Source organism: Pseudarthrobacter sp. 1G09 (assembly GCF_050038305.1).
GTDB lineage: Bacteria > Actinomycetota > Actinomycetes > Actinomycetales > Micrococcaceae > Arthrobacter > Arthrobacter equi.
The window spans coordinates 2505478-3428223 of sequence record NZ_CP188306.1 but is presented as its reverse complement, the minus strand read 5'-3'; the positions used below and the strand labels follow the sequence as shown (position 1 = coordinate 3428223).

Annotated in this window: 822 protein-coding genes, 19 tRNA genes, 2 other RNA genes, 3 pseudogenes and 4 riboswitches; of the genes and pseudogenes, 551 read left to right on the top strand and 295 right to left on the bottom strand. The window is 65.8% G+C overall.

Annotated features, from left to right (window positions below):
- Positions 1–3 precede the first annotated feature (3 nt).
- Together ACP3TD_RS15755 and ACP3TD_RS15750 are read right to left on the bottom strand one after the other, a co-directional pair.
- Positions 4–819 (bottom strand): glycosyltransferase, encoded by an 816-nt coding sequence (locus ACP3TD_RS15755; RefSeq protein ID WP_426763927.1) that lies wholly within the window; start codon positions 817–819, stop codon positions 4–6.
- A 57-nt stretch (positions 820–876) separates the two neighbouring features.
- Positions 877–2376 carry a polysaccharide biosynthesis tyrosine autokinase gene (locus ACP3TD_RS15750; protein ID WP_426763926.1) on the bottom strand — a complete coding sequence of 500 codons (1500 nt, stop codon included), beginning with the start codon at positions 2374–2376 and terminating at the stop codon, positions 877–879.
- Positions 2377–3209: 833 nt separating this feature from the next.
- On the opposite strand from ACP3TD_RS15750, the gene ACP3TD_RS15745 reads away from it, so the two are divergent.
- From ACP3TD_RS15745 to ACP3TD_RS15720, 6 genes are all read left to right on the top strand, one after another.
- The gene (locus ACP3TD_RS15745) at positions 3210–4199 is read left to right on the top strand and encodes an IS481 family transposase (RefSeq protein ID WP_426763925.1); all 990 of its coding nucleotides are present in this window, start codon (positions 3210–3212) and stop codon (positions 4197–4199) included.
- Positions 4200–5418: 1219 nt separating this feature from the next.
- Positions 5419–6666 carry a MinD/ParA family ATP-binding protein gene (locus ACP3TD_RS15740; protein WP_426763924.1) on the top strand — a complete coding sequence of 416 codons (1248 nt, stop codon included), beginning with the start codon at positions 5419–5421 and terminating at the stop codon, positions 6664–6666.
- 147 nt (positions 6667–6813) lie between these two features.
- The gene (locus ACP3TD_RS15735; protein ID WP_426763923.1) at positions 6814–8841 is read left to right on the top strand and encodes a cellulose biosynthesis cyclic di-GMP-binding regulatory protein BcsB; all 2028 of its coding nucleotides are present in this window, start codon (positions 6814–6816) and stop codon (positions 8839–8841) included.
- Entirely contained in the window at positions 8831–10528 is a 1698-nt protein-coding gene (locus ACP3TD_RS15730) for a glycosyltransferase family 39 protein (RefSeq protein ID WP_426763922.1), read from the top strand. The genes ACP3TD_RS15735 and ACP3TD_RS15730 overlap by 11 nt, the downstream gene beginning before the upstream one ends.
- Positions 10528–12534, top strand: a complete 2007-nt coding sequence (locus ACP3TD_RS15725) for a glycosyltransferase (protein WP_426763921.1) — start codon at positions 10528–10530, stop codon at positions 12532–12534. Before ACP3TD_RS15730 ends, ACP3TD_RS15725 begins: the two co-directional genes overlap by 1 nt.
- Entirely contained in the window at positions 12531–12920 is a 390-nt protein-coding gene (locus tag ACP3TD_RS15720) for an Hpt domain-containing protein (protein ID WP_426763920.1), read from the top strand. Before ACP3TD_RS15725 ends, ACP3TD_RS15720 begins: the two co-directional genes overlap by 4 nt.
- A gap of 266 nt (positions 12921–13186) precedes the next feature.
- Here the strand turns inward: ACP3TD_RS15720 and ACP3TD_RS15715 are convergent, their stop codons facing one another.
- Positions 13187–13621: a hypothetical protein gene (locus tag ACP3TD_RS15715; RefSeq protein WP_426763919.1), complete on the bottom strand. Its 435-nt coding sequence runs from the start codon at positions 13619–13621 to the stop codon at positions 13187–13189.
- Positions 13622–13778: 157 nt separating this feature from the next.
- Between ACP3TD_RS15715 and ACP3TD_RS15710 the strand changes: the two genes are divergently transcribed.
- The gene (locus ACP3TD_RS15710) at positions 13779–14561 is read left to right on the top strand and encodes a response regulator transcription factor (RefSeq protein WP_426763918.1); all 783 of its coding nucleotides are present in this window, start codon (positions 13779–13781) and stop codon (positions 14559–14561) included.
- 72 nt (positions 14562–14633) lie between these two features.
- Here the strand turns inward: ACP3TD_RS15710 and ACP3TD_RS15705 are convergent, their stop codons facing one another.
- The 3 genes from ACP3TD_RS15705 to ACP3TD_RS15695 all read right to left on the bottom strand — a co-directional run bounded on the left by ACP3TD_RS15705 (position 14634) and on the right by ACP3TD_RS15695 (position 16467).
- Positions 14634–15047, bottom strand: coding sequence for an Hpt domain-containing protein (locus tag ACP3TD_RS15705; protein ID WP_426763917.1), 414 nt, complete (start codon positions 15045–15047; stop codon positions 14634–14636).
- On the bottom strand, positions 15044–15694 hold the full coding sequence (locus tag ACP3TD_RS15700) for a signal peptidase I (RefSeq protein ID WP_426763916.1): 651 nt from the start codon (positions 15692–15694) through the stop codon (positions 15044–15046). The genes ACP3TD_RS15705 and ACP3TD_RS15700 overlap by 4 nt, the downstream gene beginning before the upstream one ends.
- A 95-nt stretch (positions 15695–15789) precedes the next feature.
- Positions 15790–16467: a TasA family protein gene (locus tag ACP3TD_RS15695; RefSeq protein ID WP_426763915.1), complete on the bottom strand. Its 678-nt coding sequence runs from the start codon at positions 16465–16467 to the stop codon at positions 15790–15792.
- Positions 16468–16766: 299 nt separating this feature from the next.
- Here ACP3TD_RS15695 and ACP3TD_RS15690 point away from each other — a divergent pair, with 299 nt between their 5' ends.
- On the top strand, positions 16767–17462 hold the full coding sequence (locus ACP3TD_RS15690; RefSeq protein ID WP_426763914.1) for a peptidoglycan-binding protein: 696 nt from the start codon (positions 16767–16769) through the stop codon (positions 17460–17462).
- A gap of 6 nt (positions 17463–17468) precedes the next feature.
- The gene (locus ACP3TD_RS15685) at positions 17469–19934 is read left to right on the top strand and encodes a hypothetical protein (protein WP_426763913.1); all 2466 of its coding nucleotides are present in this window, start codon (positions 17469–17471) and stop codon (positions 19932–19934) included.
- 18 nt (positions 19935–19952) lie between these two features.
- Here ACP3TD_RS15685 and ACP3TD_RS15680 read toward each other — a convergent pair whose 3' ends face one another.
- The gene (locus ACP3TD_RS15680) at positions 19953–20417 is read right to left on the bottom strand and encodes an Lrp/AsnC family transcriptional regulator (RefSeq protein ID WP_426767266.1); all 465 of its coding nucleotides are present in this window, start codon (positions 20415–20417) and stop codon (positions 19953–19955) included.
- A gap of 159 nt (positions 20418–20576) precedes the next feature.
- Here ACP3TD_RS15680 and pdhA point away from each other — a divergent pair, with 159 nt between their 5' ends.
- The 3 genes from pdhA to ACP3TD_RS15665 are packed head-to-tail and all read left to right on the top strand — an operon-like array spanning position 20577 to position 24447.
- A complete protein-coding gene (pdhA, locus tag ACP3TD_RS15675) occupies positions 20577–21818 on the top strand; it encodes a pyruvate dehydrogenase (acetyl-transferring) E1 component subunit alpha (protein ID WP_426763912.1) in 1242 nt (413 codons plus the stop codon).
- Positions 21815–22927 (top strand): alpha-ketoacid dehydrogenase subunit beta, encoded by a 1113-nt coding sequence (locus ACP3TD_RS15670; protein WP_426763911.1) that lies wholly within the window; start codon positions 21815–21817, stop codon positions 22925–22927. Before pdhA ends, ACP3TD_RS15670 begins: the two co-directional genes overlap by 4 nt.
- 5 nt (positions 22928–22932) lie before the next feature.
- Positions 22933–24447, top strand: coding sequence for a dihydrolipoamide acetyltransferase family protein (locus tag ACP3TD_RS15665; RefSeq protein ID WP_426763910.1), 1515 nt, complete (start codon positions 22933–22935; stop codon positions 24445–24447).
- Between the two features lie 414 nt (positions 24448–24861).
- Here the strand turns inward: ACP3TD_RS15665 and ACP3TD_RS15660 are convergent, their stop codons facing one another.
- Positions 24862–26196 carry a NosD domain-containing protein gene (locus ACP3TD_RS15660; protein WP_426763909.1) on the bottom strand — a complete coding sequence of 445 codons (1335 nt, stop codon included), beginning with the start codon at positions 26194–26196 and terminating at the stop codon, positions 24862–24864.
- A gap of 272 nt (positions 26197–26468) precedes the next feature.
- Between ACP3TD_RS15660 and ACP3TD_RS15655 the strand changes: the two genes are divergently transcribed.
- The 10 genes and pseudogenes from ACP3TD_RS15655 to ACP3TD_RS15610 all read left to right on the top strand — a co-directional run bounded on the left by ACP3TD_RS15655 (position 26469) and on the right by ACP3TD_RS15610 (position 37947).
- A complete protein-coding gene (locus tag ACP3TD_RS15655; RefSeq protein ID WP_426763908.1) occupies positions 26469–27746 on the top strand; it encodes an ABC transporter substrate-binding protein in 1278 nt (425 codons plus the stop codon).
- 69 nt (positions 27747–27815) lie between these two features.
- Positions 27816–28703 (top strand): carbohydrate ABC transporter permease, encoded by an 888-nt coding sequence (locus ACP3TD_RS15650; RefSeq protein WP_045729421.1) that lies wholly within the window; start codon positions 27816–27818, stop codon positions 28701–28703.
- Positions 28703–29658: pseudogene (locus ACP3TD_RS15645) on the top strand (carbohydrate ABC transporter permease). The gene ACP3TD_RS15650 and the pseudogene ACP3TD_RS15645 overlap by 1 nt, the downstream one beginning before the upstream one ends.
- A 31-nt stretch (positions 29659–29689) precedes the next feature.
- Positions 29690–30742: a LacI family DNA-binding transcriptional regulator gene (locus tag ACP3TD_RS15640; RefSeq protein WP_426763907.1), complete on the top strand. Its 1053-nt coding sequence runs from the start codon at positions 29690–29692 to the stop codon at positions 30740–30742.
- 36 nt (positions 30743–30778) lie between these two features.
- Positions 30779–32344, top strand: a complete 1566-nt coding sequence (locus ACP3TD_RS15635) for a glycoside hydrolase family 32 protein (protein ID WP_426763906.1) — start codon at positions 30779–30781, stop codon at positions 32342–32344.
- A 36-nt stretch (positions 32345–32380) separates the two neighbouring features.
- The gene (locus ACP3TD_RS15630; protein ID WP_426763905.1) at positions 32381–33331 is read left to right on the top strand and encodes a carbohydrate kinase family protein; all 951 of its coding nucleotides are present in this window, start codon (positions 32381–32383) and stop codon (positions 33329–33331) included.
- Between the two features lie 70 nt (positions 33332–33401).
- The gene (locus ACP3TD_RS15625) at positions 33402–34739 is read left to right on the top strand and encodes a NosD domain-containing protein (protein ID WP_426763904.1); all 1338 of its coding nucleotides are present in this window, start codon (positions 33402–33404) and stop codon (positions 34737–34739) included.
- 55 nt (positions 34740–34794) lie between these two features.
- Positions 34795–35859, top strand: a complete 1065-nt coding sequence (locus ACP3TD_RS15620; RefSeq protein WP_426763903.1) for a LacI family DNA-binding transcriptional regulator — start codon at positions 34795–34797, stop codon at positions 35857–35859.
- A 134-nt stretch (positions 35860–35993) separates the two neighbouring features.
- Complete coding sequence (locus tag ACP3TD_RS15615; protein WP_426763902.1) at positions 35994–36809, top strand: MBL fold metallo-hydrolase; 816 nt, start codon at positions 35994–35996, stop codon at positions 36807–36809.
- 205 nt (positions 36810–37014) lie between these two features.
- Complete coding sequence (locus ACP3TD_RS15610; RefSeq protein ID WP_426763901.1) at positions 37015–37947, top strand: lipid kinase; 933 nt, start codon at positions 37015–37017, stop codon at positions 37945–37947.
- 83 nt (positions 37948–38030) lie between these two features.
- On the opposite strand, the gene ACP3TD_RS15605 is transcribed toward ACP3TD_RS15610, so the two are convergent.
- Complete coding sequence (locus tag ACP3TD_RS15605) at positions 38031–38315, bottom strand: hypothetical protein (protein ID WP_426763900.1); 285 nt, start codon at positions 38313–38315, stop codon at positions 38031–38033.
- Between the two features lie 193 nt (positions 38316–38508).
- On the opposite strand from ACP3TD_RS15605, the gene ACP3TD_RS15600 reads away from it, so the two are divergent.
- From ACP3TD_RS15600 to ACP3TD_RS15585, 4 genes are all read left to right on the top strand, one after another.
- Positions 38509–38883 carry a GntR family transcriptional regulator gene (locus tag ACP3TD_RS15600; RefSeq protein WP_377203974.1) on the top strand — a complete coding sequence of 125 codons (375 nt, stop codon included), beginning with the start codon at positions 38509–38511 and terminating at the stop codon, positions 38881–38883.
- Between the two features lie 22 nt (positions 38884–38905).
- On the top strand, positions 38906–39895 hold the full coding sequence (locus tag ACP3TD_RS15595) for an ABC transporter ATP-binding protein (protein ID WP_426763899.1): 990 nt from the start codon (positions 38906–38908) through the stop codon (positions 39893–39895).
- Positions 39892–40632, top strand: a complete 741-nt coding sequence (locus ACP3TD_RS15590; protein WP_426763898.1) for a hypothetical protein — start codon at positions 39892–39894, stop codon at positions 40630–40632. Before ACP3TD_RS15595 ends, ACP3TD_RS15590 begins: the two co-directional genes overlap by 4 nt.
- A gap of 133 nt (positions 40633–40765) precedes the next feature.
- Complete coding sequence (locus tag ACP3TD_RS15585) at positions 40766–41620, top strand: SGNH/GDSL hydrolase family protein (RefSeq protein ID WP_426763897.1); 855 nt, start codon at positions 40766–40768, stop codon at positions 41618–41620.
- Positions 41621–41977: 357 nt separating this feature from the next.
- On the opposite strand, the gene ACP3TD_RS15580 is transcribed toward ACP3TD_RS15585, so the two are convergent.
- Positions 41978–43219, bottom strand: a complete 1242-nt coding sequence (locus ACP3TD_RS15580) for an amidohydrolase (protein ID WP_426763896.1) — start codon at positions 43217–43219, stop codon at positions 41978–41980.
- 735 nt (positions 43220–43954) lie between these two features.
- Between ACP3TD_RS15580 and ACP3TD_RS15575 the strand changes: the two genes are divergently transcribed.
- From ACP3TD_RS15575 to ACP3TD_RS15515, 13 genes are all read left to right on the top strand, one after another.
- Entirely contained in the window at positions 43955–44866 is a 912-nt protein-coding gene (locus ACP3TD_RS15575; RefSeq protein ID WP_056075883.1) for an ABC transporter ATP-binding protein, read from the top strand.
- A 2-nt stretch (positions 44867–44868) separates the two neighbouring features.
- Positions 44869–45747 (top strand): ABC transporter permease, encoded by an 879-nt coding sequence (locus tag ACP3TD_RS15570; protein ID WP_056075880.1) that lies wholly within the window; start codon positions 44869–44871, stop codon positions 45745–45747.
- 103 nt (positions 45748–45850) lie between these two features.
- Positions 45851–46768, top strand: coding sequence for an ACP S-malonyltransferase (locus ACP3TD_RS15565; protein ID WP_426763895.1), 918 nt, complete (start codon positions 45851–45853; stop codon positions 46766–46768).
- The gene (locus tag ACP3TD_RS15560; protein ID WP_426763894.1) at positions 46761–47531 is read left to right on the top strand and encodes an SDR family NAD(P)-dependent oxidoreductase; all 771 of its coding nucleotides are present in this window, start codon (positions 46761–46763) and stop codon (positions 47529–47531) included. The genes ACP3TD_RS15565 and ACP3TD_RS15560 overlap by 8 nt, the downstream gene beginning before the upstream one ends.
- A gap of 31 nt (positions 47532–47562) precedes the next feature.
- Positions 47563–47862 (top strand): acyl carrier protein, encoded by a 300-nt coding sequence (locus tag ACP3TD_RS15555; protein ID WP_056075871.1) that lies wholly within the window; start codon positions 47563–47565, stop codon positions 47860–47862.
- A gap of 1 nt (position 47863) precedes the next feature.
- Complete coding sequence (gene fabZ, locus ACP3TD_RS15550; RefSeq protein WP_426763893.1) at positions 47864–48319, top strand: 3-hydroxyacyl-ACP dehydratase FabZ; 456 nt, start codon at positions 47864–47866, stop codon at positions 48317–48319.
- Positions 48316–50493, top strand: a complete 2178-nt coding sequence (locus ACP3TD_RS15545) for a GNAT family N-acetyltransferase (protein WP_426763892.1) — start codon at positions 48316–48318, stop codon at positions 50491–50493. Before fabZ ends, ACP3TD_RS15545 begins: the two co-directional genes overlap by 4 nt.
- A complete protein-coding gene (locus ACP3TD_RS15540) occupies positions 50493–51734 on the top strand; it encodes a DUF6365 family protein (protein ID WP_426763891.1) in 1242 nt (413 codons plus the stop codon). Before ACP3TD_RS15545 ends, ACP3TD_RS15540 begins: the two co-directional genes overlap by 1 nt.
- 99 nt (positions 51735–51833) lie before the next feature.
- Positions 51834–52835, top strand: a complete 1002-nt coding sequence (locus tag ACP3TD_RS15535; protein WP_426763890.1) for an aminomethyl transferase family protein — start codon at positions 51834–51836, stop codon at positions 52833–52835.
- A 3-nt stretch (positions 52836–52838) separates the two neighbouring features.
- Complete coding sequence (locus ACP3TD_RS15530) at positions 52839–55202, top strand: beta-ketoacyl synthase N-terminal-like domain-containing protein (RefSeq protein ID WP_426763889.1); 2364 nt, start codon at positions 52839–52841, stop codon at positions 55200–55202.
- Positions 55203–55909: 707 nt separating this feature from the next.
- Positions 55910–58738, top strand: a complete 2829-nt coding sequence (locus tag ACP3TD_RS15525) for a S8 family peptidase (RefSeq protein ID WP_426763888.1) — start codon at positions 55910–55912, stop codon at positions 58736–58738.
- A gap of 91 nt (positions 58739–58829) precedes the next feature.
- Entirely contained in the window at positions 58830–60026 is a 1197-nt protein-coding gene (locus ACP3TD_RS15520) for an acyltransferase family protein (RefSeq protein WP_426763887.1), read from the top strand.
- A 127-nt stretch (positions 60027–60153) separates the two neighbouring features.
- Positions 60154–60699, top strand: a complete 546-nt coding sequence (locus ACP3TD_RS15515; protein ID WP_426763886.1) for a YceI family protein — start codon at positions 60154–60156, stop codon at positions 60697–60699.
- Positions 60700–60776: 77 nt separating this feature from the next.
- Here ACP3TD_RS15515 and ACP3TD_RS15510 read toward each other — a convergent pair whose 3' ends face one another.
- Positions 60777–62438 (bottom strand): sensor histidine kinase, encoded by a 1662-nt coding sequence (locus ACP3TD_RS15510; protein WP_426763885.1) that lies wholly within the window; start codon positions 62436–62438, stop codon positions 60777–60779.
- A 194-nt stretch (positions 62439–62632) separates the two neighbouring features.
- On the opposite strand from ACP3TD_RS15510, the gene ACP3TD_RS15505 reads away from it, so the two are divergent.
- Complete coding sequence (locus tag ACP3TD_RS15505) at positions 62633–62770, top strand: hypothetical protein (protein ID WP_157672498.1); 138 nt, start codon at positions 62633–62635, stop codon at positions 62768–62770.
- 343 nt (positions 62771–63113) lie between these two features.
- On the opposite strand, the gene ACP3TD_RS15500 is transcribed toward ACP3TD_RS15505, so the two are convergent.
- The gene (locus ACP3TD_RS15500; protein WP_426763884.1) at positions 63114–63842 is read right to left on the bottom strand and encodes an ANTAR domain-containing protein; all 729 of its coding nucleotides are present in this window, start codon (positions 63840–63842) and stop codon (positions 63114–63116) included.
- 236 nt (positions 63843–64078) lie between these two features.
- On the opposite strand from ACP3TD_RS15500, the gene ACP3TD_RS15495 reads away from it, so the two are divergent.
- Entirely contained in the window at positions 64079–65347 is a 1269-nt protein-coding gene (locus ACP3TD_RS15495; protein ID WP_426763883.1) for a glycoside hydrolase family 26 protein, read from the top strand.
- A gap of 21 nt (positions 65348–65368) precedes the next feature.
- On the opposite strand, the gene ACP3TD_RS15490 is transcribed toward ACP3TD_RS15495, so the two are convergent.
- On the bottom strand, positions 65369–66115 hold the full coding sequence (locus ACP3TD_RS15490) for an SDR family oxidoreductase (protein ID WP_426763882.1): 747 nt from the start codon (positions 66113–66115) through the stop codon (positions 65369–65371).
- A 183-nt stretch (positions 66116–66298) separates the two neighbouring features.
- On the opposite strand from ACP3TD_RS15490, the gene ACP3TD_RS15485 reads away from it, so the two are divergent.
- From ACP3TD_RS15485 to ACP3TD_RS15475, 3 genes are all read left to right on the top strand, one after another.
- Entirely contained in the window at positions 66299–66502 is a 204-nt protein-coding gene (locus tag ACP3TD_RS15485) for a helix-turn-helix transcriptional regulator (RefSeq protein WP_426763881.1), read from the top strand.
- Positions 66495–67685: a type II toxin-antitoxin system HipA family toxin gene (locus ACP3TD_RS15480; RefSeq protein WP_426763880.1), complete on the top strand. Its 1191-nt coding sequence runs from the start codon at positions 66495–66497 to the stop codon at positions 67683–67685. Before ACP3TD_RS15485 ends, ACP3TD_RS15480 begins: the two co-directional genes overlap by 8 nt.
- Before the next feature lie 78 nt (positions 67686–67763).
- Complete coding sequence (locus ACP3TD_RS15475; RefSeq protein ID WP_426763879.1) at positions 67764–69134, top strand: MFS transporter; 1371 nt, start codon at positions 67764–67766, stop codon at positions 69132–69134.
- Between the two features lie 8 nt (positions 69135–69142).
- Here the strand turns inward: ACP3TD_RS15475 and ACP3TD_RS15470 are convergent, their stop codons facing one another.
- From ACP3TD_RS15470 to ACP3TD_RS15455, 4 genes are all read right to left on the bottom strand, one after another.
- The gene (locus ACP3TD_RS15470; protein WP_426763878.1) at positions 69143–74362 is read right to left on the bottom strand and encodes a peroxidase family protein; all 5220 of its coding nucleotides are present in this window, start codon (positions 74360–74362) and stop codon (positions 69143–69145) included.
- Positions 74363–74464: 102 nt separating this feature from the next.
- On the bottom strand, positions 74465–74989 hold the full coding sequence (locus ACP3TD_RS15465) for a hypothetical protein (RefSeq protein WP_426763877.1): 525 nt from the start codon (positions 74987–74989) through the stop codon (positions 74465–74467).
- A gap of 112 nt (positions 74990–75101) precedes the next feature.
- A complete protein-coding gene (locus ACP3TD_RS15460) occupies positions 75102–75800 on the bottom strand; it encodes a response regulator transcription factor (RefSeq protein ID WP_426763876.1) in 699 nt (232 codons plus the stop codon).
- Positions 75785–77338 carry a sensor histidine kinase gene (locus ACP3TD_RS15455; protein WP_426763875.1) on the bottom strand — a complete coding sequence of 518 codons (1554 nt, stop codon included), beginning with the start codon at positions 77336–77338 and terminating at the stop codon, positions 75785–75787. Before ACP3TD_RS15455 ends, ACP3TD_RS15460 begins: the two co-directional genes overlap by 16 nt.
- A 392-nt stretch (positions 77339–77730) precedes the next feature.
- Here ACP3TD_RS15455 and ACP3TD_RS15450 point away from each other — a divergent pair, with 392 nt between their 5' ends.
- From ACP3TD_RS15450 to lepB (ACP3TD_RS15430), 5 genes are all read left to right on the top strand, one after another.
- Entirely contained in the window at positions 77731–79080 is a 1350-nt protein-coding gene (locus tag ACP3TD_RS15450) for a BTAD domain-containing putative transcriptional regulator (RefSeq protein WP_426767264.1), read from the top strand.
- 16 nt (positions 79081–79096) lie between these two features.
- Entirely contained in the window at positions 79097–80509 is a 1413-nt protein-coding gene (locus ACP3TD_RS15445) for a sensor histidine kinase (protein ID WP_426763874.1), read from the top strand.
- A gap of 69 nt (positions 80510–80578) precedes the next feature.
- A complete protein-coding gene (locus ACP3TD_RS15440; RefSeq protein ID WP_426763873.1) occupies positions 80579–81091 on the top strand; it encodes a hypothetical protein in 513 nt (170 codons plus the stop codon).
- A 114-nt stretch (positions 81092–81205) separates the two neighbouring features.
- Complete coding sequence (locus tag ACP3TD_RS15435) at positions 81206–82816, top strand: multicopper oxidase family protein (protein ID WP_426763872.1); 1611 nt, start codon at positions 81206–81208, stop codon at positions 82814–82816.
- Positions 82813–83373 carry a signal peptidase I gene (gene lepB / locus ACP3TD_RS15430; protein ID WP_426763871.1) on the top strand — a complete coding sequence of 187 codons (561 nt, stop codon included), beginning with the start codon at positions 82813–82815 and terminating at the stop codon, positions 83371–83373. Before ACP3TD_RS15435 ends, lepB (ACP3TD_RS15430) begins: the two co-directional genes overlap by 4 nt.
- A 106-nt stretch (positions 83374–83479) precedes the next feature.
- On the opposite strand, the gene ACP3TD_RS15425 is transcribed toward lepB (ACP3TD_RS15430), so the two are convergent.
- On the bottom strand, positions 83480–85465 hold the full coding sequence (locus tag ACP3TD_RS15425) for a hypothetical protein (protein ID WP_426763870.1): 1986 nt from the start codon (positions 85463–85465) through the stop codon (positions 83480–83482).
- A 234-nt stretch (positions 85466–85699) separates the two neighbouring features.
- Between ACP3TD_RS15425 and ACP3TD_RS15420 the strand changes: the two genes are divergently transcribed.
- Complete coding sequence (locus tag ACP3TD_RS15420; protein WP_426763869.1) at positions 85700–86104, top strand: Hpt domain-containing protein; 405 nt, start codon at positions 85700–85702, stop codon at positions 86102–86104.
- On the opposite strand, the gene aztA is transcribed toward ACP3TD_RS15420, so the two are convergent.
- Positions 86101–86754 (bottom strand): zinc ABC transporter ATP-binding protein AztA, encoded by a 654-nt coding sequence (gene aztA / locus ACP3TD_RS15415; RefSeq protein ID WP_426763868.1) that lies wholly within the window; start codon positions 86752–86754, stop codon positions 86101–86103. The two genes, ACP3TD_RS15420 and aztA, sit on opposite strands and share 4 nt — an antisense overlap.
- A 47-nt stretch (positions 86755–86801) precedes the next feature.
- Here aztA and aztB point away from each other — a divergent pair, with 47 nt between their 5' ends.
- The 6 genes from aztB (at position 86802) to ACP3TD_RS15385 (ending at position 93474) form a co-directional block, all read left to right on the top strand.
- Positions 86802–87707 (top strand): zinc ABC transporter permease AztB, encoded by a 906-nt coding sequence (gene aztB, locus ACP3TD_RS15410; RefSeq protein ID WP_426763867.1) that lies wholly within the window; start codon positions 86802–86804, stop codon positions 87705–87707.
- Positions 87685–88902 (top strand): hypothetical protein, encoded by a 1218-nt coding sequence (locus ACP3TD_RS15405; protein WP_426763866.1) that lies wholly within the window; start codon positions 87685–87687, stop codon positions 88900–88902. The genes aztB and ACP3TD_RS15405 overlap by 23 nt, the downstream gene beginning before the upstream one ends.
- A gap of 8 nt (positions 88903–88910) precedes the next feature.
- The gene (gene aztC, locus ACP3TD_RS15400; protein WP_426763865.1) at positions 88911–89876 is read left to right on the top strand and encodes a zinc ABC transporter substrate-binding protein AztC; all 966 of its coding nucleotides are present in this window, start codon (positions 88911–88913) and stop codon (positions 89874–89876) included.
- 67 nt (positions 89877–89943) lie between these two features.
- Positions 89944–91155 (top strand): zinc metallochaperone AztD, encoded by a 1212-nt coding sequence (gene aztD, locus ACP3TD_RS15395; RefSeq protein WP_426763864.1) that lies wholly within the window; start codon positions 89944–89946, stop codon positions 91153–91155.
- Between the two features lie 148 nt (positions 91156–91303).
- Positions 91304–91708 (top strand): alpha/beta fold hydrolase, encoded by a 405-nt coding sequence (locus tag ACP3TD_RS15390; protein WP_426763863.1) that lies wholly within the window; start codon positions 91304–91306, stop codon positions 91706–91708.
- The gene (locus ACP3TD_RS15385; protein WP_426763862.1) at positions 91705–93474 is read left to right on the top strand and encodes an EAL domain-containing protein; all 1770 of its coding nucleotides are present in this window, start codon (positions 91705–91707) and stop codon (positions 93472–93474) included. The genes ACP3TD_RS15390 and ACP3TD_RS15385 overlap by 4 nt, the downstream gene beginning before the upstream one ends.
- A 148-nt stretch (positions 93475–93622) precedes the next feature.
- Here ACP3TD_RS15385 and ACP3TD_RS15380 read toward each other — a convergent pair whose 3' ends face one another.
- Positions 93623–93946, bottom strand: a complete 324-nt coding sequence (locus ACP3TD_RS15380) for a hypothetical protein (RefSeq protein WP_426763861.1) — start codon at positions 93944–93946, stop codon at positions 93623–93625.
- Positions 93947–94100: 154 nt separating this feature from the next.
- On the bottom strand, positions 94101–94466 hold the full coding sequence (locus ACP3TD_RS15375; RefSeq protein ID WP_426763860.1) for a hypothetical protein: 366 nt from the start codon (positions 94464–94466) through the stop codon (positions 94101–94103).
- Between the two features lie 185 nt (positions 94467–94651).
- On the opposite strand from ACP3TD_RS15375, the gene ACP3TD_RS15370 reads away from it, so the two are divergent.
- From ACP3TD_RS15370 to ACP3TD_RS15335, 8 genes are all read left to right on the top strand, one after another.
- Positions 94652–95077, top strand: a complete 426-nt coding sequence (locus ACP3TD_RS15370) for a hypothetical protein (RefSeq protein ID WP_426763859.1) — start codon at positions 94652–94654, stop codon at positions 95075–95077.
- 64 nt (positions 95078–95141) lie between these two features.
- A complete protein-coding gene (locus tag ACP3TD_RS15365) occupies positions 95142–96359 on the top strand; it encodes an MFS transporter (protein WP_426763858.1) in 1218 nt (405 codons plus the stop codon).
- 89 nt (positions 96360–96448) lie between these two features.
- Complete coding sequence (locus ACP3TD_RS15360) at positions 96449–97663, top strand: FAD-dependent oxidoreductase (RefSeq protein ID WP_426763857.1); 1215 nt, start codon at positions 96449–96451, stop codon at positions 97661–97663.
- A 65-nt stretch (positions 97664–97728) separates the two neighbouring features.
- A complete protein-coding gene (locus ACP3TD_RS15355; RefSeq protein ID WP_426763856.1) occupies positions 97729–98445 on the top strand; it encodes an esterase/lipase family protein in 717 nt (238 codons plus the stop codon).
- Positions 98446–98615: 170 nt separating this feature from the next.
- On the top strand, positions 98616–99155 hold the full coding sequence (locus ACP3TD_RS15350) for an alternate-type signal peptide domain-containing protein (RefSeq protein ID WP_426763855.1): 540 nt from the start codon (positions 98616–98618) through the stop codon (positions 99153–99155).
- 71 nt (positions 99156–99226) lie between these two features.
- A complete protein-coding gene (locus ACP3TD_RS15345) occupies positions 99227–99832 on the top strand; it encodes a hypothetical protein (protein ID WP_426763854.1) in 606 nt (201 codons plus the stop codon).
- Positions 99822–100475 (top strand): signal peptidase I, encoded by a 654-nt coding sequence (locus tag ACP3TD_RS15340; RefSeq protein WP_426763853.1) that lies wholly within the window; start codon positions 99822–99824, stop codon positions 100473–100475. The genes ACP3TD_RS15345 and ACP3TD_RS15340 overlap by 11 nt, the downstream gene beginning before the upstream one ends.
- Positions 100476–100961: a hypothetical protein gene (locus ACP3TD_RS15335; protein WP_426763852.1), complete on the top strand. Its 486-nt coding sequence runs from the start codon at positions 100476–100478 to the stop codon at positions 100959–100961. It begins immediately after the preceding gene.
- Positions 100962–101592: 631 nt separating this feature from the next.
- Here the strand turns inward: ACP3TD_RS15335 and ACP3TD_RS15330 are convergent.
- The 4 genes from ACP3TD_RS15330 to ACP3TD_RS15315 form a co-directional block, all read right to left on the bottom strand.
- Positions 101593–102483, bottom strand: coding sequence for a phosphatase PAP2 family protein (locus tag ACP3TD_RS15330; protein WP_056075739.1), 891 nt, complete (start codon positions 102481–102483; stop codon positions 101593–101595).
- A gap of 68 nt (positions 102484–102551) precedes the next feature.
- Positions 102552–103736, bottom strand: a complete 1185-nt coding sequence (locus ACP3TD_RS15325; protein ID WP_426763851.1) for an MFS transporter — start codon at positions 103734–103736, stop codon at positions 102552–102554.
- Positions 103737–103782: 46 nt separating this feature from the next.
- Entirely contained in the window at positions 103783–104292 is a 510-nt protein-coding gene (locus tag ACP3TD_RS15320; protein WP_426763850.1) for an SRPBCC family protein, read from the bottom strand.
- Positions 104293–104303: 11 nt separating this feature from the next.
- Positions 104304–104645 (bottom strand): ArsR/SmtB family transcription factor, encoded by a 342-nt coding sequence (locus tag ACP3TD_RS15315; protein WP_426763849.1) that lies wholly within the window; start codon positions 104643–104645, stop codon positions 104304–104306.
- 124 nt (positions 104646–104769) lie between these two features.
- On the opposite strand from ACP3TD_RS15315, the gene ACP3TD_RS15310 reads away from it, so the two are divergent.
- From ACP3TD_RS15310 to menD, 4 genes are all read left to right on the top strand, one after another.
- A complete protein-coding gene (locus ACP3TD_RS15310) occupies positions 104770–105786 on the top strand; it encodes a magnesium and cobalt transport protein CorA (RefSeq protein WP_426763848.1) in 1017 nt (338 codons plus the stop codon).
- A 62-nt stretch (positions 105787–105848) separates the two neighbouring features.
- Positions 105849–106850, top strand: a complete 1002-nt coding sequence (locus ACP3TD_RS15305) for an o-succinylbenzoate synthase (protein WP_426763847.1) — start codon at positions 105849–105851, stop codon at positions 106848–106850.
- A gap of 183 nt (positions 106851–107033) precedes the next feature.
- Complete coding sequence (locus tag ACP3TD_RS15300; RefSeq protein ID WP_426763846.1) at positions 107034–109115, top strand: PhoX family protein; 2082 nt, start codon at positions 107034–107036, stop codon at positions 109113–109115.
- Between the two features lie 224 nt (positions 109116–109339).
- A complete protein-coding gene (menD, locus tag ACP3TD_RS15295; RefSeq protein ID WP_426767262.1) occupies positions 109340–111046 on the top strand; it encodes a 2-succinyl-5-enolpyruvyl-6-hydroxy-3-cyclohexene-1-carboxylic-acid synthase in 1707 nt (568 codons plus the stop codon).
- A 17-nt stretch (positions 111047–111063) separates the two neighbouring features.
- Here menD and ACP3TD_RS15290 read toward each other — a convergent pair whose 3' ends face one another.
- The 6 genes from ACP3TD_RS15290 to ACP3TD_RS15265 all read right to left on the bottom strand — a co-directional run bounded on the left by ACP3TD_RS15290 (position 111064) and on the right by ACP3TD_RS15265 (position 117526).
- Positions 111064–111891, bottom strand: a complete 828-nt coding sequence (locus tag ACP3TD_RS15290; RefSeq protein ID WP_426763845.1) for a VOC family protein — start codon at positions 111889–111891, stop codon at positions 111064–111066.
- 31 nt (positions 111892–111922) lie between these two features.
- A complete protein-coding gene (locus ACP3TD_RS15285) occupies positions 111923–113134 on the bottom strand; it encodes an aminotransferase class I/II-fold pyridoxal phosphate-dependent enzyme (RefSeq protein WP_426763844.1) in 1212 nt (403 codons plus the stop codon).
- Positions 113135–113401: 267 nt separating this feature from the next.
- Positions 113402–114190: an amino acid ABC transporter ATP-binding protein gene (locus ACP3TD_RS15280; RefSeq protein ID WP_426763843.1), complete on the bottom strand. Its 789-nt coding sequence runs from the start codon at positions 114188–114190 to the stop codon at positions 113402–113404.
- Positions 114191–114201: 11 nt separating this feature from the next.
- Positions 114202–114993 carry an amino acid ABC transporter permease gene (locus ACP3TD_RS15275; protein ID WP_426763842.1) on the bottom strand — a complete coding sequence of 264 codons (792 nt, stop codon included), beginning with the start codon at positions 114991–114993 and terminating at the stop codon, positions 114202–114204.
- Positions 114994–115108: 115 nt separating this feature from the next.
- Positions 115109–115909: an ABC transporter substrate-binding protein gene (locus ACP3TD_RS15270; protein ID WP_091722289.1), complete on the bottom strand. Its 801-nt coding sequence runs from the start codon at positions 115907–115909 to the stop codon at positions 115109–115111.
- Positions 115910–116077: 168 nt separating this feature from the next.
- The gene (locus ACP3TD_RS15265) at positions 116078–117526 is read right to left on the bottom strand and encodes an isochorismate synthase (protein ID WP_426763841.1); all 1449 of its coding nucleotides are present in this window, start codon (positions 117524–117526) and stop codon (positions 116078–116080) included.
- A 117-nt stretch (positions 117527–117643) separates the two neighbouring features.
- On the opposite strand from ACP3TD_RS15265, the gene ACP3TD_RS15260 reads away from it, so the two are divergent.
- The 4 genes from ACP3TD_RS15260 to ACP3TD_RS15245 all read left to right on the top strand — a co-directional run bounded on the left by ACP3TD_RS15260 (position 117644) and on the right by ACP3TD_RS15245 (position 122102).
- On the top strand, positions 117644–118417 hold the full coding sequence (locus ACP3TD_RS15260; protein WP_231994318.1) for a demethylmenaquinone methyltransferase: 774 nt from the start codon (positions 117644–117646) through the stop codon (positions 118415–118417).
- A gap of 3 nt (positions 118418–118420) precedes the next feature.
- Positions 118421–119752, top strand: coding sequence for a geranylgeranyl reductase family protein (locus tag ACP3TD_RS15255; RefSeq protein ID WP_426763840.1), 1332 nt, complete (start codon positions 118421–118423; stop codon positions 119750–119752).
- A complete protein-coding gene (locus ACP3TD_RS15250) occupies positions 119749–120849 on the top strand; it encodes a polyprenyl synthetase family protein (RefSeq protein WP_426763839.1) in 1101 nt (366 codons plus the stop codon). Before ACP3TD_RS15255 ends, ACP3TD_RS15250 begins: the two co-directional genes overlap by 4 nt.
- A 431-nt stretch (positions 120850–121280) precedes the next feature.
- The gene (locus ACP3TD_RS15245; protein WP_426763838.1) at positions 121281–122102 is read left to right on the top strand and encodes a DUF559 domain-containing protein; all 822 of its coding nucleotides are present in this window, start codon (positions 121281–121283) and stop codon (positions 122100–122102) included.
- Between the two features lie 137 nt (positions 122103–122239).
- Here ACP3TD_RS15245 and ACP3TD_RS15240 read toward each other — a convergent pair whose 3' ends face one another.
- Positions 122240–122665 carry a hypothetical protein gene (locus ACP3TD_RS15240; RefSeq protein WP_091722276.1) on the bottom strand — a complete coding sequence of 142 codons (426 nt, stop codon included), beginning with the start codon at positions 122663–122665 and terminating at the stop codon, positions 122240–122242.
- 60 nt (positions 122666–122725) lie between these two features.
- Positions 122726–123382, bottom strand: coding sequence for a trimeric intracellular cation channel family protein (locus ACP3TD_RS15235; RefSeq protein ID WP_426763837.1), 657 nt, complete (start codon positions 123380–123382; stop codon positions 122726–122728).
- Positions 123383–123442: 60 nt separating this feature from the next.
- Here ACP3TD_RS15235 and ACP3TD_RS15230 point away from each other — a divergent pair, with 60 nt between their 5' ends.
- The 5 genes from ACP3TD_RS15230 to ACP3TD_RS15210 are packed head-to-tail and all read left to right on the top strand — an operon-like array spanning position 123443 to position 129250.
- Positions 123443–124300 (top strand): sirohydrochlorin chelatase, encoded by an 858-nt coding sequence (locus ACP3TD_RS15230; RefSeq protein ID WP_426763836.1) that lies wholly within the window; start codon positions 123443–123445, stop codon positions 124298–124300.
- A 54-nt stretch (positions 124301–124354) separates the two neighbouring features.
- Entirely contained in the window at positions 124355–126100 is a 1746-nt protein-coding gene (locus tag ACP3TD_RS15225; RefSeq protein ID WP_426763835.1) for a nitrite/sulfite reductase, read from the top strand.
- A complete protein-coding gene (locus tag ACP3TD_RS15220; RefSeq protein ID WP_426763834.1) occupies positions 126100–126891 on the top strand; it encodes a phosphoadenylyl-sulfate reductase in 792 nt (263 codons plus the stop codon). The genes ACP3TD_RS15225 and ACP3TD_RS15220 overlap by 1 nt, the downstream gene beginning before the upstream one ends.
- Positions 126888–127835 carry a sulfate adenylyltransferase subunit CysD gene (gene cysD / locus ACP3TD_RS15215; RefSeq protein ID WP_426763833.1) on the top strand — a complete coding sequence of 316 codons (948 nt, stop codon included), beginning with the start codon at positions 126888–126890 and terminating at the stop codon, positions 127833–127835. Before ACP3TD_RS15220 ends, cysD begins: the two co-directional genes overlap by 4 nt.
- Positions 127835–129250 carry a sulfate adenylyltransferase subunit 1 gene (locus ACP3TD_RS15210; RefSeq protein WP_426763832.1) on the top strand — a complete coding sequence of 472 codons (1416 nt, stop codon included), beginning with the start codon at positions 127835–127837 and terminating at the stop codon, positions 129248–129250. The genes cysD and ACP3TD_RS15210 overlap by 1 nt, the downstream gene beginning before the upstream one ends.
- 95 nt (positions 129251–129345) lie before the next feature.
- Here ACP3TD_RS15210 and ACP3TD_RS15205 read toward each other — a convergent pair whose 3' ends face one another.
- Positions 129346–129783 (bottom strand): SRPBCC family protein, encoded by a 438-nt coding sequence (locus tag ACP3TD_RS15205; protein ID WP_426763831.1) that lies wholly within the window; start codon positions 129781–129783, stop codon positions 129346–129348.
- Between the two features lie 305 nt (positions 129784–130088).
- Between ACP3TD_RS15205 and ACP3TD_RS15200 the strand changes: the two genes are divergently transcribed.
- The 6 genes from ACP3TD_RS15200 to ACP3TD_RS15175 all read left to right on the top strand — a co-directional run bounded on the left by ACP3TD_RS15200 (position 130089) and on the right by ACP3TD_RS15175 (position 136433).
- Positions 130089–131225 (top strand): ABC transporter substrate-binding protein, encoded by a 1137-nt coding sequence (locus ACP3TD_RS15200; RefSeq protein ID WP_426767260.1) that lies wholly within the window; start codon positions 130089–130091, stop codon positions 131223–131225.
- A gap of 28 nt (positions 131226–131253) precedes the next feature.
- Positions 131254–131979, top strand: a complete 726-nt coding sequence (locus tag ACP3TD_RS15195) for an ABC transporter ATP-binding protein (protein WP_056075674.1) — start codon at positions 131254–131256, stop codon at positions 131977–131979.
- A complete protein-coding gene (locus ACP3TD_RS15190; RefSeq protein ID WP_426763830.1) occupies positions 131969–132922 on the top strand; it encodes an ABC transporter permease in 954 nt (317 codons plus the stop codon). Before ACP3TD_RS15195 ends, ACP3TD_RS15190 begins: the two co-directional genes overlap by 11 nt.
- A 105-nt stretch (positions 132923–133027) precedes the next feature.
- Positions 133028–133513 (top strand): SRPBCC family protein, encoded by a 486-nt coding sequence (locus ACP3TD_RS15185; RefSeq protein ID WP_426763829.1) that lies wholly within the window; start codon positions 133028–133030, stop codon positions 133511–133513.
- Positions 133514–133587: 74 nt separating this feature from the next.
- Positions 133588–134865 carry a uroporphyrinogen-III C-methyltransferase gene (gene cobA, locus ACP3TD_RS15180; protein ID WP_426763828.1) on the top strand — a complete coding sequence of 426 codons (1278 nt, stop codon included), beginning with the start codon at positions 133588–133590 and terminating at the stop codon, positions 134863–134865.
- Positions 134866–134966: 101 nt separating this feature from the next.
- Positions 134967–136433, top strand: coding sequence for an FAD-dependent oxidoreductase (locus ACP3TD_RS15175; RefSeq protein WP_426763827.1), 1467 nt, complete (start codon positions 134967–134969; stop codon positions 136431–136433).
- Positions 136434–136516: 83 nt separating this feature from the next.
- Here the strand turns inward: ACP3TD_RS15175 and ACP3TD_RS15170 are convergent, their stop codons facing one another.
- From ACP3TD_RS15170 to ACP3TD_RS15160, 3 genes are read right to left on the bottom strand one after another with little or no spacing between them, the layout of a single operon-like run.
- A complete protein-coding gene (locus tag ACP3TD_RS15170) occupies positions 136517–137737 on the bottom strand; it encodes an SRPBCC family protein (protein WP_426763826.1) in 1221 nt (406 codons plus the stop codon).
- Positions 137738–137765: 28 nt separating this feature from the next.
- Positions 137766–138596 (bottom strand): DUF1206 domain-containing protein, encoded by an 831-nt coding sequence (locus tag ACP3TD_RS15165; RefSeq protein WP_426763825.1) that lies wholly within the window; start codon positions 138594–138596, stop codon positions 137766–137768.
- A gap of 3 nt (positions 138597–138599) precedes the next feature.
- Complete coding sequence (locus tag ACP3TD_RS15160; protein WP_426763824.1) at positions 138600–138890, bottom strand: hypothetical protein; 291 nt, start codon at positions 138888–138890, stop codon at positions 138600–138602.
- A gap of 156 nt (positions 138891–139046) precedes the next feature.
- On the opposite strand from ACP3TD_RS15160, the gene ACP3TD_RS15155 reads away from it, so the two are divergent.
- Positions 139047–139583 carry a hypothetical protein gene (locus ACP3TD_RS15155; RefSeq protein ID WP_426763823.1) on the top strand — a complete coding sequence of 179 codons (537 nt, stop codon included), beginning with the start codon at positions 139047–139049 and terminating at the stop codon, positions 139581–139583.
- Between the two features lie 97 nt (positions 139584–139680).
- Here the strand turns inward: ACP3TD_RS15155 and ACP3TD_RS15150 are convergent, their stop codons facing one another.
- From ACP3TD_RS15150 to ACP3TD_RS15140, 3 genes are all read right to left on the bottom strand, one after another.
- Entirely contained in the window at positions 139681–140844 is a 1164-nt protein-coding gene (locus ACP3TD_RS15150) for an AI-2E family transporter (RefSeq protein WP_426763822.1), read from the bottom strand.
- A gap of 109 nt (positions 140845–140953) precedes the next feature.
- Positions 140954–141634, bottom strand: a complete 681-nt coding sequence (locus ACP3TD_RS15145; RefSeq protein WP_426763821.1) for a FadR/GntR family transcriptional regulator — start codon at positions 141632–141634, stop codon at positions 140954–140956.
- Between the two features lie 6 nt (positions 141635–141640).
- Positions 141641–142990: a CynX/NimT family MFS transporter gene (locus ACP3TD_RS15140; protein ID WP_426763820.1), complete on the bottom strand. Its 1350-nt coding sequence runs from the start codon at positions 142988–142990 to the stop codon at positions 141641–141643.
- A 151-nt stretch (positions 142991–143141) separates the two neighbouring features.
- Between ACP3TD_RS15140 and ACP3TD_RS15135 the strand changes: the two genes are divergently transcribed.
- A complete protein-coding gene (locus tag ACP3TD_RS15135; protein WP_426763819.1) occupies positions 143142–144764 on the top strand; it encodes a CHAD domain-containing protein in 1623 nt (540 codons plus the stop codon).
- 72 nt (positions 144765–144836) lie between these two features.
- On the opposite strand, the gene map (ACP3TD_RS15130) is transcribed toward ACP3TD_RS15135, so the two are convergent.
- Positions 144837–145619 (bottom strand): type I methionyl aminopeptidase, encoded by a 783-nt coding sequence (map, locus tag ACP3TD_RS15130; RefSeq protein ID WP_426763818.1) that lies wholly within the window; start codon positions 145617–145619, stop codon positions 144837–144839.
- Positions 145620–145733: 114 nt separating this feature from the next.
- Between map (ACP3TD_RS15130) and ACP3TD_RS15125 the strand changes: the two genes are divergently transcribed.
- Complete coding sequence (locus tag ACP3TD_RS15125) at positions 145734–146033, top strand: helix-turn-helix domain-containing protein (protein ID WP_426763817.1); 300 nt, start codon at positions 145734–145736, stop codon at positions 146031–146033.
- 36 nt (positions 146034–146069) lie between these two features.
- Here ACP3TD_RS15125 and ACP3TD_RS15120 read toward each other — a convergent pair whose 3' ends face one another.
- Positions 146070–147506 (bottom strand): PucR family transcriptional regulator, encoded by a 1437-nt coding sequence (locus ACP3TD_RS15120; RefSeq protein ID WP_426763816.1) that lies wholly within the window; start codon positions 147504–147506, stop codon positions 146070–146072.
- Positions 147507–147672: 166 nt separating this feature from the next.
- Here ACP3TD_RS15120 and ACP3TD_RS15115 point away from each other — a divergent pair, with 166 nt between their 5' ends.
- The 7 genes from ACP3TD_RS15115 to ACP3TD_RS15085 all read left to right on the top strand — a co-directional run bounded on the left by ACP3TD_RS15115 (position 147673) and on the right by ACP3TD_RS15085 (position 158141).
- A complete protein-coding gene (locus ACP3TD_RS15115) occupies positions 147673–149103 on the top strand; it encodes an aminobutyraldehyde dehydrogenase (RefSeq protein ID WP_426763815.1) in 1431 nt (476 codons plus the stop codon).
- A 14-nt stretch (positions 149104–149117) separates the two neighbouring features.
- Positions 149118–150488 carry a 4-aminobutyrate--2-oxoglutarate transaminase gene (gene gabT, locus ACP3TD_RS15110; protein WP_426763814.1) on the top strand — a complete coding sequence of 457 codons (1371 nt, stop codon included), beginning with the start codon at positions 149118–149120 and terminating at the stop codon, positions 150486–150488.
- A 515-nt stretch (positions 150489–151003) separates the two neighbouring features.
- Positions 151004–151432: a hypothetical protein gene (locus ACP3TD_RS15105; protein WP_426763813.1), complete on the top strand. Its 429-nt coding sequence runs from the start codon at positions 151004–151006 to the stop codon at positions 151430–151432.
- A 2-nt stretch (positions 151433–151434) separates the two neighbouring features.
- On the top strand, positions 151435–152772 hold the full coding sequence (locus tag ACP3TD_RS15100; protein WP_426763812.1) for a glycosyltransferase family 2 protein: 1338 nt from the start codon (positions 151435–151437) through the stop codon (positions 152770–152772).
- Positions 152762–154564, top strand: a complete 1803-nt coding sequence (locus ACP3TD_RS15095; RefSeq protein WP_426763811.1) for a polysaccharide deacetylase family protein — start codon at positions 152762–152764, stop codon at positions 154562–154564. Before ACP3TD_RS15100 ends, ACP3TD_RS15095 begins: the two co-directional genes overlap by 11 nt.
- A 55-nt stretch (positions 154565–154619) precedes the next feature.
- A complete protein-coding gene (locus ACP3TD_RS15090; protein ID WP_426763810.1) occupies positions 154620–156413 on the top strand; it encodes a polysaccharide deacetylase family protein in 1794 nt (597 codons plus the stop codon).
- A 27-nt stretch (positions 156414–156440) separates the two neighbouring features.
- Positions 156441–158141: an endo-1,4-beta-xylanase gene (locus ACP3TD_RS15085; protein ID WP_426763809.1), complete on the top strand. Its 1701-nt coding sequence runs from the start codon at positions 156441–156443 to the stop codon at positions 158139–158141.
- 10 nt (positions 158142–158151) lie between these two features.
- On the opposite strand, the gene rarD is transcribed toward ACP3TD_RS15085, so the two are convergent.
- On the bottom strand, positions 158152–159195 hold the full coding sequence (gene rarD, locus ACP3TD_RS15080) for an EamA family transporter RarD (protein ID WP_426767258.1): 1044 nt from the start codon (positions 159193–159195) through the stop codon (positions 158152–158154).
- 104 nt (positions 159196–159299) lie between these two features.
- Between rarD and ACP3TD_RS15075 the strand changes: the two genes are divergently transcribed.
- The 8 genes from ACP3TD_RS15075 to ACP3TD_RS15040 all read left to right on the top strand — a co-directional run bounded on the left by ACP3TD_RS15075 (position 159300) and on the right by ACP3TD_RS15040 (position 168841).
- Positions 159300–160298, top strand: coding sequence for a DNA topoisomerase IB (locus ACP3TD_RS15075; RefSeq protein ID WP_426763808.1), 999 nt, complete (start codon positions 159300–159302; stop codon positions 160296–160298).
- A gap of 52 nt (positions 160299–160350) precedes the next feature.
- Complete coding sequence (locus ACP3TD_RS15070) at positions 160351–161823, top strand: FAD-dependent oxidoreductase (protein ID WP_426767256.1); 1473 nt, start codon at positions 160351–160353, stop codon at positions 161821–161823.
- 103 nt (positions 161824–161926) lie between these two features.
- Positions 161927–163273: a GAF domain-containing protein gene (locus tag ACP3TD_RS15065; RefSeq protein WP_426763807.1), complete on the top strand. Its 1347-nt coding sequence runs from the start codon at positions 161927–161929 to the stop codon at positions 163271–163273.
- A gap of 148 nt (positions 163274–163421) precedes the next feature.
- The gene (gene exaC / locus ACP3TD_RS15060) at positions 163422–164945 is read left to right on the top strand and encodes an acetaldehyde dehydrogenase ExaC (RefSeq protein ID WP_426763806.1); all 1524 of its coding nucleotides are present in this window, start codon (positions 163422–163424) and stop codon (positions 164943–164945) included.
- Positions 164946–164982: 37 nt separating this feature from the next.
- A complete protein-coding gene (gene adhP, locus ACP3TD_RS15055; protein ID WP_015937948.1) occupies positions 164983–166005 on the top strand; it encodes an alcohol dehydrogenase AdhP in 1023 nt (340 codons plus the stop codon).
- Positions 166005–166412, top strand: a complete 408-nt coding sequence (locus ACP3TD_RS15050) for a DUF779 domain-containing protein (protein ID WP_426763805.1) — start codon at positions 166005–166007, stop codon at positions 166410–166412. Before adhP ends, ACP3TD_RS15050 begins: the two co-directional genes overlap by 1 nt.
- Positions 166413–166604: 192 nt before the next feature.
- Positions 166605–168152, top strand: coding sequence for an amino acid permease (locus tag ACP3TD_RS15045; protein ID WP_426763804.1), 1548 nt, complete (start codon positions 166605–166607; stop codon positions 168150–168152).
- An 89-nt stretch (positions 168153–168241) separates the two neighbouring features.
- Positions 168242–168841: a TetR/AcrR family transcriptional regulator gene (locus ACP3TD_RS15040; RefSeq protein ID WP_426763803.1), complete on the top strand. Its 600-nt coding sequence runs from the start codon at positions 168242–168244 to the stop codon at positions 168839–168841.
- Positions 168842–168844: 3 nt separating this feature from the next.
- Here ACP3TD_RS15040 and ACP3TD_RS15035 read toward each other — a convergent pair whose 3' ends face one another.
- The 3 genes from ACP3TD_RS15035 to ACP3TD_RS15025 all read right to left on the bottom strand — a co-directional run bounded on the left by ACP3TD_RS15035 (position 168845) and on the right by ACP3TD_RS15025 (position 171627).
- The gene (locus tag ACP3TD_RS15035; RefSeq protein WP_426763802.1) at positions 168845–169480 is read right to left on the bottom strand and encodes a DUF2461 domain-containing protein; all 636 of its coding nucleotides are present in this window, start codon (positions 169478–169480) and stop codon (positions 168845–168847) included.
- 172 nt (positions 169481–169652) lie between these two features.
- Positions 169653–171134 carry a catalase gene (locus ACP3TD_RS15030; RefSeq protein ID WP_426763801.1) on the bottom strand — a complete coding sequence of 494 codons (1482 nt, stop codon included), beginning with the start codon at positions 171132–171134 and terminating at the stop codon, positions 169653–169655.
- Positions 171135–171141: 7 nt separating this feature from the next.
- Positions 171142–171627 carry a Fur family transcriptional regulator gene (locus tag ACP3TD_RS15025; protein WP_314214103.1) on the bottom strand — a complete coding sequence of 162 codons (486 nt, stop codon included), beginning with the start codon at positions 171625–171627 and terminating at the stop codon, positions 171142–171144.
- A 117-nt stretch (positions 171628–171744) separates the two neighbouring features.
- Between ACP3TD_RS15025 and ACP3TD_RS15020 the strand changes: the two genes are divergently transcribed.
- On the top strand, positions 171745–173016 hold the full coding sequence (locus ACP3TD_RS15020; protein WP_426763800.1) for an MFS transporter: 1272 nt from the start codon (positions 171745–171747) through the stop codon (positions 173014–173016).
- Between the two features lie 28 nt (positions 173017–173044).
- On the top strand, positions 173045–173914 hold the full coding sequence (htpX, locus tag ACP3TD_RS15015; protein WP_426763799.1) for a zinc metalloprotease HtpX: 870 nt from the start codon (positions 173045–173047) through the stop codon (positions 173912–173914).
- Positions 173915–174100: 186 nt separating this feature from the next.
- On the opposite strand, the gene ACP3TD_RS15010 is transcribed toward htpX, so the two are convergent.
- A complete protein-coding gene (locus tag ACP3TD_RS15010) occupies positions 174101–174592 on the bottom strand; it encodes a YajQ family cyclic di-GMP-binding protein (protein WP_056075583.1) in 492 nt (163 codons plus the stop codon).
- Between the two features lie 183 nt (positions 174593–174775).
- Between ACP3TD_RS15010 and ACP3TD_RS15005 the strand changes: the two genes are divergently transcribed.
- The 3 genes from ACP3TD_RS15005 (at position 174776) to ACP3TD_RS14995 (ending at position 175914) form a co-directional block, all read left to right on the top strand.
- Positions 174776–175030 (top strand): hypothetical protein, encoded by a 255-nt coding sequence (locus ACP3TD_RS15005; RefSeq protein WP_056075580.1) that lies wholly within the window; start codon positions 174776–174778, stop codon positions 175028–175030.
- Positions 175031–175208: 178 nt separating this feature from the next.
- Positions 175209–175290 (top strand) — tRNA-Tyr (locus ACP3TD_RS15000).
- A gap of 198 nt (positions 175291–175488) precedes the next feature.
- On the top strand, positions 175489–175914 hold the full coding sequence (locus tag ACP3TD_RS14995) for a CBS domain-containing protein (RefSeq protein ID WP_045729515.1): 426 nt from the start codon (positions 175489–175491) through the stop codon (positions 175912–175914).
- Between the two features lie 102 nt (positions 175915–176016).
- Here the strand turns inward: ACP3TD_RS14995 and ACP3TD_RS14990 are convergent, their stop codons facing one another.
- Both ACP3TD_RS14990 and ACP3TD_RS14985 read right to left on the bottom strand, forming a co-directional pair.
- Positions 176017–177015, bottom strand: coding sequence for a LysM peptidoglycan-binding domain-containing protein (locus ACP3TD_RS14990; RefSeq protein ID WP_426763798.1), 999 nt, complete (start codon positions 177013–177015; stop codon positions 176017–176019).
- A gap of 345 nt (positions 177016–177360) precedes the next feature.
- On the bottom strand, positions 177361–178095 hold the full coding sequence (locus ACP3TD_RS14985; RefSeq protein ID WP_426763797.1) for a potassium channel family protein: 735 nt from the start codon (positions 178093–178095) through the stop codon (positions 177361–177363).
- A gap of 85 nt (positions 178096–178180) precedes the next feature.
- Between ACP3TD_RS14985 and ACP3TD_RS14980 the strand changes: the two genes are divergently transcribed.
- Positions 178181–178726, top strand: a complete 546-nt coding sequence (locus ACP3TD_RS14980; protein WP_426763796.1) for an acyl-CoA thioesterase — start codon at positions 178181–178183, stop codon at positions 178724–178726.
- A gap of 64 nt (positions 178727–178790) precedes the next feature.
- Here the strand turns inward: ACP3TD_RS14980 and ACP3TD_RS14975 are convergent, their stop codons facing one another.
- Both ACP3TD_RS14975 and ACP3TD_RS14970 read right to left on the bottom strand, forming a co-directional pair.
- On the bottom strand, positions 178791–179603 hold the full coding sequence (locus ACP3TD_RS14975; protein WP_426763795.1) for an ABC transporter permease subunit: 813 nt from the start codon (positions 179601–179603) through the stop codon (positions 178791–178793).
- Entirely contained in the window at positions 179600–180523 is a 924-nt protein-coding gene (locus ACP3TD_RS14970; RefSeq protein WP_426763794.1) for an ABC transporter ATP-binding protein, read from the bottom strand. Before ACP3TD_RS14970 ends, ACP3TD_RS14975 begins: the two co-directional genes overlap by 4 nt.
- 146 nt (positions 180524–180669) lie before the next feature.
- Between ACP3TD_RS14970 and ACP3TD_RS14965 the strand changes: the two genes are divergently transcribed.
- Positions 180670–181092: a thioredoxin family protein gene (locus ACP3TD_RS14965; RefSeq protein ID WP_015937931.1), complete on the top strand. Its 423-nt coding sequence runs from the start codon at positions 180670–180672 to the stop codon at positions 181090–181092.
- Positions 181093–181159: 67 nt separating this feature from the next.
- Here ACP3TD_RS14965 and ACP3TD_RS14960 read toward each other — a convergent pair whose 3' ends face one another.
- Positions 181160–181438, bottom strand: a complete 279-nt coding sequence (locus ACP3TD_RS14960; RefSeq protein WP_091722150.1) for a putative quinol monooxygenase — start codon at positions 181436–181438, stop codon at positions 181160–181162.
- 102 nt (positions 181439–181540) lie between these two features.
- Here ACP3TD_RS14960 and ACP3TD_RS14955 point away from each other — a divergent pair, with 102 nt between their 5' ends.
- Positions 181541–183217 (top strand): AMP-binding protein, encoded by a 1677-nt coding sequence (locus tag ACP3TD_RS14955; RefSeq protein WP_426763793.1) that lies wholly within the window; start codon positions 181541–181543, stop codon positions 183215–183217.
- A gap of 47 nt (positions 183218–183264) precedes the next feature.
- Here the strand turns inward: ACP3TD_RS14955 and ACP3TD_RS14950 are convergent, their stop codons facing one another.
- The 3 genes from ACP3TD_RS14950 to ACP3TD_RS14940 form a co-directional block, all read right to left on the bottom strand.
- Positions 183265–183819: a hypothetical protein gene (locus tag ACP3TD_RS14950; protein ID WP_426763792.1), complete on the bottom strand. Its 555-nt coding sequence runs from the start codon at positions 183817–183819 to the stop codon at positions 183265–183267.
- A 49-nt stretch (positions 183820–183868) separates the two neighbouring features.
- Complete coding sequence (locus tag ACP3TD_RS14945) at positions 183869–184879, bottom strand: DNA-3-methyladenine glycosylase family protein (protein WP_426763791.1); 1011 nt, start codon at positions 184877–184879, stop codon at positions 183869–183871.
- A gap of 202 nt (positions 184880–185081) precedes the next feature.
- Complete coding sequence (locus tag ACP3TD_RS14940; protein ID WP_426763790.1) at positions 185082–186269, bottom strand: SLC13 family permease; 1188 nt, start codon at positions 186267–186269, stop codon at positions 185082–185084.
- Positions 186270–186328: 59 nt separating this feature from the next.
- Here ACP3TD_RS14940 and ACP3TD_RS14935 point away from each other — a divergent pair, with 59 nt between their 5' ends.
- The 5 genes from ACP3TD_RS14935 (at position 186329) to ACP3TD_RS14915 (ending at position 191720) form a co-directional block, all read left to right on the top strand.
- Complete coding sequence (locus ACP3TD_RS14935) at positions 186329–187714, top strand: cystathionine beta-synthase (protein ID WP_426763789.1); 1386 nt, start codon at positions 186329–186331, stop codon at positions 187712–187714.
- A gap of 67 nt (positions 187715–187781) precedes the next feature.
- Positions 187782–188945 carry a cystathionine gamma-synthase gene (locus ACP3TD_RS14930; RefSeq protein WP_426763788.1) on the top strand — a complete coding sequence of 388 codons (1164 nt, stop codon included), beginning with the start codon at positions 187782–187784 and terminating at the stop codon, positions 188943–188945.
- A 52-nt stretch (positions 188946–188997) separates the two neighbouring features.
- Positions 188998–189504 carry a winged helix-turn-helix transcriptional regulator gene (locus ACP3TD_RS14925; protein WP_426763787.1) on the top strand — a complete coding sequence of 169 codons (507 nt, stop codon included), beginning with the start codon at positions 188998–189000 and terminating at the stop codon, positions 189502–189504.
- Complete coding sequence (locus ACP3TD_RS14920) at positions 189501–190913, top strand: MFS transporter (RefSeq protein ID WP_426763786.1); 1413 nt, start codon at positions 189501–189503, stop codon at positions 190911–190913. The genes ACP3TD_RS14925 and ACP3TD_RS14920 overlap by 4 nt, the downstream gene beginning before the upstream one ends.
- A gap of 36 nt (positions 190914–190949) precedes the next feature.
- Positions 190950–191720, top strand: coding sequence for an SDR family oxidoreductase (locus ACP3TD_RS14915; RefSeq protein WP_426763785.1), 771 nt, complete (start codon positions 190950–190952; stop codon positions 191718–191720).
- A gap of 29 nt (positions 191721–191749) precedes the next feature.
- Here ACP3TD_RS14915 and ACP3TD_RS14910 read toward each other — a convergent pair whose 3' ends face one another.
- From ACP3TD_RS14910 to ACP3TD_RS14895, 4 genes are read right to left on the bottom strand one after another with little or no spacing between them, the layout of a single operon-like run.
- Positions 191750–192940: an acyl-CoA dehydrogenase family protein gene (locus tag ACP3TD_RS14910; RefSeq protein WP_426763784.1), complete on the bottom strand. Its 1191-nt coding sequence runs from the start codon at positions 192938–192940 to the stop codon at positions 191750–191752.
- Positions 192937–194430 (bottom strand): APC family permease, encoded by a 1494-nt coding sequence (locus tag ACP3TD_RS14905; protein ID WP_426763783.1) that lies wholly within the window; start codon positions 194428–194430, stop codon positions 192937–192939. Before ACP3TD_RS14905 ends, ACP3TD_RS14910 begins: the two co-directional genes overlap by 4 nt.
- Complete coding sequence (locus ACP3TD_RS14900) at positions 194427–195638, bottom strand: glutathionylspermidine synthase family protein (protein WP_426763782.1); 1212 nt, start codon at positions 195636–195638, stop codon at positions 194427–194429. The genes ACP3TD_RS14905 and ACP3TD_RS14900 overlap by 4 nt, the downstream gene beginning before the upstream one ends.
- A 2-nt stretch (positions 195639–195640) precedes the next feature.
- Positions 195641–196291, bottom strand: a complete 651-nt coding sequence (locus tag ACP3TD_RS14895) for a Tat pathway signal protein (RefSeq protein ID WP_426763781.1) — start codon at positions 196289–196291, stop codon at positions 195641–195643.
- 140 nt (positions 196292–196431) lie between these two features.
- Here ACP3TD_RS14895 and ACP3TD_RS14890 point away from each other — a divergent pair, with 140 nt between their 5' ends.
- The 11 genes from ACP3TD_RS14890 to ACP3TD_RS14840 all read left to right on the top strand — a co-directional run bounded on the left by ACP3TD_RS14890 (position 196432) and on the right by ACP3TD_RS14840 (position 207211).
- The gene (locus tag ACP3TD_RS14890; protein WP_426763780.1) at positions 196432–197088 is read left to right on the top strand and encodes an MOSC domain-containing protein; all 657 of its coding nucleotides are present in this window, start codon (positions 196432–196434) and stop codon (positions 197086–197088) included.
- 402 nt (positions 197089–197490) lie between these two features.
- Positions 197491–199581 (top strand): DEAD/DEAH box helicase, encoded by a 2091-nt coding sequence (locus ACP3TD_RS14885; RefSeq protein WP_426763779.1) that lies wholly within the window; start codon positions 197491–197493, stop codon positions 199579–199581.
- Positions 199582–199947: 366 nt separating this feature from the next.
- Positions 199948–200019 (top strand) — tRNA-Thr (locus ACP3TD_RS14880).
- 61 nt (positions 200020–200080) lie between these two features.
- A tRNA-Met gene (locus tag ACP3TD_RS14875) sits at positions 200081–200154 on the top strand.
- Positions 200155–200248: 94 nt separating this feature from the next.
- Positions 200249–201037 (top strand): membrane protein insertase YidC, encoded by a 789-nt coding sequence (yidC, locus tag ACP3TD_RS14870; RefSeq protein WP_426763778.1) that lies wholly within the window; start codon positions 200249–200251, stop codon positions 201035–201037.
- A 73-nt stretch (positions 201038–201110) separates the two neighbouring features.
- Positions 201111–201296 (top strand): hypothetical protein, encoded by a 186-nt coding sequence (locus ACP3TD_RS14865; protein WP_426763777.1) that lies wholly within the window; start codon positions 201111–201113, stop codon positions 201294–201296.
- A 251-nt stretch (positions 201297–201547) separates the two neighbouring features.
- Entirely contained in the window at positions 201548–202123 is a 576-nt protein-coding gene (locus tag ACP3TD_RS14860; RefSeq protein ID WP_426767255.1) for a dihydrofolate reductase family protein, read from the top strand.
- Positions 202124–202139: 16 nt separating this feature from the next.
- Positions 202140–202796, top strand: coding sequence for an SDR family oxidoreductase (locus ACP3TD_RS14855; RefSeq protein WP_426763776.1), 657 nt, complete (start codon positions 202140–202142; stop codon positions 202794–202796).
- A 15-nt stretch (positions 202797–202811) separates the two neighbouring features.
- Positions 202812–204383: a Na+/H+ antiporter gene (locus tag ACP3TD_RS14850; RefSeq protein ID WP_426763775.1), complete on the top strand. Its 1572-nt coding sequence runs from the start codon at positions 202812–202814 to the stop codon at positions 204381–204383.
- 139 nt (positions 204384–204522) lie between these two features.
- Positions 204523–206235 carry a glycoside hydrolase family 13 protein gene (locus ACP3TD_RS14845; RefSeq protein WP_426763774.1) on the top strand — a complete coding sequence of 571 codons (1713 nt, stop codon included), beginning with the start codon at positions 204523–204525 and terminating at the stop codon, positions 206233–206235.
- Positions 206236–206269: 34 nt separating this feature from the next.
- Positions 206270–207211 carry an aldo/keto reductase gene (locus tag ACP3TD_RS14840; protein ID WP_426763773.1) on the top strand — a complete coding sequence of 314 codons (942 nt, stop codon included), beginning with the start codon at positions 206270–206272 and terminating at the stop codon, positions 207209–207211.
- Positions 207212–207250: 39 nt separating this feature from the next.
- Here the strand turns inward: ACP3TD_RS14840 and ACP3TD_RS14835 are convergent, their stop codons facing one another.
- Together ACP3TD_RS14835 and ACP3TD_RS14830 are read right to left on the bottom strand one after the other, a co-directional pair.
- On the bottom strand, positions 207251–207892 hold the full coding sequence (locus ACP3TD_RS14835) for a winged helix-turn-helix transcriptional regulator (protein WP_426763772.1): 642 nt from the start codon (positions 207890–207892) through the stop codon (positions 207251–207253).
- Between the two features lie 5 nt (positions 207893–207897).
- Positions 207898–208332: a VOC family protein gene (locus ACP3TD_RS14830; RefSeq protein ID WP_426763771.1), complete on the bottom strand. Its 435-nt coding sequence runs from the start codon at positions 208330–208332 to the stop codon at positions 207898–207900.
- A 136-nt stretch (positions 208333–208468) separates the two neighbouring features.
- Between ACP3TD_RS14830 and ACP3TD_RS14825 the strand changes: the two genes are divergently transcribed.
- The 8 genes from ACP3TD_RS14825 (at position 208469) to ACP3TD_RS14790 (ending at position 215217) form a co-directional block, all read left to right on the top strand.
- Positions 208469–209599 carry a DUF1648 domain-containing protein gene (locus ACP3TD_RS14825; RefSeq protein WP_426763770.1) on the top strand — a complete coding sequence of 377 codons (1131 nt, stop codon included), beginning with the start codon at positions 208469–208471 and terminating at the stop codon, positions 209597–209599.
- 167 nt (positions 209600–209766) lie between these two features.
- On the top strand, positions 209767–210630 hold the full coding sequence (locus ACP3TD_RS14820) for an HpcH/HpaI aldolase/citrate lyase family protein (RefSeq protein ID WP_056075502.1): 864 nt from the start codon (positions 209767–209769) through the stop codon (positions 210628–210630).
- 29 nt (positions 210631–210659) lie between these two features.
- Complete coding sequence (locus ACP3TD_RS14815) at positions 210660–211613, top strand: DUF2797 domain-containing protein (RefSeq protein ID WP_426763769.1); 954 nt, start codon at positions 210660–210662, stop codon at positions 211611–211613.
- Between the two features lie 44 nt (positions 211614–211657).
- Positions 211658–211882: a DUF3188 domain-containing protein gene (locus ACP3TD_RS14810; protein ID WP_426763768.1), complete on the top strand. Its 225-nt coding sequence runs from the start codon at positions 211658–211660 to the stop codon at positions 211880–211882.
- 62 nt (positions 211883–211944) lie between these two features.
- Entirely contained in the window at positions 211945–212406 is a 462-nt protein-coding gene (locus ACP3TD_RS14805; RefSeq protein ID WP_426763767.1) for an FAS1-like dehydratase domain-containing protein, read from the top strand.
- 2 nt (positions 212407–212408) lie between these two features.
- The gene (locus ACP3TD_RS14800; protein WP_426763766.1) at positions 212409–212846 is read left to right on the top strand and encodes a MaoC family dehydratase; all 438 of its coding nucleotides are present in this window, start codon (positions 212409–212411) and stop codon (positions 212844–212846) included.
- A gap of 10 nt (positions 212847–212856) precedes the next feature.
- The gene (locus tag ACP3TD_RS14795) at positions 212857–214137 is read left to right on the top strand and encodes an MFS transporter (protein ID WP_426763765.1); all 1281 of its coding nucleotides are present in this window, start codon (positions 212857–212859) and stop codon (positions 214135–214137) included.
- A 12-nt stretch (positions 214138–214149) separates the two neighbouring features.
- Positions 214150–215217, top strand: coding sequence for a UDP-N-acetylmuramate dehydrogenase (locus tag ACP3TD_RS14790; RefSeq protein ID WP_426763764.1), 1068 nt, complete (start codon positions 214150–214152; stop codon positions 215215–215217).
- On the opposite strand, the gene ACP3TD_RS14785 is transcribed toward ACP3TD_RS14790, so the two are convergent.
- Positions 215198–215698: a hypothetical protein gene (locus ACP3TD_RS14785; protein WP_426763763.1), complete on the bottom strand. Its 501-nt coding sequence runs from the start codon at positions 215696–215698 to the stop codon at positions 215198–215200. The genes ACP3TD_RS14790 and ACP3TD_RS14785 overlap by 20 nt on opposite strands.
- Positions 215699–215752: 54 nt before the next feature.
- Here ACP3TD_RS14785 and ACP3TD_RS14780 point away from each other — a divergent pair, with 54 nt between their 5' ends.
- Positions 215753–216889: a winged helix DNA-binding domain-containing protein gene (locus ACP3TD_RS14780; RefSeq protein WP_426763762.1), complete on the top strand. Its 1137-nt coding sequence runs from the start codon at positions 215753–215755 to the stop codon at positions 216887–216889.
- Between the two features lie 97 nt (positions 216890–216986).
- Here the strand turns inward: ACP3TD_RS14780 and asd are convergent, their stop codons facing one another.
- From asd to ACP3TD_RS14725, 11 genes are all read right to left on the bottom strand, one after another.
- Complete coding sequence (asd, locus tag ACP3TD_RS14775; RefSeq protein ID WP_426763761.1) at positions 216987–218129, bottom strand: aspartate-semialdehyde dehydrogenase; 1143 nt, start codon at positions 218127–218129, stop codon at positions 216987–216989.
- Positions 218130–218253: 124 nt separating this feature from the next.
- Positions 218254–218472, bottom strand: a complete 219-nt coding sequence (locus ACP3TD_RS14770; RefSeq protein WP_091722056.1) for an NF038396 family protein — start codon at positions 218470–218472, stop codon at positions 218254–218256.
- 4 nt (positions 218473–218476) lie between these two features.
- Positions 218477–219061 (bottom strand): dihydrofolate reductase, encoded by a 585-nt coding sequence (locus ACP3TD_RS14765; protein ID WP_426763760.1) that lies wholly within the window; start codon positions 219059–219061, stop codon positions 218477–218479.
- Positions 219058–219861 carry a thymidylate synthase gene (locus tag ACP3TD_RS14760; RefSeq protein ID WP_426763759.1) on the bottom strand — a complete coding sequence of 268 codons (804 nt, stop codon included), beginning with the start codon at positions 219859–219861 and terminating at the stop codon, positions 219058–219060. The genes ACP3TD_RS14765 and ACP3TD_RS14760 overlap by 4 nt, the downstream gene beginning before the upstream one ends.
- A gap of 9 nt (positions 219862–219870) precedes the next feature.
- The gene (locus ACP3TD_RS14755) at positions 219871–220149 is read right to left on the bottom strand and encodes a DUF1648 domain-containing protein (RefSeq protein WP_426763758.1); all 279 of its coding nucleotides are present in this window, start codon (positions 220147–220149) and stop codon (positions 219871–219873) included.
- Positions 220139–220543, bottom strand: a complete 405-nt coding sequence (locus ACP3TD_RS14750) for a GntR family transcriptional regulator (RefSeq protein ID WP_426763757.1) — start codon at positions 220541–220543, stop codon at positions 220139–220141. Before ACP3TD_RS14750 ends, ACP3TD_RS14755 begins: the two co-directional genes overlap by 11 nt.
- On the bottom strand, positions 220540–222114 hold the full coding sequence (locus ACP3TD_RS14745) for a hypothetical protein (RefSeq protein WP_426763756.1): 1575 nt from the start codon (positions 222112–222114) through the stop codon (positions 220540–220542). The genes ACP3TD_RS14750 and ACP3TD_RS14745 overlap by 4 nt, the downstream gene beginning before the upstream one ends.
- A 129-nt stretch (positions 222115–222243) precedes the next feature.
- Positions 222244–223212 carry an NUDIX hydrolase gene (locus ACP3TD_RS14740; RefSeq protein ID WP_426763755.1) on the bottom strand — a complete coding sequence of 323 codons (969 nt, stop codon included), beginning with the start codon at positions 223210–223212 and terminating at the stop codon, positions 222244–222246.
- A gap of 10 nt (positions 223213–223222) precedes the next feature.
- Entirely contained in the window at positions 223223–225472 is a 2250-nt protein-coding gene (locus ACP3TD_RS14735; protein WP_426763754.1) for an RNA degradosome polyphosphate kinase, read from the bottom strand.
- Between the two features lie 129 nt (positions 225473–225601).
- The gene (gene mshD / locus ACP3TD_RS14730; RefSeq protein ID WP_426763753.1) at positions 225602–226573 is read right to left on the bottom strand and encodes a mycothiol synthase; all 972 of its coding nucleotides are present in this window, start codon (positions 226571–226573) and stop codon (positions 225602–225604) included.
- A gap of 31 nt (positions 226574–226604) precedes the next feature.
- Positions 226605–227303, bottom strand: a complete 699-nt coding sequence (locus ACP3TD_RS14725) for a winged helix-turn-helix transcriptional regulator (RefSeq protein ID WP_426763752.1) — start codon at positions 227301–227303, stop codon at positions 226605–226607.
- A gap of 248 nt (positions 227304–227551) precedes the next feature.
- Here ACP3TD_RS14725 and ACP3TD_RS14720 point away from each other — a divergent pair, with 248 nt between their 5' ends.
- From ACP3TD_RS14720 to ACP3TD_RS14695, 6 genes are all read left to right on the top strand, one after another.
- On the top strand, positions 227552–228319 hold the full coding sequence (locus ACP3TD_RS14720) for a permease (protein WP_426763751.1): 768 nt from the start codon (positions 227552–227554) through the stop codon (positions 228317–228319).
- A gap of 170 nt (positions 228320–228489) precedes the next feature.
- On the top strand, positions 228490–229098 hold the full coding sequence (locus ACP3TD_RS14715; RefSeq protein ID WP_377203060.1) for an FABP family protein: 609 nt from the start codon (positions 228490–228492) through the stop codon (positions 229096–229098).
- 30 nt (positions 229099–229128) lie between these two features.
- A complete protein-coding gene (locus ACP3TD_RS14710; RefSeq protein WP_426763750.1) occupies positions 229129–229851 on the top strand; it encodes a flavodoxin family protein in 723 nt (240 codons plus the stop codon).
- A gap of 118 nt (positions 229852–229969) precedes the next feature.
- Positions 229970–231055 (top strand): YgfZ/GcvT domain-containing protein, encoded by a 1086-nt coding sequence (locus tag ACP3TD_RS14705; protein WP_426763749.1) that lies wholly within the window; start codon positions 229970–229972, stop codon positions 231053–231055.
- Positions 231052–231498, top strand: coding sequence for an ankyrin repeat domain-containing protein (locus tag ACP3TD_RS14700; protein WP_426763748.1), 447 nt, complete (start codon positions 231052–231054; stop codon positions 231496–231498). Before ACP3TD_RS14705 ends, ACP3TD_RS14700 begins: the two co-directional genes overlap by 4 nt.
- A 49-nt stretch (positions 231499–231547) precedes the next feature.
- The gene (locus ACP3TD_RS14695; protein ID WP_426763747.1) at positions 231548–233077 is read left to right on the top strand and encodes a DHA2 family efflux MFS transporter permease subunit; all 1530 of its coding nucleotides are present in this window, start codon (positions 231548–231550) and stop codon (positions 233075–233077) included.
- Here ACP3TD_RS14695 and ACP3TD_RS14690 read toward each other — a convergent pair.
- The 5 genes from ACP3TD_RS14690 to ACP3TD_RS14670 all read right to left on the bottom strand — a co-directional run bounded on the left by ACP3TD_RS14690 (position 233039) and on the right by ACP3TD_RS14670 (position 237189).
- A complete protein-coding gene (locus ACP3TD_RS14690) occupies positions 233039–233755 on the bottom strand; it encodes a GNAT family N-acetyltransferase (RefSeq protein ID WP_426763746.1) in 717 nt (238 codons plus the stop codon). The genes ACP3TD_RS14695 and ACP3TD_RS14690 overlap by 39 nt on opposite strands.
- A 68-nt stretch (positions 233756–233823) precedes the next feature.
- Positions 233824–234849, bottom strand: a complete 1026-nt coding sequence (locus ACP3TD_RS14685; protein ID WP_015937876.1) for an ATP-dependent 6-phosphofructokinase — start codon at positions 234847–234849, stop codon at positions 233824–233826.
- A 194-nt stretch (positions 234850–235043) separates the two neighbouring features.
- Positions 235044–235295 (bottom strand): PspC domain-containing protein, encoded by a 252-nt coding sequence (locus ACP3TD_RS14680; protein WP_426763745.1) that lies wholly within the window; start codon positions 235293–235295, stop codon positions 235044–235046.
- A 3-nt stretch (positions 235296–235298) separates the two neighbouring features.
- Positions 235299–235598, bottom strand: coding sequence for a hypothetical protein (locus ACP3TD_RS14675; RefSeq protein ID WP_426763744.1), 300 nt, complete (start codon positions 235596–235598; stop codon positions 235299–235301).
- 1 nt (position 235599) lies between these two features.
- Complete coding sequence (locus ACP3TD_RS14670) at positions 235600–237189, bottom strand: PspC domain-containing protein (protein WP_426763743.1); 1590 nt, start codon at positions 237187–237189, stop codon at positions 235600–235602.
- A gap of 125 nt (positions 237190–237314) precedes the next feature.
- On the opposite strand from ACP3TD_RS14670, the gene ACP3TD_RS14665 reads away from it, so the two are divergent.
- Both ACP3TD_RS14665 and ACP3TD_RS14660 read left to right on the top strand, forming a co-directional pair.
- Positions 237315–238790 carry a PspC domain-containing protein gene (locus ACP3TD_RS14665; RefSeq protein ID WP_426763742.1) on the top strand — a complete coding sequence of 492 codons (1476 nt, stop codon included), beginning with the start codon at positions 237315–237317 and terminating at the stop codon, positions 238788–238790.
- Positions 238787–239467, top strand: a complete 681-nt coding sequence (locus ACP3TD_RS14660) for a LuxR C-terminal-related transcriptional regulator (protein WP_426763741.1) — start codon at positions 238787–238789, stop codon at positions 239465–239467. The genes ACP3TD_RS14665 and ACP3TD_RS14660 overlap by 4 nt, the downstream gene beginning before the upstream one ends.
- Before the next feature lie 123 nt (positions 239468–239590).
- Here the strand turns inward: ACP3TD_RS14660 and ACP3TD_RS14655 are convergent, their stop codons facing one another.
- Positions 239591–240808 (bottom strand): pyridoxal phosphate-dependent aminotransferase, encoded by a 1218-nt coding sequence (locus ACP3TD_RS14655; RefSeq protein WP_426763740.1) that lies wholly within the window; start codon positions 240806–240808, stop codon positions 239591–239593.
- Positions 240809–241084: 276 nt separating this feature from the next.
- Here ACP3TD_RS14655 and ACP3TD_RS14650 point away from each other — a divergent pair.
- From ACP3TD_RS14650 to rplL, 9 genes are all read left to right on the top strand, one after another.
- Positions 241085–241157: transfer RNA gene (locus ACP3TD_RS14650), tRNA-Trp, on the top strand.
- Between the two features lie 83 nt (positions 241158–241240).
- Positions 241241–241525, top strand: coding sequence for a preprotein translocase subunit SecE (gene secE, locus ACP3TD_RS14645; protein WP_043794078.1), 285 nt, complete (start codon positions 241241–241243; stop codon positions 241523–241525).
- Between the two features lie 114 nt (positions 241526–241639).
- Positions 241640–242443, top strand: a complete 804-nt coding sequence (gene nusG, locus ACP3TD_RS14640; RefSeq protein WP_426763739.1) for a transcription termination/antitermination protein NusG — start codon at positions 241640–241642, stop codon at positions 242441–242443.
- A 128-nt stretch (positions 242444–242571) separates the two neighbouring features.
- The gene (gene rplK, locus ACP3TD_RS14635; RefSeq protein WP_003803853.1) at positions 242572–243003 is read left to right on the top strand and encodes a 50S ribosomal protein L11; all 432 of its coding nucleotides are present in this window, start codon (positions 242572–242574) and stop codon (positions 243001–243003) included.
- Positions 243004–243182: 179 nt separating this feature from the next.
- A complete protein-coding gene (gene rplA, locus ACP3TD_RS14630; protein ID WP_015937867.1) occupies positions 243183–243890 on the top strand; it encodes a 50S ribosomal protein L1 in 708 nt (235 codons plus the stop codon).
- A 111-nt stretch (positions 243891–244001) separates the two neighbouring features.
- Positions 244002–245144, top strand: a complete 1143-nt coding sequence (locus tag ACP3TD_RS14625; RefSeq protein ID WP_426763738.1) for an N-acetyltransferase family protein — start codon at positions 244002–244004, stop codon at positions 245142–245144.
- Positions 245145–245152: 8 nt separating this feature from the next.
- Positions 245153–246271, top strand: coding sequence for a GNAT family N-acetyltransferase (locus ACP3TD_RS14620; RefSeq protein WP_426763737.1), 1119 nt, complete (start codon positions 245153–245155; stop codon positions 246269–246271).
- A 291-nt stretch (positions 246272–246562) separates the two neighbouring features.
- Positions 246563–247156 carry a 50S ribosomal protein L10 gene (rplJ, locus tag ACP3TD_RS14615; RefSeq protein WP_056075405.1) on the top strand — a complete coding sequence of 198 codons (594 nt, stop codon included), beginning with the start codon at positions 246563–246565 and terminating at the stop codon, positions 247154–247156.
- A 77-nt stretch (positions 247157–247233) separates the two neighbouring features.
- Positions 247234–247611 carry a 50S ribosomal protein L7/L12 gene (rplL, locus tag ACP3TD_RS14610; RefSeq protein WP_056075402.1) on the top strand — a complete coding sequence of 126 codons (378 nt, stop codon included), beginning with the start codon at positions 247234–247236 and terminating at the stop codon, positions 247609–247611.
- Positions 247612–247736: 125 nt separating this feature from the next.
- On the opposite strand, the gene ACP3TD_RS14605 is transcribed toward rplL, so the two are convergent.
- Together ACP3TD_RS14605 and ACP3TD_RS14600 are read right to left on the bottom strand one after the other, a co-directional pair.
- Positions 247737–248234, bottom strand: a complete 498-nt coding sequence (locus ACP3TD_RS14605; RefSeq protein ID WP_426763736.1) for an aminoacyl-tRNA deacylase — start codon at positions 248232–248234, stop codon at positions 247737–247739.
- A complete protein-coding gene (locus tag ACP3TD_RS14600; protein WP_426763735.1) occupies positions 248234–249433 on the bottom strand; it encodes an acetyl-CoA C-acetyltransferase in 1200 nt (399 codons plus the stop codon). Before ACP3TD_RS14600 ends, ACP3TD_RS14605 begins: the two co-directional genes overlap by 1 nt.
- A 251-nt stretch (positions 249434–249684) precedes the next feature.
- On the opposite strand from ACP3TD_RS14600, the gene ACP3TD_RS14595 reads away from it, so the two are divergent.
- The 9 genes from ACP3TD_RS14595 (at position 249685) to ACP3TD_RS14555 (ending at position 267429) form a co-directional block, all read left to right on the top strand.
- A complete protein-coding gene (locus ACP3TD_RS14595) occupies positions 249685–250170 on the top strand; it encodes a hypothetical protein (protein WP_426763734.1) in 486 nt (161 codons plus the stop codon).
- 306 nt (positions 250171–250476) lie between these two features.
- The gene (gene rpoB, locus ACP3TD_RS14590) at positions 250477–253986 is read left to right on the top strand and encodes a DNA-directed RNA polymerase subunit beta (protein WP_056075394.1); all 3510 of its coding nucleotides are present in this window, start codon (positions 250477–250479) and stop codon (positions 253984–253986) included.
- A 100-nt stretch (positions 253987–254086) separates the two neighbouring features.
- Entirely contained in the window at positions 254087–257986 is a 3900-nt protein-coding gene (locus ACP3TD_RS14585) for a DNA-directed RNA polymerase subunit beta' (RefSeq protein WP_056075391.1), read from the top strand.
- A gap of 427 nt (positions 257987–258413) precedes the next feature.
- Positions 258414–258788 carry a 30S ribosomal protein S12 gene (gene rpsL / locus ACP3TD_RS14580; protein ID WP_011692814.1) on the top strand — a complete coding sequence of 125 codons (375 nt, stop codon included), beginning with the start codon at positions 258414–258416 and terminating at the stop codon, positions 258786–258788.
- Position 258789: 1 nt separating this feature from the next.
- Positions 258790–259260 (top strand): 30S ribosomal protein S7, encoded by a 471-nt coding sequence (gene rpsG, locus ACP3TD_RS14575; protein WP_013601837.1) that lies wholly within the window; start codon positions 258790–258792, stop codon positions 259258–259260.
- Positions 259261–259329: 69 nt separating this feature from the next.
- The gene (gene fusA, locus ACP3TD_RS14570) at positions 259330–261444 is read left to right on the top strand and encodes an elongation factor G (RefSeq protein ID WP_426763733.1); all 2115 of its coding nucleotides are present in this window, start codon (positions 259330–259332) and stop codon (positions 261442–261444) included.
- A 263-nt stretch (positions 261445–261707) separates the two neighbouring features.
- Positions 261708–262898: an elongation factor Tu gene (gene tuf, locus ACP3TD_RS14565; protein ID WP_056075385.1), complete on the top strand. Its 1191-nt coding sequence runs from the start codon at positions 261708–261710 to the stop codon at positions 262896–262898.
- Between the two features lie 152 nt (positions 262899–263050).
- Positions 263051–267274 carry a hypothetical protein gene (locus ACP3TD_RS14560; protein ID WP_426763732.1) on the top strand — a complete coding sequence of 1408 codons (4224 nt, stop codon included), beginning with the start codon at positions 263051–263053 and terminating at the stop codon, positions 267272–267274.
- Positions 267275–267303: 29 nt separating this feature from the next.
- On the top strand, positions 267304–267429 hold the full coding sequence (locus ACP3TD_RS14555; RefSeq protein WP_261618682.1) for a hypothetical protein: 126 nt from the start codon (positions 267304–267306) through the stop codon (positions 267427–267429).
- Between the two features lie 55 nt (positions 267430–267484).
- On the opposite strand, the gene ACP3TD_RS14550 is transcribed toward ACP3TD_RS14555, so the two are convergent.
- The gene (locus tag ACP3TD_RS14550; RefSeq protein WP_426763731.1) at positions 267485–268924 is read right to left on the bottom strand and encodes a GH1 family beta-glucosidase; all 1440 of its coding nucleotides are present in this window, start codon (positions 268922–268924) and stop codon (positions 267485–267487) included.
- Positions 268925–269356: 432 nt separating this feature from the next.
- On the opposite strand from ACP3TD_RS14550, the gene rpsJ reads away from it, so the two are divergent.
- From rpsJ to map (ACP3TD_RS14435), 23 genes are all read left to right on the top strand, one after another.
- Entirely contained in the window at positions 269357–269665 is a 309-nt protein-coding gene (gene rpsJ / locus ACP3TD_RS14545; RefSeq protein ID WP_003803825.1) for a 30S ribosomal protein S10, read from the top strand.
- A 17-nt stretch (positions 269666–269682) separates the two neighbouring features.
- Entirely contained in the window at positions 269683–270333 is a 651-nt protein-coding gene (gene rplC / locus ACP3TD_RS14540; protein ID WP_015937852.1) for a 50S ribosomal protein L3, read from the top strand.
- Between the two features lie 4 nt (positions 270334–270337).
- Entirely contained in the window at positions 270338–270958 is a 621-nt protein-coding gene (gene rplD / locus ACP3TD_RS14535; protein WP_056075375.1) for a 50S ribosomal protein L4, read from the top strand.
- Complete coding sequence (gene rplW, locus ACP3TD_RS14530) at positions 270955–271260, top strand: 50S ribosomal protein L23 (protein ID WP_056075372.1); 306 nt, start codon at positions 270955–270957, stop codon at positions 271258–271260. The genes rplD and rplW overlap by 4 nt, the downstream gene beginning before the upstream one ends.
- Before the next feature lie 29 nt (positions 271261–271289).
- On the top strand, positions 271290–272129 hold the full coding sequence (gene rplB / locus ACP3TD_RS14525; RefSeq protein ID WP_015937850.1) for a 50S ribosomal protein L2: 840 nt from the start codon (positions 271290–271292) through the stop codon (positions 272127–272129).
- 12 nt (positions 272130–272141) lie between these two features.
- Positions 272142–272423, top strand: a complete 282-nt coding sequence (rpsS, locus tag ACP3TD_RS14520) for a 30S ribosomal protein S19 (protein WP_018773666.1) — start codon at positions 272142–272144, stop codon at positions 272421–272423.
- A gap of 38 nt (positions 272424–272461) precedes the next feature.
- On the top strand, positions 272462–272827 hold the full coding sequence (rplV, locus tag ACP3TD_RS14515) for a 50S ribosomal protein L22 (protein ID WP_009358304.1): 366 nt from the start codon (positions 272462–272464) through the stop codon (positions 272825–272827).
- The gene (gene rpsC, locus ACP3TD_RS14510) at positions 272828–273658 is read left to right on the top strand and encodes a 30S ribosomal protein S3 (protein WP_056075369.1); all 831 of its coding nucleotides are present in this window, start codon (positions 272828–272830) and stop codon (positions 273656–273658) included.
- Complete coding sequence (gene rplP / locus ACP3TD_RS14505) at positions 273659–274075, top strand: 50S ribosomal protein L16 (RefSeq protein ID WP_015937848.1); 417 nt, start codon at positions 273659–273661, stop codon at positions 274073–274075.
- 2 nt (positions 274076–274077) lie between these two features.
- Complete coding sequence (rpmC, locus tag ACP3TD_RS14500) at positions 274078–274407, top strand: 50S ribosomal protein L29 (protein ID WP_015937847.1); 330 nt, start codon at positions 274078–274080, stop codon at positions 274405–274407.
- Positions 274404–274709 (top strand): 30S ribosomal protein S17, encoded by a 306-nt coding sequence (rpsQ, locus tag ACP3TD_RS14495; RefSeq protein WP_015937846.1) that lies wholly within the window; start codon positions 274404–274406, stop codon positions 274707–274709. Before rpmC ends, rpsQ begins: the two co-directional genes overlap by 4 nt.
- 504 nt (positions 274710–275213) lie before the next feature.
- Complete coding sequence (gene rplN, locus ACP3TD_RS14490; protein ID WP_003803789.1) at positions 275214–275582, top strand: 50S ribosomal protein L14; 369 nt, start codon at positions 275214–275216, stop codon at positions 275580–275582.
- A gap of 3 nt (positions 275583–275585) precedes the next feature.
- Positions 275586–275948 carry a 50S ribosomal protein L24 gene (gene rplX / locus ACP3TD_RS14485; protein WP_015937845.1) on the top strand — a complete coding sequence of 121 codons (363 nt, stop codon included), beginning with the start codon at positions 275586–275588 and terminating at the stop codon, positions 275946–275948.
- Positions 275948–276529: a 50S ribosomal protein L5 gene (gene rplE / locus ACP3TD_RS14480; RefSeq protein WP_015937844.1), complete on the top strand. Its 582-nt coding sequence runs from the start codon at positions 275948–275950 to the stop codon at positions 276527–276529. Before rplX ends, rplE begins: the two co-directional genes overlap by 1 nt.
- Before the next feature lie 79 nt (positions 276530–276608).
- Positions 276609–277007 (top strand): 30S ribosomal protein S8, encoded by a 399-nt coding sequence (gene rpsH / locus ACP3TD_RS14475; protein WP_015937843.1) that lies wholly within the window; start codon positions 276609–276611, stop codon positions 277005–277007.
- Positions 277008–277025: 18 nt separating this feature from the next.
- A complete protein-coding gene (gene rplF / locus ACP3TD_RS14470; RefSeq protein WP_056075367.1) occupies positions 277026–277562 on the top strand; it encodes a 50S ribosomal protein L6 in 537 nt (178 codons plus the stop codon).
- Positions 277563–277564: 2 nt separating this feature from the next.
- Positions 277565–277948 carry a 50S ribosomal protein L18 gene (gene rplR / locus ACP3TD_RS14465; RefSeq protein ID WP_015937841.1) on the top strand — a complete coding sequence of 128 codons (384 nt, stop codon included), beginning with the start codon at positions 277565–277567 and terminating at the stop codon, positions 277946–277948.
- Positions 277945–278661: a 30S ribosomal protein S5 gene (gene rpsE, locus ACP3TD_RS14460; protein ID WP_015937840.1), complete on the top strand. Its 717-nt coding sequence runs from the start codon at positions 277945–277947 to the stop codon at positions 278659–278661. The genes rplR and rpsE overlap by 4 nt, the downstream gene beginning before the upstream one ends.
- A gap of 2 nt (positions 278662–278663) precedes the next feature.
- Positions 278664–278870 (top strand): 50S ribosomal protein L30, encoded by a 207-nt coding sequence (rpmD, locus tag ACP3TD_RS14455; protein WP_091721973.1) that lies wholly within the window; start codon positions 278664–278666, stop codon positions 278868–278870.
- Positions 278871–279356 carry a 50S ribosomal protein L15 gene (gene rplO, locus ACP3TD_RS14450; RefSeq protein ID WP_015937838.1) on the top strand — a complete coding sequence of 162 codons (486 nt, stop codon included), beginning with the start codon at positions 278871–278873 and terminating at the stop codon, positions 279354–279356. It abuts the gene before it with no gap.
- A 230-nt stretch (positions 279357–279586) separates the two neighbouring features.
- A complete protein-coding gene (gene secY / locus ACP3TD_RS14445) occupies positions 279587–280897 on the top strand; it encodes a preprotein translocase subunit SecY (protein WP_377203038.1) in 1311 nt (436 codons plus the stop codon).
- 5 nt (positions 280898–280902) lie between these two features.
- Positions 280903–281472, top strand: coding sequence for an adenylate kinase (locus tag ACP3TD_RS14440; protein ID WP_426763730.1), 570 nt, complete (start codon positions 280903–280905; stop codon positions 281470–281472).
- Positions 281473–281545: 73 nt separating this feature from the next.
- On the top strand, positions 281546–282373 hold the full coding sequence (map, locus tag ACP3TD_RS14435; protein ID WP_426763729.1) for a type I methionyl aminopeptidase: 828 nt from the start codon (positions 281546–281548) through the stop codon (positions 282371–282373).
- A 58-nt stretch (positions 282374–282431) separates the two neighbouring features.
- Here the strand turns inward: map (ACP3TD_RS14435) and ACP3TD_RS14430 are convergent, their stop codons facing one another.
- The 5 genes from ACP3TD_RS14430 to ACP3TD_RS14410 form a co-directional block, all read right to left on the bottom strand.
- Positions 282432–282710 carry a helix-turn-helix domain-containing protein gene (locus ACP3TD_RS14430; protein WP_426763728.1) on the bottom strand — a complete coding sequence of 93 codons (279 nt, stop codon included), beginning with the start codon at positions 282708–282710 and terminating at the stop codon, positions 282432–282434.
- Complete coding sequence (locus ACP3TD_RS14425) at positions 282710–282814, bottom strand: hypothetical protein (RefSeq protein ID WP_426767254.1); 105 nt, start codon at positions 282812–282814, stop codon at positions 282710–282712. The genes ACP3TD_RS14430 and ACP3TD_RS14425 overlap by 1 nt, the downstream gene beginning before the upstream one ends.
- A gap of 45 nt (positions 282815–282859) precedes the next feature.
- The gene (locus ACP3TD_RS14420) at positions 282860–284209 is read right to left on the bottom strand and encodes an ABC transporter substrate-binding protein (protein WP_426763727.1); all 1350 of its coding nucleotides are present in this window, start codon (positions 284207–284209) and stop codon (positions 282860–282862) included.
- Between the two features lie 75 nt (positions 284210–284284).
- Entirely contained in the window at positions 284285–285205 is a 921-nt protein-coding gene (locus ACP3TD_RS14415) for a carbohydrate ABC transporter permease (RefSeq protein WP_426763726.1), read from the bottom strand.
- Positions 285202–286158: a carbohydrate ABC transporter permease gene (locus ACP3TD_RS14410; RefSeq protein WP_426763725.1), complete on the bottom strand. Its 957-nt coding sequence runs from the start codon at positions 286156–286158 to the stop codon at positions 285202–285204. Before ACP3TD_RS14410 ends, ACP3TD_RS14415 begins: the two co-directional genes overlap by 4 nt.
- A 215-nt stretch (positions 286159–286373) precedes the next feature.
- Between ACP3TD_RS14410 and ACP3TD_RS14405 the strand changes: the two genes are divergently transcribed.
- The 8 genes from ACP3TD_RS14405 to truA all read left to right on the top strand — a co-directional run bounded on the left by ACP3TD_RS14405 (position 286374) and on the right by truA (position 291628).
- Positions 286374–287330 (top strand): P1 family peptidase, encoded by a 957-nt coding sequence (locus ACP3TD_RS14405; RefSeq protein ID WP_426763724.1) that lies wholly within the window; start codon positions 286374–286376, stop codon positions 287328–287330.
- A 167-nt stretch (positions 287331–287497) separates the two neighbouring features.
- Complete coding sequence (infA, locus tag ACP3TD_RS14400) at positions 287498–287719, top strand: translation initiation factor IF-1 (protein ID WP_009358723.1); 222 nt, start codon at positions 287498–287500, stop codon at positions 287717–287719.
- Between the two features lie 69 nt (positions 287720–287788).
- A complete protein-coding gene (gene rpmJ / locus ACP3TD_RS14395) occupies positions 287789–287902 on the top strand; it encodes a 50S ribosomal protein L36 (RefSeq protein ID WP_009358722.1) in 114 nt (37 codons plus the stop codon).
- A gap of 176 nt (positions 287903–288078) precedes the next feature.
- A complete protein-coding gene (gene rpsM / locus ACP3TD_RS14390) occupies positions 288079–288453 on the top strand; it encodes a 30S ribosomal protein S13 (protein WP_028275004.1) in 375 nt (124 codons plus the stop codon).
- A 55-nt stretch (positions 288454–288508) separates the two neighbouring features.
- Positions 288509–288910 carry a 30S ribosomal protein S11 gene (rpsK, locus tag ACP3TD_RS14385; RefSeq protein WP_018769149.1) on the top strand — a complete coding sequence of 134 codons (402 nt, stop codon included), beginning with the start codon at positions 288509–288511 and terminating at the stop codon, positions 288908–288910.
- A 127-nt stretch (positions 288911–289037) separates the two neighbouring features.
- Positions 289038–290048: a DNA-directed RNA polymerase subunit alpha gene (locus ACP3TD_RS14380; protein WP_013601812.1), complete on the top strand. Its 1011-nt coding sequence runs from the start codon at positions 289038–289040 to the stop codon at positions 290046–290048.
- 69 nt (positions 290049–290117) lie between these two features.
- Complete coding sequence (gene rplQ / locus ACP3TD_RS14375; protein WP_426763723.1) at positions 290118–290702, top strand: 50S ribosomal protein L17; 585 nt, start codon at positions 290118–290120, stop codon at positions 290700–290702.
- 32 nt (positions 290703–290734) lie between these two features.
- Complete coding sequence (truA, locus tag ACP3TD_RS14370; RefSeq protein ID WP_426763722.1) at positions 290735–291628, top strand: tRNA pseudouridine(38-40) synthase TruA; 894 nt, start codon at positions 290735–290737, stop codon at positions 291626–291628.
- On the opposite strand, the gene ACP3TD_RS14365 is transcribed toward truA, so the two are convergent.
- Positions 291625–293307, bottom strand: a complete 1683-nt coding sequence (locus ACP3TD_RS14365; RefSeq protein ID WP_426763721.1) for a sensor histidine kinase — start codon at positions 293305–293307, stop codon at positions 291625–291627. The genes truA and ACP3TD_RS14365 overlap by 4 nt on opposite strands.
- Positions 293308–293563: 256 nt before the next feature.
- Here ACP3TD_RS14365 and ACP3TD_RS14360 point away from each other — a divergent pair, with 256 nt between their 5' ends.
- The gene (locus ACP3TD_RS14360) at positions 293564–294358 is read left to right on the top strand and encodes a response regulator transcription factor (RefSeq protein ID WP_426763720.1); all 795 of its coding nucleotides are present in this window, start codon (positions 293564–293566) and stop codon (positions 294356–294358) included.
- On the opposite strand, the gene ACP3TD_RS14355 is transcribed toward ACP3TD_RS14360, so the two are convergent.
- From ACP3TD_RS14355 to ACP3TD_RS14270, 18 genes are all read right to left on the bottom strand, one after another.
- Positions 294355–294861 carry an Hpt domain-containing protein gene (locus tag ACP3TD_RS14355; RefSeq protein WP_426763719.1) on the bottom strand — a complete coding sequence of 169 codons (507 nt, stop codon included), beginning with the start codon at positions 294859–294861 and terminating at the stop codon, positions 294355–294357. The two genes, ACP3TD_RS14360 and ACP3TD_RS14355, sit on opposite strands and share 4 nt — an antisense overlap.
- Positions 294862–294953: 92 nt before the next feature.
- Positions 294954–295838 (bottom strand): type II secretion system F family protein, encoded by an 885-nt coding sequence (locus ACP3TD_RS14350; protein ID WP_426763718.1) that lies wholly within the window; start codon positions 295836–295838, stop codon positions 294954–294956.
- An 8-nt stretch (positions 295839–295846) separates the two neighbouring features.
- Entirely contained in the window at positions 295847–296779 is a 933-nt protein-coding gene (locus ACP3TD_RS14345) for a type II secretion system F family protein (RefSeq protein ID WP_426763717.1), read from the bottom strand.
- Positions 296779–298275: a CpaF family protein gene (locus ACP3TD_RS14340; protein ID WP_426763716.1), complete on the bottom strand. Its 1497-nt coding sequence runs from the start codon at positions 298273–298275 to the stop codon at positions 296779–296781. The genes ACP3TD_RS14345 and ACP3TD_RS14340 overlap by 1 nt, the downstream gene beginning before the upstream one ends.
- Positions 298275–299468 (bottom strand): AAA family ATPase, encoded by a 1194-nt coding sequence (locus tag ACP3TD_RS14335; RefSeq protein ID WP_426763715.1) that lies wholly within the window; start codon positions 299466–299468, stop codon positions 298275–298277. Before ACP3TD_RS14335 ends, ACP3TD_RS14340 begins: the two co-directional genes overlap by 1 nt.
- Positions 299465–300217, bottom strand: coding sequence for a Flp pilus assembly protein CpaB (gene cpaB / locus ACP3TD_RS14330; protein WP_426763714.1), 753 nt, complete (start codon positions 300215–300217; stop codon positions 299465–299467). Before cpaB (ACP3TD_RS14330) ends, ACP3TD_RS14335 begins: the two co-directional genes overlap by 4 nt.
- Before the next feature lie 24 nt (positions 300218–300241).
- Complete coding sequence (locus ACP3TD_RS14325) at positions 300242–301198, bottom strand: pilus assembly protein TadG-related protein (RefSeq protein WP_426763713.1); 957 nt, start codon at positions 301196–301198, stop codon at positions 300242–300244.
- A complete protein-coding gene (locus tag ACP3TD_RS14320; RefSeq protein WP_426763712.1) occupies positions 301186–301560 on the bottom strand; it encodes a TadE/TadG family type IV pilus assembly protein in 375 nt (124 codons plus the stop codon). The genes ACP3TD_RS14325 and ACP3TD_RS14320 overlap by 13 nt, the downstream gene beginning before the upstream one ends.
- Positions 301561–301645: 85 nt before the next feature.
- Complete coding sequence (locus ACP3TD_RS14315) at positions 301646–301849, bottom strand: Flp family type IVb pilin (protein WP_426763711.1); 204 nt, start codon at positions 301847–301849, stop codon at positions 301646–301648.
- 283 nt (positions 301850–302132) lie between these two features.
- A complete protein-coding gene (locus tag ACP3TD_RS14310) occupies positions 302133–303005 on the bottom strand; it encodes a type II secretion system F family protein (protein WP_426763710.1) in 873 nt (290 codons plus the stop codon).
- 10 nt (positions 303006–303015) lie between these two features.
- Positions 303016–303954: a type II secretion system F family protein gene (locus tag ACP3TD_RS14305; RefSeq protein ID WP_426763709.1), complete on the bottom strand. Its 939-nt coding sequence runs from the start codon at positions 303952–303954 to the stop codon at positions 303016–303018.
- 11 nt (positions 303955–303965) lie between these two features.
- Positions 303966–305420: a CpaF family protein gene (locus tag ACP3TD_RS14300; protein WP_426763708.1), complete on the bottom strand. Its 1455-nt coding sequence runs from the start codon at positions 305418–305420 to the stop codon at positions 303966–303968.
- Positions 305417–306616: an AAA family ATPase gene (locus tag ACP3TD_RS14295; RefSeq protein ID WP_426763706.1), complete on the bottom strand. Its 1200-nt coding sequence runs from the start codon at positions 306614–306616 to the stop codon at positions 305417–305419. Before ACP3TD_RS14295 ends, ACP3TD_RS14300 begins: the two co-directional genes overlap by 4 nt.
- Positions 306613–307380 carry a Flp pilus assembly protein CpaB gene (cpaB, locus tag ACP3TD_RS14290; protein WP_426763705.1) on the bottom strand — a complete coding sequence of 256 codons (768 nt, stop codon included), beginning with the start codon at positions 307378–307380 and terminating at the stop codon, positions 306613–306615. Before cpaB (ACP3TD_RS14290) ends, ACP3TD_RS14295 begins: the two co-directional genes overlap by 4 nt.
- Positions 307381–307399: 19 nt before the next feature.
- Positions 307400–308428: a TadE/TadG family type IV pilus assembly protein gene (locus ACP3TD_RS14285; protein WP_426763704.1), complete on the bottom strand. Its 1029-nt coding sequence runs from the start codon at positions 308426–308428 to the stop codon at positions 307400–307402.
- Positions 308416–308790 carry a TadE/TadG family type IV pilus assembly protein gene (locus ACP3TD_RS14280; RefSeq protein WP_426763703.1) on the bottom strand — a complete coding sequence of 125 codons (375 nt, stop codon included), beginning with the start codon at positions 308788–308790 and terminating at the stop codon, positions 308416–308418. The genes ACP3TD_RS14285 and ACP3TD_RS14280 overlap by 13 nt, the downstream gene beginning before the upstream one ends.
- Positions 308791–308888: 98 nt before the next feature.
- Entirely contained in the window at positions 308889–309110 is a 222-nt protein-coding gene (locus ACP3TD_RS14275) for a Flp family type IVb pilin (protein ID WP_426763701.1), read from the bottom strand.
- A 279-nt stretch (positions 309111–309389) separates the two neighbouring features.
- Positions 309390–309815 (bottom strand): prepilin peptidase, encoded by a 426-nt coding sequence (locus ACP3TD_RS14270; RefSeq protein ID WP_426767252.1) that lies wholly within the window; start codon positions 309813–309815, stop codon positions 309390–309392.
- A 537-nt stretch (positions 309816–310352) separates the two neighbouring features.
- On the opposite strand from ACP3TD_RS14270, the gene rplM reads away from it, so the two are divergent.
- The 3 genes from rplM (at position 310353) to glmM (ending at position 312840) form a co-directional block, all read left to right on the top strand.
- The gene (rplM, locus tag ACP3TD_RS14265) at positions 310353–310796 is read left to right on the top strand and encodes a 50S ribosomal protein L13 (RefSeq protein ID WP_015937805.1); all 444 of its coding nucleotides are present in this window, start codon (positions 310353–310355) and stop codon (positions 310794–310796) included.
- Between the two features lie 39 nt (positions 310797–310835).
- Complete coding sequence (gene rpsI / locus ACP3TD_RS14260) at positions 310836–311342, top strand: 30S ribosomal protein S9 (RefSeq protein WP_056075274.1); 507 nt, start codon at positions 310836–310838, stop codon at positions 311340–311342.
- 136 nt (positions 311343–311478) lie between these two features.
- Complete coding sequence (gene glmM / locus ACP3TD_RS14255) at positions 311479–312840, top strand: phosphoglucosamine mutase (RefSeq protein WP_426763700.1); 1362 nt, start codon at positions 311479–311481, stop codon at positions 312838–312840.
- A 58-nt stretch (positions 312841–312898) separates the two neighbouring features.
- Here the strand turns inward: glmM and mscL are convergent, their stop codons facing one another.
- From mscL to coaA, 3 genes are all read right to left on the bottom strand, one after another.
- Positions 312899–313288, bottom strand: a complete 390-nt coding sequence (mscL, locus tag ACP3TD_RS14250) for a large conductance mechanosensitive channel protein MscL (RefSeq protein WP_426763699.1) — start codon at positions 313286–313288, stop codon at positions 312899–312901.
- Positions 313289–313378: 90 nt separating this feature from the next.
- The gene (locus ACP3TD_RS14245; RefSeq protein ID WP_426763697.1) at positions 313379–314251 is read right to left on the bottom strand and encodes a M15 family metallopeptidase; all 873 of its coding nucleotides are present in this window, start codon (positions 314249–314251) and stop codon (positions 313379–313381) included.
- Between the two features lie 5 nt (positions 314252–314256).
- Positions 314257–315252: a type I pantothenate kinase gene (gene coaA, locus ACP3TD_RS14240; RefSeq protein WP_172829987.1), complete on the bottom strand. Its 996-nt coding sequence runs from the start codon at positions 315250–315252 to the stop codon at positions 314257–314259.
- A 104-nt stretch (positions 315253–315356) separates the two neighbouring features.
- On the opposite strand from coaA, the gene glmS reads away from it, so the two are divergent.
- The 8 genes from glmS (at position 315357) to ACP3TD_RS14200 (ending at position 328064) form a co-directional block, all read left to right on the top strand.
- Entirely contained in the window at positions 315357–317249 is a 1893-nt protein-coding gene (glmS, locus tag ACP3TD_RS14235; RefSeq protein WP_426763696.1) for a glutamine--fructose-6-phosphate transaminase (isomerizing), read from the top strand.
- Positions 317250–317253: 4 nt separating this feature from the next.
- Positions 317254–317601: a holo-ACP synthase gene (locus ACP3TD_RS14230; RefSeq protein ID WP_013601780.1), complete on the top strand. Its 348-nt coding sequence runs from the start codon at positions 317254–317256 to the stop codon at positions 317599–317601.
- Between the two features lie 30 nt (positions 317602–317631).
- Complete coding sequence (locus tag ACP3TD_RS14225) at positions 317632–319242, top strand: NAD(P)H-hydrate epimerase (protein WP_426763695.1); 1611 nt, start codon at positions 317632–317634, stop codon at positions 319240–319242.
- A gap of 69 nt (positions 319243–319311) precedes the next feature.
- The gene (gene glgX, locus ACP3TD_RS14220; protein ID WP_349035043.1) at positions 319312–321570 is read left to right on the top strand and encodes a glycogen debranching protein GlgX; all 2259 of its coding nucleotides are present in this window, start codon (positions 319312–319314) and stop codon (positions 321568–321570) included.
- Positions 321567–323897 (top strand): malto-oligosyltrehalose synthase, encoded by a 2331-nt coding sequence (gene treY, locus ACP3TD_RS14215; protein WP_426763694.1) that lies wholly within the window; start codon positions 321567–321569, stop codon positions 323895–323897. The genes glgX and treY overlap by 4 nt, the downstream gene beginning before the upstream one ends.
- The gene (gene treZ / locus ACP3TD_RS14210; RefSeq protein ID WP_426763693.1) at positions 323894–325663 is read left to right on the top strand and encodes a malto-oligosyltrehalose trehalohydrolase; all 1770 of its coding nucleotides are present in this window, start codon (positions 323894–323896) and stop codon (positions 325661–325663) included. The genes treY and treZ overlap by 4 nt, the downstream gene beginning before the upstream one ends.
- 115 nt (positions 325664–325778) lie before the next feature.
- Positions 325779–326819: an L-glyceraldehyde 3-phosphate reductase gene (gene mgrA / locus ACP3TD_RS14205; RefSeq protein ID WP_426763692.1), complete on the top strand. Its 1041-nt coding sequence runs from the start codon at positions 325779–325781 to the stop codon at positions 326817–326819.
- Between the two features lie 159 nt (positions 326820–326978).
- Positions 326979–328064, top strand: a complete 1086-nt coding sequence (locus tag ACP3TD_RS14200; protein ID WP_426763691.1) for an inositol-3-phosphate synthase — start codon at positions 326979–326981, stop codon at positions 328062–328064.
- A 192-nt stretch (positions 328065–328256) separates the two neighbouring features.
- Here the strand turns inward: ACP3TD_RS14200 and ACP3TD_RS14195 are convergent, their stop codons facing one another.
- The 4 genes from ACP3TD_RS14195 to ACP3TD_RS14180 form a co-directional block, all read right to left on the bottom strand.
- Positions 328257–329216, bottom strand: coding sequence for a DUF559 domain-containing protein (locus tag ACP3TD_RS14195; protein ID WP_426763690.1), 960 nt, complete (start codon positions 329214–329216; stop codon positions 328257–328259).
- A 264-nt stretch (positions 329217–329480) separates the two neighbouring features.
- Complete coding sequence (locus ACP3TD_RS14190; protein WP_426763689.1) at positions 329481–331157, bottom strand: formate--tetrahydrofolate ligase; 1677 nt, start codon at positions 331155–331157, stop codon at positions 329481–329483.
- Between the two features lie 4 nt (positions 331158–331161).
- Positions 331162–332424, bottom strand: coding sequence for a D-inositol-3-phosphate glycosyltransferase (gene mshA / locus ACP3TD_RS14185; RefSeq protein ID WP_426763688.1), 1263 nt, complete (start codon positions 332422–332424; stop codon positions 331162–331164).
- Between the two features lie 87 nt (positions 332425–332511).
- Positions 332512–333909, bottom strand: a complete 1398-nt coding sequence (locus ACP3TD_RS14180) for a 6-phospho-beta-glucosidase (protein WP_426763687.1) — start codon at positions 333907–333909, stop codon at positions 332512–332514.
- A 70-nt stretch (positions 333910–333979) separates the two neighbouring features.
- Here ACP3TD_RS14180 and ACP3TD_RS14175 point away from each other — a divergent pair, with 70 nt between their 5' ends.
- From ACP3TD_RS14175 to tsaD, 6 genes are all read left to right on the top strand, one after another.
- Positions 333980–335071 (top strand): carbohydrate kinase family protein, encoded by a 1092-nt coding sequence (locus ACP3TD_RS14175; RefSeq protein ID WP_314213913.1) that lies wholly within the window; start codon positions 333980–333982, stop codon positions 335069–335071.
- A 137-nt stretch (positions 335072–335208) separates the two neighbouring features.
- Entirely contained in the window at positions 335209–336441 is a 1233-nt protein-coding gene (alr, locus tag ACP3TD_RS14170; RefSeq protein WP_426763686.1) for an alanine racemase, read from the top strand.
- A gap of 14 nt (positions 336442–336455) precedes the next feature.
- On the top strand, positions 336456–337085 hold the full coding sequence (gene tsaE / locus ACP3TD_RS14165; RefSeq protein ID WP_426767250.1) for a tRNA (adenosine(37)-N6)-threonylcarbamoyltransferase complex ATPase subunit type 1 TsaE: 630 nt from the start codon (positions 336456–336458) through the stop codon (positions 337083–337085).
- Complete coding sequence (gene tsaB / locus ACP3TD_RS14160; RefSeq protein ID WP_426763685.1) at positions 337085–337756, top strand: tRNA (adenosine(37)-N6)-threonylcarbamoyltransferase complex dimerization subunit type 1 TsaB; 672 nt, start codon at positions 337085–337087, stop codon at positions 337754–337756. The genes tsaE and tsaB overlap by 1 nt, the downstream gene beginning before the upstream one ends.
- 68 nt (positions 337757–337824) lie before the next feature.
- Positions 337825–338292: a ribosomal protein S18-alanine N-acetyltransferase gene (gene rimI / locus ACP3TD_RS14155; protein WP_426767248.1), complete on the top strand. Its 468-nt coding sequence runs from the start codon at positions 337825–337827 to the stop codon at positions 338290–338292.
- Complete coding sequence (gene tsaD / locus ACP3TD_RS14150; RefSeq protein ID WP_426763684.1) at positions 338289–339380, top strand: tRNA (adenosine(37)-N6)-threonylcarbamoyltransferase complex transferase subunit TsaD; 1092 nt, start codon at positions 338289–338291, stop codon at positions 339378–339380. Before rimI ends, tsaD begins: the two co-directional genes overlap by 4 nt.
- Positions 339381–339494: 114 nt before the next feature.
- Here the strand turns inward: tsaD and ACP3TD_RS14145 are convergent, their stop codons facing one another.
- Complete coding sequence (locus ACP3TD_RS14145; protein WP_426763683.1) at positions 339495–340646, bottom strand: glutamate--cysteine ligase; 1152 nt, start codon at positions 340644–340646, stop codon at positions 339495–339497.
- A gap of 188 nt (positions 340647–340834) precedes the next feature.
- Between ACP3TD_RS14145 and ACP3TD_RS14140 the strand changes: the two genes are divergently transcribed.
- The 3 genes from ACP3TD_RS14140 (at position 340835) to ACP3TD_RS14130 (ending at position 343316) form a co-directional block, all read left to right on the top strand.
- A complete protein-coding gene (locus tag ACP3TD_RS14140) occupies positions 340835–340966 on the top strand; it encodes a hypothetical protein (protein WP_426763682.1) in 132 nt (43 codons plus the stop codon).
- 73 nt (positions 340967–341039) lie between these two features.
- Entirely contained in the window at positions 341040–342470 is a 1431-nt protein-coding gene (locus ACP3TD_RS14135) for a glycoside hydrolase family 3 N-terminal domain-containing protein (RefSeq protein ID WP_426767246.1), read from the top strand.
- Between the two features lie 27 nt (positions 342471–342497).
- Entirely contained in the window at positions 342498–343316 is an 819-nt protein-coding gene (locus ACP3TD_RS14130; RefSeq protein ID WP_426763681.1) for a shikimate 5-dehydrogenase, read from the top strand.
- Positions 343317–343319: 3 nt separating this feature from the next.
- On the opposite strand, the gene ACP3TD_RS14125 is transcribed toward ACP3TD_RS14130, so the two are convergent.
- On the bottom strand, positions 343320–344555 hold the full coding sequence (locus ACP3TD_RS14125; protein ID WP_426763680.1) for a THUMP-like domain-containing protein: 1236 nt from the start codon (positions 344553–344555) through the stop codon (positions 343320–343322).
- A 53-nt stretch (positions 344556–344608) separates the two neighbouring features.
- Between ACP3TD_RS14125 and ACP3TD_RS14120 the strand changes: the two genes are divergently transcribed.
- Entirely contained in the window at positions 344609–344986 is a 378-nt protein-coding gene (locus ACP3TD_RS14120; RefSeq protein ID WP_426763679.1) for a hypothetical protein, read from the top strand.
- On the opposite strand, the gene ACP3TD_RS14115 is transcribed toward ACP3TD_RS14120, so the two are convergent.
- The gene (locus ACP3TD_RS14115) at positions 344914–345843 is read right to left on the bottom strand and encodes a DMT family transporter (RefSeq protein ID WP_426763678.1); all 930 of its coding nucleotides are present in this window, start codon (positions 345841–345843) and stop codon (positions 344914–344916) included. The genes ACP3TD_RS14120 and ACP3TD_RS14115 overlap by 73 nt on opposite strands.
- Positions 345844–346067: 224 nt before the next feature.
- On the opposite strand from ACP3TD_RS14115, the gene groES reads away from it, so the two are divergent.
- Both groES and groL read left to right on the top strand, forming a co-directional pair.
- Positions 346068–346361 carry a co-chaperone GroES gene (gene groES / locus ACP3TD_RS14110; protein WP_003805290.1) on the top strand — a complete coding sequence of 98 codons (294 nt, stop codon included), beginning with the start codon at positions 346068–346070 and terminating at the stop codon, positions 346359–346361.
- A gap of 80 nt (positions 346362–346441) precedes the next feature.
- Positions 346442–348052 carry a chaperonin GroEL gene (groL, locus tag ACP3TD_RS14105; protein WP_426763676.1) on the top strand — a complete coding sequence of 537 codons (1611 nt, stop codon included), beginning with the start codon at positions 346442–346444 and terminating at the stop codon, positions 348050–348052.
- 71 nt (positions 348053–348123) lie between these two features.
- Here the strand turns inward: groL and ACP3TD_RS14100 are convergent, their stop codons facing one another.
- Positions 348124–348723: a dihydrofolate reductase family protein gene (locus tag ACP3TD_RS14100; protein WP_426763674.1), complete on the bottom strand. Its 600-nt coding sequence runs from the start codon at positions 348721–348723 to the stop codon at positions 348124–348126.
- Positions 348724–348786: 63 nt separating this feature from the next.
- On the opposite strand from ACP3TD_RS14100, the gene ACP3TD_RS14095 reads away from it, so the two are divergent.
- The 7 genes from ACP3TD_RS14095 (at position 348787) to ACP3TD_RS14065 (ending at position 361195) form a co-directional block, all read left to right on the top strand.
- Positions 348787–350310: an ATP-dependent DNA ligase gene (locus tag ACP3TD_RS14095; protein ID WP_426763672.1), complete on the top strand. Its 1524-nt coding sequence runs from the start codon at positions 348787–348789 to the stop codon at positions 350308–350310.
- Positions 350311–350432: 122 nt separating this feature from the next.
- Positions 350433–352091, top strand: a complete 1659-nt coding sequence (locus tag ACP3TD_RS14090; RefSeq protein ID WP_426763670.1) for a LuxR C-terminal-related transcriptional regulator — start codon at positions 350433–350435, stop codon at positions 352089–352091.
- A gap of 92 nt (positions 352092–352183) precedes the next feature.
- On the top strand, positions 352184–353320 hold the full coding sequence (locus ACP3TD_RS14085; RefSeq protein WP_426763668.1) for a flavin-containing monooxygenase: 1137 nt from the start codon (positions 352184–352186) through the stop codon (positions 353318–353320).
- A 37-nt stretch (positions 353321–353357) separates the two neighbouring features.
- Positions 353358–355421, top strand: coding sequence for an acyltransferase family protein (locus ACP3TD_RS14080; protein WP_426763666.1), 2064 nt, complete (start codon positions 353358–353360; stop codon positions 355419–355421).
- Positions 355418–357481 carry an acyltransferase family protein gene (locus tag ACP3TD_RS14075; RefSeq protein WP_426763664.1) on the top strand — a complete coding sequence of 688 codons (2064 nt, stop codon included), beginning with the start codon at positions 355418–355420 and terminating at the stop codon, positions 357479–357481. The genes ACP3TD_RS14080 and ACP3TD_RS14075 overlap by 4 nt, the downstream gene beginning before the upstream one ends.
- Before the next feature lie 248 nt (positions 357482–357729).
- Positions 357730–359241, top strand: coding sequence for an IMP dehydrogenase (guaB, locus tag ACP3TD_RS14070; RefSeq protein ID WP_091721801.1), 1512 nt, complete (start codon positions 357730–357732; stop codon positions 359239–359241).
- Positions 359242–359335: 94 nt separating this feature from the next.
- The gene (locus tag ACP3TD_RS14065) at positions 359336–361195 is read left to right on the top strand and encodes an ABC transporter ATP-binding protein (protein ID WP_426763662.1); all 1860 of its coding nucleotides are present in this window, start codon (positions 359336–359338) and stop codon (positions 361193–361195) included.
- Position 361196: 1 nt separating this feature from the next.
- On the opposite strand, the gene ACP3TD_RS14060 is transcribed toward ACP3TD_RS14065, so the two are convergent.
- The 4 genes from ACP3TD_RS14060 to ACP3TD_RS14045 are packed head-to-tail and all read right to left on the bottom strand — an operon-like array spanning position 361197 to position 364063.
- A complete protein-coding gene (locus ACP3TD_RS14060; protein ID WP_426763660.1) occupies positions 361197–361820 on the bottom strand; it encodes a hypothetical protein in 624 nt (207 codons plus the stop codon).
- Between the two features lie 21 nt (positions 361821–361841).
- Entirely contained in the window at positions 361842–362489 is a 648-nt protein-coding gene (locus tag ACP3TD_RS14055) for a hypothetical protein (protein ID WP_426763659.1), read from the bottom strand.
- Positions 362486–363118 carry a hypothetical protein gene (locus ACP3TD_RS14050; RefSeq protein ID WP_426763657.1) on the bottom strand — a complete coding sequence of 211 codons (633 nt, stop codon included), beginning with the start codon at positions 363116–363118 and terminating at the stop codon, positions 362486–362488. Before ACP3TD_RS14050 ends, ACP3TD_RS14055 begins: the two co-directional genes overlap by 4 nt.
- 51 nt (positions 363119–363169) lie before the next feature.
- Positions 363170–364063, bottom strand: a complete 894-nt coding sequence (locus tag ACP3TD_RS14045; protein WP_426763656.1) for a WXG100 family type VII secretion target — start codon at positions 364061–364063, stop codon at positions 363170–363172.
- Positions 364064–364235: 172 nt separating this feature from the next.
- On the opposite strand from ACP3TD_RS14045, the gene ACP3TD_RS14040 reads away from it, so the two are divergent.
- From ACP3TD_RS14040 to ACP3TD_RS14010, 7 genes are all read left to right on the top strand, one after another.
- Positions 364236–365372 (top strand): GuaB3 family IMP dehydrogenase-related protein, encoded by a 1137-nt coding sequence (locus ACP3TD_RS14040; protein ID WP_091721788.1) that lies wholly within the window; start codon positions 364236–364238, stop codon positions 365370–365372.
- A 105-nt stretch (positions 365373–365477) separates the two neighbouring features.
- Positions 365478–367217 (top strand): glycerol-3-phosphate dehydrogenase/oxidase, encoded by a 1740-nt coding sequence (locus ACP3TD_RS14035; RefSeq protein WP_091721784.1) that lies wholly within the window; start codon positions 365478–365480, stop codon positions 367215–367217.
- Positions 367218–367256: 39 nt separating this feature from the next.
- Entirely contained in the window at positions 367257–367745 is a 489-nt protein-coding gene (locus tag ACP3TD_RS14030) for a PTS sugar transporter subunit IIA (RefSeq protein WP_426763654.1), read from the top strand.
- Positions 367746–367816: 71 nt separating this feature from the next.
- Positions 367817–368680 (top strand): SURF1 family protein, encoded by an 864-nt coding sequence (locus tag ACP3TD_RS14025; RefSeq protein ID WP_426763653.1) that lies wholly within the window; start codon positions 367817–367819, stop codon positions 368678–368680.
- The gene (locus tag ACP3TD_RS14020; protein ID WP_091721776.1) at positions 368677–369180 is read left to right on the top strand and encodes a DUF3817 domain-containing protein; all 504 of its coding nucleotides are present in this window, start codon (positions 368677–368679) and stop codon (positions 369178–369180) included. The genes ACP3TD_RS14025 and ACP3TD_RS14020 overlap by 4 nt, the downstream gene beginning before the upstream one ends.
- A gap of 131 nt (positions 369181–369311) precedes the next feature.
- Positions 369312–370901 (top strand): glutamine-hydrolyzing GMP synthase, encoded by a 1590-nt coding sequence (gene guaA, locus ACP3TD_RS14015; protein ID WP_056075153.1) that lies wholly within the window; start codon positions 369312–369314, stop codon positions 370899–370901.
- A gap of 170 nt (positions 370902–371071) precedes the next feature.
- Positions 371072–375307, top strand: coding sequence for an AAA family ATPase (locus ACP3TD_RS14010; protein ID WP_426763651.1), 4236 nt, complete (start codon positions 371072–371074; stop codon positions 375305–375307).
- A gap of 55 nt (positions 375308–375362) precedes the next feature.
- Here the strand turns inward: ACP3TD_RS14010 and cpaB (ACP3TD_RS14005) are convergent, their stop codons facing one another.
- The 3 genes from cpaB (ACP3TD_RS14005) to ACP3TD_RS13995 form a co-directional block, all read right to left on the bottom strand.
- Positions 375363–376091, bottom strand: a complete 729-nt coding sequence (gene cpaB / locus ACP3TD_RS14005; RefSeq protein WP_426763650.1) for a Flp pilus assembly protein CpaB — start codon at positions 376089–376091, stop codon at positions 375363–375365.
- A 117-nt stretch (positions 376092–376208) separates the two neighbouring features.
- Positions 376209–376469, bottom strand: a complete 261-nt coding sequence (locus ACP3TD_RS14000; protein WP_426763649.1) for an FmdB family zinc ribbon protein — start codon at positions 376467–376469, stop codon at positions 376209–376211.
- 121 nt (positions 376470–376590) lie between these two features.
- Entirely contained in the window at positions 376591–377211 is a 621-nt protein-coding gene (locus ACP3TD_RS13995) for a 5-formyltetrahydrofolate cyclo-ligase (RefSeq protein ID WP_426763647.1), read from the bottom strand.
- Positions 377212–377314: 103 nt separating this feature from the next.
- Here ACP3TD_RS13995 and galU point away from each other — a divergent pair, with 103 nt between their 5' ends.
- The 7 genes from galU to ACP3TD_RS13960 all read left to right on the top strand — a co-directional run bounded on the left by galU (position 377315) and on the right by ACP3TD_RS13960 (position 382785).
- A complete protein-coding gene (galU, locus tag ACP3TD_RS13990) occupies positions 377315–378220 on the top strand; it encodes a UTP--glucose-1-phosphate uridylyltransferase GalU (protein ID WP_426763645.1) in 906 nt (301 codons plus the stop codon).
- Between the two features lie 4 nt (positions 378221–378224).
- Positions 378225–378845 (top strand): GNAT family N-acetyltransferase, encoded by a 621-nt coding sequence (locus ACP3TD_RS13985; protein WP_426763644.1) that lies wholly within the window; start codon positions 378225–378227, stop codon positions 378843–378845.
- Between the two features lie 105 nt (positions 378846–378950).
- The gene (locus ACP3TD_RS13980; RefSeq protein WP_426767244.1) at positions 378951–379892 is read left to right on the top strand and encodes a hypothetical protein; all 942 of its coding nucleotides are present in this window, start codon (positions 378951–378953) and stop codon (positions 379890–379892) included.
- 134 nt (positions 379893–380026) lie between these two features.
- Positions 380027–380099, top strand: a tRNA-Ala gene (locus ACP3TD_RS13975).
- 162 nt (positions 380100–380261) lie between these two features.
- Positions 380262–380924: a nicotinamide riboside transporter PnuC gene (pnuC, locus tag ACP3TD_RS13970; RefSeq protein WP_426763643.1), complete on the top strand. Its 663-nt coding sequence runs from the start codon at positions 380262–380264 to the stop codon at positions 380922–380924.
- A gap of 2 nt (positions 380925–380926) precedes the next feature.
- On the top strand, positions 380927–382033 hold the full coding sequence (locus tag ACP3TD_RS13965) for an AAA family ATPase (RefSeq protein ID WP_426763642.1): 1107 nt from the start codon (positions 380927–380929) through the stop codon (positions 382031–382033).
- Positions 382030–382785, top strand: a complete 756-nt coding sequence (locus ACP3TD_RS13960) for an NUDIX hydrolase (protein ID WP_426763640.1) — start codon at positions 382030–382032, stop codon at positions 382783–382785. Before ACP3TD_RS13965 ends, ACP3TD_RS13960 begins: the two co-directional genes overlap by 4 nt.
- A 39-nt stretch (positions 382786–382824) precedes the next feature.
- Here the strand turns inward: ACP3TD_RS13960 and corA are convergent, their stop codons facing one another.
- Positions 382825–383820, bottom strand: a complete 996-nt coding sequence (gene corA / locus ACP3TD_RS13955) for a magnesium/cobalt transporter CorA (RefSeq protein WP_045729655.1) — start codon at positions 383818–383820, stop codon at positions 382825–382827.
- Between the two features lie 10 nt (positions 383821–383830).
- Complete coding sequence (locus ACP3TD_RS13950; protein WP_091721748.1) at positions 383831–384316, bottom strand: Lrp/AsnC family transcriptional regulator; 486 nt, start codon at positions 384314–384316, stop codon at positions 383831–383833.
- 169 nt (positions 384317–384485) lie between these two features.
- Here ACP3TD_RS13950 and ACP3TD_RS13945 point away from each other — a divergent pair, with 169 nt between their 5' ends.
- On the top strand, positions 384486–385718 hold the full coding sequence (locus ACP3TD_RS13945; RefSeq protein WP_426763637.1) for an MFS transporter: 1233 nt from the start codon (positions 384486–384488) through the stop codon (positions 385716–385718).
- A gap of 13 nt (positions 385719–385731) precedes the next feature.
- Here the strand turns inward: ACP3TD_RS13945 and ACP3TD_RS13940 are convergent, their stop codons facing one another.
- Both ACP3TD_RS13940 and ACP3TD_RS13935 read right to left on the bottom strand, forming a co-directional pair.
- Positions 385732–386229: an Lrp/AsnC family transcriptional regulator gene (locus ACP3TD_RS13940; RefSeq protein WP_091724060.1), complete on the bottom strand. Its 498-nt coding sequence runs from the start codon at positions 386227–386229 to the stop codon at positions 385732–385734.
- Positions 386230–386384: 155 nt separating this feature from the next.
- Positions 386385–387629 (bottom strand): MFS transporter, encoded by a 1245-nt coding sequence (locus tag ACP3TD_RS13935; RefSeq protein ID WP_426763636.1) that lies wholly within the window; start codon positions 387627–387629, stop codon positions 386385–386387.
- A 93-nt stretch (positions 387630–387722) separates the two neighbouring features.
- On the opposite strand from ACP3TD_RS13935, the gene ACP3TD_RS13930 reads away from it, so the two are divergent.
- A complete protein-coding gene (locus ACP3TD_RS13930; protein ID WP_426763635.1) occupies positions 387723–388700 on the top strand; it encodes a LysR family transcriptional regulator in 978 nt (325 codons plus the stop codon).
- A 67-nt stretch (positions 388701–388767) separates the two neighbouring features.
- The gene (locus ACP3TD_RS13925) at positions 388768–389718 is read left to right on the top strand and encodes an N-acetylglucosamine kinase (RefSeq protein WP_426763634.1); all 951 of its coding nucleotides are present in this window, start codon (positions 388768–388770) and stop codon (positions 389716–389718) included.
- A gap of 19 nt (positions 389719–389737) precedes the next feature.
- Here the strand turns inward: ACP3TD_RS13925 and ACP3TD_RS13920 are convergent, their stop codons facing one another.
- Positions 389738–390757: a pirin family protein gene (locus ACP3TD_RS13920; RefSeq protein WP_426763633.1), complete on the bottom strand. Its 1020-nt coding sequence runs from the start codon at positions 390755–390757 to the stop codon at positions 389738–389740.
- Positions 390758–390974: 217 nt separating this feature from the next.
- On the opposite strand from ACP3TD_RS13920, the gene ACP3TD_RS13915 reads away from it, so the two are divergent.
- The 4 genes from ACP3TD_RS13915 to ACP3TD_RS13900 are packed head-to-tail and all read left to right on the top strand — an operon-like array spanning position 390975 to position 394511.
- Complete coding sequence (locus ACP3TD_RS13915; protein ID WP_426763631.1) at positions 390975–392075, top strand: ABC transporter ATP-binding protein; 1101 nt, start codon at positions 390975–390977, stop codon at positions 392073–392075.
- Complete coding sequence (locus ACP3TD_RS13910) at positions 392075–392809, top strand: ABC transporter permease (RefSeq protein ID WP_426763629.1); 735 nt, start codon at positions 392075–392077, stop codon at positions 392807–392809. Before ACP3TD_RS13915 ends, ACP3TD_RS13910 begins: the two co-directional genes overlap by 1 nt.
- Positions 392806–393552 carry an ABC transporter permease gene (locus ACP3TD_RS13905; RefSeq protein ID WP_091721729.1) on the top strand — a complete coding sequence of 249 codons (747 nt, stop codon included), beginning with the start codon at positions 392806–392808 and terminating at the stop codon, positions 393550–393552. Before ACP3TD_RS13910 ends, ACP3TD_RS13905 begins: the two co-directional genes overlap by 4 nt.
- Positions 393549–394511: an ABC transporter substrate-binding protein gene (locus ACP3TD_RS13900; RefSeq protein ID WP_426763627.1), complete on the top strand. Its 963-nt coding sequence runs from the start codon at positions 393549–393551 to the stop codon at positions 394509–394511. The genes ACP3TD_RS13905 and ACP3TD_RS13900 overlap by 4 nt, the downstream gene beginning before the upstream one ends.
- 229 nt (positions 394512–394740) lie before the next feature.
- On the opposite strand, the gene ACP3TD_RS13895 is transcribed toward ACP3TD_RS13900, so the two are convergent.
- Both ACP3TD_RS13895 and ACP3TD_RS13890 read right to left on the bottom strand, forming a co-directional pair.
- Positions 394741–395391, bottom strand: a complete 651-nt coding sequence (locus ACP3TD_RS13895; RefSeq protein WP_426763625.1) for a GNAT family N-acetyltransferase — start codon at positions 395389–395391, stop codon at positions 394741–394743.
- Positions 395392–395728: 337 nt separating this feature from the next.
- Positions 395729–397084: an IS110 family transposase gene (locus tag ACP3TD_RS13890; protein WP_426763624.1), complete on the bottom strand. Its 1356-nt coding sequence runs from the start codon at positions 397082–397084 to the stop codon at positions 395729–395731.
- 238 nt (positions 397085–397322) lie between these two features.
- Between ACP3TD_RS13890 and ACP3TD_RS13885 the strand changes: the two genes are divergently transcribed.
- Together ACP3TD_RS13885 and ACP3TD_RS13880 are read left to right on the top strand one after the other, a co-directional pair.
- Positions 397323–398543: a pyridoxal phosphate-dependent aminotransferase gene (locus ACP3TD_RS13885; RefSeq protein ID WP_015937728.1), complete on the top strand. Its 1221-nt coding sequence runs from the start codon at positions 397323–397325 to the stop codon at positions 398541–398543.
- A gap of 49 nt (positions 398544–398592) precedes the next feature.
- Positions 398593–399447, top strand: a complete 855-nt coding sequence (locus tag ACP3TD_RS13880; protein ID WP_426763623.1) for a polyphosphate kinase 2 family protein — start codon at positions 398593–398595, stop codon at positions 399445–399447.
- A 28-nt stretch (positions 399448–399475) separates the two neighbouring features.
- On the opposite strand, the gene ACP3TD_RS13875 is transcribed toward ACP3TD_RS13880, so the two are convergent.
- Together ACP3TD_RS13875 and xseA are read right to left on the bottom strand one after the other, a co-directional pair.
- A complete protein-coding gene (locus tag ACP3TD_RS13875; protein ID WP_426763621.1) occupies positions 399476–399694 on the bottom strand; it encodes an exodeoxyribonuclease VII small subunit in 219 nt (72 codons plus the stop codon).
- Positions 399691–401037 (bottom strand): exodeoxyribonuclease VII large subunit, encoded by a 1347-nt coding sequence (gene xseA / locus ACP3TD_RS13870; protein WP_426763620.1) that lies wholly within the window; start codon positions 401035–401037, stop codon positions 399691–399693. The genes ACP3TD_RS13875 and xseA overlap by 4 nt, the downstream gene beginning before the upstream one ends.
- 235 nt (positions 401038–401272) lie before the next feature.
- On the opposite strand from xseA, the gene ACP3TD_RS13865 reads away from it, so the two are divergent.
- Positions 401273–402124: a hypothetical protein gene (locus tag ACP3TD_RS13865; protein WP_426763619.1), complete on the top strand. Its 852-nt coding sequence runs from the start codon at positions 401273–401275 to the stop codon at positions 402122–402124.
- A 9-nt stretch (positions 402125–402133) separates the two neighbouring features.
- Entirely contained in the window at positions 402134–403213 is a 1080-nt protein-coding gene (locus tag ACP3TD_RS13860; protein ID WP_377202829.1) for a 4-hydroxy-3-methylbut-2-enyl diphosphate reductase, read from the top strand.
- Between the two features lie 11 nt (positions 403214–403224).
- On the opposite strand, the gene ACP3TD_RS13855 is transcribed toward ACP3TD_RS13860, so the two are convergent.
- Positions 403225–404466: a DNA recombination protein RmuC gene (locus ACP3TD_RS13855; RefSeq protein WP_426763618.1), complete on the bottom strand. Its 1242-nt coding sequence runs from the start codon at positions 404464–404466 to the stop codon at positions 403225–403227.
- Positions 404467–404556: 90 nt separating this feature from the next.
- Here ACP3TD_RS13855 and ychF point away from each other — a divergent pair, with 90 nt between their 5' ends.
- Positions 404557–405642 (top strand): redox-regulated ATPase YchF, encoded by a 1086-nt coding sequence (gene ychF, locus ACP3TD_RS13850; protein WP_426763616.1) that lies wholly within the window; start codon positions 404557–404559, stop codon positions 405640–405642.
- A gap of 180 nt (positions 405643–405822) precedes the next feature.
- The gene (locus ACP3TD_RS13845; RefSeq protein ID WP_426763615.1) at positions 405823–406476 is read left to right on the top strand and encodes an SDR family NAD(P)-dependent oxidoreductase; all 654 of its coding nucleotides are present in this window, start codon (positions 405823–405825) and stop codon (positions 406474–406476) included.
- On the opposite strand, the gene ACP3TD_RS13840 is transcribed toward ACP3TD_RS13845, so the two are convergent.
- The gene (locus tag ACP3TD_RS13840) at positions 406473–407525 is read right to left on the bottom strand and encodes an LLM class flavin-dependent oxidoreductase (protein WP_426763614.1); all 1053 of its coding nucleotides are present in this window, start codon (positions 407523–407525) and stop codon (positions 406473–406475) included. The genes ACP3TD_RS13845 and ACP3TD_RS13840 overlap by 4 nt on opposite strands.
- Positions 407526–407677: 152 nt before the next feature.
- On the opposite strand from ACP3TD_RS13840, the gene ACP3TD_RS13835 reads away from it, so the two are divergent.
- The 6 genes from ACP3TD_RS13835 (at position 407678) to ACP3TD_RS13810 (ending at position 416845) form a co-directional block, all read left to right on the top strand.
- The gene (locus ACP3TD_RS13835) at positions 407678–409291 is read left to right on the top strand and encodes a cryptochrome/photolyase family protein (protein ID WP_426763613.1); all 1614 of its coding nucleotides are present in this window, start codon (positions 407678–407680) and stop codon (positions 409289–409291) included.
- Between the two features lie 114 nt (positions 409292–409405).
- Complete coding sequence (locus ACP3TD_RS13830) at positions 409406–411184, top strand: ABC transporter family substrate-binding protein (protein ID WP_426763611.1); 1779 nt, start codon at positions 409406–409408, stop codon at positions 411182–411184.
- A 270-nt stretch (positions 411185–411454) separates the two neighbouring features.
- Positions 411455–413140 carry a peptide ABC transporter substrate-binding protein gene (locus tag ACP3TD_RS13825; protein ID WP_426763610.1) on the top strand — a complete coding sequence of 562 codons (1686 nt, stop codon included), beginning with the start codon at positions 411455–411457 and terminating at the stop codon, positions 413138–413140.
- A 123-nt stretch (positions 413141–413263) separates the two neighbouring features.
- Positions 413264–414193, top strand: a complete 930-nt coding sequence (locus ACP3TD_RS13820; RefSeq protein WP_045729678.1) for an ABC transporter permease — start codon at positions 413264–413266, stop codon at positions 414191–414193.
- Positions 414183–415127 (top strand): ABC transporter permease, encoded by a 945-nt coding sequence (locus ACP3TD_RS13815; protein WP_056075044.1) that lies wholly within the window; start codon positions 414183–414185, stop codon positions 415125–415127. Before ACP3TD_RS13820 ends, ACP3TD_RS13815 begins: the two co-directional genes overlap by 11 nt.
- Positions 415128–415138: 11 nt before the next feature.
- Positions 415139–416845: a dipeptide ABC transporter ATP-binding protein gene (locus tag ACP3TD_RS13810; protein ID WP_426763609.1), complete on the top strand. Its 1707-nt coding sequence runs from the start codon at positions 415139–415141 to the stop codon at positions 416843–416845.
- A 61-nt stretch (positions 416846–416906) separates the two neighbouring features.
- Here ACP3TD_RS13810 and ACP3TD_RS13805 read toward each other — a convergent pair whose 3' ends face one another.
- Entirely contained in the window at positions 416907–417821 is a 915-nt protein-coding gene (locus tag ACP3TD_RS13805; RefSeq protein WP_426763607.1) for an SGNH/GDSL hydrolase family protein, read from the bottom strand.
- A gap of 271 nt (positions 417822–418092) precedes the next feature.
- Between ACP3TD_RS13805 and typA the strand changes: the two genes are divergently transcribed.
- On the top strand, positions 418093–420021 hold the full coding sequence (gene typA, locus ACP3TD_RS13800; RefSeq protein ID WP_426763605.1) for a translational GTPase TypA: 1929 nt from the start codon (positions 418093–418095) through the stop codon (positions 420019–420021).
- A 70-nt stretch (positions 420022–420091) separates the two neighbouring features.
- On the opposite strand, the gene ACP3TD_RS13795 is transcribed toward typA, so the two are convergent.
- Positions 420092–420331, bottom strand: coding sequence for a hypothetical protein (locus ACP3TD_RS13795; RefSeq protein WP_426763604.1), 240 nt, complete (start codon positions 420329–420331; stop codon positions 420092–420094).
- A gap of 133 nt (positions 420332–420464) precedes the next feature.
- Here ACP3TD_RS13795 and fdxA point away from each other — a divergent pair, with 133 nt between their 5' ends.
- From fdxA to ACP3TD_RS13780, 3 genes are all read left to right on the top strand, one after another.
- Complete coding sequence (gene fdxA / locus ACP3TD_RS13790; RefSeq protein ID WP_009356972.1) at positions 420465–420791, top strand: ferredoxin; 327 nt, start codon at positions 420465–420467, stop codon at positions 420789–420791.
- 13 nt (positions 420792–420804) lie between these two features.
- Complete coding sequence (dapC, locus tag ACP3TD_RS13785; RefSeq protein WP_426763602.1) at positions 420805–421944, top strand: succinyldiaminopimelate transaminase; 1140 nt, start codon at positions 420805–420807, stop codon at positions 421942–421944.
- 249 nt (positions 421945–422193) lie between these two features.
- Positions 422194–423480, top strand: coding sequence for a citrate synthase (locus tag ACP3TD_RS13780; protein ID WP_091721691.1), 1287 nt, complete (start codon positions 422194–422196; stop codon positions 423478–423480).
- Between the two features lie 89 nt (positions 423481–423569).
- Here the strand turns inward: ACP3TD_RS13780 and galE are convergent, their stop codons facing one another.
- A complete protein-coding gene (gene galE / locus ACP3TD_RS13775; RefSeq protein WP_015937706.1) occupies positions 423570–424583 on the bottom strand; it encodes a UDP-glucose 4-epimerase GalE in 1014 nt (337 codons plus the stop codon).
- A gap of 105 nt (positions 424584–424688) precedes the next feature.
- Here galE and ACP3TD_RS13770 point away from each other — a divergent pair, with 105 nt between their 5' ends.
- The gene (locus ACP3TD_RS13770; protein WP_426763600.1) at positions 424689–425297 is read left to right on the top strand and encodes a TetR/AcrR family transcriptional regulator; all 609 of its coding nucleotides are present in this window, start codon (positions 424689–424691) and stop codon (positions 425295–425297) included.
- Positions 425298–425400: 103 nt separating this feature from the next.
- Complete coding sequence (locus ACP3TD_RS13765) at positions 425401–426012, top strand: hypothetical protein (RefSeq protein ID WP_056075023.1); 612 nt, start codon at positions 425401–425403, stop codon at positions 426010–426012.
- A 14-nt stretch (positions 426013–426026) separates the two neighbouring features.
- On the opposite strand, the gene ACP3TD_RS13760 is transcribed toward ACP3TD_RS13765, so the two are convergent.
- Positions 426027–426884 (bottom strand): hypothetical protein, encoded by an 858-nt coding sequence (locus ACP3TD_RS13760; protein ID WP_426763598.1) that lies wholly within the window; start codon positions 426882–426884, stop codon positions 426027–426029.
- 7 nt (positions 426885–426891) lie between these two features.
- Complete coding sequence (gene dapD / locus ACP3TD_RS13755) at positions 426892–427932, bottom strand: 2,3,4,5-tetrahydropyridine-2,6-dicarboxylate N-succinyltransferase (protein ID WP_426763596.1); 1041 nt, start codon at positions 427930–427932, stop codon at positions 426892–426894.
- Between the two features lie 51 nt (positions 427933–427983).
- On the opposite strand from dapD, the gene dapE reads away from it, so the two are divergent.
- Complete coding sequence (dapE, locus tag ACP3TD_RS13750; protein WP_426763595.1) at positions 427984–429120, top strand: succinyl-diaminopimelate desuccinylase; 1137 nt, start codon at positions 427984–427986, stop codon at positions 429118–429120.
- Between the two features lie 93 nt (positions 429121–429213).
- Here dapE and ACP3TD_RS13745 read toward each other — a convergent pair whose 3' ends face one another.
- The 4 genes from ACP3TD_RS13745 to ACP3TD_RS13730 form a co-directional block, all read right to left on the bottom strand.
- Positions 429214–430053: an amino acid ABC transporter permease gene (locus ACP3TD_RS13745; RefSeq protein WP_426763594.1), complete on the bottom strand. Its 840-nt coding sequence runs from the start codon at positions 430051–430053 to the stop codon at positions 429214–429216.
- The gene (locus tag ACP3TD_RS13740) at positions 430050–430700 is read right to left on the bottom strand and encodes an amino acid ABC transporter permease (RefSeq protein WP_426763593.1); all 651 of its coding nucleotides are present in this window, start codon (positions 430698–430700) and stop codon (positions 430050–430052) included. Before ACP3TD_RS13740 ends, ACP3TD_RS13745 begins: the two co-directional genes overlap by 4 nt.
- 88 nt (positions 430701–430788) lie before the next feature.
- Positions 430789–431676, bottom strand: coding sequence for a glutamate ABC transporter substrate-binding protein (locus ACP3TD_RS13735; RefSeq protein WP_426763592.1), 888 nt, complete (start codon positions 431674–431676; stop codon positions 430789–430791).
- A 70-nt stretch (positions 431677–431746) separates the two neighbouring features.
- Complete coding sequence (locus tag ACP3TD_RS13730; protein WP_056074999.1) at positions 431747–432502, bottom strand: amino acid ABC transporter ATP-binding protein; 756 nt, start codon at positions 432500–432502, stop codon at positions 431747–431749.
- A 116-nt stretch (positions 432503–432618) separates the two neighbouring features.
- Here ACP3TD_RS13730 and ACP3TD_RS13725 point away from each other — a divergent pair, with 116 nt between their 5' ends.
- From ACP3TD_RS13725 to ACP3TD_RS13710, 4 genes are all read left to right on the top strand, one after another.
- Positions 432619–433401 carry a TIGR00730 family Rossman fold protein gene (locus ACP3TD_RS13725; protein WP_377202807.1) on the top strand — a complete coding sequence of 261 codons (783 nt, stop codon included), beginning with the start codon at positions 432619–432621 and terminating at the stop codon, positions 433399–433401.
- Between the two features lie 39 nt (positions 433402–433440).
- Positions 433441–433866 (top strand): DivIVA domain-containing protein, encoded by a 426-nt coding sequence (locus ACP3TD_RS13720; protein ID WP_426763591.1) that lies wholly within the window; start codon positions 433441–433443, stop codon positions 433864–433866.
- A complete protein-coding gene (locus tag ACP3TD_RS13715; protein WP_426763590.1) occupies positions 433863–435122 on the top strand; it encodes a hypothetical protein in 1260 nt (419 codons plus the stop codon). Before ACP3TD_RS13720 ends, ACP3TD_RS13715 begins: the two co-directional genes overlap by 4 nt.
- 233 nt (positions 435123–435355) lie before the next feature.
- Entirely contained in the window at positions 435356–435523 is a 168-nt protein-coding gene (locus ACP3TD_RS13710; protein ID WP_009357720.1) for a DUF3117 domain-containing protein, read from the top strand.
- A gap of 111 nt (positions 435524–435634) precedes the next feature.
- Here ACP3TD_RS13710 and ACP3TD_RS13705 read toward each other — a convergent pair whose 3' ends face one another.
- The gene (locus tag ACP3TD_RS13705) at positions 435635–436267 is read right to left on the bottom strand and encodes an O-methyltransferase (protein ID WP_091721644.1); all 633 of its coding nucleotides are present in this window, start codon (positions 436265–436267) and stop codon (positions 435635–435637) included.
- Between the two features lie 228 nt (positions 436268–436495).
- Between ACP3TD_RS13705 and sigE the strand changes: the two genes are divergently transcribed.
- The 3 genes from sigE (at position 436496) to ACP3TD_RS13690 (ending at position 438461) form a co-directional block, all read left to right on the top strand.
- Entirely contained in the window at positions 436496–437110 is a 615-nt protein-coding gene (sigE, locus tag ACP3TD_RS13700) for an RNA polymerase sigma factor SigE (protein ID WP_045729696.1), read from the top strand.
- Positions 437111–437117: 7 nt separating this feature from the next.
- The gene (locus tag ACP3TD_RS13695) at positions 437118–437978 is read left to right on the top strand and encodes an anti-sigma factor (protein WP_426763588.1); all 861 of its coding nucleotides are present in this window, start codon (positions 437118–437120) and stop codon (positions 437976–437978) included.
- Positions 437979–438047: 69 nt separating this feature from the next.
- A complete protein-coding gene (locus tag ACP3TD_RS13690) occupies positions 438048–438461 on the top strand; it encodes a Sec-independent protein translocase TatB (protein WP_426763586.1) in 414 nt (137 codons plus the stop codon).
- 41 nt (positions 438462–438502) lie between these two features.
- Here the strand turns inward: ACP3TD_RS13690 and ACP3TD_RS13685 are convergent, their stop codons facing one another.
- The 3 genes from ACP3TD_RS13685 to ACP3TD_RS13675 are packed head-to-tail and all read right to left on the bottom strand — an operon-like array spanning position 438503 to position 441635.
- Positions 438503–439648 carry an Mrp/NBP35 family ATP-binding protein gene (locus tag ACP3TD_RS13685; RefSeq protein WP_426763585.1) on the bottom strand — a complete coding sequence of 382 codons (1146 nt, stop codon included), beginning with the start codon at positions 439646–439648 and terminating at the stop codon, positions 438503–438505.
- A gap of 9 nt (positions 439649–439657) precedes the next feature.
- Positions 439658–440368, bottom strand: coding sequence for a DUF1003 domain-containing protein (locus ACP3TD_RS13680; RefSeq protein ID WP_426763584.1), 711 nt, complete (start codon positions 440366–440368; stop codon positions 439658–439660).
- On the bottom strand, positions 440352–441635 hold the full coding sequence (locus ACP3TD_RS13675) for a magnesium transporter MgtE N-terminal domain-containing protein (protein ID WP_426763582.1): 1284 nt from the start codon (positions 441633–441635) through the stop codon (positions 440352–440354). Before ACP3TD_RS13675 ends, ACP3TD_RS13680 begins: the two co-directional genes overlap by 17 nt.
- Positions 441636–441712: 77 nt before the next feature.
- Here ACP3TD_RS13675 and ACP3TD_RS13670 point away from each other — a divergent pair, with 77 nt between their 5' ends.
- Entirely contained in the window at positions 441713–442720 is a 1008-nt protein-coding gene (locus ACP3TD_RS13670) for a general stress protein (protein WP_426763581.1), read from the top strand.
- 83 nt (positions 442721–442803) lie between these two features.
- Here the strand turns inward: ACP3TD_RS13670 and ACP3TD_RS13665 are convergent, their stop codons facing one another.
- Entirely contained in the window at positions 442804–444399 is a 1596-nt protein-coding gene (locus ACP3TD_RS13665; RefSeq protein WP_426763580.1) for an aminopeptidase P family protein, read from the bottom strand.
- Positions 444400–444478: 79 nt separating this feature from the next.
- Here ACP3TD_RS13665 and ACP3TD_RS13660 point away from each other — a divergent pair, with 79 nt between their 5' ends.
- The gene (locus tag ACP3TD_RS13660) at positions 444479–445327 is read left to right on the top strand and encodes a PHP domain-containing protein (RefSeq protein WP_426763578.1); all 849 of its coding nucleotides are present in this window, start codon (positions 444479–444481) and stop codon (positions 445325–445327) included.
- Positions 445328–445398: 71 nt separating this feature from the next.
- On the opposite strand, the gene ACP3TD_RS13655 is transcribed toward ACP3TD_RS13660, so the two are convergent.
- The 4 genes from ACP3TD_RS13655 to thiE form a co-directional block, all read right to left on the bottom strand.
- Positions 445399–446271, bottom strand: coding sequence for a DNA-methyltransferase (locus tag ACP3TD_RS13655; protein ID WP_426763577.1), 873 nt, complete (start codon positions 446269–446271; stop codon positions 445399–445401).
- A 9-nt stretch (positions 446272–446280) separates the two neighbouring features.
- A complete protein-coding gene (locus tag ACP3TD_RS13650; RefSeq protein ID WP_426763575.1) occupies positions 446281–447966 on the bottom strand; it encodes a DEAD/DEAH box helicase in 1686 nt (561 codons plus the stop codon).
- Between the two features lie 300 nt (positions 447967–448266).
- Positions 448267–449811 carry an RNB domain-containing ribonuclease gene (locus ACP3TD_RS13645; RefSeq protein ID WP_426763573.1) on the bottom strand — a complete coding sequence of 515 codons (1545 nt, stop codon included), beginning with the start codon at positions 449809–449811 and terminating at the stop codon, positions 448267–448269.
- Between the two features lie 120 nt (positions 449812–449931).
- Positions 449932–450654 carry a thiamine phosphate synthase gene (gene thiE, locus ACP3TD_RS13640; RefSeq protein ID WP_426763571.1) on the bottom strand — a complete coding sequence of 241 codons (723 nt, stop codon included), beginning with the start codon at positions 450652–450654 and terminating at the stop codon, positions 449932–449934.
- A gap of 27 nt (positions 450655–450681) precedes the next feature.
- Positions 450682–450800: riboswitch (TPP riboswitch) on the top strand.
- On the opposite strand from thiE, the gene ACP3TD_RS13635 reads away from it, so the two are divergent.
- The 3 genes from ACP3TD_RS13635 (at position 450794) to ACP3TD_RS13625 (ending at position 453253) form a co-directional block, all read left to right on the top strand.
- A complete protein-coding gene (locus ACP3TD_RS13635; RefSeq protein ID WP_426763569.1) occupies positions 450794–452185 on the top strand; it encodes an FAD-dependent oxidoreductase in 1392 nt (463 codons plus the stop codon). Its footprint overlaps the riboswitch before it by 7 nt.
- A complete protein-coding gene (thiS, locus tag ACP3TD_RS13630) occupies positions 452182–452418 on the top strand; it encodes a sulfur carrier protein ThiS (protein ID WP_426763568.1) in 237 nt (78 codons plus the stop codon). The genes ACP3TD_RS13635 and thiS overlap by 4 nt, the downstream gene beginning before the upstream one ends.
- 4 nt (positions 452419–452422) lie before the next feature.
- Entirely contained in the window at positions 452423–453253 is an 831-nt protein-coding gene (locus ACP3TD_RS13625; RefSeq protein WP_426763566.1) for a thiazole synthase, read from the top strand.
- A 116-nt stretch (positions 453254–453369) separates the two neighbouring features.
- Here ACP3TD_RS13625 and ACP3TD_RS13620 read toward each other — a convergent pair whose 3' ends face one another.
- The 3 genes from ACP3TD_RS13620 to ACP3TD_RS13610 are packed head-to-tail and all read right to left on the bottom strand — an operon-like array spanning position 453370 to position 454648.
- Positions 453370–453672: a hypothetical protein gene (locus ACP3TD_RS13620; RefSeq protein WP_426763565.1), complete on the bottom strand. Its 303-nt coding sequence runs from the start codon at positions 453670–453672 to the stop codon at positions 453370–453372.
- Positions 453673–453709: 37 nt separating this feature from the next.
- Positions 453710–453934, bottom strand: a complete 225-nt coding sequence (locus ACP3TD_RS13615; protein WP_426763563.1) for a DUF3107 domain-containing protein — start codon at positions 453932–453934, stop codon at positions 453710–453712.
- A gap of 48 nt (positions 453935–453982) precedes the next feature.
- Positions 453983–454648, bottom strand: coding sequence for a TetR/AcrR family transcriptional regulator (locus ACP3TD_RS13610; RefSeq protein WP_426763561.1), 666 nt, complete (start codon positions 454646–454648; stop codon positions 453983–453985).
- An 84-nt stretch (positions 454649–454732) separates the two neighbouring features.
- On the opposite strand from ACP3TD_RS13610, the gene moeB reads away from it, so the two are divergent.
- Positions 454733–455932, top strand: coding sequence for a molybdopterin-synthase adenylyltransferase MoeB (gene moeB / locus ACP3TD_RS13605; protein ID WP_426763560.1), 1200 nt, complete (start codon positions 454733–454735; stop codon positions 455930–455932).
- Positions 455933–456062: 130 nt separating this feature from the next.
- Here the strand turns inward: moeB and ACP3TD_RS13600 are convergent, their stop codons facing one another.
- Positions 456063–457388 (bottom strand): glutamyl-tRNA reductase, encoded by a 1326-nt coding sequence (locus ACP3TD_RS13600; protein ID WP_426763558.1) that lies wholly within the window; start codon positions 457386–457388, stop codon positions 456063–456065.
- A 158-nt stretch (positions 457389–457546) separates the two neighbouring features.
- Between ACP3TD_RS13600 and hemE the strand changes: the two genes are divergently transcribed.
- From hemE to hemL, 10 genes are all read left to right on the top strand, one after another.
- Positions 457547–458641 carry a uroporphyrinogen decarboxylase gene (gene hemE / locus ACP3TD_RS13595; RefSeq protein ID WP_426763557.1) on the top strand — a complete coding sequence of 365 codons (1095 nt, stop codon included), beginning with the start codon at positions 457547–457549 and terminating at the stop codon, positions 458639–458641.
- A gap of 4 nt (positions 458642–458645) precedes the next feature.
- The gene (hemG, locus tag ACP3TD_RS13590) at positions 458646–460076 is read left to right on the top strand and encodes a protoporphyrinogen oxidase (protein ID WP_426763556.1); all 1431 of its coding nucleotides are present in this window, start codon (positions 458646–458648) and stop codon (positions 460074–460076) included.
- Between the two features lie 312 nt (positions 460077–460388).
- Entirely contained in the window at positions 460389–461183 is a 795-nt protein-coding gene (locus ACP3TD_RS13585) for a hypothetical protein (protein WP_426763554.1), read from the top strand.
- Positions 461184–461295: 112 nt separating this feature from the next.
- A complete protein-coding gene (gene hemQ / locus ACP3TD_RS13580; protein ID WP_426763553.1) occupies positions 461296–461997 on the top strand; it encodes a hydrogen peroxide-dependent heme synthase in 702 nt (233 codons plus the stop codon).
- The gene (locus tag ACP3TD_RS13575) at positions 461994–463259 is read left to right on the top strand and encodes a ferrochelatase (RefSeq protein WP_426763551.1); all 1266 of its coding nucleotides are present in this window, start codon (positions 461994–461996) and stop codon (positions 463257–463259) included. Before hemQ ends, ACP3TD_RS13575 begins: the two co-directional genes overlap by 4 nt.
- Entirely contained in the window at positions 463256–464254 is a 999-nt protein-coding gene (hemC, locus tag ACP3TD_RS13570) for a hydroxymethylbilane synthase (RefSeq protein WP_426763549.1), read from the top strand. The genes ACP3TD_RS13575 and hemC overlap by 4 nt, the downstream gene beginning before the upstream one ends.
- 13 nt (positions 464255–464267) lie before the next feature.
- Positions 464268–465128, top strand: coding sequence for a uroporphyrinogen-III synthase (locus ACP3TD_RS13565; RefSeq protein WP_426763546.1), 861 nt, complete (start codon positions 464268–464270; stop codon positions 465126–465128).
- A gap of 57 nt (positions 465129–465185) precedes the next feature.
- Entirely contained in the window at positions 465186–466169 is a 984-nt protein-coding gene (gene hemB, locus ACP3TD_RS13560; RefSeq protein WP_426763543.1) for a porphobilinogen synthase, read from the top strand.
- On the top strand, positions 466166–467269 hold the full coding sequence (locus ACP3TD_RS13555) for an LLM class flavin-dependent oxidoreductase (RefSeq protein ID WP_426763541.1): 1104 nt from the start codon (positions 466166–466168) through the stop codon (positions 467267–467269). The genes hemB and ACP3TD_RS13555 overlap by 4 nt, the downstream gene beginning before the upstream one ends.
- 103 nt (positions 467270–467372) lie before the next feature.
- Positions 467373–468704 (top strand): glutamate-1-semialdehyde 2,1-aminomutase, encoded by a 1332-nt coding sequence (hemL, locus tag ACP3TD_RS13550; protein WP_426763539.1) that lies wholly within the window; start codon positions 467373–467375, stop codon positions 468702–468704.
- Between the two features lie 85 nt (positions 468705–468789).
- Here the strand turns inward: hemL and ACP3TD_RS13545 are convergent, their stop codons facing one another.
- The 4 genes from ACP3TD_RS13545 to ACP3TD_RS13530 all read right to left on the bottom strand — a co-directional run bounded on the left by ACP3TD_RS13545 (position 468790) and on the right by ACP3TD_RS13530 (position 472273).
- Entirely contained in the window at positions 468790–469527 is a 738-nt protein-coding gene (locus ACP3TD_RS13545) for an amino acid ABC transporter ATP-binding protein (RefSeq protein WP_426763536.1), read from the bottom strand.
- Positions 469524–470288: an amino acid ABC transporter permease gene (locus tag ACP3TD_RS13540; protein WP_426763533.1), complete on the bottom strand. Its 765-nt coding sequence runs from the start codon at positions 470286–470288 to the stop codon at positions 469524–469526. Before ACP3TD_RS13540 ends, ACP3TD_RS13545 begins: the two co-directional genes overlap by 4 nt.
- Positions 470289–470304: 16 nt before the next feature.
- Positions 470305–471240: a substrate-binding periplasmic protein gene (locus ACP3TD_RS13535; RefSeq protein ID WP_426763530.1), complete on the bottom strand. Its 936-nt coding sequence runs from the start codon at positions 471238–471240 to the stop codon at positions 470305–470307.
- Between the two features lie 322 nt (positions 471241–471562).
- Entirely contained in the window at positions 471563–472273 is a 711-nt protein-coding gene (locus ACP3TD_RS13530) for a 3'-5' exonuclease (RefSeq protein WP_015937658.1), read from the bottom strand.
- Positions 472274–472336: 63 nt separating this feature from the next.
- Here ACP3TD_RS13530 and ACP3TD_RS13525 point away from each other — a divergent pair, with 63 nt between their 5' ends.
- From ACP3TD_RS13525 to ACP3TD_RS13515, 3 genes are all read left to right on the top strand, one after another.
- Positions 472337–472753, top strand: a complete 417-nt coding sequence (locus ACP3TD_RS13525) for an MGMT family protein (RefSeq protein WP_426763527.1) — start codon at positions 472337–472339, stop codon at positions 472751–472753.
- 128 nt (positions 472754–472881) lie between these two features.
- The gene (locus ACP3TD_RS13520; RefSeq protein ID WP_426767242.1) at positions 472882–476100 is read left to right on the top strand and encodes an ATP-dependent helicase; all 3219 of its coding nucleotides are present in this window, start codon (positions 472882–472884) and stop codon (positions 476098–476100) included.
- On the top strand, positions 476097–479600 hold the full coding sequence (locus tag ACP3TD_RS13515; protein WP_426763524.1) for an ATP-dependent helicase: 3504 nt from the start codon (positions 476097–476099) through the stop codon (positions 479598–479600). The genes ACP3TD_RS13520 and ACP3TD_RS13515 overlap by 4 nt, the downstream gene beginning before the upstream one ends.
- Positions 479601–479630: 30 nt before the next feature.
- Here the strand turns inward: ACP3TD_RS13515 and ACP3TD_RS13510 are convergent, their stop codons facing one another.
- The gene (locus tag ACP3TD_RS13510; RefSeq protein ID WP_426763521.1) at positions 479631–480977 is read right to left on the bottom strand and encodes a phosphotransferase; all 1347 of its coding nucleotides are present in this window, start codon (positions 480975–480977) and stop codon (positions 479631–479633) included.
- Positions 480978–481110: 133 nt separating this feature from the next.
- On the opposite strand from ACP3TD_RS13510, the gene nudC reads away from it, so the two are divergent.
- The 3 genes from nudC to ACP3TD_RS13495 all read left to right on the top strand — a co-directional run bounded on the left by nudC (position 481111) and on the right by ACP3TD_RS13495 (position 485021).
- Positions 481111–482169: an NAD(+) diphosphatase gene (gene nudC / locus ACP3TD_RS13505; protein WP_426763519.1), complete on the top strand. Its 1059-nt coding sequence runs from the start codon at positions 481111–481113 to the stop codon at positions 482167–482169.
- 66 nt (positions 482170–482235) lie between these two features.
- Positions 482236–484389 (top strand): ATP-dependent DNA helicase UvrD2, encoded by a 2154-nt coding sequence (locus ACP3TD_RS13500; RefSeq protein ID WP_426763517.1) that lies wholly within the window; start codon positions 482236–482238, stop codon positions 484387–484389.
- Complete coding sequence (locus tag ACP3TD_RS13495; RefSeq protein ID WP_426763515.1) at positions 484386–485021, top strand: M48 family metallopeptidase; 636 nt, start codon at positions 484386–484388, stop codon at positions 485019–485021. The genes ACP3TD_RS13500 and ACP3TD_RS13495 overlap by 4 nt, the downstream gene beginning before the upstream one ends.
- Positions 485022–485051: 30 nt before the next feature.
- Here the strand turns inward: ACP3TD_RS13495 and ACP3TD_RS13490 are convergent, their stop codons facing one another.
- Positions 485052–486563, bottom strand: coding sequence for a zinc-dependent metalloprotease (locus tag ACP3TD_RS13490; protein WP_426763513.1), 1512 nt, complete (start codon positions 486561–486563; stop codon positions 485052–485054).
- Positions 486564–486698: 135 nt separating this feature from the next.
- On the opposite strand from ACP3TD_RS13490, the gene ACP3TD_RS13485 reads away from it, so the two are divergent.
- From ACP3TD_RS13485 to ACP3TD_RS13465, 5 genes are all read left to right on the top strand, one after another.
- A complete protein-coding gene (locus tag ACP3TD_RS13485; RefSeq protein ID WP_426763511.1) occupies positions 486699–487889 on the top strand; it encodes a YlbL family protein in 1191 nt (396 codons plus the stop codon).
- A gap of 165 nt (positions 487890–488054) precedes the next feature.
- Positions 488055–491012, top strand: a complete 2958-nt coding sequence (locus ACP3TD_RS13480; RefSeq protein ID WP_426767240.1) for a UPF0182 family protein — start codon at positions 488055–488057, stop codon at positions 491010–491012.
- Positions 491013–491182: 170 nt separating this feature from the next.
- A tRNA-Met gene (locus ACP3TD_RS13475) sits at positions 491183–491256 on the top strand.
- Positions 491257–491407: 151 nt separating this feature from the next.
- Positions 491408–491481 (top strand) — tRNA-Met (locus ACP3TD_RS13470).
- A 141-nt stretch (positions 491482–491622) separates the two neighbouring features.
- Complete coding sequence (locus ACP3TD_RS13465; protein WP_426763509.1) at positions 491623–492555, top strand: cytochrome b/b6 domain-containing protein; 933 nt, start codon at positions 491623–491625, stop codon at positions 492553–492555.
- A gap of 22 nt (positions 492556–492577) precedes the next feature.
- Here the strand turns inward: ACP3TD_RS13465 and ACP3TD_RS13460 are convergent, their stop codons facing one another.
- From ACP3TD_RS13460 to ACP3TD_RS13450, 3 genes are all read right to left on the bottom strand, one after another.
- Positions 492578–494005, bottom strand: a complete 1428-nt coding sequence (locus ACP3TD_RS13460) for a cryptochrome/photolyase family protein (RefSeq protein ID WP_426763507.1) — start codon at positions 494003–494005, stop codon at positions 492578–492580.
- 88 nt (positions 494006–494093) lie between these two features.
- Complete coding sequence (locus tag ACP3TD_RS13455) at positions 494094–494885, bottom strand: PspA/IM30 family protein (protein WP_426763505.1); 792 nt, start codon at positions 494883–494885, stop codon at positions 494094–494096.
- Between the two features lie 107 nt (positions 494886–494992).
- Positions 494993–497053: a TPM domain-containing protein gene (locus ACP3TD_RS13450; RefSeq protein WP_426763503.1), complete on the bottom strand. Its 2061-nt coding sequence runs from the start codon at positions 497051–497053 to the stop codon at positions 494993–494995.
- Positions 497054–497362: 309 nt separating this feature from the next.
- On the opposite strand from ACP3TD_RS13450, the gene ACP3TD_RS13445 reads away from it, so the two are divergent.
- The 4 genes from ACP3TD_RS13445 to ACP3TD_RS13430 all read left to right on the top strand — a co-directional run bounded on the left by ACP3TD_RS13445 (position 497363) and on the right by ACP3TD_RS13430 (position 501840).
- The gene (locus tag ACP3TD_RS13445; protein WP_426763501.1) at positions 497363–499033 is read left to right on the top strand and encodes a trypsin-like peptidase domain-containing protein; all 1671 of its coding nucleotides are present in this window, start codon (positions 497363–497365) and stop codon (positions 499031–499033) included.
- 269 nt (positions 499034–499302) lie between these two features.
- Positions 499303–500094: an electron transfer flavoprotein subunit beta/FixA family protein gene (locus ACP3TD_RS13440; RefSeq protein WP_045729740.1), complete on the top strand. Its 792-nt coding sequence runs from the start codon at positions 499303–499305 to the stop codon at positions 500092–500094.
- 13 nt (positions 500095–500107) lie between these two features.
- Entirely contained in the window at positions 500108–501058 is a 951-nt protein-coding gene (locus tag ACP3TD_RS13435; RefSeq protein ID WP_426763499.1) for an electron transfer flavoprotein subunit alpha/FixB family protein, read from the top strand.
- Between the two features lie 2 nt (positions 501059–501060).
- Entirely contained in the window at positions 501061–501840 is a 780-nt protein-coding gene (locus ACP3TD_RS13430) for a PIG-L deacetylase family protein (protein WP_426763496.1), read from the top strand.
- A 62-nt stretch (positions 501841–501902) separates the two neighbouring features.
- Here the strand turns inward: ACP3TD_RS13430 and ACP3TD_RS13425 are convergent, their stop codons facing one another.
- The 4 genes from ACP3TD_RS13425 to ACP3TD_RS13410 all read right to left on the bottom strand — a co-directional run bounded on the left by ACP3TD_RS13425 (position 501903) and on the right by ACP3TD_RS13410 (position 504994).
- The gene (locus ACP3TD_RS13425) at positions 501903–502733 is read right to left on the bottom strand and encodes an anti-sigma factor (RefSeq protein ID WP_426763493.1); all 831 of its coding nucleotides are present in this window, start codon (positions 502731–502733) and stop codon (positions 501903–501905) included.
- A gap of 1 nt (position 502734) precedes the next feature.
- Entirely contained in the window at positions 502735–503340 is a 606-nt protein-coding gene (locus tag ACP3TD_RS13420) for a sigma-70 family RNA polymerase sigma factor (protein WP_426763491.1), read from the bottom strand.
- 219 nt (positions 503341–503559) lie between these two features.
- Positions 503560–504027: a tRNA (cytidine(34)-2'-O)-methyltransferase gene (locus ACP3TD_RS13415; RefSeq protein WP_426767237.1), complete on the bottom strand. Its 468-nt coding sequence runs from the start codon at positions 504025–504027 to the stop codon at positions 503560–503562.
- Between the two features lie 22 nt (positions 504028–504049).
- A complete protein-coding gene (locus ACP3TD_RS13410; RefSeq protein WP_426763489.1) occupies positions 504050–504994 on the bottom strand; it encodes a J domain-containing protein in 945 nt (314 codons plus the stop codon).
- Positions 504995–505195: 201 nt separating this feature from the next.
- On the opposite strand from ACP3TD_RS13410, the gene ACP3TD_RS13405 reads away from it, so the two are divergent.
- Entirely contained in the window at positions 505196–505897 is a 702-nt protein-coding gene (locus tag ACP3TD_RS13405) for a hypothetical protein (RefSeq protein ID WP_426763487.1), read from the top strand.
- Here ACP3TD_RS13405 and ACP3TD_RS13400 read toward each other — a convergent pair.
- Positions 505894–506355 (bottom strand): hypothetical protein, encoded by a 462-nt coding sequence (locus ACP3TD_RS13400; protein WP_426763485.1) that lies wholly within the window; start codon positions 506353–506355, stop codon positions 505894–505896. The genes ACP3TD_RS13405 and ACP3TD_RS13400 overlap by 4 nt on opposite strands.
- An 87-nt stretch (positions 506356–506442) precedes the next feature.
- Here ACP3TD_RS13400 and ACP3TD_RS13395 point away from each other — a divergent pair, with 87 nt between their 5' ends.
- The 9 genes from ACP3TD_RS13395 (at position 506443) to ACP3TD_RS13355 (ending at position 517082) form a co-directional block, all read left to right on the top strand.
- Positions 506443–507150, top strand: coding sequence for a helix-turn-helix transcriptional regulator (locus ACP3TD_RS13395; protein ID WP_426763482.1), 708 nt, complete (start codon positions 506443–506445; stop codon positions 507148–507150).
- 9 nt (positions 507151–507159) lie between these two features.
- On the top strand, positions 507160–508383 hold the full coding sequence (locus ACP3TD_RS13390; RefSeq protein WP_426763479.1) for a cysteine desulfurase family protein: 1224 nt from the start codon (positions 507160–507162) through the stop codon (positions 508381–508383).
- Between the two features lie 140 nt (positions 508384–508523).
- A complete protein-coding gene (gene mnmA / locus ACP3TD_RS13385; RefSeq protein WP_426763477.1) occupies positions 508524–509660 on the top strand; it encodes a tRNA 2-thiouridine(34) synthase MnmA in 1137 nt (378 codons plus the stop codon).
- 269 nt (positions 509661–509929) lie between these two features.
- Positions 509930–511561, top strand: coding sequence for an ABC transporter substrate-binding protein (locus ACP3TD_RS13380; RefSeq protein WP_426763475.1), 1632 nt, complete (start codon positions 509930–509932; stop codon positions 511559–511561).
- Between the two features lie 122 nt (positions 511562–511683).
- Entirely contained in the window at positions 511684–512775 is a 1092-nt protein-coding gene (locus ACP3TD_RS13375) for an ABC transporter permease (RefSeq protein WP_426763473.1), read from the top strand.
- A gap of 2 nt (positions 512776–512777) precedes the next feature.
- Positions 512778–513803: an ABC transporter permease gene (locus ACP3TD_RS13370; RefSeq protein ID WP_426763472.1), complete on the top strand. Its 1026-nt coding sequence runs from the start codon at positions 512778–512780 to the stop codon at positions 513801–513803.
- Positions 513800–515515: an ABC transporter ATP-binding protein gene (locus tag ACP3TD_RS13365; RefSeq protein ID WP_426763471.1), complete on the top strand. Its 1716-nt coding sequence runs from the start codon at positions 513800–513802 to the stop codon at positions 515513–515515. Before ACP3TD_RS13370 ends, ACP3TD_RS13365 begins: the two co-directional genes overlap by 4 nt.
- A 98-nt stretch (positions 515516–515613) precedes the next feature.
- The gene (locus ACP3TD_RS13360; protein ID WP_015937628.1) at positions 515614–516021 is read left to right on the top strand and encodes a chorismate mutase; all 408 of its coding nucleotides are present in this window, start codon (positions 515614–515616) and stop codon (positions 516019–516021) included.
- The gene (locus tag ACP3TD_RS13355) at positions 516018–517082 is read left to right on the top strand and encodes a hypothetical protein (protein ID WP_426763468.1); all 1065 of its coding nucleotides are present in this window, start codon (positions 516018–516020) and stop codon (positions 517080–517082) included. Before ACP3TD_RS13360 ends, ACP3TD_RS13355 begins: the two co-directional genes overlap by 4 nt.
- A gap of 14 nt (positions 517083–517096) precedes the next feature.
- Here ACP3TD_RS13355 and ACP3TD_RS13350 read toward each other — a convergent pair whose 3' ends face one another.
- Genes ACP3TD_RS13350 through ACP3TD_RS13325 form a run of 6 tightly spaced genes read right to left on the bottom strand, consistent with a single transcriptional unit; the run spans position 517097 to position 523455 of the window.
- Positions 517097–517846: a DUF4166 domain-containing protein gene (locus ACP3TD_RS13350; protein ID WP_426763465.1), complete on the bottom strand. Its 750-nt coding sequence runs from the start codon at positions 517844–517846 to the stop codon at positions 517097–517099.
- Positions 517847–517877: 31 nt separating this feature from the next.
- A complete protein-coding gene (locus ACP3TD_RS13345; RefSeq protein ID WP_426763463.1) occupies positions 517878–519170 on the bottom strand; it encodes a DUF58 domain-containing protein in 1293 nt (430 codons plus the stop codon).
- Positions 519170–520165, bottom strand: coding sequence for an AAA family ATPase (locus ACP3TD_RS13340; RefSeq protein ID WP_426763461.1), 996 nt, complete (start codon positions 520163–520165; stop codon positions 519170–519172). Before ACP3TD_RS13340 ends, ACP3TD_RS13345 begins: the two co-directional genes overlap by 1 nt.
- On the bottom strand, positions 520162–521352 hold the full coding sequence (locus ACP3TD_RS13335) for a DUF4350 domain-containing protein (protein WP_426763459.1): 1191 nt from the start codon (positions 521350–521352) through the stop codon (positions 520162–520164). Before ACP3TD_RS13335 ends, ACP3TD_RS13340 begins: the two co-directional genes overlap by 4 nt.
- Positions 521349–521996 (bottom strand): DUF4129 domain-containing protein, encoded by a 648-nt coding sequence (locus ACP3TD_RS13330; protein ID WP_426763457.1) that lies wholly within the window; start codon positions 521994–521996, stop codon positions 521349–521351. Before ACP3TD_RS13330 ends, ACP3TD_RS13335 begins: the two co-directional genes overlap by 4 nt.
- Positions 521986–523455: a hypothetical protein gene (locus tag ACP3TD_RS13325; RefSeq protein WP_426763454.1), complete on the bottom strand. Its 1470-nt coding sequence runs from the start codon at positions 523453–523455 to the stop codon at positions 521986–521988. The genes ACP3TD_RS13330 and ACP3TD_RS13325 overlap by 11 nt, the downstream gene beginning before the upstream one ends.
- Before the next feature lie 180 nt (positions 523456–523635).
- Here ACP3TD_RS13325 and mtrA point away from each other — a divergent pair, with 180 nt between their 5' ends.
- The 7 genes from mtrA to secA all read left to right on the top strand — a co-directional run bounded on the left by mtrA (position 523636) and on the right by secA (position 533944).
- Entirely contained in the window at positions 523636–524310 is a 675-nt protein-coding gene (gene mtrA / locus ACP3TD_RS13320) for an MtrAB system response regulator MtrA (protein ID WP_015937620.1), read from the top strand.
- A gap of 175 nt (positions 524311–524485) precedes the next feature.
- Positions 524486–526246 carry an MtrAB system histidine kinase MtrB gene (gene mtrB, locus ACP3TD_RS13315; protein WP_426767235.1) on the top strand — a complete coding sequence of 587 codons (1761 nt, stop codon included), beginning with the start codon at positions 524486–524488 and terminating at the stop codon, positions 526244–526246.
- Complete coding sequence (locus ACP3TD_RS13310) at positions 526243–527958, top strand: LpqB family beta-propeller domain-containing protein (protein ID WP_045729759.1); 1716 nt, start codon at positions 526243–526245, stop codon at positions 527956–527958. Before mtrB ends, ACP3TD_RS13310 begins: the two co-directional genes overlap by 4 nt.
- Before the next feature lie 102 nt (positions 527959–528060).
- The gene (locus tag ACP3TD_RS13305) at positions 528061–528909 is read left to right on the top strand and encodes a ComF family protein (protein WP_426763452.1); all 849 of its coding nucleotides are present in this window, start codon (positions 528061–528063) and stop codon (positions 528907–528909) included.
- A 199-nt stretch (positions 528910–529108) separates the two neighbouring features.
- Entirely contained in the window at positions 529109–529834 is a 726-nt protein-coding gene (gene hpf / locus ACP3TD_RS13300; RefSeq protein WP_015937616.1) for a ribosome hibernation-promoting factor, HPF/YfiA family, read from the top strand.
- A gap of 35 nt (positions 529835–529869) precedes the next feature.
- Positions 529870–531111 carry a winged helix-turn-helix domain-containing protein gene (locus ACP3TD_RS13295; RefSeq protein WP_426763450.1) on the top strand — a complete coding sequence of 414 codons (1242 nt, stop codon included), beginning with the start codon at positions 529870–529872 and terminating at the stop codon, positions 531109–531111.
- 82 nt (positions 531112–531193) lie between these two features.
- The gene (gene secA, locus ACP3TD_RS13290; RefSeq protein ID WP_426763449.1) at positions 531194–533944 is read left to right on the top strand and encodes a preprotein translocase subunit SecA; all 2751 of its coding nucleotides are present in this window, start codon (positions 531194–531196) and stop codon (positions 533942–533944) included.
- A gap of 102 nt (positions 533945–534046) precedes the next feature.
- On the opposite strand, the gene ACP3TD_RS13285 is transcribed toward secA, so the two are convergent.
- On the bottom strand, positions 534047–534589 hold the full coding sequence (locus ACP3TD_RS13285; protein WP_426763447.1) for an Rv3235 family protein: 543 nt from the start codon (positions 534587–534589) through the stop codon (positions 534047–534049).
- Between the two features lie 1166 nt (positions 534590–535755).
- Here ACP3TD_RS13285 and ACP3TD_RS13280 point away from each other — a divergent pair.
- A complete protein-coding gene (locus ACP3TD_RS13280) occupies positions 535756–536325 on the top strand; it encodes a hypothetical protein (protein ID WP_426763445.1) in 570 nt (189 codons plus the stop codon).
- Between the two features lie 48 nt (positions 536326–536373).
- Here the strand turns inward: ACP3TD_RS13280 and ACP3TD_RS13275 are convergent, their stop codons facing one another.
- Positions 536374–536589: a helix-turn-helix domain-containing protein gene (locus ACP3TD_RS13275; protein WP_045729765.1), complete on the bottom strand. Its 216-nt coding sequence runs from the start codon at positions 536587–536589 to the stop codon at positions 536374–536376.
- Between the two features lie 153 nt (positions 536590–536742).
- Between ACP3TD_RS13275 and ACP3TD_RS13270 the strand changes: the two genes are divergently transcribed.
- The 4 genes from ACP3TD_RS13270 to ACP3TD_RS13255 are packed head-to-tail and all read left to right on the top strand — an operon-like array spanning position 536743 to position 545097.
- Entirely contained in the window at positions 536743–537384 is a 642-nt protein-coding gene (locus ACP3TD_RS13270) for a hypothetical protein (protein WP_426763444.1), read from the top strand.
- Positions 537381–538688: an AAA family ATPase gene (locus tag ACP3TD_RS13265; protein WP_426763443.1), complete on the top strand. Its 1308-nt coding sequence runs from the start codon at positions 537381–537383 to the stop codon at positions 538686–538688. The genes ACP3TD_RS13270 and ACP3TD_RS13265 overlap by 4 nt, the downstream gene beginning before the upstream one ends.
- Positions 538689–538745: 57 nt before the next feature.
- Positions 538746–543599 (top strand): NAD-glutamate dehydrogenase, encoded by a 4854-nt coding sequence (locus ACP3TD_RS13260; protein WP_426763442.1) that lies wholly within the window; start codon positions 538746–538748, stop codon positions 543597–543599.
- Between the two features lie 28 nt (positions 543600–543627).
- Positions 543628–545097, top strand: a complete 1470-nt coding sequence (locus tag ACP3TD_RS13255) for a sensor histidine kinase (protein ID WP_426763441.1) — start codon at positions 543628–543630, stop codon at positions 545095–545097.
- A gap of 132 nt (positions 545098–545229) precedes the next feature.
- Here ACP3TD_RS13255 and ACP3TD_RS13250 read toward each other — a convergent pair whose 3' ends face one another.
- A complete protein-coding gene (locus ACP3TD_RS13250; protein ID WP_015937605.1) occupies positions 545230–545478 on the bottom strand; it encodes a WhiB family transcriptional regulator in 249 nt (82 codons plus the stop codon).
- A gap of 321 nt (positions 545479–545799) precedes the next feature.
- Here ACP3TD_RS13250 and ACP3TD_RS13245 point away from each other — a divergent pair, with 321 nt between their 5' ends.
- Positions 545800–546198: a hypothetical protein gene (locus ACP3TD_RS13245; RefSeq protein WP_426763440.1), complete on the top strand. Its 399-nt coding sequence runs from the start codon at positions 545800–545802 to the stop codon at positions 546196–546198.
- Between the two features lie 41 nt (positions 546199–546239).
- Here the strand turns inward: ACP3TD_RS13245 and ACP3TD_RS13240 are convergent, their stop codons facing one another.
- Positions 546240–550268, bottom strand: a complete 4029-nt coding sequence (locus ACP3TD_RS13240; RefSeq protein ID WP_426763439.1) for an FtsK/SpoIIIE domain-containing protein — start codon at positions 550266–550268, stop codon at positions 546240–546242.
- Between the two features lie 624 nt (positions 550269–550892).
- Here ACP3TD_RS13240 and glf point away from each other — a divergent pair.
- From glf to ACP3TD_RS13215, 5 genes are all read left to right on the top strand, one after another.
- A complete protein-coding gene (gene glf, locus ACP3TD_RS13235) occupies positions 550893–552080 on the top strand; it encodes a UDP-galactopyranose mutase (protein WP_426763438.1) in 1188 nt (395 codons plus the stop codon).
- Positions 552077–554101, top strand: coding sequence for a glycosyltransferase (locus ACP3TD_RS13230; protein WP_426763437.1), 2025 nt, complete (start codon positions 552077–552079; stop codon positions 554099–554101). The genes glf and ACP3TD_RS13230 overlap by 4 nt, the downstream gene beginning before the upstream one ends.
- Positions 554098–554979: an ABC transporter permease gene (locus tag ACP3TD_RS13225; protein ID WP_056085018.1), complete on the top strand. Its 882-nt coding sequence runs from the start codon at positions 554098–554100 to the stop codon at positions 554977–554979. The genes ACP3TD_RS13230 and ACP3TD_RS13225 overlap by 4 nt, the downstream gene beginning before the upstream one ends.
- On the top strand, positions 554980–555705 hold the full coding sequence (locus tag ACP3TD_RS13220; protein ID WP_045729775.1) for an ABC transporter ATP-binding protein: 726 nt from the start codon (positions 554980–554982) through the stop codon (positions 555703–555705). It abuts the gene before it with no gap.
- A gap of 114 nt (positions 555706–555819) precedes the next feature.
- The gene (locus ACP3TD_RS13215; RefSeq protein WP_426763436.1) at positions 555820–557835 is read left to right on the top strand and encodes a DUF6541 family protein; all 2016 of its coding nucleotides are present in this window, start codon (positions 555820–555822) and stop codon (positions 557833–557835) included.
- A gap of 54 nt (positions 557836–557889) precedes the next feature.
- Here ACP3TD_RS13215 and ACP3TD_RS13210 read toward each other — a convergent pair whose 3' ends face one another.
- The 4 genes from ACP3TD_RS13210 to ACP3TD_RS13195 all read right to left on the bottom strand — a co-directional run bounded on the left by ACP3TD_RS13210 (position 557890) and on the right by ACP3TD_RS13195 (position 562009).
- Positions 557890–559101 (bottom strand): lipopolysaccharide biosynthesis protein, encoded by a 1212-nt coding sequence (locus ACP3TD_RS13210; protein ID WP_426763435.1) that lies wholly within the window; start codon positions 559099–559101, stop codon positions 557890–557892.
- 183 nt (positions 559102–559284) lie between these two features.
- On the bottom strand, positions 559285–560343 hold the full coding sequence (locus ACP3TD_RS13205) for a glycosyltransferase (RefSeq protein ID WP_426763434.1): 1059 nt from the start codon (positions 560341–560343) through the stop codon (positions 559285–559287).
- On the bottom strand, positions 560340–561047 hold the full coding sequence (locus ACP3TD_RS13200) for a glycosyltransferase (protein ID WP_426763433.1): 708 nt from the start codon (positions 561045–561047) through the stop codon (positions 560340–560342). The genes ACP3TD_RS13205 and ACP3TD_RS13200 overlap by 4 nt, the downstream gene beginning before the upstream one ends.
- Before the next feature lie 32 nt (positions 561048–561079).
- Positions 561080–562009: a glycosyltransferase gene (locus ACP3TD_RS13195; protein ID WP_426763432.1), complete on the bottom strand. Its 930-nt coding sequence runs from the start codon at positions 562007–562009 to the stop codon at positions 561080–561082.
- Positions 562010–562249: 240 nt separating this feature from the next.
- Here ACP3TD_RS13195 and ACP3TD_RS13190 point away from each other — a divergent pair, with 240 nt between their 5' ends.
- On the top strand, positions 562250–563131 hold the full coding sequence (locus ACP3TD_RS13190; protein WP_056085029.1) for a glycosyltransferase family 2 protein: 882 nt from the start codon (positions 562250–562252) through the stop codon (positions 563129–563131).
- 55 nt (positions 563132–563186) lie between these two features.
- Here the strand turns inward: ACP3TD_RS13190 and ACP3TD_RS13185 are convergent, their stop codons facing one another.
- The 4 genes from ACP3TD_RS13185 to rfbB are packed head-to-tail and all read right to left on the bottom strand — an operon-like array spanning position 563187 to position 566760.
- Positions 563187–563597 carry a DUF2304 domain-containing protein gene (locus tag ACP3TD_RS13185; protein WP_426763431.1) on the bottom strand — a complete coding sequence of 137 codons (411 nt, stop codon included), beginning with the start codon at positions 563595–563597 and terminating at the stop codon, positions 563187–563189.
- A gap of 8 nt (positions 563598–563605) precedes the next feature.
- Complete coding sequence (locus tag ACP3TD_RS13180; protein WP_056085032.1) at positions 563606–564337, bottom strand: glycosyltransferase family 2 protein; 732 nt, start codon at positions 564335–564337, stop codon at positions 563606–563608.
- Positions 564334–565758: a sugar nucleotide-binding protein gene (locus ACP3TD_RS13175; protein WP_426763429.1), complete on the bottom strand. Its 1425-nt coding sequence runs from the start codon at positions 565756–565758 to the stop codon at positions 564334–564336. The genes ACP3TD_RS13180 and ACP3TD_RS13175 overlap by 4 nt, the downstream gene beginning before the upstream one ends.
- Positions 565759–565761: 3 nt before the next feature.
- Complete coding sequence (gene rfbB, locus ACP3TD_RS13170; RefSeq protein WP_091721403.1) at positions 565762–566760, bottom strand: dTDP-glucose 4,6-dehydratase; 999 nt, start codon at positions 566758–566760, stop codon at positions 565762–565764.
- Positions 566761–566815: 55 nt separating this feature from the next.
- Here rfbB and rfbA point away from each other — a divergent pair, with 55 nt between their 5' ends.
- Positions 566816–567688: a glucose-1-phosphate thymidylyltransferase RfbA gene (gene rfbA, locus ACP3TD_RS13165; protein WP_426763428.1), complete on the top strand. Its 873-nt coding sequence runs from the start codon at positions 566816–566818 to the stop codon at positions 567686–567688.
- Positions 567689–567751: 63 nt separating this feature from the next.
- On the opposite strand, the gene ACP3TD_RS13160 is transcribed toward rfbA, so the two are convergent.
- Positions 567752–570559, bottom strand: coding sequence for a lysozyme (locus ACP3TD_RS13160; RefSeq protein WP_426763426.1), 2808 nt, complete (start codon positions 570557–570559; stop codon positions 567752–567754).
- Positions 570560–570854: 295 nt separating this feature from the next.
- Between ACP3TD_RS13160 and ACP3TD_RS13155 the strand changes: the two genes are divergently transcribed.
- From ACP3TD_RS13155 to ssrA, 13 genes are all read left to right on the top strand, one after another.
- Complete coding sequence (locus ACP3TD_RS13155; protein WP_377202715.1) at positions 570855–572078, top strand: CpaF family protein; 1224 nt, start codon at positions 570855–570857, stop codon at positions 572076–572078.
- Positions 572075–572932 carry a type II secretion system F family protein gene (locus ACP3TD_RS13150; protein ID WP_426763424.1) on the top strand — a complete coding sequence of 286 codons (858 nt, stop codon included), beginning with the start codon at positions 572075–572077 and terminating at the stop codon, positions 572930–572932. Before ACP3TD_RS13155 ends, ACP3TD_RS13150 begins: the two co-directional genes overlap by 4 nt.
- Positions 572929–573867: a type II secretion system F family protein gene (locus ACP3TD_RS13145; protein WP_426763422.1), complete on the top strand. Its 939-nt coding sequence runs from the start codon at positions 572929–572931 to the stop codon at positions 573865–573867. Before ACP3TD_RS13150 ends, ACP3TD_RS13145 begins: the two co-directional genes overlap by 4 nt.
- A gap of 89 nt (positions 573868–573956) precedes the next feature.
- A complete protein-coding gene (locus tag ACP3TD_RS13140; RefSeq protein ID WP_426767318.1) occupies positions 573957–574250 on the top strand; it encodes a hypothetical protein in 294 nt (97 codons plus the stop codon).
- Between the two features lie 4 nt (positions 574251–574254).
- Positions 574255–574671 carry a TadE family protein gene (locus ACP3TD_RS13135; RefSeq protein WP_426763421.1) on the top strand — a complete coding sequence of 139 codons (417 nt, stop codon included), beginning with the start codon at positions 574255–574257 and terminating at the stop codon, positions 574669–574671.
- A 112-nt stretch (positions 574672–574783) separates the two neighbouring features.
- On the top strand, positions 574784–575173 hold the full coding sequence (locus ACP3TD_RS13130) for a hypothetical protein (RefSeq protein ID WP_426763419.1): 390 nt from the start codon (positions 574784–574786) through the stop codon (positions 575171–575173).
- A complete protein-coding gene (locus tag ACP3TD_RS13125; RefSeq protein WP_426763418.1) occupies positions 575170–575613 on the top strand; it encodes a pilus assembly protein TadG-related protein in 444 nt (147 codons plus the stop codon). Before ACP3TD_RS13130 ends, ACP3TD_RS13125 begins: the two co-directional genes overlap by 4 nt.
- 67 nt (positions 575614–575680) lie before the next feature.
- The gene (gene prfB / locus ACP3TD_RS13120; protein ID WP_091721272.1) at positions 575681–576796 is read left to right on the top strand and encodes a peptide chain release factor 2; all 1116 of its coding nucleotides are present in this window, start codon (positions 575681–575683) and stop codon (positions 576794–576796) included.
- A gap of 183 nt (positions 576797–576979) precedes the next feature.
- Positions 576980–577768, top strand: coding sequence for a cell division ATP-binding protein FtsE (ftsE, locus tag ACP3TD_RS13115; RefSeq protein ID WP_426763416.1), 789 nt, complete (start codon positions 576980–576982; stop codon positions 577766–577768).
- The gene (ftsX, locus tag ACP3TD_RS13110) at positions 577765–578679 is read left to right on the top strand and encodes a permease-like cell division protein FtsX (RefSeq protein WP_015937576.1); all 915 of its coding nucleotides are present in this window, start codon (positions 577765–577767) and stop codon (positions 578677–578679) included. The genes ftsE and ftsX overlap by 4 nt, the downstream gene beginning before the upstream one ends.
- A 27-nt stretch (positions 578680–578706) precedes the next feature.
- Positions 578707–580131, top strand: coding sequence for a peptidoglycan DD-metalloendopeptidase family protein (locus tag ACP3TD_RS13105; RefSeq protein ID WP_426763414.1), 1425 nt, complete (start codon positions 578707–578709; stop codon positions 580129–580131).
- An 83-nt stretch (positions 580132–580214) separates the two neighbouring features.
- Positions 580215–580691, top strand: coding sequence for an SsrA-binding protein SmpB (gene smpB, locus ACP3TD_RS13100; RefSeq protein WP_015937574.1), 477 nt, complete (start codon positions 580215–580217; stop codon positions 580689–580691).
- Positions 580692–580791: 100 nt separating this feature from the next.
- Positions 580792–581160, top strand: a transfer-messenger RNA (tmRNA) gene (ssrA, locus tag ACP3TD_RS13095).
- Between the two features lie 193 nt (positions 581161–581353).
- On the opposite strand, the gene ACP3TD_RS13090 is transcribed toward ssrA, so the two are convergent.
- On the bottom strand, positions 581354–583489 hold the full coding sequence (locus ACP3TD_RS13090; RefSeq protein WP_426763412.1) for an acyltransferase family protein: 2136 nt from the start codon (positions 583487–583489) through the stop codon (positions 581354–581356).
- A gap of 303 nt (positions 583490–583792) precedes the next feature.
- Here ACP3TD_RS13090 and ACP3TD_RS13085 point away from each other — a divergent pair.
- Positions 583793–584713 (top strand): annotated as a pseudogene (locus tag ACP3TD_RS13085) (S1C family serine protease); the annotation flags it as partial.
- A gap of 24 nt (positions 584714–584737) precedes the next feature.
- Here the strand turns inward: ACP3TD_RS13085 and ACP3TD_RS13080 are convergent.
- The 10 genes from ACP3TD_RS13080 to ACP3TD_RS13035 all read right to left on the bottom strand — a co-directional run bounded on the left by ACP3TD_RS13080 (position 584738) and on the right by ACP3TD_RS13035 (position 593288).
- Entirely contained in the window at positions 584738–585115 is a 378-nt protein-coding gene (locus tag ACP3TD_RS13080) for a hypothetical protein (RefSeq protein WP_377202704.1), read from the bottom strand.
- 51 nt (positions 585116–585166) lie between these two features.
- Complete coding sequence (locus ACP3TD_RS13075; protein WP_426763411.1) at positions 585167–585568, bottom strand: fluoride efflux transporter FluC; 402 nt, start codon at positions 585566–585568, stop codon at positions 585167–585169.
- Positions 585565–585999 carry a fluoride efflux transporter FluC gene (locus tag ACP3TD_RS13070; protein ID WP_426763410.1) on the bottom strand — a complete coding sequence of 145 codons (435 nt, stop codon included), beginning with the start codon at positions 585997–585999 and terminating at the stop codon, positions 585565–585567. Before ACP3TD_RS13070 ends, ACP3TD_RS13075 begins: the two co-directional genes overlap by 4 nt.
- Positions 586000–586014: 15 nt before the next feature.
- Complete coding sequence (locus ACP3TD_RS13065) at positions 586015–586728, bottom strand: metal-dependent transcriptional regulator (RefSeq protein WP_426763408.1); 714 nt, start codon at positions 586726–586728, stop codon at positions 586015–586017.
- A gap of 45 nt (positions 586729–586773) precedes the next feature.
- Positions 586774–587532 carry a class I SAM-dependent methyltransferase gene (locus ACP3TD_RS13060; protein ID WP_426763407.1) on the bottom strand — a complete coding sequence of 253 codons (759 nt, stop codon included), beginning with the start codon at positions 587530–587532 and terminating at the stop codon, positions 586774–586776.
- A 78-nt stretch (positions 587533–587610) separates the two neighbouring features.
- A complete protein-coding gene (locus tag ACP3TD_RS13055; RefSeq protein ID WP_426763406.1) occupies positions 587611–589020 on the bottom strand; it encodes an aminotransferase class V-fold PLP-dependent enzyme in 1410 nt (469 codons plus the stop codon).
- A gap of 38 nt (positions 589021–589058) precedes the next feature.
- Positions 589059–589172: riboswitch (SAM riboswitch) on the bottom strand.
- A gap of 161 nt (positions 589173–589333) precedes the next feature.
- Positions 589334–590146 carry a histidinol-phosphatase gene (gene hisN, locus ACP3TD_RS13050; RefSeq protein WP_015937565.1) on the bottom strand — a complete coding sequence of 271 codons (813 nt, stop codon included), beginning with the start codon at positions 590144–590146 and terminating at the stop codon, positions 589334–589336.
- 61 nt (positions 590147–590207) lie between these two features.
- A complete protein-coding gene (rsgA, locus tag ACP3TD_RS13045) occupies positions 590208–591323 on the bottom strand; it encodes a ribosome small subunit-dependent GTPase A (protein ID WP_091721245.1) in 1116 nt (371 codons plus the stop codon).
- Complete coding sequence (aroA, locus tag ACP3TD_RS13040) at positions 591307–592734, bottom strand: 3-phosphoshikimate 1-carboxyvinyltransferase (protein ID WP_426763404.1); 1428 nt, start codon at positions 592732–592734, stop codon at positions 591307–591309. Before aroA ends, rsgA begins: the two co-directional genes overlap by 17 nt.
- A gap of 5 nt (positions 592735–592739) precedes the next feature.
- The gene (locus ACP3TD_RS13035; protein ID WP_426763401.1) at positions 592740–593288 is read right to left on the bottom strand and encodes a DoxX family protein; all 549 of its coding nucleotides are present in this window, start codon (positions 593286–593288) and stop codon (positions 592740–592742) included.
- 294 nt (positions 593289–593582) lie between these two features.
- On the opposite strand from ACP3TD_RS13035, the gene ACP3TD_RS13030 reads away from it, so the two are divergent.
- Both ACP3TD_RS13030 and rsrA read left to right on the top strand, forming a co-directional pair.
- The gene (locus tag ACP3TD_RS13030; protein ID WP_426763399.1) at positions 593583–594347 is read left to right on the top strand and encodes a sigma-70 family RNA polymerase sigma factor; all 765 of its coding nucleotides are present in this window, start codon (positions 593583–593585) and stop codon (positions 594345–594347) included.
- Positions 594344–594604 (top strand): mycothiol system anti-sigma-R factor, encoded by a 261-nt coding sequence (rsrA, locus tag ACP3TD_RS13025; protein ID WP_056085089.1) that lies wholly within the window; start codon positions 594344–594346, stop codon positions 594602–594604. Before ACP3TD_RS13030 ends, rsrA begins: the two co-directional genes overlap by 4 nt.
- A gap of 177 nt (positions 594605–594781) precedes the next feature.
- Here rsrA and ACP3TD_RS13020 read toward each other — a convergent pair whose 3' ends face one another.
- The 5 genes from ACP3TD_RS13020 to ACP3TD_RS13000 form a co-directional block, all read right to left on the bottom strand.
- Entirely contained in the window at positions 594782–594856 is a 75-nt protein-coding gene (locus ACP3TD_RS13020; protein WP_369299106.1) for a 50S ribosomal protein bL37, read from the bottom strand.
- Between the two features lie 121 nt (positions 594857–594977).
- Positions 594978–595592: a PadR family transcriptional regulator gene (locus tag ACP3TD_RS13015; RefSeq protein WP_091721237.1), complete on the bottom strand. Its 615-nt coding sequence runs from the start codon at positions 595590–595592 to the stop codon at positions 594978–594980.
- On the bottom strand, positions 595592–596419 hold the full coding sequence (locus ACP3TD_RS13010) for a DUF4097 family beta strand repeat-containing protein (RefSeq protein WP_426763397.1): 828 nt from the start codon (positions 596417–596419) through the stop codon (positions 595592–595594). Before ACP3TD_RS13010 ends, ACP3TD_RS13015 begins: the two co-directional genes overlap by 1 nt.
- 82 nt (positions 596420–596501) lie before the next feature.
- Positions 596502–597101, bottom strand: a complete 600-nt coding sequence (locus ACP3TD_RS13005; protein ID WP_377202693.1) for a GDSL-type esterase/lipase family protein — start codon at positions 597099–597101, stop codon at positions 596502–596504.
- Positions 597102–597250: 149 nt separating this feature from the next.
- Positions 597251–601051: a multifunctional oxoglutarate decarboxylase/oxoglutarate dehydrogenase thiamine pyrophosphate-binding subunit/dihydrolipoyllysine-residue succinyltransferase subunit gene (locus tag ACP3TD_RS13000; protein ID WP_426763396.1), complete on the bottom strand. Its 3801-nt coding sequence runs from the start codon at positions 601049–601051 to the stop codon at positions 597251–597253.
- A 518-nt stretch (positions 601052–601569) separates the two neighbouring features.
- Between ACP3TD_RS13000 and ACP3TD_RS12995 the strand changes: the two genes are divergently transcribed.
- From ACP3TD_RS12995 to ACP3TD_RS12975, 5 genes are all read left to right on the top strand, one after another.
- Positions 601570–602901: a hemolysin family protein gene (locus ACP3TD_RS12995; RefSeq protein ID WP_426763395.1), complete on the top strand. Its 1332-nt coding sequence runs from the start codon at positions 601570–601572 to the stop codon at positions 602899–602901.
- Positions 602898–603968, top strand: coding sequence for a hemolysin family protein (locus tag ACP3TD_RS12990; protein WP_426763394.1), 1071 nt, complete (start codon positions 602898–602900; stop codon positions 603966–603968). Before ACP3TD_RS12995 ends, ACP3TD_RS12990 begins: the two co-directional genes overlap by 4 nt.
- Before the next feature lie 134 nt (positions 603969–604102).
- Positions 604103–605089, top strand: coding sequence for a metal ABC transporter solute-binding protein, Zn/Mn family (locus tag ACP3TD_RS12985; RefSeq protein WP_426763392.1), 987 nt, complete (start codon positions 604103–604105; stop codon positions 605087–605089).
- Positions 605090–605905: a metal ABC transporter ATP-binding protein gene (locus ACP3TD_RS12980; RefSeq protein WP_426763390.1), complete on the top strand. Its 816-nt coding sequence runs from the start codon at positions 605090–605092 to the stop codon at positions 605903–605905.
- A complete protein-coding gene (locus ACP3TD_RS12975) occupies positions 605905–606780 on the top strand; it encodes a metal ABC transporter permease (protein WP_056085109.1) in 876 nt (291 codons plus the stop codon). Before ACP3TD_RS12980 ends, ACP3TD_RS12975 begins: the two co-directional genes overlap by 1 nt.
- 27 nt (positions 606781–606807) lie before the next feature.
- On the opposite strand, the gene ACP3TD_RS12970 is transcribed toward ACP3TD_RS12975, so the two are convergent.
- Entirely contained in the window at positions 606808–607272 is a 465-nt protein-coding gene (locus ACP3TD_RS12970) for a Fur family transcriptional regulator (protein ID WP_426767232.1), read from the bottom strand.
- A gap of 95 nt (positions 607273–607367) precedes the next feature.
- Here ACP3TD_RS12970 and ACP3TD_RS12965 point away from each other — a divergent pair, with 95 nt between their 5' ends.
- On the top strand, positions 607368–608024 hold the full coding sequence (locus ACP3TD_RS12965; RefSeq protein ID WP_426763389.1) for an MBL fold metallo-hydrolase: 657 nt from the start codon (positions 607368–607370) through the stop codon (positions 608022–608024).
- On the opposite strand, the gene ACP3TD_RS12960 is transcribed toward ACP3TD_RS12965, so the two are convergent.
- Positions 608021–609058, bottom strand: a complete 1038-nt coding sequence (locus tag ACP3TD_RS12960; RefSeq protein ID WP_426767230.1) for a PLP-dependent cysteine synthase family protein — start codon at positions 609056–609058, stop codon at positions 608021–608023. The genes ACP3TD_RS12965 and ACP3TD_RS12960 overlap by 4 nt on opposite strands.
- A 184-nt stretch (positions 609059–609242) precedes the next feature.
- Here ACP3TD_RS12960 and ACP3TD_RS12955 point away from each other — a divergent pair, with 184 nt between their 5' ends.
- From ACP3TD_RS12955 to ACP3TD_RS12945, 3 genes are read left to right on the top strand one after another with little or no spacing between them, the layout of a single operon-like run.
- On the top strand, positions 609243–610139 hold the full coding sequence (locus ACP3TD_RS12955; protein ID WP_426763387.1) for a sulfurtransferase: 897 nt from the start codon (positions 609243–609245) through the stop codon (positions 610137–610139).
- Positions 610136–611293: an NAD(P)-dependent alcohol dehydrogenase gene (locus tag ACP3TD_RS12950; RefSeq protein WP_426763386.1), complete on the top strand. Its 1158-nt coding sequence runs from the start codon at positions 610136–610138 to the stop codon at positions 611291–611293. The genes ACP3TD_RS12955 and ACP3TD_RS12950 overlap by 4 nt, the downstream gene beginning before the upstream one ends.
- Entirely contained in the window at positions 611290–611718 is a 429-nt protein-coding gene (locus ACP3TD_RS12945) for an HIT family protein (RefSeq protein WP_377202685.1), read from the top strand. The genes ACP3TD_RS12950 and ACP3TD_RS12945 overlap by 4 nt, the downstream gene beginning before the upstream one ends.
- A gap of 54 nt (positions 611719–611772) precedes the next feature.
- Here ACP3TD_RS12945 and ACP3TD_RS12940 read toward each other — a convergent pair whose 3' ends face one another.
- From ACP3TD_RS12940 to ACP3TD_RS12930, 3 genes are all read right to left on the bottom strand, one after another.
- Entirely contained in the window at positions 611773–612756 is a 984-nt protein-coding gene (locus ACP3TD_RS12940) for a beta-ketoacyl-ACP synthase III (protein ID WP_426763384.1), read from the bottom strand.
- 30 nt (positions 612757–612786) lie between these two features.
- Entirely contained in the window at positions 612787–616797 is a 4011-nt protein-coding gene (gene hrpA, locus ACP3TD_RS12935) for an ATP-dependent RNA helicase HrpA (protein WP_426763383.1), read from the bottom strand.
- A gap of 69 nt (positions 616798–616866) precedes the next feature.
- The gene (locus ACP3TD_RS12930; protein ID WP_200937942.1) at positions 616867–617034 is read right to left on the bottom strand and encodes a hypothetical protein; all 168 of its coding nucleotides are present in this window, start codon (positions 617032–617034) and stop codon (positions 616867–616869) included.
- A gap of 81 nt (positions 617035–617115) precedes the next feature.
- Between ACP3TD_RS12930 and ACP3TD_RS12925 the strand changes: the two genes are divergently transcribed.
- Positions 617116–618084, top strand: coding sequence for a GlxA family transcriptional regulator (locus ACP3TD_RS12925; protein WP_426763380.1), 969 nt, complete (start codon positions 617116–617118; stop codon positions 618082–618084).
- 1 nt (position 618085) lies between these two features.
- Here the strand turns inward: ACP3TD_RS12925 and ACP3TD_RS12920 are convergent, their stop codons facing one another.
- The 6 genes from ACP3TD_RS12920 to ACP3TD_RS12895 form a co-directional block, all read right to left on the bottom strand.
- Positions 618086–618418: a protealysin inhibitor emfourin gene (locus tag ACP3TD_RS12920; protein ID WP_426763378.1), complete on the bottom strand. Its 333-nt coding sequence runs from the start codon at positions 618416–618418 to the stop codon at positions 618086–618088.
- 61 nt (positions 618419–618479) lie between these two features.
- On the bottom strand, positions 618480–619532 hold the full coding sequence (locus ACP3TD_RS12915; RefSeq protein WP_426763377.1) for a M4 family metallopeptidase: 1053 nt from the start codon (positions 619530–619532) through the stop codon (positions 618480–618482).
- A 200-nt stretch (positions 619533–619732) separates the two neighbouring features.
- Positions 619733–619805, bottom strand: a tRNA-Arg gene (locus ACP3TD_RS12910).
- Positions 619806–619951: 146 nt separating this feature from the next.
- Positions 619952–621496, bottom strand: a complete 1545-nt coding sequence (locus ACP3TD_RS12905) for a ferredoxin--NADP reductase (protein ID WP_426763376.1) — start codon at positions 621494–621496, stop codon at positions 619952–619954.
- Entirely contained in the window at positions 621493–622365 is an 873-nt protein-coding gene (locus tag ACP3TD_RS12900) for an FAD:protein FMN transferase (RefSeq protein ID WP_426763375.1), read from the bottom strand. The genes ACP3TD_RS12905 and ACP3TD_RS12900 overlap by 4 nt, the downstream gene beginning before the upstream one ends.
- Positions 622366–622368: 3 nt before the next feature.
- Complete coding sequence (locus ACP3TD_RS12895) at positions 622369–622857, bottom strand: FMN-binding protein (protein WP_426763374.1); 489 nt, start codon at positions 622855–622857, stop codon at positions 622369–622371.
- 188 nt (positions 622858–623045) lie between these two features.
- Between ACP3TD_RS12895 and argS the strand changes: the two genes are divergently transcribed.
- The 10 genes from argS to ACP3TD_RS12845 all read left to right on the top strand — a co-directional run bounded on the left by argS (position 623046) and on the right by ACP3TD_RS12845 (position 635922).
- Complete coding sequence (gene argS, locus ACP3TD_RS12890) at positions 623046–624710, top strand: arginine--tRNA ligase (RefSeq protein WP_426763372.1); 1665 nt, start codon at positions 623046–623048, stop codon at positions 624708–624710.
- Positions 624711–624715: 5 nt separating this feature from the next.
- Positions 624716–626206 carry a diaminopimelate decarboxylase gene (gene lysA / locus ACP3TD_RS12885; protein ID WP_426763370.1) on the top strand — a complete coding sequence of 497 codons (1491 nt, stop codon included), beginning with the start codon at positions 624716–624718 and terminating at the stop codon, positions 626204–626206.
- Positions 626207–627523, top strand: coding sequence for a homoserine dehydrogenase (locus ACP3TD_RS12880; RefSeq protein ID WP_426763369.1), 1317 nt, complete (start codon positions 626207–626209; stop codon positions 627521–627523).
- On the top strand, positions 627524–628630 hold the full coding sequence (gene thrC, locus ACP3TD_RS12875) for a threonine synthase (RefSeq protein ID WP_091721182.1): 1107 nt from the start codon (positions 627524–627526) through the stop codon (positions 628628–628630). It begins immediately after the preceding gene.
- A 2-nt stretch (positions 628631–628632) separates the two neighbouring features.
- Positions 628633–629607, top strand: a complete 975-nt coding sequence (thrB, locus tag ACP3TD_RS12870; RefSeq protein WP_426763368.1) for a homoserine kinase — start codon at positions 628633–628635, stop codon at positions 629605–629607.
- A gap of 292 nt (positions 629608–629899) precedes the next feature.
- On the top strand, positions 629900–632029 hold the full coding sequence (rho, locus tag ACP3TD_RS12865) for a transcription termination factor Rho (protein WP_426763367.1): 2130 nt from the start codon (positions 629900–629902) through the stop codon (positions 632027–632029).
- A gap of 279 nt (positions 632030–632308) precedes the next feature.
- Positions 632309–633382 carry a peptide chain release factor 1 gene (gene prfA / locus ACP3TD_RS12860; RefSeq protein ID WP_426763365.1) on the top strand — a complete coding sequence of 358 codons (1074 nt, stop codon included), beginning with the start codon at positions 632309–632311 and terminating at the stop codon, positions 633380–633382.
- A gap of 9 nt (positions 633383–633391) precedes the next feature.
- Positions 633392–634258, top strand: coding sequence for a peptide chain release factor N(5)-glutamine methyltransferase (gene prmC / locus ACP3TD_RS12855; protein WP_426763363.1), 867 nt, complete (start codon positions 633392–633394; stop codon positions 634256–634258).
- Between the two features lie 12 nt (positions 634259–634270).
- On the top strand, positions 634271–635164 hold the full coding sequence (locus ACP3TD_RS12850; protein ID WP_426763362.1) for an L-threonylcarbamoyladenylate synthase: 894 nt from the start codon (positions 634271–634273) through the stop codon (positions 635162–635164).
- Positions 635164–635922 (top strand): WecB/TagA/CpsF family glycosyltransferase, encoded by a 759-nt coding sequence (locus ACP3TD_RS12845; RefSeq protein ID WP_426763361.1) that lies wholly within the window; start codon positions 635164–635166, stop codon positions 635920–635922. Before ACP3TD_RS12850 ends, ACP3TD_RS12845 begins: the two co-directional genes overlap by 1 nt.
- A gap of 36 nt (positions 635923–635958) precedes the next feature.
- On the opposite strand, the gene ACP3TD_RS12840 is transcribed toward ACP3TD_RS12845, so the two are convergent.
- Entirely contained in the window at positions 635959–636855 is an 897-nt protein-coding gene (locus ACP3TD_RS12840) for a glycosyltransferase (RefSeq protein WP_426763360.1), read from the bottom strand.
- Positions 636856–637144: 289 nt separating this feature from the next.
- Here ACP3TD_RS12840 and ACP3TD_RS12835 point away from each other — a divergent pair, with 289 nt between their 5' ends.
- The 14 genes from ACP3TD_RS12835 to ACP3TD_RS12770 all read left to right on the top strand — a co-directional run bounded on the left by ACP3TD_RS12835 (position 637145) and on the right by ACP3TD_RS12770 (position 650596).
- Positions 637145–638257, top strand: a complete 1113-nt coding sequence (locus tag ACP3TD_RS12835; RefSeq protein WP_426763358.1) for an MraY family glycosyltransferase — start codon at positions 637145–637147, stop codon at positions 638255–638257.
- Between the two features lie 105 nt (positions 638258–638362).
- Entirely contained in the window at positions 638363–638845 is a 483-nt protein-coding gene (locus tag ACP3TD_RS12830) for a hypothetical protein (protein WP_426763357.1), read from the top strand.
- Entirely contained in the window at positions 638838–639176 is a 339-nt protein-coding gene (locus ACP3TD_RS12825) for an AtpZ/AtpI family protein (RefSeq protein ID WP_426763356.1), read from the top strand. The genes ACP3TD_RS12830 and ACP3TD_RS12825 overlap by 8 nt, the downstream gene beginning before the upstream one ends.
- An 81-nt stretch (positions 639177–639257) precedes the next feature.
- A complete protein-coding gene (gene atpB / locus ACP3TD_RS12820) occupies positions 639258–640058 on the top strand; it encodes a F0F1 ATP synthase subunit A (RefSeq protein ID WP_056085165.1) in 801 nt (266 codons plus the stop codon).
- 95 nt (positions 640059–640153) lie between these two features.
- Positions 640154–640372 (top strand): ATP synthase F0 subunit C, encoded by a 219-nt coding sequence (atpE, locus tag ACP3TD_RS12815; RefSeq protein WP_011775261.1) that lies wholly within the window; start codon positions 640154–640156, stop codon positions 640370–640372.
- A gap of 51 nt (positions 640373–640423) precedes the next feature.
- Entirely contained in the window at positions 640424–640978 is a 555-nt protein-coding gene (locus ACP3TD_RS12810) for a F0F1 ATP synthase subunit B (RefSeq protein ID WP_056085167.1), read from the top strand.
- A complete protein-coding gene (locus ACP3TD_RS12805) occupies positions 640978–641805 on the top strand; it encodes a F0F1 ATP synthase subunit delta (RefSeq protein WP_426763355.1) in 828 nt (275 codons plus the stop codon). The genes ACP3TD_RS12810 and ACP3TD_RS12805 overlap by 1 nt, the downstream gene beginning before the upstream one ends.
- A gap of 77 nt (positions 641806–641882) precedes the next feature.
- Positions 641883–643520, top strand: coding sequence for a F0F1 ATP synthase subunit alpha (gene atpA, locus ACP3TD_RS12800; RefSeq protein WP_091721148.1), 1638 nt, complete (start codon positions 641883–641885; stop codon positions 643518–643520).
- Positions 643521–643593: 73 nt separating this feature from the next.
- Positions 643594–644484: a F0F1 ATP synthase subunit gamma gene (locus ACP3TD_RS12795; RefSeq protein ID WP_426763354.1), complete on the top strand. Its 891-nt coding sequence runs from the start codon at positions 643594–643596 to the stop codon at positions 644482–644484.
- Positions 644485–644567: 83 nt separating this feature from the next.
- Positions 644568–646022, top strand: a complete 1455-nt coding sequence (atpD, locus tag ACP3TD_RS12790) for a F0F1 ATP synthase subunit beta (protein ID WP_426763353.1) — start codon at positions 644568–644570, stop codon at positions 646020–646022.
- Between the two features lies 1 nt (position 646023).
- On the top strand, positions 646024–646308 hold the full coding sequence (locus tag ACP3TD_RS12785) for a F0F1 ATP synthase subunit epsilon (protein WP_091721140.1): 285 nt from the start codon (positions 646024–646026) through the stop codon (positions 646306–646308).
- A 10-nt stretch (positions 646309–646318) separates the two neighbouring features.
- Positions 646319–646750: a DUF2550 domain-containing protein gene (locus ACP3TD_RS12780; RefSeq protein ID WP_091721137.1), complete on the top strand. Its 432-nt coding sequence runs from the start codon at positions 646319–646321 to the stop codon at positions 646748–646750.
- A gap of 4 nt (positions 646751–646754) precedes the next feature.
- The gene (locus ACP3TD_RS12775) at positions 646755–648065 is read left to right on the top strand and encodes an alpha/beta hydrolase (RefSeq protein ID WP_426763351.1); all 1311 of its coding nucleotides are present in this window, start codon (positions 646755–646757) and stop codon (positions 648063–648065) included.
- Positions 648062–650596: a bifunctional lysylphosphatidylglycerol flippase/synthetase MprF gene (locus ACP3TD_RS12770; RefSeq protein WP_426763349.1), complete on the top strand. Its 2535-nt coding sequence runs from the start codon at positions 648062–648064 to the stop codon at positions 650594–650596. Before ACP3TD_RS12775 ends, ACP3TD_RS12770 begins: the two co-directional genes overlap by 4 nt.
- 157 nt (positions 650597–650753) lie before the next feature.
- On the opposite strand, the gene ACP3TD_RS12765 is transcribed toward ACP3TD_RS12770, so the two are convergent.
- The gene (locus ACP3TD_RS12765; protein WP_011692441.1) at positions 650754–650957 is read right to left on the bottom strand and encodes a cold-shock protein; all 204 of its coding nucleotides are present in this window, start codon (positions 650955–650957) and stop codon (positions 650754–650756) included.
- Between the two features lie 297 nt (positions 650958–651254).
- Positions 651255–651950: an endonuclease NucS gene (gene nucS / locus ACP3TD_RS12760; protein WP_426763347.1), complete on the bottom strand. Its 696-nt coding sequence runs from the start codon at positions 651948–651950 to the stop codon at positions 651255–651257.
- Between the two features lie 117 nt (positions 651951–652067).
- Between nucS and ACP3TD_RS12755 the strand changes: the two genes are divergently transcribed.
- Complete coding sequence (locus ACP3TD_RS12755) at positions 652068–652421, top strand: ATP/GTP-binding protein (RefSeq protein ID WP_426763346.1); 354 nt, start codon at positions 652068–652070, stop codon at positions 652419–652421.
- 71 nt (positions 652422–652492) lie between these two features.
- Positions 652493–653293 (top strand): alpha/beta hydrolase, encoded by an 801-nt coding sequence (locus ACP3TD_RS12750; protein ID WP_426763345.1) that lies wholly within the window; start codon positions 652493–652495, stop codon positions 653291–653293.
- A gap of 36 nt (positions 653294–653329) precedes the next feature.
- Here the strand turns inward: ACP3TD_RS12750 and ACP3TD_RS12745 are convergent, their stop codons facing one another.
- Positions 653330–654640, bottom strand: coding sequence for an AI-2E family transporter (locus tag ACP3TD_RS12745; RefSeq protein ID WP_426763343.1), 1311 nt, complete (start codon positions 654638–654640; stop codon positions 653330–653332).
- 201 nt (positions 654641–654841) lie between these two features.
- Here ACP3TD_RS12745 and ACP3TD_RS12740 point away from each other — a divergent pair, with 201 nt between their 5' ends.
- The 9 genes from ACP3TD_RS12740 to ACP3TD_RS12700 all read left to right on the top strand — a co-directional run bounded on the left by ACP3TD_RS12740 (position 654842) and on the right by ACP3TD_RS12700 (position 664573).
- Positions 654842–656539, top strand: a complete 1698-nt coding sequence (locus ACP3TD_RS12740) for a hypothetical protein (protein ID WP_426763341.1) — start codon at positions 654842–654844, stop codon at positions 656537–656539.
- 69 nt (positions 656540–656608) lie between these two features.
- On the top strand, positions 656609–657613 hold the full coding sequence (locus tag ACP3TD_RS12735) for a tetratricopeptide repeat protein (protein ID WP_426763339.1): 1005 nt from the start codon (positions 656609–656611) through the stop codon (positions 657611–657613).
- Positions 657613–658710, top strand: coding sequence for an NADH:flavin oxidoreductase/NADH oxidase (locus ACP3TD_RS12730; protein WP_426763338.1), 1098 nt, complete (start codon positions 657613–657615; stop codon positions 658708–658710). The genes ACP3TD_RS12735 and ACP3TD_RS12730 overlap by 1 nt, the downstream gene beginning before the upstream one ends.
- 111 nt (positions 658711–658821) lie before the next feature.
- Complete coding sequence (locus ACP3TD_RS12725) at positions 658822–659052, top strand: DUF3253 domain-containing protein (protein ID WP_426767228.1); 231 nt, start codon at positions 658822–658824, stop codon at positions 659050–659052.
- An 88-nt stretch (positions 659053–659140) separates the two neighbouring features.
- Positions 659141–659959, top strand: a complete 819-nt coding sequence (locus ACP3TD_RS12720) for an ABC transporter ATP-binding protein (RefSeq protein ID WP_426763336.1) — start codon at positions 659141–659143, stop codon at positions 659957–659959.
- Positions 659941–661512, top strand: a complete 1572-nt coding sequence (locus ACP3TD_RS12715) for a transporter (protein WP_426763334.1) — start codon at positions 659941–659943, stop codon at positions 661510–661512. The genes ACP3TD_RS12720 and ACP3TD_RS12715 overlap by 19 nt, the downstream gene beginning before the upstream one ends.
- A gap of 27 nt (positions 661513–661539) precedes the next feature.
- Positions 661540–662319 carry a glucosamine-6-phosphate deaminase gene (nagB, locus tag ACP3TD_RS12710; RefSeq protein ID WP_426763332.1) on the top strand — a complete coding sequence of 260 codons (780 nt, stop codon included), beginning with the start codon at positions 661540–661542 and terminating at the stop codon, positions 662317–662319.
- A gap of 131 nt (positions 662320–662450) precedes the next feature.
- Entirely contained in the window at positions 662451–662792 is a 342-nt protein-coding gene (locus ACP3TD_RS12705; RefSeq protein WP_426763330.1) for a DUF3039 domain-containing protein, read from the top strand.
- On the top strand, positions 662792–664573 hold the full coding sequence (locus tag ACP3TD_RS12700; protein ID WP_426763329.1) for a DEAD/DEAH box helicase: 1782 nt from the start codon (positions 662792–662794) through the stop codon (positions 664571–664573). The genes ACP3TD_RS12705 and ACP3TD_RS12700 overlap by 1 nt, the downstream gene beginning before the upstream one ends.
- 60 nt (positions 664574–664633) lie before the next feature.
- On the opposite strand, the gene ACP3TD_RS12695 is transcribed toward ACP3TD_RS12700, so the two are convergent.
- Entirely contained in the window at positions 664634–665257 is a 624-nt protein-coding gene (locus ACP3TD_RS12695) for an isochorismatase family protein (protein WP_426763328.1), read from the bottom strand.
- 9 nt (positions 665258–665266) lie between these two features.
- A complete protein-coding gene (locus tag ACP3TD_RS12690) occupies positions 665267–666595 on the bottom strand; it encodes a nicotinate phosphoribosyltransferase (RefSeq protein ID WP_426763327.1) in 1329 nt (442 codons plus the stop codon).
- A 38-nt stretch (positions 666596–666633) separates the two neighbouring features.
- Here ACP3TD_RS12690 and clpS point away from each other — a divergent pair, with 38 nt between their 5' ends.
- The 6 genes from clpS (at position 666634) to rdgB (ending at position 670969) form a co-directional block, all read left to right on the top strand.
- Positions 666634–666996, top strand: coding sequence for an ATP-dependent Clp protease adapter ClpS (clpS, locus tag ACP3TD_RS12685; protein ID WP_426763326.1), 363 nt, complete (start codon positions 666634–666636; stop codon positions 666994–666996).
- Positions 666989–667555: a DUF2017 domain-containing protein gene (locus ACP3TD_RS12680; RefSeq protein ID WP_377202251.1), complete on the top strand. Its 567-nt coding sequence runs from the start codon at positions 666989–666991 to the stop codon at positions 667553–667555. Before clpS ends, ACP3TD_RS12680 begins: the two co-directional genes overlap by 8 nt.
- A 105-nt stretch (positions 667556–667660) precedes the next feature.
- Complete coding sequence (gene murI / locus ACP3TD_RS12675) at positions 667661–668701, top strand: glutamate racemase (RefSeq protein ID WP_426763325.1); 1041 nt, start codon at positions 667661–667663, stop codon at positions 668699–668701.
- Positions 668698–669495, top strand: a complete 798-nt coding sequence (locus ACP3TD_RS12670) for an MBL fold metallo-hydrolase (RefSeq protein ID WP_426763323.1) — start codon at positions 668698–668700, stop codon at positions 669493–669495. The genes murI and ACP3TD_RS12670 overlap by 4 nt, the downstream gene beginning before the upstream one ends.
- Before the next feature lie 65 nt (positions 669496–669560).
- Positions 669561–670319: a ribonuclease PH gene (rph, locus tag ACP3TD_RS12665; RefSeq protein WP_015937492.1), complete on the top strand. Its 759-nt coding sequence runs from the start codon at positions 669561–669563 to the stop codon at positions 670317–670319.
- Positions 670316–670969 (top strand): RdgB/HAM1 family non-canonical purine NTP pyrophosphatase, encoded by a 654-nt coding sequence (rdgB, locus tag ACP3TD_RS12660; RefSeq protein WP_426763321.1) that lies wholly within the window; start codon positions 670316–670318, stop codon positions 670967–670969. Before rph ends, rdgB begins: the two co-directional genes overlap by 4 nt.
- 84 nt (positions 670970–671053) lie before the next feature.
- On the opposite strand, the gene ACP3TD_RS12655 is transcribed toward rdgB, so the two are convergent.
- Positions 671054–671833 (bottom strand): VTT domain-containing protein, encoded by a 780-nt coding sequence (locus tag ACP3TD_RS12655; protein ID WP_426763320.1) that lies wholly within the window; start codon positions 671831–671833, stop codon positions 671054–671056.
- A 108-nt stretch (positions 671834–671941) separates the two neighbouring features.
- Between ACP3TD_RS12655 and ACP3TD_RS12650 the strand changes: the two genes are divergently transcribed.
- Together ACP3TD_RS12650 and ACP3TD_RS12645 are read left to right on the top strand one after the other, a co-directional pair.
- On the top strand, positions 671942–672952 hold the full coding sequence (locus ACP3TD_RS12650; RefSeq protein ID WP_377202247.1) for an exonuclease domain-containing protein: 1011 nt from the start codon (positions 671942–671944) through the stop codon (positions 672950–672952).
- A gap of 115 nt (positions 672953–673067) precedes the next feature.
- Positions 673068–673544: a DUF4395 domain-containing protein gene (locus tag ACP3TD_RS12645; RefSeq protein WP_426763319.1), complete on the top strand. Its 477-nt coding sequence runs from the start codon at positions 673068–673070 to the stop codon at positions 673542–673544.
- Here the strand turns inward: ACP3TD_RS12645 and ACP3TD_RS12640 are convergent.
- Entirely contained in the window at positions 673525–674607 is a 1083-nt protein-coding gene (locus ACP3TD_RS12640; RefSeq protein ID WP_426763318.1) for an ADP-ribosylglycohydrolase family protein, read from the bottom strand. The genes ACP3TD_RS12645 and ACP3TD_RS12640 overlap by 20 nt on opposite strands.
- Before the next feature lie 177 nt (positions 674608–674784).
- Here ACP3TD_RS12640 and ACP3TD_RS12635 point away from each other — a divergent pair, with 177 nt between their 5' ends.
- From ACP3TD_RS12635 to ACP3TD_RS12620, 4 genes are all read left to right on the top strand, one after another.
- On the top strand, positions 674785–675741 hold the full coding sequence (locus ACP3TD_RS12635; protein WP_426763317.1) for an aquaporin: 957 nt from the start codon (positions 674785–674787) through the stop codon (positions 675739–675741).
- Positions 675742–675820: 79 nt separating this feature from the next.
- Complete coding sequence (locus ACP3TD_RS12630; RefSeq protein ID WP_426763316.1) at positions 675821–676999, top strand: exonuclease SbcCD subunit D; 1179 nt, start codon at positions 675821–675823, stop codon at positions 676997–676999.
- Positions 676996–680073, top strand: coding sequence for an AAA family ATPase (locus ACP3TD_RS12625; RefSeq protein ID WP_426763315.1), 3078 nt, complete (start codon positions 676996–676998; stop codon positions 680071–680073). Before ACP3TD_RS12630 ends, ACP3TD_RS12625 begins: the two co-directional genes overlap by 4 nt.
- A 107-nt stretch (positions 680074–680180) precedes the next feature.
- A complete protein-coding gene (locus tag ACP3TD_RS12620) occupies positions 680181–681539 on the top strand; it encodes an MFS transporter (protein ID WP_426763314.1) in 1359 nt (452 codons plus the stop codon).
- Positions 681540–681576: 37 nt separating this feature from the next.
- On the opposite strand, the gene ACP3TD_RS12615 is transcribed toward ACP3TD_RS12620, so the two are convergent.
- Positions 681577–682311 carry an IclR family transcriptional regulator gene (locus tag ACP3TD_RS12615; protein ID WP_426763313.1) on the bottom strand — a complete coding sequence of 245 codons (735 nt, stop codon included), beginning with the start codon at positions 682309–682311 and terminating at the stop codon, positions 681577–681579.
- A gap of 275 nt (positions 682312–682586) precedes the next feature.
- Here ACP3TD_RS12615 and ACP3TD_RS12610 point away from each other — a divergent pair, with 275 nt between their 5' ends.
- Entirely contained in the window at positions 682587–683921 is a 1335-nt protein-coding gene (locus tag ACP3TD_RS12610; protein WP_426763312.1) for an MFS transporter, read from the top strand.
- 106 nt (positions 683922–684027) lie between these two features.
- Here ACP3TD_RS12610 and ACP3TD_RS12605 read toward each other — a convergent pair whose 3' ends face one another.
- From ACP3TD_RS12605 to ACP3TD_RS12595, 3 genes are all read right to left on the bottom strand, one after another.
- Entirely contained in the window at positions 684028–684675 is a 648-nt protein-coding gene (locus tag ACP3TD_RS12605) for a phosphoribosyltransferase (protein ID WP_426763311.1), read from the bottom strand.
- 87 nt (positions 684676–684762) lie between these two features.
- Positions 684763–685590 (bottom strand): alpha/beta fold hydrolase, encoded by an 828-nt coding sequence (locus ACP3TD_RS12600; protein ID WP_426763310.1) that lies wholly within the window; start codon positions 685588–685590, stop codon positions 684763–684765.
- Between the two features lie 108 nt (positions 685591–685698).
- Positions 685699–687078, bottom strand: coding sequence for an amino acid permease (locus ACP3TD_RS12595; protein ID WP_426763308.1), 1380 nt, complete (start codon positions 687076–687078; stop codon positions 685699–685701).
- Positions 687079–687314: 236 nt separating this feature from the next.
- Between ACP3TD_RS12595 and ACP3TD_RS12590 the strand changes: the two genes are divergently transcribed.
- The 5 genes from ACP3TD_RS12590 to ACP3TD_RS12570 are packed head-to-tail and all read left to right on the top strand — an operon-like array spanning position 687315 to position 693038.
- Positions 687315–688025: an NUDIX hydrolase gene (locus tag ACP3TD_RS12590; RefSeq protein WP_426763307.1), complete on the top strand. Its 711-nt coding sequence runs from the start codon at positions 687315–687317 to the stop codon at positions 688023–688025.
- A complete protein-coding gene (nadA, locus tag ACP3TD_RS12585; RefSeq protein WP_426763306.1) occupies positions 688022–689323 on the top strand; it encodes a quinolinate synthase NadA in 1302 nt (433 codons plus the stop codon). The genes ACP3TD_RS12590 and nadA overlap by 4 nt, the downstream gene beginning before the upstream one ends.
- Positions 689323–690969 carry an L-aspartate oxidase gene (nadB, locus tag ACP3TD_RS12580; RefSeq protein ID WP_426763304.1) on the top strand — a complete coding sequence of 549 codons (1647 nt, stop codon included), beginning with the start codon at positions 689323–689325 and terminating at the stop codon, positions 690967–690969. Before nadA ends, nadB begins: the two co-directional genes overlap by 1 nt.
- A complete protein-coding gene (gene nadC, locus ACP3TD_RS12575) occupies positions 690962–691876 on the top strand; it encodes a carboxylating nicotinate-nucleotide diphosphorylase (protein WP_426763303.1) in 915 nt (304 codons plus the stop codon). Before nadB ends, nadC begins: the two co-directional genes overlap by 8 nt.
- A gap of 4 nt (positions 691877–691880) precedes the next feature.
- A complete protein-coding gene (locus tag ACP3TD_RS12570; RefSeq protein WP_426763302.1) occupies positions 691881–693038 on the top strand; it encodes a cysteine desulfurase family protein in 1158 nt (385 codons plus the stop codon).
- Between the two features lie 13 nt (positions 693039–693051).
- Here the strand turns inward: ACP3TD_RS12570 and ACP3TD_RS12565 are convergent, their stop codons facing one another.
- A complete protein-coding gene (locus ACP3TD_RS12565; protein WP_426763300.1) occupies positions 693052–693543 on the bottom strand; it encodes a GtrA family protein in 492 nt (163 codons plus the stop codon).
- Positions 693544–693644: 101 nt separating this feature from the next.
- A complete protein-coding gene (locus ACP3TD_RS12560; protein WP_426763298.1) occupies positions 693645–694307 on the bottom strand; it encodes a DUF1684 domain-containing protein in 663 nt (220 codons plus the stop codon).
- Between the two features lie 180 nt (positions 694308–694487).
- On the opposite strand from ACP3TD_RS12560, the gene ACP3TD_RS12555 reads away from it, so the two are divergent.
- On the top strand, positions 694488–695351 hold the full coding sequence (locus ACP3TD_RS12555) for a hypothetical protein (RefSeq protein ID WP_426763296.1): 864 nt from the start codon (positions 694488–694490) through the stop codon (positions 695349–695351).
- A 70-nt stretch (positions 695352–695421) separates the two neighbouring features.
- The gene (locus ACP3TD_RS12550) at positions 695422–696228 is read left to right on the top strand and encodes a transglutaminase-like domain-containing protein (RefSeq protein WP_426763294.1); all 807 of its coding nucleotides are present in this window, start codon (positions 695422–695424) and stop codon (positions 696226–696228) included.
- Positions 696229–696288: 60 nt separating this feature from the next.
- On the opposite strand, the gene ACP3TD_RS12545 is transcribed toward ACP3TD_RS12550, so the two are convergent.
- The 8 genes from ACP3TD_RS12545 to bcp form a co-directional block, all read right to left on the bottom strand.
- A complete protein-coding gene (locus ACP3TD_RS12545) occupies positions 696289–696756 on the bottom strand; it encodes a MarR family winged helix-turn-helix transcriptional regulator (protein ID WP_091721026.1) in 468 nt (155 codons plus the stop codon).
- The gene (locus ACP3TD_RS12540; protein WP_426763291.1) at positions 696756–697865 is read right to left on the bottom strand and encodes an LLM class flavin-dependent oxidoreductase; all 1110 of its coding nucleotides are present in this window, start codon (positions 697863–697865) and stop codon (positions 696756–696758) included. The genes ACP3TD_RS12545 and ACP3TD_RS12540 overlap by 1 nt, the downstream gene beginning before the upstream one ends.
- 114 nt (positions 697866–697979) lie before the next feature.
- Positions 697980–701207, bottom strand: a complete 3228-nt coding sequence (locus ACP3TD_RS12535) for an efflux RND transporter permease subunit (protein ID WP_426763290.1) — start codon at positions 701205–701207, stop codon at positions 697980–697982.
- A gap of 63 nt (positions 701208–701270) precedes the next feature.
- The gene (locus ACP3TD_RS12530) at positions 701271–702773 is read right to left on the bottom strand and encodes a malate:quinone oxidoreductase (protein ID WP_426763288.1); all 1503 of its coding nucleotides are present in this window, start codon (positions 702771–702773) and stop codon (positions 701271–701273) included.
- 79 nt (positions 702774–702852) lie between these two features.
- Positions 702853–704523: an ABC transporter substrate-binding protein gene (locus ACP3TD_RS12525; protein ID WP_426763286.1), complete on the bottom strand. Its 1671-nt coding sequence runs from the start codon at positions 704521–704523 to the stop codon at positions 702853–702855.
- Positions 704524–704704: 181 nt separating this feature from the next.
- Positions 704705–705394, bottom strand: a complete 690-nt coding sequence (locus ACP3TD_RS12520; protein WP_426763284.1) for a fasciclin domain-containing protein — start codon at positions 705392–705394, stop codon at positions 704705–704707.
- Between the two features lie 218 nt (positions 705395–705612).
- Positions 705613–705694: transfer RNA gene (locus ACP3TD_RS12515), tRNA-Leu, on the bottom strand.
- 96 nt (positions 705695–705790) lie between these two features.
- Positions 705791–706264: a thioredoxin-dependent thiol peroxidase gene (gene bcp, locus ACP3TD_RS12510; protein WP_426763282.1), complete on the bottom strand. Its 474-nt coding sequence runs from the start codon at positions 706262–706264 to the stop codon at positions 705791–705793.
- A 96-nt stretch (positions 706265–706360) separates the two neighbouring features.
- Between bcp and ACP3TD_RS12505 the strand changes: the two genes are divergently transcribed.
- Entirely contained in the window at positions 706361–706819 is a 459-nt protein-coding gene (locus ACP3TD_RS12505) for a MarR family winged helix-turn-helix transcriptional regulator (RefSeq protein WP_426767226.1), read from the top strand.
- A 204-nt stretch (positions 706820–707023) separates the two neighbouring features.
- Here the strand turns inward: ACP3TD_RS12505 and ACP3TD_RS12500 are convergent.
- Together ACP3TD_RS12500 and ACP3TD_RS12495 are read right to left on the bottom strand one after the other, a co-directional pair.
- A tRNA-Lys gene (locus ACP3TD_RS12500) sits at positions 707024–707099 on the bottom strand.
- Positions 707100–707402: 303 nt separating this feature from the next.
- The gene (locus ACP3TD_RS12495; RefSeq protein WP_426763280.1) at positions 707403–708623 is read right to left on the bottom strand and encodes a hypothetical protein; all 1221 of its coding nucleotides are present in this window, start codon (positions 708621–708623) and stop codon (positions 707403–707405) included.
- A 172-nt stretch (positions 708624–708795) separates the two neighbouring features.
- Between ACP3TD_RS12495 and ilvD the strand changes: the two genes are divergently transcribed.
- From ilvD to metG, 8 genes are all read left to right on the top strand, one after another.
- Positions 708796–710514, top strand: coding sequence for a dihydroxy-acid dehydratase (gene ilvD / locus ACP3TD_RS12490; RefSeq protein WP_426763278.1), 1719 nt, complete (start codon positions 708796–708798; stop codon positions 710512–710514).
- Positions 710515–710914: 400 nt separating this feature from the next.
- A complete protein-coding gene (locus ACP3TD_RS12485; RefSeq protein WP_426763276.1) occupies positions 710915–712822 on the top strand; it encodes an acetolactate synthase large subunit in 1908 nt (635 codons plus the stop codon).
- Between the two features lie 2 nt (positions 712823–712824).
- On the top strand, positions 712825–713337 hold the full coding sequence (gene ilvN / locus ACP3TD_RS12480; RefSeq protein WP_045730609.1) for an acetolactate synthase small subunit: 513 nt from the start codon (positions 712825–712827) through the stop codon (positions 713335–713337).
- A gap of 85 nt (positions 713338–713422) precedes the next feature.
- On the top strand, positions 713423–714448 hold the full coding sequence (ilvC, locus tag ACP3TD_RS12475; protein ID WP_056085271.1) for a ketol-acid reductoisomerase: 1026 nt from the start codon (positions 713423–713425) through the stop codon (positions 714446–714448).
- A 145-nt stretch (positions 714449–714593) separates the two neighbouring features.
- Complete coding sequence (gene serA, locus ACP3TD_RS12470; RefSeq protein WP_426763273.1) at positions 714594–716183, top strand: phosphoglycerate dehydrogenase; 1590 nt, start codon at positions 714594–714596, stop codon at positions 716181–716183.
- Positions 716184–716408: 225 nt separating this feature from the next.
- A complete protein-coding gene (locus ACP3TD_RS12465) occupies positions 716409–719204 on the top strand; it encodes an ABC transporter permease (protein WP_426763271.1) in 2796 nt (931 codons plus the stop codon).
- The gene (locus ACP3TD_RS12460) at positions 719201–719956 is read left to right on the top strand and encodes an ABC transporter ATP-binding protein (protein ID WP_091721010.1); all 756 of its coding nucleotides are present in this window, start codon (positions 719201–719203) and stop codon (positions 719954–719956) included. The genes ACP3TD_RS12465 and ACP3TD_RS12460 overlap by 4 nt, the downstream gene beginning before the upstream one ends.
- A gap of 34 nt (positions 719957–719990) precedes the next feature.
- The gene (metG, locus tag ACP3TD_RS12455) at positions 719991–721550 is read left to right on the top strand and encodes a methionine--tRNA ligase (protein WP_426763270.1); all 1560 of its coding nucleotides are present in this window, start codon (positions 719991–719993) and stop codon (positions 721548–721550) included.
- Positions 721551–721631: 81 nt separating this feature from the next.
- Here the strand turns inward: metG and ACP3TD_RS12450 are convergent, their stop codons facing one another.
- The 4 genes from ACP3TD_RS12450 to ACP3TD_RS12435 all read right to left on the bottom strand — a co-directional run bounded on the left by ACP3TD_RS12450 (position 721632) and on the right by ACP3TD_RS12435 (position 726955).
- The gene (locus ACP3TD_RS12450) at positions 721632–724148 is read right to left on the bottom strand and encodes an FtsX-like permease family protein (RefSeq protein WP_426763268.1); all 2517 of its coding nucleotides are present in this window, start codon (positions 724146–724148) and stop codon (positions 721632–721634) included.
- Positions 724149–724150: 2 nt separating this feature from the next.
- Entirely contained in the window at positions 724151–724927 is a 777-nt protein-coding gene (locus tag ACP3TD_RS12445; protein ID WP_426763266.1) for an ABC transporter ATP-binding protein, read from the bottom strand.
- A 102-nt stretch (positions 724928–725029) separates the two neighbouring features.
- Entirely contained in the window at positions 725030–725758 is a 729-nt protein-coding gene (locus tag ACP3TD_RS12440; protein WP_426763264.1) for a response regulator, read from the bottom strand.
- 3 nt (positions 725759–725761) lie between these two features.
- On the bottom strand, positions 725762–726955 hold the full coding sequence (locus tag ACP3TD_RS12435) for a sensor histidine kinase (RefSeq protein ID WP_426763262.1): 1194 nt from the start codon (positions 726953–726955) through the stop codon (positions 725762–725764).
- A gap of 154 nt (positions 726956–727109) precedes the next feature.
- On the opposite strand from ACP3TD_RS12435, the gene ACP3TD_RS12430 reads away from it, so the two are divergent.
- Both ACP3TD_RS12430 and ACP3TD_RS12425 read left to right on the top strand, forming a co-directional pair.
- On the top strand, positions 727110–728162 hold the full coding sequence (locus ACP3TD_RS12430; RefSeq protein WP_015937447.1) for a 3-isopropylmalate dehydrogenase: 1053 nt from the start codon (positions 727110–727112) through the stop codon (positions 728160–728162).
- Between the two features lie 103 nt (positions 728163–728265).
- Positions 728266–729378 carry a branched-chain amino acid aminotransferase gene (locus ACP3TD_RS12425; RefSeq protein ID WP_426763260.1) on the top strand — a complete coding sequence of 371 codons (1113 nt, stop codon included), beginning with the start codon at positions 728266–728268 and terminating at the stop codon, positions 729376–729378.
- An 89-nt stretch (positions 729379–729467) separates the two neighbouring features.
- Here ACP3TD_RS12425 and ACP3TD_RS12420 read toward each other — a convergent pair whose 3' ends face one another.
- Positions 729468–730061, bottom strand: a complete 594-nt coding sequence (locus ACP3TD_RS12420) for a hypothetical protein (RefSeq protein ID WP_426763258.1) — start codon at positions 730059–730061, stop codon at positions 729468–729470.
- 133 nt (positions 730062–730194) lie between these two features.
- On the opposite strand from ACP3TD_RS12420, the gene ACP3TD_RS12415 reads away from it, so the two are divergent.
- From ACP3TD_RS12415 to ACP3TD_RS12400, 4 genes are read left to right on the top strand one after another with little or no spacing between them, the layout of a single operon-like run.
- Entirely contained in the window at positions 730195–731022 is an 828-nt protein-coding gene (locus tag ACP3TD_RS12415) for an MBL fold metallo-hydrolase (RefSeq protein WP_426763256.1), read from the top strand.
- A 3-nt stretch (positions 731023–731025) separates the two neighbouring features.
- The gene (locus tag ACP3TD_RS12410) at positions 731026–731802 is read left to right on the top strand and encodes a fumarylacetoacetate hydrolase family protein (protein ID WP_426763254.1); all 777 of its coding nucleotides are present in this window, start codon (positions 731026–731028) and stop codon (positions 731800–731802) included.
- A gap of 50 nt (positions 731803–731852) precedes the next feature.
- Positions 731853–733367, top strand: coding sequence for a glutamate--tRNA ligase (gene gltX / locus ACP3TD_RS12405; protein WP_426763252.1), 1515 nt, complete (start codon positions 731853–731855; stop codon positions 733365–733367).
- Positions 733367–734113 (top strand): HAD family hydrolase, encoded by a 747-nt coding sequence (locus ACP3TD_RS12400; RefSeq protein ID WP_426763250.1) that lies wholly within the window; start codon positions 733367–733369, stop codon positions 734111–734113. Before gltX ends, ACP3TD_RS12400 begins: the two co-directional genes overlap by 1 nt.
- Positions 734114–734181: 68 nt before the next feature.
- Here ACP3TD_RS12400 and ACP3TD_RS12395 read toward each other — a convergent pair whose 3' ends face one another.
- On the bottom strand, positions 734182–735486 hold the full coding sequence (locus ACP3TD_RS12395; RefSeq protein WP_426763249.1) for a hypothetical protein: 1305 nt from the start codon (positions 735484–735486) through the stop codon (positions 734182–734184).
- A 392-nt stretch (positions 735487–735878) separates the two neighbouring features.
- Here ACP3TD_RS12395 and ACP3TD_RS12390 point away from each other — a divergent pair.
- The 4 genes from ACP3TD_RS12390 to ACP3TD_RS12375 all read left to right on the top strand — a co-directional run bounded on the left by ACP3TD_RS12390 (position 735879) and on the right by ACP3TD_RS12375 (position 739859).
- Positions 735879–735950 (top strand) — tRNA-Gln (locus tag ACP3TD_RS12390).
- Positions 735951–736077: 127 nt separating this feature from the next.
- Positions 736078–736153, top strand: a tRNA-Glu gene (locus ACP3TD_RS12385).
- Positions 736154–736473: 320 nt separating this feature from the next.
- Positions 736474–738249, top strand: coding sequence for a dynamin family protein (locus ACP3TD_RS12380; protein ID WP_426763248.1), 1776 nt, complete (start codon positions 736474–736476; stop codon positions 738247–738249).
- The gene (locus ACP3TD_RS12375) at positions 738246–739859 is read left to right on the top strand and encodes a GTPase (RefSeq protein ID WP_426763246.1); all 1614 of its coding nucleotides are present in this window, start codon (positions 738246–738248) and stop codon (positions 739857–739859) included. Before ACP3TD_RS12380 ends, ACP3TD_RS12375 begins: the two co-directional genes overlap by 4 nt.
- Before the next feature lie 9 nt (positions 739860–739868).
- Here the strand turns inward: ACP3TD_RS12375 and ACP3TD_RS12370 are convergent, their stop codons facing one another.
- Both ACP3TD_RS12370 and ACP3TD_RS12365 read right to left on the bottom strand, forming a co-directional pair.
- Entirely contained in the window at positions 739869–740429 is a 561-nt protein-coding gene (locus ACP3TD_RS12370; protein WP_426763244.1) for a DUF1697 domain-containing protein, read from the bottom strand.
- Positions 740430–740484: 55 nt separating this feature from the next.
- On the bottom strand, positions 740485–741204 hold the full coding sequence (locus ACP3TD_RS12365; RefSeq protein WP_009356552.1) for an IclR family transcriptional regulator: 720 nt from the start codon (positions 741202–741204) through the stop codon (positions 740485–740487).
- Between the two features lie 113 nt (positions 741205–741317).
- Between ACP3TD_RS12365 and leuC the strand changes: the two genes are divergently transcribed.
- From leuC to ACP3TD_RS12335, 6 genes are all read left to right on the top strand, one after another.
- Positions 741318–742772, top strand: a complete 1455-nt coding sequence (gene leuC, locus ACP3TD_RS12360) for a 3-isopropylmalate dehydratase large subunit (protein ID WP_426763243.1) — start codon at positions 741318–741320, stop codon at positions 742770–742772.
- Between the two features lie 9 nt (positions 742773–742781).
- A complete protein-coding gene (leuD, locus tag ACP3TD_RS12355) occupies positions 742782–743384 on the top strand; it encodes a 3-isopropylmalate dehydratase small subunit (RefSeq protein WP_426763242.1) in 603 nt (200 codons plus the stop codon).
- A gap of 159 nt (positions 743385–743543) precedes the next feature.
- The gene (gene murA, locus ACP3TD_RS12350) at positions 743544–744869 is read left to right on the top strand and encodes a UDP-N-acetylglucosamine 1-carboxyvinyltransferase (protein ID WP_426763241.1); all 1326 of its coding nucleotides are present in this window, start codon (positions 743544–743546) and stop codon (positions 744867–744869) included.
- 9 nt (positions 744870–744878) lie between these two features.
- Positions 744879–745652, top strand: coding sequence for a lysophospholipid acyltransferase family protein (locus ACP3TD_RS12345; RefSeq protein WP_426763239.1), 774 nt, complete (start codon positions 744879–744881; stop codon positions 745650–745652).
- Positions 745649–746695, top strand: coding sequence for an NAD(P)H-dependent glycerol-3-phosphate dehydrogenase (locus ACP3TD_RS12340; protein WP_426763238.1), 1047 nt, complete (start codon positions 745649–745651; stop codon positions 746693–746695). Before ACP3TD_RS12345 ends, ACP3TD_RS12340 begins: the two co-directional genes overlap by 4 nt.
- 2 nt (positions 746696–746697) lie before the next feature.
- On the top strand, positions 746698–747846 hold the full coding sequence (locus tag ACP3TD_RS12335; RefSeq protein ID WP_426763237.1) for a D-alanine--D-alanine ligase family protein: 1149 nt from the start codon (positions 746698–746700) through the stop codon (positions 747844–747846).
- A gap of 39 nt (positions 747847–747885) precedes the next feature.
- Here ACP3TD_RS12335 and ACP3TD_RS12330 read toward each other — a convergent pair whose 3' ends face one another.
- A complete protein-coding gene (locus tag ACP3TD_RS12330) occupies positions 747886–748389 on the bottom strand; it encodes a DUF3515 domain-containing protein (RefSeq protein WP_426763235.1) in 504 nt (167 codons plus the stop codon).
- 147 nt (positions 748390–748536) lie between these two features.
- Here ACP3TD_RS12330 and thiL point away from each other — a divergent pair, with 147 nt between their 5' ends.
- Genes thiL through rsmD form a run of 4 tightly spaced genes read left to right on the top strand, consistent with a single transcriptional unit; the run spans position 748537 to position 753509 of the window.
- Entirely contained in the window at positions 748537–749565 is a 1029-nt protein-coding gene (thiL, locus tag ACP3TD_RS12325; protein ID WP_426763234.1) for a thiamine-phosphate kinase, read from the top strand.
- A 22-nt stretch (positions 749566–749587) separates the two neighbouring features.
- Positions 749588–750580, top strand: coding sequence for a DAK2 domain-containing protein (locus tag ACP3TD_RS12320; RefSeq protein WP_426767224.1), 993 nt, complete (start codon positions 749588–749590; stop codon positions 750578–750580).
- Positions 750570–752843: an ATP-dependent DNA helicase RecG gene (locus ACP3TD_RS12315; protein ID WP_426763232.1), complete on the top strand. Its 2274-nt coding sequence runs from the start codon at positions 750570–750572 to the stop codon at positions 752841–752843. Before ACP3TD_RS12320 ends, ACP3TD_RS12315 begins: the two co-directional genes overlap by 11 nt.
- A 51-nt stretch (positions 752844–752894) precedes the next feature.
- Positions 752895–753509, top strand: coding sequence for a 16S rRNA (guanine(966)-N(2))-methyltransferase RsmD (rsmD, locus tag ACP3TD_RS12310; protein ID WP_426763231.1), 615 nt, complete (start codon positions 752895–752897; stop codon positions 753507–753509).
- 39 nt (positions 753510–753548) lie between these two features.
- On the opposite strand, the gene ACP3TD_RS12305 is transcribed toward rsmD, so the two are convergent.
- Positions 753549–754337, bottom strand: a complete 789-nt coding sequence (locus ACP3TD_RS12305) for a spermidine synthase (protein WP_426763229.1) — start codon at positions 754335–754337, stop codon at positions 753549–753551.
- Positions 754337–755566: an aminotransferase class I/II-fold pyridoxal phosphate-dependent enzyme gene (locus tag ACP3TD_RS12300; protein WP_426763227.1), complete on the bottom strand. Its 1230-nt coding sequence runs from the start codon at positions 755564–755566 to the stop codon at positions 754337–754339. The genes ACP3TD_RS12305 and ACP3TD_RS12300 overlap by 1 nt, the downstream gene beginning before the upstream one ends.
- Positions 755567–755609: 43 nt before the next feature.
- Between ACP3TD_RS12300 and coaD the strand changes: the two genes are divergently transcribed.
- The 7 genes from coaD (at position 755610) to ftsY (ending at position 763786) form a co-directional block, all read left to right on the top strand.
- Entirely contained in the window at positions 755610–756110 is a 501-nt protein-coding gene (gene coaD / locus ACP3TD_RS12295; RefSeq protein ID WP_015937423.1) for a pantetheine-phosphate adenylyltransferase, read from the top strand.
- 122 nt (positions 756111–756232) lie between these two features.
- Positions 756233–756757 carry a YceD family protein gene (locus ACP3TD_RS12290; protein ID WP_426767222.1) on the top strand — a complete coding sequence of 175 codons (525 nt, stop codon included), beginning with the start codon at positions 756233–756235 and terminating at the stop codon, positions 756755–756757.
- Positions 756758–756793: 36 nt separating this feature from the next.
- Positions 756794–756997, top strand: a complete 204-nt coding sequence (gene rpmF, locus ACP3TD_RS12285; RefSeq protein WP_009356569.1) for a 50S ribosomal protein L32 — start codon at positions 756794–756796, stop codon at positions 756995–756997.
- A gap of 20 nt (positions 756998–757017) precedes the next feature.
- Positions 757018–757746 (top strand): ribonuclease III, encoded by a 729-nt coding sequence (gene rnc, locus ACP3TD_RS12280; RefSeq protein ID WP_426763225.1) that lies wholly within the window; start codon positions 757018–757020, stop codon positions 757744–757746.
- Between the two features lie 6 nt (positions 757747–757752).
- A complete protein-coding gene (mutM, locus tag ACP3TD_RS12275) occupies positions 757753–758724 on the top strand; it encodes a bifunctional DNA-formamidopyrimidine glycosylase/DNA-(apurinic or apyrimidinic site) lyase (protein ID WP_426763223.1) in 972 nt (323 codons plus the stop codon).
- A gap of 157 nt (positions 758725–758881) precedes the next feature.
- Positions 758882–762469, top strand: coding sequence for a chromosome segregation protein SMC (gene smc, locus ACP3TD_RS12270; protein WP_426763221.1), 3588 nt, complete (start codon positions 758882–758884; stop codon positions 762467–762469).
- A 114-nt stretch (positions 762470–762583) separates the two neighbouring features.
- Positions 762584–763786: a signal recognition particle-docking protein FtsY gene (ftsY, locus tag ACP3TD_RS12265; RefSeq protein WP_426763220.1), complete on the top strand. Its 1203-nt coding sequence runs from the start codon at positions 762584–762586 to the stop codon at positions 763784–763786.
- 3 nt (positions 763787–763789) lie between these two features.
- Here ftsY and ACP3TD_RS12260 read toward each other — a convergent pair whose 3' ends face one another.
- On the bottom strand, positions 763790–765058 hold the full coding sequence (locus tag ACP3TD_RS12260) for an MFS transporter (RefSeq protein ID WP_426763219.1): 1269 nt from the start codon (positions 765056–765058) through the stop codon (positions 763790–763792).
- Between the two features lie 224 nt (positions 765059–765282).
- On the opposite strand from ACP3TD_RS12260, the gene ACP3TD_RS12255 reads away from it, so the two are divergent.
- Together ACP3TD_RS12255 and ACP3TD_RS12250 are read left to right on the top strand one after the other, a co-directional pair.
- Positions 765283–766641 (top strand): ammonium transporter, encoded by a 1359-nt coding sequence (locus tag ACP3TD_RS12255; RefSeq protein WP_426763218.1) that lies wholly within the window; start codon positions 765283–765285, stop codon positions 766639–766641.
- On the top strand, positions 766638–766976 hold the full coding sequence (locus ACP3TD_RS12250; protein ID WP_015937412.1) for a P-II family nitrogen regulator: 339 nt from the start codon (positions 766638–766640) through the stop codon (positions 766974–766976). Before ACP3TD_RS12255 ends, ACP3TD_RS12250 begins: the two co-directional genes overlap by 4 nt.
- Before the next feature lie 128 nt (positions 766977–767104).
- On the opposite strand, the gene ACP3TD_RS12245 is transcribed toward ACP3TD_RS12250, so the two are convergent.
- Entirely contained in the window at positions 767105–768508 is a 1404-nt protein-coding gene (locus ACP3TD_RS12245) for a glucose-6-phosphate dehydrogenase (RefSeq protein WP_426763217.1), read from the bottom strand.
- An 84-nt stretch (positions 768509–768592) separates the two neighbouring features.
- Between ACP3TD_RS12245 and ffh the strand changes: the two genes are divergently transcribed.
- Together ffh and ACP3TD_RS12235 are read left to right on the top strand one after the other, a co-directional pair.
- Positions 768593–770176 (top strand): signal recognition particle protein, encoded by a 1584-nt coding sequence (gene ffh / locus ACP3TD_RS12240; protein WP_426763215.1) that lies wholly within the window; start codon positions 768593–768595, stop codon positions 770174–770176.
- A 100-nt stretch (positions 770177–770276) separates the two neighbouring features.
- Positions 770277–771011: an alpha/beta fold hydrolase gene (locus tag ACP3TD_RS12235; RefSeq protein WP_426763214.1), complete on the top strand. Its 735-nt coding sequence runs from the start codon at positions 770277–770279 to the stop codon at positions 771009–771011.
- A gap of 46 nt (positions 771012–771057) precedes the next feature.
- On the opposite strand, the gene thiC is transcribed toward ACP3TD_RS12235, so the two are convergent.
- Complete coding sequence (gene thiC / locus ACP3TD_RS12230; RefSeq protein ID WP_426763213.1) at positions 771058–772875, bottom strand: phosphomethylpyrimidine synthase ThiC; 1818 nt, start codon at positions 772873–772875, stop codon at positions 771058–771060.
- Positions 772870–772977: riboswitch (TPP riboswitch) on the bottom strand. (Overlaps the previous gene by 6 nt.)
- Positions 772978–773069: 92 nt before the next feature.
- On the opposite strand from thiC, the gene ACP3TD_RS12225 reads away from it, so the two are divergent.
- The 17 genes from ACP3TD_RS12225 to ACP3TD_RS12145 all read left to right on the top strand — a co-directional run bounded on the left by ACP3TD_RS12225 (position 773070) and on the right by ACP3TD_RS12145 (position 786493).
- Positions 773070–774152 carry an amidohydrolase family protein gene (locus ACP3TD_RS12225; RefSeq protein ID WP_426763212.1) on the top strand — a complete coding sequence of 361 codons (1083 nt, stop codon included), beginning with the start codon at positions 773070–773072 and terminating at the stop codon, positions 774150–774152.
- A gap of 102 nt (positions 774153–774254) precedes the next feature.
- Complete coding sequence (locus tag ACP3TD_RS12220; protein WP_426763210.1) at positions 774255–775130, top strand: VOC family protein; 876 nt, start codon at positions 774255–774257, stop codon at positions 775128–775130.
- Between the two features lie 95 nt (positions 775131–775225).
- Positions 775226–775666, top strand: coding sequence for a hypothetical protein (locus tag ACP3TD_RS12215; RefSeq protein ID WP_426763209.1), 441 nt, complete (start codon positions 775226–775228; stop codon positions 775664–775666).
- A 225-nt stretch (positions 775667–775891) separates the two neighbouring features.
- Entirely contained in the window at positions 775892–776302 is a 411-nt protein-coding gene (rpsP, locus tag ACP3TD_RS12210; RefSeq protein ID WP_091720908.1) for a 30S ribosomal protein S16, read from the top strand.
- 1 nt (position 776303) lies between these two features.
- Entirely contained in the window at positions 776304–776546 is a 243-nt protein-coding gene (locus ACP3TD_RS12205) for an RNA-binding protein (RefSeq protein WP_015937404.1), read from the top strand.
- A gap of 108 nt (positions 776547–776654) precedes the next feature.
- Entirely contained in the window at positions 776655–777200 is a 546-nt protein-coding gene (gene rimM / locus ACP3TD_RS12200) for a ribosome maturation factor RimM (protein ID WP_426763207.1), read from the top strand.
- A complete protein-coding gene (trmD, locus tag ACP3TD_RS12195) occupies positions 777201–778010 on the top strand; it encodes a tRNA (guanosine(37)-N1)-methyltransferase TrmD (RefSeq protein ID WP_426763206.1) in 810 nt (269 codons plus the stop codon). It abuts the gene before it with no gap.
- Between the two features lie 237 nt (positions 778011–778247).
- Positions 778248–778607, top strand: coding sequence for a 50S ribosomal protein L19 (gene rplS / locus ACP3TD_RS12190; protein ID WP_015937401.1), 360 nt, complete (start codon positions 778248–778250; stop codon positions 778605–778607).
- Positions 778608–778692: 85 nt separating this feature from the next.
- Positions 778693–779370, top strand: coding sequence for a signal peptidase I (gene lepB / locus ACP3TD_RS12185; RefSeq protein WP_426763204.1), 678 nt, complete (start codon positions 778693–778695; stop codon positions 779368–779370).
- Entirely contained in the window at positions 779371–780243 is an 873-nt protein-coding gene (gene lepB, locus ACP3TD_RS12180; protein ID WP_426763203.1) for a signal peptidase I, read from the top strand.
- 2 nt (positions 780244–780245) lie between these two features.
- Positions 780246–781028, top strand: a complete 783-nt coding sequence (locus ACP3TD_RS12175) for a ribonuclease HII (protein ID WP_426763201.1) — start codon at positions 780246–780248, stop codon at positions 781026–781028.
- A 79-nt stretch (positions 781029–781107) separates the two neighbouring features.
- On the top strand, positions 781108–781434 hold the full coding sequence (locus tag ACP3TD_RS12170; protein WP_015937397.1) for a DUF2469 domain-containing protein: 327 nt from the start codon (positions 781108–781110) through the stop codon (positions 781432–781434).
- Between the two features lie 148 nt (positions 781435–781582).
- Positions 781583–781939 (top strand): YraN family protein, encoded by a 357-nt coding sequence (locus tag ACP3TD_RS12165; protein WP_426763199.1) that lies wholly within the window; start codon positions 781583–781585, stop codon positions 781937–781939.
- Complete coding sequence (locus tag ACP3TD_RS12160) at positions 781940–783484, top strand: YifB family Mg chelatase-like AAA ATPase (protein ID WP_426763198.1); 1545 nt, start codon at positions 781940–781942, stop codon at positions 783482–783484.
- Positions 783481–784689 (top strand): DNA-processing protein DprA, encoded by a 1209-nt coding sequence (dprA, locus tag ACP3TD_RS12155; protein WP_426763196.1) that lies wholly within the window; start codon positions 783481–783483, stop codon positions 784687–784689. The genes ACP3TD_RS12160 and dprA overlap by 4 nt, the downstream gene beginning before the upstream one ends.
- A gap of 118 nt (positions 784690–784807) precedes the next feature.
- Positions 784808–785746, top strand: coding sequence for a tyrosine recombinase XerC (locus tag ACP3TD_RS12150; protein ID WP_426763195.1), 939 nt, complete (start codon positions 784808–784810; stop codon positions 785744–785746).
- Positions 785747–785989: 243 nt separating this feature from the next.
- Complete coding sequence (locus ACP3TD_RS12145) at positions 785990–786493, top strand: DUF3145 domain-containing protein (RefSeq protein ID WP_426763194.1); 504 nt, start codon at positions 785990–785992, stop codon at positions 786491–786493.
- Positions 786494–786616: 123 nt separating this feature from the next.
- Here ACP3TD_RS12145 and ACP3TD_RS12140 read toward each other — a convergent pair whose 3' ends face one another.
- The 6 genes from ACP3TD_RS12140 to aceE all read right to left on the bottom strand — a co-directional run bounded on the left by ACP3TD_RS12140 (position 786617) and on the right by aceE (position 794658).
- Positions 786617–787852, bottom strand: a complete 1236-nt coding sequence (locus ACP3TD_RS12140; RefSeq protein WP_426763193.1) for a beta-ketoacyl-[acyl-carrier-protein] synthase family protein — start codon at positions 787850–787852, stop codon at positions 786617–786619.
- A 189-nt stretch (positions 787853–788041) separates the two neighbouring features.
- Positions 788042–788287: an acyl carrier protein gene (locus ACP3TD_RS12135; protein ID WP_009359314.1), complete on the bottom strand. Its 246-nt coding sequence runs from the start codon at positions 788285–788287 to the stop codon at positions 788042–788044.
- An 83-nt stretch (positions 788288–788370) separates the two neighbouring features.
- A complete protein-coding gene (locus ACP3TD_RS12130; RefSeq protein WP_426763191.1) occupies positions 788371–789432 on the bottom strand; it encodes a beta-ketoacyl-ACP synthase III in 1062 nt (353 codons plus the stop codon).
- Positions 789429–790358 carry an ACP S-malonyltransferase gene (locus ACP3TD_RS12125; protein ID WP_426763190.1) on the bottom strand — a complete coding sequence of 310 codons (930 nt, stop codon included), beginning with the start codon at positions 790356–790358 and terminating at the stop codon, positions 789429–789431. The genes ACP3TD_RS12130 and ACP3TD_RS12125 overlap by 4 nt, the downstream gene beginning before the upstream one ends.
- 88 nt (positions 790359–790446) lie before the next feature.
- A complete protein-coding gene (locus ACP3TD_RS12120) occupies positions 790447–791691 on the bottom strand; it encodes a PucR family transcriptional regulator (RefSeq protein WP_045732889.1) in 1245 nt (414 codons plus the stop codon).
- Positions 791692–791916: 225 nt separating this feature from the next.
- Complete coding sequence (gene aceE, locus ACP3TD_RS12115) at positions 791917–794658, bottom strand: pyruvate dehydrogenase (acetyl-transferring), homodimeric type (RefSeq protein ID WP_426763188.1); 2742 nt, start codon at positions 794656–794658, stop codon at positions 791917–791919.
- Positions 794659–795085: 427 nt separating this feature from the next.
- Between aceE and ACP3TD_RS12110 the strand changes: the two genes are divergently transcribed.
- The 5 genes from ACP3TD_RS12110 to ACP3TD_RS12090 all read left to right on the top strand — a co-directional run bounded on the left by ACP3TD_RS12110 (position 795086) and on the right by ACP3TD_RS12090 (position 797524).
- Complete coding sequence (locus tag ACP3TD_RS12110) at positions 795086–795505, top strand: DUF3052 domain-containing protein (RefSeq protein WP_426763187.1); 420 nt, start codon at positions 795086–795088, stop codon at positions 795503–795505.
- Complete coding sequence (locus ACP3TD_RS12105; RefSeq protein ID WP_426763186.1) at positions 795502–795993, top strand: peroxiredoxin; 492 nt, start codon at positions 795502–795504, stop codon at positions 795991–795993. The genes ACP3TD_RS12110 and ACP3TD_RS12105 overlap by 4 nt, the downstream gene beginning before the upstream one ends.
- A gap of 5 nt (positions 795994–795998) precedes the next feature.
- The gene (locus ACP3TD_RS12100; RefSeq protein WP_426763184.1) at positions 795999–796919 is read left to right on the top strand and encodes a Sir2 family NAD-dependent protein deacetylase; all 921 of its coding nucleotides are present in this window, start codon (positions 795999–796001) and stop codon (positions 796917–796919) included.
- A gap of 115 nt (positions 796920–797034) precedes the next feature.
- A tRNA-Val gene (locus tag ACP3TD_RS12095) sits at positions 797035–797107 on the top strand.
- Between the two features lie 126 nt (positions 797108–797233).
- The gene (locus tag ACP3TD_RS12090) at positions 797234–797524 is read left to right on the top strand and encodes a hypothetical protein (RefSeq protein ID WP_426763183.1); all 291 of its coding nucleotides are present in this window, start codon (positions 797234–797236) and stop codon (positions 797522–797524) included.
- A gap of 182 nt (positions 797525–797706) precedes the next feature.
- Here ACP3TD_RS12090 and ACP3TD_RS12085 read toward each other — a convergent pair whose 3' ends face one another.
- A complete protein-coding gene (locus ACP3TD_RS12085; RefSeq protein ID WP_426763181.1) occupies positions 797707–798432 on the bottom strand; it encodes a FadR/GntR family transcriptional regulator in 726 nt (241 codons plus the stop codon).
- Between the two features lie 204 nt (positions 798433–798636).
- On the opposite strand from ACP3TD_RS12085, the gene gndA reads away from it, so the two are divergent.
- Positions 798637–800073 carry an NADP-dependent phosphogluconate dehydrogenase gene (gndA, locus tag ACP3TD_RS12080; RefSeq protein ID WP_377202158.1) on the top strand — a complete coding sequence of 479 codons (1437 nt, stop codon included), beginning with the start codon at positions 798637–798639 and terminating at the stop codon, positions 800071–800073.
- A 116-nt stretch (positions 800074–800189) separates the two neighbouring features.
- On the opposite strand, the gene epsC is transcribed toward gndA, so the two are convergent.
- The 3 genes from epsC to msrA all read right to left on the bottom strand — a co-directional run bounded on the left by epsC (position 800190) and on the right by msrA (position 802338).
- A complete protein-coding gene (gene epsC, locus ACP3TD_RS12075; RefSeq protein WP_091720860.1) occupies positions 800190–800774 on the bottom strand; it encodes a serine O-acetyltransferase EpsC in 585 nt (194 codons plus the stop codon).
- A 39-nt stretch (positions 800775–800813) separates the two neighbouring features.
- Positions 800814–801749 carry a cysteine synthase A gene (cysK, locus tag ACP3TD_RS12070; RefSeq protein WP_091720858.1) on the bottom strand — a complete coding sequence of 312 codons (936 nt, stop codon included), beginning with the start codon at positions 801747–801749 and terminating at the stop codon, positions 800814–800816.
- A gap of 64 nt (positions 801750–801813) precedes the next feature.
- The gene (gene msrA, locus ACP3TD_RS12065; RefSeq protein ID WP_091720857.1) at positions 801814–802338 is read right to left on the bottom strand and encodes a peptide-methionine (S)-S-oxide reductase MsrA; all 525 of its coding nucleotides are present in this window, start codon (positions 802336–802338) and stop codon (positions 801814–801816) included.
- 101 nt (positions 802339–802439) lie between these two features.
- On the opposite strand from msrA, the gene ACP3TD_RS12060 reads away from it, so the two are divergent.
- Positions 802440–803363 carry a Nif3-like dinuclear metal center hexameric protein gene (locus ACP3TD_RS12060; protein WP_426763179.1) on the top strand — a complete coding sequence of 308 codons (924 nt, stop codon included), beginning with the start codon at positions 802440–802442 and terminating at the stop codon, positions 803361–803363.
- Between the two features lie 114 nt (positions 803364–803477).
- Positions 803478–804215: a zinc ribbon domain-containing protein gene (locus ACP3TD_RS12055; protein WP_426763178.1), complete on the top strand. Its 738-nt coding sequence runs from the start codon at positions 803478–803480 to the stop codon at positions 804213–804215.
- A 74-nt stretch (positions 804216–804289) separates the two neighbouring features.
- On the opposite strand, the gene ACP3TD_RS12050 is transcribed toward ACP3TD_RS12055, so the two are convergent.
- On the bottom strand, positions 804290–805054 hold the full coding sequence (locus ACP3TD_RS12050) for a YaaA family protein (protein ID WP_426763176.1): 765 nt from the start codon (positions 805052–805054) through the stop codon (positions 804290–804292).
- 56 nt (positions 805055–805110) lie between these two features.
- On the opposite strand from ACP3TD_RS12050, the gene rnpB reads away from it, so the two are divergent.
- The 5 genes from rnpB (at position 805111) to ACP3TD_RS12025 (ending at position 808997) form a co-directional block, all read left to right on the top strand.
- Positions 805111–805496, top strand: an RNA gene (rnpB, locus tag ACP3TD_RS12045) — RNase P RNA component class A.
- A 44-nt stretch (positions 805497–805540) separates the two neighbouring features.
- Positions 805541–806083, top strand: coding sequence for a TspO/MBR family protein (locus tag ACP3TD_RS12040; RefSeq protein WP_426763174.1), 543 nt, complete (start codon positions 805541–805543; stop codon positions 806081–806083).
- 239 nt (positions 806084–806322) lie between these two features.
- Entirely contained in the window at positions 806323–807801 is a 1479-nt protein-coding gene (locus tag ACP3TD_RS12035) for a glyceraldehyde-3-phosphate dehydrogenase (RefSeq protein WP_426763172.1), read from the top strand.
- Between the two features lie 75 nt (positions 807802–807876).
- On the top strand, positions 807877–808086 hold the full coding sequence (locus tag ACP3TD_RS12030) for a hypothetical protein (protein WP_426763170.1): 210 nt from the start codon (positions 807877–807879) through the stop codon (positions 808084–808086).
- Between the two features lie 113 nt (positions 808087–808199).
- The gene (locus ACP3TD_RS12025; RefSeq protein WP_426763168.1) at positions 808200–808997 is read left to right on the top strand and encodes an HNH endonuclease family protein; all 798 of its coding nucleotides are present in this window, start codon (positions 808200–808202) and stop codon (positions 808995–808997) included.
- 16 nt (positions 808998–809013) lie between these two features.
- On the opposite strand, the gene def is transcribed toward ACP3TD_RS12025, so the two are convergent.
- From def to orn, 3 genes are all read right to left on the bottom strand, one after another.
- Positions 809014–809586, bottom strand: a complete 573-nt coding sequence (gene def / locus ACP3TD_RS12020; protein WP_426763166.1) for a peptide deformylase — start codon at positions 809584–809586, stop codon at positions 809014–809016.
- 136 nt (positions 809587–809722) lie between these two features.
- Positions 809723–809795, bottom strand: a tRNA-His gene (locus ACP3TD_RS12015).
- Between the two features lie 129 nt (positions 809796–809924).
- Positions 809925–810551 carry an oligoribonuclease gene (orn, locus tag ACP3TD_RS12010; protein WP_426763164.1) on the bottom strand — a complete coding sequence of 209 codons (627 nt, stop codon included), beginning with the start codon at positions 810549–810551 and terminating at the stop codon, positions 809925–809927.
- A gap of 155 nt (positions 810552–810706) precedes the next feature.
- Between orn and mptB the strand changes: the two genes are divergently transcribed.
- Entirely contained in the window at positions 810707–812263 is a 1557-nt protein-coding gene (gene mptB, locus ACP3TD_RS12005) for a polyprenol phosphomannose-dependent alpha 1,6 mannosyltransferase MptB (RefSeq protein ID WP_426763162.1), read from the top strand.
- Here mptB and ACP3TD_RS12000 read toward each other — a convergent pair.
- The 3 genes from ACP3TD_RS12000 to ACP3TD_RS11990 all read right to left on the bottom strand — a co-directional run bounded on the left by ACP3TD_RS12000 (position 812260) and on the right by ACP3TD_RS11990 (position 814901).
- Positions 812260–812973 carry a DNA alkylation repair protein gene (locus ACP3TD_RS12000; RefSeq protein WP_426763160.1) on the bottom strand — a complete coding sequence of 238 codons (714 nt, stop codon included), beginning with the start codon at positions 812971–812973 and terminating at the stop codon, positions 812260–812262. The genes mptB and ACP3TD_RS12000 overlap by 4 nt on opposite strands.
- Before the next feature lie 63 nt (positions 812974–813036).
- Complete coding sequence (locus ACP3TD_RS11995; protein ID WP_426763158.1) at positions 813037–813813, bottom strand: alpha/beta hydrolase; 777 nt, start codon at positions 813811–813813, stop codon at positions 813037–813039.
- Positions 813813–814901: a LacI family DNA-binding transcriptional regulator gene (locus ACP3TD_RS11990; protein WP_426763156.1), complete on the bottom strand. Its 1089-nt coding sequence runs from the start codon at positions 814899–814901 to the stop codon at positions 813813–813815. The genes ACP3TD_RS11995 and ACP3TD_RS11990 overlap by 1 nt, the downstream gene beginning before the upstream one ends.
- Positions 814902–815070: 169 nt before the next feature.
- Here ACP3TD_RS11990 and ACP3TD_RS11985 point away from each other — a divergent pair, with 169 nt between their 5' ends.
- The 3 genes from ACP3TD_RS11985 to ACP3TD_RS11975 are packed head-to-tail and all read left to right on the top strand — an operon-like array spanning position 815071 to position 818290.
- Entirely contained in the window at positions 815071–816240 is a 1170-nt protein-coding gene (locus ACP3TD_RS11985) for a Gfo/Idh/MocA family protein (protein WP_091720822.1), read from the top strand.
- A complete protein-coding gene (locus ACP3TD_RS11980; protein WP_426763154.1) occupies positions 816240–817454 on the top strand; it encodes a dihydrodipicolinate synthase family protein in 1215 nt (404 codons plus the stop codon). Before ACP3TD_RS11985 ends, ACP3TD_RS11980 begins: the two co-directional genes overlap by 1 nt.
- Positions 817451–818290 carry a sugar phosphate isomerase/epimerase family protein gene (locus ACP3TD_RS11975; protein WP_426763152.1) on the top strand — a complete coding sequence of 280 codons (840 nt, stop codon included), beginning with the start codon at positions 817451–817453 and terminating at the stop codon, positions 818288–818290. Before ACP3TD_RS11980 ends, ACP3TD_RS11975 begins: the two co-directional genes overlap by 4 nt.
- Positions 818291–818405: 115 nt before the next feature.
- Here ACP3TD_RS11975 and xylB read toward each other — a convergent pair whose 3' ends face one another.
- Positions 818406–819824: a xylulokinase gene (gene xylB, locus ACP3TD_RS11970; RefSeq protein ID WP_426763150.1), complete on the bottom strand. Its 1419-nt coding sequence runs from the start codon at positions 819822–819824 to the stop codon at positions 818406–818408.
- A 2-nt stretch (positions 819825–819826) separates the two neighbouring features.
- Positions 819827–821014, bottom strand: coding sequence for a xylose isomerase (gene xylA, locus ACP3TD_RS11965; protein ID WP_426763149.1), 1188 nt, complete (start codon positions 821012–821014; stop codon positions 819827–819829).
- A 198-nt stretch (positions 821015–821212) separates the two neighbouring features.
- Here xylA and ACP3TD_RS11960 point away from each other — a divergent pair, with 198 nt between their 5' ends.
- Positions 821213–822388 carry an ROK family transcriptional regulator gene (locus ACP3TD_RS11960; RefSeq protein WP_426767220.1) on the top strand — a complete coding sequence of 392 codons (1176 nt, stop codon included), beginning with the start codon at positions 821213–821215 and terminating at the stop codon, positions 822386–822388.
- 146 nt (positions 822389–822534) lie between these two features.
- On the opposite strand, the gene ACP3TD_RS11955 is transcribed toward ACP3TD_RS11960, so the two are convergent.
- A tRNA-Arg gene (locus ACP3TD_RS11955) sits at positions 822535–822607 on the bottom strand.
- A gap of 207 nt (positions 822608–822814) precedes the next feature.
- Here ACP3TD_RS11955 and ACP3TD_RS11950 point away from each other — a divergent pair.
- From ACP3TD_RS11950 to ettA, 3 genes are all read left to right on the top strand, one after another.
- Positions 822815–823369, top strand: coding sequence for a single-stranded DNA-binding protein (locus tag ACP3TD_RS11950; protein ID WP_349035192.1), 555 nt, complete (start codon positions 822815–822817; stop codon positions 823367–823369).
- Positions 823370–823681: 312 nt separating this feature from the next.
- Entirely contained in the window at positions 823682–824101 is a 420-nt protein-coding gene (locus ACP3TD_RS11945) for a DUF6993 domain-containing protein (protein WP_426763146.1), read from the top strand.
- A 61-nt stretch (positions 824102–824162) separates the two neighbouring features.
- Entirely contained in the window at positions 824163–825845 is a 1683-nt protein-coding gene (ettA, locus tag ACP3TD_RS11940; RefSeq protein ID WP_056079796.1) for an energy-dependent translational throttle protein EttA, read from the top strand.
- A gap of 128 nt (positions 825846–825973) precedes the next feature.
- Here the strand turns inward: ettA and ACP3TD_RS11935 are convergent, their stop codons facing one another.
- The gene (locus ACP3TD_RS11935; protein WP_426763143.1) at positions 825974–826954 is read right to left on the bottom strand and encodes an acyl-CoA thioesterase; all 981 of its coding nucleotides are present in this window, start codon (positions 826952–826954) and stop codon (positions 825974–825976) included.
- Between the two features lie 63 nt (positions 826955–827017).
- Here ACP3TD_RS11935 and ACP3TD_RS11930 point away from each other — a divergent pair, with 63 nt between their 5' ends.
- Positions 827018–827677 (top strand): hypothetical protein, encoded by a 660-nt coding sequence (locus ACP3TD_RS11930; protein ID WP_426763141.1) that lies wholly within the window; start codon positions 827018–827020, stop codon positions 827675–827677.
- 4 nt (positions 827678–827681) lie between these two features.
- Here the strand turns inward: ACP3TD_RS11930 and ACP3TD_RS11925 are convergent, their stop codons facing one another.
- Both ACP3TD_RS11925 and ACP3TD_RS11920 read right to left on the bottom strand, forming a co-directional pair.
- Positions 827682–828131 (bottom strand): globin, encoded by a 450-nt coding sequence (locus tag ACP3TD_RS11925; protein WP_426763139.1) that lies wholly within the window; start codon positions 828129–828131, stop codon positions 827682–827684.
- A 2-nt stretch (positions 828132–828133) separates the two neighbouring features.
- The gene (locus tag ACP3TD_RS11920; RefSeq protein ID WP_426763137.1) at positions 828134–828820 is read right to left on the bottom strand and encodes a mechanosensitive ion channel family protein; all 687 of its coding nucleotides are present in this window, start codon (positions 828818–828820) and stop codon (positions 828134–828136) included.
- Between the two features lie 66 nt (positions 828821–828886).
- On the opposite strand from ACP3TD_RS11920, the gene ACP3TD_RS11915 reads away from it, so the two are divergent.
- Positions 828887–829903, top strand: a complete 1017-nt coding sequence (locus tag ACP3TD_RS11915) for an NAD-dependent epimerase/dehydratase family protein (protein WP_426763135.1) — start codon at positions 828887–828889, stop codon at positions 829901–829903.
- Here ACP3TD_RS11915 and ACP3TD_RS11910 read toward each other — a convergent pair.
- Together ACP3TD_RS11910 and pepN are read right to left on the bottom strand one after the other, a co-directional pair.
- A complete protein-coding gene (locus ACP3TD_RS11910) occupies positions 829900–830373 on the bottom strand; it encodes an OsmC family protein (protein ID WP_426763133.1) in 474 nt (157 codons plus the stop codon). The two genes, ACP3TD_RS11915 and ACP3TD_RS11910, sit on opposite strands and share 4 nt — an antisense overlap.
- Before the next feature lie 18 nt (positions 830374–830391).
- Positions 830392–832944: an aminopeptidase N gene (pepN, locus tag ACP3TD_RS11905; protein ID WP_426767218.1), complete on the bottom strand. Its 2553-nt coding sequence runs from the start codon at positions 832942–832944 to the stop codon at positions 830392–830394.
- A 176-nt stretch (positions 832945–833120) separates the two neighbouring features.
- Between pepN and ACP3TD_RS11900 the strand changes: the two genes are divergently transcribed.
- The 3 genes from ACP3TD_RS11900 (at position 833121) to ACP3TD_RS11890 (ending at position 835673) form a co-directional block, all read left to right on the top strand.
- On the top strand, positions 833121–834140 hold the full coding sequence (locus tag ACP3TD_RS11900) for a hypothetical protein (RefSeq protein WP_426763131.1): 1020 nt from the start codon (positions 833121–833123) through the stop codon (positions 834138–834140).
- Between the two features lie 79 nt (positions 834141–834219).
- Entirely contained in the window at positions 834220–834714 is a 495-nt protein-coding gene (locus ACP3TD_RS11895; RefSeq protein ID WP_091720779.1) for a ribose-5-phosphate isomerase, read from the top strand.
- The gene (locus tag ACP3TD_RS11890; protein WP_426763130.1) at positions 834714–835673 is read left to right on the top strand and encodes an Fpg/Nei family DNA glycosylase; all 960 of its coding nucleotides are present in this window, start codon (positions 834714–834716) and stop codon (positions 835671–835673) included. The genes ACP3TD_RS11895 and ACP3TD_RS11890 overlap by 1 nt, the downstream gene beginning before the upstream one ends.
- Before the next feature lie 151 nt (positions 835674–835824).
- Here the strand turns inward: ACP3TD_RS11890 and ACP3TD_RS11885 are convergent.
- Positions 835825–835898 (bottom strand) — tRNA-Gly (locus ACP3TD_RS11885).
- Positions 835899–836028: 130 nt separating this feature from the next.
- Here ACP3TD_RS11885 and ACP3TD_RS11880 point away from each other — a divergent pair.
- The 6 genes from ACP3TD_RS11880 to ACP3TD_RS11855 all read left to right on the top strand — a co-directional run bounded on the left by ACP3TD_RS11880 (position 836029) and on the right by ACP3TD_RS11855 (position 841281).
- Positions 836029–836103: transfer RNA gene (locus tag ACP3TD_RS11880), tRNA-Pro, on the top strand.
- 82 nt (positions 836104–836185) lie between these two features.
- A complete protein-coding gene (gene tig / locus ACP3TD_RS11875; RefSeq protein ID WP_426763128.1) occupies positions 836186–837580 on the top strand; it encodes a trigger factor in 1395 nt (464 codons plus the stop codon).
- 234 nt (positions 837581–837814) lie between these two features.
- Positions 837815–838435 carry an ATP-dependent Clp protease proteolytic subunit gene (locus ACP3TD_RS11870; RefSeq protein WP_015937344.1) on the top strand — a complete coding sequence of 207 codons (621 nt, stop codon included), beginning with the start codon at positions 837815–837817 and terminating at the stop codon, positions 838433–838435.
- A 40-nt stretch (positions 838436–838475) separates the two neighbouring features.
- Positions 838476–839135, top strand: a complete 660-nt coding sequence (locus ACP3TD_RS11865; RefSeq protein WP_015937343.1) for an ATP-dependent Clp protease proteolytic subunit — start codon at positions 838476–838478, stop codon at positions 839133–839135.
- A gap of 177 nt (positions 839136–839312) precedes the next feature.
- Positions 839313–840593 (top strand): ATP-dependent Clp protease ATP-binding subunit ClpX, encoded by a 1281-nt coding sequence (gene clpX / locus ACP3TD_RS11860; protein ID WP_056079756.1) that lies wholly within the window; start codon positions 839313–839315, stop codon positions 840591–840593.
- 73 nt (positions 840594–840666) lie between these two features.
- A complete protein-coding gene (locus tag ACP3TD_RS11855; RefSeq protein WP_426763126.1) occupies positions 840667–841281 on the top strand; it encodes a DsbA family protein in 615 nt (204 codons plus the stop codon).
- Between the two features lie 346 nt (positions 841282–841627).
- On the opposite strand, the gene valS is transcribed toward ACP3TD_RS11855, so the two are convergent.
- Complete coding sequence (gene valS / locus ACP3TD_RS11850) at positions 841628–844246, bottom strand: valine--tRNA ligase (RefSeq protein ID WP_426763125.1); 2619 nt, start codon at positions 844244–844246, stop codon at positions 841628–841630.
- A 150-nt stretch (positions 844247–844396) separates the two neighbouring features.
- On the opposite strand from valS, the gene ACP3TD_RS11845 reads away from it, so the two are divergent.
- Positions 844397–845158 carry an SDR family oxidoreductase gene (locus ACP3TD_RS11845; RefSeq protein WP_426763124.1) on the top strand — a complete coding sequence of 254 codons (762 nt, stop codon included), beginning with the start codon at positions 844397–844399 and terminating at the stop codon, positions 845156–845158.
- A gap of 46 nt (positions 845159–845204) precedes the next feature.
- Here the strand turns inward: ACP3TD_RS11845 and ACP3TD_RS11840 are convergent, their stop codons facing one another.
- Positions 845205–846248 (bottom strand): endonuclease/exonuclease/phosphatase family protein, encoded by a 1044-nt coding sequence (locus tag ACP3TD_RS11840; RefSeq protein WP_426763123.1) that lies wholly within the window; start codon positions 846246–846248, stop codon positions 845205–845207.
- Between the two features lie 379 nt (positions 846249–846627).
- Here ACP3TD_RS11840 and ileS point away from each other — a divergent pair, with 379 nt between their 5' ends.
- From ileS to ndk, 4 genes are read left to right on the top strand one after another with little or no spacing between them, the layout of a single operon-like run.
- Positions 846628–849969, top strand: a complete 3342-nt coding sequence (ileS, locus tag ACP3TD_RS11835; protein WP_426763122.1) for an isoleucine--tRNA ligase — start codon at positions 846628–846630, stop codon at positions 849967–849969.
- Between the two features lie 3 nt (positions 849970–849972).
- On the top strand, positions 849973–851331 hold the full coding sequence (locus ACP3TD_RS11830; RefSeq protein WP_426763120.1) for a bifunctional folylpolyglutamate synthase/dihydrofolate synthase: 1359 nt from the start codon (positions 849973–849975) through the stop codon (positions 851329–851331).
- Positions 851332–851334: 3 nt separating this feature from the next.
- Positions 851335–851793, top strand: coding sequence for a DUF4233 domain-containing protein (locus ACP3TD_RS11825; RefSeq protein WP_091720754.1), 459 nt, complete (start codon positions 851335–851337; stop codon positions 851791–851793).
- A 51-nt stretch (positions 851794–851844) separates the two neighbouring features.
- Positions 851845–852258: a nucleoside-diphosphate kinase gene (gene ndk, locus ACP3TD_RS11820; RefSeq protein ID WP_056079733.1), complete on the top strand. Its 414-nt coding sequence runs from the start codon at positions 851845–851847 to the stop codon at positions 852256–852258.
- Between the two features lie 100 nt (positions 852259–852358).
- On the opposite strand, the gene ACP3TD_RS11815 is transcribed toward ndk, so the two are convergent.
- Entirely contained in the window at positions 852359–853030 is a 672-nt protein-coding gene (locus ACP3TD_RS11815; protein WP_426763118.1) for a vitamin K epoxide reductase family protein, read from the bottom strand.
- A gap of 439 nt (positions 853031–853469) precedes the next feature.
- Between ACP3TD_RS11815 and ACP3TD_RS11810 the strand changes: the two genes are divergently transcribed.
- The 13 genes from ACP3TD_RS11810 (at position 853470) to ACP3TD_RS11750 (ending at position 867222) form a co-directional block, all read left to right on the top strand.
- A complete protein-coding gene (locus ACP3TD_RS11810; RefSeq protein WP_426763117.1) occupies positions 853470–856895 on the top strand; it encodes an Rne/Rng family ribonuclease in 3426 nt (1141 codons plus the stop codon).
- A gap of 143 nt (positions 856896–857038) precedes the next feature.
- A riboswitch (TPP riboswitch) is annotated at positions 857039–857137 on the top strand.
- Between the two features lie 9 nt (positions 857138–857146).
- Positions 857147–858676 (top strand): bifunctional hydroxymethylpyrimidine kinase/phosphomethylpyrimidine kinase, encoded by a 1530-nt coding sequence (gene thiD, locus ACP3TD_RS11805; RefSeq protein WP_426767216.1) that lies wholly within the window; start codon positions 857147–857149, stop codon positions 858674–858676.
- Between the two features lie 334 nt (positions 858677–859010).
- Positions 859011–859319: a 50S ribosomal protein L21 gene (gene rplU / locus ACP3TD_RS11800; RefSeq protein WP_015937330.1), complete on the top strand. Its 309-nt coding sequence runs from the start codon at positions 859011–859013 to the stop codon at positions 859317–859319.
- A 60-nt stretch (positions 859320–859379) separates the two neighbouring features.
- On the top strand, positions 859380–859643 hold the full coding sequence (gene rpmA / locus ACP3TD_RS11795; RefSeq protein ID WP_009372867.1) for a 50S ribosomal protein L27: 264 nt from the start codon (positions 859380–859382) through the stop codon (positions 859641–859643).
- Positions 859644–859756: 113 nt separating this feature from the next.
- Positions 859757–861346, top strand: a complete 1590-nt coding sequence (gene obgE / locus ACP3TD_RS11790) for a GTPase ObgE (protein WP_426763115.1) — start codon at positions 859757–859759, stop codon at positions 861344–861346.
- Positions 861336–862487 carry a glutamate 5-kinase gene (gene proB, locus ACP3TD_RS11785; protein ID WP_426763113.1) on the top strand — a complete coding sequence of 384 codons (1152 nt, stop codon included), beginning with the start codon at positions 861336–861338 and terminating at the stop codon, positions 862485–862487. Before obgE ends, proB begins: the two co-directional genes overlap by 11 nt.
- A gap of 26 nt (positions 862488–862513) precedes the next feature.
- Complete coding sequence (locus ACP3TD_RS11780) at positions 862514–863893, top strand: glutamate-5-semialdehyde dehydrogenase (protein WP_426763111.1); 1380 nt, start codon at positions 862514–862516, stop codon at positions 863891–863893.
- Between the two features lie 79 nt (positions 863894–863972).
- On the top strand, positions 863973–864212 hold the full coding sequence (locus tag ACP3TD_RS11775; protein ID WP_377202118.1) for a hypothetical protein: 240 nt from the start codon (positions 863973–863975) through the stop codon (positions 864210–864212).
- Positions 864213–864225: 13 nt separating this feature from the next.
- On the top strand, positions 864226–864876 hold the full coding sequence (gene nadD, locus ACP3TD_RS11770; RefSeq protein WP_268157358.1) for a nicotinate-nucleotide adenylyltransferase: 651 nt from the start codon (positions 864226–864228) through the stop codon (positions 864874–864876).
- A gap of 7 nt (positions 864877–864883) precedes the next feature.
- Positions 864884–866323, top strand: coding sequence for a hypothetical protein (locus ACP3TD_RS11765; RefSeq protein WP_426763108.1), 1440 nt, complete (start codon positions 864884–864886; stop codon positions 866321–866323).
- A 38-nt stretch (positions 866324–866361) separates the two neighbouring features.
- Entirely contained in the window at positions 866362–866751 is a 390-nt protein-coding gene (gene rsfS, locus ACP3TD_RS11760) for a ribosome silencing factor (RefSeq protein WP_426763106.1), read from the top strand.
- A 114-nt stretch (positions 866752–866865) separates the two neighbouring features.
- Positions 866866–866938, top strand: a tRNA-Ala gene (locus ACP3TD_RS11755).
- Positions 866939–867149: 211 nt separating this feature from the next.
- Positions 867150–867222: transfer RNA gene (locus tag ACP3TD_RS11750), tRNA-Ala, on the top strand.
- Between the two features lie 58 nt (positions 867223–867280).
- On the opposite strand, the gene ACP3TD_RS11745 is transcribed toward ACP3TD_RS11750, so the two are convergent.
- On the bottom strand, positions 867281–868633 hold the full coding sequence (locus ACP3TD_RS11745) for a class I SAM-dependent methyltransferase (protein ID WP_426763104.1): 1353 nt from the start codon (positions 868631–868633) through the stop codon (positions 867281–867283).
- A gap of 80 nt (positions 868634–868713) precedes the next feature.
- Here ACP3TD_RS11745 and ACP3TD_RS11740 point away from each other — a divergent pair, with 80 nt between their 5' ends.
- The 3 genes from ACP3TD_RS11740 to ACP3TD_RS11730 all read left to right on the top strand — a co-directional run bounded on the left by ACP3TD_RS11740 (position 868714) and on the right by ACP3TD_RS11730 (position 872410).
- Positions 868714–869796, top strand: coding sequence for an FAD-dependent oxidoreductase (locus ACP3TD_RS11740; protein ID WP_426763102.1), 1083 nt, complete (start codon positions 868714–868716; stop codon positions 869794–869796).
- Between the two features lie 74 nt (positions 869797–869870).
- The gene (locus tag ACP3TD_RS11735) at positions 869871–871043 is read left to right on the top strand and encodes a class I SAM-dependent methyltransferase (protein WP_426763100.1); all 1173 of its coding nucleotides are present in this window, start codon (positions 869871–869873) and stop codon (positions 871041–871043) included.
- A 164-nt stretch (positions 871044–871207) separates the two neighbouring features.
- Positions 871208–872410: an ROK family transcriptional regulator gene (locus tag ACP3TD_RS11730; RefSeq protein WP_426767214.1), complete on the top strand. Its 1203-nt coding sequence runs from the start codon at positions 871208–871210 to the stop codon at positions 872408–872410.
- A gap of 30 nt (positions 872411–872440) precedes the next feature.
- On the opposite strand, the gene ACP3TD_RS11725 is transcribed toward ACP3TD_RS11730, so the two are convergent.
- A complete protein-coding gene (locus ACP3TD_RS11725; RefSeq protein ID WP_015937318.1) occupies positions 872441–872644 on the bottom strand; it encodes a hypothetical protein in 204 nt (67 codons plus the stop codon).
- 151 nt (positions 872645–872795) lie between these two features.
- Here ACP3TD_RS11725 and ACP3TD_RS11720 point away from each other — a divergent pair, with 151 nt between their 5' ends.
- From ACP3TD_RS11720 to ACP3TD_RS11690, 7 genes are all read left to right on the top strand, one after another.
- Entirely contained in the window at positions 872796–873803 is a 1008-nt protein-coding gene (locus tag ACP3TD_RS11720; RefSeq protein ID WP_426763098.1) for an AAA family ATPase, read from the top strand.
- Positions 873804–873813: 10 nt separating this feature from the next.
- Positions 873814–874707, top strand: a complete 894-nt coding sequence (locus ACP3TD_RS11715) for a DUF58 domain-containing protein (protein WP_426763096.1) — start codon at positions 873814–873816, stop codon at positions 874705–874707.
- Positions 874697–875167, top strand: a complete 471-nt coding sequence (locus ACP3TD_RS11710; RefSeq protein WP_426763094.1) for a hypothetical protein — start codon at positions 874697–874699, stop codon at positions 875165–875167. Before ACP3TD_RS11715 ends, ACP3TD_RS11710 begins: the two co-directional genes overlap by 11 nt.
- The gene (locus tag ACP3TD_RS11705) at positions 875158–876168 is read left to right on the top strand and encodes a vWA domain-containing protein (RefSeq protein ID WP_426763092.1); all 1011 of its coding nucleotides are present in this window, start codon (positions 875158–875160) and stop codon (positions 876166–876168) included. The genes ACP3TD_RS11710 and ACP3TD_RS11705 overlap by 10 nt, the downstream gene beginning before the upstream one ends.
- Positions 876165–877115: a vWA domain-containing protein gene (locus ACP3TD_RS11700; protein WP_426763090.1), complete on the top strand. Its 951-nt coding sequence runs from the start codon at positions 876165–876167 to the stop codon at positions 877113–877115. Before ACP3TD_RS11705 ends, ACP3TD_RS11700 begins: the two co-directional genes overlap by 4 nt.
- A complete protein-coding gene (locus ACP3TD_RS11695) occupies positions 877112–877966 on the top strand; it encodes a hypothetical protein (protein ID WP_426763088.1) in 855 nt (284 codons plus the stop codon). Before ACP3TD_RS11700 ends, ACP3TD_RS11695 begins: the two co-directional genes overlap by 4 nt.
- Positions 877967–878309: 343 nt before the next feature.
- The gene (locus ACP3TD_RS11690) at positions 878310–879272 is read left to right on the top strand and encodes a methylenetetrahydrofolate reductase (protein ID WP_426763086.1); all 963 of its coding nucleotides are present in this window, start codon (positions 878310–878312) and stop codon (positions 879270–879272) included.
- Positions 879273–879339: 67 nt separating this feature from the next.
- Here ACP3TD_RS11690 and ACP3TD_RS11685 read toward each other — a convergent pair whose 3' ends face one another.
- Positions 879340–879846: a DUF2004 domain-containing protein gene (locus ACP3TD_RS11685; RefSeq protein WP_426763084.1), complete on the bottom strand. Its 507-nt coding sequence runs from the start codon at positions 879844–879846 to the stop codon at positions 879340–879342.
- 45 nt (positions 879847–879891) lie between these two features.
- Complete coding sequence (locus ACP3TD_RS11680; RefSeq protein WP_426763082.1) at positions 879892–880809, bottom strand: LysR family transcriptional regulator; 918 nt, start codon at positions 880807–880809, stop codon at positions 879892–879894.
- 158 nt (positions 880810–880967) lie between these two features.
- On the opposite strand from ACP3TD_RS11680, the gene ACP3TD_RS11675 reads away from it, so the two are divergent.
- From ACP3TD_RS11675 to ACP3TD_RS11610, 14 genes are all read left to right on the top strand, one after another.
- Positions 880968–882365, top strand: coding sequence for an NAD(P)/FAD-dependent oxidoreductase (locus ACP3TD_RS11675; protein ID WP_426763080.1), 1398 nt, complete (start codon positions 880968–880970; stop codon positions 882363–882365).
- Positions 882366–882379: 14 nt separating this feature from the next.
- A complete protein-coding gene (locus ACP3TD_RS11670; protein WP_426763078.1) occupies positions 882380–883144 on the top strand; it encodes a DUF1365 domain-containing protein in 765 nt (254 codons plus the stop codon).
- Complete coding sequence (locus ACP3TD_RS11665; protein ID WP_426763076.1) at positions 883141–884511, top strand: class I SAM-dependent methyltransferase; 1371 nt, start codon at positions 883141–883143, stop codon at positions 884509–884511. The genes ACP3TD_RS11670 and ACP3TD_RS11665 overlap by 4 nt, the downstream gene beginning before the upstream one ends.
- A gap of 397 nt (positions 884512–884908) precedes the next feature.
- Positions 884909–885154 carry a glutaredoxin-like protein NrdH gene (gene nrdH, locus ACP3TD_RS11660; RefSeq protein WP_015937305.1) on the top strand — a complete coding sequence of 82 codons (246 nt, stop codon included), beginning with the start codon at positions 884909–884911 and terminating at the stop codon, positions 885152–885154.
- A 103-nt stretch (positions 885155–885257) separates the two neighbouring features.
- Entirely contained in the window at positions 885258–885728 is a 471-nt protein-coding gene (gene nrdI / locus ACP3TD_RS11655; protein ID WP_426767213.1) for a class Ib ribonucleoside-diphosphate reductase assembly flavoprotein NrdI, read from the top strand.
- Positions 885729–885748: 20 nt separating this feature from the next.
- Positions 885749–887869, top strand: a complete 2121-nt coding sequence (gene nrdE / locus ACP3TD_RS11650) for a class 1b ribonucleoside-diphosphate reductase subunit alpha (protein WP_426767211.1) — start codon at positions 885749–885751, stop codon at positions 887867–887869.
- Between the two features lie 108 nt (positions 887870–887977).
- Positions 887978–888952, top strand: a complete 975-nt coding sequence (gene nrdF / locus ACP3TD_RS11645; RefSeq protein WP_015937302.1) for a class 1b ribonucleoside-diphosphate reductase subunit beta — start codon at positions 887978–887980, stop codon at positions 888950–888952.
- Between the two features lie 562 nt (positions 888953–889514).
- The gene (locus tag ACP3TD_RS11640) at positions 889515–891008 is read left to right on the top strand and encodes a hypothetical protein (protein ID WP_426763073.1); all 1494 of its coding nucleotides are present in this window, start codon (positions 889515–889517) and stop codon (positions 891006–891008) included.
- Between the two features lie 368 nt (positions 891009–891376).
- Complete coding sequence (locus ACP3TD_RS11635; RefSeq protein WP_426763071.1) at positions 891377–892168, top strand: hypothetical protein; 792 nt, start codon at positions 891377–891379, stop codon at positions 892166–892168.
- On the top strand, positions 892168–893349 hold the full coding sequence (locus tag ACP3TD_RS11630) for a helix-turn-helix domain-containing protein (RefSeq protein WP_426763069.1): 1182 nt from the start codon (positions 892168–892170) through the stop codon (positions 893347–893349). The genes ACP3TD_RS11635 and ACP3TD_RS11630 overlap by 1 nt, the downstream gene beginning before the upstream one ends.
- 100 nt (positions 893350–893449) lie before the next feature.
- Positions 893450–894868: a 3'-5' exonuclease gene (locus tag ACP3TD_RS11625; protein WP_426763067.1), complete on the top strand. Its 1419-nt coding sequence runs from the start codon at positions 893450–893452 to the stop codon at positions 894866–894868.
- On the top strand, positions 894865–895572 hold the full coding sequence (locus ACP3TD_RS11620; protein WP_426763065.1) for a DarT ssDNA thymidine ADP-ribosyltransferase family protein: 708 nt from the start codon (positions 894865–894867) through the stop codon (positions 895570–895572). The genes ACP3TD_RS11625 and ACP3TD_RS11620 overlap by 4 nt, the downstream gene beginning before the upstream one ends.
- Positions 895569–897500 carry an ADP-ribosylglycohydrolase family protein gene (locus ACP3TD_RS11615; protein WP_426763064.1) on the top strand — a complete coding sequence of 644 codons (1932 nt, stop codon included), beginning with the start codon at positions 895569–895571 and terminating at the stop codon, positions 897498–897500. The genes ACP3TD_RS11620 and ACP3TD_RS11615 overlap by 4 nt, the downstream gene beginning before the upstream one ends.
- Positions 897501–897732: 232 nt before the next feature.
- Positions 897733–899463 carry a hypothetical protein gene (locus ACP3TD_RS11610; RefSeq protein WP_426763063.1) on the top strand — a complete coding sequence of 577 codons (1731 nt, stop codon included), beginning with the start codon at positions 897733–897735 and terminating at the stop codon, positions 899461–899463.
- Positions 899464–900391: 928 nt separating this feature from the next.
- On the opposite strand, the gene ACP3TD_RS11605 is transcribed toward ACP3TD_RS11610, so the two are convergent.
- Complete coding sequence (locus ACP3TD_RS11605) at positions 900392–901171, bottom strand: metallophosphoesterase family protein (protein ID WP_426763062.1); 780 nt, start codon at positions 901169–901171, stop codon at positions 900392–900394.
- A 1023-nt stretch (positions 901172–902194) separates the two neighbouring features.
- Between ACP3TD_RS11605 and ACP3TD_RS11600 the strand changes: the two genes are divergently transcribed.
- The 4 genes from ACP3TD_RS11600 to ACP3TD_RS11585 all read left to right on the top strand — a co-directional run bounded on the left by ACP3TD_RS11600 (position 902195) and on the right by ACP3TD_RS11585 (position 908191).
- Positions 902195–902965 carry a TnsA-like heteromeric transposase endonuclease subunit gene (locus ACP3TD_RS11600; RefSeq protein ID WP_426763061.1) on the top strand — a complete coding sequence of 257 codons (771 nt, stop codon included), beginning with the start codon at positions 902195–902197 and terminating at the stop codon, positions 902963–902965.
- Position 902966: 1 nt separating this feature from the next.
- Positions 902967–904976, top strand: a complete 2010-nt coding sequence (locus ACP3TD_RS11595) for a Mu transposase C-terminal domain-containing protein (RefSeq protein WP_426763060.1) — start codon at positions 902967–902969, stop codon at positions 904974–904976.
- Positions 904976–906028: a TniB family NTP-binding protein gene (locus tag ACP3TD_RS11590; RefSeq protein WP_426763059.1), complete on the top strand. Its 1053-nt coding sequence runs from the start codon at positions 904976–904978 to the stop codon at positions 906026–906028. The genes ACP3TD_RS11595 and ACP3TD_RS11590 overlap by 1 nt, the downstream gene beginning before the upstream one ends.
- 333 nt (positions 906029–906361) lie before the next feature.
- Positions 906362–908191, top strand: a complete 1830-nt coding sequence (locus ACP3TD_RS11585) for a zinc-ribbon domain-containing protein (protein WP_426763058.1) — start codon at positions 906362–906364, stop codon at positions 908189–908191.
- Between the two features lie 658 nt (positions 908192–908849).
- Here the strand turns inward: ACP3TD_RS11585 and ACP3TD_RS11580 are convergent.
- The 4 genes from ACP3TD_RS11580 to ACP3TD_RS11565 all read right to left on the bottom strand — a co-directional run bounded on the left by ACP3TD_RS11580 (position 908850) and on the right by ACP3TD_RS11565 (position 913185).
- Complete coding sequence (locus tag ACP3TD_RS11580) at positions 908850–909482, bottom strand: hypothetical protein (RefSeq protein WP_426763057.1); 633 nt, start codon at positions 909480–909482, stop codon at positions 908850–908852.
- 842 nt (positions 909483–910324) lie between these two features.
- A complete protein-coding gene (locus tag ACP3TD_RS11575; protein WP_426763056.1) occupies positions 910325–911365 on the bottom strand; it encodes an RES family NAD+ phosphorylase in 1041 nt (346 codons plus the stop codon).
- Positions 911358–912338, bottom strand: coding sequence for a sce7725 family protein (locus ACP3TD_RS11570; RefSeq protein WP_426763054.1), 981 nt, complete (start codon positions 912336–912338; stop codon positions 911358–911360). The genes ACP3TD_RS11575 and ACP3TD_RS11570 overlap by 8 nt, the downstream gene beginning before the upstream one ends.
- On the bottom strand, positions 912220–913185 hold the full coding sequence (locus ACP3TD_RS11565) for a sce7726 family protein (protein WP_426763053.1): 966 nt from the start codon (positions 913183–913185) through the stop codon (positions 912220–912222). Before ACP3TD_RS11565 ends, ACP3TD_RS11570 begins: the two co-directional genes overlap by 119 nt.
- A 216-nt stretch (positions 913186–913401) precedes the next feature.
- On the opposite strand from ACP3TD_RS11565, the gene ACP3TD_RS11560 reads away from it, so the two are divergent.
- Positions 913402–914508 (top strand): hypothetical protein, encoded by a 1107-nt coding sequence (locus tag ACP3TD_RS11560; RefSeq protein ID WP_426763052.1) that lies wholly within the window; start codon positions 913402–913404, stop codon positions 914506–914508.
- A 112-nt stretch (positions 914509–914620) separates the two neighbouring features.
- On the opposite strand, the gene ACP3TD_RS11555 is transcribed toward ACP3TD_RS11560, so the two are convergent.
- Entirely contained in the window at positions 914621–915955 is a 1335-nt protein-coding gene (locus ACP3TD_RS11555; RefSeq protein WP_426763051.1) for a hypothetical protein, read from the bottom strand.
- 330 nt (positions 915956–916285) lie between these two features.
- On the opposite strand from ACP3TD_RS11555, the gene ACP3TD_RS11550 reads away from it, so the two are divergent.
- The 4 genes from ACP3TD_RS11550 (at position 916286) to ACP3TD_RS11535 (ending at position 921127) form a co-directional block, all read left to right on the top strand.
- Positions 916286–917995 carry a hypothetical protein gene (locus tag ACP3TD_RS11550; RefSeq protein ID WP_426763049.1) on the top strand — a complete coding sequence of 570 codons (1710 nt, stop codon included), beginning with the start codon at positions 916286–916288 and terminating at the stop codon, positions 917993–917995.
- A complete protein-coding gene (locus ACP3TD_RS11545; RefSeq protein ID WP_426763048.1) occupies positions 917995–919494 on the top strand; it encodes a hypothetical protein in 1500 nt (499 codons plus the stop codon). The genes ACP3TD_RS11550 and ACP3TD_RS11545 overlap by 1 nt, the downstream gene beginning before the upstream one ends.
- Positions 919491–920084: a hypothetical protein gene (locus ACP3TD_RS11540; protein WP_426763046.1), complete on the top strand. Its 594-nt coding sequence runs from the start codon at positions 919491–919493 to the stop codon at positions 920082–920084. The genes ACP3TD_RS11545 and ACP3TD_RS11540 overlap by 4 nt, the downstream gene beginning before the upstream one ends.
- Positions 920085–920227: 143 nt before the next feature.
- A complete protein-coding gene (locus ACP3TD_RS11535; protein WP_426763045.1) occupies positions 920228–921127 on the top strand; it encodes a restriction endonuclease in 900 nt (299 codons plus the stop codon).
- 205 nt (positions 921128–921332) lie between these two features.
- On the opposite strand, the pseudogene ACP3TD_RS11530 reads toward ACP3TD_RS11535, so the two are convergent.
- Positions 921333–922621 (bottom strand): annotated as a pseudogene (locus tag ACP3TD_RS11530) (ISL3 family transposase).
- Positions 922622–922746: the final 125 nt, after the last annotated feature.

Sequence of the window (922746 nt, the reverse complement as noted above, 5' to 3'; positions counted from 1 at the left end):
GTATTACAGCCAGTCGTCTCGCGCGGGATCATATCGCAAGATAGATGGATTAAGCATCGATTTTAATCTTAGTGGTCCATGCCAGGCAACAGACTCTGCAGCGGTCTTAAACTTGTCAAAAAATGAGAGAGGGCGGGCAACGCGCTCCATCTCTTTCCTGTAACCCAACATGTCGGCACTCAGGTGAACTCCGTGGTAGCGGAAGCCACCGAGGGCGGCCTGAACAATTGTCGGTTCGGTGTACTTTGAGAATGAGTGCCAGATGAAGTAATCGCCGGCGAGCCGGTATGATGCGAGCTCGTCAAGGTCGAGTTTAGACATTAGTGCTTTTGACCAAAAGGTGGATTCCTGCTGAACCGGTGGAAGCACTCGTCCGTAGATGCCCTGCCTTATCCATGACTTGCGATATCTCAACGGCAAATTGGCGCGAACTACGGTTCCGTTCACGGCATAGTGAACGTTCATCCCAGATATCCAGTCGAGTCCCTTGTCCTCAAATAATTGGGCGACGAGCGACAGCGCCCCGGGCAGGAGGAGATCGCCGGCGTTGAGGTAGAAATAGATGTCGCCGTCAACCAAGCGGAATGCCTGTGCCAGTCCGTCGTACATGCTCTTATCGGAACCTGTGATCACTCGAGCCGATCCGCGAGTTGCCGATCGGGCGTGATCTGCCGTGTTGTCATCGGATTCGCCGTCCCAAACAAGATAATCCAATTCGAACTTCCCAGTGGACAGGCCGTCTTGGGACAGAATGCTATTTATGGTTTCTGAGACCAGGCTACCGGCATTACGGACAGGCGTAACGACTGCGAATTTCATCTTGAGATAATCAATTCTAGATTGAGGAAACAAATTTCACATAAACACTATGAAAACTCAGTCGTGATGTGCAGTTCGCTCATCTTGACGGGGAAACAAATTGGGGGGTCTTAGATCTTCAGCGTAACGAGGATCGAAATGCTCATTCGGAAAATCTATAGGCTTGGGAGCTGCGCGACGCTTTGTCGAAGATACCCGGGACGCGTCGTCAACATTGCCGTAGTAGGAGTACGCATAAGCATCCGGACCCTTGGTGGGTAGCTTATTCATTACGAGGCCAAAAATATTAGCGCCCACCATCTCAAGCGCGCTCAAAGACTTCTGGAGTTCCTGTTCCTTGAGTTTTTGTGAACCCACAACCAAGACGACGCCCCCTACGTGCTGGGAAAGGACGGCGGCGTCAGTAACCGGCAAGAGCGGGGGAGCGTCTATCACGACTGTGTCAAACATCTGCTCGAGGTGCCTGATCATTTGGTTCATCTGGCTGGAGCCGAGAAGTTCGCTTGGATTCGGAGGTATTTGACCCGAAGTCAGAACGAACAAGTTATCTTCACCCCACTGTTGGAGTAGATCAGTCACTTCCGCCTCGGTCACCAAAGCAGTAGTGAGTCCCGCGTTCCGTTCAAGCCCCAAGTACTCGCTGATCATGGGACGCCTAAGGTCCGCATCAATGAGACATACGGTTTGTCCTGCTTGCGCGAGGGCTATGGCGAGGTTCGTTGCTGTGGTGCTCTTTCCCTCGCCTGGGAGGGATGAGGTTACTAGGACAGTTCGTGCATCCCCTGAGATATTGGCGAACTGTAGGTTTGTACGCAGTTGGCGGAAAGATTCAGCCCGGGGACTCTGCGGCAACGCCTGAGTTAGGAGGGGCTTGCGGCTAGCGTCGCTGTCGAAGGCAATACCGCCCAGCAGCGGCGCAGCTGTGACTCTTCTGACGTCGTTTTCACCTCGAATGACAGTGTCCAGTTGGGATCGAAGGACTGCTCCTGCGGTACCAAGTATTAAACCAGCAAATAGTCCAAACAATAGATTCATCCGAGTGTTAGGCGCGGATGGGGACACGGGTGCCGTTGCAGGAGTAATTACGGAGAGGCTTACGGGGGTGCTCCCTCCTGCTTTTGGTTTTTCAAGGCCGTCAACAGCCTTGATAAGGCTCTCGGCAACGGCCCTTGCTATCGCGGCCGACTGGACTGGCGAACCGTCCGAAACACTGATGCTTATCAGAACGGTATTAAGATCGGTGCTGGCTTTCACATGCTTGGATAGTTCTTCCGCTGTAACTTCAAGCCCCAGTGAGTCGATCGCTGGCTGTAGAACGATGGGAGAGTTGACCGTCTTGACGTAAGACTGAACACGAGCTTGACCGAAGGTGTTGCCCTGCTGGAGCTCTTGAACGGAGCCTGATCCCTGAATGGCCACAAAAAGCTGGGTTTCGGCTGTGTAGGTTGGCTTCATGATGATCGATGCCGCGCCGGCCGCCAAAAGTCCCGCAAGGACGGCTCCCACGATCAATATCCAGCTCCGGCGTATAATGCGCACGTAGTCGCGTAGATCCAAGACTGGGTCCCCCTGTATCGATGGCTAGGCAGACGCGTGCGCTTGCCGAAGTATAAGTTTCACGCGGTTGCTTCAAGTCTACCTGCCGCTGGACGGGTGATCCTTTCATTCCAGCCAGGCCGGATGGGTTAACACATGCGAGTGAATCGGCAGGTCATCTTCGCCACTACGGAAGCCGACACCTCAGGTTTGTATTTCCTAATCTCGTGCCGTTACCTGCACTTTCGGGAAGTAAGCGGCTATGGTGCAATCTTGCGAGAGTCGTCCCTTGAAGGTAGTTGGAATTTGTTCCGCAGGGGTGTGATGTTGGAGCACGTCGACATTGGTTGTCAATGCTTAAGTCTGTTATTGCGGACTGTCATCCCAGAACACGAGGACGCCTTTGTGTCTAGGGCGCTGTGCGTGGATTGCAGCTTCTCGAAAATGATTGTCCAGCGCGCGGCCCAAGAGATGATGCCGCGGCCGACGCCCACAGAGCATGTGTTAGACCTCGAGATTATCGCCGAGTCCGTCGGGTGTCCTGCTTGCGCTGCAGCCTCATGTGTGCCGAGGACTTCAGCCCGACCTTGATGGGATCTGGCACGGCCGTGAACCGGGCAGCACCCCGTCCGAGGAGAGCCGAGCCTCCCGTCAGTTCCCCCCACCAGAGGCTTGGGGAAGTAAGTCATCTGCCCAAGGCGGAACCCCGCACCCCGGGCAACCACAGTTGTACTGCCCAGGGACGTTGGTTGGGTGAAGGTGGTGGCTCGCTGGAGTCGTTGACCCAAAGGTGAGGACCTCCGGTTGCGCAGTGGAGTTGCTTAGACAACCGCTGAAGCGACCAGGAGGTCCTCATGTCCCACGCTAATGCCGCTTTGACTCCACGCCAACGTTTACGTGTTGCGCGTCTGGTGGTTGATCACGGTTGGCCGGTGTCACGGGCCGCCGAACAGTTCAACTGGTCCTGGCCGACAGCCAAACGGTGGGCGACCCCCTACGCCGCGATGGGGCCGGCGGGCATGACCGACAGGTCTTCGCGCCCGCACCGGGTGGCGAACCGGACCTCACAGCAGCTTGTCCGCAAGGTCGTGCATCTGCGGTGGAAGCAACGGCTGGGGCCGGTCGCTATCGGCGCGAAGCTGGCCATGCCGGCCTCGACGGTGCACGCGGTCTTGGTCCGATGCCGCCTGAATCGGCTGCGCCACGTGGACAAACGCACCGGGGAAGTCATCCGCCGCTACGAGCACGACAAGCCCGGGGCGATGATCCACGTGGACGTGAAGAAGCTCGGCAACATCCCCGATGGTGGCGGCTGGCGCTACGTCGGCCGAAATCAGGGCGACAGGAACCGTGCAGCGACACCGGTCAGGACCGGCAGCCGCAGTCACCCCGTCATCGGCACGGCCTACGTACACACGGTCATTGACGACCATTCCCGCGTCGCCTATGCGGAGACCCACGGCGATGAAACAGCAGCCACCGCAGTTGGAGTGCTCCGGCGTGCAGTGTCCTGGTTCGCTGCCCGTGGCGTCACCGTGGAGCGGGTCCTCTCCGACAACGGCTCGGCCTACAAATCACACCTCTGGCGTGACACCTGTCGTGAAATGAGCATCAAAGCAAAGAAAACCCGTCCGTACCGCCCGCAGACCAATGGAAAGATCGAACGCTTCCACCGCACGCTGGCGGACGGGTGGGCGTTCAAACGCTTCTACGCCATAGAATCAGCCCGCAGAAACGCCCTCCCGGCATGGCTGCACCACTACAATCACCACAGGCCCCACACCGCAATCGGAGGCCAACCGCCCATCAGCCGCTTAACCAACCTGGCTGGGCAGTACAACTAGTGCTCTCACTGAGTCCTTCCGCGGGAGGATGGGGCAGTCGCGAACAACTAGCGGAAACGTTCGGCTTCGAAACCTACCTCCTGCCGGGCGGAGTTGCCGGACCGGCCCGCTGGAGCGGCCCGTCGTCATGTCTGTGCCTCCCGCGATGGCTCAAACTATTTTCCTGGATTGTCGTAACCACAGGGATTTAGCCAGATGAATTGCTGGCAATTAAGTGGGCCACAGCTAGAGATGCCAGTGTGGCTGTTGCACTAAGTAATTGCAGAACGAGAGCGGACCCTTACTTGGCGGGACTCTGGAAAGCCACGCGGTAAGGCTGATGGGCGGCGGTGCGGCCCGCGCGGGATCAAGCGAGCGACAGCCAGGAAGCCGACCGTGCTTCTCTGCAACAGGCGCAGCCTATTGGGGGAGTGTTTTTCCGGTGGATATGACGCTTGCGCCGTTAGAATGTGACTTGACTTGTCAATTTTATCATCACGTGGTTAGGTCGGACTCGAGAGGAACCGCCGCCCGATCAACGGAGAATTCTGTGGCTCTAACCGATTTCGTGCTGGCACTATGTGCCCTGCTGACCAGTTTGATGGTTCCTTTTTTTATCATGTACCAGGTCCTCCGACTCAAGGGTCGTGCCGTCAGGGTGACCGCAACCAGGAGTGACCGCGCTTAGTTATGCCCTACGTCGACATCAACCCGTATAAGCGCCGTCCTAAGTGGAGAGGCTACGCCGTTCTGGCTGTCCTTCTTATTTTCACCGCTGCCGTAGTGGGCGCCGCGCTTGTCCGCATCTAGTCGACCAGTACCTCTTCGACATTCCGGTCGTCCCTGGCTTTCAGCGCGCGAGCCTGAACTCTCCCGCGCTCGGCCGTGCCATAGCCCAAATCGTAGAGCACTTCAGGTAGGCCTGTGTGGCGTTGGGGATTTTGGTGCGAATTCGGCAAGGTGAGAAATCGGGCGTTGTCGTCGCAGACGTTCTCAGCCCGACGGGTAATCCGTCTGGCCGCCGCCCATCCTGACGATCGGCATCTCCCGAAGCATTTAGACTTACTCCTTGAACTAGTGCTGCATAACAGTTTGCCGAACGTCCGGGGGGACAGACATGCCACAACCGGCGGATCAGAATGCAGGCGCCCCAGCAGAAGATGCAGGGCAGCCGCAGCTGCGCCGACGCCGCGACATTCGTCGCGCCGATGGCTCGCTTGAGGCTGCCTGGACAGGAACCATGCCAGCCGTAACCCCCAACACGCCTCGCAAGAACGACGCCGGAGGGCCGGCCACGCGCCGCTCGTCCTGGGCGGAAGCAGCGGCAGCTGCCGACGCGGCCAAGCCCGTCGTGCCCGGTCCTGCGGCACCGACGCGGCCACCGGTTTCCGCGCAGTCTGCAGTCCAAGCGGACGCGCCCATTTCCGCTGTTCCCAGTGACTCCACTGCTGCCGAAGCTGCCCAGGAAGTCTCCTTGCCGTCGTCTGAGGTTGCTCCCGAGACGCCGTCCTTCCGCCGAAGTCGTCCAACAGTGGCTGACGCCATCGCAGACAGTCCTGCGCCGGACTTCATCAGCTCACCGGGACTATTCGTCAAGGAGCAGAAACCGCGGCCCGTCGGCGGCTTCCGCGGCGCCATGTACAAGCTGACCGGCGGTTCCTGGAACATGGGACCGGGGCCCAAACAGCGCCAGGAGGATGAACTGGCCCGCCGTATCTCACGGCAACTCCAGGGCAGTTACAACACCGCCATCCTGAGCCTCAAGGGCGGGATCGGAAAGACCTCCACCACCGTCGGCGTGGGCCTCACCCTTGCTGAGTTCCGTGGCGACGCGCCGTGTGCCATTGATGCCAATCCGGACTCGGGCGACCTGGTGGAGCGTGCCCTGGGCGAGGGAATCTACCAGCAGGCCAGTCCCCGCACCATCACGGACCTTCTGGAGAACATCGAGTCTGTCGACTCCCTGACCGCGCTGGCCAGGTATATGCACCATGCCGGCCGGCTGCATCTCATCGCGGGGGAGCAGGACCCGGAAGTCTCGGACTCACTTACCGCCGAGGAGTACCTGCGGATCCGCAAGCTCATCTCCGGCTACTACTCCGTGGCGCTGACCGACTGCGGCACCGGTGTGACGCACAACGCCATGAGTGGGATCCTGCAGTCTGCGGACAATCTGGTTATCGCCGCAGGCTATGCCGTATCAGGCGCAAAGCGAGCCCGCAGCACGCTCCAATGGCTGGCTGGCCACGGATATGAGGACCTGGCCCGGAACGCCATCGTCGTGATCACCGACAAGGACGAAGTGTCCTCCCGCGTGGACAAGGACGCCATCGAGGAACACCTGTCCGGGATCTGCCGCCAGCTCATCGCGGTTCCCCACGACCGGGGCGTTGCCGACGGGGACCTGGTGACCCTCGAGGTCCTGAAGCCGGAAACCCGGCGGGCGTACAAAGAAATCGCCGCAGCTATCGTCGACGGGTACCTCTAGTCACCGTCGGGGGGGGGGGGGTGTTCCGGCCATGAAGCGGCATTAATCGCCCTCAGTAGCTCACTGATCAGCCCCACCACAGCTTCTTGACCGAATCTTGAGCGTAGCCACCGCCTTGCCTTGAACTGGCCCGCAGAAGCTGGGGGAATGCTTTCACGTCTCAGGGCAGGGAGCGCCGTGCTCACCTGCGCCTCCTTGCTTGCCACCGGCCTCCTCCTCGCAGCACCCGCCGCGAACGCAGCAACCTCGGCAGCGGCAAAAGCCGGCGTCCCCGCCTCGCACACCGACGGCACAGCAGCGCCGGCGTCCACCGCCTCCGTGTCCGCCCTGCCCGGCCAGACCGGGCAGCAGCTCGCCCTCCATGTGGCCGATGGCCTCAACCCCACCCGCGTCACCGGCACCATCGCCGTGGCCGGGCAGGCCGTCCAGGGCACCATCCGCGTCACCGCCAAGGGCCGCACCCTCCTCGAAGCCCCCGCCGGCGCGGCCCTCACCCTGGACGCCCCCGTCACCGCCGCGGACCTCACGGCCCACCAACTGGTCCTCACCCTGGACTACCTCCCCGCAGTGCAGAACGTCTGCACCGCAGCCCAGTCCGCCGCCACCCTCAGCAAGGTGGCCCTCGCCACCAGCGGCACGGAAGCCGCACCCGCCACCGTGGCCGAATTCCTGGCTCCCTCCGTGCCCGCCGTCCTCATCCCGGTGCCGGCCAATCCGCCGTCGGACGTCTCCGCCGCCATCCTGGCCGCCTCAGCCGCCATGGCCCACCGCTACCCGGACGCCGCTCTCAACCTGGTCCCCGAACCGGACGCAGCGGCCCGGGCAGCCGCCCTGCCCGCCGGCTCCCGGATCATCACCATCGCCGCCGCGACGCCGGAAGAACAGGACGCCGTCAGCACCACCCTCACCACCGAATCCGGCCGCCCCGCCCTGGCCCTCACCGGGCACGGCGAGGAACTCCGCAGCGCCGCCCAGGCGCTGGCCAACACCAAATCCGCCCTGGCCGATTCCACCACCGTCACGGGCATGACCTCCACCGTCCCCGCCGCCGCCGGGCCCGAACAGACCCTCCAAGACCTCGGCGCCAACACCATCAAAGTGGCCGGCTACGGCACCCAGGAAACCTACCTGGGCGTCAGCCAGTCCCAGTTCGGCGGGCCCGTCTCCGCCGTCACCCTCCACCTCAGCGGCACCCACACCGCCGTCCCCGCCGGGGGACAGGCAGCCCTCTCCGTCTACTGGAACGACTACCTGATCAGCTCCCACACCCTGGACGGCGACTCCTTCGACCTCACCGCAAACGTCCCCGCCGGGCAGATCCAGTCCCGCAACGGCCTCCGCCTCCGCCTCACCGCCCTCCCCGCCGGCGGCGACTGCTCCGGCCCCGCCGGCGTGCTCCCCATGGAACTCACCGTGGACACCACCGGCAGCAAACTCACCGCCGAACGCGGCCACTCCCTCAAGCCCGGCTTCGCCCGCTTCCCGCAGGTCCTGGGCAGCACCCTGCCCATAGCGTTCGACGCCGGCGCCACCGCCCAGGAGAACACCATCAGCGCCGCCGCGCTCGCCTTCGCCCTGCAACGCGACTCAGCAGGGCTCCTGGACGTCCGCCTCACCGACGCCGCCGGCCTGCTGGACTCCAGCGACTCCGGCCTCCTGGTGGGCGCCACCGCCGAAACCGCAGAGAAAGTTGCGGCCCCGCTCCGCCTGGCCGGCTTCCGCACCGTGGCCGCCCGCGACATCGAATTCGGCGTGGGCACCACCGCCCCCTACGGCGTCCTGGAAGGGTTCGAACAGAACGGCCGAAACCTCCTGCTCCTGGGCGGCTGGGCACCCGAGAACGCCACCGGCGCCACCACCGCCGGCACGCTGCAGGGCAGCCTGGCCGCCCACGTCCAGCAGCAGCCCGGCGGTTGGAGCGCCCTGTCCCGGAACCTGCTGGTCACCCAGACCACCGGCGACCCTGTGCTCCTCGAAAGCAACGCCATCACACCCCAGGCCGAGGTGACGGACGGGTTCCGGCCCCTGGCCCTCTGGATCGCCGCGGCCGCCGCCGTGCTCCTGCTCGCCTTCACGGCCCGCGTCCTGCTGCGCCGCCGGCACAAGCGGCACGCCGGCGCCTACGCCGAAGCCCGGGAACAGGCCGCCCTCGCGGACAGCACCAGTGGCCAGTAGCCCCCAGGCCCCGCCGGCCACCCAACCCGGGACGGCCACGGACGGCGCGGGGGAGCGGACCCCGTGGCCGGCCCGCACCTGGGCGTCCCTCGGCGCCCCGGTGGCCGGCCGCCATGTCCCCGGCACCGCCGTGATCGCCGGGGCCGCGGCCGTGGTGGGATTCCTTGCCTGCCTCTACACCACCAGCTCCGGCAGCAACCTGGACTACTCGGACGCCCAAAGCCACCTCACCATCGCCCGGCGAGTGTTCGACAGCAAAGCCCCCGGCTTCGAACAGCTGGGCACCGTGTGGCTGCCCATGCCGCACCTACTCCTGATGCCGTTCATCATCAACCTCTGGATGTTCAGCACCGGCTGGGGCGCCTGCATCCTGGGGATCCTGGCCCTGGCCGCCACCGCCTCCGGGCTCTACCGGATCGCCGCACGGCTGGGCTACGGCCGGGCCGGGCGCCTGGCCGCCGTGCTGGTGGTCCTGGCCAACCCGGCCATCCTGTACACCTACACCACCGCCCTCACCGAGCCTGTGCTGCTCATGTGCCTGGTGGCCGGCATGGCCGGGCTGGCGCACTGGGCCACCAGCCGCCGCCGGATGAGCGCCGGCGAGCTCGCCGTGTTCGCCGGGATCCCGTCCGGCGCCGCGGTGCTCTCCCGCTACGAGGGCTGGGCGCTGGTACTCACCGGCACCCTGTTCGTCCTCATCACCGAGCTGCGCCGCTCCGGGCAGGTCCGCGAAGCCCTCAAAATGGCGTCCGGCTACGCCATGGTCCCCGCCGCCGCCGTGCTCTGGTGGCTCTCCTACAACTGGGCCATCTACGGCAACCCGCTGGAATTCATGTTCGGCCAGTACTCGGCCTACGCGCAGCAGAAGAACATCACCGACGGCGGCCTGCTCCCCACCAAGGGCAACCTGGGCCTGACCCTCTGGACCTTCCACTGGTCCCTGTTCGAAACGCTGGGCGTGGTGGTCCTGGCCGCCGCCGCGTGCGGTGCCGTAGTGGTGGTGTTCCGCCGCGGGCTGGCCACCAGCACCCTCCTGATCGCGGTCACCGGCAGCGCCTACGCCTTCGCCCTGGTGAGCCTGTACCTGGGGCAGACCGCCATCAACAATGACCACTCCCTCCCCAGCACCTGGTGGAACAACCGCTTCGCCCTCACCGCACTGCCCCTGGCCGCCGTGCTGGTGGCGGCGTTCGTACACGAGGCGACGCGCCGCCGTCGTACGCGCTCCCTGGTGGCCGCCGCGCTCCTGCTGGCCCTCGCTGCGCAGAACGCGTGGTGGCTGCAGGACCCCGCCGGCCGCCTGGCCATCCTGGCCGAGGGGCGCATGTCCCACCAGTCCAACACCGATTCGTTCGCCGCCGCCCGCTGGCTGAAGGACCATTACCGCGGCGGCGGGATCCTGATGGACGAGAGCGCCCGCGGGAACGCGGTGCTGCCCACCATGGGCATCCCGCTGGGCAACATCTACAACCGCGCCTCCGGCGACCACTTCGCCCCGGCGCTCGAGGACCCCGCGCGGTACGCCGAATGGGTGTTCGTGAACGTGGAGGCCGGCGCCGGGCCGCAGGACTCGGGCTTCACGGACCTGGTGTACCAGGCCATCAGCGCCGAGCCCACCTTCAACTCCCGCTACGGGGTGGCGTTCACCAGCCCCACCCACCGGATTTACGAAAGGACCGTGGACTGATGTCCGAGGCAATACCGGTTCTTGACCCGGCCGGCCCCGACGCCGGCCCCGGGCACGTGGCTGCTGCTGCTGGCCTTGGGCGGCAGTCGCTCGCGCTGGGCCAGACCCTGCTCCAGGCCGGCCTGATCACCACCGGCCAGCTGGACCGTGCCCTGCTGCGCGCCGCCACCGAGGGCGGGCAGCTGGGCCGGCACATCATCCTCGAAACCGGGTTGAACCGCCGGCACGTCTACGAGGTCCTCGCCGAGCAGTGGGACGCACCGCTGTTGGACCTGGTGTCCCACCCGTCGGACGATGCGCTGCTGGAACGGCTGCGGTTCAGCGAAGTATCCGAGCCCGGCTGGCTGCCGTGGCACCTGGAGGACGGCGTGCTGACCGTGGCCACCGCGGTGAAACCCAGCGAGGCGATCCGCCGGGCCGCGATGCGGGCCACAGGCGCCACGGACGTGGTGTTCCGGACCACCACCGACTGGGACATCAACCACTCCATCCAGCGGGCCTTCCGCAACCACCTGCTCTACGAATCCGCCGAACGGCTGGCCGAGGAGCTGCCGCACGGCTCGGCCCGGACCGCCCTGAACCGGTGGCAGACCCTGCTCCCCGCCGTGCTGCTGGGCTGCCTGCTGGCCGGGCTGGCGCTGAATGCGCTGCTGACCACCATCGTGCTGCTCACCGCCGTGAACGTGGTGTTCCTGGTGAGCATCGGGTTCAAGACCGTGGCCAGCCTGCGGCAGCCGTTCGACGTGCTGCATGACCGGTCCGCGGCGAAGGCCCGTGCCCGTGAACTGGAGCGCCGCGGCCTCCCCGCGGAGGAGGCCGAGCGGATCCCTGACGCGGACCTGCCCGTGTACACCATCCTCATCCCGGTGTTCCGCGAGGCCAACATCATCGACAAGCTGCTGGGCAACCTGGGCCAGCTGGACTACCCCCGGTCCAAACTGGACGTGCTGGTGCTGCTGGAGGAGGACGACACCGAAACCATCGAGGCCGCCAAACGCTCCCGCCCGCCGGAGTACGTGCGGATCCTGGTGGTGCCGCGCGGCGAACCGCAGACCAAACCGCGGGCCTGCAACTACGGGCTCACCTTCGCCCGGGGCGAGTACGTGGTGATTTACGACGCCGAGGACCGGCCCGATCCAGGCCAGCTCCGCGCAGCCATCGACGCCTTCCGGCAGGACGCGTTCGAGCGGCAGTACCTGGACCCGGACCGCCGGCCGCTGATCTGCGTGCAGGCGGCACTGAACTACTTCAACGCGGACCAGAACGTCCTCACCCGGCTCTTCACCATCGAATACACCCACTGGTTCGACTCCATGCTCCCGGGCCTGGACCGCTCCGGCATCCCGCTGCCGCTGGGCGGCACCTCCAACCACTTCGATACCCGGCTGCTGCGGCTGGTGGGCGCCTGGGACCCGTGGAACGTAACGGAAGATGCGGACCTGGGGCTGCGCGCCGCCGTCGAGGGCTACCGCGTGGGCGTCATCAACTCCACCACCTGGGAGGAAGCCTGCTCGCAGGTGCCCGCGTGGATCAAGCAGCGCACCCGCTGGATCAAGGGCTACATGGTCACCGCGGCCGTGAACACCCGCAACACCCTCCGGTACATCCAGCGCACCGGGGTGGCCGGCGCCGTCGGGTTCCTGGGCCTGATTCTGGGCACCCCGCTGGCGTTCCTGGCCTACCCGCTGGTGCTGGGCTTCACCATCGTCACCTACGTGGGCTACAACTTCGTGGGCCTGGTCCTGCCGCAGTGGCTGCTGGTGGGCGGTGTGGTGTCCATGCTGTTCGGCAACGCCATGATGATCGTGGTGTCCGGCGTGGCCACCTGGCGCCGGCACGGCTGGCGGATTGCCATCTTCGCGCTGCTGAACCCGGCGTACTGGGTGCTGCACTCGGTGGCCGCGTGGCGCGCCGCCTGGCAGATGCTCACCAGCCCGCACAAGTGGGAGAAGACCCCGCACGGGCTGGACGAGGAGTATCACGACGACGGACGGTGGTCTGCGTGAGCGCGCACCACCCCGTCCTGGACCCGGTGTGCATCAGGGAGTTGGGGGAGGAACTGGACCACGCTTTGGCGCTGAGGTTCCTCTCCGCCTACCTGGACCTCCTGCCCGAGCGGCTTGCCACCTTCTGCGCGGCCGTGCTCCTGGAGGACACCGCTGCCGCCATGGACCGGGTCCTGAGCCTGAAGGTCTCATCCACCATGGTGGGCGCCGCCCGGCTGGCGGCGCTCGCCGAGGTGCTGCAGGGGCTGGTATGCACCGGTAACTGGGCTGCCGCGGAACCGCTGCTGGAGGTGCTGGCCGCTGATGTGGCGGCGGTGCTGGCGGCCGGCCGGGCCGCCGTCGGACGTCCCGCCGATGGGAACCGTGCCCGGGATGGGTTCGAGTAGGTATTACTCGCCTGAAAAGTGGAGTATCGCTCCACTGGTCACAGGTGCGGATGGAACGCTTAGCCTGCATCCATGCTGAGAATCGTGAAGCAGATTCTGCGACCCAAGCCGACATGCCGGTACTGCGGGCTGACCTTGCTCCCCACGCCGGCCGCGGTGTTCTGCTCCCGCGACTGCTACGACAGCTACCAGTACTGGGGCGACGCGTCAGCCCACAGGCAGTAGCGCGGTAAGTCGGATACGCGGGACCTTGGACGGCCACCCGGTCAGCAGGTGTAGGTACCCCTGTAGGGAGTGCCGGTCCAGGTCCCCACGAGGGCGCTGAGCTCGTACGTGTAGGTGCCGCTCCGGAGCGAGGAAGCTTTGGTCATGCTCACGGTGTTCCCGGTGAATGACTGGGTCTGTGAGGTGCCGTCCGGTGCGATGACGGTGAGCTGGTAGGCCGTGGCCCGCGCAACCTTGACGTAGCTGGTGACGTTGATGGTGGAGCCGAAGGGCCGGGTGGTATCGCAGGAGTAGGTGCCGGCAATGCTGCCCGGGGCCGGTATGACGTAGGTGGAGGCGGTGAACGAAGCGGAGGCTGTGGCTTTGAAAGCGGCCTGGGCCATGGCAGGGGTGGCTGCGAGGAAGAGGGCCACGACGAAACCGGCAACAAGACGGCGTAGATGCCGTGCTGCGCCTGAATGCCTTGACCTGCCCATGTTCCGCTGCTGCCTTCCGTTGTGATTGCCTTGTTTCTATTCTGGGCCCCTGGCTTCAACATCCGCAGGTGGCCAGTTCAAGGTTTCTTCAAGAATGTCCGCGGTTCCCCGGACATCGTGGCTGGTGAGGGCCTCTTTATCTGGAATGCTAGGCATCATGGGACATGAATCCGCCAACCGCAGGGCCGTTGTAGTTGAAGACGACAAAGACATCCAGATGCTGCTGAACAGGACGCTCAGCATGCAGGGCTTTGACGTGGTGGTGGCCGGAAACGGCATGGACGGGCTGGCCATGATCCGGGAACACCAGCCGGAACTGATCACCCTGGACCTGAACCTGCCGGACCTGGACGGGACTGAAGTGTGCCGGCGGCTGCGCGAGTTTTCCAACGCCTACGTGGTGATGATTACCGCCCGCGTGGAGGAAATCGATGAGCTCCTGGGCCTGCAGATCGGCGCCGACGACTTTGTGACCAAGCCGTTCAGCCCCCGGGCCCTGGCTGCGCGCATCACCGCCATGTTCCGGCGTCCCCGCCGGGGGTTTCCCGACGGCGGTGCCGCAGCGGTTGCCGAGCCGGCGGCCGTGGTGCCGGAACAGCCGGCCGTTGCGATCGAGGCGGATTCCGAGGCGGCCGTCCACGGGCCCGTTCGTGTGGATACGGAGTCCCGCACTGTCCACGTGCGCGGCAATGAGATTGTGCTGACCCGCACCGAGTTCGACCTGCTGGCGGCGTTCGTTGGGGCGCCCCGCCGGGTGTGGACCAAGGAATCCCTGTTGCGGCGTGTATGGGGTGATGAGTGGGCCACGGACGAGCACCTGGTGGAGGTCCATGTCGGCAACCTGCGGCGGAAGATCCGCGCCGGCGGCTCCGACACCCAGATCATCCGGACCGTCCGCGGGGTGGGCTACGGCCTGGTGCCCGCGTCTGCCCTGTCCTGACGCTTCCGTTCTGACGCTCCCGTCCTGGCCCGCCGCCGTGCGGCCGTGTCCTGGCTTTGCCTGTGCGGGCGGCTACTGCCCGGCGAGCAAGTCTTCGATGGCGGCGGCCACGGCTGCGGCATCCGCGCTGAGCCGTGCGGCCACTTCGCGGGCTGCGTCGAGTGAGCCGGTTTTGAGGTGCTGGTTGATGAGCCCCGCATCACGGACCAGCTGCTGGGCGCCGATCATCGCGGCCGACGAACCAAGGGACAGCGCCGCGGTGCGGGCTGCCTGTACCCGGATGTCCGCCAGGGGTTGCTCGATGGCCTGCACCCGCTCCGGCAGCATCTCCACAAACACCGCGGCGAACTGGGCCGCCGCCTCGGGTGAGGCGAGCTGATCGGCGAGCTCGGTGAGGCAGGACCTGTCCAGCACTGCGCTGTTGTCCTGTGCTGCGCCGTGGTTCGGCCTGGGCCGCCCCGGGCCGCCAGCAGGACTTTTGGTCATGAGGGGAGGGTAGCGGGAACTGCCGTGCTGTTGGCGGAACCGGTGGTGGATTCTTTGGGCTTTGACCAGATGCTGGTCAGCAGCAGCAGGACCAGGATGGCCGGGGCGCCGTAGAGGAGTACTTTCCCCACCACGGGGGAGCGGAGGGCGCGGATGGCATCGCCCAGATGCGGGATGACGGCCACGGTGGTGAAGGCGTGGTCGTCGGCCATGGTGGCGGTCCAGGGGTCGGCGCCGTTGTTGGCGTCGCCCTTGGTCTGGATGGTGGTGGAGCTGCCGGCGCGGGCCACGTCGGTGATGCGGTGGGTCTCGATCCGCTGGTCCTCCACGGGGATGTGGTAGGTGACGATGTCGCCCACCTTGAGGTCAGTTACGGGGGTGGGGACGCTGACCACTACGTCACCCGGGTTGATCAGCGGCGACATGGAGCCGGTGAGCATGGTTGAGGTCTGGTAACCGAACACCCGGGGGCCCACCGCAAGGAACAGGAAGGCTGCCGTTGCCACCACCATGATGCCGACCATCAGGACCTTGCCGGCGAGTTTGGCGGTGCGCTTCGCGATGCGGGTAACTGCAGCGGCGGTGGGGTATGAGGGCGTGGCGGCGGCGCGTCGCCGTCCGGGGTAGGACTGTGTCTGCGTGGTCATGATGCCCTCGGTTCAGGTGTGGTGGGGTGCTTGATTCCGCGGCGCGGATGCCTGGGCATCCGCGCCGCCGTGTGGAACGGCTGGTGGCGGAACGGTTACTTGCTGGTGGCGGTGCGCTGGGTTCCGGTGAAGCTGAAGCCGACGGTGCTGGACAGGCCCTGGAAGGTGTTGTCCGCGGAGGCCGGCAGCGTGACGGTGACGCGGAGGTTGTCAGCGGCGGCCGAGGTCACGGAGTTCAGGCCGGCCAGCGCCATGTTGGCACCCACGGCGGCGCGGGGTGCGAGGACCTGGGTGACCGTGCCGGAGCAGGTGTAGGTGAAGGCCGGGGAGGTGCCGGCTTCGGTCCACGGTACGGAGCAGGCATCGACGGTCAGCTGGAGGCCGTTCACGGTGTCCGTGTCCAGCTTCGACGACGGCGACGCTGCCGTGGTCAGGGTGATGGCCGAGAGGTTCTGGTTGCCCGTGTTGGAAAGGGTCACGGCGCGCTGGACGGTGTCGCCGGCCACCAGGCCGCTGGCCGCGACGCTCAGGCGGTTCGCTGCGCCGGTGGCGCCGAGGGCCACGTTCACGGTGCCGGAGGCCACCGTCTCGCTGGCGCTGGTGGTGGAGGTGAAGGCACCGTAGGTACCCAGGCCTGCAACGGATGCTGCGGCGGCAACCAGTGCGGTGGAAGCGAGGACCTTGCCGGTGGTGGACTTGAGGTTGAGACCCATGATGGTGATCCGTTCGTGATGGCCGGCCGGTGCGGCCTGCGGACTGTTTGCCAGCCCCATCGGCTGACAACAACAACTTTGCCGCCGCAGTTTCAAGGCCAACCGGGCACCACCGACAAGAAAAGTTCAAGACTTCTTCAACTTCCCGATAGTCCCTCAGGTTGTCCTCAACTGGGGCTGCCACGCGCCGTTCTCGCTGCTCAGGTCCGTTGACGCCCCCTCTATCCGGGCCGCAAAGGCGAATTTGCGCGTCAATAACCAGCTTTCCTTCGCAAAACTGCTAATCATGCTTAGTATTGTGGAGCGCGGGCTGCCCGCTGGGGGCAGAGCACCCGCGCTGCACCGGAGGTTTTTCAAGCATGGACAACCAGATGCGTCCCCTCACTGACGACGAACTGCTGCAGGAGCAGGCCACCGCACTGCCGGACAAGGAAGTGGCATCGGTCCTGGATCTGAATGCCGACCTGGATCTGGGCATCAACGCCGCCGCACCCATCGACCTGGCCGTCGCCGCCAACGCCAACGTGGCCGCACCCATCGACGCCGCAGCCTCCGCCAACATCCTCTCCTACGGTTCGGACGCGCAGGCACTGTCCACCCAGGACGCCGCCATTGACCAGGGCATCACCGCTGACGCCAACGCCGAATCCCAGCAGGACAGCGTGATCGGGCAGGGCGACGGCGCAACGGACACCGCCGCCGGCACGGGCACCACCGACGCCGGCACCACGGACGGAGCCGCAGATGCCGTCTCCGCACTGCCCGGCACCGATGCCGTCACCGACCCCGTGACCGATGCAGCCGGTGCCCTCAACGGCAACCTGCTGAACGTGGACGTGAACCTGGACGCCGACGCCGCCATCGCCGCCCCCATCAACGGTGCCGTGGCAGCGAACGCCAACGTGGCTGCACCCATCGACGCCGCTGTGGCCGCGAACATCGGCTCCATCGACAGCCAGGCGTACGCCATCTCGGACCAGAGCGCCACCATCTCGCAGCACATCGACGGCGCCGCCGACGCGACCGCCGGCCAGACGTCCGACTTGCAGCAGTAAGCAAACATGACCCAGACCCACGGCGGCCCGCCTCCCGAGGCGGGCCGGCCGTCGTCGCGCGTTACCGTTGCCCAGGAACCGCCGGGCCAGACAACGACGGCGGGGGCCCACCTTCCCGCCCGTGCTGACGGCGTCCAGCTTCTGGGCACCGCGGAGGGGTCCGGCTACCGCGAACCGCCCGCCCTGGTGCGCCGCGCCGACGGCCAGACCCTGCAGCTGACCAGGCTCCTGTACCTGGTGCTGGAGGCCGCCGACGGGACGCAGGACCTCGAGGGTATTGCCCGGCACGTCAGCGAAGGCTCCGGGCGGCTGGTCAGCGCGGACAACGTGCGGACCCTGATGGACTCGCAGCTGCTGCCCATGGGCGTGCTCCGGCTCGCGGACGGCAGCCAGCCGGAGGTCCGGAAGTCCAACCCGCTGCTGGGCCTGCGGTTCCGCTACATCGTGTCCGATCCCGAGCGCACGCGCAGGATCACCGCCCCGTTCGCCGTGCTGTTCAACCCGCTGCTGGTGGTGGCCGTGACGGCTGCGTTCCTGGCCGCGTGCTGGTGGGTGCTCATGGTCAAGGGGCTCGGCTCGGCCACGCATGAGGCGTTCGAACAGCCCGCCCTCCTGCTGCTGATCCTCGCCGTCACCATTCTGTCCGCGGGATTCCACGAGTTCGGCCATGCCGCCGCCACCCGCAAGGGCGGTGCAACGCCGGGGGCGATGGGCGCCGGGCTGTACCTGCTGTGGCCGGCGTTCTTCACCGACGTCACCGATTCCTACCGGCTGGGCCGCGGCGGCAGGATCCGCACGGACCTGGGCGGGCTGTACTTTAACGCCATCGTTGCCGTGGCCATCATGGGCCTCTGGTGGGCCACCGGCTTCGACGCGCTGCTGCTGGTGGTGGTCACGCAGATCCTGCAGATGGTCCGCCAGCTGATCCCGCTGGTGAAGTACGACGGCTACCACATCCTGGCCGACGCCACCGGCGTCCCGGACCTCTTCCAGCGCATCAAACCCACCCTCCTGGGGATCCTGCCCTGGCGGTGGGGGAACCCCGAAAGCAAGGTGCTCAAGCCGTGGGCTCGGGCTGTGGTCACCATATGGGTGCTGGTGACCGTCCCCGTGCTGCTGTTCAGCATGGTGATGATGGTGCTGTCCCTGCCCAGGCTGCTGGCCACGGGCTGGGCGAGTGTGGGCAAGCAGCAGGAGATGCTGCTGGCCTCGCTTGCCGGCGGGGACGTTCTGGGCGCAGCCGTGCGGGGAGTGGCCATTGTCATTGTGGCCATCCCGGTACTGGGACTGCTGTACATCGTGGTGCGGCTGCTGCGTCAGCTGGTCACCGGTTTGTGGAAGAAGACCCGCGGCAAGGCGCTGCAGCGCACCGCGGCCATGACCGCCGTCGCGGTTTTGCTGGGCGGCCTCGCCTGGGCATGGTGGCCCGACGGCGGGACGTACCGTCCGGTGCAGGCGTACGAACGCGGGACGCTGGGTGACGCCACGCGCGCCATCCTGCCCGTCCGTGAGCGCGGGGAACTGCGGCAGGGCGGCACCGGGCAGACGGTGGCGCTGTGGCCGGCCGGTGCCACGAAGCCCATGCGGGACAACCCGCAGCTGAGCATGGTGCTGGTGCCGGTGGGTGCTGGTGCTGGTGCTGGCGGTGTTGCTGGCGTAACCCCTGCTTCCGGACCGGCCGCTGCGCCGTCCTGGGTGTTCCCGTTCGACCGGCCCGCGGCCCCGGAAGCCGACGGGAACCAGGCGCTCGCCGTCAACACCACGGACGGTTCCGTTGCCTACAGCGTGGCGTTCGCGCTGGTGTGGGCGGAGGACGGAGCCCCCGTCACCACTGCCAACGAGGCCTACGCGTTCGCCAACTGCTCGGGCTGTGCGGCGGTGGCCGTGGGGTTCCAGGTGGTCCTGGTGGTGGGGCAGACGGATGTGATCGTGCCGGAGAACCTGTCGGCGGCGGCCAACTACAACTGCCTGGACTGCCTCACGTACGCCCTGGCCAGCCAGCTGGTCCTGACACTCGACGGGCCGCTGGACGGGGACAGCAAGCAGCAGCTTGAGGCGCTCTGGGCGCAGATTGCCGAGTACGGCCGGAACATCCGCGACGTCCCGCTCTCCGAAATCCAGGCCACCCTCAACGGGTTCAAGGAGCAGATCACGGCCATTGTGAAGGGCTCTCCGGCCGCGGACGGCACGTCTGTGGCCACCACTCCACCGACGGCCGGGCCCAGTGGGGGACCCCCTTCTGTCCCGACGTCTTCTTCTGCCCCGGACGAGCGGCCCACAGCTCCGGCTGGTGCACCTGCCGAAACGGTCGCCCCCGGCCCGGCCACGACTCCCGTACCCACCGCCCCGGCCAGCCAGCCTGCGGGTGGTGGCCAGCCGACGTCGTCCGTGGACCCCGCGACACCGGCACCCACTGAAGGTTCGGGCACGGGGGAGACGGTAGCCCCGGCGCCGACGACAGGCGCCGGCTGACCCTGCGCAGGAGCTTGTCTACCGGGTGTCCACGTCCTCGAACACCAGGAACGTCTGGGTGTCCAGCACCCCGGGCATGGACTGCAGCTGGTCGAAGATGACCCGGCGAAGGTCGATGTTGTCCACCGCGCGGACCAGCAGGATGACATCGAAGTCGCCGCCCACCAGGGCAATGTGGTGCACCTCGGGGATGGCGCCGAGCTGGTCGCGCAGTTCCCGCCAGGAGTCCTGCTTGAGCTTGAGCGTCACGTACGCGGAGGACTTCAGCCCGGCCTTGATGGGATCCACCACGGCCGTGAACCGGGACAGCACGCCGTCCGAGGTGAGCCGGTTGATGCGGGTGTACGCATGCGCCCGGGAGATGTGGACGTTCTCCGCCACCTGCGTCACGGACATCCGGCCGTCCCGGGTGAGCTCCGCGATGATGCTCCTGTCGATGTCGTCCAGCTCCACCGGTTCCGCCCGGCCATCCCTCGCCGCCATTTCGTCCACAACCCCCGCCGTAAGCCAGCTCACATTTACAAATCGTCTTCCAGTCTAGGCATCTGAAAACAACTTCTCCACGATTCCTGCAGCTGCTGGATACGAAACCGGCCACAGGTCAATACTTGGAAGGAATAGTGGCAATAGAAGGACGGACCAATGACGATCTCCGCGAACCACACGGCCCCGGATACCGCCGGCGCCGCCCCGGCACGGACGCAGCCGGACAACGCCCTCACCGAGGCGGTCAAGAAGTTCGGCATCACTGCCGAGGACTACATGCTGCCCGCCCGGCACCAGATCCAGATGGTGGACCCGGAAGGCCGGCTCAAGGGCAAGGGTGAGCAGGGCGCCGAACCCGGCCACGAATACCCCGTGCCCGGCGATAAGGAACTGCTGGCAGCGTACGAAAAGCTCGTCGTCGGCCGCCGCGTCAACGACCAGAACTCCGCCCTGGTCCGGCAGGGCCGCATGGCCGTCTACCCGTCCAGCCACGGCCAGGAGGCGTGCCAGGTGGCCGCCGCACTGTGCCTCTCGGACAGCGACTGGATGTTCCCCACTTACCGCGACGCCGTGGCCGTGATGACCCGCGGCGTGGACCCCGTCCAGGTGATGACCATTTTCCGCGGCGACTGGCACGGGGGCTACGATCCGCTCCAGTACAAGGTGGGCATCCAGTCCACCCCGCTGACCACCCAGCTGCTGCACGCCGTCGGCGTCGCTCACGCCGCCAAGCTCCGCGGCGAGGACACCGTGGTGCTGGCCATGTGCGGCGACGGCGCCACCAGCGAAGGCGACTTCCACGAGGCCCTCAACTTCGCCGCCGTCTTCCACCTGCCCGTCATCTTCTTCGTCCAGAACAACAAGTACGCCATCTCGGTGCCACTGGCGCACCAGTCCGTGGCGCCGTCCCTCGCGCACAAGGCCGTGGGCTACGGCATGGCCGGCGAACGCGTGGACGGCAATGACGTGGTGGCGCTCCTCGCCGTCCTGGACCGCGCCGTCGCCCTGTGCCGCGACGGCTCCGGCCCGCTGCTGGTGGAAGCCAACACCTACCGCATGCAGGCCCACACCAACGCCGACGACGACACCCGCTACCGGGAAAGCGCCGAGGTTGCCGAGTGGCGGGCCAAGGATCCCGTGAACCGGATGCGGACCTATCTCACGGATCAGGGGATTTTGGACGACGACGGCGAGGCCCGGATCCGCGCGAAGGCTGAGGCGGTTGCCGCGCAGCTGCGCGAAGGCCTCAGCGAGGACGTGCCCGTGGACCCCCAGGAACTCTTCCGCCACGTCTTCGCCCAGCAGACCCCGCAGCTGAAGGAACAGTCCGCTTTTTTGGCTGATGAACTGGCGCGCGACGCAGCATCAACAACTGATTCGAAGGAGGCCGGCAAGTGAGCCCCACCGTCACCACCTCGTCCGAGGCCAACGGCAACGTTTCCGCCGCCACCGCCCGGGCTGCCGCCTCCGCCGCGGCAACCGCCGAGGCGTCCGGCCCGCAGCCGGTCACTATGGCCAAGGCCCTGAACACCGCCCTGGCCGATGCCATGCACGCCGACTCCTCCGTGCTCATGTTCGGCGAGGACGTAGGGCTCCTGGGCGGCGTCTTCCGCATCACCGACGGCCTCACCGCCACGTTCGGGGAGCAGCGCTGCTTCGATACCCCGCTGGCGGAATCCGGCATTGTGGGCATGGCCGTGGGCATGGCGATCAACGGGATGCGGCCGGTGATCGAGATGCAGTTCGACGCCTTCGCTTACCCGGCGTTCGAGCAGATTGTCAGCCACGTGGCGAAGATGCATAACCGCACCCGCGGCACCGTGAAGCTGCCCCTGGTGATTCGCATCCCGTACGGCGGCGGCATCGGGGGAGTGGAGCACCACTGCGATTCCTCCGAGGCCTACTACGCCCACACCGCCGGCCTGAAGGTGTACACCCCGGCCACCGTGGCCGACGGCTACCGGATGCTCCGCGAAGCCATCGACTCGGACGATCCCGTCGTCTTCATGGAACCCAAGAAGATGTACTGGACCAAGGATTCGGTGGACCTTTCGGAACTCCGGCGCCTTCATGAGGAAGGCACGACGGCGGGACAAGGCTCCGAGGGGAGGGCCGCCGTCGCGCGTCCCGGCACCGACGCGACGCTGATCGCGTACGGCCCGTCCGTGCCCACCGCTCTTGCAGCGGCCGAAGCCGCTGCGCTGGAGGGGCGCTCGCTGGAGGTGATCGACGTGCGGACCATCGTGCCGTTCGACGATGCGACTGTTTGCGAGTCGGTGCGGAAGACCGGCCGGGCCGTGGTCATCGCAGAGGCCCATGGGTTCGCGTCCGTGTCCTCCGAGATCGTGGCCCGCGTGCAGGAGCGCTGCTTCCACCACCTGGCAGCCCCCATCCGCCGCGTGACCGGGTTCGACGTGCCGTACCCGGCGCCGAAACTTGAGAAGTATTACCTGCCCGGCGTGGACCGTATCCTCGACGCCGTTGACGACCTGCAGTGGGAGGACTGATTTATATGAGCGAGACGCGTGTGTTCCTGCTGCCGGACCTGGGCGAAGGGCTGACCGAGGCCGAACTGGTGTCCTGGCATGTTGCCGTGGGCGATTCGATTGAGGTGGACCAGCCCATCGCAGAGGTGGAGACGGCCAAGTCCGCCGTTGAGGTGCCGTCCCCCTATGCCGGGATCGTGGCCGAGCTGCACGGGAAGCCGGGGGAGACCCTGGACGTGGGGAAGCCGCTGATCTCGGTGACGCCGGTGGGTTCTGGTGCTGGTGCTGCTCCGGTGGCCGCCGCGGATGGTGCCGCCCCCGCCGAGCCTGTGCAGCCCGTCGTCGTACCCGCTGAAACTGAGCTCGACGGGCCAAAGCCAGCCAACGCTGAGGCCGAGGCGTACCGCGAGGAGGAAAAGGCCGGGTCCGGCAACGTCCTGATCGGGTACGGAACCCCCGGCGGGCACGCTGCTGCCAAGCGGACGCGGCTGCCGAAAGCTTCCCTTTCCGTTCTTGAGCCGGCCGAAACCCGGGCTGCGGACAAGGCCGCTGACGATCTCACCCTCCTGCGCACCCGCGTACCGGGCAAGCTGGGGGCTGTCATTTCCCCACTGGTCCGGCGGATGGCACGCGAGCACGGCGTGGACCTGGGGGAGCTGCACGGATCGGGGGAGAGTGGCCTGATTATGCGCCGTGACGTGGAAAAGGCCATCAGTGCTCCGGTGGTTGAACCTAGCGAAACCAAGCCTGCCGAACCCAAGCCTGCGGCAACTTCGCCGCGCCCAACGGTTGAGCGGGCAGGGAGCGCAACCCAGGGCCGTGACGCCCGCACGGGTCTCACCATCTCCACCCGTACGCCGGTGCGGGGAGTCCGCAAGGTTGTGGCCGCCACCATGTCCCGCAGCCGCGCCGAAATCCCGGAAGCCACGGTGTGGGTGGACGTTGATGCCACCGGGCTGATGGAGCTCCGGAAAGGCATGAAGGCCGGCGGGGCCGCGGTTCCGGGTCTGCTGGCGTTCATCGCGCGTTTTGTCACAGCCGGGCTAAAAAAGTACCCGGAACTGAACACGCGGATTGAGTCTGCTGACGACGGGTCGCAGGAGATCGTCGGGTTCGACGGCGTCAATCTGGGCATCGCCGCGCAGACCGATCGGGGGCTGGTCGTACCGTCGGTGCGCTCGGCGGAGAAGCTGAGTGCCCGGGAACTGGACGCGGAGATCCGCCGGCTGACCGACGTCGCACGCGAAGGCAAGGCGACCCCCACGGAGCTGGGCAGCGGCACCTTCACGCTGAACAACTACGGTGTGTTCGGCGTGGACGGTTCGGCGGCGATCATCAACCACCCCGAGGTGGCGATCCTGGGCGTGGGCCGGATCATTGACAAGCCGTGGGTGGTCAACGGCGAGCTTACGGTCCGTAAGGTCACCGAGCTGACGCTGACCTTCGACCACCGCGTCTGTGATGGCGGCACGGCAGCAGGCTTCCTCCGCTTCGTCGCGGACGCCATCGAAAACCCCACCACCCTCCTCGCCGACATCTAACAACCCCACCCCCAACCCGACGCGCGCTCACTCGTGGCGGTGTTTTTCCAAACGCGCGCTCAGTTGTGGTGGTCTTCCCGTACACGCATACCCGCCGGCGACCCGCACCTGCGATGGCGCTACCCCTATCGGGTAGCGCCATCGCTTTTGCGCATCGAAATCCAGATGAACTTTTTTGTGCCGACCCCTTTACGCCTCCGTGCCCTTCGTTTTAGAGTCATTTTTGTCATAGTCCGGATGGGCGCCGGGGGCGTCCGGGAAGGGGGAGTGCATCACCGCTGACCACAACCGAAAGACATTTGACCACTACGTTGAAGGCCCCTCCTAGGAGGGGCCTTCCCCTTTGCCCAAGGACCACAGTTAGCCCCTAAGAACCTCATGTGGCGCCCGAATCCCGGGAACTTAGTCCAGCAGCTACGGGGTTGGGCGGACGGCGGTATCGGCACTGTAGGACGTGATCCTTGAAGCGGTGCCGCTGTCGAGTACCTTTGAGCGGACGGTGGAAGCGTCCAGGACGACGTTCTGCGCCTCGACGTTGCTCACCACATGATTCGTGGCCACCACGTTGCTGTCGCCCCCGGCGATGAGGACCATGGTGGGCCGGGCGCCTGCCGGCACAATCCTGTCCGGGGCAACGTCGTAAGCGATGAGGTTGTTGGAGAACAGGTTGTTGTCTCCCGCAATGTGGACCACGCCGTACAGATCGTCCAGGCCGTTGGATTTTCCAAGGAACGGCGGGAAGCCTTCCATGCCCCGGCGGAAGTGGTTGCCGGTGATCAGGTTTTCCTTGCAGTTGTTGACGAGTCGCAATATCCCCGGGAAGAAGCCCTGGAACCTGTTCGAAGTCACCGAGCATCTGTTGCAGCCGCTCATCTCCACCAGGCTCCTGCCCCGGGGGAACATGTTGTTGCCGGTGACCAAGAGGCCCTCGTGGTTCTCCGCCAGGAGGGTGACCCCGTCCGGTCCGGCCCCCATGAGGTTGCTGCTGACGATGGTGGCCTGTCCCGCGCCGGTGAGTTCAACACAGTTGCCGCACTCGGCGATCATGTTGTCGTGAACACGCAGGGCGTCGGCGCCGCGGACTATCAGTGCGTGTTCGAGATAGACAAAACCCATCCCAGTGATGTGGAAGGAATCGTTGTCCGATGCAACTTCGATGCCGGTCCTCCCGTTGCGGTAGCTGTTGCCGTCCGGCGGGAACTCCACGCCGTCAAGGCAGAAGTCGCGGAAGACAACCCCCGACAGTCGGGGGCTTCCGTCCCGCCGCACCAGGAAGGCCTGCGGAGCTGTTGACGCCGTGAGGACACGGATGTGGCTGCCGCCGGGCTGCAGGTCCAACCAGCCGGACGTGTCCACATTGTCCTTGATGCTGCGGGAGAAGAAGCCGTGGCCGAAGCCGGCAATGGTCAGGTAGCTGATGTCCACCACCACCTGGGTCCGCAGGTCGTAGTCGCCCGGAGGGATGGTGATGACGGCCCCTGGCCTGGTGTCCGCGGTGGCCTGTCGCTTTTTGATGTCCGCGATGATGTCGTTAATCACCGCACCGATATCCACCTGCGCAGTTACTGCGGGCCGGCCTTTGATTTTCCAGGAACTGACATCGTAGATGTTCGCTTCCTGTGCTTTGTCCGCGGCCTGCGCCGGTCCTGAGGTGCCCAGAGTCAACGCCCCGGCAAGGGTGGCAACAGCGCCGGCCCCTAACAGCCTGCGCCTGCCCGGGTCAGTGGTTTCCGCACTCTTGTTGGTCACTCGTGTCTCCTCAATGCGCCGTTGGATGGGTGGGTGTCCGGCCGCTGGCACGGAATATGCCAAAACGATTTGTGGCTACGGACGTACCGAGGCTAAGAGGGCGGAGTTGCCGCTGTCAACGCCAAAATTCCGCCCGGTTTTTGGCACTGAGGTGACTCTTGACACTCCAGCGCAGCCAGGCCTACAGTGAATGCCAAGTCGTTTTGGCAAAACGATTTTGCACCCCAGATCATTCTCACCACTTCCGTTCGAGAGAAAGTGAGTCGACAGAGATGTCCACTCGTACATTCATCAGCAGGATCGCCGTTGGCGGCATCTGCACCGCCGTCGCACTGGCAGCCTCCGCGTGCGGCGCAGGGGGCCCGGCGAACACATCGGGAAGCGCCGGCACCAACACCGTCAACGTCCTGGTGGAAGCCGGCGGCCACGCCGAACTGACAGGCGTCGCCGAGCAGTGCAAGGCCGAAACCGGCGTCACCGCCAACTTCGTCGAGCTGCCCTACGACGGCATGTTCAACAGGCTCTCCAGCGAATTCTCCTCCGGCAACGTCTCCTTCGACGTCGCAGCCCTGGACTCGGTCTGGCTGCCCAGCTTCAAGGACGCCGTCCAGCCCATCGACGAGCTCTTCACCGATGAGGCCAAGAAGGACATCTTCCCGGCCCTGGTCAAGGAAGCCAACGTGGACGGCCACTTCATCGGCATGCCGGCCTGGACCAACGCCGAGATCATCCTGTACCGCAAGGACCTGTTCGAGGACGCCAAGAACAAGGCGGACTTCCAGGCCAAGTACGGCTACGAACTCGCCGCCCCCACCACGTGGAAGCAGTACCAGGACATCTCCGAGTTCTTCACCAAGGACGGCATGTACGGCACGGACGTCAAGGGCGCCGTGGAAACCGAATGGCTGGCCCACGTCCTGCAGGCCGGCTCACCCATGGTCCTGGACGGGGACAAGGTTGTCATCGACAACGCCGCCCACAAGGAAGCACTGGACTTCTACGTGAGCCTGGCCAAGGACGCCCCGTCCGGCGCAGCCCAGGTGGACTGGGCCGCGGCGCAGAACCTGTTCAACCAAGGCAAGACGGCCATGACCCGCTTCTGGGCCCACGCCTACCGCCAGATCCCCAAGGACGCCGCAGTGGCCGGCAAGGTGGGCGCCGCCCCCATGATCGCCGGGTCCGCCGGCGTCGGCGGGGTTCCCGGCCCATGGTACCTCACCGTGCCGAAGGCCACCAAGAACGCCGAGGCCGCCAAGAAGTTCGTCAAGTGCGCCTATGACTACAACAGCAAGGGGATCGAATCCAGCCTGGGCCTGGCCGCCCGCATCTCCGCTTTCGAGAAGTACCAGGACCAGCCCGGCTACGAAAGCTTCAAGCCGCTGATCGAAACCCTCAACGGCAAGGCCACCGCCACCCGCCCCGCCACCGAAAAATGGCAGCAGATTGTGGACACCGTCCTGATCCCCATGCTGCAGAAAGCCGTGGCCGGCGGTGACTCCGCCACCCTCCTCGCCGATGCCAAGAAGCAGATCGAGGACCTCCTCAAGTAAGACCACCGCGGCCGGCACCTGAACAAGAACCGGTGCCGGCCGCGGCCCCAACCAGCGGAAGAGAAACCCGTGCGCATCTCCGATCGCCGCTTCGCCCTGTTTTTGATGGCGCCCGCGGCGCTGTTCCTGGCAATATTCGTAGCCTTTCCCCTGTTCCGCCTGGTGGCGGACAGCTTCTACAAAATCTCCCCGATCGCCGGCGGCCCCCGCGACTTCGTGGGCCTGGACAACTACGTCCGCGCCTTCGCCTCCGAGGCCTTCACCGGCGCCGGCTGGCGGACCCTGGCCTACACCCTGGTGGTGGTCACCCTCGAGTTCGCCCTCGGCCTGGGCATGGCACTGCTGTTCACCATGCTGGGCAAGAGCTCCCAGATCTGGCGGACCGTGTTCATGTACCCGCTGATGATCGCCCCCATCGTGGCCGGCCTGCTGTGGAAGTTCCTGATGATCGACAACTTCGGCCTCATCGGAACCCTCCTGCACCAGGCAGGCATCCTGTCCGACCCCAACCAGATTGGCTGGCTTTCGGACCCCAACATAGTGCTCTTCTCGGTGGCGATCCCGGACATCTGGCTCACCACCTCGTTCATGTGCCTGGTGCTGTTCGCCGGGTTGCAGAACATCCCCGGTGACCTCATCGAAGCCGCCCGGCTGGACGGTGCACGCGCCCCGGACCTGCTGTTCCGGATCATCCTGCCGCTGCTGCGCCCCGTCATCGCCGTGGCCCTTGTGGTCCGCGGCATCGACGCGGCCCGCGCCTTCGACACCATCCTCATCCAAACCAACGGCGGCCCGCAGTCCGCCTCGGAAACCATGAGCCTGCTGATTTACCGCACCATGATCCGCTTCGGCGATCCGGGACTGGCCAGCGCCATGGGCACCATCTACCTGCTGGCGATGCTCGCCGTCGCGTTCTTCGCGGTGGCCACCATCTGGCGGCCAGGAAAGGACAACTGATGCGCGTCGCCGAACGAATGAAGCACGACGCCGGCACCCCGGCCAAGGCGGCTGGGGCACCTTCCGCAGCTCCCGCCGTCGTCCGTCCCCGCAAGCGCCGCGGCGTCAACCGCGAAGGCCTGGAAGCGGGCCGGCGCAGCACCCGGACCCTGCTGTGGGTCCTGCTCGCCGCAGCCATGGTCCTCTACGGGTTCCCGTTCCTGTACCTGACCTGCTGTTCACGTCCTTCAAGACGCCCATCGACACCATCGCGGTGCCGCCCACCATCCTCCCCCGGGAATGGACGCTGGAGAACTACACCAACGCGCTGGGCCGCAGCGGAGTCCTGGCCTCCTTCATCAACAGCGTCCAGACTGCCACCATCAGCACCGTCCTGTCGCTGGTCCTGGCCGTCCCGGCGGCCTATGGCATCACCCGGTACAAGACCCTCAGCGGCAGGATCTTCATCATGGCCGCCCTGGTGACCCGCATGGTTCCACCGGTGGCCATCGGCATTCCGCTGGCCTCCATGATGGGGACCCTTGGCCTGTCCGATACCCCCATCGCACTGTCCATCGCCCACACCACCATCTCGTTGCCACTGTCCATCTGGCTGATGTCCAGCTTCTTCGAAGCGGTGCCGCAGGACCTTGAGGAAGCGGCCACCGTGGACGGCTGCAGCAGGCTCGGCGCCCTGTGGCGGGTGGTGATCCCGGTGGTGTCCGGCGGCATCGCGGTCACGGCGATCTTCGCTTTCCTGGCCTCCTGGAATGAGTTCCTCTTCGCACTCCTGATGACGGCCATCCGGTCCCAGACAACGCCAGTGGTCATCGCCAACTTCCAGACCCAGTTCGGCCTCGACTGGGGCTCCATGACCGCACTGGCGGCCGTCTACTCCATCCCGGTCATCCTCCTCACGCTGCTCCTGCAGCGCAAGATCGTGGCCGGCATGACGCTCGGCGCCGTCAAGGGCTAACCACCAACCAACCAGAAGGACGCGGGAACACATGAGTAACAGGAACATCGGGATCAAGGACGTGGCGGTGGCCGCCGGCGTCTCCGTGACCACTGTCTCCCACGTCCTTAACGACGTCTCCTATGCCCGGGTCAGCCCCGGAACCAAGGACAGGGTCAGGTCCGCTGCCGAGCAACTGGGCTACGGTCCCAACCGCCTGGCCCGGGCACTGCGTACCCAGCGAACGGGCATGCTGGGGTTGGTGAGCGAGGACATCGCCACCACGCCCCACGCCGGCCGCATCATCCTGGGCGCTGACGAGGCCGCCAAGGCCCGCGGCTACAACCTCATGATCATCAACACCTCAGCGGCGGCCAGCCTGGAGTCCCGGGAGGCCGACGTCGAAGCCCTCCTGGAGCGCCGGGTGGACGGCATCCTCTACGCCACCATGTACCACCGCAACGTGGAGCTGCCGGCCAACCTTGGCAGCGTGCCCTCCGTGCTGGTGGACTCGGTGGCGGCCGGCGGCGACATCACCGCCGTCATCCCGGACGAAGAGGGTGGCGCACGCGCTGCCGTGGCCGCGCTCCTCGAAGCTGGGCACACCCGGGTTGGCTTCATCAACAACACGGACGATGTCCCCGCAACCCACCAGCGGCTCCGCGCCTTCCGGGCCACCCTGGCAGATGCAGGGCTCGACGGCGGTGCGGCGCCCGTCGAGTCGGCGGTCTCCGAGGTGCAGGGCGGCTACGAGGCTGCCCTCCGGATCCTGGCGCGGGAGGACCGCGCCGACGTGCCCACGGCGCTGTTCTGCTACAACGACCGCATGGCGATCGGTGCCTACCGCGCCGCCGCCGAACTGGGTCTCAGGATCCCGGAGGACCTGTCCGTGGCCGGCTTCGACAACCAGGAACTCATTGCCGCGAACATCCACCCGGGACTGACCACCGTGGCCCTGCCGCACTACGAGATGGGCGCCTGGGCCACCGAGCACCTGATTGACGCCGTTGAGGGCAAGACCGACCTGTCCCTCATGGCACTCCACCCGACCATCCTGGGCTGCCCCCTGGTCCGCCGCGACTCCATCGCTGCGCCGCGGTCCTAGCAGCCAACCTTCCACGTCCCCAGAGGAACGCCCTACATGTCCAGCAGCGTTGATGCCGCACTTCCGGAAACAGCCCCCGCCACCACCGGCTGGAGGCCTGCCCTTCATTACACGGCACGGGACACCTGGCTGAACGATCCCAACGGCCTGGTGTACTTCGGCGGCCAGTACCACCTCTTCTACCAGAACAACCCGTTCGGCAACGTCTGGGGCAACATGTCCTGGGGCCACGCCACCTCCCGCGACCTGCTGCACTGGACCGAACACCCCGTGGCCATCGCCTGCGACCAGCGCGAAGACATCTTCTCGGGGAGCGTTGTGGTGGACCACGGCAACACTTCCGGTTTCGGCACGGCCGGCTCACCCGCTTTGGTGGCCGTCTATACCAGCGCCTTTAAGGCAGGATCCGAACACGCCGGCACGCAGGCCCAGTCCCTGGCCTTCAGCACGGACGGCGGCATGACCTGGAACAAATACGCGGGGAACCCTGTCCTCACCCGGAACTCCGCGCACTTCCGCGACCCTAAAGTCTTCCGCTACGAGGGGGACACCGGCACCTATTGGGTAATGGCAGCCGTCGAAGCGCAGCACCAGACAGTGGTCCTCTACCGCTCGGAGGACCTCAAAGCCTGGGATTACCTGAGCGATTTCGGCCCCGCGAATGCCGACGCCGGCGAATGGGAATGCCCCGACCTCTTTCCCTTGGCCGTGGACGACGACCCGGAGAACACCAAATGGGTGCTGATCGTCAACGTCAACCCTGGAGCCGTTGCGGGTGGCTCCGGCGGCCAGTACTTCGTAGGACATTTCGACGGCGTCCGTTTCGTTCCGGACGCCGCCTCGCTTGCTGCGCCGGCCGGAGTCAGCGCCCTGGACGATGCGGCCCCGGCGGCACTCCGGCGCTGCCTCTGGCTGGACTGGGGGAGGGACTGCTACGCCTCAGTGTCCTTCAGTAACGCCCCGGACGGCCGGCGCATCATCATCGGATGGATGAACAACTGGGACTACGCCAACCAGCTGCCCACCGCCCCCTGGCGCTCCTCGATGACCCTGGCCCGCGAACTGCGGCTCACCGCGGAGGGCGACTCCGCCCGGCTGGTCCAGCAACCGGTGCTGGACGGCAGCAGCGGCCATCCTGGAGCCAACAACATCCTGCGCTCCGGCCCCTTTGAACTGGAGGGCACTGCCTTCCGGTTGCCGGACGCGGTATCAGACAGTGCCCAGGTCATCGAGGCGGACATACTCCCCGGAAACGCCGAACAGGTGTCCTTCCACCTGCTCGAAAGCGAGGACGGATGCGCAGGGACCGTCCTCACCTACACCCCACGCAGCGCGGAGCTCACCCTGGACCGCCGGCAGTCAGGCAACACCGGCTTCCACGCAAAGTTCCCGTCCGCCGAAGCAGCCCCGCTCATCCTGGCCGATGGCGTGCTCAAGCTGCGCATCGTCGTCGACCATTGTTCGGTGGAGGTGTTCGCCCAGGACGGCACCGTGGTCCTCACCGACCTCGTTTTTCCCCTTCCCGGTCAGCCGGGAAACCGGCTGACGGCCACGGGCGGCCCGGCCAGTGTCCGCTCGCTGACCGTCACGGCGCTCCGCTAAACGCACCCACCCACCGGCACACAGGAAAGGCCCACCATGCCAACAGACCAGCACCCCGGCGATCACCCCACGGAGCCCTTCGACGTGGTTGTTGTCGGCGAAGCCCTCGTGGACATCGTCGTCTCGCCCCGGGGCACCGCAGAGCACCCCGGCGGATCGCCCGCGAACGTTGCCTACGGGCTCGGAAGGCTCGGCGTCAGTACCGGCCTGATGACCTCGATCGGCGACGACCACTATGCCGCTGCCATCGAAAAGCACCTCCACAGCGCAGGTGTCCGGCTCCTGCCAGGGTCCCGGGGGACAGGCGTAACGGCCACGGCAACCGCGGTCCTGGCCTCCGACGGTTCAGCGCAGTATGACTTCGACATCCGCTGGGAGCTGCCCCGGATTGCCCCGTCAGCCCTCCCGAAGATCCTGCACACCGGCTCCATAGCAACCTTCCTGGCCCCCGGCGCATCCGTGGTGCGGGAGCTCCTGGAACAATCGCACCGGCGCTGTATGGTCACCTACGATCCCAATATCCGCCCTGCGCTGCTCGGCAGCCAGGCCGCGGCGACAACGTTGTTTGAGGATCTCCTGCCGTTCACGGACGTGGTCAAGCTCAGCGACGAGGACGCGCACTGGCTCTACCCGAGGCTCACGGTGGACCAGATCTCCCAACGCATCCTTGGATCTGGGCCGGCCCTGGTTGCCGTCACCCGGGGTGGAGACGGCTCCCTGCTTACTACCCGGGATGCGCAGGTTGCTGTCCCCTCCGTCAGATCCGCGGTGGCAGACACCATTGGCGCCGGCGACTCGTACATGTCCGCCCTGATCTACGGTCTCCTCATGCGCGGGGCGGACGGGCTGGCGCCGTCCGTGCTGGAAGCGCTGGGCCGGTTGGCAGCCAAAGCAGCCGCCATCACCGTCCGCCGCCCCGGCGCCCACCCGCCCACGCTGGACGAGCTGGGGGCCGATCTCCTGGAGCATGAACCGGCGGCGACGTAGGCTGCGGCAACCGCTTCTAACCGCAGGCGCTCCGGTGCAGGCTGAACACCACAACATCAAGGAAGAACCAATGCCAAGCAACAACCGCTACGACGTGACGGAATGGCCGGTGGGCAATCCGGCCAAGGACATCGGCGAAGTCATTAACAGCATCATTGCCGACGTCAGAAGCCGGCAAACCGCCACCGACGTGGACCACGGGGGGAAGCCCGGCGCGGTGATCTACATTCCGCCGGGGGACTACCACCTCCGCACCCAGGTGCTGATCGACATCAGCTTCCTGCGGATCGAAGGTTCTGGCCACGGCTTCACGTCATCGAGCATCCGCTTCAACGTTCCGGAAGAGGAATGGCCGGACCTGCACGAGCTGTGGCCCGGCGGGAGCCGCGTGATCGTGGACCTTCCCGCCGGCGACGGCGCGGAGGAGAGCGCGGGCGCGGCCTTCCTTGTCGAGCGGAGCGGCAGCCCGCGGATCAGTTCGGTGGAGTTCTCCAACTTCTGCATCGACGGCCTGCACTTCACCGCGGACGGCTCCGGCCGGTACCCGGAGAACACCTACGTCAACGGCAAGACCGGAATCCATGTGGCCAGCGCCAACGATTCCTTCCGCATCACCGACATGGGGTTCGTCTACCTCGAGAACGCACTCACTATCCGCAACGCCGATGCGCTGTCCATCCATCACAACTTCATTGCCGAGTGCGGCAGCTGCATCGAGCTGCGCGGCTGGGGGCAGGCCTCAAAGATCACTGACAACCTGGTGGGGGCCGGCCCCCGCGGGCACTCCATCTACGCCGAAAACCACGGCGGACTCCTGGTCGCCGCGAACAACGTCTTCCCACGTGGTGCCAGCAGCGTCCACTTCAAGGGGGTCACACGGTCCAGCGTCACCAACAACCGCCTCCACGCGTTTTATCCCGGGATGGTGCTGCTGGAGGAGAACAGCTCAGAAAACCTCGTGGCCACCAACCACTTCCTCCGCGACCACGAGCCCTGGACGCCGTTCTTCGGAGTGGACAACGGGCTCGATGACCTCACCGGGCTTCTGAGCATCAGCGGCAACAACAACTCGGTGATCGGCAACCACTTCTCCGAGGTTATTGACTCGCACGAAATCCGCCCGGCGGGTGCCACACCGGTGATCATCCGGCTCAGGCAAGGCGCCGGCAATTTCGTCTCCACCAACCATGTGGTGGCGATGGATGTGGATTCCGCGTCGAGTGATTCCTGCTTTGAGGCGCAGGTGGACGCACTGCTGGCAACCGGGGCCTCGGATCTCGCCGTGACGGCCGTCCTGGTGGACCCGGGCTCAACCCGGAACACCATCCTGGATTCCGGAAGCGACATCCAGGTGGTGGCGGACAGGGCAGCCAACGCGATCAGGGCCACACCCACGGTAGGTTTCTAGGAGACACATGCCCGGAGGCGCGGGCGGCACCAGACCATGAGGGCGTGGGAGACGGATGGGCAACAAGAACGTTGGGATCAAGGACGTGGCGCAGGCCGCCGGGGTGTCCGTGACCACTGTCTCCCATGTCCTCAACGACGTCGCCTACGCCCGGGTCAAGCCCGAAACCAAGGCAAAGGTCAGGGCTGCAGCCGAGCAGCTCGGCTACGAACCCAACCGGTTGGCCCAGGCGCTGCGGACCCAGCGGACCGGCATGCTGGGGCTGCTGAGCGAGGACATCGCCACCACCCCGCACGCGGGGCGGATCATTTTGGGCGCTGACGAGGCTGCCAAGGCCCGCGGCTACAACCTGATGATCCTCAATACGTCAGCCGCAGCCAGCCTGGAATCGCGGCAGGCCGACGTCGAGGCCCTGCTTGAACGGCGGGTGGACGGCATCCTGTATGCCACGATGTACCACCGCACGGTCCACCTGCCGCCGAACCTCGGTAGTGTTCCGTCGGTCCTGGTGGACTCCGTTTCCATGGACGGAAACATCACTGCGGTCATTCCGGACGAGGAAAGCGGCGCCAGGGCTGCGGTGTCCGCGTTATTGGACGCCGGGCATACCCACATCGGTTTCCTGAACAACACGGACGACGTCCCCGCCACCCGCCTCCGCTTGAAGGGCTTCCGGGACACCCTGAATGAGGCAGGGCTCGACGGCGGTGCGGCGCCGGTGGAGTCAGCTCCGTCCGAGGTGCAGGGCGGTTACGAGGCGGCACGCCGGATACTGGGGCGCGGCGGCAGCGGTGAAGTGCCTACGGCATTGTTCTGCTACAACGACCGGATGGCCATGGGCGCCTATCGTGCCGCGGCCGAGCTGGGCTTCGCCATTCCGGCGGACCTGTCCATCGTGGGATTCGATGACCAGCAGCTCATCGCCGCCAATCTCCACCCGGCCCTCACCACCGTGGCGCTGCCGCACTATGAAATGGGGGCCTGGGCCGTGGAGCAGCTCATTGATGCCATCGAGGGCAAAACTGAGCTGGCCCTGATGGCGGCTGCCCCCACCGTAATGGACTGCCCGCTCGTGCGGCGCGATTCCGTTGCACCTCCCCGGAGCACGGCCCGTGGGTGAAACCTGTCGGCGGGTGCGATGGTTCCGATTCGCTCAACCGCCGGGGCGTGGTTCAACAGGCTCGGCCAAGGAGCCATGGGTACAATCGACCACTACACGAACGAACACTGCTTTGCCGGAGGTACGGAGAAACAATGTCGGAATGGCTTGAGGTCGGCGCGGACAACTACGTGCTGGTCACCGAGGGATCGCTGCTGAACACCGGACTGATCGTCGGGACCGAGCGGGCCATGGTGATCGACACCGGCTGCGGCCCCCGCCAGGGCAAGGAAATCCTGGACGCGGTGCGGGAGAAGACCCAGCTGCCCCTCGTCGTCGTCAACACCCACGCGCACTACGACCACTTCTTCGGCAACGCGGTGTTCGCCGAAGCGGGCGTCACCGAATTCTGGGGCCACGAGAACTGTGCCTCCGAGATCGACCAGCGCGGTGACCTGCAGCGGCGCTTCGTCGGCACGCTTGAACCGGAGATGTCCACCGGCGAGGGCGAGAACGTGGAGCTCGTGGTACCCAACGCCATCGTCCGCGACCAGCCCGTCCTGGTGGACCTGGGCGGCGTGACCGCAACACTGTTCTACCTGGGCCGCGGCCACACGGACGGCGACCTGCTGGTGGGCACCCCCACCACCCTGTACGTGGGCGACCTCGTGGAGCAGGGCGCCCACCCCTCCTTCGAGGACTCCTTCCCCGAGGAGTGGGCGGACGCACTCCGGCACATCTCCGCCCTGCGTCACCGCTACGAGTACCTGATCCCCGGGCACGGGAAGCCGTGCAGCGACGGGTTCGTCAAGACCATGGCCAACACACTGACCACCGCCGTCCGCCAGGCCCGCCAGTCCATCCGCGACACCCCGGACGACGCCACCAAGGCCATCCCCGTGCTGCCCTACGGCCCGGAACAGTCGCGCTGGTTCATCAAGCGCCTGCAGGAAACCCACCGGGAAGGCTAGCGAGCCGGCCCCTGCGGACGCGAGAAGCCCCGCGGGGTATATCACTTTCCGCGGGGCTGCTCTGCCGCATCCGTACCCAGCGGAAGGTTCCCCTAACGGGCCGTCACGTGGGGGTTTCGGCAGGCCCAACAACCGGCATGCCGGGGTGGGGGCGTACCGGAAACATGCAGGGTCCTCCCAGCTCCATCACCCTAGGATGGAGCCCATGAAAGCCGCCCGAGACGCCCAGTCCGTTGCCGTGGTGGTCAACGCCGGTGCACGCCTCGGGGCTGCGGCTGCCGACCAGGCGGTGGACATGCTGCGGAACGCGGGCCTGCCCGTCACCGCCGTGCACCGCATCCTGTCCGGCACGGACCTGGCCGGAACCCTTGACCGCGTGATGGCCGAAAACCACGACCTGGTGGTGGTGGGCGGCGGCGACGGCACCGTCTCCTTCGCTGCCGGCCGGCTCGCCGGGACCGGCACAGTGCTGGGCGTACTTCCGCTGGGAACAGCCAACGACCTCGCCCGCACCCTAGAGATTCCCAACGCTTTGCCCGCCGCCTGCGCCGCACTCGCCGACGGAAAAGTGGTGGACATCGACCTGGGCCGGGTCAACGGCCAGCCCTTCCTCAACGTCGCCTCCGTGGGCCTCTCGGTGGGCGTCACCGAAACCCTCAGCCCCCGCCTGAAACGCCGCCTCGGCCCGCTCGCCTACGCCGTCGCCGCCGTCCGCGCCTACGCCCGGCACCAGCCGTTCCGGGCCCGCCTCGAATTCCCCGAGGGAGACCACCAGGCCATCGAGCTCGAAAACCTGCTGCAGGTGGCCGTGGGCAACGGCAAGCACTACGGGGGCGGGAACGCCGTCTCACCCACCGCCGGCATCGACGACCACACCCTCGATATCTACGCCATTCCCGGCGCACGGCTGCGCGAACACGTGCGGATCGCCCGGCTGCTCAAGGACGGCAGCTTCGTGGAGCGCAGCGACGTGCACCACGCGACCACCCAGCGCGTCCGGCTGGTCACCAATCCGCCCATGCCGGTCAACCTCGACGGCGAGATCGCCACCGTCACGCCCGCCGACTTCACCATCGAGCGCAACGCCGTCCACGTCATCGTTCCGCAGGGCAGCACGGCGGCGGTCCTGGACGGATAGCCCGCCCGGCGCGGACTTCTTGAGGCGGCCGGCGTCAAAAGGAAACGTACGACGGCGGCCGCGCGCCGCCGTCGTACGTCTGCTCACGTGAGTGTGGATCCGCCGCCCGCGGCCAGGAAGGCGTCCAGCTCCGCCGACTGGTGCGCGGCGAAAGCCTTGTCCGCGTTGGCCTTCGTACTGGCAAGTACCGGGATCTCGAGGCGGGCGTGGCAGCCGCGGCAGCGGATCTCGTGCGTCCACACCCAGCTGTACGCGGAGTGGATTTCCCGGACCTGCTGCAGGGCGGACGTGATTGCTTCCGTTGTGGCCACAAAGTGTGCCGCGTCCTCGCTGCTGAGGCTGCTACCAATTCCGATGTCGATGCTCATCGTCGCCTCTTTTCCGTAAAAGCCGGATGGTGCTGTTGACAGTAGTGGCTGGAACCCCGCGGCGGAACTGCCACGAGGTCACGGTTGCCTAACGCCGTAGCCGGCTGTGCCGGATCCAGAGCTTTCCGCCTTGACGGGCCGCCGCTTCCATGGTTAGTTAGTCAAGTAAGTAACCAACTGGCCGGGAGGTCGCCTGATGGATGAAGGCAAACCACTCTTCGTGCAGATCGCCGAACAGGTCGAGGCATCGATCCTGGACGGAAGCATCGCCGAGGAGTCACAGGCGCCGTCAACAAACGAGCTGGCCGTGTTCCACCGCATCAATCCGGCTACTGCAGCAAAGGGCGTGAACATGCTCGTGGACAAAGGCGTGCTGTACAAGCGCCGGGGCATCGGAATGTTCGTTGCCCCGGGTGCCCGCGAACTCCTGCTCAAGGAGCGCCGCAGCGATTTTGCCGAGCGGTATGTGCAACCCCTGCTGGCCGAGGCCCGCAGGATCGGGCTCGGGCCTGAAGACGTCGCGGACCTGGTCCGCACCGGTGCCGGCGCTTCACCGGCGAAACCATAAACCTGCCAGATCGAAGGACGCGATGAACTCCGTAATACAGGTCAGGAACCTCACCAAGCGATACAAAGATGCCCTCGCCCTTGACGGTGTCAGCTTCGACATCGAGCAGGACGCCATCTACGGCCTGCTGGGACGCAACGGCGCCGGCAAGACCACCGCCATGTCCATCCTCACGGCCCAGAACCTGCCCACCAGCGGCGAGGTGCGCGTCTTCGGCGAGAACCCGTACGAGAACGCCCGGGTCCTCAGCCGCATGTGCTTCGTCCGGGAAAGCCAGAAATACCCGGACGACGCCACCCCGCGCCACGCCTTCGCAGCTGCCCGGCTGTTCTTTCCCCGCTGGGACCAGGGCCTGGCCGACGAACTCATTGACGATTTCCAGCTCCCCCTGAAACGGACCATCAAGAAGCTCTCCCGCGGGCAGCTCTCTGCCGTGGGGGTCATCATCGGCCTGGCATCCCGGGCTGAGGTCACGTTCTTCGACGAACCGTACCTGGGCCTCGACGCCGTGGCCCGGCAGATCTTCTACGACCGGCTGCTGGCCGACTACGCCGAAGTCCCGCGGACCATCCTGCTCTCCAGCCACCTCATCGACGAAGTCTCCAACCTGATCGAACGCGTGCTCCTGATCGACGACGGCCGCATCATCATGGACGAATCGGCGGAGGACGCACGCGCCCTCGCCACCAACGTGGTGGGCGACGCCGCCGCCGTGGACCGGGCTGTTAACGGGCGGGAGGTCATCCACCGCGAAGGCCTGGGCCGCGTGGCATCCGTGACCTTCCTGGGCCGCCTGGACGGCGCCGAACGCGCCGCGGTTGTTGCCGACGGCCTCGAACTGGCGCCGGTCTCCCTGCAGCAGCTCATTGTGCGCCTTACCCAGCAGCGCTCAGCCGGCAGGCCGGGCACGGACGGCTTCAGCTCCAGCAACTCCCGGCCGGACAGCTCCGGTTCCAACATTTCCGGCACCAACACCTTAGACGCGGATACCCAGGAAGGAAGCCTGCGATGACAACCCTCGAGCCCGGCGCAGCCCTGCAACACCAGGTGCCGCGCAACCGCATGCTCAACGTGGTCCGGCTGCAGTTCGTCAACACCCAAACGTTCATCTGGGTGCCGGCGCTGGTGCTGGGCGGCTCATGGGTTCTGTCCATGATGATCTTCTGGATCATCGGCGGCGCCGGCGTCACCGAGGTCAAGGCCGGCGGCGGGTCCCAGGCACCCCTGTGGTACTTCCTCGCCATCGGCATCCAGGCCATGACCATGACCTTCCCGTTCTCGCAGGCCATGAGCCTCACACGGCGCGAGTTCTTCCTGGGCTCCCTCGCGGCGGCGGCGGTCAGCGGGCTGGGCATGTCCCTGGTGTTCGTGCTGCTGGGCCTATTCGAGCAGGCCACCGGCGGTTACGGGATCAACGGATACTTCGCATACCTGGACTGGGTGTGGGCGTCAGGGCCGTTCGGCGCCGCACTGACCTACTTCACGGCCACCATGTTCTTCTTCACCATCGGTTTCTGGTTCGCCACCATCTTCAAACGGTTCGGCGCCCTGGGACTCACCATCGTCCTGCTGGGGCTCGGCCTCACACTGGTCGGCTTCATTGCCCTGGTGACGTTCCAGCAGGCATGGCCGGCCGTGGGCCAGTGGTTCACGGACACCGGAGCGCTGGGCCTGACGCTGTGGGCCATCCCGGTCACCGCGCTGCTGGCCGTCGGTTCCTACCTCACCCTGCGCCGGATGCCCGCCTGAGTCCGGAGCGGCCTGAACCACAGCAAGAGAAGGACGTACGACGGCGGCCCCGCGCCGCCGTCGTACGTCTTTCCTGTGCTGGGCGTCGTCTTAAGCGCTATTGCGGCGGGTGCCGGCAAGTAAGATTTTGCGGGTGAGGGGAAACGGTCGGCGCCCGGGCGCGCCTGCGGGGGAGTGGATCAAGTACGCGGCACTTTTGGTGCTGGCGGTTGCGGCCTTCGGGGTGGCAGCGCTCGCCCTCATGGGCCCGCGGGACCCGGGCGGGACCGCTCCCGTCGCGGCGGCGAGCACCCCCGCGGCATCGGCCACCGGTACGCCGGCCGCCTCCCCGGCTCCTGCTTCAGCTGCTCCCACCCCCACGGCCACCTCAACGGGCCGGCCGGCGAAGATTGAGCTGCCCGGGAAGCCCGTTCTCCTGATCATGGGGGACTCCTACACGGCCGGCGACGGGGCCGACCAGCCGGACGAGAGCTGGGCGAACCTCGTTGCGGGGTCGCTGGGGTACCCCACCAATATCGATGGCCGCGGCGGGACCGGGTTCGCCTGGGGCGGCGGAGCCCGGGATGACCAGGGCGGCGAATACGAAGTCCGGCTGCGGCAAACCGCGGCCAATAACCCGGCCTTCGTCCCCAACCTGCTGATCCTCCAAGGCGGGCAGAACGATGCCCAGATCACTGACGCCGGTGAAATCACGGCGGCAACCCGCCAGACCATCGAGGCGGCCCGCCGGTTTTGGCCCGGGGTACAGGTGGTGGTGCTCGGACCGTCGGCACCGCAGCCGCTGGGGGAGGACCTGCGGGATGTGAACAGCGCCGTCCGTGCCGGTGCCGAGGCAGCGAATGCCCCGTTCATCGATCCCGTGGAGGGCCGCTGGTTCACCGCTGCGAACAGCCCGGGATTCGATGCCGACGGAGCGCACCCGAACACCGCCGGGCACGCCTACATTGCGGATAAGTTCCTGGAGTCCTGGGCAGCGCTGGTGGAATAGGGCGCTTTTGATGCCGTGGCCGCGCCGGCGATTGGGCCGCGCCGGCTGATGAGAAGTGTGGGGCCGACAGCTATTTGCGGATCGACGCTGATCCGCCGCCTCCGCCGTCGGCCCCGGTCTTTGTGAAATTGTGGACCGCCTGGCGGCGCTGTGACGACGCCGCCAAGCGATCGAGACCATCGGGTTTCTACACCCGACTGAGGTATGGGCTGACTGGGCCTCAGTTCCCAGGTGCACCCCCATGCATTCCCATCCTTCACTCAAAACTGTGCGGGAACCGGCTCAACATCTGCGCCAATTAGGGTCAAGAATTACTCAAGACTGGTTCGGCCGGGAACTTCCCCGGGGGACGGGCTGTCAAGCGCGCTTGGTGTCGGGGGCAAGCCACGAGAGGGCCGCCACCACCTGCGCCTGGACTCCCATGGACAGGGTGGGGTCCAGCACCGGAGCGAAGAAGGGCGAGTGGTTGCCCGGGATGTCGCGGCTGACAGTTCCCTGGCTCTCTGCGGCCCTGTACGTTGCCGGGTCCACGCCGCCCAACAGCCAGAACGTGTAGGGCACCCCGAATGCATCCGGGATGTGGCTGAAGTCCTCTGACGCGGTCTGGGGCTGCGCCTTGCCCACCGCAGCGGCGCCAAAATGGGATGTGAAGGCGGCGGTCACCTGTTCCGTCACGGCGGCATCATTATCCGTCAGCGGGAACTGGTCGTAGAACTCGAAGTCCGGCTCTCGTGGTGACTCCGCGGCCAGGCATTCCCCTCTGACAATCCGCTTGATGGCCGCCAGCACCGTGGACCGCACCTGGGGATCGTAGGTGCGGATGTTGAGGAGCAGTTCGGCCCGGTCCGGGATGATGTTGGACTTGGTTCCGGCGTTCAGCGCTCCGATGGTCAGGACGGAAAACTCGCCGGGCCGGATCTCCCGCGACACCACAGTCTGCAGCCGCAGCACGATGGATGCCGCGAGCACCACGGGGTCAACGGCCATGTGCGGCATGGACCCGTGCGCGCCCTTGCCGTACACGGTGATCCTGAGGGAGTCGCCGGCGGAGAGCACCGGCCCGGCCGTGGTGTACACCGTTCCGGCCGGGGCGGGCATCACATGTTGGGCAAGAGCGACGCCGGGCCGCGGCACCTTGGCGGCCAGGCCGTCGTCGACCATTGCCTTGGACCCGGCGCCAACCTCCTCGGCGGGCTGGAAGAGGGCGATGTAGGTACCGGACCAGGCGCCGCGGCCGTCCGCCATCAGTTTGGCGGCGCCCAGAAGGGTACTGACATGCACGTCGTGTCCGCAGGCATGCATGACTCCGGTGACCTCGGACGCGTAGGAAAGTCCGGTGGCCTCGGTGACGGGAAGCGCATCCATGTCCGCCCGTGCCAGCACGGTGGGCCCGTCGCCGTTCGCCAGGACACCCACGACGCCGGTGCCTCCCAGGCGGACCACACGGTAACCGAACGCGGCGAGTTTGTCCTCCACCAGCCGGGCAGTCCGGTGCTCTTCGAGGCTCAACTCGGGCTGGCGGTGCAGGTCCCGGTAGGTATCCCGGACCCAGCCGAGCTCTGCCTCAAGGCCTGCCAGTACTTTCGCCGCGTTGGTCATCTGGCCAGTATGCCGTCCCGTTGGCCAGTCAGATATGGGCTGCCGTGGAACCCTTTTTGGCTGGAGGTGCCGGAATATGGAGCACGCGGCGCGCGACCGCCTGCACACCCTGTGCCTCTAGTCGTGTAACAAAGGGTCTATTTTCAGGGCCTCTCCGAACCCGCCCGGTGCTGAGCCGCACCCGGCAACCACAGTTGAGGGTCCCGGGGAACCGGCCAGCTCCTATCCGCGCACGGCGATGTGTTGACAGGTGGCGCCCGCCCCCGATGGTCTGGCTGGCCCGATCGGCTGGCCTGTGTGACAGCTAATGGCTATTTGCGCAGGTCAGCGCCCCATGAAGTTTAGCTAAACGATTTACTAACTCGGGGATGCGATGGCCCGCGGAACCGCGGAATGAGGCAGTCTCCCCGGCCGGCCAAGCCGCTGAGCTCTGCTGCCCTCCCGCGCACGGCCTACCTCGCTTGTCGCGGGACGTGACACTTTTTGTAAATTTGCGTGTCGAAAGGCCGTCCGCACCTTCGAATGCCACCCGTACGATTCCCGGCGGATAAGTGGGAGTTGACTATCCGAAAGAAGCGGTGCCGGAATTGACTTGCTATTCCGGCCGGATGCATCTGCATTTTGCGGCTGGCTTCGTCCTATGTAGTCTTTCAAGCGACATGCCGATTTGGGGGCGGGTCAAAACAAGCTTGTAGCCGGCGCCTTACTGGGTGCCGGCAAGTTGATCTGTAGAGCATGCGTAGGGGTGCATTCTTGATTCGCGTTGAAGGTCTCAGAAAGAAATTCCAGAACGTCACGGCAGTGGACGGGTTATCCATGGAGATACCCACAGGATCCGTGTTCGCGTTCCTTGGAACCAATGGAGCAGGAAAAAGCACCACCATCTCCTGCATGACAACCAGCCTTCCGTTTGATGAAGGCACGATTGTCATCAATGGCAACACCGTCGGAAAAGACGATGAGCGGATCCGGCGTGACATTGGCGTCGTCTTCCAGCAGTCGCTTCTTGACCCGCTGGCCACCCCGGTGGAGAACCTCAGGCTCCGCGCTGGGTTCTACGGGCTAGGGCGCAAAACCGATGCCCGGATCAAGGAACTCACCGAACTGGTGGACCTGGGAAGCTTTGCCAACCGCAGCTACGGCCCCCTTTCGGGCGGGCAAAAGCGTCGGGTCGACATTGCCCGCGCCCTGATCCACAGCCCGTCCGTCCTGTTCTTGGATGAACCCACGGCCGGCCTGGATCCGCAGAGCCGGGAACAGGTATGGGAAGCGATCAACACCCTGCGCGAAGAACAGGGCCTCACGGTGTTCCTGACCACCCACTACATGCAGGAGACCGAGAACGCCGACGAGGTGGTGATCATTGACAAGGGCAGGAAGATCGCAGCCGGTACGCCGGCGGAGCTCCGCTCCCAGCACAGCCGCAGCGTGCTGACCATCCAGTCGCTGGCCCATGCGAGCCTTGAACGCACCGTCACGGAACTCGGCCTGCCCTACGAGGCCCGGACCGACGTATTCGAGATCGGCGTCGAAACGACGCGGGACGCACTGGCCGTCATCGATGCCCATCGTGAACATATTGGAAACTTCGAATTACGGCACGGAACGATGGACGACGTCTTCCTTTCGCTGACTGGAAAGGCATAAAGATGCGAATTACCGCTCTTCTTATGGGCCGCAATTTGTCCTTGTTCTTCCGCGACAGGATGGGTGTGTTTCTTTCCCTCCTTTCAGCCATCATCCTTTTCGCCCTTTACGCCTTGTTCCTGGGAAATCTCCAGGTGGAGAATGTCCAGGAAAAATTCCCTAATGCCAGTGCCGGGGATGTTCAGGGCTTTGTCAATTCCTGGGTGTTCGCTGGCATCGTCATGATCACTACGCTGACCACCAGCCTTTCGGCCCTCAACATCTTCGTTGAGGACAGGGCATCCGGACGCTTCAAGGATTTCATGGTCTCCCCGGTGCGGCGAGGTCACTTGGTGGGCGGCTACCTGCTGTCGAGTTTCGTGATTGCCGTGATGATGAGCACCGTGATCCTGGTGGTGGGGCAGGTCTACATGCTTGCCACCGGCCAGCCCATCACTTCCTGGACCGGCCTGGCGCAGACCTTCGCCTACATCTGCCTGCTGTCCGCAGCATTCTCGGCGCTGTCTTCCTTCATCGTGACGTTTATACGCAGCTCCAGCGCCTTCTCGTCACTTGGCACTATCGTCGGAACAATCATTGGTTTCCTCGCCGGTGCCTACATCCCCTTGGGAACCCTGCCGGACGGGGTTACCAACGTCATCAATGCCCTGCCGTTCTCGCAGGCGGCGATGCTGGTGCGCGGCCCACTCACCGAGGCAACCATCGACCAGCTGGCCGGAGGCCAGGATCAGGCCATCACCGCCCTGGACGAGTTCTACGGCGTTGACATCTTCGTGTCAGACCTTGCCGTCACAGTGCCCATGGCCATTGGCGTCATGGTCGCCGTCCTCGCGCTGTTCGCCGCGCTGGGCATGGTGCGGATCCGCACCCACATCCGCTAGGCCTCAACACCATTTCCCCCACGCCACCGTCCCCGACGGTGGTGTGGCTTGGTGCACCCTTTTTCGCTGGCAGGTGCACCCTTTTGCATTAGGAGCCATTGATATGAGTCAAACCATCGGGCTGTTTCCAGGGCAGGGCAGCCAGTACGTAGGTATGGGGAACCGCCTCGCCAAGGGGAACGCCGCCGCCGCTGCGGTGTTCGACCGGGCCGGGACTGCTACAGGTGTGGACGTGCGGCAGCTTTGTTGGGAAACCGACAGCGCCGAACTGGAACGCACCGAAAATGCGCAGCTGGCGCTGACAGTCTTCAGCCTCGCCGCACACAGCGCCTACGAGGCAGGGGGTGGCGCCCCTATCGATGGCTGTGCCGGGCACAGCGTTGGCGCCATCGCGGCGGCCGCGGCCGCCGGCTACCTCTCCATTGAATCGGCGGCGGTCCTTGCCCAGACCAGGGGCCGCCTGATGGCCCGTGCACCCGGCAGCGGAGGGATGCTTGCGGTCGCAGTCCCTGCCCGGGACCTTGCCGAAGAAGGCCGCAAGGCCGGGCAGGACATGGCGCTCGCCTTCGGGCTGGATGTTGCCGCCCACAACGGGCCGCGGCAGATTGTGCTTTCCGGGGCAGCTCCCTCACTGGACATGGCGGAAGCAGCCCTCGGAGCCAAAGCTAAACGGCTCAGTGTCAGCCACGCTTTCCACTCCCGTCTTATGGGACCCGTGGAGGCGGAATGGCATGAGGTGCTGGACAGCGTAGGGATGGCCAAGGCCGCCGGGACCTATATCGGCTGCACGGATGCCAGGCCAACCCGCCGGGGTACCGACGTCCTGGCGGACCTTAAGCGAGGCCTGTGCCACCCCGTGATGTGGAGCTCTGTAATGGAGGAGAGCCGCGCATATGACCGGCTCTGCATCTTCGGCTCAGGCCGGGCTATTGCCCGTTTGGCCCGGCCGTACCTGCAGTCTCGGGAAGTGCTCATTGTTGAGGACAACGTCAAGCTCGCGGAAGGTGCTGGCCGTGCATAGCGTCGATGCCACCGGGCCCGGTGTTCCCGCCCGGCCCGTAGCCCTGATAACGGGTGCGTCCAGGGGCATTGGTCAGGCCTCTGCTGTCGCACTGGCCCAGGCCGGATACGACGTCGTGGGCTTCTCGCGTTCCGGTGAATCGGACAGCTCCGAGACGGCAGAACTCGTCCGGCAGGCTGGTGGGACTTACAGTTCGCACAAGGTTGACGTCTCGGTGGAAGCAGACGTAAGGACGGCTTTCAGGTCCTTCCTGGCGGCTACCGGAAGGCGCCTGGATGCCGTGGTGGTTTCCGCTGGCATCACCTCTGATGGACTCGCCGCAACGATGTCTGCGGACCGCTTCGACTCCGTGATCGCCGTCAACCTGCGCGGCACCTTCCTGGTGTGCCGGGAAGCGGTCAAGGCCATGCGCAAGTCCGGGGGCTCGATTGTCCTCCTCAGTTCAACCTCCGGCGTGTCCGGCCAAGCAGGCCAGATCAACTACAGCGCCAGCAAGGGCGGCGTGAACGCCATGACGCAGTCTTTGGCCAAGGAAGTTGCGGGCATGGGGATTCGCGTCAACGCCGTGGCGCCTGGGTTCACGGACACTGACATGTTCCGACGCATGGACGCTAAGGCCCGGCACGATCTCACCCGGCACATCCCGCTACAGCGCGTAGCGCACGCCGACGAGGTAGCACGCGCTATCCGGTTCCTGGCCACCCCGGAGTCCAGTTACATCACCGGCCAAATACTTCCCGTCGACGGCGGACTCACCGCCTGATTGCACCACCAAGCCGAAAGAAGGACACACCATGCCTGAAAACACTGAGCAGTACCAACGCGCCCAGCGCCGCTTTGAACTCAACGCCGCAGTCCGGCGGAGCATTATCGGAGGCCTCGACCTCCCTGTGGACCCCGACCTGGTAGATGACGACCAGCCCCTGTTCGGGCGGGGACTGGAACTCGACTCGCTGGACACCCTCGAAATCGTCAGCCTGATGGAAGAGGATTTCGGGGTTTACATCACGGACGAACAGCGGTTTGTCTTCGGATCCGTCAACAAGCTGGTGGACTTCGCCGAAGCCGCCCAACTCGCTGACAACGGCGCCTGAGTTGGAACGGGCCCTTTCCGCTACGGAGCTGCTTCAGCGCCTGCCGCACCGGCACCCGTTCGTCCTGCTGGACGGCCTGCACTCAATTGATCCCGGCGTCAGCGGCGTGGGGATCAAGAACATCAGCATCAGTGACCCCGTTTTTGCCGGGCACTTTCCGGGCAAGCCGATCTATCCCGGCGTCATGATGATTGAGGCCGCTGCCCAGGCGTGCGGCGTCATCGGCACGTTCACGGACGACATTGACGGTGACCAGGCGTCCATCGGCTACCTGGCCACGGTGAAGCGCTTCGCGTTCAAGGAATTGGTGGTTCCCGGCGACCAGTTGCAGATCCACTGCCGGCGGCACGTTTCCGTGGGATCGCTCATCGAGTTCAAATGCACGCTGACAGTGGGCAGGAAAACCGTGGCGGAGGGAAGCCTGGCAATCAGTGTGGGGCACGGAGACAAGCAATGACCCTGATCCGGGAATACCAACCCGCCGATGCTGCCGCGCTCGCCGCGCACTTTGTGCGGAGCGGGTACGGCCCGCACCACGGGGCTTCGTTGCTTGGGGCCAAAACGATGGCCGCCGTGCTGTCCGAACGAACACCTGAGCTGTTCATGGTGGCCATGGATGGTGACGATATTGTTGGCTGCATCGGGTTCATGCGCGGCTCCGGCAGGCGCGTCACCCGGGACGGTGAACTTTTCGCGGGCCTGTTCGTCCTCGACCCCCGGCACCGCAACTCCATGCTCGCCGGCAACATGTTCGTGAAGTCCTTCGAAAAATTGGTTGCCGGCGGAACCCGCGCAATGCGGATCGAAGCGAACCCCACGAACAAAAAAGCCTTTCCCCTGTATCTGCGGGTGGGCTTTCGCGCCCTTCCGGGTGCCAAGGCTGACGAAGACGGCTACATCGAGTTGGTCAGCCACCTGCCGGGCGTCATTGGCGACCTTCTCCGCAGCAACATCGGCGACGAACTGAGCGACGTCCTGCCGCGTTTCAGCTGGCGCAATGCCGCCGGCGGCCGGGACACGGCCCCCACGTCAGGCGTCACCGTCACACCTGACGGATCTGCCGTGGTGGGCTACGACCTTAGTGCCGCGGACTTCAGCCTGCGCGCCAACATTGCCATGGACTCCGGAGCCACCCTGGGGTACGACGTTGTCTCTGGGTCCATCACGGAACTGCCGCTCCATGGCGGCATGGACCGGCACGGGGAGGCAGAGTGCATGGCAGCCTGGCAGTTGGCCCCAGGCATCGTCGCCCAGGCGGACACATTCGGCACCGTATCGATCGTTGGCCCGGGCTTTCCGGGGCCTGCCCTGATTGACCACTGGCCGGTGGTCCGGGGGAGTATCGCCTATGGCTGGCGGCGACCCCGGCCGTCCCCCGTGGCGTTCGAGGCCCGGGAGGACGGGTGGCGGATGAGCGCCGCCAGCATCGACGGAACCGTGACGCGGGACGTCCGGTTCGGCGACGGCCAGATGAGCATTTCGTCGGTTCTTTCCACTGACGACGGCGCCAAAGAGTTGGTTGCCAGCCCATGGGTTTCGATGCGGACTGCCGAAAAGTACCTGGTGGCGGCCGATGGAACGACTATGGGAGGACCCGTGGTCCGGGGCATCTGGCCGCCAGATTTCACCGACTTTGAAGCCTGCGCCGACGAGGTCCAGCCGGAGCTGCCCGCCCGGACTACGCTGTGGCGCAACCAGTTCCTGGTTCTTGAAGCGTCCTGGCCCGGGGACGTGACGGCACGGCATGAAGGAAACCACCTTCCACAGCTCCGCGGGCCGGCAAATAGCCCTGTGGCATACACGGTCGCGGTGGGCACCGCCGGCAGTACTCCTGCCCCTCAGATATTTTCGACGCCGGCCGGCATCACGGTGGAGAAGGTCCGCCGGGCCCAGCGGACGGCAAAGCGGGCAGCCACGCAAACCCACACCGTCACCTGGCAAGCGTCAAAGCGTGCCGGCCGGGACGTCGTCGAACACGTGGGCGCCCTGATGGAGTTGCGCTACTCGGAAGGGGCCGGCGGGGTGGTGGGCTGGTCCCACGACGGCAACCAGATTCTTTCCAGCCCCTACCCCGGCGTCCGAATCTGGGGCTCACTCACGGACTGGGCGGCGGGTCTGTGGGCCTCCCGCTGTGCGCCCCGGGACAACCCCGAACAGGGCGTCGAATGGGTTGGAAGCGCTTTCGCCCTCCCGCTGGCCGGTCCTGTTCCGCGCTCCGGGCAGGACTCGTGGACACTTGAGGCCGTGGATGGTCCGGTGCCTGCCATCGAAGTCGCCGCCGCACTGGCGCCGCGGCAGGACGACGGCGATATGGCTTTCTACCTCACGCCGGCCAGTCTCCCGGGAGCGTCCCTCCTGTTCGGCAACCCCCACGGTGAAAAGTGGGTAGTGGAGGCCACCGGCCAGGCCTGGACCCTGGGTACCTCCAGGATCGCCGTCGAGCTGCAAAGTGGAGGTTACCTGGTGGTCCGGCCCGTGCACGGACTGCACCAGGAAGTATTCGTCCGCTCCGACCGCAAGGGCCTGCACCTCTCGTTGCTCTCCAGGCCCGGCGAAGACGGCGCCGAATGCCGGTGGAGGATCAGCGTCCTGCCGCACAGGTCCGCCGCTCTCGCGGAAATGGACCGCTGATGGCGCGGCGTCCCCTGGTCTTCTTTTGCCCTGGAAAGTTCAGTTTCGGGGAACTGCAGAATGCCATCACCGTTGCCCGGCAGTTCCCCCCGGGAGATCCCGTCGAATTCCTTGTCGCAGAGCAGTACCTCGATATTGTCCGCCGGTCCGGCGTCGAGGCCAGCGCCGTTCCCCAAGGCCCGGGAAACCGGGACGCCACAATGTCCCTTCTGCGGCACCTACGGCCCCTTGCCGTCGTGGTGGCCGACCACCACCTCCTCGCCCTGGAGCGGGGGAACGTGTCAGCGCAGCAGCTCATGGACCTCGGCTGCCCTGTTATTGCCATGGATTCGCTGTGTCTGGGCCCTGGCGCCTCCACGCTGACAATGGCCCTCGCCCGGCAGGCGGGCACCGCACCCATCCACCGCTGGTTTCCGCCCGAGACGGCAATCCCGGCGCTTCCCGCCGAAGTCGCCCTCATGCGGGCGGTACCTGTGGCCGGGCTGGGCCGCCCCGCAGACTCCTTCAACCTGTACGGGGAAGGGCTCAGGCCCGCACGGACCAAAGCGGAGGTCTTCAGCTCCCTGGGGATAAGCAGCATGCGGTCCCTGGTGGTTGCAGCCCAGTCCGGCTGGGCCACCTCGGCGTACGGTCTGCTGGGACGTGTGTCCCGGAACGCAGACACGGATACCTACCGCAGCCTCAAGGACCGGTGGGCGGCCGAGATGTTCAGCCGCACGGGGCGGCCCGTCACTGTCTTGGAACTTTCATCGAGTACCAGGAAGGCCACCGTCCACGGCAACGTTGAGTTCCTTCCCTGTCCGTACCTTCCCATGGACGACTTCGCCGACATTCTGGGCGCCGCTGACCTCTATGTCACGGACAACGTGACATCCGGTGCCATGGCCAAGGCCGCAACCCTTGGCACTCCGGTCCTGGCACTGGTAAACCAGCACAACGAACGGTCCGGAGACCCGTTCTCCGCCGGCTGGCTGGCCGAGATGGAGGCAAAGTTCCCGGGGTTTGGAGTCAGATTCCTGGTCAACCCCTTCGGCTGGGCGGAAGAGCTCGCTCCGCTCCTCTACAGGAACGACTACATGGCCGCGCTGCCAAAAGCCGAGATCTACAACCTGGATGCTTGCGTGGCAGCTGTCCAGGAGCTTCTTGGACAGCGCGACGGGCCCGCTACCCTGGCGCTCAGCCGCCAGGTCGCAGGCCTGCCGACGGCCGCCGCCCTCATCCGCGAACGCGTCAGCGACTGATCTTCCACCGCCGTCCTCCCGCTCGCTGTCCTTCCGTACATCCGTCGCAATAGCGGACCCGCAAGCCTTGCGGACCTCGCACACCACAAAGGAGAAACCATGCTCACCACTAAGGAAAGCTACGCAGCAATCCGCCACACCGCCGCCGTCTACAACCGGGGCGGCGAAGTCCTCCGGCTGACCGGAACCCATCGTGTTGAACTCCTGTCCTGGCTGCTCGCCAAACAGACGGAGTTCGCTGAGCCCGGCACCGTCGTCGAATCCCTGATCCTTGACGAGACCGGGAACGTGGAAGGGTCGGCACTGGTGGTGCTGGACGACGAAGCCGCCGTAGTCATCGCGGACTCGCAGACTCCTTTGCTGCCGATCGCCTTGGCTGCCATCGAAAGCCTTGGCCTGGAGGGCACCTTCGCCGAGGACGCAGAAGACCTGGCCGCCGTCCTCGCCATTGAAGGCCCTCTGTCCTGGCAGGTTGCGGAGGACATCACCGAGGATCCCATTTCCGAAATCCTCCTCAACGAATGGCGCCGGGGCACGCTCAACGGAACCGGCTGCCTGCTCGTCCGCATCGGAACCACCGCAGAATACGGCTACCTGGTGGTGACGTCCGCCGCCGGCGGCACATCCGCGTTCGACCGACTGGTGGATCGCGCCCAGGGCGTGGGTGGCGGCCGCATCGACAAGAATGTCCTCCACCGCGCCCAAGCCGAAGTGAACCACCCGGTACTGCCCTCTCAAGCCCAAGGCCTGAACATTTTCGAAGCAGGCATCCAGTGGATGGCCACCCCCAACCGCGACGACGAATACCGGGGCAAAGCCGGCGTCCAGCTCCAAGCGCCGGGCCGGAAAATTGTGGCAGCGGTGAGCGACAACGCAGACTTCCCGGAAGCCGGGACCACCGTCACTGACGAAGGGATTACCGTAGGCCGGGTCCAGACGTCCACCGCGAGGGCGGGCCTCAACTCCGGGTTCGGACTCCTGCTCCTCGACGTCCCGTACTGCGTCCCCGGGCTGACGCTTGCTGCCGGGGGCCGGAGTCTGTCGACGGTTGCCCGTCCCGCCGTCGACCCGCAGTCCTGGACCCAGCAGATCGGCGGGTAAGACATGACAATCGTAGTTACCGGCATCGGGATGATGACCGCGGTGGGCGACACAGCGGACGAATGCTGGAAAAATATCGCTGACGGAAAGTCCGGACTTTCCACGGTCAGCGTGGTGCCCCACGCCGGGCTGATCAGTACCCGGGCCGGTGAGGTGCGCTCCAAGCATGTGGATGCGGACGACGATGATGACCGCAGCATCATCCTCAGTCGCATCGCGCTCGAAGAAGCACTGACAACAGCGGGTTTGGCCGCCGATAGTCCCTACCAGAACCACCGTGTAGGGCTGGCCATCGGCACCTCGCTCGGCGGTGCGCGGAGGGGAGAGGAATTCCACCGCCAGTGGCTTTCCCGCGGCCTGCGGCAAGCAGATGCCGGGCTCCTGCGCCAGTATCCGCTGCACGCCACGGCCGACTACCTGGCCGCGCGTTTCAAGCTCTTCGGGCCACGGACGGTGCACTCAAACGCGTGTGCAGCAGGGTCGGTTGCGATCGCCAACGGCATGGAGTACCTCCGGACCGGGGCAGCAGACATGGTGGTGGCCGGCGGCGTGGACCCATTGGCCTATTTGTCGTTCGGAGGGTTCTCCTGCCTGGGCGCCCTGTCACCGAGGGACTGTGCCCCATACAGCAAAAGCGAAGGCCTCACACTGGGGGAAGGTGCCGGATTCCTGATCCTGGAACGGGCTGAATCCGCCCATGCCCGCAAGGCTCCCGTCCTCGCCGTCCTGTCCGGATACGGCCTGTCGGCGGACGCCCACCACCCCACCGCGCCCGATCCGCGCGGCCGCGGTGCCCTCTCCGCAATGATGTCGGCCCTGGAGATGGCTGACGCCACGGCACAGCAGATCGATTACATCAACGGCCACGGCACGGGAACTCCTGCGAACGACGGTGGTGAAAAAAAGATCCTGCTCCACCTTGGCGAGAACAGCATCCCCATGAGTTCCACCAAGTCGATGATCGGTCACACGCTGGGCGCTGCCGGAGCAGTGGAAGCCGTGACCACCGTCATGGCGTTGCGTGAACAGGTCCTTCCGCCCACCGTGGTCCCGGACGACTTCGAAGGAACGCTCGATTTCGATGCCGTGCCAGGCTCCGGGCGCCCGGCAGCCATCTCCCTGGCCCTGTCCAACTCGTTTGCGTTTGGCGGCAACAACTCGACATTGGTGTTCCGCAGCAAGGCCAACACTTATGAACACGCAGTGCCCGCGGCACGGCATGTGGGTATCACCGCTGTGGCATCCATGGTGGGTCCTGCAGGGAACTCCGAAGCTGTAGCCGAAGCCCTGTTTTCCGGCACAGCGCTTTACGGCAACAGCTCGGTAGCCATCGACGAGTACGGCCCCTTCCCCATTGGAGAAGTTCCGGAATCGGTGCAGAAATCAGGCATCAACCCCACGGCGCTCCGGCGCCTCGATGCCCTCAGTAAACGCTCTGCATCGGTGGTTGGGCAATTACTCAAGGAAAGGCCGCTCAGCCGGACCGAGCTCCAAACAACCGGGCTCATCTTTGCCACGGCTTCGGGACCGATGTCAACGGTGGAGGCCTTCCAACGCGGCCTCATTACGGAGGGGGCAGGCAACACCAGGCTGTTCCCCAACACCGTGATGAACGCCTCCGCCGGCCACGTGGCCCTGCTTCACGGGCTGAGGGGACCTACGGCGACGTTTTGCGCCGGAAGCACCAGCGCCGTCAGCGCCTTGCACTTCGGCCACCAGCTGATTGCCTCCGGGTCCTGCGACCGAGTGATCGTCCTGTCTGCGGATGAAGCGTCCACCGCACTCTTGGCAGGCTACGCCAGGATTGACGGCTACCTCAGCAAGGATGTGCTTCGTCCCTTTGGCAACAGCGGGCGCCTCTACAGCGGTGCTGCCGCTGCGATCATGCTGGAATCCGCGGACGTGGTCCAGGCTCTGCCTTCCGTTCGCATACTGGGGTTTGGTTTCGCTGGGGACGACAGCGGCTGCGGCAACATCAAACAGGACCCCACAGCGTGGCGGCTGGCAATGTCTGAAGCCATCCGGTCAGCCGGGCTGGAACCCTGCGACATAGACGTGGTCATTGCTGCTGCGCCGGGCAGGGACCAGATCGACCAGCTGGAGCGCCGTGCCATCAACAGCCTCCACCTGACGCAGGCCGTGGTCAGCGCTCCAAAGGCGGTCCTGGGTGACACCCAGTCCTCCTCGGCGCTCCTTGGTGTGCAACAGGCACGATGGATGAAGGCGCGTGCACAGGTTCCCGGGACACGCTACTTCGCATCCGGCGCATCCGGAGCAGACGCCCTTGACGGCGCGAAACCACTCCGGGTGTTGGTTAACTCGATGGAAATCGGCGGCAATTATCAGTCCGTGGTGGTAGAAGCCTAGGAAACATTAGTGGAGATGGTGAAGCTTCCCTGGCTTGGCCGTCCGCTTGCGATGGACAGGCGGGGCGGATTGGAGGTGTGGCGGACCCGCGCCGGAGAAGAAGCGGGTCCGCCACGAATGGGCGAGGGGCGGAGGATGATCCGCCTGCTGCAGAAGAGCGGACGGTGCTGCTTGTCGCCCGCTCTGGATACCGAAGGGGAAACTGGACGGAACTTCTGTAGCTCGTGCCTGGCGTGGTGGAGCGCCAGCCACACCCAGGGCTGCCTGGCGGTGGCGCGGTGCTCGCGGCCTGTGGGCATAGACGTCCAACGGCATGTGCACCGTCCCGCAGCCCTGCGCTGGCTTTCAAGGACCGCCGAAGCGACCTTCCAGCCTTCCATCGGACACTGGGCCGTGGCCGAAGCCTATTGGAAGGCCAGCGGAAATGCCCGGCGGAGGCCGGCACCAGGTGAATTCAGGCTGCCCCGCATACCGGGAACCGGATGGGGCAAGCACGCGTTCGACGGCACCACGGAATGTGACTACTGGCTTCAGGAAGTTGACGGAATATCCCTTGCGCTGGTCCTGGGCCCTGCGCCTGCTTCCGTAATGTCCTCCGAATAGTCAACTCGATGGCTATAATCAGGGCGGGGGTCAGCTGGTGATTCCCGGCTGTCCGCGCCAGGCCCCTTGTTCGTGGCCCGCGCCCGTCTCAAGGATGCCCGCCCATGTTCAACCCCCGGCCCTTCGCTGCCGCTGCCCTCACGCTGGTCACCGTACTTTCCGGTGCTGCTTTGACGGCCCTTCCCGCCCAGGCCACCGAGCCACCTCAGCCCTCCAGGCCAGCCGCAGTTGCCGAGCTGCCCCTCCGGGACCCGAGTCCCCAGTCCGCTTCAACCCAGGTCCCCACGGACCAGTTCATCGTGGGCCTCAAAAGCCGCGGAAACATTGCTTCCGAAGCAGCTGTGACGGCCCAGGCCGCACGGTCAGCCGCAGGCCGTGTGGGCACTGCCGCCCAGTACGTACGGGCCACCGCAACCGGTGCGCAGGTAGTGAAAACCGGCAAGTCACTTCAGGGCGCCGACGCTGACACGTTCCTGGCGGCACTCCGCTCCAGCCCCGACGTGGCCTACGCCGAGCCGGACACCATCGTCCAGGCCACCGCGGACGCCCCCAATGATCCTGGGTTTGACCTGCAGTGGGGCCTGTGGGACGAGCGTGCCGGTATCGGGGCGCTGGGTGCCTGGGACAACAACCGCGGCGAGGGTGCCGTAGTTGCTGTCGTGGACAGCGGCATCACGTATCACGCAGACTTGGCCCCTAACGTCCTTGCCGGCTACGACATGCTGTCCAACCCGGAGTGGGCGCGCGACGGCGACGGACGCGATGCCAACCCGCAGGACCAGGGCGACTGGGCAGGCGACGGCCAGTGCGAAGCCGGCTCCCCGGCGTCGCGCTCATCCTGGCATGGAACCCACGTGGCCGGAATCATTGCAGCCGTCGGCAACAACAACAACGGCATCACCGGCGCCGCACCCGCAGCCAAGATCCTGCCCATCCGCGCCATCGGCGCCTGCGGCGGCTACATCTCGGACGTGGCCGACTCCATCATCTGGGCCGCAGGCGGCACCGTGACCGGGGTGCCGGCTAACCCGAAGCGCGCCAACGTGGTGAACCTCAGCCTGGGCGGAATCTCCGACTGCTCCGTCACCGAACAGAACGCCATCAACTTTGCCCATAACGCCGGCACCGCAGTAGTGGTGGCGGCCGGGAACTCCGGCCACCCGGCATCGGAAATCAGCCCGGCCAATTGCCAGAATGTCATTACGGTTGCTGCCTCCGGAGCAGATGGAAGCCGCGCCCCGTACTCCAATTACGGAGCCGCCGTCGACGTCACTGCGCCCGGGGGCGACATGGACGCCGACTATCGGTACGGGATACTTTCCACCTCTAACTACGGCTCGACCGTGCCCGAGGACGAAGCCTACGAGTTCCTGCAGGGCACCTCTATGGCGGCCCCGCACGTCTCCGCCATAGCGGCCATGCTCATGTCAGAAGTGGGCAGCACCTACACCCCCGATATGGTGAAAGCTCGGATCAAGGCCACGGCCCGGCCGCTACCGGTCGCCTGCCCCGAAGGCTGCGGTGCCGGCCTGGTTGACGCAGCCAAGGCCCTTGCCCTCAGTGCGGCGGACCTTCCGGCAAAAACGGTCATCCCCGCCGCGGTGACGTTCTCTGACATGGACGGCACTGCCGATGACACGTTGACGGTGCCGGAAGTGCAGGGCGTGGAGTACGTGCGTGACGGCAGTGTTCTGGCCGCCGGGGTCCATGCCGGTTCGGGAACCATTACCGTTTCAGCAAGGGCGGTCGCTGGCTACACCCTGATGGCCGGTGCCACAGCCGAGTGGACACACAAGTTCGCCACCAGCATGGCGCCTGTTGCCGGATCTCTGATCACCGTCACGCCGTTCCGCGCCCTTGATACCCGTACAAGCTCCATCGTGGCGAAGGACTCCACGGTCTCCTTCCAGGTGGCAGGGCGTAACGGTATACCGGCCAAGGTGTCCGCAGTGGTCTTCAACCTCACGGTGGCCGAAGCCCGGTCCTTCGGCTTCGTGACCGCCTATGCCTCCGGGACCGCGCGTCCGGACGCATCCAACCTGAACTTCGACAAGGGCCAGATCGTGGCCAACTCCGTCACAGTGCCCGTGGGCGCCGACGGCAAGGTGACACTCTTCAACAGGTCCGCCGCAGCCACCCACCTCATCGCCGACATCGCCGGCTACTACAAGGCAGGGATAGGGGCGGAGAAGCCGACGGCGGCGGGCGCCTTCCAGCCCATCGCGCCCAAGCGGTTCCTGGACACCCGCAGCACCACCGCCGTCGCACCCGATACCGCCCGGGCGTTCCAGGTGGCAGGTGCCAACGGATTGCCGGCCACCGTTTCAGCCGTCGTACTGAACCTGACGGTGGCGGAAGCAAGGTCTAACGGCTTCGTCACCGCGTATCCCACGGGGGTCAACAGGCCGGACGCCTCCAACATCAACTTTGCCGCCGGGCAGATCATCCCTAACTCCGTCACCGTCCCGGTGGGGCCTGACGGGAAAGTAATGCTTTACAACCGCTCTAACGGCACCACCCACCTGATCGCCGACGTCTCCGGTTACTACCTGTCCGGAACCCCGACGGCGGGCGGCACCTTCCAGCCGCTGGCCGCCCCGACGCGCTTCCTGGACACACGCTCGGGTTACCCGCTCTTGCCGGACACGGCAACGTCTTTCCAGGCTGCCCGGGAACACGGCGTTCCCGAAGGTGCTCCCGCGATGGTGCTGAACCTCACCGTGGCCCAGGCGACGTCGAACGGTTTTGCCACCGCCTACCCGATGGCGGCAACCCGTCCCGATATCTCGAGCGTCAACTTCGACAGGGGCCAGATCGTCGCAAACTCGGTAACCACCCCGCTTGGCCAGTTCGGAAGAGTGGCCCTTTTCAACCGCTCAGCGGGGGCCACGCACCTGATCGCGGACGTCTCCGGATACTTCCTTCCGGGGTGATCTATAGAGGCTTTTCCCAGCCTCCGTTTAGCCTAGTTACCGAAACGTTATATATGCTTGCTTAGTGGTTCTTAGGTCAAGCAGTGGAAATTTGTCGGTTCCGGAGCGCCCCTCAGCGCACAAAACAGGGTACGAAACAGGCATCATTTCAGGGCGGAAGCACTCCCTGGACGGCCTCCGTACGGTGGCTGTTGTGGGGGTGTTCGTCTTCCATACCCTCACCGCCCAGATGCCGGGCGGCTTCATCGGTGTGGACGTTTTCTTCACCCTCAGCGGCTTCGTCATCACGCTGCTGATCATGAAGGAGCGGCTCGCGACGGGCCGCGTCCGCATGGGTATCTTCTATGCCAAGCGCCTGGCCCGGCTGTGGCCGGCGCTCTTGGCACTGTGCGCGGTGATTGCCGTCGTCGGCTTCGTCTTCCCCGCCTCCGGCTGGGGCGGCCAGGCAGGATTCATCCTCCCGGCCGCCGCCTACGTGATGAACTTCGCGCACGTGGGGGCATTCGGAAACTCCATTGCGGGCGAGACGCTCGGACCCACCTGGACGCTCGCCGTCGAGGAACAGTTCTACCTGGTGTGGCCCGTGCTCCTTCTGGTCATGCTCCGGTACTGCAAGCTGCGGACCGCCGCATGGGCCACGGCCGGACTCGCCGCCGCCTTCATGCTTGAACGCTTCGCCCTGGTGACGTCCGGCGCGCCGCTGAACCGGCTCTACAACGGGCCGGACACCCGGGCCGACGAGCTGCTGATCGGCTGCGCCCTCGCCTTGCTGTTCACCGCCGTCCGCAACGGCTCCCGGGTACACGCCTCCCTGGTGTCCGCCGCACGCTGGAGTGCCCCCGCATCGGGCGCGGTGCTGGTGGCAGCGCTGTTCCTGCTCAAGGAACCGGACACACCAGGCACCTGGTTCACCGTGTTCTGGACCGCAGGTCCCACCACGCTGTCGCTCCTGGCAGCGGTGCTGATCGGCTCACTGGTCCTGCAGCCGGCCGGCTTCCTGGGCCGGGTCCTCAGCCACCCCTGGCTTGCCTGGCCCGGCCGCGAACTCTCCTACGGCATGTACCTCTGGCACATTCCCGTCTACCTCCTTCTGCTGCCCCTCGTGCCGTCGCTGTCCCTCCGTGTCGGGCTGGCTGCCGTCCTCACCGTGGCGCTGGCGTTCGCCTCCTCGCGGCTGGTGGAGGCACCCATCCGCCGCTGGGCAAACCAAAGGCTGGAGCCCGCCGTCGTACGTCCTCTGACCAAGCCTGCCGCCGCGAAAGCGCGTGAACTGGTGACAGCCCGGTAGCCGACAGATGAACTATGGCCCATCAGCCCTGCCCAGGCGGCGCTGCGCGGAATAGGCTGGCCACGACGGCACACGCCGGCGGCGGGCTGCCCGTGCCCGCAGACCTTCGAGCAAGAGGAGATTGGCCATGACTCTTCCCCAGGAACTGACCCCCGGAACGTGGACGCTGGACATGTCCCACAGCGAGATCGGGTTCAGTGTCCGGCACGCAGGCATCAGCAAGGTCCGCGGCCGCTTCACCCAGGCTGAGGCCGAAGCCCGCGTTGGCGACTCCCTGCAGGACTCCAGCCTGCACGCCACAGTGGCCACCGCCAGCTTCGACTCGGGCGACGCCAACCGCGACGGCCACGTCCGCGGCCCGGACTTCTTCGATGTCGAAAAGTACCCGGAGATGACCTTCCGCGGCACGTCCATCACGGGCGACGGCGAGGACTACACCCTCACCGGTGACCTCACCATCAGGGGCGTCACCCAGCCCGTGGAACTGGAAGTCGAATTCACCGGCGTGGCCGTGGACCCGTTCGGCGCCACACGGGCGGGGTTCTCCGCCGAAACCGAGATCAGCCGCAAAGCCTTCGGCCTGACATGGAACGCCGCGCTGGAAGCCGGGGGAGTGTTGGTCAGCGACAAGGTGAAGATCAGCCTGGAGGCTGCCCTCGTTAAGCAGGGCTGACGCTGCACCATTGTTTCGGCTACAGGCCGGGTACCGGGTTCATCCGGGTGCCCGGCCTGCCACGTTCCTGCTCTCTGCTACCTCGTGCCGGCGAGGGAGCCTGTCACCGCATGCGATTCGGGCAGCGTCAGCTTCGCCGTGGTGCCCTCACCGTGGCTGCTGGCCAGCGTGACGCTGCCGCGGTGGTTCTCCAGGATGGACCGTGTGATGGCAAGGCCCAGCCCCGCGCCCGGAATGGCCGACGAGTGGGCGGTGGCTGTCCGGAAAAAACGCGTAAAGGCGTTCGCCAGGTCATCGTCCGTCATACCCACACCCGTATCCGCCACCTCGCACACCAGGTTCCCGTCCTCCGTGCGCACGCGGACCGTGACCGTGCCGCCCCTTGGCGTGTATTTGATGGCGTTCGAGACCAGGTTGTCGATGGCCTGGCCCAGGCGGTCAGGGTCGAAGCGGCCCGGTGCGGGCCCCTCGGTTTCCAGGCTGAGCGTGACTCCGCCGGAGCTGGCCCGCGGGTGTGCGGCGTCAACGCTGTGCGCGGCGACCTCCGCCAGGTCCGCCTGCCGTGGCCGGATGGTGAGCGTGCCTGAGGCGATGGTCAGCAGGTCCGCCACCAGGTTCAGCAGACGCTCGGCGTTGCGCTTGGCCACCTCCAGGCAGTGCTCCAGTTCCGGATCCAGCCCCTCCTCGTCCATGGCGATGGAGAGGTAGCCCAGGATCGAGGTCAGGGGAGTCCGCAGTTCGTGGGAGACGCTGGCCACGAATTGGTCCTTGGCCGAAAGGGCCTCCACCAGGGCGGTGACGTCAGTGAGGGCCAGGACAGCGCCCGCCTGCCTGCCGGTAGAACTGGGGATGAGGCGGCAAGTGGCAGAGTAAGCACGCTGGCTGGTGCCGGTGCCCATCCATACGAGCTCGTCAGTGAAGGATTGCCCCTGAGCTGCGCGTGCGCGGGGGTGCTGTTCGGGCGGCAGGGGCTCCTTCCGGTCGATCCCGAAGACGGGCCCGTCCGCCTCTGCGGTGGCGGGCTCCTGCTGGACGGCCCCACCGGACAGGCTGCCGCGGTGGCGGTTGGTAAGGATGGTCCGTCCCTCCCGGTCAAGCGCCCAGACTTCCACGCTGACGGTGTCCATGACGGTGCCCAGCAGCTGTTCCCGGTCCTCACTGGCCGCGAGGAGTTCCCTGACCTCCGCCTCCCGTTCTTCCAACCGCTGCCTTTGCAGTCGCAGGGCATTGGCCACACCAAACGTGGTGACGGCGATGGCGCCCAGGATGACCGGCAGCAGCACCGCCCGGATAAAGGAGGCGCTGGTGAAGCCCGAACCGAGGATCATGGGCGGGAGGGCCACACTGAGGATGGCCGCGATCACCGCCAATGCCACACCGCCGCGGCGCGGGCCATGGGACAGCCAGACCACCGGGAAGACCATCAGGAAGCTCAGCACTGACAGATACTGGTCGCCGGCTTCCCGGGACAGTCCGATGGCCAGGCAATCCAGCGCCGGGATGGCGAGGACCGTCTGCTCCGGGAGCCGGTCCCAGGGGATGGCGGCGCACGCGGCCAGAAGGAAAGCGTGGAAAACCAGGGAGGAAACGAATGCCGCGGACCACTTCAGGTCCGGGTGCAGGACCGATGCCAGGAGCATGACCAGCAGCATGGTTCCGGACAGCGGCAGCTGGAACAGGACGGTGCGGCCCCTCCTTCCGAGCGTGCGGAAGTAGCGGGCTCCCCAGTCGAATAGCATCGTGCCCCCAGCCATGCCCCGGTTACGTCAACGTTTTTGAAGCATACTGCCTGATCAGCACTCCTGGCTGGATGTTTCCGCTGCGGGCACCCGGGTTGGCGGCGGCAGGCAGGTGCTAAATCGAGTAGTGGAATTAACCAAGACAAGTACGCAGTTCTCGTGTGTGGGGGATTGCCGCACCGTACATTCGGTGCATGGCTGAAGTAATTGTTAGGAAGCGTGGGCGCCGCCGGATGCCCGGAGCCGCCAAGGGAAGCGCCCAAGGGTTCGTGTTCCTCGGAATCGCCCTGTTGGTGGCCGTGGGGATCGCCATGTTCGCGGTGGCGGGTTAGGTAGGCCGCCATGCGTGTGAGGCTGCCGTCATCCGACGGCCAGGACCTGGATTGCCCCCATCAGTTCGTGGGGCGTTGTGAGGCATGCAGCGCGTCGGCGGCCAGCCAGGCCTTCTGGTCTGCGCCAATCTTGACCCAACCCGCGGGCGATTCTTCGGGGAACCTTGACTGTTGACGCGTACGTTGGGCTCATCCGGCAGTTCTGAAAGGGAGTGGACGCGATGAGCATTACCGAATACGTTGCAGCACTTGGGGGCATGCTGGCCTCACTCGGCGCCGTGGGGCTTTTGGCCGCCGGGGTCATTCGGGCCAAGGCCCCCCATTGATCTGACGTTCTGCCCTACTACGCCAGCGCTGGCGGCTCGAACCGGGTGGCCGGCGATCCGCTGGGCAGTGCCTTGAGGACATTCTCCGCCACGCTGCGCACCTTCAGGTTCCGCTGCCGGGAGACCCCGGCCAGCTTGCCGAACGCCTCCGTGTAGGAGCAGCGGTTCTGCGCCATGATCACGCCGCACGCAACGTCAATGGAGGTCCGGCTCTCCAAGACGGCCTTGAGATTGTCACCGGCGGACCGCACGCTGCGCACCTCGATGGCCAGCTTCATGCTTTGAGACGCGACGGCGGCAAACCACGTGGCCTCGCCCACCAGCTCAGGCGTGAATTCGAACCCTGCGGGCCCCAGGAACACCAGTGCGCAGGATGACCGGGGGTCCAAAGTGAGCGGCACGGCCAGTGCAGTTCCGTAACCGGCGCCCACCAGCCGGCGGCGGTACGGTTCCCACCGTTGCGATGAGTTGTCCCCGGTGACCTGGACCGGTGTGGCGGAGGCGGCGGCCTGCGCCATGGGTCCGTCGCTGTACCTGTCCTCGGACGAGGCAACGTTGCAGGCAAGGGTGGCGCTGCCGGCCGTGGCAGGCAGGTTTCCCGCCCGCGTGAGGGTTGCGGCGGCGTCCACCGGCACCCCTGCCGACGCTGCGAGTGCCACAGCCGCGCTGTCCGCCAGCCGCTGGACGGAATCCAGGTCAGTGTCCGCGCCGGTGATCAGGTCCAGCAGGAATCCTGGCCGGTCCATGCGTCTGCTGCCAACTGCCGGTTGTACTGTCACCTGTTTCCCCCAATACGCTCCGTGCCGCGCGGCGATGTGCGGCTTTCCTCGAATGTAGGCGGCGCCAGCAAAGGGGACACGAGTAGTGGGTACTCTACTTTCGCCGCGCCACTGTTCCGCACCACCTGTTTGCCGGGCAGGTTCCCGGGCCAACCCCTAGGATGGGGGTAAAACCGCAGGTCAGAAAGGCAGACCGCCCCTTCATGTCCGGTGAAGAAGCCACCTCCAAGGACCCCGCCCGGCGCCGGTTCACCCGCGCATCGCTCAAGGATTTCGCCCTGCCCGTGGTGATCGCCGTGGCAGCGGCCGGCATCGGCATTGCCAGCATCGCCAATGGCCTCGCCTCCCGCGACCAGGCGGGCCAGGACAACGCTGCCCAGGCCGCCCCCACCCTGCCGCGCTGCGAGGTGCCGGACCGCAAGAGCCAGGTGCCGGCGTCGGGCGCGCTCTTTGGCGTGAACCTGGACCTGCACGCCAAGCCCCTGTCCCAGTACGCCGCGGACCTGGGCCACAAACCCGCCGTCAGCGTCTCCTTCGCCGGATTCCCGTACACGGCGGAGGAGAAGGCGCACCTGGACCAGGCGGTCACGCAGATCCGCGCCGACGGCCAGACGATGCTCCTCACGCTCGAACCCATGCAGGGCCTGGGCGCCGTCACGGATGAGGCAGTCGCCGCGCTCGCGGCAGACCTGGCATCCTTCAACGACGACGGCGTCCCCGTGATCGTCCGGTTTGCCCACGAGATGAACGGCTCCTGGTACCCGTGGTCCCAGCAGCCCGCCGCGTATGTGGACGCGTTCACCCGGATGGCGAAGGCCGTCCATTCGACGGCACCAGGCTCCTCGATGATGTGGGCGCCCAACTACGGCGGCGGCTACCCGTTCGCCGGCGGCCAGTACGAGGCCAAGCGGGACACTGCGGACTTCACTGCCCTGGACACGGACGGCGACGGCACCGTCACCATGGCCGATGATTCCTACGCCCCGTACTATCCCGGCGACGACGCGGTGGACTGGGTGGGCATGTCCCTCTACCACTGGGGCGCCAAGTATCCGTGGGGCGAGAACGAACTGCCCGAGGCCAACAAGTTCAAGGACCAGCTCACTGGCAACTACGTGGGCGCCAACGGTGACGACAGCCTGCTCCCGGATTTCTACCACGTGTACGGGCAGGACCACGGGAAGCCCGTGGCCATCCCCGAATCCGCGGCGCTGTTCGCTCCAGGCACCGCCGGTGCGGCCGAGCTGGACATCAAGCGTGCCTGGTGGGAGCAGCTGTTCAGCCCGGACCTGGCCACCGGGTTCCCGCAGCTGAAGATGATCAACTGGTTCGAGTGGGACAAGAACGAGGTGGAGGTCAAGGGCCGCGTGGACTGGACCGTCACCAACACCCCGGCCGTTCGGGAGGCCTTTACCGCCGCACTGCCGGACTGGTTCCGCTACGGCCCCGCCGAGTCCTGCCAGCCGGGCTGACGGCACTGGTCCGGGGCGCTGTCAGCGGGGCAGCCCTTCCAGCCAGTCCAGGAACGTTTGGCGCCCGACGGCGGCACCCGCCGCCGGGACCAGCGCACCGCTGCGCATCGCCTTGCCCATAGGGCCAGGGAAGGGAGCCTCCACGACCTTTTTGCGCTGGCCAGTCTTCTGCAGGTAGGTCCGCACCAGGTCGGCCAGCTGCTCGGTGCGCGGGCCGCCGAGATCGGGGATCCGTCCCCGCGGGCCGGCCTCCGCCGCGTCCACCAGGGCCTCCGCCACCTCGCGGGCCGCCACCGGCGCGGTAAACATCTTCGGCACCACCACCACCGGCCCTGCCGAGGCGACCTTCACCACCAGCGGCACGAACTCGTGGAACTGGGTGGAGCGAAGGATGGTCCACGGTATATCCCCATGCCGGACGGTATCCTCCTGCACCAGCTTCCCGGCGTAGAGGCCGGAGCGTGCATTGTCGATGCCTGCGATCGACAGCACCACGTGGTGCTTCACTCCGGCTTTCTCCTCCGCGGCCAGCAGGTTCTGCGAAGCGTTCGTGAAGTAGTCCACCGCTTTCTTGGTGGCCGTACTGTTGATGCCGGCAACGTCGATCACCGTCTCAACCCCGGCCAGCGCCTGGTCAAGGCCCCGGCCGGTTGCCAGATCCACCCCGCCGGAACGGCTCAAGCCCACCACCTCGTGCCCGCGCTGCACGGCAACGTCCACCACATGGCGTCCCACGGTCCCGGTCCCGCCGGCAACGGCAATCCTCATGGCAGCATCCTATGTCTGAATCCTTGAGAAGGAATCGGAAAGATACTGCCGATTGATGGTGGTTGAGGCATCCGCGTACGAAAGCGCGCCGGAATCTGCAATATCTTGCGGAATTCGATCTGTTGAGTCAGGATGTGTAAGACAGTCCTTATAATCTGCAATATATTTCCGAAAGGACGGCGTGTGGAGGATGTAGCAGCCATAGGTGCCGGCATCCGGCGCGCCCGGAAGGAAGCGGGGATTACCCAAGGCACGCTGGCGGACCTGATCGGAACTTCACCCCGCACCGTCCACGCCATCGAAACGGGAACCGGCAATCCGTCCCTGACCACCGTCGTGGCGGCCGCCAATGCGGTGGGGTTGCACCTCAGGACGGCCGATGACTGAGGACCTGGCGCGCCTCAAATTCGTTACCCAAGCGGACGTTTACAAAGCCGGGGTACTGGCGGGACACCTGAAACGCGGCGGCAACGGCGGGATCGCCTTCACCTACACCCCCGCGTACCTGGCCGGGGGCGATGCTGCGGTGTCCCACTCGCTACCGCTGACAGACGCACCCGTTGAAGCGCCGAGCGGCGCCGTTCCCGCGTTCTTCGCCGGCCTGCTGCCCGAGGGCCACCGCCTGACCGTCCTCAAGGACGCCATCAAAACCAGCCTGGGGGACGAACTCAGCCTGCTCCTGGCGGTTGGTTCCGACACCCCGGGCGACGTCCAGGTGGTCGCCGCCGGCCAGGACCCTGTAGAACCTCCGGCACTGGCGGAAGCGTCGCATCCGGAAGCACTCGACTTTGCCGCGCTCGCAGACGCCATCGATCCCCACGGTCTTCCAGGGGTCCAGGCCAAGGCCAGCGCATCGATGCTGACCACCCCCCTTTCCCTCGCGGGCCGCCGCTACCTGCTCAAGCTGGACCCGCCGCGCCACCGTCACCTCGTGGCCAACGAGGCCGCGCACCTTGCCGCGGCGAAAGCCCTGCGGATCCCCGTGTCAAAGGGCACTGTTGTCAGAGACCGGAACGGATTGCAGGGCCTACTGGTGGAGCGCTTCGACCGGACGGGGAAGGGCGGCCTGGCCCGCCTGGCACTCGAGGACGCTGCCCAGGTCCTCAACCTGCCGCCGTCGTCCAAGTATGCCGTCAGCGCCGAAGACGCCATCCTGGCGCTGACCGGCGTGTGCAAGGCCAGGGCGGTTGCCGTCCGAAACCTGTACATGCAATTCGTCTTCGCCTGGGTGACCGGCAACGGCGACCTGCATGCGAAAAACATGTCAGTCCTCCAAGGGGAAAACGGAGCCTGGGCTGTGTCGCCCCTGTACGACATTCCCTGCACCCTGGTGTACGGCGACGACACCCTGGCCCTGACCATCGGTGGACGGGTCAAAAACCTCAAAGCCCGGCACTGGGAGCAGTTCGCAGCCGATATCGGACTCCCTGCACGCGCTGCGACGTCCGCGAACAAGATGGCCCTCCGGGCGGCTGCAGGAGTCAGCCTGGAAGCGTTGCCCTTCTCCGGATCACCATTGAACGGGGCACTGCGTGAGCTGCGGTTCCGCCGCGCCGAACTGGCGGGCTGATCCGGACACGGGGTACATGCCCAGACAGGGGAGGGGCAGCCATGTCCGCGGCACCGGGTTCTCAGTAGACTGGGACCCATGTCCGGGCAGGAAGCTGCAGCCGACACCTCCCTACGAACCCCTGAGGAGCGTTCGCGCACGTTCGCGGGCATCCTCATCAACACGGCACTGGCCAACGTCACCACCAGTTACCTATGGTTTGCCCTCACATTCTGGGTCTACCTGGAAACCCGCAACGTGATCGCCACGGGCGTGGTGGGCGGCGCCTACATGCTGCTGATCGCCCTCTCCAGCATCAGCTTCGGCACCTTCGTGGACCGCTACCGCAAGCTGGCCATCATGCGGTTCGCCGCCGCCTTCACCCTGGTGATGTTCGTGCTGTCCGGCGTGATGTTCCTGCTGACACCCGGTGCCGGCCTGCTGGACCTCGGGCAGCCCTGGTTCTGGATCTTCACCCTGATCATCCTGGTGGGTGCGGTGGTGGAGAACATGCGGAACGTGGCCCTGTCCACCACCGTCACCATCCTCATCGAGCCGGACCGGCGCGCCAACGCCAACGGCATGGTGGGAATGGTCCAGGGACTTGCCTTCATCGTGACGTCGGTATTCTCCGGGCTGTCCGTGGGACTCCTGGGCATGGGCTGGACCATCGCCATCGCCGTGGTCCTCACCGCCCTTGCGTTCCTGCACCTGCTGACCCTGCGCCTGCCGGAGGAAACGCACGTGGCAGCCAGTGACGCCCAGGGCGGCTTCGACCTCCGCGGCTCCATCGCCGCCGTGCTGGCCGTTGCCGGATTGTTCGCGCTGATCATCTTCTCCACGTTCAACAACTTCATCGGCGGCGTCTACATGGCCCTGATGGATCCGTACGGGCTCGAGATGTTCCCCGTGGAGCTGTGGGGCCTGTTCCTGGCCCTGGGCTCCACCGGGTTCATTGTGGGCGGTGCCCTGATTGGCAAGTTCGGCCTGGGCGCCAACCCGCTGCGGACCCTGCTGATCGCTGTCGCCATCATGGGTGCGCTCGGGGCCCTGTTCGCCATCCGGGAGTGGGCCTGGCTGTACGTGGCGGGAATCTGGCTGTACCTGGCGCTGGTGCCGTGCGTCGAGGCCGCCGAGCAGACCGTGATCCAACGGGTTGTCCCGCTCAACAAGCAGGGCCGGGTATTCGGGTTCGCCATGGCCTTCGAATCCGCGGCGGCACCCATCACGGCGTTCCTGATCGCACCGCTCGCCCAGTTCTGGATCATCCCCTACGCCCGGTCCAGTGAAGGGGCGGCACAGCTCGCGCCGCTGCTGGGCGAAGGGACGTCCCGGGGCATCGCCCTGGTGTTCCTGGTGGCCGGGATCGTCATGATTGTGGCTGCGCTGCTTGCCTTCCTCACCCCCGTATACCGGCGGGTGTCCGCGTCCTACGCCCAGGCCCCGGCCGAGGAGACGGCCGGGGCCTGAGGTTCGGCTCAGGTCCTGTCGCTGGCCTTCGTGTTGCTGGCTGTTCCGGTGCCTGCTGTCCTGCCCTTGGAACGGGCGGAGTAGAACCGGAAAGCCAGCAAGGCGGCGGCCGCCAGCAGGCCCCCTATGACCAGGCCCAGGACGGTGCCCCCTTCGCCCGTGGCCAGATACTGCCCCAGGGCAATCAGGAGGACAGGCGCGACGGCGGCCAGGCCACCGAGCGGCAGGGTCCCGGTGACCGCGGGCTGCTGCTCCGTCACAGGCTCCGCGGGGACCGGTGCCACGGCGCTGCCGCCGGCCTGGCTGCGGAGCCCGGCAGCCGGGCCGGGGACAACAGGTTCGCTCAGTGCCGAGAACGTCGGCTCGCTGTCGTCTCCTGTGGCGGGGGCTACCTGGAACCGGTAGGCCTCACCGTTCTCCAGGCCCCGGACCACCACCCGGGACGCGCCGGGCTCGGCCATGATGATCTCGCCCACCTGGGTGCCCGTGGCATCAACAGTCCTGACGGCGACGCCGCCTGACGCGGGGGCGGGGTTGGCTGGTGGCTCCGCGGGTGCCGGGTTGGCCGGGGGCTCCGCGGGTGCCGGGTCGGCGGGTGGGTCCACGGGGGCCGGGTCGGCGGGTGGGTCCGCGGGGGCGGGGTTGGCTGGTGGGTCCGCGGGGGCGGGGTTGGCTGGTGGGTCCGCGGGGGCCGGGTCGGCAGGTGGGTCTACCGGTGCGGGGTCAACGGGCGGAGTGCCGGGATCCGTCGCGGGGTCGGGAACGGGATCAATGATGACCACCACCTCGCCGTCGCCCGGGATGACCCCGCCGATGCCGTCACCTGCGCCCTCGTCGCCTTCGACGGGCTCGTCCTCCGGCGGTTCGTTAACGCCGTCGTCCACGCCGTTTCCGCCGTTGCCGTTACCGGTGCCGGTCCCATCGCCAAAGATGAGCAGTTCAACGTTTCGCAGGGTGTCCGTGCCGTCCCGGCCGCCGTTGTGCTGGACGGTGGTGACGGAGCCGGGGGAGCCAAGCGTGCCGTCGCCGCCGGTGGTGGTGATGGTGTAGTTGAACTCGAAGTCCGAGAACACTGCGGTGTCGGTGCCCTCGGCCGAGCTGAGGATCTCCCGCACCGCCACGATGTTCCCCGCGTCGACGCTGCCGGCGAAAACTGCCTGCTGGAGCGTCGGACCGGTCAGCGTGCCATCGGCGGCGCGCTGGAACTGCGCGGTCATTGACGTGGCGCTGCCCACCTCGGTGGCCGGATCTGCGGGGTCCGTGCGGACGCTGAGCCGGACGCTGAGGTAACGGTCGCCGTCGATGATGTCATTCCCGCCGCGGCCCTCGATGGTGTCGTCCCCGCCGCCGCCGAGAAGGATGTTGCCCTCGCCCCACACCTGGGAGCCGGTGAGGACAGGGCATTCCTTCGAAGCCGAAGCGTTGATGACGTCCTCCACCGGCGTGGGCAGGGAAGGAATCAGCTGGTCGAGCCCCAGGATCCGGTCGATGCCGGCCTGGTCCAGGACGTCACAGCCGATGAAACCGCCGCCTCCCACCGTCCGGGGGGTAAGGTCGTCGCCGCGGAGGGTGTCGGCGAAGGGACCACCTGAGAGTGCCTCCACCTCGTTGTACCGGTCCCGGACGCCCACCTGCAGGATGTCCAGCGGTGCGATCGGCAGGTTCAGGTCGGCGTCCTGCGGCTGGGGATCGTACGCGCCGATTTCCCAGTCGAAGCCTGACGCGCCGGCCACCTTTTCGATGCCCGGTCCGGCCAGGCCGATGTCGTCCCCGCCCTCCATGTCGTAGTCGTCGTCGCCGCCTTGGCCGATGAGGATGTCGTGGCCGGGCTTCTGCGAATCGTCGAGGAAGAACAGGTTGCTGGAGTCGCCGATGAGCAGGTCCGGGCTGTCGCCGCCCTCGGCCCAGTCGTCCCCGCCGCCGCCGAAGACGCCGTCCAGGCCTTCGCCGGCGATCACGAAGTCGTCGCCTTCGCCGGCGAAGGTTTCGTTCGAGTTCGCCCCGCCGTTGATGAAGTCCTTGCCGTCTCCGCCGAGCATGAGATCCAGGCCGGGGCCGCCGTCGAGCGCGTCATTGCCAGGGCCGCCCTTGAGGATGTCGTCGCCGGCAAGATCGGTGACGACGTCGTTGCCTTCGCCTCCGAGGACAGTGTCGGCGCCGTCACCGCCTTCGATGACGTCGTTGCCCTTGCCGCCCCAGAAGGTGTCGTTGTCCACGCCGCCGTGGACGCGGTCGGCGCGGTCCGTGCCGTTGTACACGGCCTGGCCGTTGATTCCCACCGGGTCTACGGAGTTCGTGGCCCGGTACTTGATGGTGCCGTCCGGCATCCGGAGCAGCAGCGCGGTTTCGCTGCAGTCCGTTCCGGCATCGTCCGCCACCCTGTTGCCGGAGGCAGCGAAGCCCTCGACAGTTCCCGCCAGGTTCTTCAGCTCAAACTTGCAGTCGGCGGTGGCGAACGCGTCAGCCTTCAGGGCCTTCGCGTTCGTGTTGCGCATGATCATCTCCGCGAAGGAGTTCCCTTCAAGCTGCGCCATCAGGTTCATCCCGGGAGTGCGCGCCAGGTAGTACAGCCGGTCACCGTTCTGCAGATCCGTCATCTGGCTTTCGAACACGTAGTTGAAGGTGCTGCCCAGCAGGCCCCCGAACATATTGGTCCGTTCGGCCAGGCCGCCCATCCAGAGGTCGATGTCGTCCAGGCCGGTGGTGGATGCGGTGCCGTTGTTGGCCCATGCATCGGTGCTGTTCATGAACGCCACGGCGTCATCCGGGGCCACCTCACCGGCCAGGGCGTCCGGGCTGACCATCAGCCGGGCTGCTTTCCGCTTCGCTTCCAGGGTGGTGGCGGAAACGATGGAGGGGTGGGTGCCGTAGGCGGCGATGAAGTTGATCAGCGAAGCGGGGTGCTTGATGTTCTCGCCGAAATCGATCCAGTTGGCGTACGGTCTGAGCTGGCTGTCGTTGGTGGCGCCGTGGAGGTGCCGGCGGAAGACGTTCAGCGAGGGGATCCCCTCGGACCGGCCCCGGGCAAGGTTGATGGCAGCCAGGTCCATCGGCAGGCCCAGCAGCTTGCTGCGCAGGGTGTCCGTGACGAACTCATCAAGTTCCGCCCCCACCTGGTCCGACATGCCCATGACGATGCTGCCGGCGGCTTCCTCGGAAGTCAGCGGACCGGCCGGGCCGCCGTCGGTGTAGGCGGGCGGGTTCAGGAATCCACCCAGGAGCGGCAGGTCATTCTGCGAACCCCGCACGTCGTCCTGGTTGCCCCAGACGCCGTCGGGTCCTGGGCTGTCCTCGTTGCGCCGCGAGATGGTTTCGGTGAGCATCGAATGCCCGAAACGGTAGACCGAGTGGGCAAACTCCGCGTTGATGGCCGGATTGACGTCGGTCTGGGAGAACGCGAAGGGTTCGAAGATGTTCAGCGCCGGCTGGATCTTGCGGGCAAACTCCTCGAAGACAAGGTGCTGGTACTCCATTTCCGTGATGAAGCGCGCTGCCTGGAAGAGGCGCTCGCCGTTCCAGCCGTCAGCGCCGGCGGACGCCTGCCACTCGCTCAGGGCAGCAGCACCGCGGGTGGACTTGTCCGTGCTGAGGACGTTCTTGATGTCCCCCACCAGGCGGTCGTGCTCGGAGTGGAAGACCTGATGGATTGCCGTCAGCCCGATGTTCTCGTTGACCCGTCCGTCGCCGGCGATGAAGTGCGCATTCAGCATCTCGTCGTCGTACGTCCCGGGAGCCTGGGCCGCGAAGTCTGCGGACGCCGTGTTGTCCGCGTCGGGGGCCGGTGCCGCCGGCGGCGTTGCCGGGTTGTGGTCGGTGTCCTGGGGCGAAGGATCTGCGTTGTGGGCGATGTCCGTCAGGAACGGTGTGTTGAAGTACAGCGCATCCTGCGGTACCAGCGTTCCGTTGCCGCCGTTCGCGGTCCGGTCCGCCTCCACCAGCCCGGAACGGGTGACGAACTGGGGAAGCCCGTCTTTGGGGCCCGGGATGAACTTGCCGTAGGCGTCGGCCGCCAGCAGCGGAACATTGAGGACGTCCTTGTCCAGGAGCTGGATGCCGAGCATTTCCCGGGCCTGCTTCTTGGTGTCGGCCCAAGTGGCCATGCCGCCGGCCGCCGCCGTACCCGCCGGGCCGCCAAGCAGGCCGCCGGTTGAGACCGGCCGGCCCTCGGAGTTGTTGGTGTATTCGCGCAGGAAGACCTGGTGCGAGGAGTGGGATGCGTAGGTCTGGCTCTGGTCCACCCACGGTGAGTCGGTGTTCAGCGCGTCCTGGAGATCGTCGGCGGTGCCCAGGACGCCGTCCGGGCCGGGCTGGTTCTGCGCCCGCGTGAGGACCATGAAGCGCATGTGGGGATCGAGGTCGTCCGCGGTGCCGAAGACGTGGTCCGGCCCTGCAATGAGCGGATCGTCGGCCTTGAGCGGTACGTAGACCGTTCCGCCGCCCTTGACGGTCTGGTCGATGCCGTGGTCAAAGAACTGGCCGAACAGGGTGAAGAGCGAGTTGTAGGGCGGTGACAGGCCGACGTCGGTAGTGACGTTGGGGATGTCCAGCGTGTTGTGCGAGGGGACGCAGCCTTCGGGCGCCGCCACCACCGGGGGGACGGCATCGGGAGCCGGGTCAGTGGTGCACGGCACCACGCCGGTGTTGCCCTGGGATCGGGCGGGGAAGCCGGCGGCAGCCACCGCGGCCGGGTTGGCAGACGTCTGGTCCGCGATCAGGTTGCTGATGGTCCGGGGCCGAGAATCGAAGACGCTTCCGGATTTCTGCGTGTAGCTTGTGGCCACCGGCGGTCCGCCGAACGAGCCGCTCTCGGCGGGTCCGAACGATTTCGGCGCCAGCCGCGGGAACACCTGGTCGGAGGCGCCGTAGGTTTCCTGGCCCGGCTGCAGGTTGTTGCAGCTGCCGTCCACGGTCCGCAGGCCGTGGGACAGCAGCGGGCTGGCAAGCTGGTTGGGGCCGGTGCCGATCAGTGCCCCGCACGGGCCTGTGGCGGACGTCGTGTTCGCCACGTGTGCTTCGGCGATCTTGATTTGCTTGAGGATGTAGGACAGGTCGGCCGGGGTGACGGTGAACCCCGAGCCGACCGGTGCCTGTACGGCCTGGGCTGCCAGCGGAGGCAGGCCCATGGACGCCACCAGCGCCAAGGCGCCTGATGCTGCAAAGGCCCGCAGGCCTGCACCCGCGGTTGTGCGGTTTCTTTTGCGCGCTGAAACGCGAGGTACTTTCCCCATGCCGTGACTGCTCCCCAGTAGCGCCGGCTTCCCAGTTGAGCCGGCTACGCAAGGCCATCGTGGAGGAGTCTTCTAGGGAAAAGCTTGTAACTCCAAGGAACACTAGCGGAGGCCGCCTTTATCGTCCGTGGAATCGTGGCCCTTGCCGTCGTCGGAAGAGTTCCGGTCACGGAGCCCGCCCTTGTCATCGTTGGCGTCGTGCGCGGCGCCGTCGTCGGAAACGCCGGGTGCGCGGAGCCCGCCCTTGTCGTCGTTGAGGTCGTGGGTGGGGCCGTCGTCGGAGACGCCGGGTGCGCGGAGCCCGCCCTTGTCGTCCACGGGACCGGGGGCGTGCGTGACCTGCACCGGAGGCAGGGTCACCGGTTCGGCCGGAACAATCTGGGTCTCCGGCGTGTGCTCAGGCACCGCCGTGATGCTGGCGGTCGGCGTGGGAGTGGCCAATGCCGACGGCGAATCGTCGGGCTTGGGCGAGTCTTCGAAGGTAGCCGGCTTGCTGCCGGAATCAACATTGGAAACCACGACGCCGGGGGAGACGGCGGGAGGAGGCCCGGCATTCGCCTGGGCCCAGACGGTGAGGCTGGCAGCGCCGAGGACGGCGGCGAGGGGGAGGTACCACAGCTTGGACATTGGTCTTCCTTTCATTTGCTGGTTCCACCACTCTTCCTCGCCGCTGTGAAAGGGAAATGAATCTTCCATGAGAGACCTCTCATCCATGGTTCAGGGTTGTGACTCAGGGTGTTCACGGCGCCGGCTCGGGGCTCGTTGGGCCGGCAGGGACCGGGGTGAAGCGGTAGCCGGCTCCCCGGACGGACTGGAAGTGCTCCGGCCCCAGCTTGGTGCGGAGGTACCCGACGTAGACGTCCACCACGTTGGAGGACCCGTCGAAGTCGTAGCCCCAGACCCGGCTGAGCAGCTGTTCCCGGCTCAGCAGCTTGCCTGCGTTCTCCACGAACACGCGTGCCATGGCGAACTCGCGGGCGGACAGGGACACTGTCCGGCCCCGGACGTTGGCGCAGCGGAGGTCCACGTCCAGGCTCACGTCTCCGCTTGCGGGGGCCGTGGCCGCCGGAGCTGCCGGAGTGTCCCGCAGCCGGAGCCGGATGCGCGAAAGCAGCTCCTCGAAACGGAAGGGCTTGCTCATGTAGTCGTCCGCGCCGCCGTCAAGCGCTGCCAGCGTGTCCGGAAGGGAATCCCGTGCCGTCAGCACGATGACCGGAACGGTGCAGTTCATGGCACGGAGGGCCGAAAGCACGCCGAAGCCGTCCATCCGAGGCATCCCGATGTCCAGGATCAGCAGGTCGAACTCACCGGAACTGCCGTAGTCCAGCGCCCGGATGCCATCCTCCACGGAAGACGTGGTGTACCCGGCCGCCGTGAGGCCCTTGGCGATGAAGGCGGCGATCCGTGGCTCGTCGTCGGCGATCAGAATGCGAGCCACGATGTTCCTGACGGAAGGGAGAGGACAAACCTGCTGCCCACGTTGACCCGTGAGGACAGCCGCACGGAGCCGCCATGCGCTTCGGCGATCGCTTTGACGATGGGCAGGCCCAGGCCAGATCCCTCGGCACCCCTGGATATGCCGGCGCGGGCAAACCGGTCGAAGATCCGTTCCTGGTCCGCGGCGCTGATGCCGCACCCTGTGTCGGCGACCCAGATATCAATCATGGGTTCGTGGGGCTTCTCGGAGGAAGCGCTGTCCTCGGCCGCGACCCATGCTGCACCGATGGAGATGATGTCGCCGGGCTCCGTGGCATGCACGGCGTTGGCCGCCAGCTGTTCAATGGCCTGGGTGAGGCGGTTGCGGTCTGCCCGGAACCAGCCGCCGGGCAGCTGTTCAATCTGCCACTGCCGGTCTCCCAGGACGCGGATCCGCTCCATGGCGGCTTCGAGGAAGGAATCGGTATCGATCCAGTCGGGCCGGACAAAGTCGGGCCTGCCGCTCCGGGCCAGCACCAGGAGCTCGTTCACCAGGGACTGCATCCGGTCCACTTCCTCCAGGAGCAGCACCCGGGTTTCGGCGACGTCCATGGCATCGGCCGGCTGCAGCAGCTGCAGGTGGCCGCCGATGATGGTCAATGGCGTCCTCAGCTCGTGGCTGGCGTCATCCACGAACTGCCGCTGGTCCTCGATGCCCACTTCGAGCCGGTCCAGCATGCGGTTGAAGTCGGTTGCCAGCTGTGAGACGTCATCGTCGCCGGGCGGCACCGGGACGCGGCTGCTCACGTCCTCGAAGGTGGTGGTTTCGGTGGCCTGGCGCAGCCGGCGGATAGGGACGAAGAGGCGTCCGGTCACGGCGTACCCCACCGCGCCGGCCAGCAGCAGGGTGGCCAGCGAAACCGTGGCAAAGGTCCCGAAGGATGCCACCATCTGCTCCCGCTGCTGCCCGATCTCGTTCCCCGCCACCAGCACCCCGTTCGGGGAGTCGCCGCCCAGCGAGACCGGGGTGATGGCCAGGCGCACCATGTGGCCGTCCAGGACGACGTCCCGCAGTGCGGTGTTACCGTCCAGGGGCACGGCGAGGGCTGCTTCGAGCACCTGCGGCTGGCCGAGGTTCCGTGCCTGCGCTCCGGCAGGCAGGAAGGTGTCCCCTCCCGCAATGGTGGCCATCACGGACTCGTACCTGCCCAGGGTGCCGCCGCGCAGGAAGACGGTGAACAGGTCATCGAGCGACGGGTAGGGCGTGCCGCCGGGAAGGCCTTGGTCCACGATGTCCTGGAGGCGTGCCGACTGATGCAGGAGGTCTTCGCTGACCCGGCTGTTGAGGTCCCGCAGGTCCAACGCAAGTGTGGTGGTGCCGGCAACGAACAGTCCCACTGCGAGGAAGGCGAGGACTGTGGCCAGGACCCGGACCCGGACGGTCCGCAGGCCTGTCCGGACGCTCCGAAGTGCCGTGGGGATTGCCCGCCACCAGCGGACAGGGAAGCCTGCCTCCCACCTGTCGGAAGGTGCAGAGGCGGGGGTTCTGCGCAGGTTCATGGGCGTCTCCAATCCTTTTCCGGCCGGCGTTGCGGAGGGCGGGTTCGTCAGACCGCGCTGTGTTGCCGTCTTCTGGCCAAATTAGGGGGACCCACTTGGGGATTCCTTTGACAGCGGCAGCGCGTAAGTCCAGCCGACCACCTAGGGTTTTCCCAACATTCGCACTGGCGGCGCACCACCGCTTTGACGTGCGGAAATACGGGTCCGAGCCGTCTGAACCGCCCGTTTCGTGGCCGCCTGGCAGGGCGCGGGCGCCAAGTACCCGCGGCCCGCTGCCCAAGTAGTCGGCAGCGAAACCCGAAAACGGATGCGAGTACCTACTACTGTTGTCTGACTTTTGCCTGGGAACTGGAATTAGCGCAGAAGGTTCGATCACTTAGGGGGAATTCATGGTGGTTACGTTGGAAAAAAACGCAGGGCTGCTGGGCCAGGGATCCGGAGCGCCGTCGACGACGCCGGCGCTCCGGATCTCGGTTCTTGGCCCCCTGACCATCCGGCGCGGGGATGTGGAGCTCCACGCCAATGACCTGGGCGGTCCCAAACCCCGCCAGGTCCTCGAGATCCTGCTCCTGAATCTGGGCTCTGCGGTGTCCAAGACCCGCATCATGGACCTGCTGTGGGGCGGCAACCATCCGGCTGTTGCCCTTCCCACCCTGGAAAGCTATGTCAGCGTCCTGCGGCGGAACCTGCAGCCAGGTTCCGGCCGGACCGGACCCCTGCGGACAGTGACCGGGGGTTATGCGATGGACCGTTCCCTGGTGGACCTGGACCTGGACCGTTTCGACTCTCTGACCAAGCAGGCCAGCCACGCCGCTCCGGCAGCCGCGCTTGCACTGCTCAGTGAAGCCCTTGAGCTCGGCTCCGCCCCGCTCCTGGGGGATGAACTCCTCCCGGCCTGGGCGGAGGAGGAGCGGGCGCTGCACACGGCACGCGTTGCACTGGCCCGGGTCCAGGCTGCAGAATGCGCCCTCGCTGTAGGGGAAGCAGACAGGGCCGTTGCGTGGGGCCTCGCCGCCACCAACGAAGATCCCCTCAACGAACGGGGATGGAACGTCCTGATCCTGGGGCTTGAAAAAAACGGGCAGGACAACGAAGCCCTGCGGGCCTTCGACCGCTGCCGCAGGATCATGGACGCCGAGCTGGGGTGCACGCCGTCTCCTGCACTGAAGCAGGCACAGGCCCGGCTCCTGGAGCGGACGGCCGCGCCTGCCGCAGCTCCAAAGACCAGCGCCGTTGTCCGCCCGGTGCGTGATGTTCATCCGGTGGCTGCACCCATGGCCGGGATGGAAACGGCGGTTGCTGACCGCTTGCGCATCCTGATCGTGGACGACCACACCGTCTTCTCCGACCTCCTGGCCGGCGCGCTGGACCGGGAACCGGACCTCAGGAGCCTTGGCGCCGCCAAGTCCGTGGAATCTGCGGTGACAATGTTCCGGGAACTGCGTCCCGACGTCGTGATCATGGACCTGCACCTTGCCGACGGTTCCGGGCTGCAGGCGGCCGAGCGCATCCTGTCAGAATCCCCCCAAACCCGGGTGGTCATGCTGACCGGCAACCCCTCCCAGGAGGCCCTGCGGGAGGCTGCGCGCATGGGGATCTGCGGGTTCCTGCCGAAGGACGGCGCTTTGGGCGTCATTCTCGACGCGCTGCGGCACGCCTGCCCGGGCAACATGATTGTGCATCCGTCACTGGTGGCACGGCTGGGGACAGAGCCGGGATCCGCGCCGGAATTTGCCGCCTGACCGCAGGCAGTCGACCGTGAATGCCCTTGGCCGCAGCGTGCGCGGCAGCTCCACTGCCGCCCCTGAGGTCATCCAGCGGCGCGAAGTGCGGATGGCCGTGGCGCGGTTCCTGGCAGCAGGTTTCGCTGCGCTGGTCCTGGTGGCCACTCCCGTGACTTTCTGGATCCGCGATGCTGCCGAACAGCACGCCCTTGCCAATGCCAGGGATTTCACCCAGCGCCTGGCAGACAACGTTGTTGGCCCACTGATCACCCCGGAGCTCCGGGCCCGGCAACCCGCAGCCCTGGAGGAACTGGATCAGCGGGTGGCGCCGTGGCTGGCCAACGGAGGCGTCACCAGGATCAAGGTGTGGGATGAAACCGGCACGGTGGTGTACTCGGACGTCCCGTCACTGATCGGGCAGGAATTCGAACAGGAGGAGTGGGCGCACCTCCTCCTGGCCGGAGGGCCGGCCACGGCCACGCTCGAGTCCCAGACGGGTGCAGAAAACGAGTTTGAGTCCTCGTCCGGGGAACTGGTGGAGGTCTACGTCCGCTCCGCCGCCAAGGACGGGGCGCCGATGATTTTCGAAACGTATTCCTCGGGCGCGGCGGTGCGCGCGGAACAGCAGGCGGTCCTGCTCAGCATGATCCCCCCGGTGCTGTTGTCCCTGGCAGTGCTGCAGCTGGTCCTGCTGATTCCGGCGGTCCGCCTGGCCAAGCGGATCCAGTTCCACCAGGCGCAGCGCAACGCCCTGCTGCGCTGCGCCATCGAAGCCTCCGACCAGGAACGGCGCCAGATCGCCAGCGAACTGCACGACGACGTCATCCAGAACCTGTCCGGACTGGCCTATGCCCTGGAGTCGGAAGAGCGCCGCGGCCAACCCGGCCAGCGGCAGGTGTTCGCCGACGCACGGACCATGCTCCAGCGCGACATCAGGGCCCTGCGTGCCATGACCAGCGAACTCTATCCGCCGGACCTCGAAGAACTGGGGCTGAAGGCGTCCATCATGAGGCTGGAGGCACCCTTGGTGGAGCGCGGCATCGCCTTCACCGCCAGCATCCCGGAGCAGGTGTCCCTGGACCGGGACCGGGCGGTCCTGGCCTACCGGGTGGCACGCGAAGCACTGGTCAACGCCACCAAACATTCAGGGGCCTCGGCCGTGGACATCCGGATCCGCCAATCCGGCGAGCTCACCCAGATTACGGTCTCGGATGACGGCCAGGGCTTCAACCCCGGCACCGCGCACCGGGAAGGCCACTTTGGCCTTCGAATCCTCAAGGACACTGTCCAGCAGGCCGGGGGAACCCTCCACATCCGTTCGGCACCGGGCCGGGGAACATTCGTCACGGCGACGTTCCGGACTTCCACGCCCGCGGTCCGGTGGGCCGGCAGGTACCCTGCCAAGCGCCACCGCAACCGCACCATGGAACCGGAAACCATCTGGTGAACTCGACCGTGGCGTTGTCCGAGACCGGATCCCAAGGCTTTCCCTAGAAGCCCGCGCAACACTGTCCGCATGGCATCAACAGCAACCATCAGGCGCATCAGGGTCCTTGTCCCGCTCATCCTCCTCACACTGGTGGGGACCCTCGTGGCGGGCATCGTGACTGCCGCGCCGCGGACGCCGCCGGCAATGCTGGGTGCCTCAGGAGGCCTCGACGGCGGGCTGGGACGAATCAACGGGGTCATACCCCTCGAAGCCGACGGCTGGACGCCCCCATCAGCCCCGGCAGCACTCGCCAGCCCGCCGGACGGGGAAATGCACCGCGTCCGCATCCTCGTGGAACTGACAGCCATGGAGAAGGACGGTATTTCCTTTGACCCGTCGCAGTACACCGTCTCTGCCCTGGGAACGGGCAGCTGGAAGCCGATCTGGGCCACGCCCGCCCCGGCCCTTGTCCCGCAGGGGGAGAGCATGAACGCCACGCTGGTGTTCGAACTCCCGGACCGCGCCATCGACCTGACCCTGGAGTTGCCCGGCGGCCCGGGACTGTCCCTTGGTGCAGGGCACCACCGGGGCGCCAAGTGAACCGTCCCGTCAGTTCCGGGACTTCCATGAATTTTCCAAGAACCAGGCAACCCGGGCAGGGAATCCCCAAGCTGGCCCCTGCACAGTCTGGTTATTGAGCGAAGGAGACACCCAATGTCCATTTCACGCCGCCAGGTCCTGTTGATCGGAGGACTGGGAGTCCTTGGGGCGGGAGCCGCCATGCTGCCTACGGGTTCGGTTGAAGCGAAATCAGCCAGCCGGCTCAGCGACAAGGAGATGCCCCGTCCGTTCCAGTCCGCCTTTGTCCAGGCCCCGTTCCTGGCCCCCTACGCCACCGGCATCGATCCCGCTGACGGCTTGCCGGTCAACTACTACCGGGTGACGGAGAAGGCTGCCACGGCCAACATCCTGCCGCGCCTCACCACGCCGATTTTGGGCTACAACGGCATCTTTCCCGGGCCCACCATCAGCCTGGACCAGGGGACGAAGGCTGTGCTGCGGGTCCGTAACCAGCTCCCGGCCCAGCACGCGCTCGACGGGCATGCCCTGTCCACGTCCACGCACCTGCATGGATCTGCATCCCTGCCGCAATACGACGGCTACGCGTCAGACGTCACGTACCCCGGCTTCTACAAGGACTACCATTTTCCCAACTTCCAGCCGGCACGCACCCTCTGGTACCACGACCACGGGGTCCACTTCACGGCCCTGAACGCCTACTCGGGCCTCGCGGCGCAGTACCACATGCATGATCCGCTCGAACGCCAGCTGCTCCCGCAGGGCCGCTACGATGTGGCGTTGACCGTCAACGATGTAATGTTCGCCTCCACCGGGGCCCTGGGCTACGACGACAACACCCATTCGGGCCTGTGGGGGGACGTGATCCTGGTTAACGGGAAGCCCTGGCCGGTGATGAAGGTCCAGAAGCGCGTCTACCGGTTCAGGATCCTCAACGCCTCCATTTCCCGGTCACTGCGGCCCACCCTTAGCACCGGCGATCCCCTGGTGGTGGTTGGAACTGACGGAGGCCTGGTGCCCACGGCGCAAAGCGTGGCGAACTACCGGCACGGCGGGGCGGAGCGCTACGAGGTGCTGATCGACTTCCGGAAGTACAAGACCGGGCAGCGGATCGAGCTCCGGAACCTGTCCAACAAGAACAATGTGGACTACGACTACACCAACAAGATCATGGCCTTCGACGTCACCGACGAGCCAGTGGACACCACGGATCCCACCTGGAACCGGATCCCCACCACCCTGGCAGGCAGCGAGACGATGTCACTGAAGGCGAGCCAGTCGGTGAAGACCCGATCGTTCCGGGTCAAGCGGAACGATGCCACCAACCTCTGGACCATCAACGAGGACAGCTGGCAGGACGTCATAGCCAGCGGCTACAAGAAGGTGGCCGCGGATCCGGCGCTGAACTCGGTAGAGATCTGGGAAATCGAGAACAAATCGGGTGGCTGGTTCCACCCGGTCCACATCCACCTGGTGGACTTCCAGATCATCAGCCGCAACGGACGGGTACCCTTTGCCTATGAACGCGGCCCGAAGGACGTGGTCTACGTGGGGGAGGGTGAGACGGTGCGGGTCCTGATGAAGTTCACCCCGCATAAGGGTCTTTACATGATGCACTGCCACAACCTGCCCCACGAGGACCACGACATGATGGTCCAGTTCCGGGTAGGCCTCAAGGAGTCGGACCTGGACATCAACGATCCCATGACCGCCGCAAAAGCCGAGTGGGACGACGAAGAGGATTGACCACACAACGTACGACGACGGGCGGCGGCCGGGGTGAAAGCCCCGGCCGCCGCCCGTCGTCGCCACAGCAGGGGACAGGCCGGCGTGTTCCGCGCCGCTTGGCCCTGGCCTTGGTCCCGGCACTGGCATTGCTCGGCGCCCGGGCCTGGCTGGTGGAACCCTTTACCGTTTCTTCGGACAGCATGGAACCCACCATTGCCCAGGGCTCGGTGGTTCTGATGTACAAACCGGCTGCGGCCTCAGGCACGGTGCGCCGCGGCGCTGTGGTGGCTTTCACGAGCCCGGAAGACGGCCATGTGGCCATCAAGCGGGTCATTGCCCTGGCGGGGCAAGGCGTAGCCATCCGGGACGCCGAACTCTATGTGGACGGCCTGCACGTCGACGAGCCGTTCATCGACCACAGCCGCATCGACGCCACGTACTTCGGCCCCGTGACCGTTCCTGCCGGCAGCATTTTTGTGCTGGGCGACAACAGGGGTGTGTCCATTGATTCCCGGGACTACGGTGCCGTGCCGCTCACCGCCATCCAGGGCACCCTGCTGACCGGCGGGAAGTAGCCCCGGCTCTGCCGCCACATAAATGCAGGTAACCCGTCTGCGCCCACGAAAGAGTCCGGGGTCCCGGCCGCTTAGCGGCCGGGACCCCGGACTCTTCTTTCGGTGCTTACCGGAGCGAAATTGATCCTGCGGCCGTGCCGCCACGGCTTGACTGGACCAGCACGCTGGTGACCTGCCGTCCGGGGCCCGGCTTGACCTTCAGCGACCACGCGCCCAGCGTGTCCACGGTGGCCGTTCCCAGCTTGGAGACCGGCCTGCCGGGCGTGGTGTCGTAAATGACCACGGCTGTGGCGGGGACCAGGAGGGCAGCGGTGCCGCCGATGGTGGACGTACCCTGGATCCGCATTTCCGTTCCCAGCCGGTGGCGTGAACCGGGATCGAGGACCACCGTGTCCGTTTGGATGGCCAGTTGGATGGTGGCCGGCGTGCTGGTGGCTCCGTTCTTGTCGGTCACCACGAGCTCGATGGTTGCGGGACCAGCCGTCGCGGCTGCAAGCGGCGCCGTGTCGGTGGTCTTGGCGTAGAACGGGATGGAGGCCACAGGCTTGGCGGCTGTGTCACTGGACAGGGTGACGGTGGGACCGCTGACCTGGCGCCACTTGTAGCTGGCTGCTCCCGTGGATGCGCTGCCGTCGAGCTGGACGCTGCCGCCTCGGGCCAGCGTGGGGGTGGCTGCGGTGGCTGTTGCAGTCAGGGGTGCAGGCTCTGTGGGCGGAGGGGTGACCGTCCCCGTGCCATCACCGGTATCCACCACTGGACCCGGATCAGGCTGAGGGGTGACGGGATCCAGGCCCGTGGGGGTTGCGGCGCCGCCGCTGACAGTCACCTGCAGGGAGGCGGAGCTGCCGGATGCTGTCCTGACGGTCACTGTGGCCGGTGGGGCCTTGACCGGGAAGGACTTCTCGGCTGACGTGCCGGGTGCAGGGTTGTCCAGGGTGCCAAGATCTGCCACCGTCAGGGCGCCGGCCTCGCTTGATACCGCGGCGACCGTGAGGGCGGTCCCGTCGAAGGTTGCCTTGGTGACGGCTATGCTGCTGGGCTTTGCCACCTTCACGGTGCTGCTGCTGGCGGGCTTGTCGCCGATGTTGGTGATCTTGATGCCCTCCGGAGCGGTTCCGGTGATCTTGATCCTGGCGTAGTAGCGGCCGCTGCCGGGATCGCTGGCCATGGGCGTAGTCTCGAAGAGGCCAGCCTGTCCGTCCACCTGCAGTTGCGACTCGGGCCCGCTGGTGGCGAAGACATCGATCATGTCCCCGTTCAGGAAGGCGCCGTCCGCGCTGACACCGCGGTTCGTGGCGATCTTGCCCTGGAGGCCAAACTGGCTTGTTTCAAGGGCAAGGCCGCCGCCGCTGACGGAGAACTTGTTGTAGTTGAAGGGACTGCCAGTGACGGCGTGCTCCTGGTTCGGGTCGCCCAGATAGCCCTCAGGTGCTGCGGGGGCCACGGCCGGATCCCACTTCAGGAAGGGGCCGATGTTGCTCTTCAAGGCAGTACCGAAGTTGCCGATAGCGGGGGAAATGTCCTCCACCAGCTTGCCGCTTCCGGTGCCGTCGGTATCGATGGTGATGGTGCCGTAGGGGTGCTTGAACTCCAAGGTGGTGTTTGCCGGGCCGCCCTTGACCACTATCCGCTGACGGCCGAAGACCACCTGGTCGCCTTCCGTGACCGAGTTGGCAAAGGCCGCTTCCAGCCCGAGGACCAGGACAGCCTTGCCCCCTCCGGGAAGGTCCAGATCGGAGCCGGCCAGCATGTAGAAGGCTTCGTCAGGGAAGTTGCCCGGGAACGAGATGGGGGCGGCTTCGTTGGGTATATCGCCCGGCAGGAAGCCGCACAGGGGATTCTCGCCGTCCAAGCATAATTCCACGCGGGTCTTGTTGCTGTCCTCGTACCAGGCCGGGAAGCCGTACTCGGTGTTGACCGGACCTACGGCCACCAGCTTCCCGGGGTTCTTGACGGTCACTTGGGTGGCGGCAACAGCGGACCCGATGCCGGTGGCGGTGAGGATCAGTGCGGCCGCCGCGGCAACCCCCCGCCGGGTTGCAGTTCTGGGCTCCAGACGCTTGCCCGGGCCCTCAGCTGGTTGTTGAACCATTCTTCTCTCCTAAGAAATGGGGCTGATGCGCTCCACTCTCGGGGGCGGGCCTTGGAGTTTTGTTGTACCGGTCCGTCGCCGGCGGCTGGCGGCAGTGGTCATCGCCTCCCCGCCGGCTGCCACCTTGGAGGAACCTTTGGCTCTCCGGACGGGCCGTTCCGCCGCCAAGCTAAACCCAATCAGCCGTGGCTAGCCTGCTGGGAATTGGTGGCAAAGCAGCCCGGAAGGACGGACATGAGAATCCCCGCAACCCCTGAGCGTCCTGTAGTGGACAAGGCATTCCTCTTTGAACTGGGGCTCGAGCGTGAGCAGGGCGACGGGTGCCGGCAGGTTTTCGTGGACGACTTCATTGCAGGCTTGCCGCGCCGGATGGACCGGCTGCGGCTCGCCCTGTCCACCGCTGACGCGGCGGGCGCCCTTGATGCGGCCAGGGCGCTGAAAATCGCCAGCCAGATGGCGGGTGCGGAGCGTTTGGCTGGGCTGATGCTGGACCTGGAGGAGGAACTCCGGGGACCTGCTTACGAGGCGGAAACCATCAGGCTGCCCAAGCTGGCCGTGGTCTTTTACACGCCGGCCAACCGGTGCGCCATACGGACCATCGACCACCTGCAGGCCCAGCACTCCGACGCGTTCCGTTAAAGGCGTTTCCGTTGACCAGCTAAGACGGTGGCTTCGGTCGCCTGCCCGCCGGACAGGGTGATCACGCGGTCGGCCCGGCCGATGTCGGCCGCGACATGGCTGGCCTCCAGGACCGTAGTGCCCCGTCGCAACTCCGCCGCGATGGCTTCCCGGATCAGCCGGTGGGCCTCTGCATCCAGTCCCGCGGTGGGTTCGTCGAGCAGGAGGATGGAGGATTCCTGCGCCAGCCCCTGGGCAACCAGCGTGCGCTGCCGCTGGCCGCCGGACAGCTCGCGCAGCTGCCTTCCGGCAAGCTCTGTGATCCCCATCCGCGCCATGCTGTCCATCACCACCTGGCGGTCAGCGGCCCGGAGTGGACGCCCCCGGCGGTGCGGCCAGCGCCCCATTTCCACCGCCTGGCGCACCGTGCACGGCATGGTGTCAGGCGCCTCGATGTGCTGGATGACGTATGCCGGGCGTGCGTTGGTGGTGATGGTGCCGCTGTCCGGGGCCATGACCCCGGCGGCCATGGCCAGCAGGGTGGACTTTCCGGCGCCATTCCGCCCGGTCAGGACGGTGTGCGTCCCCGGCGCGAACACCAGGCTGACGCCCGACAACACCTGCCGGTCCGGATAGGCGTACCCCACATTGCTGAACCTGACGGCATCCATTCTGCTCCTTTATTGATAATGATTCTTATTAAGATACAGTGGCGGCGATGGAATGGATACTTGAACCCCTGGGCGCCTCTTTCGTGCAGCGCGCCGTCCTGGCCGGCAGCCTGGTGGCTGTGGTCTGCGCCGTGGTGGGCTCTTGGGTGGTGGTGCGGGGCATGGCCTTCCTCGGCGACGCCATGTCCCACGGGCTGCTCCCCGGAATTGCCATTGCATCCCTGCTGGGCGGCAACCTCCTCCTGGGGGCCGCGCTCAGCGCTGCGGCCACAGCGGCCGGCGTCTCCGCGATCACGCGGAACCGGCGCGTCTCCCAGGACACCGCCATCGGCCTGCTGTTCGTGGTGATGCTCTCGCTGGGTGTGATCATCGTGTCCGCTTCCGGCTCGTTCGCCGTGGACCTTACCGGCACGCTCTTTGGGGACGTGCTGGCGGTGGGCATGGAGGACGTGGTGCTGCTCGCCGCCGTCGGCTGCCTGGTGCTGGGGGTGGCCGTGCTCTTCCACCGCGCGCTGGCGGCGGCCACGTTCCATCCGCAGAAGGCCGCGAGCCTGGGGCTGCGGCCCAGCCTGGCGCATGCCGTGCTGCTGGGCATGGTCACCGTTGCCGTTGCTGCCTCCTTCCAGGTGGTGGGAACGCTCCTGGTGTTCGGGCTGCTGATCGCCCCTCCCGCGGCGGCGCTCGTGTGGGCCCGGTCCATAACGGCGGTGATGGCCCTCGGCGCCGTCATCGGCGTCTTCAGCGTGGTGGCCGGGCTGTGGATCTCCTGGTACGCGTCCACTGCCGCCGGCGCCACCATCGCCCTGGTTGCCGCCCTGTCCTATTTCGCCTCCGCCCTCTGCCACTCCGCCATCCGTGGCACCAAGCAGCGCCCCGGCGCGCTGACGGCTGCCGCCGTCGTCCCCGCCCCACTCCCGGAAAAGGAAACCCGTGCTCCGCACCACTACGCCTAGAACCGCCGCCCTCCTGCTCAGCCTGCCCGTGCTGCTGTCCGCCTGCGCCGGGCCCGGCCCGGACGCGGCATCAGCGCCGGAAACGGCTGAACCGCACGGCTACGTTGCCGGCGCGCAGGAGAATTCGGAACCGCAGACCGGCCTGCTCACCGTCAACGCCGCCACGGGGGAGGGGCAGCTGCTTTCGCTCCTCACCGGTGAGGCGTCCGCCGCCGGCGTTGGCGGTCCCGTCACTGCCGCCTACCGTGACGGCCGGTACGCCCTGATGGCCACGGATGCCGGGGTGGAAGTCTTCGATACCGGCGCCTGGACCGTCGACCATGGCGAGCACAAGCATTACTACAGCGCCGAGCCCGGCTCCGTGGGGCTCCTGCAGGTGCCGGACGCGGGCGCAGTGGCCGGTGACGGCACCTCCATTGCGGTTTTTTCGGAGTCCGGCGGGTACGCGGCCGTATACCGCCACCAGGATCTCGACGCCGGCAACCTGGCGGAGTCCGCCCGGATCACCACCTCACCGCACACCGGCGTGGTGGTGCCATACGAGGGCCACTACCTTGCCTCCGTGGCCACCGGTTCCGGTGCCGCGGACGGAGTTGAAGTGCGCGACGCCGGCGATTCGGTGGCGCTCGGCCGGCAGGACTGCCCGGGCCTGGCCGGGCACGCCGCCACCCGGGCGGGCATCGTGTTCGGGTGCTCGGACGGAGCGCTGCTGGTCAGCGAGGACGGGGGCACCTTCAGCGCGGAGAAAATTCTGTATCCCGACGGCGGCGCGGGCCGTCCGCAGGCTGCGCACCTGGACCACCGCCCCGGGTCCAACGAACTGGCCGGGCCGGCCGGCGATGCCGGGGTGTGGCACCTCGATGCCGCCAAACGGAAGTGGACGTTCCTGCCCACGCCGGCTCCGGTGGTTGCCGCTTCCGCGGTGGGCGACGGGCGACGGGTACTGGCTGTTGCCGCCGATGGATCACTGCTGACCCTGAACCCTGCCTCCGGTGCCGTTGATGCACAGGTTCCGCTGCTTGCGCCTGCCGCCACGGGAAGCGCTGCTCCCCGGATCCTGGTGGACACCTCCAGGGCCTATGTGAGCGACCCCGCCCGCTCCGCTGTGCACGAGATCGACTACGCGGACGGGCTGCGGGTGGCACGGAGCTTCGACGTTCCTGCTGCGGACTTCGTGCTGGAGACCGGACTGTGAGGCGGGGCATGGGCATGCGGAGCGGCCTGGCTGCAGGGCGCACCCGTGCCGGGAAAGCAGGCTGGCCCGCCAAGCTGGGCGCGCTGCTGGTGCTGGGCCTCGGCCTGGGGCTTGCCCTGGGCGGATGTTCGGCCGCTGCCGCGGAGCGCCCCACAGTGGTGGTCACCACCAACATCCTGGGCGACATCACCCGCAACGTGGTGGGGGAGCAGGCCGATGTGGTGGTCCTCATGGCTGCCAACGCCGACCCGCACTCATTCGGCATCTCCGCCCGGCAGGCTGCCGGGATCGAAAACGCGGCCCTCATCATCCACAACGGCGGCGGCCTTGAAGAGAACGTCCTCAACCATGTGAAAGCAGCCGAGGCCGAAGGTGTGCCGGTGTTGCCGGTGCTGGACGCCGTCGGGCCCCTCTCCTTCACCCAGTCCGGACAGGGCGCTCCGGACCCGCACTTCTGGACCGATCCCTCCCGCGTGGCCCGGGCCGCGGATGCCATCGCCGCGGCAGTCAGTGAGCACGTGGCCGGCGCCGACACCGGTGCCGTGCGCTCGCAGGCAGCCACCTACACCGGGCAACTGCAGGAACTGGAGGCAGCCATGGAGGCCGGATTCGCCGGCATCGATCCCGGCCAGCGCAAGCTCATCACCAACCACCACGTGTTCGGCTACCTGGCCGATCGGTTCGGTTTCGAGGTGGTGGGTGCCGTGATCCCCAGCGGAACGACGCTCGCCTCACCCAGTCCCACCGACCTGGCCGACCTCACCGGCAAGATCCGGTCCGCCGGGGTGCGGGCCATCTTCGCCGATTCGTCGCAACCCGCCCGGCTGGCCGAGGTGCTGGCCGCCGAGGCCGGCGAGGACATCACCGTGGTCCCGCTCTTCACCGAATCACTGGGCCCTGAAGGATCCGACGCCGGCACCTACCTGGGCATGATGCGCGCCAACGCCGAACGCATTACCCGGGCCCTGGCCTGACCCGGCACAACCAGACAGACCTGGGCTCCGCTCCCGGAGCTCCCCACCCACACAGAAGGAACCACCCATGTATCACCGCATCGCACCCGTCCGCCTGATGACAGTGCTGGCCGCCGCCGGCCTGCTGCTCTCCGGCTGCGGCACTGCCGCCTCAAGCCCCGCCAGCCCGGCGCCAACCCAGGCCGCCACCGTGGACTCCGCAGCGCCGCGCCTTGTCACCACCTACGATGGCGGTATCCAGGTCCTCGACCCGGAGACCTTCAAGGTGCTGGCCGACTTTCCCATGGAGGGGTTCAACCGCATCAACCCCGCCGGCGACGGCCGCCATGTGGTCATCTCCACCGCCAAGGGATTCGAGGTCCTGGACACCGGGGCGTGGACCGACGGCGGCAGGCACTATGCCCAGGAAACCGCCATGACGGACATCGTCTTCCCCACCACCAAGCCGGGCCACGTTGTCCGCCACCATGAAAAAACCATCCTCTTCAGCGACGGAACCGGCGAGGTGACTGTCTTCAATTCTGCGGACCTGGCCGCCGGACAGCCCCGGGTGGAAACACACCGCGCCGAAGAAGCCCACCATGGTGTCGCCGTCGAACTTGCCAACGGCGAGCTCGTCCTCACCCTCGGGAACGACAAGGAACGGCCCGGCATTGTGGTGACGGACGCCGACGGCAAGGAAATCGCCCGGAACGAGGACTGCCCGGGCGTTCACGGTGAGGCCACGGCAGCCGGCGAGGCAGTGGTCATCGGATGCGAGACCGGCGTCCTGATCTACGCCGACGGCGCCATCACCAAACTGGCGAGCCCTACTGAATACGGAAGGATCGGCAACCAGGCCGGCTCGGAGGAATCCCCGGTGACGCTGGGCGACTACAAGCAGGACAAGGACGCCGAACTGGAACGGCCGGAGACCGTCTCCCTGATCAACACCGAGACGAAATCCCTGGCCTTCGTGGACCTCGGCACCAGCTACAGCTTCCGTTCCCTGGGCCGGGGACCGCACGGCGAAGCCCTGGTGCTCGGCACCGACGGCGCGCTGCACGTCATCGACCCCGCAACAGCGGCCGTCAAAAACGTCTTCCCGGTGACCGCGCCGTGGGAGGAACCGCTGGACTGGCAGCAGCCCCGGCCCACCCTGTTCGTCAACGGGCACACCGCCTACGTCACCGATCCGGCGTCGAAGTCCATCCACGCCGTCGACATCGAAACCGGGAAGATCACCGGCACCGGCGCGCTGGAGGCAGTGCCCAACGAGCTGACCGGGGTTACCGGCTAGGCGCTTGTCCAGGTCTGCTCCTGGGAGCCGCGGGCGGTTGCGTCCGCGGCTCCCAGGGCTCTTGCGCGAAATTTGTGGTTGGTTTCAGGGCCGCCGCTACTACTATCTGAGGAAGAAGCCACCCTGCTGACTACATAGGGGCCGGACCATGCTCGGAGAACTCACCACAGAGACCGTTGCCAATCGCAACAACGTCACCGTGCTGGGCCGCGCGGACGGGCCGGTGATGATGTTCGCCCACGGCTACGGCTGCGACCAGGACATGTGGCGGCGGCTGGTGCCCTACTTCGCCGCCGACTACCGGGTGGTGCTCTTCGACCATGTGGGCGCCGGACACTCGGACCTTGAGGCGTACGACCGGGAAAAATACGGAACCCTGATCCTGCAATGCACCGATGACCTCCTGGCACCGGCAGCGGTGGGTTCCTACGTCCACCAGCAGCTCGGCCGCAGCTCCCTGGTCCAGCTGACGGCAACCGGCCACTGCCCCCACGTGAGTGCTCCCGAAGCCACGGCTGCAGCCATCCTGCACTACCTCCATCCACACCCATGACGGACACCGCCGGCCAGCCCGTGGCCAACTTTGAGACGCTCTTCCACCAGGCTCCGTGCGGCTACCTCATCACGGACGACGCCGGCCTTATCTCCGCGGTCAACGACACCTTCGTGCGGTGGACCGGTTACAGCCGGGCGAAGCTGCTCGGAATGAAGCTGCAATCCCTGATGCCGGTGGGTGACCAGATCCTCTACGCCACCCACTGCATTCCGCAGCTGGGCATTACCGGCTCGGTGTCCGAGATTGCCGTGGACATCATCGGCTCTGACGGCGTCCGGCGCCCGGCGCTGCTCTCGGCCTCGCGGTTCGCGGCGACGGGGCAGGAACCGGACAGCGTCCGCGTGATCATCTTCAGCGCCCACGAGCGCCGGCTGTACGAGAAGGAACTGGTCTCCGCCCTGCGCGCCGCCGAGGAAGCGGATACCAGGCGTGCCCTCGCGGAGCAGGAACTGCAGCGGCTGGCCCTGCACGACGCGCTGACAGGCCTGCCCAACCGGGCCGGCCTGAAGGCCCGGTTTGGCGCAGTGCGGGCTGTCGGTGCAGCAACGGACAGCATGAGTGAGGGGAATCCGCTGGCGGCCCTCTTTATCGACCTGGACCACTTCAAGGCAGTCAACGACAGCCTGGGCCACGGAGCCGGGGACAACCTGCTGGTGTCCGTGGCGGGGCGGCTGGCCGCCGCTGTCCACGCGCCCGGTGCGGTGGGCCGGTTGTCCGGGGACGAGTTCGTGGTGCTGGACGCAGTGGCCGGGACAGAGGAAGCGGCCGCCCTGGCCGCCCGGCTGCTGGACGTCCTCGCGGCACCGATCCATCTCGAGGGCATCGAAATCGTCACCTCGGCCAGCATCGGCATCGCGGTTGCCCGGGGCGGGGACCACTCCGTTGAGGACCTCATCCGCCGTGCGGACATCGCCATGTACCGGGCCAAGGAACGCGGCCGGAACCGCTGGGAGCTGCACCGGCCGGCACCATCGGACCCGGCGGTGGACCGGCTCCGTGCCCTCGGCGAGCTGCGCCGGGGGATCGGCGAAGGCGCCCTCCGCGTCCACTACCAGCCCCGGATTGACCTGCACACGGGGCGGGCCAGCGGCGTGGAGGCCCTGGTGCGCTGGCAGCATCCCACCCGGGGCCTGCTCCCGCCGTCGGAATTCATTGCCATGGCCGAGGAATCCGGGCTGGTGCGTCCGCTGGGTGAGTGGGTGCTGGACGAGACCCTGAAACTGGCCGAAAGCCTGCGCCGGGATGACCACCACGGTGCCGGACTGGAATTTGCCGTCAACCTGTCCGCCCGGCAGCTCAACGATCCCGGCCTGGTGGACATGGTGGAAGGCGCGCTGGAGCGGCGCAACATGGACCCGGCGCTGCTGCTGCTCGAAATCACCGAAACGGCACTGATGTCCGATCCCGGCGCGGCCGTGGAATCACTGACCGCCCTCAAGAACCTGGGCGTGGGGCTCGCTGTCGACGACTTTGGCACGGGCTACTCAAGCCTCACCTACCTGAAGAAGTTCCCCATCAACGAACTGAAGATTGACCGGTCCTTCATCATGGGGCTGGGACTGGACACCGGGGACGCTGCGATCGTGGGCAGCTGCATCGACCTGGCACACGCGGTGGGGATCCGGGCCGTGGCCGAAGGGGTGGAAACCTCCAGCCAGGCACAGACGCTGCAGGACATGGGCTGCGACCTAGCCCAGGGCTACCTTTTCGCCCGTCCGCTTCCTGAGCCGCGGCTCAGGGAATGGCTGGCATCGCACACCTGAGTACGGCCCTTAAACGCACGCCGCCCCGTCCCGAGCCGCCACCCGTATGTGTGGGTTCAGCGGCAAAGGGACAGGGCGAGGGGCGGAACTTTCAGGAATGGCTGGCACGCGGGCCCGAAGCATGGGCTCTGTGGTGCCAGGGTCTTCGCTATGCGGCCAGGCGGGTTGCGGTGGCGGGAACCTTGCGGTGCGGCGCCAGGACACTAATAGCGCAGGGTGCCTGGAGCGGATCGATCCTGGTGGGCAGATGTCGGGTTTCCGACGCGGTCCGGAGCATCTCCAGTGCGGCTTCATCCACGAAGGCCTGCGAGATATCCAGTTCCAGGTCCAGCCCTTCCTTCAAGGAGTTGGCCCGTTTAGCTACTACGTAAAGGGCGTTGACGCTGTGGACGGTGATATGCCCCTTTGCAATCACCTTCGCACGTGCGTGGTCGAGATCAATACGGACAACAATGTGGAGCTTGGAGTTCAAGATGTAAAGCCTTCCCCGGCATTGGCTGCGACGCTGCAGCTTTTTGCGTGGCCGTTTTCATCAGCCTCATACAGAGTAGGGGTTGAATGTGATGCACGCAACACTTTGACGAATTTATTACCGGACGGCTTGATGCTGATCCTGTGACTGCAGGTCAGCCCACTGCTTCGGGAACCCTGCCGGCCAGGTCCGGAAGCCTTCCGGTCAGCACCGCTACGGGAGCCGCTGACCAGCGCTGACGCTCGGGTTCGAAGGACACCACCACTGAGGCATCGGTTTCGCGGGCCTCATCCATGGCAAGCAGCAGGGCGTCCTCCATGTGCCGGGCATACTCCAGCCGATCTCCAAGGGAGCCCTGCAGGTCCGCATCGTCAATGAGCACATGGCCCTTGCCGTCCACGATGACCTTCAACGAATACCCCTGGTCCTCGTGGAGGGACCCGCGGGTGGATGAAATTTCCGTGACTCTGTCTGCCCGGACCAGCCCGTTGCCGAGCGTGCGGATCCACATTTCACCCATTGCATTGACCTCCCCTTGGCTGGGGGCGCGGATCAGCACCCCTAAGGCGAAATGTACTCCTCTGCGGGCCGTTTGTGACCCCCGAATTTAATGCCTGGGGAAGGGTGGCCGGCGCTGCGGTGCACCCGGCCTTGCGGGACCTTCGGCACTTCCGGGCCAGCGCGGTCCGGCGCGACGCTAATGGCATGCCTTCGACCAGCCGCGGCGGCGGTGTCGGCTCCGTCCTCGTCAATGCTGTCCTGCTGTGGGCCATCAATATGTGGCCCGGCTGGCGCATGGTGCCGTTCCTGGCTTCGGACATGACGCGCGTCCTCGACGCCGTCAATGCCGCCCTCATTGCCGGCATCATCGTGAACCTTGCCTTCGTAGTGGTCCGGTCGAGGGGCCTGCAGGCCTTGGGAAACCTGGTGGTTTTCGGCTTCGGAATGGCCGCACTGCTCCGGCTTTGGGATGTTTTCCCGTTTGATTTCGGCGATGGCTGGCCCGGCTGGCCGATGGTGGTGCGGGTGTTCCTGGCGCTGGGAATGGTGGGCTCGGTTATCGGTGCAGTGGTGGAGGTGGTGGCTTTGATCCGGTCACTGGCAGGGCTGGCACCCCGGACCCGGCAGTAGTTCTGTTGCGCTGGGCGACGTTGCGCGCCGGAGTGAAGGAGGGTGCAGCCCTAGGATAAATCTGATGACTTCCCCCGGTGGCTCCCAGCCCTTCAACCTGCGCAGCATTGCGGTGGCCGCCTTTGGACCCACCCTGCTGTTTGGCCTGGGACAGGGGGCCATCCTTCCCGTGGTGGCACTGACCGCCCGCGACCTGGGCGCCACTGTCGCCGTGGCGGCGCTCATCGTCACCCTGATGGGACTCGGATCCTGGTTCTTCAACCTGCCGGCCTCGCTCGTCACGCTGAAGTTCGGCGAGCGCTGGTCCATCGTGGGCGCGTCCGTCGCCGCCGGCCTGGCGCTCGCCGCTGCCGGGCTGTCCTCCCTGGTGCCCAACGGACTGGTGCTGCTCGCCGTGGCGATGACCGTCGTCGGGATGTCCGGAAGCGTCTTTGGCCTGGCCCGGCAGAAGTACCTCACCGAGGCGGTGCCGGTGGGGTTCCGGGCCAGGGCGCTGTCCACGCTGGGCGGCGTAAACAGGATCGGCGTGTTCATCGGGCCGTTCCTGGGTGCTGCGGTGATGCAGTTTGGCGGCATTAATGGCGCCTACTGGGTGGGTGTGGTGGCCATGGCGGCGGCCGCGCTGCTCTCCCTCACCATCCCGGACCTGGCCTCTCCGGACGCGTCCGACGGCGGCACGCCGGGCCCGCAGCCCACGCTTCGGAGCGTCGCGGTGTCCCACGCGGGGGTCTTCCTCTCCGTGGGCATCGGCATCCTGCTGCTGTCCGCCCTCCGCTCCTCGCGGCAGGTGGTGATCCCGCTGTGGGCCGACCACCTCGGCATGGACGCCACCTCCGCCTCGCTCATTTACGGCCTGTCCGGGGCCATCGACATGCTGGTGTTCTATCCCGCCGGCAAGCTCATGGACCGCAAGGGCCGGCAGTTCGTGGCTGTGCCGTCCACCCTGCTGATGGGTGCGGCGCTGGTGCTGATCCCGCTGACCGGTTCGTTCACCGGGCTGCTGCTGGCCTCGCTGCTGATCGGGTTCGGCAACGGCATCAGCTCCGGTCTGGTGATGACGCTGGGGGCCGATTTCTCGCCGGACCGCGGCCGCGGCCAGTTCCTTGGGCTCTGGCGGTTCATGGCCGACGCCGGCTCCACGGGCGGGCCGCTGCTGCTCTCCGGGGTGACCGCCGTGGCATCCCTGGGCGCGGGGATCTCGGCCACCGGCATCCTGGGGTTAGCGGCGGCGGCCGTGTTCGCCGTCGTTATTCCCCGCCTGAAGCACCGCCGCAACTACTGACGTGCGCCATCACGTGGAGTCCCCAAAAACCGCATCTTAGGGACTCCATCTGATAGGGCAACGGGCCATGGTGGGTGGACACTGTTCCCATGAACATTCCCCGGAGCATCCAGCGGGACTGCGTCATCGCCGGGGGAGGGCCCGCCGGTATGGTGCTCGGCTACCTCCTCGCGCGGGCTGGCCTGCAGGTCACGGTCCTGGAAAAGCACGCCGACTTCCTCCGTGATTTCCGCGGTGACACCATCCACCCGTCCACCATTACGCTCCTGCGCGAACTGGGCCTGCTGGAGCGGTTCCTGGACCTGCCGCTGACCCGCATCACCACCATGGACGCGGTCTTCGACGGGGAGCGTTTCACGATCGCCGACTTTGGCACCCTCCCGGCGCCGGACAACTTCCTGGTGTTCGCCCCGCAATGGGATTTCCTGAACTTCCTGGCGGCCGAGGCCTCGACGCTGCCGGGGTTCGAGCTCCGGATGAGCACACGGGCAGATGAAGTACTTCACGACGGCGGCCGCGTGGCCGGGGTGCGGGCCACGGATCCTGATGGCGCGCTGGAAGTCCGCGCGCCCCTGACCGTGGCGGCCGACGGGCGCGGATCGTCGCTCCGGAACGACGCCGGGCTTTACCCAACCGGCTCGGGCGTGCCCATTGACGTGCTGTGGTTCCACCTGCCCAAACCCCGCGACCCGCTTCCGCCAACGCTCGGCTATGTTTCCGGCAAGGGGATGGTGCTGACCCTGGACCGGGGCAGCTACTACCAATCCGGCATGATCATCCGGAAGGACAGCTTCGAAAGCATCAAAGCCGAAGGGCTTGCCGCGTTCTGTGCCCGCATCGGTGCCGCAGCTTCCCACCTTGCCGTCCCGGCGGAGAGCATCGTGGGTTGGGACCAGATCAAACTCCTGTCCGTGAAGATTAACCGGCTGGAGACGTGGCACCGGCCCGGCTTTATCGCTATTGGCGACGCGGCCCACGCGATGTCGCCCATGTTCGGCGTTGGCGTCAATTACGCCATCCAGGATGCCGTGGCACTCGCCAACGCCGTCACGCCCGGGCTGGCCCGCGGAGAGGTGCGCGACGAATCGCTGGCAGCTGTGCAGAAACGCCGGGAGGTACCGGTCCGGAAGATGCAGCGCATTCAACGCCTGGGCCACCGCGCCATCGCACGGCGCCCCGGCCGGCGCGCTTTCGTTCCCCGGCCCGCCAAGTGGGTTCTGCGTGCCTTCGGCCCGCGGATACGCCGGACGGCAGCCCGGTTCATCGGTATCGGGTTCCGCCCAGAACACCCACGGATTTTCTGACCCGACGGGGGAGTTTGGCCGGCGGCGTTGGTGGGTACCTGCCGGACCGCGGTTATCCTCGACACATGGGTGAAACGGGGACTCGGGTTCGGAACAGCCCACTGCAGAAAGCGCTGTGGTGGGTGCAGGACTATGTGTACGCGGCCATGTGCCAGGTGGAGGGCGTGCTGTCCCGGGTGCAGCCCGGGTCCTTCCACCAAGGGACACGGAACCCCGTGGTGATCATCCCCGGGGTGTACGAAAACTGGCAGTTCATGCTGCCCCTGATCCAGCGGATCCACGACGCCGGCCACCCCGTCCACGTGGTCACGGTCCTGCAGCGGAACAAGCTGGAGATCCCGGCGGCGGCCCGGCTGGTGGCCCAGCACATCGAGGAGGCGGGGCTGCATGACGCCGCCATCGTGGCGCACAGCAAAGGCGGGCTGATCGGCAAGTACGCGATGCTGATGATGGACCCGGAGCACCGGATCAGCAAAATGATCACAGTGTGCACCCCCTTTTCCGGCTCCAGCTACGCCAGGTACATGCTGCTGCCGAGCCTGCGGATGTTCTCGCCGCGGAATGCCCTGACCCTCGAATTGGCCCGCGAAGAAGCCATCAACAGCAGGATCACCTCCATCTACGGCCCGTTCGATCCGCACATCCCCGAGGGAAGCATCCTGCCGGGCGCCACGAACATTGCGCTTCCCACGGCGGGGCACTTCCGGATCCTGGGCGACCCGGAGACCGCCCGGATCATCACCGAACAGCTGGCCCTCCCGGAGGCCGGCTCCCCGCTGTAAGCTCCACGGCCTGCGCGTGGGTATAAGCCCTGTTCAGGCCGTGGTTTAGCTTTCAAATAACTTGAGCATTCTTTGTCCTTTTGCCCCCTCAGTTCCTGAGTTTGGCTGTGCATTGTTGTTCCCAGCAAGACAACTTCCACCTAAGTAAGCAAAGTCTGAGGGGACACATCATGAAGAACAGCACTCTGATCAAGGGAACCGCAGCCATCGCCGTAGGCGCAGCACTGTTGCTGGGCGGCGGTGGATCGCTGGCCAACTGGAACGCCGAGGCATCCGCGGCTCCCGGCACCATCGTCGCCGGCGACCTGAACGTTGCGAAGACCGCCGCGGGCGTCTGGAAGGACCGGGCCGGCACCACCATCGACATCAACACCTACAAGGTGGTTCCAGGCGACAAGCTCACCTTCACCCAGGACCTGACCGTCACCCTGGTAGGCAACAAGATGGCCGCCGACGTCAGCACCACCGGCATCAGCGCCACCAACGGCTTCACCCCCGCCAACGTCTCGGTTTCCGCACCGGCCCTCACCCTGGGCGGGACGGCCGTGGCCAACCCCCTGAAGCCCACCGGTTCCGCGCAGACGGTCACCGCAACCATCACCTTTGAATTCCTGTCCACCACCACGGGCCGTGCAGACACCACCGCCAGCTACAACTTCAACAACGTGGCGTTCCAGCTGACCCAGGTGGCCCAGGCCGGTCTTTCCTAACCTGACGTGGCCGGGTGGCCCTCGGGCCGCCCGGCCATCAGAATCAGGAAACCGACCAGGAGGAGACCACGATGCGCATCAAGCGCTCACTGCAGGCGGCGGCCCTGGTCGCCGCAGCAGTGCTCCTGGGCTTCCTCACCGTTCAAGGCAGCTACGCCCTCTGGAATGCCACAGTTGTTGCTACTCCCGGGACAGTGAGCTCGGCATCGTTCGACATGGCGATGACGGCGGTCAACTCGGGCCAAACCACCAACATGACGCTGGCCAACGGAACGGCAGCAACCCTGACGCTGTCTCCGGCAGGCACCCTGGGGCCCGGAACTCCGGTGTACGGCGGGGTGCAGGTCACCAACAACACCAACGCCGGTGGCCAGTTCAACACCGTCATCACAGCAGGCCAGCCAACCATTACCAATGTCAGCGGCGGGACCCTCGCCAGCTACCTCAGTGTTACCGCCAAGCTGGCCACCTCCACCGCAGAATGCGGCAACGGCACCGGGTTCACGGCGATAGGTGCGGGCGGGCTCGCCTCGCCCACTGTGGCTAAGAACGGTTCCACCATCTTTTGTTTCCAGGCCAGCCTCAGCTCGGCGGCCCCCACATCCGTGAAAGGACAAGCAGTGAACATCACCCTTCCGCTCACCGCCCGTCAGTGCGGGGTGTCCGGTGGCTGCTGACCTGACCGCCGGGCCGGCCTTCCCGGCCGGCGCATCGCGCAAGAAGTCCCGCTTCGCCAACCCGTCGCCGTCGGACGCTGACGAAAGCCGCCGCAAGGGCACCGGGGTGTGGGCCGCCGTCGGACGCATCCTGAGCATGTCCGCCATGCTCGTGGCGCTGTTCGCGGCCGCGGTCCTGATCGTGATTCCGGTGGCAACCGGCTCGCAGTCCTACACCATCCTGACCAAGTCCATGGTGCAGAAGTTCCCGCCGGGCACCTTCATGGTGATGAAGCCGGTGGCGTTCGACGAACTCAAGTACGGCGACGTCATCACCTTCCAGATGTATTCCGGCCGGCCGGACGTGGACACGCACCGGATTGTCGGTTTCGGGTCCACCCAATCGGGGGAGAAGACGCTGATCACCAAGGGCGACAACAACGGCGCCAACGATCCCGAGCCAGTCCGGGCCATCCAGGTCAAAGGCAAGCTGTTCTACGCAGTTCCGTACGTGGGCTTCGTAGCCAACGCCCTGGGCAACGCGGACCGCGGCACCTGGACTGTCCTGGCCGCCGTCGGCCTCATCGGCTACGGCGCCATCACGGTCTATAAGTCCGTCCGCAAGCCGCGCGGCAGCAAGAGTCCGGCCGGGGCCGTGGCCTAAATGCGCACGTTCCGGAACCTGCCAGGGGCCGCGGTGGCCGTCGGTGCTTTCGTGCTGACAGTCATGCTGGGGCTCGGTGGAACCGCGGCGTCGGCCCTGTGGCAGCAAAGCGCGACAGCCACCATGACTGTCGCGTGGCCGCTGCAGGCCTTCACCGGATTCACCTGCGGAAACGACAACCCCCAAAAGATCGCCACACTGTCCGCCGCAGGAACCAGCAAACCGACCTCCTTGACGTATTCGGCACGGCAGGCCAACGGAACCTATGGACCGTCCTACACGGAATCGGTGGTGCTGGGAACCACCAGCACCGTCACCTTGACCATTGGTTCACAGATTATTGCCGCCAACCGCTCCACGTCACAGCTCACCATTCGTGTCGTGGCCACCTACGCGGACCAGACACAGGTCACGGCCAGCGCTGTTGTCGGCCTGGAGCAGGGCAACAACAGCGACAAAGTCATCTGCATCTCAGCCGCCGCCTAGTGTGCACAGCCTCCGCCAGCTCGGCGGAAGCAGGCGCCGCCACCACCCCCCCCGAGGGCGGCGCCAGCTTCTGCCGAGCTGGTTTGGTTTAAGGGCTGGAAGATCCGCCGGTAGCGCCCGAGGGTCCCAAAGGCACTGACGGCCGGAGTTGGCCGGCCGGATTTCCCTGAATCACCCTGTGGATCACCCAAGGCACGGCCTCGTCAGGGCAACAAGCCGTTAAAGGCGAAGAACCGCTGCCCTGACGGGAGCGGCTCAAGATGACCGGGAAGTGGGTTCCTGGCGGCGCCCACTTCAAGACGCCGCCAGGAGATGGGGGGCGTCTCCAGCAGGAGCCGCGATACCGGGTCCCAGCAACCCGGTAAGAGCTACTATCCGGTACCCGGATCAAGGTACGGCCGGATCTGCCGCAAGGAACACTCAACTTCGCGTCATGATTTGAACCATTCCGCGCCCACATGCGTCTCACCAAGGGTAGGAAGGCCCTGCCGTCCTGTCCAACTCCCCATGTTTTGAACTGGCTAGCAGTAGATGTCGTTTTGAGCCCTCAAAACGACATCTACTGCCACCTGGTTGGGGAGGCAGATGGGAGGTGGCCAAAGTGACCCGGGGAGCCGCAGCGGGCCTGGCGTCAGCGGCGCCGCGCCGCGAAAGCGAACAGTGATGTGGTGGCCACGGTGGCCAGGTAACCGGCGATCACGATCAGCGAGATCCCGGCCCAGAAGTAGTTGGTGGTGCTGGTTTCCTGCCATGGGCTCGGTGCAATCCGGATCAGCGAATAGGCAGCAACGGCCGCGGAGGCAAGGCCAATCAGCACGGGAAGGACCAGCCAGATCCTGGCCGAGCCGATGTGCCGGTTGAAGCCCTCCCAAGCAATCCAGGTTCCGCGCCGCAGGATCAGCCACCCGGCAGGAATCATGAATGCCCCCACCAGCAGGAACGCGGCCACAACATCGGCCGGGCGGTGCCACTGGTTGATCAGCGTGGACACCCCGGAGGCGATGGCGAACGTGCCGCCCACGAACCCGGCCATGGGCCGCCAGCGGGGCGATGCCATCAGGAAGACGGCCGCCGCAGCAGATGCCGCCAGGGTGGTGTGCCCGGACGGCAGCGAGTTCAGCTCCAGGGTCACCACGCCCTTGTCAGGCCGGGCGGGGAGCAGGTCCTTGAGCACCTGCGTGGCAACGTTCGCGCCGATGCAGGCCGCCACGGCGATCCCGGCTTCGGTCCAGTGTTTCCGGATCACGGTGACGAACAGGATCACGACGGCGGCCATCACCAGGGAGATGGTGGGCAGCAGGTCCAGGAACCGGGTGGTTGCCTTGCCGGCTGGGCCGTGGATGTCCACCGCTTCCACCAGGGCGGACTCATCGATGAACTGCCCCGTGGTGGTTTGCACGAAGTAGTAGTACGTGGCCACGAGCCCGGCAACGCAGGCAAGGGTGGCCAGCACGAACAGGAAACCCGAGCCCGGTGCGGGCCGGGCAGGCGTCCTGGGGTGCGTTTGCCGTGAGGAAGTCATCGCCGTTAAGGGTGTCATAGAAAGCTGGGAGGCCTCTCCGCGTGTGCTGGGCGCGCCGTCGGTGTTCACTACTCGTGCGGGCTGGTTGGGGGCAGCCGGGGAATGCTGGCCGCTGCCACCACCAGCGCAAGGGCGCCCAGCCCGAACGGCAGGGCCGTCAGCGTAGCCACGCCACCCACCAGGAGCGGGCCGCCGGCGTCGCCGAGTTCCCTGCCGAGCTCGGCCGATCCCATGGTGCGGCCCATCCGTTCCGGCGGGGTGCTGTCCGCCAGGTGCGCGAAGCCCAGGGGAGTGGCAGCGCCGATGCCCACTCCGATGGCTGCCGCCGCAGCGAAGATGGTGACCGCGGCGGGGGCGCCCGCCAGCAGTGCGACGCCGGCGGCAATCAGGAGGAGCCCCGCCGTCGTGCCCCTGTTGTCCGTAACCCGGCCCTGGTCCCGCAGCCTGCCCATCCACGGCTGGGTCAGCACCGAGCCGAGCGCCAGGACGCTGACGGCGGCGGTACCGGCGAAGGCGTCCATGCCGTGGCGGGTGGCAAGTGCGGGAAGGAAGCCGATGGCCGCGCCGAGCGCGCCGGTGGAGGCGGCGAGGACCAGCGTGGGAACCCAGAACCTGCGCTCGCCCACCTGCCGGGCCAGGTCCATGACCGTGTAGCGCTGGCGGGGGAGCGGCTCGAGGTGCGGTACCGCCGCCAGCACCCACACGGCAGTGGCCGCTGCCAGCGCGGCCAGGGCGCCGAACAGCAGGGCGAAGCCGCCGGCCAGGATCAGCCCGGCTCCCAGCAGCGGGCCGATGATGTAGCCAAGGCTCTTCCAGGAGCCGTATTTGCCAAAGTAGGCACCCGCCTTTCCGCCGCGGGCGAGCCTCGCCACCATGGCGGACGACGCCGGCGAGAAGGCTGAGGCGGCGGCGCCCTGTCCCAGCCGGGCCAGGGCGAGCATGAGCGGGTCCGCTGCCCACAGCCCGATGAGCGACAGGGCAGCGAACGCCAGGAGCCCGCCCACGATGACCGGTTTGGGCCCCACCCGGTCGCTGAGGGCACCGAACACGGGTTTGAGGAAGACCTCGGCGACGTCGTACAGGGCCAGCAGGATGCCGAGGTTCAGCAGCGTCAGGCCGATGTTCCCGCTTTGCGCGCCCAGGCCGGCCGCGATGCTGTGGGCACCGAAGGCCGTCACAAACCCGGCGGCGTACAGCGGGGCCGTGGCGGTGCGGGTGGCCACCAGGTGGGAAGGGGTTCCGGACTCAGTCACACGATGGACTGTAACAACTGTTGGATCTCATGGCGCGCACCCCGTGTCAGGCGAGGTCGGCCATGATTTCCCCGATGATCTCGAACTGTTCGCGGACGCCGCCTTCCATGCCGGACTGCGCAATCATGTCGCGGACTTCCCGGCTGCCCGCATGGGTGCGGATGCTGACCCTGGTGGCGGCGCCGTCGTCGGCCGGCTCGAAGGTGACAGTGTTGACCACCGCGCCGTCTTCGCCGTCCTGCGCCATGCCCGGGAATTCCATCACCTCCGTGTGCACGATCCGCGCATCCGGCTCGATCTCGCGGTAGGTGCCGTGGAAAGCCACCTCCGCTTCGCCGTGCGCCAGCATGACGTAACGCCATCTCCCGCCCACCCGGAAGTCCATCTCCGCCACTGTCATCTCGCCGCGCCGCCCCGGCCACCAGCGCCGGACGAGCTCCGGCGTGGTCCAGGCCTTGAAGACGAGGTGCGGCGGGGCGTCCACCGTCCGGGTGATGAGGATTTCCTCGTCGCTGGGGAAGGTCATGTCCATGGTCCTGCCGCCTGCCTGTGCCATTGTCCTGCTCCTTAGTGTCCGCTTTTCTGATCCTGGATGTCTTCCAGTACGCCGTCGAGGAGGTCGAAGCGGTCCGCCCAGAGGTCCGCGTAGCCGGACACCCAGTCATGGATGGGCTTCAGCGCCTGCGGCTGGAGCCGGTAGACCCGTTGCCGCCCGGCGTCGCGGACTTCCACGGCGCCCACCTCCCGCAACACCCGCAGGTGCCGGGATACGTGCGGCTGCGCCAGCTCCAGCAGTTCCACCAGTTCGCTGACGGTGCGCTCGCCGCCGGCCAGGACGTCCAGGATTTCCCGACGGCGGGGCTCGGCCACGGCGTTGAACGCATCTGCGGTTGTCGCTGCCCGTGCCATGACCTCATCGTATACCCATATGGATATGCGATAAAAGGCTGTTGGCGTGCCGGTTCCGAAGGTCTACCCTTCGTGCAAGGGGTCCGGTGCGGGCCCCGCGGTGGCTCCTGAAGGAGGCGAAGCCGTGACGATCGTCGACAACGCCGTCTACGTGAACGGGATGCGGACAGCGGACCCGGAAAGCCTGGACGAGACCTACTTTGCCCTGAGGCAGCGCGAGGGGATGGCCTGGATCGGCCTCTACCGCCCGGACGCCGAGGAGCTGCAGTCGGTGGGCGAGGAATTCGACCTGAACCCGCTCGCCGTCGAGGACGCCCTCGCAGGCCACCAGCGGGCCAAGCTGGAACACTACGGCGAATGCCTGTTCCTGGTGCTGCGGCCGGCCCGGTACCGCGATGACGTGGAGAAGGTGGACTTCGGCGAGATCCACGTCTTTGCCGGTGACGAGTATGTTGTGACCGTCCGGCACGCAGAATCGCCGGACCTGGCCAAGGTCCGGCGGCGCATGGAATCGATGCCGGAGTTCCTCGCCCTTGGCCCCGAGGCTGTGCTGTACGGGATCCTGGACCAGGTGGTGGATGAGTACGAGCCAGTGGCCGCCGGCCTGGAGAACGACATCGACGAAATCGAGGACGACCTCTTTGGCGCCGACCCCGAGGTCTCGCGGCGCATCTACGAACTCTCCCGCCAGGTCATCACGTTCCAGCGCGCCACCAGCCCGCTGGCCGGGATCCTGCAGGCCCTGATGGCCGGAACCCCGGAACGCCCCGCTGATGCCGACCTCCAGGACCACCTCCGCGACGTGCTGGACCACGTCCTGCGGCTCAACGAACGCGTGGCGTCCTTCCGGGCGCTGCTCCAAAACGCGCTCGCGGTCAACGCGGCCCTGGTGGCACAGCGGCAGAATGAGGAGATGCAGCGGATGACCGAATCCAGCTTTAAGCAGAACGAACAGGTCAAGCGCATCTCATCCTGGGCCGCCATCCTGTTCGCCCCCACCCTCGTGGCGTCCATCTACGGCATGAACTTCACCGCGATGCCCGAGCTGACCTGGACCTACGGCTACCCGTACGCCATCGGCCTGATGCTGGCCATGGGTTTGGGGCTGTACGTCACTTTCAAGCACAACAAGTGGATCTAGGTTTCTCCACATAGGCCTTCTGCTTCCGCAGTGGCCGCGCGGCCCGCCGGTACAGTGATCCCATGCCTGCCCGCGACGCAAAGATTCCCCCACTGGACGAACTGCTGGCAGGGGCACACGTTGTCAGCCTGCCCATGCGGGTGAAGTTTCGCGGGATCATGGAGCGGGAATCGCTGCTGATCCAGGGCCCTGCCGGTTGGGGCGAATTCTGCCCGTTCCCGGAGTATGGCGATGCCGAGGCTTCGCCGTGGCTGGCCGCCGCCATCGAGGCCGCCTGGCAGGGGTTTCCCCAGCCGCTGCGCACGGCGATACCCGTCAACGCCACGGTGCCTGCCGTGGAGGCCTCCCGGGTGCCGGAGGTCCTGGCGCGTTTCGGCAGGGTGGATGCCGTCAAGGTCAAGGTGGCGGAGCGCGGCCAAACCCTCGAAGATGACGCCGCTCGGGTGGAAGCCGTCCGGGCTGCCTTTCCGGATGCAGCCATCCGGGTTGACGCCAATGGCGGGTGGGACGTGCCCGCCGCGGTCAGGGCACTGGCCCGGCTGTCCGCCGTCGGCCTTGAATACGCTGAGCAGCCCGTCCCGGACATCGGGGGCCTGGCCGAGGTGCGTTCGCGGCTGCGTGCTGCGGGAACGCCGGTGCTGGTGGCCGCGGACGAAAGTGTCCGCAAGGAGGACGATCCCCTGAAAGTGGCACGGGCCGGCGCGGCCGACCTGATCGTGGTCAAGGTGGCGCCGCTCGGGGGAGTGCGGCGTGCGCTGGACATCGTGGCGCAGGCCGGGCTGCCCGCCGTCGTCAGCTCCGCACTGGACACCTCCGTGGGGATCCGTGCCGGGCTGGCCCTGGCCGCGGCGCTCCCCGACCTTCCGTATGCGTGCGGGCTGGGGACAGTATCCCTGTTTGAATCCGATATCACCCGGGATCCGTTGACGGCCGACGACGGCGCTATCACCCTCCGCGAAGCCGCCGCCGATCCCGGGCTGCTGGAGCAGTTCGCGGCAACGCCCGAACGCCGGGACTGGTGGCTGGCACGGCTGCGCAGGGTCCACGCCCGTCTGGCCGGGTAGGCGCGCCCGCCCCCCGACGCGCGCCCGCTTGTGGTGGTTCTGCCGCAAACCCGTGTGCGAACCTTTGACGTTTCTGCAGGTCATGGGCGGTTAACCTCAACTTCACCTGCAGGACGGCTCCGCGTCGGAACCGGCTGGAAAGGTGATCGGGCAACCCCAGAGAGATTCCTTGGAAGGTTCCCCATGTCTGAAACTGCCCGCAAATTTAACCTGCTGCCAATGCTCGGCCATACCAAGGGCAAGCGCAGCCCGGTCACCTGTTCCCTGAAGTGCGACAACGCGTGTGCGGGCGAAACCTGCAACACCAGCTCCAACAGCTACTTCCGTGATATCGCCTCCGCCACCATGTCCCGTCGCGCCGCACTGGGCCTTGGTGCTGCCGGTGCCCTGGCCGTGGCGCTCGGCTCCGCCGTCACATCGGCTGAACCGGCCTCCGCCGCCGGCCTGTCCAAGGCCGCCAAGGAAGGCTTCGGCAAGTCGAAGCTCAAGTTCACCGCCATCAAGCCGGTGGACGCCGCCGTCGATGCCGTAACCGTCCCGGACGGCTTCACCTGGCAGCCGATCATCCGCTGGGGCGACCCGCTGTTCAGCGACTCGCCGGACTTCGACATCAACAAGCAGACCGCCGCCGCCCAGGCCCGCCAGTTCGGTTACAACAACGACTACACGGACATCCTGGAAATCCCCAACACCAAGGGCCGCCGCGCAGTCCTGTTCACCAACCACGAGTACACGAACGAGAACATCATGGTTCCCGCCGGCTACGACGCCAAGGAAACCCGGGCCATCGGCCGCGCCGCCCATGGCCTGGCCGTCGTCGAACTCGAGCGCAAGAACACCACCAAGCCGTGGTCCTACGTCAAGGGCGCACCCCTTAACCGCCGCTTCCTCGACGACACCACCTATGAACTGACCGGCCCGGCTGCCGGCTCGGCCCTGGTGAAGACTGTCGCCGACCCCACCGGCAAGGCCATCAAGGGCACGTTCGGCAACTGCTCCGGCGGCACCACTCCCTGGGGCACCATCCTCTCCGGCGAGGAGAACTTCAACGGCTACTTCGTGGCCGGCGGCGCCTCGGCCAGCGACAAGCGCTACGGCCTGACCGCCAACGCCACCTCCCGCAAGTGGGAACTTGACGACCCCCGCTTCGACACCCGCAACGCCGGCTACGAAAACGAGGCCAACCGGTTCGGCTGGATCGTGGAAGTCGACCCTTTCGACCCAACCTCTACTCCGAAGAAGCACTCCGCCATGGGCCGCTTCAAGCACGAGGGCGCCAACGTGATTGTCGCCAAATCAGGCCACGTGGTGGCTTACATGGGCGACGACGAGCGGTTCGACTACCTGTACAAGTTCGTTTCCAAGGGCAAGTACATCGAAGGCGACCGCAAGAACAACATGGGCCTGCTGTCCGAGGGCAACCTCTTCGTGGCCCAGTTCACCGGCAACTCGCCCGCCGCGGAGATCACCGGCACCGGCGCGGTCCCCTCCGACGGTGCGTTCGACGGACTCGGCGAATGGCTGCCCCTGGTGGTTGACGGCAAGTCAGCCATCGCCGGCATGTCCGTCGAAGAGGTCCTGGTCCATACCCGCATCGCCGCTGACAAGGCGGCCAACGCCAAGGGCGGCCCTACCAAGATGGACCGCTGCGAGGACGTCCAGCCGAGCCTGCACACCGGCAAGGTCTACGTGGTCTGCACCAACAACTCCGACCGCGGCAAGGCCGGTAAGGAAGGTGCCACGGAGGTCAACCCGCGCACCCAGAACCGCGACGGCCACATCGTGGAAATCACCGAGACTGGCGACCAGACGTCCACCAGCTTCAGCTGGAACCTGCTGATGGTTTGCGGCGATCCGGCCCAAGGCGACGTCACCTACTTCTCCGGCTACCCGGTGGACAAGGTTTCGCCGATCTCCTGCCCGGACAACGTTGCCTTCGACTCGGTGGGCAACCTCTGGATCTCCACCGACGGCGCCCCCTCCGGTATTGGCTACAACGACGGCCTGTTCAAGGTCACCCTGGACGGCGCCGAGCGCGGCAAGGTGGAGCAGTTCCTGTCCGTTCCCCGCGACGCCGAAACCTGCGGCCCCATCATCCACGACGAGGAGCGGACCGTGTTCGTCGCAGTCCAACACCCGGGCGAGGAAGGCACCTTCGAAGCGCCGCACTCCTACTTCCCGGACTACGTTGGTGCGGGTGCAAAGCCGGCCGCCGGTCAGGTGCGTGCACCCCGTCCCTCAGTGGTCCAGGTGTTCCGCGGCTAACTCTCCGCCCGCTCTTTGGGGACGCCCCATCAGTTTTTGCCCGTTTTTTAGGAACGCCCCATCACCTCCCGGCCTATAGAGGCGGGAAGTGATGGGGCGTTGGTGTTTCGGGGCGGGAAGTGATGGGGCGTTTGGTGTTTCGGGGCGGGAAGTGATGGGGCGTTGGGGGGTGGCAGACTGGTTGGGTGACTTCGCTGAACGAATCTGCCCCGAAGACCCCCGAGATGGACGCGCCCGCGCTGAGCGCCATTGCAGCGGCGCGCATCGCCGTCGGGGTCCTGCTCGACGGCGGTATGCAGCACGTGGTGGTCTGTCCGGGATCGCGTTCGGCACCGATGGCCTACGCCCTGGCTGAGGCGTCGGCAGCGGGCCGGGTGGAGCTGCTGGTCCGGATCGACGAGCGGGCCGCGGGCTTTACGGCCCTCGGGCTCGCCCTGGCCACCGGCTCGCCCGCCGCCGTGCTGACGACGTCCGGGACCGCCGTCGGGAACCTGATGCCGGCGGTGATGGAAGCCAACCACGCCGCCGTCCCGCTGGTTGTCCTCTCCGCCGACCGGCCGGACGAGCTCCGCGGCACCGGGGCGAACCAGACCACCATCCAGCCGGACCTGTTCGGCGACCACGTCCGGTTCGCCGTCGACGTTCCCGCGGGTGCCAGCCCCGAACGGGCCGTCAGCACCGCGCTGTCCGCCGCAACCGGTGCGTTCGATGACATTCCGCCGGGCCCGGTCCAGCTCAACCTCGCCTTCCGCGATCCGCTGGTGCCGGCTGAAGGGGAGGGGCTTCCTGCGGCCGCAGCCCGCCGGCGCTTCCGGATCGGTGCCGAGCCGCTGGTCATGGAGCTGCCCCCGGCCTCCGAAACCCTGCCGGAGCGCCGCACCGTAGTGCTGGCAGGGCACGACGCCGGCCCGGTCGCCGAGGCGTTTGCCCGCGCCCACAACCTGCCGCTGCTCGCCGAGCCGTCCTCCAACGCGAGATTCGGTCCAAACACCGTAGGCCCCTACCGGCTGCTGCTGGAGCATTTCGGTCCCGGCGCCGGCCATCCGGTGGAGCGGGTAGTACTGTTCGGCCGCCCCACGCTGTCCCGGCCCGTGGCCGCCCTGCTGGCCCGTCCCGACGTCCAGTCCGCGCTGTACCAGCCGGTACCCGTGGCCTGGTACGAGCCCGGACGGCGCACCGAACTGCCGCTGGCGGACCTGGCCGATCTCGCCGAATTTGCGGGCAAGGGATCATCGCAGTGGCTGGACACCTGGCTTCTGGCGGGCTCGGCAGCCCAGCACGCCGTGGACCAGGTGGTGGCTGCGGAGGCAGCTGCCACGGGCCCGTCGGTGGCGTCACTGGTGTGGAAGCACACCCGCGGCCAGCTGCTCCTGGGCTCCTCCAACGGCATCCGCGACGCCGACCTCGCAGCCCTCCCCGCCCCGGACCCCGCCGCCACCGTGTACGCCAACAGAGGTCTGGCGGGCATCGACGGCACCATCTCCACCGCCACCGGGCTGGCCTTGGGCGGCCGACAGGAAACCACCGTCCTGCTGGGCGACGTCACGTTCCTGCACGACGCCGGCGGCCTGCTCCTCGGCACCGGCGAGGAGGTGCCCGACCTGCGGATCGTGGTCCTCAACGATGCCGGCGGAGCGATCTTCGACCTGCTGGAGCACGGTGCGGTGCGCGACGGTGGCCGCTACGGAGACGCCGTCGAACGCCTCTTCGCCACCCCGCACTCAGCCGACATTGCGGCACTCGCCGCGGCTTACGGCGTCGGCCATTCACTGGTGACCACGACGGCGGGACTCGCCGAAGCGCTCGGCCGGCCGGTCCAGGGGCGCAGCATCCTGGAGGTCCGCACCGACCGCACCGCCCTGCGGCAGCTCCACGGGCGGATCAAGGATGCGGTGTCCACCGCTGTGACAGGCGTGCTGGCGGGGCAGTAGGCGGGAAGCCCGCGCCGTCAGCCACCCTGGGGAGTGAACTGGCTGGCGGAGAAAATGGCTCCCTGCGGGTCCCGGATGAGTGCCTCGCGTGTCCAGCCTGATTCGTCCCGCTGCAGCACCTCGGCGCCCAGCCGTTCGGCGTCGGAAGCAGCCTGGTCCCGGTCCGCGACGGTGAACGTGACGTGCCAATGCGGCGGCCTGTCCGGACCGGTGGTGACGATCCAGGCAACCGCGTCCTCGAACCCCATGGGCGCCGATATTTGTGATTGCCGTTTCCTGATGTCCGGGTCAACCGTGGCTTCCAGGTGGTCTCCGTAGCCGGGGCGCCGGACCAGCATTCCGAATCCGAGATCGTCCACCTCCCAACCGAACGCCTCCTGGTAGAAGCTGATGGCAGGGCCCGGATCCGGCGTATGCAGGTCGCTGAAATTCCAGGATCCCGGCACGTTCGCCACCTGGACACCCGGCCTCCGCCGGGCCTGCCAGACGTGGAAACCGGCCCCCTGCGGATCGGCCAGGGCCGCGTCCCGGCCGCCCTCGCCGGCGTCCTCCGGCGCGGAAAGCAGGCTGGCACCTCCGGCAACAAGCCGCTGGACGGCGGCATCGGTGTCGTCAACGGCAATATACGTGCTCCAAGAGGCCTCTGCGCCGCCGCCGCTTCCCAGGCCTGCAACGTCCTGGCCGTCGAGCTTCGCGATCAGGTACCGGCCGGGGGCGCCGGGAGGCATGACGTCCTCGAATGTCCAGCCGAACAGCCCCGAGTAGAACGCAGCTGCGGCGTCAACATCCGACTGCGTGGTATCGATCCAGCACGGGACGCCCGCCGGATAGGTCCTGGGATTCATGCTTCGCTCCTGCGCGTTGGGGGGACAGTTGTCATGCAGGGCTTTCTTTCAGGGCAGCTTCGAAGACCGGCAGGCTGCGCTCAATCATGTCCTCGTTGGCGGTGAGGGAAATCCGGAAGAAGCCAGGGGTCTCGAACAGCGCACCCGGGAGGACAAAGACGTCCCGGGCCGCGAGCCGCGCGGTGAACGCCTCGTCGTCCGGGATGGGTGAGGTGACGTAGAGATAGAAGGTGCCTTCCGGCGGGTGCACGCGGTAGCCCATGCCGCCGAGCGCGTCGACCAGGCGGTCCCGGCGCCGCTGTAACTGCCCGACGTCGATGGAGAACTTTTCGAGTTCCGGCAGTGCATGCTGCAGCAGTGCGTTCGGGTAGATCCAGCCCATGGCCACCTGAAGGCCGGATATGGCCGGACGCAGGTCGTCCCGGTGCGGCATTCCGGGCGGCAGGGCAAGATAGCCAACCCGCTGGCCGGGGGACAGGTGGGTTTTGCCGTAGGAGTAGGCCAACAGCGTGTAGGGGTAGAACTCCACGGGACTGTGGAAGCGGATGCCATCGAACACGATCCGGTTGTAGGGCTCGTCCGAAATGAGGTAGATCCGCCGGCCGATCCGTGCCGATGCCGTCTCCAGCAACTGCGCGAGCCGGGTCAGCAGTTCGGGCGGATAAATGCGGCCGGTGGGATTGTTGGGCGTGTTGACGATGACGCAGCGGGTCCGGCCGGTGATGGCTGAATCGATAGCATCCAGGTCCAGGTCGAACGTGGTGGTGTCCACCGTGACTTTCACCGGTACCAGGCCCGCCTCAAGGATCAACGGCTCGTACAGGAACCACGGCGGCAGGCTGTAAACCACCTCGTCGCCGGGATCGGCAACGGCCTTCAGCGCCAGTGCAATCGCGGCGAAACCGCCGGTGGTGAGGTAGATGTCCTCCGGGCGGAAGGGCACGTCCAGTAACACCTGAAGCGACTCCGCGGCGGCCTCACAGGCGGCGCGGCCGTTGGCCTGGTAGGCGAACCACTGGTCATGCTGCGGGACCAGCGCATCCTGAAGCGCAGTGACGTAGCGGCCGGCGGGCATCTGGTGGGGATTGCCGAACGTGAAATCGCAGCCTCCCGCAACCCCATCCCTGCGTGCGCCAAACTCCCGGATGTATTCGTCAACCCGCAGGAAGGACGGGATCGACGCCAGCCGGGCTGCCCGGGCGGAGACCGGCGAGGCTGCCTGCGGGGCGGTTGCATCGTTCATGGATCGGCGCTCCTCTGCTGGCCCGGGACCGGACCGCAGGCGGTCGGGCAGCGCGTTGCGGGGCGAGGGCTGTGGTGGGACCCATTCTCGGCTCCGCCTGCCACCATGTAAAGGCTGGCGTGAATGCCCACGCCCGGTCCCGCCGTCGTCCGCGGCCCCGCGTCCCCGACGCGCAAAGGTGCCCATGACGCACGAAATCCCCGGCGCGGCGGGATATCCGCAGCGCCGGGGATTCCAAGTGCTCGAAAACCGGAGGTAAGGCCCGGCCTAGTCCTCGATGTTGATGTGGGTGGGGTCCAGCACGCGGCGCAGGAACTCCTTGGTGCGTGGCTGGGCGGGGGAGCCGATGACCTGCTCGGCCACGCCTTCCTCCACCACAACACCGCCGTCCATGAAGACCACGCGGTCAGCCACCTCGCGGGCGAAGGCCATCTCGTGGGTGACCACCAGCATGGTCATGCCTTCCTTGGCCAGGTTCCGCATGACCGAGAGGACATCGCCAACGGTCTCCGGGTCCAGGGCTGAGGTGGGCTCGTCAAAGAGCATCAGCTCGGGGTTCATGCTCAGGGCACGGGCGATGGCCACGCGCTGCTGCTGGCCGCCGGAGAGCTGGTCCGGGAAGCGGTCGGCGAGGTGACCCAGGCCCACGCGCTCCAGATTGTGCAGCGAGACCTTGTCCGCTTCAGCCTGGGACCGCTTGAGGACCTTGGTCTGCGCGATGGAGCAGTTGCGCAGGGCGTTCAGGTGCGGGAACAGGTTGAACTGCTGGAACACCATGCCCACTTTGCGGCGCATCTTGTCGATGTCCACGTCGGGATCGGTGGCTTCGAAGCCGCCCACCTGGATGCTGCCCCGGTTGGGCTGTTCCAGCAGGTTGACGCAGCGCAGCAGGGTGGACTTGCCGGAGCCGGAGGGGCCAATCAGGCACACCACCTCGCCGGGCTTCACGTTCAGGCTGATGCCCTTGAGGACCTCGTTGGAACCGTAGGATTTGCGGAGGTCTGAGATGTCCACGCCGGCTGCGTGCACGGTGGTGGAAGGTACGACGTCGTTCATGGCTTCCCTGCCTATCGCTTGGTCCGCGCGGAGCGGCTTTCGAACTTCCGGGCCAGGAGGCTCAGGGGGATGGTGACCACCAGGTAGAAGGCACCGGCCACCAGGAGCGGCGTGAGGCCGGCGCCCAGGCTGGAGATGCCGTCGCGGCCGAACTTGGTGAGCTCGTACTGCGAAGCTGTCAGGCCCAGGACGTAGATCAGCGATGAGTCCTTGGTGAGGAGGATGACCTCGTTGGTCAGCGGCGGAAGAACGATCTTGAAGGCCTGCGGAATGACGATGGTGACCATGGCCCGCCACTGCGGCATGCCCAGGGAACGGGCTGCTTCCAGCTGGCCCTTGGGCACTGCCTGCAGGCCGGCGCGGAGGGTTTCGGCGATGTACGCCGAGGCGACGATGCCCAGCGAAATCATCACGATGATGGTCACGTTCCACTGGACGCCGAAGGCCAGGGGGACGCCGTAGCCGAAGGCGATGAAGACCAGCAGCGCCGGGATGCCGCGGAAGAACTCGATGTAAGCGGTGGCGATCCAGCGGTACAGCGGGAAGCTGGACAGTTTCATCAGGGCCAGCAGCAGGCCTCCGCTGAGCCCCACCACGAAGCCGAGGAACGTGTAGATCAGGGTGTTCTTCAGGCCCACCAGGAAGATGTCCGGGAACATCGGCCCGATCTTGCCGAAGTTGAAGACGTTGGTGGCCATGGTCTTCCAGTCCGTGGCCAGGATCAGTGCGGCGATGGCCACCACAAAGATTCCGGCCTGGACATACAGGCTTACTCTGGCTCGCTGGCGTGCGGTCATTGCCATTGGGTGCTCACATTCGTTGTGCGTGGCTGAGGCCCCGGACGGCTGCCGTGCGTGCCAGCCGGGGCCTCATGCCTGAACTCTGCTCACCGGGGCCCGGGGTGGCCCCAAGCGGTGGCTACTTGGCGGTTTCGCCGAACCAGGTGGTCTTGAACTTCGCCAGGCTGCCGTCGTCGGTGAGGCGCTTGAGCGTGCCGTTGACCTGGTCCAGCATCGCGGTGTTGCCCTTCTTGATGGCAATGCCGAGCTTCTCGCCCGTGGCGTAGTCCTCAACGCGGGTGAACTGGGTGTTGTCCTTGATGGCGTAGCCGAGCACGGACTGGTTGCCCAGGGCGGCGTCGATGGTGCCGGCTTCGAGGGCCTGGACCAGGAGGCCGGAGTCCTCGAACTGCTGTGCCTCAATGCCCTTTTCCTGGGCGTATTTGGCGCCGGTGGTGGCCTGCTGCACGCCCACCTTCTTGCCCTTGGCGGAGTCGATGTTCTCCACGCCGGAGCCTTCCTTGGCCACCAGGGTCAGGTCGTCATCCATGTAGGGGTTGGAGAAGTCCATGACCTGCTTGCGGGTGTCCGTGATGGACACCGAAGAGATGGAAACGTCGCAGCCGGTCAGCGCGGTGCCTGTCTCGATGGCCTCGAAGGAGCTGTCCACGATGTTCAGCTCGGCCTTCAGGTCCTTGGCTACCTCGTTGGCGATGTCGATGTCGAAGCCAACCGTCTTGCCGTCCTTCTGGAATTCGAAGGGCTCGTAGGGGACGTCGGAGCAGACGGTGAGCTTGCCTGCGTTGATGAGCTGGATGCCGCCCTCGGATGCTGCGGGGGTGGAGCTGCCGCCGCAGGCCGTGAGGGTGAGGGCACCGACGGCGAAGAGTGCTGCTGCCTTGGCGGTCAATTTGGCCGTGGCCAGGGACTTGAGCTGCATGTTTCTTACCTTTTGTTGCAGGGGTATGCGGTACTAAATCGGTTCATAGTGTAGCGCCGAATGTGAGATGTGCATCACAGGAAACTTAGTTTCACTATTGGATAACTAAATTACCCGCACTTTCAACCCTAGGCGAAGCCTTGCTGTCTCGGATACCGGACGTTTGGGCTAACTGCGGATGCCGAGCGATTCCAGCATCGGCCTGAACTTGGCCCACGTCTCAGCCAGTTCCGCCTCCGGCTGCGAGCCGTCCACGATGCCGCAGCCCGCGTACAGACGCACGGTGTCCGGGGATTCGATCACTGCGCCGCGCAGCGCGATGCCCCACTCGCCGTTGCCCGCGGCGTCCAGCCAGCCCACCGGCCCGGCGTACGGTCCGCGGTCGAGGTGCTCCAGTTTGCGGATCAGGGCCCCGGCCACCTGGGTGGGGGTTCCGCAAACAGCGGCGGTTGGATGCAGGGCATTGATGAGGGCCAGGCAGGTGGGAACGTGGCCTTCCACCTCGGCAAGTTCGGCCTTGACGTCCGAGGCCAGGTGCCAGACGTTGGGCAGTTCAAGGATGAACGGTTCGTCATGGGCGTTCATCGCCTCGGAGAACGGGGCCAGCTGCGAGGTCAGCGACTGGATGGCGATCTCGTGCTCATGCCGCTGCTTCTCGGAGCCTGCCAATACCCGGGTTGCGTAGTCCATAGGCAAGCCGTCCTCGCCATGGGCGTCCCGGCGGTCAAGGGTTCCGGCCAGCACGCGCGCCTGGGCGGTCCGGCCCTCCACCTGGATGAGCATCTCCGGAGTGGCGCCCACCAGTCCGTCCACGCCGTACGTCCAGCATTCGCGGTAGCGGGCGGCCAGTTCGCGCAGCACCCGGGAGGCGTTCACGCCGCCGGGAATGGTGGCCACCACGTCGCGCGCCAGCACCAGTTTCTCCAGGGCACCTGTCCGGATTTCCTCCACGCCTGCGGCCACGGCGTCCATCCACGCTTCTTCGCTGAGCGAGCCGGTGTGCAGTGTTGCTCCCGCGGCCAGGGGGAGGGGGCGTACGACGGCGCCGCCCTCCTTCGCGGGAACCGCACCCTGGCGGGCGTCCCCGGCTGGCTCCGCTGCCGCCGTCGTGATTCCTGCCGGCGCAACTGCTGCCGACGTACTTCCGGCCGGCGCACCCGCGCTGACGGGCTTCCCGCCGAGCCAGCGCTCCAGCGCGGCGAGGGCGCCCGCTTCGGTGAGCGGGCCGTCGTCGAACGTCAACTGGGTGAGCCACGCCGTGTTGTCCCGCACGCCCACCACGATTTCCGGGACGATGAGCCGGGATTCGTGGGCGGAGGTTTTGGAGAAGGCGAAGGATCCGAAAGCCACGGGCCCGGTGCCGGGAAGTTCCACGGAATCGGTGACGCGGGCTTCAAGGACCAGGTGGCGCCACCAGATATCTGCCTCGAGGAAACGCTCGGGGCCGGTTGCGGTGAAACGTGCGATCTCGCCGAAGCCCGCCAGGCCGGCCTCGCGGCGGGTCCAGCAAAGAACGTCGTCCCGCACCAGAAACGCAGGAAGCCCCCCGGGAAATTCTTTTCCATCCAGGGGGACTGTCAGGCTTTTCAGGAGACCGGTATCGAGCGTGCTTGTCATGATGGATCAACAGTACCCCCGCCAGTAATTCACAGTACTTCGCAGTAACTATCCGCCCCTCGCCGCGTCAAACACGTACTGGTCCGGACCCGCCGGAACATTTGAGACAATGTCATGGTGAACCGAGCATCCTTGGATAAGCGTCCGGACGAAGTAGCCACGATGTTTGACGACGTCGCACCGAAATACGACGTCGTCAACGATGTTCTGTCCATGGGGCAGACCCGCCGCTGGCGGAAAATCGTGGTTGATGCGATGGAAGTCTCCAAAGGCCAGCGGGTCCTGGATCTCGCCGCCGGAACCGGCACATCCAGTGAGCCATATGCCGATGCAGGCATAGACGTTGTGGCGTGTGACTTCTCCCTCGGGATGCTCAAGGTAGGCAAGCGCCGCCGCCCCGACATCGACTTCATTGCCGGTGACGCCACCAACCTGCCCTTCGCGGACAACACCTTTGACGCCACCACCATTTCCTTCGGCCTGCGCAACGTCAACGAACCCAAGAAGGCCCTTGCGGAGATGCTCCGTGTTACCAAGCCGGGCGGCCGGCTGGTCATTGCCGAGTTCTCGCAGCCTGTTGTTCCGCTCTGGCGCACCATGTACACCGAATACCTGATGCGCGCCCTGCCCGCCATCGCCGTCAAGGTTGCCTCCAACCCGGACGCGTACGTCTACCTCGCCGAGTCCATCCGGGCTTGGCCGGACCAGGACCACCTGGCCGCATGGTTGCAGGACGAAGGGTGGGAAAACGTCAACTACCGCAACCTCACCGGCGGCATCGTGGCGGTCCACCGCGCGTTCAAGCCGGCCGGCGCCCCGGACAGTGCAGCCGCCGCGATCGCCGCGCACAAGGGCCCGGTGGCCAAGCTGCGCCGCAACATCGCCCGCTGACCTGTGGAGGTACTGATTGTCGGCGCGGGTCCGGCCGGATCCACAGCCGCGTATTACCTGGCCAAAGCCGGCCTCTCTGTCACGGTGCTGGAGAAGACCAGCTTTCCGCGCGAGAAGGTCTGCGGTGACGGGCTGACGCCCCGGGCGGTCCGCGAAATCCAGAAGCTCGGCCTGCCGCATCCTGAGGGTGAGGGCTGGCGCCGGAACAAGGGGCTGCGGCTGATTGCAGGCGGCCGCACCATCGAACTTCCCTGGCCCGAGGTGTCCGACTTTCCCCAGTACGGGCTCATCCGCACCCGCCTGGGCTTTGACGAGGAACTGGCACTCCATGCCGAGTCCGCCGGTGCCACCATCCTTGAGCGGCACAGCGTTACCGAAGCACTCCGGGACGACGCCGGCCGGGTGACTGGCGTCCGCGCAGCGCTCCTGGACGAGTCCGGACGCAAGACGGGGGAGACGCGCGAGTTCAGTGCCGACGTCGTCCTTGCTGCGGACGGGAACTCCACCCGCACTGCAGTCTCGCTCGGCATCCAGAAGCGCGACGACCGTCCCCTGGGCGTGGCTGTCAGGACCTACTTCACCTCGCCCCGCACGGACGATGACTGGATGGAAGGCTGGCTGGAGCTCCCCGGCCGCGACGGCAAACTGCTCCCCGGCTACGGCTGGGTGTTCGGCGTGGGCGACGGCACCTCCAACGTGGGCCTGGGCATCCTGAACTCCTCCAAGGACTTCGGCAAGCTCGACTACAAGCAGGTCCTTCGCGAGTGGACCGCCGGCATGCCCGCCGAATGGGGCTTCACGCCGGAGAACCAAGTGGGCGAAATCCGCGGTGCTGCCCTGCCCATGGGCTTCAACCGCACCCCGCATTACTCACCCGGGCTGCTGCTGCTCGGCGACTCCGGCGGCATGGTGTCTCCGTTCAACGGCGAGGGCATTTCCTACGCCATGGAGTCGGCGCGGTTCGCTGCCGAGTTCATCATCGATGCCTCCTCGCGCTCCGCGGCGGCAGGTGGAACGTACGACGCCGATGCGCACCTTTCCCGGTACGCGGACTATGTGCGGAACCAGTGGGGTTCGCACTTCACCCTGGGCCGGGCGTTTGCCACCCTGATCGGCAAGCCTGCCGTCATGAAACTGGCGCTGCGGACAGGCATGCCCATCCCGGTGCTGATGCGGTTCGTGGTGCGGCTGCTGGCCAACCTGACCGATCCGTCCGCCAAGGGCATCGAAGACCGGATGATCCGGGTCCTTGAATCCATGGTGCCGGCCACATCCAATGCCTCCCCGGCGACGAATCAGCGGTATCCGCAACAAAAAGTTAGGGTTAACCCGTGACCAACTCCGCAGACCACAGCTGGACGCACGCCGGGCACGGCCTGCCGGACTCCGAACCCAGTCTCAACACCACCGCCATTGCCACCGGCCTCCAGCTGCCGGCGGGCTTCGCCGCCATCGCCGGCGACCCCGAGCTGGGCCCGGCCATCACCAACAACCTGGCCCGGGTGGAAAAGAAACTGCGCGAGGCCATCGCCAACTCGGATCCGCTGGCTGACGCGACGTCGCGCCACCTGGTGGAAGCCGGCGGCAAGCGCATCCGGCCGCTGCTGACCCTGCTCTGCGCCCACCTCGGGGACGCATCGCTGCCCGCTGTGGTGCAGGCCGCCGTCGTGGTTGAGCTGACGCACCTTGCCACGCTGTACCACGATGACGTTATGGACTCCGCGCCCTTCCGCCGCGGCGCACCCACGGCCCACGAGGTGTGGGGCAACTCGGTGGCCGTCCTGACCGGCGACCTGATTTTTGCCCGCGCCTCCATTCTGGTGTCGGAGCTCGGCGGCCGTGCTTTGGGCATTCAGGCCCGGACCTTCGAACGGCTGTGCCTGGGCCAGCTGCACGAGACGGTTGGACCGCGGCCGGATGAAGACCCGGTGGAGCACTACCTGTCCGTCATCGCTGACAAGACCGGCTCGCTGGTTGCAGCCTCAGGCCAGTTCGGTGCCATCTTCTCCGGCGCCGACGAGGCCTACGAGGACGTCCTGGTGGAATACGGCGAGAAGGTGGGTGTGGCCTTCCAGCTCGCTGACGACGTCATCGATGTCACCGGCGTCAAGGTGAAGTCCGGCAAGTCCCCGGGAACGGACCTGCGCGAAGGCGTCCCCACCCTGCCGGTGCTGCTCCTGCGCAGGGCTGCCGCTGACGGCGACCAGTCCGCCGTCGACCTCCTGACCCTGATTGACGGCGACCTGTCCTCCGATGAGGCACTGGCTGCAGCCGTGGCTGGTCTGCGCGAGCACCCCGTGACTGCTGAATCGTGGGTTGTTGCCCGCCGGTGGGCGGATGAGGCCATCGCTGCGCTGGCGCCCCTGCCTGAGGGTGTCGTCAAGGATTCGCTGTCCAACTTCGCTGTTGCCGTGGTGGACCGCGCCAGCTGAGCTGATGTGCGTCGAAGCCCGGTGCCTTCCCACGGTGCCGGGCTTCTGCTTTGTGGGCCTCTGCGCTGGCGGACGTTGCCGGCCTGCTGCAGGGTGCTGTTAACGGGATAGCCCCGGTGCCCAGCAACCGAAGCTGCTGTGAACCGGGGCTATCTCTCCGTTCGCATCAGATCCGCCGGAGGCGTTTAGCGGATCCGTGAATAGCTTATGACACATCTGTCACAGATTGCAAGTCCTAATTTACTGAGAGTGTCATAAGGTTTTCGCGCTGAGACTCCCCACGTTTGACGAATACATGACGGCGATTCCCGGCATGTCGTTGAGGCTCGCCGATGCTGCGAACCAAACCCGGGGAGATTCAGCGCCGCGGGTTATGCACATAGGGCTGTCGGCGCGTCCCGCCGCCGGACCGTAACGGGTGTGCTGGCTGGATGAACGTATCCAGCTTCCTCAGCCGGGCCGGCTCCGTTGCCCGCACCTCGACTGTTCTTAGGGCCGGTTTCTCGGACCGGGATATCCGCAACGCCGTGGCTGCCGGAGCCGTCCGCCGGCTGCGGCATGGCGTGATTGCCCTTCCCGGCGCAGCGCCGGACCTGGTTGCCGCAGTCCTCGGCAACGGCCTGCTCACCTGCGCCCCCGGAGCCAGCCACCGAGGGCTGTGGTTGCTGCACCAGTCGGAGGCTGTCCATTTGTTGTGCCGGCATGCCGGTCCACCGAACGCCGTAGTCCACCGTGGGTCTCTGGTCCCGCACGGAACGGTGGAGCCCGTGGCAAGCGTCACCGACATCCTCATTCACGGATTACGGTGCCTGCCACAGCTTGAGGCGGCGGTCATGCTGGAGAGCGCCGTCCGGCAAGGCGTCACCACTCTGCCGTACCTGCGGCTCCGGCTGCCGGGTAACCGTAACGGATCAGCACGGAAAGTGCTGGACCATGTCGATGGAACCGCGGACTCGCCCATTGAAGTCGTGGCCCGGCTCCTGTTTCGGGCGGAGGGTATCCACACCGAGACGCAGGTGGACCTGCCGGGCATCGGCATCGTCGACTTCCTGCTGGAAGGCTTCCTGATTGTCGAGATCGATGGCGCAAGCCACCTTGAGCCGCGGCAGGTCAAGAAAGACCGGTCCAGGAATAACGCCAGCACTCTGAATGGCTACGCCGTCCTGCGGTACGGATACGCCGACGTCGTCTACAACCCCGAAAAAGTGGTTGCCGAGGTTTGGCAGGTGCTTCTGGGCAGGGTCATCCGCTGAAACTCCCCAGGTTTGGTTTGCGTCAGCGCAGGCGCGCCGTCAAAATCGGGGAACACGCCGTCGGACGCTCTCAAAGGTGAGGAATCCCAGCGGGCGCACGGGCACCAACGCAACCCCGGGCCGCCCGGGGAAGGGGGTTAGTCTTCCTCGTCCCCGAAGGCCCACTCAAACATGTCGAAAACGAATTCGGAGAAGGTTCCCTCTTCGGACTTCCACTGGCCGCGGGCATTGTTGCGGCGGTAGACGATGGGGTCAGGGACACTGAGGTCGCCGGTGCGGAAACCCCAGGTGTACTCCTCTTCCTCGTCCTCAAGGAACATCAGGAAGCCTTCGTCATCGACTTCGAGCTCGTCCGGGTCCCAGAAATAGTGGTAGGCCTCCATGAGGTCCTCGCAGCCACCCACTGCGAGGTAGAACTCGCGGAGGACCAGGGGGATCTGGAACTGGTGGTCGGCGAGGGCCTTGTCCAGCTCCTCGGCGTCCAGGCCGTCCTCTTCCTGCCATTCGTCCTCGAGATACTTTGGAACAAGCGCGCGGAACTTCTCGAGGAACATGTCAGTCATGCTCATATCCTAGCCAATTCCGGACCTGCCCAAATGCCACCCGGAGTAGCGCCAAAGGCTTTAGAAGTTGCTGTCTTTGCCCCGCCGGTGCCACCCGTTGACGGCAAGGGGTGCCTGCCAGGAACGGCGCCACGCCAACACCCGGAAGGCGAACACCACGGCGGCCACTCCGGCTGCCGTCAGGACGTTGAAGATGCCCAGCAGCCACAGCACGGTGGTCATCACTGCCCCCACAAAGGCCGGCAGCGCGTAGATGGATTTCGGGTTGAACAGCTCGGGCACCTCGTTCGCCGTGACGTCGCGGAGCAGCCCGCCGCCCACTGCGGTGGTGACCCCCAGGAGGACTGACGCCACGGGGTTCATGCCGGCCGCCAGTGCCTTGAGCGTTCCGGTCATGCAGAACAGGGCCAGCCCGCCCGCGTCGAACAGGGTGAGCATGGAGGTGAAGCGCTGGACGCTGGGGAACAGGAAATACACCAGGGCCGTGGCCAGCAGAGGCGGGACCAGGTACGCGGGCGTGGTGAATGCCGCCGGCGGGCCGCTGTTGAGGATGATGTCCCGGATCACGCCGCCCCCGAGCCCCACCAGCGATGCCAAAAGCAGGGAACCCACGATGTCGATGTGCTTCCGCGCGGCCAGCAGCGAGCCCGACACGGCAAAGAAGAAGACACCGAGCAGATCCAGCCATACCGGGGCGTTGTCAAAGGCGAAAGTCATCAAAAGTCCAGGTAATTCAAGAAGGGCGGACAGGGCGGCTCCAACGTTACGCTAGCCCCTATGAACAGCCCCATCATGATCGCCTGTGCCCACGGGACGTCCAGCAGTCAAGGCGCGGCCGAGGTCAACGTCCTGCGCGCCGCCATCGCCGAGCTCCGGCCGGGACTTGATGTCCGCGAAGCCTACGTCGATGTGCAGCAGCCGGACCTGGTGGACGTGGTGGCAGGCCTGCCTGAGGGGGAACCCGCAGTGGTGGTGCCTTTGCTGCTCAGCGTGGGGTATCACGTGAAGGTGGACATTGCGCGGGCCGTGAACAGCCGCTCCGGCAGTGCGGCGGCCGCGCCCCTGGGCCCGGACCCCCGGCTGGCCCAATTGCTGGACCAAAGGCTTCGCGATGCAGGTGCCACGGATAACGACGTAATTGTCCTGGCGGCCGCCGGGTCCTCCAACCCCAGTGCCGCCGTCAGCGTTGAGGAACTCCTCGGCCAGCTGCGGGAACTGCGGTCCAACCGGATGGTGGCCGCCTACGGTGCCTCCGCCCAGCCGTCCGTGCCCGACGCCGTCGCGATGCTTCGCGAGGAACTGGCCGGAGGTGCCGGCGCGGGGGAGTCCGCGGGAGCGGTCGACGTGGGCGGGCGGGTAATGATCGCCTCCTACCTTTTGGCGCCGGGCTTCTTCCACGACCAGCTGGGCAAGGCGGGTGCGGACGTCATCACCGAGCCGCTGCTCCCGTCCCGCGTCCTCGCCGAGATCGCCCTGGACAGGTACGACGCCGCCGTCGGAAAGATGAACGAAGGGCCCGCAGCAGCATCCCGGGAACCGGCTGCTGCTGCCCCCGCGGAAGCGCCGGCAAATGCACAGGAGGGTGGCTTCTTCAAGGCCGTCCGGCGTTTCGTGACGAAATATTTCCCTAGGTGACCTCGCATTTCCGGTCCTTTGTGACGCTATTCGAGCGGGACCTACAGTCGTTGCATGACTGATACAGCTCTAGCCGGAGCGTCCGCGGACTCCGCTGCCTCCAAGCGCCCCGCCCGCCCGTCCCGCCCCGCTGCAAAGCCGCACGGGCAGTGGAAAGTGGACGGCAAGACGCCCCTGAACGCCAACGAAACCTGGAAACAGGAAGACGACGGCCTGAACGTGCGTGAGCGTATCGAGACCATTTACGCCAAAGAGGGCTTCGACGCGATCCCCGGCCAGGACCTGCACGGCCGGTTCCGCTGGTGGGGCCTCTACACCCAGCGCAAGCCCGGGATCGACGGCGGCAAGACCGCGACCCTTGAGCCGCACGAGCTCGAAGACAAGTACTTCATGCTGCGCGTGCGGATCGACGGCGGTGCGCTCACCACCGAGCAGCTGCGCGTCATCGGCCAGATCTCCGTGGACTTCGCCCGCGACTCAGCGGACCTCACCGACCGCCAGAACATCCAGCTGCACTGGATCCGGGTGGAGGACATCCCCGAGATCTGGAACCGCCTTGAGGGCGTTGGCCTGTCCACCACCGAGGCCTGCGGCGACGTGCCCCGTGTCATCCTGGGCTCGCCGGTAGCCGGCATCGCCAAGGACGAGATCATCGACCCCACCCCGCTGATCGCCGAGCTGGGGGAGCGGTTCATCGGCAACCCGCTGCTGTCCAACCTGCCGCGCAAGTACAAGACCGCCATCACGGGCCACCCCAGCCAGGACGTGGTCCACGAGATCAACGACTTCGCGCTGGTGGGCGTGGAACACCCTGAACTGGGCATCGGCTACGACCTGTGGGCCGGCGGCGCGCTGTCCACCAACCCCATGCTCGGCAAGCGCCTGGGCGCCTTCGTCAGGCCCGAAGAAGCCGCCGACGTGTGGCTCGGCGTCACCAGCATCTTCCGCGACTACGGCTACCGGCGCATGCGCACCAAGGCCCGCCTGAAGTTCCTGATGGCCGACTGGGGCCCGGAGAAGTTCCGCCAGATCCTCGAGGATGAATACCTGGGCTACAAACTGGCCGACGGTCCTGCCGCGCCCAAGCCCACCACACCCGGCGACCACATTGGCGTGCACGAGCAGAAGGACGGCAAGTTCTTCATCGGTGCCACCCCGCTGGCCGGCCGGCTGTCAGGTTCGGCCCTGGTCAAGCTCGCCGACACCCTGGAGTCCCGCGGCTCCTACCGCCTGCGCACCACCCCGCACCAGAAGCTTGTTGTCCTGGACGTCGAGAAGGATCAGGTGGAGCCGCTGGTGGCTGAACTGGACGAGCTGGGTCTGTCCGCCCGCCCGTCCGTGTTCCGCCGCGGCACCATCGCCTGCACCGGCATCGAATACTGCAAGCTCGCCATCGTGGAGACCAAGCACACTGCCGCCACCGCCGTGGCCGAGCTGGAACGCCGCCTCGGAGACCTGGCCACGTCCGGTGAACTGCCGCAGGCACTGTCGCTGCACATCAACGGCTGCCCCAACTCCTGCGCCCGCATCCAGACCGCGGACATTGGGCTGAAGGGCATGATGCTTCCCACGCCCGACGGCGATCCCTCCCCGGGATTCCAGGTGCACCTGGGCGGCGGACTGGCATCCAACGAACGCGGCGAGGCCGGCCTGGGACGTACGGTCCGCGGCCTCAAGGTGTACGTCGACGACCTGCCCGACTACGTGGAACGCGTGGTCCGCACCTTCGTGGCCCAGCGTGCCGAAGGCCAGACCTTCGCCGAGTGGGCCCACGCAGCAGACGAGGAGGCACTGCAGTAATGTCCAAGCACGCACTCGGAGTCGACCCTGTGGTTGCGCCGGCTGAGGCTTCGGCCCAGGTTGAGGCCACCGTGGCCACTGCAGCGCCTAAGCTCCGCTCCAAGGAAGAACTGAAGGCCCTCGCCGAAGCCGGCGCCGCCGAGCTCGGCTGGGACGCCCCCGCCCGCGACGTCATCGCCTGGGTGGAGCGGAACTTCGACCTGCCCGCCGTCTCCGTGGCCTGCTCCATGGCCGACGCCGTCCTGCCCGCCCTGGTGGCGGACCAGATGCCCGGCGTCGATGTCCTGTTCCTGGAGACCGGCTACCACTTCCCGGAAACCTACGCCACGCGTGACGAGGTGGCGGCAAACCTCCGTGTCAACGTGGTGGACGTCCTTCCGGAAACCACCGTGGAGCAGCAGGACCGGCTGCTGGGCAAGGACCTGTTTGCCCGCGACGCCGCCCAGTGCTGTGCCCTCCGCAAGGTGGCGCCGCTGCAGCGCACCCTGGCCGGCTATGAACTCTGGTTCACCGGTGTGCGCCGCGATGAAGCCCCTACCCGCACCAACACGCCGCTGGTCAGCTGGGATGAGAAGAACGGCCTGGTCAAGGTCAACCCGATGGCTGCCTGGACCTTCGACCAGCTGGTCGAATACTCCGAAGACAACCTCCTGCCCGTCAACCCGCTCCTCGCCCAGGGATACCCTTCCATCGGCTGCCAGCCCTGCACCCGCAAGGTGGCACCCGGCGAGGATCCCCGCGCCGGCCGCTGGGCGAACTCCGACAAGACAGAATGCGGACTACACGTATGAGCACTTCACTAACCGAGGAGACCACCCAGGTGACTGACTCCGCCGTCTCGACGCGACTCTCCAGCCTGGACACCCTCGAGTCCGAGGCCATCCACATCATCCGCGAGGTTGTTGCCGAGTTCGAAAAGCCCGCCCTGCTGTTCTCCGGCGGCAAGGACTCCGTGGTGATGCTGCACCTGGCCACCAAGGCCTTCTGGCCCGGCAAGGTCCCGTTCCCCGTGCTGCACGTGGACACCGGCCACAACTTCCCCGAGGTCATCGACTTCCGCGACCGCACCGTGGAGCGGCTGGGCCTGAAGCTCGTCGTCGGCTCCGTCCAGGAGTTCATCGACCGCGGCGAGCTTGCCGAGCGCGCCGACGGCACCCGCAACCCGCTGCAGACCGTCCCGCTGCTGGACGCCATCCAGCAGAACAAGTTCGACGCCGTCTTCGGCGGCGGCCGCCGCGACGAAGACAAAGCCCGCGCCAAGGAGCGAATCCTGAGCCTCCGCGACGAATTTGGCCAGTGGGACCCGCGCAACCAGCGCCCTGAACTGTGGAACCTGTACAACGGCCGGCACACGGTGGGCCAGCACGTCCGCGCGTTCCCCATCAGCAACTGGACGGAACTGGACATCTGGCGCTACATCGAGCGCGAGAACATCGAGCTTCCCGGCCTGTACTACGCCCACGAACGCGAAGTCTTCGCCCGCGACGGCATGTGGCGCGCAGTGGGTGAAGTCTCCCAGCCCCGCGACGGCGAGAATGTCATCACGAAGACCGTCCGCTACCGCACCGTGGGCGACATGTCCTGCACCGGCGCCGTCGAGTCCAACGCCTTCACCGTGGCCGACGTCGTGGTTGAAGTTGCCGCATCCACCCTGACCGAACGTGGCGCCACCCGAGCAGATGACCGCATCTCCGAGGCCGCCATGGAAGACCGCAAAAAGGACGGGTACTTCTAATGACCACCGAAATTGTTTTGCCCGGCGCTGCCGGTGGCCTGGAATCAGCCCTGCCCACCACCTTGTTCCGCTTCGCCACCGCAGGATCGGTCGACGACGGCAAGTCCACTTTGGTGGGCCGCCTCCTTCACGATTCCAAGGCCATCCTCGCTGACACACTCGACGCGGTGGCCCGTACGTCCGCTGACCGCGGCTTCGGCGGCGAAAAGGGCGGGATCGATCTCGCGCTGCTGACCGACGGCCTCCGTGCCGAGCGCGAACAGGGCATCACCATCGATGTGGCCTACCGCTATTTCGCCACCGACCGCCGCAGCTTTATTCTGGCTGACTGCCCCGGGCACGTTCAGTACACCAAGAACACGGTGACCGGCGCGTCCACTGCGGATGCCGTCGTCGTACTCATCGACGCCCGCAAGGGCGTGCTGGAGCAGACCCGCAGGCACCTGTCCGTGCTGCAGCTGCTGCGCGTGGCCCACGTGATCGTGGCCGTCAACAAGATCGACCTGGTGGATTTCAGCGAGTCCGTGTTCCGCGACATCGAAGCCGATGTGCAGCAGGTGGGCCGCGAACTGGGCTTGGGTTCCGATGGAATCAGCGATCTGCTGGTGGTTCCCGTGTCCGCGCTCGACGGCGACAACGTGGTGGAGCGCTCGGAGCGCACCCCCTGGTACACCGGCCCCGCGCTGCTGGAGGTCCTCGAAACCCTGCCCGCCGCCGATGAACTGGAAAGCCACCTCGAGAGCTTCCGCTTCCCGGTGCAGCTGGTGGTCCGCCCGCAGGGCGCCCTGGCTCCCGACGCCGTGGCAGCCGGCCTGGACGTTGAGGCTTACCGTGACTACCGCGCGTACGCCGGCCAGATCACCGAAGGCTCCGTGAAGGTGGGGGACCAGGTATCCGTGCTGACGCCGGGCCAGGCCCCGCGCGCCACCACCGTGGTGGGCATCGACTTCGCCGGAAAGTCCCTGGAGGAAGCCGCCGCCCCGCAGTCCGTGGCTGTCCGCCTGGCTGACGAGTTCGACGTCGCCCGTGGTGACACCATCGCCGCAGCCGGCACCGTCCGTGAAGCCACCGCAGACCTTTACGCAGCGCTCTGCTGGCTGTCGCCGAAGCCCCTCCGTGAGGGCCAGAAGGTCCTGGTCAAGCACGGCACCCGCACCGTCCAGGCGCTGGTCCGCAGCGTTTCCGGGAAGCTGGACCTGGCCTCCTTCAAGCTTGAGGGCGCCTCCAGCCTGGAGCTCAACGACATCGGCCACGCACAGCTCCGGCTGGCCGCGCCGCTGCCGCTGGAGAACTACCTGCACCACCGCCGCACCGGTGCGTTCCTGGTAATCGACCCGATGGACGGCAACACGCTGGCAGCCGGCCTGGTCAAGGACCACCCGGGCGACCACGAGGATGAGCGCTACAGCATCTGATCTCCACGCCGCCATGAAACCGCGGCTTGTTCGCAGAACCCGGCCTTCAAGGTTAGGTCCTGCGAACAAGCCGCGGTTTTGTCGTTTGGGGAGGGCTACTGCCGCCCCTCAAGGATCGACTTGAGCTTCTGCAGGTCCTTCCGGGTCTGGCGGCGGATCATCGGTGCCATAACCAGCCCGGCGAGCCGCGGGAAACCCGAGGGGCTCCCGGTGTTGCCGAGCGTCATCACCGTGCCGCCGTCGTCGTCCGCCCAGGTGTAGGTGGTCTCCATGGGGAACGGGCCCTGCGCGGTGCGCATCACCAGCTTCCCGCCCGGGACATACTCCACGAATTCGTAGGTGTAACTGAGCTCCCGGCCCATGAACGCGGCGTTGAAGGCCACCTTCGAACCAACCCCCAAGGGCCCGGCGGTGAGCCGCTGCGAACTGTGGATGTTCACGTACCATTGCGGGGCGTTGTCCGGGTTGGCAGCAAAGTCCGCCACCTCGGTACGCGGCCTGTCGATGTGGATCCGGCTCTGCACGTTCACCATGTTGCGTCTCCTTGCGGCGTCCGGCGGCGGCCGGTGGGACTGGCTGTTGCGGGGGTTGCCCTGATGCCACGTTAGCCGTGGAACCCGGGTGTTGGAACGGTGGAGGCAGGGCGCGGCGGGCCCAGTCGCGGTGCGGCACAAGCTGCGCCGGTTGGTCAACGTTAAGGGCAGCTGACGCGTCAAAACCCGGTGACTGTGCGGCTGAATATGACGCCGCATGAACCTGCGTGACCCTCCGTTGAGGCTTCATTGAACGGCTTTGGGCCACTCCCTATGGTGAAACAATGACTAGTTCCAAGCCCGGGATGACCCGCATCGTGGCAGGCGATAGCGCGGTTCCCAAGCGCAAGCGTGCCATCGAGGCCGCCCTGGCCATCGGGCTGGTCCTGCTGATCGCCGTCGGTGCGGTGGTGGCGTCCTCCGTTGCCCGTAACACCGAGGCCCAGGCAGCCGAACCGACGCCGGCAGCTGCACTGAAGCTCGGCTACTTCGGAAATGTGACGCACGCGCCCGCCCTGGTGGGCATCAAGAAGGGTTTCCTCGCCGAAGCCCTGGGCAGCACCCAGCTCAGCACGGAATCGTTCAACGCCGGCCCCGCTGCCATCGAGGCGCTCAATGCCGGGGCCATCGACGCCGCCTACATCGGCCCCAACCCGGCCATCAACTCCTTCGTCAAAAGCTCCGGCCAGTCCGTCAAGGTCATCGCCGGCGCGGCCGCAGGCGGGGCCCAACTGGTGGTTAGGCCCGGGATCGACTCCGCCGCGGACCTCCGGGGAAAGACCCTCGCCTCCCCTCAACTGGGCGGCACCCAGGACGTGGCCCTCCGCGCCTGGCTCTCCGGGCAGGGCTACAAGACCAACGTGGACGGCAGCGGCGACGTCGCCATCAACCCCACGGACAACGCCCAGACCCTCAAGCTGTTCCAGGACGGAAAGCTCGACGGCGCGTGGTTGCCTGAGCCGTGGGCCTCACGCCTGGTGCTCCAGGCCGGCGCCAAGGTCCTGGTGGATGAGAAAGACCTTTGGGACGGGACGGGCACGGGCAAGCCCGGCGAGTTCCCCACCACCATCCTGATCGTCAATCAGAAGTACGCCGCCGACCACCCGGACACCGTCAAGGCATTGCTGGCCGGCCACGCAAAGTCCGTGGCCTGGCTCAACGAAGCGCCGGCGGCCGAGAAGGCCAGGGTCATCAACGCGGGCCTGCAGGAGTCCGCCGGTGCCACACTCGCAGACGACGTCCTGGCCCGCTCGCTGGCCAACATCACCTACACCCTGGACCCGCTGGCCGGAAGCTACCCCCGGCTGCTGCAGGACGGTGTCGAAGCAGGGACCACCAAGCAGGCCGACCTCAACGGGCTGTTCGACCTCCGCGCCCTCAACGAGGTTGCCGCCGCCACCGGCACCAGCAAGATTTCAGCAGCCGGCCTCGGCCAGGACTGAACCAACCCCCCTACCTAAGGACGGCACCATGCCAGTCGTACTGGAAAACCTGGGCAAGCGCTTCGGCGACGGCGCTCCGGTGCTGGACGACGTCAACGCCAACATCGGAAAAGGCGAGTTCGTCGCCCTCCTCGGTGCGTCCGGCTGCGGCAAATCCACCCTGCTGAACATCATCGCGGGACTGGAAGCTCCGTCGTCGGGCGCCCTCGAAGTCCCCAGCGACGGCGCAGCCTTCATGTTCCAGGACGCCGCTTTGTTCCCCTGGCTGACGGCCCGGGAAAACATCGAGCTGGCACTCAAACTGCGCGGCGTGGGCAAGGCCGACCGGCGTACCAAGGCACAGGAACTCCTGGAACTGGTCCACCTGGGCACGGCGGGGGACAAGCGCCCCCACGAGCTGTCCGGCGGCATGCGCCAGCGCGTCTCGCTGGCACGATCCCTTGCCCAGGACCGGCAGCTGCTGCTCATGGATGAGCCCTTTGCCGCCCTCGACGCCATCACCCGCGACCTGCTGCACGATGAGCTGGAACGCATCTGGAAGGAAACCGGGCGCACCATCGTCTTCGTCACCCACAACGTCCGCGAGGCCGTCCGGCTGGGGCAGCGCGTGCTGCTGCTCTCCTCCCGCCCCGGCCGTGTGGTCCAGGAATGGGACGTCACCGAGGAACACCGAACCGACGCCGGGCTCGCCGGCCAGCTCACCGGGGTCATCACCGCCCGGCTGCGTGAGGAGATTCGCCGCCATGCCAAGTAACACCACACCCCTTGCAGAAACGGAGCCGGTCGCCGCGCCGGGCGGGGCGGAGCACGTGCATGCCGCCTTGACGCGGACGTCCACCGGCAAGGAGGACCTCCGCGAGCTCGAATCGGGGCTCGATTCGCTGCAGTCCGACGCCGAGCGCAAGCACCGGGTCGACTGGAGCCGCATCCTCCTGCCCGTGGCCGCGCTGGTGGTTCTGGTGCTCGCCTGGCAGTTCTACGTCTCCCTGGGCATCAAGCGCCGCGACCTGGTGCCCGGCCCGCTGGATGTGGCTGGCCAGATGGGCGTCCTGTGGACAGAAGGCAAGCTGCAGGAAGCCATGTGGACCTCGCTGCAGCGCGGCCTGGTGGGCTTCCTGATTTCGGTGGCCATCGCCACTCCGGTGGGGCTGCTGCTGGCCCAGGTGGCGCCGCTGCGCCGGGCCTTTGGGCCCCTGATTTCCGGCCTGCAGGTGCTGCCGTCGGTGGCCTGGGTTCCCGCTGCCATCATCTGGTTCGGCCTCACCGACGCCACCGTCTACTTCGTGGTGTTCATGGGCGCCATCCCCTCCATCATCAACGGGCTGATCTCCGGTGTGGACCAGATCCCGCCGCAGTTCCGCCGGGTGGGAACCGTCCTCGGCGCCAACCGGCTGCAGATGGCCCTGCAGGTTGTCCTGCCAGCCGCGCTGCCCGGTTACCTGGGCGGCCTCAAGCAGGGCTGGGCCTTCTCCTGGCGCTCCCTCATGGCCGCGGAAATCATCGCCGTGGGCGGCACCATCGGCTTCGGCCTCGGCTCCCTGCTCGACCAGGGCCGGGCGCTCTCCGACATGACAGTGGTGATGTCCGCGATCCTCCTGATCCTCGGCGTCGGCATCCTGATCGAACTGCTGGTGTTCGCGCCCATTGAGAAGCGCCTCCTGCGCCGCCGCGGCCTCCTGGCCGGCAGCACCCGCTGACCCAGCATTTTCCCAACGCCCCGCACCCGGTGCGACTTTCAGGGCCCGACGGCGACCTCCCGCCGTCGGGCTCTGCTGTTCCCTGGCGCATGGCAGACTGGCGCCATGACCGTCAGCTTCGTGTGCCGCACTGAGTCCCCTCTTCCGGTGGAGCAGCTGTTCGACCGGGCCCGCAGCATCGACCTGCACGTGGATTCCCAGCGCAGCTCAGGGGAGCAGGCCGTAGCGGGCGTGACCGAAGGACTGATCGGCAGCGGCCAGGAGGTCACCTGGCGGGCACGGCACTTCGGCGTCCCGCTCACCATGACCAGCAGGGTCACGCACCTGGACTTCCCCCGCAGCTTCACGGACGAGCAGGTCAAGGGACCCTTCAGGTCCTTCCGGCACGTCCACGAGTTCGCCCCCACGGTCACGGGAAGCATCATGACGGACCGGGTGGAGTTCACCGCCCCGCTGGGAGTCCTGGGCCGCGTCGTCGAACGCCTGGTCCTGGCCCGGTACCTGGAACGGCTCATCCGGGACCGCGGCCGCTTCCTCGCGGCAGCGGGACATGACGGCAGCAGGCACGACGGCGGCAGCCCGGCTTTGTGACGCAGCGTTACCTTACGTGAACTGGTGTTGCTGAGCCTTTGTGGGCCATTGTGACGCAGCCCTACCGTTGATCCATGGCAATTCAGGATATTTACCCCACGGCGCTGCGGCTGCTCGGCCGCCCCGTGCTGGTGGTGGGCGGCGGACCCGTAGCCACCCGCCGCGCCAAAGGGTTGCTCGACGCCGGTGCCCTGGTCACCGTCGTGGCCCCGGTTGCTTCGACCGCGCTGCAGGAGATGGCCGGTGCCGGCCTGGTCACCTGGGAAGCGCGGCCGTACCGCTCCAGCGACGTGGACGGCGCCTGGTTCATCCAGACGGCCACCGGCGATCCCGCCGTGGACGCCCAGGTTTCGGCCGACGCCGAGGCGCAGCGTGTCTGGTGCGTCAACGCCTCCGACCATGAAGCTTCCGCCGCCTGGACGCCCGCCGTCGCCGTGGTTGATGACGTCAAGATCGCCGTGAACGCCGGGGGAGACCCGCGCCGTGCCATGGCCGTCCGGGACGCCGTCGCCACCGCCCTGGAAACCGGGGACCTTCCGCTCCGCCGCCGCCGCGCGCACCGCGGCTCCGTTGCCCTCGTGGGCGGCGGCCCCGGCGATACCGGTCTCATCACCGTCCGCGGCCGCCGGCTCCTGGGCCAGGCAGACGTCGTCGTCGCCGACCGCCTGGGACCCCGCGAACTCCTCAACGAACTCGCCCCGGACGTCCGCGTCATCGAGGTGGGCAAGACCCCCGGCCACCACCCCGTTCCACAGGCGGAGATCAACCGCATCCTCGTCGAAGAAGCCCTGCAGGGCCACCGGGTGGTCCGGCTCAAGGGCGGAGACCCCTACGTCCTGGGCCGCGGCGGCGAGGAAGCCGAACACTGCCGCCGGCACGGCGTCGAGGTTGAAGTGGTTTCCGGCGTCACGTCCGCCATCTCGGTACCCGCGGCGGCAGGCATCCCCGTCACCCACCGCGGCCTGGCCAAGGGCTTCAGCGTGGTCACCGGCCATGAAGAACTGTCCGAGGTCCCCGCCCGCGCAGACCACACGATCGTCCTGCTCATGGGAGTGGGCCAGCTCCGGGAGTCGGCATCCGCGCTGGGCGAAGCCGGACTGCCGGCCGGGACCCCTGTTGGTATCGTGGAAAACGGCTATTTGCCGGACCAGCGTGTCACCATCGGAACGCTCGGTTCCATTGCGGACCAGGCCGATGCCGCCGGCGTCGCGAATCCCGCAGTGATTGTCATCGGTGACGTGGTGCGCGTGAGCCCGTTCGCGCCGTCGCACTTCAAAACCGCTGACTACAGCACCACCAGCCCCAACCAGCCCCGCAAGACCCCAAGCACTATCCGCGTCCTCACCACCTAGCCCCCCACCCCAACTAACTAGCAGTTGTTGTCGTTTTGAACGCTCAAAACGACAACAACTGCGAGTCAGTTGGGAAGGACCGAAGAAAAAGGAACACAGCCGTGTCATCAAGCACCACCGTAGGCTCTGCCGAGCGTCCGCTGCGCGTCGCCGTCGTGGGTTCCGGCCCGGCCGGCGTCTACGCCGCAGACATCCTCACCAAGAGCGAGGCCGTCAAGAGCGGCGAGCTGACCGTGAGCATCGACCTCTTTGACCGCTACCCGGCACCCTACGGACTGATCCGCTACGGCGTGGCCCCGGACCACCCCCGCATCAAGGGCATCGTCAACGCCCTGCACAAGGTGCTGGACCGCGGTGACATCCGCTTCTTCGGCAACGTGGACTACGGCACGGACCTCACCATCGAGGACCTCCGCACGCACTACGACGCCGTCATCTTCGCCACCGGCGCCATCAAGGACGCGGACCTGAACATCCCGGGCATCGAGCTGGACGGCTCCTACGGCGGCGCCGACTTCGTCTCCTGGTATGACGGCCACCCGGACGTCTCCCGTGAATGGCCGCTCGAGGCCAAGGAAATCGCCGTGCTCGGCAACGGCAACGTGGCCCTGGACGTGGCCCGCGTCCTGTCCAAGCACGCCGATGACCTCCTGGTCTCCGAAATCCCGGACAACGTCTACGCGGGCCTGAAGAACTCTCCGGTCACCGACGTGCACGTCTTCGGCCGCCGCGGCCCGGCCCAGGTGAAGTTCACCCCGCTGGAACTGCGTGAACTGTCGCACTCCAAGGACGTGGACATCATCCTGTACCCGGAGGACTTCGAGTTCGACGAGGAATCGGACCGCCAGATCCAGACGAACAACCAGACCAAGACCATGGTGGGTACGCTCACCAACTGGATCGCCGAGCAGCCTGAGGACCTCTCCGAGCTCAAGGCTTCCCGGCGCCTGCACCTGCACTTCCTGCACAGCCCGGTGGAGATCTACGACGACGCCGATGCCCCCGGCAAGGTGGCCGGCATCAAGTTCGAGCGCACCGAGCTGGACGGCACGGGCAATGCCCGCGGCACCGGCGAGTTCGTGGACTACCCGGTCCAGGCCGTTTACCGGGCCATCGGCTACTTCGGTTCCGCCCTGCCGGACGTGGAGTTCGACCACAAGAAGGGCGTCGTGACGAACGACGGCGGCCGCGTCCTGGACGCCGACGGCAACCACGTGCCGGGCATCTACGCCACCGGCTGGATCAAGCGCGGACCCGTGGGCCTGATCGGCCACACCAAGGGTGACGCCCTCGAGACCGTCAACTACCTCCTCGAGGACCGCGAAAACCTGCCCGTTGCCGCGTCACCCGCCGAGGACGCCGTCGTCGAACTCCTGGACGCCCGCGGCGTGAGGTTCACCAGCTGGGAAGGCTGGCTGGCCCTGGACGCACACGAGCTCGCCCTCGGTGCCGCAGCCACCGAAGCCGGCGGATCACACGGTGTTGAGGTCAAGCGCGAGCGCATCAAGGTAGTGCCGCGCGAGGACATGGTTGCCATCTCCCGCGACGGCGTCGCAGCACAGGTCTGAAGCCCGTCCAAAGGCCCGCGGAACCTCCCGGTTCCGCGGGCCTTTGCCGTTTACGGGGCCGTCCGGCCCCTAACCCGGCTGCGCTACTTGCCTGCCCCGCCGGCCGCCATCAGTTCCAGCCGGCGGAGCGTCTCCCGGTTCCGGGCGGAGATGGCGGCGTTCCGAAGGACCTTGGGTACCAGCTTGCCCGGTCCGCGGATGGCGTCTTCGGCGATAGTCACACGGCAGCCGTCCCCAGCCTCTTCAAGGGTGATCTCCACTTTGGCCTCGCCCATCGGCCAGCCCCGGGCCACCAGTTCCAGCGAACGGCCGGGCTCCACGGCGGTCACCCGGGAGCTGTCATCGATCACCAGCGGCCAGGCGCCCACAGAGTGATGCAGCCGGGATCCCACCTGCGGCCACTCGGCGTCCACATCCCGGATGCGTGACGCCCCAACCACCCAGCCGGAATACAGCCAGCCATCGGCAATGACCCGCCAGACGTCGGCGGGTGGGGAGCTGAAGTGCTGCGAAACGGTGGACATGGCGTTCCTTCCGGTTGCGGGGGTGCTGGCGGTGCTTTGCTTGGGCCGTTCCGGCTGCCCGCCGGCGCGGCGTACGACGGCGGGAGGTACGGTCCGCTGGGCCGCGCGGTACGAGGGCTTCCGCAGGCGCCGGGTCCATGCGTAGGCGTGCGCCCCCGGCGGCTGGTTCCCGAGCGGATCGAACCGCAGGGGAGTGTCCGATGGATGGGGTCCGGCGTGCAGCCGCAGCTCGCCGCACTCCCGCCACCGCCCTGACGGGGTGGCCCAGTGCAGCCCGAGGACCCACTCGCCTGATGCCAGGGATCCCGGCGGGAGGCTGCGGGTGCGCAGGCCCAGGAGGACAGGGCCCTGCCGGCCACGGTAGGGCATCAGCGTGGTCATGGTGGCGCCGGCAACGTCCAGCCGCGGCCGCAGCAGGAAACGCCAAGGCACCCGCCACCCGGTGGAGGCGAACAGGACATCGGCCGGGCCGGGAGGGGCGCCGCCGTCAGCGGAAGGGGTGACCCTGAGCGCGAGCCCCAGGATGTCGGGCAGCGTCTGGGGCAGGCCTACTGACCGGGAGAAGCGGGCTTCCACGGCCTCCGTTCCGGCGTTGTCGAGCCAGTCGATGCCGCTCGGGGCTGCGGGGCTGCCGGTGCGGGTGAGCTCGCCGGACAGGCCGAGCCCGTGAGGATGGATGGGCCGCTGCGGCCGGGCAACCTTGAGGAGCCGGAACAGGGCGGCGAACGCCTGCCCGGCGCTGCGTGTGGCGGCGGGTGCGCCGCCCCGGTGCTGGGTCATAGTTACTCCCTACCCATAATCACGCGCGCTACATGTGTCCGAACCGGGCCCGGATGAGGGCGAAGATGCCGTAGGCGATGAAGCCGGCACCAATGGCCACCAGCAGGTAGGGGCCGAAGGGGTGGTCGCGCAGGGCCTGGAGGCTTCCGTCCAGGCCGGTGGACTCTTCAGGGCTGTGCTTCGCCGCGGCGACGATGAACAGCAGCCCGGTGAGGCCGAGGGCGATGCCTTTGGCGATGTGCCCCACCACGCCCAGGCTGTCAACGATCCTGCCGCGCCTGGTCCCGTTGAAGTGGAAGAGTTCTTCTTTCTTGAAGCCGCGGGTGGCTCCCTTGACCACAAAGTAGACGCCGATCCCGATGATCGTCAGCCCCAGCGCCACCAGCACCCAAGGTCCCAGCGGGTGGCCCAACAGTGCTGCGCTGAAGTCCCGGGTGCTGTCCCCGGAGTCCCCGCGAAGCCCTACGGCGAAGCCGGCAAAGCTGAGCCCAACGCTGCCGTAGGCGATGGCCAGGAATCCGGACGACACCAGCTTTGCCAGCCGTTCCTTCCGTGGTGCGCCGCGCATCCGGAGGGTGGCCTCGCTGGCCTGCCAGAGCGACAGCCCGGTGCAGGCCCCAACGCAGGCCCACATGACGGCAGGGCCCCAGGGATTGGCGGCCAGCTGTTCAATGGCGCCGGTGGCGTCCGCCTGGCCGGGCTGGCCGAAGGCAATGGCAACGGCGATGGCCCCCACAATCACATGCAGCAGGGCCATGACAGCGAAACCCAGCCGGGCCAGGACGTCCAGGACTTTGTGGTTCGACGCTTCCTCGACGGCATCTGCCGCCTGGCTGAGCGTGGATTCGCCATCGGACACAGGTCAGCCGTTCATGGGCCCTTCGGCCCGCAGCTTCTCCGCACCGGGTCCTTCGACGTGGACGGTGCAGCGGACCACCAGGCGGCCCGGCGCGTTCTCCAGCTCCACCAGGGAATCGTTGCCGCTGAGGACCGTGAAGACTTCCGAGCCTGCCACCACGTCCACGTGCTTGGCCTGCGCGGTTTCGCGGGCGTTGCGGAGCGCCTCGTCCTGGAGCCCGCCAACGTACGTGCCATCACTTTCGCGGGCCGGGTCCCCGAAGGCCCAGCCGAACAATGTCCCTGTATTTCCCATGGCCACGATATTACGCGTTCCGTCCGACAGGGACGGGCTTTCGTAACATTAGTAAGTGTGCTTACCATAGGCGGACGGTGGCCATGGTTGGGTCACGGAAAGCCAATGCCGCTCCGGCGGCAGCTCGGAACCACCTCAACGTTAGGAATGTACAACATGGCAGGAAACCTCATTGCCCGGTCAGTCCACGATCTGACGGCAGCAGCATGGTTCGGCGGCTCACTGATGGGCGCCATCGGATTGAACGGCGCGGCAGCGGAAGCAAAGGACCCATCCGAACGCACCCGGCTTTCAAGCGCGGGCTGGATGCGGTGGGCTCCGGTCCAGACGGCAGCGTTCGCCACGCACTTGGCCGCAGACCTCGCCATAGCCTTCGAGAACAAGGGCCGCATCGCCAAGCAGGACGGCGTTGCCCGGGACACAATCATCAAGACCGCCGTGACCGTGGCAGGCGCGGCCGTCACGCTCTATTCCGGGATCCTCGGCAAGAAAGTGGAGAAGCTCGCCGGTGAGGGGGCCGAAGGTGCCACCGAGCCGCGGCCCGGTGCGTCCGATGAACTGAAGGCCGCCCAGCAGCAGCTCAAGGCCCTCCAGTGGGTCATCCCTGCCTTCGCAGGGGCAGTGGTGGTCCTTGGCGCCAAGCACGGCGAGATGCAGCGGCCCAAGAACGTCTTCGCCGGCCTGCAGCGCTGACCGCGGCATCGCTTGCTCCCTGAGCGGGCGAAGCCTGCGACGGCGGCCCCGCACCCTTCACTGCGAAAGGTGCGGGGCCGCCGTCGTGCTCTAGGGGCTACTTCGCCGCGGTTTCGGCGACGGTCGGTTCCCGGCCTGCGCCCTGCCCGTCGTCGGTGGTCCAGACTTTGATGATGGCCCAGGCGACGGCAGTGATGGGTACGGCCAGGACCGCGCCCACAATGCCGGCCAGGAGGGTGCCCGCGGTGAGGGCAAGAAGGATGACCAGTGCGTGCAGTTGCAGGGACTTGCCCATGACCACCGGCTGAAGCAGGTTGCCCTCAAGCTGGTTGACGGCCACCACTACGGCCACCACGATCAACGCCACCACCGGACCGTTCGCTACCAGGGCCACCAGGGCTGCAAGGATGCCTGCCATGGTGGCGCCGACAATCGGAATGAACGCGCCGATGAACACCACCATGGCAAGGGGCAGCGCCAGCGGAACCTGAAGGATCAGCAGTGCGGCGCCGATGCCCACCGTGTCCACCAGGGCAACGATGGCTGTGCCGCGGACGTAGCCGCCCAGCACTTCCTGGCTGCGGGTACCCACGCGGCGCAGGCGGCTGGCGCGATCGCCCGTGAAGGGGCTGATCAGGAAGCTCCAGATCCGCTGGCCGTCCTTGAGGAAAAAGAACAGGATGACCACCAGGAGCACGGCTCCGGTCAGGAATTCCGTCACCACGGACAGGCCGGTAATGGCGCCGGAGCGGGCCTGGCTGCTGGTGGCGAAGTCCACGATCGCGTTCCGGGCAGCATCGATTTGCGCTTCGTCAACCTGCAGTGGCCCGCTTTGGAGGAAGCTTTGCAGCTGGTCCAGCCCCGAGCTGGCCTGCTGGACCAGGTCGTCCCATTGGCTCCGGACCGAGAAATAGATAACGGTGAATACCCCGCCCACGACAACCAGGAGCAACACGAAAGCAATGACTGTGGCAAGGGCGTCGTTGATGCCGCGCCTTTTGAGGACGTTCACGAACGGGCTGATGGCGGCGGCCAGGATCAGGGCGATCAGCATGGGGATTACCAACAGCTTGACCTGCAGGAGTGCGAAGACCGTTACTACGGACACCGCGAGGATGAGCAGTGTCTGGGCCGCGCGTATACCCACACGGCCGTAGCCGTCACCCCACAGTTGCTGCGGGGTCCTGCTGCCGCCCTCCGGGGTGGCGGCAGTTCCATGCTCGGAACATGTGCGGCGGGGATGGCGGGAGAACAGGGCCATGGCGAGGGTCCTCAGGGGTAAGCGAAATCCACCGGAACACGGCAGAAGAGGGGGAGCTGGGTCAGCTAGTAAGCCTACTGACCGCTCCGGCCCAAGCGAAACGGGCCGCCTACGCGGTGAGCCATTCGGCGCAGGAGTTCAGGTTCCGGTTGACGGTGGCCACCGCGGCGTCGGCGTCGCCGCGCTCGATCGCATCCAACAGGATGCCGTGACCCTCGAGGGGAAGTCCGTCGAACCCCGGCCTCTTCTGCTGCGCCAGGAGGTCCTGGTGCAGGGCCGGGCCAAAGCTGACGTACAGCTCATGCAGCAGGGGATTGCCCGACGCCTGGGCCACCCGCGCGTGGAAACCCCAGTCTGCCGTTGCCCAGGCTTCGCAGTCGCCGCTGCGCCAGGCATGGTCCCGGGCGGTGAGGAGCGCCCGCAGTGCTGTGACGTCGTCGGACGTGGCGTGCTTGGCGGCGAGCCGGGCCGCCTGGGTGTCCAGGCCCAGCCGTACCTCCAGGATGTGTTCGGCGGTGTGGTCCTGGAACAGCCGGCGGGCGGCGCCGGAAATCTCGCTGGTGGCCCGCACATACGTTCCATCACCCCGCCGGACCTCCAGCATTCCGCTGTGCGCCAGGGCCTTGACCGCCTCGCGGAGCGTGCCGCGGGAAACGCCCAGGCGGGCTATGAGCTCGGATTCGGAAGGGATCCGCTGTTGGAGCGGCCACTCGCCGGAGTGGATCATGGCGCGCAGTTTGGCGGTGACCTCGTCCGCAAGCGGCGGACGGACGGACGGGCTAAGGCTCATGGCTTGCTACTTTACTTTCCCGGACGTGAGCAGGTGCGCCACCGCCATCTGCACCACGGCCAGCACCAGCAGCAGCGCCAGCGGCAGGGTCCAGCCGCCGGTGGCACTGTGCAGCATGCCCATGCCGAAGGGGCCGGCTGTGGCCAGGAGGTAGCCGGTGGACTGGGCCAGCGTAGAGAGCGCCGTGGTTTCGGCAGTGTCCCTTCCGCTGCGGCTGATCATCACCATGACCAGCGGGAAAATGCCCAGCCCGAATCCCAGCAGCACTGCCGGAATGATTGACAGGCTGACCGGCAGGAACAGCAGCAGCGCCACGCCCGCGGCCATGGTGGTGCTGACCAGGTAGAACGCGGGACGCAGCATCCCGGGCCGGGAGCCAAGGGCAATCAGGAGCACGCCGGCGGGGACGGACACCAGCTGCATGACGCCGAACATCAGGCCGCTTTCGGAGGCGCTGAGCCCCAGCGTGGTGAGCATGTAGGGGAACCAGCTGAGGAGGGCGTAGGCGAGCAGCGCCTGCAGCGTGAAAATTGCGGTGAGGAGTGCGCCCTTGCGGGTCCGCAGCAGCGGCCACGGCAAGGTGCCGGCGCCTGCGGGCCGTGCGCTGTGCCTGTGGGCGTGCAGTGCAACGGGCAGGAAACCCAGCAGTGCGGCCAGGGCCATGATGCCGATGGAGCCCACCGCTGCCGACGGCGAGCCGAGGGCCTGCGCCAGCGGCACCACGGCCACGGACGTCACGGTGCCGCCGGTGGTCATGGTGACGGTGTAGACCGCCGTCATCAGCGAAGTGCGGGCCGCGAAGTGTTCGCGGATGAAGGACGGCATGGCCACGTTGCAAACAGCCAGCCCGGACATGCCCACCACGGTTCCGGCCACCAGCATTCCCGTCGCGGGTATGCCCCGCAGGAGGAGCCCGCCGGCCAGCAGGGCCAGGGAGAGCAGGATGGCCTTCTCCACGCCCACCTTGCCCGTCAGCCACGACGTCGCCGCGCCCGCCAGTGCAAAGCAGAGCGTGGGGATGGACGGGATGATGGCCGCCACCAGGGGGCCGTAGCCGAGCACCAGCTGCAGGTCGTGCAGCAGGGCGGACGCCCCGGTAATACCGGCGCGCAGGTTCAGTCCGATGAGTACCAGGGCGATGACGCTGAATACGACGGCGGTGCGCGTCTTCGGCGCTGCCGACACGTTCGCCGCATTGCCCTGCAGCGGGCTGGGTCCCGCTGTTTTGGGGTGCACCGCGCTTGGCTGCGCAACTGCGCCGGGCTCCCGTGTGGTGTTGATGGCGTCCTCAGCGACGTCGACAGGTGCTGGCGGCTGGGATGCGCGGGCGGCGGCAGGGGGTGGCAAGGCGGACATCTTTCCAGACTAAAGGTTGGACGTTTGATGTCTAGGGTTTTGTGGGGAACCTCTCCCGACCCCGGAGGTGGGGGCAATAGAATGCGAGCGGGAGCCCGGCGGCCCGGCCGGTCCGGCCGCAGCCGTTACCGGACGCGTGGGAGGAGCGGTTGTGAAGGCTGTGCAGGCAGTGGAGGTCGAGAAGAAGTACGACGTCGGCGATGATGCCGTAGTGCCGCAGCTTCGGGATCTTCCCGGAGTAGCGAGGGTGGGGGAGGCCCACACTGCCGAATTGGAAGCCGTCTACTTCGATACCGGCCAGCGGGCCCTTCAGTCCCGCCGCATCACCTTGCGGCGGCGGACGGGAGGGGTCGACGCCGGATGGCACCTGAAACTGCCGGCGGAAGCGGCGTCACCCGGGGAAGCCAGCCCCCGCAAGCCGGCCGCCCATGGTGTTCCTGAAGGTACGCTCCAGGCGGAGTCCGAACCCCCGCGGCGGCGTGAGCTGCACGCCCCGCTGGGCCAGCCCGACGTCGTTCCCGACAGCCTGCTGGCCTACGTGCAGGCCTTTGTGCGCGGGAACCCCCTCGTGCCTGTGGTGCGGCTGAAGACCGAGCGGACAACCTACCCGCTCTACGGACCTGACGGCGTGCACCTGGCCGACCTGGCCGACGACAGGGTGGACGCTCAACCCCTCCTCGGCGGCGCGGCCGCCGGCGGGAAGCGCTGGCGCGAATGGGAACTGGAACTGGTCCGTGGATCAACCCACCTGTTTGAGCCTGCCGGCCAGGTCCTCGCCGCCGCCGGCGCCCGCCCGGCCGGCCATGCGTCCAAGCTGGCCAAGGCCCTCGGTGCGGGCGGAACCGCGAAGGCTCCGGGCACCGAAACGGGCGGCGGCACCGCCCTGCTGGCGGGGAAGAAGGCTCCGGCAGCCGCCGTCGTCACCGTCTTCCTGGCGGGCCAGTTGAATCAGCTTCTTGAACGCGACGCCGGAGTCCGCCTGGAGGAGCCGGAGGCTATTCACGACATGCGCTCGGCCGCGCGCCGGATGCGGTCTGCGCTCGCCGCCTACCGCAGGCTCTACCGTGCAGTCCCCGTGCGTCGCCTTCGCGAAGAGCTCTCCTGGCTGGGCGGGATGCTCGGAGTGCCCCGGGATGCCGAGGTGCTGCGCTCCCGTTTGCTGGGCCAGGTGGCTGAATTGCCGCCGGGCGAGGGGACCGAAGCGGCCCGGGATTTCCTGGACCGCCGCGCGGGTGCAACGTTCGACGCCGGGTACCGGCTCCTGCAGGAGGCGCTGGTGTCCGGGCGCTACTTCCGGCTCCTGGACAGCCTTGAAGATTTCCGGGACACCCCGCCGGTCCGCGGCACCGCCGTGGAGCCGGGGCGGCGCGCGGTGGCGAAAGCGGTGGACAAGGCGGCCAAGCGGATCCGGCGCTCCCATAAGGCAGCGTCCCACGCCCGCCGGGGAACCGAGCGTGAAACCGCCCTCCACCAGGTACGCAAGGATGCCAAGCGGCTGCGGCACGTTGCAGAATCTGCGGCGGCTGTCAGCGGCAAACGCGCGCGAAAGGTGGCCAAGGCCGCGCACAGGCAGCAGAAGATCCTCGGCGATTACCACGACGCCGTCATTGCCCGGGACCTGCTGGCCGGCCTGGAGTCCGAAGCGCCTCCGGCGGCCGCGGATGCCTTTGCGGCCCTGCTGGCCCGGCAACATGAGCTGATGTCCGCGGCGGAGAAGAAGTACCGCAAGACGAGCAGGAAGTCACGGGACCTCCTGCGGGGCGGCGTCCTCTAGCCCCCAGTTGCGCTCTCACTTAGGGACGCTAAAACCCTCTGCCAGGGACGCGATCTGATAGGGCAGCGGGGGTTAGGGGCGAGTTCCCGTGGGCAGCGTGAGGATCTCGGCCCCGTCCTCGGTGATGGCGATGGTGTGTTCGGTGTGGGCTGTCCGGCAGCCCGTTGCGCTGCGGAGCGTCCAACCGTCCGCATCGGTGACGAGTTCGGCGGTATCCGCCATGATCCACGGTTCCAGGGCAAGCATCAGGCCGGGGCGGAGCTTGAAGCCGCGGCCGGGCCGGCCCATGTTGGGCACGTGCGGGTCCTGGTGCATCGTGGAGCCGATGCCGTGGCCGCCGAACTGCCTGTTGATGGGGTAGCCGGCGTCGGTGAGGACGCGGCCGATGGCGTAGGAAACGTCCCCGATCTTGGCGTTCGGGCCGGCGGCGGCGATGCCTGCGGCCAAGGCGCGCTCGGTGGCGTCGATCATGGCCACACTCCCGGCCGGCCCTGAACCGCCCACCAGGAAGCTGATGGCGGCGTCGGCGGCAATCCCGTCTTTGACGACGGCGAGATCAAGGGTCAGCAGGTCCCCGTCTGCCAGCGCGTAGTCGCGGGGGAGTCCGTGCAACACGGCGTCATTGACGCCGGTGCAGATGTAGTGCCCGAACGGCCCGCGCCCAAAGGAGGGCGCGTAGTCCACGTAGCAGGATTCCGCGCCCGCCTCGGCAATCATCTCCGCGGTCCAGCGGTCGATCTCCAGCAGGTTCGTGCCCACAGTGGCCCGGCCCTTCATGGTCTGGAGGATGTCGGCCACCAGGGCGCCCGTCACCCGGGCCTTGGCGATCTCGGCGGGGTTGAGGATCTCGATCATGCGGTGCCCTTTCCGGTGGCTGGCTGGTTCCGTAGGTGGCTTCCCTGTGCTTCCAGCAGGGTTCAAGGCCAATAACTATACCGGTCATATTATCCCGGTATTATTATTGGAACTATGGTCAGACTGCCGCTTACCCCCGAAGAAGTCCAGCGCGGACAGCGCCTCGGTGCGCTGCTGCGGCGTGCCCGGGGTGACCGCTCGATGCTTGAGACGGCGCTTGACGCCCTGGTGTCTCCGGAGACCCTGCGGAAGATCGAGTCGGGCCGCGTGGCCACGCCTGCTTTTCCCACCATTGCGGCCATCGCCGACGTCCTGGGGCTTTCCCTCGACGCCGTGTGGGCCGAGATCAATGAACCGCCGTCAGGGACCGGCCGGGTCACCGCCCGCACGGCTCCACAGCGGCTCGCGTCCTAGGCTCCAGCACCGGGCCCGCTCCCAGCGACCTGGCGGCTATTTCCCCTGCCGCGCGGACAGGCGGGCCACGGCCAGGGCCAGCCACAGCTGCACCCGGTCCGGCGTGACCGAGGGGTCGTACCCGGTCAGTTCGGTGATCTGGGCCAGCCGGTACCGGACAGTGTTCCGGTGCAGGGTGAGCTGCTCCGCCACGGCCGCCACCGAACCGTTGTTGGTCAGGTAGCTCTCCAGCGTGGTCATCAGCTCGGCGCCGTGCGCGGCATCGAAGGCCCGCAGCGGGTTCAGCGATTCGTGGGCCATGTCCGCCAGGGGCACGTCCTCACTGGCCAGCAGGAGCGAGGTCAGGCTCAACCGTTCAGGCTCGTTCACCGGCAGCCCATGGCCTGCGGCATCGCGGGCCTCGAAGTAGCTCCACCGCAGGCCGTTCGGCTTCGTGTAAGCGCCGCCGATGCCGATGGTGGCGTGGATGCCCGCCTCTGCCAGGTGGTCGCTGAGCTGGCGGGCCAGGGCCGGCGCCGCGCCGCCGTCGTCGTTGATCACCACCACCAGGTCCTTGCCCACGACGGCGGCCACCGCGCCCTCCAGCGCGCGCGGAACCGAGGTGCTCCCCAAGGCCCTGTGGTGGGCGGGGGAGACAGCCAGCAGCACCACGTTCTTGCGGGTGCTGTTGATGCCCACCCCGGCCAGCCTCCGCTGCGCCTCACTGGTTTCAAGGGCGCCGTGGATGACGTCCTCGAGCACCTGGCCGCACAGGGCACGCTGCGCCTGCCGCTGCTTGACCATGTTGTTCAGCTCCACGCTGATGAGGTTCTGTGCATAGCCCACAATTCCGGTGTCCTCGAACGGCTGGCGGACCCAGAGCGTGCAGGCGTCGCGGCGGCCGGTGGGGATGGGAAAGGAGGACCAGGCATCGGCTGCGGGGGCGGCGGTGCTGCTGTTGTACAGCTGGGCCGTGAACTGCGTGAGCGCGATGTCCGTGCGGAGCATGCTGCCGAGCTGCTTGAGCAGTTCGGCGAGGCCGCCGCCGGTCAGCAGCGCACGGGCCAGGATCTGGTGCCCGGCGATCAGCCGTTCGAGCTTGGAGTAGTGGTCCGCTGACTGCGCATCCGCCACCAGTTTGGTGATGGCGATGAAAGGGGTCTCGTACGGGACTTCCACCACGGGCAGGCCCCACCGGTTTGCCTCCGCCAGCAGCGCCGGCGGCACCGCCTCGTGCGAGAGCCCCACCCCGAATCCGATCCCCACGGCGCCGGCCCGCTGGACCTGGCGGACAAAGCGTCGCTGCTCCGGGGCGGACTTCAACCTCAGCCCCGTGGTGAGGATCAGTTCGCCGCCGTTCAGGAACCGCTGCGGGTCCTCCAGCTCCGTGACGGCAACCCAGTTGATGTCCTGGTGCCAGGTGGTCTCGGCAACCCCTGCCTTGGACAGCTTCAGGGAGTTGACGCCCAGCAGGGCGGCGAGGGAAATGGCCATGGAACAAGGATACGGGGATGCTGGACAACCGCACTAAGCCCTTGCGCGAAGGGTGTGCAGGTGGCTATTCACTCGGGTTGGGGGCTGGCATAGGCTCAAGGCAGTTCCATCCATCCGCCGTGGTCTCCGCCGGGCGCGTTGGCCCCTATGAAAGAGGTTGCACACCGTGGTCCAAACCTTGCAGAACTTCATCAACGGGAAGTTCGTCACTCCCGCCGGCACCGAGATGCTGGACGTGGTCAATCCCACCAACGGGGAAGTCGTGGCCCACTCGCCGATCTCTGTGCAGGCGGACGTGGACGCCGCCATGGCCGCTGCCGCGGAGGCGTTCAAGAGCTGGAAGCACGCAACCCCCGGCCAGCGCCAGCTGATGCTGCTCAAGCTCGCCGACGCCGTCGAGGCCAACAGCGACGAACTCGTCGAGGCCCAGCACCGCAACACCGGCCAGGTCCGCTCCCTGATCGCGTCCGAGGAAGTTGCCGCCGGCGCCGACCAGCTGCGGTTCTTCGCCGGTGCCGCCCGCATCCTTGAGGGCAAGTCCGCCGGCGAGTACTTCGAGGGCCACACCTCGTACGTCCGCCGCGAGCCCATCGGCGTCGTGGCCCAGGTGGCCCCGTGGAACTACCCGTTCCTCATGGCCATCTGGAAGATCGGCCCGGCCCTGGCCGCCGGCAACACCGTGGTCCTCAAGCCCTCGGACACCACCCCGGAGTCCACGCTGGTCCTCGCCCGGCTGGCCGGAGATATCCTGCCGGCGGGCGTCCTGAACGTCGTGCTTGGTACCGGCAAGACCGGCGCCATGATGGTGGACCACAAGGTCCCCGGCCTGGTGTCCATCACCGGCTCGGTCCGCGCGGGAATCGCGGTCGCTTCCGGCGCCGCCAAGGGCCTCAAGCGCGCCCACCTGGAACTTGGCGGGAAGGCACCCGCCATCGTCTTCAAGGACGCCGACATCAAGAAGAGCGCCGCGGCCATCGCCGAATTCGCCTTCTTCAACGCCGGCCAGGACTGCACCGCCATCACGCGCGTCCTGGTGGAGGATTCCGTGCACGACGACGTCGTCGCCGCCATGGTGGAGCACACCCGGACCCTGCGCACCGGTTCGCAGAACGACGAAGACAACTACTTCGGGCCTTTGAACAACGTGAACCACTTCAACGCCGTCACATCCGTGGTGGAGAACCTGCCGGCCAACTGCCGCATCGAAACCGGCGGCCACCGGGCGGGGGAGAAGGGCTACTTCTTCGAGCCCACCATCATCACCGGCGCCAAGCAGACCGATGACGTGGTGCAGCAGGAGACCTTCGGTCCCGTTATCACGGTCCAGAAGTTCAGCACTGAGGAAGAAGCCGTGGAGCTGGCCAACGGGGTTGAATACGCCCTCGCCTCCAGCGTCTGGACCACCGACCACGGCACAGCCATGCGCCTCAGCCGGGACCTCGATTTCGGCGCTGTCTGGATCAACACCCACATCCTCCTCACCGCCGAAATGCCCCACGGCGGCTTCAAACAGTCCGGCTACGGCAAGGACCTCTCCATGTACGGCGTGGAGGACTACACGCGCATCAAGCACGTCATGTCCGCCCTCGACTCCTAGAAGGAAAACCCCTCATGACCACCACTGCAGCAGACATCACCTACCGCCTGGAGCAGAAGCGCCGCGTCCAGGCCGACTTCCCCGGCCCCAAGTCCGTGGCACTGACCGAACGGCGCAAGTCGGTCGTGGCGGCCGGCGTCGCCTCCAGCGTCCCGGTCTACGTGGCGGACGCCGACGGCGGCATCATCCAGGACGTGGACGGCAACTCCTTCATCGACCTCGGCTCGGGCATCGCGGTGACCAGCGTGGGAGCGTCCGATCCCGCCGTCGTCGGTGCCGTCAAGGAAGCTGTGGAGCACTTCACCCACACCTGCTTCATGGTCACGCCCTACGAAGGCTACGTGGCTGTGGCCGAGCAGCTGAACCGGCTCACCCCGGGCGACCACGAGAAGCGCACCGTGCTCTTCAACTCCGGCGCCGAGGCCGTGGAAAACGCGGTCAAGGTGGCCCGCCTGGCCACCGGGCGCGACGCCGTCGTGGCCTTCGACCACGCCTACCACGGCCGTACCAACCTCACCATGGCGCTGACCGCCAAGGCCATGCCGTACAAGACCAACTTCGGCCCCTTCGCCCCCGAGGTCTACCGGATGCCCATGAGCTACCCGTACCGCGAGGAAAACCCCTCGATCACCGGTGCCGAGGCAGCCAAGCGCGCCATCACTGCCATAGAGAAGCAGATCGGCGGCGACCAGGTGGCCGCAATCATCATCGAACCCATCCAGGGCGAAGGCGGGTTCATCGTCCCGGCCGAGGGCTTCCTCCCGGCACTGGCCGCCTGGGCCAAGGACAAGGGCATCGTCTTCATCGCCGACGAGGTCCAGTCCGGCTTCTGCCGCACCGGTGAATGGTTCGCCGTCAACCACGAAGGCGTCGTCCCGGACATCATCACCATGGCCAAGGGCATTGCCGGCGGCATGCCGCTGTCCGCCATCACCGGCCGGGCAGACCTGCTCGACGCCGTCCACCCGGGCGGCCTCGGCGGCACCTACGGCGGCAACCCGGTGGCCTGCGCCGCTGCGCTGGCCTCCATCGGCTCCATGGAGGAGTACGGCCTCAACGCCCGCGCCAAGCACATTGAGGAACTGGCCACCACCAGGCTCAGCGCTTTGCAGAAGGAACTGGCCGGCGCCGGCTCCGCAGTGATCGGTGACATCCGCGGCCGCGGCGCAATGCTCGCCATCGAACTGGTCCAGGCAGGCTCCAAGGAGCCCAACCCGGAACTGACCAAGGCCGTTGCCGCCGCCTGCCTGAAGGAAGGCGTCATCATCCTCACCTGCGGCACCTACGGCAACGTCATCCGGCTGCTCCCGCCGCTGGTCATCACCGATGAGTTGCTGAACGACGGCCTCGATGTCCTGGCCGCCGCCATCAAGGCCAACGCCTAAACAGCAGGCCGCAAAGCACCACGGCAGCACCCCCGCACTGCGGGGGTGCTGCTTTTTGGTTAACAAGCTTTTCCAGGTTTTTGGTGCCCTTCTACCGGGGTAACTACCCACTCCCCGCGCCGGGGAAGGCGGACTACCTAATGCCCCCTACTTGCCTGCCCGGCAAACACCTAACCACCCGGTACTTAAGGCAGGTTGCGGTAAGTATCCCCAAGAATTTTTTGGAGTACTTGGTACTCGTGTTAGCCATCCTCAGCTACTCGTAACTTGGACACACCGGGACCCCGGAAAGCGGCCCCTGGAGTGCATCTTTGAGGAGTTTCCGGACGGCGAAGCCCCTCCACAATGACGAACGCCTCACAGCGAAGCGAGTAAGCGCCTACCAACATCCGGACGGCGGCACAGGGTTCGAGCGGCGGCAGCGGCATCACCCCAAGCCGGCAAAGGACATCCTGCACAACACAGAGGGGAAACGACGCGATGCAGTTGTCGTACACAGCAAGGGAGGGCCTCCGATGAGGGACACCGAAAGCTTTGCAGTGCCTGCACAGGCCACCTTCGGCCGGGACGGGGCCATGTTCGAAGGCCTGCTCGATTTCGTAGCCCAGCTGAGCCTGGTGCTGTGGGGACTGGTGGTCTTCACTGTGGTGATCCGCTTCGTTGGCGTGGGCATGTACCGCAGGGGTGCCACCCGCAGGGCGCTTGCCGCTGCGCTGGCGCCGCCCGTTCTGACGCCCGCCGGTCCGGAAGCACCCGCGGACACCCGTACTGAGCGTTCCCCGGCCGGACTCATTGAGGTCATGACGGCGGACGCCGCCTTCAGGAAAGGCCCGCAGCCCGCCGAAGTTCCTGCCACCGTGGCCACGCCCTTGCAGGTGCACCGCCGCATCTTCCGCAGCCGGCGCCGGCAGATGCCCGCGCTCGCCAGCTCCACGGAGGGGTGAGCGTGGACTTCGCACTCGTCATCTTCTGGCTGTTCGCCGGCGTCAGCATCCTCTACGTCGTGCACTTCGGCCTCTACCTGGCGGGCGCCAACTTCTACGACATCTGGCAGCAGCGCCGCAAGGGAATGCGGGGCGTGCGGGCACCCGGTGAATTCCAGCCGGAATGCGCTTCGACGGCCACCTGGACCCGCCGGGCCCGGCCGGAGGTGCCGGGGCTGGTATCCATCGTCATCGCGGCCCACAACGAGGAAGCGGTGATCGTCAGGACACTCGAGTCCATTGGCACGAGCAGCTACCGCTCATTCGAGGTCTTCGTCGCCGATGACGCTTCGTCTGACCTGACCGGCAGGCTGGTCCGCGACTACCAGTTACGGCACCCCACGATGGACCTGCACCTGGTCCGGATGCGCCGCAACATTGGCAAGGGCGCGGCACTCAACTCGGTGCTCCGCCGGCACGCCCGCGGCCAGTTCGCCATGACCCTCGACGCCGATTCGATCATCGGTCCGGAAACCATCACCAATGCATTGTCCTACTTTGACGATCCGTGCGTGGCCGGAGTCGCCGCCAACGTGCAGATCCTGGAGGAGACCACCGTGCTCGGCATCCTGCAGCGCTTCGAGCACATGATCGGCTACCGCTCCAAGAAGTTCTTTTCCCTCCTGAACGCCGAATTCGTGGTGGGCGGCGTGGCCTCCACCTACCGGATGCGCGTGCTGCGGAAAGTGGACTTCTACGATACCGACACCGTGACCGAGGACATCGGGCTGAGCGCGAAGATCACCAACCTTGGCAACCGGCGTTTCCGCATGCTCTACGGTGCGGACGTGGTGGCCAAGACCGAGGGCGTGCTCTCGCTGCGCGCCTTGGCGAAGCAGCGCTACCGCTGGAAGTACGGCAGCATCCAGAACCTCATCAAGTACCGCGGCATGATGCTGAACCCGAGCCGCAGGTACACGCCCACCTTGACCTATTACCGGATGCCCATGGCCCTGCTGAGCGAATTCACGCTGCTGGTCTCGCCACTGGCCTGGACGTACGCGGTCTACTGGTCGCTGGCCACTCACACCCCTGCGTTGATCCTCGGTGCCTACGCCACCATTACCGCCTACACCCTGCTCACGGTGTGGATGGACGAGAACCTGACAGTGCGGGAACGCAGCCGGCTCTCCGTTTACGCCCCCACGGCATACTTCCTGTTCTACATCATGGACCTGGTGCAGCTGACAGCGGCGCTTCGCTGCATCCTGCGCTCTCGCGGCCTCTTCCGGCGTCCCGAAATCAACACCTGGAAGTCACCGCAGCGGGCCGGCAGCCTGGTGGTGGCCAATGCCACGTAAGCGCCGGTGGTTCCTGCGTGTGCTGTTGAACCCGCTCGTGGTCATTTTGGCTGTGGTGGCTCTCATCACCGCCGGTTGGCTGGTGTACACGCAGGGCACCGGCAGCATGGCCCAGGCACGTCCCGGCGCCAACCTGCTCCCCGCCTTCGACCCGTCGGCCGACGTCATCCCCGCTGTATCCGGCCAGCCGGACCCGGCCGGGCAGGTGGGCGGATGGACCGTCCGGCGCAGCGGTACCGCAGAGACCTCGCTGGAGCTGGCCGCCGGAGAGCTGCAAAGCCAGGCGCTCCGGTTGGACATCACCGGTTACGGCTCGGGCGACGTTACGCTGACAACCCCCCGCGTGGACGTCAAGCCCCACCAGACCTACCTTTTCAAGGCCTTTGCCTCCAGCGATACCGACTTCACCCTGCTGGCCCGCCGGTTTCTGGCCGATGGCAGCACAGTTCTGGAGCAGCTCCGGAACCCGCTGGAGCGGCCCGGGAACACCCCTTACACGGTGAGCGATGCCTTCGACAGCGGCGAGGCGACGGCCGCCGTCGAGTACGTCTTCAGGCTGGCGTCGGACGGCGCACTCAAGATCGAAGGAGCCTACCTGGAGCCGGCCAGCGACGTCCTGCTCCTGCCCTCGCCGCCGCCCGGCCCGAACCTGATCCCGAACCCTGGGCTCACGGGGATTCAGCCGGCCGGGCCTGATGCATGGTCCCCCTATGCCTCCGGGTCACTGACGGCGGAGTCCGGCCGGAGCCAGGACTCAGGCGGCAGCTACCTCTGGACCCGCATCTCCAACTTCAAGTCCGGCGAGGCCAAGTGGCAGTACCAGCCCGTCCCGGTGACCGGTGACAGGTCTTTCGAATTCGGCGCCACCTACCGGTCCGACCGGGAGGTGGATGTGGTGGCCGAGTTCGAGCTCGCCAACGGGGGCCGCGCGTTCCACAGCCTGGAGACCGTGCTGCCGGCCGGAGAATGGACCACCGTCAGCGAGGCATTCCAGGCGCCCGCCGGAGCCACCTCAGCAATGGTCACGCTGGTGGCCCACGGGGACGGCACCACCAGCGTCCGCAACTACTCGCTCACCGACACCACGAAGCCCGGCCCCCTCCGCTGGAGCCAGCCCATGGTCTCGATTACGTTCGACGACGGGTGGCAATCGGTGTACGACCGCGCGCTTCCGCTGCTGGACCAGCACGGTTTCCGGTCCACCCAGTACATCAACGCCAGTTCCATCGAGACGCCCAACTTCATGACCGCAGCCGAAGTGCAGCAACTGCACCAGGCCGGGCACGAAATCGCAGCGCACAGCTACGAGCACGTGGACCTGACCTCCATCGGGACGGACCGCCTGGACGAACAGGTCCGCAAGAGCGAAGAGGCGCTGGCAGCGGCCGGCTTTGAAACGAGGGACCTCGCACCCCCGTACGGACGCCACGACCCGCAGGTGGACTGGTACGCCAACAAATATTTCGACATCGTCCGCGGCACGGATGACGGCATCAATACACGGCAAAGCCTGGACCAGCAGGACCTGAAGGTCTTCTACGTGACCGACCAGACCACCATGGCCACTCTGTCTGAAGCGCTCGCCGAGACGGCCCGGATGAATGGATGGCTCATCCTCGTCTACCACCAGATAGCCACGCCGCAGTCCACCGGCACCCAGGAGCACAGCGTCGCGGCGGACCGGAGCACCATCACCAGCGACGTCCTCGCCGCCCACCTGCAGCTCGTTGACGACAGCAACATCGAGGTCCAGCCGGTCATGCAGGCCTTCGAAAAGCTACAGGGACCCTGACCAGACTTCGGCGGTGTAACCCGGCGCCGTCGGCCCAAAAAGAACGGAACAGCACATGAACGGAACCAGATCCAGCCTGGCGCCCTGGCGCGTCAAGCTCATGAGCACCGTGGTGGCGGTGGTGGCCTTGGCCGCCGCGCTGCTGACGCCCGGGGCGGCCAACGCGGCCGTGGACAACCCCGCACCGGGCCCCCTGGTGTCCTTCACTTTCGACGACGGTGCCCAAAGCGCACTGACGCAGGCGGCGCCCACCCTCCAGAAGTACGGGCTGACAGGCACGAACTACGTCATCACCGGCTGCGTCGGAATGACGACGGTACCCAACACCTGCCGCGCCAACACCGATGTGCCGTACATGACGTGGAGCCAGATCCTGCAGTTGCAGAACACCTACGGCTGGGAAATCGGATCGCACACCGTCAACCACCAGTGCCTCGTCAGCGTGGGCGATGACTGCCAGGCAAACAAGCTGACCGCGGCCCAGGTGGAAGCGCAGCTGGCGAACAGCAAGTCGGCACTGGCCGCCCAGGGCATCAACGCCACGGCCTTTGCGCCGCCCTACGGCGACTACGACATGTCCGCGATTGCGCGCGTGGCCAAGTACTACAGCTCCATGCGCGGCTTCGCTGACACGGGCAACAACATCTGGCCGCTGGGCGACTACCTGCTCCGCAACGTCCCGGTGCAGGAGGTCACCACGCCGGTGGCGGCGCTGAAGGCCCAGGTGGACGCGGCCATCGCCAACAAGCAGTGGGTGGTGTTCACGTTCCATGACATCCGGCCCAGCCCCAGCCAGGTCCCCGATGACTACCAGTACGGCACCGCGGAACTGGACCAGCTCGCCGCCTATGTGAAGACCAAGGTGTCGGCCGGGCAAATCCGCAACGTCAACGTCAGCAAGGGCCTCGTGACCGGCTCGCCGAACCTGATGCCCAACCCGACGTTCAACACCGGAATCGCCGACGGCTGGCGCACCGATGCACCCGCCGCCATCACTGCCGACGCCGCGACCAACGGCAGCTTCCCGGACGCAGCCCGCTCCATCAAGATGGTTTCCGGGACGGCCACAGGGCACCTGTTCTCGCCGGCCGTGGCGGTGTCACCCACCACGAACTACCTGTTCAAGTCCTACCTGAACGTCGCCGCCATCACCACCGGAGAAGTGGGCTTCTACGTGGACGAGTACAACGCGGCCGGGCAGTGGATCTCCGGACAGTTCCGCAAGCGCGAGAACACCAGGTGGGTGGAGGCCATGAACTTCACCTACACGCCCAGCTCAACCAATGTGGCCAAGGCGAGCCTCCAAGTGTGGGTGACAGGCACCGGCATCACGGCCTACCTGGACAACGTGCAGCTGCTCGCACTGACCGCAGGGACCACCCCGCCGCCGCCAACGTCCACCAACCTGGTGGCCAACGGCACCTTCGACGCCGGCATCGGCGCGGGCTGGACCACCGATTCCGCGCCCACCATCGTGGCTGACGCAGCCAACCACGGGAGCCCCGCCAACCCGGTCAACTCCGTCAAACTGACGGCAACGACGGCGAACAAGCACCTGTTCTCACCCCAGGTGGCGGTGACGGCAGGGGCCTACAACATTGCCGGGTACCTGAACGTCGCAGCCCGCACCAGTGGTGAGGTGGGCTTCTACATCGACGAGTACAACGCGGCCGGACAATGGATCTCCGGGCAGTACAAACTCGGCGTGGCGGCCGCCGGAGTGACCAACGTGGACCTGACCTACTCGCCAAGCACCACCGCGGTGGCGAAGGCAAGCCTGCAGGTCATCGTCCAGGGCAACTCCGGACTGCAGGCGTATTTCGACGACGTCCGCTGGACCAGGCCCTGACGCCCGGTCCAGGATTGAGGTCACCATATGGGAGGAATCAGGAAGGCCTGGCGCCCGCGCGCAGTGATCGTGCTGGCGTCCGGCATCCTGCTCGCCCTTGCAGGCTGCACGCCGGACAATCCGGAGCCTGACATGGTGGTGGACCTCGTGCAGCAGGACTGGCGGCACACGCCAGGGGTGACGCCCGACGGCGGCGGGTTGCGGGTGGCGGCCACGTCACGGAGCATCGTGGAACAGGACGGCGGGGGAGGCCAGCCCAACCCGCCGGTCAACCTCGCCGGAACCCACCTCGTGGCCACGGGCGACTTCACCCTCAGCGCAGCGTTCACCGACGTGACGGCCGATGCCTCCCTGACCGTCTATGACAGCCCTCCGGTGATCGCCGACGAATTCCGGATCGAACCCGCCGGCGTGCGGCTCACCCTGCGCGGCGATGACCTGGACATCGCTGTGTTTGACGGCTCACGCCAGAAGTCCGTCACCAATCCCCAGCCGGCACACGATGAGCGCATCCGGCTCCAGGACCCCGGGGCCGAACTTACGGTGCGCCGGTCAGGGGACAAACTCGAGGTGGCCAGCGGAGGGGACACTGTGCTGTCGCAGTCCTTGCCCGGCATCTTCGGCTCCGGGCAGCTGTGGCTGGGACTCGCGAGCGACGGCGGCTCGTTCCAGGTCAGCTCCCTCACCGCCACCGCTCACGGCGGCGCGTCACTCAGCACCGCGGGCCCCGCCGTCGAGCAGGCAAGCCAGCTGCCCGATGGCCTGCAGGCGCTGGCCGCACGGATCCGTCCGGACTTCAGGATCGGTGCCGCGGTGGCACTCGGCCCGCTGGCCTCGGACGCCGACTACGGGCGGGTGCTCGTAGGGAATTTCGGCGCCATCACCCCGGAGAACGCCATGAAGGCGCAGAATGTCTCCCCGCAGCAGGGCACCTACACCTTCGAAGAGGCGGACGCGATCCTCGCGGTCGCCGAAAGCAAGGGCATGGCCGTGCACGGCCACACCATCGCCTTCACGGAGGCAATGCCCCGCTGGATGCAGGAACTTCCCGCGGGCACCGAAGCGGAGCGCAGCGCCAGTGCGCGGGCCCTGCTCGACTACGTGACCGCCGTCGTAACGCATTTCAGGGGCCGGCTCGATTCGCTGGACGTCGTCAATGAACCCTTTGACGTCGACCAGGGCGTGGGCCTGCAGCAGAACATCTGGTACCGCGTCTTCGGACCTGCCTACCCGGCCGTCGTATCGCAGGCCGTCTACGCGGCCGATCCGCAGGTGAAGCAGTACATCAACGAGAACGGGGCCGACGTTCCGGGGCGCCGCCAGGACGCGCTGCTCAAACTCGCCCTGGACACGAATGCGGTGGGCGGGCACATTTACGGAGTGGGCCTCCAGGCCCACGTCTACAACCATGAAACCGACGCCATCCCGGCGGGCGAGCTCACCAGGACACTGCGGAACTTCCAGGACGCCGGGCTGCACGTCCGAATCTCGGAAAACGACGTGGCCGACGACGACGGCACGGACGTCCAGGCCGAGCAGTACGCCACCGTCCTGGCCACCTGCCTGCACTCCAGCGCCTGCGTCTCCTACACCACCTGGGGCGTGGACAACCGGTACGACTGGCTGATCGATGACGACGGCAGCCTGCAGCAGGGCCACGACTACCTGTTCGAAAACGGGAAGCCGACCCCGCCCTACGACGCGATGCGGACAGCGCTGGGCGGCTGAGCCTGGCCGTTCAGCCGGCGGCCTGCACCGGAGTCCGCCGTTTGGACAGCGCGTTCGTCCGAGCGGTCCGGAGCATGTCAACGGTGAGCAGCAGCAGCGCCACCCACACCACGCCAAAGCCGATCCAGCGCTCCGTGGTCATGGCTTCGCGGAACACTACGAGCGCCACGATGAACTGCAGGACGGGGGCGAAATACTGCAGCAGGCCGATGGTGGTCATCGGCAGCCGGCGCGCGGAAGCGCCGAAGAAGATCAGGGGAACCGCGGTGATCACGCCGGAGGCCAGCAGCAGCCAGAAGTGCCCGGCACCCTGGGTGGTCAGGGTGGCGGCACCCGAAACGCCGAGGGCCACCATGGCGGCGGCCGCGAACGGTGCCAGCACCACAGTTTCCACGCTCAGGCTGGTCACGGCATCCACCCGGGGCCCGACGCGCTTCTTCACGAAGCCGTACAGGCCAAAACTGAACGCCAGCGTCAGCGCAATCCAGGGCAGCTTGCCGTAGGAGTAGGTGAGCACGCCCACCGCAATGAAACCGATGACGACGGCGGCCCACTGCAGAGGCCGCAGCTTCTCCTTGAGGACGAACACGCCGAGCAGCACGGAGACCAGCGGGTTGATGAAGTAGCCCAGCGAGGTTTCCACCGCCTGGTTGGTGGTCACACCGTACGTGTACGTGAGCCAGTTGACGGCGATCAGGAAGGCCGCCAGCGCCAGGGAACCGAAGACGGTCCGGTTGCGGAGTGCGGCGATCAGGGCGGGCCACGCCCTCGTCACGGTAATCAGCAGGGCGCAGAACAGCAGGGACCACACCACGCGGTTGGCCACGATTTCGACGGCGCCGGCGGGCTTGAGCACGAAGAAGTACAGCGGGAGCAGCCCCCACAGCCCGTACGCTCCGATGCCGAAGAGGATTCCCGCCGTCGTGTCCTTGTCCTTGACCGCGGCATCCGCCGCCCTGGGGGCCGCCGCGCCCGGACGGGCCGGGGCGTGGGCGGAAGCCGGGGGAGGAGGGGCGGGTGAGGAGGGAGAATCGGGGTTCGGCACGGAACCCATAACATCAGCAGCGGGCACGGTATTCCAAGCAACGGGTCCGAAACCCGGCAATTAGTCAGTAGGCTTGCTTTCATGGATTGTGCCTACCCGCCGGACGTGGCCCCATGAGGCTCCGGCGCAGCAACGCCTCGGGCCGTGGCTACCGCCGGATTGCCGCCGGAAAAGGCTTCAGCTACCGGGACCTTGACGGATCAACACTGCCGTCCGGCCCGGTGCGGGAGCGGCTGGAAAGCATCGGTATCCCACCGGCGTGGACCGATGTGTGGATCGCCCCGTTCGAAAACGGGCACATCCAGGCCACGGGCGTGGACGCTGTGGGCCGCCGGCAGTACATCTACCACCCGCAATGGCGCGAACGGAAGGACCGGCTCAAGTTCGACCGTTCGCTGCAGCTCGCCGAGTCATTGCCGGTAGCCCGCCGCTGGGTCACCATGGACCTGCGCAGCGAAGGGTTCACGCGCGAACGCGTGCTGGCCGGAGCCTTCCGGATGCTGGACAGTGGATCCCTGCGCGTGGGATCCGAGCGGTACACCAACGAGAACGGCAGCCGCGGACTGGCCACCCTGCTGTGCGCCCACGTCCAGGTGCGCAAGGACCGGATTCTGCTCAGCTTCCCGGCCAAAAGCGGCAAGGACTGGGAATCCGAAATCCGCGACGCCGACCTCGCCGCCCTGGTGCGGCTGCTCAAGCGGCGCGGTGGCAACGCCCGGCTGCTGGCCTACAAGGACGGCCGGAGCTGGCGGCCGGTCACCAGCGCGGACATCAACGCCTACGTCAAGGAACGCACCGGCTCTGATTTCACGGCGAAAGACTTCCGTACCCTGCGCGGCACCCTGGCCGCGGCGGCCAGCCTGGCCCGGACCGGAACGCAACCCACCGTGGCCAAGCGGAAACGGGCTGTCAGCCGGGCCATGATGGACGCGGCCGAGGTGCTGGGGAACACGCCGTCGATTGCCCGCAAGAGCTACGTGGATCCGCGCGTCGTGGACCACTTCAACGACGGTGAAACCATCGACCCCCACCGGATCGAGTCCGCCGAAGCAGAGCTCCGGGCCCTGCTGTACCGCGAAGGTGACGTTGTACCGCTGGCGAAAAGCGGCTGAGGCCTAGAATGGGAAGCTGTTGCGCCACCCAACCAGGCGCACCCCGCGAATCATGCATGTGATCAGGCCAGAAGGGCTCCCGGTGTCCACTCCCAGCGCTACCAGCTCCACCCGTCCCCTCCGCGTCGCCATCGTGGGCGCAGGACCGGCGGGTGTCTACGCTGCGGACATCCTCACCAAGTCCAGCGGCGTGAAGGACGGCGACTTCGAGGTCAGCATCGACCTGTTCGAGGCCTACCCCGCACCCTACGGCCTGATCCGCTACGGCGTGGCCCCGGACCACCCCCGAATCAAGGGCATCGTCAACGCCCTGCACAAGGTCCTGGACCGCGGCGACATCCGGTTCCTGGGCAACGTGACCTACGGCCGCGACCTCACCCTGCACGATTTCCGCGCCTTCTATGACGCCGTGATCTTCTCCACGGGCGCCATCAAGGATGCGGACCTGGACATCCCGGGCATCGCACTGCAGGGATCCTTCGGCGGCGCGGACTTCGTCTCCTGGTACGACGGCCACCCGGACGTTCCGCGTGACTGGCCGCTGGAGGCCAAGGAAATCGCCGTCATCGGCAACGGCAACGTGGCCCTGGATGTGGCCCGCATGCTGGTCAAGCACCCGGAGGAGCTCCTCACCACGGAAATCCCGGACAACGTCTACCAGGGGCTGAAATCGTCCCCGGTCACGGACGTGCACGTCTTCGGCCGCCGCGGCCCGGCGCAGGTGAAGTTCACCCCGCTGGAACTGCGCGAACTCAGCCACATGAATGACGTGGACATTGTCCTGTACCCCGAGGACTTCGAGTTCGACGAAGCCTCGGACGAGGCCATCCGCAGCAACAACCAGATCAAGACCATGGTGAACACGCTCACCAACTGGCTGGTGGAGGAGCACGCGGAATCTGAGAATCCCTCCTCCCGCAGGCTGCACCTGCACTTCCTGCACAGCCCCGTGGAGCTGCTTCCGGAAGGCGGGGACGCCGCCGGCGGCAAGGTGGCGGGCATCAAATTCGAGCGCATGCAGCTCGATGGCACCGGCAACGCCAAGGGCACGGGGGAGTACGTGGAGTACCCGGTCCAGGCCGTCTACCGTGCCATCGGCTACCACGGCTCGGCGCTGGACGAACTGGAATACGACGCCAAGCGCGGCGTCATCCCCAACGAGGGCGGCCGGGTGCTGGACGCCGACGGCAACCCCGTCCCGGGCATCTACGCCACCGGCTGGATCAAGCGCGGCCCCGTGGGGCTCATCGGCCACACCAAGGGCGACGCCCTGGAAACCATCGGCTTCCTGCTGGAAGACCGCCTCACCCTGCCGGCTGCCAGCAACCCTGATCCGCAGGCCATCATTGACCTGCTGGAGGAACGCGGCATTGAGTACACCACGTGGGAGGGCTGGAACAGGCTCGACGCGCACGAGGCAGGCCTCGGCGCCGCCTGGACCGGGCCGGAAGGCCTGGACCACGTGGTCCGTGAGCGCATCAAGGTGGTTCCGCGCGAGGACATGATCCGCATTTCGCGCGGCTGAGGCCCCGCTCCCGCGGGGAGCCGGTGCCCGCTACAATGGCGAGCATCACTTGGCCGGCGTGCTGACGCCGTGTCCTAAGACAGCGCAGCAGCACAGGAGTTCGATGAAGAACCTCGCCCAGCCGGAGCCGTTGCAGCGCAGTGCCCTGGCCGCCCACGAGGAACTCGACGGCGGCCGGTTTCCTGATGCGCACGACATACCCGGCGTGCGCTCGTTGATCAGGGAGTCCTGGCTGCGCTCCGCCGGGTTCAAGGCCAACCCGGACAACCCCGCCGCGCCGCTGGCCATGGACCACGATGAGCTTGAGGACTACCGGAGCCGGCATCCGCTGGCCACCATCATGCCGGTCATCAATAAGCTGCTGGTCCAGCCCAGCCACGACACCGGGCTCCTGGTGGCGGTGGGTGACGAGGTGGGCCGGCTGCTGTGGGTGGACGGGGATCCGTCCCTGCAGCGCCGCGCGGAAGGCATGATGTTCGTTGCCGGCGCCGACTGGTCCGAAGCCACCGTGGGCACCAGCGCCCCGGGTACTGCCCTGGCGTTGGGCCGCGGGATCCAGATCGCCGGCGCCGAGCACTACCAGCGGGCCGTCCATCCCTGGAGCTGCACTGCCGTCCCCTTCCATGACCCCGATTCCGGCGCGCTGCTGGGGGTTGTGGACATCACCGGAACGGCGGCCGCAGTGGCCCCGCACACCCTGTCCCTGGTGGAGGCCACCGTGGCGGCAGCCCAGGCGCAGCTGCGGGTGGAACGGCTCCAGGCTGCCGCGCAGCTGGCGGCCACGCCCGTACGACGCCGGTCCACGGCATCCGCGGCCCGGGCACCGGGCGCCGGTGCCCGGGAGGGGAGCCTGTACCGTAACAGCCTCCAGTTGCTGGGCCGTGACCAGGCACTGCTGAGCATCGACGGCAAGACCGTCGCGATGTCCGCCCGGCACAGCGAGATCCTGGCCCTGCTGAGCACCCACCCGGACGGGCTGAGCGCCGAGGAACTGTGCGTCCTGCTCTACCCGGCGGACGGTTCCAGCATCACCCTGCGGGCCGAAATGGTGCGCCTGAGGAAGGTCCTGCAACAGCTCAACCCCCGCGCCGTGCCCGAATCCCGGCCCTACCGGCTCCCGCTGGACCTGGTGCCGGACAGCGGCCAGGTGCTCAGCTGCCTGCAGCGCGGCGCCCACCGCATTGCGCTGGAAATCTACCGGGGCGCAGTGCTGCCCAGGTCCGAGGCGCCGGGCATCGTCGATCTCCGGAACAAGGTCTCGTCACTCCTGCGCGAGGCTGTCCTTACCGATGGCAGCGCCGATTCGCTGCTCCGCTACGCCGCGCTCCCCGAGGCAAGGGACGACGTCGGGATCCGCCGTGCCGCGCTCCGCCTCCTGCCGCCGCGCTCACCCAAGCGTGCCGCCGTCGTCGCCGAACTGGAACGGCTGGAAGCCGAACTCAGCGCCTAAGGCGTGGCGCGCCGTCGTACGCGCCCCGTAAGGTCGCGGTGACCTGCGTCACCTTGTTGCAACCTGGCTGCAACCCCCCTGCTCCTACGCTTGCTGCATCGGCTCATCCCGTACGGGAAAGCCTTCTGCACAGCAAAGGAGCTACGCAATGACCGTTTACGCACAGCCGGGTACCGAGGGCTCGAAGGTCACCTTCAAGGACCGTTACGAGAACTGGATCGGCGGCGAATGGGTGGCCCCGGTCAAGGGCCAGTACTTCGAAAACATCACCCCGGTGACGGGCAAGGCGTTCTGCGAAGTGGCCCGCGGCACCGCAGAGGACATCGAACTCGCACTCGACGCCGCACACAAGGTTGCACCGTCCTGGGGCAAGACGTCCGTGGCCGAGCGCGCCGCCATCCTGAACAGGATCGCGGACCGCATCGACGAAAACCTCGAAATGCTGGCCGTCGCCGAATCCTGGGACAACGGCAAGCCCATTCGCGAAACCCTCAACGCCGACCTGCCGCTCGCCGCCGACCACTTCCGCTACTTCGCCTCCGCGGTCCGGGCCCAGGAAGGCTCCCTTTCGCAGCTCGACGACGACACTACTGCGTACCACTTCCACGAGCCGTTGGGTGTGGTGGGCCAGATCATCCCCTGGAATTTCCCCATCCTGATGGCTGTCTGGAAGCTGGCCCCGGCGCTGGCCGCCGGCAACGCCGTGGTGCTCAAGCCCGCCGAACAGACGCCGTCGTCCATCCTGGTCCTCATGGAGCTCATCGGCGACTTGCTGCCCGCCGGTGTGGTCAACGTGGTCAACGGCTTCGGCGTGGAGGCCGGCAAGCCCCTCGCCTCCAGCTCCCGGATCCGCAAGATCGCCTTCACCGGCGAAACGACCACCGGCCGCCTGATCAGCCAGTACGCCAGCCAGAACCTGATCCCGGTCACCCTGGAGCTCGGCGGCAAGAGCCCGAACATCTTCTTCGGCGACGTTGCCCAGTCCGACGACGCCTTCTACGACAAGGCCCAGGAAGGGTTCGCCCTGTTCGCCTTCAACCAAGGCGAAGTCTGCACCTGCCCGTCCCGCGCCCTGGTGCAGGAAGACATATACGACTCCTTCATGGCCGACGCCGTGGCCCGCGTCGAGAAAATGGTGCAGGGCAACCCGCTGGACACCGAGACCCAGGTGGGTGCGCAGGCCTCGAACGACCAGCTCGAAAAGATCCTTTCCTACATCGACATTGGAAAGCAGGAGGGCGCAAAGATCCTCACCGGCGGCGCCCGCGCCGAACTGCCCGGCGACCTGGCCGGCGGCTTCTACGTCCAGCCCACCGTCTTCGAAGGCCACAACCGGATGCGGATCTTCCAGGAGGAGATCTTCGGACCCGTTGTAGCAGTGACGAAGTTCAGCGACTACAACGACGCCATGGGCATCGCCAACGACACCCTCTACGGGCTCGGCGCCGGCGTCTGGTCCCGCAACGGCAACATCGCCTACCGCGCGGGCCGCGAAATCCAGGCCGGCCGCGTCTGGGTCAACAACTACCACGCCTACCCGGCGGGTGCCGCGTTCGGCGGCTACAAGTCCTCAGGCATCGGCCGCGAGAACCACGCGATGATGCTGGACCACTACCAGCAGACCAAGAACCTGCTGGTCAGCTACAACGAGAACAAGCTGGGCTTCTTCTAAGCCCGGATCCATACCTCCATCAACGCAAGGATCGCCAATGACGACGACAATGCAAGCAGCAGTGGTCAACACCTTCGGTACCGACCTCCAGGTCCAGGAACTGCCCATCCCCACCCCTGGTCCGGGGGAGGCCCTGGTGAAGGTCCTCACCACGGGCGTGTGCCACACCGACCTCCATGCCGCGGAAGGTGACTGGCCCGTCAAGCCCACGCCGCCGTTTGTGCCCGGCCACGAAGGCGTCGGTGAAGTGGTGGCCCTCGGCGAAGGCGTCACCGACCTCGCCGTCGGCGACATGGTGGGCAACGCCTGGCTGTGGTCCGCCTGCGGCGACTGCCAGTACTGCCGCACCGGCTGGGAGACCCTGTGCGAGGCACAAAAGAACGGCGGCTACAGCGTGGACGGGTCCTTCGGCGAGTACATGCTCGTCAACACCCGGTACGCCGCCCGCATACCGGCGGGATCCGACCCCGTCGAGGTGGCGCCGGTGCTCTGCGCCGGCGTCACCGTCTACAAGGGCCTGAAGATGACGGAGGCGCAGCCCGGACAGTGGGTCACCATCTCCGGGATCGGCGGGCTGGGCCATATTGCCGTGCAGTACGCCGTCGCCATGGGCCTTCGGGTGGCCGCCGTCGACATCGCCGATGACAAGCTCGCCCTGGCGAAAGCCCACGGGGCGGCGCTGACGGTCAATGCCCTGCATGAGGACCCGGCGGAGGTGATCCAGCGCGAGACAGGAGGTTGCCATGGGGTGCTGGTTACCGCGGTGCATCCTTCAGCGTTCGGGCAGGCCATCGGCATGGCCCGCCGTGGCGGCACCATTGTGTTCAACGGGCTGCCGCCGGGCGACTTCCCGGCGCCGATCTTCGAGATTGTGCTCAAGGGCCTGACCGTCCGCGGCTCCATCGTGGGTACCCGGCAGGACCTGGAGGAGGCCCTGGACTTCTACGCCCAGGGAAAGATCCACCCCACCGTCTCAGTCCGGGAACTGTCCGAGGTCAACGCGGTCTTCGATGAGATGAAGCACGCAAAGATCGACGGCCGCGTGGTCCTGAGGTTCTGATGTCTCCGGACAGCCTGCAGGCCGCCGTGACGCTGCCCGGGGAAGACTTCTCCCGGGTGGCGCTCACGCCGGACGCTGCAGACCTGCTGCGCCTGCTGTGGCTGCAGCACGGGCCGCTGATGTTCCACCAGTCCGGTGGCTGCTGCGACGGATCCTCGCCGATGTGCTACCCGGCCGGGGACTTCCAGACCGGCGACGCGGATGTCCTGCTGGGGCTGTTCGACCTGTCCGACGGGCTGGAACCGCAGCCCCTCGAATTCTGGATGTCCCGGGAGCAGTTCAACTACTGGAGCCACACCCACCTGACCGTGGACGTGGTACCCGGGAGGGGCAGCGGCTTCTCCGTGGAGGCGCCGGAAGGCAAACGCTTCCTCATCCGCTCAACCCTGATGGACTGGCCGGCCTAAGCAGAAACCGGCGAATCCATTGATTCGGTTCCAAAGCGCTTGGGCCCCTCAACTCGAGGGTCCCAAGCACTTTTGGCAGAACAAAGTTCTGCATTCCAGCCGTCTCACTATTCGGGACGATTGTGACCGTCCACTGGATGGACACTACGGTTGATAGGTCTATTTCCTTCACAAATCAGGATTGTGATCCCTATGAACCTTCTCCGGACCAAACCCATCGAGCAGTCGATCGCCGACGCCGATGAACCCGGACGCAAGCTCAAGCGCTCCCTCAGCACGTGGGACCTGATGATCATGGGCGTCGCTGTAGCCGTCGGCGCCGGCATCTTCTCCGTGGGTGCCAAGGCGGCCGCCAACTTCGCCGGCCCGGCCGTCACCGTGTCCTTCGCCATCGCTGCCGTTACCTGCGCGCTGGCCATCATGTGCTATGCCGAGTTCGCCACCGCCATTCCGGTAGCCGGCTCAGCCTACGTGTTCACCTACGCCACGATGGGTGAGCTCCTCGCCTGGATCATCGGCTGGAACCTGATTCTTGAGCTTTTCACGGCCGCGGCAGTGATCGCCAAATACTGGGGGATCTACCTCAGCAAGGTGTTCGCCCTGATGGGCGCCGACATTCCGCCGGCGCTGACCATCGGCGGCGTGGACCTGTACTGGGGCGCCTTCCTGATCGTGGCCATCTTCACCGTGCTGCTGGTGCTGGGAACCAAGCTCTCCGCCCGGGTGGGCAACATCTTCACCCTGATCAAGATCGGCGTCGTGCTCTTCGTGATCGTCGTGGGCTTCACCTACGTCAAGGTCGAAAACTACGCGCCCTTCGTACCGGCAGCTGAGCCCACCGGCGGCACCGGTGCCGCAGACGTCCTGAAGCAGTCCTTCTTCGGCTTCCTGACCGGTGCAGCACCGGCGCAGTACGGCACCCTCGGCATCTTCGCCGGCGCCGCGCTGGTGTTCTTCGCCTTCATCGGCTTCGACGTGGTGGCCACCTCCGCCGAGGAAGTCAAGAACCCGCAGAAGACCCTTCCCCGCGGCATCTTCGGCGGCCTGGCCGTGGTGACGCTGCTCTACATCCTCGTCTCCCTGGCCCTGACCGGCATGGTGTCCTACACGCAGCTGGCCGAAGCGGACAACCCCACCCTCACCACCGCCTTCGAGGCCGTGGGTGATACCTCTGCCGCCAAGGTCATCGCTTTCGGATCGCTGATCGGCCTGACCACCGTGATCATGGTGCTCCTCATGGGGCTGTCCCGCGTGGTCCTGGCCATGAGCCGCGACGGCCTCCTCCCGCGCTCCCTGTCCAAAACCAGCGACAAGCGCTCCACCCCGGTGCGGCTGCAGATCATCTGCGGTGCGGCAGTTGCCCTGGTGGCCGGCCTGACCAACGTTGACCTGCTCGAGGAAATGATCAACATCGGCACCCTCTCCGCCTTCGTGGTGGTGAGCCTGGGCATCCTGGTGCTCCGCCGCAAGCGCCCCGACCTGAAGCCGGCCTTCCGGGTTCCTTTCGGCAAGGTCCTCCCGGTGGTCTCCGCCGTGCTGTGCCTCTACCTGATGACCAACCTGGCAGTGGAGACCTGGATCTTCTTCGCCATCTGGCTGGCGATCGGCCTGGCAATCTACTTCGCCTACGGCCAGCGGCACTCACGCCTCAACGAGCGGTTCAGCGCCGCCAACGCCGCAGTCAACGGCAGTGCCGCCGAGTCCAAGTCCGGCGACGAGGACGAATTCACCCGCGCCTGACCTGTTCCTGCCAATGCCCGCCCGGCTGCCGTCCGGGCGGGCATTCGCATGCCCCGCTCCGGGATGGAGCCCGCTCATAGGATGGATGCATGGCACGCCCCACACGACCCGAACGCAAAGCCGAACTGCTGGGCGCCATCCAGGACTACCTCATGGACAAGACCCTCACCCAGCTGACGTTCCGCAGCCTGGCCGAGGGCCTGGGCATGAGTTCCTACGTGCTGGTGTACCACTTCGGCAGCAGGGACCAGCTGATCAACGACATTGTGGTGTCCATCGAGTCCCGGCTGGACCGGCTGCGCAGCACAGACGTCCGTGAGATCGACCGGGCAGCATGGCGCGCTTTCCTCCTCGATTCCTGGCAGTGGACCATGGCCCAGCGCAACCGGCACCTGACCCGCCTGGAGTTCGAGGCCGCAGCCCAGGACATCGTGGCGGCGGAACCCCGCGGGACCTCCCGGGAGCATTTCCGCATGCTGCACCACCAGACGCGTGACTGGCTGATGGTGCAGGGCATCGAGGAAGAATTCGCGGATACCGACGCCCGGCTTTTCACGTCCACTTTCTACGGGCTGCAGTTCGACTTCGTGGTGATGAACGAGCCCGAGGCCGCCACCCGGGCCTTCGAACTCATGCTGACGGTCTTCTTCAACAACCTCGAGGTCCGGCTGGCAGCGGCCGGGCAGTAAGCGTCACGGGGTGGCGTACCGGCCCACCCACTCCACCAGGGGACGCAGCTCCCGCCACCTGCGGGCAATTTCTTCGCTGGCCGCCGCCGTGGATGCCCAGCCGGGCTGCCCCAGCTCAACCCCAGCGGACAGCGACTTATGCTTGAGCAGCTCCGCACGCGGATGGTCCTTGCCGAAACCCCGGGGGACTGTCTTGAGCTTCTCGCCCTCAATGGCGAACCCGGCGCCGGCCAGTGAATCCACGATGTCCTGCAGCCCCGCCCCGCTGGCGGAGGCATCCGCAGCAGCCCGGAACCGGGCCAGCTGGGCAGGCGTGTGCGAGTGGTAGCCGCCGCCCACCAGCAGGCCGTCGGCGCTGACCTGGAGGTAGAAGCCCACCCCTTCCTGCCGGGTGGCGAAGGCGCCCTGGGCGGTCTTGTACGGGGATTTGTCCTGTGAGAACCGGACGTCCCGGTAGGGCCGGAACAGTTTGGCCGGCCCGAATTCCGGCTCAAGTCCGGCCAGGAGCAGTTCCAGCGGCTCCCGGACCGCGGAATCATAGGTGGACTTGTGCTCCCGCCACCACTCACGGTTGTTGTTGTCTTCGAGTTCCTCGTAGAAGCGGAAGGCCTCCGGCGGAATCCCTGCGAAAGTGTCCATGTACGGAGCCTAGAACCGGCAGGCACCGGGGAACAGCGGACCGGCGGTCGTATGTGCACAATGCAGAAGGTGCCGGCGCATATGTGCACAACGCAGAACACCCCGCCCGGAAAAATCCGTGGCGGGGTGTTCCTTTCATGCTAGAACCGGGGACTTGCCCCGTTACCGGCTGTTAGCCGATCTTATTGGCTGCTTCGGCGTCGGAAACCGGTGCAGCACCCAGGTTGGCGCGCAGCTTGGCGCCGAGCTCGGCGTCAACGTTGGTCCAGTACTGGATGGCGCGTTCCTTGATGTCGGAGCGCTTCACGCCGCCCACGGCACCGGTGATCGTTTCGAGGAAGCGGGCCTTGGTGGCTTCGTCGTAGACCTCGCGGTACAGCGCGCCGGCCTGGACGAAGTCGCCGTCCTCAGCGTGGAGGGAGTGCGCGGCGAGGGTCAGCTCGCCGTCGTTCTCCCAGCCGCCGGCCGTGTTCTGCGGCTCAACTGCAGCCGGGCCGCCGAAGGTGTTCGGGGCGTAAACCGGAACGGAAGGCGCGTTGAACAGGAACCGCCCTTGGCCGTCCTGGCTGTAGTTGTTGACCTCGTTTTTCGGCTGGTTCACCGGGATCTGGGCGTGGTTGGTGCCAACGCGGTAGCGGTGGGCGTCAGCGTAGGAGAAGATGCGGGCCTGCAGCATCTTGTCCGGGGATGCGGCGATGCCCGGCACGAAGTTCGACGGCGCAAAGGTGGCCTGCTCGATCTGCGCGAAGTAGTTCTCCGGGTTCCGGTTCAGCTCCATGGTGCCCACCTTGATCAGCGGGTAGTCGCCGTGCGGCCAGACCTTGGTCAGGTCGAACGGGTTGAAGCGGTAGGTCTTGGCATCCTCGTACGGCATGACCTGGACGTGCAGGTCCCAGGAGGGGAGGTTGCCGGCTTCGATGTTCTCGTGCAGGTCGCGGATGTAGAAGTCCGCGTCCGAGCCGGCCAGTGCTTCTGCCTGGTCGGAAGTCATGTTCCTCACGCCCTGGTTGGACTTGAAGTGGTACTTGACCCAGAAACGCTCGCCCTCGGCGTTGATCCACTGGTAGGTGTGCGAGCCGTAGCCCTGCATTTCACGCCAGGAGGCCGGCAGGCCGCGGTCACCCATGAGCCAGGTGACCTGGTGGGCGGACTCGGGGGACAGGGTCCAGAAGTCCCACTGCATGTCGGCGTCGCGCAGGTGGGTGCCCGGCAGGCGCTTCTGGGAGTGGATGAAGTCCGGGAACTTGATGCCGTCGCGGATGAAGAACACCGGGGTGTTGTTGCCCACGAGGTCGTAGTTGCCCTCGCTGGTGTAGAACTTCACGGCGAAGCCGCGCGGGTCACGCCAGGTGTCGGGGGAGCCGTTCTCGCCGGCAACGGAGGAGAAGCGGATCAGCATCTCGGTCTCGGCGCCCGGCTGCAGGAACGCGGCCTTCGTGTACTTGGAGATGTCCTCGGTGGCCTTGAACGTACCAAATGCGCCGCCGCCCTTGGCGTGCACTACGCGCTCCGGAACCCGCTCGCGGTTGAACTGGGCGAGCTTTTCCACCAGGTAGTGGTCAGTCAGGATGATGGCACCGTCGGCACCAACTGACTTCGAGTGGGCATCGGACGTAACCGGTGCACCTGACTGTGTGGTCGAAATGGCAGTCATTGTTCTCCTATTTCTCGTTTATCTGTAGGGGAGGATTGAAAGTTTGTTTCTGGGACTGCTGGCAGTCCTGGCAGATGCCCTGGTACATGACGTCGGCGATCTGGATGGTCATCGGCTTGGCGTCCGGGTTCCAGTGCGGGGTGAGGCAGGGAGCGTGGCCGACGGCGCAGTCCACGTCCTCCACGCGTCCGCAACTGATGCAGATGGCGTGGTGGTGGTTGTCGCCCACGCGGGTTTCATACAGTGCGGGGGAGTGCGGTGGCTCAAACCGGCGGAGCATGTGCAGGTCCGTCAGGTCTCCAAGCACCACGTAGACGGACTGTGCCGTCAGTTCCGGAAGCTCGGCGCGGGCTGCAGCCAGGATGCTTTCGGCGGGGGAGTGGGGGTGGCTTTCGACGGCGGCGAGTACAGCGAGCCGCTGCTTGGTCACCCTGCGGCCGTGGGCACGCAGGGCTGCAGCCCAAGCGTCCTGGCCGTCAAAGTGTTCCGTCATGGAACCCATTAGACCACTTATTTTGACTATCTCACAATAAGGCGTGGCTTACTTTCAAAGCGCGGCGGACCTGCGGCTTTGCGGGCCGGGCCAGGGGAGGCCCACTACTGTGGCAGGGTGGGGAAATTGCTGGCCGACATCACACCGCTGCGCGAAAGCCCGGAGTTCCGCCGGCTCTGGCTGGGTTCGGCAGTTTCTGCCGTCGGCAGCCAGCTCACCCTGGTGGCGGTGGGCCTTGAGGTCTACAGGCTGACCCACGACAGCTTTTACGTGGGCCTGCTGGGCATTTTCGCGCTGGTTCCCCTGGTTATCGGCGGCCTGCTGGGCGGTTCCATCGCAGACTCGCATGACCGGCGCAAGGTGGCGCTGCTGGCCACCACCGTGCTGTGGCTGACCACAGGCCTCATCGCGCTGCAGTCATGGCTCCACGTGGGGAGCGTCTGGGTGCTCTATTTGCTGGTGGCGCTGCAGAGCGGTGCGCAGGCCATCAACCAGCCCGCCCGGAGTGCCATTATCCCCATGCTCATCCGCAAGGAGCTCCTGCCTGCCGCCAACGCCCTCAGCATGCTGGTGTTCGGCCTCGCCATGACCGCCGGACCGCTGCTGGCGGGCGTCCTGGTGGCCTGGATCGGTTTCGGGTGGACCTACACCATCGACTTCGCGAGCTTCGCCTTCGTCCTTTGGGCCGTGTACCGCCTCCCGCCCCTGGCTCCGACAGGTGCCCGCAGCAAACCGGGGATCAGGTCGGTCATCGAGGGATTCCGCTTCCTTGGAACCCGGCCCAACCTCCGGATGACCTTCGTGATCGACCTGGTGGCCATGATCCTGGCCCAGCCGCGTGCCCTGCTCCCAGCCGTCGCCGCGCTGATGATCGGCGGCGGTGAGGCGACAGTGGGTATCCTGCTCGCCTGCACCGCCGTCGGGGCCTTCCTCGCCGGCCTGTTCTCCGGGCCGCTGGGCACGGTCCGCGCCCAGGGAACCGCGGTTGTTTTCTCCGTGATGGGCTGGGGCGCGTCCATCGCAGGATTCGGCCTGGTGGTGCTCCTGGCGGGCAGGGCGGACGGCGAAACGGCCACGCCGTGGCTGCTGCCCGCAGCGCTGTGCTGCGTTCTGGCGGGCGTGGCAGATTCGGTCAGCAGCGTCTTCCGCAACACTATCCTCCAGGCGGCCACGCCGGACCACCTGCGCGGCCGGCTGCAGGGTGTGTTCATCGTGGTGGTGGCCGGCGGGCCGCGGGTTGGCGACCTCCTTGCCGGCGGCGCAACCAAGATCCTCAATGAGGGCTGGGTGCTGCTTTTCGGAGGCCTGCTCTGCATCGTGGGGGCCTGGACCGCGGCGAAGCTGCAGCCGGGCTTCCGCCGGTACGATTCGCGGAACCCGGCTCCCTAGCGATCCGTTCCCTTAGTGAGGAGGAATCGTGCACAAACATCACAACGGGCTCAAGACCGCGGCTCTGTTCGGAGTGCTCTGGGCGGTCCTGCTTGCCCTGGGCGCACTGATCGGGGCGGGGACGCGCAGCTCGGCGCCCATCTGGATCATGGCGCTCGTGGGCGTCGGCACCACGTTCTACGGCTACTGGAACAGCGACAAGATCGCCATCCGTTCCATGCAGGCCTTCGAAGTCTCCGAAGCCCAGGCGCCGCAGCTGTACCAAATAGTGCGGGAACTGTCGGCCCGGGCCAACCAGCCCATGCCGCGGATCTACGTCTCGCCCACCATGAACCCCAACGCCTTCGCCACCGGCCGCAATCCGCAGAACGCCGCCGTCTGCTGCACCGAAGGCATCCTGCACCTCCTGGACGCCCGCGAACTCCGCGGCGTCCTGGGCCACGAACTCATGCACGTCTACAACCGCGACATCCTCACCTCATCGGTGGCTGCCGCCGTCGCGGGCGTCATCACCTCGGCGGGCCAGATGCTGCTCTTCTTCGGCGGTGGCGACCGGCGCAACACCAACCCGCTGGCCATGATCGCCATGGCCCTGCTGGCGCCCTTTGCGGCGTCGCTGATCCAGATGGCCATCTCCCGCACCAGGGAGTACGACGCCGACGAGGACGGTTCGCAGCTCACGGGAGATCCGCTGGCGCTCGCCTCGGCACTGGCCAAGATCGAGCGGGGCGTCACCATGGTTCCGCTGCCGCCGGACCAGCGGCTGGTCAACGCCTCACACCTGATGATCGCCAACCCGTTCCGCGGCGGTGCCATGAACAAGCTGTTCGCCACCCACCCGCCCATGCGGGACCGGATCGTGCGGCTGGAACGCATGGCCGGCCGGCCGCTGCGGTAGCCGGCGCCCCGCCGTCGGACGCATGTCTCCTGCAGGTGACTGGTCGGCAGGCAGGCGATGGGCGTGTCCGTCCATGACGCGCAAGAAGGCCGGCGCCCCCGGAATGCGGGGTACGCCGGCCTTCTTGCGCAGCGGCAGAACATCTGCGCGTCGATAACGGTGGCGGCCACACGGGCCGCAGTCCGGTCAGCTGCGGAAGTTCACGAACTGCAGGTCAGCTTCGTCGAAGTCCTTCAGCAGCGCCATGGTGGCCTGAAGGTCGTCGCGGGACTTGGACGTCACGCGCAGCTCGTCGCCCTGGATCTGGGACTTGACGGACTTGGGCGCTTCGTCGCGGATGATCTTGTTGATCTTCTTGGCCAGGTCCTGCGCGATGCCCTCCTTGATGGTGGACTCCAGGCGGAACTCCTTGCCCGAGGGGTAGGGCTCACCGGTGTCCAGGGACTTCAGTGAAATGCCGCGGCGGATCAGCTTCGACTGCAGGACATCCAGCACGGCAAGGACGCGCTCTTCCGAATTGGCCTTCATGAGGATCTTTTCGCCGCTGAAGTCCACCTCGGCCCCCACGCCCTTGAAGTCGTAGCGCTGGGCCAGTTCCTTCTGGGCCTGGTTGAGGGCGTTGGCCACTTCCTGCTTGTCCACTTTGCTTACGACATCGAACGTTGACTCGCCTGCCATGACTCTCCTTATTCCGGCTGGAGCCCCGTCCGCGGACAGGGCACTATTCACTGCATTCCAGACTAGTACGGTTGCTTCCCACCGGGGGTCCGAAGATTCACAGTTCCCTCTCAGCGGACACCCGGAGGGAACGAAGGCGGGGTGGGAACAGTTGTACGTGTGGAAAGTCGCGAAGGGAACACCATGCACCGCAAGGCCGTCAGTTACGTCACCCGGACCACTTCGGCGGCTGCAGGAGCAGTGGCAACGGCAGCTACGTCCGTGGCGGCAGCAGCTGTTGCGGCGTCCATCGTCTTCAGTCCGGTGGCTGATGCATCCTCCCGCATGGCAGGAGTCAGCGAGGACCTGTTGCGGGCCGTGCAGCTGAACCAGATCACCGAGGAGCAGGCCATTAAGTTTGAGGCCAGGCTGGCCGGAAGGATTGCCGGCGAGGCCTGAAGCGCCCCGTTTTCCGCGCCGTTCCGGGCTTTTCGGGGCGTCCGGCCACCCGATTCGATTCTTGGGCGGAAGTTCTGTAAAGTTGTCTTGCCCGCGGTTGCTGGAAGCGGAACGGACCGGACTGGAAACAGAAAAGGTGTGTTTCACAGAATGTAGCCAGGGTCTTCTTATGAAGTTCGGCAGATTACCCGAGCGGCCAAAGGGGGCTGACTGTAAATCAGCTGGCAACGCCTACGGGGGTTCGAATCCCTCATCTGCCACCCAAGGAGAAGCCTCCGGAACCAACAGGTTCCGGAGGCTTTTTCGCTCCCCGGGACACTTTCTCCCGCTTCAGCTTCCGCCTGATCCGCCGCGGCAGCCCGCCGTCGACATCCGTGTTGGACCGGGCGTAATCTGGCACCATCGGCGCACGTGCCCCGATGCCCTGCGTCGATAGTCCATCGATGAAGGAGGATTCAATGAGTGCTGTACGCGAATTCATGACCACTGATGCGCGATGTATCAAGGAAAATGAGTCCCTCGTGGAAGCTGCCCGGACAATGCGGGACATGGATTGCGGCTCGCTGCCCATCTGTGGAGACGACGGCAAGCTGAAAGGCATGATCACCGACCGCGACATCGTGCTCAAGTGCGTCGCCGCCGGCCGGGACCCGGGGCAGGTGATGGCCCGCGAGCTCGCCTCCGGCACGCCGCACTGGATCGACGCCGACGCCAACGTGGATGCCGCCATCGACATGATGGAAAAGCACCAGATCCGCAGGCTTCCCGTGATCGCCGACCATAAACTCGTCGGCATCATCAGCCAGGGCGACATTGCCCGCAACTACTCCGAACACCGCGTAGGCGAACTGGTGGAACACATTTCGGAGCGCCACGGGGTGTAGCGGGCGCACCATGTCATGGCCTTGTCCGCGGATCCTTACCCTCACGGTTCGGACCCGCGGACAACCTTCTGGGAAACCGGGTCGGGTGGGACTGACGGTCCGTCAGTTCAGCGCAATCACCAGCATCTGGTTGGTCCCCGGAATGCAGGTCTGCAGGATGGCCCGGGGGAAGCCGCCGAAAACGGCGATGACGTCATTTGTGGTACCGGGGTTGGGGACCTGGCCCCGGCCTGTCACCTTGTACGTGCCGTAGCCCGGGATGCTCACTGTCTCGCCGACGCCGATGCCGGAGAACCGGGCCCAGCCGCCGCAGAAGTCGTGTTCTGTGATGAAGAGCGAGTAGCCGTCGTTCGGGGTGTAGTGGATGGGGCCGATGCAGGCATCCACCATCGACTGCCCCCCGGCACCTGCCACATAGATGGTGCGTACGGCAGGGGCAGCCGGCGCAACGGGTGCGGCAGCCGGTGCTGGCGCCGGTGCAGCGGCGACGGGTGCCGGGGCTGCTGCAGGGATGGCCACCGGTGCAGCCGCGGCCACGGCTGCCGCAGGACCGGTCAACACGAGGACCTGCCCGGGAACGATAATGCTGTAGGCACCCAGCCCGTTGGCGGCCAGCATGGCGTTCATGTCGACGCCGTACCTGCCGGCAATGGCGCCGACGGTATCGCCCGCCACCACCGTGTACCGGTTGGAATCAGCTGCAGGCGCAGGTGCGGGTGCAGGTGCGGGCTCGAGGGCCGGCGCGGGGACCGGATCGGGTGCGGCGGCCTCGGCCGGGGGTGCCGGCGCCGGTGCCGCGGAAACCTGCCCCGCAGAAGCGGCTGAGGCGGGCGGTGCGTCCCCGGCAGCGGCGGGTTGCGCTGCAGGTGCGGCATTGGCAACCTGGCCGGCCGCCGTCGTGCCCTGGTTTGGCGAACTTGCGAGAGGGGTGGATGGGCCTGCTAAGGCTCCTACCCCCACGGCCGCCACTACTGCCGCAGTTGCCATCCCGGCCCAGAGCCTGTTGCTGATAGCCGGGCGGCCGGGCGTGATGGTGTCGCGGGGTTCGTCGGTGGCGAAGCTTCTGCTGCTGGGATCGGTGGTGACGTATGGCTGGTTCATGGTGGCCCGTCCGGGTGCGCTCCCGCCAGCCGGGCACAAAAAGCCGGCTTCGGCAGGAAGAATTAAGATCTGGCGCGCCGTAGCCGCCCATAGCGGGCCCGCTCGGTGCGTGCGATGAGGCCGGCCGCATACCCAGAAAATGCGGGGGGCTCCTTATGGCGGCGGAGATCCCGGGAGCAAACCCGGGGAACTGCCGGTGCGTGGTGCTGTCCTAGGAATCCCGAGTCTAGGAAGCCGGGGAACAGCCCGGCATCAGTAGGAATTACCCGACTTTTCCAGCCCGCTACTTGGCCGCCGCCGGCCCGCGTACTCAGGAACCGGCCGCCGCATACCTGCGGGCACCGTTTAGAGGGTCCGGTTTTCCTTCAGCTCAGCGATCTCGCGGCGGAGTGCGGAGATCTCGGCCACCAGTTCCGCAACCTCGGCGCGGACGGGTTCCTCGACGGCCTCGGCCACTGACTCCGCCGTGTCCTCCACCCGCTGCACCAGCCACGAAGCAATCGATGCGGTGACCACGCCGAGCACCGCAATTCCGCTCATCATCAGCGCGGCCGCCACCAACCGGCCGATCGCGGTCACCGGGTAGAGGTCGCCGTAGCCCACGGTGGTGATGGTGGTGATGGCCCACCACAGTGCGTCTCCGAAGGTGACAATCTTGGCGTCCGGTGCGGACTGCTCCACATCCAGGACGGCGAGCGCACCCACGAAGACGAGCATTCCTGCGGAACCGGCCACGTAAGTAACTACGCGTCCCCGCAGGGTCTCGCCCACGGTCCGGTGGAGCACGGACAGCAGCGTGACCAGCCGGAGCAGGCGCAGCGGCCGGAAGAACGGAAGGGCCACGATGAGCAGTTCGTGGAGGTTGCGGACGAACCAGTCCCACCGGCGGGGTGCCAGCCACAGGTTGGCTGCATAGTCGACGGCAAACACTATCCAGGTGACCCACATGACAGCTTCCAGCCAGCTCGCGCCGCTGCCTTCAAGGCGGCCGATCACCTGCCACGCGTAGGCTGCCAGGAAGATGAGCGCCGTGCCCATCAGCGGCCATTCAGCCAGGTCCCGGTAGCGTTGGTGCGTCATGCTGGAAATCCTACGTGCACGGCCGGCGTCAGTGACCTCCAGACCGGCCGGCCCCAGCAAAGTTACCAGCGGGTAACATCGAGTCATGCACCTTCTCCTGAGGACCCTGCTCCTGCTGTTCCGTTCAGCCCGCCGCCGTCCGCTCACCGTATGGGACAGTGCTTCCCTGCCGCTGCGGGCCCTGCCCACGGACATCGATATCGCCATGCACGTCAACAACGGCATGTACCTGTCCCTCATGGACCTGGGCCGGTTCGACCTGATGGTGCGCAGCAGCGTATGGTCGCGGATGCGGCGGCGTGGCTGGAGTCCGGTGGTGGCGGCCGAGACCATCGCCTTCCGCAAGTCCCTGCAGCTGTGGCAGCAGTACACCATCGAAACCCGGATCATCGGGCTGGACACCAAGGCCATCTTCTTCGAACAGCGGATGGTGGCCGACGGCGAGATTTACGCGCGTGCCTACATCGCCACCCGCCTGGTCAGCAGGTCCGGTCCGGTCAGCCAGGAGGAGATCCTCCGCGAGTTCGGCCAGCCGCCCGCGGACCTGGTGCTGCCCGAGTGGATCCACGAATGGCGCGAATCCAGCCAGCTGCCCGGAAGCCGCACGCCGGCTCCGCACGCCTGGCCGTAACGCCTTGCCCCAAATGCCTGCCCTGAGCGCCAGCCCGTAACGGGTTCTGAACCAGCGGTGCCGGCTACGCGCCGACGTCGCGCTGTTCAAGGGCGACGGCGGCCAGCACCACCAGTGCCGCGGAGATTCCCCATAGCCACCCGGCAGCAGCCCAGTCGGCCCCGTTGACCATGGGGGAGTTGCCGTAGGCCCAGTGGTAGGGGCTGACCTTGAGCAGCCACTCCACGTCCGGACTTTGCCGGCCGACGGCGTTGAAGACGTAGCCGAGCACGGCCACCGCCGCTCCTGCCGCAAGCCCGTATGTGCGGCGTCCGGTCGCTGCGCCCACGAACAGCGCCGAGGTCCCCGTGAGCAGGCCAAGCCCGGCGAACAGCACCACGGCGCCGAAGAGGTTGGCGGGGTCGATATCCAGCTGCGATGGGCCGTTCAGCAGGGTGACGATGACGAAAGCCAGGGCGGCCAGCACCAGCACCCGCAACAGCAGCGCCAGCGCGCGTTCCAGGACTACCTGCACCCGCCGCACGCCATGGGCCAGCGTCAGTTCAAGCTGTCCCGACTCCTCATCGCCGCCCACGGCAGCAGCGCCCCAGGCCACCGTGGCGATGCTCATGAGCAGGAAACCGATCAGCCCGAACAAAGTGGCCTGCGTGTAGCCGGGCCCGGAGGCAATCTGGTCGTAGTTCAGGGCACGGGTCATCTCCGCCGGCAGGGCGTTGATCATTTCCTGCATCTGCTCGCTGCCGCCGATGGAGGGGTACAGCGGGAGGTACAGGAACGCCGCCGCAGCGAGCCCGGCCGCCCAGGCAAGGGTGGAGCGCCACGAGTCGAAGAAGGCCCGCCGGAACAGCGGAAGCCTGGTACCCGCGGGATGCCTCACCGGACTTCCTTCCGTGGCGTGGCGTACATCTTCAGCACGGACTCCTCAAGGTCTGGCTCCTCCAGCACCAGGTCGGTCAGCTCAAGCCGTCCCAGCGCATGGAGCAGTGGCTGGATGGCGCCCTCGAGGACTGCGGCCAGGGTGACCCCACCGTTGGACTCGAGTACCTCGATGTTCCCGATGCCTGGCACCGCCGTGAGCAGCGCCACGGCGTCGGGCGCCGTTGTGTGGGAGGCCGTGAAGCGGAGGTGCCGCACTGCGCTTTCCCGCAGCCCGGTCACGGATTCGACGGCGATGATGCGGCCGTCGCGGAGGATGGCCACCGTGTCAGCGGTCTGCTGGATCTCGCTAAGGACGTGGGAGCTGAGGAAAACGGTCTGGCCGTTATGGCGGGCCTCGCGCAACATGGCATGGAACTCCTGCTGGATCAGGGGGTCCAGCCCGCTGGTGGGTTCGTCCAGCACCAGCAATTCCGGCTCGTGCATGAAGGCCTGCACCAGGCCGAGTTTTTGCTTGTTGCCCTTGGACAGCTTGCGGGTGTGCCGGTCCAGGTCGAGGTCCAGCCGCTCGGCGAGTTCATCAATCCTGCCAGGCGGCACCGGCCCGCTGACCGCCTCATAGTGGGACAGCAGCTTCCGCCCCGTCACTCTGCCTTCAAGGAAGAGCTCGCCCGGGAGGTAGCCGATGCGGCGGCGCAGGTCCGGCCCGCCTGCCCGGGGGTCCTGGCCCAGGACCCGCACCTCACCGCCGTTGGGCCGGATAATGTCCAGGAGGCAGCGCATGGTGGTGGTCTTGCCTGCGCCGTTGGGGCCGATCACACCGAAAACACTGCCCGCCTGCACCTCAAAGTCGACGCCGTGCAGCACTTCGCGGCGGCCAAAGCTCTTGGTCAGGAAACGCGCGGAAACCGCGATGTCCATGGTGCCCTCCCGGGTGCCGCTGCGGGGCTGATGACCAAGGGTAAGCCCACGGAGCGGCCGTGTACATGTGCAGGGCTGGGTTATTCCCGATGACGCGTGCAGCGAACAGCCACGCACGGCGGCGGCGTCACGCGTACCGTTGTTCCATGGCTACCCTTGACATCACAGGTGAACAGTTCGCATCGACGATCGAAGGCAACGACATTGTCCTGGTCGACTTCTGGGCAGAATGGTGCGGCCCCTGCAAGCAGTTTGGGCCCACGTACTCGGCTGTTTCCGAGAAGCACCCGGACGTCCTCTTCACCAAGGTGGACACCGAAGCCGAGCAGCAGCTCGCCGCGGAGGCAGGCATTTCCTCCATCCCCACACTGATGGCCTTCCGCGAAAAGGTGCTGGTGTTCTCCCAGCCCGGCGCGCTGAACGCCCAGCAGTTGGAGCAGGTGGTGGACGCCGTGAAGGCCCTGGACATGGAGGAAGTCCACGCCCACGTGGCCAAGCAGCGCGAAGAGGCTTCAGCCGCGGCCAAGCCCTCAGGTCCCCAAGACGGCTCGCAGATCCCGGACCTGTAAATAATCCTTAAATCAAAGAGCGGGACCTCCTACAGGGAGGTCCCGCTCTTTTGGTTTCAGAGGCCTGCTAGACGCGTTCCACCTTGACGGGCTCAGCCAGCAGTGCGCTCAGCGATTCGTTGAGGTCCTGCACCGCGGTGCCCTTCGAATGCTTGGCCAGGTCCTCCTCGGAGGCCCACTGTTCGGTCAGCACCAGCTTTTCCTCTGTGGCTTCCGTCAGTTCGTAGCGGATGCAGCCCGGCTCGTTCACCACCTCGTCGATGGCTATTTCCAGGGCCAGCTTCACGCGGAAGAACTCGCCCTCGTTGGGGATGAACGTTGCCTGCAGGTCGATCGGTGCACTCATGGATTTCACAATACCGGGCAACGGCGCCGCTTCCCGCCGTGTTGCGGCGGACATGCGATCCGGATGCTGTCATTGGCGCCTCCCTGTTGGTAGCGTGCCTGCATGCGTGCTTACACAGCCGGGGACACTGACGTTCCGCTGCTCGAGGAGACCATTGGTGCGAACTTCGAGCGGGTGGCCGCCAGGTTCCCGTACCACGACGCCCTGATCGAGGCGGCCCCGGTACCGGGCGCCGACGCGCGCCGCTGGAGCTACAGCAAGATGAACGACGACGTCGACCGGCTGGCCCGCGCGCTCCTCGCCCTGGGCGTGGCCAAGGGGGAGCGGGTGGGCATCTGGAGCCCCAACTGCGCCGAATGGACGCTGCTGCAGTACGCCACCGCGAAGGTGGGAGCCATCCTGGTCAACGTGAACCCGGCGTACCGCAGCCACGAGCTTGAATTCGTGGTGAAGCAGAACGGGATGCGCACCCTCGTGACCGCGCCCTCGGACACCAACAGCGATTATGTGGGCATGGCCCGGCAGGCGCTCGCCGGCTGTCCGGAGCTGCGGGAACTGGTGTTCCTGCCGGTTCCGGGCGGGGATGTGGACGACGCCGTGTCCCCGCTCAGCGACGCGGAGCAGACGTACGCCGAGCTGCTCAAGCGGGCTGACGCCGTCGGGCACTCCGCCTTGAAGGCGCGGATGGCGGAACTGGACCCGCACGATCCCATCAACCTGCAGTACACCTCCGGCACCACGGGTTTCCCCAAGGGCGCCACCCTCACGCACCACAACATCCTGAACAACGGCTTCGCCATCGGGGAACTGCTGGGCTACACCGAGCACGACCGTGTGGTGATCCCGGTGCCGTTCTACCACTGCTTCGGGATGGTGATCGGCAACCTCAACGCCCTGAGCCACGGCGCCGCCACCATCATCCCGGGCCGCGGGTTCTCACCGGCCGCGGCGCTTGAGGCGGTACAGGATTTCGGCGGCACGTCCCTGTACGGGGTACCCACCATGTTCATCGCCGAGCTTGCGCTGCCCGATTTCGCCTCGTACGACCTCTCCACGCTGCGCACCGGGGTGATGGCGGGTTCGCTGTGCCCCATCGAGGTGATGAACCGCGTCATCGCGGACATGAACATGACGGACGTGGCCATCTGCTACGGCATGACCGAGACGTCGCCGGTGTCCACCATGACGCGCAAGGGCGACACCCTGCAGCACCGGACCGAAACGGTGGGCCGGACCATGCCGCACCTGGAGAGCAAGATCGTGGACCCCGCGTCCGGCGCCGTTATGGAGCACGGGGAGATCGGCGAACTCTGCACGCGCGGCTACGCGGTGATGGACGGGTACTGGAACCAGCCTGACAAGACCGCGGAGGCCATCGACGCCGAGGGCTGGATGCACACCGGAGACCTCGCCCGGATGGACGCCGACGGCTACGTGCTGGTGGAGGGCCGGATCAAGGACATGGTGATCCGCGGCGGCGAGAACATCTACCCCCGTGAAATCGAGGAATTCCTCTACACCCACCCGGCGGTCCAGGACGTCCAGGTGATCGGGGTACCGGACGAAAAATACGGTGAGGAACTGATGGCCTGCATCATCCTCAAGTCCGGCGCCGAACCGCTGGACGCTGCGGCGGTGGCCGACTTCTGCCGCGGGCAGCTGGCCCACTACAAGGTGCCCCGCTACGTCGAGATCCGCAGCAGCTTTCCCATGACGGTCTCGGGGAAGATCCGCAAGGTGGAGATGCGGCAGGAAGCGGTGGCCCGGCTGGGCCTGTAACCCGTCCTTGGTCCCTGCCGCGCATCCCTACCTTTGCGCGAGGCGGCCTACCTTGTCCGGCGGGCGCCTCGGCGGGTTGACCGTGCCGCGGCAAACGCCAGGACGACGGCGGCGGCGAGCGCGGCTGCCACGAGCAGCGGGCGGAAGCCGGCGGCGTTCCCTTCCGTGCCGTGGGCGGGACGCCCGCCCGGCGATGGGGCGGGTTCGGCCGTGGTCACCTCGTCCGGCGACAGCTTCCATTCGGACGCGGCGGGGAGGATGCCCGGGGGCAGCTTTTCGTTCCGGAGCTCCCGCCGCAGTTCGAGCTGTTCCCTCACCCCCTCGGTGGGCGCGGGCACGGCATCATCGGCGGCCAGCGCGGAGGGGAGGTCCACGATATACGGCTTCCCGTAGAACGCGGCGGACGCCACCGAGTCCAGCCAGGTGGCCGGCGGGGACTGGACGCCACGGCGGGCGAATTCTGCCTGGAGCCTCGCCTTGATCTCCTCCAGGTCGTTGCCCTCCGCATCCCGGGTGACGTCGAAGATGGCCAGTTGAAGCTGGACATGGCTGTCCTCTTCTGGCTCGTTGGTACCGGGGGTCGCATTCGTTGCCGCATCCATCCGGGAACCTTACCCACCTGCGGGCCGTCTTACGCGTTCAGTCCGGTGGCTAGTGCCCGCGGTGGTCCTGGATGGTCATCCGGGGGCCAAAGGTCGGCTTGCGGAAGCCGGTGCTCTGGATCATCCGTACTACCCGCTGCCGCTGCCCGTTCCAGGGCTCGAGCAGGCGGAGCATGCCGGCGTCGTCGGTCCGGCGTCCGGTCAGGGCCGCCCCCACGTAGGCCGCGAGGTGGTAGTCACCCACGGCGATGGAGTCCGGGCAGCCGTGGGTCCGCTGCACCACCTCAGCCGCCGTCCAGATCCCGATGCCCGGGATGGTCTGCATCTTCAGTCCGGCCTCGGCCGCCGGCAGCCCGGCCAGCCGTTCAAGCGCGGCGGCGGAGCGCAACGCCCGCATGACCGTGGCCGAACGCTGGGGTCCCACGCCGGCCTTGTGCCAGTCCCAGCTGGGGACCTGCAGCCATTGCATGGCCGTGGGCGGCACCAGCAGACCTTTGGGTGTTGACGTGCCGGCCTTCGGCGCAGGCGTTCCGTACCGCTGCGCCAGGTACCGGTACCCCCGCCGGGCTTCGATGACCGTGACCTTCTGCTCCAGGATGATGGGCACCAGCTGGTCGACCATCCGGCCGCTGGCGGGGAGCCGCAGCGCCTGGCTCCGGCGCCGGGCTTCGCGGACCATCCGGGGCAGTGTGGCGTGGAATTCCGGCTCGTCGAAGCCGGACCAGTCGTCATCTGCGCCCATCAGCCTGGGAGCTGCCCGTGCTGCCAGTTCGGCGCCCGGTCCCCACGCCTGGACGTCCACCCGGGCAGGGGCCCGGGGGCCGTCGTCGTGCGTTCCGGCAGCAGTACCCCCCACCGGGCTGAGCCGCAGCGTGGCCGGCCCGTCCGGCGTGGTGAACGCGTTCCAGATGACATCTCCCTGGACGCTGAAGGAGGGGTCACTGTAGCCCCGCAGCAGCGGGCCAAGGGTGCGGGCCAGGCTGTAGGAGCCCTCCGGGTACCAGCACAGGGACACGTCCGCGCCGGCGGCAAGCCGGGGAGGTGCTGCTGCGATGGTCATGCCTTAATCGTCCCACGGCCCTGCGACATGGCAGTCCCTTATCAGCGGAGACGGGCCGGGCTGGAATCCAGCGTGAAGCGCGGAGCCGCCACGCGCCCGGCCGGGAAGGGCAGGAAGACGCCATGGGCGGAGTAGTGCATTTCGAAATCCCCGCGGACGACCGCGGACGGGCAGCAGAGTTCTAACGGCAGGCGCCTGAGCCTCAGTGCATCCCTGACACGGACCACAAGGCCAGGACGGCAAGGGGGAGCGTCAGCAGCACCGCCACGATCCCGGCCAGCGCGAAGCCGCCCCACCTGACGGGGACGTTCAGCACGCGGAGCCGCTCGTGCCACAGCAGCGTGGCCAGGGATGCCCACGGGCTTACCAGTGGCCCAAGGTTGACCCCGATCAGGAGCGCGGCCAGCCGGGCGGGGGAGTCAGCCACGGGTTCCAGGGCGAGGTAGGCCGGCAGGTTGTTGGCCACGTTCGCAGCGCCCGCCCCCACCCCGGCCAGTTGAAGGAGCGCGGGAAGGTCCTCGCCGGAACCTGCCACGCCATCAAGCAGGGCGGTAAGGCCGTTGGCATGCAGGGCTTCCATCAGCATGAACAGCCCGGCCGTCAGCATCAGGGGCCGCCACGGCACCATGGACCACTTCAACGCCGCCGGCCGGCGCCAGGCGAACACAGCCATGAGGAAAGCCGCCGCGGCAAGCGCCGGGTACTGGACCGGCAGGCCGGACACCAGCGCCGGCAGCAGGACCAGCAGCGTGGCCGCGGCTATCGCCAGCAGGGTCCGGTCCCGGGCCGGGCTGACGGGCCGTGGCCGGTACTTCCCCCGGAGGTCGCGCCGGAACGCCAGCCACAGCAGGACAAGGGGGACCAGCAAGCCCACCACTGCAGGCGCCCACACCAGCCCGGCAAACTGCACCGGGCTCAGTCCCAGCCGCTCCTGGGCCAGCAGGTTGGTCAGGTTGGAGACGGGCAGCAGCAGCGAGGCCGTATTGGCCAGCCAGATGCTGGTCAGGGCGAACGGCAGCGGCGGAATTCCGGCGTGCTTGGCCAGGAGGACCACCACCGGCGTCACCAGCACGGCGGTGGTGTCCAGGGACAGGAAGACCGTGGACACGGTGGCCAGTGCGATCACCAGCAGCCACAGCGTGAACACCCTGCCCCGGCCCAGGGCTGCGAGCCTTCCCGTCACCGCCCGGAAGAGCCCGGCCTCGTCCACCAGTTCGGTGACCAGGGACATGGCCAGGACAAAGCCCAGGATGGGCACCGTCCGTCCGGCCAGTTCACTGAACGCCGGCAGGGGGAGTATGCCTGCGGCCAGGGCTGCCAGGCCTGCCGCCAGCGCGGCACCGGGCAGCAGGTAACTGCGGGCAGCCTTGGCCCATGCGAACTGCTTCACCGCCTTATCGTCGCACCCCGGGCCGGGTGGCGCGTGCAGGAAGCGGTAGCTTTATACCTATGAAGTACGCCCAGTCCATCCTGGACCTCATCGGCAACACCCCGCTCATCAAACTCAACCACGTGACCGAGGGCATCAGCGCCACCGTCCTGGTGAAAGTTGAGTACCTGAACCCCGGCGGGTCCATCAAAGACCGCATCGCGGCGCAGATGGTTGAGGACGCCGAGCGGGAAGGCAAACTGCAGCCCGGCGGCACCATCATCGAACCCACCTCCGGCAACACCGGGGTGGGCCTGGCACTCGTGGCACAGCAAAAGGGCTACAAGTGCATCTTCGTGGTCCCGGACAAGGTGGGCGAGGACAAACGGGCGGTCCTGCAGGCATACGGCGCCGAGGTTGTGGTCACCCCCACCGCCGTGCCGCCGGACAGCCCGCAGAGCTACTACGGCGTCTCGGACCGGCTGGTCCGCGAAACGCCGGGCGCCTACAAACCGGACCAGTTCTCCAACCCGGCAGCGCCGGGCAGCCACTACAAGACCACCGGTCCGGAGATCTGGCATGACACCGACGGCAAGGTCACCCATGTGGTCATCGGGGCGGGCACCGGCGGCACCATCACCGGCACCGGCCGCTACCTCAAGGAGGTTTCGGCGGACCGTCCCGAGTCCGACGGCGGCGTGGTCCGGATCATCGGAGCGGATCCGTCGGGTTCGGTCTACTCGGGCGGTACCGGCCGGCCGTACTTCGTCGAGGGCGTGGGCGAGGACATGTGGCCGGCGAACTACGACAAGTCCGTCCCGGACCAGGTCATCGCCGTCACAGACGCAGACTCCTTCGCCATGACCCGCCGGCTGGCCCGCGAAGAAGGGCTCCTGGTGGGCGGCTCGTCGGGGATGGCCGTGGTGGCCGCCCTGCAGGCGGCGAGGGACCTCCCCGAATCAGCTGTCGTCGTCGTGATCCTGCCCGACTCCGGGCGCGGTTACCTCGCCAAGATCTTCAACGACCAGTGGATGCGCTCGTACGGCTTCCTGTCCGGCGGCGAGGAAACCTCCGTGGGCGAGGTCATCAAGTCCAAGAACGGTGAATTGCCGGACCTGGTGCACATCCACCCCAACGAGTCGGTCCGCGACGTCATCAACATCATGAACGAGTTCGGCGTCAGCCATATCCCGGTGCTCTCGCAGGAACCCCCGGTGGTGATGGGTGAGGTCCTCGGCGCCGTGGACGAACGCACCCTGACGGCCAAGCTCTTCCGCGGCGAAGCCAAGCTGACGGACAAGATCGCCGAACACATGGGCCCCAAGCTGCCCGTCATCGGATCGCTGGAAAGCATCTCGGCGGCCCGCGAGCTGCTCTCCGACGTGGACACCGTCATGGTCACGTTCGTGGGCGCCCCCATCGGCATCCTCACCCGGCACGACCTTCTGGCGTACCTCAGCAACTAATCCCGGCAGTTGGCCCGGCCGCCGGCGGTGGCTGGGCCCGTCGAAACCAGACACACGAAGGAGCACCATGTCCCTGCAGGAAAACCAAGGTTTCAACACCCGCGCGGTGCATGCCGGCCAGGCCTTCGAGCCCCGCACGGGCGCGGTGGTTCCGCCGCTGCACTTCAGCTCGACGTACGCGCAGGACGGCATCGGCAACCTCCGGGCCGGCTACGAGTACGGGCGCGGCGGCAACCCCACCCGGGACGCCCTGCAGGAACAGCTGGCGGCACTGGAACTGGGAACCCACGCCTACAGCTTCAGCTCGGGCCTGGCGGCTGAGGACGCCCTGATCCGGGCCCTCACCCGGCCCGGTGACCACATCGTGCTCGGCAACGATGCCTATGGCGGCACGTACCGGCTGATCAGCCGCGTTCTGGGCGACTGGGGCATCGGCAACACCCCGGTGGACATGGCCAACCTGGATACCGTCCGCAGCGCCGTCGCCGCCAACAAAACCCGCTTCGTGTGGGTGGAGACCCCGTCCAACCCCCTGATGAAGATCACGGACATCGCCGCGCTCGCGGACATAGCGCACGACGCCGGCGCCCTCCTGGTGGTCGACAACACCTTCGCGTCTCCCTACCTGCAGAACCCGCTCGCCCTGGGTGCCGACGTCGTGGTCCACTCCACCACGAAGTACATCGGCGGCCACTCCGACGTGGTGGGCGGCGCCGTCGTGGTCAAGGATGCGGAGCTGGCGGAAAAGATCGGCTTCGTGCAGTTCGCCGTGGGTGCAGTGTCCGGGCCGATGGACGCGTTCCTCACCACCCGCGGCCTGAAGACCCTGGGCGTGCGGATGGACCGGCACAGCGAGAACGGCCAGGCCGTGGCCGAATGGCTGCTGGAACGCCCGGAGGTGGAAGCTGTCCTGTACCCGGGCCTGCCATCCCACCCCGGCCACGAGCTGGCCAGCAGGCAGATGCGGAGCTTCGGCGGCATGGTGTCCGTACAGTTCAAGGGCGGCGAGGCGGCTGCCCGGAAGGTGGCCGAATCCACCTCGGTGTTCACGCTGGCCGAGTCCCTGGGCGGCATCGAATCGCTGATGAACTACCCGTCCGAAATGACGCACGCTTCGGTGAAGGGCACCGAGCTTGCCGTGCCGGTGAACCTGCTGCGACTTTCCTGCGGCATTGAGGACAAAGAGGATCTGGTGGCCGACCTGGAGCAGGCCTTCTCCGCAATCCCCTGAAGCACCACGGAGAGTCTGGCTTTCTTGAAAGAAGTCAGCTAGGGTTTCCGGCATGCCACTTCGATCCGACTGGTCCCGCCGAAACTGCAGCATGGCCCGCGGCCTGGACGTCCTGGGGGACCCCTGGACCATCCTGGTCCTCCGCGAGGTCTTCTTCGGCAACGGCCGTTTCGACGCTATGAAGGCACGCCTCGAGGCGGCGGACTCGGTGCTCACCAAGCGCCTTGCGGGCCTGGTCGACGCCGGGCTGCTGGCGAAGCAGGCCTACGACGACGGCGGCCGCGTCCGCCGGGAGTACGTCCTCACCGCCAAAGGCGAGGACGTACTCCCGGTCCTGAATGCCGTGACGATCTGGGCCGAGAAGCACCTGCCGGCGCCGTCGGAGAAGGCCCACATGTTCGTTATCCATTCGGACTGCGGGCAGCGCACCACGTCCGCCGATACCTGCACGTCCTGCGGCCAGCAGCTCACCGCCGCCAACACCAGCTGGCACAGCCAGACGCGGTCCGAAACGCCCGTGGCCCTTGCCACCGCCACCCATCCTGGAGCCGCGGCATGAGCACCCTGCCCGACGAAGCGGCCGTCCCGGACGAGCGGGCGGCCGATGCCCCGGAGCGCCCCAATGGCGCGGAGCAGGCACGTTCGCCGCGCCGGCTGCACCCCGCCTGGATCGTGGCGGCCGTGGCCTTCCTCGCCCTGGTGGGTGCGGCAGGTTTCCGGGCAGCCCCGGGCGTCCTCATGGTCCCGCTGCAGCAGGAATTCGGGTGGAGTACCACCGTCCTGTCCGCGGCGGTCAGCATCAACCTGGTCCTGTTCGGCCTGACGGCACCGTTCGCGGCGGCCCTGATGGAACGCTTCGGCGTCCGGGCCGTGACGGCCACGGCGCTGGTGCTGATCGGACTGGGCAGCGCCCTCACCGTCCTGGTGAACCAGTCCTGGCAGATCCTGCTGACGTGGGGGCTGCTGATCGGCCTGGGCACCGGCTCCATGGCACTGGTTTTCGCCGCCACCATCGCCAACACGTGGTTCACCAGGAGCCGCGGACTGGTGATCGGCATCCTGACGGCCGGCAGCGCCGCGGGGCAGCTGGTCTTCCTGCCCTTCATCGCCATGCTCGCGCAGGACCCGGGCTGGCGGCAGGCGTCGCTGCTGATCGCGGCCGGTGCCCTGGCCGTGGTCCCGCTGGTGCTGAAGTTCCTCAAGAACTCGCCTGATGAAGCCGGCGTTCTGCCCTACGGCGCTGACCAGATAGAACAGCCACAGTCAGCAATACAGTCACCCTCCGCGGCGCTGGCGCAGCCTGGCGCCGACGCCGGTCCGCGCGCCAACGCTGCCGTCCGCGCCCTGCAGGTGCTCCGCCGGGCCAGCAAGGTGCGTACGTTTTGGGCCCTGGCTGCCGGCTTCGCGATCTGCGGAGCCACCACCAACGGCCTGATCGGCACCCACTTCATCCCCTCTGCGCACGACCATGGCATGCCGGAAACCACCGCCGCGGGGCTGCTGGCCGTCGTCGGGATCTTCGACATCCTCGGAACCATCGCCTCCGGGTGGCTCACGGACAGGTTCAACCCGCGCATCCTGCTGGCCGTCTACTACCAGTTCCGCGGCATCGGCCTGCTGGTGCTCCCGCTGCTGCTCAGCGCCGAGGTCCAGCCCAGCATGATCGTGTTCGTGGTGATCTATGGCCTGGACTGGGTGGCCACCGTGCCGCCAACGGCCGCCATCTGCCGCGAAACCTTCGGTGCGGACGGCAGCGTGGTGTTCGGCTGGGTGTTCGCGGCCCACCAGCTGGGGGCCGCCGCCGCAGCGCTGGCCGCAGGTGCGCTCCGGGACGCCACGGGGCACTACACCTACGCGTGGCTGGGTGCGGCTGCCATGTGCACCATCGCCGCCGTCATCAGCGCCACCATCCGGAAGCACCGCGGTGCCGGGGATGCTCAGGCCGGGGCGGAGCACATAGCGGCGTGACCGGGGTCCCTGCCCGGCGAGGCTAGGCTGGGAAGCATGGAATCCACGGCTCCGGTCCCCGCCCGCAACGTCGCCCTGGTTACGGGCGCCGGCCGGCTGGCCGGCATCGGCGCCGGGATCGCGCGCCAGCTCGCGGCCGACGGCTGGGACCTGGTGCTGGCAGGCTGGGAGGACTACGACGGCCGGATGCCGTGGGGGAGTGATCCCGAAGATGAAGTCCGGCTGACCGCCGAGCTCGAAGCCATTGGCGCCCAGGTCCACGTCCTGTCAGCGGACCTGCAGGATCCGGCGGTGCCGGATCGCCTGGTCGCGGAGGCCGTCGAGCTCGCCGGGCCCCTGCAGGGCCTCGTGCTCAGCCACGCCGAGTCCGTGGACTCTGGCATCCTCGATACCAGCCTCGAAGCCTTTGAACGGCACTTCGCCGTCAACACCCGGGCCAGCTGGCAGCTGATCGCCGCGTTCGCACGGCAGGCAACGGACGACGGCGGCGCGATCGTTGCGCTGACCAGCGACCACACAGCCTTCAACCTTCCCTACGGCGCGTCCAAGGGGGCGCTGGACCGCATTGTGATCGCCGCTGCACGCGAGCTGGGACCCCGGGGAATTTCCGCGAACGTCCTCAATCCCGGCCCGGTGGACACCGGCTGGATGTCCGACGAGGTGCGGGAATCAGTGGTTGCGCGCCAGCCCACGGGGCGGTTGGGAACCCCTGCCGATGTTGCCGGGACCGTTGCGTTCCTGATGTCGCCGGCGGGCCGCTGGGTGTCCGGACAGCTGATCAAGGCAGACGGCGGCTTCTCGGCGTAGGTGCCCGGGTTGCCTCCCGGCCCGTCCCTTCAGCGGAAGGCGGGGAGGCCGGTGATGTGCTGGCCCAGGATCAGGGTGTGGACCTCGTCCGTGCCCTCGTAGGTGCGCACCGACTCGAGGTTGGCGGCGTGCCGCAGTGGCGGGTAGTCCAGGGTGATGCCGTTGCCGCCCAGGATGGTGCGGGCTTCGCGGGCGATCTTGATGGCCTCGCGGACGTTGTTCAGCTTGCCCAGTGAGATCTGCTCGGGCCGGATGGTACCGGCATCCTTGAGCCGGCCCAGGTGCAGCGCCAGCATGGTTCCCTTCTGGATTTCCACCAGCATGTTCACCAGCTTCTCCTGCGTCAGCTGGTAGCCGGCCAGCGGCCTGCCGAACTGGAGGCGGTCCTGCGAGTAGGCCAGGGCGGCTTCGTAGGAATCACGGGCCGCACCCATGGCGCCCCAGGCGATGCCGTAGCGGGCCTCGTTCAGGCAGGTGAACGGGCCGCGCAGGCCCAACGCACCAGGAAGCAGCGCCTCGGAACCCAGCCGGACGCCGTCGAACGTTATGTCGCACTGGATCGATGCGCGCATGGACAGCTTCTGCCTGATGGGCATGGCTGTGACACCGGGGGTGCCTGCGGGGACCAGGAACCCGCGGACACCGTCAACTGTCATGGCCCACACCACCATCACGCCGGCCACGGACGCGAGCCCAATCCAGCGTTTGGCGCCATCGAGAATCCACCCGGCGTTGTCCCCGCTGCCGTTACGCGTGGCCGTGGTGGCCATGGAGGACGGATCGGAACCGGCACTGGGCTCGGTCAGCGCAAAACAGCCGATCACCTCGCCGGCGGCCATCCGCGGCAACCACTCCTGCTTCTGATCCTCGGAGCCCCAGGTGTGGATGGCGGTCATCGCCAGCGAGCCCTGGACCGACACGAACGTGCGGATCCCGGAGTCGCCGGCCTCCAGTTCCATCGCCGCCAGCCCGTAGTCGACGGCGGTCCGGCCCGGGCAGCCGTAGCCCTCCAGGTGCATGCCCAGCACGCCGAGCTCACCGAGTTCCGGCGCCAGTTCCATGGGAAAGACGCCGTCCTCGTACCACCGGGCGATGTCCGGCCTTATCCGCTGGGCGGTAAAGTCGCGGACCTTCTGCCGCAGCGCCAGTTCCTCCCCGCGGAGCAGGGCGTCAAGGTCCAGGACGTCCGAGGTGCCCGCTGTCATGGGGTCACGGGTCATCGCTTCGCCAGGAAGTAGCCGCGGGTGGAGGGCAGGAAACGGCAGACGGCGGCGAGCACCACGCCCAGGGCCAGCAGCACCACGCCGCTGACGAACGCACCGCCGACGCCGAAGATCTGCGTATCGCCGTAGGCCGGGTCCCACATCTGCACGGCCGAGATGAAGAACGCCGCGGTGAGGAGCAGCGCGCCCAGCAGCGGGAGGATGCCACGGAACCACAGGTTGCGTGCCGATTCGCGGAGGGTGCCCCTGAAGTACCAGAAGCAGGCGAACCCGGTCAGCGCGTAGTAGAAGGCGATGAACAGGCTGATGGCACTGATGGAATCGGCCAGCAGGTTCTCGCTGAGGAAGCTCATGGCCACGTAGTAGACGGCGGCCGCGGCGCCCATCACCTTGGTGGAGAAGCCGGGCGTCTGGTTGCGGGGGTGCACTTCGCCGAACTTGGGCGGCAGGGCCCCGTGCGTGCCCATGGACAGGGTGCCGCGGGCCGTGGGCAGGATGGTGGTCTGCGTGGAGGACAGCACCGAGGCAAGGACCGCGACGACGATCAGCCAGCCCCACGGGCCCAGCACCACGTCCTTCATGGCCAGGAAGACGTCGGCCTGGTTGGCCTCGTTGCCCAGGCCGATGCCGTCGCTGCCAACGGTGGCGTACATCATCACCAGCAGCGCCACGGAGACGTAGATGGCCACCAGTACGAACGCCGAGATGACGGCGCCGCGGCCGGGGGTCTTGGACGGGTTCTCGGTCTCCTCGTTCAGGGCCAGGCAGGTGTCCCAGCCCCAGTAGATGAACAGGGCCAGCAGGGAGCCATGCACCACGGCGCCGGGGTCCGCGAACGCGCCCACCGGGTTGAACCACTCAAAGTCGAACGCCTGCCCCTCCGGCGGGCCGCCCACAATCCTGATCACGATTGCCAGCGCAAAAATGCCCAAAGCTATGTACTGCACGTACGTCAGCACCCGCTGGACGTGCTCGCCCAGCCGGATGCCCCTGTAGTTCACGACGGTCATCAGCACGATGAAGAGCACACCCGTGCCGGTGACCACCAGCTTGTTCTGGGCCAGGGATCCGTCACCGATGAGCAGCCACAGGTACTGCCCCGCCACCTGGGCCAGGTTTGCCAGCACCACAATCCCGGCGAGCGCAACACCCCAGCCGCCCATCCAACCCGCCCAGGGGCCGAAGGCCCGCCGCGACCAGGTGAAGGTGGTGCCGCAGTCGGGCATGGCACTGTTCAGTTCCCGGAAGGCGTAGGCGATGAACAGGACCGGGACGAACCCGAGCAGGAGCACGAACGGGGTGTAGTTGCCGTTGACCGCCACGATCAGGCCAAGCGTCGCGGCGAGGGAGTACACCGGTGCCGTGGAGGCGAGGCCGAGCATGACGGAGTCGCCGAGGTCCAGGATGCCGGCGCGCAGCCCTTTGGCCTGGACGGTGGTGCCGGACGGGCCGCCCTGGCCTCCCGCCGTCGTCATGTCTGTGCTCATAGGGTGATACCTGCCTTGCTGGAGGAAGTTCCGGCGCCCAGCGGTGCGGGCGCGTCGATGGTGTTCGGTACGAAGCGGCAGAAGTAGTCCGTGATGGGCCCGTCCGATTCCCTGATGCCGCAGCCCACGGATTCGCCGTCCACCACCCACAGGCCCAGCACCGGATGGTTGCCGTCAAAGTCGGGCAGCTGCTGGTACTGCTGGTAGCACCAGCCTTCCCGGCCGTACCCGCCGGGCTGTTCCAGGCTGATTCCCGGTGCGTGGATCTTGATGTTGTCGCCCTCGCGGCCGTGCAGCGGCTTGGCCACCCATTCCTTCAGCGGACCGGGATTGTCCAGGTAGGCCGGCAGCAGGTTGGGGTGGTTGGGGTAGAGGTGCCAGAGCGCGGCAAGGAGCGCCTTGTTGGAGAGCAGCATTTTCCACGCCGGTTCCACCCAGCGAGGGTTGTGGGCACGCTCCAGCAAACGGGGTCCGAACGGTTCCTTCATCATCAGCTCCCACGGGTAGAGCTTGAAGATGGTGCTGATCATGAAGTTGTCCATGTCCACGAACCGGTTCAGGTTGGGGTCCCAGCCGATATCGGACATGTTGATGCCGATGGTGGTCCAGCCGGCCTGGCTGGCGGCGTCCCGCATGTAGGCGGCGGTCATCCAGTCCTCGCCGGATTCTTCCACCTCGGAGTGGGCCACATGCAGGGTGGACATGCCGGTGCGGTACTGGAACTTCTTCCACTGCCGGATCAGCGCTTCGTGGATGCCGTTCCACTGGTCCTTTTCCGGGAACACGTCCTGGAGCCAGAACCACTGGGCCACCGCAGCCTCGATCAGGCCGGTAGGGGTGTCCGCGTTGTACTCGAGCATCTTGGCCGGGCCGCCCTGCCCGTCGTAGATGAAGTCGAACCGGCCGTAGACATCAACGTCGCCGGCCTGGAGCGACTGGGCGGCAAGCTCCAGGGCCTGTGGTCCAATGCCGATAGGGCCCATGGCGCCGGTGGCCAGGAACTTGGCGGCCTCGAGGCACATGCGGTGCATCTCCTCGGCCGTCTCCTCGAGCCGTTCCACCTCATCTTCGGTGAACTCGTAGTAGGCGGACTCGTTCCAGTACTCGATCTTCCGGCCGTCATCCATGGTGGTGGTGGAGAAGACCAGGCCCTGTTCTTCAATTTTCTGTTTCCAGCCCGGGCGTGGGTTTGACAGCAGCCGCTTCATGCTCAGCCCCCCGAACTCTTGCCGCCGCTGGTGCCGCTCTTGGCGCTGGTGCCGAAGCCGCCGCGGCTGACGGTGCCGCCCTTGCTGCTGTAGCCGGTGGAGGCCTTCGCGCCGCTGGGCATGGTCCGGGTGTAGTTCGGTGCGGTAGACCGGTTCTGGCCCACGGCCGGGACGGAGGCGCCGCGGGAGTAGAAGTACCAGGCGTAGATGCCGCCGCTGCGTCCTGCCGAGCTGTTGCAGCTGGCGTCCTCTACCCGTTCGCCGGTTTCGTCGTTGAAGCACACCTGGGCGTATTCGGGATCGTCCTGGTTGCTGGCCACGACGGCGGTGATGGTGCCGGCGAGCAGGGCGGTCACGCCCAGGCCGACGACGACGGTGCGCCGCTGGGAGCGCTTCTTCCGGGCCACTGCCTCGTTCTGCTGCTTCTCCCGGTCACGGGCGAACGGGTCCACCGGGGTGACGGGTTCGTTCAGGAGATCGGGGCGGAGCTCCGGCTTGGGCACCTGCCACGGGGGAGGTTTGGGGGTATTGGCCCCACCTGGAGACTGGGCATCGCCGTCCGGCCGGCCGTTGCCGGCGTTGCTGCCCGGTTGGTTGTCCGGCTCGTTCTTTGGACCTTTATCGTCTGGATCCACGGCGTCCCCCTCAGTCATCCACGTGAATTGGGCACAGCGCTGCACCCCAAGTTGTGATCTGCACATCAGCGTAGCCCCTGCCCGTGCCCGCGGCGAGCCTGAAACAGGGGAGAACTGCCCACAACATGAGCCCGGGGGCCGGACCCTAGACTGGAGCCATGGAAACCGCTTCACTGCTTGCCGTCTGCCGCGTCCACCAGCTCCTGCCGGATGCCTCAAACGTGGGCGTGACCGCCATCGACAAGCGCCCGGCGGAGGGTCCGGTCAAGGTGCACCGGCTGGGACTGTCGGGGGACATCCAGGCCAACCGGGTCCACCACGGCGGCCCGGACCAGGCTATCTACGCGTACTCCCAGGCCGACGCCGACTTTTGGGGCGGCATGCTGCGGCGGGAAGTTCCGCCGGGGGAGTTTGGCGAGAACCTCCGCGTGGACGGTATCGATGCCACCTCGGCGGTGATTGGTGAGCGGTGGAGGATCGGGCTGGACGTGGAGCTGGAAGTCACCTCGCCTCGGACCCCGTGCGCCACGTTCCAGCGGCGGCTGGGGGAGCGCCAGTGGGTCAAGCGCTTCACCGACGAAGGGCGGGTGGGAGCCTACCTGCGGGTCATCAGGACCGGCAGTATCCAGGCGGGGGACCACGTCCACCGCACGTACGTTCCGCGGCACGGTGTCACCGTGGGCAAATGGTTCAGCGATCCTGACCTGGAGTCCATGGAAGCGCTCCGGGATGCCGAGGCCGACGGCGAGATCAGGCTCCAGCAGCCTGAGTTCGGCAAGAAGTTCGAGGCTTTGCTGCGCAGGGTTGGGCAGTAACGCCGGGCTGCACTACCGTGGGACGGCGCCCATGTGCGCAACCTCACCGCCGTCGCCGCCGGTTGAATTACCAACGCGGGGCGCGCATACCTTACACTTGAAACATCCCCCACTCCGGAAATCCCTTATTCCTGCCCAATTGTTGAGGCAGGACTGGCAAGTGTTGGGGCCCGCATCTGACGGGCATTTTCATAGGGAGAGCCGGCTGAAGTAAACGCTGTACAGACTGCTGGGATAGCAGCCAAGAGATGCAGCGCGAAGTCCTGCCACGGGATTGCGAAAGCGCCGGACTTCTGTGACCGGCCGGTCAGCGTTTGCCCGGCACCCACGGCACGCGTACTGCGGCTCCGCTCACCCCCGGGTAGTGCCGCCTGGCCCCCTATGGATGAGGAATATTTCCCTATGCCCGAAAACCAGAACGAAACCACCGAAGTTATCGACGAGGCAGCAACCCCCGCGATCGAGGAAGCAGCCCCGGCTGCCGCCCCCGCAGCTGACGCCGAGACGAACGCCGACGCTAAAGCTGAAAACGACGCCAAGGCTGACGCCGACGAGGACGACAACACCGTCAAGTTCGCCGATCTCGGCATCGACGGCCGCGTCCTGGCAGCCCTGCAGGATGTTGGATACGAGAAGCCCTCGCCCATCCAGGCCGCCACCATCCCGCTGCTGCTCGAAGGCCGCGACGTTGTTGGCCTGGCGCAGACCGGTACCGGCAAGACTGCAGCATTCGCAGTGCCGGCACTGTCCCGCCTGGCTGAACTCCACGACCTCAACGGCCCGTCCCGCAAGACCCAGGCCCTGGTCCTCGCCCCCACCCGCGAGCTGGCGCTCCAGGTTGCCGAGGCCTTCACCTCCTACGCCAAACACATCGACGACTTCACCGTCCTCCCCGTGTACGGTGGCTCCGCGTACGGCCCCCAGCTGGCCGGCCTGCGCCGCGGCGCCCAGGTTGTTGTGGGTACCCCCGGCCGCGTGATCGACCACATCTCCAAGGGTTCCCTTGACCTGTCCGAGCTGCAGTACCTGGTGCTGGACGAGGCCGACGAAATGCTCCGCATGGGCTTCGCCGAAGACGTGGAACAGATCTTCCAGCAGACCCCCTCGGACCGCCAGGTGGCCCTGTTCTCGGCCACCATGCCGGGCCAGATCCGCCGGATGTCCAAGCAGTACCTGAACAACCCCGCCGAGGTCCAGGTCAAGTCCAAGACCACCACCGGTGCCAACACCCGCCAGCGCTACCTGCAGATCATGGGCCCGCAGAAGCTGGACGCCATGACCCGCATCCTCGAGGTTGAAGAGTTCGACGGCGTCATCGCCTTCGTGCGCACCAAGATGGCCACCGAGGACCTGGCTGACAAGCTGCGCGCCCGCGGATTCCAGGCTGCCGCCATCAACGGCGACATCCCCCAGCAGCAGCGCGAGCGCACTGTGGAGGCGCTGAAGGAAGGCCGGATCGACATCCTCGTGGCCACCGACGTCGCGGCCCGTGGCCTCGACGTGGAGCGCATCAGCCACGTGGTCAACTACGACATCCCGCACGACACCGAGTCCTACGTGCACCGGATCGGCCGCACCGGCCGCGCAGGCCGTTCAGGCGAAGCCATCCTCTTCATGACGCCCCGCGAGAAGTACCTGCTGCGTTCCATCGAAAAGGCCACCCGCCAGCCGGTTGAACAGATGCACCTGCCGACTGCCGAGACGGTCAACACGCTGCGCCTGGGCAAGTTTGCCGAGAAGATCACCGAGACCCTTGCCTCGGAAGATATCTCCGCGTTCCGCGACCTCATCGCATCCTACGAAGAAGAGCACAACGTTCCCGCTGCGGAGATTGCTGCTGCCCTGGCCGTCATGGCCCAGGGCGGACAGCCGCTGCTGGTCAAGGAACTGGCTGCAGCTCCGGACTTCCAGAAGCGCGAGCGCTCCAAGGACGGCTTCGGCTCCCGTGGCCCCACCCGCCAGCTGACCGAAGGCAATGCCACGTACCGCATTGCGGTGGGCCGCCGCCAGCGCGTCATGCCCGGTTCGATCGTGGGTGCCATCGCCAACGAAGGTGGCATCTCCTCCGCACAGATCGGCGGCATCGATATCCGCTCGGACCACTCCCTGGTGGAGCTGCCAGCGGACCTGAGCCCCGAGCAGCTGCGTGCATTGTCCCGTACCCGGATCGGCGGCGAGCTGATCCACCTCGAACTGGACAACGGCCGCAAGCCTTCCGGTGACCGTGGCGCGTACCAGGGCAACCGTGGCGGCGACCGCGGCGGCAACTTCAAGGGCAACGGCGGGTTCAAGAAGGAATTCCGGAAGAACGACGGCGAGCGTTCCTCGGCTGACCGCGGCGGCCGCTCCTACAGCGAGCGCTCCGAGCGCAGCTTCGGTGACCGAGGCCAGTCCAGCGACTCCCGCTTCGGCGGCCACGGCGACGGCTCCCGCAAGCCCCGCAGCGGTGGCGACAGCGGTCACCGCGACTTCAACCGCAAGGGCAAGTGGTAAGCCTTCCGCAGGTTAGATCCATGCACGACGGCGTTGGGCCGGCTTTCGAGCCGGCCCAACGCCGTTTAAGCGCCCGGAACCTTCGTCCGCGTCGGCACAGTTCCGGACCCGGCATCCCCGCAGGCGTGGCCAGCACCTCCGGACGCATGTGGGGCTGGACACATTCGGTACCCCAAACGGCGGCGGGGGGCTCCCAAGGGTGCTCTCCGGCGTCGTTCGCCCTATCCCTTGAATGCTCAGGAACCCCGGAAACACACGGAAAATGGAGGCGCTTCGGCGCGGAATCGCAACTGTTGCGGGCCAGCCGGACGGCCGTTCAGGCCGATTTGTTGGTGCGTAAATCTTCCGGTAGAGTATTTACTCGTTGCCCCCCTAGCTCAGTGGTAGAGCGCGTTCTTGGTAAGAACGAGGTCACCGGATCGATTCCGGTGGGGGGCTCTGAATGAGGGCCTGCGTCAAGGCGGTTTTGACCGGCTTGACGCAGGTTTTTCTCATTCGTGGCGGTGTAGCTCAGTTGGTTAGAGCGCACGACTCATAATCGTGAGGTCGGGAGATCGAGCCTCCCCACCGCTACAGGCGAAGCCCCCGGAATCCCCCGAGATTCCGGGGGCTTTCCTGTTTCTCCGAAGGGCAGTAGTTTTGCAGCAACTGTCGAACGGGGGAACCGGTGGATGTCCTTGCACAGGCCATGGAACCGTTCAGGTGGCTGATGTCCGCCGTCCTGGTGGCCTTCCACAACGGATTGGCCGCCCTGGGCCTGCCCGCGGACGGAGGATGGACCTGGGCATTGGCCATCATGGGATTGGTGCTGGTGGTCCGCGCCGCGCTGATCCCCGTGTTCCTGGCGCAGGTGCGGGCCCAGCGGCGCATGCGCCAACTGCAGCCTGACCTCAAGGCGCTGCAGGAGAAATATGCAGGCAGGACTGACCAGCAGTCCCGGCAGGCCATGGCCCAGGAGCAGATGGCCCTGTACAGGAAGCACGGCACCAATCCGTTCTCCGCCTGCCTGCCGCTGCTGATTCAGGCACCGTTCTTCCTGGGCCTCTTCCAGGTGCTCGCCGGCATCCCGGACGCAGTGGGGCGGGGGACAGGCATCGGCTCCATGGAGGCCGCCCAGGCGGAGCAGTTCAACGCGTCCACCATTTTCGGTGCGCCGCTGTCCGCCTCCCTGCTGCACGGCGGAGGCGACCCCGCCGCCGTCGCGGTGCTGGCCCTCGCCATGATCCTGGTGATGACCGCCTGCCAGTTCCTGACGCAGAAGCTCGTCACAGCACGCACCGCCCTTGGGGCTGACGTCCCCGCTCCGCTGCTGCGCCAGCAGCGGTTCATCCTCGTGGCGCTGCCGCTGGTCTTTGCCGCCGGCGGGGCGTTCTTCCCCATCGGGGTCCTGGTCTACTGGACGGTGTCGAACCTCTGGACGCTCGGCCAGCAGTACCTGGTGAACCGCAAGGCCTGACGGGCTGTTTACAAAAACCCGGACCCGGACAACAATTGGCGCGTCAGCCATCGCCTGCCCCCGAGGACCAGCCATGACCATCCTCCGCATGATTCCCGAAGCCGAAGCGGACGGCCTGCAGGCGGGGATTTACAGCGACGACATCCGCTCGCTGGGGCACGTCCCCAGCCACACGAAGGCCATGAGCCTGAACCCGGAGGCCTACCTGGCTTGGGAGGCTTCCACGACGCCGGGCTCCCGGCCAGCGAGGTGGCCATGATGGATTACGCCGTGAAGCTCAGCACCGACGCTGCAGGCATGGCGGACGCAGATGCGCAGCGCCTGCGGGACGCGGGCTTCAGCGACCGTGAAATAGCCGACATCACCCTGGCCGCTGCGGCCCGGAACTTCTTCAGCCGTGCCCTCCTGGCCCTGAACGTGGACCTGGACGTGCCGGAGGGGCTCAGCCCCGGGCTGCAGGCCGCCCTGCTCTCGCCCCTTTCGTCCTCCGGTACAGGAAAGGCATGGGGCATGGCGCAGCTCATTTACTCGGGCCTCATTTCGCTGGACGGCTACCTGGCGGATCGGAACGGCAACTTCGACTGGAGCGCCCCGGACGAGGAAGTCCACGCGTTCGTCAACGACCTCGAACGGGACGCCGGCACCTACCTGTACGGGCGGCGGATGTACGAGGTGATGTCTGCCTGGGAAACCTTTGGCGCGCCGCCCTCGGACGAGCCGCCGGTGATCCGGGACTACTCCCGGATCTGGCGCGCTGCAGACAAGATCGTCTACTCCACCACGCTGGAACGCCCAGCCACCCCGCGGACCAGGATCGAACGCCGGTTCGATCCGGAAGCCGTGCAGAAGCTCAAGGACGGGGCGGATGGGACCATCGGCATCGGCGGTGCCACCATCGCGGTGGCGGCACTCACCGCAGGGCTGGTGGACGAGTGCCAGGTGTTCGTCAGCCCGGTGGTGGTGGGCGGAGGGCTGCGCTTCTTCCCGGAAGGCCTGGAGCTCAACCTCGAACTCCTCGAGGAGCGCCGGTTCGGAAACGGTGTGATGTACCTGCGCTACCGCAGCCTCAGTGGGAACTACAGCTAGGGGGCAGAATGGGTCCATGACCCGAATCGCAATCATTGGCGGCCACGGCAAAGTGGCCCTGCACCTGTCCACCCTCCTCGCCGGGGAAGGCCACAGCGTCACCTCGTTTATCCGCAACCCGGACCACGCCGCCGACGTCACGGCAACCGGTGCCACGCCGTCGGTCCTGGACATTGAAAACGCCCCGACGCCGGCCATCGCCGAAGCACTGCAGGGCCACGACGCCGTGGTGTGGTCGGCCGGAGCCGGCGGCGGCAACCCGGACCGCACCTACGCCGTGGACCGGGACGCGGCCATCCGCTCCATGGATGCCGCAGCGCAGGCCGGCGTGAACCGGTACGTCATGGTGTCCTACCTGGGCGCCGGCAAGGACCACGGGGTGCCTGAGGACAACAGCTTCTACGCCTACGCCGAAGCCAAGGCGGATGCGGACGAGTACCTGCGCGGCACGGACCTGGCGTGGACCATCCTTGGCCCGGGTTCCCTGACGGAGAAGCCGGGCTCGGGCCGCATCGACGTCAACCCGCCCAAGGAAGGCGGCGGGGAAACGTCCCGTGCGAATACCGCTATTGTTGCCGCAGCGGTGCTGGACCTGCCTGAAACGGCGGGCCGGACCATCGAATTCCGCGACGGGTCGCTTCCGGTGGCGGCAGCACTGGAGCCGCAGGCCTAAGCGGAACCGCAGCAGATGGACCAGTTGGCACTGATTATCGGGCTCCTCCTGGCCACCGTGGTAGCCGTGGGGCTGGGGGACAGGCTGCGCCTGCCGTACCCGGTCCTGATGCTGCTCCTCGCGGTGGCGTTGACCTTCATTCCGGGATTCCCGGACCTCGAAATAGAGCCTGAACTGATCCTGCCGATCTTCCTGCCGCCGCTGCTGTTCGCCACGGCCCAGCGGAGCTCCTGGGCCGTGTTCCGGGTCCGGTGGCGGACGCTGATCATGCTGGCCGTGGCGCTGGTGGTTATCACCACAGCAACGGTGGCAGGCGCCGCGTGGCTCATGATCCCCGGGATTGGCATCCCCGCTGCCATCGCGCTGGGCGCCATGGTGGCACCTCCGGACCCGGTGGCCGTCGAATCGGTGGCGAGCCGCGTGCACATGCCGCGCCGGCTCACCACCGTCCTGCAGAGCGAGGGGCTGTTTAACGACGCCGCGGCCATCGTCATTTTCCAGGCGGCGGTCGCGGCGGCCGTGGGCGGCACCAAAGTGGAGGCCGACGTCGTCCTGAAGTTCGTGGTGGGCGCGGCACTTGCCGTGGTGGTCGGCGTCGCCATGGGCTGGGTCATTGCCCTCGCGTACCGGTTGGTGAACTCGATGGTGGCGCGCAGTGCCATCACGCTGGTGGTGCCGTTCGCGGCATACATCCTGGCCGAGGAGGTGCATGCTTCGGGCGTGATCGCCGTAGTGGTCACCGCCCTGGAGATGCAGCGGCACTCCCGGCCGCAGGACGCCGCCGAGCGGGTCACCCGCAACGCCTTCTGGGACGTGGTGGAGCTCCTGGTCACCGGGCTGGCCTTCGGGCTGGTGGGCCTGGAAATCCGGCACGTGATCCGGGACGAGGGAACGGCAATCTTCGGCATGATCGGCGTGGCCCTGGTGGTCTGTGTGCTGGTGTTCGCCGTGCGGTTCCTGTGGCTGGCTGTGCTGGTCCTCGGGGCCCGGAAACGGCGGAACCTGCTGCAGCCCACGTCCCTGAAGGAAGTGGTCATCCTGACGTGGTGCGGCATGCGCGGCCTGGCAACGCTGGCCCTCGCCCTGGCTTTGCCTGTGACCCTGGCGGACGGGAGCCCGTTCCCGGGACGGGACTATCTGTTGGTCATCGCCTGTGCCGTCCTGCTCGCCACCCTGGTCCTGCCCGGGCTGACCCTGCCGTGGCTGATGCGGGTGCTGAAGGCCACCGGCGACGGATCGGAGGAACGAGATGCCGCACGGCTGCTGGCCAAGCGCGCCCAAGGTGCCGCCGTCGCAGCACTCAAGGACCACGACCTCATGAAGGACCTGCCGCCCGAAAAAGTGGAACTGGTCAAGGCAAGGATGAAGCGGCTGCAGGCCGAACTCCTGGACGGCAGCCTCCGGAGCGAGTCCCTGCCGGAGAAACGCCAGCGTGGCCGGGAACTGGCTATCGCGGTCCAGACCATCGCGCTGGACGCCGCCCGGCAGGAAGTGGTGGCCGCGCGGAGCGAACCTGACATGGACCCCGAAGTGGCGGACCGGGTGCTCCGCCAGCTGGACCTGCGGACCATGATCATGCCGGAGTGACGCGGACGGCAGCGCCGGAACCACCAACGGTCCCCGGCCAGCACTGTTGACCTCCCGGTGCAAAGCACCAGATAATACTTAGGCAAGTAAATTTAGATCCAATATAAAAACACCGCGACCAGCAGAAGAGGATCCCTCCTTGTCCACCACCGCCACCCTGGCAACCCTGTCCGACTCCGATCGCCTGTCCGATCCGAACTGGTGGCGACAGGCCTCCGTCTACCAGATCTACCCCCGCAGCTTCGCCGATTCGAACGGCGATGGCATCGGCGACCTGAAGGGCATCACCGCCAAGGTCCCGTACCTGAAGACGCTGGGCATCGACGCCGTCTGGCTGAGCCCCTTCTACCCGTCGGCACTCGCGGATGGTGGCTACGACGTGGACGACTACCGCGACGTGGACCCCAAGCTGGGCACGCTCGAGGACTTCGACGCCATGGCCAAGGCCCTGCACGAGGCCGGCATCAAGCTGATTGCCGATATCGTCCCCAACCACTCGTCCAACCGGCACGAGTGGTTCCGGGAGGCACTCGCCGCACCCAAGGGATCCCCGGCCCGCGGCAGGTACATCTTCCGCGATGGCAAGGGCCCCAACGGCGAGTTCCCGCCGTCGGACTGGGACTCGGTCTTCGGCGGCCCCGCGTGGGAACGGATCACCGAACCGGACGGGACGCCGGGGCAGTGGTACATGCACATCTTCGCCAAGGAACAGCCCGACCTGAACTGGGCCAACCGCGAAATCCGTGACGACTTCCTGAAGACCCTCCGTTTCTGGTCCGACCGCGGCGTGGACGGCTTCCGGGTCGATGTGGCGCATGCGCTCACCAAAGACCTCACCGAGCCGCTGCTGTCCAAGCTGGAGCTCAGTGCCGCCAATACCGGCGTGGACGGGTTCGACGACGGCACGCACCCGTTCTGGGACCGCGACGAAGTCCACGAGGTCTACACGGAATGGCGCGAGGTCTTCAACGAGTACAACCCGCCGCGCACGGCCGTTGCCGAAGCCTGGGTGCACGCCAGCCGCCGGGCCCGCTACGCCAGTCCGCAGGGGTTGGGCCAGGCCTTCAACTTCGACCTGCTGCAGTCCGATTTCGACGCCGCCGAGTACAAGGAAATCATCACCCGCAACCTCGCGGAAGCCGCAGCCACCGGCGCCTCCTCCACGTGGGTCTTCTCCAACCACGACGTGGTCCGGCACGCAACCCGCTACGGGCTGCCGCAGATCGCGAAGACCAAGGCCGGTGCGAAGGGCCAGGACGGCAAGGACTGGCTGCTGGCCGGCGCCCCCGCCGACCAGCTGGACGTCGAACTGGGCGAACGCCGCGCCCGGGCGGCAACGCTGCTGATGCTCGCCGTCCCCGGCTCCGCATACCTCTACCAAGGCGAGGAACTCGGCCTGCAGGAAGTGGCCGAGATCCCCGAGACGGAGCGCCAGGACCCGTCCTTCTTCCGCAACAAGGGCGTGGAAATCGGCCGTGACGGCTGCCGGGTGCCGCTGCCGTGGAAGGTTGAGGGCACGTCGTTCGGGTTTGGCGAGGGCGGCTCCCACCTGCCCCAGCCTGACTGGTTCAGCAAGTACGCCGTGGAAGCGCAGGACGGTACGGACGGCTCCACCCTGGAGCTCTACCGCAAGGCCCTGAAGCTCCGCAGGGAACTGCAGACCGGCGAGGAACTCGAATGGGTGGACAGCGGCACCCCGGACATCCTCCACTTCAAGCGCCCCAACGGCTGGCAGTCCGTGACCAACTTCGGGAACACGGCCGTGGCGCTTCCCGCCGGTGACGTCCTGGTCAGCAGCGCTCCGCTGGAAGACGGAAAGCTGCCGGCCAACACCACCGCATGGCTGCGCTGATGATGGTTGCCGGCCGGCCGGACGCGAATTCCTGATGCAGGAACTCATTTACGGGTGCATGGGCCTGGGTGGCAGCTGGACCGACGAACCGCATGGCCCCGGCCATGTGGACGAGGCAGCAGCTGCCGTCCAGGCGGCCCTGGATGCGGACATCACCCTGTTCGACCATGCCGACATTTACCGCAGCGGCAAGTCCGAGGCCGTCTTTGGCGAGGTGCTCGCTTCCACCCCAGGCCTGCGCGGGCGGATCCGCATCCAGACCAAGTGCGGCATCAGGCTGAACGAACGCGGCCTCCAGACGCACTACGACCTCAGCCGGGACGCCATCCTGGAACGCGTGAACGGCAGCCTGGCACGGCTCCGGACAGACTATGTGGACATCCTCCTGCTGCACCGGCCGGATCCGTTGGCTGACCCCGCTGAGGTGGCCTCCGCCGTCGGGCAGCTCATGGCCGAAGGAAAAGTGCGGCAGCTGGGTGTTTCGAACATGTCCGCGGCGCAGATTGAGGTGCTGCAGGACCGGTTGGAGACGCCCGTGGTGGCCAACCAGTTGGAGATGAGCCTGCTCAAGCGGGCCTGGCTCGAAAGCCAGGTACTGGTCAACCACGCCGAGCACCTGGACTACAGCTTTCCGCACGGCACGCTGGAGTACTGCACGCGCAACAACATCACGCTCCAGGCGTACGGGGCGCTGGCGCGGGGTCTCTACACCGGGGCTGATCCGGAAAGTCCGACATCGTCCGAAGCCGCCACCGCGGACCTCGTCGCTGAGCTGGCAGCCGAACACGGCACGTCCGGCGAGTCGGTCCTTTTGGGGTGGCTGATGAAGCACCCTGCGGGTATCACGCCGGTGATTGGCACCGTCAACCCCGGCCGCATCAGGGCATGCGCGGACGCAGCCCGGGTTGCCAAAGCCCTGACCCGCGCCGACTGGTACCGGCTGTGGGTCACCGCGCGGGGGAGCAACATCCCCTGAGCGGCCAGGGCGACGGCAGCCCAGGGATTGCCTGGGAGGCTAGGCGGCCAGGTGGAAAGTGTTGGCGAACCGCTCCAGGAGGTGGCCGCTGCCGGCCAGCACCCTCACCGCGCCGGTGGTGATGGCGCGGCCCGGCGCCAGCTCGCCGGAAATGAGCCGGCGGACATCGGGCCCGGCGGAAAAGGCGAGGTCGGCAGGGCCGTCTCCGCGCTCCACGGCAAGAATGCGGCCGGCCACCCGGATCAGCAAGGTGGCAGGGCCGAATTCTGCGGCGTAGGAGGTTGGGGGCAAGCTGGCAGCCACCTCCGGACGGAATGCCGTGCGCAGCGCCATGGTCATTGAATCGGGGGTGATGACCTGGTCCTCCCGGGGGTCGCCCATCGCCTTGAACCCCCAGGCGCCGAGAGCCAGTACCAGCGGCTCAAGTTCGCTGCCGTAAGGCGTCAGTTCGTACACGATGACGCGCGAGTGCGGTACCCGGCGGATGATGCCGGCCGCCTGCAGTTCCTTGAGCCGCGCTGCCAGGATGTTGCTCGGAATCCGCGGAAGTCCCGCGGCGAGTTCACCGTAGCGGCGCGGCCCTACCAGGAGGTCGCGAACGATGAGCAGGGCCCAGCGTTCGCCCACGAGTTCAAGGGCCCGCGTGACGCCGCAGTACTGGCCGTAGTCCCGCGCTGCCATTGGCCTTAGGACTGCTGGTTTACAAAAGCCTGGGGGCCCTGTTCGGCCGCGGCGGGGTGCATGTAGCCGAACTCCAGGACGTTGCCGTCAGGGTCCGTCAGCTGGCGCTGGTACATGAAGCCGAGGTCCGTGGCAGGGTGGTCCTCGGAGCCGCCCGCGGCCAGGCCTGCGGCGACCGCCGTGTCCACGGCTTCCCTGTCGTCCAGGAAGATTGCCGTTGAGACGGACACTGCGGCGGCCGGGTCTCCGATGGGCCGGTCGGTGAAGGTCTGGAAGAAGTCGCGCACCAGGATCATGAAGTAGCTGTGGTTCTCTTCAACAACCACGCAGGCAGCATTGTGGTCCGTGAAGAGCGGGTTGATGGTAAATCCGATGGCCGTGTAGAACGCCTTGGCGCGGTCAAGGTCGGTGACCGGCAGGTTGACGAACATGGAAGTCATGGTTGTCTTCTTTCGTAGGCGCTTGGGGGTGATGCAAGTAACACTTGCAAAAAACAAGTGACAGGTCAAGGGTCTTTGGCGGGGCATTCCTTTTGGCAGGCATTTCTTCTACAACTGGAAGGAGAAAGGACATGCCGTGACCGTCGCCATCATCCTGACGTCAGCGCTGCTGGCCATGGTGACCGTGCTTGCCCTCGCTCTGCCGGCCATCAACAGTGCCACGGTGCCGTTCGGGGTCCGGGTGCCGTCCCGCTACGCCGCTGATCCTGTTGTCGTGGGGCAGACCCGCACCTACCGCAAGCGGGTGCTGGCCAGCGCAGTGGTTGTGGCCGCGGCAACGGCGGCCGTCTCCGCCGCCAGCGGAGAGGCGCTGCTGCTGCCGTTGTCCGTCCTGGTCCTCGTCGGAACGTGGTACGCCTGCTTTGTCCTCGCCAATCACGCAATCCGCGCCGCCAAGGCCGCCGGGGGCTGGTTCGAGGGCGTCCGGCAAGCCACAGCAGCGGATGCCGGCCGGGGGGGAGGTCCGCCGTCTGAAGCCGGGCCGGAAGCGCAACCGGAGCGGGCGCCCTTCCCTTGGCCCTGGCTTTTCCCGGCGCTCGCCATCACGGCCGCCACCCTGTTGATCGGTGTCCTGCGCTATCCGTCGATGCCGGGCCTGCTCGCCGTGCACTATGGCGCGGACGGCATGCCTGACCGGCTTGCCGCCAAGTCGGTCGGCAGCGCTTTCTCGCTGGTGTTCGTGCAGTGCGGCCTGACGGCGCTGCTGGCAGTAGTGGCGGCAGCAGTCCACCGGAGCCGCCCGGACATTGACCCCGCATACCCGGTCTCCTCCGCCCGCTGGCACCGCCGGTACACGGCACAGAGCGTCAAAGCCCTGTTGGGACTGGTGGCCACGATCGATCTCGGAATGCTCTTCTCATCGCTGCTGATGTGGACGGGCACCGTCAGCACCTGGGCGCCGCTCGCCGTCGTGCTTCCAGTCCTGGCCGGAGTCACTGTTGCTGCCATCGTGCTGGCGCGGAACAACCGGGTGCCGGATGACGGCGAACCGGATACAGGACTGACGCACGTGGACGACGACAGGTTCTGGCGCGGCGGCCTGGTTTACGTCAACCGGGACGACCCCGCACTCATGGTGCCGCGCCGGTTCGGCCTCGGCTGGACCCTGAACTTCGGCAATCCCGGGGCTGCGATGTTCCTGGTGGGCGTGCTCGCGTTCATTGGCCTCGTTATCAGCATCGTGGCCGCCCTGCGCCTGGACGGCTGACCAGGCTGGCGCCGCTCGCCCGGCTGGCCCGGGAGGCTCAGACGGCGGGCGGACGCTGCCCGGACGGGCAACCGGAGCGCAGTCACAACCCGTTTAGTTCGTATTGATCCTCACACCGGAGCCCATTTCTTCCGCGTGCCGGTGGCGGGGCAGATACTGTAGAAGCCATGACGTCTACCACCGCCGCAGAGACCGTACGGCCTGAACGCAACATCCCCGCAGAGATCGCCCGCTCCTGGCTCCTCGTGAATGCCATGAAGACCGAGCTCTTCGACCAGTCCGCCGTCTCACGCGCAGATTCGATCATCCTTGACATCGAAGACGCCGTGGACCCGTCCCAGAAGGACACGGCGCGGGGCAATGTGGTGGACTGGCTGACCCGTGGCGGCCAGGCCTGGGTCCGCATCAACGATGCCACCAGCCCGTTCTGGGCAGATGACCTTGCCGGCCTCCGCGGCACCCCCGGCCTGCTGGGCGTCATGCTCGCCAAGACCGAATCCGCGGACCAGGTCACCGAAAGCTTCCACCGCATGGACGGCAAGACCCCGGTTATTCCCCTGGTGGAGTCCGCCGTCGGCATCGAAGAAGCCAACAACATCGCCAAGGCCCAGGGCGCCTTCCGCCTGGCCTTCGGTTCCGGCGACTTCCGCCGCGACACCGGCATGGCTGCCACCCCCGAAGCCATGGCCTACCCGCGCGCCAAGCTGGTCGTCGCCAGCCGCGTCGGCAACCTGCCGGGCCCCATCGACGGACCCACCGTGGGCACCAACCACCCCATCCTGCGGGAGCAGACCGGCATCACCGTCATGATGGGCATGACCGGCAAGCTCTGCCTGGCCATCGACCAGACCCCCGTGATCAACGAGGTCATCAGCCCCACGCCGTCCGACGTCGCCTGGGCCACCGACTTCATGGCTGACTTCGAAGCCAACGGCCGCGTCATCCGCGACGGCTCGGACCTGCCCCGCCTGGGCCGCGCCGAAAAGATCATGAAGCTGGCTGTAGCCTTTGGGGTGCAGCCCGCGCTGTAGCGCCCGCCCCCAGCACTTCAGGAGACCCCGTGACCGATACCCGCTATCTGGTCCACGGGGTCTTTTGGGATGGTCCGCCGGCCGCCACGGCCACGGACGACGGCGGCGCCCCGGTCCTGCGCCTCCAGTCACCGTCCGGGGACTTCCGGGAGTTGAGCCTCTGTCCTGGCGCGCGGCTCGGTTTTCGGGTGGCAGGGCCGGCCAAGTCCTGCCTGGGCCACCTGGTGGTCCACTCGTCCACCCGGCGCGACCACATCCTCTGCAAGGCAGCCGCCCCGGCCGCCAGGGGACGGCAATGCGAACGCTGCTTCGTCCTGGACGAATCCCGGCTGATCCACGACTTCCACCGCGGCGGCCGCGTGACCCCCGGTCTCCGCGACTACCTGATGCAGGAGCATTGGCTTTACGTGGCCACCTTCGCCGGAGGCGCCACCAAGGTGGGTACTGCCTCCGGTCCACGCAAGTGGAACAGGCTGGCCGAGCAGGGCGCCACAGTGGCCCGTTACGTGGCACGGGCGGACGACGGCCGGGTGGTCCGGGTCCTGGAGGACCTGGTCACGGCGGAGCTGGCGCTGACCCAGCAGGTGCGCTCCAGTGCCAAAACCGAGGCGCTCCTGCAGCCACTGGCTGCAGCAGACCTGGACGCCATCAGCAGCCGCCATGCAGGCGACGTGCGGCACCTGCTGGCCCGCACCGCCGTCGACGGCTTCACCGTGGTTGACGAAACGTGGGTGCGTCCCGTCCAGGCGGCCGCCGTCTACGGGCCGGCGGCCCGCCACGCCTACCCCCATCCCCTGGACGGCGGGGAGCACGGCTTTACTGTCGCAGCCATCAGCGGGGCCAACGCCCTTGCCCGGCTGGACGGCACCGAGTTGCTGTTCGTGGTAAACCTGTCGCATCTGACCGCCCGCACCATTGAACCGGGAGACTTCGCCTCGGCAGTGCCGGCCGTGCAGGAAGCGCTGTTCCAGGACCTGCGTTAGGGGCCCCGGCAGCCCGGGCAGGGCAACCCCGGTAGACTTGGACGGTGCTGAACGAATTCTGGGCCACCGCGCCAACCTCCTACAAAGTCATGGTCTTCAGCGCCATGGGCCTGATCGCCGTCGGCATCATCCTGAACCTCGTGGGCAACACCGGCGGCAACCAGGGCCTGGCCATGGCCTCCCTGCCGCTGATCGGACTCGGCCTGGTCCTGCACGTGGTGGGCATGGTGGTCCGCGGCCAGTCGATCCGGAAGAACCTCCGCCGCTAGCAGCGCCGCCGGGGACCGCCCCGTTTTCGGCCCGCCATGACGCGGACGATAGGCTTGAGGCCATGACTATCAATCCGGATCTGCAGGGCCGGAGCTACCCTGCCGCAGAGGTGTACGACGTCGGCCGCGAGAAGATCCGCGAGTTCGCCCGGGCGGTCAAGGCCACCCATCCCGCACACTTCGACGTGGACGCCGCCACGGCACTGGGCCATCGCGACCTCGTGGCACCGCCCACCTTCGCCATCATCATCGCCCAGCGCGCCGACGCCCAGCTCATCGAGGACCCGGAAGCGGGCATCGACTTCTCCCGCGTGGTCCACGCAGACCAGCGCTTCATCCACCACCGTCCCATCTTCGCCGGTGACCGGCTCGTGGCCGAACTGCACGTGGACGGCGTCCGTGCCATGGGCGGTGGCGCCATGATCACCACCCGCTCCGAAATCTTCGCCCTCGGCGACGGTGACGGCCGCGAGCAGGTCACCACCACCACGTCATCCATCCTGGTCCGCGGAGAGGGACAGTAACCATGAGCCCCAGCATCACCGACCTGGCTGCCGGCCAGGAGATCGGCAGCCGCACCGTCGAGGTCACCCGCACGGACCTGGTCAAGTACGCAGGCGCTTCCGGCGACTTCAACCCCATCCACTGGAACGAGGCCTTCGCCACCGGCGTCGAATTGCCCGGCGTCATCGCCCACGGCATGTTCACCATGGGCTCGGCCGTCCAGCTGGTGACAGACTGGGCCGGCGACCCGGCCGCCGTCGTCGATTTCCAGACCCGCTTTACCAAGCCCGTCCTGGTCACCGACACCACCGGCACCGCCGGGCCCGGGGCCACCATTGAGGTCAGCGGCACCATCGGAAAGCTCGACCACGAGGCGGGCACCGCCCGCGTGGACCTCACCGTCACCGCGGCCGGGCAAAAGGTCCTGATGAAGGCCCAGGCCGTCGTCAAGCTCTCCTAGCGGAACCTCCTTGACCAAAACAGCAGCACCCCACGCCACGGCGGCCAACGTCACCCACTGGCGCAACGCCGTTGTAGTGGCCTACGGCGCCAGCGGGCTGGCCTTCGCGTCCTGGGTATCCCGGCTCCCGGCGATCCGTGATGCCCTGGACCTGACCCCTGGGAACGTAGGCGTCCTGCTGCTCTGCCTGACCCTGGGCTCGTTTGCTTCTGTGTCTGCCTCGGGACTGATCGTGCTCCGGCTGGGCTCCAAGCAGACCATCCGAACCGGCAGCATCATGGTGGGCTTCGGCCTGCTGCTCGCCGGCCTCGGCACCTCCGTGTTCGCCAGTCCCGTGGTCACCGCGGCGGGGCTGGCCGTTATCGGGCTGGGCACCGGAAGCTGGAACACCGCCTCGAACGTGGAGGGCGCGGCGGTGGAACGGGCCGTGGGCCGGCACATCATGCCCCGGCTGCACGGTGCCTTCAGCCTGGGGACCGTGGCGGGTGCGGGCCTGGGGGCTGCCGCTGCCGCGGCGTCCCTTCCGGTGGCCTGGCACCTCGGCGCGGCAGGCCTGGTGGTCGCGGTGTCGGTGGCGACGGCCGCGTCCTGGTTCCGGGCGGACATCACCCCGGTAGCGGGGGAGCGGACCTACAGCCCCGACCATTTCGAGGACCCCACTACCGGGCCTATTCCCCTCATCATCGCCGGTGAAGGGGAGGCCCCACTCGACAACAAACGCAAGATCGCCCAGGCCTGGCGCGACCGAAGGACGCTCCTCCTGGGTGTCCTGGTGCTGGGCCTGGCCCTGGCCGAAGGTGCGGCGGGCGACTGGGTGGCCCTCGCATTGGCGGACGGACACGGGCAAAGCGACGCCGCCGGCGCCGCCGGGTACGGGCTGTTCGTCACGTTCATGACCATCGGCCGGTTCGCCGGAACCCTTGTCCTGGACCGCTACGGCAGGGTCCCGGTGATGCGCTGGTGCGCTGCGCTGGCGGTCCTGGGGCTGGGCCTGTTCGTCTTCGCGCCGGTGCCGTGGCTCGCCTTTATTGGCCTCGCCATCTGGGGGCTGGGTGCCTCGCTGGGGTTCCCCGTGGGCATGTCCGCCGCAGCCGACGACCCCGCCAAAGCCGCCGCCAGGGTCTCCGTGGTCTCCACCATCGGCTACGGCGCGTTCTTGTGTGGACCGCCGCTGCTGGGCCTTCTGGCCGAGCACGTGGGCATCCTGCATTCGCTGCTGGCCGTTATGGTGATGCTGGCCGTCAGCTTCTTCCTTTCGCCGGTGGCCCGGAAGCCCGCAGGGATTGCCTAGTAAGGTGTTCTGGTGACTTCCACCCTGCTTTCTTCCCTGACCACCTCCGCCGTCGGTGGCCCCGCCGGCAAGTACATCGAGGCGCGGACCGAGGCTGAGATCATCGATGCCGTCCGCACCGCGGATGCCGCGGGGGAGCATGTGCTGATCATCGCGGGCGGCTCCAACCTCCTGATTTCCGACGACGGGTACCCCGGGACGGTGGTGAAGATCGCCTCCGAGGGCTTCACGGTCAACGCGGAAGACTCCTGCGGCGGTGTGGCCGTGGTAGTCCAGGCCGGCCACAACTGGGACCAGCTGGTGGATTACGCTGTCCGCCACGCGTGGTCGGGGATCGAAGCGCTTTCCGGGATCCCGGGGTCAACGGGCGCCACGCCGGTGCAGAACGTGGGTGCCTATGGCGCCGACGTCTCGCAGACCATCGCCGCGGTCCGAACCTGGGACCGCGAGCGGAACGCAGTGCAGACCTTCACCAACTCCGAGCTGAAGTTCGGCTACCGGGACTCTATCCTGAAGCAGACCACGGTGAACGGGTCGCCCCGGTACGTGGTGCTGACGGTCGAATTCCAGCTCCCGCTGGGCCGGATGAGCGCCCCCATCCGGTACGCCGAGCTGGCGCGGTCCCTCGGCGTTGAGGCGGGCAAGCGGGCCTACTCGAACGATGTGCGCCGGGAAGTGCTGCGGCTGCGGGCCGCCAAGGGCATGGTCCTCGATCCTGCGGACCGGGACACCTATTCGACGGGGTCGTTCTTCACCAACCCGATTGTGCCGGAGGCGGAGGCGGCGTCGCTGCCCGAGAACGCGCCGCGGTACCCTGCCGGACAGGACGGAATGGTCAAGCTGTCCGCTGCGTGGCTGATTGACCAGGCAGGCTTCGGTAAGGGCTTCGGGCTCGAACCGGACAGCGTGTCCGGGGGACGGGCTTCGCTGTCCACCAAGCACACACTGGCCATCACCAACCGCGGCGGCGCAGGCGCCTCCGACGTGGTGGCCGTGGCACGCGAGGTGCGTGCCGGCGTAGAACGCCGCTTTGGCGTCCGGCTGCACCCCGAGCCGCTGCTTATCGGCCTGGAACTGTAACCTCTTCCTCGGCGGCCACTGCGGTGCCTGCCGGGTCCTGGCGCAGGGATGCCGCCGCACCCATGACGGCCGAGGCCCACCCCGCCAGGACCAGATAGATGCCCATGAAAATCCATACCAGCTGCCCTGGCGCCAGCGGGCTCACTGTCCCGGCCACGATGCACGTGGCCAGGCCGGCGGTGGCGACCGCCAGGGACAGCACCCAGAGCACCCGTCCGGCCATCGGGTGGCGGCGCCAGTCCCTGCGGATCCGCACCCCCTGGCAGCCCGTGCTGAGGCCGGGAAAGAGGACCGCGTAACCTCCGCCCAGGCTCAGGGCCAGTGAGGGAAGAAGGATCCGGGGTTCAGACTGTCCGCTGCCCAGGAACCTGGTGAGGGAGAGGCCTCCCAGTGCCGTTCCGGCCAGGACGCTGAGCGTCCCGCCGATCATCCACATCCTGGTTTTACGCGCAAGCAACAGCCACAAACTCCCCAAAGTCATGGTTCCACCCTAACCGGCGTAGGCGCCAAGGGGTGCGGCACCTAGGATGAAGCAATGTCACCAACCGCCGTGCGGCTGAGCCGTAACGTCATGGGCCGGCTCCGGCTGGTGTCCCAAGGGCTCACAGCTGCCGGGCCTGCACCAGTGGCAGGGCCTGCCGGTGCTGTTCCCGGCTCCGCCGAGGACGTGGTGCGGTGGATGACGGCGATGCAGGCGCAGGACCTGCAGGCGTCGCTGTGGGCCGTAGGCGTACGGCACCCGGGCTTGGGCCTGGGTGATGTCCGGGCCGCCCTTGATGCAGGCTCGATAGTGCGCTCCTGGCCCATGCGCGGAACACTGCACCTGGTGGCGCCCGAGGACCTCGGCTGGATGCTGGACCTCACTGCCGAACGCCTCACCAGGAGCATCGCCGCCAGGCACCGGGAACTGGCCATCAGCTGGGCCGATATCGAGGCGAGCCGGGACGTGGCGCTGGCCCGGATCGCTGCGGGCGGTCCTGTCAGCCGTACAGACCTGTTCAAGGAGTTCGATGCCGCCGGCCAGCCGACAACGGGCCAGCGCGGCATCCACATCCTGGGCACGCTGTGCCGGCACGGATGGCTGGTGCCGGGGCCACTGGCGGGAAACCAGCAGCTGCTGGTCGCATTCGACGAATGGATTCCCGTGCCACGGCGCCTCGAACGGGCGGAAGCGGTGGCGGAGTTCCTGCTGCGCTACATCCGAAGCCACGGGCCGGTAACGGTGCGGGACTTCGCCTGGTGGACGCAGATCCCGCTGACCGAGGCCAGGACCGCGCTCGACGCCGTCCGCAGCCAGGTAGTGGAGGTTGAGTTCGGCGGCGTGGACTACTGGATGTCGCCGGAGACGGCCGCACTGCTGGACGGCGGGGTCCCGGGAGCCAGGTCAGTCCTGCTGCTGCCAGGCTTCGACGAGTTCGTACTCGGCTACCAGGACCGCAGCCTTGTGCTGGCACCGGAGCACTTCAACAGCATCGTTCCCGGCGGCAACGGGGTCTTCAAGAAGACTGTGGTTGCGGCGGGGGAGGTGGTGGGCACCTGGGCGCGGGAAGGCACCGGCCGTGCTGCCGCCGTCGTACCCGAATTCTTCGACGGGATCCGGCCGCCGGGTCCGGCAGCGCACGCAGCCCTGGCCAAAGCCGCCCGCCGGTATGAGGCCTTCCTGGCTGGCTGACGCCACCGGAAATGCAAAAGCGGCCCCGCCCCGCATGACCGGTGCCGGGCAGCAACGGTCATGCGGGTCAGGGCCGCTTGTGAAGCAGCTGGGAGGCTTAGAGGTTGCCGGTGGCGATCTTCAGCATGCGGCGCAGCGGCTCGGCGGCGCCCCAGAGGAGCTGGTCGCCCACGGTGAAGGCGCTGATGTAGTTGGGGCCCATTTCCATCTTGCGGATGCGTCCCACCGGGATGTCCAGTGTGCCGGACGCGGCTACAGGCGTGAGGTCGGCCATGGAGGCTTCCTTGGTGTTGGGAACCACCTTGGCCCACTCGTTGTCCTCGGCCAGCAGCTTTTCAATCTCGGCCACGGAGAGGTCTTCGCGGAGCTTCAGCGTCAGTGCCTGCGAGTGGGAGCGCATGGCGCCGATGCGGACGCAGAGGCCGTCCATGATCACGTGGTTGTCCTCGGCGGTGCCCAGGATCTTGTTGGTCTCGACCCCGGCCTTCCACTCTTCCTTGGACTGGCCGTTGCCCAGGTCCGCATCGATCCAGGGGATCAGGGAGCCGGCCAGCGGGACGCCGAACTGGGTGGCGTCGATGTCACTGCGCTGGTGGGCCAGCACCTTGCGGTCGATCTCGAGGATGGCTGACGCGGGGTCGTCCAGTTCGGTGCTGACCTCCGCGTTCAGCGTGCCGAACTGGCTGAGGAGCTCACGCATGTGCCGGGCGCCGCCGCCGGAGGCAGCCTGGTAGGTCATGGACGTGCCCCATTCGACGAGGCCGTTCTTGAACAGTCCGCCGAGGCCCATGAGCATGCAGGAGACCGTGCAGTTGCCGCCGATGAAGTCCCTGGTGCCATTAACCAGGCCCTTGTCGATCACATCGCGGTTGATGGGGTCCAGCACGATGATCGAATCGTCATTCATGCGCAGCGTGGAGGCGGCGTCGATCCAGAGGCCGTCCCAGCCGCGGGCGCGCAGTTCGCCGTGGACCTGCTTGGTGTAGTCCCCGCCCTGGGCGGTGACAATAATGGGCAGCTTCGCCAGGGTGTCGAGGTCAAACGCGTCCTCGAGCTTGCCGGCGCTCCCTCCTGCTGAACCAGCAAGGGTGGGGGCGGCACCGCCCGCGTTGGACGTGGAGAAAAACACCGGGTTGATGTTGGCGAAGTCGCCCTCGTCCTGCATGCGCTGCATGAGGACAGAGCCCACCATGCCGCGCCATCCGACCAGGCCGACGGAAGGGGTAGCTGCTGTAGTCATTCGTACAGTTTAGACTTCGCAACCGGAAGGGCGCAGTCGGTTACGTCACTGCCGGCAGGCTCCGGCGGAGTACGACGGCGGCCCGGACCCGAAGCGGTTTGCCGCGGCCGGCCACCGCAACAGGTCAGCCCCGGTCGGACTCTTCCAGCATGGCGGTTTTGCGGGCCCGCAGGGCGAAGAATGCGCCAAAGGCGAAGGCCTGCGTCACCACCACCAGCACGATGGCGCCGGCGATCTTGTTGCCGCCCAGGATCATGGTGAGTCCAACGATCGCGGACAGCAGGGCCAGGAGAGGGAGGAGCATGTACCCCAGGACGAACAGGGTTTCGGGTTTTTTCAGCATCGTCCTAGCTTTCGGTCCGTGACCATTTGGTGAATCGGTAGCGTGTGCCGTTGGCGCCGGTCAGCCATCCGTCCGGCGGGAGGGAGGAGCTGGCCTCCCAACTGGCGCCGAGCTCCGGAGCGTACGTATCGCCGTCGGCCTCCACGTCGATGGTGGTGACCACCGCAACGTTGGCGAGCTCCGTCGACTGGCGGAAAATCTCGCCGCCGCCAAGGATCCAGACGGTGTCACCGCCGTCGACGAACTGGGACTCCAGCAGCGCGTCATCCAGCGAGGGGACCACGACGGCGCCCTCCGCCTCGGGCGTGTCGGCCCAGCTTTTCTGCCGGGTGATGACGATGTTGGTCCGCCCGGGCAGGGGGCGGTACTTCTCCGGAAAGGACAGCCAGGTCTTGCGGCCCATGATGACCGGGTGCCCGGTGGTCAGCCGGGTGAAGTGCCTGAGGTCCTCCGGCAGGTGCCAGGGCATGTCCCCGTCCTTGCCGATGACGCCGTTCTGTGTCTGGGCCCAGACCAGGCCAACGCCTGTGATGGAGGCGGCAAGTTCCTCGGTGAAGGACTGGGGATCGGTGGAGTTCCCGGTGCTCATACGGCAATCGGCGCCTTAATGGCTGGGTGGTGCTTGTAACCGACCACCTCGAAGTCTTCCAGGGTGTAGTCGAAGATCGAGGCGGGCTTCCTGTTGATCAACAGCTGCGGGTACCCGTACGGCTCCCGTTCGAGCTGCTTGAGGACCTGGTCCATGTGGTTCTCGTAGATGTGGACGTCGCCACCGGTCCACACGAATTCGCCGGGCTCGAGGCCCACCTGCTGCGCCAGCATGTACGTGAGCAGGGCGTAGGAGGCGATGTTGAACGGGACGCCCAGGAACATGTCCGCCGAGCGCTGGTACAGCTGGCAGGAAAGCTTGCCGTCGGCAACATAGAACTGGAAGAACGCGTGGCAGGGCGGCAGCGCCATGTCGTTGAGCTCGGAGACGTTCCAGGCCGAGACGATGTGGCGGCGGGAGTCCGGGTTGGCCTTGAGGTTCTCCACGAGCTCAGCGATCTGGTCGATGTGGCCGCCGTCCGGGGTGGGCCAGCTGCGCCACTGAACGCCGTACACCGGGCCAAGGTCGCCGTCCTCGTCTGCCCATTCGTTCCAGATGGTGACGCCCTGGTCCTGCATCCACTTCACGTTGGTTTCACCGCGCAGGAACCACAACAGTTCCACTGCCACGGACTTGAAGTGGACCCGCTTGGTGGTGATGAGCGGGAAGCCTTCGGCCAGGTCGAAGCGGATCTGGCGGCCGAAAACGCTGGTGGTTCCGGTGCCCGTACGGTCGGATTTGTGCGTGCCATGGGCCAGGACGTCGCGCAGAAGGTCTTCATAAGGCGTGGGGATGCTCACCGTCCCAGTCTACCGGGGCGGAGCCGGCGGAACGGAGACCGCGCGGGTGGCGCGGACCACCAGCCACAGGAACGCCACCACGCCGGTACCAATCAGCAGCGGCGAAAAAACGGCAAGGACTGACTTGCCGGCGAACCTGTCCGGGATGCCCGCCCCGTTCCAATGCACAGGGACTGGATCCGGCATTTCCGCGTACAGGTAAGCCCCGAGGACTGCAGTGGCCGCCAGGAGCAGCAGGGACGGCACAAACCCGGTCCGCCGGGAGGGAGGGCGCGGATCAGCGTCCATCGGTCCGCTCCCTTCCGAGCCTTCCGCGCACCAGGTCCAGCAGCAGCCCGTCGCTGAGTCCCGCCTTCCTGCCGGCCTCCACACAGCGTTCGACGGCGGCGGTCACCTCCGGCGGTACTGTACCCGGGCGGCCGTACCCGGCACCGTCCGGAACGGAGGCGATGAAGGTGCCGCCCCGGCGTCGTGATTCAACAACCCCGGCCGCCTCCAACTCCTTGTACGCCCTGGCCACTGTGCCGGCAGCGATGCCCAAATCCGCGGCCAGGCTGCGGACGGTGGGCAGCCTGCTTCCAGCCGGCAGTGCCCCAACCGCAACCAGGGAGCTGATCTGTGACCGGATTTGCTCATAGGGCGGGGTGGCGGACCGCAGGTCCACGGTGATTCCGGCGCTCACGGCACCGATTCGGGTGAAGGCGCTGCCTTGGCGGCAGGCTTGGCGGTGATTCCGCGGACCGGGATCACCGCAATGACCACGCCGGCAGCAGCCAGGATCACTCCGGCTCCCGGTGCTACCTGCCACAGGACTGAAGTGGCGTCGGCGCCCGGCGGGGAAAAGCGCTGGAGCGCCGGTGCTGCGCTCATGAGCAGCGCCCCGGCCTGGGCGGCGAAGAGGGCAGCCAAAGTGCGGGCCACCCTGTGCAGCGTGATGGCACGAAGGGCGGCGTCCAGCCCGGGAACCGCCCCGGGGATACTGCGGCGGCGCCGTGCCACGGCAACGGGCGCGGCGGCGGTTCCGATGGCGGCCACGGTGGTCCATGCCGTTGCCGGCCACGACGACGGTACGCCCGTGGCCGCCTGCCGCATTGCAATGAAGACCAGGACGCCGAGCAGGACGGCCATGGCAGCAACTACCGTGGTGAAAAGTGCGGGGGAGACCATCTGGCGGGGCCAGCGACGGGGCTCGCTGTCCGTGCCGTAGTTGCGGTGTAGGAGGACCTCGCCGCCGGCCACTACACCCAGGACAGCGATGGCCGCGAGTGCCACGAAGATGGCAGGATGGCCGGTGAGGACGCCAGGCATTACCGCCGCTGCCACCAGTGGAAGCAGCGCGGCCAAGCCCATGGCCGGACCGATCGAAACCACCAGTTTCGTAGCCGGTTGTGGGTCAAGGATCTGTCCGGCCCGGCTTGCCGTCAATCCGTGGGACAGCTTGGGCGGCGCCCACCACCACATGGCCAGCAGGACCACGAGGTTCAGGGCTGCGGCCGGGCTGGCCCACGTGCCGTTGCTTTCGGCGGGGTCCGGCAAGGCAGTGTGGTTGCCGGCGATTGCGGCCAGGCCGGAGGCCACCGTGGCCACGGTACGGAGGAGCCGGTTCATCGCGATGGTGCGCAGCAGGCCGTTGTCCTCGGACGTGAGCGATTCCAGCCGCCGCCGGCGGGCGATCAGTGCCAGGACGGCGAAGGTTCCGGCTGCCAGGACCGCCAGTGCTGCACCCAGAGGAGCGGCAAGGTCGATGCCGGGAACCCGGCCGTCGCCGCCGTAATACGTGCTGCCGCCGGACGGTTCGGGCCGCGGGACATAGGCAACGGGATCAAAACCCGGCAGGCTCGCCGTCCACGCGATCTGCCCGGCTGCCGTAACGAAGATGGCCAGCACGGTCCAAGCGAGTTTCCGCGGAAGGAAATCGCGGATCCGCCGGACGTCGAGGCTCGCCCGCCGGCGGGGAAGCCGTGGACCGGGATAGCTGAGCTGGCCGATGGCGTGCACCGCAAGGCAGCCTAGGACGGGCCACGCCAGGACAGGGAGGAGTTCGACGGCGGACGGCGCCTGGTACAGGCCGGAAACAGGGATCAGGCCCGCCTTCGCCGCCGGCTGGAGCGAACTCACCAGCCAGCCGATCACACCGATCCAGAGTGCGTGCTTGGCCGCGGTGTCCGCTGACCCGGGATTCCCCGGTTGCCAGATCACCCACCGGAGCAGCAGGTAGACACCTGCGGCCAGCAGGAACGGAAACAGGATCACCGTCGGCTGCATTGTATTGAACGCTAAGGCGTCGAGGCCTGGCACATCTTCCCCCAAATTCGTGCGGCTTTGTATCAAGTATTTGATACAAAGCGGCGCGGGGTCAACCGGATGGGCCAGCCAGTACCGTCAGTCGTCGAAGGGTTTGAACCGCTCCACCGCTACAACGCTGTTCCCCTTGGCGCAGGCCACGTGGCATACCACCAGCTCTCCGGGAGACAGATATGGGTCCGCGGAGGGGAGCAGGCTGCCCAGCCGCGCCGGCATGTGCTTGGCCAGTTGGGCGAGGACGGTGGGCAGGGCCGGGCGGTGCGTGCAGACTGCAACTGGCCGCTGCTTGTCGAAAAGTGACTCGATGATGCCGGCCGTCTTTTTGGGGCTGCGCTCGTGCCGGTGTTCCGTCAGTGCCTCCGCCATCTTGACCTTCGCACCGCTGGCCTTCGCGTAGGGAGCCACAGTGGCGACGCAGCGCAGCCACGGGCTGGTGACCACCCGCGGCGGCTTCCAGGCCTGCAGCAACCTGCCGACGGCCTGCGCCTGCCGGATACCCGTGGCGGCCAGCGGCCGCTCACCTTCGGCCTTGGTCCAGGACGAACGCGGCTTTGCCTTGGCATGGCGGACAACCAACAGCGGCCAGGTGTCCAGCGCGCCGCGGGCATGCGCCTCGCGAAGGTGCTGCAGCGGCGCCGTATCCGAAGGGTTGGAGAGCAGCGCAGCCGCCTTGTCCGGGCTGCACCACATGACGGAGTCCACTTCCTTGCCATCCGGTACGAGGCGTGCGCCATTGACCTTCACGGCCCAGTAATAGACCACCTTCAGCCCCGAGGACACGTGGTAATGGATGGGCGGCAAGGGAATGCCCAGGGAGGCATCAAGCCCAATTTCCTCCCGCACTTCCCGGACCGCGCACTCCGGTACCGTCTCGCCGTCGTCGATCTTGCCTTTTGGCCAGGACCAGTCGTCATAGCGGGGGCGGTGGATCAGGAGGACTTCAAGTCCATCCCGGGTGGCCCGCCAAGGGATCGCTCCGGCAGCGGTGACCGCTACTGGTTCCCCGGGATGGTCTGTCTGGTCTTCTACGAGTGCATCGCTCGACAACGCCGGAGCCCTAACGCCGGCTCAGGCTGCGCTGCCGGGGGCGCGAGGCGAGCAGCCAGGACTGGACGTCCTCCAGCGGCTTGCCGTCCTCCCCGAGGTGGTGGCGGATCCAATGGCCGTCGTTATCCAGGTGCCAGCTGGACGTTTCCGGTGCCATGTAGCGCTGCAGCAGGTCGAGGACGTAGGTGACGTCATCGGGGCTGGCAAGCTGCACCAGGGCCTCCACCCTGCGGTCGAGGTTGCGGTGCATCATGTCGGCCGAGCCGATATACACCACGGGTTCCCCGCCGTTGGCGAAGGCAAACACGCGGGAGTGCTCCAGGAACCGGCCCAGGATGGACCGGACCGTGATGTTCTCGCTCAGGCCCGGCACGCCGGGGCGCAGCGAGCAGATTCCGCGAACCACCACGTCCACCTTCACGCCAGCCTGGGACGCGCGGTAGAGGGAGTCGATGATGGCTTCGTCCACCATGGAGTTGACCTTGATCTGCACGCGGCCCGGCTTGCCGGCCCGGGCGTTGCGGATCTCGGTTTCAATCCTGTCGATCAGCCCGGAGCGCACGGAACGGGGAGCCACCAGCAGCCGCTTGAACGTGGACTTGGGAGCGTAGCCCGACAGCTGGTTGAACAGCTTGGACAGGTCCTGGCCCACCTGCTCGTTGGACGTCAGGAGGCCGAGGTCCTCGTAGTACCGCGCGGTGCGGGGGTGGTAGTTGCCGGTGCCGATGTGGCAGTAGCGGCGGAGGCCATCCACTTCCTGGCGGACCACCAGGGACAGCTTGCAGTGCGTTTTCAGGCCCACGATGCCGTACACCACGTGCACGCCGGCCTGTTCCAGCTTGCGGGCCCAGGAGATGTTGGCCTGCTCATCGAACCGGGCCTTGATTTCGACCAGGGCCAGGACCTGTTTGCCGGCCTCCGCGGCGTCGATGAGCGCATCGACGATCGGGGAGTCGCCGGACGTGCGGTACAGCGTCTGCTTTATGGCCTGGACCTTGGGATCCGCCGCGGCCTGCTCCAGGAAAGCCTGAACGGAAGTGGAGAACGAATCGTACGGGTGGTGGAGCAGGATGTCGCGGCGGCGCATGGCGGCAAAGACGTTGGCGGCCTTGGACGTCTCGGACTCGTTCAGGTACCGGGAGGTGTGCGGAACGTGCTTGGGGTAGTGCAGGTCGGCGCGGTCTATGCCGGCAATAACGGCGAGGCCGCGGAGGTCCAGCGGGGCGGGTACCGAGTAGACCTCTGATTCCTCCACGCCGAGTTCGCGGATCAGCAGCGCCCGGATGTTGGGGTTGATGTCGTTGGTCAGTTCCAGCCGGACCGGTGGGCCGAACCGGCGGCGCAGCAGTTCCTTCTCCAGGGCCTGGAGGAGGTTCTCGGCGTCGTCCTCCTCCACCTCCACGTCCTCGTTGCGGGTGACGCGGAAGGTGTGGTGCTCCAGGACTTCCATGCCGGGGAAGAGCTTGTCCAAATGGACCGCGATGACGTCTTCGAGGGCGATGAAACGTGCCACGCGTCCGGCCACGGCGCCTGCACGCGGGCCGTCGATGGAGATCAGCCGGGGGAGCTGGTCCGGCACCTTGACGCGGGCGAACAATTCCTTGTCGCTTACCGGGTTCCGGACCACCACGGCCAGGTTGAGGGACAGCCCGGAGATGTAGGGGAAGGGGTGCGCCGGGTCCACCGCGAGGGGTGTAAGGATGGGGAACACCTTCTCGGCGAACATGACGCTCAGCTGCTGCTGGGCGGCGTCGTCGAGTTCGTCCCAGTGCATGAGGTGGATGTGCTCATACGCCAGGGCCGGCCGGATCTGTTCGGCGTATACCTGGGCGTGCCGCTGCTGGAGCCGGTGGGCTTCGGCGCTGATCTGTTCCAGCACTTCCACCGGGCTCAGGCCGGCCGGGGAAGGGACAGCCAGTCCAGTGGCGATACGGCGCTTCAGGCCTGCCACCCGGACCATGAAGAACTCATCGAGGTTCGAGGCGAAGATGGAGAGGAAGTTGACCCGTTCCAGCAGGTGCAGGGTGGGGTCCTCAGCCAGTTCCAGCACCCGGGAGTTAAAGCTGAGCCAGCTCAGCTCACGGTCCAGGAAACGGTCCGGGCTGATGTCCCCCTCCGGCTCGAGGTTTGGTGCGAACTCCGGGATGTCGATGCGGTCCTGCGTGGCCCGGGAGGCCGGAACCTCCGAGGAGCCGAAGCGGGCACGGACCGGGGGCGCAGCATCCTGGGACGTGGCTGTTCCGGACGGTTCCGGGTTCATGGGATCTCCTTTTACCTGGCGCTTGATGCTGGCGCTTCGGGCCTGCGCGGTTCTGTTTCAACCTTACAAGCATTCACCGCGGTGGAGCCCCTGAATTCAGCGCCCCGCCCGGTGAATCAGCCGATTGGACTAACCTTCCTTGACCGGCCCGTACATGACGTCCATGTCCCAGCGGGTGAACCCCAGCCTGCGGTACAGCGAGACGGCGGGTGTGTTGTCCGCGTCGGTGTACAGCATCACTGCGTGCAGGCCGAGGTCCTGCAGGTACTTGATGCCGGCCAGGGTCAGGGCTTTCCCCAGGCCGGAGCCCTGAGCTTCAGGCGCCACACCCACTACGTAGACTTCGCCGATGGCAGGGTGTGAGCCGTGGCGGGGATGGACCTTCGTCCAGTGGAAGCCCACAACGCGGCCCCCGTTGTCCACTGCGAGGAGGAACCCTGCGGGGTCGAACCAGTCTTCCTCCATGCGTGCCGCCAGGTCCGCCCGGGTGAGGGTGCCCTGTTCCGGGTGGTGCGAGAAGGCCGCACGGTTGACGGCCAGCCACGCGTCCTCGTCCTGGCCCGGGATGAACTGACGCAGCGACACGCCATCCGGAAGCACTGCCTCGGGAAGGTCCGCCTCCGCCGTCGTCATCCGCATCTTCCACAATTCCCGGACCGGCGCATAGCCGTACCGTGCGGCGAGGTCTGCGGCGGCCTCGTGGTTGCCGTGGGACCAGGCCTTCAGCCCGTCGAACCCCCGGCGTTCCTGCAGTGCCCGCACCAGGCGGTCGGCCACTCCCTGGTTCCGGTAGGAAGGGTGCACCGCAATTTCCAGCACGCCGCTGTGGTCCGGTTCCTCCACCACGACGGCGAATCCTGCCAGGTCCTGGCCCGTGGCAGGATCCGAGTCCTCGTCGGGGGCATACAGCGCCAGGGTCAGCAGCGAATGGTCCGCAGAATCGCCGGCGCGCATGGTCACCAGTGTCTGCTCGGAGATCGAGGGGTTGCCGTCGGACTCTTCGGCCGCAACCAGGAGGTCGCGGCAGTCCTTCAGAAGTTGCCGGTCAACCCCGCCTTGGACAACATGGACGGGCCATTTCTCGGGGTGCGCTGGAGTCATGAAGCTAGGCTACGGGATCAGGGCCGGCGGCTCAGGCTTCGGTCAGTTCGTCTTCCTGCTGCCGCACCAGGGTCAGCCGGTAGCCGACGTTCCGCACGGTGCTGATGAGGTTCTCGTGGTCGGCGCCCAGCTTGGCGCGCAGGCGCCGGACGTGGACGTCAACGGTGCGGGTGCCGCCGTAGTAGTCGTAGCCCCACACCTCGGTCAGCAGCTGCTGCCGGGTGAAGACGCGCCCCGGGTGCTGGGCCAGGTATTTGAGGAGCTCGAATTCCTTGAACGTCAGGTTCAGGGGTGCGCCGTTGACCCTGGCGGTGTAGCTGGCTTCGTCGATGACGACGCCGGCGGCGCGGATTTCGCTGGGAGCATCGTCCCGCTCCGGTACGGCGCGGGCCACCGAGAGCCTGATGCGAGCTTCAACCTCAGCGGGGCCGGCGGAATCCAGGACGATGTCGTCAACTGCCCAAGCCGACGAAACAGCGGCCATGCCGCCTTCAGTCAGGATCAGGACCAGCGGTGCGCTGAGGCCGGTGGCCTTCAGGAGCTGGGTGAGGGAACGGGCGCCCACAAGGTCTTTGCGCGCATCCAGCAGGACGATGTCGCAAGGGTCCGTTTCGAGCAGGGCAGTGGGCTCCGCAGGGAGGATGTGCACGCGGTGGTTCAGCAGTTCCAGGGCAGGCAGGATGTCTACCGACGAGCCGGTGCTGTTCGTTAAGAGCAGGATGTGCGACATTGTTCCTCCATGGGCTGTCCGCGCATCATCGGGCGACTGAGCTGATGCTTGAGTATACCCGGCAGGACCTCCCGAACCAGAGATTCCAGCACCCCACCAGTCCGTTTTGCGACATATGCCGTTCATATAGGGCAGGATTGGGCGGGGGCGGACGTGCCCTTCGAAGGGGCGGTTCCACGCCTAGTGCCAATGCCAGGACGGGATGACAGCGCAGTGAGTGCAGTAACGATTCACAGGCCGGGTTCCATATGACGGCGGACCTGCAGGCGCCTGCGCGCTCTCTCGGTTCCTGGGCCATCGGTGTCGTCGGCATCGCCGGCCTGGCCGCCATCATCGCCGGCGTTTACGTCTCCCGTGAAGCCCTGGCGGCAGTGGCCGTATTGATTGCCTTCGCGGTGGGGATCGGCTGGCCGCATTTCCTCCGGATTCCGGCCAAGAAGACCCTCGCAGCCGTCATCGCCCTGCCCGGTGCCGGGTCCGCCCTGGCCGCCTTGTGGGCGCCTGCTCCGGGCTACTTGGACTGGACCCCCGGTTTCGTGGCGGTGGGCATGATGGCCGTCTTCGTAGTGCAGCTCATCCGCGGTACGGGCCAGGCGCAGCGGCTGGAGTCCACTCTGGGCTGCTGCGTGGGCGTGCTGCTGTCCTGCCTGGGTGCGGGGTGGGTTGCCGGCGCCCGGTTCAACGGCGTCCGCGAGATGCTGCTGGTGGCCGCGATCAGCGCAGCAGTGGCCCTGCTTGCCGGGCTGATCCGCTGGCCCGATAACGTCATCGCCCCTCTGTGCATCGTCCTGGCCGGTCTGGCGGGCCCGCTTGCCGGGCTGGTCCTCTCAGACATCGCCGTCCTGCCGGCTGCCATCTTCGGTGTGGTGGTGGGAGCGGTCCTTGCCAGCTTCCGGCGCCTGGTCACCCTGCGCGGTGCGCCGCTGAACCTTGCGGCGGCCCTTGGCATGGGTCTTGCGCCGGTCTCGGCCGTCGGCTCGCTGGCCTACTTCATAGACAAACTACTCATCTTCTGACGGGTTAGGATGGCATCATGTCCGTACTTGCATTTGAAATTTTCTTCCTTGTCCTGCTCGGCATCGCGAGCCTGTCCATGGCCTGGTTCGCCGGCTTTGTGGTCTACCGCCTCTTCAAGGGCCAGAAGTAGACCAGCCTTCCGATCCCGCAGTTTCTCGAGGTAAATGCCGTGCCCATTGAGATTCCCACAGATCTGACTCCGGAACTTGTTCCCCTTTCCTGGCTCATTGGTGAGTGGGAAGGCCGTGGCCGCCTTGGCACCGGGGATGAGGATTCCGAGCATTTCCTGCAGCATGTCTCTTTCACCCATAACGGCCTGCCATACCTTCAGTACCGGGCGGAGAGCTGGCTGACGGACGACGACGGCACGCGCCTGCGGCCCCTCACGGTTGAGACCGGTTTCTGGGCGCTGGAGCGCAAGCAGCTTGATGCCGACGGCGGCCCCGGCCTGGTGCCCGCGGACATCGTTCCTGCGCTCAAGAGCGCCGACGAGGTGGAAGCCCTGCGCAACAGCGAGGGCGGATTCGATATTTCGGTGTCCATCTCCCACCCCGGCGGCATCTCGGAGCTGTACTACGGCCAGATCAAGGGCCCGCAGATCCAGCTCACCACCGACATGGTGATGCGCGGCAGCCACTCCAAGGACTACAGCGCCGCCACCCGCATCTTCGGGCTGGTGGACGGCAACCTGTTGTGGCGGTGGGACGTCGCAACTGGAGGGGATGCGGGCAAAGGCCTTGAAGCCCACGCCTCGGCGTTCCTGGCACGGGTTTCATAACGAGAAGGTCCACCAGCAGGGAGCGGCGCCGTGGCACATGAAGGTACACGCGGGAACTACAGCGATCTCAAGGCTGTCTTCTTTAACGGCACCCTCAAGAAGTCGCCGCAGACCTCCAATACTGACGGCCTGATCAACATCAGCCGCGGCATCATGGAAAAACAGGGTGTCAGCACCACGGTGATCCGCACGGTGGACCACGACATCGCCAGCGGGGTCTACCCGGACATGACCCAGTACGGCTGGGCCACCGACGAATGGCCGGAGCTCTACCCCGCCGTCCAGGATGCCGACATCGTGGTGGTGGCCGGCCCCATCTGGCTGGGCGACAACTCATCGCAGACCAAGAAGCTGATTGAACGCCTCTACGCCCATTCCGGTGAGCTCAACAGCAAGGGCCAGTGGGCGTTCTATCCCAAAGTGGGCGGTTGCCTGATCACGGGCAACGAGGATGGCATCAAGCACTGTGCCATGAATGTCCTCTACAGCCTGCAGCACATCGGTTTCAGCATTCCGCCGCAGGCCGACGCCGGGTGGATCGGGCCCGTGGGCCCCGGCCCCAGCTACCTTGACGAAGGCTCGGGTGGACCGGAAAGCGACTTCACCAATCGGAACACCACCTTCATGACGTGGAACCTCCTGCACCTGGCCCGGACCCTCAAGGACGCCGGCGGGTACCCTGCGTACGGCAACCTGCCCAAGGAATGGACCGCCGGGACCCGGTTCGACTTCGAAAACCCCGAGTATCGGTAAACACTTAACCGCTTCGCAATCCCCGCAGTCCAGGCCACGGATCAGACGCGCCGGCCCGGGGTTCCAAATTCCGGCGACAAAGCGGAATACAGACTGACTGAAGGACGTTCTCCCCAATATGACTACTCCCAGCCCCCTTTTGTCGCGCCCCGGAGCTGTCGAGGCCGCCGGTGCTGACGCCGGCGTCGCAGCCCACTACGGTGAGCCCCTCCGGGAGCAGCGTGCCCTCGCGGCCGGAACCGCCGTCGTCGACCTCTCCTCCCGCGGAGTTGTCACCGTCACCGGGCCGGACCGGCTGAGCTGGCTGAACACGCTGTCATCCCAGCAGGTGACGGCCCTCCAGCCGGGGGAGTCCAGCGAACTGCTCCTCCTGAGCGTCCAGGGGCGCATCGAGTTCGACGCGCGCATTGTTGACGACGGCGGCACCGCCTGGCTGATTGTCGAAGGCGCCGAGGCCGGCCCGCTGGCTGAGTACCTCAACAGGATGAAGTTCATGCTGCGGGTGGACATCGCCGACGCCTCGGCCGACTGGGCGGTGGTGGGCAGCACCGCCGCCGTGCCGGAATGGGCCTCGCTGGTGGCCTGGCAGGACCCGTGGCCGCATGTCTCTGCCGGCGGTTACTCTTACGCCACCGTTGCCGAAGAGAACCATCCCGGGCTGGAACGTCCGTGGTTCGAGTACCTTGTCCCCGCCGCCGAATTGGAACACAGGGTGGCTGACCGGCCGCTGGCCGGCGTCATGTCGTCCGAAGCGCTGCGCATCGCTGCCTGGCGTCCCCGGATCGGTGCCGAAACCGATGACAAGACGATTCCGCATGAACTGGACCTGCTCCGTACCGCAGTCCACCTCGCCAAAGGCTGCTACAAGGGCCAGGAAACCATCGCCCGCGTCCACAACCTGGGGCACCCGCCGCGGCGCCTCGTGTTCCTCCAGCTGGACGGTTCGCAGCACACGCTCCCGGCCGCCGGAAGCGTGGTCCTTGCCGGCGACCGCAAAGTCGGGGCCGTCACATCCGTGGCGCAGCACTACGAAATGGGGCCGGTGGCGCTGGCGGTCATAAAGCGGTCCGTTGCGCCGGATGAAATACTGACGGTCCTGGACGGGGACGAGCCGTACACCGCCGGACAGGAACTCATCGTTGCCCCCGACGCCGGCCAGGTGGTGGGGCGCCAGACCGGATTCCTTAGGGGGCCACGCGCATGACAGAAGACGGAAACGCCACGCCGGCGCAGAACGCCGCGGCAGGCGAAGCTGGGGCCGCAGGAGCAGGGCAGGACGACGACGCCGTCGCCTTGGCCCACAGCCTCTTCCAGGCAGCCAGGGACGGTGACACCGGGATGCTCCGCGCCTACCTCGGCGCCGGTGCTCCCGCCACCCTCACCAATGCCGCCGGAGATTCCCTCCTGATGCTGGCTGCCTACCACGGCCACGCCGACACGGTGCGCCTGGTGCTCGAACACGGAGCCGAGGCAAACACCGCCAACGACCGCGGCCAGACGCCACTGGCCGGTGCGGCGTTCAAGGGGTACACGGACGTAGCCCGGGTCCTGTTGGACGCCGGCGCAGATCCCGACGCCGGAGCGCCATCGGCACGCGCGGCCGCCCAAATGTTTGCCCGCCAGGAGATCCTCGACCTCCTGGGCTGAGCCCCCGGGTCCGCCCGGCAACCACAAAATGACTCTGAAGGATGACCGGATGGAAAACGTAGAAAAGCCCTGGGCGGCGCTGTGGTCGCTGGTGATCGGGTTCTTCATGATCCTGATCGACAGCACCATCGTGTCCGTGGCCAACCCGCGGATCATGGAGGGCCTGGGCGCCGACATCAACTCCGTGATCTGGGTGACCAGTGCCTATCTGCTGGCCTACGCAGTTCCCCTGCTGATCACCGGCAGGCTGGGCGACCGCTTCGGGCCCAAGAAGCTGTACCTGCTTGGTTTGGTGGTCTTTACCCTGGCGTCGCTGTGGTGCGGCCTGGCCCAGGACGTGGAGACCCTCATCGCCGCCCGGGTGCTCCAGGGCCTCGGGGCTGCAGTGATGACGCCGCAGACCATGGCCGTTATCACCCGAATCTTCCCGCCGGACCGCCGGGGTGCCGCCATGGCCATCTGGGGCGCCACCGCCGGCATGGCCACACTGGTGGGCCCGATCCTGGGCGGTGTCCTGGTGGACAGCCTGGGCTGGGAGTGGATCTTCTTCATCAACGTTCCCATCGGCGTCGCCGGGTTCATCCTTGCGGTGCGCAACGTGCCCGCACTGAGCACCCACCCGCACCGGTTCGACATTCCCGGTGTCTTGCTCAGCGCCGTCGGGGTCTTCCTCCTGGTCTTCGGCATCCAGGAAGGCGAGACGTACAACTGGGGAACCATCGCCGGACCCATCAGCGTCTGGTCGCTGATCATCGCCGGGATCATAGTCCTCGCCGGATTCGTCGCCTGGCAGCGTTTCAACAAGGGCGAGCCGCTGCTGCCGCTGGGACTGTTCCGCGACCGGAACTTCTCGCTGGCCAACCTGGGAATCACCATGGTGGGCTTCACGGTGACGTCCTTCGGGCTGCCGCTGATCTTCTACTACCAGATGGTCCGCGGCCTGACACCCACCCAGTCAGCTCTGCTGATGGTGCCCATGGCCCTCATCTCGGGTGGCATGGCCCCCGTAGTGGGAAAGATCGTGGACCGGGTCAACCCCAAATACCTGGCAACTGCGGGCCTGACACTCATGGCCGTGGCTCTGGTGTGGAACGGATTGCTGATGCAGCCGGACACCCCCATCCTGCTGTTCCTGCTTCCCAGCGCTGTTCTCGGCTTCGCCAACGCCGGCATCTGGGCGCCCCTGAGCACCACCGCCACCAGGAACCTGCCGCCGCGGCAGGCAGGCGCCGGCTCCGGCGTCTACAACACCACCCGCCAGTTCGGCGCGGTCCTGGGCAGCGCTGCCATCGCTGTCCTGATTCAGTCGCGGCTGGCGGCCGAGCTCCCGGCCGGCCCCGGCGGCCAGGCCGGCGGGGCGGGCGAAGGCATGGCCATGGGCGGTTCCCTGCCGGAATTCCTGCACGCAGGATTTTCGACGGCGATGGCGCAGTCCATCCTGCTGCCCGCCGCTGTGGTGCTGGCCGGGGCGGTCGTGGTGCTGTTCTTCGCCAAGCCCAAGCCCATTCAGGGGTGGGGCGCCGCTGAAGGATCAGCTCCCTCAGCCAAGGTGGACGCTGGTCTGGATTCCGCCGGCTGACAAGCCGAGGCGGCGGGCCAGCGCCAGCGATCCTGTGTTGCTGACGTCCGCCCGCCACTGCAGCGTCAGCCCGGCGGCCAGGGCCTCGTGGGAGGCGATGGAAGCGGCCAGCGTTCCCAGCCCGCGTCGCCGCCACTCCGGATCGACCAGGACCCCCAGGTGGGCCAGCAGTCCTTCCCACTCCGTGTAGGCGCCGCAGGCCAGGGGGACCCGCCTGCCGTCGAGCTCGTGGACTATGGTGAAGCGGTTCTCAAGGTCGGAGAGCCCTACCTCGTTGACATCGTCCGGCGGGCAGCGGCCCTCCAGCTCGATCGCTTCGGCGTTACCGTGTGAGACCGTCATCTCTTCGGAGGGCTGCTGTAGCGGCAGGTCGTCGGCGAAGAACAGCGCCGCCGCGCCGAGGCCGTGCCCGCCACGGTCCCGGGTCAGCGTCAACAGGGTCACGTGCTGTGCCATTTCCGCATCGGGGATTTCCGCGGCCGCGTCAATGACATCCTGCGGCCCCACCAGCACGGAACTGCCGAACAGCCTGACGAACTCCACCGTGGCGGCCGAGTCGTCGGCCCTGACGATGCGTTCGCCGGAGGCAAGTGCGGAGCCAAAAGCGTCGTCGTCGAGGCCCAGGCGGCGGGCCCAGGCCAGCTGGATGATGGCGGCAGAGCCGGGATCGAGTGTCATGGTTCCAGCCTAGGGCGCCGGCGGCTGTCCCGGCCGGACATCGTGCCCGGCCGGGCACTGCGCTGTGTTTAGCCGAAGAGGACTGCGGCTTCGTCGTACCGGTTCTGCGGCACGGTCTTGAGCTGGCCCAGGGCTTCCTCGAAGGCGACGTGCTGGATGTCGGTGCCCTTGAGCGCCACCATGGTGCCCCAGAAGCCTTCCACCACGGAGTCGATGGCGGCCATGCCCAGGCGCGTGGCGAGGACGCGGTCGAAGGCCGAGGGCACGCCGCCGCGCTGGATGTGGCCCAGGATAGTGGCGCGGGTTTCGATGCCGGTGCGGGCTTCCAGTTCGGGTGCGAGCTGGTCGGCGATGCCGCCCAGGCGGGGCCGGCCGAACGTGTCCAGGCCGCGCTCGGAGTGCGGGGATTCCATGTGCTCGGGCACGAACCCTTCGGCGACGACCACCAGCGGCGCGCGGCCGCGGGCGTGGGCTTCGTTTACCCATTCGGTGATCTGCTCGATGCTGACCTTCTGCTCCGGAATGAGGATGGCGTGGGCGCCGGCCGCCATGCCGGCGTGCAGGGCAATCCAGCCCACGTGCCGGCCCATGACCTCGGCGATCATGCAGCGGTGGTGGGATTCGCCGGTGGTCCGGAGCCGGTCGATGGCCTCTGTGGCGATCTGTACCGCGGTGTCGAAGCCGAAGGTGTAGTCGGTGGCGTCGAGGTCGTTGTCCACGGTCTTGGGGACGCCCACGATCTTCAGGCCGGCGTCGGTCAGGCGCTTGGCCGCGGCGAGGGTTCCCTCACCACCGATGGCGATGATCGCGTCGATGCCGAGCCGGTCCATGTGGGCTTTGATGACCTCGGGGCCGCCGCCGTTTTCGAACGGGTTGGTGCGGGACGTGCCCAGGATGGTGCCGCCCTGCTTGGCGATGCCGCGCACCATGGTGCGGGGAATGTCGATGATGTCGCCCTCCACCACGCCGCGCCAGCCGTCGAGGAATCCGACGAACTCGTGGCCGTGGATGGCGATACCCTTCAGCACGGCGCCGCGGATGACCGCGTTCAGTCCGGGGCAGTCGCCACCGCTGGTGAGGATTCCAATTTTCATGTTTCGGCTCAAATCCTGGAAGAGGGTCTACTGGCAGAGCGCCACGCTGAGCTCACCTAGAAGTGTAGTGGGAGGTGTGGGGTACGACACAAACCCGTTACACGCGGTACGCCGCCCGCATGGTCACTGCGGCCGGGCACTGCAAAGGCCCCCGCCGTAGTGAACGGCGGGAGCCTTCGGATGTCACCTGCAGCTCAGCTGAGGGACCGGCGCTCCAGGAATGCCTGCAGTGGAATCACGTTCCGCTGGTCCGGAAGGATGGCCCATGCCAGGAGGTAGAAGACCACTGCGGGTCCGGGGAGGAGGCAGAACACGAGGAACGCGATGCGGACAAACGCTACGTCCACGTTCATTTTTGCGGCGATCCCGCCCAGGACGCCACCCACCCAGCGCTGCGGGCCGCGTTGCAGGCCGAAGCCCCTGACGATGCTGAAAAACTTGTCCATGGTTCAAGACTTCCCTGTTGTCGGTTGGTTGTCACGTTTCCGGGCGGAGAGCAGGCCGCCCACCACCAGTGCGGCGCCGGCTCCGATCATGAGCCCGATCAGCACGTACGTGGCGTTAAGGGTCACGATGCCCAGCTGGGCAACAATGATCAGGGCGGCGAGGGCCAGGACGATCAGCCCCCACACCACCGTCCCCACCCTCGTGGTGGAGGGGGTGGCAGGGTCTGAGCCCGCCGTCGTCGTGCTGTCCGGGTAGTAGCCGCCGCGGCCGGTGGGATCCGGTGCCTGGTTACTGGTGCTCATCTCAATTGCCTTCCTGGATGGTGACGTTGCTGAAGGTGCCGTCGATCCGGACCACCAGGTGGCTGCCGGGCCGGTCGGAGTTGTAGCTGCTTTCCCGGGTGGTGGTTCCGCCGCGCTGGCCCGAGGCCTCGTTGAGGTTGCCCATGGTCATATCCGCCTTGATGTCCACTGGCACGTTTTCCGGGATCACCACGGTCACGTTGCTCGCGGTGACGTCCAGGGGAATCACGACGTCGGAGCGCAGCGGGGTGCCGCCAGCAAAGTTTGTCAGGTCCACGGTTCCGCGGCCCGCGGTGATGTCGAAGCCGCTGCGGGCTTCCTCGATGCTGGCCGGTGCCCAGTCCACTTGCTGGAACCGCATCCTGTCGCCGTTGCCCACCACGTTGTACACGCCGCCCGCTATCAGCGCCACCACGGCGAAGAAGCTCAGGATGCCGGCGGTCCTGCCGCGCAGGCCGGCGATGAGGATGCCGAGGCCCAGGACGGCTGCGGCGCTGGCCCAGACGATGGCGTTGGCGGAGTCGCCCAGGTCGATGACGTTGGTGACGTCGAGTGCCTTGAGGCCGCCGCCCACCAGCAGTGCCGATCCGGCGGCGACGGCTACTGCAGGAGCGCCGGGCCCGGCGGGCCGTGGTTTCGGGGTGCGCTGCGGTGCGGGGGAACCGCCGTAGGGGCCACCGCCCTGGAATCCGCCGCCGGCACCGGAGCCCCCGCCGGAGAAGGAGCCGCTGCCGGAATAGCTGCCGCCGCCGTAGGAGGGCATGGAGGGGGAAGCGGGGCCTGCTCCATAAGAGGTGCCCGTGGAGGAGAACGGCGCGGTTCCGGGATTGCCGGCTGCGTAGGCGGCACCTGAGGTGCCGTTAGCGCCCGGCGTCCCGTAGGCGCCAGGGGTGCCGTAAGCGGCCGTGTGCGGAGCGGCCGTCGCGGGCCGGCCCGCCTTGTTGCGCTGCGAGAGGTAGTAGATGAGGTAGATGGCGCCACCCACCCAGAAGACCGTCCAGAGAAAGCCGCCGAAGCCGTTGTGGGACCAGCCCCAGAAGCCGCCTCCCAAGCCGGTCAGGCCCAGGATCGTCGCGATCAGGGACCCGGTCATCCCGGTGGTCCACCGGCCCGCGGCGGCCTCCTGGACGTGGATCCGCCCGTCGGGCTCCGGGAGCAGCGCCCAGGCGAGGCCGTACACCAGCACGCCGATGCCGGCAAACAGGGTCAGGACGATGAAGACGCCGCGGATGATCAGCGGGTCCACGCCCAGCTTCTGCGCGATGCCGCTGGAGACGCCGCCGATCCACCGGTCACGGCCGCGCTGGATGCCATGGCCGCGGATCCAGGAGAAGAAATCGGCGTCGCCCGGGGCCGCGGGTGCGGTGCCGGGACGGCCTGTGTACGCCTGTCCGGCCCCGGGGAAATCAGCGCCGGGGACCTCGGTACGGGGCAATTCAGTGCCGGGCTGGCCTGCAGCTGGCTGGCTGGCTTCGGAGGCCCGCGGGTCCGGCGTGGTCGGCGCGGACGGCAGGGGTTCGGTGGGCCGCGGTGCGCCGGGCAAAGGCTCGGTGGGCTGGCCGTCGTCGGGGAGGGGGGTCTGCGAGTTCATACCTCAATCCTTCCGCCCAGCCCTGTCTGCGCTCTACTGGGGGATACCCTGAGCGGTCCCTGAGTTGCCCCCGGTTCCCGCCGGATCCGGGTCCGGGAAACCCTGATCCATGCTTGGATTGACCCATGACAACCGTCCCCGCCAGGCCCCCTTTGGCCCGCAGCAGCGACCGCGTGATTGCCGGTGTCTGCTCGGGCCTGGCCGTTCATCTGGGCTGGCCGGTGAAGAACGTCAGGGTAGGGATGGCGCTCGCAACCCTCGCGGGCGGGGCCGGCCTCGTCTTTTACGCGTGGCTGTGGATCATGGTTCCCACGGCGGATGAGGCCGCCCGGCGCAACGCCCGGCGGCCGGCGTCGCCCATTGCCCCTGCGGTGAGCCAGGCACCTGCCCCCGCCGCGTCCAACACACCTCCGGCGTCGCTTCCTGCTTCACCCGGCCCGGCACCCTTTGGCCAGCCACCCTTTGGTACGGCACCGTTCCGCCAGGTGCCATTGAGCCAGCCACCCGAGAATCAGGAATCCTGGAGCCACGCGTCCGACGGCGGCGCTCCCCAGGGCACGGACGGCGCCGCGCCGCATCGCGTGCCAGGGCCGGCCGAAGCGCCATGGTTCCGCTGGCAGGGCATGAAGTACGGCAAGGAAATCCTCCTTGGCTGCGGGTTGCTGCTGGTGGCCGGGATCATGATTGCGCAGCTGCTGGGAGTCGATGTACCGCTGGGAACCCTTATCCCTGCCGCCGCCGTCCTGGGCGGCGCGTCCATCGCATGGATGCAGCTGGACGAAACGCGGCGGGCCGGGCTGGTGGACAAGACCAAGGCGGACCAGGCCGGCGGCTGGGCACGGCTCGCGGCCGGCCTGGCGCTGGTGGTTGCCGGTGTTCTGGTGATGGTGTCCGGTTCCGGCTCGTGGGAGCAGACCTGGCTGGCGCTGCTGGCCTCTGTGGCGGTGCTCGGCGGCGTGGTGCTGGTCTTGTTGCCGTGGGCGCTGAAGTTCTGGCGGGATTTGGAGACGGAGCGTGCCGGCAGGATCCGGGAGACCGAACGCGCCGAGATCGCCGCGCACCTGCACGATTCGGTGCTGCAGACGCTGGCGTTGATACAGCGCCGGGCCGGCAGCGAGCACGACGTCGTCCGGCTGGCCCGGGCGCAGGAACGCGAGCTCCGCGGCTGGCTGTTCCAGGATCCCGGCAGGGAAGCCGGCCAGCTTTCGGACCGGATCAAGGCCGTGGCAGCCGAGGTGGAAGACCTCCTGGGCAATGCCGTGGAGGTGGTCAGCGTCGGCGATGCCGCCATGACCGAAGGCCACGAAGCCATGGTCCAGGCAAGCCGGGAAGCCATGCTGAACGCCTCCCGGCACGGCGGGGGCGCCGTCTCCGTGTACCTCGAAGCATCGGACGGCCAGGCCGAAATTTTCATCAAGGACCGCGGTCCCGGGTTCGAACTGGCCGATGTGCCCGAGGACCGGCTGGGCGTGCGGGAGTCCATCATCGGCAGGATGAAGCGGCACGGCGGATCGGCTGCCATCCTCAGCACCGGGGACGGCACGGAGGTCCGCCTCCGGCTGCCGGCTGCAAGCACGGACAACGTGGAAGGAAAGTCATGAACGTCAACCAGGGGGCAGCCGCGCAGGCCGCCAGCTCCGTTCGCGTGGTCATCGTGGACGACCACGCCATCTTCCGTTCCGGGCTCAAGGCCGATCTCGACGCCAGCATCCACGTGGTGGGGGAGGCGGCCACCGTGGAGCAGGCCATTGCCGTCATCGCCGAACAGCGGCCCGATGTCGTGTTGCTGGACGTGCACCTTCCCGGCGGGTTGGGCGGCGGCGGCCGTGAGGTCATCGCCGGATCCGCTCCACTACTTGGCGTCACCCGCTTCCTGGCCCTCAGCGTGTCTGATGCTGCGGAGGATGTCGTGGCAGTGATCCGGGCGGGGGCGAGGGGCTACGTCACCAAGACCATCTCCGGGGCCGAAATCACGGACGCCGTGTTCCGGGTTGCCGGTGGGGACGCCGTCTTCTCACCGCGCCTGGCAGGGTTCGTCCTGGATGCTTTCGGCACGGCGCCGGCCGACATCGCCGATGATGAGCTGGACAAGCTCTCCGCCCGCGAGCTTGAGGTCATGCGCCTGATCGCCCGCGGCTACAGCTACAAAGAGGTGGCCAAGGAGCTGTTCATCAGCATCAAGACAGTGGAAACACACGTTTCCGCGGTCTTGCGGAAGCTCCAGCTCTCCAGTCGGCACGAACTCACCAAGTGGGCCGCGGAGCGCCGCCTCCTCTAGACGCCCCATCAGATCCTGCCGTTCGATCTCCAACGCCCCATCACCTTTCGGGCCTTAAACCAGAACGCCCCATCACTTGGTGATGGGGCGTTCTGGTTTTCACTGCGAAAGGTGATGGGGCGTTTACTGGGCCTTGCCGAGGAAATCCTGCAGTCGCTGCACGCCGGTGGCGAGGTCGTCGTCGCCCAGTGCGTAGGAGAGGCGCAGGAAGCCGGACGGGCCGAACGCCTCGCCCGGAACCACTGCCACTTCCACCTCGTCCAGGATCAGGGACGCCAGCTCGGCCGAGGTCTGCGGCGTGGCGGTGCCGGCGGTCGTGGGGAACTCCTTGCCCAGCAGCCCGCGGACGTCCGCGTACACGTAGAAGGCGCCCTTCGGCGTCGGGCATTCCACGCCCTCAATGGCGTTCAGGCCAGCCACGATCGCCTTCCGGCGGCGGTCGAAGGCCACCTTCATCTCGTCGACCGCGGTCAGCGGGCCGGAGACAGCGGCGAGGGCGGCGATCTGCGGAATGTTCGACACGTTGGAGGTGGCGTGCGACTGCAGGTTGGTGGCGGCCTTGATGACATCCGCCGGGCCGATCATCCAGCCGACGCGCCATCCGGTCATGGCATAGGTCTTGGCCACACCGTTGAGGATGACCACCTTGTCGCCGAGTTCGGGAACGGCCGTGGCGATGGAGGTGAACGGAACCCCGTCATAGGTCAGGTGCTCGTAGATCTCGTCGGTGACCACCCAGATGCCCTTCGACGCTGCCCACTTGCCGATCTCGGCCACCTGTTCGGGGGAGTAGACGGCGCCGGTGGGGTTCGACGGCGAGACGAACAGGAGGATTTTGGTCCGGTCCGTGACGGCTGCTTCGAGCTGCTCGACAGTCACCAGGTAGCCCTGCTCCGGCCCCGCAAAAACCTCGACGGGCACGCCGCCGGCCAGCCGGATTGCTTCAGGGTAGGTGGTCCAGAACGGCGCGGGGACAATGACCTCGTCGCCCGGATCCACCAGGGTGGCGAACGTGTTGTAGACGGCCTGCTTGCCGCCGTTGGTCACCAGCACCTGGGAGGGGTCGACGGCGTATCCGGAGTCCCGGAGCGTCTTCTCGGCGATGGCCTTCTTCAGTTCGGGAAGCCCGCCGGCGGGGGAGTAGCGGTGGTACTTCGGCTGCCCGGCGGCCTCTATGGCCGCCTGGACAATGTAGTCCGGGGTGGGGAAATCCGGCTCGCCTGCGCCGAAGCCAATCACCGGACGCCCAGCAGCCTTCAGCGCTTTCGCCTTGGCATCAACGGCCAGGGTGGCGGATTCGGCAATTGCGGATATGCGCTGGGAAACGCGGGCGGCAGACATGGCAGGTCCGTTCTACGCTTGCAGCCGGATGGCTGGAATGTGGGATTCGACGTTTTCTACTCTATGCTGTTCACCGGACCCTCCGGGGTGCCGGATGTGAAATGTGACTGGTCCGCCAGGCACGGACACACCGGCTTGCGGAGGGGCTGGAACGGGTCGGTTTTACGAACGCGAAGATGTTGCCGTAGACTGATTCACCGGTGTTGAAACACAGATGATGGCGTGCGCCCCAGTGAAAGCTGGTGAATCGCCGTTGCTGCTTGGTTTTCACTCCATAGGGTAGTGGCGCAATTGGTAGCGCAGCGGTCTCCAAAACCGCAGGTTGCAGGTTCGAGTCCTGTCTGCCCTGCGCAAGCTGCCCCGGGCAATAAATCCGGGGCAAGCGCAGCAACCATGGTTCTGATCAGGGCCGGGTAATCCACCATTGCAAAGATGAGCGAGGACCAGGTGACCGAAACAGCTGCCAGCAGCTCCAAGGGCCGCCCAGCTAAGAAGGATGCCAAGGCAAACATCTTCGCCCGTATTGCACTTTTCGTCCGCCAGATCATCGGCGAGCTGAAAAAGGTCGTTGCCCCCACCCGCAAGGAACTGATCAACTACACGCTCGTGGTGCTGGTGTTCGTGGCCATCATGATGGTCATCGTCAGCCTGCTGGACATCGGTTTTGGAACTGCTGTCGGCTGGCTCTTCGGCGGGACAGGCCCCACGGACAACTAAGGCTGCAGGGTCCGCAGGCTGCGCGCTCCATCCGGGAAACCGGAGGGGAGCGCCGGTGTGCGGAATTGAGCCATTTAAATAGGCATGTTAGGCAATGAGGAAGCAGGAGACCAAGTGTCTGAGCAGGAGCTCGAGGTAACCGGGACTGAGCAGGAAGAGGCCGTGGACATCACCGCAGAAATCGGTGAAGAGTCTGAGGTTGAGTCCTCCGCGCCCGAATCCGATGACGCCGATGCCGACGCGGAGGCTGACAGCGAAGCAGAGTCCGGCGATGCCGACGCTGACGCCCTCGCCGCCGCGGCAGCCGCCGCTGCCGTTGACCCGGCAGATGAATTCAAGGCCAAGCTGCGCCGGCAGGAAGGTGACTGGTACGTCATCCACTCCTACGCCGGTTACGAAAACCGCGTGAAGGCCAACCTTGAGACCCGCATCCAGACCCTGGACATGGAAGATTACATCTTCGAGATCCAGGTGCCCATGGAAGAGGTCGTCGAGATCAAGAATGCCCAGCGCAAGGTCATTAACCGCGTCCGCATTCCCGGCTATGTCCTGGTCCGCATGGACCTGACCGACGCCTCCTGGGGCGCCGTCCGCCACACTCCCGGTGTCACCGGCTTCGTGGGCAACGCCCACAACCCCGTGCCGCTGCGCCTCGATGAGGTCTTCTCCATGCTCGCGCCGGTCTTCGAAGAAGAGCAGGCCGAGAAGGGCAAGCCGGTCAACAAGCAGCACCAGGCACCGGTGGACGTCGATTTCGAGGTCGGCGAGTCCGTCATCGTCAAGGAAGGCCCGTTCGAGACCCTTCCCGCCACAATCTCCGAGATCAAGGTCGAATCCCAGACCCTCGTGGTGCTGGTTTCCATCTTCGAACGCGAAACGCCGGTCACCCTGGCGTTCAACCAGGTCACCAAGATCTGATTACCCGAGAATTCGTTCCGGCGCTGCCCGCTTAGCGGCTCCGGAACGGCAGGCCGCCTTGCCATGGCGGCCAAAAACCTGGGCCACGCTCCTGTGCCCCAGGAAGTTATTGAGAGAAGGACCCTACATTGGCTCCCAAGAAGAAGGTCACCGGCCTGATCAAGCTGCAGATCCAGGCAGGTGCCGCTAACCCGGCCCCGCCGATCGGTCCTGCACTTGGCCAGCACGGCGTCAACATCATGGAATTCTGCAAGGCGTACAACGCTGCAACGGAAGCCCAGCGCGGCAACGTCATCCCCGTGGAAATCACCGTCTACGAGGACCGTTCCTTCACGTTCATCACCAAGACCCCGCCGGCTGCAGAGCTCATCAAGAAGGCTGCAGGCGTTGCCAAGGGTTCGGCTACCCCGCACACCGTCAAGGTTGCCAAGCTGACCCAGGCACAGGTTAACGAGATCGCCTCCACCAAGATGGAAGACCTCAACGCCACCAGCCTCGAAGGCGCAGCGAAGATCATCGCCGGCACCGCCCGCTCCATGGGTATCACCGTCGAGGGCTAATACCCCCTACCGCCGCCTGACGCCGCGCATGAGCATGGCGCCGAGTGGCACCGCCGGAATTCCGGCACCACCAACAATTGAAATGCCGTTCATCCGGGACGAATAACCGTCCGGATTACCGGCTGTGGCAGGGCCCAGCGCGGTCCGCAGACCACAACTGCACAAGGAGAAAGAGCAGCATGGCAAAGCGCAGCAAAGCATATGAGGCAGCAGCCGCCAAGATTGACGCGGAGAAGTCCTACGCGCCGTTCGAGGCAGTGACCCTCGCCAAGGACACCAACCCGTCCAAGTTCGACGCCACCATCGAGGTCGCTTTCCGCCTCGGCGTGGATCCCCGCAAGGCTGACCAGATGGTCCGCGGTACGGTCAACCTGCCCCACGGCACCGGTAAGACCGCCCGCGTCCTGGTCTTCGCCACTGGCGACAAGGCCGAGGCAGCAATCGCAGCCGGCGCCGACTTCGTTGGCTCCGACGACCTGATCGAAAAGATCGCCGGCGGCTGGACCGACTTCGACGCCGCTGTTGCCACCCCTGACCTCATGGGCAAGGTTGGCCGCCTCGGTAAGGTCCTGGGTCCCCGCAACCTGATGCCGAACCCCAAGACCGGCACCGTGACCCCCGACGTCACCAAGGCTGTCAACGACATCAAGGGCGGCAAGATCGACTTCCGCGTCGACAAGCACTCCAACCTGCACTTCATCATCGGCAAGGTGTCGTTCGACGCCGTCAAGCTGGCTGAGAACTACGCAGCAGCACTGGAAGAGGTGCTTCGCCTGAAGCCGTCCGCTTCGAAGGGCCGCTACATCCAGAAGGCCACCGTTGCCACCACCTTCGGCCCCGGCATCTCCGTGGACCCGAACGTCACCAAGGTGCTCACCGAGGCCTAAGCCTTACAGAACATCTGCCCGGATTAGTCCGGAGCATTGAAAACCGCCCGGCGCGCATGCGCCGGGCGGTTTTTGCTTAACTTGTTCCCGCCTTCTGCCTAAGCTGGGGAAATGCCCGGGACACCGCTTCCCCTCCCGCCGGACGCGGTCGCCGCCGGCATCACCATCAGCCCCGTAGACATCCCCGCGCGGGACAGCCGAACGCAACCGCCCGGCGTCGTACCTTCCGAAGACTTCCGTGCGTGCCATGCCCTGCGCGAAACCCACGAACTATCCCTCTGGGGCAACCTGGACCGGTGCCCCACGCTGGCCGAGTCGCTGGAATTCTGGCGGGGGAACCAGTACGAGGAACGGCACCTGTTTCTGGCCAGCCGCGACGGCAGTCCTGCGGGGCTGTGCTCGGTGACCCTGCCCCTGCGGGAGAACACTGATACCGCGGGAATCGATGTGCTGGTCCACCCCGCCCAAAGGCGGCAGGGCGTTGGCCGCACGCTGCTGCAGTTTGCCGAAGCCGTGGCCCGCCGCCAAGGGCGCACCTCATTGGACGGCTACCACGAGATCCCGCTGGACCACGTAGGCCCGGATGCGGCGATGCTGCCTGCGAAGTCCGGTTCGGGTGCGCTGCCCCTCGCCGACCCCGCCACTGCCTTTGCCTCGGCGGCCGGCTACACGCTTGAACAGGTGGAACGGTCCAGCCGGCTGGACCTGCCCGTGCCTGCAGGTCTGATGGCCCGGATTGAGGCCGAAGCCGCCGCCCGGGCCTCCGGCTACTCAGTGGTCCGCTGGGACGATCAGTGCCCCGACGAATTTGTTACCGACCTCGCCGCGCTCAAGGAGACCATGAGCACCGATGTCCCCACTGCCGGTCTGGGCTGGGAACAGGAGGCCTGGGATCCGGCCCGGGTTCGTGACGAGGAGGCCGCCATGGTCCGCGGCGGTGTGCAGTCCGTGGTGGCAGCGGCGCGGCACCGCGGGACGGGTGAACTGGTTGCCTATACGGTCCTGAACTGGCGTCCGGAAGTACCGGGATCCGCTACCCAGCAGGACACGCTGGTGGCCGGCCCGCACCGCGGACACCGGCTGGGCATGTTGGTCAAAGCCGCAAACCTGGGCCGGGCACAGGCCAGGTGGCCTTCGGTCCGCTCGGTTTTGACGTGGAACGCCAGCGAAAACCGGCATATGCTTTCGATTAATATTGCGCTTGGATTCAGGCCTGCCGGCTATGAAGGGGAGTGGCAGAAACGGCTGGGATGATGCCCCGTATGGCAAAAGACGTGAAGATCGAGCAGCTCTGGATTCCTGACTCCCTTGAGGCGCCGGACGCCGCCGATTTCCTTGCCGCCCTCGAAGTGGGCCGGAAGGTTCGGATGGCCACCTGGGGGAGTGATGACCTTGCCTACGGTCCCCTCGAGAAGCTCCTGGAATTTGAGGATCCGTACGAGCGGCAACTCATCCTGGTCGCCAAAGTGGACGGCGAAATAGTCGGCACCGTGGACATCGCCCTGCCCCTGACCGACCACCTGGACCTCGCGGAATTCACCCTGGACATCCTGCCCGAATTCCAGCGGCAGGGCGTGGGGCGGCGGCTTCTGGAGGCTGCAGAGCAGCTGGCCCGCGGCGAAGGCCGCACCATGATCCTGGTGGACACCAACCATCCCGGCGCGTCACTGGATGAGTTCGAGCGGGCCCTCCTGGTACCGGGAACCGGGCTGGGCTTCGTCCCGCTGGACAGCCGTGAGGTGGAGTTCGCCCAGAAGACCGGGTACACGCTTCAACACATCGAGCAGTTCAGCGCCTGCATCCTGCCACTGGATTCGAAGCTTGTGGCGGACCTCCAGGCAGAGGCTGATGACGCCAACAACGGCCGCTACCGCCTGCACCACTGGACCGACCGCTGCCCGGACCGTTGGCTTGAGGCCGTCGCGGTACTCGAGAACCAGGCCGGCGCGGTCGTCGACCCCGATCTTGACCTCCCTGTGGAGCAGGACATGGTGTTCGACGGCGGCATCCTGCGCGAAGCCGAGGATGTCGCCATCGCGCAGGGCCGGCGGACGGTGGTCACCGCCGTCGAGCACCTCGCCTCGGGCACGCTGGTGGGACTGACCACCATCACCGTTCTGGCACACCGTGCCGACGTGGTTTTCCAGGACGACACCCTGGTGCTGCAGGAGCACCGGGGCAACAAGCTGGGCCTGCTGATCAAGGTCTCCAACATGGAACGGCTCACCGAGCAGTTCCCTGACGCGCGCGTCATCTACACCTGGAACGCTCCGGACAACAGGTACCTCCTCACCGTCAACCAGCAGCTGGGTTTCCGCATTGCCGGGGTGACCGGTATATGGCAGAAGGAGCTGCCGAAGCTCCGTACCAGCACCAGCTGAGGCCCCGATTTGGCGTCCTGCCACGGGCTCCCGTAGACTTGGAGGACCAAAGACCGTCGGTTGTTGGAAATCCACTCTTTCGAGCATTGCTCAACTCTGCAGTTGTGCGCGGGAGATGAAGTGGCTTTCTGGACGAAGGACCCTGACATAGGGCGGCCGGCGCAGGTGAACGAAGCAACGCTCCATGGAAACATGTTGAGCCAAGCCCCGTGCATCTGCGCGGGGCGTTTTTAGTTTTAGCTCACCTGAGCGGGACCCTCGAATACCGGCACTATCCCCGGAAGGAGGGTTATGGCAACGCCTACCAAGGTTTCAGCAGTAGCTGAGATCACTAACGATTTCAAGGAATCGAACGCCGCTGTCCTGACCGAATACCGCGGGCTCACCGTTGCACAGCTCAAGCAGCTGCGTGTTTCTCTCGGCCAGGACACCAAGTTCGCGGTCGTCAAGAACACCCTGACCGCCATTGCAGCCAAGGAAGCCGGCGTCGAAGCATTCGACGGCCAGCTTGCCGGCCCCACTGCAATCGCGTTCATCAAGGGTGACGCAGTTGCCGCTGCCAAGAGCCTGACGGATTTTGCCAAAGCCAACAAGCAGCTGGTCATCAAGACCGGTTACTTCGAAGGCAAGGCACTGGACGCCAGCGAGGTCGCCGCACTGGCTGCCCTCGAGTCCCGTGAGCTGCAGCTCGCCAAGGTTGCAGGCATCCTCAAGGCTCCTGCTGCCGCAGCTGCACGCATCATCGATGCGCTGCGTCTCAAGCTTGAAGAAGAGAACGGTGCACCGGCAGCTGCCGAAGCGCCGGCCGCTGAAGAGTCTGCTGACTCTGCAGCTGAAGCAGCAGCCGAGGCACCCGCCGAGGCTCCCGCTGCCGAAGAGAACTAATTCTCTTTACCCCACCAGACTCCGGTCTCCGTCCGGCTCCGCGCCGTTCGGACACCACAACAGGAAGGACGCCTACCATGGCGAAGCTCAGCAACGAAGAGCTCATTGAAGCTTTCAAGGAACTGACCATCATCGAGCTCTCCGAGTTCGTCAAGCTCTTCGAAGAGACCTTCGAAGTAACCGCTGCTGCTGTAGCCGTTGCCGGCCCCGCCGCCGGTGGCGCTGCTGAAGAGGCTGAAGAGAAGACCGAATTCGACGTCGTTCTCGAGTCCGCTGGCGAAAAGAAGATCGCAGTGATCAAGGAAGTACGTGCCATCACTTCCCTGGGTCTGAAGGAAGCCAAGGACCTGGTTGACAGCGCACCCAAGGCTGTTCTCGAAGGCGCCACCAAGGAAGCTGCCGAGAAGGCCAAGGAGCAGCTCGAGGCTGCAGGCGCCAGCGTTACCGTCAAGTAACAACGGTTTCTCCACGAATAGCCCCGTCCCACTGCCTGGCAGTGGGACGGGGTTTTTCTGTGTCCGGACCCATCTGAGTAGCAGCAGGTGTCGTTATGAGCCCTCATAACGACACCTCCTGCTACCTACATCGGGTCCGAGATGTCAGCGACGACGGCGCCGAGGGCGGACGTGAGTGCATCGGCGTCGACGAATGCGCTGTAGCCGTGGGCGCCGGCACCCATCGATATCCGCCGCCCTGTGATGGTGGCGTCGGCGTACACCGGCCATGGACTGGTGCTCCCCAGCGGCGTGATGGTTCCGCGTTCATAGCCTGTTGCCTCAAGGGCGATGTCCGCTGGCGGCAGGGACAGCTTGTTGACACCCACCAGCTGCCGCAGCTTGGGCCAGGAGATCTGCCGGTCACCGGGTACCAGGGCGAACAGGAACGTCCCGTCCTTGTGCTTCACTACCAGGGATTTGACGATGTCCGCCGGCGTGATGCCAAGGATTCCGGCAGCCTCTTCGAGGCTCCTCGCCGCTGGCCGTTCCACCACTTCCACGTGGAGGCCCCGGGCCGCGGCGTCGGCCAGGAACCGTTCGCGTCCGACGCCGTCCGTTCCGTTTGCCGCAAGGCCCGCCATCAGTCGCGGTAGAGCAGGAGCGCTTCGCCCTGCCCGCCTCCGCCGCACAGGGACACCGCTGCCTTGCCGCTTCCGCGCCGCTTCAGCTCATGAGCGGCATGCCCCGCGAGGCGTGCTCCGGACGCCCCGATGGGGTGGCCCAGGGCGATGGCGCCGCCGTGGATGTTGCACTTCTCCAGCGGATAGTCGAGGTCCTTCAACGACTGCACTGCCACCGACCCGAAGGCTTCGTTGACCTCGATGAAGTCGAGATCAGCTGTGCTCCAGCCGGCCTTGCCCAAGGCGTTCATGATGGCGTTCGAGGGCTGGGAGTGCAGCGAATTGTCAGGCCCGGCCACCTGGCCCGGCTTGCCCACCACCGCGAGGTATTCCAGCCCGTGCTCTTCGGCATAAGCCCGCGATGAGAGCACCAGGGCCGCGGCGCCATCGGAAAGGGGGGAAGAGTTGCCCGCCGTGATGGTGCCGTCGGTGACGAAGGCGGCGCGAAGCCCGCCGAGGGACTCCACGGATGAATTGGGCCGGACGCCCTCGTCCGTGTCCACTACCAGGGGGTCGCCCTTCCGCTGCTTGACGCTGATGGCGACGATCTCGTCGTCGAACGTTCCGTTCTTGGCAGCCAGCGCCGCACGCTGGTGTGACTGGGCCGCAACATTGTCCTGTGAAGGCCTGTCGATGCCGAGGGCGAGGTTGCCTGTTTCGGTGGACAAGCCCATCGACTGGCCGTCGAAGGCGTCGGTGAGCCCGTCATGGGCGGCCACGTCCAGGGCCTGGATGGAGCCGTAGGTCCAGCCCTGCCGCGACCCCGGCAGGATGTGGGGAGCCCGTGTCATCGATTCCTGGCCGCCGGCCACCACTACTGCGGCCTCGCCGGCGCGGATCATCCGGGCCGCGTCGATGACGGCGGTGAGCCCCGACAGGCACACCTTGTTGATCGTCACCGCGGGGACGTTCCAGCCGATCCCTGCGGCAATGGCGCTCTGGCGGGCCGGGTTCTGGCCCGCCCCCGCCTGCAGGACCTGGCCCATGATGACCGCTTCCACGTCAGCCACCGCCGCGCCGCTGGCGTCCAGGGCGGCGCGGATGGCGTGCGCGCCGAGGTCTACGGCCGTGAAGCTGGCCAGCTGCCCGTTGATCCGCCCCTGCGGGGTGCGGACTGCTGCAAGGATGACAACGTCGCTGTTGCCGGGGGAGTTGCCCATGGTTATCTCTTCCGATCTCATCCGATGTAAGCCACCAAGGATATCGTGACCCTGGTCACCCCATCTATTCAAACGCGGCGGCACCCATGTGCATTCCGGGTCCGCGCCGCCGCCTGCAGTCGCGGCAGCTGGAAGACGGCAGGGGAGAGGTCCCCATGGCCGGAATGTGCACGACGGCGGCAGCTTGCGTAGGGTGGACGGCGGAAACTCATGCAGGGGGCAGCCATGCCGCACCCGGGACGGATGGAGCAATGACAGTGAAGAAGATCCTCGCCCTGGCAGCAGTTGTTGGCGTCGCCGGGCTGACTGCCTGCTCAGTGTCGGCGCCCGCTCCGGCCGAAACCGCTGACGCGGGCCAGACCTCCAGCCCGACTGCCAGCAGCGCCGCCTCCGCCAGTGACGGCCCGTCGGCGTCCTCCGCCCCGTCCGGCGGCGCGACCGGTGGTGCCAAGGAAGCCTGCGAACGCTTCAACTCGCTCTTCGCCGACTACGCCGCTGTGCCCTCCGGCGACGCCAACGGCTACGAGGACATCTACCTGCAGGCAGAAGACGCCAAGGGCACCGTCACCGGCGACCTCCAGGGCCTCTTCGCCTCGCTCAGCCTCCTGGCCATCGACCACTCCAGCGCAGCCGAAAGCGGCGGCGAGCCCGCCCAGGCTTCCAGGGACGCCGTGCGCGACGCGGTCTTTGCCAACTCTGGAACATGCTCTGCCGAAGGCGTGACGCTCAAGCTCTAGCCGGCCGCCGGGAACCGGAAAGCGGCCGGAAACGGGTGCTTGCAATCCTGCGCGAAGTGGGGTAGACACATAGGTTGTTTTGCCGTATCGTAGATATTTGCGTCTTCCCTGTTTACCTTCAGCCTTCATATAGCGGTGGGCTTTGCCTGGCAGCTGGCAATAAACGTGCCGTCGATACGTCACAACACAGCCAGCCGGGCCCCGGGTCATATAGCGGAACCGGATGGTAGCGCTGCGGAGTAACTTCTGCAGGGTGCACAGCGGGGGAGATCTGAAAACGCCTGAAGGTCTGTGGAAGGATCCCTCTTGGTCGCCTCGAGCACCTCTAATAACGAAACCGCTAACACCGCCGACAGCACTGATGGTGCCACTCGCCGGCTCTCATTCGCAAAGATTCACGAACCCCTTGATGTTCCGAATCTGCTTGCCCTGCAGACGGACAGCTTTGACTGGCTCGTCGGCAACGAACGCTGGCAGGCACGCGTAGCGAAGGCCGTCGAAGAAAACGATCTCAGCGTCGCTACGACGTCCGGCCTGTCGGACATCTTCGAAGAGATCTCCCCGATCGAGGATTTCCAGGGCACCATGTCCCTGAGCTTCTCCGATCCGGAGTTCGCTGACCCGAAGTACACCATGGCCGAGTGCAAGGACCGGGACGCAACCTACTCGGCTCCGCTGTACGTCAAGGCCGAGTTCATGAACAACAACACGGGCGAAATCAAGCAGCAGACCGTGTTCATGGGCGACTTCCCGCTGATGACCGAGAAGGGTACCTTCGTGGTCAACGGCACCGAGCGTGTCGTCGTCTCCCAGCTGGTCCGTTCGCCGGGCGCCTACTTTGAGCGCGCCGCTGACAAGACCAGCGACAAGGACATCTTCACCGCCAAGATCATCCCGTCCCGCGGTGCATGGTTTGAGCTCGAGATCGACAAGCGCGACCAGGTCGGTGTCCGCCTCGACCGCAAGCGCAAGCAGTCAGTCACGGTCCTGCTGAAGGCCCTGGGCTGGACCGAAGGCCAGATCCTCGAAGAGTTCGGCCAGTACGACTCCATGCGCGCAACGCTGGAGAAGGACGCCACCGAAACCCGCGAAGACGCCCTGCTGGACATCTACCGCAAGCTGCGTCCGGGCGAGCCGCCCACAGTCGAGGCTGCCCAGTCCCTGCTGGACAACCTGTACTTCAACTCCAAGCGCTACGATCTGGCCAAGGTTGGCCGTTACAAGATCAACCGCAAGCTGGGCATCGACCGCTCCCTTGGCGACAAGGAAGCCTCGGTCCTGCACGTTGAAGACATCGTTGCCATGATCAAGTTCCTCGTTGCGCTGCACGCCGGCGAGAAGACCATCAAGGGCACCCGTGACGGCCAGGAAGTGGACCTGCGCGTCGAAATCGACGACATCGACCACTTCGGCAACCGCCGTATCCGCGCCGTCGGCGAGCTCATCGAGAACCAGGTCCGCACCGGCCTGTCCCGCATGGAGCGCGTTGTCCGCGAGCGTATGACCACCCAGGACGTCGAGGCCATCACGCCGCAGACCCTGATCAACATCCGCCCCGTCGTGGCAGCCATCAAGGAGTTCTTCGGAACTTCGCAGCTGTCGCAGTTCATGGACCAGAACAACCCGCTTTCGGGCCTGACCCACAAGCGCCGCCTGTCGGCCCTTGGCCCCGGTGGTCTGTCCCGTGACCGCGCCGGCATGGAAGTCCGTGACGTGCACCCGTCCCACTACGGACGTATGTGCCCCATCGAAACTCCTGAAGGCCCGAACATCGGCCTGATCGGTTCGCTGGCATCCTACGGACGCATCAACCCGTTCGGCTTCATCGAGACGCCGTACCGCCTGGTCAAGGACGGAGTTGTTTCCGACGACGTCCAGTACCTGACGGCCGACGACGAAGCCGAGGTCCTGATCGCCCAGGCCAACGCACCGCTGGATGCTGACAAGAAGTTCTCGGAAGAGACCGTTCTTGTCCGTGCCCGTGGTGGTGGAGGCGAGCCTGTTCTGGTTCCCGCCGCAGACGTCGAGTTCATGGACGTTTCCCCGCGCCAGATGGTGTCCGTGGCTACGGCCCTGATCCCGTTCCTCGAGCATGACGATGCCAACCGTGCACTCATGGGTGCCAACATGCAGCGCCAGGCCGTGCCGCTGGTCCGTTCCGAGGCCCCGTTCGTGGGTACCGGCATGGAGCGCGCCGCAGCCGTCGACGCCGGTGACGTCACCATTGCCAAGAAGGCAGGTGTGGTTACCGAGGTCTCCGCTGAGCTGGTCATCATGCTCAACGACGACGGTACGGAAACCAATTACCGCATCAACAAGTTCGCACGCTCCAACCAGGGCAACTGCTACAACAACCGCGTCCTGGTAAACGAAGGCCAGCGCCTGGAGGTCGGCGGCATCATCGCTGACGGCCCGGCAACGGACCAGGGCGAGCTCGCCCTTGGTAAGAACCTGCTCGTGGCATTCATGTCATGGGAAGGCCACAACTTCGAGGACGCCATCATCCTCTCGCAGCGCATCGTTGCCGAGGACGTTCTTTCCTCCATCCACATCGAGGAGCACGAGATCGATGCCCGCGACACCAAGCTTGGTGCCGAGGAAATCACCCGTGACATCCCCAACGTGTCCGAGGAAGTCCTGGCAGGCCTGGACGAGCGCGGCATCATCCACATCGGTGCCGAGGTTGAAGCCGGCGACATCCTGGTCGGAAAGGTCACCCCGAAGGGTGAAACCGAACTGACCCCGGAAGAGCGCCTCCTGCGCGCCATCTTCGGTGAGAAGTCCCGCGAAGTGCGCGACACTTCCCTGAAGGTGCCGCACGGCGAGTCCGGCACCGTCATCGGTGTCCGCGTCTTCGACCGCGACAACGACGACGAGCTGCCCCCGGGCGTGAACCAGCTGGTCCGCGTCTACGTGGCCGCCAAGCGCAAGATCACCGACGGCGACAAGCTCGCCGGCCGCCACGGCAACAAGGGTGTTATCTCCAAGATCCTCCCGATCGAGGACATGCCCTTCCTTGCCGACGGCACCCCCGTTGACATCGTCCTGAACCCGCTGGGTGTTCCGGGCCGTATGAACGTGGGCCAGGTGCTCGAAACGCACCTCGGCTGGGTTGCCAAGACCGGCTGGAAGATCGAAGGCGAGCCCGAGTGGGTCAAGCAGCTGCCGAACCTGCCGCGCGAGAGTGGTCCCACCACTGTTGCAACGCCGGTATTCGACGGCGCCCGCGAAGAAGAAATCACGGGCCTGCTCGACTCCACCAACGTAACCCGCGACGGTGACCGCCTGATCAACTCCTCCGGCAAGACCCGCCTGTTTGACGGCCGCTCCGGCGAGCCGTTCCCGGATCCGATCTCGGTCGGCTACATGTACATCCTGAAGCTCCACCACCTGGTGGACGACAAGATCCACGCCCGCTCCACCGGACCGTACTCCATGATCACGCAGCAGCCGCTGGGTGGTAAGGCACAGTTCGGTGGCCAGCGCTTTGGTGAAATGGAAGTGTGGGCCCTCGAAGCCTATGGCGCCGCCTACACGCTCCAGGAACTCCTCACCATCAAGTCCGATGACATCCACGGCCGCGTCAAGGTCTACGAAGCCATCGTCAAGGGCGAGAACATCCCGGAGCCGGGCGTTCCCGAATCCTTCAAGGTCTTGATCAAGGAAATGCAGTCGCTGTGCCTGAACGTGGAAGTGCTTTCCACGGACGGAACCACAATTGAAATGCGTGACTCTGATGACGCAGTCTTCACGGCTGCGGAAGAACTGGGCATCGATCTGTCTCGTGCAGAGCCCAGCTCCGTAGAAGAGGTCTAGCAGGTCCGGTCCGACGGCGGGTGCCCACCCGCCGTCGGACCTGACCTCCCTCATTCGTCAAGACTTCAGAATTTAGAGAACAAGAGAGAACAGGGACCATATGTCCAGCGAATCCTCCTTCGGCCTCATGCAGATCGGCCTCGCCACCGCGGAAGACATCCGTGGCTGGTCTTACGGCGAGGTTAAGAAGCCGGAAACCATCAACTACCGCACGCTCAAGCCCGAGAAGGACGGCCTCTTCTGCGAGAAGATCTTCGGCCCGTCCCGTGACTGGGAATGCTACTGCGGCAAGTACAAGCGCGTGCGCTTCAAGGGCATCATCTGTGAGCGCTGTGGCGTTGAGGTCACGCGCGCCAAGGTACGCCGTGAGCGCATGGGCCACATCGAGCTCGCCGCTCCCGTCACCCACATCTGGTACTTCAAGGGTGTTCCGTCCCGCCTGGGCTACCTCCTTGACCTGGCACCGAAGGACCTCGAAAAGGTCATCTACTTCGCTGCCTACATGATCACCAGCGTCGACGAGGCTGCCCGCCACGAGGAACTGCCCAACCTGCAGGTTGAGCACGACATCGAGAAAAAGCAGCTCATCGACAACCGCGACTCCGACATCGCGGCGATCGCCCGCGACCTCGAAGGCGAAATCGCCCGCCTTGAGGGCGAAGGCGCCAAGGCTGCCGACAAGAAGAAGGCCCGCGACTCCGCCGACCGCCAGATGGCCAACGTGCGCAAGCGCGCCGACGCCGACATCGAGCGCCTCGAGCAGGTCTGGGACCGCTTCAAGAACCTCAAGGTTGCCGACCTCGAAGGCGACGAGGGCCTGTACCGCGAACTGCGTGACCGCTACGGCATGTACTTCGAAGGCTCCATGGGTGCCGAGGCCATCAAGAAGCGCCTCGAGGGCTTCGACATGCAGGCCGAATCCGATCTGCTGCGCGACATCATTGCCAACGGCAAGGGCCAGCGCAAGACCCGTGCCCTCAAGCGCCTGAAGGTGGTCAACGCGTTCCTGACCACCAACAACAGCCCGCTCGGCATGGTCCTCGACGCTGTCCCGGTGATTCCGCCGGAACTGCGCCCGATGGTCCAGCTGGACGGTGGCCGCTTCGCGACCTCCGACCTCAACGACCTCTACCGTCGTGTGATCAACCGCAACAACCGACTCAAGCGCCTGCTTGACCTCGGTGCTCCGGAGATCATTGTCAACAACGAGAAGCGCATGCTTCAGGAAGCTGTTGACAGCCTCTTCGACAACGGCCGTCGTGGCCGTCCGGTCACGGGTCCGGGCAACCGTCCGCTGAAGTCCCTGAGCGACATGCTTAAGGGCAAGCAGGGCCGTTTCCGCCAGAACCTCCTTGGCAAGCGTGTTGACTACTCCGGCCGTTCGGTCATCGTCGTCGGCCCGCAGCTGAAGCTGCACCAGTGTGGCCTGCCCAAGCAGATGGCCCTGGAGCTCTTCAAGCCGTTCGTGATGAAGCGCCTGGTTGACCTCAACCACGCACAGAACATCAAGTCGGCCAAGCGCATGGTCGAGCGTTACCGTCCGCAGGTTTGGGACGTGCTCGAAGAGATCATCACCGAGCACCCGGTGCTGCTCAACCGTGCACCTACCCTGCACCGCCTGGGCATCCAGGCGTTCGAGCCGCAGCTTGTTGAAGGCAAAGCCATCCAGCTTCACCCGCTGGTTTGTGGTGCCTTCAACGCTGACTTCGACGGTGACCAGATGGCAGTGCACCTGCCGCTGAGCCCCGAGGCGCAGGCTGAGGCGCGCATCCTGATGCTGTCCTCGAACAACATCCTGAAGCCGTCCGATGGACGCCCGGTCACCCTGCCTTCGCAGGATATGATCATCGGCCTCTACCACCTGACCACCAAGCGGAAGGGTTCGGCCGGCGAAGGCCGCATCTTCGGTTCGGTATCCGAGGCCATCATGGCGTTCGATGCCCGCGACCTTCACCTGAACTCCCAGGTCAAGATCCGCCTCGAAGGCTTCGTGCCCTACGCCGGTTGGGAAGCCCCCGAAGGTTGGGAGCAGGGCCAGCCCGCAATCGTGGAAACCTCGCTGGGCCAGGTCCTCTTCAATGAGACCCTGCCCGAGGACTACCCCTGGGTTGAGGCTGTAGCGGACAAGGGCGAACTGTCCAGGATCGTCAACGACCTCGCAGAGCGCTACCCGAAGGTTGTCACCGCGGCAACGCTGGACAACCTGAAGGATGCCGGTTTCTACTGGGCCACCCGTTCGGGCGTCACGGTTGCCATCTCCGACATCGAGGTTCCGGCTGCCAAGCCGCAGATCCTTGCCGGTTACGAGGAACGCGCCGCCAAGATCCAGGGCCAGTACGACAAGGGCCTGATCGACGACGACGAGCGTCGCCAGGAACTCATCGAGATCTGGAACAAGGCCACCAACGATATCGCTGCGGTGATGCGTGAGAGCCTGTCGCCGATGAACACCATCAACCGCATGGTGTCCTCCGGTGCGCGTGGTAACTGGATGCAGGTCCGTCAGATCGCGGGTATCCGTGGCCTGGTGGCCAACCCTAAGGGTGAGATCATCCCGCGCCCCATCAAGTCCTCCTACCGTGAGGGCCTGTCGGTGCTGGAATACTTCATCGCCACGCACGGTGCCCGTAAGGGCCTCGCCGATACCGCTCTGCGTACCGCCAACTCGGGTTACCTGACCCGACGCCTGGTGGACGTCTCGCAGGATGTCATCGTCCGTGAAGAGGACTGCGGCACCGAGCGTGGCCTGGTCACGCCGATCGCCGTCGCCGACTCCAACGGTGAGCTGGTGCTGGACGAGAACGTCGAGAACAGCGCCTACGCACGTACGCTGGCTGTCGACGTCGTGGACTCCGAGGGCAACGTCCTCGCAGCCGCCGGCACCGACTGCGGCGACGTCGTCATCGACGAGCTCTTCAAGGCCGGCATCACCGAGGTCAAGGTCCGCTCGGTCCTTACCTGTGAGTCCAGCGTTGGCACCTGCGCCCTGTGCTACGGCCGTTCGTTGGCCACCGGCAAGACCGTGGACATCGGCGAGGCTGTCGGCATCATCGCCGCCCAGTCCATCGGTGAGCCCGGTACCCAGCTGACCATGCGTACGTTCCACACCGGTGGTGCAGTGTCCGCCGGCGGTGGCGACGACATCACCCAGGGTCTGCCCCGTATCCAGGAGCTCTTCGAAGCCCGTACTCCGAAGGGTGTTGCGCCGATTGCCGAGGCAGCCGGCCGCATCGCCATCGAAGAGTCCGAGCGCCAGATGCGCCTGGTCATCACTCCGGATGACGGAACGGAAGAGATCGCTTACCCGGTCCTCCGCCGTTCACGCCTGCTGATCGAAGACGGCGACCACGTCACCGTTGGCCAGAAGCTGATCAACGGTCCGGTGGACCCCAAGCAGGTTCTGCGCATCATGGGTCCGCGCGCGGCACAGAAGTTCCTGGTGGACGAAGTTCAGGGCGTGTACCGCAGCCAGGGCATCGGTATCCACGACAAGCACGTCGAGGTTATCGTCCGCCAGATGCTGCGCCGCGTCACGGTCATCGAGTCCGGCGAATCGGATCTGCTGCCCGGCGAGCTCGCCGAGCGCAGCCGCTTCGAAGATGCCAACCGCCGCGTTGTGTCCGAGGGCAAGACGCCGGCATCCGGCCGTCCGGAGCTCATGGGCATCACGAAGGCGTCGCTGGCCACCGAGTCCTGGCTGTCCGCAGCTTCCTTCCAGGAGACCACCCGCGTCCTGACGCAGGCGGCCATGGAAGGCAAGAGCGATCCGCTGCTGGGCCTCAAGGAGAACGTCATCATCGGTAAGCTGATCCCGGCCGGCACGGGTCTCCCGCGCTACACCGAGGTCACCGTGGAGCCCACTGAAGAAGCGAAGGCCAACCTGTTCACCGGCCCCAGCGCATTCAGTGACTTCTCGTACGACACCTTGGGCGGTGACGGAGCTCCCGAGTTCCACGCCATCCCGCTGGATGACTACGATCTCGGCAACGACTTCCGCTAAATACGGCTGTCAGCCTTTGGCTTGATTCCAAGGCCAGGCCCCGCACTTTCGAGTGCGGGGCCTGGCCCGTTAACCGGGCTTTGCGCCCGGTCACCAGGGCATTGGAGGACGACGGCGGCGGCCGGCTGCCGCCGTCGTCCGCCCTACACCTGATTAAGGCTCAGGATCAAGCCGTGCTAGACTTTTCTGTAATTGTTCTGTGTGGCAGTGGATGAAGGCCGCCGCAGCATCATTTTGGTTTTGTTCTCATGATGCTGGGTGTGAGCTTGTTTCCGGGTTGCGGGTAAGGTGCGCAACGAATGCCACCATTTTGCACGCCTAGGCAAGATTTGAGCCATCAGGTCTGCAGGGACAACGCCAAAACCGGAGCAGAGACGGCTGACGCCTGAATGTGCCGGTAGAGATCAAACCAACGGAGAACACGAGAGTGCCTACGATTAACCAGCTGGTCCGCAAGGGCCGCACGCCTAAGGTCAAAAAGACCAAGGCTCCTGCCCTGAACGGCAGCCCGATGCGCCGCGGTGTTTGCACCCGCGTTTACACCACCACCCCCAAGAAGCCGAACTCGGCTCTGCGTAAGGTTGCACGTGTGCGCCTTAACGGTGGCGTTGAAGTTACCGCTTACATCCCCGGTGTTGGCCACAACCTGCAGGAGCACTCCATTGTGCTCGTTCGCGGTGGTCGTGTGAAGGACCTCCCGGGTGTCCGCTACAAGATCGTCCGTGGCGCCCTCGATACCCAGGGTGTGAAGAACCGTAAGCAGGCCCGCAGCCGCTACGGCGCAAAGATGGAGAAGAAGTAATATGCCTCGCAAGGGTCCGGCCCCCAAGCGGCCGCTCGTACAGGATCCCGTTTACGGCTCCCCGCTGGTAACCCAGCTCATCAACAAGGTGCTCGTTGACGGCAAGAAGTCCACGGCAGAGCGCATCGTCTACGGTGCCCTCGAAGGCGCACGCGCCAAGTCCGGTGGCGACCCCGTGGCAGCACTGAAGAAGGCCATGGACAACGTCAAGCCTTCGCTTGAGGTCCGCTCACGCCGCGTTGGCGGCGCCACCTACCAGGTTCCGGTTGAGGTCAAGCCGGGCCGCTCCACCGCACTTGCCCTGCGGTGGCTGGTTGGCTACTCCAAGGCCCGCCGCGAAAAGACGATGACCGAGCGTCTCCAGAACGAAATCCTGGATGCGTCCAACGGTCTCGGTGCCGCTGTGAAGCGTCGCGAAGACACCCACAAGATGGCCGAGTCCAACAAGGCCTTCGCACACTACCGCTGGTAATACTCCCCGGACGCCGCCGGCTCAACCGAGCCGGCGGCGAACGTGTAGTCCATCCCAAAAGGAGACCCCGTGGCACAGGACGTGCTTACCGACCTTAGTAAGGTCCGCAACATCGGCATCATGGCCCATATTGATGCCGGCAAGACCACCACCACCGAGCGCATCCTGTTCTACACGGGTGTGAACCACAAGATCGGCGAAACGCACGACGGCGCTTCGACCACTGACTGGATGGAACAGGAAAAGGAACGCGGCATCACCATCACGTCTGCCGCCGTGACCTGCTTCTGGGAAAACAACCAGATCAACATCATCGACACCCCCGGCCACGTGGACTTCACTGTTGAGGTTGAGCGCTCCCTGCGCGTCCTCGACGGTGCTGTTGCTGTCTTCGATGGCAAGGAAGGCGTTGAGCCCCAGTCCGAGACTGTGTGGCGCCAGGCTGACAAGTACAACGTCCCGCGTATCTGCTTCGTCAACAAGATGGACAAGCTCGGCGCTGATTTCTACTTCACCGTAGACACCATCGTCAGCCGCCTCGGCGCCAAGCCGCTGGTCATGCAGCTGCCCATCGGTGCTGAGAACGACTTCATCGGCGTCGTGGACCTGCTCTACATGCGCGCCCTGGTCTGGCCCGGCGATGCAAAGGGTGACGTCACCATGGGTGCGAAGTACGAGATCCGCGAGATCCCGGCTGACCTCCAGGAAAAGGCCGAGGAGTACCGCGCAGCGCTCGTTGAGACCGTTGCAGAGTCCTCCGAGGAACTCATGGAGAAGTACCTTGAAGGCGAAGAACTCACCGTAGACGAGCTCAAGGCCGGCATCCGCAAGATGACGATCAACTCCGAGCTCTACCCGATCTTCTGTGGCTCCGCGTTCAAGAACCGTGGCGTCCAGCCGATGCTCGATGCAGTTGTCGACTACCTGCCGAACCCGCTCGACGTCCCGCCGATGGTCGGTCACGACCCCCGCGACGAAGAGAAGGAACTGACCCGCGCACCTTCCGCTGATGAGCCTTTCTCCGCACTGGCCTTCAAGATTGCAGCGCACCCGTTCTTCGGCCAGCTCACCTTCATCCGCGTGTACTCCGGTCACGTGGAAGCAGGCGCCCAGGTGGTCAACTCCACCAAGGGTAAGAAAGAGCGCATCGGCAAGCTGTTCCAGATGCACGCCAACAAGGAGATGCCCGTTGAGGGCGCCACCGCCGGCCACATCTACGCTGCCATCGGTCTCAAGGACACCACTACGGGCGACACCCTGTGCGACTCTGCAAACCAGATCGTGCTTGAGTCCATGAGCTTCCCGGAGCCCGTGATCTCGGTTGCCATCGAGCCGAACACCAAGGGTGACCAGGAGAAGCTCTCCACGGCCATCCAGAAGCTCTCCGCTGAGGACCCCACCTTCCAGGTGTCCCTCAACGAAGACACCGGCCAGACCATCATCGCCGGCATGGGCGAGCTCCACCTGGACATCCTGGTGGACCGCATGCGCCGCGAGTTCAAGGTCGAGGCAAACGTGGGTAAGCCCCAGGTTGCCTACCGCGAAACCATCAAGCGCGCCGTCGAACGCCACGACTACACGCACAAGAAGCAGACCGGTGGTTCGGGCCAGTTCGCAAAGATCCAGATTGCGATCGAACCGCTGGACACTGCCGAGGGCGAGCTGTACGAGTTCGAGAACAAGGTCACCGGTGGCCGCGTTCCGCGCGAATACATCCCGTCTGTCGACGCTGGTATCCAGGATGCACTGAACGACGGCGTCCTGGCCGGTTACCCGGTTGTGGGCATCAAGGCCACGCTGGTTGACGGCGCGTACCACGATGTTGACTCCTCGGAAATGGCGTTCAAGATCGCCGGCCGTATGGCTTTCAAGGAAGCCGCACGCAAGGCGAACCCTGTCCTGCTCGAACCGCTGATGGATGTTGAAGTCCGCACCCCTGAGGAATACATGGGTGAAGTTATCGGTGACATCAACTCCCGCCGTGGCCAGATGCAGTCCATGGAAGATGCACAGGGCGTCAAGGTTATCCGCGCGCACGTTCCGCTGTCCGGCATGTTCGGCTACATCGGTGACCTGCGTTCGAAGACCCAGGGCCGCGCTGTGTACTCCATGACGTTCAACAGCTACGCGGAGGTCCCGAAGGCCGTCGCCGACGAGATCATCCAGAAGAGCCGCGGCGAGTAGTCCGTACAGGGCACTTAAAGCGAATACCTCGGGTGCGCAGCCGGAAACGGACAGCGCAGCCGGTGCAGGTGGCCGGGGCCGGCGGGACCCATCCCGGTCAAGCCGGCTCCAGGCCATCTGCACGAACAGGCTCAGGGGATTAGTATTAGTTCCTGAATCTGCAATTTCACCAATCCAAAGCCCCCAAGTAGACTTGCCTGAGTTTCTGCCGCGAAAAGCGCGGTTGAAGGGCAAGCCATTTGAAATCGTTCTAGGAGGAACCTGTGGCAAAGGCAAAGTTCGAGCGGACTAAGCCGCACGTCAACATCGGCACCATCGGTCACGTTGACCACGGTAAGACGACGCTGACGGCCGCCATTTCCAAGGTGCTGTACGACAAGTACCCGGATCTTAACGAGAAGCGCGACTTCGCGTCTATCGACTCTGCTCCCGAAGAGCGTCAGCGCGGTATTACCATCAACATCTCCCACGTGGAGTACCAGACCGAGAAGCGCCACTACGCACACGTAGACGCCCCCGGTCACGCTGACTACATCAAGAACATGATCACCGGTGCTGCCCAGATGGACGGCGCAATCCTCGTGGTTGCTGCTACCGATGGCCCCATGGCTCAGACCCGCGAGCACGTTCTGCTCGCCCGCCAGGTTGGTGTTCCCTACCTGCTGGTCGCGCTGAACAAGTCCGATATGGTTGATGACGAAGAGCTCCTCGACCTCGTCGAAATGGAAGTTCGTGAGCTGCTCAGCTCGCAGGGCTTCGATGGCGATGAGGCTCCGGTTGTTCGCGTTTCCGGCCTGAAGGCTCTGGAAGGCGACCCGGTTTGGGTCAAGTCCGTTGAGGACCTGATGGCAGCTGTCGACGAGTCCGTTCCGGACCCCGTACGTGACCGTGACAAGCCGTTCCTGATGCCGATTGAAGACGTCTTCACCATCACCGGCCGTGGCACCGTTGTTACGGGCCGCGCCGAGCGTGGCACCCTCGCCATCAACTCCGAGGTCGAGATCGTTGGCATCCGCCCGGTCCAGAAGACCACGGTTACCGGTATCGAGATGTTCCACAAGCAGCTCGACGAAGCATGGGCCGGCGAGAACTGTGGCCTGCTGCTCCGTGGCCTGAAGCGCGACGATGTCGAGCGTGGCCAGGTTGTCGTCAAGCCGGGTTCCATCACCCCGCACACCGACTTCGAGGCCAACGTCTACATCCTGTCCAAGGACGAAGGCGGACGCCACAACCCGTTCTACTCGAACTACCGCCCGCAGTTCTACTTCCGTACGACGGACGTTACCGGCGTTATCACCCTGCCCGAGGGCACGGAAATGGTTATGCCCGGCGACAACACTGAGATGACCGTTGCGCTCATCCAGCCGATCGCTATGGAAGACGGCCTCGGCTTCGCTATCCGCGAAGGCGGCCGCACCGTGGGTTCGGGACGCGTCACCAAGATCATCAAGTAACTCTTGCTGATCATCGGATAGCCGGGATTATGTCCCGCTAATCCACAGAGGGCCCCGCTGCAGTGTGCAGCGGGGCCTTCTTTTGCTACCGTTAATCCACTCAATGGATAAATCGCAGGATTCCTGCCACGCTCTCGCTGAAAGGCCATCTCATGCCGGACGATTCGTACGAGGCAGGCTACCGGGCCGGTCACTTGCAGGGTTGGCTGGATGCCATGGCCAAAGTGGCTGAGCGCCAGGCGACAGAATCCGCAACGGCGCCGCCCGATCGGGTGCCTGCCCCCGCCCCGGCCCAGGCGTCGGTGGCGCGGCCTGCGTTCGCCCCGCCGACGGTCACGGCTCCTGCACCCCAACCGGCTCCTGCACCCCAACCGGTTGAGATGCTGCCAAACCGCCCTGCAGCAACTCCGCAGCCAGTTACCGTGGGGGCCGTTGCGACACCACGGCCAAAGCCCACCACCCAGCCTGTCCCATACCGCGGATACGCCGATGGCCCGTCCCGGCCGGCAGAATCAGCCGAAGAGGTGGCAGCCCGCCGGGAACGGCGTGACCGCCAGAACATCAACGTCACGCTGTATGTGGCGAGCCTCCTGCTCGTCGCCGCAGCGGCCCTGTTTGTGGGAACGGCGCTGCCGCCCATGATGAGGTTCGCAGGCGTCTGCTCCGTGGCTGCCCTGTTCTACGGTTCCGGATTCATTCTGCACCACCGCGTCCCGCGCCTGAAGCCTGCCGCGGTGGCCTTTACTGGCACCGGGCTGGCGCTCGTCCCTGTCATCGGCTTGGCCCTTTACAGTTTTGTCTGGCAAAACGGGCCTGCGGCGTGGCTCGCCACCTCGCTCGTTGGAACCCTTGCCTACGTTGCGGCCGCCCTCCGGCTCGAAAGCCGCGTGCTGGCGTATCTGTCGCTGACTTTCCTTATCTCCACCGCGTGGTCGGGTATGGCAGTCCTCGGTGCCGCCCTTGTTTGGTACTTCGTGATGCTCATAGCCGTAGCGGTCCTGTTCACCCTGCTGAGCCTGGTCAGGCCGGGCTGGCTTCCCCCGCTTTTCCTGCGGCCATTGGTAACTGTCCACCCCGTCGTGGTACCCGCGGTTGCCGTGGCTGCAACTTTCCTCCTGCGCACCAGCTTGGCCGAGTACGCGCTGATCCTCGGGCTCAGCGGTGCATACTTCGCCACCATGGCCGTCGCACCGAGAGCAAGCTTCAGGCTCCGCAACTTCTATGCGTCCCGCGCCGCACTGACAGTTGCGGGGGCGGTGGCTGTCCTGGAGCTCACCGATGCTGTGAGAGGCGCACTGCTGGCCGCCTGCGCGCTGCTTGCGGTGCAGGCCATCGGCGTTGCCGTGGGTGGCGGCCGTCTGGAGGCCTGGTTCCCTCCCCGCGGCCCTGACGGGGAAAGGGAACCGCTGACTGCCACCATAGCCAGTCCTGCCCCGGGCGAAACCTTGGCACCGCGTTGGCGTGCCGACGTCATGGTGACCTACATGGTGCACTGGGCGCTGACGGCAGCATTTGCGGGCAGCACTGTGCTGCGCAGCATTGCTGGCGAATGGGCGCCTGATGCAGGAGCAATTCCACTATGGGTGCCGGTACTGCTGCTGCTCCTGACGAGCTTTGCCCTGGCTGTCCGGCTGCGCCGGGCCGCTGAGTTTCTTCCGTTTGCGGGCATTGCCCTGGCGGGAGTTGTCAGCAGGGTGATGGGGGAGTGGCAGTTCGCCCTCATGGTGCTCCTCACCGCATTCTTTTGGCTGGTCCGTGGGTTCCGTGAAAGCGGCACGCAACGGCAGATCCTCCTTTTCAACACCAGGATCGCAGGCACGGTTGCAGTTCCCGCCGTGACGGCCGCCTTGACGGACGTGCGCACGCAGGGGCAGGCCGTGTGGTTCAGCGTTGTGGCAGCCGCCGTGGCACAGCAGCTGCTGTCTGCATGGCTGCAGCGGGGGAGTCGCAGGGAACCTGCAGCACAAGCTACCCTGATTGGCTTCTCTGTTCTTGGGACCGTGGGAGTCGCTGTTCTCGCCGCCGTGGACTCTTCGCCTGGACAGTCGCTGACGTGGGGCGGGATTCTGCTGCAGCTCGCTGCAGCGGTTGCCATGGGTCTGCTCCTGGTACCGCAGCCGGGCGGGGAGCGCGCCTGGAGCCCACGAGCAGGCGAAGTGGTGCCGCTGGTGCTGGCAAGCGTGATGGTGGAGCTCGCTTTCAGGTGGATTACACCGGATGCAGGGAACATCGTGCTGGCTGTAGTGGTGGCATACCTCGCCGTCACAGGGGTCCGGTTGCGGTCCCGGCTGCACCGTTGGGGATATTGGTGGCTTTGCCGCATTGCCGCCACATTGCTGGCGCTGACGCTGTTCGACAGGCTGGTGGTTTCCGCGGGTGCGCTATTTTTAGGCGGGGAAGCTGTTGACCCCGCCACGGTGCTGGTTGCCGTGCTGGCCGTTCAGATGGCCGTGGTGCTGGTGTCTTTCCGGCTGGGGCGTTCTCCACGTGGCGCGGCCGTGGATGCGGGTGTGGTTCTGGCGGTGCAGCTCATCGGGTGCGCCATGCTGTGGCCGTTGTCGGAGGGAAGCTGGCAGCATCTGGTCATCCCGGGGGCCACGGCGCTGTCGTCAGCTGCTGCCGGGCTGTTGTTGCGCGGTCAACGGGGCTCCGGGTGGTTCGCGCCGGCATCCTTCCTCGTCCTGGTGGGATTGTCCACCGGCAACCTCACCCTGGTCGAGGTGTTGCTGGGCATCTTTGCTGCCTTCGCCGCGGTGATGGTGGCTGCAGCTGGCCGGGCTGTGGAGAAGGGCGGGTACTTTATTGCGGCGAGGGTACTGACGGCGGCCCTGGCCGTGGTCCTCAGTTACGACGTCTCGGCCTCCCCGAACGTTGTGTCGCTGACCTTTGCGGGCGTTCTTGCCGCGCAGCACGCTGTCCGGTGGCTGATGCGCTTCCGTCTTCAGGAGGTTCCCTTCCAGCAGGCGGCGGTGTGGATCACCCTCGCAGGCCAGGCCGCCCTTCCACTGGCCTACTTCAGCCGTTACGGAGCAGCGGGCACCGGTGGCGAACGCTGGATCCTCCTGGTGGAGTTCGGGCTGGTTCTTGTTTCGGCCGTCGTTGCCAGGACACTGTTCGCGGCGCGCGGGGCACTCTACTTTGCAGCCTTTGCCGTGCTGGGCGGGGCACTGGCACTGAGCCCACTCGTGGCGCCTGCAGCGTCCCCGGTGCTGGGCTACACCGGGGTGGCGCTTCTGCTGCTGACGCTGGCGCTTGCGGCGGCGGTGGCCGGAGTGTTGTGGTCCCGGCGGATGCCGGTCCCCTCCGGAACGGAGCATTGGCTGTGGGTGGCAGCCGCACTGGGATACAGCCTCAGTGCGCTGGTCCTCGCTCCGCAGGCCGATGAGTGGATCGCCGGGTTCGCCGTCCTGGTCCTCGCCGCTGTCCTCTTCTGCGCCTCCCACGTTGAGCGGGCCGCGGTGTTGTACGCGCCGGCGTCGGCTGCTGTCCTGGCTGGTACCTTCATGGTGGTCCGGGAGATGGCAGGCGGAAACCAGGACGTCTGGGCGGCCTATGCGCCGTGGCTCGGAGCCGGCGCAGCGGGAGCAGCCCTCTACGGTGTGCGCGTGGCAAGGTCCGCCGGGCTGGCGGCTGACCCCTTGCGCCGCTGGTCCCTGGCCGGCGCCGCCTTGGCTGGGTTCGCCGTGGCCACAGTTGCTGGGATCGCGGCAGACACCACGGCCTGGGTTGCCGCCGCCGCGCTGGCGGGCGCGGCGGGCATCTGCATCGCGGAAGCCCCGGCAGAACTTCGCCGGGTGGTCTCCGAGGCGGGTGCTGTGGTGGTGATGGCCGGAGTTCAACGCGCGGCGATCTTCGAACTGGACGGCCGCCGAAGTTTCGGGGCCGGCTTGCCGGATCCCTTTTGGGCGGCGCAGTGGTACGTGGTGCTTGGGGCTGTCCTGGCGTTCCTTCGCTACCGCTCCGGACAGCCCAAAGCCGGGCGCGGTATTGCGGTTGCGGCAGCCGTCCTGCTCACCCTGACGGGGGCAGGAACCGTGTTTGGCGGCACTGCAGGGCAGCAGCTGTGGCTATTGGTGCTGCTCGCTGTGCTGCTTGTCGGCGGGCTCCTGGCCGGCGAGAAAATCTTCGTCAGGTGGGGCGCCGCCGGTGTTGCCGCCTGCATTCTTTGGGCGATGCGCGGGTACACGTTCGTACTCCTGGCGCTCATCGCCATCGGCCTGATTGCTTTTGCCGTCTGGCGGCTGAACCGGAGCGCCGGTCCGGGCACCGCCGAGACTGCTCAGCCGCCAGCGCCGCCAGCGCCTCCAGTACCTTCAGTACAGTCGGATGCCGGGAGTGACACCCGCAGCGACGCTCCGGCCAGGAAGGTGCCCTGATACTGTTGCAGCATTGAGAGGAGCTCATCATGGGATGGCTTATTTTCCTGATCGTTGCCGCTGCCGTGGTGGCCGGAGTCTTCTGGGCGAAGAAACACTTCCGCCACGAGATCGACCGGGCAAAGCGGATTAACAGGGCCAACAAGAACCAGTAACCGGCCCTGGCAGGTGCCCCGCACCGCGGCGTGACTCTGCCAGCGCCGCGGCTGCCTATCCGGTGGGCTGGCCCCTGCGGGCCCGGGAGAGGGCCTGATACCAGTAGAACGATTGCTTGGGCGTACGCTCCTGGTTGCTGAAGTCGACGTGGACCAGGCCGAATCGCTGTGAGTACCCGGCGGCCCACTCGAAATTGTCCATGAGTGTCCAGACGAAGTAGCCCCGCAGGTCCACTCCCGAGGCGATCCCGCCGGGGGCTGTCGCTTCCAGTGCGGCTGCCAGGTGCGAGGCCAGGTAACTGACGCGCTCACCATCCTGAAGGGTTCCGGATACTGTATCCGGTTCGGGGAAGCTGGCACCGCCTTCCGTGATGTAGACCGGCGGGAGAGCCGCGCCGTACCGGTCCCTCATCTCCTGCAGCAGGACACCCAGGTGCCCCGGGGCCACAGGCCACCCGAAGCCGGTGTTGCTGAACTCCGGGTAGCCCACCTCGTGGAACGGCAGCCGTGCCACTGCCTTGTGCATATCAGCGGGAATGGCGGTGACGCCCCTCCCCAAAGCCACCTTGACCGGGAAGTAATAGTTCAGCCCGTAGAAATCGAGTGGCTGGTGGATGGTGCGCAGGTCGGAATCAGAAATGCGCCCTATCGAGCGCAGCCACGGCCGGGCATACACCGGAAGGTTGGGGTAGCGGCCCAGCAGCACCGGGTCTGCATAGATCCTGTTCATCAACAGGTCATACAGGTGCGCCACCACCCGGTCCCCGATCTTGCGGGATGCCGGCCGGATGGGGGCGTGCAGGTTCGTGACGCCGATTCCGCCCCGGACGCCCGCCGCGCGGAGGGCCTGGGTGCCCAGGCCGTGGGCCAGGAGCTGGTGATGAATGGAGGGGAGCGCATCGAACATCAGCGCCCGGCCGGGGGCATGAACGCCCAGGGCGTAGCCGTTGAGCGTCACGGAGACCGGCTCGTTAAGCGTGACCCACTGTGAGACGCGGTCGCCGTACCGTTGCCCGGCGGCAGCTGCGTACTCGCCAAAGCGTTCCGCGGTTTCCCTGTTGAGCCAGCCGCCGCGTTGTTCCAGCGCCAGCGGGGTGTCCCAGTGATACAGGGTGGCCATGGGGGCGATGCCGGCTTCCAGCAGCTGGTCGATGAGCCGGTCGTAGAAGTCGAGCCCCTCCGGGTTGAGCCTGCCGCGGCCATCGGGTTGGATGCGGGGCCAGGCGAGGGAGAACCGGTAGGAGTCGACGCCGAGCTCCTTGAGGAGCGCGACGTCCTCGGGCAGCCGGTTGTAGTGGTCGCACGCGACGTCGGGGGAGTGTCCGTCAACGATGGCTCCGGGCTTTTGGGCAAAGGCGTCCCACCCTGAGGGGCCGCGGCCGCCGTCGGCCAGTGCTCCTTCGATCTGGAAGGCCGCCGCAGCCACGCCAAGACTGAACGACGGCGGCATGCGGCCGGCCAGTTCAGTGACGGATTCGGTGCTCTCCAGCGTCATGTCCCCATCATCCATTCGCCGGGCAGCCGGGGCAATGGGTTGGCCTGCAACAGTACGGAAGAGTGCCCGCCAGGCGCTGCGCCGGGGCCGCCAGGGGCGATTGGCTTATGACGCAGATATCCGGCATACTAGATGAGTTGTTCAAGCGCTTCTTCGTGTCCCGATCCGGATAATGCCGGGTGTCAGGGTCCAAGTGGAAGCCCAAACATAACCCACCCCAATGGAAATGCGGATTTGTTTGCGTGTAGAGCGCGACACGCCCGACCGCGGGGGTCGGTTGCGCCGGCAAGGTGAGGAACCCGGATTCATCCGGATTCAGTTTGTGCGGCGGATGGTGGTTACGACCTCAATTGCTTCGGCAGCCATACAACAGGTAAGTGAACAGGGCAGCCCTAACCCGGGGAAGCACAGACTGAAAGAGAGTCAGGCGACATGGCGGGACAAAAAATCCGCATCCGGCTGAAGTCATACGACCACGAGGTCATTGACGTTTCAGCACGGAAGATCGTTGAGACGGTCACGCGCGCAGGCGCAACGGTAGTTGGCCCCGTGCCGCTGCCCACGGAGAAGAACGTTTACTGCGTTATCCGCTCTCCGCACAAGTACAAAGACAGCCGCGAGCACTTTGAAATGCGCACGCACAAGCGTCTTATCGACATCATCGATCCCACGCCCAAGGCTGTCGACTCGCTCATGCGCCTCGACCTGCCGGCCGACGTGAACATCGAAATCAAGCTGTAGGGAGGTGCTGAGAAACTATGACCGCAACCCGTAACGTAAAGGGCCTGCTGGGCACGAAGCTCGGCATGACCCAGGTCTGGGACGAGAACAACAAGCTCATCCCCGTCACTGTGGTCCAGGCGGACTCGAACGTCATCACCCAGCTGCGCAACGCAGAGGTAGATGGTTACGTCGCCGTTCAGATCGGCTACGGCCAGATCGATCCCCGCAAGGTCACCAAGCCGCTGGCTGGTCACTTTGAAAAGGCAGGCGTCACGCCTCGCCGCCACGTCGTCGAACTCCGTACCGCAGATGCTGCCGAGTACGAGCTGGGCCAGGAGCTGTCCGTTGAGCTCTTCGCTGCCGGCCAGAAGATCGACGTCATCGGCACCACCAAGGGTAAGGGCTTCGCCGGTGTTATGAAGCGTCACGGCTTCCACGGCGTTGGAGCTTCCCACGGTGCCCACAAGAACCACCGTAAGCCCGGTTCAATCGGTGGCGCATCCACCCCGAGCCGCGTCTTCAAGGGCATGAAAATGGCCGGCCGCATGGGCGCCGTGCGTCACACCACGCTGAACCTTACGGTCCACGCGGTTGACGCCGAGAAGTCGCTGCTCCTGATCAAGGGTGCCGTCCCCGGCGCCCGCGGCCAGGTCGTCTTCGTACGTACCGCCGTGAAGGGAGCCTAGTTCAATGGCTAACACTGTCCAGGTTGACCTGCCTGCCGAGATCTTCGACGTACAGACCAACGTGCCGCTGCTGCACCAGGTTGTCGTTGCCCAGCTCGCTGCTGCTCGCCAGGGTACCCACAAGACCAAGACCCGCGCTGAAGTTTCCGGTGCAGGACGCAAGCCGTTCAAGCAGAAGGGCACCGGCCGCGCCCGTCAGGGTTCAATCCGTGCTCCGCACATGACCGGCGGTGGCGTTGTCCACGGTCCCACCCCGCGTGACTACAGCCAGCGGACCCCCAAGAAGATGATTGCTGCTGCACTCCGCGGCGCACTGTCTGACCGGGCCCGTAACGGTCGCATCCACGTTGTCGCTGACCTGGTTGAAGGCACCAAGCCCTCCGCCAAGACCGCACTGGCAACGCTGCGCGGCGTTTCCGACCGCAAGAACCTGCTGGTCGTTATCGAGCGCGCCAACGATGTTGCTGCACTGTCCGTGCGCAACCTCACCGGTGTCCACGTTCTGTACGCAGACCAGCTGAACACCTACGACGTTCTCGTCTCTGATGACGTTGTCTTCACCAAGGCTGCTTACGAAGCATTCGTTGCCGCTAAGGCAGCTAAGAACGAGGAGGATGCCAAGTGAGTGCAGCCACCATCAAGGATCCCCGCGACGTCGTGCTTGCACCCGTCGTGTCGGAAAAGAGCTATGGCCTGATCGACGAGGGCAAGTACACCTTCCTGGTGGACCCCCGCTCGAACAAGGCTGAGATCAAGCTGGCCGTGGAGAAGATTTTCTCCGTCAAGGTCGAATCGATCAACACCATCAACCGTGCCGGTAAGCGCAAGCGCACCAAATTCGGATGGGGTACCCGCAAGAGCACCAAGCGTGCAATTGTGAGCCTCAAAGAAGGCACCATCGACATCTTCGGCGGTCCGCTCGCGTAGCGGAGACCACTTTAACGAGGAAATAAATTATGGGAATCCGTAAATACAAGCCGACTACCCCGGGCCGTCGTGGCTCGAGCGTAGCGGACTTCACCGAAATCACGCGGTCGACGCCGGAAAAGTCGTTGGTACGTCCGCTGCCCAAAAAGGGCGGCCGTAACAACACCGGTAAGATCACCACCCGTCACAAGGGTGGCGGACACAAGCGCCAGTACCGTCTGATCGACTTCCGTCGCCACGACAAGGACGGCGTTGACGCCCGCGTTGCTGAAATTGAGTACGATCCGAACCGCACGGCTCGCATCGCCCTCCTGCACTACGTTGATGGCACCAAGCGTTACATCATCGCCCCGAACAAGCTGTCCCAGGGCGACTTCGTAGAGGCCGGCCCCAACGCTGACATCAAGCCGGGCAACAACCTGCCCCTGCGCAACATCCCCGTGGGTACCGTTGTGCACGCAGTGGAGCTGCGTCCGGGCGGCGGTGCCAAGATGGGCCGCTCCGCCGGTGCATCCATCCAGCTCGTTGCCAGGGAAGGCCGTTTCGCCCAGCTGCGACTGCCCTCCGGAGAAATCCGCAACGTTGACGTGCGCTGCCGCGCAACGGTCGGCGAGGTCGGCAACGCCGAGCAGTCGAACATCAACTGGGGCAAGGCTGGCCGCATGCGCTGGAAGGGCGTCCGCCCGACCGTCCGTGGTGTAGCCATGAACCCGGTTGACCACCCGCACGGTGGTGGCGAGGGTAAGACGTCCGGTGGACGTAACCCCGTCAACCCGAACGGTCAGCGTGAAGGCCGCACGCGCCGCCCCAACAAAGAGAGCGACAAGCTTATTGTTCGTCGCCGTCGTACTGGCAAGAACAAGCGATAGGAGCCTGGACACATGCCACGCAGCCTGAAAAAAGGTCCTTTCGTTGACCAGCACCTCTTTGTGAAGGTAGCCAGGGAAAACGAAAAGGGCACCAAGAACGTCATCAAGACCTGGTCCCGCCGTTCGATGATCGTCCCCGACATGCTCGGACACACGATCGCCGTACACGACGGACGCAAGCACATTCCGGTGTTTGTCACCGAGTCGATGGTCGGGCACAAGCTCGGCGAATTCGCTCCCACGCGGACATTCCGCGGCCATGTCAAGGACGACCGTAAGGGCAAGCGCCGCTAGGCGCCTGCACTTACGTCAAAGACGAGAGAAGGAAAGCAATGGAAGCCAAGGCAATTGCGCGCCACATCCGCGTAACGCCTATGAAGGCCCGGCGCGTCGTCAACCTTGTTCGTGGTTTGCAAGCGAATGAGGCTCTGGCAATTCTGAAGTTTGCCCCCCAGGCAGCTTCGGAGCCGGTATTCAAGGTAGTTCAGTCGGCAATCTCCAACGCCCGGGTCCTCGCAGACCGCGACGGCGTTGCGTTTGACGAAGGCGACCTCATCATCAGCGAAGCGTTTGTTGATGAAGGCCCGACCATGAAGCGGTTCCAGCCGCGTGCCCAGGGTCGTGCATTTCAGATCAAGAAGCGCACCAGCCACATCACCGTGGTAGTCGCTACCCCGGAGAAAGAGGAGGCTCGCTAAGTGGGACAGAAAGTAAACCCGCACGGGTTCCGACTCGGCATCACCACCGATCACGTATCGCACTGGTTCGCTGACAGCACCAAGGCCGGACAGCGGTACAAGGACTTCGTTCGCGAAGACATCCGCATCCGCCAGCTCATGTCCACGGGCATGGAGCGCGCCGGCATCGCCAAGGTCGAAATCGAGCGCACCCGTGACCGTGTCCGCGTGGACATCCACACGGCCCGCCCGGGTATCGTCATCGGCCGTCGTGGAGCAGAAGCAGACCGCATCCGCGGCGAGCTCGAAAAGCTCACCGGCAAGCAGGTCCAGCTGAACATCCTCGAGGTCAAGAACCCCGAGATGGAAGCACAGCTGGTTGCCCAGGGTGTTGCAGAGCAGCTGACCTCACGTGTGGCTTTCCGCCGCGCGATGAAGAAGGCCATGCAGTCCGCACAGCGTGCCGGTGCCAAGGGTATCCGTATCGCTTGCTCGGGCCGCCTCGGTGGCGCTGAAATGTCCCGCTCGGAGTTCTACCGCGAAGGCCGTGTGCCCCTGCACACCCTCCGCGCGAACATCGACTACGGCTTCTACGAAGCCAAGACCACCTTCGGCCGCATCGGCGTGAAGGTCTGGATCTACAAGGGCGACGTCACCGCCAAGGAACTGGCCGCACAGGCTGCTTCGGCACCGTCCCGCGGACCCCGCTCCGACCGTGGCGGACGCCCGGGTGGCGCTGACCGTGGTGACCGCCGTCGTCGCAACGACCGCCCGGCCGCTGACGCAGCTCCTGCTGCAGAGGCTCCGGCAGTTGAGGCTGCACCCGCAGCAGCAGAAGGAGGACAGGCTTAAATGCTTATCCCACGTCGAGTCAAGCACCGTAAGCAGCACCACCCGGGTCGTTCCGGCGCTGCTACGGGCGGCACCGAGGTCTCGTTCGGCGAGTGGGGTATCCAGGCTCTGAGCCCGGCATACGTCACCAACCGTCAGATCGAATCTGCCCGTATTGCGATGACCCGCCACATCAAGCGTGGCGGTAAGGTCTGGATCAACATCTACCCGGACCGTCCCCTGACCAAGAAGCCTGCCGAAACCCGCATGGGTTCCGGTAAGGGTTCACCGGAATGGTGGGTCGCCAACGTCAAGCCGGGACGGGTTCTTTTCGAACTCTCCGGTGTCAATGAAGAGGTAGCTCGCGAGGCCCTGCGCCTGGCAATCCACAAGCTGCCGTTGAAGGCACGCATTGTGCGTCGCGAAGGTGGTGAGTAGAAATGGCAGTAGGATCCAAGGATCTGGCTCCCGCGCAGCTGGACGGTTTCGACAACGAGCGTCTCGTTGAAGAACTCCGTAAGGCTAAGGAAGAGCTGTTCAACCTGCGTTTCCAGTCCGCCACCGGTCAGCTGGAGAACCACGGTCGCCTGCGTGCAGTAAAGAAGGACATTGCACGCATCTACACCGTTCTCCGCGAACGCGAGCTGGGCATTCGTGCCGAGGTTGCCGCACCGGTTGTGGAAGCCAAGGAAGAAAAGAAGTCCAAGAAGGCTGCAACCAAGAAGGCCGAGAAGGCTGAAACGGCTGAGTCCGAGGAGGACGCCAAGTGAGTGAAAAGGACCAGAACGTGACCGAATCTGCTACTGCAGCCACGGCTGAGCAGCGCGGTTACCGCAAGACCCGTCGCGGCTACGTGGTCTCCGACAAGATGGAAAAGACCATCGTCGTCGAGGTTGAAGACCGCGTGAAGCACGCACTGTACGGCAAGGTCATCCGCCGCACCTCCAAGGTCAAGGCACACGACGAAGAGAACACCGCCGGCATCGGCGACCTCGTAGTCATCGCCGAGACCCGTCCGCTGTCCGCCACCAAGAACTGGCGGCTCGTGGAAATCCTCGAAAAGGCCAAGTAGCACCTGCTGCTGGCTGGAAGCCCCTGTTCCCTTTCCGGGAGCGGGGGCTTCCTCGTTTAACCCTCGCGCCTCCCATAGCCGCCATGAGTGAGCGCGCGTTGAGGTGGGGGACACGACGGCGGCGGCCCGGCCGCGCGGGGGAGAGGCACCCTGGGTGGGGCGAACGGCTGCCCTGCGCGACGTCGTCGTACGTCTTGCCCTGCTTGCGGGGCACCGCTTCCTGGTGATATGGGAACTGGCGAAAAGCATGCTAGGATATTGAGTTTGTATGGCGCCTTCTGTGCGCCGTCATCAACCTCGTAAACAAGCGTGCCACAGCACAGTGCCCCTGTGCGCCCGGGATCCGTCCCGGACCGGATGGGAGCAACTGCTTCTGGCACAGGCGTTTAGGCCTGGTCTGGCAAAATCCAGGCGGGTCAAGAGACACCCCGATCAACCGTTCCGCAAGGCTCATTCCGTAGCAAGACCACGGCCTGAGAACCGGCGCGACGCAAGGAGTAAATAGTGATTCAGCAGGAGTCGCGACTCAAGGTCGCCGACAACACGGGTGCTAAGGAAATCCTTACCATTCGCGTTCTCGGTGGATCTGGCCGTCGCTACGCAGGCATCGGTGACGTCATCGTCGCCACCGTCAAGGATGCAATCCCGGGCGGCAACGTAAAGAAGGGCGATGTTGTCAAGGCAGTCATCGTCCGTACCAAGAAGGAACGCCGCCGTGCGGATGGTTCCTACATCAAGTTTGACGAGAACGCAGCTGTGATCCTGAAGAACGACGGTGACCCCCGCGGTACCCGTATCTTCGGACCGGTTGGTCGTGAACTCCGTGACAAGAAGTTCATGAAGATCGTTTCTCTGGCTCCGGAGGTGCTCTAGTCCATGGCTGCAAAGATCAAGAAGGGTGACCTGGTTCAGGTCATCACTGGCGCCAAGGCTGAGCGCGGCGGCGACCGCGGCAAGCAGGGCAAGGTTCTGCGCGTCTTCACCGACACCAACCGCGTGCTGGTTGAGGGTATCAACCGCGTCACCAAGCACACCCGTGTTGGACAGTCGCAGCGCGGCACCAAGACCGGCGGCATCGAGGTTGTAGAGGCCCCGATCCACATTTCCAACGTGGCCCTGGTTGACCCGTCGACCAAGAAGCCGACCCGTGTGGGCTTCCGCCTCGACACTGTGGAGAAGAACGGTGTCAAGAAGACCGTCCGTATCCGCGTGTCCAAGAGCTCCGGGAAGGACATCTAATGACTGAGACTCTCGAGACTCCGGCAACGAAGATCGTTCCTCGTCTGAAGACCAAGTACGCAGAATCCATCAAGGCAACGCTCCAGGATGAATTCAAGTACGAGAACGTGAACCAGGTACCCCGTCTGGTGAAGGTTGTTGTGAACATGGGTGTTGGAGATGCCGCCAAGGACTCCAAGCTGATCGACGGCGCTGTCCGCGACCTCACCCAGATCACCGGCCAGAAGCCGCAGGTAACCAAGGCCCGGAAGTCGATCGCACAGTTCAAGCTGCGTGAAGGCATGCCCATCGGTGCACACGCAACCCTGCGTGGCGACCGTATGTGGGAATTCGTGGACCGCCTCGTTTCGCTGGCTCTGCCCCGTATCCGCGACTTCCGCGGCCTCAGCGGCAAGCAGTTCGACGGCAACGGCAACTACACCTTCGGTCTGACCGAGCAGGTTATGTTCCACGAAATCGACCAGGACAAGATCGACCGCGTTCGCGGTATGGATATCACGGTCGTTACCACCGCCAAGACCGATGACGAAGGCCGCGCGCTGCTCAAGGCGCTTGGTTTCCCGTTCAAAACCGAAGCTTAATTAGCTACGTAAAAGGTCCGGCCGCACAGCTTCCTGAAGCCTGCGGCGGAAACCGTTACGAGGAAGGGCAAGAGCCCAAATGACAATGACAGATCCTGTCGCAGACATGCTTACGCGCCTGCGTAACGCAAACTCGGCATACCACGACTCCGTGTCTATGCCTTACAGCAAGCTGAAGGCACGCGTTGCTGACATCCTCAAGGCCGAAGGTTTCATCGCCGGCTGGAAGGAAGAAGACGCTGAGGTTGGCAAGAAGCTGACTCTCGACCTGAAGTTCGGTCCGAACCGCGAGCGTTCCATCGCTGGCGTCCGTCGTATCTCCAAGCCGGGTCTCCGCGTTTACGCGAAGTCCACCAACCTGCCGCACGTGCTGGGTGGCCTGGGTATCGCAATCCTGTCCACCTCTTCCGGGCTCCTGACTGATAAGCAGGCCGGCAAGAAGGGCGTGGGCGGCGAAGTCCTCGCCTACGTCTGGTAACGGGAAAGGAAGAGAATAATGTCACGTATTGGACGTCTCCCCATCACCGTTCCTGCCGGCGTTGAGGTCAAGGTTGACGGCTCTGTCGTCAGCGTTAAGGGTTCCAAGGGCGAGCTGAGCCACACTGTGGCCAGCCCGATCGAGGTTGCACTTGACGACACCACCCTGACCGTCAGCCGCCCGAACGACGAGCGCGCCTCCCGTTCACTCCACGGCCTGACCCGCACCCTGATCGCCAACATGATCCAGGGTGTCACCGCAGGCTACGAGAAGAAGCTCGAAATCGTTGGCACCGGTTACCGCGTGCAGGCCAAGGGCTCTGACCTTGAGTTTGCCCTCGGCTACAGCCACCCGGTCAACGTTTCGGCTCCGGACGGCATCACCTTTGCAGTAGAGGGGCCGACCAAGCTCTCTGTCTCAGGCATCAATAAGCAGCAGGTCGGCGAGGTTGCTGCCAACATTCGCAAGCTGCGGAAGCCTGACCCGTACAAGGGCAAGGGCATCCGTTACGCCGGCGAAGTCATCCGCCGCAAGGTCGGAAAGGCTGGTAAGTAACCATGGCCATCGCCATTAACAAGAAGCGTACGAACAAGAGCAAGGCTGCTGGTCGCAGCCGCCGCCAGCTTCGTATCCGCAAGCGCATTTCCGGTACGGCTGTCCGCCCCCGCTTGGTGGTCAACCGCTCCGCACGCCACGTATTTGTCCAGGTTGTCGATGACACCATTGGCCAGACCGTAGCAAGCGCGTCCACCCTGGAAGCCGACCTCCGTGCATTCGACGGTGACAAGACTGCCAAGGCCAAGCGCGTTGGCGAGCTCGTTGCCGAACGTGCCAAGGCTGCCGGCGTCGAGGCTGTTGTGTTCGACCGTGGTGGTAACAAGTACCACGGCCGCATTGCAGCCGTCGCTGACGGTGCTCGCGAAGGTGGGCTGTCACTGTGACCGAAGCAAACAACGAAAAGGACACTGTGTCTGCAGATCAGAAGGCACCCGAGGCCGCAGCTGCTGAGACCACTGCCCCCGCCACCGACGATCGCCGTGGTGGCGCCCGTCGCGGTGAGCGTGGCGACCGTGGCCAGGGCCGTGGCGACCGCGGTGGCCGTGGCGGCCGCGATGGCGGCCGTGACGCCGAAAAGAACCAGTTCGTAGAGCGCGTTGTCACCATCAACCGCGTTTCCAAGGTCGTCAAGGGTGGTCGTCGCTTCAGCTTCACCGCACTCGTCGTCGTTGGTGACGGTAACGGCATGGTTGGCGTCGGCTACGGCAAGGCCAAGGAAGTTCCCGCAGCTATCGCCAAGGGCGTTGAAGAAGCCAAGAAGTCCTTCTTCCGCGTTCCGCGCGTCGGCAACACCATCCCGCACCGCGTGCAGGGTGAAGCTGCTGCGGGCGTCGTTATGCTGCGTCCGGCTTCCGCCGGTACCGGTGTTATCGCCGGTGGCCCGGTCCGTGCAGTACTGGAGTGCGTGGGCATCCACGACATCCTCTCCAAGTCGCTCGGTTCCTCCAACGCCATCAACATCGTTCACGCGACCGTTGATGCCCTGAAGCGCCTCGAAGAGCCGGCAGCTGTGGCAGCACGCCGCGGCCTGCCGCTGGACGAAGTTGCTCCTGCGGCACTGGTGAAGGCTCTCCTGGCTCCGAAGGCAGGTGTGTAGTCATGGCTAAGAACCTGGTTCCCTCCGACGCAAAGTTGGAAATCACCCAGATCAAGGGCGTCATTGGCGTCAAGCAGAACCAGCGCGAGACCCTGCGGTCCCTCGGCCTGAAGCGCATCGGACACAGCGTTGTCCGTACCGCCGACGCCGTGACCGTGGGCATGCTCAACACGGTTCCGCACCTCGTGAACGTTGAGGAGGCGAAGTAAATGGCAGAGAAGACTGCTGAACAGGGTCAGGCTGCTGAAAAGCAGAACGCCCTGAAGGTTCACCACCTGCGTCCCGCCCAGGGTGCCAAGACCGCCAAGACCCGTGTGGGTCGTGGCGAGGCATCCAAGGGTAAGACTGCCGGTCGCGGTACCAAGGGTACGAAGGCCCGCTACCAGGTAAAGGCTGGCTTTGCCGGCGGCCAGCTGCCGCTGCACATGCGCCTGCCCAAGCTGCGTGGCTTCAAGAACCCGTTCCGCGTTGAGTTCCAGGTTGTAAACCTGGACAAGCTCAACGAGCTGTTCCCCGAAGGTGGCGCAGTCACCGTGGAGAACCTGGTCGAAAAGGGCGCCGTTCGCAAGAACCAGCCCGTCAAGGTGCTGGGCACCGGCGACATCACCGTCAAGGTTGACGTCACCGTCCACGCATTCTCGGCCAGCGCTGCGGAAAAGATTGCTGCTGCAGGCGGAAGCACCACCGCCCTCTAGGGACGGTGGGGCGCGAGCCCGTAGTTGAACTCCCGGTGACCGGGGCCCCAGGCCCTGGTCGCCGGGAGTTTTTTCATCCGCAGAATCGTTCCATTAGGCGCATTTGCGGTGCCATCCGGCGCAGTTGCGCTGCCCCGGATTGTTCGCATGGCGCATACAACCGTTAGACTCGGTTGTTGGGATTCATAGATCCCCATCACACCACTCTTCTTCACACCACAGGAGGACGCTTGCTTAGCGCATTTGGCCGGGCCTTTCGCACGCCTGATCTGCGACGCAAGTTGTTGTTCACGCTGGGAATCATCACCATCTTCCGCTTGGGTGCCTTCATTCCCTCGCCTGGTGTGAACTACCAGAATGTCCAGCAATGCTTGCAGAACGGACAGACAGCAGGTGGGCTGTACCAGCTCGTGAACCTGTTCAGCGGCGGTGCTCTGCTGCAGGTGTCCATCTTCGCCCTCGGCATCATGCCGTACATTACGGCCAGCATTATCGTGCAGCTCCTCCGGGTGGTCATTCCCCGGTTCCAGGAGCTCTACGAAGAGGGCGCGTCGGGACAGTCCAAGCTGACCCAGTACACCCGGTACCTCACCATCGCCCTGGGCCTGCTCAACGCCACCACCCTGGTGTCCCTGGCCCGTTCCGGCCAGCTCTTGCCCGGGTGTGCGCTGCCGATCATCCCGGATGAAAGCATCATCACCACCATCCTGATCATCATCACGCTCACGGCCGGCACCGGCCTGATCATGTGGATGGGCGAGCTCGTCACGGAAAAGGGCGTCGGCAACGGCATGTCCCTGCTGATCTTCACGTCGATCGCTGCACAGTTCCCCACCTCCCTGGGCGCCATCTGGACCTCACAGGGCCCCGGAACGTTCTTCATCGTGCTGCTGATCGGACTGCTGACCGTTGCCCTGGTGGTCTTCGTTGAACAGTCCCAGCGCCGTGTCCCAGTGCAGTACGCCAAGCGGATGATCGGACGCCGGACGGTTGGTGGAACCAGCACCTACATCCCCATCAAGGTGAACATGGCCGGCGTTATCCCGGTGATCTTCGCTTCCTCCATGCTTTACCTGCCCGGGCTGATCTCACAGTTCAACCAGCCGAAGCAGGGCGAGCAGCTCCAGCCATGGGTTGAATGGATCAACAACAACCTGACCCGCGGCGACCACCCGATCTACATGGCGCTCTACTTCGCCCTGATCGTGTTCTTTACCTACTTCTACGTAGCCATCACCTTCAACCCTGAAGAAGTGTCGGACAACATGAAGAAGTACGGCGGCTTCATTCCCGGTATCCGCGCCGGCAAACCGACCGCGGACTACCTGCAGTACGTGCTCTCACGGATCACGTTGCCCGGCGCCCTCTACCTGGGCTTCGTGGCACTGATCCCGCTGGTGGCACTGGTACTGATCAACGCGAACCAGAACTTCCCGTTCGGTGGCACCTCGATCCTGATCATGGTGGGCGTTGGGTTGGAGACCGTTAAGCAGATTGATGCGCAGCTACAACAACGTCACTACGAAGGGCTTTTGCGATGACGAGAATGCTGATTATTGGACCTCCCGGTTCTGGAAAAGGAACGCAGGCGGAGCGGATTTCGGAGCGCCTCGGCGTTGTGGCAATCTCCACCGGCGACATCTTCCGTGCCAATGTAAAAGGCGAAACGCCCCTTGGCATCGAGGCCAAGAAGTACATGGACAACGGAGACTTCGTTCCGGACAGCGTGACCAACAAAATGGTCCGCGACCGCCTCAGCGAGTCGGACGTCGAATCCGGCTTCCTGCTGGACGGCTACCCCCGCACCACCGCCCAAGTGGACTACCTTGACGAGATCCTCGCCAAGAACGAGGAGAAGCTCGACGTCGTCCTGCAGCTCACCGCGGACGATGAGGAACTGGTGCACCGCCTCCTGGGCCGGGCCAAGGAAACGGGCCGGAGCGACGACAACGAAGCCGTCATTCGCCACCGCCTTGACCTCTACCACGGGCAGACCGAAGCCGTGGTGGCGAAGTACGCCGAGCGCGGCATCCTCACGCAGGTGGACGGCATCGGCCCCATCGACGAAGTGACCGACCGAGTCATGCAGGCCATCAAGGCCGCACAGGCGGCCTGATCCCAGGCCACTGGTTATTTGAGGCCCCTCCCGGCACCCCGGGAGGGGCCTCAGCCATTTGAAAGGACACACCATGGCCTTCGGCCAGCCCCGCATCGAATTCAAGAACAACGCCCAGATGCGCACCATGCACGAGGCAGGCCTCGTCCTGAGCCGGGCCCTGGACGCCGCCGTGGCTGCGGCCGCCCCCGGCGTGACCACCAAGCACCTGGATGACGTCTTCGCCGCGGTTCTCAGCAACGCGGGCGCGAAGTCCAACTTCCTCGGCTACCACGGCTTCCCGGCCACCATCTGCACGTCCGTGAACGACGAAGTGGTGCACGGCATCCCCGGCGGCAGGGTCCTGCAGGACGGAGACATTATCTCCATCGACGGTGGCGCGATCGTTAACGGGTGGCACTCGGATTCGGCGCGGACCGTCATCGTGGGCACCGCAGACCCGGAAGACCAGCGACTCTCCGACGTCACGCAGGCAGCGATGTGGCGCGGGATCGCAGCGCTGGCCACCGGCACCCACGTGGGGGACATCGGTGCCGCCATCGACGACTACGTTTCGTCTGTGCCCGGGAAACCACTCGGCATCCTGGAGGACTACGTGGGGCACGGCATCGGCTCCGAGATGCACATGGCGCCGGATGTGCTGAACTACCGCACCAACCACCGGGGGCCCAAGATCAAGCCGGGCCTGTGCCTTGCCATCGAACCCATGCTGGTCCGCGGCGGCATCGAGACCGCCGTGCTCGAGGATGACTGGACTGTCGTGACCACGGACGGCAAGCGCTCCTGCCAGTGGGAGCACTCGGTGGCCGTCCACGAGAAGGGCATTTGGGTGCTTTCAGCGCCCGACGGCGGTGCGGAGCACCTCGTGCCTCTCGGCGTCACCCCGGTGCCCATCCCGTAGCCCAACGTCAGTAGCAGCAGATGTCGTTTTGGAACTTCAGAACGACATCTGCTGCTACTCAGCTGGGGGAGTGGGGCACCGCTTTATGTGCCGCGGCGGTCCCATCGTTGGAGTCAATGCCGGCGGGTTCATCCCCGGGCACCCAGCTCAGCAGCTCGCCCGGCTGGCACTCCAGGACTTCGCAGGGCGCTTCCAGGGTGGTGAACCGGACTGCCTTTGCCCGGCCGTTCTTGAGTACGGCCAGGTTGGCTGGCGTGATGCCCACACGTTCGGCCAGGGCCCCTACCGACATCTTCCGTTTTGCCAGGACCACGTCGATGTCCACGATGATGGGCATCACGCAGCTTCCGCAGCACCAGCGGAGATGGCACCGAAGATCACGTCAACGTACCGGAACGCGCCCTGCGGGAAAACCGTCCCGCGGCGCACCATGGTCAGCAGCCGCCAGACACACCGGTCCTGCCCTGCGCCTGGACAAGCCGTGCGCTAGGACTTCAGCTTCGGCTTCACGTCCTTGTCGTAGATGCCCTGCAGCGTGGTCTTCAGATCCGCCATGGTGGACTTGACGTCGCCCTGCTGGGTGAGGATCTTCGCTGCGGACTTCGCCATTTCCTGGTCGGCGCCCGGCAGGAACACCCGGGCGTTGTCCTGGACCTTGGTTACCGCGAGCTGGTCCATGGCGGTCTTGATCTGGGGAGTCTTGCCCAGCACCGCTGCCATGTCAGCCGACTTGCGGGTGGGCATGTAGCCGGTGGCGGCGGAGAACTCCGCAGTGCTCTCAGGCTGGGTGACGAAGTCCAGGAACATGCCCGCAGCGAGCTGTTCCTCCTTGGTGATGCCGCTGGGGATGCCCAGGCCGGCGCCGCCTGTGGGGCAAACGTTGGTTTCTGCCTTTGGGCCGCCGGGCAGGAAGCCGACGCCCACATTGAACTTTGCCGACTTCAGGATTCCCAGCAGCGAGCCGGTGGAGGAAATGGTGGTCGAGGTCAGTCCCGCGGAGAAATCGTCAGCGGCTTCCTTTGAGGAGACACCTGCCCACTTGTCCTTGTAGATCGAGTCCTGGGCCCACTGCAGTGCGGCCACAGAATCGCTGGAGTCGCAGGTGACGTCCCAGTCCTTGGACCAGCCACCGCCCCAGCCCCAGAGCATGTTCTGCAGCGTCCAACCCGCATACCCGGCAAGCGCAGGGTAGATGTAGGCGTACTGGGCGCCGGAGCTTGCCTTCAGCTTCGGCGCCCACTCGGCGAATTCCTGCCACGTCTTGGGCGCCCGGTCCGGAAGCCCGGCCGCGGCGAAGTGGTCCTTGTTGTAGTAGAACAGCGGGGTGGAGCGGCCGTAGGGGAGGGCCCACTGCTTGCCGTCGTACTTGTAGTCGTTGACCAGCGACTGCTGGAAGTCGTCCATCTTCATGTCCAGCTGCTTGGTGAGGCTGTCCACGGGAATGATGCTGCCGTTGGTGTAGTACCGGAACCACCACACGTCGGAAAGGACCACAACGCCGGGGAGGCCGGACTTGGCGGCCTGCGCGGTCTGGAACTTCTGTGCGATTTCCTCGTAGTTGGCCCCTGCGGTGACCAGGTTGACGGTGATGCCCGGATTCTTGGCCTGGAACTTCCCGATCAGGCTCTTCTCAACCTCCTGTGACTGGCCAGGGTGGCTGGACCAGAAGTCGATCTTGGCCGCCGGCTTCACGCCGTTGAAGTCGATGTCGGCTGCCTGGGATGTGGCCTGGCCACCGCTTGTTGTCGAGGGTCCGCCGCATGCGGCCAAAGCAGCGGCAGAGGCGGTGACCCCTGCCAGGCCCAGGAAGTGCCTCCGGTCCAGATGAAGTGTCATAACGGTTCCTTTCGGTTGTTGCCTGCGGAAGGGTTGGAGTACTCAAGGTTGGGAAGTACGACGGCGGCCGGCGCCTTAGCCGGTCACGCTGCCCTGGGTGAGGCCCGCCACGATGTAGCGCTGCAGCGCAGCGAAGACGATCAGGATGGGGACGATGACGAGGACCGCGCCGGCCATCAGGACGCCCCAGCCGGCGGCGTTGCTTTCGTTGTTCTGCAGCAAGGTCAGGCCCACCGGCAGGGTCATGGTTTCCGGCCGGTCCGTGATGATGAGTGGCCAGATGTAGTCGTTCCATTCAGTCACGATGGTCACCAGGGCTACCGTGGCGATTGAAGGAACTGACACAGGGACCACGATCTGCCAGAGCCGGCGCCAGTGCCCGGCACCGTCCATCTCGGCCGATTCCAGGATTGAGGCCGGCAGGGTCCTGAAGTGCTGGCGCAGCAGGAAGGTTCCGAACGCGGTGCCCAGGCCGGGAAGGATGATCCCCCACAGGGTGTTCTTGCCGCCGATCCCCGCGATGAGGATGAAGTTGGGCAGGATGGAAACCTGCGGCGGCACCATGAGGGCCACCAGGATCAGCAGGAAGATGAAGTTCCGGAACGGGAAGCGGACAAAGACCAGGGCGTATGCAGTCAGGATGGCCAGCAGCACCTTGATGGTGGCCCCGGCCAGGGTGACGATGGTGCTGTTCAGGAAGAACTGCCCGAACGGGACCGTGGTCATGGCGGTCCGGTAGTTCTCCAGGTTCAGGCTCTCCGGGAGGATCTTCAGGTCGGTGGTGACAATCTCGCCAGACTGTTTGAAGGAGCTGAGCACCATCCACAGCAGGGGGAGGAACACCACCAAAGTGGCGATGATCAGTGGCAGGTAACCGCCCACTATTGTCTGGGCCAGATTGCGGCGGGAAAGCGGCCGGTCGCGGCGAAGGCCTGGGTCCGGCGCGGAGACGGCAGGGGCGGTGGGGTCCGGGCTCACCGGCGATAAGGAGGTCATGAGTAGTGAACCTTTCGTTCCACGAACCGCAGCTGGAGCACTGTGATCACCAGGAGGATGGCAAACAGGACTACGGAGATGGCTGCCGAATAGCCGGCCCTGTTGTAGGCGCCGAAGGCCTGGAGGTATGCCTCGTAGATCAAAGTGCTGGTGCCGGCGCCCAGCGGCGTCATGATCCTGATCAGGTCGAACGCCTGCAGCGAGCTGAGCAACGTGGTGATGAGGAGAAAGAACGTGGTGGGCGAGAGCAGCGGCAGCGAGATGCTGACGAAGCGGCGGAACCCGTTTGCACCATCGAGGGATGCCGCCTCCATAACTTCCGTTGGCAGGGACTGCAGCCCGGCGAGGTACACCACCGCGCAGTACCCCAGGTTCTTCCAGACGTACACGAGGATCACCATGACCAGCGACAGTTGGGGATCGTTGATCCACTGCGGGCTCTGCTGCCCGATGCCCCGGAGCAGCCAGGCCAGGACGCCGTAGCCGGGATCGAAGATGAACAGCCACACAAGGCCCACGCCAACGCCGGATAGGACGTAAGGGGCAAAGACTGCGGACCGGGCGAACGTGGTGCCCCGGATCCTGGCGTTCAAAGCCAGCGCCACGAGCAGGCCCAGGATCATGGAGCCGCCCACCGTGACCAGGGTGAACACGGCCGTGGTGCCCAGGACCTTCGGCGCATCATTGCTGGTGAAGAACGTGACGTAGTTGCCGAGCCCCACCACGGTGGCGGAGGGGGAGCCCAACGTCCAGTCCAGGGTGGAGTAGTAGATATTGCTGAACAGTGGCCGGTACGTGAACACGGCGATCAGCACCAGGTTGGGCAACGCCATGGCGAGGAAGACAAAAAAGTCGCGGCGGCTCCGGGCGGTCCACCGCCGCCGTGGGACTTTCGCTGGCCCTGGTGGCCTGCCGGGTCTGGCGGAGGGGTGCGGGGCGAGTTGACGGGTCATGCGTGTCTCTCCCGGGTTGGGAGCCTGCTTGTGGCGGGCCCTGGCTGGATCTAGGGACTACTACACCAGACCGTCAGGGCGCTGAAACCTGCCTATGCCCTTGTGAAAGGACTGTTATCCAAGGCTTCCTCGCCCGTTAACGCTGTGTTGATGGCAGTCTTGCATAAAGTTTGCCGATGCGTCAGGGGCGCGCGACCTGAGGGGAGAATAGGGGCATGGGAGCACTTACCGATGTGCCCGGTATCCGGGTAGGACATGTCCAGAAGACCGGCGACGGGTGGCTGACGGGAGTGACGGTGGTCCTGCCGCCCCGAGGGACCGTCGGGTCGGTGGACGTCCAGGGCGGCGGCCCGGCAACCCATGAGACTGACGCGTTGGACCCCAGCACCCTGGTCAGCGCCGTGGACGCAGTGGTGCTGACCGGAGGCAGCGCCTATGGCCTGGCTTCCGCCGCCGGGGCGCAGCGCTGGTGCGAGGAGGATGGCCGCGGCTTCGCCGTTCCCGGGGGAGTGGTGCCCATCGTCCCGGCCGCCGCGATCTTCGACCTCGGCAGGGGAGGCGACTTTACGGCGCGTCCGACGCCGGACATGGGCTACGCGGCGACGGCGGCGGCTGCGGCACAACCGGAAGGGCACGACGTCGAACGCGGCAACGTCGGGGCCGGCACCGGGGCGCTCATCGGCAGGGGACAGTTCAAGGGCGGAGTCGGCACGGCTTCGGTCACTCTGGCGAACGGCGTGGTGGTCGGAGCGCTGGCCATAGTCAACGCCCTCGGGCTCCCATTTGGAACGATAAGTACGCCGACGGATGGGGACGGTGGGGCGGAAACCAGCCGCGGTGGCCCGCTCAACACCACCCTCATCGTGGTCGCCACCAATGCCGTGCTCGATGTGGCAGAGTGCAAACGGACTGCCGCCGCGTCCCATGCCGGGATCGCACGGGCCCTCAATCCTTCACACACCCTGGCAGACGGGGACACAGTGTTTTGCCTCGCAACCGGTGCCGCGGCCCTGGACCGCTCGGACGAGGCCGCCCGCCAGCTAAGCCTCATCACCCTGCAAACTGCCGCAGCCGACGTCGTACGCCTGGCCATCCTGGACGGTGCGGCAAGCGCGGAACCGGTCAGTACCGCGGCGGGTGACTATGGTGCGTACGGCGGGCAGATGCGCTAGCATGGCTGGATTTAACTTTCGCTGCCAAATGGCGTAGTGTTGCTTGTTGGTTGTCTGGACTGCCACGCCCTTTTGGGCCCGCTGAGGACAATCGATCCAACAAAAACGTTCGTGGCCATGCCCGGTGCAATCCGGCAGGGCTGCGGCAACAACAGTTAGCGGAGGGTATGGCCAAGAAGGACGGGGTCATTGAGATCGAAGGCGTTGTGACCGAGGCGCTGCCTAACGCGATGTTTCGCGTTGAGCTCACCAACAAGCACATCGTTCTGGCACACATCTCTGGAAAGATGCGTCAGCACTACATCAGGATCCTCCCGGAGGACCGCGTAGTGGTGGAGCTGAGCCCGTACGACCTCACCCGTGGTCGTATCGTCTACCGCTACAAGTAAATTGCTGGGCGGCTTCAGTACGAACTGAACGCCGCTCCAGTTGACCACTGCCACACGCAAAGGAACGCCATGAAGGTCAAGCCGAGCGTCAAGCAGATCTGCGAAAAGTGCAAAGTGATCCGCCGTAACGGCCGGGTCATGGTGATCTGCGAGAACCCGCGCCACAAGCAGCGCCAGGGCTAGTTTCCTTCCCTGAAGGAAACCCTGGGTTGCTAACCCACGCAAGTAAATAAAGGCAGCACAAGCTGAATTGGGACGCATGAGCCCGGACAGCTAACCCCCGGTCGGAGGCTGGGGCCGCACGGAACGTGCGGGTGTACTGCCTACGACCTCCGGTTTATTCAAGGAGCACTGCCACTATGGCTCGTCTCGCTGGCGTAGACATTCCCCGCGAAAAGCGGTTGGAAATTGCGCTTACTTACATCTACGGCGTGGGCAAGACCCGTGCACACGAAACCCTGGCTGCCACTGGCATCAGCGCTGACGTCCGCGTTAAGGACCTCACCGACGCCCAGCTGGTTGAACTGCGTGACTACATCGAGGGCAACTACAAGGTTGAGGGTGACCTTCGCCGCGAAGTAGCAGCTGATATCCGCCGCAAGGTTGAAATCGGCAGCTACGAAGGTATTCGCCACCGTAAGGGCCTGCCCGTCCGCGGGCAGCGTACGAAGACCAACGCCCGTACCCGCAAGGGCCCGAAGCGCACCGTCGCAGGCAAGAAGAAGGCCCGTTAAAATCCCCGCCGGGACTAACGGACTTTCCCCCGATAACTTTCTGTAGGAGAAAAAAATGCCCCCAAAGACTCGTGGCGCGGTTCGCAAGCCGCGTAAGAAGGACAAAAAGAATATCGCGCTGGGCCAGGCGCACATCAAGAGCACGTTCAACAACACCATCGTTTCCATCACGGATCCCAACGGTGCTGTTATCTCTTGGGCTTCCTCAGGTGAGGTTGGCTTCAAGGGCTCGCGTAAGTCCACCCCGTTCGCTGCCCAGATGGCTGCCGAAGCCGCTGCCAAGCGTGCGCAGGAGCACGGCATGCGCAAGGTTGACGTTTTCGTGAAGGGTCCGGGTTCCGGACGCGAAACCGCCATCCGTTCGCTGCAGGCCGCTGGCCTCGAGGTTGGCTCCATCCAGGACGTCACCCCCGCAGCCCACAACGGCTGCCGCCCGCCGAAGCGCCGCCGCGTCTAAGTCTTCCTGCCGCAGAGCTTGCCCGGACCAGCAATGGGCCGGGCAAGCCCAGCGCGTTAAGTCTCAGACCGAATTTCCACCACCTGTGTTGCGTCATATAGCGGATGCTCGCCGAAAGGAAACCTAAGTGCTCATTGCACAGCGCCCCACCCTCTCCGAAGAGGTAGTCTCCGAAAACCGCTCGCGGTTCATCATCGAACCGCTGGAACCGGGCTTCGGCTACACCCTCGGTAACTCCCTCCGCCGTACCCTGCTTTCTTCCATCCCCGGTGCCGCTGTAACCAGCATCCGGATTGATGGCGTGCTGCACGAGTTCACCACGGTTCCCGGTGTCAAGGAAGATGTCACTGAGATCATCCTGAACATCAAGAGCCTGTCGGTTTCCTCCGAGCACGACGAGCCTGTTGTGGCTTACCTGCGCAAGCAGGGCCCCGGAGTCGTCACCGCCGCGGATATCGCTCCGCCGGCCGGCGTCGAATTCCACAACCCGGATCTGCACATTGCCACGCTGAACTCGAAGGGCAAGTTCGAACTCGAACTGACCATCGAGCGCGGCCGCGGCTACGTTTCGGCAGCTCAGAACAAGTCCGGCGACGCAGAAATCGGCCGTATCCCGGTCGACTCCATCTACTCGCCGGTTCTGAAGGTTACTTTCCGCGTGGAAGCAACCCGTGTTGAGCAGCGCACCGACTTCGACAAGCTGATTGTCGACGTCGAGACCAAGCAGGCCATCGCCCCGCGCGATGCTGTTGCTTCCGCAGGTACCACCCTGGTGGAACTGTTCGGTCTGGCCCGTGAGCTGAACACCGCAGCTGAAGGTATCGAGATCGGCCCGTCACCCACTGACGCTGCCCTGGCAGCCGACATGGCACTGCCGATCGAGGATCTGGACCTCACCGTCCGTTCCTACAACTGCCTCAAGCGTGAGGGCATCCACACCGTGGGTGAACTCGTTGCCCGCTCCGAGGCTGACCTGATGGACATCCGCAACTTTGGTGCGAAGTCCATTGACGAGGTCAAGGCAAAGCTGGTTGAACTGGGCCTGTCCCTCAAGGACTCGCCTCCCGGTTTTGACCTCGCAGCACGCGCCGCAGCAATCGAAGAGGACGACGCCGCCTTCGGCGACGACGAACTCTAAACCAGACCTTGGCCGGCGGGCTGCACCACGGTGTGCCGCCCAACGGCTTCCACATGAGGAGAAACAATTATGCCTACCCCCACTAAGGGTCCGCGCCTCGGCGGCGGCCCGGCTCACGAGCGCCTCATGCTCGCGAACCTGGCAGCAGCACTGTTCGAGCACAAGCGGATCACCACCACGGTAACCAAGGCCAAGCGCCTGAAGCCGTACGCAGAGCGCCTGGTCACCTTCGCCAAGCGCGGCGACCTCGCTTCCCGCCGCCGGGTTCTCGGCCTGATCAGCAACAAGGGCATTGTCCACGAGCTGTTCACCGACATCGCCCAGGCAGTGGAGAACCGCGACGGCGGCTACACCCGCATCACCAAGATCGGCAACCGCAAGGGCGACAACGCTCCCATGGCTGTCATCGAACTGGTTCTCGAGCCGGTTTCCGCCAAGCAGGCCGTAGTTGCTGAAGCTACTGCTGCTGCCAAGCGCGATGCTGACAAGGCTGCTCCGGCCGCCGAGGAAGCTCCCGCTGAAGAGGCTCCGGCCGCTGAGGAAGCTGCTGCAACCGAAGAAGCACCTGCTGCTGAAGAAGCTGCAACCGAAGAGGCTCCGGCCGCTGAGGAAGCTGCCGAGGCTCCTGCGGCCGAGGAGAAGGACGCGAAGTAATTCGCTGATTCTCTTCACATAGACTTAGGTCTGTGAACCACCAAGAACCCGCGGCCCCCGTTTCAGGGGGCGGCGGGTTTTTGCGTATCCGGGTAGACCTGTCGTACGACGGCGGACCCTTCAGTGGGTGGGCCCTCCAGCCGGGTCGCCGCACGGTCCAAGGCGCGCTCGAAGAGGCCCTTGAACTGCTGGTCCGGCGTCCCATTCGGGTGACCGTCGCCGGCCGGACCGATGCCGGTGTGCACGCCCGTGGCCAGGTGGTGCACCTGGACCTCGCGGACAGCGAGTGGCACGGGATGGCCCGGGGGCAGGAACTCGATCCCGCCGTTGCGATGACCCGCAGGCTTCGCGGAGCACTGAACCGCGTGCTGGGAGACCTGACGGGCGCCGTGCAGGTCCGCGGCATCACACCGGCAGCACCGGGTTTCGATGCGCGTTTCTCCGCTCTTTGGCGCCGCTACAGCTACCGGATCGCTGACGGCCCGGCGCTGTGGGATCCGCTGGAGCGCGCTTTCACGCTGTGGCACAAGAGTCCGCTGGACGTGGAGTTGCTGAACCAGGGGGCCTCGCGGCTGCTGGGCCTGCAGAATTTCCTGTCCTTCTGCAAGCCCCGTGAAGGTGCCACCACCATCAGGGAACTGCAGCGCTTCGAATTTGCCCGCAGTGAAGACGGTGCCATCGTGGCCACAGTGCAGGCCGACGCCTTCTGCCACAATATGGTCCGGGCCCTGATCGGTTCGGCCCTGTACGTGGGGGAGGGCGCCGTGGAACCTGGGTGGCTGTACGAGCGCCTGCTGGCACAGAAGCGCGACGCCAAGTCCGTCCTGGCCGCCCCGCACCCACTGGTCTTCGAGGAAGTGGCCTACCCGTCAGCCAGTGAGCTGCTGGCCCGTGCCGAACTCACCCGGGCACGGCGGGAACACTAGACCGCCGGTTCCTGGAATGCTGCCGTTGGTCCGTCCGCCGGCAGGGTGAGCGTGAACGTACTTCCCTCGCCCTTGACGCTCTCGCAGGAGATGCTTCCGCCGTGCCCTTCGACGATCATCTTCGTGATGGACAGGCCCAGTCCGGCGCCTGCGATGGATGCGCTGCGCGCGGCTTCGGTGCGGAAGAAGCGCTGGAAGACCCGCGCCGAGTCCACTGCGCCCAGGCCCATCCCGGTGTCGCTGACGCTGAGCTGCACCCAGCGGCTGCCGGCCTGTGCGCGGATACTGATCCTGCCGCCGTCGGGCGAGTATTTGATGGCGTTGGACACGAGGTTGTCCAGCGCCTGGCCGATGCGCAGGGGGTCGGCGTAGGCCCACAGCGGTGCCGGTACGTCAGCAGCGAGTTCGATGCCGGACTGATCCGCCAGGGCCTGGGCGGAGCCGATGCTGGTTTCCACCACGCTGGCCAGGTCCGTCCGTTTCGGGTGGACATTCAGCGCGGTCGACGCAGTGGCGGAAAGGTCCGAAACCAGGGCGAGCAGCCGCTCGGAGTTCCGTTGCACCACTTCCAGCCGCCGGACCAGGTGGGGTGGGAGGGCAGCCACTTCGTCCAGGACCAGGTCGACGTTGCCGATGATGGAGTTCAGCGGTGACTTGAACTCGTGCGACACGTTGGACACCAGTTCCTGGTTCGCGGCCAGGGCCTCCACCCAGCCCGTCACGTCGTTGTACACCACCACGGCACCGGTGAGCCGGCCGTCCTCGGCCACCAGCGGCCGGGCAGCGGTGGATACCGCCCGCTGCTCCTGGCCCTCCCCGGCCCACACGAGGTAGTCGGAGAAGGATTCGCCGGCGATGGCCCTGCTGATGGGACGCCTGTCTGCCGGCAGCAGCGTGGTCCTGTCCTGGCCAAAGACCAGCTGGTTGCCCTGCCCGGCAACGGCGTCGTCCGCGCCTGTGACCCGGCGGAAGGTCCGCTGCCGGTTGTTGGAGACCAGGAAGTTCCCTGAACGGTCGACGGCGGCGATCCCAACGTCCGTAGCGTCCAGTACCGTCTGGAGCAGCTCCTCCCGTTCCCGGCTTTGGCGCAGCAGCGACCGCAGCTCAGCGTCCTTCCTGGCCAGCTCGCGTTGCTGGACCCGCAGGCCCGAACTGGCGAACCGGATGGCCAGGGACACGGCCAGCATCATCAGCGGGAACAGGAACACCGTGGTGATGTCCGCCGCCGTCCAGTGCGGCAGCCTTTCCAGGGCTGAAGGAAGCATGATGAACAGCGGGCCGGCAAAGCTCAGTATCAGCCCGCTGCGGGCCAGCATGCCGGAGGCGGACAACCAGATCACCGGGAACACCACCAGGACCGCCAGGCCCGGCAGCAGGGGTGCGGCACCGTTACGCAGCAACCCGACGGCGGCAAAGTCCAGGACCGGAATCAGCAGGTACGGGCGGTGCTCGAGGCGTTCCCAGGGCACCATGAAGCAGGCAAGGAAAAGAATCGCGTGCAGGACAATGCCTGCCATGTAAAGCGTGCTGTGCATCAGCACCGGCCAGGCGAACGGTGTGGCCAGTGCGAGTGCGGCCACCAACAGCGTCAGCGGCAACTGGCACAGCGCCACCTGTGAACGGGTCCCCAATCCCCGGAAGAAGCGCGCAGGTCCTCGCTGGAAAAGGGAATCAGCCATAAAGGGTTTTCAAGCTCTCCTCGATTACCGTCCCGGCGAGGGCACGCTGCTCCGCCGAATTCCGTCCGCCCACTGCTATCCACACCCTTTCAATCCGGTATTGCACACGTCCTGTCATAATAATTGACTTTCGCATACCAGTATTGAAGGGGATGTCATCAGCCGGACTTACTAGTAGCGTATAAATGGTTGGAGCGGGTGTGGCATTGGCGCTGGGCCGATGAGGGGGCCATCTCCGCCTGGCTCAGGGACAGTAATGGACGACGAACTAGGTGTGGCTGTAGTAATCGAAGATGATGCGGATGTGCGGAACCTCCTGGAGGGGGTTCTCAGCCAGGCCGGCTTCGAGGTGCATACGGCAAATGACGGGCGTGCCGGGGTGGAAGTGGTCCGCAGCAAGCAGGCCAACGTGGTCACGCTGGACATCGGCTTGCCGGATATCGACGGGTTTGAAGTCCTCCGGCGTATCCGGCATTTCAGCAACGCATACGTGGTCATGCTGACCGGCAGGACTGAGGAACCGGACCTGCTCTCCGCACTGAATGCCGGGGCGGATGACTACATCGCAAAGCCGTTCAGGCCCAGGGAACTCCGGGCCCGGGTGACGGCCATGATGCGCAGGCCGCGGCACCAGATCGGTGCACACAAATCGGCCCCCACCATGTGGGCACCCCCTACCGCTGTCCCGGTAGCGCATCAGCAGAACTCCGCGGTCCTGCAGCATAACGGGCTGGTCTTGAACACCCGCACCCGCACCGTGGAGGTTGACGGTGGACAACTGGCCCTCACCCGCAGTGAATTCGACCTGCTGCACGTGCTGCTGAAGGGCGGCGGTGCCGTGTGCACGCGCCCGGACCTGGTCCGGGCGGTCCGCGGGGAGTACTACGGCGAAGACGCCTACATCAGCGAATCGGACGAACGCGCCGTCGAGGTCCACATCGGAAACCTGCGCCGGAAGCTGAAGGAGGACCAGGTGGCGCCCCGGTGGCTGCAGACAGTCCGCGGGGTTGGCTACCGGCTGGCGCCAGCCAGGCAGCCCGGGGATTCCTAGCCGGGTTCCAGGATGTAGGTGCTGCGGAGTTCGGTGACGGTCAGGCTGCCGTCCTGGGCAACCCGTTCCATCAGCACCTTGCCTTGGCCGAAGTCGCCGCTGCGGATCATGGCCTCCAGCAGCTCAGCCAACTTGGCGAGGCGCAGCCCGCCCACCATGGCCGAACTGATCTTCAGGCTGATCGCGGCGTCCAGTGCGGAGTCGCCGTCGTGCCGGTGGACTGCGGCTGCAAGGCGGGAATAGCGCTGGTCCCACATGGCGGCGTAATCCCTGGCGAAGCGCTGGGCCATGCCCGTGCCCGCGAGTTCTTCCTCGAGTTCTTCCAGCACGGCGGCATCAAAGAGAGGCAAGAGTCCCACCGCTTCCTGGGCAGGTGCCGGCTGTCCAGGCGGGTTCATATCGGGGGAGGTGCGCCCGCCGGTGACCGGGGCCGCGGGGATCCCGGCGGGCAGCGGACCCGTTACCGGGCCTCCTGCGCTGGAGCCGGAATCGTGACTGTGCATTGTTCAAGGCTACTTCCTGGAATTCTTGCGGTGTTCTATTTCAGCTGATCCTGTGTAAATCTTGCGTGATCCTTCAGCAGTTCCCAAGGCGCCTATTGCCCGGTGAAAGTGACCACAGTGTTAATGACGGCCGGCCCCAGGATGGCGATGAAAAGGACCGGGAAAATGAAGAAGAGCAACGGGAACAGGATCATCACGGGCAGTTTCATGGCCTTTTCCTCGGCACGCTGCCGCCTTTTGACCCGCATGACCTTGGCCTGCACACGCAGGACCCTGCTGATGGCAATGCCGTAGGTGTCCGCCTGCACCACTGCCTGCACGAAACTGCGGAGCTCCGGAATGTTGGTCCGCGCCGCCAGCGCCGTGTAGGACTCGCGGCGGCTGCGTCCCACCTGCATGTCCTGCAGCGTCCGCACCAGTTCCTCGGCCAACGGTCCCTTGCCGTTATCGCCGGCCCTGGCCATGGCCCCCTCAAAGCCCAGGCCAGCCTCCACCGAGATGAGCATCTGGTCCAGCGTGTTGGCCAGTTCCAGCTGCATGGTTTTTTGGCGCTCCTGGCCCTTGCTGTAGAGGAGGAGGTCCGGGATGAAGTACCCCAGGAACAGGACAAAGAGACCGGCCAGTTTCATCAGGGGAGTGCTGCCAATGGCCGTCAGGTAGAGGCCGAGGCCCACGCCGGCCAGTCCCAGTGCGAGCTTGGAACCTAGGACCTTGCCCAGCGGCATGGATGCCGGGCGCCCGGCCAGTGCGAGCAGCCGGTCCAGGAAGGCCACATACGTGGGGGGAGTCAGGCGCCTGCCGATCACTTCCAAGAGTGCGGGTTTGTAATCCGCGGCAGTTGTGGTGAGTGCCGCGCCGCGGGACAGCAGGTTGGTGACGGCAGCACGGCCCTGCCGGTCGGCCGTGAGGACGGACCAGGCGACGGCGCCGAGAGGGACGCAGACCAGGAATAGGGAGAGAAGGATTGTGAGGTTCATGGCTTTCCTCAGAACTTCAGGTCGATGATCTTGCGCATCCACAGGGCGCCGACCGCCATCAGGACAAAGGAGGCGACGATCATGGCCCACCCGAGCGGGTGCGTGAACATGGAGTTCATGTAGGTGGGGCTGACGGCAATCAGCATGGCCACGATCCCGAACGGCATGGCGATCAGGATGTACGCGGAGAACTTGCCTTCGGCGGCCAGCGCCTTGATGTGGCCCTTGATTTCTGCGCGCTCGCGGATGGTTTCGTTGACCTGGTCCAGGACGTCCGCCAGGTTGCCGCCCACCTCCCGGTTGATCTGGATGGCCTGCGAGATCCAGACGAAGTCCTCGTTCTTCATCCGGTCTGCGGTGTCGTTGAGGGCTGCCAGCAGGTCCCGGCCCAGGCTGGTTTCGGTGATGACCCGCCGCATCTCCTCCGACGTGGGTTTTTGTGATTCCGCGGCGGCGGCGTCGATGGCGCGCAGGATGCTGTGCCCGGCCCGCAGGCCACCGGAAAGGAGTTGGAGGGTGTCGCCCAGCTGACCGTCGAAGGCCGCCCGGCGCTTGCCGGCGAGGAAACCGAGCACCAGCTTGCCCACGAACGGGGCGAGGAGAGCAAGAAGGAGTCCCACCAGCGGGTTGACGGTCACCGTCCCCACCAGCATGCCGACGCCTGCACCGATGCCCACCAGCAGGAAGAACTCCGCTTGGCTCAGGCGCAGGCCGGCGTTCTCGAGCTGGGGGCGGGAGAACAACGTGATGTTCCGTCCGGCAAGGAGGCGTTCAAAGGAACGGACGGCGGAAAGTGCGAACCGGGTCAGGGAGGACGGCGGCTCGGGTTCGAACGGACGACGGCGGTCCAGCGGCACGGTGGGGGCGCTCGGCAGGAGCACGGCGACACCGAGCAGGCAGATAGCTGCCAGCAGGATGAGGGCGCCAATAGTGAGGATCATCAGTGCTGCCCTGGTTTCTCAGCACCGGTGAGTGGCCCGGCGAACACCGCGGGGGACACGTGGATGCCGAGGTCCTCGAACCGGTCAATGAAACGGGGCCGGATACCGGTGGCGACAGGCCTTCCCAGGAAGCGGCCCTGCGCGTCGACGCCGGCGGAGTAGTCGAAGACGAAGGCGTCCTGGAGGGTGACGATGTCGCCTTCCATGCCCTGCACCTCGGTGACGTGGGTGATGCGGCGGGAACCGTCACGCATGCGGGAAATCTGGACGATCAGGTTCACGGCGGAGGCGATCTGTTCCCGGATGGCGCGGAGCGGCAGGTCCATGCCGGCCATCAGCACCAGGGTTTCCAGGCGCGCCACGGCGTCGCGGGGAGAGTTGGAGTGCACGGTGGAGAGAGACCCGTCGTGGCCGGTGTTCATGGCCTGGAGCATGTCCAGTGATTCGCCGCCGCGGACCTCGCCCACCACGATCCGGTCCGGGCGCATGCGCAGCGAGTTGCGGAGCAGTTCGCGGATGGTGACCTCGCCCTTGCCCTCGGTATTCGGCGGCCGGCTTTCTAGGCGGACCACGTGCTGCTGCTGAATCTGCAGTTCCACCGCGTCCTCGATGGTGACGATGCGCTCATCGGCAGGCAGGAATGAGGACAGGACATTCAGGAGGGTGGTTTTGCCGGTGCCGGTGCCGCCGGAGACGATGATGTTCAGCTTCGCCTTCACGCAGGCGTTGAGCAGTTCGGCCATTTCCGGGGTGAGGGTGCCGAAGTCGATGAGGTTGCGGACCGTCAGCGGAACCTTGCTGAACTTTCGGATGGTCAGCGAGGAGCCGCCCACGGCGAGCGGTGGGATGACCGCGTTCACGCGGGAGCCATCCTCCAGGCGGGCGTCCACCAGGGGGGACGACTCGTCGATGCGGCGGCCCACCCTGGACACGATCCGTTCGATGACTTTGCGCAGGTGGTCTTCCGAGCTGAACCGGTAGTCCGTGAGCGTCAGCCTGCCGCCGCGTTCCACATAGATCTGGTCCATGCGGTTGACCATGATTTCGGTGACGGCGGGATCGTCGAGGAGGCGCTGGAGGGGGCCGTAGCCGAGGACGTCGTCGGCAACGTCGCGGACCAGGCGCGTGCGTTCCTCAGGTGTCAGCGGCACCTGTTCGGCGTCGACGATGCGGGTCAGCTCTTCCTTGGCGGTGCTGCGGAGCTCCTGCTCGGTGACGGCGGCGTCGTTGAACCGCGTGCCCATCCGTTCGAAAAGGGCGGTGGCCGCCCGGAGCTTCATGGCTGCGAAGACGTCCACGCCCGGTGCCTTGGGCACCTGCTGTGCGTCGGCGTCGTGCGTTGAAGGCACGACGGCGGCTGGCTGGGAAAGGTGCGCATCCGCCGTCGGGACCGCCGGACGGATGGGTTCGACGGCGGCGGGCCGGTCAAGCACGGCGGTGCCCGCAGCGGCCTCGCTGCGGTTCTGGACCGCGCTGATGCGTTCGGAGAGCTTCATCAGATGACCACCCTTCGGTGAAGCTTGCGCTGGGTCTGCGTGCGCCAGGCGGGGTTGAACCGCTCCACCAGCTGGCGGAGGCTCTTCACGGCCGGGTCTTTCCTGGATTCCTGCAGGACAGGGATGCCGCGGTTGGTGGACAGGGCGATAGCGCGGGAGCGGGGGACGCTGACATCCACGGGAGCGCCAATGGTGGATTCCACGTCCCGGACGTTGAGGCCTGCCTTGGCATCTGCCATGTTCAGTACAACGTGGCGGGATTCGGGCATGATCTCGAGCTGGCGAAGGACTTCCAGGCCGGAGCGCAGGCCGCGGAGGCTGGGAATATCCATGGCGCTGACCCACACCACATCGGTGCACTGTTCCATGGCGGCGAGGCCGATCTCAGGCAGGCCGGGCGCGGTGTCCAGGACGACGTACTGGAACTCCTGGGCCAGCTGTTCGAGCAGGCGGCTGATGTGCTCCGGCGTGATGTGGTCCGCGTCCACAGGGTTCGGCGGAGCGCACAGGGCGTAAATGCCGGCGGGGTGCACGGTGAGGAAGGCTTTCAGGACCAGGGAGTCCTGGGCAGCGGCGGGGGTGACGGCGTCCGTGACGGTGTGCTCCGGGTTGAGGTAGAGGCCGGAGGCGACGTCGCCGAACTGGAGGTCCAGGTCCACGATCACCACGCTCATGGGGGCGATCTGGCCCAGGCCGATGGCAATGTTGGTGGCCAAGGTGGTTTTGCCCACGCCGCCCTTGGGCGAGAAGACGCCGATCACCAGGCCCTGGCCATTCCCGGCCGCTTGCGGCTCGGGGCCGCGGTGGCGGGTGGCGAACGATTGGCAGGCACGCTCCAGCAGGACCCGGATTTCGGTGGGGTCCGCCTGCGGACTGATGATGTCGCGGATGCCGGCGCGCATGGCCTGCAGGAGCAGAGCCGGGTCCACGTCGCTGACCAGCACCAGGCTGAGGCCGGGGAGTTGGACGTCGAAGACCTTGGCGAAGCGGAGTGCTTCGTCGTAAGGGACGTCCGGGCCGATGATGATGACCTCGGGCTGCTCCTGGTTGAGGAGGGCGAACAGTTCCGCCGGGCCCGCGGGGAGGATGTCGCTCGCGATGGTTTGCACAGAGCCGCGGAGGCCGTGCGCGACGGCGGCGCGCAGCTTCTGGTCGAAGTCGCCGCTGGGGGAGAGGAGGACGAAGCGGCTCATTTGTACACCACTTCCTTCCGCTCAGTCCGGGGGCCGTTGTCCTGGGCGTCTGCTGGTTCTTTTGTGAGCCAGAGGCTGCCGTTGATGGAGGTGAAGATGATCTTGCTGGCGTCCACGTCATTGACGGCGACGGTGAGCATGAGCGAGCCTTCGGGCAGGGTTGTGTCCTGCGGGTTGGTGCCGTCTTCCGCCTTTTCCGTGCTCGCCTGCGGGGCGCGCTGCACGGCGGTGACCAGGACTTTGCGGAGTGTGAGCTGGGTGGTGGCGTCCTCCAGCTTTGGCTTATAGGCGCCGTTTTCGAAGTTCAGTGCTATGCCAACGTGGTCGCCCACGTTGATCCGGCCGCCGGCCACGCGCTGCGGTTCCAGCTGGAAGGAGACTTCCTGCAGCCCGGCGGGGACTTCCACACCGCCTTCCTTCTTCACGTCCTCCGGTGCCACAAGCCGTTCGGCGAGCAGTTGCTCCCCGGGGACCAGGTCCACGGCAGCGACCGTTCCGGCTTTGCTGTCCAGCGATGTCAAGGAAGTGGCGGCGATTCCTGCGGCGGGAACGTCCTGGATGACGAGCGAGGACGCCATGTCGTTCACCGGGGTCCCGGCAGGGATGGGCTTCTCGACGACCAGGACTTTTCTTGGATTCGTGGTGGCCATGGCCCGTGCGTCGGCGCCGTTGGCGTAGACAATGATGAGAAGGGCGCCCACGAGCGCCAGTGCGACGGCGGCCGTTCCGGCGAGCAGGCGAGACTTCACAGTGTTTCTCCGTGGCGTTTGTGGTCAGAGGGTGAGGCGGGCGATGGTGGCGCCGTAGTTGGGTGTGCTGCCTAGTTCAAAGCCTTGGGCCAGGGACACGAACTTCACGAAGTAGCCCCTGATGGTCTTGTTGGCCACCTTGGGGCCCGCCGTCCAGCCGATACTCGCGAATTGGTATCCGGTCACGTGGAACGCTGCGAAGCCTTTGATGTAGTACTTGCCGCTGGAGCCGGTTCCTGTTGCCAGGTCGTACATCGGCAGGAGGACGGTTTGGTTGTTCATTTGGCTGAAGTCCCCGGCGCTGCAGGTGGAGGGGACGCTGGCGCCGGTGTCGCTGGCGAACCAGATTCCCGCATTGGTTGAAGCTCCGGCCGTTGCGGTGATGGCGCATTTTGCCGAGCCGGTCTCCATCCAGCCGAACCCGCCCGGGATGCCTCCGCACCCATTGACTGACTGTTCCAGCACCTGCTCGGCGCCCTGTGCCCCGCCGGCAGGAATGTTCAACTTGCAGTAGGCAATGGCCAGCGGCAGGATGACGGGTCCTTTGGACGGATTTCCCCACGCGGCGGAGGCTTTGGCGCCTATCTCCTTGCTGGGAATTCCGATTGCATTGGCGAAGAAGAGGGAGACGGAGTTGTCCGGGCCGCCGGTTTCCTTCGCGCTGGTGGTGACCGATACGGTCCGGGCGTCCTTGTCGAGCTGGATGCTGTAGACATTGCTTATGCCGTCCAAGGCGTTCTGGTTGGCGAGGCTGCCGGCGAGTGTCGCCGTCGTCGAGCATTGGGTGTCCGCCGTGTTCTTGGCGCACTTCTGCGCCAGCGCGATGGCGGACGCGTCCGCCCCGCTCTGCAGCTGCGCGCGTTCGGAGTAGATGACCCCCACGTCAACGGCGATTGCAACGAAGCCGAGCAGCGCCACCAGGAGGATGGCGACGATGACGGAGACCGCGCCCTCTTCGTTACTTCTGTCTAGCCGCCGCACAGCATGACTCCTTTGCCCGTCATGGGAAAGGGGCCAGCGATACCGGTGATGGTGGACAGGTTGTAGCTGATGGTGACGGTCACCTGCTGGTCGGTGCTGCAGGTGGCGGGGCTGATGGTGATGTTTGAATCCGGGATGGTGCTGCTGACCGATGCGGCAGCGTTTCTTGCGGCCGTCTTGGCGCCCGTGGGGTTATTGGCGATGGCCATGACCCGGACACCGTCGCGGGCCGCGTTGGTGAGCGTGATTTGGGCGTTGTAGGCGCGCCCGAACTCGATGGTTCCCAGCACCAGCATCAGGAGGAGGGGCAACAGGATCGCGAATTCGACGGCGGCTGCTCCGCGTTCCGATTCTTTCGACACCTGCTGCACCTCCTCCTGTTCTGCTTGATGGCACTGGCGTGATCGTCGTTCCGATATGGGGTCCGGAACGGTGGCGGTTAGGGGGCTACGGGGTGGCCTTGGCGGTAGGCGGGTTGGCGATGTCGGCCTTGACGTCCTCGAACAAGCCGGTCAGAGTGCCACCCAAGAGATTGACTGCGACAATGATGGCCACGGCGATGAGAGCAACCATAATGCCGTATTCAACGGCAGTAGCGCCCTTCTCGTCGCTGCGAAGGCGGATCATGAGGTTGGTGTAGAGAGCAAGCATTGTGACTCCTGTGCGAGACGGATGGCTGGCCCTTCACCAGCACTGAAACGAAGGTAGCAACGGGATTTGGTGCCAGATCCGGTTCTTGGGACATCCTGCGTAAAGGCTCAGCCAAGTGGGCATTTCCTGTGCCTTCGCTGGGCCTGTCCTGCGCTCGCAGTGGGCTTAGCCGTCGTCAAGGCACGCAAAAGGACCCCCTCGGTTCTGGGTGCCGAGGGGGTCCGGCCTTGAGGCGCCGCTGGCGCGATTTGATACGGGGAGCTCGCCTACCTTTGCTGAGCGGCTAGGAAAATGCCGCGACGATGTTCATGACAGCCGGCCCGAGCAGGATGATGAAGAGGGTCGGAAAGATGAAGAAAATCAGCGGAAAGAGGATCTTGACTGGAATCTTCATGGCGTGCTCCTCGGCCCGTTGGCGCCGCTTCAGCCGCATCTCCTGTGCCTGTACTTTCAACACCTTCGCAATCGCAATGCCGTAGGCATCCGCCTGCACGATGGCCCTGATGAACGAGCGAAGATCCGGGACGTCAACTCGATCGGACATGGCAAGGTAGGCCTCTTTCCGGGAGCGTCCCACCTGCATGTCCTGAAGGGTTCTCGTCATTTCATCAGCCAACGGGCCGGTGCCGTTTTGGGCTGTCCGTGCCATAGCTGCCTCGAAACCGAGTCCCGCCTGGACCGAGATCAGCATCTGGTCCAGCGTGTTCGGTAGTTCCTGGCGGATCTTCGCCCGCCTCTTCTCGGCAGTGCTCCGCACCAGCAGGTCAGGAGCGAAGTAGCCGAACGCCACAGCGGCCAGGAAGATGGCGAAACGGGAGGGTTCCGGGTTAGCAAGGAAGTTGAAGAGTCCGAGCACCGCGCCGCCGAGGGCGAGGATCGGTTTCACTACCAAAAGGCGTTCCAGCGGCCATTCCTTGGGGCGGCCCATGGCGGCGAGCTGCTTGTCCAGCCAGGCTACGTAGCCCGCGGGTGTGATCCTGCGGGCCGTGGAACTGAACTGTGCGGACAGATTCTGCGGGGCCGCATTCCTGGCCCGCTGTCCCAGGTTCGCCTGGATATTGCGGATTGCTATCCTGTCCGTTGCTGCGACGGACCACACCAGGTAGGTGACCGGCAGGATGATGGCGAGGATCGCCCCTAAAGCCAATGGTGACATGTCCGGCCTCCTAGAACTTCGGTTTGATGAGACGGCTGAGCCAGAAGCCACCGGCCGTGAGCATGACGACTGCCGCTCCGAGCATCAGGTACCCGGGGACAGTACTGGTGAAGGTCTTCGCATACTGGCCATTGATGAAAATCAGGGCGAAGAAGAGGACTACGGGAAGCGCCATCAGGACGCCCGCAGACATTTTCCCTTCGGCGCTGAGGGCCTTGACCTGGCGCCGTATCTGGTTGCGGTCGCGGATGGTTTCACCCACGTGATCCAGGACTTCCGCCAGGTCTCCACCCACCTCGCGGTGGATCTCGATAGCCTGCGAGATCCAGGCGAAGTCTTCGCTCCGGGTGCGGTTGGCCACGTCTGTCATTGATGCATTGAGGTCACGGCCAATCCTGGTTTCGTTCACGATCCTGGCCAGCTCTTCAGACATCGGGGCGTCCGATTCGCGCGCCGACGCGTCAATGGCCCGGAGCAGCGAGTGCCCGGCCCGCATGCTGCCGGTGAGCATTTGAAGTGTGTCCGGGAGTTGCTCGTCAAACCGGCTTCTCCGCTTGGATTCAAGGACGGAGAGGCTGGCGAGGAATCCGGCTGGCACCACGGCGAGCATCATGATCCCAAAGAAGAAGCTGCCCAGAAGGAAACCAAAGACGCTACCGGCCAGAGTGCCGGCACCCATCATCAGCAGGAAGTTGGCCGGCTGGGTCTTGAGACCCGCCCGCTCCAGCTTCTCCCGGCTGATAATGAAATCGTCCTTTCCCTTGAGCTGCTTATTGATGGCACCAACCGCGGAGTCGGTGAGCACCGTCAACCTGGAGGAGGCAACCGGAACGTCTGGCCGTCGGCGGGACAGGGGAATGGCGTTGCCCGGCTTGAGCACGACAGCAAAAAGCAGAATGACTGCAGCGAAGATGGCCGCAACGCCCAGAACGGCCATTGTGGCGGGCATTTCTGGTTCCATCACCGGCCCCTGACTGTGTGTGCACCGAAGACGGCAGGAGAGATCCTGATGCCAAGCTCTTCGAACCGATCCGTAAACCGAGGCCTGACGCCAGTAGGTACTGGCTTGCCGAGGAATCTGCCGTTGGCGTCGATTCCCGCCGAGTAGTCGAAGACGAAAGCATCCTGGAGGGTCACAATGTCCCCCTCCATACCCTGAACCTCCGTAATGTGTGTAACCCTGCGGGTTCCGTCCCGGAGCCTTGAGATATGCACGATCAGGTTCACGGCCGAAGCAATCTGCTCGCGGATTGCGCGCAGGGGCAGGTCCATTCCCGCCATCAGGACTAGTGTTTCCAGGCGAGCCACTGCATCTCGAGGCGAATTGGCATGCACGGTAGAAATCGAGCCGTCGTGGCCGGTGTTCATGGCTTGCAGCATGTCCAGGGATTCTCCGCCTCGGACCTCACCGACCACGATGCGGTCTGGCCGCATGCGCAGGGAGTTGCGGACCAGATCGCGGATCGAGACTTCGCCCTTCCCCTCGATGTTGGCGGGTCGGCTCTCCAACCGGACCACGTGGTCCTGCTGAAGCTGCAGTTCCACCGCGTCCTCAATCGTCACGATGCGGTCAGTGGCGGGGATGAATGAGGACAGCACGTTCAGCATGGTTGTCTTACCGGTCCCTGTGCCGCCGGAGACGATGATGTTCATGCGGGCAAGGACGCAGGCTTGAAGCAGTTCCGCCATTTCGGGGGACAGGCTACCGAACTCGATTAGCTTCTGCACCGTCAGTGCCTCGCGACCGAACTTACGGATGGTCAGTGATGCCCCGTTGACTGCCAACGGAGGGATGATGGCGTTGACACGTGAACCGTCCGCCAAGCGGGCGTCCACCAGGGGCGATGACTCGTCAATGCGGCGGCCGATCCTGGTGACGATCCTTTCGATCACCTTCCGGAGTGCCTCTTCGCTGGCGAACTTCGTATCCGTCAGGAAGAGGTGGCCATTGCGTTCGACGTAGATCTGGTCTGCACGATTCACCATAATTTCCGTTACAGAGGGGTCATCCAAGTACCGTTGCATTGGGCCGTGGCCAAGGACATCGTCAATAATTTCCCGAGTGAGTCGCTGCCGTTCGCCCTGCGTGAGCGGGACTTGTTCCTCGTCAACGACAGCTTTCAGCTCGTCCTTGACGAATTGGTGCAGCTCGGCTTCATCCAACGTTGAATCGGTGATCCGAGAACCAAGCCGTTCGTAGAGGGCTTGGCTTGCACGGTCTTTGAGCCCGGTGAGCGCTTCACTCGAGCTGCCGGCAGTCACCTCGATGGCTGTAGGAACGAGGGCCTGCTCAGCCGCTTGGGCTTGCTGTATGGCGCCCAAGGTGGTGGGCCCCGCACTCGGCATGGGACTCTGATCGGGCGAGCTTGCCACTTCGTCGCCCCGGATCTTTGCAATTCGGTTCGAGAGATTCATTGCACTACCGCCCTTCTGTGAAGCTTCTTGCGGGGGCCTTCCCAATTCGGCTTGAAACGCTCAACCAGCTGCCGGAGCCCCTTTGCCACTGCATCGCGGCTGCCATCCTGGAGCAGGGGAACACCTTTATTTGTTGAGAATGGGACGGCCCGGGAACGTGGCAGGACCACGTCCACGGGAGCCCCTATGGTTGCCTCCACGTCCTGGACAGTCAGCCCGGTCTTTCGGTCAGCCATGTTCAGTACTACGTGCCGATTGTCAGGGAGAAGGTCGAGTTCCGAAAGGATCTGGAAGCCGGTCCGGAGGCCGCGGATACTCGGGATGTCCATGCCGCAAACCCATACGGCGTCCGTCGCCTGCTCCAGCGTCGCCAGAACGTGCTCGCCTAATCCGGGGGCGGTGTCAACCACCACGTACTCAAACTCAGTCCGCAGTTGCTGCAGGAGACGGCTGACGTGTTCTCCTGAAATCCTGTCCATGTCAATAGGGTTGCGAGGTGCGCATAAGGCGTAGATGTTGCCACGGTGCAGCGACAAGTACGTCTTGAGAACCATGGCGTCCTGGCTCGCCGCGCCCACCACTGCCTCTGAGATCGTAAATTCTGGTTCGATCATCAATCCGCTGGCGACGTCACCGAACTGCAAATCCAAGTCGACCAAGACGACGCTCATCGGGGCAATTTGTCCGAGGCCGATGGCCAGGTTACTTGCAACTGTTGTCTTGCCGACGCCTCCTTTCGGTGACATGACGGCAATGATCCGGCCGCCTTCCGCCGCGGGGCGTTCAGCCGTGTTCGGTGCAAGCCCTCGCCGCCTGCCGGCCGCTGCCAGGCTCGCCCGCTCCACGAGCGCCCGGATCTGCTCGGCGTCGGCCGCAGGCGGAAGAATGTCCCGTATGCCGGACCGCATTGCGCTCAGGGCAAGTTCGCCGTCGTCCTCCGCCACGAGGACGATGCTGATTTCTGGGAATTGCAGATCGAGTATTGCAGCGAATTTGAGCGCTTCTTCGCGTGGCAGGCCAGCCCCTAGTATGAGAACTTCGGGTGGTTCACCAACTTGCTGTCGAAGGATGTCTTCCGGCGACTCCGGCAGGTAGTTGGCCTGAAAGGACTGCAGTGATCCGCTGAGGGGTGCTATCGACGCACGAACTGTACGTTCGTATTCAGGAGAAGCCGTAATGAGGATGAAGCGGCTCATCGGAACACCTTGGTCTGGTTCACCACTCCGCTGGTTCCCTCTGTGGCACCTGCCGGTTCTTTGGAGAGATAGATCTTCCCGAACTCTGCCGCGTACACGAGCTTTTCCGCGTCGACGGCATCCCGTGCAAGCGTGATCAAGTAGGAATCGCTGGATGCCGGCTTGCTGCCCTCTGTGTTCAGGGCACCTGTAGAGCTTGCCTGTGTTGCTTCACCTTGTGTCTGGACGGCTTGCCCGGAGCTGAATTGAACTGCCGTGACAAGTACCTTGTGGAAGGTCAACTGGGTCCCGTTTCCACCACCGGCGGCGTCTCCCAAGGAAATGAAGACTCCAACGGTGTCACCAGCCTGAACCGAACCACCAACCACCCGGTCAATACCAAGCCGGACCGAAATCTCCTGGAGACCCTCCGGAACCTCAACCCTCGCCGGGCCGATGAACGTGCTTGCATCGACGAGACGGCTGCTCAAAAGTTGCTCGCCGGGTACCAGACCAACGGCGGTCACTTTAGAACCAACTGAGCCGAGATCCTCGACCGCGTCCGCTGCAATCGCAGTCCGCGGGACTGCTTTGGTGGTGAGGTACTGGCTGAGCTGAGTTGCCGGCGTTCCTGCTGGAACGTTCTGCTTAACGACCAGGACGTCTTCCGTTTCTGTGTTGGCAAGTGCGCGACGGTCCGCGCCTTGAACGTAATTGAAGAGGAGGACTGTGCCTATAACCGCTACGACCAGCGCGGCAATGCCTCCCAGTAGGCGTGCTTTCATTGCTATCCCCTTGTAGTGACTACTTGATGAGTTGAGGTGGAAGCGTGGCCCCGCCTTCGGTGTAGCCACCTCCCGTGTATAGACCGGAATCAGCTACCCATTCTTGGAAGTGCCCTTGAATGCCGTTTTCTGACCCGCCGCATTTGGCGGCAATCAGCGAGTAATCGCCGGCACAATCGCTGCCACCGATCTTGAAGCCCTCCAGGAAGAAGGCAGCGAAACCCTTGATGTAATAAACTGCCTTGTCGCCGGTCCCGCTGGTGCCGCTGAAAACCGGGATCAGGACAACCTGGCCTACATAAGCCGCCATGGCTCCCTTGCTGCATTCCGACGGCATGCTTGACCCTGTGCCAGACTTCGCGAACGGTAAAGTCGGGTCGTCATTGGCGGCGCTCGGGGGATAAACTTCGGAGGTGCACTTGCCATCGATGGTTTTGATGAATTCGAAACCACCTGGAATCACTTTCCCCGATGACGACGAATCTCCAGCACAGTTGACGTCCTTGCCCTTGCTGAACATGGCGACGGTCTTGCCGGAGAAATCAAACTGGCACGGTGCGAAGGTCATCGGCAGTGTGGCCGGCCCGGTCAGGGGAGCGCCGCCCCAGCTTGCTGTAGCAGTCGCACCTACGGTGGCCGGCGGAGCATCAGTGAGCGCGGATGCGAACAGCTTTGATAGGAAGCCCGCGCCCGACGTGCCGTCCTTTGTTGAGGTTGCAACGGTGACCTGGTGGGCCACAGAGGTGTCAATACTCTTCACGGTCGATGCGCTGTCATTGGAGTTGGCGTTCGCCAGTGGCCCGGCTAACGATGAAGCACCGCTGAGGGCGGTGTTGCAACTGCCCTTGGCGCAGCTTTTCGCAACTGCTAACGCGGATGAATCAGCGGCGTTCTGAAGTTGTGCGCGCTCCGCGTAGATCTGCCCGGTATCAACCGCCAGGGCGCCGGCTCCGATGAGGACCAGGAGCATCAGGGCTACTGTAACGCCAGCGGCCCCGCGCTCCGTGGATTCATGTTCATTCGTAGGTTTGCGCTCTAGCCACCGCATTGCATGGCTCCCTTGCCAGTGAGAGAGAGAGTGGATCCAAAGAAGCCGGTGAGCGTCGGTCCGCTATACGTGACCGTCACCAGCGCATTCGCCGTAGACGCGGGGCAGGATGCCGCTGAATAGTCGAAACTCAGCAGTGACGAGTTAATAGACGGTGCTCCAGCCCTGCCGGCGGCGGTTGCCTTGGACGTGTCTTTGGTGACGGCCACCGTCCGGGCCGCTTCGCGTGAGGCCTGGGTTACCGAGACCTGGACGTTGTAGACGTTGGCGAACTCGACGACGGCGATGATCAGGGCGATCAAGATCGGCGCAACGAGAGCAAATTCGACGGCGACTGCGCCCTGTTCGTTTTGGCGTTTCATTGATACCTCTCAACCAGGGTTATGGTGGCTGCTACCGGTCAGGGGTGTGCTGTGCGGAACTGCGCAGCACACCCCTGGAATGCCTAGTTGAATCCGCGCTAGGGAGTAGTCGGGGCCTTGAAGTTGTTCTTCACTGAGTCGCCGAGAGTGTCAAACCAATCGTTCAGAGCGCCGCCGAAGGCGCCGACGCCCGCCACTATGACAAGTGCAATGAGTCCGACCAGCAGGGAGTACTCCGTGGCGGTGGCGCCCTTTTCGGAGGAGAAGCGATCCTTGACGCCGGCGACAAAAGCCATCATCGAGACCATGAGAGAAGTCATTGTATTTCCTTAATTCGGTGAAATGGATTTAATAGATTTCAACGAATTTCCAGCTGCCCCCATAATTCCTTAGCGGCTGGACTTCGCTAGGAAGAGATTGTCATTGGGGGATTGGTGGCAACAATGCGTAGTGGTACTCGAGTTTTTTCCGCGTCGCCAAATATGCGTACCTGAAAAGACGCTGTGGTACGCAGGATCTGGTGTGAGTACTGGGCGGACTACTTGGATTCGCCATGTAGCGCTGCGCCGCATGCCGCGGCTGCGGCACACGTGTGGAGGCTAACGCACGAGCAGGGCGACGATGACCGTGGCGCCGACCATCGAGGGGCCGTGGGCAATCTCTGCCGTATCTTTCCGGCCTTTTTGGGCTACAACCATGACCGTGATGACTCCATTGAGGACGAACCCGAGGAGCCCGCCGTAGAGGAGTTGGGTCCAACCTAGGTATCCGAGGTAGAGGCCAACCGGTGCCGCGAGCTTGACGTCGCCCATTCCGATGGCTCCTGGGGAAATTAGCCCCAGAATTAGATAGCCAGCGAACAAAATGACCATGCCCAGGAGCGCGCGAAGCATATTGTCAGCATGCTGATCAAATGCTGATGGTGCCAGGAAGAGAATAATTCCCCCTGCGAGGAGCAGCAGTACAAGGGGATTTGGCAGGAGGTGAAGCGAGAAATCAATTCTCGCCAGCTGAACTCCGAGCACGGCGAGGAATAGAAATGCCGGCAAGGTCCAGGAGACTCCCAACCGCAACGCAAAGGCCGCGCACGCAACTCCCGTGAGTGCCGCTGTCGTAATCCTTGCCGACCGCGGGGGCGTTCCACCCAGGCGGGGAAGGACCCTGGCAATCAGAACCTCCGCGGCAGGGGAGAGTGCGGCGCCCAGCAGAGCTGCGCCCAGCACGAAAGCCCATTCAGCGCCATCGCCTGCACCCTCTGTAAACACCGCGTCCCCCTGCGCTCATCCTGCCGGCGGCACTGTGGTGGCCTGCGGCTACCCCATTTTGACCCTGAAGCCCCTGGCACGCTAATCTTGTAAGTCGTTGTGCGTGTCCTATTCCGATGGTGCGTGCCCGCTTGAGAATCCGGTTGCAGGATAGCTACTCAACGTGCACATTCGGAACTTCAGGATGACTGGTTACATAGAGCCCTCACCTCTGTTCCGGTAGCGCGCAGAAAGTAGGTGCTCACCCCTGAGTGGCGCCTAAACAAAGAACGCCAGAACAAGAACGAGGCAAACACCGTGCGTACGTACACCCCGAAGCCCGGCGATATCAACCGCCAGTGGCACGTCATTGACGCCACCGACGTTGTCCTTGGTCGTCTTGCAAGCCAGACCGCAATCCTGCTGCGCGGCAAGCACAAGGCCACTTTCGCGTCCCACATGGACATGGGCGATTTCGTCATCATCATCAACGCCGAAAAGGTTGCCCTGACCGGCGCCAAGCTGGAGCAGAAGCGCGCTTACCGCCACTCCGGCTACCCGGGCGGCCTGACCTCCGTCAACTACGCGGAACTGCTGGAATCCAACCCGGTCCGCGCCGTTGAGAAGGCCATCAAGGGCATGCTCCCCAAGAACTCCCTCGCTGCACAGCAGCTGGGCAAGCTGAAGGTGTACCGCGGTGCTGAGCACCCCCACGCCGCCCAGCAGCCCAAGACTTTCGAAATCACCCAGGTCGCCCAGTAGTCCTGGCCACCAAACAACTTACTTAACACAAGGAGAATCGTGGCTCAGAACGAAGAACTGACCACCGAAGCCGTTGAGGCTGAGGAAATCCCCACCAGCTACACCTCTGAGAGCTCGGCTGCCGAAGCCGCTCCCAAGAAGGAGCGCCCGGCACTGACCGTTGCCGGCGCAGCAGTTGGCCGCCGCAAGGAAGCCGTTGCACGCGTTCGCGTTGTTCCGGGCTCCGGCAAGTGGACCATCAATGGCCGCGCGCTGGACAACTACTTCCCGAACAAGCTGCACCAGCAGGACGTCAACGAGCCCTTCAAGATCCTTGATCTCGAAGGCGCCTACGACGTCATCGCCCGCATCCACGGCGGCGGCATCTCCGGCCAGGCCGGTGCCCTGCGCCTCGGCATCGCCCGTTCGCTGAACGAGATCGACGTCGAGAACAACCGCGCCACCCTGAAGAAGGCCGGTTACCTGTCCCGCGACGCTCGTGTCATCGAGCGTAAGAAGGCCGGTCTCAAGAAGGCCCGCAAGGCTCAGCAGTACTCCAAGCGCTAAATCCGCTTGCACAGAAGCCCGTCCCGCCGTCCGGTGGGGCGGGCTTCTGGCGTTTGTGCTTCCTAGCCACGTGGCAGCCAAAAGGCGCTGGCCAGCCGTTTCATGCGCCGCCACCGCCATCCCATACACTTGACCGGTGTCTAGATTATTTGGAACTGATGGTGTCCGGGGGCTGGCCAACGGCCTGCTGACTGCGGAGCTGGCCCTGCAGCTGGCCCAGGCGGCCGCCGTCGTACTTGGCCATGACCGCAACTCCAACGGCTCCCGGCCCCGCGCCGTCGTGGCCCGTGACCCGCGTGCCAGTGGCGAGTTCATCGCCGCCGCTGTGGAAGCCGGGCTGTCCAGCTCGGGCATCGACGTCTACGACGCCGGCGTCCTCCCCACCCCGGCGGCCGCGTACCTGGTGGCAGACCTGGAAGCCGATTTCGGCGTTATGATCTCCGCCTCCCACAACCCGGCACCGGACAACGGCATCAAATTCTTTGCCCGCGGCGGCCAGAAACTCCCCGACGACGTCGAAGACGCCATCGAGGCCCAGATGCACAACGAGGCCGTCCGTCCCATCGGTCCCGACGTCGGACGCATCCAGCGCTTCTCCGACGCCGAGGACCGCTACGTCGTCCACCTCCTGAGCACCCTCCCGCACCGCCTCGAGGGCCTCACCGTGGTCCTGGACTGCGCCCACGGCGCTGCCAGCGGCTGCTCACCGCAGGTCTTCAAGGACGCCGGCGCGGACGTTATTGTCATCGGCGCCGATCCGGACGGGCTCAACATCAACGACGGCGTGGGCTCCACCCACCTTGGCCCGCTGAAGGAAGCCGTCCTCCAGTACGGCGCAGACCTTGGTATCGCCCACGACGGCGACGCGGACCGCTGCCTGGCCGTGGACCACGAAGGCAACGAAGTGGACGGCGACCAGATCATGGCCATCCTCGCCGTCGCCCTCAAGAAGGCCGGCAAGCTGAACGACGACGTCCTGGTGGCCACCGTCATGAGCAACCTCGGCCTCAAGATCGCCCTCCGCGACGCCGGCATCAGCATCCGCGAAACAGCCGTGGGGGACCGCTACGTCCTGGAAAGCATGCGTGAAGGCGGCTTCAACCTCGGCGGGGAACAGTCCGGCCACGTCATCTTCTCGGACCACGCCACCACCGGCGACGGCCTGCTCACCGGCCTGCAGCTCGCCGCCCAGGTGGCCCTGACCGGGACCACCCTCAAGGACCTGGCCGCCGTCATGACCAAGCTCCCGCAGGTTCTCATCAACGTCAAGGGCGTGGACCGCACCAAGGTCAACAGCAATGACGTCCTGGCCCAGGCCGTCAAAGCCGCTGAGGCTGCCCTGGGAGAAACCGGCCGTGTCCTCCTCCGCCCCTCCGGCACAGAGCCCGTGGTCCGGGTCATGGTGGAGGCCGCCGATGAGGAAACCGCGCAGTCCATCGCAGAACACCTCGCACAGGTGGTCCGCACTGAACTGGCGCTGGAACTCATCAGCGAATAGCTGCAAAACACATGAGGCCCGCTTCCATGGTTGGAAGCGGGCCTCATGTGCATATCGGCTAGGACGAGCGGCTTCGCAACTCGTCACGGATCTCGGTGAGCAGGGCGATCTGCGGATCCTCTGCAGATTCTTCCTTGACGTCAGGGTTGATGCCGAGCCGGCGGTTGCGCCGCTCGATCATGTGGTTCATGGGCAAGACCACAACAAAGTAGATGGCGGCGGCAATCAGCACGAACGAAATGATGGCGGAGATGACGCGTCCGTAGAGGAAGCCCTCCCACTGCATCTCCTCGATTCCCTTCGCCTGGAACAGAAGGCCGATCAGCGGGGTGAGGAGCCCTTCCACGATCGAGGTGACGACGGCGCCGAAGGCGGCACCCATCACGACAGCGACGGCAAGGTCTACGACGTTGCCTTTCATGATGAAATTCTTGAATCCGGTCAACATGAGTTCCAAGCTAGCCCACGTCTGTTAACCGCGTGTGAACCCCGGCCCCAATTTTGACCCGTGTTGGGAACCTGGCGGGGGCATTGTCCGTTAGGGGTACCCCGGTGCTGCCCCCACGCCGAAGTACTCCTCGAGCGTGGCAATTCCGCGCGCGGACATGTCCGTGGCCGCCTCAACGCCGATGTACCGCAGGTGCCACGGCTCGTAGTAATACCCGGTGGTTTCATGGAACATCCACGGATACCGCACCACGAACCCGAACCGGTGGGCGTTGGCTTTCGCCCACACGGCGGCAGGCTGTTCTGCGAAGCACGGCTGGAAAGCGCACGCTCCGCCGCCGTCGGCAATGTCGAAGGACCATCCCGTCTGATGCTCCGAATAGCCCGGCCGGGCGCTGGCGGTGTCCGCGTCCGCCTGCCCGCGCGCGGCCACATACCCGTTGTACGTGGACACCTGCGTGGCATAGGAGCGGTACCCGCTGGCCAGGACCATGACCACGCCATCCCGCGCGGCCGCCGCGAACATCGCTTCGGCCGCCGCCGCCGTCGTACTGTTCAGCAGCGCCGACTCACCCGACGCGGAGATCCCGACGGCGGGACTCACCAGGTCCGCCGGCGCATAGTCAGCGGGGGCCAGCGGCCGGTGCTTGTTGACCACTACCCACGGGCTGGCCGGATCCGTCAGCGAAAACTGGCGGGGGAGCGCTGCGGACGGTGAGGGGGAGGCGGAAGGTTCCGGCGGCATGCCGGCCACTGTCGCTGCCTCCGGCGCAGCAACCGGGGTGCCCGGCGCCGTCGGGGAGGGACTCGGGGAAGCAGACGGCTGGGCCGACGACGGCGGCGCGGCCCCGGGTGCGCCGGGCGTGCAGGCGGTGAGTACGGCCAGTCCGGCCCCCACGGCGAGGAAGCGGGCGAAACTCCGCCGGCTGGCCGTTGCGGCTGACGCAGCGCAGTTATGGCACACCTGTGCTAAACCTTCCTCAGGAGCATCCGGCGGATGGTGTGGTCCGAGTCCTTGGTGAGCACCAGCTGGGCCCGGCCCCTGGTGGGAAGGACGTTCTCCTCCAGGTTGGGCTCGTTGATCCGCTTCCAGATGTCCCGGGCGGTGCTCTCCGCCTCGTCATCGGACAGGCTGGCATACCTGTGGAAGTAGGACTCCGGCTGCGCGAACGCCGTGGTCCGCAGCTTCCGGAATCTGTCCACGTACCACTCCTCGATGTAGGAGGTCTTGGCGTCCACGTAGATGGAGAAGTCGAAAAAGTCGCTCAGCGCCAGCCCCTGCCGGCCGTCATGCCGCGGGCGCGCCGGAGCCAGCACGTTCAGGCCCTCCACAATGAGGACATCCGGCCGGCGGACCACCACTTCCTTTTCAGGAACGATGTCGTACGTGACATGCGAGTACCAGGGTGCATGGACTTCCTCGGCCCCGCCTTTGATTTCGCTCACGAACCGCAGAAGAGCCCGCCGGTCATAGGACTCCGGGAAGCCCTTCCGGTCCAGCAGCTGCCGCCGCTTGAGCTCGGCCAAGGGATACAGGAAGCCGTCCGTGGTGATGAGCTCCACGTTGGGTGTGCCGGGCCAGCGCCGGAGCATCTCCCGCAGCACGCGCGCAATGGTGGACTTGCCCACGGCAACCGACCCGGCAACGCCGATGACAAACGGGGTGCGCTGGGTCTGTTCGCCCAGGAAGGTGGTGGTGGCTGCGTGCAGCTGCCCGGCAGCCTCCACGTAGAGGTGCAGGAGGCGGGAGAGCGGAAGGTAGACCTCGCGGATTTCCTTCATGTCCAGGGGATCGCCAAGGCCGCGCAGGCGGACAATATCCTCTTCGTTGAGGGGTTGCTCCATCTGGGCTGCCAGCCTGGACCAGGTCTGCCGGTCCAGTTCCACGAACGGGGAGGCACCCTCCCCGTTCGCCTCGTTGCGTTGCAAAGTCACGTTAGAGATTCTGCCCCGCACTCCGCGCATAGCGAAATGGAAGCGGCTCCGGGGCGCGGCGGTTCGGGCAAGAAGGGCTCAAGATCCGGTTACGGGTTACAAGCAACCAGTTCCCACCCGATACTCTTGAGGCTATGTGTGGAATCGTGGGTTATGTTGGCCGTTCTGTTGACGGCGCTGTTAGTGGTCACAGTGCTTTGGACGTTGTCCTTGAGGGGCTTCGCCGGCTGGAGTACCGCGGTTATGACTCGGCGGGCGTTGCTGTGGTCTCGGATGGTGTGATCGAGTCGCGGAAGAAGTCCGGGAAGCTGAGCAACCTGCTCGCTGAGCTGGAGGAGCGTCCGTTGCCGGAGACCCTGACCGGTATCGGCCACACGCGTTGGGCCACCCATGGCGGCCCCACGGACCGTAACGCGCACCCGCACTTGGCTGATGGCGGGAAGCTGGCCGTGATCCACAACGGCATCATTGAAAACTTTGCCGAGCTGAAGCTCGAGCTGGTGGAGAAGGGTGTGACTTTCCTGTCCGAGACGGACACCGAGGTTGCTGCCGCGCTGCTGGCGGATATTTTCCGGAACCAGCTGGGCGGGGACGTTTCCGACGGCGGCCTGACGAAGGCCATGGAACTGGCCTGCCAGCGCCTCGAGGGCGCGTTCACGCTGTTGGCTGTCCACGCGGACCAGCCTGAGGTTGTGGTTGCTGCCCGGCGTAACTCGCCGCTGGTGGTGGGCCTGGGCGAGGGGGAGAACTTCCTGGGTTCGGATGTTTCCGGGTTCATTGATTACACCCGCCGGGCGGTGGAGCTGGGCCAGGACCAGATTGTCACCATCACCGCTGACTCGGTCGAGATCACTGACTTCTTCGGCAATCCGGCTGAGGGCAAGGAATACCACGTTGACTGGGATCCGGCTTCGGCGAAGAAGGGCGGTTTCTCCTCGTTCATGGAGAAGGAAATCCATGACCAGCCCGACGCCGTGGCGCAGACCCTGCTGGGCCGCTCGGACCTGGAGGGCAAGCTGACCCTGAACGAGCTGCGGATCGACCCGGAGCTTCTTAAGCAGGTCAACAAGATCGTGGTGCTGGCCTGCGGTACGGCCGCGTACGCCGGAATGGTGGCCAAGTACGCCATTGAGAACTGGTGCCGGATCCCCACTGAGGTGGAGCTGGCGCACGAGTTCCGGTACCGGGACCCGATCCTGGACGAGAACACGCTGGTGGTCTCCATCTCGCAGTCGGGCGAGACCATGGACACCCTGATGGCTGTCCGGTACGCCCGTGAGCAGGGTGCGAAGACCATCTCGATCTGTAACACCAACGGGTCCACCATCCCGCGTGAGTCCGATGCGGTGCTGTACACGCACGCCGGCCCGGAGATCGCTGTGGCGTCCACGAAGGCGTTCCTGGCCCAGATCACGGCCGCGTACCTGCTGGGCCTGTACCTGGCGCAGCTGCGCGGGAATATCTTCTCCGGCCAGATCAAGGACGTCCTCGCGGACCTGGCGAAGATCCCGGACAAGATCCAGACCATCCTGGACAACGCCGGCCCGCTGCGGGAACTGGCCCGGTCCATGGCGGACGAGAAGTCTGTGCTGTTCCTGGGCCGGCACGTGGGCTACCCGGTGGCCCTGGAAGGTGCGCTGAAGCTCAAGGAAATCGCGTACATCCACGCCGAAGGGTTCGCCGCCGGCGAGCTCAAGCACGGCCCGATCGCCCTGATCGACGAGGGCCAGCCGGTGTTCGTGGTGGTCCCGTCCCCACGCGGCCGCGATTCGCTGCACGCCAAGGTGGTCTCCAACATCCAGGAAATCCGCGCCCGCGGCGCCCGGACCCTGGTGATCGCCGAGGAAGGCGACGAAGCAGTGAAGGCCTACGCCGAGCACGTCTTCTACGTCCCGGAAACGCCCACGCTGCTGATGCCGCTGCTGACCACCGTCCCGCTGCAGATCTTCGCCGCGGAACTCGCCGCAGCGAAGGGCTACGACGTGGACCAGCCGCGCAACCTCGCCAAGAGCGTCACCGTAGAGTAGTCCCATGATCGTTGGCATTGGGGTAGACGTAGTAGACATCGAGCGGTTCGGCCGCCAGCTGGAACGGACACCGGGCCTTCGGGACCGGCTGTTCGTGCCTGCCGAGCGCGAGCTCAACACCCGGTCCCTGGCTGCCAGGTTCGCCGCCAAGGAAGCCGTGGCCAAGGTCCTTGGCGCGCCTGCAGGCATGAACTGGCAGGACTGCTGGATCGGCCTGGACCACAACGGGCCCACCGTGCAGGTCAAGGGCACGGTGCTGGCAGTCGCGGAGGCTAAGGGCGTCAAGCGCTGGCACCTGTCCATCAGCCACGACGGCGGCATCGCCACGGCAACGGTCCTGGCCGAGGGCTGACCGGGCTCCGCCCCGCAGGGACCCCAGACGATGATCAGCGCCTACAGCGGAACACAGGTCCGTGCCGCCGAGGAGCCGCTCCTCGCGGCCGGCCTCGGTGACGTCCTGATGCAGCGCGCTGCCCACGGCCTCGCCAACGCGGTCATCATCGAACTGCGCTCCCGCGGGCGCCGCATCTACGGCACCCGGCTGGTGGTACTGGCAGGCAAAGGCAACAACGGCGGCGACGGCCTCTACGCCGCAGCTTTCCTCGCCTCCCGCGGGATGCGCACGACGGCGGTCCTCACCGGCGGTGCGGCGCACCCGGCGGCGCTGGCTGCCTTCAGGCGTGCCGGCGGCCGTGCGGAGGAACTGACCGAAGAGGCACTCGAGCCGCTGGCCGCGGAGACCCGGCGCGCCGGCGTCGTCATTGACGCCATCCTGGGCACGGGCGCCCAAGGCGGACTTCGGGGGAGTGCTGCCGCGTTGGTTGAGGCCGTCCTCGAGGCGCGCGAACCTGCCGGCGGCGACCGGTTCGTGGTGGCCTGCGACCTGCCCAGCGGCGTGAACGCGGATACCGGCGAGGCTGCCGGACCGGTGCTGCCCGCCGACCTGACGGTGACGTTCGGCGGAGCCAAGGCGGGCCTGATGGCAGACCCCGGCGCGGACTATGCCGGCAGGGTGCACGTGGTATCCATCGGCATCGAAGAACACTTTCCCATTCCTGTCCTCCGCCGGCTCGAGGAAGCAGAACTCTCCCGGCTGTTGCCGCATCCCGCCCGGCGGGCGCACAAATACTCGCGCGGGGTCCTGGGCATCGTGGCCGGCTCCGTGCAGTATCCGGGCGCTGCTGTATTGGCCTGCCGCGGGGCACTTGCCGCCGGTGTGGGCATGGTCCGGTATCTCGGGCCGCCCGAGGTGGCTGACCTGGTGCGGATGTCCTGCCCGGAAGTGGTGTGCAGCGATGGATCAGTGGCGGACAACCGGGTGCAGGCGTGGCTGGTGGGCTCAGGCATGGGGCCGGAGGACCACGAACAGCTGGCGCGGGCACGCGAGGCCATCGAGTCGGGCCTGCCCGTTGTGGCCGACGCCGGCGCGCTACCGGCGCTGCCCCAAAAACTCGCACCGCACGTGGTGCTGACCCCGCACGCCGGCGAGCTCGCCGCGCTGCTGAAGCGCTTGGAGGGCGAAGCCGACGCCCGGTTTAGCGACCGCGGGGCCGTGGAAGCAGCTACCTTCGACGCCGTCCGCAAGGCGGCCGGCCTGACCGGGGCCACCGTCCTGCTCAAAGGTCCCGCCACGTTGGTGGCAGCCCCCGGCGGCGGAGCCTTCAGCCAGGCGGACGGCACGCCCTGGCTTGCCACCGCCGGCAGCGGCGACGTGCTGGCCGGCGTGATCGGCGCCCTGCTCGCGCAGGCGGGTCCCGCCGTCGGCCGATCCCTCCTTGTGGGCATCGACGACGACGGCCGCTGGGCTGCGCTGGCCGCGCTGGGAGCTGCCTTGCACGGCATCGCCGGGAGGGCGGCGTCGGACTCTGTATTCGGCGGGCCGATCGCCGCCAGCGGAATCGCCGATGCCATACCCGAAACCTGGGGTAAAGTCAGCAGGCTTAGTAACTCTGAAGCCTGGAAACGTAATAGTCACAGCCAACCATTACGGTAGGCATTAGTTCGCACCGGCAGTAGGGGCGTTCCGATGCCCTCTGCTGCTGACCAACAAATGAGGAGCACGATGGAAGTCTGGCCTGGAACTGCCTACCCGCTGGGAGCTACCTTTGACGGCACCGGCACCAATTTCGCACTGTTCAGCGAACAGGCCGAACGGGTGGAACTCTGCCTCCTGGCTGACGACCTGACCGAAACGCGGATCGAACTGACCGAGGTGGACGGCTACGTCTGGCACTGCTACCTGCCGCAGATCCAGCCCGGCCAGAAATATGGCTACCGCGTCCACGGACCGTACGAGCCTGCCAACGGCAGCCGGTTCAACCCGAACAAGCTCCTGATGGACCCCTACGCGAAAGCCATCCAGGGCGAGATCGACTGGGACCCCGCACTCTTCTCCTACGAGTTCGGCGATCCGGATTCGCGCAATGACGCAGACTCGGCCGCGCACACCATGCACGGCGTGGTCATCAACCCGTTCTTCGAATGGGACGGCGACCGGCAGCTCCGCGTCCCCTACCACCAGTCAGTCATTTACGAGGCGCACGTCAAGGGCCTCACCGAGCTGCACCCGGAGATCCCCGAAGAGCAGCGCGGCACCTATGCAGGCGTGGCCCACCCGGCCGTCATCGAGCACCTGAAGAAGCTCGGCGTCACGGCCATCGAGCTCATGCCGGTGCACCAGTTCGTCAACGACGGCACCCTGCAGGAGAAGGGCCTCAACAACTACTGGGGCTATAACACCATCGGCTTCTTCGCGCCGCAGAACACCTACAGCTCCACCGGCGACGTGGGACACCAGGTCCAGGAATTCAAGGCCATGGTCCGCGACCTGCACCGGGCGGGCATCGAGGTCATCCTCGACGTCGTGTACAACCACACCGCCGAAGGCAACCACCTGGGCCCCACCCTGTCCTTCAAGGGCATCGACAACCAGGCGTACTACCGGCTGGTGGACAACGACCTCAAGCACTACATGGACTACACCGGCACGGGCAACTCGCTCAACGTCCGCCACCCGCACTCCCTGCAGCTGCTGATGGACTCGCTGCGCTACTGGGTCACCGAGATGCACGTTGACGGCTTCCGCTTCGATCTTGCCTCCACCCTGGCCCGCGAGTTCTACGACGTTGACAAGCTCTCCACGTTCTTCGAACTCATCCAGCAGGACCCCATCGTTTCCCAGGTCAAGCTGATCGCCGAGCCCTGGGACGTTGGCCCCGGCGGCTACCAGGTGGGCAACTTCCCGCCGCAGTGGACGGAATGGAACGGCAAGTACCGCGACACCGTCCGCGACTTCTGGCGCGGCGAACCGTCCACGCTGGGGGAATTTGCCTCCCGCCTCACCGGCTCGGCCGACCTCTACGAGAGCTCCGCGCGCCGGCCTGTCGCCTCCATCAACTTCGTCACCGCCCATGACGGCTTCACCATGCGGGACCTTGTGTCCTACAACGAGAAGCACAACGACGCCAACGGCGAAGGCAACAACGACGGCGAATCGCACAACCGGTCCTGGAACTGCGGCGAGGAGGGTGACACCGACGACGAGAAGGTGCTGACCCTCCGCGCCCGCCAGCAGCGGAACTTCATCGCCACGCTGCTGCTCTCCCAGGGCGTGCCCATGCTGCTGCACGGCGACGAACTGGGCCGTACCCAGCAGGGCAACAACAACACCTACTGCCAGGACTCCGAGCTGAGCTGGATCCACTGGGAAGCGATGGACCAGCCCCTGGTGGAGTTCACAGCCTTCGTGAACAAGCTCCGGCACGACCACCCCACGTTCCGCCGCAGCCGCTTCTTTGACGGCCGCCCAGTCCGCCGCGGCGAGGGCGAAAAGCTGCCCGACATCGTCTGGCTGAAGACGGACGGCACCGAAATGCTGCCCGAGGACTGGGGCAGCGGCTTCGGCCGGACCATCGGCGTCTTCTACAACGGCGACGGCATCCAGGAGCAGGATTCCCGCGGGCGCCGCATCACCGACGACAGCTTCCTGATGGCCTTCAACGCCCACGACGACGATGTGGACTTCCTGTTGCCGTCTGACGAGTACTCGCAGTACTGGGAGGTCCTGATCGACACCGCAGCCCAGGCTGACGCCTACGAACCCCTCAAGGCAGGAGCAACACTGACGCTGGACGCCAAGTCCATGGTGGTGCTGCGCGCCTACTCCGGCCCGGAAGCCGAAGTGGACCTGTCCGCGGCAGCCTCCCTGGCTTCCATGGCCGATCATGAAGAGGCCCAGGAGGAGATGGTGGAAGCCCAGACCAAGGCAGCTGAAGCGAGCGAGGCAAGGGCAACGGGCGCCGATAAGGAAGCCGAGGCATGAGGACGCCGGCTTCCACCTACCGGCTGCAGATCCGCAGCAGCTTCACGCTGTTCGATGCCGCGGAGAAGGTTCCGTACCTGAAGTCGCTCGGCGTGGACTGGGTTTACCTGTCGCCGATCCTCACTGCGGAGCAGGGCTCGGACCACGGCTACGACGTGACCGATCCCTCCGCCGTCGACCCCGAACGCGGCGGCCCGGAAGGGCTGCTGGCCCTGTCCCGCGCCGCCCGCGAGCACGGCATGGGTGTCCTGGTGGACATTGTGCCCAACCACGTGGGCGTCGCCACCCCGGTGCAGAACCCCTGGTGGTGGTCACTGCTGAAGGAGGGCCGCGGGTCACGGTACGCGGAAGCGTTCGACGTCGACTGGGACCTCGGCGGCGGCAAGGTTCGGCTCCCGATGCTGGGCTCCGACGCGGACCTGGACAAGCTGGAGATCAAGGACGGGGAACTCCGGTACTACGATCACCGGTTCCCGCTCGCCGACGGGACGTACTCCGAAGGGGACTCCCCGGAGGAGGTGCACAGCCGCCAGCACTACCAGCTGATGGACTGGCGCCGCGCCGACGCCGAGCTCAACTACCGGCGCTTCTTCGCGGTGACCACGCTCGCCGGAATCCGGGTGGAAACTCCCGCCGTCTTCGAAGAAGCCCACGCCGAGGTTGGCCGCTGGTTCACCGAAGGCCTGGTGGACGGCCTGCGCGTCGACCACCCGGACGGACTGGCCGACCCCGCAGGCTACCTGCGGTGGCTGAAGGACCTCACCGGCGGCGCCTACGTCCTGGTGGAGAAGATCCTGGAACCCGGCGAGGTGCTGCCGGGGGACTTCGCCTGCGAGGGCACCACCGGGTACGACGCGCTCGCCGACGTGGACCGGGTGTTTGTGGATCCTGCCGGAGAAGAGTCATTGAACGCGCTGGATGCTGAGTTGCGTGGCACTCCCGAGGCCGCCGACTATGCGGAGATGATCCGCGGCACCAAGCGGATGATCGCCGACGGCATCCTCCGCTCCGAGGTGCTGCGCCTGGCCCGGCTGGTCCCGGAATCCCACGGACTTGCACTGGAGGAAGCGGCCGACGCCCTGGCCGAGGTCATCGCCTCCTTCCCGGTCTACCGGAGCTACCTGCCCACCGGGGCCGAGGTTCTCAAGGAAGCCTGCGAGTCTGCCGCCGAACACCGTCCGGACCTCGCCGTTGCCGTTGGGACGCTCCTCCCGCTGCTGCTGGACCCGGCCAACCCCATCGCCGTCCGGTTCCAGCAGACCTCCGGCATGGTGATGGCCAAGGGCGTGGAGGACACCGCGTTCTACCGCTACACCCGCCTGGGCACGCTGACCGAGGTGGGTGCAGAACCCACCGAGTTCGCCGTGTCCCCGGAGGAGTTCCATCACCGGATGCGCCGGCGGCAGGACGAGTTGCCGCTGTCCATGACCACCATGTCCACGCACGACACCAAGCGCAGCGAGGATGCCCGGGCACGGATCTCCGTGATCGCCGAGTTGCCGGGGGAGTGGGCCGCAACGCTGGACACCCTCCGGAAGCTGGCCCCCATCCCGGACGGCCCCTACGAGAACCTGCTGTGGCAGGCCATCGTCGGCGCCTGGCCTGCCAGCCGGGAACGGCTGCAGGGCTACGCCGAGAAGGCTGCCCGTGAGGCCGGCAACTCCACGAAGTGGACTGACCCGGACGAGGACTTCGAGTCCCGGGTGAAGGCCGCCGTGGATGCTGTGTTCGACGACGCCGGTGTAGCCAAGGTGGTGGAGGACTTCGTGGCACGCATTGATGCCTTCGCAGCGTCCAACTCCCTCTCCGCCAAGCTGGTCCAGCTGACCATGCCCGGCGTTCCGGACGTCTACCAGGGCAGCGAATTCTGGGAACGGTCCCTGACCGATCCTGATAACCGCCGACCGGTGGACTTCGCACTCCGGGAAGCCGAGCTGGCCAAGATCGACGCCGGCACGTTGCCCGCAGCGGGCACGGAAGCCAGCAAGCTCCTGGCCACCACTCGGGCGCTCCGCCTCAAGCGGGACCGGCCGGAGCTCTTCGAGGGCTACGTCCCTGTGGCGGCAAGCGGTGCTGCAGCCGGACACCTTCTCGGGTTCTCCCGCGGCGCGGCCGACGGCACAGCCGGGGCGGTGACCCTGGCAACGCGGCTGCCTGCGGGCCTCGAGGCCGGCGGCGGCTGGCGCGATACCGCCGTCGAACTTTCCGCTGCAATGCGTGACGAACTGACGGGCGCCGAATTTGGTGCTGGCAGCGTGTTGGTGGCTGACGTGCTGGGTACCTACCCGGTGGCCCTGCTGGTCCCTGTGGATGGAGGAAACGCATGACCCTGGTCAACCAAGGACCCGAACGCTTCGACGTCTGGGCGCCGGACGCCTCCTCGGTCACCCTCGTGGCTGGCGGCCGGGAGTACCCCATGGCGAAGAAGGACACCGCACCCGGCACAGAGGGCTGGTGGACCGCCCCGGACGCGCCCGCCGACGGCGAGGTGGACTACGGCTACCAGCTCGACGGCGACAGCCACCCGCTGCCCGACCCCCGGTCCCGGCGGGTGCCAGCAGGAGTCCACGAACTGTCCCGGACCTTCGATCCCGCCGCGTACGCGTGGCAGGATTCCAGCTGGAAGGGCAGGGAACTCACCGGCTCGGTGATCTACGAACTCCACGTGGGCACCTTCACCCCGGAGGGAACCCTGGACGCCGCCGCCGGGAAGCTCGGCTACCTCGCGGACCTGGGCGTCGACTTCGTGGAGCTGCTGCCCGTCAACGGGTTCAACGGCACGCACAACTGGGGCTACGACGGCGTGCAGTGGTACGCCGTCCATGAGGGCTACGGCGGGCCTGCCGCATACCAGCGGTTCGTCGATGCCGCGCATGCTGCCGGGCTCGGGGTCATCCAGGACGTGGTGTACAACCACCTCGGCCCCAGCGGCAACTACCTGCCCAAGTTCGGCCCGTACCTGAAGCAAGGCGACGTCAACACCTGGGGTGACTCCGTGAACCTCGACGGACCCGGCTCCGACGTTGTCCGCGAGTACATCCTGGACAACCTCGCACTGTGGCTCCGCGACTACCACGTGGACGGGCTGCGGCTCGACGCCGTGCACGCCCTGCGCGATGAGCGGGCGGTGCACATCCTCGAGGAGTTTGGTGCCTTTGGCGACGCCGTCTCGGCTGAAACCGGGCTGCCCAAGACGCTGATTGCGGAGTCCGACCTGAACAACCCCCGGCTGATCTACCCGCGGGACACCAACGGGTACGGCCTGGCGGGGCAGTGGAGCGACGACTTCCACCACGCCGTCCACGTCAACGTCAGCGGCGAAACCACCGGGTACTACTCCGACTTCCAGTCCCTGGCGGTGCTGGCCAAGGTCCTCAAGGACGGCTTCCTGCACGACGGCAGCTACTCCAGCTTCCGCGGCCGGCACCACGGCAGGCCTATCAACGCCTCGCTGGTGAACCCGGCGGCGCTGGTGGTCTGCAACCAGAACCACGACCAGATCGGCAACCGGGCCATCGGCGACAGGCTCTCGCAGTCACTGTCCTACGGGCAGCTGGCCGTGGCGGCTGTGCTCACGCTGACTTCACCGTTCACGCCCATGCTGTTCATGGGGGAGGAATACGGGGCCACCACACCGTGGCAGTTCTTCACCTCGCACCCGGAACCCGAGCTCGGCAAGGCCACCGCGGAAGGGCGCATCAAGGAATTCGAGCGGATGGGGTGGGATCCCGCCGTCGTGCCTGACCCCCAGGACCCGGAAACCTTCCGCCGGTCCAAGCTGGACTGGGACGAAGCCGCCACGGGTGACCACGCCCGGCTGCTGGAGCTCTACAGGTCCCTGACCGCGCTGCGGCGCAGTCATCCGGAACTGGCCGGGCTGGGTTTCAGCGAGACCGAGGTTGCGTTCGACGACGCCTCCGGGTGGTTGCGGTTCGGCCGCGGCAGCGTTGAGGTGCTGGTGAACTTCGCCGACGCGAAGGTCCGGCTGGACGGCATCAGCGGATCCCTCCTGCTCTCCACCGACGAGGGGACAAGCCAGGACGGCGACGCCCTCGCTTTGGCTCCCTGGAGCGCCGCCATCGTGAAGTCCTGACGATTTCATTCTTTGCCCCGTGCGCGCGTTGCGCCGCGGGCTGGCATTGTCAGCCCGCGGCGTAACTTTTCCAGTCCTGCCTGTTGCGCCGGTCACAACTGGCAGGATGGAACCCATGACATATTCCGCGGCGGAAGACCGCTACGAATCCATGCCCTACCGCCGGGTGGGCCGCAGCGGCCTGAAGCTCCCGGCCATCTCCCTGGGCCTGTGGCACAACTTCGGCGACGACAAGCGCTTTGATGAACAGCGTGCCATCCTGCGCCGCGCGTTCGACCTTGGCGTGAACCACTTCGACCTCGCCAACAACTACGGCCCGCCGGACGGGTCCGCCGAGACCAACTTCGGCCGCCACCTCAAGGACGACTTCAAGCCGTACCGCGATGAGCTGGTCATCTCCACGAAGGCCGGCTACTACATGTGGCCCGGCCCCTACGGCGAGTGGGGCTCACGGAAGTACCTGCTCTCCAGCCTGGACCAGTCACTGGAACGCATGGGCCTGGACTACGTGGACATTTTCTACAGCCACAGGCCGGACCCGGAAACGCCGCTGGAAGAAACCATGGGAGCCCTGGACCACGCCGTCCGCTCGGGCAAGGCACTCTACGCGGGCATCTCCTCCTACACCCCGGAGCAGACCATCGAAGCTGCCCGCATCCTGAAGGAGCTCGGCACGCCGCTGCTCATCCACCAGCCCAGCTACTCCATGTTCAACCGCTGGACCGAGGACGGCAGCCCCAACCTCTACGAGGCGCTCGACCAGGTGGGAGCAGGGTCCATCGCCTTCTCGCCGCTGGCCCAGGGGATGCTCACCGACCGCTACCTCAACGGCATCCCGGACGATTCCCGCGCAGCCAAGGCCAGGTTCCTGTCCGAGGATGCCATCACTGATGAAAAGCTCGCCCGTATCCGGGGCCTGAAAGCCATCGCCGAAGGCCGCGGCCAGACGCTCGCGCAGATGGCCATCGCCTGGATCCTCCGGGACCAGCCCAAGGGTTCACCGGTGACATCAGCCCTGGTGGGAGCATCCAGTGTCCGCCAACTCGAGGACACGCTCTCCGCCATCAACAACCTCGGATTCAGCGCTGACGAACTCACCGCAATCGATGAATTCGCGGTGGAATCGGACATCAACCTGTGGAAGCAGACCGTCTGACGAAACCCCCTTTCTTACGCAGCGGGACCGGCTGAACGAAAGCCGGTTCCGCTGTGTGGGTACTATGAGTACGCGCCGCGCGGCGCTGTCCCAGCCGGCCGCCGTCGCAATTTCCCTGACGCATTACCAGGCCGGCTGACGTTTGTCCTAAGGAGTTCCGTGTCTTCACATCCCATCCGTGTCGCAATCGTCGGCGTAGGCAACTGCGCCGCGTCGCTGGTGCAGGGCGTCCAGTACTACAAGGACGCTGACCCCACGGCCACCATCCCGGGCCTCATGCACGTTGAGTTCGGCCAGTACCACGTGGGCGATGTCCAGTTCGTGGCCGCGTTCGACGTCGACGGCAAGAAGGTGGGCAACGACCTCGCCGATGCCATCCTCGCCAGCGAAAACAACACCATCAAGATTGCCGACGTCCCGCCCACCGGCGTAACCGTCCAGCGCGGCCACACCCTGGACGGCCTCGGCAAGTACTACCTCGAGACCATCGAGGAATCCACCGAAAAGCCCGTTGACGTGGTTCAGGCCCTCAAGGACGCCGACGTTGACGTCATGGTCTGCTACCTGCCCGTCGGCTCCCAGGCCGCTGCCGAGTTCTACGCCCAGGCCGCCATTGACGCCGGCGTTGCCTTCGTCAACGCCCTTCCGGTGTTCATCGCCGGCACCAAGGCATGGGCTGACAAGTTCACCGCCGCCGGTGTTCCGATCGTGGGCGACGACATCAAGAGCCAGATCGGTGCCACCATCACGCACCGCGTCATGGCCAAGCTGTTCGAGGACCGCGGCGTCACCCTGGACCGCACATACCAGCTGAACGTCGGCGGCAACATGGACTTCAAGAACATGCTGGAACGCGACCGCCTCGAGTCCAAGAAGATCTCCAAGACCCAGGCCGTCACCTCCAACGTCGAGGCCGAGCTCGCCGCCAAGGACGTCCACATCGGCCCGTCCGACTACGTGCAGTGGCTTGATGACCGCAAGTGGGCCTTCGTCCGCCTGGAAGGCCGCAACTTCGGTGACGCCCCCGTGTCGCTCGAGTACAAGCTGGAAGTCTGGGACTCGCCCAACTCCGCCGGCGTGATCATCGATGCCATCCGCGCCGCCAAGATCGGCCTGGACCGCGGCATCGGTGGTCCGCTGCTCTCCGCCTCCAGCTACTTCATGAAGTCTCCGCCGGAGCAGTTCAACGACGACCTCGCCCGTGAAAAGGTCGAGGCCTTCATCCGCGGCGACCTGGAGCGCTAACCCGATCCCTCGTTGGCCCAGCGCTCCCTCACCCTCACGGGTGGGGGAGCGTCTCTTCTTAACACGCCCCATCACCTTCTGCCCGCTTTTGCGGGACGCGCCATCATGTTCTGCCGTTTTTGCGGGATGCGCCATCACCAATTTCAGGTTGAGCGTTGACAAGCGGTGCCAATTTTTCGAATGCCCAGGCTGTCACCCCTTACCGGCAAAACCCGCTGCGACGGGATGATCGGTCCAAGCCGCGCGAAGGTGCCGCTTGATCAGCGTTGTGGCTCGTTGGAAACGGTCGGCGGCATCGTCCTTGGTGAACACCAGAACCGTCCACCCAGCCGATTCGAAAGCTTTGTCCCGTCGTCGGTCGCTTAGCCCCTGGGCTTCCAAAAGGTGATGGCCGCCGTCGTACTGGATTGCGAGGCGCCGGTGACGGTAGCCCAAATCAGCAGTAGGGGAGGCTGCATCATTCGGTCGAAGTGCAACCTGCAAATCTGGCTCTGGCAAGTTCGCGTCCAGCATGGCCAGCCGCAGCATCGATTCCGGTGCCGAATCAGCCCCAACCCGCATCAGTTCCAGAGCCTCCCGCGCGCGAATGATGCCCTGAAGATTGGGGTGCCGCCCCAGAAGAGCGCGGAGCCCGTCCAACGTGTTATACGGCTCTGATCTCCCTTCAAACTCTGCTCTGGGCATGCGAATTATTTGATCTCCGAGGCAAACCAACTCAGCCAGTGAGAGGCGCCGGGCCAAGTCGAGCCAGGTCCGGGAACGAGTACTGATGCGAATACCGTCGAAGGCTTCGACCTCATCCTCCCTCGCGATGACGTTGTGTGCGATCACGCCTTTTCGGCGCACTTGAGGCAAGTGATTGGGTTTGCTCAGATGCAGTTCGGTTGAGTCCGACAGCCAGGGCGGCAGCAGCTGACAGTGCAGGCGAGCAGCCGTGACATGCGAAACCCACGCCCCCGGTGAAACTTTAGACAGAACCCGTGCCGCGGCTTCCAACTGAAAATCCCAAGCCAACGGGCGGTATAAACCCCTGCTTACGTGAACCAAGTCCTGCCCGCGGAGCCTCTTTAAGGGCAAGCCGGCAGCAAGAGCCGAGTCAAGGGTAAATGGCGAGTTCGCTAACGTCCATGGCAGATCTGTGCGTTTAGGCATGCTGGCATTCTGGCGGAGAGGGCCTTACCCGTGCAGGAGTTATCCACAGGGAGCCTTTGATGCTTTCGAAGGTGATGGCGCGTTGGGGGAAGGCTGCAGGATGTGGTGGGGCGTTGGGAGGGAGGCTGCAGGATGTGGTGGGGCGTTGGGAGGGAGGCTGCAGGATGTGGTGGGGCGTTGGGAGGGAGGCTGCAGGATGTGGTGGGGCGTTGGGAGGGAGGCTGCAGGACGTGGTGGGGCGTTGGGAGGGGGGGAAGTACGGGGTTAGGTGAGGCCTACCGGGTTGCCGTCGGGGTCGACGTCCATGCGGAGCGCGGCCGGCACGGCGGGAAGCCCTGGCATGGTCATCACTGCGCCGGTCAGCGCCACGATGAAGCCGGCGCCGGTCTTGGGCAGCAGGTCGCGGACGTGGATGGTGAAGCCCTTGGGGGCGCCGAGGCGGGTGGCGTCGTCGGTGAAGGAGTACTGGGTCTTGGCCATGCACACCGGAAGCCCGCCCCAGCCGTTGCGCTCAATGTCGGCCAGCCGCTTCAGGGCCGGGACGGAGAAGTCCACCCCGTCGGCCCCATAGATCTCCTGCGCAATGGTGCGGATCTTATCCTCCACGGAGAGCTCCAGCGTGTACAGGTGACGGAATTTGTTGGGTGCCTCCAGGGCCCGCGCCACCAGCGCGGCGAGCTCATCCCCGCCGTCACCGCCGCCGCCCCGGCCCCAGACATCGGCCACGGCAGCCGGAACACCTTCCGCGGCACACCACGCGAGCAGCCAGTCCAGTTCCTCCGCTGTATCCGTGGCGAACCGGTTGATGGACACCACCGGGGTCACACCGAACTTCTCTACGTTGTGGACGTGCCGGCGCAGGTTTTCGACGCCGGCCTCCAGCGCGGCCATGTCCGGCAGGGTCAGCTGGTCCTTGGCCACGCCGCCCTGCATCTTGAGCGCGCGCACGGTGGCCACCACCACGACGGCGGACGGGGCCAGGCCGCCGATCCGCGCCTTGATGTCCATGAACTTTTCGGCGCCCAGATCGGCCCCGAAACCGGCCTCCGTCACCACGATGTCCGCCAGCCGCCGTGCTGTCTGGGTGGCGATGAGGGAGTTGCAGCCGTGCGCGATGTTGGCGAACGGACCGCCATGGACAAGCGCCGGGGTGCCTGCGATGGTCTGTACCAGGTTGGGTTTGACTGCTTCCTTGAGCAGGAGGGCCAGCGCCCCCTGCACCCCCAGGTCCGCCACCGTCACCGGGGCACGCTCATAGGTGTAGCCGAACGTGATCCTGCCCAGGCGTTCCCGGAGGTCGGCCAGGTCCGTGGCGAGGCAGAACACGGCCATGATCTCTGAAGCCACGGTGATGTCGAACCCGTCCTGCCGCGGCACACCCTGGGCTGGCCCGCCGAGGCCGATCACCACTTCCCGCAGGGCACGGTCATTCATGTCCAGGACGCGTTTGAACGTCATGCGCCGCGGATCGATGTTCAAGGCGTTGCCCTGGTAGATGTGGTTGTCCACCAGTGCCATCAGCGCGTTGTTGGCGGAGGTGATGGCGTGGAAGTCACCGGTGAAATGCAGGTTGATCTCGTCCATCGGCAGCACCTGCGAGTAGCCTCCACCGGTGGCGCCGCCCTTCATCCCCAGGACCGGGCCCAGCGAGGGCTCACGCAAAGCGATCATCACCTTGTGGCCGGCCCGCGCCAGGGAGTCCGCCAGCCCCACGGTGGTGGTGGACTTTCCCTCGCCGGCCGGCGTGGGGGACATGGCCGAGACCAGTACCAGCTTGCCGTGCGGCGGCGGTGCGTCCAGCCGGGCGGGATCGATCTTGGCTTTGTAACGCCCGTACTGTTCCAGCGCTGCGGCGTTCACCCCTGCGGCAGCGGCAATGTCTTCGATGGGCCTGATATGTGCTGCCCGTGCTATCTCGAGGTCGCTGGGAACGCCGGTCATGGCGTCAGGTTACAGGAACGGCCGGCACAAGGTGGCCCACGTGCCGGTCGACGGCGGCGTGGTAGCTTTCGAGCGTGATGGCGGCAGTGCGGGACCAGCCGGAGTTCTGGGCGCGGATGGCGGCGGCCCGGCCCATGTCCACCCGTGTGGCGGGATCGTCGTAGAGGGCCTCAATCGCGTCCGCCCAATCGGCCGCGTGGTGGCCGTCCACCAGCAACCCGGTCCGGCCGTGGAAGATGGCGCGGGACAACCCGCCCACCCGCGTTGCCACCACCGGGGTGCCGCAGGCCTGGGCTTCCAGCGCCACCAGGCCGAAGGATTCGCTGAAGGAAGGCATCACCACGACGTCGGCCGCGCGGAACCAGGCCGCCAGCTCAGGTGCCGTGACGGGCGGAAGCTGCGTGACGACGTCGTCCATCTCCGCGTCCGCCACGAGCTTGCGGAGGTTGAACTCCTTGTTGCCGCTGAGCTCGCCCAGGATGGTGAGCCGCAGGTCGATATCCGGACGCCGCTGCCGCAGCAGTGCCGCCGCCTTGACCAGCACCTGCGGGCCTTTGAGCCGCTGGATGCGTCCGGCGAACAGCAGGTGGAACGTCCCCGGATCCACGCCGTGGTCCTTGCGTGCTTTGGTCCGGAATGCGGGGGTGAACGTGGTCAGGTCCACGCCCGGGGGAGCGATGTCGATCCGGTCGTAGTCCGCACCGTAGTGCGACACGAGTTCTGCGGCCTCCGAGCTGGTGTTGGCGATGAGGCGTGCCGCGCCGTCCACGATCCGGTGCTCGCCCACCTCACGCCGCCGCGGCTCGGGCTGTTCGCCGGATTCGAGCAGGAGGTTCTTCACCTTGGCCATGGTGTGCATGGTGTGGACCAGCGGCACACCCCACAGGTCGGACAGCTCCAGCCCGGCGATGCCGGACACCCAGTAGTGCGAGTGGATGACGTCGTAGCGGCCGTGCGGCTGCCGGCGGCGGATCTGTTCGATCTCTTCAACCATGCTGTGCAGCAGGCCCGGCAGTTCTTCCTTCGGGATCTTCTTTGTCGGTCCGGCCAGGACGTTGTGGACACAGACGCCGGGATCCGGATGTTCGACGGCGGGCTGGCCGGCCGAGGTGGCGCGCGTGAAAATCTCGACCTCAACGCCGGCTTCGGCCAGGGCTGAGGCCAGTTCACGGATGTAGACGTTCATGCCGCCGGCATCGCCGGACCCTGGCTGTTCCATGGGCGAGGTGTGGAGTGACAGCAGGGCCACCCTGCGGATCAATGCCAAGGGACCTCCTTCCGGCCGCCGGCGCGTATTACGGGCGCACCTGTCCCGGGTACCCGTTCAGTGCGCACTCGGTAAAACATTACTCCTTCAGCCAACCGGGGCCGCAGCCGCCGTCTCATCACGCCACAGCGCCCGCAGCTCCAAAAATGCTTCCTCATAACCGGACAGGAGCCGGCCTGCCAGGTCCTCCGAATCCACCAGAGGATGCCGCGCGAAGGCCGCAAGGGCGGCGCCGCGGTCGCCGGTGGTGGCCGCCCGGACGGTGAGCCGTTCCACGTCCTTGACCTGCCGCAGCAACCGGAGCTGCGGCCCGGGGGGAGCCTGCTGGGGCAGCGGCAGCGCGCCGTCGGCCGTCACCATGCAGGGAAGTTCGACGACGGCGTCCGCGGGCAGTCCCGGAATGGCGGGTTCCTGAGCGCCCGGGTTGAGTGAGTTGCGGGTATTCAGGATCAGCTGCGTAGCGCCGGCCCCGGAGAGCGCCCGCATGGCGGCGAGCGCCACGCGTTCGTAGCCGCCGCCGGCGAGATCGTCTTCATCCCGCTGGGCACCTTCCGGGCGTGCCTCGGCCAGGTAGCCCTCCTCACGGGACCGGCGGGCAGCATCCCACAATCGGAAGGCGTCCGTACCGGCGCCGGCGAGGCGTGGATAGAGGTCCTGCTGTTGTTCGTGGATGCTCTCTCCGCGGGTCTGCCGCATCGCCTGCATGGCCAGCCGTGCGGCGTCGCGCCGTTCGTAGTAATACAGGTACTCGTTGGGCAGCATGCCAAGCCCAGCCAGGAAGGGCTGGTCAAACAGCCGGCCTTCCTCGAAGGACGCCAGGGCGGCGGGATCGGCCAGCAGCCCCGGCAGCAGGTCGCGGCCGCCGGACTCCAGCCGGTACAGCCAGCCCAGGTGGTTCAGCCCGAAGTAGCCCACGCCGTCGAGCCTTCCCTCCGGCAGGTCCGCTCCCGCAGCGTGGGCTGCGCGCTGCACCAGGGCACCCGCCGAATCGCAGATGCCCACCACCCGGTTCCCCAGCACCGGGACGAGGGCCTCGGTGACCATGCCTGCCGGGTTGGTGAAATTGATCAGCCGGGCTCCCGGGCAGTGCCGGACCATCAGGCGGGCCAGGTGAACCATGTGCGGAATGGTCCGCAGCGCATAGGAGATGCCGCCCGCGCCCGTGGTTTCCTGCCCCAGCAGCCCCAGGTCCTGGGCCACCTTCTCGTCCGCGATCCGCCCGGCGGTCCCGCCCGGACGGATGGCGGCGAACACCATGTCCGTCCCGGGCAGGGCGTGGGCCAGATCGGTGGTGGAACGGACCGGCAGCCGCGGTCCGGGGCCCGCCGGCATGCTGTGCAGCACGGCGGTGACGGCCGCCAGGCGGGCGGGATCGACGTCGTACAGCACCAGCTCGGTGACCAGCCCGGCAAAGCGGCCGGAAACCAGCGCCCGGTAGATGAGCGGCACCCGGAAACCCCCGCCGCCGGCAATCAGAAGCCGCATACCCAGCAGTCTAGGGCGGGCACGGGCGCTCCTCTACCGGATGTCGTTGGCAGGGCGTAGTGTGCCGGACATGGACGCGATCCCGGCACGCCCTTTTGATCCGCTGGCCTCGGTCCGGAAACACTCCGGGCCCGGGTTCGATCTCCTGCTGGCCGGAACCGTCTTCCAGGACATCATTTTCACGGGACTGCCGCACGGCCCTGAACCGGGCACCGAAATCTGGAGCGACGGCATGGGCAGTTGCCCGGGCGGGGTGGCAAACCAGGCCATCGCGGCGGCCCGGCTGGGGCTTCGGACCGGCCTTGCCGCAGTCTTCGGCGACGACGGCTACGGCGACTTCAACTGGAAGATCCTCTCCGGACAGGAGCGGGTGGACCTGAGCCTGTCCCGCCGGGTGGAGGGGTGGCACTCGCCGGTGACGGTGTCGCTGTGTGTCGAGAAGGACCGGTCCATGGTCACCCACGGGCATGCCGCCCCGGTCACGTCCTCCGAGCTCATCGGGGAGCCGCCACCCACCCTCGCCGGCATCGCGGAAGTGGGCCTGGAGGTGGAACCCTGGGCTCGCGCCGCCCACGGTGCCGGCGTCAAGCTCTTCGGGGACGTGGGCTGGGACCCTACTGGCGAATGGGCTCCGGTCCGGCTGGAGAACCTGCAGTACTTCCATGCGTTCCTGCCCAACCAGCGTGAGGCCATGGCACTGACCGGGAAAGACAACGCCTGGTCCGCCCTGTATGCGCTCGCGGACCGGGTCCCCGTGGCTGTGGTGACCCTCGGGCCGCAGGGGGCGCTCGCCGTCGATTCGGAAACGGGGGAGGAGGAGTGGGTTCCGTCCCTGCCCGTCAAGGCGCTCGACCCCACCGGAGCGGGTGACTGTTTCGACGCCGCGTTCATCGTGGGCACGCTGGCCGGCTGGCCGCTGGGCAACAGGCTCCGCTTCGCCAACCTGTGCGCTTCCCTCGCCGTGCAGGAAGTGGGCGGGTCGCTGGCCGCCCCCGGCTGGGGAGACATTGCCGACTGGTGGAAACGCGCCAACGCCCGGCCCGAACGCCAGATGAGCCAGTGGCTGCGCCGCTTCGAATTCCTGGCCGAGATCATCCAGGACGTCCCGCAGGCGGCCCAGCGGAGGGCCGCAGCCACCATCGCCCACCTCTCGGACGCCTGAGCTGTCTCTGACGCCTGAGCCGCCGCTGCCTGAACAGAGCCGGCAGCCTGAAGTGTGCCTGCGCCTGAACAGTGCCGCCACGGCGGCGCCGGGCGGGCGATTATTCGGCCGCAGGCACCCCTACTAGAATCACTACCGTGACTTACCCCGCCCCAACCGGTGAAATCAGCGCTGCTTCAGTGCACGATCCCCACTACGAGCGTTCCGCCGTGATCGACCTGGACGCCATCCGGCACAACGTCCGCCGGCTCGCTGCCGCTGCCTCGCCGGCCAAGGTCATGGCCGTGGTCAAGGCAGACGCCTACGGGCATGGTGCAGTGCCAGTTGCCCGGGCCGCGCTGGAGGCCGGCGCAGCCTGGCTGGGCGTGGCGCACATCTCCGAGGCACTCGCCCTGCGCGCTGCCGGGATCGACGCGCCGCTGCTCGCCTGGCTGCACACCACTGACAGCAACTTCGGCGCGGCGGTGGCGGCCGGCGTCGACATCGGCTGCTCAGGCTGGGAACTTGAACGGATTGTTGCCGCGGCCCGCGAGCAGGAGCGCCCGGCCAGGATCCACCTCAAGGTGGACACCGGACTGGGCCGCAACGGCGCCACCCTGGAGTACTGGGACACGCTGGTGGGCGAAGCGATGGAATACCAGGACCAAGGCCTGCTCCGGGTGGTGGGCATCTTCTCCCACCTCGCCGTCGCTGATGAACCCGAACGCCCCGAAACCGATCACCAGCTGGCCGCCTTCCGCGACGCGCTCGCGGTGGCCGAGGACGCAGGAGTGGACGCCGAAGTCCGGCACCTGGCCAACACACCCGCCACCCTGTCCCGGCCGGACACCCACTTCGACCTGGTGCGCGTAGGCCTGGGCATCTACGGACTCTCACCCTTCGACGGCCAGGCATCCGCTGAACTAGGCCTGCGCCCGGCCATGGCGCTGCGGACCAAGGTGTCCCAGTGCAAGGCCGTCCCGGCAGGGCAGGGGGTTTCCTACGGGCTCCATTACCGGACTGCCGGCGCCAGCACCCTGGGCCTGATCCCGCTGGGCTACGCCGACGGCATCCCGCGGGTCGCCACCGGCGGGCCGGTCCGGGTGGCCGGAACCACCTACCCGGTGGTGGGCCGCATCGCCATGGACCAGATGGTCATCGACCTCGGCCCGGGGGTCCAGGGGACGGCGCTCCTGGGTGCCGAGGCTGAGCTTTTCGGCAGCGGGGCCGACGGCGGTCCCACAGCTGATGACTGGGCGCGCGCCGCCGGGACAATCAACTATGAGATCGTCACGCGGATCAGTCCGCGCGTGCCGCGCCGTTTCATCAACGAACAAGACACGTCCGGCAGCGGGAACGCTTCTGCCGCCGGCAGGGAAGGGGCCCGGTGAGCGCCGCGAACCACATGCCCGGCCAGACGGCTGAAGCCAACTGGGAAAAGACCTATTCGGCCACGACGGCGGACCAGACCCATGCGCTCGGCGCGGGGCTGGCCCGGGTCCTGGACGCCGGGGACCTGGTGGTTCTCTCCGGCGAGCTGGGTGCCGGGAAGACCACCCTGACCCAGGGTCTGGGGGAGGGACTGGGAGTGCGCTCCGGCATCATTTCACCCACCTTTGTGCTGGTCCGGATCCACCCCAACCTCCCCGATGGGCCCCGCCCCGGCGGACCGGACCTGGTCCATGTGGATGCCTACCGCCTCGGCTCGGCCGCCGAAGTGGACGACATCGACCTTGAGAACACCATGGACACCTCTGTGACGGTGGTGGAGTGGGGCCACGACCGGGTGGAACACCTGAGCGAGAACCGGCTGGAGATCGACCTGCACCGTGCCATCGGCCTCGGCGGCGGCTTCGGCCGTGGGTCCGTCACCACCGGGACAGCTGACGCCGCGAATGCCGGACCGGACGGCGCGCGCGAAAGCCTGGACTTCGATACGGATGACACGGACGAGCCACGCACCATCGTGATGCGCGGGTATGGCCCCCGCTGGGCCGACGCTCCGGAGCTGGACGCTGCCGGGGGGATCAACTGATGCTGATCCTCGCAATCGACACCTCGGCCGTGGCCAGCGCGGCACTGGTCTCCGATGATGCCCTGGAAGGCGTGGTGGCCAACTTCTCCACCGAGGACACCCGCAGCCACGCCGAAGTGCTGGCGCCGGGCGTCGCCGGAATGCTGGCGGACGCCGGCGTTGCGGGGGAAGACATCGATGCCCTGGTGGTGGGCGTGGGGCCTGGCCCGTTTACCGGGCTGAGGTCCGGCATCGCAACCGCGCGCACCCTGGCCTTCGTGTGGGGAAAGCCCCTGCACGGCCTGATGAGCCTCGACGCGATCGCCCTGGAAGTGGCCGAGTCGACGGCGGCTGCCCCCGAGTTCCTGGTGGTCACCGACGCGCGCCGCAAGGAGGTCTACTGGGCCCGCTACAGCCTGGCCGAAGGCCAGTTGCCGGTGCTCGAAGACGGGCCGCATGTTGGTTTCGCAGCGGACCTGCCGGACCTGCCCGCCTATGGTGCAGGCGCCGGCCTTTACGCGGACGCGCTCCGGGCGAACCCGGACTTTGCCGGTGAGCAGCCGGATGCGCTGTACCTGGGACAGTTCGCCCTGGCCAGGCTGGCCGCGGGTGCGGGGCTCCTGGACTCCACGCCCCTGTATCTTCGGGAATCCGACGCCCAGGTTCCGGGGCCGCGGAAGAGGGCCCTGTGAGTGCCGCCGGGCCGGAAGGGACTCCGGAGCCCCGTTCCGCCTCCCTGGAAAGTGTGGCCATCCGGGACATGACGGAGGCCGATATCCCCGCGGTCAGCGCCCTTGAGCAGGAGCTGTTTCCGGTGGACGCCTGGCCGGTGCAGATGTTCTTTGACGAACTGGCGCAGCCGGAAACGCGCCGCTACCTGGTGGCCGAAGGGCCGGACGGCATCGTCGGCTATGCCGGGCTCATGTGCATTGAACCCATCGCGGATGTCCAGACGATCGCCGTCGTGCCCCACCGTGAGGGCCGTGGCATCGGCAGCACGCTCCTCACTGAACTGATTGACGAGGCCCGACGGCGGCGCGCCGCGGACGTCCTCCTGGAAGTGCGTGCCGACAACCCGCGTGCCCAGCGGCTGTACCTCCGTTTCGGCTTCCAGCAGATCCATATCCGCCCCCGCTACTACCGCGACGGCGTGGACGCCCTGATCATGCGGCTGGCGCTGGTGCCCGAGACAGAAACAGAATCCCCAAGCAAAGGAATCCGGCCATGAACCGCACGCAGCCGCTGGTGCTGGGCATCGAATCCTCCTGCGACGAAACCGGCGTCGGCATCGTCCGGGGAACCACCCTGCTGGCCAACACGGTGTCCTCATCCATGGACGAGCACGTGCGGTTCGGCGGCGTCATCCCGGAGATCGCCTCCCGCGCGCACCTTGATGCCTTTGTCCCCACCCTGGAACAGGCCCTCGCGGAGGCAGGGGCCACCCTGGACGACGTCGATGCCATCGCCGTGACCTCGGGACCGGGCCTGGCCGGTGCGCTGATGGTGGGAGTCTGCGCCGCGAAAGCCCTGGCCGTGGCCACCGGGAAACCGCTGTACGCCATCAACCACCTGGTGGCCCATGTGGGTGTGGGGCTCCTGGATGACCGGGCAACCGGAAAGCAGCAGGCCCTCCCCGAAAATCTCGGCGCCCTGCTGGTCTCCGGCGGCCACACCGAGATCCTCCGGATCAACAGCATCACCAGCGACGTGGAACTCCTGGGCTCCACCATCGATGACGCAGCCGGCGAAGCGTACGACAAGGTGGCCCGCATCCTGGGGCTTGGCTACCCGGGCGGCCCGGCTATCGACAGGGTGGCCCGCACCGGCAACCCGAAGGCGATCCGTTTCCCGCGCGGCCTCAGCCAGCCCAAGTACATGGGAACGGCCGAAGAACCGGGCAAGCACCGCTACGACTGGTCCTTCAGCGGCCTGAAGACCGCCGTGGCCAGATGCGTGGAACAGTTCGAAGCCCGCGGGGAAGAAATTCCGGTGGCTGACATCGCTGCGGCCTTCCAGGAAGCCGTGGTGGACGTGATCTCCTCAAAGGCCGTACTTGCCTGCAGGGAACACGGAATCAAGGACGTGCTGCTGGGCGGCGGCGTGGCAGCCAACTCCAGGTTGCGGGAGCTGACCGGACAGCGCTGCGCGTCCGCCGGGATCCGGCTTCACGTTCCACCGCTGGACCTGTGCACGGACAACGGGGCCATGGTGGCCGCACTGGGGGCGCAGCTGGTGATGGCGGGTGCGGAACCCAGCGGGATCCGTTTTGCACCGGACTCCTCGATGCCCGTCACCTCGGTCTCCCTCCAGGCCTGAACACCCCGGTTGCTCCAGCAGATAAGGCTCCCAAACCAATGGTTTAAGAGCCTTATCTGCTGGAGCAACGTGATGTCTGGGGGAGTGGGTGGCTATTTTGGGTGAGGCGGCAAGTCAGGCGGTGGGGCCGCTGCGCATCTGCTTGACCAGGTCCAGGACCACGGCCTGCAGGTTGCCGCCATTGTCCTCCGCCACGCGCCGCTGGCGCTGGTACCCGGCACCGCGGCGGATGATCTTTTCGACGTCGGCCAGCTCATCCCGGCAGCCCAGCTTCGCCGCTACGGGCTCCAGCCGGTTCAGCGTTTCCAGCAGGTGCTCCGTCACCAGCTGCTCCTTGCCGGCGGCGTCAAGGATGATGATGGCGTCCATCCCGTAGCGGGCGGCACGCCACTTGTTTTCCTGAACGTGCCACGGCGGCATGGTGGGGATGGTGCCGCCGTTGTCCAGGGTGGTGGAGAACTCGTCCACCAGGCACTGGGTGAGGGCCGCGATGGCGCCGACTTCCTCCAGGGTGGCCAGGCCGTCGCAGATGCGCATTTCGATGGTTCCCAGGGCCGGCACCGGCCGGATGTCCCAGCGGATCTCGGAGATGGTGTCGATCACCCCGGTGGTGAACATGTCCTGGACGTAGGACTCGTATTCGGACCAGGAGGGGAACTGGAACGGCAGGCCTGCGGTGGGCAGTTGCTGGAACATGAGGGCACGGTGCGAGGCGTAGCCGGTGTCCTCGCCGCCCCAGAACGGGCTGGACGCGGACAACGCCTGGAAATGCGGGAAGTAGTTGACCAGTCCGTCGAGCACCGGGAGGGCCTTCTCGCGGCGGTCCAGGCCCACGTGGACGTGCACGCCATAGATGACCATCTGCCGGCCCCACCACTGGGTACGGTCGATGAGCTTGGCGTAGCGGGCCTTGTCCGTCACCGGCTGCAGCTGCGGCGGGCTGAACGGGTGGCTGCCGGCGCAGAAGAGCTCCACGCCCATGGGATCGGTGATTTCCCGGACGGCGGCCACTGAGCGGCTGAGGTCCTCCTTCGCCTCCGCAGCGGTCTCGCAGATGCCCGTAACCAGTTCCACCGTGTTCAGCAGCAGTTCCTGCTTGATGTGGGGGTGTTCGTCATCCTCGTTCAGCTCGGGATGGCGGGAGGCGACACCGCGGAGCACCTCATTGGCCACGGACGCGAGTTCACCGGTGCGGCCGTCCACCAGCGCCAGTTCCCACTCAACACCAAGGGTTGATTGCCTCGATGGTGCGAAGTCGATCTTCACGCATTTCCTTACTGTCCGGGATGCCGCTGGCTGGCGCCGCTTCCGGAGAGTGCCGGCAAACGAACGGGTGTTTCAAGTCTATAGCGCAGGGGTAGCATCATAATGATGTCCCCGTTCCAACGCCTGCGTGACAGTACCCACAAAACCTTCCCCCTGATCGCGGCTTTGTCCGTCGTTGCCCTGGCCTCGTGCACGGCAGGGCCGCCCACTCCTGCGCCTTCAACGCCGGCGCCGTCGGCTTCCGCGTCGGCGTCACCCGGCACGCCCTCGTCAGTACCGCGTACGACGCCGGCCCCCACCACGGCGTCCCCGTCACCTGATCCGGGTTCCCGGCCCTTGGGCTGGGGTCCCCAGCAGCGCGACCAGGACGCGGCAGCAGCCGCCGTGGCAGCCATGACACCCGAGCAAAAGGCCGGCCAGGTCCTGCTCCCGTCCTACGGCGGGCAGCAGGTGGAAGCGCAGGCGGCCGCCATCGAACGGCTGCACCTGGCCGGCAGCATCATCATGGGTGACAACGTTCCCCGAGACCCCCGGGGACAGGTGGACGTTGCCGCCATGACGACGGTCAACCAACGGCTCTCCCGGGCAACCACCGCCGACGGTGACCCGTGGCCGGGGATCGTCGGCGTGGACCAGGAAGGCGGGATCGTGGCCAGGCTTGCAGCGCCGCTGACCGAATGGCCCACGCCCATGAGCTACGGAGCCGCCGGGAACGCCGCCCTCACGCGGGACGCCGGGCAGGGTGTCGCTGGGGAGCTGGCGCCGCTGGGCTTCAACCTGGACTTCGCCCCGGATGCGGATGTCACCATCGGCCCCAAAGACCCCACCATCGGCGCCCGGTCCATGTCCGGGGACCCGGCAGCTGCGGCGACGCAGAGCGTCTCATTCGCCCAGGGCATGCTGGCCGCCGGGGTGCTGCCCACCGTCAAGCACTTTCCCGGGCACGGTTCAGTCACCGCCGATTCGCACCTTAGCCTTCCACTCCAGAACGCCGGCGTGGAGGAGTTGCGCGGCCGGGACTGGAAGCCCTTCCAGGCGGCCGTCGACTCCGGCTTGCCGATCGTGATGACCGGGCACATCGCCGTCCCTGCGCTGGAACCCGGCGTGCCGGCGTCGCTCTCGTCCAAGACGTACGCCGCGCTGCGGGGCCTCGGTTTCAAGGGCGTGGCGGTGACCGATGCCCTGAACATGGGCGCCGTCACCAAGCAGTACCCGGCGGGTTCCGCCGCCGTTTCTGCCCTCGCCGCCGGGGCCGACCTGCTCCTCATGCCGGCCGACGTCGCCCAGGCGCATGCCGCAATAGTCCAGGCCGTGGCCTCCGGTGCGCTGCCGAAGGAACGGCTGGACGAAGCCGCCACCCGGGTGGCCACCATGATGACCTGGCAGGGCCGTCGTGGCTCCGCCCCGGCCCCCGCAGGCAGCGGCGCGGCACTGTCCGCCAAGGTCTCCGGGTCCGCCGTCACCATCCTGGCCGGCAGCTGCAGCGGACCGCTGGTCCCCGGATCTGTCCGGGTAGCCGGCGGAGGACCGGGCGACAAGGAACGGTTCGAAGCCGCGGCCGCCCGCGCAGGCCTGGCCGTGGGCTCCGGACCCCTGGTCAGCCTCATCGGATACGGCGGCGCGCCCGCCGGTGGCGACATCGCCGTCGCCCTGGATGCCCCCTGGCCGCTGCAGGGTTCCCCCGCGCCGGTCAAGATCGCCTTGTACGGCCGGACCGATGCCGCCTTTGATGCCCTGGCCGCCGTGCTGGCCGGAAAGGCAGCGGCCCCCGGAAAGCTGCCGGCCGCCGTCGGGCCCTATCCTGCCGGCAGCGGCTGCCCCTAACCTCCCCGGGCCGCGTTTAATGGACAGGTGCCTATCCTCAATAAAGACATGACCCTCTGCATCTCCCTCTCGGCCCGGCCCAGCAATAACGGGACGCGCTTTCACAACCACCTGTACGGGCAGCTGGACCTGAACTGGATCTACAAGGCCTTCGCCCCCACCAACCTGGAGCAGGCCATTGCCGGCGTCAGGGGCCTCGGTATCCGCGGCTGCGCCGTGTCCATGCCGTACAAGGAAGATGTGATTGCGCTGGTGGACGAGATGGACCCCTCGGCCAAGGCCATCGATTCGGTCAACACCATCGTGAACACGGACGGGCACCTCAAGGCCTACAACACCGACTACACGGCCATTGAGCAGCTGCTGGCCACGAACTCGGTTCCGACCGACTACTCGGTCCTGGTCCAGGGCGCCGGTGGCATGGCGAAGGCAACCGTGGCGGCGCTGCGCGACGCAGGCTTCACGGACGTCACCGTCATCGCCCGGAATGAGGCGGCCGGCCGGGCGCTCGCCGAGCAGTACGGCTTCAGCTGGCGTGCAGCGCTCGACGGCGGTGCGGCGGACATGATCGTGAACGTGACGCCAATTGGTATGGCAGGGGGTGCGGACGCCGACGCGTTGTCTTTCCCGGCGGAGGCCATCGATACCGCGAAAATTGTGTTCGACGTCGTGGCGTTGCCGGCCGAGACGCCGCTGATCCGGGCCGCCCGGGTGGCGGGCAAGCCGGTGATCACCGGTGCGGAGGTGGCCACCATCCAGGCGCTGGAGCAGTTTGTGCTGTACACCGGCGTGCGTCCCACGGCGGAACAGGTGCGGGCCGCCGAGGAATTTACCCGCGCGCAGTAGCGCCTACGCCGGCTTGACCGGCTCCACCTCGACGGCCACCCTGTCCTCGCCGATGCGGGTGAGGACCAGGGTGGCGGTCCGGCCGCCCTTCCTGTTGCCCGCGCCCTTGCCGCCCAGCAGTTGCTTGCGGAGTTCCTCGGGCGTGACGGCGGTGCCCCGCTTCTTGATGTCCAGTACGGTGATGCCTTCCTGCTTCACCCAGGACTTCAGCGCCTTGACGTTGTAGGGCATCACCCGCAGGACCTTGTAGGCGCGGGCGAACGGGGTGTCGGCGAGGGCGGGCGAGCAGATGTAGGCGATGTGCTCGTCCAGCAGGTGACCGCGCAGTTCGAGCGCGAGGTCGGCCACGAGGCCAGCCCGGATGACCGCCCCGTCCGGCTCATACAGGTAGCCTTCAGCCGGGCCCACCGGAGCCTCGGGACCCTGCCCGAAATCCTCCCCACTGGTCATTTCGGCGGCTCCCTGCGGTCCCAGGAGCAGGGCTGCGCGGCGGATCCCCGGACGGCTGACGGTGTTGAACCAGAGGGCCACCTCGGTGACGTCCCCGCCCACGGACACCCATTGCGCCTCGCAGCCCTGTGGCACCGATTCGTGGGGCATACCCGGTCCCATCTTGACGCCCACGGCCTTCCCTGAAGCGGCAAGGGACTCCACGAAGGACAACGGGGGAGAGAACGCCTCAGGGTCCCAGATGCGCCTGGTGCCCGAGGTGGAGGTGACCCGGCGCGCGGGGTCCAGCCAGACGCCGTCCGCCCCGTCCAAGGGGACCGAGGTGGCGTCGGCGTGCACAACCGACGCGTTGGGGAAGGGGATGAGGTTCACCGTGGCGCAGGCAGCCGTGGTTTCATCGAGTTCCACTGCCGTTACTGCGATGTCCAGGGAGGCGAGGGCCAGGGAATCGGCGCCGAGCCCGCAGCCCAGGTCCGCCACGTGGCTGACCCCGGCGGCGGCGAACCGCTGGGCGTGCCGGGCGGCAACGTTCAGGCGGGTGGCCTGTTCCAGCCCCGCCTGGGTGAAGAGCATCTGGCGGGCGAACTCGCCGAACTTGGCCTCGGCCTTCGTGCGAAGCCGGGACTGGGTGAGTACGGCGGACACCAGCTCGGGGCTGTGGCCCGCCTTCCGGAGTTCACCGTTCAGGGCGAAGGACCCGTCCTCGGTGTAGGGGCCCAGCGACGCCAGCAACTCCCATCCTTCGGGGGTCAGCAGTGGTGCAATCTGGTCCTGGGGAGCGTGAGCCATGCGTTCCAGCCTAGTGCCCCGGGCTGCTGCGGGATGCCGATAGTGTTGAACCCATGGTTGACAGCGCAGGCCCCGAACAGTCCGGAGAACAGCAGCCCCCGGTGCAGGGCCTGGCCAGGTACGCGCGGCCCGCGTTGATTGCAGCTGCGGTGCTGGCTGTGGTGTGCCTGGCGCTGCTGGTCATCATTTTCTTCCTGGACACGTTCAACGCCACCGTGTATTCGGTGGGCGGCAATAACGTCCAGGACAACACGCAGGAAGCGCAGGACATCCGCGGCCTGTATGCCGGTGCGCGGGCGGGAGGAATCGCCCTCCTGGTGGCCTCGCTGCTGGTGGTCCTCGCGTCCTCCGTGGTCCTCTACCGGGCCCGTAACCGGGGCAACGCCTCCGACGGCGGGGAGGACGTCGATTTCGACGACCTCGGCCGCTGAGGGCGCTGGCCCGCACCTGTCAGCAGGACCCCCGAAATGACCAGGACCCCGCCTGCAATCTGGGCCGCTGTGATGGGCTGGCCCAGCAATACGGTGATGATCGCAGTGAAGACCGCGATGAGGTTGAGGTAGTTTCCGGCATTGGCCGCGCTGGTGTGCTTCAGGGCCAGGTTCCACAGCAGGTAGGAGCCCAGCGAGGGAAAGACGGCGATGAATGCCAGGGACCAGGCCCCGGACTGGGTGGACGGGAATCCTGCACCGGTCACGGCGGCCACGGGAGCGAGGGCAACGGCTGCTATGGCCGCCTGCAGGGCCGTGGAGGTAACGGCGGGGACCGCAACGCGCCGGGCAAGGACCGTATAGAGCGCCCAGACGGTGATGGCCGCCAGGATCAGCAGTTCGCCGGCGCCCAGCGAGAAGGTCAGGAGCCGCTGCAGCTGCCCGCCGGTGAGGACCAGCAGGACACCCGCCAAACCAAGTGCCAGGCCGATCCAGCCCCATGGCCGCGGCCTGTCCTTCAGCAGCACCGCGGCAAGCACCATGATCAGTACCGGGTTCGCCGCCGTCACCAGGGATGCGTTCAGGGCCGAGGTGTGCTGGAGGGCGCTGTAGAGCAGCAGGGTGTAGGCGGTCATGCCCAGTGCGCTGAGCAGCAGGAGCGCAGGCCAGTGGCGGAGGACTGCCCGCCAGTCGGGGCGGTCCACCACGTGCGCGAGGAACAGCAGCGGCAGTGCGGCCAGCGTCCAGCGCCAGAACGTCAGCTGCAGCGGGGCCATGGATTGGACGGCGGCCTGGCCCACCACGAAGTTTCCGGCCCAGAAGAGGGTGGCAAGGATCAGGAAAAAGGCAGCTCGCACCGGTTCAATCTACAGGCGAAGTGTTCTCCGATGACGAAATGGCTGGCACTCGCCTTGACCGAGTGCTAACCCCCGCCTAGAGTCTTCATTAGCACTCTCCCTAGGAGGGTGCTAACACATGAAGAGCTGCCAGCCTGGCTGCTGCCGGCACCGCGACGACGGTTGCCAGCCACGGCAAACGGCTTTCAAGTCCACGAATTTGCTGACGAAAAGGAGAGGTCCGAGTGTCGGTCTCTATTAAGCCTCTTGAGGATCGTATTGTTGTCCGCCCGCTCGAAGCCGAGCAGACCACGGCTTCCGGCCTGGTTATCCCGGACTCCGCGCAGGAGAAGCCGCAGGAAGGCGAAGTTGTCGCTGTTGGCCCCGGCCGCTTCGAAGACGGCAACCGCGTCCCGGTCGACGTAGCTGTCGGCGACGTAGTCATCTACTCCAAGTACGGCGGAACCGAAGTCAAGACCGGTGGCACCGAGTACCTCGTGCTGTCCGCCCGCGACGTCCTGGCGATCGTCGTAAAGTAAATCTTCCGGATCCCCGCGCCGCTGGCCATGCCTTGATGCAGGTCAGCTGCGCGGGGTTTCTGTCTTGAAAGGACACAACCATGGCAAAGCAGCTTGCGTTTAACGACGCTGCACGCCGGTCGCTTGAAGCCGGCATCGACAAGCTCGCCAACACTGTCAAGGTGACGCTCGGCCCCCGCGGCCGCAACGTCGTCCTGGACAAGAAGTGGGGCGCGCCCACCATCACGAACGACGGCGTCACCATCGCCCGCGAAATCGAACTGGACGACCCCTACGAAAACCTTGGCGCACAGCTCGCCAAGGAAGTTGCCACCAAGACCAACGATGTTGCCGGTGACGGCACCACCACCGCAACGGTCCTGGCCCAGGCACTGGTCAAGGAAGGCCTCCGCAACGTGGCCGCCGGCGCCGCTCCCGGCCAGATCAAGCGCGGCATCGAAGTTTCGGTTGAGGCCGTAGCTGCCCGCCTGCTCGAGAACGCCCGTCCGGTCGAAGGCACCCAGGTTGCCAACGTGGCATCCATCTCCGCCCAGAGCGACGAGGTGGGCGAACTGCTCGCCGAGGCATTCGGCAAGGTGGGCAAGGATGGTGTGATCACCATCGAGGAATCCTCCACCACGCAGACCGAGCTGGTCCTCACCGAAGGCATGCAGTTCGACAAGGGCTACCTGTCCCCGTACTTCGTCACCGACGCAGAGCGCCAGGAAGCAGTCCTCGAGGACGCCCTCATCCTGATCAACCAGGGCAAGATCTCCTCCGTGCAGGAATTCCTGCCGTTGCTGGAGAAGGCGCTGCAGAGCTCCAAGCCCCTGTTCATCATCGCCGAGGACATCGACGGCGAGGCCCTGTCCACGCTGATCGTCAACCGCATCCGCGGCACCCTCAACGTTGTGGCAGTCAAGGCTCCCGGCTTTGGCGACCGCCGCAAGGCCATGCTGCAGGACATCGCCACCCTCACCGGTGCGCAGGTTGTTTCCCCCGAGCTGGGCCTGAGCCTGGACACCGTTGGCCTCGAGGTGCTCGGCACTGCCCGCCGCATCACCGTTACCAAGGACAACACCACCATCGTTGACGGCGCCGGTTCGGCAGAGGACGTCTCCGCCCGCGTTGCCCAGCTCCGCGCTGAGCTGACCCGCACCGATTCCGACTGGGACAAGGAAAAGCTCCAGGAACGCCTGGCCAAGCTGGCCGGCGGCATCGGCGTCATCAAGGTTGGCGCAGCCACCGAAGTTGAGCTGAAGGAAAAGAAGCACCGCATCGAGGACGCAGTGTCCTCCACCCGTGCGGCGCTCGAAGAAGGCATCGTCTCAGGCGGCGGTTCCGCACTCATCCACGCCCTTAAGGCACTGGACGAGGACCCTGCAGTCAAGGCACTCGAAGGTGACGCTGCCGCGGCAGTCGGCATCGTCCGCCGCGCCCTGACCCAGCCGCTGCGCTGGATCGCCCAGAACGCCGGCTTCGACGGCTACGTCATCGTTGCCAAGGTGGGCGAGCTTGAAGCCAACCACGGCTTCAACGCCAAGTCCGGCGAATACGAGGACCTGATCGCTGCCGGTGTCATCGACCCCGTCAAGGTCACCCGCGCTGCCCTCCGCAACGCTGCCTCCATCGCTGCCCTGGTTCTCACCACCGAGACCCTGGTAGCGGAGAAGCCCGCTGACGAGGACGAGCACGCGGGCCACAGCCACTAAGGCTGTTGTCCCGCGGGTAAAGCCGCACAAAAACCGGTCCGGCATCCGCCGGGCCGGTTTTTTGCGTTAAGTCACGGGGCCATATCCCGGGTTTCAACGTCGCCGGCACGTTCATAGACCAGCGACACCGCACCCTTGGGAAAGGAACGGACCGGCTCGGCGAGGCGGAATGTGGAAGGGACGGTCCCGGCGTCGAACAACCGCTTTCCCTGCCCGAGTGCCACCGGGTACAGCCACAGGTGGAGGCGGTCCAGCACGTCGGCGGCCAACAATGACCGGATGAGGTGGCCGCTGCCGAACATCTGCACTTCGCCATACTGCCCGCGGAGCTGTGCCGCAGCCGCAGCGTCCGGGAGCACCGTGGTGCCCTCCCATCCGGGATCGGTGAGGGACCCGGACACCACGAACTTCGGGACCCGGTTGAGCACGCCGGCGATCTCATCTGACTGGTGTGGCCAATACGAGGCAAAGATGTCGTAGGTCTTCCGGCCCAGGAGCAGGGCATCCATGCGGTCGATGGCCGCGGCGATGTCCGCCCCGGTTTCATCGTCGGAGACCGGCGCCTGCCAGCCGCCGAAGGCGAAGCCGTCCGTGGGGTCTTCCTCCCGGCCACCAGGCGCCTGGTACACGCCGTCAAGGGTGATGAACAGGTTCGCAACGATGATGCCCATCCGTCCATTCTGGAACCGGCCCCCGCACCTGTCGAGGGTCCGGCGGCGTGGCAGACTGTTGCCATGCTGCTGGACGAGCTTGTGAGGACCACTGACGCCGTTGCGTCCACCCGCTCCAGGCTGGCGAAGGTGGACGCCCTGGCCCAGCTGCTGAAGCGCCTCGACCCCGCGGACATTCCTGCCGCCGTCGGCCTCCTCACCGCCAAACCCCGCCAAGGGCGGGTGGGCGTCGGGTGGCGCGGGATGTCAGCGGCCATGGGGGAGCCTGCCGCGGAACCCGGCCTCACCCTCGCCAACCTCGACGCCGCGCTGGACCGGCTCCAGGCCCTCGCCGGGGCGGGCTCGGCAGCCGAACGCGCGGCCACGCTCCGCGGGCTCACCGCAGCGGCAACCGAACGGGAGCAGGCCTTCATCGGCGGCGTGCTTCTCGGCGAACTGCGAACGGGAGCGCTGGAAGGTGTCCTGACCGATGCAGTGGCCCGCGCCGCTGAGCGCTCCGTTGAGTCCGTCCGCAGGGCCGCGATGCTGTCCGGCGACCTCGGCTCGACCGCCCGGCTCGCGCTGACCGGCACCGCGGCGGAGCTGGACGCGGTGGGCCTGAAGGTGGGCCGGCCCGTGCAGCCCATGCTGGCAGGGACAGGCGCAAGCGTCACGGCCGCGCTGGACACCACCGGCGAAGCGTCCGTGGAATACAAGCTCGACGGCGCCCGCATCCAGGTGCACCGTTCCGGCGGGGAGGTACGCATTTTCACGCGGACGCTGGCCGAGGTGACCCACCGGCTTCCCGAGGTGGTGGAGGTGGTGCGCGGGTTTCCGGTGCACGATGTGATCCTCGACGGCGAGACCCTCGCCCTGGGCGAGGACGGCGCCCCGCGGCCGTTCCAGGAGACGATGTCTCGGTTCGGCGCCGATGCCGCACGCACCACGGTGCTGCATCCCTGGTTCTTTGACGTGCTGCATATTGATGGCCGGGACCTGCTCGATGAACCCCTGTCCGAGCGGATTAAGGTGCTCGAATCCATTGCCCCGGCCCACCGGATCCCGGGGGAGATCACCGCGGACCCGGAGGTTGCCGGGCGGATCTCCCGCGACGCGCTCTCGGCCGGGCATGAGGGCGTCATGCTGAAGTCGGTGGGGTCCCTTTACGCCGCCGGGCGGCGCGGGTCCAACTGGATCAAGGTCAAGCCCGTGCTCACCTACGACCTCGTGGTGCTCGCATGCGAGTGGGGCTCGGGCCGCCGCACCGGGATGCTGTCCAACCTGCACCTCGGTGCCCTCGACCCCGACGGCGAGTTCGGCGAACCCGGTGGGTACGTGATGGTGGGCAAGACCTTCAAAGGACTCACGGACGCCCTGTTGCAGTGGCAGACCGAACGGTTCCAGGAGATCGAGGTGCGCCGCACCGCAGGCACCGTCTGGGTGGAGCCGGTCACCGTCGTCGAGATTGCCATCGACGGCGTGCAGCAGTCGCCGCGGTACCCCGGCCGCATTGCCCTGCGCTTCGCGCGGGTCAAGGGCTACCGCGAGGACAAGACCGCCGCTGAGGCCGACACCATCCAGACCCTTCGGGCACTGCTGCACCCCTGACCCGTCCATGGGCTTTCTGCTTGTCTGGCGCGGGTGCCCGGCGTACGGTGACGCTTAGGCACCGCCGCGGCCAGTGCACGACGGCGGCGGGCCGGCCCGGCGGGTATCCGGAAGGAGGCCAGGTGTCGGCTGAAACAGGACTGGACGGTGGTTTGGATGGCGGCCTGGACCGCGGCCGTGCGGCCTTCCGCGAGCAGCGCTGGACCGATGCCTTCCAGACCCTGCGGGAAGCAGACCAATCGGGTGGACTTCCCGCGGCGGACCTGGAACGCCTTGCCACCGCGGAAATCCTGACCGGCAGCGCTGCTGCCGGGTTTGCGTCGCTGACCCGGGCCCACGAGGAATACCTGGTGGTGGGGGACCTTGCCGGGGCCGCCCGCTGTGCGGGCTGGATGGCAATCCACCTCATGCACTTTGGCGACGGAGAACGCGCAGGCGGGTGGCTGGCCCGGGGGCAGCGGCTGGTGGCAGAGATCCCGCGGCCCGACGCCGTCGAGGGGTTCATGCTGATCCCGACGTCCCTGGCACGCCTGCACCAGGGTGACCCCGGGGGAGCCCTTGAGCTGCTCGCCCGGGCCGCAGGCATCGGCCAGGCTTTCCAGGACCGGGACCTCATGGCGCTCGCCCTGCTCGGTACCGGCCAGGCAGCGGTGGGGCAAGGCCGGGTGGAGGAGGGCCTGCAGATCTTTGACGAGGTCATGGTTGCGGTGACCGCCGGTGAAGTTTCGGCCATACCGTCGGGGATTGCCTACTGCGCCGTCATTGCATCCTGCCAGCTGGCTTTCGACCTCGGCCGGGCACTGGAATGGACGGCAGCACTTGACCGCTGGTGTGCCGATCAGCCGGACATGGCGGCATTCAGCGGCCAGTGCCAGGCCCACCGGGCAGAACTGTTCCGCTGGCACGGTGCCTGGGAAGAAGCGCTGGCCGCGGCCACCACGGCGGATGCACGCGCTGCGGACAACGACCCCGAGGTGCTCTTCGGAGCCCACTACCAGCGGGGCGAGGTGCAACGGCTCCGCGGCCAGCTGGACGCCGCCGGCCTCTCCTTCAGGACCGCTGCCAACAGCGGGTACGAGCCGCAACCCGGCCTGGCCCTTCTGCTGCTCCAGCGCGGAGACGTCCAGCAGGCACAGTCGATGATCCGCAGGGCAGCCGGAACCTCGGACGCCGTCATCCGCCGGCACCTGTTGCCGGCGCTGGTGGAGATTGAACTGGCAGTTCCGGATGTGGCGGCGGCACGGCAGGGAGCCGATGAACTGGGCCGCTTCGCTGCAGGCTCCGCTACGCCCATGGTGCGCGCCGTCGCGGCCCAGGCCGACGGCGCTGTCCGGCTGGCAGAGGGGGACCCCCTGGGGGCCTGCACGGCACTGCGGCGGGCATGGCGTCTCTGGTTCGACCTCGGCGTGCCCTACGAGGCCGCCCGGTGCAGGGTGCTCATTGGGCAGGCCTGCCTGGGGCTGGACGACGAAACTTCGGCCGACATGGAGCTCACTGCCGCCCACGAGGCCCTGACAGGGCTCGGTGCAGCGCCCGCCGCTGCGTGGGCGGCCTCACTGATGCAGCGTGGCCGAGGCAAAGGTGCCGGCCCGCTCACCCCGCGCGAGGAACACGTCCTGCGGCTGGTGGCGTCCGGACAGGGAAACCGTGCCATCGCCGTCGGGCTCTTCCTCAGTGAAAAGACTGTGGCACGCCACGTCAGCAATATTTTCCTCAAGCTGGGCCTCACGTCGCGGGCAGCTGCCACGCGTTATGCTTTCGAACACGGACTGGCCGGCTGATGGCCCTGGGTAGAAATACCCAGCGGAGTGCCCCCCGGATTTACACATTTTTGCCGACGCACGCCGGGCGGGCCCGGGAATAGCCTCAGAGCATGAACGAGAACACCACCGGTACTGCAGGTACCAACAGCGCTCCGGAAGCGCTGGACACTTTGGTGATCGGCGGCGGGCAGGCAGGGCTGGCGATCGGCCACCATCTGTCCCGCCAGGGCCGGCAATTCCTGATTCTCGATGCCAACCCGAGGATCGGTGACGGCTGGAGGCTGCGCTGGGATTCCCTGCGGCTCTTCACCCCCGCAAAATACAACGGACTTCCCGGAGTTCCCTTCCCGGCGGACCCCCTGTCCTTTCCCGGCAAGGACGAGATGGCCGACTACCTGGAACGCTACGCTGCCGGCATGGATCTTCCGGTGCTGACGGGAGTCAGGGTGGAGCGCCTCTGGCGTGAAGGCGACCACTATGTGGCCGCCGCGAAGGGTGGGCGCTGGGAGGCCCGCAACGTGGTCCTGGCCACGGGCGCGGAACGGAATCCCAAGGTTCCGCCGTTCGCTGCGGAACTGAAGGACTCAATCGTGCAGTTCCACTCCGGCGCCTACAAGAACCCCGCACAGCTCCAGGACGGCCCCGTCCTGGTGGTGGGACTGGGCAACTCCGGAGCCGAAATCGCCAAGGAGGTTGCCCGCACCCACGTAACGTTTGTTGCCGCGAACGCGCCCAAGGAAATGCCGTTCAAGCACGGCCGGACAACAGCCCGCTTCGTCCTGCCCCTGGTCCGGTTCGCCGGCCTGCACGTCCTGAGCCTGGGCACCCCGGTGGGACGGAAGGTTGCGCCGGAGTTCACAGCTCACGGGGCACCACTGATCAGGACCAAGCGCAGCGACCTCGCTGCCGCGGGCGTCCAGTTCGTTCCCCGGGTCAGCGGCGTGGAGGACGGACTGCCGGTCCTCGCAGACGGAGCCCGGGCCGACGTCGCGAACGTCATCTGGTGCACGGGATACCAGGAGGACCTGGACTGGGTTGACCCGGCCCTGGCGGGCGCCGGGGGAGCGCCGCGGCAGTACCGCGGGGAAGCGCTGGACACCCCAGGCCTCTACTTCCTAGGCCGGAATTTCCAATACGCCGCAGCGTCCGCCACGGTGACGGGAAGCGTCCGTGATGCGCGGTATCTGGCCGGCAGGCTGCCGGACCGACACGCGGTAGATTCGGGCAGGAGTGCCGTCTTCCGCTAAACTTGACGGTTGATTACGCGCTCCGAAGGGTTTGATTGTGCCAACACTGTGGACCAAGGGAGCGACGGCGCCTGCCGCTGACCGCCGGCAGGCGTCCCGAAAGTCGTCATACCGCCCGGAAATCCAGGGCCTTCGATCCCTCGCTGTCCTCATGGTGGTGACCTACCACGTGTGGTTCGGAAGGGTGTCAGGGGGCGTGGACGTCTTCCTCCTGATCTCCGCGTTCCTGATGACCTTCCAGTTCGTTGGGCGCCATGAGCGCAGGGAGCCTTTCGCCCTGCGCAAGCACTGGCTGCACCTCTTCCGGAGGCTCCTTCCCGCCGCCGTCACCGTCATTGTCGCTACCCTGGCAGTCTCCTATCTGGTCCTGCCGCGGACCCGGTGGCTGGACCTCATCGACCAGGGCTGGGCTTCGCTGTTTTACTCGGAGAACCGGCTTCTGCAGGCGCAGGCCGTGGACTACTACGCGAATGACCACAGCCTTGCCAGCCCCCTGCAGCACTTCTGGTCGCTGTCCATCCAGGGCCAGGTGTTCATCCTGTGGCCGCTGATCTTCCTCGCAGCTGCCTGGGCGGCCCGCCGGTTCAGGCTTTCCTACCGGCCGCTGCTGGTCTACGTGTTCTTCCTCGTGTTCCTCGTCTCGCTGGCGTATTCGATCTATTTCACGGCCACCAACCAGGTCCAGGCGTACTTCGACACGGGCGCCCGGCTCTGGGAATTCGCATTGGGCACGCTGGTGGCCCTCGTCCTTCCCGGGCTGCGGCTCTCCCGTGCGGTGCGCATCGTTATGGGCTGGGTGGGTGTCATCGCCATGCTCGCCTGCGGCATCCTGCTCAACGTCCAGGCAGCATTCCCGGGCGTGGCGGCACTGTGGCCAACCGTAGCGGCAGCATTCGTCATCGTGGCCGGCCAGACGCAAAGCCCGGCCGGTGTGGACCGGATCCTCAGCTCCAAACCCCTGGTCAAGCTCGGAGACATTTCCTACGGGCTGTACCTCTGGCACTGGCCGGTGCTGGTGCTCGCGCTGGCATGGACCGGCAAGGAACATGCGGGCTGGCTGTCCGGCACGGTCATCATCGTCTCGGCGCTCGCACTCGCGTATCTGACCACCCGCTTCATCGAAAAGCCGTGGCGGGAATGGAAGTGGCCCGAGGCCAGGAAGCGCCGTGCCGTCCTGGCCATCATGCTGGCTGTCTCCGTGGCAGCGGCGCCCCTGGCACTGTGGCGCAACCAGCTGGACACAGAGCGCCGGGTGGCCCAGGAGCAGAAAGTGGCGAACAATCCCGGCTCGCGGGCGCTGGATCCGGCGTTCACCGGTACCGTGCCCGCCGGCGACGTCACCCTGTTGCCGACTGCCACCGACCTGCCCCAGAACTGGGTCTCACTCGACGGACCCTGCACGGGCGACATCACTCCGCAGGACCAGGCGGTGAAGGACACCTGCTTTGAACAGAAGCCATCCGGTAATCCTGCGCGGCGCGTCCTGGTGCTGGGAGACAGCCATGCGCAGCAGTGGTCCGGGGCCGTCAAACCCATCGCCGCACAAAACAACTGGCTCCTGTACTCCATGCTGAAGGGCGCCTGCAAAGTTGCGCCGGCCGGGAAGGCGGCCAGCGATGACTGCGAGACCTACAACGCTTCCGTCCAGAGGGAGATCGAGCGGCAGCAGCCGGACGCCATCATCCTGCTGGGCACCGCTGCGGCGCCTTCCAGTTCCGCAGAGGAGCTGACGCCGGGCTTCGCGGACCTGGTGGGGCCATGGATCGACAAGGGCATCGACGTGGTGGCGCTCAGGGACAACCCCCGGTTTACGTTCAACATGGCTGAATGTGTCGTGACGGACGGCCCGGACGCCCAGTCCTGCCGCCCGGCCGTTCGGGACTCCCTTGCGCCGGAGAATCCCCTGGCTGCCCTTAAGGACAGCCTGCCGGGCCTGGCAATCCTGGACCTCACGGACCGTATCTGTACGGCAGAGGAATGTCCGGGAGTGGTGGGGAACATCTTTGTGTACCTGGATGACAACCACCTCACGGCCGAATACACCGAGAGCATGGCGGACGAGTTTGGCAGGCGCTTCTTCGAAGCAACGGGGTGGAAATGACAGGCAGCGATAAGGTGCAGCCGGCGGCCGGGGCCAGGACCCGGGCGGCCTCCTTCAGGCCCGAGGTCCAGGGACTGCGGGCCCTCGCTGTCCTGATGGTCGTGGCCTACCACGTCTGGCTGGGCAGGGTCTCGGGCGGCGTGGACATCTTCCTGCTGATCTCTGCCTTCCTCCTCACGCTGTCCTTCGTGCGGAAAGCCGAAACGGGCCGCCCCTTCGGTCTGCTGGGGCACTGGCTTCACCTCTTCAAGCGCCTGCTGCCCGCCGCCGTCGTGGTGATCCTCGGCGTGCTCGCCGGCACGTGGCTGATCCTGCCGCAGGGCCGCTGGCCGCAGATCCTGGACCAGGCCTGGGCCTCCCTGCTGTACCGGCAAAACTGGCTGCTCGCCGACACCGCCGTGGACTACTACGCCCAGGACCACGCCGGAGCCAGCCCGCTGCAACACTTCTGGTCGCTGTCCATCCAGGGCCAGGTCTTCATCCTCTGGCCGCTCATCTTCGCGGCCGCCGCCGGCATCCTCGCTGCCCTGCGCCGCCTCCCGGCCTGCGCAGGGATGACCTACCGTGGCCTCCTGGGAATCGGCTTCGGCGCCGTGTTCGCCGTGTCGCTGGCCTACTCCGTTGAACAAACGGCCGGCAACCAGGCCTACGCCTACTTCGACACCAGGGCCAGGCTGTGGGAGTTCGCCCTGGGCTCCCTGCTGGCGCTCGCACTGCCGTACCTCAAGCCCGGGAAGGCGCTGCGCGTTGTACTGGGCTGGGCCGGCCTGGTGGGAATGATGTCGTGCGGCCTCCTGCTGACGGTGGACAGGTCCTTCCCCGGTTTCGTGGCGCTGTGGCCCACCCTGTCCGCCGCCGCGATCATCGTGGCAGGACAGACCGGAAGCCGGTACGGCGTGGACCGCGTGCTCAGCAGCAAGCCGGCCGTGGCGCTGGGCGACAACTCGTACGCCCTGTACCTGTGGCATTGGCCGGTGCTGGTTCTTGCGCTCGCAGCCACCGGCGTCGAAGCCCCGAACCTTATCCAGGGGCTGGGCATTGTGGGTGCGTCCGTCCTGCTGGCCATCCTCACCACCCGGTTCGTGGAGAAACCGCTGCGGGACTGGCACTGGCCCAAACGGCGGGCCTGGCGCACCGCCGTCGTCATCGCCGCCTGCGGTGCCATCCTCGCCGGACCCGTTTCCGTCTGGCAGACCTTCCTCACCGCGGAGGAAACCGCGACGGCGGCCCAGCCGAGGGAGCTGACGCCCGGCGCCGCGGCGCTCACGCCGGGGATCGAAGCGAACCCTGCTCCCGCCGCGAGGATCATCCCGGGGCCCTCAGCCCTGGACAATGACTGGGCCGGTATCCAGACCCCCTGCGTCGGGTCCAACGCCACGGACGATCCCATCCTCGAGGGCTGCCGCCAGGAGATCCCCGAAGGCGGCGGCACCAAGCGCATCGTCGTCCTGGGCGACTCCCACTCGCAGCAGTACCTCGGTGCGCTGGCTCCCATCGCCGCGGCCAAAGGCTGGGAACTGGTCACCCTGCTGATGCCTGCGTGCAGGTTCGGTGCCGAGTCGGACACCAGGACGGCCGAATGCAACGCCTACAACAGGGCAAGCACTGACTACGTGCTGGAACACCGGCCCGACGCCGTCTTCACCGTGGCATCCCTGACGCACGAGGAAGCCCCGTTCGAAACGGAGGTCCCCGGCTACCTGGACGGCATCCGCCCGATTGCTGACGCAGGGATCCAAATCCTCGGTATCCGCGACAACCCCCGGTTCACGTTCAACATGCCCGAGTGCGTCCAGCGCAACGGTGCCGACGCACCGGAATGCAACCCGCCCCTTGCCGAGTCCCTGGTGGAGCCTTCGCCGCTGGAAAATTACCGCGGCAAGGTGGACGGCCTGCACCTGATGGACATGAGTGACTTCATCTGCGCCCGCGGGGTCTGCCCCGCGGTGGTGGGCAATGTCTACGTGTACAAGGACGACAACCACCTGAGCAGGACCTACGCCGAATCCATGATTCCCATGTTCGAGCAACGGCTGCTCGCCGCCACCGGCTGGACCTGAGCCCTGCCCCGGCGGGCCGCACGCCAAGGCCCGGGGGCTGGGGGAGTGCGGTTGCTCACATCGTCCGGCTGGAATAGGGGGATTGGCGCGAAGGTTCTAATATTTACTCAACACTTTCTGCTCCGGATGGCCGGCCGACGCAAACGGCGATTCCGGAGTACGTCCTGCACAGGCCAGTTCCGTAATGACGGGCTGGTCATCGGCTGCAACCCCTGCCCGCCCCAGCAACCAAGGTAAGAGGCGCACTCATGACCGAGCCCGAACACAACCCCTTTGGCCTCATCGGCCTGACCTACGACGACGTCCTGCTCCTGCCCGGGCACACGGACGTCATCCCGTCGGACGCCGACACTTCCTCCCGGATCTCCAAGCGGATTTCGGTTCACACGCCGCTGCTGTCCGCGGCCATGGACACCGTCACCGAATCACGGATGGCCATCGCCATGGCACGCCAGGGCGGCCTGGGCGTCATCCACCGCAATCTGTCGATCCAGGACCAGGCGGACCAGGTGGACCGGGTGAAGCGCAGCGAGTCAGGAATGATCACCAACCCGCTGACCATCGGACCGCAGGCCACCCTTGCGGAGCTGGATGAGATCTGCTCCCAGTACCGTGTTTCCGGCCTGCCCGTGGTGGACGAGGGCATGCGCCTGCTGGGCATCGTCACCAACCGCGACACCCGCTTCGTGCCGGAGTCCGACTTCCCGCTGCGCCTCGTCAGCGACGTCATGACCAAGATGCCCCTGATCACCGGGCACGTGGGGATCAGCCGCGAAGAAGCTTCGCACAAACTGGCCACCAACAAGATCGAGAAGCTGCCCCTGGTTGACGAGCAGGGCCGGCTCAAGGGCCTGATCACCACCAAGGACTTCACCAAGGCCGAGCAGTACCCCCTGGCCACGAAGGATGACGAAGGCCGCCTCCGCGTCGGCGCAGCCATCGGCTTCTTCGGGGACGGCTGGGAGCGTGCCATGACGCTGATCGACGCCGGCGTTGACGCCCTGTTCGTGGACACGGCCAACGGCCACTCGCAGGGTGTCCTGGACATGATCCGGCGGCTCAAATCGGACCCCGTAGCCGCCCACGTGGACGTTATCGGCGGCCAGGCAGCCACCCGGGAAGGCGCGCAGGCGCTGATTGACGCAGGTGCTGACGGCATCAAGGTTGGCGTCGGGCCCGGCTCCATCTGCACCACCCGCGTGGTGGCCGGCGTCGGCGTTCCGCAGATCACCGCCATCTACGAATCCGCCAAGGCCGCGATTCCCGCCGGCGTTCCGCTGATTGCCGACGGCGGCCTGCAATACTCCGGCGACATCGGAAAGGCTTTGGTGGCCGGTGCTGACACCGTCATGCTCGGATCCCTCCTGGCCGGCTGTGACGAATCTCCGGGCGACCTGATCTTCGTCAACGGCAAGCAGTACAAGTCCTACCGGGGCATGGGCTCCCTGGGCGCCATGCAGTCCAGGGGCAAGAACACGTCCTACTCCAAGGACCGCTACTTCCAGGCCGACGTATCCGGTGATGACAAGCTGATCCCCGAGGGCATCGAGGGACGCGTGGCCTACCGCGGCCCGCTGTCTTCCGTGGCCTACCAGCTGGTCGGCGGCCTGCGCCAGACCATGTTCTACACTGGTGCGCCGACCATTCCCGAACTCAAGGCCCGCGGCAAGTTCGTCCGGATCACCCCGGCCGGCCTCAAGGAATCGCACCCGCACGACATCCAGATGACGGTCGAGGCGCCGAACTACGGTTCACGCTGAAGCTAACGCTTGCGATGAAGATGGGATGGGCTGCTTGCCCATCCCATCTTTTTTGCTGCGAAATCCGTGCTGCCTGCGGTAATAGGCTGATGGCATGTCCCAACCGAGCCATCCGCCCGAACTGAGCCCCAAACGCGAGCCCGCACGCAGGCTTGCCCTGCGGCCCTATGCCCGCGCGGTGGCCCAGGTCCTGAGGGTAAGCTTCCGGGCGTCCCCGGGGGCCGTGATCATGAAGGTGCTCGGCTCACTCATCTCCGCCGTCCTTCCGCTCGTCACCACCTACTTCGCGGCCCTCACCACCACAGCCCTGGCGGCCGCGTACGCGGGCGACGCCGGGGCGGGACAACGGGCCATCGTCTACGTTGTCATCACCGCAGTGCTCGGCCTTTTCTGGGGAGCCTTCACCAGTGTGGACCGCTACATCCAGCAGCTCATGAGCTTCAAGGTGGGAGCCATCGTCGGCGACCAGATGTATGAGCGGTTCCTGGCGCTGGAGTTCTGGCGCTACGACGACAAGGAAACGGTCGATCTTTACGACCGGGCCAAGCGCTTCTCGGATTCCTACGCACGGGTCCTGGACCGCATCGCGGCGATCTTCACACAGCTGGTCTCCGTCATCCTGGCGGTGGGGGCCCTGCTGCTGGTGAGCTGGTGGATAGCGGTGATCGTCCTGGTGGCCATCATCCCCAGCGTTTACCTGCAGTTCAAGCTGTCCCGTGAACAGATAGCGCACTGGAACACCCAGGTGGATTCCCGGCGGCAGCGGCGGATGATCGAAACCAACCTGCTCCGTCCCCAGCACATCGCCGAGATGCGGCTCTACGGCGTGGTCGGCTTCCTGATGGGCCTGAGGTCCCGCCTGCGCGACGCGGATGAACGGCGCCGGCTCGATTACCAGCGGCGCTATATTCCCCGCCAGCTGGCCGCCGACGCCCTCCAGTACGGTGCGGAGGTGGTTTCGCTGATCTGGGTGGTGGGCCAGATCATTGCGCACGCCCAGCCTGTGGGCCAGTTCCTCTACGTCCAGCAGATCGTCAGCCGGGCCCTGTCCACGGCGAACAACCTCGTCTCCTCGCTCAGCTCCATCGACGAGGACCTCGCCAACCTGAAGGATTACGAACTGTTCATGGACCTGCCCGTCCACTCCGGGCACGCCCCGCCGCTGCCGGCCGCTCCGCGCGAAGTGGAACTCCGGGACATCCGCTTCACCTACACGGGCAGCGACGTAGAGGTGATCCGCGGCATCAGCATGACCATACGGGAGGGCCAGCACATCGCCATCGTAGGGGAGAACGGCGCCGGCAAGTCGACGCTGATCCGCATCCTCGCGGGCCTCTACCGTCCGGATTCCGGGCAGGTGATGCTCGACGGCGTCGACCTCGCCGCGGTGGACGTCACCTCATGGCACCGGCACCTGGCGGTGCTCAGCCAGGAGTTCCTCAAGTACGAGTTCGCCACCGCCGCCGAGAACATCTACTTCGGGGATGTCCAAAGCCCCCGGGACGAGGCCAGGATCCGCCGCTCGGCGGCCGACGCGGAGGCGCTGGACTTCATCAACAAGCTCCCCAATGGCCTGGAGAACCATGTCAGCAACTGGATGGAGGACCCGCGTGGCCGCAAGGGGAGCGGCCTGTCCGGAGGCCAATGGCAGCGGCTGGCCATGGCCCGCAACTTCTACCGCGACGCAGCCTTCATGGTGATGGACGAACCCACATCAGCCATCGATGCCCTTGCCGAGCACCGGATCTTTACCAGGCTTTTCGCGGACCGCAGCAGCACCATCATCGCCATCAGCCACCGGCTCGCCACCATCGAGAAGGCGGACGTTGTCTACATGCTGGAGGACGGACAAGTGGTGGAGCAGGGAACACACAAGGAACTGGTGGCCCTCCGTGGCCGCTACTTCCGGATGTTCGAATCGCAGCTCACCGTGGATGAAGCCGGCCAGCCCTAAGTCAGCGCCGGACTGGATCGTGTGCTTCCAACACGGTGGTACGCACACGGGCGAGGCTGGGGCGGGGCGGCACGCTGCTGAACCCGAAGGTCACCGGAGGCACCACCGGAGCCAGCGCACCGGCGTCGGCCCCATCCCAGCTGACGACGGCGGACCTGACATGGTGGAGGTCGCTCACACCGTAGTACTCCAGCCTGCCGCTGCCGGCCGTACCGAATGTCTGCGCACCCGCAGCCACCAACGATGCGAGGGGGTTGACGGTGGCCAGCCAACGTGGATGCACGGCGAGCCGGTGCGGAAGCATTCTCAGCGCTGAACCCAGCAACGTCCTGCGCCCGGTCACCGCCCGTATAGCCAGCGGGCCGGCGTCGACCGACAGGATCCGGTCCGCCAGGACTGCGCGGACGTCAACCACCTGCACATCGTCAAACCGGTAGGTGGCGAAGATGAACTCCGCAATGGCTTCCGTGGGTGCCAACAGCAGCCTGTGGCCTGAGGGTTGCTGGACCATGACGTCCGCAAAGGCGCCGAAGGGGGAATGCTGCCACATGCCCACCACAGCACGGAGGCCAGATGAGGTACCGATCCCGGCAATGTGCCCGTCGAAGACCCAGCGATTGCGCATCGCGGTGTTCCCGCTACCGGCTCACAGCGGACCGTAGCCGGCGTTGCCGTGGGGATCCCGCCAAACGGCCAGATCTTCTTCCACCGCCCTCCGAAGCCCGGGGTTGGACTGAACCCGCAGCCTAAATGACTGCCGGGCACGGCCCATGACCGTGGAGGGGACCACGATGCACGCGACCAGGAGGGCCAGGAGCAGCACGAAGGCGCCCACAAGGGTGATGGCCGTGCCGTCACCCTTGGCCGCGGCGGAGGGCAGGTACAGAGCCTGGATCCCCGCGAGGGCAACTCCCAGGACCGACACCATGGCGATGCCGCCGCGGGCCGATCCCGGGCCACGGCTGATGAGGAGCCTGCCGGTATCCGGAAGTGAGCTGCGCACCCGTTTCCAGGACCACGCGCCGAGCAGCGTCAGTGCCGCTCCCAACGGGAGCAACACCAGTACCGGGGCCGGATGTCCGTACATGGCTGAAAAGAATGCGCCCGCAAGGGCCAGCACGGGTCCACCCGCGATCGCGCTGCTCCAACCGGCAGCGATGGTGCCTTGGGCATCTGCCAACTGCCGCAGCCGGGACGGTGCGTTCGGCGGGCTGACGCGGGCCAGTTCAGGCGAGAGCCAGTGGTCGAGCGAATGCGCGGGCGCGCCGGCGGGGAAAGGAATGTGATGTGTCATGCCGGGAGCAGGCCCAGTCCCCGGCGGAGCTGGTTCTCAAGGTCCTCCGGTTGCAGCGGCGCAGGGGCAGGCTTGGCGTCATCACCGGTGACGATCTCCAGGGAACCATCGGGCTCAGTCTTGATATGGACGGAGTGGAAGCTGCCGTCCGCGAGGTGCCTGCGGACCGTGCCGGCCGCCGGTCGTCCGTCCGGTGCCGTCCCAAGGTAGAACGTGACCATCTCGACGGCGGTGGTGAACATGCCCTCAGAGCCGGTCAGCGGTCGCAGTTCGTGGACACCGAACTTGCTGAGGCTGAGGACCAGTGCGCCGCCGTTCGAGCCGAACAGAAAGTAGACGTGTTCGGCTTTCGGGGTCACCAGGGCAACTTCCAGCCAGGCGTCGGAGTCCGCAAGGACCCCTGCCACGCTTGCGGCGGGGCCTGCCGGCACGAGGCTTTCCCCTTCAACGGTCATGAGTCCGCGTTCCAGGAGGGTAGCTACACCCGCCTGTTCGAGCGGCGCCCCGGCAGCGTGGTCAAGCCTGAAGAGACTCTGGCACTTCAGTGCGCCCGGCGTTCCGGCCAGGGCAACCAGTGCGATGAGTTCGTGTTCGGTAATGGGCAGGGGTGCGTCTTCTTGGATAGTCACAACAGCCTTAGGATCGACAGGTCTCGGGTCTTATTCTAGGGAAGCCTGCCCTCAGGTGAGCCAGCCCCACACCTTCTTGGCGCCGTCGGCTACGGCATCAATGGTTTTCTTTGCACCGTCAGCCACGGCATCCGCAGTCTTCTTGGCGGCATCTGCCACCATCTCCGAGGCCGAACCGTAGCCGAGGTTCGAGGCCAGCAGGCCCATGCCGCCCCACGCGATCCCGGCCACGGCGAAGAAGGGTCCTGCGCCCGGGATAAAGCTTCCGGCCGCCAGGACCGCGGAGACGCCTCCATCGATCGCCATTCCCGTATTGCCGCTCTCCAGGCCCTCTGCAAACTGGAGTCCGCCGGTGACGATGCCGAGGCCACCGGAAAGCCGGCCCAGCATGGATGTCCCGTTGAGGAGCTGTGTTCCGCGCACATAGCCGACCCCCGGCACCTGGGCGTATTGCGCGCTGAGCCAGGGCCAGTTGGTGAGCTTTGTTAGGAGCCCGCCCTTGGCCATGGTGGCAAGCAAGTTGTCCGTGTACAGCCCCGCGCCGGTCACGGCGGCGTTGGCGCCCCACCAGCCAGGGCTCGCGGCCACGCCGAGCACACTGTCCAGAGGGTTCGTCCCGGCAGTGTCCGGGGCAGTACTGCCCGGTCCCGACGTGGTGGGACCACCGGACGATCCGCCGGTGCTGGCGTTCTCCTGCTCATCGGCCTGGGTGAGGAGAGTCTTGGAGGCGTCAAGGAGGGACTGCGACGTCTGTTTCATCATGGGGCGCCACGTGTCGCTCCATTCACGGCGGAAGCGGCCCCCGTCGTTTCCCTTCCAGTCGATGGCCGATACCAGGCTGGTGATCTGGCGTTCGGTATCCATCAGGCGTGATCCGGAACGGTCCATGGATTTGGACAAGGACCGCAATTGTTCGATGTCGGCGCCATAGAGGCCAGGGGCCATGGTGGTTCTCCTCGGAAGCTGGGCACGGGAGCGTTCACCGAACCCCCGGCCCTAGGCTACGTGCTTGGTCCACGCCGCCGCCATGGGCAGCCCTGCCCATCCGGACCCCTGCTTGTCCGCGCCGGGCCCCGGCCAGGCGAAGCCACCGAACCTGCTGGGATAACCTAGAGCAGTGACTTACGAGATCGAGATTGGCCGTGGCAAGCGTGGGCGTCGTGCCTACTCCCTGGATGACATAGCTGTTGTCCCCAACCGTCGCACCCGTGACCCCAAGGACGTCTCGGTCTCGTGGCAGATCGACGCCTACCAGTTCAGCATGCCCGTCATCGCCGCCCCCATGGATTCAGCCATGTCTCCCAAGACTGCCATTGCGCTTGGGCGCCTCGGCGGACTGGGCGTCCTCGACCTCGAGGGCCTCTGGACCCGGTACGAGGACCCGCAGGCAGTCCTGGATGAAATCAGTGCCCTGGAGGACGAGACCAACAGCCCCGCCGTCACCGGCCGGATGCAGGAGCTCTACAAGGCCCCCATCCAGCCCGAACTCATCACGTCCCGCCTGGCCGAAATCCGTGAAGCCGGCGTCACCGTCGCCGGCGCCCTTACGCCGCAGCGCACCCAGGAGCACTACAAGACCGTCCTGGCCGCCGGCGTCGACATCTTCGTTATCCGCGGCACCACCGTGTCCGCCGAGCACGTCTCCAAGGACCACGAACCGCTGAACCTCAAGCAGTTCATTTACGAGCTCGACGTACCCGTGATCGTCGGCGGGGCCGCCGGCTACACGCCGGCCCTACACCTCATGCGCACCGGTGCCGCTGGTGTCCTGGTCGGCTTCGGCGGCGGGGCCACCACCACCACGCGCCGCGCGCTGGGGATCCACGCGCCCATGGCATCGGCGATTTCCGACGTCGCCGCCGCCCGCCGCGACTACATGGACGAGTCCGGCGGCCGGTACGTCCATGTCATTGCCGACGGCGGCATGGGCACCTCCGGCGATATCGTCAAGGCCATCGCCATGGGCGCCGACGCCGTCATGCTGGGCAGTGCCCTGGCCCGCGCCGAAGAAGCGCCGGGCAAGGGCTGGCACTGGGGCCAGGAAGCCCACCACCTGGAACTCCCGCGCGGGGACCGGGCCAACGTGGGAACCGTCGGGCCCATGGAGGAAGTCCTCTTCGGGCCCGGCCACCACACCAACGGAACGTCAAACCTCATCGGTGCGCTGCGCCGCTCCATGGCGACCACCGGCTACTCGGACCTGAAGGAATTCCAGCGGGTTGACGTCGTGGTTTCCCCCTACGAAGGAAACTGACACCCACGCATTCCGGCAGGGCGTCCAAAAGGGCGCCCTGCCCAAGCGTGCCCCAAGCAAGTAGGGTGGTTCTACTACCGGCACTTGAGGCACTGGAGGCGTTCAATGAAGACTGATCCTGCAGGCGGCGGGGCCCTGGGCCCGGAAGCCAGGGAAGCATCCATCCAGCGGCTGCGCGCCACGACGGAACCCGGCCAGGAGCTGGACATCCTGATTGTTGGCGGCGGGATCGTGGGAACCGGAGCGGCGCTGGACGCCGTCACCCGCGGCCTGAGCGTGGGCATCGTCGAGGCCAGCGACTGGGCGGCAGGAACGTCCTCCCGGTCATCCAAGCTCATCCACGGCGGCCTCCGCTACCTGGAGATGCTGGACTTCGCCCTGGTCAAGGAGGCGCTGCAGGAACGCGGGCTGCTGCTCTCCGAACTGGCGCCCCACCTGGCCAGGCCCGTTCCCTTCCTCTACCCGCTGACCAAGCCCTTCGTGGAACGGCCCTATGTGGGCGCGGGCATCGCCCTCTACGACGCCATGTCCGTTTCCAGCGGCCACAGCCGCGGCGTGCCCTTCCACAAGCATCTGTCCAGGCGCGGCACCCTGCGGGCTGCGCCGAGCCTGAAGAACGACGCGTTCGTGGGGTCCATCCGCTATTACGACGGGCAGGTGGATGACGCCAAGTACGTTGCCAACCTGGTCCGCACTGCCGCCCACTACGGGGCCCATGCCGTCAACCAGATGGCGGTGGTGGACTTCCTCCGCGAAGGCGAGCGGGTGGTGGGCGCCAAGGTGGAAAACCGCGAGGACGGCTCCCGGTTCAACGTCCGTGCCAAGCAGGTCATCAACGCCACGGGTGTCTGGACCGACGAAACCCAGGCCATGGTCACGGACCGCGGGCAACTGAAGGTCCGGGCGTCCAAGGGCATCCACCTGGTGGTGCCGAGGGACCGCTTCCAATCCACCGTCGGGCTGATCCTGCGCACGGAGAAATCCGTGCTGTTCGTCATCCCCTGGGGCAGGCACTGGATCATCGGCACCACGGACACGGACTGGCACCTGGACAAGGCCCACCCTGCAGCAACCAGCAAGGACATCGACTACATCCTCGAGCACGTCAACAAGGTCCTCAAGCGGCCGCTGACCCGGGAAGACGTCGAAGGCGTCTACGCGGGACTCCGGCCCCTGCTGGCCGGAGAGAACGACTCCACAGCGAAGCTCTCCCGCGAGCACGTCGTGGCCCACCCCGTGCCGGGGCTGGTGGTGGTGGCCGGCGGCAAATGGACCACCTACCGCGTGATGGCCAAGGACGCCGTGGACGAGGCCACCCGCACCATGGACGAACGGGTGCCGCCGAGCTGCACCGAGACCATCCCGCTGCTGGGGGCCAGCGGTTTCCGGGCAGCCTGGAACCGCCGTAACCGGACCGCCGAGGAAACGGGCGTGCACGTGGCCCGCATCGAGCACCTGCTGAACCGCTACGGCTCCATGACCCCGGAAGTCCTGGCCCTCATCGCAGAGAATCCGGAACTGGCCGAGCCTTTGCCGGGAGCGGACGACTATCTGCAGGCCGAAGCGGTCTACGCAGCCACCCACGAAGGCGCCCGGCACGTCCACGATGTCCTGACCCGGCGGACCCGCATTTCCATCGAGGCCTGGGACCGCGGCGTGTCCGCTGTTCCGGTTGTCGCTAAACTGATGGGTGACGTCCTCGGCTGGAGCGACGCTCAGCGCGAAAATGAGGTCCGGCACTACATTGCCCGGGTTGAGGCCGAACGGCTCAGCCAGGAACAGCCGGATGACGAATCCGCAGACGCCGCCCGCCTGGGCGTGGAAGACATCGTGCCCTTGCGCTAAGGGGTGGATGGCCGGCGCTGCTGACTGAAGGGACACGCCTTGGCGGAACCGCTTGACCCGTACGACGCCGAACTCACCACCCCGGACATGGTCATCCTGGAGCTGGAGGCCACGGACAAGGACGACGCCGCCACGCAGCTGTCCGAGCGGTTGTTCGCTGCCGGCCGGGTGTCCGACCTCGACGGGTTCCTCCGGCATGTCAACGCCAGGGAACACCAGCTCGCCACCGGACTCCCGGGCGGCATCGGCCTGCCGCATGCGCGCAGCGAGTTCGTCGCCCGTACCTCCATCGCCGTGGGCATCACCAAGTATGGCCATGCCCTGGACTTCGGCGCCGCCGACGGCCCGGCCACCGTGATCCTGCTCATCGCCACCCCCGCCAGTTCCTTCTCGGACCACCTCGAGGTCCTGGCCACGCTGGCGCGCTCGCTGTCCAAGGAATCGTTCCGCGAATCGCTGCGCCGGGCCTACGACGCAGAAGTGATCGCCGAACTCATCAACTCCAGCCTGGTGTTCTTCGACCACTGACCGGAGCCGGCGGGCGTGCCCGCAGCTCTGGCGTTTAGTTGTTCTACAGAACTACGAAGTACGGTTAAGACGTGTGGAAAACAGCCCTTAAGCCCCGATGGATTGCGGGATTCATCTTTGCGATTGCCGTGTCCGGGGTCTTCGTGCTGCTAAGCCAGTGGCAGTTCGGCCGCTCCACCAGCCCGGAAATGCCGGTGAACCCGGACACCGAGAAGGTCCAGCCGCTGACTGACACCCTCCAGCCCGGCGAGTTCTTCCACGGGTCCGACGCCGACCAGATGGTCAGTGCCACCGGCACCTATGATCCCGCCAAGCAGGTCCTGGTCCCCGGCCGCCTGCACGACGGGAAGTCCGGCTACTGGGTTGTCTCCGCTTTCTCTGTGGACGGCGCACCCGCCCTGACCGGTGCCGCTGCATCACCCCGGACCTGGATCCCGGTGGCCCGCGGATGGGTGGCCGACGCCGCTGACGCGACCGCGCCGCCGTCGGGCCCCGTGCAGGTAACCGGACGGCTCCTGCCCTCCGAAGCGCCCGTGGCCGGTAAGGCCGCCAACCCCGGCGAAGCCACGGCGGTCTCCGTGGCGGAACTCATCAACGACTGGGAAATCAGCAGCTACCCGGGCTTCGTGGCGGCCACCGCCGAGCTTTCCGGGGGAGCGGACGTCAGCGCCGCCGCCGTGCCGGGCAACCTCCTGCCGCTGGAGATCGGTCCGCAGCCGCCCGCGCAGCAGATTAACTGGCTCAACCTCTTCTACTCCCTGGAATGGGTGGTCTTTGCCGGGTTCGCATTCTTCATCTGGTGGCGCCTGGTCAAGGACGATTACCACCGGGACCTCGAGGATGCACTCGAGAGCCACGCCGAACCGCATGAACCAGAACAGCAGCCAGGGACCACCCGGCAGCCTGAACACACCGAGCAAAAGGTACAGCCATGATTGATCCGAAGCCGGCCACCGGAAACGAAACGGCCGGGAAGGCCGCCCCCAGGAAGCGCCGGTTCGGCGGCACCGAGGCGCAGATCCGGTCGGCCCTGAAGTTCTACAAGGTGCTGGCCTACCTGACCGGCGCCATGCTGCTGCTCCTGTGTGCCGAGCTCGTGGCACGGTACGGCTTCGGGCAGTACCTCTTCGCCGGCGGCACCAACGCCACCACCGGCCAGCCCTTCGGCTTCGGTTTTGCCGACGCCGAGCCGCCGGGGGTCCTCAACGGCGTCAACCTGTCCATCACGGTGCTGATCGTCCACGGCTGGATGTACGTGGTGTACCTGATTTCTAACTTCCGGCTCTGGTCCCTCATGCGCTGGCCGTTCCTCAAGCTGATCCTGCTGGCCCTGGGCGGCGTGGTCCCGTTCCTCTCCTTCATCGTCGAGAAGAAGTTCCATGCCGAGGTGGAAGCCGAGCTTGCCGCAAACCCGCAGGCGCCGCAGCGGTACTGAACCCCGGCGCTGCTGACCTTCGGCGCTGCACCGCCGGCAGCTGTGCCGCCCAGCCGCCGTCGGACGTTTGCTCCGTCACAGCGCGGCGTCTCAAGGTGCGCCGGTGCAACGCCGCAACGTAGGCTATTACGGTGACTACTCCCACTGCATCCCAGACTTCCCAGAAGCCGGTGCTGGTTGTTGACTATGGAGCCCAGTACGCGCAGCTGATTGCCCGCCGCGTCCGGGAAGCGAATGTGTATTCGGAAGTGGTTCCGCATACCTACACCACCGAACAGCTCCTCGCCAAGAACCCTGCCGCGATCATCCTTTCCGGCGGACCTTCCAGCGTTTATGCCGACGGCGCCCCCAGCGTGGGTGCCGACCTCTTTGAAGCCGGCGTACCCGTCTTTGGCATCTGCTACGGCTTCCAGGCCATGGCCAACGCGCTGGGCGGCAAGGTGGATAAGACCGGCCTCCGGGAATACGGCTCCACCCAGACCACCATCCTGGGCGAGGGACGCTCCGTGCTTGAGGGCATGCCCCAGCACCAGAACACCTGGATGAGCCACGGCGACTCCGTCCACGCGGCGCCGGACGGCTTCGAGGTCCTGGCCACGACGGCCGGCGCCGAGGTTGCAGCCTTCGCCAACGAAGAAAAGTGCCTCTACGGCGTGCAGTGGCACCCCGAGGTCAAGCACTCGGCCTACGGCCAGCAGGTGCTGGAGAACTTCCTCTTCAAGGGCGCCAAGATCGAGCCCAACTGGACCACGGGGAACATCCTCGAAGAGCAGGTTGAGCGCATCCGCAACCAGATCGGCGATGCCCGGGTCATCTGCGGCCTCTCCGGCGGCGTCGATTCCGCCGTCGCAGCGGCCCTGGTCCAGCGCGCCGTGGGCGACCAGCTCACCTGTGTGTTCGTTGACCACGGACTCCTCCGCGAAGGCGAAGCTGAGCAGGTGGAACGCGACTTCGTTGCTGCCACCGGCGTCAAGCTCTACATCGCGAACGAGCAGGAGCGCTTCCTCTCCGCACTGGCCGGCGTGAGCGATCCCGAAACCAAGCGCAAGATCATCGGCCGCGAGTTCATCCGCGCCTTCGAAGAAGCCGAACTGGCCATCATCGCCGAGGCCGCCGCGCACGGTGAAAAGATCAAGTTCCTGGTCCAGGGCACCCTGTACCCTGACGTCGTCGAATCCGGCGGCGGCGAAGGTGCAGCAAACATCAAGAGCCACCACAACGTGGGCGGCCTCCCCGAGGACCTGCAGTTCGAGCTCGTGGAGCCGCTGCGGGCCCTGTTCAAGGACGAGGTCCGCGCCGTGGGCGCCCAGCTGGGACTGCCCCAGGAGATCGTGGGACGCCAGCCGTTCCCGGGCCCCGGACTGGGCATCCGGATCGTCGGCGACGTCACCAAGGAGCGGCTGGACCTGCTGCGCAAGGCCGACGCCATCGCCCGCGCCGAGCTGACCGCCGCAGGCCTGGACAACGAGGTGTGGCAGATGCCCGTCGTACTGCTGGCAGATGTCCGCAGCGTCGGCGTCATGGGCGACGGCCGCACCTACGGCCACCCCATCGTCCTGCGCCCGGTCTCGTCCGAAGACGCCATGACCGCTGACTGGTCACGCCTGCCCTACGACCTCCTGGCCCGGATCTCCAACCGGATCACCAATGAGGTGGACGGCGTCAACCGCGTCGTGCTGGACGTCACCAGCAAGCCACCGGGAACCATCGAGTGGGAATAGCATCCTGAAGTGGCCGGCCTCCGTTAACGGGGGCCGGCCACTTCTGTCTTGCCGCTGTCTCCGGCCACGGTGGTGAATCTCCCGGGCGCCGCCTGTGAAATCTCCCCTATTTCGCGGCTCCAGTGTTGCGGTCTCTCAGTCCGGCCGCGGAAGCGGCTACTCTCGAACCTATGCCGGTATGGTCCAGGGCGTCACGTGCAAACGCAGAAAAGAAGGCAGAAGTGTCAGTTGGTCAAGGCCACCCGGAAGGCTCGGAAGAGCTTCGCAAATGGCTGTCCGGGCTCAAACCCGTCACCGGGGCAGACACAATGCTGCGCTTCACCAAGACGCCCGAAGGTTCCATAGACCTCACCTCGGCCCACCCCTCAGGCCTGGCCCAGCTCATGGCCGGGCGCCGCACCCGCCTGTCAACACTGATCCGCGATCAGCAGCAGTACGTGGTGGCAGCCAGGGCATCCCGCAACATCCGGTCCAAGATCTTCGAACTGTCCAATGACCGCGGCATCGACGCCGGGTACCTCTCCGCGGGCACCGTGGTGTGGACATCCGCCGTCGGAGGTAAACCGCAACGGGTGTCCGCGCCCGTGATGCTCACGGCGATCTCCCTCACCGTCCGGCCCGGGGAAGACGACTACGAGCTCCAGCTGACGGAGCAGGCACACATTAACCCCGCGTTGGTCCGCCACCTGAAGTCCGTCCACGGCATTGTCTTCGACGTCAACGCCGTCACCCGCCTCGCGTACAGCACAGCGCGTTTCGATCCCCAGCCCGTCCTGGACCGGCTGGGAACCCTCATCCGGCCCATCCACGGCGCCGAAGCGCAGCACAACCTGCTGGTGTCCACGTTCGCTGACCTCTCCGGGAACCTTGACGACCCGTGGATCAATGACTCCAACCCGCTTGTCTCCGCGCTGGCCACGGCCGGCGGCGGGGAAGTGGTGGATGTCGAAGCCCCGGACCCCTCCCGCTTCCCGCCGCTGGACAGCCGGCATCCCCAGGACGAACTGCTCCTCCTGGACGCGGACACGGACCAGCAGTACGTGGTGGACGCCGCCCGCGCCGGCGACTCGCTGGTGGTCAGCAGCCCGCCCGGAACTGGGCAGACGCAAACAGCCATCAACACCATCGGCGCCCTGGTGGACGCCGGCCGGACCGTCCTGGTGGTGGGGGACCGGCGCGCCAGCCTGAACGAGGTTTCCGGCCAGCTCGAAGCCCTGGGCCTCGAATCGATCCTGTTCCAGTTGTCCGGGAACGTCACAGCGCAGCAGCTGAAATCGCAGCTGGTCCGCGCCATTGTCCGGAACGAAAAGTCCCTCAAGCCACAGCTGGGGAACCTGCACAGCACGCTGACCGAACACCGCCACGCGCTGATGGACCATGTGGCGTCCCTGCACAATGTCCGCGACCGGTGGGGCTGCTCGCCTTACCAGGCCATGCAGTCGCTTGCCGAGCTGACTTCCATCCATCCCGCGCCCGCCACCACTGTGCGGCTGAAGCGGAGCGTCCTGGACAGCATCCGCGACCGCGAGGAACTCGCCGGCCGGTTGCAGCGCGCAGCAGAGTTGGGCAGTTTCAGCAAGGCGTCCACTAACAGTCCGTGGCATGGCGCCCGGCTCCTGACGCGCAAGGAAACGGAAGAAGCCCAGGACCTGGTCCGGGCCATCGCAAAGAGCCTCCCCGTGCTCCGGGAGCGGATGAACGCCGTGGCCGAGCACGCAGAAATCCGTCTTGGTGAATCGTTCGCCGAGTGGGGCGAGCAGCTGGAGCTGCTGGTCGCCGTGCGTGGAAGCCTAGACAAGTTCACACCGGATATCTTCGACCGGCCGGTCACCGACCTCATTTCCGCAACCGCACCCTCGGCGTGGCGGCGGGAACGCGGGATCGAGATGACCTCCATGCAGCGGTCGCGGCTCCGCCGGGTGGCCAAGGAGTATGTCCGGCCGGGCGTCCACATCGCAGACCTGCACACGTCCCTGATCCTGGTCCAGGAACAGCGGGCCCGCTGGGCAGGCTACGCCACCACCCAGCGGCACCCTGCCGTCCCGTCAGGGCTGGCGGAGATGAACGCCCTGTACCGCGAGCTGGACCAGGAGCTTGCGAGCCTTGGTGAATGCCTGAAGCACACAGCCGGGGGCGGGGCGCTGTCCACCGTCCGCTATGAAGTCCTCCTGGAGCGGCTGGAACGGTTGGTGGCCGACACTGACACGCTCAAGACGCTGCCCGAGCGAACGCTCCTTGTGGAGAACATGCGCGAGCACGGCCTCGGCGAGCTCCTGGCCGACCTCGCCGAACGTGAGGTTCCCGCCGGATCGGTGGCTGCCGAACTTGAACTGGCCTGGTGGCAGTCAGCCCTCGAGGCCATGATCAGCGGCGACGACTACCTTGCAATGTCCGACGGCGATGCCTTGCGCCAGCTCGAAGCCGAGTACCGGCTCGCGGACAACGCCCACATCGCCAGCGGGGCAGCACGCCTGCGCTGGGACCTGGCCGAGCGCTGGAGGGAAGCCATCGGGGACCAGCCCCGGCAGGCCGGCCTCCTGCGCAGCCTGCTCAAGGACGGCCGGGTCTCACTGCCCGCGCTGACCGCCCAGGCGCCGGACCTGATCGGCACGCTGGTGCCCGTCTGGTCGGTGAGCCCCTACCTCATGAGCGGGCTGCTGCCCGCGGAACAGCACTTCGACGCCGTGGTGATCCTCGACGCCGAAGCCACAAGCCTGCAGGCGGTCCTGCCTTCCATTGCCCGAGCGCGGCAGGTCATTGCCTTCGGCGATGCCCGGATCGCCAGTCCCCGCAGCTTCACCGTGGGGGTGGAGCGGCTTGCGCCCGGCGAGTCCGCGCACCAGCGGGTCGAGAGCGCCTTCAAAGCCCTCGCCGCCGTGCTGCCGGTGTGGCAGCTCACCAACGTCTACCGCGGGGTGGACGAGGACCTGGTGCTGCAGCTGAGCAGGAACTTTTACGACGGCGGACTCCGCCGCCTTCCCGAGGGGCAGTCGGCCACCGGGCTGGACCGGTCTTTGCTCGTGGAGTACCTGCCGGACGGCACCGGCCTGCCCAGCGCCGACCACGAGGGCGTCGAGTCCGTTGTGGCCGAGGTAAACCGCGTGGTGGAACTGGTGTTCGAGCACGCTCGGCTGCGGCCCAGGACGTCCCTGGCGGTTGTCACAGCAAGCCTGCGGCATGCCGCGAGGATCGGCGAGTCCATTCGGCTCCAGTTGCCCAACTACCCCGGGCTGGCCAGTTTCTTTGGAGCGGGGCCGGAGTCCTTCCGGGTTGTTGACCTTGAACGGGCGCAGGGCCTGGTGCGTGACCATGTCATTTTCTCGCCTGGCTACGGGCGCACACCCCATGGGCGGGCCCTTCACAACTTCGGACCGCTGTCCGCCGAGGACGGCCGGGAGAAGTTCGCGCTGGCCATGACCCGCGCCCGCCGTTCCATCCATGTCCTGACGTGCTTCCGCCCGGAGGACCTGGACCATACCAGGCTGTCCTACGGTGCCCTGGACCTGTACGCGCTGCTTGACCGGGAGATTTCGGGGAACACGGACCTCGGGACTCCGGCGTCCCGGGCGGCTGCCAGCGAGCAGGCGCTCGGCGCCGACCCGCTTGTTGCCGACCTTGGCGACAGGCTTCGTGCACGCGGTGCCCGGGTGTGGCACCAGTACGACGGCGTAATCGACGTGGTGGCGGCCGCAGACCCGCTGGGCACCATGGGCCAGGATGAGGCAGACCTCCCCTGGCCGGTGGCGATCGAGTCCGACGGCACCGAGCAGTACCGCACCATGAGCGTCCGTGAGCGCAGCCGGCTGCGCCCGCAGATGCTGGAGCGGCTGGGGTGGCGGTACATGCCGCTGTGGACCATTGAGGTGTTCACCGATCCTTCGGCCTGCGCGGACCGGATTGCAGGGTACCTGGGGCTGGAACGGGTGGCTCTTCCGGGCCGCTCGGCAGAGTCCGCCGGTTTCCTTGACGACGACGTCCATCAGGCGCTGAATGGAATCGACGCTGCGCAGCCCGCTTCGGTCCCGTACCCGGGCCCGAACGGGTCGGGGTTCCGGCGTGACGCCTTGAGGGGCGAGGAACGCCAGGAATCCCAGGACAATTCAGATTCAGCCGGCGCCGATGACGCCGTTGCAGGACCAGACAGTGAGGAGGCGGGCACCGTGACCCCGAATGATGCCGTGAACGCCGTGGATGTTGAGAGCGCCGTGGACACGACCGATACCGGGAGCGCCGCAAGTTCGGGCGATGCCGCGGACACGGAAGAGACCGGCTCACCGGCTGCGCGCGGCCAAGTAGAGGGCGTACTGCCCAAGACCGCCGCGGAAGATGACCCGCGGGCCTGGGGCGATCGCGACGACGACCACGACGCGTGGTTGAAGGAGCAGAAGCCCCCGCACTGGGGCTGACGGCCCATAGCCCTGCCAACGTGATGGCAGGCCCTGCCGGGCACGGCAGGGCCGGTCACGACGGCGGTCCCACCAGGACGAAGAACAATTTGCCCTGCGTGGACGCCCCTGCCAGCCGCGCTGACTGTTCAGCTGTGGCTGCCACCACGATCAGCCCGTCGGTTTCGGCGGTGCCCAGCCATTGTCCGCCCTGGCCACCTTTGGCTGCGGTCCAGAGGACGGGGACTCCGGCGGCCAGGACTTCCGATGGCCCCTGCTGATCGAACCCGTTTCCGGATGTCAGGACGACGTTCACCAGTTGCCCGGGCGAAACCAATTGGATGGACGAGGCATCGGCCATCCGCAACGGAACGGCAGCCGATCCCGGGGGAGTACCGGTGAGAAGCCCGGGACCCAGGAGCTGGACATCGGTAACCAGCTGCCCTTTTCGCAGCGGCGTTGCCAACTGTTTGCCTGCCGCCTCCGACTGCTCGCTCAGCACGCCTTCGGACACCAGGCCGGGCGGTACCAGCACCGGAACAAGGTCCGAGGCCGTGACAGCCGTTCCGGCGGGCAAGTCCCTCGCTGCGGACAGGGCTGTGGCAGTGTCGGCCGGCGCAGGGGTCAGCTGATGGACAGTCATGGACGCCGCTGCGCAGAGCAGCAGGGCAACAGCCAGGCGCCGGTTGCGGTTGAGCAACCCGCCCACGCGGGTCAGCGGGCTGCCGCGCCGGGACGAGGCAACTCCCTTTTTGGCTTGGAAGACGGACGGTCTGCGGTGGGCACGGAGGGGATGTGCAGGCATGCCTTCACGCTAGGCGGGCAGGCATGGCAGGCGACAGCGGCCCCGATCCTATGTGGACAACATGGTGCTGTCTTCAGGTCCCGGGCCGCGGTCAGCCCGAGTGTGGTGTGGCCGGTGTCAGCTGGCGGCAGCCGCCGGTGCGGGTGCCGGAGCAGGGGCTGCCGGGGCCGCGGGTGATGGGGACACGGTGCTGCCCTTGGAGTCGCGGGAGTCGGTGCGGTAGAAGCCCGATCCCTTGAAGACGACGCCCACGCTGTTGAACTTCTTGCGCAGCGTGCCTTCGCATTCCGGGCAGGACGTCAGCGAACTGTCCGAGAATGACTGGACGATGTCAAAAGCATGGCCGCAATCCTTGCAGGCGTAAGCATATGTTGGCACTGGTGCTCCTCCTCTTGGGCAAACGAGAGGTCCCGTGCTGCCACCCGTTCCACTGGTGGTCCGTTAGCAGTCGCAGGGCCTGAGTGCTAATTCTATCATCCCCGTCCACCGGCGTCCGGGGTCAGGGAGCGCCTGCCAGGACCCGCAGTCCGCCCGGAGTCAGGACGGCCGGAACGGGACGGTCGAACTCCTCGGCGGGGATCCGCCCGGCAGGCAGGAGTTCTTCGTCGTAGATAACAGCGGCAAGCGGAATATGCTTCCCGGCAGTGTCCAAATGGCCCAGGAATTTGTCGTAGTAGCCTCCGCCCTGGCCGATCCGGTTACCGGCATGATCAACGGCCGTGGCCGGAATGAACAGCCCGGACGCCCCGCCGGCCACATCCGGCCCGTGTCGCGGCCCGTCAGGTTCCATGACGGGCGCGTAGCGGCTGCGCGCAAACGGGATGCCGGGAGACCAGAACACCCAGCTCAGTTCGCGCGCGGGTTCGCACACCGGCAGCAGGACGCGGTGTCCGCGTGCGTGGAGGGCCTGGATCAGCGGCAGTGTGGGGGGTTCGACGCCGACGCCAAGGTAGACGCAGAAGGTTGCGGCCGCGCCGTCCGCAAGGGAGCCGGCCCAGGCTGTGCCATGTTCCGCCAGGGCGTTGCCGGCCTCCTCCAGGGCCGCCGGAGACAGTTCCGCGCGGCGGGCACGGTGGGCGGCCCGGATGCCGTCCTTGGCGCCGGTCTGGTGTTCAGTCATGGGTTTTCCCTCCATCGCCGCGGGCGGCGGGTTCATGTGCAGGTCTGCGCCGGGGCAGGACCGCTGATTACTTAATGCTTGCCGCTGACGCTAGATTAGTGCGGTGACTACCAGTAACCCGAGAGTTCGCAAAGCCGTCATCCCCGCTGCGGGGCTGGGTACCCGGTTCCTTCCCGCCACCAAGGCTATGCCCAAGGAAATGCTTCCGGTGGTGGACAAGCCTGCCATCCAGTACGTCGTGGAGGAAGCCGTTGGCGTCGGGCTCAACGATGTCCTGATGATTACGGGACGCAACAAGCGGGCGCTCGAGGACCACTTTGACCGTGTCCCGTCGCTCGAGTCCGCCCTCTCGGACAAGGGTGACACCAAGAAGCTGGAGTCCATCCAGGCCGCCAGCAACCTCGGCGACATCCACTACGTCCGCCAGGGCGACCCCAACGGGCTCGGCCACGCCGTGTTGCGGGCCCGCCAGCATGTGGGCAACGAGCCTTTTGCCGTGCTCCTCGGTGATGACCTGATTGATGCCCGGGACGAGCTCCTGGGAACCATGATCGACGTGCAGGCAAAGACCGGCGGTTCGGTGGTTGCGCTGATCGAGGTGGATCCGTCCCAGATCAGCGCCTACGGCTGCGCGGACATCGAGGAGATCGACGGCGAAGGCTACGTCCGGATCAACAGGCTCGTTGAGAAGCCTGCAGTGGACGAGGCACCGTCCAACCTGGCAGTCATCGGCCGCTATGTGCTGCACCCCGCCGTCTTCGACGTGCTGGAGGAAACCGGCCCCGGCCGTGGCGGCGAGATCCAGCTGACCGACGCCCTGCAGGAACTTGCCACAGGCGAGGGCGAAGGCTACGGCGTCTACGGTGTGGTGTTCCGCGGCCGCCGCTACGACACCGGCGACAAACTGAGCTACCTGAAGGCCTGCGTGCAGCTGGCCGTCGACAGTGATGATCTGGGCCCAGGCCTGCGGGAGTGGTTGCCGGGCTTCGCCGCCCAACTTTCCAAGTAGCATCGTGCGCTTCGGTCCCATCTGGCCGGCCACGCTTGAGTGCGGTGACCTGGTCCTTCGGCCCATCCGCTACCGCGACCGGAAAGAATGGACCGAAGTGCGGTCACGGAACAGCCAGTGGCTTGCGCCGTGGGAAGCGTCCAATCCGGATCCACGCGGCGGGTTGCCGGACTACCGACAGATGGTACGTTCGCTGAATTCGCAGGCGGCCCAGTCCACGGCGTTGCCGTTCCTCATTACGGAGCGGGTGGCCGGCAGCCGGACCCCGCACATCGTGGGCCAGCTGACGGTGTCATCCATCCTCTGGGGCTCGGCAATGATGGCCACGCTGGGTTACTGGGTGGACCAGGCCCGGGCGGGCCGGGGGATTGCTCCCACAGCGGTGGCCCTGGTGACAGACCACTGCTTCCAGACCCTTGGGCTGCACCGGATGGAAATCAACATCCGGCCCGAAAACGGACCCAGCCTGAGGGTGGTGGAGAAGCTGGGCTTCCGCGACGAAGGGTACCGGCCCCGGTATCTTCACATCAACGGTGAGTGGGCTGACCACCGGTCCTTTGCGCTGACCTCCGAGGAAGTCCCGGACGGCCTGTTGCCACGTTGGTTGTCGTCCCGGCCGTCTTAATTCCACTCATTTGGCAACCGCCCTGCGACACACCGCAGCCAATGCCACTGTGGCAGTGGTGATACTCATACGGTTTTGAGTGTGGACTTCCCCCTTAGCAGCTCTGTGATCCTTGTGGTTGCTGTCGTGCTCTGGATCGTGTGGGTTGCCCCTTACGTCCTCCGGAACCGCAGGCACCAGTTTCAGCCCGCCGGCGATTTCATGGCGGACACACCCGCAGAGGAGAAACCGGAACGGCCGCAAGGCATGGTTCTGAACGTCGCCGCCAAGCAGGAGAAAACGATGGATACGAGGAAGAGCGCCGCATCCGCTGCCAAGCCCGCGGCCGCTGCCGGGCCCACCGGCGCAGCCAACGGGCGGCTGCGCATCCACTACGGGCGCACATCCATCGCACTCCTGGGGTTTCTCTCCCTCATCACGGCGTTCGTCTCCGGCGTCCTGCTCCCCTTCGGCCTGGGTTCCGCGGTCCTGCCGCTGTCCTGCGTGGCGCTCACGGCGGCGTGCGTCGTCCTTCTGCGCACCCTCGCTGTCCGGAGCCGCAAGGCGAAGGTCAATGCAGCCTTCCGCTCGGCCATGAGTGCCCCGTCCAGGACGGCTGCCCCCGTTGACCGGATTCCGCCTAAACCGGACACCGCACCGGTGCCTGCCCGGCCGGAAAGCCCGCTTTTCGACGCCGAGGCCCACAAGCCCCAGGCCAAGCCGCTGACCGCCGTCGAGCTGCGTGAAGCAGCCATTGCCGTAGCCGTGGCCGCGGGCGATACCAGTGCGGCAGCACCGGCGTCGGACGTCCCCTCCAGCACGCCCTGGGAGCCTGTTGAGGTCCCCAAGCCTGTTTACGTGGAGGCTGCCAAGGCCGAGCGGCCGGAGCCCAGGCCGCTTGAGCTTCCCGAGGCGCCGAAAGCCGTCGGCAAGCCGTCGCTGAAGCAGGGCGCGGCCGGAAACGCGGCGGGAGCGGCCGGCGCTGCACCTGTTGACGCCCAGCAGCTCACCAAGGCGCAGAGCGCGCTCAGCAACCTCGACGACGTCCTGCAGCGCCGCAGGGCCTAGTCCCCAGCCAGGGCCCGACGGCGGCCGCCCAAACGGGCGTTTACGGTGCCGGGAACGTCGGTTGGCATTGGGGCAGGAAAAATGTGTAGCCTAGGGGCACCGGTTCAGATCCCGCCGAAGGGTCGCACCGTTCCGGGGCTATAGCTCAGTTGGTAGAGCGCTTCGTTCGCATCGAAGAGGTCAGGAGTTCGAATCTCCTTAGCTCCACAGTTTTTGTTTCGCCAAAGGCCATCCTTCCGGGATGGCCTTTGGCGTTTCCAGGCAACATCGGGCACAGCGGGCGACACCAACTTCGAAGTCCTATTGTCAGATTGATAATTAACAGCTAGGTTGTAATTATCGGATTGATAATTAGGAAAGGAAGCGGCGATGACGGCCCTACTCGACTGGATGAACTCCACCGCAGTGCCAGATCTCCTTGGCTCTCCCGTGAGCTGGATCGAAGTCATCGGCTTCGTCACCGGCGCGGCGTGCGTCTACGGCGTCGCGAAGCAGAAGCTGTGGAACTGGCCGGTGGGGATCCTGAACAATGTTGCCTTCATCATCCTGTTCCTGGGTGCCGGCCTCTACGGCGAAACGGTCCTTCAGGTCATCTTCGCTGCTGTTGCCGTTTATGGCTGGTTCAACTGGGTCCGCGGCAGCTCCGCCACCGAGGCCAGCAACGATCTGCCCATCCGGGACGCCACCGGCAAGGAAGTCCTCCTCGGCGCCGGCGCCACCCTGGCCGGCACTGCTGCCGTTGCCATGATCCTGACCCACGGCACCGACTCCCAGGTGCCATGGCCGGATGCCTTTGTCCTGACAGCTTCCCTGGTGGCGACCTACTGGCAGGCGAAGAAGATCTTCCAGCACTGGTTCGTCTGGATCCTCATCGATGTGGTCTCCATTCCCCTGTACTTCAGCCGGGGGCTGGCCCTGACAGCCATCCTCTACATCGGATTCCTCGCCCTCTGCATTTACGGGCTCAGCGGCTGGAAGCGCACGCGGGCCGCCGGGAATACCGCCCTGATCACCGTCCCGGCAGGAGCCTGAGAATGTTCACCCAGTCAATGGTTATCGGCAAGTTCTACCCTCCCCACGCCGGCCACGCCCACCTTATTGCCACGGCCGCCTCACAATCCGAAAAGGTGGCGGTCCTTGTCCTCGGCACACGCTTTGAATCCATCACCGTCGCTGACCGCGCCAAATGGCTGGCCGCTGAATTTGAAAACACCAACGTCCAGGTCATCGCCATGCCGAACGACTGCCCGGAGGACTACCACTCAGACGCCATCTGGAAAGCCCAGAACGAGCTCATGCGACTGGCCCTGAAATCCCACGGAATCACCGCCGTCGACGCCGTCTTCAGCTCCGAGGCCTACGGCACCCGGCTGGCGGGCTACTTCGGAGCCGACCACGTGCTGGTGGACCAGTCCCGCACCACCTACCCGATCAGCGGCACCATCTGCCGCGACGACCCCGGTGTGGCCTGGCCTTATGTGATAGCCCCGGCGCGGCAGGAACTGGCCACCAGGATCATCATTGTCGGCGCGGAGTCCACCGGCACCACCACCCTCACCCGGGCCCTGATGGACCACTACCGGTCCCGGTTCCCGCTGATCGCCGATGTGCCCGAATATGGCCGCTCCTACACCTACGAAAAGTTCGACGCCCTGCGGGCCGTGAAGCCGGACGCGGAACTGGCCGACATGGTGTGGACCGCGCGGGACTTCAGCGTTATCGGTGCCCGGCAAAACCAGCTGGAGAACGCGGCAGCCGATACCTGCCCGCTGGTCATCGCCGACACCGACGCCTTGGCCACCACCTTGTGGGAACGGTATTACCTGGGGGAGCGCAGCTACGGTTCCTATCACGCCATGGATACCCTGCCGCGCCGTGATCTGTACCTGGTCACCGACGACGCAGGTGTGCCTTTTGAAGACGACGGCTGGCGGGAGGGCGAACACCGCCGTGCCGATATGACCGAATGGTTCAAGGAGACCCTGACCGCGGAAGGACACTCCTGGATCCTGGTCACCGGCAGCCACGAACGGCGCATGAAAACAGCCACCGACGTGATCGACCTGGTCCTGGCCCAGCGGAACGGCTTCACCGCCCCGCCGTGGGCCACCCGGATTATCCTGGAAGGTGCGCCGGCATGAATGGTTCGAATGCCGAGCGGGACTATCTCGAGTCCTACCGGCCGGATGACTACCCGTCCGTCGCCCTGACCGCAGACCTGGTGGTCTTCGCCGTCACCGGCGGCGTCCTCCACGCAGCCCTGGTCCGCCGCGGCGCCCACCCCTTCAAGGGCCGGCTGGCGCTGCCGGGGGGATTCGTCGGACCCCGGGAATCAGCGGAGGCAGCTGCCGGCCGCGAGCTCTCCGAGGAAACCGGGCTGGACCTGGAAACATTGCCGGTCCACATCGAACAGCTGGCTACGTACAGCGACCCCGGGCGCGACCCCCGGATGCGGGTGGTTTCCGTGGCCCACCTGGTCCTGCTGGCGACGGACGGCGCAACCCTTCCCGCTGTCTCGGCCGGGACTGATGCCGCCGGTGCCGATTGGTACCCGGTCCACGAAATGCTCGCCGGCAGCACCGGCGAATCCTTGGCTTTCGACCATTCGCAGATCCTTGCGGAGGGCCTGCAGCGGCTCGCCGGCAAGATGGAATACACCACCGTCGCAGCCAGGCTCCTCCCCGAAGAGTTCACGCTCACCCAGCTGCGCACCGTTTACGAGGCAGTGTGGAACGCTCCGCTGGCGGCAGGAAACTTCACCCGCAAGATGACGCCACAGCTCGAGGACACCGGAAGGAAGGCCCGCGCCTCAACCGGCGGAGCGCCCGCTGCGCTGTTTACGGCAACCGACCGGTACGTCCACCCGCCGCTGTCACGGCCCAGGCAGGAGTGACGGCCGCGTCCCGCGGGAGGCTGTTGAGGCACCGCCCTGCTAGAGCCAGCCCTTGCGTTTGAAGATTCCGTACATGAGTCCTGCGGCGGCCACCATCAGGACCAGCGCCATGGGGTAGCCGAAACCCCAATGGAGTTCGGGCATATGGTCAAAGTTCATGCCGTATACGCCTGCCACGAAGGACGGCGCGAAGAGGATTGCTGCCCAGGACGAAATCTTCTTTACCTGTTCGTTCTGTTCGGCGCTTGCCTCGTTCTGCCGGTTGGCGGTGAGGGTCCCGTCCAGGGTCAGGGCGTTCTGCAGCAGGTCGCGGAAGGAATCGGCCCGTGAGATGACCCGCTCGGCGTGGTCCTCCACGTCCCGCAGGCTGTGCTGGAGTTCGGTTTCCACTCCGTACTTCGCAAACCCCCGCTTGAGCTGGTGCATCATGTCCGGCAGCGGGTGGATGGCGCGCTGGAACTGGATGACCTCACGGGCCAGTTCGTAGATCCGTCGCGAAACGCTGCTGTCTCCGCTGAACAGCTGGTCCTCGATCTCATCGATGTCGTTTTCCAGGCCGGCCACCACGGGGGCGTAGTCGTCCACCACCCGGTCCAGCAAGGCATAAAGCACCGCTTCGGGCCCATGCCGCAGGAGTTCGGGACGGGCTTCGAGCCGCTGCCGAACCCTTGCCACGCCGGCCATCTCCGCGTGCCGGACGGTCACCACGAAGTTCTTTCCGGTGAAGATGTGGAGTTCGCCGAACTCCACGGTCTCGCTCGCATCGAGGTAGCGCGCGGGCCGCAGGACGGTGAAAAGGTTGTCGTCGTAGCGTTCCATCTTGGGGCGCTGGTGTGCCGAGATGGCGTCCTCGACAGCCAGTTCGTGGAGGCCGAACTCGGCAGCTACGGCAGCCATCTCCTCGGCGGTGGGCCTGTACAGGCCGATCCACGCCATGCCGCCGTGCCGGGCCAGGGTTTCGAACGTCTGCTCAAGGCTTTCCGGCTCCGCATGGCGGGCGCCGTCCACGTACACGGCGTTATCGATGATGGTCATTCAGGAAATCCTAGCGGCCGGCGGATGCCGAATTACTCAGGCCACTGATGAGTGGTTCGGTCCGGTACGGAATGTGGGTGTGCAGGGCCAACACCGTTTCGGTACGGATGACGCCCTTGATCCGCAGGACCTGGCGCAGCGATGACTGGAGGTTGTGGGTATCCGTCGCCACCACCCGGCACCAGACATCGCCGCGCCCGGAGATTTCGTGGACCTCCAGCACCTGGGGAATCAGCCTCAGGGCTCCTACAACGCCGTCCAGTTCCCGGTGTGACACTTCGATGGTCACGAAAGCCACCACGTCGTAGCCCACGGCCTCCAGGTCCACTTCCCGTCCGCCGGGCCGGAGGACTCCTGTCCTGATCAGGCGCCGTACCCGCGTCTGCGCAGTGTTCCGGGCAATACCCACGGCATCGCTGAGTTCCCCTACCTGGATCCGGGGGTCCCGGATGAGGGCCAGCAGGATCTTCAGGTCGGTGGCATCCAGATTGTTCAAATGCTCATTCTCCGTCACTCGTTCGCGGCATCTTTGATGATTGTGCTCAATTCTTGCACTTGTTTCGGATCAAAGGGGCAGCAGTGCCGCACTCTGGAGCCACACCTGTATTTCCCCCGCGCGGCACCCCACAAGGGCCACCCGTGCGGCCAACCCCGGAGGCGGCACCATGACGGTCTTCAGCGAACTGCGGATGCGCCCCGCCACGGCGTCCGGCTGGAACGCCTCTACCACTGCCCGGCTGGTGATCTCCGGCGCGGTGATCTTCGCCCTGCTGGTGGGAGCCAACCTCGCCACCCCGCTGTATCCGCTGCTGCAGGCATCGCTGGGACTTTCCGCGCTGGATGTCACGGCGGCGTTCGCCAGCTACGTCCTGGCCCTGGTGGCCACCCTGATGCTGGCCGGGCACTGGTCGGACCACATCGGCCGCAGGGCCGCGCTGCTCCTGGCTGTGCTGGGCGGCCTCGCCGGCAACCTTGTCTTTGCCGAGGCCCACACCCTGGCAGGACTGTGCGCGGGCCGGGCACTGCAGGGGATCGCTGTTGCGCTGGCAACGGGCGCCAGCGCGGCCGCCCTGCGCGAGCTGCTGCCCTCCCGCCCGGAGTGGGCGTCGCGCTTCACGCTGCTGGCTTCCTCCGGGGGAGTCGCTGCCGGCCCGGCCATCGGCGGCCTGCTGTCCCTGCTGCCGGGCGCCACCACGGCACCCTACGGCGTACATTCTGCGGTCCTCGCAGGCCTGCTGGTCCCGCTCTTCCTCATCCGGGCACGCCCGGCCATTGCGGTTCCGGCCGTGTCCCGGCCGCTCCAGGCCCTTGCCCCGCGCCGCCCGGCGGTGTCCCGGAATGCGCGGGGGGCTTTCTGGCTTGCTTCCGGCGTGGGATTCCTGAGTTTCGCCGTGTTCGGGTTTTCCCTTTCCCTCGCGCCCGGGTATTTTGCCCGGGTCCTGGAGACTGATTCCCGGCCCCTGATAGGTGTCCTCGCCGGTTTGCCGTTGGCGGCCTCGGCCTTCAGCCAGCTGCTCACCGTGCGGGGCCGGTTTGTTGTTCCGGGGGGCCTTGCCGTCCTGGGGGTATCGGTGGTCCTGCTGGGGACTGCCGGAGCCCTGCACAGCCCGCTGCTGCTGGTGGCCGCCTGCGTGGCCGCTGGGATGGGGCAGGGGCTGGCTTTCCGCACGGTCTTCAATGACGTTGCGGGCAAGGTGGAGCCCGCCCGCCATGCCCAGGTGATCAGCACGGTTTACGTCATCACATACCTGGGCAGCGCCGTCCCGGTCCTGGGCCTGGGATGGGCGTCGCTCATGGTGGGACAGCCTGCGGCGGTGCTCGGCTTCGTTGTAGTGTGCGGCGCAGCGGCGCTGGTCCTGGCCGGCCTGACGCTGGCGTTGCGCGGCCGGCACGCCTGACGGCCGTAACCCGTCAGTCGGGCAGCGGCCCGTGGTTGCCCTGGATGTGCTCAAAAACCAGTGTGGTTTCGGTATGGCCCACCACGGGGTCCGTGGCCAGGTTGTCGAGCACCCAGTCACGGAGGTCCTCGGTGCTGCCGACGGCGATGTGCAGCAGGTAATCCACGGAACCTGAGGTGTGGAAGGTGGACAGCACCGCCGGCAGGTGAGGCACCCGTGCGGTAAAACGGTCGATTTGGTCGCGGTCGTGGGCACGCAACCGGACAGCCACCAGTGCCTGCACGGACCTGCCGATGGCCGAAAGGCTCAGCTTTGCTTCATAGCCCTTGACGATTCCGCGTTCGGAGAGTGCCCGGGTACGCATCAGGGCAGTGGACGGCGCGATGCCCACCATTTCGGCGAGCTGCTTGTTCGAGATCCGCGCGTCGGCCACCAGCGCGGCAAGGAGGCGCTCGTCGATGGCATCCAGTGGTTCCAGGTGTGCTCCGGGCCTGGGGTGCCGGGGGTTCATGCTCACTGCGGGTTCCTTCCAACGGTCCTGCATTCATCCTAGACCGCCGGAACCGCCCTACCGGGCCCTGCAGGGCTGCTCACACCGAATTTCTGCGGTCCCATCAGTTCCTGCGAAGGACTTAATTCGTTGCGCAGGTAGGCAAGGGGGGGCGTTCAGGCCGCGGCGGGCTCGCGCGAGGGATGGACGACGGCGACAATCGCCGCCGTGAGGCAGGCCAGCAGCATGACGGCTGCTGCCAGGGCGTTCCAGCCCAGGGACTGGAACAGCAGCCCGCCCGCCCAGCCGAGCACGCTGGAGCCCAGGTAGTAGGCCAGGTTGTACAGCGATGCCGCCTGGGCCCGGCCGGACGTGGCGATGGCTCCCGTCCACCCGGCCCCGATGCTGTGGGCCGCAAAGAAGCCGCCGGTGAAGACCACCAGGCCGGCGAGGATCAGTGCCAGGGACTGCGTCAGCGTCAGGGCAAGCCCGCCGACGGACAGCGCCAGGCCCGCCAGGAGGACGGACCGGCGGCCGAAGCGCATGGTCAGGCCGGCAGCCCAGCGGGAGGTGACGGTCCCGGACAGGTAGGCAAGGAAAATCAGGCTGATCAGGGTTGCGGGCAGGGTGAACGGCTCGCCGGACAGCCGGAACCCCAGGTAGTTATAGACGGCCACGAAGCCGCCCATCATGAGGAAGGCCTGGAGGTAGAGCGCCAGCAGGCGGCCATGGCGCACATGCCCGGCAAGCGTCCTGAAAGCCCCGCGCAGGCCGGTGCCCCCGGATGCCACGAAACCCCGCGCCTTGGGCACCAGCAGCAGGAAGGCAACAGCTGCCAGCGTGGCCAGGATGGATACCGCCAGGGCGGCTGCGCGCCAGCCCCACAGTTCCCCGGCAGGTCCTGCCACCAGCCTCCCGGCCAGGCCGCCAAGGGTGGTGCCTGCCACGTAGCTGCCGGCAGCGACGGCGGCGTGCGCCTTTGTCACTTCCTCGTTCAGGTAAGCGATGGCAATGGCCGGGATTCCGCCCAGCGCCATTCCCTCCAGCAGGCGCAGGGCCAGCAGGAGCTGGAAACTGCCGGCCAGGGGCACCAGGAGGCCCAGGGCGGTGGCCAGGCAGATTCCCCAGGTCATGGCACGGACCCTGCCGATCCTGTCGGCGAGGAATGACCAGGGGATGACAGTCACGGCAAGTCCCACGGTGGCCAGCGAGATGGTCAGGGCGGCTTCGGCTGCGCTGATCCGCAGGTCGGAGGCAAGCAGGGGCAGCACCGCCTGCGTGGAGTAGAGCTGGGCGAAGGTGGCAACACCGGCAAAGGACAGGCCGGCGAGGATCCTCGCGTAGGCGGCGGATCCCTTCGCATGCCCGGTCCAGCGCGGCGGCGGGGCGTGGGTGCCTGCAAGGCTGGTGTCTGGTGGCATGGGGTAAGCGTAGTCCCGGGCCAACAGATGCTTCCAATGCATAGTTTGTGCCAGAATCATAGCAATATCGGATAAGATTGAAGGCCAGGGCTGATGGAACCGGACCGGAAACAACTGGTGCAGCTGCTTCCGCTGCTCCCCGTGCTGTCCGAGCTGGGCCGCACGGAGCACATCACCGGGACAGCGGAAGTCCTGGGAGTACCCCAGTCCACGGTGAGCCGCGCCATCGCCCGGGCCAGCGCCGTCGTCGGTACCGAACTCCTGGTCCGCGACGGAAGGGGAGTCCGCCTGACCCCCGCCGCGCGGACCCTCCTGCCCTTCATCGAGAACGCCCTGGAGGAGTTCCGGGCGGGTCTGGACGTGGTGCGCAATGAATCGGATGTGGCTCGGGGAAGGATCGCGGTCTCGTTCCAGCACACCTTTGGCGAAGGGACACTGCCCCTGCTCATCAGCGCCTTCCGCAGCAGGCACCCCGGAGCGGCCTTTACGCTGAGCCAGGGTGCCCGGAACGCCTGCCTCGAAGAGCTGGCATCCGGCGAGTCCGACCTCGCCCTCACCGCCCCGGCAGCACCTGCCGGCCGCCACCTGGAATCGGCGCCGCTCTACCGGGAGCCGCTGCGCCTCGTGGTGCACCATGCCCACCGCCTCGCGGGCAGGCCGACGGCGGACCTTGCCGACATCAGGACGGAACCATTCGTGGCCCTCGGCGCTGGATACGGGCTGCGGTCCCTGACTGACGCGCTGTTCAAAGAGGCCGGCTACCGGCCCCGGATAGCCTTCGAAAGCCAGGATTCCCACACGGTCCGCGGGCTCGTCTCGGCCGGGCTCGGCGTCAGCATCCTGCCGCCGGGCGGTGACGCGCCTGGCCACACGGTGAGTCCCGAAACCGGCAACCTCGGGTGGGTGGAGGTGCCGCTAAGCTCGGCGCTCGCCGTTCGCGAAGTGGGCCTGTCCTGGCGCCGGGCCAAGGCCGGCGCCGAACCTGCGTCCGTGCGCCTGTTCCGGGAGATGGTGGTGACCGAAGGTCCCCGGCTGCTGGCAGGCCTGGTCAGGCACCGCACGGAGCACTGACACCGGCAGTGACATTTCGGCATGCCGCAGCAGCCCCGCTGTCCGCTCCGGACAGTAGTCTTGTGACGTGCAAAACAGCGAACAACCCCCTGCCGTTCCCGTCCAGAACTCCGCTCCACCCGGCGCCGGCCCATTGGCCGGCATCATCATCGGCCTCGACATCGGCGGCACCAAGACCCGCGGAATCCGGTTCGAAGACGGGGTTCCGGCGGCTGACGAGTCAGTGGGAAGCTCCAACGTCCAGAACGTCAGCCGCGACGAGGCCGCACGCAACATTGCCGAGCTTTTCGCCCGGATCGGTGAGGGGCCCGTGTCCCGCGTCTACGCCGGATCCGGCGGCATCGATACCGCCGAGGACGCCGAAGCCCTCGCCGCCCTGATCCGGCCGCACGTTCCCGGCGCCGTGGTCACGGTGGTGCACGACTCCCGCCTGCTGCTGGCGGCCGGACGCGCCCGCACCGGCGTGGCTGTCATCGCCGGCACCGGCTCGGCGGCGTGGGGAAAGAACGCCGACGGCGGCGAGGCCCGGGCCGGAGGATGGGGTTACCTGCTCGGAGACGAAGGCAGCGGATACTGGCTGGGCCGGGAAGCGGTCCGCCACAGCCTCCGCAGGATGGACCAGGGACTGGCCGTCGATCCACTCACGGCAGCGCTGCTCGAGTCATGCGGAGTGGACCACCCCAACCGGCTCATTGCCCTGTTCCACTCACCGGACACCGGCCGCAGGTTCTGGGCCCAGCAGGCACGGCACGTTGTGGAAGCAGCCGCCCGGGGGCACCAGGAAAGCCGGGACATGCTCGACCAGGCCGGCAAGGACCTTGCAGGCCTGGCCCTCCAGGTCCTGCGCCAGCTGGGAATCAACGGTCCGGTCATCCTCGGAAGCGGCCTGGGCATGAACGTGGTTCCCCTTCAGGAGGCTTTCCGGCGCCACCTCGCTGAGTACGGCGCGGCCGACGTCAGGGTGCTGGACCAGGAACCCGTATTCGGGGTGCTCCAACTGGTGGCCGAGCCCGCCTGACGGGCAGGGCCGCCCGGCGTCAGTCCCGGACGGTCCGCTTGCGGGGTGTGAGCCGGACCCCTGGAAGCGGCGGAGCCGGTATCCGTCCGGCTTCAGCGCCGGCGTCCGGGCCATGGCCGGGAACCAGCCCGTAGCGTGCTGCTGCCGCCGCGGCCCCGGCCAGGCCTGCCTGCGCTTCCCAGTCCGTGCGGGCCTGCTCCACCTCATCATGGGTACGGCCCACGAAGTTCCACCACATCAGCAGTTCCTCCCGGAAAGGCTCCCCGCCGATGAGCAGGAACCTGGTGCCGGGATCTGCCTGCAGCCGGAGCTCCTCTCGGCCCGTACCCAGGTAGCCCAGCGGCCCCGGCGGAAGCTCCTGCCCGTCCAGGCGCAGCCCGCCGTCGAGCACCAGGATGCCGTGTTCGAACTCCGGATCCAGCGGCAGGACGGCATCGCCGTCGCAGGCGACGTCAGCCCCAACAATGGGTGAGAACATCGTGGCAGGCGAGGCCACGCCGTCGAACGTTCCCACCATGACGGTGGCGGTGAAACCGGCACCGGTGGCCCGCGGCAACTCCCGGTGCTGTTCAAACGCCGGCGCGCAGTGCCGGTCGGCGTCAGGAAGCGCCACCCACAACTGGAGGCCGCGCTGCACGGGCAGGACGCCGTCCTGCGGCAGGACCGCGAACTCCGAGTGGGAGACTCCGTGGCCCGCCGTCATGATGTTCAGTTCACCGGGCCGCACCACCACGTCGCTGCCCACGCTGTCGCGGTGCCGGATGTTCCCGGCCAGCGGCCAGGTCACCGTCTGCAGTCCGATGTGCGGGTGCGGCAGGACAGACATCGCCGTCCGGTCCGGGCCGAAGCTGTCCAGGAAGCACCAGGCGCCGATGGTGGGCAGGCCGCGTTGGGGGAGGGTCCGCCGGACGTGCATGGCGCGTACCCCGCCGAGCGGCACTTCCCGCTCAGGCCAAAGCTGCAGGCACGGGCCGGACGGACCCTCTGCGGCGGCCGGGGGACAGACTTCCTGCTGCGGCGATACTTCCAAGTTGGTCACCCTCCCACTTTAGAGCCGTGGCGTGCTGCGTGCGGCAGCGGTCTCCCATCCGGACCGCACGCGGCTGCGAATGGTCACAGTAGGGATTCCTTTGTCCGGATGCGTGCCGCAAACTGCTGTGCGCCGGGCCGGCTTGGGTTACCGTAACTATCAGCGTGCCGATGACCATGTCACGTCGCTTTCAGAGGCATCCGAGCAGAACAGGTAAGTCCGCACCATGGACACATCGATGATCGAATTCCAGAACGTGACCAAGGAGTACCAGGGCGGACAGGCCGCCGTGGACGGCTTGACCATGTCCATCCGCAAAGGCTCCATCACGGTTTTCGTGGGGCCATCCGGCTGCGGAAAGACCACGTCGCTGCGCATGATCAACCGGATGGTCGAGCCCACCTCCGGAGTGATCACGGTGGACGGCAGGGACGTCACTTCGGCGCCTGCCGCCGAGCTGCGGCGTTCCATGGGCTATGTCATGCAGTCCGCGGGGTTGCTGCCGCACCGTTCGGTGCTGGACAACATCGCCACCGTTCCGCGGCTGAACGGAGCCTCGAAAGCCGACGCCCGCAAGCGCGCCGAAGAACTTCTCGACGTCGTGGGCCTGGCCCGGTCCCTCGGAAAGAGGTACCCCGCCCACCTGTCCGGCGGCCAGCAGCAGCGCGTGGGGGTGGCGCGCGCCCTGGCAGCCGACCCGCCGGTCCTGCTCATGGACGAGCCGTTCAGCGCCGTGGACCCCGTGGTCCGGGAAGAGCTGCAGCAGGAACTCCTCCGCCTCCAGAAAGACCTGGCCAAGACCATCGTCTTCGTCACCCACGACATCGACGAGGCCACAGTGCTGGGGGACATGGTTGCCGTCTTCGCTGTCGGCGGGAAACTGGCGCAGTACGCCACACCGGAGGAGATCCTCCGGGCACCGGCCAACGACTTCGTCGCGTCCTTCGTGGGCAGGGACCGCGGGTTCCGCCACCTTGGGTTCACCCCGTCCGACGGCGTCACCATCCATCCGGTGCCCACGATCATCCGTGGGGCGGCCGGCAACGAGTCCGATCCCGGTGCCGCCGGCGGCTGGCAGCTGGTGGTGGACGCGGACATGCACCCCCTCGGTTGGGCGGTGCCCGGCAACGATACCGGCCTCATTCCCGGCGGGTCGCTGTTCCGGCCGGGAGAAAGCCTGCGCCGTGCCCTGGACTCGGCCCTGTCCTCGCCGTCGGGACTGGGCGTGGCCGTGGACGCCGCCGGCAAGGTGCTCGGTGCCGTCCGGGGCGGTGAAGTGCTGGCCCTGATCGAAGAGGCCCGCCAGGTCAGGCAGGCAGCGCTCTGATGGAATGGTTCCTGTCGAACAGCGGCATGGTCTTCGAAAGGGCCGGGCAACACCTGGTCCTCGCCCTTGTGCCCATGGTGCTGGGGCTGGTGCTGTCCATCCCGCTGGCGCAGCTCGCGCGCAGGAACGGGGCACTGCGGTCCGTGGTGCTGACCTCCAGCTCCCTGCTGTACACCATTCCGTCGCTGGCACTCTTCATCATCCTGCCCACCATCCTGGGCACCCGCGTCCTGGACCCCCTGAACGTAGTGGTGGCCCTGACCATCTACGCGGTGGCACTGCTCGTGCGGGCCGCGCTGGACGCCTTCGACTCCGTTGACCAGGAAGTGAGCCAGGCCGCCGTCGCCATGGGATACCGGCCGCTCGCGAGGTTCCTGCAGGTCGACCTGCCGCTGTCCCTGCCCGTCATGTTTGCCGGTTTGCGCGTGGTGTCCGTCAGTAACATCTCGCTGGTCAGTGTTGCAGCGCTGCTGGGCATCGGAAACCTGGGCATGCTTTTCACTTCCGGCCTGCAACGTGACTTCGTTACCGAGATCGTGGTGGGCATCTTCGCCATCCTGGTGCTGGCGCTGCTGATGGATGCCGTCCTGGTTCTCCTTGAAAGAATCCTCACGCCCTGGGTACGGGCCGGAAAGCACTCCCGGCCGGGCCTGGACGCGGATGCTGCTGCCGATGAACCGGCCGATGCCGCGCGGCGCCTGTCCCAGCCGCAGGCCGGAGGGGGCAACGCATGAGCAACGTCTTCACCGATACCTTCGCCTGGCTCGCGGACCCCCTGCACTGGTCCGGAAGCATGGGGATCCCCGTCCGGCTGGCCGAGCACCTGCAGTACACAGGGCTGGTGATGCTGATCGCCACGGCCATTGCCGTCCCCATCGGCCTGTTCGTGGGCCACACCGGAAAAGGGCGGGTGGCAGTGGTGGCCCTGGCGGGCGCACTGCGGGCCCTGCCCACGCTGGGCCTCCTGACGCTCTTCGTGCTGCTCGCCGGCATCGGCCTCATGCCGCCGGTCTGGGCACTGGTGATCCTCACCGTTCCGCCACTCCTGGCCGGAACCTATGCCGGAATCTCCAGCGTGGACCGCAACGTCGTGGATGCCGCCCGCGCCATGGGCATGACGGAACTGCAGGTCCTGTTCCGGGCCGAGCTCCCCAACGCCCTGACCGTCATGTTCGGAGGGTTCCGCACGGGCGTGCTGCAGGTGGTGGCCACCGTCTCCGTGGTTGCCTACATCAACCTGGGCGGCCTGGGACGGTACCTCTTCGACGGACTGGTCCTCAGCGACTTCCCCCAGATGCTGGGAGGCTCGTTGCTCATCGCGGCGCTCGCCATCGCCGTCGACCTTGTCCTCGCCCTGTTCCAGAGGCTCTTCCTCACCACCGGGGCCTCACACAAGCCACGCCGCAGCCAGCAGGCCGCGGCAGATCGTACAGACCCCGTCCCTGCGGAGACTGTCCTACAAGGAGGTAAGTCATGAAAGAAAACCGTCCACTCAACCTTGGCCGGAGGAGCTTCGGCGGCCTCGCGGCAGGGCTTGGCCTCGCCGTTGCGCTGTCCGCCTGCGGCGGATCCTCCGACCCGCTCAGCAACGCCCCGTCCAGCAACGCCGGGTCCTCCGGGGGTGCAACGTCCCTCACGGTGGGCTCGGCCGACTTCCCCGAGAGCCAGATCATCGCGGAACTGTATGCCGGGGCGCTCAACGCGGCCGGCGTCACCGCCACCACCAAACCCAACATCGGTTCGCGCGAGGTCTACTTCAAGGCCGTCCAGGACGGTTCCGTTGACGTGGTTCCGGACTACACCGGCAACCTGCTGCTGTATGTGGACAAGGCAGCCACGCAGGTCTCCGCTGACGACATCTACAAGGCCCTGCCGGACAAGCTGGCCGACGGCCTCGCCGTAGCCGATGCGTCCAAGGCTGAGGACAAGGACGCCATGGTGGTCACCAAGGCCACCGCCGAGAAGTACCAGCTAAAGTCCATCGAGGACCTCGCCAAGGTCTGCAGCGAGATTGTGGTGGGTGCGCCGGCGACGTTCGCAGAACGCGCCTACGGACTGCCCGGGCTTAAGAAGAACTACAACTGCGAGCCCAAAAAGCTGGAACCCTTCAGCGACGGCGGCGGCCCCGTGACCCTGAAGGCGCTCCTCGAAGACCAGGTCCAGGTGGCGGATATCTACACCACCACGCCGTCCATCGCGGATAACGACCTGGTGGTGCTGGAGGATCCGAAGAACAACTTCATCGCCCAGCAGGTAGTGCCGCTGTACAACGAAAAGAACATGACGGACAAGGCCAAGGAAGCGTTGAACTCAGTTTCCCGCATCCTGACCACCGATGACCTCATCAACCTCAACCGCGCAGTCAGCGGCAGCCAGAAGCAGAACGCCAAGGACGCTGCGGCCGCCTGGCTGAAGGACAAGGGCATCGTCAAGTAGTTCCCGCGCCCCTCGGGGCTTGCTTCGCCATGACGACGGCGGCTGCCGGACTTCCTAAAGTCCGGCAGCCGCCGTCGCCCGTATGATGCTCCTATAGACGTCAAATTGAGCAAGGCCAGTCCTTTTGAGCATTGTTTTCTCGCTCAGGTCTTTGAATGGACTCCATGGTGCACGAGTTGGTGCGGCTCGATTAGATCCAGCAGGCTTCCGGTTCGGCCGCGGCGGTTCTTCATAGCGAGATGTCGAGAAAATCAGCAACAGCGGCGTGGCCGGTCACTTGGAGTGTCCAGTCGGGGCGTTTGAAAGTGCCGGGTGTCAGGCGGGTCCTTTGTATTTCCTCCCTTCTCGCGTCCCAGCTCACCCGTTCGACGCCGTTGAGTTCGTATCCCAAGGAATGAGATACCCCCAAAGATGCTGCGTTCCAGGACATCGCTTCTGACTCTGATACCTCTGCATGCATCCAGTCGAATGCGTAGCAGGCTGCAGCTGCGCGCATTTCTTTGCCCAGTCCCTTGCCCTGACGTGATCGCATAAGCCACGACGCCGTTTTGACTGTCTTTAGCGCAGCAAAATCACGGGCGCCAAGATTTTGGCATCCCACGAAGTCTCCGTCCTGCCAGACTCCCAACAGTAGTTTCCATGACGCTGGTGTAACTTCGGCCCGTGCACGCCAGAACCGTTGTGCCAGGGATGCTCCGAGCTTGGTTCTAGGTAGTTCCGCCCAATCGGAACTGAACGGATTCATGCCTGGCTCGTAGATTCCGCTTCGGGCTGCCTCAACGGCGGCAGGAATGTCAGCATCGGTGATGGGCCGCAGGATCAGCCTGGGGGTGGTGAGAACCAGGGCAAAAATCGGCCAGACCTCGTTCAGTTCTTTCATCCGGTTCCTACCAGATCACCGATGAATGCAGAGCCAAAAGTGTCCATCCGTCGCCCTTCCCCCGGAGGCGCCCCGGACTGGAGCGCTGTCCATCGGAGCATAACGCAGCGGCACTATCAAAGGAGGCCTGAATCGCAGCATCTCCGCTGGCAGGCTGATCGGTCAACCATATGCGGTATGTCGCGGCGAGGGCGTCATCGCGGAGGAGGCCGCGTTCCAGCAGGGAAATATTGGAGGGCCCTTGGCAAGGGGAAACCTGCGGTCCGCGTTTCAGCGTCATGTCGCTTTTGCGGTGATATGCCGCGCTGAGGCGACACTGGGCTGTCCATGGCTGGGGTCAATTCGGGTTGTCCACGGCTGGTTTTTTGGGGAGCCGTGGGGTAGCTCCCTCGGCGGTGGTAGCGGTGGATAACCCGTGGGAATCGTCCCCGGTTGTGGACAGGTGCTGTTGGGTGAGCCATTGTCGGTACGTTTGGGCGACGTGATCGTTTCTGGCGATCCCTCGTTCTATGCGGGAGAGGTTGGAGGGCCACTGGTTGAGTTGTTCGCCGGCTTGCTGCAACGTGACGCCGAGCTGCTGCCTGAGGCGGCGGAGGTCGGTGATGTCAGGTGCTGCGATGGGGCTGAATATCTGGCGGTAGATGTCCCGTGCGACGTAGCGTTTGAGGCAGCGCATGGTTTCCCGTTTGCTCTTGCCGTCAGCCATCCGTTTAGCGACGTACTCCTGGGTTCGGTGGTCTGACTGCATGCGGGAGAGAACAACGTGGTGGAGTGCGCTGTTGGCTTGGCGGTCTCCGCCTTTGCTGAGTCTGTGGCGGTGGGTTTTGCCTGATGATGCGGGCACGGGTGCGGTGCCGGTGAGGGCTGCGAATTGTGCTTCGTTGTTGATCCGTTCGGGGTTGTCTCCGACGGTGACCAGGAGTTGGGTGGCGACTTCGACGCCTACGCCTGTCAGTTCGGTCAGCAGTGGTGCGTATGAGTCGAGGATTTCTTGCAGGAGCTCATCGGTAGATGCGATTTCGGATCGAAGATCTTGGTATCGCAACGCCAGGGTTTTCAATGTCAACGCGGTGATGTATCCGGTGTCTGAGGTGTGCCCGGAGGGCCGTGAACGGGCAAGGGCGGTGATCATCGCCGTTGTGGGGAGGCCGCGGTACTTTGATCGGATTGTTTCCGGTGCGGAGACGAGCAGGCTCCGGATTTGGTTGATGGCGATGGTGCGCGACTTCATTGCCGAGGTCCGTGCTGTCCGAAGGATGCGGAGGCATTCCACTGGTCCGTCTTTGGTTTTGGGGGTCGAGATGCCTCGTTCGGCAAGTACTGATTGGGCTGCCTGGTAGGCGTCCAGTGGATCTGACTTTCCCCGGATTCTGCGCTGTTGACGGTTTGGCCGGTTAACTTCGAAGACCTTTAGTTCTTCCTTGGCCAGTACGCGGGATAGTTCGGCCCCGTAGGAACCTGTCCCTTCGACTCCTACGGCGCTGACCGTTCCGTGGCTGGTGATGAAGTGAAGGAGTTGGCTGTAGCCGGCGGCTGTTGCTGCGAACTTTTGATCAGCGATGGGCTTGCCGTATTCGGTGACTACGGCGACGTGGTGGGTGTCGGCGTGGGTGTCCACGCCGACAATGATTTGGGAGAGTTCCTCGGTCAATATGGCGACGGCCCTGTTCTTCCTGGTCTTTGTGTGTTGCACGTTGGCCAGGCCGGCAGACAGCACGGTAATGGGACTATGTGGTTCAGGCTCCTATTAGGTCATGTCCGCCTGGCTCAACGGGCTTGATGCTGATCCTGAACCGGTGGACAAATCATGAGAAAGACAGCGTTTTCACGCCTCAGGTGGGCGACGAGTCACGCCGGTTCAGGACCTTTACCATCATTACCGTGGGCGAGGTCTCAGCGGCTGTCCATCCTTCCTGTGGCATATTTGAGGAATGGCAGAATTCAGGCAGTCCACGAAGCTCAACAACGTCCTTTACGACATCCGTGGACCCATCCTGCAGGCCGCCCAGCAAATGGAAGCGGAAGGCCACCGCATCCTCAAACTGAACATCGGCAATCCCGCCCCGTTCGGCTTCGAGGCCCCCGACGCCATCCTGGTGGACATGATCCGCCACCTCCCGCACGCGCAGGGCTACAGCGATTCCCGCGGCATCTTCTCGGCACGCACCGCCGTCTCGCAGTACTACCAGACCCGCGGGATCCAGAACATCCACGTGGACGACATCTACCTGGGAAACGGCGTCAGCGAACTGATCACCATGTCGCTGATGGCCCTCCTGGATTCCGGTGACGAAGTCCTCATCCCCACCCCGGACTACCCGCTGTGGACAGCGTCCGTGGCCCTTGCCGGCGGAAAGCCCGTGCACTACCTCTGCGACGAGGAATCCGGCTGGCAGCCCGACCTTGAGGACATGGAAGCGAAGATCACGCCCCGTACCAAGGGCATCGTGGTGATCAACCCCAACAACCCCACCGGTGCCGTCTACCCGGAAGAGACGCTGAAGCGGATCGTTGCCCTGGCCGAAAAACACGGCCTGGTGCTCTTCGCGGATGAGATCTACGAAAAGATCCTCTACGAGGACGCCGTCCACGTGAACATGGCCGGTCTGACCGGCGACGACGTCCTCTGCCTGACCTTCAGTGGACTGTCCAAGGCCTACCGGGTGTGCGGGTACCGGGCAGGCTGGATGGCAATCTCCGGGCCGAAGAAGGACGCCGCGGACTACCTCGAGGGCATCAGCCTGCTGGCCAACATGCGCCTGTGCGCCAATGTTCCCGCCCAGCACGCCATCCAGACGGCTCTGGGCGGCTACCAGAGCATCAACGACCTCATCCTTCCCGGCGGCCGGCTGCTCGAACAGCGCAACAAGGCCTATGAGATGCTCAACGCCATTCCCGGTGTCAGCACCCAGCAGGCCAAAGGAGCCCTGTACCTGTTCCCGCGGCTGGACCCCGAGGTCTACCACATCCGCGACGACGAGAAGTTCGTCCTGGACCTCCTGCGTGAGCAGAAGATCCTGGTATCGCATGGCCGCGCTTTCAACTGGGTGCGCCCGGACCACTTCCGGATGGTCACCCTGCCCAACGTCAAGGACATCGAAGAAGCAGTCGGCCGAATGGGGGACTTCCTCAGCAGGTACCAGGGGAACTAGCCTGTGCTCACGGGCTCAGCGCCCGCGAGCACAGCGCGAAAGGAAACCCATGGCCGGCCCCGAGACATTCGATGAGCATCCGTCCGAGACGCTTCGGGCAGGAAAGGGGTTCGTCCTTGCCGATGTCGACCCCGATTCCACCCCCGGCTACGCCGGAACGAAGGAAGACGGCCGGGCGCTTCTGGCCGGAATGGACAGCACGCTCACCGAACTCCAGGAAAAGCTCTTCGCAGCCTCCCGCTTCGGGAGCCGCAAGAGGGTCCTGCTGATCCTCCAGGCCATGGACACTGCCGGTAAGGGCGGGATCGTCAACCACGTCATGGCGGCCATGGACCCGCAGGGTGTCCAGTTCAAGGCATTCAAGGCACCCACGGACGAGGAGAAGTCCTACGACTTTCTCTGGCGCATCGAGAAGGAAGTGCCGGCCGTCGGCATGGTGGGGGTTTTTGACCGTTCGCACTATGAAGACGTGCTGATCCACCGGGTACACCGCTGGGCCACCCCGGATGAAATCAAACGCCGCTACGTGGCCATCAACGAATTCGAGGCCAGGCTGACGGACTCGGGGACCACCGTGGTGAAGGTCATGCTCCACATCAGCGCGGAGGAGCAGAAGTCCCGGCTGCTGGCCAGGCTGGACGACCCCTCAAAGCACTGGAAGTACAACAGGGGAGACCTGGAGGAGCGGGCGTTCTGGGAAGACTACATGGCGGCCTACCAGGCAGCCATCGATGCGACGGGCACACCGGACGCTCCCTGGCACGTGGTGCCGGCGAACAAGAAGTGGTACGCCCGGATAGCGGTCCAGCAGCTGCTGCTGGGCGCTATGAGCGGGTTGAACCTGGATTGGCCGAAGGCAGAGTTTGATGTCGCGATGGAACGCGAGCTGGTGGTTCGTTCCTGAGGCGACTTCCGCCGGGAGTTTTTGGAGCCTAAAGCGGCTGGTCCCGGGCAGCGGCGAGCCGTTTGCGGGCGCCCTCCAGCCATTCCTCGCAGCGCGCCGCCAGGGCCTCGCCGCGTTCCCACAGGGCCAGGGACTCCTCGAGGCTGGCGCCGCCGGCCTCAAGACGGCCTACGACGGCGATGAGCTGTTCGCGTGCTTCCTCGTAGCTCAGTGCGGCGGTGCCGGTGTCCGGCGTCTGCTCGGTCATGTTGTTTCTCCCGTATCCGGATGGTGCTTGTCAGGTGCTGGTGGATTTTCTTCAGGGCTGCCGGTGCCGGTGGACGTGGCGCCGAAGCGGCCTTCGGCGACGCGGATGGCCAGGGGCTGCCCGGCGGGGGCATCGGCCGGGCGCCGCACCACTGCGTGGCCGGAGCCAGACGATCCCGCGCGCGGCCCGGCGAGCTCCACCACCGCGTACCCTCGGTCCAGCGTTTTCTGGGGGGACAAGGCACGTACCTGGGTCCTGAGATGCTCCAGCCGGTCACCGGCACGGACCACCGTGGAGTTCACGGCCGTGGACGATCGCCGAAGCAGCCGTTCGATTTCCTCGCTGCGGACAGTGACCAGGCCTTCCGGTGACGCCAGGACAGGACGGGAATGGAGGGAGGCCAGCCGGTCCGATTCCCGGTCCACCAGCCGTTCGATGCAGCGGCGCAGCTGTTCCCGGGCCTGCCGGACACCGGCCAGCTCCTCGGAGACCTCCGGAACGATCCGCTTGGCGGCATCCGTGGGAGTGGACGCACGAAGGTCGGCGACGTCGTCGAGCAGCGGCCGGTCGGCTTCATGCCCGATCGCGCTCACTACGGGCGTCGTTGCCGCCGCCACAGCCCGCACCAGCTCTTCGCTGTTGAACGGCAGCAGGTCCTCCAGCGCCCCGCCGCCCCGGGCGATGACAATGACGTCGACTTCCGGGAGACCGTCCAGTTCCCGGAGGGCGCGCACCACCTGCGAAACGGCGCTGGTGCCCTGGACCGCCACTTCGCGGATCTCAAATTCGACGGCCGGCCAGCGCAGCGCGGCGTTGCGCACCACGTCTTTCTTGGCGTCCGAGTCCCTGCCGGTGATGAGGCCGATGCGGTGCGGCAGCAGGGGGAGGGGCCTCTTCCTCGAATCAGCGAACAGGCCCTCAGCTGCGAGGGCCTGGCGGAGCCGTTCGATGCGAGCGAGCAGGTCCCCCAGGCCGACGGGGCGGATATCCCGGACCTGCATGTTCAACCGGCCGGTCTTCAACCAAAACTCGGGTTTGAGCAGGGCCACCACCCGTGATCCGCGCTCCAAGGGAAGATTCTTGCGTTCCAGGACCTTGGTCCACACAGACGCCGGCAGCGACACCTCGGCATCGACGTCACGCAGGGTCAGGTAGGCGTTGCCTCCCCGGCGGTTCATCTCGATAACCTGTCCCTCCACCCAGGCAGACGGAGTGCGGTCGATGTGGACTTTCAGCTTTTGCGAGAGCAACTGCAGGGGCCACGGGTTCTCAGGCGTGGTTTCAGCGGCCGTAGCCGGCAGGGTGCTCGGCGCGGTGTCCGGCAGGGGAGACTGTTCAGACATGCGGGTGCCCCTGCGGGACTGGAACTGCGGGCATGGGGTCCTTTGGTGGCTGTGACAATCAGGCTGTCAGGAAATGCTGCGTCAGAAAAAGCTGGGTCAGAAAAAGCTGCGTCTGAAGAAAGCTGGGTACCGGTTCTTCAACCTTATCCATAAGCACTAGCACGCGGGACTGACAGTGCCCGGTCAGGTTACCTGCCTAGGATGGGGTTACCGCCATCAACCTGAAGGACCTGCTGTGCGCACATTCGTTTCCGCCCTGGCTACCGTGCTGGGCATCCTCCTGGCCGCCGTGGCGGTTCCTGCCATCTGGCTGGACCGCAACATCGTCGGCGAAGACGGTTTCGTGAGCCTTGCGGCACCCATGGGGCAGGATCCCGAATTCCGGCAGCAACTGGCGACGGCCGCCGTCGGGACCATCGACACCAGCGCCGTTCCCGGATTCCTGAACGACCTGGTGCAGCCGGTCCTGGAGAACGCGGCAACAACACTGACCGGGCTTCCCGGGTATCCCGCGGCGTGGGACGAGACGCTGCGCAAGAGCCACCGCCTGAGTTTCGCCTCCACGGCCGGAGATGCAGGCGCCGCCGGGCAAACATCATCCCTGACGCTCGACGTCGCGCCGCTGGTGGCCCTCGGGGTGGAGGAAATTTCCAGGACCAGCGGGATTCCCCTCGATGCACCGCAGGAGACGCTGATCAACACCGGCCAGCCGGAACACCGGGAGTGGGTGGAACGCCTCGCTACCTACGCGCCCATGGGGTACCTCCTGGCCATCGGTTCAGGTGTCGCCTTCCTCCTCGCGCTGGTGGCGGCCCGCCGCCGCTGGACAGTGGCGGCTGCTGCCGGCATCGGTGCGCTGCTGATGGCCGGTGCGTGGAAGCTGGCCACGGATGCCGGAACGGCCAGGGCCCTTGCAACCGACACGGGCAATGATGTGGCAAACCTTTTCCGTGACGGGTTCGTTCCCGCTGCGGCATCCAATTTCGGGGGCTGGACCCTGGGCACGGCCGTTGCCGGTGGGGTGCTGCTGGTGCTGGCGCTCGTGGGCGGAGCCGTATCGCGAAGGCGGCCCCGGGCAACCCGGTAGCATGGAGAGATGACCTCCACAGCTGTTTCCCTCTCGATGCCAACCGTCCCGCGTAGGCGCCGCTCGCCCGAGGAAGTAGCAGCTGCAGCGCCCGTCACCGGGGCCAAGAAAGTGCTGCTCGCGGCTCCCCGAGGCTACTGCGCGGGAGTGGACCGGGCCGTGATCGCCGTCGAGAAGGCACTGGAGCACTACGGTCCCCCCGTCTACGTCCGCAAGCAGATCGTGCACAACGTCCATGTGGTCAGCTCCCTCGAAGAGAAGGGTGCTGTGTTCGTTGACGAGACGGACGAGGTTCCCGAAGGTGCCCTGGTCATCTTCTCCGCGCACGGAGTTTCACCTGCCGTCGTCGAATCTGCAGGCCAGCGCGGACTGCGCACCATCGACGCCACCTGCCCCCTGGTGACGAAGGTGCACAAGGAGGCCGTCCGGTTCGCCAAGGACGATTTCGACATTCTCCTGATCGGCCACGACGGCCACGAGGAAGTGGAAGGAACAGCAGGCGAAGCGCCGGACCACATCCAGATCATCAACGGCCCCCACGAGGTGGACAAGGTCACCGTGCGTGACCCGGAAAAGGTCATTTGGCTTTCACAGACCACCCTCAGCGTCGACGAAACCATGGAAACGGTCCGGCTGCTGAAGGCGCGGTTTCCCACCCTGCAGGACCCGCCCAGCGACGACATCTGCTACGCCACCACCAACCGGCAGGTGGCCATCAAAAAGATTTCTCCCCAGGCGGACCTGGTGATCGTGGTGGGGTCCGCAAACTCCTCGAACTCCGTGCGGCTTGTGGAAGTGGCCCTGGAATACGGCGCCAAGGCGTCCTACCGCGTGGACTTCGCCAACCAGGTGGACGAAGCATGGTTTGAAGGCGTGGCGACTGTCGGCGTGACCTCGGGGGCCTCCGTTCCCGAAGTGCTGGTCCAGGATGTGCTCCGGCTGCTCGCTGACTACGGCTACGGAAGCGTGGAAGAAGTGGTCACCGCAGAGGAAGACCTCCTGTTTTCGCTGCCCAAGGAACTCCGCGCCACCCTGAAGGAAGCCGGCGACGTCAGCCGCGCCCTCGGCGGACGCCGGCCGCGCGACTGACGTCCGGCGTCCTACGCGGCGGCCCCGTCCTGCTGGAGCTCGGGGGCTGAAAGTGCGCGGGGTGTGACCTCCACGGGCGCCGGGGAGGCCAGGCCAGCTTCGTCCAGGGTGTTCAGCTTGCGGGCCGTGGGCAGCACCCGGGCCTCCAGCGTCCCCACCAGGGAGTTATAGCGGTCGACGGACGTCTTCAGCGACGACCCCAGCTTCGTGACATTCTCGCCCAGGGTTCCCATCCGGTCGTAGAGCTGCCGGGCGAGATCAAACAGTTCCCGCGCATTGTCGGTCAGGACGTCCTGCCGCCACGTGAACGCCACCGACTTCAGCACGGCGAGCAGGGTCCCGGGAGAGGCCAGGACGACGTTCTTGGACAGCGCATGGTCCAGGAGCGACGCATCGGCTTCAAGGGCAGCCGCAAGAATCGATTCCGCAGGGATGAAACAGACCACCAATTCGGGGGAGTTCCCCGGAATGTCCCAGTACCTCTTGTTGCCCAGCGCATCCACGTGGGCCCTCAGCGCCTTTGCGTGGGCAGCCAGGAGCGCCTGCTGTGAACGGCGGTCGGAGACCGACTGGGGTGCCTGCCGTGCCTCGGCATGCTGCATGAAGTGTGCCGCGGAAGCGCCCATCTCCTGTGCCTCAAGGTAGGCGGACAACGGGACCTTGGCATCCACCACCAGGATCTTATCGCCCGGAAGCTGGACCACAAGGTCGGGACGGACTGCGGAGTCTCCGCCCGCGCTGTGGACCTGCTCCACGAAATCAACGTGGCGGAGCATGCCGGCAGCCTCCACCACCCGCCGCAGTTGGACTTCACCCCACTGGCCCCTTGCGCTGTTGGACCTGAGGGCCGATTCCAGGGCATGCGTGGAGCGCATCAGCTGTTCATCGGAGAGGCGCGCTTCCTGGAGCTGCTGGGCAAGCTGGCCGTACTGTTCCACGCGGTCCCGTTCCAGCAGCGCCACCTGCTGCTGGACTGCCGTGAGCTTCTCCGCCACCGGGGCAAGGGCGCGCAGCACGCTGCCGTCCTGCGACCTGGCCTCACCCAGCTCGCGGTTCTGTGCCGCCAAAAGCCGGCGTTCGGCGTCGGCCGCTGCGAACTGTGCGCTGACCTCAGACAGCCGGGCGGACACGGCGTCAAAGTCAGCTTCAACGCCGTTGGTGTTCTTCCGCAGCACAAAGTAGGTGGCGGCCGCACCGGCCAAGGCACCGGCAAGCAGCATGAAGAGGGCAAGAATCAAGGCAAATCCATCCATGGGTTCACTGTTGCACGGGGCACTGACAATCCACGGGAGTGACATCCGCCGGTACGGCCAGGCGGGACGCTGCGGGTAGAATCAGTGCTCGTGGCTCTTACTATTGGCATCGTCGGACTGCCCAACGTCGGCAAATCAACCCTCTTCAACGCGCTGACCCGCAACCAGGTCCTGGCGGCGAACTACCCGTTCGCCACTATCGAACCGAACGTCGGCGTCGTGAACCTGCCGGATCCGCGGCTCGCGAAGCTGGCCGAGATCTTCGGTTCCCAGCGGCTGCTGCCTGCTCCGGTGTCCTTCGTGGACATCGCCGGGATTGTGAAGGGCGCATCGGAGGGCGAAGGCCTGGGCAATAAGTTCCTTGCCAACATCCGCGAGGCCCAGGCCATCGCACAGGTTATCCGCGTGTTCGATGACCCCGACGTCATCCACGTCGACGGCAAGGTCGATCCCCGCTCTGACATGGAGATCATCAACACCGAGCTGATCCTGGCGGACCTCCAGACCATTGAGAACGCCATTCCCCGGATCGAAAAAGAAGTCAAGATCAAGAAGCGCGAAGCCGCCGAGCTCGCCGCCATCAAGGCAGCGCAGGCGGTGCTCGAACGCGGCGACACCATTACCTCCTCGATCAAGAGCGACAAGCTGGAGATGGAGCACCTCAAGGAGCTCGGCCTTCTGACCGCCAAACCGGTGATCTACGTCTTCAACGCGGACGAGGGAATCCTGGGCAGCCAGGAGAAGCAGGACGAGCTGCGCGCCATGGTTGCCCCGGCAGACGCCGTCTTCCTCGACGCCAAGCTCGAAGCCGACCTCGTTGAACTTGACGAGGAAGAGGCCCGCGAAATGCTGGAGATGAACGGCCAGGAGGAATCCGGACTTGACCAGCTGGCCCGCGTCGGGTTCCACACGCTGGGGCTGCAGACCTACCTGACCGCCGGCCCCAAGGAGACCCGCGCCTGGACCATCCATCAGGGCGACACAGCACCCCAGGCCGCCGGCGTCATCCACTCGGACTTCCAGCGCGGCTTCATCAAGGCCGAGGTAGTCTCCTTCGACGACCTCGTCGAGGCCGGATCCATGGCCGAGGCCAAGGCCCGCGGCAAGGTCCGCATCGAAGGCAAGGAATACGTCATGGCCGACGGCGACGTGGTGGAATTCCGCTTCAACGTCTAGTCCCAGAGGATTTCGGAACGGGCCCATCTGCTTCCGCAGATGGGCCCGTTCCTGTTGGCGCGCTTCATCACGGATGAGCGGGTGAAGCCTGCTTCTTTGCCCGCGTGGTACCGCAACCGTCCAGCCCCAGGGAACCGACGCGCGCTCTGCTACCGGCGGCACGTGGCCTAGGATCTATCCATGACGACTCTTGAGGGAGCGGTTGTTCTGGTAGTCGGCGCCAGCGGCGGACTCGGTTCGCGCGTCGCCGCCCTGCTGGAGAGCAACGGCGCCATCGTCGTTAGGTCCTCAAAGTCAGAGGGGCACGATCTGCGCGTATCTTCCGTCATCCAAGCGATGCTGGATGACACGAATGCGCAGTACGGTCGTATCGACGGGTTAGTGGTTGCGTCAGGGGTCGTTGCCTTCGGCGCCGCGTCAGACCTTGAACCCGCCACAGTGGACGAACTTTTCGCTGTGAACACCACCGGTCCGATCCACCTCATCACCAAGAGCCAGCCCTACCTCGCTGTGTCCGCACGAGAGGGCCGGGAGCCCTTCGTTGTCACCTTGAGTGGCGTTGTGGCCGAAGCGCCCGTCGCTGGCCTGGCGGCATATTCGGCGTCGAAGGCTGGACTCGCGGCCTTCGTTGTCGCAGCGGCCCGCGAGTATCGCCGGGCGGGCATCAGAATCGTGGACGCGCGTCCAGGCCACACCGGCACCGCCCTGTCTGAGCATCCGATCGCAGGGACTGCGCCGCGATTCGGCGCGGCGCTGGATCCCGACCTGGTTGCAGCGCGGATTGTCACTGCAATCACCGATGGCGAGAAGGACCTGCCCAGCACCGCCTTCTAAGCTCGTTCAGCTCCGGCCGGGGACCAGCCGAGCGCCGGTCCCAATGAAGAGGCGATGTCGGTGAGGATCTGGACGTAGTCTTCGTGCTCGAAGCTGAAGGGGAGCGCGAAGGCCACTTCTTCAACTTCCTGGAAACCCGCGTGGGCGTACAGCTGCTCCGCGATTTGCTCACTCGTGCCGATGAGGTCCCGGGCGAACAGCATCCTCTTCGGCCCCTGCGGGGCGGCCGTGCGGGGCGTGCGTTCGTCGACGTACTTCTGGTACTTCTCCCGCTGTGCAGCGGAGGCCGAATCGGTGGGAATGACCACCAATCCCTGCGATACCCGGGTCCGCGCCTGCGGCTGTCCTGACGCTGCGGCCGCGTCCCGGTAGGCGCGGATCTGGGACTGCTGGATCCGGGCGAAGTCGGGTTCTTCTCCTGCTTCAGGGAAAATCACGCTGCTGGAGAGCAGGTTGAAGCCGTTTTCGCCTGCCCAGACCGCGGATTTCCGGCTGGCAGCGCCGTACCAGAGGCGATCGCGCAGTCCGGGGGAATGCGGTTCCACGCGGTTGGAGAACTCCTCCACCACACCCTGCTTGCCGAAGAAATCGCGGACAGGTTCACCGGCAACCAGCCGGGCGAACCGCTCCACGCGGGTGTAGCTGAAGTCCTCCACCTCGGCGGAATCCGGGTAGAGCTCATGCTTTACCGTGTCCCAGTGCATCGGTTCGCCCACGCTGAGGCCGGGGTTGATCCGGCCACCGGCCAGCAGGTCCGTGGTGGCGATGTCCTCGGCCAGGCGCAGGGGATTCTCCCAGCCCAGCGGCGTAACGGCCGTGCCGAGCTCGATCCGGGACGTACGCTGGCTGGCCGCTGCCATGACGGCCACGGGCGAGGAAATGCCAAACTGCAGGTGGCGATGCCGCAGCCACGCGCTGTCGAAACCGAGCCGCTCACCCAGTTCGATGACCTGCAAAGTGGATTCGTGGCCTGCGGCCGGGTTGGCCGGATCGAAAAGGCCGATGGTGAGGAAGCCAAGCTTTCGCAGGGGACGGTTCTGATCTGGCATGGGCTTCCTTTGCTTGGGTCGGGTGGTTGACCCCAGAATATGCTCGCCTGGCCCGGCGTTCGTGGACGGGGCAGGTGCAGGTTACCGTTTGCGACAGCGGAGCCGGTGTCCGCTCGGCAACGTCCGGAGAGCATTCCAACTATCGTTGGTGCATGCAAGCCGGCCAGCACCTGCGCCTCGTCCTGCCGCATCAGCTCTTCGGGCAGCAGCTTGAACTGCCGGCTGACGGCACGGTGTTTGTTCTGATCGAGCACGACCTCATGTTCCGGCAGTACGCCTTCCACTCCCACAAGCTGGTCCTGCACCGGGCATCGATGGCACGCTTTGCGCGGCGGCTCCGCAGCCACGGCTATGAGGTGGCCGTCCTGGCCAGCCACCCCTCCCGCACGTCGCGCACCCAACTGGGGCAGCTCATTCGCAGCAGCCGCCCGCGGCAGGTGACCTGGTTCGACGTCGTGGACGACTGGCTTGAGCAGGACCTGTTCGCCGGCCTCGCTGACGGCGGCTACCGGATGCCGGCCGGCGACGTCCTGGAGACTCCCAACTTCCTGACGGACCGTCGTCGGATCGACGGGTGGTTCGCGGGCAATCCTGCCCGGATGCATGACTTCTACGTGTGGCAACGCCGCCGGCTCAACGTGCTGGTGGACGGCGGAGGCCCCGTGGGCGGCAAGTGGTCCTTTGACGCCGAGAACAGGAAGAAACTTCCCCGCGGATATGTCCCGGCTGCCGTCAGCAGGTTCAACGGCGGAAACGACGCCGGGCAAGCGATGTTCGACATTGACGCACTGATGGACGACGGCGGCGGGCCGGATACCATCCCCGAGGCCGGGTCAAGCGAGGTCGAGGCAGCCATCGCTTGGGTAGCCGAGGAGTTTCCGGACGCCCCGGGGGACCCTGCTTCCTTTGCCTGGCCCACCGAAGCCGCGGAGGCCCGCCGGCATCTGGATGAGTTCGTCCGCGAGCGGCTTGCCGGATTTGGTGCCTACGAGGACGCCATCTCCACCGTGCACCCGTTCATCAACCACGGGCTGCTCACCCCGGCACTCAATATCGGGCTGTTGGACCCCCGTGAGGTTCTGGACGCAGTTTTGGACGGCGCCGGCCAGGACACGCCGTTGGCTTCGCTCGAGGGTTTCGTGCGGCAGCTGATCGGATGGCGGGAGTACATGCGCGCTACCTACCGTCTCCGCGGCCGGCAGATGCGCAGCGCAAACCTGCTCAACCACACGAATGAGCTGGGCGCCGGGTGGTGGGATGCCACCACCGGGCTGGCCCCTGTGGATATGGTGATTTCCCGGGTGCTCGCCACCGGGTACAGCCACCACATTGAACGGCTGATGATCCTGGGCAACGCCATGTCCCTCCTGCGCATCCACCCGCACGACGTCTATGAATGGTTCATGGCCATGTACGTGGATGCCTACGACTGGGTCATGGTTCCCAATGTGTACGCGATGAGCCAGTTCGCCTCAGGTGCCGGAATCACCACCAAGCCATACATCTCGGGCAGCAACTACCTGCGGAAAATGTCCGATCTGCCGCCGGGGGAGTGGATTCCCGACTGGGATGCCCTGTACTGGACCTTCATCGATGACCACAGCCCTGTCATTGAGCGCAACTCCCGGTCCAGGATGGCAGTCTCCCTGCTGGACTCGATGGATCCGGACACCCGGAACGGCCACCGGCGCCGCGCGGAGGCGATGCTTAGGCCGAACGACGGCGGCGCGCGGCTGCTGCGGCCAGCACCCGAACCCGGGGCGTAGGGTTCCTCCTCCCCGCCCAGCCGGCGACACCAAAGTATCCTGACTGTGTAGGGCGCGTTCCTGGCGACTCCAGGCCCCCTTCCCCGGGATGGAATACACAAGGAGGCTCAAGGCATGCCAGTCAGGCGCCTGATGCAGTACATCACCGCGGCGGCAGTGGCCGCAATGGCCCTTTCAGGCTGCTCAGGCGGCGGCAGCGCGCCGGTCGTGGTGGGCGAGGCCAAGCGCGGAGGCAGCGCCACCGTGGCTGAGGTCAACGCTTTTTCCTCCTTCAACCCGTTCAGCACCGATGGCAACACGGACATCAACTCCAAGATCGGCTCAGCCACGCACTCCGGCTTCTACTACTTGGACGACAAATCCGTGGTGGTCCGGAACGACAAGTTTGGCCGCTACGAAAAAGTCTCCGATGATCCGCTCAAGGTGCGGTACACAGTCAACGAAGGCGTCAAATGGTCCGACGGCGCGCCGATCGACGCCGGCGACCTCCTCCTGAGCTGGGCCGCGGGTTCGGGTTACTTCGACGACGCGGATCCCGCGGCGGGGACGGGCACCAGGTACTTCTCGGCCGCGTCAGCCGCCGGCGGTCTCGCGGGCACGGCGTTCCCCGAGCTCGGCGACGACGGCCGGTCCATCACGCTGCAGTACGCCGCGCCGTACGCGGACTGGCAGACCGCGTTCGACGTCGGCCTGCCGGCCCACGTGGTCGCCGCCAAGGCCGGGCTGAGCGACGAGGAGGACCTCGTTGACCTGATCAAGGACGCACCCAAGGGAAACCCCGGGAAGCCGGCAGTAAATCCGGCGTTAAAAACAGTGGGAGATTTCTGGAACAACGGATTCGACACGAAATCCCTTCCCGACGACCCCGCGCTGTATCTTTCCAGCGGACCCTACATCGTGCGGGACATCGTTCCGGAAGTATCCATGAAGCTCGTGCGGAACCGCGACTACGTCTGGGGGACCGAGCCGTGGCTTGACGAGATCAACGTCCGGTTCACCGGTGCCCTTCCCACCGCTGTTGATGCGTTCCGCAGCGGGCAGGCGGACATCATCTCGCCGCAGCCTTCTGCTGACACCGCAAAACTCTTCGCCGGCCTGGCGGGCCAGGGAAACACGGTGGAGCAGTACAGCCAGTCGGGGTACGACCACCTCGACCTCAACTTCTCCGGGCCCTTCGCGGACGAAGACGTGCGCAAGGCCTTCCTGAAGGCCGTGCCCCGGCAGGCCATCGTGGATGCGGTGGTGGGGGACTTGGTTGCGGACGCCAAACCGCTTGATTCGCAGGTCTTCCTTCCCGGGCAGCCCAAGTACGCGGATACCGTGAAAAACAACGGCTCGGCCGACTACGCCAAGGTTGACATCACGGCAGCCAAGGAACTCCTGGACGGCGCCACACCGACGGTCCGGATCCTTTACAACCGGGACAACCCCAACCGGGCCAAGGCGTTCACCCTGATCCGCGATTCGGCGCAGCAGGCCGGTTTCCGCGTGGTTGATGCCGGCCAGGGAAACGCGGACTGGGCAAAGTCGCTTGGGGGCGCAGGGTACGACGCCGCGTTGCTGGGGTGGATCGGAACGGGCGCCGGTGTGGGCCGCATCCCCCAGATCTTCCGCACCGGGGCGGGCAGCAACTTCAACGGATTCTCCGACGGCGATGCCGACAAGGCGATGGAGCAGCTGGCAACCACCACTGACCTCGGGAAACAGGACGAACTGCTGGCGGGGATCGATAAGCGCGTCTGGGAGAAGGCGTACGGACTGCCGCTGTACCAGACGGTCGGAGCAATAGCCTTCAACGCACGGGTGGCCGGTGTGAAACCCAGCCCGGGACCCCTCGGCGTGTGGTGGAACGTCTCAGATTGGCGCCTTGCCCAGCAGGGGACCAAGAACTGATTCCCATCCGGCAAATGGGTGATGCAGGCCACGCTTCGATTTCGCCGTGGCGCTACCGCCGAGTAGCATGTGACTTGCACAACTTCCGTTAACCGGTTAACGCGTTTAAAACGCCCCGGTCACGGTTTGGCAACGGAGTACCAGTATCTGGACTTCGTGCGGTTAGGCTACTCGTACATGTAGGACAGGTCACAGTTCACAGCTGTGCCCCGGCCTGCGGGGAAACACCAGATTTCCCCTCGTTATCTCCCACAACTCATAGGAGGCGGAATGCGTTTCACGCGCACTTCCAAAGCACTGGGCATCGTGGCAATCGCTGCGCTTGCCCTGACCGGGTGCGGCGCTGGAGGCGGCACCACGGAGGGGTCCAGCGACGCCGCCGGTGATCCCAACAAGGTCATCACGGCCTACAGCAACGAACCACAGAACCCGCTGCTGCCGGCCAACACCAATGAGGTCTACGGCGGCCGCGTCGTCGAACTCCTCTTCGAAGGTCTGCGGACCTACGACGCCGACGGCAAGCCGGTCAACGCGTTGGCAGAATCCATTGATTCCTCCGACGCCCAGAACTGGACCATCAAGGTCAAGCAGGGCCAGAAGTTCACCAACGGCGAGGCCATCACGGCCAAGACGTTCGTAGACTCCTGGAACTTCGCAGCCAACTCGAAGAACCTGCAGAACAACGGCTTCTTCTTTGAGTCCATCGCCGGCTACGAAGAAGTGTCGGCGGTCAACAGCGAGAAGACGGCCGACGGCAAGACCAAGACCACCCCTGCCCCGACGGCCGAGACCATGTCCGGCCTGGCAGCAACCGATGACTCCACGATCACCGTGAAGCTTGCCCAGCCTGAAGCAGACTGGTCGCTGCGCCTGGGCTACTCCGCTTTCTTCCCGCTTCCTTCCGCTGCCCTGGCAGACCCGAAGACCTTCGGCGAGAACCCGGTGGGTAACGGCCCGTACAAGCTCGAGAAGGAAGGCGCCTGGGTACACGACCAGTCGATTTCCCTCGTCAAAAATGCTGACTACAGCGGCCCGCGCGAGTCCAAGAACGGCGGCGTGACCTTCAAGTTCTATACCGATCCGGGCCCCGCATACACGGATCTCCAGTCGGACAACCTGGACATCACCGATGTTCTGCCGTCCAACGCCCTGAAGACCTATGAGACGGACTTCCAGGACCGTAACGCCACCAAGGCAGTCGCCACCAACTCCACGCTGAACATCCCGCCGTACAACCCGAATTTCCAGGGTGAAGCCGGCAAGCTGCGCCGCGAGGCCCTCTCCTACGCCATCAACCGCGAGGAAATCGCCAAGGTTGTCTTCAACGGCACCCGCACCCCGGCCAAGGCCTTTGTTCCGCCGGTCATCGACGGGTTCAAGGGAGACCTCAAGGGCAGCGAAGTCCTGAAGTTCGACGCCGCCAAGGCCAAGGACCTCTGGGAGCAGGCCAACAAGATCCAGCCGTACGACGACTCCAAGCCGCTCCAGATTGCTTCCAACACCGATGGTGGCAACAAGGAATGGATCGACGCCGTGGCCAACGGCTTCAAGAACAACCTCGGCATCCAGGCTGAAATCCAGCCCTTCGCCAAGTTCGCTGAAGTCCTGAACCTGCGCAAGTCCCAGCAGCTCCCCGGCCTGACCCGTGCAGGCTGGCAGGGCGACTACCCGTCGCTGTACAACTTCCTCGGCCCGGTCTGGGGCACCAACGCTTCCTCCAACTACGAGAAGTACACGAACCCCGAGTTCGACAAGCTCCTCAAGGAGGGCCTGGCTGCCACATCCACCGAGGATGCAAACGCCAAGTTCAACCAGGCACAGGAAGTGCTGTTCGAGGATCTGCCCGGCCTGCCCCTGTGGGACCAGGCACGTCCGATCGTGTGGAGCAACAACGTCGTGAAGGCCGAAACCGGCTGGAACGGCAGCATCCTCTACTACAACATCACGGCTAAGTAGTCCTTGATCTAACTTGCCGCCAAGGCTAATGGGGGTCCGGTTACGGCCGGGCCCCCATTGGCTTGCACGGCAGGAAGGTATGCATGAACCTGTTCACTTCCTCCCCGGAAGGCTGGTGATACCGTGGTCCGCTTTATCCTTCGCCGGCTCCTCCAGGTGATCCCTGTCTTCATCGGCACCACCCTCCTCGTGTACTACATGGTGTTCGCCTTGCCCGGCGATCCCATCGCGGCACTGTTCGGCGACCGCCAGCCACCCCAGGCAGTCATCGATACCCTTCGCAGCCAGTACCACCTTGATGAACCCTTCTTTGTCCAGTACGGCCTGTTCCTGAAGAACCTCTTCACTTTCAACCTCGGCAACGACTTCACCGGGCAGCCCATTGCGGCAAGCCTGGCCCGCGTCTTCCCGGTAACGGCGATGCTGGCCGTCGAAGCGCTGGCCATCCAGGCCATCTTCGGTGTGGCGTTCGGCGTGTTCGCCGGCCTCCGCCGCGGCGGCTGGTTTGACTCCACCGTCCTGGTGGCTTCCCTGGTGGTCATCGCAGTTCCCACCTTCGTGCTGGGCTTCGTGTTCCAGCTGGTCTTTGGCGTACAACTCGGCTGGGCGAAACCCACCGTGGGTGCCAACGCCGACTGGGGCAGCCTGCTGCTGCCCGCCGTCGTGCTGGGCCTTGTCTCCTTCGCGTACGTCCTCCGGCTGACCCGTGCGTCGGTCAGCGAGAACATGAACGCGGACTACGTCCGGACCGCCACCGCCAAGGGCCTGTCCCGGCCCCGGGTGGTCCTGGCACATATCCTGCGCAACTCGCTGATCCCCGTGGTGACCTACCTGGGCGCCAACCTTGGCGGTCTGATGGGCGGCGCCATCGTTACTGAAGGCATCTTCAACGTCCCGGGCGTCGGCAACAAGCTGTACCAGGCAGTCCTGCGCACTGAGGGCCCTACCATCGTGTCCATCGTCAGCGTGCTGGTGCTGGTGTTCGTGGTGTCCAACCTGCTCGTTGATCTCCTGTACGCCTGGCTTGACCCGAGGATTCGCTATGACCAGTAACAACAGCCACTTCGTGGCGCCCATCGATGAAACCCCGCTGCAGGCGACGGACGCGGTCAAGACCGACCAAGCCCCGCTCAGCCTGTGGGCAGACGCGTGGCGCAAGCTCCGCCGTCGTCCGCTGTTTATTATCTCGTCGCTGCTGATCCTCGCCCTGATCGTGATTGCGCTGTTCCCCGGCCTCTTCACGTCCACCCCGCCGAACGACGGCTGCGAACTCGGGAACTCGGAAGGCGGGCCCACTGCCGGCCACCCGTTCGGGTTTACGTTCCAGGGTTGCGACATCTACTCGCGCGTCATTCACGGCACACAGGCATCACTGTCCGTTGGCATCCTTTCGGTGCTCTGCGTACTGGTGATCGGTGTAACCCTCGGCGCATTGGCTGGCTACTACGGCGGTTGGGTCGATGCTGTTCTGGCCCGCCTTGGCGACATCTTCTTCGCGCTGCCGCTGATCCTCGGCGCCCTGGTGATCACCCAGCTGCCGCTGTTCCGCGAAAACAAGAGCGTGTGGACAGTAGTGTTCGTCATATCGCTCCTGGCCTGGCCGCAGATGGCACGCATTACCCGCGGCGCCGTCATAGAAGTGCGCAACGCAGACTTCGTCACCGCGGCGCAGGCACTCGGCGTGTCAAAGTTCAAGGCGCTGGTCCGGCACGTCCTGCCCAACGCCCTGGCACCGATCATCGTGCTGGCAACGCTGGAACTGGGCGTGTTCATCGTGGCGGAAGCCACGCTGTCCTTCCTGGGCATCGGACTGCCGCAGAGCATCATGTCGTGGGGCAATGACATTGCAGGTGCCCAGGCTTCCATCCGGACCCGGCCCGAAATCCTGCTGTTCCCCGCTGCAGCCCTGTCCATCACCGTGCTGAGCTTCATCATGCTGGGCGACGCCGTCCGTGACGCCCTCGACCCGAAGAGCCGCCAGCGATGAGAGATAAAGAGATGACAACTCCAGACGTCAGCATCGGCGAGGCCCGCGCCAACGGCAACAAGCCGCTCCTGGAAATCCGCGACCTTGCCATCACCTTCAAGACCGGTAGCGGCGAAGTCCAGGCCGTGCGCAACGCACACCTGACCATCATGCCCGGTGAGACGGTAGCCATTGTGGGGGAGTCCGGCTCGGGCAAATCCACCACGGCACTGGCGGCCATTGGACTCCTGCCGAACAACGGCAGTGTCTCCGGCGGCCAGATCCTGCTTGACGGCGAGGACATTTCCCACGCCAGTGAGCAGCGGATGATCGAGCTGCGCGGAAACACCATCGGCATGGTTCCGCAGGACCCGATGTCCAACCTCAACCCGGTATGGAAGATCGGTTACCAGGTGCGGGAGACCCTGCGCGCCAATGGCCGTCCGAGCGGCCCGGAGGACATCGCCAAGGTGCTGTCCGAAGCCGGCCTGCCCGATGCCAAACGCCGCGCGAACCAGTATCCGCATGAGTTCTCCGGCGGTATGCGCCAGCGTGCACTGATTGCCATTGGCCTTTCATGCCAGCCGCGCCTGCTGATTGCCGATGAGCCCACGTCCGCGCTGGACGTGACGGTCCAGCGGCAGATCCTGGACCACCTGGACACCATGACCACGGAACTTGGCACCTCGGTGCTGCTGATCACCCACGACCTGGGCCTTGCAGCAGAACGTGCCAACAAAGTGGTGGTCATGTACCAGGGACGCGTCGTGGAAGCAGGACCGTCATTGGAGCTGCTGCGCAATCCGCAGCACCCCTACACCAAGCGCCTGGTTGAGTCGGCGCCATCCCTTGCCAGCCGGCGCATCCAGGCAGCCAAGGAACAGGGTGTGGAGACGGCAGACATGCTGGCTCCTGCAGCGGAAACGTCCGTGGCGGACAACGTCCTGCAGATCCAGGACCTGCGGAAGGTATACAAGCTCCGCCAGGGCCTGGGTAAAGCCACGGACTTCGCGGCTGTGGACGGCGTGAGCTTCGACGTCAAACGGGGAACAACGACCGCGATCGTGGGGGAGTCCGGTTCGGGTAAATCCACGGTGGCCAAGATGGTGCTCCAGCTTGAGAAGCCTACCGACGGCAAGATCCTCTTTGACGGCGTGGATACATCACTGCTGAAGGCCGGGGACCTGTTCAAGTTCCGCCGGCGGGTGCAGCCGATCTTCCAGGACCCATACGGGTCCCTGGACCCGATGTACAACATCTACCGCACCATCGAGGAGCCGTTGCGGGTCCACAAGATCGGTGATGCGGCCAGCCGCGAGAAAAAGGTGCGGGAACTGCTGGACCAGGTGGCGCTGCCCCAGTCGGCCATGCAGCGGTACCCGAATGAGCTCTCCGGAGGCCAGCGTCAGCGCGTCGCCATTGCCCGCGCCCTCGCACTGGACCCCGAGGTCATCATCTGTGACGAGGCGGTGTCCGCACTGGACGTCCTGGTCCAGGCGCAGGTCCTGAACCTGCTGGCTGACCTGCAGTCGAACCTGGGCCTGACCTACCTCTTCATCACCCACGACCTGGCAGTCGTCCGGCAAATTGCGGACCATGTCTGCGTCATGGAGAAGGGCCGCCTCGTGGAAACCGGAACCACCGACGAAGTCTTCGAAGCGCCGCAGCAGGAGTACACCAGGGCACTCTTGAACGCTATCCCGGGTGCGAAGCTGATGCTGCCGCCGGAAGTGGCATAAAGCCGCAATCCGTCCCCGTGCAGCTGAAGGGCTGGGGCGCCACTCTGAAAGGAGCGGGGCCTCAGCCCTTCTTGCTGCCGGCTCCGGCCTGTGTGGTGGCCGCGGCAGTGGCCGTGATGTCCGGAATTCCCAGTTCCCGGAGGCGGCGTTCCAGCACCGTCCCCAGCGCCTTCCGGCCTTCGCTGTCCATGTGGACGGGGTCCGCCAGGTGCTGCGTGAGGTTGTACTTGGTCAGCCAGTCTCCCGCGCTGACAAAGGTGATGCCCTGCTTGGCTGCGATGGTGGAGAGCAGGTTGTCCACTTGGCTCCGGCGGCCGCCACCGTTGTTGGCGCCCTTCGCCAGGGTGCCCACCACGACCATCCTGGTCGTGGGGTAGCGGGCTTTCATGGCCTGGACAAGGCGGTTGGCGTTGGCGGTGATCTGGGCATCCGAGGCGCCGCGGGCAGCATCGTTGCCGCCGCCTTCAATCACCACCAGTCCTGGAGTTCCCACCGGGAGCATCCAGTCGCCCCGCTCCAGGGCGTCAATGTAGTTGCCCACCTTGCCGTTGGCTGCCGTGAAGCCTGTACCGCCATAACCGCAGAAGTGGACGTTGTAGCCAAGGGACATCAAGGCGCGGCGGGGCCAGCTGTCGTCCGGAACCGACTGGGAGTCACCGATCAGGACAGCGGTGTTCCGTACGTTCGGCACCACTACTTCGTTCCGGCCAAAGACCGGGTTCCGGAAGACCTCCCCTGGGCGCATGGCGGGGCGGGAGAGGACCTCGGACAGGTCTGCGCCCGGCGTGTATCGGGGCGCATCCGCGGGGTCCGTCGCAGCGGCCCTGAGCAGGGAAGGCGGAACCTGGTCCGGGCCGGCCGAGGCTGCCGGGGCATCCGACGCCGGAAGTTGTGCCGGTTGGCCCGGAGCCGCCAGGACGATGCCGGCGGCAATAGCAAATACCGCGATCCGCGTTAAAGCGGATGCGGGGCGCATGCTGGTTTTTCGTGGTATTCGCTGCTCATCAACAGCAATAATGGGGCATAAATCCGTATTTATCCAGTGAGTGTGACTGCTCTCAATTTCCGTCCCGCGGGGGAACGTCGCAGGGCCGGATACCTGCCGGTTCCGGACCGGTTTTAGGCCATCACTTGCCACTGCGGTTAGACTTGTTGAAGGAGCCCTGTGTTATGGGCCTGATCTGTCGTGCGTTTCGGTTGGAAATGTCGCGATGACTACAGCTGACCACGGAATCGAGTCTTTACGCATGTCTGAAACCACCACCAACACCGCGGTAGCCACTGCCTCGCGCAGTGACCTCCGCAACGTCGCGATTGTGGCCCACGTTGACCACGGCAAGACCACGCTGGTTGACGCCATGCTCAAGCAGACCAACTCCTTTGCCGAGCACAACCACCTCGAAGACCGCGTGATGGACTCCGGTGACCTGGAGCGCGAAAAGGGCATCACCATCCTGGCCAAGAACACCACGGTGGCCTACAACGGACCGTCGTCCAACGGTGAAACCATCACCATCAACGTCATCGACACCCCCGGCCACGCCGACTTTGGTGGCGAGGTGGAGCGCGGCCTGTCCATGGTCGACGGCGTCGTCCTCCTCGTTGACGCGTCCGAAGGTCCGCTGCCGCAGACCCGCTTCGTCCTCCGCAAGGCACTCGCCGCGCACCTGCCGGTGATCCTGCTGGTCAACAAGACTGACCGGCCCGACGCCCGCATCGAGGAAGTCGTCCACGAGTCCATGGACCTCCTGCTGGGCCTTGCCTCTGACCTCGCGGACGAAGTTCCGGACCTTGACCTGGACAAGATCCTCGAGGTCCCCGTTGTTTACGCTGCCGCCAAGGTTGGCCGCGCCTCCCTGGACCAGCCCGCCGATGGCGCCGCCCCGGACAACGAGGACCTTGAGCCGCTGTTCAAGACCATCATCGAGCACATCCCCGCTCCCACGTACAACCCTGAGGGCGTCCTCCAGGCACACGTCACCAACCTTGACGCCTCCCCGTTCCTTGGCCGCCTCGCGCTGCTCCGCATTTACAACGGCACCCTGCGCAAGGGCCAGACCGTTGCCTGGGCACGCGCCAATGGTGAACTCAAGAACGTCAAGATCACCGAACTGCTGGCCACCAAGGCCCTGGACCGTGTTCCGGCCGAGTCCGCAGGCCCCGGCGAGATCGTCGCCGTCGCCGGTATCGAGGACATCACCATCGGTGAGACCCTGACCGACGCCGAGAACCCGCAGCCGCTGCCGCTGATCACCGTGGACGATCCCGCGATCTCCATGACCATCGGTATCAACACCTCGCCGCTGGCCGGCAAGGTCAAGGGCGCCAAGGTCACCGCACGCCAGGTGAAGGACCGTCTGGACAAGGAACTGATCGGTAACGTCTCCATCAAGGTTCTGCCCACCGAGCGTCCCGACGCCTGGGAAGTCCAGGGCCGTGGCGAGCTCGCGCTGGCCATCCTCGTCGAGCAGATGCGCCGTGAAGGCTTCGAGCTGACCGTGGGCAAGCCGCAGGTAGTCACCAAGACCATCGACGGCAAGATCCACGAGCCGATGGAGCACATGACCATCGACGTCCCCGAAGAGTACCTGGGCGCCGTCACGCAGCTTATGGCTGCCCGCAAGGGCCGCATGACCAACATGGCGAACCACGGCACCGGCTGGTGCCGGATGGAATTCATCGTTCCGGCCCGTGGCCTGATCGGTTTCCGCACCAAGTTCCTCACGGACACCCGTGGCGCCGGCATCGCAGCGTCCATCTCCGAAGGCTACGAGCCGTGGGCCGGCCCCATCGAGTACCGCACCAACGGTTCCATGGTTGCCGACCGCGCCGGTGTTGTGACCCCGTTCGCCATGATCAACCTGCAGGAACGTGGCTCCTTCTTCGTGAAGCCCACCTCCGAGGTGTACGAGGGCATGATCGTCGGCGAGAACTCGCGTGCCGACGACATGGACGTCAACATCACCAAGGAAAAGAAGCTCACCAACATGCGTGCTGCTTCCTCCGACACCTTCGAGAACCTGACGCCCCCGCGCGACCTGACCCTCGAAGAGTCCCTCGAATTCGCCCGCGAAGACGAGTGCGTTGAGGTGACCCCGGACGCCATCCGCATCCGCAAGGTCATCCTGGACACCAACGAGCGCGCCAAGGCCGCCCGGGCACGCGCCAAGTCGTAACACCCCGCAACATACAGAATGCCGCCGGCTCCCATGCCGGCGGCATTCTGCGTTTAAGCAGGCCTGCGGGTTAAGCCCGCGGCCGGCGCCGCTCCGGAGCCGGCGGGACCTCTTTGGCCGCCACCACGGCGGCGAGCGGGATCACGACGTCGGCCTGCCGCGTCCGCACGGTGCACGCACCGCCGTCGCACGAGACAAGGTGGCCCAGGGCGTCCGTGAAGCCTCCCTCGATCCGGTACCGCACGACGACGCGGATTCCGGGGGCAGCAGCTGACAGGAAACCGGCGGGAGCGGGGGTGGGCAGCGTCACCACTTCATACTAGGAGGCCCGGCTAGGTTCGCGGGAACAGCGTGGGAGATAATAGGCTCAGATGTCAATAGTCCGGCCGCGCCGGGCGAAAGAGCCGGCGGGATGCCGGAACCAACGTGGAGAGGCCAGGGACGTGACGTACGTAATCGCGCAGCCGTGTGTAGATGTCAAGGACAAGGCATGCATCGAGGAATGCCCGGTCGACTGCATCTATGAGGGCGAGCGTTCGCTGTACATCCATCCGGACGAATGCGTCGACTGCGGCGCATGCGAGCCGGTGTGCCCTGTGGAAGCCATTTACTACGAGGATGACACCCCGGACGAGTGGGCTGACTACTACAAGGCAAACGTCGAGTTCTTCGACGACCTCGGCTCGCCGGGCGGCGCCGCGAAGATCGGCAACACGGGCAAGGACCACCCGATGATCGCCGCGCTGCCCCCGCAGAACCAAGACCACTGATACCGACGTAAAGGTGACCGCTGCAGTGCGCACTTTCGGCCTGGACCTGCCCGACTACCCGTGGGAGGCCATGGCGCCGTACCTGGCGAAGGCTTCCGAACACCCGGGCGGGGCAGTCAACCTGTCCATCGGAACGCCGGTGGACCCCACCCCGGCCATCATCCAGGACGCGCTGAAAGCTGCAGCCAACGCCCCGGGCTATCCCACGGTGCACGGAACCCCCGCGCTCCGCGAAGCCATTGCAGGCTGGTTCGAGCGCCGCCGCGGGGTAGCCGGCCTGGACCCGCGCAACATCATGCCCACGGTGGGTTCGAAGGAACTTGTTGCGTGGCTCCCGCTGCTGCTGGGCCTGAAGCCGGGAGACGTCGTCGTACGTCCCAAGGTGGCATACCCAACGTACGATATCGGCGCCACGTTCGCCGGCGTCACCTCCGTGGCCACGGACAATTGGGACGAGCTCGACGACGCCGTCCGCGCCCGTGTGCGCCTCATCTGGGTCAACTCCCCGGGAAATCCCACCGGCAGCGTGCGGGACGTGGAGTCGCTGAAGGCACTGGTGGTCCAGGCGCGGGAGCTCGGCGCCGTGGTTGCCTCTGACGAATGCTACGCAGAACTCGGCTGGGGGGATTGGGACGTCCAGCGCGGCGGCCAGCCGGTCCCCAGCATCCTGGATCCGCGCGTGGCCGGCGGATCCCACGAAGGCCTGCTGGCGGTGTATTCGCTGAGCAAGCAGTCGAACGTGGCCGGCTACCGGGCGGCGTTCGTTGCCGGTGACCCGGCGCTGATGCCCAACCTGGTCAACAGCCGCAAGCATGCCGGAATGATCGTGCCGTTCCCGGTCCAGGAAGCCATGCGGGTGGCGCTCGGCGACGATGCGCACGTGGAGGCCCAGAAGGACCTTTACCGCGGGCGCCGGGAGCAGCTGGTACCCGCCCTTAGCGGGTTCGGCCTCGAGATCAAGGATTCCGACGCCGGCCTGTACCTCTGGAGCTCAGCAGGGGAGAGCACCTGGGACACCGTTGCACGCCTTGCCGACCACGGCATCGTGGTGGGGCCCGGCGTGTTCTACGGCGAAGCGGGCAACGGGTTCGTCCGCGTCGCCCTGACAGGCTCCGACGAACGGATCGGCGCTGCTGTGGAGCGGTTGTCCTGATCACATGCATGATCCCGTAAAAAACATGTGACTCGCAACACACTGTCCGCATTTTAGGGGCATTTGCGCCGACCCGGATTAGTGACACGTGCCCAACTGGCGGTAGTTTTTAAGTGACTATCAATGGTGGCTTTCTACAAGAAGGCAGTCCGGGTGTTGGATCCTGTCTTCTCAGGCTCAAGTGCGCGGCTCACCTGATGTTGGATCAAGCTTTCGACAGAGGCCGAGAAGCCTCATGAAGGGGACTCCATGACTGAGACCAACAACGCGGCCACCCTGCTTCACGCAGGCGGAGAGCTCAAGCTGCCGCGCATCCAGGTTATTGAAGGAAACGAAGGTTACGACGTTTCCAAGCTCCTGAAGCAGACGGGCGCAGTCACCTTTGACCCCGGCTTCATGAACACCGCGGCAACCACGTCCGCGATCACCTACATCGATGGCGATGCGGGCATCCTGCGCTACCGCGGGTACCCCATCGAGCAGCTGGCGCAGCACTCCAGCTTCCTCGAGGTGTCCTACCTGCTGATCTACGGCAACCTGCCCACTCCCACGGAACTGGACGAGTTCGACCAGAAGATCCGTCGCCACACCCTGCTCCACGAGGAGCTGAAGGGCTTCTTCGGCGGCTTCCCCCGCGATGCGCACCCCATGCCGGTGCTGTCCTCGGCCGTGTCCGCGCTGTCCACGTTCTACCAGGACTCGCTGGACCCGTTCAACGCCGAGCAGGTGGAGGTTTCCACCATCCGCCTTATGGCCAAGCTGCCGGTCATCGCTGCGTACGCGCACAAGAAGTCCATCGGCCAGCCCATGCTGTACCCGGACAACTCCCACAACCTGGTGGAGAACTTCCTCCGCCTGAGCTTCGGGCTTCCGGCCGAGCAGTACGAGGTGGACCCGGTAGTCGCCAAGGCACTGGACCTGCTCCTCATCCTGCACGCGGACCACGAGCAGAACTGCTCCACGTCAACGGTGCGCCTGGTGGGCTCGTCCAACGCCAACCTGTTTGCTTCCGTCTCTGCCGGCATCAACGCCCTGTTCGGCCCCGCCCACGGCGGCGCCAACGAGGCTGTGCTCAAGATGCTGCGCCAGATCCAGGCCGAGGGCCTCAAGCCCGAGGATTACATGGAGAAGGTCAAGAACAAGGAAGACGGCGTCCGGCTCATGGGCTTCGGACACCGCGTTTACAAGAACTACGATCCGCGCGCCAAGATCGTCAAGGCCACGGCCCACGAGATCCTCACCAAGCTCGGCGGCAACGACGAACTGCTGGACATCGCCCTCCGCCTCGAAGAGAAGGCGCTGAACGATGACTACTTCATCCAGCGCAAGCTCTACCCGAACGTGGACTTCTACACCGGCCTGATTTACAAGGCCATGGGCTTCCCCGAAAAGATGTTCACCGTGCTGTTCGCCATCGGCCGCCTCCCCGGCTGGATCGCCCAGTGGCGTGAAATGATCAGCGACCCGAACACCAAGATCGGCCGTCCGCGCCAGCTGTACATCGGCGAACCGGAGCGCGACTACCCGGTCCGGTAATTTTTCGCCCGCACACAGTAATTACGACGGCGGCCGCCCACCTTCCAAAGGTGGGCGGCCGCCGTCGTCGTACCGGTGGTTGAAAGGCGTCAGGACGCGTAGCCCTGCGGGTTGTTCTTCTGCCAGCGCCAGTGGTCCTCGCACATCTGGTCCACGGTCTTGGTGGTGGACCAGCCCAGGTCCGCCAGTGCGGAGGCGGCGTCAGCCCAGAAGGCCGGGAGGTCGCCCGCGCGGCGCTCCGTGATTTCGTAGGGGATGGGCTCGCCCACGGCCTTTTCGAAGGAGCGGAGGACCTCAAGTACGGAGGAGCCCCTCCCGGAGCCGAGGTTCCAGCGGAACACGCCCGCACGGCCGGCCACGTAGTTCAGCGCCGCGACATGCCCTTCGGCGAGGTCCTCCACGTGGATGTAGTCGCGGAGGCATGTGCCGTCCGGTGTGTCATAGTCGCCGCCGAAGACCATCAGCTTCTCGCGGCGGCCCACGGCCACCTGGGCGATGAACGGTACGAGGTTGTTCGGGATGCCCTGCGGGTCCTCGCCGATCCTGCCGGACGGGTGGGCGCCCACCGGGTTGAAGTAGCGCAGCAGTGCGATGTGCCAGCGCGGGTCGGCATCGCCCAGGTCCGAGAGGATGTCCTCGATCTGTTCCTTGGTGCGGCCGTAGGGGTTGTTCGCGCCGATCTCCATCTTTTCCACGTAGGGGATGGGGTTGTGCTCGCCGTAGACGGTGGCCGACGAGCTGAACACGAAGGACCGGACGTCATGGCGGTCCATGACGCGGATCAGGTTCAGCGTGCCCACCAGGTTGTTGTAGTAGTACTTCAGCGGTTCCCGGACGGACTCACCCACGGCCTTAAGGCCGGCAAAGTGGATGACGGCGTCGATGCCGGCGCCGGCGAACACCTGCTCCACCGCGGCTTCATCCACCAGGTCCACGTTATGGAACTCCGCTTCCTTTCCGCTGAGCTCGGCAACGCGCCGCAGGGACTCTTCGCTGGAATTGACCAGGTTGTCGATGACGACCACGTCGTGGCCGGCTTCCTGCAGCGAAAGGACAGTGTGGGAACCGATGTAGCCGGTGCCCCCGGTAACCAGAATTTTCATGCCTCAACACTATCCAACGCAGCCCTTGCCTGCCGCCAGGTTCCGGATGCCGGGCAGGGATGGCTGGTTCCCGCGTTTGGGGCACAAGTGTGCTAAATAATAGGAGTGCCCAAAATTGTTGACCCGGACGTCCGGCGCCGGGATGTAGTTGACGCCGTCCTGCGCATTATTGCCGTGGACGGACTGGAACGGGCGTCACTGCGGGAAGTGGCAGACGAGGCAGGACTCGCCGTCGGGTCCGTCCGCCACTACTTCGCAGGCAGCGACGAGCTTCTCGCGTTCTCCTTTGCCAGCGTTGTGGACCGGGTGGTGGGGCGGCTCCAGGCCATGCTCCCCGCAACGGATGCTGCACTTCCCGGCAGTGCAGCCCACCGCGAAGCGGTATTAACACTGCTGGGCGGGATGCTGCCGCTGGACGAAGAGCGGGCCGTGGAGATCTGTGCCCTGATGGCCTTCAGGAGCGCCGCCCGGATCAAACCCTTCCTGGCGCCCGAGGCGGACCGCAGCCACCGGCAGGTCGCAGCCATCGCCGGCCGCGTGGTAGCCGGACTGATGCCCGCAGACGCGCCGCAGGAGAACCTGGTGATTGAGGCCGAGCGGCTGCTGGCCACCCTTGACGGCCTGGGCATGCACGCTCTGCTGCAGCCCGCCTGGATGACCGCGGAAATGTGCACCGGCGTGCTGGAACGCCATCTTGACGGACTGGGGCGCTGACAGACACTAACGTGGGGTGGAACCGGGAATAGACTGGGAACCGGGGCTGCCGGCGGATGATGCAGGCGGCCCGGGCAGGGGAGTACTCCAGGAAGGACTTCGGATGCAGCAGGCAAGCGGTTCCAGGTGGCAGATCACCACGGACACCTCGGGGCCCATGATGATTGCTCTCTTTCTCCGCGATACCGCAGGACTGAACGGAGCCGGACACCCTGCGCTCTCGCACGCCAAGCCCAAGGTCCGCCCTGCCGACCACAGCCACCTCACAGCCGATGTCGGCGGGCTGGGTGCCCTGAAAACGGAGTGGGAAGCCTGGTGGGAACAACTGCTCAAGGCCTACCCGCACACCTCTCCGGACCTCTCGCCGCCGGACTTCGAGGCATTCGGCAACTCTCCGGCCCTCCAACGGGTCCTGCAGGCACACTTTGGTTCCGCCCTGACCTGGGCCAGGGAACGGCGGAGCGAATACGCAGAGCTGGAAGCGGAACGGGAGGCCAACGGCGCTGATCACCTGCTCACCGACATGGTGGATGACAGGCTCATGGAGGTGGGCCGCGACTCGCGGGATTTCAAGCTGTCCATCATCGAGTTGCCGCTCAACGAACACCGTGCGTGGTACCTGGAGCCGGACAAAATCATCATGAGCCAGCAGCTGATGGGCGAGCCGGAGCTGTTCCGCAGTTACGTGCAGCCGGTGGTGGAAATCCTCGTCTGATCCGCAGCCGGGGCTCAGGCGCCGGAGGAGGCCCGGGACACGGTAATGCGAACCTGGCCTTCGGCCGCGTCCGACTCCTGCCAGCCGGCACGGTCGTCGCGGTCCCAGCTCCTGCCTGCGACGTCCACCCGGATAACGTCAAGGCCCTTGGCATTGGCTACGGCCCATTGGGCGATCGACCACGCCGCGGTACCGCTGGCCTCCACCACAAGGACCTGCCCTTCGTCCGTTGCCGGCAGGCTTCCGTAAGCACGGCCGAGTTCGGCCAGGACCGCGCCCGTGTCACCTGCATCGCCCGCTGAACGAAGCGTGCACTGCACAGCCTCAGGAGTCTGCCCGGACAGCCCGGACGCGAAGGAGCGGCCCATGTCCTCGTGTTCGGCATAGGCGGTGGGGAAGGCGGAGCGCTGCACCCGCTGGGCCGCGTCCGTAATCTCGAGCGTTTCGTAGCCCGGCACCTTCACCAGGGCGTCGTAGAACGCGTTGACGGCGTAGTAGGGATCCATGACCTGGGCTTCGGTTCCCCACCCCTGTGACGGCCTCTGCTGGAACAGTCCGCGCGAGTCGGGTCCGGCCTGGTCGCCGTGGCCGATGTTCCGCAGCTTCGATTCCTGCATGGAAGTGGCCAACGCAATGCTGGCGGCCCGGGGAGGCAAGCCTCGCTGCACTGCGACGGCGGTGATCAACGATGCGTAGACGGCCTGGTCCGGAGCCAGTTCGGCCCTCCTGTCGCCCACCACAGCCGTGCAGCGCTCAGAAACAAGGGTTTCGGAGCGCTGCACAAAAAAGACTGCAGAGTAGATGCCGCCGGCTACCAGGACCAGGACGAGCAGCAGGACAGCGAGTCGGCGGAGGCCGCGTCTGCGTGCCACCGTGGAATCAGTTGGCGTGGAGCGCGTCGTTCAGTTCCACCGTCTGGCCCTGGCGGGGGAGGACCTCCACGGCGCCGGTGGTGGAATTGCGGCGGAAGAGAAGGTTTGGCACACCGGAAAGGTCGGCGGCCTTGACGATCTTCGTGGTGTCTTCGCCCACCTCGTCCATGGGTCCGGGAACGCGGACACGGGTACCGGCCGTTACGTACAGTCCGGCTTCAACGACCGAGTCGTCGCCGATGCTGATGCCGACGCCGGAGTTGGCTCCGAGCAGCACCCGCTCGCCGATGGTGATCTTTTCCTTGCCGCCACCCGAGAGGGTGCCCATGATCGAAGCACCACCGCCAACGTCGCTGCCGTCTCCGGTGACCACACCCGCGGAGATGCGGCCCTCAACCATGGAGGTGCCCAGGGTTCCGGCGTTGAAGTTAACAAAGCCTTCGTGCATGACAGTGGTACCGGCGGCCAGGTGGGCACCGAGGCGGACGCGGTCGGCGTCGGCGATCCGGACACCGGCGGGCACCACGTAGTCCACCATGCGCGGGAACTTGTCCACGCCGTAGACGGTGACGGCGCCACGGCGGCGGAGGCGGGCGCGCGTGAGTTCAAAGCCTTCGACGGCGGCGGGGCCGAAGTTGGTCCACACCACGTTGGGGAGCTTGGCGAAGATTCCGTCCAGGTTGATGGTGTTGGGCCGGACCAGGCGGTGCGAAAGCAGGTGAAGGCGGAGGTAGGCGTCGGCTGTGTCCGCCGGTGCCTCGTCGAGGTTGATCTGGGTGAAGACCACCTTTTGCTCGGTGCCTCGGTCCTCGTCGGCACCGTTGTCCGCAATCTGGGTCAGCGTCGGATCGGCGTGTTCCACGGAGCGGAGGTTTTCTGCGGCAACACCCAGCGACGGTGCCGGGAACCAGACGTCCAGGACAGTTGCCTCAGCCGAACCATCGCCGCTGGCGCGAGCGATTGTGGCAAGGCCAAAGCCGTGGGCGGAGCGGCTGTCAGTGGTGTCGTTCAGGGTTTCGGGCACGGCGGAGGAAGCGGTCTCAGTCATGTGGTCCAGTCTATCGAGGGGTGGCCCCAGGGTTCGAACTAGACTGGCTTCGTGACTGCCGAACCCACCCCCCGCACATCCGTATCCGCGCTGGACCTCCGACAGGACGTCGCGCTGCTGACCGCAGCCGTGATGGACATTAACAGCGTGTCGGGCAACGAGAAGGAACTTGCCGACGCCGTGGAAACGGCCCTGGCGGACATTCCCCAGCTGACGGTTGTTCGGGACGGCGATTCCATCATCGCCCGCACGGAGCTGGGGAAGGCCGAGCGCGTCATCCTCGCCGGGCACCTCGATACCGTTCCGTTGCCGTTGACGGAGGGGTCGAAGGGAACCGTGCCGTCAACCTGGGAATCCGGTGTGCCGGGGGAGGGCGTGCTGTACGGACGCGGTGCCACGGACATGAAGGGCGGGGTCGCTGTCCAGCTGGCGCTCGCTGCCACCATGTTCGACGACGGCGCCCAGCCACGGCGCGATGTCACGTTCGTCTTTTACGACCATGAGGAAGTCGAGGCCGTCAAGAGCGGGCTGGGTCGCCTGGTCCGTAACCACGGCCACCTGCTGGACGGCGACTTCGCCATACTGCTGGAACCGACCCACGGGACCGTGGAAGGCGGCTGCAACGGCACCAGCCGTTTCGAGGCCACCACCGTCGGGGAGGCTGCCCACTCGGCCCGGGCGTGGATGGGCAGCAATGCCATCCACGCGGCGGCCCCGATCCTTGCCCGGCTGGCCGCCTACGAACCACAGACCGTCAACGTTGACGGCCTCGACTACCGCGAGAGCCTGAACGCGGTGAAGATCAACGGCGGAACGGCCGGCAACGTCATTCCGGACCGCTGCGTGGTGGAGATCAACTACCGCTTTGCGCCGGACAAATCGCCGGATGAGGCCGAGGCCGTTGTCCGGAACCTGCTTGAGGGCTTCGAGGTGGTCCGTACCGACGCCGCCGCCGGTGCCCGGCCGGGCCTGAATCACCCCGCTGCAGCCTCCTTCGTGGCTGCCGTGGGAGCCGAGCCGAAGCCGAAATACGGATGGACCGACGTCGCGCGGTTCAGCGAGCGTGGGATTCCCGCCGTAAACTTCGGGCCCGGTGATCCGCTGCTGGCCCACAAGGACAATGAACACGTCCATGCCGATGCCATCCGTCAATGCCTCCGGGCGTTGCGGGACTGGCTTCAGGACTGACCGCAAGCTGCCGCCCAGGCAGCGCGGCGCTTAAACAGTTATGGCCCGGATTATCAGATCCGGGCCATAACTGTTGAAAGGCAACTCGCGGGACTAGGGGGCCCCGGCTTCCACCGCTGCCGGCTCAGCCTTTGCTGTGCCGCCGGCGGCCTTCTTCGACCCCCGGCGCTCGATCCACACGGCGAGCCGTGAGACGAGGATGTTGATGGCGATGTACATCGCCGCGGCGACGAAGAAGACGGGGAACAGGAACTGGTTGCCCAGGAAGTCCGCCATAACCTGCACGGCGCGCAGCAGCTCACCGTAGGCCACGATGTAGCCGAGGGAGGTGTCCTTCAGGAGCACCACCATCTGTGCCACGAGTGACGGCATCATGCGGCGGATGGCCTGCGGCAGTTCGATGAGCATCCGGGACCTGTAGCTGGTCAGGCCGATGGCAAGCCCGGCCTCCCGCTGGCCTTTGGGCAGCGACTGGATGCCTGCCCGGATGATCTCCGCAAACACGGCCGCGTTGTAGAGCACCAGGCCCGTGACGACGGCAATGAACGGTGAGGTGCCGAAGCCCAGGAGGACGAACAGCATCATCAGGACCACAGGCATGCCGCGCAGGAATTCCAGGACCACCCGGACCGGAATCCGGATAATGGGCGAGTCTGCAATACGCAGGAGGCACAGTGCGAGCCCCAGCGGGAACGCGATGACGGCGGCAAGGGCCGCGGCGCTGAGGGTTGCGCCCAGGCCATTGCCCAGGAGCCTCCACACATCGGCCCGGGTGAAGATCTGCCAGCGGCGGCCTTCGAAAATTCCCTGTTGGGCAAGGATCATGATGATCCAGGCCAGCAGGCCCAGGATCAGCACGGCGCCCGCGATGGAAGCGATCAGGGAAATGCGCCGGGCCTTGGGGCCGGGAACGTCGTAGAGAACGGAGCTCATCGGGCAATCGCCACCTTTCGTTCCACCGTGCTGGCAAGAATGCCCAGCGGAACGGTGAGGAGCAGATAGAAGAATGCCGTGCCGAGCAGCACGGTGATGACGGCATCGCCGTTGGCGTTGGCCAGCTGCCGGCCGTAGCCGAAGAGCTCAAGGACGAAGAACGCGCCGGCCACGGACGAGTTCTTCACCAGGGCGATCAGGATGTTGATCAGCGGCGGGATCACCGTCCTCAGCGCCTGCGGCAGGATGATGAGGGAGAGCACCTGGCCGAACGCCATCCCGATGCTGCGGGCGGCCTCGGCCTGGCCCACGGGGACACTGTTCACACCGGAACGGACAGCTTCGGCGATGAACGCTGCGGTGTAGGTGCTCAGGGCGATGATTGCGGCGATTTCGAACTGCTCGAATTTGACGCCAAGGCGGGGCAGCACAATAGCTGCGAAGAAGAAGGCAATGGTCAGGGGGGTGTTGCGGAGAACTTCCACGTAGACCGTGCTGAAACCGCGCAGGGCAGCCACGGGGGATACCCTCGCGGCGGCGAGCAGGGTACCGAGTACCAGTGCGATGACCCCGGAGACGGCGGACAGGAAGAGTGTGCGGAGAAAACCTTCCCAATACAGGGGGAGGTTTTCAAGAATGACGTCCATAGGATCCTTCGGCTCTTTGCGTGGACGGAAGTGAAGGCGGCCTGCTGCCGGGGCCGGAAGAACCCCGCCCCGGCAGCAGCCGGTCGACCTAGTAGCGGTTGATCGCGGGCAGGCTCGGGGCAGTCTTGATGACTGATCCGGCGGTGGCCTCCCAGGCCTTCTTGTAGTCGCCGTCCTTGTCGAAGGACTCAAGCTGGTCGTTGATCCAGTTGCGGAACTCGGTGTCGTCCTTCTTCAGGCCGATGCCGTAGGGCTCCTTGGTGAAGGTTTCGTCCGAGGCGAGCTTGAAGGCGTCCGGTTCCTTGTCAACGAAGCCGGCGAGGATCACGTTGTCCGTGGTGACTGCTTCAACCTGCTTGTTGCGGAGCGGCTCCAGGCAGGCGGAGTAGGTGGCAGCGGGAACCAGTTCCGCGCCGTACTTGTCCACGATGGTGGCGGCCGGGGTAGAGCCGGTCACGGAGCAGACCTTCTTGCCCTTGACGTCTTCAGGCTTCTTGATGGAGTCGTTGTCCTTGTTCACCATCAGGGCCTGGCCGGCTTCGTAGTACGGTCCGGCGAAGCTGACAACCTGCTTGCGCTTGTCGTTGATGGTGTACGTGGCGATAACCAGGTCAACCTTGCCCTGTTCGATGAAGGGTTCGCGGTTGGCGGAGACGGTCTCGGACCATTCGATCTTGTCTGCAGCGATGCCCAGCTTGGCGGCGATCAGCTTGCCGATTTCAACGTCGAAACCGACAGGTTTGCCGTCCAGGCCCACCTGGCCGAAGAGCGGCTGGTCGAACTTGGTGCCGATCTTGATGGTGCCGGCTGAGGAGATCTTTTCCATGGTGGTGCCGGCAGCGAACGTCGGCTTTTCCACGGGAGCGGGGTTGCTTCCGCCGCCGGCGTCGCCTCCGCCGCAGGCGCTCAGGGACAGGGCAAGGGCGGCGGTGGCCGCCACAACAAATGATTTCCGCCGGGTCAAAAATGCCTTCATGACATTCCTTTCATTGATGGCCGCGGATCACGGCCTGGGTGCGAACTTGGAGTGTTTGTTCGAAGGGGAATCAGTGGGTGAGGAGCTTGGAGAGGAAGTCCTTGGCGCGGTCGCTCTTGGGGTTCGTGAAGAACTCCTCGGGCGTGGCGTCCTCGACGATCTGGCCATCGGCCATGAAGACGACGCGGTCCGCGGCTTTGCGGGCGAAGCCCATCTCATGGGTGACCACGATCATGGTCATGCCTTCCTTGGCGAGCTGGACCATGACGTCCAGGACCTCGTTGATCATTTCGGGGTCGAGCGCGGAGGTGGGCTCGTCGAAAAGCATGACCTTCGGCTTCATAGCGAGGGCGCGGGCGATGGCCACGCGCTGCTGCTGGCCGCCGGAGAGCTGGGCGGGAAGCTTCGGAGCCTGGTGTCCGACGCCCACGCGCTCGAGCAGGGCCATGGCGTCCTTGTCAGCAGCAGCCTTAGCGACGCCCTTGACTTTGATGGGGCCGAGGGTGACGTTTTCGAGGATGGTCTTGTGCGCGAAGAGGTTGAAGGACTGGAACACCATTCCGACGTCGGCGCGCAACTGGGCGAGAGCCTTCCCTTCTTCGGGGAGGACCTTACCGTCAATGCTGATGGTGCCGTCCTCGATGGTCTCAAGGCGGTTGATGGCGCGGCAGAGGGTGGACTTACCGGAGCCAGAAGGCCCGATGACCACGACAACCTCGCCCTTGCGGACCTGCAGGTTGATGTCCTTCAAAACGTGCAGCTGGCCGTAATGCTTATTAACGGCGTTCAGGGAGACGAGGGCATCGCCGGGCACATGAGTAGTCATAGGAAGAATCTAGCGAAGAACGGCGGGTTATGACGCGAATCACGGCATGTTCCTGCACATCGTGATTCAAGAGATACCTGCCGTGGCTGCGCCGGGAGTCGCGTTAGCCTTGGGGAATGAGCATCAGTGCAGATCCGGCCAAGAACATCCAACCGCGCCGCAAAGGCCCCCTTGAACTCCGCCGAAAGCAGGCGGCGGTGGAAATGTCGGACCAGCATCTGCTCGATACCAAGGGCCCCGGCCAGTTTGTCCATACCGATCCGTGGCGCGTGTTGCGGATCCAGAGCGAATTCGTTGAGGGTTTTGGCGCCCTGGCGGACATCGGCAAGGCGGTCAGCGTCTTCGGTTCGGCACGCACGAAGCCGGGCAGCGTCTACTACGAAATGGGCGTTGAAGTGGGGCGCAAGCTGGCCGAAGCCGGCGTTGCGGTGATCACCGGCGGCGGCCCCGGCTCCATGGAAGCGGCCAACCGGGGCACCGTGGAAGGCAACGGAGTCTCTGTGGGCCTCGGCATTGAACTGCCGTTCGAACAGGGCCTGAACCAGTGGGTGGACCTCGGCATCAACTTCCGCTACTTCTTTGCCCGCAAGACCATGTTCGTCAAGTACGCCCAGGGATTCATCGTCCTGCCCGGCGGCCTGGGCACCCTCGATGAACTCTTCGAAGCCATGGTGCTGGTGCAGACACGAAAGGTGACGTCATTCCCCATCGTCCTGCTCGGCGTCGAGTTCTGGGGCCCCATGATCGACTGGATCAGGGGAACCCTGGTGGCCGAGGGCATGGTCTCGGAGAAGGACCTCGACCTGATCCAGGTGGTGGACAGCCCCGCCGAAGCCGTTGAGCGCGTGCTCCACGGTGGCCCCATCCCGCCCCTGAACGGCGAGCAGCGCCCGGAGTAGCACGCATCCTGCCCGGCACGGTTCTGGCACGATGGGACGGTGAGCTTCTTTCTCGTTTTCCTTGCCATCGTGCTGGTTGGGGCAGTGCTGTGGACCGGCGTCGGGCTGCGCTCGCGGAAGACCGGCCGGCAGGCGTTGCCCGCGCTGCTGGACGGCGGTTTTGAGCAGCCGCCGGCAAACCTTCCGCCCGTGCTGCTCCCGGCCGACGCCGCGCCCCGCGATGTGGACCGGGTGCGTTTCGCGCTCGGCCTCCGGGGCTACCGCATGGACCAGGTGGACCAGGTCCTCGACGAGCTGCGGGACCAGCTCGCTGCGGCCCGGCAGGAGTCCGACGAGCTGCGGTCACGCCTCCACGCCCTGGAGGCCAACGCCGGGCGAGGGGACAGCAAAGGCGGGGTGTCCGCCGTCGAGCCCGGAAAGACGTCCGACGGCGGGATCGCGCCATCCGCTGCGGACGTCCAGTGAGCACCGTGGACAGCCGCCGCGCGAACCTTGGTTCTGCGCAGGCTGCGGCCGCCAGGGCGGGCGAAGTGGTCCGGCGCTGGCCTTGGTGGGCGCAGGTGTCCCTTATCTACGTGGCTGCCCGGCTCGTCAGCGCCTGCATCTTCATGGCTGCAGCCCTGCATCAAGGCGCCAACCCATGGTTCCCGGCCAAACCTGACTATTGGAATTTCATCAATATCTGGGATGCCCGGTGGTACGGCGAAGTCATTGCCAACGGCTACCCCAAGCAACTGCCCACGGATGCCCTGGGCAACGTGCAGGAGAATGCCTGGGCGTTCTACCCGCTTTTCCCGGCGCTGGCCCGCGGCCTCAGCGGCCTGACCGGGATGAACCCCGCAGCCTCGCTGACCATCATCGCCATGCTGTCCGGCTGGGCGGCCGCCCTTGTGGTTTACGTGCTGTTCCGGCACAAAGCGCCCCACGCTCCGGCGTTGTGGGGGGTGGCGTTCTTCGCCACGTTCCCGGTGTCGGCCGTCCTGCAGGTGCCCTATGCGGAGCCGCTCACGCTGCTGCTGCTGGCGGCGGCGCTACTGCTGGTGGTCCGCCGGCAGTACCTGTGGGCGTTGCCCGTGGTGGTGCTGATGTGCCTGTCACGCCCGGTGGGGGTACCCTTCGCCGCGATGCTGGGGATCCTCTTCGTCGCCCGGCTGGTGTCCCGGTTCAGGCAGGGACAAGCGACTACACCGAATTCCGCCGGGCACTTGGCCGGTGAACTGGTCCGCCTGGGGGCCCTGACCGGTGTCGCCGGCCTGTCCGCCCTGGCTTGGCCGGCGGCAGCGTGGGCTGCAACGGGCGACATCGAGGCGTATACCAAGACGGAGACGGTGTGGCGCGGGCATGACCTGGTGCCGTTCACGCCCTGGTTCGATACCGGCGTCGACCTTTTCGGCCCGGTGCTGGGCGTACTGGCCCCGTTTGTTTTCGTGGCGCTGTTCGGCGCCATGCTGTTCCTTCCGCCGGTGGTGCGCCTTGGCCTTGAAATGCGCCTGTGGTGCGCCTGCTACATGGGTTACCTGGTGGTTTTCCTGCACCCGCAGACCAGCACCTTCCGGATGCTGTTGCCCCTATTCCCGCTGGCATTGGCTGCCGTCCTGCTGTCCCGCTCGAGGGCATACCGGGGGACTGTCGTGACAATGTTCCTGCTGCTGCAGATGGTGTGGATCGTATGGCTGTGGGCCTGGGCGCAGTTGCCCGGGGGTGGCGATTACCCGCCCTGATTAATTGTGCTTCCGTGCAGGTCAAAGCCGGAATTAAGGCGTGCCGAAAATGTCCATCGATTAGCTACGTACGGGTAATTCCGGGATAATAGTCAGTAAGCAAGGACAAAAAGCATTCAGAATACGCGCAGCTTTGGCGGTGGAGAGCCCCGCCGTCATAGCAGCCTGATCGACATGCGGACACAGCCCGACCGGGCTGATCAGTCCTGGGACTAAATGGAGGGGAATTCCTCATGGCTGCTATGAAACCACGCACCGGCGACGGCCCAATGGAAGTCACCAAGGAGGGCCGCAGCCTGATCATGCGCGTCCCGCTCGAAGGCGGCGGACGTCTTGTGGTGGAGCTGAACGCTGCGGAGGCAGCAAACCTCAAGGAATGCCTGGTAGGCGTTACCGAATAATCGTGCCGGACAGGGTCCGCGGCCTTTGGCTGCGGGCCCTGTTCCGTTCCCGGTGCTTTTCCTGCTGCTGTTCCGCGGCCGGCAGGGCGGCGTCGCGGAAACCAGGCAGCGTTACTTCTTGACGGCCACCAGCAGGCCGTCTCCGGTGGGGAGCATGGCGGTGGCCAGCCTGTCGTCCTCGCGGATTGCCTTGCCTACCTGCCGAAGGATGACCGTGTTGGGTTCGCGTCCCGCCGGATTGGCAACCTTGTCCTTGTCCAGGGCGTCGTTGATGATCAGCAGCCCGGAACGCTTCAGGAGGCGGACGGCCTGCTCCACGTAGCCGGGCAGGCCGGGCTTATCCGCGTCGATGAACACGATGTCGTAGGCGTTGTCCGTGAGGCGGGGCAGGACGTCGCCGGCGCGGCCCGAGATGGTGCGGGTCCGGTTGGCAGGGCTGCCGGCTTCGGCATAGGCTTCGCGGGCGGCTTTCAGGTGTTCAACATCCACGTCGATAGTGGTCAAAACGGCCTGCGGTCCGAGGCCGCGCAGCAGGCAAACGCCGGACACCCCCGCACCCGTTCCAATTTCGACGGCGGTTTGGGCTTTGGACGCGGCCGCCAAGACCGTAAGGACGGCCCCTACCCCCGGGCCGATGGGGGTTACGCCGAGTTCAAAGGAACGTTCCCGGGCCCGAAGCATGACGTCATCCTCAGCGGGCAGATCTTCTGCAAAGGACCAGCTGATGGACTTGTCGGCACTCATTAATGTTCGCTTTCTGGGCGTAGAGGGGGTTGTCTTCTACAGCCTAATGGGTCGGGGCGAAACCGTATGGCAGGCGGGCGGTTGCGCCCACGGCATAACTTTCCCGCAGTCAGGAAATTCCCAGCCAAGTTTGAAATGATTATTATCCGCTCATCCAAGAGATGACCGGCGCCGAATCAGAGATGTCAACAGTATCCGGGCGTTAGCATTCCACGAGGGGAGTGGACGATGTCATCTTCAGTAGTGGCACCTGTCCCAGCAGTACAACATCCCGAAGCCGATTGGGTCCGTCCCACCTGGGAAGAAGTGGTCACCAACCACTCGGCCAAAGTTTACCGGCTGGCCTACCGCCTGACCGGCAACAGGTTCGACGCCGAGGACCTCACCCAGGAGGTGTTTGTCCGCGTCTTCCGTTCGCTGGAAAACTTCAAGCCCGGAACTCTGGATGGCTGGCTGCACCGCATCACCACAAACCTCTTCCTGGACCAGGCGCGCCGCAAGACCCGCATCAGGTTTGACGCACTGGCCGAGGACGCCGAGTCCCGCCTTCCCGGACGCGAGCCCGGTCCGGAGCAGAGCTTCGAATTGAACAACCTGGACCTGGACGTCCAGGCCGCCCTGGAGGAACTGCCGCCGGACTTCCGCGCCGCCGTCGTGCTGTGCGACCTCGAAGGCCTGTCCTACGACGAGGTGGCAGCAGCCCTAGGCGTGAAGCTCGGGACAGTCCGCTCCCGGATCCACCGCGGCAGGACCATGCTGCGGGAAAAGCTCGCGCACAGGGATCCCCGGCCGCAGCATGCCCGGCGCAAATTGTCCATGCCCCGCATCGCCGGCATCCTCTGATCGGCGCATGAGGCCCCCCTTCAACTCCGGCGGCAGGCACGCGCGTACCTCCAGCCACGTGGCATCCTGTCCGGAATGCGCCCTGGCCATGCGCCGGGAACGCCAGTATTTGGAGCGGCTCCGTGAGGCTCCCATCCCGCCGGCAAGCAACGACCTGACGGCGCGGCTCCTGGAACGGACGTCGCTGCTCGCGGCCCAGCCGGTTCCGGCAACGCCTCCCGCCACTGGCTCCCTCACGGCAGCACGAGTCCTGGCCATGGCCGCGGGCGGCACCGTGGCCGCCGCCGGTGTCCTCGGCGTCGGTGCCCTCGCTGCGGCCGGAGAGCCCCTTCCCGGAAATTCCGTTGCGCCGGCAACCCTCGCCCAGGTCTCGGCACACACCCCCGCCGACGGCAGGGCCCTCACCGCGGACCAGCTCAGGAGCCTGCGCCAGGAGGGCTGGGCCTGCCCGGTGCTCGAAGCCATGGGGTTCCGCCTGGAGTCCGCCAAAGCAGTTGTCAGGGACGGCCAGCCGGCGGTGGAGCTGCGGCTTAGCGACGGATCGCACTACGCCACCGTGACCGAACAGCATGCGGGCAACACGGCGGCGGTGGAAGCGGTGGGCCGCCAGGGCAGTCCAGTCCAGGTCCTGGGAACCTCGCCGTGGTCAGCCACCTACACGTCCGGGGGGCGGACCTTCACTTTCGAGTCGAACCTGCCCGCCGATCAGGCAGACGATGCAGGGCCCATCCTGGAGCAAGTCGGCGGCGTGGCCGCGGAGGGGCTCACAGCGGGCGTCGACAGCAGCGCCCAAGACGCCGCCGGGGAGCCCCTGGGAAACCGATTACAGCGCGGAATCAACAGGATCGTGGCCGTCTTTACCCAGTAATGCGGGCTGTTTCCGCCCCCGCCGGGCGCGAATCGTCACTGGCAGCCCGGAGAGGGTAATCTTCCTAAAGTGTTTGGTATCAACGGCCCGGAGTTCTTCCTCCTGCTGATCATCGGTGTCCTGGTGATCGGCCCCCAGAGGCTGCCCGAATATACCCAGAAGCTCGCCAACCTGGTGAAGGAAGTCCGGCGCATGGCGTCCGGTGCCCGCGAGCAGATCAAGGAAGAAGTGGGCATCGACATCGACGATGTCGACTGGAAGAAGTACGATCCCCGGCAGTACGACCCGCGGCGCATCATCAAGGAAGCGCTGCTGGATGACGACACCAAGCCCATCAGTTCCGGCGCCCCGGCCGCAGTGGCAGCCGTTGCGGGAGCAGCAGCAGTAGGAGCGGCAGATGAGTCCGCCCCGTCCCGGCCGGAACGCGTAGTGCAGAGCCTGCCACCGGGCGAGGCAGCACCATTCGACACCGAGGCCACCTGAGCCGTTCCGGCCAAGCGGCTGGCGGGAGTAGAGCAGCGTGACTAGCGGGGCTGCAGGCCCAGCTTCATCCCGGCCAGGCCACGCGGCTTTGAAGCCAGGCTCGCGGCAATTTCCGTCAACGCCTTAGCCGCCGCAGTGTCCGGCTGGCCAAGCACGATGGGCGCCCCGGTGTCGCCGCCTTCGCGAAGTTTGATGTCCAGCGGGATCTGGCCCAGCAGTGGAACGTCGGCGCCCACAGCTGCTGTCAGCCGCTTGGTGAGCACCGCCCCGCCGCCGCTTCCGAACAGTTCCATCCTCCCGCCGTCGGGCATCTCAAGGTATGACATGTTCTCGATGACGCCCGCAACCGTTTGCCCCGTTTGGGTGGCGATGGCGCCGGCGCGTTCGGCGACGTCCGCGGCGGCAGCCTGCGGGGTGGTGACCACCAGGATCTCCGCCTTGGGCAGCAACTGGGCCACCGAAATGGCAATATCTCCGGTCCCCGGCGGAAGGTCGAGGAAGAGGGCGTCCAGGTCCCCGAAGTAGACGTCCGTGAGGAACTGCTCGAGTGCCCGGTGCAGCATTGGCCCGCGCCAGGCCACGGGCTGGTTGCCGGTGACGAACATGCCGATGGAAATAACCTTCACGCCGTAGGCCACCGGCGGCAGGATCATGTCGTCCACCCGCGTGGGGGCCTGGGTGATGCCCATGAGCGCCGGAACAGAGAAACCGTAGACATCCGCGTCCACGATCCCCACGCGGAGCCCCTGCGCGGCCAGTGCGGTGGCGAGGTTGACGGTTACGGAGGACTTGCCCACCCCGCCCTTGCCGCTGGCAACCGCATAGACCTTCGTCAGGGAACCGGGCTGGTTGAAGGGGATGCCGCGCTGCCCGCCGGGCCCGCGGAGTTTCTCCTTCAGGGCATCCCGCTGGGCCTGGTCCATGACCTTGAGTTCGACGTCGACTCCGGTCACCCCCGGGACCGCTGCCAGGGCCGACTCGGCGTCGGACGTGATGGTGTCCCTCAAGGGGCAGCCGGCGATGGTGAGCAGGACCGTGAGGTTGACCTTGCCGTCCCCGGACAGGTGCACGGCGTCCACCATGCCGAGTTCGGTGATGGGACGCCGCAGTTCAGGGTCAATGACGGTTGCGAGGGCGTCGTTGACGTCCTGGAGCAGCTGGGAATCGCTTGGTGTTGCTGTATCCATGAAGGGTGTTTACCGGTCCTGGGTGGAATGGCCGGGCTTGACCCGGGGGATCTGCTGCGTGCGGGGATTGCGCTGCCGGTCGCGTTGTTCGCGGAGCTTTTCCTTGACTTTGTCCTTGGGCGACTCGTGGCTGCCCTGGCCGGTGGTGTCGTGCGTGCGCAGTTCTTCCTGGGCTTCCAGCATGTCCTCGAGGAGGGAGCGCAGCTCGGCCCGGACGTAGTCGCGCGTGGCTACCTCGCGCAGGGCGATCCGCAGCGACGCAAGTTCCCGGGTGAGGTATTCGGTGTCGGACAGGTTCCGCTCGGCACGCTGCCGGTCCTGCTGGAGGGACACGCGGTCGCGGTCGTCCTGCCGGTTCTGGGCCAGCAGCAGCAGCGGTGCCGCGTAGGACGCCTGGAGGGACAGCATCAGCGTCAGCAGCGTGAAGCCGAGGTCGCGGGAGTCGAACTGCCAGTCAACTGGCGCCCAGGTGTTCCAGCAGAGCCAGAAGATGCAGAAAATGGTCATGTAGACCAGGAACTGCGGAGTGCCCATGAAACGGGCGAAGCCCTCCGTGGCGTGGCCGAACGCGTCGGGGTCCGGAGAGAACTTGGGCAGGATCCGCTGCCTTCCACTCAGCGGCGTGTCCAGGCTGCCTTTGTTGTTGTTCTTGGCCGCGGCGGTGCCCGTGTTCCGCTGATTGGGGTTCTTCGGAGCGCTGTTGTCAGCCAATACGGCCACCGAGCCTTCTTATCGGGGCCTCGCCATCATGGGCGCGCCAATCATCCGGCAACAGATGATCCAAAACGTCATCAACAGTCACCGCCCCCACAAGCCGGCCGGCATCGTTGACCACCGGAAGGGAGTTCAGGTTATAGGTCGCCAGGGTCCGCGCCACTTCGCTGATGTGGGCCTGGTCGGACAACGGCTCAAGGTTCTTGTCCACCAGGTTGCCCAGCGGCTCGAAAGGCGGGAACCGAAGCAGCTGCTGGATGTGCACCACACCCAGGAACCGGCCGGTGGGAGTCTCCATGGGCGGCCTGGCAATGAAGATGGACGAGGCCAGCGCGGGGGAGAGTTCCTCGCGCCGGACATGTGCCAGCGCTTCAGCCACTGTGGCTTCGGGGGGCAGGATGACCGGTACCGGGGTCATGAGGCCGCCGGCGGTGTCTTCGTCGTATTCCAGGAGCCGGCGGACGTCCTCGGCGCCCTCGGGCTCCATCAGCTGCAGGAGTTCCTCAGCCTGTGCCGTGGGGAGTTCGCCGAGGAGGTCGGCGGCGTCGTCCGGGTCCATTTCCTCGAGCACGTCGGCGGCCCGCTGGATGTCCAGGGAGGAGAGGATCTCCACCTGGTCGTCCTCGGGCAGCTCCTGGAGCACGTCTGCCAGTCGCTCGTCCTGCAGTTCACTGGCCACTTCGAAACGCCGCTTGTCGCTCATTTCCTGGAGCGCCTCGGCGAAGTCTGCCGGTTTGAGGTCCTCGTGGTTGGCCACGAACTGGGTTGCTGCTTGCGGCTCGGTGCGGGCGCCCTGCTGGGCGTCGGCCCAGTCGATGATGAGGGTTTCGTTGCGGCGCAGCCGGCTGAGCGGTGACAGGGAGTGCCCGCGCCGGACGAAGAGCTTGCTGACGAACCACTCGCGGGACCTGTGCTGGTCCATGGCGATGTCCTCGATGGTGGCGTCGCCGCTGCCGTCCCGGAGGGTCACGCGGCGGTCGAACATCTCGGCCACCACCAGGGTTTCCGCCCCGCGCTGTTCGAACCTGCGCAGGTTGACCAGGCCGGTGCAGATGACCTGCGTCTGGTCGATGGAGGTGATGCGCGTCATCGGCACGAACACGCGCTTCTTTCCGGGCACTTCGACGACGATACCCACCACATGGGGGGCTCCCTGGGAGCCGCGGGAGAGCACCACAACATCGCGTAACCGGCCCAGCCGGTCACCCAAGGGGTCGAAGACGTCGAGTCCCAGGAGGCGCGCCACGAAGACACGGGTAGGTGTTGTGCTCACTTGTACAGGCTACCGAGTCTGCTCACTTTTAGCTGAATTTACAGGCAGCACACAACCTCATGGGCAAGAATGGGGGTATGGCAAACATTTTTGGTGCTCCCCGGACAGGTGGCCCCAACGGCCTTGACCAAGCCAGGGCCGTCCCCACCGGCGACACCGTGGGTTCCTACACCTCCTACCTGGATGCCCAGAAGGCGGTGGACTACCTCGCTGACCAGCAGTTCCCGGTGCAGATGGTGTCCATCGTCGGCAACGAGCTGAAGATGGTTGAACGGGTCACCGGGCGCCTCAGCTACCCCCGTGTTGCCCTGTCGGGAGCCCTCAGCGGCATGTGGTTCGGCCTGTTCGTTGGTGTGATGCTTTCCTTCTTCGCGCCCTCGCCCGGGTACTTCTCCATCCTCACGTCCGTGTTGATGGGTGCCGCCTTCTTCATGCTCTTCGGCATTGTTACCTACGCGATGCAGCGCGGAAAGCGGGACTTTACGTCCACCAGCCAGGTGGTTGCCACCAGCTATGACGTGATCGTGGCGCCGGAGGCAGCACAGGAAGCCCGCCGCCTGCTGCAGCAGCTCCCCATGACCCGCTCGGACGCCGCCGGCGGCAACACCCACCAGCCACGGCACGGCTACCAGAACCAGCCGTTCGACCAGCAGAACCAGCCTTACAACCCGCAGAACCAGCCCTACAACCCGCCAAACAACCAGCAGGGTCCGGCGCGTCCCAATGGCTGGAACGATCCCTACGGCCAGCAGGGACACCCGCAGGATCCCGGCTACCCCACACAGGGCCAGCAGGGTGAGCACCCCGCGCCGCAGCAGGACGCGCAGCAGCACCAGGGGCAGCAGTACGACGGCGGGCAGCACCAGCAGCCTGCGGCAGCACCAACCCGCGCGGTCCGGTACCCCGACCTCCCCGACGGGCGGCCTCAGTACGGCGTCAGGCTGACGCAGGGCCAGGATGGCGGAACACAGCAGCCTGCCGCGCCCGCGCAGCCGGAGGCCGGTCCGCAGCACCATGGTGAGGCACCCGCCGGCGAAGGCCAGGACGCCGGCACTGCAGAGCGGCCCGCGGACCCGCGCCACTAGGGACAGCAGCAAAAAGCGGTGCCGCCGGAGGAGTCCGGCGGCACCGCTTTTTTGTGCCTGTTGTGCGGCCGGTCAGCCAGGCGTCAGCCCTGGGCCGCCTGCCGGGATTCGTCTGCTTCGCGGTAGATGCCGGCCATCCACGTCTCCACATCCTCCGGCGTGCGGGGCAACGCCGCGCTGAGGTTTACCGGCCCGTCGGCGGTCATCAGGATGTCGTCTTCGATGCGGACACCGATGCCACGGTATTCCTCGGGGATGGCCAGGTCCTCGTCCTTGAAGTAGAGGCCCGGTTCGATGGTGAACACCATGCCTTCGGCCAGGATGCCGTCCAGGTACAGCTCCCGCTTGGCCTGGGCGCAGTCGTGGACGTCGAGGCCAAGGTGGTGGCTGGTGCCGTGCGGCATCCACCGCCGGTGCTGTTGGCCTTCGGGGCTGATGGCCTCCTCCACGCTGACGGGAAGGAGGCCCCATTCGGCGAGGCGTTCCGCCAGCACAGTGGTGGCGGCGGTGTGGATATCGCGGAACTTCGTACCCGGCTGCGCTGCCGCGAACCCGGCGTCGGCCGCGTCCAGGACCGCCTGGTACACCTTGCGCTGGACATCGCTGAACTCGCCACTCGCAGGCAGGGTGCGGGTGATGTCTGCGGTGTAGAGGGAGTCGGCCTCGACCCCGGCGTCCAGGAGCAGGAGCTCGCCGGCGTGGATCTTCCCGGTATTGCGCGTCCAGTGCAGCACGGTGGCGTTGTTGCCGGATGCGGCGATGGTGTCGTAGCCCAGCTCGTTGCCCACCTCGCGGGCGCGGGCGAAGAAGGCGCCTTCCACTACCCGCTCGCCGCGGGCGTGGGTCAGGGCGCGCGGCAAGACCTTGACCACTTCTTCGAAGCCTTCCACCGTGGCGGCCACGGCGAGCTCCATCTGCCCGATCTCCCACTCGTCCTTGATCAGGCGCAGCTCGGAGAGGGCTTCGCTGAGCTTCTCGTCCAGGGCATCGAGGACGCCCATGTCGAGGTTTTCGGGATCCTTGGCGGTGTTGTACCGGGCAGTGTCCACCAGGGCGTCAATGTTCTCGTCCACCTTGCGGACCAGGCGGATGGAGATGCCGCCAATCTCCGGTGCGCCCACGTTCTTGGTGATCGCCGTTTCCAGCTGGTCGATGTGGCCGGTGGCCAGGCCAAGGCGTGCTTCGAACTCGGCCAGGGTGGGCCGGGCGCCAATCCAGAATTCGCCGGAGCGGGAGTCGGCGTAGAACTGTTCCGTATCCCTGCCGGCCAGCGGACGGAAGTAGAGCGTGGCGCGGTGGTTCCCGCCGTCGTCGCCCTTTCCTTCATCAACGGGTTCCAGCACCAGGACGGCGTCCGGCTCGTGGTCCAGGCCCAGCCCTGTCAGGTGGGCAAAGCCGGAATGCGGCCGGAACCGATAGTCGCAGTCGTTGGAGCGGACCTTGGGCGGACCTGCGGGAAGGACCAGGCGTTCACCTTTGAACTGGGCGGAGATGGCCTTGCGCCGGGTCGCGGCGTGGCCTGCGACGTCGTCGCGGCCGGGAATTTCCTGGCTGGACGGCGCCCAGTTGCTGGCCATGAAGGCCTTGAAGGCGTCGGAACTGGGCCGCTGCGAGCGGTTGTTGACGCGCTCCTCCAGCGGCTGGTTAGCAGAGGTGGGGGTGTTTTCGGCATCGTTCACGGGACCATCGTCTCACCAGCGTCCCGCGTGCGCGAACAGCCTCCGGTGCCGGAGCCGCAGGGTCAACTAGTCTGTATGGGTGAGGATCGACCTGCATGCCCACTCCAATGTCTCCGACGGCACGGAGAAACCCGCCGACGTCATGGCCTCTGCCGCCCGCGCGGGCCTGGACGTGGTGGCGCTGACTGACCATGACTCCACGGACGGGTGGGCGGAAGCATCTTCCGCCGCGATCGACGTGGGGGTGGCACTGGTCCCCGGCATGGAGGTGTCCTGCCGGACGGCTGAGGGCATCAGCGTCCACCTGCTCAGCTACCTGCACGACCCCGCACACCCCGGGCTGCTCGAGGAAATCACGAAGGCCAAGCAGGCCCGCCATACCCGGGCGGAGCGGATGGTCACGCTCCTGGCCGAGGACTATCCCCTCACGTGGGACGACGTCATTCACCATGTGGCGCCGGGGGCCACGCTGGGCCGCCCGCATATCGCCGATGCCCTGGTGGCGGCAGGCGTGGTGGAGGACCGCTCGGAGGCCTTCGCTTCCATCCTGACCTCCCGCTCCCGCTACTTCATCCCGCACTACGCACCCAACCCGGCGGTCGCCGTCGAGCTGGTCTGCGCGGCCGGAGGTGTTCCCGTCTTCGCCCATCCGGTGGCGTCCTCCCGCGGCAGGATCGTGGGGGAGCGGGTCTACCGGGACATGATCGATGCGGGGCTGGCGGGACTGGAGGTCGATCACCGCGACAACCCTGAGGAAGGCCGCAGCTTCCTGCGCCGCCTGGCCGCGGAGAACAACCTGCTAATCACCGGGTCCTCGGACTACCACGGCACGGGCAAGCCGAACCTGCTCGGCGAAAACCTGACCGCACCGGACGTGCTGGCGCGGATCGAAGAGCTGGGTTCGGGAACCGCCGTGGTCCGTCCCTGATCCCTGCCCACCTTCCCAACCGGGTAGCAGCAGATGCCGTTTTGGAGGCTCAAAACGACATCCAGTGCTACCTACTTGGGTGGGAAGGACGCAAAGGTCGCGTGGGCACCCAGCCGCTTGGCCATGATGTCCACGGCCGGCTGGTTCTGGTCCACGCACACGAACCTGCGGCCCAGCTTGGCCGCCACCGCACCGAGGGTTCCGGAGCCGGCGAAGAAGTCCAGGCACCAGTCGCCGGGCCGGCTGGACGCTGAGACGACACGGCGGATGAGACCCTCAGGCTTCTGCGTGGGGTAGCCCGTCTTCTCCTTGCCGGTGGGCGAAACAATGGTGTGCCACCAGACGTCGGTGGGCAGTTTGCCCAACTCGCGCTTGGCCGGGGTGACAAGGCCCGGCGCCATGTACGGCTCCCGGTCCACCTCGGCGTTGTCGAAGTGGTACTTGGACGGGTTCTTGACGTACACCAGGATGTTGTCGTGCTTGGTGGGCCAACGGTTCCTGGCGCGGGCGCCGTAGTCGTAGGCCCAGATGATCTCGTTCAGGAAGCATTCGCGGCCGAAGATGGCGTCCAGCATGACCTTGGCATAATGCACCTCGCGGTAATCCAGGTGGAGGTACAGCGTGCCGTCGTCGGCCAGCAGCCGCCAGGCTTCCACCAGGCGCGGCTCCAGGAAGGACCAATAATCGCTGAAGGCGTCGTCGTAGCGGTGCAGGGCGCCCTTGATGGTGTCGTAGGAGCGGCCCTTGAAGCCCACACGGTCACCGCTGCCGCCGGCGTTGGCAACCATGCGGGTTTCCTGCCGGCTTTGCGCCCGGCCCGTGTTGAAGGGCGGGTCCACGTAGATCAGCGTGAAGGCGCCGTCCGGCAGCGTGGGGAGGTACTGCGCGTTATCCGCGTGCACCACCAGGCTGCCGCCGTCCGGCGCCCAAACAGTGTTCGTCATTCCGTCAGGTCAGCCCTCGGTGCTGCCGGGCTGGGTGCCCTTGTCTGCACCGGCCACTACCTCGCCGTTGCGGCGCCGGGTACGCGTGCGGGGGCGGCGGGTGCGCGAAGACTTTTCAGCGTCGGAGGCGGCTGCCGCTTCCGGACCGGCGGCCGGGGCTGCGGGGGTTTCGGCAGCATCAGAGGACGTACGACGACGGCGCTCACCAGAGCGGCCTGCTTCCGGGCTGCGTCCGTCGCGTCCGCCCGAACGCGACCGGCCGCGGCCTTCACGGTCCCGGCCATCGTTTCCGCGGCTTTCCCGGCTGTTCTTCTTGCCGGTTTCACCCAGGTCCTCGAGGACCTCGGCGTCGACGCCCGCGAGGGTGCGCTTGTTGCGGGGCAAACGGCCCTTGGTTCCCTCGGGGATGTCCAGCTCTTCGTAGAGGTGCGGGGAGGAGGAGTACGTCTCCACCGGCTCAGGCACGCTCAGGCCGAGTGCCTTGTTGATCAGGCCCCACCGGGGCATGTCGTCCCAGTCCACGAAGGTCACAGCCGTGCCCTTGTTGCCGGCGCGGCCGGTACGGCCCACCCGGTGCAGATAGATCTTCTCGTCCTCGACGCACTGGTAGTTGATCACGTGCGTGACGTCATCCACGTCGATGCCACGGGCAGCAACGTCGGTTGCCACCAGGACGTCCACCTTGTTGTTGCGGAACGCGCGCAGGGCCTGCTCGCGTGCACCCTGGCCCAGGTCGCCGTGGATTGCTGCGGCCGCAAAGCCGCGGTCCACCAGTTCCTCTGCCACCTTGGCTGCGGTGCGCTTGGTCTTGGTGAAGATGATGGTACGGCCGCGGCCGCGGGCCTGCAGGATCCGGGCAACAACCTCGATCTTGTCCATGCTGTGGGCACGGTAGATCAACTGCCGGATGTCCCGCTTGGTCAGGCCCTCGTCATCGGGGTCAGCGGCGCGGATGTGCGTGGGCTGGGTCATGTACCGGCGTGCCATGGCGATGACCGGGCCGGGCATTGTGGCGGAGAAGAGGAGCGTCTGGCGGACGGCAGGGGTGCCGGCGATCAGGGTCTCAACGTCAGGCAGGAAGCCGAGGTCCAGCATTTCGTCGGCCTCGTCAAGGATGACGATGCGGACGTTCTTCAGGCTCAGGTGTTTCTGCTTATAGAGGTCAATCAGGCGGCCGGGGGTGCCCACCACAATCTCGACGCCCTTCTGCAGGGCATCGACCTGGGGCTCGTAGGCGCGGCCACCGTAGATGGTGGCGATGCGTGCGTTGCGTTTGCGGGAAGCGGTTTCGAGGTCGCTTGCCACCTGCACCGCGAGCTCGCGGGTCGGCACAATCACCAAGGCCTGCGGAGCGCCCGGGACGGGCAGCTTGTCGAAGCCGGCATCGTCGCGGCCCACAACACGCTGGAGCGCCGGGATACCAAAACCGAGGGTCTTTCCGGTACCGGTCTTGGCCTGGCCGATGATGTCGTGGCCTGACAGTGCGACGGGCAGCGTCATTGCCTGGATGGGGAAGGGGTGGGTGATCCCGGCATCGGCCAAGGACTCAACAATGTCAGCACGGACGTTGTAGTCCGCAAAGGACTTCTCCGCAATTTCATGCGGCTTTTCGTCCGAGATAATGGTTTCTTCCGGCTCGATGGTCTCGGTGCCGGACTCATCGGACAGAAGCTGGTGGATATGCAATTCACTCACGGGGAGTTTCCTTATTCATTTGGGCAATCGCGCAGCGTGCTCAACAGACAGGCCGATGGGGCCGATCCGGAGCACGAACGAAGCGCGCAAGCAATTCCAGTGGAAGCCGATCGCGGGCTATCTAACGCTGGCACTGGCGACCAGCGGGTAAATCTCAAGATCGCGTAGGGGCGGGCTTGTTGGTTTCAGTTCAAGGAAATCAACGACCGGGCATCCATTTCTACCTTTTCAGTCTAGCCGCATCAGCCCGGAATCCCTGTTTCCGGGCCGTATGGAAGCCGGGACCGGATGACATCAGGCTCACTGAACCAGTTCGAAGTGCACTTCCCGGGCAGCGATATCCGACGACAGCAGGCGAACCCGGACCTTGGTGCCGGACTCAAGCTCACCCGCGCAGCGGGCCGTCACGGCAGGGTCGGCGATCTGGATGATCCCGGAGGAACCGTTCCCGTTGCTGTTCTTTCCGTTGCCATTCCCGTTGCCGGTGCCGTTGTTGCCGTTCCCGTTCCCGGAGCCGTTGTTCCCGTTTTTACCGTTGCCGTTCTCTTTCTGCGGCTTCGACCCCGAAATCACAATCGCGTCGAACTCCTGGCCGATGTGGTTGACCAGCAGGGCGGCCTCCACCGTATCCAGGGCCATGCGCTCCATCCGGGAGGCCAGCTGGTCGGAGCCCGCCATGATCTCAGGGAGGGTCGGCAGCGCATCCCGCACCCAGCCGGGGACAGTACCGCCGTTGCTCAACGCCTCGCAGGTCACCAGCACAAAGCGGTCCACCAGGCGGCGCAGCGGCGCAGTGGTGTGGGCATAGGCATCCCCGATGGCCGCCTGAACCGCGGCCTCCGGAACATTGCCGTCAAAGGCGGTGTAACCGGCGCCGCGGAAGAGCATGCCGGCCGAGTGCATGATGGCCAGCTGCCGGGGGTCCGTTGGGTCAAGGGTTCGCAGGTACTCCCCGTATCCCACCTCACCGTCCCAGGGTTTGCCCAGTGCCTCCGTCTGCAGCCGGAAATGATGCAGGGAACGCTCATCCGGCGGCGGCATGGTACGCAGGATCCCCACCTTGGCATCGAGCATGATCTTGGCGGCGGCCATCCCTGTCATCAGGGAAATCTGGGCGTTCCAGTCCTCCACCGGCAGCTGGGGCGCAGCCGCAATGCGGTAGCCGCCATCGGGCAGCTGGACGATCTCCTGGTCCGGCATGTTCAGGCTGGCGCCGTTCCGGGCGCGTTCCAAGCGGACACGCTTGAGCCCCACTTCCTTCAGCAGGACCAGAAGGGGAGAGGCAGTACCGGCGTCCAGGTCAGCCTGGGCACCCTTGTAGCTGAGTTTCGCGCGGCTTCGAACACGTGCCCGGCGGACACCGACGGACGTGACCCCGGCGTTGCCGTCGAGCCGGAAATCCCATACGAAGGCCGAGCAGTCCTGGTCCGGCAGGAGGCTGCCGGCGCCCTCACTGATGACTTCCGGGTGCAGCGGAATACGCCCGTCCGGGGCGTAGAACGTCTGGCCCCGGCGCCGGGTTTCGGCATCCAGGGGTCCGTCGGGGGCAACGAACGCGGGGACATCGGCGATGGCGTACAGGACGTGGTACCCGCCGTCGTCGTCCGTCTCGATGAAGAGGGCCTGGTCCAGGTCCGTGGACGACGCCGGATCGATGGTGACGAACTCCACCGCGGTCAGGTCGTAGTCCGGCAGGCGCAGCGCGGCCACCGCGGCCTCGGCGTCCTTGACCGCGTCACCGGGGTAGGGGCCCGGAAGTTCCAGCTCCGTCCGCAGCGCGGCCAGGGCCTCTTCCAGGGCATTGGTGCGCTCATGGACGTTGGGAGCCAGCCGATGATGTGACACGAAAGTCAGCCTAACCCCAAGTCATCCGATTACGCAGGGAATCGGTGCGGGGAGCGCTCCTGACGTGTTGCCGCGCACCGCCGTACGGTCGGGAAACCAGGTTGTGGGACGTCCGTAGCTTCAGGAAGCCCCGGCGTCCAGTGCAGACCGAAGCGAGGCAGCGGCAGCAGCGGGATCGGCAGCGTCGGTGATGGCGCGGACCACCACGATCCTTGACGCCCCGGCCGCGACCACCTGGTCCACGTTGGAGTGGTCGATCCCGCCGATCGCAAACCACGGCACGTCACTGGGCGCCTTCGCGGCCGCATACTTCACCAGCTCCAGGCCGACGGCGGCCCGGCCGGGTTTGGTGGGGGTGGCCCAGAGCGGGCCCACGCAGAAGTAGTCGAGGCCGGCAGGTCCTGCGGCGTCGGCCAGCGCGGCGTCCACCTGCTCCGGCGTGTGGCTTGACAGGCCGATGGCGGCGTTGCCGTTGAGCAGTGTCCTTGCGGCCGGTACCGGCAGGTCTTTCTGGCCCACGTGGAAAACGGGAGCACCGGAGAGGACCGCAATGTCCGCCCGGTCGTTGACGGCCCACAGCCGCCCGTGCCGCTGGGCTGATTCCTTGAGAATGGCCAGCAGGTCCAGCTCCTCTGCCGCCTCGATGGACTTGTCCCGCAGCTGGATGATGTCCACGCCGCCTTCGAACGCGGCGTCCACGAACCCGGCGAAGTCGCCCCGGCCGCGGCGCGCATCCGTGCAGAGGTAAAGGCGTGCGGCTTTCAGTGCGCCGTTACCCGCTGCGGTGGTGAAGGCATCGGTGCCGGGTGCTGCGGCGGGGGCAGGGGAGTGGGACACATTCATGGCTGCAAGCCTAGTTCCTCTAGACTTGCCTCGTACTGCGGGAGCCCGCGGCAGCTGTCACAAAGCGCCGGGCTGAGAGGGCGTCAGAGCCGACCGCTTGACCTGATCCGGTTAATACCGGCGTAGGGAAGGAGACACCATGGGCATCCCTAAAAGCCCTCCGGACACCATCGCAGAGCCAGCCGCTGTCCCGGCAATATCCGCCGACGTTGCAGTGATCGGCGGGGGCGTCATAGGCCATGGCATCGCCTGGGAAGCCACGCGCTCTGGCCGGTCCGTGGTGCTGATCGACGATGCACCGGGATCCGGAGCCAGCTGGGCGGCGGCAGGCATGCTGGCCCCCGTCAGCGAGCTGCATTACCAGGAGGAAGAGCTCCTGGGCCTCATGCTGGATGCATCGGAGCGTTGGCCGCAGTTCGCCGAGGACCTTACCCGCATGTCAGGCCGCGGTTCCGGATACCTGGCGACGCCGACACTCACCATTGGCGCCGACGCCGCCGACCGACGGGCACTGATGGACCTGCGCGGCGTGCAGCAGGCCAACGGACTCGCCGTGGAGCCCCTGACGGTCCGCGAGGCACGGCGGCGGGAACCGCTGCTCAGCCCCGCCATTGCCTGCGCACTCGATACCCCGGCAGACCACCAGGTGGATCCCCGGCGACTCGTGGGGTGCTTCCGGGCAGCCCTGGCCAACCACCTGCGTGCCGGCAGCGGCGTTGCCGGCACTGCGGTTGCCGGTGCGCTGGACGGATTCGCTGTGGCGGACAGGGCCGTGGCACTGGAGTGGGCGGACGGCGCGGTGGCCGGTGTCCGGCTGGCCGGAGGCGGACTGGTGCTCGCCGGCGAAACGGTGGTGGCCAACGGCATGGCGGCGGGTTCCCTCAATAACCTGCCGAGGGGACTCCGGTTACCTTTGCGCCCAGTGCACGGCGATATCCTTCGGCTGTCCGTCCCCCAGCACCTGCAGCCCTTGCTGACGTCCACCGTCCGCGGGCTGGTGCGCGGTGTGCCCGTCTACCTGGTTCCACGCGAGGACGGAACCGTGGTCATCGGCGCCACCCAGCGGGAGGACGCCCTGGTTGGGGCCGGCACTGCGTTCGGAGCCGTGCCGGCGAGTGCCGGATCCGGTGCAGTGCCCGCCAGTGCAGGACCGTCCAGCGCAGCACCGGCCAGCGCAGTGTCCGCTGGCGGCGTGTACCAGCTGCTTCGCGACGCCCAGGTGCTGGTGCCTGCGGTCGCAGAGCTGGAGCTGCTGGAATGCACGGCCCGGGCCCGCCCGGCCACCCCGGACAATGCCCCGCTGCTGGGCAGGGTGCCCGTGGACGGGGGAGATGGCAGTGCAGCGCATGTCAGCGGGCTCATCGTGGCCACAGGATTCTTCCGCCACGGAGTACTTCTCACCCCGGCCGCGGCCGCCATCTGCCGCGACCTGATGGACGGAAAGGCTGACCCCCGGTGGCAGCCGTTCCGTCCGGACCGCTTTTCCGGCCGGATCCCGGCCCCCAGCTTCAACATCAAGGAGACAGCATGAACATCACCCTGAACGGGGCATCCCGCACCGTGGCGGACGGTGCGTCCATCACGGCATTGGTCAGCGAGGTGACCGGACGCGCGCTTGCGGCCGACGGCCGGGCAACCGACGGACAAAGGCTGGGCGTGGCCGTAGCGCACAATTCCGAAGTGGTGCCGCGCAGCCAATGGCACGGCACCGCGCTCGCGGACGGAGACGACATCGAACTCGTTACCGCAGTACAGGGAGGCTGACACCATGATTGAAGCGAACACCGTTTCCGAATCGGCTGCCCTTACCTCCGCGGCGCCCGCCAGGCCTGACGCCCTCGTCATCGACGGCGTCGCCCTGGAGTCGAGGCTCATCATGGGGACGGGGGGTGCGCCCAGCCTGGACGGCCTGGGCGCCGCGCTTGTTGCCTCCGGAACATCCCTCACCACCGTGGCCATGCGGCGCTACTCACCCGCAGAATCGGGCTCCCTGTTCCAACTGCTGGTGGACCATGGAATCCGGGTCCTGCCCAACACCGCAGGCTGCTTTACTGCGCGGGACGCCGTCCTGACTGCCGAACTGGCCCGGGAAGCGCTGGAAACCGACTGGGTGAAGTTGGAGGTCATCGCAGACGAGCACACCCTCCTGCCGGACGCGGTTGAGCTGGTGGAGGCCACCGAACAGCTGGTCAACCGAGGCTTCAAAGTCTTTGCCTACACCAATGACGACCCCGTCCTGGCCCTCCGGCTGGAAAACCTGGGCGCCACCGCAGTGATGCCGCTGGGATCTCCGATCGGCACCGGGCTGGGAATCCTCAACCCGCACAACATCGAAGTCATCGTTTCCCGCGCCAACGTGCCCGTGGTCCTGGACGCAGGGATCGGCACGGCATCTGACGCGGCGCTGGCCATGGAACTTGGGTGCGACGCTGTCCTGCTGGCCACGGCTGTGACCCGTGCCCAGAACCCGGCGCTGATGGGGGAGGCGTTCAAGCACGCCGTCATCGCCGGGAGGTTGGCGAAGGAGGCAGGGCGGATTCCCCGCCGCGAACACGCGCTGGCATCGTCCGCCATGGAGGGCCGGGCCGAGTTCCTCTAGCCATTAATGATTCAGGAACTGTCACGGTTCATGGACTGTACCGCTTAGGGACTGCACCGCTTAAACGCCCGTGGCCGCCACCGTTGAAGGTGGCGGCCACAGCCGTTTAACGGTGACTAGCGCCTCAGGATGGCGGTCAGCCGGTGGGTGTCGTTCCTTGTCCGGGTGCGGCCCAGAACGAGCACCGCCCCCACGGATGCCGCCGCGCCCAGCACTATGGGCAGCACCCAGGGAAGCCACGTCAGCCCGGGAAGGTAACCGAATCCCGCCGCCATCAGGATGATCCAGCTCAAGGCAGCCACCCCGACGGCCACTCCGGCCGGAAGGCCGGCGCCATACTTGGCATGACGCTTGTCATTGGCCCAGACAATGAAGCCGGCCGCGACCGTGGCCAGCACAACAATGATCAGGGAAAGCATGGGTCTCCTCCGGGAAGCAGGGCAGTTCCGGCTGGTGCTAGAACTGGCCGAATCCTACGCGCCGGACTTCTTCCGCACCGATTTCCACGTAGCCCAGGGCGTTGCCGGGAACAATGATCAGGCGCCCCTTGTCATCGGTGAGGCGCAGTTCGCTGCCGCCCTTGATGGCCTCTCCCACAACCGTGGCCACTGTCTCCGCATCCTGGTTTGATTCCAGGACGATCTCGCGGCCAACGTTCTGCACGCCGATCTTAATTTCCACAGGGGCCTCCCAGCCAGTCAGGTTCTTTGATGATGGTCTATTTGTAGTCTAGGACTCTTTGGGGAAGCGAGAGATTCCGCGCCAAGCTAAACGGTAGATGAGGTCGCTGGCCACATCGAGGTCCAGATTGCCGTCCGTTTCCAGCCAGTACCGGGCGCTGACCTGCGCCATGCCCGCGAGGCCGCGGCCCAGCAGTTCCGCCTCGAGGTGCGGCAGCTTGGTGTCGCCGGCAATCACCCGCGCAATGGCATCGGCAAAGGTCCGGTTGAAAGTCTCGAGTCGCGAACTGACGTCGGGATCGTTGACGAGGTCGGACTCGAAGACCAGGCGGTGGGCCTGGTCGTCGCTGGCGATGAACCGGAAGTACGCCCGCATAACAGCCTGGACGCGTTCCTTGTTGTCCGTGGTGGAGTTCAGCGCCCCCAGCATCAGGTCGGTCAGTGACGCAAGGTGGCTGTCCAGGAGGGCAAGGTACAGCTCGCGTTTGGACGGGAAGTGCTGGTACAGGACCGGCTTGCTGACATGGGCGGTCTCGGCGATCTCATCCATGGCGGCCCCGTGGTAACCATTCGCCACAAAGACTTCCTGCGCTGCGGAAAGAAGCTGTGCCCGCCGTTCATCGCGGGGCAGCCGGGCAGACCGTTGCCCTGCGGGTCGCGAGGAGATTTGCGGTTCGGCTGCCGGCGGGCGGTCAGCCCGTGCTTCATGGACCACAGTTGTCCTTCTTTCCATTGCAGTTACCCCTACCTTACTGCGGGGTAATATGACCCGGGGGTACCCCGGGGCATACATTGAAGTATGCCTTCGCCGTTCACTGCAAATGTTTCAGCAGTTTCCCTTGATCCTTTGGTGGAACCCGCCGCGGAACTCACCTCCGACGAGGTGGAACGGTATTCCCGGCACCTCATCATTCCGGAAATCGGCTCGGTAGGGCAGCGGCGGCTCAAGAACGCGAAGGTACTGGTTATCGGCGCCGGCGGGCTGGGCTCGCCCGCGTTGCTCTACCTCGCAGCCGCGGGAGTTGGAACCCTGGGGATCATCGACGACGACGCCGTGGACCTGAGCAACCTTCAACGCCAAGTCATCCACGGTGTGGCAGATGTGGGACGGCCGAAGATCGAATCGGCGCGTGACGCAATCGCCGCCCTGAATCCGCTCGTGGACGTCCGGTTGCACCAGGTCCGGCTGGACGCATCCAACGCGCTGGAATTGTTTGCCGATTACGACCTCATCCTCGACGGCGCAGACAATTTCGCCACCCGCTACCTGGTCAATGACGCTGCCGCGATCCTGGGAAAGCCTTACGTCTGGGGCTCAATCTTCCGGTTCGACGGCCAGGTGAGCGTCTTTTGGGAAAAGCACGGACCCACCTACCGCGACCTCTACCCGGAGGCCCCCCCGGCTGGCTCCGTTCCTTCCTGCGGCGAGGGCGGCGTCTTCGGCATGCTGTGCGCGGCCGTGGGATCACTGATGGTGACTGAGGCAGTGAAGCTGATTACCGGCGTCGGGCGTTCCCTGCTGGGGCGGGTGGCGCTTTACGACGCCCTGGGCGGCAGCTGGCGTGAGATCCGCGTGTCCAAGGACCCGGCCGCCGCTCCCATCACCGAACTGACGGACTACGAGGCGTTCTGCGGCATCGAGCCCCAGGCGCCGGCGGATACCGAACACACCGTCACCGCCGCCCAGCTCGCCACCATGCTGGCCTCACGGAAGGCCGGCCTGAAGGACTTCGACCTGGTGGACGTCCGCGAGCCGGGTGAATTTGAGATCGTCCGGATTGAGGGCGCCGTACTTATTCCGCAGGGGAAGATCCTGGCGGGGGATGCCTGGACGGAGATTGCGCAGGACCGGGACATCGTGTTCCTGTGCAAGGCGGGCACCCGCTCGGCGAACGTCCTGGCCGCGGCGCAGAAGGCAGGCTACCGGCGTGTGAGCCATCTCGACGGCGGCATTCTTTCCTGGGTGCGTGAGGTGGAGCCGCAAAAGCCCGTTTACTGACCCAACCACCAACGCCCGCTCACTTCCGGCGGCTTAACAAGCAACGCGCGATCACCCCCCCTGAGGAAAGTGAGCGGGCGTTGGCGTTTTGTGCGCCACTAGTGAGCGGGCGTGACGAACAGGGGGAGGGTCAGGCGCTTTCGAGGCCCTTGTGGTTCACCGGGCATTCCGGCTGGCCGGCTGCGGGAGCTGCTGTTCCCGGCTGTTCCACGGTGATGCCGTAGAGCGCTTCCAGGGCCGCCACATAGTCGTCCTGCTGGCCGTTCGCGGCGAGCTCGCGGGCGCGCACCGTGGGTACGTGCAGCAGCTGCTTCACCATCCGGCGCAGGGCAAACTCCACTTCCTCGGCCGCTGCAGTGCAGCCGTGCCGGGCGCGGACCTTTTCCATTTCGGCGTCCAGGACGTCCATGGTGTGCCGGCGGAGGGCAACGATGGCCGAGTCCACGGACCGGGCTTCGCGTTCCTGTTCGAAAGCCTTGGCAGCGCCCTTGACGATGCCGCTGGCCTGCGCCAGCGATTCGGCCTGCTCCTGCGGTGCCGCGAGCCGCACAGATTCGAGCGTCAGCAGTTCCACGCCATCGAGTTCGCCCACCGCGGGATCGAAGTCGTGGGTGAGGGCAAGGTCAATGGCGATCAGCGGCTGGGTGGAGCCTGCACGGACCTGCGCCAGTTCGTCGGCTTCAACGCGGGTATCGGAACCGCTGCAGCCGATCATGACGTCCGCTGCGGCCACGGCCGGGCGGAGTGAGTCAGCGTCCAGGGCGGTGCCCCCCCGTGTCGCGACGAACCCTTCGGCACGGCCGGACGAGGAGAAGACCGACACGTCGGTGCAGCCGCGTTCACGCAGCAGCGCCATGGTGGCGCCGGCGTAAGCGCCTGTTCCAAAAACGACAACCTTTTTGGCGGACCAGTCCGGATTCTCGGAGAGGTCTGTTGCGAGGTCCAGGGCTACTGACACGATGGACAGGCCCCGCGAGCCGAGTGCGGTCTGGGCGCCGACGTCCTTGGCGGTCTTGGAGGCGGCCTGGAAAAGCCGGACCAGCCCGGAACTGGCAGTGCCTTCATGCTGGGCCGTGATCAGGGCGCGCCGCACCTGGCCGGCGATTTCGCGTTCGCCTACGACGGCGGAATCCAGTCCCGCGCTCACGGCAAAGAGGTGCCGGGTCACTTCGGGGCCGGTCCGGGTGCTGAAGGAACGCGACACGAGGGGTTCGGCGAGCCCGCTATTGGCGCTGATCTGGGCCACGAGGGCAGCGCGGGCGGCCTCGACGTCGTCCGTATTAGGAGCCTCGCCGTAGATTTCGTACCTGTTGCACGTAGCCAGGACCACGGCGCCGGACACTGCCGGCGAGCCGGAGAGCACGGAAGCGGCAATCCCGGAGGAACCGTTGCTCAACTGAGCAACGGTCTCAAGATCGATGTCGGCGTGTGTAGCCACCAATGAAAAAAGAACCACAGCAGACCTATCATAGCTTTTTCGCAGCTCCGTAGAACAACAGGTAGGCCGAAGAGCGCCTGGAAGGGGCTGTGATTCCTGCCACCGGGAGGCGGCAGGGTCTATCCGTGACAGCCTGTCGTTATCTTTTGCCGCTGATTTTGGGCACAATCGAAGGCATGACTCCTAGCCCCGCCGTCTCCGCTGCCGGCACACTCGCCGCAGACCATCCGCTCATGGATGGCCGCACGGCAGACTCCCCGCTGATCACGGCCTACCGGGGCGGCAAGCCGTCCCGCCGCCCCGTCTGGTTCATGCGGCAGGCCGGGCGTTCACTGCCGGAATACCTTAAGGTCCGTGAAGGCATCGCCATGCTGGACTCCTGCCTCCGGCCCGAACTGGCCTCGGAGATCACCCTCCAGCCCGTCCGCCGGCACGACGTGGACGCAGGCATCTTCTTCTCGGACATCGTGATTCCGCTCAAGCTGGCCGGCGTGGGCGTCGACATTGTCCCCGGCGTCGGTCCCGTGCTGGACAAGCCCGTCCGGACGGCAGCGGATGTGGCCGCCCTTCCGAAGCTGACCTGGGAAGCCCTGGAACCCATCCGGGAAGCCGTCCGCCTCACCGTTGCCCAACTGGGCAAGACGCCCCTGATCGGTTTTGCCGGTGCACCGTTCACCCTTGCCGCGTACATGGTGGAAGGCAAGCCCTCACGGGACCACCTGGGCCCGCGCACCATGATGCACGCCGATCCGGAAACCTGGAACGCCCTGGCCAACTGGGCTGCCGACGCCTCCGGCCTCTTCCTGCGCGCCCAGCTCGAAGCCGGAGCGTCCGCGGGCCAGCTCTTCGATTCATGGGCAGGCTCGCTGGGCCTTGCTGACTATCAGCGGTTTGTGGCGGCGGCATCCTCCCGCGCCCTTGGCCACGTCCGCCACCTTGGCGCACCGCTGATCCACTTCGGAACCGGCACCTCAGAACTCCTCGTTGCCATGCGCGACGTCGGGGTGGACGTCGTGGGCGTGGACTACCGCCTGCCGCTCGACGAAGCCAACCGCCGGCTGGGCGGCTCCGTACCGCTCCAGGGGAACATCGACCCCGCCCTCCTGTCTGCTCCGTGGGATGTCCTCGAAGCGCACGTCCGCGAAGTCATTGCCGCCGGGGCCGGGGCCCCCGGCCACGTCCTCAACCTCGGCCACGGCGTCCCGCCGGAAACCGACCCGGACGTCCTGACCCGCGTGGTCAAACTCATCCACTCCATCTCCCCGGAGTAGCCGCGTGGACAGCTCGCCGGCAGAAACCAGCCAGGCGCTGGTGGTGGGCGGAGGAATATCCGGCCTGCTCTCCGCCAGGGAACTCGCCGCAGCGGGCTACCGGGTGACGGTGCTCGAGGAAAGCGGCGCCTGGGGCGGCTGCGTTGGCAGCCACACGGTGGCCGGGATCAGCCTGGACAGCGGGGCGGAATCGTTCGCCACCCGGTCCGACGCCGTCGCATCCCTCGCCGCCGAACTCGCCCTGGACACCAACATCGTCACGCCCCGGCCTGGCGGCGCGTGGGTCCAGCTGCCCGAGGGCCCCCGCGAGCTGCCCAAGACAGGTGTCCTGGGCATCCCGGCCAATCCGTGGGACCCGGAAGTCCGGCGTTCCCTGGGCCTGCTCGGTGCGCTCCGGGCCTCGGCGGACCGCTTCCTTCCGGCATCGGTAGGTGCCGGCACGGACGTGACGAGCGTGGCTGCGCTGGTCCGCGCGCGGATGGGCAAGCGCGTCCTGGAACGGCTGGTGGCGCCGGTGGTGGGGGGAGTCCACTCGGCGGATCCGGGCATGCTCGACGTCGACATGGTGGCGCCCGGTCTCCGTGCCGGACTGCGCCGGGAGGGTTCCCTCGCTGCCGCGGTTTCCGCGCTGCGCCGGGGCAAAGCCGGCGGCCCCGCAAAAGCCGGCTCCGCCGTCGCCGGACTCAAGGGTGGAATGCACACGCTGACCGACGCGCTGGTGGCAGACCTCGCAGCCAGTGGAGTGACCCTTTTGACGGGCACCCGCGCGGAATCCGCGGACCGCACGTCCAAGGGATGGCGGGTAACCGCCGGGCAAACAACCTACGGCGCCACCGTCCTGGTGGTGGCCACCGACGGTCCCGCCGCCGTCGACCTCCTGGCGCCGTCCGTTCCGGGCATCGCAGGAAAGAAGCCCGGCGCCGGCCCCGACGTGAAGCTGGTGACCCTGGTCATCGGCAATGCGGCGCTGGACAGCCGCCCGCGCGGCACCGGCGTCCTGGTGGCGCCGCAAACGCCCGGCATCGGTGCGAAGGCCTTGACGCACGCCACCGGCAAATGGGAATGGCTGCGCGAAGCCGCCGGGCCGGGCCGGCACGTGGTGCGGCTGTCCTACGGGCGGGCCGACGGCCACGGCGGGCCAGAGAAGCGCCGCGGTCCGGAGACCGATGAGGAACTGCTTGCAGCTGCGCTGCACGACGCCTCGGCGCTGCTGGAAGTTCCCATCCGGCGCAGCGACGTTGTGGACTGGGACGTGGTCCGCTGGCGCGGCTCGCTGCCTTTTGCCGCGGTGGGACACCGTGCGCGGGTAGCGTCCATCCGGGAAGCCTGCTCGGCTACCGGCGCCCTGGCCGTCGTGGGTGGCTGGGTGGCGGGCAACGGCCTGGCAGCCGTGGTGTCCGACACCCGGACGCAGCTGCGAAACCTGCTGTCCTGACCATCGACGCTGGTCAGGAGGGCTGGCCACAGCTTGGGGCCAGCCCGCGCACATAGCGGCGGCGGTTGCAAACTTTTCTTTCCCTGCCGGCTTTGGTTAGGGTCGATGACCATGGTTCAACACAGGTCCGAGCTTTCAACGTCCCGGACCGGTATCCATGGGGGAATCCGACGCAGCGCAGCGGCAGCGGCAGTCGGAGCGGTACTGGTTCTCACCACAGGCGCGCAGGTGTCCCAGGCAGACCAAGGGACGGCTGACCCCGGCGACAGCGCCGCGTCGGCCACACTGGCCGCGGATTCTTTGCCTGCCAATGTGTCCCTCGCAATCGGCTCCGGGGCGGCCAAGGAGCCCGGCGAACCCCGTGAGACAGCAACCGCCAAGGACACCCGCCGGCGGACGGCAGCCTCGGCCGTTATCTCCGTTCCGGCGTCCCTGGTCCCGGCAGTGCAGGCATCCCTGACGGCCACGGCGACGGCCACCGTTGCTCCCACGGCTACCGCCACGGTAGCTCCCACGTCCACTGCCAGGGCACTCACTGCGCCGGCCGCGATCCTCCCGCCGGTTCCGCTCCCGGACCTGCCCCTGCCCTCGCCGTCCGGCAGCCCGACCGGTCCATCGGCAACCGCCTCGGCACCTGCCGGTGCCGACACCACGCAGGCCACACCGGAAACGCGACAGTCTCAGGCCGCCCCCGAACTCCCGGCGGCCCAGCGGGCCCCGGCCGCTCCCCGGGCGAACGCGCAGGTTCCCGCCACTGCGGCTGCGCCGGCAGTCTCCCAGTCATCGTCCACGGACGGCGCCGCGCCGTCCGCCGAAGCTGTTCCCGGCAGCAACGCTTCTGCTGGCGGTGCTTCGGGCACCGCCGGATCGACGGGTGCGGACAGGCTGGTATCTGCTGCCAGGGGGCTGGGACAGGTCGCGGACACGCGCGTGCCCCGGGCCGCAACACTGCCCGGCAGCGCCGCCGCGAGCAGTACCGTGCGGAGCACCGGCACGCTGACGCCGGCCCAGTCAGAAATGCAGACAGCTATGGTGTGGCTGGGCATTGGACTGGTTGCCGTGGGCGGTGCCGCGGGCCTCGTTTACCTGCGTCTTCGCAAGCCCTGACGGGCGGTCCGCCAGCGGCGGACGCTGTAGCGTCTGTGACATTAAGCACTTCTACGCGCTGTAGAAGTATTCGGTTTCGACTTGGGGGTAACGAAGGGGCAAACTTGTAACCATGAGCCACACTTCTGCCGAATCTGTCACTAAAACCGAAGAATCAGCCGAGCAGTTTTTCACCCTCTGGACGGTCTTCAAGCGGTCCGGGCAGGCTGCCCGCAGCGCCGATGCTGCAGCTGACTTCGAAACGCTGCTGCAACGGCTCGCGGCCGCCGGCGTTACGCACCGCGGCAGCTATGACGTCTCGGCCATGCGCGCCGACGCCGACGTGATGGTGTGGCTCCACGGCCCAAAGCCGGAGGCCCTGCAGCAGGCCATCCGCGACATCCGCCGCAGCGACCTTTTCGCGGGCACTGAGATTGTCTGGTCCGCCATGGGCGTCCACCGCGAAGCAGAGTTCGCCAAGAACCACACCCCGGCCTACTCACGCGGCGTTGCCCCGGCCGAGTGGCTGTGCGTTTACCCGTTCGTCCGCTCCTACGAGTGGTACATCCTGCCCGACGCCGAGCGCGGCAAGATGCTCCGTGACCACGGACTGCTGGGCCGCGACTTCCCCCAGGTCATCTCCAACACGGTCTCCTCCTTCGCCCTTGGCGACTGGGAATGGATCCTTGGCCTTGAGGCCCCCGAACTGGTTGACCTCGTCGACCTTATGCGCCACCTCCGTGCCACCGAAGCGCGGAACCACGTCCGTGAAGAGATCCCGTTCTACACGGGACGCCGGATCTCCGCCGAAGAAGTAGCCGAGGTACTCGCATGAACCCGCTCGACCCCCAGACCGCCGTAGCCAACCCCGTCACCGAGGCCGGCCGCATGGCGCCTAAGAATTACGACGCCGTCCTCCTCGCCTCCTTCGGCGGGCCCGAGGGCCAGGACGACGTCATCCCGTTCCTCCGCAATGTCACCCGCGGCCGCGGCATCCCCGACGAGCGGCTCGAGGAAGTTTCGCACCACTACCGTGCCAACGGCGGCATCAGCCCCATCAACCAGCAGAACCGTGAGCTGAAGGCCGCACTCGAGGCCGAACTCGCTGCCCGCGGCATCGAACTGCCCGTGCTGTGGGGCAACCGCAACTGGGCGCCGTACATCCCGGAAACGCTGCAGGACGCGTACGACGCCGGGCACCGCCGCCTGCTGATGGTCACCACCAGTGCCTACTCCTGTTACTCCAGCTGCCGCCAGTACCGCGAGGACATCGGCATGGCCCTGACGGAAACAGGACTGGACGGACGCCTCGAAGTGGACAAGGTCCGCCAGTACTTCGACCACCCCGGCTTCGTGGAGCCGTTCGTTGAGGGCACCGCCGCAGGCCTCGCCGAGGTCCGCGCCAAGCTGGCCGAGGCCGGGACCCCCGACGCTCCGGTCCAGATCCTGTTCGCCACCCACTCCATCCCCACCAGGGACGCCGAGGCCGCCGGCCGGTCCGAGGGCGAACCGCGCGAATTCGAGGAAGGCTCCGCCTACGTGGCGCAGCACCTTGCCACCGCCGCCGCCGTCATCGAGCGCGTGAAGGAAGCATCCGGACTCACCGCTGACTGGTCGCTGGTGTACCAGTCGCGGTCCGGTGCCCCGCACGTGCCGTGGCTCGAACCCGACATTAACGACGCCATCGAGGAACTCGCAGGCAAGGGCACCAAGGGGATCGTCATCGTTCCGCTCGGCTTCGTCAGCGACCACATGGAGGTCGTCTGGGACCTGGACACCGAGGCGCTGGAAACCTGTGCCAACCTTGGGCTGGCAGCTACCCGTGTCCCCACTCCGGGTACGCACCGGAAGTTCGTCAACGGGCTGGTGGACCTGATCTCCGAACGCACGCTGGCCAACAACATCAGCGACCGCCCGGCGCTGACCGGCCTTGGGCCCTGGTACGACGTGTGCCGGCCCGGCTGCTGCGCAAACTTCCGTGGCGAGAAACCCACCATCGCAGGGGCGGACACCACCGTCGGCACCGGGCACGACCCGTATCCCGCCGCTGGATCCGGCACCACCTCGGGCCAGTCCGGGGAAGCAGCGCAGCAGTGACTGTCCGCATCGGTACCAGGGCCAGCAAGCTCGCCCTGACCCAGACGCAGCAGACCGCGGACCAACTCGGCGCCGTCGGAGGCTTCCCCGTGGAGCTCGTCCACATCCGGACCGACGGCGACGTCCTCACCGGACCGCTCTCGCAGATGGGCGGCACGGGCGTGTTCGTGGCCGCATTGCGCGACGCCCTGCTTCGCGACGAATGCGACGTCGCCGTGCACTCCCTCAAGGACCTGCCCACGGGCGCCGCCGTGGGCCTGAGCTTGGCGGCGACGCCCAAACGCGTTGACGTCCGCGACGTGCTGTGCGCCAGGGACGGGCTCAAGCTCGCGGATCTTCCCGAGGGCGCCAAGGTGGGGACGGGTTCGCCGCGGCGCGCAGCCCAGTTGCGGGCCGCGCGCGCCGACCTGGAGATTGTGGATATCCGCGGCAACGTGGACACCCGCCTGGGCCGCGTCCCGGGACTGCCGGGCAATACCACCGCAGAAGTGGTTCCCGGGAAGTCCTGCGACCTTGATGCCGTGGTGCTGGCCGCAGCGGGCCTGGAGCGTATCAGCCGGTTGGACGCCGTCAGCGAATTCCTTGAACCCGACGTGATGCTCCCGGCCGCGGGCCAGGGGTCGCTCGCCATCGAGTGCCGGACCGCCGACGCGCCGCGCAAACCCGGATTAACAGAGGGATCCCAGGACGTGCTGGCGCAGGCCCTGGCCGCCCTCGACGACCCCGACACCCGGTTGGCCGTCACCGCCGAACGCGCCCTGCTGGCCAGGCTCGAAGCCGGCTGCGCCGCTCCCGTCGGTGCCTACGCGTACCGCAAGGGCAGCATGCTCCACCTGGAGGCCGTGGTGTGTGCCGTGGACGGTAAAGCTTCCGTCCGGGACAAACGCGCCACGGACGGGCTCACCGAAGTGGGCGCCACACTGCTGGGCATCGAACTGGCCGAAGTCCTCCTTGCCGGCGGGGCCGCCGACATCGCCGACCTCCAGGCCTCCTGACCCGGCGATGATGATGCCTTCCAGCGCACCCGGCCAGGACGGACCGCTCAGCGGAACCCGCGTCCTGGTGACCCGCAGCCCGGAACGGTCCGCGGCGCTTGTCCAGGCGCTCGCCCGGGCAGGAGCCACGCCCGTCCTGCTGCCGCTGATCGACTTTGAACGCGCGCCGGACCAGCACGCCCTGGATGTAGCCTGCGACGCCCTGGCCGCTGGTGCCTTTGACTGGCTGGTGGTCAGCAGCGCCACCACCGTCCACGTCCTGATGGAAAAGGCAGCGGAACGCGGACTGGAACTGGGCCGCCTGGTCCCTCAGGCCACCAGGATAGGAGCGATCGGACCCGCTACCCGCAGGATCCTGGAATCCCAGGGCCTGGCAGTGGAGCTGACTCCGGCCGGGGAACAGTCGGCCGCCGGCTTCCTGGAAGCCTGGACCGGGCGCGGCCGGATCCTGCTGCCCCAGGCCGACATCGCCGCCGACACGCTGTCCGACGGACTTCGAAAAGGTGGCGGCGACGTCACCGCCGTCACGGCCTATCGCACGGTCGACTTCCCGGCGGCAGCGGAACGCAGGCTCGCCGTGCAGCCGGAAGACGGCGGCGCTGGCCAGGCGACGGCGTCGTACACGCTGCTCACCCCCGAAGCCGCAGCGGCCGAGATCGCCGGCGGACAAATCTCTGCCGTGGTGGCCGCTTCCCCGAGCGCCGTGCGCCGCATTGCCGCCCTGTCACCGTTGGCCGGCTGCCGGCTCGTGGCCATCGGACGTTCGACGGCGGAACAGGCGGCCTCGCTGGACCTGCCCGTGGCCGCGGTGGCGGATGAGCCCACGCCGGAGGGTCTGGTGGCCGCCGTCGTCAGAGCCCTCACCCCGCCCTGACCGGGCAGACCACCCGGCCGCAGCAGCACCCACGCAACAACCTGAAGGACAGCACCCATGACTTTCCCCAGCCAACGCCCCCGCCGCCTGCGCACCACCCCCGCCATGCGACGGCTCACCGCCGAAACCCGGCTGGCCCCCGCCGAACTGATCCTTCCGGCCTTCATCCGCGAAGGGCTCACCGAGCCGAACCCCATTACGTCCATGCCAGGCGTGGTGCAGCACACCACCGACTCCCTGAAGCGTGCTGCGGCCGAGGCGGTTGAACTTGGCCTGGGCGGCATCATGCTCTTCGGCATCCCGGAAACCCGCGACGCCGAAGGGACCGCCTCCCTCGACCCGGAGGGTGTCCTGAACAAGGCCATCCGCGACGTGCGTGCCGAAGTGGGCGACGACCTGGTCATCATGAGCGACGTCTGCCTGGATGAATTCACAGACCACGGCCACTGCGGAGTACTCGACGCCGACGGGTACGTCGACAACGACCGCACCGTGGAGATCTACGCCAGGATGGCCGTTGCCCAGGCCGAGGCCGGAGCCCACATGCTGGGGCCGTCCGGCATGATGGACGGCCAGATCGCCGCCATCCGGGCCGCCCTCGACGACGCCGGCCACGCCAGCACCTCCGTGATCGCCTACTCGGCGAAATACGCTTCGGCGTTCTACGGCCCGTTCCGGGAAGCCGTGGATTCACAGCTCAAAGGCGACCGGCGGACCTACCAGATGGACGCCGGCAACCGCACCGAAGCGCTGCGTGAGGTGGAACTGGACCTCGCGGAAGGCGCGGACATCGTCATGGTCAAGCCGGCCATGAGCTATCTGGACATCGTCGCTGACGTCGCCGCCATGAGCCCCGTGCCGGTGGCCGCTTACCAGATCTCGGGGGAGTACGCGATGATCGAAGCCGCTGCCGCCAACGGCTGGATCGACCGCAAGGCAGCCATTGCCGAGTCCGTCCTCGGCATCCGCCGGGCGGGCGCCCACATGGTGCTCACGTACTGGGCCGCAGAGCTCGCCGGCTGGCTGAAGGATGCACGGTGACCGCGACTTCCGGCGGAGGACCTGTCCCGGAATCGCCGGCCGCATCCCCAACGGCCCCAGTGGGCGGGGACCGCATCCTTCTCGGCCTGAACACGTTCGGCGATGTCGGCGCGAATCCGGACGGCAGCCCCCAGCCACACGCCGAAGTCCTGCGCCAGCTGCTGGAGCAGGCGGAGCTGGCAGACGCCGTCGGACTCCACGCCTTTGGCGTGGGGGAGCACCACCGCAAGGACTACGCCGTGTCCGCGCCGGAGGTCTTCCTGGCCGCAGCCGCGGCGCGCACGTCCCGGATCCGGCTCGGCTCCGCCGTGACCGTGCTGAGCTCCGACGATCCCATCCGGGTGTTCCAGCGGTTCTCCACGGTGGATGCGATCTCGAACGGCCGCGCCGAAGTCATGCTGGGGCGTGGATCATTCGTGGAATCGTTCCCGCTCTTCGGCCTTGACCTGGCCGACTACGAGGTCCTCTTCGAGGAAAAACTGGAGCTTTTTGACAAGGTGCGGGCACAAAAACCCGTGCACTGGGAAGGACGGACCCGTCCGTCACTGCACGGGCTGAGCGTGTACCCGCCGCTCGAACACCACCTCCTGCCCACGTGGATTGGCGTGGGCGGAACCCCCGAATCCGTGCTGCGGTGCGCCCAGTACGGGTACCCGATCATCTTCGCGATCATCGGAGGCCAGCCGCGTGCCTTCGGTCCACTGGCGGACCTCTACCGCGAAGCCATGGGCAAATACGGACATCCCATGCAGCAGGTGGCCACGCACTCACCGGGACACGTCGCTGCCACGGATGAGCGGGCGCGGGAGGAGTTCTTCCCGCACTGGCTGGCCCTGCGCAACCGGCTCGGTGCCGAGCGCGGCTGGGGGCCGGCAGGACGCGGCGAGTTTGATGCCCTCTGCGCCCCGGAGGGCGCCCTGTACGTCGGCTCCCCGGACACGGTGGCGCGGAAGATCGTCCAGCTGAAACGGAACCTGGGCGTGGACCGCTTCGACTTTAAGTACAGCAACGGACCGCTGCCGCATGCGGCCATGATGCGCTCCATCGAATTGCTCGGCACGGCGGTGGCGCCCCGGGTGGCAGACGCCCTCGCCGGCTGACCTTCCGTGCCGCCTCCCGGCGTCCCGCGAGACCGGCCCCGGCACCGCCGGCAGCTGACAAAGGCGGCACCCGGTGCGCCGGCAAACTGAGAGAATAGGAACCATGACTTCCAGCACCCCTCGCAACGAGGAACTTTTCGACCGCGCCCGCAAGCTGATGCCGGGCGGGGTCAACTCGCCGGTCCGGGCCTTCGGGTCCGTCGGCGGAACGCCCCGGTTCATGGTCTCGGCCAAGGGCCCGTACCTGATGGACGCCGACGGCAACGAGTATGTGGACCTGGTGTGCTCCTGGGGCCCGGCCCTGCTGGGCCACGCCCACCCGGCGGTGCTTGACGCGGTCCACGCTGCAGTGGACCGTGGCCTGTCCTTCGGCGCCTCCACGCCGGATGAGGCCAACCTGGCCGAGATCGTCATGGAACGCGTCCCCGCCGTCGAACGGCTCCGCATGGTCTCCACCGGCACCGAGGCCACCATGACCGCCGTCCGGCTGGCCCGCGGGTTCACCGGCCGCAACCTCATCATCAAGTTCGCCGGCTGCTACCACGGACACCTGGACGGGCTGCTGGCCGCCGCAGGCTCCGGCGTGGCAACCCTCGCCCTGCCCGGCTCGGCCGGTGTCACCGAGGCAACCGCGGCCGAAACCCTTGTCCTGCCTTACAACGACCTCGCGGCTGTGAAAGAGGCGTTCGCCACCCACGGGCCCAACATCGCGGCCGTCATCACCGAGGCAGCCCCTGCCAACATGGGTGTGGTCACTCCCGGCGAGGGCTTCAACCTGGGCCTCTCCCGGATCACCCGGGAACACGGCGCGCTGCTCATCGTGGACGAAGTCCTGACCGGCTTCCGTACAGGCTACTCCGGCTACTGGGGGCTCACCGGCGGCGCTCCGGACGCAGCAGACCCGTGGACGCCAGACCTTCTCACCTTTGGGAAGGTCATCGGCGGCGGAATGCCGACGGCGGCCCTGGGCGGACGTGCCGACGTCATGGATTACCTCGCGCCCACGGGCCCGGTTTACCAGGCCGGAACACTCTCCGGTAACCCCGTGGCGATGGCCGCCGGCGTGGCCACCCTGACCCACGCGACCCGTGACGTGTACTCCTACATCGACGTACGCTCACTGGAGCTGTCGTCCGCGCTGTCCTCTGCACTGGACGCAGCCGGAGTGGACCACTCCATCCAGTTCGCCGGAAACCTCTTCTCGGTGGCGTTCGGAACCTCGGCCCACGGGGTCCACAACTACGCAGATGCGCAGGGCCAGGAGGCGTTCCGCTACGCCCCGTTCTTCCACTCGATGCTGGAGTCCGGCGTGTACCTGCCCCCGTCGGTCTTCGAAGCCTGGTTCCTGTCCGCCGCGCACGACGATGCTGCCATGAACCGGATCTTCGACGCCCTGCCCGCAGCGGCCAGGGCTGCCGCAGCCGCGCAAGGCTAGTTTCCACCGGGCAAGCCCGTGCCTGGACAAAAAGAAAAATCCCCGGCTGCGGCGCAACCGGGGATTTTTCCTTGTGTTCCTGTGGCTAGAGGACGTCTGAGAGGAAGCCCCTTAGACGGTCCGTGGAGGGAGCCGTGAAGATCTGTTCCGGCGGGCCGGACTCCACCACCACGCCGGCGTCCATGAATGTCACGGTGTCCGACACGTTCCGGGAGAAGCCCATCTCGTGCGTCACCACCACCATGGTCATGCCGCCTTTGGCCAGGTCCGCCATCAGCGCAAGGACACCCTTGACCAGCTCGGGGTCCAACGCTGATGTGGCCTCGTCGAAGAACATGACTTCGGGCTTCATGGCCAGCGCGCGGGCGATCGCGACGCGCTGCTGCTGGCCGCCGGAAAGGTTGGCCGGCCGGACATCAGCCTTGTGCTTCAGTCCCACCAGGTCCAACTGCTCCAGGGCCTCGGCACGCGCCTGGTCCTTGGGCAGCTTCCGCAGCTTGCGCAGGGCCAGCGTCACGTTCTCCGCCACAGTCTGGTGCGGGAAGAGGTTGAATTGCTGGAACACCATGCCGATCCGCTGGCGCAGCTCGTCCGGGTTGTCCTTCAGGACTGAGCGGCCATCCAGCAGGATGTCGCCCTGGTCCGGCTCGATCAACCGGTTCATGACCCGCAGCAGGGTGGACTTGCCCGAGCCGGACGGGCCGATCACCGAAGCGGTTGTGCCCTTCTCCACGTGCAGGTCGATTCCGCGCAGGACGTGGTTGTGTCCGAACGAAAGGTGCAGGTTCTTGCCGGTCAGGGTTCCGGAAGCGAATTCCGTCATGCCTGTGCCCCCTTGCCGATAGGTGCTGCCGCGTCGTCGGGTTCCTTCTTCTCCGGCCGGCCCGTGCGGAGCCGGTTATCGATGAAGTTGACGAAGTGGGTGAGCGGGACGGTCAGGACCAGGTACAGGACACCCGCAGCCACCAGCGGCGAGAGATTGCCGGTGTTGGCCATGGCATCGTTGCCGATCCGGAAGATCTCCCGGTCCGAGGCAGCCAGGCCCAGCATGAACACCAGCGAGGAGTCCTTCAGCAGCGAGATGAACTGGTTCACCAGGGCGGGGAGGACCCGGCGGATACCCTGCGGCACCACCAACAGGCGCATGGAACTGCCGTAGCTGAACCCGAGCGCCCTCGACGCCTCGAGCTGGCCCTTTTCAACGCTCTGGATGCCTGAACGGAAGATCTCGCCAATGTATGCGGCGGCGACCAGCGTCAGGGCCAGGATGCCCAGCGGGTACGGGTTCCGCGAGCCCGTGATTTCCCGGGCAATCGGGCTCAGGCCGATGCCGATCACCAGGATCACGAGGATGGCCGGGAGGCCACGGAAAATGTCGGTGTAGATGCGGGCAACCCAACGCGCACCGGCGTTCCGTGAGATTCCCATCATGGCCAGCAGCAGTCCCAGCAGGGAGCCGAGGATGCCGGAGGCCACGGCGAGGATCAGGGTGTTGGGCAGGCCCACCGACAACAGGGAGGGAATGACCTTGGCCATTTCCTCCCAGTTGAAGAAGGTGTCAGCCAGTTGATCGAGGAGATCCATAAACGTCCCGGCTCAATCAGCTCTGGGGAACCGTGGCGGCCTTGCTGCCCGGCTTCCAGTCAGTCGGCGTTTCGCGGTCCGGGTACCACTCCTTGGTGAGCTTGGACCAGGTGCCATCGGCAATTACGGCGTCCAGTCCGGAGTTCAGTGCGTCGATCAGGGGCTGGTTGTCCTTGGCGACGGCGTAGGCCGTGAAGTTCTGCGTGTTGACCACGGACTCGGCGATGACGGTGCCGTCACCCTCCTTGACCTGGCCGGTGGCCTGCTGCGACGGCGCCACCCAGGCGTCGACCTGGCCGTTGCGTACGTTGGCGTAGACCGTTGCGTAGTCCGGGAAACGGATGGGCTCGAGCTTGAGCGTGTTGGTGACGTAATCGTCCTGGACCGTGCCCTGGACGACACCGATGCGGAGGTCGCCCTTGAGGTCGTCGAAGCCCTTGACGTCGCTGTCTTTTTTGGCGACGACAGCCATGAAGCCGAAGTCGTAGCCGTTGGTGAAGCCAACGTTCTGGCGGCGGGCGTCCGTAGTGGAGATCGAGGAGGATCCGACGTCGAACTGCTTGGTGGAAACCTGGGACAGCAGTGCAGAGAAGTCCGTGGCCACGAACTCGACCTCGAGGCCCAGCTTGCCGGCAATGGCCCTCAGGAGCTCGTTGTCGTAGCCGGTGAACTTGCCGGACGGATCGATGAAGATGTTCGGCGGGGCGTCGGAGAGCGTTCCCACTTCGAGCTTGCCTGCGGTGTTCAGGCCAAGCTTGGTCTTGTCGATCTTGTCGACAGGGGTGACATCGGCGGTAGTGTACTTGTCCAGCGTCTGCTGGTCGCTGCCCTGCAGGGCGTCGGTGGGCGTTCCGCTCGGCTGGGAAGAGCCGGAGCCGCAGGCGGCCAGGGAGACCGCCAGTGCAATGGCAACGGGAGCGGTAGTCAGCCACTTCATCGCTTTGATTTTCATCAGGTTGTCACTTTCATCGAGTCTTAAGTCAACCGGGCCGCAAGGCTGCGCTGATGGCGCCTGGCACCTGCCCGGTGCTGGTCCAGCATGGCCAGGGCAGGGGTGACCGCAAAACTAAATTCTCTCACCTTGGGCAAATACTGCAGTGAGGCGAAGATCCGGGCGCCAGGTTGTTACAACGCCGTATGAGATTCGGCTAAAGGCGCGTGACGGGCGCCGGTCGGTCGGTCATTACCAGTACAGCCGAACAGATGGGTGCTGCTGGACGCGCCAAATGTTACGCGGCACTACTGTGACGTGCCTCGCAGCAGGGTTATGGGGCTCAAAACCCGCCGCCGGTAGCGTCCTGCGGGGGCAGCACTGGCCAATCACCTTCGATGACGGCCGTGGGCTTAGTCTTGCGGAGATACCCTTGGAAATCCGCGGCCTGCGTCACCGCCCAATCCACCTGCAGCTGATGGAGCTGGCTTGCGGGCATCATCAGTTTAGGGAATTTACCTGCCATGGCGTCCAAAACCTTCAAGGTGGCCAGGGCATCGGCTGCGGATGTGTGGGCGTTGTCGAGGACCACGCCGTACTCCTCGCAGAGGGCCGTCAGCGTGCGTTTGCCTTTGCGGTAGCGGTCCACCTGCTTGTTCATGATGTAGGGATCCAGCACGGGGAACCGGGTGAGCTGGGGGACACCGTACCGGGCCGACTCCGCCGCCAGGACGGTGAAGTCGTAGCTGGCGTTGAACGCGATGACGGGGACGCCAGTATCGAAAAGCTCCTGCAGTACTGCGGCAAGCTCCCTGGTGACCTCATGCGCTGGACGGCCGTCCTTGCGTGCCTGCTCGGTGGTGACGCCGTGCACATCGCTGGCTTCGGTGGGGATTTCAACCCCGGGATCGGCCAGCCACTCGTGCTCCCGGATGACCTCGCCCCTGTGGTCCACGACAGTGACCGATGCGGTCACTATCCGGGCGGCCCGCGAGTTGCGTCCGGTGGTTTCCAGGTCAAAGGCGGCGCGGGGGAGGGTGTTCCAGGTGCTCATACCTCCACGCTAAAGGGACCCCCGGACAATTCCGTGGAACGCCACTGCGGCTACATTGGATCAATGCGGATTGAGTATGTGCAGGCGGTCCTCGCCATCGTGAGGATGGTGCCGGCAGGATCCGCGGTATCTTATGGCGACGTCGCGGAACTGTTGGGTTCCGGGGGACCGCGCCAGATCGGTTCGGTCATGAGCCACTACGGCAGCGGCGTCCCGTGGTGGCGGATCCTGAAAGCCAGTGGACACGCCCCCGAAGGCCACGAGGCGGACGCGCTGCGCCGATACCTTGATGAAGGGACGCCGTTGGTCGGCGCCTACCGGGATTGGCAGCGCACCGGAGACGGCAGGTGGCGGGTGGACCTCCAGGCGGCTCGCTGGGCACCCGATGGAGAGGATTTCGACCGGATGGATGCGGTGGCCGAGCAACTGGAGCGCGAGCTCCACAGATTGTCAGTGGCTGATGATGGGATGTCGGTGTGACGGTAACACTCCCGCTGACAGGCCCCTTTGACGACGAATTCGAGGACTACCCGGACCCGACTGGCCCGGGTTTTGGCGAGCGCGGCGGCGCGGGCGGGGAAGCTCCTGGCGGCCGCGCTGCGCAGGGTATGCTCTCCGGCTCCGGCCCCCTCAGGCTGCTTCCTCCGAGCCAGTCCCATGCCGAACGGCCCGCACTGACCCCGGACCAGCAAGCCGCCGTCGACGTCGCAGCCGGTTCCGGGCCGGTGCTGATTCCGGGAGCTCCCGGAACCGGCAAGACCACCGTCCTTGTCGAGGCCGCAGTGGAACGGGTCCACCGAGACGGCCTTGACCCTGCAGGGATCCTGATCCTCGCTCCAACACGGCTGGCGGCGGACCACCTCCGCGACCGCTTCACCGCCCGCCTGGACCGAAGCCTTAGCACCACTCCCGCACGGACCTGGGCCTCCTACGCATTCGACCTCATCAGAAGGGCCAAGGCTGAAGGCATCACCCCCCTTTCCAGGCCGCCGCGGCTCCTCTCGGGTCCGGAACAGGACCTGATTATCAGGGAGCTGCTGGAAGGGCACCGGCTGCCCGGGCTGGAACTGCCCTGGCCCGCCGACCTCGCGGGTGCCCTGGAGACCCGCGGGTTCCGGCAGGAGGTCCGCCAGCTCTTCGACCGCATCATTGAGTCCGGCCGGACACCCGCCGACCTGGTGGAGCTGGGCAGGTCGTGTGGCAGGCAGGACTGGATCGCCGCGGCCGCCCTCTACAGCGAATACAGGGATGTGCTGGACCTGCGCATGCCGGAGGCTTTCGATCCGGCCGGCATCATCACCGCTGCCCGGCAGATCTTCCAGGACGCCCCGGAATTCCTCGCCGCGGAGCGGCAACGGCTGCAGCTGATCCTGGTGGATGACATCCAGGAAGCCAACCCTGCGGTCTTCGAACTGTTGGCAGACATTGCCGCCGGCAAGGACTGCCTGGTCACCTCGTCTCCGGACACCGTGGTCCAGGGGTTCCGCGGGGCCCGGCCCGATCTTGTGGCCGAGTTGCCCCGGCTGCTGTCGCCGGACGCCCTGGTGCTCGAGAGGCCACTATGGCACGCCCACCGGCTGGCTCCCGCTGTCGCGGAAGCCTGGCTCGGTGTGGCAGGCCGCATCTCCCAGCGGGCCGGCGGCCAGCTTTCGCGCCGCCTGGAGCAAGGCTCCGCCGGCGATGACCAGGGCCGGGTTGAAGCCCATCTGGTTCCGTCGGCCGTCCACGAGTTGCGGTACGTGGCCCAGCGGATTCTCGACCAGCACATCGGTCAGGGCCGGCCCCTGACGAACATCGCCGTCATCGTTCGCAACGGCGGCCAGGTCAGCGAACTGCAGCGCTACCTGTCCGGGCAGGGCATCCCGGTGCGGGTCCCGGTGGCTGAGTCGGCGGTGCGTGACGAAGTGGCCGTCCGCCCCCTCCTGGACGCCTATGCCATCGCCCTGGACCCCTCGCTCCTGACACCCGAAGGGGCGGTGTCGCTCCTGACGTCCAGGATCGGTGGAGCCACCCCCCTTGAACTCCGGCGGCTCCGGCAATCGCTTCGGCGCGAGGAGCTGACGGGTGGCGGCGGCCGCAGCAGCGACTCCCTGCTGGTCGAGGCGCTCCTGGAACCAGGGGCGCTGGGGAGCCTCGGGATTGAAGGCCGTGCCGCCCGCCGGACTGCCCGGATGATCCAGTCCGGCAAGGAAGCAGCCGGCCAGCCGGGAGCCAACGCCGAGTCTGTGCTGTGGGCCCTGTGGAGCGCCACCGGCCTTTCCGCGGCCTGGACGGAAACCGCCCTGGCCGGGGGACCGCACGGCGCCCGCGCGGACAGGGACTTGGACGCGATGATGGCCCTGTTCCACACGGCAGAGCGCTACGTGGACCAGATGCCCGGCGCCGGCCCGGAACAGTTCCTGGAATATCTCCTGAACCAGGAGCTGCCCATGGACACTCTTGCCGCCCGTGCCCAGGTGGACGACGCCGTCGAACTCATGACCCCGGCCAGCGCCGCAGGCCGGCAATGGCCAGTTGTCCTCATTGCCGGCCTGCAGGAAGGAGTGTGGCCCAATACCAGGCTCCGGGGGGAGCTCCTGGGCAGCACACTCTATGCGGACGCTGTTGAACACGGGACGGCCTACGCCCTGCAGCGCGACCCGCTCAGCCGGCTGCGCGACATCCGGTATGACGAACTCCGCAGCTTTTCCACTGCCGTCTCCCGCGCGGAGGAACTGCTGATCTGCACTGCAGTGGCCTCCGAAGACGACCAGCCGTCGTCGTTCCTGGACTATGCGGCACCGTTGGCCCCGGGTGAGGATGCACGGAGCTTCACGGCAGTTGAGCGGCCCATGACACTGCGTGCCCTCGTCGCGGAACTGCGCCAGCATGCACAGTTGGAGGGCGCCCAGGCGCAGGAGGCTGCGAGGGTCCTGGCAGGCCTCGCAGCCGCCGAGCCTCAGGTCCCAGGCGCCCATCCGGACAGCTGGTGGGGAATTCAGCCGCTCACATCCGCCGACGCCGTGGTGCCGCCGGGCGGCACGGTGTTTGTCTCCCCCTCAAAGGTCGAATCCGTGCAGAAATCACCGTTGGACTGGTTCGTTCAGGCTGCCGGCGGCGAAGCGGCGACAGACTTTGCCCGCAGCCTCGGCACTCTGGTCCACGCCATCGCCCAGGACATGCCTGACGCGTCCGGCCAGGAATACGTTGCAGAGCTTGCCCGCCGCTGGCCGCAGCTGGGAATGAAAGACAACTGGGAGGGCAGGCTCGACCACCAGAGGGCCGAGGCCATGGTGCGGAAGCTCGCCCAATACGTGCTGGCGATGCGCGGCAGCGGACGCAGCCTGCTGGGCGTGGAACAGGACTTTGACGTTGCCCTGGGAGAAGTGTTGCTCGATGACGCATCTCCGCGGGAAGCAGTGCTCCGCGGCCAGGTGGACCGGCTCGAAATCGACAGCGAGGGAAGGCTGGTCATCGTCGATCTGAAAACAGGGAAACGGCAGCCGGGGAAGACTGAATTGGCCAGCCACCCGCAGTTGGGCGCCTACCAGGCCGCCGTCCTTGCCGGCGGTTTCGGCGATGGCAGCGACACCGGGCAGGTGCTTCCCGGCGGGGCGGTCCTTGCCCAGCTGGGGACAACGGCGAAGTCGCCCGCCGTCCAGGAACAGGAGCCGCTGGACCCGCAGGACAACTGGGCGCTCGACATGGTCAAGGAGGCCGCAGCCGTCATGGGAGGCAACACATTCGAGGCCAGGCACGACCCCGGCAAGGGAAGCTTCGGCGGACACGGCTGCAGGCTCCCTGAGGTCTGCCCGCTCTGTGCCCGCGGACGGCAGGTGACCGAATGAGCCAGGATGTGCAGGTGCCCCTCGACGGCCGGCCAGCCGACGAACCTGCTGACGGCGAATTCCCGCCGCCCGTGCGCTTCAGCCCTGAGGAACTTTCGGTCCTGCTGGGTGAGAAGAACGTCCCCACCGCGGAGCAGTCGGCAATTATCTCCTCGCCGCTGACGCCGCGTCTGGTCATTGCCGGGGCAGGTTCGGGCAAGACCGCCACCATGGCGGACCGTGTGGTGTGGCTAGTGGCCAATGGCTGGGTCCGGCCCGAGGAAGTCCTCGGCGTGACGTTCACCCGGAAAGCCGCCGGCGAACTCGCGTCGCGGATCAGGGCCAAACTCGTTTCGTTGCAGCGGGTGGCGTCCCGGGACACCGGCGCACCGCTGTTTCCGGCCGGGATGATCAGCAGTGACGCCCTTGAGCCCAAGGTCTCCACCTACCATTCCTTCGCCAGTGGCATCGTGTCGGACTACGGGCTTCGGCTCGGCGTCGAGCGGGACGTGGTGCTCCTGGGCGGGGCGCAGGCGTGGCAACTCGCCACCGAAGTGGTCGAGGCGTACGACGGCGAGTACGGCCACTTCCGCGCGGCCAAGTCCACCCTCGTGAAGGCCGTCATCCAGCTGGCCGGCGAATGTGCCGAACACCTGCAGGAGCCCGAGGAGGTGGAGGCCTGGCTGATGGCCCGGCTTGCCGACTATGCGGCACTGCCGTACCTCGCCGAGAAGCAGAAAAATCCGCCGCAGGCAGCCGCGGACATCGCACGCATGCTGCGGACGCGGGCCAGCGTGGCGGACATGGTGGGCCGCTACACGGGTGCCAAACGCGCCAGGGGAGCACTGGACTTCGGGGACCTGGTTTCCCTGGCCGCCCGGGTGGCCCGCGATGTTCCCCTCGCGGCACACATGGAGCGGCAGCGGTACAAGGTGGTGCTGCTTGATGAATTCCAGGACACCTCCTATGCCCAGCTGGTCCTGTTCTCGCGCCTGTTCGGCGGCGGTCACGCCGTCACGGCGGTGGGCGATCCCAATCAATCCATCTACGGATTCCGGGGCGCCTCGGCAGGGCAGTTGTTCCACTTCGTTCGCGAGTTCCCGGTTCGCACCGGCCCGGCGGAAGGCCCCGCCCAGTGGGAGCCGGCCCCCACGTCGTATCTGACAACGGCCTGGCGGAACGGCAAGTCGATCCTGGCCGCCGCCAATGTCATGTCTGAATCCCTGGCCAAGGCAGAAGCGCAGCGCGGACCGGCTGGAGGGGGAGCCACAGCCGCAGCAAGCGTGCCGCCGCTGCAGCCCAGTCCATTCGCAGTGGAGGGCAGGGTGGTCCTGGGGCGGTTCGCCAGCGACGCTGAAGAGGCCGCTGCGCTCGCGGACGATGTCCTGAAGTACCGGATCACTGATTTTGAAACCAAACCGGACGGATCTTCGGTGGCACCGGCGCTCGCCGTCCTGTGCCGGCGCCGTGCCCAGATGGAAACGATCCGCCGGCAGTTTGAGGCACGCGGCATCTCCTACGAAATCGTAGGGCTCGGCGGTCTCTTGGATACCCCGGAGGTGGTGGACCTGGTGGCCACCCTCAGGGTCCTGGCCGACCCCGGAAGGTCCGATGCTTTGATGCGCCTGCTGGCCGGTGCCCGTTGGCGGATTGGACCGGCAGACCTGATGGCCCTGCGCGACTGGTCCAGCCACCTGGCCCGCCGGCGCGGACAGCTTTCGGCCAGTCCGGAAGGTGATGAACCCGGGGACGGCGACGGAACGGTCCCGGAGTCCGACCTGACCGACGGCGCCAGCCTGGTCGAAGCCCTTGACTGGCTGCCCCGCGAGGGCTGGACCTCCTCCGCCGGGCGGTCCCTGACGGAGGTTGCCCGCGGGAGGCTGCAGCGTCTGTCAGTCGAGCTGCGCCAGCTTCGGGGCTACCTTGGCGATGACCTCACCACCCTGCTGGGCGAAGTTGAACGGGCCATGCTCCTCGACATCGAAGTGGCGGCCCTGCCCGGTGTCAGCATCCACCAGGCCCGGCGGAACCTCGACGCCTTCCAGGACGCGGCTGCCGGGTTCCTGCGCACCTCCCACAGGGTGGACATCCTCGCGTTCCTTTCATGGCTTGAGGCAGCGGCTGCTGAGGAAAACGGCCTCGAGGCCCCGCCCGGGGACGTGAACCGGGAAGCGGTCCAGCTCCTGACGGTTCACGCATCCAAGGGACTCGAATGGGATGCGGTGTTCGTTCCGGGGCTGAACGCCGGGGCTTTCCCCACCGACAAGGATTCACGCTGGAGCAGCGGAACCGCTGCGCTTCCGTGGCCGCTTCGCGGGGACCGGTCCGACCTCCCGCAATGGGACCTGGACCAGCCTGACCAGAAGGGTTGGATCGACGCCGAAAAAGACTTCAAGGCAGCCGTGCAGGTACACGGTGAATCCGAGGAACGCAGGCTTGCCTACGTGGCCTACACCAGGGCAAAACATGTCCTGTGGGTGTCCAGCGCTGCCTGGGTAGGATCGCGGTCGGGGCGGAGCACCATGTCCCCCTTCCTTGCCGAGCTGGAAACCTTGGCAGTCCCGGCGGCCGGATCACCTGCCCAAGCAAGCGTGCATCCCCTGTCGCTCGATGAAGAAGCCTTGCCGGAAAACAGCCCTCTGACGCTGGAAACGGAAGTGGCAGGCTGGCCCTACGATCCCCTGGAAGGACCAATTGATCCCCGTTCGGGAGAACGGCTGCGTCTCTCCAGAGGGCGCAGGGCACCCATGGAGGCCGCGGCAGCGAGGGTGCTGGCCGAACTGGAAAAAGGGCCCGCCGATCTCCTGACCCAGCAGGACCCGGCCAAAAACCCCGGATTGGCAGGCCCGGCAACCGGCTGGGCCAGGGAAGCTGCGCTGCTGCTGCAACGCCGTTCACGCCGGTCCCACGGACAGGACGTCCACCTGCCAACCCACATCTCTGCTTCCACCCTGGTTGACCTGGAAGAGGATCCGGCGGCCGTGCTGGCCAGGCTCCGCCGCCCCGTACCCAGAGAACCGGGCATGTCAGCCCGCAAGGGGACAGCCTTCCACGCATGGGTGGAGGACTACTTCGGCTCCGCGGGAATGCTCGACCTCGGCGAGGCCCCTGGGTCTGATGACCACATCGATGCCGCCTACGACCTTGACGCCATGGTGGCGACTTTCCGGGCTTCGGAATGGGCCGACCGGGCGCCTGCATACGTGGAAGTGCCCGTGGAAACCCGGGTAGGCGACGTGGTGGTGCGCGGTCGGATCGATGCTGTGTTCCGCGATGCCGACGGACGCTGGGACCTGGTCGACTGGAAGACCGGGCGGCGGCCGTCGGGCGCGCGGCTCAGGACGCGGGCGGTACAGCTTGCCGTTTACCGGCTTGCCTGGGCGCGGCTCAAGGACGTTCCACTGGAATCGGTACGGGCAGCGTTCTTCTACGTGGGAGACAACGAGGTAGTCCGGCCACACGATCTCGGGACAGCAGCAGAACTGGAAGCGATCGTTGCCGCCGCTGTTGCCAACCAGTAACCGTTCACTGCCGCGCTCGGCAGTGAACGGCTACTGGCCGTGGTTGGTCTTGATGACGGACAGGGCCGCAGTGGAGGTATCGTCTCCTGCCCTGCCGGCGCCCTGGTCCGCGCTGGCCGGGGAAGCCGTGTCGTTGCCGTGCTCCGTGGCCGGCGCACCGTCGCCCGTTGCTGCTGCGGCGGGCGCCACCGGAATCTTGGCCACGTGAACTGCTGCCTGCGCCGGCAAGGGAACGGCGGATACTGAGGGCTGGGCCGGCACCGGAACCACCGTCACGGCGGGCATCCCGGCCCCGGCCGCCGGGCCGCCGTCGAGCGCGTCCTGCGTTGAAGAACCCGTGCGGGACTGGCCCTCCGGCGACGGGGTGTCCGACGCGGTGCCGGGGCCCGAACCTGCCGGCGCAACGCCGGCCGTGTGCCCTGGCTGGATTGGCGGCTGGGGTTCGACGCTAATGGGTTGGCCGCCGTGCTCGGCGATATCGGCGGCCAGCGTCTCGAGCATGCCCTCTGCTTCGGCCACCATTTCCGCGTCCCCCGAGGCAATGCCCTTGACCAGGTACTGGGCGAGGGCAAACTCCGCGGACAGGGCTGCCCGGCGCAGCAGGTGCGCGTCCGGGGTATCGCGGCGGCTGGCGGTGTAGCCGGCCAGGACTGCGTCAACAAAGTCCTGTTCGTTGGAGGCCACCAGCCATGCGAAATCGTCGGCGGGGTCGCCGATCCGCAGATCCGTCCATCCCGTGACTGCCGTGACGCGCTGGCCCTCCACCAGGAGGTTGTCCTCGTGCAGGTCGCCGTGCACCACGCAGGGGTTGAAGCGCCAGAGCGACACGTCTTCCATGGCGTGTTCCCAGCGCAGCAGCAGCGCTGAAGGAATCTTGCCGGTGGTGGCCGCCTGGTCCAGCTCATTAAGGCGCCGCTGGCGGAACTCATTGGGGGTGTAGCTGGGCAGGTCGGCGTTGCTGACCAGCGACCTCGGAAGGTCATGGATGGCTGCCAGGGCAACGCCGATCTCCCGGGCCAGCGGAGCCGGGCCGGCGGTGAGGTCCTCAACGCTGCGGGTACTGCCGGCCAGGTGCGAGTAAACGAAGGTGCTCAGGGTTCCCAGCCGGACGCTGCCGGCCACCGTGGGCATGAGGAACGGCAGTTCAGCCCGGATGGCAGGAGCGAAGGCACGAAGGACGAGGAATTCCGTTTCCAGCCGGGCGCTGGCTTCCGCATGGCGGGGTGACCTGACGCGCCAGCGTTTGCCTTCGGAGTCAAGGAGCAGCGCCGAGTCGAAGTCCACGGGATCATCCGGAGCGGAGCTAACTGCCGTCGGTGTCAGTCCGGGGACTGCGGCGGTTGCAACGGCTGCCAGTTCAATCGGTTTTCTTCTCACCGTCCCACGGTAGATTGCCCGCCGTCCAAGACGCCGGTCCGGTAGCGGCGAGTCTCCAGATACGTGCAAAACAGGGGGATACCCAATGGGACCAAAATGTTCAAATGTCAGTCCCAGTCAGTACGGTGGAGTCATGAGCCACGCGGAGTCTGCCACGCCCGTCCACCAGGAAACGCCCGCCCAGGGGCAACCAGCCATCACGCCGGACGGGCCGGGACTCCTGGCTGCCAACCATCTTCGCGACACTTTGCTTCCGGTGCGGCCCGCCCTGGTGGACAGGGGCTCCACGGAACGGATGAAGGCAGGAATGGTGGAAGAGCTCGCGGCCGCTCCGGACACCCTGGCGGTTGTGTTGTCGGGCAGGCAAGGGCTGGTGAGCGGGGGCAGCCTGCTCCTTTCGAACGCCCGCTCACTGCACGCGGAGCTGGCGGCAGCGGGCACCGTTCCGGAGCTGATGGTTTACCTTGGCTCCGCCTTGCCGGCAGCCGATCTTCCCACCGGGACGGAACTGCTGCTGTTCGTGCTGCCCGCTCCGGTCGAGCCGGGAACGGCAGGCGTTCCCGAGGGGGCTTCATGGGCCGGGTTCCGTGATGTGGCGGCCGGCCTGGGGCCAACGGCGACAGCCCTCTTTGTGGAGGCAAGTGCCATTGCCAACTGGCACGCCGGCCATACGCACTGTCCGCGGTGCGGCACACCCACTGAAGTGCAGGCTGGAGGCTGGGTGCGGCGCTGCCCCGCGGATTCGTCGGAGCACTATCCGCGGACAGATCCCGCCATCATCGTGACGGTGGTGGGCCCGGATGGACGCCTGCTCCTGGGCGGCGGGGGGCCGGCCGACGCAAAAAACTTCTCCACCTTGGCCGGCTTTGTCGAACCGGGGGAGTCGCTGGAACAAGCCGTGGTCAGGGAGCTGTTCGAGGAGGTGGGTGTCCGCGTGAAAGCCTGCCAGTACCTGGGCTCGCAGTCGTGGCCTTTCCCCGCCTCCCTTATGCTTGGATTTACCGCCATCACCGATGACGCCGTGGCAACGCCCGACGGCGTGGAGGTCACCAGGGCGCGCTGGTTCAGCCGGGAGGAACTCCAGGACGCCGTGCTCAGCGGTGAGATCACCATTTCCAGCAGGCTCTCCATCGCCCGGGCACTCATTGAACACTGGTACGGCGGCCGGATCCGGGATCTCGCCGACGCCTGAGATCCATATTCACAAGACTGGGCGCGGCAGTCGAACAAAGCAGCAACGGGACACAGAGCAATAGACGTGACTACAGACAACTTCACCGGAGCCCTTTCTCAGGACGGTACAGCCTCCCTGGAGGACCGCATCCTGGGCGGGCTGGACGCCGAGCAGCGCGAGGTGGCCAGCACCCTGAACGGACCCCTGTGCGTCCTGGCAGGTGCCGGAACCGGAAAAACCCGGGCCATCACCCACCGCATCGCCTACGGGGTGCACTCCGGCGTCTACACACCGCAGCGGCTCCTGGCTGTGACGTTCACGGCGCGGGCCGCGGCGGAAATGCGAAGCCGGCTCCGGGACCTTGGGGCAGGCAACGTGCAGGCCCGAACGTTCCATGCGGCGGCGCTGCGCCAGCTGCAGTTCTTCTGGCCGCAGGCCGTTGGCGGCACGCTGCCGAACCTCCTGGAGCACAAGGCACAGACCCTGGCGGAGGCGGCACGCCGGCTCCGGCTCAGCACGGACAGGGCTTCCATCCGCGACCTCGCGTCGGAAATCGAGTGGGCCAAGGTTTCCATGCTGACCCCGGCCAACTATCTGGAAAACGCCCAGGACAGGGGCGCCCCTGGCGGCTTCGACCTCACCGCCGTGGCCCGCGTCTTCCAGTCCTATGAGGACGTGAAGACAGACCGCAACGTCATCGACTTCGAGGACGTCCTCCTGATCACCGTGGGGATCCTGCAGGAGGACGAGAAAGTGGCTGCCACCGTCCGGGAGCAGTACCGGCACTTCGTGGTGGACGAGTACCAGGACGTTTCGCCTCTGCAGCAGCGGCTGCTGGAGCTTTGGCTCGGTGGCCGGGATGAACTCTGCGTGGTGGGCGACGCAAGCCAGACCATCTACTCCTTCACCGGCGCCTCGCCGCGGCACCTCCTGGATTTCAAGGCCCGGTACCCGCAGGCCAACGTGGTCAAGCTGATCCGCGATTACCGGTCCACACCCCAGGTGGTGAAGCTGGCAAACGACCTGCTGGGCGGACGTCGCAGCGGTGGTCCGGCAGCGGATGCCGCGTGGGCCGCGCCCCTGCAACTGGTGGCGCAGCGGCCCGCAGGCCCGGTGCCCACGTTCACAGAGTGCACCGACGACGAAGCCGAGGCGGCCACCGTCGCCCAAAAGATCAAGGCACTGCTCGACGCCGGCACCCCGGCAAGCGAAGTTGCCATCCTTTTCCGCACCAACGGGCAGTCTGAGGCCTACGAACAGGCCCTGGCCGCCGCCGGCATCGGCTACCAGCTCCGCGGTGGCGAGAGGTTCTTTGCGCGCAAGGAAGTCCGGGACGCCATCCTCCAGCTGCGTGCCGCCACCAGGGCGGTGAGTGAAGAGGGAGCCAGCGAACCGCTCGGGCAGTTGGTCCGGGACATCGTCTCCTCCCTTGGGTATACGGATTCCGCCCCGCACAGTGGCGGTGCACTGCGGGAACGGTGGGAGTCCCTGGCGGCGCTGGTGGCCCTCGCCGATGAGCTGGTCCAGGTCCGCGGACCGGAGTTCGGACTGGCGGACTTCGTCAACGAACTCCAGGAGCGTTCGCTCGCCCAGCACGCCCCCACGGTGCAGGGTGTCACCCTGGCGTCCCTGCACGCCGCGAAAGGCCTGGAATGGGATGCAGTGTTCCTCGTGGGCCTCAGTGAAGGCCTGATGCCCATCTCCTTCGCCGATTCCCCGGAATCGGTGGATGAAGAGCGCCGGCTCCTGTACGTCGGCATCACCCGTGCGCGGGAGAACCTTTCCCTGTCCTGGAGCACGGCGCGGACGCCGGGTGGCCGGGCCAACCGGAAACCGTCCAGGTTCCTTGACGGACTCCGTCCCAATTCCGTGGCCACGTCCAGCACCCGCGGGAAGGGCCCGGCTCCGCGGCGGAAGGCTGCCGCCCCGGCAGTGTGCAGGGTCTGCGGCAGCATGCTGTCCTCTGGCGCGGAGCGCAAGGTGGGACGGTGCAATGCGTGCCCGCCCAGCTACGAGGAACAGACGTTCGAAGCCCTGCGGACCTGGCGCCGCGAAGTGGCACTCTCTGCTGATGTGCCCGCGTTCGTGGTCTTCACCGACGCCACCCTCACCGCCATCGCCGAGGCGAGGCCGGCATCAATCGAGGATCTCGCCGGCCTGGCGGGCGTAGGTCCATCGAAGCTTGAGAAGTACGGCGACGACGTCCTGCGGGTGCTGACCGAGAGCACCGAGCTGTGAGCTCCGGCGGGCCGCCCACACTGACCACAGCCGACGGCGCGCCGGTGGAGGTCAGGCGGTCTTCCCGCCGGACCCGGACGGTGGCTGCGTTCTGGGAGGACGGGACTGCCGTCGTCGCCATCCCTGCGCGGTTTACCTCGGCCCAGGAAACCGAATGGGTCCGGCGCATGCTGGCAAAGCTGCAGCGCCAGGGGGAGCGGCGCAGCGCGGCGGGCAGGAAGCGGCCGGCGTCCGATGCCGCCCTCGCAGCCCACGCCGCCCACCTGTCTGCCCAGTACCTGGGTGGGCGCTCAGCTCCGGCTTCCGTCCGGTGGGTCAGCAACCAGAATTCACGTTGGGGCTCTGCCACCCCGGCGGACGGCACCATCCGGCTTTCGGACAAGCTGAAGCCGATGCCCCAGTGGGTCATTGACTATGTCCTGCTGCACGAACTCGCGCATCTCCTCGTGGCCGGGCACAACGCCGCGTTCTGGAAGATGCTCGAGGCGTACCCGGAAACGCAGCGGGCGAAAGCATTCCTTGAAGGGGTTTCCTTTGCCTCCGCGCGCGGCCTGGCCACCGGCCGCGGAGCCGGGGACGACAAAGCCGGCGCCCTGCCGGAGCCCGAAGGCTGGCCGGAGGACGCCGACTAGGTTGAGGGTGCTGCCGCCGCAGCGGGATGGTCAGGCCTTCGGCTGGGTGCCTTCGCCGCCGTCGTTATCGGTGCGGTCGTCGTCGGTACTGTCGCCAGCGGAGCCGGCTGAGCCGGGAACCTCGCCGGAACCCGGGGCTCCGTCGCCGTTCTCCGCTGCGCCGGCCGACGTTTCGTTGGCGTCATCGGTGGCGGGGGCATCAAAACCACCGCTGAGCAGCTTCTGCAGGGCATCGTCCACTTCGCTGTCGCTGGCCTCAGCCAGCTTGCGGCGGGCGCTGAAGCCCTTGGGATCGTCCAGGTCCTCGGCGGTGGGCAGCAGGTCCGGGTGGTGCCAGATGGCGTCCCGGCCTTCGACGCCACGCTCCTCCTTGAGGGCGGCCCACAGCGTGGCCGCGTCCCGGAGGCGGCGCGGCCGCAGCTCCAGCCCCACCAGGGAGGCGAAGGCATGCTCTGCCGGGCCGCCGGTTGCGCGGCGCCGCCGGACAGTTTCACGCAGGGCGGCAGCGGAGGGGAGCACATTCTCGGTGGCGGCGGCGGTCAGTTCGTCCACCCAGCCCTCCACGAGGGCCAGCGCCGTTTCGAGCTTTTCCAGGGCCTGCTCCTGCGCAGGGGTGCGCTTCGGCATGAAAACACCCTGGGAGAGGGCTTCCTGGATTCCTTCGGGGTTGCTCGGGTCCAGGTCCCGGGCCAGTTCCTCGATGCGCGAAGTGTCGATGTGGATGCCGCGGGCGTATGCCTCAATGGCTCCCAGGAGGTGCCCCCGCAGCCACGGGACCTGCACGAACAGCCGGGCGTGGGCTGCCTCACGCACTGCGAGGAACAGCCGGATGTCGTTTTCCGGCAGGGACAGGCCCTCCCCGAAAGCGGCAACGTTGGCCGGCAAGAGGGCCATTTCCAGGTCCGCAAGCGGCACGCCGATATCAGTGGAGCTGACAACGTCCGCCGAGAGTGCGCCGATGGCCTGGCCCAGCTGCATCCCGAAGATGGCGCCGCCCATGTTCTGCAGCATCGAGGAGGCGCCGCCCATCATGGACTTCATTTCCTCGGGCATCTGTTCCGTCATGGCGGCGGAGAGGGCATTGGCGATGCTGTTCGCCACCGGCTCCGTCAGCCGCTTCCAGGTTCCCAGTGTTGCTTCGACCCACTCAGCACGCGACCAGGCCCGCCCGATCAGTCCGGTGGACGGCAGGTCCGTGACCGGGTCAAGCCACAGCTCCGCCAGGCGCAGGGCCTCATCCACCTCCCGGGACTGCTGGGAGGTCACCGACGGATCGGAGCTGCTCGCGGCCACTCGCCGTGCATTGTCGTGCGCCAGCGTCCAGTTGACGGGCCCTTCGGACGGGGCACTCATCATGGCCTGGACCTGGGAGAACATCTGGGCCAGCAGGTTGGGATCGTTCGGCAGGCCGGCAGCCTTTGCGAGCTCGGCCGGATCAAAGTTTTCCATGCCCTTGCCGCCCATCAGGTTCTGCAGCATCTCGGCCAACGGATCCTTGGGGGTATCGTCGCCGTTCGAAGAATTGTGTGGGTTGGAGGTCATGATCCCGCCGATCGTCGGTGTGACTGGTGCTCAACCTTCACGGTACCCCGGCCATCCGCGGCTGTCTGCCGCACCGGCTTGACGTTCGCTGTGGGCAAAGAGCCCCCGGGTCCTGCTACCGCGTACTGTTGTTGGGTGACTACAACCCGTGGCGGGTACCCCTCCGAGGACCACGCTTCAGAGCTTCTTTCCCAGCCCCGGCCAGGGGATCACGACGGCGGAGCGGCCGGCGGCAATGACGCGGACGGCGGCGCGCCAACAGGTTCTGCGCCTCGCCGAAGCCCCAGGGTTTCAGCCATGATGCTTGCCGGTATGACGGCGTTGGGCCTGGGCATCGCCGTCGGGGTCATTCCCGTGCCGTACGTCATCGAATCCCCGGGGCCCACGTACAACACGCTGGGACAGGGACAGGGGACTCCCGTCATCAAGGTCACCGGGCATGAGTCCTACCCGGCGGCAGGCAACCTGGACCTCACCACGGTGTACGTCGACGGCGGCCCCAATAGCCCGGTCAGCATCCTGACCGCTTTCTCCGCCTGGCTCGACCGGTCCAAGTCCGTTTATCCGGTGGAGCTGATCTATCCCACGGGGACCACCAAGGAAGAAGCCGCCCAGCAGAGTTCCGTCGCCATGACCACGTCCCAGGAAAACGCCGTCGCCTCGGCCCTGAACGAACTGGACATCCCTTTCGGCCAGCAACTGCAGGCCGCGGGACTGTCAAACGGGTCGGCTGCGGAAGGCAAGATCCAAACCGGGGACGTCCTCAAGACCATCAACGGCAAGGACATCACGTCACTGGCCGTCATCCAGGACGAGCTCGCGGCCGGCAAGGGCGCCCCCGCAGCCGTGGTGCTGGAGCGGGACGGCCAGCCGGTGACTGAGACCATCACCCCCAAGGACAACGGCGAAGGCCGGTTCATCCTTGGGGTGATGCTGAAGTACCTGTTTACGTTCCCCTTCGATGTGCATATTTCGCTGGACAAAGTGGGCGGCCCGTCGGCCGGGCTGATGTTCTCCCTGGGCATCATCGACACCATCACCCCCGGCGACCTGACCGGCGGCAAGCACATCGCCGGCACAGGCACCATTTCGCCGGACGGCACTGTTGGGGCCATTGGCGGCATCGTGCAGAAAATGCAGGGCGCCCGCGCCGGGGGAGCCACCCTGTTCCTGGCACCCGCGGAAAACTGCGGGGAAGTGGTGGGGCACATCCCGGACGGGCTCCAGGTGGTCAAGGTGGGCAAGCTCGCGGAGGCGAGGTCCGCCGTCGAACGTGCCGGCAGTGGCCAGGACACAACGGGCCTGCCCACCTGCGGAAACAACTAGACTGGGCGCATCTAGACTCGACAGGAACTAAGCCTTACCGCCACTCGTGGCAAAGGTGACGGACAATTCCAGCTGCAGGCCGGGGGAGTACGTCACTCGCACGCACGCTTCGAATATCTGACGACCAGCTATGAGGTACCAAGTTTGTCCCGTCCCGCCAGCACCATGTCCACCGGCAGACCCCCTTCCCGACGCGGTGCGCTGACGCCCACCCTGATCGTTGTTGCCCTCGTCGTCGTGGGCTTCATCTTCTTCGCCAACGTCTGGACCGATGTCCTTTGGTACCGGCAGCTGGGGTTCATGGAAGTCTTCATCACCGAGAACCTTGCCAAGATCGCCATCTTCGCTGCCGGGTTCGCCATGATGTTCGCCGGCGTGTTCTTTGCCATCCGCATTGCCTACCGGTCCCGGCCGGTCTACGCGCCTGATTCCGATATCCGGGACAACCTCAACCGCTACCAGGCGCAGCTTGAACCGGTACGGCGGGTGGTCATGATTGGCCTGCCCATCCTCTTCGGCCTCTTCGCCGGAAGCGCTGCCGCGAGCCAGTGGCAAAAGGTATTGCTCTTCTTCAACCAGGTGGGCTTTAACAAGCAGGACCCCCAGTTCAACATGGACATCAGCTTCTATGTGATGGTCCTGCCCTTCCTGGGATTCGTCACGGGCTTCCTGATCAGCGTGGTTGTCATTGCCGGCATCGCCGGCATCCTGACCCACTACCTCTACGGCAGCATCCGGCTCATGGAGCGCGGCGTCTACACTGCCCGTGCAGCCCAGATCCACATTGCCGTCACCGGTGCCGCGTTCCTGATCCTGCTGGGCATCAACTTCTGGCTTGACCGGTATTCCTCGGTCCAGAGCAGTGGCGGACGCTGGGCCGGTGCCCTCTACACGGATGTCAACGCCGTCATCCCCACGAAGGCCATCCTTGCCGTTGCTGCCGTGCTGGTAGCTGCTCTGTTCATCGTGGCAGCAATCATTGGCCGCTGGCGCCTGCCGGTTATCGGAACGGCGATGCTGATCATCACGTCCATCCTGGCCGGTGGAGTGTACCCCTGGGTGATCCAGCAGTTCCAGGTCCGTCCTTCGGAAGAAACGCTGGAGAAGGACTACATCCAGCGGAACATCGACAACACCCGCAGTGCTTACGGGCTCGATGGAATCCAGGAGACCCGCTACGACGCCACCAACACGGCAACCTCAGGTGCCCTCGCCCCGGACGCGCAGACCACCGCAAACATCCGGCTGCTGGACCCCAACCTGATCTCTGACGCCTTCGCGCAGCTGGAACAGTACCGCCCGTACTACCAGTTCCCCGAGGCCCTCAACGTTGACCGGTACGAGGTGGACGGCAAGATCCAGGACACCGTGATCGCTGTCCGGGAACTGAACCCCACCAACGTGATAGCCAACCAGCAGGGCTGGTTGAACCAGCACGTGGTGTACACGCACGGCTACGGCGTGGTGGCTGCCAAGGGCAACAAGTTCACCGTGGACGGCAAGCCTGAATTCCTGCAGTCGGGCATCCCCTCCAATGGCGTCCTGGGCAACGACTCCTCCTACCAGCCCCGCATCTACTTCGGTGAATCCTCACCCGAGTACTCGATTGTCGGCGCTCCGGAAGGCACCGCTCCGCGTGAGCAGGACCGTCCGTCCGGCCGCGAAGGCGAAGGCGAAACCCAGTACACGTTTACCGGCAATGGCGGCCCGAACGTGGGCTCGTTCTTCAACAAGGTCCTGTACGCCATCAAGTTCCAGTCCTCGGACCTGCTGCTCTCGGACGGCGTGAACTCCGATTCGCAGATCCTGTACGACCGCAACCCCCGGGAACGCATCCAGAAAGTTGCGCCGTACCTCACCGTTGACGGCAACGCCTACCCGGCGGTTGTTGACGGCCGCGTGAAGTGGATCGTAGACGGCTACACCACCAGCCAGTACTACCCCTACTCGCAGCAGAAGCAGCTGTCTGAGGCCACTGCAGACACGCAGACCACCTCCGGCCGTGCCGTAGCCCTGCCGAACAGCACCGTGAACTACATCCGGAACTCCGTCAAGGCAACCGTGGACGCCTACGACGGCTCCGTCACCCTGTACGCCTGGGATGACCAGGACCCCGTCCTCAAGGCCTGGAACAAGGTGTTTCCCACGTCCCTGAAGCCCTATTCGGAAATGTCCGGTGCGGTGATGAGCCACGTCCGTTACCCGGAGGACCTGTTCAAGGTCCAGCGTGAACTGCTGGGCCAATACCACGTGACGGACCCCCGCAGCTTCTACAAGAACAACGACGCATGGAGTGTTCCGGCCGATCCCACAGTGGACACCGACGTCAAGCAGCCGCCGTTCTACATGTCGCTGCAGATGCCTGACCAGGACAAGCCGGCGTTCCAGCTCACTTCATCCTTCATTCCGCAGATTGTGAACAACAACGCCCGTAACGTCCTCTATGGCTTCCTGGCGGCGGATTCCGACGCCGGTAACCAGGCAGGGGTCAAGGGCGAGGGCTACGGCAAGCTGCGGCTGCTCAATATCCCGCCGGAAACCCAGGTCCCCGGCCCGGGCCAGGCGCAGAACAAGTTCAACTCCGATCCCACGGTGTCCCAGGCCCTGAACCTGTTGCGCCAGGGTGCCTCGGACGTGCTGAACGGCAACCTGCTGACCCTTCCCGTGGGCGGCGGCATCCTGTATGTGCAGCCGGTCTACCTGAAGTCGACCGGTGAGACCTCGTATCCCACCCTGCAGCGCGTGCTGGTGGCATTCGGTGACAAGGTGGGCTTCGCGCCGACCCTGGACGAAGCACTCAAGCAGCTCTTCGGCGGTAATTCCGGCGCAGCAGCGGGCGACTCGGACAACAACGGGCAGACGCCAGCCGGGCCGGCTAATCCATCGGAGCCGGGAGCGGACGCCAAGGCTGAGCTGAAGGCGGCGCTGGACGAAGCAAATGCTGCCATCCAGGCCGGCCAGTCGGCTCTTTCAACCGGTGACTTCGCCGCTTATGGTGAGGCGCAGAAGCGGATCACCGCGGCGCTGAAGAAGGCCGTGGACGCCGAAGCCAAGATTCCAGGCACCACCCCGGAAGCCAGTCCGGCACCAACGGCAACGCCGTCACCGTCGCCCAGCAACTAGCCAGGCGCGCAGCGTCCTGAGCCACCCCCGGGTGCCCAGGACCTGAACGAAAGTACGACGACGCACAGCGGCACCCGCTTCCTCCGGGAAGCGGGTGCCGCTTGCGTAACGGACGTCACGCTCTCTCGATTTGGCCCGGCGTTCACCTCCCGGTAGAGTAGTTCTTGCGACGCGGGGTGGAGCAGTTCGGTAGCTCGCTGGGCTCATAACCCAGAGGTCACAGGTTCAAATCCTGTCCCCGCAACCGGTAGAAGACCCGGACACTGGAAACAGTGTCCGGGTCTTCTTTTTGTGCTCCTGGCTGTGGCACGGCACACCTCCGGCGAGTGGCCGGCCGGGGCTTTGGGTCACGTGGTCATGGCGGCCGAAAAGATAGGGTAGTGTTGATCAAGCGACGCGGGGTGGAGCAGTTCGGTAGCTCGCTGGGCTCATAACCCAGAGGTCACAGGTTCAAATCCTGTCCCCGCAACTATGGAAAGACCCCGTTCGGCACACCAGCCGGACGGGGTCTTCTTTTTTCCGTGGATCAGGGTAGTTCCTAGTATTCTCGTTCGCAGGGCTTGCGTGCTGCGAGCACCTGGCCAGTCATTCTCGAGAGGAATGTAGTTCGATGTCCACACCCACGAAGAAGCCCGGCACCGCCACGGGTAAGCGGTCCCGACTCTACTGGGGCATCCCGGCCGTCCTCGTGGCGCTGGTACTGGTGGTCCTCGCCGCACGATGGCTTGTGGGCCTTCCCGCCGTGGCTTCCTTCGTGGCTGACTACCCGGGGCATTCGGAGCTGCCGGCCTCGGCCCCGGAGGGCTTCCCGGCGTGGCTGGCGTGGCAGCACTTCCTCAACGCCTTCTTCCTGCTCCTGATTATCCGTACGGGCTGGCAGGTGCGGACCACCACCCGCCCCAGCGCCCACTGGACCCGCAACAACAAGGGCCTGATCCGGACCCGGAACGCGCCAACGAAGATCAGCCTTGAGCTGTGGTTCCACCTCACTTTGGACGCCCTGTGGATCCTCAACGGCCTGGTGTTCGCTGTTCTCCTTTTTGCCACGGGCCAGTGGATGCGGATTGTCCCCACCAGCTGGGATGTCTTCCCTAACGCCCTTTCGGCCGCCCTCCAGTACGCATCGCTGAACTGGCCCACCGAGAACGGCTGGGTCAACTACAACGCGCTCCAGCTGCTCACGTACTTCATCACCGTCTTCATCGCCGCACCGCTGGCGTTTATCACCGGGCTGCGCATGTCCGGTGCTTGGCCCAAGAAGGCTGCCGGCCTGAACAAGGCGTATCCCATCGAGTGGGCCCGTGCCGTGCACTTTCCTGTGATGATCTACTTCGTTGCCTTCGTGGTGGTGCACGTGTTCCTGGTCTTTGCCACAGGGGCGCTCCGAAACCTCAACCACATGTACGGTGTGCGTGACGACGACGGCTGGTTCGGTTTCTGGGTCTTCGCCGCTTCCGTGGTTGTCATGGTTGGCGCCTGGTTCCTCGCCCGCCCGCTTTTCCTGCGCCCCATCGCGTCACTGATGGGCAAAGTCAGCCGCTGACCCTGGCGGCCCGTACAGGCGGTCAGGAGTCTTTGAGCTTCTGGTAGGCATCCAGTGCCCGCTCCCGTGACTCGGGCAGCTCCACCAGTGGCTGGGGGTAGCTTTCCAGTTCCGCCGTCCACGGTTCGTGGATCGCCTTGCCCTCAAGGCCGGCGATCTCCGGGATGAACCGGCGCAGGTAGTCGCCGCCGGCGTCGAACTTCTTGCTTTGGGTTACCGGATTGAAGATGCGGTAGTAGGGCGAGGCATCCGCGCCGGAGCCGGCCACCCATTGCCAGTTGGCGGGATTGTTTGCGGCGTCGGCGTCCACCAGGGTGTCCCAGAACCATTGTTCGCCCACCCTCCAGTCGGTCAGGAGATTCTTGACCAGGAAGGATGCCGCTGCCATGCGGACGCGGTTGTGCATCCACCCGGTCTGCCAGAGCTGCCGCATACCGGCGTCAACCAGTGGATAGCCGGTCTGGCCCTGCTGCCACGCGGCCAGTTCTTTCCGGCTCAGGGATCCCCATTCGAACTTCTCAAAGTCAGGCCGGAAGCTCCGGGTGGCCAGTTCCGGATTGTGATAGAGCAGGTGCCAGTTGAATTCCCGCCAGCCGAGTTCGGAGCGGAAGATGCCGACGTCGGCAGGGACCTGCCGCGGATGGCGGCGGCGGATCTCACGCCACACCCGGAACGGACTGACTTCGCCGAACCGGAGGTACGGGGACAGCCGGCTGGTTCCTTCAGTGCCGGGGATGTTCCTTCCGGTTCCGTAGTCCTCGATGGGACCGTCCAGGAAGTCCGTTAGGCGGTCCAGCGCGCCCTTTTCGCCGGGCACCCACGTGTCGGCCAAGCCTCCGCTCCAGTCCGGCGAGGTGGGCAGCAGCTTCCAACTGCTTAGGGAGTCGCTTGCCGGGAGGCCGCGGCCGGAGGAAGCCGGTTCGGGAAGGTCTTGGGGAACGTCGTAAGGATCCCGGATGTCGCCGGCTGCCAGACAGGCTCGCCAAAACGGTGAGTAGACCTTGTACGGGCCGCCGGCGCCCGTCCTGATGGTCCAGGGTTCAAAGAGCAGGTTGGCCTGGAAGCTGGAGGCCTCGATGCCGTTCCCGGCAGCCCATTTCTTCAGGCCGGCGTCGATATCGCGTTCCGCCCCGCCGTAGCGGCGGTTCCAGAAGAGGTGGCCCGCGTGCGTCTGCGCTGCCAGTGAAGTAATGACGTCGGCGGCCTTGCCGCGGCGCAGCACCAGGCGCGAACCCTGGGCTTCCAGATCGGCGCTGAGTGCCGCCAGCGAGTGGTGCAGCCACCACCGGCTGGCCCCTCCGAGCGCCCGAACACCGTCCGACTCCTCGTCCAGAACGTAGACCACTGTCATCGGCACACCGAGGTGGGCAGCTTCGGACAGTGCAGGGTTGTCGTCAAGGCGAAGGTCGTCGCGCAACCATACGAGTGACGTCAGATCTGTGGAAGCCATGCCACCACGCTACACACCGGGGAACGGCAAAGGGCCGGGACTTTCCGTCCCGGCCCCTCAACGTTGGTGATTACCTGCTGCGGCAGGCTCAGAGCTTATCGAAATCCGCCTCATCCACGGTGGAGGCGGAATCGGCCGAATTGCCCGAACCTATGGCCTGGTTGCTCTTGCCGCCGGACTTCAGTGCGGCCAGGCGGGCCTCGATCTCCACCTGCTCACCGAGGTCTTCCAGCTGGTTGAACTGTGCGTCGAGGCTCGATGCGGCGAGTTCCTGCTGGCCGCGGACTTTCGCCTCTTCACGGCGGATCTTCTCCTCGAAGCGTCCCACCTCGCTGGTGGGATCCATGATGTCGATGCTCTTGATGGCGTCGTGGACCTGCGTCTGTGCGGCTGCGGTCTTGGACCGTGCCACCAGTTCGTTGCGCTTGCTGGTGAGCTGGTTGAGCTTGCCCTTCATCTGGTCGAGGCCGTTCTTGAGCTTGTCAACCACTTCGCGCTGCGAGGCGATGCTGGGCTCAGCGCCCTTGGCCTCGCTCTCGGCAGCCATCTGGCGCTGCAGGGCCACCTTGGCCAGGTTGTCGAACTTTTCGGCGTCCGTCACATCGCCGCTGCTGCGGAATTCATCGGCCTTGCGCGAGGCTGCCAGGGCCTTGTTGCCCCAGTCGCGGGCATTGCGGACATCCTCGTTGTAGTCGTCTTCGAGCATGCGGAGGTTGCCGATGGTCTGCGCCACGGCTGACTCAGCCTCGGCGATGTTGTTGGTGTAGTCCCGGACCATCTGGTCCAGCATCTTCTGCGGATCCTCAGCGTTGTCCAGCAAGGAGTTGATGTTTGCCTTCGCCAGCTGAGCGATGCGGCCGAAAATGGACTGCTTAACCATGGTGTTACCTTTCGTCCTGCTCTGTTGTGGCCACTGCTGCCGGTGAACAGTGGTGTACTGCGCCTATCCGCCCGCCGGCATTCCGGCGGGCGCCTAGCTTGTGGTGATCAGAAGTCGCCGCCGCCGCCGGAGTCGCCGCCCCAGCCGCCGCCCATGTCGCCGCCGAAACCGCCGGAGTCTCCGCCGAAACCGCCACCACCGTCGCCGTGGCCGCCGCCCCAACCGCCACCGCCGCCGCCGTTGAGGATGGAGTTGATCAGGATGCCGCCCAGGATGGCGCCACCCAGGCCGCCGCCTCCGCCTCCGCCGCCGAACATGCCGCCCCGGCCGTAGCCCTGGTTGGCGTAGCCGTCAAAGTGGTCCACGTCCGCCTGGGCCAACTGGGCTGCCTGCGCGGCGAGGGCGTGTGCCTGCTGTGCGTAGGTGAGGGCTGTGACGGGATCGGTCCGCGCAATGGAGAGGGCGTAGTCCAGGTTCCGCTGGGATTCCGCCAAACGGGTCCGCGCCTCGGTGCCGACGCCGCCGCGGCGGGCCGTGATGTAGTCCGAGGTGGCGCTGATCTGTGCCTGGGCGGACATGATGGTCTGCTGCAGCGAGGCCTGGGCCCGGCGCGCCTGTTCCTGCTGGTCGCGGATTCCGGTCAGCGACTGGTCAAGGGACTGATGGGCAGTCTCAACCCGCTGCAGCGTGGCCATGGGGTCGATCTTGCCACCCTGGATTTCGGCTTTGACCTGGGCCAGGGCAGCCTCGACGCCTGCTACCGGGCCGGCAAGCTCGGGGTGGGCGCCGGATTGGATCATTGCCCGGGCCTGGGCCAGGTCCTGCGAGGTGTCCACCACCGCGGCCTCAAGGCTGTTCCGGGCTTCGTCCAGGCTGGACGAGAGCTTGGAGATGGCATCCATCAGGACGTTCGTCTGGTGGAGGCTTTCCTCGGCAGCGCGGACGGCCACGGCGGCGAGGCTTGCTTCGCCCTCATCCAGCTTCTGCTGCGCGGCGGTACTGGCGTTCTTGACGAAGGCGAGGCGTTCCTTGGCCTGGAGAATGTTGTCGGACACCTGGGCCAGCGCGCTGTCGGCGTACTTGGCGCGCAGCATGGTGAGCGATTCCTCGGCGTTGGCAATCTTTGCGTCGGCGTCGCGTGCTCCGGCATTGACGGCGGCCAGGGCCTGGGGAGCGTTCTTTTCGAGTTCCCGCAGGGAGTCGAAGTCCGCCTTCTGCTCCTGCAGGGAGGCCAGAGCGGCCTCCGACCTACGGATGATCTCGCCCAGCCAGGTCCGCTGCTGCTCTTCAGTGTCCGGGATGTGGTCGTCGAGCTGCTGCTGGAGTTTGAATGATTCGCTCATGTGGGCTTTGGCCTCATCGAGGGCCTTGGTGAAGTTGCCAACGGCGGAGTCGCCGTACTGCGCCTGGGCGAACATGAGTTCCTGCTCGCTCGACTTGATGGCGTCATCAGCCTCGATCAACAGCGGGCCGCTCTTGCGGCGCAGTTCCTCGACGCTGAGGGAAGCCAGCGGATCCACCTGGCCACCCTGGGGTCCATAGCTGGCGCTCGAGGCCTGACCGGCCGCCTTCTTGCGGCGGTTGCGGAAGTACAGGTAGGTGCCCGCACCGCCGGCAGCGACAACACCGGTACCCACGAGCACCGCGGCTCCGGCTCCGCCTTCGGACGGAAGCTTACCGCTGCCGCCGCCGGCTGCGTCGCCGATCGCCGATGCCGCGTTGATTGCAGCCTGTGCATAGTTGTCGTTGGCGAGCTGCGGCCCGATGGCTGTCGACTTGATGTTCTCAATTTGGGCGGCGGTGATCTTTGTGCCGCCCTTGTTCAGGATGTACTGCCTGACACTGGGGTCTGTGGCAATCGCAAGTATTAGGGCATTCGGCCCTAGGTTCGCTTTTTGCGCTACTTCGTCAGTCCAGGCTTCGCGATCCGTGGGGTTCTCGAATTTCTTCACGGTGACGACATGCAGCACGGTGGCGTGGTCGGTGCCGAGCTTCTTGATGGCAGCTTCGACCTTTGACTTGTCTGCGCCCAGCACCCCGGCCGAGTCGACGATCTTGCTCTGGGGATCCAGGGTGACCGGATCTTCGGCCCAGGCCGCGCTGGCGGGCACCGCCAGCAGGCCGGTAAGGCCAACGACGGCGAGAATACGTTTGAACTTTGACCGCATGTGCAACCCTTCAGCACGCCTGACACCGATTCCGGACGAATCAGTCGTCACGAAATCCAGCAGCGCCCCCACGCTCGGTGTGAAGCCGCAGGTCGCTGTGGCATTTCATCTTGATTCTATGGTGCACCCCACAGGCCGTCCATTGAGCTGAATATGCCACCAGCGAAACGATGCTGGCAGGTCCGGGCCCAGGGAGGTCATAGCTGGTGATCAGGCCCCAGCCGCGTTCAGCAAGCTCCCAGCAAACATCCGAACTTGTTCCAGCGACGGGGTACATAGTTAATGCAGACGAGGATGAAAGGAAGTCCCATGACTGAGAACCAAAGTTCCGGACACGGCCCCGAGGACGGCCGGTCCACCAGCCGGAATCCCTGGCAGCAGCCCACGATGCCGGGAGACGGTCCCACGGACGCTCGGCATGCGGACAGTCCGGGTACCGGCCCTGAAGCAGCAGGAAACCAGAGCGCGGACGGCAATACTCCTACCCACGCGAACACCGGGGGAGCTGACCAGGGGCGCCAGTACCCCACCGAACAGTTTGACCGGCAGGCCACGGACAACCCCACCCGGGAAATTCCGCGCGGCCAGCACCCCGAGTACCCGCAGCGCCAGCCGTTCTACGGCCAATCGGCCTATTACGGGCAGAATCCGCAGCACGAGCAGAACCAACACAACGGGAACGCGCACCACTACGGCCAGCCGGCTGCCGGAACTGCCCACGGGGCACCCGCCGGCGGCGTTGGATTTGCCCCCAACGCCAAGGATGCTCCTCGGCGCAAGGCGACGTTCGGCGTCGGGACCCTGGTGGCCAGCATCCTTGCTGCCGGCCTCGTCGGCGGCGGGGTGGCTACCGTTGGTTCCGGCGAGCTGTTCGGCAGCACAGGAACCTCCACTACGGCCAGCAGCAACAGCCAGCCCGGCACCGTGATCGTCAACAACCAGGACAGCGTCAACGAGATCACTGCCGCCGCCGTGAAGGCATCGCCGAGCGTGGTCACCATCAGCGCCACCAGCGGAAGTTCCGGCGGAACCGGCTCGGGAATCGTCCTTGACGACCAGGGCCACATCCTCACCAACACCCACGTGGTGACCCTGGATGGCCAGTCTTCCAACGCCAGCCTGGAAATCCGCACCAGCGGCGGCAAGGTGGTTCCCGCCAAACTGGTGGGCACCGACCCGTTGTCTGACCTTGCGGTGATCAAGGTGGACGACACGTCCGGCCTCACGCCTGCCACGCTCGGCGACTCTTCCAAGCTCAATGTGGGCGATACCGCCATTGCCATCGGTTCACCGCTTGGACTCACCGGCACCGTGACGGACGGCATCGTCTCAACCCTCAACCGCACCATCAGCGTGGCCTCGTCGGCGGCGCCCGAAGGCGGGGACAACAGCCAGGGCGGGGACGAGGGCTTCCAGTTTGCGCCTCCCGGCGGCGGCCAGAGCCAGCAGAATTCAAGCCAGGGATCCATCGCCATCAATGTGATCCAGACTGACGCGGCCATCAACCCGGGCAACTCCGGCGGCGCACTGGTCAACAGCAAGGGCGAGATCATCGGCGTAAACGTTGCCATCGCCTCCGCCGGCTCGGGCACCTCATCCTCCTCCAGCGGCAACATCGGTGTAGGCTTCAGCATCCCGATCAACAACGCCAAGCGCGTGGCCCAGGAGATCATCGACAACGGCAAGGCGTCCCACGGGCAGCTTGGGGTCAGCGTCAAGGCAAAGACGTCCTCCGGAGCATCCTCCGAGTTCTCCGTCGGCGCAGACGTTGCCACCGTAGAAGCCAACTCGCCCGCAGCCAGTGCGGGGATCAAGGTGGGCGATGTCATTACCAAGTTCAACGACCTCGCCATCGGTGAGCCGAACCAGCTGACCGCGGCTGTCCGCGAACAGCCGGCAGGATCTTCCGTGAAGATCACCGTCCTGCGCAGCGGCAAGGAACAGACGTTCGACGTCAAACTGGGCACCGCGGCCAGCTAGGCCACCACACCGGTGAACCGGCAATAACGACGGCGGCGCCGCACCTTCGGGGGCGGCGCCGCCTTCGGCTGACCACCCGGCCGCCGTCTCTCCGGATGCGGGCGTCCGCGCAGGGAAACGCACGGACACAGGGGTTAACCGGGCGTCACATGGCGGTCGCAATATGGTTAGCTAGACCTACCCGCATGCCGGGCACTCCGCGGCCATGACCTCACCCGGCTGGCTGTCCACAAGCATGGAAGGCTGCTGTCACTACAGTGGAAGATACTTTGAAGATCGTCGTCCTGGTCAAGCATGTACCGGACGCCCAGTTCGACCGCCACCTCAACGGAGAAGGCAACACTACGGACCGCGATGAAAGCATCCTGTCCGAGCTGGACGAGTACGCGCTCGAAGCGGCGCTGCAGCTCGCCGAGGCGCGCGGCGGCAGCAAGGCCGGCAACCAGGTCATCGCCTTGAGCATGGGCCCCTCCGGGGCAGTCAACGCCGTCAAGAAGTCCCTGCAGATGGGTGCCACCGAAGGCGTACACCTCACCGACGACGCCCTGGCAGGCTCCGATGCGGCCGCAACGTCGCTCGCGCTCGCAGCAGCCATCCGGCACCTCGGCCAGGTTGACCTGGTCATTACCGGCATGGCATCCACCGATGGCGAGACGTCCCTGGTGCCGGCTCAGCTGGCCGAACGGCTTGGCCTGCCGCAGGTGACCTTCGCTTCCTCGCTGGAGGTCGCCGGTGGCAGCCTGACTGCACGCCGCGACGCGGATACTTCCTCGGAAACCGTGGAAGCACCGCTGCCGGCAGTCGTGTCCGTGACAGACCAGATTAACGAGCCCCGGTACCCCAACTTCAAGGGAATCATCGCTGCAAAGCGCAAGAGCATCGCCACGCTGTCCCTCGCGGACATCGGAGTTTCCCCCGACCAGGTTGGCTTCGCCGGCTCCTGGACCACGGTGACCAGCGCCGAAGAACGGCCGCCACGGACCGCCGGCACCATCATCACCGACGAAGGCGACGCCGGCATCAAGCTGGTGGACTTCCTGGCCGCCCAGAAGCTGCTCTAAGAGGATCACAGACATGGCAAAAGTACTCGTTTTCATTGATAACCCGGGCGCAGCCCTGAAGAAGAGCAGCCTTGAGCTGCTGACCCTGGCCCGCTCGCTGGGGGAACCCGCCGTCGCTGTCAACGGTGAGCTCACCGACGCCGTCGCCGCCTCCCTTGCCGAATACGGCGCCGCGGCCGTGCTGCGGCCCTCTGCCCAGGACCTGAACGACTTCCTGGTCGCCCCCAAGGCCGCCTTCCTGGCCGCCGCCGCAGAGAACATGGGAGCCGGCGTCGTCCTGCTGGACAACTCGCCGGAAGGCAAAGAAGTAGCGGCACGCCTGGCCATCCGGCTCAACGCCGGCGTCATCACCGACGTCGTGTCCGTGGATGCCGACGGAACCGCCCACAAGTCGGTCCTGGCGGGGTCCTACACCACCGCCTGCAAGGCCAAGACCCCGGTGTCTGTCCTGACCATCAAGGCCAACAACGTGGTACCGGAACCGGCGGCAACAGCCTCGGCACCGGAAACCCTCACCGTGGAAGTTTCAGCCGGAACCGTTCCCGCTGCCCGCATCACTGCCCGCGAGCAGAAGGCGGCGAGCGGACGCCCCGACCTGACGGACGCTCGCGTAGTGGTGGCCGGCGGGCGCGGCATGGACGGTGACTTCGGCCCCGTCGAGGAACTGGCAGACGCCCTGGGCGCTGCCGTGGGTGCATCGCGTGCGGCTACCGACGCAGGCTGGATCAGCCACGACGCCCAGGTGGGACAGACCGGCAAGACCGTGTCGCCGCAGCTTTACATCTCCGCAGGCATCTCGGGCGCCATCCAGCAGAAAGCCGGAATGCAGACCTCCAAGGTCATCGTCGCGGTCAACAAAGACGCTGAGTCTCCCGTCTTCGAAATCGCAGACTTTGGAATCATCGGCGACGTTTTCGATGTGCTGCCCCAGGCAGCGGCGGAAATCAGGAAGCGCAAAGGCTGACCTTGGCTGCACTGATTCAGCAGGACCAGAGCCCGTTCAATCCGGAAATCCACCGGGTGGAGCGGGTGCTCTGTTTCGCGGCACATCCGGATGACATCGACTTCGGTGCTGCCGGGACTATCGCCGCCTGGACGGCGGCAGGGGTGCAGGTGAGCTACTGCATCATGACCGACGGCGACGCCGGGGGATTCGATCCGGCCCACCGGGCAGACATCATCGCCATGCGTGACGCTGAGCAGCGAAGGGCCGCCGAAATGGTGGGCGTCTCCGACATCCATTACCTGCACCAGCGCGACGGCTACCTCGAACCGACCCACGAGGTAATGCGCGGAGTGGTGCGGCTGATCCGCGAAGTCCGTCCCGACGTCGTGCTTTCCATGCATCCTGAACGTAACTGGCGGCGCATCCAGAAAAGCCATCCGGACCATCTGGCGGTGGGGGAGGCCGTGACACGCGCCGTCTACCCGGCGGTCGAAAACCCCTTCGCCTACCCGGAACTGGCTGAAGCAGGGCTCGAGGCGTACAAGCTGCCGTGGCTGTGGCTCTATGCGGGGCCGGAGGAGCGCGAAAACCATGTGGTGGACGTGACCGGCCACGTGGACGCGAAACTTCAGGCCATTCACGTGCACGTGAGCCAGCATCCCGATGTGGCAGCCATGGAGGCAGCCGTCCGGCAGGGCATGAGCGTCAACGCCCAGCGGGCCGGGCTTCCGGCCGGGCAGAGCGCAGAGGCGTTCCACGTAGTGGCTGTGAACGGCCCAGGCACCATCGCCGGCTTCTAGCCGCCAACGCAGAACACCCCGCCTCCTTCAGGAGGCGGGGTGTTTTTGCATTCGGGGACCGTCTACGCTCCGAGCGGAGCCGCTGCGACCGTGGGCAGGGTGGGGGTACGGGAACCGCCAACAGGCTCCACCGTGATTCCGAGCGTTGCGGCTGAAGAAATGCCTTCAACCACAGCCGGCTTGGACAGTGCTTCCTTGTCCATCAATCCCTGGGAAACGGGTGCCGAACCGTCCTTGGGAATGAGCCACATCTGGTACACCTTGCCCGCCGGAGGCGCCGGAACTCCGTTCATCTTCACCACGGCGGCGTTTTCCGAGGGCGAGATGAACAGGGTGGCCGTACCGCCGCCGGTAACGTCCACAGACGCCTCGCGAAGATCCGATGCCCTGACTACCTGGTTGACGGGATCGTTCTGGTCTGCGAAGTAGGCTCCCAACCCGACTCCGCCCAGGGCTATTGCCGCGGCAGCAGCAACGCCGGCGAGCCAGCGGCGTGTTCCCGGGGGCCGGCGCCGTTCTTCCCGGCGCCGGCGCGCCATGGCGAGTTCATCGCCGTCGGCCGCTGCGGGCACTGTTGCCGGTGGGGCTTCGGTGGCCAATGCGTGCGCCGGAAGCTGGGCGACAATCCGTTCAAAGAGATCGGCGGGGGGTTCTTCCTCGACGCGGAAGGTGGCAGCCAGTGTTTCCCGTGCCTGGCGGACCCTGTCGAGGAAGGCCTGGCGCTCGGGCTCCGGTGCGGAGGAGACGTACTCGTCGATGGCGCGCCGCTCCTGGTCCGTCACGGCGTCCAGGGCATAGAGCTCCGCGAGATCCACGGCCCTGCCTGATGCGAGGTCCGCGGCGACCGTATCGCCGAAAGATCGGCCGTGGTGTCCCTGGTTCATGTCTGTCATCTCAACTCACCCCCAAACAGGTCTTCAATCGGATCAGCCCGTCGCGGATTCGGGACTTAATGGTTGGTACTGCAGCGTTCAGCCGCTCAGCGACTTCCCGGTAAGTAAGGCCGCCGTAGTAGGCCAGGCGCACTGACTCCTGCTGCGTTTCGGTCAAGGTCTCGAGGCAGCGGACCACAGCTTCGGCTTCCAGCCTGCTGCTTACCTCATCTGAAACACTGTCATGCTCGATGTCCTGCGAGCTCGCGCCGTACTTTGCCTCGCGGTCGCTGGAGGACTGTGCCGACCTCACCCGGTCCACGGCCCGCCGATGGGAAATAGTCATCAGCCAGGAGAGTGGGCTTCCCGCCGAAGAATCGAACTTCGAAGCGTTCTGCCACACCTGCAGGAATACTTCCTGGGTGGTGTCTTCGCTGAGTTCGGGATCGATCAACACCCGGCGCGCCATGCCGAACACCCTGCGTGATGTCAGCCGGTAAAACTCGGCAAACGCTGCCTGGTCGCCGCGCGCTATACCCTCCAGCAGGACTGCCAGTTGGTGGTTCGAGTCAGCCGGGGGATCTGTTACTGCTGCCACAGCCTCGGTGTTTGCCTTGGGAGTCTCCATTGCTTCCAAGCATAAGTCTCCTGGCGGAGAATCTTTAGCAATGCCATTGACATGCCGAGCGGGTCTGGACCCTGCCTCCAGAAGTGTCACCTGCTCCTCCTCCATCACGCGTGCGACGATTCCCAGCTGTGATTCGGGGCTGCCGGGCCAATGGATGGGACGCCTTGCGGATTTCCTGCAGGCACCCGGCTTCGGCGCGACGGGGGTGACGATGCCTGATCAGACGTTGGCGCCGGCAAACCCCTGTTGCCGCCACGCCTCATAGACGGCGATGGAGGCGGCGTTGGCCAGGTTGAGGGAACGCAGTGCGGGCAGCATGGGCAGCCGGACAGTGGCCGTTACGTGCGGGTCGGTCTTCACCTCGGCGGGCAGGCCATCGGATTCGCGGCCAAACATCAGGACGTCGCCGGGTTGGTAGGCGATGTCCGTGTAGCTGGCTGTGCCATCGGAGGTGAATGCGTAGACGCGTTCCGGCTGCAGGTGGCGCCACGCTTCTTCAAGGGTGGGATGCACGGTGACGACGGCGAGGTCATGGTAATCCAGGCCCGCCCGCCGGAGCTTCGCGTCCGAAAAGTCGAAGCCCAGCGGCTCCACGAGGTGCAGTTCCGCACCTGTGATGGCTGCGAGCCGGATGGCATTGCCCGTATTGCCGGGAATCTCGGGTTCGTGAAAGAGGATGCGGAACACCATTCCATCCTAGCTACCGCAGTCAGTGCATTCCGCGCAGGAGGCGGGCAAGGACCGGAACATTCACGGTGTTGGGTGCCGGGCCGGAGGACAGGAACTCCTTGAGCCCGCGGGTCAGCCCCGCGGCGTTCACGATCCTGACAGTTTCAAGTTCGCCAGCTGATCGCCGGTGCTGGTCAATCACCGGTTCGTGCAAATTTCCGCCGGGGCTGTGGACCACAGTCCATCCCGTCACGTTCAGCTCGGGGAAAATATCCTGCATGGCCCGCACCACCTGACCGAGTTGCGGTGGTGCGATGGCACGCCCGCCGTGGTTCAGCGTCCGGCCGTCCCACGCGTAGGCGCCCTTGGGAAGCAGCATGGAACCCACCAGCGCCAGCCGGTAACCAGAGAGGACCGCGTGATCGATGTGGCTGTTGTCAGCAGGGGACAGGAGGCCGTTGATCAGCCTGGCGGCCGGGATGGCCGGCAGCACCTGCCGGGTGAGGAGCTGAACTGTGCGCATCTCGCGCTGGATCCTGGCCTCGGCGCCGAAGATCCCGCGTTTACGCGGCATGCCGTGGACCTGCTGGCTGGCCTGGGCGAGGGGAATCAGGGGAACCATGCCGCCGTCGTCGTAGGGCGGCACATAAAGGGGCGGGTCTCCGGCGGTGTTGCGCGTCCCGGGCTGGCGGTGGACGGTAGCGGAAGCCCGGCTCCCGGCAGGTGGAGCGTCAAAATGCGGGCCACTGTCCGCTGAACCGTTTTGGAAGGAGCCGGCCGCATAGGAACGGTCGTACGCCTTGCGGCGCTGCGGATCGATGAGGGTTTCATACGCTGCAGTCACCTGCCGGAAAATCGCGGCATCGCCGCCCTGGTCCGGGTGGGCCGAGCGGGCAGCGCGGCGGTACGCCAGCTTGATTTCCTTGTCGGTGGCAGTGACGGCCACCTTGAGGACCTGGTAGTGGGAACTGTTGCCCTCAGTCAAACACTCATCCTTTTCTCCGTCAGCCGGCCCGTGGGAATCCGGCCTGCCCAGTCTAGCCAGCGACCTTCCCCATGAGACGGCCGCGGACCCTGTTCTCTCAACGTTTGTCCGGCCGGCTCCGGTTCCCGGCGCCCTGGAGTTTAGACTCGTTGGGGCACGGCCGACGCGGCCGTCCGGGAACTGACTGGGGTGGAGATGGAGATGCCGACGGCGGACAGGGCTGCGCGCGCAAGGCCTCGGTGGGTGCTGCTGCGGGCGCTCGCGGTCGGAGCCGCAGTGGTGGGTACTTTGCTGGCGGGGTGCAGCGTGGATGTCCGCGATCCGTCCGTTCCCGAACCGGTGCAGAGTCCGTCGGCGCTGGCCACCCCTACTATCACTCCAGGCCATGATGCTGAAGCAGTGGCTGCACAGGACCTTCCCTTCAGCGCCGGCGCCATCCTGGCGCGCGGTGTTCCTGTGGGGCTGGCGGACGGCCTGAAGGAGGCCCCGGGGTGGAAGCAGGTCAAGGACAACGTCGCCGGCGAAAGCCAATATCTTAAGGCGGACGGCTGCCTGGTGGCGGCGAAGGTCAGGGGTAACCAGACGGCGTTGGCCAAGGGCGACGACCGCGAATCCACCGTGTCGCTCTTCAAGTACCTGGACCCCACCATCCTGCCGGAATACCTCAAGACGGAGAAGTTGCGGTGGGGCGGCGATCCTGACGCGCCCGCCCGTACCGTCGAGGTACTGGCGCTGGAGCCCGCCGTTCCGCAGGGCGGCCGGGCCACGGCAATCCTGGCCCGGCTGTTTGCGACTGCAGGTTCTTCGGTCTACGTCAGTGTGTCCTGCCCTGATACCGAATCCTTGGGATCGGCACGTGGCGACGTCGTAAAGTTCCTGCCGGTCCTGCCACCGTCCAACTAAGTGGTCCGCGGCGCTGTCTGCTCCTGCCGGGACGCTCCGTTCCGCTGGGCGCTGCTGCTCCATTGCGCCAGGCGGTTGAGGGCCAACGCACCCAGCAGCAGGCCGAAATCGCGAAGGGCAACGTCGAAGAAGCTTCCCAGGACGAGGAGGTTGATGATGATGCCGGCCAGCCATGCGGCCACCAACAGGGATCCGAAGCGGGGGCGTATTGCGACGGCGATGCTTGCCATTACCTCCACGACACCTACCACGTACATGAAGGTTTGGGGTTGGAGCGGCACCAAGGCGGTGGCCTGCGGGGCGAGGTAGACGGTCCAGTCCGTAAGCACGTTCGTGAACTTGTCCAGGCCGAACACGATGGGAGCAACGGTGAACACGGTGCGCAGGAGCAGGAAGGCCTGCCGCGCCGGATCAACGGCCGTCAGGAGATGGCTGCGTGTGGCTGATGCAGTTTTCATAGCAACTCCTTCTAAAAGTAGATTCCACTATTTTAGAAGCTTTGCAGGTCTATAATCAAGAGATATTGACTATGGAAGTGGTGGATCATGGGCAGGCTTCCTTGGGTGCGCCGTGTGGCGGCCCTCGCCTCGCTGGCCGACGACAAGCGGCTCCGGATTTTTGAACTCGTCGCTGCCGCCCCGCAGGCGCTGGGACGCGATGAGGTGGCCGGCGCGGCCGGCGTACCGAGGAGCACCGCCTCGTTCCACCTGGACCGCTTGGTCCAGGACGGCCTCCTGTCCGTGGAATTCCACAAGCCGCCGGGACGCACCGGGCCCGGATCGGGCCGGCCGGCCAAGATATACCGGCCCGCTGCCCGGGAAGTTACGGCCTCGGTTCCCGAGCGGAACTATGACCTTGCCGGAGAAGTCCTTGCTGCGGCCATTGAGCGGGCACAAACCACGGGGGAGACGGTGGGCGATGCACTTCGGGAAGCTGCCTTTACGGCGGGCCGCGACCAGGCTGGCGGCGCCGCCTCGCTGGAGGACTTCCTGACGTCCACGGGATACCGGCCGGTTCCGGACGGGAGCGGCGGCTACACGCTGCCAAACTGCCCGTTCCACCGGCTGTCCCGGGAGTACCGCGACGTAGTCTGCGTCATGAACGGAGCCTTCCTGCGCGGCGCCGCGCAGGCCTGCGGGGGCAGTGGGGACGATGTGGCGGCCGCCGCTGTCCCGGGAGGATGCTGCGCCAGGATCAATGCAGATACATCTGCGGGTACACGGCAGCCAGGGGCGGCCACGCCCCGGGGATAGAATTGCAGCGTGTCCGCCTATCTCGATCACGCCGCCACCACCCCACTTTCCGCCGAAGCGCTGGCCGCTTTAACGCGCGAGTTGGCCCGTACCGGAAACCCGTCCTCACTGCACGGCTCAGGGCGGCGGGCGCGCCGCACGGTCGAGGACGCCCGGGAAGTGGTGGCCGCTGCCGCCGGCGCCCACCCCTCCGAAGTCATCTTCACCTCCGGCGGCACTGAGGCCGACAATCTCGCCGTCAAAGGCCTGTTCTGGTCCCGGGTGGCAGAGGATCCCGCGCGGCGGAGAATCCTCTGTTCCGCCGTCGAACACCACGCAGTACTGGACACTGTGGAATGGCTGGAGCGGCACGAACACGCTGACGTGACGTGGCTGCCTGTAGACAGCGACGGCGTAGTGGACTTGGGCGTCCTGGAAACTGAACTTGCGCGCGAACCCGGATCCATTGCCCTGGTGACCGTGATGTGGGCCAATAACGAAGTGGGGACCATCCAGCCCATTTCGCGGATTGTCGAGATGGCCCACGCGGCTGGCGTTCCTGTCCATTCGGATGCTGTCCAGGCCTTCGGCTCGGTAGAGGTGGACTTCAAGGGCTCGGGACTGGACGCCATGTCCGTGTCCGGACATAAGATCGGCGGGCCGGTGGGCGTGGGGGCGCTGCTCCTTGGCCGGGCAGTCAAGCTGACCCCGGTCCAGCACGGAGGTGGCCAGGAGCGCGATGTCCGCTCGGGAACCCTGGATACGGCGTCCATCGCCGCTTTTGCCGCCGCGGCCCAGGGGGCCACCTCTGCCTTGGCCTCGGAGTCCAGCCGGATCGCCGCCCTTCGGGACCGGCTGATCGACGGCGTCCGCGAGCGGGTGCCGGAAGCGGTCCTTCGCGGTGCGCCCGGCGACGGCCGGCTGCCCGGCAATGCCCATTTCACCTTCCCGGGTTGTGAAGGCGATTCGTTGTTGTTCCTTCTGGATCTCGCCGGCGTGGAGTCCTCCACCGGTTCGGCGTGCACCGCCGGGGTGCCGCGCCCCTCGCACGTCCTCCTGGCCATGGGGCTGGATGAGGAAACCGCGCGTGGTGCGCAGCGCTTCACCCTCGGTCACGCGTCCACGGAGGCGGACGTGGAGGCCCTGCTGGCAGCGCTTCCGGATGCCTGCGCCCGTGCGCGGCAGGCGGGGATGGCCGGCCATGAATCCTCCATCCAAACGGCCGCAACGGTGGCCCGCCGGAACGTCCGCTGACCGGTGCCATTACCGGCCGCGGGCGGGCAAAGGAAGCGATTTGCGGGCGGCCGTAGAATAGATAGGCGAGGATCGTTTTCCGGCACATGCCGGCGGTCCGCCCCGGGCCACGAGCCGAATACCTCCACCAGAAAGCCAGCATGCGAGTTTTAGCAGCCATGAGCGGCGGCGTTGATTCCGCCGTTGCAGCCGCCCGCGCCGTCGAGGCAGGCCACGACGTCGTCGGCGTCCACCTGGCGCTGTCCCGGATGCCCGGTACGCTGCGCACAGGCAGCCGGGGTTGCTGCACCATTGAAGACTCGCGGGACGCCTGGCGTGCTTGCGACGTACTCGGCATTCCCTATTACGTTTGGGACTTCTCGGAGCGCTTCAAGGAAGATGTGGTCCAGGACTTCATCGACGAATACGCCGCGGGCCGCACCCCCAACCCCTGCATGCGCTGCAACGAACGGATCAAGTTCGCGGCGCTTCTCGAAAAGGCCATCGCCCTGGGCTTCGACGCCGTCTGCACCGGCCACTACGCCAAGGTCATCGAAGACTCCCACGGGAACCGCGAGCTCCACCGCGCCGCGGACTGGGCCAAGGACCAGAGCTATGTGTTGGGCGTCCTGACCCACGAGCAGCTCAAGCACTCGATGTTTCCCCTTGCAGACACGCCGTCCAAGGCCGAAGTCCGCGCGGAAGCTGAGCGCCGGGGGTTGTCGGTGGCCAACAAGCCTGACAGCCACGACATCTGCTTCATCCCCGACGGCGACACCGCCGGTTGGCTCGCCGAAAAAATCGACATGGCCACCGGGGACATCGTGGACGAAACCGGCGCGAAGGTTGGCGAGCATCCCGGCGCCAACGCCTTCACGGTAGGCCAGCGCCGCGGCCTGAAGCTTGGACGCCCAGCTGCTGACGGCAAGCCCCGTTTCGTGCTGGAGATCCGGCCCAAGGAAAACAAAGTGGTGGTCGGCCCTGAGGCGCTGCTGGCCATCGATGAGATCCAGGGCATCAAAGTGTCCTGGGCCGGGCTGCCCATCGGGGAAGTGGAAACCGGCGCGGAATTCGATTGCTATGCCCAGGTCAGGGCCCACGGGGACCCCGTGCCGGCGCGTGCCCGGATGGAAGCGGCTCCCGAGGCCGCGGACGCCCCGGCTCGGCTTGTGGTCACGCTGACTGACCCTCTGCGCGGCGTGGCTCCCGGGCAGACGGTTGTCCTGTACCAGGGCAGCCGGGTGCTCGGCCAGGCCACCATCGACGCCGCCCGCTCGCTTCAGCGAGCAGTGCTCTAGGACATTTCCCCAGGCCGGGCAGTCGCCCGCTTCACGACGCCGCCCTGCGCAGTCGGGGCGGCGTCTTTTGCCGTGCCGCCCCCTGGCCGGCAGGCCGGAGGAAAACCTCTGTTGCCCAAGGTAAATTTTGTGTCTCAACTCACAGGATTGGCGCTCTTGGGTGCTGACTCTCTGATTGAATCTACCCATCAGCACTGCGCGCCGCTGCCCGGGCTCATGCGCCTTTTCGTGGCCGGCGCGCAGGTACTCATCGGACAGAAAGTTCAGAGATGACCAAGAGCAACAAAGCACTGCACAGCGCCATCGCGCTGGCAGGCATCTCCGCACTCGCACTGACGGCCTGCACGGGCCCGTCGGGCGGAGGCGGTACCTCCACGAACGGCAGCGGAGGCAGCACGATTACCCTCGGAACGACTGACAAAGTGGTCACGCTCGATCCCGCGGGTTCCTACGACGCCGGTTCCTTCCTGGTGATGAACCAGATCTACCCCTTCCTGCTGAACGCCAAGCCCGGAAGTGCTGACGCCTCGCCGGACATCGCTGAATCAGCGTCCTTCACCGCCCCCACGGAGTACACGGTCAAGCTGAAATCCGGCCTGAAGTTCGCCAACGGGCATGCGCTCACTTCGTCCGATGTGAAGTTCTCCATTGACCGCGTAGTGAAGATCGCGGACCCCAACGGCCCCGCGTCGCTGCTGAGCAACCTGGAGTCCGTTGAGGCGACTGACGACACCACCGTCGTGTTCAAGCTCAAGGCCGCAAACGACCAGGTCTTCCCGGGCGTCCTGGCGTCAAACTCGGGACCCATCATCGACGAGGAAGTCTTCCCGGCGGACAAGGTCATGGGCGACGACGACATCGTCAAGGCCAAGCCCTTCGCTGGTCCCTACAGCATCGACAGCTACAAGAAGAACGAGCTCATCAGCCTCAGCGTGAACCCTGACTACCAGGGACTGCTCGGCAAGCCCGCCAACGGCGGCGCCAACATCAAGTACTACGCCGACGCCAACAACCTCAAGCTCGATATCCAGCAGGGCAACATCGATGTTGCCGGCCGGTCGCTGACAGCCACGGACGTCGCCGACCTGGAGAAAGATTCCAAGGTCAAGGTCCACAAGGGCCCCGGCGGCGAGCTGCGGTACATCGTCTTCAACTTCGACACCATGCCGTACGGCGCCAAGACCCCCGAGGCCGACCCCGCAAAAGCCCTGGCCGTCCGCCAGGCCATGGCCAACATCGTGGACCGCGACGCCATCGCCACCCAGGTCTACAAGGGCACGTACCTGCCTGCCTACTCCGTGGTCCCGGAAGGATTCCTCGGCGCAAAGCAGCCGCTGAAGGACCTCTACGGAGATGGCGGCAAGCCGAGCCTGGATAAGGCCAAGAAGGTCTTCGCCGACGCCGGAATCAGCGGCCCGGTCACCATCAAGCTCCAGTACAACCCGGACCACTATGGCAGCTCCTCGGGCGACGAATACGCCATGATCAAGGAACAGCTTGAAAAGTCCGGCCTGTTCACCGTGAACCTGCAGTCCACCGAGTGGGTCACCTACTCCAAGGACCGCACCGCCGACGCCTACCCGGTGTACCAGCTGGGCTGGTTCCCCGATTACTCCGATCCGGATAACTACCTGACCCCGTTCTTCGTTCCGGGTAACTTCCTGAAGAACCACTATGACAACGCCGACGTTGCGGCCCTGATCCAGAAGCAGCTGACCACAGTGGACAAGGACGAGCGCGTCAAGATCCTGGGCGAAGCCCAGGACGCCGTTGCCAAGGACCTTTCCACCCTGCCTTTGCTCCAGGGTGCCCAGGTCCTGGTGGCCGGTGCCGACGTCAAGGGTGTGGAGACCACCCTGGACGCTTCGTTCAAGACCCGCCTGGGTGTTATCTCCAAGTAGTCCGGCCAATTCTGCCCACGGCGGCCAACGGGGCGGGATGCACCAGCATCCCGCCCCGTTGGCCGCCACCAGCCAGTCCTGTGGGGGAGCAATGGCGCGGGCTTTAGCTTTTAGGTAATCCGATGACCACATTGATTGAAGCGCCGCCGGAAGATTCCGACGGCCTGTTGCCGGCCAGGAAGAAGTCGTCCGGCGGGGGACTTGGCCAGTACATTCTGATCCGTTTCCTCCTGATTTTCCCCACTATTTTCATCCTGGTCACCATGGTGTTCTTCCTCATGAGGATCACAGGCGACCCGATCACCGCCGCGATGGGCGGCAGGCTGCCGCCAGACCAGCTGCAGCAGCGGATCACCGCCGCCGGGTACGACCGGCCGCTCCTGGTGCAGTACTTCGAATACCTGGGACAGCTGGTGACCGGCAACTTCGGCACCACACTGTCCGACAACCGCAAAGTGACAGAAATGCTCGGCACCTACGGGTCCGCCACCCTGGAACTGAGTATCAACGCCCTGATCGTGGCGCTCCTCGTCGGCATTCCGCTGGGCATGCTGGCGGCACAGCGCAGGGACCATCTTCCGGACGCCGTCCTGCGCATCTTCGCCATCCTCTGCTACGCCACCCCCGTGTTCTTCGCCGGACTGCTGCTGAAGCTGACGTTCTCCGTCTGGCTGGGCTGGCTGCCGGTGGCCGGGCGGGCGAAGACCTCCAGCGAACTGGCACTGACGTCGCTCCAGGCTCCCACGGGAATTTACTGGCTGGACGCATTGCGCAGCGGGAACATGGCTGCCCTGGGCGACGTCATGGCCCACGCGGTGCTTCCGGCCATTGCCCTGGGCCTGCTGACGGCAGGGATCTTCCTCCGCCTCGTGCGCACGAACGTCATCGGCACGCTCGGCAAGGACTATGTCGAGGCCGGCCGTTCACGCGGGGTCAGCGAGTTCAGGCTGGTGACCAAGCACGCTTACAAACCGGCGCTGATTCCGATCATCACGGTGATGGGATTGCAGATCGCCGTGATGCTCGGTGGTGCAGTCCTGACGGAGAAGACCTTCGAGTGGAAGGGGCTGGGCTTCCAACTGGCAACGTACCTCACGGCCCGCGACTACGTTGCCGTCCAGGGCATTGTGGTGCTCCTGGCAGTCATCGTAGCCACCACCAACTTCATCGTGGACGTCGTCGCCGCGCTGATCGACCCGCGGGTGAGGTACTGACCATGTCCACAACTGAAGCTCCAGTACCCGTGGCCAACCCGCGGGCCTCCTTCTTCCTTCGGCTCCCGGTGGTGTCGCATGTGCGCCAAAGCGTGGGACTGCAGCGCGGGATGCTCATCATGGGCCTCGTCCTGACGGCAGTCTTTCTCCTGACCGCACTGCTTGCCCCCTTCATCGCCCCGTACGGGTTCGCCCAACTGTCTGACAGCGACGGAAACTTTCCCGCCCAGCAGCCGCCCGGCGGCAAGCACCCGCTGGGCACCACCGTTGGTGGCTACGACGTCCTCTCCCGCGTGATGTGGGGAACCCAGACGGCACTGCTGGTCATCATCATCGCCGTGGTGCTGTCCATCTTTGCCGGCGTCATCCTTGGCCTCGTCAGCGGCTACATCGGCGGCTGGCTTGACCGGATCCTGGTGGTGGTGGCGGACGCCATCTACGCATTCCCTTCACTGCTGCTGGCGATCGTCATGGCCATCGTGATCAGCGGGGGACAGTCCAGCCTCTTCGGTGGTGTCATGGCAGCGGCCATATCCATCACGGTGGTGTTCATACCGCAGTACTTCCGGGTCATCAGGGCCGAGACCATCCGGCTCAAAGCCGAACCGTTCGTTGAGTCCGCCAAGGTGGTAGGTGCGTCGAACCTGCGCATCATCACCCGCCACATCTACCGGAACGCCACGCGCACATTGCCACTGATCTTCACGCTCAACGCTTCCGAGGCGATCCTCACACTCGCCGCACTGGGTTTCCTGGGCTTCGGCATCGAACCCAGCTCGGCGTCCGAATGGGGCTTCGACCTGAGCAAGGCCCTTGCCGACACCACCTCCGGTATCTGGTGGACGGGAGTCTTCCCGGGCCTGGCCATTGTGTGGGTGGTCCTGGGACTGACCCTGGTGGGTGAAAGCATCAATGACCTCAACGATCCCCGCCTGCGCGGCCGCAAGCGGGCGAACCGCAAGGCCCCGGCCGCTTCCCCTGCCTATAACGCCGCCCCGGGACCAGACACAGAATCGAGCAACCCGTGACCGAAAACCTGGACACTCCAACGGGCAGCGGAGGCCCCGGACCGAAGACCGTCCTTGGCATCGACCATCTGCAGGTCACCTTCGCCACCGACTCCGGCGACGTTCATGCCGTCAAGGATGTGAGCCTGGAACTCAAGGCCGGTGAAGTCCTGGCCATCGTTGGGGAGTCGGGCTCGGGCAAGACCGTCACCGCCAAAACCATCCTCGGCCTGCTACCTGAAACGGCCACCAGTTCCGGCGCCGTCCTCATCAACGGCACCAACATCATCAGCCTCAGCCCTGCCCGCCTGCGCCAGATCCGCGGGCGGGACGTGGCAATGGTGTTCCAGGAACCGTCCACGGCGCTGAATCCGGTCTTTACTGTCGGCTGGCAGATCGCAGAGGGTATCCGCGCCCACTCCGGACAGGGTGGCGGCAAGCGGGTCTCAGCCAAGGAAGCCAAGGAACGTGCCATCGATGCCCTGCGCAAGGTGGGTATCCCGGATCCTGAACACCGGGTGAACTACTACCCGCACCAGTTCTCCGGCGGGCAGAAGCAGCGGGTGGTTATTGCAGCAGCCCTCGCACTGAACCCCGGACTGATCGTGGCTGATGAACCCACCACGGCCCTCGACGTCACCGTCCAGGCGGAAATCCTGGAACTGCTCCGCGACCTGCGCGGCCAATACGGCACCTCGATCGTCCTGATCACCCACAACATGGGCGTGGTGGCAGACCTGGCTGACAGGGTGGTGGTGATGTACCGGGGCGACATCGTGGAAGAGGCGCCGGCGCGGAAGCTGTTCGCCGAGCCGAAGCAGGAGTACACCCGGCAGCTCCTGGCCGCGGTGCCGCACCTGGGCCGGAACTCGGCGTCGGAAGGGCTGACGGAACGGCGCCACCAGGAGGAGGAGGTGCTGGTCGAGGCGAAAAACCTCACCATCGAATACCCGGGAAGGCTGGGAACACCGGCCTTCAAGGCAGTGGACGGCGTCAGTTTCACCCTGTCCAGGGGTGAGGTTTTCGGACTGGTGGGGGAGTCCGGCTCCGGCAAGACCACCATTGGGCGGGCCATCGCCGGCCTGAACCGGACCACCGGCGGCAGCCTCAAGGTCCTGGGCTACGAGATGCTGGACCTGCGGGAAAGGACGTTCAAACCGCTCCGCAAGGACATCGGCTTCGTCTTCCAGGACCCGGCCGCTTCCTTCAACCCGCAACTGACCATCGGGGACTGCATCGCCGAGCCTATGGTGATCCACACCCGGCCCAGCGAAGCGCAGGCGCGCAAACGCGTCGGTGAGCTGCTCGAATCAGTCCAGCTCCCGGCGTCGTATGCGGGACGGTACCCGCATGAACTCTCCGGCGGGCAGCGGCAGCGGGCGTCCCTGGCGCGCGCGCTGAGCCTGAACCCGCGGCTGCTGATTGCGGACGAGCCGACGTCGGCCCTCGACGTCTCGGTCCAGGCGAAGGTCCTGGAGCTTTTCCGGGACATCCAGGAGGAGTTCGGTTTCGGCTGCCTGTTCATCAGCCACGACCTCGCGGTGGTAGACATCCTGTCCACGTGGGTGGGCGTGCTGTACAAGGGAAAGCTCGTGGAACAGGGGATCGGCAGCCAGGTCATGGGAAGCCCGCAACACGACTACACCCGCCGCCTGATCGCATCGCTTCCGGTTCCCGATCCCGACGAGCAGGCCCGGCGTCGGGAAGAAAGCCGGGCACTGCTGGGCCTCTAGGCGCGGGGTTCGGGAACCGTGTGAAGCGCCGGTGCGGCAAACGCTGCACCGGCGCTTCACAGCCGGTTCAATAGGCTGCCTGCCCATAGACTGGATGCATGACGCAGCACAACCTCCATTCCTCCGATTCCGACGATTTCGACCCCGCCGCCAGTTCGCTGGCCGGCCAGGTCGACCAGTCGGTGATGGCTGAACTGCTGTCAATCCGCTCCAGCATCGATAACATCGATGCGACGCTGGTGTACCTGCTGGCCGAGCGGTTCAAGGCAACGCAGAAAGTCGGATTCCTCAAAGCCAACCACCGCCTGCCAGCGGGCGATCCCGGGAGGGAAGCGGCCCAGATCGCGAGGCTTCGGAGGCTGGCGGAGGATGCGCACCTGGATCCTGCGTTCGCCGAGAAGTTCCTCAACTTCATCATTGGCGAAGTGATCCGGCACCACGAAGCCATTGCCGAGGACCACCAGGCGGCGACCGGCCGGCAGGCGCAGGCGCCGACGCGCGCGTGACCGCCCAACACCCCGGGGCTTCCGCTCCGGCGCCGGAACAGCTCCTGCCCACGGAAGTGACCGCGACGGCACTGGGGCAGTGGCCGGGTGAAGACCCCTATGAGGCAGCGCGGATCATCCGTGGCGAACTCGGCAGCCCGCACATGCCGTTCCTTGCCGAGCTCCCGGCCCGCGGCGTCGGCTCCGACGCATTGGGGCGCACCGCGTCCCTCCTTGAAGAGCTGGCCGTCGATGTACAGCCCTTCGGCTGGCGCCTGGTGGACCGGCCGGGCAAGGATTACCGCCGCGCGGCCTCGGCATTGTCCACGGACATCAACATCCTGGCCGATGTCGCAGGCGCAGAAGACAGTCCTGCCGCGGAAATCAAGATTCAGCTGGTGGGCCCCATGAGCCTTGCTGCGGGACTGCACCTGCATAACGGTGAGCGTGCCCTGATCGACTACGGTGCCCGGCGCGACCTTGCGGCGTCGCTGGCTGCCGGCATGGGAACCTACCTCGGCAGGGTGGCGGCCGCCGTGCCCGGGGCCCGGCTGGTTGTCCAGCTTGACGAACCGGACATCGCTGCGGTCCTGGCCGGCACCATCCCCACGGCCAGCGGCTACCGTACGCTCCGTGCGGTGGCGGGTTCCGAAGCCCGGGAGTCGTGGCGCCTCGTCCTTGATGCATTACGCGATGCCGGCGCCGTGGAAACTGTTATTGCGGTACCTGAGGTGGAAGCGCCGTTCGAACAGATCCTCGCGGCCGGTGCCGACGGTATCGCCGTGCCGCTCAAGGCGCTGACCACCCGCCAGTGGGAACAGCTGGCGGGTGCCGCTGAAGCGGGAAAGCGGCTCTGGATCGGTGCGCTGGACGTGGCCGGCACTGCCCGGACGAAGACCGCCGACTGCGTTGACGCAGTCTGGCGCCCGTGGCGGCAGCTCGGGCTTCCTGCCGCAGCCATCAGCAGCGTCCGGATCACTCCCTCATCCGGGCTCGCCGCCGTCACCCCGTCCCGGGCACAGGAACTCCTGGGCCAGCTGATCAAGGTGGCCGATGGACTGAACCAGCAGGCCCTCGGCTAGGCCGGCCCGGACGCTCAGGTCCGGTTTTCCCATCGATCAGGCTGAGCGTAACGCGGCAGGAAACTCTGGGCGGAGCTGCCCCCGGTATAGGGCCGCAGACGGTAATCGAAGCTGCCGGCGTACACCAGCACCAGGCCGATCTGCGGTTGGATGACCTTGACCTGGATGCGGTGCCTGCCGGCGGGGCCCTCGGCCGGATCCCACCACTGCTCGGCGTAGGCCTTGGCGTCCAGCGCAGACGGCAGGGGAATGCGCAGCGGCCCGAGGAAGAGGCGGGAAGCCTCGGATACGCCGCGCAACCTTCCCTCCGGGGTCACGCTGAGGTTCAGGTCGGTGACCATCCGCCGGTACCGTCCCACATAGTCCACCAGGTGGCCTCCGCCGCTCGGCCCCTTCCCTTCGCCCTGCTCCTGCCCGTCGCTCCGCTGGTTGACGCTGGTGGTGTCCTGGAACATGCGGGTGCGGCCCGTAAAGCGGATCTCCCGCCGTGCCGTCAGGCTGGAACGGCCGAAGGGATCGAGGTGCGCGTGGTTCTCGATCCGGAACGGGACATTCTCGCCGTACTCCGGAAAGAACGCCTCTTCGCTGCTGGTAAGCCGCATGAGTGGGCGCAGCCAGGACTGTCTGCAGCCCACGACATCGAACGTTCCCTCACCAACGCCGTACCGCCCCGAGCCGGGCACCAGGGAAAAGTACTCCTGGAGTTCCGGCTGGAGCCGGCTGAAGTCCGCGCCCAGGGCCTGCTGATAAATCGGTGCGTTCATAGGGACCTCCTGCTGGATTGCGGCGCGTGATTCACAATCTACCGGCAGCCTTGAGCCGGATGTACATGTCGGCCAGCCCCGGGGGCAGCTGGTGCGGTTCGGCATCAACCACCTCCACGCCAAAACGGCGGAGTTCAGCGCTGACGGCGGCACGCTGGAGGAGTGCACGTTCGGCGGCGGCTGCCCTGAAGACTGCTGCAGCATCGCTGCGTTCGGCCAACATGGCGCCCAGTTGGGGGTCACGCACCGCGGCCACCACCACCACGTGCTGGGCGGCAAGCTGCGCCGCCGCGGGAATCAGGCCTTCCTCCGGTGCGCCGCCGTCGAGGCTGGTCAGCAGCACCACCAGGGAACGGTGCGCAGTTACCGCACGTACCTGGGCAGGAACGGCGGCCCAGTCCATCTCGATGAGTTCCGGTTCCAGCGGTGCCATGGCCTGGACAAGCCGTCCCAGCAGGTTGCCCTTGCCCGCGGTGCCTGCCCGGGCGCGTGCCCTGCGGTCGAAAGCGAGGAAGTCCACCCGGTCTCCGCCGCGCTCGGCGAGGACGCCAAGCAGCAGCGCAGCTTCCAGGCCGCTGTCCAGCCGCGTCTCGTCGTCGATCCTGGCCGCCGCGGTGCGGGAGGTGTCCAGCACCATCACCACGCGGCGGTCCCGTTCGGGACGCCAGGTCCGCACCACCACGGCGGAGCGCCGCGCCGTTGCCCGCCAGTCGATGGACCGGACGTCGTCGCCCCGGACGTAGTCGCGCAGTGAGTCGAACTCGGTGCCGGCGCCGCGGATCTGGACCGCCGCCTTGCCGTCGAGCTCGCGGAGTTTCTGCAGCTTCGAGGGCAGGTGCCGCCGCGAATTGAACGGCGGAAGCACCCGGATCGACCCGGCAGACATGACGGTCCGCTGCCGGGCGGCAAGCCTCATGGGGCCGAAAGAACGGAAGGTTACATGCGGCGATTTCAGGTCGCCGCGCCGGACAGGCCGGAGCACGACGGCGGCACGCCGGCTTTCGCCCGCGGGCACTTCCACCAGCTGGATCGGGTTCGCCGCCCCGGCCGAAGGCTGCCAGGCGTCGCGGAAACTGCCGCGCACGCGGCGCCGTCCGTTGTTATGGATGGTGAGCGCGGCGTGCGCCGGCGCGTTGAGGGCGACGTTGACGGGCCCGCTGCGGACCACCTGCAGCAAGCGGGGTGATCCGGCCAGGGCAAGGTCAGCGCCTGCAACGGCTGCGAGCACAGCGGCCACGGCGAAGAACGAGCCCCACCCCGGCAGCAGCAGGACCGGTATCAGCCCCAGCAGTACCAGGAGGACAAAACGCCCGGAAATGGCCATCAGCGCGGGACGGGGACCGACGCCAGGATGCTGCCCAGCACGTCATCCACCTGCACCCCGTCCATCTGTGCTTCCGGCTGCAGGGCCACCCGGTGCCGCAGGCAGGGGAGGGCGAGCGCCTTGACGTCGTCCGGTGTGACGAACGTCCGGCCGGACAGCCATGCCCAGGCCCGGGACGTGTTCAGCAATGCTGTCGCCCCGCGTGGCGATACACCCAGCAGGAAGGACGGGGCAGTCCGGGTAGCCCGCACGAGGTCAACGATGTATCCGATGATTTCGGGGGCCACGTCCACGGTGGCCACTGCGTGTCTGGCCCGCTCCAGGTCACGGGCATCCGCTACGGGACGCACACCTGCCGCGGCCAGGTCCCGGGGGTCGAAACCTGCCGCGTGGCGCCTGATGACTTCCACCTCGTCGCCGCGCTCCGGCAATGGCATGGTGAGCTTGAGCAGGAACCGGTCCAGCTGCGCCTCCGGCAGGGGATAGGTTCCCTCGTACTCCACCGGGTTCTGGGTGGCGGCAACCAGGAAGGGCGACGGCAACGGGCGGGGCTCCCCGTCCACCGAGACCTGGCGTTCTTCCATGGCTTCGAGCAGCGAGGCCTGCGTCTTGGGCGGGGTCCTGTTGATTTCGTCGGCCAGCAGCAGGTTGGTGAAGACCGGTCCCTCGCGGAACGTGAATTCGGACGTGTGGGAATCGTAGACCAGCGACCCTGTCACATCGCCGGGCATGAGGTCCGGGGTGAACTGGACCCGCTTGGTCTCCAGATCCAGTGCCGCGGACAACGCCCGCACCAGCAGGGTCTTGGCTACGCCGGGAACCCCCTCCAAGAGGACATGGCCCTGCGACAGCAGGGCTATCAGCAGGCCGGTGACGGTGGCGTCCTGTCCCACCACGGCTTTGGCCACTTCATGCCGGACATCCAGGAGGGCCTGCCGGGCGGAGTCGTGCTCCATCGGGTCAAGGACCCGTTGGCCGCTGCCATGTTCGCTCATCGTCTTTTGACCTCTTTCTCCAGGGTGTGCAGTTCCCGGGCCCAGGCCACCAGGCGGGCCTCGCTGCGGGGATGTTCATTGACAAGGCCGCTGACCGTGGATGCTGGCATAGCCAAGTGACGTGCGGCGGCATCAACGATGGCCTCAGCGGTGGCTCCCGGACCAAGCCGGAGGGCTGCCGCCAGGCGGGACAACGTGCCCGCGCGCAGGTTGTCCCGGGCTTGATCCAGGGCGCGGTAGTCGTGGTAGAGCCGGGCGCGGCCCTCGGCAGTCTCCACTGCCTTGACCACCACGGGAAGGGGCTCGAAGACCAGCGGCCCGTGCCGCCGGCCGCGCCATGCGATGGCGGCGAGGGCGACGACCACCAGCCACGGGCCCACGAATCGCACCCAGTCCGGGGCCAGTTCGTCGAGGGTGCGCGGCGAGCCGGTGAAGTCCATGTCCTCCAGGGACGGCAGGTACCACACCAGGTCAGGGGAGGCGCCCAGGAGCCGCAGCCCGAGGGCGGCATTTCCCAGCTCGTCCAGCCGTTCGTTTCCCAGCACTGCGGTGCTGCCGAGGACCACCAGCCTGCCGTCAGCGCCGGCCGCAAGCACCCCGGCGGCCGAGCCGGACGGGCGAAAACAGGTGGTCCCGCCGTCGTACACGAATCCTGACCCGCCGCTGACCTGGCCTGCCGCCCGCGCATCCGGAAGGGAGCAGCCGGGGTCCAGCGCGGGCGTGCCGTCCGGCACAACGCCTGCCTGCCGGATGCCACTGTCCAGGGCGCGGAGCGTCTCAAGGCGTGGTGAGACCACCACTACCCGGGCACTCGAGTCCGCGAGGTCACGGAGGCGCTGCCCGTCCAGGGCTCCGTTCCGGTCGTAAAGCAGGAGGGTAGGGGATGAACTGCCGTCCAGGGCAGCCGTTGCAGCGTCGTAGTTCCGGACGTCGTGGACCTCCACCCCGTGGTCGCCAAGGATTTGGGCGACGGCACGGGCGCCGTCAGGGCCGGCATTGCTCACGGACAGGGGGACGACGTCTCCCTTGGGCGCCAGCTGGGCCCAGATCACAAGGCCAAGCCCGACGGCGACCAGCGCGCCGAATGCGGCCAGTCCCCGGTGGCGGCGCAGCCGGGACCGGAAGGACGGGCGGCCAGCATGCCCCGGGCCCGCTTCCCGGGCAGCCTCAGTCGCGTGTCCGGTCATGGCAGGACCGCCGGCTGGCGCCGGTCCAGGGGGCGTTCGGGTTTGGCTGCCGCCAGGGCGTCATCGAGCCGGACCATGTCCTGGTACTCCGCGCTGCCGGCAGGCCTGTTGCCGTAGCGGACCGCATCGAAGGCAGCGGCTGCCCTGGCCAGCCGCTGCGCCTCAGCACTGAACGGCACGGAGAGCTCCCGAGCGGTTTCATCCGCGGTCCGGCCCGGCTGCGGATCGATGACGGCCCTGTCCTCGGCCGAGCGCACCAGGGCACGGAAACGCTCGACGACGGCGTCGCCCCACTTTCCGGCGGCCGCGGCCTCAGTGGCGCGCCGGCGGTAGTCCGTGGAAGTGAGGGTGCTGTCAGCACCAAAGACGTCCTTCGGCTTCCGGGCGGCCGGGTTGAGCCGTGGGCGGGCCAGGACAATGGCCACGGCCAGGACCAGGACGATAACGATGCCTATGACCGGGGTGGGAACCGACCCGTCAGGTCCCGAGGGGCCGTCCAGGGAACCCAGCCACTCGAGGAAGCCCCGCCACACGGTCTCCAGCCAGGACGGCCCGGCTTCCCGGTACTCAGGCTTTGCCAGCTCCTCCGCGGCCCACCTGCGTGCCTGGTCCGCGTCGGGAAGCACCGGGGGTTCAGCGGACATCCGGCCATGCACTTCCGGACGGCCCCTGGGAACCGTGGCCCGGTGCGGTGAATGCAGCACCCCGGCCAGGAACGCCGTCGGGATCAGCGCCCGTCTCGAGCAGGCGGAGGAGCGTGATGTCCAGGCCGTCCTTCCGCATGCGGAGGTCCATGTACAGCAAGGCCATCACCGACGTCTGGAACGCGTAACCCAATGCACCCACCAGGGCACCGAGGATGGCGGTGGCGATCCCTATAGCCACCGCCATCCCCGCGTCCTGTCCGGATCCGCCGTGGGGTGAGACCACGGTGCCGAGGAAACTGGTCAGCAGACTGACCGGGATCATCACCACCTGGCTGATCACGCCCACCAAAAGACTCACCACCAGGGTCATTCCAAAGATCCGCCACCAGTTGGCGCGGGTCAGCTGCCAGGACCGGCGCAAGGCGGCGAGCGGACCAACTTCCTCGATGACCACCGCGGCAGGGGCCACCATGACCTTGATGGCGATCCAGGCGAACACTGCAATGAAGGCAGGAACAAGGGGAATCAGGAACAGGGCGCCCGCTGACCGGTCGGTTCCGGCGATGAGCGCGAAGGCCACGCCACCGAATATCAGGAAAGCAAGCAGCACGGCTGCCACCAGCAGCGCAGCGAGGCCAATCAGAGCGCCGGCCCTGGACTTGGCGAGGGCCCACATCTGGCGGAACCCCGTGGGCCTGTTGAGGATCGAGCGGGCGACCGGCACCACCATGGCACCCTGCAGCACCGCAGAAATAACGACCGTCAGGATACTGACCACCAGGATGGCGCCTGCGAAGCCGAATCCCATGCCGGCCAAGTCCGCGGGGCTGGCGCCCTCCACCCAGGCTTCGATGGAGCCGGCAGATGTGGCGGACACGGCCGTGACGACGGCGGCGAGTATCGCCGAGAGCGATTGCGCCAGCAGGGCGGCACCGAGCATGGCTTTCGGATTCCGGCGGATGGCCTGGAAGGAGCCGTCAAGGATTTCGCCGAACATCAGCGGCCGCAGTGGAACGATGCCGGGTTTTGGCGGGGCAACATAGCGGGGCTGTCCGTAGGGGCTTCCAAACTGGTTGCCGTTCTGGTTCCCCGAGCCGGGTCCATAGGGCGTTCCGTAAGGCTGCTGCGGATAGGCTGCGCCAGGGTAAACCGGCGGGGAACCATTCCACGGTGCCTGCTGGCCGGACGGTGGCTGGCCCGGACCCGGCCGGGCTTGGCCATACTGGCCTGGCTGCTGGCCCCATGGCCCGGGGGGACCCCACGACGGCGTTCCACCCCATGCCCCGTTGCTTTCGCCGGCAGTTTCCCCGTTCGGAGCCACCCATCCGTCATCGCTCCGGCTCCGCTGGTACCCGCCGCTGCCGTCCTGGCTTTGGCCGGGCCACGGACCCCGGGAACCGTCGGAGGGCTGCTCCGCTCCGGCCGGTTCCTCCCGGCCTGAATCCTGTCCTGACACGCTCTTCCTTCCCCCATTCCGGCCGCACCGTTGTCCCGCGGCCGGGCCCCGACAGCCGTAAGCCGCCGGGAAGGTCCGGCACGGTTCCAGCCTATAGTTCCGGCGTCGGACGTCCTAGCGTTCCGCCATGCCGAAGCCGCTCAACAGGACAAAGCCCCCCTGATAAGGGAATATATAACTATGAAGGCACGCATTCTGGTGGTTGATGATGACGAAGCGCTGGCCGAAATGATTGGAATTGTCCTTCGCAATGACGGCTTTGAACCCGTCTTCTGCGCGGACGGCGCCCAGGCGCTCGACATCTTCCGGTCATCGCGGCCGGACCTGGTCCTGCTGGACCTTATGCTCCCCGGGGTGGATGGCATAGAAGTCTGCCGGCAGGTCCGCGCTGAGTCGGACGTGCCCATTGTCATGCTTACAGCCAAGGCGGACACGTCCGACGTCGTCCGTGGCCTTGAATCCGGGGCCGATGATTACGTGCCAAAACCGTTCAAGCCCGCCGAACTCGTGGCACGGGTGCGTGCCAGGCTCCGCCCGGGAGACCAGAAGGCGCCGGAAACCCTGCGGATCGCGGACATCACCATTGACGTTGCCGGGCACACGGTAAGCCGCGGGAGCGAACGGATCTCCCTGACGCCGCTGGAATTCGACCTCCTGGTGGCCCTTGCCCGCAAACCGTGGCAGGTGTTCACCCGTGAGCTGCTGCTTGAACAGGTGTGGGGGTACCGCCACGCGGCAGACACCCGCCTGGTCAATGTCCATGTCCAGCGCCTGCGGTCCAAGATCGAGCAGGACCCGGAAGCTCCGGAAGTTGTATTGACGGTGCGTGGTGTCGGCTACAAAGCAGGGGCCTGACCCCGCTTCCTCCGACGGGGAACGCCGGTCCGGCGTCCCCGCCCAGGCGACCCCCGGAGAAGCAGCGGATTCGGAACAGCGTGCCGTGGCACAGCCACACCAGGAACCGCAGCCCCACCAGGCGCCGGAGCACACCGATGCCATTAGCCCCGGATTCAGGCAGTTCGCCTTTCGCGTGCGGATCTGGCAGCGGCGTGCCGTCATTGTCAGCCTCAGGGTGGCCCGGCTGGTCAAAACCGGTATCCTCCGTTTCCTGCCGGCACTGCGTTATGTCGGACGCGCCCTGCAGAAGCGTTGGCGCCGTTCCCTGCAGTTCAGGACTGTCCTCACCACGCTGTTTCTGGCCGTCACGTCCTTCGCCGTAGTTGGCGCCTACTTGTCGAACCAGATCGCCAACAACCTTTTCCAGGAACGGCTGACGCAGGCCGAATCGGAAACCCGGTACAACGTCAAGCAGGTCCAGGAGACGTTCGACGGCGCCCAGGTCACCGACCAGTCAAGCGTCATCACGCTGGTCTATGACACCCTGAACGCGGTGGAAGGCCGTGGCTCCGTGATCCAGCGCCGCTATGTCTTCGAAGCCATGCCGGAGCAGACCAAGCCACGGAACCGCTGGGTGGAATCGCGGGCCTCGGACCAGCTGACAGTCAGTGTCATCCCACCTGAGCTCCGCAAGGCGGTCCAGGAATCCGGCAAAGACCAGTACTGGGCGTCCACCGTGATCCCCGTGGGCACCGAGGACCGGCCAGGCATCGCCGTCGGTAACAAGGTGACCTTCAACGGCACCGTTTATGAGCTGTATCTGATTTACGACCTCAACACAGCGCAGCAGACGCTGGACGAGATCCAAAGTGTCCTCTGGGCCGGCGGTGCAGTGCTGGTGCTCCTGATCGGTGCGGTGGCCTGGTACGTCACACGCAACGTGGTCAGCCCGGTCAGCCACGCGGCGATGGTGTCGGAGAAACTGGCCGCCGGTCAATTGCAGGAACGCATGGTGGTCCGCGGCGAGGACGAGGTGGCCCGGCTGGGCGCCTCGTTCAACCACATGGCTGCCAGCCTGCAGGAGCAAATCACGCAGCTCGCCACACTCTCGCAGATGCAGCAGCGCTTTGTGTCCGACGTGTCCCACGAACTGCGCACTCCCTTGACCACTGTCAGGATGGCGGCTGAAGTGCTGTACGACGCCCGTGACGATTTCGACCCCATCAACAAGCGGTCTGCCGAGTTGCTCTACAACCAGGTGGAGCGGTTCCAGTCGCTGCTCTCGGACCTGTTGGAGATCTCCCGCTTCGACGCCGGTGTGGCCGTGCTGGATGCCGAACCGGAAGACATCCTCCAAGTCGTCGCCCACGTCATCGAGGGCGCGTCGCCCGTAGCCGCGGAATACGGCTCAGAGATCGTTCTGAGTGCCCCCGCCGGTGCCATCGTTGTGGACATGGACGCGCGCCGGATCGACAGGATCCTGCGGAACCTGATCCTGAACGCCGTCGAACACGGTGAGGGCAGGCCGGTGACTGTCACGGTCGCAGCCAGCGAAACCGCCGTCGGCATCGCTGTCCGTGACCATGGCATCGGCATGGAACCTGCTGAGGCGGCCCGGGTCTTCGACCGGTTCTGGCGCGCGGACCCTGCCCGCGCCCGGACCACCGGTGGCAGCGGCCTGGGGCTGTCCATTGCCGCGGAGGACACCAAGCTCCACAACGGCTGGCTGCAGGCCTGGGGGAGGAAAGGCAGCGGGGCAAACTTCCGGCTTACCCTGCCGCTGCGCCAAGGCGAAGAGATCGGCAACTCGCCGGTCCAGCTCGAACCCGAAGACAACATCACCACGGGCGAACCGGGCAGCGTTCCCCGGGAACCCGACACCAGGAACATCCTGGTCCTGGAAACCGGAGCGGCACGGCTGGCGCCGGTTCCGACGACGAAGGAGAACCCATGACCGGCCGCGGCCGTCCGGCACAGCTCGGTGCTTTCCTGCTGGCGCTGCTGGTTGTGGTGCTGGCAGGCTGCGCCCGGATCCCTATCTCGGGACCGGTCGGCAAGAGCAGCGAAGGCAGCGCCGGCAACCTGAACGCGCCGGTCTTCCTTCCGGCCGCACCCCAACCCGGCGCTTCACCGGAAACCATCATCGACTACTTCTACCGCGCCGGCAGCGGCTACGAGGACGACTACGCCGTGGCCCGCCAGTACCTCACGCAGGCCTCGTCCGTGTCCTGGAAGCCCGACCAGCGAGCCCTCGTTTACCGGGACGCGCGCGTGGTGGCCACGGGCACCGAAAACGTCTACAACTATGAATTGGATGTGGCCTACACCGTCGATGCCGACGGCATCACCACCCAGTCCCCGGAAGGCACCGTGGAACGGATCCCCGTCACGGTTACCCAGGTGGACGGGGAATGGCGTATCTCTGCAATACCGGACGGGACCGCCATCGCCGAGGAAACGTTCAAGGTGATCTACGGCGCCTATCCCATCTACTTCTACGACCCCACGTTCACTTACGCCGTCCCCGACGTCCGCTGGTTCATCAGGAACAAGACGGTCAAGGCCATGACAAGTGCCCTGCTGGCGGGGCCGGCCCCCTACCTTCGCGGTGCGGTGGCCAGCGCCTTCCCGTCGGGCATCAAGCTCGCCCGCGAGTCTGTCCCCGTAGTTTCGGGAGCCGCGCAGGTGGACCTGACGGCCAAGGAACTCACGGAGACATCCCCGGAGGACCGCCTTCGGATGCAGATGCAGCTCACCCTGACGTTCCGCAGCCAGCCCGACGTCGTGAATGTCGAGCTGCGGGCCAACCAGGACCTGGTGAGGGTGGAGGACAACGGCTCGGTCCTCCCGCCGGTGCAGGACAAGAGCGCCCCCTCGCGCCAGATCGCCGTCAGCGGCAATGAACTGGTGCGGTACGAAAACAACAGGATTTCGCCCCTTCCGGACATGCAGCCCGTCTCCGCCCTGGACCCACGGTTTCCCGCGGAATCCCCGGTCTCGCAGACCGCTGCCTTCCTCAATGAGAGCAGAACAACCCTGTACAGCATCAACCCGGGCCAGCCGGCCCGTGCCCTGACGACCCGGAGCACCCTGAGCCGGCCCTCCTTCAGCCTCAACGACTGGGTATGGTCGGCCGGGCCTGGGGGAAACGGGGCCACCGAAGTGGTGGCCTTCCGCCCCACCGGAGTCGCTGAAGGGGCTTCCGTTCCGTCGGTGACGCTGGCGCCGGCCTGGCTGGCGGGACGGTCCGTCAAGGAATTCCGGGTTTCCCGGGAAGGCGTCCGTGCGCTGGTCATTTCCGAACAGAACGGCAAGACCCGGGTCCAGGTCGCCGGGATCATCCGCGGCGGTGACGGTACACCCCGTGAACTGACTCAGCCGACCACCCTGGCGACCGACAGCAACCCGGACCAGGGTGCCTGGGTCAACGACTCTACGGTCGTGGTCATGAAGGGGGCGGCGGCGGCCAACGTGACGCCGGAATTACTCTCCCTCACCTCGGGCCAGCCCCAGCAGCTCGCTCCCTGGCCGGGCCTGGTTGCGCTCAGCGCAGGAAACGGGCCGGAGGAGATCTACGGGCAATCGTCAGAGGGTATCTTCCAGCGTCTTGGGAACGGATGGTCGCCGCAGATCAAGGGCCCCATCGATCCTTCGTACCCGGGGTAGGGGCCGCAGGTATTGCGGCCCATGGGTAACGCGGCGTGGGCTGGGTCCACATAGGCCCTGTTGCTGCTTTGCTTTGTTGCCGGCTGCAGGAATCGTTGAGCCGTGAGCACCGAATCAACGCCCGGCAGTGGCCGGGCAGACCCTGACCTCCTTCCGTCCCAACCTGCGGTGAGGCACCGATCAGAACATCGGAGCGCCCTTCTTCGGTTTGGCGACCAGGTGGGAGGAGCCGCGGCAGACCTTCTGGCTCTGGCGATTCCTGCCGACTGTGTGGGCTGCGGCGCCGAGGACCACCAGCTCTGCCCGCACTGCTCCCGGCAGGTACGCCGGCTCACCGCGCAACCGTTCCGTGCCGAAGCTGCCGCACCCGCGTTGACAGATGTGGACGGAAGGATCCTGCTGCCGGTGGTTGCAGCAGGCGTCTACAGGGAAGAACTCGCCCGGGCTTTGCTGTCCTTTAAGCGCCACGGCCAGCACCGGCTCCGGAAGTGCCTGGGCAGGGCGCTCGCAGACGCGGTACGGACGGCAACGGGAGACTGCCGGCCCTATGTCCTGGTTCCGGTTCCCACCAGTGCAGCCGCCTATCTGGCAAGGGGATTCAGCCCCGTGCACCTGCTTCTTGCCGAGGCGGTCCGGCAGCTTCCCGGGGCCGTTATGCAGGACGTCCTCGCCAAGGCCACCCCCGGAGGTATCCGGCCGGCCGGCGGCCAGAAAGGCCTCGACAGGGGTGACCGGGCGAGGCGCGTCCGGGGCTCCATGACGGTGCGGCGGCGCGCCCGCGGCACGGTGGCCGGGAGGCGCTGCATCATCGTCGATGACGTCCTCACCACCGGCTCCACGCTGTCCGAAGCCGCGCGTGCACTGCACCGCGACGGGGCCCGGGTGGCAGGGGCGGTGGTCCTCGCCGCAACGCGTCCGCCGGTCTCGGGCGGCCCGGACGGCCCATCCTAAGCCAGCAGCGAAACTACCGCGACTTAGAAAAAAATAAACCGGGAAAGGATGAATAACGGATGACGATGAACTAACGTCGGTTGTGGGTACCAAGACAGAATGTACCTTTCGATGGCGGCTCGGAGAGGGGCTCGACTGTCAGGCAGATCGGCCCAGGGAAGCGCCGCCGTCGTGTCACCGAAGTCATTTGGAGGGCACCATGGAGTTTATGATCAGCGGACGAAATCTGACAGTGTCAGACCGGTTCCGCGAATATGCCGGGGAGAAGATCTCAAAGATTGAGTCGTTGGGGGACAAAGTCCAGCGGGTCGATGCCAAGGTTTCCAAAGAGACCAATGCCCGGCAAACAGGCGACCAGCTGACCGTTGAGGTGACAGTCCTGGGCCGCGGACCGGTGATCCGCGCCGAAGCCAGCGCTGCAGACAAGTTCGCCGCCTTCGATCTTGCGTACAACAAGTTGCTTGAACGCCTGCGCCGGGCCAAAGACCGGAAGAAGGTCCATCACGGACGCCACACGCCCAAGGCTGTGAGGGAAGCAACCGCATCCCTCGAACCGGCCAGTGCCCACGAGCCCCTTTACATGGAGGCCAGCCACCGGAGCGAGGCCAGCGCGTCATCCGCCGACAGGTCTCCCTACGACGTGGACAACGATATCCCGGCGGGCGATTCCCCCGTCCTGATCCGCCGGAAGGTCTTCCCGGCAGCGTCGCTGACGCTCGACGACGCCGTGGACAACATGGAACTCGTGGGGCACGACTTCTATTTGTTCGTCGACAAGGCCACCAATACCCCCTCCGTCGTGTACCGGCGGCGCGGCTGGACCTATGGTGTGATCACGCTTGACCACGAGTGCGAACCCGGAGACACCGTGGTTGAAGAAAAGATCCTCGCCTACCGTTCGGATGATGCCGCGGCAACCGCTTAGGGTGCTGGCAGCAACAATCAACAGAGAGGACTGGGGTGCCCGCTTCGCTGAGCCTTAACCAGGCCCGGCGGATCGCTCTGGCAGCACAGGGGCTCGACAAAGGACGGCCCACCGGACCCGTAACTTCACGGACGGTGGGCCGCACCTTTGCCCGCTTGCAGCTGGTCCAGATCGATTCCGTAAACGTCCTGGCACGGAGCCATTTCCTCCCCTTCTACTCGCGCCTCGGGAACTACGACCGGAGCATTCTGCAACGGATGTCCGCTGTCCACCCGCGCCGGATGGTCGAGTACTGGGCACACGAGGCCAGCTACATCCGGCCGGAACACTATGCGGACCTCCTGCTCTGGCAGAAACGTTCGTGGGTTGGTGCCGGAAGCATGGACCCGGACCAACGGGCTGCGATATCGGAGCTGATCCTGGCAACCCTTGCCGGTGGCCGTCCACTGACTGCATCCGAGCTGACCGCCCGGATCGGCCACGTGGAAGAACGGCAAACAGGCAATTGGGGGTGGAACTGGAACGCCGTCAAAAGGGTCCTGGAACACCTCTTTGAAGAGGGGCTCGTCTCCGCAGCTGCACGGTCAGAGCAATTCGAGCGGAAATACACCCTCACGGCGAGAATTTTCCCGCATGCCGGAATGGGCGCCGGGGAGGACCCCACGGGAACCGGGGATCGGGCCGGGGCACTGGACCGGCTGACGGAGGCTGCCGCCCGCGCGCACGGCATCGGTACAGTCCGGTGTTTCGCCGACTATTTCCGGACACCCGTCAAGGCAACGGCGCAGTCCGTGGAACGCCTGGTGGAGCGCGGTGCCCTGGAACCGGTGACCGTCACTGGCTGGAACCGGGGTGTCTACCGCCATGCCGATGCTGTCCTGCCCCGGCGGGCCATTGGACGTGCCCTGCTCAGCCCCTTTGATTCGCTGGTGTTCGAGCGCCGCCGGCTGGAAGAACTCTTCGGCTTCCACTACAGGATTGAGATCTACACGCCCGAACACAAGCGGCGGCACGGCTATTACGTCCTTCCCTTCCTCCTCCGGGACGGCATCGTTGCCCGGGTGGACCTGAAGGCCGACCGCGCAGGCGGAAAACTGCTGGCCCGGGCCGCCTTCGCCGAGCCGGCCGCCCCGGCGGACACCGCCGTCGAACTTGCCGCGGAACTGCGCCTTATGGCTGAATGGCTGGGCCTCCAGTCCGTGGAGGTCTGGCCGTCCGGTGACCTCGCGCCGGACCTCGCGCGGGCCGTCGGCAACGCGGACTCCGATCCGCTCTGAGGGAAACCGGCACCGGCAGGTTGTCTCTCCCGTAGACTAAAAACGCCAGAATTCGGCGGCATGAGACTGGGAGCATCTTCACGTGGCATCACTTATCGAAAAACTTCTCCGCACGGGTGACAAGAAAACACTTCGGCAACTGCGGAACTATGCCGACTCCATCAATGCCCTCGAAGACTCGTTCAAGACCTTTACCGATGCCGAGCTCCGTGAAGAAACGGACCGGCTCCGCGAACGCCACCAGGACGGCGAAAAGCTCGAGAGCCTCCTGCCGGAGGCCTTTGCTGCTGTTCGGGAAGCGTCTTCACGCACCCTGGGAATGCGGCACTTCGACGTCCAGCTGATGGGTGGCGCCGCCCTCCACCTGGGCAACATCGCGGAAATGAAGACCGGTGAAGGCAAGACCCTGGTGGCAACCGCTCCTGCCTACCTGAATGCCCTCACCGGCAAGGGTGTCCACGTGGTCACAGTGAACGACTACCTCGCCGAATACCAGTCCGACCTCATGGGCCGCGTCTACCGCTTCCTCGGGCTGACCAGCGGATGCATACTTGCCAACCAGGATCCTGCGGTCCGGCGCGAGCAGTACGCAGCGGATATCACCTACGGAACCAACAACGAATTCGGTTTCGACTACCTGCGCGACAATATGGCCTGGGACCGGAACGAACTGGTCCAGCGTGGACACAACTTCGCCATCGTCGATGAAGTCGACTCCATCCTCATTGACGAGGCCCGTACCCCGCTCATCATCTCGGGACCCGCCCAGGGGGACACGAACCGCTGGTACAGCGAATTCGCAAAGGTCGTTCTTCGGCTGCAGCCCGAAAAGGACTACGAAGTCGATGAAAAGAAGCGCACCGTCGGCGTCCTTGAGGGCGGCATCGAGAAGGTCGAGGACTACCTCGGAATTTCCAACCTGTATGAGTCCGCCAATACGCCACTCATCGGCTTCCTTAATAACGCCATCAAGGCCAAGGAACTGTTCAAGCGGGACAAGGACTACGTCATCATGGACGGCGAAGTCCTGATCGTTGATGAGCACACCGGCCGTATCCTTGCCGGCCGCCGGTACAACGAGGGCATGCACCAGGCGATCGAGGCCAAGGAGGGCGTCGAGATCAAGGCGGAGAACCAGACCCTGGCCACCGTCACCCTGCAGAACTACTTCCGCATGTACGGCAAACTCTCAGGCATGACCGGCACCGCTGAGACCGAAGCGGCCGAGTTCATGAGCACGTACAAGCTCGGCGTCGTGGCCATTCCCACCAACCGCGACATGCAGCGCATCGACCAGTCCGACCTCGTCTTCAAGAACGAAACAGTGAAGTTCGACGCCGTCGTCCGGGATATCGCCGAACGCCATGAAAAGGGCCAGCCCGTCCTGGTGGGTACCACCAGCGTCGAGAAGAGCGAGTATCTTTCCCGGCTGCTCGCCAAGGACGGCATCCGCCACGAAGTGCTGAATGCCAAGAACCATGCACGTGAAGCCGCGATCGTTGCGCAGGCCGGCCGTAAGGCCGCTGTCACGGTGGCCACCAACATGGCCGGCCGAGGCACCGACATCATGCTGGGCGGCAATGCCGAGTTTACGGCGGTTGCCGAACTTGCCAAACGCGGCCTCGACCCGGAGGAAAACTCCGAGGAGTACGAGTCCGCGTGGCCGGCTGCACTTGAAGCAGCCAAACAGGCCGTCAAGGATGAGCATGAAGAGGTCCTGAACCTCGGTGGACTGTATGTCCTCGGCACCGAACGCCATGAGTCCCGTCGCATCGACAACCAGCTCCGCGGCCGTTCCGGACGCCAGGGCGACCCGGGCGAGTCCCGGTTCTACCTTTCCCTGACCGACGACCTCATGCGGCTGTTCAACTCCGGCGCCGCGGAACGCCTCATGAACAGCTCCGTTCCTGACGACGTGGCCCTCGAATCCAAACTCGTATCCCGCGCAATCGCCTCGGCGCAGGGCCAGGTGGAGGGCCGCAACGCTGAGCAGCGGAAGAACGTCCTGAAGTACGACGACGTCCTGAACCGCCAGCGTGAAGCGATCTACAGTGACCGCCGCCGGATCCTTGAGGGTGACGACCTGCACGAAAAGGTGCAGTTCTTTGTCGAGGACACCATCATGGCCCTCATTGACGACGCCACTGCCGAAGGCAACGGCGACGACTGGGACTTCAACCAGCTGTGGACAAATCTCAAGACGCTTTACCCGGTGAGCGTGAACGCGGACGACATCATCGAAGAAGCCGGAGGAAAGTCCCGGCTGACGGTGGAGTTCCTGAAGGAAGAGCTGCTTTCGGATGCCCGGCTTGTCTACCAGGCGCGTGAAGAAAGCATCGGCTCCGAGAGTATGCGGGAACTTGAACGCCGCGTCGTGCTGTCAGTCATCGGTCGCAAATGGCAGGAACACCTCTACGAAATGGACTACCTCAAGGAGGGCATCGGGCTGCGTGCCATGGCCCAGCGCGATCCCCTGGTGGAGTACCAGCGCGAGGGTTTCACCCTGTTCCAAAGCATGATGGAAGCCATCCGGGAGGAAAGCGTCGGGTTCCTGTTCAACCTGGAAGTCGAAGTGACTCCGGCCCAGGACGTGGTGGTGGAGGACGCCGCCGGCGGACACACCGAACACGTTGAGCCGCAGGTCCGGGCTGCCGGTCTGGAAGCCCCCGAAAAGCCTGCGCAGCTGCAGTACACGGCACCCAGCGAGGGCGGTGGCACCCAGACCCGGGTGGAAACCCGTTCCTCAGGACGCTCAGGCAACCCCGCGAAGGCGGCGGAACAGGATGCGGCGAAGGAAGCCGCCAAGCGTCCGGCCAAGAAGAAGCGGCGCTAAAGCAGCGTCCGCGGACGACGACGTGTAAGGCAAGGGCAGGGCCAGCGGGAGACAGCATCCGGTGCCCTGCCCTTTTCTCTGTCCGGGTGGCCAACCGGACGGTCATCCAATGACGAGTTCCGTGACTCGCCACACCTGCTTACTGCGCTCCAAGCGGATTGCCACGGCGCGCGCACGTACGTCATCGACCACCACTGCACTTGCTTCATAGGTGCCTTCTGCCACCTCGCAAATCCTTACTGACCGGACAACGGAGTTCCGGTGCAGCCGGCCCAGCGCCGGATTTCCGGTCCTGGTGATTTCCCGCCGAATCAGCGCGGCGCGGTGCTGGAGGGCGGCGAGGCACCGGGGGTCAAGCCGGCGGGCCAGTTGATGGACGGGCCGGATTCCGGCCAGCACTTCCATGGCAGCCTGCACCGTTCCCCGCGTGAGGGCCCGGACTTCCGCTTCCTCGTCCGCGGCCCGGAGTTGAACCGGTTCTCCGGAACGCGGGGCCTGTCCGCCCTGGCCCAGGGCCCGCAACTGCCCCTGTCGCAGCTGTGATTGTCCCAGCGTCTCCTGGCTGGCTGCGCGCGGGTCGAAGCCCTTGTCAGCTTTACTTTCGGTTCTTCCCTGGAGGGCACGGATTGGCGTCACGGCTGGCATTGCTTTCCCCTTTGGTTTTTGTGGTGCCGGCACTCGGCCGGCATGGTTGCGGATGCTTAGGACGCTGAGGGTGGCCGCAGGACTTGGCCCGGGAGCAGGACATCAGGGTTCTGGCCGATGACAGCCCTGTTGGCTTCGTACCACCTCGGCCACTCGAGGGCGACGTCAATGTCAGAAGCATTGGTGCCCAAATGGCCCCGCACAATGTCCCACAGAGTGTCCCCGGCCAGGACTGCCACAGTTCCTGTTGTGTGATCTGACCCCCTACCCGGTGTGGCCTCTTCGCGAGTGGCGGGCGGGGCCAATAGTCCTGGATCCACCAGCGGGGCAGTCCGGGGCTGCCATCGAGGCTGCAGCTGGGAATGATTCGCGGCGCCGGAGCTTGCGTCCGCAGTGATGGGGGCAGCAGCGGGCGTTGCTTGGCCAAGTTCTTCCGGTCCCGTTGACGTCGGGACTAATCCCGGCGTCAAGGTCTGCTCCGGCTGGCCTGCAGCCGGGGCTGCATCCGATGCCGGAGCCTGCGTGGAGGTGGCGTCCCGGATGGGATCGCCTGGCGTACCTGTGGAAGGTACCGGGCGCGGGGCCGGCAGGTCCGGGGTTGCCTCCATAGCCGAGACGGACTCCTGCGTGGGGGCCAACTGCGGACCCGAAGCTAAGGTTTCGGCGTTGGCTGCAGCACCCGACACCAGTTGTAATGAGACCGCTGCGACCACCAGACGCCTCATGAAAGCGGGCGAAAGCCTGCGCGTCAGCGAAGCTGCACGGACCTTTCCGTGTCGCTCCAGGAGCACGCCTGCTCCGGCGGCCACAAGAGACAGAAACCACCAGGCGACAAGAACCGAGCCCGAAATTAGCGCGACGGCTCCCAGGATGTCCTCGGCGGACGTGCTCTGGTGCCTGGCCGATGCCTCCTGCCACTGCCGGACAAGACCACATCCGATGAAAACGAGCACAGCTCCCAGGACCAACAACGCCAAAGCCATCAGGGCGTCCAGTCTGATCCCGTGGGAGTCGCGCTTCATCATTGATTCATCCTTTTGATGTCGTTTGATGCAGTTTGATGTTGCTTGACCCAGTTTGCGCTTGTATTCAACCGTATGTCCAGACGGTGGAGAGAAAAACTTATTGGAATTGACGGCTTGCCCGGTCGGACCTACTGTGGCCGGATGCGCTGGGATGCACTCTTCAACGACATGGAAAGCCAACTGGCGGAAGCTGACCGGCTTTCACTGGAGTCCGAGATCGGGGAGAGGACCCGCGCTGAACTGGTGGCTATCGAATTGTCCGACAGGCTCCGCGGCGTACTTGGATGCACGCTCGGGGTCCACCTCCTGAGCGGAGAGTCGGTCCGTGGCCGCCTTGCCCACGCTGGTGCCGAGGCCCTGGTTATTGACGAAGACTGGTACCAGGTCCTCATTCCATACCCGGCGGTTGCCCGCTACGTAGGCCTGGGCAGGCTCGCTCGTAGCGAACCGTCAGTCGTGCGGCGCGCGCTTGGGTTGGCGCATTCGCTCCGGGCCCTCGCCAGGGACAGGGCTGAGCTGAGTATCAGCCTCGGTGGCAGCACGGGCGTCACAAGGTTGGAAGGCGTGATTGACCGCGTGGGCAAGGACTATGTGGACGTAGCGGCAGTAACGCCCGGTGAGGCCCGGAGAAGCCGGCATGTTGGAGACGTATCAACTGTGCCGTTCGCCGCACTTGCGGCCATCAGGTCCAGGAAGCACGCCGGACTGTAGTCGGCGCCCGGTCCCGGCAGGGCCGGCGGTGACGAAGCACGCGCCCGCTCAGACCGACTTCGACTTGGACTCCTGAATCATCCTGCTCGCTTCTGCATAGCGTTCCTCGATGTACTGTTCGAGCATCTTCTCTTCCACGCGCCATTGCCCGCGTCCACCAACCTGGATGGCCTTCAATTCTCCGCTCCGTACAAGTGCGTACGCGGCTGGAGAATTGATCTGGAGCTGCTCGGCAACATCTGCGAGCGTGAGGAACCTGGGCATGCCACCATTTTGCCATCCGAACGGGGTACACGACTGCGTTATCCACAGTTCCGCCATATTTGGGACTTTGACTTTCGTTCCGGCGTCTGTCCCGCAACAATGAGGTGTCCGGCCACGGAACGTCCCGCCGGCATGTCTAGGGGGAGAAACGGCATGGTTCCAGAAACATCAGCCGCATCAGCACGCCTGAAGCGCCCCTCGTGGAAAGATCCGAGGCTGCTGGTAGGGATTCTCCTGGTGTTTGCATCAGTGGCGGGAGTGGTATTCCTGGTCGGAAGTGCAGACCAAACCACGGAGGTCTACGCGGCCCGAGACGGAATAGCCGTGGGCGAAGCGCTGACGGAGGAGAACGTGGTACGTGCCAAAGTGCGCCTCGGCGATTCGGAACAGCACTACATCACCGCCGAATCCGGGTTACCCCAGGGCGCGGTGGCCGTGCAACGCATCGGAAAAGACCAACTGGTCCCTCGTGCCAGCCTCGGGGAGGTGGACGACCTTGACCGCAAGCCGGTGGCCATTACGGTGGACGGAACCCTTCCTGCGCAGGTTATCGCAGGGGCCCGCGTGGACGTCTGGGTTGCCCCGCCGGATGCCAGGAACGGATTCAGTGAACCCAAGCTCCTGCTGCCGAGTGCCGAAATCGCCGAAGTAACAGCAGGTTCAACAACACTCGGATCCGCCAAAAGCACAGTGCTTATGGTGCTGGTGGAGGACAGCCGGATGCCGGCCATCCTGGGCGCCCAGGCCAACGACGCCCGGATCTCTGTCGTGTGGAACCCCGGCGGCGCCAAGTGAGCATACCTGTAGTCACCGTCGGGCAAACCCGGGAAGACCTGGTGGGCGGACTCGAACGCCTGCACGGCCCTGTCACAGTTGTCAGGAGATGCGCCGAACTGCCCGAACTGCTGGCGGCGTGCCAAAGCGGGCTGGCCAGGGCGGCCGTCGTTGCAGACGGATCCGAAGGCCTCACGGCTTCGTTGGTAGACCGGCTGGGAGCGGTTGGCGTGGCCATCATCGCCCTCACCGACAGTGCCGAAGAAGCAGCGCGACTCCGCAAGATCGGTGTGGCGTCCGCCCTGACTGGCGTGCAATCTGCGGAACTTTCGGACCGGATCGCCGACGCCGTGGAGCAACTGACAGGGGCGCCGGCCGGTGCGGCCGCAATGAGCTCCCTTGCGGACACCGGCGCAGCCCTGCATCCCGTTGCCGCGGAACCTGAGCCGGATCCGAGCGGGCCCGGACCAGGACGAATCATCGCAGTATGGGGACCCGCCGGCTCTCCGGGCCGGACCACCCTTGCCGCCAACATGGCGGCTGAACTGGCGGCTGATGGCGAGCAGGTCCTCCTCATCGATGCTGACAGCTACGGGGCGAGCGTCGCTGCGGTGCTCGGGCTGCTCGACGAATCAGCTGCATTGGCACAGGCCTGCCGGCTTGCGGACCAGGGCGCCCTGGATGCCGACGCCCTCCGCAGCCTAGCCGTCCCTGTGGCAACCACTGCCGGAACCTTCACAGTACTCACCGGGATTACGCGGGCAGACCGCTGGACGGAGCTCAGGGCACCGGCCTTGGCGCTCGTCCTGGAACGGGCGCGGCAGATCGCCGACGTTGTTGTGGTGGACACAGGCTTCTGCCTCGAAGCGGATGAAGAACTGAGTTTTGACACCATGGCGCCGCGGCGAAACGCGGCAACCCTGCGTGCACTGGAGTTGGCGGACACCGTGTTCGCGGTCGGGGCTGCTGATCCTGTGGGTGTGCCGCGGTTGGTCAAAGGACTTGCTGAACTGGAGAACGCTGTTCCCGAAGCCTCACCCACGGTAGTGATGAACAAAGTGCGGTCGTCCTCTGTTGGCAGGGGTCCCGAACGGCAGCTGCGGGATGCCTGGGAGCGTTACGGTCCGGCATCTGAGCTCCAGGCATTCCTGCCGTACGACATCGCTGCCGCAGATGCGGCCCTGCTTGCAGGATCATTGCTGCTCGAATCGTCGCCCGAGTCAGCGCTTCGCCGCTCCATCCGCAAACTCGTTTGTGCACCCGTCCAGCAAAAGGCGAAATCCTCTGTATTTTCTTCCACAGCAGGCCGCAGGGCAAAGGACTAGGCTCGCCATAAGAGCTGCAACGGTGCAGCGCATATCGTGTGATGGAGGCGTTTGTTGATGTCGTCTGGATCCAGCGTGGAGGATCAGGCCCTTTCCGTTGAAGGCTTTGAAGGCTTCATGGGGGACTACTACCAGCATCTCGCCGAGGAGGACGCGCGCAGCTATCCGCAGGAACTGCTGGCACAGCGGGCGGAGCACCACCGCGAAGTCGCATTAAAGCGGCTGCCGGGGCAGGCGAAAGTGGCCATTTCCGATGAGGAAGACAGCAGCGTCGTGTTTGTCGTCACGGACGACATGCCCTTCTTGGTGGATTCAGTCAACGCTGAACTGGTCCGTCAGCATGCGGCCATCAAGCTCGTCATCCACCCGATGTTCGTTGCCACCCGCAACCGGGAATCCGGGCACTTGGTCAAGGTCAACAGGGTTCCGTCGCATATCGGAATTTCCAGCGGTGACACTGCGGCGATGCCGAGCCTGTCCCATCTGATTGCCACCGGCGAAAATGCTTCACATATGGAGTCCTGGATCGCCGTCGAGATCAGCCGCATCTCCGACGAAGCCAAAGCGTCGCTGCTTGAAGGACTGCAGCGAGTGCTCAAGGATGTTCGCGCCGCCGTCGAAGACTGGCCAAAAATGCGCCAGAAAGCGCTGCAGATCGCCGAAAGCCTTGATCAGGTAGCCAACCCGGCCCAGATTGCCGAACTGCGGCAGGCGCAAGACCTCCTGCGCTGGCTCGACGACGGTAACTTTACCTTCCTTGGTTACCGGGAATACGTCCTGATCAACGTGGACGGGGAAGATGTCCTGGAATTGCGGGAGGACAGCGGCCTTGGGCTGCTCCGGGCAGCGGCCGATTCCCCCCATATCCAGCACCTGACGGATACGGGACGCAAAAAGGCGCGGGAAAAGCGTGCCCTTGTCATCACGAAGGCCAATTCCCGCTCCACCGTCCACCGGTCCGCCTACCTGGACTACATCGGCGTCAAGAGTTTCGACGCCGCCGGCAACGTCAACGGAGAACGGCGCTTCATCGGGCTGTTTGCCACCAGTGCCTACACCGGCTCAGTACGTGAAGTTCCGATCGTCCGGGAAAAGGTCGCCGCTGTCCTCCGCAATGCGGGGTTCCCGCCGGACTCGCACTCCGGAAAGGACCTGCTCGGCATCCTGGAGACCTACCCCCGCGACGAGCTGTTCCAAATCGAAGTCCCCGACCTCGCCGCGACAGCAGTCGGCATCCAGAAACTGCAGGAGCGCCGCCGGACCCGGCTCTTCCTCCGGCCCGACATCTACGGCCGCTTCATGTCGGCTGTCGTCTACTTGCCCAGGGATCGCTACACCACCAATGTCAGGCTTCGGATCGAGCAGGAACTCCGCGAGACCTTCCAGGCGGTGTCCATTGACTACGAAGCCAGGATGACGGAATCGGCTCTGGCCCGGCTCTTCTTCAGGATCCGCCTGCCGAAGGATGCAGACGTCAGCCACGTTGACAGCGGAGAGCTCGAAAAGCGGCTGGTCCGTGCGGCCAGGTCATGGAGCGAGGGCATCGCCGAGGTGCTGCGCGACGGCGGCGACGCGGCGGAAGCCAAGGAACTGGCGGCCATCTGGGCTGAAGCGTTCCCGGCGAGCTACCGGGTGGACTACGAAGTGGAAGATGCCCTTGCCGACATCGCCCGCTTCGAGAAGTACGGAGCGGCAGCCGAGCGCACCGAAGGCGCACGGCAGGAGCGTCCGGGCGTCCACGTTTATCTCCCCGAGGGGGCCGGCGCAACGCTTGAGGAGGACGCGCGGGTCAAGCTGTACATGCTCGAGCCCAAGAGCCTGAGCCAAATCCTTCCGTTCTTCCACAATCTGGGACTCGAGGTGCTCGATGAACGGCCCTTCGAAATCGAGACCGCGGACCGCCGCGACTTCTTCCTCTACGACCTTGGACTGAAATACCCCGCGGGCGTTGACCCGGTGGCAACCGGAGGCTTCCTGGCCGACTCCTTCAGCGCGGCTGTGACCGGCGCGGCAGAATCCGACGCTTTTGACCGTCTGGTCCTTCGGGAGGGGCTGCACTGGCGCCAGATCACCGTCCTGCGGGCCTACGCCCGCTACATGCGCCAGATGGGCAACACCAATTCGTTCGGGTTCATGGCCGATACCCTCCTCGCCAACCCCGATGTGACCCGGGGGCTCAGTGCCCTTTTCGCCGCACGGTTCGACCCGTCACTGGATGCCGATGCACGGCAGGCGGCCCAGGAATCCGTGCGCGAAGAACTGTCAGCGTCCATCGAAAAGGTTGCGACACTGGACGCTGACCGTGTCCTGCGGACATTTGTGAACCTCATTGAGGCCACCCTGCGGACGAACTTCTACCAGGACAAGCGGCACCTGAGCTTCAAGCTCGATCCGGCGCGGATCGACGGCCTGCCGTTCCCGCGCCCGATGTTCGAGATCTGGGTCTACTCTCCGCGGGTTGAGGGCGTGCACCTCCGATTTGGCAAGGTCGCCCGCGGTGGCCTGCGCTGGTCGGACCGTCGGGAGGACTTCCGCACCGAGGTGCTCGGCCTGGTGAAGGCGCAGACGGTAAAGAACGCAGTCATCGTTCCCACCGGGGCCAAGGGCGGCTTCTTTGCGAAGCAACTGCCGGACCCGTCCGTCGACAGGGCGGCGTGGATGGCCGAAGGCGTCGAAAGCTACAAGACCTTCATCCGGGGCCTGCTGGACCTCACCGACAATCTGGTTACTGAAGGCGCGGACGAGAAGCTGGTGCCGCCGTCGGACGTTGTCAGGCATGACGACGACGATTCCTACCTGGTGGTCGCAGCGGACAAGGGGACTGCCACTTTCTCGGACATTGCCAACGGCCTGGCCGCTGAGTACGGATTCTGGCTGGGAGATGCGTTCGCGTCGGGCGGCTCCGTTGGCTATGACCACAAGGCCATGGGCATCACCGCCCGCGGTGCATGGGAATCCGTGAAACGGCACTTCAGCGAGCTGGACCTGGACACCCAGACCCAGCCGTTCACCGTGGTGGGCGTGGGCGACATGTCCGGCGACGTGTTTGGCAATGGCATGCTGCTGTCCCGGCACATCCGGCTGCTTGCTGCCTTCGACCACCGGCACATCTTCCTGGATCCCACGCCGGACGAGGAGTCGTCCTTCACCGAACGCCGGCGCCTGTTCGAACTGCCCCGGTCGTCATGGGACGACTACGACAAGTCCCTCATCAGCGAAGGCGGCGGTGTCTTCGCCCGGCAGGCCAAGTCCATCCCGGTGTCGCCCCAGGTACGCGACGCCCTGGGCCTTCCGGCCGCCACCACGGAGCTCAGCCCGCCCGAACTCCTGCGGGCCATCCTGCTGGCGCCCGCAGATCTTCTCTACAACGGCGGCATCGGGACGTACGTGAAGGCCAGCAGCGAGTCCAACGCGTCGGTGGGGGACAAGGCCAATGACTCGATCAGGGTTGATGGCAGGGATCTCCGCGTCAAGGTGGTCGGTGAAGGCGGCAACCTCGGAATGACGCAGCGCGGACGAATCGAGGCGGCACTCCAGGGCGTCATCCTGAACACCGATGCCATCGACAACTCCGCAGGCGTGGACTGCTCCGATCATGAGGTCAACATTAAGATCTTCGTTGACCGGATGGTTGCTGCGGGGAAACTGGACGCGGCCGAACGTGCCGAATTCCTTGCCTCCATGACCGACGAGGTGGCACGCCTCGTTCTGGAAGACAACATTGACCAGAACATCCTGCTGCTGAACGACCGCACAAGGGTTGCCGAATGGAGCCCCAGCTACGAACGCCTCATGGACTGGCTGGAAAAAACAGCCGACCTGAAGCGCGACCTGGAGGCCCTGCCCACCACGGACACACTGCGCGAACGGCTGCAGCAGGGCCAGGGCCTGACGTCGCCTGAGCTCTCAGTCCTCGCGGCGTACGCCAAGATCGAACTGGCGACAGCACTGCGGGAAAGCGATCTCGCGGACGATCCGTGGTTCCGGCAGACCCTCCGCGATTACTTCCCGACGCAGCTGCGTGAACGATTCGACGCTGAACTGGACACCCATCCGCTGCGCCGCGAAATCATCGCCACGGTGGTTGCCAACGACATGATCAACATGGGAGGCATCACCTTTGCTTTCCGGGTCATGGAAGAAACGTCTGCCAGCGAAGTGGCCGTGGCCAAGGCGTTCGTCGCGCTGCGGGAGATTTACGAGCTGGACGTAATGGTCAGGGAGCTCAACAGCCTGCCTGCGTCGTTCCCCACGGAACACTGGAGCACGGTCCACCTGGATATCCGCAGGCTGCTTGACCGCGCAGTGCGGTGGCTCCTCACCCAGGGCACCGTATCCCAGCCCATCGATGAAGTGGTGGCTGAGTTCAAGCCACTCATGGATCCCCTGCGAGCACGCGTCCTGGACTACCTGCGGGGCGAGGACCGGGAACGGGTGGGAAGCTGGCTCGAGGCCGCGCGCGAATGGGAACTTCCGGATGGACTTGCCCTGCGCTGGGCTGAACTGTTCGAAAGCTTCGTGCTGCTGGACATCGCAAAAATTGCCCGCCTGCGGAAAGAGCCGGTTGAGGACATCGCCGCCGCGTATTACACGGTGTTCAATCGTTTCCATGCCGATTCCCTCCTGGAACGGATCAGCAGCCTTCCCCGGCAGGACCGCTGGCAGGCCTTGGCGAGGGCGGCACTTCGTGATGACCTGTACTCCACGGTGTCGGACATTACGACGGCGGTGCTGGACGCCACGGCCGCGGGACAGTCACCGGAGGCGCGGCTCACGGAGTGGGAGGCACGGAACGCCGAACAGCTGAGCCGTGCGAAGAGCATGTTCGATGAGGTCAACGCACTCGAAACAGACGATATGGCGTCGCTGTCGGTAGCATTGAGGCTCTTGAGGTCTATCGTCCGGCGCTGATTAATCAGGCGTCGCAACTGGAGGTGCAGTGGCAATCTTTACCGACCCCATCAGGGAACACGCCGATTTTGGCCCAGGTGATGCCGAATGGCTTCACCTGCTGGTGGGGGACTGGCAGATGGTTGCGGACCTGGCCTTCGCCGACCTCGCACTGTGGTTCCCGCATCCCGAATACGGGTATGTGGCGCTGGCGCACGTCCGGCCGTCCACAACGCACACCGTGTTCCACGGGGACTTCGTCGGCGAAGGCATCCGCTCCGACCTTCGGCCCCTGGTGGACAAGGCCTGGAACAGCAGGGCCATCGAGCGCTCCAGCGAGACAAACTGGAGCAGCGACATGGCCCTGCGGGTCGAGGCTGTTCCCATGGTGCGGAATGGACGGACCCTGGCCGTTGTCACTACCCACATGGACCTATCCAGCTCACGGATGCCGTCCCGGCTTGAGCTGACGTACCGGCAGTGCGCCTATGACCTGTTGAGGATGGGGACGCTTGGCCTGTGGCCCGACTTCGCTTCACCAACGGGGTCGCGCCGCGGCGCACCGCGGGTAGGGGACGGATTGATCAGGCTCGACGCCGACGGCATCGTGCAGTACGCCAGCCCCAACGGCGTTTCTGCCTTCCGCCGGCTGGGTGATGGTGAATCGCTGGAGGGCCGTTCCTTGGCGGAAGTAACCGCCAGCCTCCTCAAGGACCGCCGGATGGTCGATGAAACCTTGCCCCTGGTTGTTACCGGCCGGATGCCGTGGCGCAGTGAAATCGAGTCCCGCGGCGTCAGCCTGTCCCTTCGGGCGATTCCCCTTCGCGACGAACAGCAACGGTTCGGAGCCCTGGTACTGTGCCGCGATGTGTCCGAGCTCAGGCGGCGGGAAATGGAGTTGGTCACCAAGGACGCCACGATCCGCGAGATCCACCACCGGGTTAAGAACAACCTGCAAACCGTTGCCGCCCTGCTGCGGATGCAGTCGCGCCGGATGGTCAGCGAGGAAGCTAAACAGGGCCTGGAGCAGGCGATGCGCCGGGTTGCGACGATCGCCCTGGTCCACGAAACCTTGTCCCAGGGCCTGACCCAGAGCGTCGATTTCGATGAGCTGATCGGACGGCAGTTCAGGCTGTCCGCAGAAGTCGCCTCGCCGTCCCAGCAGGTGAAGACGGAGCGTTCGGGCACCTTCGGCGAGCTTCCCAGCGACCTGGCCACCCCCCTCGCGCTGGTGATCAACGAATTGGTCACCAATGCTGTGGAACATGGCCTTGAGGGGAGGGCAGGGACTGTGTGGCTCATTGCCGACCGCGCGGAGGGCGAGGATGGCGACGAAGAGCTCACCGTGACCATCGCCGATGATGGCGTGGGACTACCGGATACTCCGCACGTCGAGGGGCTGGGGCTTCAGATCGTGCGGACCCTGGTGACCAGCGAGCTTGGCGGAACCATCCAGTGGCTGCCTCGCGAAGGCGGCGGCACAGCGGTCCGCATCCGCCTGAGCCTCTTGGGCAGGTAGCGGACGCCGCCTGCTGTCCAGCGGCGTCCCCTGGCTTTGAATGGAGAGAGCCCCGGCGGCGACCTGGTCGGTTGCTGCCGGGGCTCTTTCTACTTGGCGGAAATCCTTCCGCTGTACGTCGGGGACCGCCGCTTATGAAGCGCGGCGTGCCCGGGCTGCCCGGCGCTTAAGGGCGCGGCGCTCGTCTTCGCTCATGCCGCCCCAAACGCCGGCGTCCTGGCCGGACTCAAGTGCCCACTGGAGGCAGGTATCGACTACCGGGCACCGGCGGCAGACACTTTTGGCTTCCTCAATCTGCAGGAGCGCCGGCCCTGTGTTCCCGACGGGGAAGAAGAGTTCCGGATCCTTCTCGAGGCACGCTGCGCGGTTACGCCAATCCATGCTGATTAGTTGCTCCATTTCTGGGAATCGCCCTTTGTGAAATTATTCACTAGTAGCTACAAAGGAAAAGGGCCCGGCAGGGCCCCCTTGGTCATCTCCATCAAGCCTGTCATGTTAACGCTGTGTAAACAAGGGGTAGTAACGCTTGATATCCCGGGAATGCTGAGCGATACATCACACTGCTGGCACTGGCCCTCACCAGTCTCCGACTATGTCGGGTAGGGTGCCAGTGTGTCAAGACCCCCTTCCAACCCTGCAGATTCCTCGCCTCCTCCCGGGGGAACCAACCCTGGCCAGGACGGTGCCGTTGCATCGGGGAAAATGCGGCCTCCCCGCGCGGCTGTCCTTATTGCCATGGTGGTTGCGGCTGAGGCGACCGCCCTCCTGGCGGCAGCTGCCTGGTACGCATTCGAACTGGTATCGGGGAGCCCTGTGCTGTCGTTCTGGGGTGCAGTGTTTACCCTCGGGCTTTTGCTCGCCTTTTCGGCGTGGTTGTTCGCGGTCGGTCATTTCCTGTACCGCGGGTTCCGGTGGACCCGTGCGGCGGCACTGGTTGCCCAACTGTTCGTATTGACGATCGGTTTCCCCACCCTGACCAGCGGACTGATCCTGGCCGGATTGGCGATGGTCGTTCCTGCGGTGGCAGCCCTTGTGCTCCTGTTCCACAGCAGCGTTATCGCCTACGCTTCCCGGACCGGAGGAGCGCCGCCGGCTTTATAGCCCTTCCAGGCTTCCCGGACCGGAGTAGCGCCGCCGGCCTTCTAGCCCGCCTTGCGCCCGCCGGCATCCCCTTCCAGCGGCGCCCAAGCAACCTGGAGGACGGCCGACCCTCCTCCGGAAATCAGCACTGCCCTGCCCGGCGGAGCAGTGGGCTCCGCTTCGAAGCGGACGCCGAAGAGGTCCCCGTCCGCCATTGAGCGCGGTGCGAGCAGCATTCCGGCGCCGTGAGCCCTGGACGCCATAACAAGGGGGAGGCGTTGCAGCAGCAGGGGATTGTAGTTTGCTGTCAACAGGACGGTGTGGCCCCGTGACTGGAGTTCCGCCAGTGCGGTCAGGGCGTCGGCAGACAGTTGGTCGGCGTCGTCGGCGATGAGGATCCGGCACCCGGCCGCGGCCCGGGACGCGGGGTCCAAGCGCAGTGATGTCCAGAACCTGTCAGGCTCTTCGGTGTCCGGCGGATGCACCCAGCAGGCTTCCGGGTTCAGGATCCTCAGCGCGCGGAGGCTGTTGGTTTTACCACCGCCGGGGCGGCCAAGAATGGTGAAAACGCCGCCGGTGGGTAAATTCAGGCGGACCGGGGAGAGTTCGTCCCCACCCACGCCGATCAGAAGTCCGGGCGGGGTGGACCGGGCGGCGGCCACGGATGAGAACGGGCGCGCCGCAGACTCCTGAACGTCCGTCGCTGAGATAAGTGGGGGCAATGACTCAACCCGGAAGGGCGGGACTTCAAGCTTGGAGTCCAGCTCCGTGCCCGTGTCCCGTTGCCACTGGTCCGCTATGGCGAGGTCGTAGACCTGGCAGACTGCGGACTCGCTTCCGGCGACTGGTCCGAAGGCCACCGCCCGCCCTTTTACCTTTTCCGTGGAAGGCATCCTGGGCCAAGCGAGCCTGCTGTCCTCGGTGGAGGCTGCGGGGAAGTACAGCCGGTTGGGCAGGGAAGCGCCAAAGCGGGCGGTGGACAGCTCCCGTTCCCCGGATATCGCGACAGTTATCCCGGCGCGCTGACCGTCCCGGACCAGGTCCTGTACCACGTCCTCAGCCCACGCAAGCGGTCCGGACCTGAAGGCAGACACCCACGATCCCCATCCGGAGATGACCAGCACCAACGGAGTAGTCCCTTCATCAGGGTGGCTGAGACGGTGCCCAAGCTCGAGGACCAGCCGCTCCAATATCCGGACCGCGCGGCGGAGCTCGTGGATTCCGGCATGGGCACCCGTCCTTCGATGGCCGGCGGCATGCTGGAGTCCGCCAGAGGCGTCGAGGAAGTAGCAGTGTGACTCACGCGGGTGCGCCAGCAGTCGACGGACTGCGAGGTCCAGGGCTTCAACGGCGCCGGAGGATGCAGAGCCAACGAGTGCCAGGTGGCCGTGCCGGGATGGTTCCCAGGTCAGGGGAAGAACGCACTGGGCATGGGGCAGGTCGAGGGCGCCCAGCTCAACAGACCAATCCGGCCGCGATGCGGTTGGTGCCTGGCCGCTTGCCTGCGCCGGTGCCGCCACAGGGTCTCGGAGGTCATGCGGGAGGGGAGGAGCTACCGGGTGCCGGGGCGGGGACCCGCCCCGCGCTGCCCAAAGCCTGCGGACCAATTCAACATAGGGCCTTGCGGCCTGCGCTGGGGTTGGCGCGTGGCATCCGGGAGCAGCTCCTCCTCCCGCCCTCAGGAAATCGAAGGTGCGCTGAACGTGAAGGGCATCGTTCCGGGTTTCACTGCCCGAAAGGCTCAGTGTTGCCGCCTGGAATTCCTGCGCAGGCTCCGTTCCCCGGGCAAGGAACGCGCGCCCTGGGCAGCCCACTCCGATGCCCGCCGCAGCTTTGGTGCCGATAATGTCATGGGATTCCATGTCGGACTGGACCCGCAGGGCAATGCTGGATGTCACGTTGGCCCTGATATCGGCTGTCAACGCTCCCTGCGGCCGCTGCGTGGCCATCACCAGATGAATGCCGAGGGACCGTCCGATGGCGGCAATGCGCATCAGCTCCCCCAGGACGTCCGGGGCGTCATCCACGAGCATCCTGAACTCATCAATGATGATGACCAGATGGGGGAGCGCAGGGCCAGCCACAACCTGCGTGGATTGGTAGGAGGCCAGATCCGGCACGTTGGCCGCGGCGAGGGCCTCCTCACGGAGCCGGATTTCAGCCCGCAATGAGGCAAGCGTGCGGTCAAGCTCACTGGCGGACAAATCAGTCAGAAGCCCAACACAGTGCACGAGGTCGGCTAGCGGCCCGAGTCCGGAGCCACCCTTGAAGTCGACGAACAGGAAGTTCACCAGTTCTGGCGGATGATTTAGTGCCAGGGCAATAACGAGGGTTCGCAGCAACTCCGACTTCCCCGAACCGGTGGTCCCCGCCACGAGGAGATGCGGCCCGTCGCTGTCAAGGTCCCAGGACCTGACGCCTCCGGCACTGACTCCCAACGGAACTGCCAGCCCGGTGGTCTGCGCACCCTTCTCCCAGCGGGCAGCCGTTGCCTCCGCCGACAAGGGCATGACGTCCGCCAGGGCACACGTATCCGGGATGCAGTCTTCCCGCGCCCTGCCATCCGCTCCGGCTGCAAGGTTCCGGCAAAACGCGTCAAAGACCTTCGCGGGGGCCAGGTCGGGAACGAATTTCGTGCGGATTTCCGGGCAGAGGAGGGACGATTCCGGCTCAGCCAGTTCCACATCCGCGGTACTGGCTGGCTCTGCCGGGGTGGTGAACCTGAGGACCTGCCATCCGAGCTGGACGCCAGTCGCGGCAAGTGTGTTGTCCGTTTCCCGGCAATCGGACGGGCCGGCCAGAATGAGGACTCCATACGGGCAACCCCCTGAAAACTTCTCCGACAGATGCCGTCGGCATGACTCCCCGGTTGCCGTCAGGACGACTCGCGGAAGGAACCTTGCAGCGAGAGGCAGGACTTCGGGCCGGCCGTGGATGACCACCCTGGTCTCACGGCCCCGGGGATAACCGGCCAGCTGCATGACCAGCGCCCTGATCATGGCGTCCAGCGCCGGGCGTGCTCCCTGAAACACCGTTTCCGGCCGGGTCGGGTCAAGGAGGAGCGGCACTGCACCCGCGGACGGCAGGTCCCGGACTGCGCCGGCGGGCTGGACGCTGATATTCGCGGGCTGGACCCCCAGACCGAGTCGAAGCCAGATCCTTCCTTCGCCGGCGCCTGTTCCGTTGGATCCAAGGCGCGGCGTACTCAAGGTGACTGTGGCCAGGGATGGCCCGGCCCGCCGTCGTCGTTGTTTGTCTTCCTGGACGGCAGCAGCGACTGCGGCTGCGGTGTCCCGCCGTTGCCTTCGCCCTGTTAGCAGCGGAATGACCATCGAGACGGCTGAGGCGCCGGCGAACGCCAGGAACATCCACATTCCCGTAAAGACGGCCAACCCGACCCCGATGGCCAGGGGGAGCGTTGCGGTCAGTACGAGGACTGCCCGGTTTCCTCGATCAGTGCCCGCGGTAACGGGAATGGGGTCCGCCACCGAAGCGCCCGCGTCCGCCAGGGGCGCCGACGGGCAGTCCGTGAAGATCAGGGACATGGCCGACGATCCGCACCGTATGTCGGATGCTGTGGACACCGCCGCATTCCGGACTCTCCGGCCATCCACCCACGTTCCGTTGGAGCTGTCCAGGTCTTCGATGAAGATGCCCGTGTCCGTGACAGTCAGTTTCGCGTGCTCCCGCGACATCTCGGCGTCGTCAATGGCTATCCGTGTGCCATTCCTGCCAATCGTGAAGGTCCCGCGGGCAAGGGCTACAACGGTGCCGGCTCCCGAGCCGCTGTGGACAGCCAATACCAGTCCAGCTTCCGCCTCGTCTGCAATCCGGGACAGCTGCTTCCGGAGCGGCGGCCTGGCATCTCCGGCATCGACGAGTACCGCGCCGGCGACAAGGGGATCGGTACCAACGTTGAGCGAGCCAATGCGGATTCCCCGGACGGTAACCTCCCCTGTGCCGAACTTGAGGGCAAGAAGGTGGTGGATTTCCCTCCCTGCCGTTCCGGCGGGAGCCTCGATGGTCAGCTCCAGGGGCTCGTTGCCGGAACCAGGGCGGGCTGCTCTTACCAACGTGCAGTGGAGTGTCATGTGGTGGATTCCTTTGAACGTTGTTTCCAAGTTATGGGCCCGGCTACGAACGGGCAGGCCCGTACCGGGTCTATGTGGAAAACCCCGGATTGTTCCGCAGGTACTGCCTTGCTGATCCTTCGCTGGGCCAGGATCGCCCCACACGGACCTCCACCGGCGGTCCTGCGGCCACGAAGGAGACCAGTGAGCATCATTGCTGCCAGTGCCGATGTTTCCCCCGATTCCGTCATCGGGTCCGGTTCGAGGGTGTGGCACCTGACCCAGGTCCGGGAATCCACGCGGTCGGGGAGTGAATGTGTGATTGGATGCGGGGACTATATAGCTCCGGCGCCGTCGTCACCAAGGATGGGCCGGACTTCGTCCTTGTCGCTGAGGTGCCTGCCCGCCGCGTTGGATGGGTTGGCCGTGCCGGGCAGACGTTAAGGCAGGAGGGATCCTTTTGGGTCTGTCCGCAGACCTGAGCCAATTATGTGGAAACGGACGGGGAGCTGCGCCAGGTAAAAGCCGCATCCCTGGCCGAGCCGCTAAGGGAGGCGATTCGACTGGCGCCGCAGTCACTCGGGTAGGCTAGAGCAGCAGACAATGCTCAACATTGCGCTGCCCGCATTCGAACCAGGAGATTTTGTGACCGCTGACCTCGTCATCGTAGGGTCCGGCTTTTTTGGCCTGACAATCGCAGAACAGGCCGCCACTGAGCTCGGCTTGAAGGTCGTTGTCCTCGACCGTCGCCACCACATCGGCGGAAACGCCTACAGCGAAAAGGAAGAGCAGACAGGTATCGAGGTGCACCGCTACGGTGCCCACCTGTTCCACACCTCAAACGAACGTGTGTGGGAGTACGTCAACCGGTTCACCAGCTTCACCAACTACGTGCATAAGGTTTACGGGGTCCACAAGGGTGAGGTTTATTCCCTCCCCATCAACCTCGCCACCATCAACCAGTTCTTCCGGGCAAACCTCACTCCGGGCCAGGCCAAGGACCTGATCCAGGAGCAGGCCGGAGAGCTTGCAGGCACCGACCCGCAGAACCTTAACGACAAGGGAATCCAGCTGATCGGGCGTCCCCTGTACGAAGCTTTCATCAAGCACTACACGGGCAAGCAGTGGCAGACGGACCCGAAGGACCTTCCCGCCGGGATCATCTCGCGGCTGCCGGTCCGCTACAACTACGACAACCGGTACTTCAACGACAAGTACGAGGGCCTGCCCACCAACGGCTACACGGCCTGGATCGAAAAGATGGCGGAGCACCCGAACATCGAGGTCCGCCTGAACACGGACTTCTTTGACGAGTCGCACGAATACAGCAAGAACAGGGTTGTCGGCAATATTCCGGTCGTGTACACGGGTCCCGTTGACCGCTACTTCGATTACGCCGAGGGTGACCTCTCCTGGCGCACGATTGATTTCGAAGAGGAAGTCCTCGATGTCGGCGACTTCCAGGGTACGTCCGTGGTCAACTACAACGACGAAGACGTGGCTTACACCCGCGTTATCGAACCCCGGCACTTCCACCCCGAGCGGGAATACCAGACGGAAAAGACCATCATCATGCGCGAGTTCTCGCGCTTTGCGGAGAAGGGCGACGAGCCCTATTACCCGATCAACACATCGGCAGACCGCGACAGGCTGCTCAAGTACCGCGATCTTGCGGCCGGTGAAAAGGACGTCCTGTTCGGTGGCCGCCTGGGCACCTACAAGTACCTTGACATGCACATGGCCATCGGTTCTGCCCTGACCATGTTCGACAACAAGATCCGTCCTCACTTCGAGGCGGGAGCCGACATCGAAAGCGGAGGAGTCGACGCATGAGCGTCCCCACCGATACAAAGAACCAGAACAAGGCCGAGGGCGGCGCGGTGGAAACCGGCCAGCACTGGCAGACGCTGCAGCGCGTCATCCTCCCCAGCGCCAGCCAGATGGATACTGTTCCCCTCTACATGGACATGGGCACTGCCACAGGGATCCAGTTGCCGACAGCCGGCGACAGGGACGGGAAAACCCCCAAGGCCCGGACTATCAGCAGCCCCACCAAGGAAGCCCACGTGGAGGATTTCCTCTCGCGGCACTCGACTTCCATACGGTCTGGCGAACGGGTGTCCTTCGGCAGCTACTTCAATGCCTTTCCTGCCAGCTACTGGCGGCGCTGGACAACCGTGGACAAGGTCCGGCTGCAAGTCCGCACGCAGGGTGCTGGTTCTGTCATCGTGTACAAGTCGAACGCCCGCGGCTCCCTGCAGCGCGTAGACACGCGCCGCGTTGAGGGTACGGCCGAGAACTTCTTCGAGCTGTCGCTGGCACCTTTCGGTGACGGCGGCTGGTACTGGTTCGACCTGTTGGCCGGAACCGAGCCACTGGTGATGCTCGATGCGGAATGGCAGGGCCCTGCCGTTGAGAGCAGCCCCGGCTCTGTAACCCTCCAGATCACCACCCTGAACAAGACCGATTTCTGCCTCAATAACCTCCGGCTCCTGGCCGAAAGCAAAGAGGCCCTCGACCACGTACAGGAAATCCTGATTGTGGACCAGGGGACCCAGAAGCTCGCCGATGCGGATGGCTTTGAGGACATCAAAAAGATGCTCAACGGCAAGTTGCGCATCATTCACCAGTCCAACCTCGGCGGGTCGGGCGGATTCGCCCGTGGCATGTTTGAGGCCGTTGAAAACGGCAGCGACTACGCACTGCTCATGGACGACGACGTCGTCGTGGAGCCGGAAAGCATCATTCGGCTGCTGACCTTCGCGGATCGCTGCAAGACGCCAACTCTTGTGGGCGGGCACATGTTCGACCTCTACAACCGGACGGTGCTGCACACCTTTGGAGAGGTGGTTAACCCCTACCGCTTCCAGCCGTCCCTGCCCAGCGACGAAATGATCCTGGGTCACGACTTCCAGTCCTCCAACCTTCGTCAGACGTCCTGGCTGCACCGCCGCTGCGATGTTGACTACAACGGGTGGTGGATGTGCTTGATACCCACGCAGGTAATCCGGGAAATCGGGCTCTCCCTTCCTTTGTTCATCAAATGGGACGACTCGGAGTACGGGCTGCGTGCGAAGGCCCACGGTTACTCCACTGTCTCTCTTCCGGGATCGGCCGTGTGGCACGTCTCCTGGATCGACAAGGACGACCTCGTCGGTTGGCAGGCGTACTTCCACGCCCGGAACCGCGTAGTGGCCGCGCTGCTCCACAGCCCTTACGAGTTCGGCGGGCGCGTCATCAAGGAATCGCAGTATGCCGATGTCAAACACCTTGTTTCCATGCAGTACGCCACCGCGCAGGGCCGCCAGTGGGCGCTCGAAGACGTCCTGAAGGGCCCCGAAGCCCTGCCTGACCTTCTGCCGGCCAAGCTGCCCCAGATCCGCGAAATGATGTCCGCGCACCCCGACGCCGTCTTCAAACCGAATCCTGAGGACTTCCCGGCGGCCAAGATGGACAAGCCGCCGCGCCGAGGACACGGGCCGGCTCAGCCGTCAAAGATTTCCCTGCTTCCCTGGGCAGCAAAAACCGTCGTTCGCCAGCTGGCGAGCCCGGTGAAGGGAACCAGCACTGAACGACCGCAAACGACCATTGCCCACCAGGACAACCGGTGGTGGCGCATGGCGCAGTACGACAGTGCAGTAGTCTCGAATGCCGAGGGGACCGGTGCGTCCTGGTACCAGCGGGACCCCAAGCAACTGAGGAAGATGCTGGCAGAGAGCGCGCGCCTGCACACCGCGCTGCTCAAGGAATGGCCCGCGCTCAGCAGGAAGTACAAGGCTGCTGTCGCGGACCTGACGTCGATGGAGTCGTGGAGGAAGACGTTCGAGCAACACACGCAGAACGAAATCAAGTGAGTGCATCGTCTCCGGCTGAACTGACAAGTCCAGGGCTTGGGGGTGGACTGCGGGACATCCGGCAGTCGGGATTCCTCCTCAAGCTGTTGGTCCGCAAGGAACTTAAGGTCCGCTACCGAGGGTCCGTTCTCGGACTCCTGTGGTCCTACGTAAAACCCGGCGTTCAATTCGTCGTCTTCTACGTTGCCCTTGGTGTATTCCTGGGGCTGGAGCGCAGCGCCAGGAACCCGGAGGGTCTTCCGAACTATGCGGTCTACCTCTTCTCGGGGATCGTTCTGATCAATTTCTTCTCCGAGGCGCTGGGAAACGCGTCCCGTTCAATTGTGAACAACGGAAACCTGATCAAGAAGATCTACCTGCCCCGTGAGCTCTTCCCGGTTGCCTCTGTGTGGGTGTCCGCGGTTCACTTTTTCCCGCAGCTGGTGGTCCTGGTAGCCGGCTGCCTGCTGGCAGGATGGCACCCGAGTGTGTTCCAGCTCCTGGCAGCTGTGGCCGGTTTCGTGATCGTGGGCCTGCTGGCCACCGGTCTTGGCCTGCTTTTCGGATCTGCAAATGTGTACTTCCGGGATTCGGAGAACCTGGTGGACATGCTCCTGATGGTTGCGACCTGGGCTTCGCCGGTGATGTATGCGTGGTCGATGGTGGAAGCGAAACTCGGTTCAACGTGGTTTGCCATCTACCAGGCGAACCCCATCACCATTGGTGTGGAACTGTTCCATTACGCGTTCTGGTTCCCCACGACAGATGGCACCACTGCAATGCCACCAAATCTCTTCACCCTGTGGACACCGCTGGGCCTGGTCATCGCCTTGGCCATTGTCATTTTGGGTCAGTTCACCTTCCGGCGGCTCGAGGGCCGCTTCGCTCAGGAGCTGTGAGTGGTCAACGCAATTGAAGTTTCAGACATCAGCAAGCAATTCGTCCTCCGCCACACGCGCTCCATCAAAGAGGCAGTTGTTTGGTTGGTCAAGGGCCGGAAAGGCGATCTGTCCGAGAAGTTCCACGCGCTGAAGAACGTCTCTGTCGACGTCAAAACGGGGGAGACCGTGGCGCTGCTGGGACTTAATGGTTCCGGCAAATCGACGTTGCTGAAGCACATCTCCGGAGTGATGCTGCCGGATTCGGGAACCGTGAGGACCAGGGGGCGGGTGGCGGGCCTCATCGAAGTGGGCGCCGGCTTCCACCCGGACCTGTCCGGCCGGGACAACGTCTTCCTCAACGGCGCCATCCTGGGAATGACCGAGCAACAGGTCAAGGACCGATTCGACGATATTGTCGAATTCTCCGAGATCGGGCAATTCATCGATACCGAGGTCAAGTTCTACTCATCGGGAATGTATTTGCGGCTCGCATTTTCCGTTGCCGTGCATACTGATCCCGAAGTGTTCCTGATCGATGAGATTCTGGCCGTGGGCGACGAGCCCTTCCAGCGAAAGTGCATCGACAAGATCCAGGAACTCGCCCGCGACGGAAAGACGCTTGTGGTGGTGAGTCACGACCTGGACCTGGTCTCCCGTATTTGCGACCGGGGAATCCTCCTGGAGCACGGTAACGTGAAATTCGACGGACCAATCCACGAGGCAGTTTCGATTCTGCGCGCCTGACCGTTGGCGGCGCGAGGATGTTCGCCTCGGGGTGGATGATGGTCCCTTATCGTCAAAGTTTTGTGGCACGGCGTGCCGCTCTGGCCGCTGTGCCACTGAATTTTCGGAGGATTCTTGTCCTGGTTTGATACAGTCCCTCAGTTCGTCCTGGCAGCGGCTTTGCTGTTTGTTCCGGGACTCGCCGTAGGTGCGGCAGCCAGGCTGAGGGGATTCCGTATCTTCGCCTTGGCACCGGGAATCAGCGTGTCTATCGTAGCCATGGCAGCGATCGTGGCTCCGTTCGCGGGAATCCAGTGGTCGCTGCCGCCAGTCCTTGTTATCACTGCGATTCTGGCCGGACTCGCCTTTGCAGCGTCGGTTGCAGTGGCGAAGAAAGGCGCGGCAGTTCAACCGCATGACGGCGGCAACCGGCGTTGGGTCCTGGGTTCCATCATGTTGGCGGTTGTCATGGCAGCCTTTCTGGTTTCGCGCCGGCTTGTGGAAGCCATCGGCCACCCGGAGTCATTTTCACAAACCTTTGACAATGTCTTTCATCTGAACGCTATCCGGTACATCCTCGATACCGGTTCAGGCTCCTCCCTGACGCTCAATGAGATGACCGGTGCGGCCTCATACCCTGCGGCATGGCATGACCTTGTCTCATTGCTGGTCAGCGTTGGCGGCGGCGGAATACCGGTCTCGGTCAACGTGATCAACATTGTCGTCGCCGCCGTTGTCTGGCCCTCGGGCTGCCTCTATCTCGCACGGACTCTCTGGGGAAACCGCCCCGCGGTCGTCCTGTCCGCCGGTGTCCTGTCTGCCGGCTTTGGCGCCTTTCCCATTTCGCTGCTGGATTTTGGGGTGTTGTACCCGAATTTCCTTGCCGTCGCCCTCCTGCCCCTGGTTCTGGCCGTCTCGCTTGAAGTTCTCGGATTGTCCGCGGTGCCGGTCCATTCCAGGATCATCGGAGCACTCGTCCTCCTCGCAGTACTCCCGGGCGTCGCCCTCGCCCACCCCAGCGCCGCCATGGCCTGGATTGCCCTGACAACTCCGCCCGCGGTTTTCGTCTACGTGCGCCTTCTGGTGCGAACATGGACTTCGGCGCGCGGGCGAACCCGCTGGACAGCCACGGCGGCCCTTCTGGCGTTGGGCGTGACCGCCGTCGTCGTTGTACGCATTCTCTGGGACCTCGTCCGGCCACCGGCGGAGGCTGCCTTCTGGCCGCCCGTTGAGAGTAGCGGTCAGGCCATTGGAGAAGTCATCGCCAGCTCCGCGATTGGCCGCCCCGTGGCGTGGGCCGTCATGGCACTGACCCTCGTTGGTATCTTCGTGGTAATCAGGTCCGGCCGGCAGCTGTGGTGGTTGGGAACGTATGGCGTCGCGGCGTTCCTCTTTGTTGTGGTCAGCTCCTTCCCCGCCGACGACTTCCGGGCCTACTGGACGGGAATCTGGTACAACGATCCTCCCCGGCTTGCCGCTCTCTTGCCGTTGGTGACCATTCCCCTTGCCACCCGTGGTGCTGTTTGCTCTTGGGAGCTCCTGCTTCGGGGCGTCACCCGCAGCGCGGGGATTGTGCAGCGGAAGACTGCAGCGGAACGGGGCAAACCCTTTGAAAAGGGCGCCCGTGTACCGCAGGCAACCTACATGGTGGTTGCCGGCCTGATTGCCGTTCTGGCGCTGGGTGTGCTCACACAGCGTGGAAGCGTGCGCCAGGCGCAGGACTCCATGGCCGGCTCATACAGGCTTTCCGCTGACTCACCCCTGATCTCCAGTGATGAATTGGAGCTGATTGACCGCCTGTCGGAGGAAGTGCCGGAGGATGCCGTTATGGTGGGGAACCCCTGGAACGGCAGTTCCCTGGCTTATGCCCTGGCAGACCGGAAGCTCATCCAGCTGCACATCCTTAGCGCCGTTCCTGACGGGACGGGAGCGCTCCTTAACGGGCCTACCCCGTCGAAAGACGATCCCGCGGTATGCCCTGCGGTCCAAAAACTGAACATCGATTACATACTGGACTTCGGCCACCGTGAAGTGCACGGCCGGGACAGCGGTTACAAGGGGCTGGACAGCCTCATTGCCGCAGGCATGGCCACTCTTGAAGATTCGGAAGGCGACGCAAAGCTTTACAAGCTGCAGCTTTGCGGCAACTGAGCGAGGGACCCACCAGCGCCACGTACCGTGGCGTTGACGGAAACTGGTGCTGGGCTACGCCTTTTTAAGCAGGCGTAGCCCAGGCACCAGCAGGCCCAGGAAAAGTATTGCCTCGCTGAGGGCCATTGCCAGCGCGATGCCATCCGCCCATCCCCGGGTCGCAGCAATAAACATGAGGGTAATTCCGATGACGGCCGAGATCAGCGTCCAAACAAGAATGAGGCGCTGGCGGCCCTGCGGGAGCAGGAGGTTGCGGATGAACGGAGTGCTGGCGGAGATGAAAAGGAATGACAGGCCGTAGAGAGCGCATGTCGCTTGGCCGGCCTTGTTGACGGATCCAAGGATGATCTCTGTAGCCAGCGGTCCCAGGATAGCCAGGAAGGCAGCTCCCGCCAGCCCCAAAGCAAGGTGGGACACAATGGCGGCGGCGTGGCGCTTTTTCGGGCTGGCCTCCTGCGGCTCCAAAGTCCAGCCTTGGAACGTATTGCCCAAAGCCATCACGGAGAAGAGACCGAAACGGTAGACCGTGTCCGCGGAACTGAATCCAGCCATAACTGTGTTGGGCACAAAGGCCTGTCCTATTGGAACAGGTGTTGCTGCATAGGTTGTGCCGGACAGGCTGATGGCAGCCGGTCCGAAGTGTTGGCGCAAGTAGCGCCAAGTTCCGCCCCAGGACGTGAAGGTCTTACCCCGCTCCGGGACTACGATGCGGTGGAATATGACCAGGCTCACGCCAACGCTGGCAAGCAGGATGACTCCGTACAGCCAAATATGAGTCGTCAGCAAGATCACGGGGACGGCTACAATTGTGGCCGCCACCCGGGGAAGCGCGTCGAATGTTGCCAGAAGGGCAGGCTTTCCTGCACCGATGCAAAACCAGGCCGGGGATAGCCCAGTAACAGCGGTTGTCAGGGACATCGCTGCGCCATCCAGCCGATGGTCAGGGGCCGCCAACAGCCAGGCCAGTATGAACACAAAGGGGAAAACCAAGGCAGACAGGGCCAGCCTGGTTCTCAGGCTTTGCCGGTAAACCTCGGCGCGGTGCTGCGGCGAAGGGTTCTGGGCTATCTCGACTGGGCCGAGGGTGTTCCAACTCCACGCGATGACTGCACCGCCAAAGGCCCCGATGGCCTGCCCTGAGGCGACGGTAGACCAGCCGCCCTCCCCGGCGACGCGCGACACGATGGGAACAAGAAGGAACGGGGTCAGTATCGACACCAGGGGCAACCCCGTAAAGCCGGCCAATCTTAACAACACAGCTTTCATGCTTTATGTGCTTCCTTCTGTTGGTATTGCCGGCTGGCCGTGGGGCAGTTCCGTCCGGCGATGCAGAATCGTTTTGCTGCGCGTGCCAGGGCTGTGTGCGTGTATGTTTGACGATCCCGAACCACATCGCGGCGGAGCGCCGCCCCAGGTCTCTAACGCCGGTGCTCCCGGAACGACATCGGGTTACCGTGAATTGCTGATCCCACTGTGCCGCTTCCATGGGAGCACGACGCCGAGGTAAATCTCCGCAGCCCGGATGGGGGCCACGTTCTTACGCTGCACCCCGTCCTGCAGGGACCTGAACAGGCGCCAGGCCCGGGGCCGTGCATACAGGTTCAGGGCATCCTGCAATTCCGGGTTCGTGGAGGTGCCGGCCTGCACAGAGCGTGCCAACAGAGTCCTCGCCATGAGCGTCCGCCATCCGAGCCCGGTCTTGTAGATGATGCTGCAGATACTCCGCGGTGAGGTGCTTCCTTCGTACCGCTTCACGAAACGGAGAGTGTTCCGTATGGAAGTGGGCAGGCTTTGCCGCGATTCGCCCACCACGTTGCCGCCGTGCTGGATGTAATCCTGCAACACCTCGTCAAGGATGCTGATGCCTCCGGAGGCGAGGGCGCACAGCGCAAGCCAGTGGTCGTGATACTGGGATGGCGCTGCCAGCGAAGGGAAGGGGAGAGCCGTCTCAAGCACTTCGCGCCGGAATACGCACAGGGATCCGGTGACCTGGTTAGTGGCGATGAGGTCCGCAGCCCCAACATTTTTCCTATCGGTGAGGGTCCCCCTTGCGGGGTCCGGGTCGGTTGCGGAGATTTCAGGCGACACCACCCGTGCCTGCCCTGTAACCAAGGCGGCACCGTCAAGGCGGGGGAGAAGCGCCGCCAGTTTCCCGGGATACCAGTAGTCATCCTGGTCGCTGAGGGCAACCCAGCGGGCCTCTTCCGGAACGGCTCTGAGGGCGCGCTCGAAATTGTGGTGGAACCCGAGCCGGTTGCTGTATCCGAGAACCTGGAAGCGGTCATCCCCGCCACAAATCTGCCGGACCATATCCGCAACCTGCTGGTAGTCGCCGTCCACCGAGATGAGACAAACGAAATCCGTGTGGGTCTGTGCCTGGATTGACAGGAGTTGGCGCGCAAACATGGGCTGGTCCGGCTTGTAGGCGGCCAGGGCCACCGCGCCGAAGGTTCCGGCGTAAGTGCCCGCCCCGGATGGGTGGGGCGCAGGGGTCCCTTGCGATGTCATGGAGTTCCCGGCTTCCTGCCCAGGGCCACAAAAATGGCGCGAAGGAGCATGATCCTTGCCCGCAGGATCACCGCGACCGGGCGGCGGGATTTGGGGGTCGTATTCTCGTCGTGCAGCCGACGGGCAACGGTGGGGGCTGCCACGTGGGCCATGCTGCGGTTGAGGTTGGCAACGATGGCGATCCATTGATCGTGGGTTTCGGTGAGGAACTCCGGGAAGGGGAGGATCTGTTTCTTGGCTGCCGCCCGGAATGCCATGGTGCACCCGTAGTAGGGGCGGATGCCTATCCACGTGGTGACCAGGTTGGCCACCCACCGGCCGCTGTCCGATTCCTTGAGCTGGACCTTGTGATACCTGTTGGCCGGGCCGCCGAACACGGTGAAGTTGCTGGCGGCGAAGTCCTTAGCCTGCAGGGCATCCACCAGCGTCTCGACGCGTCCGGGGAGCCAGATGTCGTCCTGGTCCGACAGCATGATGTACTCGCCCCTGCTGGCCGAGACTGCCTTTTCGAAACTGGCAACATAACCCTTGTTTTCCGCGCTTGGCAGGAGAACTATGCGCGGGTCCTCAAGGCGACGGACGACGTCGAGCGTGGAGTCCTTTGACGCATCGTCCACGATGATGAGCTCGTCCTGTGGTGACAGCTGCGAAAGGATGGATTGAATCTGTTCTGCAACGTACTCCTGGCCGTTGTACGTTGCCATGCACACGGATACCCGCACAGCGCCGGCCCCGCTCACGCGCTGATCTTCCGCTGGAACGAGGGATCGATCTTACCGAGCCGTCCGAGCCAGCCATCCACGAAGCCGCGGGCAAACGCCCGGTACTGCCCCTTCCGATTGGCGCCGTACAGCATCCTGAAGACGTCACTTTCCACTTGGAAGCGGAGCCGGCGGAGCAGCCAGACCGGGAATCTTGCGCCGTACTGCCGCCAGAGGTGGATGTTGTTCCGGGTCATGTAGTACACCCGAAAAGGGGCATGCGAATGCACGTGGCGCTTTCGGCCCAAAACGCTGACATGCCATCCGAAAAGCATCATTGGCTGTGCCTGGCCAAGGGCATGCGTCATGTTGCACCCCTTGCCCACGAGGGTGGCCAGGCCGTGGGACCTGACACGGAGATTGAATTCAGAATCTACGCAGTCAATGAACAACCTGCCGTCGAGCATTCCGGCTGTTTTGAGCGTGGTTACCGGGATGACGGCGCCGGACTGCAGGGGGTCAAAGGCTTCGGGAAACCGTGCCCTCCTGGCCAGCAGCGGAACGTTGAGGCCGTTGTGCGACTGGGCACTGACCAGGCCGACGTCGACCCCGTTGGCACTTGCCTCCGCGTAGGTGGCCAACGCCGCAGCGATGTATCCATCATCAAGCGCGGAGTCCTGGTCAAGCGTGACGAGGAAATCCGGAGACCATGCCTTGAGCGCTTCATCGATTCCTGCGTTGAGTGCTGCTGCAATTCCCACGTTCTCAGGCATGCGCAGCACGGTGCATCCCAGCGCTTCCAGGGCGTCCAGCACGCTGCTCGTTTGCTGGGGGTCGGAACCGTCGTCGACAACAACTGTGTGGACGACTTGCTGGTTGAGTTTTTCGACCCTCTCGGGAAGGTCCTGGGGAGGGTGGAAAGCTGAGATAACAGCCACCACCCGCGGGTCACTCTGGTGCGTCACGTCTTATAGTTCCTTCTCGCTTACCCAAATAGACCGTTCCGATGCGTCAGGGAACTGTCAGACAGCAGGCTTCAGTCTATCGTCGGGGCGGAGGGGCCTCCATTTGCCCAGGTGCAGGGGCCGGGACAGGCAGCTGGAAGCTGCCCGCACAGGCCGACACGGTAGCATTGACCGGGGTGCTCATCTCCGGGCAAACAGATCCAACCCTGTGAATCTTCAAGAAAAGGACCTACCTGGCACATGGCCATTGATGTATTGCTTCCGTACTACGGCGACGTCGACCTGATGAAACTTGCGGCGCAAAGCGTCATGAGCCAGCAGTTCGAGGATTGGCGCCTCATCGTGGTCGACGACGGATACCCCAGCCCGGAACCCCAGCGTTGGTTCGAATCCATGTCTGACCCGCGGGTCAGCTACCAGAAGAACGAAGAGAACCTCGGCGCCAACGGCAATTACCGCAAGGCGCTGGAACTGGCCGAAGCTCCCATTGTTGTGGTCATGGGTGCCGACGACATCATGCTGCCGAACTACCTGGACGTCGTGTCCAAGGCGTTCGAAGCCTACCCCGAGGCCAGCGTTGTCCAGCCCGGTGTTCAGGTTATCGATGAGCAAGGGCGTGCATGCTCCCCGCTGGTGGACATCGTCAAGAAGGTATACGCACCCTCCACCAAGTCCACAGTCCTGCTGCAGGGCGAAAAGATGGCCACCAGCCTTGTCCGGGCCGACTGGGCGTACTTCCCGTCCCTGGCCTGGCGCACGGATGTTATCCGCCGTATCGGCTTCACGGAGGGTTTGCACGTGGTGCAGGACCTTGCGCTGCTGTTGGATATTGCAGCCGAAGGCGGCTCGATGGTGGTTGACCCGACGCTCGCGTTCCTCTACCGCCGGCACTCTGCATCGGACTCGTCGGTCAAGGCACTTGACGGGCGCCGGTTCGATGAAGAGCGCGCGTACTTCGAAGGACAGGCACGGCGTTTCCGGGAACTTGGCTGGAACGGAACGGCGCGCGCTGCGGCCTTCCACACGACGTCGCGGTTGAATGCAGCCACCCTGGTTGCCCGCTCCCTGATGATCGGGAAAACCGATTCGCTGCCCAGGCTGCTGAAGCACGTGGTTTCCTAGCGGACTGCGTAAAAAAGGTGGCTGCCCCAGATCCTGGGGCAGCCACCTTCTTTCGTTAGGCCGTTGATTCGGGTGGGAGCGTTTCCGGGTGTGTTCCGTTCCCGGCGGTTGTGCCACCCTGCGTCAGGCTCTCTTCCAGCTGAAGGACTTTGAGCCGAAGGATCCCCACTTCCTCCGCCAGGACGCGGACTTCGTCTTCCGCCTGGGACTGTTCGAAGGACAGGTGCAGGCAAACGGACACCAGCAGTACGATCGCCATGGCGAACAGTAGGTTTGATGGCACCTTCACGCCGAGCACTCCGCTTGACCAGAAGAGAAGCTGCGGAAAGGCCACCAGCACCAGGACGCCAATCCCAATGATGATCCAGATGACGGCGTACTTTTCGCGCAGGTGACGGCGGCGCAGCATTTCGAAAATGATCAGCAGAATGACCAGCACAAAGATGAAGCCAACGAGGGTGGCCATGGAAACTCCTAGTTGGACGACGGTTCGTTCTTCTTGCGCGTCAACGCAAAGAGGAGGGCAAAGGCTGACCGGCCCAGGTAGATGGCGGCCTTGACGGGGTCGTGGCTTGGGGTCCCGCCCTGCCGTTCGCGCATCGAGACGCCCACCTGGCGAACGGTACACCCCGACCGGATGGCGACGACCAGGGAATCGATGGTGTCGCCCAGGTATTCGGCGGGGTAGTGGTCCACGTACTGGCGGATGGCCTTGGCATTGGCAGCGCGGAAACCGGACGTCACGTCCGTGAGCCGCGTGCCCGCAATCCGCGAGATGGTCCAGGCCAGGACGTTCATGGCCCACTTGCGGGGGCCCCTGACGGTGTACGTGCCCTTGTCCGCGAACCTGGCCCCGATGACGATGTCCGCTTCCTGCAGGCCGTCGAGGACGGCCTTGATATCACGAGGATCATGCTGGCCATCGGAGTCCACCTGGATGACCCGGGTGTAGCCGTGCATTTTTGCGTACTTGAAGCCGGTCCTCATCGCTCCGCCCACCCCCATGTTGAACGGGAGCTGCACCACCAGTGCGCCGGCGTCGCGGGCAACCTGGGCAGTGTTGTCGCGTGAGCCGTCGTCCACGACGAGGACGCTGCAGTCAGGGCCGAACTCGAACACTTCCCGGATGGTGCCGCCGATGGCCTCCGACTCGTTCCAGGCCGGCATGATCACCAGGGTGCGGTGGGCTTGCTCTGCAGGAGTCATGCTTTATCGTTTTCCGCCTTTAGGTAGGCAGTCAGCCGCTCATCGGCATTGGCGACATCAAAACCCGTGGAGTGTGCCTTCGCCAGGTTCAGGGCACTCTTGAGCGGTCGGGGAGCGGCGGCCTTGTCCTTGAAGTATTCAGCAGTGGTGATTCCAGTGACATCAGTCCTGGAGGCGCCGGCCTGCTCATAGACGTCCGCCGCTATGTCGGCCCAGCTTTTTACGGGTCCCGCGTTGCTGAAGTTGTAGGTTCCGTACGCGGCTTCGGTGGTCAGCAGGTGGCTGATGAAAGCTGCGATGTCCTGGGTGAAGGTCAGGCGGCCGGTCTGGTCATTGACCACCGCCGGCTTGATTCCCCTGCCGGCGAGGCTGGCCATGGTCCGGACAAAGTTGTTGCCTTCACCGATAACCCAGCTTGTACGCACGATGTAGTGGCGGGGAACGACACCTGCCACCGCCTCGCCTGCAGCCTTGGTTTGGCCGTAAACGCCCAGGGGGGTGAGGGGCTCGTCCTCGTCGTGGTTGTCCCGGCTCCCGTCAAAGACGTAGTCCGACGAGACGTGGACCAGCGTGAGGTCATGTTCGACGGCGGTGCGCGCCAGGTTGGCGACGGCCTTCACGTTGATGGCCCAGGCGGCAGCCCGGCCTTCCTCGGATTCGGCAGCGTCCACAGCGGTGTAGGCCGCGGCGTTGACGATGGCGGAGTAATTCTTCCAGTTCCGGTTCTTAAACGAATCCTCCCGGGCGAGATCGAACTCAACGCGGCCGGCGAACTCAACCCTGGCGTCGCCGTCGTACTGTTCTCGCAGTGCCTTGCCCAGCTGGCCGTCGGCGCCAACGACGAGGATCTTCCTGGCCGGCATCGGGGCGACGTCTGCCATCCGCGGGTGGGCTTTGTCCTTGTCGGAGAGTTCGGCCTGGTCCAGCGGGATCGGCCAGGAAATGGCAGCCGTTTCGTCAGCCAGGTTCAGGAAGGTGTACTGTCCCTGGGCATCGGCGGACCAGTGGTCGTTGACCAGGTAGGTGTAAGCCGTGTTGTCCTCGAGGGTCTGGAAGGCATTGCCGACACCGCGCGGAATGAAGATGGCCTGGCTGGGGTCCAGCTCCGCGGTGAAGACAGCGCCGAATGAGGGCCCTTCACGCAGGTCAACCCAGGCCCCGAAGATCCGCCCCGTGGCAACGGAGATGAACTTGTCCCAGGGCTCGGCGTGGATGCCGCGGGTGGTCCCGGCTTTTTCGTTGAAAGAGATGTTGTTCTGGACCGGCCGGAAGTCCGGCAGTCCCAGGGCAACCATCTTTTCCCGCTGCCAGTTCTCCTTGAACCAGCCGCGGTTGTCGCCGTGGACCGGGAGGTCGTAGAGAACGACGCCGGGAATGGGTGTTGTGTGGCCGGAAAGCTTTTTCGAGAACTCCAGAGACATGGACTACTGGCCCTGTTCCTTGTATTTGGCTTCGGTGGCGGCTTTTTGCGGGCGCCACCACTGTTCGTTGTTGCGGTACCAGTCGATGGTGTCTTCGATGCCGGCGTCGAAGTTGGAGAACTGGGGTTCCCAGCCAAGTTCGTTGCGGAGCTTGGTGGAGTCGATGGCGTACCGCAGGTCGTGGCCGGGACGGTCCACTACATGGTCGTACGCGTCCGGGGCCAGGCCCATGTGCTTGAGGATCAGTTCAACGACGTCCTTGTTGTTCTTCTCACCGTCAGCACCGATCAGGTACGTTTCCCCGATGGTTCCCTTGGCGATGATGGCCAGGACGGCGGAGGAGTGGTCGTTGGCGTGGATCCAGTCACGGACGTTCTCGCCCTTGCCGTAAAGCTTGGGACGGATTCCGTCGATCACGTTGGTGATCTGCCGCGGAATGAACTTCTCCACGTGCTGGTATGGGCCGTAGTTGTTCGAGCAGTTGCTGATGGTTGCCTGCAGCCCGAAGGAGCGCACCCAGGCGCGGACCAGGAGGTCTGAGCCGGCCTTCGTGGACGAGTACGGGCTGGAGGGGTTGTACGGGGTCTGCTCGGTGAACCGCTCGGGATCGTCCAGCTCGAGGTCGCCGTAGACCTCGTCGGTGGAGATGTGGTGGAAGCGCTTGCCGTGCTTCCGGGCCGCTTCGATCAGCGTGTAGGTGCCGATGATGTTGGTGTCCAGGAAGGGGCGGGGGTCGTGCAGGGAATTGTCATTGTGCGATTCTGCTGCGTAGTGGACCACGACGTCGGTGCCTGCGACCAGGCCGTCCACGATGCCGGCGTCGGCGATGTCACCCTCAACAAAGGTGAAGCGGTCCTCGGGCAGGCCGCGCAGTGATTCAAGATTGCCGGCGTAGGTCAGCTTGTCCAGAACAGTGACATGGTCATCAGTGTTTTCCAATACATAGTGGACAAAGTTTGAGCCAATGAAGCCGGCTCCGCCGGTCACAAGAAGTCGCTGCATAATTCCCAAGGGTACCGGATTTGCCGCTGCACTTAGCGAAGGGAAAGATGGGGGCATGCGCGGAATAATACTTGCCGGCGGAACCGGCTCAAGGCTTCACCCCATCACACTGGGTGTCAGCAAGCAGTTGGTCCCTGTCTATGACAAGCCGATGATCTACTACCCGCTGTCGACCCTCATCCTCGCCGGGATCCGGGACATTCTTATTATCACCACCCCGCATGACGCCGAACAGTTCGAGCGGCTTCTCGGGGATGGCTCCCGATTCGGCGTCTCCATCACCTACAAGCAGCAGCCCTCGCCGGATGGCCTGGCCCAGGCATTTGTCCTCGGCGCAGAGCACATCGGCGACGACAGCGTGGCCCTCGTGCTGGGCGACAACATCTTCTACGGCCAAGGCATGGGTACCCAGCTGCGCCGGTTCAAGACTATCGACGGCGGTGCGGTCTTCGGGTACTGGGTCAAGGATCCGTCGGCCTACGGCGTGGTCGAGTTCGATGAACTGGGCAAGGCCCTGTCCCTGGAAGAAAAGCCAGCTGCACCGAAGAGCCACTACGCGGTGCCCGGACTGTACTTCTACGACAACAACGTGGTGGACATCGCCAAAAACCTGAAGCCGTCGGCCCGTGGAGAGCTTGAGATCACGGATGTTAACCGTAAGTATCTCGAAGCCGGAAAGCTGCAGGTGGAGATCCTGCCACGGGGAACTGCCTGGTTGGACACCGGGACATTCAATGACCTGAACGACGCTTCAAACTTCATCCGTACCGTCGAGAACCGGCAAGGCCTCAAGATCGGGGCGCCGGAAGAGATCTCGTGGCGCCTGGGCTTCCTGACGGACGACGAGTTGAGGGAACGCGCCGAGCCGCTCGTCAAGAGCGGTTACGGGGCGTACCTCCTGGAGTTGCTTGCCGAGAGCAACAACTAGCTGGAGCCAACAGAAAGAGGGGTGAAGCCGAGCTTCACCCCTCTTTCCGTTGTCCGGGCAGCCCTAGTACGTCAGGGTCCGGCAACCCAGCGCCGTGTTACCGGTGGTGAAGGGGGACACTCCGATCCCGTAGGTGCACAACGTATATGTTCCACGGACCGTGGTTTTGACGTTGACTGAATATCCGTGGGTACCCGTGATGCCGAAAGCCTTGTTTGCATCAGGCCGGTCCACCGTCGTTGAGAAAACGTATCCCGTGGTCTTGCCGTCGGGGCCGGTGACATAAGCGTGAACAGGATTCGAAAGCGTGGGCATATCCGGGTCGTAGGTCCACCCCGTCGCCTCCAGCGAGGTAACCCCCGCCGCCGTCTTTATTGCTACAGAGTCGAGCACGCCCACTGGTACACCACTCTTGCCGGCGTCAGCCGTGCGGCAGCCGATCAACGGGTTGTTGGACGCCAAGGGGCTGGGTGCGATGGCGTAAGCACAGGCAGTGTAGACGCCGGGGCTGGTGATGGGGATCGAGGGAGCGAAGCCGTGGTCGCCCGCCACGCCGAACGCAGTATTGACGTCAGCCCTGGGGCGTGAGGCGTTGAAGGCATAGCCCTTAGTGGTTCCATCCGGTGAGGTCACATATACGTGCACGTCGATGGACCGCGAGGCATCTGCCTTATCCACGGCCCAGCCGGCGAGGGACAGCGAGGCAGCGGTGTTCGTCTTGTTGACAGTCAGGCTGTCGAGGCTACCGATTGGTGGTGCGACCGCTCCGACATCGACATTGCGGCAGGACAGCAGGGGGTTTCCGGGGGCAAGCGGGCTGAGCGCTATGGCATAAGAGCAGACCTTGTACTGTCCGGGCGCCGTGATGGGTATGGCCGCGGCAAAGCCATGGTTCCCCGTCACTCCAAGGGCGTTGTTGACGTCGGCCCGGGCCTGGGCGGCGGAGAACGGGTAGTTCTTGGTGGTGCCGTCCGGCGAGGTCACATAGACGTGGACAGAGATGGACCGTGTTGAGTCCCCGCGGTCCAGCGCCCAACCACGGACTGAAAGTGCGGCTGTGGTGGACGTCTTTATCAGGGACGCGTCATCAAAACTGCCGATTGGGGCGGCCGCCGGGGCGAAGTTCAGCTGCCTGCAGCCGATCTCGGTGTTGCTGTACTGGCCGATGGCATAAACGCAGAGTTTGTAGCTGCCGGGCGCCGTGATGGGAATATCGCGTTGGTAGCCATGATTGGGGCCCATCCCCAACGCCTGGTCGACGTCGGGTCGCGACAAGTTCGCGGGCATCACGTAACCGGTCCTGGTACCGTCCGGCGCCGTCAGGTAGGCATGGGCTTCTGTTGCCGTGGTCGGGTTGGCACCGTCGATTGCCCAGCCACGAAGCGAAAGCGTGACCTTGTCTGCGCTCCGCACTTCCTTGGCGTCATCAATGCTGCCCATGGGCGACTCAACGCCCTTTGCATCAATCGACTTACAGCCAATTTCAGTATTGCTGAAGGCGCCAATGGCGTAGGCGCAGACCTGGTAGGTTCCGGATTTTTGGATCTGGATGCCTTGCTGGAAGCCATGTTGCCCGGTGACTCCAAGGGCAGCATTAACATCCGGACGGGCTACGTTGGCGGGGAGTGCATAGCCGGTGCGCACGCCATCCGGGCCGGTGACATAGACATGTGCCTGCGTTGAGGCAGAAGAATTGGCAAAGTCGACAGCCCAGCCGCGCACGTTCAGTTGCGTAGTGGATCCGACCCGCTGCACCGACATGTCGTCGAAGGACCCGTCGGGAGCCGCGGCTCCGGCAAACGTCCGCAAGGAGGCGTAGTCGCCGTTCCAGACGTTGGAATCGCCGGCGAAGGGGCCCGTGGAGCTGTATTGCCAGATGCTGTAGGTGCTCCAGCTACCCGTTGGAACAGGGCCGGCATTGTTGGTGGCAGAGCTGGGGTAGGCGGCCATCCACAGTGGATAATCACCGAACCCGGCAGGGTTGCCCACACATTGGTTCCACCAGCTCGTGTTGGTGTAGATAACGGGAAGCCGCCCGGTCAATGAGCGCATGGTGTTTCCGAAGTCCCGGATCCAGGACTGAAGCTGCGCCGCGGACATGTTGTAGCAGGTGTTGCCGAAGTAGAAACCGTTGATCGTTCGGCCCTCGTAAGGGTTGAACTCAAAGTCCAGAACCGGCGGCATCGTGTAGCCGTCCGAGGACCAGCCGCCGCCATTTTGCACAAAGTAGCGGGCCTGGTCTGCTCCGGACGACCAGTTGGGGATGGCGAAGTGATAGGCGCCCCTGATCATTCCAACGTTCCGCGCTCCCTGGTATTGGGAACTGTAGGAGGGATTGGTGTAGTAGTTCCCTTCAGTTGCTTTCACATAGGCGAACCGGGACCCCATGTTCCACTGCTGTTTCCAGTCCACGGTTGGCTGGTGGCCGCTCACGTCGAGCCCCTGGACGCCGAAGGTGGGCATCCAGGTTCCTTCGCTGGTCAACGCTTCTGAACTGAGCTTCCGAACGGATTCCGAGGGGGCCGAGCGTACTACCCGTGCAGATCGCTGGCCCATTTCGGCCCCGCCAATCCCGACGGCTTCGGCCATGGACTGTTGGGCTTCCGGAGAGGGCGCCGGAGCCGCCGGCTCGGTGGTTGCCGCGGGCTCCTGTGATGCCGGGGCGGCTCCGCCCGGAGATGGCGAGGCGGGCGCCGGCGGTGTGGTCGGCGAACTTGCTTCGGGTACAGCCGAGGCCGTTGGTGAAGGCGCCGGTTCAACAGCCACGGCGGCGCCCGTAATTCCGGGGCTTGCCATTAGTGAGGCTGCAAGCAGCATGACCCACAGCGATTGCACGGCTGGGCGACGGGACTGAGACGGGTTCCGCTTCATATTGGCTCCGGAGACAATGTGGCGCTCTCCTGAGCGCTCATTTCGATAACTGGCCAGATGCTGCCCCCCAGGGAGGCACCTGACCGTGGTAATTCGACGAATAACGCGCTCACCATAGCACTGGTGTGACCAGCGTAACCAGTGGTTCTTTTGGGGCTCGAGTGATAAGAAGGCGGCCTTGTGGTGGTTTATCCACATTCCGGCGGATTTGACTTGTTGCGATGGTGTAGTCTCCCTAGGCTGTAGCCAATTGCACTGCCTCCGCCGGGGGCGGCAGTCAACTGGGGGAACTGGCATGGATGCTCTGGGGATAGTCGAGGACGAAGTCCGGGAACTGATCAGGCGCAGGGGGCTTGACCCGCTCAACCAATCAGGTGAAGTGCGGCGGCTAGTCGACGCCGCGGTAACGGACTACGACGAGCGGGCCCTCATGGGACCGCTTCCACCACTGGGTCCCTTGGACGCAGCCCGGCGGTTTTTGTTCGACGCAGTCGCACGCTTCGGAGTGCTCCAACCGCTGCTGGACGATCCCTCGATCGAAGAGATCTGGCTGAACGCTCCCAACGAAATCTATGTGGCACGCAACGGGGAATCAGAGTTAACCTCGCTCAGCCTTACTGAGCAGCAGGTGCGTGACATGGTGGAGAGGATGCTGAAGAGTTCCGGCAGGCGCCTGGACATGTCATCTCCGTTTGTTGACGCCGCTCTCCCTGACGGCTCCAGGCTCCACGTCGTCATTCCGGACGTGACGCGCCGCCACTGGGCCGTCAATATTCGAAAGTTTGTTGTCAAAGCGAGCCGGCTCGAACACCTGGTGGAGCTGGGCACCCTGACGCCGCAGTCGGCCCGGTTCCTAGGGGCGGCAGTGTCCAGTGGGCTCAACATCCTGGTATCAGGGGCAACCCAGGCCGGTAAGACCACCATGTTGAACTGCCTCGCCGCCAGCATCGGCAGCCGGGAGCGTGTCATCACGGTGGAGGAAATCTTTGAGCTGCAGTTTCCCCTGCGTGATGTGGTGGGACTCCAGTGCCGGCAGCCGAACCTTGAAGGAACAGGCGAGATCCCGCTCCGGCGCCTCGTCAAGGAAGCGCTGCGCATGCGGCCAGACCGCCTCGTGGTCGGTGAAGTTCGGGAGGCTGAAAGCCTTGACATGCTGATTGCGCTCAACAGCGGATTGCCGGGGATGTGTACTGTCCACGCCAACTCAGCCCATGATGCCGTCACCAAGATCTGCACGCTGCCCCTGTTGGCAGGGGAGAACATCTCGTCGGCATTCGTCGTTCCAACAGTCGCATCCTGTATTGACCTTGTGGTTCACTGCAGCCGGCTTGCCAACGGACGCCGGGAGGTGACCGAGATCCTTTCCCTTGGGCGGCGGGTTGAAAACGGGATCATTGAGTCATCACCGGTGTTCGCCATGGCCGACGGTGTTCTGCAGTCACGCGCCAACGCGATGCCTGCGATAGAGAAGTTTGCCCGCGCAGGCTATGACGTGGCAGCCCTGCTGGACCCGCGATGATGTCCGCACTGCTGGGAGCCGCAGCGGGGACGGGTCTGTTCCTTATTTGGTGGTCACTGTGGGAATCGCCGGAGCGCAAGCCCCGCCAACGGAAGCCCAGCCGGATCGCGGACCTGCTTGCCGCCGCAGGAGTCGAAAAGGTCTCCGTGGGCGGGCTGCTCGGAACCTGCCTCGGCTTGGGACTGTTCGTCGTCCTGGTGTTCTTCGCCGTGAGCAGGTCGTGGCCGATCGCTGTGTGCTTCGGGCTGTTCGCAGGCTGGTTTCCGCTCACCATCCTCCGGTGGCGCGCGAAGAAACGGACTGCACTCCTTCGCCAGCTGTGGCCTGACGTCGTTGACCATCTACGGTCAGCGATCCGGGCCGGACTCCCGTTGCCGGAGGCGCTCATCCAACTGGGTGATAGGGGGCCTGAAGAGCTCAGGCCGGTCTTTCGCGACTTCGGCGCGGACTACAGGGCCGGAGGACAGTTCGACGGTTCCCTGAACAAGCTGAAGAACCGGCTCGCCGACCCCGTGGCCGACCGGATCGTCGAAGCCTTGCGGCTGACCCGTGAGGTCGGAGGGTCGGACCTCGGCAAGTTGCTGGGAACCCTGGCGGAGTTCCTCCGCGAAAACGCCCGAACGCGCAGCGAACTCGAAGCCCGCCAGTCCTGGACCGTCAACGCCGCCCGGCTTGCCGTCGCGGCGCCATGGATTGTGATGCTTCTCCTCGCTACCCGGCCCGAGGCTGTGCAGGCATACAACACAGCCATGGGAGCGGCGGTTCTCCTCGGCGGGCTCGTGATCTCGTTGGTCTGCTACTCAACGATGCTCAGGATCGGTGCGCTGCCCCAGGATGAACGGGTGCTCCGATGATCACGGTGTCACCGGCCGCCGCCGTTTGCGGTGCCGTGCTGGGAATCGGACTGTGGCTGGTCGTTTTCAGGTCTCCGCTCATGCGGGCGACCACTCTGGCCCAGCGCATTGAGCCCCAGCTCAAATCGCAAAACCTGGAGTCGCGCCTTCTGTCCCGGGAACACACCCTGACGCCCTTCGGACCGTTGGAGCGGATCCTCCGCCCGTTTATCCGCGATGGCATCTCCGCCCTGGGAAAGATGAGTCCGGCTCCGGGGGCAACAGCCCGCAGGCTCGCGCAGGCCGGAATCAGCAAGTCAGTCATAGATTTTCGCGCCGAGCAGGTCATGTGGGCCGCCGCAGGTTTCGTCCTCACATCGGCCATTGTCGCCGTGGGGGCTGCGGCCGGAAGGTTCAACGCCCTGCTGGCTGCTGTGGCCATTATCGGCAGCGGGGTGGCGGGCTTTGTTGTCCGGGACTACTGGCTGGGTGTGCAGGTCCGCAGGAGGGAAGAGCGGATGATGGCCGAGTTTCCCAGCCTCGCCGAACTGATAGCACTGGCCGTCGGCGCAGGGGAGAGTGCCACTGGAGCCCTGGACCGGGTCTGCCGGAGCGCCAAGGGCGAGTTGTCCAAGGAGTTCTCCACGATCTTGGCAGAAACGCGGGCAGGCAAGCCCCTGGTCAACGCCCTCCAGGAGTTCTCCGCGCGTACGGACCTTGCACCTCTCGTCCGGTTCGTGGACGGAATCGTTGTTGCGGTCGAACGGGGGACACCCCTCGCAGACGTACTGCGGGCGCAGGCCCAGGATGTCCGCGACACAGCCAAGCGGGACCTGATGGAAGCCGCTGGAAAGAAGGAAATTGCCATGATGGTGCCCCTCGTCTTCGGCGTGCTTCCGCTGACGGTGGTATTTGCCGTCTTTCCCGGCATCGCCGCAATCAGCCTGGGTCTCTGATGGCGTCAACTGATCGGGACGAAAGACAGCACGCAATCCGAGGCAATGCCGTCAACGGCACTGAAAACAACAAGGGACAGGAAGAGTAAATGAAGACTCGAGTACTCCGCTGGGCAGTAATACTGATAGCGGTCGCCGCCTCACCCGGCGCTTGGGCCAGCACAGGCGTCCGGCGCGCGGCCCGGTACCGTTTCAGTGCCGTCCATTGCCGCGCGCAACAGCGGGGGCTGTCCCACGTTGCCGATGGTCCCGAGAGGGGTGACGTTCCTGGGTGGGTCATGATCACATTGATGTCCGCGGTGCTCGTGGCTGCTCTGCTGGCGCTTGCCGGTCCCGCGCTTGAGGCCATGTTCAACCAGGCAATGGACAAGGTGGGCAACTAGCCCCATGGCCACTTCCGTACGCGCCTCCGGTCGCGGTCAGCCAGGTGTCCGTGGCCAGGAACAGGGGTCGGCAGTAGTGGATTTTGTGCTGGTGGGTGGCCTGCTCACGATGTTCTTTCTGGCAATCCTCCAACTGACCCTTGTACTGCACGTCCGGAACACACTGATTGATGCTGCAGCTTCTGGCGCGCGGCACGGAACACTCGCGGACCGGGGTCCTGCTGATGCGGAAGAACGGACCCGCGGCCTCATCATGACTGCCCTGAACCCATCCTTCGCTGAGGAGATCAGCACGAGCGAAGTGACCGTCCAGGGGCTAAGCACGCTGGAAGTAACGGTCCGGGCTCCCATGCCTGTAGTGGGGTTGATCGGACCCCGGGGAATGTTGGAGGTGACAGGCCATGCCGCGGTACAACCGTGACTCACGGCGAGTGCTCCGACGTGTCTGTTGCCGGTTGCTGGAGGCACTGTGCCGGGGGCCGGAATCATCCGGCCGGCGAGCCGCCGGGAGCAATGAGCAGGGAAGTGCGGTTGTGGAGTTCACGTTCCTTGCCCTGCTGCTGATGGTCCCGCTCGTTTACTTCATCATCACCATCGGGCAGATGCAGGGTGGCTCGTTCGCTGTGGTGGGGGCGGCCGACCAGGCTGCGAAGGTCTACGTCGCCCAACCCGATAGCACGTCAGCCCAGGCGGCCGCGCAGCAGGCCGTGGCGTTGGCACTGGCCGACTTTGGACACAGCCCGGACCAGGCCTCGATGGCAACAACCTGTGACCCAGCTGACTGTCTCGCGCCGGGCACTGCTGTGACCGTCACGGTCAGGCTGTCGATCCCGCTGCCGTTCGTTCCGTTCCAGGATGGTGTCCGGCTTTCTGCCATCGAGGTGGAGGCAGCCGCTACCCAGATTGTGGGGAGGTTCCGGTGAGGGAGTCGACATCCGAGGACGGCCAGATATTGGTGATGATAGTCGGCTATGTGGCGTTGGCGCTGCTGGTGGCCACAGTCGTAATGGGAATTTCTTCCGTTTACCTGGAGCATAAGCGCCTGCTGTCACTGGCAGACGGCGCCTCTCTTGCTGCAGCGGACAGCTACACGCTGGGTGAGGTGGCTTCCCAGGGCGGCAGCCCATCTGCCGTCCTCAACCCCGCGAGGGTTCGTAGTGTCGCGGCTGACTTTGTTGCCAGGAGCCCCGCCTCGGCACGGTTTGACGCCCTGGCAGTTGCCGGGGCAACCGGCACCCCGGATGGCTCTACCGCCGTTGTGGTGCTCACCGCCGCGGTCCATCCGCCGGTGGTGAACTTCCTGGTTCCAGACGGAATCCTGATTGAAGCGACGTCGACAGCGCGCTCGCGGTTAACACGGTAGGCCGGCAAGGCCGCGGCCGGGAGCGGAGAACAGTGCCTTTCGCCGGATAGCGTAGGCTTAAACGACCATGGCCAATATTGATTTTTCCGCTGAAATCCGCGCGCTCCGCGCCACCTACGAGTCCATTGAACGGGTTACCGACATGGAGGCGCTGAGGGAAGACATCGCCGAACTCAGTGAGCGTGCGGGGGAGCCGGACCTGTGGGACGACCCCGCCGCGGCCCAGAAAATCACGTCCCGCCTCTCGCACCGGCAGTCAGAGCTGGAGCGGTTGACAACCCTGGCATCGCGCATCGATGACCTTGAAGTCCTGGTGGAGCTCGGCCAGGACGAAGGTGACGCCGACTCCATGGGAGAAGCGGCCACGGAGCTGGAGTCGATCCAAAAGGCGCTGAAGAACCTGGAGGTGGTCACCCTCCTGTCCGGCGAGTACGACGAGCGTGAAGCTGTGGTCTCGATCCGTGCGGGCGCCGGCGGCGTTGACGCCGCAGACTTCGCTGAAATGCTGATGAGGATGTATCTCCGCTGGGCAGAGCGCCACGGGTATCCCACCACTGTCATGGACACGTCATACGCCGAGGAAGCAGGGCTCAAATCGGCCACGTTCGAGGTCAAGGCCCCATACGCGTTCGGCACCCTCAGCGTTGAGGCTGGCACCCACCGGCTGGTGCGGATTAGCCCCTTCGACAACCAGGGGCGGCGCCAAACGTCCTTCGCCGCGGTGGAGGTCATTCCGCTGATCGAGCAGACAGACTCGATCGAGATCCCGGATAACGAGATTCGGGTCGATGTGTTCCGGTCTTCCGGCCCGGGCGGCCAGTCGGTCAACACCACAGACTCCGCTGTCCGGCTCACGCATATTCCCACCGGCGTAGTGGTGTCGATGCAGAATGAAAAGTCGCAGCTGCAAAACCGGGCAGCTGCACTGCGCGTCCTGCAGTCCCGCCTTCTGCTGCTGAAGAAGGAACAGGAAGACGCCGAGAAGAAGGCGCTGGCCGGGGACGTCAAGGCATCCTGGGGAGACCAGATGCGCTCATACGTCCTGAACCCGTACCAGATGGTCAAGGATCTGCGCACCGAGCACGAGGTGGGCAACACGTCGGCTGTTTTCGACGGCGAGATCGACGATTTCATAGACGCCGGAATCCGCTGGCGCACGGACAACCGCAACGCTGAGAAGTAGGGCCGGAACGCCGCTACGGCGGATCGGCTTACCGCGACACGCCCCCAAAGCCGCGTCTCAGGCAGCCAATCCTGCGTATAGTCGAGGGGCCGGGGCCCTACTTCCCCCAACGAACACCCGTGCACCGGCTGCAGAACTGGGCTGCATTCCGCATCAGCCATGCCCTGCAGGGTACTTAGGGCCATGATCCGATTCGAAAATGTCACCAAGGTCTACGACCAGAAGGCCCGGCCGGCGCTGGACTCCATCAACCTTGAGATCGACCGCGGTGAATTCGCATTCCTCGTGGGAGCATCAGGCTCCGGAAAATCAACATTCCTGCGGCTCGTGCTCAAAGAGGACCGCGCTACCTCTGGCGCCGTCTACGTGGCCGGCCAGAACGTTGCGAAGATCTCTAGCTGGCGGGTACCCCGCCTCCGCCGCGGCATCGGCGTCGTCTTCCAGGATTTCCGCCTCCTGCCTCAGAAGAACGTCTTCGCCAACGTGGCTTTCGCCATGCAGGTCATCGGCAAAAGCCGCAGCGTCATCCGCGATACCGTCCCCGAGGTCCTGAAGACCGTAGGGCTCGAAGGCAAGGAGCACCGGATGCCTCACGAGCTCTCCGGCGGTGAGCAGCAGCGTGTCGCCATTGCCCGGGCAGTCGTGAACCGCCCCGGCATCCTCCTCGCTGACGAACCGACCGGAAACCTGGACCCCACCACCTCCATGGGCATCATGGGAGTGCTGGACAAGATCAACCAGAATGGCACCACGGTGGTCATGGCCACCCATGATGACGACATCGTCAACGAAATGCGCAAACGGGTGGTGGAGCTCAAGAACGGCGTGGTGATCCGCGACGAGGCCAAGGCTCTTTACACCTCGATGATTCCGGTCATTGGGCAGTCCCGCCGGCTCAAGGACGCCAGCGGCAGGGACGAACCCGACGTCCGCCCGGCGGACGAAGGCAGTGAAGGTGAGGCGCAGCGATGAGGCTCGCATTCATCCTTTCCGAAATCGGCAGCGGCCTGCGACGCAACCTTTCGATGGTGGTCTCGGTCATTCTGGTCACGTTCGTCTCGCTGACGTTCGTGGGTGCGGCCGGAATGCTGCAGATGCAGATCAACCAGATGAAGGGCTACTGGTATGACAAAGTCCAGGTAGCCGTCTTCCTGTGCAGCGACGGCTCGACGGCCACCGGCTGCGCAGGCGGTTCGGTCACCCCGGAGCAGCAGGACAGCCTCAATACCCTGCTCGAGTCCCCGGCAGTGGCCCAATACATCAACGACTTCCAGTTCGAGTCCAAGGAAGATGCCTACAAGCACTTCAAGGACCAGTTCTCGAACTCACCGATTGTCGATTCCGTGACCCCGGACCAGTTGCCGGCTTCCTTCCGGATCAACATGAAGGACCCGGAAAAGTACGAAATCATCAGTGAAACCTTCAGTTCCCAGCCCGGAGTGGAAACCGTGATCGACCAGCGTCAGCTGCTGGAGCGGCTTTTCTCGGTGATGAACGGGGCTTCCCTCGTCGCGGTGGGCATCGCCGGTGTAATGATCGTGTGCGCCATCCTGCTGATCGCCACCACCATCCGCCTTTCGGCCTTCAGCCGCAGGCGGGAAACCGGGATCATGCGCCTCGTTGGCGCCTCGAAGACCGTCATCCAGCTGCCCTTCATCCTCGAAGGCGTCATAGCAGCGGTAATCGGTGCAGCCCTTGCCTCGGCAACGCTGTGGGCCGTGGCCCACTTCTTCCTGGGGGAGTACATGTCCAAGCAGTATCCGGACACAGCGTTCATTTCCTCGGGCCAGACACTGATCCTGGTGCCTGCACTGCTGATCCTTGGCGGATCCTTGGCTGGAATTTCGTCCCTCTTGACCCTTCGCAGATATTTGCGCGTTTAGGCTATGCAAACCGACCAAGGAATGCCGATGAACGTAACGTCAGAAAATCCCGTGCGCCTGCGACCGAGGCGTCATGCAGCGCGCCGCTCGGCGCTCCTGAGCGGGGTACTCGCCGTCGTCCTCGCTTCCGGGCTTGCCTCGTCCACACCGACGGCATTCGCCGATGAGCTGGAAGACAAGCAGGCCGCGCTCCAGGCCGAAGCGCAACGCGTCCAGCAGTCATTGGAGTTTGTTGACTCGCGGATTGCCAAGGCCGCCGGTGACCTGGTCCTGTACCAGGGCCAACTGCCGGGTGCCCAGCAGGCGCTGCTCGAAGCGCAGGGGCGCGTGGCCAGCGCCGTCAAGGAAGTCGAGGCACTGTCCGCCCGCGTTGACATGGCGCAGCAGAACAAGGCGAAAATCACCCAGCAGCTGGAAACGGACAAGCAGAAGATCGCCGACACCAAGAAACTGATCGGCCAGATCGCCACGCAGGCATACAAATCCGGCGGTGTTCCCTCCAACCTGTCGCTGTTCTTCGGTTCGAACAACGGCGGCAGCCTCACCGACACCATGGACCTGGCAGATCAGGCCATGCGCAGCCAGAACGCCGCCATGGACAAGCTGAGCCAGCAGAACGCCACCAACGTCAACTCCGAGGCACGCCTCCAGGCCGTGGAAGCGGAAATCAAGGACCTGAAGGCCAAAGCCGACGCCGCCCTCGAGCGCGAGAAGGCGGCCCGCGACGAAGCCGCCGCCAAGAAAGCCCAGGTTGACCAGCTGATCGCAGACACGACGCGCCTCGACTCCGAGCTGCAGGCCGCCAAGCCGGGAATCCAGGCCCAGCTCGCCGGGGTCCAGGCAAGCCAGAACCAGGTGGCCAACGAGATTGCCGAGCGCGATCGCAGGGCACGGGAGGCATGGGAAGCCGAGCAGCGCCGGCTGGCCGAAGCAGCTGCTGCGGCTGCCGCCGCGGCAGCCGCGGCAGCGAACCGCCCGGCACCGCCGGTCCAGCCGTATGTCCCCCCTGCTGCCGGATCGCCGTCGGCCTTCGGCCTCCGCCATCCGTTCGACGGCAGCATTCCCATCACATCCGGTTTTGGTTGGCGGACCACTCCGCCAGGGACCATCGATTTCTACGGCCAGGGCGGCTATGTCCACACCGGTATCGATTTCGGTGCCGCCTGCGGTACCCCGGTGTACGCCGCAGCGGCCGGTGAAGTCTTCAGCTCCGGCTGGAACTCCGCTGACGGCGGCGGCTGGCGGGTGAAGCTGGACCATGGGGTGGTGCAGGGCAACTCGCTGACCACCATCTACTACCACAACTCCAGCATCGTGGTATCGAATGGGCAGCGGGTCTCGCAGGGCCAGCTCATCGCGTACTCCGGCAGTACCGGCAACTCCACAGGCTGCCACGCCCACTTCGAAACCTGGCTGAACGGTGCCGCCGTCGACCCAATGGGCCTGCTCTAGGGCTGCGCGGCCCTGCCGTACACTGGTATGACTCCGCTGCGACCCGGCCGGAGGACCTTTCGATTCGACTGAGGAGCTGTTCCGTGCCCAAAGAAAGTGGCCGTAAGGTGGTGGCCACCAACCGCAAGGCCCGGCATGATTACCACGTGCTGGATACCTATGAGGCCGGCATTGCGCTAATGGGCACCGAAGTGAAATCCCTTCGCGAGGGGCACGCGTCCATGGTGGACGGGTTCTGTACCTTCTACAACGACGAACTGTGGATGGAAGCCATCCACATTCCGGAGTACAACCAGGGCAGTTGGACCAACCACGCTGCCCGGCGCCGCCGTAAGCTGCTCCTGCACCGCGAAGAGCTCATCAAGATCTCCCGCAAGGTCCAGGAAGCCGGCTACACCATCGTGCCGCTCCAGCTCTACTTTGTGGATGGCCGCGCGAAGGTTGAAATAGGCGTAGCCCGCGGTAAGCGCGAGTACGACAAACGCCAGACACTCCGCGAACAACAGGACAACCGGGAAGCCCAGCGCGAGATGCGGGAACGCAACAGGCGGCGCGGCTGAGCGGTGTTGCCCGGAATGAATCCGGCACAACATGCGTTACTATAAATAGTCCGGCGGGTACGCCCGCGGGATTGGGTAACATAGATTGGTAACAAAATACGGGGATGATCGGTTTCGACGATGTTAGTCGCGACAGGTGAAGCGGGCCGAGGATGCAGAATTATCTCGTAAACGCTGTCTGCAAACCAATAAGTGCCGAATCTAAGCGCACTGACTTCGCTCTTGCTGCCTAAGCAGTAAGACAGTCCGTCAGCCCGAGGTTGCTATTGCCCCGGATCCTGGCGTCATTTAGATAGCCACTGCTGTTTGCCCCCGTCATCGGGGTAAACGGGACTCTTAGATGACTGGGCCCGGATCAGCCAGCTGTTTGCAGCATGGCTGGGGCCGAGAAAGTCCGACGCAAACTGCGCCCGGAGAAGCCCTGACAACACGACATCGGACGGGGGTTCAATTCCCCCCATCTCCACACCCAAACGGTGATTCGGGACATCCTTTGCGGATGGGTCGAGTTACCCAAAAAGAGCACCCCGGTCTTCGGACCGGGGTGCTTTTCTTTGCCCGTACTGACCGGGCAGCTGCCCGGACAGTTGCCCTACGCAAGCGCGACGGACCCTGGACCAGGGTGATCCAGGGTCCGGTTCCTCAGACCTCTGCAGGCAGGATTATTGCCGGGCCTCATTGAACCGCTGCGCTACCACCGGCATCAGCGAGTGGATGTAGCTCCGTGAGGCGTGGTCGAAATCGGCGTAGACCTGCAGGCCGCCGATGACCGCGTAGCAGGTCTGGTCGTCGCAGAACTGGTCAGACATGTCGAGCACCTTCACCGAGGGCTTGCCCATGCCAACGGCAGCACTCGCAATCGGGTCCGGCACCAGAGCCTCGGTACGGGGGTTCGCGCAGTTGATGGGCTGTTGCTGGTTGAGTGCCACGCAGTCCGGGCTGCTGTGGCGCAGGGTCAAGGGGGGATCGCGGAAGACGAAGACGCGGGACCCCGTACCCGTCCAGGCGAGGAACCGCTTGGCGACGGCGTCGCTGTACTGTTCCAACTGGGGGCGGCCGGTGCCGTCGTCGATCGTCTCGCCGGCGCCGAAGGAGGACGCGAAGACCATTCCGGGTTTTTCCTGGACGATCCTGTCCGTCACCTGCTTGCTCCACTCCAGGCACCGTTTCTGGGAGCGTGCGTCATCCGCGGGTTCGCCCATGAAAGCGACCCGCTTTACATCGACGAAGGGACACCCGCCCACCATGGACTCTTTTAGCTTCCACTTGTGCAGCCGGGCCAGCTCATACAGGGCGCTTTTCCACTGCTCCGCGTGTGAGTCGCCGATCAGCCAAACAGTTGCGGAGGCCGGAGCGCCGCCGGTGAAATCGCATTCCGTCAGGAGTTTCTGGTCCTCAAAAACGATGGGATCTGCCGCCGGGTGGCATTCCGGGGCGTCAAAGCGCGGTGCCTCGTTCGGGCCCACGTTGGCAACCCGTGCAGCGCCAAAGGGATCACCGCAGTTGTTTTTCGGGTCCAGGCTGCGGGCGCCGTAGCAGGGGTCACCGGAAAGATTCTGCAGCTTGGCTGTCTCTGCTTCCTGTGCCTTTCCAAAACTCAGCAGAAGGCCCCCGCATAAGGCACAGACGGTGGCCATGGCGGCTGCCATGACCAGCACGACGCGGAGCGGTTTGGTCCCCTTCAGGAGCTTGGTGCGGCCCGGGTCTTCAACAAATTTCTTCGAGGCGTAGGAAAGCCCGATGGCCAGTGCCAGGATGCCGATCTTGTCCAAGGTGCCGAGCGGGCGGCTCAGGAGGGCCGGCGCCAGGACGATGAGCGGCCAGTGCCACAGGTAGAGCGAGTAGGACACGTCGCCCACAAACTGGATGGGCCTGGCGGCAAGGACCTGGTTGGGCGACCAGATGGGGCTGTTCGGCCCCGAAGCAATCACCAGTACAGTGCCGAGGACGGGAACCGCGGCAGCGAAGCCGGGAAAGAACGTCTGCTCATTAAACGTCAGGGCGGAGAACGCGATCAGGCCGTAGCCCAGCCACTGCGCTGTTCCGGAGAGCGCCAGGTGGTGGGTGGGCAGCCGCAGCCGCAAGGCTCCCAGGGCGTGGGCGCCCCCTATGGCTACCAGGGCCCCGGCACCGAACTCCCAGACGCGGGCCGGCGTGACAAAGTAGGCCGGGCTTTTGTTGGTGTACGTAAACCAGATGCAAAAGACGAGTGCGATAACGCTGGCAAGCGCGACCCCCAGGGTCAGTAGCGCCCGCCGGCGGAGCCGGAACCTGACCGCGGCCGTAAACAGTCCGAGCATAAGCAGCGGCCAGATCAGGTAAAACTGTTCCTCGACAGAGAGCGACCAGTAATGCTGCACTGTGGACGCGGCTTCGTTGTGCGCTGAATAGTCCACGGATTTGGCTGCCAGAACCCAGTTTTCGACATACAGGACCGACGCCATGGTCTCCTGGGCTATGGCCACCCAGCGCGAGAACGGAAGCAGCACCCAGGCGGCCACGAGGGAAACGACGCCCACAAGGGTTGCGGCCGGAAGGAGCCGCCTGATCCGCCGGGCATAGAACTGACCAAGGTTGATGCGGTCTGACCGTTCCAGTTCGCCGAGCAGGTGCTTGGAGATCAGGTAGCCCGAGATCACGAAGAATACGTCCACGCCGACGTACCCGCCTGGAAGCCGGACGGGCCACAAGTGGTTGAGGACCACGAGCATGACTGCCAGGGCCCGAAGGGCCTGGATGTCCTTGCGCGTTGCGTTGACCGATTCTTTTCGTCGCAGTTCCGACCGAGTTCGAAACAAGACCTGTCCGGTCACACGTACTCCTTGTTATTCGTCCTGTGGGTTCACCGTGGTGCGGGGTCCTGTGCCGGCACAGCTTTGGCGGCCAGGCGTGCTTTCCGCCGGGAACAATGCCCGGGTGGCATGAAACCGCATCGTCGGTGAAGCCAGTAAAACCCACATGGTGTGGGGTTGTGCAGGAATTCCCCTCGGGTACTTTAGCACCGCACTTGCCCCGGTGATGGTGCGGGCCAGCCAAGGTGAAGGGGGCCCGGCGTGCGGCGGAGATGCGGTTGCGGCAGGGGAGGAGCATGACACGACGCCTTGGATTCGTATTCACGCACAGTCATGCGGGTGGCAGCGGCGGTCACGCCGCATGTTGCCGCCATAGAGATGCCAGCCACCCGCCGCAACGGCCGGATGCGCGTTGGAGCAGGCTCAGCGGTGCTTTTCACGGAGGACGGCTACCGCGACACCAACTCGCATGTGGTGGCGGGGACAAGGAACGGGCACGCTGTCTTTGCCGACGGGAGCAGGATGGAGTTGGAGCTGGTGGGCGCTGACCCGCTGTCCGACCTTGCAGTGGTCCATGGCCAGCGCCTCAGGATCCGGCCCGCCGAGCTGGGTGATGCCGAGTCGCTCCGCGTCGGGCAACTCGTCGTCGCCGTCGGAAACCCCTTGGGACTTGCAGGTTCCGTGACGGCGGGAGTGGTCAGCCGCCTGGGCCGCGCCATACCGGCCTGGGCGGACGGCAACCGAGGGTGATCGAGGACGTCATCCAGACCGAGGCTGCGTTGAACCCGGGAACTCAGGCGGTGCCCTGGCCGATACGCACAGCAGGATCATGGGCATTAACACCGCTGTGGCCGGGGCAGGGCTGGGGCTGGCAACCCCATCGACTCCACCCGGCGGATCATTTCCGCCCTGCTATCGGACGGTAGGGTGCGGCGGGCCTACCAGGGACTCATCAGTATGCCGGTCCGGCTCACTCCCAGCGAAGTCATCCGGAGCGGCCAGCGGGAAGGCCTCCGCATCGTTGAGGTGCTGCCTGGCTCTCCAGCGGACCGGGCCGGCCTGGTTGCAGGGGATATCGTCATGACCGCCGGCGGAAGGATGGTCAGCAACGCCGAAAGCCTGCAGCGGTTGCTGTTCTCCGATGCCATCGGCCAGCCATTGGACCTGGCGGTGCTCCGTGACGGGGCGGAACTCCGCCTGGCGGCGGTCCCTGATGAAATGACCAGCAACCCCAGGCGAGCCTGGCCGAACGGGTCAGCGTCCGCCGTCGGGCGCTTCCACGTCCGCGATGCCGACGAAGCGGGTGCCCACGCCGTCGAACTCACTGCGGACAAATCCCGGCTGGGCCGGCGGCACTTCGTCCGGGCGGTGATGGTCACACACCACATAGGTGAAGTCCGGCCACCATTTCTTGGGCCGCGCCGCTTCCTCGTAACCGCACACCGCGCACACGAGGTGAACCCAGACCGGCCGTTTGCCCGTTCGGTTGGCACGGGACTGTTCCAGCCAGGCCGGCGGGCTGTCCAACAGCGCACCGAGTTGCTCCTCGGACATGAACTTGGGGAGGCCGTGGCGCTGGGCCATTTCCATGGGGATATCGAGGGCTATTGCCACGTCGCGTCTGCTGATCATCACCTCCACAATACGTGAACGGGACAGGCAACCAGGGACGGGACGGGCTCCTCAGGACACCAAGGCAATCCCGGCGGCGGCGGCGCCAAGGCCCAATACCAGGTTGACGGCGATGTTCATGGCTGCGGCTCCGAACCTTGCCTCTCCGAGCAGGCGCACCGTGGCAGTGGTCCAGGAACTGAAGGTTGTCAGGCCGCCTGCAAAGCCCGTCGCCAGGCCAATGCTCCATTCGTGCCCCAGCCCCAGCTGCGTGGTGAGGCCGTACGAGATCCCGATGATGAAGGAGCCTGCCACGTTTACCACCAGTGTTGCCCAGGGCCAGTGGAGCCGGTCCTTCGACAGTCCCAGCCGTACGGTGCGCCGGGAGCTGTGGTGGGCGAACCAGCTGTCCGTTGCGAACCTCAGGAGCGCACCCGAGATACCGAAGAGTCCCACCAGCACGGCGCTGATCACTGCCGGCTCCCGGAGCCGTCCGGGGTGGACAACCGCCCCGTGAGCTTACCGAGGCGCCAGCCCAGGGCGGCCGAGAGCAGGCCCAGCAGCACGGAGAGCCCCAGGTAGGCGATCCACACTGTGTGCTGCCCGTCGCGCGCCAGCTGGTCCACGGCAAACACCACCGCCGAAAACGTTGTGAAGGAGCCAAGCAGCCCAGGCCCCAGCCCGGCACGGAGCCAGAACGCGGTCTGCGGCCTCGCCATCCAGGCGGTGGTCAGGGCGGCCAGGACGAAACTGCCGGCGACGTTGATCCAGAGCGTTGTCCACGGCACCGACCCGGCGGGATCGGGGAAGGCCAGGCCCAGCCCGTACCGGAGTTCAGAACCAACGAGGCCGCCGGCGGCAACCGCCAGCCAGGCACGGCCCGAAGGAATCCACGTTTCCCTCATCCGGCGCTGCGCATGTCAGGACTCCGCCAGGATGCAGCCCTCGTGGGTCCGGCCGGTGTGGACCCACAGGGCGGAGGTGACCTCGTCGGCGAGATCGAATTCCCTGGTCCGGCCCGCACTGCTGATCCGCACGATCAGGGCGCCTCCGAAGGGCCGCCGTCCCATGATTTCAACCTCGGAATCAAGGTCGATCTCTTCGGCCGCGAGGTAGCGCAGCAGCTCAGGGTTGTCGTCGCTGATGCGGGTGATCCTGCCGGTGTGGCCCTCGTCGAGTTCGCCCATGAGGCGGGCAACGGGCATGTGGACTTTGCCGTCGGCCGTGGGAATGGGATCACCGTGCGGGTCGCGGTCCGGGTGGCCCAGCTGGGCTGACACCCGTTCGATAAAGGTGTCTGAGACAGCGTGTTCCAGCAGTTCGGCTTCGTCGTGGACTTCATCCCAGCTGTAGCCCAACTGCTGGACAAGGTACGTTTCGATGAGCCGGTGGCGGCGCACCATGGACAGTGCAAGCCGGAGCCCGGCGTCCGTGAGGGTAATTGCGCTGTAGGGCTTGTGGTCCACCAGCCCCTGGTCCTTCAGCTTGCGGACCATCTCCGAAACTGAAGAATTTGCCACACCCAGGCGCTGCGCCAGCTGCGAGGACGTGATGGGCTTGTCCTGCCATTCCGTGAACGAATAGACCACCTTGACGTAGTCCTCAATGGAGGAGGAGGGCGCGCTGGTCTTCACACGTTCAAGCCTACCCGTTGGCGGGACGCGGCCGGGATCCGCGTGTCACGCGCGGACGGCGCGCCAGGACAGCGTCAGGTACGGCAGGCTGAGTTCTTGACCCTCGGCGTGCCCCAGATGCTCATGGAGGTACCAGGTGAGGTTCGCCAGGACTTTGGCCCGGGTCTGTTCGTTGGCCTGCAGGTAGTAGCTTCGGGATTTGGCCAGTTCCATCAGGTCGGCAGGGGTGACAGGATCCTGCCAGCGGGTCACGTGCCCTTCGAGGCCCTCGAACTCGGGGCCCACCAGCGGCCGCTGTCCGGGCTTGTAGACGTCCCCGGCATGCATGATGCGGGAAAGCCGGTGCACCCACGGCACCGAGGTGTCCAGCTGGTTCCACACCAGTCCCAGCGTTCCCTGCGGGCGGAGGACCCTGGCCAGTTCCGTGCTGGCCGCGAGGGCGTCGCACCAGTGCCAGGCCTGGGCAACGCTGACGACGTCGAAACTTGCGTCATCAAGCCCGGTGGCCTCGGCGGTGCCGCGCAGGGCAGCAGCGGCCGGGTATTGGGCGGACAGTTGCGCGAGCATGTCCGCGGACGGATCGACGGCGGTCACGGACAATCCCAGCGCCAGCAGCAGGTCAGTGAACTTGCCCGTGCCGGCACCGACGTCGAGCGCATCATGGGCGCACGCGGGCACCAGCCACCGTGCCGATTCCGCCGGATACCCCGGACGGACCTTTTCATAGTGCTTGCCGCCGTCCTGGAAGCTCTGGCCGAGCTCCCGGCGCCGCCCGTGATCGAGCTTGGGCCCACCCCGAACCACGTACGGCCTCCTTCAGCTGATTCCCTGCGGGTACCGTCCGAATTTACCGCATGCACCCGGGCGCGGGCTTTACGGCCATCAGTCGTCGAGGCAGGGAGCTGCGCCGGCGGTTCCCGGGGTGTTCGGTGCCCAGTGGGGATAGGTCCTGGTGTCGTTGGCGGGCACCCACCGGCCGGCATCCACTACGTAGTCCCAGCCGAGCCCGTCCCGGCGGAGCTTTTCAATGCCTGCGAGGAGCCGCTGGGCATCTTCGAGCCGGGAGCCGACTCCGAAGCTTGCCCGCAGTGATCCTGATGGCAGGCCCAGGCGCTTCAGCAGCGGGTGGGCGCAGAAGCGGCCATCACGGAGTCCTACACCGTGTTCGGCGGAGAGGTATGCGGCTACCAGGCCGGCGTCGTAACCCGCCACCGAGAAGTTCACTACCCCAATGGTGTCTTTGTCAGGGTCGGTGTCCTTGAAGATTTGGTGCACCGTGACGCCGTCGATCGCCTGCAGGCCTTCCACCAGGTAGGCACGGATGGCCGACTCGTGGGCGTGCCAGCGGTCCTGGTCCAGGCTCGCGATAACCTGCGTTGCCCGCGCCAGGGTAGCCGCACCCAGCACGTTGGGGGAGCCGCCCTCATGGCGGGCCGGGCCGGTGGCCCAGCTGACGCCGTCGAGCTTTGCTTCCTTTACGGCGCCACCGCCGGCGAGGTGCGGCGTGCCGGCGTCGAGCCAGTCCGGGCGGCCCACCAGGACGCCGGCGCCAAAGGGTGCGTAGAGCTTGTGCCCGGAGAAGGCAAGGTAGTCGACGTCGTCGGCGCTGATGTTGACGCGGCGGTGCGGCGCCAGCTGGGCCGCGTCCACCACGATGCGGGCACCGTGCCGGTGGGCGAGGGCGGCGAGTTCCCGGATGGGAAGGATTTCGCCGGTGACGTTGGAGGCGCCGGTGACGGCCAGCAGGCTGACGCCGCCCTGCTCAAGCTCGGCGCGCACGGAATCGATGGTCCCGGCGATCGTGTCGGCGGCAACGATGCTCCGGTGGGGGACACCCTGCCACGGCAGCAGGTTGGCGTGGTGTTCGATGTCCAGGTAGAGGACGTCGCCGGCGGGTTTGCCGTCCGTGCCGGGGAGGCAACCGGCGAGCAGGTTAAGGGAGTCGGTGGTGTTCCTGGTGAAGATGACGGAATCGTCGGGACGTCCGCCGACGAACTCGCGGACGATGTTGCGCGCGTTCTCGTATACGGACGTGCTGATCTGCGAAGCGTAACCGGCGCCGCGGTGGACGCTGGCGTAGAACGGCAGGATCTCGTTGAGGTAGGCCGACACCACGGTCAGGGCCGGGGCGGAGGCCCCGTAGTCAAGGTTGGCGTAGCGGACGTGGCCGCCGGAGATCAGCGGAGCCAGGATTTCAGCGCCGGTAACCGCTGAAAGCGGACGTCCGGCGGCCGCCAGGCGTTCATCAGAGACGATTCCGGCGGTAATGGGGGAGTCGACGGCAGTAGTCATGGAGACCTCACTTCAGGACAGGACTCCGGCAGTGCTGGAATCCGCGCTTGCCGCATCCGCTCCGGACCGGCCTGGTCGTCACCCGGGGCACCCCACCGCGAATGGAGGGTTGCCGGCCAGCAAACCGGGGTTTAGCGCTGGCACTCGTGACCTGGATAAAACCATAGAACATCCGGCGGCCCGGCCTGAAGCCGGGAGGATTGTTAAGGGTTTTGTTACGTGCGGCCCGGAATCGGGACTTTCTTCGAAGATTACGACGGCGGGCGCCCCCTTTTGGAGGCGCCCGCGGTCAATTATTCGGAAGTAGGCCGGCCTACAGCAGGTCGTCCAGGCCGGGGTTCAGCCGGTGCAGCACTTCGGTGTGCAGGATGGAATTGGTCGCCAGGGCGTTCCCGCCGAACGGGCCGTCCTCGCCTTCAAGGGAGGTGAAGCGGCCGCCGGCCTCCACCACGATGGGCACGAGGGCGGCCATGTCATAGAGGTTCAGTTCGGGCTCGCAGGCGATGTCCACGGACCCTTCGGCCACCATGCAGTAGGACCAGAAATCGCCGTAGGCGCGCGTGCGCCAGACGTCCTCAGTCAGGCCCAGGAAGTCGTCAAGATTGCCGCGTTCCTTCCAGCCACCCAGGCTGGAATAGGACAGCGAAGCGTCGGACAGGGTGGAAACGTCGGAGACCCGGAGCCGGGTGGCCGATGCGAGGGAACGGCCCATGTAGGCCCCCATGCCTTTGGCGGCCCACCACCGCTTTCCCAGGGCGGGTGCGCTGACGACGCCCACCACCGGCTCGCCCTCATCAACCAGGGCGATGAGCGTGGCCCAGACGGGAACACCGCGGACGAAGTTCTTGGTGCCGTCGATGGGATCGATGATCCACCGCCGGGAGCCGTGGCCGGTGCTGCCGAACTCTTCACCCAGCACGGCGTCGCGTGGTCGGGAGCGTGAGAGCTGGCCGCGGATGGCTTCCTCGGCGGCCTTGTCCGCATCGGTGACCGGCGTCAGATCGGGCTTGGTCTCCACGTGGAGGTCCTGCGCCTTGAAACGGCTCATGGTCTGGTCATCCACGGAGTCGGCCAGGACATGGGCCAGGCGCAGGTCGTCGTTATAGGTCGAAGCGGGTTGGATCATGGTTCCAAACTACCGTCTGGCGCCGGTTCTGCCGGGAGGTCGGCCGTGCCGGTTGGCGCTGTCAGCTGATGGTGCCGAGCTCCTTGGCCTCCTGGGCTTCCATCCTGGGATCGGCGCCCAGGAGCCGGCGGAGCGAAGCCAGGCGTGCTTCACCGGTGGGTCCTGCATGTCCGCCTGCCACCCAGGCGTCGAGCCCGCAGTTGACGGCAGTGGCGGTGTGCTTGCAGCCACGTTCGCAATCATCAGTGCCCGGCGAAAGATCCGGGAACGACCTCAGGATCCGGTCCGGATCCACATGGGCAAGGCCAAATGACCGGATGCCCGGGGTGTCGATGATCCAACTGCCGGGAGGGGCGTCGGCCAGACGCAGGGCAAGGGCCGACGACGACGTGTGCCGTCCCCGTCCGGTTACCGCATTCACGCCGCCTGTGGCCCGTTCCGCGCCGGTCAGGGCGTTCACCATGGTTGATTTACCGACCCCGGAGTGCCCCAGCATTACTGTGACCTTGCCGCCCAGGTGTGCCCTGAGCCCGGCAACGGCGTCACTGTCCAGCCGGGCCGACAACCCGTCATCGGAGCGGGCGTCGATGCCTGACGCCTCCAGGTCGGCGGTCCGGCTGATGATGACCGGGAAGTCAAGGTGCGTGTAGTTGGCCAGGAACTCGCCGGGATCCTTCACGTCCGCCTTGGTGACCAGCAGGATCGGCTCGATGCCGGCGTCGTACGCTGCCACGAGGGCGCGGTCGATGAATCCTGTGCGGGGTTCGGGGTTTGCTGCTGCCACCACTACAACCAGCTGGTCGGCGTTGGCCACCACGGCACGTTCGATGGGGTCAGTGTCGTCTGCACTGCGGCGCAGGAGGGTGGTGCGGTCCTGGATTTTGACGAGCCGCGCCAGGGTGTTGGGGTCCCCGGACACGTCGCCAACGAGGGAGACGAAATCGCCGGCAACCACCGGGTTCCGGCGCAACTCCCGCGCCCGCGCGGCAATGACTGTCCGCTCATCGCCGGAGTCTTCGTCAACGACGGCGGTGTAGCGTCCGCGGTCGACCGTAATGATGCGGCCTGTTACGGCGTCGTCGTGGCTGGGGCGGTCCTTCGTGCGCGGCCGGGTGCCCTTTTTGTTGGGCCGGATCCGGACGTCGGATTCGTCCCAGGAGTCAGTCCTCCGCGGCACCGGCGAAACCTCCCGCGCCGTTTTCGGAGCCGTGAGTGGCGGGGGCCGGGCCTTGCTGTGCGAGCATGCCCGTCCACAGCCGAGGGAAGTCCGGCATGGTTTTGGCCGTCGTCGCGATGTCCTCCACCTGGATTCCCTCGACGGCGAGGCCGAGGATTGCCCCGGCAGTGGCCATGCGGTGGTCGGCATAGCTGTGGACCACGCCGGCATGCAGCTTCGCCGGGCGGATGATCAGGCCGTCGCTGGTTTCCTCCGCGTCGCCGCCGAGGCGGTTGATCTCGGTGACCAGTGCGGCGAGCCTGTCCGTTTCATGCCCCCGGAGATGGGCGATGCCGCTCAGGCGGGAGGGGCCGGTAGCCAGGGCACAGAGCGCGGCCACTGTGGGTGCCAGTTCGCTGGTGTCGGCGAAATCCGCCCCCTTGATCTCGGGGCCGCCCCGGACCGTCAACACCCCGTCCCGCAATGTCACTTCTGCGCCCATGCGGGCCAGGATGCTGCGCCACAGGTCGCCTACCTGCTGCGTCTGCTCCGGCCAGCCCGGGATCCTGACGGTTCCACCGGATGCGAGGGCGGCGGCCAGGAACGGACCTGCATTGGAAAGGTCCTGCTCGATCTGCTGGTCAAAGGCGCGGATGGGCCCGGGAGCAACAATCCAGTGGTTGGGAACGGAATCGTCCACCTGCACACCGGCGCCGCGGAGTACGGCCACCGTCATGTTGATGTGGTCGAGGCTGGGCACAGGCTTGCCCACGTGCTCCAGGTGCAGGCCTTCGGTGAATCGTGCACCGACCAGCAGGAGCGCGGAGACGAACTGCGAGGACGCACTGGCATCTATGACCAGGTGCCCGCCGCGGACTTCCCCGGTTCCTTCGACGACAAACGGCAGCGACGCGGGGGTGCTGCCGTCTTCGGCCGAGACATTCACGCCGAGGGCCTTAAGGGCCTCGATGATTGTCCCCATGGGGCGCTTCCGCGCGTGCGGGTCGCCGTCGAACGTGCTGGCACCGCTGCGCAGCGCCGCGAGTGGTGGAACGAAGCGCATGACGGTGCCGGCAAGGCCGCAGTCGATGCGGACCGCGGTGCCCGCTGCGTCCCCCTGCCCTTCATCTTCCCGGTGCCGCATTGGAACCACCTCAAGGTCGGGGCCGAACGCCCCGTCCCCGGGAACCTCGGTAATCGTGGCGCCCAACTGGCGCAGCGCCTCGATCATCAGGACGGAATCCCTGGAATGCAGGGGCGCCCGCAAGCGCGATGGCCCGTCAGCCAGGGCAGCAAGGACAAGGTACCTGTTGGTCAGGGACTTTGAGCCGGGCACCGTGACGGTAGCTTCTACTGGACGGCCAGCGTAGGGTGCAGGCCAGTGGGGGACAGTCGTTCCGGAGTCATTCCGGGCAGCGGCTGCAGCGATCATGTCCTTTAGGCCCCCGTAGCCTGCTCCACGGCGCGGCGCACGGCCTTGTCGGCCTTGGTCAGTTTCTTGTTCGTGGTCTTGCGCGCGTCCGAAGCGAGGTGGGCGGCACCCTTGCGGGCGTCGGCAGCCAGGTGTTCCGCGCGCCACGCCAGTCCGGGCCTGCCTGCGGTGTCAACGGAAGCCAGCAGTGCGCCGCCGCTGAGCGACAGGTTCTTGAGCAGCTTGCCCCGGCGGGCTTCGCGGCCTTCCTTGCTGCTGATGTCCGCGCTGCGCCATTCAACGAACGTGTTAAGCAGCGAGACCACCGTCAGGACGGTGGCGGAAAGCCGGGAGAACTTGCCCAGTCCGAAGAGCACTCCCGCGCCTACCTGGGTTCCTCCGATGACCCGGGCGAGCGTCTTCTCGTCCGTTTGGAAGGGCAGGGACGCCGCCGCCTTGCGGAGCAGGGGTGACAACTGCTGGGCAGTGTCGTCGGCGTTCTTGAGCTTGTCCAATCCTGCAATGACGAAGCTGGAAGCCAGCATGGGGCGGGCGAGCGTGCGGACAAAGGACATGGATTTCCTCCTGGCTGGACGAACCGCATCGGCAGCGGCATAAGTCCGTTCTAGTCTTGCACTTTTAGGGAATATTTGCCCAAGGCCGACCGTTATGGCTCTTGGGTCGGTACAGGGGCTGGGCCCGAAATCAAGCAGTAGAACGGGACCCCGGACAGAGAGCGGAGTTGGGCCTTGGCGAGGGTGTTGGACGGAGTGGGTGCTCCAGGGCCGGTGGCACTGGACCTGGTATGGGACGCGTTGCCGGAGTATGGCAGCGCCGGGCCGAGGAGCCTGACAGTAGACTTGAAGGCAATGAGTACCTTGGATCCGGCCGTTTCGGCCATGTATGAAGCATCCGGCGCTGAAGCAAAGGGCGGAAACGTTGCAGTGCCGGCAGGCGGCGGGGAAACCCGGGGCGTACCCACCGGCGATTCGGGCGGCAACGGCCTGGACGTTTCCACCGAATCGGTGGAGGACCGCAGGCTCCGGTTTGAGCGCGACGCCATGCAGTATGTCGATCAGCTCTACTCTGCCGCTATGCGGATGGCCCGGAACCCGTCCGACGCCGAGGACCTGGTGCAGGAGGCCTACACCAAAGCTTTTTCGGCCTTCCACCAGTACAAGCCGGGAACAAACCTGAAAGCCTGGCTGTACCGGATTCTGACGAACACCTACATCAATTTGTACCGCAAGCGGCAGCGCGAACCCCTTCAGTCCAACTCGGATACCATCGAGGACTGGCAGTTGGCGCGGGCCGAATCGCATACCTCAAGCGGACTCCGTTCCGCCGAGGCAGAGGCGTTGGACCACCTTCCGGACTCTGACGTCAAACGCGCCCTTCAGGCCATTCCCGAGGAGTTCCGGCTTGCCGTGTACTTCGCGGATGTGGAGGGGTTCGCGTACAAGGAAATTTCCGACATCATGAACACCCCCATCGGAACGGTGATGTCCCGGCTGCACCGCGGACGGAAGATGTTGCGGGACATGCTCGCGGAGTACGCCGCAGAGCGCGGATTCAAGACGGGCGTGGAATCGCAGGCCGCGGCCGACACAAAACAACAGGAGAGCAGGAAATGAGCGACTGCCAGGGATTGGGCGATTGCGACGACGCCCGGATGCAACGCATCTATGAGTACCTCGATGGTGCACTGACCCGTGAGGACATCACGGAGATCAAGAACCACCTCGACGAGTGCCCGGAATGCACGGAGCAGTATGACCTCGAGTGCGTCATCCGGAACATGGTGAAGCGCTCCTGCACCGAAGCGGCCCCGGACAACCTCAAGAACGCCATCCTGGACCGCATCCACGCCATCAGGCCCGTGGACGCCTAGACCAGGACGCAGCGGTGCGCTGACCACGCGCCACGACGGCAATCCGCCCTCGACGGGATACGTTGGGTGCGGGAGGCAGCAACAGGCTTAAGCAGCAACAGGCTTAAACAGTGAAAGACCCCGGAAACCGATTGGCGTCCGGGGTCTTTCACTTGAACCGTGGTACCTGGCTGTTGCCTAGGTGTTGGGGCGCTTCCCGTGGTTCGCGCCGCCACGCTTACGGTCACGACGCTTGCGTGCACGCTTGCTCATAGCTGGCCTCCTTACTTTCGGTACTCAAAAGAGCTGCCCTCCAGTCTCCCACATGATCAGACCCGCCGCGAACCGGCACCGCCGCATGACCGGCAGCTGGACCCGGCGGCCGTGGCCGCTGCTAGCGCGCCAGGGAGTTCAGGACGGCGATCCTGGCTTGTTCGAGGACAGTGCGGACCGTCTCCAAGGCCACGGGGCTCAGCGGCTCCTTGCCCGCCTTCAGACGCAGCTCCCGCCGGAGGTCGTCGCGGAATGCCTGCAGCATCATTTCGGCTTCCTTCAGTGCCCGGTTTCCCTCGGCCGGCGTCCGTCCGCTCCTGCCCCTGAACTCAGCAGCGGTGGCGGTGGCGCGGGCGGCCTCTGCCGTGGCTGCGAGGTCAGCGCGGAGGCCGCGCATGTTGCTTCGGATGTCTTCCCGTAGGCTGTCCGCGAGCCGGCGCACGGAGGCCGAGATCTCGTTCTCCACCCCGGCCAGTTCGTCGCGGCGGCTGTTCAGCTCGGCAAGGCCGGACTCGGTGATGCGGTAATTGGTCCTCCTGCCAGCGGTTTCAGTGGATACCAGCCCTTCCTCCTCAAGCTTGCCGAGGCGGGGGTAAATGGTGCCCGCACTGGGGGAGTAGGTGCCGCCAAACCTGTCCTTCAGTGCCTTGATGAGCTCATAGCCGTGTTTCGGCCCCGACTCCAGGAGCGCAAGGAGATACAGGCGGAGGGCGCCGTGCGCAAATACCGGGGGCATCAGAGCCCTGCTTCCGCGTTACCGCGCTCCGCCCCGTGGAAGATCGATGTGGTGCCGGAGATCGAATTTGTCCGGACCAGCATCAGTTGGCGGTCCGGCCCGGCGATCGTTTCCACCTTCCCGCCTACCTGGGCATAGCGGTGGTCGTTGATGACTACCGCGCCACTGGCTGATTTGGCCACGATGTCCACGCCGACGTCGTGCGGCAGCCGGATCGTCAGGTCCCCGGACACCGAGTTGGAACCGAAGTCCTCGGTAAAGCCGTGCAGGTCGAAGCTGAGATCCCCACTGACCGTATTGGCCCGGACGTGGCTGAGGGTGCCGGAAACAGTGACCTCGCCGGAAACACTCTTGGCGGTCAATACACCGGAGTGGCTCCGGGCGGTCACATCCCCGCTGACGGTATTGACGTGCAGCTCGCCGGCTGTGCCGTCCGCCATGACCGATCCCGAGACGGTGTTCAGCCTGGTGTGTCCGGAGATGCCGGACACCAGACCGTCGCCGCTGACAGTGCCGGCCTCAACTTCGACATTCTCCGGGACTGCGATGCTGATGATCGCGGAGTTGTCGCTGTGATGGCTGACGGTGCCCATCAGGGTCTTGAACCAGCCTTGGGGGCCGTGCAGCTGGTGGCGGATCTCAAGCCTGCCGTCCACCACGGAGACCGCGACGGGGTCCCCCTCGACCTGGGCGATCTCGATGCGGGTTACCGGCTCTCCATGGGTCACAACATCGAACCTGCCGCTGACCATGCCGAGCTTCAGCGACGTCACGGCGTCGACATCGATGGTTTGCGGACTGGTGACTGTCCAGCTCTGCTCAGGCATTGCCCCTCCAAAGACGATATATCGCGGTTGCCTCCACCGTACGCCGGAGGCGCAGGAGGGTCAAGATATATCGCGAAACTGGCTACTCCGGGGCGTTGATGCGCAGCCACTGGAACCAGCCGCGGTGCAGGACCAGCCAGGCCATGAGTCCATAGCCGGCCTGCCCGGGAGTCCCGCCGTTGGCGGCGAGGTCCTGGCGCCACTGCTCATGATTGAGCAAGGGGGAGAAGGTGTCCACATACAGGTGCTTCCGGCGGGTGGTGACATCTGCGAAGGCAGTGTTCAGCTCGTCCAGGCGGCGGTTCTGGGCCGGGTCCAGGGTAGGCGGCGGGCCCACGACGAAGACCTCTATCCGGTTCTGCGATGCGGAGTCGAGGATGTTGGCCAGGTTAAGGCGGCTTCGTGCCGTGGACAGGCCGAACTCAACGTCGCGGCCCGACAACCCGATGACCAGGCGGTTCTCCGCCTGGTCGCTGAAACGCCGCCCGGCCTCGCCCAGCCAACGGGCGGCCAGTCCCTCGGTGCCTTCCTGGGGGCAGGGCAGGGCATAGCTTTCCAGCAGCATGCCCTCCTGTGGCGTCCGGGCAAGGACACGCCCCAGCCAACCCAGCGCGCGGGGGTCTCCCAGTCCGGCCAGCAGTTCGTCTCCTACAGCTGCAATACGCAGCTTCCTGTCTTCCACACGATCCTCTTTACGTTCGTACTGACCTGCCGGTGTATGCCGGTTGCCGCCTGGAGCTTCAACCGGCACACAAAGGGCGCTGTCCATCCATTAAACAGAACTGCCCGGCCGGAGTCTGGTATTTCGACTCCGGCCGGGCAGCCCGCTGACTACTTCCGTGCAAATGCCTGCTTCAGGAGCACATCCTGCTCAGCAGCGTGCCGCTTCATGGAACCGGCCGCCGTCGAGGCCGACGCGGGCCGGGACACCAGGCGGACCCTGCGGTCAAGTGCGTCCGGCAGGTTCAGGCCAATGAACGGCCACGGGCCCTGGTTGGCGGGCTCGTCCTGGGCCCAGACAACCTCGGCGTTCGGGTACTTGGCAAGCTCGGCCGCAATGTCGGCGCTCGGCAGCGGGTACAGCTGCTCAACGCGGACAATGGCGGTGGTCTTGTCGCCGGTCTTCTGGCGGGTGGACAGAAGATCGTAGTACAAGCGGCCGGAGACCAGGAGGACGCGTTCGACGGCGTTCGCATCCAGGTGCTCGTGTTCGGCGATCACCGGGCGGAAGGTACCGGTGGTGAAGTCCTCGACGGAGGACGCGGCGGCCTTCAGGCGCAGGAGCTGCTTGGGAGTGAAGATGATCAGCGGCTTCCGCGGCCGGCTGTACGCCTGGCGGCGCAGCAGGTGGAAGTGCGATGCAGCGGTGGTGGGGTTGGCCACGATCATGTTCTCTTCGGCGCACATCTGGAGGAAGCGCTCGATGCGGGCGGACGAGTGGTCCGGCCCCTGGCCCTCGTAGCCGTGCGGCAGCATCAGGACCAGCGAGGAGCGCTGGCCCCACTTCTGCTCAGCGGATGAGATGAACTCGTCGATGATGGTCTGCGCGCCGTTGACGAAGTCGCCGAACTGCGCTTCCCAAAGGACCAGTGCATCCGGACGCTCCACCGAGTAGCCGTATTCGAAGCCCATGGCCGCGTATTCGGAGAGCAGCGAATCGTAGATCCACAGCTTAGCCTGGTCATCGGACAGGTTGCCCAGGGGCAGCCATTCGTTGCCGTTCGCGCGGTCGTGGAACACGGCGTGGCGCTGCACGAAGGTACCGCGGCGGGAGTCCTGGCCGGCGAGCCGGACGGGAACGCCTTCCATGATCAGGGAGCCGAATGCCGCGATTTCGCCGAAGCCCCAGTCGATGCCGCCTTCGCGGGACATCTGCTCGCGCTTCTCCAGCAGCTGTTTCAGCTTGGCATGCACCGTGAAGCCGTCCGGGATCTCGACGTGCGCCTTGCCGATGCGGGCCAGCGTGTCAGCAGAGATCGCGGTGCTGGCCGGCGCGTTCGTGCCGAAATCGGATTGCTGTGCGATGGGCCGCTCGATGTCCGAGACAGCTGCCGAGTCAGCAGTGACGATCGGGATCGGGGACGTCTGCGCTGCGTGTGTCTCGGCGAAGACGCGCTCCAGCCGTTCCTGGTAGTCGCGGAGCAGCTGCTCTGCTTCTTCCTCGGTGATGTCGCCGCGGCCGATGAGCGCCTCGGTGTACAGCTTGCGGACCGAACGCTTGGCTTCGATCAGGTTGTACATCATCGGCTGGGTCATCGAAGGGTCGTCGCCTTCGTTGTGCCCGCGGCGGCGGTAGCACACCATGTCGATGACAACGTCCTTGTGGAAGCGCTGCCGGAACTCGTAGGCAAGCTGGCCGATGCGGACCACTGCCTCGGGGTCGTCGCCGTTGACGTGGAACACCGGTGCCTGGATCATCTTGGCGACGTCCGTGGAGTAGGTGGACGAACGAGATGACGACGGCGCCGTGGTGAACCCGACCTGGTTGTTGACCACCACGTGGATGGTGCCGCCGGTGCGGTAGCCGCGGAGCTGCGACAGGTTCAGCGTCTCGGCAACAACGCCCTGGCCGGCGAACGCGGCGTCGCCGTGGACCATGATGGGCAGGACGGGGAAAGCCTCGCCCTGGTCCAGGCGGTCCTGCTTGGCGCGCACGATGCCTTCGAGGACGGAGTCCACGGCTTCAAGGTGGGACGGGTTCGCGGCCAGGTAGACCTTGGTCTCGTTGCCGTTCTCCGACGTGAAGGTACCCTCGGTGCCGAGGTGGTACTTGACATCGCCCGAGCCTTGGACGGAGCGGGGGTCCTGCGTACCCTCAAATTCGCGGAACACCTGGGCGTAGGTCTTGCCGGCGATGTTGGTCAGGACGTTGAGGCGGCCACGGTGGGCCATGCCGATGGCAACCTCGTCGAGGCCGTCGTCGGCCGCTTCAGAGATGACGGCGTCGAGCAGCGGAATCAGTGATTCGCCGCCTTCGAGGGAGAAGCGCTTTTGCCCGACGAACTTGGTCTGAAGGAAGGTTTCGAAGGCCTCTGCGGCGTTCAGCCGGGAGACAATCCGAAGCTGCTCTTCACGGCTGGGCTTCGAGTAGGGGTGCTCGAGCTGGTCCTGGAACCACTTGCGTTCTTCCGGCTCCTGGATGTGCATGTACTCGATGCCGGTGGTGCGGCAGTAGGCGTCGCGGAGGACACCCAGGATGTCGCGGAACTTCAGCATCGGCTTGCCGCCGAAACCGCCTGTGGGCCACTCACGGTCCAGGTCCCACAGGGTCAGGCCGTAGGTCAGGACGTCAAGGTCGGGGTGCTTGCGCTGCACGTACTCCAGCGGATCAGTGTCCGCCATCAGGTGGCCGCGCACGCGGAACGAGTGGATCAGCTGCTGGATCCGGGCGACCTTGTTGATCTCGTCGGCCGGGTCGACCTGGAGGTCCGGGCTCCACCGTACGGGCTCGTAGGGGATGCGCAGTGCTTCGAAGATCTCGTCGTAGAAGTTCTGCGCACCCAGCAGCAGCTGGTGGACCAGCTTGAGGAACTCACCGCTGCCGGCGCCCTGGATGACGCGGTGGTCGTACGTCGAGGTCAGGGTGAGGACCTTGCTGATGGCGTTCTGGGCGATGATCTTTTCGCTGGCACCCTGGAACTCGGCGGGGTAATCGAGGGCGCCGACGCCGATGATGGCGGCCTGGCCCTTGGAGAGGCGCGGAACCGAGTGTACGGTGCCGATCCCGCCGGGGTTCGTCAGGGACACGGTGGTGCCCTGGTGGTCATCAGCCGTGAGCTTGCCGTTGCGGGCGCGCTTGATCAGGTCCTCGTACGTGTGCCAGAACTCGGCGAAGTTGAGGGTTTCGGCCTTCTTGATGTTCGGGACCATCAGCAGCCGGGTGCCGTCAGGCTTGGGCATGTCGATGGCGATGCCGAAGTTGACGTGCGCCGGCTGGACTGCGACGGGCTTGCCGTCCACCTCGTCGTAGTACACGTTCATGGATGGGAACTGGGACAGGGCGCGGATCACGGCGTAGCCGATGAGGTGCGTGAAGGAGACCTTGCCGCCGCGGGCCCGGGCGAGGTTCGAGTTGATGACCACGCGGTTGTCGATGAGCAGCTTCGCCGGGATGGCGCGCACGCTGGTGGCGGTGGGAACCTCAAGGCTGGTGACCATGTTGGTGGCGATAGCCTTGGCCGGTCCGCGGAGGACGGAGACGACGTCCTCTTCCGGAGCGGTGGGTGCCTTGACGTTCTTGGGCAGCTGGGCCGGGATGGGCTGGGCTCCGGCGGCGGGCTTCCGGCCGCCGTCGCGAGCTTCCGTGGCGGGAGCCTTTTTCGCAGGTGCCGGGGCCGCGGGGGCTGAGGCCGGTGCTGCTGCGGGCGCAGGCGGTGCGGCGGCCGGCGACGGTGCCGGTGCTGCAGGTGCCGCGTTCACGATAGGCATCTTGGTTGTGGGAGGGTTCACTGCGGCATTCGCCGAGTGTCCGTTGGAAGAAGAACTGCTGCCTGAGTCGAACGATTCAAACAGCGGCCACCACTTGGCATCCACAGCGTTCTTGTCCTGCTGATACTGCTCGTACAGTTCATCAACGAGCCACTCGTTTCCGCCAAATTCCTCTGGTAGACGGTGGCTTGGCTGCTCTGGCACTTGAAATACGCCTCTTCCATGAGTTTGATTTCTCTGCCGGCCATACGGTGCTAGAGCACTCTGACGGACCGGTTTCCCTGAGTCCTCTGAACCCAGACCTTTGCAAGTCTAGTAACCCCGATGTGGTATCTGCCAATAAGGGTGACCCAAATCATGAAGTGACGTTCTGGCCGTTGATTATGGCGGCTGGAAGAGACCCCGGAAGGTGTCCCCGGGTATGGGGATCCGGAGTCCGCTGCCGGTGCCGGGGAACGGGCCGGGGACAGGCGCTCCTGTAGACTGAAATCCTTATGGACAGTAAATCTAGGTGCCGGCCTGGGGGCTGTCAGCGGAGCATGAACCACAGCGCCGCACAGCCCACCCGCAGAGCCGGCAAACCCCGAACACGCGCCCATCATCTGCTGTCGGCCTCCCCGGCCGAATTTTCCGGGGACAGGGCATCCGCCGACCACCCTCCGCCGGACCGATATTCCAGCCCCGTGATTCCCGGACCCCTGTCCGGGCCGGCGGGGTGCTGAATGGAATGGCTACTCCTGGCGGCAGGACTGCTGCTGATCGCCGGCACGGGCTTCTTCGTCGCCGTCGAATTCTCCCTGATCGCCCTTGACCAACCGACAGTACAGCGCGCTGTCGACGCCGGCGACACCGGCGCCGTGCCACTGCTTGCCTGCCTCAAATCGCTGTCCACCCAGCTCTCAAGCTGCCAGCTGGGCATTACCCTCACCACGCTGCTCACCGGCTACGTCATGGAACCGTCGGTGGGCCGCCTCCTGGAGGGACCGCTTACCGCCCTTGGCCTGCCCGGGGTCGCTGCAGCGTCAATTTCGCTGATCATCGCCATGGTGCTGGCCACCCTGCTGTCGATGCTCCTTGGCGAACTCGTTCCCAAGAACATGGCCATCGCGTTGTCCTTCTCCGTCGGCAAAGCCCTGGCCCGGCCGCAACTGATCTTCACCGCGGTCTTCAGGCCGGCCATCGTGGTCCTCAACGGCTTTTCCAACCGGGTACTCCACATCTTCGGGCTGGAAGCCAAGGAAGAGATTTCCGGCGCCCGCACCCCGTCCGAGCTGGCGTCACTGGTGCGCCGCTCGGCGGCGATGGGAACGCTCGACGCCGGTACGGCCAACTTCGTGTCCCGCACGTTGAACTTCTCCTCCAGGACCGCGGCCGACGTCATGACGCCGCGAATCCGGGTGGAGATGGTCGATGCCGACCAGCCGGTCTCCGACATCGTTGACGCGGCGCGCCGCACTGGTTACTCACGGTTCCCCGTGATCGGCGATTCCGCGGACGACATCAAAGGCCTGGTCCACGTCAAGAAGGCCGTGGCTGTGCCCTGGGACAGGCGGCACAAGCTTGAAGCCGGCGCCATTATGACCGAAGTCCTTCGGGTTCCCGAGACCATCCACCTTGACGCCCTGCTGGCGGAACTCCGCGAGGGCAACCTCCAGCTGGCGGTGGTCCTCGACGAATACGGCGGCACCGCAGGCATTGCCACGCTTGAGGACCTCGTCGAGGAAATTGTGGGCGAGGTAGCCGACGAGCACGACAAGGTGCGCCCGGGGCTGCTGCAGAGCGCCTCCGGGGACTGGTATTTCCCGGGACTGCTGCGCCCGGACGAGTTGTCCGAACAGATCCCCGGACTGACGGTCCCGGACGAATCGGCGTACGAAACCGTGGGCGGCTACGTGATGAGCAAACTCGGCCGGATCGCAGCGGTGGGGGACACGGTGGCCGTCGACGGCGGAACGCTGAGCGTGACCCGGATGGACGGGCGCCGCATCGACCGTATCTGCTTCCGGCCGGCTGCCCCTGAACCGGACGCCAACAACGACGGGAGCGCATCATGAGCGACTGGGCCGGCATCGTTTGGCTGGCTTTCCTGCTGCTCGGCAACGCGTTCTTCGTGGCGGCCGAGTTCGCCATCATGTCCGCCCGGCGCAGCCAGATCGAACCACTGGCGGAAGCCGGGTCAAAGCGGGCCCAAACCACCCTGAAGGCGATGGAGAACGTGTCGTTGATGCTGGCCTGCGCCCAGCTTGGCATCACGGTGTGCTCACTGCTGATCCTGCTGGTGGCCGAGCCCGCGATCCACCACCTCCTCGCCGCGCCGCTGGAGCTGGTGGGTCTGCCCGTGGAAGTGGCCGATGTTGCCGCGTTCGCTGTTGCCCTGATGTTCGTGACCTTCCTGCACGTCACCTTTGGCGAGATGGTGCCCAAGAACATCTCGGTCTCGGTCGCTGACAAAGCAGCAATGTTCCTGGCGCCGCCGCTGGTCTTCGTGGCACGGCTGGTCCACCCCGTGATCTCGGTGCTGAACTGGTCGGCGAACCACATCCTCAAGCTGTTGCGGATCGAGCCCAAGGATGAGGTCAACTCGTCCTTCACCCTCGAGGAGGTCCAGTCCATCGTGCAGGAATCCACCCGGCACGGTCTGGTGGACGACGACGCCGGCCTGATCACCGGCGCCCTGGAGTTCTCCGAATACACCGCGGGTGACATCATGGTGCCGCTGGACAGCCTGGTCATGCTCAAGGCTGCCACCACCCCGGTGGAGTTCGAGAAGGCCGTAAGCCGCACGGGCTTCTCACGATTCCCCATGCTGGACGAGGACGATCTTTTGTACGGCTACCTGCACGTCAAAGATGTGCTGTCCATCCCTGCGTCGGCCTACGAGCTGCCGATCGCAGAAAGCCGGGTCCGTTCCCTGGCCAACCTGGCCCTCGGCGATGAAATCGAAAAGGCCATGTCCGTTATGCAGCGGACAGGCTCGCACCTTGCCCGCGTCATCGGCAAGGACGGCAACACCCAGGGCATCCTGTTCCTTGAGGACGTGATTGAACAGCTGGTTGGTGAGATCCGGGATGCTACCCAGGCCACCGGCATCCGCCGGCTGGGGCAGCCCAACGGGGGATAGGCGCTGAAGTGCCGGTAAGTCCGGTCCCTGGGGGTCCAGAGGGCCGGGCTTACTTAAGCCTAAATAGGAATGATTCCTATTTAGGTATAAGCTGGGAACCTGTTGTTCCCCTCCCCAGTGAACCGAGGTTTTCCGTGCGCCGCTCCGCCGTTCGTCCGTCCCTGGCCGCCCTTGCCGGCCTTGGCCTGCTGCTCTCCGGATGCAGCGCCCAGCCGGACAATGGTTCGCCGGGGGCGCAGTCCGGTGGCACTGGAATCAATGTGGTTGCCTCCACCAACGTCTACGGCGACATCGCGTCGTCAGTGGGTGGTGACAAGGTCAACGTAACTTCGATCATCACCAAGACCAGCCAGGATCCGCACTCCTACGAGGCAACAGCCCAGGACCGGCTGGCGGTGTCCAAGGCCGACCTGGTGATCACCAACGGGGGCGGGTACGACGACTTCATGAATACCCTGGTGGACGGCAGCAAGCTCGACGCCGGAAACGTGCTTGACGCCGTCGAACTTTCCGGCCTGGAGCATTCCGGCGAGGAGGCAGAGCCCTCCGCCAGTGCCGATGCCTCGGCAGGAGACCACGGGCATGACCATGGCGATTTCAACGAACACGTTTGGTACAGCCTCCATGCCATGGAGCATCTCGCCGACGAGCTGGAAGCCAAACTGTCCGCACGGGAGCCGGAATCCGCGCAGGAGTTCAAGGCCAACGCTGCCTCGTTCAAGTCGTCGCTGGAGGAATTGCACGGAAAGCTGGACACACTGACGGCGTCAGGCGGCGGAGCCCAGGTGGCTGTCACGGAACCCGTGCCGCTCTATCTCCTGGAAGACGCAGGCCTGGTCAATGCGACCCCGGCGGACTACACCGCAGCGATCGAGGAGGGCACGGACGTGCCGCCCGCCGTCCTCAGGGCGGCCACAGACCTGGTGTCCGGCAAGTCCGTACGGATGCTCGCCTACAACGAACAGACCGAAGGGCCCCAGACCGAGGCCCTGAAGAAGGCGGCGGAGACCGCCGGCGTCCCGGTGGTGGACTTCAACGAAACCCTCCCCGAAGGCAAGACGTACCTGCAGTGGATGACGGACAATGTGGACAACATCAGCACGATCCTGGAGAGCAAATAGGTGGAACCAGTCGTCAGCCTTACCGGAGCGTCCCTGAAGTTCGGCGAGCGGACGCTCTGGGAGGACCTCGACCTGGACATCAACCCCGGCGAGTTCTTTGCGGTCCTCGGACCCAACGGAAGCGGTAAAACGAGTTTCCTGAAGGTCCTGCTCGGCCTTCAAAACCTCCACCGCGGCAACGTCGATATCGGCGGCAAGCCCGTGGAGCGTGGCAGCAGGCTGATTGGATACGTCCCGCAGCAAAAATCCTTTGCGCCCGACACTCCCATGCGCGCCCGCGACCTGGTGGGACTGGGCGTGGACGGCCACCGCTGGGGGCTGCGGCTCCCATCGGCGAAGACCAGCCGCCGGATCGACGGGCTCCTGGACCTGGTGGGCGCAGCCGACTACGCCAAGGTGCCGGTGGGCCAGCTGTCGGGCGGCGAGCAGCAACGGCTGCGGGTGGCCCAGGCCCTCGCCTCGGATCCCCAGGTGTTCCTGTGCGACGAGCCGCTCCTCTCACTCGACCTGCACCACCAGCAGGCAGTCAGCGCGCTGATAAACAACCAGTGCCGCGAACGCAACAGCGCCGTGGTGTTCGTAACCCACGAAATCAACCCGATCATCGACTATGTGGACAGGGTGCTTTACCTGGCCGGCGGCCGGTTCAGGGTGGGAACACCGGAAGACGTCATGACCACCGAGGTGCTGTCTGACCTGTACGGAAGCCATGTTGAGGTCATCCGCGCCAACGGCCGGCTGGTGGTGGTTGGACTCCCTGACGCCACCACCCACCACCATGCCGAACCGCATGCGCTCGCAGGGGAGGTTGCCTGATGGACGCTGACAGTATCCTCGGAGCCATCTTCAACTTCGACAACTACGGTGAGCTGCTGGTCCTGGTGCAAAACTCCATCTGGGCCGGAGCCATCCTGGGCCTCTTGGGCGGCCTGGTGGGGACCTTCGTCATGAAGCGGGACCTCGCCTTCGCGGTGCACGGCATCTCCGAGCTGTCATTCGCCGGTGCGGCGTTCGCCCTGCTCATCGGCGCCGATATCGTCTTTGGTTCCCTCGTCGGGTCCGTGGCCGCCGCACTGCTGCTGGGGCTTATGGGCGTCAGGGCGCGGGACAAGAACTCGATCATCGGCGTCATCATGCCTTTCGGGCTCGGCCTGGGAATCCTCTTCCTGTCCCTTTATGAGGGCCGCGCCGCCAACAAGTTCGGCCTGCTGACCGGCCAGATCGTGTCCGTCGACACGGTCCAGCTCCAGGCGCTGGCAGGGACCGCCGTGGTGGTCATGATCGCGCTCGTTGCCATGTGGCGGCCGCTGAACTTCGCCAGCGTGGATCCCGAGCTTGCCGAAGCACGGGGTGTTCCCGTGCGGACCCTGGCCATTGTCTTCATGGTCCTGCTGGGCGTCAGTGTGGCGTTGTCCATCCAGGTGGTGGGCGCACTGCTGGTGCTGGCCCTGCTGATTACGCCTGCCGCAGCCGCGCTTCGGGTCACATCCTCCCCGGTGGCCGTGGTGGCCCTGAGCGTGGCCTTCGCTGTGACGGCGACGGTGGGCGGAATCCTGCTGGCCCTCGGCGGACGGATTCCCATCAGCCCGTACGTGACCACGTTGTCGTTCCTGATCTATGTGGTGTGCCGCGTCATCGGATCGGTCCGGCAGCGCAGGGGCATCAACGGGCGGGTCCTGCAGCCGCGCTGACAGGATTCGTCCGGTAAGCCTCCGGGCTTAGAGCCGGCCGGCGGCCTTGAGTGCGGTGCAGTCCGGGCAGAGGCCAAAGATTTCCACGGTGTGCGCCACCTCGGTGAAACCGTGCTCGGCAGCGGTGCGGGCAGCCCACGTTTCGACGGCGGGCGCCTCAACCTCCACGGCCTTGCCGCAGTTGCGGCACAACAGGTGGTGGTGGTGCCCCGTGACGGCACAGCGCCGGTAGACGGCCTCGCCCTCGCCGTTGCGCAGCACATCCACCAGTCCCTCGTCCGCGAGCGACTGGAGTATGCGGTAGGCGGTTGCCAGGGATACCGAGACGCCCTGGTTCTGCAGGATCCGGTACAGCTCCTGGGTGCTGACGAAGTCGTCCAGTTCGTCCAGTGCAGCGCTGACGGCACGGCGCTGCTTGGTGACGCGCTGTTCCTTGCCGGCACCCGCGGGCGGGGCAGGCGGGGTGGAATCAGCCTTGGCGCCGAGCGGCATGGATGAACTCGCTTCCTTGGTGTTGGTGGCAACTATCAAGATTACCAGCCGGAGCTCCGTGGACACTTTTCCGGGGCCCGCCCTAGGCTGGCGCTATGAAGCTGACGAAATACACCCATGCCTGTGTCCGCCTTGAGAAGGACAACCGGGTCCTGGTGATCGACCCCGGCAACTTTTCCGAAACCGGGGAGGCGCTGGCCGGTGCGGAATCAGTGCTGGTGACCCACGAACACGCGGACCATATCGACGTCGACGCAGTGGCAGATGCCCTTCGCAACAATAAGGATCTATCGCTGTATGCTCCGGCAGGCGTCGCGGCGCAGATGCGATCCGAAGCCGGGGACGCGCAGGACCGCATCCACGCGGTTGAACCGGGATCCTCCTTCCAGGCAGCAGGATTCAATATCCGGAGCTTCGGCGGCCAGCATGCACTGATCCACCCGCAGATTCCGGTGGTGGCGAACATCGGCTACCTGCTGGATGAAAACCTGTACCACCCTGGAGACTCGTTCATCATCCCCGACGGCATCAGTGTGAAGACCCTCCTGGTCCCGCTGCATGCGCCCTGGAGCAAGGCCGGTGAGGTGGTGGACTTCGTGGTGGGCGTGCGGGCGCCGAAAGCCTTCCAGATCCATGACGGACTGCTCAACGATAACGGCCTGAAGATCGTAGAGGCCCACGTCAAGCGGATCGGTGCGAAGTACGGGACCGACTATGCCCACCTGGCTGCAGGGGAGTCCGTGGAAATCTAGGCTCCCGTCCACCGGCCGGTCTCGAAGAACTCCTCGATGACCGCTTCCCAGGGCGCGGGTTCCAGGCCCTGGGAGGCCAGCCACTGGGCGTTGTGGTAGCTGCCCGCGTAGCGTTCGCCGCCGTCGCACATGAGCGAGACGACGCTGCCGCGGCGGCCGTCCGCCACCATCTCCGCGATCAGCTGCCAGACGCCCCAGAGGTTGGTTCCCGTCGACGGGCCGGCGTGAAGCCCGGCGAGGGAACGGAGGTGCCGCATGGCAGCCACCGACGCTGCGTCCGGGACCTGGACCATCCGGTCGATCACGGACGGCACGAAACTTGGTTCCATGCGTGGCCGCCCGATCCCTTCGATGCGGGACGGCAGCCCTGTGGCGGGGCCAGTGCCACCGGTCCTCCCGCCAAGCCACCCCGGGTAGAAAGCTGAATTCTCGGGATCCACCACCAGCAGCTGCGTTGGGTGGCTGTGGTACCGGAGGTAGCGGCCGATGGTGGCGCTGGTGCCGCCGGTTCCGGCTCCCACCACGATCCAGTCCGGCACCGGATGCTCTTCCTGGCTGAGCTGGCCGAAGATGGATTCGGCGATGTTGTTGTTGCCGCGCCAGTCCGTGGCCCGTTCGGCGTACGTGAACTGGTCCATGTAGTGCCCGTTGGAGGTGGCGGCCACCTCTTCCGCCGCCGAGTACACATCGGAGGCGTGGTCCACCAGGAGGCAGGAACCGCCGAACTGTTCGATCAGGGCGATCTTTTCGGGGCTGGTGCTGCGGGCCATGACCGCGACGAACGGCAGCCCCAGCAGTTGGGCGAAGTAGGCCTCGGAGACGGCGGTGCTGCCGCTGGAGGCCTCGACGATGGTGGTACCGGAACGGATCCAGCCGTTGACCAGGCCGAAGAGGAAGAGGGAACGTGCCAGCCGGTGCTTCAGGCTGCCTGACCGGTGCGTGGACTCGTCCTTCAGGTAGAGCTGGACGCCCCAGTGCTCCGGCAGCGGAATGGAATAGAGATGGGTGTCGGCGGAGCGGTTGTTTTCCGCCATAACCCTGCGGATCGCCTGGTCGGCCCACTCCCGGTCCTGCCGCCCGCGGACGCTCCCGTCCGCACCCGCCCTGCTGCCGTCGTCGCCGTTGCCGATGTATCCGTTTGCCACCGCACCAGCCTACCCGCGGACGGGAGCGCGCCGCCTAGAGTGGAAGCACACTGGTAACCACCCAAGGAGAACGATGAATCCCCTGATGGACGTGGCCCGGCTAATGGAGCTCCTCGCGGAAGGCCGGCGCACCGTACTGCTGGACGTGCGCTGGGCGCTGGGAGATCCGCACGGCAGGGACCACTATCTCGCAGGCCATCTGCCTGGCGCCGTGTTCGTGGACCTCGCGACGGAACTCGCTGCCCACGCAGAGCCCACGCGGGGGAGGCACCCCTTGCCCGCACCGGCCGACTTCCAGGCGGCGGCCCGCCGCTGGGGAATCAGCGACGGCGACGTGGTGGTGGCCTACGACGACACCGGAAACATGGCTGCCGCCAGGGCGTGGTGGATGCTGAGGAACGCCGGGTTGCCTGAGGCGTACCTGCTCGACGGCGGCCTGGCCGCCTGGCGTGCCGCCGGCCTGGGTGTTGCAACGGGCCCGGTCCAGCCGGTCCCGGGCAACGTCACCTTGGGCGACGGAGCCATGCCCGTGGTCGACGCCGCTGCTGCCGCCTCCTGGGCGGACAGCGGGCTCCTGCTCGATGCGCGGGCAGGGGAGCGGTACCGCGGCGAGGTTGAGCCGGTGGACCCGCGTGCCGGGCACATCCCCGGGGCCGTCAGTGCGCCGACGTCGGAGAATGTCGACGGGACCGGCACATTCCTGCCGGCGGACGTGCTGAGGAGCAGGTTCGAGGCGCTGGGCGTCCGGGAAGAGACACCCGTGGCCGTGTACTGCGGTTCCGGCGTGACTGCCGCGCACCAGGTGGCCGCGCTGGCTGCCGCGGGATTTACGGCGGCGCTGTACCCGGGCTCGTTCTCCGAGTGGTCCAACCATCCGGACCTGCCGGTGGCCACAGGCCCCGAACCCGGAAGCACCGACCGGGAGCCGGCTGGAAACGTCGCCGCAGGCAAGGGTAGCGTCGCACTATGACCCCAGGACGCCCCGTTCCCCCGCCCCTTGCCAAACCCATCGAACCTGCCGCCGACCTCCCCGCCAGCGGTGCCGATGGCCTGCTGGCGGCAGCCCGCGGAGCCGTGTCCCCGGACAGCGGACTGGTCCCGCTGACTGTCGCCCGCCGCGCCCCCAAGACGGACGACGTCGAAATCGCCATTGAATTCTGCGGCCTCTGCCACTCAGACGTCCACGCCGCCCGGGGTGAGTGGGGCGGCCAAACCTACCCGCTGATCCCCGGCCACGAGATTGTGGGACGGGTCAGCCGCGTCGGTGCCGGCGTCACGGACTTCGCCGTGGGTGACCGCGTGGGTGTCGGCTGCATCGTGGATTCCTGCCGGGAATGCGAAAGCTGCCTCGACGGCCTGGAACAGTACTGCGAAAACGGCATGACCGGAACCTACGGCGCCACGGACCGGAGGAACGGTGACGCCATGACCCAGGGCGGCTACTCCTCCTCAATCGTGGTGGACCGCCGGTACGTCCTCCGCATCCCGGACGCCCTGGACCCGGCCGCCGCCGCCCCGCTGCTCTGCGCCGGTGTGACAACTTACTCCCCGCTGCGGCACTTCGATGTCGAAGAAGGCGACGTGGTGGGCGTGGTGGGCCTGGGCGGACTCGGGCACATGGCAGTCAAGCTGGCCAAAGCCATGGGTGCACGGGTGGTCGTTTTTACCACCTCGGAATCCAAGGTGGCTGCCGCGCTGGAGCTGGGAGCTGACGAGGTGGTCCTGTCCCGTGACGCGGACGCCATGGCGGGCGCCAACCGGACCATCGACGTCATCATCGACACTGTGGCGGCGCCGCACGACCTGAACGGCCTGTTCCGCACCCTCCGCGTGGACGGCGCCCTGTTCCAGCTCGGCCTCCCGTCCGGGGAGATGCCTCCGGTCAATCCGCGGACCCTCATCCGCCGCCGGGTGGCCTATGCCGGCTCGCTGATCGGCGGTATCGCAGAAACGCAGGAGATGCTGGACTTCTGCGCGGAACACGGGGTGCTGGCCGACATCGAAGTGGTCGGTGCGCACCAGCTTGATGAGGCTTACGACCGGATGGTTGCCGGCGACGTCAAATACCGTTTCGTGCTGGACGCCGGAACCCTTCAGTCACCCGCCAAGGAGGCAGACGCATGAGCACGCTTTTCACCAAGATCCTGAACGGCGAGATTCCCGGCCGGTTTGTGTGGCGTGAGGACGGTGTCGGCGCTTTCCTCACCACCGGTCCACTGGCCGACGGCCACACCCTGGTTGTTCCCACCGAGGAAGTGGACCGTTGGACCGATGCATCGCCCGAGACGCTGGCGAAAGTCATGGAGGTGGCACGGCGGATCGGCGCAGTCCAGGTGGATATCTTCGGCGCGAGCCGGGCGGGACTGATCGTGGCCGGGTACGAGATCAACCACCTGCACGTCCACGTGTGGCCGTCCCGGACGATGGCTGACTTCGACTTCGGATCCGCGGACCAGAACCCGGACCCTGCCGTGCTCGACGCCAATGCCGCCAAACTTCGCGAGGGGCTCCGGGCCGCCGGGTACGGTGAGTTTGTCCCGGCCGACTAGGCACTGCCGATTGCCGGCGCCATGTGCCGGCAATCAGCAGCCCGGTGGGGTCCGTTACGCGCGGCGGGGCGTCATTGCCACCATGCCGGCGTAGGTGAAGCCTCCGCCGAACCCGAAGAGCAATGCCGGGACGTCCGCCGGGACTTTGCCGGAGTGCCACCACTTGCTCAAGCCGAGCGGCACGCTGGCAGCAGACGTGTTCCCCGACTCGGTGACATCGGTGATGACAACGCGATCCGTCATGCCCAGGGCCTCGGCCAGGGGCTCGATGATGCGCAGGTTGGCCTGGTGCGCGGCCAGCACCTGGATGTCGTCCAGCGTCAGGCCCGCGCGGGCAACGGTCTCGCGGGCGCGCTCCGGTGCCTTGGTGAGGGCCCAACGCAACACTTCGCGGCCGTTCTGGGCGAATCGTCCCGAGGGCGGGGAGATCTTGACGGCGTCGACCATGCCGATCTCGGAACCCCACACCACCGGGCCGATCCGCGGGGTGGCGGAGGGGCGCACGACGGCGGCGCCCGCACCGTCGGCGGTGAGCACCGCCGTCGCACGGTCCGTCCAGTCAGTCACCGCTGAGAGGGTTTCGGCCCCCACGACGATTGCGTGCGAGGCGGTTCCCATGCGGATGGACTGGTCGGCGATGCCCAAGGCGTACTCGAATCCCGAACAGGCCGTGTTGACGTCCATGATGGCGGGTCCCCGGCCGTCCCGTCCCAGCCCGAGGGCTGCTGACACACGTCCGGCCGTGTTGGGTGAGCGCTCGGCTGCAGTGGTGGTGGCCACGACGACGAGGTCGATGTCAGCGGCCGCCACGCCTGAGTCTTCCAGCGCCATCCGTGCGGCGGGAATGGCGAGGTCCACCACGGTTTCGCCCTCCGCGGCGATGCGCCTGGTGATGATGCCGGTACGCTGGCGGATCCATTCGTCGTTGGTGTCCATCATGCCTTCGAGTTCATGGTTGTCCATGACGCGCAGCGGCTGTGCGTGGCCAAGGCCGGCTATCTCGGTGCCGGCAGACCCGTGGGCAAGCGAAATCTCCATGGGGTTTCCTCTCGTGGGGTAAGTTGCCCGCTAGGCAGGGGCCAGTGCCTTGTTGAGTACGGTGCGGATGCGCTTCTCCGACACGGAGTAGGCGGTTCCAAGTTCGACGGCGAAGAGGCTCACCCGGAGTTCTTCGAGCATCCAGCGCACCTGGGTTAACTCACGCCCTGCGCGCCGCCCCGGGAGCAGCGCCGAGACGGCATCGTCGTAGTCGTCTTCGAGGCGTTGGACCACGGCCATGTTGAGGGCATCGCGCTGGACGTTGCCCGGCAGGCGTTCCAGCCGCTTCTCGATGGCCGTGAGGTACCGGGGCAGCTGGCTGAGCTGCGCGTAGCCCGTGCGTGCCACAAAACCGGGGTAGACCAGCTGCTCCAGCTGGCTTTTGATGTCGTTCAGGGCGCTGATCAGGGCCAGGCTGGTGGTGCCCTTAAGCTGCTTTTCGATCCGGCGGGTGCTGGCGAGGATGCGCTCCACCACAGCAGTCACGCTGAACACGGTGTCGATCAGCTCTGCACGGACCACCTCATAGAGCCGGTCGAAGGCGTTCCTGTCCCACGGCAGCTCGGCCGGGGTGAGCTTATCGATGGCCGCCAGTGCACAGTCGGCAATCAGGGCTGACACTGAGCCGTGCGGATTTTGGCTGAAGGTGAGCTTTTCGGTGTTGCTCAGGTGTTCGAGGACGTAGCGGTCCGGTGCCGGGACGCGCAACGCCAGCAGGCGGATGACACCGCCCCGCATGGCGTCCAGCTGCTCATCCGGGGTCTGGAAGACCTGCAGCGACACGGACGTGCCCTGGTCCACCAGTGCCGGGTACCCGGTCACCGTATGGCCCTTGACCATGTTGCTGACCTTGCGCTCTACGGTGCCGAAGCTCCACTCCGTCAGGCCGTCGCGCTCCACGAATCCGGCAGCGGCCTGGCTGCCGCCGGCGTTGGTGGTGGCGGGCTGCCCGCCCGGCGCCGCTCCGCCGTCGCGCGTTGTTCCCGCTGGAGCGGCTCCGGACGCCCCTTTGCCCTTGCCTTGGGCCTTCGCGCGGGTCGTTGTGGCGGGTGTGGCTCCGAGGGACTCGGCAATGGCGCGCCGGGTAGCCGGGGCCAGGCTCTCCTGGAGCGCTGCAAGGTCCTTGCCTTCGCCGAGGGCCTTGCCTTTGCTGTCCACCACCGTGAAGCTCACGCGCAGGTGCGGCGGCACGGCGTCCCAGTTCCACGAGCCGGGGGGAATGACCGCTCCGCGGAGGCGGCGCAGGGCCAGCTCCAGTGACGGTTCCAGCCCGTCCGTGGCGGGATCGAAGTCGGCCTCAAGCAGCACCACGGCCTGGCGTGCAACGTCGGGGGCCGGGACAAAGTTCTTCCGCACCTGTTTTGGCAGCGACTTGATCAGGGCCGTGACCAGTTCCACGCGCTGTCCGGGGATCAGCCAACGGAACGGGGCGTCATCGAGCTGGTTGAGGAACAGCACCGGAACTTCCGCCGTCACGCCGTCGGAGGGGTTCGGGGGAGACCCGGGGGCCACCGGGTGGAACTCGTAGGTCAGCGGAAGCTCGAAGCCCTTATGCAGCCAGGTTTTCGGGTACGCGGCCTCGTCGAGGTCTTCGGCATCGTCACTGAGCAGGAGTGATTTGTCGAAGTCCAGCAGGTCGGGATTGTCCCTGCGGGCATCCTTCCACCACTTGTCGAAGTGGCGTTCCGAGACCACATCGGCGCCAACCCGGGCGTCGTAAAAGTCGAAGAGCGTGTCGTCGTCGACCATCAGGTCACGGCGCCGCATCCGGGCTTCAAGCTCCTCCACCTCGTGCAGGAGGGCACGGTTGCGGTGGAAGAACTTGTGCTGGGTGCGCCAGTCGCCCTCCACCAGGGCGTGCCTGATGAACAGCTCCCTCGCCACCACCGGGTCCACCCGGCCATAGTTGATCCGCCGCTGGGCGATGATGGGGACTCCGTAGAGAGTCACCTTCTCGTAGGCCATTACTGCGCCCTGGCGCGTTGACCAGTGCGGCTCGCTGTAGCTGCGCTTCACCAGGTCCGGTGCCACCTGCTCAGCCCAGACGGGATCGAACTTCGCGGCCACCCTGGCCCACAGCCGGCTGGTTTCCACCAGCTCGGCAGCCATGACGAAGGTAGGTGACTTCTTGAACAATGCAGAGCCAGGGAAGATGGCAAACCGGCTGCCCCGGGCACCGGCATATTCGCGCTTGCGTTCATCCAGGATGCCGATGTGGCTCAGCAGCCCGGACAGCAGGCTGATGTGGACACCCTCGTGGTTCCCCACCGGATCCGTGAGCCGCTTGTTGTCCAGGCTGATTCCCAGCGGGCGGGCCAGCTGGCGCAGCTGGGTGAACAGGTCCTGCCACTCCCGGACCCGGAGATAGTTAATGAACTCCGCCCGGCACAGGCGGCGGAACGCCGACGACGAGAGTTCCTGCTGCTTTTCCTGCAGATAGTTCCAGAGGTTCAGGTAACCGGTGAAGTCTGAGTTTTCGTCCTTGAACCGGTTGTGCTTCTCCGCCGCCAGCTGCTGCTTGTCCGTTGGGCGCTCGCGCGGGTCCTGGATGGTGAGCGCAGCGGCGAGGATCATGACTTCCCGCACGCAGTTGCGTTTGCCGGCCTCCACGATCATGCGGCCCAGGCGGGGGTCCACGGGCAGCTGGGCAAGTTTTTGCCCGACGGCGGTGAGGCCGCCGCCCTGGGGTCCGCCACGGGTGCCTGCTTCCGCCTGCCCGACCTTGCCTTGGGACCGCGGGGGAGCCAGCGCGCCGAGCTCGCGAAGGAGGGTGACGCCGTCGTTGATGGCCCGGGTTTCCGGCGGTTCGACGAAGGGGAATTCCTCCACGTCCTTGGGGCCGCGTGCCACGCCCATGGCGGTCATCTGCAGGATGACGGCTGCCAAGTTGGTTCGCAGGATCTCAGGATCGGTGAACTGGGGGCGGGATTCGAAGTCCTCTTCCGAGTACAGCCGGATGGCGATGCCGTCCGAGACGCGGCCGCAGCGCCCTGACCGCTGGTTGGCTGAGGCCTGGGAAACCCGTTCAATGGGCAGCCGCTGGACCTTGGTGCGGTGCGAGTACCGCGAGATGCGGGCCGTGCCGGTATCGATGACGTACTTGATGCCGGGGACCGTCAGCGAGGTTTCGGCCACGTTGGTAGCCAGCACGATCCGGCGCTTGCTGCCCGGGTGGAACACCTTGTGCTGTTCCTGCAGGCTCAGGCGGGCGAAGAGCGGAAGCACTTCGGTGCCTGCCAGCCGGCGGTTCCCCTGGATGCGCGCCTGGAGTGCTTCGGCGGCGTCACGGATCTCGCGCTCGCCGGAGAAGAACACGAGGATGTCGCCAGGGGCTTCCACCGCGAGTTCGTCCACGGCGTCGCAGACGGCGTCCATGGGGTCGCGGTCCTCTTCTAGCTCGTCGTCCGAGGCGTCATCGTCTTCTTCCCTGGGCTGGGAGAGGGGGCGGTAACGGATTTCCACCGGGAAGGTACGGCCGGAGACCTCGATGATGGGGGCCGGCGTTTCCGGTGTGCCGAAGTGGTTGGCGAAGCGCTCGGGATCGATGGTGGCCGAGGTGATAATGAGTTTCAGGTCCGGCCGCTGGGGGAGGATCCGCTTCAGGTAGCCGAGGATGAAGTCGATGTTGAGGCTGCGCTCATGGGCCTCATCAATAATGATGGCGTTGTACTTGCGGAGCAGCTTGTCGCGCTGGATCTCGGCCAGCAGGATGCCGTCCGTCATCAGCTTGACCTTGGTGGCCTTGCTGACTTCGCCGGTGAAGCGGACCTGGAACCCCACCTCCTGGCCGATCTCCACGCCCAGTTCCTCGGCGATACGTTCGGCGACGGTGCGGGCGGCGAGCCGGCGCGGCTGGGTGTGGCCGATCAGCCCGTTCTCGCCCAGACCCAGTTCCAGGCACATCTTGGGGATCTGGGTGGTCTTTCCGGAACCGGTCTCGCCGGCAATGATGGTCACCTGGTTGGCCGCAATGGCTGCCATCAGGTCCTCGCGGCGCTCGGAGACCGGCAGCTCGGCGGGATAGGAAATGTGAAAAGTCATGGCTGCAGACAGTCTACTGCGGCGGGGCCGGCTCCCTGTGGTTCGACTGCCTGCGGCTGTTGCTGGTTGCTAGAAGATGCGGAGGGTGTAGTTGGTACTGGGCAGGTCCAGCGCGGACCAGTCCTGGTGCGAAGCGACGGGAGGCGTGTGCCCCCGGCCGTCGCTGAGGAGTGCCGCCACGGTGGCGGCGGCGACGAGGAGGAGGACGATGACGAGGATGGCTGCGAAGATTTCCATGTCTCCATGCTTCTCCAGTGGACCGGCAGGTAACAGTGGCAGAAATGCCCAAAAAGGGAAAATTTCTGCCACACTGAAGACATGCTGAAAACCGTGGCAGTGATCGTGGTTCCCAACTTCTCGATGTTCGAATTCGGCACCGCCTGCGAGGTGTTCGGAATCGACCGCTCGGACCGGGGGAGCGGGGTTCCCGCTTTCGAATTCCGGGTGTGCACGCCGTCGCCGGGGGAGATACCGCTGAAATCCGGCCTGTCCATGAACGTCAAACTCGGCCTTGAAGCGACAAAGGACGCGGACCTGGTGATCATGGCCCCGTTCGGACGCGACCAGGACCTGCCGGAACCTCTCCTGGATGCCCTGCGAGCCGCGGACGCCAGGGGAGCCTGGGTCATGTCCATCTGTTCCGGCGCTTTCGCCCTGGCCCGGGCCGGGCTGCTGGACGGCCGCCGCTGCACCACGCACTGGCATTACTCGGACCAGCTGGCCGCGTCCTATCCGGCCGCCCGGGTCGATGAAAACGTCCTGTATGTGCAAGACGGCAACATCATCTCCTCGGCCGGAACCGCCGCAGGCATTGACGCCTGCCTGCACCTGGTGCGGGTGGAGCTCGGTGCGCAGGTTGCCTCCGCCATTGCAAGGGACATGGTGGTTCCGCCGCACCGTGACGGCGGCCAGGCCCAGTTCATCGACCGCCCAATGCCTACCTGCGGCTCGGCGCCCATGGAGGCACTGCTTCGCTGGATGGTGCAGAACCTGGACCGTGAGCACTCGGTCAATGAACTGGCGGCCCGGGTGCATATGTCAGCGCGCACGTTCGCACGTAAGTTCCGGTCGGAAACCGGGGCCACGCCCGCCGCGTGGCTCAATTCCCAAAGGGTACTGAGGGCGCAGGAACTGCTCGAGTCCACGGACCTGAATATCGATGAAGTGGCCCGGGAATCAGGCTTCGGCCACCCGGTGCTGCTGCGGCACCATTTCGCAAAAGTGCTGGATACCAGCCCGCAGTCCTATCGCCGGGCGTTCCGGGGGCAACTGGCCGAGGCGGGCTAGCTCACGGGCCGGACGTCCCGTCGTCGTCCGCTGTCGCCTGGTCCTGCTCCGCTGCGGCCCGGGCACTCTCCACGAGGATGCGCCACGGGCCTGTGACTGCCCGCTCCGGCAGTGCGGCGCGGCGCCCGCCGGCACGGATGGAATAGATAAACCGATCTGGCTGGGCGTCGGCGGACTCCCTGGCCGCCGCCACCGCGGTCCGCGGGACGGCGTCCCAGGGGCACGCCTCAACGATCGGCTGCCACTGGCTGATGGCGGTCTCGGACCGGGCATCCACGGTCCACACCCTGGTGATCGCCGCGATTCCGCCTGTGCGCTCCACACTGATCTTCATGGCCTGGTTCCTGGGGCTTCCGCTCAGCCTGGCGCCCTGGAATCCGGCAGCCAGGCATCTGTTAAAGCTTGACCTTCACAGTTTCCCACGCCTGCCGGACGGCGTCATGCTCCTTGCTGTCCGACCCGAAAAGTTCCCCCGCCGCGGCGAGCGTGGCGCGGGCAAAGACGGTGAAGGTGGCCGTGGTGGGAAGTGCGCCCCCGGTCAGGGTTTCGTACCAGATGCGTCCCGGCGCGTCCCAGGCGTTTCCGCCCAGGGCCTGCGCCAGCAGGTAGAACGCCCTGTTGGGGATGCCCGAGTTGATATGGACGCCGCCGTTGTCAGCGCTGGTCCGGACGTAGCCGTCCATGGAATCAGGCTGGGGATCCTTGCCGAGCACATCGTCGTCGTACGCCGTTCCCGGGGCCTTCATGGAGCGCAGTGCACGCCCCTGTACGCCCTGAGTGAAGAGTCCCTCGCCGATGAGCCAGCTGGCGTCCGCCGCGGATTGGCCTTTCACGTACTGCTCCACCAGTGCGCCGAAGACATCCGACATTGACTCGTTCAGGGCGCCGGCCTGGTTGCGGTATGCCAGGCCGGCGGAAAACTGCGTGACCCCGTGCGCCAGTTCGTGGCCGATGACGCTCAGTGAGGCGGTGAACCGTTGGAAGACGGCACCGTCGCCGTCACCAAAGACCATCTGCTTGCCATCCCAGAAAGCATTGTCGTACAGCTCGCCGAAATGCACGGTGGCGTCCATCGGGAGTCCTCGACCGTCAATGGAGTCCCGGCCAAAGACGTCCGCATAGAGGCGGTGGGTATGGCCCAGGCCGTCATAGGCTTCATCGGCAGCGGCGTCTCCGGTCTGTGGTTCGCCTTCCTTCCGCACCAGTTTTCCGGGGAGGGATTCGGCGCCGTGGGCGTCATAAATGGTCCTGATTGCCGGGCCCGGTTTGGCAGCCAGCATCCCGGCAGTGGCCTCCGGCCGGGCGGTTATCCGGGCGGCCTGGACACTCTTCACATGGACCAGGGCTTCCTTGGCAGCCCTGGCTGCCGCGGAGTATTCCGGTGCGTCCTGCCGGGCAAGACGCCGCAACAGGTACGGCGGAACGATGGTGCAGAACGGAACGTGCATGGCGTACCCCCTCAAGTAGGTGACTTCAGGTTAGGAGGGGGCGCCGACATTTGGCGGCAGCCACACTGCAGACACGTTTCCGCCGTACAGCAGTCAGCAGTCAGCGGCCGCGGCAATGCACACGCATGGCAGGGCGGGCTTGGTGTGCGCCGGGTTACACAAAAAAACCCCGCCGTACTGGACGGCGGGGTTTTTCACTGTGCCCTCGATAGGATTCGAACCTACGACCTTCTGCTCCGGAGGCAGACGCTCTATCCCCTGAGCTACGAGGGCAATCCGGGGTTCCTGCCGTTGCTGGCGGGACGTCCTAGAGCTTAGCAGGAAGGTGCCCCGCAAAGGAAAATCGGCGCGGGTTCAAGGCCCGGGACAATCCCCGGCACCGCCGCAACGGCCCGCCCGAGCACCCTTGGCCACGCCCATCAGTAACCCGAGAAAGAGTCGGCGTGCACGCGCCGTGCCCCGGCCTGACGCGCGGCGCGGCGCAGGGACGCCACGCTGGCGGGCGAGCCGGACACGTAGACGTCGCGGCCCGCGACGTCCGGGACGAGGGCCTTCAGCCCCTCTGCGTCGAGCCTTGACGTGCCGGCCGGCGCAGGGTCGAGGCCTGACGGCGGTTCTGACCCGTCGGCGGTGCGGACCAGGACCCGGACACCCGAAGCCCGAAGCTCGTCCGCATAGGCGACGTCGTCTGCGCTCCTGGCCAGCAGGACCAGTACCGCGTCGCGTTCCTCGAGTGCGCCGGAGGCAACGTGCGAGAGGAACGGCGTGATGCCGATTCCCGCCGCGACCAGGAGCACCGGACGGTTAGGATCCCGGGACAGGATAAAGTCGCCGCCCACGGACGTGGCCGTGAGCTCATCACCGGGCTGCAGCCCCAGCAGGACCTTTTTGGCCGCAGAAAGGGGTTCGGCAGTACGGACGCCGAATTTCACGAGGCGATCCCTTGGCGAACCGGCAAGGCTGAACACGCGCCGCCTGCCCTTGCCGTCGGTTTTTGCGTGCGGCAGGTCCAGTTCCATGTACTGGCCGGGGAGGAACCGTACGGGATGCGAGGGCGTGAAGGAGAACTCGGTGGTGCTGGGCGTGAGTGGCCGGCTGGAGGCAAAGCGGAGCTTTACGCCGCCGCGCTGGCCCAGCAGGAAGGCCGCAAGATTGCCGACCAGAAGGGCGGCCTCCGGCGAATTGGCGATGAAGCCGAAGTTGTACGGGACGGCGAACAGCACGCCCACCACCGCAGCCAGTGACAGCTGCTGCCAGCGGCGCGGCGGCAGCGTCAGGGGTTCCGACAGCATGAAGCCCACAAAGAACAGCACAGGACGCTGCGCCAGTGCCTGCCAGACACCCATCCCCATGCCCATACCGGCCCGGAGCAGTTCCAGTGTGATGATCGACGTTGAGACCACCGTGAACACCGAGGCCATCAGGAGCTTCCGGGTGCGGTACAGGACCAGCAGGACGCCGGGAACCAACAGCCACAGCATGGCCGGCGTGGCCGCCCACCAGGTGGCGATATTGAGCCCGGTCAGGCCAGTCACGAAGGCACCGAGGGCTGCAGGGTTGAAGACGTGCCTGCCCCGCCACGCCAGTGCGTATTTCGATGCGGAGGCAAGGACACAGGCCAATGCCACACCGGCAACGTCCATGGCCTGGAACGAAGGCCAGAACAGGAAGTAGAGCAGCAGGCCGGTGATGAGGGAGGACTCTGAGTGCGGGCGTACCCTGAACAACGCCGCCAGCCCGCGGTTCGAGGCATAGGTCAGCACGAGGCACAGGGCCAGGTGGGCCAGCATCTCCGGAATGCCGAACGCCAGCCATCCCAGCACGTCCAGCACCAGGCTGTACGCCACCAGGCCCGCCAGGACCAGCAGGATCAGCCGGTACATCGTGAAGCGGCCAAGCACGGTGTCCAGGCGCCCGGCAATGGTGGGTGCCGGGCCGGCGGGCGGCGTCTCAACGGTGCTCATGTGAACAGTGTCCCTTCGAATTCTGCGGAATAGGCGGCGCTGCCGTCGGAAAAAACCGTCAGCCAGGAAACGTCGAATGACTCCTCGAGCACGGTGCCGGGGACGAAAAAGAGGGCGGTGGCGAGGGCGTCGGCCACGGCGGCGGTGTCCGCCAGCGCCCAGGTTGCGACGGTGGTGCGCACCGGTTGCCCGGTGGTCGCGTCAAGGACATGGTGCAGTCCGTCCCCCCAGGCCCGGCGGTTGGCGGCGGAAGCGCACAGTGCCCTGCCGCCCAGTTCCACCACGCCGATGGCCTGGGCCGGGTTATACGGATGTTCGAGCCCCACCGGGACGGTACCGGGGCCGCGGGCCAGCAGGTCCCCGCTGGCGTCCACCATGAAGGCCTCCATGCCGTGTACCTGAAGGGCAGATGCCAGCACATCAACCAGCAGGCCCTTGCCTGCTGCCCCGATGTCCAGCACCACCGGGGCGCTGGTGCTGATCGACGTCCCGTTCCAGTCCAGGACGTCCTCCCAGCGCGGGGCCGGCAGCGGGTCACCCGACGGCCGGAGCGTATAGGAGGCGTCGTAGCCCAGGCGCTCGAGGCTTGCGCCCACCAGCGGCGTCATGGCGCCACCGGTCAGCCCGTACAGCGACCTGTACAGTTCCCCGAGCCCGGCGGCTTCTGCGGGAAAGCTGTAGCTGCCGGGTTCCCGGGCCATGGCACTGACCAGCGAGTCGGCGCGGAAACGGGACCAGGCGGCGTCGAAATTCTCCACCAGGGCCAGCAGGTCCTGCTGTGCGGACGGCCCAAGGACGTGCGGCGTGGAAACCTCCCAGCCCGTCCCGATTCCCTCGAACGAAAAAGCAGCCCAGTCCGCGTGCGGCACCGCCTACTGCGCCTCCGACTTGATCTGCTCCACGGCCTGGTTGAAGCCTCCGCTGGTCAGGGATGAACCGGCCACCTTGGACACGTTGAGGTCCTCGATGTTCTTGCCCACCACCTGGGCGGCGATGCCGCCGGCAAACTCGCCCTGGAACTTGCGGGTGTTGGGATTGGACGGGTGCTGGGTGATCTGGACGTCAGTCACTTTTCCCGACGCCAGGGTCAGCTGCACGCCCACCGTTTCGTTTCCGTTGGGCGAGACGTACGTGCCGTCAGCGCTGTAGGTGCCGTCCTTGTAGCTCGAACCACTGCTGGCCAGTGCGGATTCCCCCGCGGAAGGTGTGGTTGACGCAGCAGAGGCGCCGCCTGCGGTCGAGACGGGGTTGCTTTCGGCCGCCGAGGGGGCGCACCCGGCCACTGTGCCCACGAGGGACAGCCCGGCGATTCCAACATAGATGCTCTTGCGTACTGGTCGGTTCAGTGCTGAGGGTCTCATGAAGGCTCTCGTTTCGTAGGGTGATCACAGGTATCGGCGGACGTTACGACCTTGTCAACGCTGAAACCACCATATTGGTTCAACCCTGTGCATTCTCTGGGATTTCCTTGGAGGCGCCCTGCGCGGAATCACGACGAAGCAAATGCCCGGAATTCTTTGCTGTGACTGGCCCCCGGTACCCTAGAAGGGTGACTCCCGAAGAACTCTCCCTCGCCATATCCGCATGCCTGAAGGACGCCGTCGCCGCCGGCGAAATTGCCCTGGCAGAATCAGCCGTCCCCGAGGACGTGCGCGTGGAGCGACCCAAGAACCGGGACCACGGCGACTGGGCCACCAACATCGCGCTGCAGCTCGCGAAGCAGGCCGGCACGAATCCCCGCGAATTCGCCACCATCCTCAGCGCGCGGCTGAAGACAATCAGCGGCGTCTCCGCCGTGGACATCGCCGGGCCGGGGTTCCTGAACATCACCGTTGACGCTGCTGCCGCCGGTGCCCTGGCCAAGGCCATCGTCGAGGCCGGCACACAGTACGGCACAAACACCGCGCTCGCAGGCCACACCGTCAACATGGAGTTCGTCTCCGCCAACCCCACCGGGCCGCTGCACATCGGCCACACGCGGTGGGCCGCCCTCGGCGACGCCATTGCCCGGGTGCTGCGCGCCTCGGGCGCCGACGTCACCGCGGAGTACTACATCAACGATGCCGGCTCGCAGATGAACACGTTCGCCAACTCCGTGTACTCCCGCCTGCACGGCCTGCCCGTCCCCGACGGCGGCTACCCGGGCCAGTACATCGCGGACCTTGGCCATGAGGTCCTCACGGCGCACCCGGACATCCGCGAACTCACCGAGGTCGCCGCTTTGCCGGTCATCCGTGCTGCCGCCTACGAAGCCCAGATGAAGGACATCAAGGCCACACTCGCGGACTTCGGCGTCGAGTTTGACGTCTTCTTCTCCGAGCAGGAGTTGCACGACGCCGGTGCCATCGAAAGTGCCGTGGCACGCCTGCGCGAGCAGGGCCACGTGTTCGACGATGGCGGTGCGGTCTGGCTGCGCACCACGGACTTTGGCGACGACAAGGACCGCGTCATGATCCGCGCCAACGGCGAGCCCACCTACTTCGCCGCCGACGCCGCCTACTACCTTTCCAAGAAGGACCGCGGCTACACGGAGAAGATCTACCTGCTGGGCGCCGACCACCACGGCTACATCCACCGCCTCAAGGCCATCGCTGCCGCCGCCGGGGACGATCCCGAGGTCAACATCGAGGTGCTGATCGGCCAGCTCGTTTCTGTCAACGGGGCCAAGCTCTCCAAGCGCGCGGGCAACATCATCGAGCTCAAGGACCTCATCGACTGGCTGGGCAAGGACGCGGTCCGCTACTCACTGGCCCGCTTCCCGGCGGATTCCCCGCTCACGCTGGACCCGGAGCTGCTGAAGAAAAACAGCAATGAAAACCCCGTGTTCTACGTGCAGTACGCCCACGCCCGTTCCCGCGGTGCCGCGCGCAACGCGGTGGCAGCCGGCGTGGAACGCCAGGTGGACGGCGCGGACAGCTTCGATGCCTCGCTGCTGGACCACGCCACCGAGAACGAGCTGCTCTCCTTCCTTGGCAGCTACCCGTCGGTGGTGGCCAAGGCCGCGGAACTGCGTGAACCGCACCGCGTGGCACGGCATCTTGAAACCATCGCCGGTGCCTACCACCGCTGGTATGACGCCTGCCGGATTGCCCCCATGGGAGACGACGCCGTCACCGATACCAACCGCACGCGGCTGTGGCTCAACGACGCCACCAGCCAGGTCCTCGCCAACGGACTCGACCTGCTGGGCGTCTCCGCCCCGGAACGGATGTGAGTGCCATGACAACCACTGGAAGCACTGTGCACGCCGGCCACGCGGCGTCCCCGTTGGCCCCCGAATGGCTGCAGGTCCCGGCCGACCTGAATGCGCTGCACGAACCCATGTGGGCCGGCAGCGTGGACCGGAACAGTTCCGGCGCCCTCACTGTCGGCGGAGTTGACGTGCAGGAGCTCAAAGGGCAGTTCGGCACGCCCCTCTTCGTCATGGACGAGGCCGATTTCCGTGCCCGTGCCCGCGCCTTCAAGGACTCCTTCGACGCCGCCTTCGCCGATATCTGCGGCGGCGTGGACGTGTACTACGCCGGTAAGTCCTTCCTGTGCACCGCCGTGGTGAAGTGGGTGGAAGAGGAAGGGCTCCGCCTGGACACCGCATCCGGCGGTGAGCTCGCCGTGGCCGCCCGCGCCGGCATCGCAGGGGAGCGGGTTGCGCTGCACGGCAACAACAAGTCCGACGCCGAGATCGCCCGGGCCCTGGACATGGGCCTGGGCCGCATCGTGGTGGACAGCCTGGACGAGCTGGTCAGGGTAGGGGACATCGCCCGTGACAGTGGCCGGTTGGCAAAGGTCATGCTCCGGCTCACTCCGGGCGTGCACGCGCACACCCACGAATTCATCGCCACCGCCCACGAGGACCAGAAGTTCGGCCTCTCCATGGCCGCGGACACCACGGACCAGGCAGGGCTCTCCGCAGCGGAGGAAGCCGTGGCCGCAGCATCGGCCCACCCGGGCATCGAACTGCTCGGCCTGCACTGCCACATCGGGTCGCAGATTTTCGAACCCGACGGGTTTGCCCTGGCCGCCGAGAAGCTGCTGCGCTTCCTCGCGGCCATGCAGGAGAAGTACTCCATCACCATGCCCGAACTGGACCTCGGCGGCGGATACGGCATTGCCTACACGCCGGTGGACACCCCGCGTCCCGCAGCGGAGATCGCGACGGCGATGGCCGCCGTCGTGCGTTCCACCTGCGCCGAGCTGGGCATCGACGCGCCGCGCATCTCCATCGAGCCGGGCCGCGCGATCGTTGGCAGTACCACCTTCACGTTGTACGAAGTGGGAACGCTCAAGACCGTCCGCGTCGACGCTCCGGCTGGTAACGCCGCAGGTGACGCAGACAACAACGTTACGTACCCCCGCCGCTATGTTTCAGTGGACGGCGGCATGAGCGACAACGCCCGCCCGGTGCTGTACGACGCCGATTATTCGGCCGTCCTTGCCTCGCGCACCTCCACTGCCGCTCCACAGCTGTCCCGAGTGGTGGGCAAACATTGCGAGAGCGGCGACATAGTTGTTAGAGATGTATATCTGCCCGGGGACGTGGCAGCCGGTGATCTGCTTGCTGTACCGGGAACCGGCGCCTACTGCTGGGCCCTCTCGAGCAACTACAACTATCTGGCCCGGCCGGGCGTTGTCGCGGTGCGTGACGGATCTGCCCGGCTGATTGTCCGCGGGGAAACCGAAGAAGATCTGCTGAACCGCGACATGGGAGCCTGAATGACGGAATTGCGAACCCTGAAAGTAGCCCTTCTGGGCTGTGGCAACGTTGGGGCCCAGGTTGCGCGGATCCTCATTGAGGACGCCGACGCCCTCGCCGCCCGCACCGGTGCGCGGCTGGAACTCAGCGGCATCGCCGTGCGCAACGTGAACTCCAAGCGCGACGTCGAACTGCCGCAGGAACTGTTCACCACCGACGCCGAGACCCTGGTCAAGGACGCCGACCTGGTCATCGAACTGATGGGCGGCATCGAACCGGCCCGCACGCTGATCCTCTCCGCGCTCACTAACGGTGCCTGCGTGGTCACCGGCAACAAGGCCCTGCTCGCCCAGGACGGCCCCACGCTGTACGAAGCAGCGGACAAAGCCGGTGTGCAGCTGTCCTTCGAGGCCGCCGTGGCCGGTGCGATTCCCATCCTGCGGCCCATTCGCGACAGCCTGTCCGGCGACCGGATCACCCGGGTGCTGGGCATCGTCAACGGCACCACCAACTTCATCCTGGATCAGATGGATTCAACGGGTGCCCAGTTCGCCGACGCCCTCGCCGAAGCGCAGCGCCTCGGTTACGCGGAAGCCGACCCGACAGCCGACGTCGAAGGCCATGACGCCGCTGCGAAGGCCGCCATCCTCGCAACGCTGTCCTTCCACACCCGCTTTGCGCTGGAAAACGTCCACTGCGAAGGCATCACCTCCGTCACTGCGGCAGACATCGCCGCGGCCAAGGACGCCGGCTTCGTCATCAAGCTGCTGGCAATCGCCGAGAAGTTGGCAGACGCTGACGGCAAAGACGGCGTGTCCGTCCGCGTGCACCCCACGCTGCTGCCCCGTGAGCACCCGCTGGCTGCTGTCCGCGGCGCCTTCAACGCTGTGTTCATTGAAGCGGAAAATGCCGGCGAACTGATGTTCTACGGACAGGGTGCCGGTGGCACGCCGACGGCGTCTGCCGTCCTGGGCGACCTCGTCTCCGCTGCACGGCGCCTGGTCCTGGGCGGACCCCAGCGCACCGAAACCACCACCGGCCATGTCCCGGCCCTGCCGATCGATGCCTCGGTCACCAGCTACTACATCGGACTCGACGTCGCGGACCAGCCCGGCGTCCTGGCCAGGATTGCCCAGCTGTTCGCCGGGAACGGTGTCTCCATCGAAACCATGCGGCAGACCATTCACCGCGACGCGGAGTCCAACGTGGAATCCGCCGAACTCAGGATCGTCACCCACCGCGCGTCAGAGGCCGCCCTTGCGGCCACCGTCGAGGCCGTGAAGGGCCTGGACGTCATCAATTCAGTTACATCCGTTCTGCGGGTAGAAGGAGTCTAAGTGGCTCACCAATGGCGCGGCGTCATCCGCGAATACGCTGACCGCCTGCCCGTCACGGCATCCACCCGGGTCATCACCCTGGGCGAAGGCGGCACTCCGCTGGTGCACGCACAGAAGCTCTCCGAGCTCACCGGCTCCGAGGTGTACCTCAAGGTTGAGGGCATGAACCCCACCGGTTCCTTCAAGGACCGCGGCATGACCATGGCCATGACCGCCGCCGTCGAGGCCGGTGCCAAGGCAGTGGTGTGCGCCTCCACCGGCAACACCTCCGCTTCCGCGGCCGCCTACGCAACGGCAGCGGGGCTGAAGTGCGCCGTCCTGGTGCCCGAAGGAAAGATCTCCATGGGCAAGCTGAGCCAGGCCATTGCGCACGGCGCCACGCTGCTGCAGGTGGACGGCAACTTCGACAACTGCCTGGACATCGCCCGGAAACTGGGGGAGTCCTACCCGGTGTTCCTGGTCAACTCCGTCAACCCCGCCCGCATCCAGGGCCAGAAGACCGGAGCGTTCGAGGTTGTTGACGCCCTCGGCGACGCCCCGGACATCCACGTCCTCCCCGTGGGCAATGCCGGCAACATCACCGCGTACTGGAAGGGCTACAAGGAGTACTCCGCGCCGTTCGAGTCCGAAACCGCAGGCACGCTTCCCGCAGTGTCCACCAAGACACCCACCATGTGGGGCTTCCAGGCCGCCGGCGCCGCGCCGTTCGTAGCCGGCCACCCCATCACCGAACCGGACACCATCGCCACGGCCATCCGGATCGGCAACCCCGCCTCCTGGGACGGTGCCGTGGGCGCCCGCGACGAGTCCGGCGGCCTGATCGACGCCGTGACAGACGACGAAATCCTGGCCGCACACCGCTGGCTGTCCGCCAAGGAAGGCGTCTTCGTTGAGCCCGGTTCCGCAGCTGGTGTCGCCGGACTGCTCAAGAAGCACGCTGCCGGTGAGGTTCCTTCCGGGAAGACCATCGTCATCACTGTCACCGGGCACGGGCTCAAGGATCCCCAGTGGGCACTGCGTACCGAGGACGGCAGCGACGTCCAGCCGGTCAAGGTCTCCAACGACGTCGTCACTGTTGCTGCTGAACTGGGACTGGAAGAAAAATAGCCTTGAACGCCACCTCGCAGGCCGCCGTCGGACTGCAACTCATTGAGCCCGGCCAGCGCGTCACGGTCCGGGTCCCGGCCACCACGGCCAACCTGGGCCCGGGATATGACAGCCTCGGAATGGCCCTGGCCCTGCACGACACCCTGACGGTGGAGAGCCTTGACACGGACGAACTTGTCTTCGACCTGAGTGGCGAAGGGGCAGATACCCTGCCGCGGGATGCCAGCCACTTGGTGATCCGGGCAATGGATGCGGCTTTCGAACGGCTCGGCTTCCGCCACGGCGGCCTGAAGGTGACGGCTAAGAACGTTAACCCGCACGGGAGGGGACTGGGCTCCTCCGCGTCGGCAGTGGTGGCGGCAGTGTCCGCCGCGAATGCCATGGTTCCAGCGGAAAGCCGGCGCGGCCGGGACTGGATCCTGCAGCTCACCAGCGAGATGGAAGGCCACCCGGACAACGTCGCACCAGCGATTTACGGCGGAATGGCGCTGTCATGGCAGGACAGTGACCAGTACAGCAGCACCCGCGCCGAGGTGGCCGGAACGGTGGTTCCCATTGTGGCTGTCCCGGACTTCGAACTGTCCACAGAAGCGGCGCGGGCCCTCCTGCCCGCCTCGGTGGGACACCATGCGGCCGCTATGAACTCAGGCCGCGCCGCGCTGCTGGTCCACGCCCTGACCCGGGATCCCGAATTCCTGCTGGCGGGCACGGAGGACTACCTGCACCAGAGCTACCGTGCATCGGCCATGCGGCCCAGCGCGGCGCTGATTGGTGCGCTGCGGCAGGCGGGCCATGCCGCAGTGGTTTCCGGTGCTGGCCCCACCGTGCTGGTACTGGCCAACGGGGAGCCGGAAGCGGCCGACATCCTGGCTTTCATCACCGCGTTTACAGGAGCCAACACGCCGGAAGTGAACTGGCGCGTGCTGAAGCTCGCAGTGGACGTGGAAGGTGCTAAGGTGGACGTGCACCGGCGGTAATTCCGCCTATCTGATCTGCTTCTGCACTCAGTGGCAACTGATCTCCTACTGCGAATCTATTCCGGTGCCACCTGCTTGGTCTGTCGCAGGAATTTGCAGCATCCAACTGCCCCCCACGCGTCAGCCCTCCGTTCCGCCACGGGCGGTACGGAAGGTGAATCAGTACCGGCCCTGCTGGCCGAAATCCAACCGGCAAGGCCGCAAAATGCGGCTGCAGATCTGAACTGCAGCCCAGATCAAATCATCGCGTCCAGCTCCCAGTCCGGACGCCGTCGAGGGGGAAGGATCCTTCGTGACCGAAACCACTGAGCTGTCACCAGCTGTGGAACTATCATCTTCTGTTGCCGAGTCACCGGCAGCACCCGCCAAGAGCAGCGGCCTTGCAGGCCTGAAGCTCGCCCAGCTGCAGGCCTTGGCCAGCCAGCTTGGAATCTCGGGCGGTTCCCGCATGCGCAAGGGGGACCTGGTGGCTGCCATCTCCGCCCACCGTGCCGGCACTCCCACCACCAAGGCACCGGCCCGGGCAACTGAAAAGGCCACCGCTCCTGTTGCCGCTCCCGCTGTTTCCGCGCCGGCCGCACCTGAGGCTGCCGAAGCACCGGCCGCTGAAGGTACCCGTACCCGCCGCGGCCGCAGCCGCCGCGCCGGCAGTGATGGTGTTGTTGGGACCCCGGCCGCCGAAACTGCTCCTGCAGTTGAAGCGGCGCCCGTTGCGGAAACCGCTGCAGCGCCGTCCTCCGCTCCCGCTGCGGAAACCGCCGAAGGTGCCCACGAGCGCCGCCAGCCCCGTACCCGCAACCGCCGCCGTGGCGAAGCCGCCCAGGAGGTTCCCGCCGAAACTCCCGCGGAGCAGCCTGCCGGCGAAGCCAAGGCCGCCGATCAGGGCAACACGGAGCAGAAGGCCACCGAGCAGCGCTCCGAGTCCACCGAAACCGTGGATGCCGGCCAGCGCAATGACCGCCGCGACCGCAGCCGTGGAGGCCGCGACAACCGCGACGCCGATGGCGGCCAGCGCGACGCCGGCCAGCGTGACAACAGCCGGGACGCCGGCCAGCGTGACAACCGCGATGGCGATGACACCGACGGCAGCAGCCGCCGGAACCGCCGCAACCGGCGCGACCGCAACGACCGCAACGACCGCTCCAGTGGCCAGGACCGGGACAACAGCTCCCGCAACGACCGCTTCCGCGACCGCAACGACCGCCGCCGCGGACGCAACCAGGGCCCCGACGTCGACGACGTCGAGGTCACCGAGGACGACGTCCTCCTGCCCGTCGCCGGCATCCTGGACGTCCTGGAGAACTACGCGTTCATCCGCACCTCCGGCTACCTCCCTGGTCCCAACGACGTTTACGTTTCGCTGGCACAGGTCAAGAAGTACAACCTGCGCAAGGGTGACGCCGTCGTCGGCGCCATCCGTGCACCGCGCGACGGCGAAGACCGCAACCAGCAGTCCACCCGCCAGAAGTTCAACGCCCTGGTCCGCGTCACATCCGTCAACGGCAAGACCGCCGAAGAGCTGAAGGACCGCGTCGAATTCGCCAAGCTGGTCCCGCTCTACCCGTCCGAGCGCCTGCGCCTCGAAACGGACCCCAAGAAGATCGGTCCCCGGGTCATCGACCTCGTGGCTCCCATCGGCAAGGGCCAGCGCGGCCTGATCGTCTCGCCGCCCAAGGCCGGCAAGACGCTCATCCTGCAGTCCATCGCCAATGCAATCACCACCAACAATCCTGAGGTCCACCTCATGATGGTGCTCGTTGACGAACGTCCTGAAGAAGTCACGGACATGCAGCGCACCGTCAAGGGCGAGGTCATTGCCTCCACCTTCGACCGACCCGCGGACGACCACACCACCGTGGCCGAACTCTCCATCGAACGCGCCAAGCGCCTCGTGGAAATGGGCATGGACGTGGTGGTCCTCCTGGACTCCATGACCCGCCTGGGCCGTGCCTACAACCTGGCAGCACCGGCCTCCGGCCGCATCCTGTCCGGTGGTGTGGACTCCGCCGCGCTGTACCCGCCGAAGCGCTTCTTCGGTGCAGCCCGCAACATCGAAAACGGCGGTTCGCTGACCATCCTGGCAACGGCGCTCGTCGAGACCGGCTCCAAGATGGACGAAGTCATCTTCGAAGAGTTCAAAGGCACCGGCAACATGGAACTGCGCCTGTCCCGCCAGCTGGCAGACAAGCGCATCTTCCCCGCCGTGGACGTCAACGCATCGGGCACCCGCCGCGAAGAGAACCTGCTCTCGCCGGAGGAAGTCAAGATCATGTGGAAGCTGCGCCGCGTCCTCTCCGGACTCGAAACCCAGCAGAGCCTTGAGCTGTTGACCAACAAGATCCGGGAAACCGGGAGCAACGTCGAGTTCCTCATGCAGGTCCAGAAGACGACGCTTGGTGCGAAGTCGGATAACGACAAGTAGCTGAGTTAGGGGCGGGGTGCGGATACCTCGCGTGGTTCGCCGCGCGGGTTTTCCGCCCCCGCCTTCGTCGTTCGGTTTTGCCGCCCCCGCCCCTTCGCTGGGCGGCTTCACGATCTTCGATCGTTTGCCGCCCAGCTTCGGCAGGCCCGATGCCACTCCCGGGGCGGCAAAACCGAACGCCTCCTCAGCATGGTCACCCCCGGTGCATGCACGCGAGCACACCGCCGCGGTCAGGTTTCGTTTGTCATTAGACTTGTACAAGTCGAAAGAGGTTTATAGATGTTTGAGTCCGTACAGGGCCTGCTTGATGAGCATGACTCCATCCAGGCGCAGCTGGGGGATCCTGCTGTTTATGCTGACCAGCGGCTGGCCCGGAAGCTTGGGCGGCGGTCGGCTCAGCTTAATGGCATCGTTGAGGCGTACCACAAGTGGGAAGGCATCCGGGATGACCTTTCCGCTGCCAAGGAGATGGCGGCTGAGGATCCCGAGTTCGCTGCAGAGGTTCCCGAGCTGGAGGCAGCCCTTGAAACTGCAGCGGCCAAGCTTCGGCGACTGCTGATCCCACGCGATCCGGACGACGCCCGCAACGTGATCCTCGAGGTCAAGGGCGGCGAAGGCGGCGACGAAGCCGCGCTGTTCGCCGGCGACCTCCTGCGCATGTACACCCGTTACGCGGAGTCCCGCGGCTGGAAGACCGAAATCATCTCGTCCACGGAGTCCGACCTGGGCGGATACAAGGACGTCCAGGTGGCCGTCAAGGGCAGCTCCAACGACCCCGCCGAAGGCGTCTACGCACGGCTCAAGTTCGAAGGCGGCGTCCACCGCGTCCAGCGCGTCCCCGTCACCGAGTCCCAGGGCCGCATCCACACCTCAGCCGCCGGCGTGCTGGTCCTGCCCGAAGTTGACGAGCCCGAAGAACTCGAAATCAACCAGAACGACCTCAAGATCGACGTGTACCGGTCCTCAGGCCCGGGCGGCCAGTCGGTGAACACCACGGACTCCGCCGTCCGCATCACGCACCTTCCCACGGGCATCGTGGTGGCCATGCAAAACGAAAAGTCGCAGCTGCAGAACCGTGAAGCCGGCATGCGCGTGTTGCGTGCACGCATCCTTGCCCACCAGCAGGAGCAGATTGACGCCGCCAATTCCGAGCAGCGGAAATCCCAGATCCGCACCATGGACCGCTCCGAGCGGATCCGCACGTACAACTACCCGGAGAACCGGATCGCGGACCACCGCACCGGCTACAAGGCGTACAACCTGGACCAGGTCATGAATGGAGACCTGGAACCGGTCATCCAGTCTGCCATCGAGATGGACGAACAGGCACGCCTGGACGCCATCGGCGACTAGTCCGCACTCATGAGTGCAGGCCAGTCCCTCGCTGACGCCGTCAGTGCGGCAACCGCTGTCCTCCGCGAGGCCGGTGTGCCCAGCCCCCGCGTTGACGCCGAGCTCCTCGCCGACCACCTGCTCCAGGTGGGGCTGGGCCGGCTCCGCGCACTGATGCTGGGCGACACCCCGGCGCCAGAAGGGTATGACGAACTTGTGGCGGAACGGGCAGGCCGTGTACCCCTTCAGCACATCACCGGGGTGGCCCACTTCAGGTATCTGGAACTGGCGGTAGGCCCGGGTGTTTTCATTCCCCGTCCCGAGACTGAATCGGTGGTCCAGCTGGTGATCGACCATGTGGCGGGAATGGACGCGCCGCGGATCGTGGACCTCGGTACAGGGTCCGGCGCCATCGCAGGCTCCATCGCACATGAGGTTCCCGGCGCCGAAGTCCACGCCGTCGAATTCAGTCTGCTGGCCCACGCCTGGGCGGCCCGGAACCTCAAACCCCTTGGCGTCCACCTCGTCCTGGGGGACCTGCGGACAGCACTTCCGGAGCTGAACGGAACCTTCGACGTCGTGATCTCCAACCCGCCCTACATCCCCGCCGAAGCCATCCCCAACGAACCCGAAGTGGCGCTGCACGACCCGCCGGAGGCACTGTACGGCGGGGGAGCGGACGGTATGGAGCTCCCGACGGCGGCCGCGGTCTCCGCTGGGCGTCTTCTACGGCCCGGGGGCTACTTTGTGATGGAACACGCCGAAGTCCAGGCCGGCTGGATCGCTGCCATGCTTGTCAGGCAGGGAGCCTGGACCGGTATCAGCACGCACGTGGACCTGAACGGCAAAGAGCGCGCCACCAGCGCCTTCCTTGCCGGACCTGGCCACACGGAATGAAAGAATAGGCCTGTGACCACAACCTACGACTGCAGCACCGACAGCCAGCGCGCCGAGGCCCTCGAACATGCCCAGCGGGCCATCAGCGAGAAAAAATGCGTGGTCCTGCCCACGGACACCGTGTATGGAATCGCCGCCGACGCCTTCTCGCCGCAGGCCGTCACCATGCTCCTGGTGTCCAAGGGACGCAGCCGCACCATGCCGCCGCCCGTACTGATTCCCCGCATCAACGCCCTGGACGGGCTGGCCACGGATATTTCAGCGGAGGCCCGGAAGCTGGCGGAAGCCTTTTGGCCCGGGGGCCTCACGCTCATTTTCCACGCCCAGCCTTCATTGGACTGGGACCTTGGCGAGACCAAGGGAACTGTGGCGCTGCGGATGCCGGCCGATGAAATTGCGCAGGAGCTGCTGACCCTCACCGGCCCCCTGGCCGTATCCTCAGCAAACCGGACCGGACACGCCCCGGCACAGACCGCCGCGGCGGCGCGCGAGCAGTTGGCGGACTCCGTGGAGGTCTACCTGGAAGGCGGCTTCCGCCCCGCTGAGGGCGCGGACGCTGTTCCTTCCACCATTGTTGATGCCACCGGGCCCCGCCTCCGCGTTGTCCGCAACGGCGCGGTCAGCCTCGACGAGCTTCGCGAGCACGTTCCGGGCGTCCTGGGCCTCGGCGAGATTCCGATGGCTGAGGAGGATCCGGCCGAGGCAGCAGAGCCGGCGGATGGGGGAATCGTCGGCAACGAAGCGGGCAACGGTGAATCTGCCGGTGTTGAGTCCTCCAGCGCAGGGCCCGCTACTGCTGAACCTGCCAATACCGAGTCTGCCGATGCTGAGTCCGCCACCGCTGATGTTGCCGGGAAGGCCGAGCCGGCGGATGCCGCCGCACCGGCCAGGGAACAGCAGCCTTGATGGCACTGGACCGCCAGCAGATTCCTGTCCTGGACGTCCACGCCACGCCGCTGCGGGTTCCCGAGCTGGTTAAGGAGCTCAGCCGCTTCATCGAGGACGGCTCCACCCGGACGGTGCTGGGACACAACCTCCACAGCGTCACGCTCACCCTCTCCGATGATGGGTTTCGCCGGCTCTACGAGGCCAGTGACATCGTGCTCCTGGACGGTGCGCCTGTGCTGTGGCTGTGGGGGAGGACCGGCCATGCGGCGGGTCCCGTCATGGACTACCGGCTTGGCTCCACCGACTGGCTGCCCGCCCTTGACCAGGTGCGCGGCCTCGAGCGGATTGCCGTGGTGGGCGCCGGCAATGAAGCCAATTCCGGTGCGGTCGCCCGGCTGAAGGCCATCGTTCCCGGTGCCCGGGTGGAAGGTTTTCCGGGCGAGGACTGGAACCCTGAACTGGAGGACGCCGCCGTCGCCTGGCTGCACCGCGAGCAGCCGCAGCTGGTGTTGTTGGGCCTGGGCATGCCCCTGCAGGAGGAAGTGCTGCAGCGTCGGCTCGACGGCCTGCCGCCGGCCATTTACTGCGCCGTGGGTGGTGCCATCGAACAGCTGGCCGGGATCCAGAAGCTGGCGCCCCGCTGGCTCGGCCGGCTGGGCCTTGAGTGGGCCTGGCGGCTGCTGCTGCACCCGCGCCGCGTTGCCTACCGTGTTTTCGGCGAGCCCTGGGTCCTGCTGTGGCTCTTGGCAACGCGCCGGTTATCCCGCAAGGGTTAACGGGCTCATCCGGCAGCCCCTGCACGGGGAGTACCGCTAGAACTTCTGGTCCTCCAGCGGGCCGAATCCTTTACCGCGCAGGCCGGCGCTGAAGGTCCTGGCCCAGGCAAGCAGCCCCGGAAGGTCACGGCGCTGCACGAAGTACCCCAGGTAGCCGCCTACGTCCGCAACGAACGAACGGACCCGGAAATACCGGCGGATGAGGTACCCGCGGTTGCGGTAGTAGTAATAGCGCTTGAACGCCGACTCCGGAACGATGACGTGCCATCCGGCGCCGTACACGTGCTGGGTTTCGGAAAACGCGTGCGGGTGTGTGATGGCTGTGGTGGTGACTGTTCCAAACCTGATCCCTGCCTGGCGGAGGCGGATGGTGAAGTCCACCTCGTCGCCGCGGATAAACAGGCGCATGTCGGGCAGGCCCACCTTGAAGAACACGTCGGACCGGATGAGCGCGCCATTGAAGAAGTGCCCGTCGTCGGGAAGGAACCCCAGTTTCTCCACCTCGGCACGGTCGTGGGTGACCTTGCCGTCCAGCCGGAAGAAGAAGGAAAGCCTGTCTGGCTGCCCGGGCGCCGTCACGAGCGGAACCACAGCCTCCAGGTCGCGGGCTTCGGCCTCCCGCACCAGCGTGGCGAGGCATTCAGGATCGGCGGGCACGGCGTCGTCGTCCATCATCCAGATCCACTTGGCACCGCTGGCCACCGCCTTGAGGGCCGCGAGGGCAAACCCGCCGGCCCCGCCAAGGTTGGCTTCGGACCGGACATAGTCCACGTTGGCATGCTGTTCCGCTATGCTGCGCGCCGGTGTTGTGCCACTGTCAACCAGGCAAATGGTGTCCACTGCGGCCGTCTGGGCCTTGATCGAATCCAGCAGTACCGCGAGCTCCTTCGGACGGTCGAAGGTCACGGCTGCAACTGCAATGCGGGCGGTCATGGGGGTCCTTTCAGCATGGCTGTCAGGGGTTTCCCTGCTCCTTCTGCGCGAGTGTGGCGCGGAGCCATGACGCCGTTGGCGCTAGTATCTTTGACTAGAGTCCACTGTAATACAGCCCTGTAAGGCACTGCGTAAAGCTATCTGCGTACTGTCTGCTGCGCGCTCGGCGACGGAGAAGTTTCATTTATCGGAGAACAGATTCCCGGCCAGTGAGCCCACCTATCCCGGACCTGCCGCCGGCGCGGCGGTCCATTCCCGGGCCCCTCAATTCTGAAACGGCCATCACCCCATGATCATGTACCTGCTCATGGGCCTGACGGCCGCCGTCGTGTCCTACGCCGCGACCTGGGGTGCCCGGGTGGTGGGCCACAGGCTCGAACTGCACCAGCCCATCCGCAGCCGCGACATGCATTCCACCCCCGTTTCCAGGCTTGGCGGCGTTGCCATCTTCCTGGGTGTGATGGTGGCACTGATCGTCGCGAGCCAGTCCTTCTTCGTCAAGGACATCTACCGGAACAATTTCTCGCCGTGGGGAGTGCTGGCCGGGGCCGCGGTGATCGTCCTGGTGGGTGTGGCCGATGACCTCCTGGACATTCGCTGGTGGGTGAAGCTGATCGGCCAGAGCGTGGCTGCCCTTATCGTGGCCACCTGGGGCGTACAAATGACCATCGTTCCCTGGGTTCCCGAACCCATCTACCTGGAGAACGGAACGCTCCGGGTGGTGCTGACCGCAGGGCTCATTGTCACCACCATGAACGCCTTCAATTTCATCGACGGCCTGGACGGTCTTGCCGCAGGAGTGGCCGTGATCGGCGGAACGGCGTTTTTCGTCACGGCCTACTGGGTACACCGCAATGCAGTCCTGCTGGATTACTCAGACCTTGCCACGCTCATTACGGCGGTCCTCGTAGGCGGCTGCCTCGGATTCCTGCCCCACAACTGGTTCCCCTCAAAGATCTTCATGGGGGACTCCGGAGCCATGCTGATCGGGCTGCTGATGGCCTCGGCAGGTGTGGTGTCCACGGGGCAGATCAGCTCGGGCCTGTATGACCGGGCCAACGGTATTTCCACGGTCATCCCCATCCTGCTTCCGTTCGCCGTGCTCTTCCTGCCCTTGCTGGACCTGGGGCTCGCCGTGGTCCGGCGCACCGCACGCGGACGTTCGCCGTGGTCTGCCGACCGCGGGCACCTGCACCACAAACTCCTCGATATCGGTTACTCGCACCGCACGGCCGTGATCCTTATGTATTTGTGGACAGTGGTGCTGTCCTTCGGCGGGCTCGCCTTTGCGATCTTCCCCTGGCAGATCGTCCTCGCGGTTGACCTGTTCGCCACCCTGGTCATGGGCCTGATTACGGCGTGGCCGTACCTGTCCCGCAGCGGCGAGGAACCAGCCACGTAACGCCGTGCGGAAACATTTTCTATCTCGTGTAGAATTTAGGGGCAGCACAAGCTGCCACTCCACCCTGCTGGCTCCCCGCCAAATGCCCCCGACGATTGGGATCGAATGACCTCCAACGCCGAGCCCGGACCTGCGTCCGGCAAAGGACATGTTGGTGCTTCGGGTCCCACCGCGTCGCTGTGGCTGCACCTGCTAAAGATCAGTGCCGCTGCCGCGGCAATAGGTCTGGTCCTCTGCAGTGCAACCGCGATGTTCCTCAACGGTGGTGCCGCAGCACTCTCAAGTGCTTTGGGCGGTTTGCTGGTGATGCTGTTCTTTGGAATCAGCCTCCTGGTTGGCCACTTCGTTGGACGAAGCAACCCCTCCGGTGCCATCGGCGTCTTCGTGGCCACCTACTTCTTCAAAGTCGTGGGATTCGCCATTGTGATGTTCGTGCTGGGGGCGCCCCAATGGCTGCAAGACCGCTGGTTCGTCGCCGGAGCCGTAGTGGCCGTCGTCCTGTGGCAGGCGGCCGAAATCTATGGTTTCAGCAAAGTCCGCCTTCAGATCTACAACGATCCAGAGGACAAGGGGGAGCCCCGTGCGTAACTCAAGGAAACGTGGCGCTGCCGGTAACGGCAGCCGTGCGCAGGGCAGTCCTGCGCCCGGCGTCTCCAGCGAAAACACCGACGGCGGATACAACGCCGGGATGGCCGTCTTCAGCTACATTATTGGCGGAATCATCGTCTGGAGTTTGATAGGGTGGGGATTGGATTTTCTGTGGGGAACGCGCTGGATTGTGCTCGCAGGCGCTCTGCTTGGAGCCGTCGGAGGTTTTTACCTTTCCCACATGCATGGCCTCACCAGTTCCCGCAAAAACACTGGTGATCGTCCTGCTGCCAGCGGTCCGTCCCAGGACGGCGGCACGAATGCCAAATAATTTCACAGGGGGAACTTCAGGCCGCAAGGCCCCTGCTCCCCGCCCAACGCCCAATGATGGACACTGCAGAGAGGAAACGCGTTGATCGCGCTTGCGCTCCCGGCCCAAGATTCAGGAGAGTTTACACCTCCTGGTATTAACGAAATGCATTTGCCGGCAATCCTGCCGTGGGGTGCCGCAGAAGGATTCTCCAAGCAGATGCTGCTGGTCCTCCTCTCTGTCGTCTTTATCGCCGTCTTCTTCGTGCTGGCTGCACGCAAGCAGCAGCTGGTACCCGGCAAGCTCCAGTTCGCCGGCGAGGCCGCCTACGGCTTCGTCCGCAACGGCATCGCCAAGGACATCATCGGCGGCCGCGACTTTATCAAGTACGTGCCCCTGCTGTTCAGCCTGTTCTTCTTCATCCTGGTGAACAACATCTACGGCGCCATCCCGGTCATCCAGCTCCCCACGTTCTCGCACGTCGGCGGAGCATACGTCCTGGCCGGCATCGTCTACTTCACCTGGATCGCCATCGGCGTCAAGAAGAACGGCCTGCGCTACTTCAAGCTGGCCACCGTCCCGTCGGGTGTTCCCTGGTTCATCCTGCCGATCGTCATCCCGATCGAGATCATCTCCAACTTCGTCGTCCGGCCCGTGACGCACAGCCTCCGTCTGTTCGCCACCATGCTGGCCGGCCACCTCATCGTGATGATCGCCGGTTCCGGCATCGAATACCTGGTCATGCAGGAAAGCATCCTCCTGAAGGGCACCTCTGTCCTGGTGCTCGCCGGTGCGATCGCCATGTACATGCTTGAGGCCCTGATCATGGTCCTGCAGGCTTACGTCTTTACCCTGCTGACGGCGATCTACATCGAAGGCGCCCTGCACGCCGACAGCCACTAGGCGCCCTGCCGACAGGCACACACAAATCTTCCCCTCGCGGGGATGAAGCAACCCAAACAACCTGCCACATGGGTGGCATCTTGAAAGGAAGAAAAATGGAAGGCACAATCAACGGCTCCCTCAACCTCATCGGCTATGGCCTCTCGGCCATCGGCGGTGGTATCGGTGTGGGTCTCGTGTTCGCCGCTTACATCAACGGTGTGGCACGTCAGCCGGAGGCTCAGCGTGTGCTGCAGCCGATCGCATTCCTTGGTCTGGCACTGACCGAAGCCCTCGCCATCCTTGGTCTCGTCTTCGCTTTCGTCCTTTCCTAGTCCTGGCGCGAAGCGAACATTCAGAACCGAGTAGATAAGGACGGGTGAAATATGAATCAGCTGATCATCTCAGCCGCCACTGAAGGCGAAAAGGTTAACCCCCTCGTTCCCAACCTTTGGGAAATGGGCGTTGTCCTGGTTGGCTTCGCGATTCTCATGTTCATCGTGGTCAAGTTTGTTGTCCCGATGTTCGAGAAGACCTTTGCCGAGCGAGCCGAAGCCATCGAAGGTGGCATTGCCAAGGCTGAAAAAGCCCAGGCTGAGGCGTCTGCTGCACTCGAAGAGTACAAGCAGCAGCTGACCGACGCCCGCACCGAAGCAAACCGCATTCGTGAGGAAGCACGCGCCGAAGGTGCGCAGATCCTCGCGGACCTCAAGGAGAAGGCTGCTGCCGAGTCTGCCCGCATCACTGCGCAGGCACACGCACAGATCGAATCCGAGCGCCAGGCGGCCGTTGTGTCCCTGCGCTCCGAGGTTGGCACCCTGGCCACCACCCTTGCCGGCCGCATCGTTGGCGAATCGCTCAACGACGACGACCGCGCAGCACGGGTCGTGGACCGGTTCCTGGCAGATCTGGAGACCCAGAGCGCAGGTGCAGCTAAGTAATGGCAGGCGTATCGAGCGAATCGCTGGCAACAGCACTGGCCGCGCTGGAAGTAAAGCTTCCCACCGCGTCGTTGCAGCTGGCTAAGGAACTCTTCGGAATTCTGGGAATGGTGGACAGCTCGGCTGGCTTGCGCCGCGCCCTGACTGACCCGTCCCGTAACGGTGACGAAAAGTCGGCGCTGGTCAGGCAGCTGGTTGGCGGAAAAGTCTCCGCTGATGCTGCAGAGATCGCGGGCGGATTGGCCAGTTCACGCTGGGCATCTGCGCGGGACATCGGCGATGCACTCGAGACTCTTGCCGCAACGGTGGTCATTTCCGTTGCTGAAAACAAGTCGGCCGTTTCTGCCTCCGGCATCACTGGCCTGGAAGAACTGGAGAACGACCTGTTCTCCTTCAACCAGGCCGTGGCGTCCAGCCACGAGGTACAACGTGCTCTGTCCGAACCCCAGGCCAGCGGGGCAGCCAAAGCTGCCCTTGCCGCAAAGCTGGTGCCCGGTGCCAGTGAGGAAGCAAAAGTCCTCATTACCCAGGCAGTCACCCAGCCCCGCGGCATCAAGGCGACGCGCCTGGTGGAACGGTTCGCCGAGTTGGCGGCCAAGCAGCAGCAGCGCTGGATTGCAACGGTCAGCGTGACCCGTCCCCTGACGTCGACGCAGCTGTCCCGCCTCCAGGCGGGCCTGAACGCGCTGTACGGACGGGAATTGAAGGTCAACATCAACGTTGATCCGGCACTCATTGGCGGCATCCGCGTCCAGGTGGGTGACGAAGTGCTCGACGCTTCGGTCATCAGCCGCCTGGGCGAGCTGCAACGCCAGCTGGCCGGCTAGCCGGACAAGCACAACCAAACTGATAGAAACCCCGGTCACCTGACGGTGATCACAAAACAGGAGAGCAGGGACTGCAGATGGCCGAATTGACCATCAACGCCGACGACGTCCGTAATGCGCTGAACGAGTTCGCGGCGTCCTACGAACCCGGAAACGCAGAACGCGTAGAGGTCGGCCGCGTAACCACCGCTAGTGACGGCATCGCCCGTGTTGAGGGCCTTCCCTCGGTCATGGCGAACGAGCTGCTGCGCTTCGAGGACGGCACGCTGGGCCTCGCCCAGAACCTTGACGTCCGCGAAATCGGCGTCATCATCCTCGGCGACTTCACCGGTATCGAAGAAGGCCAGGAAGTCCACCGCACCGGACAGGTTCTGTCCGTGCCCGTGGGCGACGCCTTCCTCGGCCGCGTAGTCGACCCGTTGGGCGTGCCCATCGACGACCTCGGCGAGATCAAGGCTGAAGCCACCCGTGCCCTGGAGCTCCAGGCTCCCGGCGTGACGCAGCGCAAGTCGGTGCACGAGCCGATGCAGACCGGTCTCAAGGCCATCGACGCCATGATTCCGATCGGCCGCGGCCAGCGTCAGCTGATCATTGGTGACCGCCAGACCGGCAAGTCGGCCATTGCGATCGACACCATCATCAACCAGAAGGCCAACTGGGCTTCCGGCGATGTGACCAAGCAGGTCCGCTGCATCTACGTGGCGATCGGCCAGAAGGCATCCACTATTGCCGCTGTCCGCCAGACCCTCGAGGACAACGGCGCGCTCGAGTACACCACCATCGTGGCGTCTCCCGCATCCGACCCCGCCGGCTTCAAGTACCTGGCACCGTACGCCGGTTCCGCGATCGGCCAGCACTGGATGTACGGCGGCAAGCACGTCCTCATCGTGTTTGATGACCTGTCCAAGCAGGCTGAAGCCTACCGCGCCGTGTCCCTCCTGCTCCGCCGCCCGCCGGGACGCGAAGCCTACCCGGGTGACGTTTTCTACTTGCACTCCCGTCTCCTGGAGCGTTGTGCAAAGCTCTCCGACGAGCTCGGTGCCGGTTCCATGACGGGCCTGCCGCTGATCGAGACCAAGGCGAACGACGTATCTGCCTACATCCCGACCAACGTCATTTCCATCACCGACGGCCAGATCTTCCTGCAGTCGGACCTTTTCAACGCCAACCAGCGTCCCGCAGTCGACGTGGGCGTTTCGGTGTCCCGCGTTGGCGGTGCAGCGCAGGTGAAGTCCATGAAGAAGGTCTCCGGCACGTTGAAGCTGGAACTTGCCCAGTACCGCGACATGCAGGCGTTCGCCATGTTTGCCTCGGACCTGGACGCCGCGTCACGCCAGCAGCTCACCCGTGGAGCCCGCCTGATGGAACTGCTCAAGCAGGGCCAGTACTCACCGTTCCCGGTTGAGGACCAGGTTGTCTCCATCTGGGCAGGCACCAACGGCCACTTGGATGACGTTCCGGTTGAGGATGTGAACCGGTTCGAAACCGAGTTCCTGGAGCACCTCAAGCACAAGTCCTCCATCCTCACCACGCTGGCGCAGACCAACGTGATGGACGATGACACCGCAGCGGCTCTGAAGTCGTCCATCATCGACTTCAAGAAGGGCTTCTTCGGCGAAGGCGACAACCACTTGGTGGGCGCAGGCCACGAGGCACATGACGCCATCTCCGAGGGCGAAGTCGACCAGGAAAAGATCGTCAAGCAGAAGCGCTAGTTCCGATGGCCGGGTGTGCCGGGCCCGCAGGGTCCGGCACACCCGGTTTACGGAATGTTAGGAAAGGATAAGTATGGGAGCCCAGATCCGGGTCTACCGCCAGAAGATCAGCTCGACCACGTCGATGCGCAAGATCTTCAAGGCGATGGAACTGATCGCTACCTCGCGCATCGGGAAGGCCCGTGCGCGCGTAGCAGCTTCACTGCCTTACGCGAACGCGATCACGCGCGCCGTTTCTGCTGTCGCCAGCCAAAGCGAAATCGACCACCCGCTGGTCACTGAGCCGGAGCAGATCCGCCGTGCCGCCGTCCTGGTAATTACCTCGGACCGCGGCCTGGCAGGTTCGTACTCGGCCAGCGTCCTCAAGCAGGCGGAAGGTCTCAACGAGCTGCTCCACGCCGAAGGCAAGGAAGTCAAGACCTACCTCGTGGGACGTAAGTCCCAGGCTTACTTCGACTTCCGGAACCGCGAATATGCGCGGGTCTGGACCGGAGGAACCGACGCACCCGAGTTCAGCACCGCGCGTGAAATCGGCGCCGCACTGCTGGCCGACTTTGCTGCGGACTTCGAAGACGGCGGCGTGGACGAAATCCATGTTGTCTACACACGCTTCAAGTCCATGGTCACCCAGGAGCCCACGGTCATCCGCCTGCTGCCGCTTGAGGTAGTGGAAGAAGAAGCCGCCTCCGAGTCGGACCTGCTGCCGCTGTACGAGTTCGAGCCGGAGACCGAACGGGTCCTCGACGCGCTGCTGCCCCGCTACATCGAGTCACGTCTGTTTGCAGCAATGCTGCAGGCCGCCGCATCCGAGCTGGCCGCACGCCAGCGCGCGATGAAGTCGGCAGGGGACAACGCCACCGACCTGATCAAGAAGTACACGCGTCTGCGCAACACGGCCCGCCAGGCCGAGATCACGCAGGAGCTCTCCGAGATTGTTGCCGGTGCCGACGCTCTTGCGTCCTAGCCTGCACTGCCCCGGTTTCCGCGGAACCTGCACCACAACAGATAAACTTAACCCCACGCCATCTACTGAGTGAAGTGAGAGAGATGACTGCCACTGCTACCGAACACGTAGCCGCAACGTCCGGTGCCACCGGCCGTATTGCGCGCGTAATCGGCCCGGTTGTCGACGTCGAATTCCCGGCTGACGCAATCCCGTCCATCTATAACGCCCTCACCACCGAGATTACTCTCAACGGTGAGACCAAAACCATCACGTTCGAGACCTCCCAGCACCTGGGTGACAACCTCGTCCGCGCCATCTCCCTGCAGGCTACTGACGGACTGGTCCGCGGCACCTCAGTGGTGGACTCCGGCGCCCCGATCTCCGTCCCCGTTGGCGACGGCGTCAAGGGCCACATCTTCAACGTGCTGGGCCAGCCCCTGGACGTTACCGAGTCGGAACTGAACATCAGCGAACGCTGGCCGATCCACCGCAAGGCACCCAGCTTCGCTTCGCTCGAAGGCTCCACGGAGATGCTGGAAACCGGCATCAAGGTCATCGACCTTCTCACCCCGTACATCAAGGGTGGCAAGATCGGCCTGTTCGGCGGCGCCGGCGTGGGCAAGACCGTTCTGATCCAGGAAATGATCACCCGTGTTGCCCGCAACTTCGGTGGTACTTCCGTGTTCGCCGGTGTTGGCGAGCGTACCCGTGAGGGCAACGACCTCTGGGTTGAAATGGAAGAGGCAGGCGTCCTCAAGGACACCGCCCTTGTATTCGGCCAGATGGATGAGCCGCCGGGAACGCGCCTTCGCGTTGCACTGTCCGCACTGACCATGGCGGAGTACTTCCGCGATGTCCAGAACCAGGACGTGCTGCTGTTCATCGACAACATCTTCCGCTTCACGCAGGCAGGTTCCGAGGTTTCCACCCTGCTCGGCCGCATGCCGTCCGCCGTGGGCTACCAGCCCAACCTGGCCGACGAAATGGGTCTCCTGCAGGAACGCATTACCTCCACCAAGGGCCACTCCATCACCTCGATGCAGGCAATCTACGTTCCCGCAGATGACTACACCGATCCGGCCCCGGCCACCACGTTCGCGCACCTGGATGCCACCACGGAACTTTCCCGTGAAATCGCATCCCGTGGCCTGTACCCGGCCGTGGATCCGCTGACCTCCACGTCGCGAATCCTGGACCCTCAGTACATCGGCAAGGACCACTACAACACGGCTGTCCGTGTGAAGCAGATCCTGCAGAAGAACAAGGAACTCCAGGACATCATCGCCATCCTCGGCGTTGACGAACTCTCCGAAGAGGACAAGATCGTCGTGTCGCGTGCACGCCGTATCCAGCAGTTCCTCTCGCAGAACACCTACACCGCCAAGCAGTTCACCGGCGTCGAAGGCTCCACGGTTTCCATCAAGGACACCGTGGAAGGCTTCACGGCCATCTGCGACGGCGAGCTCGACCACATTGCGGAGCAGGCGTTCTTCAACGTCGGCGGCCTCGATGACGTCGAGCGCCAGTGGGCCAAGATCCAGGAACAGACCAAGTAATATGGCTGAGCTTGAGGTTGAGATTGTCGCAGCGGACCACTTCGTGTGGTCCGGAGCGGCCACGATGGTCAAGGCCCGCACCAGCGATGGTGAGATCGGAATCCTGCCCGGCCACTCGCCCCTGCTGGCGATCCTGGCCGAAGGTGAACTCGCGATCCAGCCGGTGTCCGGGGACCGTATTTCGGTCGATGTTGACGGCGGGTTCTTCTCCGTCGACAACAACCGGGTAGTCATCGTTGCTGACAACGCCCAGCTTGGCGGCTCGGCTACCGCTGGGATCCGCTAGCACGACCTTGATGGACGCACCAGGTATTTCGTTCATCGCACTGGCAATCGCCTTTGGATTGCTGATTTTTGCACTGTGCCTTTCGGGGGTGCGCCGCTTTAACCTGCGGCGTGCCCTCGGCACGGTGGACGCCTCCATTTGCATGGCTGGAAACAGCTGGCAGATGGGGGTTTGTCGTTATCAGGACAACGACCTGGAGTGGTTCCGGCTGCTCTCGCTCAGTGTCCGCCCAAAACACAAGTTCAAGCGGCATTCCCTTGAACTCCTTGGCCGCCGCAAGCCCACCGAGGCCGAAGCCGTCAAGGTACAGCCCGACGTCGTCATCGTGGAGCTTCGCTACGAGGGCCAGGACCTGCGGCTCGCCATGAAGTTCGATGCCTATACAGGTCTGTCGTCGTGGCTGGAAGCCGGGCCGGTCATCGGCATCGGCACCTGGCGTTAGACGCGTGGACTGGATCCTTGACGTCCGGTTGACCGACGGCCCCCTCTACTGGGGCTCGCTGATCCTGGGCCTCGCCGGCGCCGCGTTCCTCCTCCTGCCACCGCCGCCCCACGGACCGCTAAGCTGGCTCTACCGGGTCATTGCCGCCGTTGCAATGGCCTTTGCGCTGGTGGCCTCCGTCCACTGGGCGCTGATTAACCTCTATTCCGTTTTCCCCGAAAACATCCCTGATCCGGTCCTTCTGTGGCTGGTGCCCGCTGTGGCCGCGGTACTCCTCTGGCTGTTCCTCTTGCCCCGCAACTCCTGGCGCCGCCGTGGCGGTGGCCTGGCGGCCGCACTGCTGGTGATCGCCCTGTCCAGCGTGCAAATCAACGCTTACTTCGGCCTCAACCGTACGGTGAGCGACCTGATGGGGACCGCCCTGGCCCGCATTCCTGCCCTGGAACAGAACCTCGTTCGGCCGGCGGGAGCGCCCGACGGCGTAGCGCTGCAGGGCTGGCGTCCGCAAGGGGACATCCCGGACGGGGGAGTCCTGCGGAAGGCCGCCATTCCAGGCACCATCTCCGGCATGGACACCCGGGACGCCTTTATCTACCTTCCTCCGGCCTACTTTGCACAGAACCGTCCGGCGTTGCCCGTGTTGGTCCTCATTGCCGGCCAGCCCGGCGGTCCGGCCGACTGGCTGACCGGCGGAGCCCTCCGCGGCCACATGGACTCCTTTGCTGCCGTGCACGGCGGCGTGGCTCCCGTGGTGGTGGTCCCCGACGCCAACGGGTCGCAGAACGCCAACACCATGTGCATGGACAGCCAGATCGCCCACGCTGATACCTACCTGTCGCAGGATGTGCCGCGGTGGATCAGCTCCACCCTTGCCGTGGATACGGACCATGCGCATTGGGCGGTAGGGGGATTCTCCTTCGGCGGGACCTGCGCCATCCAGCTGGGAACCCGCCACCCTGACCTGTTCCCCGAGGTCCTGGCGTTCTCGGCGGAAGCCGAGCCCGCCATCGCCAAGGAACGCCAGAAAACCATCGACGCCGCCTTCCCGGGTGACCCCGAGGCGTTCCTGCGGCAGACGCCGCTGGCCATCATGGCGGACAAGCGTTTTGACGGCCATGGCCTGTACCTGACGGCCGGGCAGAACGATACTGAATTTGTGGGCTACCTCAGGACCCTGGCAGCCGCTGCCCAGGAGGCCGGATTCACCGTGCGCGCCTACGAGGTGGAGCACACTGGGCACTCGTGGGACACGTCGTCCCGGCGGTTCGGCGATGCCCTGCAGTTCCTCGCAGACCAGTGGGGGGCCGGGGGATGAGCGGCGGACAGGACACCCGGACCATGGCGTTGGCCTGGGACACCGTGGTCCGGCCGATGCTGGGCAGGACAGCGGCGGGGCTGAAGGCCATGCCGTTCACGCTTGCCATCCTTGCCCTGTTTGTAGGGACCGGCGCGGCCACGGACAGCTTCCTGGCCGGCCCGTCCGAGCAGCTGCTGGATGTGGCCGGCGTCAGCGGTCCCGGCCTGCGCGAGGGGCGCTGGTGGTCGCTGTTCACCAGCCTCTTCTTCGCCACCAACCCCACTGCTTATGTGGTGGCCGCACTGATGATCATTGTGCTGCTGGGCCTGGCCGAACGGAAACTTGGTTTCCGGGCTGCCGCTGCGCTGTTCCTGGGCGGACAATTCGCGGCCGTCACGCTGTTCCTCTTGGTCACCCAGCTCGCGGCTTATGTGGGGGACGGATGGCTCGACACTATGACCGACGTCATCCTGATTGGCCCCTACGCCCCGGTGCTCGCCGCAGGCATGGCGGGCAGCGCCCGGCTGCCGGTGCTCTGGCAGCGGCGCCTGCGGACCGCGGCGCTCTCGATCTCGCTCCTGCTCGTCCTGTATGTGGGACATGCCGAGACGGTGATCGGCCTCCTGGGCGCGCTGCTGGGTCTGCTGGTGGGCTGGTGGATCCAAGGCGACGAAGGCAGGCTCCACCGGCACCGCTCCACCGGACGGGAGGCCCGTAACCTGCTGGCCCTGATGGTGGCCGTGTTCGCCGTCGGGCCCATCCTCACCGGGATCACCCGGGCACCCACCGGGCCGCTCGCACTGCTCCGGGACGTCGTCCTGAATCCGCTGCCCACGCTTGGCCAACTGGCGTTCAACTGCGGGGCCACCGTGGAGGCATCCTGCCTCGAAGCGGGAAGGGCAGGTTTCGCCGGTCCGTTCGGCCTGGCGCTGGCAGTTGTTCCCGTGGTCCTGCTGCTGATCTGCGCCGACGGGATGCGCCGGGGACGCAGGATGGCGCTGAACATTGCCCTGGCGATCCAGTTGGCCGTGACGGCCCTGGCCGCGGTGTACCTGGCACTGTTCGCCCTGGTTCCGTCCCGGCCGCAGGGCCCGCACGCGGCACCCATGGGTTCTGCATTTGCGCATGTGCTTCCGCTGGTGGTGGTTCCGCTGCTGCTGTCCGTCATCCTATGGCTGAACCGGAGGCAGTTCCGGGTGCAGACCCTGCCCACCGCCCGGCGCACGCTTGCCGTCCTGGTGGGCGGCTCCTGGGGAGTGCTCGCGGCCGGCTACGCCACCGCGTGGTTCGCCTCGGGCGGGATGTCCCGCGACGGCGGCGTGCTGGGCCTGTTTGCCGAGCTGGCCCGGCAGTACGTACCGGTGCCGATTCCGCAGCATTACCACCGTGTCTTCGCGGACCGGAACACCGTGGAGGCTCTCCTCTTCGCGTATTCCGGGCCGGTATTCTGGCTCATCGCGCTGGCAGCGGTGTGGTGGGCGCTGCTGGGCGGAAACCACGGGCACGACTCCGGCCGGCAGGACAGGGCACGGGCCCGGACGCTGCTCCACCAGGGCGGCGGCCCGCTCTCCTGGATGGCCCTGTGGGAACCGAACACGTACTGGTTCAGCCCGGACGGCCAGGGTGCCATGGCCTACCAACAGCACGGCAGCGTGGCCCTCACTCTCGGCTGTGCCATCGGCCCCGCCGGATCCCAGCTGGCCGTCACAGAGGGATTCCTTGCCCATTGCCGGCGCGAGGCACTGATTCCCGCACTGTATTCCTGCGACGACACGGTCTGGCCGGTCCTGCGTGAGCGTGGATTCTCCCGCGTATCGGTGGCCCAGGAAACCCGGCTGGCCATCCGGGAGCTGGAATTCAAGGGCAAGGAGTGGCAGAACGTCCGGACGGCGCTGAACCGGGCAGCCAAGCTGGGGGTGCATGCCGTCTGGGGTCCTTACAGCGGGCTGCCGGTCGCCTTGCGCACCCGGCTGAACGAAGTGTCCGAGGAATGGGCCGCCGGAAAGTCCGTTCCGGAAATGGGGTTCACCCTTGGCAGCGTGGATGAGCTCGAGGACGATGAGGTGCTGTGCTGCCTCGCCGTTGACGGTGAGGGCAGGGTCCACGGGTTCACCAGTTGGCTTCCCGTGTACGACGACGGCCGCCTCGTCAGCCGGACGCTGGACGTGATGCGCCGGGGCGCCGAGGGTTTCCCCGGCGTGATGGAATTCCTGATCGCCTCCGCTGTCCTGGAACTGCGGGATTCCGTGGAGGTGATTTCGCTGTCCGGTTCGCCGCTGGCGAATGACGGGGGAGCCGAGGACACCGCCCAGGGGGGAGCCAAGAACCTGGTCCGCATCCTGGACCTGGTGGGCCACGCGCTGGAACCCGTTTATGGCTTCCGGTCATTGGCGGCCTTCAAGTCCCGTTTCAAGCCCGAGTACCGGGCGTTGTACCTCTACTACCAGGACCCTCTTCAGCTGCCGGCGATCGGCCGTGCGCTCACCCGGGCCTACCTGCCAGGCCTGTCCTTGCCCCAGGGCGCGAGACTGGTCCGGAATTTAGTCTGATAAGGCCAGCGTTCGATGCCGGATAACGCCCGGGCCGCGGCCGCATAAAGCAAGGGCTTGGCGCTGGCCAGACAATGCGGCGGGCAAAAAGAATGGTCCCCGGCAATTGTGCCGGGGACCATTCTTTGCTAATCAGGCTTAGCAGTCTGTCCGTAGACTAGACGAGCGTAACGCCGGTGGCCTGCGGGCCCTTGGCACCCTGACCGATTTCGAACTGAACGCGCTGGTTCTCGTCGAGGGTCTTGAAGCCGCCGGTCTGGATCTCGGAGTAGTGGACGAAGACGTCGCCGTCGGAGTCGTCCGGGGTGATGAAGCCGAAGCCCTTTTCCGCGTTGAACCACTTCACAGTTCCCTGTGCCATTTATTTCTCCTCATTGTGGAACTTTCTTAGGATCGGCACACTTCGTACCGGCCTTGGTCACTCCGCGAGAAGAATCCTGAATAGCCGTCCGGAAAGGGAACTGGCCCTGCAGGAGCTTCGCGCTCGCAACATGTCTTGCGAGCATGAAAAACACCTACACAAAGACTGAGTTAAGAATTTCATGCCCGTTCCCGCAGGTCAACGCTTCGGCGGCGGAATCGGACAAATTTTAGGTAAAAACCGGGGTGCATGCCTTGTCCGGACACAATTGGCCAATGCCTGAAAAGTCAGGCGGCATTAGAAGAGCCGTGATTCGCTGTCGTCGACGCCGCGCATTGCGTCGTAATCGAGGGTGACGCAATCAATCCCGCGGTCGTTGGCGAGGACCTTGGCCTGCGGCTTGATCTGTTGGGCGGCGAAAATGCCGCGCACCGGTGCCAGGAGGGGATCGCGGTTCAACAGCTCAAGGTAGCGGGTGAGTTGCTCCACGCCGTCGATGTCCCCGCGCCGCTTGAGCTCGATGGCCACGGTTGCGCCGTCGCCGTCCCGGGCCAGGATGTCCACCGGACCGATGGCCGTGAAGTATTCGCGCCGGATCAGCGAATAGCCTGTTCCCAGCGTTTCGATCTGGTCGGCAAGGAGCCGCTGGAGGTCCGCCTCCACGCCGTCCTTGATCAGGCCCGGGTCCACGCCGAGGTCGTGCGAGGTTTCGCTGAGCTTTTCATGGATATTGATGATCAGCCGGTCATCCGTCTTGGCGGACTGGACCGTCCATTGCTCCGCGACTCCCAACTCCAGGTCAACGTCCTGCGGTGACGAAACACGGAGTGTGGCTGGCGGACTCATCCAGTTCAGGGGCTTGTACGAGCCACCGTCTGAATGCACAAGGACAGAGCCGTCCGCCTTGACCAGCAGGAGCCTGGTGGCGAGGGGGAGATGGGCTTTGAGCCGGCCAACATAATCAACGGAGCATCGGGCAATCACAAGTCGCACGCCGTACACACTACCGGGTGCCGGAGCGGGAAGGACGACGGGGACGCCGGCGGCAGTGCACCACCCGTCGCGGAGAGGCTGCAGCAGCGCCCCGTCCCGCTGGGGCAGAATGGATGCATGCCGCGCTCTAACCGTCCCCGCCGTCCCGTGTCCGGGAAGCCTGCGGCAACCGGGCGGGGAACCGGACAAAAGGGGAACGGTGACGTTCCCGAACTGGACCTCGAACGGGCCCGGGCAGGCATCGCCCGACGGGAAAGTGCCCCGGACGGGGAATGGATGGTCCGCAGCATGACAGCGCGTAACGCGGCGAAGACCTACATCTGCCCCGAATGTTCCACCGCCGTGCTGCCCGGGGTGGCACACCTGGTGGTCTGGAAGGACGATCACCTGTTCGGTGCCGCCGCCGGCCTCGCCGAGCGCCGCCACTGGCACACGAACTGCTGGAATTCGCGCAGCTACAGGTACCGCTGACGCGGCACTGAACAGCTGGCGCAGGGGAGCCCGGGCCGTGGAGACCGTCCGCTGTCGCTAAGCTGGCAGGCATGACTTTTGATCCGGCGTCGTACGAATTCAGCCAGGCCGCTGGCCCCGTTCCCATCCGGGCCTCCACGGTCCTGCCGGCCAGGCGCGAAAACGTCGAGCTGCAGACAGCCGACGGGCACACGCTGGTGGGCGAGCTCGCCCTGCCGGAATCCGGCGAGGTCCGGGCCACGCTGATCACGCTGCACCCGCTTCCCACGCACGGCGGCTTCATGGACTCGCACGTTTACCGCAAGGCGTCCTACCGGCTGCCTGCGCTGGCCAACATCGCCGTGCTGCGTTTCAACACGCGCGGCACCGGCTCCCCCCGGGGCACCAGCACGGGTGCGTTCGAGGAAGGCGTCGGTGAACGCCACGACGTGGAAGCGGCGGTCCGTTTCGCCGTCGAACGCGGACTGCCCAACCGGTGGCTGGTGGGCTGGTCCTTCGGCACGGAACTGGCCCTGATGTACGGTGCCATCGAACCTGTGGCATCGCAGGTGGAGGGGGCTGTCCTGCTGTCCCCGCCGCTGCACCGGGCCACTGAGAAGCACCTGCAGCTGTGGGCGGAGTCGGGCAAACCGCTGACGGTCCTGGTGCCGGAGCACGATGACTTCCTCCGGCCCGCCGAGGCGGCAGCCCGCTTCAGCCTGGTTCCCCAAGCGCACGTGCTGGGCGTGGACGGTGCAAAGCATCTGTGGGTGGGCGAGAAGTATGCCGGGCGGGTCCTGAACGAGATCGTGGGGCGGGTGTCCGCAACGGACGGGAACGCCGCTGCACTGCCGACGGAGTGGGACGGGCCCGCGGCGACTGCCGCTTCCTGACCCGTCCCCGAAGCGGGTACCCCTGCGGTTGTCAGGCTAGTGCTGGTCCTGCCGGACGATGTAGATCTCCTTGATCAGGAGCAGGATGGCAGCCGCCGTGGGAATCGCGATTAGGGCGCCCAGGACCCCCAGCAGGCTGCCGCCGGCGATCACGGAAATGACCGCGACGGCACCGGGAACGGCCACGGCCTTCTGCATGATGCGCGGCGAGATGAAGTAGGCCTCGAACTGGAGGTAGGCAAAGTAGCAGATGGCGTAGATGGCGGCCGTCTGCCAGCCCACGGTCAGGGCGATGAGGACCACGACAACACCGGCGATCATGGCACCCACCAGCGGGATGAAGGCAAGTAATGCCACCACGAACGCGAGCAGCAGGGCGAACGGGATGCCCACAATCGACATCACGATGAAGGCGAAGGTGGCATTGAGCAGGGCAACGCAGGCCTGGCCGATCACGTAGTTGCCCACGGACTTGGTGATGGCATCCGACAACGCCTCCACCCGGTGCCGGCGGGAGCGCGGAGCCAGCCGGTAACCCCATTTTTTCATTGCCGGCAGGGCAGCGAGGAAGTAGAGGCTGAGCACCAGGACAATCAGGGCGCCGAACAGGCCATTGGCCACCGTGGAGCCGAACCCCACGACGCCGCCGGCGATTCCGCCTACGGCGTTGGGATCGTTGACGAACTTGTTCAACTCTTCGGCGATGCGGTCGCGGACGCCGAACTGGTCGTCAAGGGTGCGGAAAAGATCCGAGTTCATGAAGTCCCGCACCCACGTGGGCGCCTGCTGCACTATCTCGGTGACCTGCTGGACGATCGTAGGGATCAGGGTTGCAAAGAAGCCCACGACGGCGACAATCAACACGGAGACTGACAACAGGATTCCGGCCGGCCGGGGGATCTTCCGGTTCTCGAGCCACTTCACCACAGGCTCCAGGCCCAGCGCGATGAAGAGCGCCGCAACGATCCACAGGAGCAACTGGGTGGTGTGGGATCCGATCCAGTAGACCAGCAGTGCCACCCCGACGCCGACTGTCCCCATGAAGCCCATGTAGAGGGGATGCTGCGGGGACATCCGTGGCCCGGGCGCGCCGTACTGGGGACGCGCCACGCCGTCGGGGTCCTCGGCGGTTTGGTCCTGCTGGGAGTATTCCGGGGGCATCTCGAAGCGGAGCCGGGGCTGCGCGCCGGGAAGCGGTTGGCGAAGGCGGCGGGCGAGGAAGCCCAGCGCTGCTGCGGCGGCACCTTTCCGGCCGGCAGTTCCGGAACCCTGGGGGACCGCGGGCGACGGCCCAACGTCCCTTGGATCGCCTGCTGCCCGGGAGGGCTCGTCCGTCTTGTCAGTCACTGGTTTTTGGCGCCTGTTCCGTGCATGGCACCGCCTTGGCGGGCCGGTGTGATGATCATCGCAAACACTATCAGCAGGCTTGTCAACACCTGCGGAGGAGCACGCGGAGACGCCTGCCGCGGTCTGCCGGAAAGCCTTAAAGCGGGCCTGAACTGGGGCTCGTGGTAACAAAATGGTTACTATTGAAGCTAAACCCCGCTGATGATAGGTGTTCCCTTGCGTTTAAAGACTGCAGCCGCACTTGTGCTGCTCGGCCTCCTGACACTTCTGGCCGGTATCGGCCAGAAGACCATCTGGGCCCCTTCCGAGACCTTTACGGCGTCTGCGCCGGCCGATGCTACGGCTGCCCCGCTGACCGTCTTCGACCAGAAGCTGCGGACCCTCCACGGCGGAACCGTCAAGATCGATGTCCAGGGCGACGGCAACTTCATGCTTGCCGCGGGCCGGCCCGATGACGTTGAGGCATGGGTGGGCACCGCTGCCCACAACACCATCACGGGAACGTCCGAGGACGGCAAGTCCCTGCAGGTTGAACATACCGACGGTGAAGCCACGGCACCCAACCCTGCAGGATCCGACCTTTGGGTCACCACGGAGAATGCCAGCGGTGAGCTCGAATACTCCTGGACGCCTCCCGCGGACGGTGACTGGACGTTGCTGCTGGCCGCTGACGGAACCAAGGCTGCTCCCGCGACTGTCTCGATGACCTTCCCCAACGACACCGCCACCCCCTGGGCCATCCCGCTGATGGTCCTCGGCGCGCTGCTCATCCTTGGCGGGATTGTCCTCGCAGTGCTCTCGGCCCGCCGGCGCGACGGTGACGGCGACGGCGAGGGCAGCGGATTCGCCCAGCGTGCCCGTGCCCGCAAGCAGGCCCGCTCCTCCTCCAGGGTCACCATGGCGGCCGCCGGCGTGGCCGCTGCGGTACTGGCCGGCACGGGAACTGCCGCCACCGCCGCCACATCGCCTGCCCCCGCTCCCACGGGCTCGGCCTCGGCCGCTCAGGGTGGAAACGCCGCCCCCGTCCTGCTGGACGTGCAGTTCCGCCGCATCCTGGAGCAGGTGTCCAGTGCTGCCGACGCCGGCGACGCGGCCAAGGATGCTGCCAAACTGGCTGACCGGGTGGGCGGTACGGAGCTGGAAGTCCGTACCTCAAACTACAAGATCCGCTCGCAGGTGGGCTCGTATGAGCCCCGCATGCCGGTCCGCTCCACCAAGCTCCTGACGACGGCGGTCACCACGGACCGCGGATGGCCGCGCTCGGTCCTCGCCGTTTCCCAGGGCGATGGCAACGTGGTTCCCCAGCTGCTGACCCTCGTCCAGAAGTCCCCGCGGGAAAACTACAAGCTCATGGAGACCACGCCGCTCCAGCCGGGCACCACGTTCCCCGCCATCAGCCGGAACGGCACCGAGACCGTGGAAGCCAAGGACAAGACCGGCCTGCTGTACACCGGGGAAGAGGCCCTGTCGGGCCTGGCCGACCGGCTCAGCAATGCGGATTCGGCGTTCAAGGACAAGATCGTGGAAGGCGAGTCCTCGCCGTACATTGCCGACACCCTGTCCTACCAGGCCGAGGTGGTCAAGGCCGGCGAAAACGGAAACTTCTCCTTCACCCACAAGGTGGCCCCCGAAGGCACCGTGGTGTTCCGCACCGAAGATGGCGGCGCACTGGTGCTGGGCCGCATCAACTTCGGCTTCGAAGGAACCCCGAAGGCCGCCGGGGACAAGCTCTCCATTGGTGACGACGCTGCAGCCCTGGCCGGAGGCAAGGAAACCACCACGGGCATGGTCCTGAGCTTCGCCGAGTCGGTGGCGGTCTACGTGCCGCCGGCAGGGTCCTCCGATCCCATGAAGCTTGTGGCAGCAACCCGCGGGCTCGTGGGCGCCAGCTTCAAATAACCGCCCGCACCAAGTAGTCCCATTACCGCAGTACCACCGGCAGCGGCCGCAGTGGCTAGAGTGGGAAGCATGAGTTCGCCTGCTTCCCGTCCAGTCCCTCCGGCCGCTGCCAACCTGCTTAACCTGCGCGGCGCCGTCGATCTTTCCAGCCTGAAGCAACGCTCCGCCGCTCCGTCGCCGTCAGCGGCCCCGCCGCCGCAGGATGCCCCTGCGGGCACCCCGGCGGCGGGTGGGACAAGCGGTCCAGGAAATGGCCCCGAGCTGCGGGTCGAGGTGACGGAGCAGAACTTCCAGCAGCTCGTGGAGCTCTCCGCGCAGGTGCCGGTGGTCTTCGCCCTGTGGGCTCCGTACTCCCCGGAATCCGCTGCGGCCCTTGAGGTCCTTGACCGCGTGGTGGCCGGCTACGGCGGCCGGCTGGTCCTGGGCGCCGCGGACATCGAAGCGTTCCCCCAGCTTGCCCAGGCCTTCCAGGTCCAGGCCGTGCCCACCGCAGTGGCCGTCCTGAAGGGACAGCCGGTTCCCCTCTTCCAGGGCCACGCAGAGGAAGAGCAGGTGCGCAGCCTTTTCGACGAGCTGTTGAAGGTTGCCGCTGCCAACGGTGTCACCGGCAGCCTGAACGCCGGGGACGGCGGCGAACCGGAAGAAGCGCCGTTGCCCCCGCTGCACCAGGCCGCGTACGACGCCATCGAAGCGGGGGACTACGAGTCGGCGGCAGAAGCGTACAGGCAGGCCCTCAACGAGATGCCGTCCGATCACGAGGCCAAGGCCGGCCTGGCGCAGGTGGAGCTGATGGCCAGGCTGCAGGTGGTGTCCGCCCAGGACACCGAGGCCATCCGGTCGCTGGCGGCCAAGGAGCCGGACAACATTGAAGCGCAGCTGGGCGTCGCGGACCTTGATGTCGCCGGGGGCCACGTTGAGGATGGGCTGAACCGCGTGGTGGCCTTCATCGGCCGGAACTTCGGCCCGGAGCGTGAGACCGCACGGGTGCGGCTGCTGGAGCTGTTTGACGTAGTGGGGGCCTCGGATGAACGCGTGGCCAAGGCGCGCCAGGCCCTGGCGAGGGTGCTCTTCTAGTGCCGGCGCTGTTCGAGCCGCTGAAGCTGAGGTCGCTGGAACTGCAGCACCGGGGCTGGGTATCGCCCATGTGCCAGTACAGTTGCGATGCCGACGCCGCCCCGGGAGTTCCCAACGACTGGCACCTGATGCATTTGGGCTCCTTTGCCGCCGGCGGGGCCGCGCTGATCCTCACCGAGGCGGCAGCCGTGAACCCCGAAGGCCGCATCAGCCCGCGCGATGCCGGCATCTGGAACGACGATCAGGTGCAGGCCTGGCGGCGGATTACCTCGTTCGTGCACGAGCACGGCACCGGTGGGGCCAGGATCGGCGTCCAGTTGGCCCACGCCGGCCGGAAGGCCTCCACGTTCTGGCCATTTTCCGGCCGGCGCGGGACCGTGCCCGAAGCCGAGGGCGGCTGGGCCACGGTGGGCCCATCGGCAATCGCCTTCGAGGGGTACGACACTCCGGCCGCCATGACCGGGGACCAGATCCAGGCAGTGATTGCGGACTTCGCAGCTGCTGCGGTCCGGGCGGTCGATGCCGGCTTCGACACTGTGGAGATCCACGGCGCCCACGGCTACCTGCTGCACCAGTTCCAGAGCCCCTTGAGCAACACCCGTGACGACGAATGGGGAGGCGACGAGGAACGGCGGAACCGTCTGATGCTCGCTGTCATCGATGCCGTCCGGTCCGCCATCCCGGACTCGATGCCGCTCCTGCTGCGGATTTCCGCCAGCGACTGGGCGTCGGGCGGCATCGGCCTGCCGGAGTCTGTCCGCCTGGCCCGCCAGGCGGCGGAGCATGGCGTGGACCTGATCGACGTTTCCAGCGGGGGAGCGGTGGCCCACCAGGAAATCACCGTGGGCCCGGGCTACCAGACCGGATTCGCTGCCGCCATCCGGGAGGAAGCCGGAGTGTCAACCGGTACGGTGGGACTCCTGACCTCCGCCGGGCAGGCGGAGCACGCCGTGGCCACTGGCCAGGCGGATGCGGTGCTGATTGCCAGGGCGGCGCTCCGCGATCCGCACTGGTGGCTTCGTGCGGCCTTCGAACTGGGCCATGACCTGCCGTGGGTTCCGCAGTATGAGCGCGCCATTCCGCGGCGCTCGTTCTGAACGGCATGCCCTGAACGGTCGAAGCCATCGGATGACGCGGCACCTCGCGGCGCCGCACCGTCCGGCAAGCCCGCCTCCGGCTCTTCCTCTTCCGGGCCCACCGGCAAGGAACTGGAGGCTGCCATCCTGAAGCTGCTGGCCGCCCGGGCAGCCACATCCACCATTTGCCCGTCCGATGCCGCCCGCGCCGTGGGCGGCGAGCACTGGCGGGGTTTGATGGAGCCGGTCCGCCAAGCCGCTCGCCGGCTGGTTGACGCCGGCGACGTCGAGGTCACCCAGGGTGGTTCCGTGGTGGATCCGGGCACCGCCAAGGGCCCCATCCGCATCCGCAAGGCCCGCTAGGCACCCGCCCGCGGACGCCGTCGTACGCCTTTGTCGCTACTCCTCCGGGAGGACCCCAGGGGCGGTACCTGCGGGCTAGTCTGGCTTCATGACTGCTCCGCAACCGCACCCGGCGCTTCCACCCACCCCCGCCGGCCCACCCCCTGGCGGGGCCGTTCCGGCCCTGTCCATCCGGGGGCTGGCCAAGCGTTTTGGCACCAAGATCGCCGTGGACGGAATCAGCCTCGATGTCCCGGCCGGCTCCTTCTACGGCATCGTGGGTCCCAACGGCGCCGGCAAGACCACCACCCTGTCGATGGCGACGGGGCTTCTCCGCCCGGATTTCGGCACGGCCCTGGTGCACGGCGTGGACGTCTGGGCGAATCCCCTTGAGGCCAAAAGGCTGATGGGCATCCTCCCGGATGGCGTCCGGCTCTTTGACCGCCTCACCGGAGAACAGCTCATCACCTATGCCGGGCTGCTGCGCGGTATGGACCGCGAGGTGGTGGTTTCCCGGGTGGGTGAGCTGCTCGCTGCCATGGACCTGGCCGCGGACGCCGGCACCCTGGTGGTGGACTACTCGGCCGGCATGACCAAGAAGATCGCCCTCGCCTCGGCACTGATCCACGCCCCGCGGCTCCTGGTCCTCGATGAGCCTTTTGAAGCCGTGGACCCTGTCTCTGCGTCGAATATCCGGTCAATCCTGGACAGCTACGTCGCCTCGGGCGGAACTGTCATTGTCTCCAGCCATGTAATGGACCTGGTGCAGCGCATGTGTGACCACGTGGCAGTGGTGGCAGGCGGCCGTGTGCTGGCTGCCGGAACCGTTGACGAGGTCCGCGCCGGAGCCTCACTGGAAGACCGGTTCGTCCAGCTGGTGGGCGGCCGGAGCCACACGGAAGGGCTGGAATGGTTGCGCACCTCCTAAGGCTCAAGCTGACACTGCTGCGCAACGGACTCAAGCGCAGCCCCTGGCAAATCGTGGGTATTGCCTTTGGCGCCCTCTATGCCGTGGGAATCGTGGGGGCGTTGGTGGTCGCGCTGATCATGGTGGGGCGCGAAGGCAACGAGATTGCACAGACTGCCGTGGTGCTGGGCGGATCCATCGCCATCCTTGGGTGGGGGCTCATCCCGGTGGCCGTGTCCTCTGCCGATATGACCCTGGACCCGCTGCGGTTCACCACCTTCGCCGTGCCCATGCGGCAGCTTCTGGCGGGGCTTGCACTGGGCGGCCTGATTGGCATCCCCGGGGTGGCCACCGCACTGGTGGGTCTTGCCACTGTAGCAACCTGGTCACGGGGCATCCTTTCGGCCGGCGCCGCACTGGTGGGGGCCGTGCTGGGCATCCTGACCTGCATCATCCTGTCCAAAGTGGTGACCACCGCCACGGCCAGCCTTGCCTCGTCCCGGCGCTTCAAGGACATCAGCGGCGTGGTCTTCATGATTCCGCTGATCCTGCTGGGGCCCATCGTGGCAGGCGTGGCACAAGGCATCGGCGCCTCGGCGGCGTTCCTGCCGGACTTCGCCCGTGCCCTGGCGTGGACACCGCTGGGTGCGGCCTGGGCCCTCGGCGGAGACATTGACGCCGGCCAACCCGGCGCCGCCGGCCTGAAACTGCTGATCGCCGCCGCGACGCTGGCGGCCCTTACCTGGTGCTGGAAAGTCCTCCTGGAACGCGCGCTGGTGAACCCGCCCTACGCAGGCGGTGGAAGCCGGAAGGGTGGAAAGCTGGGAATGTTCGCCCTGCTGCCGCCAACACCCACCGGAGCCGTAACGGCCCGTTCACTCACGTACTGGCTGCGCGACCCCCGCTACGGCGGATCGCTCATTGTCATTCCGCTGCTGGCCGTGGTGCTGTTCTTCCAAGCCAGCCAGGGGGACAGCCTGGGCACCCTTTCCGTGCTCGGACCGCTCACGGCTTTCCTCATGGCCTGGTCCATTTCTGCCGACATCTCCTACGACAACACCGCCTTCGCCCTCCACCTGGCCACCGGGGTCCGGGGAACCGCAGACCGCCTGGGCCGTGCACTGGCGTGCCTGATCCTCTCCGTCCCGGTGGTGCTGGCCTTCACTGTGGTGCCTTTTGCCTTCACCGGGTCCTGGGAGTGGTTGCCGGGCGTGCTGGGCCTGTCACTGGGCATGCTGCTCAGCGGGCTGGGACTGTCATCAGTGGTGTCCGCCCGGTACAACGTCGCCGTTCCGCTGCCGGGTGACAGCCCGTTTAAGAAGCCGCCGGGAAATGTTGGCCAGACCATGCTGGTGCAATTCGGCGGCATGGGAGTGCTTGCCCTCCTGGTCATTCCGGAGGCCGCGCTGCTCATCGTGCAGAGCGTCACGGGTAATCCGTTCTTCGGGTGGCTGAACCTTGGCGTAGGCCTGGCCCTGGGGCTGGTACTTTTTGTGGTGGGCGTCAGGGTTGGCGGCCGCTGGCTGGAAGCCCGCGGTCCGGAAATGCTGGCCCAACTCACTGTGAACCGTTGATCTACCACCCCCGAAGGACGGCCTGACGTGGAAGTTGTAATCCTGGGCGGCAGCCGTCCCATCGGGAAGCTGGCGGCTGACGCCATCGAAGGGCTGTTGCGGCGTAAACCGGACGCTGTGCTGGGGCTGGCCACCGGGTCCTCGCCCCTGCCCGTCTACGAGGAACTGGCCGCGCGCCACGCAACAGGGCTGGATTTCAGCCGGGCGTCAGGCTTCGCCCTCGACGAATATGTGGGGCTGCCCGAGGGGCACCCCGAGCAGTACCGGAACGTGATCCGCCGCGAATTCACCGACCGGATCAATATCGACCCCGCCAACGTCCATTCGCCGGACGGCTCCGCCGCGGACATCCCGGCAGCCTGCGATGCCTATGAAGCCGCCATCGCCGCTGCCGGGGGCGTGGACCTGCAGCTGCTGGGAGTTGGCACCGACGGCCACATCGGTTTCAATGAGCCCGGGTCCTCCTTCGCCTCGCGCACCCGGATCAAGAGCCTGATCGAACAGACCCGCAAGGACAACGCGCGGTTCTTCACCAGCCTGGCGGACGTTCCGCACCATGTGATCACGCAGGGCCTGGGCACCATCATGGACGCCCGGCACGTGATCCTGATCGCAACCGGCGCCCAGAAGGCACAGGCGGTCCGGAACTTCGTGGAGGGCCCTGTCGCTGCGATCTGCCCGGCGTCGGTCCTGCAGTTTCACCCGCACGCCACCGTCCTGGTGGACGAGGCCGCCGCTTCGGCCCTGAAACTCGCCGATTTTTACCGGCACACCTATGACAACAAACCCTCCTGGCAGGGTATTTAGGGTCGCCTCCCGCACGCGGGCGCGTCGCGGGAACGTACGACGCCGGGCTTCGCCGGGGTGCGTCTGGCCCGGGCGGACGTGCCCCCGGGCGCCGCGCCGCCGTCGGACGCTGCCCTGCCGGAAAGGCTAAGATGGTTGGCATGACTAGCATGACGGACCCTCTCCAAAACGACCCGATGCGCGAGCTTTCCGGGGCTGGTACGTCCACGGCCACCATTGAGCGCGAGGAACTGCGCCAGGAGGTCGAACCGGGGGACCGGGAGCGCTTTTCGCACTATGTCCGCAAGGAAAAGATCATGGAGTCGGCGCTGAGCGGTGAGCCCGTCATCGCGCTGTGCGGCAAGGTCTGGACGCCGGGCCGGGATCCGAAGAAGTTCCCGGTGTGCCCCACGTGCAAAGAGGTCTACGAGGGCCTTCGCCCGGGCAATGACGGCGGCAAGGGTCCCGGAGGGGACTCAGGCAGCAACAAGTAGTGACGGAGACGCTCTTTGGCGGCCCCACCCTGCCCCCGGCCTATCCGGAACGCGCAGCCTGGGGAACCGCCCCGAAACTCCGTGCCTGGCAGCAGGAGGCCCTTGACCTCTACCTGGCCAAAAGCCCCCGTGATTTCCTGGCGGTAGCAACGCCCGGCGCCGGTAAGACCACCTTCGCACTGCGCATCGCCTCAACGCTCATCGATTCCGGTGCGGTAAACCGCGTGACCATCGTGGCGCCCACCGATCACCTCAAGAGGCAGTGGGCTGACGCTGCAGCCAAGGTGGGCATCGCGATCGACCCCAACTTCAAGAACTCGGACGGCCAGCACGGCCGCGGATTCATCGGTGTTGCGGTCACGTACGCCCAGGTGGCCAGCAAACCGATGCTGCACCGTGCCAAGACCGAAGCCGCCCGCACGCTGGTGATCCTCGACGAGATCCACCACGGTGGCGAAGCCCTGTCGTGGGGCGACGGGCTGCGGGAAGCCTTCGACCCCGCGATCCGCCGGCTGTCCCTGACCGGAACGCCTTTCCGTTCGGACACCTCGCCCATTCCGTTCGTGGAGTACGCCGAGGACCGCGACGGCATCAGGCGCTCCAAAGCCGATTACACCTACGGCTACGGCAACGCCCTGCGCGACCACGTGGTCCGGCCCGTGATGTTCATGGCGTATTCGGGCCAGATGCGTTGGCGTACCAGTGCCGGCGAGGAGATGGCGGCGTCCCTGGGCGAGGCTGCCGTCACGAAGGACATCACCTCGCACGCCTGGCGGACAGCACTGAACCCGGCCGGCGAGTGGATCCCCGCCGTCCTGGCGGGCGCGGACAGGCGGCTCAGCGAGGTGCGCCGCACGGTTCCCGACGCCGGCGGCCTGGTGATTGCCACGGACCACGAGGACGCGCGGGCCTACGCCGGGCAGCTGAAGCGGATGACGGGGGAGTCGCCCACGGTGATCCTCTCCGATGACGCCAAGGCCTCGAGCAAGATCGAGGAGTTTACCGCCAGCGAAAAGCGGTGGATGGTGGCTGTCCGGATGGTGTCCGAAGGCGTTGACGTGCCCCGGCTGTCCGTCGGTGTATACGCAACGTCCACGTCCACGCCGCTGTTCTTTGCCCAGGCTGTGGGGCGTTTCGTACGTGCCCGCAAGCGCGGCGAAACCGCCTCTGTGTTCCTGCCGTCCGTCCCCACGCTGATGGCGCTGGCCAACTCCATGGAAATGGAGCGGGACCACGCCCTGGACCGGCCGGAGAAAGAAGACGGCGACGGCCTGTTCAACCCCGAGGACTCGCTGATGGCCGAGGCCAACCGGGAGGACAAAGCCTCGGACAGCCTCACCAAGGGCAAGTTCGAGGCACTGGACTCACAGGCGTCCTTCGACAGGGTCCTGTTCGACGGCGGTGAGTTCGGCACCGGGGGCGAGGTAGGGTCCGACGACGAGATGGACTTCCTGGGTATCCCCGGGCTCCTTGACGCCGAGCAGGTGGGCACGCTGCTGCGGCAGCGCCAGCATGAACAGCTGAACCGGAAGAACCGGAAGGGGCCGACGGCTGCGGAAACCGCTATTCCCGCCGTACCGGACCACAGGATGCTGATGGACCTGCGGAACGAGCTGGCGAAAAACGTGGCTGCATGGGCGGCCCGGACCGGCACTCCGCACGGCATGGTGCACACCAAGCTGCGCACCGTCTGCGGCGGTCCACCGGTGGCCCAGGCCAACGAGGAACAGCTGCAGGCGCGGCTGCGAAAGCTTCAGGACTGGTTCGTCGGCCGCAAGTAGCGGACAGGCAAACAGGAATGGCCGGGCCCGTGGGCCCGGCCATTCCTGTAGGTCCGGCTTTCAGGCGACGTCTACGCCGCCGAGTTCCATCTCTGCCACGGTCGCTTCCAGGTCTTCGGCAATGCCCGCCGTGAGGGACCGGACCACGGTGACCGAGTATCCTGCCTGGACGGCGTCGAGGGAGGTGGCCAGCACGCAGTAGTCGGTGGCGATGCCCACCACCACAACGTCTTCAACGTCATGGCTTTGCAGCCAGTCGTCGAGGCCAACGGCGTCCCCATCCGGCTCAAGGGCGTTCGCTGTTGAACCCGCCTGGCGCTCCCCGGTGGGGACGGCGTCCTCGGGTGCCAGGAGTCCCTCGAAGCCCGAGTACGCGGCAGCGTACTGGCCCTTCCGGAAATACGCCTCGATGTATTCGGTGTCCAGGTCCGGGTGGAGGTCCGCGCCGCGGGTGCCCGCCACGCAGTGCGCCGGCCAGCTGTCCTTGAAATCAGGGGTTTCCGAAAAGTGCCCGCCCGGATCTATGTGCCAGTCCTGGGTGGCCACAATGTGGTCGAACTCGTTGTGGTGGGCGTCGACGTATTCGCTGATGGCGCCGGCCACGGCAGCGCCGCCGTCAACGGCAAGCGAACCGCCCTCGCAGAAGTCGTTCTGGACGTCGACAATAATCAGTGCGCGTGACATCAGTCCTCCTCAGTTGTCTTCATAGATGGTGGGGATTGCTGCCTCGCCGCGCTGCAGCCGGTTGACCACCGGCGGCAGTTCGGCCATGGAATCGGCGTGCCGCCGGGCCGCCCGGACCACTCCTTCGTGCCCGGTCCAGCCGGGAAGGAGCTCGCCGTTCTTCATGAACTGCTGCAGCAGGGGGCGGTCGTTCCCGTCGTCTTCAGGGCGGTGGCCTACGCCCACCACCTCTGCCGTAGCCGTGCCGCGGCTGTCCAGCTTGCGCAGCGCATATTTGCGCCCGCCCACGCTGGCCTTGTTCTTGGCGGCCTTGGCGACGGAGACGTACGCGCCGTCGTCGTCCGTGCGGCTGACCAGCTTGTAGACCATGCTGGCGGTGGGGGCGCCGGAACCGGTGACCAGCGACGTGCCCACGCCGTAGGCGTCCACCGGAGCGGACTGCAGGGCGGCGATGGCGTACTCGTCGAGATCGGACGTGACCATGATCTTGGTGTTCTCGTTGCCGAGGTCGTCCAACAGCCGGCGGACCCACTGGGCCTGGGCCACCAGGTCCCCCGAGTCCAGCCGCACCGCACCCAGCCGGGGGCCCGCAATGTCCACTGCCGTGCGGACGGCCTGTTCGACGTCGTACGTGTCCACCAGGAGGGAGGTGCCCTCGCCGAGGGAAGCGATCTGCGCTTCGAAGGCTTCGCGCTCGGTGTCATGCAGCAGTGTGAAGGAGTGTGCGGCGGTGCCCACCGTCCTGATGCCGTACCGGATGCCGGCCTCGAGGTTGGAGGTGCTGCCAAAGCCGGCGATCACGGCGGCACGCGCGGCTGAAGCAGCCGCTTCCTCGTGGGTGCGCCGCGACCCCATCTCAATGCAGGGGCGGCCGCCGGCGGCGCTGACCATGCGCGACGCGGCGGAAGCGATGGCACTGTCGTGGTTGAGGACGGACAGGATGTACGTCTCCAGCATGCAGGCTTCGGCGAACGTGCCCTCGACGATCAGGATGGGGGAGTTGGGGAAGTAGGCCTCACCCTCCGCGTAGCCCCAGATGTCGCCCGAGAACCGGTAGGAGGACAGGTACTCCAGCGTGGTGTCATCCACCACGTTGGTGCGGGCCAGGAAATCCAGCTCTGCTTTGCCGAAGCGGAAGTTGGCGATGCCCTCCAGCAGCCGGCCGGTGCCTGCCACGATGCCGTACCTGCGGCCGTCCGGGAGCCTCCGGGCAAAGGCCTCGAACACCGATTTGCGGTGGGCCGCGCCGGAATGGAGCGAAGCCTGCAGCATGGTCAGCTCGTAGTGGTCTGTATAAAAGGACGTGCGGGGATGGTCCCAGCCGGCAGAGGTACTCACGAAAATCACTCTAGTAGCCAGCCCCATAGAATGGACAGATGAGCATTAGCGTTGCGCCCGGCCCTGATACGCAGGAGGGCACCCGGACCGGAACAGCGGAGTCCACAGCCACCCTGGCCGCCCCGGACATCCCCTGGAACCTGGTGATCTGGAACGATCCCGTCAATCTCATGAGCTACGTCAGCTACGTTTTCCAGAGCTATTTCGGGTATTCGGAGACCAAGGCGAACAAGCTCATGATGGAGGTCCACAAGAAGGGCCGGTCCATCGTGACGCACGGCAGCAAGGAACAGGTGGAGCGCCACGCGGTGGCCATGCACGGCTTCGGGCTGTGGGCCACCGTGGAAAAGGCAAGCGGCGCGTCCGGCAATCCGGGCCGGGGCAAGGGGAAACGTGGCTAAGGCATTCAAGTACGGACTCAAGGGCATCACCGGATTCCTGGAACCCACCGAGCGCGAACTCCTGCGGAGCCTGATTGCCGACGTCATCTCCATGTTGCAGCCGGAGGAACGCGAAGGCCAGGACCCGCTGGCGGCACTCATCGGACTGGACATGGACGTGGTTGAGCCCACGGACCGTGCGGTCAGGCGGTTGCTGCCGAACGTGGTCAAGGACGACGGCGCCGCCTCGCTGGAGTTCCGCCAGCTCACCGAGCGCTCGCTGCGGGAAACCAAGATCGGAGCCCTGCGGGCCGCGGCGCTTGACCTGGACAAGGACGAAATCGTGCTGACCACCGAAGGCGCGAAGCACTGGTCCACGGCGCTGAACGACGTCCGCCTGGTGCTGGCCGAACGGCTGGACATCCGCGACGAACAGGATGCCGAGCACGTCCACCTGATGCAGGACTGGTCCCAGGCCGAAGACGTGGAAAGCTACCTGGCGCTGGTCTACAACTTCACCACCTGGCTGCAGGAATCCCTGGTGCAGGCCATGCTGCAGTCCATGGAAAGCCGCCGTTGAGCGGCCGCCGCCGCGCCTGTAGCCGGGCCTGTGACACATTAGACACGAGTTCCAGGCCACAACATGATGGCTGAGGCTTCAGGGAAGACCTATCCTCGAATAATCATGACAACAGCCTCGAGCAAGGAGCCGTCAGCGGTCGCTGCACAGGCGTCCGCAGCCAGCGACCTTCCCGCAGCGGCGCTGGAGACCCGGCCCATCGGCGTTTTTGATTCCGGCGTAGGCGGCCTCACAGTGGCCCGCTCCATCATCGACCAGCTGCCCAACGAGTCCATCCTCTATGTGGGGGATACGGCACACGGGCCCTACGGGCCGCTGCCCATCGCCGAAGTCCGCGCCAATGCCCTGGGCGTCATGGACGAACTGGTGGACTCCGGCGTCAAGCTGCTCACCATAGCCTGCAACTCGGCGTCGGCCGCTGTGCTCCGGGACGCCCGTGAGCGGTACACGGCCAAATACGGCATCCCTGTCATTGAAGTCATCCAGCCGGCTGTCCGCCGCGCCGTGGCGGCGACCCGGTCCGGGCGCGTCGGAGTCATCGGAACCTCCGCCACCGTCGGCTCCCGGGCCTACGAGGACACCTTCGCCGCAGCCCCGGACCTGCACATCACCTCCGTGGCCTGCCCTGATTTCGTCAGCTACGTCGAGGCCGGCATCACCACCGGGCCGGAGCTGCTGGCCGTTGCCGAGGAGTACCTCGCACCCCTGAAGGCCTCGGGCGTCGACACCGTGGTGCTGGGCTGCACCCACTACCCGCTGCTGACCGGCGTCATCTCCTATGTCATGGGGGCGGATGTCACCCTCGTCTCCAGCGCCGAGGAAACCGCCAAGGACGTCTACAGGGCCCTGGCAACCAACAACCTGCAGCGCACGGCGGCCACCCCGCCGGAGCACCATTTCGTGGCCACCGGCGACGCCGTGCAGTTCGAAGTCCTGGCCCGGCGGTTCCTCGGCCCCGAGGTGCTGTCCGTCCGCCACGTGGACCACGTAGCTGCGCAGTACCCCACGGGAAGCCTTGCCCGCATCACGCCGGAGATGATCGCCGCGGCCCAGGGCGCGCGGACCCGGCCGCGGATTTCCAATTTCGTGGACCGCGCCCTTGCGGATACCGGCCCCGCCGGAAGCAGCGGGGGGACCGGCCTGTGAAGCTCACCATCGTCGGCTGCACCGGCTCGTTCCCCGGCCCCGGATCCCCGGCATCCTGCTACCTCCTGACGGCCACCGACGGGGAGCGGACCTGGAAAGTGGTCATGGACCTCGGCAGCGGTGCCCTCGGCGCAATCCAGCGCTACACGGACCTTGAGGACATCGACGCGATCTTCCTCACCCACCTGCACCCGGACCACTGCATGGACCTGTGCGGACTGCACGTCGCCGTCCGCTGGAAGCCCGGTGGCTGGGACCGAGGCCGCATTCCCGTGTGGGGACCCGCCGCCACCGCTGACCGGATGGCCACCGCCTACGGGCTGGACCTGGACCCCGGGATGCACGAGGAATTCGATTTCACAAACTGGAGCGAACGCCAGCCCGTCACGGTGGGCCCCTTCACGGTGACGCCCTACGCCGTGAACCATCCCGTGGAGGAGGCGTATGCACTCCGCGTGGAGGTGGTGGAACCGGACAAGGACGGCAATCCGGTGGCCCGGACGCTCACCTACTCCGGGGACACGGACTCCTGCGCCGGCCTGGAAGAGGCAGCGAAGAACGCCGACCTGTTCCTGTGCGAGGCGGCCTTTGAGGAAGGCCGCGACGACGGGATCAAGGACGTCCACCTCACCGGCAAGCGCGCCGGCGAAGCAGCAGCGGCTGCGAACGCCCGCAGGCTCCTGCTGACCCACATCCCCGTCTGGACCTCGCAGACCACCGTCATGGCTGAAGCGCGCCCGGTTTTCCCGGGCGATGTGGCCGTGGCCGTGGCCGGAGTGCACTACACCATCTAGCGGCCCGTCGAGCATGCCCGGCTGCCGGGGCGGACCCTGCCCGTGGCACTCGATAAGCTAAAGGCATGACTTCTGAAGCAACTGCAGTGCCCATTGTGCGCGCCGACGGCCGCGCCCCCGACCAGCTCCGGCCCATCAGCATCACCCGCGGATGGTCCAACCAGGCTGAAGGTTCGGCGCTGATCGAATTCGGCAACACCAGGGTCCTGTGTACGGCTTCCCTGACCGCCGGGGTCCCGCGCTGGCTTAAGGGGGAGGGCAGGGGCTGGGTCACCGCCGAATACGCCATGCTCCCCCGTGCCACCAACACCCGCTCCGACCGGGAATCCGTCAAGGGCAAGATCGGCGGCCGCACCCATGAGATTTCCCGGCTCATCGGCCGGTCCCTGCGCTCGATCATCGACACCAAGGCCCTGGGCGAGAACACCATTGTGCTGGACTGCGACGTCCTGCAGGCCGACGGCGGCACCCGGACCGCGGCGATTACCGGCGCCTACGTTGCCCTCGCCGATGCCATCCGCTTCGCCCGCGACAACAAGCTGATTGCCCGGAACGCCCAGCCGCTGACCGACACCATCGCCGCCGTGTCCGTGGGCATCATCGACGGCGTTCCCATGCTGGACCTGCCCTACGTCGAGGACGTCCGGGCCGAGACGGACATGAACGTGGTGGTCACGGGTTCCGGCAAATTCGTGGAGGTCCAGGGCACCGCCGAGGGCGCGCCCTTCGACCGTGATGAGCTGAACCAGCTCCTGGACCTGGCGCTGCTGGGCACCACCCAGCTGGCGGCCATCCAGCGCGAGACGCTGGCGGACACCCTGTGAGTGCCGGGGCCACGCCGCGGCTGGTCCTCGCCACGCACAACAAGGGCAAGCTGCGGGAGCTGCGCGAGCTCCTGCGCGGCCAGGTACCGGGGCTCGACGTCGATACCCAGGTGGTCGATGCGGCTGCGGCAGGTGCGCCGGACGTCGTCGAAACGGGCGTCACCTTCGCCGAGAACTCGCTGCTGAAAGCCCGCGCCGTGGCCGCCGCCACCGGCCTGGTGGCCATCGCCGATGACTCGGGGCTCGCCGTCGACGTCATGGGCGGCGCGCCCGGCATCTTCTCCGCGCGGTGGTCCGGCAGGCATGGCGACGACGAAGCCAACCTCAATCTCCTCCTGGGCCAGCTCTCCGACGTGCCGGACCAGCACCGCGGTGCTGCGTTTGTCTGTGCGGCGGCCCTGGCTGTCCCGGCAGCCGAGGGGGAGGACACTTGCGAGGTGGTGGAGTACGGGCAGCTCGAGGGCGTCCTGCTGCGCGAGCCGCGCGGGGCCGGCGGCTTCGGTTACGACCCCATCCTGCAGCCGGCAGGCCACGACCGCAGCTGCGCCGAACTGTCGGCCGCGGAGAAGAACGCCATCAGCCACCGCGGCAAGGCCTTCCGTGCCCTGCTGCCGTCCATCGTGACGGCCCTGGAAACGCAGCCAGCCTGACGCAGGTGTGGCCGGGAACCTCCCGGAAACATGCACGAAAAAGGCGCGGTCCCCATGGTGGGGACCGCGCGTTTCGCCACCCGGCTACTTAGGGTGGCGGGGGGTCTTGTGTTCGTCTTCAGGCGTGTGTTCCTCGATGAACTCGTCAACGGCGTCGGTACCGTAGGCCCGGGCCTGCCGCTTGGCGGACATGCCGCGCAGGACCTCGATGCCAATGGGCAGTACCGATACCAGCACGATGGCGATGAAGATGATGTCCAGGTTGTCGCGGACCCACGGGACCTTGTCGCCGAGCAGGTAGCCGAGCAGCGTCACGCCGCCGCCCCACAGCAGCGCACCGATGACGTTGTAGAGGAAGAACTTCTTCTTATCCATCTGCGCCACGCCCACGATGACCGGCACGAAAGTCCGGATGATGGGGACGAAACGGGCCAGGATCAGCGCCTTGCCGCCGTGCTTTTCGAAGAACGCGTGGGCGTTCTCTACGTTTTCCCGCTTGAACAGCCGCGAATTCGGCTTGTTGAAGATGGCGGGGCCGGCCTTGGACCCGATGAAGTAGCCGGCCTGGTTGCCAATGATGGCCGAAATCACAATCAGCAGGGCCAGCAGCCACACGTTGAACTTGATGGTGTCCGTGGCAACCAGCAGGCCAGCCGTGAACAGCATGGAATCGCCGGGCAGGAAGAAGCCCACCAGCAGGCCGGTCTCCGCGAAGACGATGCCGCACACCAGCAGGACCACCCATGGCGCCAGGGCAGGATCGGCCAGGAAGATCTGGGGGTTCAGCCAGTCGGGGAGGAAGGAAGCCAGCTGCGGCTGGACCGGTCCTGCACCGCCCAGCATGGACACAGCAAGGTGGTTCATCAGGGGAAAGTTCACCCCTCAAGGGTACTTGACGGGCCTGCGCCGGGCGGTCCGGACGGGCCGGCAGCCTGTCGGGTCCGGGCGCCTTCCGGCGGTAAGGTTGCTGGCGTGGGTTTGGACTTTACGGCGATTGACTTTGAAACGGCGAACGGCTTCAGGGGCTCTCCCTGCGCAGTGGGCCTGACGAAAGTCCGCGGCGGCAAGGTGGTGGAAGAAGCGGCGTGGCTGATGCGGCCACCGGCTGACCATGACCATTTCGAGTACCACAACGTGCGGATCCACGGCATCACCGCCGCGGACGTTGCGGGCCGGCCCCGCTTCGGGGATCTGTTTCCTGAAATCGGGGCCTTCATCGGCGATGACGTGCTGGCCGCCCACAACGCCGCCTTCGACCTGGGCGTGATCCGCTCGGCCCTGGAGGTCTCCGGACTTCCCGGCCCCGCGTACGACTACGTCTGCACCGTGATGCTGTCCCGGCGATGCTACTCCCTGGTGTCCAACTCCCTGCCGTTCGCTGCGGAGGAGGCCGGCGTCCCGCTGCTCCGGCACCACGACGCCGCAGAGGACGCCCGGGCCTGCGCCGGAATCCTGATCGATATCGCCCGGCGCAACGGTGCGAACAGCCTGGCTGAGCTCTATCTTTCGCTGGGGCTCGTGATGCCCCGGCAGCACGCATTCGATCCGGCGGTGGACCAGTTGTCCAAGCAGAGCCTGACCGCCCTTGCCGGCGGGTCGGGCAACGGGGCTGCGCTGGTCCGGCCCTTCCAGTCGGGCTGGCCGGACGAAGGCCCCAACCCGGAGCCCAACCCGGATGCGGAGCCCGGCCATCCCCTCTACGGGCAGACTGTCGTCTTCACCGGTCAGTTGTCCATCGGGCGGCCTGAGGCGAAGGTCCGCTCCGCCGAAGCAGGTGCCCGGACGGAAAGCCGGGTGACCGGCAGGACCACAGTCCTGGTGGTGGGTGACGGATTCGTTGCCGCGGACCTTCGTTCCGGGCGGCTGACGGGCAAGGCCCGCAGGGTGCTGGAGCTCCACGACCGCGGCCAGGCCATTGAGGTGCTGTCCGAGGGGGAGTTCCTGCAGATGGTGGGGAGCATGGCGGGCGCAGCAACCGCGTAGCCTCCCTGTATGCCGGGCGGCCGCCCCGGCAGGCGAGCGGCCCTGCCCCGCCTCCGGAGTTCACGGGAAGCAACAATCTTTCCTGCAGGTAGCGGCCCGATCCTAGCCTTGCTCCATGAGCCTTTTTGCCTTCCCCAACCCCGTCAACGAGTATGCGGCCCGCGTCACTGCCGGGCTGGTGGTTCTCGCGGCGGTTGGCACAGCGCTGAGTGGTTCCGTGTGGGGTTTGGCGGCCATCGCCGCGGGATTCTGGCTGAGGCTGCTGTTCGGCCCGCGGATCTCGCCGCTGGCGTTGCTGTCCGTCAAGGTCATTACGCCCCTGCTGGGCAAGGTCAAGCCCGTGGCAGGACCGCCCAAGCGTTTCGCCCAGGGGATGGGCGCGGTGGTGTCCACCGCGGCGCTTGTCCTGTTCCTCTCCGGTGCCGTGCCGGCGTCGTGGGCTGTCTTGGGCGTCCTGATCGTGGCGGCTTCGCTGGAGGCGTTCCTGGCGTACTGCCTGGGGTGCGTGATCTTCGGCTGGCTTCAGCGCCGCGGGCTGATTCCGGAGGATGTCTGCGAAGCGTGCAACAACATCAGCCTTCGCCGGTTGTGACTCTCACCAGGAGGTCCGCCATGCCCCGGATCACTTCCGGGGCCTCGAGCACGCCAAGCCACTCTTCCGGCAGGCACGCCTCGCCGTAGTAGGCGCCCAGGATGTTGCCGGCCACGGATCCAGTGGAGTCGCTGTCGCCGCTGTGGTTCACGGCCAATGCCACCGCTTCCCGGAAGTGCCGCACGGGAGCGTCCGCGGCTGCGTCATCGGCGGGTCGGGTGGCGAGGACGGCGTAAAGGCCGACGGCGAGCGCCTCCTCCGCAACCCAGCCCTCGCCGAGTTCGGCGACGAGTTCCTCGGGCGGGACCACGCCCTTGGCTGCCAGCCGCAGCGCCACTTCAAGCCGCTGCGGCAGTTCCGGTGCCACGCCGGTGATGCCGGCGGCGTGGGCAGCTACCGCAGCGGCCGCATCGTGCAGGGCCTCGCCGGAGATGAGGCGGTGGATCAGGAGGCTGAACACCCCGGCGCTCTGACGCGCAGAAGGGTGCCCGTGGGTCAGGGAGGCGGCGTCGGCACTCAACTTGTAGACGGCGTCGGCCGTCACGTGCGGCACCAGGCCGAAGGGTGCCGAACGCATGACGGTGCCGCAGCCCTTGGAGTCCGGATTCACCGGCCGGGCGGATGTTCCCATTTCTCCGGTGGCCAATCCGGAAATGCAGGCCCGGCCGGGGTGGCGGCGCTGGTGGAGTACTGCATGCCCGTCGATCCATCGGGGCTGCGGGGCCGGCGCGGCGGGCCCGGCGTCCTCACCCTGGGTGGCAAGCCACCGCAGGTAGGCCAGCCACAGGCAGGCGTTAACGTCGGCGCCGACTCCCGAATTGGCCCACTCCAGCGCTTCAACCAGGCCGTCCACGGTGTACAGGGTCATCTGCGTATCGTCGGAGATGTGGATGCCGCCGGAAATGGCAGCGAAGTCCCTTAGCCCGTCCGGGCCGAAGCGGCGCCGGATGTCGGCAATGGGATCGAATTCAACTTCGTAGCCGAGGGAGTCGCCGAGTGCGCCGCCGAGCAGGCATCCGTGGATGCGGGACTTCAGTGCGGGCACAGCAGTGTCAAAGCTCATGCTGCAAATCTACCGTGGGCGTGCAGTGGGCCGGAAAGCATCGGTGCGGGACAGCACCACGCCGGCCCGCGGGCGGTGCCGCGTCCGGCCGGTGTCCAGCCAACGCCCAGCCGGGGCTGGAACAATACTGGGGTTGCCCGGCGGCAGCACCCCTGGCCCCTACCCAAAGGTCCCATCATGAGCACTACCGTTCCTGACCGACACGATGCCCTTCCCGGTACCTCCGACGCCGTCCGTCCGGGCCTGCTGCCCAGGCTTGGCGCCGAGGCGTTCGGCAGCCTCTTCATCGCCGTCGCCGGCCTTGGGGTACCGCTGTTCAGCATCCCGCAGTCCAGCCCCCTTCCCGCAGCCCTGGCGGCCGGCCTTGCCGTGACTGCGGCGATGCTCGCGGTGGGGCACGTGTCCGGCGGGCACTTCAACCCGGCGATAACCCTGGGCCACCTGCTCGCCGGGCGCATGCGGGCCGGCGCGGCAGCCGCCTACGCCGTTGCACAGCTGGCCGGCGCCGTGGTGGGGGCCCTGGTGCTGTTCGCGGTCCTGCGCACCCTGCCGGGCATCGCGGACAGCCGCACCGCCTTCGATACCGTCACGGCCGGCTTCGGTGAGCACTCGATTATCCAGGCGCCCGTGGCTGCCGTGCTCCTCCTCGAAGTACTGGGCGCAGCCATCGTCGTGGCTGTCTTCCTCGGTGCCGCCGCCCGTGAAAGGGCCGGCGCCGTCGTCGCGCCCTTTGCCGTGGGCCTGACCTTCGCCGCCCTCCTGCAGTTGGGACAGGCCGTGGGAAACCTGCCCTACAACCCCGCCCGCGCGCTGGCGTCCGCCGTCTTCAGCTCAGGCTGGGCCGTTGAACAGCTTTGGGTATTCCTGCTGGCGCCCCTCGCGGGTGCGGCCATCGCGGGGCTGCTGTTCCGCATCTTCCGCGCCTCACCGGCGCCCGCGCCCGTCGCCCGGGACACGTCCGACGACGATGCCTCCCTCGACGGGCACCCTGCGGTTGCTGCGGGGGCCGGCACGGACCCCACAGCCCGCTCCGCCGGGAAAGCACGCAGCGCGGCGCAGCCGGAACCTGCGGCCGGGTCCACCGGCGGCGCCCCCAGCGAGGCCCAGGAGTTCTTCGACGGCAAGCGGGGCTGAGGGCCCTTTTACTGTGGGATGCCACTGACGGGTTGCGGCGCTGGCGCAAACTGTCAGTGGCAGCCGATAGCTTAGAAAGATGCGGTTACTTCATACATCGGACTGGCACCTCGGCCGGTCTTTCCACGGCGTGGGCATGCTTGATGCCCAGCGTGCTTTCGTCAGCCAGCTCGTGGCGGCGGTATCGGATCACGGGGTTGACGTTGTCCTGATTGCGGGGGACGTCTACGACCGCGCCTTGCCGGGCGTCGACGTCGTGCGCCTGCTGGATGAGGCCCTCGTGGGGATCACGGGCGCCGGGGCAAAGGTGGTCCTCACCAGCGGCAACCACGACTCCGCCATCCGCCTGGGTTTCGCGGCCCGGCTGCTCGAACGCGGGGGAGTGCACCTGCGGACACGCGTGGAAGACCTGGACAAGCCGCTGCTCCTGCCGCTGGGTCCGGATGCGGCCGGCGGGGACGCCGTCGCCGCCATCTACGGCATCCCCTGGCTGGAACCGCGTCTCGTTGCCGGGCAGCTGGGTGTGGAGGCGGCCAGCCACTTCGATGTCACCCGCGCCGCCACCGACCTGATCCGGGAGGACATCGCGCGGCGCGCCGGCTCCGCTGCCGTCCATTCAGTGGTCCTGGCCCACACCTTCGCCAGCGGCGGCATCAGCTCGGACAGCGAACGTGAACTCAGCATCGGCGGCGTGGGAGCAGTCCCGCTGGACCTGTTCGACGGCTTCAGCTATGTGGCGCTGGGCCACCTGCACGGACGCCAGTCCCTTTCCCCGCAGGTCCGGTACTCAGGCTCACCCCTGGCCTATTCCTTTTCCGAGGCCAACCACAGCAAGGGCGCCTGGCTGGTGGACCTCGGGCCGGACGGCGTCAGGTCTGTGGAGGAAGTGCTGTGGGACGCCCCGCGCCACCTTGCGGTCCTGCGGGGTCCCTTGGCGGAACTCCTGGGGTCACCGGAGCACGCATGGGCCGAAACTGCCTACTGCCAGGTCACGCTGACGGATGACCAGCGGCCGGCGCGCGCCATGGAGCGGCTCCGCGAAAGGTTCCCGGACACCCTGGTGCTGGGCTTCGACCCCCAGGGCGGCACACCGGCGCTGTCCACCAGCTACAGCAGCAGGCTCGCCGAAGCCCCGGACGACCTCGCAGTGTGCTGCGGGTTCCTCGAACACGTCCGCGGCCGAACACCGGACGACGCCGAGAAGGCAGCGCTCGCGGCCGCGCTGGAGAACGTCCGGCTCCAGGAGGCGGCACTGTGAGGATCCACCACCTCCGCATCTCTGGTTTCGGCCCCTTCGCGGGGACCGAGGACGTTGATTTTGACCGGCTCAGCGGGCACGGCCTGTTCCTCCTGAACGGGCCAACGGGTGCAGGAAAAACCAGCGTCCTGGACGCCATCTGCTTCGCCCTGTACGGCTCTGTGCCGGGTGCGCGGCAGGACGGGAAACGCCTCCGGAGCGACCACGCAGAACCGTCCAAGGAACCTGCCGTGACCCTGGAATTTTCGGCGCAGGGCAGGCACTTCGAAGTCACCCGCTCGCCAGCCTGGGACAAGCCGAGTGCGCGCGGCAGGAACGGCTTTACCACCCAACAGGCAAAGACGCTCCTGCGGGAGCGAGTTGACGGCGCCTGGGTGGAAAAGTCCGCCCGCAATGACGAGGCCGGTGCAGAGATCACCGCGCTGCTGGGGATGGACCGCGATCAGTTCACCCGAGTGGTGATGCTCCCGCAGGGGGACTTTGCCGCCTTCCTCAGGTCGAAGGCTGCTGATCGGCTCGAGCTGCTCCAGAAGCTTTTCGGTACCCAGCGATTCGAAGCCCTGGAACAGGAGCTCTCCCGGGAGGCGCTCGCGGCCCGGGAAAGCGTCGCTGCACTTTCGGGACAACTGGAACTGCTCACTGCGCGTGCCGAATCCGAGGCCGCCTCCCTGGACCTGGCGGAGGACGGCGCACCTTCGGCGGACAACGCGGCCGAACGGCTCGAGTGGCTGCAAGGAGCCGTCGGGCAACGCCTGGAGGTACTTCGCGGGTCCGCGGCGGAGGCCGAAACGGCGGCCGCAGTGCGGACACTGGCTGTCGATGAGGAAACCGGACGCCGCGAACGGCGGCGCAGGCTTGAAGCGGCCGAAGCCCGGCGGAATGCTGTTGCGGATGCGGCTCCCCGACTCGAAGAACTTGCGGCCCGCCTGGCACGGCACCGCAAGGCCGAAGTCCTCGAAGGCCAGCTGAAAAACGTTGACGCTGCTGCGGCCAGGGTCGCCAGTGCGTCCCGGGCCGCGGAGTCGGCACTGACCTTTCTTCGCGTTGCCGCTGACGACGACCCCGAACTGGCGCCGTTGGAACTCACTGACGGCGCTGCGGCGGGGAGCAGTGCAGCTTCCCTGCCGGCATCCGTCACGGCGTCTGCCGCGGATGAACTGGGCCGGCTCCGTTCCCTGTTGGCCGTCGTGGAGGCGCGCCTTCCGGACGAAGACAGGCTGCAGGCCCTGCGGAAGCGTCACGCCGACCTTGGCAGGAAACAGGCAGAGCTGGAGGCGGCGGGAGCCAAGCTCGGGATCCGCTCTGCGGCCCTCCTGGACGAACGGGCAGGTCTCGAAGCCGGGCTGGGGCCCTTGGAGCTGCTGGCCGGAACCGCTGCGCTGCGGAGCAAGGAAGCAGCGTCAGCAGCAGAGCTTCTGGATGTGGTCCGCCGCCACGCCTCAGCTGTGGCGGCGCGCAATGCCGTGAAGCTGCGCTGCGAGGCGGCCAGGGAACGCCAACTGGAGGCCAAGCAGCAATGGCTGGACCTGAGGGAGGAACGGCTCACCCATGCCGCTGCAGAACTTGCCGCCCAGCTGCAGGCCGGTGACCCGTGCCCGGTGTGCGGCAGCGCCGAGCATCCTGCGCCTGCCGCCGGCGGCAGCCAGGGCCCGGGGCTGGCACAGGCAGAGGACGCAGCACACGCTGCCTACGAGGCTGCAGATGACGCCCTTACCCGGGTTGGCGCCGAACTGGGCAGCGCTGAGCAGTCGGTGGCGGTTCTTGCCGGGCAGGGAGGCGACACCCCCGAGGACGAAGCACTCGCCGCCGCCGAAGAGGCGCGTACTGCAGCTGCAGAGGCGGAGCGTGCGGCAGCGGACCTTTCAGGGGTCCGCGGAAAACTTGAGGCGCTGGACGCAGGAATTGCCGAGGCCGCAGCCGCCAAGGCCGGAATTGATGCGGGGCGGGCGCAGGCGGAGTCATCGCTGGCAGAAGTGTCCGATCAGGCCGCTGCGCTGGACGAGGCCCTGTCCGGTCTGCGGGCCGGCCGTCCCAGCCTGGCCCGGCGGCTGCGCTCGCTGGAGGGCGCGGTGGCCGTGCTTGACAAGGCCGTGGCAGCGCAGGCCGCGCTGACAGTGGCGCAGTCACAGGCGGATGACGCCCGTCAACAGCTCGAGCTGGCGTTGCCGTCGGCCGGCTTCGCGACGGCCGAGGAAGCACGCGGCCAACTCCTCGACAGCGCGGAGGCGGACGGACTCCAGGCCGAAGTCCGTGCCGGCCAGGATGAGGCAGCCAGGGTGCGGGAGCTGTTCGCTGCCGAAGACCTGGTTCGCGCCGCGGACGAGAAATCCGCAGGGTTTGACCCCAGCGGGGAACGGCTCGCCGGGCTGGAAAGTGAAGCTGCCGAGTCACGCGAATTGGCGCGCCAGGCGGACCTCGCCGCCGGGATGGCCGCACGGTGCCTGGCATCGCTGGCCGTCATCAGCCAGGACTACGCCGCGTTGTCAGGTGCTGCCAGGGAACCGGCGGAGCGGGCCCGGATGCTGGCGGGACTGGCGGACGCAGCCGCTGGCAGGGGCGAGAACACATACCGGATGAGCCTGAACAGCTACGTCCTCGCAGCCCGCCTGGAACAGGTTGCCATTGCGGCGTCCGAGCGGCTGGTGGCGATGAGTGACGGCAGGTACCTGCTGCAGCACACCGACGCCAAAGCGGCCCGCGGTGCCAAATCCGGGCTGGGCCTGGAAGTGGTGGACCAATGGACGGGCCACCGCCGTGACACATCCACCCTGTCCGGCGGTGAGTCCTTCATGGCTTCACTGTCCCTGGCGCTGGGCCTCGCTGACGTCGTGCAGCAGGAATCCGGGGGAGTGGAAATCGAAACCCTGTTCGTGGACGAGGGCTTCGGCAGCCTCGACGAGCAATCACTGGAGCAGGTCATGGACGCCCTCGAGGGACTGCGTGATGGCGGCCGCGTCGTGGGGCTCGTCAGTCACGTCGGCGAGATGAAGCAGCGGATCGGGACCCAACTGCAGGTGCTCAAGGGCCGGACCGGATCCACGCTGAGGATCTCGGAGGCACTCGACGCCGGTTGACCCGCAGTGGCCGGGCCGCGGTTCGGATGCAGGCGTAGAATGGTGTAGTTACCGGGTTGCGCGCATCGGGAGGAGGGACGATGCGCATGATTTGAACGAGCCCGGAATTGACCTCACACAGCCCTTCTCCGACGTCGCCGCCCACCGCGCCGCCGTCCCCGGTATCAACTGAACCCGGATCCCCATCGCAACCAGCAGCGGCCAGGGGCGTTCCCCAGCCGGCCAGGACCGGCCGGTTTGCCCGGCTTCCCCTGCTGGCCGGCCGCAGCTTCATTCCCCTTGGCCTTTTTGCCCGGCTTCCGCTCGCCATGCTGACGGTGGGAACCCTCACCATGGTCACATCTGTCAGCGGGTCCTACGCCGCGGGCGGCACGGCTGCCGGGGCTGTAGGCATCGGCTCGGCCCTTGGCGCCCCCGTGCTCGGTGCGCTCGCCGACAGGCGGGGACAGCGGCCCGTCCTGCTGACCGCGGCGATCATCAACACGGTGGCGGTCCTGGCACTCATTCTGGCGGCCACCGCGACTGTAACTTCCGGCGGACTGTTCGGAGCCGTTATTGCGGCGGCGCTTGTTTCCGGTGCGAGTTCCCCGCAGGTGGGCCCCCTGGCCCGGGTGCGCTGGATGGCGCTGGCGTCGCATGGCCCGGCGTCACAGCAGGCCGCCGATCTGGACACGGCCCTGTCCTACGAGAGCACCGCCGACGAAGTCACGTTCGTCCTGGGCCCGGCGCTGGTGGGAATCCTGGCCAGCCTCCTGGCTCCGTGGTTGCCCCTCGCCCTGGCCGCCGCGATGACTGCCACGCTGGTCCCCGCGTTCGCGGCCCACCCCACCCACCGGGCAGTGCGGCCAGCGGCGCGGAAGGCAGCAACCGGGCAGCCGGCCTCCCGGGCCGGACGGCTGCCGGCCGGCGTCGCCCTCCCCGTCGCAGCCATGGTCTGCATGGGAACGTTCTTCGGCTCGACGCAAGCGGCCCTCAGCTCGTTCTCTGCTCCCTTCGCGGGCCCGGAAATCGCCGGACTGCTGTACGCGGCGGTGGGCTTGAGCTCCGCCGCCGCGGCACTCTCGGTGGCCTACTGGCCACGCAGCTTCACACTGCCCCGGCGATGGATCGTGTCGGCAGGACTGATGGCCCTCCTGTCCCTGCTCCTGCTGCTGCCGGATTCCCTGGCCGCCATGGTGGCCGTGCTGCTGGTCCTGGGCATCCCGGTGGGCCCGGTCATGGTGACGGTCTTTACGGCAGGCGGCATGCTGGCGCCCGCCGGCCGGCTGGGAACGGTCATGACAGCCTTGGCCAGCGGTATTGTGGCCGGCACGGCGCTGGGCTCAGCCATCGGTGGCTACCTGGCAGAGGCCGGCGGCCACCACCTTGCGTTCCTGGTGCCCATTGCAGCCTCCATGCTGTTGGCGCTGCTGGGCGCCGCTGCCGCCGTCGTCCTTGGAAAGCGCGGAACCGGCAGCCGCGGCTGATGCCACCACGCCTTCGGTGTCGGCCTGGCCGGACAGGTCAGGCCAACTGCTCCTGGATCCTCGCCGCGCTCCCCGCCAGCGCGGCACCCACGGCAGCGGGATCGTGGGCGGAACGGATGTAGACGACGGCCAGGGCGGCGGGCCGGCCGCCCGGCACCCTGATGGGGGCAGCCAGGGAGGAAACCCCTGCTATGACCTCGTCGTGGCTTGCCGAGAACCCCAGCCGGCGGGCCTCGCCGGCCTCCTGCCGGTAGGCCACGCCGGTGTCCAGCCGGTCCCATTCGGCCCCGGTGAACGCTGACTGGATGGCGATGCCCGGTGCCCCGGCGTTAATGGGATGCCTCGTGCCGGGGTGCTGGGCCACTGTGGCCCCCGAATGCCGCGGCTCGACGGTGACCAGCGTGATGCAGTCATGATGGTCCCAGACCGCGATGAACGCCGTCATGTCCAGGGTGTTTGCGAGGTGGGTGAGCTCGGGGAGGGCGGCAGACTGGAGGTTTCGCGAGACTCCCCGTGCCAGGACCGCAAGGCCGGGGCCGGGCTGCACCTTTCCGGCGTCGTCGCGTACCAGCAGTGAATGGTCCTCAAGCGTGCGCAGGATCCGGTAGGCCACCGACCGGTGGACGCCCATGGCATCGGCCAGTTCGGCGATGGTCAGCGGGCCCGGTGAGGCAGCGAGGATCTCCAGGGCGCGGATACCCCGCGACAGCGTCTGGGACGCTGAGGCCTGCGCCGGCGCTGCTTCGGTCCGGGCTGCCGCGGTGGGATTCATGGCTTCCATCCTAGAGTGCCTTCCATCCTGTTCGGCGTTGACTGCAGCCGGACCTTTTGCGCGCCCTTGTCCACCTCGCAGGAGCAGGATATTTTCTATTTAGGAACACACAGTTCAAATATAGAATTCGATGCCGAAGGCGTCCACGATGACAAAAAGCCCGAACCCGTGTTGCGTCTCACATTTTCGTAGTACTCTACTAACCAACTGACCGTTCTGTCGGTAATCCTGAAGGCGTCCGGCGGTGCATGCCGCCAATAAACAATGGAGTTTCGATGACCACACCTTCCCAGGTGGATACACTCTCCGGTCCCAGCACACGGAGGGAAGAGCGCAAGGTCCTTGCGGGCACGCTCGTCGGCACCACTATCGAGTGGTACGACTTCTTCATCTTTGCCCAGCTGACGGCAACGCTGCTGTCCCCGCTGTTCCTGGCGCCGCTGAACGAGTCAAATCCCGGACTGGCGCAGATCCTGTCCTTCGCACTGATCGGCATCAGCTTCCTGTTCCGGCCGCTCGGCGCAGTGGTTGCGGGGCACCTGGGTGACCGGCTGGGCCGCAAGGCCATGCTGGTGTTCACGCTGGTCATGATGGGTGCTGCAACGGCCCTTATCGGCATGCTTCCCACCTACGCCCAGATCGGCGCTTGGGCCCCGATCCTGCTGATCCTCCTGCGCGTCATCCAGGGCTTCTCCGCAGGCGGCGAATGGGGCGGCGCCGCCCTGATGGCCGTTGAACATGCACCCCTGAACAAGCGTGGCCTCTTCGGCGCCTACCCGCAGATCGGCGTTCCCGTCGGCATGATCCTGGCCACCGGCCTGCTCTTCTTCCTCAACAGCGGCATGTCCAAGGAAGACTTCGCTGCCTGGGGCTGGCGCGTTCCGTTCCTGCTGTCCATCGTCCTGATCGTGGTGGGTTACCTGATCCGCCGCGCCGTGGCCGAGAGCCCTGTCTTCCAGGAGATGGCATTGCGGAAAAAGGAAAGCAAAGCGCCGCTGGGCGAGCTCATCCGCAACCACAAACTCCCGGTCCTGTACTCCACCCTGATCTTCATCGGCAACAATGCCGCCGGCTACCTGCTGATTGCGTTCTTCATTTCCTACGCCACCAGGACCCTCAAGATGCCCACACCGCAGATCCTGCTGGCCACCACCCTGGCGTCATTCGGCTGGCTGATCTTCACCCTGGTGGGCGGCTGGCTCTCCGACAAGATCGGTCGGGTCAAGACGTTCCTGGCCGGCTACGCCATCGTATTCGCCTGGATGCTTCCCATGTTCGCCCTGATCGACACGAAGAACATCTGGCTCTACGGTGTGGCGCTGTTCGTCCTCACCATCGGACTGGGACTGTCCTACGGGCCCATGTCGGCCATGTACGCCGAAATGTTCCCGGCGAACGTCCGGTACTCCGGCATCTCGATCGGCTACGCGTTCGGCGCCATCCTGGGCGGCGCGTTTGCGGCCACCATCGCTGAAACACTGCTGCAGAGCACCAAGTGGGCCGGGTCCATCGGCATCTACATCATGGTGTTGTGCGTCATCTCCGCCATCGGGGTAGTGCTGGCCAAGGAAACCAAGGGCCGCCCGCTGGGCGTCAGCGCCCACCACTGAGCACCAGTCCCGCGCCCCGCTCCGCTTCGGCTAAGGAAACTTGACGGCGGGGCCCGGGGGAACGACGTCGACGGCGGGCCGGACTTTTGCGTCCGGCCCGCCGTTGCTAATTCATCAGGTAGTGGATGGCGGCGTCGTCCGACAGCTGTTCGAAGTGCCGGTAGAAACTGCCCACTGCCCGGAACTTGCCCGGCAGGTGCAGGCAGACCACGGCATCGCAAACGCGCTCCACTGACGCCTCGGCCTCGATCGAACCCACCGGAGCGGCGGCCACCACAACGGCAGCGCCACTCTCGCGGACCGCTTCCACGGCTGCCCGCATCGTGGCGCCGGTGGCCAGGCCGTCATCCACCAGCAGCACGGTCTTCCCGGCCAGGTCAATGGACGTTCCGGGGTAGAGGCCCACCCGGCGTTGTAGCTCGGCACGCTCGCGTCCTTCCACCTCGTCCAGCCATTCGCGCCGGACGCCGTGCTCCAGCACCCGGTCCACCAGCGGCTTGTTGACCAGCCTGACAGTGCGGCCGCGGGCCCACGCCAGTGCTCCGTACGCGGTTTCCTCGTGGCCCGGAATCCCCAGCTTGCGGACCAGGACGGTCCCCAGTGGAAGGTAGAGTGCCTTGGCCACAGCCGCTGCCACCGGTATCCCGCCGCGGGCCAGGCCCAGGACCACGGCACCGGGCCGCTCCCGGAATTGGGTCAGAGCGGCGGCGAGGCGCTCGCCTGCCTCGGTTCGGTCTTCGAATCGCGTACCCATCTGCCCCTCCAGGCTCTTCCGGCCCTGTGATTCCAGCCTACCGCCGGGCGCCCGCCGGGACATTCAGGTTCCGGGGTGCCGGAATCCTCAGACCGCCAGGAAAGCGATAGCCGCCTGTTTGAAGGCCCTGCTGGTGACGGCATTGGTATGGTTCCGGCCCGGCAGGACCAGCTGCTCAGCCATGCCCCCGGTACTGTTGGCCAGCTCCGCGAGTTTGGGGAGGCTGCCGATCCGTTCGTCCTGGTCGCCGGCCACCAGGAGCATTGGCACGTGGGGGACCGCTTCGGCGGGATCATAGGGCTCGGCCTTGATGGCCTCGACAAGGGTGAGCAACGCAAAGATGTTGTTGGTGGGCAGCAGCAGCGCCATCTTCAGCAGTTGCGCGGTGGACGCGTCGGCGATCGGCGTGCCGTCGGCCAGGTAATCCTGGGCGGCCGTCAGGTCGAACTCGGCCAGCGGATCGGAGATGTTGGGGCCGCCAAGCACCAGGCGGTGGACGATCTCGGGCTGGGTGGAGGCAAACTCCCACGCCAGCCGCGATCCCAGCGAGTAGCCCACGAGGTCGAGCCCGCTGGAAGGGTCGCCATCCTGCAGTGGCCGGACGCCGGCGTCGAACGCTGTCTGCAGCAGATCGGCGCGGATGCGGCTGGGGGAGTATGAATCACGGTCCTCCGGCGCGCCGCTGCGGCCGTGGCCGGGCAGGTCCACCGTGATCACGCGGCGGCCAGCCTCCAGGAGGGCGCCCACCCAGCCGGTGTCTTCCCAGTTGAGTTTTCCCGAGGAGGAGAAGCCGTGCAGCAGCAGGACCGGACGCAACCCGGCATCGTCAGCGGGATCATGCACCGCCACGAACAGTTGGGGGTCCGTGCCCTCCACAGTGTGCGCATGCTGTTGGCCGGTGTGCCTGCCGCTCATGGTGTCAGTCCTCATCAACTCGAACACGGTGGCGGGGGTCCGCACGGATCGTGCGGCGCCGCCGAAGGTACAAGCCACTCTACCGGCCGGGCTGCCGGGTTTTTCAAGTCACTCGGGCGGGCGACGGCGGCCCTGGATCCGGGCGCCTGCGGCGCAGGCCAGGGCAATGCCCGCGATCAGCGCAAAGGTGCTGAACAGCTGCACCCGGCTCTCCTCGGCGCTGAAGCCCACCGCGAAGATCAGCCCCAGCAGGACAAGCCCCAGGACGGTCAGGGCGGGGAACCCCTTCATCTTCAGCGGAAGCGGTGTGCCGTCGCGTGCGGCGCGGCGCCGCAGGATCAGCTGGGACACCAGGGCGCTTCCCCACACCACCAGGCACGTTGAACCCACCAGCTGGAATAGCGCGGGAAGGACCTTGTCCGGGAAGAGCAGTTCCAGCACGGTGGCCACGAAGCCGAAGGCCACCGATACAGCCACGGCAAGCATCGGCACGCTGGCCCCGCTGAGCCGCGTCAGGAACTGCGGGGCTTCGCCGCGTTCCGCGAGCGAGTAGGCCATCCGGGAGGCGCCGTACAGATTGGCGTTGAGTGCGGACAGGAGAGCGACGACGGCCACCAGGGTGATCGCCGTTGCCGCACCGGGGATGCGGGCGGCGTCCAGGACGCCGGCGAAGGGGGACGCCAGGCTTTCGGAGGTGGCCGGAAGGACCGCAGCGATGACGAACACGGAGCCGATATAGAAAACAAGGATGCGCCAGACCACCGTGCGGATGGCCCTGCCCACGCTGCGCTCGGGGTCCTGGGTCTCGGCAGCGGCGACCGAGACGATCTCCGTGCCGCCGAACGCAAAGATCACCACGAACAGTGCGGCGGCCACCCCACCGAGGCCCTGCGGGGCGAAGTCGGAGGTGATGTTGGACAATCCAGGCGACGTGACGGACGGGAGCAAGCCCAGCAAGAGGGCGGCACCGACTGCCAGGAAGAGCACGATCGCGGCCACCTTGAGGATGGCGAACCAGAACTCGAACTCACCGAAGTTCCGCACCCCGGCGAGGTTGATCGCGGTGAACGCCACCATGAAGGCAAGTGCCAGGGCCCAGACCGGAACCACGGGCCACACGGAGTACAGGAGCCCGGCGGCGCCAAGGGCCTCGGCGGCGATGACCACCACCAGCTGCAGCCACCACAGCCAGCCGATGGTGGCGCCGGCGGTCCGCCCCAGCGCGCGTTCGGCATACACCGAAAAGGCGCCGCTGTTGGGGTTCGCGGCTGCCATCTCACCCAGGGCCCACATCACCAGGATGATCAGCGTGCCCGCCACGAGGTAGGACAGCAGGACGGCGGGGCCGGCAGCCTGCACCCCGGCTCCGGAGCCGAGGAACAGCCCGGCGCCGATGGCGCTGCCCAGGCCCATCATGGTCAGCTGGCGGGGTTTCATGGTGTGGCCCAGGTGGCGTTCCGGGCGTACGGATGCGGACTTCGTCGTCATGGTGCGGTTGAACCTTCTTGGGGTTTGGCGTGATATTCCTCGTGGGACCTCTTGAATTTACTCCCTTCGCCGGGAGGGCGCTCACCGGGCCGGCCCGGTGAGCGCCCGGCCGCGTCAGCAGAAACATTTCCCATCCGGCCCGGCGTGGCCGTAGAATTAGTTCAGGTCAAATTGACTATAACTAGCGCGGTCCCTGAGGGTGCCGTGTAGCTGATGAAACGAAAGGCGGTGTGGCCATGTTCTCCAGTTCGGCAAACGTCTCCGAACGCCAGGCCGCGCCGCCGTCGCTGGCAATCTCGACAGTCATTTTCGCGCTCCGCCCAAGTGAGTCCTCCGGGCGGCCCACCCTGTGGCTGCCGCTGGTCAGGCGCATCCGTGAGCCCTTCAAGGGCCTGTGGGCGCTTCCCGGCGGCCCGCTGTCGCATGATGAGTCGCTGCAGGACGCAGCGTCGCGGAACCTCCGGGACACCACGGGGCTGGCACCGAGCTACCTCGAGCAGCTGTACGCCTTCGGCGGGCTGCACCGGTCACCCTCCCAGCGCGTGGTGTCCATCGTGTACTGGGCCCTGGTCCAGCCCACGGAAGCGGCGCTCGCTGACGAATCCGAGAACGTCCGGTGGTTCCGGGCGGACCGGCTGGGCGAGCTCGCCTTTGACCACAACGCGATCGTGGACTACGCCCTCTGGCGGCTGCGCAACAAACTCGCCTACGGCTCAGTGGCCTACCACCTGCTCGGCGAATACTTCACCCTGGCGCAGGTCCGCGAAGTCTATGAGGCAGTCCTGGACCGCCAGCTGGACCCGGCCAACTTCCGCCGCCAGCTCAAGGCAACACCGGAAATCGAAGAAACCGGCGAATACCTGCAGGGTGGCAAGCACCGCCCGCCACGCCTCTACCGCTACACCGGCCGCCCCGGCCTCGACCCAGACAACAGGAGCACACCATGAGCAGCGTCAACACAGCCATCCAGCTGATCACGCGCGAGCAGGCTGAAAATGGTGCTGCCCGCGGCAGCACCTGCAGCCCTGCCCTTGCCAAGGGGCCGTGGGACTACGACCTCGCCGAAGCCCTGGCCGGCATCCCCGCCTACGGTCCCGGTGCCTCCAGTGCGGACGTTGCCCCGGCGGCAACCCCCCGGCAGGGCCAGTTGCCGGAGGAGTACAAGCGCGCCACTGACGCAGAGCTTGCCCGGCGGATCACCGCTGCCAAAGCCAGCCTGGGCGACCGGGCAGTCATCCTGGGCCACTTCTACCAGCGGGATGAAGTCATTCAGTACGCGGACTTCGTGGGTGACTCCTTCCAGCTTGCCAACGCCGCCCTCACCAAGCCGGAGGCCGAAGCCATCATCTTCTGCGGCGTGCACTTCATGGCGGAGACGGCGGACATCCTGTCCACGCCGGAACAGGCCATAATCCTGCCCAACCTGGCCGCCGGCTGCTCCATGGCGGACATGGCCGACGCCGACTCCGTAGCGGAATGCTGGGAGCAGCTGGAGGAGATCTTCGGAACCGAGCCCGACGCCGACGGCCGGGTTCCGGTCATCCCCGTCACTTACATGAACTCTTCCGCAGCCCTCAAGGCTTTCTGCGGCGAGCACGGCGGCATCGTCTGCACGTCCTCGAACGCGAAGACTGTCCTGGAATGGGCCTTCGAGCGGGGCCAGCGGGTACTCTTCTTCCCGGACCAGCACCTGGGGCGCAACACCGCAAAGGCCCTGGGCGTTCCACTGGAGCAAATGCCCATGTGGAACCCGCGCAAGGACCTGGGCGGCAACGCAGAACAGCAGCTGCTGGACTCCAGAGTCATCCTGTGGCACGGGTTCTGTTCCGTACACAAGCGTTTCAGCGTGGCCCAGATTGAGCAGGCCCGGGCAGAGCACCCGGGTGTCCAGGTCATCGTCCACCCCGAATGCCCCATGGAAGTGGTGGACGCCGCCGACTCCGCTGGTTCCACCGACTACATCAAGAAGGCCATTGCCGCCGCCACCGAGCCCACCACGTTCGCCATCGGCACCGAAATCAACATGGTGAACAGGCTCGCCGCCGAATACCCGCAGCACACCATCTTCTGCCTGGACCCGGTGATCTGCCCCTGCTCCACCATGTACCGGATCCACCCCGGCTACCTGGCCTGGGTCCTGGAGGAACTGGTGGCCGGACGGGTGGTCAACCGCATCACCGTTGACGATGCCGTCCAGGCCAACGCCCGCACCGCCCTTGAGCGCATGCTCGCCGCGAGGCCCTGATGAGCCGCCGGCTTGTCATCGTCGGCAGCGGCATCGCAGGGCTGTACGCCGCCCTGCTGGCATCAGATGCCGGTGCGGACGTGGTACTGCTGACCAAGGGCAGCCTCGAGCACAGCAACACCTGGTACGCACAGGGCGGCATTTCGGCGGTACTGCCGGAACCGGCCCCGGGCGACACCGTGGCCGCCCACATCGCAGACACCCTGCGCGCGGGGGCGGGGCACTGCAACGAAGCCGCCGTCCGGCTGATGTGCACGGAGGCGCGGCGGGACATCGCCGGCCTCCAGCGCTACGGTGTTGCCTTCGATGCGGGCCACGCCGGGGCGGGGACGGCCGGGGCCACGCACGACGGTGGCCCGGCCCTTGGGCTCGAAGCAGCCCACAGTGCCCCGCGGATCCTGCACGCAGGAGGAGATGCAACGGGTGCACGCGTCGCCGGTTCGCTGATCCAGGCAGTCCTGTCCCGGCGGGACGACGGAAAGCTCACCATCCTCACGCACGCCCAGGCCACGGCCCTGGTGACCCGGGACGGGCAGGTGGCAGGAGTCCAGTACCTCCAGGACGGCCGGCACTCGGACCTGGATGCGGATGCCGTGCTGCTCGCCACCGGGGGAGCAGGACAACTGTTTGCCCAAACCACAAACCCCGCCGTTGCCACCGCCGACGGACTGGCGCTCGCCGTCCGCGCCGGAGCGGCAGTGGCAGACCTCGAGTTCTTCCAGTTCCACCCCACCTGCCTGGTCAGCTCCGCCACCGCGCACCCGGCCCGGCTGGAAGGACCGCTGCTGATCTCCGAAGCCGTCCGCGGCGAAGGGGCCACCCTGCTGGACTCCGGCGGCCGCCGCTTCATGCAGGCCTACCACCCTGATGCCGAACTGGCGCCCCGCGACGTCGTATCCCGCAGCATCGCCCTCCACCTGGCCAAGCTCGGCGACCCCAACGGCCACGTCTACCTCGACGCCCGGGGGATCGAACAGGCCAGGGGCACGGGCTTCCTCCTGCAGAGGTTCCCCACGCTCACCCGCAAAACCCTCGACGCCGGCATCGACTGGACCCGGGAACTGGTCCCGGTCGCCCCGGCAGCGCACTACTGGATGGGCGGCATCGCCACCGACCTCCACGGCCGCACCAGCATTCCCGGGCTCTACGCCGCAGGGGAGGTTGCGTGCACCGGAGTCCAAGGGGCAAACCGGCTGGCCAGCAACTCCCTCCTCGAAGGGCTCGTCTTCGGCCGCCGGGCTGTTGAAGACTTCCTGGAAGGCAGTTCCGCAAATCCCTCGGCAACTAATCCGGCACCCGTCCAGTTGGGAAGTGACGCTGTCCTTGGTGCCCTCCACGGGACTGAACCGTTTTCCCGCGAGGCTCTTCGCCGGCTTATGACGTCCCATGCCGGGGTGTTGCGGTCCGGAGAGCTGTTGACCGGGGCTGCCGGCATACTGGCGCGCTGGGCCGCCGTCGTGCGCCCCGATGCCGTGCCTGGCTCCGCGGACCCTGCCGTGCACGAAGACCGCAACCTGCTCCTGGCCGCGCAGCTGCTGGTGTCCGCAGCGCTGGCGCGGCGCGATTCACTGGGCGCGCACTACCGCAGCGACGAAACTGTCGAGACCATCCCACTCCGGCCGGAAGCGAGCCTCTCCCATGACTGAACCCACCGTGATCGATCACGTCCGTACTGGCGCCGCCCTCGGCTTCACCCTTCCGCCTGCACCCGTCCGCGACATCCTGGAGCGTGCCTTCGCGGAGGACGCGCCGGCCGGTGACATCACTTCCCAGGTGCTTATCCCCGCCCAGGCCCGCGCCACAGCCGTGCTGAACGCCAGGGTCCCCGGCGTCTTGAGCGGCGCCACGGTGTTCCGGGACGCCATGCAGCTGGTGGACCCGGCAACGGACGTGGACCTGCTGGTGCACGACGGGCAGGGGTTCGACGCCGGCACTCACCTGGCCCGCGTCAGCGGAACGGCGCGCTCGGTGCTGCTCGCCGAACGGGTGGCGCTGAACCTGGTCCAGCGGATGTCCGCCATCGCCACCAGGACCGCCGAGTTCGTCCGGCTTGCCGAAGGAACGCAGGCCCGCATTACCGACACCCGCAAGACCACCCCCGGGCTGCGGATCCTCGAGCGGTTCGCCGTGCGCTGCGGCGGGGGAGCGAACCACCGCTACAGCCTCTCGGACGCCGTGCTCGCCAAGGACAACCACCTGGCAGTCATGACCGGCGGCGACCCCGCCAAACTCACCGGACTCCTCCTGGCGGCGAAGGCCCAGCTGGGCCACACCACGCACTTCGAAGTGGAGGTGGACCGGATGGACCAGATCGAACCCGTCCTCGCCGCCGGAGTGGACACCATCATGCTCGACAACTTCAGCCTGGATGAGCTGCGCGCAGGGGTTGCCCTGGTGGCCGGACGGGCCCGCGTGGAAGCCAGCGGCAACGTGAACCCTGGCACCGTCGCCGCGATCGCCGCCACCGGCGTGGATGTCATCTCCATCGGAGCCCTCACCCACACCGTCGCTGCCCTGGACCTCGGCCTGGACGTGGAACTGACCGTCGGGTGAAGCCATGATCTTCCTTGACGCCGCCGCCACCACACCCGTCCGCCGCGAAGTGCTGGAGGCCATCTGGCCCTACCTGACCGGTGACTTCGGAAACCCCTCCAGCCACCACAGCCTGGGGGAATCGGCCGCCGCCGCGCTCGCCGGCGCCCGGTCCTCCGTGGCCGCGGTCCTGGGGTGCAGGCCCGGCGAGCTGGTCTTCACCTCAGGCGGCACCGAGGCGGACAACCTTGCCGTCAAGGGCATTGCCCTGGCCCGGCAGGCTGCGAACCCCGCCCTGAACCGTGTGGTCATCAGCGCCGTCGAGCATCCCGCCGTGGAGGAATCCGCCAGGTACCTTGAACGCTTCCACGGCTTCTCCGTTGACGTTGTTCCCGTGGACGGTACCGGACAGGTGACGACGGAAGCGCTGCTGCCGCTGCTCCGGCCGGAAACGGCGCTGGTCAGCATCATGTACGCCAACAATGAGGTGGGCACGGTCCAGCCCATCCCGGCCCTCGCGGAGCTGGCCCGTCGGAAGGGCATCCCCTTTCATACCGACGCCGTCCAGGCGGCGGGCTGGCTGCCGCTGGACACCGCTGCCCTGGGCGTGGACGCCCTCAGCATCTCCGGCCATAAGCTCGGCGCCCCCAAGGGCTGCGGCCTGCTCTACGTCAGGGGCAGGGTCCGCCTGGAACCGGTGCTCCATGGCGGTGGACAGGAACGGGGACGCCGGTCCGGCACCGAAAACGTCGCAGGGGCCGTGGGCCTCGCCACCGCACTTGCCCTGGCGCAGGCCGGGCAACGTGAACAGGCCGGGCGGGTCTCGCGGCTGAGGGACGCATTCATTGACGCCGTGCTTACAGGAGTGCCGGAGGCCATCCTTACCGGGCACACCATGGACCGGCTGCCCTCGCTGGCATCCTTCTGCTTTCCCGGCACCAGCGGCGAATCGGTCCTGCTGGAACTCGAACGCCAGGGTGTGGTGTGTTCCAGCGGATCTGCGTGCGCAGCGGGTTCGGATGAACCTTCTGCCGTGCTGACGGCCCTTGGCATTCACCGCGAAGTGGCGCAGACGGCGGTCCGCTTCAGCTTCGACGCGGCGGTGACCGGAGAAGACCTGGACGCCGCTGCCAAGGCCGTGAGCTCGGCCGTGGCCGGCGTAAGGTCACTCGGCACCAACTGACCCGGTGGACCGGCTAGCGGTGCCGCGCCCGGCGGAAAATCCAGTGACGGAGCAGCGTGAACCGGACCGCTGTGGCCAGGAACCCGGACAGGGTGGTGGTCAGCAGCTCGTCCGCCACAGTTGCGTCCGGATTGATCCAGTGCAGGACGCCCAGGCTGCCTCCGGTGATCAGCAGCGCCACGCCGATCACCACCAGCCCGTTCAGGTGGTCGCTGGCCCGGCGCTGGGTCCCGGAGATCTTGAACGTCAGCCGCCGGTTCAGCGCGGTGTTCAGCAGGGAAGTCAGGACCAGGGCAACGGCGTTTGCCGGTTGCGGCCCGATCCACGGACGGAGCAAGGCGTACAGCGCCAGGGATGCGCCCGTGCAGATGATCCCCACACCCGTGAAGCGAAGGAGTTGCCGGACCACCGGAAACCGCAGGATTCCGCGGCGGCGCAGGGCGGCCGGCGTACGGCGGGCGTCCTGCTGCTCCTGGACGACTGCCGGCGCGCTGGTGGAATCCATCCGTCCACCCTGCCATATCGGGAGCACCGTCCCGGTTCAGTCCGCGGGCGCGGCGGTGTGTTTGGTGCCGCAGGACAGGCAGCGCCCGGGTTCCTGAAGCGTCAGTAGAGCTCGCCGGCCGGGATTTCCACGGCCAGCCGGTTGGAGGGGCCGGGCAGCGGGCACGCCCAGGCGTCGTTGTACGCGCAGGACGGGTTGTAGGCAAAGTTGAAGTCAAGGACGAACGTGGCGTCGGGGCCGGAACCCTGCACTCCGTGGAACGCGCCCTTGATGGTGTCCAGCAGGTACCGGCCTGCCCCGTAGGTGCCACCCGGCCGGCCGGCCGTGGCATCACGGAACGGCACGAAGATGCCGCCGCCGTATCCCTTGAGCTTCCACACGGCCAGCTGCCCCATCTCGGGAAGGTCGAACGTGCCCAGCCGGACAAAGTTGACCACGCCGTCAGTGCCCGTTTCCACGCTCATTTCCCGGCCGGCGCCCTCCTTGGTGAGGGGAACATGGAACCGGTAGATGGGATCGTAGTCAGCAGTCTTCAACCCGGAGAACTGCGCCTTGTCCGCCGGCGACAGCGCCGAGGCCGGATGCGTGGCAAACATCAGGTCACGCTGATGGCGCCAGTACGAATGCGCTTCCGCCGGGTTATCGGCGGCGATCCGGCGCACATAGTCGTAAAGGTTGAAGGTCCGTAACCTCCAGTCGGCGATGTCGACGGCGGACATTTCCGCCAGGTTCTCTTCGTCCATGCCCTGCTGCCCGTACGCCATATCCCCAGCCTAGCCGCACTGCCGCGTACGGAGGGCGCAGCGCACGACGACGGCTGCTCCGGCGGTTCGATGGGTGCGGTGCTGTGCAGCGGGCTGCGGTGCACGCGCAGTCCACGCCCGGCACCGGGAATCGCCACGCGCCTGGGCGGTGGGGCAGCCCGGCGCGGTTAGGCTGGCTGCATGGAAGCCAGGGGAACAGCAGCAGTACCGGCGCGGGGCCCGGCCAGGGCGGGGTCCGTTGTGGTCCTGACGGTGGTTGCCCTGCTGGTTGCCGGGTGCAGCGGCCCGCAGCGCGGCGGAACCGGCTCGGGCTGGACCGCGCAGGCGGAGCCCTCCAACGGTGCGGCGGGTGCGTCAACGACGGCGCGGGCGGACACATCGACATCGGGTGGCGCGCCGGGCCCGTCCGGTGAAGCCGGCGCCTCCGGCACTGCTTCAGCCGAACCCCGGCCCGCGGTTACCGCCGCGGCGTGGAAGACTTTCGCCGATCCTGCCAGGACGGTCAGCTTCGAGCTTCCGCAGGACTGGATCGCCCAATCAGTCCAGCCCGAGGCCGGCACCCTTCCGGGGGCGTTGAAGATCGAGGTGAAGAAGCCCGACGGAACCTTCATGGCCGCGCTGCGGACCGGCCTGCCGCCGTCGTCCGCCGAATGCCCTGAAGGTTCCCGCCGGCCCTACACGGTGATCAGCAGCGTTCCCGCGGCCCCGGGCGCCTCTCCCGGGTCCGGCGAAGGCACCATCCCGCCCCGGGTGGTCTTCCGGGTGATCCAGGGCTACCGCTACTTCGGCTCCTACGGGATCACCAACGTGGTGGGCGGGGCCGGCAACCAGGCCTGCGAACTGCGCAACACCGTCCGCGGACCTGCGGGCAAGGGTGACTGGTCCTTCGGCGACCTGGTGGCGCTGAAGGCGTTTGCGCCGGATGAGAAGGTGGCTCCCGCCAAAGCCTTCGACACCCTGGGCGCGGCGGCCGCTTACGCCGGGGAAAGCCCGGACTTTGCCAATGTCCAGCGGATGCTAATGTCGCTGGAGATCAAAAACTAGTCCCGTTGCCGGCCCCCACAGGGCGCCCAGGCACGGCACTGCTTTCCAACGCCGACACCCCCGGAGATTCATGGAACGCTCTGTTTCCGCACGCCTGGCCTTCCGCACCGCGGCGAACACCAAGGTGGCCATGGCCATTGCCGCCGCCAGGAACAACGGATACTCGTCCTTCGAGGAATCCCTGTCGGTGCTGGCGGGCGGTGAGGAAGTCCCGCTGACGGAAATCGCCGACCACCACGGCGGCCGGTTCCACTACATGGAGTTCGCCGAACCCACCGATGTCACTGTCGAGTACTCAGCCACCGTGGCCGGCCGCGCCGAGCCGGAGGGTGCGACGCTGGCGGAACAGATCCGCTACGTCCGGCCCAGCCGGTATGCCGAGTCTGACCGGCTCCTCCCCACCGCCTACGCGGAATTCGGGGGATTGCACGGGGAAGAACTTGTCCAGGCCGTCAGGAACTGGGTCTACGGCGAACTCCGGTACATCAGCGGTTCGTCCCGTGGCACCGACGGCGCCGTGGAAACACTGCTGCACCGACGCGGAGTATGCCGGGATTTCGCACACCTGGCCATCGCGCTGCTGCGGTCCAAGGATGTCCCGGCACGGCTTGCCGCTGTCTACGCGCCGGGGTTGTCGCCCATGGATTTCCATGCCGTGGCAGAGGCCTACGTTAACGGGGCGTGGCGCATCATCGACCCCACGGGGTTGGCCCCGCGGGAGTCGATGCTGCGCATCACGGCCGGCCGCGACTCGTCCGACACTGCTTTCCTGTCCACGGTGGGCGGAAGCCTGACACTCAACCAGCTCCGTGTCACGGCGGTGGTCAACGGCATGCTGCCGGCAGAGGACCCTGCCGCGCTTGTAGCGCTGGGCTGACCTGTCCCCGGCCGGTTCAAGCCAGGCCGGGTCAGGCCGGTCAGGTCCTGCCCGGCGCTCTTACCGCGGCTGCTGGCCCAGTGAGTTCCGGAGCTTGTCCGTGAGCCGGCGCAGTTCCTTTTGCTCGTCGGGGGTCAGCGCGGGCGCCACCAGGGCGGAGATGTCGCGCACGTGCTCCCGGCCGATCTCCTTCTGGAGCTCCCGGCCTTCGTCGGTGAGCTTGAGCAGCACACCCCTGCCGTCTTCCGGGGCCGGCATCCGCGCCACCAGGCCGCGTTTTTCCAGCCGCTCCACCAGCCGGCTCAGGCTGGACTGGCTGAGCAGGACGTTGTCGTTGAGCTCGTTCAGCCGGAGCCAGCCCGACGGGCAGCGTGACAGTGTGAACAGGACATCGTACTCATTTACCGCCAGCTTCCGGAACGCCGGACCGGACTGCAGCCTGCGCATCACGGCCACCTGCGCCCGGAACAGTGACTCCCAGGTTTCCGCCGCGAGCCGGACGGGGGACGTGGATTGGCTGGTTGCCATTACGCCTCCGCCGTGGCCTTTTCGGCGTCCTGGGCTGCCAGGTGCGCGGCAACGCGGGATGCGTGGGTGGGTGCGTCCGGCACATGCGCTGGCTTGCGGTCCGCGTACTCCTTCCGGAGGACCGGCAGGACTTCCTCGCCAAAAAGGTCCAGCTGTTCCAGGACCGTCTTGAGCGGGAGGCCGGCGTGGTCGATCAGGAACAGCTGGCGCTGGTAGTCACCGAAGTGCTCGCGGAAGCTCAGGGTCTTCTCGATGACTTCCTGCGGGCTGCCCACCGTCAGCGGAGTCTGCGACGTGAAGTCCTCCAGTGAGGGTCCGTGGCCGTACACCGGGGCGTTATCGAAGTAGGGACGGAATTCCTTTACGGCGTCCTGGGAGTTCTTCCTCATGAAGAACTGGCCGCCGAGGCCCACGATTGCCTGGTCTGCGGTGCCGTGGCCGTAGTGCTCATACCGCTCGCGGTAGAGCCCGATCAGCTGCTGGTAGTGCTCCTTGGGCCAGAAGATGTTGTTGGCGAAGAACCCGTCACCGAAGTAGGCCGCCACCTCGGCGATCTGCGGTGTGCGGATGGAACCGTGCCACACAAAGGGTGCCACGCCGTCGAGCGGGCGCGGGGTGGAGGTGAAATTTTGCAGCGGGGTGCGGAACTTACCGGACCAGTTGACGGTGTCCTCATCCCACAGCTTGCGCAGCAGGCTGTAGTTCTCAATGGCCAGCTCCACGCCGTCCTGGATGTTCTTTCCGAACCACGGGTAGACCGGGGCGGTGTTGCCGCGGCCCAGCACCAGGTCCACGCGCCCATCGGACAGGTGCTGGAGCATGGCGAAGTCCTCGGCGATCTTCACAGGATCGTTCGTGGTGATCAGCGTGGTTGCCGTGGACAGGGTGATCCGCTCGGTCTGCGCGGCGATGTAGGCGAGGGTGGTGGTGGGGGAGGATGAGAAGAAGGGCCGGTTGTGGTGCTCGCCCAGGGCGTAGACATCCATGCCGATCTCTTCGACCTTCCTGGCGATGGCCACCGAGGCGTTGATGCGTTCGTTCTCGGTGGGGGTGCGGCCCGTGGTGGGGTCCGTAGTGATGTCGCTGACGCTGAAAACACCGAACTGCATGATGTGCCCTTCCGTTTCCTGGACTTGCTGGCTTGGTTCCAGTGTAATCCAAATTAGATGCATTTGCATCTATCGACGGATACAACGCATCCGGGAGGGATTTATTCCGTTTTGTCAGTCGGGGCTGCCGGGCGCGGCACGGCGTCCGCTGACCCTCGGCACATCGCCGGTGGTCCAGTCGCGGAACTCGGCATCGACGTCGGCCGCCTGCTCGAATTCCGGCTGTGCCTGCAGGTCGCGGAGGAGCGCCTTCCGTTCGCGCCGGCCCTCCACGAGCCGGTACAGGACAGGAACGAGGACCAGGGTCAGGGCCGTGGAAGAAACCAGGCCGCCAATCACCACCACGGCCAGCGGCTGGGAAATGAAGCCGCCACCGCCGGTAAGTCCCATCGCCATCGGAGTCAGCGCGAAAACTGTTGCCAGCGCCGTCATCAGGATGGGCCGGAGGCGTTGCCGGGCACCGTGGGTGATGGCGTCCGCGACGTTCATTCCCGGCGAGGTTGTTCCGGCAGGGCCGGTTCGCGGCTGCCGGTACTGGTTGATGAGGTCGATCAGCACGATGGCATTGGTGACCACGATGCCCACCAGCATCAACATGCCGATCAGCGAGGGCAGCCCCAGGGGAACGCCGGTGACCAGCAGCAGGGCAACGGCCCCTGTGGCGGCGAACGGCACGGACACCAGCAGGATCAGCGGCTGTACCAGGGACTTGAAAGTGGCCACCATGATGACGTACACGATGGCGATCGCAGCCAGCAGCGCCAGCCCCAGCTGCCGGAAGGACTCTGCCTGCTGCGTGGTGGCACCGCCGATCTCAGCGGTTACACCGGCGGGCAGCTCGACGCCTGCCAGGCGTGCCTGCACCTCGGTGCTGACGGCACCCAGGTTGGATCCCGACGGCGTCACGGACACCTTGGCGGTTCGCTGGCCGTTGCTGGCCGTGATGGAAACCGGAATATCCACCTGTTCCACGGACGCAATGCTGCCCAGGGTGACGGGCCTTCCGGCGGCCGGCAGCGGGATGTTCCGGACGGCCTCGATGCTGGTGAACCTGGTTCCCTGGCCGATCCTCACAGGGAAGTCGTTGGTGTCGATCCGGACAGTGCCGGCAGGGACCGGGCTGATGGTGGCTGCAAGGACTCCTGCCACCTGCTCCTCATTCAGGCCCGCCGCCACTGCCTTGGCCCGGTCCACCTTGACCTGGACCACCGGCTGGCTCGCGGCGAGGTTGGTTTCCACCTCGCTGGTGCCGGGTACGCCGGTCATGGCCTTGACCATGGCGTCGCTGGCTGTCTGCAGGTCCTGGGTGCTGGCAGCTTTGAGGGTGATGTCAACGGTGGAGGAAGTGCCGAAGCCGCCCTGCTGGGTTCCCACGGAGACTTTGCCGGAGTCCGGAACCTTGGCCAGTTCATTGCGGACGGTTTCCTGCAGCTGGTCCTGGTCCGCCTTCTCATCCGTCACTACCGTGAAGGTTGAATTCGATGAGCCGGAGGACACCAGTGCAGCGAACCCGGCCTGTGCATTGCCGGAGGTGACCTGAACGTCCTTGATTCCGTCGATTGCGCGGAGGACCCCTTCGAGGCGGACTGCTGCGGCGCTGGTGTCCGCCAGGCTGGTGCCGGCCGGAAGCACCTGGCGGACGGTAAGGCTGTTCTGGCCTGAGTTGCCGAGCAGGTTGGTGGCCAGCAGCGGTGTCATTGCTGCTGTGGCGCCGAGTACCAGGACGGCGGCCACAAGGGTCAGCACAGGGTGTTTCTGCGTCTTGGTGAGGATGGGCAGGTAGCCGCGCTGGAGCCGGCTGCGCTGTTCCTTCTCCTGCGCCGCTGCCCGGGCGGCATCGGCGTCGGCGCGAGCGTCGGCACCCGCCGGCGCGGGGCTCTTGAGGAACCAGTAAGCCAGCACCGGGACGATGGTGAGGGACACCAGCAGGGACGCCAGCAGTGCGATGGTGACCGTCAGGGCGAACGGCCTGAACAGCTCGCCGGCCAGTTCGCCCACGAAAGCAATAGGCAGGAACACCGCCACCGTGGTGAGGGTGGACGCGGTGATGGCCCCTGCCACTTCACGGATGGCGGTGAGGATGGCGGTGACCTTGTCCTCGCCATAGGTGAGGTGCCGCTTGATGTTTTCGATCACGACGATGGAGTCGTCCACCACGCGGCCGATGGCAATGGTGAGGGCGCCGAGGGTGAGGATGTTCAGGGAATAGCCAGTAGCCGAGAGCCCAATGAAGGTGATGAGCAGAGACAGCGGGATGGATACCGCTGTCACCAGCGTGGAGCGGGCCGACATCAGGAAGACCAGGATGACCGCCACGGCGAATCCCAGTCCCAGGAGGCCCTCGGTGGTGAGGTCCTTGATGGACTTTTCAATGAAGGGCGCCTGGTCGAAGACAGGGGTGAACGTGGCGTTGGAGCCGAGCTCCGTTGCCAGCTCATCCAGGCTGTCCCGCACTGCGTGGGAGATGGCCACCGTGTCGCCTTCGGGCTTTTTGGTGACGGACACCGCGAGGGTTTCGGCTCCATTGGTCCGGGTGATGGACGTGCGTTCGTCGTCCTTGATGGCAACGTCGGCCACGGATCCGATAGTGGCCCCGTCCTTGGCGCCGGACACCGGAAGGGCCTTGACGGCGTCAAGCGAGTCGACCGGACTGCCGATCTGCAGCGAGAGCGTCTTGCCCTGCTCCTCCAGCGTGCCGGCAGGAACCAGGGCTCCGTTGTTGGAGAGCGTGTCGCGGAGCGAGGCGATGGTGGCACCGGACGCAGCCATCGCCTCGGGGCGCGGAAGGATCTCGATGTGCTGGGTGGCGCCGCCAGTGACATCGGCGCCGCGGACGCCGTCGATTTTCTGCAACCGGGGAACGCTTAGCCGCTGGAGGTCTGTGTTGAGTTCGCTGAGCGGCTTGTCCGAGGACACCGCCAGGAAGACGATCGGGAAATCGCTGATGCTCCCGGCGATGGCCTGCGGCTGGACGTCGGCCGGCAGGGTGCGCTTGGCGTTGGAGATGGCCCGGTCGATCTGGTTCCGTGCCCGGTCCAGGTTGGAACCGTAGGTGAACACCATCGTGATCTGCGAAACGCCGTTGCGGGACGTGGAGGAGGTGGATTCCAGCCCCTCCACGCTGTTCAGGGCCGTTTCCAGCGGGCCGCTGACCTGCTTGTCCACCACCTCCGGCGAGGCCCCCGGCATGGAGGTCAGCACGGTGATCTGAGGGAACTCAATGGATGGGATGAGTTCCTGCTTCAGCGACGACATGGTGATCACGCCGAAGACCGAAGCGAAGATGGTGATCAGCGCGATCAGCGCCCGGTTCGCCAGTGAAAGGTGTGCCAGCCGAAACATCGATGGTCTCCTGGAAGGGTTAGTGACTGGATCCCGGTAAGCCAGCCACTGGCCCCGGCAGGGTCAGTTGCTGGCGGAAACACTCTCCAGCTGAAGGGATTTGGCAGTTGCCCGCTCAAGCTCGGCGGCGAGCTCGGGATTCTCATCCAGCTTCACCCCGTAACCGGGCATCATGTCCTTCAGCTTGCCCTGCCAGCCCTTGAAGTTCCTGGGGAACGTCTTCTGCAGCAGTTCGATCATGATGGGAACAGCGGTGGAGGCTCCGGGTGAGGCTCCCAGCAGCGCGCCGATGGAACCGTCGCGGCCGGCAATCACTTCAGTACCGAACTGAAGGATGCCGCCCTTTTGCGGATCCTTCTTGATGATCTGTACACGCTGGCCGGCGGTGATCAGTTCCCAGTCGCCGTCCTTGGCTTCGGGGTAGTACTCCCGGAGCGCCTCAACCTTGTCGCCGTGGCGCTTGGCCACTTCCTTGACCAGGTAAGCGGTGAGGTCCATGTTGTCCTTGGCTACGGCCAGCATGGGAATGATGTTGCTGGGCCGGATGGACAACGGCAGGTCCAGGTAGGAACCGTTCTTGAGGAAGTTGGTGGAGAACCCGGCGTAGGGTCCAAACAGGAGGGACCGCTTGCCGTTGACGTAGCGGGTGTCCAGGTGCGGGACGGACATCGGAGGGGCGCCCACCGACGCCTGGCCGTAGACCTTGGCGCTGTGCTGGGCGGCGATGGTTTCGTCCGTGCAGCGGAAGAACTGGCCCGAGACGGGGAACCCGCCGTAGCCCTTGCTTTCCGGGATGCCCGAGGCCTGGAGCAGGTGCAGGGCACCGCCGCCGGCGCCGACGAACACAAACTTGGCGTGGATCCTGCCGTGCTCGCCAGACCTGGGGTGCTTCAGCGTCAGGTCCCAGCCGCCGTCGGAGGCCTTGCTGATCCCGGTGACGTCGTGCCCGTAGTTGATCTCGACGCCGTTGTTCCCGAGGTAGGTGGTCAGCTCGCGGGTGAGTGCCCCGAAGTCAACGTCGGTGCCCTCGGCGGCCCGGGTGGCGGCCACCTTCTGCTGGGCGTTGCGGCCCTTGACGATCAACGGCGCCCACTTGGCAATCTGGCCGTGGTCCTCGGAGTACTCCATGCTCCGGAACAGCGTGTGTGGCTTGAGGGCTTCGTAGCGGGTCTTCAGGAACCGGGCGTGGTCATCGCCGATCACAAAGCTCATGTGCGGCACGGTGTTGATGAAGCCCTTGGGGGATCCGATCAGGTTCCCGTCCACCAGGTGGGACCAGAACTGGCGGGAGAGCTGGAACTGCTCATTGATCAGCAGTGCCTTGGCCGGGCTGACCGAGCCGTCTTTGGCTGCGGGGGAGTAGTTGAGCTCGCAGAGGGCAGCGTGGCCGGTCCCGGCGTTGTTCCACGGGTCCGAGCTTTCGAGGCCGGGCTGGTCCAGCCGCTCGAACAGGGAGATGCTCCAGTCCGGTTCCAGCTGCTTGAGGAAAGCCCCCAGCGTTGCGCTCATGATGCCGCCGCCAATCAGGACGACGTCGGCATGTTGGGTCTTGGAAATGAAGGTCACGATCAGTCTCCGATTGCAGCGGCTCTGGCTGTCACAGAATATCCCCGCCCTGCCGACATACTGAAATTGGCCCGGCCCGTCAAGGCTTTAATTGCACCTTCGTAAAAACTTCATTTAAGACCGGGGATGCAGGGTAGCTGACCACGCGGTCGGACAAAGCCAGTGCGGAGATGGGAAACGCGATGGGGACCGCCGGGACGGTGGCCGCAATCTGGGCGTTGATGGTGTGATAGAGCTCATCGCGGTCCTCACCCTCGGGCAGCCCCCGCGCACGATTGATCTTGGAGAACACCTGCGGATCCTGGTAGCCGAACTCGCCGTTCTTTTCACCGAACAGCGGCCCCACAAAGTTGTCTGCGTCCGAGTAGGAACCGTTCCAGCCCAGCAGGTGCAGGGCATGGTCGCCGGGCGACTGGACCTTCTGGAGGTAGCCGTCGGCCCAGTCCACGGGGACCGGCCGCACATTGATGCCGACGGCGGTGAGTTGCCGGCTGATCTCGGCGTACACTTTCTCGGGGGTCGGCAGGTACGGGCGGGTGACGTTGAGCGGGTAGTAGAACTTCAGTTCCTCCCCGGCATAGCCCCCGTCCTTCAGGTATTCCTTTGCCTTCGCCGGATCGTGGCCAAGCTCGGGGGCGTCCTTGTTGAAGCCGCTGATCTTCGGCGGGACGAACTGGGTTGCCTTGGTGGTGTTGTCGATGAAGAACCTGCGGATCAGGGTCTCCTTGTCGATGGCCATCTCGATGGCCTGACGGACCTTCTGGTTCTGCAGGACCGCGATGTCCTGGTTGATGCCCACGTACATGACCGAGAACGGGTCGCGCTGGACGATCTGTTTGCCGCGCTTCACCAGCTGGTCGAAGTTGCCCACCGTGACGGCGTCATAACCGTCGATCCGGCCGTCGAGCAACGCCTGAAGCCGTGTTTGCGGATGGTCGTAGGCCAGGAAGTTGATGGTGGCGATCTGGCCCCGGTCGCCCCAGTAGGCCTTGTTGGTCAGCAGGGTGACGCTTTGGTCATCCCAGGAGCCGAAGCTGAAGGGACCGGTACCCACCGGCGCGGTGGCAAAGGCGGAAACGGGCCGTCCGGCGCGGTTCTGGTCCAGGACATCGGCTTTTCCCGCCGCCAGGGCTGCCGGAGAGGAAATGGCGAAAGCGGGCAGCGTCAGTGCCTGGAGGAAGGCCGTGAACCTTTGCGTGAGGTCGATCCGGACGGTGCCCTGGTCCACGGCCGTGCAGCTTTTGAAGATGGACAGCGCCGCTTCGTCGGAGTGCGCCTTGAAGACGCCCTTGAACGAGCTGCCGGGAGCCTGCCGGCGCAGCTCAGCCGGGAAGGCGAACCAGCGGTTGAAGTTCGTGCAGACGGCGTCGGCGTTGAATGGGGTGCCGTCCTGGAAGGTGACACCGTCGCGCAGCTTAAAGGTGTAGCTGCGGCCCTCGTTGGACTCGGACCATTCGGTGGCGAGCAGGGGAGTGGGCTTGCCCGTGGTCTGGTCCACTCCCACCAGGCCTTCGAGGACCTGCCGGGTGATGCGCTGGGATTCGACGTCGCTGGAGAGCGCCGGGTCCAGGCCGAGCGGCTGGGCTGCCGTACCGAAGTTAAACGTCGCCGCAGGTTCGGCAGCGGCCGCGGAGCTGGGGAAATCCGACGACGGCAAGGGGGACGGTGCGTTGGTGCACGAGGTCACGCCCCAGGCCAGGAGTGCGGCGCCGGCAGTGAGGACCGTTCGCCGCGATGTACTTCTGGTCACCCGTTTATCACCCCTGGATTGTGGATCTCCGCCGCCTGCGGATCGGGTCCAGTCTAGCCGCCGCCACCGGGCCGGCGCGGGCGCTGGCCGCCGTCGGGCGGGTACAGGTCCAACGCGCTGAAGCCGGGCCCGCTTACAGCGGGCCCAGCTTCAGCGATTTGGGCCGGAAATCCGGCATTGCCTACTTGGGCATCAGCACCGAGTCGACCAGGTAAACGGTGGCGTTCTTGGTCTTGACGCCGCCGCAGATTACGTTGGCATCGTCGACCTTGAGGTTGTCGCCGCTGCCCGTTACGGTCACGGAGCCGCCCTGGACAGTTGCGTGCGTGCCGGCGATCTTGTCGGGCGTGATCTGGCCGGGAACCACGTGGTAGGTCAGGATCTTGCTCAAGAGGGCGTCGTCGGTCTTCAGCGTTTCAATGGTGGCGGGGTCGATCTTGGCGAAGGCGTCGTCAACGGGGGCGAAGACCGTAAACTCACCGCCGTTGAGCGTGTCCACCAAGTCAACCTTCGGGTTGAGCTTCCCGGAAACCGCAGCGGTGAGGGTGGTCAGGATCGGGTTGTTCGAGGCCGCAACGGCCACGGGGTCAAGGGCCATGCCCTGGACCGATCCGGCGCCGGTGGGGACCTTCTCGGCGTAGCCGGCGCAGCCCGGGCCCACCAGGTTTGCGGCCGGGTCCATGGCGCCGGCGGAGGCGCTGGCGGTGGAGCTTGCCGACGGTGACGGAGCCATGCTGGAGGCCGACGGCGCCGCTGACGGGGCTGTCGAGGATCCGGAGGTGCTTCCGGAGCCGCCACACGCGGTCAGGCTCAGCAGCGCGGCGGCTGCAACGCCTGCGACCGTGAAAGTTGTGCGCTTGATTGTCTGCATTGCGTTCTCCTTGATTGTTGTGGGCCGGCCGCCGACTGGATGTCTGCGGTAAAGGTACTGATCCGGCTGGTGGGCACCTGCGCTGTGGCTGGCGTCTCACAGTGCATTCGGGCGGCCGGTCCATCCGGATGGGCGGTTCCGAAAAGTTTTTCCGGGATCCACCTGCTTAAGCACAAAAATCCCCCGGCCGGAGCCGGGGGATTCCCGTAATTACTGAGTGCGCAAGGGGGGACTTGAACCCCCACGCCCGAAGGCACAGGAACCTAAATCCTGCGTGTCTGCCAATTTCACCACTCGCGCCCGGCACCCCTGCGCTGCGTCAAAAAATGCGCACGACGGCGGATGCCAGCTTCCATTGTAGCGGTGCGTGTGCGCCCCGCCCGGCAGCCCGGGACGTTAGGCGTCGAGCTTCAGGTCCCGGCGCAGCTTGGCAACGTGGCCGGTGGCCCGGACGTTGTACTGCGCCAGTGCTACCTTTCCGTCGGTGTCCACCACAATGGTGGAGCGGATGAGCCCCTGGTAGGTCTTGCCGTAGTTCTTCTTTTCACCCCATGCACCGTAGGCCTCCGCTACGGCGTGGTTCTCATCCGAAAGCAGGGGAAAGGTCAGTTCCTCCGCGGCAGCGAATTTGGCGAGCTTCTCCACGGGGTCCGGGGAGATTCCCACCACGTCATATCCGGCGGACTGAAGGGAGGCCAGGCTGTCCCGGAAATCGCAGGCTTCCTTGGTGCAACCCGGCGTGGCCGCTGCCGGATAGAAATAGACCACTGTGTTGCGGCCGGTGCCGGGGGAGAGGGAAACATCCTTGCCCGTTGCATCCTTGAGGGTGAATCCGGGCGCGTCGTCGCCGGTAACGAGTCTTTCAGCCATTGTTTTTCTCCTTGTTGCGGGCAGGACACAACAGCCTAATAAGCGGGGGAAGCCAGCGCTAATCAGCATTTGGCTATACTTGCTGCTATGCCTGATATGGATCACTGGCCCACCGGGCGCCTATTGTCAACTGCCGCGCGCCTTGTCGAACACTCGTGGAACGAAAAACTCGGCGCCATTGGCCTGACTCACGCCGGCGTTATCGCCATTGAGGTCCTTGCCGCGCAGGGTCCCATGACCCAGGCGCAGCTGGCCCAATACGTGCGTGTCCAGGCGCAAACCATGGGGAAGACCCTCAGCCGGCTTGAGGCGCACGGGCACATTGCCCGCGTCCGCAGCACGTCTGACCGGCGCAGCCACGTGGTCTCCCTTACCGAGAGGGGCAAGGAAGCTGTGGCTGAGGCTGTCGAAATGGAGCGGTCGGTGCTGGCGTCCTCGTCCATCGACCCCGAACTCCTGCGGCAGGAGCTCAAATCAGTGGTCCGCGAACTGGCCAGCCAGTTCGCCACCACCCCTGCTAACGCTGGTGCCTTGGTGGACAACCCATCCAGCTGAACCCGCCACAGCACAAACTCTTTCCCCACAGAACGTGGCCCGGACTCCGGGCCACGTTTTTTGTGCCCGCATAGGGGGCCTCTTCTGCGGGAGGAGTGCTCCGTTGACCCTTGCGTGCCGGGACCGGGTGCCGGGGAAAGAATGCCGGGCAAAACAAAACAGCCCCTGGCCTGCGTTTCCGCGAGCCAGAGGCTGTTTTCCCAGTGGTGCACCCCCCGGGACTTGAACCCGGAACCCATTGATTAAGAGTCAATTGCTCTGCCAATTGAGCTAGAGGTGCATCTTATTTGTTTCAATCTTCCGGGCTTTTTCTTTCCCGTTGATCTCCGCAACGACATGAAACTCTACACGAACTTTTGGTGCATGTGAAATCGGCCTGTCCGGCGGTTCCATGTGGCGGGTCTTCGGGCCCAGAAGCCGCGGAAACTCAAGGATTTCCGGCACGTGCTGACGGCTGCAAGACGTTGGAAAAGGGCCGGCCGGCCGCACTCCGGCCGCCCGGCCCCGCTGTGAGTTGGGACACAGCGGGGCCGGGCGGTATCCACGGTGTTAGCCGCCACCTGCGGGTCCTGCCGGCGCCGCCTCAGAGGCGCCTGCGGCGCGGAGCGCGGAAGCCGGCGGCTTCGGCGTGGGCGGCGGATTCAAACCAGACCTCGGCACGCGTCCCGTCGTAGTCCGGGTGGCCTTCTTCGTAATAGACCATCGAGCCGGCATCCCCCTTGACCGTGTACTCAGCTGGGCCACTGCCGTCCGCACCGGCCCCTGCGGACCCTGCTCCGTACGGTTCTTCTGCCGCGAGGTGGCTCTGTGGTTCCGGGGCTCCGTGCGTGGCAGCGGACGGGGGTGCCTGCAGGTGGTCGGCGCCGTTCTCGGCCAGGGCAGATGACTGGGCGCGGTCCGCTGTTTCAGCCGCAGCAAAGTCAGTAGCAGCGGATTCCGCAGCGGAGGCAACAGCGGCATCGCTGGAGCTGCTGCCCGTACCGCTGTCTGGTGAGTCGGGCGCAGTCGCTGTGCCTGCACCGACGGGGACGTCGGCGCCCTGGGCCTTGCCGGGGGAGTAGCTTGTGAGCGCACCGGTCCGGGCGGCAGCCGACGGGCCGGCGTCGTCCTCTTCCACGGCCGCTGTCTCAGCGCCGGGCAGGGTGGGTGCGTGGGACTCCGTGTATTCCGCGTGGTGAACCGGCTGGGCGGCCGGCGCCGGGGCCTGTTCCGCCGCGGGTGCGGCGTGGGGTGCTGACTCCGGAGTGCCCGAACCGCCGGCCTCGGACCACTGCGTCTCCCATTCCGCCTGGTCCTGGCGGGTCCGTTCGTCCCTGGGGCTTTCCGGGCCGGCCTCCGCCGTCGAATCCGGTTCCGCGCCGGCGGCTTCCAGCGGCGACGACCCAGAGACATCGGCTGCTGCCAGTGGATGGGATGTGCCGGAAACATCCTGGCCGGCGTCTGCGTGGTCAGCTCCTGCCGTGTGTGCGGCGCCTGGCCGGGTCGTGGGTTCTGCCGGTGCTGCTGCCGAATCTGCAGGCTCGTCGGCGGCTGTGGGTGCCGCGGGCTCGGCGGGACGTCCGAAGCCGGCAGCGGAGGCAATCCCGGCCGTTCCGGCTGCTTCGGCGGATGCCGCGGCGCTGCCACCGGAAAGGGCCCCGTCCGTCCGACGGTCTGCCGGGGAACCCGGAGGCCGTGTTGCGGCTGGCCGCGTGTTCCCGGCAGGGCCTGCACCGGAGCTCTTTGCGCGGCTGTTGCGGCTGACCAGCCACCACACCACGCCGATGGCAATGACTGCTACCACGATCCACATGACGATATCCATGGCAATCCCTTCAATTTGGCTACAACGCGTTCTGCCCCGACGCTACGTCGGGTCACCATGGCTGTCCAGGTTTGCCGGCAGTGGCGGGCGGCGGGCGGCATGCCCGGCGATCCGGTTTTTTACCGTCCCCCTTCGGTCCGATTGGCACTGCGGGGGTCATAGACTTTCCCTCATGAGTGAGAGCCAGATCGAAACCGAGAACAAGCCTGACATCAAGCCCCGCAGCCGGGTGGTTACCGACGGCATCCACGCCGCACCGGCGCGCGGCATGTTCCGCGCGGTCGGCATGGGCGACGACGACTTCGCGAAGCCCCAGGTGGGCGTTGCGAGTTCGTGGAACGAAATCACTCCCTGCAACCTGTCCCTGAACCGGCTGGCCCAGGGCGCCAAGGAGGGCGTCCACGCCGGCGGCGGCTTCCCCATGCAGTTCGGCACCATCTCCGTGTCTGACGGCATCTCCATGGGTCACGAGGGCATGCACTTCTCCCTGGTCTCCCGCGAAGTCATCGCCGATTCCGTCGAAACCGTCATGCAGGCCGAACGGATTGACGGTTCAGTACTGCTCGCCGGCTGCGACAAGTCCCTCCCCGGCATGCTCATGGCTGCCGCCCGCCTCGACCTCTCCAGCGTGTTCCTCTACGCCGGCTCGATCATGCCCGGCTGGGTAAAGCTCGAGGACGGCTCCGAGAAGGAAGTCACCCTCATCGATGCCTTCGAAGCCGTGGGCGCCTGCGCCGCCGGCAAGATGAGCATGGAGGACCTCACCCGCATTGAGAAAGCCATCTGCCCCGGCGAAGGCGCGTGCGGCGGAATGTACACGGCCAACACCATGGCCTGTATCGGTGAGGCCCTGGGCATGTCCCTGCCCGGCTCTGCCGCCCCGCCCTCGGCAGACCGCCGTCGCGACGACTTTGCGCGCAAGTCCGGCGAAGCGGTGGTCAATCTGCTCCGCAAGGGCATTACCGCCCGCGACATTATGACCAAGGAGGCCTTCGAAAACGCCATCGCCGTCACCATGGCGTTCGGCGGGTCCACCAACGCGGTCCTGCACCTCCTGGCCATCGCCCGCGAAGCCGAGGTTGAGCTGAGCCTCGATGACTTCAACCGCATCGGTGACAAGATCCCGCACCTGGGCGACCTCAAGCCCTTCGGCCGCTATGTCATGACCGACGTCGACAGGATCGGCGGTGTGCCCGTCATCATGAAGGCACTGCTCGACGCCGGCCTGCTGCACGGCGACTGCCTCACCGTCACCGGCAAGACCGTGGCGGAAAACCTCGAGGCCATCAACCCGCCCGACGTTGACGGCAAGATCCTGCGCGCCCTGGACAACCCAATCCACAAGACCGGCGGCATCACCATCCTGCACGGCAGCATGGCTCCGGAAGGCGCCGTGGTCAAGAGTGCAGGCTTCGACGCCGACGTCTTCGAGGGGACCGCCCGCGTGTTCGATCGCGAGCAGGGTGCCCTGCAGGCGCTGGACAAGGGCGAAATCCACGCTGGCGACGTTGTGGTCATCCGTTATGAGGGGCCAAAGGGCGGCCCGGGTATGCGGGAGATGCTGGCCATCACCGGCGCCATCAAGGGTGCGGGCCTTGGCAAGGACGTTTTGCTGCTGACCGATGGCCGGTTCTCCGGCGGGACCACCGGGCTGTGCATCGGCCACGTCGCGCCGGAAGCGGTCGACGCCGGCCCTATCGCCTTCGTCAGGGACGGTGACCGGATCCGCGTGGACATCGCAGCGCGCAGCTTCGACCTGCTGGTGGATAACGCTGAGCTTGAAGACCGCAAGGTTGGCTGGGAGCCCCTGCCGGCCCGCTACACCAAGGGTGTCCTGGCCAAGTACGCCAAGCTGGTACACAGCGCCAGCACCGGTGCCTACTGCGGCTGACGACGGCGCCTGCCGCCGGGGGCGGCGTGGCGCGGCCCGCGTTTGAGCTGTCGCCACACGCACCCTGGCCTGGCTGGCTGGCTGGCTGGCTGGCGGGGTTAGGGTGCAGGTTGGCAAAACCTTTGGTCCCCATGCCATATGATCAAGGGGTGGACATTGGAGTCCACATGGTGAGATGGGATTGTCCCGCGTTGACACCCGTCACACCAGAGGGAAAACTGAACGCATGACTTTCGTTACCAACTGCGCAGCTGCAGTCGTCGTCCTTACCAAGCGCGTGGCTCACTAGCCCCGGCAACGAACTGTCACGCGCAAACCCCTCGAAGAGCCACCAAGGCTTGAGGGGTTTTTTTATTCCCCGCAGTTTCACCGTTATTGATGATCCACAAGGAAGAGTCCGATGAGCAAAGGATCGCCGATCAGCCCCTCGCTGATGGCTGCCAAGTCCCCCGGAGCCCCCAAGGCTCCGGAACGCGCCGACCGCACGGCTGAGCATGCCGCCGTCGTCGCCGACCTTGCTGCTGTCTCTCCTGTCCTTGGGCCGAACAACGTTGTACCCCCAACGGTGATGACCGGCTCGCAAGCTATTGTCCGCTCGCTCGAAGAACTCGGCGTCGACGATATTTTCGGTTTGCCTGGTGGCGCGATCCTGCCCACCTACGACCCCTTGATGGCCTCCACCATGAACCACGTGCTGGTCCGTCACGAACAGGGAGCCGGCCACGCCGCGCAAGGCTACGCCATGGTGACGGGACGGGTGGGCGTATGTATCGCCACCTCCGGCCCCGGTGCCACCAACCTCGTTACCGCCATCATGGATGCCCACATGGACTCCGTGCCCCTGGTGGCCATCACCGGCCAGGTGTCCAGCGGTGTCATTGGCACCGACGCCTTCCAGGAAGCGGACATCGTGGGCATCACCATGCCCATCACCAAGCACTCCTTCCTGGTGACCGACCCCAACGACATCCCGCATGTCATGGCGGAAGCTTTCCATCTGGCCTCCACCGGCCGCCCGGGCCCCGTCCTCGTGGACGTTGCCAAGGACGCCCAGGTGGGCCAGATGACCTTCTCCTGGCCGCCGAAGATCGACCTGCCGGGCTACCGGCCGGTCACCCGCGGCCACAACAAGCAGGTGCGCGAGGCAGCGAAGCTCATCGCGGCGGCCTCCAAGCCGGTCCTCTACGTTGGCGGCGGTGTGGTCAAGGCCCACGCCAGCGCCGAACTGCGGGCACTGGCCGAAGCCACCGGTGCGCCGGTGGTGACCACCCTGATGGCCAAGGGTGCGTTCCCTGACTCGCACCCGCAGCACGTCGGCATGCCCGGCATGCACGGTACTGTCTCGGCGGTGACCGCCCTGCAGCAGTCAGACCTGCTGATCACCCTGGGCGCCCGCTTCGATGACCGCGTCACCGGTGTCCTGAAGACGTTTGCGCCCCACGCCAAGGTGATCCACGCGGACATCGACCCCGCGGAAATCTCCAAGAACCGTGCCGCGGACGTTCCGATCGTGGGCTCGGTCAAGGAGATCATTCCCGAATTGACCGAGGCCGTTCGGGCCCAGTTCGAGGCAGCCGGAACCCCGGACCTCACCACTTGGTGGGCTTTCCTGAACAACCTCAAGGAAACCTACCCGCTGGGCTTCACCGAACCCGAAGACGGGCTCACCGCACCGCAGAAGGTCATCGAACGCATCGGCGCCCTGACCGGCCCCGAAGGCATCTACGTGGCGGGCGTTGGCCAGCACCAGATGTGGGCTGCGCAGTTCATCAAGTACGAACGCCCGCACGCCTGGCTGAACTCGGGCGGCGCCGGAACCATGGGCTACGCCGTTCCGGCAGCCATGGGCGCCAAGGTGGGGGAGCCGGACCGCGTGGTCTGGGCCATCGACGGCGACGGCTGCTTCCAGATGACCAACCAGGAACTCGCCACCTGCGCGATCAACAAGATCCCCATCAAGGTTGCTGTCATCAACAACTCCTCGCTGGGCATGGTGCGGCAGTGGCAGACCCTCTTCTACGAAGGCCGCTACTCCAACACCGACCTCAACACCGGCCACGACACCGTCCGCATCCCGGACTTCGTCAAGCTGGGGGAGGCCTACGGCTGCGCTTCGTTCCGCTGCGAACGCGACGAGGACATCGACGCCACCATCCAGAAGGCCCTCGAAATCAACGACCGCCCCGTGGTCATCGACTTCGTGGTGAGCCCCAACTCCATGGTGTGGCCGATGGTGCCCGCCGGCGTGAGCAACGACCAGATCCAGGTTGCCCGCAACATGACCCCGGACTGGGAAGAGGAAGACTGACCATGAGCCGCCATACACTTTCCGTCCTGGTTGAAGACAAACCCGGCGTCCTCACCCGCGTGGCAAGCCTCTTTGCCCGCCGGGCCTTCAACATCAACTCCCTGGCCGTCGGCCCCACCGAAGTCCCCGGAATTTCCCGGATGACAGTGGTGGTCGACGCCGATGGTGAGCTCATCGAGCAGGTCACCAAGCAGCTCAACAAGCTGGTGAACGTGATCAAGATCGTTGAACTGACCTCCGAATCTTCCGTACAGCGCGACCACATCCTGGTCAAAGTACGTGCGGATGCCGCAACACGCCTGCAGGTGACCCAGGCTGCAGACCTGTTCCGCGCCTCGGTGGTCGACGTGTCCACAGACTCCGTCGTCATCGAGGCAACCGGCCATCCCGAAAAGCTCACGGCACTGCTTTCAGTGCTGGAGCCCTTCGGCATCCGCGAAATCGTGCAGTCCGGCACCCTGGCCGTTGGACGGGGATCCCGCTCCATGAGTGACCGGGCATTGCGCTCCGCCTAGGCAGCAGGCCACGGCGGGACGCTTGCCCGCAACCGCAGCACCGCAAGACCACCATCTACAAAACCACTCAAGAGGAGTTACGCAAGTGACTGAAATGTTCTACGACGACGACGCCGACCTGTCGATCATCCAGGGCCGCAAGGTTGCCATCGTTGGCTACGGCTCGCAGGGCCACGCCCACGCTCTGAACCTTCGCGATTCCGGCGTCGAGGTTGTCATCGCCCTGAAGGACGGCTCCAAGTCAGCCGCCAAGGCCGAGGACGCCGGCTTCACGGTCAAGAACGTTGCCGACGCCGCCGAATGGGCCGACGTCATCATGATCCTGGCGCCGGACCAGTACCAGCGCTCGATCTACAACGACTCCATCAAGGACAAGCTGACCCCCGGCAAGGCACTGGCCTTCGCCCACGGCTTCAACATCCGCTTCGGCTACATCCAGGCGCCCGAGGGCGTTGACGTCATCCTGGTGGCTCCGAAGGCTCCCGGCCACACCGTGCGCCGCGAATTCGAAGCCGGCCGCGGTATCCCCGACATCATCGCCGTCGAGCAGGACGCTTCCGGCTCCGCCTGGGACCTGGCCAAGTCCTACGCCAAGGCCATCGGCGGCACCCGCGCCGGCGTCATCAAGACCACCTTCACCGAAGAGACCGAAACGGACCTCTTCGGCGAGCAGTCCGTTCTGTGCGGCGGTGTGTCCCAGCTGATCCAGTACGGCTTCGAGACCCTGACCGAAGCCGGTTACCAGCCGCAGATCGCCTACTTCGAGGTGCTGCACGAGCTCAAGCTCATCGTGGACCTCATGTGGGAAGGCGGCATCGCCAAGCAGCGCTGGAGCGTTTCCGACACCGCGGAATACGGCGACTACGTCTCCGGCCCGCGCGTCATCACCCCAGAGGTGAAGGAAAACATGAAGGCCGTCCTGGCCGACATCCAGTCCGGCGCCTTCGCCAAGCGGTTCATCGAGGACCAGGACAACGGCGGAGTTGAGTTCAAGGAACTGCGCGCCAAGGCAGAGCAGCACCCCATCGAAGAGGTTGGCCGCGAACTGCGCTCACTCTTCTCCTGGCAGCAGCAGGACGCGGACTACGTCGAAGGTTCCGCAGCCCGCTAAGGCCACCGCTCGCCGACAGGCGAACGCGCGACCGCCAGCTAAAGTGCCGCGATGAGGCCGGGTTCACACTTAACAATGTGAGCCCGGCCTTTCCGTCGGCCTAGACTTGTTCCCATCCCCAGGACTGCAACGCAGAGGATCAGCCGTGTCAAAACCCGTAGTACTGCTCGCCGAAGAACTTTCCCCCGCCACCATCGAGGCCCTCGGCCCGGACTTCGAAATCCGCCAGGCAGACGGCGCTGACCGTTCCCAGCTGCTTTCCGCGATTGGGGATGTTGACGCCATCCTGGTCCGTTCCGCAACGCAGGTGGATGCTGAAGCCATCGCAGCGGCGAAAAACCTCAAGGTCATCGCCCGCGCCGGCGTGGGGCTGGACAACGTGGACATCAAGGCCGCCACCCAGGCCGGCGTCATGGTGGTCAACGCCCCCACGTCCAACATCGTCTCCGCGGCAGAACTCACGGTGGGCCACATCCTCAGCCTTGCCCGCCACATCCCGCAGGCCAGTGCCGCCCTCAAGGACGGCGAATGGAAGCGGTCCAAGTACACCGGCATCGAGCTCTTCGAGAAGAAGATCGGCATCATCGGCCTCGGCCGCATTGGCGCCCTCGTGGCGGCACGCCTGAAGGGCTTCGACACCAAGATCCTCGCGTACGACCCCTACATCACCTCGGCCCGCGCAGCCCAGCTCGGCGTTCAGCTGGTCACCCTGGACGAGCTGCTCGCCCAGTCCGACTTCATCACCATCCACATGCCGAAGACCCCCGAAACCGTGGGCATGCTCGGTGCGGATGCCTTCAAGAAGATGAAGAACACCGCCTACGTCATCAACGTCGCCCGCGGTGGCCTGGTGGACGAAGAGGCCCTGTTCACGGCCCTGCAGGACGGCGACATCGCCGGTGCCGGCGTCGACGTCTTCTCCAAGGAGCCGAGCACGGACCTTCCGTTCTTCAAGCTCGACAACGTGGTGGTCACCCCGCACCTTGGAGCCTCCACCGATGAAGCCCAGGAAAAGGCCGGCGTGTCCGTTGCCAAGTCGGTCCGCCTGGCGCTCGCCGGCGAACTGGTCCCGGACGCAGTCAACGTCGCCGGCGGCGTCATCGCCCCCGACGTGCGCCCCGGCATCCCGCTCATCGAGAAGCTGGGCCGCATCTTCACTGCGCTGACCCACGACTCGCTGACGCAGTTCGACATTGAAGTTGCCGGCGAAATCTCCTCGCTGGACGTCAAGGTGCTGGAACTGGCGGCCCTGAAGGGGATCTTCGCCGACGTTGTCACCGAACAGGTTTCCTACGTCAACGCCCCGGTGATCGCCGAGCAGCGCGGCATCAACGTCCGCCTGATCACCACACCGGATACCGAGTCCTACCGCAACGTGCTGACCCTGCGCGGCGCACTGAGCGACGGCAGCCAGATCTCCGTGGCGGGCACCCTGACCGGTCCCAAGCAGATCCAGAAGCTGGTGGGCATCAACGGCTTCGAGGTGGAAATCCCCATCAGCGAACACCTCGTGGTGGTGGCTTACGCCGACCGTCCCGGCGTCATCGGCACCATCGGCCACATCCTGGGCATGAACAACATCAACATCGCCGGCATGCAGGTGGCCCGCCACGACGAAGGCGGACAGGTGCTGGCGCTCCTGACCATCGACAGTTCTGTCCCGCAGCAGGTCCTGGACGCCATCAAGGCCGGCATCGGCGCCGAGATGGTCCGCGAAGTGGACCTGGAGGACTAGTCCGCCCGTTCGCGCGAAACGCCGAACGACACGTCTCCGCTCGGCGCGTCCCGGCGCGGCCACGTATGATTGGCCGGTCTGCTTAATATGGCCTGGTCCCTTCTCGGGACCGGTCCGGCAGGCCGGCCAATACTTTTTGCACATCCGTCCGTAATCGTCCATGTCCGCTGCCGCCACGTGGTCGACACGGGTGTGCGCTACGCAATCCAGGTTTCAGGGAGTTCAATGAACGCCGTCCAGAGGTTCATCAGGAGCAAAGTGCTGCTGTTGACCGCGGCCATCCTGATCGCAGCCATGTGCTTGTCGGTCCTCGTCCAAAGCCAGTCACAGGCTGCACTCAACAGGACCGTGGATGAAAATTCACGCGGCCTGTACGACGTGCTGGTCCAGGCCAAGGCTCCTGCTGGAGCCTTGCTGCAGCCCGAGATTGCCAACGGCACCGGCGGGATCAGCTTCGAGCAGCTGGATTCGATCCGGAAGCTCTCCGGAACGTCGGTGGCTGCCCCCATCAGCCTCGTGTCCCGCGTGACTCAGAACCTTGAGGCGCCCCGGCTGGACGCCATGGACTACCTCGGCTACAACGCCGGCCTCGCCGGAACGGCAACGGCCGACCAGGCTGCCGGAGCCACGTCCCCGGACAAGTGGCCCGCCGCTGAATCCGTGCTGGGCGACAAGGCCAAGAAGTACCGCCTGACCGCCAGCGCAGTGAGCTCGGACGGCGTTTCCGAACAGACACTGTTTAAGTCCACCGCCGAGGGAACGCTGGGCAAGGCCAAGCTCGTTGAAGAGAAAGCCGCCGGAGGCAGCAGCATCCGCATCGCTGCGCCCGCCGGCGAAACCGGCATCAAATTCCCGTCCCCGGCCGGCGGTTCCGAGCACAACCTGTTCAACCTGTCCGTCTCCCTGCCGCTCGCTCCCGAGGTGACGGAATCCGTGGTGGCCGTTGACCCCGCATCGGAGCGCGCCCTCCTTGGCACTGCCGGGGACTTCCTGGCCCCGCTCGAAAAAGCGCCGCCTGCCGACGCACGGAACGCCGGCGCCGTCGGCCGGTACCTCGAAGGCCTCTTCACCAACGGCATTGGCCTCGACGAACTCAAGGACGGGCCGGACTTCCTGGGCGTAAAGCTCAAATACTGGGCACCCCTGATGACCCAGTACCAGCAGGCCAAGCGCACCGGCCAGCTGACGTCCGACTCCCAGGCCATCCCCCTGGTGGTCCGCTCCGGCACCTCCCTTGACCTGAAGTACAACGTCAAGATCGAAGAGATCGACGACTCCGGCAAGGTCATCAACGAGGTGGGCACCGCCACCCGCTCCCTCGACAAGGACTACCTCCCGTTCGTCTCGAAGGACCCCTTTGCGCTGTCCTGGCCCGGCTCGACCGACCACACATCGCTGCTGGGTGCCAACGGGAACTTCAACCAGGGTCTCTACACGCCCGCAAAATGGAGCACCGACTTTGCGGCAGCTCCCAAGTACTCCGACGCGGGCACGGCGGCCAACGGCGCCGTGGACAAGAACGCCGTCCCCGGTGAATGGGTAACCGTCAACCGCCTGCCCGAAAAGAGCGCCAACGGTGCCCCGGTGGACCAGACCCAGCGCGAGCCCGTGGACGAGCGGTCCTACCGGGACAACCTGTCCACCGGAGAGAAGCAGGCTTCCCCGCTGGCCATGGTGTACGGCACGTTCGACCCGGCAGCAGTGGCCGAGGCCTCCGGAGACGTCAACAAGCTGCCCCTGGGCGGCTACGACCCCACACCGTTCACGATGGTCAAGGACGCCGAAGGCAAGGATGTTCCGGCGACGGAGCTCCAGCCGTCCCTCAGCGCCACCGGACTGGCCAGCCAGTCCGCGGGCGCCATCACGGACTACTACGGCCTCGCCGCAGCCCGCGGCTACACCAACAACGCCAACGTCATCGACGCCATCCGGGTCCGCGCCAAGGCGCCGGGCAGCTGGAAGGAAGCACAGCCCGACGTCGAGAAGCTCGCCGCGGAGATCCGCGACATGGGACTGGAAGCCACCATCGTGGCAGGTTCAGCCCGTGAAGACGCCAGCATCTTCGTCCCCGGCTACTCCAAGGACGACGCCGGCAAAGAATCGCCGCTGGGTACCGTCCAGCAGTCCTGGGTCCGGCAGAACGCCGCCGACGCCGTCACCGGATCGCTGTCCGGAACCAACGTCACCCTGCTGTTCCTGACCCTCTGCGGGGCCGCCCTCCTCACCGGGGCATCAACGGTGAGCTACATCCGCAAACGGCGCAGCGAGGCCGGAACCCTCCGCGCCATGGGCTGGACCCAGCGGAGGATCCGCAGCTGGGTGCTCGAGGAATTCGGCGTCGGCGCGGTCCTGCTGGCCGTGGCGGGCATCGCGCTGAGCCTCATCAGCTGGAGCCTGTCCACCGCACTCGTTTGCGCCGCGGTCCTGGTGCTCTACGCCGCCGCAGCACTGTTTGCCGCACAGCAGCTCAAGCACCGCGACGTCATCGACCAGGAACCGCAGCACGACGAACGGCTGATCCCGGTGGACTCGCCGCTGACCTTCGCCAACCGCCAGCTGGGCACCAACAAGTTCAACACCCTGTCCCTGGCCGTGGCAGTGGGTGTCTTCGGTGCCGCCGTGGGTGGACTGATCGCACTGCTGATCGACATTCCCCGCGCAGCCGGCGCCAGCGCGCTGAGCGGACTTGCCGCAGCCAGCGTGGCGCTGCCCAGCATCCTGCTGGCGATCGCCGGCGTGGCCGTGGGACTCGTCCTCACCCTGGTCACCGGCAGGTTCGAACTGAACGCCAAGCGCCAGTACCTGGGCATCCTCGAGGCCATGGGCTGGAACCCCGACATGCTGCGGCAGGTCCGCCTGTTCGAAAACGCGCTGGTGGGAACCGTCGCCCTGCCCCTGGGCGTGCTGGGCGCCCTCGGCATCGGCCTCCTCCTGGCCCCCTACGCCGCGCTGTGGGCAGGCGTTGCCGGCCTCGTGGCAGTACTTTGCTGGATTCCAATTGCAACGAAAGTGGTCCAATGACAAACCCGACGAATGTCCAGCGGAGCCGCAGGGGCGGCTCCGGCGAGGTTCCCCTGCAGACCCGCGCCAACACCATCGTCAAGGCGGCCGACCACGCCACCCCGCTGGAGCTGAGTGACATCACCATCCGCTACGGCGGCGGCAAGGGCGGGGCCGAAGCCGTCAGCGTCGTGGAGGGCTTTGACCTGACCCTGCACGCCGGCGAGATGCACTGCGTCGCCGGCCGAAGCGGCTCGGGAAAGACCAGCATCCTCACGGTCGGGGCAGGACTGACGCTGCCGACGTCGGGACGCGTCTTCTGGGAAGGCGATTCCCTTGAAAGCATGGGCGACGACGAAATCGCCGACCGCCGTCGCGCGCTGATCGGCTACGTGGACCAGGGCGGTGCCCTGATCGACGGCATGAGCGCCTTGGAAAACGTCCTCCTGCCGGCCGTCCCCGACGGCGAGGTGGACCAGCGCCGCGACATGGCCAAGGACCTCCTGGACCTGGTGGGCCTGGGCCGCCGCATGCGGCACCGGCCCGCGCAGCTTTCCGGCGGTGAGCGGCAGCGCGTCGCGATCGCCCGCGCCCTGATCCTTGGCACCCGCGTCCTGGTGGTGGATGAGCCCACCGCCAGCCTGGACCGCGCGTCGGCCAACCGCATTATCAGCATCCTCAAGGACACCACGTCCGACGGCATCGCCGTCCTGGTGGCGTCACACGACCACGAACTGGTCCGGCTGAGCGATAGCCTGACTGAACTGATCTAGCCCGTCCCTCCGCATCGAAGGTAACTGTCCGCACGTGACTGCTTCAGAGAAAACGCCGTTCTACATCACCACGGCCATCACCTACCCCAACGGCGTGCCGCACATCGGCCACGCCTACGAGTACATCGCCACCGACGCCATGGCGCGCTTCAAGCGGCTGGACGGCTACGACGTGATGTTCCTGACGGGCACGGACGAGCACGGGATGAAGATCGCCCAGACGGCCGAAAAGGAAGGCATCACTCCCAAGGAGCTGGTGGACCGGAACGCGGAAGTCTACAAGGCGGCGCACGAAGCCCTGGGCATCACGTACGACCGCTTCATCCGGACCACGGACGAGGACCACTACGCGGCGTCGCAGGCCATCTGGAAGAAGATGGAAGCCAACGGCGACATCTACCTCGACAAGTACGAGGGCTGGTACTCCGTCCGGGACGAGGCCTTCTACGGCGAGGACGAGACCGTTGTGAAGGACGACGGCGTGCGCTACTCGAAAGAGACGGACACCGAGGTGACATGGACGGCCGAGGAGAGCTACTTCTTCCGGCTGTCCGCATACCAGGACAAGCTGCTGGCCCTCTACGAAGCGCAGCCTGAGTTCGGTGCCCCGCAGTCCCGGTTCAACGAAGTGATCAGCTTCGTCAAGCGCGGCCTGGAGGACCTGTCCATCAGCCGCACCACCTTCGACTGGGGCGTCCCGGTTCCAGGCAACAGCAACCACGTCATGTACGTGTGGGTGGATGCACTGACCAACTACCTCACCGGTGTGGGCTACCCGGACGTGGACTCCGAGAAGTTCCGCCGGTTCTGGCCGGCCGATGTCCACGTGATCGGCAAGGACATCTCCAGGTTCCACGCCATCTACTGGCCCGCCTTCCTCCTGAGCGCCGGCCTGGAACTGCCCAAGCGCGTCATGATCCACGGCTTCCTGCACAACAACGGCGTCAAGATGTCCAAGTCGCTGGGCAACGTGGTGGCACCGGCCGATTTCGTGGAGCAGTACGGTTTGGACCAGGTGCGGTTCTTCTTCCTCCGCGAGGTGCCGTTCGGAGCTGACGGCAGCTACAACCACGAGGCCATCGTGGGACGGATGAACTCGGACCTGGCGAACAACTTCGGCAACCTGGCGCAGCGTTCCCTGTCCATGGTGGCCAAGAACTGCGGGCGGGCGGTTCCCACCCCGGGCGCTTTCACAGACGCGGACGCCACCATCCTGGAACAGGCCGGCGCCCTGCTTGACACAGCGCGGGCTGCCTTCGACAAGCAGGAATTCAGCCGCGCCCTCGAAGCCATCTGGGCCGTCCTTGGCGACACCAACGCCTACTTCGCCGAGCAGGCGCCCTGGGTGCTGCGGAAGACCGACGTCGAACGCATGAACACCGTCCTTTACGTCACCCTTGAGGTGCTCCGGATCGTGGCCATCCTTGCCCAGCCGGTGATGCCGGGCTCGACGGCGCGGCTGCTTGATTCCCTCGGCCAGCCCGAAGGGGAAGCACGCCAGTTCGCTGCCGTCGCCACGCGCATCGCCGCCGGGACGCCGCTGCCTGCACCGGCGCCCGTGTTCCCCAAGTACGAGGAACCGACAGAGGCATAGCCGGTCCGATCCACGAAAGGGCAGGAGCCGCGGGATGTCCGCGGCTCCTGCCCTTTGCTGTTGTGGTGCCGGCGGGTGGACCTAGGTAGTGGCGAGCCCCTGCACGGGTGACAACCGGGACGCCCGCCTGGCGGGAAGGACCGAGGCCAGCAGCCCGGCGGCGAGCGCCACGGCCAGCACTCCCGCCAGCTGCAGCCACGGAACCACGGGCGTGACCGTGGCCAGGCTTCCGAGCGCCGAACGGGCGCCCAGCCATCCGTACACCGTGCCCAGGGCTGAGCCGAGCAGCGCCGCTACGGCGGCAACCAGGACGGCCTCCAGCGCGAGCATTCCGCGGAGCTGGCCGCGGGTCAGGCCCAGTGCCCGCAGCAGGGAGTTCTCACGCGTCCGCTCCAGCACGGACAGGGACAGCGTGTTGGCCACACCAATCAGGGCGATCAGCACGGCGACCCCCAGCAGTCCGGTGACCACCAGCAGCAACACGTCAATAACTTCGTTGAACGTGACACGCTCAATGGCCGCACCGCTGACGGCGCTCCCGCCAACGCCGAGGGCATGGGCCACGCTGGACTGGATTTCGCGGATCCGGTTTCCGGAGGGCTGCCCGCCGCCGGCGCCCTCGGAGAGCCGGATCCACACGGCAGCACCCGAGGCCGCAGCGTTGGCTTCCGGAGCGCCAGCCCCGGTGGCGGCTGCGCCGGCGGCAAGCCCAAACTGGCGGGCTGTGTCGCTGGAGACCAACGGTGGCATGTTCCGGGTCCGCAGCACCACCGCATCCAGGGCGACAGCACCCGCAGCGCCGTCCACCTGCGCCGTGCCCGCGCGCCACCCCTCGGGCAGGTAGATTTTGCCCGGCTCCAAAGTCAGGGACCCGTCACGCAGCAGGTTTCCCGCCTCCGCCGTATCCAGCGCGTAAACAGGGCTCTCCATACCGTCGCTTCCGGTCCGTCCCACCACCGGCAGCAGGGCGGCCACAGCCACGCCGTCCACCCGGGACACGGCATCACGCTGTGCCGTTGACAGTGGCTGGCCTCCGGACCCGGCGGAGACGGCCATGTCCACGGGGTAGGTTTCCGCGAGTGCATCGTCGAAAGCCTGGCGTGCGGTGGCGGCTCCGGTCATCATCAGTGCCACCAGGGTTACGCCGATGAGCAGGGCGGCGGCGGTCACGGAGGTCCGCGCAGGGTTGCGGACAGCGTTGAGGGCGGCAAGCCTGCCCGGCACTCCGGCCGGCGCGGCGAGCCTGCCAAGCAGGGCCACGAGCCGGGGTACGAACAGGGTGGCGCACAGCAGCACCCCGATGAAGGAGAGCACGCCGCCGGCGAAGGCCACCACCAGCACCACGCCGGCGGCGCCGTATGCCAGCAGCGGCACACCCAGCGCCAATGCGGTTAGGCCCAGCACCAGCCGTACGCGGCCCCGGTGGTTGCCGATACCGGCGTCGTCAGCAGGGCGCAGCGCGGCAAGCGGGGCCACCGCCGTGGCCGCCCTGGCCGGGACCAGGGCGGCCACCAGTGTCAGGAGCGTGCCCACCACAAGTCCGGCAACAATGGACGACGGCGGCACGGCCATGGTGGCAAAGGCCATGTCCGGTTGTGTCCCGGCCCAGCCGATCAGGGCAGCCATCAGGCCGGTGGCGGCAAGCACGCCCGCAGCTGAGGAAACCAACCCCACCACCAGGGCTTCGGCCAGGACCGAATTCCGTACCTGGGACCGTCCAGCGCCCAGGCACCGCAGCAGTGCCAGTTCCCGAGTACGCTGTGCCACCAACACCGCGAAAGTGTTGGACACCACCAGCCCCGACACAAGCAGCGCCACGCCGGCGAATGCCAGGAGCACAACGGTCAGTTCGTCCTTGCCTCCGGTCATTTGGGCCACCTGGGCGGTTACCTGTTCGTCCGCGGTCTTGAGCTGGGCCCCTGCAGCGCCCGCGGCGGCCAGTCCCGCGCTGACGCTGGCCTTCGCCTCTTCAGTGCCGGTACGGGGATCAAGGGCAAGCTGGATGCTGGCGTAACCCGGCGCCGCAGCAAGAGCACTGACGGCGGGTGTCCCGGCCACCAGCTGTGGCAAGGCGGAGGAGAAGGGATCGTTGCTGGCCCGAAGGATGCCGGTGATGGTCATGGACATTGCAGTTGCCCCGTCTGCCGCCCTGACGGTAAGCGGGTCACCGGCCGCCAGGCCATAACGGGCTGCTGTGGCTGCGTCCAGCGCAAGGCCGTCGGCGCTGCCCGGGAGGGTCCCGCTGGCCAGGACGGCGGTCTCCAGGGCCGCAGGCGCGAGGTTCCGGACCTGCGCGAAAACCTGTTCGCCCCTGGCCGTGAACTCTCCGTACGCCAGCAGCTGGCCGTAGGCTTCCGCCACACCGGCTGTGTTTCCGGCCGCCCGCAACGCGGTTTCGTCGAAGGTGCCCTCCTCCGGGGTGGCGACCAGGTCGGCCTTGCTGTACGCCTCGCCGAGGCTGGCGCCCAGGGTGGCCTGCGTGCTGGCACCCACCATGAGCGTGGTGGACAGGAAGGCCACCGAGAGCATGACCGCAAGGCCGACGGCGACGAAACGCCGGCCGTGGGAATGGAACTGCGACAAGGCGACGCGAAGCACCGTCAGCCTCCCAGCTTGCCGAGGGCTGCCAGCACGGAATCGGCCGTGGGCCCGGCAATGTCGCCCACGAGGGTACCGTCGCTCATCAGGACCACCCGGTCGGCGTAACTGGCGGCAACGGGGTCGTGGGTGACCATGATGATGGTCTGTCCCATCTCGCGGCTGCTGCGGCGCAGCAACGCCAGTACTTCGCCGCCGGCGGTGGAATCGAGGTTGCCGGTGGGTTCATCGCCGAAGACCACATCCGGCCGGGTCAGGAGCGCCCTGGCCACGGCAACCCGCTGCTGCTGGCCGCCGGAGAGTTCGTGCGGCCGGTGGCTGAGCCGGTCCTTCAGGCCGAGCGTCGCCACTACGGAGTCGAACCAGGCCGTGTCGGTTGCCTTGCTCGCCAGCGCCAACGGCAGCGTGATGTTCTGCTCGGCGGTAAGTGTGGGTACCAGGTTGAAGGCCTGGAAGACGAAACCGATCCTGTCGCGGCGGAGGGCGGTCAACTGCTTGTCACCGAGGCCCGTAATATCCGTACCGCCCACCAGGACGCGTCCCGAATCCGCCGTGTCCAGGCCGGCGAGGCAGTGCATGAGCGTGGACTTTCCCGAGCCGGAGGGGCCCATGATGGCCGTGAACCGGCCGGCCTCGAAGCCCACGCTGACCTCGCGCAGGGCGGTGACCCGGGTGGCGTCGCGGCCATAGGTCTTTGTCACGGACAAGGCCTGCACAGCAGGGGGCGCGGTGATGTTTCCCGGGTTGGGGGAGCGGTGGGCATGCACGGAAGTTGTCATATTTCCACGCTATGGGGCAGCTCCCTGCCTCGGGATCGGCCGGCGGTCTGGTCCTGCCGGGGCCCGGCTCATACCGTGGTCTGAGTCCGTGCCCATAAACTGTCAGCCTCCGGGGGTTACCACTCCGGTCTCGTACGCGATCACCACGGCCTGGACGCGGTCGCGGGCGCCCAGCTTGGCCAGGATGTGCCCAACGTGGGTTTTCACCGTCGCTTCGGACACGAACAGGCCAGCCGCTATCTCAGGATTGGACCGGCCCTGCGCAATGAGCTGGAACACCTCGCGCTCGCGGGTGGTGAGCCGCTGTACAGCGGCGTGGTGTTCAGGCCGTTCGTTGCCCTGGGTGCGCAGCAGCGGTGCGACATGGTCCAGGAGTCGCCGGGTGGTGGACGGGGCGATGACGGCATCTCCGCGGTGGACGGTCCGGATAGCCTCCAGCAGTTCCTCCGGGGGAGCGTCCTTGAGCAGGAACCCGCTGGCGCCGGCCTGGATGGCAGCCAGCGCGTACTCGTCAAGGTCGAAAGTTGTCAGCACCACCACCCGGAGGTCTGCCCTGGCCGAACCGGCGGGGGCCGCAAGTGCACTTTCCATCAGCCGGCGGGTGGCTTCGATCCCGTCCATGCCCGGCATCCGGACATCCATCAGGACGACGTCGGCCGCCACCGCTCCGAGCGCCTGCAGTGCTTCAAGGCCGTTGCCCGCTTCGACCACGACGTCAAGGTCCGGCTGGGAGTTGATCAGCATGCCAAATCCCGACCTGACCAACTGCTGGTCATCGACCAGGGCAACCCTGATCCTGTCCGCAGACGGGCGTTCTTCCAGGAGTGTCATTGCTCAGGCCTCTGTATAGGGGAGGAAAGCCGAGACCAGGAAGCCCCCGCCCGCAGCCGGTCCGGCTGCCAACGAACCATCGTAGAGGTTGATCCGCTCCCGCATGCCCCGCAGGCCGTTGCCGCCGTGCGCCGCAGCTTCGCGGGCGTGGTCCGCGGAGGCGCCCCGGCCGTCGTCGTACACCTCAATCTGCAGCCCACGCTGCTGCCACCGGATAGCGGCACTGGCGCTGGCCCGCGGGCCGGCGTGCTTGAGGACGTTGGTGAGCGCCTCCTGGAGCACCCGGTAGGCGGTGAGTTCGGCGCCGGCCGGAAGGGCCCGTCGCGGGTTGCCTTGCTGTTCAAAAGCCAGGCGAAGCCCTGCCGCCCGGAAGCCGAGGAACAGCTCGTCCACATCTGAGAGCCCCGGCAGGGGACGGGTGGTGGCCCCATCGCCGTGCCGCAGAACGCCCAGCAGCCGCCGCATTTCCGCGAGCGAGGTCCGGGCCGTAGCGGCGACGGTGGCCAGTGTCTCGGTGGCGACCGAAGGGTTGGCTGCGGCGGCGTACCTGGCGCCGTCGGACTGGGTGATGATCACGGAGAGGGAATGGGCCACGATGTCGTGCATCTCCCGGGCGATGTGGGCGCGTTCATCGGCGGCGGCGAGGGAGCGTTCCTGCTGTTGTTCAATTTCGAGCCTGCGGGCACGGTCTGAAAGGGTCTGGAGTTGCTGCCGCCGCACCCGGGTCAGGTCGCCCAGGGTCCAGCTGAAGAGGACCAGCATCCAGATCAGCACCGTATAGACGGCGCTGATGGTCAGGCCAAGGACTCCGGTTTCAGCCGTGCTGCTGAGGTTGCGGGAGGTCAGGAGCACCCCACCGAGCAGGCCCAGGCCAAGGACCGAGCGGCTGGCCCAGGCGGGACCATAGGCGGCAACGGCGTAGATGACCAGCGGAACGGCCACCAGGCCCGCCAGCGGCTCAAGGCCGGCGGCCCACAGCGCCAGGCAGGCGAGCACGATGGCTGCTGCGGCACGGACGGGACTGGTCCGCCGCCAGGCCAGTGGAACCACCAGTGCGCTGGACAGGACGAAATGGCCTGGCCTGTCGGCGAGGAGATAGACCGGGCCGCAGAACAACAGGACCGTAAACATAAGTGCCAGGTCCACCCGGAAGGTGTTGACCCGGAGCCACTGATAGAGCTTATGCCGACGTTCCACCCGGGAACTCTATGCTGTTGGGGCCGGACGACGCCTCATACCGGAGGCTGATCTCCGCCTCCACAGGCAGCACCAGGACACCCCCAGACACCTGTCACGTCTGAATAGTGAGACGGGTTGATCAGCATATGGATGTTTTGGCTACCCTGAAAATATGAGCGCATCCTCCATTGACCTTGCAGTAATCCCCGGCGACGGCATCGGCCCTGAGGTCATTGCCGAGGCAGTCAAAGTGCTGGAAAAGGCTGTGGCCGCAGAGGGAGTGGAGCTCAAGCAGACCCACTACAAGCTTGGTGCCGAGCACTGGCTGGCCACCGGCGAAACCCTGCCGGACGAGGTTCTCGCGGACCTGCGGACCCGCGATGCCATCCTGTTCGGCGCTGTCGGCGCAGCCCCCGGCGACACCCGCATCCCGTCCGGCATCATTGAGCGTGAGATGCTCCTGAAGCTGCGCTTCAGCCTTGACCACTACGTCAATCTGCGCCCGTCAAGGCTGTACGGCACCGTCGGCAGCCCCCTCGCCAACCCGGGCACCATTGATTTCATTGTGGTCCGCGAAGGAACCGAAGGCCCTTATGTGGGCAACGGCGGCAGCCTGCGCGCCGGCACACCGCATGAGGTAGCCACAGAGGTCTCCCTGAACACTGCCCACGGCGTTGAGCGCGTGGTCCGCGATGCCTTCCGCCGCGCCAGCGCCCGCGAACGCAAGCACGTCACCCTGGTTCACAAGCACAACGTCCTGGTCTTCGCCGGGCACCTCTGGAAGCGCACCGTCGAGGCTGTGGCCCAGGAGTTCCCCGAGGTCACCCACGACTACCTGCATGTGGACGCCGCCACCATCTTCATGGTCACCGACCCGTCCCGCTTCGACGTGATCGTCACCGACAACCTTTTCGGTGACATCCTCACGGACCTGGCTGCCGCCATTACCGGCGGCATCGGGCTGGCCGCCAGCGGAAACATCAACATGGACCGCACTGCGCCCTCAATGTTCGAACCCGTCCACGGTTCCGCGCCGGACATCGCCGGACAGGGCAAGGCAGATCCGACGGCGGCCATCCTCTCCGCAGCGCTCCTGCTGGACCACCTTGGCTATGCCGAAGCGGCCCGGAAGATCGAAGCCGCTGTAGTGGCCGACGTCGAAAAGCGCGACGGCACCGCCCGGAGCACCACCGCCGTCGGCGACGCCATCGCCGCCGGACTCTGACCCGCGCCGGAGCCACCGGCATCGGGCGTAAGCTTGTCTCGAATTACCCAATGCCGCCACCTTCGTTCAGCGCTGAACCCCGGCGGCCGATCGTGGAGGAACCATGACCCAGACTGCCCATGGCGTCGAATTCAGCCTGCAGCCTTCGGCGAACCCGAAGACCGCAGAACAGCGTGAAGCCATCCTGGCGAACCCGGGATTCGGCAACTACTTCACCGACCACACCGCCGTCGTCGACTACAGCGTGGACGCGGACGGCAACGGCGGCTGGCACGACCCCCGGGTCGAAGCCTACGGACCCATCGTCCTGGATCCTTCCGCAGCCGTCTTCCACTACGGCCAGGAGATCTTCGAAGGGTTGAAGGCCTACCGCCACGCTGACGGTTCCGTCTGGACGTTCCGTCCGGAGGCCAATGCGGCCCGGCTGAACAAGTCCGCACGCCGGCTTGCGCTTCCCGAACTGCCCGTGGAGTACTTCCTCGGCGCCATTCGCGAGCTTGTGGCCGCGGACAAGGACTGGGTTCCCAACGGTGATGGCGAGGCCCTTTACCTGCGGCCGTTCATGATCGCTACCGAGGCCTTCCTCGGCGTCCGCGCCGCACGCGAGGTCTCCTTCCGGGTCATCGCTTCGCCTGCCGGCAACTACTTCGGCGGCGAGCTCAAGCCGGTCTCCATCTGGATCTCGCGCGAGTACGCCCGTGCAGGGCGCGGCGGAACGGGCGACGCGAAGTGCGGCGGCAACTACGCCGCTTCCCTGATCGCCCAGCAGGAAGCTGAAGCCAACGGCTGCAAGCAGGTCCTCTTCCTCGACCACTTCAACGACGACGCCGTGGAAGAGCTCGGTGGCATGAACGTCTTCTTCGTCATGAAGGACGGCTCCCTGGTCACGCCCGCCCTCACCGGCACCATCCTCGAAGGTGTCACCCGGATGTCCGTCATGCAGGTGGCCAAGGACATGGGCCGGGAGGTCACCGAGCGCAAGATCACCCTCGATGAATGGCGCGACGGCGTTGCCTCCGGCGAGATCGCAGAGGTCTTTGCCTGCGGTACCGCGGCCGTTATTACCCCCATCGGGGTCCTCAAGGACGCCACGGAATTCATCGGCTCTGAGGACGCCAAGGCCGGCGAAACCACCATGGCCATCCGCGAACAGCTGCTGGGCATCCAGACGGGGACCGTTCCGGACACCCACGGCTGGCTGACCCGCCTCGCCTGAGCGGGCAGACGGCTTGGAAACGCACGACGGCGCCTGCCGGACTTTGGTCCATGCAGGCGCCGTTTGCGTTTACGGCCATTGCCGGCCGGTCAGCGCCGGGCTGCCTTGCGGGCGGCATTCTTCCGGGCTTTGCGGGAGACCGGCTTCAGGGCCTTCCGGGCCGCCTCTTCGGCCAGCGCGTGCTGGCGCCGGGAGTCGATGATGTCGTTAAACAGGGACGAGGCAAACACGCCGCCGTCCTGCGCGTACACCTCATAGTGATAGCCCTCGAAGGCCGCGGGGGTGGCCCCGGCAGTGAACGGTTCCCTGCCCGTGGCCTTGGCGGCCGCGTCGCCCAGCGCCCAGGTGCGGGTCAGGTGCGTGGTGAGGTTTTCACTGGCGAAAGCTGCGGCGTCACCCGACACGGCGGCACGCTTCAGCAGTTCCTCCAGTTCGCCGGCCAGGATACCGGCCGCCTGTGCGTCTGCGGCCTCCGACTCGGCGAGGTCCACCCCGGCGGCGTCCACTGCTTCGCTCCAGTCGGCCGTCCCGCGGAATGTCTTCCAGGTGGGAAACCAGACCACGGTTCCTGCCGCGTGGTTGTGGATGTGCAGGAGCCCGGTGCTCTTCTCCGTCGAGGAGTGGTCGTGGCCGTCCGCTTCTGCGTTGGCGATGAGTTCTGCAAGGCTGGGTGCGCTGGTCATGAATGTATCCGGCTTCCTGGTGGTGGATGGGGCGTCATTTGTGGTCAACCCACCCGGGTGTTCGATCTATTCCGGCCCGTGATCCGGCGCCGGGGATCGGGCAGCCCCGGTCCATCGGTGCAAGGATGGGGCAGTGACTCCAGATTCCGCCGCCAGCCTGCAGCGCAGTTCCGACCTGACCCGGTTCATCCTTGCCCCCAATCCCGGGCCCATGAGCCTGGACGGGACCAACTCCTATGTCCTTGCCGGTCCCGGCAGCCCCACCGCGGTGGTGGTGGATCCCGGACCGGACAATGAAGTTCACCTGTTGGCGCTGGCGCGCGCGGCCGCCGTCGAACTCGTCCTCATCACCCACCGGCACGCCGACCACACGGCGGGTTCGGCACGATTGCACAAGCTGACCGGCGCCCCTGTCCGCGCCGCGGATCCCGCCCACTGCCACGGCGGGGGAGCGCCGCTGCAGGACGGCGAAGTGGTCCGCGCCGCCGGGCTCCAGCTGACCGTACTGGCCACCCCGGGACACACCTCCGACTCGGTCTGCTTCCACCTGGCCGGCGACGGGCCGGACGGGTCCGTCCTGACCGGGGACACCATCCTGGGCAGGGGAACCACCATGCTGGACTATCCCGACGGGACGCTGGGGGACTACCTGGCCACCCTGGACCGGCTTGAGGCCATGGGGCCGGCCACGGTCCTGCCGGCCCACGGACCTGTCCTGCCCTCCCTGGCGGAGGTTGTCCGCGGCTACCGGACGCACCGCCACGAACGCCTGGCGCAGATCCGCGCAACCCTGGACCGGCTGGGCCGGGACGCGTCCGTTGGCGACGTGGCGGACGCCGTCTATTCCGACGTCGGACCTTCCGTCAGGCGCGCCGCCGAGATGTCAGTGGCCGCGCAGCTGCACTACCTGCGGGAAGGTCATGGCAATGCTGGGGCCCACCTGGGAAACGGTAGGGTATGAACCATGCGTATTGCGAGGTTTGTCGTCGATTCCGATCCCCTGTACGGCGTTGTTGAAGGTGACGCTGGCAGCGAGGAAATTACTGTCATCCAGGGTGACCCGTTCTTCAATGGCGTGGAGCGCACGTCGGTCCGCCACAAGCTGGAGGACGTCCGGCTGCTGGCGCCGATTATCCCGCGCAGCAAGGTGATCGGCGTCGGCCGGAACTTCGTCGAGCACGCCCACGAGCTCGGCAACGATGTGCCTGCCCAGCCGCTGCTGTTCCTCAAGCCGAACACGGCCGTCGTCGGCCCAAACGATCCCGTCGTGCTGCCGGAGTTCTCCGAGGAGATCTCCTTTGAGGCAGAGCTGTGCGTCGTCATCGGCCGGATCTGCAAAGACGTCCCCGAAGACCGCGTCGACGACGTCATCTTCGGTTATACCTGTGGCAACGACCTCACGGCCCGCGACGTCCAGAAGACCGACCTGCAGTGGACCCGTGCCAAGGGGTTCGATACTTCCGCGCCGCTTGGCCCGTGGATTGAAACGGAGCTGGACACCGAGGACCTGCAGATCCAGGGCAGGCTCAACGGCGAATTGCGCCAGGACGGCAACACCAACCAGATGATCCGCGGCGTCCGGGAACTGGTCTCGGTCGTCTCCCAGGCGTTCACCCTGCTGCCTGGTGACGTGATCATGACCGGCACTCCCGCCGGCGTCGGTCTGGTCACCGCCGGTGACCGGTACGAAGTGGAAATCGAAGGCATCGGCCGGCTGTCCAACCCGATCGTCCGCCGCTAAGGGACAGGCCGCGATGGCGGCAGGCGCCAGACGGTAAAGTTGAAGCCACTATGACTATCGCTTCTTCGTCGCCTGCCGCCTCCATCCCGCCTGTTACCGCGGAAACACCCGTCCGGGTCCGTTTCTGCCCCTCACCCACCGGCACTCCGCATGTGGGCCTGATCCGTACCGCCCTCTTCAACTGGGCCTACGCTCGGCACACCAAGGGCACCCTGGTGTTCCGCATCGAGGACACGGACGCGGCGCGGGACAGCGAGGAGAGCTACCACCAGCTGCTGGATGCGCTGAAATGGCTCGGCATCGACTGGGACGAGGGCGTCGAGGTGGGCGGACCGCACGAACCGTACCGGCAGTCCCAGCGCAGTGACATCTACCAGGACGTCATCAAGCGGCTGCATGAGGGCGGCTTCATCTACGAGTCCTACTCCACGCCCGACGAGATTGAAGCCCGCCACCGTGCCGCCGGCCGTGACCCCAAGCTCGGCTACGACGGGTACGACCGGCACCTGACGGAGGAGCAGCTGGCCCAGTACCGGGCTGAGGGCCGCCAGGCCGTCCTCCGTCTCCGGATGCCTGACGAGGACCTCACCTTCACCGACCTGGTCCGCGGCGAGATTACCTTCCGCGCCGGTTCGGTTCCCGACTTCGCAGTGGTGCGGGCCAACGGCCACCCGCTGTACACCCTGGTCAACCCGGTGGACGACGCGCTGATGGGCATCACCCACGTGCTCCGCGGCGAAGACCTGCTTAGCTCCACCCCGCGGCAAATTGCCCTCTACCGTGCGCTTCACGCCGTTGGTGTTGCTGAGTACATGCCCGAATTCGGCCACCTGCCCTACGTCATGGGCCAGGGCAACAAGAAGCTTTCCAAGCGCGATCCCGAGTCCAGCCTCTTCCTGCACCGCGAGCGGGGCTTCATCCCGGAGGGTCTGTTGAACTACCTGTCCCTGCTGGGCTGGTCACTCAGCGCCGATGAGGACATCTTCACCGTGGAGCAGCTGGTGGAGAACTTCGACATCCACGACGTCCTGGCCAACCCCGCACGCTTCGACCTGAAGAAGGCCGAAGCCATCAACGGCACGCACGTGCGGATGCTCGCCCCGGAGGATTTCCGGAACCGGGTGGCGCACTACCTGCGGGAAGCCGGACTGGTGGGGGAGATCCTGACCGACCGCGAAGAAGAGATCGTCACCGAAGCCGCACCCCTGATCCAGGAGCGCATCACCCTGCTGGGCGAGGCACCTGAAATGATCGCTTTCCTGTTCAAGGCAGATGACGCCATTGACGTTGCCGACAACGCGCGCAAGGGCCTGCCGGAAAACCTGGCCGAAGTCCTGGACGCAGCGATCGGTGCCCTTGCGCCCATCGAGGAATGGAATCCGGAGACCATCCAGGCGGCCCTCAAGCAGGCCCTCGTCGAGGACCTCGGACTGAAGCCGCGCCTGGCCTTCGGACCGGTCCGCACCGCCGTGTCGGGCCGCCGCATCTCGCCGCCGCTGTTCGAATCGATGGTGATCCTGGGCAAGGATGCCTCACTCCGCAGGCTTCAGGCTTTCCGCGGCTGATGGTTGTGGCCAGTTCCGCTGCCGACGGCCTCCTGGAGGCCCAAGTGGGTACCGTCCGGGGTGTCCTGTTCGATATCGACGACACCCTCGTGGATCTCGAATTCTCCATGACCACCGCCTTGCGGGAGGTCAGCGAGCATCTCCTGCCCGGCCTCGACCAGTCCGGGTGGGAGCGGTTCGGCCGCATCTTCACCCATGAGACCACGCACTATTACGATCAATACCTTGCGGGCGAGCTGACATTCAATGAGCAGCGCCTCCTGCGGGGCCGGGCTGCGCTGGGACACTTCGGCATCGAACTGGCCGACGGCGAGGAATCGCACCAGTGGCTGACCGCCTACATCCAGAAGCAGCCGTCCTACGTGAAGCCGTTCCCGGATGTCCTGCCGCTGCTCGATGTCCTGGACCGGGCAGGGATCCCGTACGGGGCCGTCAGCAACAACGTCCACGACTACCAACGGGCGAAACTGGATGGCGCCGGCCTGGAGCGGGTGGCGCACCTCGTGGGCACCGACACCTTGGGGGTGGCCAAGCCCAACCCGGCGATCTACCTCGAAGGTGTCCGGCTCCTGGGCACTGCACCCTCTGAAACCCTTTACGTGGGCGACAACAGGTTGCTCGATGCGGAGGGCTCGACGGCGGCAGGGCTGCAGGGTGTTTGGCTGAACCGGAACGCGGAAACCGCGGCGCATTTTTCAGGTGCCGCGGTTTCCACACTGGCGGAATTGCTCCCGCTCTTCCACTAGGGGGTAGTGCCGCGTCAGTGCAGCTGGGCCGCCGTCGCCCAGTCCGCCACGGCTGAGTCCCTCATCGCTTAGTCCGTTCCCGTACGGGCAGCGCGGCGGCGCAGGACGAGGAAGGCGGCGACGCCGCCGGCCAGCAGCAGCCCGACGAGCAGAAGCGCCGTTGCAGGGCCGTTCAGCCACGACGACGGCGATACTGCCGCCACCTTCGCGTGCAGTTCTTCCGCGCCCGCCGCAAGCTGTGAGTTCCCGTTAGCGAGGGTGCCCGCGCCCTCCGCCAGCTTGCCCGAACCGTCGTCCAGGTTGCCGCTGCCCTCGGCGAGCTTTCCCGTGCCCTCTGCCAGCTGGCTGCTGCCTGCTTGGAGCTTGCCTGCGCCGGCGCTCAGCTGGACGGTGCCGTCGGAGAGGGCCTGCGCCCCTGCGAGGAGGCCGGGGTTTGACGGGTCGCCGTCGCCGTTAATCCCTGTCATGAGCTTGGCGGTGCCGTCATTGAGGGTGTTGGCGGCGTAGATCAGTCCCGGCCTCTCCGGGTCCCCGGGCACGCCGTCCATGCCGGTGCGGATCTTTGCCGTTCCATCGGCCAGCAGGGAAGTGCCCAGGACCACTCCCGGGTTGCGCGGGTCCGTGGAGTTGAGCCGCTGTGCCAGGGTGGCAAAGCCTGCCGTGAGCCTGCCCGCACCGGAATTCAGCTCGTCCGCTCCCGCAGTGAGGGTGCTGGTTCCGGCCTTGAGCCTGCCTGCGCCGTCGCTGAGGGCAACCGCCCCGGAGTCGAGCGTTCCGGCACCCGCATTGAGCTGGGCTGTGCCGTCACGCAGCGCCGCCGCGCCGGCGTTGAGGGTGCCCGCACCGGTGTCCAGCTGTCCTGCGCCCGCAGCGAGGCGGCCGGTTCCTGCCGCCAATTGCCCGGCGCCGTCGGCAAGGTTGTTCGGGGCGTTCCCGGCCGGCGAGGGGGTCAAAGCAGTGGAGAGGTCGACGGCACCTGCCTGAAGCTTCCTGGCGCCATCATCGACCTGGTAGACACCCGGAACGAGCCTGTTGACCACGTCGTTCTGGAGCTTGGTGGTGCCTGAATGCAGTTTGTCCGCTCCGGGTGCGAGTTTGTCCCGGACTCCGGAGTAGATCGCGCCCGCCCCGGACTGGAGGGCCACGGCGCCGGTGTTCAGCGCCTTTGTCCCCTCCTCGACTTTTGTTGAGCCGTCCCTGACCTGGACGGCCCCCGAGTTGGCCGCCCCGGCCCCGGTGGCGAGCTGGCCAGAGCCGTCCCTGAGTTGGGCCGCACCGGCCGCTGCCTTGGCGGCGCCATCACTGAGCCGGGCGGCGCCACCGGATATCTGGCCGGTGAGATAGGTGTAGAAGGCAAGGAGTAGAACAAGCAACAGGGATAAAGCGAAAATTGCGATGGATTGGGACCGTCTCTTGCGGCCGCCTGCCGCAATGGCTGCTGTACGGGTTGTCAACGCTGACTTCCTAACCCGCCACCGGGCGACGCTGCCCGGCGGCGAAGACCATGATAGTTGGAACGGTTCCAGTTCTTCTTCGGAGATGCCCGGTTGGCAAGGCATGCATCTAGTTACCGATGAGTAACTTACCCGACAGTAACTTTAAGTTTTGTCGGTGGGCAAGTGGTCAATTCCGGGGCAGTGTGGGCACGGTGGAAGGTCCCGCCGTCTCGATTTGTGCGAGCCGAAAGTCTCGGGTAGAGTATTTTCTCGTGCTGAGGCGCACGGAGCAGGGCAAAGGCCCTGCAGACCGGGCCCGAAAGTTCCATTGGGATATGGTGTAATTGGCAACACTACGGTTTCTGGTACCGTCATTCTAGGTTCGAGTCCTGGTATCCCAGCTCTGGTGTGAGTTTGTTTTCCATCTTCACATCAGGCAGTTTCAGCCGGTTCGCCGATTTGAAACTAAAGCAAAGTGTATGAAACAATCACTGAGCTTGAACGGCGGAAACGCCAAAAAAGTTACTTGGCCCCATCGTATAGCGGCCTAGTACGCTGCCCTCTCACGGCGGTAACGCGGGTTCGAATCCCGCTGGGGTCACCACTGAAATGGTCCCGGGCAATAAGCCCGGGACCATTTCTTTATTTAAGCTGCGCTAAAACTGCAACATCCTCCCAGCATGGGATGCGCGACCCCGGTTCCTGGAACGGCCCACTGTGGACGCACTTCCGGGAAGTTGTCCGCTAAGCGCTGGTCGGAGTTGTCCTGGGAGTCCTGAGTACCAATCTGGGGCGCATCGGCATCCTTGGCAGTCGTTACGCCCATGGCTTGGCCCTCGTGGCGTTGGGTCGAGGGTCCCGCCCTGCGGTGGAGCCGTGCGCGTAATAGCCGACGACAACTTCCTCAACTGGCATGATGTTGCTGTGAGCTCACCGAATGAGGACCGCCACGCGGACCGGCAGGAGCAGCGGAACACGGCTGCCGTGTCCCTGCTTGAACAGGTCCGCGGCACCCTGGCGAAGGTGGCATTGCCCCTGGCCCTGCCGGGGGCGGAGCAGGGGCGGCGTGACGCCGCGGCCGGTGTGGCCCAGCTCGACGACTACATCCTTCCCCGCTACCGCAGCCTCGACGCCCCTTTGCTTGCCGTTGTCGGCGGGTCAACCGGCGCCGGTAAGTCCACCCTGGTCAATGCCTTGGCCGGCCATCCCGTCACCCGCTCCGGTGCCATCCGTCCCACCACGCGCCAGCCGATCCTCCTGCACCATCCTGCCGAAGCCGCCTGGTTCGAGGGCAGCCGGGTGCTGCCGGGCCTGGGCCGGATCCGTGGTGCCCTGTCCGCCGGACCTGTCCCTGCAGCCCAGACGGTGACGGGACCGGACGCTGCTGCCGTCTCCTCGCTGGTCCTGCTCGCCGATGACGCCGTTCCGGCGGGCATTGCGCTCCTCGACGCCCCCGACGTCGATTCCATCTCCGATGACAACAGGAAGCTCGCCGGACAGCTGCTCGCAGCCGCGGACCTGTGGATCTTCGTCACCACCGCCAACAGGTACGCCGACGCCGTCCCCTGGCGGCTGCTCCTGGATGCGGCCGCGAGGGACATCATGGTGGCGGTGGTCCTGGACAGGGTCCCGACAGGCGCGGAAGAAGAAGTCAGTGAGGACCTGCGGCGCCTCCTCGACGGCGAGGGCCTGGCCGGCGCCCAGCTCTTTGTCATCCCCGAGTCCACGCTGGATCCGCTGGGCATGCTGCCCGCCGGCGCTGTCCTCCCGCTGCGGAACTGGCTCTCCGGCCTGGCCGCCGACGCCTCCGGCCGGGCCGACGTAGCCCGGCGCACCCTCAACGGTGCGGTCCGGGCACTGGCCGGCCGGGTTGCAGCGATCTCCGCATCCGCCGCAGAGCAGCAGCGCGCGGCCGCTGCGCTGGAGGCCGGCGTCGGTGCCGCGTACCGGGACGCGGGCAGCAGGATCCTCGACGCCACGCGCGACGGCGCACTTCTCCGCGGGGAAGTGCTGGCCCGCTGGCAGGACTTTGTGGGTACCGGTGAGTTCTTCAGGACACTCGAGCAGAACGTGGGCCGCTTCCGCGATCGGTTGGGTGCCTTCTTCCGGGGTGAACCGCCGCCCGCCATCAAGGTCGAAGCAGCCATTGAAACGGGCCTGCAGGCCGTCATTGTCGATGAGGCAGCTAACGCCGCCGAGGAAACCGACCACCGGTGGCGGTCCGACCCGGCCGGCCGGCAACTGCTGGGCACAGACGACCTTTCGGGGACCGGTCCCGGTTTGGCGGACCGGGCAGCACGGGAGATCCGCGCCTGGCAGGAGGCGCTGATGGAACTTATCCGCACGGAGGGCCAGGGAAAACGGACCCAGGCCCGGTGGCTCTCCTTCGGTATCAACGGGCTGGGTGCCGCACTGATGATCGTCGTCTTCTCGATGACAGCAGGCCTGACCGGGCTGGAGGTCGGAGTGGCAGGGGGAACCGCCGTCGTGGGCCAGCGCCTGCTCGAGGCCGTGTTCGGTGAAGACGCTGTGCGCCGGATGGCCGAAAAGGCACGCACGGACCTGGCTGCCCGCTGCGAGCGGCTGCTTGAGGAGGAACAGCAAAGGTTCCTGGTCCGGCTCCCGGCCGCAGACACGATGGCAGCCGGCGTACTCGACAGCCAGGCCGACGCACTGGCCCGGCTGGCGGGCACCGCGTGAGCCGGCACAGCGGCGCCCGGGATTCATCACGGCTGGACCGGCGCCTGGAAGCGCTGAACGATGCGCGGCAGCTGGCCGGTGGTGTCCTTCCGGACGCTCAGCTGGAGGAGGTCTTCCAGATCCTGGAGCGCGCCGGATCGCGCCGCTCCCTGTCAGCGGAACACACCGTGGTGGGGTTCTTCGGTGCCACCGGCAGCGGAAAGTCCTCGCTGTTCAATGCCGTGAGCGGAAGTGACATCGCGACGACGGCGGCGCGCCGCCCCACAACATCGGAGCCGCTGGCGGGGGTCTGGGGAGTGGACGGCAGCGGACCGCTCCTGGACTGGCTTGATGTCCGCAACCGCCACCACGCAGCTCCCGTGGAAGGCTTTGCCGGAGAGGACACCGGCCTGATCCTGCTGGACCTGCCGGATTTCGATTCCACCCGGGCGGCCAACCGTGAGGTGGTGCAGCGCATGGTGGGACTGGTGGATGTGCTCGTCTGGGTGCTCGATCCGCAGAAGTACGCGGACGCGGCGGTCCACCAGGATTTCCTCGCCCCGCTGGCCTCGCACGGCGCCGTCACGCTGGTGGTCCTGAACCAGGTGGACAGGCTCCCCGCCCATGACGTGCCGCTGGTGCTGGAATCCCTCCGCGGGATCCTTGCCGCCGAGGGCCTCGGGAAAGTAAAGGTCCTTGCCGCTTCCGCGTCGACGGGCCAGGGCGTGGACGGCGTCCGTGCTGCGATCAGGAATGTGGTGGTGCAGCGCAAGGCCCGCTCGCAGCGGCTGGAGGCCGACGTCGCGAAAGCTTCCAGGGAGCTGCGGGAGGCGTCAGGGGACGGTGATGCCGCCGGCGTCCGGAACCAGGCGACGGCCAGGCTGGGTACGGAGCTGGCGGCGGCAGCGAATGTACCGGTGGTTGTCAGTGCCGTGGCCCGTTCCTACCGCCTCGAATCCGTCCGGCGGACAGGCTGGCCCGCCACCCGATGGCTCTCGAGGTTACGGCCCGACCCCCTGCGAAGGCTCAACCTCCGCAGGGACGCTCCGGCGGAACTCAACCGCACGTCGCTTCCGCCGGCCAGTGCCCCTGAACGGGCGCGCACCGACTCGGCCGTCAGGGAGTTTGCCGACGCCGCCAGCGCCGGCGCGCCGGGCCCCTGGCGGGCCGCCATCCGCAGCGCAGCCCGGGAGGGCAGGGAGCGGCTTCCGGATGCCCTGGACCAGGCCATTGCCGGGACCGACCTCGGGGCCAACCGGAAATCCTGGTGGTGGGGCATCTTTAACGTGGTCCAGTGGCTGGCGCTGCTGACCGTCCTGGGTGGCCTCGGCTGGCTGGGCGGCCTCGCGGCACTGCAGTATTTCCAGATGCCGGCGCCGGAGCCGCCACGCGTGGAAGGGTGGCCGGTGCCCACCCTGATGGCCGCTTTCGGCGTGGTGCTGGGGATTGTGCTGGCCCTGGCCGGCCGATTTATCGCCGCAGGAGCCGCCGCGGCACGGGCATCAAGGGCACGGAAACAGCTGGAGGCGGCGGTGGCCGGGGTTGCCCGGAATCTCGTGGTGGAACCGGTTGAGGTGGAGGTCAGCAGGCTTGCGGCGTTTAACGCGGCATTGAAGGTGGCGGCGGGCTAGGGGAGGGACTCATCCGTTGGCGCCGGCGGCTTCCAGAGCGGCAGCAGCATCCCGCACCTTGATCATGGTGCGCAGGTTTCGGGTAGTGGTCGCCGCCTTGAATTTGGCCTTCGATGAAATCTTGCTGAAGGGGCTGTCCAGGGTCCCGCCGGCCGGTGCGAGCCAGGCGAGGGCTTCCGGGCCAAGCCGGTGTTGCCTGTGTACGTCCCCGAGGGCCTGGCCGGCAGCGTCCAGTTCGTTCAGGACTGCGTGGTCGGAGGACAGCGTGATGTACGAATGCGTGGACTTGTCGTCCTCCGGATACGGGCATGCCGCCACCAGCTCAGCCACCCTGCCGGACGGCAGGACCACCACCCAGGCCTCGTAGCCGAAAGCGGCGCGAAGGGCCTTCTCGCACTCCCGCTTCACGCCGGCAGCGTCCAGTCCGCTGGCAAGGACCACGTTGCCACTGGCCAGCAGTGTCTTGGCGTCCGCGAAGCCGCTGCTGTTCAGCGCGTCCCGAAGGTCCGCCATTTTGATGTTGATGCCGCCCACGTTGATGCCGCGGAGAAATACTGCGTAGCTGCCCATGGGCCACAGCCTAACCGGCGGAGGGTGGGTTGGTGCGGGTTTGGCCCGACGTCGGTCAGTCGTTGTTCTTGCGCAGCGCTTCGGTGAGGATGCGGCCGGCGTTGCAGACCACTTCAGCATGCAACCTGCCGGGCTGGCGGGTAAGCCGCTCAATGGGGCCGGAGATCGATACGGCCGCAATGACGCGGCCGGACGGTCCGCGCACCGGCGCCGAGACCGAGGCGACCCCCGGCTCGCGTTCGCCAAGGCTCTGGCCCCAGCCCCGCCGTCGTACGCCTGCCAGGACGGTGGGCGTGAAGCGGGCTGACTGCAGGCCCTCAAGCAGGCGGTCGTGGTCTTCCCAGGCAAGCAGGACCTGGGCTGCGGAACCGGCCTTCATGGACAGCTGGGTGCCGACGGGAATGGTGTCGCGCAGGCCAATGGGGCGCTCGGCCGATGCCACGCAGACCCGCCAGTCGCCCTGGCGGCGGAAGATCTGGGCGCTCTCGCCCGTGGCGTCGCGAAGCTGCATCAGGACGGGGCCGGCAGAAGCGATGAGGCGGTCCTCGCCGGCGGCCGATGCCAGTTCAACCAGCCGGCTGCCAAGCACGAACCTGCCCTGGATGTCGCGGCTTACCAGCCGGTGGTGGACCAGCGCGAGTGCGAGGCGGTGGACAGTGGGACGGGCCAGTCCGGTGGCCGCTACGAGCTGTGCCAGCGTGGTGGGGCCGGCTTCGAGCGCGTCAAGCACCTGTGCTGCTTTATCAATGACGCCGACTCCACTAGAATTGTCCATGTAATGATATTGCCGTCTCATTATCTGAGATGCAAATCTTTCGGCTGGCGCAGGGCAGAGCCGTCCTGCTTCAGTTGAAGCATTCAGCCAAACAGCAGTGAAGGGAGATGGCCATGGCAAAGACATTGGCCGAGAAAGTCTGGGACGCGCACGTGGTGCGCAAAGGCGACGGCGCAGGTGCCAACGCCCAGCCCGACCTTCTCTTCATCGACCTTCACCTGGTTCACGAGGTCACGTCCCCGCAGGCCTTCGAGGGCCTGCGCCTGGCAGGGCGCCCGCTGCGCCGCCCGGACCTGACCATCGCCACGGAGGACCACAACACTCCCACGCTGGACATCGACAAGCCTATCGCCGACCTCACCAGCCGGACCCAGATCCAGACGCTGCGCAACAACTGCGCCGAGTTCGGCGTCCGCCTGCACAGCCTCGGTGACGCCGAACAGGGCATCGTCCACGTGGTGGGTCCGCAGTTGGGCCTCACCCAGCCCGGCATGACGGTGGTCTGCGGCGACTCGCACACCTCCACGCACGGCGCCTTCGGAGCGCTGGCCATGGGCATCGGCACGTCCGAGGTGGAGCACGTCATGGCCACCCAGACCCTGTCCCTGAAGCCGTTCAAGACCATGGCCATCAACGTTGAGGGCACGCTGCGCCCCGGCGTCACGGCCAAGGACATCATCCTGGCGGTCATCGCCAAGATCGGTACCGGCGGCGGCCAGGGCTACGTCCTGGAATACCGCGGATCCGCCATCCGTGCCCTGTCCATGGATGCCCGCATGACCATCTGCAACATGTCCATCGAAGCCGGCGCCCGCGCCGGCATGGTGGCGCCGGACGAGACCACCTACGCCTACATGCTGGGCCGCCCGCACGCCCCCGAAGGCGCTGACTGGGATGCCGCCGTCGAGTACTGGAACACGCTGAAGACCGACGACGACGCCACCTTCGACGTCGAAGTGGACCTGGACGCCGACACGCTGGAGCCGTTCGTCACCTGGGGCACCAACCCCGGCCAGGGCGTGTCCCTGTCCCAGGCCGTTCCGTCCCCCGAGGACTTCGGCGACGAAAACGCCAAGGCCGCCGCTGAACGAGCCCTGCAGTACATGGGGCTGGAAGCCGGCACGCCGATGAAGGACATCCGGGTGGACACCGTGTTCCTCGGTTCCTGCACCAACTCCCGTATCGAGGACCTCCGGGCCGCCGCAGACATCATCCGCGGCCGCGAAAAGGACCCGAAGGTCCGCATGCTCGTGGTGCCGGGCTCTGCCCGCGTCCGCCTCGAAGCGGAGGCTGAAGGCCTGGACCGGGTGTTCAAGGACTTCGGTGCCGAATGGCGCTTCGCCGGCTGCTCCATGTGCCTGGGCATGAACCCGGACCAGCTGGAACCGGGGGAGCGCTGCGCCTCTACCTCGAACCGCAACTTCGAGGGCCGCCAGGGCAAGGGCGGCCGCACCCACCTGGTGTCCCCGGTGGTGGCAGCGGCCACGGCCGTCCGCGGCACGCTCAGCTCGCCGTCGGACCTTGATCCTGCCCCCGAATCCGCCGCCATCCGCACCGACGCAGCCTAGGACGCAACCATGGAAAAGTTCACCAAGCACACCGGCATCGGCGTCCCGCTGCGCCAGAGCAACGTCGACACGGACCAGATCATCCCCGCGGTGTACCTCAAACGCATCACCCGCACCGGCTTCGAGGACGCCCTGTTCTCAGCCTGGCGCAAGGACTCCTCCTTCATCCTCAACCAGGAGCCCTTTAACGCCGGCTCCGTCCTGGTGGCCGGGCCCGACTTCGGCACCGGTTCCTCCCGCGAACACGCGGTGTGGGCACTGAAGGACTACGGCTTCAAGGCGGTGCTCTCCTCCCGGTTCGCCGACATCTTCCGCGGCAACTCGGGCAAGCAGGGACTGCTGGCCGCCCAAGTGGCCCAGGACGACATCGAGTTGATCTGGAAGGAACTGGAAAACGCGCCGGGAACCCAGGTGACCGTTGACCTGGAGTCGAAGACAGTAGTGTGCGGCAACATCGTGGCCCCCTTCGAGATTGACGACTACACGCGCTGGCGCCTGCTCGAAGGCTTGGACGACATCGGGCTCACCCTGCAGCATGAGTCCGATATCACGGCCTACGAAGCCACCCGGCCCTCGTTCAAGCCCAAGACCCTTCCTGCCAAGGTTTCCTAGCGCCGGGGCCCTGCCCCTTGGCCCTGTGCGGGGCGCCGTACTTCGCCGCCACGCCCCGGCCAAGGAGCCTGCTTATTTCGGTTCGGTAACGCGACCTCCTATGCTTGGGTGGAGCCTTTGCAAGGATTTGGGGGCGAGTAATCGTAAGGAAACCGGTATATGAGTAGTGTTCTGACAATCCGCGGCGGAGTCCCGCTTACTGGCCGCGTCACCGTCCGGGGGGCTAAGAACCTTGTCCCCAAGGCAATGGTGGCGGCGTTGCTGGGCAACGAACCGTCGGTGTTGCGGAACGTTCCGGAGATCAAGGATGTGGAGGTTGTCACCTCCCTCCTGCAGCTCCACGGCGTGACGGTGGAGAAGGACCCGGTCAGCGGGGACCTCACCCTTGATCCGAAGGCAGCAAAGACGGCGTCCAGCACGGCCATCGATGCCCACGCCGGGGATTCCAGGATCCCCATTTTGCTGTGCGGCCCCCTGATCCACGCCATTGGCGAAGCCTTCATCCCGGACCTTGGCGGCTGCAAGATCGGCGACCGCCCCATCGACTACCACCTGGACGTGCTCCGCCAGTTCGGCGCCGTGGTGGAGAAGCGCCCGGGCGGGATCCATATCTCCGCCCCCAAGGGCCTGCACGGCGCCAAGATCTCACTGCCGTACCCGTCGGTGGGCGCCACCGAGCAGGTCCTGCTCAGCGCCACCCGCGCCGAGGGCATCACCGAACTTACCGGTGCCGCCACGGAGCCGGAGATCATCGACCTCATCGCCGTGCTGCAGAAGATGGGCGCGATCATCAGCGTCCAGACCGACCGCACCATCCGCATCGAGGGCGTCCGCGACCTCGGCGGCTACAACCACCGTGCCCTCTCCGACCGCAATGAGTCGGCGTCCTGGGCGTCCGCTGCCCTGGTCACGCGCGGCGACATCTTCGTCGAGGGTGCTTCCCAGCGGGACATGATGACCTTCCTGAACACCTACCGCAAGGTGGGCGGCGGGATGGACATCGGCGAGGACGGCATCCGTTTCTACCACCCCGGCGGGAAGCTCAACCCGCTGGTGCTCGAGACCGACGTACACCCCGGATTCATGACCGACTGGCAGCAGCCGCTGGTGGTGGCGCTGACCCAGGCCGAGGGCGTCTCGATCGTCCACGAAACGGTCTACGAGAACCGCTTCGGCTTTACCGACGCGCTCATCAGGATGGGTGCCAGCATCCAGGTGCACCGCGAATGCCTGGGCAGCGTGCCCTGCAGGTTCGGGCAGCGCAACTTCCTGCACTCGGCAGTCATCTCCGGGCCAACCCAGCTCAAGGGCACCGACATTGACGTGCCGGACCTGCGCGGCGGGTTCAGCCACCTCATTGCCGCATTGGCCGCCACCGGCGTCTCGCGGGTGACAGGCATCGACATCATCAACCGTGGCTACGAGCGCTTCACTGAGAAGCTGGCCGGGCTGGGTGCCGATTTCGACATCACTGCCACGAAGTAGCGGGCTGCCGTGAAGGAATCTGCCAAGAGCAGGGCCACATTCGTGTTCATCGCCGGCATTGCCCGGCCGCTGTTGAACATGATGATGAGCAAGAAATGGGAAGGTATTGAAAAGCTTCCCGCCGGTGGGTTCATCGCCGCGCCCAACCACTGCACGGAGATCGATCCGCTGGTGGTGGGGCACATGCTTTACAACCAGAAGCGGGCGCCGCATTTCCTCGCCAAGGCTGGCCTGTTCAAGGTTCCCGCACTCGGCTGGCTCCTGCACGCCACCAAGCAGGTCCCGGTGGAACGTTCGACGGCGGGAGCGAACCGGTCGCTGCAGGTGGCCCAGGAGATCGTGGCGGAAGGCGGCGCCATCATCATCTACCCGGAAGGCACCCTCACCCGCGACCCGGACCTGTGGCCGATGAAGGGCCACACGGGAGCAGCCAGGCTCGCACTCGAAGGCGGCATCCCGGTGGTCCCGATCGCCCACTGGGGAGCGCACGAGGTGTTTCCGCGCTACGGCAAGAGGTTCCACATCTTCCCCCGCAAGACTTCAAGGGTCGTCATCGGTGACCCGGTGGACCTGAGCGCCTTCGCCGGCCGGCCGTTGGACAAGGCCACGCTGACGGAAGCCACCGAAGCCATCATGGATTCCATCACCGGCCTTCTCGCCGGCCTGAGGGGTGAGAAGCCGCCCGCCGAGCGCTGGGATCCGGCAAGGAAGCAGCAGTCAAAGCACGGTCGTTTCATGGAGCGCGGCGGCCAGCTCCCCGGTAACGGACCGGACGAGCAGTGACCCTGAACCTGGCGGGTTCAGCCCGCTCCGTCGCCGTCCTGGGCGCCGGTTCCTGGGGAACAACGTTCGCCAAGATCCTGGCCGACGCCGCTACGGCGGCCGGTACCCCGCGAGAGATCAGGCTATGGGGCCGCCGGGGTGAGGTGGTTGAGCAGGTCAACAACAGCCACCGCAACCACCAGTACCTCAAGGACGTGCCGCTGCCGGCCAGCATCACGGCGTCCACCGACGTCGCGGACGTGCTCCGAGGGGCTGACCTTGTGGTCCTTGCCGTCCCCGCCCAGTCGTTGCGGCCGCAGCTGCGGGAGTGGCGCCACCTCATCGCCCCCGAGGCTGTGGTGGTCTCGCTCATGAAGGGCCTCGAGCTCGGCACCGACGCGCGCATGAGCCAGGTCATCAGCGAGGAACTCGGCCTCGAGGCCGGCAGGATCGCCGTCGTATCCGGTCCCAACCTGGCCATGGAAATTGCGCGGGAGGAGCCCACCGCCTCGGTGGTTGCCTGCGCCGATTCCGCCGTCGCCGGCTGGCTGGCGCGCAGCTGCACGGCCCCCTATTTCCGCCCTTACACCACATCTGACGTGGTGGGCGTGGAGATCGGCGGGATCGTCAAGAACGTCATTGCGCTGGCCGTCGGAATCTGCGAAGGCAAGGAGATGGGGGACAACACCAAGGCCTCCGTCATCACCCGCGGCCTCGCCGAGACGTCACGCCTCGCCTTGGCCCTCGGCGGTGAAGCCAAGACCATGGCCGGGCTGGCCGGCCTGGGCGACCTCGTGGCCACTTGCTCATCGCCGCTGTCCCGGAACCACACCGCGGGAAGGCTGCTGGGCCAGGGCCTCACGCTGGAGGAGGTGGGCCAGAAGATGACCCAGACCGCCGAAGGCATCAAATCCGGCCAGGCCGTGCATGAACTGGCGGGCAAGCTGGGCGTGGAAATGCCCATCACCGCTGCCGTTGTGGCCGTGCTTGCCGGAAAGCTGTCCGTTGACCAACTGGGACCCGTCCTGCTGTCCCGGGAATTGAAACCTGAAGGTGATGACTGACGATGTCCCACAACAACCTGACGTCAGGGGAGCCGGCTGGGCGTCCCAAACCGCGGGTAGCGGTCCTGTTCGGCGGCCGGTCCAGCGAGCACGCTGTCAGCTGCGTCACCGCCGCCGGAGTACTCGGCGCCATCAACAAGGACAAGTACGAGGTCATCCCCATCGGGATCGCCAAATCGGGCCAGTGGGTACTGGCCGGCGATGATACCGCCCAGTGGTCCCTTGCCGGCGCGGCGCTGCCTGAGGTGGCACCGTCCGACCAGACCGTCACACTGGCTGAGATCGGCGGGGAGCACCAGCTGATCGTCGCTGCCCCCAACGAGGTTCCGCAGGAACTGGGCACTGTGGACGTGGTCTTTCCCCTCCTTCACGGGCCCTTTGGTGAAGACGGAACCATCCAGGGGCTCCTGGAACTCTCGGATACCCGCTACGTCGGCGCCGGGGTCCTGGCTTCCGCCGTGGGCATGGACAAGCACTTCATGAAGGTTGTCTTCGAATCAGCCGGCCTTCATGTTGGGCCCTATGTCGCCGTTACCGACAGGCAATGGCAGAAGGACCCCGAGGCTGTCCGAAAGCAGGTCGACCGGCTGGGCTTCCCCGTGTTCGTCAAGCCTGCACGGGCAGGTTCCTCCATGGGCATCTCCAAAGTCGACTCGATCGAAGGGCTGGATACAGCCATCGAGGAAGCGCGCCGGCACGACCTCAAACTGGTCATCGAGGCCGGCATCGTCGGCCGGGAAATCGAGTGTGCCGTGCTGGAAGGCCGTGGAACCGATGCGCCCCGGACCTCCATGCCCGGCGAGATTTCCGTCGCCGGGGGCGGCCACGAGTTCTACGACTTCAACGCCAAGTACGTCGAGGACGACGCCGCTTCGCTGAGCTGCCCGGCAGACATTCCCGATGAAGCCATCGCCAGGGTCCGCGACCTCGCCGCCGCAGCGTTCGATGCTGTCGGTGCCGAAGGCCTGAGCCGCGTTGACTTCTTCTACACGCCTGACGGCGACCTGATCATCAACGAGATCAACACCATGCCCGGGTTCACGCCCAAGAGCATGTACCCGCAGATGTGGGCTGCGTCCGGGCTCGGCTATGCCGATCTGATCGACGAGCTGATCCACCTGGCCCTGAACAGGAAGACAGGACTGCGCTGACCTGCGCTTTCACCGGAGGCTGGGCGTGCAGAAGCCTGCCTACCGGCTCTGGGGCAGGTCCTGCAGTTCCTGCTGGCCCACACAGTTGCGGCCGGCCGGCACCTTGCCTGCGGCCGTGGCGAGGTCGGCCAGCACCGTAGCGGAGCTGATCTTGTCTGGATCCATCAGGATTTCGGTGGCGGGTTCGCGGCCATAGGTGGTGAGCGTCCACACCGGATCACCCTCTTTGATGACCCAGTCAATGCCGTTGACCGTGACGCAGCGGTCCGTGGTGGGGCCAGGAACATTCACGCCGCAGCGCAGGATCACCAGCGAGGGATCGCCCCACGCCGCGGTGGCCTGGCTGTTGGTCTGCCGCAGCTTTGCCTCACCAATGGTGTCCGGGAGGGCCACCATCATCGGCGCGCAGGCGGGGTTGGCGGCGTCCTGGGCGGGGGTAACGTCGACGGCGGGAGAACAGCCCGCCAGCGGAAGGGCAACCATGGCCCCAATGAGCACCGTCCGGGCAGCACGGCGGGGCAGGGACAGGTGGCGGCGGGGCATGGTCCAAGCCTATCGCCGGAACGGAGTGTTCCAGACATCGCCGTACCCCATCCGAACAGCCGCCAGCTCTCCCAAGCTCCGGTCGCCACCTGCCCTGCCGGGAATGTCGGTGCCGCGCTGTAGCGTAGTAGGGTGCCTGAAAAGCCTATGACTGAAGCAGATTCTCCGGTGGTTGCCGCCCTCTCCGAGGCCGAGCTGCTGGCACGGATCTTCCCCCGCCTGGCGATGGACGCAGGGCATTCCGCCGCCACCCTCCTCGGCCCCGGCGACGACGCCGCCATCGTCAGCGCGCCTGACGCCCGGACGGTCATCAGCATCGACACCCAGGTGCAGGACCAGGACTTCCGCCTCACCTGGCCCAACGGATACTGCACCACAGGATTTGACGTCGGTTGGAAGGCTGCGGCCCAGAACCTCAGCGACATCAACGCCATGGGTGCCCGGGCCACCTCCATGGTGGTAAGCCTCACGTTGCCGCCGGACACTCCTGTGGCCTGGGTGGAGCAGCTGGCCGACGGCCTCACCGCCGGGATCCGGGAACTGGGAGCGTCAGGCTGTTCGGTGGCGGGCGGTGACCTTGGCCGGGGCCGGGAAATATCCGTGACCGTGGCAGTGCTCGGCACGCTCGACGGCGGGCAGCCGGTCCTCCGCTCGGGCGCCAGGCCGGGGGACGTCCTTGCCCTGGCAGGTACGGCGGGCCGCGCCGCTGCAGGCCTGGCCCTCCTGGAGTCCCCGGTCCAGGTAGGACGGCTGGATCCGCAGCAGCGCAACCTCGTGGACCTCCAATGCCGTCCCGTGCCGCCGCTCGGCGCCGGGCCTGCGGCACGGGCGGCAGGTGCCACCGCAATGCTGGACGTCTCGGATGGCCTGCTGCGGGATGGAAACCGGATCGCACTGGCCAGCAGCGTCTCCGTAGACCTTGATCCTGACAGCCTGGACCTGCTGGCCGCTGCCCTGGAACCTGCGGCGGACCTGCTGCAGACGGATGCCGGGGCGTGGTTGCTGGGTGGGGGCGAGGACCACGGATTGCTCGCCACCTTCCCGCCGGACGTTCAGCTTCCTCCCGGATTCACTGCGATAGGCTCGGTACAAGCACTGGGAATCGACGAAGGTCCGCGCGTGACGATTGCGGGCCGGGCCGCGGACACCGGGGGATGGGACCACTTTGCAGACTAAGATCGCCGCCAATGCCCAGGCCATGAGGCGGTGGCTCAACAAAGCGGAAACCGCGCTGGGCAACCACAGTGACCGCCTCAACGCCATCAACATCTTCCCTGTCGCGGACGGCGACACCGGTACCAACCTCTACCTCACGGTCCGGGCCGCCTCCGATGCCCTGGACGCGCTGGACCCGACAGTCACGGACGTCGGCGCCGTCCTTACCCACGCGGGCCAGGCAGCCCTGGAAAAAGCCCGGGGCAACTCCGGGACGCTGTTCTCCGTCTTCCTCTGCGCGGCGGCGGAACCCCTCGCGGGCCAGCAGCGCCTCAGTTCGGCACTGCTGGCGACAGCCCTGCACCGGGCCCAGATCCGCGCCTGGACCGCTTTGAGCGATCCCGTGCCCGGGACCATGCTTTCTGTGATGGAAGCCGCGTCCCTGGCGGCCGGAGAGATCGATGCCCTCCACCCCGGAGACGACAGTAACCACGCCCTCGGAGTGACGCTGGACGCCGCGGTGGCCGCGGCATTGGCAGCCGTCGTCTCCACGGAGGACCAGCTCGATGCCCTGCAGGCAGCCAAGGTGGTGGATGCCGGTGGCGTGGGGCTGCTGCTTATCCTGGACTGCCTCCGTTCCGTGGTGCTGGGGGAGGAGCTGCAGGGTACGCTGCTCGATGACCTTCACGGCTACAGCGTCCAGGACCCCCACATCCACTCCAGCATGCCGGTGGACGAAGGCGTGGAGGTCATGTGCACCATCAGCCTTTCGCCCCTGGACGCAGCCACGCTCCGTCAGCACCTGGACGAGCTGGGCGACTCGGTCATCATGAGCCAGTTGGGCGGTGGGGAAGCCGGCGATGGCACCTACCGGTGGCGTGTCCACGTGCACGTCCCCACGCAGGGCCCGGCCGTGGAACTGATCCGCACCCTCGGTACGCCCACGGACATGTCCATCAGCGCCCTGTCTGACACGTCCGGCCGCCGGAGCCAGGCGCTCCAGGAGGCAGCGGACTCCGGTGGGCATGAACGCTGAGCCCGGCCTCGCCCTCGAACGCCGCATCGGCAAGCGTTCAGCGGGGGTCATCGAAAAACACCTCAACATCAGCACGGTTGAGGGCCTGCTTAACTATTTTCCGCGGCGGTACATGGCGCGTGGTGAACTGACGCCCATCAGCGAACTGCCGCGTGACGAAGAAGTAACCCTCATCGCGCGCGTACTCTCGAGCAATACCCGTTCCATGCAGGCACGCAAGGGAACCATCACCGACGTCGTTATCTCGGACGATGACGGCCGCAACGGCCTGAAGCTGGTGGGCGGTACTGATTTCCACGGCAAGGTCCCCGGGACCCTGAAAATCAGTTTCTTCAACGCTTTCCGGGCCAAGAGCGAACTGCAGCCCGGCCGCCGGGCATTGTTCTCGGGGAAGGTCACCAGTTTCAAGGGGTCCCTCGGCCTGACCAACCCCGATTTCCAGGTACTGGATTCGGACCCCTTCACGGCCGGCGGCGATGACCCGGAGAAACTCGCGGGCATGCCCATTCCCGTGTACCCGGCCACGTCAAAGCTGCCCAGCTGGAAGATCCAGCAGGTCATCGCCACCCTGCTCGAAACCGTGGACCTCGACGCGCTTCCGGATCCCGTTCCGGAGACGGTCACCGCGCGGGAGGAATTCCTGCCGCTCGCGGAGGCTTACCGGCTGATCCATGAGCCGGAAACCGCCGCGGACTGGCAACGCGCACGCCACCGGTTCCGCTACCAGGAGGCGCTGGTGCTGCAGTCCGCCTTGGCCAGGCGGCGGTCCCAGCTGGCCGCTGAGGAAGCGACGGCCAGGCGACCGGTCCGGGACGGCCTGCTGGCCGCATTCGACCGCAACCTTCCCTTCACGCTCACCGACGGCCAGGCCGCCGTCGGAAAAACCCTGGCGGCCGGGCTCGCCGCTGACCACCCCATGAACCGCTTGCTGCAGGGCGAAGTGGGTTCCGGCAAAACTGTCGTGGCGCTGCGGGCCATGCTGCAGGTGGTGGACGCCGGAGGCCAGGCCGCCCTGCTGGCTCCAACGGAAGTCCTCGCCGCCCAGCACTTCGACTCCATTCGCCGGACCCTCGGCCCGTTGTCCAGGGATGGATTGCTCGGCGCATTTGGCGGCACGGACGGGGAAGCGGTGCAGGTCACCCTGCTGACGGGTTCCATGCCTACCGCGGCCCGCAGGCAGGCCATGCTGGACGCCGCGTCAGGGACAGCGGGGATCGTCATTGGTACCCACGCATTGTTGAGTGACAATGTGTCCTTCTACGATCTGGGACTGATCGTAGTGGACGAGCAGCACCGCTTTGGCGTGGAGCAGCGCGATGCCCTGCGGGCCAAGGCCAGGAAGCCCCCGCACCTGTTGGTGATGACCGCTACGCCCATCCCGCGTACCGTGGCCATGACCGTATTTGGCGACCTCGAAACCTCCACCCTGGACGAACTTCCCAAGGGCCGTGCCCCCATTTCCACCCATCTGGTCGGCCTGGCAGAGAACCCGGGCTGGGCCGGGCGGATCTGGGCCCGCGCCCGCGAGGAAATTGATGCCGGCCACCAGGTCTACGTTGTCTGTCCCAAGATCGGCACCGACGACGACGGCGACTTCAGCCCGGGCGAAGCGGAGCCGGCCACCGCAGACCTCGAGGAGAACGGGCGGGAACTTGCCTCCGTGACAGCCGTCGTCGAGCAGTTGCAGGACGAACCATCCATCGCCGGCGTGTCCGTGGCCCCGCTGCATGGACGCCAGGACCCGGACCTCAAGTCGGCCACCATGGCAGGCTTCGCGGCCAACTCCGTTAAACTGCTCGTTTCCACCACCGTGATCGAGGTGGGCGTGGACGTCCATAACGCAACGATGATGGTCATCCTGGACGCCGACCGGTTCGGCATCTCCCAGTTGCACCAGCTTCGGGGACGGGTGGGCCGGGGTGGGCTTCCGGGGACCTGCCTCCTGGTCACCTCGCTGGAACGCGGGCATCCCAGCCGGCGGCGGCTTGAGGCGGTGGCGGCCACAACCGACGGTTTCGTCCTGTCCCAGGAGGACCTCAAGCTGCGCCGGGAGGGCGACATCCTGGGCGCCTCCCAGTCCGGTGGGCGGTCCACGCTCAGGCTCCTCCGCGTCCTTGAGCACGAAGACATCATTGCCCAGGCGCGTTCCGACGCCCAGGAAATCGTCACGGGCGATCCGTCCCTCGCTGCCCACCCTGAGCTGGCGGATGCCATCGACAGATACCTCAACCCTGAGAAGGAGGCGTTCCTTGAACGCGGTTAGCAAGCATCCTGCCGGAAGCAGCAGGACCGCGGCCGGACAGGGGGTGCCCGCATGAGCCGGATCATCGCAGGGGCGGCCGGAGGCACCCCGTTGTCCTCCGTCCCGGGCTCGCTTACCCGCCCCACCACCGACCGCGTCAAGGAGGCACTCTTCTCCCGCCTGGATGCCTTCGATGTCATCGCCGGAGCCCGAGTACTGGATCTCTATGCCGGGTCCGGTTCGCTTGGGGTTGAGAGCGGCAGCCGGGGAGCCCGCAGCGTGGACCTTGTCGAGTCCGACGCCAAGGCAAGTGCGGTTTGCCAGCGCAACGCGGACCTGATCAACGGCGTTGTGGGCCGCAAGGCAGTAACAGTCCACCGGTCCAAGGTGGAGCCCTTCCTGGACCGCGCCGCGGAGTCGGCAGCGTGGGACCTGGTGTTCCTGGACCCGCCGTACCCGCTCGACGAAGTGGCGCTCGCCGCGGTGCTGCGGAAACTCGCAGCGCACCTGGCGCCGTCCGCCGTCGTCGTGGTGGAACGGTCCTCCCGCTCGCCCGAACCTGACTGGCCCGCCGAACTGGAACGCTTCGCCGAGAAGAAGTACGGCGAAACCCGGCTCTGGTTCGCCGAGCCCTACGTGCCGGACGCCATTGAAAGCGATGACCTTCCGGCCAGTGGGGAGTCCTAGCAGCCACATGCGGCCGGGATGACGCTGAGGGCCGGGCGGCTATGGGGCGAGGCGGTCCAGGTCCACTCCCGCCAGCACGCTCGCCGGGTGCGGGCCGCGGGCAGTGAGCTGGGCTGTCCAGTCCTGCCGCCAGGCCCCCTGGGTCCCGGCCAGGATGATGTTGCCCGGGTAGCGGCCCTCGAACATGCCGGTTTCGGCAAAGGCCGCAACATCCGCCATGGTCTCGCGCAGCGCAGCCACCTGGCTTCGGACCAAAGTAAGCGCGGGCTCGTCTCCTACATTGACCACCAGCAGCCCCAAAGGTTCCAGCTTCGCCCGGACTTCGGTGTAGAAGTCGGCGCAGGCGATGTGCGCCGGCGCTTCCGGGCCCGAGAAGATGTCCAGGATGACGACGTCGAACGTGAGCCCCGGGTCAAGCTCGCCGAGTGCCTGCCGGGCGTCGCCGATGACGGCGTGCAGGTCCGTTCCCTCAGGCAGGGGCAGTTCCCGCAGGACGAAATCCAGCAGCTCGCGTTCCAGCTCGACCGCGTACTGCACGGAGCCGGGCCGGGTCGCCTGGATATAGCGGGCCAGGGTCAGCGCCCCCGCCCCCAGGTGCAGCGCCCGGACAGGCGCTCCGGTGGGGGCGGCCAAGTCAACCAGGTGGCCGATCCGGCGAAGGTACTCGTAGAAGATGTCTTCGGGGTGGGACAGATTCACATGCGACTGCTCTGCCCCGCCGATGCTGAGCACATAGCTGCCATCGGTGAATGCGTCCGGCTCGATGGTGGCGTGCTGGCCGGTGGCGCGGAGGAACCGGGAGGCGTGCCCGGGGTTGCCGGCCGCCATCAGAGCCTGCTGCTGAGCGTGGCCAGCCGCCCGGCTGCCTCTTCGAGGACGTCCGCCTTCTTGCAGAAGGCGAAGCGGAGCAGGCTGCGCGTGCGTTCCGCACCTTCCGGGTGGCAGAACACGGGCACCGGGATGGCAGCAACCCCTACCAGCCCGGGCAGTCGCCGTGCGAGGTCCACCGAGTCGGTGATGCCCAGCGGCGCCGTGTCGACGTTGACGAAGTAGGTGCCCTGCGGGGTGTAGACGCCGAAACCGGCGGCGCGCAGCCCCTCACTGAGGACGTCGCGCTTGTACTCGAGCGAAGCCGCAATTCCCTGGTAGAAGCTGTCCGGGAGGCCCAGCCCTGCTGCTATGGCGGGCTGGAACGGGGTGCCTGAGCTGTAGGTGAGAAACTGCTTGACGGTCCGCGCGGCGGCCACCAGCTCCTCGGGCCCGGTCAGCCAACCGATCTTCCAGCCCGTGAGGGAGAAGGTCTTCCCGGCGGAGGAGATGGTGATGGTCCGCTCGGATGCACCGGGCAGGGACGCCACCGGAATATGGCGGACGCCGAAGGTGAGGTGCTCATAGACTTCGTCAGTGATGATCAGCACGTCGTGCTTTTGCGCCAGGTCCACGATCTTCTGCAACACGTCACGGGGAAAGACCGCCCCGGTGGGATTGTGCGGATTATTCAGCAGGACCACGCGGGTCCGTTCACTGAAGGCGGCTTCAAGGGCGGCCAGGTCCGGCATGAAATCGGGTGCAAGCAGCGGCGCAGTGACATGCGTGGCCCCTGACAGTCCGATCACTGCGCCATACGAGTCGTAGAACGGTTCAAGGGTGAGGACTTCATCTCCGGGTCCGGTAAATGCCAGCAGCGATGCGGCGATGGCCTCGGTGGCGCCGGTGGTGATCAGGACCTCCGTGTCAGGATCCGGGGTCAGCCCGTAGAAACGTTCCTGGTGGGCGGCCACCGCGGCACGCAACTGGGGGATACCTTTACCGGGCGCGTACTGGTTGGCCCCCGCCGTGATGGCATCCCGGGCGGCGTCGAGGATTTCCTGCGGGCCGTCTTCGTCGGGGAAACCCTGGCCCAGGTTGATCGCCCCGGCCTGGACCGCGAGGTTGGTCATCTCCTCGAAGATCGTGACGCCAAGCCCGCCGTCAGCGGCCAGGAGGTTCGCTCCCAGGGCAGTCCGCTGCCATGGAGCGGGGGCAGAAGGCGCGGAAAGTTCCCGTGACGCATGCATCCAGTCATGGTATCCCGGGCTTCGCATGGGGTAGGTTCGGAGCATGAGACGAGCTGTCTGCCCCGGATCCTTTGATCCCATCCATAACGGCCATCTCGAAGTCATTGCCCGCGCTGCCGGCCTCTTCGACGAAGTCATTGTGGCCATCTCCACCAACTACGCCAAGAAGTACCGGTTCAGCCTCGATGAGCGCCTCGAAATGGCGCGCGAGACCCTTGCGTCCCTCAAGGGAATCGTGGTGGAACCCGTAGGTGAGGGACTGCTGGCTGAATACTGCCGGCAGCGGGGCGTCTCGGCCATCGTCAAGGGCCTCAGGTCCTCCTCGGACTTTGATTATGAACTGCCCATGGCCACGATGAACAGGCAGCTGAGTGGCGTGGAAACTGTCTTCCTGCCTGCGGAAGCGCACTACATCCATCTGTCGTCGACCCTCATCAAGGAGGTGGCCGGGCTGGGCGGCAACGTCTCCGAGTACGTTCCCCGGTCCGTGCTTCGGAGGCTGCTGGCGGGCGAGCCTTCGGCGAATCAGCAGCCCAGGCGGTAGGCTGGTCCGGTACTTCGGCGGTATCGCCGGCCGGTTTGAGTCCCCGTGGCTCTTCAGGCTAAGATGGTACGTCGGTCATATGTTCAACAGGAGTTCTCATTAAAAGAGATGCTGGTTCGCCCCTGGCGTTCGACGTCAAGGACCTCGGGCGCAGCCCGGGAAGCATGCGGACACTGAAGGAACATGTACCCGCACCGGGTGATCTTGGTGTGGCGCTCATTGGCGTTCAGGAAGGCTCGGATGTCGAGCTGGACCTGAGGCTGGAGGCCGTACACGAAGGAATTCTGGTATCAGGAACCGTCATCGCCGGTGTAACCGGGGAATGCGGCCGATGCCTGGATCCCCTTGCGTATGACCTTGAGGTCAATGTGCAAGAACTTTTCTTCTACGAGGGCGCTGAGTTCTCGGATGGAGAAGACGAAGAAGAGCAACGTCGAGTCGAGCACGATGTAATCGATCTTGAACCGGTGTTGCGGGACGCGGTTGTCACCAACCTGCCGTTCCAGCCGGTGTGCCGGGAAGACTGCCAGGGCCTTTGCTCCGAATGCGGAGTACGCCTGGAAGACGAGCCGGGGCACCACCACGAGGTCTTGGATCCTCGCTGGGCTGCCCTAGCTGATATGGCTAAGCCTGACCGGCAAAATTGATTTGTACGTGTTTGTCTAGAGAGAAATGAGTTAGCCGTGGCTGTCCCGAAGCGGAAAATGTCTCGCTCGAATACCCGCGCCCGCCGCTCGCAGTGGAAGGCGACCGCCCCCCACCTGGTGAAGACCGTTGAAAACGGCCAGGTCACCTACAGCCTGCCGCACCAGGCTAAGGTCGTTACCGACTCTGCCGGCACTGCGCTGTTCCTTGAGTACAAGGGCCGCAAGGTCGCTGACGTCTAATCGGCCGCTCAGGCTGACTGATGTCTTCAACTGAAGAGCTTCTGAAGCGTCTCGGTGTCACTATTGACGCCGGGACGCTTCGTCTTGCGCTCACACACCGTTCCTACGCCTACGAAAACGGCGGGATCCCCACCAACGAGCGGCTGGAATTCCTGGGTGATTCAATCCTGGGCTTCTCGGTCACGGATTCCCTCTACCGGGACAATCCGGATCTCCCCGAGGGCGAGCTGGCCAAGCGTCGTTCGGCCGTCGTCAGCACGCGTGCGCTTGCCAACATCGGCCGAAGCCTTGGCATCGGCGAGTTCATCTACCTTGGTCAGGGCGAGAAACTTACGGAGGGGAAGAACAAAGCCTCCATCCTCGCTGACACCATGGAAGCGCTGATCGGTGCCACCTACGTCTCCAACGACATTGAGACCGCCCGCCAGCTGGTCATGCGCCTGATCGGACCCCTGCTCAAGGATGCCGCCGTGCTGGGCGCCGGGACTGACTGGAAGACCAGCATCCAGGAGCTTGCGGCGAGCCGGCAGCTTGGATCCATCCACTACGCAGTGGAGGGTGCGGGGCCGGACCACGCACGCACCTTCAGCGCTGTCCTCAATATCGGCGGCAAGCCGTACGGCAAGGGCACCGGCCATTCCAAGAAGGAAGCGGAGCAGGAAGCAGCCGCGGATGCGTGGCGCGTCCTGTGCGGACCGGGTGCCGCTGACGGCGCCGCTAAGTCCTCCGGTTCCGCCGCCGCCAAGTAGGATCCCGTGCCTGAACTGCCCGAGGTGGAGGTGGTCCGCCGCGGCCTGGTGAGCTGGGTCCGCGGCAGGACCGTTGAGTCCGTCGATGTCCTGGACCCCCGCTCCATCCGCCGCCACGCCCTGGGCGTGGAGGACTTCATCGGCAACCTGCAGGGTGCCACTGTGTCCGACGTCGTCCGGCGAGGCAAATTCCTCTGGCTCCCGCTAAACGATAGTTCCGCACACCAGCAGGCGGCAGGCAACGGACATACCCCGCCACCCGGGGTGGCGCTGATGGCCCACCTTGGCATGAGCGGGCAGCTGCTCATGCAGGATGCGGACGTCCCGGACGAAAAGCACCTGAAAGTCAGGCTCCATCTCAGCCCCACTGACGGTATGCCTGCGCAGTTGCGGTTCGTGGACCAGCGCATTTTCGGTGGGCTCTTCGTCACCGCTTTGGTTCCCACCGACGACGGCGGCCCCGGCGGCCTCGCGGAGTCGCCCCTTCCGCTGATCGCCGGGGAAGCGTCCCATATTGCCCGGGATCCCCTGGACCCGGCGTTCTCGTTCGACCTTTTCTACCAGCGCCTTCGTGTGCGGAAGACAGGCTTGAAACGGGCGCTCCTGGACCAGGGGCTGGTTTCGGGCATCGGAAACATCTACGCCGATGAGGCCCTCTGGCGTGCGCGGCTGCACTACGCGCGTCCCACCGACAAGCTGCGGCGGGCCGACGCCTTCCGCGTTATCGAAAGCGCCCGTGAGGTCATGCTCGATGCCCTCGCCGCCGGCGGAACCAGCTTCGATTCCCTGTACGTGAACGTCAACGGCGCCTCCGGATACTTTGACCGGTCGCTTAACGCCTACGGGCGCGAGGGTGAGCCCTGCAAACGATGCGCGGCTGCAGGAATCCACGCCATAATCCGGCGTGAACAGTTCATGAACCGGTCCTCCTACAGGTGCCCGGTATGCCAGCCGCGTCCCCGCAACGGACGCTGGTAGCTCACGCGCATCCAACCCTGATGGCCCCGGGCTGGCCCAGGCGCTCTGCACGGCCGGGCGGGACAGGCGGCGCCGGATCCGCGACTTTCGGCGGCAACCCGGTAGATTTAGGACCGCCAAGCAGCCGCCCAGCCCCGTCCAGGAGACCCGAAAAGCCTTGCACCTCAAAAGCCTGACCGTCCGGGGGTTCAAGTCCTTTGCCTCCGCCACCACCTTCGACTTCGAACCGGGAGTCACTGCCGTGGTGGGCCCCAACGGCTCCGGCAAGTCCAACGTGGTGGACGCACTGGCCTGGGTAATGGGGGAGCAGGGCGCCAAGACCCTCCGCGGCGGCAAAATGGAGGACGTCATCTTCGCCGGCACTTCCGGCCGGCCTCCACTGGGACGGGCACACGTGTCGCTGACCATTGATAACACTGACGGCGCCCTGCCCATTGAGTACAGCGAAGTCACCATTTCCCGGACACTGTTCCGCACAGGAGGCTCGGAGTACGCCATCAACGGTGCCGGCTGCCGCCTGCTCGACATCCAGGAACTGCTCTCCGATTCCGGCATGGGGCGGGAAATGCATGTCATCGTGGGCCAGGGCCAGCTGGACCGGGTCCTGCACGCCACCCCCGAGGACCGCCGGGGCTTCATCGAAGAAGCCGCCGGCATCCTCAAACACCGCCGGCGCAAGGAACGGACGGTGCGCAAACTCGAGGCAATGCAGGCAAACCTGCAGCGCCTCACGGACCTGACGGGTGAGATCCGCCGCCAGCTCACGCCGCTGGGCAAGCAGGCCGAGGTGGCACGCCGCGCCCAGCGCGTCCAGTTCGACGTCCGGGACGCCCGCGCCCGCCTGCTGGCCGATGACCTGGTGCAGCTGCAGCAGGTCCTGGAGCAGGACGTCGCCGACGAAGCAGCCCTGAAGGAGCGGCGCACCATCGTTGGGCAGGAACTGGAGTCCGGGCGCCGGCAACAGGCAGCCCTGGAGCAGCTCGCAGCAGAGGCAACGCCACGCCTCAACGCGGCCCGGGACACGTGGTACCGGCTCACCGCAGCACGCGAGCGGCTCCGTTCACTCGGATCACTGGCCCAGGAACGGAGCCGCGTGCTCGGATCCGTGGACGACGCACCGTCCGGAGGGCGGGATCCCGAGCAGCTGGAACGGCAGGCAGCGCGTGTAGGCAGCGAACTGGCCGGACTTGAGCACTCACTCGCGGGCCGGCGGACTGCCCTCGAAGCAGCAACGGCGGCCAAAGCGGAAGCGGAGCGCGCAGCCCAGGCCGAGGACCAGCGGCTCACCGCTGAACTGCGTGCGGTCGCCGACCGCAGGGAAGGCCTGGCGCGCCTCGCCGGCCAGGTTGGAGCGGCCCGCTCCCGGGTGGAGTCCGCCCAGGCAGAACTCGGCCGGCTGCGCGAGTCGCTGGCCGCGGGCGCCGGGCGGCGTGCCCGGGCACAGGAAGAGTTCACCGCCCTGGAAAACCAGGTGGCGGGTGTGGAGGAAGGCGAGGAATCCCTCGACGCCGAATACGAGGCCGCCAGCGAAGTGCTGGAAACCGTGCTGCAGGAAATCTCGGACCTCAAATCAGAAGTCAACGAGGGCATCCGCCGGCGCGATGCCCTCGCAGCCCGCCTTGAGGCCTTGAAGCTCGGCCTGGAGCGGAAAGACGCAGCCCGGCACGTCCTGCAGTCAGGGCTTCGCGGGGTCCAGGGCGCGCTCGCCGGTGAGCTGCGGGTGCAGGCCGGATTCGAAACCGCCATCGCCGCGGCACTCGGGGAAGCCTCCGAGGCGCTCCTGGTCGAGGACCCGTCCACCGCGGAGTCCGTTCTGCAGATGCTCAAGGACGACGACGCCGGCCGGGCCTCACTGTTGCTGGCACCCGCCGGCACTTTGCACGAAGACTTTCCGCCGGCCCCTGCACTCCCGGCAGGTGCCGTTCCGGCCGCCGGACTCGTGGACGCCGCCGACGCATACACCCCGTTGGTACGGCACCTGCTGTGCCGGACCGCCGTCGTACCAAACATCCGGGCCGCCGCTGCCCTGGTGGCGCAACAGCCCGGCCTGACAGCAGTTACCCACGCGGGTGACGTCTTCACCGCCGTGTCCGTTACCGGAGGTTCGGCGAAGGCTCCGTCACTCCTGGAAGTCCAGGCGGCCGTGGACGACGCCGACAGGGAGCTTGGGCAGGTAACCGCGGCCTTGGAGCGCAACAGGTTCGCCCTGGCCGGCGCCGAGGCGAAGCGCGCCGGAGCGCAGGAAAAGGCGGATGCCGCCCTGGACAGGTTGCACGAGTCCGACGCGCGGCTGGCCGCAGTAGCTGAGCGGCTGGGGCACCTCAACTCAGTACTGCGCAGCGCCGTGGGGGAAAGCGACCGGCTCGCGGCCTCGCTGGCCCGTGCCGAGGCCAACGTGGAGTCCGAGGAGGAGGCGCTCGCGGCCATCACCGCCCGGCTTGCCGCGGCCCAGGAGGTGCCGCTCGAGCAGGAACCGTCAACGGCGGAGCGTGATGCCCTCGCGAAGGCTGCCTCGGCGGCCCGTGCTGCCGAGGTGGAGGCCCGGTTGTCACTGCGGAGCACCGAGGAGCAGGTGGCGGCCACACGCAACCGCGTTGCCTCACTGGAACGTGCCGCCGCCACTGAACGGCGTGCCCGCGAGGAGGCAGCTGAAAGGGCGCGGCGCCGGCGCATCGAGGCCCGGCGGGCCGCCGCCGTCCGGGCCGCAGTGGACTCGGCCCTGGATTTTGTGGACGTGTCCGTCGATGTGGCGCGGCACGCGCGTGACCTTGCAGAAGAAAACCGCGAACGCCGGGACCGGGAGCTGCAGGAACTCCGCGCCGCGAACGAGCTGCTTGCAAAGGAGCTTGCCGAACTGACCGACAATGTCCACCGTGACGAGCTCGCCAGGGCCCAGCAGCGTGCCCGCATCGAAGCCCTGGAAACGCGGTCCGTCGATGAACTCGGGATCACCCCTGACGCCCTGGTGGCGGAGTTTGGCCCCCACGTTGCAGTTCCGGTTCCGGCGGGGGAGACGACTGACAAATGGGCTGCCCTCCGTGCGCCGGTGGACGAGACCGGTGAAGCCATCGTCGAGGGCGTGCCGTTCGTCAGGGCTGAACAGGAGAAACGCCTCCGGAAGGCCGAACGCGACCTGTCCAGCCTGGGCAAGGTCAATCCGCTGGCACTGGAGGAGTTCGCGGCACTGGAGGAGCGCCACCAGTTCCTCAGCACCCAGCTGGAGGACCTCAAGGCAAGCCGCAAGGACCTGCTGGACATCATCAAGGAAGTGGACGACAGGGTCCAGCGGGTGTTCACCGAGGCATTCGAGGACACCCAGGCACAGTTCGTTAGGGTCTTTGACCGGCTGTTCCCCGGCGGCGAAGGCCGGCTGGTCCTGACCGACCCTGCGGACATGCTCACCACAGGAATCGAAGTGGAGGCCCGTCCCGCGGGCAAGAAGATCAAGCGGCTGTCACTGCTGTCCGGCGGGGAGCGGTCCCTGACGGCTGTGGCCCTGCTCGTGGCCATCTTCAAGGCACGGCCCTCCCCGTTTTACGTCATGGATGAGGTGGAGGCCGCCCTCGACGACACCAACCTGGGCCGGCTGATCACCATCTTCGAAGAGCTCCGCGAGTCCAGCCAGCTCATTGTCATCACCCACCAGAAGCGCACCATGGAAGTGGCAGACGCCCTCTACGGAGTCACCATGCGCGGCGACGGCGTCTCCACCGTGATCAGCCAGCGCCTTGGGGACGACAACTGAACGGCGGTTGCCTGACCGACGCTGCGGAACCGCCGGGTGGACCTCTGAGTCAGGGCCGGTCAGCTCCCTGCCGGAGCGGGGAAAGGGCTCCGGCGGTTGTGAGAAGCTAGGGGAGTGAATGACATCCTTCCCATAATCCTGTCCATTCTCGGTGCCCTGGTGGTTGTCGGAGCCCTGATCCCGGTCCTGGTGAAGACGCGGAAGAACATCAACCGCTACCCGGGAACACGCGACGCGAACGACCCCGAAATCCGGCCCGGAGGCAGCACCCTCGTGGCCGGCGACACTGCCACAACGGAGCGGACAGCACCCGCCGAGGCGGACCTTGACGGCGTGGACACCACGGTGCCCGACGACGCCGCCGGACTGGAAGTCATTCCGGTTGAAACGCCCCTGCCCGCAGCGGGACGCCTGACCCGGCTGCGCGAACGCCTGGTCCGGTCCAACAACGTCATGGGCAAGGGCCTGCTGGCGCTGCTTTCCAGCGACAAAATCGATGAGAACGTCTGGGACGAGGTGGAAGAAACCCTCCTCCTGGCGGACCTCGGCACCGAACCGACCATGCAGCTGGTGGATGCCCTCCGCGAACGCGTCAAGGTACTCGGCACGCGCAGCCCGGAGCACGTCAAGGCCATGCTCCGCGAGGAACTCATCAAGGTGGTCGATCCCACTATGGACCGCACCCTCAATGTCCAGCGCCACGGGGACAAGCCGGCCGTCATGATGGTGGTGGGCGTCAACGGCGTGGGCAAGACCACCACGGTGGGCAAGCTGGCGCGCGTGCTCGTGGCCGAAGACAAGGACGTGATCCTCGGTGCCGCGGACACCTTCCGTGCCGCCGCGGCCGAACAGTTGGCAACCTGGGGCCAGCGGGTGGGCGTTCCCACCGTCAAGTCCGACATTGACGGCGCCGACCCCGCCTCGGTGGCCTACGAAGCCGTGAAGGCAGGCATCGACCAGGAGGTCGACGTCGTCATGATCGACACCGCCGGCCGGCTGCAAAACAAAGTGGGCCTCATGGACGAGCTGGGCAAGGTCAAGCGCGTCGTGGAAAAGCTCGCCGAAGTGGACGAGGTCCTGCTGGTCCTGGACGCCACCACCGGCCAGAACGGCCTCAACCAGGCCCGCGTCTTCTCCGAGGTGGTCAACATCACCGGCATCGTCCTGACCAAACTGGACGGCACCGCCAAGGGTGGCATCGTCGTCGCTATCCAGAAGAGCCTCGGCGTCCCGGTCAAGCTGATCGGCCTGGGCGAAGGCGCCGACGACCTCGCCCCGTTCGACGCCGAGCAATTTGTGGACGCGCTGCTGAACTAGCCACTACCCATTCTTTTGGCCCGCTGCGTCCTGTGACGCGGCGGGCCGAAGTGTTTCCGGAGTGGCCAGCCACGCAAAGACGGCCAGGAGCAGGACCCCGCCCGTGACACCGAAAGCCCAGCCGAAGCCCAACCGGTCCGCGAGCAAGCCGGCCAGGACGGGACCGACGATCGCACCGACGTCGGACGTCATCTGGTAGACCGCCAGCACCTTGCCGCCGGACCGGCCGCTGCCGATCACATCTGCGACGGCGGCCTGCTGGGCAGGGCCGAACAGGCCCGAACCGATGCCGGCGAGAGCGGAGGCGGCAAGGAACCAGGGCAGGCTCTGGGCGAAACCGATGCCCGCGGTGGCCAGTCCCGCCACCGCCAGCCCCCACATCATCATGGGCCTCCGTCCCAGCGAATCCGCCAGGCGGCCGGAGAATGACAGCGCCGCAGCATTGCCTGCCGCGAATACCGCCAGCGCCAGCCCGGCCGCCTCGGGGCCGGCGCCGAAGGCTGCCGCAGCAAACAGCGGGACGGTGGCCATCCGCACCCCGAACGTAGCCCACCCGTTGGCAAAACTGGATGCCAGCGCGGCCCGGTATGCCCCGGTCCGCAGGGCCTCGCCGAAGGGCATATCCGGCGCCCGATTGACCGCAGGGCCGGAGCCGCGCCGCTGGTGGCTCAGCTGCGTCTGCACCACCGCCGCCGCGATGATTAGGGCGACAGCGTAGGCAAGGAACGGAACCCGCAGGCCGAACCCCGCAAGCAGGCCGCCGACGATCGGTCCGCAGACGTTGCCGATCAGGAACGCAGAGGCATAGGCGCCGGACACCCTGCCCCGGCTCTCCGGCGGCGCCAGCCTGACCACGAGGGCCATGGAAGCGACCGTAAACATCACCGAACCTGCGCCGCCCAGTCCGCGAAACAGCAGCAGCTGCCAATAGCTCCCGGCAAAGGCGCAGGCCGCCGTCGAGGCCGCCACGATGAGCAGCCCCGACACATAGACCGGCCGTTCCCCGAGCTTGGCGATCAGGGCACCGCCGGCCGGGGCAAAGACCAGCCGCATGAACGCGAAGATGGCCACAATCACGGCCGCTTCCGTATTGCCCACACCGAAGGTTGTGGCGAATTGCGGCAATACGGGCGCAACAAGCCCGAATCCCAGCGCGATCAGGAACGCGGCGGCCAGCATCACCTTGATGTCGCGGGGGAGCTTGTCCCGGCGGGGCCGCAGGCGGGCCAGGATCCTTGAAGCGGTACCGCTGGCGCGGGCTTCTGCCGTCATGGTGCACAGTTCCTTGCAGGGTGGGGCGCCGGATGCCGGCGGGAGTGGTGAAACACAACCGTAACAAGGCGGATATGCACCATTTACTTCCTAGAGGTTGTTGTAACAGTCCGGCAATCTAAATCCTCTGCGGGCGAAACACGCCGCCGACACACTCGTTACAGGACGCAAAGGGCGTTGGCAGGCGGAGGACTCCGCAAGATTCGGAAGAGAGGACGTGAACCATGGAACTTACCGCAGGTCACGTTTGGCTCATGGTGTCGGCAGCGCTCGTGCTGTTCATGACACCGGGCCTGGCATTTTTCTACGGCGGCATGACGCGTGCCAAGGCAGCACTGAACATGATGATGATGAGCTTCATCTCCATCGGCATGGTCGGCGTGGTCTGGATTCTCTGGGGATACTCGATGTCTTCCGGCGAGGGCTTCCTGCAGATCGTGGGAAACCCGTTCGCCACCTTCGGGCTTGAAGGCATCGATACGCCGGATGGGCTCATCAAGGTGGGCTTCGCGGCAACCTTCGCCATCATCACCGTTGCGCTGATCAGCGGCGCTATCGCTGACCGCGCCAAGTTCGGCGCCTGGAGCGTCTTCGTCCCGGTCTGGGTCACCCTGGTCTACTGCCCGCTTGCCTACATGGTGTGGGGTGGCGGCCTCTTCGGTCCTGAGGGGGCAGTGGGTAAGGCCCTCGGCCCCGCCATCGACTTCGCCGGCGGCACTGTGGTCCACATCAACGCCGGTGTTGCGGCGCTGGTTCTGGTCCTGATCATCGGCAACCGCAAGGGCTTCGGCAAGGACCCCAACCACCGCCCGCACAACATCCCGTTCGTCATGCTGGGCGCTGCCATCCTGTGGTTCGGCTGGTTCGGCTTCAACGGCGGCGCTGCCACCACTGCGGAGCAGGGCGGCCTCATCTGGGTGAACACCTTGGCCGCTCCCGCCGCTGCCATGCTCGGCTGGCTCGTCACCGAGCGGATCCGCGACGGCCACCCCACGTCCCTCGGCGCCGCTTCCGGCGTGGTCGCCGGCCTTGTGGCCATCACCCCGGCCTGCGCCAACGTCAGCCCCGTCGGCGCCCTTGGCCTCGGCGTCGTGGCAGGCGTGGCCTCCGCACTGGCTGTGGGCCTGAAGTTCCGCTGGGGCTTCGACGACTCGCTGGATGTTGTTGGCGTGCACCTTGTCTCCGGCATCATCGGCACCGTTGCCCTCGGCTTCATCGCACTGCCCACCGACGGTGTGGGCGGCGGCCTCTTCTACGGCGGCGGACTCGCCCAGCTGTGGGCACAACTCGCAGCGGCAGGCATCGCCATTGCGTACTCGGCCATCCTGACGGCGATCATCGCGCTGGCCATCCACAAGACCATGGGCTTCCGGGTCTCGCAGGAACAGGAAACGGTGGGTGTGGACCTCAGCCTGCACGCCGAGACCGCCTACGAGTTCGGTCTCTCCGGACACGGCGGCAGCTTCCAGCCGCTGCACGACATGATCACCGGCAAGAACCAGGCAGAAGCCGCGGGAAGTGCCGGCGAAGCAGATGCCAAGAAGCCAGAAACCGCAACAGGCAAGGAAAGCGTGGGGGCATGAAACTGATCACCGCAATCGTCAGGCCCGAGAAGCTTGAAGCAATCCGGGAAGGCCTGGAAGCCTACGGAGTCCAGGGCCTGACGGTCAGCGCAGCCAGTGGCTACGGCCGGCAGCGGGGCTACACCGAGGTGTACCGCGGTGCCGAATACAACGTGGACCTTCTGCCTAAGATCCGGGTAGAGGTGCTGGCTACGGACGAGCAGGCCGATGACATCCTGGACGTCATCATCGCCAGTTCCAACACCGGCAGGGCGGGTGACGGGAAGGTCTGGACCATGGATGTCTTTGAGGCAGTCCGGGTAAGGACCGGCGAACGCGGCGTAGCCGCCATCTAGGAGAGTCCTCCGGCCAACCCCTGCTGCAGGGGGAGGGAGACGGAAGCGGGTTGGGCAGGAACCGGAAGGTTCCGCCCAACCCGCTTCGCTTTTAACGGGCGAGGGCCGGGCTCAACGCCGCCGCCCGCTCACTTCCCTTCCCTGGAGGTGGCCCAGGATGCCGGACCCGCGGACCCGGCGTCGTATTCCTCAAGGGGAACGGAACCCTGCGCCCAGGCCTGAAGTACCGGTTCAACGATCCGCCAGCAATCCTCGGCGGTGTCACCCCGCACGGACAGCAACGGGTCCCCGGTCAGCACACCTTCAAGGACCTCACCGTAGGGGAGGAGGTCGGAGGCGCTCAGCTCCGCTTCGAGGGTGACCCGGCCAAGGCTGAAGATGTTTCCGGGGCCGTTGACGTCAACATCGAACTCAAGGGTGTCCGGCCCGAATCCGATCCTCAGCTGGTTCGGCGAGTCGACGCCCGTGAAGCCCTGCGGCAGGTGCGGCACCGGAAGGAAAGTGATGACAGCCTCCTTCCGCTTCTTGCCCAGCGCCTTGCCGGACCGGAGGATGAAGGGAATGCCGCTCCAGCGCCAGTTGTCTATTCCAATCCGGATCTCAGCCAAAGTCTCTGTGCCGCGGTCCGCGTCCACACCGTCCTCGCGGGCATAATCCGGTACCGTTTTGCCTCCCACCTTGCCCGCTCCATAGCGTGCCCGCCGGGTGGAATCGGTAAACGGCGGCTCCACACTCGCCGCGCGAAGGACGGCGGCGATGGCGTCGCGCAGGTCCCGCTCGCCCAGGGTTGCCGGCGGTTCGATGGCCAGGAGGGCCATCACCTGCAGGAGGTGGCTTTGGATCATGTCCCGCAGGGCGCCGGCGCCGTCGTAGTACCGTGCCCGGCCCTCCAGTGCGAGATCCTCGTCGAAGAAGATTTCCACCTTCTCCACGTGCCGACGGTTCCATACCGGCTCCAGGAAGTTGTTGGCGAAGCGCAGTCCCAGGATGTTCAGGACCGTGGCTTTTCCCAGGAAATGGTCCACGCGGTGGATGTGGTCCTCCGGAACCAGCCGTGCAAGCGTCCTGTTCAGGGACCGCGCCGATTCCTCGCTGGAGCCAAAGGGCTTCTCCATCACCAGCCGCGTCCCCGCGGGCACCTCCTCGGGCTGCAGCGCCTCACACGCCAGCTGGCTGATCCTGGGCGGCAGCGCGAAATAGACGGCGGTGGGGCCGTCGAGGTTTTCCAGCAGGGAAGCGAGGGCGCCGCCAGCTGTGACATCGAGCTGATGGTACGTCGTGTCCTTTTCCAGCGCGGCCAACGCGTCCTTGCCGTCCGGCCCCGCGGCCTCCGCAGCTGCGGCGAAGGAGGAGTGCACCCGTTCCCGCCACTGTTCCGGCGTCCAGGGATCGGATCCGGCGCCCACCAGGCGGAGGCCGTCCGCGCGGCCGGCGGCCACCAGGCGGGCCAGTCCCGGCAGGAGCAGCCGGCCCGTGAGGTCGCCGGAGGCGCCGAGGATGAGCAGGGTCTTGACAGTTGTTTGGCTCGTCATTTTGCCAGCATGCCATCTGGCGTGCCCGACTTGGTACCCTAGATAGTCGAGTCCCGATCATCTCCTGAAAGAAGTTCACGGCGCGTGTTCAATTCACTCTCTGACCGGTTGACAGCAACCTTCAAGAATCTCCGCGGCAAGGGCCGCCTGACGGAGGCCGACGTCGATGCCACCGTCCGGGAGATCCGCCGCGCCCTGCTGGACGCGGACGTTGCCGTTCCCGTGGTGCGGGAATTCACCAGCCGCGTGCGCGAACGGGCGCTGGGCGCCGAGGTATCAGCGGCGCTGAACCCCAGCCAGCAGATCGTCAAGATCGTCAACGAGGAACTCAAGGAGATCCTCGGCGGCGAGACCCGTCGCATCCGCCTGGCCAAGAACGGCCCCACCGTCATCATGCTTGCCGGCCTCCAGGGCGCGGGCAAGACCACCCTTGCGGGCAAGCTGTCCAAGTGGCTGAAGTCCCAGGGGCACAGCCCCATGCTGGTGGCGTGTGACCTGCAGCGGCCCAACGCCGTCACCCAGCTGCAGGTGGTAGGCCAGCGGGCCAACGTCCCTGTTTTCGCCCCGCACCCGGGAGCTACCTCCCAGGAGCTGGACCAGCCCGCCGGTGACCCGGTCGCCGTCGCCCGCGCCGGTGTGGAGGAAGCACGCCAGAAGCTTCATGACGTCGTCATCGTCGATACCGCCGGCCGCCTGGGCGTGGACGCGGACATGATGGAACAGGCCCGCCAGATCCGCCGTGCCATCGTCCCCAACGAAGTCCTCTTCGTCATCGACTCGATGATCGGCCAGGACGCCGTGAACACGGCCCTGGCGTTTGACGAGGGCGTCAACTTCACCGGCATCGTCCTGTCCAAGCTCGACGGCGACGCCCGCGGTGGTGCCGCGCTGTCCGTCTCCTCGGTCACCGGCAAGCCCGTCATGTTCGCGTCCACCGGTGAAGGCCTGGACGACTTCGAGTTGTTCCACCCGGACCGGATGGCCTCGCGCATCCTGGACATGGGTGACGTCCTTACACTCATCGAGCAGGCCGAAAAGTCCTGGGACAAAGACGAAGCTGCCCGGATGGCGAAGAAGTTCGCCGACCAGGAAGACTTCACCCTGGACGACTTCCTGGCCCAGATGCAGCAGATCCGCAACATGGGCTCCATGAAGAAGATGCTCATGATGATGCCCGGCGCCCAGAACATCCGCCAGCAGCTGGAGCAGTTCGACGAACGCGAGATCGACCGCGTTGAAGCAATCGTCCGGTCCATGACCCCGCACGAACGCGTTGCCCCCAAGATCATCAACGGTTCCCGCCGCGCCCGTATCGCCCGTGGGTCCGGTGTGCACGTCTCCGAGGTCAATGGTCTGCTGGAACGCTTCGCTCAGGCCCAGAAGATGATGAAGAAGATGGCCCAGGGTGGCATGCCCGGTATGCCAGGCATGCCCGGCCTCCCGGGTGCCGGCGGCGGTGCCCGGAAGAACGCGAAGAACGCGCCGAAGAAGAAGGCCCGGTCCGGAAACCCGGCCAAGGCCGCCCAGGAACGCAAGGACGCCGAAGCCCGGCGCGCCAACGCATCCAAGGCGCTGCCCACCGGGGCCTCCTTCGGCCAGCAGTCCGGTGACTTTGACCCGTCCCAGCTGAACCTGCCCAAGGGCTTCGACAAGTTCCTGGGCAACTAGGAACACGCCCGCCAAGTAGCGCCAAGTGCCGTTGGAAACGTCCCAACGACACTTGGCGCTGTTTCGTTAAGATGTCGGCGTCGTGGAATAGGGTTGGGGGATGTTCAAGCAGAGGGTAGTGTTCGTGCACGGCTCGGGGAGCTTCGGCGCCGCCGCCTGGCCCCGGCAGCACGGCATGGCATTGATGTATGATGCCCTGTTCCTCCGCCGGCACGGATACCACAGCACCGCCGAACCCCTGGAGTCCTCCTTTGCGGAGGACACGGCCATTGTGCTGCGTTCCCTGGGCGATGACGGGCGGGGTGCTGCCGGCGGACACGTGGTGGCCCATGCGCAGGGAGCCATTCCGGCCATGATGGCGGCCGTTGAGCGCCCGGACCTCGTGCATTCGCTGACCCTGGTGGAGCCGGCCTGTCTTTCCCTCACCGCGGAGCTGCCCGCAACAGCGGCCCACATCCGGATGATGAAGCCGCTGTTCGACGTCCGCCACCAACTCAGCGACGAGGACTTCCAGCGGGAGTTCGTCCGCCGCGTCTACGCCGCAGACCTGCACCAGCCAGCCACCCTCGAGGAGAGGCGCTCTGCCCGCCGGCTGCGGCTGCAGTCACCTTCATGGGAGGCGCCACTTCACATCGTTCCAGGAGTCCCCACCCTTGTCCTTACCGGGGGTTGGGAACCGCTGTACGAAGAAATTGCCGGGTATCTCCGGGAGACCGGTGCCCTGCACCGTGTCGCTGCCGGCGGGCACCGGCCCCACGACTCAGCTGACGGCAACCGGGCCATCCGGCAGTTCCTCGCGGAGGTCAGCCGGAGTGAACCGGCACGGGCGTCCTAAGCCCGCGCCGGCCACAGCAACCCGTCAGTCACCGCCGGCGGCAGGCTCAGCTTCCGGCCGGGACTTTCAGCTCGGGAAGGTACACCTTGCCGCCGGATTCCAGGAACTCCTGGCTCTTCTCCCGCATCCCGGATGCCGCTTCTGCTATCGCGGCCTGGGCCTCCGCTGACCCGTACTCGTTGCGGATGTCCTGGCTGATCCGCATCGAGCAGAACTTCGGCCCGCACATTGAGCAGAAGTGTGCCGTCTTGGCGGGCTCGGCCGGCAGCGTTTCATCATGGAACGCTTCGGCCGTCTCGGGGTCAAGCGAGAGCGCGAACTGGTCCCGCCAGCGGAACTCGAACCTGGCCTTGGACAACGCGTCGTCCCGTTCGTGCGCCCCGGGGTGGCCCTTGGCCAGGTCAGCGGCGTGCGCGGCGATCTTGTAGGTGATGACCCCGGTCTTCACGTCGTCCCTGTCGGGCAGTCCCAGATGCTCTTTGGGCGTTACGTAGCAAAGCATGGCGGTGCCGTAGCGGGCGATCTCGGTGGCGCCGATGGCTGATGTGATGTGGTCGTAGCCGGGAGCCACATCGGTGACCAGCGGCCCCAGCGTATAGAACGGCGCGCCCTTGCACAGTTCCTGCTGGCGCTCTACGTTCTCCCGCACCAGATGGAACGGGACATGGCCCGGCCCTTCCACCATGACCTGCACGTCATGCTTCCAGGCGCGCTCCGTGAGCTCGGCCAGTGTGTCCAGCTCCGCGAACTGCGCAGCGTCGTTGGCATCCGCGGTGGCCCCTGGGCGAAGGCCGTCACCCAGCGAGAACGCCACATCGTACCGGGCAAAGATTTCACACAGCTCATCGAAATGCGTGTACAGGAAATTTTCCTGGTGGTGCGCCAAGCACCATCCGGCCATGATCGACCCACCTCGGGACACGATGCCGGTGACCCTGTTGGCGGTCAGCGGCACGTAGCGTAGCAGGACGCCGGCATGGACAGTCATGTAGTCCACGCCCTGCTCGCACTGCTCGATGACGGTGTCGCGGAAGATCTCCCAGGTAAGGGCGTTGGCTTCGCCGTTGACCTTCTCCAGGGCCTGGTAGATGGGCACGGTGCCGATCGGCACGGGGGAGTTGCGGATGATCCATTCCCTGGTGGTGTGGATGTCGTCGCCCGTGGACAGGTCCATCACCGTATCGGCACCCCACCGCGTGGCCCACTGCAGCTTGTCCACCTCTTCCCTGATGGAACTGGTGACGGCGGAGTTGCCGATGTTGGCGTTGATCTTCACCAGGAAAGCCTTGCCGATGATCATCGGCTCGGACTCCGGATGGTTGATGTTGTTGGGGATGATGGCCCGTCCGGCCGCCACCTCACTCCGGACCAGTTCCGGGTCACAGTTTTCGCGCAGCGCCACGAACCGCATTTCCGGCGTCACCACGCCCTTCCGGGCATAGTGCATCTGGGTGACCGTCCGGCCGTCGACGGCGCGGCGGGGCACCGGGCGCCCGCCTTCCCACTCCGTGGAGGCGGCGCCGCGGCGTACGGCTGAGCGGCCGTCGTCGAGCAGGTTCCGTTCCCTTCCGCTGTACGCTTCCGTGTCAGCCCGCGCCTCAATCCATTCAAACCGGAAGGGGCTGAGGCCGCGCACGGGGTCGCTTCCCGGCCCCGCCGTCCGGTAGGTGCGGAAAGGGGCGTTAGGTTGCCCGTTGGGCGACGGCTCCAGCGCGATCTCCGTTACCGGGACACGGATCCCGTGCTCCGGATCATCGATATAGGCCAGTGAGTGCGACTTCAGGGACTGGGTGACCGGTGCTTCAGGCGTGGCTCCGGCAGCGTGGTTTTGGGCAGGGGGCAGCACTGTTTTTGGTGTATTCAAGGAATACTCACTTCCTTCGCCGGCATTACCCGGACAGGTTCGACGGTCGCAGGCCGCGTCAGCCCGATCTCAGCCCCTGCAGGGGCACCCGTGTGGTCAGGAACGAAGCTACCACACGCCCTGCAGGGACAAGTGCTAACGGCCCTGTCATATTTGCCGGTGCTAGCCTGACCGGGCAGGAAGAGGAGGCATTCATGCCATACATCATCGGTTTTAGCGGCACCGCCCTCACGGGACCGGACAGCGAAAGGCACGGCCTCTGGTCCGTGGACGGTCGCTTGACATTTACCCGCCCCGAGGCCGGTCCGGACGTTGTGCTCGACGGCTGGGTGCTGCCCGGCTTCGTCGACGCCCACTGCCACATCGGCCTGGGCCCTGGCGGGCCGGTGGACGCCGGCGAGGCCGAAGCCCAGGCCCGTGCCGACCTGGACTCAGGAACGCTGCTGATCCGGGACGCGGGATCGCCCGCCGACACCCGCTGGATGCAGGGTGGCCGCGACTTTCCGCTGCTGATTCGGGCGGGCAGGCACGTCGCCCGGACTCGCCGTTACCTCCGGGGCTTCGCCCACGAGGTCGAGCCTGAAGGGCTCGTGGAAGCTGTGCGCAAGCAAGCCCGCGACGGCGACGGCTGGGTCAAGCTCGTCGGGGACTGGATCGAGCGGAGCGCCGGTGACCTCGCACCCTCCTTCCCCGCCGGCGTCGTCCGCGATGCGATCAGTGCCGCACACGATGAAGGTGCCCGCGTCACCGCCCACTGCTTCGCGGAAGACACCCTGGACCAGATGCTCGACGCCGGGATCGACTGCATCGAACACGCCACCGGCCTGCTGCCCCGGCACCTGCCGCGGTTCGTGGAACAGGGTGTACCCATCGTTCCGACGCTGGTCAACATAGCTACGTTCCCTGATATTGCCGCCCAGGCCAGGCCCAAGTTTCCGGTGTACGCGGACCACATGCTGGCGCTTTGGGAACGACGGCTTGAACGCATAGGGGAGGCCTGGGAAGCCGGCGTGCAGATCTTCGCCGGAACGGACGCCGGCAGCGTGATCCGCCACGGCAGGATTGCGGACGAAATCCTTGCCCTGCACGCGGCCGGGTTGCCTGCAGCCGAGGCGCTCAACGCGGCCAGCTGGGCCGCCCGGGCCTGGCTGGGGGCTGAGGGGCTGGCAGAAGGGGCGCGGGCCGACGTCGTGCTGTTTCCGATCGATCCCCGGAGGACCCTGGACACCGTGGCGCACCCATCCCATGTGGTTTTGGGTGGCCGTGTGGTCCGCTAGGCACAACATCCACCCTGCACTTGGAATAAATTGAAGCTTCAAGTAATTTTAACTCATGACAGGCCGCCTCATCCGGACGGCCTCCAGTAGAGGGAGCGTTCAATGACTGCAGAAGCCACCAGCCAGGATCTTCTTCCTGCCGATCTCGCCATGGGCACCGTGATGCTCAAGGTCGGCAACATGAAGGTCATGACCGACTACTACCAGCGCGCACTGGGGCTCGAAGTGGTCGCTGAGCAGGATGGCGGCCTCTACCTCGGCCGCCTCGGCAAGCCGCTGGTCCATCTGGCCCCGGCCCCCGGCCTCACCATCCCCGGCAGGGGAGAAGCCGGCCTGTTCCACACGGCCCTCCTGTTCGAAGACCAGGCGGCGCTCGCCGCCACGGTGGCCACCGCAGCCCGGTTCGAGCCCCGCTCCTTCACGGGCAGCGCCGACCACCTGGTCAGCGAGGCCTTCTACTTCAGTGATCCCGAAGGCAACGGCATCGAGCTCTACTGGGACCGCCCGCGAAGCAACTGGTCCTGGAACGGCACCGACGTGGTCATGGACAGCCTGGCGCTGCCGCCCCAGCGCTACCTGGAACAGCACCTCTCCGAAGAATCGCTCCAGGGGCAGCGGCAGACCACCGCCGGCGTTGGCCACGTCCACCTCCAGGTGGGTGACGTCCAGTCCGCCCGCGACTTCTACGTGGGAACGCTCGGGTTCGAAAAGACCGCCGGCTGGCACGGGCAGGCCCTCTTCGTCTCCGCGGGCCGCTACCACCACCACATGGCCATGAACGTTTGGAACAGCCGCGGCGCCGGTCCGCGGAAAGACACCCTTGGCCTCGGTGAGGTCCTCATTGAGGTGCCATCGGGTGACGACGTCGGCGCGCTCGGTGACCGCCTGAAGGTCGCCGGGGTCTCCTCGCACCACACCGGCGCTGAGTTGCGCTTCGAGGATCCGTGGCGCAACAGCATCCGGGTTGCGGTGCGCTGAGCACCCCTTCCGCGTACTAGGCTGAAGCCGTTGGAACGGGGCGCCAGGCAGGTGTCCCCGGCGCGCCGGACCGTACACGGAAGAGGTCACTTCCCATGGGTTTTACCGAAATCTTCGTAGCCACCCACGATGCCGCGTTGAAGCGCGCCGGAACCCTTGACGGCGGGGGCGCCCCGCCGGCCGCCGACGCGGTCCGGATCCCCGGTATCAGCGACTTCGAAGTGGAGCAGCTCGGAGACCTGGTCGGCACCGCGGTCCATGCGGGCGGCGCCGACTACGAGCTGACGATGGTGGACGTGGCCAGCGATTCCCTGCTAGCCGTCCCCCCGGCCATGGTCCGGGCCCTTGCGGACCTGCTCACCTACGAAACTGAGGGCGAGGGCGATGTCCTCGAGGATGTCGCAGCGCAGTGGGCGGCCCAGGATGACATGCCGTTCGACGCCGGGCAGGCGCAGGCCTACATCCGGCAGGTTGCTGAACTGGCCGGCGGAATTGGCGATTCGGAGCGGTCGGGACTGTACGTCTGGTCCGCCTGACCTTCCCCCGGCAGGGCAATCCCGGCAGGCGACGGCGCCGTCCCCGCGGACCCTGGGTGTCAAGTCGAAATCCTCCCGCTGATCTGGCACAATAGACAGGTACTCGATCTGCGTGGCCCCTCTCTCCGCGTCTGGATCCTGTCCTTCGAACCCGCAAGTACGGCCCGCCCCACGGGTGCAGAACGCCGGGTTCACCCCTTTTCTGAAACAGGAGTGACCACAAAAGTGGCCGTAAAGATTCGCCTTAAGCGCTTCGGCAAGATGCGCGCCCCGTACTACCGCATCGTCGTCATGGACTCACGCGCCAAGCGTGACGGCCGTGCCATCGAAGAGATCGGCAAGTACCACCCCACCGAAGAGCCCTCGTACATCGAGGTCGCTTCCGAGCGTGCACAGTACTGGCTCTCCGTCGGTGCCCAGCCGTCCGAGCAGGTTGCCGCCATCCTCAAGATCACCGGTGACTGGCAGAAGTTCAAGGGCCTCCCGGGCCAGGAAGGCACCCTGAAGACCAAGGGCGAGAAGGAAGCCTTCGTCGCACCGGAGAAGGGTTCCGTCATCATCCCGGAAGCCATCACCAAGAAGGCTTCCAAGACTGAGGCAGCCGAAGCCGAAGCAGAGACCACCGAGGCTGAGTAAGTTGCTGGCAGACGCGCTGGAGCACCTGGTCCGCGGAATCGTTGATTCCCCGGACGACGTCACGGTCAATTCGAAGAACAACCGCCGCGGGGACACCCTCGAGGTTCGTGTTCACCAGGATGACCTGGGACGGGTGATCGGCCGCCAGGGCCGCACGGCGCGTGCACTGCGCACCGTCGTGGCAGCGCTGGCCGGCGGCGAGCCGGTCCGGGTCGACGTTGTCGACACCGACCGCCGCCGCTGAGCGTCCGGCAACACCAGTTTTGCTCTCCGGCCCCTCCACCATCTGGTGGAGGGGCCGGAGTTTTTTCACGAACCAACACAATATGCACCAACCCGAACAGAGGAACATATGCAGCTCCAGGTGGCCCGCATCGGCAAGCCCCACGGCATCCGCGGGGAAGTCACGGTCCAGGTAATGACCGACGCCCCTGGGGACCGTTTCGTCCCCGGCGTGGAGTTCGTGGTGGAGCCGGCGCAGTCCGGGCCGCTGACGGTCAGCAGCGCCCGCTGGAACAAGGACATCCTGCTGCTGGCCTTCGAGGAAATCGAGGACCGCAACCAGGCTGAGACGCTCCGCGGCGCCAAGCTCTTCATCGAAACAGCGGAACTGGACGAGGACGACGAAGACGGCTGGTACGAGCATGAGCTCGTGGGCCTCGAAGCCCGTATGGGCAGCACACTGGTGGGCAAGGTGACTGCGCTCAACACCGCGCCGGCGCAGGACCTGCTGATGGTCACCACCCCCGGCGGCGAGGAGATCCTGATTCCCTTCGTCGAGCAGATCGTCCCCGAAGTCAATGTCAGCGAAGGCTACATCCTCCTCACCCCGCCGGACGGGCTCTTCGAAGTCAACTCCGGCGAAGCCGCACCGGCGGAACCGGAAGGCACCGACTAGATGCGCATCGACGTCGTCAGTATCTTTCCCGAGTACCTGGCGCCCCTGGAACTGTCCCTGATCGGCAAGGCGCGCCAGGACGGCATCCTGGACCTGCATGTCCACGACCTCAGGTCGTTCACCACGGACCGGCACCGTACCGTCGACGACACTCCCTACGGGGGCGGCGCGGGCATGGTCATGAAGCCGGAGCCGTGGTCCCAGGCGCTTACCGCCGTCGCCGAAGCCCGGCCCGGACACCGGGGCAAGCCCGTCCTCATCGTTCCGTCACCCGCAGGGGAGCGCTTCACGCAGGCCATGGCCCACGAGCTGGCAGGCGAGGAGCACCTCGCCTTCGCCTGCGGACGCTACGAAGGCATCGATGAACGCGTGATCGAATGGGCCGGCGACCACTTCGACGTGCGGCCCGTAAGCCTGGGCGACTACGTCCTCAACGGGGGAGAAGTTGCCGTGCTCGCCATGGTGGAGGCGGTTGGGCGGCTGCTGCCCGGCGTCGTGGGAAATCCCGATTCCCTGGTGGAGGAATCCCATTCCGACGGCCTCCTTGAGTACCCGGTGTACACCAAGCCCGCCCTCTGGCGCGAGCGTGAGGTGCCCGCCATCCTGCTGAGCGGAAACCACGGCAAGATCGCCCAGTGGCGGCGGCATGAACAGTTCCGCCGGACGTCCGAGCGGCGTCCGGACCTGCTGGAGGCGTTCGACGCCGGAAAGCTTCCGAGGGCCGACCGCTCGGCCCTGCAGGAACTTGGCTACGACATCATCGACGGCAGGCTGGTCCGACGGCCGGGCAAAACGGAACCCGCCGGCTGAAGCCGCGCAGGATTGGCTGTACGGGCGCCGCTGTGGCAAAATTAGTCCTTGTGTCTGCTGGGTCCGCACCTGCCACAGGGGGAGCGCAACCAACAGCCTGACAACCGGCCTCGTCAACCAGTGAGGCGGCCGGACCACTTAATTTCGGGCGGGATACTCCCAATGCGCCATTGGCGCAGGGCTTTTCCGGCCGTGACCTAAAGTGAATGACCTGTGGCGTTCACCAGGAGTGCAATCATGCATATTCTCGATTCCGTCGATGCAGCTTCGCTGCGCACTGACGTCCCCGCGTTCCGCGCCGGCGACACCCTCAAGGTGCACGTAAACATCATCGAAGGCAAGAACTCCCGCGTCCAGGTCTTCCAGGGCTTCGTCCTGGGCCGCCAGGGTGACGGCGTCCGCGAGACCTTCACGGTCCGCAAGGTCTCCTTCGGCGTCGGCGTGGAGCGTACCTTCCCGGTACACTCCCCGATCATCGACAAGATCGAAGTTGTCACCAAGGGCGACGTCCGCCGCGCCAAGCTTTACTACATGCGTGCACTGCGCGGTAAGGCTGCAAAGATCAAGGAAAAGCGCGACTTCACCTCTGCCAAGTAAGTCCTTCCGGACCTACGAAGGCTGGGCCGCAGCCGTATCCGGCCAGCGCCGGAGCCATCAGCACCAGCGCCCAGGATACGGACTTATGGACCAGACAAAACGCCAGCCCAGGAAACCGGGCTGGCGTTTTGCGTTCCTGGCTCTTTTCCTCGCCGTCGTCATCAGCGGCCTGGTCCGGTCGCTGTGGCTGGACATCTACTTCATCCCTTCGGAATCGATGGAGCCCCTGCTGGAAGGCGGGGACCGGATCCTGGTGTCCCGGACGGACTTCACGGCCGAACCCATCCGGCGCGGGGACGTGCTGGTCTTCGACGGACGCGGCACGTTTGCCCCGCTCAACAGCGGCAAGGGGCCGTTGGCGGACGCAGCGGCCGCGGCCACCCGGTGGCTCGGGCTGACAGGGAGCGACACCACGTACGTCAAGCGGGTCATTGGACTGCCCGGGGATTCCGTGGTGTGCTGCGATGCAGCCGGCAAAGTCACCGTTAACGGCAACCCCTTGGACGAACCCTACGTCTTCCCGGGAGACGTGCCCAGCACGCAGAAATTCAACTCAGTGGTCCCGGCAGGCCGGCTCTGGCTCATGGGCGACCACCGGTCCGTGTCCGCCGACTCGCGAAGCCTGCTGGGCGCCCCCGGTGGCGGCATGGTTCCCCTGGACCGTGTCATCGGCCGGCCCGTCCAGATCGTCTGGCCGCTTGATAGATTTGCTCCAGTACCAAGGCCGGCTGCGGCTGCACCAACCCCAGAGAACGGACAGTAGATGCCCGAGAACCACGCGCGGACACCCGAGCCGCGGCGCGATGGAGCCGCGGACGAGCCCGCCGGGCAGTCACCCGAACCAGCCGCGGCCCCGGAACCCGCGGCTGACACCGGGACCGAAGTGGCGCACGGCAACGCAGAGCCCGCCCAGGCCCCCAGCCGCTCGGCTGCCAAGGCCGCGGGCAAGCCGTCCGGCAAGGACTCGGGCAGCCCGGTGTTTGCCTGGCTCAAGGAAGTAGCCACAGTGGTGGTGATCGCCGTCGTCCTGTCCTTCCTCATCAAGACCTTCCTGTTCCGCGCGTTTTTCATCCCCTCCGAGTCCATGGTGAACACCCTGGACATTGACGACCGGATCTTCGTTAACCTCCTGGTGCCGGAACCCTTCGCCCTCACCCGCGGAGACGTCGTCGTCTTCCGTGATACCAAGGGCTGGCTCCCGCCGGCAGCACCCGAGGCGAAGGGACCGTTCACGTGGGTCCAGGACGGCCTGACCTTCGTTGGCCTGCTCCCCGACAACACGGACCAGCACCTCGTCAAACGGGTCATCGGGCTGCCGGGCGACCACGTGGTCTGCTGCGACGCCGGCGGTAAACTGACCATTAACGGCACCGCGGTCAATGAGGCCTACATCAACCCGGCAGAAGTCCCGCAGGTCCGCAACTTCGACGTCACGGTCCCGGAAGGCAAGGTGTGGGTGATGGGCGATAACCGGAACCACTCCGCCGACTCCCGCTCCCACATGGAGTCCGATGGCGGCTTCATCGACCTCAGCGACCTTGAAGGCAAAGCAGCGGTGATCGCCTGGCCGCTCAACCGCATCACCACTCTGGGCAACTACCCCGAAGTGTTCCGCGACGTCCCTGCGGCGCCCTGACCATGACCCAGGCAGTAGCCGCCGGGACGGCCAAAGCGCCCGCCAAGCCAAGGTCCGGATCATCAAAGGTCACCGGCCGCGGCAAAGCGCCCACCCTGCGGCATGAGCGGACCTTCAAGGCGCAGGGCGTGCGGCTTCTTGCCGGGGTAGACGAGGTGGGCCGCGGCGCACTGGCCGGTCCCGTGAGCGTTGGGATCGCCGTCGTCGACCTTGAACGCCAGAAGCCACTGGCAGGGGTACGCGACAGCAAGCTCCTCAGCGCCCCCGAGCGCGAGCGGCTGGAGCCTTTGGTACGCCGCTGGAGCGTGGCCTCCGCGGTGGGCCACGCCTCGGCGCACGAGATTGACGCCCTGGGAATCATTGCCGCGCTGCGGTTGGCGGGAACGCGGGCCTGGCAGGACATCCTGTCCGCAGGGGTCATTCCGGACATGGTGCTGCTGGACGGAAGCCACAACTGGCTTTCGCCGGCAGAGCAGCTGTCGCTCTTCGACCAGGAGATGCCGGAGGCAGCATGCGACGCTCCGGTGCACACCAAGATCAAAGCGGACATGCAATGCCTGAGTGTGGCCGCCGCCAGCGTCATCGCCAAAGTGGAGCGGGACCGGACCATGCGTGAACTTCACGCCGAGTATCCCGACTTTGGCTGGGACATCAACAAGGGCTACGCCACGGTGCTGCACCGCGATGTGCTGCGTACCGCCGGACCCACTCCCTACCACCGGGTGAGCTGGCGCCTCCTGGGCGGGGAACTCCAGGGCGCCGGTGACATGCCGGGCGGGGACTGACCCCTTTCCTGGCCTCTTCCGCGCCCGTTCCGGGGCCGGCGCGGCTCCGGCACTGTCGGACATGGTGCAAGATGGAAGCATGAGTGCCGAGGACCTTGAAAACTATGAAACCGACATGGAGCTGCAGCTCTACCGTGAATACCGCGACGTTGTCGGACTGTTCAGCTACGTAGTCGAGACCGAACGGCGCTTCTACCTGGCCAACCACGTGGATCTGCAGGCCCGCAGCGCCGATGGCGAGGTCTACTTCGACCTGACCCTCTCTGATGCATGGGTCTGGGACGTGTACCGGTCCGCACGGTTCGTCAAGAGCGTCCGCGTCCTCACCTTCAAGGACGTCAACGTGGAAGAACTTCCGCGGAACGAGGAACTGGCACTGCCGAAAGACGTAGACCTGGGCAACTAGGGTACGCCGGCTCCAGTAGCGCCGCGGGGTCTGCGGCGCCTGGTCTTCCACGTGGACTATCCCTCCACACCACCGCCGTCATGCACATAGGGGATGAGCTCCCTGCCCTCCGCAACCTCACGCCCGCAGGCTGGTTGCGGAGGTAGAAATGAAAGCCAAAGATTTGCTGGGCCGGCACGGAGAAGACCTCGCCGTCGGTCATCTCGAGACCCTCGGCATGCTGATAGTGGAGCGCAACTGGCGCTGCAGCGAGGGCGAAATTGACGTCGTCGCGCTGGACGGGGACGCGCTGGTCATCGCTGAGGTGAAGACGCGCCGGTCGCTTGACTACGGCCACCCGTTCGAGGCGGTGGGACCGGACAAGCTTGCCCGTTTGCACCGGCTCGGCGCGGCGTGGTGCAGGGACCGTGAGCTGAGGATGCCGCTGCGCCGCGTGGACGTCATCGCCGTGGTGGACGACGGCGGCGGCAACCCCGTGGTGGAACACCTCAAGGGGGTGGGCTGAATGGCGCTCGGACGCGCCTATTCGGTGGCGCTCGTTGGCCTGAACGGCTACATGGTTGAGGTCGAAGCCGATATTGGCCAAAGCCTTCCGGCGTTCGTGATTCTGGGACTTCCGGATGCGGCACTGAACGAAGCCAGGGAGCGCATCCGCTCCGCGGCAAAGAATTCGGGGATACCCCTCAGCCGCCGCAAGATCACCGCCAACCTGATCCCTGCTTCGTTGCCCAAGCGCGGTTCCGGCTTTGACCTCGCCGTGACCATGGCTGTGCTCCGGGCAGCCAATGACATCCGGCCCACAGGACGTACCGCCTTCATCGCCGAACTGGGCCTTGACGGCAGGCTCCGGCCTGTCCGCGGCATACTTCCCGCGGTTATGGCGGCCGTGCAGGCCGGGTACCCCGATGTTGTGGTGGCGCAGGCAAACCTCGCCGAAGCCTCACTGGTGCCCGGAGCCAACGTCAGCGGGTACCGGACCCTGGCACGGCTCGCCCTCGATTTCGGTGCCGACCCCCAGGAGCTTGCCCTGGACTTCGAGCCCGACGACGCCGACGACGATGCAGGCGCGTCGGGGGAAGCGGCACCCTGCCCGGACATGGCTGACGTGTCCGGGCAGGGAGAGGCCCGCAGGGCGCTGGAAGTGGCGGCGGCGGGCGCCCACCACCTGCTGCTCACCGGGCCGCCCGGAGCCGGGAAGACCATGTTGGCGGAGCGGCTGCCCGGGATCCTGCCGGACCTTGAGGACCGCGAATCCATGGAGGTGACGGCTATCCATTCCCTCTGCGGACTGCCCTCGTCACAGGTCCAGCTGCTGCGGCGGCCGCCCTTTGAGAACCCGCACCACACAGCTACCGCCGCGGCCATTATTGGCGGCGGCTCCGGCCTGCCACGGCCCGGGGCAGCGTCCCGCGCCCACCGCGGTGTGCTCTTCCTCGACGAGGCGCCCGAGTATGAACGCAGGGTGCTCGATGCGCTGCGGCAGCCGCTGGAAAGCGGCGAGTTGGTGATTCACCGGTCAGCCGGGACAGCCGCCTACCCGGCACGGTTCCAGCTGGTGCTGGCAGCCAATCCATGCCCCTGCGGCAAGGCTTCAGGCAAGGGACTCGACTGCACCTGCACGCCCATGATGCGGCGCCGGTACCTTGCCAGGATGTCCGGGCCCCTGCTGGACCGGGTAGACATCCAGCTGCAGGTTGAGCGGGTTTCGCTGGCTGACTTCGGGCAGGCCGGCGCCGAGGAAGACACCGCATCAGTGGCCCGTCGGGTCAGGGACGCACGCCAACGCCAGGTACAGCGGCTTGCTCCCCTCGGGCTGGAGACCAACTCCCAGGTGTCCGGCCGGGTACTCCGCGGCGAACTGCGGTTGCCTCCCGGTGTTACCCGGATTCTGGACCATTCGCTGGAACGCGGAATACTGACGGCACGGGGATACGACCGTGTCCTTCGGTTGGCCTGGACGCTGGCCGACCTTGGACTGCGGGACGCTCCGGATGCCAACGACGTGGGGCAGGCACTGGGCCTGCGTCAGGCAACGGCGGCCGCGGCATGACCGGCGCCACTGAAGCAACCATGACCCCGGAACGCCTCGCCCGTGCTGCGCTCTCGCGTCTGATGGAACCGCAGGACGCCGCAGGCCTTGCCCTGGTCCAGGTGGCAGGAGCCGTGGACGGGCTTCGGATTGCCACGGGCCAGGTGGCCGCGGGGCCGGGGCTCGAACAGGAAATTTCAGTCCTGCTGGCTGACAATGGCCCGTCCGCAAGCTGGTCCGGTCTGGCCGCGGCCCTGAAACGGTGGCAACCGCGGATCCCGGATCTCGCACCCGAGCGGGACCTGGCCACCATGGCCCGGCTCGGCGGCCGTCTGATCGTCCCTTCGGACGAGCTCTGGCCTGCACAGCTTGCCGATCTCGGCATCCAGGAACCCATCTGCCTCTGGTGGCGGGGCCAGGAACAGCCCCTTCCTGCCCTGGAAAGCAGTATCGCCTTGGTGGGGTCACGCGACAGTACAAGCTACGGGGCCTCGGTTACCGGTGACCTTGCGTACTCCCTGGCGCAGCGGGGGATGACAGTGGTCTCCGGCGGGGCGTACGGCATCGATGCACACGCCCACCGGGCCGCACTTGCCGGCGGCTCCGGAGCCGTTCCCACCATCGCCGTCATGGCCGGTGGGGTGGACCGCTTCTACCCTTCAGGAAACGAGGACCTCCTCCGGGCTGTCTGCAACCGTGGAGCTGTGCTCGCCGAAGTGCCGCCGGGTTCGGCGCCAACCCGGTACAGGTTCCTGCAGCGGAACCGCCTGATTGCGGCGCTGTCAGCCGTCACCGTGGTGGTTGAGGCAAGGTGGCGGTCCGGGGCGCTCAACACCGCGCACCACGCGGAAACCATGGGCCGCGCCGTCGGCGCGGTTCCCGGTTCGGTCCACAGCGCCAACTCGGCCGGCTGCCACAGGCTCCTCCGCGATGGGGGAGCGGTGTGCGTGACCGACGCCGCCGAGGTTGCCGAGCTTGCCGCACCCAGCGGGACTGCCCTCCCGGACCAGAGGCAGGTTGCTGCGCAGGTCCAGGACGGGCTGACCCTTGAGGACCTGATCCTCCTGGACGCACTGCCCCTTCGCTCCACCACATCGGTGGAGAAGCTGGCGGCAGTAGCCGGACTGGGCCAGGACTCTGTCCGGGCCGGGCTGGGCCGCCTGGGACTCCTGGGGCTGGCAGCCTCGGAGCGGGGCGGCTGGAAGCGGGGCAAGGCATCCGACTGACTGAAGAGAACCCGGCGCCGGCCGACAACGCCTCGCCTTTCACCTCACCGGTGGCCCCGGATCGACGGTGGGCCGTGTCCGGCCGCGTTGCGGGGCCGGCACCTGAGAAAGTAGGAGGGTGGAACATGCTGAACAGCCCCCCGGGCTGCCCCCGACACTCCTGCGGGCCATAGAAGGGTTTGCCGCGTACCTTTCCGGCGAACGGGCAGTATCCCCCCACACCCGGCGCGCATACCTTGGCGACCTTGAAAGCCTCCTCGCTTTCGCTGCCTCCGAGGGGGCCACGGAACTCCAGGACCTCGAACTGGGAACCCTCCGCCGCTGGCTGGGCGCCCAGAGCCAGTCCGGGGCGGCCCGGGCCACACTGGCGCGGCGCTCGGCCACAATCCGGGCCTTCACCGCCTGGGCCCTCAGGGAAGAGCACCTCGACGCCGATCCTGCGCTTCGGCTCAAAGCACCCAAGCGTGAGCGGTCGCTCCCTGGGGTCCTCCAGGCCTCACAGCTCGAACGGCTGTTGAAGGACCTTGAGGCATGCGCTGCCGATGGTGATCCGATGGCAGTTCGGAACCGGGCCATCGTCGAACTGCTCTACGCTACCGGCGTCCGTGTGGGTGAGTTGGCCGGCCTGGACGTGGACGACCTGGACCCGGACCGCAGGACACTTCGGGTGATCGGCAAGGGCAACAAGGAGCGCACCGTTCCCTATGGTGTACCGGCTGCCCTGGCTGTCGACGACTGGCTGCGCCGGGGGCGGCCGCTGATGGTGAAGGACACCAGCGGGCCGGCGTTGTTCCTCGGTCTCCGGGGCGGCCGGGTGGACCAGCGCCAGGTCCGCTCCGTTGTCCACGGACTCTTCGAAGCCATGGGGGATACCTCCGCCTCGGGTCCGCACGCACTGCGGCACTCGGCCGCCACCCATCTTTTGGACGGCGGCGCGGACCTGCGTGCCGTCCAGGAAATCCTGGGCCACAGCAGCCTTGCAACCACCCAGATCTACACCCACGTGTCCGTGGACCGGCTGCGGAAAAGCTACCAGCAGGCCCACCCGAGGGCCTGAGCCGACGTGAGGCGCATCGCACTGGCGTAACCAGGCGGGGTACGGCACAATAAGAGTCACGTCCGGCAACTTTCAAGTGCTTCTTGAAGCTCTCAGGCTTCATGCGGCATATCGAGTCGGACACTGTTTAATCTGATACAGCTTAATAACCAGGCAGGACACAGCCGCCGCAGCACAAGGCGCAGAAGTTCCATCCAGGCACAGGTCGTTGGGGAAGACGTACCTAGAGCTATGGAGGATGGAATGTCTGTTGCAATGACCCGCGGTGTGCTGTTCGTTCACTCGGCCCCTACGGCCCTGTGCCCTCACGTCGAGTGGGCCGTTGGATCCGTTGTGGACAAGCGCACGGATCTTGAGTGGACCCCTCAGCCTGCTGCGCCCGGAATGTTCCGGGCCGAGCTGTCCTGGGCCGGAACTCCCGGCACCGGGTCCAAACTGGCGTCGTCCCTTCGGGGGTGGGCCCACCTGCGCTACGAAGTCACTGAGGAACCGAGCCAGGGCGTCGACGGCGGCCGCTGGTCCCACACTCCCGAACTGGGCATATTCCACGCCGTCACCGACGTGCACGGAAACATCATGGTCTCCGAGGACCGGATCCGCTATGCCTATGAATCGGGCGCCGGCGATCCGTCCGCTGTCTATCACGAGCTGTCGCTTGCGTTGGGCGAGGCGTGGGACGAGGAACTTGAACCGTTCCGGCACGCGGCCGAGGGCGCACCTGTGCGCTGGCTCCACCAGGTGGGCTGACCGCCGTCGTTACCCCGTTGCAGTACCGCAAGGCTCCATAGCAAAAGGAGGAGGCCCCGCCTGATGGCGGGGCCTCCTCCTTTGTGCGGCAGTGCCGGCCCGGAAAGCCGGCGGCCGGAAGTCCTAGACGCTGCGAACGGCAACGACGGCGTTGTGGCCACCGAAGCCGAACGAGTTGCTGAGTGCCACGATGTTGCCGGCGGGGAGGTCCCGTGCGGATGTCACGACGTCGAGCGGGATCTCGGGGTCCTGGTTTTCCAGGTTGATGGTTACCGGCGCCTTGCGCTCGTAGACGGCCAGGACCGTCAGGACAGCCTCCACGGCGCCTGAGGCGCCGAGCAGGTGCCCCATCTGCGACTTGGTTGCGGAGACGGCCACACTCTCAAGCTGGGAACCGAGGGCGGCGCGCAGGGCGGTGTATTCGGGCTTGTCGCCAACGGGCGTGGACGTGGCGTGTGCATTGACGTGCACAACGTCCTCAGCCTGGATCCGGCCGTCGAACATGGCAGCCTTCAGTGCGCGGGTGGCACCCAGGCCCTCGGGGTCCGGAGCCGTGATGTGGTACGCGTCAGCCGTAACGGATGTGCCGGCCAGTTCACCGTAGATGCGGGCACCCCGGGCGAGGGCATGTTCCTCTGCTTCAAGGACCAGGGCACCGGCGCCTTCGCCCATGACGAAACCGTCGCGGTCGATGTCGTAGGGACGGGACGCCCGCTGCGGGTCGTCGTTCCTGCGGGACAGGGCCTGCATGGACGCGAAAGCAGCCAGGGGCATGGGATGGATGGCTGCCTCGGCGCCGCCGCACATGACCACGTCAGCCTTGCCGGAGCGGATCAGTTCCAGGCCCAGGTGCATGGCCTCGGTGCCCGAAGCGCAGGCCGAGACAGGGGTGTGGGCGCCGGCCCGGGCACCCAGGTCGAGGCTGACGGCCGCGGCAACACCGTTGGGCATGAGCATGGGAACGGTCATTGGCAGGACCCGGCGCGGCCCCTTTTCCTTCAGCGTGTCCCAGGCGTCCAGCAGCGTCCAGACGCCACCGATGCCGGTGGCGAATGCCACGGCCAGCCGGTCCTGGTCGATCTCGGTGATGCCTGAGTCGGCCCACGCCTCACGGGCAGCGATCACGCCGAACTGGGTGGAGGGGTCCATGCGCTTCGCCTCGACGCGCGAAAGGACGTCGAGGGCGGGGGTGCTGCAGCGTGCCGCGAAGTGCACGGGAAGTTCATACTTGGCCACCCAGTCGTCCTCCAGGGTGCGGGCACCGGAGACCCCCTTGAGCGCGTTCTTCCACATTGTGGGTACATCGCCGCCGATGGGTGTGGTGGCACCCAGTCCGGTGATGACTACTTTGCGTGTCATGGGATCACTCTTTCGTCGGTGGGAAACCGTCTCCGTCTGCCGGAGGGTCCCGCATCTTGATGGCCGGCGCGGCCGGTGTGGAGGCCTGCGCCAGGTAAAGCAAAAAGTGGCTGGAAATACGGCGGGCTGCCGGCCCGGTCATCCGGACCGGCAGCCCTGGCCATGCCGCAGGAGCGGCGGAAGCTGTAACTAGGCCTGTGCGCCGGCGATGAAGCTGACGGCGTCGCCAACGGTCTTGAGGTTCTTGACCTCTTCGTCCGGAATACGGACGCCGAACTTCTCTTCGGCGTTGACCACGATGGTCATCATCGAGATGGAGTCGATGTCCAGGTCCTCGGTGAAGGACTTGTCCAGCTCCACTGCCTCGGGGGCCAGGCCGGTTTCCTCGTTGACGATTTCAGCCAGGCCGGCCAGGATCTCTTCGTTGCTAGCCATTGATGGCTCCTTTTCTTGTATTGCCGGCAGGGGCTGCCGGAAATGGATCAGGCCGCGGATGCGGCCCCTTTGATGGGACGATGCTAGGGAAGGACAATAACCTGTGCGCCGAAAACCAGGCCCGCGCCGAAGCCGATCTGCAGGGCCAGCCCGCCGCTAAGCTCCGGGTTTTCCTGCAGCAGGCGGTGGGTTGCCAGCGGAATGGAAGCCGCGGACGTGTTGCCGGCGTCGGCAATGTCCCGTGCAACTGTAACCGTCTCGGGCAGCTTCAGCTTCTTGACCATCTCATCGATGATGCGCATGTTCGCCTGGTGGGGGATGAAGGCCGCCAGGTCTTCGGCCTCCACACCGGCAGCGTCCAGTGCCTGCTGGGCGACTTTGGCCATTTCCCACACAGCCCACCGGAATACGGTCTGGCCGTCCTGCCGGAGGGTGGGGTAGAGCTCCTGTGCTTCTTCCAGCAGGGCAAGGTCGCCGGTGGAATCGGACTGGCGGGCGGCCATGCCCAGGTCCCGGACATCAAGCAGGGAACGGGTCATGCCAATGGCATCCCACTTGCTGCCATCCGAGCCCCAGACGGAGGGGGCGATGCCGGGCGTGTCGGACGGGCCGATCACCACGGCGCCGGCGCCGTCACCGAGGAGGAAGGAAATGGTGCGTTCGCGGTTGTCGATGACATCGGAGAGCTTCTCGGCGCCGACCACCAGGACGTACTTCGCGGCCCCGGAGCGGACGAGCGCGTCGGCCTGGGCGATGCCGTAGCAGTACCCGGCGCAGGCTGCGGAGATGTCGAAGGCGGGTGCAGGCGTTGCCCCGAGCCGGTCAGCCAGGCTCGCGGCCGCGGACGGGGTCGCATAGGGGTGCGTCACGGTGGACACGATGACGGCGCCGAGGTCCGTCGCTTCAATGCCTGCCTTCGCCAGGGCTTCACGGGCAGCGCCCTCGGCCATGTCGATGACGCTGACGTCGGCTGCGGCGCGATGCCGGGTCACGATGCCCGTGCGCTGGCGGATCCACTCATCCGACGAGTCGATCCACTGGCAGACGTCGTCGTTGGTGACAATGACATCGGGGCGGTAGGCGCCCAGTCCCAGGATGCGGGTGTGCTCCTGCAGGGGAGCCTGCTTCAGCGTGGGAACGCTCATGCGCCGCCCTCCAGTTCAGCGAAGAGTGCCAGCGCGGCGGAGAGGTCATCGGGAGTCTTGACCGCGACGGTCTTGACGCCGGGCATGCCGCGCTTGGCCAGCCCGGCCAGGGTGCCTGCCGGGGCGAGTTCGATGACTCCGGTGACGCCGCGCTTGACCAGGGATTCCATGCATAGGTCCCAGCGCACCGGCCGTGACACCTGGGCGATCAGGCCTTCGACGGCGGCAGTACCGTCGGTGACTTCGCCGCCGTCGTAGTTGGACAGCAGCGGCACGGACGGCGCCTGCGGCTTCAGCTGCGGCGCAATGGCCTGCAAGGCGCTGACGGCGGGGGACATGTGGCTCGTGTGGAACGCACCCGCGACCTTGAGCGGGATGACCCGCGCCTTGGCCGGCGGGTTATCCGCCAGGACCTTGAGCTGTTCGAAGGTACCGGCGGCTACGGTCTGGCCGGCTCCGTTGACGTTGGCGGGCGTGGCGCCGGCAGCCTCTATGGCTGCCAGGACTTCGGCGGGATCGCCACCAACAACGGCGCTCATGCCGGTGGGAGTAACGGCAGCGGCGGCCGCCATGCTGTTTGCGCGTTCCCGGACGAACGTCATGGCTTCGTCCTGGGTGAGGACGCCGGCCAGGGCCGAGGCGGTGATTTCGCCGACGGAGTGGCCTGCGAGGACCACCGGCAGGGAACTGAGTTCAACGTCGAAAAGCGAGGAAGCTGCGATGAGTCCGGCGGCGACGATCAGGGGCTGCGCAATGGCAGTGTCCTTGATGGTTTCCTCATCCGAGGTGGTCCCGTGGGCCGCCAGGTCGATCCCGGCGATCTCGCTGAGGGCGGCCAGCTGGCCTGCCACCTGGGGCAGTTCCAGCCAGGGGGCAAGGAAACCCGGGGTCTGTGAGCCCTGTCCAGGGCAGACTATTGCAAGCACGTAACCAGCTTTCCAAATTACTGTGTGGTCCAGCGGTGTTTGTCCGCACCAACCTCACGGGGTCAGGTTGTAGGAAGTCTACAACGCCTCAGGTCTGATTCCGGGACGGTTGCCGCTCCGTGGCGGACTTCGGCGGGCCGGAAAGGCGCCCCACAACGAGGGCCGCCTGCAGGACGAATGCTTCGCGCGGCAGGAGCGGATCCCACCCGGTGACGTCGCAAACCCGCTTCAGCCGGTATCGCACCGTATTGGCGTGGACGAAAAGTTCACGTGCTGTGGCCTCCAGCGAATGGCCCAGTTCAAGGTACGTGCCCAGCGTCTCCACCAGGCCGTTGGAAGCGGCCAGGAGCGGCCGGTAGATGTTTTTGACGAGGGAGCGGCGGGCCGCGTCGTCACCCGAGATGACACGCTCGGGAAGGAGGTCGTCCGCGGCCACCGGACGCGGCGCCGAGGGCCAGGCGCGTGCCGCCGTCAGGCCTGCGAAGGCTGACTGTGCCGAGCCGCTGGCCTCCAACAGCGAACTGGCTTCCGGGCCGTACACCACTGGCCCCGGGGCGAACATTTCGCTGAGCTTCACATAAGCGGTTTCGCGGTCCTGGACGCCGCCGAGGATGAGGATCAGCCGGTCACCCTGGATTCCCACCAGTGCATCTTCGGCATACCGGCCCGCCATCCGCCGCAGTTCACTGACGTAGCTGGCGCTGGGCTCTGACGGGGAATTGCCCACCATCACGGTGAAACGCTCCTGCGCCTTCCAGCCGAGCGCTGCGATCCGGGAGCGCAGCGCATCCGTGTTTTCACCCCGCAGGATGGCATCGACAATGAGCGCTTCAAGCCGCGTGTCCCAGGAACCCCGGGATTCGGCCGCGCGGGCATACACATCGGCTGCAGCGAAAGCCACTTCCCGCGAATACCGCAGCACCGCCTCCCGCAGCGAAGGCTGGTCCGCCTCGGGCGCGATGACTGGCACCTGGTCTTCGACCACTTCCACGACGATGCGGATGAGCTGCAGCGCCTTTTGCAGGCTGATGGATCGCGTCAGCTCGGTGGGAGCGGTGCCGAAAACGTCGGTCAGGATCCAGGAGGGGGAGCTGGGACGCTCATACCAGGTGACGAACGCGGCGATGCCGTTCTGGGCCACCATTCCCAGCGCCGACCGTTCATCGGCGCTCAGCCGGCTGTACCAGGGCAGCGACTGTTCCAGTTGCCGCATGGTGGTGGTGGAGAGCTGGCCCACGTTGGCCCGCAGCTTCTTCAAGGTCTCGGACTTCTCCGGAGTGACCTTCGGCTGGGACGGTTTACGCTTCGCAGGCTGCGTGGATGGTGCTGGCATCCTCCGAGCATACGGCCAGCAACCGGCAAGCTCCATTTGTGCGAAGGCTACAACACGCTTTGCCCTGCGTCACAGCGGGCAGTGCCCGGAAACCGACGACGGCGGCCCCCGCGTTAGGTGCGGGGGCCGCCGTCGTTGCAGCTGCCGGAAGGAATTCGTGGTCAGTTACGCCGCTTCAGCACCGCTGAAGTCCGCCTGCCTGGACGAAATTCCCTGAGGGAGAGGTCAGGCCTCGCCTCCGGTGTTGCCGGTGGTGCCGGCATTGACGTTGAGCAGCTTGTACTTCTCGATCGCCTTGACCGGGGCGCCGGCATCCACTTCGCCGCGGCGTGCCAGCATCTCCAGGGCACGCACAACGATGGAGTGGGTGTCGTTTTTGAAGAAGCGGCGGGCTGCTGCGCGGGTGTCGGAGAAGCCGAAGCCGTCGGCGCCGAGGGTGGCGTATTCGTTGGGGACGAATTGGCGGATCTGGTCGGGGACGGCTTTCATGTAGTCGGAGACGGCGACGACGGGGCCGGTGGCGCCTTCGAGCTGCTGGGTGACGAACGGGACCCGGGCGGGTTGTTCGGGGTTGAGGAAGGCTTCTTCTTCGGCGGCGAGGCCGTCGCGTCGGAGTTCGTTCCAGGAGGTGACGGACCAGACGTCGGCGGAGACGGACCAGTCTTCGGCGAGGATGCGCTGGGCTTCGAGGGCCCAGGGCACTGACACGCCGGACGCCAGGATCTGGGTCCGCGGACCGTCGATCTTTGCCGGGGCGAGCAGGTAGATGCCCTTGATCACGCCTTCGACGTCGAGTTCGGCAGGTTCTGCCGGCTGGACAATCGGCTCGTTGTACACCGTGAGGTAATACATCAGGTTCCGGTCATCCGAGTCCGGCCCGTACATGCGTTCGAGGCCGTCGCGGATGATGTGGCCCATTTCGTAGCCGTAGGCGGGGTCGTAGGTGACCACTGCCGGGTTCGTTGATGCCAGGAGGGGGGAGTGACCGTCGGCGTGCTGGAGGCCTTCGCCGGTGAGGGTGGTCCGTCCTGCGGTGGCGCCGATGATGAAGCCGCGGGTCATTTGGTCCGCTGCTGCCCAGAAGGCGTCGCCGGTGCGTTGGAAGCCGAACATGGAGTAGAACACGTAAACCGGGACCAGGGGTACGCCGTGGGTGGCGTAGGCGGTACCGGCGGCGGTGAAGGCTGCCACGGCGCCGGCTTCGTTGATGCCGGGGTGGATGAGCTGGCCGGCGGGGGATTCCTTGTAGGCCAGGACGAGGTCACGGTCCACGGAGAGGTAGTTCTGGCCCTTGGGGTTGTAGATCTTCGCCGTCGGGAAGAACGCATCCATGCCGAACGTGCGGGCCTCATCCGGGATGATCGGGGCGATGTGCTTGCCGAAGTTCTTATCCCGCATCAGGTCCTTCAGGAGCCTGACGAACGCCATGGTGGTGGCCGCCTGCTGCTTCCCCGAGCCGCGCTTGGCAACCTCGTAGCTCTTCGCCTCGGGCAGGACGATCTCGGCGTGCTTGGAGCGGCGCTCCGGCACCGACCCGCCGAGGGCTGCGCGGCGCTCCATCATGTACTTGATTTCCGGAGCGTCCGTGCCCGGGTGGTAGTACGGCGGCTGGTACAGATCCTTTTCCAGCTGCTCATCCGTGACCGGGATCCGCAGGTGGTCGCGGAACTTCTTCAGGTCATCAAGGGTCAGCTTCTTCATCTGGTGGGTCGCATTGCGGCCCTCGAAGTGCGGTCCGAGTCCGTAGCCTTTGACGGTTTTGGCGAGGATGACGGTGGGTTTGCCCTTGAATTCGGTGGCGGCTTTGTAGGCTGCGTAGACCTTGCGGTAGTCGTGGCCGCCGCGTTTGAGGTTCCAGATCTGGTCATCGGTGAGGTCCGCGACCATGTCTTTGGTGGCGGGGTCCTTGCCGAAGAAGTGTTCGCGGACGAACCCGCCGGATTCGGCCTTGTAGGTCTGGTAGTCCCCGTCGGGGGTTTCGTTCATGATCTTCACGAGCGACCCGTTGGTGTCGCGGGTGAGGAGGTCATCCCATTCCCGGCCCCAGACGACCTTGATCACGTTCCAGCCCGCGCCGCGGAAGAACGCTTCGAGTTCCTGCATGATCTTCCCGTTGCCCCGGACCGGCCCGTCGAGGCGCTGGAGGTTGCAGTTGATCACGAAGTTCAGGTTGTCCAGGTTCTCGTTCGCGGCGAGCTGGAGCAGGCCGCGGGACTCGGGCTCGTCCATCTCCCCGTCGCCCAGGAACGCCCAGACCTGCTGGTCCGAGGTGTCTTTCAGTCCGCGGTTGTGCAGGTACCGGTTGGACTGGGCCTGGTAGATCGCGTTCATCGGGCCGATACCCATGGACACGGTGGGGAATTCCCAGAAGTCCGGCATCAGGCGCGGGTGCGGATAGGAGGACAGGGCGTGGCCCTGCCGGGACTTTTCCTGCCGGAACCCGTCCAGGTCCTCTTCCGTGAGGCGGCCTTCCATGAACGCGCGGGCGTACATGCCGGGGGAGGCGTGGCCCTGGAAGAAGACCTGGTCCCCGCCGCCGGGGGCGTCCTTGCCGCGGAAGAAGTGGTTGAAGCCGACCTCGTACAGGGTCGCAGCACCGGCGTAGGTGGAGATGTGCCCGCCCACCCCGATCTCGGGCCGCTGCGCCCGGTGCACCATCACCGCGGCGTTCCACCGCATGTACGCCCGGTACCGGCGCTCGTACTCCTCGTTGCCCGGGAACGGTGCTTCCTGGTCCACGGGGATCGTGTTCACGTAATCGGTGGTGGTCACCATCGGCACCCCGACACTCTGCGCGCCCGCACGCTGCAGCAGGCTACGCATAATGTACTGGGCACGCTCGGTACCCTGTTCCCGGATCAACGCATCCAGGGACTCAACCCACTCCGCAGTCTCTTCCGGATCACGATCAGGCAGCTGGTCAGTCAACCCGCTGAGGATATGGGAGGTATCTTCTCCTGCAGCCACGTCCAACCTCTCTTTGCGCGCATAGATCGGCGCACTCAGGCCAGGCAGGGTGACTGCCCGGCAAACGTACGCCGTGTGCGACGTATCGGTTACATCAGCCCGGTCATGTGTGCCGGGCAGGGTTCCTAGAGCTCCTACGTCTGCACGGAGTTACAAGGTTGTTGTCCTGCAGGCATAGTCGTCATCAGCCACTCTAACCGTCGGGGCAAGCCGATGCGTAGCCGTGGCTTGGGCACGACAGTTGTATTTCGCCGTCATACTGGTTGTGTGACGAAGGGCCTCTGCGACGCAGGCAGGAACCCCCGGTGTGACGCAGAATATGCGCAATTCCGGGTATGCCAGCTTGAAGCGCAGGCACAAAGGGTGTTGGCTTGGGAGTAATGGAAATCACTATGCAGACTGCATATGAAACGTATTGGAGGAACACGTGAGCGAGGCCGACGCCGCCACTTCGGTAAATGTGGCGGAAAAATTGGGTTTCAAAAATGGGGATCTGATTCAGGAGTTCGGTTACGACGACGACGTCGACTTCGACTTGCGTGACGACATCGAGGACCTCACCGGCGCAGACATGCTCGACGAGGATGACCATGAAGTGGCGGACGCCGTCATCTTCTGGTGGCGTGACGGCGATGGCGACCTTGTCGACAGCCTGATGGACTCGCTGACCACCCTCAGCGAAAGCGGCGTGGTCTGGATCCTGACGCCAAAGTCAGGCCGGGGCGGATACGTCTCGCCTGCCGACATCCAGGAAGCCGCGCCCACCGCCGGCCTGCACGTCACCACGTCAGCCGGGGTCTCCAAGGACTGGAGCGCAACAAGGCTGGTCAGCAGGAAGAACAAGTGACGCAGGCGCCTGCTGCTGCTGTATCCCTGCTGGCGGTCGGAGACCCGGCGCCGGACTTTGAACTTTCGAACCAGTTTGGCGAACCGGTCCGGCTGTCGTCGTTCCGCGGCCAAAACGTTGTTCTGGTCTTCTACCCGTTCGCCTTTTCCGGCATCTGCACAGGCGAACTCTGCGAGATCCGGGATAACCTCGCCTCGTTTGAAGACTCGAATGCCGCCGTCCTGGCCGTCTCTGTCGACAGCAAGTTCAGCCTCCGGGCCTACGCCGGGCAGGAAGGCTACAGCTTCGACCTGCTGGCAGACTTTTGGCCACACGGCGGCGTCGCCCGCACCTACGGTGTCTTCGATGAAGACAGCGGAATGGCCAAGCGTGGCACGTTCATCATCGACGCCGGCGGCGTCATCCGGTACACGGTGGTCAACCCCCGCGGCGAGGCACGTGACTTCTCTGCCTACCGCAAAGCCCTGGCCGGGCTGGAACTGGCCTGACGGCAGTGGAGAAGCCGCGGCATGGGGTCGGACTCACCGGGTTCGCCAGCATGCCGCGCGTCGAGCCCGCGCACCCATCCGAACGGGAACTTGAGGCCCTGGGCCTGATCCGCGACCTCCTGTCGGGAGCGCCGTTCGCCCTGCTCACGGGGGCGGGCCTGAGTACTGATTCCGGTATTCCGGACTACCGTGGTCCGGGGTCCCCGCCACGGTCACCCATGACCTACCAGGAGTTCGTCAGGGGCCGGGCCAACAGGCAGCGGTACTGGGCGCGGAACCACATCGGCTGGTCCCACCTCCGCCATGCCGACCCCAACCATGGACACCTCGCAGCAGCAGAGCTCGAGCGCCGGGGATACCTGACGGGCCTCATCACCCAGAATGTGGACCGTCTCCATGAGGACGCGGGAAGCACCAATGTGGTGGACCTCCACGGCAGGTATGACCAGGTGGTCTGCCTCGATTGCGGCCGTACCTACTCCCGCGGGCTCCTGGCCGGCATGCTGGGTGAACTCAATCCGGGTTTCCTGGAGCGGGCCGAGGAATCAGGCCTCGTGGAGATGGCCCCTGACGCGGACGCCACGGTGGAGGACCTGGATCTGATCAGCAGCTTCGTCGTTGCGGTCTGCCCGGCGTGCGGCGGGACACTGAAACCTGACTTCGTGTACTTCGGCGAGAACGTGCCCAAGGACCGTGTGGAACGCTCCTATGCGATGGTGGATGAGGCAGCGGCCCTGCTGGTGGCCGGTTCATCCCTGACGGTAATGAGCGGCCTGCGTTTTGTCCGCCATGCAGCCAAGGGCGGCAAACCTGTGGTGATCATCAACCGCGGCGAGACCCGCGGGGACGACAAAGCCACCATCAAGCTTGAGGCTGGCGTGAGCGAATCATTGATGTGGTTGGCGGAACGGCTCCCGCCGCTCTGACCGGCCGGAATACCCGGAGGGCGGGGTGAGGATGCCGATTCGCGTTTAGCCGCCCCTGTCGGGTAGAGTCTATGTTCGTTGGTTTGCGGCTTATCGAAAGCAATCCAACTGGCACGGGTCTTTAGCTCAGCTGGTAGAGCGCCACGTTTACACCGTGGATGTCATCGGTTCGATCCCGGTAGGACCCACAAGCAACCCGCCTTGCATGCTTTTTGAAGCACGCGAGGCGGGTTTTTTCTTTCCGCTTTCCTGGCACGGTGCCTACATGATCCACCCCGAGTGCGGTGTCAGACCCTCGCCGTAACGTACAGGGCATGGAACACGTGATAGTCCGCGACGGCGGCGATGGAATACCTGCATCTGTGGTTTGCCGGGGCCGGGAGTGGCTGGTGGGCGCCGAACCGGTCAGGTGGTTTGAACGGGTCAACTGGTGGGAGAGCAACCGCCGGATGCCCAAGGGCCGGAGCAGGGTGGACGTAGAGGTCCTGCAGGTCCAGGTACGCCTGGGAAGCAACGCAGGCTCAGCGCTGACCACCATGCTGCTTGAGCGCGACGGGCTGGGCGGAGGGTGGCGGCTGCGGGACGCCGTGGCGGACGCCGCTTAAGGTGCCAGGACAGGCAGCACGGGGCTTCAGGGCAGTGGAAAACCCTCCACCGCGACTATTGGGGGATGCCGCGGTGGAGGGCCTGAAATGAATATACAGTGAAGTTCCGGAAACAAGAAGTCATTCCGGAATGTGTGTCGCCGGGAAAGCGGAGAAAGCTCTAACCGGAGGCCGCGTGCAGCTCAGCGCTTCACCGGGATGAAAACCCGAGGCTGTTCCGTCCAGGAATCAGACATCTGCGACATCGTCCTGCGCATGATGTGGTCGGATGCCTCGCGGGCAGCGGCTGCGTCGCCCCGCGAGATTGCTTCGGCAACATCCACGTGCCACTGCAGGGCGGCCTCGTGCGGATGGTCGGGCATGAGGCCATGGACCGTGCGTCCGGTCAGCGTCTCGGCCACCTGGCCCATCAGGTTGGCGAACATCTCGTTGCCGGAGCCCGAAAGCAGCAGCGAGTGGAAGTGGATGTCGAGCTCAAGGAAGCGGGGCACCTCACCCTTGTTGCCGGCGTCGCGCATGGCGTAGGCAACGTCAACCAATTCCAGGCGCAGCGGCGCGGGTGCGTTCTGGGCCGCCAGCTCGGCCGCTACAGGCTCAACGGCCGCGCGGAGTTCTGCGAGGGACCGGAGCTGGGCGCCGCGGGCGTTGCTTGCCAGCCGCCAGCGGATGACCTGCGGATCGAACGGATTCCACCGGCTGGCGGGCAGGACACGGATGCCCACCCGTTTGGTGGTCTCCACCAGTCCCAGGGACTGCAGCACACGGACAGCTTCCCGGATGACCGAGCGTGAAACCTTCAGCTCAACTTCGAGCTGTTCTGCGAGCATGAGGTGGCCTGCGGGCAGCTCACCCGAGATGATGCGGGTGCCAATATTCTCGATGGCACGGTGGTGCAGGCTGCTTGTCATGCTGCAAGCCTAGTGCTCAGCAGCACCCCGCCATGCTCCGGGGATGGACCGCGGCAGGAGCGGTCTGGTCCACTGGATGGGCGTTACTTTCCTGTGACCCGAAGAATATATATGCTTTATTCCGACAGCTTGATCAGCGCAGCGCCACCCCGCCCGGGGCCGGCCCGCCGCACTTTCCGTCGTACGCAATGAATTGGAGTTTTGATGTCTGCACACATCGGTGTCACCGGCCTCGCGGTGATGGGCGCCAACCTGGCCCGCAACCTGGCCCGCAACGGCTTCACCGTGGCCCTGCACAACCGGTCCGTGGAAAAGACGGACACCCTGCTGGAAAAGTACGGTACCGAAGGCGACTTCGTCCGCACCGAGACCCTGCAGGAGCTCGTCGATTCGCTGGAGAAGCCCCGCCGGGTGCTGATCATGGTCAAGGCCGGCAAGCCGGTCGACTCGGTCATCGAGCAGCTTGAGCCGCTACTCGAAGCGGGCGACATCATCATTGACGCGGGCAACTCGCACTACGAGGACACCCGGCGGCGTGAAGCGGCCCTGGCCAAGAAGGACCTGCACTTCGTGGGCGTCGGCGTGTCCGGCGGCGAGGAAGGCGCGCTGAACGGCCCGTCCATCATGCCCGGCGGTTCCAAGGAGTCCTACAAGGCCCTCGGCCCCCTGCTCGAGAAGATCTCTGCCAAGGTTGACGGCGAGCCCTGCTGCGCCTGGGTTGGCACCGACGGCGCCGGCCACTTCGTCAAGATGGTCCACAACGGCATTGAGTATGCCGACATGCAGGTTATCGGTGAGGCCTTCGACCTGCTCCGCTCCGGCGCAGGCATCGAGCCCGCCGAACAGTCCAAGATCTTCACGGAGTGGAACAAGGGCGACCTGTCCTCCTTCCTGATCGAAATCTCGGCTGAGGTCCTGGGGCACGTGGACGCCAAGACCGGCAAGCCCTTCGTCGACGTCGTGGTGGATGCTGCCGGCCAGAAGGGTACCGGCCGCTGGACCGTTATCTCGGCACTGGAACTGGGCTCGCCGGTGTCCGGCATCGCCGAATCCGTCTTCGCCCGTGCACTGTCCTCGCAGGCGGGCCAGCGCAAGCTCGGCCAGGAACTGCTGGCCGGCAACGAGGTTTCGGTTGAAATCCCGGAGACCTTCGTCGAAGACGTCCGCCAGGCGCTGTACGCTTCCAAGCTCGTTTCCTACGCCCAGGGCCTGGACATGCTGACCTCCGCGGCCAAGGAATACGGCTGGGACCTGAAGCTGGACGAAATCGCCTCGCTGTGGCGTGCAGGCTGCATCATCCGGGCGGAACTCCTCAAGGACATCACCAAGGCCTACGCCGCCGACGAGAAGCCCGCCAACCTGCTGTTTGCACCGGCCTTCACCAAGGCCATCGCGGACGCACTGCCGGCCTGGCGCCGCGTCGTGGCCACCGCTGTTCAGCTCGGCATCCCGGTGCCCGTGTTCTCGTCCTCGCTGGCCTACTACGACGGCCTGCGCCGCAAGCGCGTCGCTGCCGCCCTCATCCAGGGCCAGCGCGATCTGTTCGGCGCCCACACCTACGGCCGCGTGGACGCCGAGGGCACCTTCCACACGCTCTGGGGCGAAGACAAGTCCGAGATCGAAGCGGTAGACACCCACTAGCATCCGCTGACACAACGCAAAAGGCGGGCAGTTCGAGGAAAATCCTGGAACTGCCCGCCTTTTGCGTGCCGCCGGCCGTGGTGCGTCCAGCTTCAGTGGGCGCGCCCGGCCGCGCGTCAGATGCGGTATTCGATGTCGTACTCGGCGGGGTCGACGGCGGGTTTGGTCTCCCGCTGCGCGTCACGGTGCCGCCATTTGGCAGGCACGCCGGTAACGATCGACTCCGGCGGAGCGTCCTTGACCACCACGGCGTTGGCGCCCACAGCGCTGTCCCGGCCGATGGTGATGGGGCCGAGGATTTTCGCGCCCGCGCCAATGGTCACGCGGTCACCAATGGTGGGGTGCCGCTTGATCCGGGCCAGCGAGCGGCCGCCCAGCGTGACGCCGTGGTAGATCATGACATCCTCGCCGATCTCGGCGGTTTCGCCGATGACCACGCCCATGCCGTGATCGATAAAGAACCGGCGGCCGATGGTGGCGCCGGGGTGGATCTCGATTCCGGTGGTGAACCGGCCAAGCTGCGAAATGAGCCGGGCAGGAAAACGCAGCGCCGGGTTCTGCCACAGGCGGTGTGTCAGCCGGTGGATCCAGATGGCGTGCAGGCCGGAATAGGCGAAAAAGTTCTCGACGGAACCCCTCGACGCCGGGTCATGCGACCTGGCGGCGTCGAGGTCTTCCTTTAGTCGTGCAAAAAAGCCCACAAAGTTCTTTCTACAGGAAACGGGCGGAGGGCGGTCTGATCAGCCGCGGATGTCGTCATAGAGAACGGTGGAGATGTAACGCTCACCGAAATCGCAGACGATGGCGACAATCAGCTTGCCGGCGTTTTCCGGGCGCTTAGCCAGCTCCAGGGCGCCCCAGACGATGGCACCGGACGAGATGCCGCCCAGGATGCCTTCCTTGACGCCCAGTTCGCGGGCAACACGGACGGAGTCCTCAAGCGTTGCGTCCAGCACCTCGTCGTAAACGTTGGTATCCAGCAGTTCGGGAATGAAGTTGGCACCCAGTCCCTGGATCTTGTGCGGGCCCGGAGCGCCGCCGTTGAGGATGGGGGAGTCCTTGGGCTCGACTGCCACGATCTGGACGCCGGGCTTGCGCTCCTTGAGGACCTGGCCCACGCCGGTGATGGTGCCGCCGGTGCCGATTCCGGAGACGAAGATGTCCACGTCGCCGTCGGTGTCAGCCCAGATTTCCTCGGCAGTGGTATCGCGGTGGATCTGGGGGTTGGCCTCGTTGGCGAACTGCTGTGCCCAGATGGAGTTTTCGGTGTTGGCCACGATTTCCTGGGCCTTTTCCACCGCACCGCGCATGCCCTCGGAGCCAGGCGTCAGAACTATTTCGGCACCGAAGGCGCGGAGCATCACACGGCGTTCCGTTGACATGGTTTCGGGCATGGTGAGGATGACCTTGTAGCCGCGGGCTGCACCCACCATGGCCAGGGCGATGCCGGTGTTGCCGGAGGTGCCTTCGACGATGGTACCGCCCGGCTTGAGCGCACCTGACTTTTCCGCCGCGTCGATGATGGCCACACCGATGCGGTCCTTCACGCTGTTGGCCGGGTTGTAGAACTCAAGCTTTACGGCAACGGTGGCACCCAGCCCCTCGCTGAGCCGGTTCAGCCTGACCAGCGGGGTGCGGCCTACCAGCTGCGTTACGTCGTCATAAATCCGTGCCATGTAGATACGCCTATCTCTGAGGGGTGAATACTGAGGTCAGCCTAACGAGGCCGCGTAATGCTGGCTAAGCGTTAAGCCATGCAGAGTAATATTTCCTGGCCTTGGCGAGCTTCGGGTTGATGATGACCTGGCAGTAGCCCTGCTCGGGATGTTTTCCGTAATAGTCCTGGTGGAACTCCTCGGCAACATGGAACCGGGGGAGGCGGCTGACCTCAGTGACGATCGGGTGGCTCCACAGGGCCTGGTTCCGGTCGATGGCTTCTTCGAACAGGATCTTCTCCTCCGTGGTTTCGTAGAACATCGAGGAGCGGTACTGGGTCCCCACGTCATAGCCCTGCCGGTTCAGCGTGGTGGGGTCGTGAAGGGCGAAGAACATATCCAGGATGACCTCGGCCGGGATGATCTCCTCGTCAAAGGTCACGGCCACCACTTCGGCGTGACCGGTGGTGCCGCTGCAGACGGAGTAGTAGTCAGGGTACGGATCGTGTCCTCCCGTATAGCCGGACACCACCGCCGTGACACCCTTTGTTTTCTGGTAGACGGCGTCGAGGCACCAGAAGCAGCCTCCGCCAAGAACAAAAGTTTTCATGACCTCTTCAATGGTTGGCAGCGCCGGATGATTCCCCGCGCGTCCCGCGTCACACCGGCGGCATGCCTGCGCCCGCCGGGCGATGGGGTAAAACTAAGACTATGGAACCTGTGGACACCGACGTTACCGGTCCGGACGAGCACGACGGCGACGCCCCCTTCGCCGGGCAGGCCGGCGACGAGCCGGACGGGGCTCCCACCCTCGGCGACCTGCTGCTCGCAGTGGAGGAACTGTGGCCTGAATCCCTGGCCGAAGGCTGGGACGAGGTGGGCCTGGTGGCGGGCCACCCTGCAGCACCGGTCACCAAGGTGATGTTCGCCGTCGATCCCACACTGGAGGTGATCGAGGAAGCCGTCGAATGGGGCGCAGAACTCCTGATCACCCATCATCCGCTGCTTCTTAAAGGCGTCACGTCCGTCGCGGCCACGACTCCCAAAGGCCGGGCGGTCCACCGGCTGATCGAGTCCGGAACCGCCCTGCTGACGGTCCACACGAACGGTGATTCCGCCGTCGGGGGTGTGTCTGATGTGCTGGCCGACGCGCTGGGCCTCCAGGACGTTGCTCCGCTGACGCTGGCGGCCAACGGCCTGCCCGAGGAGGGAATTGGACGCGTCGGGGACCTTGAGGACGCCATGACCCTGGCCGATTTCGCGGCCAGAATCTTCGGTATCCTGCCGTCCGTAGCCGGGGGAGTACGCGTCTCCGGTGACAAGGACGGCCTGGTCCGGCGGATCGCTGTGTGCGGCGGCGCGGGCGACTCGCTGTTCAACGAAGTCCGGGCCAGCAACGCCGACGTCTACGTGACGGCGGACCTTCGGCACCACCCGGCGTCGGAGGCGCGGGAAGCTGCGCTGAACGGACGTCCTTACCTCGTCGACGTGTCCCACTTCGCCAGCGAATGGCTCTGGCTGCCGGCCGCCGCGGCGGCCCTGGGCAACGTCCTCGCCGACCAGGGACACGACGTCGAAATCCAGGTGAGTGCCACCAACAGCGATCCCTGGGACTTCATCCTTACGCCGGGCTGACCCGCCGCGCACCCGGTGCGGTCCGGCGAGGCAGGGACGCGGGCCAGGCGCTAGAGTCGAGGAAGCGCCGGTACGGTGCCCGGCCGCGGCCGGAGGGATCAATCGGAGGTAACAGTGGCGAAGGCAGCACCGGCGGAACAGATCAAGTTGCTCGACCTGCAAGGCCTGGATGCAAAGCTCAAAGCCCTGGCCAGCCGCCGCCGCTCGTTGGAAAACGATCCCCGGATCAAAGACCTTGAGGCTGCCCTTTCCGTGGCCAGCGGCGAACTCGGTGCCGCGAAGGTGGCAGTGCATGACGCCGAAGCCGAGTTGAAGCGGGCTGAGGCGGACGTTGAACAGGTGGCCACCCGCATTGAGCGGGACGAAGCGCGCCTCAACAGCGGAACGGGCCTGTCCAAGGACCTGGTGGCTCTCCAGAAGGACATCGCTTCGCTCAACAGAAGGCGTTCGGACCTCGAAGACGTGGAGTTGGAAGTCCTGGAACGCCTGGACACGCTCCGTGAGCGCCAGTCCGCGCAGCAGCGGATCGTGGACGATATCCAGGGTTCATTCGGCAGCATCCGCGCGGAACTGGACAAGGAACTCGCCGCAGTCGACGCGGAGGTTGCAGACGTTCGGGGGAGGCGCACTGAGTTCGCCGCCGGACTGGACGCCGGGATGTTGGCTATTTATGAGAAGACCCTGGCCAAACGCGGTGTGGGCGCTGCCCGGCTGTTCCACGGCACCTCGGAGGCCTCCGGCATGAAGCTCAGCCCCGGCGACCTCGCGGAGATCACCGCCGCTTCCGGTGACGACATTGTTTTCTGCCCCGATTCAGGTGCCATCCTGGTCCGCTCGGAGGAGTGGGCCTGACCCAGGCACGCAGCATCTGGCGCCGTCTTGCCCGGCCAACCGGCGCGTGGCACCCTCCGCTGGGCAGGGGAGCCTCAGCCCGGCAGGATGATGTTCAGCGCATGCGGTTTCCGGGCAGTTCCGGGAACGAGCTCCGCAGTCCAACGCTCCTGTGCGGCCTTCAGGAGGCCGGCGGGCGTTGATGGTGCTTTGCCGCGGCGCGACAGCAGGTGCCGGGCCAGCTCGCCGCGGGTGTGCTTGGCGAAGTGGCTGACGACTTTCCGCACGCCGCCGGCTTCGGTGAAGACATTCACGGACACCGTCTGTCCTGCCGGGGGAGCCCACGCAGCCGCGTAGGTGCTGGACCGGCAGTCCACCAGCAGTTGGTCCCCCACGACGGACGCGAGGGCCTCGGAAAGCTGCGGCTTCCAGAACGTGGCGAGGCGTCCGACGTCGGGCAGCGCCGTCCCCATGGACAGCCGGTAGGCGGGCACGGAGTCGCCGAAGCGGATGGCGCCCCACAATGCCGATACCACCAGCACCGACTCATCAGCCTTGCGCCGCTGGGCCGCCGTCAAGGTCCGGTAACCCAGGGCGTCGTAAAGGACGCCCGAGTAGATGCGGTGCGCAGGGGCCGCCGGTTCAGCGTGCAGCCGCGTATTGCGTACGACGTCGTCACGCAGGGATGCGCCCACGCCCAGGAGGTCGAGGGCGTCCTCGTGGGCGCTGACGGTCCCCAGTGCCTCCAGCACCTTCGCCCGCGCAGGGTTGAGGTCCGGAAAGCCCAAAGACGACCAATCGACGGCGGCACCGTTGACCGCGGGAGTCTTGCCTTCTGAAGGGGGGAGCAGGATCAGCACCGTCCGATCCTACCGGCGGCAACAGCAGCCGCCGGCGCCGGTAGACTGGACGCGGATGGGACAGCCAGGCGGCCGCGCGTCACGAAAGTGGCTCGAGGAACGTCCGGGCTCCACAGGGCAGGGTGGTGGGTAACGCCCACTCGGGGTAACCCGCAGGCAAGTGCCACAGAGAATAGACCGCCTGCTCTTTCCGTCTTCGGAAAGCGGCAGGTAAGGGTGAAACGGTGGTGTAAGAGACCACCAGCTTCCCGGGTGACCGGGAAGGCTAGGTAAACCCCACCCGGAGCAAGGCCAGACAGGGCACGTTTGAGGGCTGCCCGCCCGAGTGTCCGGGTAGGCCGCTAGAGGGTACCGGCAACGGTATTCGTAGATGGATGGCCGTCGCCCCCGTGACGGCAACGGCTCGGGGGAACAGAACCCGGCGTACCGGCTGTCCCATCCGCACAACCGGTTTGACCTTGGAAGATGTGTTGGGGATCCTGAACCGTGCCCGCAAATACCGATCCGCAGCCGGCCGGCCCGCCCGCCGGACCCCAGACCCGTAACCTGCCCACGCAGATCCTGGGCCTGATGGCTTTCCTTGCCCTCTCCGTCACGGCCTGGGCATTGGCTACGGTTCCGATCCTGCTGAACATGCACGGCTGGTTCGCGGCTTCCGTGCAGGCACCATGGATGCCGCCGCAGTGGATGTTCCGCTCCATGTGGCTCCTGCTGTACGGCAGTATCGCAGTTGCCGCCTGGTTGGTCTGGCGGAAGGGGGCGCTCACGGGCGGCACCATGGCCGGCTACCTGCTCCAGCTGGTGCTCAATGCCGCCTGGCCGCTGAGCTACTTCGGCCTTTACCCCATGCTGGGCCCGGCCGCGCTTTGGTCTGCGCTGGTGGTCCTCACCGGGCTGGCCGGCTGCCTCGTGTTCCTGATCCTGCGGTTTGGCCCGGTGAATGGCGTGGCCGGGCTGCTGGTGCTGCCCTACTTCTCCTGGGTGCTCTTCTCCGGCAGCCTCAACCTCTACGCCGCACTTCACAACTGAACGCCGTGTGAGTGATTTCACGCCCGGCGGGCCTGTTCCCAGGGCTGCGCCAAATTAGAATGGATTCCGGACGTAGAGGTTCTTCCGCTGGAATTGCGTTCGCATCCGGCGGTTTTTCTTTGCACACGATCCAGGCGCCTGGGGGCCGAACCCCGCAGGCGTGGATGCCCCTGGACATCATCAGGTGGCCTACAACCGCATACGAGGACGTATGCGGCTGAACCGAGGAAGGTATTTCTGTGAGCCAGACGTCAGATTCTTGTCTTGATACGTGGATGGGCCGGGAGGCCCTCGCCGAGGCCATGATTCCGGTGATCGGCCGGCTGTACCGCGAAAACAACGTGGTCACGAGCATCCATGGCCGGAGCCTGATCAACAAGTCCACCATGAACATTCTCAAGGCACACCGTTTCGCCCGCCGGATGAGCAAGGACGAACTCCTCCTGGAGGAGACCGCACCCCTGCTGAACACCCTTGCCGGGCTGGAGCTCGGCGCCGCGGCCATCGACATCGCCCGGCTCAACCAGAAGTTCAAGGAAGAGGGCAACGGCGCCACCCTTGAAGAGTTCCTCCGCGCGGAGCTGGCCGACGTCGTGGGCAAGCGGGGCGGCGATGACCGCACCAGCACCGACGTCGTCCTCTACGGTTTCGGACGCATTGGCCGGCTCCTCGCCCGCCTGCTGGTCGAAAAAGCCGGAGGCGGCCACGGCCTGCGCCTGCGGGCCATCGTGGTCCGCCGCGGCTCCGACAACGACCTGCTGAAGCGCGCCAGCCTGCTGCGCCGCGACTCCGTGCATGGCTCCTTCGAAGGCACCATCCGCGTCGACGAGGAAGCCAACACCATCACGGCCAACGGCGTCCGGATCCAGGTCATCTACTCGAACGATCCCGCCACCATCGACTACACCGCCTACGGCATCGACAACGCCCTGGTGGTGGACAACACCGGCCGCTGGCGCGACGCCGAGGGACTGTCCCAGCACCTGCAGAGCAAGGGCGCCGCCCGCGTCCTGCTCACCGCACCGGGCAAGGGCGAGCTGAAGAACATTGTCCACGGCATCAACCACGGCACCATCGAGGACACGGACACGATCGTCTCTGCGGCGTCCTGCACCACGAATGCCATCACCCCGGTGCTGAAGGCCCTCAACGACAAGTTCGGCGTGATCCACGGTCACGTTGAGACGGTCCACTCGTTCACCAACGACCAGAACCTGATCGACAACTTCCACAAGGGCGACCGCCGGGGCCGGTCCGCCGCCCTGAACATGGTCATCACCGAAACCGGGGCCGCGAAGGCAGTTGCCAAGGCCCTGCCCGAGTTGCTCGGCAAGCTCACCGGCAGCTCCATCCGCGTCCCCACCCCGGACGTATCGCTGGCCATCCTGAACCTGACCCTGGAGAACGGGACCACCAAGGATGAGGTCAACAACTACCTCCGCGAGATGTCGCTGCACTCGGAACTGCGCAAGCAGATCGACTACATCGATTCCCCTGAAGTCGTCTCCACCGACTTCGTCGGTTCCCGCCGCGCCGGCATCGTTGACGGCCTCGCTACCGTTTCCACGGACAAGAACCTGGTGGTCTACGTCTGGTACGACAACGAATTCGGTTACAGCTGCCAGGTGGTCCGGGTCATGGAAGAAATGGCCGGAGTAAACCCGCCGTCCTTCCCGGCCAAGGAGAGCGCCAAAGCCCTGGCGGCCATCGCCGTCTGATCTTTCCCGTTTCTTTTGGGTGAATTCCCGGCTGGTTCTCTGGAATCAGCCGGGAATGGGGCCCACACTTGGGGAATGGAAAACGATCAGACACTTGAGCACGAAACCACGCTGGAACACGCATTTGACGTAGCCAAGGCCAACCACAAGGAAGCGCTCCGGTTGCTGGAGGGCGCCAAGGCCGCCCATGCGTCGGGAGACGTCACCGCGGAACGGGTTCAGCAGCTTGAAAGTCTGCTGGCAGTCGCCGCGGAGGACCTCCAGAGGGTGTCACGGGAGTTGTAGCGGTCACGGCGTGATCCGTCACTCGTCCTGCACACTGTGGATATCCAAGGGCGGCGGTTCCCCGTGACCTAGGCTCGTGGGGTGCTCCACTCCCGCCCCCGAACTGCAGTCCAGTGACCGTCAGCTGGTCCGCCTACCGGCGGGCGCGGCGCCGTTCCCGGCAGGCCTGGGTACTGTTGATAGTGGGCGGTGTCGCCGCACTGGGGTTCCTGGGCTGGTTCTTTACTGCTGGGCAATTCGACATTGCCGCACCCGCGGCGGACGGCCCCACAGCGGCTCCCGTATTTGATGCTGCGTGGATGAAGCCGGTGGCAGCGGTCCATGAAGTGCCCCAGGGCTCAGCCGCAGATGTGTTGGAAGCCCTCCCCGTCAAGGGCCGGGCAGGCAAGGACAACTACACCCGCGACGCTTTCGGGCAGGCCTGGCTAGACGTTGACCGCAACGGCTGCGACACGCGTAATGACATCCTTCGCCGGGACCTGGCCGGCGCTGTCTTTGCGGAGGGCTCGAAATGCCGCGTCTCCGCGGGACACTTCCAAGAGCCCTATACGGGCAAGCCCATCGAGTTCCGCCGCGGCCAGGACAGCAGCGCCGCTGTCCAGATCGATCACGTGGTGGCCCTCTCCGACGCCTGGCAGAAGGGCGCCCAGGCCCTGACGCCGCGCCAGCGGCAAAACCTGGCGAATGATCCCCTGAACCTGATCGCTGCAGACGGCCCGAGCAACCAGCAAAAGGGCGCGGGCGACGCCGCCACCTGGCTTCCGAAGAACAAGTCCATCAGGTGCCACTACGTAGCCCGGCAGGTGTCCGTGAAGGCGGCGTACGGGCTGTGGGTGACGGAGGCTGAGAAGGACGCGATGAAGCGGGTCCTGGGCTCGTGCCCCGGCCAGCAGACCATCAGGGCAACCTGAGCCAGGTACCGGTTTGTCAGTGCCCGAACGGGTCCGGGTCCACGCCCGGCAGCCAGGTCAGGCCTGGAACGCCCCAACCGTTTTTCTTTGCCGTCTTCTTGGCCTTGCGGGCATACCTGTCCATCAGGCGGTTGACGTACAGTTTGCCGTCCAGGTGGTCGTATTCATGCTGGATGACCCTGGCAAACCATCCGGTGGCCTCGAACTTCACGGGGACGCCGTTGCCGTCAAATCCTTCCACCCGTGCCCACTCGGCGCGCTTGAGCGGATACTGGTCGCCGGGAAAGGACAGGCACCCTTCCTCTTCCTCATCAGGGTCGGGAGCAGCTCCGGAGATCTTTGACAGCGTGAGCACCGGGTTGACCAATACGCCGCTGGCGGGGGCGTCGTCGTCGTTCTCGTACTTGTAGACGAAGATCCTCTTGCCCACTCCTACCTGCGGTGCTGCCAGCCCCACGCCGTTGGCGGCATCGTTCGTCTCAAACATGTCTGCAATCAGGGTGCGCAGTTCGTCGTCGAAAACTTCCACTTCGGAAGCCCGGCGGTGCAGCACGGGTTCGCCCCAGATGGTGATGGGCAGAACGGTCATCTTCGCTGTCCTTCGGCTTGCGGCCCCGCAGCGGGCGCAGGGCGGTGATGCAAAAGAGGTGGTGAAAAAGAAAGGAGGCCGCACCGGAATAATCCGATGCGGCCTCCTTTGGACGGCTGCAATACCGTCCGGTGAGGGTGAGCGACGGGGGTTGAACCCGCGACCTCCTGGACCACAACCAGGCGCTCTGCCAACTGAGCTACGCCCACCATGTGCCCCGCAGTGCGGCCGGCTTCCCGGCCCTCTGGAAAGGCAACTCAAATAGCTTACCTGCTCTTTGGGGGTGCTTTGTCCACTTTTGGCGTTTTCAGCAAAAAATCCTGAAAGTGTGGCGCAGATTACTTTTCGGGAAGGCCAGCGTCAGGGCTGGTGATCCGCCGGGCGATCTTCTGCGCCGTTGCGCTGTCCGGGCCGGGCGCCGGTACGAAGACTGCGTCCCGGTAGTAGCGGAGTTCGTCGATGGAGTCCCGGATGTCACCCAGGGCGCGGTGGCCGCCCTTCTTGGCCGGGGACTGGAAGTACGCGCGGGCGAACCAGCGGCGGGACAGTTCCTTGATGGTGCTGACGTCAATCACTCGGTAGTGCAGGTGCTTAACGATGGCGGGCATGTCCCTGGACAGGAAGACCCGGTCTGTTCCCACCGAGTTGCCGCCCAGCGGTGCCTTCCGCGGCTCCGGCACCCATTCGGCGATGTACTCCATCACTGCCGTTTCTGCCTCGGCCATCGTCTTTCCCGCCGGGAGTTCCTTGAGGAGTCCGGATTTGGTGTGCATGTCCCGGACGAAGTCGTTCATCTGCGCGACGGCGGCGTCCTCCGGTTTGATGACGACGTCGACCCCCTCGCCGAGGATGTTCAACTCGGAGTCGGTGACCAGCGCGGCCACCTCGATCAGGGCGTCGTTCTTGATGTCCAGACCGGTCATTTCGCAGTCAATCCAGACGATTCTTTCGTTTGTTATAGGCACCGGACCAGCCTACCGTTACACCTCCTGCCAACCGGCCGGTGCTAGGATTTCGAATACGTGGCGGGTCTCCCCGCTGCGTGGAAACGCGCCCCGGACAGGCCCTTCGGCCGGCGGGCGCGGCCTGCGAAAACGCACAAAGATTGGACAACCCTGATATGACGGCGCCTTTGCCCGCGGCGGGCGGAATGGCAGCCGCCGCCCCGGCCGTCAGCGGCGGTGCCGAGATGGACGATCCCCGGTCCCCGATCCTTGCAGGCTTCGCTGGCTCCATGTTTATGCTGGCTGGATCCCTGGGGGTCGGCTGGCTGGCGCCCGTTTCCGAACTGCGCAGGATGCCGCTGTTCATCTGGATGCGCGCCGAGGCCGCCGGGGTAGCACTCTCCATCATCCTGCTGGCAGTGGGCGGCATGCTCCTGGTGCGGGCCTGGCTGCGTCTGGGCCAGAAGGTCCACGTGTGGGGACCGCAGGCGCGCAGCGCCACGCTCAAGGCGATCCTGGCATGGGGCCTGCCGATGGTGGTCTGCGTCCCGCTGTTCAGCCGGGACGTTTATGCCTACATCGGCCAGGGCCGCCTCATGGTTGAGGGGTTCAACCCCTACGAGAACGGCATCTCAGCCCTGTCCAACTACTTCCAGCTGGGCGCTGACAAAATGTGGACCGAAGCGCCGGTTCCCTACGGCCAGCTGTTCCTGTGGATCGAGCAGTTCGTTGTCTGGTCCACCAATGTCCAGCCCGAAGCCAGCGTGATGCTGTTCCGGCTGGTGGCGGTGGCGGGGGTGGTGCTGTGCGTCATCTACGTGCCTAAGCTGGCCGAACTGCACGGTGTCAACCCGCACCGGGCGCTCTGGCTGACGGCGGCCAACCCACTGTTCCTGACCAACTTCATCGCCAGCGTCCACAACGATTCCCTCATGATCGGCCTGGCCCTCGCAGGCCTGTATTACTGCGCCACGCACCGGGTGGTGCGCGGCATTGTCCTGGTAACGCTGTCCATCGCGGTCAAGCCCATCACGATTGTCTTTCTTCCCTTCATCGGCCTGCTCTGGGCCGGGCAGAATGCCGGCTGGCCCCGCAAGTTTTCCTTCTGGGCGCTGACGGCCGGCATCAGCCTTGGCCTCCTGGTTCTGATGGGCCTGGTGAACGGATTCGGGTTCGGGTGGATCAACGGGCTCTCTGCCCCCGGCAGCATTGCCATCTGGTACGCCCCGGTGGGCCTGATCGGCATGATCGTGGCCTCGCTGGCCAATTCCTTTGGCCTGGACGGCAGCGTCTTCGCAGGGTGGGTGTTCGACGCCGGAAAGCTCCTGGCGGTGGGCATCGTGGCCTGGCTGATCCTGCGGGGCGACTACGACCGGCTGATGCGGCGGCTTACGCTCGGATTCGCTGCCATCGTCCTGCTGGCCCCCATCATCCAGTCCTGGTACGTGGTGTGGCTCATTCCGCTCTTTGCCGTCACCGGCATCCGCAACGACTGGCAGGTTAAAGCGCTCTACTTTGTGGTGTCTTTCTTCATGATCTACGCCATCTCGGACCAGCTTGAAGTCTTCCCGTACCTCCAGGCCGATGACCTGGGCTTCGCGCTGACCCTGGCCCGGGTCGCCGCCGCTGTGACAGGCCTGCTGTTCGGCCTCTACCTGATCTTCTGGGATCCCTCGACGAAACGGCTGTTCCGCAAGTCCGGGGACCTGGTTGTTGAACGTCCGGTGATCTAGCGGCCCGCAGCCCGGCCGTTGAGCCGTCGAAGCGCTTCCCGCCGCGACAGGGGACTGATTACGGCCGAGTGCCTAGCCACGAAGGCCGCCACCCAGTCCGGTGAGGTTTTGGCGTACTCCCGCAGTGCCCATCCGATGGCCTTCCGGACGAAAAATTCTCCGTCTCCCAGGTTTGCTTCGATCACGGAGGCCAGCAAGGCGGTGTCCGTGGCGGCCTTGGCTTTCAGCTGGGCGATGATGGAGGCCCGCCTGAACCAGAAATCCTCATCGGTGCTCCAGGCGCGCAGCACTGCAGTCATTTCCTCACGGTGGGCCTGAAGCAGGCCGCAGACTCGCCCCGAAACGCCATCCACGAAGTCCCACCAGGCGCCGGTACGGATGATTTCCTCGTAGACCGGCAGCATGTGCAGGTCCCGGGACACCATCCTGTTCGCGGTCAAATCAATGGCGGCGTACCGCTCCTCGCGCACCTCGGAGTGGCGCCACAGATCGAGGACGGTGGCACGCAGTTCCTCCCCGGACCGGAACGGCGCTGCGGCAGCCGCGTTCTTCGCGATCCGGCGAACTTCCGGCACCCGGACTCCCAGCGAGGGAAGGCTTGACCTCATGTACGCCTGGGCGCCCGCTGCCCGCGCGGGATCGGCGTGTTCGCGCAGCTCAGACCGGATTGCAGCGAGCACCTGGGGGTTGGAAGTCGCTGGGCTTTCCATGAGGCAACCTTAGCCAGCGCGTCGGGCCACCGCAGCCATTACTTCCACATCCCCGGTAACCGGTCAGGGCGCCGCTGTTGCAGGTTCGGGGACGGCTGACTGGCCGGCGTACGTCCAGCCGGCGCGCTCCAGCCACGCCGCGCACAGTGCCGGCCACTCCTCGGCGCCCGGTGCTCCGGCTGCCAGGCCGATGCCGTGCCGGCCGTGCGGGAAGATATGGAGTTCCGCGGGCACGCCGGCGTCGAAAAGCGCCTGCGCGTAGCCCAGGCTGTGGCTGACGGGCACGGCTTCATCGTCGGCCGTGTGCCACAGGAAAGCCGGCGGGCTCTGGGAGGTCACCTGACGGTCTGCGGAAAGAGCCGAGAGCAGGTCCGGGGACGGTGAGTCGCCCACGAGGTTGTCGACCGAGCCCTGGTGTACGTCCCGGGTCAAAGAGACCACGGGGTAGCACAGCACTGCCAGGTCGGGCACGGAGCCGGGGACGTCGAGGGCCGGGACTCCCGTGGAAACCGCCGTCGACAGTGTGGCAGCGAGGTGGCCGCCCGCCGAGAATCCCAGCACCCCGATCCGTTCCTGATCCACCGCCAGGCCGTGGGCGCCGCCGCGGATGTACAGCATGGCTTCCTTGGCATCCACCAGGGGAGCGGGGTGCCGCTGGGGAGCTACCCGATAGCGCAGGACAAAGGCGTGAATACCCAGCGAAGAGAGCCATTCGGCAACGGGTTCGGCCTCATGGTCGGCCTGGCGCGCATAGCCGCCGCCGGGCAGGACCAGGACGGCGGGCCGCAACCCGCCACCGGAGCAACGGGCGGGAATGGAGGTCAGGCCGTTCGGCGTCATCAGTCCGTGGCCTCCGTGCTGCGGCGCAGCATGACCTTGCCGGTCACCGGAAGCGGTGCGGAATCCTGGTCGTCGCCGTCGGCCGTGGGTGGTGCAGTGGCCCTGGTGGCGAGCCGCCCAATCTCCTCCAGCGGCAGGCTGACCGTGGAAAGCGCAGGCCTGAAATCGCGCAGGGTCTCGATGTCATCGAAGCCTGCGATCCGTGCGTCGCGCGGGATGCGGAGCCCTTCTGCCCGCAAGGCGGCGGCTGCACCGATGGCCATGACGTCATTGACTGCGAAAATACCCAGCCCGTTGCCGGCCGGCCGGCCGCTCCCGCCGGTTCCGCCGGCCTTGATCCGTGCCGCGAGCTTGAGGCCGGCCTCGTATCCTCCGGACCGGTTAAAGGAGCTCCGCAGGACCTCGGCGGGGCCGCGGCCTGCCCGGCTGAGCCCTTCCTGGAAGCCGCGGATCCGGTCATCGGAGGTGAAGAGACCTTCCGGGCCGCCGATGATGACGAAGTCGCCGTCCCACCCCGCTGCCAGTTCCACGGCAAGGTCTGCGGCAAGTTCCTGGTTGGGGACCGACACCACGTGGTAGCCCTCCGGGGCTGCGGCGCCCACTACAGGGTGTCCCACCACAGCGACCTGCCCTCCGTTGCGGCAGTAGCGGTCCAGCTCCGCGGCCAGTTCCGCGTTTTCGTCCCCGTCCTCAGCCCGTGACGAGCGCGAGCCGGCGATCACGATCGAATCGGCGCGCCGCGCAGCGAAGGCGGCAACTGCTTCCTTTTCTTCCCCGGGAGCTCCGCCCGTGGTGGCCAGCAGCACCATCCGGCGCTGTTCGCGGGCAGCCTCCTGGACGCCCCTGGCAATTGCCGCGAAGTAGGGGTCCGCGATGTCGTGGACGATCAGGCCGATCAGGCCGGAACTCGACTTCGCCAGTCCCTGCGCCTGCGCGTTGGGAATGTAGCCCAGTGAATCCGCCGCCTGGCGGACCCGCTCGGCGATGTCCTTGCCGGGCTTGCGCGCTGAGCCGTTGAGGACGCGGGAGGCGGTGGCGGGAGACACCCCGGCAAGCCGGGCCACCTCGGTGAGGGTACTAGCGGCCACAGCAGCTCCTGGACGTCGGGGAAGATAACGGTCACCACATTATGGCAGTTGAAAGTTCTTCCGGAAAGCGCTTGCCAACTCCGGCGGAAGCGGTGCATGATGGAACCAGTGGGAATGCGCTTTCCCAATCAGGCTTGAGTAAAACTTGCTCACTCACCGTGGAGGACACATGGGCTTCGAAACAAAGACGATCCGCATCGCCATGAACGGCATCACCGGCCGCATGGGATACCGCCAGCACCTGCTGCGTTCCATCCTGCCGATCCGTGACGCCGGCGGCTTCACCCTGGAAGACGGCACCCGCGTACAGGTTGAGCCCATCCTGGTGGGGCGGAACGAGGCAAAGATCCGCGAACTGGCGGAAAAGCACAAGGTTGCCGAATGGACCACCGACCTGGAATCGGTCATCAACGATCCCACCGTTGACGTCATCTTCGACGCCTCAATGACCAGCCTGCGTGCGGCCACCCTGAAGAAGGCCATGCTGGCCGGCAAGCACATCTTCACCGAAAAGCCCACCGCGGAAACCCTGGAAGAAGCCATCGAACTGGCCCGCATCGGCAAGGAAGCCGGCGTCACCGCAGGCGTCGTCCACGACAAGCTGTACCTCCCGGGCCTGGTCAAGCTCCGCCGCCTGGTGGATGAAGGCTTCTTTGGCCGCATCCTCTCCATCCGCGGCGAGTTCGGCTACTGGGTCTTTGAAGGCGACGTGCAGGCCGCCCAGCGCCCGTCCTGGAACTACCGCAAGGAAGACGGCGGCGGAATGACCACGGACATGTTCTGCCACTGGAACTATGTCCTCGAAGGCATCATCGGCAAGGTCAAGAGCGTCAGCGCCAAGACCGCCACGCACATCCCCGCCCGCTGGGACGAGGCCGGCAAGGAATACAAGGCAACGGCCGACGACGCCTCCTACGGCATTTTCGAGCTTGAGACCCCCGCGGGAGACGCAGTCGTGGGCCAGATCAACTCGTCCTGGGCCGTCCGCGTCTACCGCGACGAGCTGGTGGAATTCCAGATCGACGGCACCCACGGTTCCGCGGTCGCAGGCCTCAACAAGTGCGTTGCCCAGCAGCGCGCGCACACCCCCAAGCCCGTGTGGAACCCGGACCTGCCCGTCACTGAATCCTTCCGTGACCAGTGGCAGGAAGTTCCCGCCAACGCCGAACTCGACAACGGCTTCAAGCTGCAGTGGGAAGAATTCCTCCGCGACGTCGTCGCCGGCCGCGAACACCGCTTCGGCCTGCTCTCCGCCGCCCGGGGTGTCCAGCTCGCAGAGCTCGGACTGCAGTCCAACGACGAACGCCGCACCATCGACATCCCGGAGATCACGCTCTAATGACGTCCCTCATCCTTCCCTCCCACGACGGCGGCACCAGGGAATACCGCCTGCAGGGCGGCACCACCTGGGCCCGCCCCTCCGCCCCCCTGACAGCGCGGCGGGCGTATGCCGCAGCCCACGTCATCCCCGAGGTCCTTGCCGACAACACCCCCGGCGCCCCGGCACGCCTGGACTGGGACGCCACGATGGCCTACCGCCACGAACTGTGGTCCTACGGCCTGGGCGTCGCCGATGCGATGGACACCGCACAGCGGGGCATGGGCCTTGACTGGGCAGCCACCCAGCAGCTCATCAAGCGCACCGGCGTCGAGGCGGCGTCCGTGGTTGCAGCGAACAACGCGGCCACCGCCGGAAAGTCCGTCCGTGACCTCGTGTCCTGCGGCGCAGGCACCGATCAGCTGGACATCGACGCCCTGCCCGCGGGCGAAGCGGGCCTCAAGGCTGTCCTTGAGGCCTACCGCGAACAGATTGCCGTCATCAGCGAAGCCGGGCCGAAGGTCATCCTGATGGCCTCCCGTGCGCTGGCCAAGGTAGCCACGGGTCCGGAGGACTACCTGAACGTGTACTCCACGCTGCTGCAGGAAGTTGACCAGCCCGTCATCCTGCACTGGCTCGGCACCATGTTCGATCCCGCGCTTGCCGGCTACTGGGGCTCCGACGACGTCGCCGCCGCCACTGAGACCTTCCTGGGCCTCATCAAGGACAACGCGGACAAGGTTGACGGCGTCAAGGTCTCGCTGCTCGATGCAAGCCACGAGGTGGCCCTGCGCGCAGCCCTGCCCGAGGGCGTCCGGCTCTACACCGGTGATGACTTCAACTACCCCGAACTCATCGATGGAGACGGCGCGCACCACTCGGACGCACTGCTCGGCATCTTCGCAGCCATCTACCCGGCCGCCTCGGTAGCCCTGCAGAGCTACGACGCCGGCAACGCCGCCAAGGCCCGCGAGATCCTGGACTCCACCCGCGAACTGGGCAAGCACATCTTCAGCGCCCCCACGTTCTACTACAAGACCGGCATCGCGTTCATGTCCTGGCTCAACGGCAAGCAGCCGGGCTTCCAGATGGTGGGCGGCCTGCACTCCGGCCGCTCCGTCTGCCACCTGGCCAAGACCTTCGAACTCGCCGACCAGGCGGGCCTGCTGAAGGATCCCGCGCTCGCCGCCTTCCGGATGTCCGACTACCTGCGGATCAACGGGGTGGGCGTGTGAGTGACTTCTCAAGGTTGGCCATCAACAGCGCCACCACCAAGAAATGGACGCTCGCCCAGGTGGTCGAGGGATGTGTCAACGCCGGCATTCCCTCCATCGGCCCGTGGCGGGACCGCGTGGAGGAAGCCGGCCTGGACAAGGCTGCCCGCCTGATCAAGGACGCGGGACTGCGGGTCTCCTCGCTCTGCCGCGGCGGGTTCCTGACTGCGGCCGACGCCGAGGGGCAGGCGGCCGCGCTCGCTGACAACCGCGCTGCAATCCTCGAGGCCGTGGCACTGGACACCAGGGAACTGTTCCTGGTGGTCGGCGGCCTGGCGCCGGGGGAGAAGGATGTCGTGGCGGCACGCCAGCGTGTGGCGGACCGGTTGGCGGACCTTGTTCCGTTCGCCGCGGAAAACGGGGTCCGGCTGGTGCTGGAACCGCTGCACCCGATGTACGCTGCGGATCGCGCACTCATTTCCACCCTTGGCCAGGCGCTGGACCTTGCGGCGCCCTTCGACGCCGCGACGGTGGGCGTTGCCGTCGATACTTTCCATGTCTGGTGGGATCCGGAGCTGAAGGCGCAGATCGAGCGTGCCGGACGGGAAAAGCGCATCGCTTCCTACCAGGTGTGCGATTTCAACATGCCTATTGCCGCTGATCCGCTGCTCTCCCGCGGATACATGGGCGACGGCGTCGTGGACTTCGCCACCATCGGCACCTGGGTGCGGGACGCCGGCTATACCGGCGACATCGAAGTCGAAATCTTCAACCAGGAGATCTGGGACACCGACGGCAACACCGTCCTGTCCACGGTCAAGGAACGCTACGCGGAGCTTGTCCTGCCGTACGCCTGACCTGGTCCAGGCCGCGGGCCGCTGCCGCGCTCTCGAAAGTGACAGGCAGCGGCCTGCGTTCCACATACAGAAGACCCGGACCGCTTGCGGTCCGGGTCTTCTGTATGTCCCTACGTCAGGCGTACAGCGAGGCGAACCGGCGGTATGCCGCCAGCACACCGGCGTCGTCCGATTCCCGGGGAAGCACGACGACGTCTGATGCCCAGGCAGGGAACGCGCCGGTGAGCGCTGCGGCGGCCTGGCGGGCAGCGCCGTCGGCCACGTATTCTCCCGGCCGCGGAATGGCGACGTCCGCCCCCAGCAGCCGGGCCGCGGCATCCTGCACGGCCTCCGACTGCGCGCCTCCGCCTACCAGGACGATGCGCCTGGCCTCCACGCCCTGTTCCAGAAGAGCGGCCAGCCCGTCAGCCAGGGAGCACACCACGCCTTCGACGGCGGCGCGCGCCACGTTCGCCGGGGTGTAGTTTGCCCGTGTGATGCCGTGCAGGGAACCGGTGGCATCCGGCAGGTTGGGCGTGCGTTCGCCGTCGAAGTAGGGCACCAGGGTCAGTCCGCCCGCGCCGGGCTGCGCTGACAGGGCCAGCCGGTTGAATTCGGCCAGGTCCACTCCCAGCAGCGCTGCTGTTGCATCGAAAACGCGCGTGGCATTCAGCGTGCACACGAGAGGCAAGTAGTGCCCCGCCGCATCCGCAAACCCGGCAACCAGTCCGGTTGCATCGGCCGCCGGCGTCTCCGAAACCGCGAAGACGGTGCCGGACGTGCCCAAGGACATCACCACGTCGCCCAACCCTGCACCAGCACCCAGTGCGGCTGCAGCGTTGTCTCCCGCGCCCGCTGCGAGAAGGCCGCCGGCCGGCGTCCTGCCCGCAGCCTCCAGCGGGCCAAGGACCCCCGGCAGCGTGGGGGTGTGTCCAAGCGATGCGGCCACGAGGTGGGGCAGGTACTTTCCATCCGCCGTCGAGAAGTATCCAGTCCCTGAGGCGTCCGAGCGGTCCGTCACCAGCGCATCAAGCCCAGCCGTGCCGCTCCCCGGTCCGTATCCGGCCAGGCGCCAGGTCAGCCAGTCGTGCGGGAGGCAGACGGCGGCAACCCTGGCTGCGTTTTCCGGTTCGTTTTCCCGGAGCCAGTGCAGCTTGGTCAGCGTCAGCGACGCTACCGGGACTGTCCCGGTGGCGTGTGCCCAAAAGCGGGCGCCGGCGGCAGCATCGCCGTCGCCTGCCATGTCGATGAGCTGCGCGGCGGCACCGGCGCTCCGCGTGTCGTTCCACAGCAGGGCAGGGCGGACCACCGCGCCGTCGGCGTCAAGGCAGACCATTCCGTGCTGTTGCCCGGCGACGGAGATGGCCGCAACGTCGTCGAGGCCACCGGCCTGGGCGACGGCGTCCCGCAGGGCGTCCCACCACGCATCAGGGTGGACCTCGGTGCCCTCGGGGTGTGGCGCACGGCCCTGCCGGACCAAAACGCCGGTGCCGGCATCGCGGATTACTACCTTGCAGGACTGGGTGGAACTGTCGATTCCCGCGACCAGCGCCATGGTCAGCGGGCGTTGAGAAGGTGCTCGATGGCAAGCTGGTTGAGCCGGACGAACGCGAACGAGCGCTCGGCTGCCTTGTCGGCGTCGAAGTCTTCGAATGCGGCGGCGTCGGCGAGCAGGTCTGCGGTGGTTTCTTCGGCGTTGAGGGTGGGTTCGCCGAGTTCGAAGACGCCCGATGCCTTGAGGGCTTCCTGCACCTGCGGGTCCGCGCGGAAGGCCAGCGCCCGTTCCTTGAGCAGGAGGTACATCGACATGTTGGCCTTGGCGGATTCCCAGACGCCGTCGTAGCCGTCGGTGCGGGAGGGCTTGTAATCGAAGTGCCGCGGGCCGTCGTACTTCGGGCCGCCGCCCGGGAAGCCGTTCTCCAGCAGGTCCACCGTGAAGAAGGCGCTGGTGAGGTCGCCGTGGCCGAACACGAGGTCCTGGTCGTATTTGATGCCGCGCTGGCCGTTGAGGTCGATGTGGAAGAGCTTGCCCGCCCAGAGTGCCTGGGCGATGCCGTGGGTGAAGTTGAGCCCGGCCATCTGTTCGTGTCCGGTTTCGGGGTTCAGGCCCACGATGTCCCCGTGTTCCAGCTGGGCGATGAAGGCCAGGCCGTGGCCTACGGTGGGCAGGAAGATATCTCCCCGGGGTTCGTTGGGTTTGGGCTCGAGGGCGATGCGCAGGTTGTAGCCCTTGTCCTTGATGTAGCCGGCGGCCGTGTCCACGCCTTCCTTCATGCGGTCCAGTGCGGCGGCGAGGTCCTTGGAGCCGTCGTATTCGCTGCCTTCGCGGCCACCCCACATGACAAAGGTCTCTGCGCCGAGCTCTGCCGCGAGGTCGATGTTGCGGAGGATCTTGGACAGGGCGAATCGGCGCACGGACCGGTCGTTGGAGGTGAAGCCGCCGTCCTTGAATACCGGGTGGCTGAACAGGTTGGTGGTGACCATCGGCACCTTGAGCCCGGTGTCGGCCAGTGCTGCGCGGAAGTTCTTGAGGATCAGTTCGCGTTCGGAGGCCGGAGCGTCGAAAGGGACCAGATCGTTGTCGTGGAAGGTGATGCCATAGGCGCCGAGGTCCGCCAGCTTGTGGACGGCCTCCACCGGGTCAAGGGCCGCACGGGTGGCCACACCGAAGGGGTCGGCTCCGGTCCAGCCCACCGTCCAAAGGCCAAAGGTGAACTTGTCAGCAGGGGTGGGGGAGAGAGTCATGATGCGTCCTTGCGATCGATGGTCCGAAATGTACGGATGTTTAGTTTATTGCCTGAACTTTATGTGTGGACGTAGGCTGTGGTCAAGGGTCCGGCGGTGCGGACCCACAGGATATTTTTGGCGGGATCCGCAGCGAGGAGTGCCATGAGGCTGCCGGTACCGGCGTCGACGCCCCACGGGCCAGCGGCTCCGGGGAGCATGGGGGACGTGCGCAGGAGCAACCTCTCCCTGGTTCTCGGTGCCATCGCCGGTGCGCCCCGGGGAGCGTTCCCCACCAGGGCCCAGGTTGCTGCCGCTACCGGCTTGACCAAAGCGTCCGTCTCAAGCATGGTGACGGACCTTCTCGACGCAGGCCTGGTGCGCGAGGTCGGACTCAATGCACGGGGGGAGCGTGGACGTCCAGGGGTGGGCCTGGACCTGAACACCATGCGGGCCGTGATGGGTATGGAGGTCAACGTGGACTACATAGCCGCCGGCGTGATGGACCTTTCCGGGACGGTGGTGTTCCTGGAAGTCCGGGAACGCGACAACCGTGGAAGCCGGCCTGAACCCGTCCTGGAGGCGCTCGGCGTCCTGGCGGCCAAAGCGCGCAGTGACGCGGGGGAGCGGGGCGTGGAAATCCTCGGCGGCGGCCTCGCCGTGCCCGGACTGGTGCGACCAGGAGGGACGGGAATCCTGACCGCCCCCAACCTGGGATGGACCGGCGTCGACCTTGACCTTGGCGCCTTGCTTCCGGAAGCGCCATTGGCCGTCGCCCTGTTCAACGAAGCAAACGCTGCGGCCCTGGCTGAACTCCGGCACAGGCCCGGCACTGATGCGGACTTCCTGTTCGTCTCCGGGGAGGTGGGCGTTGGTGGCGGCCTGGTCCTGGGCGGCGAACTCTTCACCGGGCCCGACGGGCACGCCGGCGAAGTGGGACACGTGGTGGTGGACCCTGCGGGAAGCCCCTGCTCGTGCGGGGGGACGGGCTGCCTGGAAACAATTGCCGGCCAGGATGCCATTTTCACTGCAGCGGGCGTTGAAACTAACGGCGGAAGCCGCTCCGCCGCCATGCGCAGCCTCCTTGCGGCGCTCGCCGCGGGGGACGCCCGGGCGATATCCGCCGTCGAACGTGCCGGCAAGTACTTGGGCATTGCCCTCGCCTCAACTGCGCGGGTGGTGGACATCGGTTCGGTGGTGCTCGGCGGCCACTTTGCCGTCCTCGACCAGTGGCTGCGGGCGCCGCTGCTCCACAGTCTTTCCACGTACGCGCCAGGGAAGCTGGCCGCCGACCATGTTGTCACCTCGGCCGTCGGTGAGGAGGGCGCGCTCCTGGGGGCGGCCGGAAGCGTCCTGCGCTCGCTGGTGGACGCGCCGCACTTGCTGCAGGGCTAGCCGCGGGGCAGGTCAGGGGCCGCATCGATCCTGCTCGGGCGTCGGGCACGGCCCTCACGCGGACGCACTAACCTGGCCGGATTCCCGCGGCCGCTTAAGCAACAGAGGTCCTGGCCTGCATGCGCAAGGCCAGGACCTCTTTTCGGTGCCCCAGGAGGGAATCGAACCCCCGACCGGCGGATTAGAAGGCCGCTGCTCTATCCCCTGAGCTACTGAGGCATCCGGTCTCCGGCCTCACGGCCAGTGCCTCAAAAAGTTTACCCTGCCCGGGGTGCCGGTGCCGTCATCTGCAGGTGACTCTCCCTCCACATCCGGCTGCGCCGGTGCCTTATGCACATAGCCCAACCTGCCCCTCCTGCCGGCTGCCCGGCGGCGCAATGCTGGTATTGCCTGCAAGGGCACCACCATTGAGACAGGACGTGAAAGATGAAAGACCTAATGACCATCCGGGGCTTCGTGGCCACGGATGTAACGAGTTCCACCACCGGGCGCGGCACCGCGAAGGCATCCTTCCGCGTAGGGGTTACCTCACGCCGCTTCGACGAGTCCGCCAAGGCATGGGTGGATGAACACACCAACTGGTTTACCGTCCACGGGTACCGCCAACTCGCGGGGACCATCGGATGCAGCATCAGGAAGGGCCAGCCGGTCATCGTGGTCGGGAAACTGCGGCTCAGCACCTGGGAAAAGGACGGGCGCGTCTACCATTCGACCGTCATCTACGCCGATGCTGTGGGTCATGACCTTTCGCTCGGCTCTGCAAACTTCACCCGCACGTCGTCAAAGCCCTCGCTGTCCCTGGTGGAGCCACCCGCCGTACCCGACGACCCCCAGTCAGCCATGGGCCTGACCCAAGACGAAGCAGAAGACCACGACTTCGACCATCCCGACGACGACGCCCAACCAGCCGTTGTCATCGAGGACAGCAACGGCGAACTCGCTTCCCTCGATCTCGAAACGGGGGAACTCGCCGAAGTCTAGGGCCCATCACGTTCACCGTCCTGCCAGTCCCGGGCGGACGGAACGCGGCACCCCCCGGCCGCATTCCGTCCGCCCGCCACACGCCGCCGGGGCTCATGTCGGATCCCGGAACCGGATACGGCGGGCCGTGCCAGCCTGGGACTGCCGGATGCTGCCGCGGCCAGGGGGCAGCCCGGCACGTGGCAGAATGACACCATGCGGCACTCTGTAACCTCCCGCCTCACCGCCACAACGGGAGCAGCTTTGGTGCTGCTTTTATCAGGGTGTGTCAGTGGCCCTTCGCCTGCCGGGCCGGGCGTGGACAATCCGGCCATGGACCAGCAGGCGCAAAGCCAGCCGGCCCCGGAGCAGCAGGCAGGCAGCGCCCCGCCTCCGGCCTCTCCGGAAGAGGCGGCCACTCCCAGCGGACAGGCGCTCGCCACCACATCCGACGCGGACAAAGCCGCTACCGAAGCAATGAAACGTACAGTTACCCAGAGCCTCACCGGGCTGGCGGCAGGCACGCCAAAACCCGCAACTGCCCAGGTCACAGAGGTGCTCACAGCGGCCGGTATCGCCCCCGCAGCGCTTCAGGTATCGCAAAGCCGGACACCAACAGGGCTTGAAGCAGACGCCATCGAAGCCGCCGTGCTGCAGGGACAGGATTGCGTGATCGGCCAGGTCCGTGAAGGGTCCGTCACCGTGACGGTCCTCCCCGTTCTCGCGAGCGGCAAGTGCTTCGTGGGGTCATGAGGCCAGTGGCCCATTCAACGCAAATGTGAGATCTGCCCGCCAACCCACTAGATTTGGAAGCATGGCGGAATTTATCTACACAATGACCAAGGCCCGCAAAGCCGTTGGCGAAAAACTCATCCTTGATGACGTAAGCATGTCTTTTTTCCCGGGCGCCAAGATCGGCGTTGTGGGTCCGAACGGTGCCGGTAAGTCCACCATCCTGAAGATCATGGCCGGGCTGGACACCCCATCGAACGGTGAGGCCCGGCTGAGCCCCGGCTACACCGTGGGCATCCTGCTCCAGGAACCGCCCCTGAATGAGGAAAAGACCGTCCTGGGCAACGTTCAGGAGGGTGTGGGCGAGATCTACGGCAAGATCCAGCGCTTCAACGAAATCTCCGAGGAAATGGCCAGCCCCGACGCTGACTACGACACCCTCCTCGACGAGATGGGCAAGCTCCAGGAAGCCATTGACGCAGCGGACGCCTGGGACCTCGACTCCCAGCTGGAACAGGCCATGGATGCCCTCCGCTGCCCGCCGGCTGATGCCGACGTCACCAACCTCTCCGGTGGTGAACGCCGCCGCGTGGCGCTGTGCAAGCTCCTGCTGCAGAAGCCGGACCTGCTGCTGCTCGACGAGCCCACCAACCACCTCGACGCCGAAAGCGTGCTGTGGCTCGAACAGCACCTCTCCAGCTACCCCGGCGCAGTGCTCGCCGTCACCCACGACCGGTACTTCCTCGACCACGTGGCCGAGTGGATCGCCGAGGTTGACCGCGGCCACCTGTACCCGTACGAGGGCAACTACTCCACTTACCTCGAAAAGAAGCGTGCCCGCCTGGAAGTCCAGGGCAAGAAGGACGCCAAGCAGGCAAAGCGCCTCACCGAGGAACTTGAGTGGGTCCGCTCCAACGCCAAGGGCCGCCAGACCAAGTCCAAGGCCCGTCTGGCCCGCTACGAGGAGATGGCTGCCGAAGCCGACCGGACCCGCAAGCTGGACTTCGAAGAGATCCAGATTCCGCCGGGGCCGCGCCTTGGCGGCGTCGTCCTCGAAGCCAAGAACCTTCAGAAGGGCTTCGAGGACCGGACGCTTATCGACGGACTGTCCTTTACCCTGCCGCGCAACGGCATCGTTGGCGTCATCGGCCCCAACGGCGTCGGCAAGACCACGCTGTTCAAGACCATCGTGGGCCTCGAACCGCTCGACGGGGGCGACCTGAAGATCGGCGAGTCCGTCAAGATCTCCTACGCTGACCAGAGCCGTGGCGGCATCGACCCCAACAAGACGCTGTGGGAGGTCGTTTCCGACGGCCTTGACTTCATCCAGGTGGGCAACGTCGAAATGCCGTCCCGCGCTTACGTGGCAGCATTCGGCTTCAAGGGCCCGGATCAGCAGAAGAAGGCCGGTGTGCTCTCCGGCGGTGAGCGCAACCGCCTGAACCTGGCGCTGACCCTGAAGCAGGGCGGCAACCTCCTGCTCCTTGACGAACCCACCAACGACCTCGACGTCGAAACCCTCAGCAGCCTCGAGAACGCGCTGCTCGAATTCCCCGGCTGCGCCGTGGTGGTTTCGCACGACCGCTGGTTCCTGGACCGGGTGGCCACCCACATCCTTGCCTACGAAGGCGACGAGGAGAACCCGTCGAAGTGGTACTGGTTCGAGGGCAACTTCGAGTCCTACGAGGAGAATAAGGTGGAGCGCCTCGGCCCCGATGCGGCCAAGCCCCACCGCGTGACCCACCGCCGCCTGACCCGCGACTAGTCATGCGCCGGGGCCGTGGCTCCGGGCACAAAGAGGCCGGCGCGGGTGGACTATGGTCCACCCGCGCCGGCCTTTGCCATGTGGTGAAGGGCCAACAGCGGGCCAGCAGGAACGCGGCGGCCGGAGCCCTACGCCCCGCCGGCCTTGCGGAGCTGGTGCTCCAGCACCTTGGACTGGACGGCCCCTGCTACCTTGCTTTTCAGGTCCGAGGGCACCCGGACCATGCCCTCCTGGGCCACGGAGGCAACGTGCTGTCCGGCCCGGTTGAAGATCTTTCCCGTTGCCAGGCCCCGGGCCGACTGAGCACTGGGCGACTCCTGGACGTACAGCAGCCACTCGTCCACGCGCGCCGGGCGGTGCCACCACATGGCGTGGTCCAGGCTGGCCACGTTCATGCCCGGCGTGATCCAGCTGAGGCCGTGGCGCCGCAGGATGGACTCCAGGAGCGTGTAATCACTGGCGTAGGCAAGGGCAGCACGGTGCAGGTTCGGGTTGTCCGGCATGGGGCCGAAGGTCTTCATCCAGACGGCGTTCGTGGCCTCTTTCCCGCCCTTTGCCGAAACATACAGCGGGGGATTGACGTGCCGGATGTCGAACGGCCGCTCATAGGCCCAGTGCCGTGCCACCGGGTGGTCGAACTTCCCCAGCAGGTCTGCCGTGGTGGGGAGGGACTCGGGGCCGGGGATCCCGGCCGGCATCTCGGATTCGTGCTCGATGCCTTCATCCTCAGTCTGGAAGGACGCGATCATCGACAGGATGGGCGTGCCTTCCTGGTAGGCGTGGACCCGCCGGGCGGAGAACGACCGGCCGTCACGGAGCCGCTGGACACCGAACGTGATGGGCTTGTTGGCGTCACCGGGCCGGAGGAAGTACCCGTGCATGGAGTGGACGGCGCGGTCCTCCTCCACCGTCCTCGTGGCCGCAACGAGCGATTGTGCCAGCACCTGGCCGCCGAACACCCGGTGATGCGGCTGCTGCTGGGACGGACCAAGGAAGATATCCTCGTCCGTCCGCGCACCTTCCAGCTCGCCCAGGTCCAGGAGGTTGATGAGCGACGACGTGGGGTCACCGCCGGGAAGAGCCAGAATTCCGGCTTCGGCTTCAGTCATGGTTTGACTCTAGACGGCCCCCCGGCACCGCTCAAACAAGGCACAGCCGGTAGTGTTCTTGGTGTGTCTGATCTTCTTACTTCGTCCTTCCGCTTCGCCGACCCACGGGATCTTGCCGACCTGAAGACCTTTGCTACCCGCGCCAAAGCGATTGACGACGGCGCCATCAGGCTGCAGGCTGCAGGTTCAGTGCTGGCAGCCTACGTCTGCGTGCTGCGGCCGCGGATCCTGGGCGAAGCCACCCCCACCATCCTGGGCCTGCGCACCATGGAGCTTGCCGCGCCGTCGGAAACCGATGTCACGGTGCCGCTGGCGGCGGTCCTGGACCGGCTGGCCCGGGCCGGGGCAGGCGACGTTGAACTGCCCGTTCCACCCACCACCGTCACCGAATCGTGGACGGGCGTGGGCGCCCCGCGGGGCGGCTGGGAGCTGCTGGGTTCGGTTCCGGACGCCGAGCTTAAGTCCGCCGCGGAGGCCGGCATTGGCGAGGTGGCCCGCGCCGTGCCCAACAATCCCGGAGCGCTGATGGTGAACAACGCCCGCGCCGCGGTGTGGGGCCGGGAACTGGACGCCACCGGGCTGCCGGCCGGTGCCGCATTTGCCGCCCTGGCCCTGGGCTTCCTCGCTGACGGCGACCAGAAGCTTTACCGGGCCGGCCGCTGGTTCCGCCTCTCCGGCAGCCGCGGTCATGTCCTGGCGCGGACCGGCAGCGGACTCCTGTAGCCGGTTACGCGCCCGACGGACTGTTGATCATGGACAGCGCCGCGCGTTCCATGTACTCCCACAGCGTGCCCTCGTAGAGTGCCGGCAGCTCCAGTGCGTCCACTGCCGCGCGCATGTGGAACAGCCAGCGGTCCTTGGCCTCGGGCGTCACGCTGAACGGCATGTGCCGCATCCGGAGCCGGGGATGGCCGCGTTCCTCGCCGTACGTGGTGGGCCCGCCCCAGTACTGCTCCAGGAACATGAGGAAACGCCGCTTGGCCGGCTCGAGGTCCTCTTCCGGGTACATGGGACGCAGCAGCGGGTCGGTTGCCACGCCGTCATAAAACACATCGATCAGTTTGACGAAGGTGTCGTGGCCGCCCACGGCGTCGTAGAAGCTGTCGGTGTAGGCCGGCTGGCTGAAGGGGTCGTTCTGCATCAGCTGGGGCCGCTGCGGCTCAATGGGGAGGCTCATGGCTACTCTCCGGCTTTCTGCTCGGTCTTCGTGTTCTCGACGCCGTGGTCGGAGCTCTGGTCAGTGGTGCCCGTTGGCCCTTCATGCAGCGGTACGTAACGTCCCTGGGAACGGTTGCCCACCCGAAGAATCTCACCGTTGCGCAGGTACCAGATGGCGCCGTCGTCGGACCGGACCCGGGTGATGCGCAGGCCCATGGATTCCACCACTCCCACTACCTCACTGGTTTCAATCACGTCGCCGATGCCGAACTGGTCTTCAATGGTGATGAAGATTCCGGCCAGGAAATCGCGGATCAGCTGCTGGGCGCCGAAACCGATGGCCACACCCAGGATGCCCACGCTGGTCAGCAGCGGTGCAATATTGATGTCCAGGTTCTGCAGCACGTACATGCCGGTGATGACCACCACCAGGACGCCCACCACGCTGTTCAGCAGCGACCCGATGGTTTCCGCGCGCTGTACGCGCCGTTCGTGGTCCAGCGCCCGCAGCGCCGGAGCCACCCATTTGAAAGTGCGTTTTTTGAAGAAGTTGCTTCCGGCTGCCACTCGGGTGGTGATCCGCGAAATGACGAACGTCGCCACCAGCCAGACGGCGACGCCCACACCGAGGCTGATCACGATCCCGGTAATGCTGATGCCGTCCGGATCGGTGGCGGCGGACGGAAGGACTGACAACATGCTGACCATAGGGGGGAAGTGCTCCTTGAAACTTGGCTCTGTTCACCTTCAACCCTAGCGCCGTAGCGTGGAGCAATGCGCATCCTCGTCCTGGGCGGAACTGCCTTCCTGTCAGCAGAAATCGCCCGTCAGGCCATAGCCGCAGGCCAGCGCGTAACGTGCCTGGCCAGGGGCACGTCCGGGCGGCCGCCGGAGGGTGCGGTGTGGCTGCAGGCCGACCGTTCACTGGGCGCGAACGCCTACGACGACGCGGCGGGGGAATGGGATGCCGTGATCGAGGTGGCACGCGACCCCGCCCTGGCACGCGGGGCGCTGGAAAGCCTCGCGGCACGCACTGGACACTGGACGCTGGTGTCCAGCTGTTCGGTCTATGCGGACCATTCCGTGCCCGGCGCGGCGGAGGACGCCGCACTGCTGCAGCCACTGACCGACGGGGAGGCATCGACGCCGGAGACCTACGGCGAGTCCAAATCAGCCATTGAAGCGGCCACCGCGGAATTAGCTGGCGGCAAAGCCCATATTGTCCGTGCAGGCCTTATCGCCGGACCGGGCGATGGATCCGACCGCTACGGCTACTGGCCGGCCCGCTTCGCCCGGGACAACACGCCCGTGGTGGTCCCCGGCATCGGCGCGGCCCCCACCCAGGTCATCGACGTCCGGGACCTCGCGGCATGGATCCTCAAAGCCGCCGGCCAGGGAACAACGGGAGCCCTGAACGCCTTGGGGGACCAGGTGCCTTTTGCCATGTACCTGGCTGCATCACGGGAGGCCGCAGGCCATACCGGCCACATCCTGGATGCCCCGCCGGAGTGGCTCGCCGGCCAAGGCGTTGCCTACTGGTCGGGTCCGGACTCGCTGCCGTTGTGGCTTCCGCCGGGCCACGACGGGTTCATGGCCCGCAGCAACCAGGCAGCCAGGGCCGCGGGGCTGGTGCTGCGCCCCTGGCAGGAAACCATCGCGGACGTCCTGCTTGATGAGCGTGTCCGGGGCCTGCGCCGGCCACGCAATGCCGGGCTGGCACCGGAGACCGAAGCCGGGCTGGTCCGCCTGCTCCGGGCGGGAGAAGGGGCCAGCACCGGCAACGTCGCCTAAGCCACCACGGTGACGGGTTCGTGGCCCACCGGGAAATTGACGCTCCGGGCAATGAAGCAGACCTGGTTAGCCTCATGGTGCAGTGACGCCGCCAGTTCCACCTGCCGCGGGTCCGCCACCGTGACCTGCGGATGCAGGGTCACGCTCTGGAACTGGCCGCTCCCGTCGCGGTTCAGCACCATCTCCCCGGTGGCGTCGTCCCGGTAGTCCGTGACCACCACGCCGTGCTTCACGGCGACGTGGAGGTAGGACAGCATGTGGCACTGCGCCAGTGCGGCCAGCAGCAGCTGCTCCGGGTTGTACCGCTCACGGTCACCGTGGAAGGTGGGGTCTGCCGAGCCTTTCAGGACCGGCAGGCCCGGAATGGCGACGTCGTGGTCCCGCGAGTAACCGCGGTAGGAAGAGGTCCCCTCACCGCGGTTACCCGTCCACTGGACGGTCAAGGCGTACTTGTGTTCGTGCAGGCCCATGGCTGCGTTCCCTTCCTGTCAGGCGTCCGCGGCGCGGGCGCGCAATGCCCGGGCCACGCCGTCGCGGTTTTCCAGCATCATCCGGCGCAGCGCGGCGCTCTCCTGGGGGAGTGAGGCCAGGAAGCCGTCCGTGCGGTCCACCGTGGCCTGGGTGGTCAGCAGCGCCGGGTAGAGCCCGACGACGATCTGCTGGGCGAGTGCGTGCGTGCGGGTGGCGACGATGCCCGGGACAGCGGCGAAGTACTTCTCCGCGTAGGGTTCCAGCAGCGACCGGTCCAGCACCCGCATGAACCCGGCCACGGCCGAACCCTGCAACGCATTGGAGAGATCGCCCTTGACCACGATCGACTCCCAGGCGGCGGCTTTCGCCTCGGGGGTGGGGATGGCAGCCGTGGCCAGGGCCGCAGCGTTCTGCCCGCTGGCCGTCTTGTCCCGCTCCAGCTCGGCGTCGATTCCGTCCTGGCCGAGCCTGCCGCCGGCCACCAGGGAAGCCACCAGCTCCCAGCGCAGGTCCTGGTCCACGGTGAGGCCATCCAAAGCGACTGACCCGTCCAGGAGCCCGGTTACCCGGTCCAGCTGGGAAGTGCTGCCGGCCAGCAGGGCGAAGGACTTAACGAACTGGAGCTGGGCGTCGGATCCGCCGGCAACTTCCTGCGCCAGCTCCCAGAGCCGGTCCGCGGCCGCGGCAGTGGTGGCTTCGCGGTGTTCCTCGGCCACGTAGAAGTTCAGCGTGGTGGCCAGCTGGCGCAGCTGCACCAGGATGACGGAGGAATCTGTTTCTGCGGCCACGTTGGCGAGGACCAGCTCCACGTAGGCACGCGCCGGAGTTTCGCCGTCCCGGGCAGCGTCCCACGCCGAATTCCAGACCAGCGTGCGCGGCAGGCTTTCCTGGAAGTCTTTCAGATGGGCCGTCGCGGTGGCCAGGGACTTCGGGTCGAGGCGGACCTTGGCGTAGGCGAGGTCGTCGTCGTTGACCAGGATGAGGTCCGGCTGCTTGAGCCCGGCCAGGGCAGGGACGTCGGTGCGTTTCCCGTCGACGTCCAGTTCCTCGCGGTGTACGCGTTCAAGCTTGCCGGCGGCATTCAGGTTGTAGAAACCCACAGCCAGCCGGTGCGGACGGATGGTGGGCCACTCGGGCACGGCGGACTGCCGGATGGCAAAGGACCGCAGCGTCCCGTCGGAGTCCACGTCCAGTTCGGGAACCAGGGTGTTCACGCCGGCGGTCTCCAGCCACTGCCGTCCCCAGTCGTCCAGGTCGCGGCCGCTGGCCTTTTCGAGCTCCACCATCAGGTCGCTCAGCTCGGTGTTGGCCCAGGAGTGCTTGGCAAAGTATTCCCGGACGCCGGCCATGAACTGTTCCGGACCCACCCAGGCCACCAGCTGCCGCAGCACCGAGGCGCCCTTGGCGTAGGTGATGCCGTCGAAGTTCACCTCGACGTCCTGCAGGTCGTTGATCTCAGCGAAGATCGGGTGGGTGGTGGGCAGCTGGTCCTGGCGGTAGGCCCAGGACTTCTCCACCGAGGCGAAAGTTGTCCAGGCGCTGGTGAAGGACGTGGCTTCCACGGCCGCGAGGTGGGACATGTACTCGGCGAAGGACTCGTTGAGCCACAAATCGTTCCACCACCGCATGGTCACCAGGTCGCCGAACCACATGTGTGCGAGCTCGTGCAGCACCGTGATGGCGCGCCGTTCAATCTGCGCCCCCGTCACCTTGCTCCGGAAGACGTAGCCCTCCAGGATGGTCACGGCACCTGCGTTCTCCATGGCGCCGGCGTTGAACTCCGGCACGAACAGCTGGTCGTACTTTTCGAACGGGTAGGGGCACCCGAACTGTGCTTCGAAGAAGCCGAAGCCCTGGCGCGTGAGTTCGAAGATGTTGTCCGCATCCAGGTACTGCATCAGCGACTTGCGGGCAAAAACGCCCAGCGGGATGACCCGCCCGTCGGAGCTTGTGACCTCGCTGCGGACCGACTGGTAGGGGCCCGCGATCAGGGCTGTCACATAGGAGGACAGCCGGGGCGTGGGTGCGAAGGTCCACACCGAGCGGGCTCCGCCGTCATCGGAGGGAGAGGTTTCGGCCGGTGTTGGCGTGGGGGAGTTCGAGATGACGTCCCAGTGCGAGGGCGCGGTGACCGTGAAGGCAAACGTCGCCTTGAGGTCCGGCTGCTCAAAGACGGCAAACATCCTGCGGGAATCGGGCACTTCGAACTGCGTGTACAGGTAGACCTCGTTGTCCACGGGGTCAACGAAACGGTGCAGGCCCTCGCCGGTGTTCATGTACGGTGCATCCGCCACCACCGTCAGCTCATTGTGCTCCTGCAGGCGGGGCAACTGGATCCGCACGCCGTCGGCCACAGCGGCGGGGTCCAGGCTCTGGCCGTTCAGGGTCACGCTGTGCACCGTGTGCGTCACGGCGTCGATGAACGTCTCAGCCCCGGCAACGGCCCCGAATTTCACGGTCGTGATGCTGCCGAACACCTCGCTGCCGCGGGTCAGGTCCAGGCTGACCTCGTAGGACTCGACGGTTATCAGTTCGGCGCGGGCGCGGGCTTCATCGCGCGTCAGGTTCATGCCTGGCAAGGAGACCTCCAGAAGACGTTGGCTGCTGCGGCGCCGGCGGTAGCCGGCTCCGGCTCTGATCATTCTTGCACTGCCCGGACCCTGGCACGTTGCGCAGGTCACGTCCCCGCCACACCTTCCGCTCCGGTCCCGCCAAGGGTGCCCGCCGGCGGGGGTAGCGTTAATCCATGGGAAAGATTCTGGACAGGGTGGACCGGAAGGCGCTGCGTTTCGCCATCGGCTTCCCCGTGGTCCTGGCCGGTGCGTTCGTCTTCTGCGCGTCGCTGCTGCGGCGTGACCTTCCGGAGCCGCTCGCGATCCAGTGGACGGACGACGGCGGCGCCGCCTTCGCCCCGTTCGGCGCCTACGCAGGCGGGGGAGCAGCCCTGATCCTCGCCGCGGGCTGGCTGGTCCTCTCTCAGGCACTGCCGCTGGGCAGGCCGGCCGTGATGCGCCGGATCATGATGGGCGTCGGGCTGTTCCTGAGCCTCTTCGTGACCACCGTGCTTGCTGCCGGCCTGGTGGGCCAGGCCGGCGTCACCGATGCGCGCAACTCCCACGTCGACCTGACAGTCCTGGCCTTGGGGAGCGGGGCCGCCGTGTCATTGGGTGTCACGCTTGCCTTCGTCTACAAAGCAGACCAGCACTGGTCGGTGGATGACGACCGGGCACTGCAGCGCGCCCTGACCCGTGAAGCCGACCCCGACCTGACAGCGGACACCATCCGGTTGTGGGTGCACGCGCGCAGCTCGGTCTTTGTCATGATCGGCATCGCCTCCCTGTTCCCGGCCGCGCTCATCGCCATCGCGCTGCCCTGGCTCGGTGGCCTCCTGGTACTCCTCGCCGTGGTGGGAGCGGGCTTCCTCTTCGCCCGGGTGAAGGCGGACAGGTACGGGCTGAAGGTCCTCCTGGCGGGCGTCCTGCCGGTGATGGATGTCCCGGCCGGATCCATCACGGCCGCCAGCGCAGCAGACCTGAAGGCAGCAGACTACGGCGGGTGGGGCTACCGGCACCACGGCGGCACCGACGCCATGCTGGTGGGCAGCGGCCCCGCCGTCGTCGTCAGCAAAACCGACGGCCGGCGCCTTGCCGTCAGCGGCGGCAGCCAGGCATCCGCCGCGCGCCTTGCCGACGTACTCACCCGGGTGGCCGCCAGGGCCCGGAAGGGCGGAAACCCGTCATCCGGCGGGCAGGGCCCGGGCTCCTAGTATCCTTGTCCGTGTTGTTTCCCGGGCCGGCGCCCACCCCGCCGGCCTCCAGTGCCGCCAAACCGAACGGAACCTGAACGTGACCTCATCCCCTTCCTTCCCGCGGGTCCACATCGCCACCGACCATGCAGGAATGGAGCTCAGCGCCCACCTGGTCTCCCACCTCACTGCCAAGGGCTACGACGTGGTTGACCACGGACCCAAGGCATACGACGCCCAGGACGACTACCCGTCCTTCTGCATCAACGCAGCCCTCGCCGTCGTGGCCGACCAGCAGGCAGGTGTCCACGCCCTGGGCATCGTGCTGGGCGGCTCGGGCAATGGCGAACAGATCGCGGCCAACAAGGTCAAGGGCGTCCGGGCAGCACTGGCGTGGAACCTCTCCACCGCCACCCTGGCCCGCGAACACAACGATGCGAACGTGGTTGCCGTCGGCGGCCGCCAGCACTCCGTGGAGGAAGCCACCGGGCTGATCGAGGCGTTCCTGGCAGAGCCCTTCAGCAACGACGAACGCCACGTCCGGCGGATCGGCAAAATCGCGGCCTACGAAACCACCGGCGAGGTCATCGAGTAGTGCCGGAAGGCCACTCCGTCCGCCGGCTGGCCCGCCAGTTCGGGGACGTCTTCACGGGAGAGCGCCTTGCTGTCTCCAGCCCGCAGGGCAGGTTCAGCGGGGGAGCGGCCCTGCTGGACGGGCACGCCCTGGTGGCCGCCGAAGCACACGGCAAGCACCTGTTCCTGCACTTCGACAACGCCCTGGTGCTGCACGTACACCTTGGCCTGTACGGCGCGTGGAGCTTTGGCGGTGACCGGACGTTCACCGGGTCTTCCAGCATCGGAGCGCCCCGCCGGGTAGGGGAGCAGGAGTCCCCTTCAGGCAGCGAAGCCGACGCCGGGGCCTCCTACGCAGGGCCGCCCGCCCCCGTGGGTGCCGTCCGGGTCAGGCTGGCCAGCGGCCATGGCTGGGCTGACCTGCGCGGTGCCACGACGTGCGAAACCATTACTGCCGCTGAAGCCGATGCCGTACTGGCCCGCCTGGGGCCGGATCCGCTCCGGAACCTGCGCGGTGACGCTGGCCGCTTCGCCAGGAACCTTCGCACCCGCAAGACTCCCGTCGCGGCACTGCTGATGGACCAGAAGATCATCGCCGGCGTGGGCAACGTCTACCGTGCCGAGGTCCTGTTCCGCCGCCGGCTGGATCCCTGGATGCCGGGGACGGACGTGACGGAACCGGACGCCCGGAACCTGTGGCGCGACGTCGTCAGCGTCATGACCGATGGCGTGGCGGACGGCAGGATCATCACCACACCGCCGCGGTACTGGGCAGTCAACGGCACCACGGCGGCCAAAGCTGCGCGTGCCGGGCAGGACATTCCGGCCAAGAGCGGCAGCTTTCCGCGCGGCGAGGACGCCCATTATGTCTATAAGCGGCAGGGGCTGCCATGCCGGGTTTGCCGCACCCTGGTGCTCGTTGCCGAACTCGCGGGCCGCAACCTGTACTGGTGCCCGTTCTGCCAGCAGCCGCAGGAATAACAGCTGCCCGCCCGGGCCGAAACAGGGAACTTTGGCGCGGACTCGCCGGGCAGCACCGTGCTTTTGGCCCAGGCGGGCCGGCAAAGTGCCCCACGACCGCACGCCGGCAGCATTAAAAGCTAAGGCCCCTCCGAGGAGGGGCCTTGCTGTTTGGAGGGGACGACGGGAATCGAACCCGCGTAATCAGTTTGGAAGACTGAGGCTTTACCATTAAGCTACGTCCCCGAAGGAAGCTCCGTTTTCGCGGAATCTTCGGGCTGGCTGTTCAAGCCGGATACAACTAAACCTAATCCATGGCCCACGTGTCAAATGTGCATTCGCGACGCGTATCACCGTAGACTTGCCTGTGCACTTACGGGGTGTAGCTCAGCTTGGCTAGAGCGCCTGCTTTGGGAGCAGGAAGTCGCAGGTTCAAATCCTGTCACCCCGACTCTGCGGCCCGGCCACTCGGATCGGGCAGGAACATTGCGTTTCGCAGAGACCCATCCCACAATCCCAGGAGTACTTAGACCGTGAAGAGCGCTGTCGAGAACCTCACCCCCACGCGGGTCAAGCTCAACGTTGAGGTTCCCTTTGAGGAACTGAAGCCCAGCATCGACTCGGCTTACAAGACCGTAGCTTCACAGATCCAGGTCCCTGGGTTCCGTAAGGGCAAGGTCCCCGCAAAGCTCATCGACCAGCGCGTCGGCCGCGGCTACGTCCTCGAAACCGCCATCAACGATGGCCTCAACGGCTGGTACCAGGCTGCCGTGCAGGAATCAGGCATCCGGCCGCTGAGCCGTCCCGAGGTTGAGATCACCGAGGTTCCGGACCCGTCCGCCACCGACGGCGGCCTGAAGTTCGCTGCCGAGGTTGACGTCCGTCCCGAGATCGAGCTGCCCGACTACGCCGGCATCAAGGTTGAGGTTGCCGCCGCCGAGTCCTCCGACGAAGACGTTGACAAGGCCCTGGACGAACTCCGCGGCCGCTTCGGCACGCTGAAGTCAGTTGACCGCCCGGCCGCCGATGGCGACTTCCTCACCATCGACATCACCGCCACGATCGACGGCGAAGAGGTCGACTCCGCTGCAGGCCTGTCCTACCAGGTTGGCGCCGGCACCATGCTTGAGGGCATGGACGAGGCCGTTACCGGCCTCAGCGTGGACGAGGATGCCATCTTCGACACCACCCTGGTGGGCGGCGACCACGCCGGCGAAGCCGCACAGGTGAAGGTTGCCGTCAAGGCCGTCAAGGAGCGCGAGCTTCCAGAGGCCAACGACGACTTCGCCCAGCTGGCTTCCGAGTTCGACACCCTCGCCGAACTGCGCGAAGACCTGGCCAAGCAGGCAGCTGAGTCCAAGGTTGTGGAGCAGGGCGTCGAGGCCCGCGACAAGGTCCTGGACAAGCTCGTTGAGCTGGTCGAGGTCCCCGTGCCGGACAGCGTTGTCGAAGAGCAGCTCGAGGCCCACTTCAAGGAAGGCAACGGCCACGGCGAAGGCGAGCACGACACCGAGGAGCACCGCGAGGAAGTGCGCGCGAACACCGCCCGCGCTTTCCAGAACGAGATCATCCTCGACGCCATCGCCGAGAAGGAAGAAGTCGACGTCAGCCAGAACGAGCTGATCGACTACATCGTCACCACGGCCAGCCAGTACGGCATGGACCCCAACCAGTTCGCCCAGATCATTGATCAGAGCGGCCAGGTCCCCATGATGGTTTCCGAGGTCCGCCGCCGCAAGGCACTGGCAGTTGTGCTGGGCCGGGCCACGGTTACCGACTCCGAAGGCAACACCGTTGACCTGAGCGACTTCGTCCGCCCCGGCGGCGAAGAGGAAGCTCCGGCTGCCGAGGTCACCGAGGCTGACGCCGCAGAGGGCGAAGCCACTGAGGTTCCTGCCGAGGACGACAAGGCCGAAGCCAAGGCATAGCCTCCACGCAGGCATAGACGAACGGCCCCCGGATCTTCTGATCCGGGGGCCGTTCGCGTTGAAACCCCGCGGCTGGGCGCCGGGCGCCGGCATCGTGCGCCGTCAGCGAACAGCCGCAGGGGCGCGAACAAAATGTCGGCGAAACCGGTTAGTGTCCAAGTAGTGATTTTCAGTGATGTCACCGTCACCAGCGAGAGGTAAGTAAACATGTCACAGCACCAAGAGGCCCCCCGGATGGCGACCGTCGATCCCGCAGCCCAGGACAACTACATTTACAACCGACTCCTGAAGGAGCGCATCATCTGGCTCGGGTCGGAGGTGCGTGACGACAACGCCAACGCCATCTGCTCGCAGCTGCTGCTCCTCTCCGCCGAGAACCCGGAAAAGGACATCTACCTTTACATCAACTCTCCCGGCGGATCGGTGACGGCCGGCATGGCCATCTACGACACCATGCAGTTCATCCCCAACGACGTCGTCACCGTGGCTACCGGCCTTGCCGCTTCAATGGGTCAGTTCCTCCTCTCCTCCGGCACCAAGGGCAAGCGCTACGCGACCCCCAACGCCCGCGTCCTGATGCACCAGCCCTCGGGCGGCATCGGCGGCACTGCCTCTGACATCAAGATCCAGGCTGAGCTCATCCTGCACATGAAGAAGGTCATGGCAGAGCTGACCGCCGACCAGACCGGCCAGACCGTTGAGACCATCCTCAAGGACAACGACCGCGACAAGTGGTTCACGGCCGCCGAAGCGCTCGAGTACGGCTTCTTCGACAAGATCGCCGCGCACGCGGGCTCCGTCTCCGGCGGCGGCGGAACCTCCAACGGCTCCGGCCAGTCGTCCTCCGAGAACTAATTCCCGGCTACCAGAACCCTTTCGATCAGGAGCAATAACTATGAACTACAACTTCGGGTGGTCTGCCGGTAATCTTCCGTCCAGCCGCTACGTCCTGCCGCAGTTCGAGGAACGCACACCTTACGGCTTCAAGCGCCAGGACCCGTACACCAAGCTCTTCGAGGACCGCATCATCTTCCTCGGCGTACAGGTGGACGACGCCTCGGCCGATGACATCATGGCCCAGCTGCTGGTGCTCGAGTCCACTGACCCGGACCGCGACATCACCCTGTACATCAACTCGCCGGGTGGTTCGTTCACGGCAATGACTGCCATCTACGACACCATGCAGTACATCCGCCCCGAGATCCAGACGGTGTGCCTGGGCCAGGCCGCCAGCGCCGCAGCCGTCCTGCTCGCTGCAGGTACCCCGGGCAAGCGCCTGGCACTGCCCAACGCCCGCGTCCTGATCCACCAGCCGGCCCTGTCCGGCGGCCAGGGCGGACAGGCATCGGACCTCGAGATCCAGGCAGCCGAAGTGATGCGCATGCGCTCCTGGCTCGAGGACACCCTCGCCCACCACTCCGGCCGGACGTCCGAGCAGGTCAACAACGACATCGAGCGCGACAAGATCCTGACCGCGGCAGAGGCACAGTCCTACGGCCTGATCGACCAGGTTCTGGATTCACGCAAGATCAAACCTCAGGCAATTACGAGGTAGCAGTACCCAAAAAGGCCGGCGGGGCCAGTTCATTTTGGCCCCGCCGGCCTTTTCCTTCCACCCTTGGGAGCCAATGTGACCTAGAGTGGAAGTTGTCACAAACCGGCCCGCACGGTCCGGGGAAGATTCCAGCAACGGTGCAAGCTGCGCGGCAGCAGGATACTAAGGGGTTCACATATGGCTCGGATTGGCGAGAGCACGGATCTGCTGAAGTGCTCTTTCTGCGGAAAGAGCCAGAAGCAGGTGCGGAAGCTCATTGCCGGGCCCGGTGTCTACATCTGCGATGAGTGCATCGAACTGTGCAACGAAATCATCGAAGAGGAACTCGCCGAGGTGGCGGACCTCGGCAGCTTTGAACTGCCCAAGCCGCGGGAGATCTTCGACTTCCTGCAGGAATACGTTATTGGCCAGGAACCGGCCAAACGCTCCCTTGCCGTCGCGGTCTACAACCACTACAAACGCATCCAGGCCGGCCACGCGCCGAAGTCCGGGAACCTCGGCGACGGCGGCCACCACGACGACGTCGAGATCGCCAAGTCGAACATCCTGCTGATCGGCCCCACGGGCTGCGGAAAAACCTACCTCGCCCAGACGCTGGCACGCCGCCTCAACGTGCCGTTTGCCGTCGCCGACGCCACCGCGCTGACCGAGGCCGGGTATGTGGGCGAAGACGTCGAAAACATCCTCCTGAAGCTCATCCAGGCCGCGGACTACGACGTCAAGAAGGCCGAGCAGGGCATCATCTACATCGACGAGATCGACAAGATCTCGCGGAAGAGCGAAAACCCGTCGATTACCCGCGATGTTTCCGGTGAAGGCGTGCAGCAGGCGCTCCTGAAGATCCTCGAAGGCACTGTTGCCTCGGTACCGCCGCAGGGCGGACGCAAGCACCCGCACCAGGAATTCATCCAGATTGACACCACCAATGTCCTGTTCATCGTGGCGGGTGCGTTCGCCGGACTTGAAGAGATCATCGGGTCCCGGTCCGGCCGCAAGGGGATCGGCTTCGGTGCACCCCTGAACGACGCGAGCAAGAAGGTGGACTCCTACGGCGAAGTGATGCCGGAGGACCTGCTCAAATTCGGCCTGATCCCCGAGTTCATTGGCCGTCTCCCGGTCATCACCACGGTTTCCAACCTGGACCGGGACGCCCTGATCCAGATCCTGTCCACGCCCAAGAACGCACTGGTGAAGCAGTACCAGAAGATGTTCCAGATTGACGGAGTGGAGCTGGTCTTCGACGACGGCGCCCTGGATGCGATCGCCGACCAAGCCCTGGAACGCGGCACCGGCGCCCGTGGCCTGCGTGCCATCCTCGAGGAAGTCCTGCTTCCGGTGATGTTCGATCTTCCCAGCCGGGAAGACGTGGCCAGCGTGGTCATCACCGAGGATGTCGTTCTCCGCGGCGCCGAGCCCACCATGATCCCGCACGTAACCAAGCGGCGGAAGTCCGCCTGAGCCTCGTTGCCCGCAACACCCCCGTCAGTGGTGGCTGCCGCCTGCGCAGCCACCCCTACCTGAAGGATTAGCCATGACTGAAACCGCCAAGAACCGGGCCGACTTCTGGTTTGATCCGCTGTGCCCGTTCGCCTGGATCACCTCACGCTGGATCGGCGAGGTGGAAGGTGTTCGCGACATCGAAACCGTCTGGCACGTCATGAGCCTGGCAGTCCTCAACGAAGGACGCGACCTCGACCCCGAGTACCGCAAGTCCATGGACAACGCGTGGGGCATGGTCCGTGTGATCATCGCCGCCCAGCAGGAACACGGCGACGCCACCGTCAAGGCTCTCTACGATGCCATGGGCACCCTGATCCACGAGGGCGGCGAGAAGGACCGTACCGTCGTGATCACCAAGGCCCTGGCCGAGTGCGGGCTTCCCGCCTCCCTGGCAGAGGCTGCGGAATCTGACGCCTACGATGCCAAGCTTCGGGCCAGCCACGAAGAAGGCATCTCCCTCGTGGGCCAGGACGTCGGCACGCCCGTGGTCGCCTTCAACGGAACGGCATTCTTCGGACCGGTCCTCACCCGCATCCCGCGCGGTGAAGTGGCCGGCAAGCTGTGGGATGCCACCACTGCCATTGCCTCCTACCCGCATTTCTTCGAGCTGAAGCGCAGCCGTACCGAACGCCCCGAATTCGGCTGAGCCGGCGCGCGGCTGCCGCCGCAGAAGACTTCAAGGGCCCCGTAAGAACTACTCCCATGTAGTTCTTCCGGGGCCCTTGTGCTCGCCTGCGCACAGGATCAAAATAGTTCTTACCAACTTCGAAAGAAGGGGGACGCAGGAACCAAAGATCCAGTGAAATGTATTCGACGCAGCCTTTGGCGAAGCCGGATACGAGCTACCAGTGACGAGGTAGGAAGACCTGGAAATCCCCGGATCCTGCCAGACCATCAAGTTCGTCACGAGATGGCCGAAAAAGTCGAAGCCCCACCAACGGCAAAACGCTGATGGGGCTTCCCCTTTGCCCTGAAACAGGGCGGGCACCGGACTAGACGGCCGCTGTCTCCTCAGGGGCAGCCAGGGTCACGTCACTAACGGTCAGTTCCCCTTCGCCCACCACCAGGGTGATCTCCCGGGCGTTGGACGCTGCCTTAAGGTCGGACAGGCCGGCCTTCAGCTGGGTGGTCAGAGCCTCCGAGGCGCTGATGGTGGCAGAGAGGACTTCGGTCCGCTGCTTCACCTTTGCCTCGGACTTTGCCTTGCGGACACCACTCAGGGCGTTACCGACGGTGGCGAGCATGGTGGTGTCGCCATCCACTTCGACGCCGGCCGGCCACGCGGCGCGGTGCACCGAGCCCGTGCGCCACCAGCCCCAGACTTCCTCGGTGGCAAACGGCAGGAACGGCGCGAACAGGCGCAGCAGAGTATCCAGCGTGGTGGCCAGGGCCGCCAGCACCGATGCCTGCTCCGCTTCGCCGGCCGCGCCGTAGGCACGGTCCTTGATGAGCTCCACGTAGTCGTCCGTGAACTGCCAGAAGAACGTTTCGGTCAGCTGCAGGGCCCGGGCGTAGTCGTAGTTATCGAATGCCTTCGTGGCCTGGGCAACGACGTCGGACAGTTGGGCCAGCAGGGCACGGTCCAGCTTGTTGGTCAGCACCGAAAGATCGCCGGACACCACAGAGTTCTCGGTGGCACCAAGGTTCAGCACGAACTTTGAGGCGTTCAGGAGCTTGATGGCCAGGCGGCGGCCGATCTTCATCTGGGCGATCTCGTACGCGGTGTCGGCTCCCAGGCGGGCCGAGGCCGCCCAGTAGCGGACGGCGTCCGAGCCGTACTCGTTGAGGACATCCGTGGGCACCACCACGTTGCCCTTGGACTTGGACATCTTCTTGCGGTCCGGGTCCAGGATCCAGCCGGAGATGGCTGCGTGCTTCCAGGGTGCGGTCTTCTGCAGTGCATCGGCACGGACAGCGGAGGAGAAGAGCCAGGTGCGGATGATGTCGTGGCCCTGCGGGCGGAGGTCGAACGGGAAGACCTTGTCGAACAGGGTCTCGTCCCGGCTCCAGCCGCCCACGATCTGCGGGGTCAGTGAGGACGTGGCCCAGGTATCCAGGACGTCCGCGTCGCCGGTGAAGCCGTTGGGCTGGTCACGCAGGGATTCCTCGAAGCCCGGGGCTGCGTCCGCTGCGGGGTCCACCGGCAGCATGTCATCGGAGGGCAGGATGGGGTTGTCGTAGTCCGGGTTGCCCTGGGCGTCCAGCGGGTACCAGACGGGGATGGGCACGCCGAAGAAGCGCTGGCGGGATACCAGCCAGTCACCGTTCAGGCCGGCAATCCAGTTTTCGTAGCGGGAGCGCATGAAGGCCGGGTGGAAGTTGATCTCCTGGCCCCTGGCGATCAGGCGTTCGCGGCGCTCTTCGTCGCGGCCGCCGTTGCGGATGTACCACTGGCGTGAGGTCACGACTTCCAGCGGCTTGTCGCCCTTTTCGAAGAAGTTCACCGGGTGCGTGATCTTTTTCGGTTCGCCGTCCAGCAGGCCCGCAGCCCCGAGCAGTTCCACCACGGCTTCCTTGGCGGAGAACGCCGTCTTGCCGGCGATCGCAGCGTAGGCTTCCTTGCCGGCTTCTGTGGTGATCCAGTCCGGGGTTTCGGCGATGATGCGGCCGTCGCGGCCCATGATGGCGCGGGTGGGCAGCTGGAGTTCACGCCACCAGGTGACGTCGGTGAGGTCGCCGAAGGTACACACCATGGCGATGCCCGAGCCCTTGTCAGCCTTGGCCAGCGGGTGGGGCCTGACTTCGAGCTCGACGTCGAAGAGGGGAGACCGCACGGTCTTGCCGAACAGCGGCTGGTAACGCTCGTCGTCGGGGTTTGCCACCAGTGCGGCACACGCGGCCAGGAGCTCCGGGCGGGTGGTCTCGATGAAGATCTTGTCGCCGGCTTCGGTAAAGAAGGGGTAGCGGTAGTAGGCGCCGGGAACCTCGCGGTCTTCCAGTTCGGCCTGGGCAACGGCAGTACGGAACGTGACATCCCACAGGGTGGGTGCCTCGGCCATGTAGGCGTCCCCGGCGGCCAGGTTGGCAAGGAACGCACGCTGGGATACGGCGCGGGAGGTGTCATCGATGGTGCGGTAGGTCAGGTTCCAGTCGACGGACAGGCCGAGGGTCTGGAACAGGTTTTCGAAGACCTTCTCGTCCTCGACGGCCAGTTCCTCGCACAGTTCGATGAAGTTCTGGCGCGACACGACGTCGAAGTCGCGCTGGTTCTTGGCAGGCTGCGCCGGCGGCCGGTAGTCGGCGTTGTACGGGATGGCGGGATCGCAGCGCACACCGTAGTAGTTCTGCACCCTGCGTTCGGTGGGCAGCCCGTTGTCGTCCCAGCCCATGGGGTAGAAGACGTTCTTGCCGGTCATCCGCATGTACCGCGCCTGGACGTCGGTCTGCGTGAAGGAGAACATGTGGCCCACGTGCAGCGAGCCCGACGCCGTCGGCGGGGGAGTGTCGATCGAGTAGACCTGCTCCCGGGTGGTGTCCGGGTTGAACCTGTAGGTTCCTTCATCCAGCCAGCGCCGGGTCAGGGCGGCCTCAAGGCCTTCCAGTGCCGGCTTGTCGGGAACGTTGATGGGGGCGGTGGTGGGCGTGTCTGTACCCTGTTTGTCTTCAGCCATTGGGCAATTCTTTCATGCTCCGTTCAATCCCGGAGAAACACCTGTGGCCAAGGCGGCATCCCGCCTCAGGATCCGGCCCTCGGGATGCCCTCTTGACGCTGTGTAACGCGCGGTCCCCCTGATGCGGGCACCTCCCGTTAGGGTGGTGCCATGACTGACGATTCGCAGCACAGCAAGGCAGCCCTGGTGACCGGCGCAAGCACCGGTATTGGTGAAGCGACGGTGCGCGCACTGCGGACCGAAGGCTGGACGGTGTACGCCGTAGCCCGCCGCGAAGACCGCCTCGCGTCCCTGGCAGCCGAGACCGGCGCCGTCGCCCTTCCCGCTGACATTGCCGAGGACGACGACGTGTCCCGGCTGGTGGAAAAGGTCACCGCTGCCGGTGGTATCGACACGCTCATCAACATTGCCGGCGGTGCCCGCGGCGCGGACCGGGTAGCGGAAGCCAGCACCGAGGACTGGGAGTGGATGTACCGGATCAACGTGCTGGGCACCATGAAACTGACCCGTGCCTTCCTGCCCATGCTCCGTGCCAATGGCGAGGGAACGGTGCTGAACCTGACCTCCACTGCCGCGATTGCAGCCTACGAAGGCGGAGGCGGCTACAACGCGGCCAAGTTCGCCCAGCACGCCCTCACCAATGCGCTCCGGCTGGAGGAAGTGGAGAACAACGTCCGGGTGATCGAAGTGGCGCCCGGCCTGGTGCAGACCGAGGAATTCGCGCTCAACCGCCTGGGCAGCGCGGAGGCCGCGGATAAGGTCTACGAAGGCGTGGAGAAGCCGCTGACCGCGGCGGACGTTGCCGACGTCGTCCGGTACGCCGTCAGCGTCCCGCATCACGTCAACCTGGACGAAATAGTCATCCGGCCGGTTGCCCAGGCCGCCAACCACAAGCTGATCCGCAAGGGCTGAGCCGGCGGGCAGGCCAGTGGCGTTGCCTCGCAGCGTTCCTGGGTTCTCAGGCGGCCGGAACCGCGACCGTTGCGAAGATGGCCGCGTGGTCGGTGCCGGGAACCCTGTGGACCTGGTAGCCATGGCTGCCGACCCGGGGACTTGTCACCACATGGTCGATGGCGATGCCGGGCAGCCGCGTGCCATCCATGGGCCACGTAGGAAGGAGCCTGGACCCGGAGGCGGCAGCCACGTCCACCAGGCCCTCCTCTCCGGCCCGGAGGAGGTTCCGGAACTCCGCATGGTCGTAGGTGGCGTTGAAGTCACCCATCAACAGCCTGTGGCCGGGCCGTTCTGCCAACCTGGACAAGGCATTGAGGTCGCTCCGCCATTGACCCACCCGGGAGTCCACCGGGGGCAGGGTGTGGACGTTGGTCAGTTCCAGCACGGCACTGGCACCAGCTCCGCTTCCGGTGGCCGTGAGCTTGACCGTCGGCATCAGGAACGGGGTGTCCGGCAGCACACCCACCGCCTCCAGCGGATGGCTGGAGTAAACGGCGCTGCCGGAGCCGTCATCCGTGGGTTGGCTGATCCTGTGGGGGAGCAGTGCGTCCAGGCCTTCGGCGGCCAGCCGTGCCTGGAGATCCTGTGAGTGTTCCTGGATGGCGAGGAGCGCTACCTTCTTCTCCCTCACCAGCCGGACAATGGTGGCGGCGTCAGCCCGGCCATACTGGGAATTGATGCTCATGACGTTCAGCTCCACCGTGGCCGGTGGCTGCTGCTCCGCTGGCGACGCCGCCGGCGCTGCGGCAGCGGCGGGGGAGGGGCGGGAAACGTCCAGGGGAAAGAGCCAGAAAAGCTGGCACACCATGAGCGCAGCCGTCCCCAGCCGCAGCCACCTCCGTCCTCCGAACAATGACAGCACCAGGGCCACGCCCGCAGGGACCGCCAGCCATGGCGTGAAGGCCAACAGCTGGACCACCAGGACCGGCCACTCCGCGCCGACAGCCCGGAACACGGACATCACCAGCACCGGCACTGCGGCCAGGAGCGATAACCACCTGCAGACTATGGAGAGGCGCGAGGGGACCCGCCGGCCGGAAGCAGTCATGGAAGTGAGTCTAGGCACTGCAGGCGCCCGAACCCGCGGCTGACCGGTGCGCCGCCATGGGCCAGCCCCGGGGAATGGAAATGCAGGCGGACCCGATAGTAGACTCATCAGAGGCTACGACCCGGCAATCACCGGTGAGCTTCCGGAAGAACGCACCACCCGCCGCTCGCGGGGCGTGCCAGTAGAACCGGACGGGTAAGCCCGTTACAGCAGTAATGAGAGGCCGGGGCAGCACCGTTCCTGTGGAACACACTGCGCCGGTAAGTGAGGTGGTACCGCGGTAAGCGTGCAGTCCTTGGACCGCACAGCAAGCCGTCCTCGCATCCCGGAAAGTGTCCGGCAACTGCCGGTTCGCCCAGCTCAACCCAGGATGTCGAGAATGACGTATTATCCCAAGGCCTCAGCCTCCACCAGCGGCGGCCCGTCCGACGGCCGTGCAGGCGTTTCCGCCTCCGTGAAGTTTCCGGAGATCGAAGAGCGCATCCTGAAGTATTGGGACCGGGACGGCACCTTCCAGGCCAGTATCGACCAGCGCAGCGCCGACCTGCCCGGCGGTGAGCCCGGCAGCAATGAATTCGTGTTCTACGACGGTCCGCCGTTCGCCAACGGCCTCCCGCACTACGGCCACCTGCTGACCGGCTACGCCAAGGACCTGGTGGGCCGGTTCCAGACCCAGCGCGGCAAGCGCGTTGAGCGGCGGTTCGGCTGGGACACCCATGGCCTCCCTGCAGAACTTGAAGCCATGAAGCAGCTGGGCATGACCGACAAAACCCAGATCGAAGCCATGGGCATCGACAAATTCAACGACGCCTGCCGCGCTTCAGTGATGAAGTACGCCGACGAATGGCGCGCGTATGTCACCCGCCAGGCGCGCTGGGTGGACTTCGACAACGACTACAAGACGCTCAACGTCGAGTACATGGAGTCCGTCCTCTGGGCCTTCAAGCAGCTCCACGAGAAGGGCCTCACCTACAACGGCTACCGCGTCCTGCCCTACTGCTGGAAGGACGAGACACCGCTGTCCAACCACGAGCTGCGCATGGACGACGACGTCTACAAGAACCGCCAGGACCAGACCGTCACGGTCACGTTCCCCATCCTCGCGGGTGATTCGGAACTCTCCCGGCAGCTGGCAGGGGTACAGGCCCTCGCCTGGACCACCACCCCCTGGACCCTTCCCACCAACGCCGCGCTCGCCGTCGGGCCTTCCATCACCTACGCCGTGCTGCCCGCCGGACCCAACGGCATCAAAGCTGCATCCGCCGATGCTCCTGTGACGGGCACCTTCCTCCTCGCTGCCGACCTCATCGCCGCCTACGCCAAGGACCTCGGCTACGACGGAGTCGAAGACGCGGAAGCGGCAGTGGTGTCCACCCACACCGGTACCGACCTTGAGGGGCTGCAGTACCAGCGGCTCTGGGACGACTTCAGCGATAACGAAAAGTACGGCATGGAGAACGCCTGGCGCTTCCTCGTGGCCGACTACGTGACCACCACTGACGGCACCGGCATCGTCCACCAGGCTCCCGCCTATGGTGAAGACGACCAGAAGGTGTGTGAGGAAGCCGGCATCCCCGTGGTCCTCTCCGTCGACGAAGGCGCAAAGTTCCTGCCGCTGTTCAAGCACGGCGACCTCCACGACATCGCCGGCCTGCAGGTCTTCGAGGCCAACAAGCCCATCACCCAGGTGCTCCGGGCGCAGGGGCGCCTGGTCCGCCAGGCCAGCTACGAGCACAGCTACCCGCACTGCTGGCGCTGCCGCAACCCGCTGATCTACCGTGCGGTGTCCTCCTGGTACGTGGAGGTCACCAAGTTCAAGGACCGCATGTCCGAGCTGAACCAGGAGATCAACTGGATCCCCGGGAACGTCAAGGACGGCCAGTTCGGCAAATGGCTGGCAAATGCCCGTGACTGGTCCATCAGCCGCAACCGATACTGGGGCAGCCCCATCCCGGTGTGGCAGTCCAGCGACCCGGAGTACCCGCGCACCGACGTCTACGGCTCCCTCGCGGAGATCGAAGCGGACTTCGGCCGCCTGCCCTTGAACAAGGACGGCCAGGTTGACCTGCACCGCCCGTTCATCGACGAACTGACCCGGCCCAACCCGGACGATCCCCGCACCCCGGAAGAGGGACAGTCCGTGATGCGGCGCGTGGAGGACGTCCTGGACGTCTGGTTCGATTCCGGCTCCATGCCGTACGGCCAGGTCCACTACCCGTTCGAAAACGAAGCCTGGTTCGACACCCACAACCCCGCGGACTTCATCGTGGAGTACATCGGGCAGACGCGCGGCTGGTTCTACATGCTGCACATCCTGTCCACCGCGCTGTTCGACCGGCCGGCGTTCCGGAACGTCATCAGCCACGGCATCGTGCTGGGCTCCGACGGGCAGAAAATGTCCAAGAGCCTCCGGAACTACCCGGACGTGTCCGAAGTGCTGGACCGTGACGGCTCCGACGCCATGCGCTGGTTCCTCATGTCCAGCCCCATCCTGCGCGGCGGCAACCTGATCGTCACCGAGCAGGGCATCCGCGACGGCGTCCGCCAGGTCATCCTGCCGCTGTGGAACGTGTACAGCTTCTTCACGCTGTACACCAATGCGGCCAATGGCGGCTCCGGATACGACGCCAGGCTCCGCTACGACGGCTACGCCGACACCATGGACCAGTACCTCCTGGCCAACACCGGAGACCTGGTCCGCACCATGACGGAGCGGCTGGACGACTACGACATCTCCGGCGCCTGCGACGCGCTGCGCAGCTACCTGGACATGCTCACCAACTGGTACGTCCGCCGCAGCCGCCAGCGGTTCTTCGACGAGGACCAGGACGCTTTCGATGCCCTGTTCACTGCCCTGGAGGCCGTGTCACGTGCCGCTGCTTCGCTCCTGCCGCTGGTCACCGAGGAAATCTGGCGCGGCCTGACCGGTGGCCGTTCCGTGCACCTGGCCGACTGGCCGGACGCAAACCTCTTCCCCGCCAACCCGGACCTCGTTGACGCCATGGACAAGGTGCAGCAGATTTGCTCCACCGGATCCTCGCTCCGCAAGGCCGCCAACCTGCGTGTCCGCCTGCCCCTGCAGGAACTGACCGTGGTGGCACCCGGTGCGGACGCGCTGGAAGGCTTCGCCGCCGTCGTCGCGGACGAACTGAACATCCGCTCCGTCCGCCTCCTCGACGCCGCCACTGCCTCCCCGGAGGAGTTCGGCATCCAGCAGAAGCTGGTGGTCAACGCCCGCGCCGCAGGGCCCCGCCTTGGCAAGAACGTCCAGCTGGCCATCAAGGGCTCCAAGTCCGGGGACTGGTCTGTGGATGACTCGGGCGTTGTCACCGCCGGGGGCCTGCAGCTCGAGCCGCAGGAATACACCCTCGAGACGGTGGTTGCAGAGTCCGACGGCGGTGCTGCCGCCTCCACTGCGTCTTCTGCTGTCGCAGTCCTCCCCGGCGGCGGCTTCGTCGTCCTGAACACCGAGGTCACCCCCGAGCTGGAAGCGGAAGGCCTGGCCCGCGACATGGTCCGCGCCATCCAGCAGGCCCGCAAGGACGCCGGTCTCAACGTCAGCGACCGTATCCGGACCACTGTTACCGCCGCGCAGAACGTCGTGGAGGCCCTGCAGGCCAACGCGGACCTGGTCAAGGGAGAGACTCTGACGGTAGACCTGACGGCCGAACCGGCAGACGTGCCCGAGCCCGCCGTCGTCGTAGAAAAAGTGGAGGCCTAAGGCATGACTGACGAATTTTCCGTGGAAAGCGTCTACGCCGAGCTGCTGGGGCGTGCGCCGGAAAACAAGATGGAGCCCCGGCTCGCCCCGCTGTTCCGCGCCATGGATGTGCTCGGCGAACCCAACAAGGCGTTCCCGATCATCCACGTGACCGGAACCAACGGCAAAACGTCCACGTCCCGCATGATCGAGTCCGTGCTGCGGGCCCAGGGACTGAGCACCGGGCGCTACACCAGCCCGCACCTGTCCAAGGTCACGGAACGGATCAGCATTGACGGGCACCCGCTCTCCGACGAAACATTCGTTCGGATCTGGGACGAGATCCGTCCCTACCTGCAGATCGTGGATGCCGAGCTGGAGGCGGAAGGGCAGCCCCGCCTGACGTACTTCGAATGCCTGACCATCCTGGGCTTCGCTGTTTTCGCCGACCAGCCCGTCAACGTGGCCATCATCGAAGTGGGCCTGGGAGGCATCACCGACGCCACCAACGTGGGCGACGGACAGGTATCGGTGATCACCCCGATCTCGCTGGACCACACGGACCTGCTGGGGGACACCACCGAGGATATCGCGCACGAAAAAGCCGGCATCATCAAGCCCGGGGGCTTCCTGGTCAGCGCCGCGCAGCCCCTGGACGCCGCGCAGGTCCTGCTGGAAAAAGCCAAGGACGTTGGCGTGCCGTTCCGCTTCGAGGGCGTGGAGTTTGGCGTCGAATCCCGCACCGTTGCCGTGGGGGGCCAGATGGTCACCATCCAGGGCATCGCCGGGCGCTACCCGGACCTGCTGGTCCCGCTCCATGGCGCGCACCAGGCGCAGAACGCAGCCGTGGCCGTGGCGGCCCTGGAGGCGTTCTTCGGCGGCGAAAAGGAACTGCCCTTCGACGTCCTGCAGGAAGGCTTCGCCGCCGCAACCTCGCCCGGCAGGCTGGAGGTGGTGCGGTCTGCACCCACCATCATCGTGGACGCTGCCCACAACCCGGACGGCATCAAGGCTTCGGCCGCGGCCCTGAAGGAGGCCTTTACCTTCTCCCGGCTGGTCCCCGTGGTGGGCGTGCTCAAGGAGAAGGACGCGGAGGAGATCCTCCGTGGACTCAAGGAATCCCTGGGAGACGTGGCGGAGGAGTACTGCTTTACGCAGTCCAATTCGCCGCGGGCCGTGCCGGCCGCCGAACTGGCCGAGCTGGCCATTGACCTTGGCTTCGGCGAGGACAACGTGCATATTGAAGAAAAGCTCGACGACGCCCTGGAATGGGCAGTGGAACGGGCTGAAGCGAACGACGACCTCTCCGGCGGTGTGCTGGTCACGGGCTCCATCACCCTTGTGGCCGAGGCCCGCATCCTGCTCGGAAAGACGGAGGCGTAATCCATGGCCAGGCTGACCAAGGCCCAGCGCGAATGGCGCCCGGGCATGCCGAAGAAGCGGCGCTCCACCAAGGTCATGTTCGCCTCGACGGTCCTCCTGCTGGAGGCGTTCGTCATGTTTTTTGCCACCCTGGCCGTGTTCGGCCTGCGCCGCGGCGAGTTCCCGCCGGCGCTGATCCTGGGCGTCGGGATAGCCCTGAGCGTGGTCATGGTGCTGGCCTGTGCGTTCCTCCGCAAGCCCTGGGGCATCGGACTGGGCTGGGTGCTGCAGGTGGTGCTGATCCTCACCGGCATCTTCGAACCTGCCATGTTCCTGGTGGGCGTACTGTTCGCCATCTGCTGGTGGTACGGCATCCGTACGGGAATCAGGCTGGACCGCGAGGCCGGGCAACGCGAACGTGAGCAGGCCGCGTGGGAAGCAGCCAACCCGGACCAGCCTGCCGGGTCCGGTCCGGCCCAGTAGGGCAGCCCCCGTAGACTTGACCCGAAACCCCACCAACGCATTGGAGCAGTTGTGACCACTGAGCGCACCCTCGTCCTGATCAAGCCCGACGGCGTCGCCCGTAACCTCACCGGCGCCATCCTGGCCCGGATCGAAGCCAAGGGCTACGCCCTGGCCGAACTCAAAAAGGTGAACGCCACCCGCGAGCTGCTCGAGCAGCACTACGAAGAGCACGTGGGCAAGCCGTTCTACGAGCCGCTGGTGGAGTTCATGCTCAGCGGCCCCGTGGTTGCCGCGATCTTCGAAGGCCACCGCGTCATCGAAGGCTTCCGTTCACTGGCAGGCACCACCGATCCCACCACCGCGGCTCCGGGCACCATCCGCGGCGACTTCGGCCGCGACTGGGGACTGAAGGTGCAGCAGAACCTGGTGCACGGCTCAGACTCCACGGACTCCGCTGAGCGCGAGATCAAGATCTGGTTCTAGGACGCGCCCTCCGCACCGCCATAGTGGTGCGGACCAACAGATAAGGCCAATGTTCTTCCTGAACATTGGCCTTATCTGTTGCTTCGTGGGGTGTGGGCGGCTAGAACCCTGACGTGCCGGCGAACACCTGGATGAAGGCGAAGAAGATACTGGCAATCACGCCCACGTAGATCAGCGCCACGATGATCCAGCCGGAATCACCCACGACGCGGGCGGCGCCCGGCGGGACGGGAATGACTCCGGCCGAGATGTTGCGGATGGTGGTCCAGACAAAGAGCGGGATCATCGCGGCCCAGACGATCATGCAGAACGGGCACAGGACGTGAATCTCATACAGGGCCTGGGACCACAGCCACACCACGAAGATGAAACCGAGGGTAACGCCGGTCTGCAGCCCGATCCAGTACCAGCGGGCAAACGTGGCGCCGGACAACAGAGCCATGCCCACGGTGATGATGACGCCGAACGCCACGATCCCGATGAACATGTTGGGGAAGCCGAAGAGTGAGCTCTGCCATGTCTTCATCACTTCGCCGCAGGAGATAAACGGGTTTACATCGCACACGGTGGTGTGGTTGGGATCCTGCAGCACCGCGAGCTTTTCCAGGACCAGGGTTCCGGAAGCGAGCCAGCCGATAATTCCGGTAATCACCAGGAGCCAGCCGAAGGGCCGGTTCCGGGCCATGATCGGCGTATTAGCCGCCGGGGCACTGTCCGGGGTGGTGGTCCGCTCCTGGGCTGGCGTGCCGCTGACGGGGGAGATGCTGGGCATTGGTATGGCGTCCTTTTCGTCCGGTGCTCCTGAGCCTGATTGTAACGCCGGCGGCTGGACGCAACGCCCAGGAAACAGAAAGCACCCGGCACCTTCCCACGTGATTTACCCCGCGTGTGAGAGAATGAACGTGGCTGGAAGCCGAACCACATTCGGTCTCCGGTCCGGTGGTTTGTTCCCAAGACCGCCAATGACGAGCAGGGCAGGCTTCGGATTGTTCCGACACTCCCGCAATCTCCATTGGACGGCACCTGGTTGTGGCATGTAGAACAACGGGTTTCAGAACTTTCCACTGGCTCCTACGGGCTGCCGCACCCCAATGCCGGTGCGAACCTGGGAGCATCCACTTGACTTCTGTCAGCGCCTGCGGGTTTTGACAATATGTGCCCCAATGGGTGCCGGATGTGGCGGTACGTCAGGGGCAGGAGTGTTGCCACAGATGAACAATGAAACTGAGCTTTCCGTTAACGAAGTTGAACCGGCTGTGGAAGCCGCGGCCGAACCCAAAAAGGCTCCCCGGACCCGACGCAAGGCTGCGCCGAAGGCAGATGACGCCGTAGCCGCAGCCTCCGCCGCTGAGCTGGCCCCGGACGATGCCCCAGCCGCCGTTGCGTCGGCCGGCAATGAGGATGCTCCCGCAGCCCCGGCCAAAACCGCCGCGCGCCGGCCCCGGGCCAAGAAGAAGGCAGACGCCGCCGAGCCGCTGCCGGCCTTCGCCACCGATGCAGACTCCACCGAATCCGGTGCGGCCGCTGACGCTGCCCCCGCCGAAGAATCGACTGCGGCCAGCGAAGTACCTGTGGAACCCACCGAGACCAAGCCGGTCCGCCGCCGCCGCGTTGCCACGAGGAAAGCTGCTCCTGCGGGCGACCCTGCAGAAACGCCGGCCCCTGCCCAGGAAGTGCCCGTCCCCGCTGCCTCGCTGGACGCTGAAACGGCGGACCAGGGCACCGTTGCCCGGGAGACGGCCGTAGAGGCAGCAGCAGAGGACCCCGCAGAACAGGAACCTACCGCCGGCGAAACCGCAGCCGAGGCCGCGCCGGAGCAGGCCCCCGGCACAGCAGCTGCCGCTGCAGCAGAAGAATCCGCGGCGACGCCGGCCGACGCCGCCGAAGGCACCGCGGCTGGCGAGGAACCTGGCGCGTTTGCCTCCCTGTTCCTTGAGCCCGGCTCGCCCACTTCCGTGCTTTTCCAGGCGCCGGACCTGAGCACCGTTGTCCGCCCCGCAACGCCCGCCGCAGCGGAACAGGTCGAGGACGAAGACGACGCCGAGGACAACGATTCCGAGGAATCCTCCGGCCGCCGCCGGCGCCGCAGCCGTGGCCGCCGGGGGCGCAGCCGGCTCGACGGGCGCGACGACTCCGGAACCGAAGGCTCCGAGGCGGATGACGCCGCCGACGAATCGGACGAGGAAGAAGCCGGTCCGGCCGAGGACGGCGTGACGTCCCGCCGTCGCCGCCGCCGCCGCCGTGGCGACCAGGACCTTGAACTGACGGGCGGGGGAGACGACGACCCGCCCAACACGGTCACCCGGGTCCGCGCCCCGCGTGCCGTGAGCGAACCCGCAGTGAACAACCGCGTCACGTCCGTCAAGGGTTCCACCCGCCTGGAAGCCAAGAAGCAGCGCCGCCGCGAATCACGCGATACCGGCCGCCGCCGTACCGTCATCACCGAAGCCGAGTTCCTGGCGCGCCGGGAATCGGTGGACCGGCAGATGATCGTCCGCCAGCGCGACGACAGAATCCAGATCGCCGTTCTCGAAGACGGCGTCCTGGCCGAGCACTTCGTGTCCAAGACCCAGCAGGACTCGCTGATTGGCAACGTGTACCTGGGCAAGGTCCAGAACGTCCTGCCGTCCATGGAAGCTGCCTTCGTGGACATCGGCCGCGGCCGCAACGCCGTCCTGTACGCCGGCGAGGTGAACTGGGAAGCCGTTAACCTTGAGGGCAAGCAACGCCGCATCGAGAACGCACTGAAGTCCGGCGACACCGTCCTGGTCCAGGTGACCAAGGACCCGGTGGGCCACAAGGGCGCACGCCTGACCAGCCAAATCTCCCTGCCCGGCCGCTACCTCGTCTACGTGCCCGGCGGCTCCATGACCGGCATCTCGCGGAAGCTGCCCGACGTCGAACGCAACCGCCTGAAGCGGATCCTCAAGGACCGCCTCCCGGAGCACGCCGGCGTGATTGTGCGGACAGCCGCGGAGGGTGCGTCCGAGGAAGAGCTGACGCACGACATCAACCGGCTCCGTGCCCAGTGGGAGGGCATCGAAAGCCAGTCGAAGTCCACCAAGATCCTCGCCCCGGAGCTGCTCTACGGCGAACCTGACCTCACCATCAAGGTGGTCCGCGACGTCTTCAACGAGGACTTCTCCAAGCTGATCGTCTCCGGCGAGGAAGCCTGGGACACCATCGAGGCGTACGTCACCTACGTCGCCCCGGACCTGGTGGGCCGCCTCGAGAAGTGGACCAAGGACCAGGACATCTTCAGTGCCTGGCGGATCGATGAGCAGATCCACAAGGCCCTGGAACGGAAGGTCTTCCTGCCCTCCGGCGGCTCGCTGGTGATTGACCGGACCGAAGCCATGACCGTGGTGGACGTCAACACCGGCAAGTTCACCGGCAGCGGCGGCAACCTGGAAGAGACAGTCACCAAGAACAACCTGGAAGCCGCAGAGGAAGTAGTACGCCAGCTCCGCCTCCGCGACATCGGCGGCATCATCGTCATCGACTTCATCGACATGGTCCTCGAGTCCAACCGGGATCTTGTCCTGCGGCGGATGGTGGAGTGCCTGGGCCGCGACCGCACCAAGCACCAGGTTGCCGAGGTCACCTCACTGGGCCTGGTCCAGATGACCCGCAAGCGCATGGGCACGGGGCTCCTTGAGGTCTTTGGCGAGCAGTGCGAGGCCTGCGCTGGCCGCGGCGTCGTCACCCATGACGACCCCGTAGAGCATCGCCGTGCCAACATCGTGGCAGCCGAGCAGCACGTCCACCGCTCAGACAACCGCTCCGATTCCCGCCCTAACGGCAACCGAAACGAGGGCAACCGAAGCGAGGGCCAGCGCAGTGAAGGCCAGCGCAATGAGGGCCAGCGCACCGACGCCAACCAGGAAGGTACCCGCGGCGAACGCAAGCGCCGCCGTGGACGTGGCGGCCAGCCGGTCGAACCGGCACCCGCACCCGCAACCGTCGCTGCCCACTCCGTCCAGCCGGACCCGCACGAGGCCGAACGCCATGCCAAGGCTGAAGCCACCAGGCTGGCCCTGGCCAACATTGCCGCTGCTGCCCACGCTGCACACCTGCACGATGACGAGGTAGCGGCCCGGCAGGCCCCCGTCCAGCAGGACGCGGGCGCAACGGAGAAGCACGACGACGGGACGCCGGCGCGCCCGGCAGCTGTCCTGACGTTCGGCGGCGAGAAGGTGGCACTGCCCTTCGTTGAGCACGCAGACGAGCACCAGGCCTCACCTGCGCTGTCGCTTGACCGGCTGGCCGAAGCGTTTGCCCACCTGGGCCAGCCGGCTTCGCCTGTTGGCAGCCAGTCACAGGAGTCCGGCACGGCCCAGGCCGCGCCGGCCACGCCCGAACCGGCGGAGGCAGCGGTTGCGGCACCCCAGCAGCCCGTTGCGGCTGCCGTCCCCGACCTGTCCCGGCAGCGCCGTCCGAGGCGTAACCGGAGTGCAAGCAGGGCGCAGGGCGCAGCCAACGAGACCTCCGTGGAACACCATGAGAATGTCCCGTCGGCCAGCGAAGGCCACTCCCATGCCGCCAAGGCGCCCCAGCCTGCCGCGCCGGTAGAACCGACAGCCAAAGCGGATGCGCCCATCATCCTTGGCGTAGGGGTTCCTGCTTCCGAGCTCTGACCCGACCCATTAACGGCAGATGCCCGGCCCTCCACTCCTGTGGTGGGGCCGGGCATCTGCCGTTAATGGGGGAACGGTCCTCGGCAGCGCACTTAACAGGTGCAGTCACCTTTCGGTTGACTGCCGTCCAGCGGCTAGGCTGGGGAACTGACACGGGGTGCCGCGCACCAGGCCCGGCTGAGATCCACACCCGTTGAACCTGTCCGGTTAGTACCGGCGAAGGGATGTCTCTTTTGTCTTCGACCCTTGCCATGCCTGCAGCCACCCCGCTCCCGAATCCCTCCGCAACCGTAATGCCGGCTGCCGGACGGGACGTGCCCCGGGTCCTTGCCATCGCGGGCTCGGACCCTTCCGGAGGGGCCGGCATCCAGGCGGACCTCAAAAGCATCGCGGCCCACGGCGGTTACGGCATGGCCGCCATCACTGCCCTCACGGCCCAGAACACCCGCGGGGTGAACGCCGTCCATGTTCCTCCGGCATCCTTTTTGGCACAGCAGCTGGCGGCCATCAGCGACGACATCCACGTGGACGCCGTCAAGATCGGCATGCTGGGCGACGCCGAGGTGATCGCCGCCGTGCGCACCTGGCTGGAGAAGGTGCGCCCCGCCGTCGTGGTCCTGGACCCGGTCATGGTTGCCACCAGCGGAGACCGGCTATTGCAGGAGAGCGCCGAAGCTGCCCTCCGCAACCTGGTGCCGCTGGCCCACCTGGTCACCCCCAACCTGGCCGAGCTGGCCATGCTCCTGGAAGAGGACGTACAGGACACGTGGGAGGCAGCCCTGGAACAAGGCAGGCGGCTTTCTGATGCCACCGGTGCTGCCGTGCTGGTCAAGGGCGGCCACCTGCAGGGCAGCAGCTGCCCGGACGCCTTGGTTGGTCCGGCCGGCATGCTGTCCGCGGACGTCGTCGAAATCCCGGGGGAGCGGGTGGCAACGCGCAACAGCCACGGCACAGGCTGTTCCCTGTCCTCCGCCATGGCCACGGTCCAGGCGCAGGTAGGCGACTGGGAAGTGGCTCTAAGGGAAGTGAAGCGCTGGCTTGCGGGGGCACTGGCGGCATCTGCCGTGCTGGAGGTGGGAACCGGTAACGGGCCCGTCCACCATTTCCACCACCTCCGCCAGCCGCTGCGGCCTGGCGAGTTCACGGCGCAGCTGGGGAAAGTTGCCGACGCCCACCTTGAGTCGATCTACGCCCTGGACTTCATCCAGGCCCTGGCCACGGGGACACTTCCGGAAAGCCAGTTCGCGTATTACCTCGCGCAGGATGCCATTTACCTGAACGGGTATTCGCGCGTCCTCGCCCGGGCCAGCGCGCTGGCTTCCACGGAAGCCGAGCAGCTGTTCTGGGCGGCGTCGGCCCAGCAGTGCCTCGAAGTGGAGTCGGAACTGCACCGGTCCTGGCTCAGCACCCGCACTGTCCGTCCCGAACTGGGGCCCGTCACCAAGGCCTACGTGGACCACCTGACCGCCGCTTCGGCGTCGGGCAGCTATGCAGTCCTGGCAGCAGCTGTCCTGCCGTGCTTCTGGCTGTACGCGGACGCCGGGAAGACGCTCCGTGCCCGGTTCCTCGCCGACGGGGAACCGGCAGGCCACCCCTACGCCGGCTGGCTCCGCACCTATGCCGACGAGGATTTCGCGGAGGCAACGCGCCGGGCCATCGCCGTGGTGGACGAAGCCGCACGCAAGGCCTCCGATGACGAGCGGCACGCCATGGTGACCGCCTTCGGGCAGTCCTGCCGGCTGGAAGTGGAGTTCTTCGACGCGCCGCGGCTCCACGCCTGAACCTGCCCGGGCCGTGCTGCCGGTACTATGGTGTGGCACGGCCCCGGTGGCGGACGATGTCTGTGGTTCCTATCACAGCCGACCCGCCGGAGCCAGCCTCATTTGCGGCCGGAGACGGAATTAGCGTATTCTGGATCTTCGGTGCTTACGCCAACACTTGGGTTATGACCCCGGGAACATGCCAGCGTGGAAAACACAAGGCAGTCCTGCGGGATAACTCATGGAGACCTTCGGGGAATCCACGGCGTTGAGGCACAGCGGGAACCCAGCCAAACAGTGCAACGGGTGCCGCACGCAATTTTAGTTATAAACGTCGAGAGAAGTGAGTTCCCAAGTGGTGTACGCGATTGTCCGCGCAGGCGGCCGCCAAGAGAAGGTTTCCGTTGGAGACTTCGTTACCCTGAACCGCGTCGCCGGTGGGGCTGGCAGCACCATCGAGCTGCCCGCACTGCTCCTGGTTGATGGTGACAAGATCACCACTGCCGCTGCTGACCTGGCCAAGGTGACCGTTACGGCTGAAATCCTCCAGGACCTCCGTGGTCCTAAGATTGTCATCCAGAAGTTCAAGAACAAGACCGGTTACAAGAAGCGCCAGGGTCACCGTCAGGAACTGACCAAGGTCAAGATCACTGGCATCAAGTAACCACCGGTTACTGTTCAGGTTTTCAGCAGATTCCCCAGAATTTAAAGGCAGGCATTTCAGATGGCACATAAAAAGGGCGCGAGCTCCACTCGCAACGGTCGTGACTCCAACGCACAGTACCTCGGCGTCAAGCGCTTCGGCGGCCAGGTAGTTTCCGCCGGCGAGATCATTGTCCGCCAGCGTGGCACCCACTTCCACCCGGGCGCCGGCGTTGGCCGTGGCGGCGACGACACCCTGTTCGCACTGACCCCGGGCGCCGTTGAATTCGGTACCCGCCGCGGTCGTCGCGTCGTCAACATCGTTGCTGCTGCAGCTGCAGAGTAACAAAAAGTTCTGAAGCGGTGGAGCGGGCCAGTTGGCCCGCTCCACTGTTCTTTTAAGCGCATTACAATCGATAGGGCGTCCATGGGCGCCCACACGACACTGAGGAGATTTACGTGGCCAGCTTTGTAGACCGGGTAGTACTGCACGTATCCGGCGGTACCGGCGGCCACGGTTGCGTCTCCGTCCACCGTGAGAAGTTCAAGCCCCTCGGCGGGCCTGATGGCGGCAACGGCGGCAACGGCGGCGACGTCATCCTTCGCGTGGACCACCAGACCACCACCCTCCTCGACTACCACCACGCCCCGCACCGGCACGCCACCAATGGCGGTCCCGGCATGGGCGACTGGCGCGGCGGCAAGAACGGCGAAACCCTGATCCTGCCTGTCCCCGACGGCACCGTGGTGAAGTCCAAGGACGGCACCGTCCTGGCGGACCTGGTGGGGGCGGGCGCGGAGTACATCGCCGCCGCCGGCGGGCCCGGCGGGCTGGGCAACGCTGCCCTTTCCTCCCAGAAGCGCCGCGCACCAGGCTTCGCCCTGCTCGGCATCGAGGGCGAATCCAGCGACATCGTCCTTGAGCTGAAGTCCATCGCAGACATCGCACTGGTGGGATTCCCGTCTGCCGGCAAGTCCAGCCTCATCGCCGCCATGTCCGCCGCGCGCCCCAAGATCGCCGACTACCCGTTCACCACCCTCATCCCCAACCTGGGTGTGGTCCAGGCGGGCGAAGTCCGGTTCACCATTGCGGACGTCCCGGGACTTATCGAAGGTGCCAGCGAAGGCAAGGGCCTCGGCCACAACTTCCTGCGGCACGTGGAACGCTGCGCCGCCTTGGTGCACGTCCTGGACTGCGGCACGCTCGAATCCGAACGCGATCCCCTTTCTGACCTCTCCATCATCGAGACCGAGCTTGAAAAGTACGCGGTGGACATGAGCTACGCCGGCCAGGACGGCGAAGTGGTCCCGCTGAACCACCGGCCCCGCCTCGTGGCACTGAACAAAGTGGACCTGCCGGACGGCAAGGACATGGCTGAATTCGTTCGCCCTGAGCTGGAGTCCCGCGGATACCGGGTCTTCGAGGTCTCGGCCACCAGCCACGAGGGCCTGCGCCAGCTCGGCTTTGCCATGGCCGAGATCGTCAAGGCGGCACGGGATGCCGTAGAAGCCGCTCCGCCGAAGGTTACCCCCACAGTGCTGCGTCCGCGCGCCGTCAACGAAACCGGATTCCGGATCCGCCGCGAGGAGAAGGCACACGAGCCGCTCTTCCGCGTCCTCGGCGACAAGCCCGTCCGCTGGGTTAAGCAGACAGACTTCACCAACGAAGAGGCCATCGGCTACCTTGCCGACCGGCTCGCCAGGCTGGGTGTGGAAACCGAGCTGTTCAAGATGGGCGCCACGCCGGGCGACACCGTGGTGATCGGTGAAGACGATGGCGTGGTCTTCGACTGGGAGCCCACCATGATGGCAGGCGCGGAACTGCTGGCATCGCCGCGCGGCACCGACATCCGTTTCGCCGACACCGGCGACCGCCCCACCCGCACCCAGAAGCGCGAGGAGCAGCAGGAGCGCCGGGATGCCAAGGCCGCAGCCCGCGCCGAACTCGAAGCCGAACGCAAGGCCGGCATCTGGACAGAGTCCGTCAGTGGACGGCGCGCGGCCCAGCCCATCAAGGAAAGTGGCCTGGATTCCGGCGATGAGTCCTAGGGCAACAGCCACGGAACCGGCTTCCGGTTCCGTGGACAGGAGCGCGCTGGCCGGCGCCCGCCGGGTTGTGGTGAAGGTCGGCTCCTCGTCGCTGACGAGCATCAAGGGCGGCATCTCCGAAGAGTCCCTTACGGCCCTCGCGGACGCCCTGGCTGCCAAACGCAACAGCGGCACCGAAATCATCCTGGTTTCCTCAGGCGCCATTGCTGCCGGGCTGGCACCGCTTGGCCTCCCGAAGCGTCCCCGGGACCTCGCCACCCAGCAGGCTGCTGCCAGCGTGGGGCAGGGACTCCTCATGGCCCGGTACACCCAGGCGTTCGGCGCCCACGGCGTCACCGTCAGCCAGGTCCTGCTCACCGCAGAGGACCTGATGCGGCGTAGCCAGCACACCAACGCCTTCCGGGCCCTGGACCGGCTCCTGAACCTGGGCGTGGTTCCGGTGGTGAACGAGAACGACACCGTGGCCACCCACGAAATCCGCTTCGGCGACAACGACCGGCTGGCTGCCCTCGTGGCGCACCTGGTCCGCGCCGACGCGCTGGTGCTGCTCTCCGACGTCGACTCCCTCTACGACGGTCCGCCGGCCCACGGGGCAAAGCGCATTCCCGTGGTGGCCGGACCGCACGACCTCGAGGGAGTGTCCATCGGCAAGACCGGCAAAGCCGGGGTTGGCACCGGCGGCATGCTCACCAAGGTTGAGGCCGCCAGCTTGGCCGCAGGATCCGGTATTCACGCCCTGGTGACCTCCACACCCAACGCTGCCGCCGCCCTCAACGGTGAGGACGTTGGCACCTGGTTCACCGTCAACGGCGCCCGCAAACCCGTCCGCCTGCTGTGGCTGGCCCACGTAGCCTCTGTCCAGGGCAGGCTTGTCCTGGACGAGGGCGCGGTCCGGGCCGTCCGCCACCACCGGACCTCGCTGCTGCCGGCCGGCATATCCGCCGTGCATGGCGTCTTCGAAGCGGGCGACGCCGTCGAGATCGCAGGTGCCGACGGCACCGTCGTGGCCCGCGGCCTGGTCAACTACAGCTCCGAAGAGCTGCCCCGCATGCTGGGACGGTCCACGCGCGACCTCGGCGAGGAACTCGGCACCGGCTACGACCGTGAAGTTGTTCATGTTGACGACCTGGTGCTGGTTTGAACCGGGGCCTCGCCTAAACTTGAACCATGACTGAGGCCCTGATCCACACGACTGCCGACAACCACGCAGACACCGCCGCCGCGAGCACCCCGCAGCAGCAGGCCCCCTCAGCAGCTCCTGCCACGGCCGACGGTCCGCCCACCGAAGCCGGGATCGAGGCCGCCGTACACGCCATTGCCGACCGCAGCCGCCACGCCGCCCGCCGGATGGCCCAGGCCAACCGGGCGTGGAAGGACCGCGGCCTGCGCGCCGTGGGGGCGGCACTGCAGGCCAACACCCGCGCCATTCTCGACGCCAACGCACGCGACGTCGCCAACGGCAAAGCCAACGGTACATCCGCAGCACTGCTGGACAGGCTGACCCTCACTGACGCCCGCATCGACGGCCTGGTGGCCGCCCTGGAGAACCTCGCCAACCTGCCGGACCCCGTAGGCAACGTGGTCCGCGGCCAGACCCTTCCGAACGGACTGCGCCTGCGCCAGGTCAACGTTCCCATGGGAGTCGTGGCGGCCATTTACGAAGCCCGCCCCAACGTCACGGTGGACATCGCAGGACTTGCACTCAAGAGCGGCAACGCCGTGATCCTCCGCGGCGGCAGCGCAGCGGAGTCAACCAACGGCGTGCTGGTCAGGGTGCTGCGCGAAGCCCTGGAGTCCGTGGGACTGCCCGCCGATGCCGTCCAGACCGTGGACCAGTACGGCCGTGCCGGCGCCACCGTCCTGATGCGGGCCCGCGGCAGGGTTGACGTCCTGATTCCGCGCGGCGGCCGCGACCTCATCCAGTCGGTGGTGACCAACTCCGCCGTGCCGGTCATCGAAACGGGCGAAGGCAACGTCCACATCTTCATCGACGAATCGGCCAACGAGGACATGGCGGTGGAGATCCTCCTCAACGCCAAGACACAGCGGCCCAGCGTCTGCAACACCGTGGAAACCCTCCTGGTGCACTCCGGGTCCACCGTCCTCCCCGCCGTGGCCAAAGCGCTCAGCAAGGCCGGCGTCCGCCTGCACGCCGATGAACGCATCCGCGCGGCCCTGCCGGCTTCCGTAGCTGCCGACGCCGCCACGGATGAGGACTGGGGCACGGAGTACATGGACCTTGACCTCGCCGTGGCGATGGTGGACAGCCTGGATGAAGCCGTCCGCCACATCCGCAAGTGGTCCACGGGCCACACGGAGGCCATCCTCACCAACGACCTCGCCAACGCCGAACGGTTCATTGCCGAGGTGGACTCCGCTGCCGTGATCGTCAACGCTTCCACCCGGTTTACCGATGGCGGGGAGCTCGGGCTCGGCGCCGAAGTGGGCATCTCCACCCAGAAGCTGCACGCCCGCGGGCCCATGGGGCTCACCGAACTCACCACCACCAAGTGGATCGTCCAGGGCGAAGGCCAGGTCCGCGGGTAGCAACGCGGTAACATAGACCAGACGCCAAAAAGCAGCGGAAAAGTCCGCTGCCCCAAAATACTTGAACCTAGGGGAGAACATGCTGTTCCAGCAGATCGCCACGACCATCGCCGCAGCAGGCGAAGCAGAACACGAGGAACTCGCGCCGCTGTGGGCTGAGCCGTGGGTCTTCGGCATCGTCATGTTTGCGATCCTCATGGTCATGATGTTCATCACGCTGTCCTACAACAACCTGGGCAACCGCCACACCGCCACGGAGGAGCACGCGGACCCGCACCGCCAGCACCCGAACAAGCACGATCACGGGCAGGGCCACTAACATTTCCCGCACTTTGCGCCGGAGCAGTGACAAGGGCCGGATCCGGCTTGGCGTGATGGGCGGGACGTTCGATCCCATCCATCACGGCCACCTTGTTGCCGCAAGTGAGGTGGCTGCAGAATTCGACCTGGACGAGGTCGTTTTCGTCCCCACCGGTCAGCCATGGCAGAAGTCCCATAAACGGGTCACCGAGCCGGAACACCGCTACCTCATGACGGTCATCGCCACCGCCTCCAATCCGCGGTTCACGGTGAGCCGGGTGGATGTGGACCGTCCCGGTCCCACGTACACCATCGACACCCTGCGCGACCTTCGCGCGCAGCGGCCGGACGCGGACCTGTTCTTCATCACCGGCGCCGACGCCCTGGCGCAGATCCTGTCCTGGAAGGACATCGACGAACTGTGGTCCCTGGCCCATTTCGTTGGAGTCACCCGTCCGGGCCACGTCCTTGACGGGATGGGGCGCGACGACGTCAGCCTCCTCGAGGTGCCGGCCATGGCCATCTCTTCCACAGACTGCCGCACCCGGGTAGCGGGAAACGACCCCGTTTGGTACCTGGTACCTGATGGCGTGGTGCAGTACATCGCGAAGTACGGCCTGTACGCCCCGGCAGCCGGGGACGATCAATCTTCCGAAGCACGCGAACGAGCCAGCACTGAATGAGTTCTCCATGAGCCAGGAACAGCCCCCCATCCGCAGCCGCCGGGAACTCCGGAAGGCGCGGGACGCCGCCCAGGAGTCGGCTGCCCCCACGGGCAAAGACCCCCTTTCGCCTGCCACAAAACCGTCGCCCGCCGCAACGGCCGGGCCGGGTGGTAAGGCCCAACAGCCCGTGGCCGCCGCTGCGCCTGCGCGCGCCAAACCTGCTGGTGCTAAGACTGCAGCTGCTCCGGACCAGGACCAGCAGCCCGTGGACCAGCCCGCCGCGGTGGCGGCCCACACACAACGGTCCTCGCAAATCCGCGCCCGTGACAGGGCAGCCCTGCGCACCATCAAGGACCTGGAGGAAAAGGAAGGCCAGCTTGCTGCGGGCGGTCCTCCCACCCGACGCCAGCTCCGCCTGCAGCAGCTCAAGGAGCAGGCCCTCACCTCGGCCAACCCGATCGTTCCACCCGCTGCCACTCCGCCTGTTGTCCCGTCGAAGGCTCCTGCCCGGCCGGGACCCGTCGGCGACAGTAAAGCTGCACCCTCCGCCGGGGGAGAGGGCAAGGCGCCGGGTGCGCCGTCCGGCGCTCCAGCCCCGAAGGATGCCGGCGTTCCTTCCGGCCCCGCAGGGATGACAGTGGAACAGGCGCTGGCGGCCCGTTCCCTGATTGCCGAGCAGGCCAAGAACCAAATCGCCAAGATGGAGCACATCGCCTCCATGGATCCGGAGGCTGTGGATCCCGGGATCCTTGCCGAGCAGATCGCCCTCGCGGAACGCGCAGCAGTACTGAACCGGCGAGCCATGGCCCGGCAGAAACTCGCGGAGCAGGCCGGCGGAGCCGGAGCCCCCGGCGAGAGCCAGGCCGCGGACGCCTCATCGACGCCGGCCCAGCCTAAGGCCGCGCACTTCGGGAACCCGCTGCCCCAGGCAGCCTCGCCTACGGCTTCCCAGCCGAAGGCAAGCCAGCCAGGGGCCAATCCGCCGAAAGACCGGCCGGGCCCGTCCACCACGAGCAACCTGGCCATGGTCACGCCGCTGGAATTCGTCCAGGTTCCCGGCGTGGACCGTCCCGTCATGAAGCCTCCGGCAACATCCCACGTTCCGGTCACCACCCGGCCGGGAACCAAGGTTCCTGCATCCGGAGGCAAGAAGAAGCCCGCTGCCAGGACCGGCCGAGCGGCCGAGCCGGTGTCCGGCCGGTCGCAGGTCATTGCGCGGGCCGAAGCGGCGGCTAAGGCGGCCACCCGGCCGAAGCCAGTTGTCTTCCCGGACAGCCAGGCCACCTTCGAGGACGTTCCGCGGGTCCCGGCCAGCTCGGCCTACGGGCTTGAGCCCCTGGATGCTGCCACCGCCGGCCTGGGCCGCGCGAGGCGCAACCGCATCCTGCAGTTCTGCATCCTGGCTTTCGGTGTCGTGGCCCTGGTGTCCGGCGTCGTCCTTATCATCAGCGGCATGACCCCCTGACCTGCCGCACCCTGTTTTTTTCATCAACGAGGAGTCCCGTGACTGCATCAGATACATCCATCACCATTGCCCGCGACGCCGCCAAGGCTGCCGCGGACAAGCTTGCCCATGACATTGTTGCCCTGGACGTGAGTGAACGCCTGGCACTGGCCGACGTCTTCCTCATCGCATCGGCCCCCAGCGAGCGTCAGGTCAACGCGATCGTGGACGGCATCGAGGAAGAACTCGCCAAGCAGGACCTGCGGCCTGTCCGCCGCGAAGGCCGTTCCGGCGGCCGCTGGGTCCTCCTGGACTACTCCGACATCGTCATCCACGTCCAGCACGAAGAGGACCGGGTCTTCTACGCGCTGGAGCGGCTCTGGAAGGACTGCCCCGTGGTGGACCTGCAGCTGGAAGATGCCGCTGCAGCCACGGCCGAAAGCGAGTAAACCCGCGCCGCTCCGGGGAGTATTCCCGATTTGGAATTCTTGGAACCGCTGATCTAAGATATTGGAGTTGCTTCGGGGAAACCCGAAAAAAGCTCTCAGGAGCGGCAGCAGTTCGGGGCTGTGGCGCAGCTGGTAGCGCACCTGCATGGCATGCAGGGGGTCAGGGGTTCGAGTCCCCTCAGCTCCACCGGAGAATCCGCCGGAATCGTCATGATTCCGGCGGATTTTTTTGTGCGTTCGATGGGTCGGCGGGGTGTCCGGAGGCCTTGCCGGCGACGGCACGAGCAATCGCCAAGGGGCAGGGTCGGCCCGCTCGCTGGAGCGATTTGGTGCTGCGGGGAAAGTGCATTAAGCTGGTCAGGTTGCTCCGGGGAAACCGACCGGGACAGTAAATTTCCGGGGCTGTGGCGCAGCTGGTAGCGCACCTGCATGGCATGCAGGGGGTCAGGGGTTCGAGTCCCCTCAGCTCCACGGAATAAAAGGGAACCATCACCTGTGATGGTTCCCTTTTGCGTTTCCGGTGGTGGAGTTACATCCACGCCGTGCGGCGAAGCGGCGGCTCGGCGCCGCCCGGGCGTTGGACCAGGACCTGGTTCACCCCGGTCAGGCCATTTTCAAAGCCGATGGCACTCGACGCCATGTACAGCCGCCAGATCCGGGCCCGGCCAACGCTGGCCAGGGCAACAGCCTGATCCCAGTTCTCCTCCAGCCGCCGCACCCACGCACGCAGCGTCAGGGCGTAGTGCCGCCGCAACGCCTCAACATCAAGGACCTCAAACCCCGCTCCCTCGAGAGCCACCACCATTTCACCCAGGCTGATCATCTCCCCGTCCGGAAACACGTACCGGGGAATGAACGAATCGGGGTCCGGATCGGTGGGGCCGGCATTCCAGGAAATGGCGTGGTTCAGGAGCCGCCCGCCGGGGCTGAGCAGTGAATACAGCGAGGACGCATAGCCGGGCGTTTGCTCACGGCCCACGTGCTCGGACATTCCAATGGAGCTGATTGCGTCAAACGGCCCGTCCGCCACATCCCGGTAATCCTGGACCCGGATCTCCACCTTCTCCGTCAGCCCCGCCTCGGCCGCCCGCTTCCGTGCCAGGTTGGCCTGCTCCGAGGACAACGTCACGCCCAGCACGTTGACGCCGTACTTTCCCGCCGCATGCAAGGCAAAACTGCCCCAGCCGCAGCCCACATCCAGCACGCGCATCCCGGGCTTCAGGCCCAGCTTCCGGCACACCAGATCCAGCTTGGCTTCCTGTGCGGCGTCCAGGCCGTCGACGCCGGCCGGGTTGTCTCTGGTGCTGCTCTCTCGGGTTCCGCCAGGCGCATCCGGCCAGACTGCGCAGGAGTAGACCATTGAGTTGCCCAGTACCAGGGCGTAAAAGTCGTTGCCGACGTCGTAATGGTGGGAGATGGCCGCGGCGTCACGGCGGCGGGAGTGCACCCGGCCTTTGCGGGCGACGCGGGCCTCTTCGGGCGGAGGCGCCGGGTTGGGCCCCACAGCGCCCAGCCGCACTGCCGTAGCCGCGAGCTTCCACAGCTGTGCAACCGTCGGCCGCCGGAACGGTCCCGGCTCGGCGAACTTGCCCGCCGAACTCAGGGCCGTGAAGGCGGCGAAAATGTCGCCCGGCGCGTCGAGTTCCCCGGCCACATAAGCCCGGCTGAGTCCCAGCTGGCCCGGCGACCACAGGATCCGCCGCAGCGCCCGACGTGACCGGAACTCCAGGACGGGGGCATCCCGGGGTCCTGCTTCGGAACCATCCCAGGCTTTCAGCCGCAAGGGCACGTCAGGCGTGCCAAGAACAATGGCCAAAGCCCTGGCCAGCCTGGCCGCACTGCTCCTGCCGGTGTCCACCGTGCTGCGTGTTGTTCCTGCCATCATCGTCCTCCGGTATCGCTGGCCGGGCCTCTATGGGCCAACCCTAAGGCCCGGACGTCCCGCCCGGCTATCATGGGGGAGTGATTGCTGCCCAAACCGATGTCGTGGTGATCGGTGCGGGACAAGCCGGACTATCCGCCGCCTTCCACCTGCAGCGCAGAGGGCTTGCGTATGAGATGTTCGACGCCGAGGCCGGGCCCGGCGGCGCATGGCGCCACCGCTGGAAGAGCCTCCGCATGGGCACCGTCAACGGAATCAGCGATCTACCGGGCATCGCCAAGCCTGCAGTGGATCCCCGTGAACCCAGCTCCGAGTTCCTCACCCGCTACTTCGGGGACTACGAACAGGAACTGGGCCTGACGGTCCGGAGGCCGGTCAAGGTCTCTTCAGTCAGCCGCGAAGACGATGACCCGGCAGGCCGGCTTCGCGTGCGCACCTCCAGCGGGGACTGGAGCGCCAAGGCGCTCATCAATGCCACGGGCACCTGGACCAGGCCGTTCTGGCCCATCTACCCGGGGCGGGACAGCTTCCGCGGCAGGCAGTTGCATGTGGCGGATTTCGTCTCCGCCACCGAATTTTCTGGCAAGCATGTGATTGTTGTGGGCGGGGGAATCTCGGCGGTCGGCCTCCTCGACGAAATCTCCCAAGTCACCTCCACCAGTTGGTTTACCCGCCGCGAGCCTGTCTGGCGCAACGACGAATTTGACGCCCGTGCCGGGCACGACGCCGTTGCACTCGTCGAGGAGCAGGTCCGGAAAGGCCTGCCGCCGCAGAGCGTGGTGTCGGTGACCGGGCTGATCCGGACTCCGGCGCTTCGGGCCGCGGCCGCGCGCGGCGCCCTCGACAGGCAGCCCATGTTCACCGCCATTGAGCCCGGCGGCGTCCGGCTGGCGGACGGCGGATTCCTTGCGGCGGACGTCATCCTGTGGGCCACCGGGTTCCGGGCAGAGCTGGAGCACCTGGCTCCGTTGCACCTTCGCGGGCCGGGCGGCGGAATCACCATGGACGGAACCCGGGTGGCAGCCGAGCCGCGCGTCCACCTGGTGGGCTACGGCCCGTCGTCGTCCACCATCGGCGCCAACCGGGCCGGCCGGGCGGCAGTGGCGGAGATCCTCAAGCTGCCCGGAGTGGCCCCGGCAGGGGAGCCGGTACCTTGGGGCTGAACCGGAGGGAATGGACCACGACCAATTCGCGGGTGGAGCACACCCCGCAGCTAACGAGCAACGGCAGGGAACACGTGGTAACAGACAGTCTTGACCGGATCTTCGGGATCCTTCGCCGGCGCCCGGACGTGGAAGCGCCCAACTTGCAGGCATGGGACGCCACGGACAGGCTCCTCCTGGAAACTGCCGCAGCTTCGGCGGGCCCCGGCAGCGCTGTCGCCATCATCGGCGACCGCTACGGTGCCCTCACGCTGGGTGCCCTGGACCTGTTGGCACCTGCCACGCTGCGGGTGCACCAGGACCTGGTCACCGGCGAACGCGCGCTTCAGCAAAACGCCCTCGCATGGCAGGCGGAAAACGAGAGGGACGACGGCGGCAGCGGCCGGGTGCCGGAGTTCCGCCAGTTGCCGCTCGGCGCCGACCTCCTCACCGGGGCGGAGGTGGTGCTGCTGCAGTTGCCGAAAACGCTGGCCGAGCTGGAGGAAGTGGCTGCCGCGGTTGCCCGTCACGCGGCGCCCGGAGCGCTGCTGCTCGCCGGCGGGCGGGTGAAACACATGTCGCTCGGCATGAACGGCGTCCTCGAACGGTATTTCGACTCGGTCCAGCCCCAGCTCGCCCGGCAAAAATCCCGCGTCATTGTGGCTTCCCACCCGAAGGCGGGCCAGCCGCCAACGTCTTTTCCCGTCGTCGTGCACCTCGGCGAACTCGGCCTGGACGTGGCAGCCCACGGAGCCGTGTTCGCGGGCCCCAAACTGGACATCGGCACCCGGTTCCTGCTGACTTTCCTTTCGGCCATGAAACCGGCCCGGCACGCGGTGGACCTTGGCTGCGGGACAGGAATCCTCGCCGCCATGTACGCCAGGAAATTCCCGGAGGCGCAGGTGACCGCCACGGACCAGTCGGCCGCGGCTGTTGCCTCGGCACTTGCCACCGCCCGGGCAAACGGGCTCGACGGGCGGATCAGCACGCTGCAGGATGATGCCCTGAGCACCATGCCCGACGCCGGCGCGGACCTGGTCCTGCTGAATCCGCCGTTCCACGTAGGCGCAGGGGTCCACACGGGGGCGGGCCTGAAGCTTATAGAGGCGGCTGGCCGGGTGCTTGCTCCCGGCGGTGAACTCTGGACCGTTTACAACAGGCACCTGCCCTACCTTCCCGCCCTGGAACGGGAGGTCGGGCCCACCACCGTGGAGGGAAACAACCCCAAATTCACTGTCACGCGCAGTGTCCGGCGGTCCGCCAGATAGCCACGGGCCGCCGCCACGCCGGGCAGCCAACCCGGCTATGTGTCTGTGACCACGCGTAACGTACGATTCAAGCAGCACCACAACTACGTGGCCCAAGACGTTTAGGGGTAACCGTGTCTGAAATCCGCCAATCCTCACCGAGGCGCGGAACCAACCTGCCACGGATGGGGGATTTCAACCTCACAGTCATCCTTGACGCCATCCGCCGGACCTCGGGCGGGCTCAGCCGGGTTGAACTGGCCCAGATCGTCGGATTGTCCCCGCAGACCATCTCCAACATCTCCCGCCGCCTGCTGGACCAGAACCTGATTGTCGAAGCCGGCAAGGAAGGCAGCGGCCCGGGTAAGCCCCGGACCATCCTCCGCCTCAACCCCAAGGGCATGTACGCCGTCGGAGTCCACCTTGACCCCGCCGTGACCACCTTCGTCGTCATGGACCTGGTGGGATCAGTCGTCCAGCACGCGCGGATCGACACTCCCGGCGGCAACGATCCGTCAGCCGTCATAGCCACCATCGCAGCCCAGGTTGCCCAGGTGGTGGAGGAATCCGGCGTCGACCGGGACCGGATCGCCGGACTCGGCGTGGCTGCGCCCGGCCCCATCGACCTGGACAACGGAACGGTGGTGGACCCGCCGCTGCTTCCGGGGTGGGACCGGGTGGAGCTGCGCAACGCCCTGTCCGAGGCCACCGGATACTCCGTCCTGGTGGACAAGGACGTCACCAGTGCCGCAGTGGCCGAAACCTGGGCCGGCGGCCCGAGCGGGGCCGGCAGCTTCGTGTTCATGTACATGGGCACCGGCATCGGCTGCGGCATTGTCCTCAACGACGAAGTCGTCCGCGGCACGTCAGGCAACGCCGGGGAAATCGGCCACATCATGGTGGACCCGGACGGACCCCCGTGCGATTGCGGGCTGCGCGGCTGTGTTAAATCGTCCTGCATCCCGCAGGTCCTGGTGGCTGAGGCAGAGGCCGCAGGCATCCTGAACGGCACCAGGCCCGGCAACAGCGGCGCGGAAGTCCAGCAGAGCTTCGCGAGGCTGTGCGAACTGGCCGACGCCGGTGACGAACGCGCCATGGCCATCATCGACAAATCCGCCACCCTTGTGGCCCGTGCCATTTCCGTGGTGACCAACACGCTGGACGTGGAGAGGGTAGTGTTCGGCGGCCCCTTCTGGAGCGGCATGGCGGACCGGTTCCTGGCCAAGGTGCCCCAGCTGCTCGAAGCAAACAGCGCCGCCCGGCTCATCCATCCCATCGAAGTAGTCGGCACAGGCGTGGGCGAAGACGTGGGTGCGATCGGCGCGGCGTCACTGGTCCTCGAACACACCCTGGCGCCCCGGGCGCAACGGCTCCTGCTGGAAAGCTAGGGGCGCCGCGTACCGCCGGTTCAGCCCGCTTCAGTCGATGTCTTCGAACACCACACCGAACGGCAGGGTGTCATCCACATGCGCCTGGTGGCCGGTGGATCCGGGGTTGTAGGTGACCCGGACGCCGTGGAGCTTGTCCGCTGCCGACTGCTGCAGGACAGGCTTAACTGTGCTGATGAACAGCTCGCTTTTGTCGGAAAGAAATTCCTTGTAACTGGCTGGAAGCTCGCTCATGGCAAAAGGATAGACCTGCGTGCCCTGGATGGGGAGTGGTCCCCATCCAGGCCGTCCTTCCGGGACGTGGTGCACCGGATGTGGATAGGATTGCTGGCGGAGCGCAGCGGGCAGGCCCGCTGCGCCACGAACAGCCACCAGGGGGAATCCAGTGCTTCAAACCAGCGCGTCCGCGAGAATCGAACCGGCCGAACTGGCCCGGGCGCAGCAGGTGGTGGCCGGCATATCCCGCAGCTTCGAGGCCAAGGTGGTGGGCCAGGCCCGGCTCCGCGAATCCCTGCTGGTTGGCCTGCTGACCGGCGGCCACGTCCTGCTCGAAAGCGTCCCCGGGCTGGCTAAAACCACCGCAGCCCAAACTGTGGCGGAGGCGGTCAGCGCAGGATTCCGCCGCATCCAGTGCACCCCGGACCTCCTGCCCAGCGACATCGTGGGAACGCAGATCTACGACGCGGCCAAGGGCACTTTCGTCACGCAGCTTGGCCCGGTCCACGCCAATATCGTGCTGCTGGACGAGATCAACCGCTCCAGCGCCAAAACCCAGAGCGCCATGCTCGAAGCCATGCAGGAGCGGCAGACGTCCATCGGCGGCCAGGACTACAAACTGCCGTCCCCGTTCCTGGTGCTGGCCACGCAAAACCCCATTGAGCAGGAGGGCACCTACCAGTTGCCCGAAGCCCAGATGGACCGGTTCATGCTCAAGGACGTGCTGGACTATCCATCCCCGGCGGAAGAAGCAGAAATCATCAGGCGCATCGAAGCCGGCGTTTTCAGTCCGGAGCAGGTCCCGGCAGCCGCCGTATCGCTGGACGCGGTCAGGGCTGCGCAGGACCTGGTCCGGCGCATCTACCTCGACCCCGCGATCGTCAACTACATCGTGGGCCTGGTGTTCGTCACCCGCAACGCGGGCCAGTACATTGAGCGTCGGCTGGCGGACTTCATCGAGTACGGCGCCAGCCCCCGTGCCAGCATCGCCTTCAGCCAGGCCGCCCGGGCCGTGGCCCTCCTGCACGGCCGCGACCACGTTATTCCGGAGGACGTCAAAGCTTTGGCGCACCGGGTGCTGCGCCACCGGATCATCCTCAACTTTGATGCCGTCGCGGAGCAGGTGCCGGTCGAAACGGTGATCGACGCCGTCGTCGCCGCCGTCCAAACGCCCTGAGGACGCCGGGATGACCAGCCTCCTGCACAGGGTGAAATTGAAGATGGCCATCTTCGCCCACCGCAAAGCCCGGGGAATGCTCGACGGCGAGTACGGTTCAGTTTTCCGCGGACGCAGCCTCGACTTTGATGACCTGCGCGCCTACGTCCCCGGCGACGAAGTACGCGACATCGACTGGAAAGCCTCGGCCCGGCACGGATCGCCGTTGATCCGCCGCTACGTCGCGGTCCGGCGGCAGACGGTCATCCTGGTCACGGACACCGGGCGGAACATGGCAGCTGTCTCGCGGTCAGGCGAGGTTAAGAAGGACATCGCCGTCATGGCCCTGGGCGTGGCCGGATACCTGGCGTTGCGGCACGGCGACGTGGTGGGGCTGGTCAGCGGCGACTCTGCAGCCACCGGCACCATCCCCGCGAAGGCCGGAGAAGCCCACCTGGAACGGCTCCTCCGGCACGTCGACTCCCGTGCGGGCCTGGACGCTGCCCCCAGCAGGATCGAGGACCAGCTGGACCACGTGGCGCGCACCGTCAAAGGACGCAACCTCCTCTTCGTCGCAGCGGACGAAATTCCGGCGTCCCCTGCCCTGGAGCAGCTGCTCCGCAGGCTCCGGGCCCAGCACGAAATCCTCTGGCTCACCATCCGGGATGCGGATCTGGTGTCCTCCGGAGCCGGGCCCGGCGACGATGCAGGGTACTTCAGCGTCAGCGACTCCGCTGTCCTCCCGATGCACCTTGCCGCCACGAAGGCCATTGCCACCGCCTACGCCGATGCAACGGCTGAGCGGGATGCAGGCCGCAACACCATGCTGCGGCGGGCCGGCATCACCGAGGGGACTGTGGACGGCAGCCAGGACGTGGTCAGCGCGCTCTTCGCACTCCTGGAAAGGCACCGCCGTGCAGGATGAGCCCGCCTTTTTCGGCCCCCTCCAGTACAGCCCGGCATGGATGTGGGCCGGCTTCGCCCTGATCGTGCTCGTGGCAGCGTGGTACGTCTTCGTTTTTGCCTCCACCCGTCCGCCACGGGCCGCCCCCGAACACCAGCGGCCCGCCCAGCTGACCGACCTCGCCGCCCTCAAGGCCGCCTACATCCAGCGCATCAACGACGCTGAGCAGGACGCCGCGGCCGGAACCACGGATGCCCGTGCGGCCCATCAGGACATCAGCCACCTGCTTCGCCGCTTCGTCCGCGACGCCTCGGGAGTGGACGCCCCGCGGATGACGCACGCCGACCTGGAGCGGCACCCCCTGCCCGCGGCCGCCGCTGCTGTCGGCGCCATCTACCCGGGAGAATTCGGTCCGGAGCCGCTGCCGCCCGTATCGGCCACCGCGGCCGCGGCCCGGGAGACGGTGCGGGCATGGAGCTGATGTTCTGGTGGCTGCTCCCCGCAGCAGCATTGGCGGCCGCTGGAGCAGCCTGGGTCGCCGTGCGCCACCGGCAGGTGGACGTCCGACGCCGGCCTGCCGCCCACAGCGACCGCCTCACCATGCTGCCCGAGTACCAGGACGCCCTGCGCCGCCACCGCCGGTGGCTTGCCGCGGCAGGGATCGCCTGCGCCGCGTTGCTTGCCTCGGCCGCCGTTGCAGCGGCGCGCCCCGTCCAGCTCACCACCACGGTGCCGGAGCAGCGCAACCGGGACATCATGCTGTGCCTGGACGTTTCGGGCTCCATGAGCAGCGCCGACGCTGCCGTGGTGGAAGTCTTCGCCGAGCTGGCCCGGGAATTCGACGGTGAACGGATCGGGCTGACCATCTTCGACAGCACCGGCAGCCAGGTCTTCCCGCTGACGGACGACTACGGGTATGCCCGCGACCAGTTGCTGCTGGCACGCGACGCCTTCGAGGGCAAACCGGGAAGCTCCGGTTTCCTGGACGGCACCTGGGGCGGACGCGGCTCCTCGCTCATCGGCGACGGGCTGGCCTCCTGCCTCAGCGGGTTCCCCCGCACCCAGGACAGGGACGCAGGGGCGGACGGCACGGCAGCGAAACGCTCCCGGTCGGTGGTGCTTGCCACTGACAACTATGTATCCGGCAATCCGATCCTGACGCTTTCACAGGCAGCGGCGCTGGCCAAGGACAGGACAGTTCGCGTGTACGCATTGAACCCGGGGGACCTGGACTACGGTTCCGATGCCGGGCAGCCGGCGGCTCAGCTCCGCACGGCAGCGAAATCCACGGGGGGCTCCTACCACGCGCTGGACAATCCCGGGGCAGTGCCGGGCATCGTTGCCGCGGTGCAGGAGACGGAGGCCACCGCTTTGAAAGGCACCCCGAGGGCAGTGGTCTCAGACCAGCCGGTCCTTCCGCTGGGGGTGGCCGTCCTGTCCGGGATAGCGCTCGGCGCCGCACTGTGGAGGATGCGGCTATGAACCGGATCCGGCTGACGGGGCTTAGCCCCTGGCTGCGCCGCGGCTTGCTGGCAGCGTTCCTGGTAGCGGCGCTGTGCCGCCCTGCCTTGCCGGGCGGTACCTCGCAGGCAGCCACCACGGACCTGAACGTGTTCTTCGTGGTGGACACCACCACCAGCATGGTGGCCGAAGATTACGGGACCTCAGCTCCGCGCATGAGTGGTGTCCGGCAGGACATCATGGCCATTGCCAAGGAACTGCCCGGGGCACGGTTCTCGCTGATCACCTTTGACACGAAAGCCTTTGTCCGGATGCCCCTGACCACCGACACCCTGGCGCTGCAGACCATGGTCACCGTCCTGGAGCCGCAGGTGACCGCCTTCGCCAAGGGCAGCAGCATCACAGCCGCCCGCCAGGTCCTTTCCGAGCGCCTCGACGCCGCGCGTGAGAGCCACCCGGAGCGCCCGCGGCTGGTGTACTACCTGGGCGACGGCGAGCAGACCAGCGGAAAGGAGCCGGAACGCTTCAACCTGGACGGCAGCCTGGTGGCCGGGGGAGCGGTACTGGGGTACGGCACCGCCGCCGGCGCCCGCATGAAGGAAAACTCCGGTAATCCGGGTGAAGCCGCGGACGGGCCCTACGTGCGTGACGGTGCCGGGGCAGACGCCCTGTCCCGCATCGATGAGCCGCGGCTGCAGGATATGGCCCGGCAACTGGGCGTCCCGTACGTGCACCGGCAAGCCGGAGACCCCGCTGCCCCCATGATGCAGGAGGTCCGCCCGGGCACACTCGAGCGCAGCGGCGATTCAGTGGAGGGCCGGACGGAGCTGTACTGGCTGTTCGCGGCGGGGGCCTTCGCCCTCGCCCTGCCGGATGCTGTGATGATCATCCGCCGGTACCGGGAGCTGCCCCGTGCAGCGTCCCCCGCCCCGGCCAGGGCAGCCGAAAGGGGGGAGCGCGTCCCATGACCGCCACCAAACCCTTGCCACCCAACGGGCCCCAGCGCCAAACGACGGAAGCGGCACACGGGGGCCGGGCCAACGGGAAGGACCAACACCAGAGCCCTCAGCAGAGCCTTGGACGTCTGCGGAAGCGGCGCCTGCTGCTGGCGGGCTCGGCCGTGCCGGTCATCATGGTACTCGGCATCGCCGCCAAGCTCCTGAGCCTGGGCGTCTTCGGCGGCCAGGCGGCCGCGGCATTCGACGCCAAGGATGCCGGTGCTGCCGCGGCCGCCGCCGGCTGGCTTCAGCCCCTCAACATTCCGGAGCCCCACAAGGCCCCGTTCGCCGCCGGGGACGCCGACGCCCTCACCGGCAACTTCGACGCCGCCCGGCAACATTTCGCCGAAGCCCTGGACCTGGTTCCCGGAAGCGCCGCCGGGTCCGCCGATGCCTGCGTCATCAGGGTGAACCTCGTACTGGCGACCGAACGCCTGGGCGACGACAAACTGCGCGCGGAGGACCCGGCGTCGGCCGCGGCGCTTTTCTCCGACGCACTGGGCATGGTCAAGGCGGCACCGGACGGATGCTTCGCCAGTCCCTCGGGGACAGGTGATGGCTCCGCGGGGGAGCGGCTGGACGAAGCCGGCGGACGCCTGGCCGGGAAACTGGAAGCCGCCGGCAAGGACGGTGACGCTGCACAGCAGCCCACTGAAGAACCAGGCCCCGCGAGGAATGAGGCGGACTCCCCGGAGCAAAGCCAGCTGGAACAGCTCGAGGAGAGCGCACGGCAGTCCCAGCGCGAACGCAACACCGGGCGGGAGCGGGAGGACTACCTCAACGACACCGGGTACAACCAGGGCCCGGACCGGCCCTGGTAAGCGTGCCGACCCCAGTGGGGCAGCTGGGGCGAACAATCTTCAGCAGCGCATCGAAACCGGGCGTAAAACTGTGTCTTAATTCGGACCCGACTTGAACCGGCCGCCAGCCCGCTCATAAAGTCGTAGGCAAGTTACCCTGGTAACGTGTCAGCGATCCTCCGTTCGGAGGGTGTGGGTGCCCCCATGTGGGCCTGACATTTGCTCACGGACAACTTCAACACAGGCGTAACGGTCGCGGCTGCGTCCCTGTGGAGTTCTTCCGTATTCCCAAACTCAAGTTCATTGCCGGTTCCCTGCAGCGTCATCCCCGGGGAGCTCCAATGGCCCAAAGCCAAGGACGCAAATGTCACCTTTAAGCCCTATCGGCACACAGCCAAACCCCTCAGACGCCGCCCCGGTGGCGCTGTCCTACGAACTTTTTCCGCCCCGTTCGCCGGCCGCTGCCGAAACGCTGTGGACCACCATCCGGGAACTGGAAACCACGGAACCGGACTACGTCTCCGTCACGTACGGTGCCAGCGGATCCAACCGGGACACTGCCATCGAGCTGATCGACCGGCTCCTCCTGGAAACCACCCTTCGGCCGCTGGCGCACCTCACCTGCGTGGGTAACACCCCGGAGCAGCTCGCCGGCGTCATCGGCCAGCTGCTGGACACCGGTGTGCGCGGGATTCTGGCCCTCCGCGGCGACCTTCCCAACGATGCAAGCCAGCCCGTCAACGGCTCCCTGCGCTACGCCCAGGACCTGATCGAGCTGATCCGCCGCGTGGAGCAGCGCAGGTCGGCCCTGCTGTGTGCAGGCAAGGTTGCGGTGGGTGTGGCGGCGTATCCCGCCCGCCATCCGGAGTCACCCAGCGAGGAACACGACGTTGAGGTTCTGCTGGCCAAGCAGCGCTCCGGTGCGGACTTCGCCATCACCCAGGTGTTCTTCCACTCCTCGCAGTACTTGGACCTCCTCACCCGGGCACGCCGTGCCGGAGTGACAATCCCGATCATCCCGGGTGTCATGCCGTTCACAAGCCTTCGCCGCGTCAAGCGCCTGGGCGAACTCGCAGGCGTGGAACCGTCGGCGGAACTCACGGAGCGGCTGGCCGCGGCCGATACGGACATCGAGCGCCTCCACGTCGGCGTCGATGCCACCGTGGACCTGGCCAACGCGGCATTGGACGCCGGCGCTCCCGGAATCCACCTCTACACGTTTAACGAGCACCAGAGCGCGCTGGAGGTGCTGGACAAGCTGGCCCTTCCGCGCCATACCCGCGCCGGCAGCCGCAGCATCACCAACCGGACCCAGCTCGCCAGCTGAGCCGCATCGTTCGCCTCACAGGACCAAACTGCCGTGGCCCCCGGTGACCAGCCGGCGTCGTGACTCTTCAGGACTCCCAGACGATCTCGTCGTCGACGACGCCGTCTTCATCGGCAGAGGCAACCAGCACCTCGTCCGTAAAGTGCTCGCCCAGCGTGAAGTCCAGGACAAAGTAGCGCTCGGGCTGCCCGGGGTAGATGGCGAGGTGGCCCAGCTTCAGGGCCTTGAGGAAGACATCGTTGGTGAGCTGGCTGCGTTCTTCCACGCCGAAGACCTTCTGCAGGTGCTCATCCTTGAGGGCGTTGCAGTGGAAATGCAGGTACTCCTGCGGGCTGGTGCCCTCCTGGTCGAGTTCCTCGGCGATCATCTCGCGCACTTCATCAACGAGTTCGGGCAGGAAGCGCAGCCGGTAGTCCACCTTGCGCAGGGCCGCTTCATCGAAGTGGTCGTGGGCCGTGACATTCAGGTCAATCTTGAGCGGGTGGCCACGCAGCTCATGCTTGGCGGCAAAGAAGTGATCCCTGCCGTGATTGAGCTCAATCTCGCCAAAATGCTGGCTGGCTACCTTGTTCATAGATTCAACATAGCCCCGAAGGGCAGCGCATTCCAGCGTTCACGCCTAATTCACCGCGGTGCGCATTCCGGCCAGAGTCTCCGCCAGCAGGTCGACAAACAGCTGCACCCGGGCCGTTTTCCGGTCATTGATCAGGAGCGCAAAAACGTTGCGCGCAAGCCGGATTTCAGGGACGTCGAGCACCACGACGCCGGCGGGCTTGTTCCGCAGCGCCAGTTCCGGGACCAGGGCTGCACCCAGTCCGGCGGCCGCCATCTCGAGGCTGGCATGGAAGTCGTCGCTGTGCGCCACCACGCGGGGGTGGAGGTTGCAGCCGGCGAACAGCCGTTCGATCACCATGGCGTCGCTGGTGCCTGGATGGTGCATGATCCACGGCAGCTCGGACAGGTGTTCGGCTGACACCCCTGCGTCCGGCCGGAATCCCCAGTCGCGGGGGAGGACCACCCGGAAGTCGTCGTCGCCAATCCACTGCCTGTTAATAGTGGCCGGCCACGCCACCCCGGTCTGCCCCACCTGGAAAACCACGGCGAGGTCCAGGTCTCCTCCCGCGCGCAGCCCCTGGATGGTTTGTCCCGGTTCGGCCACCGAGACGCGGAGGTCGATGCCGAGGTTCTTCCAGGCCGGATTCTTCAGGATCCGGGGGAGGACGTAGGTGGCGAGACTGGGGAAGATGCCCAGCCGGAGTTCCTGGCTCGCGGCATCCTGGGTCTTCGACGCGGCAGCCATCAGGGCCTCGATGTCGGTGAGCACCTTGGCCGCATGACGCGTCATGACGACGGCGGCCTCCGTAGGCACCACGCTGCGCGCCGAACGTTGGAAGAGGATGGTGCCTGTGTCCCGCTCAAGGGCTGACATCTGCTGGGACACCGCCGAAGCGGTGTAGCCCAGGGTCGCCGCAGCAGCAGCGAACGAGCCCAGGCGGGTGACCTCCATGAGTGTCTTCAGGTGTACCGGATTGACCACCAGCCAACAGTACTCCGAGTGCCGTGCCCCTAACTCCGGCTGCCGCACCCGTAGGGTTGGACAAAAAGGGCGGCAATCCGCCCATCCGCTCCAGGTCCGGCACCGAATTGCCGTTTGTATAGCCGTCCAGCGGCAGATGTTCAGCAGAGGAGCATGGATTGTCACCTAACCCAGCAGCGAGTGGGGGCGAAAGGCGGCGCGTTGCCGTCATTGGCAGCGGAGTGGCAGGCCTGACCGCCGCCTACGTCCTCAACCGGCAGGACGACGTCACCTTGTTCGAGGCCGATTCCCGCCTGGGCGGGCATGCCCACACACATGACATGCCCCAGCCGGACGGCTCCCTGATGGGTGTGGACACGGGGTTCATCGTCCACAACGAACGCACCTATCCCACCCTCCTGCGGCTGTTTGCCGAGCTTGGGGTCGAAACCCAGGACTCCGAGATGAGCATGTCCATCCGCTGTGACGGCTGCGGCCTGGAGTATGCAGGGGCCCGTGATGGAGCCCGCGGCATCATTGCGAAGCCCTCGAGCCTGTTCCGTGGACGCTACCTGCTGATGCTGCTGGAAGTCACCCGGTTCTACCGCAGGGCCCGCGCACTGCTGAAGACTGCCCCGGCGTCGGCCGTCAGCGGCAACCCGAAGACGCCGGAACCCACGCTCGGAGAGTTCCTGGCCCGCGAAAACTTCAGCCAGTACTTCATCTCCCACTTCATGACGCCGGTGGTCAGCGCGGTGTGGTCGTGCGATCCGACTACCGCACTGAACTATCCTGCCCGCTACTTGTTCACGTTCCTTGGCCACCACGGACTGCTCGGCCTCAAAGGCTCGCCGCAGTGGCGGACGGTCACAGGCGGATCGGCGCGGTATGTGGAAAAGCTGGCGGCAACGCTGCCGGACGTCCGGCTCAACACGCCCGTTACCGCCATCCGGCGCCATGACGCAGGCGTGGAGCTCGCGGCCGGAGACACGCTGGAAGACTTTGACGCCGTCGTTATTGCCACCCATCCGGCGCAGGCCCTCGGATTCCTTGCCGACGCCACCCCGGAGGAGAAGGAAGCCCTCGGCGGCATGCCCTATTCCGTGAACCATACGGTCTTCCACCGCGACCCGGCCGTGCTGCCGTCCGCGGAGAACGCGAGGGCCTCGTGGAATTACCGTTTGCCGTCCTGTGATGCCCGGCCGGACAGGGTCCTGGTCAGTTACGACCTCACCCGCCTGCAGCGGCTTGAACCGCAGGACGGCCGCCCCTACCTTGTCAGCCTGGGCGAGTCCGATCTCATCGGAGATGACACCGTGCTGGAGCGGATGGTGTACGAACACCCCCAGTACACGCCCGAATCGCTGAAGGCACAGGAGGCGATTTCCGCCCTGAGCGACAGCAAGGTTGCCTTTGCCGGCGCCTACCTCGGGTGGGGCTTCCACGAAGACGGAGCCCTTGCCGGAGTCCGCGCCGCGGAAAAGCTGGGCCGCCAGTGGGCCCCCGTCAACGCCGGCCCCACGGATGCTGCTGACGAGGGGGAGCGCGAGTTTGCCCAGGCGGCGGAACCCTCGTGAGCTACGGTGTAGCCATGAACGCCGGCACAGCCACCACCGATGGTGCCGCGGCCCCTGCGGCGGCCATCTACCGGACCTCTATTTCACACGTGCGGCAAAGCCCGCTGAAGAACGCGTTCACCTACCGGAGCTACAGCTGGTTCGTCGACGTCGACCGGTTGCCCCGCGTGCCCGCCTGGCTCCGGCCGCTGGCGGGATTCCACGCCGGCGACCATCTTGGCAACCCGGACGACAGCATCCGGTCCAACGTGGAACGCTACCTGCGGACCCAGGGCATCGAGCCCGACGGCGGTGCCATCCGGATGCTGACCAGCGCCCGGGTCTTCGGTTACGTCTTCAACCCGCTGTCCCTGTTCTGGTGCTACCGGAGCGATGGCGACCTCCAATGCGTCGTTGCCGAGGTCCACAACACGTACGGTGAACGCCACTGCTACCTGCTCCGGACGGACGCGGCAGGCCGGGCATCGGTACCCAAAGCGTTCTACGTCTCACCCTTCAACGACGTCGACGGGCAGTACCGGATGAAGCTGCCGGCGCCGGGGGAGCGGCTGGCGGTCTCGATCGTGCTGGAGCGCGAAGGTCAGCGGCCCTTCTTGGCCACCATGGACGGACGGCGGCGTCCCGCCACCGCACGGAACATCATCGCCGCCGCAATCCAGGTGCCGGCCGCGCCGCTTCTGGTATCCGCCCTGATCAGGGTGCAGGGCATTAAACTCTGGGCAAGACGCCTGCCCGTCGTCACCAAGCCACACCACACCTCACAGGAGGCAGTTCAATGACAATGACGGACGACAACGGCACCGCCGCAGCCCACTCCAAGGCAGGCAACCCGGCCGGGGGCAACGGCCCCGCCACCTGGACGCCCACCGGAGTGCCGGCATCGCCCGCCACCATCGATCCGGAGATCTGGCCGGGAGTTGCCCGGCCGCCGTCGGGAGCCAAAGCTGCCGTGGCAGGCAGGGCGGCAGGCCTGCTCTTCAGAGGGGCCGCTAAACGGCTGCCCCTCCGTGTGGCGTACCCGGACGGAACGGTGCTGGGCACGGGCGGCCCCGACGCGCCGGTGATGACGATGGTCCGGCCGGAGGCTTTCGAAGTCCGGATCGGCGACAACGGCCTGATCGGGCTCGGCGAATCCTTCATGGCCGGCGACTGGGAAGCCAGCGACCTCGCAGCCGTCCTGGAGGTCTTTGCTGCGTCCGTTGACAGCCTGATCCCCATGCCGTTGCAGAAGCTCCGCTCCCTGTACCTGCCGCGCACGCCCCGGCAGGAACGGAACGCGGAGCAGAACACGCGAAGCAACATCTCACGGCACTACGACCTGTCCAACGAGCTGTTCGCCAACTTCCTTGACACCACCATGAGCTACTCGTCGGCGCTGTTCCCTTCGGCTGCGGGACCGCTGGATTCGGTGGACTTCGGTGTCCTGGCGGAGGCGCAGCGGTCGAAGATCGACAGGCTGCTGGACAAAGCCGGCGTGGGCCAGGGAACCAGGCTCCTGGAAATCGGCACCGGGTGGGGCGAGCTGGCCCTCCGGGCCGCCGCCCGCGGCGCTACGGTCTACAGCGTGACGCTTTCCAGCGAGCAGCAGGCTTTGGCGCAGGCGCGCATCGCCGAGGCCGGGTATGCAGACAAGGTGACAGTGGCACTGAAGGATTACCGCGCGGTGGAAGGCGAGTACGACGCCGTGGTGTCCGTGGAGATGATCGAGGCAGTGGGCTACGAGTACTGGCCCATTTACTTCCAGACCATCGACCGCGTCCTGGCCCCGGGCGGGAAGGTGGCCATCCAGGCAATCACCATGCCCCACGGCAGGATGCTGGCCACCCGCAACGCCTACACCTGGGTGCACAAGTACATCTTCCCCGGCGGGTTCCTTCCGTCCGTGCGGGCCATCGAAGGGGTCACGCAGCAGCACACCACCCTCCGAGTGCGGGAGCGCATGGGGATGGGTGACCATTACGCTGCCACCCTCCGCCTGTGGGAGGAGCGCTTCCTGGCCAGGTCCGCCGAGGTGGACGGGCTGGGCTTCGATGCGGTGTTCCAGCGGATGTGGCTGTTCTACCTCTGCTACTCGCGTGCCGGGTTCCAGTCCGGCTACCTGGATGTCCAGCAGATCGTGCTGGACCGGAGGGAGGCGCAGCTCTAGCGCCACCTTGCCCGGGTGAAAGCTGGGGGGCGCACGACGCCGGCCTGCCGCCGTCGTGCGTTTGCTCACCCAAGGGGGTTCCGAAGGTCACTTCGGGACCCCCTTTCGGCTGTCCGGAGCCGTCCCGCGGACGGCCGCGACACGCCGTCTTTTCTCCGACACGCTGGGGTTTAAATGTGGCTAAGTACTCCACAGGGTGTGGATGGCGTCCACGAAATCGCCGGGATTCCGGACATTTTGAAGGGGCCCGCCTGTGGATTAAAGGTGCATTAAATGACATACTTGTAATACATCATCTAGGGGTTCCTGAGCGGCGTCTGCACTACATGTAGTATCGACATACAGCTTGGACGGGGACACCGGACCAGCGAAGATTTCGACTAAGGGGACAGGGACAATGACCGTAACGGTTTACACGAAGCCTGCTTGTGTTCAGTGCAACGCCACCTACCGGGCTCTTGATAAAAAGGGCATCACCTACCAGAGCGTTGACATCTCCCAGGACGCTGAGGCACTCGACCGCCTGAAGGCGCTGGGCTACATGCAGGCTCCCGTTGTGGTCACCGACCAGGACCACTGGTCAGGCTTCCGCCCGGACAAGATCGAGGAACTGGCGCTTTCCGCAGTTTCCTCCGTGGCCTAGGAAATCCGCTTTTCCTTCAAACCAGCCAGCTGAGGTGACTTCCATCGCAGCACCAGCAGCGCAGCAGGGACGCAGGGCCCTGCACAACCACGCGGCTCAGCGCGTGGAGGTGTCCCCGCCCGTCCGGGCAACGGATGAAACCGAAGCAGTCCGGACCGGCAGCCAGCTCATCTATTTTTCTTCGACTTCCGAGAACACCAGCCGCTTCGTTGTGAAGCTCGGCCGGGAAGTGGCCCGGATCCCGCTTTATGCGAAGGACGCACCCCTCCTCGCCACCCGGCCGTTCGTGCTGGTGGTGCCCACTTATGGCGGCACCGGGGGAGAGGGGTCAGTCCCGAAGCAGGTCATCCGGTTCCTGAACAACCCGCAGAACAGGCAGCTGCTCCGCGGAGTGATCGGCGCCGGAAACACAAACTTCGGGGACAACTACTGCCTGGCGGCGGACATCATCGCCGCCAAATGCCAGGTACCCCACCTTTATCGATTCGAACTTATGGGAACGCCGGAAGACGTCACCCGGGTCAACCAAGGATTGGACACGTTTTGGACACGACTGTCGCAGACACAGAAGTAACCATGGCCCAGAAGCCTGAGATGCCTGCCGCCTACAAGGGTTTGGGCTATCACGAGCTGAACGCGATGCTGAACCTGTACGGCCCGAACGGAGAGATCCAGTTCGGCGCCGACCGCGAGGCTGCGCACCAGTACTTCCTGCAGCACGTTAACAACAACACCGTGTTCTTCCATGACCTGGAAGAGAAGCTCGAGTACCTGGTCAAGAACGACTACTACGAGCGCGAGACGCTCGACCAGTACACGATGAACTTCATCCGCGAACTCTTCAACCGCGCGTACAAGAAGAAGTTCCGCTTCGAGACCTTCCTGGGCGCGTTCAAGTTTTACACGTCCTACACGCTGAAGACGTTCGACGGGAAGCGCTTCCTGGAGCGCTACGAGGACCGCGTGTGCATGGTGGCCCTGCACCTGGCCCGCGGCGACGAAAAGCTTGCCCTCCAGATGGTGGACGAGATCATCGACGGCCGCTTCCAGCCGGCCACCCCCACGTTCCTGAACGCCGGCAAGAAGCAGCGCGGCGAGCTGGTCTCCTGCTTCCTGCTGCGCATCGAAGACAACATGGAGTCGATCGGCCGGTCCATCAACTCCGCACTGCAGCTGTCCAAGCGCGGCGGTGGCGTGGCGTTTGCGCTGACTAACATCCGCGAGGTGGGCGCGCCCATCAAGCAGATCGAGAACCAGTCGTCCGGCGTCATCCCCGTGATGAAGCTCCTTGAGGACAGCTTCTCCTACGCCAACCAGCTTGGTGCCCGCCAGGGTGCCGGTGCCGTGTACCTGCACGCGCACCACCCGGACATCTACCGGTTCCTGGACACCAAGCGCGAGAATGCGGATGAGAAGATCCGCATCAAGACCCTCTCGCTGGGCGTTGTCATCCCGGACATCACGTTCGAGCTGGCCAAAAAGGATGAGGACATGTACCTGTTCTCGCCCTACGACGTCGAAAAGGTCTACGGCATGCCATTCTCGGACGTCTCGGTCACCGAGAAGTACTACGAGATGGTGGACGATTCCCGGATCAAGAAGACCAAGATCAAGGCCCGCGAGTTCTTCCAGACCCTCGCCGAGATCCAGTTCGAATCCGGCTACCCGTACATCATGTTCGAGGACACCGTGAACCGGGCCAACCCGATCGACGGCAAGATCATCATGTCCAACCTGTGCTCGGAGATCCTCCAGGTTTCCCAGCCCACCACGTACCACGATGACCTGTCCTACGATGCCACCGGCAAGGACATCTCCTGCAACCTGGGCTCGCTGAACATCGCGAAGACCATGGATTCGCCGGACTTCGGCCTGACCATCGAGACGGCCATCCGTTCGCTGTCCGCAGTGTCCGACATGTCCAACATCACCTCGGTGCCGTCCATCGCCAGAGGAAACGACCAGAGCCACGCCATCGGCCTCGGCCAGATGAACCTGCACGGCTACCTGGCCCGTGAGCGGGTCCACTACGGCTCCGAAGAGGGCCTCGACTTCACCAACATCTACTTCTACTCCGTGGTGTACCACGCCGTCCGCGCCTCCAACCTGCTGGCCATCGAAACCGGCCAGACGTTCGGCGGCTTCGAGAAGTCCAAGTACGCCTCGGGTGAGTTCTTCGACAAGTACACGGAGCAGGAATGGGTGCCGCAGACCGAAAAGGTCCGCGAACTCTTCAAGGACGTGCACATCCCCACGCAGGCTGACTGGCTGGCGCTGAAGGCCTCCGTCATGGAGCACGGCATCTACAACCAGAACCTGCAGGCTGTGCCGCCTACCGGCTCGATCTCCTACATCAACAACTCCACCTCCTCCATCCACCCGGTGGCGTCCAAGATCGAGATCCGCAAGGAAGGCAAGCTGGGCCGCGTGTACTACCCGGCGCCGTACCTGACCAACGACAACCTGGAGTACTACCAGGATGCGTACGAGATCGGCTACGAGAAGGTCATCGACACCTACGCGGCTGCCACCCAGCACGTGGACCAGGGCCTGTCGCTGACGCTGTTCTTCAAGGACACCGCCACTACGCGCGACATCAACAAGGCCCAGATCTACGCGTGGAAGAAGGGCATCAAGACCATCTACTACATCCGTCTCCGCCAGCTCGCGCTGGAAGGGACCGAGGTAGAGGGCTGCGTCTCCTGCATGCTGTAGCCCCGCTGGTCGAGCCTGTCGAGACCAAAGGTTGAGTACGACGGCGGGTGCCCGCCCGCCGTCGTACGCTTTAACTTAGAGAAACCCACCCAACGCTTAGGGGATGACATGACCGAAAAGGTCAAGCTGCTTAGCCACGTCGAGGCCATCAACTGGAACCGCATCCAGGACGATAAGGACGTGGATGTCTGGAACCGCCTGGTGAACAACTTCTGGCTGCCGGAGAAGGTGCCGCTGTCCAACGACGTCCAGTCGTGGAACACGCTGACCCCCGTCGAGCAGCAGCTCACCATGCGCGTGTTCACCGGCCTCACCCTGCTGGACACCATCCAGGGCACTGTGGGCGCCGTTTCCCTGATTCCGGATGCGCTGACGCCGCACGAGGAAGCCGTCTACACGAACATCGCGTTCATGGAGTCGGTACACGCCAAGAGCTACTCCTCCATCTTCTCCACGCTGGCCTCCACCAAGGAGATCGACGAGGCGTTCCGCTGGTCCACCGAGAACGAGAACCTTCAGAAGAAGGCCCAGATCGTCATGGACTACTACCAGGGCGACGACCCCTTGAAGCGCAAGGTGGCTTCCACCCTGCTGGAGAGCTTCCTGTTCTACTCGGGCTTCTACCTCCCCATGTACTGGTCCTCACGGGCCAAGCTGACGAACACGGCTGACCTGATCCGCCTGATCATCCGCGACGAAGCCGTGCACGGCTATTACATCGGCTACAAGTTCCAGCGCGCGCTGGAGACCGTCTCCGAAGAGCGCCGCCAGGAAATCAAGGACTACACGTTCGAGCTGCTCTTCGAGCTGTACGAGAACGAGGTCCAGTACACCCACGATCTCTACGACGGCGTCGGCTTGGCCGAGGACGTCAAGAAGTTCCTGCACTACAACGCCAACAAGGCCCTGATGAACCTGGGCTACGAGGCGATGTTCCCGGCTTCCGTCACTGACGTGAACCCGGCCATCCTCTCGGCACTGTCCCCGAACGCGGACGAGAACCACGACTTCTTCTCCGGGTCCGGTTCCTCCTACGTGATCGGCAAGGCCGTTAACACTGAGGATGAGGACTGGGACTTCTAATCTCTTCTTCTTCAACGACACAGACATAAATGTGAGGTTTCACAGGACTTGGCCAAATTCCAACTTAGATGGCCATGTCTCATGGTAGTTGGCCAACTGTTTCACACAGTTGGCCAACTACCGCAGAAGCCATGATGTGAGATACAGGCCTAGTTGGAAGAAACGGCCAGGGTAGCTGGAAGTCTTCCAACTAGGTCGGCTATCTGGGCAGATGCGAGGTCCATTCTGGTTGGCGTTTCGCCGGATAGCTGGCGAACCGAAGAGAGCCTCTCTAGGCCCACGACGTTCACGGCAAGCAGGGCAGCCCCGAACCGTCCGTCGACACACGGCGAGTTGCGGCCTACATGGCAAAGGCTTTCGCCGGGCCGGCCGAGGCTGAAATGCGCCCGCCTATACATGTTGGCCCATCGCAGTCGCTCATAAGGTCAAGCACCTACGCGACGGCGATCATCGTACGGCTGGACTCGCCGCCAACTCCGCCGTCGTGGCCACCAAATCTGCTGCGACGGGTCGACCCATCCGTCGGCCAGTAGCCCACTCTCGCCCTGACCGAAGGCTCCCCATGCCCGCATCACCCCGCACACCCCGGCCCGTCTACATCCTTGGTGCAGGGTTCTCCAAGGCCATCCACAAAGCCATGCCTATTACCAACGCGCTGGGCGACGAGCTCCAGCGACGATTGGCGGGCAAGGTGACCATCGACCTGCGCGACGGGCAGACGTTCGAGGCTTGGCTGACCGCGATGCTCGACCCGATGCCGTTCCTCAGCCAAGCTGAAGTGCTGGCTCGCAGGTCAGCTGCTGCTCTAGTGACCCAGACGATCGCGGACATTCTGGATGAGGCCCAGGCAAAGGCCACCGCCGATCCCGCGCCGGATTGGTTGCTTCAGTTGGTCAGCCTGTGGCACGCCGAGGGCGCAGTCATCATCACGTTCAACTACGACTGCCTCGTTGAGCACGCTATCAACACCGCCGGCATCACAGTCGGATATTCGCGGGAGTCAGCGGATGTGCTGAGAGGCATGGATGCGGTGAGCCCTGCGCCGCCTCGTCAAGAGAGCCTCTATTGGGACGACGGGAACTCGAATTTGGCGTTCGAATCAATGACCCTCGTGAAACTCCACGGATCATTGAACTGGTATCGGGCGGACGGTGACGGGTTCGGGTCAACCCTGTTCCAGACCTTTGACTACGGGAAGTTCAACGGCGAGACGCCAAGCATGCCGCGCGGAAATCCGGAGTTCATCGCGCACATGGACCGCTTCATCATCCCGCCAGTTTCAGACAAGTCACAGCACTACGGGGCGTACGTGGTCCCGACGCTGTGGAAAACCGCACGGGATGCAATGTCCGTGGCGACACGGGTCACGTTTATGGGCTACTCGCTGCCGCCAGAGGACCGTGTCTCGGTAGAGCTGATGACTTACTGCCCGGAAGGAGTAGAAACGGTTGTTGTGGACCGCACGAAATTCAATCCAGAATGCCGCGAGGCCTTGCCCAACCGTCTCAAAGCACTTGGGCTGAACGTAGTCAGCGAGATTTCGGGGGACGATGCCATCGCTCGCATGGTGACGCTGCTGATGGAAGCCGCCCAGATTCAGCTGTCAGGAGGTACCCGGAACGACGCGCCCGCACCCCTGCACGACTGCTATGTAGCCTGGGTAGACACTTCGGAACTAGAGACCTACCCAACCTACGGGTTCCACCTGCTCACATCCGACGATACGGACCCCAGCGTGCTCTACGCGGTGCCTGTCCGGCGTCAGGGCATCCTGTCGGAGCGGAAGACATTTCAAACGAACTTGGAGGAGGACTTCAGGGAGAGTGGGTTGGATCCCAGCAACCTGATCACCGAATCTGCCTTCCGGAGGCTCGTCAACAAAGGCGCCGGCGTTCGCATCAACCCGAACAACGGATCAACCCGTCACACCGTCGTCGGGGTTCAGCATGTGAACACCCATCCCGAAATAGGGGGGTTTATTGCTCTTCACACGATTGAGGGTGACTTCCCGCGTCCGAACCCTGATGGCTCAGGGGTGGCGTTGCCGCCCGGTTAGGGTCGGGAGGGTACGTTCGGGTTGGCCTTACCCAAGTTGTAGGGAATTAGGCGGCTTGAACCCAGTCTTAGAAGTCGGGCGCGATGGCGCCTCATGCGTCCACTGGTGATTCAGACCGGAGTCCTGGGAACCGTGCGTCCGCAACGCGCCAGCACAATCGCGACGGGCGTCGCACCGGTCACCACAGGAGATGATTGGGCATGCACGACGCGCCTGCGCCGTCGCTCCCGGCCGTTCTTTGCTTCGGCACCGCGGTGGAGTCATGTGAACGGCGAGAAATGAACGTGGCGAAGTTCGTTGACTACTAACGACTCACCAGTGGTTTTGTCCTGCCCGGCAATTACTGGCAACTGATGTAGTCTGTTTCCGTGACTGAGAAAAACAAGGTAATTGGGTATCTTCGGGATGCTGGCGTACTGGACGCTATTCGGTGGGCCTACGACTCGGCTCTGAATCGTACTCTTGCCGATTACTCTGAAGATGCCGGGCATGACTCCACCCTTCTTGGCGTCATGCGTCACACCTTGTTTCGAGATCGCCTCGACAGGGTCTTCTCTTGCGGAAAGTACCAGGTCCCAGACGACGCTGAGCCCGACAGTGGCCTCGCAGCTCTGTTCGCGGAGCTGCCCGACAAAGACATTGCCACTATGCCACGACTTGATCCTGGCCTTGTCCGATCCTCACCTCTGAACGGGAGCCCGGCATGGAGGCTAGAAGACCTCAGGATTCTCATGACTTCATGCGATTTTGGGAAGACGGATACTTTGCCTTGGGGCGAGAAGAGTGAGACCAAGCAGCGTGTGGCGAAGCAACAACATTGGGATGGACACCCTTCGCTCTTCGATGACACCAATTTGCTCGATGGTGACTGGATCCTTCCATATGCGGGGCAGCCACTTGATCTGGAGAGTTTCGTCGTCGCACACACTCTCGACGCGGTGAGCCAGAAATCTGAACTCATCATCGGAAGCCCCCGACTTAATCTCGACGGCGGTGAGGCCTGGCACTGGCGTGAAAACCTCGATCAGATGCCTCCGACCACGGGTGGGCGTCGCTTTGGTCAACCGCAGGCACCAGCGGCGGATACTGAGACTGCGGATGCACCGGTGCGTCTCCGGAGGGCTGTCTCTGAGAGCACCAAACGGGCGGACGCTGAGTAGTGGCAAGTGGTGTTACGGCGGCTGACGCAGCCGCATTATTTGCCGGACATCGGCTGAGGCTCGCTCGCCAGCTAGCCGGAATGCGCAAAAGTGATCTTGCTCAGCTTCTGGGCAAGAGCGCGACGGCATTGTCCGGCTGGGAAGCTGAAACCAAACGTCCTTCGCCGGCCACGGTCGCTGAGTTGGCCTTGTCCCTGGGTGTGGATCCCGGATTTTTTATGGTTGGCCGTGCTGAACCAGCTGTGGCAGCTACCCCGCATTTCCGGTCTCTTCGATCGACTACGCAGATCGTACGGGATCAAGCCACGGCGTATGGCCAACTCGCTGTCGATGTCGCCGCTGCCATGGAAAGGCATGTCGAATTCCCCGACGTCACAATCCCGCATTTTCCGGTCTCAGCGGATGACGCTGACGGAGTCGAGCCTGAGGACGCAGCCCGGTTCGTGCGCAAGCAGTGGGGGCTTGCGAACGGACCTGTAGGCCATTTGGTTCGACTGCTGGAGAACCACGGGGTAGTAGTCGTTTTCAGCCCACCGGGTGCCGTGTCGGTTGACGCCTACTCTTTCGAGGGCTCATGTAGACCAGCGGTCATTCTCAACCCGTTCAAACAGGACTACTACAGGCAACGTTTCGATGTCGCGCACGAACTGGGCCACCTCGTTATGCATCAGGATGCTGAACCGGGTGGAAGAACAGTTGAAGACCAGGCCAACCGGTTCGCGGCTGAGTTCCTCATGCCGGAATCTGATATTCGGGGGTCGCTTCCTAAGGCAATGAGCAGGTCGGTTTGGACTTCGGTCGGCCAACTCAAGGAGCGGTTTGGTGTGAGTATGCAGGCGATTCTTTTCCATGCTCGACGCTTGGGTGAACTGAGCGATGTGTCGTACAGAAATGCCATGATGACAGTTTCAGCACGAGGCTGGAGACGAAGTGAACCGGGCCTGGTCGATAGCGTTGAGCAGCCATCCATGCTGCCGAGAGCGGTGGAAATACTCGCTGAAGCCGGTATTTCCGAGTTGGAGCTTATAAGCCAAAGTCGTGTGCCAGTTGAGCTATTTCGCCAAGTAGTCTCCCGTTTTCCGACTGAGCCGCATTTCAGCGATGCCTCTGCTGAGACGGGATCGCACCTGGCTCCGGTCGTATCGTTGATGGAAGCCGGCGGGGGCGGTGCTCGGCTATGACACTTTCGACGCGAAAAGGTTTGTACTGGAGGCGCCTTGGGCTTCGGGCGACGCTCGCCGTCGCGACCGGGTTGTTGTGGCTTGGCCAAGGTGAACGTAAATGACTCCTCTTCCCGCACCCAGGGGCAGGCAGGCCCACGTTGTTCACCTGTCCTCGGATCGACATAACGTTGTATTGGGTACCGCAGGCACTGGCAAGTCGACAATGGCCATGCTGCGGGCAGTGCATCTTGCACGACCCTCAACCGTGAACTCTGGGCCGGTCCTGGTGGTCACCTACAACAACACGCTGGTCAAATACCTTCGCTTTCTCGGCCCCGAAGCCCGAAGTAACATCACCATCGAAACCTATTCTCGCTTCGCCCGCGGCTACCTCGCCCACAGGGGCTTCATGCCGAACAACGCCATAGCCGGACCCGACGCCGTCCGTGAACTGGTCGAATCGGCATTGGATGCAGTCGCCCGGGATTGGTCATCTCGTTCCGTGGATCCCGGTTCGGTTGCAGCTCGACATTCGGATTGGTTCACCGACGAACTACATTGGATCAGCGGCATGGGTCTCGCTGCGGAAGATGACTATCAGAGGGTGAACCGGGTGGGACGGCAAACAGCTCTCCAAACTGGTCAACCTAGGGCCTTTGTCTGGGCCGTTCGCTCCGAATACGTCCGTCGCAGGGCAGCGGCCGGCTTGGTGTATGACTGGTACGACATAGCTTCAAGTGTCCGGAACGGCCTTGCGACTGATGCCAGCCATCGGCGCTACCGCCACATCATCATCGACGAAGGGCAGGACCTCTCGCCGGAGGCCATCCGATCACTCACGGCTGCAATACAGCCCGGCGGTTCACTGACGTTCTTCGGCGACTATCATCAGGCCATTTATGGGCAGGGACTCTCCTGGCGCAGCTCCGGAATCAGGCTCGATGGCCGGCCCGTGGAGCGTTTTGTCGACAACTACCGCAATACTGCTGAAGTGGCCAGGGTTGCCATTGCGATGGCTCAGTCGAGCTACATGAGGTCGGGAGACCTGGACCTGGTTGAACCGGTGCAACCCACCGCGGCGGGACCTAAGCCAGCACTGTCGCGTTATCCGGACCCAAGGGCGGAGGCAGCGGCCATCCGTGATCTTGCGGCGGAGCTGGGGAAAGACCAGACAGTCGGGATCTTGGTACGTACTAGGGCTGATGTGACTACTGTCGGTAGAAACCTGCCACACCGACTGTTGCATGCCCGCATGCAGAGATGGGACGAAGCCCCTGGTGTTTACCTGGGGACCTATCATTCGGCCAAGGGCCTCGAGTTTGACACGGTCATCATGCCATTCCTCAACGATGATTCGGTTCCATACCCTGACGTTCTTCGAGCATTCGCTGAGGATGAGGCGTGCTCCCGCGAAGCCAAACTTCTTTATGTGAGTATTACTAGGGCGCGTGCCGGCCTGATTTTGACGCACAGTGGTAGGCTCAGCCGGCTCCTGCCCGAGAATGCCGGCCTATGGAGCGAAAGGGACCTTACGTGACAGTGAGTGTGGCCGAAGCATTAAAGCAGGTGCCGGTAACCCGCCTAATCCATTTTGCCCCCGCTACCAACGTCATCGGAATCTTTACCGATAACGCCATTCGGACGAGCCAGGATCTAGTCGAAAACGCGCCGCAGCAATTCGCGCCCACCGATGAATTGCGGCTTGATGCCAGAAACAATCACGTGTGCTGTTCGTTCGAGTATCCGAATGCCTATTACCAGGCTATAGCCAGAGACAAAACCGCCTTTAGAAATTATCCCGACTGGGTGGCCTTTGTTCTGGACCTCGACTTGGTACTGAGACCGGGAACACTCTTTTCTCCGTGCAATGCAGCCAAAGGAAGCGGTGCGTTCTTGACCGAGGGGGGAGCGGGGCTGCTGGCATGTTGGGCGGACCCTTCTTATCCCGGCCAGTTTTCAAGGTCGCCTTCTCATAGGACTTCGGTGCCGACGGACCTGCAGAGCGAGGTCCTTATTCCGGGACTCATTCCATTGTCAGCAGTGTCTGCGATAGTTACGGCAACTCCTGAGAAGGCGCGAGAGTTATACGTACTGCTGCATGACTTTCGGCTGAATCCAGGACGGATGGAATGGCGCTACGCACCATTGTTTTTCGACAAGTGGAGACTTGCTAACGCGCTTCACACCGGGGGAGAGATCCCAGAGACCCAGTGGACACCATCCCTTGAGGACCTAGAATGACATCGACACGCTACCTCCTAAATCCCGATCGCGCCGTGGGAATGTTCCTGGGCGCCGCTGCTGGAGACGCACTTGGCTGGCCACAGGAAGACCGGAGCCAGATAGTGGGTGGCAATGCCGCCAGGCAGGTGGAGCCCAGAGCTTCCTACCGCTCGTGGGCGCGGAACGGGGGAACGCAGTTCTCCCGTTATCTGGATCCGGTGGACGCCGGGCAATATAGCGATGACACGCAGTTGATGTTGTCCGTAGCGCGTTCATCGTTTGCTGGCCCGGATTGGTATGAGTGGTTTACTCGGATTGAACTCCCGCAGTGGCCGCTGTACCAGCGTGGTGGCGGCGGTGCAGTCCTGCGAGCCTCGAGAGCATGGGGCGAGGCAAGGCCGCCATGGAGGATTGCTCGAGCAAGCGATGAGGGCAAAGTCGCTTCGTACTTCAATGCTGGTGCCAATGGCGTGGCAATGCGTATCGCGCCGCATGTACTCGCGGTATACGATGCCAATACCGACGTCCTTCTCAGCCGAGTGGTGAAGGACGGGATGGCTACTCACGGACACCCCAGGGCCCTCCTCGGCGCTGCCGTTCACGCCCTTACACTCCGCTATGCGCTGAGGCAGTCGTCTACATTGGAATACGGCGAGCTGCTGCACGCGATTATCGAGGAGAGGTCTTGGCGTAACCCGGGGATCCTCATAGATTCACTTGAACACGATTGGCACGACGCGTCGCAGCAGCTGGATACGGAACTTTCACGGCGTGGGCCCGGCTACCTATGGGAGGCAACAGCCGATGAAATGGACTCTCTCCTTCAGATAGCAGCAGATGGCTTGTCCCGTGGTCCCATGGCAAACGATCAGCAGACCCTGACGGAACTGGGTTGCTTTGACAAGCGACAAAGCGGATCGGGGACGGTTGCTGCCGTAGCAGCCATGTACATTGCCGCGCGCACGGCCTCGCGCCCAATGAGCGGTTTGCTCCGCGCCGGCTTTCTCAAGGGTGCCGATACCGACACACTCTGCTCGATGACAGGATCGATCTTAGGAGCCTTGCACGGTTCCTCTTGGCTGGGGGAGCTCGGCACAAACGTTCAAGACCGGGGTCACATAGTCGGCACGGCTCTTCGGATGGCGGACATAGCCAATGGGGGCTACCCCACTAACGGATATTCGCCAGTCCCGCCAACCCACATCAGTTCGGCGGCACTTCGGAACTGGACAACGAAACTCTTTGCAGACGGCGATGTAGAGACCCTGCCAGATGGCCGGCAGGTTCATATCCGCGAGATAGTTGAACTGCAGGCTAGGTCGGGCAGCTTCGTGACCAGGGCGACTTTGGCAACGGGCGATGAACAGACACTTCTCGTGGACCGTGTAGCAAAGCGGCCAATCGAAGGGGGCGGTGCTAGCCGATTGGGCAAGCCGAATTCGACCGAGGCCTCCGAAGACCTACCTGAAGCACAAGAGCGCACCGACGCGTCACCTCGCGACGCATCCGCTGCAGTACTCCGAACAGAACTCGCAGTTCCGGACCTTGCGGAAGCGGCCTCATTTTTCACGGAAGTAGTCGGCGTTCAACTGACGTTTGCCTCGCGCCGTGTTGGGATTAGCGAGGGCATATGGTTGTGCGAAGCCAGTCCGAGCCGAGTGCCAGGACCCCACTCCGGCGTCTTCTTGACCATCGTCGTAGCCAGTCTTATAGAGGTTGAAGCCCGCGCGACCCGACATGGAAATACCCAATTCGCGTGGTCAACAGACAAGCATTCGTTGTGGCTTGTAGGCCCAGGAGACATGCGTATTCGACTTCTCGAGACTTCTGTTGTGAGTGCGGGTCGAACCGCATCCACTGAGCCGAACTCGCTGGCCGACAAGCGAGAGTCGATTTCCGGATCGTCGTTTACCCGCTATCCGACACTTTTTGAGAGGGACGGCTAGGGCGTCCGCGACATCTCCGCGTATCAGTTCATGAGAAACGGAATATCGACTGGGTAGCTGAGCTTGAAGTTGGCCGGATGGAACCTCCAGATCCGGTGCCTGGAGTAGTGCCTGACAGGATGACGGGAGACGTCCGCAATGGCGTAGAAGAGAGGTCAGTAACGTGTTGCAAATTGCGAGTGGCATGTACTTTTCGTCAGACGAGTTGCATGAAACGGTTCACCGTCGTGTTGTGTACAGCAACGCGCTCAGAGTCCGGGCTGATGACATAGAACTTCCCATTGGAACGCTTCGGTTCTCAACGGGACACGAGAGATTCAATCCGCTCGTTATTGAGGCCATTGACAGGCTCGACGCGGTCAACCCTGACGGCAGTCAGTCATGGCACATCGCAACCGATGGAGATGAACTTATTGGTGATGTCGCCTACGTGGTCTCATTCGCACTTAACGTCGTGGTCACGGGCAGTGCCGAAACCGCAGGTCGTGTGATCGGACGCCCGGGAGGCCGAGGAGGGCCGGGTAGTCCCGAGCATCTACTCCGAAGGACTTTCGACCCTTCGCGGTTCGTCACGGACAAAGAACTTGAGGATGTCCGCCGATTTTGTAGTCAGTTGCTCAACCTTCAACGCTCCTCGTTCGAAGCCGCGATGCGAGCGGTACGTCGAATTGTGGATGCTTCAATGCTCGTGGCAGACGACCCTACGCTCGCGTACACACTTTACGTTGCGGCCCTCGAGTCGCTCTCCGGCGAGGGCAGCCCAATGTCCCAGAGCTGGGATGAGTACGACGGAAGGAAGCGCAAGGTTATAGATACCGCCTGCAGCGGCTTGGAGCCACGCGTAGTGGAGCGGATCCGAGAAGCCGTGCTCCAGGTAGACCAATATTCGATCCGCCGGAGGTTTCTCGGTTTCATCAATGACCATGTTGCGCCCAGCTTCTATCGTGAGGAAGCCCGTGGAACCTTGCGGCCAATCCGATCTGCCCAGCTGACTAAAGCCTTGGACTTCGCCTATCAGGTCCGGTCCCGTTCGATGCACTCGCTCCGAACGCTTGCCCCAGAGCTGTGGAGCATCGCCGACTGTGAAGACACTATCTGGCATGATGACCGGCCGGTCCTGACTCTGGAAGGCCTAAACCGACTGAGCCGTCACGTCATCCGCCAGTACGTCAGACGTGCCCCCACAGGGGTTGATGAAGACTTTAAGTCCAGGTATCGCGCGTCGTTGCCAGGCCAAGTTCAGATGCGGCTCGCTCCTCAGCTCTGGGTGGGGTCGGCGAACTCGTTCTCGGCTGCCCAGGGGCCCGCGATCTTCAACGCACTCGTGGAGATGGTCATCGCGACTCGCCGTGGTGAAAAGAACAGCATCGTAGACATGGCGCGACCCTTGGAGCGAATAGAGCATCTCTTGTCCGGTGAAGCGAAGCAAGTGAGCCGAATTCCCTTGATTGCGACCTATGTACTTTGGAACACGGTCGTCCCGGAGCGGTACCGGCGCCCCAAGGCGGTCCGGTATTTAGAACGCTATTCCTCTGATCTGGATTCTCCGAGCGTCGCCGCCTATGTAGTGGGCCTTCTTACCGGAAACGAGCCGCCTTGGAGCACCGAGCAACTTCGTACCCTCGTGGATGACAGAGAGGCTGAACTCGCACGTGCAGGGGCCAAGCTGCAGGAGCTGCCCGAACGAGTCGATGCAGCGATGCGGCTAGGAGTCGCTTACAGACTTTGGACAGAAGATGATCGGGGCTTAGCCTTGGACAACCTTGCCAGGGCAGTCGAACTTCTCCCAGGAGATGAATACCTGCTCGCCGTGGAGGAAAAGTCCCTCGAGGGAGCGTTCTCAGAACCGGACTTGCTAGATTTCATCATCGGAAAGTCCGCCCAAGAAGTCGCCCAGGAGGGGGAGGCTGCAGCGGCTGAGCCTGAGGCCCCGGGTGGCGAAGCGAGTCCTGATCGGCTGTAGTCAGTCAGGAGTGTAGGCGGGTGACTTGGCTGCTGCCTCCCAAGGCTTGATGGTCACGTGGCAAGGCCATACGACATTCGCAGTGGAGCTCAGTCACGGCGTACCTTAGGCATTGCCCGCGAAAGAGATCAGCTCAAAAGCGCAAGGAAGCGAGCTTGCGGTCGGAGCATGCATCCTGCCGGCCCTATTTAGTTGGGTGTCCCAGGTCGTGCCAGTTACCCTCCGGTAGTCGGCGAGTGGACGTGCCCTTCGGGCGCTGATGGCTGGTATATTCGCGGCGGTCGGTTCGGCCAGTGTTGTGCTTTGCGTCATACGCCTGATCCTCGTGTCCATGCGGCGGCGCGCTGCGGGCGTTAGAGGTGGGGCATAGGTCCTGAACTGGCCTCGACCGGGTCGTGGACGCAAGAATTCCCCCGCTTACGAGTTTACGGACCGGCGAGAGGCAGCCCGAATGTTGTCGGATTTCTTCCGTGAATCGCTTCAAGTCTTGACGGTCCGCACTAAGTCTGGAGCGAATCGATGACTGGCTAGGGCCACGTAGCCGCTGGTCCTGCCTTCCTGCGGGGCCCGCCGGTTGATCACCATGGGAAGGCGATCGTGAGCAGACCCACGGGAAGGTTTCGACGGATATGCAGTTGGGGGCGCCGACGAGAACCGGCACCGACGGGGACAATGGTTGCCGAACGTCGCGAAGAATCAGGAAGCCGTTCTCCCACAGGAGGGACGAATCAGGGGCCACCTCGCGGGCGACCAGCTCATAGACGGGCCATCCTGCCTCGCTGACTACTCGACTGGCCGTTTCTATGACTTCCCTGCCAGCGGCAGGTCCGGTGCAAGTGGCGACCGTCAGCAAGTCCGGTGTTCCTGGCCCAAGGCAAGGGAGTAAGCCAGCTCAGTCGCCCATTCGGCCGCGTCCATGCTTCCTACTCTAAGCCAGCGAATCAGAGGACTCGTTGCGCTGTCCGTTCCTGATGTCGAGGGGGTCAATCCGTAGAGGAACTTGGCCGGGCCAGACGAGGACGCCGTTGCCGTGGCGGGAGTTTTCCTTGTTGAGAACGTCCACTCTGGTGACGTTTCCATTGGGATGTGCCAACTCGTGTGTGCGCCGCTGATGCCAGTGGCCGCAGAATAGATGAGGCACTACCAGCGAGTCGACGACCTCTCTGAGGAGAACGCGAGTATTGTCCGCTTTCTCAATGAGTTCTGGGCTGAGTTGGAAGTCTCCTGTCAGCGGAACGCCCGCCGGCACATCGTGGGAAATCAAGATGTCTAAAGGGCCGCCGGCGATTAGTGCTTCGGCTTCCTTGCGAGTGGGTTCTTCGTTGGGCCACCAGTCTCTGCCCTTGGTCCTGTGCTGGTAGTCGACGCTGAATGCGCCGCCTAAGCCGCCGACAGTGAGGCCTTCGATCAGGGTACGGTCGCCTCTGGGCAGGACGCGGATGTTTGATCGGATGGTTGCCAAGCCGTCCTCTTCGACGGTCAGCTTTTCCAGGGTGTCCCAGTTGTCGTGATTTCCTCCCGAGACGATGATAGTGATCCCAAGATCGACCAGGTATTTGTTGAGTTTTGCCTCGTACCGTCCGCGTTTGGGGCCGGGCCAATCAAGTCCAAAGTCCCCAACGTGAATGGCTGTGCGGACGCCTTGGCGGGCAGCTGCCCTGATGGACGCTAACGCCCAGCCGGTGTCGCCGTGCCAGTCACCGAACACTGCAAGGGGAGAAGATGATATTCGTCCAGCATACGGAGACCCCTAAGACAACGGTTGTCAGAGGACGGGCGAGTAGCTAGGCGGAGGGGGAATGCCGGACCAAGGTGATTCTGCGGTGGATGTCTGGTCCGTTGCTGGACTTGGCTCGGGTTCCCCGGCAGATGACTCGTTCAAGGGTCTGGCAGCTTCGTAAATTAGTGCTAGTCGTGACTTGCCGGACCCTAGTCGGTTTCGCGGATCGTATCTGCCCACCACGGAGTCGAAGGCTTCAGGCACTGCACGTGCAATCATTCCGATGTCGTCTATGCGCATGAGGACTGCTCCGCGCAGCATTCGCGTCAGTCTTTGGTAGTTCAGGCCCGTCATCTCTGACAGCGTTACGACGCTCATGCTACGTTCCATGAGGGCGTCATGTATCCCCTTTGCGAACACGTGCTGGATCATCGCACCCGAGACCTGGCTAACGTTTGCCCCGGTCTCCTTTACGAACTCCGGATTCATCTTCCGGCCAAACTCTTGGGGGTAGACGAGCATGGCCCGGGGCTCATACCGAGGACCCGTCCGGGGTCTCTGGGGGCTTGGCTTCACCATGACAACGAAGATACTCCCCATAGGCAGTAAGAGAAATCTGTGTACCACCGCACTACACGCCTATGCCCTGGCCGTATAATGTGAACGTAGGCAATATCTTCAGTTCACTAAGCTAGCAGTCCTTGGCGGTCGTTAGGCGTGATGAAGATTGCACGCCAGAGGGACCACCTTCTCAAGTTGTCGTGAATGTCGGCCGGGTTCCTTTTCCTGCGTTGCCTCCTCCCTTTGAGCAGTCCATTCTCGACTATTCACCTAACGTTGCCCAGATGCGGCTCGCGTTTTGGGGCGTGGGAGTACGGTGGCTCCTGTGGTTGGCTCGCACGCGCGAATGCCGTCCTCATTGCATCGGGCCTTTCAGGAAGATTTGCCGGTGGTTTGGATGAAACCCACTAGGAATAGGACGTTTACCCCTTCGTGCAGCGGGTGGACAGAGTGAGCCTCCTTGGAAAAAGGCAGCGTTCCGCACCCGGTGCGGCGCCACCTAAAACCTTCGGCAGGGATGTCCTTCATTGGATCGATGCCGAGGGTGTCGGACATATGGCGGCGGCGGACAGTCGGGCCACAGGGCTGGAGCTTCATAAGGCGGCCGTGTTCCGGCAAGGCATTAAGTATCCGCGGCGACGAAATTATGAAGGCTACTACTGGTTTTCCGGTACTGGTCAGCACCTGTGGTACGAATCCCTCACGGAGTACTCAGCACTGATGTGGCTGGACTTCTCGCAGGACATCGTAGGCATATCTACACAGCCGATGTGCATCTACTTTGCGGACGGAACAAGCCACTATCCCGACTTCTTCACTGTTCAAAGGGACGGAACTCAAACGCTTTGTGACGTTCGGCCGCAGAATCTCATCGATGCCAAAGCAGCGGAGACATTTGCCAAGACCAGAGACCTTTGTCAGCGCATCGGCTGGCCATATCAGATCCTGGGCGAACTTGGAGTGCCCATGCGCCACAACCTGGAATGGCTCGCAGCGTACCGGCACCCCCGGTACAAAGCACCCAAGGAGATCGAGGAACTCTTGGTTGACTTCCTGTCCGAGCCTGCCCGATTGCGGGACGTAGCCCGGGCAATCCGTCCAGGGGCTCCTGCCTTCAGCATCCACTTCGTCTACAACCTCTTATGGACACGAGAGATCCGCGCCGACTTGGCACGCCCGTTGTCCTGGAACACTATTCTCCGAAAGAACGAAAATGTATAGCGTGCGAATTGGCCAGGAGATCAGGCTCGACGACGGAAACTACATCATCACTGACCTGAAACGCGGGAATCTGAAACTGAAGAATATGGATGACCAGGAATACTGCGCACTCCACATCACTGAACTGGCCCAACGGATGACGGACATCCCCGGGGGAGCAGGCACCACGGACTACGCCGATCCGGCGATACTGGACACAATCTCCGACAAAGAACGCAAGCACATCGACCTGCTGGCCATCCACCTCCGGGAGTTGATAGACGGCACGTCGCCGACCCCCGACACGGAACCCCGTCCCGAGTACGATCCCGCACGATTTTCCCTGGCCGAGCGTATCAATCTGAAGGTTAAGGAACTGAACCGTCTTGGTTGTTCCTGCTCTGGGCGGACGCTTCGGCGAAAACTCGACGCCTACCGTGAAGCAGGGGAAGCGGGGTTGATCGACCGTCGCGGCTCACGGCACGATGACCCCTTCAGGAAGCTGGATCCGAGAGTCAGAGATGCGCTAATCAGCGTTATTGCCGCCGAACGGGACTCGTCGACGGGCTCACGCGAGCGGTTGTCCCTGCGGCTGGAAAAGCGTCTCCTCAAGGACTATCCGGGCCAGGATGTCAAGGTCCCGCCACGCACAAGTCTGTGGCGCTATGAGGCGTCTCTTGGGAAAAACAAATACCCCTTCGGCAATGCCAAGAACAGGCGCAGCGCCGCCAATGCTCCTGCCCGCATGTACAGTTCCCGCCCGCCCATCATGCCAGGACATGAAGTGCAGGTCGACACGTCGGATTTCGAACTCCTCGTGCTCGACGACGACGGGAAGTCGCAAAGGGTCAAGCTGGTCATTTTCCTGGATAAGGCCACGCGAAGCATCATCTCCACCGGCATCAGACGCGTTGCGACCAAGGGCGTCGACCTCTCCTGCATGCTGGCCCAGTGCGTAGTTCCGCGCCCGCTGCGCCCTGCGACCGTGGCGTTCAACGAATTTGAGCTCGCGGAGATGCCGTGGGCAGCCGGCCGGAGTTCGGAGGAGGTCGGAAAGTACGACACGACCAGGCCATTCATCGTTCCGGCGCGGATCGTGACGGATAACGGGTCGGATTACCTCTCGACAACGTTCCGCTCCGCGTGCCAGGGACTTGGCATCAGCATCACGGAGTGCTCCATCCGGACGCCAACGGACAAGCCGAATGTAGAACGGGCATTCGACGCCATCAAAACCCTCTTCGCCCAGTACCTGCCCGGATACACCGGTGGCGAGGTAAGCCGGCGCGGCAAATCACCTGAGAAGGATGCCGGGCTTCTGGACATCTATACGCTGGCCGAACTTTTTGAGCGGTGGGTAGCGGTGGTCTGGCAGAACAGACCCCAGGATGGACTCCGGGACCCTCTCTGTCCTGGTGTCCTCCATACGCCAAACTCGATGTACATGGCCATGTTCGACGCCACGGGATTCGTACCAATCCCGTTGACCGCGGCTGACTACATCGCGATGATGCCGATTGAATACAGGACCATCCAAATGGACGGCATCCAGATTCACTATCGCAGATACGACTCCCCGGATCTGCAGCGCTATCGTCTTTCGCCGTCCTATGTGACAGGCCATAAGCGCAAATGGGCCGTGCGGACGGACCCGAACAACCCCGCCGCTGTCTGGGTCCAGGACCCCGAGGACCAGTCGTGGATTCAGTGCGACTGGATGAACCAAGACGCGTTCGGAAAGCCCTTCTCCGCCGAATTCAGGCAAAAAGCCCGAGATGTCGCAGCGGAACTGGGCGTCAAAGGCGACCCGCAATCCGGGCGTGTGATCGAAAAGGTCCTGAAGGCCACCCGGACTGAAAAGGCGAAAACAAAGGCTGCCGAGCAACGGCAGGCAGCGGCGCAAAAGCTTGCCCACGACGCCGGGATGCCCGACCTCGTTGTACGGCGCCCTGACCTCCTCACCCAGCCACAAAGCACGGACGTCGACGTTCCGACAGTCGGCATCTTCGACCCGAATCAGGAATTTCTCTGATGTTCTTCTCCGAACGCCCTCCTGAGATTCTTGATCACTGGGAAGGACTGACCAACGTATTGAGCCAACCCGGCGAATTGCCGGAATTGCCCGACGCCTCAACATGGGCCGGGATGAGACCATCAGAGCGGGAGGCCTTCAACAACCGACGGCTCGACTATCTGGGGGCCGACCTCGTCATCTCGACACCCCAGCTCAAAGCCGTGGTGCGAAAGACCCAGCTTGCCGTCTTGCAAAACCGATCCCGTGTGGCGGGGCGCCTCGGGGTCCTCGTCTCCGGCGAATCGACCATGGGCAAAACAACTGCCTGCCTTGCAGCAATGAAAACGATCTACGAACGCTATGCCCTCCAGTACCCCCAGTTCATGGAACTGGACCACAAACCCGTCATCTACATAGAAGTACCAGCAGGCTGCACCGGCAAAGCAGTCGTGGGACGATTCGCACAGTTCCTCGGGCTGCCCATCAGGAGCCGGGACACCCTCGAATCGCTTCTGACAACAGTTGTCGGTCAACTCCAAAAGAGCAGAACAGTGCTGGTTGTCGTTGACGAAATTCATAACCTCAGCACGCTCAACAACGGCAACGGCGAGAGTGTCGACGTTCTGAAATCCCTTTCGAACAGAGTTCCGGCAACCTTCCTGTATGCCGGGATCAACATCCACTTGGGGCCATTGCTCACAGGCGACCGCGGACAGCAGATACGAGGACGGTTCACCTCCGAAGTGCTGCACAGGTACATGAGAGCCACAACAGCTGAGAAGGCACTCTGGAAGGGGATCATTCAGTCCTTTGAACACCACTTGCTCCTCTTCAACCATCACGAGGGGGACCTTGCCCGCCACGAGCAATACCTCCATGACCGGACACGCGGCTCCATCGGCAGCCTCGGACGCCTTCTGACAGGGGCAGCACAGTGGCTGATTTCCAGCGATGCCGAAGCGGACGAAGAAAAGATCTCACGCGAGGTTCTCGAGAGTATCCCCCTTGACATCGACGCCAGCGAAAACTGGCTTCAATCCGATCTCGCCCACATGGACAACGGCACATGACGCCCATACAACGAGCAATGTCCGCTAAGAAGGCCAACAACGCGTACAGGAGCGCTCCGTCCATCCGTCGCGTGGAATCGGTAACCATTGGCAAAGCCCAACGCGAAAGTCCTCGGAGAGACACACATGTCACTGCAAGCAGGAAAGACCAACCCGGCGGCCGCAGACATACGGGGGAGATTGCCTCTCCGCATACGAATCCGCCGGCTGGAAACGGCAGCCAGTTACGCGGTTCGACTGGAGGAAGCGAACTTCCTCAATACCGGAAGCCTAAGAGAGCTCGCAATGTTCCTGGCGCCCCGAACCCAAGCCGGGACAATAAGACGCCGTGACATGAGAACCGCAATGGAGATGTTCCTGGAGACTTGTGCCGGCGTGCCATCAGGTTTCTTCAAACGACAAAGGGACCTGGCGGGTAGCCACGCCGACTACCCGCGCTTCCTTTGTCCGTTCTGCGCCCAAGGCTGGGCCGTGGAACAAAATCCACACGCATTGGATTATTGCTGCCTCAAGCACCGCCTATGGACAGGACCCGGCACGGGGGTAGTAAAACTTCGGCGCCCCGAAAGTGGAATGGTCGCGCCGCGGCTGCCGCTTCCGCTGGTTTTCGTCTCGGACGAAGTACTCGCCGCCGAACGCCGCTACCGGGAACTCCTCCGTCGAGGCGCGGCGCCACCGGCGCTAATAGCCGAGCTCGTTGAAGTGGTGAGTCGTCAAATACCGGGGAGGGTCATCGGCCGCGTCACCGCGGAAAATTACCCGGCCGTGGTGGGGATTGCCTGGATGCTGAGCCAACCCACATTTCTGCAAGCCCTGCTCAATCCCCGCCGGACCTATGCGCAAGCCCGCAACTTCTTGAACGCCCACGTCCAGCGCGCAGTGCCTGCTGCGGAGGCCAGCCTCAGAGACGCGCTGTGGCTCTTGCTGCGACCCACTTTCTTATGGGTGCGGCAGGAGGTTCAAGGCGAACGCCTCGGCCACGAATTCCACCCGCTCATTCAAGTCAACTCCTGGGATCCGGCAAACGGCCGGGCAATACAGCGCCCCTTGGAGCCGTTCAACCGATACCTGGATCAGCTTGAGTTGCCGAGGGGAACATCATGGGCGGAGTTTTCGGAATTGCATGTTGTGGCGGGAAGCTGCCCAAGACCCCGAGCGGCAGTCCGAGACCCCAATAAACAGCCGCTCTTCATTTGCGCGACCGGTCATATTATCCGCCGCAACTGCGCCAAGGTGGTCAAATCCTTTGCTCTTGGTAAGCCCTTGTGTTCAATCTGTTCAGGGCAGACGGCTTTAGCAGGGTACAACTCCTTGGCGGAGACTCACCCCGCGTTGGCCGCCCAATGGGACCTGCGGCAGAACGAACTCAAACCAGGGGACGTGGTTTCGGGCTGCAACAAAATGGTGCATTGGATCTGTCCTAAGGGGCATCGATACCCCGCCACAATCGTTAACCGCGCACTCAACGGCTCCGGATGCCCCGTGTGCGCAAACTTCGCCGTGCTGACTGGCACCAACGATCTGGCCACGACTCACCCGGCCTTGGCCGCGGAGTGGCACCCGAAGCTCAACGGAGACGTCAGGCCCGAGGACGTCATCAGCGGATCCCGCCATATGTTTGCATGGCTGTGCCCTAAAGGCCACACCTACTGGAAGACGATCCAGAAGCGAAAAAGTGGCCAAGGCTGCGGCACTTGTTCGGGCCACCATGTTGAGGAAGGTATTAACGACCTTGCCACGACACACCCGGACCTTGCAGCAGAATGGCACCCATTTTTGAACGGGGAAACAACGCCAAGACACGTGACGTTCGGGAGCGACAAAACCGTTTACTGGCTCTGCCCAAACGGACACGACTATCCAGCCCCGATCAACAACCGCACGGGGTCGAAAAAGGCAGGCTGCCCCTACTGCTCGCACCGCAAGCTTTGGCCGGGATACAACGACCTCGCCACCCAATACCCTGACTTGGCCCGGGACTGGGCCCCAGACCTGAACCACGGGCTGACAGCTTCCGAAGTCCTTCCCGGCAGCTGCCTCCGAGGCTGGCGGTGCCCCAGCGGGCACCAACAACACATGATGTTCCGAAACCGGCTCCGGGCCGGAGGATGTACGGATTGCCCCGTCGACCAGCGTGCAGCCCACAACGGACCAAAGGGGTGACAGCATGCTACCTGTCGCTCCACGCCACTGTGTGTCTGTCCATGAATATCTGCTGCTGGTGCAGGACTTGTCCCGGGCAGCAGCCATTAACGTAGGACCAGTGGTGTGACGTGCATCCGAGCTCGGCCCAGACGATCGATGTGGTGATACATACTGACCCGGCACCCTGGTGGCAGATAGTGGCAGCCTTGCGACCGAGCGTCCTCATCCTAATAATTGAACTCATACTCATCGTCTTCTTAGTACTGCGCAGCCTCCGGGCAAAGCGGAGCGTCGTTCAGGGGACGCGGAACGGCGAGGTTAAGTGGGAGCACATCCAGTGGGCCCTTGAGACCTCTACGTCCAACGATCCCCGAAAGGCCAGGATGGGCCAGCACGCCATTGATGTCCTGTTAGGGCTTCGACTCAAGAAAGAAGATCGCGACTTGCTGACTGCAGCTTCCTTGCGCCGACCGCCACCCGGCGGCACCGAGCCTCGAACGTATGGGAAGAAGTCGAACTAGATAAGGGATGAACTCGGGGGATCCCACACGCAGGAACATTTGACCGGCAGACCCTATGCATGAGATCGGCTCTGTGAGGCGGTAACTTTCCGCACGGTCAAGAACTTGGCGTCGATGGTTCGAAGAGCAAGGTTTTCACGGGCACGGGTTTGGTGTCAGTAGCCGTTGTTCATCGAGGTGGCCAGTGCAAGGACGGGCTCAACCGAACCTCCCTCCTCCAACCACAGAGCAACCGCGGTCGCCTCACCATTCAGGATCAGGTCGGGCTGGGGAGTTCTGAAGAATCCGGCGACTGTCTGCGGATGCAGGTCGTTCGGGAGAACGGCGAGGATCCGTTCCATGCCAGGGAGGACGCGATCACCCGTGCGAGTGAACTGCCATGCCGGAAACACGAGCCTGCCGTTCACCAAATAGGCGTACAGCTTGCGCTCCGCTCTATGGCGCCGGACAGTAGTCTTTGCCAGGTGCAGGTTTTCGCCGACCTCAGCGGCCGTGAGTGAGGAGGCGTCCATTAGGATCCTTGCTGCGGCATTGACCGCGGAACTGCGCGCTACGACCCGCGACGAAAGTTCGATCCCCGAATGGGCGACCCAGTAGCCCTGGTCGACGTCCGAGGGGGCCACGCCTGGATCATTGCGCTGCAGGTCCTGCAGCGCCTCTAGGAGGTCATCTGCGGTGAACTCCAGGTGCAGTCCGGCAAACCGCGAGGCGAAGCTTTCACCGCCGCTACGCGCCTGGTACTTGGGGGATCGTGTTGTGACCTTGGATCCTTTTCTGCTCGCTCTCACCTTCACAATTGTCTCTCTCGAATCAGTCCGCAGTCACGACTTTAGTCTGCATTCTGGGACGGCCGATGCACTCCTCGATGACGCATCAAACCATCGGGTGGCAGCAGCGTCCGCCAGCCTTCGCTTCGGGCTATCCTCGCTGGCCATACTCAACTACAGCTGCCGGTCCGGTGGATAATGCCCGTAATATCTCAAGAAATTGCCGCCGAATGGAGGGATCTGGCTTCACGGGTCCGCTGGGGTTGCGGGCTGGGCTGGAGCCTAGCGGAGGCAATGGACGAGTCCGCGCCGGAAATCAGTCTTTCAAAAGAAGCCCGCACTAACTGAATGGTTCGATGCGGACTACAGGCGACGTCGCCCGGAATGTGGGGATCTGATCATCGCGTACCTGAACCCAGAAGCGGCCAGGAGCCCCGACCTTACAAGATTCCAGCATCAGTAGTTCCAAAGGTTCGCCGTCGCGACGAAGCTGGGAGAACCGGGTATCCAGGAACTCCACTAAGGGCGCGGCCGCCGCCATCCTCCGTAAGACGGTTCGGTCGTCGAGATCGACCAGGTACGGGCTCCCCGTAGCTGTCGTGACAAGGAAACGTCCAGCATCGTCGTTCGAGATTGCACGCGGCATACGGAGAGCCTATAGGTGCTACACGGCGACGGGATCAACTCGTGTCCATCCGCCGTACCAGACAAAAGCGACATGTCTCCAGGCGGCCATGACCAGCCCTGTGTTATCGCAAGCTTGGCGCAGTGAGGGTGCTCGCGACAGACGAAACGGGCAAGCCCAACGGGGTATTCATTGAACCGGCAAGAACTGATGGACGGAACCGCTCCTATACTCGTCCTTACTTGGTCGTTGTTTTCGGTCGGGTGGTGTACTTGGCCCCGATGATTTCGTAAGTGGTCAGCTTTCCTGTCACGCGGACCTTGTCCTCGGTGAACAAAACGAGGTTGTGACCGCCTGGATGCACCGAGCTGGCGTACTTGATGCCCTCGATACCGATGGACTTCACGAATTCGCAGATGTACTGGCTCGCTGCGTACTCCACGCCGTTGTCTGAACGCCTCACGGGCTTCGAGAGTTCAAGGCCGAGCCGCTTGAGAAGCTTGTAGCTATACAGTTGGCTGAACTCGTCGTCTTCGAGGCCGAACGGATTCAGCGGCTGGATCGCCGAAAGGTCCAGAAAAGTAATCTCGTCGGTGGTTTCGAAGGTGGCCACGGTGAGTGTGCTGTGCGTGGACGGGCGGATTTCCGCGATGCACGTCTCTTCATGAAAGGCCAGGTACAGGTGGGGGATTCCCGGAGGGTTGGCTCGTCCGCCGGTGGCCCACATAGCAGGTGGCATGCCCATTTTGCCTTTAGGAATGGCGCTTCCATCGGGGCTTATGCGGCCGCGGTAGAAGCTTGTCCCGGCATGGATTCGGCGGAGGCTGCGTCCAATGACGTGTTCCAGAACCAGGGGGTCAATAGCTCCTGAAGGGAAGAACCGGTTCCGCTTGACCAGGTCATGGGCGAAGTCGTCCCAGACGGTGGAGTAGTTGTCCACGTTGGTGCCGTTTACGGGCTCTACGGCGGCGGCGTCGAGGAGCTGGTGCCCGTCGGGAAAGACGGCTTGGAGGAAGGACCTGTTTTGCTGAGGGGTACGGTGTGAGGCGAACAGGCTCCAGTCGTCCTGGATCCTTACGTGCAGGGGAGATCCGGCGTCATCGGCTGGCCGGTAGAGGTCGGTTACCTGTTGGAACGGGTCTGCCCAGGCGGTCGCCGGCCAGACGTCGTCGGTGCCGTTTGAGCAGAAGCTGCACACGCCGACTTGTGGCTCCTCCGTTTGGTAGTCAACGGGGCTGGCGTCGCCGAAGCAGGAAGCGCAGGTGTTGAACTTAGGCATCCTTGAGCGCCCCGATGGCTACGTGGATGTGATTTTGAATGGAGAGCTTCTTGATCACGCCCAGTCCGGGAAAGGATTGCTTGTCCAGATGTGAGCGGAAAGTATCCAGGGCAGGATTGGAAAGTCCTGAACCGTTGGCGAAGGCTACAAGTTTGGACAGGGCTTCGAGATACTTGCCCGCTGTGTCGGCTGAGGATCCATTGGGAGTGGAACAGAAGTGCCGGATGAATATCGCCTCTTCGCGTGGCCGCTGGTAGGTCAAGTGGATTGCGACCACGCGGGGCATTGTTCCGCCTTCTTTGAAGGCTTCACCGATCGTTTGGTAGTCCCCAAAGCCCTGGTAGCCGTCTTCGGCGAAAAAGATGTTATCTTCCGTGAAGATCGATTCTTCAAGGGGATAGTAGTCCTGGTTGCGTTCCTGTTTCTGTTTGGCGAAGCTGTCTCTGAGTATGGCTGTGGGCGGGCGCGAAAAAAGGCTGCGGTAGCGCCTAACTGAGTTCTTATCCTCGGCAAGGTGCATGTCCACGTCACAGAGGTCCGCAAGGCGCCGCATACTGTCCTCGCTGACCACGGCTGTCCCATAGATCAGGTCTGCACGGTAGCGGCGGCTGGCCCTCGCCAGTATCGCTATGAGTTGGCGGATCTCCTGTTCGCTGGTCAGGAGGACGCCGATCCGCATGCTCCTGTTCGCAGCAAACAGGGGTTCCAACTGCGTGAGGATGTTCTCGGTCTTGGAGACGCCCCTCATATCGCCTACGCGGGGGTTGATGATCACCGTGCAGGCAACGCGGTGTTCTACGAGGGCTGCGAGATTTCGAAGCAGCGTTGGTCCAGCGTCGATGTCCCGAACGGGCTCAATGATCGGATGTACCGCCCCAGAGGCCCTGATCGCGGGCGCCAGTTCTTTGATGGCGAGCAGTTCGAACTGCTTGCCGCGAAGGTACGGAAAGTACATCGTTGTGGCCCCCCTCATTGAGCCAATCTACGATGTTTTGGTACTGGCTCTGCGTCGGATTCACTCTTAAGAATGAACTGATGATGGGCTCGACTTTCGGGTTCCCGAGCGCGTCCGTTTCACGGGGGCGTCGGGCCTTGAGCCGTTGCTCCATGAGCTCAGCGTAATGGCTCGGGGCTATTGTTTCGGCCAAGCGAAGATAATGACGGTACCGCAGCGTGTTCGGCTGTTCAGCTTGCGGCCCGAGGACGCTGTCGACGACGTCCATGTACTCCGCTTGCCGCAGCACCGCCATCATGGTTTCCACGTTCAGCCCTGCTGTGTGCGCTTGGGGCGCTCTGACCGGCCGGAGCGTCCCCTTCCGCGTGTAGACCATCAGACCGGCGGGGGAGTCCCCAAGGTGATCGAAGTACTGTGAGGCCTTGAGTTCGTCACAGACAACGGTGACCCTGGTGAACGCGCGGTAGTAGTCGTCGAGCTGCTTGTGGAGTTTGTCGGGGGAGTCGAACTCAGTTTTGATTTCGAATGCCTCACACACGCCGTTGAGCAGAACCATGTCCACGATGGAGTTGTTTACACGAAGTTCCTGCAGGAGGGTGGCAGAGCGGAGACCATGCCGTCCCACCAACAGCTTGCGTGCTATCGCGTTCTTATAGACGGTCTCTACCCGGTAGTCCTTTTGCAACGTGACGTGGAGCCTGTTCAGCCCATCCGCGATCGTCTCCCCGGAGCTCATCAGGCCCAGAGCTTGCAGTTCCGAGGCGTCTTCCGCGCCTAGCCTGCGGCCATGCCTTGCCACCTTTCGAAGGTGGGCGCTCCCGAGAAACTTCGAGGCTCTCGCTAAAGTACGTGTCGCTGATGTCATGGCACTCCTAGGTTAGCAACAGGCTGCACAGGCCCTTGATCCTTCCCGCCGCAGGAGGGCCCCACGTGCTCGGTATCGGTGATTGCATCCCGGGCGCCGGGTGACCGGACATGGCGCTGCCGCTCCAAGCCAGTCCTTTAGACCACCCCTGAAGGATGCTTGACGGGATCAATTCACGGATTCATCCGGACGCTTCCTTTCCTTCATAATCGTTTCATGTCTGCTTCCTGCGCCTTCTGCGGTTCCACACAGCCAATGACCCGGGAGCATGTCTTTGGCCAGTGGGTGAGCAAGACCGGTCTTGACCTCAGCCCTGTCCGGCACAAGGCAGGTCCGCTGAACCGACTGCCACGGGATATGGGGGAGCAGCCTCCCTATCGGCAAAAGGTGAAGAACTTCTGTTCGACCTGTAATAACGGGTGGATGAGTCGACTGGAGGGTACGGCTCAGCGAGTTCTGACGCCGATGATTCTCGGTGAACCAGGAACGATCGCGTTTGAAGACCGGGCCGCGATTGCCATGTGGATTCAGAAGACTGCTCTCACGGCGATGCTTGTTTCGAGCCAAGAGCAGCGAGATGGGGGATACGGCCTCCCGGCCTCGGAGTACGCAGCGTTGTACGAGCAGCGAGAACGGATGCAACCCCTTGACGCGAGCCGTTTTTGGGTCGGGCGTTATGCCGAAGCGGATGGGTTCTCCGGCGTCCGTGTGACACCGTTGGCAATTCGTGCGCCGGGGACGCCGGAGTCTGACGTTCCCCATGGCTACGTCATGACGATCGTTCTCGGTCAGCTTGTCCTTCAGGGGCTGCGATTTACAGCGCCGATCACCGATTTTGATGTGACGAGCGAACTTGGGATGCCACAATTATGGCCGTCTCGGGCTCCTCTGACTTGGCCAGCAGGCATTGCCTGTACCCAATCGGTGTTTCTCCCGTTCGCGGATGGAAAGATGTTGCGACCTGGTCCCAAACATTTGCGATTACACCCTTGGACTACGGCTGCCAACGTACCGCAGAGCGCCATCGTCGGCGACAGGGTCGAAGTCCCCGCACTGTGTGGAAAACACGTCGTGGACTATCCGATCGTCCTGATCGAGGAGGCTTTTCAAGGAACGTTCTACGCGTTTGTGGCTGCTTGCGAGTGCGCTACGTATCTAATGCAGACGGAATTTGACGGTACGCACTGCAAAGCTGCCGGAGAAGCGGACTGGGTCACAGAGATGTACGAGGCCCTACCGGGGGACAAGGGTTACATTCCGGATGAAGGGGGCCGCTTCGACTGCAAATGTTTGCCCAGGGACATGCCGGACGTGTACCGATAGCGAAGAATGCTTATCGGCAGCAGCACCGGAAGAGGGCGTCTCCTGCCCGGCGCTCCTTCCGGCGCCTCAACGGAGAGGCAGGCATTCACCAGCCGGGCAGTGTCCCAACCCGTTAGTCTGCTTCATCTCTCGCTAGCGTCGTCGTCGGTTCCTTTCCTCCGAACGTCATGATGGATGTCCGTGACTGAAGCGGCTTCCAGCCCCTGAATTGAGTCTCAATCCGGCCGTCAGCCATCAGTCGGTGATGGGCTGCGTCGGGAAGGAGCCCGGGCTCTAAGGGATATTTAGCCCTCGGATTGTGATAGACGTCCATTCCCTCAATCCAAGTCTCCGGATCATCTTTGACTACGAAGTGAACGTACGGCAGTGGCTGTGACGCCTGAGGATCGGGATCTGCGAAAAAGCCCTGACGGATCATTACAGTTTCGTCTGACCCAAACCCCGCGCCCACTCCCATCCGATTGAATTTCGAGATGGTTGCACTGCTATTGAAAATGACCGCGCTGACATGTTCGGCCCCAGGAAGCGAAAAGAATCCGGACTGTACGGTCTTCTGGCCCCACTTATGCTCAGTGATCTGGCGAGGTGTAACTGTAAGGAGGCCTGTTGAGTCCTGTTGCGCCTCCTGTGTAGATCCATACAGGTAAGTCGCCAGCGCAGCTCCGCTGTACGTCATGGACATCGTGTCGTGGAAGTCCTGGATAGCGAATACCAGAGGCTTCTCGGCTGCCGCCGGTTTTGTCCAGTACTCCTTGCCCAGCTTGGCGGTCAGAGGACCCGCATATCTGATTGGCAAATAATTTTGAACGTACGAGGCAAGTTCTGATTCATTGCTCGGCCTTTGTGAAGCGGCGACCTTCCCGTCGGGTCCCACACTTGGATTGATAGTGGTTGCTTCCAACGCAAATTCACCGTGGGGCCCACGGGCAAGAAAATCAGGGGCAGGAGAAGGCCGTTCGATGGAAAAGCCGGCTTCAGTCAAAGCGGCGAAGAGATAGAGCTCCCAGAGACGCGCGTCGAAGCCGGTTGTTTGGAACTGCTCCACGAAGTTTCCATCGATGTCTTCGTTCCAGCGCATCATCGCGCTAATGATGCCTCTTGCGGCAGAGAATCCCTCTGAAGAAGCCACTTCAAGGAAATCAGGACTGAGCTTCTCAGCGGCTGAAAGAGGGGAGAAGAAGTCGATTGGTCCACCCGTCTCATCACCTTGAACGCGCAGCCGATCCAAATCGGGACCAATCTCCGCTAACCGCTGGTGCAGTGCCCCCAGCGCCTGTTCTGGGGTCTTTACAAAGTCAGTTGCGTCAATCCACCTGAATCGCTCATTGAGGTCTCTGGCGAGGATCATCGCCCCATATTCGTCGTCGGTGTCCACGACGATCGTCGCGATGACCTTCCCGTCGACATCCTCGAACCACGCGAGCTCCTGCATGAGGAACATTGCCATAGGAGAGCGGGCATAGGCTGCAAGGGCATCGAATCTGGAACGCGAGATTGAACGCATAGGAGTCCTCTTCGTCTTCGGTTTCTGCGACTATACCGACTTGAGCCCTGCCCGGCGCGTCCGAACCGACAAGGAGCGGCGGTACTGGTGTTCAAGTGGGTCGTCTTTCCGGGCATCACAGCTGATAGTCCACCTATGATGCCGCGGTCAGGTGCCGACATTGCTGCACCGCTCGGGCTCTATCCGCTCGAGTTTTTTCCGACTCCTGTACGGCTGCGGCGACACAAGCCCTGAGAACCCGTTCCATGCTTGCTCGCGTGCAAAGATGATGCCGTGGATGACATCAGGCCTCCGGACCTGCCGAATGACAGCGCAGCTCCATTGCTCGAGGATGAACCCGGCACGGCCGATACTGAGCCCATTCGCGACGAGGACGCGAGTTGCTGTCTGCTGTTTCAGGGAGGAGCAGGGGTATCGTCGGGCCGGTACCTCCCGCACGGCTACACGCTGACTCTGAAAGGAAGCGTCGTTGCAGAGCATCACCTCACGCTCCTTCATGAGATCCACCACAAAGTCCTGAACGATGACACAGCATGGGGATCGCTCATCCGATTCGCAGCGGAACATCCAGGATGGAATAGAGGCCTACTCGGACAGCTCGTGGCCACTTGCCGGGTCGTGCATGAAGCCTTCGCCAGCTTCATGTCAGCGTCTTATGCCGAGCTACGCCACGAGAACGTCGACGAGGTGATGGATGCTTATCCCATCTACCGTCCGTTGATGAAGCGCATGGACCGACTGCTCACGCATGTTCCCGAAGGGCACCGGAAAGACATCGCTGCGACTGCCGTCGCCAGGTTCTGCATGAGCCCACCCGTGCTGACGCTGGTAACTGATGTGTATCCCCGCGTCCTGACGCTGGCTGACATTCCATCCGCTTGGCTGCCCGACCAGCGCTTCAGCCGCTTCGGGTGCGTCCGCCCAGAAACCATTACGGATGCTGTGAACGCTGCTGACGCAGATTTTCTCCGCACACATGGACAACCAATCGACGCACTGACTCTCGACAATACCGATGACCTGCTCGAGGCTGCATGGAAAGCATGGGAGGAAACGTTCATCAACAGCGTCGTATCCGCCAATTCGCGGCTGCGCGAGCTGCCCAACGTCCCAACCAACGACCACCTGCCCGGGGTCGCGAACCTCGTTCACGCTGCAACCAGCCGTGGCGTCCCCGTGTCTCTTACGCATGATTCAGAGGAGCGCGTCCTCAGTGACGCCGAATCGGTTCAGCGTATCCTCAGCGCAACTGAGCTGCGCCTCCGTGACGAAGCGTGGCCGTCGGGCCTGGCGGAGATCGGCGCCGACGTGGCCAGCGCTGACGTGCTGGGCCTGAGCGCAGCAGGTCCGGTACCGTTCTTGCTGATTCATGGGCGTACACCCGCCCAGCTTTCCAGTACGTTCGCGTTCGTGGCTGCCGACCCTATCGGCCAGGAGGACCAGAACACGCCGATCTTTGCGGTTCGCCTGCTCGTGGACCACGCTGGGCAGGACCTCATATTGAATGCGACAATTCCAACTCCGGACGCCTATCGGGAACTTGCGCAGGCGTGGCCGGAGGAATACCTCGTCGCCAACTGCATCACAGCCAGCTGCTTCACCAACACCAAGTGGCAAAAAAAGTGGCTGCCCACGCTGAACTCCCGTCCAACGGTGGTGCTGCTGGACATCGGATTCCTGGGCACGGTCGGACCCGGCCGGCTCCTCGGGGCTGGCTCCACTGTTTATGGGGCCTATATGGGACTCGCGGACCCCACCATGAAAGCCCTCATTCTTCACGTCGAGGGTCATTCCCATGTCATCCTGGCCATAGCCGACGACCTGAGCATCCAACTTCTTGCCGGACAGCTCGAGGACCTGCTCGGTGAACGCCTCGTGATGCGCGACGCCGACTGGTCCGAATGGATGCCTGTACTGTCTGCTGTCTGCGCGTCAGTCCTGGGCACTGAGTCATCGCTGCGCTTCAACGGTTTGGCGTCCTGATGAGGCAGGTCTCCGGTGTTTACCATCACCGCGGTTGGCGGGTGGAGGTCGGCGAGGACGCAGAAGCGGAGGAAGTGCTCGTTGCTTCGATGCATGAAGCCATGCACGACAGACTTCAGATGACCACGATCTACGGCTGTACCGTGGTGTTGCTCCAGGAACGCGCGACCCGAGATCGAAACGAGAAGGCCCTGATGCAGGCGATGGCTCTACAGGCCGGATCCACCCGGGTGCACGAGGAGTATGCGACCTGGATGTCCGCGATTCCCGCCGGCTGGGAAGTCGAGATTCTTCGACGGACGTTCCCCCTCTATGCGCGGCATCTCGACCGCGCGCAACGACGCGTGCAGGGCCTCCACGGCCCGTATCTTGCTATGCACGCCACCCAAGCTGTCGCCCGCGCCTGCATGCAACCAGCAGACCTCACCGAGCTTCTCGACCGACAAGATCCCGTCACGCTCACTGCGGGGATGCTGGATCACTCTATGCGGCCAGACGTCAGGCTGCAGCGCCTGGAACGCGCGCTTTCCCAGCACGGTTGGGGGCCGTTGAAGGACTGGGCAGGTGACGCAACCGACTTGAGCCCGGAACGCTTCGCAGAGGACGCTGACCCTGGGTGGGGAGAGCTGAACCGCGCCGCCTACGAATGGTGCAGCCAACTCCTGGAGTCATCGGGCTGCCCGACATTGCCTTACGACGGGCACCGTCCGTACGTAGATTCGCTTCGCCAGGCGGTCGGCCTTCCAGAGGCCTCAAACGACATGCCGTCTTCGTTGGTGGCGCTGATGTCCGTCGAGTCGGAGACTCTTGTCCTCGGTGATCCACTCCCCGCGATCATTCTTCCCCGGGGTACACCCCCAGCCGAACTAGCCGCAGGCGACGACGGCCGCCGGCATCTTTTCCTTGCCATCCGCCCGCGGAAGGCCCTACAGGACCAATACCGCCTGATCAGCGGTTCCCTCAGCGATGCACCCCACGTGGCTGTCCTTCGGCGACTGCGTGAGGATGGCGCTATTGAGATGCTCGACGTAACCGAACTCAGCCCTACAGAGATTACGAATGCCGGTGCTGTCGTCGTCAGCATTGCCATGTCCTCTCTCGCCCAGGAAGCTGTCCAGCAGCACTGGAAGCCGCTCCTCGGACGACACCAGGCCGCCGTTCTGTGCGATCTCCGCCCGTCTGCGAACCTACGCGGCTGGCTGCGTGACTCTGCTCTGGCTCTCCGCTACGCGATCGTCGGGATCGAGACCCGGGTCGGGATGGTTCGCCTCCTGGTGTTCCAGATTGAACATGGCACCAGCGCATCCCGCATCTACATGTCCCCGGTGAGCCGGCTGTTCAGCACCGGGCTCCTGCTTTGGCTCAACGAAACCCAGAGCCTGACCGGGAAGACCCGACACGACGACACACTAGGTGACCTGCCGCTGCTTCGGTTCTCTGCGGCCCATATCCTTCTCGAAGAACGAACTTTTTCCTTCACCACAGGAGACACCCGATGACGACCAGCGTCAACCTGCTCGAATATCTCTCGGAACATGACATCCCCAAAGAGTTCGACCGCGAGTGGCTCAGCACAGATGTCCTCCCTCGGCTCGGCGTCCAGCCCGACCACTACCTGGCTGACATCTGCGAAGACATTCTCGTCAGCTCGGCGAACAACAGCACCGGCGAACTCCACATGAGACCCGGAGGCTGGCGAATAAACCTCAGCGAGTCCCTTGCACGCGTGGTTCTCACGTCCGCTGTCGTCGGAGCCGGTCTGGTCTTCGCCGGAGCAGATCAGATACCGCTGGAACTCCTACCCACAGTGCTGCCCCTCCTCGTGGATCTCAAACGGGTGCGCCTGGACCGCCAAGACCGCGAACTGCTCATTCCCCTGCAAAACGCCGCCGCCGGGCTCGAAGGCTTCGCCCTCAATCCCGAAGTGCTGTACAACCGTCTCGAGCCATCTGTGAGGGACAAGCTCAATTACGGTGACTTTCTGGCCTTTACCGACCGGCTCATCGAGGCCGGGGAACTAGACAACGCGGGCGGCAACGACGTCCGTCCTCGCCACGGAACTGCATGGGTGCGCATCACTCTGGAATGATGCACTTGCAGAGCCTGAAGTCCTCGGGCGTTCCGCGAAAGACCCGAGTTTGTGCTGGAGTGTCTTGAAGGGGACCGCGCGAAGCCGCCAAAGGTGCAGGTACGTGGTAATGGTAAACGCCTATGCGGAGGAGCGAATAGATAATGGAAGAGGTGTCGGATTTCCGGGAGTACGAAAACGGAATTGCTGACGTTGTCGAATTCCTTGTCGGAGACACTGCCAAGGTCACACGTAACGCCCACGTGCCAGGATTCCGGACCAAAATCGACCGTCAGATCGATGTACTCGTGGAGGGCAAACAGTTCGGAATTCACGACTCGATGCTCATCATCGACTGTAAGAAGTACGCCACGAAACTCGATGTGAACGATGTGGGAACGTTTGCCTCGATGGTCGAAGATGTTCGGGCAAATGCAGGGTGGCTGGTGACGACCAAAGGGTACTCTGACGGGGCGATGAACGAGGCGGAGACATATCGCGGCTTAGGTGTGCACGTCATGCCCGTTGACGAACTCCTGAAGTGGAGACCGAAAGGCACCGGGTTAGCCGTCTATGCATTGAAGTCCGAAGAAGATCTTCAGACAGCAGCGAAAGCTGTACGAGCCAAAGGATTTCGGGCTCGAGTGGCCTCGTCCGAAGAAGCGGGACAGGCGCAAGAAGACGAGAGTTTCCTGGAAGTTTTTCGCTACTACGGGCCTTCTCCAGATGGCGTCTTGGGAAATCGAGACATACTGGAAGTAACGGGCAACGCAATGACTGAGGCAGGCATAGCATCATTCCGCGTATGTAACTCCGGCGTCGTGGTCGGTGGGGGCACGCCCGGACACCGCCACCTTCGACTCATGATCAAAGGCCAACCGACAGACGTTCTATTGAACGTGGCCAGCGATGAGGAGGCACGAGAGCAGATCGCGTTCTTTGAACAACAGGGATTGTTTAAGGAAGGCGCAATGTTCGGTGGATACACCCCTGACGACCTCGACATTGAACGTCCGGAGGTATGGCCCATACCCGGTCTCTTCCCTGACCAGCTGGGACTCTGAGAATCGGGCGCCTGATCTTACCGTTCTCGGGGCTGGTTGCGGGGGCAAGTCGAAACTTTCATCGCGATCATTCTGACGCTTCCAGTCCGGGCGCCCCGAGGCTAGTATCGGCACCAGTTGAGCAGCCCCGCCAGTAGCGGGGCCAGCGGCATAATCCTTGATGGCTCTCCGCGGTTCGTGGTGATTTCCAGTGCGCGGTGAATGTTCAGGCCGCTGTTCGGGCGGCGCTTCTGAGCATAATGCGGGTGGTGTAGTTCCGGCTATTGACGAATCCGCGTCCCGTCCGTTTCAGGTGTTGATGGCGGTGTTGTTCGCTTCGACTTTCGCTGTGGTTGCACCGGTGACGATGAGGACTTCGATTTCCTTCCACCAGCGGCAGACTGTACGCCAGAGCCTGCTTGTTTCGGGCTGGGCGGCTCGTTCGACGAGTTCCTGGAGGCGGTTCTTCGCGGCACTTGCGTCCTGGAGTGAGCCGGTGCGCAGCAGCGCGCGGAGCTGCTCTTTGACGTTCCACGCCGCCTGCAGTTTGCCCGTCGGGTCATCGATATTGAACACTCGACTGAGCCGTTCACTGCCCCGGTCTGAGAGCGTCTCGCCAGCCCGGAGCAGCAGCCGGCGGTTTGCCCAGACCGGGTCGGCGGTGCGCCCGCGACGGCCCTTGGTTTCCTGGGTCAGGCGCTGGCGGACTTCGGTGAGCATGTTGTTCCCGAGCAGGACCAGGTGGAAGGCGTCGACCGACACGGCGGTCCGCGGCAGCCACATCCGCAGGGCCTTCCGGAACGCGGCCGACGGGTCGATCGCCACGACCTGGACGCCGAGGCGCCATTCGAGCGGGCGGCCGAAGAGCCACTCGCCGACGCCCTTGTGGTCGCGGCCGTCGACCACGCCGAGTACCTGCCCGGTGTCCAGATCGACGATGGTGGTCATCCAGGGTTCGAAGCGTTTCCAGGCACCGCTGGCAGGGTCCTTGAAGAACCGGACGGACCGGAACCGGTGCTCATCGATGCCCAACATTCTGGGGCGCAGCTTGTCCACATCCGGAAGCTTAGTAGCCGCCCTGGTCAGGGCCCGCTGGACCAGCCACCACGAAACCCCGTGCGCAGTCGCGGTCTCCGTGGCGGCGCGGCCGGAATCAATGACCGCGGAGACGAGCATGTTCCGCAGCCGGCCGGTGGATCGGGCCAGGCGCGGGACCTCGAAGGTGGCTTCAAAGAAGGTCCCGCGCGGGCATTCGGATTCGTCGCAGAAATACCGGTGCTTGGACCAGATGAGTTCTACCGGGCCGGCGACGGGAATGTCGCGGACCCGCTGGAGGCGCCGTGAGTGCCGGCGGGTACCGATCACACCGCAGTCCGAGCATCCGGATTCGACCGTGCTTTCGACGTGGATTCTGCGCTGGCCGAAGCCCAGAATCTCGGTTGAAAGAACGCGGTAGTCAGGAAGGTTGAAGATGGCGGTGGCAGCGTCAGGGCGCCGGGAAGTAAGCTCGGTCAAGGCTCGTAGTCCTGTCATCGATGAATGCGTCAAGAACATCCATCACAACAGGGCTACGGGCCCCTCGCGTCTAAGACACGAACCCGAATTCACCACCAACCGCGGAGAGCCTCCTTGATTGGCTG

What these genes read in the sequence shown, in the direction of transcription:
- ACP3TD_RS15755 (WP_426763927.1), bottom strand. Translation starts at nt 819, where the DNA reads ATGAAATTCGCAGTCGTTACGCCTGTCCGTAATGCCGGTAGCCTGGTC.
- ACP3TD_RS15745 (WP_426763925.1), top strand. Translation starts at nt 3,210, where the DNA reads ATGTCCCACGCTAATGCCGCTTTGACTCCACGCCAACGTTTACGTGTT.
- ACP3TD_RS15740 (WP_426763924.1), top strand. Translation starts at nt 5,419, where the DNA reads ATGCCAGCCGTAACCCCCAACACGCCTCGCAAGAACGACGCCGGAGGG.
- ACP3TD_RS15735 (WP_426763923.1), top strand. Translation starts at nt 6,814, where the DNA reads ATGCTTTCACGTCTCAGGGCAGGGAGCGCCGTGCTCACCTGCGCCTCC.
- ACP3TD_RS15725 (WP_426763921.1), top strand. Translation starts at nt 10,528, where the DNA reads ATGTCCGAGGCAATACCGGTTCTTGACCCGGCCGGCCCCGACGCCGGC.
- ACP3TD_RS15715 (WP_426763919.1), bottom strand. Translation starts at nt 13,621, where the DNA reads ATGGGCAGGTCAAGGCATTCAGGCGCAGCACGGCATCTACGCCGTCTT.
- ACP3TD_RS15710 (WP_426763918.1), top strand. Translation starts at nt 13,779, where the DNA reads ATGGGACATGAATCCGCCAACCGCAGGGCCGTTGTAGTTGAAGACGAC.
- ACP3TD_RS15705 (WP_426763917.1), bottom strand. Translation starts at nt 15,047, where the DNA reads ATGACCAAAAGTCCTGCTGGCGGCCCGGGGCGGCCCAGGCCGAACCAC.
- ACP3TD_RS15700 (WP_426763916.1), bottom strand. Translation starts at nt 15,694, where the DNA reads ATGACCACGCAGACACAGTCCTACCCCGGACGGCGACGCGCCGCCGCC.
- ACP3TD_RS15695 (WP_426763915.1), bottom strand. Translation starts at nt 16,467, where the DNA reads ATGGGGCTGGCAAACAGTCCGCAGGCCGCACCGGCCGGCCATCACGAA.
- ACP3TD_RS15690 (WP_426763914.1), top strand. Translation starts at nt 16,767, where the DNA reads ATGGACAACCAGATGCGTCCCCTCACTGACGACGAACTGCTGCAGGAG.
- ACP3TD_RS15685 (WP_426763913.1), top strand. Translation starts at nt 17,469, where the DNA reads ATGACCCAGACCCACGGCGGCCCGCCTCCCGAGGCGGGCCGGCCGTCG.
- ACP3TD_RS15680 (WP_426767266.1), bottom strand. Translation starts at nt 20,417, where the DNA reads ATGGCGGCGAGGGATGGCCGGGCGGAACCGGTGGAGCTGGACGACATC.
- pdhA (WP_426763912.1), top strand. Translation starts at nt 20,577, where the DNA reads ATGACGATCTCCGCGAACCACACGGCCCCGGATACCGCCGGCGCCGCC.
- ACP3TD_RS15665 (WP_426763910.1), top strand. Translation starts at nt 22,933, where the DNA reads ATGAGCGAGACGCGTGTGTTCCTGCTGCCGGACCTGGGCGAAGGGCTG.
- ACP3TD_RS15655 (WP_426763908.1), top strand. Translation starts at nt 26,469, where the DNA reads ATGTCCACTCGTACATTCATCAGCAGGATCGCCGTTGGCGGCATCTGC.
- ACP3TD_RS15640 (WP_426763907.1), top strand. Translation starts at nt 29,690, where the DNA reads ATGAGTAACAGGAACATCGGGATCAAGGACGTGGCGGTGGCCGCCGGC.
- ACP3TD_RS15635 (WP_426763906.1), top strand. Translation starts at nt 30,779, where the DNA reads ATGTCCAGCAGCGTTGATGCCGCACTTCCGGAAACAGCCCCCGCCACC.
- ACP3TD_RS15630 (WP_426763905.1), top strand. Translation starts at nt 32,381, where the DNA reads ATGCCAACAGACCAGCACCCCGGCGATCACCCCACGGAGCCCTTCGAC.
- ACP3TD_RS15625 (WP_426763904.1), top strand. Translation starts at nt 33,402, where the DNA reads ATGCCAAGCAACAACCGCTACGACGTGACGGAATGGCCGGTGGGCAAT.
- ACP3TD_RS15620 (WP_426763903.1), top strand. Translation starts at nt 34,795, where the DNA reads ATGGGCAACAAGAACGTTGGGATCAAGGACGTGGCGCAGGCCGCCGGG.
- ACP3TD_RS15615 (WP_426763902.1), top strand. Translation starts at nt 35,994, where the DNA reads ATGTCGGAATGGCTTGAGGTCGGCGCGGACAACTACGTGCTGGTCACC.
- ACP3TD_RS15610 (WP_426763901.1), top strand. Translation starts at nt 37,015, where the DNA reads ATGAAAGCCGCCCGAGACGCCCAGTCCGTTGCCGTGGTGGTCAACGCC.
- ACP3TD_RS15605 (WP_426763900.1), bottom strand. Translation starts at nt 38,315, where the DNA reads ATGAGCATCGACATCGGAATTGGTAGCAGCCTCAGCAGCGAGGACGCG.
- ACP3TD_RS15595 (WP_426763899.1), top strand. Translation starts at nt 38,906, where the DNA reads ATGAACTCCGTAATACAGGTCAGGAACCTCACCAAGCGATACAAAGAT.
- ACP3TD_RS15590 (WP_426763898.1), top strand. Translation starts at nt 39,892, where the DNA reads ATGACAACCCTCGAGCCCGGCGCAGCCCTGCAACACCAGGTGCCGCGC.
- ACP3TD_RS15580 (WP_426763896.1), bottom strand. Translation starts at nt 43,219, where the DNA reads ATGACCAACGCGGCGAAAGTACTGGCAGGCCTTGAGGCAGAGCTCGGC.
- ACP3TD_RS15575 (WP_056075883.1), top strand. Translation starts at nt 43,955, where the DNA reads ATGCGTAGGGGTGCATTCTTGATTCGCGTTGAAGGTCTCAGAAAGAAA.
- ACP3TD_RS15570 (WP_056075880.1), top strand. Translation starts at nt 44,869, where the DNA reads ATGCGAATTACCGCTCTTCTTATGGGCCGCAATTTGTCCTTGTTCTTC.
- ACP3TD_RS15565 (WP_426763895.1), top strand. Translation starts at nt 45,851, where the DNA reads ATGAGTCAAACCATCGGGCTGTTTCCAGGGCAGGGCAGCCAGTACGTA.
- ACP3TD_RS15555 (WP_056075871.1), top strand. Translation starts at nt 47,563, where the DNA reads ATGCCTGAAAACACTGAGCAGTACCAACGCGCCCAGCGCCGCTTTGAA.
- ACP3TD_RS15545 (WP_426763892.1), top strand. Translation starts at nt 48,316, where the DNA reads ATGACCCTGATCCGGGAATACCAACCCGCCGATGCTGCCGCGCTCGCC.
- ACP3TD_RS15540 (WP_426763891.1), top strand. Translation starts at nt 50,493, where the DNA reads ATGGCGCGGCGTCCCCTGGTCTTCTTTTGCCCTGGAAAGTTCAGTTTC.
- ACP3TD_RS15535 (WP_426763890.1), top strand. Translation starts at nt 51,834, where the DNA reads ATGCTCACCACTAAGGAAAGCTACGCAGCAATCCGCCACACCGCCGCC.
- ACP3TD_RS15530 (WP_426763889.1), top strand. Translation starts at nt 52,839, where the DNA reads ATGACAATCGTAGTTACCGGCATCGGGATGATGACCGCGGTGGGCGAC.
- ACP3TD_RS15525 (WP_426763888.1), top strand. Translation starts at nt 55,910, where the DNA reads ATGTTCAACCCCCGGCCCTTCGCTGCCGCTGCCCTCACGCTGGTCACC.
- ACP3TD_RS15515 (WP_426763886.1), top strand. Translation starts at nt 60,154, where the DNA reads ATGACTCTTCCCCAGGAACTGACCCCCGGAACGTGGACGCTGGACATG.
- ACP3TD_RS15510 (WP_426763885.1), bottom strand. Translation starts at nt 62,438, where the DNA reads ATGCTATTCGACTGGGGAGCCCGCTACTTCCGCACGCTCGGAAGGAGG.
- ACP3TD_RS15505 (WP_157672498.1), top strand. Translation starts at nt 62,633, where the DNA reads ATGGCTGAAGTAATTGTTAGGAAGCGTGGGCGCCGCCGGATGCCCGGA.
- ACP3TD_RS15500 (WP_426763884.1), bottom strand. Translation starts at nt 63,842, where the DNA reads ATGGACCGGCCAGGATTCCTGCTGGACCTGATCACCGGCGCGGACACT.
- ACP3TD_RS15495 (WP_426763883.1), top strand. Translation starts at nt 64,079, where the DNA reads ATGTCCGGTGAAGAAGCCACCTCCAAGGACCCCGCCCGGCGCCGGTTC.
- ACP3TD_RS15490 (WP_426763882.1), bottom strand. Translation starts at nt 66,115, where the DNA reads ATGAGGATTGCCGTTGCCGGCGGGACCGGGACCGTGGGACGCCATGTG.
- ACP3TD_RS15480 (WP_426763880.1), top strand. Translation starts at nt 66,495, where the DNA reads ATGACTGAGGACCTGGCGCGCCTCAAATTCGTTACCCAAGCGGACGTT.
- ACP3TD_RS15475 (WP_426763879.1), top strand. Translation starts at nt 67,764, where the DNA reads ATGTCCGGGCAGGAAGCTGCAGCCGACACCTCCCTACGAACCCCTGAG.
- ACP3TD_RS15470 (WP_426763878.1), bottom strand. Translation starts at nt 74,362, where the DNA reads ATGGGGAAAGTACCTCGCGTTTCAGCGCGCAAAAGAAACCGCACAACC.
- ACP3TD_RS15465 (WP_426763877.1), bottom strand. Translation starts at nt 74,989, where the DNA reads ATGTCCAAGCTGTGGTACCTCCCCCTCGCCGCCGTCCTCGGCGCTGCC.
- ACP3TD_RS15455 (WP_426763875.1), bottom strand. Translation starts at nt 77,338, where the DNA reads ATGAACCTGCGCAGAACCCCCGCCTCTGCACCTTCCGACAGGTGGGAG.
- ACP3TD_RS15440 (WP_426763873.1), top strand. Translation starts at nt 80,579, where the DNA reads ATGGCATCAACAGCAACCATCAGGCGCATCAGGGTCCTTGTCCCGCTC.
- ACP3TD_RS15435 (WP_426763872.1), top strand. Translation starts at nt 81,206, where the DNA reads ATGTCCATTTCACGCCGCCAGGTCCTGTTGATCGGAGGACTGGGAGTC.
- ACP3TD_RS15425 (WP_426763870.1), bottom strand. Translation starts at nt 85,465, where the DNA reads ATGGTTCAACAACCAGCTGAGGGCCCGGGCAAGCGTCTGGAGCCCAGA.
- ACP3TD_RS15420 (WP_426763869.1), top strand. Translation starts at nt 85,700, where the DNA reads ATGAGAATCCCCGCAACCCCTGAGCGTCCTGTAGTGGACAAGGCATTC.
- aztA (WP_426763868.1), bottom strand. Translation starts at nt 86,754, where the DNA reads ATGGATGCCGTCAGGTTCAGCAATGTGGGGTACGCCTATCCGGACCGG.
- aztB (WP_426763867.1), top strand. Translation starts at nt 86,802, where the DNA reads ATGGAATGGATACTTGAACCCCTGGGCGCCTCTTTCGTGCAGCGCGCC.
- aztC (WP_426763865.1), top strand. Translation starts at nt 88,911, where the DNA reads ATGGGCATGCGGAGCGGCCTGGCTGCAGGGCGCACCCGTGCCGGGAAA.
- aztD (WP_426763864.1), top strand. Translation starts at nt 89,944, where the DNA reads ATGTATCACCGCATCGCACCCGTCCGCCTGATGACAGTGCTGGCCGCC.
- ACP3TD_RS15390 (WP_426763863.1), top strand. Translation starts at nt 91,304, where the DNA reads ATGCTCGGAGAACTCACCACAGAGACCGTTGCCAATCGCAACAACGTC.
- ACP3TD_RS15385 (WP_426763862.1), top strand. Translation starts at nt 91,705, where the DNA reads ATGACGGACACCGCCGGCCAGCCCGTGGCCAACTTTGAGACGCTCTTC.
- ACP3TD_RS15375 (WP_426763860.1), bottom strand. Translation starts at nt 94,466, where the DNA reads ATGGGTGAAATGTGGATCCGCACGCTCGGCAACGGGCTGGTCCGGGCA.
- ACP3TD_RS15370 (WP_426763859.1), top strand. Translation starts at nt 94,652, where the DNA reads ATGCCTTCGACCAGCCGCGGCGGCGGTGTCGGCTCCGTCCTCGTCAAT.
- ACP3TD_RS15365 (WP_426763858.1), top strand. Translation starts at nt 95,142, where the DNA reads ATGACTTCCCCCGGTGGCTCCCAGCCCTTCAACCTGCGCAGCATTGCG.
- ACP3TD_RS15360 (WP_426763857.1), top strand. Translation starts at nt 96,449, where the DNA reads ATGAACATTCCCCGGAGCATCCAGCGGGACTGCGTCATCGCCGGGGGA.
- ACP3TD_RS15355 (WP_426763856.1), top strand. Translation starts at nt 97,729, where the DNA reads ATGGGTGAAACGGGGACTCGGGTTCGGAACAGCCCACTGCAGAAAGCG.
- ACP3TD_RS15350 (WP_426763855.1), top strand. Translation starts at nt 98,616, where the DNA reads ATGAAGAACAGCACTCTGATCAAGGGAACCGCAGCCATCGCCGTAGGC.
- ACP3TD_RS15345 (WP_426763854.1), top strand. Translation starts at nt 99,227, where the DNA reads ATGCGCATCAAGCGCTCACTGCAGGCGGCGGCCCTGGTCGCCGCAGCA.
- ACP3TD_RS15335 (WP_426763852.1), top strand. Translation starts at nt 100,476, where the DNA reads ATGCGCACGTTCCGGAACCTGCCAGGGGCCGCGGTGGCCGTCGGTGCT.
- ACP3TD_RS15330 (WP_056075739.1), bottom strand. Translation starts at nt 102,483, where the DNA reads ATGACTTCCTCACGGCAAACGCACCCCAGGACGCCTGCCCGGCCCGCA.
- ACP3TD_RS15320 (WP_426763850.1), bottom strand. Translation starts at nt 104,292, where the DNA reads ATGGCACAGGCAGGCGGCAGGACCATGGACATGACCTTCCCCAGCGAC.
- ACP3TD_RS15315 (WP_426763849.1), bottom strand. Translation starts at nt 104,645, where the DNA reads ATGGCACGGGCAGCGACAACCGCAGATGCGTTCAACGCCGTGGCCGAG.
- ACP3TD_RS15305 (WP_426763847.1), top strand. Translation starts at nt 105,849, where the DNA reads ATGCCTGCCCGCGACGCAAAGATTCCCCCACTGGACGAACTGCTGGCA.
- ACP3TD_RS15300 (WP_426763846.1), top strand. Translation starts at nt 107,034, where the DNA reads ATGTCTGAAACTGCCCGCAAATTTAACCTGCTGCCAATGCTCGGCCAT.
- menD (WP_426767262.1), top strand. Translation starts at nt 109,340, where the DNA reads ATGGACGCGCCCGCGCTGAGCGCCATTGCAGCGGCGCGCATCGCCGTC.
- ACP3TD_RS15290 (WP_426763845.1), bottom strand. Translation starts at nt 111,891, where the DNA reads ATGAATCCCAGGACCTATCCGGCGGGCGTCCCGTGCTGGATCGATACC.
- ACP3TD_RS15285 (WP_426763844.1), bottom strand. Translation starts at nt 113,134, where the DNA reads ATGAACGATGCAACCGCCCCGCAGGCAGCCTCGCCGGTCTCCGCCCGG.
- ACP3TD_RS15280 (WP_426763843.1), bottom strand. Translation starts at nt 114,190, where the DNA reads ATGAACGACGTCGTACCTTCCACCACCGTGCACGCAGCCGGCGTGGAC.
- ACP3TD_RS15275 (WP_426763842.1), bottom strand. Translation starts at nt 114,993, where the DNA reads ATGGCAATGACCGCACGCCAGCGAGCCAGAGTAAGCCTGTATGTCCAG.
- ACP3TD_RS15270 (WP_091722289.1), bottom strand. Translation starts at nt 115,909, where the DNA reads ATGCAGCTCAAGTCCCTGGCCACGGCCAAATTGACCGCCAAGGCAGCA.
- ACP3TD_RS15265 (WP_426763841.1), bottom strand. Translation starts at nt 117,526, where the DNA reads ATGACAAGCACGCTCGATACCGGTCTCCTGAAAAGCCTGACAGTCCCC.
- ACP3TD_RS15245 (WP_426763838.1), top strand. Translation starts at nt 121,281, where the DNA reads ATGAACGTATCCAGCTTCCTCAGCCGGGCCGGCTCCGTTGCCCGCACC.
- ACP3TD_RS15240 (WP_091722276.1), bottom strand. Translation starts at nt 122,665, where the DNA reads ATGACTGACATGTTCCTCGAGAAGTTCCGCGCGCTTGTTCCAAAGTAT.
- ACP3TD_RS15235 (WP_426763837.1), bottom strand. Translation starts at nt 123,382, where the DNA reads ATGACTTTCGCCTTTGACAACGCCCCGGTATGGCTGGATCTGCTCGGT.
- ACP3TD_RS15230 (WP_426763836.1), top strand. Translation starts at nt 123,443, where the DNA reads ATGAACAGCCCCATCATGATCGCCTGTGCCCACGGGACGTCCAGCAGT.
- ACP3TD_RS15225 (WP_426763835.1), top strand. Translation starts at nt 124,355, where the DNA reads ATGACTGATACAGCTCTAGCCGGAGCGTCCGCGGACTCCGCTGCCTCC.
- ACP3TD_RS15220 (WP_426763834.1), top strand. Translation starts at nt 126,100, where the DNA reads ATGTCCAAGCACGCACTCGGAGTCGACCCTGTGGTTGCGCCGGCTGAG.
- cysD (WP_426763833.1), top strand. Translation starts at nt 126,888, where the DNA reads ATGAGCACTTCACTAACCGAGGAGACCACCCAGGTGACTGACTCCGCC.
- ACP3TD_RS15210 (WP_426763832.1), top strand. Translation starts at nt 127,835, where the DNA reads ATGACCACCGAAATTGTTTTGCCCGGCGCTGCCGGTGGCCTGGAATCA.
- ACP3TD_RS15205 (WP_426763831.1), bottom strand. Translation starts at nt 129,783, where the DNA reads ATGGTGAACGTGCAGAGCCGGATCCACATCGACAGGCCGCGTACCGAG.
- ACP3TD_RS15200 (WP_426767260.1), top strand. Translation starts at nt 130,089, where the DNA reads ATGACCCGCATCGTGGCAGGCGATAGCGCGGTTCCCAAGCGCAAGCGT.
- ACP3TD_RS15195 (WP_056075674.1), top strand. Translation starts at nt 131,254, where the DNA reads ATGCCAGTCGTACTGGAAAACCTGGGCAAGCGCTTCGGCGACGGCGCT.
- ACP3TD_RS15190 (WP_426763830.1), top strand. Translation starts at nt 131,969, where the DNA reads ATGCCAAGTAACACCACACCCCTTGCAGAAACGGAGCCGGTCGCCGCG.
- ACP3TD_RS15185 (WP_426763829.1), top strand. Translation starts at nt 133,028, where the DNA reads ATGACCGTCAGCTTCGTGTGCCGCACTGAGTCCCCTCTTCCGGTGGAG.
- cobA (WP_426763828.1), top strand. Translation starts at nt 133,588, where the DNA reads ATGGCAATTCAGGATATTTACCCCACGGCGCTGCGGCTGCTCGGCCGC.
- ACP3TD_RS15170 (WP_426763826.1), bottom strand. Translation starts at nt 137,737, where the DNA reads ATGACCCAGCACCGGGGCGGCGCACCCGCCGCCACACGCAGCGCCGGG.
- ACP3TD_RS15160 (WP_426763824.1), bottom strand. Translation starts at nt 138,890, where the DNA reads ATGGGAAATACAGGGACATTGTTCGGCTGGGCCTTCGGGGACCCGGCC.
- ACP3TD_RS15155 (WP_426763823.1), top strand. Translation starts at nt 139,047, where the DNA reads ATGGCAGGAAACCTCATTGCCCGGTCAGTCCACGATCTGACGGCAGCA.
- ACP3TD_RS15150 (WP_426763822.1), bottom strand. Translation starts at nt 140,844, where the DNA reads ATGGCCCTGTTCTCCCGCCATCCCCGCCGCACATGTTCCGAGCATGGA.
- ACP3TD_RS15145 (WP_426763821.1), bottom strand. Translation starts at nt 141,634, where the DNA reads ATGAGCCTTAGCCCGTCCGTCCGTCCGCCGCTTGCGGACGAGGTCACC.
- ACP3TD_RS15140 (WP_426763820.1), bottom strand. Translation starts at nt 142,990, where the DNA reads ATGTCCGCCTTGCCACCCCCTGCCGCCGCCCGCGCATCCCAGCCGCCA.
- map (WP_426763818.1), bottom strand. Translation starts at nt 145,619, where the DNA reads ATGATCGAGATCCTCAACCCCGCCGAGATCGCCAAGGCCCGGGTGACG.
- ACP3TD_RS15125 (WP_426763817.1), top strand. Translation starts at nt 145,734, where the DNA reads ATGGTCAGACTGCCGCTTACCCCCGAAGAAGTCCAGCGCGGACAGCGC.
- ACP3TD_RS15120 (WP_426763816.1), bottom strand. Translation starts at nt 147,506, where the DNA reads ATGGCCATTTCCCTCGCCGCCCTGCTGGGCGTCAACTCCCTGAAGCTG.
- gabT (WP_426763814.1), top strand. Translation starts at nt 149,118, where the DNA reads ATGACCACCACTGCAGCAGACATCACCTACCGCCTGGAGCAGAAGCGC.
- ACP3TD_RS15105 (WP_426763813.1), top strand. Translation starts at nt 151,004, where the DNA reads ATGAGGGACACCGAAAGCTTTGCAGTGCCTGCACAGGCCACCTTCGGC.
- ACP3TD_RS15095 (WP_426763811.1), top strand. Translation starts at nt 152,762, where the DNA reads ATGCCACGTAAGCGCCGGTGGTTCCTGCGTGTGCTGTTGAACCCGCTC.
- ACP3TD_RS15090 (WP_426763810.1), top strand. Translation starts at nt 154,620, where the DNA reads ATGAACGGAACCAGATCCAGCCTGGCGCCCTGGCGCGTCAAGCTCATG.
- ACP3TD_RS15085 (WP_426763809.1), top strand. Translation starts at nt 156,441, where the DNA reads ATGGGAGGAATCAGGAAGGCCTGGCGCCCGCGCGCAGTGATCGTGCTG.
- rarD (WP_426767258.1), bottom strand. Translation starts at nt 159,195, where the DNA reads ATGGGTTCCGTGCCGAACCCCGATTCTCCCTCCTCACCCGCCCCTCCT.
- ACP3TD_RS15075 (WP_426763808.1), top strand. Translation starts at nt 159,300, where the DNA reads ATGAGGCTCCGGCGCAGCAACGCCTCGGGCCGTGGCTACCGCCGGATT.
- ACP3TD_RS15070 (WP_426767256.1), top strand. Translation starts at nt 160,351, where the DNA reads ATGCATGTGATCAGGCCAGAAGGGCTCCCGGTGTCCACTCCCAGCGCT.
- ACP3TD_RS15065 (WP_426763807.1), top strand. Translation starts at nt 161,927, where the DNA reads ATGAAGAACCTCGCCCAGCCGGAGCCGTTGCAGCGCAGTGCCCTGGCC.
- exaC (WP_426763806.1), top strand. Translation starts at nt 163,422, where the DNA reads ATGACCGTTTACGCACAGCCGGGTACCGAGGGCTCGAAGGTCACCTTC.
- adhP (WP_015937948.1), top strand. Translation starts at nt 164,983, where the DNA reads ATGACGACGACAATGCAAGCAGCAGTGGTCAACACCTTCGGTACCGAC.
- ACP3TD_RS15050 (WP_426763805.1), top strand. Translation starts at nt 166,005, where the DNA reads ATGTCTCCGGACAGCCTGCAGGCCGCCGTGACGCTGCCCGGGGAAGAC.
- ACP3TD_RS15045 (WP_426763804.1), top strand. Translation starts at nt 166,605, where the DNA reads ATGAACCTTCTCCGGACCAAACCCATCGAGCAGTCGATCGCCGACGCC.
- ACP3TD_RS15040 (WP_426763803.1), top strand. Translation starts at nt 168,242, where the DNA reads ATGGCACGCCCCACACGACCCGAACGCAAAGCCGAACTGCTGGGCGCC.
- ACP3TD_RS15035 (WP_426763802.1), bottom strand. Translation starts at nt 169,480, where the DNA reads ATGGACACTTTCGCAGGGATTCCGCCGGAGGCCTTCCGCTTCTACGAG.
- ACP3TD_RS15030 (WP_426763801.1), bottom strand. Translation starts at nt 171,134, where the DNA reads ATGACTGCCATTTCGACCACACAGTCAGGTGCACCGGTTACGTCCGAT.
- ACP3TD_RS15025 (WP_314214103.1), bottom strand. Translation starts at nt 171,627, where the DNA reads ATGACGGAACACTTTGACGGCCAGGACGCTTGGGCTGCAGCCCTGCGT.
- ACP3TD_RS15010 (WP_056075583.1), bottom strand. Translation starts at nt 174,592, where the DNA reads ATGGCAGGCGAGTCAACGTTCGATGTCGTAAGCAAAGTGGACAAGCAG.
- ACP3TD_RS15005 (WP_056075580.1), top strand. Translation starts at nt 174,776, where the DNA reads ATGCACCGCAAGGCCGTCAGTTACGTCACCCGGACCACTTCGGCGGCT.
- ACP3TD_RS14995 (WP_045729515.1), top strand. Translation starts at nt 175,489, where the DNA reads ATGAGTGCTGTACGCGAATTCATGACCACTGATGCGCGATGTATCAAG.
- ACP3TD_RS14990 (WP_426763798.1), bottom strand. Translation starts at nt 177,015, where the DNA reads ATGAACCAGCCATACGTCACCACCGATCCCAGCAGCAGAAGCTTCGCC.
- ACP3TD_RS14985 (WP_426763797.1), bottom strand. Translation starts at nt 178,095, where the DNA reads ATGACGCACCAACGCTACCGGGACCTGGCTGAATGGCCGCTGATGGGC.
- ACP3TD_RS14980 (WP_426763796.1), top strand. Translation starts at nt 178,181, where the DNA reads ATGCACCTTCTCCTGAGGACCCTGCTCCTGCTGTTCCGTTCAGCCCGC.
- ACP3TD_RS14970 (WP_426763794.1), bottom strand. Translation starts at nt 180,523, where the DNA reads ATGGACATCGCGGTTTCCGCGCGTTTCCTGACCAAGAGCTTTGGCCGC.
- ACP3TD_RS14965 (WP_015937931.1), top strand. Translation starts at nt 180,670, where the DNA reads ATGGCTACCCTTGACATCACAGGTGAACAGTTCGCATCGACGATCGAA.
- ACP3TD_RS14960 (WP_091722150.1), bottom strand. Translation starts at nt 181,438, where the DNA reads ATGAGTGCACCGATCGACCTGCAGGCAACGTTCATCCCCAACGAGGGC.
- ACP3TD_RS14955 (WP_426763793.1), top strand. Translation starts at nt 181,541, where the DNA reads ATGCGTGCTTACACAGCCGGGGACACTGACGTTCCGCTGCTCGAGGAG.
- ACP3TD_RS14950 (WP_426763792.1), bottom strand. Translation starts at nt 183,819, where the DNA reads ATGGATGCGGCAACGAATGCGACCCCCGGTACCAACGAGCCAGAAGAG.
- ACP3TD_RS14945 (WP_426763791.1), bottom strand. Translation starts at nt 184,879, where the DNA reads ATGACCATCGCAGCAGCACCTCCCCGGCTTGCCGCCGGCGCGGACGTG.
- ACP3TD_RS14935 (WP_426763789.1), top strand. Translation starts at nt 186,329, where the DNA reads ATGAAGTACGCCCAGTCCATCCTGGACCTCATCGGCAACACCCCGCTC.
- ACP3TD_RS14930 (WP_426763788.1), top strand. Translation starts at nt 187,782, where the DNA reads ATGTCCCTGCAGGAAAACCAAGGTTTCAACACCCGCGCGGTGCATGCC.
- ACP3TD_RS14925 (WP_426763787.1), top strand. Translation starts at nt 188,998, where the DNA reads ATGCCACTTCGATCCGACTGGTCCCGCCGAAACTGCAGCATGGCCCGC.
- ACP3TD_RS14920 (WP_426763786.1), top strand. Translation starts at nt 189,501, where the DNA reads ATGAGCACCCTGCCCGACGAAGCGGCCGTCCCGGACGAGCGGGCGGCC.
- ACP3TD_RS14915 (WP_426763785.1), top strand. Translation starts at nt 190,950, where the DNA reads ATGGAATCCACGGCTCCGGTCCCCGCCCGCAACGTCGCCCTGGTTACG.
- ACP3TD_RS14910 (WP_426763784.1), bottom strand. Translation starts at nt 192,940, where the DNA reads ATGACCCGTGACCCCATGACAGCGGGCACCTCGGACGTCCTGGACCTT.
- ACP3TD_RS14905 (WP_426763783.1), bottom strand. Translation starts at nt 194,430, where the DNA reads ATGAGCACAGACATGACGACGGCGGGAGGCCAGGGCGGCCCGTCCGGC.
- ACP3TD_RS14900 (WP_426763782.1), bottom strand. Translation starts at nt 195,638, where the DNA reads ATGAAGCGGCTGCTGTCAAACCCACGCCCGGGCTGGAAACAGAAAATT.
- ACP3TD_RS14895 (WP_426763781.1), bottom strand. Translation starts at nt 196,291, where the DNA reads ATGACTGAGGGGGACGCCGTGGATCCAGACGATAAAGGTCCAAAGAAC.
- ACP3TD_RS14890 (WP_426763780.1), top strand. Translation starts at nt 196,432, where the DNA reads ATGGAAACCGCTTCACTGCTTGCCGTCTGCCGCGTCCACCAGCTCCTG.
- ACP3TD_RS14885 (WP_426763779.1), top strand. Translation starts at nt 197,491, where the DNA reads ATGCCCGAAAACCAGAACGAAACCACCGAAGTTATCGACGAGGCAGCA.
- ACP3TD_RS14865 (WP_426763777.1), top strand. Translation starts at nt 201,111, where the DNA reads ATGACCATCCTCCGCATGATTCCCGAAGCCGAAGCGGACGGCCTGCAG.
- ACP3TD_RS14860 (WP_426767255.1), top strand. Translation starts at nt 201,548, where the DNA reads ATGGCGCAGCTCATTTACTCGGGCCTCATTTCGCTGGACGGCTACCTG.
- ACP3TD_RS14855 (WP_426763776.1), top strand. Translation starts at nt 202,140, where the DNA reads ATGACCCGAATCGCAATCATTGGCGGCCACGGCAAAGTGGCCCTGCAC.
- ACP3TD_RS14850 (WP_426763775.1), top strand. Translation starts at nt 202,812, where the DNA reads ATGGACCAGTTGGCACTGATTATCGGGCTCCTCCTGGCCACCGTGGTA.
- ACP3TD_RS14840 (WP_426763773.1), top strand. Translation starts at nt 206,270, where the DNA reads ATGCAGGAACTCATTTACGGGTGCATGGGCCTGGGTGGCAGCTGGACC.
- ACP3TD_RS14835 (WP_426763772.1), bottom strand. Translation starts at nt 207,892, where the DNA reads ATGGCAGCGCGGGACTACGGCCAGTACTGCGGCGTCACGCGGGCCCTT.
- ACP3TD_RS14830 (WP_426763771.1), bottom strand. Translation starts at nt 208,332, where the DNA reads ATGACTTCCATGTTCGTCAACCTGCCGGTCACCGACCTTGACCGCGCC.
- ACP3TD_RS14820 (WP_056075502.1), top strand. Translation starts at nt 209,767, where the DNA reads ATGACGTCTACCACCGCCGCAGAGACCGTACGGCCTGAACGCAACATC.
- ACP3TD_RS14805 (WP_426763767.1), top strand. Translation starts at nt 211,945, where the DNA reads ATGACTATCAATCCGGATCTGCAGGGCCGGAGCTACCCTGCCGCAGAG.
- ACP3TD_RS14800 (WP_426763766.1), top strand. Translation starts at nt 212,409, where the DNA reads ATGAGCCCCAGCATCACCGACCTGGCTGCCGGCCAGGAGATCGGCAGC.
- ACP3TD_RS14785 (WP_426763763.1), bottom strand. Translation starts at nt 215,698, where the DNA reads ATGACTTTGGGGAGTTTGTGGCTGTTGCTTGCGCGTAAAACCAGGATG.
- ACP3TD_RS14780 (WP_426763762.1), top strand. Translation starts at nt 215,753, where the DNA reads ATGTCACCAACCGCCGTGCGGCTGAGCCGTAACGTCATGGGCCGGCTC.
- asd (WP_426763761.1), bottom strand. Translation starts at nt 218,129, where the DNA reads ATGACTACAGCAGCTACCCCTTCCGTCGGCCTGGTCGGATGGCGCGGC.
- ACP3TD_RS14770 (WP_091722056.1), bottom strand. Translation starts at nt 218,472, where the DNA reads ATGCTGAAAAAACCCGAAACCCTGTTCGTCCTGGGGTACATGCTCCTC.
- ACP3TD_RS14765 (WP_426763760.1), bottom strand. Translation starts at nt 219,061, where the DNA reads ATGAGCACCGGGAACTCCACCGATCCCCAGTCCTTCACCGAGGAACTT.
- ACP3TD_RS14755 (WP_426763758.1), bottom strand. Translation starts at nt 220,149, where the DNA reads ATGGACGCTGATCCGCGCCCTCCCTCCCGGCGGACCGGGTTTGTGCCG.
- ACP3TD_RS14735 (WP_426763754.1), bottom strand. Translation starts at nt 225,472, where the DNA reads ATGAACCCGGAACCGTCCGGAACAGCCACGTCCCAGGATGCTGCGCCC.
- mshD (WP_426763753.1), bottom strand. Translation starts at nt 226,573, where the DNA reads ATGACTCCAGCGCACCCCGAGAAATGGCCCGTCCATGTTGTCCAAGGC.
- ACP3TD_RS14725 (WP_426763752.1), bottom strand. Translation starts at nt 227,303, where the DNA reads ATGTCGCACATCCTGCTCTTAACGAACAGCACCGGCTCGTCGGTAGAC.
- ACP3TD_RS14720 (WP_426763751.1), top strand. Translation starts at nt 227,552, where the DNA reads ATGACGGCGGACCTGCAGGCGCCTGCGCGCTCTCTCGGTTCCTGGGCC.
- ACP3TD_RS14705 (WP_426763749.1), top strand. Translation starts at nt 229,970, where the DNA reads ATGACTACTCCCAGCCCCCTTTTGTCGCGCCCCGGAGCTGTCGAGGCC.
- ACP3TD_RS14700 (WP_426763748.1), top strand. Translation starts at nt 231,052, where the DNA reads ATGACAGAAGACGGAAACGCCACGCCGGCGCAGAACGCCGCGGCAGGC.
- ACP3TD_RS14695 (WP_426763747.1), top strand. Translation starts at nt 231,548, where the DNA reads ATGGAAAACGTAGAAAAGCCCTGGGCGGCGCTGTGGTCGCTGGTGATC.
- ACP3TD_RS14690 (WP_426763746.1), bottom strand. Translation starts at nt 233,755, where the DNA reads ATGACACTCGATCCCGGCTCTGCCGCCATCATCCAGCTGGCCTGGGCC.
- ACP3TD_RS14685 (WP_015937876.1), bottom strand. Translation starts at nt 234,849, where the DNA reads ATGAAAATTGGAATCCTCACCAGCGGTGGCGACTGCCCCGGACTGAAC.
- ACP3TD_RS14680 (WP_426763745.1), bottom strand. Translation starts at nt 235,295, where the DNA reads ATGGACAAGTTTTTCAGCATCGTCAGGGGCTTCGGCCTGCAACGCGGC.
- ACP3TD_RS14675 (WP_426763744.1), bottom strand. Translation starts at nt 235,598, where the DNA reads ATGAGCACCAGTAACCAGGCACCGGATCCCACCGGCCGCGGCGGCTAC.
- ACP3TD_RS14670 (WP_426763743.1), bottom strand. Translation starts at nt 237,189, where the DNA reads ATGAACTCGCAGACCCCCCTCCCCGACGACGGCCAGCCCACCGAGCCT.
- ACP3TD_RS14665 (WP_426763742.1), top strand. Translation starts at nt 237,315, where the DNA reads ATGACAACCGTCCCCGCCAGGCCCCCTTTGGCCCGCAGCAGCGACCGC.
- ACP3TD_RS14660 (WP_426763741.1), top strand. Translation starts at nt 238,787, where the DNA reads ATGAACGTCAACCAGGGGGCAGCCGCGCAGGCCGCCAGCTCCGTTCGC.
- ACP3TD_RS14655 (WP_426763740.1), bottom strand. Translation starts at nt 240,808, where the DNA reads ATGTCTGCCGCCCGCGTTTCCCAGCGCATATCCGCAATTGCCGAATCC.
- secE (WP_043794078.1), top strand. Translation starts at nt 241,241, where the DNA reads ATGAGCGAGGACCAGGTGACCGAAACAGCTGCCAGCAGCTCCAAGGGC.
- rplA (WP_015937867.1), top strand. Translation starts at nt 243,183, where the DNA reads ATGGCAAAGCGCAGCAAAGCATATGAGGCAGCAGCCGCCAAGATTGAC.
- ACP3TD_RS14625 (WP_426763738.1), top strand. Translation starts at nt 244,002, where the DNA reads ATGCCCGGGACACCGCTTCCCCTCCCGCCGGACGCGGTCGCCGCCGGC.
- ACP3TD_RS14620 (WP_426763737.1), top strand. Translation starts at nt 245,153, where the DNA reads ATGGCAAAAGACGTGAAGATCGAGCAGCTCTGGATTCCTGACTCCCTT.
- rplJ (WP_056075405.1), top strand. Translation starts at nt 246,563, where the DNA reads ATGGCAACGCCTACCAAGGTTTCAGCAGTAGCTGAGATCACTAACGAT.
- rplL (WP_056075402.1), top strand. Translation starts at nt 247,234, where the DNA reads ATGGCGAAGCTCAGCAACGAAGAGCTCATTGAAGCTTTCAAGGAACTG.
- ACP3TD_RS14605 (WP_426763736.1), bottom strand. Translation starts at nt 248,234, where the DNA reads ATGGCGGGCCTTGCGGCAAACGGAACGGACGGCGTCGGACGCGAACGG.
- ACP3TD_RS14600 (WP_426763735.1), bottom strand. Translation starts at nt 249,433, where the DNA reads ATGGGCAACTCCCCCGGCAACAGCGACGTTGTCATCCTTGCAGCAGTC.
- ACP3TD_RS14595 (WP_426763734.1), top strand. Translation starts at nt 249,685, where the DNA reads ATGACAGTGAAGAAGATCCTCGCCCTGGCAGCAGTTGTTGGCGTCGCC.
- ACP3TD_RS14585 (WP_056075391.1), top strand. Translation starts at nt 254,087, where the DNA reads ATGTCCAGCGAATCCTCCTTCGGCCTCATGCAGATCGGCCTCGCCACC.
- rpsG (WP_013601837.1), top strand. Translation starts at nt 258,790, where the DNA reads ATGCCTCGCAAGGGTCCGGCCCCCAAGCGGCCGCTCGTACAGGATCCC.
- ACP3TD_RS14560 (WP_426763732.1), top strand. Translation starts at nt 263,051, where the DNA reads ATGCCGGACGATTCGTACGAGGCAGGCTACCGGGCCGGTCACTTGCAG.
- ACP3TD_RS14555 (WP_261618682.1), top strand. Translation starts at nt 267,304, where the DNA reads ATGGGATGGCTTATTTTCCTGATCGTTGCCGCTGCCGTGGTGGCCGGA.
- ACP3TD_RS14550 (WP_426763731.1), bottom strand. Translation starts at nt 268,924, where the DNA reads ATGACGCTGGAGAGCACCGAATCCGTCACTGAACTGGCCGGCCGCATG.
- rpsJ (WP_003803825.1), top strand. Translation starts at nt 269,357, where the DNA reads ATGGCGGGACAAAAAATCCGCATCCGGCTGAAGTCATACGACCACGAG.
- rplC (WP_015937852.1), top strand. Translation starts at nt 269,683, where the DNA reads ATGACCGCAACCCGTAACGTAAAGGGCCTGCTGGGCACGAAGCTCGGC.
- rplD (WP_056075375.1), top strand. Translation starts at nt 270,338, where the DNA reads ATGGCTAACACTGTCCAGGTTGACCTGCCTGCCGAGATCTTCGACGTA.
- rplB (WP_015937850.1), top strand. Translation starts at nt 271,290, where the DNA reads ATGGGAATCCGTAAATACAAGCCGACTACCCCGGGCCGTCGTGGCTCG.
- rpsS (WP_018773666.1), top strand. Translation starts at nt 272,142, where the DNA reads ATGCCACGCAGCCTGAAAAAAGGTCCTTTCGTTGACCAGCACCTCTTT.
- rplV (WP_009358304.1), top strand. Translation starts at nt 272,462, where the DNA reads ATGGAAGCCAAGGCAATTGCGCGCCACATCCGCGTAACGCCTATGAAG.
- rplP (WP_015937848.1), top strand. Translation starts at nt 273,659, where the DNA reads ATGCTTATCCCACGTCGAGTCAAGCACCGTAAGCAGCACCACCCGGGT.
- rpmC (WP_015937847.1), top strand. Translation starts at nt 274,078, where the DNA reads ATGGCAGTAGGATCCAAGGATCTGGCTCCCGCGCAGCTGGACGGTTTC.
- rplX (WP_015937845.1), top strand. Translation starts at nt 275,586, where the DNA reads ATGGCTGCAAAGATCAAGAAGGGTGACCTGGTTCAGGTCATCACTGGC.
- rplE (WP_015937844.1), top strand. Translation starts at nt 275,948, where the DNA reads ATGACTGAGACTCTCGAGACTCCGGCAACGAAGATCGTTCCTCGTCTG.
- rpsH (WP_015937843.1), top strand. Translation starts at nt 276,609, where the DNA reads ATGACAATGACAGATCCTGTCGCAGACATGCTTACGCGCCTGCGTAAC.
- rplF (WP_056075367.1), top strand. Translation starts at nt 277,026, where the DNA reads ATGTCACGTATTGGACGTCTCCCCATCACCGTTCCTGCCGGCGTTGAG.
- rplR (WP_015937841.1), top strand. Translation starts at nt 277,565, where the DNA reads ATGGCCATCGCCATTAACAAGAAGCGTACGAACAAGAGCAAGGCTGCT.
- rpmD (WP_091721973.1), top strand. Translation starts at nt 278,664, where the DNA reads ATGGCTAAGAACCTGGTTCCCTCCGACGCAAAGTTGGAAATCACCCAG.
- rplO (WP_015937838.1), top strand. Translation starts at nt 278,871, where the DNA reads ATGGCAGAGAAGACTGCTGAACAGGGTCAGGCTGCTGAAAAGCAGAAC.
- ACP3TD_RS14440 (WP_426763730.1), top strand. Translation starts at nt 280,903, where the DNA reads ATGCTGATTATTGGACCTCCCGGTTCTGGAAAAGGAACGCAGGCGGAG.
- map (WP_426763729.1), top strand. Translation starts at nt 281,546, where the DNA reads ATGGCCTTCGGCCAGCCCCGCATCGAATTCAAGAACAACGCCCAGATG.
- ACP3TD_RS14430 (WP_426763728.1), bottom strand. Translation starts at nt 282,710, where the DNA reads ATGCCCATCATCGTGGACATCGACGTGGTCCTGGCAAAACGGAAGATG.
- ACP3TD_RS14420 (WP_426763727.1), bottom strand. Translation starts at nt 284,209, where the DNA reads ATGACACTTCATCTGGACCGGAGGCACTTCCTGGGCCTGGCAGGGGTC.
- ACP3TD_RS14415 (WP_426763726.1), bottom strand. Translation starts at nt 285,205, where the DNA reads ATGACCTCCTTATCGCCGGTGAGCCCGGACCCCACCGCCCCTGCCGTC.
- ACP3TD_RS14410 (WP_426763725.1), bottom strand. Translation starts at nt 286,158, where the DNA reads ATGACCCGTCAACTCGCCCCGCACCCCTCCGCCAGACCCGGCAGGCCA.
- ACP3TD_RS14405 (WP_426763724.1), top strand. Translation starts at nt 286,374, where the DNA reads ATGGGAGCACTTACCGATGTGCCCGGTATCCGGGTAGGACATGTCCAG.
- infA (WP_009358723.1), top strand. Translation starts at nt 287,498, where the DNA reads ATGGCCAAGAAGGACGGGGTCATTGAGATCGAAGGCGTTGTGACCGAG.
- rpmJ (WP_009358722.1), top strand. Translation starts at nt 287,789, where the DNA reads ATGAAGGTCAAGCCGAGCGTCAAGCAGATCTGCGAAAAGTGCAAAGTG.
- rpsM (WP_028275004.1), top strand. Translation starts at nt 288,079, where the DNA reads ATGGCTCGTCTCGCTGGCGTAGACATTCCCCGCGAAAAGCGGTTGGAA.
- rpsK (WP_018769149.1), top strand. Translation starts at nt 288,509, where the DNA reads ATGCCCCCAAAGACTCGTGGCGCGGTTCGCAAGCCGCGTAAGAAGGAC.
- rplQ (WP_426763723.1), top strand. Translation starts at nt 290,118, where the DNA reads ATGCCTACCCCCACTAAGGGTCCGCGCCTCGGCGGCGGCCCGGCTCAC.
- ACP3TD_RS14365 (WP_426763721.1), bottom strand. Translation starts at nt 293,307, where the DNA reads ATGGCTGATTCCCTTTTCCAGCGAGGACCTGCGCGCTTCTTCCGGGGA.
- ACP3TD_RS14360 (WP_426763720.1), top strand. Translation starts at nt 293,564, where the DNA reads ATGGACGACGAACTAGGTGTGGCTGTAGTAATCGAAGATGATGCGGAT.
- ACP3TD_RS14355 (WP_426763719.1), bottom strand. Translation starts at nt 294,861, where the DNA reads ATGCACAGTCACGATTCCGGCTCCAGCGCAGGAGGCCCGGTAACGGGT.
- ACP3TD_RS14350 (WP_426763718.1), bottom strand. Translation starts at nt 295,838, where the DNA reads ATGAACCTCACAATCCTTCTCTCCCTATTCCTGGTCTGCGTCCCTCTC.
- ACP3TD_RS14345 (WP_426763717.1), bottom strand. Translation starts at nt 296,779, where the DNA reads ATGATCCTCACTATTGGCGCCCTCATCCTGCTGGCAGCTATCTGCCTG.
- ACP3TD_RS14340 (WP_426763716.1), bottom strand. Translation starts at nt 298,275, where the DNA reads ATGAAGCTCTCCGAACGCATCAGCGCGGTCCAGAACCGCAGCGAGGCC.
- ACP3TD_RS14335 (WP_426763715.1), bottom strand. Translation starts at nt 299,468, where the DNA reads ATGAGCCGCTTCGTCCTCCTCTCCCCCAGCGGCGACTTCGACCAGAAG.
- ACP3TD_RS14315 (WP_426763711.1), bottom strand. Translation starts at nt 301,849, where the DNA reads ATGCTTGCTCTCTACACCAACCTCATGATCCGCCTTCGCAGCGACGAG.
- ACP3TD_RS14310 (WP_426763710.1), bottom strand. Translation starts at nt 303,005, where the DNA reads ATGTCACCATTGGCTTTAGGGGCGATCCTCGCCATCATCCTGCCGGTC.
- ACP3TD_RS14305 (WP_426763709.1), bottom strand. Translation starts at nt 303,954, where the DNA reads ATGCCCGCCACAATGGCCGTTCTGGGCGTTGCGGCCATCTTCGCTGCA.
- ACP3TD_RS14300 (WP_426763708.1), bottom strand. Translation starts at nt 305,420, where the DNA reads ATGAATCTCTCGAACCGAATTGCAAAGATCCGGGGCGACGAAGTGGCA.
- ACP3TD_RS14295 (WP_426763706.1), bottom strand. Translation starts at nt 306,616, where the DNA reads ATGAGCCGCTTCATCCTCATTACGGCTTCTCCTGAATACGAACGTACA.
- cpaB (WP_426763705.1), bottom strand. Translation starts at nt 307,380, where the DNA reads ATGAAAGCACGCCTACTGGGAGGCATTGCCGCGCTGGTCGTAGCGGTT.
- ACP3TD_RS14285 (WP_426763704.1), bottom strand. Translation starts at nt 308,428, where the DNA reads ATGCGGTGGCTAGAGCGCAAACCTACGAATGAACATGAATCCACGGAG.
- ACP3TD_RS14280 (WP_426763703.1), bottom strand. Translation starts at nt 308,790, where the DNA reads ATGAAACGCCAAAACGAACAGGGCGCAGTCGCCGTCGAATTTGCTCTC.
- ACP3TD_RS14275 (WP_426763701.1), bottom strand. Translation starts at nt 309,110, where the DNA reads ATGACTTCTCTCATGGTCTCGATGATGGCTTTTGTCGCCGGCGTCAAG.
- mscL (WP_426763699.1), bottom strand. Translation starts at nt 313,288, where the DNA reads ATGTTGACCGGATTCAAGAATTTCATCATGAAAGGCAACGTCGTAGAC.
- coaA (WP_172829987.1), bottom strand. Translation starts at nt 315,252, where the DNA reads ATGCGCGGAGTGCGGGGCAGAATCTCTAACGTGACTTTGCAACGCAAC.
- glmS (WP_426763696.1), top strand. Translation starts at nt 315,357, where the DNA reads ATGTGTGGAATCGTGGGTTATGTTGGCCGTTCTGTTGACGGCGCTGTT.
- ACP3TD_RS14230 (WP_013601780.1), top strand. Translation starts at nt 317,254, where the DNA reads ATGATCGTTGGCATTGGGGTAGACGTAGTAGACATCGAGCGGTTCGGC.
- ACP3TD_RS14225 (WP_426763695.1), top strand. Translation starts at nt 317,632, where the DNA reads ATGATCAGCGCCTACAGCGGAACACAGGTCCGTGCCGCCGAGGAGCCG.
- glgX (WP_349035043.1), top strand. Translation starts at nt 319,312, where the DNA reads ATGGAAGTCTGGCCTGGAACTGCCTACCCGCTGGGAGCTACCTTTGAC.
- treY (WP_426763694.1), top strand. Translation starts at nt 321,567, where the DNA reads ATGAGGACGCCGGCTTCCACCTACCGGCTGCAGATCCGCAGCAGCTTC.
- treZ (WP_426763693.1), top strand. Translation starts at nt 323,894, where the DNA reads ATGACCCTGGTCAACCAAGGACCCGAACGCTTCGACGTCTGGGCGCCG.
- mgrA (WP_426763692.1), top strand. Translation starts at nt 325,779, where the DNA reads ATGACATATTCCGCGGCGGAAGACCGCTACGAATCCATGCCCTACCGC.
- ACP3TD_RS14195 (WP_426763690.1), bottom strand. Translation starts at nt 329,216, where the DNA reads ATGCCTAAACGCACAGATCTGCCATGGACGTTAGCGAACTCGCCATTT.
- ACP3TD_RS14190 (WP_426763689.1), bottom strand. Translation starts at nt 331,157, where the DNA reads ATGACCGGCGTTCCCAGCGACCTCGAGATAGCACGGGCAGCACATATC.
- ACP3TD_RS14180 (WP_426763687.1), bottom strand. Translation starts at nt 333,909, where the DNA reads ATGCGGCTTCTGATTGCCGGCGGCGGGGGTTTCCGGGTGCCGCTCATC.
- ACP3TD_RS14175 (WP_314213913.1), top strand. Translation starts at nt 333,980, where the DNA reads ATGGACGCGATCCCGGCACGCCCTTTTGATCCGCTGGCCTCGGTCCGG.
- tsaE (WP_426767250.1), top strand. Translation starts at nt 336,456, where the DNA reads ATGCCCGGCCAGACGGCTGAAGCCAACTGGGAAAAGACCTATTCGGCC.
- tsaB (WP_426763685.1), top strand. Translation starts at nt 337,085, where the DNA reads ATGCTGATCCTCGCAATCGACACCTCGGCCGTGGCCAGCGCGGCACTG.
- rimI (WP_426767248.1), top strand. Translation starts at nt 337,825, where the DNA reads ATGACGGAGGCCGATATCCCCGCGGTCAGCGCCCTTGAGCAGGAGCTG.
- tsaD (WP_426763684.1), top strand. Translation starts at nt 338,289, where the DNA reads ATGAACCGCACGCAGCCGCTGGTGCTGGGCATCGAATCCTCCTGCGAC.
- ACP3TD_RS14135 (WP_426767246.1), top strand. Translation starts at nt 341,040, where the DNA reads ATGACACCCGAGCAAAAGGCCGGCCAGGTCCTGCTCCCGTCCTACGGC.
- ACP3TD_RS14125 (WP_426763680.1), bottom strand. Translation starts at nt 344,555, where the DNA reads ATGGCTCACGCTCCCCAGGACCAGATTGCACCACTGCTGACCCCCGAA.
- ACP3TD_RS14120 (WP_426763679.1), top strand. Translation starts at nt 344,609, where the DNA reads ATGGTTGACAGCGCAGGCCCCGAACAGTCCGGAGAACAGCAGCCCCCG.
- groL (WP_426763676.1), top strand. Translation starts at nt 346,442, where the DNA reads ATGGCAAAGCAGCTTGCGTTTAACGACGCTGCACGCCGGTCGCTTGAA.
- ACP3TD_RS14100 (WP_426763674.1), bottom strand. Translation starts at nt 348,723, where the DNA reads ATGGGCATCATCGTTGCGAACCTGTTCATCACCCTTGACGGCGTGTAC.
- ACP3TD_RS14095 (WP_426763672.1), top strand. Translation starts at nt 348,787, where the DNA reads ATGCTGCTGGACGAGCTTGTGAGGACCACTGACGCCGTTGCGTCCACC.
- ACP3TD_RS14085 (WP_426763668.1), top strand. Translation starts at nt 352,184, where the DNA reads ATGAACGAGAACACCACCGGTACTGCAGGTACCAACAGCGCTCCGGAA.
- ACP3TD_RS14075 (WP_426763664.1), top strand. Translation starts at nt 355,418, where the DNA reads ATGACAGGCAGCGATAAGGTGCAGCCGGCGGCCGGGGCCAGGACCCGG.
- guaB (WP_091721801.1), top strand. Translation starts at nt 357,730, where the DNA reads ATGACCGAGCCCGAACACAACCCCTTTGGCCTCATCGGCCTGACCTAC.
- ACP3TD_RS14065 (WP_426763662.1), top strand. Translation starts at nt 359,336, where the DNA reads ATGTCCCAACCGAGCCATCCGCCCGAACTGAGCCCCAAACGCGAGCCC.
- ACP3TD_RS14060 (WP_426763660.1), bottom strand. Translation starts at nt 361,820, where the DNA reads ATGCGCAATCGCTGGGTCTTCGACGGGCACATTGCCGGGATCGGTACC.
- ACP3TD_RS14055 (WP_426763659.1), bottom strand. Translation starts at nt 362,489, where the DNA reads ATGACACATCACATTCCTTTCCCCGCCGGCGCGCCCGCGCATTCGCTC.
- ACP3TD_RS14045 (WP_426763656.1), bottom strand. Translation starts at nt 364,063, where the DNA reads ATGGCCCCTGGCCTCTATGGCGCCGACATCGAACAATTGCGGTCCTTG.
- ACP3TD_RS14035 (WP_091721784.1), top strand. Translation starts at nt 365,478, where the DNA reads ATGAAGACTGATCCTGCAGGCGGCGGGGCCCTGGGCCCGGAAGCCAGG.
- ACP3TD_RS14020 (WP_091721776.1), top strand. Translation starts at nt 368,677, where the DNA reads ATGATTGATCCGAAGCCGGCCACCGGAAACGAAACGGCCGGGAAGGCC.
- ACP3TD_RS14010 (WP_426763651.1), top strand. Translation starts at nt 371,072, where the DNA reads ATGCCGGTATGGTCCAGGGCGTCACGTGCAAACGCAGAAAAGAAGGCA.
- cpaB (WP_426763650.1), bottom strand. Translation starts at nt 376,091, where the DNA reads ATGCCTGCACATCCCCTCCGTGCCCACCGCAGACCGTCCGTCTTCCAA.
- ACP3TD_RS13995 (WP_426763647.1), bottom strand. Translation starts at nt 377,211, where the DNA reads ATGACTGAACACCAGACCGGCGCCAAGGACGGCATCCGGGCCGCCCAC.
- pnuC (WP_426763643.1), top strand. Translation starts at nt 380,262, where the DNA reads ATGACGGCCCTACTCGACTGGATGAACTCCACCGCAGTGCCAGATCTC.
- ACP3TD_RS13965 (WP_426763642.1), top strand. Translation starts at nt 380,927, where the DNA reads ATGTTCACCCAGTCAATGGTTATCGGCAAGTTCTACCCTCCCCACGCC.
- ACP3TD_RS13960 (WP_426763640.1), top strand. Translation starts at nt 382,030, where the DNA reads ATGAATGGTTCGAATGCCGAGCGGGACTATCTCGAGTCCTACCGGCCG.
- corA (WP_045729655.1), bottom strand. Translation starts at nt 383,820, where the DNA reads ATGACCATCATCGATAACGCCGTGTACGTGGACGGCGCCCGCCATGCG.
- ACP3TD_RS13945 (WP_426763637.1), top strand. Translation starts at nt 384,486, where the DNA reads ATGACGGTCTTCAGCGAACTGCGGATGCGCCCCGCCACGGCGTCCGGC.
- ACP3TD_RS13940 (WP_091724060.1), bottom strand. Translation starts at nt 386,229, where the DNA reads ATGAACCCCCGGCACCCCAGGCCCGGAGCACACCTGGAACCACTGGAT.
- ACP3TD_RS13935 (WP_426763636.1), bottom strand. Translation starts at nt 387,629, where the DNA reads ATGCCACCAGACACCAGCCTTGCAGGCACCCACGCCCCGCCGCCGCGC.
- ACP3TD_RS13930 (WP_426763635.1), top strand. Translation starts at nt 387,723, where the DNA reads ATGGAACCGGACCGGAAACAACTGGTGCAGCTGCTTCCGCTGCTCCCC.
- ACP3TD_RS13915 (WP_426763631.1), top strand. Translation starts at nt 390,975, where the DNA reads ATGGACACATCGATGATCGAATTCCAGAACGTGACCAAGGAGTACCAG.
- ACP3TD_RS13910 (WP_426763629.1), top strand. Translation starts at nt 392,075, where the DNA reads ATGGAATGGTTCCTGTCGAACAGCGGCATGGTCTTCGAAAGGGCCGGG.
- ACP3TD_RS13905 (WP_091721729.1), top strand. Translation starts at nt 392,806, where the DNA reads ATGAGCAACGTCTTCACCGATACCTTCGCCTGGCTCGCGGACCCCCTG.
- ACP3TD_RS13900 (WP_426763627.1), top strand. Translation starts at nt 393,549, where the DNA reads ATGAAAGAAAACCGTCCACTCAACCTTGGCCGGAGGAGCTTCGGCGGC.
- ACP3TD_RS13895 (WP_426763625.1), bottom strand. Translation starts at nt 395,391, where the DNA reads ATGAAAGAACTGAACGAGGTCTGGCCGATTTTTGCCCTGGTTCTCACC.
- ACP3TD_RS13885 (WP_015937728.1), top strand. Translation starts at nt 397,323, where the DNA reads ATGGCAGAATTCAGGCAGTCCACGAAGCTCAACAACGTCCTTTACGAC.
- ACP3TD_RS13880 (WP_426763623.1), top strand. Translation starts at nt 398,593, where the DNA reads ATGGCCGGCCCCGAGACATTCGATGAGCATCCGTCCGAGACGCTTCGG.
- ACP3TD_RS13875 (WP_426763621.1), bottom strand. Translation starts at nt 399,694, where the DNA reads ATGACCGAGCAGACGCCGGACACCGGCACCGCCGCACTGAGCTACGAG.
- xseA (WP_426763620.1), bottom strand. Translation starts at nt 401,037, where the DNA reads ATGTCTGAACAGTCTCCCCTGCCGGACACCGCGCCGAGCACCCTGCCG.
- ACP3TD_RS13860 (WP_377202829.1), top strand. Translation starts at nt 402,134, where the DNA reads ATGACCTCCACAGCTGTTTCCCTCTCGATGCCAACCGTCCCGCGTAGG.
- ACP3TD_RS13855 (WP_426763618.1), bottom strand. Translation starts at nt 404,466, where the DNA reads ATGGATGGATTTGCCTTGATTCTTGCCCTCTTCATGCTGCTTGCCGGT.
- ACP3TD_RS13845 (WP_426763615.1), top strand. Translation starts at nt 405,823, where the DNA reads ATGACGACTCTTGAGGGAGCGGTTGTTCTGGTAGTCGGCGCCAGCGGC.
- ACP3TD_RS13840 (WP_426763614.1), bottom strand. Translation starts at nt 407,525, where the DNA reads ATGCCAGATCAGAACCGTCCCCTGCGAAAGCTTGGCTTCCTCACCATC.
- ACP3TD_RS13835 (WP_426763613.1), top strand. Translation starts at nt 407,678, where the DNA reads ATGCAAGCCGGCCAGCACCTGCGCCTCGTCCTGCCGCATCAGCTCTTC.
- ACP3TD_RS13830 (WP_426763611.1), top strand. Translation starts at nt 409,406, where the DNA reads ATGCCAGTCAGGCGCCTGATGCAGTACATCACCGCGGCGGCAGTGGCC.
- ACP3TD_RS13825 (WP_426763610.1), top strand. Translation starts at nt 411,455, where the DNA reads ATGCGTTTCACGCGCACTTCCAAAGCACTGGGCATCGTGGCAATCGCT.
- ACP3TD_RS13815 (WP_056075044.1), top strand. Translation starts at nt 414,183, where the DNA reads ATGACCAGTAACAACAGCCACTTCGTGGCGCCCATCGATGAAACCCCG.
- ACP3TD_RS13810 (WP_426763609.1), top strand. Translation starts at nt 415,139, where the DNA reads ATGACAACTCCAGACGTCAGCATCGGCGAGGCCCGCGCCAACGGCAAC.
- ACP3TD_RS13805 (WP_426763607.1), bottom strand. Translation starts at nt 417,821, where the DNA reads ATGCGCCCCGCATCCGCTTTAACGCGGATCGCGGTATTTGCTATTGCC.
- typA (WP_426763605.1), top strand. Translation starts at nt 418,093, where the DNA reads ATGTCTGAAACCACCACCAACACCGCGGTAGCCACTGCCTCGCGCAGT.
- ACP3TD_RS13780 (WP_091721691.1), top strand. Translation starts at nt 422,194, where the DNA reads ATGACTGAGACCAACAACGCGGCCACCCTGCTTCACGCAGGCGGAGAG.
- galE (WP_015937706.1), bottom strand. Translation starts at nt 424,583, where the DNA reads ATGAAAATTCTGGTTACCGGGGGCACCGGCTACATCGGTTCCCACACT.
- ACP3TD_RS13765 (WP_056075023.1), top strand. Translation starts at nt 425,401, where the DNA reads ATGCAGCAGGCAAGCGGTTCCAGGTGGCAGATCACCACGGACACCTCG.
- dapD (WP_426763596.1), bottom strand. Translation starts at nt 427,932, where the DNA reads ATGACTGAGACCGCTTCCTCCGCCGTGCCCGAAACCCTGAACGACACC.
- ACP3TD_RS13745 (WP_426763594.1), bottom strand. Translation starts at nt 430,053, where the DNA reads ATGAGCTCCGTTCTCTACGACGTTCCCGGCCCCAAGGCCCGGCGCATT.
- ACP3TD_RS13740 (WP_426763593.1), bottom strand. Translation starts at nt 430,700, where the DNA reads ATGGACGTCATTCTTGAAAACCTCCCCCTGTATTGGGAAGGTTTTCTC.
- ACP3TD_RS13735 (WP_426763592.1), bottom strand. Translation starts at nt 431,676, where the DNA reads ATGAAGGCATTTTTGACCCGGCGGAAATCATTTGTTGTGGCGGCCACC.
- ACP3TD_RS13730 (WP_056074999.1), bottom strand. Translation starts at nt 432,502, where the DNA reads ATGACTACTCATGTGCCCGGCGATGCCCTCGTCTCCCTGAACGCCGTT.
- ACP3TD_RS13725 (WP_377202807.1), top strand. Translation starts at nt 432,619, where the DNA reads ATGAGCATCAGTGCAGATCCGGCCAAGAACATCCAACCGCGCCGCAAA.
- ACP3TD_RS13710 (WP_009357720.1), top strand. Translation starts at nt 435,356, where the DNA reads ATGGCTGCTATGAAACCACGCACCGGCGACGGCCCAATGGAAGTCACC.
- ACP3TD_RS13705 (WP_091721644.1), bottom strand. Translation starts at nt 436,267, where the DNA reads ATGAGTGCCGACAAGTCCATCAGCTGGTCCTTTGCAGAAGATCTGCCC.
- sigE (WP_045729696.1), top strand. Translation starts at nt 436,496, where the DNA reads ATGTCATCTTCAGTAGTGGCACCTGTCCCAGCAGTACAACATCCCGAA.
- ACP3TD_RS13695 (WP_426763588.1), top strand. Translation starts at nt 437,118, where the DNA reads ATGAGGCCCCCCTTCAACTCCGGCGGCAGGCACGCGCGTACCTCCAGC.
- ACP3TD_RS13685 (WP_426763585.1), bottom strand. Translation starts at nt 439,648, where the DNA reads ATGGATACAGCAACACCAAGCGATTCCCAGCTGCTCCAGGACGTCAAC.
- ACP3TD_RS13670 (WP_426763581.1), top strand. Translation starts at nt 441,713, where the DNA reads ATGGCAAACATTTTTGGTGCTCCCCGGACAGGTGGCCCCAACGGCCTT.
- ACP3TD_RS13655 (WP_426763577.1), bottom strand. Translation starts at nt 446,271, where the DNA reads ATGACGAACACTGTTTGGGCGCCGGACGGCGGCAGCCTGGTGGTGCAC.
- thiE (WP_426763571.1), bottom strand. Translation starts at nt 450,654, where the DNA reads ATGAATGTGTCCCACTCCCCTGCCCCCGCCGCAGCACCCGGCACCGAT.
- ACP3TD_RS13635 (WP_426763569.1), top strand. Translation starts at nt 450,794, where the DNA reads ATGGGCATCCCTAAAAGCCCTCCGGACACCATCGCAGAGCCAGCCGCT.
- thiS (WP_426763568.1), top strand. Translation starts at nt 452,182, where the DNA reads ATGAACATCACCCTGAACGGGGCATCCCGCACCGTGGCGGACGGTGCG.
- ACP3TD_RS13625 (WP_426763566.1), top strand. Translation starts at nt 452,423, where the DNA reads ATGATTGAAGCGAACACCGTTTCCGAATCGGCTGCCCTTACCTCCGCG.
- ACP3TD_RS13620 (WP_426763565.1), bottom strand. Translation starts at nt 453,672, where the DNA reads ATGCTTTCCCTGATCATTGTTGTGCTGGCCACGGTCGCGGCCGGCTTC.
- moeB (WP_426763560.1), top strand. Translation starts at nt 454,733, where the DNA reads ATGCCTTCGCCGTTCACTGCAAATGTTTCAGCAGTTTCCCTTGATCCT.
- hemE (WP_426763557.1), top strand. Translation starts at nt 457,547, where the DNA reads ATGACTCCTAGCCCCGCCGTCTCCGCTGCCGGCACACTCGCCGCAGAC.
- hemQ (WP_426763553.1), top strand. Translation starts at nt 461,296, where the DNA reads ATGAGCCACACTTCTGCCGAATCTGTCACTAAAACCGAAGAATCAGCC.
- ACP3TD_RS13575 (WP_426763551.1), top strand. Translation starts at nt 461,994, where the DNA reads ATGAACCCGCTCGACCCCCAGACCGCCGTAGCCAACCCCGTCACCGAG.
- ACP3TD_RS13565 (WP_426763546.1), top strand. Translation starts at nt 464,268, where the DNA reads ATGCCTTCCAGCGCACCCGGCCAGGACGGACCGCTCAGCGGAACCCGC.
- hemB (WP_426763543.1), top strand. Translation starts at nt 465,186, where the DNA reads ATGACTTTCCCCAGCCAACGCCCCCGCCGCCTGCGCACCACCCCCGCC.
- hemL (WP_426763539.1), top strand. Translation starts at nt 467,373, where the DNA reads ATGACTTCCAGCACCCCTCGCAACGAGGAACTTTTCGACCGCGCCCGC.
- ACP3TD_RS13545 (WP_426763536.1), bottom strand. Translation starts at nt 469,527, where the DNA reads ATGACGGAATTCGCTTCCGGAACCCTGACCGGCAAGAACCTGCACCTT.
- ACP3TD_RS13540 (WP_426763533.1), bottom strand. Translation starts at nt 470,288, where the DNA reads ATGGATCTCCTCGATCAACTGGCTGACACCTTCTTCAACTGGGAGGAA.
- ACP3TD_RS13535 (WP_426763530.1), bottom strand. Translation starts at nt 471,240, where the DNA reads ATGAAAATCAAAGCGATGAAGTGGCTGACTACCGCTCCCGTTGCCATT.
- ACP3TD_RS13530 (WP_015937658.1), bottom strand. Translation starts at nt 472,273, where the DNA reads ATGAGCACCTGGAACACCCTCCCCCGCGCCGCCTTTGACCTGGAAACC.
- ACP3TD_RS13525 (WP_426763527.1), top strand. Translation starts at nt 472,337, where the DNA reads ATGCGGATTGAGTATGTGCAGGCGGTCCTCGCCATCGTGAGGATGGTG.
- ACP3TD_RS13520 (WP_426767242.1), top strand. Translation starts at nt 472,882, where the DNA reads ATGCTCTCCGGCTCCGGCCCCCTCAGGCTGCTTCCTCCGAGCCAGTCC.
- ACP3TD_RS13515 (WP_426763524.1), top strand. Translation starts at nt 476,097, where the DNA reads ATGAGCCAGGATGTGCAGGTGCCCCTCGACGGCCGGCCAGCCGACGAA.
- nudC (WP_426763519.1), top strand. Translation starts at nt 481,111, where the DNA reads ATGAGCCACGCGGAGTCTGCCACGCCCGTCCACCAGGAAACGCCCGCC.
- ACP3TD_RS13490 (WP_426763513.1), bottom strand. Translation starts at nt 486,563, where the DNA reads ATGACCTCCAACCCACACAATTCTTCGAACGGCGACGATACCCCCAAG.
- ACP3TD_RS13480 (WP_426767240.1), top strand. Translation starts at nt 488,055, where the DNA reads ATGTCCACCGGCAGACCCCCTTCCCGACGCGGTGCGCTGACGCCCACC.
- ACP3TD_RS13465 (WP_426763509.1), top strand. Translation starts at nt 491,623, where the DNA reads ATGTCCACACCCACGAAGAAGCCCGGCACCGCCACGGGTAAGCGGTCC.
- ACP3TD_RS13460 (WP_426763507.1), bottom strand. Translation starts at nt 494,005, where the DNA reads ATGGCTTCCACAGATCTGACGTCACTCGTATGGTTGCGCGACGACCTT.
- ACP3TD_RS13455 (WP_426763505.1), bottom strand. Translation starts at nt 494,885, where the DNA reads ATGGTTAAGCAGTCCATTTTCGGCCGCATCGCTCAGCTGGCGAAGGCA.
- ACP3TD_RS13450 (WP_426763503.1), bottom strand. Translation starts at nt 497,053, where the DNA reads ATGCGGTCAAAGTTCAAACGTATTCTCGCCGTCGTTGGCCTTACCGGC.
- ACP3TD_RS13445 (WP_426763501.1), top strand. Translation starts at nt 497,363, where the DNA reads ATGACTGAGAACCAAAGTTCCGGACACGGCCCCGAGGACGGCCGGTCC.
- ACP3TD_RS13435 (WP_426763499.1), top strand. Translation starts at nt 500,108, where the DNA reads ATGGCAAAAGTACTCGTTTTCATTGATAACCCGGGCGCAGCCCTGAAG.
- ACP3TD_RS13425 (WP_426763493.1), bottom strand. Translation starts at nt 502,733, where the DNA reads ATGACAGACATGAACCAGGGACACCACGGCCGATCTTTCGGCGATACG.
- ACP3TD_RS13420 (WP_426763491.1), bottom strand. Translation starts at nt 503,340, where the DNA reads ATGGAGACTCCCAAGGCAAACACCGAGGCTGTGGCAGCAGTAACAGAT.
- ACP3TD_RS13405 (WP_426763487.1), top strand. Translation starts at nt 505,196, where the DNA reads ATGCCGACGGCGGACAGGGCTGCGCGCGCAAGGCCTCGGTGGGTGCTG.
- ACP3TD_RS13400 (WP_426763485.1), bottom strand. Translation starts at nt 506,355, where the DNA reads ATGAAAACTGCATCAGCCACACGCAGCCATCTCCTGACGGCCGTTGAT.
- ACP3TD_RS13395 (WP_426763482.1), top strand. Translation starts at nt 506,443, where the DNA reads ATGGGCAGGCTTCCTTGGGTGCGCCGTGTGGCGGCCCTCGCCTCGCTG.
- mnmA (WP_426763477.1), top strand. Translation starts at nt 508,524, where the DNA reads ATGCGAGTTTTAGCAGCCATGAGCGGCGGCGTTGATTCCGCCGTTGCA.
- ACP3TD_RS13380 (WP_426763475.1), top strand. Translation starts at nt 509,930, where the DNA reads ATGACCAAGAGCAACAAAGCACTGCACAGCGCCATCGCGCTGGCAGGC.
- ACP3TD_RS13375 (WP_426763473.1), top strand. Translation starts at nt 511,684, where the DNA reads ATGACCACATTGATTGAAGCGCCGCCGGAAGATTCCGACGGCCTGTTG.
- ACP3TD_RS13370 (WP_426763472.1), top strand. Translation starts at nt 512,778, where the DNA reads ATGTCCACAACTGAAGCTCCAGTACCCGTGGCCAACCCGCGGGCCTCC.
- ACP3TD_RS13360 (WP_015937628.1), top strand. Translation starts at nt 515,614, where the DNA reads ATGACGCAGCACAACCTCCATTCCTCCGATTCCGACGATTTCGACCCC.
- ACP3TD_RS13350 (WP_426763465.1), bottom strand. Translation starts at nt 517,846, where the DNA reads ATGAACGCACCGATTTATCAGCAGGCCCTGGGCGCGGACTTCAGCCGG.
- ACP3TD_RS13345 (WP_426763463.1), bottom strand. Translation starts at nt 519,170, where the DNA reads ATGGCCATTTCCGGGCGTTTTGTCCTCCTGGTACTGCTGGGGCTGATA.
- ACP3TD_RS13340 (WP_426763461.1), bottom strand. Translation starts at nt 520,165, where the DNA reads ATGAGCGAACATGGCAGCGGCCAACGGGTCCTTGACCCGATGGAGCAC.
- ACP3TD_RS13335 (WP_426763459.1), bottom strand. Translation starts at nt 521,352, where the DNA reads ATGACCGGACACGCGACTGAGGCTGCCCGGGAAGCGGGCCCGGGGCAT.
- ACP3TD_RS13330 (WP_426763457.1), bottom strand. Translation starts at nt 521,996, where the DNA reads ATGTCCGCTGAACCCCCGGTGCTTCCCGACGCGGACCAGGCACGCAGG.
- mtrA (WP_015937620.1), top strand. Translation starts at nt 523,636, where the DNA reads ATGAAGGCACGCATTCTGGTGGTTGATGATGACGAAGCGCTGGCCGAA.
- ACP3TD_RS13310 (WP_045729759.1), top strand. Translation starts at nt 526,243, where the DNA reads ATGACCGGCCGCGGCCGTCCGGCACAGCTCGGTGCTTTCCTGCTGGCG.
- hpf (WP_015937616.1), top strand. Translation starts at nt 529,109, where the DNA reads ATGGAGTTTATGATCAGCGGACGAAATCTGACAGTGTCAGACCGGTTC.
- ACP3TD_RS13285 (WP_426763447.1), bottom strand. Translation starts at nt 534,589, where the DNA reads ATGCCAGCCGTGACGCCAATCCGTGCCCTCCAGGGAAGAACCGAAAGT.
- ACP3TD_RS13280 (WP_426763445.1), top strand. Translation starts at nt 535,756, where the DNA reads ATGCGCTGGGATGCACTCTTCAACGACATGGAAAGCCAACTGGCGGAA.
- ACP3TD_RS13275 (WP_045729765.1), bottom strand. Translation starts at nt 536,589, where the DNA reads ATGCCCAGGTTCCTCACGCTCGCAGATGTTGCCGAGCAGCTCCAGATC.
- ACP3TD_RS13270 (WP_426763444.1), top strand. Translation starts at nt 536,743, where the DNA reads ATGGTTCCAGAAACATCAGCCGCATCAGCACGCCTGAAGCGCCCCTCG.
- ACP3TD_RS13260 (WP_426763442.1), top strand. Translation starts at nt 538,746, where the DNA reads ATGTCGTCTGGATCCAGCGTGGAGGATCAGGCCCTTTCCGTTGAAGGC.
- ACP3TD_RS13250 (WP_015937605.1), bottom strand. Translation starts at nt 545,478, where the DNA reads ATGGATTGGCGTAACCGCGCAGCGTGCCTCGAGAAGGATCCGGAACTC.
- ACP3TD_RS13245 (WP_426763440.1), top strand. Translation starts at nt 545,800, where the DNA reads ATGCGGCCTCCCCGCGCGGCTGTCCTTATTGCCATGGTGGTTGCGGCT.
- ACP3TD_RS13240 (WP_426763439.1), bottom strand. Translation starts at nt 550,268, where the DNA reads ATGACACTCCACTGCACGTTGGTAAGAGCAGCCCGCCCTGGTTCCGGC.
- ACP3TD_RS13230 (WP_426763437.1), top strand. Translation starts at nt 552,077, where the DNA reads ATGAGCGTCCCCACCGATACAAAGAACCAGAACAAGGCCGAGGGCGGC.
- ACP3TD_RS13210 (WP_426763435.1), bottom strand. Translation starts at nt 559,101, where the DNA reads ATGAAAGCTGTGTTGTTAAGATTGGCCGGCTTTACGGGGTTGCCCCTG.
- ACP3TD_RS13205 (WP_426763434.1), bottom strand. Translation starts at nt 560,343, where the DNA reads ATGACATCGCAAGGGACCCCTGCGCCCCACCCATCCGGGGCGGGCACT.
- ACP3TD_RS13200 (WP_426763433.1), bottom strand. Translation starts at nt 561,047, where the DNA reads ATGGCAACGTACAACGGCCAGGAGTACGTTGCAGAACAGATTCAATCC.
- ACP3TD_RS13190 (WP_056085029.1), top strand. Translation starts at nt 562,250, where the DNA reads ATGGCCATTGATGTATTGCTTCCGTACTACGGCGACGTCGACCTGATG.
- ACP3TD_RS13185 (WP_426763431.1), bottom strand. Translation starts at nt 563,597, where the DNA reads ATGGCCACCCTCGTTGGCTTCATCTTTGTGCTGGTCATTCTGCTGATC.
- ACP3TD_RS13180 (WP_056085032.1), bottom strand. Translation starts at nt 564,337, where the DNA reads ATGACTCCTGCAGAGCAAGCCCACCGCACCCTGGTGATCATGCCGGCC.
- ACP3TD_RS13175 (WP_426763429.1), bottom strand. Translation starts at nt 565,758, where the DNA reads ATGTCTCTGGAGTTCTCGAAAAAGCTTTCCGGCCACACAACACCCATT.
- rfbB (WP_091721403.1), bottom strand. Translation starts at nt 566,760, where the DNA reads ATGCAGCGACTTCTTGTGACCGGCGGAGCCGGCTTCATTGGCTCAAAC.
- rfbA (WP_426763428.1), top strand. Translation starts at nt 566,816, where the DNA reads ATGCGCGGAATAATACTTGCCGGCGGAACCGGCTCAAGGCTTCACCCC.
- ACP3TD_RS13160 (WP_426763426.1), bottom strand. Translation starts at nt 570,559, where the DNA reads ATGAAGCGGAACCCGTCTCAGTCCCGTCGCCCAGCCGTGCAATCGCTG.
- ACP3TD_RS13155 (WP_377202715.1), top strand. Translation starts at nt 570,855, where the DNA reads ATGGATGCTCTGGGGATAGTCGAGGACGAAGTCCGGGAACTGATCAGG.
- ACP3TD_RS13150 (WP_426763424.1), top strand. Translation starts at nt 572,075, where the DNA reads ATGATGTCCGCACTGCTGGGAGCCGCAGCGGGGACGGGTCTGTTCCTT.
- ACP3TD_RS13145 (WP_426763422.1), top strand. Translation starts at nt 572,929, where the DNA reads ATGATCACGGTGTCACCGGCCGCCGCCGTTTGCGGTGCCGTGCTGGGA.
- ACP3TD_RS13140 (WP_426767318.1), top strand. Translation starts at nt 573,957, where the DNA reads ATGAAGACTCGAGTACTCCGCTGGGCAGTAATACTGATAGCGGTCGCC.
- ACP3TD_RS13135 (WP_426763421.1), top strand. Translation starts at nt 574,255, where the DNA reads ATGGCCACTTCCGTACGCGCCTCCGGTCGCGGTCAGCCAGGTGTCCGT.
- prfB (WP_091721272.1), top strand. Translation starts at nt 575,681, where the DNA reads ATGGCCAATATTGATTTTTCCGCTGAAATCCGCGCGCTCCGCGCCACC.
- ftsE (WP_426763416.1), top strand. Translation starts at nt 576,980, where the DNA reads ATGATCCGATTCGAAAATGTCACCAAGGTCTACGACCAGAAGGCCCGG.
- ftsX (WP_015937576.1), top strand. Translation starts at nt 577,765, where the DNA reads ATGAGGCTCGCATTCATCCTTTCCGAAATCGGCAGCGGCCTGCGACGC.
- ACP3TD_RS13105 (WP_426763414.1), top strand. Translation starts at nt 578,707, where the DNA reads ATGAACGTAACGTCAGAAAATCCCGTGCGCCTGCGACCGAGGCGTCAT.
- ACP3TD_RS13080 (WP_377202704.1), bottom strand. Translation starts at nt 585,115, where the DNA reads ATGATCAGCAGACGCGACGTGGCAATAGCCCTCGATATCCCCATGGAA.
- ACP3TD_RS13070 (WP_426763410.1), bottom strand. Translation starts at nt 585,999, where the DNA reads ATGAGGGAAACGTGGATTCCTTCGGGCCGTGCCTGGCTGGCGGTTGCC.
- ACP3TD_RS13055 (WP_426763406.1), bottom strand. Translation starts at nt 589,020, where the DNA reads ATGACTACTGCCGTCGACTCCCCCATTACCGCCGGAATCGTCTCTGAT.
- hisN (WP_015937565.1), bottom strand. Translation starts at nt 590,146, where the DNA reads ATGATCCAACCCGCTTCGACCTATAACGACGACCTGCGCCTGGCCCAT.
- aroA (WP_426763404.1), bottom strand. Translation starts at nt 592,734, where the DNA reads ATGATCGCTGCAGCCGCTGCCCGGAATGACTCCGGAACGACTGTCCCC.
- ACP3TD_RS13035 (WP_426763401.1), bottom strand. Translation starts at nt 593,288, where the DNA reads ATGTCCTTTGTCCGCACGCTCGCCCGCCCCATGCTGGCTTCCAGCTTC.
- ACP3TD_RS13030 (WP_426763399.1), top strand. Translation starts at nt 593,583, where the DNA reads ATGAGTACCTTGGATCCGGCCGTTTCGGCCATGTATGAAGCATCCGGC.
- rsrA (WP_056085089.1), top strand. Translation starts at nt 594,344, where the DNA reads ATGAGCGACTGCCAGGGATTGGGCGATTGCGACGACGCCCGGATGCAA.
- ACP3TD_RS13015 (WP_091721237.1), bottom strand. Translation starts at nt 595,592, where the DNA reads ATGCCCCCGGTATTTGCGCACGGCGCCCTCCGCCTGTATCTCCTTGCG.
- ACP3TD_RS13010 (WP_426763397.1), bottom strand. Translation starts at nt 596,419, where the DNA reads ATGCCTGAGCAGAGCTGGACAGTCACCAGTCCGCAAACCATCGATGTC.
- ACP3TD_RS12995 (WP_426763395.1), top strand. Translation starts at nt 601,570, where the DNA reads ATGGAATGGCTACTCCTGGCGGCAGGACTGCTGCTGATCGCCGGCACG.
- ACP3TD_RS12990 (WP_426763394.1), top strand. Translation starts at nt 602,898, where the DNA reads ATGAGCGACTGGGCCGGCATCGTTTGGCTGGCTTTCCTGCTGCTCGGC.
- ACP3TD_RS12975 (WP_056085109.1), top strand. Translation starts at nt 605,905, where the DNA reads ATGGACGCTGACAGTATCCTCGGAGCCATCTTCAACTTCGACAACTAC.
- ACP3TD_RS12970 (WP_426767232.1), bottom strand. Translation starts at nt 607,272, where the DNA reads ATGCCGCTCGGCGCCAAGGCTGATTCCACCCCGCCTGCCCCGCCCGCG.
- ACP3TD_RS12965 (WP_426763389.1), top strand. Translation starts at nt 607,368, where the DNA reads ATGAAGCTGACGAAATACACCCATGCCTGTGTCCGCCTTGAGAAGGAC.
- ACP3TD_RS12960 (WP_426767230.1), bottom strand. Translation starts at nt 609,058, where the DNA reads ATGGCGGAAAACAACCGCTCCGCCGACACCCATCTCTATTCCATTCCG.
- ACP3TD_RS12955 (WP_426763387.1), top strand. Translation starts at nt 609,243, where the DNA reads ATGAATCCCCTGATGGACGTGGCCCGGCTAATGGAGCTCCTCGCGGAA.
- ACP3TD_RS12950 (WP_426763386.1), top strand. Translation starts at nt 610,136, where the DNA reads ATGACCCCAGGACGCCCCGTTCCCCCGCCCCTTGCCAAACCCATCGAA.
- ACP3TD_RS12945 (WP_377202685.1), top strand. Translation starts at nt 611,290, where the DNA reads ATGAGCACGCTTTTCACCAAGATCCTGAACGGCGAGATTCCCGGCCGG.
- ACP3TD_RS12940 (WP_426763384.1), bottom strand. Translation starts at nt 612,756, where the DNA reads ATGGAGATTTCGCTTGCCCACGGGTCTGCCGGCACCGAGATAGCCGGC.
- hrpA (WP_426763383.1), bottom strand. Translation starts at nt 616,797, where the DNA reads ATGACTTTTCACATTTCCTATCCCGCCGAGCTGCCGGTCTCCGAGCGC.
- ACP3TD_RS12930 (WP_200937942.1), bottom strand. Translation starts at nt 617,034, where the DNA reads ATGGAAATCTTCGCAGCCATCCTCGTCATCGTCCTCCTCCTCGTCGCC.
- ACP3TD_RS12925 (WP_426763380.1), top strand. Translation starts at nt 617,116, where the DNA reads ATGCTGAAAACCGTGGCAGTGATCGTGGTTCCCAACTTCTCGATGTTC.
- ACP3TD_RS12920 (WP_426763378.1), bottom strand. Translation starts at nt 618,418, where the DNA reads ATGAAGATCAGTGTGGAGCGCACAGGCGGAATCGCGGCGATCACCAGG.
- ACP3TD_RS12915 (WP_426763377.1), bottom strand. Translation starts at nt 619,532, where the DNA reads ATGCACGTTCCGTTCTGCACCATCGTTCCGCCGTACCTGTTGCGGCGT.
- ACP3TD_RS12905 (WP_426763376.1), bottom strand. Translation starts at nt 621,496, where the DNA reads ATGAGCACCGTTGAGACGCCGCCCGCCGGCCCGGCACCCACCATTGCC.
- ACP3TD_RS12895 (WP_426763374.1), bottom strand. Translation starts at nt 622,857, where the DNA reads ATGAGACCCTCAGCACTGAACCGACCAGTACGCAAGAGCATCTATGTT.
- lysA (WP_426763370.1), top strand. Translation starts at nt 624,716, where the DNA reads ATGACAACCACTGGAAGCACTGTGCACGCCGGCCACGCGGCGTCCCCG.
- ACP3TD_RS12880 (WP_426763369.1), top strand. Translation starts at nt 626,207, where the DNA reads ATGACGGAATTGCGAACCCTGAAAGTAGCCCTTCTGGGCTGTGGCAAC.
- prfA (WP_426763365.1), top strand. Translation starts at nt 632,309, where the DNA reads ATGTTTGAGTCCGTACAGGGCCTGCTTGATGAGCATGACTCCATCCAG.
- prmC (WP_426763363.1), top strand. Translation starts at nt 633,392, where the DNA reads ATGAGTGCAGGCCAGTCCCTCGCTGACGCCGTCAGTGCGGCAACCGCT.
- ACP3TD_RS12845 (WP_426763361.1), top strand. Translation starts at nt 635,164, where the DNA reads ATGGCACTGGACCGCCAGCAGATTCCTGTCCTGGACGTCCACGCCACG.
- ACP3TD_RS12840 (WP_426763360.1), bottom strand. Translation starts at nt 636,855, where the DNA reads ATGACCGCCCGCATTGCAGTTGCAGCCGTGACCTTCGACCGTCCGAAG.
- ACP3TD_RS12835 (WP_426763358.1), top strand. Translation starts at nt 637,145, where the DNA reads ATGATCATGTACCTGCTCATGGGCCTGACGGCCGCCGTCGTGTCCTAC.
- ACP3TD_RS12830 (WP_426763357.1), top strand. Translation starts at nt 638,363, where the DNA reads ATGACCTCCAACGCCGAGCCCGGACCTGCGTCCGGCAAAGGACATGTT.
- atpE (WP_011775261.1), top strand. Translation starts at nt 640,154, where the DNA reads ATGGAAGGCACAATCAACGGCTCCCTCAACCTCATCGGCTATGGCCTC.
- ACP3TD_RS12810 (WP_056085167.1), top strand. Translation starts at nt 640,424, where the DNA reads ATGAATCAGCTGATCATCTCAGCCGCCACTGAAGGCGAAAAGGTTAAC.
- ACP3TD_RS12805 (WP_426763355.1), top strand. Translation starts at nt 640,978, where the DNA reads ATGGCAGGCGTATCGAGCGAATCGCTGGCAACAGCACTGGCCGCGCTG.
- atpA (WP_091721148.1), top strand. Translation starts at nt 641,883, where the DNA reads ATGGCCGAATTGACCATCAACGCCGACGACGTCCGTAATGCGCTGAAC.
- ACP3TD_RS12795 (WP_426763354.1), top strand. Translation starts at nt 643,594, where the DNA reads ATGGGAGCCCAGATCCGGGTCTACCGCCAGAAGATCAGCTCGACCACG.
- atpD (WP_426763353.1), top strand. Translation starts at nt 644,568, where the DNA reads ATGACTGCCACTGCTACCGAACACGTAGCCGCAACGTCCGGTGCCACC.
- ACP3TD_RS12785 (WP_091721140.1), top strand. Translation starts at nt 646,024, where the DNA reads ATGGCTGAGCTTGAGGTTGAGATTGTCGCAGCGGACCACTTCGTGTGG.
- ACP3TD_RS12780 (WP_091721137.1), top strand. Translation starts at nt 646,319, where the DNA reads ATGGACGCACCAGGTATTTCGTTCATCGCACTGGCAATCGCCTTTGGA.
- ACP3TD_RS12770 (WP_426763349.1), top strand. Translation starts at nt 648,062, where the DNA reads ATGAGCGGCGGACAGGACACCCGGACCATGGCGTTGGCCTGGGACACC.
- ACP3TD_RS12765 (WP_011692441.1), bottom strand. Translation starts at nt 650,957, where the DNA reads ATGGCACAGGGAACTGTGAAGTGGTTCAACGCGGAAAAGGGCTTCGGC.
- ACP3TD_RS12755 (WP_426763346.1), top strand. Translation starts at nt 652,068, where the DNA reads ATGCCGCGCTCTAACCGTCCCCGCCGTCCCGTGTCCGGGAAGCCTGCG.
- ACP3TD_RS12750 (WP_426763345.1), top strand. Translation starts at nt 652,493, where the DNA reads ATGACTTTTGATCCGGCGTCGTACGAATTCAGCCAGGCCGCTGGCCCC.
- ACP3TD_RS12740 (WP_426763341.1), top strand. Translation starts at nt 654,842, where the DNA reads ATGATAGGTGTTCCCTTGCGTTTAAAGACTGCAGCCGCACTTGTGCTG.
- ACP3TD_RS12735 (WP_426763339.1), top strand. Translation starts at nt 656,609, where the DNA reads ATGAGTTCGCCTGCTTCCCGTCCAGTCCCTCCGGCCGCTGCCAACCTG.
- ACP3TD_RS12720 (WP_426763336.1), top strand. Translation starts at nt 659,141, where the DNA reads ATGACTGCTCCGCAACCGCACCCGGCGCTTCCACCCACCCCCGCCGGC.
- ACP3TD_RS12715 (WP_426763334.1), top strand. Translation starts at nt 659,941, where the DNA reads ATGGTTGCGCACCTCCTAAGGCTCAAGCTGACACTGCTGCGCAACGGA.
- ACP3TD_RS12705 (WP_426763330.1), top strand. Translation starts at nt 662,451, where the DNA reads ATGGTTGGCATGACTAGCATGACGGACCCTCTCCAAAACGACCCGATG.
- ACP3TD_RS12695 (WP_426763328.1), bottom strand. Translation starts at nt 665,257, where the DNA reads ATGTCACGCGCACTGATTATTGTCGACGTCCAGAACGACTTCTGCGAG.
- clpS (WP_426763326.1), top strand. Translation starts at nt 666,634, where the DNA reads ATGAGCATTAGCGTTGCGCCCGGCCCTGATACGCAGGAGGGCACCCGG.
- murI (WP_426763325.1), top strand. Translation starts at nt 667,661, where the DNA reads ATGACAACAGCCTCGAGCAAGGAGCCGTCAGCGGTCGCTGCACAGGCG.
- rph (WP_015937492.1), top strand. Translation starts at nt 669,561, where the DNA reads ATGACTTCTGAAGCAACTGCAGTGCCCATTGTGCGCGCCGACGGCCGC.
- ACP3TD_RS12655 (WP_426763320.1), bottom strand. Translation starts at nt 671,833, where the DNA reads ATGAACCACCTTGCTGTGTCCATGCTGGGCGGTGCAGGACCGGTCCAG.
- ACP3TD_RS12645 (WP_426763319.1), top strand. Translation starts at nt 673,068, where the DNA reads ATGAGCCTTTTTGCCTTCCCCAACCCCGTCAACGAGTATGCGGCCCGC.
- ACP3TD_RS12640 (WP_426763318.1), bottom strand. Translation starts at nt 674,607, where the DNA reads ATGAGCTTTGACACTGCTGTGCCCGCACTGAAGTCCCGCATCCACGGA.
- ACP3TD_RS12635 (WP_426763317.1), top strand. Translation starts at nt 674,785, where the DNA reads ATGAGCACTACCGTTCCTGACCGACACGATGCCCTTCCCGGTACCTCC.
- ACP3TD_RS12630 (WP_426763316.1), top strand. Translation starts at nt 675,821, where the DNA reads ATGCGGTTACTTCATACATCGGACTGGCACCTCGGCCGGTCTTTCCAC.
- ACP3TD_RS12615 (WP_426763313.1), bottom strand. Translation starts at nt 682,311, where the DNA reads ATGAATCCCACCGCGGCAGCCCGGACCGAAGCAGCGCCGGCGCAGGCC.
- ACP3TD_RS12610 (WP_426763312.1), top strand. Translation starts at nt 682,587, where the DNA reads ATGACCACACCTTCCCAGGTGGATACACTCTCCGGTCCCAGCACACGG.
- ACP3TD_RS12605 (WP_426763311.1), bottom strand. Translation starts at nt 684,675, where the DNA reads ATGGGTACGCGATTCGAAGACCGAACCGAGGCAGGCGAGCGCCTCGCC.
- ACP3TD_RS12600 (WP_426763310.1), bottom strand. Translation starts at nt 685,590, where the DNA reads ATGAGCGGCAGGCACACCGGCCAACAGCATGCGCACACTGTGGAGGGC.
- ACP3TD_RS12595 (WP_426763308.1), bottom strand. Translation starts at nt 687,078, where the DNA reads ATGACGACGAAGTCCGCATCCGTACGCCCGGAACGCCACCTGGGCCAC.
- ACP3TD_RS12590 (WP_426763307.1), top strand. Translation starts at nt 687,315, where the DNA reads ATGTTCTCCAGTTCGGCAAACGTCTCCGAACGCCAGGCCGCGCCGCCG.
- nadA (WP_426763306.1), top strand. Translation starts at nt 688,022, where the DNA reads ATGAGCAGCGTCAACACAGCCATCCAGCTGATCACGCGCGAGCAGGCT.
- nadB (WP_426763304.1), top strand. Translation starts at nt 689,323, where the DNA reads ATGAGCCGCCGGCTTGTCATCGTCGGCAGCGGCATCGCAGGGCTGTAC.
- nadC (WP_426763303.1), top strand. Translation starts at nt 690,962, where the DNA reads ATGACTGAACCCACCGTGATCGATCACGTCCGTACTGGCGCCGCCCTC.
- ACP3TD_RS12570 (WP_426763302.1), top strand. Translation starts at nt 691,881, where the DNA reads ATGATCTTCCTTGACGCCGCCGCCACCACACCCGTCCGCCGCGAAGTG.
- ACP3TD_RS12565 (WP_426763300.1), bottom strand. Translation starts at nt 693,543, where the DNA reads ATGGATTCCACCAGCGCGCCGGCAGTCGTCCAGGAGCAGCAGGACGCC.
- ACP3TD_RS12560 (WP_426763298.1), bottom strand. Translation starts at nt 694,307, where the DNA reads ATGGCGTACGGGCAGCAGGGCATGGACGAAGAGAACCTGGCGGAAATG.
- ACP3TD_RS12555 (WP_426763296.1), top strand. Translation starts at nt 694,488, where the DNA reads ATGGAAGCCAGGGGAACAGCAGCAGTACCGGCGCGGGGCCCGGCCAGG.
- ACP3TD_RS12550 (WP_426763294.1), top strand. Translation starts at nt 695,422, where the DNA reads ATGGAACGCTCTGTTTCCGCACGCCTGGCCTTCCGCACCGCGGCGAAC.
- ACP3TD_RS12545 (WP_091721026.1), bottom strand. Translation starts at nt 696,756, where the DNA reads ATGGCAACCAGCCAATCCACGTCCCCCGTCCGGCTCGCGGCGGAAACC.
- ACP3TD_RS12540 (WP_426763291.1), bottom strand. Translation starts at nt 697,865, where the DNA reads ATGCAGTTCGGTGTTTTCAGCGTCAGCGACATCACTACGGACCCCACC.
- ACP3TD_RS12535 (WP_426763290.1), bottom strand. Translation starts at nt 701,207, where the DNA reads ATGTTTCGGCTGGCACACCTTTCACTGGCGAACCGGGCGCTGATCGCG.
- ACP3TD_RS12520 (WP_426763284.1), bottom strand. Translation starts at nt 705,394, where the DNA reads ATGCAGACAATCAAGCGCACAACTTTCACGGTCGCAGGCGTTGCAGCC.
- bcp (WP_426763282.1), bottom strand. Translation starts at nt 706,264, where the DNA reads ATGGCTGAAAGACTCGTTACCGGCGACGACGCGCCCGGATTCACCCTC.
- ACP3TD_RS12505 (WP_426767226.1), top strand. Translation starts at nt 706,361, where the DNA reads ATGGATCACTGGCCCACCGGGCGCCTATTGTCAACTGCCGCGCGCCTT.
- ACP3TD_RS12495 (WP_426763280.1), bottom strand. Translation starts at nt 708,623, where the DNA reads ATGGATATCGTCATGTGGATCGTGGTAGCAGTCATTGCCATCGGCGTG.
- ilvD (WP_426763278.1), top strand. Translation starts at nt 708,796, where the DNA reads ATGAGTGAGAGCCAGATCGAAACCGAGAACAAGCCTGACATCAAGCCC.
- ACP3TD_RS12485 (WP_426763276.1), top strand. Translation starts at nt 710,915, where the DNA reads ATGAGCAAAGGATCGCCGATCAGCCCCTCGCTGATGGCTGCCAAGTCC.
- ilvN (WP_045730609.1), top strand. Translation starts at nt 712,825, where the DNA reads ATGAGCCGCCATACACTTTCCGTCCTGGTTGAAGACAAACCCGGCGTC.
- ACP3TD_RS12465 (WP_426763271.1), top strand. Translation starts at nt 716,409, where the DNA reads ATGAACGCCGTCCAGAGGTTCATCAGGAGCAAAGTGCTGCTGTTGACC.
- ACP3TD_RS12460 (WP_091721010.1), top strand. Translation starts at nt 719,201, where the DNA reads ATGACAAACCCGACGAATGTCCAGCGGAGCCGCAGGGGCGGCTCCGGC.
- ACP3TD_RS12445 (WP_426763266.1), bottom strand. Translation starts at nt 724,927, where the DNA reads ATGACAACTTCCGTGCATGCCCACCGCTCCCCCAACCCGGGAAACATC.
- ACP3TD_RS12440 (WP_426763264.1), bottom strand. Translation starts at nt 725,758, where the DNA reads ATGACACTCCTGGAAGAACGCCCGTCTGCGGACAGGATCAGGGTTGCC.
- ACP3TD_RS12430 (WP_015937447.1), top strand. Translation starts at nt 727,110, where the DNA reads ATGAGCGCATCCTCCATTGACCTTGCAGTAATCCCCGGCGACGGCATC.
- ACP3TD_RS12425 (WP_426763260.1), top strand. Translation starts at nt 728,266, where the DNA reads ATGACCCAGACTGCCCATGGCGTCGAATTCAGCCTGCAGCCTTCGGCG.
- ACP3TD_RS12420 (WP_426763258.1), bottom strand. Translation starts at nt 730,061, where the DNA reads ATGACCAGCGCACCCAGCCTTGCAGAACTCATCGCCAACGCAGAAGCG.
- ACP3TD_RS12410 (WP_426763254.1), top strand. Translation starts at nt 731,026, where the DNA reads ATGCGTATTGCGAGGTTTGTCGTCGATTCCGATCCCCTGTACGGCGTT.
- gltX (WP_426763252.1), top strand. Translation starts at nt 731,853, where the DNA reads ATGACTATCGCTTCTTCGTCGCCTGCCGCCTCCATCCCGCCTGTTACC.
- ACP3TD_RS12400 (WP_426763250.1), top strand. Translation starts at nt 733,367, where the DNA reads ATGGTTGTGGCCAGTTCCGCTGCCGACGGCCTCCTGGAGGCCCAAGTG.
- ACP3TD_RS12370 (WP_426763244.1), bottom strand. Translation starts at nt 740,429, where the DNA reads ATGGGCAGCTACGCAGTATTTCTCCGCGGCATCAACGTGGGCGGCATC.
- ACP3TD_RS12365 (WP_009356552.1), bottom strand. Translation starts at nt 741,204, where the DNA reads ATGGACAATTCTAGTGGAGTCGGCGTCATTGATAAAGCAGCACAGGTG.
- leuC (WP_426763243.1), top strand. Translation starts at nt 741,318, where the DNA reads ATGGCAAAGACATTGGCCGAGAAAGTCTGGGACGCGCACGTGGTGCGC.
- leuD (WP_426763242.1), top strand. Translation starts at nt 742,782, where the DNA reads ATGGAAAAGTTCACCAAGCACACCGGCATCGGCGTCCCGCTGCGCCAG.
- murA (WP_426763241.1), top strand. Translation starts at nt 743,544, where the DNA reads ATGAGTAGTGTTCTGACAATCCGCGGCGGAGTCCCGCTTACTGGCCGC.
- ACP3TD_RS12335 (WP_426763237.1), top strand. Translation starts at nt 746,698, where the DNA reads ATGTCCCACAACAACCTGACGTCAGGGGAGCCGGCTGGGCGTCCCAAA.
- ACP3TD_RS12330 (WP_426763235.1), bottom strand. Translation starts at nt 748,389, where the DNA reads ATGCCCCGCCGCCACCTGTCCCTGCCCCGCCGTGCTGCCCGGACGGTG.
- thiL (WP_426763234.1), top strand. Translation starts at nt 748,537, where the DNA reads ATGACTGAAGCAGATTCTCCGGTGGTTGCCGCCCTCTCCGAGGCCGAG.
- ACP3TD_RS12320 (WP_426767224.1), top strand. Translation starts at nt 749,588, where the DNA reads ATGAGGCGGTGGCTCAACAAAGCGGAAACCGCGCTGGGCAACCACAGT.
- ACP3TD_RS12315 (WP_426763232.1), top strand. Translation starts at nt 750,570, where the DNA reads ATGAACGCTGAGCCCGGCCTCGCCCTCGAACGCCGCATCGGCAAGCGT.
- rsmD (WP_426763231.1), top strand. Translation starts at nt 752,895, where the DNA reads ATGAGCCGGATCATCGCAGGGGCGGCCGGAGGCACCCCGTTGTCCTCC.
- ACP3TD_RS12305 (WP_426763229.1), bottom strand. Translation starts at nt 754,337, where the DNA reads ATGGCGGCCGGCAACCCCGGGCACGCCTCCCGGTTCCTCCGCGCCACC.
- ACP3TD_RS12300 (WP_426763227.1), bottom strand. Translation starts at nt 755,566, where the DNA reads ATGCATGCGTCACGGGAACTTTCCGCGCCTTCTGCCCCCGCTCCATGG.
- coaD (WP_015937423.1), top strand. Translation starts at nt 755,610, where the DNA reads ATGAGACGAGCTGTCTGCCCCGGATCCTTTGATCCCATCCATAACGGC.
- rnc (WP_426763225.1), top strand. Translation starts at nt 757,018, where the DNA reads ATGTCTTCAACTGAAGAGCTTCTGAAGCGTCTCGGTGTCACTATTGAC.
- ACP3TD_RS12260 (WP_426763219.1), bottom strand. Translation starts at nt 765,058, where the DNA reads ATGACGGCAGAAGCCCGCGCCAGCGGTACCGCTTCAAGGATCCTGGCC.
- ACP3TD_RS12255 (WP_426763218.1), top strand. Translation starts at nt 765,283, where the DNA reads ATGGAACTTACCGCAGGTCACGTTTGGCTCATGGTGTCGGCAGCGCTC.
- ACP3TD_RS12250 (WP_015937412.1), top strand. Translation starts at nt 766,638, where the DNA reads ATGAAACTGATCACCGCAATCGTCAGGCCCGAGAAGCTTGAAGCAATC.
- ACP3TD_RS12245 (WP_426763217.1), bottom strand. Translation starts at nt 768,508, where the DNA reads ATGACGAGCCAAACAACTGTCAAGACCCTGCTCATCCTCGGCGCCTCC.
- ACP3TD_RS12235 (WP_426763214.1), top strand. Translation starts at nt 770,277, where the DNA reads ATGTTCAAGCAGAGGGTAGTGTTCGTGCACGGCTCGGGGAGCTTCGGC.
- ACP3TD_RS12225 (WP_426763212.1), top strand. Translation starts at nt 773,070, where the DNA reads ATGCCATACATCATCGGTTTTAGCGGCACCGCCCTCACGGGACCGGAC.
- ACP3TD_RS12220 (WP_426763210.1), top strand. Translation starts at nt 774,255, where the DNA reads ATGACTGCAGAAGCCACCAGCCAGGATCTTCTTCCTGCCGATCTCGCC.
- ACP3TD_RS12215 (WP_426763209.1), top strand. Translation starts at nt 775,226, where the DNA reads ATGGGTTTTACCGAAATCTTCGTAGCCACCCACGATGCCGCGTTGAAG.
- rimM (WP_426763207.1), top strand. Translation starts at nt 776,655, where the DNA reads ATGCAGCTCCAGGTGGCCCGCATCGGCAAGCCCCACGGCATCCGCGGG.
- trmD (WP_426763206.1), top strand. Translation starts at nt 777,201, where the DNA reads ATGCGCATCGACGTCGTCAGTATCTTTCCCGAGTACCTGGCGCCCCTG.
- rplS (WP_015937401.1), top strand. Translation starts at nt 778,248, where the DNA reads ATGCATATTCTCGATTCCGTCGATGCAGCTTCGCTGCGCACTGACGTC.
- lepB (WP_426763204.1), top strand. Translation starts at nt 778,693, where the DNA reads ATGGACCAGACAAAACGCCAGCCCAGGAAACCGGGCTGGCGTTTTGCG.
- lepB (WP_426763203.1), top strand. Translation starts at nt 779,371, where the DNA reads ATGCCCGAGAACCACGCGCGGACACCCGAGCCGCGGCGCGATGGAGCC.
- ACP3TD_RS12175 (WP_426763201.1), top strand. Translation starts at nt 780,246, where the DNA reads ATGACCCAGGCAGTAGCCGCCGGGACGGCCAAAGCGCCCGCCAAGCCA.
- ACP3TD_RS12170 (WP_015937397.1), top strand. Translation starts at nt 781,108, where the DNA reads ATGAGTGCCGAGGACCTTGAAAACTATGAAACCGACATGGAGCTGCAG.
- ACP3TD_RS12165 (WP_426763199.1), top strand. Translation starts at nt 781,583, where the DNA reads ATGAAAGCCAAAGATTTGCTGGGCCGGCACGGAGAAGACCTCGCCGTC.
- ACP3TD_RS12160 (WP_426763198.1), top strand. Translation starts at nt 781,940, where the DNA reads ATGGCGCTCGGACGCGCCTATTCGGTGGCGCTCGTTGGCCTGAACGGC.
- dprA (WP_426763196.1), top strand. Translation starts at nt 783,481, where the DNA reads ATGACCGGCGCCACTGAAGCAACCATGACCCCGGAACGCCTCGCCCGT.
- ACP3TD_RS12145 (WP_426763194.1), top strand. Translation starts at nt 785,990, where the DNA reads ATGTCTGTTGCAATGACCCGCGGTGTGCTGTTCGTTCACTCGGCCCCT.
- ACP3TD_RS12140 (WP_426763193.1), bottom strand. Translation starts at nt 787,852, where the DNA reads ATGACACGCAAAGTAGTCATCACCGGACTGGGTGCCACCACACCCATC.
- ACP3TD_RS12135 (WP_009359314.1), bottom strand. Translation starts at nt 788,287, where the DNA reads ATGGCTAGCAACGAAGAGATCCTGGCCGGCCTGGCTGAAATCGTCAAC.
- ACP3TD_RS12130 (WP_426763191.1), bottom strand. Translation starts at nt 789,432, where the DNA reads ATGAGCGTTCCCACGCTGAAGCAGGCTCCCCTGCAGGAGCACACCCGC.
- ACP3TD_RS12120 (WP_045732889.1), bottom strand. Translation starts at nt 791,691, where the DNA reads ATGCCAGCACCATCCACGCAGCCTGCGAAGCGTAAACCGTCCCAGCCG.
- ACP3TD_RS12090 (WP_426763183.1), top strand. Translation starts at nt 797,234, where the DNA reads ATGGAACACGTGATAGTCCGCGACGGCGGCGATGGAATACCTGCATCT.
- ACP3TD_RS12085 (WP_426763181.1), bottom strand. Translation starts at nt 798,432, where the DNA reads ATGACAAGCAGCCTGCACCACCGTGCCATCGAGAATATTGGCACCCGC.
- gndA (WP_377202158.1), top strand. Translation starts at nt 798,637, where the DNA reads ATGTCTGCACACATCGGTGTCACCGGCCTCGCGGTGATGGGCGCCAAC.
- cysK (WP_091720858.1), bottom strand. Translation starts at nt 801,749, where the DNA reads ATGGCACGGATTTATGACGACGTAACGCAGCTGGTAGGCCGCACCCCG.
- msrA (WP_091720857.1), bottom strand. Translation starts at nt 802,338, where the DNA reads ATGAAAACTTTTGTTCTTGGCGGAGGCTGCTTCTGGTGCCTCGACGCC.
- ACP3TD_RS12060 (WP_426763179.1), top strand. Translation starts at nt 802,440, where the DNA reads ATGGAACCTGTGGACACCGACGTTACCGGTCCGGACGAGCACGACGGC.
- ACP3TD_RS12030 (WP_426763170.1), top strand. Translation starts at nt 807,877, where the DNA reads ATGGAAAACGATCAGACACTTGAGCACGAAACCACGCTGGAACACGCA.
- def (WP_426763166.1), bottom strand. Translation starts at nt 809,586, where the DNA reads ATGACCGTTCTGCCCATCACCATCTGGGGCGAACCCGTGCTGCACCGC.
- mptB (WP_426763162.1), top strand. Translation starts at nt 810,707, where the DNA reads ATGACGGCGCCTTTGCCCGCGGCGGGCGGAATGGCAGCCGCCGCCCCG.
- ACP3TD_RS12000 (WP_426763160.1), bottom strand. Translation starts at nt 812,973, where the DNA reads ATGGAAAGCCCAGCGACTTCCAACCCCCAGGTGCTCGCTGCAATCCGG.
- ACP3TD_RS11995 (WP_426763158.1), bottom strand. Translation starts at nt 813,813, where the DNA reads ATGACGCCGAACGGCCTGACCTCCATTCCCGCCCGTTGCTCCGGTGGC.
- ACP3TD_RS11985 (WP_091720822.1), top strand. Translation starts at nt 815,071, where the DNA reads ATGGGCTTCGAAACAAAGACGATCCGCATCGCCATGAACGGCATCACC.
- ACP3TD_RS11980 (WP_426763154.1), top strand. Translation starts at nt 816,240, where the DNA reads ATGACGTCCCTCATCCTTCCCTCCCACGACGGCGGCACCAGGGAATAC.
- xylB (WP_426763150.1), bottom strand. Translation starts at nt 819,824, where the DNA reads ATGGCGCTGGTCGCGGGAATCGACAGTTCCACCCAGTCCTGCAAGGTA.
- xylA (WP_426763149.1), bottom strand. Translation starts at nt 821,014, where the DNA reads ATGACTCTCTCCCCCACCCCTGCTGACAAGTTCACCTTTGGCCTTTGG.
- ACP3TD_RS11960 (WP_426767220.1), top strand. Translation starts at nt 821,213, where the DNA reads ATGGGGGACGTGCGCAGGAGCAACCTCTCCCTGGTTCTCGGTGCCATC.
- ACP3TD_RS11950 (WP_349035192.1), top strand. Translation starts at nt 822,815, where the DNA reads ATGAAAGACCTAATGACCATCCGGGGCTTCGTGGCCACGGATGTAACG.
- ACP3TD_RS11945 (WP_426763146.1), top strand. Translation starts at nt 823,682, where the DNA reads ATGGACCAGCAGGCGCAAAGCCAGCCGGCCCCGGAGCAGCAGGCAGGC.
- ettA (WP_056079796.1), top strand. Translation starts at nt 824,163, where the DNA reads ATGGCGGAATTTATCTACACAATGACCAAGGCCCGCAAAGCCGTTGGC.
- ACP3TD_RS11935 (WP_426763143.1), bottom strand. Translation starts at nt 826,954, where the DNA reads ATGACTGAAGCCGAAGCCGGAATTCTGGCTCTTCCCGGCGGTGACCCC.
- ACP3TD_RS11925 (WP_426763139.1), bottom strand. Translation starts at nt 828,131, where the DNA reads ATGAGCCTCCCCATTGAGCCGCAGCGGCCCCAGCTGATGCAGAACGAC.
- ACP3TD_RS11920 (WP_426763137.1), bottom strand. Translation starts at nt 828,820, where the DNA reads ATGGTCAGCATGTTGTCAGTCCTTCCGTCCGCCGCCACCGATCCGGAC.
- ACP3TD_RS11915 (WP_426763135.1), top strand. Translation starts at nt 828,887, where the DNA reads ATGCGCATCCTCGTCCTGGGCGGAACTGCCTTCCTGTCAGCAGAAATC.
- ACP3TD_RS11910 (WP_426763133.1), bottom strand. Translation starts at nt 830,373, where the DNA reads ATGGGCCTGCACGAACACAAGTACGCCTTGACCGTCCAGTGGACGGGT.
- pepN (WP_426767218.1), bottom strand. Translation starts at nt 832,944, where the DNA reads ATGAACCTGACGCGCGATGAAGCCCGCGCCCGCGCCGAACTGATAACC.
- ACP3TD_RS11900 (WP_426763131.1), top strand. Translation starts at nt 833,121, where the DNA reads ATGGGAAAGATTCTGGACAGGGTGGACCGGAAGGCGCTGCGTTTCGCC.
- ACP3TD_RS11870 (WP_015937344.1), top strand. Translation starts at nt 837,815, where the DNA reads ATGGCGACCGTCGATCCCGCAGCCCAGGACAACTACATTTACAACCGA.
- ACP3TD_RS11865 (WP_015937343.1), top strand. Translation starts at nt 838,476, where the DNA reads ATGAACTACAACTTCGGGTGGTCTGCCGGTAATCTTCCGTCCAGCCGC.
- clpX (WP_056079756.1), top strand. Translation starts at nt 839,313, where the DNA reads ATGGCTCGGATTGGCGAGAGCACGGATCTGCTGAAGTGCTCTTTCTGC.
- ACP3TD_RS11855 (WP_426763126.1), top strand. Translation starts at nt 840,667, where the DNA reads ATGACTGAAACCGCCAAGAACCGGGCCGACTTCTGGTTTGATCCGCTG.
- valS (WP_426763125.1), bottom strand. Translation starts at nt 844,246, where the DNA reads ATGGCTGAAGACAAACAGGGTACAGACACGCCCACCACCGCCCCCATC.
- ACP3TD_RS11845 (WP_426763124.1), top strand. Translation starts at nt 844,397, where the DNA reads ATGACTGACGATTCGCAGCACAGCAAGGCAGCCCTGGTGACCGGCGCA.
- ACP3TD_RS11840 (WP_426763123.1), bottom strand. Translation starts at nt 846,248, where the DNA reads ATGACTGCTTCCGGCCGGCGGGTCCCCTCGCGCCTCTCCATAGTCTGC.
- ileS (WP_426763122.1), top strand. Translation starts at nt 846,628, where the DNA reads ATGACGTATTATCCCAAGGCCTCAGCCTCCACCAGCGGCGGCCCGTCC.
- ACP3TD_RS11830 (WP_426763120.1), top strand. Translation starts at nt 849,973, where the DNA reads ATGACTGACGAATTTTCCGTGGAAAGCGTCTACGCCGAGCTGCTGGGG.
- ACP3TD_RS11825 (WP_091720754.1), top strand. Translation starts at nt 851,335, where the DNA reads ATGGCCAGGCTGACCAAGGCCCAGCGCGAATGGCGCCCGGGCATGCCG.
- ACP3TD_RS11815 (WP_426763118.1), bottom strand. Translation starts at nt 853,030, where the DNA reads ATGCCCAGCATCTCCCCCGTCAGCGGCACGCCAGCCCAGGAGCGGACC.
- ACP3TD_RS11810 (WP_426763117.1), top strand. Translation starts at nt 853,470, where the DNA reads ATGAACAATGAAACTGAGCTTTCCGTTAACGAAGTTGAACCGGCTGTG.
- thiD (WP_426767216.1), top strand. Translation starts at nt 857,147, where the DNA reads ATGCCTGCAGCCACCCCGCTCCCGAATCCCTCCGCAACCGTAATGCCG.
- rpmA (WP_009372867.1), top strand. Translation starts at nt 859,380, where the DNA reads ATGGCACATAAAAAGGGCGCGAGCTCCACTCGCAACGGTCGTGACTCC.
- proB (WP_426763113.1), top strand. Translation starts at nt 861,336, where the DNA reads ATGAGTCCTAGGGCAACAGCCACGGAACCGGCTTCCGGTTCCGTGGAC.
- ACP3TD_RS11780 (WP_426763111.1), top strand. Translation starts at nt 862,514, where the DNA reads ATGACTGAGGCCCTGATCCACACGACTGCCGACAACCACGCAGACACC.
- ACP3TD_RS11775 (WP_377202118.1), top strand. Translation starts at nt 863,973, where the DNA reads ATGCTGTTCCAGCAGATCGCCACGACCATCGCCGCAGCAGGCGAAGCA.
- ACP3TD_RS11765 (WP_426763108.1), top strand. Translation starts at nt 864,884, where the DNA reads ATGAGCCAGGAACAGCCCCCCATCCGCAGCCGCCGGGAACTCCGGAAG.
- ACP3TD_RS11745 (WP_426763104.1), bottom strand. Translation starts at nt 868,633, where the DNA reads ATGGCAGGAACAACACGCAGCACGGTGGACACCGGCAGGAGCAGTGCG.
- ACP3TD_RS11730 (WP_426767214.1), top strand. Translation starts at nt 871,208, where the DNA reads ATGGGGGATTTCAACCTCACAGTCATCCTTGACGCCATCCGCCGGACC.
- ACP3TD_RS11725 (WP_015937318.1), bottom strand. Translation starts at nt 872,644, where the DNA reads ATGAGCGAGCTTCCAGCCAGTTACAAGGAATTTCTTTCCGACAAAAGC.
- ACP3TD_RS11715 (WP_426763096.1), top strand. Translation starts at nt 873,814, where the DNA reads ATGACCAGCCTCCTGCACAGGGTGAAATTGAAGATGGCCATCTTCGCC.
- ACP3TD_RS11705 (WP_426763092.1), top strand. Translation starts at nt 875,158, where the DNA reads ATGGAGCTGATGTTCTGGTGGCTGCTCCCCGCAGCAGCATTGGCGGCC.
- ACP3TD_RS11700 (WP_426763090.1), top strand. Translation starts at nt 876,165, where the DNA reads ATGAACCGGATCCGGCTGACGGGGCTTAGCCCCTGGCTGCGCCGCGGC.
- ACP3TD_RS11695 (WP_426763088.1), top strand. Translation starts at nt 877,112, where the DNA reads ATGACCGCCACCAAACCCTTGCCACCCAACGGGCCCCAGCGCCAAACG.
- ACP3TD_RS11690 (WP_426763086.1), top strand. Translation starts at nt 878,310, where the DNA reads ATGTCACCTTTAAGCCCTATCGGCACACAGCCAAACCCCTCAGACGCC.
- ACP3TD_RS11685 (WP_426763084.1), bottom strand. Translation starts at nt 879,846, where the DNA reads ATGAACAAGGTAGCCAGCCAGCATTTTGGCGAGATTGAGCTCAATCAC.
- ACP3TD_RS11670 (WP_426763078.1), top strand. Translation starts at nt 882,380, where the DNA reads ATGAACGCCGGCACAGCCACCACCGATGGTGCCGCGGCCCCTGCGGCG.
- ACP3TD_RS11665 (WP_426763076.1), top strand. Translation starts at nt 883,141, where the DNA reads ATGACAATGACGGACGACAACGGCACCGCCGCAGCCCACTCCAAGGCA.
- nrdH (WP_015937305.1), top strand. Translation starts at nt 884,909, where the DNA reads ATGACCGTAACGGTTTACACGAAGCCTGCTTGTGTTCAGTGCAACGCC.
- nrdE (WP_426767211.1), top strand. Translation starts at nt 885,749, where the DNA reads ATGCCTGCCGCCTACAAGGGTTTGGGCTATCACGAGCTGAACGCGATG.
- nrdF (WP_015937302.1), top strand. Translation starts at nt 887,978, where the DNA reads ATGACCGAAAAGGTCAAGCTGCTTAGCCACGTCGAGGCCATCAACTGG.
- ACP3TD_RS11640 (WP_426763073.1), top strand. Translation starts at nt 889,515, where the DNA reads ATGCCCGCATCACCCCGCACACCCCGGCCCGTCTACATCCTTGGTGCA.
- ACP3TD_RS11625 (WP_426763067.1), top strand. Translation starts at nt 893,450, where the DNA reads ATGACTCCTCTTCCCGCACCCAGGGGCAGGCAGGCCCACGTTGTTCAC.
- ACP3TD_RS11615 (WP_426763064.1), top strand. Translation starts at nt 895,569, where the DNA reads ATGACATCGACACGCTACCTCCTAAATCCCGATCGCGCCGTGGGAATG.
- ACP3TD_RS11590 (WP_426763059.1), top strand. Translation starts at nt 904,976, where the DNA reads ATGTTCTTCTCCGAACGCCCTCCTGAGATTCTTGATCACTGGGAAGGA.
- ACP3TD_RS11585 (WP_426763058.1), top strand. Translation starts at nt 906,362, where the DNA reads ATGAGAACCGCAATGGAGATGTTCCTGGAGACTTGTGCCGGCGTGCCA.
- ACP3TD_RS11575 (WP_426763056.1), bottom strand. Translation starts at nt 911,365, where the DNA reads ATGCCTAAGTTCAACACCTGCGCTTCCTGCTTCGGCGACGCCAGCCCC.
- ACP3TD_RS11570 (WP_426763054.1), bottom strand. Translation starts at nt 912,338, where the DNA reads ATGAGGGGGGCCACAACGATGTACTTTCCGTACCTTCGCGGCAAGCAG.
- ACP3TD_RS11565 (WP_426763053.1), bottom strand. Translation starts at nt 913,185, where the DNA reads ATGACATCAGCGACACGTACTTTAGCGAGAGCCTCGAAGTTTCTCGGG.
- ACP3TD_RS11560 (WP_426763052.1), top strand. Translation starts at nt 913,402, where the DNA reads ATGTCTGCTTCCTGCGCCTTCTGCGGTTCCACACAGCCAATGACCCGG.
- ACP3TD_RS11555 (WP_426763051.1), bottom strand. Translation starts at nt 915,955, where the DNA reads ATGGCAATGTTCCTCATGCAGGAGCTCGCGTGGTTCGAGGATGTCGAC.
- ACP3TD_RS11545 (WP_426763048.1), top strand. Translation starts at nt 917,995, where the DNA reads ATGAGGCAGGTCTCCGGTGTTTACCATCACCGCGGTTGGCGGGTGGAG.
- ACP3TD_RS11540 (WP_426763046.1), top strand. Translation starts at nt 919,491, where the DNA reads ATGACGACCAGCGTCAACCTGCTCGAATATCTCTCGGAACATGACATC.
- ACP3TD_RS11535 (WP_426763045.1), top strand. Translation starts at nt 920,228, where the DNA reads ATGGAAGAGGTGTCGGATTTCCGGGAGTACGAAAACGGAATTGCTGAC.